General features: G+C 39.0%; 684 protein-coding genes, 23 tRNA genes, 3 rRNA genes, 3 pseudogenes, 2 CRISPR repeat arrays and 1 riboswitch (1 of these 716 running past the window's edge). Of the genes and pseudogenes, 306 read left to right on the forward strand and 407 right to left on the reverse strand.

Features of this window, described 5'->3' with window-relative positions:
* The 20 genes and pseudogenes from Epro_RS03405 to Epro_RS07055 all read right to left on the reverse strand — a co-directional run.
* A protein-coding gene (locus tag Epro_RS03405) for a hypothetical protein (RefSeq protein WP_144412037.1) crosses the window boundary here: on the reverse strand, positions 1 to 9385 show its beginning. 14636 nt of this gene lie to the left of the window's left edge; the window shows 9385 of its 24021 coding nt (coding positions 1–9385); the start codon lies at positions 9383 to 9385; its stop codon lies beyond the left edge, outside the window.
* 1077 nt (positions 9386 to 10462) lie between these two features.
* On the reverse strand, positions 10463 to 10846 hold the full coding sequence (locus Epro_RS03410; RefSeq protein ID WP_052570590.1) for a hypothetical protein: 384 nt from the start codon (positions 10844 to 10846) through the stop codon (positions 10463 to 10465).
* Positions 10846 to 11415: a Panacea domain-containing protein gene (locus tag Epro_RS03415; protein WP_052570592.1), complete on the reverse strand. Its 570-nt coding sequence runs from the start codon at positions 11413 to 11415 to the stop codon at positions 10846 to 10848. Before Epro_RS03415 ends, Epro_RS03410 begins: the two co-directional genes overlap by 1 nt.
* A 596-nt stretch (positions 11416 to 12011) precedes the next feature.
* The gene (gene murA / locus Epro_RS03420; protein ID WP_052570593.1) at positions 12012 to 13265 is read right to left on the reverse strand and encodes a UDP-N-acetylglucosamine 1-carboxyvinyltransferase; all 1254 of its coding nucleotides are present in this window, start codon (positions 13263 to 13265) and stop codon (positions 12012 to 12014) included.
* 1 nt (position 13266) lies between these two features.
* Positions 13267 to 14109, reverse strand: a complete 843-nt coding sequence (gene prmC, locus Epro_RS03425) for a peptide chain release factor N(5)-glutamine methyltransferase (protein WP_052570594.1) — start codon at positions 14107 to 14109, stop codon at positions 13267 to 13269.
* A gap of 58 nt (positions 14110 to 14167) precedes the next feature.
* Complete coding sequence (gene prfA, locus Epro_RS03430) at positions 14168 to 15238, reverse strand: peptide chain release factor 1 (RefSeq protein WP_052570595.1); 1071 nt, start codon at positions 15236 to 15238, stop codon at positions 14168 to 14170.
* A gap of 200 nt (positions 15239 to 15438) precedes the next feature.
* Positions 15439 to 15672, reverse strand: a pseudogene (rpmE, locus tag Epro_RS07155) (50S ribosomal protein L31); the annotation flags it as partial.
* Between the two features lie 75 nt (positions 15673 to 15747).
* Entirely contained in the window at positions 15748 to 17004 is a 1257-nt protein-coding gene (rho, locus tag Epro_RS03440) for a transcription termination factor Rho (protein ID WP_052571573.1), read from the reverse strand.
* Positions 17005 to 17147: 143 nt separating this feature from the next.
* On the reverse strand, positions 17148 to 17741 hold the full coding sequence (coaE, locus tag Epro_RS03445) for a dephospho-CoA kinase (RefSeq protein WP_052570597.1): 594 nt from the start codon (positions 17739 to 17741) through the stop codon (positions 17148 to 17150).
* Complete coding sequence (polA, locus tag Epro_RS03450; protein WP_052570598.1) at positions 17738 to 20461, reverse strand: DNA polymerase I; 2724 nt, start codon at positions 20459 to 20461, stop codon at positions 17738 to 17740. Before polA ends, coaE begins: the two co-directional genes overlap by 4 nt.
* Complete coding sequence (trxB, locus tag Epro_RS03455; RefSeq protein WP_202812864.1) at positions 20458 to 21390, reverse strand: thioredoxin-disulfide reductase; 933 nt, start codon at positions 21388 to 21390, stop codon at positions 20458 to 20460. Before trxB ends, polA begins: the two co-directional genes overlap by 4 nt.
* Before the next feature lie 4 nt (positions 21391 to 21394).
* Entirely contained in the window at positions 21395 to 21712 is a 318-nt protein-coding gene (trxA, locus tag Epro_RS03460; protein ID WP_052570599.1) for a thioredoxin, read from the reverse strand.
* Positions 21713 to 21750: 38 nt separating this feature from the next.
* Complete coding sequence (fmt, locus tag Epro_RS03465) at positions 21751 to 22716, reverse strand: methionyl-tRNA formyltransferase (RefSeq protein ID WP_052570600.1); 966 nt, start codon at positions 22714 to 22716, stop codon at positions 21751 to 21753.
* On the reverse strand, positions 22713 to 23219 hold the full coding sequence (gene def, locus Epro_RS03470; protein WP_052570601.1) for a peptide deformylase: 507 nt from the start codon (positions 23217 to 23219) through the stop codon (positions 22713 to 22715). Before def ends, fmt begins: the two co-directional genes overlap by 4 nt.
* 73 nt (positions 23220 to 23292) lie before the next feature.
* Positions 23293 to 24459 (reverse strand): hypothetical protein, encoded by a 1167-nt coding sequence (locus tag Epro_RS03475; RefSeq protein ID WP_052570602.1) that lies wholly within the window; start codon positions 24457 to 24459, stop codon positions 23293 to 23295.
* 3 nt (positions 24460 to 24462) lie between these two features.
* Positions 24463 to 25635, reverse strand: coding sequence for a hypothetical protein (locus Epro_RS03480; protein WP_052570603.1), 1173 nt, complete (start codon positions 25633 to 25635; stop codon positions 24463 to 24465).
* On the reverse strand, positions 25628 to 27073 hold the full coding sequence (locus Epro_RS03485) for a hypothetical protein (protein WP_052570604.1): 1446 nt from the start codon (positions 27071 to 27073) through the stop codon (positions 25628 to 25630). The genes Epro_RS03480 and Epro_RS03485 overlap by 8 nt, the downstream gene beginning before the upstream one ends.
* 1 nt (position 27074) lies before the next feature.
* Positions 27075 to 27845, reverse strand: coding sequence for a fimbrial biogenesis chaperone (locus Epro_RS03490; RefSeq protein WP_052570605.1), 771 nt, complete (start codon positions 27843 to 27845; stop codon positions 27075 to 27077).
* A gap of 53 nt (positions 27846 to 27898) precedes the next feature.
* Entirely contained in the window at positions 27899 to 28582 is a 684-nt protein-coding gene (locus tag Epro_RS03495) for a hypothetical protein (RefSeq protein ID WP_052570606.1), read from the reverse strand.
* Positions 28583 to 28924: 342 nt separating this feature from the next.
* Positions 28925 to 29506: a hypothetical protein gene (locus tag Epro_RS07055; RefSeq protein ID WP_144412038.1), complete on the reverse strand. Its 582-nt coding sequence runs from the start codon at positions 29504 to 29506 to the stop codon at positions 28925 to 28927.
* 126 nt (positions 29507 to 29632) lie between these two features.
* Here Epro_RS07055 and Epro_RS07090 point away from each other — a divergent pair, with 126 nt between their 5' ends.
* The 15 genes from Epro_RS07090 (at position 29633) to Epro_RS03570 (ending at position 44102) form a co-directional block, all read left to right on the forward strand.
* On the forward strand, positions 29633 to 29779 hold the full coding sequence (locus tag Epro_RS07090; protein ID WP_158408994.1) for a hypothetical protein: 147 nt from the start codon (positions 29633 to 29635) through the stop codon (positions 29777 to 29779).
* Between the two features lie 413 nt (positions 29780 to 30192).
* A complete protein-coding gene (locus Epro_RS03505; RefSeq protein ID WP_052570608.1) occupies positions 30193 to 31497 on the forward strand; it encodes an O-acetylhomoserine aminocarboxypropyltransferase/cysteine synthase family protein in 1305 nt (434 codons plus the stop codon).
* A gap of 94 nt (positions 31498 to 31591) precedes the next feature.
* Positions 31592 to 32629: an ABC transporter substrate-binding protein gene (locus Epro_RS03510; RefSeq protein ID WP_052570609.1), complete on the forward strand. Its 1038-nt coding sequence runs from the start codon at positions 31592 to 31594 to the stop codon at positions 32627 to 32629.
* Between the two features lie 73 nt (positions 32630 to 32702).
* A complete protein-coding gene (locus tag Epro_RS03515; RefSeq protein ID WP_052570610.1) occupies positions 32703 to 33710 on the forward strand; it encodes an ABC transporter permease in 1008 nt (335 codons plus the stop codon).
* The gene (locus Epro_RS03520) at positions 33707 to 34492 is read left to right on the forward strand and encodes an ABC transporter ATP-binding protein (protein ID WP_052570611.1); all 786 of its coding nucleotides are present in this window, start codon (positions 33707 to 33709) and stop codon (positions 34490 to 34492) included. Before Epro_RS03515 ends, Epro_RS03520 begins: the two co-directional genes overlap by 4 nt.
* A 116-nt stretch (positions 34493 to 34608) precedes the next feature.
* The gene (locus Epro_RS03525; RefSeq protein WP_052570612.1) at positions 34609 to 36090 is read left to right on the forward strand and encodes a nitrogenase component 1; all 1482 of its coding nucleotides are present in this window, start codon (positions 34609 to 34611) and stop codon (positions 36088 to 36090) included.
* Positions 36080 to 37417: a nitrogenase component 1 gene (locus Epro_RS03530; RefSeq protein WP_052570613.1), complete on the forward strand. Its 1338-nt coding sequence runs from the start codon at positions 36080 to 36082 to the stop codon at positions 37415 to 37417. The genes Epro_RS03525 and Epro_RS03530 overlap by 11 nt, the downstream gene beginning before the upstream one ends.
* Positions 37418 to 37535: 118 nt before the next feature.
* Positions 37536 to 37808 carry a MetQ/NlpA family ABC transporter substrate-binding protein gene (locus Epro_RS03535; RefSeq protein ID WP_082121483.1) on the forward strand — a complete coding sequence of 91 codons (273 nt, stop codon included), beginning with the start codon at positions 37536 to 37538 and terminating at the stop codon, positions 37806 to 37808.
* A gap of 331 nt (positions 37809 to 38139) precedes the next feature.
* Positions 38140 to 38478, forward strand: a complete 339-nt coding sequence (locus Epro_RS03540) for a NifB/NifX family molybdenum-iron cluster-binding protein (RefSeq protein WP_052570615.1) — start codon at positions 38140 to 38142, stop codon at positions 38476 to 38478.
* On the forward strand, positions 38465 to 39631 hold the full coding sequence (locus tag Epro_RS03545) for a trans-sulfuration enzyme family protein (protein WP_052570616.1): 1167 nt from the start codon (positions 38465 to 38467) through the stop codon (positions 39629 to 39631). Before Epro_RS03540 ends, Epro_RS03545 begins: the two co-directional genes overlap by 14 nt.
* Positions 39632 to 39651: 20 nt before the next feature.
* Positions 39652 to 40563: a PLP-dependent cysteine synthase family protein gene (locus Epro_RS03550; protein WP_052570617.1), complete on the forward strand. Its 912-nt coding sequence runs from the start codon at positions 39652 to 39654 to the stop codon at positions 40561 to 40563.
* A 47-nt stretch (positions 40564 to 40610) separates the two neighbouring features.
* On the forward strand, positions 40611 to 41495 hold the full coding sequence (locus tag Epro_RS03555) for a radical SAM protein (protein ID WP_052570618.1): 885 nt from the start codon (positions 40611 to 40613) through the stop codon (positions 41493 to 41495).
* A 60-nt stretch (positions 41496 to 41555) separates the two neighbouring features.
* Entirely contained in the window at positions 41556 to 41891 is a 336-nt protein-coding gene (locus tag Epro_RS03560) for a NifB/NifX family molybdenum-iron cluster-binding protein (protein ID WP_052570619.1), read from the forward strand.
* A 2-nt stretch (positions 41892 to 41893) separates the two neighbouring features.
* Positions 41894 to 42769: a nitrogenase iron protein gene (nifH, locus tag Epro_RS03565; RefSeq protein ID WP_052570620.1), complete on the forward strand. Its 876-nt coding sequence runs from the start codon at positions 41894 to 41896 to the stop codon at positions 42767 to 42769.
* A 118-nt stretch (positions 42770 to 42887) separates the two neighbouring features.
* A complete protein-coding gene (locus Epro_RS03570; protein ID WP_052570621.1) occupies positions 42888 to 44102 on the forward strand; it encodes a carbohydrate porin in 1215 nt (404 codons plus the stop codon).
* Positions 44103 to 44443: 341 nt separating this feature from the next.
* Here Epro_RS03570 and Epro_RS03575 read toward each other — a convergent pair whose 3' ends face one another.
* The 5 genes from Epro_RS03575 to cysK form a co-directional block, all read right to left on the reverse strand.
* On the reverse strand, positions 44444 to 45262 hold the full coding sequence (locus Epro_RS03575) for a transposase (RefSeq protein ID WP_158408996.1): 819 nt from the start codon (positions 45260 to 45262) through the stop codon (positions 44444 to 44446).
* Between the two features lie 557 nt (positions 45263 to 45819).
* On the reverse strand, positions 45820 to 51429 hold the full coding sequence (pal, locus tag Epro_RS03580; RefSeq protein WP_052570623.1) for a peptidoglycan-associated lipoprotein Pal: 5610 nt from the start codon (positions 51427 to 51429) through the stop codon (positions 45820 to 45822).
* Between the two features lie 429 nt (positions 51430 to 51858).
* Positions 51859 to 53217 carry an autotransporter strand-loop-strand O-heptosyltransferase gene (locus tag Epro_RS03585; RefSeq protein ID WP_202812865.1) on the reverse strand — a complete coding sequence of 453 codons (1359 nt, stop codon included), beginning with the start codon at positions 53215 to 53217 and terminating at the stop codon, positions 51859 to 51861.
* A 411-nt stretch (positions 53218 to 53628) separates the two neighbouring features.
* Positions 53629 to 53757 (reverse strand): hypothetical protein, encoded by a 129-nt coding sequence (locus tag Epro_RS07190; RefSeq protein ID WP_272945912.1) that lies wholly within the window; start codon positions 53755 to 53757, stop codon positions 53629 to 53631.
* A gap of 203 nt (positions 53758 to 53960) precedes the next feature.
* On the reverse strand, positions 53961 to 54896 hold the full coding sequence (gene cysK / locus Epro_RS03595; RefSeq protein WP_052570624.1) for a cysteine synthase A: 936 nt from the start codon (positions 54894 to 54896) through the stop codon (positions 53961 to 53963).
* Between the two features lie 188 nt (positions 54897 to 55084).
* Here cysK and Epro_RS03600 point away from each other — a divergent pair, with 188 nt between their 5' ends.
* The 3 genes from Epro_RS03600 to Epro_RS03610 all read left to right on the forward strand — a co-directional run bounded on the left by Epro_RS03600 (position 55085) and on the right by Epro_RS03610 (position 59096).
* The gene (locus tag Epro_RS03600) at positions 55085 to 55528 is read left to right on the forward strand and encodes an RrF2 family transcriptional regulator (RefSeq protein WP_052570625.1); all 444 of its coding nucleotides are present in this window, start codon (positions 55085 to 55087) and stop codon (positions 55526 to 55528) included.
* A 9-nt stretch (positions 55529 to 55537) separates the two neighbouring features.
* Positions 55538 to 56710: a MalY/PatB family protein gene (locus tag Epro_RS03605; protein ID WP_052570626.1), complete on the forward strand. Its 1173-nt coding sequence runs from the start codon at positions 55538 to 55540 to the stop codon at positions 56708 to 56710.
* Between the two features lie 289 nt (positions 56711 to 56999).
* Positions 57000 to 59096, forward strand: coding sequence for a glutamine synthetase III family protein (locus Epro_RS03610; protein ID WP_052570627.1), 2097 nt, complete (start codon positions 57000 to 57002; stop codon positions 59094 to 59096).
* A gap of 83 nt (positions 59097 to 59179) precedes the next feature.
* On the opposite strand, the gene trpA is transcribed toward Epro_RS03610, so the two are convergent.
* The 73 genes and pseudogenes from trpA to Epro_RS03965 form a co-directional block, all read right to left on the reverse strand.
* Positions 59180 to 59953 (reverse strand): tryptophan synthase subunit alpha, encoded by a 774-nt coding sequence (gene trpA, locus Epro_RS03615; RefSeq protein ID WP_052570628.1) that lies wholly within the window; start codon positions 59951 to 59953, stop codon positions 59180 to 59182.
* Positions 59946 to 61130, reverse strand: a complete 1185-nt coding sequence (gene trpB / locus Epro_RS03620; RefSeq protein ID WP_052570629.1) for a tryptophan synthase subunit beta — start codon at positions 61128 to 61130, stop codon at positions 59946 to 59948. The genes trpA and trpB overlap by 8 nt, the downstream gene beginning before the upstream one ends.
* A complete protein-coding gene (locus Epro_RS03625) occupies positions 61127 to 61732 on the reverse strand; it encodes a phosphoribosylanthranilate isomerase (RefSeq protein WP_052570630.1) in 606 nt (201 codons plus the stop codon). Before Epro_RS03625 ends, trpB begins: the two co-directional genes overlap by 4 nt.
* Position 61733: 1 nt before the next feature.
* The gene (gene trpC / locus Epro_RS03630; protein ID WP_052570631.1) at positions 61734 to 62510 is read right to left on the reverse strand and encodes an indole-3-glycerol phosphate synthase TrpC; all 777 of its coding nucleotides are present in this window, start codon (positions 62508 to 62510) and stop codon (positions 61734 to 61736) included.
* Entirely contained in the window at positions 62507 to 63526 is a 1020-nt protein-coding gene (gene trpD, locus Epro_RS03635) for an anthranilate phosphoribosyltransferase (protein WP_052570632.1), read from the reverse strand. Before trpD ends, trpC begins: the two co-directional genes overlap by 4 nt.
* On the reverse strand, positions 63519 to 64100 hold the full coding sequence (locus Epro_RS03640) for an anthranilate synthase component II (protein WP_052570633.1): 582 nt from the start codon (positions 64098 to 64100) through the stop codon (positions 63519 to 63521). Before Epro_RS03640 ends, trpD begins: the two co-directional genes overlap by 8 nt.
* Positions 64097 to 65566 (reverse strand): anthranilate synthase component I, encoded by a 1470-nt coding sequence (gene trpE / locus Epro_RS03645; protein WP_052571579.1) that lies wholly within the window; start codon positions 65564 to 65566, stop codon positions 64097 to 64099. The genes Epro_RS03640 and trpE overlap by 4 nt, the downstream gene beginning before the upstream one ends.
* 492 nt (positions 65567 to 66058) lie before the next feature.
* A complete protein-coding gene (locus tag Epro_RS03650) occupies positions 66059 to 66820 on the reverse strand; it encodes a TIGR02757 family protein (protein ID WP_052570634.1) in 762 nt (253 codons plus the stop codon).
* Positions 66810 to 68006: a BaiN/RdsA family NAD(P)/FAD-dependent oxidoreductase gene (locus Epro_RS03655; protein WP_052570635.1), complete on the reverse strand. Its 1197-nt coding sequence runs from the start codon at positions 68004 to 68006 to the stop codon at positions 66810 to 66812. The genes Epro_RS03650 and Epro_RS03655 overlap by 11 nt, the downstream gene beginning before the upstream one ends.
* A gap of 586 nt (positions 68007 to 68592) precedes the next feature.
* Complete coding sequence (locus tag Epro_RS03660; protein WP_052570636.1) at positions 68593 to 69141, reverse strand: thermonuclease family protein; 549 nt, start codon at positions 69139 to 69141, stop codon at positions 68593 to 68595.
* 146 nt (positions 69142 to 69287) lie between these two features.
* Positions 69288 to 69361: transfer RNA gene (locus Epro_RS03665), tRNA-His, on the reverse strand.
* 307 nt (positions 69362 to 69668) lie between these two features.
* A tRNA-Arg gene (locus Epro_RS03670) sits at positions 69669 to 69742 on the reverse strand.
* A 188-nt stretch (positions 69743 to 69930) separates the two neighbouring features.
* The gene (locus Epro_RS03675) at positions 69931 to 73251 is read right to left on the reverse strand and encodes an efflux RND transporter permease subunit (protein WP_052570637.1); all 3321 of its coding nucleotides are present in this window, start codon (positions 73249 to 73251) and stop codon (positions 69931 to 69933) included.
* A gap of 18 nt (positions 73252 to 73269) precedes the next feature.
* Positions 73270 to 74703 (reverse strand): TolC family protein, encoded by a 1434-nt coding sequence (locus Epro_RS03680; RefSeq protein WP_052570638.1) that lies wholly within the window; start codon positions 74701 to 74703, stop codon positions 73270 to 73272.
* 19 nt (positions 74704 to 74722) lie between these two features.
* Positions 74723 to 75304 carry a TetR/AcrR family transcriptional regulator gene (locus tag Epro_RS03685; RefSeq protein ID WP_082121486.1) on the reverse strand — a complete coding sequence of 194 codons (582 nt, stop codon included), beginning with the start codon at positions 75302 to 75304 and terminating at the stop codon, positions 74723 to 74725.
* Positions 75305 to 75491: 187 nt separating this feature from the next.
* A complete protein-coding gene (gene rlmD / locus Epro_RS03690; RefSeq protein WP_144412039.1) occupies positions 75492 to 76832 on the reverse strand; it encodes a 23S rRNA (uracil(1939)-C(5))-methyltransferase RlmD in 1341 nt (446 codons plus the stop codon).
* A gap of 74 nt (positions 76833 to 76906) precedes the next feature.
* A complete protein-coding gene (locus Epro_RS03695; protein WP_052570641.1) occupies positions 76907 to 77404 on the reverse strand; it encodes a YajQ family cyclic di-GMP-binding protein in 498 nt (165 codons plus the stop codon).
* A 17-nt stretch (positions 77405 to 77421) separates the two neighbouring features.
* Positions 77422 to 78120 (reverse strand): hypothetical protein, encoded by a 699-nt coding sequence (locus Epro_RS03700; RefSeq protein WP_052570642.1) that lies wholly within the window; start codon positions 78118 to 78120, stop codon positions 77422 to 77424.
* Positions 78121 to 78138: 18 nt separating this feature from the next.
* Positions 78139 to 78273, reverse strand: coding sequence for a hypothetical protein (locus Epro_RS07195; RefSeq protein ID WP_272945913.1), 135 nt, complete (start codon positions 78271 to 78273; stop codon positions 78139 to 78141).
* A 71-nt stretch (positions 78274 to 78344) separates the two neighbouring features.
* Positions 78345 to 79529 carry a cysteine desulfurase family protein gene (locus Epro_RS03705; protein WP_052570643.1) on the reverse strand — a complete coding sequence of 395 codons (1185 nt, stop codon included), beginning with the start codon at positions 79527 to 79529 and terminating at the stop codon, positions 78345 to 78347.
* A 172-nt stretch (positions 79530 to 79701) separates the two neighbouring features.
* A complete protein-coding gene (locus Epro_RS03710; protein ID WP_052570644.1) occupies positions 79702 to 80112 on the reverse strand; it encodes an RNA polymerase sigma factor in 411 nt (136 codons plus the stop codon).
* Between the two features lie 6 nt (positions 80113 to 80118).
* Positions 80119 to 81051 (reverse strand): endolytic transglycosylase MltG, encoded by a 933-nt coding sequence (mltG, locus tag Epro_RS03715; RefSeq protein ID WP_052570645.1) that lies wholly within the window; start codon positions 81049 to 81051, stop codon positions 80119 to 80121.
* Positions 81036 to 81521: an NYN domain-containing protein gene (locus tag Epro_RS03720; RefSeq protein ID WP_052570646.1), complete on the reverse strand. Its 486-nt coding sequence runs from the start codon at positions 81519 to 81521 to the stop codon at positions 81036 to 81038. Before Epro_RS03720 ends, mltG begins: the two co-directional genes overlap by 16 nt.
* Before the next feature lie 23 nt (positions 81522 to 81544).
* Positions 81545 to 82315 carry a glycosyltransferase family 2 protein gene (locus Epro_RS03725; RefSeq protein WP_052570647.1) on the reverse strand — a complete coding sequence of 257 codons (771 nt, stop codon included), beginning with the start codon at positions 82313 to 82315 and terminating at the stop codon, positions 81545 to 81547.
* Positions 82308 to 83345 (reverse strand): glycosyltransferase family 2 protein, encoded by a 1038-nt coding sequence (locus Epro_RS03730; protein ID WP_052570648.1) that lies wholly within the window; start codon positions 83343 to 83345, stop codon positions 82308 to 82310. The genes Epro_RS03725 and Epro_RS03730 overlap by 8 nt, the downstream gene beginning before the upstream one ends.
* A gap of 18 nt (positions 83346 to 83363) precedes the next feature.
* On the reverse strand, positions 83364 to 83777 hold the full coding sequence (ruvX, locus tag Epro_RS03735; protein ID WP_052570649.1) for a Holliday junction resolvase RuvX: 414 nt from the start codon (positions 83775 to 83777) through the stop codon (positions 83364 to 83366).
* A 63-nt stretch (positions 83778 to 83840) separates the two neighbouring features.
* On the reverse strand, positions 83841 to 85859 hold the full coding sequence (locus tag Epro_RS03740) for a [FeFe] hydrogenase, group A (protein ID WP_052570650.1): 2019 nt from the start codon (positions 85857 to 85859) through the stop codon (positions 83841 to 83843).
* A gap of 3 nt (positions 85860 to 85862) precedes the next feature.
* On the reverse strand, positions 85863 to 87737 hold the full coding sequence (locus Epro_RS03745) for an NADH-ubiquinone oxidoreductase-F iron-sulfur binding region domain-containing protein (RefSeq protein WP_052570651.1): 1875 nt from the start codon (positions 87735 to 87737) through the stop codon (positions 85863 to 85865).
* Complete coding sequence (nuoE, locus tag Epro_RS03750) at positions 87737 to 88225, reverse strand: NADH-quinone oxidoreductase subunit NuoE (protein ID WP_052570652.1); 489 nt, start codon at positions 88223 to 88225, stop codon at positions 87737 to 87739. The genes Epro_RS03745 and nuoE (Epro_RS03750) overlap by 1 nt, the downstream gene beginning before the upstream one ends.
* Before the next feature lie 14 nt (positions 88226 to 88239).
* Positions 88240 to 88869 (reverse strand): redox-sensing transcriptional repressor Rex, encoded by a 630-nt coding sequence (locus Epro_RS03755; protein ID WP_052570653.1) that lies wholly within the window; start codon positions 88867 to 88869, stop codon positions 88240 to 88242.
* A 238-nt stretch (positions 88870 to 89107) separates the two neighbouring features.
* A complete protein-coding gene (gene hydG, locus Epro_RS03760; protein ID WP_052570654.1) occupies positions 89108 to 90493 on the reverse strand; it encodes a [FeFe] hydrogenase H-cluster radical SAM maturase HydG in 1386 nt (461 codons plus the stop codon).
* A 128-nt stretch (positions 90494 to 90621) separates the two neighbouring features.
* Positions 90622 to 91104: an NADH-quinone oxidoreductase subunit NuoE gene (gene nuoE, locus Epro_RS03765; RefSeq protein WP_052570655.1), complete on the reverse strand. Its 483-nt coding sequence runs from the start codon at positions 91102 to 91104 to the stop codon at positions 90622 to 90624.
* A gap of 131 nt (positions 91105 to 91235) precedes the next feature.
* Positions 91236 to 92999, reverse strand: a complete 1764-nt coding sequence (locus Epro_RS03770; RefSeq protein WP_052570656.1) for an NADH-dependent [FeFe] hydrogenase, group A6 — start codon at positions 92997 to 92999, stop codon at positions 91236 to 91238.
* A pseudogene (nuoF, locus tag Epro_RS03775) lies at positions 92996 to 94860 on the reverse strand (NADH-quinone oxidoreductase subunit NuoF). Before nuoF ends, Epro_RS03770 begins: the two are co-directional and overlap by 4 nt.
* A 43-nt stretch (positions 94861 to 94903) precedes the next feature.
* Entirely contained in the window at positions 94904 to 96820 is a 1917-nt protein-coding gene (gene glgB, locus Epro_RS03780; protein ID WP_052570657.1) for a 1,4-alpha-glucan branching protein GlgB, read from the reverse strand.
* 42 nt (positions 96821 to 96862) lie between these two features.
* Positions 96863 to 97906: an AI-2E family transporter gene (locus Epro_RS03785; RefSeq protein WP_052570658.1), complete on the reverse strand. Its 1044-nt coding sequence runs from the start codon at positions 97904 to 97906 to the stop codon at positions 96863 to 96865.
* 4 nt (positions 97907 to 97910) lie between these two features.
* Positions 97911 to 98366 (reverse strand): cyclic nucleotide-binding domain-containing protein, encoded by a 456-nt coding sequence (locus Epro_RS03790; RefSeq protein ID WP_052570659.1) that lies wholly within the window; start codon positions 98364 to 98366, stop codon positions 97911 to 97913.
* A gap of 26 nt (positions 98367 to 98392) precedes the next feature.
* The gene (locus Epro_RS03795) at positions 98393 to 99787 is read right to left on the reverse strand and encodes a PHP domain-containing protein (protein ID WP_052570660.1); all 1395 of its coding nucleotides are present in this window, start codon (positions 99785 to 99787) and stop codon (positions 98393 to 98395) included.
* Positions 99788 to 99798: 11 nt separating this feature from the next.
* Positions 99799 to 100206 carry an ExbD/TolR family protein gene (locus Epro_RS03800; protein WP_052570661.1) on the reverse strand — a complete coding sequence of 136 codons (408 nt, stop codon included), beginning with the start codon at positions 100204 to 100206 and terminating at the stop codon, positions 99799 to 99801.
* A gap of 3 nt (positions 100207 to 100209) precedes the next feature.
* The gene (locus tag Epro_RS03805) at positions 100210 to 100833 is read right to left on the reverse strand and encodes a MotA/TolQ/ExbB proton channel family protein (protein WP_052570662.1); all 624 of its coding nucleotides are present in this window, start codon (positions 100831 to 100833) and stop codon (positions 100210 to 100212) included.
* A gap of 22 nt (positions 100834 to 100855) precedes the next feature.
* A complete protein-coding gene (tolB, locus tag Epro_RS03810; RefSeq protein WP_052570663.1) occupies positions 100856 to 102148 on the reverse strand; it encodes a Tol-Pal system beta propeller repeat protein TolB in 1293 nt (430 codons plus the stop codon).
* 3 nt (positions 102149 to 102151) lie between these two features.
* Positions 102152 to 102811: an energy transducer TonB gene (locus Epro_RS03815; protein ID WP_052570664.1), complete on the reverse strand. Its 660-nt coding sequence runs from the start codon at positions 102809 to 102811 to the stop codon at positions 102152 to 102154.
* Positions 102795 to 103553, reverse strand: a complete 759-nt coding sequence (locus Epro_RS03820; protein ID WP_052570665.1) for a tetratricopeptide repeat protein — start codon at positions 103551 to 103553, stop codon at positions 102795 to 102797. The genes Epro_RS03815 and Epro_RS03820 overlap by 17 nt, the downstream gene beginning before the upstream one ends.
* A 30-nt stretch (positions 103554 to 103583) precedes the next feature.
* Positions 103584 to 104069 (reverse strand): peptidoglycan-associated lipoprotein Pal, encoded by a 486-nt coding sequence (gene pal / locus Epro_RS03825; protein WP_052570666.1) that lies wholly within the window; start codon positions 104067 to 104069, stop codon positions 103584 to 103586.
* Positions 104070 to 104193: 124 nt separating this feature from the next.
* On the reverse strand, positions 104194 to 107010 hold the full coding sequence (gene uvrA / locus Epro_RS03830) for an excinuclease ABC subunit UvrA (protein ID WP_052570667.1): 2817 nt from the start codon (positions 107008 to 107010) through the stop codon (positions 104194 to 104196).
* A 123-nt stretch (positions 107011 to 107133) separates the two neighbouring features.
* Positions 107134 to 108702 carry an L-aspartate oxidase gene (gene nadB / locus Epro_RS03835; RefSeq protein ID WP_202812867.1) on the reverse strand — a complete coding sequence of 523 codons (1569 nt, stop codon included), beginning with the start codon at positions 108700 to 108702 and terminating at the stop codon, positions 107134 to 107136.
* 14 nt (positions 108703 to 108716) lie between these two features.
* Positions 108717 to 109232 carry a HAMP domain-containing protein gene (locus tag Epro_RS03840; protein ID WP_052570669.1) on the reverse strand — a complete coding sequence of 172 codons (516 nt, stop codon included), beginning with the start codon at positions 109230 to 109232 and terminating at the stop codon, positions 108717 to 108719.
* 8 nt (positions 109233 to 109240) lie between these two features.
* Positions 109241 to 110074, reverse strand: a complete 834-nt coding sequence (gene panC, locus Epro_RS03845; RefSeq protein WP_052570670.1) for a pantoate--beta-alanine ligase — start codon at positions 110072 to 110074, stop codon at positions 109241 to 109243.
* Positions 110071 to 110871, reverse strand: a complete 801-nt coding sequence (gene panB / locus Epro_RS03850) for a 3-methyl-2-oxobutanoate hydroxymethyltransferase (protein ID WP_052570671.1) — start codon at positions 110869 to 110871, stop codon at positions 110071 to 110073. Before panB ends, panC begins: the two co-directional genes overlap by 4 nt.
* A gap of 47 nt (positions 110872 to 110918) precedes the next feature.
* Positions 110919 to 111437: a 2-amino-4-hydroxy-6-hydroxymethyldihydropteridine diphosphokinase gene (gene folK, locus Epro_RS03855; RefSeq protein ID WP_158408998.1), complete on the reverse strand. Its 519-nt coding sequence runs from the start codon at positions 111435 to 111437 to the stop codon at positions 110919 to 110921.
* Positions 111438 to 111563: 126 nt separating this feature from the next.
* Positions 111564 to 112724 carry an LL-diaminopimelate aminotransferase gene (locus Epro_RS03860; RefSeq protein WP_052570673.1) on the reverse strand — a complete coding sequence of 387 codons (1161 nt, stop codon included), beginning with the start codon at positions 112722 to 112724 and terminating at the stop codon, positions 111564 to 111566.
* Positions 112725 to 113008: 284 nt separating this feature from the next.
* Complete coding sequence (gene dapB, locus Epro_RS03865) at positions 113009 to 113785, reverse strand: 4-hydroxy-tetrahydrodipicolinate reductase (RefSeq protein ID WP_052570674.1); 777 nt, start codon at positions 113783 to 113785, stop codon at positions 113009 to 113011.
* Between the two features lie 83 nt (positions 113786 to 113868).
* The gene (locus Epro_RS07095) at positions 113869 to 114204 is read right to left on the reverse strand and encodes a hypothetical protein (RefSeq protein WP_158409000.1); all 336 of its coding nucleotides are present in this window, start codon (positions 114202 to 114204) and stop codon (positions 113869 to 113871) included.
* Positions 114107 to 114403 carry a hypothetical protein gene (locus Epro_RS03870; protein ID WP_052570675.1) on the reverse strand — a complete coding sequence of 99 codons (297 nt, stop codon included), beginning with the start codon at positions 114401 to 114403 and terminating at the stop codon, positions 114107 to 114109. The genes Epro_RS07095 and Epro_RS03870 overlap by 98 nt, the downstream gene beginning before the upstream one ends.
* A gap of 276 nt (positions 114404 to 114679) precedes the next feature.
* Complete coding sequence (locus tag Epro_RS03875) at positions 114680 to 115453, reverse strand: DUF5677 domain-containing protein (protein ID WP_052570676.1); 774 nt, start codon at positions 115451 to 115453, stop codon at positions 114680 to 114682.
* A 97-nt stretch (positions 115454 to 115550) separates the two neighbouring features.
* Positions 115551 to 116405: an abortive infection family protein gene (locus tag Epro_RS03880; protein ID WP_052570677.1), complete on the reverse strand. Its 855-nt coding sequence runs from the start codon at positions 116403 to 116405 to the stop codon at positions 115551 to 115553.
* Positions 116406 to 116667: 262 nt separating this feature from the next.
* Complete coding sequence (locus Epro_RS03885) at positions 116668 to 116892, reverse strand: hypothetical protein (RefSeq protein ID WP_052570678.1); 225 nt, start codon at positions 116890 to 116892, stop codon at positions 116668 to 116670.
* 306 nt (positions 116893 to 117198) lie between these two features.
* Positions 117199 to 118074: a 4-hydroxy-tetrahydrodipicolinate synthase gene (gene dapA, locus Epro_RS03890; protein ID WP_052570679.1), complete on the reverse strand. Its 876-nt coding sequence runs from the start codon at positions 118072 to 118074 to the stop codon at positions 117199 to 117201.
* Positions 118075 to 118323: 249 nt separating this feature from the next.
* On the reverse strand, positions 118324 to 119136 hold the full coding sequence (dapF, locus tag Epro_RS03895) for a diaminopimelate epimerase (RefSeq protein WP_052570680.1): 813 nt from the start codon (positions 119134 to 119136) through the stop codon (positions 118324 to 118326).
* Between the two features lie 78 nt (positions 119137 to 119214).
* Positions 119215 to 120453, reverse strand: a complete 1239-nt coding sequence (lysA, locus tag Epro_RS03900; protein ID WP_052570681.1) for a diaminopimelate decarboxylase — start codon at positions 120451 to 120453, stop codon at positions 119215 to 119217.
* A 48-nt stretch (positions 120454 to 120501) separates the two neighbouring features.
* Positions 120502 to 121530 carry a tetratricopeptide repeat protein gene (locus tag Epro_RS03905; protein ID WP_052570682.1) on the reverse strand — a complete coding sequence of 343 codons (1029 nt, stop codon included), beginning with the start codon at positions 121528 to 121530 and terminating at the stop codon, positions 120502 to 120504.
* Entirely contained in the window at positions 121523 to 122476 is a 954-nt protein-coding gene (locus Epro_RS03910) for a patatin-like phospholipase family protein (protein ID WP_052570683.1), read from the reverse strand. Before Epro_RS03910 ends, Epro_RS03905 begins: the two co-directional genes overlap by 8 nt.
* On the reverse strand, positions 122463 to 123623 hold the full coding sequence (locus Epro_RS03915) for a TolC family protein (protein WP_052570684.1): 1161 nt from the start codon (positions 123621 to 123623) through the stop codon (positions 122463 to 122465). The genes Epro_RS03910 and Epro_RS03915 overlap by 14 nt, the downstream gene beginning before the upstream one ends.
* Positions 123620 to 124978 (reverse strand): argininosuccinate lyase, encoded by a 1359-nt coding sequence (gene argH / locus Epro_RS03920; protein ID WP_052570685.1) that lies wholly within the window; start codon positions 124976 to 124978, stop codon positions 123620 to 123622. The genes Epro_RS03915 and argH overlap by 4 nt, the downstream gene beginning before the upstream one ends.
* 133 nt (positions 124979 to 125111) lie before the next feature.
* Complete coding sequence (locus Epro_RS03925) at positions 125112 to 126326, reverse strand: argininosuccinate synthase (RefSeq protein ID WP_052570686.1); 1215 nt, start codon at positions 126324 to 126326, stop codon at positions 125112 to 125114.
* A gap of 111 nt (positions 126327 to 126437) precedes the next feature.
* Entirely contained in the window at positions 126438 to 126938 is a 501-nt protein-coding gene (locus tag Epro_RS03930) for a DUF6803 family protein (RefSeq protein ID WP_052570687.1), read from the reverse strand.
* 37 nt (positions 126939 to 126975) lie between these two features.
* Positions 126976 to 127326 (reverse strand): hypothetical protein, encoded by a 351-nt coding sequence (locus Epro_RS03935; protein ID WP_052570688.1) that lies wholly within the window; start codon positions 127324 to 127326, stop codon positions 126976 to 126978.
* Positions 127323 to 128042: a sugar-binding protein gene (locus Epro_RS03940; protein ID WP_052570689.1), complete on the reverse strand. Its 720-nt coding sequence runs from the start codon at positions 128040 to 128042 to the stop codon at positions 127323 to 127325. The genes Epro_RS03935 and Epro_RS03940 overlap by 4 nt, the downstream gene beginning before the upstream one ends.
* 5 nt (positions 128043 to 128047) lie before the next feature.
* On the reverse strand, positions 128048 to 129220 hold the full coding sequence (locus Epro_RS03945) for an aspartate aminotransferase family protein (RefSeq protein ID WP_052570690.1): 1173 nt from the start codon (positions 129218 to 129220) through the stop codon (positions 128048 to 128050).
* A gap of 97 nt (positions 129221 to 129317) precedes the next feature.
* A complete protein-coding gene (argB, locus tag Epro_RS03950; protein ID WP_052570691.1) occupies positions 129318 to 130067 on the reverse strand; it encodes an acetylglutamate kinase in 750 nt (249 codons plus the stop codon).
* 19 nt (positions 130068 to 130086) lie between these two features.
* The gene (locus tag Epro_RS03955; protein WP_052570692.1) at positions 130087 to 130815 is read right to left on the reverse strand and encodes a RecB family exonuclease; all 729 of its coding nucleotides are present in this window, start codon (positions 130813 to 130815) and stop codon (positions 130087 to 130089) included.
* Positions 130812 to 131381, reverse strand: coding sequence for an RsmD family RNA methyltransferase (locus tag Epro_RS03960; RefSeq protein ID WP_052570693.1), 570 nt, complete (start codon positions 131379 to 131381; stop codon positions 130812 to 130814). The genes Epro_RS03955 and Epro_RS03960 overlap by 4 nt, the downstream gene beginning before the upstream one ends.
* A gap of 2 nt (positions 131382 to 131383) precedes the next feature.
* A complete protein-coding gene (locus Epro_RS03965; protein WP_052570694.1) occupies positions 131384 to 131800 on the reverse strand; it encodes a secondary thiamine-phosphate synthase enzyme YjbQ in 417 nt (138 codons plus the stop codon).
* 144 nt (positions 131801 to 131944) lie between these two features.
* Between Epro_RS03965 and Epro_RS03970 the strand changes: the two genes are divergently transcribed.
* Positions 131945 to 132017, forward strand: a tRNA-Ala gene (locus tag Epro_RS03970).
* 75 nt (positions 132018 to 132092) lie between these two features.
* Here Epro_RS03970 and dnaJ read toward each other — a convergent pair.
* The 32 genes from dnaJ to Epro_RS04130 all read right to left on the reverse strand — a co-directional run bounded on the left by dnaJ (position 132093) and on the right by Epro_RS04130 (position 158243).
* Positions 132093 to 133238: a molecular chaperone DnaJ gene (gene dnaJ / locus Epro_RS03975; RefSeq protein ID WP_052570695.1), complete on the reverse strand. Its 1146-nt coding sequence runs from the start codon at positions 133236 to 133238 to the stop codon at positions 132093 to 132095.
* A 13-nt stretch (positions 133239 to 133251) separates the two neighbouring features.
* On the reverse strand, positions 133252 to 133953 hold the full coding sequence (locus tag Epro_RS03980; protein WP_052571582.1) for an SIMPL domain-containing protein: 702 nt from the start codon (positions 133951 to 133953) through the stop codon (positions 133252 to 133254).
* 34 nt (positions 133954 to 133987) lie between these two features.
* A complete protein-coding gene (locus tag Epro_RS03985) occupies positions 133988 to 134821 on the reverse strand; it encodes a PfkB family carbohydrate kinase (RefSeq protein WP_052570696.1) in 834 nt (277 codons plus the stop codon).
* Complete coding sequence (locus Epro_RS03990; RefSeq protein WP_052570697.1) at positions 134822 to 135121, reverse strand: thiamine-binding protein; 300 nt, start codon at positions 135119 to 135121, stop codon at positions 134822 to 134824.
* Positions 135122 to 135209: 88 nt separating this feature from the next.
* Positions 135210 to 135920 (reverse strand): YiiX family permuted papain-like enzyme, encoded by a 711-nt coding sequence (locus Epro_RS03995; RefSeq protein ID WP_202812869.1) that lies wholly within the window; start codon positions 135918 to 135920, stop codon positions 135210 to 135212.
* 103 nt (positions 135921 to 136023) lie between these two features.
* Positions 136024 to 136563, reverse strand: a complete 540-nt coding sequence (locus Epro_RS04000) for a ClbS/DfsB family four-helix bundle protein (RefSeq protein ID WP_052570699.1) — start codon at positions 136561 to 136563, stop codon at positions 136024 to 136026.
* A 268-nt stretch (positions 136564 to 136831) separates the two neighbouring features.
* Positions 136832 to 138703, reverse strand: a complete 1872-nt coding sequence (gene dnaK, locus Epro_RS04005) for a molecular chaperone DnaK (protein WP_052570700.1) — start codon at positions 138701 to 138703, stop codon at positions 136832 to 136834.
* 81 nt (positions 138704 to 138784) lie between these two features.
* Positions 138785 to 139360, reverse strand: a complete 576-nt coding sequence (locus tag Epro_RS04010; protein ID WP_052570701.1) for a nucleotide exchange factor GrpE — start codon at positions 139358 to 139360, stop codon at positions 138785 to 138787.
* A 10-nt stretch (positions 139361 to 139370) separates the two neighbouring features.
* Complete coding sequence (hrcA, locus tag Epro_RS04015; RefSeq protein WP_052570702.1) at positions 139371 to 140405, reverse strand: heat-inducible transcriptional repressor HrcA; 1035 nt, start codon at positions 140403 to 140405, stop codon at positions 139371 to 139373.
* Positions 140406 to 140751: 346 nt separating this feature from the next.
* Positions 140752 to 142476: a sigma-70 family RNA polymerase sigma factor gene (locus tag Epro_RS07220; RefSeq protein ID WP_052570703.1), complete on the reverse strand. Its 1725-nt coding sequence runs from the start codon at positions 142474 to 142476 to the stop codon at positions 140752 to 140754.
* Position 142477: 1 nt separating this feature from the next.
* On the reverse strand, positions 142478 to 144202 hold the full coding sequence (gene dnaG, locus Epro_RS04025; protein ID WP_052570704.1) for a DNA primase: 1725 nt from the start codon (positions 144200 to 144202) through the stop codon (positions 142478 to 142480).
* A 69-nt stretch (positions 144203 to 144271) separates the two neighbouring features.
* Complete coding sequence (locus Epro_RS04030) at positions 144272 to 145234, reverse strand: Nif3-like dinuclear metal center hexameric protein (RefSeq protein ID WP_052570705.1); 963 nt, start codon at positions 145232 to 145234, stop codon at positions 144272 to 144274.
* A gap of 88 nt (positions 145235 to 145322) precedes the next feature.
* Positions 145323 to 145529 carry a 30S ribosomal protein S21 gene (gene rpsU, locus Epro_RS04035; protein WP_052570706.1) on the reverse strand — a complete coding sequence of 69 codons (207 nt, stop codon included), beginning with the start codon at positions 145527 to 145529 and terminating at the stop codon, positions 145323 to 145325.
* Between the two features lie 65 nt (positions 145530 to 145594).
* On the reverse strand, positions 145595 to 145942 hold the full coding sequence (locus Epro_RS04040) for a histidine triad nucleotide-binding protein (protein ID WP_052570707.1): 348 nt from the start codon (positions 145940 to 145942) through the stop codon (positions 145595 to 145597).
* A 65-nt stretch (positions 145943 to 146007) separates the two neighbouring features.
* Positions 146008 to 146877 (reverse strand): bifunctional riboflavin kinase/FAD synthetase, encoded by an 870-nt coding sequence (locus Epro_RS04045; RefSeq protein ID WP_052570708.1) that lies wholly within the window; start codon positions 146875 to 146877, stop codon positions 146008 to 146010.
* A 4-nt stretch (positions 146878 to 146881) separates the two neighbouring features.
* A complete protein-coding gene (gene truB / locus Epro_RS04050; protein ID WP_052570709.1) occupies positions 146882 to 147577 on the reverse strand; it encodes a tRNA pseudouridine(55) synthase TruB in 696 nt (231 codons plus the stop codon).
* Positions 147564 to 148538: a DHH family phosphoesterase gene (locus Epro_RS04055; protein ID WP_052570710.1), complete on the reverse strand. Its 975-nt coding sequence runs from the start codon at positions 148536 to 148538 to the stop codon at positions 147564 to 147566. The genes truB and Epro_RS04055 overlap by 14 nt, the downstream gene beginning before the upstream one ends.
* On the reverse strand, positions 148525 to 148878 hold the full coding sequence (rbfA, locus tag Epro_RS04060; protein ID WP_158409002.1) for a 30S ribosome-binding factor RbfA: 354 nt from the start codon (positions 148876 to 148878) through the stop codon (positions 148525 to 148527). The genes Epro_RS04055 and rbfA overlap by 14 nt, the downstream gene beginning before the upstream one ends.
* 97 nt (positions 148879 to 148975) lie before the next feature.
* Complete coding sequence (infB, locus tag Epro_RS04065) at positions 148976 to 151429, reverse strand: translation initiation factor IF-2 (RefSeq protein ID WP_052570711.1); 2454 nt, start codon at positions 151427 to 151429, stop codon at positions 148976 to 148978.
* 22 nt (positions 151430 to 151451) lie between these two features.
* The gene (gene nusA / locus Epro_RS04070; RefSeq protein ID WP_082121491.1) at positions 151452 to 152705 is read right to left on the reverse strand and encodes a transcription termination factor NusA; all 1254 of its coding nucleotides are present in this window, start codon (positions 152703 to 152705) and stop codon (positions 151452 to 151454) included.
* A 21-nt stretch (positions 152706 to 152726) separates the two neighbouring features.
* Positions 152727 to 153185 carry a ribosome maturation factor RimP gene (locus Epro_RS04075; protein WP_237754509.1) on the reverse strand — a complete coding sequence of 153 codons (459 nt, stop codon included), beginning with the start codon at positions 153183 to 153185 and terminating at the stop codon, positions 152727 to 152729.
* Positions 153186 to 153362: 177 nt separating this feature from the next.
* The gene (gene rplA / locus Epro_RS04080; RefSeq protein WP_052570712.1) at positions 153363 to 154040 is read right to left on the reverse strand and encodes a 50S ribosomal protein L1; all 678 of its coding nucleotides are present in this window, start codon (positions 154038 to 154040) and stop codon (positions 153363 to 153365) included.
* A gap of 51 nt (positions 154041 to 154091) precedes the next feature.
* The gene (gene rplK, locus Epro_RS04085) at positions 154092 to 154526 is read right to left on the reverse strand and encodes a 50S ribosomal protein L11 (protein WP_052570713.1); all 435 of its coding nucleotides are present in this window, start codon (positions 154524 to 154526) and stop codon (positions 154092 to 154094) included.
* Positions 154527 to 154573: 47 nt separating this feature from the next.
* Entirely contained in the window at positions 154574 to 155104 is a 531-nt protein-coding gene (gene nusG, locus Epro_RS04090; RefSeq protein ID WP_052570714.1) for a transcription termination/antitermination protein NusG, read from the reverse strand.
* A 17-nt stretch (positions 155105 to 155121) separates the two neighbouring features.
* Complete coding sequence (gene secE / locus Epro_RS04095; RefSeq protein ID WP_052570715.1) at positions 155122 to 155310, reverse strand: preprotein translocase subunit SecE; 189 nt, start codon at positions 155308 to 155310, stop codon at positions 155122 to 155124.
* Between the two features lie 39 nt (positions 155311 to 155349).
* Positions 155350 to 155423: transfer RNA gene (locus Epro_RS04100), tRNA-Trp, on the reverse strand.
* Between the two features lie 151 nt (positions 155424 to 155574).
* Entirely contained in the window at positions 155575 to 155727 is a 153-nt protein-coding gene (rpmG, locus tag Epro_RS04105; protein WP_052570716.1) for a 50S ribosomal protein L33, read from the reverse strand.
* A gap of 106 nt (positions 155728 to 155833) precedes the next feature.
* Entirely contained in the window at positions 155834 to 157033 is a 1200-nt protein-coding gene (tuf, locus tag Epro_RS04110) for an elongation factor Tu (protein WP_052570717.1), read from the reverse strand.
* A 38-nt stretch (positions 157034 to 157071) separates the two neighbouring features.
* Positions 157072 to 157143 (reverse strand) — tRNA-Thr (locus tag Epro_RS04115).
* Between the two features lie 106 nt (positions 157144 to 157249).
* Positions 157250 to 157320, reverse strand: a tRNA-Gly gene (locus Epro_RS04120).
* A 132-nt stretch (positions 157321 to 157452) separates the two neighbouring features.
* Positions 157453 to 157535: transfer RNA gene (locus Epro_RS04125), tRNA-Tyr, on the reverse strand.
* A 96-nt stretch (positions 157536 to 157631) separates the two neighbouring features.
* Entirely contained in the window at positions 157632 to 158243 is a 612-nt protein-coding gene (locus Epro_RS04130; protein WP_202812870.1) for a YqaA family protein, read from the reverse strand.
* A 128-nt stretch (positions 158244 to 158371) separates the two neighbouring features.
* Here Epro_RS04130 and Epro_RS04135 point away from each other — a divergent pair, with 128 nt between their 5' ends.
* From Epro_RS04135 to Epro_RS04160, 6 genes are all read left to right on the forward strand, one after another.
* Complete coding sequence (locus Epro_RS04135; protein WP_052570718.1) at positions 158372 to 159085, forward strand: RsmE family RNA methyltransferase; 714 nt, start codon at positions 158372 to 158374, stop codon at positions 159083 to 159085.
* Positions 159078 to 160274: a MiaB/RimO family radical SAM methylthiotransferase gene (locus Epro_RS04140; RefSeq protein ID WP_052570719.1), complete on the forward strand. Its 1197-nt coding sequence runs from the start codon at positions 159078 to 159080 to the stop codon at positions 160272 to 160274. Before Epro_RS04135 ends, Epro_RS04140 begins: the two co-directional genes overlap by 8 nt.
* A 26-nt stretch (positions 160275 to 160300) precedes the next feature.
* Positions 160301 to 160966 (forward strand): orotate phosphoribosyltransferase, encoded by a 666-nt coding sequence (pyrE, locus tag Epro_RS04145; RefSeq protein WP_052570720.1) that lies wholly within the window; start codon positions 160301 to 160303, stop codon positions 160964 to 160966.
* Positions 160963 to 162117, forward strand: coding sequence for a CapA family protein (locus tag Epro_RS04150; RefSeq protein WP_052570721.1), 1155 nt, complete (start codon positions 160963 to 160965; stop codon positions 162115 to 162117). The genes pyrE and Epro_RS04150 overlap by 4 nt, the downstream gene beginning before the upstream one ends.
* Before the next feature lie 63 nt (positions 162118 to 162180).
* A complete protein-coding gene (locus tag Epro_RS04155; RefSeq protein ID WP_052570722.1) occupies positions 162181 to 163500 on the forward strand; it encodes a putative DNA modification/repair radical SAM protein in 1320 nt (439 codons plus the stop codon).
* Positions 163473 to 164288, forward strand: a complete 816-nt coding sequence (locus Epro_RS04160) for a TIGR03915 family putative DNA repair protein (protein ID WP_052570723.1) — start codon at positions 163473 to 163475, stop codon at positions 164286 to 164288. Before Epro_RS04155 ends, Epro_RS04160 begins: the two co-directional genes overlap by 28 nt.
* Positions 164289 to 164307: 19 nt before the next feature.
* Here the strand turns inward: Epro_RS04160 and Epro_RS04165 are convergent, their stop codons facing one another.
* The 16 genes from Epro_RS04165 to gatC form a co-directional block, all read right to left on the reverse strand.
* Positions 164308 to 164880, reverse strand: coding sequence for a uracil-DNA glycosylase family protein (locus Epro_RS04165; protein WP_052570724.1), 573 nt, complete (start codon positions 164878 to 164880; stop codon positions 164308 to 164310).
* 115 nt (positions 164881 to 164995) lie between these two features.
* Entirely contained in the window at positions 164996 to 165409 is a 414-nt protein-coding gene (locus tag Epro_RS04170; protein WP_052570725.1) for a hypothetical protein, read from the reverse strand.
* Position 165410: 1 nt separating this feature from the next.
* The gene (locus Epro_RS04175; RefSeq protein ID WP_052570726.1) at positions 165411 to 165980 is read right to left on the reverse strand and encodes a hypothetical protein; all 570 of its coding nucleotides are present in this window, start codon (positions 165978 to 165980) and stop codon (positions 165411 to 165413) included.
* A 50-nt stretch (positions 165981 to 166030) separates the two neighbouring features.
* Positions 166031 to 166699 carry a hypothetical protein gene (locus Epro_RS04180; protein WP_052570727.1) on the reverse strand — a complete coding sequence of 223 codons (669 nt, stop codon included), beginning with the start codon at positions 166697 to 166699 and terminating at the stop codon, positions 166031 to 166033.
* A gap of 159 nt (positions 166700 to 166858) precedes the next feature.
* Positions 166859 to 167143, reverse strand: a complete 285-nt coding sequence (locus Epro_RS04185; protein ID WP_144412043.1) for a hypothetical protein — start codon at positions 167141 to 167143, stop codon at positions 166859 to 166861.
* 77 nt (positions 167144 to 167220) lie between these two features.
* Positions 167221 to 167652, reverse strand: coding sequence for a hypothetical protein (locus Epro_RS04190; protein ID WP_052570729.1), 432 nt, complete (start codon positions 167650 to 167652; stop codon positions 167221 to 167223).
* A 9-nt stretch (positions 167653 to 167661) separates the two neighbouring features.
* On the reverse strand, positions 167662 to 170580 hold the full coding sequence (locus Epro_RS04195) for a hemagglutinin repeat-containing protein (RefSeq protein ID WP_052570730.1): 2919 nt from the start codon (positions 170578 to 170580) through the stop codon (positions 167662 to 167664).
* Between the two features lie 42 nt (positions 170581 to 170622).
* On the reverse strand, positions 170623 to 170967 hold the full coding sequence (locus Epro_RS04200) for a hypothetical protein (protein ID WP_052570731.1): 345 nt from the start codon (positions 170965 to 170967) through the stop codon (positions 170623 to 170625).
* Between the two features lie 45 nt (positions 170968 to 171012).
* The gene (locus tag Epro_RS04205) at positions 171013 to 171303 is read right to left on the reverse strand and encodes a hypothetical protein (RefSeq protein WP_052570732.1); all 291 of its coding nucleotides are present in this window, start codon (positions 171301 to 171303) and stop codon (positions 171013 to 171015) included.
* A 43-nt stretch (positions 171304 to 171346) separates the two neighbouring features.
* Positions 171347 to 171697 carry a hypothetical protein gene (locus tag Epro_RS04210; RefSeq protein WP_052570733.1) on the reverse strand — a complete coding sequence of 117 codons (351 nt, stop codon included), beginning with the start codon at positions 171695 to 171697 and terminating at the stop codon, positions 171347 to 171349.
* Between the two features lie 324 nt (positions 171698 to 172021).
* Positions 172022 to 178792, reverse strand: a complete 6771-nt coding sequence (locus Epro_RS04220) for a hemagglutinin repeat-containing protein (RefSeq protein WP_052570735.1) — start codon at positions 178790 to 178792, stop codon at positions 172022 to 172024.
* A 45-nt stretch (positions 178793 to 178837) separates the two neighbouring features.
* The gene (proB, locus tag Epro_RS04225; RefSeq protein ID WP_052570736.1) at positions 178838 to 179926 is read right to left on the reverse strand and encodes a glutamate 5-kinase; all 1089 of its coding nucleotides are present in this window, start codon (positions 179924 to 179926) and stop codon (positions 178838 to 178840) included.
* Positions 179927 to 181381 carry an Asp-tRNA(Asn)/Glu-tRNA(Gln) amidotransferase subunit GatB gene (gene gatB, locus Epro_RS04230; RefSeq protein WP_052570737.1) on the reverse strand — a complete coding sequence of 485 codons (1455 nt, stop codon included), beginning with the start codon at positions 181379 to 181381 and terminating at the stop codon, positions 179927 to 179929.
* 9 nt (positions 181382 to 181390) lie between these two features.
* Positions 181391 to 182851 carry an Asp-tRNA(Asn)/Glu-tRNA(Gln) amidotransferase subunit GatA gene (gene gatA, locus Epro_RS04235; protein WP_052570738.1) on the reverse strand — a complete coding sequence of 487 codons (1461 nt, stop codon included), beginning with the start codon at positions 182849 to 182851 and terminating at the stop codon, positions 181391 to 181393.
* Positions 182852 to 182899: 48 nt separating this feature from the next.
* The gene (locus Epro_RS04240; protein ID WP_052570739.1) at positions 182900 to 183895 is read right to left on the reverse strand and encodes a magnesium transporter CorA family protein; all 996 of its coding nucleotides are present in this window, start codon (positions 183893 to 183895) and stop codon (positions 182900 to 182902) included.
* An 18-nt stretch (positions 183896 to 183913) separates the two neighbouring features.
* The gene (gene gatC / locus Epro_RS04245) at positions 183914 to 184207 is read right to left on the reverse strand and encodes an Asp-tRNA(Asn)/Glu-tRNA(Gln) amidotransferase subunit GatC (RefSeq protein WP_052570740.1); all 294 of its coding nucleotides are present in this window, start codon (positions 184205 to 184207) and stop codon (positions 183914 to 183916) included.
* Positions 184208 to 184288: 81 nt separating this feature from the next.
* On the opposite strand from gatC, the gene Epro_RS04250 reads away from it, so the two are divergent.
* Positions 184289 to 185797 carry a lytic transglycosylase domain-containing protein gene (locus Epro_RS04250; protein ID WP_052570741.1) on the forward strand — a complete coding sequence of 503 codons (1509 nt, stop codon included), beginning with the start codon at positions 184289 to 184291 and terminating at the stop codon, positions 185795 to 185797.
* Between the two features lie 238 nt (positions 185798 to 186035).
* Here the strand turns inward: Epro_RS04250 and Epro_RS04255 are convergent, their stop codons facing one another.
* Together Epro_RS04255 and Epro_RS04260 are read right to left on the reverse strand one after the other, a co-directional pair.
* On the reverse strand, positions 186036 to 187136 hold the full coding sequence (locus Epro_RS04255; RefSeq protein WP_052570742.1) for a metallophosphoesterase: 1101 nt from the start codon (positions 187134 to 187136) through the stop codon (positions 186036 to 186038).
* Entirely contained in the window at positions 187133 to 187666 is a 534-nt protein-coding gene (locus Epro_RS04260) for a DUF4416 family protein (protein ID WP_158409004.1), read from the reverse strand. Before Epro_RS04260 ends, Epro_RS04255 begins: the two co-directional genes overlap by 4 nt.
* Before the next feature lie 77 nt (positions 187667 to 187743).
* Here Epro_RS04260 and Epro_RS04265 point away from each other — a divergent pair, with 77 nt between their 5' ends.
* The gene (locus Epro_RS04265; protein ID WP_052570744.1) at positions 187744 to 188205 is read left to right on the forward strand and encodes a hypothetical protein; all 462 of its coding nucleotides are present in this window, start codon (positions 187744 to 187746) and stop codon (positions 188203 to 188205) included.
* 11 nt (positions 188206 to 188216) lie between these two features.
* A complete protein-coding gene (locus tag Epro_RS04270) occupies positions 188217 to 189185 on the forward strand; it encodes a M23 family metallopeptidase (protein ID WP_052570746.1) in 969 nt (322 codons plus the stop codon).
* 191 nt (positions 189186 to 189376) lie between these two features.
* Here Epro_RS04270 and Epro_RS07100 read toward each other — a convergent pair whose 3' ends face one another.
* From Epro_RS07100 to Epro_RS04495, 44 genes are all read right to left on the reverse strand, one after another.
* Complete coding sequence (locus tag Epro_RS07100; protein ID WP_158409006.1) at positions 189377 to 189541, reverse strand: hypothetical protein; 165 nt, start codon at positions 189539 to 189541, stop codon at positions 189377 to 189379.
* Between the two features lie 79 nt (positions 189542 to 189620).
* A complete protein-coding gene (locus Epro_RS04280; RefSeq protein WP_052570750.1) occupies positions 189621 to 190103 on the reverse strand; it encodes an immunity protein YezG family protein in 483 nt (160 codons plus the stop codon).
* Positions 190104 to 190541, reverse strand: a complete 438-nt coding sequence (locus Epro_RS04285; RefSeq protein WP_052570752.1) for a DNA/RNA non-specific endonuclease — start codon at positions 190539 to 190541, stop codon at positions 190104 to 190106.
* Positions 190542 to 190584: 43 nt separating this feature from the next.
* Entirely contained in the window at positions 190585 to 190983 is a 399-nt protein-coding gene (locus Epro_RS04290) for a hypothetical protein (protein WP_052570754.1), read from the reverse strand.
* 325 nt (positions 190984 to 191308) lie between these two features.
* Entirely contained in the window at positions 191309 to 192178 is an 870-nt protein-coding gene (locus tag Epro_RS04300; protein ID WP_052570758.1) for a hypothetical protein, read from the reverse strand.
* Complete coding sequence (locus Epro_RS04305) at positions 192144 to 192479, reverse strand: hypothetical protein (protein WP_052570760.1); 336 nt, start codon at positions 192477 to 192479, stop codon at positions 192144 to 192146. Before Epro_RS04305 ends, Epro_RS04300 begins: the two co-directional genes overlap by 35 nt.
* Positions 192480 to 192678: 199 nt before the next feature.
* Positions 192679 to 193290: a hypothetical protein gene (locus Epro_RS04310; protein ID WP_052570762.1), complete on the reverse strand. Its 612-nt coding sequence runs from the start codon at positions 193288 to 193290 to the stop codon at positions 192679 to 192681.
* On the reverse strand, positions 193254 to 195161 hold the full coding sequence (locus tag Epro_RS04315) for a hypothetical protein (RefSeq protein ID WP_144412044.1): 1908 nt from the start codon (positions 195159 to 195161) through the stop codon (positions 193254 to 193256). The genes Epro_RS04310 and Epro_RS04315 overlap by 37 nt, the downstream gene beginning before the upstream one ends.
* Before the next feature lie 70 nt (positions 195162 to 195231).
* Complete coding sequence (locus Epro_RS04320) at positions 195232 to 195840, reverse strand: hypothetical protein (protein WP_052570766.1); 609 nt, start codon at positions 195838 to 195840, stop codon at positions 195232 to 195234.
* On the reverse strand, positions 195798 to 197924 hold the full coding sequence (locus tag Epro_RS04325; protein WP_144412045.1) for a hypothetical protein: 2127 nt from the start codon (positions 197922 to 197924) through the stop codon (positions 195798 to 195800). The genes Epro_RS04320 and Epro_RS04325 overlap by 43 nt, the downstream gene beginning before the upstream one ends.
* A complete protein-coding gene (locus tag Epro_RS04330; protein ID WP_052570770.1) occupies positions 197921 to 198637 on the reverse strand; it encodes an Imm74 family immunity protein in 717 nt (238 codons plus the stop codon). Before Epro_RS04330 ends, Epro_RS04325 begins: the two co-directional genes overlap by 4 nt.
* Positions 198619 to 208125: a two-partner secretion domain-containing protein gene (locus tag Epro_RS04335; RefSeq protein WP_052570772.1), complete on the reverse strand. Its 9507-nt coding sequence runs from the start codon at positions 208123 to 208125 to the stop codon at positions 198619 to 198621. The genes Epro_RS04330 and Epro_RS04335 overlap by 19 nt, the downstream gene beginning before the upstream one ends.
* Positions 208126 to 208241: 116 nt before the next feature.
* Positions 208242 to 210353, reverse strand: a complete 2112-nt coding sequence (locus tag Epro_RS04340) for a ShlB/FhaC/HecB family hemolysin secretion/activation protein (RefSeq protein WP_082121492.1) — start codon at positions 210351 to 210353, stop codon at positions 208242 to 208244.
* Positions 210354 to 210373: 20 nt separating this feature from the next.
* Positions 210374 to 210943: a metallophosphoesterase gene (locus tag Epro_RS04345; RefSeq protein ID WP_052570776.1), complete on the reverse strand. Its 570-nt coding sequence runs from the start codon at positions 210941 to 210943 to the stop codon at positions 210374 to 210376.
* Positions 210944 to 210976: 33 nt separating this feature from the next.
* The gene (locus tag Epro_RS04350; protein WP_052570778.1) at positions 210977 to 211204 is read right to left on the reverse strand and encodes a NifU family protein; all 228 of its coding nucleotides are present in this window, start codon (positions 211202 to 211204) and stop codon (positions 210977 to 210979) included.
* Between the two features lie 22 nt (positions 211205 to 211226).
* A complete protein-coding gene (locus Epro_RS04355) occupies positions 211227 to 211466 on the reverse strand; it encodes a DUF4190 domain-containing protein (protein WP_052570780.1) in 240 nt (79 codons plus the stop codon).
* Positions 211467 to 211624: 158 nt separating this feature from the next.
* Positions 211625 to 211698: transfer RNA gene (locus Epro_RS04360), tRNA-Arg, on the reverse strand.
* Positions 211699 to 212032: 334 nt separating this feature from the next.
* Positions 212033 to 213004 (reverse strand): hypothetical protein, encoded by a 972-nt coding sequence (locus Epro_RS04365; protein ID WP_052570781.1) that lies wholly within the window; start codon positions 213002 to 213004, stop codon positions 212033 to 212035.
* Complete coding sequence (locus tag Epro_RS04370) at positions 213005 to 215479, reverse strand: M23 family metallopeptidase (protein WP_158409008.1); 2475 nt, start codon at positions 215477 to 215479, stop codon at positions 213005 to 213007.
* 76 nt (positions 215480 to 215555) lie between these two features.
* A complete protein-coding gene (locus Epro_RS04375) occupies positions 215556 to 216311 on the reverse strand; it encodes a hypothetical protein (RefSeq protein WP_052570783.1) in 756 nt (251 codons plus the stop codon).
* Positions 216308 to 218110, reverse strand: coding sequence for a hypothetical protein (locus Epro_RS04380; protein WP_144412046.1), 1803 nt, complete (start codon positions 218108 to 218110; stop codon positions 216308 to 216310). Before Epro_RS04380 ends, Epro_RS04375 begins: the two co-directional genes overlap by 4 nt.
* A gap of 109 nt (positions 218111 to 218219) precedes the next feature.
* Positions 218220 to 218984 carry a hypothetical protein gene (locus Epro_RS04385; protein WP_052570785.1) on the reverse strand — a complete coding sequence of 255 codons (765 nt, stop codon included), beginning with the start codon at positions 218982 to 218984 and terminating at the stop codon, positions 218220 to 218222.
* Positions 218981 to 221284: a hypothetical protein gene (locus Epro_RS04390; RefSeq protein ID WP_144412047.1), complete on the reverse strand. Its 2304-nt coding sequence runs from the start codon at positions 221282 to 221284 to the stop codon at positions 218981 to 218983. The genes Epro_RS04385 and Epro_RS04390 overlap by 4 nt, the downstream gene beginning before the upstream one ends.
* A 91-nt stretch (positions 221285 to 221375) precedes the next feature.
* Complete coding sequence (locus Epro_RS04395) at positions 221376 to 222419, reverse strand: hypothetical protein (protein WP_052570787.1); 1044 nt, start codon at positions 222417 to 222419, stop codon at positions 221376 to 221378.
* A gap of 70 nt (positions 222420 to 222489) precedes the next feature.
* Entirely contained in the window at positions 222490 to 229575 is a 7086-nt protein-coding gene (locus tag Epro_RS04400; RefSeq protein WP_052570788.1) for a hemagglutinin repeat-containing protein, read from the reverse strand.
* A gap of 64 nt (positions 229576 to 229639) precedes the next feature.
* Positions 229640 to 232423 (reverse strand): right-handed parallel beta-helix repeat-containing protein, encoded by a 2784-nt coding sequence (locus Epro_RS04405; protein ID WP_052570789.1) that lies wholly within the window; start codon positions 232421 to 232423, stop codon positions 229640 to 229642.
* A 3-nt stretch (positions 232424 to 232426) separates the two neighbouring features.
* Positions 232427 to 234157 carry a ShlB/FhaC/HecB family hemolysin secretion/activation protein gene (locus tag Epro_RS04410; protein ID WP_052570790.1) on the reverse strand — a complete coding sequence of 577 codons (1731 nt, stop codon included), beginning with the start codon at positions 234155 to 234157 and terminating at the stop codon, positions 232427 to 232429.
* Positions 234158 to 234160: 3 nt separating this feature from the next.
* Positions 234161 to 234616, reverse strand: a complete 456-nt coding sequence (locus tag Epro_RS04415; protein WP_052570791.1) for an OmpA family protein — start codon at positions 234614 to 234616, stop codon at positions 234161 to 234163.
* A complete protein-coding gene (locus Epro_RS04420) occupies positions 234613 to 235758 on the reverse strand; it encodes a M20 metallopeptidase family protein (RefSeq protein WP_052570792.1) in 1146 nt (381 codons plus the stop codon). Before Epro_RS04420 ends, Epro_RS04415 begins: the two co-directional genes overlap by 4 nt.
* 34 nt (positions 235759 to 235792) lie before the next feature.
* Entirely contained in the window at positions 235793 to 236680 is an 888-nt protein-coding gene (locus Epro_RS04425) for an NAD(P)H-hydrate dehydratase (RefSeq protein WP_052570793.1), read from the reverse strand.
* A gap of 64 nt (positions 236681 to 236744) precedes the next feature.
* The gene (locus Epro_RS04430; RefSeq protein WP_052570794.1) at positions 236745 to 237080 is read right to left on the reverse strand and encodes a holo-ACP synthase; all 336 of its coding nucleotides are present in this window, start codon (positions 237078 to 237080) and stop codon (positions 236745 to 236747) included.
* An 86-nt stretch (positions 237081 to 237166) separates the two neighbouring features.
* Positions 237167 to 238996 carry a glutamine--fructose-6-phosphate transaminase (isomerizing) gene (gene glmS / locus Epro_RS04435; protein WP_052570795.1) on the reverse strand — a complete coding sequence of 610 codons (1830 nt, stop codon included), beginning with the start codon at positions 238994 to 238996 and terminating at the stop codon, positions 237167 to 237169.
* 112 nt (positions 238997 to 239108) lie between these two features.
* Complete coding sequence (locus tag Epro_RS04440) at positions 239109 to 239837, reverse strand: pyridoxine 5'-phosphate synthase (RefSeq protein ID WP_052570796.1); 729 nt, start codon at positions 239835 to 239837, stop codon at positions 239109 to 239111.
* Positions 239834 to 241180, reverse strand: coding sequence for a phosphohexomutase domain-containing protein (locus Epro_RS04445; RefSeq protein ID WP_052570797.1), 1347 nt, complete (start codon positions 241178 to 241180; stop codon positions 239834 to 239836). Before Epro_RS04445 ends, Epro_RS04440 begins: the two co-directional genes overlap by 4 nt.
* 99 nt (positions 241181 to 241279) lie before the next feature.
* Positions 241280 to 242044 (reverse strand): diadenylate cyclase CdaA, encoded by a 765-nt coding sequence (gene cdaA / locus Epro_RS04450; RefSeq protein ID WP_052570798.1) that lies wholly within the window; start codon positions 242042 to 242044, stop codon positions 241280 to 241282.
* Entirely contained in the window at positions 242044 to 243225 is a 1182-nt protein-coding gene (gene folP, locus Epro_RS04455; RefSeq protein ID WP_052570799.1) for a dihydropteroate synthase, read from the reverse strand. Before folP ends, cdaA begins: the two co-directional genes overlap by 1 nt.
* Positions 243222 to 243794: a GTP cyclohydrolase I FolE gene (folE, locus tag Epro_RS04460; RefSeq protein ID WP_052570800.1), complete on the reverse strand. Its 573-nt coding sequence runs from the start codon at positions 243792 to 243794 to the stop codon at positions 243222 to 243224. Before folE ends, folP begins: the two co-directional genes overlap by 4 nt.
* A 9-nt stretch (positions 243795 to 243803) precedes the next feature.
* Positions 243804 to 245615, reverse strand: coding sequence for an ATP-dependent zinc metalloprotease FtsH (ftsH, locus tag Epro_RS04465; RefSeq protein ID WP_052570801.1), 1812 nt, complete (start codon positions 245613 to 245615; stop codon positions 243804 to 243806).
* A gap of 23 nt (positions 245616 to 245638) precedes the next feature.
* Entirely contained in the window at positions 245639 to 246610 is a 972-nt protein-coding gene (tilS, locus tag Epro_RS04470; protein WP_052570802.1) for a tRNA lysidine(34) synthetase TilS, read from the reverse strand.
* Positions 246607 to 249180 carry a phosphatidylglycerol lysyltransferase domain-containing protein gene (locus Epro_RS04475; RefSeq protein ID WP_052570803.1) on the reverse strand — a complete coding sequence of 858 codons (2574 nt, stop codon included), beginning with the start codon at positions 249178 to 249180 and terminating at the stop codon, positions 246607 to 246609. Before Epro_RS04475 ends, tilS begins: the two co-directional genes overlap by 4 nt.
* A gap of 25 nt (positions 249181 to 249205) precedes the next feature.
* Positions 249206 to 250003 (reverse strand): ABC transporter ATP-binding protein, encoded by a 798-nt coding sequence (locus tag Epro_RS04480; protein ID WP_052570804.1) that lies wholly within the window; start codon positions 250001 to 250003, stop codon positions 249206 to 249208.
* Positions 250004 to 250123: 120 nt separating this feature from the next.
* A complete protein-coding gene (locus Epro_RS04485) occupies positions 250124 to 250636 on the reverse strand; it encodes a hypothetical protein (RefSeq protein ID WP_052570805.1) in 513 nt (170 codons plus the stop codon).
* 132 nt (positions 250637 to 250768) lie between these two features.
* Positions 250769 to 251962 (reverse strand): hypothetical protein, encoded by a 1194-nt coding sequence (locus Epro_RS04490; RefSeq protein ID WP_052570806.1) that lies wholly within the window; start codon positions 251960 to 251962, stop codon positions 250769 to 250771.
* 36 nt (positions 251963 to 251998) lie between these two features.
* Positions 251999 to 252625, reverse strand: coding sequence for a toxin-antitoxin system YwqK family antitoxin (locus tag Epro_RS04495; protein WP_052570807.1), 627 nt, complete (start codon positions 252623 to 252625; stop codon positions 251999 to 252001).
* 138 nt (positions 252626 to 252763) lie between these two features.
* On the opposite strand from Epro_RS04495, the gene Epro_RS04500 reads away from it, so the two are divergent.
* A complete protein-coding gene (locus Epro_RS04500; RefSeq protein ID WP_052570808.1) occupies positions 252764 to 254164 on the forward strand; it encodes an MATE family efflux transporter in 1401 nt (466 codons plus the stop codon).
* Positions 254165 to 254324: 160 nt separating this feature from the next.
* Positions 254325 to 254406: transfer RNA gene (locus Epro_RS04505), tRNA-Leu, on the forward strand.
* 68 nt (positions 254407 to 254474) lie between these two features.
* Here Epro_RS04505 and Epro_RS04510 read toward each other — a convergent pair.
* From Epro_RS04510 to Epro_RS04535, 6 genes are all read right to left on the reverse strand, one after another.
* Complete coding sequence (locus Epro_RS04510; RefSeq protein WP_052570809.1) at positions 254475 to 254972, reverse strand: DUF4833 domain-containing protein; 498 nt, start codon at positions 254970 to 254972, stop codon at positions 254475 to 254477.
* 18 nt (positions 254973 to 254990) lie between these two features.
* Positions 254991 to 257774: a PD-(D/E)XK nuclease family protein gene (locus tag Epro_RS04515; protein WP_052570810.1), complete on the reverse strand. Its 2784-nt coding sequence runs from the start codon at positions 257772 to 257774 to the stop codon at positions 254991 to 254993.
* Between the two features lies 1 nt (position 257775).
* Entirely contained in the window at positions 257776 to 260826 is a 3051-nt protein-coding gene (locus tag Epro_RS04520) for a UvrD-helicase domain-containing protein (protein ID WP_052570811.1), read from the reverse strand.
* Positions 260816 to 261784: a glycosyl hydrolase gene (locus tag Epro_RS04525; RefSeq protein ID WP_052570812.1), complete on the reverse strand. Its 969-nt coding sequence runs from the start codon at positions 261782 to 261784 to the stop codon at positions 260816 to 260818. Before Epro_RS04525 ends, Epro_RS04520 begins: the two co-directional genes overlap by 11 nt.
* A 1-nt stretch (position 261785) precedes the next feature.
* Positions 261786 to 262247, reverse strand: a complete 462-nt coding sequence (smpB, locus tag Epro_RS04530; protein WP_052570813.1) for an SsrA-binding protein SmpB — start codon at positions 262245 to 262247, stop codon at positions 261786 to 261788.
* A gap of 162 nt (positions 262248 to 262409) precedes the next feature.
* A tRNA-Thr gene (locus Epro_RS04535) sits at positions 262410 to 262482 on the reverse strand.
* A gap of 117 nt (positions 262483 to 262599) precedes the next feature.
* Between Epro_RS04535 and argF the strand changes: the two genes are divergently transcribed.
* From argF to Epro_RS04550, 3 genes are read left to right on the forward strand one after another with little or no spacing between them, the layout of a single operon-like run.
* Positions 262600 to 263529 (forward strand): ornithine carbamoyltransferase, encoded by a 930-nt coding sequence (argF, locus tag Epro_RS04540; RefSeq protein ID WP_052570814.1) that lies wholly within the window; start codon positions 262600 to 262602, stop codon positions 263527 to 263529.
* Complete coding sequence (gene cutA / locus Epro_RS04545; protein WP_052570815.1) at positions 263526 to 263840, forward strand: divalent-cation tolerance protein CutA; 315 nt, start codon at positions 263526 to 263528, stop codon at positions 263838 to 263840. The genes argF and cutA overlap by 4 nt, the downstream gene beginning before the upstream one ends.
* Positions 263830 to 264426, forward strand: a complete 597-nt coding sequence (locus Epro_RS04550; RefSeq protein ID WP_052570816.1) for a nucleoside triphosphate pyrophosphatase — start codon at positions 263830 to 263832, stop codon at positions 264424 to 264426. Before cutA ends, Epro_RS04550 begins: the two co-directional genes overlap by 11 nt.
* On the opposite strand, the gene Epro_RS04555 is transcribed toward Epro_RS04550, so the two are convergent.
* From Epro_RS04555 to Epro_RS04565, 3 genes are read right to left on the reverse strand one after another with little or no spacing between them, the layout of a single operon-like run.
* On the reverse strand, positions 264398 to 265078 hold the full coding sequence (locus Epro_RS04555; protein ID WP_082121494.1) for a SurA N-terminal domain-containing protein: 681 nt from the start codon (positions 265076 to 265078) through the stop codon (positions 264398 to 264400). The two genes, Epro_RS04550 and Epro_RS04555, sit on opposite strands and share 29 nt — an antisense overlap.
* A complete protein-coding gene (locus Epro_RS04560) occupies positions 265075 to 265452 on the reverse strand; it encodes a bactofilin family protein (protein WP_052570818.1) in 378 nt (125 codons plus the stop codon). The genes Epro_RS04555 and Epro_RS04560 overlap by 4 nt, the downstream gene beginning before the upstream one ends.
* Before the next feature lie 13 nt (positions 265453 to 265465).
* A complete protein-coding gene (locus Epro_RS04565) occupies positions 265466 to 266419 on the reverse strand; it encodes a M23 family metallopeptidase (RefSeq protein ID WP_052570819.1) in 954 nt (317 codons plus the stop codon).
* 151 nt (positions 266420 to 266570) lie between these two features.
* On the opposite strand from Epro_RS04565, the gene Epro_RS04570 reads away from it, so the two are divergent.
* Complete coding sequence (locus Epro_RS04570; RefSeq protein WP_052570820.1) at positions 266571 to 267944, forward strand: beta/alpha barrel domain-containing protein; 1374 nt, start codon at positions 266571 to 266573, stop codon at positions 267942 to 267944.
* A 65-nt stretch (positions 267945 to 268009) separates the two neighbouring features.
* On the opposite strand, the gene hisS is transcribed toward Epro_RS04570, so the two are convergent.
* The 3 genes from hisS to Epro_RS04585 form a co-directional block, all read right to left on the reverse strand.
* Complete coding sequence (hisS, locus tag Epro_RS04575; protein ID WP_052570821.1) at positions 268010 to 269272, reverse strand: histidine--tRNA ligase; 1263 nt, start codon at positions 269270 to 269272, stop codon at positions 268010 to 268012.
* 31 nt (positions 269273 to 269303) lie between these two features.
* Complete coding sequence (locus tag Epro_RS04580; RefSeq protein WP_052570822.1) at positions 269304 to 270725, reverse strand: phosphoglucomutase/phosphomannomutase family protein; 1422 nt, start codon at positions 270723 to 270725, stop codon at positions 269304 to 269306.
* Positions 270726 to 270792: 67 nt separating this feature from the next.
* Positions 270793 to 273297 carry a mannose-1-phosphate guanyltransferase gene (locus Epro_RS04585; RefSeq protein ID WP_052570823.1) on the reverse strand — a complete coding sequence of 835 codons (2505 nt, stop codon included), beginning with the start codon at positions 273295 to 273297 and terminating at the stop codon, positions 270793 to 270795.
* A 147-nt stretch (positions 273298 to 273444) separates the two neighbouring features.
* On the opposite strand from Epro_RS04585, the gene Epro_RS04590 reads away from it, so the two are divergent.
* Positions 273445 to 275556: a penicillin-binding protein 1A gene (locus Epro_RS04590; RefSeq protein ID WP_052570824.1), complete on the forward strand. Its 2112-nt coding sequence runs from the start codon at positions 273445 to 273447 to the stop codon at positions 275554 to 275556.
* 153 nt (positions 275557 to 275709) lie between these two features.
* Here the strand turns inward: Epro_RS04590 and Epro_RS04595 are convergent, their stop codons facing one another.
* The 5 genes from Epro_RS04595 to Epro_RS07105 are packed head-to-tail and all read right to left on the reverse strand — an operon-like array spanning position 275710 to position 278392.
* A complete protein-coding gene (locus Epro_RS04595) occupies positions 275710 to 276888 on the reverse strand; it encodes an HD domain-containing protein (RefSeq protein ID WP_052570825.1) in 1179 nt (392 codons plus the stop codon).
* Positions 276885 to 277262: a phage holin family protein gene (locus Epro_RS04600; RefSeq protein WP_052570826.1), complete on the reverse strand. Its 378-nt coding sequence runs from the start codon at positions 277260 to 277262 to the stop codon at positions 276885 to 276887. Before Epro_RS04600 ends, Epro_RS04595 begins: the two co-directional genes overlap by 4 nt.
* Positions 277262 to 277975, reverse strand: coding sequence for a DNA alkylation repair protein (locus Epro_RS04605; protein ID WP_052570827.1), 714 nt, complete (start codon positions 277973 to 277975; stop codon positions 277262 to 277264). The genes Epro_RS04600 and Epro_RS04605 overlap by 1 nt, the downstream gene beginning before the upstream one ends.
* Positions 277965 to 278219: a helix-hairpin-helix domain-containing protein gene (locus tag Epro_RS04610; protein WP_052570828.1), complete on the reverse strand. Its 255-nt coding sequence runs from the start codon at positions 278217 to 278219 to the stop codon at positions 277965 to 277967. Before Epro_RS04610 ends, Epro_RS04605 begins: the two co-directional genes overlap by 11 nt.
* Positions 278219 to 278392, reverse strand: coding sequence for a hypothetical protein (locus Epro_RS07105; protein ID WP_158409010.1), 174 nt, complete (start codon positions 278390 to 278392; stop codon positions 278219 to 278221). The genes Epro_RS04610 and Epro_RS07105 overlap by 1 nt, the downstream gene beginning before the upstream one ends.
* 315 nt (positions 278393 to 278707) lie before the next feature.
* Here Epro_RS07105 and Epro_RS04615 point away from each other — a divergent pair.
* From Epro_RS04615 to Epro_RS04665, 10 genes are all read left to right on the forward strand, one after another.
* Positions 278708 to 278794 (forward strand) — tRNA-Ser (locus Epro_RS04615).
* 106 nt (positions 278795 to 278900) lie between these two features.
* A complete protein-coding gene (locus Epro_RS04620; protein WP_052570829.1) occupies positions 278901 to 280907 on the forward strand; it encodes an LTA synthase family protein in 2007 nt (668 codons plus the stop codon).
* Between the two features lies 1 nt (position 280908).
* Positions 280909 to 281475: a LemA family protein gene (locus Epro_RS04625; RefSeq protein ID WP_052570830.1), complete on the forward strand. Its 567-nt coding sequence runs from the start codon at positions 280909 to 280911 to the stop codon at positions 281473 to 281475.
* A 3-nt stretch (positions 281476 to 281478) separates the two neighbouring features.
* Complete coding sequence (locus tag Epro_RS04630; protein WP_052570831.1) at positions 281479 to 282477, forward strand: M48 family metallopeptidase; 999 nt, start codon at positions 281479 to 281481, stop codon at positions 282475 to 282477.
* 69 nt (positions 282478 to 282546) lie between these two features.
* The gene (gene cas1, locus Epro_RS04635; RefSeq protein WP_052570832.1) at positions 282547 to 283743 is read left to right on the forward strand and encodes a CRISPR-associated endonuclease Cas1; all 1197 of its coding nucleotides are present in this window, start codon (positions 282547 to 282549) and stop codon (positions 283741 to 283743) included.
* Between the two features lie 16 nt (positions 283744 to 283759).
* On the forward strand, positions 283760 to 284098 hold the full coding sequence (cas2, locus tag Epro_RS04640) for a CRISPR-associated endonuclease Cas2 (protein WP_052570833.1): 339 nt from the start codon (positions 283760 to 283762) through the stop codon (positions 284096 to 284098).
* A gap of 266 nt (positions 284099 to 284364) precedes the next feature.
* A complete protein-coding gene (locus Epro_RS04645) occupies positions 284365 to 284628 on the forward strand; it encodes a DUF4406 domain-containing protein (protein WP_272945920.1) in 264 nt (87 codons plus the stop codon).
* A 1-nt stretch (position 284629) separates the two neighbouring features.
* The gene (locus tag Epro_RS04650; protein ID WP_052570835.1) at positions 284630 to 284947 is read left to right on the forward strand and encodes a hypothetical protein; all 318 of its coding nucleotides are present in this window, start codon (positions 284630 to 284632) and stop codon (positions 284945 to 284947) included.
* Positions 284948 to 285880, forward strand: a complete 933-nt coding sequence (locus Epro_RS04655; RefSeq protein ID WP_052570836.1) for a replication protein — start codon at positions 284948 to 284950, stop codon at positions 285878 to 285880. It abuts the gene before it with no gap.
* 287 nt (positions 285881 to 286167) lie between these two features.
* Positions 286168 to 286596, forward strand: coding sequence for an LA_2272 family surface repeat-containing protein (locus tag Epro_RS04665; RefSeq protein WP_052570838.1), 429 nt, complete (start codon positions 286168 to 286170; stop codon positions 286594 to 286596).
* A 90-nt stretch (positions 286597 to 286686) separates the two neighbouring features.
* On the opposite strand, the gene Epro_RS07205 is transcribed toward Epro_RS04665, so the two are convergent.
* Entirely contained in the window at positions 286687 to 286812 is a 126-nt protein-coding gene (locus Epro_RS07205) for a hypothetical protein (protein ID WP_272945914.1), read from the reverse strand.
* A gap of 678 nt (positions 286813 to 287490) precedes the next feature.
* On the opposite strand from Epro_RS07205, the gene Epro_RS04670 reads away from it, so the two are divergent.
* The 4 genes from Epro_RS04670 (at position 287491) to Epro_RS04680 (ending at position 292378) form a co-directional block, all read left to right on the forward strand.
* The gene (locus Epro_RS04670; protein WP_052570839.1) at positions 287491 to 288798 is read left to right on the forward strand and encodes an RNA-binding domain-containing protein; all 1308 of its coding nucleotides are present in this window, start codon (positions 287491 to 287493) and stop codon (positions 288796 to 288798) included.
* A gap of 348 nt (positions 288799 to 289146) precedes the next feature.
* Positions 289147 to 289338, forward strand: a complete 192-nt coding sequence (locus Epro_RS07175; protein ID WP_144412048.1) for a hypothetical protein — start codon at positions 289147 to 289149, stop codon at positions 289336 to 289338.
* Positions 289339 to 289364: 26 nt separating this feature from the next.
* Positions 289365 to 290372, forward strand: coding sequence for an acyltransferase family protein (locus tag Epro_RS06980; RefSeq protein WP_237754523.1), 1008 nt, complete (start codon positions 289365 to 289367; stop codon positions 290370 to 290372).
* A 212-nt stretch (positions 290373 to 290584) separates the two neighbouring features.
* Positions 290585 to 292378, forward strand: coding sequence for a WavE lipopolysaccharide synthesis family protein (locus Epro_RS04680; RefSeq protein ID WP_052570841.1), 1794 nt, complete (start codon positions 290585 to 290587; stop codon positions 292376 to 292378).
* A 235-nt stretch (positions 292379 to 292613) separates the two neighbouring features.
* Here Epro_RS04680 and Epro_RS04685 read toward each other — a convergent pair whose 3' ends face one another.
* The 21 genes from Epro_RS04685 to queF all read right to left on the reverse strand — a co-directional run bounded on the left by Epro_RS04685 (position 292614) and on the right by queF (position 308544).
* The gene (locus Epro_RS04685) at positions 292614 to 293174 is read right to left on the reverse strand and encodes a flavodoxin family protein (RefSeq protein WP_052570842.1); all 561 of its coding nucleotides are present in this window, start codon (positions 293172 to 293174) and stop codon (positions 292614 to 292616) included.
* A 50-nt stretch (positions 293175 to 293224) separates the two neighbouring features.
* On the reverse strand, positions 293225 to 293977 hold the full coding sequence (locus Epro_RS04690; protein WP_052570843.1) for an exodeoxyribonuclease III: 753 nt from the start codon (positions 293975 to 293977) through the stop codon (positions 293225 to 293227).
* A complete protein-coding gene (locus Epro_RS04695) occupies positions 293977 to 294399 on the reverse strand; it encodes a hypothetical protein (protein WP_052570844.1) in 423 nt (140 codons plus the stop codon). The genes Epro_RS04690 and Epro_RS04695 overlap by 1 nt, the downstream gene beginning before the upstream one ends.
* Before the next feature lie 4 nt (positions 294400 to 294403).
* Positions 294404 to 294928 carry a hypothetical protein gene (locus Epro_RS04700; RefSeq protein WP_052570845.1) on the reverse strand — a complete coding sequence of 175 codons (525 nt, stop codon included), beginning with the start codon at positions 294926 to 294928 and terminating at the stop codon, positions 294404 to 294406.
* Between the two features lie 40 nt (positions 294929 to 294968).
* Positions 294969 to 295547, reverse strand: a complete 579-nt coding sequence (gene yihA / locus Epro_RS04705; RefSeq protein WP_052570846.1) for a ribosome biogenesis GTP-binding protein YihA/YsxC — start codon at positions 295545 to 295547, stop codon at positions 294969 to 294971.
* A gap of 1 nt (position 295548) precedes the next feature.
* Positions 295549 to 296259, reverse strand: coding sequence for a Bax inhibitor-1/YccA family protein (locus Epro_RS04710; protein ID WP_052570847.1), 711 nt, complete (start codon positions 296257 to 296259; stop codon positions 295549 to 295551).
* On the reverse strand, positions 296256 to 296702 hold the full coding sequence (locus tag Epro_RS04715; protein WP_052570848.1) for a bis(5'-nucleosyl)-tetraphosphatase: 447 nt from the start codon (positions 296700 to 296702) through the stop codon (positions 296256 to 296258). Before Epro_RS04715 ends, Epro_RS04710 begins: the two co-directional genes overlap by 4 nt.
* Before the next feature lie 9 nt (positions 296703 to 296711).
* Positions 296712 to 297485 (reverse strand): DUF481 domain-containing protein, encoded by a 774-nt coding sequence (locus Epro_RS04720; protein ID WP_158409012.1) that lies wholly within the window; start codon positions 297483 to 297485, stop codon positions 296712 to 296714.
* A gap of 7 nt (positions 297486 to 297492) precedes the next feature.
* A complete protein-coding gene (locus Epro_RS04725; protein WP_052570850.1) occupies positions 297493 to 297969 on the reverse strand; it encodes a hypothetical protein in 477 nt (158 codons plus the stop codon).
* 2 nt (positions 297970 to 297971) lie between these two features.
* Positions 297972 to 299285: a competence/damage-inducible protein A gene (locus Epro_RS04730; protein ID WP_052570851.1), complete on the reverse strand. Its 1314-nt coding sequence runs from the start codon at positions 299283 to 299285 to the stop codon at positions 297972 to 297974.
* 4 nt (positions 299286 to 299289) lie between these two features.
* Positions 299290 to 299592 carry a DUF3467 domain-containing protein gene (locus tag Epro_RS04735; protein WP_052570852.1) on the reverse strand — a complete coding sequence of 101 codons (303 nt, stop codon included), beginning with the start codon at positions 299590 to 299592 and terminating at the stop codon, positions 299290 to 299292.
* 15 nt (positions 299593 to 299607) lie between these two features.
* A complete protein-coding gene (thrC, locus tag Epro_RS04740) occupies positions 299608 to 300675 on the reverse strand; it encodes a threonine synthase (protein WP_052570853.1) in 1068 nt (355 codons plus the stop codon).
* 85 nt (positions 300676 to 300760) lie between these two features.
* A complete protein-coding gene (pgeF, locus tag Epro_RS04745; RefSeq protein ID WP_052570854.1) occupies positions 300761 to 301378 on the reverse strand; it encodes a peptidoglycan editing factor PgeF in 618 nt (205 codons plus the stop codon).
* Positions 301378 to 302484 carry a cell division protein FtsZ gene (gene ftsZ / locus Epro_RS04750; protein ID WP_052570855.1) on the reverse strand — a complete coding sequence of 369 codons (1107 nt, stop codon included), beginning with the start codon at positions 302482 to 302484 and terminating at the stop codon, positions 301378 to 301380. The genes pgeF and ftsZ overlap by 1 nt, the downstream gene beginning before the upstream one ends.
* 2 nt (positions 302485 to 302486) lie before the next feature.
* Positions 302487 to 303725: a cell division protein FtsA gene (gene ftsA / locus Epro_RS04755; RefSeq protein ID WP_052570856.1), complete on the reverse strand. Its 1239-nt coding sequence runs from the start codon at positions 303723 to 303725 to the stop codon at positions 302487 to 302489.
* A gap of 23 nt (positions 303726 to 303748) precedes the next feature.
* Positions 303749 to 304564, reverse strand: coding sequence for a cell division protein FtsQ/DivIB (locus Epro_RS04760; protein ID WP_052570857.1), 816 nt, complete (start codon positions 304562 to 304564; stop codon positions 303749 to 303751).
* Complete coding sequence (locus Epro_RS04765; protein ID WP_052570858.1) at positions 304551 to 305474, reverse strand: D-alanine--D-alanine ligase; 924 nt, start codon at positions 305472 to 305474, stop codon at positions 304551 to 304553. Before Epro_RS04765 ends, Epro_RS04760 begins: the two co-directional genes overlap by 14 nt.
* On the reverse strand, positions 305471 to 306376 hold the full coding sequence (gene murB, locus Epro_RS04770) for a UDP-N-acetylmuramate dehydrogenase (protein WP_052570859.1): 906 nt from the start codon (positions 306374 to 306376) through the stop codon (positions 305471 to 305473). Before murB ends, Epro_RS04765 begins: the two co-directional genes overlap by 4 nt.
* The gene (gene murC, locus Epro_RS04775; protein ID WP_082121498.1) at positions 306340 to 307689 is read right to left on the reverse strand and encodes a UDP-N-acetylmuramate--L-alanine ligase; all 1350 of its coding nucleotides are present in this window, start codon (positions 307687 to 307689) and stop codon (positions 306340 to 306342) included. The genes murB and murC overlap by 37 nt, the downstream gene beginning before the upstream one ends.
* A gap of 55 nt (positions 307690 to 307744) precedes the next feature.
* Positions 307745 to 308110, reverse strand: a complete 366-nt coding sequence (locus Epro_RS04780) for a four helix bundle protein (protein ID WP_052570860.1) — start codon at positions 308108 to 308110, stop codon at positions 307745 to 307747.
* 47 nt (positions 308111 to 308157) lie between these two features.
* Positions 308158 to 308544 (reverse strand): preQ(1) synthase, encoded by a 387-nt coding sequence (queF, locus tag Epro_RS04785; protein WP_052570861.1) that lies wholly within the window; start codon positions 308542 to 308544, stop codon positions 308158 to 308160.
* Positions 308545 to 308692: 148 nt separating this feature from the next.
* On the opposite strand from queF, the gene Epro_RS04790 reads away from it, so the two are divergent.
* Together Epro_RS04790 and Epro_RS04795 are read left to right on the forward strand one after the other, a co-directional pair.
* Positions 308693 to 309046 (forward strand): four helix bundle protein, encoded by a 354-nt coding sequence (locus Epro_RS04790; protein ID WP_052570862.1) that lies wholly within the window; start codon positions 308693 to 308695, stop codon positions 309044 to 309046.
* Positions 309047 to 309110: 64 nt separating this feature from the next.
* Positions 309111 to 310802, forward strand: a complete 1692-nt coding sequence (locus Epro_RS04795) for a SulP family inorganic anion transporter (RefSeq protein ID WP_052570863.1) — start codon at positions 309111 to 309113, stop codon at positions 310800 to 310802.
* A 43-nt stretch (positions 310803 to 310845) separates the two neighbouring features.
* Here the strand turns inward: Epro_RS04795 and Epro_RS07225 are convergent, their stop codons facing one another.
* The 30 genes from Epro_RS07225 to Epro_RS04945 form a co-directional block, all read right to left on the reverse strand.
* Positions 310846 to 311067, reverse strand: a complete 222-nt coding sequence (locus Epro_RS07225) for an STAS-like domain-containing protein (protein ID WP_052570864.1) — start codon at positions 311065 to 311067, stop codon at positions 310846 to 310848.
* A complete protein-coding gene (locus Epro_RS04805; protein ID WP_052570865.1) occupies positions 311061 to 311408 on the reverse strand; it encodes a hypothetical protein in 348 nt (115 codons plus the stop codon). The genes Epro_RS07225 and Epro_RS04805 overlap by 7 nt, the downstream gene beginning before the upstream one ends.
* Positions 311409 to 311561: 153 nt before the next feature.
* Positions 311562 to 313313, reverse strand: a complete 1752-nt coding sequence (locus Epro_RS04810; RefSeq protein WP_158409014.1) for a beta-ketoacyl synthase chain length factor — start codon at positions 313311 to 313313, stop codon at positions 311562 to 311564.
* Positions 313306 to 314493, reverse strand: coding sequence for a beta-ketoacyl-[acyl-carrier-protein] synthase family protein (locus Epro_RS04815; RefSeq protein ID WP_052570867.1), 1188 nt, complete (start codon positions 314491 to 314493; stop codon positions 313306 to 313308). The genes Epro_RS04810 and Epro_RS04815 overlap by 8 nt, the downstream gene beginning before the upstream one ends.
* Positions 314494 to 314658: 165 nt before the next feature.
* Complete coding sequence (locus Epro_RS04820; RefSeq protein ID WP_052570868.1) at positions 314659 to 314916, reverse strand: phosphopantetheine-binding protein; 258 nt, start codon at positions 314914 to 314916, stop codon at positions 314659 to 314661.
* 57 nt (positions 314917 to 314973) lie between these two features.
* Positions 314974 to 315870, reverse strand: coding sequence for a lysophospholipid acyltransferase family protein (locus Epro_RS04825; RefSeq protein WP_052570869.1), 897 nt, complete (start codon positions 315868 to 315870; stop codon positions 314974 to 314976).
* Positions 315848 to 317023, reverse strand: coding sequence for a glycosyltransferase (locus Epro_RS04830; RefSeq protein ID WP_052570870.1), 1176 nt, complete (start codon positions 317021 to 317023; stop codon positions 315848 to 315850). Before Epro_RS04830 ends, Epro_RS04825 begins: the two co-directional genes overlap by 23 nt.
* 1 nt (position 317024) lies before the next feature.
* A complete protein-coding gene (locus Epro_RS04835; protein WP_052570871.1) occupies positions 317025 to 318350 on the reverse strand; it encodes a lipid biosynthesis B12-binding/radical SAM protein in 1326 nt (441 codons plus the stop codon).
* 2 nt (positions 318351 to 318352) lie between these two features.
* The gene (locus Epro_RS04840; RefSeq protein WP_202812871.1) at positions 318353 to 318814 is read right to left on the reverse strand and encodes an acyl-CoA thioesterase; all 462 of its coding nucleotides are present in this window, start codon (positions 318812 to 318814) and stop codon (positions 318353 to 318355) included.
* 2 nt (positions 318815 to 318816) lie between these two features.
* A complete protein-coding gene (locus Epro_RS04845; RefSeq protein ID WP_052570872.1) occupies positions 318817 to 319158 on the reverse strand; it encodes an ApeI family dehydratase in 342 nt (113 codons plus the stop codon).
* On the reverse strand, positions 319155 to 321740 hold the full coding sequence (locus tag Epro_RS04850) for an MMPL family transporter (RefSeq protein WP_158409016.1): 2586 nt from the start codon (positions 321738 to 321740) through the stop codon (positions 319155 to 319157). Before Epro_RS04850 ends, Epro_RS04845 begins: the two co-directional genes overlap by 4 nt.
* Before the next feature lie 112 nt (positions 321741 to 321852).
* On the reverse strand, positions 321853 to 322458 hold the full coding sequence (locus Epro_RS04855; protein ID WP_052570874.1) for an outer membrane lipoprotein carrier protein LolA: 606 nt from the start codon (positions 322456 to 322458) through the stop codon (positions 321853 to 321855).
* A gap of 2 nt (positions 322459 to 322460) precedes the next feature.
* Positions 322461 to 322883: a hotdog family protein gene (locus tag Epro_RS04860; protein WP_052570875.1), complete on the reverse strand. Its 423-nt coding sequence runs from the start codon at positions 322881 to 322883 to the stop codon at positions 322461 to 322463.
* 5 nt (positions 322884 to 322888) lie between these two features.
* Positions 322889 to 323248, reverse strand: coding sequence for a hypothetical protein (locus Epro_RS04865; protein ID WP_052570876.1), 360 nt, complete (start codon positions 323246 to 323248; stop codon positions 322889 to 322891).
* Between the two features lie 28 nt (positions 323249 to 323276).
* On the reverse strand, positions 323277 to 323810 hold the full coding sequence (locus Epro_RS04870; RefSeq protein ID WP_052570877.1) for a DUF4823 domain-containing protein: 534 nt from the start codon (positions 323808 to 323810) through the stop codon (positions 323277 to 323279).
* A 17-nt stretch (positions 323811 to 323827) separates the two neighbouring features.
* A complete protein-coding gene (locus Epro_RS04875) occupies positions 323828 to 324541 on the reverse strand; it encodes a lysophospholipid acyltransferase family protein (protein ID WP_052570878.1) in 714 nt (237 codons plus the stop codon).
* Entirely contained in the window at positions 324534 to 324788 is a 255-nt protein-coding gene (locus tag Epro_RS04880) for an acyl carrier protein (protein WP_052570879.1), read from the reverse strand. The genes Epro_RS04875 and Epro_RS04880 overlap by 8 nt, the downstream gene beginning before the upstream one ends.
* Complete coding sequence (locus tag Epro_RS04885) at positions 324785 to 326014, reverse strand: beta-ketoacyl-[acyl-carrier-protein] synthase family protein (RefSeq protein WP_052570880.1); 1230 nt, start codon at positions 326012 to 326014, stop codon at positions 324785 to 324787. Before Epro_RS04885 ends, Epro_RS04880 begins: the two co-directional genes overlap by 4 nt.
* Entirely contained in the window at positions 326011 to 327417 is a 1407-nt protein-coding gene (locus Epro_RS04890) for a phytoene desaturase family protein (RefSeq protein ID WP_144412049.1), read from the reverse strand. The genes Epro_RS04885 and Epro_RS04890 overlap by 4 nt, the downstream gene beginning before the upstream one ends.
* 28 nt (positions 327418 to 327445) lie before the next feature.
* Complete coding sequence (fabG, locus tag Epro_RS04895) at positions 327446 to 328180, reverse strand: 3-oxoacyl-ACP reductase FabG (RefSeq protein ID WP_052570882.1); 735 nt, start codon at positions 328178 to 328180, stop codon at positions 327446 to 327448.
* Positions 328181 to 328533: 353 nt separating this feature from the next.
* On the reverse strand, positions 328534 to 329712 hold the full coding sequence (locus tag Epro_RS04900; RefSeq protein ID WP_052570883.1) for a class I SAM-dependent rRNA methyltransferase: 1179 nt from the start codon (positions 329710 to 329712) through the stop codon (positions 328534 to 328536).
* 34 nt (positions 329713 to 329746) lie between these two features.
* The gene (gene glyA, locus Epro_RS04905; RefSeq protein WP_052571593.1) at positions 329747 to 330997 is read right to left on the reverse strand and encodes a serine hydroxymethyltransferase; all 1251 of its coding nucleotides are present in this window, start codon (positions 330995 to 330997) and stop codon (positions 329747 to 329749) included.
* Between the two features lie 19 nt (positions 330998 to 331016).
* Entirely contained in the window at positions 331017 to 331631 is a 615-nt protein-coding gene (locus Epro_RS04910; RefSeq protein WP_144412050.1) for an L-threonylcarbamoyladenylate synthase, read from the reverse strand.
* A 31-nt stretch (positions 331632 to 331662) separates the two neighbouring features.
* Positions 331663 to 332871, reverse strand: a complete 1209-nt coding sequence (argJ, locus tag Epro_RS04915; RefSeq protein WP_052570885.1) for a bifunctional glutamate N-acetyltransferase/amino-acid acetyltransferase ArgJ — start codon at positions 332869 to 332871, stop codon at positions 331663 to 331665.
* 1 nt (position 332872) lies between these two features.
* Positions 332873 to 333481 carry a tetratricopeptide repeat protein gene (locus Epro_RS04920; protein ID WP_052570886.1) on the reverse strand — a complete coding sequence of 203 codons (609 nt, stop codon included), beginning with the start codon at positions 333479 to 333481 and terminating at the stop codon, positions 332873 to 332875.
* Between the two features lie 11 nt (positions 333482 to 333492).
* Entirely contained in the window at positions 333493 to 334515 is a 1023-nt protein-coding gene (argC, locus tag Epro_RS04925; protein WP_052570887.1) for an N-acetyl-gamma-glutamyl-phosphate reductase, read from the reverse strand.
* Between the two features lie 27 nt (positions 334516 to 334542).
* Positions 334543 to 335241, reverse strand: a complete 699-nt coding sequence (gene rsmI, locus Epro_RS04930) for a 16S rRNA (cytidine(1402)-2'-O)-methyltransferase (RefSeq protein WP_052570888.1) — start codon at positions 335239 to 335241, stop codon at positions 334543 to 334545.
* Between the two features lie 3 nt (positions 335242 to 335244).
* Positions 335245 to 336489, reverse strand: coding sequence for an HD domain-containing phosphohydrolase (locus Epro_RS04935; protein WP_052570889.1), 1245 nt, complete (start codon positions 336487 to 336489; stop codon positions 335245 to 335247).
* Positions 336486 to 338072, reverse strand: a complete 1587-nt coding sequence (locus Epro_RS04940; RefSeq protein WP_052570890.1) for a glycoside hydrolase family 57 protein — start codon at positions 338070 to 338072, stop codon at positions 336486 to 336488. The genes Epro_RS04935 and Epro_RS04940 overlap by 4 nt, the downstream gene beginning before the upstream one ends.
* A 26-nt stretch (positions 338073 to 338098) precedes the next feature.
* Complete coding sequence (locus Epro_RS04945; RefSeq protein ID WP_052570891.1) at positions 338099 to 338707, reverse strand: DUF4912 domain-containing protein; 609 nt, start codon at positions 338705 to 338707, stop codon at positions 338099 to 338101.
* Positions 338708 to 338851: 144 nt separating this feature from the next.
* Between Epro_RS04945 and dprA the strand changes: the two genes are divergently transcribed.
* From dprA to Epro_RS04965, 4 genes are read left to right on the forward strand one after another with little or no spacing between them, the layout of a single operon-like run.
* Positions 338852 to 339946, forward strand: coding sequence for a DNA-processing protein DprA (dprA, locus tag Epro_RS04950; RefSeq protein ID WP_052570892.1), 1095 nt, complete (start codon positions 338852 to 338854; stop codon positions 339944 to 339946).
* Positions 339947 to 339956: 10 nt separating this feature from the next.
* Positions 339957 to 342179 carry a type I DNA topoisomerase gene (topA, locus tag Epro_RS04955; protein WP_082121500.1) on the forward strand — a complete coding sequence of 741 codons (2223 nt, stop codon included), beginning with the start codon at positions 339957 to 339959 and terminating at the stop codon, positions 342177 to 342179.
* A complete protein-coding gene (gene xerC / locus Epro_RS04960; protein WP_158409018.1) occupies positions 342095 to 343039 on the forward strand; it encodes a tyrosine recombinase XerC in 945 nt (314 codons plus the stop codon). Before topA ends, xerC begins: the two co-directional genes overlap by 85 nt.
* On the forward strand, positions 343036 to 343941 hold the full coding sequence (locus Epro_RS04965; RefSeq protein WP_052570893.1) for a UBA domain-containing protein: 906 nt from the start codon (positions 343036 to 343038) through the stop codon (positions 343939 to 343941). The genes xerC and Epro_RS04965 overlap by 4 nt, the downstream gene beginning before the upstream one ends.
* Before the next feature lie 24 nt (positions 343942 to 343965).
* On the opposite strand, the gene Epro_RS04970 is transcribed toward Epro_RS04965, so the two are convergent.
* From Epro_RS04970 to Epro_RS05045, 16 genes and pseudogenes are all read right to left on the reverse strand, one after another.
* Positions 343966 to 344538, reverse strand: coding sequence for an anaerobic ribonucleoside-triphosphate reductase activating protein (locus Epro_RS04970; RefSeq protein WP_052570894.1), 573 nt, complete (start codon positions 344536 to 344538; stop codon positions 343966 to 343968).
* Positions 344529 to 346753, reverse strand: a pseudogene (locus tag Epro_RS04980) (ribonucleoside triphosphate reductase). The gene Epro_RS04970 and the pseudogene Epro_RS04980 overlap by 10 nt, the downstream one beginning before the upstream one ends.
* Positions 346754 to 346906: 153 nt before the next feature.
* Positions 346907 to 347115, reverse strand: a riboswitch (cobalamin riboswitch).
* A gap of 59 nt (positions 347116 to 347174) precedes the next feature.
* Positions 347175 to 347798, reverse strand: a complete 624-nt coding sequence (locus tag Epro_RS04985; protein ID WP_052570897.1) for a flavodoxin family protein — start codon at positions 347796 to 347798, stop codon at positions 347175 to 347177.
* Positions 347799 to 347929: 131 nt separating this feature from the next.
* The gene (locus Epro_RS04990) at positions 347930 to 350764 is read right to left on the reverse strand and encodes an OmpA family protein (RefSeq protein WP_052570898.1); all 2835 of its coding nucleotides are present in this window, start codon (positions 350762 to 350764) and stop codon (positions 347930 to 347932) included.
* Between the two features lie 243 nt (positions 350765 to 351007).
* Entirely contained in the window at positions 351008 to 354568 is a 3561-nt protein-coding gene (gene nifJ / locus Epro_RS04995; RefSeq protein ID WP_052570899.1) for a pyruvate:ferredoxin (flavodoxin) oxidoreductase, read from the reverse strand.
* A gap of 103 nt (positions 354569 to 354671) precedes the next feature.
* Positions 354672 to 355268 carry a recombination mediator RecR gene (gene recR / locus Epro_RS05000; protein ID WP_052570900.1) on the reverse strand — a complete coding sequence of 199 codons (597 nt, stop codon included), beginning with the start codon at positions 355266 to 355268 and terminating at the stop codon, positions 354672 to 354674.
* Between the two features lie 148 nt (positions 355269 to 355416).
* A complete protein-coding gene (gene dnaX / locus Epro_RS05005) occupies positions 355417 to 357054 on the reverse strand; it encodes a DNA polymerase III subunit gamma/tau (protein WP_052570901.1) in 1638 nt (545 codons plus the stop codon).
* Between the two features lie 168 nt (positions 357055 to 357222).
* Positions 357223 to 357295, reverse strand: a tRNA-Ala gene (locus Epro_RS05010).
* Positions 357296 to 357441: 146 nt separating this feature from the next.
* Positions 357442 to 358713, reverse strand: coding sequence for a carbohydrate porin (locus Epro_RS05015; protein ID WP_052570902.1), 1272 nt, complete (start codon positions 358711 to 358713; stop codon positions 357442 to 357444).
* A gap of 29 nt (positions 358714 to 358742) precedes the next feature.
* Positions 358743 to 359051 carry a DUF3793 family protein gene (locus Epro_RS05020; RefSeq protein WP_052570903.1) on the reverse strand — a complete coding sequence of 103 codons (309 nt, stop codon included), beginning with the start codon at positions 359049 to 359051 and terminating at the stop codon, positions 358743 to 358745.
* Positions 359052 to 359162: 111 nt separating this feature from the next.
* Positions 359163 to 359324, reverse strand: a complete 162-nt coding sequence (locus tag Epro_RS07110; protein WP_158409020.1) for a hypothetical protein — start codon at positions 359322 to 359324, stop codon at positions 359163 to 359165.
* A 1-nt stretch (position 359325) separates the two neighbouring features.
* Positions 359326 to 361422: a ferrous iron transport protein B gene (gene feoB, locus Epro_RS05025; protein ID WP_052570904.1), complete on the reverse strand. Its 2097-nt coding sequence runs from the start codon at positions 361420 to 361422 to the stop codon at positions 359326 to 359328.
* Positions 361419 to 361844 (reverse strand): FeoA family protein, encoded by a 426-nt coding sequence (locus tag Epro_RS05030; protein WP_052570905.1) that lies wholly within the window; start codon positions 361842 to 361844, stop codon positions 361419 to 361421. Before Epro_RS05030 ends, feoB begins: the two co-directional genes overlap by 4 nt.
* Before the next feature lies 1 nt (position 361845).
* Positions 361846 to 362085, reverse strand: a complete 240-nt coding sequence (locus Epro_RS05035) for a FeoA family protein (RefSeq protein WP_052570906.1) — start codon at positions 362083 to 362085, stop codon at positions 361846 to 361848.
* Between the two features lie 126 nt (positions 362086 to 362211).
* On the reverse strand, positions 362212 to 362670 hold the full coding sequence (locus tag Epro_RS05040) for a metal-dependent transcriptional regulator (RefSeq protein WP_052570907.1): 459 nt from the start codon (positions 362668 to 362670) through the stop codon (positions 362212 to 362214).
* A 77-nt stretch (positions 362671 to 362747) separates the two neighbouring features.
* A complete protein-coding gene (locus Epro_RS05045) occupies positions 362748 to 363377 on the reverse strand; it encodes a SagB/ThcOx family dehydrogenase (RefSeq protein WP_052570908.1) in 630 nt (209 codons plus the stop codon).
* Positions 363378 to 363499: 122 nt separating this feature from the next.
* On the opposite strand from Epro_RS05045, the gene Epro_RS05050 reads away from it, so the two are divergent.
* From Epro_RS05050 to Epro_RS05090, 10 genes are all read left to right on the forward strand, one after another.
* Positions 363500 to 364060 carry a TetR/AcrR family transcriptional regulator gene (locus Epro_RS05050; protein ID WP_052570909.1) on the forward strand — a complete coding sequence of 187 codons (561 nt, stop codon included), beginning with the start codon at positions 363500 to 363502 and terminating at the stop codon, positions 364058 to 364060.
* A gap of 4 nt (positions 364061 to 364064) precedes the next feature.
* Positions 364065 to 365456, forward strand: a complete 1392-nt coding sequence (locus tag Epro_RS05055; protein ID WP_052570910.1) for a TolC family protein — start codon at positions 364065 to 364067, stop codon at positions 365454 to 365456.
* A gap of 1 nt (position 365457) precedes the next feature.
* Positions 365458 to 366252, forward strand: a complete 795-nt coding sequence (locus Epro_RS05060) for an HlyD family secretion protein (protein WP_052570911.1) — start codon at positions 365458 to 365460, stop codon at positions 366250 to 366252.
* Between the two features lie 43 nt (positions 366253 to 366295).
* Positions 366296 to 367465, forward strand: coding sequence for an ABC transporter permease (locus Epro_RS05065; RefSeq protein ID WP_052570912.1), 1170 nt, complete (start codon positions 366296 to 366298; stop codon positions 367463 to 367465).
* Positions 367455 to 368615 (forward strand): ABC transporter permease, encoded by a 1161-nt coding sequence (locus Epro_RS05070; RefSeq protein ID WP_052570913.1) that lies wholly within the window; start codon positions 367455 to 367457, stop codon positions 368613 to 368615. Before Epro_RS05065 ends, Epro_RS05070 begins: the two co-directional genes overlap by 11 nt.
* 69 nt (positions 368616 to 368684) lie before the next feature.
* Positions 368685 to 369047: an ArsR/SmtB family transcription factor gene (locus Epro_RS05075; protein WP_052570914.1), complete on the forward strand. Its 363-nt coding sequence runs from the start codon at positions 368685 to 368687 to the stop codon at positions 369045 to 369047.
* A gap of 12 nt (positions 369048 to 369059) precedes the next feature.
* Positions 369060 to 370976 (forward strand): heavy metal translocating P-type ATPase, encoded by a 1917-nt coding sequence (locus tag Epro_RS05080; RefSeq protein ID WP_052570915.1) that lies wholly within the window; start codon positions 369060 to 369062, stop codon positions 370974 to 370976.
* Positions 370977 to 371049: 73 nt separating this feature from the next.
* Positions 371050 to 371136, forward strand: a tRNA-Ser gene (locus Epro_RS05085).
* Between the two features lie 47 nt (positions 371137 to 371183).
* On the forward strand, positions 371184 to 371330 hold the full coding sequence (locus tag Epro_RS07115) for a hypothetical protein (protein WP_158409022.1): 147 nt from the start codon (positions 371184 to 371186) through the stop codon (positions 371328 to 371330).
* Positions 371331 to 371340: 10 nt separating this feature from the next.
* Complete coding sequence (locus tag Epro_RS05090) at positions 371341 to 371691, forward strand: DUF6694 family lipoprotein (RefSeq protein WP_052570916.1); 351 nt, start codon at positions 371341 to 371343, stop codon at positions 371689 to 371691.
* 45 nt (positions 371692 to 371736) lie between these two features.
* Here the strand turns inward: Epro_RS05090 and Epro_RS05095 are convergent, their stop codons facing one another.
* The gene (locus Epro_RS05095) at positions 371737 to 372981 is read right to left on the reverse strand and encodes a peptidase U32 family protein (RefSeq protein WP_052570917.1); all 1245 of its coding nucleotides are present in this window, start codon (positions 372979 to 372981) and stop codon (positions 371737 to 371739) included.
* Positions 372982 to 373036: 55 nt separating this feature from the next.
* On the opposite strand from Epro_RS05095, the gene creD reads away from it, so the two are divergent.
* From creD to Epro_RS05110, 3 genes are all read left to right on the forward strand, one after another.
* Positions 373037 to 374377 (forward strand): cell envelope integrity protein CreD, encoded by a 1341-nt coding sequence (gene creD / locus Epro_RS05100; protein WP_052570918.1) that lies wholly within the window; start codon positions 373037 to 373039, stop codon positions 374375 to 374377.
* 72 nt (positions 374378 to 374449) lie between these two features.
* Positions 374450 to 374731: a hypothetical protein gene (locus Epro_RS05105; RefSeq protein ID WP_052570919.1), complete on the forward strand. Its 282-nt coding sequence runs from the start codon at positions 374450 to 374452 to the stop codon at positions 374729 to 374731.
* A gap of 120 nt (positions 374732 to 374851) precedes the next feature.
* Entirely contained in the window at positions 374852 to 378091 is a 3240-nt protein-coding gene (locus Epro_RS05110; RefSeq protein ID WP_158409024.1) for an efflux RND transporter permease subunit, read from the forward strand.
* 146 nt (positions 378092 to 378237) lie between these two features.
* On the opposite strand, the gene Epro_RS05115 is transcribed toward Epro_RS05110, so the two are convergent.
* Positions 378238 to 379644 carry an ABC-F family ATP-binding cassette domain-containing protein gene (locus Epro_RS05115; RefSeq protein ID WP_052570921.1) on the reverse strand — a complete coding sequence of 469 codons (1407 nt, stop codon included), beginning with the start codon at positions 379642 to 379644 and terminating at the stop codon, positions 378238 to 378240.
* Between the two features lie 86 nt (positions 379645 to 379730).
* Between Epro_RS05115 and Epro_RS05120 the strand changes: the two genes are divergently transcribed.
* Together Epro_RS05120 and Epro_RS05125 are read left to right on the forward strand one after the other, a co-directional pair.
* Positions 379731 to 379817, forward strand: a tRNA-Ser gene (locus Epro_RS05120).
* Between the two features lie 82 nt (positions 379818 to 379899).
* The gene (locus Epro_RS05125; RefSeq protein ID WP_052570922.1) at positions 379900 to 380508 is read left to right on the forward strand and encodes a DUF2924 domain-containing protein; all 609 of its coding nucleotides are present in this window, start codon (positions 379900 to 379902) and stop codon (positions 380506 to 380508) included.
* A gap of 249 nt (positions 380509 to 380757) precedes the next feature.
* Here the strand turns inward: Epro_RS05125 and Epro_RS05130 are convergent, their stop codons facing one another.
* Positions 380758 to 381084 (reverse strand): winged helix-turn-helix transcriptional regulator, encoded by a 327-nt coding sequence (locus tag Epro_RS05130; RefSeq protein WP_052570923.1) that lies wholly within the window; start codon positions 381082 to 381084, stop codon positions 380758 to 380760.
* A gap of 133 nt (positions 381085 to 381217) precedes the next feature.
* On the opposite strand from Epro_RS05130, the gene Epro_RS05135 reads away from it, so the two are divergent.
* Both Epro_RS05135 and Epro_RS05140 read left to right on the forward strand, forming a co-directional pair.
* Positions 381218 to 382021 (forward strand): hypothetical protein, encoded by an 804-nt coding sequence (locus tag Epro_RS05135; RefSeq protein ID WP_052570924.1) that lies wholly within the window; start codon positions 381218 to 381220, stop codon positions 382019 to 382021.
* 77 nt (positions 382022 to 382098) lie between these two features.
* Positions 382099 to 382386, forward strand: a complete 288-nt coding sequence (locus Epro_RS05140) for a GIY-YIG nuclease family protein (RefSeq protein WP_052570925.1) — start codon at positions 382099 to 382101, stop codon at positions 382384 to 382386.
* 66 nt (positions 382387 to 382452) lie between these two features.
* Here the strand turns inward: Epro_RS05140 and Epro_RS05145 are convergent, their stop codons facing one another.
* On the reverse strand, positions 382453 to 384465 hold the full coding sequence (locus Epro_RS05145; RefSeq protein ID WP_052570926.1) for an LTA synthase family protein: 2013 nt from the start codon (positions 384463 to 384465) through the stop codon (positions 382453 to 382455).
* A 37-nt stretch (positions 384466 to 384502) separates the two neighbouring features.
* On the opposite strand from Epro_RS05145, the gene Epro_RS05150 reads away from it, so the two are divergent.
* Positions 384503 to 386173 carry a YgiQ family radical SAM protein gene (locus Epro_RS05150; protein ID WP_052570927.1) on the forward strand — a complete coding sequence of 557 codons (1671 nt, stop codon included), beginning with the start codon at positions 384503 to 384505 and terminating at the stop codon, positions 386171 to 386173.
* Positions 386174 to 386218: 45 nt separating this feature from the next.
* Here the strand turns inward: Epro_RS05150 and rsfS are convergent, their stop codons facing one another.
* From rsfS to Epro_RS05200, 10 genes are all read right to left on the reverse strand, one after another.
* Positions 386219 to 386902: a ribosome silencing factor gene (gene rsfS, locus Epro_RS05155; RefSeq protein WP_052570928.1), complete on the reverse strand. Its 684-nt coding sequence runs from the start codon at positions 386900 to 386902 to the stop codon at positions 386219 to 386221.
* The gene (locus Epro_RS05160; protein ID WP_052570929.1) at positions 386889 to 387986 is read right to left on the reverse strand and encodes a LytR C-terminal domain-containing protein; all 1098 of its coding nucleotides are present in this window, start codon (positions 387984 to 387986) and stop codon (positions 386889 to 386891) included. Before Epro_RS05160 ends, rsfS begins: the two co-directional genes overlap by 14 nt.
* Entirely contained in the window at positions 387973 to 388545 is a 573-nt protein-coding gene (gene yqeK, locus Epro_RS05165) for a bis(5'-nucleosyl)-tetraphosphatase (symmetrical) YqeK (protein WP_052570930.1), read from the reverse strand. Before yqeK ends, Epro_RS05160 begins: the two co-directional genes overlap by 14 nt.
* A gap of 92 nt (positions 388546 to 388637) precedes the next feature.
* Entirely contained in the window at positions 388638 to 389225 is a 588-nt protein-coding gene (gene nadD, locus Epro_RS05170; protein WP_052570931.1) for a nicotinate (nicotinamide) nucleotide adenylyltransferase, read from the reverse strand.
* A gap of 115 nt (positions 389226 to 389340) precedes the next feature.
* On the reverse strand, positions 389341 to 390606 hold the full coding sequence (locus Epro_RS05175; protein WP_052570932.1) for a glutamate-5-semialdehyde dehydrogenase: 1266 nt from the start codon (positions 390604 to 390606) through the stop codon (positions 389341 to 389343).
* A 114-nt stretch (positions 390607 to 390720) separates the two neighbouring features.
* Entirely contained in the window at positions 390721 to 391209 is a 489-nt protein-coding gene (locus Epro_RS05180) for an META domain-containing protein (protein WP_052570933.1), read from the reverse strand.
* A 79-nt stretch (positions 391210 to 391288) separates the two neighbouring features.
* The gene (locus tag Epro_RS05185) at positions 391289 to 393214 is read right to left on the reverse strand and encodes an aconitate hydratase (RefSeq protein WP_082121503.1); all 1926 of its coding nucleotides are present in this window, start codon (positions 393212 to 393214) and stop codon (positions 391289 to 391291) included.
* 32 nt (positions 393215 to 393246) lie between these two features.
* The gene (locus Epro_RS05190; RefSeq protein WP_082121504.1) at positions 393247 to 394317 is read right to left on the reverse strand and encodes a radical SAM protein; all 1071 of its coding nucleotides are present in this window, start codon (positions 394315 to 394317) and stop codon (positions 393247 to 393249) included.
* A gap of 52 nt (positions 394318 to 394369) precedes the next feature.
* On the reverse strand, positions 394370 to 395635 hold the full coding sequence (locus tag Epro_RS05195; protein ID WP_052570935.1) for a glycosyltransferase family 9 protein: 1266 nt from the start codon (positions 395633 to 395635) through the stop codon (positions 394370 to 394372).
* Positions 395636 to 395644: 9 nt separating this feature from the next.
* Entirely contained in the window at positions 395645 to 397744 is a 2100-nt protein-coding gene (locus Epro_RS05200) for a hypothetical protein (RefSeq protein ID WP_052570936.1), read from the reverse strand.
* Between the two features lie 91 nt (positions 397745 to 397835).
* Between Epro_RS05200 and Epro_RS05205 the strand changes: the two genes are divergently transcribed.
* Positions 397836 to 399449 carry a tetratricopeptide repeat protein gene (locus tag Epro_RS05205; protein ID WP_052570937.1) on the forward strand — a complete coding sequence of 538 codons (1614 nt, stop codon included), beginning with the start codon at positions 397836 to 397838 and terminating at the stop codon, positions 399447 to 399449.
* 41 nt (positions 399450 to 399490) lie between these two features.
* On the opposite strand, the gene clpB is transcribed toward Epro_RS05205, so the two are convergent.
* From clpB to Epro_RS05255, 10 genes are all read right to left on the reverse strand, one after another.
* Complete coding sequence (gene clpB / locus Epro_RS05210; RefSeq protein WP_052570938.1) at positions 399491 to 402100, reverse strand: ATP-dependent chaperone ClpB; 2610 nt, start codon at positions 402098 to 402100, stop codon at positions 399491 to 399493.
* A gap of 228 nt (positions 402101 to 402328) precedes the next feature.
* A complete protein-coding gene (gene cysE, locus Epro_RS05215; RefSeq protein ID WP_052571599.1) occupies positions 402329 to 403003 on the reverse strand; it encodes a serine O-acetyltransferase in 675 nt (224 codons plus the stop codon).
* Between the two features lie 86 nt (positions 403004 to 403089).
* On the reverse strand, positions 403090 to 403413 hold the full coding sequence (locus Epro_RS07140; protein WP_052570939.1) for a hypothetical protein: 324 nt from the start codon (positions 403411 to 403413) through the stop codon (positions 403090 to 403092).
* A gap of 33 nt (positions 403414 to 403446) precedes the next feature.
* Positions 403447 to 403686, reverse strand: a complete 240-nt coding sequence (locus tag Epro_RS05225; RefSeq protein ID WP_052570940.1) for a helix-turn-helix domain-containing protein — start codon at positions 403684 to 403686, stop codon at positions 403447 to 403449.
* 263 nt (positions 403687 to 403949) lie between these two features.
* Positions 403950 to 404537, reverse strand: coding sequence for a 3'-5' exonuclease (locus Epro_RS05230; RefSeq protein ID WP_052570941.1), 588 nt, complete (start codon positions 404535 to 404537; stop codon positions 403950 to 403952).
* Positions 404538 to 404553: 16 nt separating this feature from the next.
* Positions 404554 to 404880, reverse strand: coding sequence for a hypothetical protein (locus Epro_RS05235; protein WP_052570942.1), 327 nt, complete (start codon positions 404878 to 404880; stop codon positions 404554 to 404556).
* A 2-nt stretch (positions 404881 to 404882) separates the two neighbouring features.
* The gene (locus Epro_RS05240) at positions 404883 to 405923 is read right to left on the reverse strand and encodes a tetratricopeptide repeat protein (RefSeq protein WP_052570943.1); all 1041 of its coding nucleotides are present in this window, start codon (positions 405921 to 405923) and stop codon (positions 404883 to 404885) included.
* A complete protein-coding gene (locus Epro_RS05245) occupies positions 405914 to 407431 on the reverse strand; it encodes an MBL fold metallo-hydrolase (protein WP_052570944.1) in 1518 nt (505 codons plus the stop codon). The genes Epro_RS05240 and Epro_RS05245 overlap by 10 nt, the downstream gene beginning before the upstream one ends.
* 147 nt (positions 407432 to 407578) lie before the next feature.
* Entirely contained in the window at positions 407579 to 409225 is a 1647-nt protein-coding gene (gene argS, locus Epro_RS05250; protein ID WP_052570945.1) for an arginine--tRNA ligase, read from the reverse strand.
* A gap of 40 nt (positions 409226 to 409265) precedes the next feature.
* Entirely contained in the window at positions 409266 to 409766 is a 501-nt protein-coding gene (locus Epro_RS05255; protein ID WP_144412052.1) for a nitroreductase family protein, read from the reverse strand.
* A 64-nt stretch (positions 409767 to 409830) separates the two neighbouring features.
* On the opposite strand from Epro_RS05255, the gene Epro_RS05260 reads away from it, so the two are divergent.
* The 3 genes from Epro_RS05260 (at position 409831) to Epro_RS05270 (ending at position 417580) form a co-directional block, all read left to right on the forward strand.
* The gene (locus tag Epro_RS05260) at positions 409831 to 412089 is read left to right on the forward strand and encodes an ATP-dependent helicase (protein ID WP_052570947.1); all 2259 of its coding nucleotides are present in this window, start codon (positions 409831 to 409833) and stop codon (positions 412087 to 412089) included.
* A 34-nt stretch (positions 412090 to 412123) separates the two neighbouring features.
* The gene (locus Epro_RS05265; RefSeq protein ID WP_052570948.1) at positions 412124 to 413431 is read left to right on the forward strand and encodes an SPL family radical SAM protein; all 1308 of its coding nucleotides are present in this window, start codon (positions 412124 to 412126) and stop codon (positions 413429 to 413431) included.
* Positions 413432 to 413548: 117 nt separating this feature from the next.
* Entirely contained in the window at positions 413549 to 417580 is a 4032-nt protein-coding gene (locus Epro_RS05270; protein WP_052570949.1) for an autotransporter outer membrane beta-barrel domain-containing protein, read from the forward strand.
* A gap of 130 nt (positions 417581 to 417710) precedes the next feature.
* On the opposite strand, the gene Epro_RS05275 is transcribed toward Epro_RS05270, so the two are convergent.
* Positions 417711 to 418076, reverse strand: a complete 366-nt coding sequence (locus tag Epro_RS05275) for a hypothetical protein (RefSeq protein WP_082121507.1) — start codon at positions 418074 to 418076, stop codon at positions 417711 to 417713.
* Positions 418077 to 418212: 136 nt separating this feature from the next.
* Positions 418213 to 419124: a quinolinate synthase NadA gene (nadA, locus tag Epro_RS05280; RefSeq protein WP_052570950.1), complete on the reverse strand. Its 912-nt coding sequence runs from the start codon at positions 419122 to 419124 to the stop codon at positions 418213 to 418215.
* A gap of 332 nt (positions 419125 to 419456) precedes the next feature.
* On the opposite strand from nadA, the gene Epro_RS05285 reads away from it, so the two are divergent.
* A complete protein-coding gene (locus Epro_RS05285; protein ID WP_158409026.1) occupies positions 419457 to 420275 on the forward strand; it encodes a transposase in 819 nt (272 codons plus the stop codon).
* A gap of 110 nt (positions 420276 to 420385) precedes the next feature.
* On the opposite strand, the gene metW is transcribed toward Epro_RS05285, so the two are convergent.
* The 6 genes from metW to Epro_RS05315 form a co-directional block, all read right to left on the reverse strand.
* Complete coding sequence (gene metW, locus Epro_RS05290) at positions 420386 to 420979, reverse strand: methionine biosynthesis protein MetW (protein ID WP_052570952.1); 594 nt, start codon at positions 420977 to 420979, stop codon at positions 420386 to 420388.
* Positions 420980 to 422089, reverse strand: coding sequence for a homoserine O-acetyltransferase MetX (metX, locus tag Epro_RS05295; protein WP_052570953.1), 1110 nt, complete (start codon positions 422087 to 422089; stop codon positions 420980 to 420982).
* A 209-nt stretch (positions 422090 to 422298) separates the two neighbouring features.
* The gene (locus Epro_RS05300; protein WP_052570954.1) at positions 422299 to 422934 is read right to left on the reverse strand and encodes a cytidylate kinase-like family protein; all 636 of its coding nucleotides are present in this window, start codon (positions 422932 to 422934) and stop codon (positions 422299 to 422301) included.
* Complete coding sequence (locus Epro_RS05305; RefSeq protein ID WP_052570955.1) at positions 422931 to 424289, reverse strand: MATE family efflux transporter; 1359 nt, start codon at positions 424287 to 424289, stop codon at positions 422931 to 422933. The genes Epro_RS05300 and Epro_RS05305 overlap by 4 nt, the downstream gene beginning before the upstream one ends.
* Positions 424290 to 424481: 192 nt before the next feature.
* Positions 424482 to 425771 (reverse strand): O-acetylhomoserine aminocarboxypropyltransferase/cysteine synthase family protein, encoded by a 1290-nt coding sequence (locus tag Epro_RS05310; protein WP_052570956.1) that lies wholly within the window; start codon positions 425769 to 425771, stop codon positions 424482 to 424484.
* 548 nt (positions 425772 to 426319) lie between these two features.
* Positions 426320 to 427282: an L-lactate dehydrogenase gene (locus Epro_RS05315; protein WP_052570957.1), complete on the reverse strand. Its 963-nt coding sequence runs from the start codon at positions 427280 to 427282 to the stop codon at positions 426320 to 426322.
* 140 nt (positions 427283 to 427422) lie between these two features.
* Between Epro_RS05315 and Epro_RS05320 the strand changes: the two genes are divergently transcribed.
* Positions 427423 to 428589, forward strand: a complete 1167-nt coding sequence (locus Epro_RS05320) for an AIR synthase-related protein (RefSeq protein ID WP_052570958.1) — start codon at positions 427423 to 427425, stop codon at positions 428587 to 428589.
* Positions 428590 to 428780: 191 nt separating this feature from the next.
* Positions 428781 to 429857, forward strand: a complete 1077-nt coding sequence (locus Epro_RS05325) for an NAD(P)H-dependent amine dehydrogenase family protein (protein WP_052570959.1) — start codon at positions 428781 to 428783, stop codon at positions 429855 to 429857.
* A 241-nt stretch (positions 429858 to 430098) separates the two neighbouring features.
* Here the strand turns inward: Epro_RS05325 and Epro_RS05330 are convergent, their stop codons facing one another.
* The 17 genes from Epro_RS05330 to Epro_RS05405 all read right to left on the reverse strand — a co-directional run bounded on the left by Epro_RS05330 (position 430099) and on the right by Epro_RS05405 (position 455727).
* Positions 430099 to 433833 (reverse strand): autotransporter outer membrane beta-barrel domain-containing protein, encoded by a 3735-nt coding sequence (locus Epro_RS05330; protein WP_052570960.1) that lies wholly within the window; start codon positions 433831 to 433833, stop codon positions 430099 to 430101.
* A 558-nt stretch (positions 433834 to 434391) separates the two neighbouring features.
* Complete coding sequence (gene phoU, locus Epro_RS05335) at positions 434392 to 435057, reverse strand: phosphate signaling complex protein PhoU (protein WP_052570961.1); 666 nt, start codon at positions 435055 to 435057, stop codon at positions 434392 to 434394.
* 23 nt (positions 435058 to 435080) lie between these two features.
* The gene (gene pstB / locus Epro_RS05340; protein ID WP_082121508.1) at positions 435081 to 435845 is read right to left on the reverse strand and encodes a phosphate ABC transporter ATP-binding protein PstB; all 765 of its coding nucleotides are present in this window, start codon (positions 435843 to 435845) and stop codon (positions 435081 to 435083) included.
* Positions 435835 to 436686, reverse strand: coding sequence for a phosphate ABC transporter permease PstA (pstA, locus tag Epro_RS05345; protein ID WP_052570963.1), 852 nt, complete (start codon positions 436684 to 436686; stop codon positions 435835 to 435837). Before pstA ends, pstB begins: the two co-directional genes overlap by 11 nt.
* Entirely contained in the window at positions 436683 to 437567 is an 885-nt protein-coding gene (gene pstC / locus Epro_RS05350) for a phosphate ABC transporter permease subunit PstC (RefSeq protein WP_052570964.1), read from the reverse strand. Before pstC ends, pstA begins: the two co-directional genes overlap by 4 nt.
* 299 nt (positions 437568 to 437866) lie before the next feature.
* Complete coding sequence (locus Epro_RS05355) at positions 437867 to 438685, reverse strand: phosphate ABC transporter substrate-binding protein (protein WP_052570965.1); 819 nt, start codon at positions 438683 to 438685, stop codon at positions 437867 to 437869.
* Between the two features lie 30 nt (positions 438686 to 438715).
* Positions 438716 to 439993, reverse strand: a complete 1278-nt coding sequence (locus Epro_RS05360; protein ID WP_052570966.1) for a putative porin — start codon at positions 439991 to 439993, stop codon at positions 438716 to 438718.
* Between the two features lie 87 nt (positions 439994 to 440080).
* Entirely contained in the window at positions 440081 to 441808 is a 1728-nt protein-coding gene (locus Epro_RS05365) for an ATP-binding protein (protein WP_052570967.1), read from the reverse strand.
* The gene (locus tag Epro_RS05370; RefSeq protein WP_052570968.1) at positions 441798 to 442478 is read right to left on the reverse strand and encodes a response regulator transcription factor; all 681 of its coding nucleotides are present in this window, start codon (positions 442476 to 442478) and stop codon (positions 441798 to 441800) included. The genes Epro_RS05365 and Epro_RS05370 overlap by 11 nt, the downstream gene beginning before the upstream one ends.
* Positions 442453 to 442671 (reverse strand): hypothetical protein, encoded by a 219-nt coding sequence (locus tag Epro_RS05375; protein ID WP_052570969.1) that lies wholly within the window; start codon positions 442669 to 442671, stop codon positions 442453 to 442455. Before Epro_RS05375 ends, Epro_RS05370 begins: the two co-directional genes overlap by 26 nt.
* Positions 442671 to 443006, reverse strand: a complete 336-nt coding sequence (locus Epro_RS05380) for a hypothetical protein (protein ID WP_052570970.1) — start codon at positions 443004 to 443006, stop codon at positions 442671 to 442673. Before Epro_RS05380 ends, Epro_RS05375 begins: the two co-directional genes overlap by 1 nt.
* A gap of 24 nt (positions 443007 to 443030) precedes the next feature.
* The gene (locus Epro_RS05385) at positions 443031 to 443453 is read right to left on the reverse strand and encodes a hypothetical protein (protein WP_052570971.1); all 423 of its coding nucleotides are present in this window, start codon (positions 443451 to 443453) and stop codon (positions 443031 to 443033) included.
* Between the two features lie 35 nt (positions 443454 to 443488).
* Entirely contained in the window at positions 443489 to 444031 is a 543-nt protein-coding gene (locus Epro_RS05390; protein ID WP_052570973.1) for a hypothetical protein, read from the reverse strand.
* A gap of 261 nt (positions 444032 to 444292) precedes the next feature.
* A complete protein-coding gene (locus tag Epro_RS05395; protein ID WP_052570975.1) occupies positions 444293 to 444769 on the reverse strand; it encodes a hypothetical protein in 477 nt (158 codons plus the stop codon).
* Between the two features lie 20 nt (positions 444770 to 444789).
* Positions 444790 to 451251, reverse strand: a complete 6462-nt coding sequence (locus tag Epro_RS06990) for a hemagglutinin repeat-containing protein (RefSeq protein WP_144412054.1) — start codon at positions 451249 to 451251, stop codon at positions 444790 to 444792.
* 51 nt (positions 451252 to 451302) lie between these two features.
* Positions 451303 to 451376 (reverse strand) — tRNA-Glu (locus Epro_RS05400).
* 103 nt (positions 451377 to 451479) lie between these two features.
* Positions 451480 to 455727 carry an acyl-CoA dehydratase activase-related protein gene (locus Epro_RS05405; RefSeq protein ID WP_052570977.1) on the reverse strand — a complete coding sequence of 1416 codons (4248 nt, stop codon included), beginning with the start codon at positions 455725 to 455727 and terminating at the stop codon, positions 451480 to 451482.
* Between the two features lie 35 nt (positions 455728 to 455762).
* On the opposite strand from Epro_RS05405, the gene Epro_RS05410 reads away from it, so the two are divergent.
* Positions 455763 to 456371, forward strand: coding sequence for a vitamin B12 dependent-methionine synthase activation domain-containing protein (locus tag Epro_RS05410; protein WP_052570979.1), 609 nt, complete (start codon positions 455763 to 455765; stop codon positions 456369 to 456371).
* Between the two features lie 5 nt (positions 456372 to 456376).
* Here Epro_RS05410 and Epro_RS05415 read toward each other — a convergent pair whose 3' ends face one another.
* The 8 genes from Epro_RS05415 to Epro_RS05450 all read right to left on the reverse strand — a co-directional run bounded on the left by Epro_RS05415 (position 456377) and on the right by Epro_RS05450 (position 467059).
* Positions 456377 to 457795: an MFS transporter gene (locus Epro_RS05415; protein ID WP_052570981.1), complete on the reverse strand. Its 1419-nt coding sequence runs from the start codon at positions 457793 to 457795 to the stop codon at positions 456377 to 456379.
* Positions 457796 to 457844: 49 nt separating this feature from the next.
* The gene (locus Epro_RS05420) at positions 457845 to 460262 is read right to left on the reverse strand and encodes a homocysteine S-methyltransferase family protein (RefSeq protein WP_052570983.1); all 2418 of its coding nucleotides are present in this window, start codon (positions 460260 to 460262) and stop codon (positions 457845 to 457847) included.
* Positions 460263 to 460621: 359 nt separating this feature from the next.
* Complete coding sequence (locus Epro_RS05425) at positions 460622 to 462526, reverse strand: NAD(+) synthase (RefSeq protein ID WP_202812872.1); 1905 nt, start codon at positions 462524 to 462526, stop codon at positions 460622 to 460624.
* Positions 462508 to 462927, reverse strand: a complete 420-nt coding sequence (locus Epro_RS05430; RefSeq protein WP_144412055.1) for a hypothetical protein — start codon at positions 462925 to 462927, stop codon at positions 462508 to 462510. Before Epro_RS05430 ends, Epro_RS05425 begins: the two co-directional genes overlap by 19 nt.
* Positions 462928 to 463077: 150 nt before the next feature.
* Positions 463078 to 464031 carry a biotin synthase BioB gene (gene bioB / locus Epro_RS05435; protein WP_144412056.1) on the reverse strand — a complete coding sequence of 318 codons (954 nt, stop codon included), beginning with the start codon at positions 464029 to 464031 and terminating at the stop codon, positions 463078 to 463080.
* A gap of 180 nt (positions 464032 to 464211) precedes the next feature.
* Positions 464212 to 465498: a homoserine dehydrogenase gene (locus tag Epro_RS05440; protein ID WP_052570989.1), complete on the reverse strand. Its 1287-nt coding sequence runs from the start codon at positions 465496 to 465498 to the stop codon at positions 464212 to 464214.
* A gap of 1 nt (position 465499) precedes the next feature.
* Positions 465500 to 466702, reverse strand: a complete 1203-nt coding sequence (locus tag Epro_RS05445) for an LL-diaminopimelate aminotransferase (RefSeq protein ID WP_052570991.1) — start codon at positions 466700 to 466702, stop codon at positions 465500 to 465502.
* 84 nt (positions 466703 to 466786) lie between these two features.
* Positions 466787 to 467059 carry an HU family DNA-binding protein gene (locus tag Epro_RS05450; RefSeq protein ID WP_052570993.1) on the reverse strand — a complete coding sequence of 91 codons (273 nt, stop codon included), beginning with the start codon at positions 467057 to 467059 and terminating at the stop codon, positions 466787 to 466789.
* Positions 467060 to 467365: 306 nt separating this feature from the next.
* On the opposite strand from Epro_RS05450, the gene Epro_RS05455 reads away from it, so the two are divergent.
* The 4 genes from Epro_RS05455 (at position 467366) to Epro_RS05470 (ending at position 471106) form a co-directional block, all read left to right on the forward strand.
* The gene (locus Epro_RS05455) at positions 467366 to 468733 is read left to right on the forward strand and encodes a TrpB-like pyridoxal phosphate-dependent enzyme (protein ID WP_052570995.1); all 1368 of its coding nucleotides are present in this window, start codon (positions 467366 to 467368) and stop codon (positions 468731 to 468733) included.
* A gap of 87 nt (positions 468734 to 468820) precedes the next feature.
* Positions 468821 to 469846, forward strand: a complete 1026-nt coding sequence (gene pyk / locus Epro_RS05460) for a pyruvate kinase (protein WP_052570997.1) — start codon at positions 468821 to 468823, stop codon at positions 469844 to 469846.
* A complete protein-coding gene (locus Epro_RS05465) occupies positions 469846 to 470394 on the forward strand; it encodes a hypothetical protein (protein WP_052571000.1) in 549 nt (182 codons plus the stop codon). The genes pyk and Epro_RS05465 overlap by 1 nt, the downstream gene beginning before the upstream one ends.
* Before the next feature lie 4 nt (positions 470395 to 470398).
* Positions 470399 to 471106, forward strand: coding sequence for a ZIP family metal transporter (locus Epro_RS05470; protein WP_052571002.1), 708 nt, complete (start codon positions 470399 to 470401; stop codon positions 471104 to 471106).
* A gap of 633 nt (positions 471107 to 471739) precedes the next feature.
* Here Epro_RS05470 and Epro_RS05475 read toward each other — a convergent pair.
* A complete protein-coding gene (locus Epro_RS05475; RefSeq protein ID WP_052571004.1) occupies positions 471740 to 472042 on the reverse strand; it encodes a hypothetical protein in 303 nt (100 codons plus the stop codon).
* Positions 472043 to 472230: 188 nt separating this feature from the next.
* On the opposite strand from Epro_RS05475, the gene Epro_RS05480 reads away from it, so the two are divergent.
* A complete protein-coding gene (locus tag Epro_RS05480; RefSeq protein WP_082121510.1) occupies positions 472231 to 473691 on the forward strand; it encodes a monomeric [FeFe] hydrogenase in 1461 nt (486 codons plus the stop codon).
* A 332-nt stretch (positions 473692 to 474023) separates the two neighbouring features.
* Here the strand turns inward: Epro_RS05480 and Epro_RS05485 are convergent, their stop codons facing one another.
* The 17 genes from Epro_RS05485 to Epro_RS05565 all read right to left on the reverse strand — a co-directional run bounded on the left by Epro_RS05485 (position 474024) and on the right by Epro_RS05565 (position 502221).
* Positions 474024 to 474842: a transposase gene (locus Epro_RS05485; protein ID WP_158408978.1), complete on the reverse strand. Its 819-nt coding sequence runs from the start codon at positions 474840 to 474842 to the stop codon at positions 474024 to 474026.
* Between the two features lie 470 nt (positions 474843 to 475312).
* Positions 475313 to 477169, reverse strand: a complete 1857-nt coding sequence (gene recQ / locus Epro_RS05490; protein WP_052571007.1) for a DNA helicase RecQ — start codon at positions 477167 to 477169, stop codon at positions 475313 to 475315.
* Positions 477170 to 477183: 14 nt separating this feature from the next.
* Positions 477184 to 477753, reverse strand: a complete 570-nt coding sequence (locus Epro_RS05495; protein ID WP_052571009.1) for an HD domain-containing protein — start codon at positions 477751 to 477753, stop codon at positions 477184 to 477186.
* A 243-nt stretch (positions 477754 to 477996) separates the two neighbouring features.
* A CRISPR array of direct repeats spans positions 477997 to 480805; the repeat unit is 36 nt; unit sequence GTTCTGACGGGACTAAAAAAATGGATTTGTTATAAT.
* 144 nt (positions 480806 to 480949) lie between these two features.
* Complete coding sequence (gene cas2 / locus Epro_RS05500) at positions 480950 to 481276, reverse strand: CRISPR-associated endonuclease Cas2 (RefSeq protein ID WP_202812873.1); 327 nt, start codon at positions 481274 to 481276, stop codon at positions 480950 to 480952.
* Positions 481277 to 481292: 16 nt separating this feature from the next.
* Positions 481293 to 482207 carry a type II CRISPR-associated endonuclease Cas1 gene (gene cas1, locus Epro_RS05505; RefSeq protein ID WP_052571011.1) on the reverse strand — a complete coding sequence of 305 codons (915 nt, stop codon included), beginning with the start codon at positions 482205 to 482207 and terminating at the stop codon, positions 481293 to 481295.
* Positions 482207 to 485377, reverse strand: coding sequence for a type II CRISPR RNA-guided endonuclease Cas9d (cas9d, locus tag Epro_RS05510; protein ID WP_052571014.1), 3171 nt, complete (start codon positions 485375 to 485377; stop codon positions 482207 to 482209). The genes cas1 (Epro_RS05505) and cas9d overlap by 1 nt, the downstream gene beginning before the upstream one ends.
* 218 nt (positions 485378 to 485595) lie before the next feature.
* Positions 485596 to 491277: direct repeats of the CRISPR family, unit length 32 nt; unit sequence ATTTCAATTCACGCTCCCGTGAAGGGAGCGAC.
* A gap of 199 nt (positions 491278 to 491476) precedes the next feature.
* Positions 491477 to 491767 (reverse strand): CRISPR-associated endonuclease Cas2, encoded by a 291-nt coding sequence (gene cas2 / locus Epro_RS05515; protein ID WP_052571016.1) that lies wholly within the window; start codon positions 491765 to 491767, stop codon positions 491477 to 491479.
* A gap of 45 nt (positions 491768 to 491812) precedes the next feature.
* Positions 491813 to 492847, reverse strand: a complete 1035-nt coding sequence (gene cas1c / locus Epro_RS05520; RefSeq protein WP_052571018.1) for a type I-C CRISPR-associated endonuclease Cas1c — start codon at positions 492845 to 492847, stop codon at positions 491813 to 491815.
* Positions 492848 to 493891: a virulence RhuM family protein gene (locus Epro_RS05525; RefSeq protein WP_052571020.1), complete on the reverse strand. Its 1044-nt coding sequence runs from the start codon at positions 493889 to 493891 to the stop codon at positions 492848 to 492850. It abuts the gene before it with no gap.
* 49 nt (positions 493892 to 493940) lie between these two features.
* Positions 493941 to 494582, reverse strand: a complete 642-nt coding sequence (cas4, locus tag Epro_RS05530; protein ID WP_052571022.1) for a CRISPR-associated protein Cas4 — start codon at positions 494580 to 494582, stop codon at positions 493941 to 493943.
* Positions 494583 to 495413, reverse strand: coding sequence for a type I-C CRISPR-associated protein Cas7/Csd2 (gene cas7c, locus Epro_RS05535; RefSeq protein ID WP_052571024.1), 831 nt, complete (start codon positions 495411 to 495413; stop codon positions 494583 to 494585).
* Positions 495414 to 495415: 2 nt separating this feature from the next.
* A complete protein-coding gene (cas8c, locus tag Epro_RS05540; protein ID WP_052571026.1) occupies positions 495416 to 497398 on the reverse strand; it encodes a type I-C CRISPR-associated protein Cas8c/Csd1 in 1983 nt (660 codons plus the stop codon).
* Positions 497395 to 498150 carry a type I-C CRISPR-associated protein Cas5c gene (cas5c, locus tag Epro_RS05545; protein ID WP_052571028.1) on the reverse strand — a complete coding sequence of 252 codons (756 nt, stop codon included), beginning with the start codon at positions 498148 to 498150 and terminating at the stop codon, positions 497395 to 497397. The genes cas8c and cas5c overlap by 4 nt, the downstream gene beginning before the upstream one ends.
* Entirely contained in the window at positions 498147 to 499397 is a 1251-nt protein-coding gene (locus tag Epro_RS05550) for a CRISPR-associated helicase/endonuclease Cas3 (protein WP_052571029.1), read from the reverse strand. Before Epro_RS05550 ends, cas5c begins: the two co-directional genes overlap by 4 nt.
* Positions 499398 to 499462: 65 nt before the next feature.
* On the reverse strand, positions 499463 to 500557 hold the full coding sequence (locus Epro_RS05555; RefSeq protein WP_052571031.1) for a CRISPR-associated endonuclease Cas3'': 1095 nt from the start codon (positions 500555 to 500557) through the stop codon (positions 499463 to 499465).
* Between the two features lie 235 nt (positions 500558 to 500792).
* Positions 500793 to 501287 (reverse strand): virulence RhuM family protein, encoded by a 495-nt coding sequence (locus tag Epro_RS05560; RefSeq protein WP_082121513.1) that lies wholly within the window; start codon positions 501285 to 501287, stop codon positions 500793 to 500795.
* Between the two features lie 10 nt (positions 501288 to 501297).
* Positions 501298 to 502221 (reverse strand): helix-turn-helix transcriptional regulator, encoded by a 924-nt coding sequence (locus Epro_RS05565; protein WP_052571033.1) that lies wholly within the window; start codon positions 502219 to 502221, stop codon positions 501298 to 501300.
* A gap of 148 nt (positions 502222 to 502369) precedes the next feature.
* On the opposite strand from Epro_RS05565, the gene Epro_RS05570 reads away from it, so the two are divergent.
* The 8 genes from Epro_RS05570 to Epro_RS05600 all read left to right on the forward strand — a co-directional run bounded on the left by Epro_RS05570 (position 502370) and on the right by Epro_RS05600 (position 507695).
* Positions 502370 to 502443, forward strand: a tRNA-Cys gene (locus Epro_RS05570).
* A gap of 29 nt (positions 502444 to 502472) precedes the next feature.
* Positions 502473 to 503642, forward strand: a complete 1170-nt coding sequence (locus Epro_RS05575) for an RtcB family protein (protein ID WP_052571035.1) — start codon at positions 502473 to 502475, stop codon at positions 503640 to 503642.
* Between the two features lie 19 nt (positions 503643 to 503661).
* Positions 503662 to 503868: a hypothetical protein gene (locus tag Epro_RS05580; protein ID WP_052571037.1), complete on the forward strand. Its 207-nt coding sequence runs from the start codon at positions 503662 to 503664 to the stop codon at positions 503866 to 503868.
* 83 nt (positions 503869 to 503951) lie between these two features.
* Positions 503952 to 505565, forward strand: coding sequence for a WG repeat-containing protein (locus tag Epro_RS05585; protein ID WP_082121514.1), 1614 nt, complete (start codon positions 503952 to 503954; stop codon positions 505563 to 505565).
* A gap of 8 nt (positions 505566 to 505573) precedes the next feature.
* Complete coding sequence (locus tag Epro_RS05590) at positions 505574 to 505792, forward strand: hypothetical protein (protein ID WP_144412057.1); 219 nt, start codon at positions 505574 to 505576, stop codon at positions 505790 to 505792.
* A 12-nt stretch (positions 505793 to 505804) separates the two neighbouring features.
* On the forward strand, positions 505805 to 506782 hold the full coding sequence (locus Epro_RS05595; RefSeq protein WP_052571043.1) for a DUF192 domain-containing protein: 978 nt from the start codon (positions 505805 to 505807) through the stop codon (positions 506780 to 506782).
* A gap of 86 nt (positions 506783 to 506868) precedes the next feature.
* Positions 506869 to 506970 (forward strand): DNA polymerase beta superfamily protein, encoded by a 102-nt coding sequence (locus tag Epro_RS07230; protein WP_082121545.1) that lies wholly within the window; start codon positions 506869 to 506871, stop codon positions 506968 to 506970.
* A 266-nt stretch (positions 506971 to 507236) separates the two neighbouring features.
* Positions 507237 to 507695: a copper resistance protein NlpE gene (locus tag Epro_RS05600; RefSeq protein WP_052571045.1), complete on the forward strand. Its 459-nt coding sequence runs from the start codon at positions 507237 to 507239 to the stop codon at positions 507693 to 507695.
* A gap of 134 nt (positions 507696 to 507829) precedes the next feature.
* Here Epro_RS05600 and Epro_RS05605 read toward each other — a convergent pair whose 3' ends face one another.
* The 22 genes from Epro_RS05605 to rpmH all read right to left on the reverse strand — a co-directional run bounded on the left by Epro_RS05605 (position 507830) and on the right by rpmH (position 531291).
* The gene (locus tag Epro_RS05605; protein WP_052571047.1) at positions 507830 to 508189 is read right to left on the reverse strand and encodes a hypothetical protein; all 360 of its coding nucleotides are present in this window, start codon (positions 508187 to 508189) and stop codon (positions 507830 to 507832) included.
* Positions 508190 to 508328: 139 nt separating this feature from the next.
* Positions 508329 to 508739 carry an ASCH domain-containing protein gene (locus Epro_RS05610; protein ID WP_052571049.1) on the reverse strand — a complete coding sequence of 137 codons (411 nt, stop codon included), beginning with the start codon at positions 508737 to 508739 and terminating at the stop codon, positions 508329 to 508331.
* Positions 508717 to 510219: a PIN domain-containing protein gene (locus Epro_RS05615; RefSeq protein WP_052571051.1), complete on the reverse strand. Its 1503-nt coding sequence runs from the start codon at positions 510217 to 510219 to the stop codon at positions 508717 to 508719. Before Epro_RS05615 ends, Epro_RS05610 begins: the two co-directional genes overlap by 23 nt.
* A 119-nt stretch (positions 510220 to 510338) precedes the next feature.
* The gene (locus Epro_RS05620) at positions 510339 to 511220 is read right to left on the reverse strand and encodes a Bpu10I family restriction endonuclease (RefSeq protein ID WP_052571053.1); all 882 of its coding nucleotides are present in this window, start codon (positions 511218 to 511220) and stop codon (positions 510339 to 510341) included.
* Positions 511171 to 512439, reverse strand: a complete 1269-nt coding sequence (locus Epro_RS05625; RefSeq protein WP_202812874.1) for a DNA cytosine methyltransferase — start codon at positions 512437 to 512439, stop codon at positions 511171 to 511173. The genes Epro_RS05620 and Epro_RS05625 overlap by 50 nt, the downstream gene beginning before the upstream one ends.
* Positions 512440 to 512562: 123 nt before the next feature.
* Complete coding sequence (gyrA, locus tag Epro_RS05630) at positions 512563 to 515073, reverse strand: DNA gyrase subunit A (RefSeq protein ID WP_082121516.1); 2511 nt, start codon at positions 515071 to 515073, stop codon at positions 512563 to 512565.
* A 142-nt stretch (positions 515074 to 515215) separates the two neighbouring features.
* Entirely contained in the window at positions 515216 to 515740 is a 525-nt protein-coding gene (locus Epro_RS05635; protein ID WP_052571054.1) for a hypothetical protein, read from the reverse strand.
* Positions 515741 to 515957: 217 nt separating this feature from the next.
* A complete protein-coding gene (locus Epro_RS05645; protein WP_052571058.1) occupies positions 515958 to 516968 on the reverse strand; it encodes a virulence RhuM family protein in 1011 nt (336 codons plus the stop codon).
* An 87-nt stretch (positions 516969 to 517055) separates the two neighbouring features.
* A complete protein-coding gene (locus Epro_RS05650; protein ID WP_052571060.1) occupies positions 517056 to 517568 on the reverse strand; it encodes a hypothetical protein in 513 nt (170 codons plus the stop codon).
* Positions 517569 to 517642: 74 nt separating this feature from the next.
* On the reverse strand, positions 517643 to 520117 hold the full coding sequence (gene gyrB, locus Epro_RS05655; RefSeq protein WP_052571061.1) for a DNA topoisomerase (ATP-hydrolyzing) subunit B: 2475 nt from the start codon (positions 520115 to 520117) through the stop codon (positions 517643 to 517645).
* Positions 520118 to 520143: 26 nt separating this feature from the next.
* Entirely contained in the window at positions 520144 to 520296 is a 153-nt protein-coding gene (locus Epro_RS07120; protein ID WP_158409028.1) for a hypothetical protein, read from the reverse strand.
* On the reverse strand, positions 520293 to 521066 hold the full coding sequence (locus tag Epro_RS05660; RefSeq protein ID WP_052571064.1) for a DpnI domain-containing protein: 774 nt from the start codon (positions 521064 to 521066) through the stop codon (positions 520293 to 520295). The genes Epro_RS07120 and Epro_RS05660 overlap by 4 nt, the downstream gene beginning before the upstream one ends.
* Before the next feature lie 37 nt (positions 521067 to 521103).
* The gene (locus Epro_RS05665) at positions 521104 to 521430 is read right to left on the reverse strand and encodes a DciA family protein (RefSeq protein WP_052571066.1); all 327 of its coding nucleotides are present in this window, start codon (positions 521428 to 521430) and stop codon (positions 521104 to 521106) included.
* Positions 521431 to 521862: 432 nt separating this feature from the next.
* Positions 521863 to 522984, reverse strand: a complete 1122-nt coding sequence (dnaN, locus tag Epro_RS05670; protein ID WP_052571068.1) for a DNA polymerase III subunit beta — start codon at positions 522982 to 522984, stop codon at positions 521863 to 521865.
* Between the two features lie 392 nt (positions 522985 to 523376).
* On the reverse strand, positions 523377 to 524729 hold the full coding sequence (dnaA, locus tag Epro_RS05675) for a chromosomal replication initiator protein DnaA (protein ID WP_052571069.1): 1353 nt from the start codon (positions 524727 to 524729) through the stop codon (positions 523377 to 523379).
* 400 nt (positions 524730 to 525129) lie between these two features.
* The gene (locus Epro_RS05680) at positions 525130 to 526179 is read right to left on the reverse strand and encodes a ribosomal RNA small subunit methyltransferase A (protein ID WP_052571071.1); all 1050 of its coding nucleotides are present in this window, start codon (positions 526177 to 526179) and stop codon (positions 525130 to 525132) included.
* A 404-nt stretch (positions 526180 to 526583) separates the two neighbouring features.
* Positions 526584 to 528038 (reverse strand): tRNA uridine-5-carboxymethylaminomethyl(34) synthesis GTPase MnmE, encoded by a 1455-nt coding sequence (mnmE, locus tag Epro_RS05685; protein WP_052571074.1) that lies wholly within the window; start codon positions 528036 to 528038, stop codon positions 526584 to 526586.
* Between the two features lie 230 nt (positions 528039 to 528268).
* Positions 528269 to 528925, reverse strand: a complete 657-nt coding sequence (gene jag / locus Epro_RS05690) for an RNA-binding cell elongation regulator Jag/EloR (protein ID WP_052571075.1) — start codon at positions 528923 to 528925, stop codon at positions 528269 to 528271.
* 45 nt (positions 528926 to 528970) lie between these two features.
* Complete coding sequence (gene yidC, locus Epro_RS05695; protein WP_052571077.1) at positions 528971 to 530539, reverse strand: membrane protein insertase YidC; 1569 nt, start codon at positions 530537 to 530539, stop codon at positions 528971 to 528973.
* Positions 530540 to 530541: 2 nt separating this feature from the next.
* Positions 530542 to 530763: a membrane protein insertion efficiency factor YidD gene (gene yidD, locus Epro_RS05700; protein ID WP_052571079.1), complete on the reverse strand. Its 222-nt coding sequence runs from the start codon at positions 530761 to 530763 to the stop codon at positions 530542 to 530544.
* Complete coding sequence (gene rnpA, locus Epro_RS05705; RefSeq protein ID WP_052571081.1) at positions 530760 to 531149, reverse strand: ribonuclease P protein component; 390 nt, start codon at positions 531147 to 531149, stop codon at positions 530760 to 530762. Before rnpA ends, yidD begins: the two co-directional genes overlap by 4 nt.
* A 7-nt stretch (positions 531150 to 531156) precedes the next feature.
* Positions 531157 to 531291, reverse strand: coding sequence for a 50S ribosomal protein L34 (gene rpmH, locus Epro_RS05710; protein WP_052571083.1), 135 nt, complete (start codon positions 531289 to 531291; stop codon positions 531157 to 531159).
* Between the two features lie 269 nt (positions 531292 to 531560).
* Between rpmH and iorA the strand changes: the two genes are divergently transcribed.
* From iorA to Epro_RS05780, 14 genes are all read left to right on the forward strand, one after another.
* Positions 531561 to 533276, forward strand: a complete 1716-nt coding sequence (gene iorA / locus Epro_RS05715; RefSeq protein ID WP_052571084.1) for an indolepyruvate ferredoxin oxidoreductase subunit alpha — start codon at positions 531561 to 531563, stop codon at positions 533274 to 533276.
* Between the two features lie 32 nt (positions 533277 to 533308).
* Entirely contained in the window at positions 533309 to 533806 is a 498-nt protein-coding gene (locus Epro_RS05720; protein WP_052571087.1) for a 2-oxoacid:acceptor oxidoreductase family protein, read from the forward strand.
* Between the two features lie 108 nt (positions 533807 to 533914).
* Positions 533915 to 535216, forward strand: coding sequence for a phenylacetate--CoA ligase family protein (locus Epro_RS05725; RefSeq protein ID WP_052571090.1), 1302 nt, complete (start codon positions 533915 to 533917; stop codon positions 535214 to 535216).
* 471 nt (positions 535217 to 535687) lie between these two features.
* Positions 535688 to 536455 carry a hypothetical protein gene (locus Epro_RS05730; protein ID WP_052571092.1) on the forward strand — a complete coding sequence of 256 codons (768 nt, stop codon included), beginning with the start codon at positions 535688 to 535690 and terminating at the stop codon, positions 536453 to 536455.
* A 10-nt stretch (positions 536456 to 536465) separates the two neighbouring features.
* A complete protein-coding gene (locus Epro_RS05735; RefSeq protein WP_052571094.1) occupies positions 536466 to 536882 on the forward strand; it encodes a hypothetical protein in 417 nt (138 codons plus the stop codon).
* Between the two features lie 18 nt (positions 536883 to 536900).
* Positions 536901 to 537269 (forward strand): CoA-binding protein, encoded by a 369-nt coding sequence (locus Epro_RS05740; protein WP_052571096.1) that lies wholly within the window; start codon positions 536901 to 536903, stop codon positions 537267 to 537269.
* Positions 537270 to 537426: 157 nt separating this feature from the next.
* Positions 537427 to 538752, forward strand: coding sequence for a sugar porter family MFS transporter (locus Epro_RS05745; RefSeq protein ID WP_052571097.1), 1326 nt, complete (start codon positions 537427 to 537429; stop codon positions 538750 to 538752).
* 88 nt (positions 538753 to 538840) lie between these two features.
* A complete protein-coding gene (locus tag Epro_RS05750) occupies positions 538841 to 539503 on the forward strand; it encodes an HAD family hydrolase (RefSeq protein WP_052571099.1) in 663 nt (220 codons plus the stop codon).
* Between the two features lie 899 nt (positions 539504 to 540402).
* Positions 540403 to 540822 (forward strand): pyridoxamine 5'-phosphate oxidase family protein, encoded by a 420-nt coding sequence (locus tag Epro_RS05755; RefSeq protein ID WP_052571101.1) that lies wholly within the window; start codon positions 540403 to 540405, stop codon positions 540820 to 540822.
* A 264-nt stretch (positions 540823 to 541086) separates the two neighbouring features.
* A complete protein-coding gene (locus Epro_RS05760; protein ID WP_052571103.1) occupies positions 541087 to 541854 on the forward strand; it encodes a ParA family protein in 768 nt (255 codons plus the stop codon).
* 478 nt (positions 541855 to 542332) lie between these two features.
* On the forward strand, positions 542333 to 543199 hold the full coding sequence (locus Epro_RS05765; RefSeq protein ID WP_052571105.1) for a ParB/RepB/Spo0J family partition protein: 867 nt from the start codon (positions 542333 to 542335) through the stop codon (positions 543197 to 543199).
* A gap of 218 nt (positions 543200 to 543417) precedes the next feature.
* Positions 543418 to 544506: a glycoside hydrolase family protein gene (locus Epro_RS05770; protein WP_052571106.1), complete on the forward strand. Its 1089-nt coding sequence runs from the start codon at positions 543418 to 543420 to the stop codon at positions 544504 to 544506.
* A 117-nt stretch (positions 544507 to 544623) separates the two neighbouring features.
* Positions 544624 to 545046, forward strand: coding sequence for an endonuclease domain-containing protein (locus Epro_RS05775; RefSeq protein ID WP_082121517.1), 423 nt, complete (start codon positions 544624 to 544626; stop codon positions 545044 to 545046).
* A gap of 138 nt (positions 545047 to 545184) precedes the next feature.
* Positions 545185 to 546459, forward strand: coding sequence for an ATP-dependent DNA helicase (locus Epro_RS05780; RefSeq protein ID WP_052571108.1), 1275 nt, complete (start codon positions 545185 to 545187; stop codon positions 546457 to 546459).
* 219 nt (positions 546460 to 546678) lie between these two features.
* Here Epro_RS05780 and Epro_RS05785 read toward each other — a convergent pair whose 3' ends face one another.
* Positions 546679 to 547377, reverse strand: a complete 699-nt coding sequence (locus Epro_RS05785; protein WP_052571110.1) for a HEAT repeat domain-containing protein — start codon at positions 547375 to 547377, stop codon at positions 546679 to 546681.
* Positions 547378 to 547828: 451 nt separating this feature from the next.
* Between Epro_RS05785 and Epro_RS05790 the strand changes: the two genes are divergently transcribed.
* The 16 genes from Epro_RS05790 to serS all read left to right on the forward strand — a co-directional run bounded on the left by Epro_RS05790 (position 547829) and on the right by serS (position 564445).
* Entirely contained in the window at positions 547829 to 549085 is a 1257-nt protein-coding gene (locus Epro_RS05790; RefSeq protein WP_052571112.1) for a TolC family protein, read from the forward strand.
* A 174-nt stretch (positions 549086 to 549259) separates the two neighbouring features.
* Positions 549260 to 550177 carry an efflux RND transporter periplasmic adaptor subunit gene (locus tag Epro_RS05795; protein ID WP_052571114.1) on the forward strand — a complete coding sequence of 306 codons (918 nt, stop codon included), beginning with the start codon at positions 549260 to 549262 and terminating at the stop codon, positions 550175 to 550177.
* A 98-nt stretch (positions 550178 to 550275) separates the two neighbouring features.
* Positions 550276 to 550449 carry a hypothetical protein gene (locus Epro_RS07125; protein ID WP_158409030.1) on the forward strand — a complete coding sequence of 58 codons (174 nt, stop codon included), beginning with the start codon at positions 550276 to 550278 and terminating at the stop codon, positions 550447 to 550449.
* Positions 550450 to 550501: 52 nt separating this feature from the next.
* The gene (locus Epro_RS05800; RefSeq protein ID WP_052571117.1) at positions 550502 to 552466 is read left to right on the forward strand and encodes an ABC transporter permease; all 1965 of its coding nucleotides are present in this window, start codon (positions 550502 to 550504) and stop codon (positions 552464 to 552466) included.
* Positions 552467 to 552635: 169 nt separating this feature from the next.
* Entirely contained in the window at positions 552636 to 552773 is a 138-nt protein-coding gene (locus Epro_RS07070) for a hypothetical protein (protein ID WP_162488594.1), read from the forward strand.
* A gap of 158 nt (positions 552774 to 552931) precedes the next feature.
* Positions 552932 to 553537 carry an outer membrane beta-barrel protein gene (locus Epro_RS05805; RefSeq protein WP_052571118.1) on the forward strand — a complete coding sequence of 202 codons (606 nt, stop codon included), beginning with the start codon at positions 552932 to 552934 and terminating at the stop codon, positions 553535 to 553537.
* 140 nt (positions 553538 to 553677) lie between these two features.
* On the forward strand, positions 553678 to 554238 hold the full coding sequence (locus Epro_RS05810) for an outer membrane beta-barrel protein (protein ID WP_052571120.1): 561 nt from the start codon (positions 553678 to 553680) through the stop codon (positions 554236 to 554238).
* A gap of 106 nt (positions 554239 to 554344) precedes the next feature.
* The gene (locus Epro_RS05815; RefSeq protein WP_052571121.1) at positions 554345 to 554740 is read left to right on the forward strand and encodes a hypothetical protein; all 396 of its coding nucleotides are present in this window, start codon (positions 554345 to 554347) and stop codon (positions 554738 to 554740) included.
* A gap of 34 nt (positions 554741 to 554774) precedes the next feature.
* On the forward strand, positions 554775 to 555257 hold the full coding sequence (locus tag Epro_RS05820; RefSeq protein ID WP_052571123.1) for a DUF116 domain-containing protein: 483 nt from the start codon (positions 554775 to 554777) through the stop codon (positions 555255 to 555257).
* 161 nt (positions 555258 to 555418) lie between these two features.
* Entirely contained in the window at positions 555419 to 557164 is a 1746-nt protein-coding gene (locus Epro_RS05825) for a DEAD/DEAH box helicase (protein ID WP_082121518.1), read from the forward strand.
* Between the two features lie 215 nt (positions 557165 to 557379).
* On the forward strand, positions 557380 to 557760 hold the full coding sequence (locus tag Epro_RS05830; protein WP_052571125.1) for an endonuclease domain-containing protein: 381 nt from the start codon (positions 557380 to 557382) through the stop codon (positions 557758 to 557760).
* Positions 557761 to 558278: 518 nt separating this feature from the next.
* A complete protein-coding gene (locus Epro_RS05835; protein WP_052571128.1) occupies positions 558279 to 558500 on the forward strand; it encodes an FmdB family zinc ribbon protein in 222 nt (73 codons plus the stop codon).
* A 41-nt stretch (positions 558501 to 558541) separates the two neighbouring features.
* Positions 558542 to 559081, forward strand: a complete 540-nt coding sequence (locus Epro_RS05840) for a hypothetical protein (RefSeq protein WP_052571129.1) — start codon at positions 558542 to 558544, stop codon at positions 559079 to 559081.
* A complete protein-coding gene (locus Epro_RS05845; RefSeq protein ID WP_052571132.1) occupies positions 559081 to 559557 on the forward strand; it encodes a hypothetical protein in 477 nt (158 codons plus the stop codon). Before Epro_RS05840 ends, Epro_RS05845 begins: the two co-directional genes overlap by 1 nt.
* A 61-nt stretch (positions 559558 to 559618) precedes the next feature.
* Positions 559619 to 563152 carry a DNA polymerase III subunit alpha gene (locus Epro_RS05850; RefSeq protein WP_052571135.1) on the forward strand — a complete coding sequence of 1178 codons (3534 nt, stop codon included), beginning with the start codon at positions 559619 to 559621 and terminating at the stop codon, positions 563150 to 563152.
* A gap of 18 nt (positions 563153 to 563170) precedes the next feature.
* Positions 563171 to 564445 carry a serine--tRNA ligase gene (serS, locus tag Epro_RS05855; RefSeq protein WP_052571137.1) on the forward strand — a complete coding sequence of 425 codons (1275 nt, stop codon included), beginning with the start codon at positions 563171 to 563173 and terminating at the stop codon, positions 564443 to 564445.
* A gap of 400 nt (positions 564446 to 564845) precedes the next feature.
* Here the strand turns inward: serS and Epro_RS05860 are convergent, their stop codons facing one another.
* Genes Epro_RS05860 through folD form a run of 3 tightly spaced genes read right to left on the reverse strand, consistent with a single transcriptional unit; the run spans position 564846 to position 567062 of the window.
* Complete coding sequence (locus Epro_RS05860; RefSeq protein ID WP_052571139.1) at positions 564846 to 565643, reverse strand: hypothetical protein; 798 nt, start codon at positions 565641 to 565643, stop codon at positions 564846 to 564848.
* Between the two features lie 10 nt (positions 565644 to 565653).
* The gene (locus tag Epro_RS05865) at positions 565654 to 566199 is read right to left on the reverse strand and encodes a hypothetical protein (RefSeq protein WP_052571141.1); all 546 of its coding nucleotides are present in this window, start codon (positions 566197 to 566199) and stop codon (positions 565654 to 565656) included.
* Positions 566196 to 567062, reverse strand: a complete 867-nt coding sequence (gene folD, locus Epro_RS05870) for a bifunctional methylenetetrahydrofolate dehydrogenase/methenyltetrahydrofolate cyclohydrolase FolD (RefSeq protein ID WP_052571144.1) — start codon at positions 567060 to 567062, stop codon at positions 566196 to 566198. The genes Epro_RS05865 and folD overlap by 4 nt, the downstream gene beginning before the upstream one ends.
* Positions 567063 to 567187: 125 nt before the next feature.
* Between folD and Epro_RS05875 the strand changes: the two genes are divergently transcribed.
* The 10 genes from Epro_RS05875 (at position 567188) to aroQ (ending at position 574559) form a co-directional block, all read left to right on the forward strand.
* Positions 567188 to 567279, forward strand: a tRNA-Ser gene (locus Epro_RS05875).
* Between the two features lie 127 nt (positions 567280 to 567406).
* On the forward strand, positions 567407 to 567646 hold the full coding sequence (locus Epro_RS05880) for a GIY-YIG nuclease family protein (RefSeq protein WP_052571146.1): 240 nt from the start codon (positions 567407 to 567409) through the stop codon (positions 567644 to 567646).
* Positions 567647 to 567662: 16 nt separating this feature from the next.
* A complete protein-coding gene (locus Epro_RS05885) occupies positions 567663 to 568502 on the forward strand; it encodes a glucosaminidase domain-containing protein (protein ID WP_052571148.1) in 840 nt (279 codons plus the stop codon).
* A gap of 12 nt (positions 568503 to 568514) precedes the next feature.
* The gene (locus tag Epro_RS05890; RefSeq protein ID WP_052571151.1) at positions 568515 to 569354 is read left to right on the forward strand and encodes a glucosaminidase domain-containing protein; all 840 of its coding nucleotides are present in this window, start codon (positions 568515 to 568517) and stop codon (positions 569352 to 569354) included.
* Position 569355: 1 nt separating this feature from the next.
* Complete coding sequence (locus tag Epro_RS05895; RefSeq protein ID WP_052571153.1) at positions 569356 to 570039, forward strand: M48 family metallopeptidase; 684 nt, start codon at positions 569356 to 569358, stop codon at positions 570037 to 570039.
* A complete protein-coding gene (locus Epro_RS05900; protein WP_052571155.1) occupies positions 570036 to 570494 on the forward strand; it encodes an OmpA family protein in 459 nt (152 codons plus the stop codon). Before Epro_RS05895 ends, Epro_RS05900 begins: the two co-directional genes overlap by 4 nt.
* Before the next feature lie 53 nt (positions 570495 to 570547).
* Positions 570548 to 570619, forward strand: a tRNA-Met gene (locus Epro_RS05905).
* 214 nt (positions 570620 to 570833) lie between these two features.
* Entirely contained in the window at positions 570834 to 572981 is a 2148-nt protein-coding gene (locus Epro_RS05910; RefSeq protein ID WP_052571157.1) for a spermine/spermidine synthase domain-containing protein, read from the forward strand.
* 61 nt (positions 572982 to 573042) lie between these two features.
* Positions 573043 to 574134, forward strand: coding sequence for a 3-dehydroquinate synthase (aroB, locus tag Epro_RS05915; protein ID WP_052571159.1), 1092 nt, complete (start codon positions 573043 to 573045; stop codon positions 574132 to 574134).
* A complete protein-coding gene (aroQ, locus tag Epro_RS05920) occupies positions 574131 to 574559 on the forward strand; it encodes a type II 3-dehydroquinate dehydratase (RefSeq protein WP_052571161.1) in 429 nt (142 codons plus the stop codon). Before aroB ends, aroQ begins: the two co-directional genes overlap by 4 nt.
* Positions 574560 to 574670: 111 nt before the next feature.
* Here the strand turns inward: aroQ and Epro_RS05925 are convergent, their stop codons facing one another.
* Positions 574671 to 574874 (reverse strand): cold-shock protein, encoded by a 204-nt coding sequence (locus Epro_RS05925; protein ID WP_052571164.1) that lies wholly within the window; start codon positions 574872 to 574874, stop codon positions 574671 to 574673.
* A gap of 187 nt (positions 574875 to 575061) precedes the next feature.
* Between Epro_RS05925 and Epro_RS05930 the strand changes: the two genes are divergently transcribed.
* The 24 genes from Epro_RS05930 to Epro_RS06045 all read left to right on the forward strand — a co-directional run bounded on the left by Epro_RS05930 (position 575062) and on the right by Epro_RS06045 (position 598493).
* Positions 575062 to 576120 (forward strand): M24 family metallopeptidase, encoded by a 1059-nt coding sequence (locus tag Epro_RS05930; protein WP_052571165.1) that lies wholly within the window; start codon positions 575062 to 575064, stop codon positions 576118 to 576120.
* A gap of 16 nt (positions 576121 to 576136) precedes the next feature.
* Positions 576137 to 576697: an elongation factor P gene (efp, locus tag Epro_RS05935; RefSeq protein WP_052571167.1), complete on the forward strand. Its 561-nt coding sequence runs from the start codon at positions 576137 to 576139 to the stop codon at positions 576695 to 576697.
* A 92-nt stretch (positions 576698 to 576789) separates the two neighbouring features.
* Positions 576790 to 577209, forward strand: a complete 420-nt coding sequence (locus Epro_RS05940; RefSeq protein WP_052571169.1) for an acetyl-CoA carboxylase biotin carboxyl carrier protein — start codon at positions 576790 to 576792, stop codon at positions 577207 to 577209.
* A gap of 91 nt (positions 577210 to 577300) precedes the next feature.
* The gene (gene accC, locus Epro_RS05945) at positions 577301 to 578650 is read left to right on the forward strand and encodes an acetyl-CoA carboxylase biotin carboxylase subunit (protein WP_052571171.1); all 1350 of its coding nucleotides are present in this window, start codon (positions 577301 to 577303) and stop codon (positions 578648 to 578650) included.
* Positions 578651 to 578746: 96 nt separating this feature from the next.
* Complete coding sequence (locus tag Epro_RS05950; RefSeq protein WP_052571174.1) at positions 578747 to 579322, forward strand: D-sedoheptulose-7-phosphate isomerase; 576 nt, start codon at positions 578747 to 578749, stop codon at positions 579320 to 579322.
* A gap of 107 nt (positions 579323 to 579429) precedes the next feature.
* Entirely contained in the window at positions 579430 to 579915 is a 486-nt protein-coding gene (locus tag Epro_RS05955) for an adenylyltransferase/cytidyltransferase family protein (RefSeq protein ID WP_052571176.1), read from the forward strand.
* Between the two features lie 11 nt (positions 579916 to 579926).
* A complete protein-coding gene (locus tag Epro_RS05960; RefSeq protein WP_052571178.1) occupies positions 579927 to 580343 on the forward strand; it encodes a hypothetical protein in 417 nt (138 codons plus the stop codon).
* Between the two features lie 28 nt (positions 580344 to 580371).
* Positions 580372 to 581637, forward strand: coding sequence for a phosphomethylpyrimidine synthase ThiC (gene thiC, locus Epro_RS05965; RefSeq protein ID WP_052571179.1), 1266 nt, complete (start codon positions 580372 to 580374; stop codon positions 581635 to 581637).
* Between the two features lie 309 nt (positions 581638 to 581946).
* On the forward strand, positions 581947 to 582867 hold the full coding sequence (gene thrB / locus Epro_RS05970) for a homoserine kinase (RefSeq protein ID WP_052571181.1): 921 nt from the start codon (positions 581947 to 581949) through the stop codon (positions 582865 to 582867).
* Positions 582868 to 583035: 168 nt separating this feature from the next.
* On the forward strand, positions 583036 to 584268 hold the full coding sequence (locus Epro_RS05975) for an aspartate kinase (protein ID WP_052571182.1): 1233 nt from the start codon (positions 583036 to 583038) through the stop codon (positions 584266 to 584268).
* Between the two features lie 317 nt (positions 584269 to 584585).
* Entirely contained in the window at positions 584586 to 586151 is a 1566-nt protein-coding gene (cimA, locus tag Epro_RS05980) for a citramalate synthase (RefSeq protein WP_052571184.1), read from the forward strand.
* Positions 586152 to 586252: 101 nt separating this feature from the next.
* Complete coding sequence (gene ilvD, locus Epro_RS05985; protein ID WP_052571186.1) at positions 586253 to 587902, forward strand: dihydroxy-acid dehydratase; 1650 nt, start codon at positions 586253 to 586255, stop codon at positions 587900 to 587902.
* A gap of 341 nt (positions 587903 to 588243) precedes the next feature.
* Positions 588244 to 589980 (forward strand): biosynthetic-type acetolactate synthase large subunit, encoded by a 1737-nt coding sequence (gene ilvB, locus Epro_RS05990; protein WP_052571188.1) that lies wholly within the window; start codon positions 588244 to 588246, stop codon positions 589978 to 589980.
* Positions 589981 to 590074: 94 nt separating this feature from the next.
* Positions 590075 to 590551: an acetolactate synthase small subunit gene (gene ilvN, locus Epro_RS05995; RefSeq protein WP_052571190.1), complete on the forward strand. Its 477-nt coding sequence runs from the start codon at positions 590075 to 590077 to the stop codon at positions 590549 to 590551.
* Positions 590552 to 590620: 69 nt separating this feature from the next.
* Positions 590621 to 591067 carry a Spy/CpxP family protein refolding chaperone gene (locus Epro_RS06000; RefSeq protein ID WP_082121519.1) on the forward strand — a complete coding sequence of 149 codons (447 nt, stop codon included), beginning with the start codon at positions 590621 to 590623 and terminating at the stop codon, positions 591065 to 591067.
* Positions 591068 to 591411: 344 nt separating this feature from the next.
* Complete coding sequence (gene ilvC, locus Epro_RS06005; RefSeq protein ID WP_052571193.1) at positions 591412 to 592410, forward strand: ketol-acid reductoisomerase; 999 nt, start codon at positions 591412 to 591414, stop codon at positions 592408 to 592410.
* Between the two features lie 164 nt (positions 592411 to 592574).
* The gene (locus tag Epro_RS06010; protein ID WP_052571195.1) at positions 592575 to 593513 is read left to right on the forward strand and encodes a PASTA domain-containing protein; all 939 of its coding nucleotides are present in this window, start codon (positions 592575 to 592577) and stop codon (positions 593511 to 593513) included.
* Positions 593514 to 593523: 10 nt separating this feature from the next.
* Positions 593524 to 594171, forward strand: a complete 648-nt coding sequence (rpe, locus tag Epro_RS06015; RefSeq protein ID WP_237754510.1) for a ribulose-phosphate 3-epimerase — start codon at positions 593524 to 593526, stop codon at positions 594169 to 594171.
* Positions 594172 to 594246: 75 nt separating this feature from the next.
* Positions 594247 to 594927, forward strand: coding sequence for an energy-coupling factor ABC transporter permease (locus Epro_RS06020; RefSeq protein ID WP_052571197.1), 681 nt, complete (start codon positions 594247 to 594249; stop codon positions 594925 to 594927).
* Positions 594920 to 595198, forward strand: coding sequence for a PDGLE domain-containing protein (locus Epro_RS06025; protein ID WP_052571198.1), 279 nt, complete (start codon positions 594920 to 594922; stop codon positions 595196 to 595198). Before Epro_RS06020 ends, Epro_RS06025 begins: the two co-directional genes overlap by 8 nt.
* A gap of 75 nt (positions 595199 to 595273) precedes the next feature.
* Positions 595274 to 596026 carry a nickel pincer cofactor biosynthesis protein LarB gene (gene larB, locus Epro_RS06030; RefSeq protein WP_052571200.1) on the forward strand — a complete coding sequence of 251 codons (753 nt, stop codon included), beginning with the start codon at positions 595274 to 595276 and terminating at the stop codon, positions 596024 to 596026.
* Entirely contained in the window at positions 596023 to 597195 is a 1173-nt protein-coding gene (larC, locus tag Epro_RS06035; RefSeq protein ID WP_052571202.1) for a nickel pincer cofactor biosynthesis protein LarC, read from the forward strand. Before larB ends, larC begins: the two co-directional genes overlap by 4 nt.
* The gene (gene larE, locus Epro_RS06040; protein ID WP_052571205.1) at positions 597164 to 597985 is read left to right on the forward strand and encodes an ATP-dependent sacrificial sulfur transferase LarE; all 822 of its coding nucleotides are present in this window, start codon (positions 597164 to 597166) and stop codon (positions 597983 to 597985) included. The genes larC and larE overlap by 32 nt, the downstream gene beginning before the upstream one ends.
* A gap of 19 nt (positions 597986 to 598004) precedes the next feature.
* On the forward strand, positions 598005 to 598493 hold the full coding sequence (locus Epro_RS06045) for a GNAT family N-acetyltransferase (RefSeq protein ID WP_052571206.1): 489 nt from the start codon (positions 598005 to 598007) through the stop codon (positions 598491 to 598493).
* A 4-nt stretch (positions 598494 to 598497) separates the two neighbouring features.
* On the opposite strand, the gene Epro_RS06050 is transcribed toward Epro_RS06045, so the two are convergent.
* The 3 genes from Epro_RS06050 to Epro_RS06060 are packed head-to-tail and all read right to left on the reverse strand — an operon-like array spanning position 598498 to position 600570.
* Positions 598498 to 598776, reverse strand: a complete 279-nt coding sequence (locus Epro_RS06050) for an FtsB family cell division protein (RefSeq protein WP_052571207.1) — start codon at positions 598774 to 598776, stop codon at positions 598498 to 598500.
* Between the two features lie 14 nt (positions 598777 to 598790).
* Positions 598791 to 600095: a phosphopyruvate hydratase gene (gene eno / locus Epro_RS06055; RefSeq protein ID WP_052571210.1), complete on the reverse strand. Its 1305-nt coding sequence runs from the start codon at positions 600093 to 600095 to the stop codon at positions 598791 to 598793.
* 13 nt (positions 600096 to 600108) lie between these two features.
* Positions 600109 to 600570 carry a lipoprotein gene (locus Epro_RS06060; protein ID WP_052571212.1) on the reverse strand — a complete coding sequence of 154 codons (462 nt, stop codon included), beginning with the start codon at positions 600568 to 600570 and terminating at the stop codon, positions 600109 to 600111.
* A gap of 605 nt (positions 600571 to 601175) precedes the next feature.
* Here Epro_RS06060 and Epro_RS06065 point away from each other — a divergent pair.
* The 12 genes from Epro_RS06065 (at position 601176) to Epro_RS06120 (ending at position 621089) form a co-directional block, all read left to right on the forward strand.
* Entirely contained in the window at positions 601176 to 601715 is a 540-nt protein-coding gene (locus Epro_RS06065) for an outer membrane beta-barrel protein (protein ID WP_052571214.1), read from the forward strand.
* 520 nt (positions 601716 to 602235) lie between these two features.
* Entirely contained in the window at positions 602236 to 602955 is a 720-nt protein-coding gene (locus tag Epro_RS06070; protein ID WP_052571217.1) for an iron-sulfur cluster assembly scaffold protein, read from the forward strand.
* A gap of 63 nt (positions 602956 to 603018) precedes the next feature.
* A complete protein-coding gene (locus tag Epro_RS06075) occupies positions 603019 to 604020 on the forward strand; it encodes a GGGtGRT protein (RefSeq protein WP_052571219.1) in 1002 nt (333 codons plus the stop codon).
* A 132-nt stretch (positions 604021 to 604152) separates the two neighbouring features.
* On the forward strand, positions 604153 to 604395 hold the full coding sequence (rpsP, locus tag Epro_RS06080; protein ID WP_052571221.1) for a 30S ribosomal protein S16: 243 nt from the start codon (positions 604153 to 604155) through the stop codon (positions 604393 to 604395).
* A gap of 35 nt (positions 604396 to 604430) precedes the next feature.
* A complete protein-coding gene (locus tag Epro_RS06085; protein ID WP_052571222.1) occupies positions 604431 to 604661 on the forward strand; it encodes a KH domain-containing protein in 231 nt (76 codons plus the stop codon).
* Between the two features lie 8 nt (positions 604662 to 604669).
* Positions 604670 to 604984, forward strand: a complete 315-nt coding sequence (locus tag Epro_RS06090) for a ribosome maturation factor RimM (RefSeq protein ID WP_052571224.1) — start codon at positions 604670 to 604672, stop codon at positions 604982 to 604984.
* Entirely contained in the window at positions 604974 to 605675 is a 702-nt protein-coding gene (trmD, locus tag Epro_RS06095) for a tRNA (guanosine(37)-N1)-methyltransferase TrmD (protein ID WP_052571226.1), read from the forward strand. Before Epro_RS06090 ends, trmD begins: the two co-directional genes overlap by 11 nt.
* A gap of 113 nt (positions 605676 to 605788) precedes the next feature.
* Complete coding sequence (gene rplS, locus Epro_RS06100; protein ID WP_052571228.1) at positions 605789 to 606178, forward strand: 50S ribosomal protein L19; 390 nt, start codon at positions 605789 to 605791, stop codon at positions 606176 to 606178.
* Between the two features lie 344 nt (positions 606179 to 606522).
* Complete coding sequence (locus Epro_RS06105) at positions 606523 to 607155, forward strand: ribonuclease HII (protein WP_052571230.1); 633 nt, start codon at positions 606523 to 606525, stop codon at positions 607153 to 607155.
* A 546-nt stretch (positions 607156 to 607701) separates the two neighbouring features.
* Positions 607702 to 608061 carry a YraN family protein gene (locus tag Epro_RS06110; RefSeq protein WP_052571231.1) on the forward strand — a complete coding sequence of 120 codons (360 nt, stop codon included), beginning with the start codon at positions 607702 to 607704 and terminating at the stop codon, positions 608059 to 608061.
* A 141-nt stretch (positions 608062 to 608202) separates the two neighbouring features.
* A complete protein-coding gene (locus tag Epro_RS06115) occupies positions 608203 to 611523 on the forward strand; it encodes a glycosyl hydrolase (protein WP_052571232.1) in 3321 nt (1106 codons plus the stop codon).
* A gap of 59 nt (positions 611524 to 611582) precedes the next feature.
* Complete coding sequence (locus tag Epro_RS06120) at positions 611583 to 621089, forward strand: glycosyl hydrolase (protein WP_052571234.1); 9507 nt, start codon at positions 611583 to 611585, stop codon at positions 621087 to 621089.
* Between the two features lie 309 nt (positions 621090 to 621398).
* Here Epro_RS06120 and Epro_RS06125 read toward each other — a convergent pair whose 3' ends face one another.
* Positions 621399 to 622328, reverse strand: a complete 930-nt coding sequence (locus Epro_RS06125; RefSeq protein WP_052571236.1) for an AEC family transporter — start codon at positions 622326 to 622328, stop codon at positions 621399 to 621401.
* Between the two features lie 110 nt (positions 622329 to 622438).
* A complete protein-coding gene (gene guaB / locus Epro_RS06130; RefSeq protein ID WP_052571238.1) occupies positions 622439 to 623908 on the reverse strand; it encodes an IMP dehydrogenase in 1470 nt (489 codons plus the stop codon).
* Positions 623909 to 624015: 107 nt separating this feature from the next.
* Between guaB and Epro_RS06135 the strand changes: the two genes are divergently transcribed.
* The 25 genes from Epro_RS06135 (at position 624016) to Epro_RS06245 (ending at position 645493) form a co-directional block, all read left to right on the forward strand.
* Positions 624016 to 624438 (forward strand): Fur family transcriptional regulator, encoded by a 423-nt coding sequence (locus tag Epro_RS06135; RefSeq protein ID WP_082121521.1) that lies wholly within the window; start codon positions 624016 to 624018, stop codon positions 624436 to 624438.
* A 28-nt stretch (positions 624439 to 624466) separates the two neighbouring features.
* Entirely contained in the window at positions 624467 to 624625 is a 159-nt protein-coding gene (rd, locus tag Epro_RS07000) for a rubredoxin (RefSeq protein WP_082121522.1), read from the forward strand.
* Positions 624626 to 624898: 273 nt separating this feature from the next.
* Positions 624899 to 626149 (forward strand): cysteine desulfurase family protein, encoded by a 1251-nt coding sequence (locus Epro_RS06140; RefSeq protein WP_052571241.1) that lies wholly within the window; start codon positions 624899 to 624901, stop codon positions 626147 to 626149.
* A gap of 78 nt (positions 626150 to 626227) precedes the next feature.
* Positions 626228 to 626605, forward strand: coding sequence for a Fe-S cluster assembly scaffold protein NifU (gene nifU / locus Epro_RS06145; protein ID WP_052571243.1), 378 nt, complete (start codon positions 626228 to 626230; stop codon positions 626603 to 626605).
* Complete coding sequence (locus Epro_RS06150) at positions 626595 to 626786, forward strand: hypothetical protein (protein ID WP_052571245.1); 192 nt, start codon at positions 626595 to 626597, stop codon at positions 626784 to 626786. Before nifU ends, Epro_RS06150 begins: the two co-directional genes overlap by 11 nt.
* 3 nt (positions 626787 to 626789) lie before the next feature.
* Positions 626790 to 627980, forward strand: a complete 1191-nt coding sequence (locus tag Epro_RS06155) for an FprA family A-type flavoprotein (protein WP_052571246.1) — start codon at positions 626790 to 626792, stop codon at positions 627978 to 627980.
* A gap of 100 nt (positions 627981 to 628080) precedes the next feature.
* Positions 628081 to 628524 (forward strand): desulfoferrodoxin family protein, encoded by a 444-nt coding sequence (locus tag Epro_RS06160; RefSeq protein WP_052571248.1) that lies wholly within the window; start codon positions 628081 to 628083, stop codon positions 628522 to 628524.
* A gap of 171 nt (positions 628525 to 628695) precedes the next feature.
* Positions 628696 to 629274: a rubrerythrin gene (gene rbr, locus Epro_RS06165; RefSeq protein WP_052571249.1), complete on the forward strand. Its 579-nt coding sequence runs from the start codon at positions 628696 to 628698 to the stop codon at positions 629272 to 629274.
* An 87-nt stretch (positions 629275 to 629361) separates the two neighbouring features.
* Positions 629362 to 632517: a transcription-repair coupling factor gene (gene mfd / locus Epro_RS06170; RefSeq protein WP_052571251.1), complete on the forward strand. Its 3156-nt coding sequence runs from the start codon at positions 629362 to 629364 to the stop codon at positions 632515 to 632517.
* Positions 632518 to 632587: 70 nt separating this feature from the next.
* Positions 632588 to 633430 carry a foldase protein PrsA gene (locus Epro_RS06175; protein WP_052571253.1) on the forward strand — a complete coding sequence of 281 codons (843 nt, stop codon included), beginning with the start codon at positions 632588 to 632590 and terminating at the stop codon, positions 633428 to 633430.
* Between the two features lie 4 nt (positions 633431 to 633434).
* Entirely contained in the window at positions 633435 to 634517 is a 1083-nt protein-coding gene (locus Epro_RS06180) for a SurA N-terminal domain-containing protein (RefSeq protein WP_474897263.1), read from the forward strand.
* A 4-nt stretch (positions 634518 to 634521) separates the two neighbouring features.
* Positions 634522 to 635430: a PdxA family dehydrogenase gene (locus Epro_RS06185; RefSeq protein ID WP_052571256.1), complete on the forward strand. Its 909-nt coding sequence runs from the start codon at positions 634522 to 634524 to the stop codon at positions 635428 to 635430.
* Positions 635427 to 635858 carry a ribosomal protein S18-alanine N-acetyltransferase gene (gene rimI, locus Epro_RS06190; protein ID WP_052571258.1) on the forward strand — a complete coding sequence of 144 codons (432 nt, stop codon included), beginning with the start codon at positions 635427 to 635429 and terminating at the stop codon, positions 635856 to 635858. The genes Epro_RS06185 and rimI overlap by 4 nt, the downstream gene beginning before the upstream one ends.
* Entirely contained in the window at positions 635855 to 637981 is a 2127-nt protein-coding gene (locus Epro_RS06195; protein ID WP_052571260.1) for a tetratricopeptide repeat protein, read from the forward strand. The genes rimI and Epro_RS06195 overlap by 4 nt, the downstream gene beginning before the upstream one ends.
* Entirely contained in the window at positions 637978 to 638829 is an 852-nt protein-coding gene (gene ispE / locus Epro_RS06200) for a 4-(cytidine 5'-diphospho)-2-C-methyl-D-erythritol kinase (RefSeq protein WP_052571262.1), read from the forward strand. Before Epro_RS06195 ends, ispE begins: the two co-directional genes overlap by 4 nt.
* Before the next feature lie 25 nt (positions 638830 to 638854).
* Entirely contained in the window at positions 638855 to 639052 is a 198-nt protein-coding gene (locus Epro_RS07235) for a septation protein SpoVG family protein (RefSeq protein ID WP_052571264.1), read from the forward strand.
* The gene (locus Epro_RS07210; protein ID WP_272945915.1) at positions 638989 to 639129 is read left to right on the forward strand and encodes a septation protein SpoVG family protein; all 141 of its coding nucleotides are present in this window, start codon (positions 638989 to 638991) and stop codon (positions 639127 to 639129) included. Before Epro_RS07235 ends, Epro_RS07210 begins: the two co-directional genes overlap by 64 nt.
* A 43-nt stretch (positions 639130 to 639172) precedes the next feature.
* Positions 639173 to 639243 (forward strand) — tRNA-Gln (locus Epro_RS06210).
* Positions 639244 to 639444: 201 nt separating this feature from the next.
* Positions 639445 to 640809, forward strand: coding sequence for a bifunctional UDP-N-acetylglucosamine diphosphorylase/glucosamine-1-phosphate N-acetyltransferase GlmU (glmU, locus tag Epro_RS06215; RefSeq protein WP_052571265.1), 1365 nt, complete (start codon positions 639445 to 639447; stop codon positions 640807 to 640809).
* A gap of 55 nt (positions 640810 to 640864) precedes the next feature.
* Positions 640865 to 641797: a ribose-phosphate diphosphokinase gene (locus Epro_RS06220; protein ID WP_052571268.1), complete on the forward strand. Its 933-nt coding sequence runs from the start codon at positions 640865 to 640867 to the stop codon at positions 641795 to 641797.
* An 87-nt stretch (positions 641798 to 641884) separates the two neighbouring features.
* Positions 641885 to 642571, forward strand: coding sequence for a 50S ribosomal protein L25 (locus Epro_RS06225; protein WP_052571270.1), 687 nt, complete (start codon positions 641885 to 641887; stop codon positions 642569 to 642571).
* A 70-nt stretch (positions 642572 to 642641) separates the two neighbouring features.
* Positions 642642 to 643214 carry an aminoacyl-tRNA hydrolase gene (gene pth / locus Epro_RS06230; protein WP_052571272.1) on the forward strand — a complete coding sequence of 191 codons (573 nt, stop codon included), beginning with the start codon at positions 642642 to 642644 and terminating at the stop codon, positions 643212 to 643214.
* Positions 643214 to 643828, forward strand: a complete 615-nt coding sequence (locus Epro_RS06235) for a methylenetetrahydrofolate reductase C-terminal domain-containing protein (protein WP_052571274.1) — start codon at positions 643214 to 643216, stop codon at positions 643826 to 643828. Before pth ends, Epro_RS06235 begins: the two co-directional genes overlap by 1 nt.
* 3 nt (positions 643829 to 643831) lie before the next feature.
* Complete coding sequence (locus Epro_RS06240) at positions 643832 to 644689, forward strand: methylenetetrahydrofolate reductase (RefSeq protein ID WP_052571276.1); 858 nt, start codon at positions 643832 to 643834, stop codon at positions 644687 to 644689.
* Between the two features lie 45 nt (positions 644690 to 644734).
* Positions 644735 to 645493, forward strand: coding sequence for an MIP/aquaporin family protein (locus Epro_RS06245; protein ID WP_052571278.1), 759 nt, complete (start codon positions 644735 to 644737; stop codon positions 645491 to 645493).
* Positions 645494 to 645565: 72 nt separating this feature from the next.
* Here the strand turns inward: Epro_RS06245 and Epro_RS06250 are convergent, their stop codons facing one another.
* Positions 645566 to 646135, reverse strand: coding sequence for a hypothetical protein (locus tag Epro_RS06250; protein WP_052571280.1), 570 nt, complete (start codon positions 646133 to 646135; stop codon positions 645566 to 645568).
* A 98-nt stretch (positions 646136 to 646233) separates the two neighbouring features.
* On the opposite strand from Epro_RS06250, the gene Epro_RS06255 reads away from it, so the two are divergent.
* Together Epro_RS06255 and Epro_RS06260 are read left to right on the forward strand one after the other, a co-directional pair.
* Positions 646234 to 647760 (forward strand): YifB family Mg chelatase-like AAA ATPase, encoded by a 1527-nt coding sequence (locus tag Epro_RS06255; RefSeq protein WP_052571282.1) that lies wholly within the window; start codon positions 646234 to 646236, stop codon positions 647758 to 647760.
* A gap of 38 nt (positions 647761 to 647798) precedes the next feature.
* Positions 647799 to 648200 (forward strand): MazG nucleotide pyrophosphohydrolase domain-containing protein, encoded by a 402-nt coding sequence (locus Epro_RS06260; RefSeq protein WP_202812876.1) that lies wholly within the window; start codon positions 647799 to 647801, stop codon positions 648198 to 648200.
* A 7-nt stretch (positions 648201 to 648207) separates the two neighbouring features.
* Here the strand turns inward: Epro_RS06260 and Epro_RS06265 are convergent, their stop codons facing one another.
* The gene (locus Epro_RS06265) at positions 648208 to 648936 is read right to left on the reverse strand and encodes an acyl-[acyl-carrier-protein] thioesterase (protein WP_052571284.1); all 729 of its coding nucleotides are present in this window, start codon (positions 648934 to 648936) and stop codon (positions 648208 to 648210) included.
* A 135-nt stretch (positions 648937 to 649071) separates the two neighbouring features.
* On the opposite strand from Epro_RS06265, the gene Epro_RS06270 reads away from it, so the two are divergent.
* From Epro_RS06270 to Epro_RS06285, 3 genes are all read left to right on the forward strand, one after another.
* A tRNA-Asn gene (locus Epro_RS06270) sits at positions 649072 to 649143 on the forward strand.
* A gap of 257 nt (positions 649144 to 649400) precedes the next feature.
* Positions 649401 to 651785, forward strand: coding sequence for an AMP-binding protein (locus tag Epro_RS06280; protein ID WP_052571287.1), 2385 nt, complete (start codon positions 649401 to 649403; stop codon positions 651783 to 651785).
* Positions 651786 to 651804: 19 nt separating this feature from the next.
* Complete coding sequence (locus tag Epro_RS06285) at positions 651805 to 654189, forward strand: AMP-binding protein (RefSeq protein ID WP_052571289.1); 2385 nt, start codon at positions 651805 to 651807, stop codon at positions 654187 to 654189.
* A 3-nt stretch (positions 654190 to 654192) separates the two neighbouring features.
* Here Epro_RS06285 and rlmB read toward each other — a convergent pair whose 3' ends face one another.
* From rlmB to Epro_RS06320, 7 genes are all read right to left on the reverse strand, one after another.
* The gene (rlmB, locus tag Epro_RS06290) at positions 654193 to 654954 is read right to left on the reverse strand and encodes a 23S rRNA (guanosine(2251)-2'-O)-methyltransferase RlmB (RefSeq protein ID WP_052571291.1); all 762 of its coding nucleotides are present in this window, start codon (positions 654952 to 654954) and stop codon (positions 654193 to 654195) included.
* Positions 654955 to 654981: 27 nt separating this feature from the next.
* Positions 654982 to 656373 carry a cysteine--tRNA ligase gene (gene cysS / locus Epro_RS06295; protein ID WP_052571293.1) on the reverse strand — a complete coding sequence of 464 codons (1392 nt, stop codon included), beginning with the start codon at positions 656371 to 656373 and terminating at the stop codon, positions 654982 to 654984.
* Positions 656374 to 656386: 13 nt separating this feature from the next.
* Positions 656387 to 656857: a 2-C-methyl-D-erythritol 2,4-cyclodiphosphate synthase gene (gene ispF / locus Epro_RS06300; protein ID WP_052571295.1), complete on the reverse strand. Its 471-nt coding sequence runs from the start codon at positions 656855 to 656857 to the stop codon at positions 656387 to 656389.
* 9 nt (positions 656858 to 656866) lie between these two features.
* Complete coding sequence (ispD, locus tag Epro_RS06305) at positions 656867 to 657520, reverse strand: 2-C-methyl-D-erythritol 4-phosphate cytidylyltransferase (RefSeq protein WP_052571297.1); 654 nt, start codon at positions 657518 to 657520, stop codon at positions 656867 to 656869.
* Positions 657517 to 658329 (reverse strand): hypothetical protein, encoded by an 813-nt coding sequence (locus tag Epro_RS06310; RefSeq protein WP_052571299.1) that lies wholly within the window; start codon positions 658327 to 658329, stop codon positions 657517 to 657519. The genes ispD and Epro_RS06310 overlap by 4 nt, the downstream gene beginning before the upstream one ends.
* Before the next feature lie 4 nt (positions 658330 to 658333).
* On the reverse strand, positions 658334 to 659155 hold the full coding sequence (gene aroE / locus Epro_RS06315) for a shikimate dehydrogenase (RefSeq protein WP_052571301.1): 822 nt from the start codon (positions 659153 to 659155) through the stop codon (positions 658334 to 658336).
* 131 nt (positions 659156 to 659286) lie between these two features.
* Positions 659287 to 660594: a putative glycoside hydrolase gene (locus tag Epro_RS06320; RefSeq protein WP_052571303.1), complete on the reverse strand. Its 1308-nt coding sequence runs from the start codon at positions 660592 to 660594 to the stop codon at positions 659287 to 659289.
* A gap of 69 nt (positions 660595 to 660663) precedes the next feature.
* Between Epro_RS06320 and Epro_RS06325 the strand changes: the two genes are divergently transcribed.
* Positions 660664 to 662205 (forward strand): DOMON domain-containing protein, encoded by a 1542-nt coding sequence (locus Epro_RS06325; protein WP_052571305.1) that lies wholly within the window; start codon positions 660664 to 660666, stop codon positions 662203 to 662205.
* Positions 662206 to 662264: 59 nt separating this feature from the next.
* Here Epro_RS06325 and Epro_RS06330 read toward each other — a convergent pair whose 3' ends face one another.
* On the reverse strand, positions 662265 to 663482 hold the full coding sequence (locus Epro_RS06330) for a peptidoglycan DD-metalloendopeptidase family protein (protein ID WP_052571307.1): 1218 nt from the start codon (positions 663480 to 663482) through the stop codon (positions 662265 to 662267).
* 104 nt (positions 663483 to 663586) lie between these two features.
* Here Epro_RS06330 and Epro_RS06335 point away from each other — a divergent pair, with 104 nt between their 5' ends.
* The 4 genes from Epro_RS06335 to Epro_RS06355 all read left to right on the forward strand — a co-directional run bounded on the left by Epro_RS06335 (position 663587) and on the right by Epro_RS06355 (position 667703).
* Complete coding sequence (locus tag Epro_RS06335; RefSeq protein ID WP_052571309.1) at positions 663587 to 664804, forward strand: DUF1015 domain-containing protein; 1218 nt, start codon at positions 663587 to 663589, stop codon at positions 664802 to 664804.
* Positions 664805 to 664806: 2 nt separating this feature from the next.
* Positions 664807 to 665289, forward strand: coding sequence for a hypothetical protein (locus Epro_RS06340; RefSeq protein ID WP_052571311.1), 483 nt, complete (start codon positions 664807 to 664809; stop codon positions 665287 to 665289).
* 200 nt (positions 665290 to 665489) lie between these two features.
* Entirely contained in the window at positions 665490 to 666365 is an 876-nt protein-coding gene (gene hisG / locus Epro_RS06345; protein ID WP_052571312.1) for an ATP phosphoribosyltransferase, read from the forward strand.
* Between the two features lie 453 nt (positions 666366 to 666818).
* Positions 666819 to 667703 carry an SDH family Clp fold serine proteinase gene (locus tag Epro_RS06355; protein WP_052571316.1) on the forward strand — a complete coding sequence of 295 codons (885 nt, stop codon included), beginning with the start codon at positions 666819 to 666821 and terminating at the stop codon, positions 667701 to 667703.
* A 269-nt stretch (positions 667704 to 667972) separates the two neighbouring features.
* Here Epro_RS06355 and Epro_RS06365 read toward each other — a convergent pair whose 3' ends face one another.
* Positions 667973 to 668257, reverse strand: a complete 285-nt coding sequence (locus Epro_RS06365) for a hypothetical protein (protein ID WP_052571319.1) — start codon at positions 668255 to 668257, stop codon at positions 667973 to 667975.
* A 164-nt stretch (positions 668258 to 668421) separates the two neighbouring features.
* On the opposite strand from Epro_RS06365, the gene gltX reads away from it, so the two are divergent.
* The 18 genes from gltX to Epro_RS06455 all read left to right on the forward strand — a co-directional run bounded on the left by gltX (position 668422) and on the right by Epro_RS06455 (position 686094).
* Complete coding sequence (gene gltX, locus Epro_RS06370; protein ID WP_052571321.1) at positions 668422 to 669897, forward strand: glutamate--tRNA ligase; 1476 nt, start codon at positions 668422 to 668424, stop codon at positions 669895 to 669897.
* A gap of 153 nt (positions 669898 to 670050) precedes the next feature.
* Positions 670051 to 670383, forward strand: a complete 333-nt coding sequence (locus tag Epro_RS06375) for a DUF1844 domain-containing protein (protein WP_052571322.1) — start codon at positions 670051 to 670053, stop codon at positions 670381 to 670383.
* Between the two features lie 174 nt (positions 670384 to 670557).
* The gene (locus Epro_RS06380) at positions 670558 to 671091 is read left to right on the forward strand and encodes an NADPH-dependent FMN reductase (RefSeq protein ID WP_052571323.1); all 534 of its coding nucleotides are present in this window, start codon (positions 670558 to 670560) and stop codon (positions 671089 to 671091) included.
* Between the two features lie 124 nt (positions 671092 to 671215).
* Positions 671216 to 671288: transfer RNA gene (locus Epro_RS06385), tRNA-Gln, on the forward strand.
* Positions 671289 to 671538: 250 nt separating this feature from the next.
* Positions 671539 to 672213 (forward strand): NYN domain-containing protein, encoded by a 675-nt coding sequence (locus Epro_RS06390; protein ID WP_052571325.1) that lies wholly within the window; start codon positions 671539 to 671541, stop codon positions 672211 to 672213.
* Between the two features lie 469 nt (positions 672214 to 672682).
* The gene (locus tag Epro_RS06395) at positions 672683 to 673540 is read left to right on the forward strand and encodes an alpha/beta hydrolase (RefSeq protein WP_052571327.1); all 858 of its coding nucleotides are present in this window, start codon (positions 672683 to 672685) and stop codon (positions 673538 to 673540) included.
* A gap of 122 nt (positions 673541 to 673662) precedes the next feature.
* The gene (locus Epro_RS06400; RefSeq protein WP_052571328.1) at positions 673663 to 675840 is read left to right on the forward strand and encodes an AsmA family protein; all 2178 of its coding nucleotides are present in this window, start codon (positions 673663 to 673665) and stop codon (positions 675838 to 675840) included.
* A 183-nt stretch (positions 675841 to 676023) separates the two neighbouring features.
* Complete coding sequence (locus Epro_RS06405) at positions 676024 to 676824, forward strand: glycosyltransferase family 25 protein (protein ID WP_052571329.1); 801 nt, start codon at positions 676024 to 676026, stop codon at positions 676822 to 676824.
* 30 nt (positions 676825 to 676854) lie between these two features.
* Complete coding sequence (locus Epro_RS06410) at positions 676855 to 677769, forward strand: rhamnan synthesis F family protein (protein ID WP_052571331.1); 915 nt, start codon at positions 676855 to 676857, stop codon at positions 677767 to 677769.
* A gap of 17 nt (positions 677770 to 677786) precedes the next feature.
* Positions 677787 to 678182 (forward strand): sugar 3,4-ketoisomerase, encoded by a 396-nt coding sequence (locus tag Epro_RS06415; protein WP_052571332.1) that lies wholly within the window; start codon positions 677787 to 677789, stop codon positions 678180 to 678182.
* Positions 678179 to 678631 carry an acyltransferase gene (locus Epro_RS06420; RefSeq protein ID WP_052571334.1) on the forward strand — a complete coding sequence of 151 codons (453 nt, stop codon included), beginning with the start codon at positions 678179 to 678181 and terminating at the stop codon, positions 678629 to 678631. The genes Epro_RS06415 and Epro_RS06420 overlap by 4 nt, the downstream gene beginning before the upstream one ends.
* Positions 678631 to 679476 (forward strand): NAD-dependent epimerase/dehydratase family protein, encoded by an 846-nt coding sequence (locus Epro_RS06425; protein ID WP_052571335.1) that lies wholly within the window; start codon positions 678631 to 678633, stop codon positions 679474 to 679476. Before Epro_RS06420 ends, Epro_RS06425 begins: the two co-directional genes overlap by 1 nt.
* Before the next feature lie 2 nt (positions 679477 to 679478).
* Entirely contained in the window at positions 679479 to 680978 is a 1500-nt protein-coding gene (locus tag Epro_RS07215; protein ID WP_052571337.1) for a glycosyltransferase, read from the forward strand.
* A gap of 1 nt (position 680979) precedes the next feature.
* A complete protein-coding gene (locus Epro_RS06435; protein ID WP_052571339.1) occupies positions 680980 to 681840 on the forward strand; it encodes a hypothetical protein in 861 nt (286 codons plus the stop codon).
* Positions 681837 to 682901, forward strand: a complete 1065-nt coding sequence (locus Epro_RS06440) for an HAD hydrolase family protein (RefSeq protein WP_052571341.1) — start codon at positions 681837 to 681839, stop codon at positions 682899 to 682901. Before Epro_RS06435 ends, Epro_RS06440 begins: the two co-directional genes overlap by 4 nt.
* Positions 682898 to 683974 (forward strand): WavE lipopolysaccharide synthesis family protein, encoded by a 1077-nt coding sequence (locus tag Epro_RS06445; RefSeq protein WP_052571343.1) that lies wholly within the window; start codon positions 682898 to 682900, stop codon positions 683972 to 683974. Before Epro_RS06440 ends, Epro_RS06445 begins: the two co-directional genes overlap by 4 nt.
* Before the next feature lie 13 nt (positions 683975 to 683987).
* A complete protein-coding gene (locus tag Epro_RS06450; protein WP_052571345.1) occupies positions 683988 to 684989 on the forward strand; it encodes a glycosyltransferase family 2 protein in 1002 nt (333 codons plus the stop codon).
* A 16-nt stretch (positions 684990 to 685005) separates the two neighbouring features.
* Positions 685006 to 686094, forward strand: coding sequence for a DegT/DnrJ/EryC1/StrS family aminotransferase (locus Epro_RS06455; protein ID WP_052571347.1), 1089 nt, complete (start codon positions 685006 to 685008; stop codon positions 686092 to 686094).
* Positions 686095 to 686097: 3 nt separating this feature from the next.
* Here the strand turns inward: Epro_RS06455 and rfbH are convergent, their stop codons facing one another.
* Together rfbH and rfbG are read right to left on the reverse strand one after the other, a co-directional pair.
* A complete protein-coding gene (gene rfbH, locus Epro_RS06460; protein ID WP_052571349.1) occupies positions 686098 to 687459 on the reverse strand; it encodes a lipopolysaccharide biosynthesis protein RfbH in 1362 nt (453 codons plus the stop codon).
* Entirely contained in the window at positions 687456 to 688520 is a 1065-nt protein-coding gene (gene rfbG, locus Epro_RS06465; protein WP_052571351.1) for a CDP-glucose 4,6-dehydratase, read from the reverse strand. The genes rfbH and rfbG overlap by 4 nt, the downstream gene beginning before the upstream one ends.
* 92 nt (positions 688521 to 688612) lie before the next feature.
* Between rfbG and Epro_RS06470 the strand changes: the two genes are divergently transcribed.
* From Epro_RS06470 to Epro_RS06485, 4 genes are read left to right on the forward strand one after another with little or no spacing between them, the layout of a single operon-like run.
* Positions 688613 to 690073: a phospholipase D-like domain-containing protein gene (locus Epro_RS06470; RefSeq protein WP_052571353.1), complete on the forward strand. Its 1461-nt coding sequence runs from the start codon at positions 688613 to 688615 to the stop codon at positions 690071 to 690073.
* A gap of 5 nt (positions 690074 to 690078) precedes the next feature.
* Complete coding sequence (locus Epro_RS06475) at positions 690079 to 690648, forward strand: TMEM165/GDT1 family protein (RefSeq protein WP_052571355.1); 570 nt, start codon at positions 690079 to 690081, stop codon at positions 690646 to 690648.
* 1 nt (position 690649) lies between these two features.
* Positions 690650 to 691441 (forward strand): M48 family metallopeptidase, encoded by a 792-nt coding sequence (locus Epro_RS06480; RefSeq protein ID WP_052571357.1) that lies wholly within the window; start codon positions 690650 to 690652, stop codon positions 691439 to 691441.
* Between the two features lie 11 nt (positions 691442 to 691452).
* Entirely contained in the window at positions 691453 to 692337 is an 885-nt protein-coding gene (locus tag Epro_RS06485; protein WP_052571359.1) for a PD-(D/E)XK nuclease family protein, read from the forward strand.
* A 356-nt stretch (positions 692338 to 692693) separates the two neighbouring features.
* Here the strand turns inward: Epro_RS06485 and Epro_RS06490 are convergent, their stop codons facing one another.
* From Epro_RS06490 to Epro_RS06500, 3 genes are all read right to left on the reverse strand, one after another.
* Positions 692694 to 693461 carry a hypothetical protein gene (locus tag Epro_RS06490; RefSeq protein ID WP_052571361.1) on the reverse strand — a complete coding sequence of 256 codons (768 nt, stop codon included), beginning with the start codon at positions 693459 to 693461 and terminating at the stop codon, positions 692694 to 692696.
* Positions 693462 to 693498: 37 nt separating this feature from the next.
* On the reverse strand, positions 693499 to 694287 hold the full coding sequence (locus Epro_RS06495) for a hypothetical protein (protein WP_052571363.1): 789 nt from the start codon (positions 694285 to 694287) through the stop codon (positions 693499 to 693501).
* 63 nt (positions 694288 to 694350) lie between these two features.
* The gene (locus Epro_RS06500; RefSeq protein WP_052571365.1) at positions 694351 to 695190 is read right to left on the reverse strand and encodes a hypothetical protein; all 840 of its coding nucleotides are present in this window, start codon (positions 695188 to 695190) and stop codon (positions 694351 to 694353) included.
* Between the two features lie 374 nt (positions 695191 to 695564).
* On the opposite strand from Epro_RS06500, the gene Epro_RS06505 reads away from it, so the two are divergent.
* Both Epro_RS06505 and Epro_RS06510 read left to right on the forward strand, forming a co-directional pair.
* The gene (locus tag Epro_RS06505; RefSeq protein WP_144412059.1) at positions 695565 to 698267 is read left to right on the forward strand and encodes a beta strand repeat-containing protein; all 2703 of its coding nucleotides are present in this window, start codon (positions 695565 to 695567) and stop codon (positions 698265 to 698267) included.
* A 52-nt stretch (positions 698268 to 698319) separates the two neighbouring features.
* A complete protein-coding gene (locus Epro_RS06510; RefSeq protein WP_052571369.1) occupies positions 698320 to 699450 on the forward strand; it encodes a DNA recombination protein RmuC in 1131 nt (376 codons plus the stop codon).
* A 42-nt stretch (positions 699451 to 699492) separates the two neighbouring features.
* On the opposite strand, the gene Epro_RS06515 is transcribed toward Epro_RS06510, so the two are convergent.
* Positions 699493 to 700227, reverse strand: a complete 735-nt coding sequence (locus Epro_RS06515; RefSeq protein ID WP_052571371.1) for a hypothetical protein — start codon at positions 700225 to 700227, stop codon at positions 699493 to 699495.
* A 66-nt stretch (positions 700228 to 700293) separates the two neighbouring features.
* Between Epro_RS06515 and Epro_RS06520 the strand changes: the two genes are divergently transcribed.
* The 68 genes from Epro_RS06520 to Epro_RS06860 all read left to right on the forward strand — a co-directional run bounded on the left by Epro_RS06520 (position 700294) and on the right by Epro_RS06860 (position 768033).
* Positions 700294 to 700986, forward strand: coding sequence for an RNase H family protein (locus Epro_RS06520; protein WP_052571373.1), 693 nt, complete (start codon positions 700294 to 700296; stop codon positions 700984 to 700986).
* Positions 700987 to 701009: 23 nt separating this feature from the next.
* Positions 701010 to 701561, forward strand: coding sequence for a helix-turn-helix domain-containing protein (locus Epro_RS06525; protein ID WP_052571375.1), 552 nt, complete (start codon positions 701010 to 701012; stop codon positions 701559 to 701561).
* Positions 701562 to 701584: 23 nt separating this feature from the next.
* On the forward strand, positions 701585 to 703243 hold the full coding sequence (locus Epro_RS06530; protein WP_052571377.1) for an AMP-binding protein: 1659 nt from the start codon (positions 701585 to 701587) through the stop codon (positions 703241 to 703243).
* A gap of 143 nt (positions 703244 to 703386) precedes the next feature.
* Positions 703387 to 704397: a phosphate acetyltransferase gene (pta, locus tag Epro_RS06535; RefSeq protein WP_052571381.1), complete on the forward strand. Its 1011-nt coding sequence runs from the start codon at positions 703387 to 703389 to the stop codon at positions 704395 to 704397.
* Between the two features lie 16 nt (positions 704398 to 704413).
* Positions 704414 to 705202, forward strand: coding sequence for an amidohydrolase family protein (locus Epro_RS06540; protein WP_052571383.1), 789 nt, complete (start codon positions 704414 to 704416; stop codon positions 705200 to 705202).
* 82 nt (positions 705203 to 705284) lie between these two features.
* On the forward strand, positions 705285 to 706358 hold the full coding sequence (pheA, locus tag Epro_RS06545) for a prephenate dehydratase (RefSeq protein WP_052571385.1): 1074 nt from the start codon (positions 705285 to 705287) through the stop codon (positions 706356 to 706358).
* A 12-nt stretch (positions 706359 to 706370) separates the two neighbouring features.
* Positions 706371 to 707492, forward strand: coding sequence for a histidinol-phosphate transaminase (gene hisC, locus Epro_RS06550; protein WP_052571387.1), 1122 nt, complete (start codon positions 706371 to 706373; stop codon positions 707490 to 707492).
* A 3-nt stretch (positions 707493 to 707495) separates the two neighbouring features.
* Positions 707496 to 708515: a 3-deoxy-7-phosphoheptulonate synthase gene (aroF, locus tag Epro_RS06555; RefSeq protein WP_052571389.1), complete on the forward strand. Its 1020-nt coding sequence runs from the start codon at positions 707496 to 707498 to the stop codon at positions 708513 to 708515.
* A gap of 120 nt (positions 708516 to 708635) precedes the next feature.
* Entirely contained in the window at positions 708636 to 709460 is an 825-nt protein-coding gene (locus Epro_RS06560; protein WP_052571391.1) for a prephenate dehydrogenase, read from the forward strand.
* A 5-nt stretch (positions 709461 to 709465) separates the two neighbouring features.
* A complete protein-coding gene (gene aroA / locus Epro_RS06565; RefSeq protein WP_052571394.1) occupies positions 709466 to 710746 on the forward strand; it encodes a 3-phosphoshikimate 1-carboxyvinyltransferase in 1281 nt (426 codons plus the stop codon).
* The gene (locus tag Epro_RS06570; protein WP_082121527.1) at positions 710737 to 711330 is read left to right on the forward strand and encodes a lysophospholipid acyltransferase family protein; all 594 of its coding nucleotides are present in this window, start codon (positions 710737 to 710739) and stop codon (positions 711328 to 711330) included. The genes aroA and Epro_RS06570 overlap by 10 nt, the downstream gene beginning before the upstream one ends.
* 1 nt (position 711331) lies before the next feature.
* Complete coding sequence (locus Epro_RS06575; RefSeq protein WP_052571395.1) at positions 711332 to 712195, forward strand: 4-hydroxy-3-methylbut-2-enyl diphosphate reductase; 864 nt, start codon at positions 711332 to 711334, stop codon at positions 712193 to 712195.
* A 34-nt stretch (positions 712196 to 712229) separates the two neighbouring features.
* A complete protein-coding gene (locus Epro_RS06580; protein ID WP_052571397.1) occupies positions 712230 to 713909 on the forward strand; it encodes a 30S ribosomal protein S1 in 1680 nt (559 codons plus the stop codon).
* A gap of 235 nt (positions 713910 to 714144) precedes the next feature.
* Positions 714145 to 714570, forward strand: a complete 426-nt coding sequence (rplM, locus tag Epro_RS06585) for a 50S ribosomal protein L13 (RefSeq protein WP_052571399.1) — start codon at positions 714145 to 714147, stop codon at positions 714568 to 714570.
* 46 nt (positions 714571 to 714616) lie between these two features.
* Positions 714617 to 715012 carry a 30S ribosomal protein S9 gene (gene rpsI, locus Epro_RS06590; RefSeq protein WP_052571401.1) on the forward strand — a complete coding sequence of 132 codons (396 nt, stop codon included), beginning with the start codon at positions 714617 to 714619 and terminating at the stop codon, positions 715010 to 715012.
* A gap of 170 nt (positions 715013 to 715182) precedes the next feature.
* Positions 715183 to 717975, forward strand: coding sequence for a pyruvate, phosphate dikinase (gene ppdK / locus Epro_RS06595; protein WP_052571403.1), 2793 nt, complete (start codon positions 715183 to 715185; stop codon positions 717973 to 717975).
* Positions 717976 to 718222: 247 nt separating this feature from the next.
* A complete protein-coding gene (locus Epro_RS06600; protein WP_144412060.1) occupies positions 718223 to 719407 on the forward strand; it encodes a T9SS type B sorting domain-containing protein in 1185 nt (394 codons plus the stop codon).
* Between the two features lie 653 nt (positions 719408 to 720060).
* A 16S ribosomal RNA gene (locus Epro_RS06605) occupies positions 720061 to 721580 on the forward strand.
* A 205-nt stretch (positions 721581 to 721785) separates the two neighbouring features.
* Positions 721786 to 721862, forward strand: a tRNA-Ile gene (locus tag Epro_RS06610).
* 19 nt (positions 721863 to 721881) lie between these two features.
* Positions 721882 to 721954: transfer RNA gene (locus tag Epro_RS06615), tRNA-Ala, on the forward strand.
* A gap of 263 nt (positions 721955 to 722217) precedes the next feature.
* Positions 722218 to 725074: ribosomal RNA gene (locus Epro_RS06620) — 23S ribosomal RNA — on the forward strand.
* A 147-nt stretch (positions 725075 to 725221) separates the two neighbouring features.
* Positions 725222 to 725338, forward strand: a 5S ribosomal RNA gene (rrf, locus tag Epro_RS06625).
* Together the 16S, 23S and 5S rRNA genes with 2 tRNA genes alongside form the textbook arrangement of a ribosomal RNA operon.
* A 266-nt stretch (positions 725339 to 725604) precedes the next feature.
* Positions 725605 to 726498: a DUF805 domain-containing protein gene (locus Epro_RS06630; RefSeq protein WP_052571407.1), complete on the forward strand. Its 894-nt coding sequence runs from the start codon at positions 725605 to 725607 to the stop codon at positions 726496 to 726498.
* A gap of 408 nt (positions 726499 to 726906) precedes the next feature.
* A complete protein-coding gene (gene rplJ / locus Epro_RS06635; RefSeq protein ID WP_052571409.1) occupies positions 726907 to 727422 on the forward strand; it encodes a 50S ribosomal protein L10 in 516 nt (171 codons plus the stop codon).
* 151 nt (positions 727423 to 727573) lie between these two features.
* Positions 727574 to 727954: a 50S ribosomal protein L7/L12 gene (gene rplL / locus Epro_RS06640; RefSeq protein WP_052571411.1), complete on the forward strand. Its 381-nt coding sequence runs from the start codon at positions 727574 to 727576 to the stop codon at positions 727952 to 727954.
* 115 nt (positions 727955 to 728069) lie between these two features.
* Complete coding sequence (gene rpoB / locus Epro_RS06645; protein ID WP_052571413.1) at positions 728070 to 731825, forward strand: DNA-directed RNA polymerase subunit beta; 3756 nt, start codon at positions 728070 to 728072, stop codon at positions 731823 to 731825.
* A gap of 65 nt (positions 731826 to 731890) precedes the next feature.
* A complete protein-coding gene (gene rpoC, locus Epro_RS06650) occupies positions 731891 to 736633 on the forward strand; it encodes a DNA-directed RNA polymerase subunit beta' (RefSeq protein WP_052571414.1) in 4743 nt (1580 codons plus the stop codon).
* 26 nt (positions 736634 to 736659) lie between these two features.
* Positions 736660 to 737043: a 30S ribosomal protein S12 gene (gene rpsL / locus Epro_RS06655; protein WP_052571416.1), complete on the forward strand. Its 384-nt coding sequence runs from the start codon at positions 736660 to 736662 to the stop codon at positions 737041 to 737043.
* 176 nt (positions 737044 to 737219) lie between these two features.
* Positions 737220 to 737699, forward strand: coding sequence for a 30S ribosomal protein S7 (rpsG, locus tag Epro_RS06660; RefSeq protein WP_052571418.1), 480 nt, complete (start codon positions 737220 to 737222; stop codon positions 737697 to 737699).
* A 180-nt stretch (positions 737700 to 737879) separates the two neighbouring features.
* Positions 737880 to 739955 (forward strand): elongation factor G, encoded by a 2076-nt coding sequence (fusA, locus tag Epro_RS06665; RefSeq protein ID WP_052571420.1) that lies wholly within the window; start codon positions 737880 to 737882, stop codon positions 739953 to 739955.
* An 18-nt stretch (positions 739956 to 739973) separates the two neighbouring features.
* Positions 739974 to 741173: an elongation factor Tu gene (gene tuf / locus Epro_RS06670; protein ID WP_052570717.1), complete on the forward strand. Its 1200-nt coding sequence runs from the start codon at positions 739974 to 739976 to the stop codon at positions 741171 to 741173.
* A 268-nt stretch (positions 741174 to 741441) separates the two neighbouring features.
* On the forward strand, positions 741442 to 741768 hold the full coding sequence (rpsJ, locus tag Epro_RS06675) for a 30S ribosomal protein S10 (RefSeq protein ID WP_052571422.1): 327 nt from the start codon (positions 741442 to 741444) through the stop codon (positions 741766 to 741768).
* Positions 741769 to 741960: 192 nt separating this feature from the next.
* Complete coding sequence (gene rplC / locus Epro_RS06685) at positions 741961 to 742635, forward strand: 50S ribosomal protein L3 (protein WP_052571427.1); 675 nt, start codon at positions 741961 to 741963, stop codon at positions 742633 to 742635.
* A gap of 110 nt (positions 742636 to 742745) precedes the next feature.
* Positions 742746 to 743366, forward strand: coding sequence for a 50S ribosomal protein L4 (gene rplD / locus Epro_RS06690; RefSeq protein WP_052571429.1), 621 nt, complete (start codon positions 742746 to 742748; stop codon positions 743364 to 743366).
* Positions 743367 to 743405: 39 nt separating this feature from the next.
* On the forward strand, positions 743406 to 743693 hold the full coding sequence (gene rplW, locus Epro_RS06695; protein ID WP_052571432.1) for a 50S ribosomal protein L23: 288 nt from the start codon (positions 743406 to 743408) through the stop codon (positions 743691 to 743693).
* Between the two features lie 144 nt (positions 743694 to 743837).
* Positions 743838 to 744671, forward strand: a complete 834-nt coding sequence (gene rplB / locus Epro_RS06700; RefSeq protein WP_052571433.1) for a 50S ribosomal protein L2 — start codon at positions 743838 to 743840, stop codon at positions 744669 to 744671.
* A 200-nt stretch (positions 744672 to 744871) separates the two neighbouring features.
* Entirely contained in the window at positions 744872 to 745156 is a 285-nt protein-coding gene (rpsS, locus tag Epro_RS06705; protein ID WP_052571435.1) for a 30S ribosomal protein S19, read from the forward strand.
* A gap of 195 nt (positions 745157 to 745351) precedes the next feature.
* Entirely contained in the window at positions 745352 to 745744 is a 393-nt protein-coding gene (gene rplV, locus Epro_RS06710) for a 50S ribosomal protein L22 (protein ID WP_052571437.1), read from the forward strand.
* A 17-nt stretch (positions 745745 to 745761) separates the two neighbouring features.
* Entirely contained in the window at positions 745762 to 746475 is a 714-nt protein-coding gene (rpsC, locus tag Epro_RS06715) for a 30S ribosomal protein S3 (protein ID WP_052571439.1), read from the forward strand.
* A 30-nt stretch (positions 746476 to 746505) separates the two neighbouring features.
* Positions 746506 to 746919 (forward strand): 50S ribosomal protein L16, encoded by a 414-nt coding sequence (gene rplP / locus Epro_RS06720; RefSeq protein ID WP_052571441.1) that lies wholly within the window; start codon positions 746506 to 746508, stop codon positions 746917 to 746919.
* Between the two features lie 12 nt (positions 746920 to 746931).
* The gene (gene rpmC, locus Epro_RS06725) at positions 746932 to 747135 is read left to right on the forward strand and encodes a 50S ribosomal protein L29 (protein ID WP_052571443.1); all 204 of its coding nucleotides are present in this window, start codon (positions 746932 to 746934) and stop codon (positions 747133 to 747135) included.
* 20 nt (positions 747136 to 747155) lie between these two features.
* Positions 747156 to 747413, forward strand: coding sequence for a 30S ribosomal protein S17 (rpsQ, locus tag Epro_RS06730; RefSeq protein WP_052571445.1), 258 nt, complete (start codon positions 747156 to 747158; stop codon positions 747411 to 747413).
* A 38-nt stretch (positions 747414 to 747451) separates the two neighbouring features.
* Positions 747452 to 747820, forward strand: a complete 369-nt coding sequence (rplN, locus tag Epro_RS06735) for a 50S ribosomal protein L14 (RefSeq protein WP_052571447.1) — start codon at positions 747452 to 747454, stop codon at positions 747818 to 747820.
* A gap of 148 nt (positions 747821 to 747968) precedes the next feature.
* Positions 747969 to 748280 carry a 50S ribosomal protein L24 gene (gene rplX / locus Epro_RS06740; RefSeq protein ID WP_052571450.1) on the forward strand — a complete coding sequence of 104 codons (312 nt, stop codon included), beginning with the start codon at positions 747969 to 747971 and terminating at the stop codon, positions 748278 to 748280.
* Between the two features lie 72 nt (positions 748281 to 748352).
* Positions 748353 to 748910, forward strand: a complete 558-nt coding sequence (gene rplE, locus Epro_RS06745) for a 50S ribosomal protein L5 (RefSeq protein WP_052571452.1) — start codon at positions 748353 to 748355, stop codon at positions 748908 to 748910.
* 50 nt (positions 748911 to 748960) lie between these two features.
* A complete protein-coding gene (locus Epro_RS06750) occupies positions 748961 to 749146 on the forward strand; it encodes a type Z 30S ribosomal protein S14 (protein ID WP_052571454.1) in 186 nt (61 codons plus the stop codon).
* 22 nt (positions 749147 to 749168) lie between these two features.
* On the forward strand, positions 749169 to 749564 hold the full coding sequence (gene rpsH / locus Epro_RS06755; protein ID WP_052571456.1) for a 30S ribosomal protein S8: 396 nt from the start codon (positions 749169 to 749171) through the stop codon (positions 749562 to 749564).
* Between the two features lie 192 nt (positions 749565 to 749756).
* Positions 749757 to 750365 (forward strand): 50S ribosomal protein L6, encoded by a 609-nt coding sequence (gene rplF / locus Epro_RS06760; RefSeq protein ID WP_052571458.1) that lies wholly within the window; start codon positions 749757 to 749759, stop codon positions 750363 to 750365.
* 129 nt (positions 750366 to 750494) lie between these two features.
* A complete protein-coding gene (rplR, locus tag Epro_RS06765) occupies positions 750495 to 750854 on the forward strand; it encodes a 50S ribosomal protein L18 (protein ID WP_052571460.1) in 360 nt (119 codons plus the stop codon).
* 57 nt (positions 750855 to 750911) lie between these two features.
* The gene (gene rpsE, locus Epro_RS06770; RefSeq protein ID WP_052571462.1) at positions 750912 to 751415 is read left to right on the forward strand and encodes a 30S ribosomal protein S5; all 504 of its coding nucleotides are present in this window, start codon (positions 750912 to 750914) and stop codon (positions 751413 to 751415) included.
* Positions 751412 to 751858, forward strand: coding sequence for a 50S ribosomal protein L15 (gene rplO, locus Epro_RS06775; RefSeq protein ID WP_082121528.1), 447 nt, complete (start codon positions 751412 to 751414; stop codon positions 751856 to 751858). The genes rpsE and rplO overlap by 4 nt, the downstream gene beginning before the upstream one ends.
* Before the next feature lie 47 nt (positions 751859 to 751905).
* A complete protein-coding gene (gene secY, locus Epro_RS06780; RefSeq protein ID WP_052571464.1) occupies positions 751906 to 753249 on the forward strand; it encodes a preprotein translocase subunit SecY in 1344 nt (447 codons plus the stop codon).
* Positions 753250 to 753359: 110 nt separating this feature from the next.
* Entirely contained in the window at positions 753360 to 753989 is a 630-nt protein-coding gene (locus Epro_RS06785; protein WP_052571466.1) for an adenylate kinase, read from the forward strand.
* 28 nt (positions 753990 to 754017) lie between these two features.
* Positions 754018 to 754797, forward strand: a complete 780-nt coding sequence (gene map, locus Epro_RS06790) for a type I methionyl aminopeptidase (protein WP_202812877.1) — start codon at positions 754018 to 754020, stop codon at positions 754795 to 754797.
* Between the two features lies 1 nt (position 754798).
* Positions 754799 to 755017: a translation initiation factor IF-1 gene (infA, locus tag Epro_RS06795; RefSeq protein WP_052571468.1), complete on the forward strand. Its 219-nt coding sequence runs from the start codon at positions 754799 to 754801 to the stop codon at positions 755015 to 755017.
* 109 nt (positions 755018 to 755126) lie between these two features.
* On the forward strand, positions 755127 to 755240 hold the full coding sequence (rpmJ, locus tag Epro_RS06800; protein ID WP_052571470.1) for a 50S ribosomal protein L36: 114 nt from the start codon (positions 755127 to 755129) through the stop codon (positions 755238 to 755240).
* Between the two features lie 142 nt (positions 755241 to 755382).
* Positions 755383 to 755772: a 30S ribosomal protein S13 gene (gene rpsM / locus Epro_RS06805; protein WP_052571472.1), complete on the forward strand. Its 390-nt coding sequence runs from the start codon at positions 755383 to 755385 to the stop codon at positions 755770 to 755772.
* 85 nt (positions 755773 to 755857) lie between these two features.
* The gene (gene rpsK / locus Epro_RS06810; protein ID WP_052571474.1) at positions 755858 to 756256 is read left to right on the forward strand and encodes a 30S ribosomal protein S11; all 399 of its coding nucleotides are present in this window, start codon (positions 755858 to 755860) and stop codon (positions 756254 to 756256) included.
* Between the two features lie 241 nt (positions 756257 to 756497).
* Positions 756498 to 757124: a 30S ribosomal protein S4 gene (gene rpsD, locus Epro_RS06815; RefSeq protein ID WP_052571476.1), complete on the forward strand. Its 627-nt coding sequence runs from the start codon at positions 756498 to 756500 to the stop codon at positions 757122 to 757124.
* A 39-nt stretch (positions 757125 to 757163) separates the two neighbouring features.
* On the forward strand, positions 757164 to 758138 hold the full coding sequence (locus Epro_RS06820) for a DNA-directed RNA polymerase subunit alpha (protein ID WP_052571478.1): 975 nt from the start codon (positions 757164 to 757166) through the stop codon (positions 758136 to 758138).
* Positions 758135 to 758488: a 50S ribosomal protein L17 gene (gene rplQ / locus Epro_RS06825; protein ID WP_052571480.1), complete on the forward strand. Its 354-nt coding sequence runs from the start codon at positions 758135 to 758137 to the stop codon at positions 758486 to 758488. The genes Epro_RS06820 and rplQ overlap by 4 nt, the downstream gene beginning before the upstream one ends.
* A gap of 14 nt (positions 758489 to 758502) precedes the next feature.
* A complete protein-coding gene (gene mreB / locus Epro_RS06830) occupies positions 758503 to 759531 on the forward strand; it encodes a rod shape-determining protein (protein WP_272945916.1) in 1029 nt (342 codons plus the stop codon).
* A gap of 67 nt (positions 759532 to 759598) precedes the next feature.
* Positions 759599 to 760435: a rod shape-determining protein MreC gene (mreC, locus tag Epro_RS06835; RefSeq protein WP_052571482.1), complete on the forward strand. Its 837-nt coding sequence runs from the start codon at positions 759599 to 759601 to the stop codon at positions 760433 to 760435.
* Positions 760432 to 760971, forward strand: coding sequence for a rod shape-determining protein MreD (gene mreD, locus Epro_RS06840; protein WP_052571484.1), 540 nt, complete (start codon positions 760432 to 760434; stop codon positions 760969 to 760971). Before mreC ends, mreD begins: the two co-directional genes overlap by 4 nt.
* A gap of 5 nt (positions 760972 to 760976) precedes the next feature.
* Entirely contained in the window at positions 760977 to 762761 is a 1785-nt protein-coding gene (gene mrdA / locus Epro_RS06845; RefSeq protein ID WP_052571486.1) for a penicillin-binding protein 2, read from the forward strand.
* The gene (rodA, locus tag Epro_RS06850) at positions 762761 to 764107 is read left to right on the forward strand and encodes a rod shape-determining protein RodA (protein WP_052571490.1); all 1347 of its coding nucleotides are present in this window, start codon (positions 762761 to 762763) and stop codon (positions 764105 to 764107) included. Before mrdA ends, rodA begins: the two co-directional genes overlap by 1 nt.
* 27 nt (positions 764108 to 764134) lie before the next feature.
* Positions 764135 to 766585 carry a TIGR03960 family B12-binding radical SAM protein gene (locus Epro_RS06855; RefSeq protein WP_158409032.1) on the forward strand — a complete coding sequence of 817 codons (2451 nt, stop codon included), beginning with the start codon at positions 764135 to 764137 and terminating at the stop codon, positions 766583 to 766585.
* Positions 766586 to 766605: 20 nt separating this feature from the next.
* Positions 766606 to 768033 carry an Rne/Rng family ribonuclease gene (locus Epro_RS06860; RefSeq protein WP_052571495.1) on the forward strand — a complete coding sequence of 476 codons (1428 nt, stop codon included), beginning with the start codon at positions 766606 to 766608 and terminating at the stop codon, positions 768031 to 768033.
* 215 nt (positions 768034 to 768248) lie between these two features.
* Here the strand turns inward: Epro_RS06860 and Epro_RS06865 are convergent, their stop codons facing one another.
* A complete protein-coding gene (locus Epro_RS06865; protein ID WP_052571497.1) occupies positions 768249 to 769454 on the reverse strand; it encodes a pyridoxal phosphate-dependent aminotransferase in 1206 nt (401 codons plus the stop codon).
* Between the two features lie 101 nt (positions 769455 to 769555).
* Here Epro_RS06865 and rplU point away from each other — a divergent pair, with 101 nt between their 5' ends.
* The 7 genes from rplU to Epro_RS06900 all read left to right on the forward strand — a co-directional run bounded on the left by rplU (position 769556) and on the right by Epro_RS06900 (position 775650).
* Positions 769556 to 769873 carry a 50S ribosomal protein L21 gene (rplU, locus tag Epro_RS06870; RefSeq protein ID WP_052571499.1) on the forward strand — a complete coding sequence of 106 codons (318 nt, stop codon included), beginning with the start codon at positions 769556 to 769558 and terminating at the stop codon, positions 769871 to 769873.
* 74 nt (positions 769874 to 769947) lie between these two features.
* The gene (gene rpmA, locus Epro_RS06875) at positions 769948 to 770199 is read left to right on the forward strand and encodes a 50S ribosomal protein L27 (RefSeq protein ID WP_052571501.1); all 252 of its coding nucleotides are present in this window, start codon (positions 769948 to 769950) and stop codon (positions 770197 to 770199) included.
* 92 nt (positions 770200 to 770291) lie between these two features.
* Positions 770292 to 771554 carry a GTPase ObgE gene (gene obgE, locus Epro_RS06880; protein WP_052571503.1) on the forward strand — a complete coding sequence of 421 codons (1263 nt, stop codon included), beginning with the start codon at positions 770292 to 770294 and terminating at the stop codon, positions 771552 to 771554.
* 12 nt (positions 771555 to 771566) lie between these two features.
* Positions 771567 to 772658 (forward strand): redox-regulated ATPase YchF, encoded by a 1092-nt coding sequence (gene ychF / locus Epro_RS06885; RefSeq protein WP_052571505.1) that lies wholly within the window; start codon positions 771567 to 771569, stop codon positions 772656 to 772658.
* Positions 772659 to 773050: 392 nt separating this feature from the next.
* Positions 773051 to 773542 carry a GNAT family N-acetyltransferase gene (locus Epro_RS06890; RefSeq protein ID WP_158409034.1) on the forward strand — a complete coding sequence of 164 codons (492 nt, stop codon included), beginning with the start codon at positions 773051 to 773053 and terminating at the stop codon, positions 773540 to 773542.
* Positions 773543 to 774472, forward strand: a complete 930-nt coding sequence (locus Epro_RS06895; protein ID WP_052571507.1) for a TerC family protein — start codon at positions 773543 to 773545, stop codon at positions 774470 to 774472.
* 338 nt (positions 774473 to 774810) lie between these two features.
* The gene (locus tag Epro_RS06900) at positions 774811 to 775650 is read left to right on the forward strand and encodes a transposase (RefSeq protein WP_158409036.1); all 840 of its coding nucleotides are present in this window, start codon (positions 774811 to 774813) and stop codon (positions 775648 to 775650) included.
* Between the two features lie 269 nt (positions 775651 to 775919).
* Here the strand turns inward: Epro_RS06900 and Epro_RS06905 are convergent, their stop codons facing one another.
* The 5 genes from Epro_RS06905 to Epro_RS06925 form a co-directional block, all read right to left on the reverse strand.
* Positions 775920 to 776522 carry a hypothetical protein gene (locus Epro_RS06905; RefSeq protein ID WP_052570519.1) on the reverse strand — a complete coding sequence of 201 codons (603 nt, stop codon included), beginning with the start codon at positions 776520 to 776522 and terminating at the stop codon, positions 775920 to 775922.
* A gap of 84 nt (positions 776523 to 776606) precedes the next feature.
* A complete protein-coding gene (locus Epro_RS06910; protein WP_052571512.1) occupies positions 776607 to 776978 on the reverse strand; it encodes a hypothetical protein in 372 nt (123 codons plus the stop codon).
* Positions 776979 to 776986: 8 nt separating this feature from the next.
* On the reverse strand, positions 776987 to 777415 hold the full coding sequence (locus Epro_RS06915; RefSeq protein WP_052571514.1) for a zf-HC2 domain-containing protein: 429 nt from the start codon (positions 777413 to 777415) through the stop codon (positions 776987 to 776989).
* Between the two features lies 1 nt (position 777416).
* The gene (locus Epro_RS06920) at positions 777417 to 777989 is read right to left on the reverse strand and encodes an RNA polymerase sigma factor (protein WP_052571516.1); all 573 of its coding nucleotides are present in this window, start codon (positions 777987 to 777989) and stop codon (positions 777417 to 777419) included.
* Between the two features lie 41 nt (positions 777990 to 778030).
* Entirely contained in the window at positions 778031 to 778783 is a 753-nt protein-coding gene (locus tag Epro_RS06925; RefSeq protein ID WP_052571518.1) for a TrmH family RNA methyltransferase, read from the reverse strand.
* A gap of 113 nt (positions 778784 to 778896) precedes the next feature.
* Between Epro_RS06925 and Epro_RS06930 the strand changes: the two genes are divergently transcribed.
* Together Epro_RS06930 and pgi are read left to right on the forward strand one after the other, a co-directional pair.
* Positions 778897 to 779463, forward strand: a complete 567-nt coding sequence (locus tag Epro_RS06930; protein WP_052571520.1) for an outer membrane beta-barrel protein — start codon at positions 778897 to 778899, stop codon at positions 779461 to 779463.
* Positions 779464 to 779536: 73 nt separating this feature from the next.
* Positions 779537 to 781180, forward strand: coding sequence for a glucose-6-phosphate isomerase (pgi, locus tag Epro_RS06935; RefSeq protein WP_052571522.1), 1644 nt, complete (start codon positions 779537 to 779539; stop codon positions 781178 to 781180).
* Positions 781181 to 781580: the final 400 nt, after the last annotated feature.

The following is a 781580-nucleotide window of genomic DNA, read 5'->3' on the forward strand; positions in this document are numbered from 1 at the left end:
CGCCGCTGCTTGTTGCTACGTTGCCTGTAAATACTGACGACGTTATTGTTACCGTTCCTTCTACGTTGGCTATTGCTCCGCCGTTTGTTGTGGCTGTATTTGATGTAAACGTTACTCCCGTTAAATTTACTGCTCCTTGATAATTAAATATTGCTCCGCCTCCGTCTGCTCCGGATGCTGTGTTTTTGTCAAATATCGTTTTGCCTTGCGTGCTGGTTATTATTCCTTGATAGTTATACAGCGCTCCTCCGCCTACTGCCGCCGTATTTCCTCTAAATATTGCCGTTGACTCGAATATATAATTCTGCCCAGCCTTTATTACCGCCGCTCCGCCGCCTGCGTATTTTGCTACGTTGCTTGTAAAATACACCTCGTTATTAAACACCACGCTGCTTTGCGTTAAGCTCAACGCCCCGGCTCCATACGCTTTGTTTGCCGTAAACGACGTTATTTGCGAATTAAACATTACCACCGTTGCGGCATCCGCGCTTCCTATTGCCCCTCCAACCGCTCCGTCCCAATACTGGTTCTGCGCTTCGTTTCCTATAAATTCCGTTATATTTCCGTTAAATACCAACGTTGCCGTAGATGGTCCTATCAAGCTTATCGCTCCGCCTATTCCCTTGGTTGCGTTATTATATGCAAACAATACGTTGTCGTTAAATACCGCTCCCGCATTAGACGTGCCTGTTTGCGCGTGCATTGCTAACGCTCCGCCTCGCTCGTTTGCCGTGTTTGACGTAAATATTGTTTTTCCGTTAAACTCCACATAACTCTTTGAATTTACCGCTACAGAATATACGAAAACCGCTCCTCCGCTTCCGTTGTTGCCGTTGCTGCTGTCGGCTCTGTTTTGCTCAAATATTACCGGTCTGTTTTCAAATATTACCGTTGAATCGTTTGCAAATAACGCTCCGCCTCCGGACGACAAACCCGTTCCGCTTGACACGTTATTTCTAAACGTTACGCTTCCTCCGCCTACAAATTTTACCGTGCTTAACGATAAAAACATCGCTCCGGCGTTTGATTTTGCTACGTTGCCTTCAAAATCCATTGTTGCCGCTTCAAACGTTACCGTTGACGACAACGTATATATTGCTCCTCCGCCTACCCCTGCCGCCGCTCTTTGTTCGTTATTTTTAAATATCAGCGCGCCCGCCGTTGTTACGTATCCGTTTGTGCTGTTTAATATATATATCGCTCCGCCGCCGTTTCCCGCTGTGTTTTTTTCAAACGTTGTTGTTGCCGCATTAAACATAAACTGCACGTTCGGCCCTCCGTAGAGCGCCGCTCCGTATCCTGCCGCTGTTGTTGAATTTGCGTAGAACGTTGTTGCGTTAAACGTTATTGTTCCTGTGTTTACCGCATACAGAAATCCGCCCGCTGCCGCTATGTTTCCTACCGCTTTAAGCGTTACCGAGCTGAAATCTATATTTTTTGTATTAAGCGCGTATATTCCTCCGCCGTAGCTGCCCGCTGTATTGCTTGTAAACGTTACCGTGCTGCCCGCTGTAAACGTCATTGTTGCCGTTGCCGTTAAATACAGCGCTCCTCCGCTTCCCGTTACGGTGTTTGATATAAAGTTTGTTTCATATCCGAACTTTAGCACGCTTAGCGAAAATATTGCTCCGCCTGCGGTGCCTGCGCTGTTTCCTATAAACGATACCACCGACGACGTAAACGACACTACCACGTCCGTTCCGCCGTTTCCTATTATTGCTCCGCCTTGTCCGCCGGCTCTATTTCCTATAAACGTTACGCTTGAATTATTAAATTCTATGCTGCTTCCGCTTGCGAACATTCCTACTGCTCCGGCGTTTCCGCTCGTTGCTGCGTTGCTGCTGAACCTTACTATTGAATTGTTAAAGGATATACTGTCCGACACCCCGTTAACATAAAATCCTCCGCCCGCTCCCGCTGTGTTTGAATCTATTACCACTATGCTGTTTTCAAAATTTATTGATGCGCCCGCTCCAAGGTTAACCGCGCTTCCTGTGTTATTTTGAAATGTTACCGTTGACGCCGTCATATTTACACTGGCGTTGCTTATTTTCATTCCCTGCCCGCCTTGCGTGTATGACGACTTATCTATTGTTACCGCTCCTGCCGTTATGTTAAATATTCCTTGCAGGTAATTATATCCGCTCATATACAGCAATTCCGCGCCGGTTTTATTTATTGTGTTTCCGCCTACGCTTGAGGTTATTCCTCCGTATAGATTTATTGCGTTGCCTTGCGCGTTGAAATTCACCGTTGCGCTTGACATGTCTATATCGTTTCCTTTTCCGTTTGCGGTATTGCCTATGAAATTTATTTCACCCAAAACGCTGCTAAACGACGCCGTTGAGTTTACCAACGCCAACGCTCCTCCTGCCGTTGCTGCTTTATTATAACTAAAAGATATTAACGCCTGCGTAAAATCTAAACGGGCGTTGTTTGCCCAAACCGCTCCGCCCAATGCGCCTGCCGCGTTTGATGTAAACGCAATGTATCCGTTAAAAGTCATAGAGCTGTCTTCCACCGCTACCGCTCCGCCGGAACCGCCCGCCCAATTGCGCGTAAACTGCGCGCTTGAAACATTTAACACGCCTGCATTTTTATAAATTACGCCGCCGGGCCCCGAAACCGCGTTAGAATCAAAAATAACGTTTAAAACGGTTACCGTTGAATTATTTGTGGTAAGTCTTATTACCGAGCCGCCGTCGTAAGTTACGCTGCCGTCGGTATGGGCGGTATTATTTGCAAACGCGTTTTCTATAGTTAAGTTGCGCAAAGTAAACACTGTGGAAGTGCTTAAGTTAAAGAAAGAGCCTCTTGTGCCTAAAACTACGTCGTCTGTGCTTATTAAAACGCCGGAATACACATAACTGTCCGCAGTTCCCGTGCCGCCTTCAACTATAAAGCGTCCCCATGCGGTTTCGCTTAAAGACATGTCTATATTGTATTTTTTATCCGTTTCATCCCATGAAAAAATTCTTGTGTCTTCTTCGGCATTTCTTGTGTAAAGAGTGTGTCTGTCGGTAAGAGCGCCAATATATACAATTATGTCGCGCAGGGTAAGGGTTGAAACAAATATTTCATACGTGCGCAGAGAATCCGAAATTGTAGCGGAAGCGGCGCTGCTAAATACTAAACCCTGCAAAACGTTGGCTACAAAAGTTCCCTGCAGCTGGTATATATCGGGCGTATATAACTTAATATCTAAAATATCCAAACCGGCGTTGGCGGCTTGGGTTACGGTTCCGGCGGCAATAATTTGGTCTGCAATCATAGCCATACTGCCCGAAGCGGTGGTAAACGCTATGCCGAATTTAACGCCGTTGCCCGCAAGCGCGGTAACGTCCGTAAACGTTACGGATTTTGTGCTTGTGTTTGAAAGAGAAAGCAAATCTAAAGACGTATTGGAAAAAGTAAACGCCGTTGCTCCTGAAAAATCTCTGTTTGAAAAAGTTATAGAAGAATTCTCAAAAGACATTGCGTTTGCCTGTCCGTTGTCAATAGAGCTTGCAAGGTTGTATTGCGCTTTTGCAAACGCGCCCGTTTTGCCGAAATACGCGGTTGCGCCTGCGGCTGTAAAGTTGATGTTTCCTGTGCTTATGTTGTTTACGGTAGTCGCGTCGTTGGTGTAATGCTTTAAAACGCCGTCAGTAGAAAGATTTACTATGTAGTAGAATGAATTGCCGGTAACTTCAAGCAAGCTTGTTGTTATTGTGTTTGTTCCCGAGAAAAGTTTGCCGGCTGCGGTAACGGTTGTTGTGCCCGCGTATTGTCTGTAACTGCCGCCGTAGCTAGAGTTGTCGGCGGTAATAACTAATTGCCCCGTTAGCATTTTGTTTAATACAGCATAATCTCCGCCGCCTATTGAGCCGGCATTATTTATAAGCAAATTGCTGTTGCCGGTTAAATTCAAAATGTCGCCAACAAAAATATCTTTACCTTGATCCCAACTGGAGATGTCAGTATTGTTGCGGAAAGATAGGCTGCTGTTTACAATGTTAATCTCTAACTCGCCCATATTAAGAATTGCGGTGCCGGTATTGTCAGAAAATACGGCGGTTGAATTTACAAATGATATGAAAGAGTTATAAGCAGCTGCGATTGCGCTTCCGTTGGAGGACACGTTAGACGAGAAATTAACTATACCTGAAAAGGTTGCCGTTGCTTTTTCCAAATAAAAAACTCCACCGTATTCTGCATAGTTGGAGTATGCGGTAAGATTTTTACTTTTACTAAAATCAGCTATAGCGCCGTTACGCAAATCAATTGCTCCGGCAGTTATTGCGCTGCTGTATGCAATGATTGTTGTGTCATTAAAATTAAATATAGAAGAATTTTTACCTTGCATAAGGCCGGCATACTCTGCGGTATTGCTTGTAAACTCTGATTTATAAAAATCAATAGTTGCGCCGCTATCCGCATACAAAAAACCTGACTGATTGGCTCTATTATTTTCTACAACTAAAGTTGTAAAAGTTGAAAATAATACATGGGCGTTATTTACGGCATATATTGACCCGCCTTCACTTGATGCAATGTTAGAGCTCATAGTAACGGCGGCCTTTGAAAAATCTGCAAAGCTGTTATCTAAGGCTATTACGCCGCCATAACCGGCAGTATTATTTGAAAGGTCATATGAAGAAGCGTTAAAAACAATGGTAGAGGCTATTTGCCCATACACTATTCCGCCATAGCGGGCAGTATTACCTGTAAAAACGGAATCATAAAAATTTACAAGACTTCCGCGGGCATAAATAAACCCGCCATAACCGTTAGAAGTATTGGCTCTATTATTTTCTGCAACTAAAGTTGTAAAGGTTGAAAATAATATATTGGAGCCGGCGCCGGCATATATTGCTCCGCCGCTTGCAGCTGTGTTAGAGCTAATAGTAACGGCTGTCTTTGAAAAATCTACTACGCTTCCGCTTGAATATATTATTCCTCCATAACCGGCAGTGTGATTTGAAAGGTCATATGAAGAAGCGTTAAAGACAAAACTAGACATTGTTTCCCCATATATTATTCCACCGTAAGTGGCCTCATTACCTGTAAAAACGGAATCGTAAAAATTTACAAGACCTCTATAAGCCCCAGTAACAGCAATAAATCCTCCTTTTGATGCTTTATTCCCTGTAGCATAAAGAGTAGTTGCCGTACTAAAACTTACTGTTGATCCGCCAGTGTAATAAGATTCCATAAATATCGCTCCACCACCGTAAGTGCCCATCGCAGTATTACTTGTAAAAACTACTTGCTTCATTGCTACATTAAAAAAGCCACCAAGATACAGAGCTCCACCTCCACCTCCGGCTTGATTTAATACAAAAAAAGCATTGTCCAAACCAAGAAGACCGCCGCCATTGGTGTAGACGATTGCTCCGCCTATACCGTTGCTGGCTTGACTTATATTGTTTACAAAAGTTACAGAACTGAAGCTCATACGTGCCGAACCCATATATATGGCTCCGCCGCTTTGCCCAAAATTGTCTTGAAATAAAGTTTCACCAGAAAAATTCGAAGTACCGCCAACATTATATATGGCTCCGCCGACGTTCGCAGCATTATTGCTTACAAATAGAGCTTCCTTATTAAAATACAGATTACCATATTGTTGCATAATAGCACCGCCATAATTTTCGGAATAATTAACTCTAAACTCTGCATTATTATTAAATACTAAATTGCTGCTACCAGCGGTAACAATAGCAATTGCCCCGCCGCCATAACTATTCCAAGCATGTCTATTATTTATAAATTGAGCAGAAGCATCAAATACAATATTGCCGCTGTCGCCATGAGTTAAAATTCCATTATAATAAGTATAATTATCTATAAATGTTACTGTGCTTGCAGCATTGGTAAAGTAGATTTGTCCAACATTATTCAAATAAGCATAATTTCCGCTGTTGGATGAAAATACAACATCGGCATTATTGAAGTAAATATATCCTACGTTGTTTTGAATCATGCCGGTGTTGGTGCCATTCTGGGCGCTTCTTGTAACAAGAAAACTTCCGTCAAAATTTACGGTTGCTCCGTTTACATGAAATAAGAATGAAGCGTTGTTAACAAGCGTGTTAGTTGCAGATGAAATATGTATGATGGAGCCGTTTTGCGCATAAATATTTTTAACTGCGCTGCTTAAAACATTAAAATTACCTTGGGCAAAATCTACCTGCGCGTTTTGAAAATATAAATTTCCGCCGGTAACGTTAAAATTGCCTAAAAGATAATTTGGGCTTGATATATAAACATTGCCTGCTTGCATATTTATTGTGTTGTCTAACGATAAAGAGCGAATGCCGTCGTTAATATATACCGTGGCGCCTTTAAAATTTAAAGTTCCGTTGAGCATTGCTATGTCGTTTACAAGCCCTGCGGCTTTATTATCCCTAAAAATATGGTTTCCGTCTATAAAATTGACTGTTGACATGTTGTTAACGAAAATTGCACCGCCCTGCGAGCCGGCTGTGTTGCCTATAATGTTAATAGCTCCCTGTAAATTTAAAATTGAGCCTACTCCATTATAAATTGCCCCGCCGTTTGCGCCGGCTGTGTTGCTTGTAATGGTTGCGCCGCCTAATAAGTTTAATGTTGCGCCGCCGGCATTGTAAATTCCTCCGCCTTGCGAGGTTGCCGTGTTGCTTGCAACAATAATAAGAGCGTCTATAGTAAAACCGTTTGTAGAGTCGTTATAAATAGCGCCGCCCATATTAGCTTTGTTTGCATAAAACCTGTAATTTGCAGGCGCGGCAGAGTCAAAAAAAACGTCAGCGCCATTTGCTACATAAAGCCCGCCTCCGCTGTTTGAAGCGGTATTGCCCGTAAACAACGCCGCTTTGTGGAAAGACATTTTCCCGGCAGTATAAATGCCTGCGCCGCTGCCGGCGCTGCCGTTTGCAATAGTAACGCTGTCAACATAAATTTCTCCGGAGCCAGCCGCTTGATATATAGAGCCGCCTAAACCGGTTGCAACGTTGTTATTTAAAAACACGTTTCTAACCAACGCCCAAGCCTGGTTGCTTGCCATTTGCAAAACAGAGCCGTTGCCGCTAGAGCCGGCGCTTGCTATGGTAATGTTAAACAATTTAAACGTTGTTGACGCCACAAGATTAAAAAATGAGCCCCTTGTGCCTAAATTTACTCCGTCGGTGGTAACTATAACACCGGATATTATATGTTCAAACGGGTTTACGCTGTCCCCCTCGCCGCCGTCAACAACAAACTCTCCGTAGGCGGTAGGGCTTAAATCTTTATCTATATGATAAGTTATAGTTGTGGCGTCTTGCAAAAATCTTCTGTTTTCTATTTTGGCGTTTTGGCGATATAAATTGTTGGTGTCCATATCGCGCATAATAAATACGTTTATATTTTGCCTGTCCGCTAAAGCCGTTACAAAATAGCTATATCCGTAAAACACGGAAGAAACCGTTGCGTTTGCGTCTGCGGCAAATTTTACGTCTCCGTTTAAAGCTCTGGCGGTGTAAGAGCTGCCCCCTACGGCGGCAAGGTCTGTAATGCTGTTGCCCGTATAAAGAAGCATCATCAAATTCATATCAAGGTCTTCTTTGTTGCCGCTGGCCGCCGCTACGTTTAACTGGTCTGACACTAAAGTATTTACCGCGCCGTCTTTATAAAAATTTATTCCGAATTTTAAATTATTTGAATTAACAAAATTCATACTTGAAAAACTTACGGTATTTGTGCTGGCATACGTGCCCACTGTGCCAATATTTATTACAGCGTTTTCAAAGCTGTAAGTGGTTCCGCCGGTATAATCTATTGATTTAAGCTGGAATTCGCCGTTGTTTAATATAATGCTATTGGCTTGGCCGTTATCTATTTTATTTGTAAGCTCCCAAAACATTGCAGGTTCCGAAGGTAAAGGGTCTGCTACGCCTATTCCCTCAAATTTCATTATTGCATTTGAGCCGCTGAAAGCGTATTTGCTTGAATTTATAACTTGAAGCCCTTGCGGCTGAACCAAATATTGCAAAAATGTGCCGTTAGTGCCCGCCGTTACGCTTCCGTCTAAACTTCTGGAATATATGGTAAGCGTGCTTTGACTTACGGTGCTTTGCCCTTGCCATTTATAAGAGCCTGTTGCGTAAACAACAGTTTGCCCCACAGATTGTTTGAATGTGCCGGTAAAATCACCGTTAGTGTTTAGACTAACGGTAAGCTTACCGGAGCCTGTTTTATCAACCAAACCGGAGCCTGCAAATCTGGAAAACACAAAGTTGCTTGTTGATTGAAAAAGCAACTCGCCGGCGGCAGAGCCAAAACTCAGTTGTTGCTGTATTGCAGCAGTGCCCGGAGTAGATTGAGAGCTGCCGGGCTCCAAAATTAAAGTTCCGCTATAGATATTTGAATAGGAAGTGCTATTTCCCGCATTGAAAAACACCCCTGAAACAGTTGTAGTGCCGCCGTTTTGGTAAAAAGCTCCGTAATATCCTGAATTATCGCCGCCTAAGTATAAAATACCGGTATTGGTCTTTTGTACACCTCCACCGCCAACAATACCTTTGGTTATTACAAAGTCTCCGGCGCCGCCTTGAATATATAGTTTAGCGGAAGTATATATATTTATATCTTTATAATAAGAATTGTTGCTTGCGAATGTAACGCTTCCGTTCGTCATGTCAAAATAAGCGCTGCTGGTATTATTCAGAAAAATACCATAACCGCCACCACTGTTAGCAGTATTACTACTAAAAGTAGTATTACCGTAAAAATACGCTGTTCCTTGATATAAATTAAATATTGAATAGGAATTGGCGGCGCCATTTTCTGCGAAAATAACATCTTTCTTAAAATACAGTAAGCTGCTGGAACCTTCAATATAAAATGCAGCGCCTATGGGCGCATTATTTTTCTCAAAAATAGCATTATCGTTAAAATTTATAGTGCCTTGGTAACTGTAAATTGCACCAGAATATTGTGATGAGGTATTGCCTGTGAAAAGAACCTCTTTATCAAAATTTATTATCGAGTCCAAACCATAATTATAAATTGCTCCACCTAAATAATATGCGTAATTATTTTCAAAAACAGTATTGCCTAAAAAATTAAGAGCGCCGGCGCCGGTGGAATAAAAAGCTCCGCCATAACTACTACTGCCGCCGCCGGCATACCTCATATTTTTAAAAGTTATGTCATCTAAAAAAGTTATAGTAGTGCCGCTTCTATACAAACCGCTTGCAATATTTTGCCCGTCAAATATATATCCGTTAGCAGTTATACTTCCGGTTTTTATATAAAGCGGTAGATTATTGAATATGGTAGTGCCTATTGTAAACGTGTGCGTTGCATACATATCTGCGCCAAGCTCAACATTAAAACCGCTTGTTATAGTGGTTATTGCAACAAAAGCATTAAAATTATTCACAACCGTTTGCCCATAAACTTTTGGCGCCCCCGCAAAAACAAGTAAAAAGAAAAAGCAAAAAGAAGCTAAAAGTCTAAAAGGGTAAGCCGTTAATTCCCTTTTTGAAAAAATAGATGGTAAGAGATTAAGAAGATAAGCCGTTAATTCCCCTTTTGTAAAAGGCGATACCACCGAGGTTTTAGTGTTTGGGCTAAGAGGGCAAGCCGTTAATTCCCCTTTTGAAAAAATAGATGGTAAAAGATTAAGAAGATAAGCCGTTAATTCCCCTTTTGCAAAAGGGGTGGACGCGAAGCGGACGGGGTATTTGTTTTTATCTGTCACTGCGCACAACGGCAAACCCTTCAGCGCAGCCGCCGCCGGCAACACGCGCTTGCCTTTATTATTGCAACCACACTTATGCGCCAACAACGTTAACAAACATAAGCACAGCTTAAAAATGGTTTTCATTTTTTCACCCTTGAAATTATATTTTTATTTCTTACTTTATACATAAAGAAAAACAACCGCATGAAAATTGTAGTTGTTTTTTTATTATTTTGCCTTGCCTTATTAAATTGTAAAGATAATAATTTACGAGCACACATAGGGGATAGTTGTTGTGTTGTGTTGTGTTGTGTTGTGTTGTGTTGTGTTGTGTTGTGTTGTGTTGTGTTGTGTTGTGTTGTGTTGTGTTGTGTTGTGTTGTGTTGTGTTGTGTTGTGTTGTGTTGTGTTGTGTTTTCATTGTTTTTCTCAAGCGCTTCTTCATAATAAGATTAAGTTAATTAACACTATTTAATTATAAAAACAAAAAATAACCGCGCCGATATTTTATCGCGAGGCTCTTTTTTTACACATTAAAATTAAGGGATACATTTATACCCCCCCCCGAATATTTTTTCGGTCATGTTTTACTTCGCAAAGTATATATTAAAAACACCTATTTGTCAACAAAAAAATACCCCGCCCACCAAGAGGACAGGAAGATAAGAGGGCAAGATGGTAAGTAAAGACTCAAAAAGACGTTGCTTACCTTCCCACCTTCTCAACCTCTTACCATCTATTTACCCTCTATTTTTGCAAAAGTTGAGCTATATTTTTAGAAATTATCAAAATATTTTTTGAGTTTATTTGGCAGGAGTGGGCTTCTTTTTGCACCATCTTGTATTTTTTTGAGAGTTGATTCAGACAGGTCTTCAACTTGATTTATTCCTTTTTTATTTATTTCTGAAATGATTGCAGATGCATTTAATTCAATTGCTCTAAAATAATAAGCTACTGATTTTTTAGTTATAGCCGGATGTTCTCCGAGATTCAAAACACAGGATTTATCCCTGCCGGCAGGAACACCTGAAGCATCTGTAATATTCACAACCAATACTCTATCGTCTATATTTGGTTCAGATAATACGAAGTAAAGATGTTTTACTCCTGATCTATCTACTTCCCAAAAGGCTTTGCCCTTAACGATAGCGCTTTTCATTATACCAAACCTTTTGCTTTGAGATTTTCCTCAACTTGCGAAAGGCTTTCTTCTGTTTCTATGATTGCTTTTATTTCTTTTTCTGTTTTATTCAAATTGCGCAATATTACTTGTTTAGGTAATGGATACGAAGTATTAAAATTACTTGCATTCTTATCCCATTCAGGAAACTTATGCACGATATTATCTACAAGATATGTCCAATCTTTATCGTGATACTTGGCATCAACATCATCAAGAATAGAGATTTCGGCATCACAAAGTTCATCATATACGCATTTGTTTTCCAATCGCGAAATTAAGTGATAACCGTTTTTATAAAAAGCGCTATTAAACTCTATCTGCTCCGGCTTAGGATAATTAATGTTGCGAATGAAATCATACAAATTTGATAACACGGGTCCCTGAGGCATAGAGCAATAGCTATCGCCCGATATTGCAAAATCATACTTTAAAAGACACTCTCTGTCTGCAATGTAAAGCAACTTAATGAGCTTTGTGTAGTTAAGCTCATAGTTATACTTTGCAAGAATGTAATTTACAATCTGCATAAGTTTTTTGAAATTCATTTTGAGCTCCATTTACAAGAATTACTTAAATAGAAAAAGAGAGACTGAATTGATTATTAACTCAATCCTCTTGTTCGTTGTCTTTTTTTATTGTGATTTTATTATAACCAAAATAAACAGAACTGTCAAATTTTTGGCTCAACCTGTTAATTCAAGTTCATTTTTTGGCTGATTTTTCTTTGCCGTTGTTACTTGCCTTCAGGAAGATAGGATAATAAACAGCTTCTTTTTAGATTTTACTTGTCTTCTATTTTTTTCAAAAGAGGAATTAACGACACAGAAGGCAGAGGGTGAGAAGATAGGAGGATAAGATGGTAAGTAAAAACTCAAAAAGGCGCTGCTTACCTCCCCACCTTCTCAACCTCTTACCATCTTACCCTCTATTTTTGAATAATTATTTTTGGTGAACTACATACCCCTCACCCTACCCTCTCCCGCAAGGGGCGAGGGAAAAAAGACAGCTCATAATATTTTGTTCCTTACTCCTTACTCCTTGCTCCTTGCTCCTTGCTCCTTGCTCCTTGCTCCTTGCTCCTTGCTCCTTCTTACTTATTACTTATTACCTGTTACTTATCTTCTTGCCCTCTGCCTTTGTGTTAGCTTTGTCGTTTTATGTTGGCGCCGAGGGTTCTTAATTTTTTTTCTAAAAGTTCGTAGCCGCGGTCTAAATGATAAATTCTTGAAACCGTGCTTTTGCCGTTTGCCGCCAAAGCCGCAAGAACCAAAGCCGCTCCGGCGCGCAAATCCGAAACCATTACGGGGGCTGCGGAAAGTTTTTCAACGCCTGTTATATGCACCGTTTTACCGTCAACGGTTAAATTTGCGCCAAGCCTTCGAAGCTCTGCAACATGCAAAAATCTGTTTTCAAAAACCGTCTCTTCTATTTTACTTTTACCTTTCACAAGAGACATTAAAGCCATCCATTGCGCCTGAACGTCCGTAGGAAAACCCGGATAAACTGCAGTGCGCGCGTTTTGCGGTTTTAAATTTTTTACCCATTTTGCGGATATGGAATTTTTAGTTTCGGTTATTTTCAGTCCGGCTTTTTTTAGTTTTGCGGTTATTGCCTTTAAATCTTTGGGCGCCGCGTCTTTAAGAAGAACCTCGCCTTTAGTTATAGCGGCGGCAATCAAATACGTTGCGGCTTCAATTCTGTCGGCAATAACTTTATGAGTTGTCCCGTGCAGTTTTGTAACGCCTTCTATAGTTATATTTTTCGTTCCCGCGCCTTTTACTTTTGCGCCCATCTTATTTAAAAAATCGGCCAAATCTTTTATTTCCGGCTCTTTTGCGGCGTTTATAATTTTTGTTTTCCCGCGGGCAAGAACTGCGGCAATCATTATATTTTCCGTGGCTCCAACGCTTGGAAATCTGAAATTTATATTTGCGCCTTTAAGCCTTCCCTGCGACGACGTTTTAACGTATCCGTTTTCAACTTCAATGTTTGCGCCGAGTTTGCCGAAAGCTTCCAAATGTATGTCTATAGGTCTTGCGCCTATAGCGCAGCCCCCGGGAAGAGAAACGTCAACTTTCCCAAGACGGGCAAGAAGCGGACCCATTATTAAAACGCTTGCGCGCATTTTGCGAACTAAATCGTAAGGAGCTATATGTTTATATTTATTTGATTTATACGCCGTTACCGTATTTCCTTTTTTGACGGTTTTTTTGCCGATAAAATTTAAAAACGCAACCGTGGCGTCAATATCCGCAAGCGACGGAACGTTGGAAATTGTAACGGGGTCATCGGTAAGAAGAGTCGCAAAAAGAATAGGCAGCGCAGAATTTTTAGAACCAGAAACTTTCACGCTTCCTTTTAATTTTTTCCCGCCGGTAATTATTATTTTATCCATTTTAAATTCCCGCTTTAAGTATTCTTGAAAGATTTGAGTAATCTTTAAGAATTTCTATATTTTTAAAACCTTTGTTTTGAAATATATTTTTTATTTCTCCGGCTTTATTGGCGTTTAATTCAAGAAATATTAATCCGCCGCCGTTTAAATATTTGGCGGATTCGGCTGCAATTTTTTTGTAAAAAAACAATCCGTCTTCGTCTGCCGTTAAAGCTGTTTTCGGTTCGTATTTTAATTCCGGCTCTAAAGTTTTATACTCTGTTTCCGACACATATGGAGGATTGGAAACAATTATATCAAATTTCTTGTCTTTCAAACTTTCAAACATATCGCTTAAAATAAATTCCGTGTTCGGCGCGCGGTTATAAATTGCGTTTTCTTTGGCAATTTCCAAAGCATTTTTGCTGATGTCTGCCGCCGTAATTTTTTCAAATTTTCCGGATTTTGCCAAACTTACCGCTATGCAGCCCGAACCGGCGCATAAATCCAAAACTATTTTTTTGCCGTCTATTTTTAAAACCTCTTCAACCAAAAGTTCGGTTTCGGCACGGGGAATTAAAACGTTTTTATTTACTTTAAACTCATACTGCATAAAACCGCAAAAACCCGTAATGTAAGCCGCGGGTTCTCTTTTTGAACGTCTTAAAATATATTCTTCATAAAGCGAGATTTCAGTTTCGGAAAGGTTATTATTTCTTATGAGAGGAAGTTTTGATCTTTTAACTTTTAATACCGCGCTTAAAAGAACTTCAGCGTCGGATTTTGCTTGCGCTAAATTAAAAGATTCTAAAAACTTTTGAGCGCTTTGAAGAAGAGAAAAGATATTTGTAGTTTTTAACTGCATACCCCTTGCCCTCTTGCTTTGCAAGTCCCTCTCCCGCAAGCGGCGAGGGTATAACAAACTAAACTTTATCCGCTTTTAACTTTGCTTGCGTATCAGCCTCTATAAGTTTGTTTACAAGTTCCGCTAAATCGCCGTCCATAACTTCGCTGATGTTATAGACGCTGTAGCCTATTCTGTGGTCTGTTATTCTGTTTTGAGGAAAGTTATAAGTTCTTATTTTTTCGGATCTGTCGCCGGTGCCTACCTGCGCTTTTCTTTCGTCGGAAAGCATTTTTTCGTGCTCAAGAACTTTTTGTTCGTAAAGTTTTGCTCTTAAAACTTTAAAAGCTTTGGCTCTGTTTTTTATTTGGCTTCTCTCGTCTTGACAGGCAACAACAAGCCCTGTAGGCAAATGCGTTATGCGGATTGCGGAATCCGTTTTATTTACGTGCTGACCGCCCGCGCCCGAAGCTCTGTAAGTATCAATGCGCAGCTCGTCCATTTTTATTTCAAGATCCACCTCTTGCGCTTCGGGAAGCACTGCAACGGTAACGGCAGACGTATGAACTCTGCCGGAAGCTTCTGTTTCCGGAACGCGCTGAACTCTGTGCGCGCCTCTTTCAAATTTATAATAGCGCCAAACTCTGTCGCCGTTAACTTCAAAAACAACTTCTTTATATCCGCCAAGCCCCGTAGGGTTTGAATCTATAACTTCATGCTTCCAGCCGTTTCTTTCGGCAAACCTTGTGTACATTCTGTACAAATCGCCCACAAAAAGAGCGGCTTCATCCCCGCCGGTACCTGCGCGAATTTCAAGAATAATATTTTTATTTTCGTGAGGGTCAGGCGGTATAAGCAAAACTTTAATTTCGGATTCTATTAAATCTTTTTTCTTTACCAAATCGTCATACTCCGCCGACGCCATCTCTTTTATTTCGGCATCATCGGATTTTTTTAACTCTTCGGCGTCTTTTATTTCGGTTAGAAGTTTGGAATACTGAATATATTTTTCCGACAAAGGAAGAAGATAAGAATGCTGTTTTGTAAGCTCGCGGTATTCGTCTTGTTTTGTAACTACGGACGAATCGCCAAGTTTAGCTTCAACTTCTTTAAACTGTTCGTTTAATGATTTTAATTTTTCTAAAAACATAATTTATATCCGATTTGATTACTTTGCTATTGCGGAACCGTCAAAAAAATATGACAGAACCGTCTTTTACAACGGTTCTGTCATCATATATTTTTTCTTATTTATTTCTTTGCTTTTTCTTCTTTCTTTGCCGCAGGTTTTGCTTTTTTCGGCGAAGTCGTAAGAATTTTTCCGAGAGTTTTCTTCGCAACCGCAGCTTTCTTTACAACTTTCTTCTTTACTACAGTCTTGCCTTCTGTTTTTGCAAAACGTTTCTGGAACTTCTCAACTCGTCCCGCAGTATCTATAAGCTTCTGCTTACCGGTAAAAAACGGGTGGCAGTTAGAACATATTTCAAGCTTAATAACGGGTTTTGTTGAACGCGTTTTAAAAGTATATCCGCACGCACAAGATACTGTGCTTTCCTGATAGTTTGGGTGAATTCCTTCTTTCATTTCTAAACTTCTCCTTTTTTATAAAAATGCTTGAAGATTATACATTATTAAAGGATTTTAGTCAACTTTTAACTATTATACCCCTAACTCCATCTGCTTGAGAAAATCTTTGTTGGATTTTGAAGTAAGCAGGCGTTTTGAGAGCTCTTCCATAACTTCTATGGAGTTCATAGAGTTCATCCATTTTCTTAAAATCCACATTTTGTTCTTTTCGTCGTCGCTTAAGAGAAGTTCTTCTTTTCTGGTGCCCGAACGCAGTAAATCTATGGCGGGGAAAACTCTTCTGTCCGCAAGTTTTCTGTCAAGGTAAATTTCGCAGTTGCCGGTTCCCTTAAACTCTTCAAATATTACGTCGTCCATGCGGCTGCCGGTTTCAACAAGCGCGGTGCCGATAATTGTAAGGCTGCCGCCTTCTTCAATATTTCTTGCGGCGCCGAAAAATCTTTTAGGTCTTTGAAGCGCGTTTGAATCTAAACCGCCCGACAAAACTCTGCCGCTTGACGGTATTGCAGTGTTGTAAGCTCTTGCGAGCCTTGTTATTGAATCTAAAAGCACAACGACATCTTTGCCGTTTTCAACAATTCTTTTAGCTTTTTCTATAACCATTTCGGCAACCTGAATATGTCTGTCCGACGGTTCGTCAAAAGTAGAAGAAACAACTTCTCCTTTTACCGAACGCTGCATGTCGGTAACTTCTTCGGGGCGCTCGTCAATTAAAAGAACCATTAAAACTATATCCGGATTATTTTCCGTTATTGCGTTTGCAATTTTTTGAAGCAAAACCGTTTTTCCCGTGCGGGGCTGGGCGTTTATTAAAACTCTTTGCCCTTTACCTATAGGCACAAGCATATCTATAATTCTTGTTGACACTTCTCTCTGCGTAGTTTCCAAAACTATTTTTTTATTAGGATACAGAGGCGTTAAATTGTCAAAAAGCGGACGCTCTCTGATATTTTCAAGTTTTTCCTGTCCGTTTACGGATTTAACCTGAAGCAAGGCGAAAAATCTTTCCTGCTCCTTGGGAGGGCGAACGTAACCGGCTACGGTATCGCCTTTTCTTAAAGCAAATTTTTTAATTTGCGACGGAGAAATATAAATATCGTCCGGACCCGGCAAATAGTTGTAATCGGGCGAACGTAAAAAACCGAAGCCGTCGGGAAGAATTTCCAAAACGCCTTCGTCGTAAACAAGATTATTTTCTTTTGTCTGGGCTTCAAGAATTTTTGCAATAAGCTCCTGTTTTCTTAAGCCCGCTACGGAGTCAAGCTTTAAATCTTTTGCAAGTTTTGTCAAATCCGACATGGTGCGTTTTGACAAAACGGTAATGTCCATGGATTTTTCTTTTTCCATTAACTCCTCCAGAAGTTATGCGTCAAGAAAGAATTGTTCATTGATTGTTTTTAAGGGTTGACCTTTGATTTGATTTCATTAGGGATTTTTCGAGATTAGATGTTAACAAGTTGTTAAATTCTATACTATTGTTTAATTTTTGTCAAGAGGAAATACAGCGCCGCTACGTTTTTTACCAGCTGCGCTTTTGCGCCGCAGTTGTCTATAATAAAATCCGCTTTTTCGGCTTTTTTTTCAAAAGAAAGCTGCGATGCAATTCTTTCATAGATTTGTTTTTTGTTTAACCCGTCTCTTTTGGCAAGACGTTTTTCCAAAACATCGCAGGGAGACCAAACTACCGCGGTTATATCGCATATTTTATTTAAACCCGTCTCAAAAAGAAGGGGCGCGTTTATAACAACAATACGCGTTTTAACTTTTTTGAAAGCAATCGCTTTTATTTCGGCGATTATTTTTGCGTGAAGAATTTTTTCCAATTTATTTTTTGCCGCTTTATTTGCAAAAATTATACCTGCAAGTTTTTTCCTATTAAGCGTTCCGTCTTTTTTCAAAACTTCTTTGCCGAAAGTTTTTGAGATTTCTTTTAAAGCCGGCGTTCCTTTTGCGGAAAGTTTGCGCGATATTTTATCCGCGTCTATGCAGTAAGCGCCAAGGTTTGCAAAAATTTTTGCGCTTTCGCTTTTGCCCGACGCAATTGTTCCGGTTAAACCTATAATCATTTCTTCATTTCTCCCCAGTTGCCGCCGGTTTTAACATCTACAACAAGAGGAACGTTAAGCATTACCGCGTTTTCCATATGTTTTTTTATAAACTCGGAAAACTCGTCTTTTATAGTTTCATCAACTTCAAAAAGCAGATCGTCGTGAACCTGAAGAAGCATAAGCGCGTTATATTGCCTGCGTTTAATTTCGTTGTGTATATTTATCATCGCAATTTTAATTATATCCGCGGAAGAACCCTGAACGGGCGTATTTAGCGCCATGCGTTCGCCGGACATGCGCGCGGTATTGTCTAAAGACCGCAATTGCGGAAGAAATCTTACTCTGCCCGTAATTGTGCACACAAAACCGTCGCTTTTTCCCTGCTGCACAACGGCGCGCATCCACTTCTTAACGCCTTTATATCTGTCAAAATATCCGTCAATATATTTTTTAGCTTCGCCGAAAGAAATATTTAATTGTTTTGAAAGCCCGAAAGGCGACATGCCGTAAACTATTCCGAAGTTTATTGCTTTAGCGGCGCTTCTTAAGTTGTCCGCAACAGGTTCGCCGGCAGGCACGTTAAACACTTCCCTTGCGGTAGCGCTGTGAATATCTTGCCCGTCTTTGAAAGCTTTAATAAGTTTTTCGTCGCCGGAAATATGCGCCAACACTCTTAAATCTATCTGGGAATAATCCGCGGAAATAAATATTTTATTTTTTTCGGGGATAAACGCTTTTCTAAACTCTCTTCCGTATGCGGATTTTATCGGAATATTTTGCAAATTCGGTTCCGTTGACGAAAGTCTTCCCGTTGTGGTAACAGCCTGATTAAAGATAGTGTGTATTCTGTCGCCGTAATAAACGCAATAATTTGATATGGGGTCTATGTAAGTGCTTTTTATTTTTTGCAGTTCTCGGTATTTTAAAACGTCGGCCGGAAATTCATACGACGAGAGTTCCGTTAAAACGGATTCGTCGGTGGAGTATCCTGTTTTTGTTTTTTTTACAACGGGAAGATTTAATTTTACAAACATTATATCGGCAAGCTGCTTTGGAGAGTTTATATTAAACTCTTTACCTGCCGCCAAGTAAATTTTATTTTCGGCGCTTCTCATTTGCGCAACTATTACTTCGTTAAATTTCTTTAAAAAAACCGTATCTACTTTTATTCCGGCTATTTCCATTTCGGAAAGAACTTCAACAAGCGGCATTTCTACGTCAAAAAAAAGTTTTGATAAATTAAGATTATTTATTTCTTCTTCAAATTTTTTCCAGATAAAATACGACGCAAACGATACGGAGTTTGCGTAAACGGCAGTGTCTGAAATATGCGAATCCGCAAAAGAAATTCTTTTTGAAGCTTTCCCCAAATACGCTTCGTTTCCGGCTTCAAAATTACAATACTCTTGCGACATGTCGGAAATATCGTGGGACGCCGCCGGATTTAAACAATACGAAGCAAGCATTACGTCGGCGTATATACTCCCTAAAACAATGCCTGACATTATATATATATTTCTTTCGCGTTTTAAATCGTGACCCGTTATTTTTATATTTTCAGAGGTTAAAACTTCCTTAAAAATATTTTTAAATTCTTCAAAGCTTAACTGTTTTGCCGTAAGCTCATTATGAGCAAGCGGGAAATAATAAGACGTTTGCCCGTCGCAAAAAGAAACGCCTACTATCTGCGTTTTTAAAGAATCTTCCGATACCGTAACGGTTTTTATAGAGAAAATTTTATTGTCTTTTATTTTCTCGGCAACCTCTGCGGCGGCGTCAATTGTGTCTATAATTACAGACTTAAATTCCGGCAAATTAATTTTAACACTGACATTGGGAATTTCTTTAATAGCATTTTCCTGCGGCTGCTCTGGTTCTTCCTGCGCTGCGTCGGATTCCAGCTGTTTTAAAAAACTGTTAAACTCGTATTTTTCAAAAAAAGGAACGGCTTTTTCTTTATCAATATCTTTACACGCAAAATCTTTGAGATCGTATTTTAACGGCACGTTTTTATCAAGCGCCGCAAGATGTTTGCTCATCAACGCCGCGTCTTTGCCCGCTTGCAGAAGCTTTCCGGAGTTGCCCGGCACTTTATCTGAGTTTTCAAGAGCGTTTTCAAGAGTTCCAAACTCTTTAATAAGTTTTACAGCGGTTTTTTCGCCTATGCCTTTAACGCCCGGAATATTGTCCGACACATCGCCCATAAGAGCAAAAACGTCAAGAAGACTTTCCGGTTTAACTCCGAATTTATCTTCCACTTCTTTTTCGCCGAACATTATGTCTTTTGATTCGTTCCAAACCAAAACGTCGTCGTCTTCAACAAGCTGTAAAATATCTTTATCGCCCGTAACTATTACGGTTTCTATTTTTTCTTTTTTATTTTTATCGGCAAGAGTGGCTATTATATCGTCGGCTTCGTAACCTTCAACTTCTATTTTTGCAATGTTTAACGCCTCAACCGCCTCTCTGGCTATAGGCATTTGGCTTATAAGAGCGTCGTCTATGGGTTTTCTATTGGCTTTATATTGCGCGTAAACATTATGTCGGAAATTTTTTGCCGGATAATCAAAACTTACGGCAATAAAACCGGGCTTAAAAGTATTTTTTATTTTAAGCAAAAGTTTTATAAAACCGTAAACCGCGTTAACTTGCTGATTATTTGACGTAGTAAGAGGAGGCAGTGCGTGATAAGCTCTGTGAATGTAAGCGTTTCCGTCTATTATGTAAAATTTTTTCATATAAACAATTTTTCGTTTTCTTCAATATAATGCTGCGCGCTTATGGCGGCCTGCGCGCCGTCTGAAGCGGCGGTAACAACCTGTCTTAACTGTTTTTTTCTTATGTCGCCTGCGGCAAAAATTCCGGGTATTGAAGTTTTCATATTCTCGTCGGTAATTATGTAGCCCAGCGCGTCAAGCGCAACGTTAGAACTGAAAGTAGTGTTTGGAAGAAGCCCCACAAAAACAAAAATACCGTCAACTTTTAAATCTTTTTGCTCTTTTGTTTTAACGTTTGAAACCGTAACTTTTTCTATTTTTTCAGAACCCGTAATATTGTCCGCGACAGTATTATACATAACCGATATATTTTTATATGACAGCATTCTTTCCCGAAGAATTTTTGCGGCTCTCAACTCGTCTCTTCTGTGAATTATTGTAACGTTTTTTGCAAACTTTGCAAGATAAATAGCCTCTTGAACGGCAGAATCTCCGCCGCCAACAACCAAAACGTCTTTATTTTTGTAAAACGGCGCGTCGCAAACGGCGCAAAAAGAAATTCCGTTTCCGATAAATTTTTCTTCGCCTTTAACGCCGAGATTTTTAACTTTTGTTCCGGCAGCAATAATAACGGTTTTTGCCTGATACGCGGCGTTTGGAGTTTTAACTGTTTTTATATTGCCTTCGGAAATGCTTTCAACCTCATCGTAAACTATTTGCGCGCCGAAATCTTTTACCTGAGCCTCAAGTTTTGTGCCTAATTCAAAGCCGTTAATTCCGCCGTTAAAGCCGGGGTAGTTTTCAAGTAAATCCGTAACAGCCATCTGCCCGCCGCAGCCTGATTTTTCAATAAGCAAAGTGTTAAGCCTTGCTCTTGCGGTATAAATGGCGGCAGTCATTCCCGCCGGGCCGCCGCCTATAATAATTGCATCGTATATTATTTTATCCACGGTTTTAAATATTCTCTTCTATAATTTTTTTTATATCGTTTTTCGGTCTGAAGCCGACTATTTTCTGCACCGGCGTTCCGCCTTTAAATAAAATAAGGCATGGTATTGAAGTTATCTGAAATTTTGACGCAATCTCTATATTTTCGTCGGTGTTAAGTTTTCCCACTTTAACTTTTCCCTCGTATTCGCCGGCAAGTTCTTCTATAACGGGAGTAAGCATCTTGCAAGGTCCGCACCACGGCGCCCAAAAATCTACAAGAACCGGCTTGTCGGACTCTAAAACTTCTTTTGCAAAATTGCTCTCGGAAATTTCTAATGCCATAATGCCTCCGTAAATATTTTATTTTTGTTTCAATTATACTATTTATGCCGCAAAACGGTCAAACCGCCGAAAAAATCGCCTTCGGCAAGCTGCCCGCTTTGTAGGAAACCCCACGCGCTCATAACCGGTTTATTATCGGGCTGAACTTTTTTTACAAGTATTTTGCCCGTCTTGCACAAAACCGTAAAACCTGCGTTTTTTTCAATGGAGTAAACTTTTCCGGTATCGGAATTTTCCGTCTTATCGTCAAGAATTTCAACTTCTATAAATTTTATTCTTTTACCTTCAAGTTTTCCGCGAGAAACAAGGGAAAAAGTTCCGGGCCACGGATAGAAAGCGCGGATTTTATTATAAATTTCAAAAGCGCTTTTGTTCCAGTCTAAAAGTCCGTCTTCTTTTTTGAAAGTGCGCGCAAACGTCGGCGTTCCTTCCTGCGCGTATCCTTGCGTTTCACCCTGCTCAAAAAGCGATAAAGTTTCACGCATAACGTCTATGCCAAGCGGAATAAGTTTTGCAAACAAACTTTCCGAAGTATCTTTTATATCTACGGGCAATTTTTCTTGAACCAAAAGTTTTCCGGCGTCAAGCGCTTCTTCTATGTAAAAAGAAGAAACTCCCGTCTCTTTCTCTCCGTTAAGCACAGCAAACTGAACGGGCGCCGCTCCCCGATATTTGGGCAAAAGAGAAAAATGTATATTAAAAGTTTTAAACTTAGGCAAATCAAAAACAGCGCGCGGTATAAGTTTTCCGTAAGCCACAACAACGCCTGCGTCCGCATTAAAATTTTTTATTTCATCAATCACGTCTTGGGTAAATTTTTCAGGTTGAATAATCTGCAAACATTTTTCAAGCGCAAAAGATTTTACGGCGGGAGGAGTTAATTTCTGCCCTCTGAAAGCCGGCTTGTCGGGCATGGTAACGCAAAAAATTTCATGTTTATCTTTAAATAAAACCTCAAGAAAAGATTTTGATATTGACGCCGTGCCGAAATATAATATTTTCACCAGTTCCCCGATTTTTTTCTTCTTTTTATTTCTTTTTCAACGGATTTTCTTTTCCATTCGGGAAGATAATCTATAAACAGTTTGCCGTCAAGGTGGTCTATTTCGTGCTGTATGGCTTTTGCGAGAAAGCCGTCGGCTTTAATTTCCTGCGGTTTGCCGTTTATATCGGTAAATTGGGCGTTAACTTTTTTAAAACGTTTCACTTCTTCATAAAGCCCTGGAAAAGACAAACATCCTTCTTCGGCGGATATTTTATTTTCGCCTTTGGTAACTTCAGGATTTATCATAACTATAGGATTGTTTTTATCCGGATTTACGTCTATAACGCAAATACGCAAAGAAACGCCCACCTGCGGAGCGGCAAGGCCTACTCCCGGGGCGGCATACATAGTTTCAAGCATGTCCAAAGCAAGCTGTTTTACTTTGTCGGTTATTTTACTTACCGGCTCGTTCTTTTTTCTTAAAACGCCGTCGCCGTATTTTTTGATTTCTAATTTCGCCATAATGTGATTATTTTACCAAATAAAAAAAGAACTTCAAATTTTTCTGAAGTTCTTTTTTTATTAATATATTTTATTATTTATTTTCGCTAAGCCCCAAAAGATACGCCGCAGGGTCGTAATCCGAATCATCTTCCTGAACTGCTTGCGACGGCGCCGGTTTTACTTCCTCAACGGAATTATTGGAATTGTCCGAACTTGAACCTGAATTGCCAAGCAAATATGCCGCAGGGTCGTATTCTTCCTCTTTTTTATTTTTCTTTTTAACTTTTGAATTGTCGTCTGAAGATTCCGAAGCAAATCCGGCTGCCGAGCCGAACTTGTATCCTAAACTTATATAGTGCGAGCCGTAAGTTTCCTGCATATCTATAGGCATTCCAAACGCGTAATCTATTAAAAGAGCCGCGCCGTTATCGCCTATTTTTAATTCGTATCCCAATCCTAAATTAACCTGCTGGCTCCAGCCGCCTGCGCGAAGAGCCAAAGCTCCGTCTATAATTTTAGTTTCCGCGCCGACTATTAAATAGTTATCGGCCTTTCTAATTTCATAATCCGCGGCTATTGTAAATTTCGGAAGACCAAGCAAAGGCAATTCTTCGCTGTAGTAAGATATTCCGGCAAGATCAACTCTGCTTACTTTATCTTCGCCGTTCTGTTTGTAATATACCATGTCCGGAGTATTCAAATATTTGCCGGTGTAACCAACAGATATTCCGTTTGAAAACTTTGCTATAAAGCCGGCGTCAAACGCAAACGCGCTTTTTGAAAGTTTCCCCGCGCCAAAAGTTCCGTTATATTCCGTGGAATGGCTTAAATATTTTAAATTTACGCCGAGCATAACGCTTACCCAGCCGGCTTCTATTAAATCGTCAAGAGTTCTTGCAAAACCAAAATTAGCGGTATCTTCGGTTCTTAAACTCGGATCTGAAAAATGCCCCCAGCCGGCGGCAATAACGCCTATAGATTTTCCGAGGGGGATTGCTGCGCCTATGTAATTGTCGTTTAAATCCACTCCGTCCATGCCCGAAAAAAGTTTTGACATCATGCCGGTAACTTCGGCGTTTTTAATATTTGCAATTCCTGCAATATTATATATTTGAGAATTAATATCCCCGGAAACAGAGCTGAAAGCCCCCCCCATGCCAAGCGCCCGAACGCCCCAATAATGCACATCAAAGAGCGCCCATGAGCTTGCGGCGGTTAATGCAATTATAGCTAATGATATTAATATTCTCTTTTTCATAATTTATCTTATAAAGGCAAGCGTTCCGCTTATAATTTTTCCGTTTACTTTCATTTGATATATATATGTTCCCGTTTCAACAAAATTTCCGCCGCTATCTTTGCCGTCCCAAATTATAGACCCGTCGCTTTCAATATTAGAAAGAGTTCTTATAATTTTCGCCCTCATATTAAATATGGTAACGCTGTCGCCGGAATGAAGATTTCTAAACGATATTGTTTCTCCCGGCATTAACGCTCTCTGCGTTGGTCTGTGATCGTTATCGGATACATTTTGCCCGTTAACTATGGCGTAATATCCAAGCTGCCGCTGAACTTGGTCTAAACTTACCGTAACCGTTTTTGCGTCGGTATTATTATTTAAAATTGCAACGTTCTGCCACTGAGCCGATGCTCCGTCGTGATACATAACGTTTATATTATTTGCATTGCTTGGCAAATGTCCGTAATACATAGTAATAGTTGAACCCGCTGCCGCCGTGGAATACGTAACCGGCAAAAATCTATAAGCTATAACAGGCACAAGAGAATACAGCGGCGTGCCGTCGGAATATAACTCTTCTATAGAGAAGGATTGCCCGCCGGACAACACCCCTGTTTGAAACGATAACGAAGTATTACCTTTTACCTGATCCCCGCTGTTAAGGACAATTCTGCCGCCTGCAGCGTCTATAACGTGAGACGTTGAAACGTGAAGCCCTGCTTTTTGCCAAGAGGAAGACGACGGATAATATCCGTATTCCCCGTTGTCGGATTGCGCTACAATTCTATAGTGGACGGCATCTTCATTTCCTGGCGTTTGCTGCGGCACATTAACCGCCGGAGTTACAAACGAATAATTTTTTCCGCCGACATCTATAAATCTGACGTTTACCGTTTCAGTGCTTGAGCCTTTTTCTCTCCAATACTGAAGTTCAAGATTTGTAAGATTTGCGCTTCCTTCAATGTGAACGGTTCCTGTTGCAACAAGCGCGCGCATATTGACTGAAATTCTGTCTATTGCCGCATGCTGAATTGTTACCGTAGATGCGGACACAGGCGCGCCGCTACTTAAAAACATAATGGAAACCGTAACGGTAGAAAAGCCCTGCCCGACAACGGCAAAAGCATTTGCCGCCGTAAAAAGCGCCGTAAGAACAAATGTTAAAAGTAGTGATTTTCTTAAAATTTTATTCATAAAATAATTGTATTATTATTGAGTTATTTTCATAAGTTTGCGGCGCAAATGCTTGATTCATATCTACGGCAAAATATAATTTTGGAGCTATTCTCATATTTTGCATCCCGCCTGCCGACATACCATAAAAAGTCTCTCCTGCAGCAGCATGAAAACCGCGTTTATCCCAAACTCTTAAATAATCCATTCCGTTATAAACATCAGCAGCCATTCCAAACTGCGATTTATCTTTCATAAAAAACCAACAATGATAAAATTGAGAACCGGTACCCGGGTTGCCTGAATCATATAATCCGGGAGCAACATAGTCAGGTCCATCGTAACCGCCGAGAAAAAGAGATATATTTTTTGTTTGGTTATAATCTTCCATAGCAACGTTGTTTGTTCCTACATAAGGCAATACTTTATCAGTAACTCTCCATGCCATAGGAATCATTTTTGTGGTATCAGACGTAGAAATAAGACCAAAATTGGTTGATGAATTTAGCACGCCTGTATATTTTGGATTTGCTTGGGCGTTAGAGGATGTTGCATCTGTGTATATTTGAATTCCCCAGCTTGAATTATCATTAGGCAAACTATCTAAATTAAGCTCAAGATACTCATCTGAAACCTGCCAGCCTTGAGCTATTTTATTTTCATTCCAAGAAATGTAACTGTTTGCGCTTGCCAAACCTGTTGCCGTATCCATTAATTTGAAATCAAAAGTAACGGGAGCAGAGGCTTTTTTCCAAATAATTTGGTCTATTTCAAGAGTGCCCGTGGAATTGTTTTTCAATAGCACGAAAATATTTTTTATACGCCATGTATCCATGTCCACCGTTGCGCCCAAATTGGCAGACGTTAAAGGAAATATAACTTTTTGCCATGTTCCGTCTGCTGTAAAACCATACGAGCCCAAAGTATCCACGTAGTCAACAGAAACTGAATCGTTATAGAGAAGCGTTATTCCTACGTTAAAATTTTCAACTGTAGGGTGCGCGCTCCTTGCATAAAATTCTATAGAACCGTCTTTATACGCACTCATAAGTCTTGGAGCGTCAGGTATGGGAGTTACAGATGAAGAGCTAACGAGAGTAACGCTAAACCCGTCCCATGTATTGCCTCCCGTAGAAGCTATTATACGCCAAAACCAAATGCCATCAAGAGACTGCCCTCCAAGCGTATTATGAGCGGAAGTATAAACCACGGTAGTCATAAATACGCTGCCGCCTCCAAACACATATACTTCAGCTCTGTCGCGGTCATCTAAATTAGGAGTTTCGGTAGGCGCTCCCGCGTTTAATTGCCCTGTCCACGCGGAAAGGCTAAGTTTAGCGCCGTTAAAATTTTCCGAAAATAAGCCATATATGTTACTGCCGTAATTTTCGCTTTGCGCAGCAAAGACGTTTGCGGTTGCAACAACTATTAAGGATAATGTTATAAAAAACTTTCTCATTTTAGTTTGTTACTTCCCCATATTTATTTACTCTTATCTGAACGCTTTTTTCAACGGTTTTATCCAACGCGCTCAAAGAAACATTCAGAATGTATTTGCCTTTTTTTAACTGCGGAAATCTTTCAAAAAACGCCCTGTCGGAACCTGCGTAAGCCGGATTTTGTTCCTGTATTTGCGCTTCGTAAACAACGTTTTTTCCGTCTAAAATTTTTACCGTTCCTTTAACTCTTAACGGCACGTTGCCGTTGTTTTTAACGGTATAAACAATTCGCGACTCTTTCGCAGATGCGTCCGTCATTGCCGCCGGCGCGTTAGGTTTTCGCACGGCAAGCTCCGATATTTCAAAGTCTATTTTCTGCGTTCCGTCTATGGTTAAATAAATAGGCAAACTTGTCATAAGGCTTATATCTTGAACTTTGGGAGATCTGTAAGTCCAAGACACCATTGCCGATACGGAACCTTTCAAATTGCCGGACTTCACCATATAGGCAATATTAGTTTTTTGACGCGGAGCCAAAATTATTTTTTTACTGCCTATAACAAGCCAACTTGACACATCAACATCTTTATTTTCCGACGAATTATTCCACGTATCCACCGTAATGGTAACTTCTATTGATTCTTCATTATCATTTGTAACAACATAATGATTATTATATGATTGCTCTTGCAGCATAACAATATCTATTCTCGCAGGGTCCACAATAAGACCGGCGTAAGAAACGCATGCAAAAAATAAAAGTATAAAAACAGAAAATAAACTTTTTTTCATTGTTTAAACTTTCCGGATAGGAGAAAAATTTCTCCTATCCGGATTTATAAGCGTTATTCCAAAAGTCCCTGAAAAATTATGTTGGTGCCGTAAGTGTTGGGAGTACTTGCTCCTGTAAACTTTGAGCTGATAGTAATGTAGTGAATTCCGCTTGGAGAACCGCCTACATCAGATGTAGGATCTCCGCCCCAACGAACTCCCGAAGAAGAAAACCCGTATGAGTATATTTTATTTGCCGCAGTATCAAAATCGCTGTTAGAACGATCAAGCAAATATACGCCTAAAGTCTGCGCTTCAGGGTTAACAAGCTGCGTGCTTGTTGTGTCCTGAACAGACCAGCCTACAGGAAGCGGCGGCTGCACCGTAGTTGAAGAACCTACAAGTCCGCCGATATTTGTTGTTAAAGGACCTGTATACTTAAACGGTACCGCTGCATTTTTGTTGTCGCTGTAAATTCTGATTTTAGCTCTTGCGTCAGTCATTGTGGAATTTACCTTAACAAACTGATCCGCATTTTTCCAGTTGGTGATTCCCGGAGTAACGCCTGTCCATGTTATCTGCGTAGCCGCAGACAAGTTTGCATTAACCAAACTTACGTCCCAAATAAAATCTCCTGCCGAGGTAAAAGACACTCTTGCCGTCTGTGTTGAAAACCCGACTCCCGAAATAGCAAAAGCCGCCGATGAAGCCGCTATAGCTATTAACGCCGCCGCTGCAAAACTTAAAATTTTACGCATTTACTTCCTCCTTGTGATTTTTTTATTTTTTATGATTTCATACTGCAATCAATCAAACTTGTGCAATTATAGTAAATATTTGTAATTTACGCAATACAATTGTAAGACGCCGATTAAATATAGAAAGTTACAGTTTTTTGCAATATCGCATTTTTTCATAAAAAGACAAAAAGCAAATACCCTGCCCTATCGGGCTCCGGTACGCTCACCCCGTATTACAACCTTACGGGGCAGGCTCGTTTTTGGATTAACATCTTCCGGACAAGCGCCCGTTCGTGGCTCGTGCTCCTTATTGGTCGCACACTCACCCTCTGCAGTTTATTACCTATTACTTATTATTTGTTACTTGCCGTTACCTATCCTCCTACAATGTTTTATAGCCCCCATAGCCGCATGCGCCGCGCGGCGATATCCGGCAAGTCCGGATTGTCCTTCATTTTCAATATTTTCTTTCGCGGCCTGAAGTATGCGTTTTTTTAAAAGTTTATAATCTGTATTCGGCAGGTCGTATTTGCTTTTTTCAATTTTTCCGTCGTTAGTGTTTTCGTAAACGTCTTCAAGTTCTGCCAGCGCGTCGTTTATCGCCAGCAAAGTATCTTCTTTTTCTTGCGATTTTATAATCTCGCGCACAAGCGCGTCGCGCTCTTTAATATCTTTGTTTTGCAAAAAGCTTATGGTTTCTTGCCTTGCGCGCTCTATGTCTTTTTTTGCGGTTTTGGAATTCAGCGCGCTTATTTCTTGTATTTTATTTTCCAAAAATTCTATATCGTTTTTATTTATTACATTAAAGCCGGCTTTTTCCAGCTTGTTAATCATTTTTAAAAGTTCTTTAACTTCGTTAAAATCTTTACCGAGAGTATTTTCAATCCATTCCAAGTTGCGAAAATAATTTTCTCTCTCTTCAATCTTCTCTATGTCGGACACTTTATATATTTTTTCTCCGTCTAAAGCTTTGCGTATAAGTTCGCCGGCCGCCGCATTGGCTTCGTCGGTATTAAGCGCCCCGGCATGCTGCTTGATATTATAAAAAAAGAAAGTTAAAATACTTCTATGAAAAATACAAAAACAGCTAATAAAAAAGAAAAGAAAAACCCAAAACCGCGTTTTTTTGTTCTTTGCGGCGGAGTTCGGGAAGAATTTCAACATACTCGTAAGAGCAAAAAAAGTCTTGGCAAACCAAAAAGAAAAACGATATAATTTTAGAGCAAAATAAAAATAGCTAATATAACAAAATTTATAAGCCCACAACGGGTAACTCCGTTGTGGGCTTTTTTGTTTTGAAAAAATCTATTGTAGAAAGTTTTACATTTTAAGGTAAATCATGGCGAGACTAAAGGGTAGCAAAAAAACAGGCGATAGAACCGCGCCGTAGCATTAGCGAAGGCTGGGCTTTTGCTACTTTTTGATCGCTTGCAAAAAGTAGGCGGGTTTTGGTATGCAATACCCAAGATGTTAACTCCAGTATTATATATGTATATACAAATTAAACAATAAAACATATATGTATTATAAATAACACTTGACAAATAAAAAAATATTGTTTAAAATTATTTAAATTATAAAGCATATATGTTTGATATGTTATATAAATATTTTACATAGGAGCAGTTATGTCAGGCAATAAACATAAATTTGATACGTTAAAAATTCGCGCAGGCTACAATCCTAAAGATCACAATTACGCGGTTTCCGTGCCTATTTACCAAACAGCCTCTTACGATTTGGGCGGCACCGAAAGAGCAAACAGAATTGTCTCTTTTCAAGAAGACGCATGGCTTTATTCAAGAATTAATAACCCGACGGTAGATGTTTTAGAAAAAAGAGTCGCGGCTCTTGACGGAGCGGCGGCGGGTTTGGCTCTTTCTTCCGGAATGGCTGCGGTTACTTACACATTATTTGTGTTGGCGGAAGGCGGCGGAAGAATACTTACCAGCCCCTATCTTTACGGCGGAACTTTTGACAGTTTTAAATCCATAATTAACCGATTCAACATCAATATAGATTTTTCAAAAAATATTGACAACATCAAAGAACTTGAAAAAGAAATTAAACCGGACACAAAAGCAATTTTTATTGAATCTATAAGCAACCCTAACGGAGCGGTGGCAGATATTGAAGCTCTTGCGGCGCTTGCGCATAAACATAACATTCCTTTAGTCGTTGACAATACAATAGCAACGCCTTATTTATTTAACCCTATACAACACGGGGCAGATATTGTTATTTACTCCGCAACAAAAGCTTTAAGCGGACACGGAAACGTTATTGCGGGAATTATTCTTGACAGCGGCGCATTCAAATGGGACGAAAAAAAATTCCCCCAAATTTATAAAAAACATTATACGTTAAGAGACGATAAAAACAATCCGCGCTCTTATACCGAGGTTTTTAAAAATCTTGCTTTTATCGACAAAGCAAGAATGGATTATTTAAATTATTTCGGTTCTACTCTTGGCGCTTTTGACGCGTATCTTGTATTAATAGGTATAGAAACGCTTTCCGAAAGAGTGCAAAAACAGGTTTCAAATACGGCAAAAATTTTGGAGTATCTTGAAAAAAGCCCGTATGTTGCAAAAGTTAATCACCCGACGTTAAAATCAAGCGATTATTACGGTTTGGCATTAAAATATTTTCCGAAAGGCGCAGGCTCCGTATTATCTTTTGAAATTAAAGGCACGCTAGAACAGGGACAAAAATTTATAGACGCATTAAAAATATTTACATATCTTGCAAATATCGGCGACGCAAAATCTTTAGTAATAGATCCGTTTAAAGTAACGCACGGCGAATTAACTCCCGAAGATTTGGAGCTTGCAAAAATTCCTTTAAACTTAATCCGTCTTTCCATAGGTTTGGAAGACGCCGACGATTTAACGGCAGATTTAGATCAGGCGTTTAAGACGGCTCTTAAATAGAGGTTTGGCAAAATGAAATTTTTCCGAATGCGAATGTGCCGGCAAAATTAAAAAACACAAATAAAACGACTATTAAATTTACAAGGAGAAAAAAATGAAATTTTTGAAAGTTACAGCAGCGGCAGTTGCATTATTTGCAGTAGCGTTTTTTACGTTGTCGGCATGCGGTAAAAAAGTTGATCCTAAAAAGTTTCCTTACGGAACAATTGAAATTGAAGCTCTCGGCGGCGGCGCTTGCGGAACGCCTTTCTACATTGCTTACGAAAAAGGTTTCTTTGCGGCAGAAGGCATAAACGCAGTGCTTGTAAGCGGAACGTTTGAAACAAATAAAGCCGGGCTTGCAAGCGGAAAATATCCGATAGCAAACGGCGATTTCCAGTTTTTCCCGTCAGTAAACGAAGGTTTGGACATAAAAATTATCGGCGGACTTCATCAGGGCTGCATAAAGCTTTTGGTGCCGAAGAATTCAAAAATTAAATCGGTTAAAGATTTGGCGGGCAAAAGAATCGGCGTTGATGAAATAGGCGGAACTCCGATGGCCGTAACAAGCGTTGCTCTTGCAAACGCCGGAATCAGCCCTGAAAAAGGCGTAACATGGCTGCCTTATCCGCTGGATCAGTTAACAGTTGTTGCGGAAAAAGGCGAATTAGACGCAGTCGCGCTTTGGGATCCATATGCAACATTGGCAGAAAAAGACGGATATATAGTTTTGGTTGATATAGCTAAAGATCCGATATTTGCCGGAAAATATTGCTGCTTCCTTTACGCATCGGGAAAACAGTTGAAAGAAAATCCTCAGCGTATAGCCGCAATTTTAACCGCGCTTCAGAAAGCGTCTGACTGGGTTGCAGACAATCCGGAAGAAGCCGCAAAAATTGCAGTTGAAAAAGATTATTTGCCCGGCGACGATCCGGCGCTTGTAGCAGAACTTCTTACAACATACAAATACGGTCATAAGCACAACTTGCTTTCAAACGAAGACACAACAAAGAAAGACGCTTATTACTTTGCAGACCAGTTAAAGAAAACAGGTTATTTGCCTGCAGATCTTAACACAAAGAAGTTTATTGACGATGCATACGTAGATGTTTTTAAAGCGGCTGGAGTAGAAAAACACAGCGCAGCTCATTAACAATACTTGTTTGTATGTCATTGCGCGGCTATTGCGCAATGACATACAGCAAATAACAACATAGGAAATTACTTTGGCAAAAGCGGAAAAAAAATCTCATGCAAATATAGTTACGCCGGACGACAGCGCAATTTATTGGAAACCGCAATCAAAGCTATGGTTTTGGCTTTCAATATTTTCGTTTATTTTCGCATATGCTGTTGACTATTTTATTCCGTTCAAACAAACGGTAAACCCTGCGCCTTACAGAACGTTTTTGCTGATACTTGCAGGTTTGTTTGTAGCTTTATACGCAGTCTCAATAAAATTTACGACATTGCGAAAAAAGTTATACCATAAATCGCAATTTATTTTTGCTCTTGGAATAACTCTTGCAGCGTGGGATTTGCTTACGGCAAAAAGCGGAATTTTTCCCCTTCCGTTTTTTCCCGGACCTTTGCAAATTGTAGATGTAACGGTTAAAGATTCTTTGACGCTTTTTATAAGCACCGTATATTCGCTTCGTTTATTTTTCGTAGGACTTATCGTAGGAATATTTTTAGGATTTATTACCGGAATTTTAATAGGCTGGTATCGCCAGTGGGACTACTGGCTTTCTCCGGTAATAAAAGTAAGCGGAGTTATACCGGCGGTAGCGTGGATTCCCATTGCAATTGCGGTTTTCCCCAACAGTTTTATTACCGGCGTATTTTTAATTTTTATAGCGTCGTGGTTTTCTGTTTCCTACATGATGGCGCAAGGAATAGCTTCCACGCCTAAATCTTATTTTGAAGTTGCAAAAACGCTTGGCGCCGACGAAAAATTTTTACTTATTCATGTTGCAATACCAAATGCCGTTCCGAATATTTTTACCGGAATTATGACGGCAACGGGCTTATGTTTTGCAACTCTTGTAGTTTCCGAAATGATAGGGGCAAAAGCCGGACTTGGCTGGTATATAAATTGGGCGAAAGGCTGGTCAATTTATTCAAAAGTTTACGCGGCAATTATTATTACCGCTATTGCGTTTTCCATAATTCTTGCAGTTATCAGCATAGCGCGCAGCTACCTTTTGCGCTGGCAGAGAGGAATTTTAAAATGAGCGCGCAAACATTAATAAACATTAAAAACGTAAATAGAATATATACGGACACAAAAGGCAACAAAGTTTACGCTTTAAAAAATGTAAGTTTGGAAATACGTCAGGGCGAATTTATATCTTTTATAGGTCCGTCCGGTTGCGGCAAAACTACGCTTTTGCGTCTTATAGCCGGGCTTGACCAGCCGCAGTCGGGCGCTCTGTATGTTCAGGGCGAACGCATAGAAAAAACAAGCCACGAGCGCGGTTATATTTTTCAACAGCCTACACTTTTTCCGTGGAAAACAGTTGAAGAAAACGTCGCTATAGGACTTAAAGCGCGCGGCGTGTATCAAGAGAAGAAAAATGAAATTGCGCAATATATAAAGCTTATAGGTCTTAACGGATTTGAAAAATCTTACCCGCACGAAATTTCAGGCGGAATGGCGCAAAGAGTCGCAATTATAAGAGCGTTAATTAACGAACCTAAAATTCTTCTTCTTGACGAGCCTCTTGCGGCGCTGGACGCTTTTAAACGCATGGAGCTTCAGCAAATGCTTACGGAAGTTTGGAGCAAAACAAAAACAACAATGGCGCTTGTAACCCACGACGTGGACGAAGCCATTTCGCTTAGCCAAAGAATAGCAATAATGACGGCGCGCCCGGGAGAAATAAGCAAAGTAATAGACGTAAATCTCGGACAGGAACGAAACAGAAACGACGATGACTTTATAACATTAAGAAAAGAAATTTTAAAAGAGCTGCATTTAGTAACAGTAAAGCCCGAACCGGAATACAGAATTTAACGACAAAGTGAAAAGTAAAAAGTGAAAAGTGGAATTAACTGCAATGCTAAAACATCTTATTTATTCCGCTTTACACTTTCAACTTTCCGCTTTGCCTCTAACAAGGGGTTGCAAACATGAGTAAAATAAATTTAAAAGCATCTGAAGTTCAGGTGCGCGAAAACAGGCTTGGTTCCGTCACAGGGTATGAGGGAACCGCAAAAGATCTTGTAGAAAAAGCAAGAGCGGGCACGCTGCAGGATAAAAACCGTTCGTTTAGCCAGTGCCTTGGCTGTTCAACTTCAAACGCAGCTTGCACAGTTGTGCTTGTGCAGGACGCCGCGGTAATAAGCCACGGGCCTGTAGGCTGCGCCGGATGTCTTCAGGAATACGCTTTTACTTACAGAGTAAACGGCAAGCACAGAGGCGTAAAAAATCCTACTCAAAGAAGAATTTTCTCAACCAACATGGAAGAAGCCGATACGGTTTACGGCGGAAATCAAAAACTTTCAGACGCTATAAGAGAAGTTCATAAAAGAGTCAATCCGAACGCAATTTTTATAATTACAACTTGCGCCTCAGGCATAATCGGCGACGACGTCGGCGGCATAGCCGACGAAGCCGAAGCGGAACTCGGCATACCCGTAGTTGCAATATTTTGCGAGGGTTTCCGCTCTAAAATTTGGACTTCCGGTTTTGACGCCGGTTATCACGCCATAGCAAGAAAATTAATTAAAAAAACAGATAAAAAGCAGCCCGATTTAATAAATATTGTAAATTTTTGGGGCACGGATATTTTTGCCGAGTGGTTTAAAAGACTTGGGCTTAGAGCAAATTATCTTACGCCTTATGCGACGGTAAAACAAATTTCAACTTCCGCAGAAGCGGCGGCAACCATACAGATATGTTCTACGCTCGGCTCTTATTTGGCGGCGGCATTAGAGCAGGAATATAATGTTCCGGAAATAAGAGTTTCTCCTCCTTACGGAATTGAGCAAACCGACAGATGGTTTAGAGAACTCGGCAAAATGACGGGCAAAGAAAAAGAAGCCGAACAGTTTATAAAAGAAGAAAAAGAAAAGTGGCTGCCGGAAATTGAAAAGATAAGAAATAAACTTAAAGGAAAAACCGCTTACGTTACCGCGGGAGCATCGCACGGACATTCGTTGCTTGCGCTTTTAAAAGAGCTTGGCATGCAACCGCAGGGCGCGGCAATTTTCCATCATGACCCGATATACGACAACGGCGCGGTAAGCAACGACACTTTACAAAACGTTGTAAACGATTACGGAGATATTGCAAATTACAACGTTTGCAACAAGCAGGAATTTGAACTTGTAAACATTTTAAACAAAGTGCGCCCTGATATTCTTCTTGCAAGACACGGCGGAATGACGCTTTGGGGAGCAAAATTCGGAATTCCTTCGCTGTTAATAGGCGACGAGCATTACGGAATGGGTTATGAAGGCATTGTAAAATACGGAAACAGAATTCTTGAAACCATTGAAAACGACGAGTTTGTAAAAAACTTGGAAAAGCATACTATAAAACCTTATTCAAAATGGTGGCTTGAACAAAACCCTTATCTTTTCTTAGGAGGAAATACCGATGGCGAATAAGCTTATAGAGCAGCAGAGATTTATGTGCGCAATTGGCGCAATTCAAACGGTCGTGGCAATACCTAAAGCCGTTCCGCTTCTTCATTCGGGTCCCGGATGCGGCACAATGGTTCAAGGATTTTTTGAACGCTCCACAGGTTATGCCGGCGGAAGCACTTCCCCCTGCACAAACTTTACCGAAAGCGAAGTTGTTTTCGGCGGAGAAGATAAGTTAAGAAAAATTCTTTCAAACACTTATAAAGTTTTAGACACGCAGTTGCAGGTAATTCTTACGGGCTGCACTTCGGCAATAGTCGGCGACGACGTAAATTCCGTAGCAAGGCAGTTTGGCGAAGAAGGAAAGCCTGTAGTTTACGTTGAAACGGCAGGATTTAAATATACAAATTATCAGGCGCACAGTTTAGTTGTAAACGCAATTATAGACCAGTTTGTAAACAAAGTTTACGACAAAGCCGCCGCAAAAGATGCTAATCTTGTAAATATTTTTGCGTCAATACCGTATCAAGATCCGTTTTGGAAAGGCAATCTTGAAGAGATAAAAAGACTTCTTGAAGGCATAGGCTTAAAAGTAAATATTTTATTCGGGCCGAATTCAAACGGAGTATCCGAATGGAAAACAATTCCGCAAGCAGGATTTAACGTTTTAATTTCTCCGTGGTATGGAACGGAAATAGTTGAAAATTTGAAAGCAAAATATAATCAGCCTTTTTATCAGTTTCCATACATTCCAATAGGCGGAAACGAAACGACAAAATTTTTGCGCGAGCTTATAGATTACGCAAATAAAAACGGCGCTAAATTAAATAAAGAAAAAGCGGACGCTTTCATAGCTCTTCAAGAGCAGGATTTTTATGAAGAAATAGACAATCTTGCAACTTTTCTTTTAGAGTTTAGATACGGGCTTCCAAACTTTTTCCACGTGCTCAGCGACAGCGCTTATGTTTTGGGAATAAGTAAGTTTTTGCTCAACGAAGTAGGCATAGTTCCTAAAGAACAATTTATTATGGAACAAACGCCCGAGCAGTATCAGCAGAAAATTTTGGATATTGCAAAAACAATTTCAAACAAAAGAGAAATACCGGTTTTCTTTGAACCCGACGGCGGGCTTGCGCAGGAAACAATACGCAAAGCGGTTTACCCGGGACGCGGACTTATTATCGGCGGCGCGTGGGACAAAGAGCTTGCAAAAGAAAAAGATTACGATTTTCTCTCGGCGGGACTTCCGTCAACATACAGACTTATTCTTACAACGCCCTACTTCGGGTATAAAGGCGGATTAAGATTGATAGAAGATATTTACAACGCTGTTTTGGCAACATACAAGTAACGGTAAAGTGAAAAGTGACACGAAGTGTCATTCCGGAATTTAACAGCAAAGTGAAAAGTGAAATTAACGACAAACAACAATTACGAATTACAAAATAAAACAAAAAAAGGAAAATTAAATAGTAGAACTTGACTCTGCTTTGATAATTCGCGTTAGAGATCAGTTTGACGCTTACAGCACAAACACCAATAAAGTTTTGGAAGCCGGCATAGATCTAAAGACAAGACTTTTTAGCGAAGGCGGAGATTCTCCGTATGCAAACATAATTGCCGTAAATTCAAAAAGAGTTAATGACCCGGCAATTGTAGCGCTGGTTAAGGCTTTAAAAACCGACAAGACAAAAAAATTCATTAAAGAGAAATACAAAGGCGCAGTTATACCTGCAAAATAATTAGTATCTTTCCTCGGCGAGCACAAATATCTCCGCCGGGGAAGAAAAAAATAAAACGAAGAAAAACTATTTCTTCCGCTTGAGCTTTTCTATTTGGTCAACCTTATGTAATACGTATAAGGTTGACCGATTTTTTTATATTTTGTAAAATCTGTTTACGGTTAGGAAGATAGAGAAGTTAATTTTGTTAAAAAATAAATTTTCTTATCCTTGTAAAAATAAAATATATTAATCATATATGTTTTACTTGACAAATTAAAAATAACTTTGTATTATTTTGCATTAACTAATACATATATGTTTTATATGTATTAGAAATTTGGGGTTAAAAATGGCTTTAAAAAAAATTGCATTTGCATCAACCGACGGAGTTTACGTTGACGAACATTTCGGAAGAGCCGATATGTTTTATATTTACGATATACTTCCAAAACCTTCTTTAACCGAACGCAGAAGGTTTGCAAGATCTACGGAACGATGTCACGACGAAAGCAATTTTGAAAAAGCGTATGAAACTTTAAAAGACTGCGAAGCCGTATTTGCAAGCAAAGTAGGTCAAAGCGCGGCGGAGTTTCTGATAAAAAAAAATATAAGAGTTTTTCAGGTAGAAGAAAAAATAGAAGACGTTCTTGAAGCAATAATTGAGGAAAATAAAAATGAGCAACAATAATATAAACACAAAAGTTATACACGGCGGAATTGCGGAAGATGAAACCACCGGCGCGGTAAGCATTCCTATTTATCAGGCTACAACTTTCAGACAAGTTGAGCTTGGCAAAACAAAAGCGGGATATGAATACGGGCGCTCGGGCAACCCTACGAGAAAAGCGTTGGAATCTTTAATTGCAGATTTGGAAGAAGGCGCGGCGGGTTTTGCTTTTGCTTCCGGTCTTGCGGCTTTAACAACGGTTCTTTTTCTTTTTAAAAGCGGCGACAAAATTTTAACGTCGCAAAACGTTTACGGCGGAACTTTTAGAATATTGGACAAAATATTTAAAAATTTCGGCGTTTCTTATGAAATAGTTGATACCGCAAATTTAATGATTTTGGAAGAAACTTTTAAAAAAGATAAAAATATTAAAGGGCTTATAATAGAATCCCCGGCAAACCCGCTGCTTACAATTACAGATATTAAAGGCGCAGCTGAAATTGCGAAAAAATACAACGCGCTAACTATTGTTGACAACACTTTCTTAACGCCGTATTTGCAAAAACCGCTTACGCTTGGCGCAGATATTGTAATCCACAGCGCAACAAAATATTTAGGCGGACACAGCGATGTTATAGCCGGACTTGCCGTAACAAAAGACCCGACGCTTGCAGAAAGAATAGGTTTTTTTCAAAACGCCGCAGGCTCAATACTTGAACCTTTTGACTCGTGGCTTTTAATTCGCGGAATTAAAACTTTGGCGGTTCGTTTAGACAGACATTTGGAAAACGCGGCGGCCGTTGCCGAATTTTTAAAAAATAATAAAGCCGTTAAAGAAATTTATTATCCCGGACTTAAAGATTTTAACGGTTACGAAATAAACAAAAAACAGTCTAAAGGCGCCGGCGCTATTATTTCTTTTATTTTGTCGGACAATTACGACTACAAAATATTTTTTAAAAATCTTAAAACAATAGCTCTTGCGGAAAGTTTGGGCGGCGTAGAATCTTTAGCGTGTCACCCCGCAAGCATGACGCACGCAAGCATCCCTAAAGAAATAAGAGAAAAAATAGGGATTACCGATAACTTAATAAGATTATCCGTAGGAATTGAAGATAAAAACGACATAATCGCAGATTTAGAACAGGCAATAAATCCGGCAGGTAAAAGGTAAAAAATAACAGGTAACAATATATGAAATATTATAACGATATTCGCGAATTAATCGGCAACACGCCGATAGTGAAACTTAACAATATAGATTTTCCGAAAAACGTAAATTTATTCGCAAAGTTAGAACTTGCCAACCCCGGCGGCAGCGTTAAAGACCGAATGGGCTTGGCGGTAATTTCAGCCGCCGAAAAAGAGGGGCTTTTAAAACCCGGCTCTACAATAGTTGAAACTACCGCCGGAAACGCAGGAATAGGCATAGCCCTTGCGGCAATAGGCAAAGGTTATAAAGTTATTTTTACGGTGCCGTTAAAATTTTCACAGGAAAAACAGCAGATAATGCGGGCATTAGGAGCGGAAATAATAAACACTCCTTATGAAGACGGAATGCAGGGCGCGTTTAAAAAAGCAGAAGAAATAGTCAGGTCAATTCCAAACGCAGTTTGCTTGGATCAGTTTAAAAATCCGGCTAATCCCAAAGCGCATTATCAGCAAACGGGAAAAGAAATATACGACGACTTGGAAGGGCAGATAGATTACTTGGTAGCAGGCGCCGGCAGCGGCGGAACAATAAGCGGCATAGCAAAATATTTAAAGTCTAAAAACAAAAATATAAAAGCCGTTTTAGCAGATCCTGAAGGTTCAACAATGGGCGGCGGGCAGGAAGGCTGCTATAAAGTGGAAGGCATAGGCAACACTTTTTTTCCCGAAACTTTTGACAGAAACATAATAGACGAAGTTATAAAAACAAACGACAATGATTCTTTTAAAGAAGTAAAACAGCTTGCGTTAAAAGAAGGAATTTTGGCGGGCGCTTCATCCGGAGCGGCATTGTCGGCGGCAAGAAAGTTAGCTGAAAAAATAAAATCGGGAAACATAATAGTTATTTTCCCCGACAGAGGCGACAGATACTTAAGTAAAAAAATATACGCATAATACGCAGGCCTAACTAAATGTTTACCTGCAAAGTTTAAGGAAAGCATATGAGTTTAGGGAAAGAAATAAAATCTAAAGATATAAAAGTAAGCCGGCTTCATCCGTGTTTTGGCGGAAAAGCTCATAATAAATACGGAAGAATTCATCTTCCGGTAAGCCCTGCCTGCAACATTCAATGCAGATTTTGCAGCAGAACTTTAAACAAAACCGAAGAACGTCCGGGAGTAACGGGACAAGTTTTAAAGCCGGAAGAAACTCCGGCAATAGTAAACAAAGCTTTAGAATTGTGTCCGGAAATTACGGTTGTAGGCATAGCCGGTCCCGGCGACACGCTTGCTACGGATAACGCTTTAAAAGCTTTTGAACTTGTTCACAGCGAGCATCCGGAACTTATAAAGTGCTTAAGCACAAACGGTCTTTTGTTGCCGCAAAAAGCAAAACAGCTTGCAGACGTCGGCGTTAGAAGCGTTACGGTTACAGTTAACGCGGTTGACCCTGTAATTTTAGATAAAATCGTTTCGCACATAATTTATAACGGCGTCCGGCTTACGGGGCTTATTGCGGCGGAAATTTTAATAGGCTCGCAGCTTGAAGGAATAGAAAAAGTTGCGGCTCTCGGAGTAACGCTAAAAGTAAACACCGTATTAATTCCCGGCGTAAACGACAAACATATTTCTGAAATTTCTAAAGCCGTAAAAGCGGCGGGCGCAAATATTTACAACATTATCCCCCTTATACCTCAAGGAGAATTTATAAATTTTAAAGCGCCTACTTGCGACGATTTAGCGCAGGCAAGAAAGTCGGCAAGCGATTTTTTGGAAGTTTTTTATCACTGTAAACACTGCAGAGCAGACGCCTGCGGAATTCCCGGCAAAGAAGATTTATCATCAAAACTTTACGACAGACAGCCGGATACGTTTTCGCACGGATAAAAAACAGCAATTAAAAATTGAGAATTGAAAATTGAAAATTCACGACATAACGGACAATATATGAGCAAAATAAGAATAGCTTTGGCTACCAGCGACGGGAAAATAATAGATCAGCATTTTGGCAAATGTCAAAAATTTACCATTGTTGATTACGACTCGGACAGCAAAAAATATGAAGTAGCGGACATTCGCGAGGCAGAGCGAATGTGCAGCCCTACAGGGCACACGCAGCAGGGGTTGGAAAAAACAATTAAGTTGTTGTCGGATTCAAAATACGTAGTAGTAAGCAGAATAGGAATATGGATAACGCCTATTCTTAAAGAGAACGCAATAACAGCCGTTGAGTTTTCAGGAAACATTGAAGAAGCATTGGCAAATATACAAAAGGGGTTGTAAAAATGGCAAAAAAAATTAAACAGATTGCAATTTACGGAAAAGGGGGCATAGGCAAATCAACAACTACTTCAAATATCAGCGCGGCGTTGTCCACGTTAGGATATAAAGTAATGCAGTTCGGCTGCGATCCAAAAAGCGATTCAACAAACACGCTGCGTCAGGGAAAGTATATACCTACAGTATTAGATACTTTAAGAGACAAGCCGAATGTTAAAGCGCAGGAAGTTATATTCACGGGATTTAACGGAATATTTTGCGTTGAAGCAGGCGGTCCTGCTCCGGGAGTAGGATGCGCGGGAAGAGGCATAACAACCGCGGTACAACTTTTCAAACAGCAGCACGTATTTGAAGATTTAGATTTGGATTATGTAATTTTTGACGTTTTGGGAGACGTTGTCTGCGGAGGATTTGCGGTGCCTATACGAGAAGGTATTGCAGAACACGTTTTCACGGTTTCATCGTCAGACTTCATGGCAGTTTACGCCGCAAATAATTTGTTTAACGGAATTAAAAAATATTCAAACGCAGGAGGCGCGCTTTTAGGAGGCGTAATAGCCAATTCCATAAATCAGCCTTACGCAAAAGATATTATTGACGATTTTGTTAAGCAGACAAAAACGCAGGTTGTTGAATATGTTCCGCGCTCAGTAACGGTAACTCAGAGCGAACTTCAGGGCAAAACAACAATTGAAGCGGCTCCAAATTCCGCACAGGCGCAAGTTTATTTGAGTCTTGCAAAAAAAATAGCGGCTCACGAAGTTTCAAAAGTTCCGGAACCTCTTACGGTGTCGGAACTCAGAGAGTGGGCGGCAAAATGGGCAGACCATTTACTTGCTCTTGAAACAGGAACAATTGAAGGCGCAAAAGCAGGAATTTAAAAACTAAAAATAAAAAGCTGCTAAACGCGCAAACGTTTAGCAGCCGTCAAAGAGGCGATATACCTCTATGCACAAGTGTAAGTATATCACCCCTTGAATAAAAAAACAAGAGGATAAAATGAATAAGAAAATAATTGCAGCTTTAGTTGCTGCACTTGTAGTAGCAGGCGGAAACAGTAGCATATTCGCACAGAACGGCAGCGAAAGCGCAGCAGACAAACTCGGACTTAAAATATCAGGCGGCGGCACAATATTATTTCAGGGAACCCCTAAACTCAACGACGGTTCCGAAACATCGCAAAACGACGCAACTTACTCATTTGATTTAAAATTTGTAAAAGAGCTTTCAAGCAACAATAAAATAGTTATCCGCTTTGAAGGCGGAAAAGGATTCGGACTTCCTTTAGAAACCTACGGATGGGTAAACTCCGACGCAGACCCTTCAATAGACCCCGCATTCGGACACACAAGCGCAAAACTCACCGAGTTGTATTATGAACAAACTTTCCTTGACGGCAAACTTTCGTTTGACATCGGAAAATTAAACTATTGGTGGTTCTTTGACAACAACGCTTATGCCAACAATGAAACATCGCAATTTCAAACAGGACCTTTCGTTGTAAATCAACTTGTTAATAAGCCCGACAGAAACGTTGCGGCGGTAGTAGGTTATTCTTTCACCGAAATTGTCAGCGCGCAGTTAGGCTATTTTGCTAACGATCTTGACAAATTTGATTCTAACGGTTTGAGCGTTCTTCAAATTGATTTAAAACCTATTGAAGACGGAACCTACAGAGTTTACGGTTGGTATAACGCCAATAAAAATTTGTATAACTACAAAAAAATTGAAGATGAAGGCGGACTTAATGTAGCTGATTCTGCCAATATAAAAACCGAAGATTCTTATGGCTTTGGACTTAGCGCAGATCAGAAAGTAACAGAACATCTTGGTCTTTTTGCAAGAGTAGCATACAAAAAAGCAGACGCCGCAGAAGCTGAAATAAACTCCGCAATAATAGATGATGTTGCAACAAACAATTCTTTACTGTGGAACATCGGCGCATCAATCAACGGCGAGCTTTGGTCAAGAGCAAATGATACGGTAGGTATTGCAGTAGGGCAAATTTATGGTTCTTACGAATATAAGAAATACATAAATCCGGCTTATAAAGACGGCGCAGAAACGCAGGCAGAATTGTATTACAGCTACGCGCTTAACGACAACTTCGCAATTACGCCTGCAGTTCAGTATTTCTCAAACCCCTTGGGCGGAAATGCTACAACTAAAGACGACGTAGTTGTTTATGGAATTAGAACGCAGTTCAGCTTCTAAAACGTAAAAACGCAATCTGTTAATTTTTACCATAAAATAGAAGTATACGCGTATGCAAAAGAGCGGCGCAACTCTTAACCCCTGAGTTGCGCCGCTTGATTTTTACAACAGCTTTAATTACAAATTAGTTGTCAGCAAATAATTTATTTATAGACTTTGCTACTGCGCGCAATGTAGCAAACAAAAAGGCAAATACCCCGTCCGCTTCGCGTCCTCCGGTGCGCTCACCCCGTATTACAACCTTACGGGGCAGGCTCGTTTTTGGATTAACATCTTACTTACAAGCGCCCGTTCGTGGCTCGTGCTCCTTATTCGTCGCACACTCACCCCCTTTTAAAGGGTTAATGTTCAAAAAGTGTGGTTTTTTTGGGGTTTTTAAAGAAAAAAAACCATTTAACAAAAGCGATTTTATGTTTTTTAGTAAGCCCATTATGACGGCGTATATTTTCTTTTAATGTCTTAAATAGATTTTCTAAATAATTCGTATTGCTTGCTATTTGACGATCTTTTAAAAAATAGAAAATATCTTTTAACGAGTCTTTTAAAAAAGTATTTGCTTTGTTTATTTCTTTGTATTCATAGCTTTCATTTGGCAAAGATTTTATAAAAGGTTCATATTTCAAACGCCAGTTTGTGTAAGCATTTTCAAATTCTTCTTTATTCTTTTGGCTTTTAATTCTTGAGCAGGCAATGGCAATGCTTTTTAAGTCTTGCGCCGCTTTTGTCTTAGAGTTTTTATGCAAAAACCTGATTGTTTGGAAACTGGCATGGATCAAACATCTTTGCATTATGGCATTAGCCCAAACATCTTGAAAGACTTTCAATATTGTTTGATTCGCGTCGGAAATTAAAACTTTTGGTCTTAATCCAAATGCTTTTAATCTATCAAAATAGTTTCTTGCTTGCTGATAGTTTTCGCTTCTAACAAATTCGCAGAAAAATATCTTTTTTGTTTTGTTATCAGCCAAAACCAAAAAGCAATTGCCTCTGTGAAAATATGTTGCATCATAAAGAACATGTTTGATTTTTGACAGCTCTTTTTCATCACAAAGATTAGGCTCTTTTGAAAGCCAGTATTTAAGTGTCCTTCTAATTGTAGATTGCGAATGCTCTGACAATTTTGATAATTGTTTTACAGTGTAGCCTTGTGTAATCCACAATTTAAACCAAACTTTCTGTTTCTTGAGTTTGTTGCTACGGTTCTTCCAAATAAATGTTCTTAAGCATTTAAGACACTTAAATCTTGTTTTGTTTTGCTTTGTTTTTCCATGAATTCTTACGGCATTGCTTTTACAATACTTACAGCGTTTTTAACACGTTTATTAAACCCTTTTGATAATCATTGTATCAATATTTCTTTTTGTCGTCGTAATCTGGTTAGAAAAATGCCTCTTTTAACCACACTTTTTGAACATTAACCCTTTTAAAAGGGGAATCAAAAACACTGTTGGCTAAAATTCCCCTTTTGTAAAAGGGGTGTCAGGCAATGCCTGACGGGGTATTTTGTCGTTGATGCATATTTTTATTTTATTGTCAGTCTTTAACAATCAGAAACATTCGCTGACTCTTCACTTCAATACAACAAATAAAAAAGGAGCCGCGCAGTAAATTGCGCGGCTCTTTTTTTGTTTCTAATTTGTAATTGCTGTTTTTTGTCGTTTCTTACCCTCTTATCTTCCTACCTTCCTATCATCTATCCTTTAGACGCATTATCCGCCTATTTAGCTTTTTCCAGTTTTTTGGATTCCGATCTTCTGTTTTGAGAGTATGCGCTTTCATAAGAGCCGGCATTTAACGGCTTTCTCTTGCCGTAAGAAACTGTTGTAATTCTGTTTTCGGCCACTCCCAAGTTAATGTAATACTCTTTAACGGTTGCAGCTCTGCGATGACCTAACGCAATATTATATTCCTTTGATCCTCTTTCGTCGGCATGTCCTTCAACCACTATATTTACTTCGGGGTTTTTCAAAAGCCATTTTGCATTTTCTTTCAACGCTTCTTTAGCATTATCGGAAAGCTCGCTTTTGTCAAAAGCAAAATGGACTGTTTTCATATTTACTTCAACCTCCGGGCTTCCTATGTACACAGGTTCAGCTAAAGTCTGCGCTATCTCGCCAAACTCTCCGCTGTTTTCAACCGATTTTACTTGGGCTTCTTTAAAAGCGGCAACGGTTGCTATTGCTCCGTCTTTTCCATATGCTATAACTCCGTTATAATTATTTTTTTCTTCGCTATTTAATATTTTTTCGGCGTTTATTTGACTTTCCTTGGAATTTATAATAATGGGCTTTTTTATATTTACAAATACCGGCATAATATAACCGTCATTACCGTCAGAGCCGTCAGAATAAATATCCGCTTCGGCTCTACGCGGCGTAAAATACAATTGGTCGTCTTGGGCGGCGCCTTCTTGATTTTCATTTAAGGCAGAAGAATTATTTTTCTCCAACTGATAAACAAGCAGCGGCTTTCCGTTTTTGTCCACAACTTTACTGTCCCTAAACCACTTCTTAAAGTATGGGCTACCCGCTCCTTTTTCTTTCCATAACGTCTGCGCTGCTTTCACTTCTTCAACCGGCGCGCTGTCCGCAACGCCTGCCGTTTCTGCCGCCGCGTAGGGGCTTACGCTGTTAGCTTTAAAATTTACTTGCTGCGAGTCATAATCTATTTTTCTTTCTACCTGCGTTCTTAACTCATACTCTTGTATCGGCGTTATTGTTTCTTTCTCATACGCTTTAATCGCTTCAAGCAAGTTGGCTTTGGGCGCCGTAAGCCCTCCTATACTATCATAGGCATCTTCGGAGTATTCTTCTTTTTTTGCGCTGTCCGCTAAAACTTTTTTTATTTGCTCAATATATCCTGAGTATGTTTTTAACGGAACCCCTTCCTCCTGCTCTAAATCAACAGGTTTTCCCCCCTCAATAGATTTAAAATCTTCGCCAAGCAAATATGCTGCCGCGTCATATTCGGTGTTTTCCGAAACATTGTTTCCTGTTTTGGCGGTTTCTCCAAAGCTATATCTTATTCCTAAATTGCCGCCTATCCCTTCTTCTTTGTCGCCTTTTTCATATGTCGCTTGTCCGTATATATACAAGTTGTTTGATATTCCCACATCTATGCCTGCCGCTCCTTCAAAACTTCCTCCTCCCAAATCAGATGCATACTCTGCTGCTGCGTAGTTTATTTTTCCTTTTCCGGAAAACTCATTGCTGTAAGATAGCTCTATGTATGGCTCTACTGTTAACCCGTTTGTTCTTACTTTTACATACCCAAGCAATATTCCCGCTTTTCCCGTTATATAATCCGCATCGTCGTAGTTTAAACTGCCTATTCCGTTTTTAACTTCTGCCGCTCCTCCTGTTGCTTTCAAATATGTCAGCTCTGCTTTGGGTTCTATTCTTACATAACTTCTTTCTCCGGTTTTCTGCTTAAACGTTTTTCCAAGCTCTATGCTTGCTCCCAAAATATTTCTTTCCGGTTTAAACGTAAGCTCCGTGCCGTCGGCTGCGTAGTTTGTCATATCTAATTTTGTCAAAAAGTCCCTTACCGTTACATCTACAAACCAGCCTTTTTCATTTACAAACGATACGTAAATTCCTGCGCTTGGCGCATTGCCTGTGCCTTTGGCGTAAACTCCGTTATCTTGTTTTGTTTTTATGTCGCCGCTTTGAATATATCCTGCCATTATTCCTACATACAATTTATTTAACGCGCTCAAATTAAATAAATAGTCGTATCCCGCTTCAACGCCGAATAATGTTAAATCTGTCCCTATTAAATCGTTCACGCTTAACTGTTTTCCATACGTTCTTAACCATATTCCGTTGTTACCGCCTTCAAAAGCGCGTAAGTCGCCCAATCGTTTTTCCAGAGAATTCATTCCGGTTTTTGCAAGGGCTACGTTTATTATTGGTATGTTTGCCATTATTTTAAAGACGTTTGTATATTGCGGATTTATTTCCGAACGCAGGAAATAATCAAACAATTCAGGACTTCCGTCTAACCCGCCTTGATATAATTTATACTCGTATCCGCCATTATCTACTTTTCCTCCTACAAGCGCAAACGTTCCCGTTGAAGCGTCCTGTATATCTACCAGCTTTATTCCGTCGCTTGTTGTTAGAGCTCCTGTTCCTCCGGCGTTGTGCACCCTTAACAACGTATTGCCGGTGTAGTTTGTAACATTAATTTTGTCCGCCGCAGAAGCGTCGTCGCCAAGCGCTACGTTCATATCTATAATAGGATTATTTGCAGCTGTAAAATTATTTATTGTCAGCGTCTTTCCGGCGCTTGCCGCGCGAATATCTATGTTGCCGCTGTCCATTTTTAGTTTTTCTACTATTGAACCGCCGGCTTGTTCCCACATTCCGCTGCTTATGTTAAGCTCTGCAGACGACGCCATTGCCGTTAACCGCCCTACTAATTTCCCGCCTTCATTTATTTCTGTTTGCCCTTCTATTATGCTGCCGGCTACTATTCTCATTTCCCCGCCGGAGTTAACTTGCGTGTTTATTGCGCTGCCGCCTATGCCAACTTCTTGGCTTGCTCCGCTATACAAAATAAAATTACTGGCAACTCCGTTTGATAAATAAAAAGAGTTTCCTGAAGCATTTATTCCGGTAATCTTGGCAGTGTCGCCTGCAACAATGCTATGACCTATTCCCCCGCCAACCGCTTGCGTTACATCTATTGACGACCCGCCAAGCAAAATATTGGTTATACCGCCGCTGCCAACCGTTGTGTCTGTGGCTGTTGCTCCGCTGGATATTATTTGCGTTCCGCCGGTTATTGTTGTGTTTGAAACTATGCCGGACACAACTTGCGTTCCGCCGGAATTTATTGTTGTTCCTTCAGTTGAAGCTCCGCTTTGAATAGTTTGCATGGCTAAATTATTAATCGTTGTTGATACTATTGTTAGCGCTGAGGTTACTGTTTGTAAAACCCCACTATTAATAGTTGTAGATGTGAAAAAAGTTCCGTTATTTATTTGCATAGAAGCGCCGCTATTAATAGTTGTAGATAGTAAAGAAGCTCCGGTAACCAACCTTAAATAACCACCGCTATTAATTATTGTGCCTACTACAGAATTACCGGGGAGAATATGAACTGACCCGCCATTGTTAATTACTGTAGAATAAACCGATGCTGCGCTACTGACGCCGCCGGCATAAACACTTCCATCAATTACCATTACGCCGTTACTATGTACCACAGTATTAGAAGCAACTCCGCCGCCATGAACACTCATTCCATTATATGAGTCCGTATTATTTATTAAAACCGTAGAGATTGCGGTTCCACCGCTGAAAATATTAAAAAATCCATTAATTACTCTATTGTTATATGCAACTCCTCCGTCATAAACATGTTGCGCGCCGCCGCCGTAAATTTGAAAATTACTTGCCACTCCGTTTTCAAGAGAAAAACTTGTGGCGCCATTTAGCCCTGTTACTTTTGTTGCGCCCAAATCCCCGTCAACAGATAAAGAACCATAATCACCCGGACGATAATATGTGCCGCTATAGGCTCCAACATACGTAACCATATTTCCGCCGTATTGTACAACGCCTATTGCAGAAGCTTCCGGATCTACATCAAGATATCCACCATCATTTAATACTGTATTGTAAGCTATCCCACCAGGATAAAGATACTGCTTGCCGTTAGAAAGTGTTGTATTAGACGCATATGCTCCCGTGTGTATATACTGCACTCCAAAATCAAAAATACTGCCGAAAAAATCATCAAAACCTGAAGAGCCTCCTGTTATAGTAGTTCCAATAGCGCTTCCCCCGCTATATACAGTCTGCGCTCCTCCAATAATATAAGTTTCATAAGCTGCTGCGCCTGATGATACTCTTTGTGTCCCGCGACTCAAATAAGAACCAACAAAAGCAGCTGAAATCACAGTATTTGAAGCAATCACACCTGAAGCTAAATGTTGCCAATCAGACGGAGCAAGAACAAAATTCATCACAATACCGTTTGAGGCATAAGCTCCCGGCATATAGTTGATACCGGTAATTTTAGTCTCACTATCTATATATGTGCTCAATATCACGGCGCTGGGAGCAGTAATATTTATAGCAGAACCACCATAATTTATGCGCATACTGCCATCTGCTATTAAAAAATGTGCATCCGATAATACACCGCCACTATAAATAGTAAAACCTCTATCTATAATTAAATTTGACGCCACTCCACTTGACATATAAAAAGAACCATATTGATTTGTTCCTGTAACTTTAGTTTCAAGCAAAGCTCCGGCTATACCTACTGCTCCAAATCCTCCTGCTGCTCCTGTTTGTCCTACATTGACTGCGCCATTTACATTATGTTTAACATCTATTGCAGACCCGCCTGCAGAAATATTCAGACTTCCTCCTGAATTCACCGTTGTATCGTAAGCAGTTCCTCCTGAACTAATATTAACTGTAGAATTTATAAATAAATTTGACGCTACCCCGTTTGATACATAAAAAGAACCGGATTGATTTGTTCCGGTGATTTTAGTTTCAAGCGATACACCGCTTGCCCCTAAATCAAATCCATAAATTGCACCGTCTATATGATTAACATCTATTGCAGACCCGCCATTACTAACCAAAAGACCACCGTTACTCATTATTGTACTATAAGCAATTCCGCCGGAGTTAACAACTTGATTTCCTCCTGAATTGAGTATTGTGCCGGAAGCAGTTCCGCCGGAGCTAACAACTTGATTTCCTGAGGAAAGTACTGTAGTGTCAATTGACGTCCCGCCTGAAGCAACAAACTGATACCCAGAACCTTCTATAATAGTACCCAATGCCACTCCGCTGTTATAAATAGTTTGGGTTCCAAAAACGCCTAAATGCGTGTCTTTTGCAAGACCTCCTGAAGACACAATTTGTTGAGCTCCAGCATTTAGAGAGTTTTTGCTGACTAACATTCCACTTGCTACTCCGCCATCGTATATTGCCTGAAACCCTTGATCAGTAAGATATCCACTAATAGCCAACCCGCCGGAATTTATATTTTGACGCCCGCTTGAAACAAGTTCCCCTGTTACAGTCATACCGCTATTTACATTTGAAGTGAAAGCGCCGTGAGCATAAGGGGCAAAATTTTGAGCGAGCATTGCCGTAAGAGCTACGGTTTGCACAATCTTTTTGCCGCCGTTAAAAAATCTGGTAATAACCGGGCCCCTGCACGCCGAGCTAAACGACGAAGACACATATTCGTCGGACGCCAAATAGGCGGACGATGATACCGGATAGTTTTCTAAAGGCGAAAATTCTTGAGGCTGTTTAGTCCCAAATAATTTCTCTTTTTTTATACTCATTGTGTTGCTCCTTGCGCACATTGCGCTATGAATTCAACTTATATTTTTTTATGTTACTGTTGCAAACAAACTATAACCGCATGCCATTTATTTTTATATTAATTATTGCCACCCTGAACTTGGGGCAATGCCCCTTGGGGTTAATAACCCTTGGGGTCAATAACCCTTAGGGTCAATGACCCTTGGGGCAATGCCCCTTGTTTCAGAGGCTGCTTTTTATTTTCAAATTTTTACTGCAACGACAAATCTTGAAACAATTCGCTTTCTGTGCTTCCCTTCTTTTTCGTAACCAGAGGCAACAACCTAAACGGCAAATACCCCGTCAGGCTTTGCCTGACACCCCTTTTTTATAAAAGGGGAATTAACTTCCCTCTTGCTTTGCAAGTCCCTCTCCCGCAAGGGGGTTAAAGGCGGGGTTAGGGGTTGCCTTTACTTTCTGTCTTTTGGCGCTGCTATGTTTTTATCTTTCATCAATCTGTCTATATGCCCTATTACTTGTTTTCCTGTTATTAAGCGCGTGCACTCAAATTGTCTGTCTGTTCCTTTGTGTTTGGGGCACCAGAAGAAATCTTTGTGATCAAAATTCTCATTCACGTCGTCCCAGCAGCCGTTGCAGCCGTGGCTGTTAAATACTCTGTAGGGATTATTCCACTCGCATATCGGCAGCGTAAAACCGCTTATCATTACTACCGGAATTTTGCTTGCCCACGCCAGCCAGCTTAAACCCGACGACAATCCAACAAAAAAATCAGCGTGCTGCAATATTGCTATTCTTTCCGCAAGCGGCTTGTTGCCCGTAAAATCTTCCGCGTCCCTTGGAACTTGCTGATATGTGAAGTTCTGTCCGAAAATATACTCCCTGTCTATTGCTAAAACCCTGTATCCTAAAAACTTCAAATACTTGCAGACTATGTCCCACCCGTGCCCGTTATTCCACATTTTCGGCAAGCTTGACGCTTTTGTGGCTATTACAACATACGGCTCTTTTATTTTTCTTTCGTAGCTCAAATTCACTTTCGGCGGCTCTTCCGTTGGATCTACTCCCAATATATATCCTGCCGTTCTGTGCAAACCCACTTGCCTGAAATCTATCGGCTGGTTATTTTTATCCCCTCTGAAAAACAATCCCATTTTATATGTGGCATACGGTTTTTCGTAACGGACTTTTCCGGGCATTGCGCTAAACTGCATATTGGGATACTGCGCCGCAAATATATCTACCATATCTTTGCCCATTGTAAGTTCTGTTGCGCATTTGTGTTTTATATAAAACTTTTCCGCGTATGGCAGCCAGCCGACCGTATCGCCCACTGTGCCCACCGGAAACTTTAACACAACTTCTTTGCCCGTTAAATTTAATTCATGCATAAACACCGGGTTGGGCTCGCCTCGTTTCCATACTTTTATTACAAACGGAATATAATACTTTTTTGTGCTTACAACCCACCCTTCGTCAACATCGCATATGAAAATTATATTGCCCGATTCGGCGTCTTCTATTTGCACGTGCCACTGCCCTTTGGGTAAAAGCACTCGGCAGCCGTCGTTAAAGTCAAACTTTATTCCAAGCGGTCCTTCTTGTGTGGGAATTGCCGGCGGCGGCGCAAAAAACGGATCTTTCAGCGCAACATTCGGCGCGTCCGCCCCTTGCGGCACGGCTGACGCCGTAACTATTTGCGGCGGCGCAAAAAATACGTTTTGCCCTGCTACGCCCATATGTTTGGGCGCGTCTTGCGCCGTTTTTTCCTGATTTATATTTTGCGACGTGTTTTTTTCTTGTTCTGGCATTTGGGTTCTCTCCGATAGATGTTATGTGAAATTGCAATATTATTTTTTAGAAGTTGCCTTATTTGTTGCCCTGAACTTGGGTCAATGACCAGTGTTTCAGAAACTGCTGTTTTTCTTTTAGATTTTTACTGTAACGCCAAATTCTGAAATAGTTTGTTTTCGGCGCTTTGTCTATTCTTCAGAACGAGCAACAACAACTAAACAACAAATACCCCGCCGGACATTATCCGGCACCCCTTTTGCAAAAGGGGAATTAACTTTCACACTCCGCCTGCCTCCTTTTTTTTAAAAGGGGAATTAACTTTTACTGCGTTTAATTATTTTCAAACGAAAAAAACCCGCCCGGTTAATTAAATAACCAAGCAGGTTTTAAATAAAATATATTGCTTACTTCGCTCTTTATAACAAACGTTAATATGCGAAGAATATCTGTCTGTCTGTCTGTCTGTCTGTCTGTCTGTCTGTCTGTCTGTCTGTCTGTCTGTCTGTCTGTCTGTCTGTCTGTCTGTCTGTCTGTCTGTCTGTCTGTCTGTAAATCATATTTTTTCTCTTTTTTTAAATGTAATAAATTTTACTTCGCTATTATAATTTAATTTCCTGAAAAAAGCAATATTTATGTTATTTGTTGACACAACTCCTGCGGCAAGCAAAAAGCCGTGTCAATAATTTGCTTTCATAACAATGACACGGCTTTGCCGTTACTTATCTTCCAAACTTCCTAACTTCTAAACTTCTGTCTTTAATTATACTTCAGCAAAAAGCGGCGTTGATAAATATCTTTCGCCGGTGTCCGGAAGTATAACTACTATTTTCTTTCCTGCGTTTTCAGGACGCTGCGCAATTACCGTGGCTGCGTGCAAAGCCGCGCCTGAAGAAATACCTACAAGAAGTCCTTCGGTTTTTGCAACTTCTTTGCCTTTTTTGAAAGCGTCGTCGTTGGCTACAGTAATTATCTCGTCGTAAATTTTTGTGTTCAAAGTATCGGGAACAAATCCCGCGCCTATGCCTTGAATTTTGTGAGGTCCGGGAGTTCCTTTGGAAAGAACAGGAGAATCCGCAGGCTCAACGGCTATAATTTTTACGTTAGGATTTTTAGATTTCAAATATTCGCCTACTCCGCTTATTGTTCCGCCGGTGCCTATTCCGGAAATTAAAAAATCAACTTTTCCGTCGGTGTCGTCCCAAATTTCAGGACCTGTTGTAGCTTTGTGAACCGCAGGGTTTGCAGGGTTTACAAATTGCCCGGGTATGAAAGAATTCGGCGTTGCTTTTGCAAGCTCGTCCGCTTTTGCAATTGCGCCTTTCATGCCTTTTGCGCCTTCGGTAAGAACAAGTTCCGCGCCGTAAGCTTTAAGTAAATTTCTACGCTCAATGCTCATAGTTTCAGGCATTGTAAGAATTATTTTGTATCCGCGCGACGCAGCAACGGAAGCCAAACCTATTCCGGTGTTTCCGCTGGTAGGCTCAATTATAATTGAACCTTTTTTTAGAAGACCTTTTGCTTCCGCGTCGTCAATCATAGCTTTTGCAATTCTGTCTTTAACGCTTCCCGCAGGATTAAAATACTCAAGTTTGCCGATAATTTCGGCTTTAAGCCCGTTAGCCTGTTCGTAGTTGTTAAGCCTTAGCAACGGAGTCTTGCCGATAAGTTCGGTAAGTTTGTTGTAAACTTTAGACATATACTTCCCCCTTGTTTTGAAACTCTCTTTAAAATAATGCATATATGAATTATATGTATTTAAATATTACTATATTTATTTTATTTTGTCAACACTTTATTTTATATAACATACAAATCAGCTATGTATTTGATTTTATGTTAATATAATTGTAGAATATTTAAAACAATATTGAAAGGAGCCTGATTATGAAAATATCGGCAAAGGCAAGATACGGACTTTCTTCAATGCTATGTCTTGCGCAAAAATATAACACCGGAGAATACATTACAATAATAAGCCTATCGGAAAGATTAAAAATATCTAAAATATATTTGGAACAAGTTTTTTCACTTCTCAAAAGAGCGCGTCTTGTTGTATCTACAAAAGGTTCGCAAGGCGGATATCAGCTTGCAAAAAACCCTAAAGAAATATCGGCTTTTGATATTCTGCTTTCAATAGAAGCGGCGCTGTTTGAAAAAACCGCCGACACCGTAGCAAAAAGCGACGCGCCAATAGAAAAAACCATGCAAAGATTATTTGGCGCGCTTGACGACAATATCAAAAAAACTCTTACAAGCATATCTCTTGAACATCTTGTTTTAGAAGCTGAAAAACAAACGGGCGAAGACGGATACATGTTTTATTTATAGCAACTTATTATGAAATACAATTTTGATAAAATTATTGACAGAAAAAATACCAACTCTTTAAAATATGATTTTGCGACGGAGTGCGGGTTGCCGGCAGACGTGCTGCCGCTTTGGGTTGCCGATATGGATTTTCAAACGCCGCCCGAAGTTGCCGATACGCTCGTTAAAGTTTCACAACACGCAATTTTCGGATACAGCGAAACAAAAAAAGATTATTTTAACGCCGTGCGCAATTGGTTTTTTAAGAGATTTAATTTTGATATAAAGCCGCAATGGCTTGTTAAAACTCCAGGCGTTGTTTTTGCAGTTTCAACCGCAATAAGAGCGCTGACAAAAGAAAATGATTCTGTTTTAATTCAAACTCCGGTTTACTATCCTTTTTATTGCAGCATTGAAATTAACGAAAGAAAAATAGTAAAAAATCCTCTCGTATATTCCGACGGCAAATACACAATAGATTTTCAAGACTTTGAAAATAAAATAATTGAAAATAAAGTTAAACTTTTTATTTTGTGCAGCCCGCACAACCCCGTAGGGCGCGTGTGGACAAAAGACGAGCTTACAAAAATCGGCGACATATGTTTAAAACACAACGTAATTATTGTGTCCGACGAAATACACTGCGATTTTGTTTACAAAGGGCACAAACATATAATTTTCGGTTCTATAAACGAAAAATTTTTAAATAATTCAATAATATGCACGGCGCCCAGCAAAACTTTTAATTTAGCCGGCTTGCAGGCTTCAAATATTTTCATTGCCGACAAAATTATCAGAGAAAAATTTAAACTTGAAATTGAAAAAACCGGTTATGAACAATTAAACACAATGGGTCTTGCGGCATGCCGGGCGGCTTACGAAAACGGCGCGCAATGGGTTGACGAGTTAAACGAATATCTTTCCAAAAATTTAGATTACATCCGCAATTTTGTAAAAACAAATTTTCCCAAAGTAAAACTTGTAGAACCTCAAGGCACATATCTTGTATGGTTGGATTTTAACAATTTGGTTAGCGCCGAAGAAGAGCTTTACGACATTATTATAAACAAAGCAAAACTCTGGGTAAGCAAAGGCACAGTTTTTGGAACCGAAGGCAAAAGATTTATAAGAATAAATATTGCATGCCCGCTTGAAATAATAAAACTTGCTTTTGAAAAACTAAAAGTCGCAATTGATAAGTAAATCTTTATCTTGACAAAACAAAAATAAGCTGATATACTTTTTCTATCTTAATAGCAATTGGCAACGACGCCAAGGATAATTTTAGTTTTTTTTATCTTTTGCGTCTTTTTTATTTTATAAAATAGAAAAACGGCAAAATCCTAAAGTAAAAAATACGTATTGACGTATTTTTGCAATTGACATTCGGACATCAAAATGTTAAGTTATAAAGGTTCTTACACCTATATTTAATAAAAATGCGCAAAATACAAAGTTTTACCTTTGTATTTTGGCAAAAAAGGAGAAAAGTATGCGGTCAATTCACGATTATTACGGTGAACTCGTCTTCAACAAAAAAGTAATGGAGCAGAAGTTAAGCAAGAACGTTTACAAAAAACTTGCGGCGGCTGTTGACAATCTTGAGCCTCTTGATCAAACAATTGCGGGCGAAGTTGCGCACGCAATGAAAGAATGGGCTCTTGAAAACGGCGCAACTCACTTTACACATTGGTTTCAGCCACAAAGAGGCGGCACGGCGCAGAAACACGATTCTTTTATAGATTACGGCGAAGGCGGACAAATTATTGAAAGATTTTCCGCAAGCCAGCTTGTTCAATCCGAACCGGACGCATCCTCTTTCCCGTCTGGCGGAATACGCTCAACTTTTGAAGCAAGAGGTTATACCGCATGGGACCCCACTTCCCCCGCGTTTCTTCTTGAAGCAGGCAAAACAAAAACTTTGGTTATTCCTTCCGTTTTCCTTTCTTGGACGGGCGAAGTTTTAGATCTTAAAACTCCTCTCTTGCGCTCTATTAGCGTATTAAGCGAAAAAGCTATTGCGCTTCAAAAACTTATAGGAAATAAAAACGCAAAACAGATAAAAGTTTTCGCGGGAATTGAGCAGGAATATTTCCTTCTTTCAAAAGAAGCCGTAAAAAACAGACCCGACATTCCCGTAACCGGCAGAACGCTTTTTGGAAACGCGCCGGCTAAAGGTCAGCAGATGGAAGATCATTACTTCGGAAACATTAAAGAAAACGTCTTGAAGTTTATGGAAGAAGTAGATTACGAACTTTACCGCAAAGGCATTCCGGTAAAAACAAGACACAACGAAGTTGCTCCCAATCAGTTTGAACTTGCTCCGCTTCATCAGGAAGCAAATCTTGCAATTGACAACAATTTGCAGGTTATGGAAACGCTTAAAAACGTTGCCGACAAACACGGGCTTGTCGCGCTTCTTCACGAAAAACCTTTCGCGGGCGTTAACGGTTCGGGAAAACATTACAATTGGTCAATAGGCGACAACACCGGCGCAAATTATTTTGAGCCGTCAAAGTCTCCGCTTAAAAACATATCGTTTCTTTTGGCGTTAAGCGCGGTTCTTTTGGGCGTTAAAAAATTCGGCGGAATTTTAAGAGCATCGGTTGCGGACGCAGGCAACGATCACCGCTTGGGCGCAAACGAAGCGCCTCCGGCCATTATGTCTGTTTACCTCGGAGAGTTCGTAAACGATCTTCTTGATTCCATAGAAAAAGCGGGAGCTTTTGACGAAACAAAAGTTAACGAAATAATTCTCGGCGTTCAGACGCTTCCTAAAATTAACAAAGATTACTCCGACAGAAACAGAACTTCTCCCGTAGCTTTCACAGGAAACAAGTTTGAGTTTAGAGCTTTGGGCTCCAACGCTAACCCTGCTGAAGCCGGCACAACGCTTAACCTTCTTGCCGCATACGGTTTTGACGAAATTTTCAACAGAATCTCGGCAAAGAAAGAAGGCGACGTAAAACAAATAGCTTTGGAAGTAATTAAAGAAATAATTAAAGAAACAAAATCCGTCCGATTTGAAAAGAACGGATACTCCGAAGAATGGCATAAAGAAGCGGAAAAAAGAGGACTTCCGAATACAAAAAATACTCCGGATGCCTTGAAACAGTATTTTGCTAAAGATATCGTAGCCGCTTTTGAAAAATATAAAATTCTTTCCGAAAAAGAATTGAAAGCAAAAACAGAAGTCAAACTTGAAAACTATATTAAAATAAAAGATATAGAATACAAGTATGCAATAAAAGTTATAAACACTTTAATATTGCCCGCTATACTTAAACAAATAAGCAAACTTGCAAAAGCCTCAAAAAACCTCGGAAAAATAGATATAGTTTCCGAAAGCATAAATAAAAATCTTAATGCTTTGGTTGAAATTTACGACGAGGTCAGCGGCTTATGCGCAAACTTAAGCAAATTTGTTTCCGAAGCGCACGGCGAAGTTTTGCCTACCGCGGAAAAATATGCGGCTGAAGGCGCAAACTTTTTGAACGCATTAAGAGAAAAAATAGACGTTGCGGAAGATTTAGTTGCGGACGAATACTGGCCGCTTACCAGCTACCAGAAACTTTTGAACGCGTTCTAATAAACGTCAACAAAAATAACAAAAAAAATCAGCCTGCATATTAAAATGCAGGCTGATTTTTTTATGCGGTATATTTAATTTTTTTAACTCAACGCTTTAACCATATTTTTGACATATTCGCTTAAAGGCTTCGCGGCATTTTCGCCGAACTCTTCTATTATTCTAACTATCGCGCTGCCCACAATTACGCCGTCGGCATACTTTGAAAACTCGGCAACCTGCGCGGGTTTACTTACTCCAAAACCAACCGCAACGGGAATATCCGTATTTTTTTTAATTTCCGCTACGATGCTTTTTATGTTTGTGGTTATATTGCTTCTTACGCCCGTAACGCCCATTGAAGAAACAAGATAAATAAAACCTTGAGCGTTTTCCGCTATATTTTTTGTGCGCTCTTTTGACGATGTGGGCGACACTAAAGTTATAATATCAATTCCGTATTTTTTCATAATGCTTTTTATTTCGTCCTGCTCTTCAAACGGCAAATCGGGAACTATCACGCCGCTGATGCCGCATATTTCGCACATTGCAAAAAATTTGTCGTATCCGTAAACAAACAGCGGGTTGATGTAAGTCATAAACACAAGCGGAACCGTAATTTTATCTTTTATCTGCACAAGCATATCAAAAATATCGTTTAACTTTATTGAGTTAGACAATGCTCTTATATTTGCTCCCTGTATAACTTCCCCTTCCGCAATAGGGTCGGAAAAAGGAATTCCTATTTCTATAAGTCCGGCGCCCGCATTTTGCAAAGTTAAAATATACTCCGCCGTTTTTTCAAGCGCGGGGTCGCCCGCCATAAGATAAGCTATAAAAAGCTTTTTATTTTTAAACGCTTCGGTTATTTTACTCATCTATATTTTCCCCGCTATATCTGGCAATAGCCGCAACGTCTTTATCGCCTCTGCCGGACAAACAAATTATAATTACGGAATCTTTACTCATTTTTCCAGCAATTTTTTTTGCATGCGCTACGGCATGCGCCGATTCTATTGCCGGGATAATACCTTCTTTTTTGGATAAGTAATCAAACGCTTCAACAGCTTCTTTATCCGTTACGGGAACATACTCCGCTCTGCCGGTTTTGTGCAAATGCGCGTGTTCAGGACCTATTCCCGGATAATCAAGACCGGCGGAAATTGAATAAACCGGAGCAATCTGCCCCTCGCTATTTTGGCAAAAATATGATTTCATTCCGTGAAAAATCCCTAAACTTCCGTTAGCAATAGTTGCCGCATTTTCGGGAGTGTCAACGCCTTTGCCCGCCGCTTCGCAGCCTATAAGGCGCACCGATTTATCATTAATAAAATTATAAAACGCGCCTATTGCGTTTGAACCGCCGCCAACGCACGCTATAACAGCATCGGGAAGTTTGCCTTCGGCTTTAATAATCTGCTCCCTTGCCTCTTTGCTTATTACGCTTTGAAAATCTCTGACAATTTCAGGAAACGGATGAGGCCCCATTACGGAACCTAAAACATAATGCGTATCGTCAATGCGTTTTGTCCACTCGCGCATAGTTTCGCTGACCGCGTCTTTAAGAGTTTGCGTTCCCGAAGTAACCGCGTTAACTTTTGCGCCGAGTAATTTCATTCTGTAAACGTTTAACGCTTGGCGACGGGTATCTTCTTTGCCCATAAAAATTTCGCATTCCATGCCAAACAAAGCCGCTGCGGTTGCCGCGGCAACTCCGTGCTGACCTGCGCCTGTTTCGGCAATAACTCTGGTTTTCCCCATTTTTTTTGCAAGCAAAACTTGTCCGAGAACATTATTTATTTTGTGCGAGCCTGTATGGTTTAAATCTTCCCTTTTTAAATAAATTTTTGCTCCGCCCAAATCTTCCGTTATATTTTTTGCAAAATACAGCAGCGACGGACGCGCCGCATAATTTGCAAGCAAATCTTTCAATTCATTTTGAAAAGATTCGTCGTTTTTATAATTGTTATACGCCTGTTCCAGTTCGTCAAGCGCTTTCATAAGAGTTTCCGGAACATACTGCCCGCCGAAATCTCCGTATCTTCCTTTTTTCATAATCTGCATCCTCTTACAAGCGATATTATTTTTGATATTTTTTTCTCATCTTTAACGCCGCCGGTTTCAACGCCCGAAGAAACGTCTATGCAATAGGGGCTCAACGTTTTTACAGCGTCGCAAACGTTATCTAAATTTATTCCGCCCGCCAAAAAATACGGCTTTTTATAATCTTTTATTAAATCCCAATCAAAAGTTTTCCCGCTTCCCGCTCCGGAGTCAAAAAGAAGATAGTCGGCGTTTGAAGGCAATTGAGAATTGAGAATTGAGAATTGAGAATTTATTTTAACAACTTTAATAATTTCATTATCAACCGCATCTTTAAGCTTTTTTATATATTCATCATCTTCATCGCCGTGAAGTTGAACAAGATTAATTATTTTTTCTTTGCATAAAAGTTCAATATTTTTAATGTCTTCATTTACAAAAACGCCTGCGGACTTTATTCTTTCGTCCATATTCTCTCTAAGTTCCGCGGCGGCGCAAACAGATACCTGCCTTTTGCTTGGAGCAAAAACAAACCCTGCATAATCAGGCAAATATTTATTTACATATTTAATGTCTTCGGTTCTTTTTAAGCCGCAAATTTTTATTTTAGACATTTTACCCTTTTAATTGCGCAAGCGCTGCTTTTTTATCTGCGCTTTTAATGATTGATTCTCCAACTAAAATTGCATTTACATTATTTTCTTTAAGCAGTTTAACGTCTTCAGGTTTTGAAATACCGCTTTCGGCGACAAATAAAATTTCTTTCGGAACAAATTTGCGCAGACGAACGCTGTTATTTAAATTTACTTCAAAAGTTTTAAGATTGCGGTTATTTACGCCAATAATTTTTGCGCCTGCCCATAACGCTGTTTCAACCTCTTTCTCGTCGTGAGCCTCTATAAGAGCGGAAAGCCCCAGACGTTCGGCAAGAGCTATAAATTCTTTCAATTTTTCCGGCGTAAGTATTGATACAATTAAAAGTATCGCGTCGGCTTTAATAAATTTTGCCTGATATATTTGATACTCGTCTATAATAAAATCTTTACGCAAAACAGGTATTGAAACAGCTTCTTTAATTTCTTTTAGGTATGCGTCTTTGCCCTGAAAAAAATCCGGTTCGGTTAAAACCGAAATTGCATCGGCGCCGGCGATTTCGTATTCAACGGCGATTTTTTTATAATCAAAATCTTTAACTATTAATCCTTTTGACGGCGACGCTTTTTTTACTTCGCATATAAAAGACATTGCGTCTTTTTTTAAAGCCAGCTCAAAAGGATACGTAAAATTATTTTCAATTTGAACGCGCGGCTTTAATTCGTCTAAAGACAAAATTTGTTTTTGCCTTGCGACTCTCGCTTTGGTAGCCTCAACAAGTTTATCAAGTATTGTCATTTTGCTATTTCCTGTGAAAGTTGGACAAAATCTTTAAGTTTTTGCAAAGCCTTGCCGTCGTCTATTATTTTCCCCGCCGTTTTCACGCAGTCTCTCAATGTTCTGTTGTCGTTAGCCATATATAGACATATTGCGGAATTTAATAAAACTACGTCTCTTTTAGGTCCACGCTCTTTGCCGCTTAAAATATCTAAAGCTATTTGCGCATTTTCCTGCGGAGTGCCGCCTACCAAATCTGAAAGTTTGCATCTTTTAAGACCAAACTGTTCGGGCGTAATAAAATAGCTGTTAATTTTTCCGTAAGAAACTTCGCAAACCGTTGTAGCTCCCGTAAGAGTTACCTCGTCAAGCCCGTCGTGACCGTGAACAACAACCGCTCTTTTCACGCCGAGGTTTGCCAAAACGTTTGCAAGAGGTTCAACTAAATTTTCATCGTAAACGCCAAGCAGCTGCATATTTGCGCCGGCAGGGTTTGCAAGAGGCCCTAAAATATTAAAAATTGTGCGCGCGCCAAGCTCCTTTCTAACGGGCGCTACAAATTTCATGGCAGAATGATATATCGGCGCCGCCATAAAACATATATCTATTTTATCTAAAATTTTTTGATTTTGCTCGGCGGTTAAATTAATATTTACTCCTAACGCTTCAAGAACGTCCGCGCTGCCGGATTTGCTGGACACGCTTCTATTGCCGTGCTTTGCAACTGGAACGCCGCCTGCGGCAATTACAATAGAAGAAACCGTGGATATGTTAAAAGAATAAAGCTCGTCGCCGCCGGTGCCGACTATATCTAAGACGTCTCTGCCCGGATTTAACTTTAACGCCTTTTCTCTCATAACAAGAGCGCACGCGGTTATTTCGTCTATGGTCTCGCCTTTCAAACGCATTGCGGTTAAAAAAGAACCTATCTGCGCCGGCGTGGTTTGCCCTTCCATTATTTCAAACATAACGCTTTTTGTTGTTTCAAGCGAAAGATGTTTTCCGTTTAACAGTTCGCTTATGGCTTGTTTAATCATTGCATCCTCCAAGCTTCAGGAAGTTTTCAATTATTATAATTCCGTTTTTTGTTAAAATTGATTCCGGATGAAATTGCAGTCCGTATAAATCGTAATCGCGGTGTTTTACGCCCATAACCTGACCGTCTTCATCTTCGGCTATAACAAGAAGTTCGTCGGGCAAAGTTTTTCTGTCCGCAATTAAAGAATGATATCTTGCGGCTTTTATAACCGGAGCAAGCCCTCTAAAAACCGGACTTCCGTTTGCAATTTGAACGTCGCTTGTTTTACCGTGCATAAGAGCTTTTGCGTAAACAATATCTCCGCCGAACGCCTCGCATATTGCCTGATGTCCAAGACATACGCCGAAAATCGGGATTTTTCCTTTAAAATATTTTATAGCTTCTTCCATAATTCCTGCGTCCGCAGGTCTGCCGGGTCCCGGAGAAAAAACTAAATGCGACGGATTTAATTTTTCTATTTCCGCAATTGAAACCTCGTCGTTTTTTACAACTTTAACGTCCGAATTTTGCATGCCGATAAATTGATACAAGTTATAAGAAAAACTATCATAGTTATCTATTATCAAAATCATTTCGCATCTCCTTCGGAAGCGATTTTTATCGCGGAAACTACAGCCTGCGCTTTATTTAAACATTCCTGAAATTCTTTTTGCGGATTGCTGTCTGCAACAATGCCAGCTCCCGCCTGAACGTAAATTTTTCCGTTTTGAAATTTTGCCATTCTTATGGCTATGCACATATCCATATTTCCCGTAAAATCTATATAACCTATCGCGCCGCCGTAAGTTCCTCTTTTATGTTTTTCAAGAGAATTTATAATTTCGCAGGCTTTAATTTTCGGCGCGCCCGAAAGCGTTCCCGCCGGAAGAACCGCAGCCACGGCGTCAAATTGGTCGTAACCGGATTTAATTTTTCCTTTAATAACGGAAGCTATATGGCTTACGTGCGAAAATTTTAAAATTTTCATATACTCTTCAACTTTCACGGAACCGAACTCGCTTATTTTTCCTAAATCGTTTCTTCCAAGATCAACAAGCATATTGTGCTCGGAAAGTTCTTTTTCATCGCTTAAAAGCGCGGCAATTAATTCATCGTCTTCTTTCGGAGTTTTACCTCTTTTAGTTGTGCCGGCTAACGCGTAATTTGTAAGCTCCCCGTCTTTTAGCGTTACAAGAGTTTCCGGCGACGCGCCTGCAATTTCGGAGTCCGCAAAATTCAAATAAAACATATACGGCGACGGGTTTATAGTTCTTAACGTTCTGTAAGTTTGCAAAAGATTTCCTTCAAACTGCGCTTCTATGCCGTTTGAAATTACAGCTTGGAAAATATCGCCCTCGTGAATATGATGTTTTATTGTCGCAATCATCTTTGAAAAATCTTCTTCGTTGTGCAAAAGATTCAACTCGGATTTAAGCCCTGATTTTACGTTGCTTTCTTTTAATTGCGACAGTATTAATTTTTCAAGAACATCTATTTCTTGTTGAGCTTTTTTAAAACTGTTTTCAAAATCTTGGACGGGAGCATTCACAATTATAAAAATTTTCTGTTTGAAATGGTCAAACGCTATAACTTTATCAAAAAGCATAAGATGCAAATCGTCAAAATTTTCAGCATTTCTGTTTGTAAGATTTAAAGATTTCTCAACGTATTTAATATAATCGTAAGAAAAATATCCCACAAGCCCGCCGGTAAAAGGCGGAAGCTCTGCAATTTTCGGACTTTTATAGCGCGACAAAATTCCTCTTAAAACTACAGCCGGATTTTCTATTTTTGTTTCTTTTTTATCGCCTGCGGTTATAACGGCTTTTCCATCGTTATATTGAATGCTGACCGTAGGGTCGCAGCCTAAAAACGAGTATCTTCCCCAATTTTCCACGCTTTCAACGCTTTCCAAAAGAAAGCATTTTTTATTTTGCGCGACAAAATTTCTTAAAACTTCAACAGACGTTTTAACGTCGGCAAAAAGTTCTTTGTAAATAGGTATAACCGTATAATCTTTAAAATACTTTTCTGCTTGCTCGGGCGTAGGTTTTATCATAAATCCTCTTTTTTTACGTTTGACGGTTATTTTTATACTTTGCATAAAAATAAAAAAATCCGTCGTCGGCATAGAAAAACTATGCCAAGGACGGAATAAGTTCCGCGGTGCCACCTTGCTTTGCGAAAAACAGTTAACTTATAGTTTTCGCACTCTTTGCGAAGCGCAAACACGCTTCTCACTTGTAACGCTTGTGCTGCGTCGCGGAGTACTCGGAAAACTTCGTTTCTTTTATAGAAACTACTTATTCCTTTGACCGCGCCCTCGGTGGTCCAACCGGGTAATCTGCGTTGTGCGGGAATCTCAGCTGCGCCCGCTCTCTGTAACTGCACAATTACCGTCTTCCACGTCAACAGTTTAGAGAAGTATATGATATTTTTTATTTTATGTCAACATTTTTACGCCAATAACGGTTAAGTTATTTACTACAAATTGTTACGGCAAACACGTATGTTTGCAGGTAATGAGTAATTTTTTATTCTGTTATAAGTATTAGGATAGATATTTTTCTATTTCGTGCGACTGCCCAAGGCGGTATATGGCAAAATCATATTTTATGGGGTCTGCGGCGTCAAAAGTTTTAAGCGTTTCGGTAAGTTCCAAAACCGCTTTGAAATCGTATGTTTTGCGCTTCAAAAGTCCAAGTTTTTTTGAAACATTAAAAGTATGAACGTCCAAAGGCATTAAAAGCGAAGCCTTATTTACGCCGCGCCACAAACCCATATCAAGCTCGTCGCTGCGCACAACCCAACGCAAAAATAAATTCCATCTTTTATACGGCGACGACGGATTTTTGTCCGGAATTTTTCCAAGCAAAAATTCATAACCCTGCGAGCGGTAAGAGTTTAAACTGTACATTTTTTCAAGAACAGTTTTAATGCCGGCAATTACGCCTCCTTTCAAATATCCTTGTAAAAAAAGCTCTTCCAGAGAATGCTTTTTTTTAAGCAGTGAAAGCGTTTTAAAAAGCTGCACAACATCTTCGTTAGTTTGAAAACGATAATAGCATCCCTGCAGTTTTTTGCGTATGGTTTTTTCATCATCGTTTAATGCGGAAAAATCCAAAGAGAGCAAAAACTTTTCAATAAGCTTGGCATTGCCGTAAGCAAACAACGCGCAAATAACAGCAACAAAATCATCCTTGTGCTTTTTAGCAACCCGTAACGGATCTGCGGCCGCAGTTGCAGAAAGTTCAAGCGAAGTGTTTTTATTTGCAACTTCAATATCTAAAAGTTTTTTAATTTCATGCAGCATTTGCCGCTCCGTGTTTTTTATTTTGCAATTCTTTTACAACAGCGTAAGCGGACGCCCACGCCCAATGCAAATTATATCCGCCAAGCTGACCCGTTACATCAAGAGCTTCGCCGGTAAAATACAAACCTTTAACTTTTTTGCTTTCCATTGTTTGCGATGAAATATCGTCAGTGCTAACGCCGCCTGACATAACTTCAGCTTTATTATAATTTTCTAAAGACGATATTTTAAACTTCGCATTTTTAACGTTAGCCGTTATATTTTCCAAATCTTTTTTAGAACAATTGCTTAACGTTGGCGTTTGTTGCGGGACAAATGCCTTTGCTAATCTTTTAGGCAAATAATTCGCTATTACAGATTCAATGTTTATATTTTTATTGCGGTTAACGGCAAACTCGGAGGCTATATCAACATCGGGCAAAAAATCTATTGATATAGTGTCGCCGGAATTTGCGTAAAGAGATATCTGGTATATAGCAGGTCCGCTTAAACCGGCTTGGGTAAAAACAATTCCGTCGTAAAAAGAATGTTTGCCAAAACTCACTTTAACATTTAAAGAAATCCCGGACATGTCGCTAATATTGTTTTCAATAACCGCAGCAACAAGAGCCGCGCGAAGCGGAAACGTTTTTATTCCGAATTTCTCCGCCAAATCTATAGCAAATTTTGTTCCGTTTAAAGCAAGCCCGCCGGAAGCAATCACTGCATTACGCGCTTTAATATTTATAATATTTTTATTTGAATCTTCTATTTGCAAAATAAATAAATCGTCTTTCTTTTCAACATCAACAACTTCTTTGCCGAATAAAAACAAACAATTATTTTCCAAACATTTTTTTATAAAAACATTACTAAGCTGCATTGCGCTTTCTTTCAAAAACAAACGCCCAAAATTCCGCTCTTCAATTTCTATATTATTATTTTTTAAAAACTCTAAAAAATCTTCAGTTGTATAACCGCAAAGCGCAGACTTAACAAAGCGCTCATTAGAGCAAACATAATTTTTATAACCTATATTTCTGTTAGAAAAATTACACTTCCCCCCGCCGGAAACATTCAACTTCTTAGCGGCATTTAATTCTTTCTCTATTATACAAACATCGCCGAACAAATTGAGGTGCGCCCCTAAAAACAACCCGCTCGCCCCCGCGCCGACAATAGCCGCATCGTATATTTTCTCTTTCATATGAATACTATTTTATAATATTGCCAAAGATAAGTTAAGCCACTTCCGCTTGACCAAAAAACGAATCAATAAAAAACGTTTAGAAACCGTATTCGGTTTCTAAACGTTTTTTAATGTTATTATGGGGTGGCTTAATTAACAATTTATTCAACCAATTAGCCATATATCCAGTGAACTTGCATAATCTTAGCATATTTAAAAAGAAAAAGTCTAACCTTGCATTATCTTCACTGCCTAAAATTGATAGTATTACAGTGAAATGAAATAAAAATTTTAAAAATTGATATTTTAGATACGATATTTTAATACATTCACTATAATAATTGATAACAATATTTAATTTTATATGAAACAGGATATGTTTAATATATCTCTTACTAAAAAATATTCATAATAAATATTACTATACTCTCTTATTTATTAAAAGTCCATATTATCAATCTTATTTATGCAAGACTTAAGAATAAAAATAAAGATTGATTAAATAATTATTTCTATCTAAAAATTGCCGTATTTGAGATTTAAGAATAGAAATAGTGCTTGGCAGAAAAATACAATTTAGGATATTTGAAGTTAAAGAACGGCTTTATTTATATGCCGGATCTTTACGCCATTTCCAAGGAGCTGTTGGGTTATCTTCTTGCCATAAGCCCTTTTTATCTGCCTTGGCTATTGTTTGTAGATTTTCCCATTCTGATTTTTCCGGAAGTTTCATATATTGAGAATATACCCAAGCATAGCCATTTTTAACCATTTCTCTGTTAATGTCTAAATCATCAATGAAAACTCTTCCAACTGAACGCTTATATTTATCAATATCTATAACATCAACTGTAATGTATTTACCGTTTATTTGGCTTGATAAAAATTGTTTAGAGTTTGAACCAAACTCTTGCTTAGTTTCAGGCGCGTCTATGCCATAAAGCCTTATTTTAACCAATTTGTTATCTGAATTTATAATAGTCAAGGTATCACCATCAGCAATTTTAGTTACTTTGCCGGCAATAACTCCTTTAACAGGTTCAGCATAATCTTTTACAACAGTCTCTTTAGCAAAAAAGCCTGAAACTATAATTGCAAACAGAAAGGCAAGTAATTTAGTGGTTTTCTTTACAGAAGCTTTCTTTTTAGCCATAAAGCAAATTCCTTATTGCCGGTCATTAATATTACATATAAAAAAGTTTTTGATTTTGAAAATTTAATTTTTAGTTAAAAGGTTTTTGCAAACACAAAACTACTTGAAAATTCAATTTTTTAAAAAGTTCAAGTAATTTCGCAAAGGGTGGCTGGCGGGACTTGAACCCGTAGCCTTCGGTTCCACAAACCGATGCTCTAACCAATTGAGCTACAACCACCGATGAAAAGATAAATTTTAGAGTTTAAAGTGAAGAAATGTCAACTACGTAAACAACCGGCAAATGCAACTACAAATATACCCCGTCAGGCTTTGCCTGACTCCGGGGCGCTCACATCTCGCGCCCGTTCGTGGCTCGTGCTCCTTATTCGTCGCACACTCACCCCCTTTTTATAAAGGGGAATTATTACAACGATTCAATTTTAGCGAAGTATTTTGAGTTTAGACAAGGAAGAGGCGAGGAAAGTTTGCTAAACGCAAATGATCTAGTCTCTGACGCAGGATAAACTCAAAAGACAAAGCTAAAACGTCTCCGGCGTGAGTTGAACACGCAACCTACTGCTTAGAAGGCAGTTGCTCTATCCAGTTGAGCTACGGAGACATCAAACAGTGAGAAGAGATTATACAAAATGACGTTCAGACAGTCAAATACTTATAACGGCAAAGTGAAATTAACTACAACGCCATAAACCTGCGACTATTATTTTTATTTTATTTAGACAAATATACGAAAAAGCGGAGAGCGTTATTAAGCTTCTTAATTTCACTCTCCGCTTTCCACTTTGTTGTTTAAAGATCTTTTGTTTTTAATTCTTCGTCCGTTAAATCTACCATTCTTGTATCGGGTCTGCCGAAAATTCTTCTTAGGAAATGTCTGAAAATATCCATATACTCAAATATTGCAGGCACAACCACAAGCGTTAAAACAGTAGAACTTATGATACCGCCGATTACAACTATTCCCATGCCTTTTCTGAAACTTCCCACTTCGGAAAGTCCGAGAGCCGTTGGCAACATGCCGGCTATCAGCGCGAAAGAAGTCATAAGTATCGGACGGAATCTTATGGTTCCGGCTTTAACTATTGCAGTGTCTATGTCAAAACCTGCGCGTATTTGCTGCTGAATATAGTCCACAAGCAAAATAGAATTTTTTGCGACTATACCCAAAAGCATTATCATACCGATAAGCGTAAACATATCGGCTGGCTGCCTTGCAATTATCAAAGAGAAAATTGCGCCTACAATTGCAAGCGGCAGCGCCGTCATAATAGTAAACGGCGTTACGACAGATTCATACAAGCTTGAAAGCACCATGAAAATAAAGAGCAGCGAAAGTAACGCGGCAATTGCTATGCTTTGCACCATTGTGCCCATTTCTTCGGCGTTGCCCGACACTTTCATTTCTACATTTTTAAATTTCGCGGAAGTTTTCGGATTGTTATATTTTTCTTCTTTGAAAATTTTAAACGCCTCGGATTGAACTTCGCTGATAGTTCCGCCTTCGGAAATATTTCCCTCTACGGTAACGTAGCGCGCTCTGTCCTTTTTGAAAATCTGCGTAGGGCCGTCTGTAGCGCGGACAAAAGCTACATTTTTAAGACGTACCAATTTGTTGTTAACATTGTTAACGTATATGGTATCAAAATCTTTGACTACGTCTTTTTGATCGTCGCGGAATTTTACTCTTATATCGTATTCTAAACCGTTTTCTCTGTATTTGCCGGCTGTGGCTCCGTCAACCATGGCTCTTATTTCGTTGCCGGCTATAACGGAATTTACGCCGAGAGATTCCATGTTTTTCATATCCATCTGAATTTGCATTTCAGGTTTGCCGGGTTGATAATTAGATTTAATATCAACAAGATGCGGTATGGTTTTAAAACGCTCCATTAAGTTTTGCGCCGCGCTGTATAAAACGTCCACATTATCGCCCGTAAGTTCCACAACAAACTCGCTTTCCGCGCCGCCGATAGATTGTCTGAGATATTGAAAAGTAAGTTCGTCGCCGTATTTTTTCTGCAATACGTCTCTCAAATAATCTTTCATTTGCGAAGTTGAACGCTTATCGGATTCTTTCTGAAAAATTCCGATAAAAGCTTTTGCGTATTTTTTTAATATGTTATGTTCTTCGTCTTTGGAGTACATTTTCACATATAAGCTTGCTTCGTTTGTAGGGCTTGACCACATTCCGGTAGAACCTACGGATGCGGAAACAAGCTCAACATCCGGCTCGTTCATAATAACTTCTTCCACTTCTCTTGTGTATTTATCCATCTGCTCAAGAGAGGTTCCCGGACGAGCCGTAATGCTTACGTTAAACTCTCCCCAGTCGGAATTAGGCATGAAGTTAACCTTAAGAGCGCCGGCGGCGACAAGTCCTATAACTATAAAAACTATAACTGCCGACGCGCCTAAAGTTATAAGTTTCATTCCTTTTGTTTTTACAATAAAAGAAATTGTTTTTGTGTAAAATCTTTCCACTGCATTAAAAACTATGTTAAACCAATCAACCGTCAAAAATCTTACAACTTTAACAATTCTCGCAAAAACTCTTTTTACGCTTTCGGAAAATTCTCCGCGCTTTTTTGCTTTTTTATTTTTATCAGGTATGAAATAAGCCGAAAGCATAGGCGCTATAGTTAAAGCGTCAAGAATAGATATTGCCATTGCAAAAACAACGGTAAGTCCGAATTCTCTGAAGAATTGACCCATTATGCCGCTTAAAAACGATACGGGCAAAAACACCGCTATAACCGTGCTTGTTGTTGCGATAACTGCAAGAGTAACTTCATTGGTTCCGTTTATTGCCGCTTTTACAGGGTCTTCGCCCTCTTCGTAATGCCTGAAAATATTTTCTCGCACAACTATGGCGTCGTCAATTAAAAGCCCGACGGCAAGAGACAAAGACATAAGCGAAATAACATTTAAGCTAAACCCGAAAGCATACATGAAAATAAAAGAACCTATCAAGCTGTTAGGAAGAGCAAGCGCGGTAATAAACGTTGATCGCCAGCTGCCGAGGAAAAAATAAACTACAAGTATCGCAAGAAAAATTCCTTCAACAATAGTATTTTTAACGTCGGCTATATTAAGACGAACTCCGCGCGCCGAGTCGGAAATAAGCGTAAGATGCGGTTTGCCGGCATATCTCTGATATTTTTTATTTACCTCGTCAAGCTTAAGCTGTACTCCGTCGGATACGGCAACGTCATTGCCTTTAGCCTGTCTGAAAACCTGCACCAATAATGAAGACTCATAACTTATTTTTCCGTCTTCTTTGGTATCTAATCTTGCTCTTGAAGTTTCGGATTGAACGCCGTCAACAACCTGCGCCACGTCTTTTACCGTAACGGGAACATCGTTGCCCATAAAACTTACGACAACGTTTCCTATTTGGTCAACGGAAGTAAATTCGCCCATAGTCCTAAAAGCTATTTCTTTAGACCCTCTGTCAATTTTTCCCGCCGGAATATTTAAACTGTTGGCTTGTATTCTTGCGGCAAGCGCCGTAAGAGTAATTTCGTGTTCTTTAAGTTTATCTTTATTTGCTTTAACTTGAATTTCTCTTTTTTGTCCTCCGACAATGCTTATTTGGGAAACGCCGGCAACTTGCGCAAAATCTTTAGACACAACATCGTCGGCAAAATCATACAATTCTTTCGGAGAAAGCGTATCGGACTTCAAGCTTAAAATTACAAGCGGCATGCTGTTCATGTCCGCTTTCATAATAATAGGCTCATCTACGTCGTCCGGAAGAGTAAGTCTTATTTGTCCTATTTTATCGCGAACTTCCTGTGCGGCTATATCCGGATTTTTTGACAATTCAAATTCCGCAAACACAACCGATATATTATCCTGATTCATGGAAGTTACATGCTTAAGTCCGGAAACGCCGCTCATAGCGTCTTCAATAGGTTTTGAAACAAGCTGGTCTATTTCCGCAACGCCGGCGCCGGGATAACTTGTAATAACGGCTACGTAAGGAAACTCTACATCCGGAAACATTCTTACGCTTAATTTTGAAAATGCCATAACGCCTAAAACAAGCGCGGCAATAAGAATTGCAAAAATAAACGTTGGTCGTTTAATTGACAGTTTTGCTAAATTCATTTTTTGATTCCTTTATAATTATTCAATTTCATTTGTATTGTAAAAAGCTTCGGCCTGCTCGTATATGCTTACAAGTTCAAGAATATTTTGGAAAACGTTTAAAGTTGAATCGTCCAAATCTTGTTCGCTTTGCAAAACGTAATACGTTGTGCTTCTGCCTTTTTTAAGCAGGTTCTGTTCTTCCGCGTTTCTTTGATGCTGAATAGTTTGTATCTCCGTTAAAAGAGCAAGACGCGCTTTAGAATTATTCCAATTATCTACAAGCTGCAGCCAGTCGTTGCTTTCTTTTATCTTTGCGGATTCCGCCGTTTTTTGCGCGGAAGTTTTCGCGCTTTCATATCCGCTCTTTATAGAGCTTCTTGCGGAAAAATCCAAAGGCAAAGTATATTTTAAGCCCACGGTAAACGCAGGTTTTTCGCCTTTTAAAACATAGTCTTTTGCAACTTCATATTTTTCATCAACGCCGTTTAGAGAAAATTGTCCGGTTAAAACCAAATCTTGCCCTATGCTTTTTTTGGAAGCCACCGCAGCCTGCTTGGCGCTTTCAACATCTTCAAAAGCCGCAAGCAAATCCGCCCTTTGACCTTTTTTTGAAATAACTTTTCCTTTTTCAAAGTTGTTTCCCATTTTCATAAAAGCTTCTACGTCGTATAAAACTTTTTCGGAAGAACTGTTTAAAAATCCGTTAAAAACTCTTGACGCCTGAACTTCGCTTTCTTTGGCAAGTCTTAAATTCAAATCTCTCATTTTATACGCCGCCTGAGACTGAAGCAAATCCGACTTTTCCGCTAAATCTTTTGCATATCTTTTTTGATTCCAATCAAGAATTTTCTGGGTTCTATCAAGAGAGGTCGTTCTAAAATCTACAACGCTTCTTGCATACGATAAATTCCAATACGCAAGTTTAGCGTTTAGAAGAACGGACTGTTTTTTATACTCCAAAAGATAAAGCGCAGATTTTGCATCGGCTTTAGCTTTTAAAACATTGGCTTTAGTTGCGCCGCCGCCGAGTTCTTTTAAAAGGGACTGCTCAAGTCTTATAAAAGGAGCAACGTCGGTAACATCATATTTTGTGCCGGTTATAAGATCGTAAGAACCAAGAGAACCGTTAAGCCCCAATGTAACTTTCGTGCCTATAGCAAACTGCTTGTTTATGCTTGCGTCATAAGATATGTTTTTTATTTCATTAGTAGTGAGCGTCGGATACGAATACGGTCTTCCGCTTTTATCGTCGGTGTAAGAACCGCCTAAATTAAAATAATACGCATAAGCTCTGTCTATTTCAATAATTTTTCCTTTAACGGCGTCAATGCTTGCCTGAACCGCTATGAGGTCATTATTGTTCTTCTTTATCAAATCCACATAATCTTCAAGACTTAAAACTTCGCCGAAAGCTCCGGCGGAGCAAACGGCCAAAACAGCCGCCGACAAAAACAACTTCAACTTTTTCATAACTCTCTCCTGTATTTTTTTATTTAAATTTTTCAAACAGTAAATTTATCATCTCTTCCATTTTTGCGTAAATGGCATTATCGTCGCAAATATTAACGCAGTGTTTTGAATACATCATAACGCCGCCGATAATTACCGCCGTAAGAATTTCGTTTGATATATTTTTGTCCAAATATCCTTCTTGCTTGCAGTCTTTTATTAAATTTAAAAAAAACTCGCCGAATTGCTTATGAAGGCCTTTTGCAATATTTTTGTAAAAGTCGTTTGAGAAATCTACGTCTTTAACTATTGTCTCAAAAGCGCCTCTTTTTTCTTTCATCATTTTCGCGTTAAGATAAAGAACTCTTTTTAACTTCTCCGGCGCGCTTGACAGCCCTTCGGACTCTTTAATCCAATAAGCGTGCAAATCGTTAGTTAAAGTTTCAAGAAGAATTTTTATATAATTTTCTTTCGTTTTAAAATAATAATAAAACATTCCCAAATTAACTTTGGATTCAATGCAAATAGAACGAATGCTAAGCTTTGCAATGCCTTGCTCAATCATTCTTTTCTTGCCTATGGCAATTAGTTTTTTATCAATGTTCTGCGATGGTCTTGACATAATTGACCGTTATTATAAGCATTTATAATAAATTTGTCAAGCGTTTATTTTTGATAACGTAATATGATTGATTTTTCAATATAATTTATTTTTATACAATATTATAAGAATTGTATCTATTTATAAAAAAAGAACCAAAAGTGAAAAAACTTTCGGCTCTTTAAAATAGTTTTTATATTAAAATTTTTTATGCTTCAAGCAATACCACAGTCTCTACATGGTAAGTTTGAGGAAACATATCCACCGGGGTTATCGCTTTTATTTTATATTTGTTTTCCGACGTTAGAAGAGTTAAATCTCTGGCAAGCGTTGACGGATTGCAGGATACATATACTATTTTTTTTGCGCCGGAATTCAGTAAAAATTTTATGACATCGTTTGTAAGACCGCTTCTGGGCGGGTCTATGACTATTGAATTAAATTTTTGATTGTTTTCTTTTACCCATTTTTCTGCCGTTGACGCGTAAAATTGCGCATTGCTGATTTTATTTAATTCGGCGTTAGTTTTTGCGTTTTCTACAGCCTGCTCAATTTGTTCTATACCTATAACTTTTTGAACGCGGTGCGCCATAGATATTCCTATTGTGCCGGTGCCGCAATATAAATCTAAAAGCTCGTCTTGTTTTGACGGGTTTAAAAGTCTTAAAACTTCATTGTAAAGTATTTCCGTGCCTTTGGAGTTTGTCTGAAAAAATGAAAAAGGCGAGATATTGAAAAAATAATCTTTTGCGCCGACATTTAATTTTTCGGTTATGTTTTCTTTGCCGTAAAGCAAAGTAAAATTATCTACCACAACCGCGTCGGAAAGTCTGCCGTTTTGCGTCCAAAATATACTTTGCGCAAAAGGAGTTAATTCTTTTACTAACGGCGCAAAATTATACTCTGCTGCGTTTGTAACAATATTTATAAGAAACTGATTATTATTTTGCGCTTTTCTTAAAACCAAATGCCTGAAAAAACCTTCGTGAGTTTTATTGTTGTAAGCAGGCAGTCCGTTTTTGTTTGCAAAGTTTTTAACAATTTCCGCAGCTTTTACAAAATCTTCGTCGGCAATAAAACACGGCGGAACGGAAACATATCTGTTAAAACTTCCGCGGCAATGAAGACCCAAATCGGCCTTATCGCCATTATTAAAAAAACTAAACTCCATTTTATTTCTGTAGTTCCAAACCTGCGGGCTTTGTAAAATTTCGCCTATTTCAACGCCGAAAATATTTAAAAGTTCGCCTATGTATTCTTTTTTATATTTTATCTGGTTTTTATAATCCGTATTTTGAAAAGTGCACCCGCCGCACCTGCCAAACGACAAACATTTAGGCTCTATTCTTGCGGGAGATTTTTCCGTGATATTTTTTAAAAGCCCTTCCCTGAAAGATTTTTTATCTCTGATAACCAAAACATCTGCGGTCTCGCCCGCAAGCAAGCCTTCCGTAAACAAAGCAATTCCGTCGGCACATCTGCAAAGAGAACGCCCCGGAAAAACTATTTTTTCACATTTAACGTTGATTGTTTGATTTTTTAAGGACATAGTTTTTAAAAGCAAAATAAAAAGTGGAAAGTGAAATTAACGGCAAATTTCACTTTCCACTTTTCACTTTATCATTATCTGTAGTTTGTAAACTGAAGAGGGAGTGAAAAACTTACTTGTTTTAAATACGCTATAACCTGCTGCAAATCGTCTTTTTTGGGAGAAATTACTTTTACTTTTGCGCCGTCAATTTGCGTTTGAACTTTTATTTTTGAGTCTCTTATAATTTTTGCAAGTTCTTTCGCTTTTTCCGAAGGAAGTCCGGAAATTATTTCGGCAACCTGCCTTATATATCCTTCAAAAGCTTTTTCCTGCGACTTATAATCTAACGATTTCAACGAAATGCCTCTTTTCGCAAAGCGTCCTTCCAAAATATCTTTCAAGGCTTTCATTTTAAAATCATCGTCGGCAACAAGAGTAATTTTTTTGTCGTTTTTATTAAGCTCAAGAGAAGCTTTGCTGCCTTTAAAATCAAATCTGTTGGCAAGCTCTTTTTGGGACTGATTTACGGCGTTTTCAACTTCCATCATATCTACTTCCGAAACTATGTCAAATGAAAATTTATCAGCCATTAAAATATCTCCAAAAATTAAAGATTGAATTTATATCCTATGTTGATGTTTGTAGTGGTGTACTTTGCGTCAAGACTTCCCGCCGTTTGCTCGCCGGTGGATTCAACAATGCCGTTAGCTTTTATTGTGGACTCATTTACGCAAAATAAAAGTTCAAAAACAAAGTTATTAAACTCGCAGCCTATGCCTGCGGCATAATACAAACCGCCCTCGGTTTTTGTAGGAATTAAATCGTAAGTCGGAAGAGATGACAATTTATAATCGTGAATAAACAATCCGTATCCGCCCTGGAAAAGTCCGTAAACGTAATCTATTCCCCAGTCTGCGGGCAATGTAAGTTTCGGCTTAACCGAAACGTAAAAATTAGTAATTGCTATTTCGCCGAAATTTTCTATTTTCCTGTCAAACTGCTGCTTTACGCCAAAACCTAACCCCAAAAATTTTACGGGATAGTAATAAAGTTCCGCCGTCGCATTAAAACCCGCTTCGCTTGCCTGCTGTTCGGAAGGATATTCTATATTGTAAAGAAGTCCCGTTATGGCTTTTTTAAGATCTAACTGTCCCGACGGCGCTATTTCAAGTTTCAAAACAAGTTCTGTTTTTGAAATTTCTGCCGGCGCTGCCGACGCAGTTGAGCTGCTTTCTTCAATTTCTTGAGCAAACAAAGGAGTTACTAACATAAGCGCTGCAATAACCGAAAAAATAATTTTATGCATGGTTTTAAAACCTCTTTATTATTTTTTTTCTTCTGTTTTAGCTACAGGAGTTTCTTCTTTTGCGTGTCCCTTTATGATAACGTACACCATAAATAATACAAACACAGCCATTGAAACGTAAGCCGGCCAATCTCCGGCAAAATCAATATACATTGTAAGTCCTCCGTGTAAACTTTATATCTTATTTTAGAATTGTAGCTATTTTGCAACAGAAAAACAACAGATTACTGCTTTTTGCTGCGCCATACCGGAGACATATTTCTTAGCGACTGCACTATTTCCGGCAAAACGGATAAAACATAATCCACTTCTTCTTCGGTATTATTATAGCTGAAAGAAAAACGAACCGCACCCTGCGCCGCAACGGGATCTGCGCGCATAGCGGCAAGCACGTGCGAAGGTTCGCCCGTAGCGCATGCCGAACCGCTTGAAGCGGCAATGCCTTTCATATCAAGTTTTAAAAGAAGCGCCTCGCCTTCAATATAATTAAAGCTTACGTTTAGTATGTTAGACACGGCTCTGCTGCCGCTGCCGTTTATTATAACTTCAGGAATTGTTTCCAAAATTCCTTTTTTTAATTTTTCTCTTAAGAAGAAAATATGTTTATCGTGCTCGTCAAGCGCAGAGTTTGCAATTTCTAAAGCTTTTGCGGCGCCGACTATGCCCGCTACGTTTTCAGTTCCCGGGCGCAGTCCGTTTTCGTGATGTCCGCCGAAAGTAACGGACTCTATTTTTGTTCCTCTTTTTACGTATAAAACCCCTACGCCCTTGGGTCCGCCGAATTTATGTCCGGACATTGAAAGCAAATCTACGCCGAGCTTTTTAACGTCTATTTTCAGCTTTCCTGCCGTTTGAACCGAATCCGTGTGAAAGTATATTTTTTCTTTGCGTTTAGAGTTTATTTCGTTAAGCGCTGCGGCAATTTCCGCAATAGGCTGCAAAGCGCCGACTTCATTATTTGCGTGCATAACGCTTACAAAAAGAGTGTCTTCTGCAACGGCTTTTTTTAAATCTTCCGCGGAAATAACTCCGTCTTTATCAACTTCCAAATATGTAACTTTATAGCCCTGCTTTTCAAGATGTCTAAAAGAATATAAAACCGCGTGATGCTCTATTTTAGTAGTTATTATGTGCCCTTTTTTACAATAAGCGTTAAGAACGCCGAATATTGCGATATTGTCCGACTCGGTTCCGCAGCCGGTAAAAAAAACTTCATCCGGCGTTGCGTTTATTAACTCTGCAATTTTAATGCGCGACGCATCTAAAGCTTTTTTAGCTTCTCTGCCAAAATGATGGAAGCTTGAAGCGTTTCCGAAAATGTCGGAAAAGTAAGGCGTCATCTCTTTTACAACTTCAGGCAAAACCGCCGTTGTGGAACTGTTGTCTAAATAAACTCTTTTTTTATCCATGCTTCCTTCTTATTCTTTTTTACGCGCGTTATTTTCTATGTAATTTTTTGCTTTTCTTATTCTAAAAGATGTTCTCGCGCAGTCTTTACACACCGTTGTGTGACGCCTATATTCTTTAGTTTTTTCTTCGTCAAGCTCTCCGCTGTAAAACGGTATTATCTCAAGGAGAATTTCACGGCATTTCATTTTTTTCCTCTAAAACGGCGGCAATTTTTTCCGTAGTATAAAAAAGCGACTTTTTAATTTCGCTTTCTTTTGCGTTTAAAACTTCGCTTATATCTTCAATGTTAAAACCGTGCTCGTATTTTAACACAAAAACTTTTTTGTCAAAAATTTTAAAGTTTTTCTTGGCAAGGCAAATAAAATCAGAACCCAAACATTTCTTCTTTTTTACCGAAAACCTTCCGACGTATTTAAGCAGTCTTTTGTAGAGGGCAAGTTTTAATTGTCTTTCATCTGAAAATAAACGCTTTGAAACTTTTTTAAAAGTTTTTTTGGTAAGCTTTTTAGCTTTTTTATCGTCATAAACAAGGCTTAGAGCCAGCGAGTGTATATCGTTTTTGTTTTGTTTTATCTGTTTCATCTGCTATTAATTTCTAACGGCGCGTTTATTTTTTATATGTCCTTCAAGAGAATCAGCAAACAAACTGCTTCCGTCGCCTGCCGCTACAAAATACAAACTGTTTGTATCCGCAGGATAAAGCGCGGCTTTTATTGACTCTATACCCGGGCTGCATATTGGCGCCGGAGGAAGACCGAATATTTTATACGTATTATAAGGAGAATCAAACTTTGTGTCTTCTATAGACAAGTGCGCTTTATTTATGCCCATAGCGTAAAGCACCGTGGCGCAAGACTCAAGCCTTATTCTCTTTTTTAATCTGTTGTGAAACACCGCCGATATTATCGGGCGCTCGTTAGGCTTAACCGCTTCTTTTTCTATTATTGACGCCAAAATAATTACTTTTTTCATAGGCATATTTATTTCTTTTGCGCGTTCATACATTTGAGGCGTAATTTTTTTATCAAATTCGCGCTGCATCATGTTTATAATATCTTCTTCTTTCATTGACGGATCTACCATATAAGTTTCGGGCATAAGATAGCCTTCCATGGCGCGCACTTTGGCTACTTCTATAAATTTGTCTTTACTTATTCCCACTTTAGCGGATATTATTTCAGCCGTCTGCCCAACGGTGCTTCCCTCGGGAATTGTAAACCTTATCATATTTTTTGAGCCGCTTTTAAGCTCGCTTAATATTTGAAACATGCTGTTGTTTTTTCTAAATTCATAAACGCCGGCTTTTATTTTGTTTTGAGAACCTGAAAATTTAACTAAAACTACAAAAAGATTTTTTGAAATTATCAGTTCGTTTCTTTTAAGATCGGCTGCAACTAAAGACGCTCCTTCGCCGTTTTGAACGGTTATGGAAACTTTTTTTCCGGGTATGGAAAAATAGCAGAAAACCATTATAACGACTATTGCCGCAACTGTAATTTTTTTCTTTATTTTTTTATCCACAGCTTTTCAAACTCCTCGTTTATTTCTTCTTTAACGTCGCCCGACAAAACTTCTGAAGCTCTTTTTATATTTTTTTGTTTAAAACCCTTTGCCAAAAAACTTTCCACGCTTTCGTGCTTTGCCCCCGCAGGAGCCGTTCTGCGGCGAATTCCTTTATCGTTTGTTACAACGGTTATCTCGTAAGGATTAGAACTTTCGTCAACAATTTGAGCTATTATGTCATCCGCCAAATCTACGCCGTCGCTAAAAATTATTTCAATATTTCCCAAGTGAGACTTATTATGCCCGCAAAAGTCATACGGATTTTTTGATTTATTATCAAAGACAACGGTAATGCTGTTTTTAAAACTCCCGTGCGGACGGTTTTGATTTATAAATTCAAAAAGCTTATCGCGCCTGCCCTCAAGCGTAGATGCTTTAAAAATATCGCTTGCATTTATAACATTATAACCGTCAACTATGTAACGCACAAGAACTCCAAAACGGCAAATACTTAATTTTTTTTCTTTCGATTTAATTGTTCCGCGCGCAATTGCCGCAACTTAATATATTTTACCCACACATAAAAAAAATGGTTTAAACTTAAAACAAACCCTAATTTCCCGTCAAGAAACCCTTTTTGAATAACTAACATCTGAAAAAAATCGGCAGAAGCATGAAAAAAAGCGGCAACGATAGAACTTTTTTTATTGCGTTCGTGCGCATTTTGCGCCCATATGCTTGTATATTGGTTAAATTTATTAAAATATTGATCCCAATTGTTATAAGTGTAGTGTTTTATATATCCTGCCAATTTTTTCTTTGGCAAACTGCACAAAGGTTGTTCGTGCACTTTATTTATCCACTTTACGCTTGCTCTTGGGAACAACCTTACAACAAAATCCGCTCTCAATACGCCGTAATTAAACTCTTGTCCGAATGCCACGGATTTTCTTTTTATAATACACTGTTTATCTTCGTTTGTCACGACAATACTTTTGATATTATTAATCAACTCATCGCTCAAACGTTCGTCAGCGTCAACATACAGAATCCATTTAGCCTGGGTTTGCGTTAAAGCAAAATTTCTTTGCTCGGAAAAATCATTATCTAACTCTCTGCAAACAACTCTTGCGCCGTTTGCTTTGGCAAGCCGAATTGTATTATCTGTGCTGAAAGAATCTACAACAAGTATATCATCCGCGCATTTTTTAACATTATTAATTACTTCAACTATATTATCTTGCTCATTTTTTGTCAATATAACAACTGTTAAATTAAACATTAGCATTACCGGATTTTACAAGTTTATTATACTTCAGCCAATAAAATAATTTTCTTGGATTTAAACTAAATCGTAAAAAATTTTTATTTTTCAAATCTATAAGCTCTTCCTTAAATATATTAAAAAGCTCCGACTGTTTCTGCTTATCCGATTTTTTTATTTTATTGTATTGTATTCTCAATCTTTTTGCCGCAACATGCTTTGCCACAAAATCAAAATCTTTTTTAGGAGCATCTTTATACTGCTGCCACATATAAACTATTCCTTTATGATAATCTTCTATTTGTTTTTGCGTTATTGAAGATCTTGAGATTGATTTTGGATTATCTATATAAAAATACAGCGCTTCATTTAATAAAACTGTTTTAGGGTGTTTTTTACATATTGCAATAATAAACGGATCGTCTTCAAAAGCAATTCCCGGAATAAATTCCACATCTTTTAAAATTTCCTGCTTATATAATCTTGCCCATGCGTAATAAGTCATTTTGTAGAACGGATTTTTTTTGAATAAATACAACGGAGCATTTGTTATTTTATACCTGATATCTTCTATACTTTTATATAAAGGCGGCACATATGTAAACTCTACGGCATTGCCCGCTTTTTTGACAACTCTGTGCAAAACCGAATCATGTCTGAACGTTATCCAATCTGCATTGTATTTTGTTATGAAATAATATGTAATTTCTAAAAGCTGCGGATGAATAAAATCATCAGAATCTAAAAAATAAATATACTTGCCTTTTGCTTTTCTCATCCCGCTGTTACGCGCAGCGGACAGTCCTTGATTTTCTTGATTGATAATTCTAATACGCGAGTCTTTTTTTGAATACTCTTCAAGTATTTCGGCCGAATTATCAGGAGAACCGTCGTTGACGCAAATAATTTCAAAATTTTTAAATGTTTGGGCAAACACGCTGTCTAAACAGCGTGCAAGATATTTTTCCACATTCCATACCGGCACAATTATACTTATTAAAGGTGTTTTTTCCGCGATAGAAATTTCTTCTCTTTCATTATCTTTCATAGGTTAAATTATAAAACCTCAAATTTGATACTTTTCCAAATATCTCTGCAAAATAATGGCGGCGGCAAGTTTGTCTTTTACGCCTTTTTGTTTTTTTCGGGAGGCGTCGGCTTTGCCTACAAGCAAATCCATGGCTTCGTTTGTCGTAAAACTTTCGTCCACGGTTTCTATTTTCATATTGCCTAATTCTTTAAGTTTAGATATAAAACTATTTACTGTTTCCGCCATTTCCGTGTGAACGTCGTTAAGAGGGATTCCTACAACTATTGTTTCAACCTGATTATTTTGCGCAATTTCATATATTTTTTGCGCGTCTTTTTTTAACGACACGCTTTCTATTACGTCAAAAGGGTTTGCCGTTATTTGCAGCATATCGGTAAGAGCTACGCCTATTCTTTTTAGCCCGTAATCTATTCCCATTATTCTTGACAAAAACTTCTCCTTAAAACAAAAACGGCAGAGACCGTTAAGTCTCTGCCGTTATTTTAGCATTTTTTAGGCATTTTTAGAGAATTTTTTTATCTGCTCTTCTATTGTTTCAATTGCCTTTTCTATCGTGCATTTTTCAATCAACTTATCGCCTATTCTTACAACCGGTCCTTTGGAACATCTTTCAAAGCAGAAAGACGCGTCTATTCCGATATTATCTTTATACTCATGAGCTTGCGTGAAATCAAGAATTTGTTTCAAAAGTTTCTGCGAACCTTTAAGCATACAGCTTGTGCCAAAGCACACATTAATATTTAATCTGTTTTCTTTGACGGATTTATGAATTGTAAAAGGTCCTTCTTTGAGTCTTTTTTTATTGCTGTGTTTTGAATGCAGCAGCTCGTGCGCAACGTTGCTTCCCGGTTTTCCGAGGAATTGCTGATACATCTCGCGCACGTAAGGATTGTCCTGCGGTTTGTGAAGTTCCAAAGTTTTATCGTTTTCGTATAAAACTTTTGTGCGGACTTTTCTTACGGACAAATCTTTGTAAACGGGCTGTCCCGCTCCGCCTATGCATCCGCCGGGACATGCCATAACTTCTATAAAGTCGTATCTTGATTTATCGGCTTTTATGTCTCGGACTATTTGTCTTGCGTTTTTAAGTCCGTAAACAATAGCTATTTTAAGTTCTTTGCCGCCGACGTTTACTTTTGCTTCTCTTATGCCGTCTTCTCCGCGGACAAAATTAAACTGCTCCGTTTCGTCAACGGAATCGTTAGTTTTGCTTATAACATTTCTTAAAACGGCTTCGGTTACTCCGCCTGAATTTCCAAATATTACGCCGCCGCCCGTTTTAAAACCCATAGGCATATCAAAAGCCGAAGCTTCAATTTCCGCAAAACGCAAACCCGACTCTTCTATCATTCTGGCAAATTCCTGCGTCGTTAAAACATAATCTATATCCTGCAAACCGTCTTTTGAAAGTTCGGATCTTCTTGCTTCAAACTTTTTTGCCGTGCAGGGCATTATGGAAACTACAACCAAATCTTCTTTGGGAACTTCTAAAATATCCGGCATTATTTTTTTAGCTATTGAACCGAACATCCCTTGAGGAGAACGGCAGCTTGAAAGATTTTCTATCATGTCGGGATAATACTGCTCAACAAATTTTACCCACGCGGGGCAGCACGACGTAAACTGCGGCATACTTTTTCCGTTGCCGAGTCTTTCTACAAATTCGTTTGCCTCTTCAACAATAGTCATATCGGCGCTGAAAGATATATCAAAAACTTTGTCAAAACCCATTGCGCGAAGCGCGGTAACAATTTTTCCGGCAGCTTCCGTGCCGTTTTCGCCGACAAGCCCGAACGCTTCGCCTATCGCCGCGCGCACAGCCGGAGCAATTGCAACTATAACTTTTTTCTTCGGGTCGCTCAACGCTTTCCAAACAAGGCTTACTTCAGACTTCGGCGTAAGCGCGCCCGTCGGGCAAACTCTTGCGCACTGGCCGCAGTAAACGCATTCCGAACTTTCCAAATCTTTTCCGAAGCTCGGGCAAACTACGGAGTTAGGCCCTCTGTTTGCAAAATCTATTGCGCCTATGCTTTGCACTTCTTCACAAAAGCGCACGCAGTCGCCGCACAAAACGCATTTATTGGGGTCTCGCACTAAAGCGTGAGTTGATAAATCTTTAGGTTCTTTTTTCAGGACGGGTCTGAATCTTATTGTATCAATGCCGAGTCTTCTTGCAAGCGTTTGAAGCTGGCAAGTTTCGCTTTTGCGGCAGGTTGTGCATCTTTTGTCATGGTTTGCAAGAAGAAGCTCTACTATTATTTTTCTCATCTCGCGGATTTGTTCGTTGTTGGTTCTTATTTTCATTGCGTTTTCCGGAGGAGTGGAACAAGCGGGAAGAATGCCTCTACCCTCAACTTCAACCATGCAAAGCCTGCACGAACCGTAAGCGCTTAATTCGGAATGATAGCAAAATGTGGGAAGTTCAATATTTTCTTTTCTGATGATTTCTAAAATATTTTTTTCGTTGTCAAAAGAAACCGTTTTGTTATTTATAATTAAATGTTTTTCCATTTTTTATCCTCTTACCACGGCATTAAATTTACATGTATCCAAACAGACTCCGCACTTTATGCATTTTACGGTATCTATTACATGCTGTTTTTTAAGCGTTCCCGCAATTGCGCCGACAGGGCACTTTCTTGCGCACGCCGTGCAGCCTAAACATTTATCGTTAATGCTGTAATTTACAAGATTTGAACATTCTCCGGCGGGACATCTCTTATCTTTTACATGAGCGTTATATTCGTCTCTAAAATATCTAAGCGTTGACAACACGGGGTTTGGCGCCGTTTTTCCAAGCCCGCACAAAGAACCTACCTGCACGGCTTTAGCGAGTTTTTCTAAAAGGGTAAGAGTATTTTCGTCGGCTCTTCCCTCGGTAATATCTTCAAGCATTAAAAGCATTTGTCTTGTGCCTTCTCTGCACAAAACGCATTTTCCGCAAGATTCGTTTTGAGTAAACTGCATGAAAAACTTTGCCATCTTTACCATACAGGTATTTTGATTCATAACAACAAGCCCGCCGGAACCTACCATTGCGCCGACTTTTTTGAGAGAATCAAAATCAAGCGGCAGGTCAAGATGTTCTTTTGTTAGACATCCGCCCGAAGGTCCGCCTATTTGCACGGCTTTAAAATTTTTATCGTCAACTTTTCCTTTTTCGTCGGTTACTCCGCCGGCAGTATCAAAAACAACCTGTCTTAAAGTTGTTCCCATAGGCACTTCTATAAGCCCCGTATTTAAAACCTGACCCGTAAGAGCAAAAGTTTTTGTTCCCGGAGACTGCGGCGTGCCAAGCTGTCTGAACGAATCCGCGCCGTAATTAATTACAAGAGGAACCGTGGCAAGCGTTTCTACATTATTTATGGCAGTCGGTTTTTCCCAAAGACCGCTCTGCGCCGGAAACGGAGGTTTTGGCGAAGGCATGCCTCTTTTTCCCTCAATAGAAGCTATAAGCGCGGTTTCTTCGCCGCAAACAAAAGCGCCCGCGCCTTCCATAACGTGAAGCGTAAAATTGTGCGCGCTTCCAAAAATATTTTTTCCTAAAACGCCTTTTTGCACGGCGGCTTCAACGGCTTTCTTCATTCTTTCAACGGCAAGCCCGTATTCGGTTCTTACGTAAACATAACCCTCGTCGGCGCCGATTGCTTTTGCCGCTATTATCATTCCTTCTATAACGCTGTGAGGGTTGCCTTCCATAACGCTTCTGTCCATAAACGCGCCGGGGTCTCCTTCGTCGCCGTTACAGATAATATATTTTTTATCTCTCTGCTGAACGCGCGTTAAATCCCACTTTTTACCCGTTGGAAATCCGCCGCCGCCTCTGCCTCTAAGACCCGCGGCTAAAACAACGTCGCAGATTTCTTTGTCCGTCATATCTATACAGGCTTTTTTTGCGGCTCTGTAACCGCCGTCAAAAATATATTCGTCTATGTTTTCAGGATCTACAACTCCGCACTGCTTTAAAACCATTCTGCTTTGTTTTTGATAAAAAGGAATTTCATTTTGACCTTTGCAAACTTTGCCGTTGTCGTTGTAACACAGCCTTTCTATAACTTCGTCGGCTTTTATGCTTTTTTCCAAAATTTCTTTTACGTCTTCAACTTTAACTTTTGTATAGAGAATTCCCGACGGCAAAATATTTACCAAAGGTCCCATCTGGCAAAAACCCTGACAGCCGCTTTTTGAAAGAAGATTAGTTTTTCCTTTTTCCTCTTTAAGTTCTACGGATATTTTAACTCCAAGCTCGTCCGCGCTTTTTATAAAAGCGTTAAAAACTTTTAAAGAGCCGTTTGCAACGCAGCCCGTGCCGGCGCATATAATAATTCTTTTTGTCACATTTCCAAGAGATTTCTGGACGGATTCGGTTATTTTTTTTAAATCTAACATTATTGCGCCGCCTCCTGTTTAAGAATTGAATCTATAATTTGTATAACTTTATCAGGAGTAACCTGACCGAAAACATCCTCGTCAACAACCATAACCGGCGCAAGTCCGCACGCGCCAAGGCATGACACGGTTTCAAGCGTAAACAGCATATCTTTTGTTGTGAACTCTCCGTCTTTAAGAGCAAGTTTATTTTTTATCGTATTTATAAGATTTGTGGATTTTTTTACGTGACAGGCGGTGCCGTCGCAAACTTTAATAATATGTTTGCCTTTTTGTTTAAGCGTAAAATGCGCAAAAAACGTAGCCACGCCGTAAACTCTTGCGGGAGAAATTCTTAATGACGACGCTATAAACGCCAAAATTTCTTCCGGCAAATATCTGTATTCATTTTGCACGGCTTGCAAAATAGGGATAAGCTTTGACTTATCGTAGTTGTTTTCTTCAATAATTTGGCAAACCCTGTCAAACTTACTGTAACCGGCTTCCATTTGTAAAGCTCCTGTTATAAAGATTTTTTATTTATATTTTTAAATAACACCGCAAGCGACGACGCTAAATTTTCGTGCTGAATTATTACGTCTTTAGCCGATGTTGTAATTCTTGCCGGCGCAAAACTCCAAATAGCTTTAATTCCGGCAGATATCATTATATCTGCAAGTTCTTGCGCCGATGACGCCGGAACCGTTAAAATGCCCACTTCGGTTTTATGTTCGCGTATGTATTTTTCCATGGAATCTATTGAATAAATAGGTTTTCCGTGGATAAGTTTTCCTATTTTTGCAAAATCGTTGTCAAAAGCCGCGGCAATTTTCAAACCGTAATGTTCAAAACCCTGATACCCCAATATTGCGTAACCCAAATGCCCCGCGCCGATGAGAATTGCGGGATTTATTTTATTCCATTCTAAAAAAGTTTCTATTGCGCCAAGCAAATCCGAAACCGCGTAACCGACTTTCGGTTTGCCTTTCAGCCCGGTGGCTTCCAAATCTTTCCTAACCTGTATGGGAGTTAAATTTAAATCCGAGGCGATTTGCGTTGAAGATATTGCGGCAATTCCCATTTCTTTTGTTTTTAATAAATAATGATGATAAACAGGAAGCCTTCTTATTGTAGCTTCTGAAACTTCTCTCATAATTTCACCGTTGATTTGATTTCAGGATTAGATATTTTTTTATCTATAAAAAAATACTGATATGATTATACAATTTTATTCAAACATGTCAATAGTTTTAGATTACTCTAAATTTTAGCGCGCTAAATTTTCATTGATTTTTGAATGTAAAAAAAAGCAGCGGACAAATAAATTTATTTGCCCGCTGCTGTGATATGTTTTTAATTCAAACGATTTAATTGTCGTTATATATTAGCGTTTATACATATTCGTCGCGAATTCCGGCGTCTATATTTTTAAACATTTTTTCTAAAGTTTTTATAGCTTCGGCATCAAGATTTTTTTTAGCTTCTTCAATAAGTTTATAGCCTGCTTTTTTTACTTCCGGTTCCGCAAAATCTTCAAGATACTCTTTTAGTGTTACAAGCGCGTTAATATCGCACATGTGTTTTATATCGCCCGGTTTTGCCAAATCCATAAAATGTTCGCCGGTGCGGTTTTTGCGGTAACACGCCGCGCAAAAAGAAGGTATGAGCCCTTGCAAAATTAGCGACGAAGTTATTTCGGTTAAACTTCTTTGGTCATTTAAAGAAAATTGTTTTTCAACGGTTTTATTATCCTGAACAACTTCTTCATACCCCCCCGGAGTTACTCGCGACTCGGCGCTTATTTGCGAAACGCCCAAATTAACAAGCTCGTCGCGCATTTCGGATGTTTCTCTCGTGGACATTATTATTCCGGTATAAGGAACGGACAAACGCAAAACCGCTACAAGCTTTTTAAAATTTTCATCCGTAAGAGGGTATTCGCCGTGATCGGCATAATTTGTTCCCTGCGCGGGCTCTATACGCGGCATGGAAATAGTGTGAGGCCCTATCCCGAATTTTTTCTCAAGATATTCTATATGCATAAGCATTGCCAAAACTTCAAATCTATAATCGTAAAGACCAAAGAGCGTCCCTATGCCCACGTCGTCAATACCGGCTTCAAAAGCTCTGTCAATTGCGTCAAGCCTGTTATCCGGTTCTGATTTTGCGCCTGCCACATGAAGTTTTCTGTATGTGGCGTCGTGATAGGTTTCCTGAAACAACTGATACGTGCCTATACCGGCGTCTTTTAATTTTTTAAACTGTTCTACGCTTAAAGGCGCAACGTTTACATTAACTCTTTTTATTTTGCTGCCTTTATAATCCGCCGCATAAATAGCTTTAACGGCGTCTATATAATAATTAACGTTTTCATCGGAAGAAGCCGTTTCGCCGGCAACCATTAAAATGCGTTTATGCCCGCGCTTAAGCAAAATTTCAGTTTGTTTTTTTATTTCTTCAAGAGAGAGTTTTTTTCTAACGGTTAATTTATTGTTTACCGAAAAACCGCAGTAAAGACATGTATTTGCGCACACGTTGCTTATATACAGCGGAACAAATAAAACCACGCGCTTACCGTAAATTATATTTTTTACGCGCGCAGCGGCTTTGTAAATTTTTTTGAGGAGTTTTGCGTCGGCTACGGCAAGAAGTTTTGCGCAATCTTCAAGAGAAAGTCTTTTGAGCAGTTTTGTTTTCTCTAAAATTTCGTCTATTTCCCGAGGATAAACTTTTATATTAATAAGAGAATTTATTGTTTTTTCATCTATGTGTTTCAATTAAATCGCCGCCCTTTTTTGTTTGGCTTCATTGTATATCTAAAATAAAAATATGTCAAACTTTTATAAAAAAACCCCGCCAAATCAGGCGAGGTTTTTTTATCGCTTTTGTTTTTTTAGTTTTTTAACTACATTCCCGCTTTTTTATATTCGTTTATTACTTCAATTACTTTTTTCGGAGTTAAATCGCCGTGGATTTTTCCGTTTACCATTATAACAGGCGCAAGCCCGCACGCGCCTAAACATCTTGCTTCCTGAAGCGTAAACATCATATCTTCCGTCGTTTCGCCTTCTTTTATATTTAGCTCTTCTTTAATCGCTTCCATAATTTCCACAGCGCCTTTTACGTAGCACGCCGTGCCAAGGCAAACGGAAATTGTGTATTTGCCCTGCGGAGTTAAATTAAAATAATGATAAAACGTCGCCACCCCCCAAATGTGAGCCGCAGGAACATTCATTTCTTCTGCGACAAACTCCATAGTTTCTTTAGACAGGTAACCGTAAAGAACCTGCGCTTTATGCAAAACCGCAATCAAATACGAGCTTGCATCGTCTTTTTTTGAATATTTTTCAATATAAGCTTTTAATTCTATCTGCTTTTTATCAGCCATTTTTTCCTCTCGCAATGTGTATGACCTTTTGTTTTGCCATTACGATGAAAGCTTGTCTCACCATAGTAAAACCGACACAATCGGAATCCATTTTAAAAGGTCACTACTCAACTTCTAAGCTTCCCAACTTCTTAACTTTTGTTTTTATTAGGTAAAATGCCAACGGGAAAATGTTGCTTGTAATGCGTATGCAAAAGTTTGTGCGCCTTTTCGCCTAAAGGCTTGCCGAGAAAATCTTTATAAAGTTTTTGTATGTCCGGATTTTCGTGGCTTTTTCTAATGACTTTTGCGACATCGCAATTATAAAGCGCCTGCGCTCTTAACTTTAACAAACCTATATCAAACGGCTGGGAACCAAGCCCAGCGTAAGGCTGCCCGCCGCCGCCGATACAACCGCCGGGGCACGCCATTATTTCAATAAAGTGATATTTGTTTTTATCTTTTCTGACTTCGTTTAAAACTTTAGACGCGTTGCCAAGACCGCTTGCTACGGCAAAGCGTATTTCCGTGCCGCCTACGTCTATTTTCCCTTCTTTTATTCCCGCAATTCCGCGGGCTTCTTTTATATCTATATTTTCTAAAGTTTTTCCCGTTGCAAACTCATAAGCCGTGCGAAGAGCCGCTTCCATAACGCCGCCCGTGGCGCCGAAAATTGTAGCCGCGCCCGAAGACTGCCCCAGCGGAGAATCAAATTCTTCGCCTTTTAACGTCGGCAAATCTATGCCGGCGGATTTTAACATCCAGCCTAGCTCTCTTGTGGTAAGAGAATAATCCGTCGTGCGCATGCCGTCTATTTCAAGCTCCGGACGGGCTGCTTCGTATTTTTTTGCCACGCAGCACATAAACGCAATATTTACAATATTTTTAGGATCGGCATTTATTTGTTTTGCAAAATACGTTTTTGTTATTGAACTTAACATAGACATTGGCGAACGGCAGCTTGAAACGTTTGGTATTAAATCGGAATAAAACTGTTCCATAGCTTTCATCCACGCCGAAGAACAAGAAGTTATCATCGGCAAAACGCCGCCGTTTTTAAGTCTGTCTAAAAACTCGCTCGCCTCTTCCATTATGGTTAAATCGGCGGCAAACTGCGTGTCAAAAACGTAATCAAAACCGAGCTTTCTTAAAGCTGCGGCGGTTTCTTTTTCCCAGTTTTGCCCAGGTTTTATGCCGAAATATTCGCCGATAGCCGCGCGTACCGACGGCGCAATTTGAGCTATTTTAATTTTTGATTTATCATTTAAAGCGGCAAACGCTTCCTTAATATAATTGTGTTCCATAAGCGTTGCCGTTGGGCAAACGTTTATACACTGACCGCAATTAGAACAAACGCTGTCTTTAAAAGACGCGTTAAACGCGGGCGAAATTTTTGTGTTAATTCCGCGGTTTACAAAATCTATAGCGTGAATATTTTGTATCTCGGCGCATGTGCGAACGCAGCGTCCGCAGAGAATACATTTTTCCTGATTATTTGTTACGCAAGGCGAAGCGTTATCTTTATCGTATTTTTTTCTTGCGCCCTCAAAATCTCTTGTTTCCACGCCGACCGTGCGCGCTAAATTTTGCAGCTCGCACATTCCGTTTCTCATGCAAACGTTGCAGTCTTGCGGATGATTGTCTAAAATAAGCTCCACTATTTCTTTGCGCGCTTTTCTTATAGCCTCGGTATTTGTGTGAATTTTCATTCCCTCTTTAACCGGATAAGAACACGACGCCACAAAATTTTTAATTCCCTCAACTTCAACTATGCAAACGCGGCAGCCGCCGTATGTGGAAAGTCTGGGGTGATAACACAAACTTGGAATTTTATATCCTGCCGTTGTGGCGGCCTGCATTATAGTTATACCGTCAACAACGTCGTAAGGTCTGTCATTTATGTAAACTTTTATCATTTCGTATTCTCCAAACCGGAAGCTTTATCAACAGCGTTAAATTTACACGTTTTAAAACATCTCGTGCAGTGAACGCATTTTGCTTTATATATGTAATGCTTTGCTTTGACCGCTCCCTCTATAGCTTCAGCCGGACAAACTCTTCTGCACGCGCCGCAGCCTACGCAATTATCGTTGATAACGTAATCAACAAGTTTTTCGCAAACTTTAGCTCTGCATTTTTTCAGCAGCACGTGTTCTTCATACTCTTGTCTGAAATTTTTAATTGTGCTTAAAACCGGGTTTGGCGCCGACTGTCCTAAACCGCAAAGCGAAGATTTTTTCATCATATCGCCCAAATTTTCAAGACGTTCTATATCGCCGTCTTTGCCTTCTCCCTCGGTAATTCTTGTAAGAAGCTCATACATTCTCGTGGTGCCCTCGCGGCACGGAACGCACTTTCCGCAAGATTCGCTTTGCGTAAACTCAATAAAATATTTCGCAAGATTTACCATGCAGGAATCTTCGTCTATAATTATCATTCCGCCGGAACCCATTATAGAACCAGCCGCGGCAAGAGATTCGTAATCTATGCTTGTATCTAAAAATTTCTCGGTAAGACATCCTCCGGAAGGTCCGCCGGTTTGAACTGATTTCAATTTTTTATTATTAGGAATTCCGCCGCCGATATCGTAAACTATTTGTCTTAAAGTTGTGCCCATAGGCACTTCAACAAGACCGGTGTTTTTAATTTTTCCGGCGAGCGCAAAAACTTTTGTGCCTTTAGATTTTTCAGTTCCTATGGAAGAAAACCAATCGGCGCCTTCAAGAAATATCGCCGGTATATTAGCCCATGTTTCAACGTTATTTACAAGAGTCGGCTTTCCAAAAACTCCGTTGACCGCCGGAAACGGCGGGCGCGGACGCGGCATTCCGCGCTTGCCTTCTATGGAATTTATCAACGCGGTTTCTTCGCCGCAAACAAATGCTCCGGCGCCAAGCCTTATTTCTATGTCAAAACTAAATTTTGAACCTAAAATATTTTTACCCAGCAGCCCTTCCTGTCTTGCGGCAACAAACGCTTTTTCCAAACGCTCCACGGCAAGAGGATATTCCGCTCTTATATAAACTATGCCTTTAGAAGCTCCTACGGCATATCCGCCGATAAGCATTCCTTCAACTATGCTGTGAGGGTCGCCTTCAATTGCGCTTCTGTCCATAAACGCGCCGGGGTCGCCCTCGTCGGCGTTGCACACTATATATTTTTCAGAATTTTTTTCTTTAGCGGTAAACTCCCATTTTAAACCTGTAGGAAAACCGGCGCCGCCGCGTCCGCGAATGCCGGACTTTTTTACGGCTTCAACAACGTCTTGCGGCTTCATTGTTTCCAAAACCGTTGCAAGAGCTTTATAACCTTGCGCATTATAAAGATAATCGTAAATATTTTCAGGGTCTATAAGTCCGCAATTTCTTAACGCAACGCGGGTTTGCTGCAGAAAAAATTTTTCGTCTGCAAAAGTTTTTTGAAAGTTGTCAAAAATATGTCGTTTTGTCATTTTTTAACCTTTTTTAAACCGTCAATTATTTCGCGCGCTTTTTCTTCGTTTACATGCACGTAATTTTCAGGTTTTTTGCCTTCAAAATAAACTTCTACGGTAGGCTCAAGATTGCATCTTCCGGCGCATCCCTTTTTAGTTAAAAAAAAGTCCGAACCGTTTTTTAGAGCATCGGAAAAAACTTCGTAAACTTTTTGCGCGCCGGCGGCATTCTCGCAAGTTGCCGAGCCTACAAAAATTTTTACCGGTTTAAAGTATCCGGTTTTTTCCAGCTCTTGTTTTGATTTCTCAACTTTAATTTTTAACGCGTCCGTTGGGGAAGACATTTTCTGCTCCGTTATAAATAATTTTATTTTTACAGTTTATCGCTTAATACTTATATCTAAAAAAAACAGCGGCAAGCGGCGGTATGGAAACTTCAAGGCTGTAAGGCTTCGCATGCGCGCCAAAATCTTTAGTTTCTTTAAATCCGAGATTTCCTACTCCGCTGCCAAAATATTCTTTGGCGTCGCTGTTGAGTATTTCTTCCCATTTGCCTTTATAATCTACTCCTATTTTATAATTGTGCCGCGGGATAGGCGTAAAATTAAATATGCACAGCACCGCTTCTTTGGCTTTTGGAGCTTTGCGGATAAAAGTAATTATGCTGTTGTCGGAATCGTTGGCGTCCACCCAGCTGAAACCTTCCCAGCTTAAATCGTTTTCAAACAGCGCCGGATTTTGTTTATAGACGGAATTTAAATCTCTGACAAATTTTTTCACCCCTGAATTTTCAGGATACGCCAAAAGGTGCCAGTCTAAACTGCCGTTAAAATCCCACTCTTTGAATTGTCCGAACTCTCCGCCCATAAACAAAAGTTTTTTACCGGGGTGCGAATACATATACGCAAACAAAACGCGCAAATTGGCAAACTGTCTCCATTTATCTCCGGGAAGTTTTGATATTAACGAACCTTTGCCGTTTGCAACTTCGTCGTGCGAAAAAGGCAAAACAAAATTTTCGCTGAAAGCGTAAATAAAGCTAAATGTAAGTTTCCCGTGATGATATTTTCTAAAAACAGGATCTACCTGCATGTAACTTAAAACGTCGTTCATCCAGCCCATGTTCCATTTATATCCAAACCCCAAACCACCAAGATACGTAGGCTTTGAAACCATAGGCCACGACGTTGATTCTTCGGCGTAAGTTTGCACTCCGTCATAATTTTCGTAAACCACATGATTTAAGCGTTTTATAAATTCTATCGCTTCAAGATTCTCTTTGCCGCCGTATTTATTCGCAAGCCACTCGCCCTCTTTTCTTGAATAATCAAGATACAGCATAGACGCAACGCCGTCCACCCTTAGTCCGTCAATGTGATATTTATCAAGCCAAAAAAGCGCGCTTGAAATTAAGAAATCTTTTACTTCATTTCTTCCGTAATTAAAAATTGCGCTTTTCCAGTCCGGATGAAAACCCTGTCTTTTATCGGCATGTTCGTAAAGACACGTGCCGTCAAAAAAAGCAAGCCCGTGCTCGTCAAACGGAAAATGCGAGGGAACCCAGTCTAAAATTACGGCTATTTTTTCGCGGTGAAGTTTATCCACAAGATACATAAAATCCTGCGGAGTTCCAAAACGGGACGTAGGCGCAAAATATCCTAAACTCTGATAACCCCACGACGGGTCAAAAGGGTGCTCCATGACGGGCAAAAGTTCTACATGCGTAAACCCCATATCGCGGCAGTAGTCCGCAAGAGAATCTGCAATTTCCGTATAAGTAAGATATCTGTCGTTATCTTCCGGCTTTCTGCGCCACGAACCGAGATGAACTTCGTAAATAGATATGGGAGCATTATTTGCGTTTTTTTGTTTTCTTGAATTCATCCAAACGGAATCGCTCCATGAATAATCAAGTTTCCAAAGTTTTGATGCGGTTTTTTTTGGAGTTTCAAAATGAAATGCGTAGGGGTCGGCTTTTTCTACCGAGTAGTTATTAAAGTTTGAAGTTATAAAATATTTGTAAGCGTCGCCTTGTTTAAGACCGGCAATAAAACCTTCCCAAATTCCGGAGCCGTCGGAGCGCAAAATAAGCGGATGAGACTGCCTGCTCCAAGAATTAAAATCTCCGGTTACGCAAACGCTTTTTGCATTTGGCGCCCACACGCAAAAATATGCGCCGTCAACGCCGTCTTTGGAAACAAGTTTAGAGCCCATTTTTTCATAAAGCCTAAAATGGCTGCCTTCGCGAAACAAATGAATGTCGTCTTCCGTCAAAAGCGAAAAAGTCTGAACTTTATTTTCCATACGGCCGCCTTTGAACTGCAAATTCAAATTGAATTTTTGCCGCTATATTGCGTTCTTATACTTTTTAAAAAGCATTACAAAAATAGTTTTTATTATTGCCGCCACGGGAACCGCAAAAACTATTCCTAAAAAACCGAAAATTTGCGCGCCCGCAAGCATCACAAAAATCATTGTTACAGGACCTAAGTTTACATTCTGCCCTACGGCAAAAGGCTGAACAAAATTATTATCTAAAAATTGTATTATAAGAAAAGCGGGTATTACTTTAAAAAGAATTTCCACGCTTTGATATTGTATAAGAGCAACCGCCGACGCAATTAAAAGACCTACCGTAGGCCCGGCGTAAGGCACCAAGTTTGCCACTCCTGCCGTCAACCCTATTATAAGCGCAAAATTCACGTTAAAAATACTTAATGCGGCAACAGACATTACGCCGACAAACGAAGCTTCTATAAGCTGCCCTCTTATAAATCTGCCAAGCACCGAATCTATTTCATAAATTACGGCCAGTATAGTTTCAACAAATTTTTCAGGCACAAACTCAACTATTGACTGAACGGTTTTTTCTCCGCCCAAAAGCATAAAAAGCGATAGCAGCGGAATTAAAACAAATAGTGAGAATATTGAAAACATGCTCACAACATATTGCGGAATTCTTTGAGCTGCCCCGATAGATATGTTTTTAACTTTATCAATTACTATATCCGCAACGTTATATTCTTTAAGCATCGGAAGAGCGCTTTCGGCATTTTCTTTCAAGCGGACAAGCAAACCGTTTAAGGAATTATAATATGTCGGAATATTTACGGAAAGTTTGTCTATTTCTTCAAGAAATATAGGAATAAAAATTATTAAAAGCGCGGCTATAAACGCCAAAAATATAGCCGCAATAACGGCTACGCCAACCCATCTTCTGTAACCGTAAGACTGTATTTTTGTAACAAGAGGCGAAAGCAGATAAGTTAAAAATGCGGCAAGCAAAAACGGGGCAAGTATGCCTTTTGCAAAATATAAAAACAGGCACACTGCCACAAAAATTAAAACAGACAAAATAAAAACTTTATTTTTAGACGATTCCGTCATCATAGTTTTATAATTCCAAACACTTAAGTCTTGTGGCGAATATATTTGAAAGATTTTTCATTATCTTAAAACCGGTCTTAATGTCGGAGTCAACCAAGTCGTCAAGCTTAACTCTGTATATAAGATAGAGCTCGGATTTTTTTACAGCCGTTGCAGAAGAGTCATGTTTTTTATTTTCAAAAAGCGCAATTTCGCCGAAAAAATCTTCAGCCCCTAAAATTTTATCGGAGCTGGCGCTGCTTATTTTTATTTCGCCTTCTTTTATTATGTAAACTACGTTGGCTTCCTGTTTAATTTTAAAAATTTTATCGCCGACGGCGTAAGTTTTTTTAAAAACTATCAAAGCTATTTTTGCAAGCGCTTTATCGTGAACGCCCTGAAACAGCTCAATCTTTTTTAAAAACTGAACATCCTCTTTTAAAGCGGAATCAATAAAAAGATTTTTTAAGATTTGTTTTATCATAAACTGCGTCTCCGTTTGAACGGTTTCTATTTAGCTGCTTTTTTATTTATTATCCATACAACAAACCATAAAACGCAAATTAGCGCAAGTATAGGCGCTACCGTAAGAAAAATAAATCTGCTCATAACATCAGACGCAATATTTATATAAAACGCCGTCGCGCCCGCAAAAAATACGGACATTGCAAAAGGCAAATTGCGCGTTATATATTTTGAAACTTTGCCGGTAAGAAGTAAAAACAAAACGGCAAACCAAAACATAAAAGAAAACAGATAAATCGTCTCTGCGTTTTTAACGTAATAATAGAACGCCGCAAAAGGTTCAAAAATAAATCTGCCGATATCCGAGCTTTGCTTTTCTCTGTAAAGTATTACGCTTATATCGGGGTTTTCTATAAGCTGGTCTCTTAAGTTTACGTTTTTAGAACCTTTAAAAACAGTCCAAACGTCGGTCATATACCCCCAGCCGTGCCAGTCGGTAACGCCAAACATTAAAAGCCCGTCTTGTTTTGCAAAATTAATAAGCGCGCGCTGCTCGGTTTCGTCAAAATATCTGTATCCGCAATTATAAATTTCAAAACCGTCTATGCCCATATCGCGCAACTCTTCAAAAGTAAACTTGTGCCATTTCCACCAATGCGGAACAATGGCAATCATGCCGTTTTCATGAGCCAAACTTATAAGCTCTTCGGTAGTTTTGCCTCTGAAATTGCTTGCGTCAAACTTTTTTTGAGCAAGAAGAACAAGAGATATTCCGTCGCTGGTCTGCATTTGAACGCCCGGGAAAACTTTTTTATTTACAACATTTTGAGGGAACTGTTCAAGGCTTGACGAAACGGCGTGTTCTGTTATAAAAAACGAATCGTATCCGTGTTTATTGTGAAACGTAAGATTTGACGCGGGAGCGGCAACGCCGTCATGAGAATAAAGAGAATGCGAATGCGTGTCAACGGCAATAAAACCGGCCGGCTTTATAAGTTTAGCTCCTTCAAGAGGAAGCATTGCGGTAAGCACAAAAGCGGAAAGCAAAAACAACACGCCGTAAAAAACTTTTACAATAGTTTGTTTAACGGTTTTAGCGGACACTTTGCAATAAATTAAAATTAAAACTATAACCCATGCAAACCACGATATAACCGCAGGCTGATAAAAATTTCTGTTTAATGTAAGAGCGTAATACGTAAACGCGTAATATGGTTCTATAAAAAATCTGATTACAGGCCATTGCAAAGAAAAATTAGGAGTTTTGGCGCCGGAAATTAAATCGTATAAAAACATCGGAGAATAAAACAGCAGGCTTGAACCCGCAATAAAACACAACAACAGCAGCAGCCAGTTAAGAGCAGTGTTATTATTTTTTGATTTAACGCCGACGGTATCAACGGCTTGAGTTTTTACGGCGCGTTTTAACTTTCTTATCACAACGACCTCCGTTACTTCATTTTATTGTCAACGGCAAGAGCAAACTTTGTGGCGCCGGCAATTTTTGCTTTATCCATAAACTGCATGATATAATCGTATTTTACGTCTTTATCGCCTTTTATAACTATCGGCTTATCCGGAGATTTTGCAAGCAGCTGCCTTATGGTCTGTTCAACGTTTGAAGAATGAATTTGTTTGCCCTGTATGTAAGCAAACCCGTCTCTTGTGATAAGAACTTCAACGTTTGTTGAATCTTCGCTGTCGGTAGTGGCGGTTTTTGGAAGATTTACTTTTATCCCCGGCTGCATAAGCATTGGGGTTGTTATCATAAAAATTATGAGAAGCACAAGTATTACGTCGGTAAACGGAGTTATGTTTATTTCAGATACTACTTTGCTTTTGCCTCTGGAGGATTTCATCGTTTATTTCCCCGATATAAAGTCTTCTACGGCAGACGCGCTGTATTCCATATCTACCACGAAATTATCTATAGTTTTGCTCAAAAAGTTGTAAGCTATAACCGCAGGAATTGCCACCGCAAGACCTGCCGCAGTTGCTATAAGAGATTCCGACACTCCGCCGATAACTACCGAAATTCCGCCGGAGCCTACCTGCGCTATATTTTTAAAAGATTTAATAATTCCGATAACCGTTCCAAGCAAGCCTATGTAAACCGCGATACTTCCTATTGTTCCGATAATAGTCGTATATTTTTCAAGAATAATAGTTTGAATTTTAATTTCTCTATCCATAGCTTCGCCGGGAGTTCCTTCCTTGCTTGAATAAGCGTCAAGACCGGCTTTAACCACCGGAGCCATAGGGGACAACGTGTTGTCGCACAAATTAATTGCGCCGTCAACATTTTTCTTTCTGAGCTTTTCTAAAATTTGGTTTATAAAAGTTTTTCTTGTAACTTTAGATTTGTTTTTAAATTCCATAAGCTTTAAAATAATTACGGCTATAGATAAAACCGACGCGCCTATTAAAATCCAAAACGGCCAGCCGCCCATCCAAATTATTGCAAAAACGCTTTTACCGGCAAACATTGTTCCACCTCTTTATATTTTTTTATTTGTCGCTTAAATTTGGAGACCACGACGGAGTAAACGAACTTCCCGGCATTGCCGCAAGTTTTCTGGTTCCGGAACCGTCTATAGCCATTATGTATATTTCGCTCTTTCCGGATCTGTTTGAAGAAAATACCACAAATCTGCCGTCGGGAGACCATGTGGGGTTTTCGTTGTTTCTTTGTCCGTTTGTGAGTTTTGTAACTTTTGCCGTGGGCAAATCGTAAACGTATAAATCGTAGTTTCCGCCGGGCTGTCTCATAGTGAAAACTATTTTATCTCCTCTCGGGGACCACGCCGGAGAATCGCAATATCCCGAAGTGGTAAGCCTTCTGACGTTTCCGCCTTCAACGTTCATTATGTAAAGCTGCGGATAACCCGGTCTGTCCGATATAAAAACTATTTCCTGACCGTTCGGGGCAAACGTCGCGCTTGTATCTATTGCCGCGCCGTCGGTAAGTCTGCGCAATATTTCGCCTTTGGGCGTTATAAGATATAAGTTTGGAGCTTTGCCGCGAGAAAGGGTAAGAATAATTTTTGTTCCGTCCGGAGAAAAAGAGCCCGTGGCGTTAAGCCCCGTATATTTTGAAATTACGCTTCTCTTATTTTTCTCAAGATCTAAAAACATTAAATCCGGATTGTTATATATGTAGCTGGTGTATATTATTCCGCTTCCGTCCGGCGACCACTTCGGCAAAAGATTTATTTTACCGTCTTTTGTAAGCCTTCTCAAATTGTGTCCGTCATAATCTACAATATACAGCTCTTTATTTTTTGTGCTGTTGTTTACAAAAACTATTTTTGAACCGGCTATGCCGCGCTCGCCCGTGAAACGGCGAATAATTTCGTCGCTTATTGAATGCGCTATAGTTCTTGAGTCCGCTTTTTTAGCGGTATAATTTTGTTTCCAAATAACCTGTCCGGACATAACGTCGTAAAGTTTAGCTTCCGTAGTAAACTGTCCGTCTGAAGTTTTTACAATGTCGGCGCCAAGCAAAACCGACGCGCCTTTTTTATCCCAAAATTCAAGCTGCTGCGCAAAAGGTATATTTTTTGAAGGATCGCCCAAAATAATGTTGAAATATCTTGAAAGAATAAGATCGTTTTCTACGGCTTCTTTTAAAACCGCCGCGTTGCTTGCGCTTTCGTCAAGCCCGTCGGAATAGCTAAACGACTGAATTGCAATGTCAGACCTGCTTCCGGTAGCGGAAAGAGACAAATAAATGTCTCCCTGCGCAAAAACCGACGAAGCGAAAAACAAAACTAACGACGCCAAAGCTAAAATTTTTTTCATTTTTTAATTCCTGTATTTAAACTCAAAATAAACGCCTAAAGAATCTTTCTCGTAATCTTCCGGAAGAGGAGCAAACGGACTTGCAAGCTCAATGGCGCGCGCGGCGTTTCTGTCATAACCGGAATCGCCGGACGAGTCCGTAACTTTTATATCAACAACGGCTCCGTTTTTAAGTATTCTAAAAAACACTACAGCTCTAAGCTTTCCGTAACTTTCCGTCCACTGCCAAAATCTTCCTATTTTTCGCACAACGGTGTTAGTGTAATACGCATATTTAAAATCTTGAGTGTCTAACGACAATCCGCCGTATTGCGAACCTGCGACTTCATTAGTAGGTTTTGTTTCCGACTGTTGTGTTTTAGGGGTATTATCTACCGGCTTGGATTTTTCCGGCTTCTTAGATTTGTCTTTTACGGCAACGTCGCCTTTTTTAGGCGGTTCTTCTTTCGGCTGCTGCTTTTTAGGTTCTTCCTTAGGCGCAACGGGAGCCGGGTCTGCGCGCTGCACAGACGGAGTAAAAAAAGAAACCTCTATCGGTACCGACATAAAAACACGATTATGCCTTATGCGGTGTATTTCATATATGAGAACTGCCGTCAAATGCAATGCGATTGCAATCGCAAGATATTTAATTAACGAATCTGTATTATCTCTTTTTAACATCACTATACGCTCTGATTTTTTCTCTTGCCGTCAGAGCTTCCGAACTCTGAGGATAGTCTTTAACTATCAAAGCGAAAATATTTAACGCGTCGCTTTTCTTGTCTAAAGCCTCATAACTAAGAGCTGTTTTAAGTTTTGCGGTTACTGTTAAATCCGACAACTTGTAATTTTTTTCAACTTTTTTGTATTCTTCAACGGCTCTGTCCCAGTTTTTTAGGGAATACATGCACTCGCCCATATAAAACTGCGCTTGAGGGGCAAGCTCCGAAGACGGGAATTTTTCAATGAAAGATTTAAAACCTTGATATGATAAATCGTATTTTCCTCGGGCGTAATCGCTGTATGCGGTTTGATAAACGCTTACGGGAGAAACTTGAGCCAATGGCGCCGCCGGCGCAAGATTAGGAGCGGTATTTGTAGCCGCGGATAAATCGTAAGCGTCCACAATTTTTGCGCTCTGGCTGTTTCTTATTTCATTTTCAAGCGCCTGAACTTTTTGCGTAAGTATAAGAATTTTATTTTGAATATCTTTTACCGTTTCGTTTAACACGTCGGAATTTCCGGTGGCGGAATCTGTTTTGAGAGATAAATCCGCATTTCTGGTTTGCAGCTCGCTAAAATTTATTTGCATCTGCGAAACTTCGTCGCGCAACTGAGTTAAATCTTTTGAATTTGCGGGAACGCATCCGGAAACTGCAAATACGCTAACTAATAATACGGCAGGCAAAATATATTTTTTCATATTAACACCCAATGAATATTTTTTTAATTATTATTTTTGATTCTTTGATTCGGATCTTCTGTTTTCAGACCATGCCGCTTCGTTGGAAGCCGGGTTAGCCGGTTTTTCTTCGCCGTAGGAAATTGTAGCTATTCTGTTTCCGGCAACGCCAAGCTGTATATAATATTGGCGAACAGTTGAAGCTCTGCGCTGCGCAAGAGTAAGATTATATTCCGTGGTTCCTCTTTCGTCGGTATGGCCTTCAACTACTATGTTTACTTTAGGATTTTTCAAAAGCCATTTTGCGTTATCTTTCAATGTTTCAATAGCGGAAGCCGAAAGTTCGCTTTTGTCAAAATCAAAACGTATGGTTTTTAAATTAGGATTTGTTTCCGTTTCGCCTCTGTAAGTAGGTTCTACGGAAGTATCAACGGTTCCCGAACTGTCCGCGCCGCTTCCCGGCTGAACGTCGCCTTTTTTACAGCCTGCAGCAAACACCAAAACGCCAAACATTGCCAACAAAAGAATTTTTTTCATAATATAACTCCCGTGTATAAATTTATGCTTCGTTTTGCAACACCTATATATGCTTTGTTTTGCAACACCTATAATAGTATATTTTACATTTTATAACAGAACGAGTCAACAACTGCCGCCGCCGTTAAAGCTTATGTTTTCTGACGTGTTCTTTAAGATAAAGACCCGTGAAAGATTCTTTAACTTTCATAATATCTTCAGGCGAACCTTCGGCTACTACTTTTCCGCCGCGCTCGCCGCCTTCGGGACCTAAATCTACAATCCAATCCGCGGTTTTTATGACGTCTAAATTATGCTCTATTACAATAACGCTGTTGCCGGCATATGTAAGCCTCTGCAAAACTTCAAGCAGTTTGCCGACGTCGGCAAAGTGAAGTCCGGTAGTTGGCTCATCAAGAATATAAATTGTGCGGCCGGTGGCTTTTTTTGAAAGTTCCGCGGCAAGTTTTACTCTTTGCGCTTCGCCGCCAGATAACGTTGTGGCTTGCTGCCCTATTTTTATATATCCCAAACCTACGTCGTCAAGGGTTTTTAAAATTCTGTTAAGTGTGGAAAAATTCTCAAAAAATTTCACGCCTTCTTCAACCGTCATTTCTAAAATTTCGCTGATATTTTTACCTTTATATCTTATCTGAAGCGTCTCTTCATTAAAGCGTTTTCCGTCGCAGACATCGCATTTTACGTAAACGTCAGGTAAAAACTGCATCTCTATTTTCAAAGTTCCGTCGCCCTGACAATTTTCGCATCTTCCGCCTTTAACGTTGAAAGAAAAACGTCCGGGCAAATAACCTCTGGCTTTAGATTCCGGAAGCTGCGCGAACAAATCTCTTATAATTCCAAATGAGCCGGTGTAAGTGGCTGGGTTTGAGCGCGGCGTTCTTCCTATGGGAGACTGATCCACAATTACAACTTTATCAATATTTTCAACGCCGTCCATGCTTTTAAACTTTCCGGGCAAATCTTTTGACCCGTAAATTTTGTTTGCGAGATTTTTATAAATTATTTCGTGCACCAGCGTAGATTTACCGCTGCCGGAAACTCCGGTAACGCAGGTAAAAAGTCCTATCGGAATGTGGACGTCAACATTTTTTAAATTAAACTGTTTTGCGCCTTCTATTGTAAGCCATTTATCCGAAGGCTGTTTTCTTTTTTTAGGCAGCGGAATTTGAATATCGCCTTTAAGATAACGTCCGGTAAGAGATTTTTTATTGTTCATTACGTCTTTCAAACTGCCCTCGGCAATTATGTGTCCGCCGTGAACGCCTGCGCCGGGACCTAAATCTATTATATGATCGGCAACTTTCATGGTGTCTTCGTCATGCTCTACTACTATTAAAGAGTTTCCCAAATCTCTTAATCTTAAAAGAGTCTCAAGAAGTTTATCGTTGTCTCTCTGGTGAAGCCCTATTGACGGTTCGTCTAACACGTAAAGAACGCCGGTAAGCCCCGAACCTATTTGCGTTGCAAGATGAATTCTCTGCCCTTCTCCGCCGGAAAGAGTTCCGCTTTCTCTGTCAAGACTTAAATATCCCAGCCCAACGTTATTTAAAAATTTAACTCTCTCTTTTATTTCTTTTAAAATTGTTTTACTTATAATTTTATCTTTTTCGCCAAGATTGATTTCGGCAAAAAAGTTTTGAGATTTTTCAATGGACATTGCCGTAATATCGGCTATGGATTTTCCTTTAATTAAAACGGAAAGAGCTTCTTTTTTAAGCCTTTTTCCCTTGCACAAAGGGCAGATATTAACGCCCATGTATTTATTATAGATTTCTTCTTTTACAAAGTCGGATTCCGTTTCGGTATATCTGCGTTTAATGTTTGTTATTACGCCTTCAAAATCGTCTTTTCCGTAAAGAAGAATTGTTTGCTGGTTGCGCGTTAAATCTTTCCACGGAACGTTTGTTGGAATTTTATTTTCTTTTGCCGCCTGCGATAAAAGTTCCCAATAGTATCCGCCCCACGAGCCTTTCCATCTGTTGGTTTTTGTTGTAATAGGTTCCGACCAAGCAATAATTGCGCCTTGTTTTACGGAACGCTCTTTGTTTGGGACAACTAAATTTTCGTCCACTTCTATTTTGTTTCCCAAACCGCCGCACTCCGGACACGCGCCAAAGGGCGTGTTAAAAGAAAAAAGACGCGGCTCTATTTCAAGAAGGCTTACCGCGCAGTCAGAACATGCGTATTTCTCGCTGTAAACGTTTTCGGAAATGGTTTTTCCGCTTTTATCCGAAACCGTTACAATCGCTAAACCTTTTGATTCTTTGAGCGCCGTCTCCACGGAATCCGCAACTCTTAAGCGCGCGTCTTTTGAAATTTTTATTCTGCCTACCACAATGTCTATGGTATGCTTTTTATATCTGTCTAATTTAATTTTTTCTTCAAGCGAATAAATCTGTTTATCAACGCGCACTCTTGTGTATCCGCTTTTTGCAAGACGCGCAAAAAGTTCTTCGTAAGTGCCGGTTCTTGCTTTTACAAGAGGCGACAAAATTTGCACGAGAGTGTTGTCCGGAAATTTCATTATTTCGTCTATAATCTGCTGCGCGGACTGCGGTTTAATTTCCTTGCCGCACTCGGGGCAATGAGGCACGCCGATTCTTGCAAACAGAAGTCTCATATAATCGTAAATTTCGGTTACGGTTCCTACGGTAGAACGCGGGTTGTGCGACGGGTTTCTCTGTTCAATAGATATTGCGGGCGAAAGCCCTTCTATAATATCCGCGTCGGGCTTTTCCATAAGGTCTAAAAATTGCCTTGCGTAAGCCGACAAAGATTCTACGTATTTTCTCTGCCCCTCGGCGTAAATAGTATCAAACGCAAGCGACGACTTTCCCGAGCCCGACAAACCGGTAACTACAACAAGTTTGTTTCTCGGAATATCCAAATCTATATTTTTTAAATTATGCTGCCGCGCCCCGCGAATTTTTATTATGTCCATAAAAAACCTCTTTAAACAACAATTATTAATTACAAATTACGCATTTATATGTTTTGCAAAGCAAAATCTATTTATAAGCTGCGCTTTGCGCAGCACGACAATTCGTAATTCGTAATTTTCGTTTCACTGCTGTTGCGCCGTTATAACCGTATCTTTAGCTTCCGGCGCCGTAAACGGATAGTCGGTATTATAGTGCAAGCCTCTGCTTTCTTTTCTCAAACTTGCGGAACGCGCTATCATTTCCGCTACGGCTACTATGTTTCTAACTTCAATTATATCTACCGTAATAGCAGAATGTTGAAAATACTCGTCTATTTCTTCTTTTAAAATTTCTATTCTTTTTATAGCCTTGCCGAGTCTTTCATTCGAACGGGAAATTCCAAGATAGTTCCACGTTAAGCGTCTTAATTCGTTCCAATCTTGAAGAAAAGCCGTGGAATCTTTTTGCCCGCGCGAATTATTTAAAAGTTTAACGTCTAACTCCGTATAATTTTTATTTAAAAGTTTTTGCGAATCTTCAAACGCTCTGTGAGCGTAAACTATGCCTTCAAGAAGAGAATTAGACGCAAGCCTGTTTGCTCCGTGAACCCCGGAACACGCCGTTTCCCCTATTGCGTAAAGATTTGGTATTGTGGTTTTTCCGTTTTCGTCCACGGTAACGCCGCCGCAGAAAAAATGCGCTGCGGGAACAACGGGAATCATGTCTTTTGAAATATCTATGCCGTATTCAAGACATTTCGCGTAAATATTCGGAAATCTTTTGACGAGAAAATCTCTGCTTTTAGCGGTAATATCAAGATAAACGAAATTCTCCCCACGCGCTTTTAACCGGCTGTCTATGGCGCGCGCAACTATGTCGCGCGGCGCAAGTTCTTTTAGCGAACTGTATTTTTCCATAAACGTTTCGCCGTTTTTAAGACGTAAAATTCCGCCTTCGCCGCGAACAGCCTCGGAAATTAAAAAAGATTTTGCATCCGGGTTGTATAAACACGTAGGATGAAACTGCACAAACTCCATGTTGGAAATTTTTGCGCCGGCTCTGTAAGCCATTGCCACGCCGTCGCCTGTAGCTACGCCGGGGTTTGAAGTGTAAAGATAAGTTTTACCCGCGCCGCCGGAAGCAAGAACGGTAATTTTAGATTGGAAAATTTCCGTTTCGTTTTTATCATTTATAAAAACAGAAGCGCCAAGACAATCGCCTGTTTTTTTGTCAATTATTAAATCTACCGCAGTGTGATTTTCGTATATTTGTATATTGGATTGTTTCTTAAGATTTTCTATTAAAACTTTTTCTATTTCGTTACCCGTCATATCGCCGGCATGTAAAATTCTTCTTTTGCTGTGCCCGCCTTCAAGCCCTAGTTCAAATTCGGAATCGGAGTAATCTTTTTTAGAAAATTTTACGCCGAGCTTTATAAGCTCTTTAATTCTTGCGGGGCCTTCGGTAACCATATTTGTTACGGCTTTAACATTGCAAAGTCCGGCGCCGGCAACAATAGTGTCTTTAATATGATTTTCAAAAGAGTCGGATTTAGACGTAACGCACGCCACGCCGCCCTGAGCTTTGCCCGTGGCGGAGTCGTAAAGTTTTCTTTTTGTTATTAAAGCGACACTGCCTTTTTGGCTTGCTTTAAGCGCAAGACTCAATCCGGCAATGCCGCTTCCTATAATTAAATAATCTGAGCGTATCATTATTTTTCTGTTTATTATTGCGTTTTACACCACTTTGTAACGCCTTGTAAAAGTTTTTTTGCTTTTTTAGTATCTTTGGCATCCATGGCTTTTATCGCTTCTTTTACTTTTTTCCTATCGCTTAAAACGGAAACCCTTGTGCTTTTTATTGCCGCATCTATCAATTCGGCAAGTTCTTTGGTTTCGTCTCTTTTTCTCCAGTGAACATTCATGCTGACATTTCCGTCGGAAAGTTTTTTCATTACTTTCTCAAAGAAAAACAGAGGTCCTATAAGCCTGTGAAAATAGAAAATACTGTAAACTAAAACAACAGCAGCAAAAACAAAAATAACCCAGAAAAAACCGTTAGAGTAAGCGCTTTTAAAACTTTTAATGGTTCCGGAACTTAACTGTTCAATGCCCGGCGTGGAAACTAAAGAATTTAAAAACGCGTAATAACCGAGCACGCCTAAAACAGCCATTATTAACGCTAAAATAACAAAATATCGCCACTGAAGTTTAGGTTTTACCAAATACTTTTTTCTTAACATTCATCCTCCTATAGGACAACGTTATCTATAAGTCTTGTTTTGCCTACCCACACAGCGACGGCAAAAATAAAATTTCTTGAGGCTTTATCAGCGCGGCTTAAAGTATTAGCGTCTAAAATTTCGGCATAATCAATTTTTGAACCGGAAATTTTATTTAATTTTTTTATGGCGTCTTTCAAGACTGCGCTAACATTATTTTTACTGAAATTCTTTTTTGCTTCTTTTAATATTTTTGAAATTTGGACGGCGTCATTTTTTTCTTTTTGACTTAAATAAGAGTTTCTGCTTGATAATGCCAAGCCGCTTTTTTCTCTAACAACCGGACAAGGCACAATTTTCGTTCTGAAATTTAAATCTTTCGCCATGCGCTCTATTATTTTTAACTGCTGAAAATCTTTCATTCCGAAATAAGCGCGCTCGGCAAACGTTATGTTAAATAATTTTGCCACAACGGTAGCCACGCCGCGAAAATGCCCTTTTCTAAAAGAACCGCACAACACGTCTTGCATCTGTTTAACTTCAATAAAAGTTTTATGCGCCGCCGGAAACATCTCGTTTACGGAAGGCGCAAAAATATAATCCACATGATTTTTTTTACATATTGCAACGTCTTTTTCAAACGGTCTCGGGTATTTTAAATAATCTTCATTAAGACCAAACTGCGTAGGGTTTACAAAAATTGACACAATTGTTATATCGTCGTTGCGGACTGATTTATCTATTAATGAAACGTGCCCTTCGTGCAAAGCGCCCATTGTAGGCACAAGACCCGCTTCGTCGCCGTCTTGGAAATATTTAAGCGCAATTTTTTGCATTTGGGAAACTTTTCTTATAATTTTCATTTATAGGTATTCTCTTGTGAAGGAAATTTTCCCGAGCGCACTTCGTCTATATAATTTTTTACCGCTTCTTTTACCGTTTCTCCGACGTTAGCATACTTTTTAACAAATTTAGGCGTGAAATCCGTAAACATTCCAAGCATGTCGTCAATAACCAAAACCTGCCCGTCGCAATCTTTACCTGCTCCAATTCCTATTACTGGAATTGAAAGAGTTTCAGAAAGTTTTTTGCCTAAATCCGCCGGAACCGCCTCTAAAACTATCGCAAAAACTCCGGCTTTTTCCAAAGCTTTGGCGTCTTCAATTAACTTTTTTTGCGCCTCGTCTTGTCTTGCCTGAACTTTATGTCCGCCGAATTTATTTATAGCCTGCGGCGTAAGACCGAGATGTCCTACTACAGGTATTTTTGCGTCTAAAATAGCTTTTACTTTATCTAATATTTCAATGCCGCCTTCAATTTTTACGGCTTCCGCGCCGCCTTCTTTTATAATTCTTGCGGCATTGCGCACAGCTTCGCAAGCGGTTATTTCATAAGACATAAAAGGCATATCGGTAACAATCAGCGCCTGCGCGTTTCCCCTCTTAACTGCTTTTGTATGATAAATCATATCATCAACCGTAACCGGCAACGTGTTTTCGTAACCAAGTTTCACAACGCCGAGGGAATCGCCTATTAAAAGAGAATCTATATCCTGAGATGACACAAGTTTTGCCATAGCATAATCATAGCAAGTTAACATCGTTATTTTCTGCCCGTCTTTTTTCATCTTGGAAATAGTAGAAACTGTTTTTTTGTTCATAATTTTTTATATTTGTCTTTGTCGTTAATTCCACTTTTCGCTTTGTCTTATGCAGTAATTCTAACCTTTTGGTTTAAAAGTGTCAATGAATTGATTTTTAGAATATTATTGATTTTTCTGTTTAAAACAGGGTGAACAAAATTCGGCGCAATTTCCGCCAAAGGAATTAAAACAAAAAGCCTATGTTCAATCTCTTTATGAGGAACTATTAACGGCAATTGAGAATTGAGAATTGAGAGTTGAGAGTTTATTACCGACCGTCCGTAAAATAAAATATCAATATCTATAACGCGCGGCAGCCATTTGCCCGATGGTTTGCGACCGAGAATAACCTCAGTCTGTTTTACAAGAGTAAGCAAATTTTGCGGAGTTAAATTTGTTTGCGCTTGAACAACAACATTATAAAATTTCCTCTGCTTCGGACCAACTGCAGAAGTTTCGTAAAAAGATGAAATTTTTTGAATATTTACAAATCCGCTGCTTTGCAAAATAGAAAGAGCGGAAATTATATTTTCCGCCCTATCGCCTATATTTGACCCTAAACCTAAAAATATTTTATGTTTCATTTTGTTTATCATCAACAAGCTGCCTTCATTTTGTCATTGCGAACTGCCGCAGACAGCAAATCAATCCAGTCTCTGGATTGCCGCGTCGGAAGGCGTTGCTTTCTTCCTCGCAATGCATATGATGCATTAAAACTTAAGTTTTGCGATTCTTTCCACCGCTTCTTTAATTCTCGGCACGCCTACGGTAAGCGCAAATCTCACGTAGCCTTCGCCGCTTTTTCCCATGCCGTTGCCGGGGGTGCAAACTATTGCGGCTTCGTCAAGAAGTTTTGAAACTGCCTGCGCCGACGTATAACCTTTGGGAACTTTCGCCCAAACATAAAATGTTGCTTTAGGCGGTTTTACGTCCCAGCCTAATTTTTGCAAACCTTCAACAAGCGCGTCTCTGCGTTCTTTGTATATTTTTCTTGCGTCTTCAACGCATTTTTGCGACGAGGTAAGCGCGGTAATTGCAGCTTCCTGAACAGCTTGAAAAACGCCTGAATCGTAATTGTCTTTTACTTTTGCCACGCCTGCTACAATATCTTTATTTCCTGCAACCCAGCCTATGCGCCAGCCTGTCATGTTATAAGTTTTTGAAAGCGAATGAAATTCAACGCCTACTTCTTTTGCGCCGGGAATTTCCAAAAAACTTATCGGTTTTTCATCATAATAAATTTCGGAATACGCCGCGTCCGCAGCAACAATAATATTATTCTTCTTTGCAAAATCTATAAGCTTCTCGTAAAACTCTTTCGTGGCGACGGCTGCCGTAGGATTGTTAGGATAATTAACAAAAATAATTTTAGCTTTCTTTAAAACGTCAGCCGCAATTGCGTCTAAATCCGGAAGATAATTATTCTTTTCAAGAAGCGGCATAAAGTAAGGGACGCCGTCGGTAAAAATTGTGCCGGTGTTGTAAACAGGGTATCCGGGTTCAGGTATTAAAACAACATCTTCCGGATTAATAAAACCGAGATGAATATGTCCGATACCTTCTTTAGAACCTATTAAAGCGCAAACCTCATCGGCGGATATTTCAACATTGAATCTGCTTTTATACCAATCCGCAACAGCTTTTCTGTAAGACAAAAGCCCCGCGCCGAACGGATACTGGTGATTTACAGGTTTTGCAACAGCGGACTGCATTGACTTAATTATATGCTCCGGAGTCGGCAAATCAGGGTCGCCAACGCCCAAAGAAATTATATCCGCACCGCGCTCAATAGCTTCTTTTTTCTTTCTGTCTATTTCAATAAAAAGATAAGGCGGCAACTTCTTTAATTTTTCATTGTAACGAATTTCCATTGAAAACTCCTGTATATTATTTTAGTTATACCTTGTCATTGCGGTGAAAACCGAAATCCATTTTTACCAAATATTGTCTTTCACTACTCACGCTTTCAGCATATTTATTTTTAGCAACCGTGGATCCTGAATCAAGTTTAGGATGACAAACAAAATGCATATGTCGTTAAATTCGTAATTGTCGGGCGCATAGTATTTTGAATTTAAGCGAGGCGCGCGACGGCGAAGCGTGCTAAGCACGTGAGCTTGAGCGCAACGACGCATAAACTCAAAAGACGAAGCGCCTACTTCAGTTCCAAAACATCCTGCATATCATAAAGCCCCGGTTGTTTCCCTTTCAGCCACTTTGCAGCTCTAACTGCTCCTGCTGCGAAAGTATCTCTTGAGTGCGCTCTGTGGGTAAGCTCTATTCTTTCTCCGGGACCTGCAAAATAAACTGTGTGATCGCCGACTATATCGCCGGCTCTTACAGACATAACGCCGATTTCATCTTGATTTCTTGTGCCTATAATTCCGTGTCTGCCGTAAACTCCGACGGACTCAATTTTTTTACCTATGCCTTTAGCGGCAACTTCGGCAAGTTTGGCTGCAGTTCCCGAAGGAGCGTCTTTTTTCTTATTGTGGTGAAGCTCTACTATTTCTATATCGTAATCCGGAATTTTTTTCGCAACTTCGTCAACAAGTTTAAAAAGAAGATTAACGCCAATAGACATATTCGGCGACATAACAACAGGAATTGATTTTGCAATTTCAGCTATTTCGTTTTTTTGTTCGTCAATAAAACCGGTGGTGCCTATAACTACGGGGATTTTATATTTTTTTGCAGCTTTCAAATTTTTCAAAGCGCTGTCCGGACTTGTAAAATCTATCAAAGCGTCCGCCTGCGGCAAAACTTTTTCCAAATCGCTAATTGGCGCAACCCGCGGCGTGCCGCTGCCAATTGCGGAACTTCCGTCATATTCAAAAGCCCCGACAACCTGAACGTTTTCATCAGCTTTAGCAACAGACAAAATAGCCTGCCCCATTCTACCCGCAGCTCCGCATATAATTATTTTCATCATCGTACCCCGTTTGCAAAAAAATAAAAACAACGGCATAAAAAACACCGTTGTGTCATTTTACAAAATATGACGCGGATTGACAATTATTTATATAGATTATATCTGCCATTGCAAGCAAACTTACTGCGTTGCAGCACAGCGAAAACAAGCGGTAATTCAAAGTAGTCATGCAGTTTTAATTCCTCTTTTAATAAAAAGGGTTGTAAGGCAAAGCCTGACGGGATATTTGCCGTTATTTCCACATCTGCAAAATAAAAAAAACGCCTTAACACAAAGTGCCAAAGCGTTTCCTTTAAATAATATTGATTTGTTCCTACAATCCTAAAAACTTTTTTTCTTTTTGAAAAACTTCTTATAATCTCCGCGCCCGCCGCGACTTTCTCTGCCGGCAAAGTCAGATCTTTTTTCATCTCTGTCATCGTGTCTGCCTTCACGATGAAAACCGCCGAAACTCTTTTTACCAAACCCGCCGCCATGCCCGCCAAAACTTCTCGGAGAAAAACTTCTTTCCTGCGGCTTTTGCGAATTCATTTTTTCAATATTTTGGTTTAATCTTTTCAATTCCTCAACCAACGCCCCCAACTGCGCCACCAACCCCAAAGCAACCTTGTCTTCCATTTTAAAACTCCCTTTAAAGCTAATGATAAGAACCATTGCCTTACTGCTCTATTATAGCTTATATAAATGTAGAAAGACATTTTATTGTTGAAAATCAGAGATTTGAGATAGGCAGGTTTTATGAGAAAAATAGGTTGAAATTTTGTAATGGTTTTCCACCATATGCAAAGTTGCAGAGTTTCTGCAAGCTGATTAAAGGAGGTATCACTAAAATAGCAATTTTGTTGATTTCTTATAATTCACTACATCCTTCTGACAAAAACTTGCATATTATATTTATTTGTAAAAAGATGGCAATTTCACTGCCCACTGTGTAAATTTGAATTTTTTCAGATAGAGTATAATACCAAGTACTAAATCAAGGAAGTAGTCAATCTCTTCAGCATCAATATCGCCTGCCAATGCACCTGGAGCTAACATATTGCTGTGTTTATAATTACAATATTTTGTATAGTAGCGAAAAAACTCACCATCATCAATATTATCCATATTCTTTGAAAATGCAGCTATATAACCTGTAATACGTGGTATTTTATAAGAATCTCTTAACAGTTTAATTTTTTCTGCATTTGCACCGATACGAAATTTTATTTTTTCACCAACTTCTTTGTGTTTTTCTTCAACATCATTAGTTACTTTAATTATACTCGCCCCTACAGGATAAAATATTTTTAGTACCGCCACATACGCATTCCATGTAGAGTCTTGTTCAAGGTTAGAACCCATCTCAAGTATGGCAATCAAACGCCCAACAGCAGAACCTGCTATGTATCTATTGTATTTTTCAAGTTGTACAGCTTCAGCATCATTATCTTTGATATAACTTAACACACTACAAGTTTCCAACGCATGTCCGGCAATTATAAATGCATCATAATATCGCTGATTATCCAGTAATACCAGAAATGATTCGAGCGCTTCACAAACACGATTATACAGATTCCATATTATATATCGTATTGCATGTTCGTTATTATTAAACTGCGGTTGCGGCATAGGCACGAAATCACGAATGATTTCGATTTTGTCATTTGTTTCAAAATTCGTCATAAATCATTTACTACCTTCTTATTATGTTCATTTCTTAAAATTTTCTGCTTACTTTAAATGAGTAATGCTCCATCACCATGACTCATCAAAAGTTACTTTACCTCACGTTTTTTGATTCATATAAACACCAAAGAAAACGTGTTAATGCTATAGCAACATCAACGGATAACTGTGCTTCTATTTTACTTGGAGGTTTAAATTTTACGATATTCTTACCATGCCCTGTTCCTTTTGCGTTACGTAGTTCCGCGATCCCTGCCGCAACCCCAGATAAATTACCAATAATTTTATTTACAGATTCATTTTTGGAATTTAAATTTAATTTTCCTTTTACTTTTTTCATTAAGGCAGGAATATCTAAAGATTTATCATCTGTTGCTAAAATTGTTTTACAACAAGTCTCTATCAATTCTTTTGATTTTCCAATAGCATCAGCAGTATTTGTATGTATAGAATCTATCATCACGCTTATTTGCTGATTCATATATTCAGAATTAAACAATTCTTTAACAGAGTTGGCTTGATGCATAGTAGCATTATTTATATAAAAAATTGGGTCATATAGTATGATATCAATTTTGGTAAATGTGTCAGGTATTGTACTCCCGCCAGAATTAGATAAGAATTTAGAACATTTTCCTAAAATCGCTTTATAGCTATCGTTCACTATAATTTCAACACTTTCTTTTTTTAGCGCTTTAACAAGATCTATAATCATAGTATTCATAGTAATTAAAACACGACTACTTTCAGCATTAAAATGGCGATTAACAGTAATCTTATAATTCATAAACTCAAACAGCTTATTTAACTCTTGATGGAAATATGAAAATATTATTTTATATTTATCAGAAAATTCTTCATAAAGATCTATATATAATTTTTCCATTTCATAATGTGGATAATTGATCTTTTTTATATAGTTATCAAGTATTAAATTTTCTTTTGTCATATTTTATTTTTCCTGTATTCCTTATCTGGTTTTTATTCCTAAAACAAATATATTCAGTCTATACCTTATTGCTATTAAAATGATTATTATCTATATCTTCAATTCTCTTCATTAAAAATTTTGTAGAGCTTAAAATTTCATCTGGATTTCTTGATAAATTATGCGATAAAACATTGCAAACATTTAATAATTGACCTATTTTAGTTTTATTATCGTCCGAAATTTGATTACAAGCTCTGTTGAATAACACTTGACCAATAATTTATTCATTGGCTTTTGTCGGAGTTGTTTTTGTAGCTTTAAATCTCAAACCATCGTCAGTCTTTGTAGTATCTTTTAAAAATTCTCGTTTAACTCCAAGCACCAAAGAACTTTTACCTTTACCGTTATAGGCAAAGATTATATTTTTTTGTTTGAATTTTAAATCACCCGGATTTGTATAATTCTTAAAAGACTTATGGGTATAATTACACACTTTTTCTATCATAATTATTCCATTGATTAAAAGATTCATTTTTCGCTAATATTCTTTCCATTATATATCTTTCAAATTTTTTTATATCTATTGATAACTATATAAATTTATGATTTTTCGAAAATTACTTTTTTAGACACATTGAAAAAATCTATCAAATGGTGCTCTTAAGCGAGGTGCTATTACATAGAGCTGCTCCCTAAATATTTTTTCATTTTGTTCTCTTTTTTACAACTATAATTTCTATAGGAAGTTTTTGAATTCAGTTGACTGAAAATTGCAGTCAACTGAATTCTTTAGTTTTGAGAACTTATATTTTTATTTCAACAGCCCAAAATCCCTCAGCGCCTTTTCAAGTTTGGCTTTGTTGGTTTCTTCCATTTCGCACATTGGGAGTCTTAGTTCTAATTGGCATATTCCAAGTAAGGCGGCGGCGGTTTTTACCGGGATTGGGTTGGTTTCTATGAACATTGCTTTTGTTATGGGGAGTAATTTGTAGTGTATTTTTGCGGCTTCTTTAATGTTGCCGGCGTTGAAGGCTTTTACTAAGGCTACAACTTCTGCGGGGGCGATGTTTGTGAGAACGGAAATTACGCCGCAGCCGCCTACCGAAAGAAGCGGAAGCGTTAACGCGTCGTCGCCGGAAATTAAATCTATGTTTGGCGATAAAGATTTAATTGCGCTCATTTGGTCTAACGAGCCTGACGATTCTTTTACGCCTATAATATTTTTGCAGTCTTTTGTAAGTTTCGCAAGCGTGGCAGGTTCTACGTTTACGCCTGTTCTTCCTGCTATGTTGTAAACAACTATCGGGATATCTACCGCGTCTGCGATAGTTTTAAAATGCAGATACAAACCTTTTTGCGTAGGTTTGTTGTAATACGGTGAAACAACCAACGCTCCGTCGCATCCGGCTTTTTTTGCGAACTTTGTAAAATGTATTGCTTCGTCGGTAGAATTAGAACCCGTGCCGGCAAGAACTTTCATTTTTCCTTTTGCGGCTCGGACGGCAAACTCTATTACGGCTTCGTGCTCTTCGTAAGAAAGCGTGGGCGACTCGCCGGTTGTTCCGCACGGCACAATACCGTTAACGCCTGCTTTATACTGACTTTCTATTAAAGCGCCAAAAGCATCAAAATCAACTTTGTCGTTTTTAAACGGCGTAATCAAAGCTGTATAAACTCCGGAAAACATAGGAACCCTCCAAGGTTGCAATTAAAAATGGAGAATTGAGAATGAAGAATTTATAACTATATTGATATTCTCAACCGTCATTTATCAATTGTTAATTACTTTTTTATATTTTTACTGAATTTATTTCAGCACCTGCTGTAAAAAATGACCAATCCTGAAATAAATTCAAAATGACAGACAAACAACAACTACTAAATACCCGTCAAGCTTTGCCTACCACCTCTTTTTAAAAAGAGGAATTAGCCAACCTTAAATATTCACAACGCCTGTGAAAGAAATTATCGCAGGTCCTTCTAAAATTACGTTTGTTATTTTTTCAGCTTCAGTTTTAAAAGATACCGAAAGATTGTCGCCGCCTCTTGCTATAACTTTTACCGGAGATTCTGCTAAACCTTTTAGTCCGGAAATAATTGCCGAAGCAATTATGCCGGTGCCGCAAGCTAAAGTTTCACCCTCAACGCCTCTTTCGTAAGTGCGCACTAAAATAGTGTTGTCTTTAGTTGGCTGGACAAAATCTACATTTGTTCCTGCGGGAGCAAACTCTTTATGAAGTCTTATTGCTCTGCCGTATTTGAATACGTCGGGCTTTTCAATATCGTCAACAAAAATTACCGCGTGAGGCACGCCGGTGTCAATAAAATCTATATCAAACTTTTCGCCTTCAATTTCAAGTTTAATATTTCTTCTTAAATCTTTCGGGTTGTAAAGATCAAGCTTAACTCTGCTGCCCGGTATTATGCCTGCGGCTATTATGCCTGCGTCGGTTTCAAAAATCATTTTTTCTTTTGCAGCGCCTATTTCGTAAGCAAACATTGCAATAGAACGCCCGCCGTTGCCGCACATGCTGGCATGCGACCCGTCGGAATTTAAATATTTCATTTTAAAATCATGCGACGAACTTTTTTCAAGAAGTATTAAACCGTCGGCGCCAATTGAATATTTCCTATCGCAAAGCTTTACGGCCAAAGACTGATAATCTTTAGCGGAAATTATATTTTCCCTATTATCTATTAAAACAAAATCATTCCCTGCCGCCGTAAGTTTTGAAAAATTTATTTGCATATATATCTATCCTTTATTATTTAAAGCAGCAACAAATATCCCGTCCACCGTTCGTCCTTACTTGCTCCCTACTCCTTCTTACTTACTACTTGTCTCATTCAACAGCAAATCTTCATACGCGGCGCGTCTTTTTATTAGCGTGGCTTTGTTGCCGTCAACTAACACTTCGGCAAGCAGCGGTCTGGAATTGTATTGGGACGACATTGCCGCGCCGTATGCGCCTGCGTCTTTTATTAAAAGACAGCCGCCTTGTTCAACAACCGGCAGCATTCTGTCTTTACCCATAAAATCGCTGCTTTCACAGATTGGACCTACAACGTCGGTTTTAACTTTTTTTGCCGACGTCCGTTTTATGGGAATAATTTCGTGATACGCGTCGTAAAATGAGGGTCTTATTAAATCGTTCATTCCCGCGTCTGTAATTAGAAAACTTTTTCCGCCGGAAATTTTTCTGTAAATTACTTTTGCAAGCAAATGTCCCGCGCTTGCGGTTATGGAGCGTCCGGGTTCAAAAATAAATTTTTTATCTTTATCAAATAACGGAAAAATTTCACTCATCAATTGTTTAGGCGTTGCCGGTTTTTCGCCTTTAACGTATTCAATGCCAAGCCCGCCGCCGCAATCTATGTATTCAATATTTATGCCGTTTGCTTCAACATCTTTTACGATTTTATTTATTTTTTTTGCAGCAAGCGCAAATGATTTTGTTTCAAGAATTTGCGAACCTATATGGCTGTGAATGCCGGAAATTATAATATTTTTTTTCTTTTTTGCCGTTACGTAAGCGTTTACGGCATCGTCGTAAGCTATGCCGAATTTTGTGCCTTTTTTCCCCGTGGTTATATACGAATGCGTATCAGGGTCAACGTGCGGATTTATTCTGAAAGCTATTTTTGCTTTTACTTTTAATTTGCCGGCTATTTTGTCTATAAGGTCAAGCTCTTCAAGCGATTCTACGTTAAACATTAAAATTTTATTTTTTAACGCGTATTCAATTTCTTCGGCGGTTTTGCCTACTCCTGCGTAAACTATTTTTGAAGGATTAAATCCGGCTTTTAAACATCTGTAAATTTCTCCGCCAGAAGTGGTGTCCGCGCCGGCGCCGAGTTTTGCCAATATTTTTAAAATAGCGGCGTTAGAATTTGTTTTGCAGGCAAAACATATAATGCCGTCTTTTGTCAAAGCATTTTTATAGTTTTGAAAATTTTTTATCAGCTGATTTTTTGAATAAACGTATGTGCTTGTTCCAAACTTTTTTGCTATATCGGACAATTTCACATTTTCAACATAAAGGTCTTTTCCCTTAAAACTTAACATTGCTTCCTCTCTGAAGTTTAATTGAAGTTATTATATAAAAACACGACGCTATTTGCCATTGAAGAAATCCGTCATTCGCTGCGCTTGTTCCTGAAGAAAAGGGGTTTTTGCATTAGCGTATGCGTTTTTTGCATAAACCTTTGCAGCAGAGATATTTTTCATTTTATAAGAAATTCTCGCGCGCATTAAATCCGTTACGGCAAGCGCCGGATTAATTTTTGCGGATTTATCAAGAAACTCTTTGGCTTTTTGAAGTTCCGAAACGCTTTCATAAACCACGGCAAGATATATATAAGCGGTAGCATTTGAAGAATTTACTCCTATGGATTTTAAGAAAGCGCCTTCGGCTTCTTTATATTTTTTTTCGTCAAAATATAACATTCCTAATAAAAATAAAATTTCCGCGTCGTCGTCATAGCGCAAACTGTTATTTATAAGATTTACTGCTTTTTGCGAATTGTTTAAATTTCTGTAACAAGCAACCATATTGATGACGGTTTCTCTGTTAATATAAAAGTGATCTACCGACTCATAATATTCTATGGCTTTAAGATACATATCCTGCTTTAAATAAACGTCTCCGAGCCTTCTTTTTGCATAATCAGAACGTTTATTTCTTGAAAGAACTTCCAAAAAATTTCTTTCGGCAAGAGTATAAAGATTGCTGCTTAAAAATGTGTTGCCGATTTTCAGATTTACTTCCGCGTTATTTTCGTAAAGCGCCCGCGCCGCAGAGTAATAATTTAAAGTTGAAGCGTATTCTTTTTTTAAATAATATAAATCTCCGATTTTAACGTTGTAATCAAATTGATCTTTTTTAGACAAATTCCCGTTTAAAATTTCTTTATATAAATCTATAGCCCCGTCGGAATTTCCAATTTTAACAAGAGTTTCGGCAAGGTCGGTCATCAATATTTTTTTTTGCTTTTGCCCTTTAGCCGTTTTAACTTTTTCCGCCAAAGCGTCTATTTCCGTTTTTATGCTTTCGCTGACGGCAACGCCGGAAACGTCATCGGCGTAAGCCGCCGAAGTTATAAATAATAACGTAAATATAATTGCCGCAAATATTTTATTCAAGCAAGTATTTCTCCTGCGTTTTTTCTATTATTTTTATTTTAATATCTTTAAGAGATTTTTGCGCGGCGTAAAAACCTTTGTCCACGGCTTGATATGCATGTTCCATGTCTATAGCGTTTATATCGCCGACGTTCGGTCTTATTAAAACATCCGCGTTTTGAAGTTCTTCCTGATCTATGGATTGTCCCTGAATATATATTGCCTGCATAAGCGTCATGTAAACATTATCGGTAGAATTTTTAGTTATGTCCGCCGGAACCGGAACGGCTATTATTACGTCGGGTTTATAAATTTGAGCCACTTTTACGGGAATGTTTTCAGAGATTCCGCCGTCAACAAGATATCTTTGTTTATACTCTACAGGTTCAAAAAGTCCGGGAATATTAGAGCTTGCTCTTGCGGCAAAACTTACGCTGCCGCTTCTTAAAAGAATTCTTTCTCCGGTATTTAAATCCGTAGCTACGCAAATTAAAGGGGTTTGAAGCTGGTCAAAAGTAATGTCGCCCATAGAGTCGTTTAAAAATTTGACGAGCTTCTCGTTAGATAAAAGTTTGTCGCTTAAAAACATAACCGCAAGAGACGGAATATTAAAATTTGATATTTGGCTCCAACTCATATGTTTTGCAAGAGCATCTACTTTTGACATGGAAATACCCGCGCAAAAAAACGCCCCTGCAATGGAACCTATACTTGTGCCTACAACTAAATCTACCGGGATTTGTTCTTCGCGAAAAACTTTTAAAACGCCTATGTGAGCAAAACCTCTGGCTCCGCCGCCGCCGAGAACAACGGCAACTTTAGGTCTTTTTTCTTTAGGAAGGTTTTCAAATCTGTTCCACAAAATATTTACCGCAAGCTCTTCTTCGTCCAAATCAAAAACAGACGCGTAAGAAGGCGCGGCAAGAAGGCTTACAAGAAGGGCAAATATTACGCTAATACGAATCAAGCTGAACTCCTACCGCAAGTTCAAGCGTATAGTAGCTTTTATTTAGGTTGTCTATAATATCAAGTTCCGCTTCGGAAAATTTTTCCGTTTTATCAATTAACTTTTGTTCGGCGGCTTGTTTCTTCCAAAAATTATATTCTAAAAACGCTTTGTTTACCGCAAGACGAACCGCCTCTTCTATTTTTGATCTTTTTAAAGTTGAAGCTCTTAAATTTATTTTGCCCTGTTTGGCTCTTGCAAACATTGCTCCGCCGTCAAATAGTGGAATATTTACATTTGCCGAAATATACCAATTTGAATTAACGCCTTCGCCGACGATTTTCTCCCCCGTCCATTCCTGCGCGGCGCCTATTGAAATTGTAGGATAGCGCTGCATAGACAAAAGATTTACGCCGAGATCGTCCATTATTTCCTGATTTTGCGTAATTTGCATTTCAGGTTTAAACTGGTAAGCCAAAAGCAAACACTGATTAAGAGTTACCTCTTTTATTTTCGCTTTAAATACTCCGGAAACATCCGCCAAAGTATCAAGATCAAGCCCGATGGCGGCAAGCAAATTTATAAGCGCTTTATCGTAATTAAACTGCGCTATACTTATTTTTGCCGCGCGCTCTTTTGGCGTTAATCCGCTTGTTGCGGATTTATAAAGTTTCAGTTTTTCTTTGTAATAAAGACAATCGTTAAAAATTGTTTTTACTTTTCCCGTAACCTGAAACTTTATAAGATTTTCTTCATTTTTTACTTTATCTAAATTTATTATTGCAAGTTTATTTGTTGCGCGGTTTCTTCCGCCGGCGTAAATGGTTTGCCACGCCGACACTCTTGTAACATAATAAAGACTTCTATTTGTGTCCGGCAAAAAAACCGGAGTAGGAGCAAAATCTCCGGAGAGAATAATAGGCGAAGTGTTATCAAAACCAGAAGCGTTAAAATTAAAATCTATTCTGGGAAAATAAAGCGCGCTGGACTCGTTTATTCTCTGTTTTGCAAACTCTACATTTTGCGCCTGTATTAAAACGTCGTGATTTATGGCAAGAGCCGTTTGAATGCTGGACTCCTGCGTTAAAACTCTTTCAAAACCCGTTTCTGCGGCAAAAAGATTTTGAAGCGCGAATATAAACGTAAAAATTAATAAAATTTTTCTCATTTTTGTTTCCGTTTAACAATATTTTTTAACAGCGATATTTGTTTTTTAACGGAATTAACCGACGTTCCGCCTTCGGACGTTTTTTTAGCGACAATGTTTTGCAAATCTATAAATTTAAAAATATCATCGTCAAAAATAGGATATTTTTTAGGATAAAATTTATTGTACTCCTGCAAAGACAAGGAGCTTAAAGTTTTGGAATTTTTAATGCAGTATTCAACTATGCTTTTAACAACGCCGTGCGCTTCTCTGAAAGGAATATCTTTTCTTGCAAGATAATCTGCAATTTCAGTAGCCGCCATAAAACCTTTTTCCGTACTTTTTAAGGTTTTTGCTTTATCAAATTTTAAAGTGACTATCATTTCGTTTATAACTTCCACGCACAATTTTACATTATCAACGGCGTCAAACACAGGCGGTTTATCTTCCTGCAAATCTCTGTTGTATGCAAGCGGCAAAGATTTAACTATTGTAAGCAACGCAAACAAATCGCCGAATATTCTTCCTGATTTTCCTCTTATAACTTCCGCGCAGTCCGGATTTCTTTTCTGCGGCATTATTGAAGAGCCGGATGTAAACTTATCGGCAATTTTAATATATCCGAATTCCGGATTCATCCACAAAATTATTTCTTCGCAAAACCTTGTAAGATGCAAAGCTATTGTTGAAAGGCAGAAAACAAATTCTACAGCAAAATCCCTGTCGCTTACGCCGTCTAAAGAATTTTCGCTTACGCCGTCAAAGCCTAAAAGTTTTGCGCTGTATTGCCTGTCTATTTTAAACGAAGTGCCGGCAAGAGCCGCACTGCCTAACGGCAACACGTTAATTCTTTTGCGGCAGTCGGTAAGTCTTTCTTTATCTCTCTCAAGCATCCACGCGTAAGCCAAAAGATGATGCGCCGCCAAAACAGGCTGCGCCGGCTGCAAATGCGTAAAGCCCGGCATAATTACATTAATATTTTCTTCGGATTTTTTAATGATTGTTGTTTGAAACTCGTTTATTAAAGCGATGATATTGTCTGTTTCTTGTCTCAAATAAAGACGAAGATCCGTAGCGACTTGATCGTTTCTGCTTCTTGCGGTATGCATTTTTCCGCCGACGGCGCCTATGCGACGAGTTAACTCTTTTTCAACCGCGTAATGAATATCTTCTTCTTTGGGCAGAGTCCAATCTTTTTTAAGACTTTTCAAAATTGAATTAAGACCTGCGATAATTTTGCTTCCGTCGGTCTGTTTTAAAATTTTACATTTTACAAGCATTTCAACGTGCGCTATAGAGCCGGTAATATCAACTTCGGCAAGACGCGTGTCAAAAGCAAAAGAGCCGATAAACTGTTCAAAATCAATATTTTTCATTTTCCCGCCTTCATATTTCAGAAGTCTGCTGTTGCGGTAAAGTATTTTGAGTTTAGACAAAGCGCGCGACGATGAAGCGTGTTAAACACGTAAACCTAAGCGCAACGCAGCATAAACTCAAAAAACAAGCCGCCTATTTTTTGTTACGTTTAATTGCTATTACTTTCGTAGGAAGTCCCCAAAGATTTATAAAACCTTCCGCATCTTTTTGATTATAAACTTCGTCTTTTTCAAAAGTTGCAAGTTCTTCCCAGTAGAGAGAATATTTTGCTTCTCTGGAAACAGGAGTAATGTTGCCTTTGTAAAGTTTTAATTTTATTGTGCCGGTTACATATTTTTGAGTGCTTTCAACAAAAGAGTTAAGCGCATCCATTAACGGCGAGAACCACAAACCGTAATAAGCAAGTTCCGCCCATTTGTGAGCAAGTTCTTGTTTGTAGTGAAGCGTGTCTCTGTCTAAAGCAAGTTCTTCAAGTTCCTGATGGGCGCAATACAAAACCGTTGCAGCCGGAGATTCATAAACGCCTCTGGACTTCATACCTACGAGGCGGTTTTCAATCATATCCACTCTGCCGATTCCGTTTCTGCCGGCAATTTCATTTAATTTTGAAACAAGCTCTACGGGAGCAAGTTTTTTCCCGTTAACGGCTACGGGCGCGCCTTTTTCAAAAGCTATAGACAAATACTCGGGTTTATTCGGAGCTTTTTGCGCCGAGACCGTCATTTTAAACATTGACTCGTCGTATTCGTTTTTCATGTCTTCCATAACGCCGCCTTCATAGGAAACGTGCCAAAGATTTGCGTCGGAAGAATAAGGTTTTGCTTTTGTTACGGGAACGGGAATGCCTCTTTTTTTAGCGTAATTTATAGCATCTTCGCGCGAGCGCAAATTCCATTCTCTCCACGGAGCAATAATTTTTACGTTCGGTATTAAAGCTTTAAACGCAAGTTCAAAACGAACCTGATCGTTGCCTTTTCCGGTCGCGCCGTGACAAACAGCGTCGGCTTTTTCTTTTATTACAATTTCCGCGATTTTTTCCGCTATTACAGGTCTTGCAAGCGCGGTGCCGAGATAATATTTGTTTTCATATAAAGCGTCGGCTTTTATCGCAGGGTAAATATAATCCGTAACAAACTCTTTTTTTGCGTCTATAATGTAAGATTTTGAAGCGCCTGTTTTTTTGGCTTTTTCATTCAAACCTTTAAGCTCTTTTCCCTGACCGACATCCACGCAAACAGCTATAACTTCAGCCTTATAATTTTCTTTAATCCACGACAAAATAATAGAAGTATCAAGCCCTCCGGAATAAGCTACCACAACTTTTTTAATAGAACCGTCGTTTGCCATTTTAAATATCTCCTGTAAAAGATGAATTTCGTCGTTATTATTATAGCAAAAATAGCGGCTATTTCAGTCAAAATAGCCGCTACTTTGCTTATGACTAAACAGACATGAAATTTAATCTAAATGCGCATGAGAAGTTTGCACGGCTTTACTGCCGAATATATCAGGATTTACCATGCCGGTAATCATTGCGACGTGTCCGAATATTAAAAATAACGCTATAAAAGTAATGTGCAGCGCCAATTTATATTTTTCAGTTTTTTTCTTCGCGAAAATTCCCAGCTCAAGCAACGCTACCAACAATAGCGGTATGCCGCTAAGCAAATACGTTCCAACCGCTATAACGTCTATAACCCCGCGCCACTGCCCGTTTTGGGTAATTGGTATAACGACATTATTAAGCAAATAAATTATTACGCCTGCAAAATAAATTCCTACCGTAATACCGACAAATTTATTAAGCTTGCGAAGTCCGCCTTTGAAACGGTTGGTGTATAACAAATAAAGTTCGCTGATGGCAAGCGTTTCTGCCAATATAACGGGAACAGCCATAAAAAATAAAAGATTCCACGGCTGGTTTGAAGCCAATAATTCCATATAATGAGTCATATTCATTGAAAAACTCCTAAAATATTTTTTTGATATTGATTGATTATATATTTCGGAAATTATTCTTAGGAGGATGATAGATATTCAAGATAAAATTATAGCAGTATAAAGAAGTTTGAAATTTAATTTTTTTATCAGCGACGATGTTTTCTGCCCTGCAAGCAGCAGTACCGCACACGCCAAACGCTCCGCAGCAGCAAAAATCTACAATTGAAGTTTTTGCGTCTTCACAGTTTTGCGGTTGAGTTTCATGATTACATTCAGAATTTGCAACAGATATAGTTTGCTGCAAAGTTGTTACATCTTGCGTTTTTGCAAAAGCAAAACCGTTTGCGCCGCTAAAAACAGAAAACGCGCAAAATAAAACAACCGCAATTTTTTTTAATTTATTCATTTTACAAGTTCTAACGTTGCGAATTTTTCAGATGTAATATAACCGGAATCGCCTTGATTTGGCGTGCTGCCGTGGAACGATTCTCTGCCGTCGCCGTCGTTATCGCCGTAAGCAACGGTAAAACCTAATTTTTTACCGGCGGTAAGTTTCACTTTTGATTTTTCGTGCAAGTTTGAATTCGGATTATACGTATTGTCGTAAACGGTTAAAGCTATTTCCCATGTATATTTTTCACCTGATTTTAAAACTTTAAAATTTGCGGTATCGGGGAAAATTTTGCCTTGCCCGTCGGCATCTATGTCTATAACTTCGCCGGTATGCAAAATATGATACGCAAAAGCATTGTTATTTTGGTAATGATCTTGCTTTGAATTTGACTCGTCTATAAAAATTTCAATACAATCGCCCTGCCAATAATTTTCAAAACCGTCTGCAATAGAGTTTGTTAAAATATTGTCTGTAATTTCTACAAAAAGAAAAAGAACGCTGTTTTTCCAAAGAATTTTAAATCTGCCGGAATAATCTGCCTGCTCTTGCCCGATATATAATTGATTTATCGGATACCATTTTGCTTTTTGCCAAGCAGATTCATCTGCCTGCCCGTCAATTGTTATATCGTCAGCCGTATATTGAGCATAATAATAACTTTCAGCTTTTCCGCACGACTGAAAAACAATAACTGCAGCAAAAACAATTAAAAACTTTTTTATTTCCATTATTTTTATTTAACTTGCGATAAAACAACGTCTATAATTTTAACCGCAGCGTCCGCGTCTTTTTTTGTTATAGTCAACGGCGGCAAAAGCCTTAAAACCGTATTGTGCGTGCAATTTATTATTAAACCTTTTTTAAGACATTCCGCCGCTATTTGAGCGGCGGGAATTTTTAAATCAACCCCGAGAATAAGTCCAAGCCCTCTGACTTCTTTTACTATGCTGTGTTTCTTTTTTAAATTCTCAAGCTTTTCACGCAAATATTTTGCAGTTTTTAAAGATTTGTTTAGAAATTTAGGCGTCATTTGACGAACAACTTCCAAAGCCGCCGCGCAAGATACGGGGTTTCCGCCGAAAGTTGTCCCGTGATCGCCGTATGTAAACAATTCGCCGAATTTTTTATTTGCCAACGTTACGCCCAAAGGCAAACCGTTTGCTATGGATTTTGCAAGAGTTACAATATCGGGTTTAACTCCGTAATTTTCAAAAGCAAAAAACTTGCCTGTTCTTCCCACGCCGCATTGAATTTCGTCGTAAATTAAAACAAGATTGTGTTTATCCGCCAGCGCGCGCAAACCTTTTAAAAACTCTTTTGTAGAAGTAAAAATACCGCCCTCGCCCTGAACAGGCTCTACTATTATAGCGACGGTTTTTTTATTTATAAGTTTTTTAACGGAATTTATATCGTTAAAATCCGCAAAAACAAACTTTGGAGGAAGAGGTTTTAAATAGTCGTGAAACTTTTTTTGCCCCGTCGCCGCAAGCGTAAAAACGGTGCGCCCGTGAAAAGAATTGTTAAAAGATATAATTTCGTAACGGCCGCCGGTTTGATGCCCGTATTTTCTTGCTATTTTCAAAGCGCATTCGTTAGCTTCGGCGCCGGTGTTAGATAAAAATACTTTGCCGTTAAATTTTTTTGCAAGAGCTTCTCCAAGATTCACCTGCGCTGGAGCGTAATATAAATTTGAAACGTGCGCGTATCGGCTTAACTGATTTACGGCAGCCTTAACAACTGCATTATTTAAATGCCCTAGGTTACACACGCTGATACCCGTAAAAAAATCTAAATATTTTTTACCTTTATCGTCCCACAAAAACTGACCTTTGGCTTTTTTAACAACCAAGTCGCTGCGTTTATACGTGTGCATAAAGTATTTATTTTCCGTTTGTTTAATGTTCATTTTTTATCCCCGTATTTTATCACCCTGAATTTATTTCAGGGTCTGTCGTTTTGTAAAAGCAGATGCCAAAGCAAGTTCAGCATTACAACAAGAACAATTATTTTTTTATTATTGTTCCTTGTATTTTTAAAATACCTTTCACGCCGTCAATAATTAAAACTTCTTTAACCCCGGATTTAACCGCCGAAGCGCAGCCTTTAATTTTAGGAATCATTCCGCCGGTAATAGTTTTGTCGTTTATAAGAGCATTTATATTTTTTACTTTTATCTGTTTTATAGTTTTTTTATTTTTATCCAAAACTCCGGCGACATCCGTTAAAAAAATAAGTCTGTGGGCTTTGAAAGCAACTGCAATAGCGGTTGCAAGACTGTCGGCGTTTACGTTTAAAATATTTCCGGCTTTATCTGCGGCAATAGACGCTATAACAGGCAAAAAACCCGCTTTTGTAAGAACTTCTATAAGTTTTTTATTTACTTTTACCGGCTCGCCGACACAGCCGAGTTCTTTTTTTTGTTTGCAAATTACGCTTGCTCCGTCTTTGCCGGAAATGCCTACGGCGTTAACTTTATTTTTTATAAGTCCCGTCGTTAACGCTCTGTTAACTTTTCCGCTTAAAGCCAGCTCCACAACTTCTAACGCGGCAGCATCTGTGTAACGCAAACCGTTAACAAATTTACTTTTTATTTCAAACTTTTCCAAAAGCGCGTTAATTTCAGGCCCGCCGCCGTGCACTAAAATTATATTTTCTTTTTTAGCGACAACGGCAAGCTCTTTTAAAAATTTATTCTGCGCCGCAGGATTTTTAGTAAGACTTCCGCCGAATTTGATTACAGACAATGTTTTCATTGTTATTACCTATTACTTATTATTTATTACCTGCCGTTGAATATTTACATCTATCTTTGAAATCGCAAAAACCGCATTTTGACGTGTTGGGTTCAAAATTTTCCGCGGTAATTTTTTCAGAAGCGTCTAACGCCAAATTAATGGCGTCTTCAATTTGCGCAGGCGTTCTTTCGGTGTATAGTTTTTTATTGTCGGACAAAAAATATACCGATATTTTATCCGGATTAAACCCGAAAACATTTTTGCACGCATATGCGTAAAAACTTAACTGCAAATCTTTATCAACTCTTTCTTGATCCCAAATTTTAAGGTGCGTTTTGTAATCCATAACTTCATACGCGCCGTCGGGATATTTATCTATGCGGTCAATTATGCCTATAAACCTGTATTTGCCTATATTTGTGTCAAAGGATTTTTCGGTAAATAATATTTCAGCCGGGCTTTTTTGAAAAGAAGCGAAATAATTTTCAAGCATTTTTTTGCCGCGCAGATAATACTCAAAACTTTGCTGCGGAGAATTAAAACCTTCGTTTTTCCAACTCTCGTCGTAACTTTCAAAAAGTTCTTCAAGGGTAACGCCTTTTTTGCCGTGATACTTTTCAAGCGCTCCGTGAATAGTATGCCCGAAAGTTATGTCGGCATTTAACGGAATATACCAATTGTCAAAATAAATAAGCTTATATTTTTGCGGACAGTATAAATATGTGTTTATTCTTGAATAACTTATTTTAAACTCTTGCCAAGTCACTTTGCCCGCCTGTAAAATAAAACAACCGTGTCGCCGTATTTTTCCGTTCTGAAATGGTCAAGCCCTGCAACATGCCCGACGGGTTCTTTAATATGTTTTTGCGCTATAAGCACGGAATCTTCTTTTAAAACATCATAACGGACAACGTTTTTTAAAGCCGGCATTGTAAGCGCCAAAGCTTTTTTATCTCCGTCTTTGTAAGGAGGCCCCATAAAAACTATGTCGTATTTTTTTACAATAGAATCAAACTCTCTTATAACATCGCAGCGCACAATTCTTGCTCTGTCGTTATAGTTAAGCATGCCAACATTATGCTTTATTAAGCCCAGAGAAACTTTACTGATTTCCGCAAAAACGCAGGATTTAGCTCCCCGCGAAAGCGCTTCTATTCCCACAGAACCTACGCCGGCGAACAAATCTAAAAAATCGCAGTTTGGAATTCTAAACTGAATAATATCAAAAACCGATTTTTTCATTCTGCCAAGCATCGGCCTAATAGAAAGGTCGTCCTGCGGCAGCGTTTTTAACACTCTCCCGCGGGCGTCTCCTGCTAAAACTTTTAACACTGTTATTCTCCGAGAACTTGGACGAAAACTTTTCTGCTTCTTGGCCTGTTGTCAAAGTCAATTAAAACTACCTGCTGCCATACTCCCGAGAGCATTGTCTTTGAACTTATTGGAATTGTTTTTGATGTGCCTATAAGAGATGAGCGTATGTGGGAGAACCCGTTTCCGTCGTTCCATTTTTCGTTGTGAGCGTATTTGCCTTTAACCGGCGCAATATCTTCCAAAGCTTTTTTAAAATCTGCAATTAAACCCGGCTCAAATTCAAGAGTGGCTATTGCGGAAGTGGAACTTGACACGGCAATAGTAACTATTCCGTTTTGCACTCCGGAACGTTCTATAATTTTCTTGATATCGTCGGTAATGTCCAAAATATCAGTAAAGCCTTTAGTTTCGCGGTTAATGTATTCCGAGTAAATCATGGCTGCTCCAAAATTATTCAATATTTATTGAAAATTATACATAAATTTTAAAAAAATTAAAAGCAAAACATAATTACCGCAATTTGACAATAAACTCGCAAAAAAGATATACTTCTTTCCGTTGTTAATTTTTAATATTTTAACGGGGCTATAGCTCAGCTGGGAGAGCGCTTGCATGGCATGCAAGAGGTCAGGGGTTCAATCCCCCTTAGCTCCACTTAAAAAAATAAAAAACAGAGTAGAAATTAAATTCTACTCTGTTTTATTTTTTATAGTTACAAAAAATTTTTCTTTAACCGAAAATCTTTTTGAAGAAACTTTCATGCCCCTGATACTGCGCGTCTTTTGGAATTTCGCCGACGGATTTTGCGTATTCAAAAAGCGCTCTTTTTTGGGCGTCGCTTAAAAATTTCGGAACACTGACATTTACTTTTACAAATAAATCTCCTCTGTGTTTTGTGCCAAGTCTCGGAAAGCCCTGCTCGCGAACTCTTAAAGTTGTATTCGGCTGCGTTCCCGCCGGAATTTTTACTTTCACGTTTCCTTCAACCACAGCAACATCGTATTCAAACCCCATTGCGGCCTGCGAAAAAGAAATGGATATTTCCGTAAATAAATCATCGCCTTTTCTAACGAGATTTCTGTCGCGCTTCATGTGAATTACAACAAACAAATCCCCCGCTGCGGCGCCGTTTGCGCCGGCATTGCCGGAACCCGCAACTTTTAAAGTTGTGCCCTCGTCAACGCCCTGCGGAATTCGGACTTTAATATTTTTTCTTACTTTTACGGTTCCTTCGCCGTGGCAAACATTACAAGGGTTATCTATTACGGTCCCTTTACCGTGGCACTTGGAACATTCCTGCTGAAAAGAAAAGAAACCTTGCGAATATCTTACCTGTCCGGAACCTTTACATTGCGGACATGTTTTAGATTTTGCGCCGTCTTTGGCGCCTGTTGCGCGGCAAGTTTGACAAGTATCTTGTTTTGGCACGTCTATGGAAACTTCCGTTCCTTTCATTACGTCAAGATAAGAAACGTCTATATCAACTCTTAAATCCGCGCCTCTTTTTGAAGCTTTCGCTGCGCCGCCTCTGCGCGAGCCGCCGCCGGAAAACATATCGCCGAAAATGTCGCCGAAGATATCTCCCATGTTTGAAAAATCGCCGCTATATTGCGAATAGCCGCCCTGCCCGCCGAACGGGTTGCCGCCCATGCCGGAAGCGTCGTGTCCGAACTGATCGTATTGCTGCTTTTTTTGCGCGTCGGACAATACTTCGTAAGCTTCATTAATTTCTTTAAATTTTTCTTCGGCTTCTTTATTTCCCTGATTTTTATCAGGATGATATTTAAGCGCAAGTTTTCTGTAAGCGGATTTTATTTCGTCCGCCGCCGCAGATTTTTGAACGCCTAAAATTTCGTAATAATCGCGTTTTGCCATTTTCGTTTTCCCGTTAGTCCTTTAAATAATACTGAATTGTAGTAACGACTCTTATTGATTTAATGTAAGGCGTATTGTTGTCTCTGTCGGAAATTGTAAGCTGTCCCTGATTTGCGGTTTTAATTTTACCGAGTTTGCTGGCTGAATCTTTTGCAAATTTTTCCGCCGCCAAGCGCGCATTTTTTGTAGCTTCAACTATCATTTCCGGTTTAATATCGTTAAGACCGTTATAAGAATAAATTGTTTGATACTGATAATCTCCTACGGAAAGAGCAATGCCCTGTTTTATTAAATCGTTTTGTTTGGACATTAACTTAAGAACCGTGTCCACATTGCCGGTAACAACCGTTATAACCGATACGGCTTTATATCTAAACTTTGCGTTATTGTCGCTGTATCTTTCTGCGTCAGCGTCTAAAACGGATACCGGCGCTACGGTAATTTCGTTTTTTGCGATACCGTTATCAAGAAGAAATTTAATAATTTTATTATTTGTTTGTTCTATATTTTTGTAAAGCGCGGAAATATCATTGCCGGCCTGTTTGTAAACCAAAGGCCAAATAACCTTATCGGCTTTTACTTCTCTTTCAGACAAACCTTTAACGCTTACAACTCTTTCGCTGTCTTTAAAATAAGCTATACCGTTATAAATAAACGCTCCCAAAAACATAATGCCCAAAGCAACCGCAACGCTACCGATTACAAAACTGTTAATTTTTTTCACTCAATACCGCCTTTATTATATTTTCTTAAATTTGAAACCCGCCGATGTAAGACAAAGTTTTTGACGCAAAATGCGCTCCGTTTTCCATGGAAGCTTCAATATTTTTACTTTTTAAATATTCCACAATAAAGCCCGCAATATAACTGTCTCCGCAGCCGGTTGTGTCTATTACTTTATCAACTTTTACGGCGCCGCACTTGTATTCTTTTCCGTCTTTGTAAGAGATGCTGCCGTGCTCGCCGAGGGTTGCGGTAAATACGGTTTTATATTTTTTAGACCATTCTTTTAAAGGTTTTAAATCTTGCGTTTTACCGCTGATAAAAAACAAATCTATGCTGTTAAAATATTTTTCCCAAACTGCGCTTATTTTTGCATCGTGAAAATCTACCGCCGTTAGAGGTATGCTGTCGCCCTCAACTTGGGTTATTGAGCCTTGTTTCAGGGGCTGTTGTTTGACGCTTAAAATATTTTCAAAATCCGGTTCGTAAAAGGTTGTTGCAACAGCATCCATATTTTTAGCAAACAGTTTATCGCTTTCGCTTATTTTGTAATCTGCCCAAACGCCGCTTATCCACGCGCCGTCTTTAAAATATCTATCGCCGTTTGCATCTATATGAATTGTATGGTTTGCGGTTGCGCCTTCAATTTCATAAATTCTGCTGCGATCAATTTTATATTTATCAATTGCAGATTTAAGTATATCCGCATATTTATCCGTCCCGATATTTCCGGCGGCAAAAACTTCCGCGCCGGCTTCTTTACAATTAACAGCCAAATTTAAAGCATTCCCGCCCGGCAAAATCTTACCGGTTTCAGGAAAAACATCCACGCAAAAACAAGCCAAAGCTAAAATTTTCATTTATTTTAATTTATTTTCAAGACGCGTTATTTTATCGTTAAGCTGCGTGTTTGGAAATCCGGGTCTGATATCAGCCTTCAACACTAACTCCGTGCGAACGCCGGTTTTGCTTACAGCCTCCGTAGCGCGCTTAACAACATCCATTACTTCATCCCACTCGCCTTCAATTTCCGTAAACATTGAAGTTGTGCGGTTAGGCAAACCGCTATCGCGAATAACTTTAACAGCCGCAGCTACTGCGTCCGTAACAGACCCGTCTTCAGCCGCCGTCAACGGACAAACGCAAAACGCAACTAACATTTTAGCTCCCTATCATTCTTTTAGTTTACTGCATAATCCGTATAATCTTTTTTGAATTGCGGAATGTATATAGTTTTATTAAAGCTCTTTATTTTTTTATCTTTACGGTTTCCAATAAATCGCTTTCAAAAATAGCTTTTGGAGAAATTACCGTTTCATCAAGAGGAATATTTGCGCCATAACGTTTTTTCATTAAAGAAGCTACTGTCTTATCATCTAAATTAAAATCGCGAAGCTTTTGAAGCTTACCTACTTCTATTTCCGCGCCACGCTTATATATTTTCCATATAAGTTCCGAGCAGTAAATTTTATCATCACTCCATTCAAAAACTAAATCATAATCTTTTCCAAGAAACTTATCGCCTTCGCGCATTAACTTTTCAACAGTTTTATAATCTAAAATCTCTTCCGCATTTTTCAAACGGCGGACAACAAATTTCTTATCTTTGCCGCGCGCAATCCAATCATTTACAGGAGTGTATTTCACAGGCTGCACCGCTTCTAAAACATAAAACCCGCCGTGAGCTTCAAAAACTATCCCGCAATGAGAAAATTTGGAACCCGTAGCAACCTGTATCGCTTTACTTTGTTGCGAAAGCGAAGTTTGAAAAATTATATCCCCGTTTTGAAAGCCTCCATAACTGTTCTCTTTAAAAAACAAAAAGAATACAACAGCAAGAAAAATTACAATTATGGATATTGCGCCTTTAGCCGCCATACGGCTTCTTTGCTGCCTATTTCCCGCAGAGTTTCTGCAGAGTATATTCCGACAGCCGACAGACTTTAACTTTTTACCCATTGTCTTACCGAGATTCAGCGATGTTATTTCAGCCGTCTTAATCCATCCTTTTCAATAATGATTGATATATTCTGTTTCGCATCCGATTACTTTAATCTTTCAACTACACTTTCAAATGCTTGATATGTAATTTTATTTTTTTAATCGCCCAGTCGTAGTGGCCTGACATGGCAGATATGCAATAGCTGCCCAAACTCGATGTGCCTGTCCAATTGAAATGCTTCTTCTCAAACAGCTCTTTATCCGAAAACGTCTCAATCAAGTCAAGTACGGCCTTGTGGCTTTTGCAGAGCATTGCTTTTGAATCAGTATAGCCTGTAGTTTGATGCTTTTTCCAAAATTCTACGTTCATATCGCCGTAAGTTTTCCAGCTATACGGTTCAGGTAAAAACGGCTTTACTTTGTCGTTCCGGTTTGCATTTACCCAATTAAGAAGCAGCTTGTGCCACTCATGCAGATGAATGAGGATGTCGCGCAGATTTTTGTCCCGTTTCCAATGAGCTTCTTTTTTTGCGAAACCATTGCCGAAGTTAAACGCAGCGTTTTGCTCAGCGTCCGTTAAAGAGTTAATGAGTTTCCATATTTTATCAAACTGCTCGTTTGCCGCCGTTATGAGAGCGGTTTTTGTTGTCGGTCTCGCCATAATCGTGTCTCCTTATAATTCTTTCCAATTCCACCAGTTTTGCTTATCAGGAGGCAAAACTCTGTCATAGTTATTATTAGTTTTATATATTTTGTCATTTAGCTGTTGTGAAAACTACTACTTTCATATTATTTTATTTTTCCGATTAAATGTAACTAATACCCCAAATATAATATGCTGGCAATTACCTTACCGCGACATGTGTCAGCGAAACGGGGATTCTGACCGAGAATTAGATCATTCCCCCATTCCGCCGACTCTTTACTATTTACTTTTTATCCTCGTCAACAACTTCGGCATCTACAACTTTTTCTGCGGTTTCTGCTCCGCCTTGTTGTTGTGGTTCGCCTTGCGATTGGGCTTGGGCTGCTCCGCCGGCGGTTGCGCCTTGGCTGGCTTTATAGACGGCTTCTGCCAACTTGTGGCTGGCGGTTGTTAGCGCTTCTTTTGTTGATTTTATTTGTTCTACGTCGCTGCCTTTTAGGGCGTCTTTTGCTGCGCTTAACGCTTGTTCTATTGCGAGTTTTTCATCGGAAGAAACTTTGTCGCCGTGTTCTTTCAAGCTTTTCTCTACCGAGTAAACTAAATTGTCGGCTTCGTTTCTGGCTTCTATTTCTTCTTTTTTCTTTACGTCTTCGCTGGCGTATTGTTCGGCTTCTTTTACGTATTTATTTATGTCGTCCTTTGAAAGTTTTGTGGACGATGTTATTTTTATTGACTGCTCTTTTCCGGTGCCTTTATCTTTTGCGCTTACGTGCAAGATACCGTTTGCATCTATGTCAAAAGTTACCTCTATTTGAGGAACGCCTCTGGGCGCCGGCGGTATGCCGTCTAACATAAATCTGCCGAGAGATAAATTATCTTTTGCAAGCGGTCTTTCGCCTTGCAAAACATTAATTTCTACGCCGGGCTGGTTATCTGCGGCGGTTGAAAAAATCTGCGAGCGTTTTGCCGGAACAGTTGTGTTTCTGTCTATAAGCGCCGTGCGGACGCCGCCCATAGTTTCAAGTCCGAGAGTTAAAGGCGTTACGTCTAAAAGCAAAATGTCTTTTACGTCGCCCGTTAAAACCGCAGCCTGAACCGCCGCGCCGAAGCATACGCATTCCATTGGGTCTATACCGTGCTCAACTTTTTTACCTACGTAATCTTCAACAAATTTTTGAACTATAGGCATTCTTGTAGGCCCGCCGACGAGAATTATTTTTGTAATTCCGTCAACGCCGAGTTTTGCGTCTTTTATCGCCTGATCAACGGAAGTTTTGCATCTGTCAACAATCGGTCTAACCAAATTTTCAAGAGTTGCTCTTGTAAATTTTAAAGCCAAATGTTTAGGACCCGATGCGTCCGCCGTAATAAACGGAAGATTAATATCCGTTTCCATTGTTGACGACAATTCAATTTTTGCTTTTTCAGCGGCTTCTTTTAAACGCTGAACCGCCATTTTATCTTTTCTTAAATCTATACCGTTAGATTTTTTGAAATCTTCGGCAATATAATCTATTAAGGCGTTGTCCATATCGGTTCCGCCAAGCTGCGTGTCGCCGGAAGTTGAAAGAACTTCAAAAGTGCCCTCTGCGCCCATTTCCATTATCGTAACATCAAGCGTTCCGCCGCCAAGATCAAAAACCAATATTTTTTGTTCCGTGCCTACTTTATCAATACCGTAAGCAAGCGATGCCGCTGTAGGCTCGTTAACAAGGCGCACAACTTCAAGACCGGCAATTGCGCCCGCGTCTTTTGTTGCTTGTCTTTGGTGATCGTTAAAATACGCAGGAACCGTTATAACGGCTTTTTCTATTTTTTCTCCCAGATATGCTTCCGCGTCTTTTTTAATTTTCTGCAAAATAAAACCCGAAAGCTGCTGCGGCGTAAAATCTTTGCCGTTAACCTGATATTTAAAATCAGTGCCCATTTTTCTTTTGAACGCGCTGATTGTTCCTTCAGGATTTGTTACCGCCTGTCTTCTTGCCGGCTCGCCAACTAAAAGCTGACCGTCTTTTGTAAACGCAACGTAGGAAGGAAATGCTTTTCCTCCGAGAGTTGTGCCTTCCGCCGACGGAATTAATGTTGTTTTACCGCCTTCCATTATTGCCGCCGCCGAATTTGATGTACCCAAGTCTATTCCGATGATTTTAGCCATTTTACTTCTCCTTTTATTTTTTTGTTTTGTCACAGATTAACAACATACCCCTCACCCTACCCTCTCCCGCAAGGGACGAGGTTACAACAACTCGTTGCTCATTCCACTTTTCACTTTGCTTTTTGAAACTTTTACTTTTGCGGGTCTCATTAGATTGCCGTTTATTGTGTAGCCTTTTTGATATACTTCTAAAACTTTTCCGTCTTCTTCGTCTTCGGTTTCAACGCTGTCTAAAGCTTCGCAAAGATGGGGGTCAAACTTGTCGCACTTTATTTCTTCCACGCCTTCTTCTTTAAGCATTTTGGAAAACTCTTTTGTTATCATTTCCAAACCCGTAACAATACTTTCTATGTTGTTGCCTTTTTGCGCGCTTTTTAGAGCCTGCTCTAAAATGTCGTCAAGAAAAATTTGTTTTTGAAGAATTTTTTCTTTTCCCCATTCAAGATATTTTTTCTTTTCGTCTTCGGTGCGTCTTCTGAAATTTGAAAAATCCGCCTGCAAGCGCACAAGCTGATCGTATAAATTTTCAGCTTCTTTTTTCTTTTCGTCAAAAGATTGTTTTAAAATTTCAAGTTCTGAAAGTTTTTCATCGCGAGCTATTTCCTCGCAAGACTGTTCTTCGGCTTTTGTTTCTTCCTGTTTTTTCTTTTGTTCCATTATTTCCCCGTTATTTCTTTTTAAAAAATTCGTTAAGCATTTGCGAAACTGTATTTACCAGCCCCATCATTCTTTCGTATTCCATTCTTTTAGGGCCTATTATTCCTAAAACGCCTACGGCTTTTTCGCCGTCTTTATAAACGGTTGTTACAACGCTTAAATCTTTAAGTTCCGCCAAAGAATTTTCAGAACCTATTTTTACATGCACGCCGCTTTCTGAAAAATCTTCATTTACTATTTGAATAAGTTTTTCTTTATCTTCATTTAATTTAACAAGAGATCTAACTTGACCGAAATCGCTAAACTCGGGAATTTCCATAGTGTTTGACGTGCCGTCTATGTAAATGTCGTCGTGTATCGCATAAAACGCATCGCTTATTTTTTTAGCGGTTTTGTAAATATCTTCTTCGTCTTTTTTAATTTTGCGCATTTCGCTTACAATTTTTGAAGTTGCTTCGGAAAGGCTTACGCCTCTGACTCTTTCGTTTAAAAATATGCGGAGTTTAGCAAGCTGCTCCGGCGTAAGAGACGCGTCAATTTTTCTGTGTTTAACCATTCCCGTATGCGTAAGCAAAATTATTAAAAGCTGCGCGGGCGCAATTTGAACAAGTTCAATATTAGTTATTTCGTTATACTCTGTTTTAGGAGCAAGCACAAAACCCGTATATTGCGAAAGTCCCGAAAGAATTCTTGACGTTTCGGAAAGCATGGCTTCAATTTCATTATGTTTTTGCTCATACTCTTTTTTTATGCGCCCTTCTTCTGCAATTGCAAATTGCTGAAGTTTTAAAATAGAATCCACGTAAGCCCTGTAACCTTTATCTGTAGGAATTCTGCCTGCGGACGTATGCGGATGAGTTAAAAACTCTTCCTCTTCAAGCTCCGCCATTAAATTTCTAACGGTTGCCGGAGATAATTTTATTTTATATTCATCTATTAAAACATTTGACCCTACGGGCTTGCCTGTTTTAATATAATGATGTATTACAGCGCGCAATACATTAGCTTTTCTTTCTTTAACAATCTCTATTGAAACTTGACGCATTGTAACCTCTATTATATATAGGTGTAGAATATCTGAATTAGCACTCTAAAGCTATTAGCACTCATTTTGTTTAAGTGCTATTTTAGCCATATTTATGAAATTTGTCAAGAGGGTTTTAAACGGCAATTAGAAAAGTGAAAAGTGGAAAGTGGAATTAACGGCAAAGGCAGAACTACAATTACGAATTACTGATTACGGAAAGCGTTTGCTCTTGTCATCTACGCAAAAGCAGATTCCCGTGGGAATGGCAGGCAAAATAAAAAACGGCAGACTCTGAAATATATTCAGGGTCTGCCGTTTGCGGTTATCTTTAAATTCGTAATTTGTAATTTCTAATTCGTAATTGCTACTCTAAATATTCTCTTAACGATTTGCTTCTTGTGGGGTGGCGTAATTTCCGTATGGCTTTGGCTTCTATCTGGCGGACTCTTTCTCTGGTTACGCCGAATTTTTTGCCTACCTCTTCAAGAGTGCTGGGATAGCCTACGCCTATACCGTATCTTAAACTTATAATTTCGGCTTCTCTGGGCGTTAGAGTATTTAACACTTTTGAAAGTTCAAGCTGAAGTCTGTATTGCTGCGTTTTAGCAACCGGGCTCGGGCTGTGCTGATCTTCTATAAAATCTTCAAGTCTTGAATCTTCTTCTTCGCCGACGGGCGTTGCAAGGGAAACCGGCTCCTGCATCATCTTTAAAATTCTTCTTATTCTGTCGGTGGAAAGTCTTAAAGATTTTGAATATTCTTCTATGGTAGGCTCTCTGCCTATGTCCTGCTGAAATTTCTTTTTAACTTTTGTAAGCTTTGAAATAAGCTCTTTCATATGCACGGGAATTCTTATTGTGCGCGCCTGATCCGCAATGGCGCGGTTAATGCTCTGCCTTATCCACCACGTTGCATACGTTGAAAATTTAAATCCGCGTTTCCATTCAAATTTTTCCACGGCTTTTGACAAGCCTAAATTTCCTTCCTGAATTAAATCGGAAAGTTCAAGGTTGCTTACGCCCACGTGTTTTTTTGCTATAGAAACCACAAGGCGGAAATTTGCCTCTATAAGTTTCATTTTATCTCTGTGAATTACTTCTTCAAGCTCTCTTATTTTTTTGTCCGTTTCTATCATTTCTTCAGGAGTAATTACAAAACCTTCTTTTAAGTTAGCCTGTTTTGCAAGCAAAGCGCGAATGCTTTCCAAATGATCCGCCGCTTCTTTAATAGGACAGCCGGTAGCCTTTTTAAAATCTGCCGCCGTAATTTTTTTAGATTCGTAATTTTTAAAAAGCGACTGAACTTTTGAAACGGGATTTTTATATTTTCTTTCAAATCTTCTTACATCGTCCTGAATTTCGTTAAGTTTTTGCGCTATGGTTTTAATTTTGTTTATAAGCCTTTTAATTTTATCCTGATTTAAATTAAGGCTTATAATAAGCGTTACAATTTCCGAACGCAGTTCTTTAACTTTGCCTTCATATTTTATTCTGTCTTTTTGCGGCAAACTTTTTTTATGAAGTTTCTCTTCGTAAGATATTGTGCTCTTTTCTATTTTATTTATTTTCTGAACGGCGCCTTTTATTTTTACGCCCATGCCTCTAAGCTGCGCCTGAGATTTGCGTCCGCGCGGCATAAGTTCTTTGGGAGTCATTTCGTCTTGGCTTATAAGCGTTTCCCAATTTCTTATTTCTTTAATAATAAGCGGAGATTCTAAAACTATAAGTTTAAGCTTTCTTTCGTTTTCTCTTATATTTTTTGCAAGTTCAACTTCTACGGAACGCTCCAACAGGGGAACTTTCGCCATCTCGCTTAAATACATTCTAACGGGGTTAATGTCTTCGTCCTCGCTTGAAACTTTAACGGACTGCTCCACAGCCTCGCCGGAATTTTTCTTGCTTTTTGCGGACGTGTATTCTCTGTTATCAACAACTTTAATTCCAAGATCTTCAAGGGTTACAAAAAAACTGTCAATTTTTTCGGCTTGAACAGATTTTTGCGGAAGAGTTTTATTGATATCGTCGTAAGTTAAATACCCCTGCTCTTTTCCGATATCAATGAGATCTTTAAATGAATCTTTTTTTGCCATGTTATTTTCCCGATCCTTTTAAAAGCTTTGTCAATTTTGCAAATTCTGCAATTTCCTGCGCACCCGCTTTTTGCTGCTTTATAAGCTGCGATAAATCCTGACGCCTTTTTTCAATTCTTAAATTTTCAAGATCTTTTATAATAATTCTTAAAATTTCCCGCGAGTCTCTGTATTCTATGGCGTCTATGGTAAGCGCCGTAAACCACTGCGCGTCTTCCTGCGAAAGCAAATGCAGAATTTCCGCGTCGCTAAGCCCCGAAACCGCCAAGCCGAAAACTTTTTGACATTTTGCGTCTTGAAAACATTCCGCCGAAACGCTCTGCGCTAAATTTCTATTGCTTAAAACAAGACTTAACAAATTTTCTTCCAAAGATAAGTCGCGTTTATTTTCTTTTTGGGTCCCGGCAAAATTACTGTTGTCTTTTGGCGTTTTATATTTTGAAACCTTTTTCTTTTTAAATTCCCGCCAAACCGCGTCTTCGTCAACATTAATACTTTGGGAAATATTTTTTACCCACTCTCTGCGAACTATATCGTTGGAACTTTTAGAAACAAAATCCAAAAGCAGAGATATTTTTTTTGCTTTCGCCTCCGAAGAATCGGAAGCTATGCTTTTTGAAACTCTGTCGGTCATAAAATCTATAGCGCTTTTTGAGCTGCTTTCCAACAGTTTTAAAAACGCTTCTTTGCCGTTTGCGTTTAAATATTCGTCGGCGTCAACATGTTCGGGAAGCGCCGATACGGTACATTCTACGCCGTCTTCAACCAAAATTTCAAGCGCTCGCTGCGTTGCGGTTCTGCCCGCATCGTCGGAATCAAAAAGAAGAGTTACGTTGTCGCCATAGCGCGCAATAAGTTTTGCATGGTTTGGCGTAAACGCAGTTCCAAGAGAAGCCACCGCGCCGGACACTCCAAACTGCTGAGGAATAACCACGTCCATATACCCTTCAAGAACTATAATTCTTCGCTCTTTGCGCAGCTGCGGCAAAGTTTGAAACAAACCGTAAAGGTTTGACGATTTTGAATAAATCACGGTTTCCGGAGAGTTTAAATATTTCGGGTTCTGCTCGGTTAAAGTTCTTCCGCCGAAAGCAACAACTCTTCCCTGAACGTCTATAATAGGAAACACAAGCCTTTCAGACATATACTCAAAAAAATTGCCGCTTTGCGTTTTGGTTATAAGCCCGGCTTTTGAAAGATCTTCAGACGTCCAGCCTTTTTTTAATGCAGATTGCAAAAGCTGCCCTTTTGGAGCGTAGCCTAAACGAAATTTTTCTATAGTTTCCTGCGTTATCCCTCGACGAGCAATATACTCTCTTGCGGCGGACGCAGATTTACTTTTAAGCAAATGACTATGATAAAATGTAGCCGAACTTTCTAAAATTTCAAAGAGTTTTGTTTTTTCGCAACGTCTAACAACATCGCGCGTTGTTTCCTGAATTTCTATGCCGGATTTTTTTGCAAGCTTGCGGACAGCCTCAATCCAGGACAAATTGTCCATAAGCATTACAAATTTAAAAACGTCTCCGGCGGCGCCGCAGCCGAAACATCTGAAAATTCCTTTCTCCGGACTTACGACAAAAGACGGCGTTTTTTCATTATGAAACGGACAACAGGCTTTCCAGTTTCTGCCGGCTCTTCTCAAATCCGGCAAATACTCTCTGACAACTGCATTTATGTCGCTTGAAAGCCGAATTTTTTCAATTATATCTTCTGGTATTGCCATAATCAACTGCAAATAAAAGGTAAAAAATATAAGGTAAACAAATACTTATTACCTATTATTTTTTATCTGTTACTTGTCTCTCCTAAATCTTCTAAAGCCTGACGCTTCTACAAAATTAAGTTTGCCGTATTTCTTTTCAAGTTTGTCAAAAAGAAGATTAAGCCCTAAATTGTCCGACGAAATATGCCCCGCTAAAATTACGTTCATGTTATACTTTTCAGCTTCCTTAACGGCTTTGGTTCCTAAATGCATGCTTACTATTGTGCCGATGCCCGCGGATGAAAGTTTTTCCAGCATTTCTATCGGGCCTTCGGTTCCGCCGGTCATATCTACAAAAACTTTTCCGCAGCGAGAATCGTCGCAGCCAAGCAAAATATGCGGAGCCTGCCCGCGCGCCGCAGAGTATTTATATTCGGGAAATGCGTTTAAATATTCTATTATGTCTTTTAAAAATCTCGGACGAGCAGCTTCTATTCCTTTTTGCAGAAAAGTTGCAACATGATTATCCGCAACAGTGTGAGCCGTCATTAAAGGAATTTCCAAAAGCCTTGCGGCGTCTTCAACTCGTTCGTTATTTTGCGGCAAAATACTATTTTTAACTTCTCTTACGCGGACGCTCAAAAGTTTTTCCGAAATATTTATCGGCACTCCAAGCGCGCTTGTAATTTCAGCCTGCATATTTAACACGTTGTGAAACGTGGAATACGCGAAACCTTCCGGATGATGAGCTATAACCAAATCTATATTTTTACCTAGTGAATTTAACTGCTTGGCAAGAAGAATTTCGGGAGTTTCTATGTCTATTCCCACCAAAACGGTTTTAACTTCCAAATCCGGACTGCCCGCAAGAATACGCGAGTCGTAATACGGATTTGTAAGACTTTCCACGTCGTAATTTTCTTTTTTTTCTTTAGAAAGCGCGTCGTAATCTTCTTTTCTTTTTAAAAGATCAAGCTCTACTTTGTCTTGCCCTCTCGGGTCTTCTTTAATACCTTCAGCTATAAAATAATCGTAAATTTGTTTTAGTTTCATGCGTCCTCAAAAAACAAGAGAGAGCTGCCGCCACATTAAAATGCGAATAACAACTCTCTCTTTGTTTGACCGTAAATTTAATATTTTCTTACTTTGCCCATCTGCTGTCTTTAAGCTGTTTGCGGCGGATTTTTCTTTTCGCTTCCGCAAGTTTTTCTTTTTTCAAGACGCTGGGAGCTTTGTAAAATTCGCGTTTTTTAATTTCCTGCATAATTCCGTTTCTTTCACATTCTCTCTTAAAGCGGCGTATCGCTTCTTCTATAGATTCGCCTTCTCTTACTTTAACGTTTACCATCTTTGTAAAACACCACCTTGAGGCAATGCCTCTTTAATTTTTGCGCATCTAATAAATTATTTAAATTATCCGGGCGGCCAACCGAAAATTCGTCCGCCTAACAAATGATAATGTATATGAAAAACAGTCTGCCCGCCGTCGGAACCGCAGTTATTTATAACGCGATAACCGTTTTGTAATTGCGGAAAAGTTTCTGCTATTTTTCCGGCGACGTATTGAATATGACCAAGAGTTTCTTTGTCTGTTTGCGCGCTGTCGCTTAAACTTTTTATATGCTTTTTCGGGATAATTACAACGTGCACAGGAGCCTGCGGGCTAATGTCTTTAAACGCAAAAACCAATTCATCCTCATAAACTTTATCAGAAGGAATTTCGCCTTTTGCTATCTTGCAAAAAATACAATTTCCGGACATTTTTCCGCCTTTTGCAAATCGTATTGAAAATTATATATGATTTTGCAAAAAAATTCAAGGGTTTTTTAGGCAATCTGAAAATATTTTTTGGCTTTAAGAGTATCTTCGGCAATTTGGGCTTTCAGCTCTGCAATATTTTTAAATTTCTTTTCGCTTCTTAGTTTTTTTAGAAGATAAACGGTTGTTTTTGATTTCTTCCAAATTCCGGAAAAATTTAATATATGGGTTTCGCAAATCAATGCATCTGTTTTTCCAAACGTTGGCCTTAAACCTATATTTGTAACCGCAGCAAAAAACTTTCCGTTTTGCTCTATAAGGCTTACAAAAACGCCTTTCGGAAGAAGTTTATCGGCGTCAATTTTTAAATTAACCGTCGGGAAACCTAACTTTGCGCCAAGACCTCTGTCTTTAAAAGGCATTCCTGAAAAGTAATAATTGCGTCCGAGCATTTTATTTGCGCCCGTAATATCTCCGCGCTCCAAGAGCGCTCTTATTTTTGACGAGGAAATTTGTTTACCGGAAATTTTTAACGGATTAATTATTTCAAGTTTTATATTCGGCTGTTTTTTAAGCCATGCGGCGCTGCCTTTTCTGTTTTTGCCAAAAGCAAAATCCTGCCCGCATAATATTATTTTTGCATTTAAAAATTTAATCAAAAAATTATTGAAAAAATCTTCAGGCTCGCTTAAAAGAATTTCGGAAGGAACTTTCAAAACAACTATTTCGTCAACCGGAAACTTAGACAACTCCGCAATTTTTTCTTTACCCAAAGACAAAACGCCGCTAACGCGGCGAACAGGTTTTTCCAAAGCTACAACTACGCTTTTATAGTTATTTTTTTTGGCGGCAAGCAAAGTTTTTTCTATAAGCAGCTTATGCCCTTTATGAACGCCGTCAAACGTGCCTATGGTAACCGCGGAATTTTTTGTTTTCATTTTTTTAAAATACTGTCTGTATTAATTTAGCTTCTAAAATTTCTTTATTATCTAAATCTTGCGGCAAAACTGCGTCTGCCACATTAAAATTGCCTATTTTTTCGCGTCTTAATTTTGCCACTGTTGCGCCGCATCCTAAAATTTTCCCGACATCTTCGGCGAGAGTTCTTATATATGTTCCGCTTGAGCACTCTACGCGCACGTCGGCAATATTGTCTTTAAAAGATAAAAGCTCTATTTTTTTTATTGTAATTTTACGGGGAGCGCGCTCAACTTCAATGCCTTTTCTTGCAAGGTCGCATAATTTTTTACCGTTAATTTTAAGAGCTGAAAACATCGGCGGAATTTGAAAAATTTCACCTTCAAATTTTTTCAGCGCTTTTTTTACGCCTTCTTCCGTTACAAGACTTGCGTCTTTAAGTTCTAAAACTTTTCCGTCTAAATCTCCGCTGTCTGTAATTGTGCCAAGCAAAAATGAACTTCTGTAAACTTTGTCCTGCTTCATAAACTTATCCTGAAGTTTTGTAGCCTTGCCTACAAGCACAATAAGAAGCCCCGTCGCCGCCGGGTCTAAAGTTCCGCAGTGTCCGGTCTTTTTTACGTTTAATATTTTTTTTATTTTATGGACGGTTTTAAATGAAGTGATTTGCCCGGGTTTATCCGCAAGCAAAATTCCGGAAATATCGTTATAGATAGCCATTAATAATTTTTTTTACCGTTTTAACAGCGGTATTTATATTGGAATTTATTGTGCAGCCCGCGGCGTTTTTATGACCTCCGCCGTTAAATCTTTTTACTATTTTTAAGACGTCAAAATTTTTAACGGAACGAAAACTTACTTTTGTAACTTTATTATTTACTTCTTTAAAAACAGCCGCAACTTTAACGCCTTTAATGCGTCTTGCATAATTTATTATATTTCCGGATTCGTCTTCGCGCGCGCTTGTTTTTTTAAACATATCTTTCGTAAGGCTCATAAACGCCATTTTTCCATTTGATGCAAGTTCCAAAGTGTTAAGCGCTTGCCCGAGAAGTTTTATGCTTGCAAAAGAATCGTCTTCGTAAATATTTTTTGCTATTTCAGACGAAGCCGCGCCCGCTTCCAAAAGTTTTGCGGCGGCAATATGCGAATTTGCGGTTGTATTTATCTGGCGAAATCCGCCTGTATCGGTTAAAATTCCCGTATATAAATCTTCGGCTTCATTTTTTGCAAGCGAAATTTTCATATGCTCAAAAATATTTAAAACAAGCTCCGCCGTTGACGAAGAGGACGGAACTATATAATTGACGTTTCCAAAATCGGTAGCTATTGCGTGATGGTCTATATTGATTATTTTTTTTGCTTGCTGCGGAGAAATTATATTGCCCATTCTTTCAAAATTTACGCATTCAAGTATTATGGCGCAATCAAAAAGCTCATTTTTTTTAACGGTCTTTTTTATTTTTTCGGATTGTTTCAAAAATTTTAAAAACGGAGGAACCTCGTCTGCGCAGTAAACCGAAGCTTTTTTGCCGGTTCTGTTTAAAACAGAAGCCAAAGCAAGAGACGAGCCGATGCTGTCGCCGTCGGGCTTAACGTGACCGGCTATAAAAAAAGTTTTGCTTTCTTTAAGTATTTTAGCTATTGCGGAAATGGTTTGTAAGCCGCTATTTTTTTTCATCTTCTATTTTTTTAAGCAAGTCAAAAACTTTTGTGGCGGTTTCGGTGCTGTCGTCATATTCAAAAATTATCGTAGGAGTGCGTCTTAAATTAAGACGTCCCGCAAGTTCATGGCGAATTTCTTTTGTTTTGTTTTTTAACACTTTGTCGGCTTTAGTCTTTTCTTCATCGGTGCCTAAAACGGAATAAAAAACTCTTGCGTCAAGCAAATCATCGGTAAGTTTTATGCCCATTACGGTAACAAAACCTATACCTTCTTCTTTTATTTCGCGAACCAGTTCGGAAATAACATGCTGTATAAGCTCCGCAACTCTTGTAGAACGTTTATATGAGTTTGGCACAATAGCCTCCATGTAAAAGATAACAGGTAAAAAATAAAAGATTAAAAACAAACCGACAATAATTTATTACCTGTTACTTATTACCTTTTACCTGTCTTTAGTCCAGTTTTCTTGCAATTTTTTCTGTGGTGAAATTTTCCACTATGTCGCCGGGTTTTATATCGGAATAGTTTTCAAGACCGATGCCGCACTCGTAGCCTTTTTCAACTTCTTTGACGTCGTCTTTAAATCTTTTCAGCGATGAAATATTTCCTTCAAAAACTATGACGTTATCTCTTAAAAGTCTAACCTTAGAGCCTCTTTGAATTTTGCCGTCAATAACCGAGCATCCGGAAATAGTTCCGAAACTTGAAAGTTTAAATACTTGTTTAACAACAGCCTTGCCAAGTATTTTTTCTTTCGTGTCCGGATCAAGAAGACCTTCCATGGCGGCTTTTACGTCCGCAATTAAATCGTAAATTATTCTGTAAACGTTAATTGTTACGCCTTCGTGTTCGGCAAGTTTTTCAACGGCGGCGTCAGGCCTTAAATTAAAACCTACTATTAACGCGTCGGAAGCTACGGCAAGTGCAACGTCGGACTCGGTAATAGAACCAGCGCCTTTATGGATTATTTTCAAAGTTATTTCAGAGGTGGACATTCTTTCCAAAGAATCGCTCAATGCGCCCAGCGACCCTTGAACGTCCGCTTTCAAAATTATGCTTAAATCTTTTGTGTTTCCGGCGCTTATATCAAGAAGCGAAAGATGGTGGCGCGGTTTTAACGACGCGGCTTTAGCTTTTTCTTTTCTTGATTGCGCAATTTCTCTTGCGTGAGATTCATGGCTTACAACAACAAATTTGTCGCCCGCCTGAGGAGGTTCGTTTATGCCGAGAACTTCAACAGGGGTGCTTGGAACGGCTTCCGTAAACCTTTTTCCGTGCTCGTCGGACATCGCGCGGACTTTTCCGTAAGTTGTTCCTATAACAAGATTGTCGCCGATTTTTAAAGTGCCGGTTTGAACCAAAAGCGTTGCAACGGGACCTTTTCTCGGGTCAAGTTTTGCTTCCACAACAATTCCTTCCGCGCTTCTGTCGGGGTTGGCTTTAAGTTCCATCATTTCCGCTTTAAGCAAAACCATCTCTAAAAGAGAATCTATATGAAGTCTTTTTTTAGCGGAAATATCTATCATAATATTTTCGCCGCCCCAATCTTCGGGAACAAGACCGTAGTTGCTGAGCTCTTGTCTTATTTTCTGCGGATCCGCGCCGGGCAAATCTATTTTATTGACGGCAACTATTACCGGAACGTTTGCCGCTTTAGCGTGATTTATAGCTTCAATTGTTTGAGGCATAACGCCGTCGGTTGCGGAAACCACAAGTATAACAACATCCGTAACCTGCGCGCCTCTTGAACGCATTGCGGTAAAAGCTTCGTGACCGGGGGTATCCAAAAATGTAACGTATCCGCCGGTTTGAGTAAGCACTCTGTAAGCGCCTATATGCTGCGTTATTCCGCCGTGCTCGCCGCCCGCTACGTTGGAACTTCTTATAGCGTCAAGCAGCGAAGTTTTGCCGTGGTCAACGTGACCCATAATTGTTACAACGGGAGAACGCGGTTTTAATTTCGCAGGGTCTTCAATTTTATTTTCAACTTTCTCTTCCGAATATATTGAAACAAGTTTCGCATCGTAACCAAGCTCGCTTGCAACAAGTATTGCAATATCCGTGTCAAGTCTTTGGTTTATTGTTACAAGAGTTCCCATAGACATAAGCTTTTTTATAACGTCGCCTACTTTAAGCTTCATCTTTTCAGATAAATCTTTTACGGTTACAAGTTCGTTTATTGAAATTACGCCTAAAGTTTCCGGCGCTGCGGGTTCTTCCGGTTTTTTTATTTCGGGCGTGCTTTGAGTTTGCTGAGGCTGTACAGGTTTAGGCTGTTCCGGCGTTACCTGTTTGGGCTGCTCAGGCTGAACTTGAGGTTGAGGCGGTTTTGTTTCAACCGATTTCTGTTCTGTTTTTTTAGGAGCTACCGCCGCCGGAATATTTTTTTGTTCCTGCGGTTTTGGCTGCGCCGAAACAGCGGGCACAACAGGTTTTTGCGGCTGATGATGCGTTTGATGCGCGGCGTGCGAAACATGCGCCGGCTTTTCTTCGTGTTTTTTTACAGGTTCAACTTTTTGCACGGCAATATGAGTTTTGTGTTCGGGTTTATGCTCGTGTTTTATTTCGTGAGCGGCATGTTCTATTTTATGCGCTTCCGTTTTAATATGAGCCGCTTTATGTTCAGCGTGTTTGGTTTCCGTTTGCGCTACATGATCTTTTTCAGCAGTAGTTTTTTTTGCCGGTTTTTTTGCGACAGAGGGCGCTTTTGCAGCTTTTGTTTTTTTAGATTCCGTTTTTGCAACAGCCTGTTTTTTAGACACAGCTTTAACCTTAACGGCTTTTTTTTCAGCGCCGTCTTCAGTTTTTTTAACCGTTTTTTTTGCAGCCGTCTCTTTTTTAGCGGACGGCTTCTTTTTAGTTTTTTCTGTATCGGAATCTGCTGCTTTTATTTTTGTTGTTGGCATAGGCTGCACCTCTTATATCAATTTAGGAAATTTTCTTTTTTGCGGCTTCTATAATTTTTTCTGCCGTTTTAGGACCTATTCCGGGCAAAGTCGTAAGATCTTCAACGTTAAGAGCCGCGAGTTTTTCTATATCGGAAAAACCTGCCTGAACAAGTATGTCTATTGTTTTTTCTCCTACGCCTTCAAGCTCTTCAAGCGCGGACGTTTGGCGTTCGGCTTTTTCTTCGTTTGCCTGTTTTTTCTGTCCTTCGGATTTTACGTCTATATGCCAGCCCGTAAGTTTTGCGGCAAGGCGGACGTTGTGTCCGTTTTTACCTATAGCCAAAGAAAGCATATCGTCGGCAACCGTAACTTCCGCTTGTTTATCGGCTTCGGATAAAATTGCGACGGATATAACTTTTGCCGGCGACAAAGCTCCCGCAATATACTTCGCAGGATCTACAGAGAAAGGCACTAAATCTATTCTTTCCCCTCTAAGCTCGTCTATAATAGGCTTAACTCTTGCGCCTTTGACGCCCACGCACGCGCCTACCGGATCTACTTTAGGATTGTGCGAAATTACGGAAACTTTTGTTCTCATACCGGGTTCGCGCACAACGTTTACTATTTCAACGACTTTTTCGTAAATTTCAGGAACTTCAAGTTCAAAAAGTTTTCTAACAAGCTCGGTGCTTGCGCGCGACAAAACGGTTCCCGAACCTTTTGCGTTTTTTTCAACTTTAATTATCACGGCTCTTATGTGCTGACCGAGATTAAATTTTTCTTTAAAAACCTGCTCGCTTGCGGGAAGAATGGCTTCCGTTTTTCCGAGATCTACAATTATATTTTTGTTTGCAACGCGGTAAATAACGCCGTTGACAATTTGTCCTACTTTTTCTTTCATCTCGTCGTAAAGAGAATCTCTTTCAGACTCTCTGATTTTTTGAACTATAACCTGTTTTGCAGTCTGTGCGGCAATACGCGAAAAATCCTGCGTATCAAGAGGAATTTTTACCTCGGCGCCCGGCTCCGCGGAACCTCCGAGTTTTTTTGCGTCTGAAACGCTTATTTCAAGAAGCGGATTTACTACGTCTTTTGCGACGGTTTTAATTACATAAGCCGCCATCTCGCCTGTTTCCTGATTAACTTTAGCTTCAACGTTAACGTTTTTACCTACGTGTTTTTTATAAGCCGACACCAAAGCGTTTTCAACAACCGCTAAAATATCTTCTTTTTTAATTTTTTTATCTTTCTCTATTTGCTCAAGAGCCAGCAAAAGTTCGCTCTTTTCTGACATTTTGTTTCTCCTTTTTTATGCTTAAAAATCTGCTTCTAAATTAGCTTTTTTTATTTCTATAATTTCTATTTCCACGCTGCCGTTTGTAAGGTCTTGCATTACAATTTTCCCGTCGGAGCAAGCCAAAAGAACGCCGGTAAAATTTCTTTGGTTTCCTATAGGGTTAAAAGTTTGAACTTTAATTTTGCTGCCGATAAATTTTTTAAACGCTTTTTCATTTTTCAAAACTCTTTCAATGCCCGGTGAAGAAACTTCTAAAACGTAAGGGTCTGAAAAAATACTGCTTTCGTCAAGCTTGGCGCTAAAAATTCTGCTCATGCGTTCGCAATCGTTCATGTTTACGCCGCCGTCTTTATCTATGAAAATTCTTAAAATCATGTCTCCGTCTTCTTTTACATATTGAACGTCAACAATTTCTATACTTTCACTTTCTGCCGACGCGGCTAAAAAATTTTCCGTTTCAACTGCCTTGTTTATCATATTTTTCACCTGCCAAAAATAAGAGGTGGCTGTCGCCAGCCACCTTTAGTGTAGCTGTTATTATACTAATTATAACAAGAAGTTACAAGAAATTGCGCGATTACAACAGTTTAAAAATAAACGCGCGCTTTATTCAAGCGCGCGTTTTATTACATCTGCTTTAGTTTTAAACTAAAATTAAATTCTCGGATCTACGTATACGCCGGGCCCCATTGTAGAAGAAATGGATACGCTCTTAATATATACGCCTTTAGAACTTGACGGTTTTGCTTTTACTACGGCTTCATACAAAGCTTTTATATTTTCAGACAACTTTTCTTTATCAAAAGAAACTTTTCCTACGGGAACGTGAATTATTCCGTAAGAATCGTTTTTATATTCTACTCTGCCTTTCTTAAGTTCGCTTACGGCTTTTGCTATTTCAAAAGTTACCGTTCCGGATTTAGGATTTGGCATAAGACCTTTAGGTCCCAAAATTTTTGCGACTTTGCTCAAATCTTTCATTACGTCCGGAGTTGCAACCAAAATATCAAAATTAAGAACGCCTTTGGCTATTTCTTCAATCAATTCGTCGGAACCCACGGTGTCTGCGCCAGCGGTCTGCGCTTCTTTCTGTTTTTCGCCTTTGGCTATAACTGCAACTTTTCTGGTTTTACCTATGCCGTGCGGAAGAGTTACCGTTCCCCTGATAATTTGATCGCTCTGCTTAGGATCTATGCCCAGTTTAATGTGCAATTCTACGGTTTCGTCAAACTTCGCTTTTGCGGTTTGCTTTACCAAATCTACCGCCTGATCAAGCTGATACTCTTTTGTTTTGTCAACAAGTTTTGCCGCTTCGTTAAATTTCTTACCCATTTTTTTCTCCCGTGGTTACGCGTTGCCTTCGGCAACTCCCACATTTTTATTTTACTTTACTATATCTATTCCCATAGAGCGCGCAGTTCCCTCTACCATAAGCTTTGCGGCTTTAAGATCGCCGTTTGCGTTAAGGTCGGGCATTTTCTGCTTTGCTATTTCTTCAACCTGAGCTGAAGTAATTTTTCCGACTTTGTTTCTGTTAGGAACGCCTGAAGCTTTTGCAACGCCCGCGGCTTTCTTTACCAACGCCGCCACAGGAGGCATTTTAGTTATGAACGTAAAAGATCTGTCGTCCATAACGGTTATGACTACAGGTATAGTCATGCCCTGTTCCATTTTTTTTGTTCTTTCGTTAAACTGTTTGCAGAAATCCATAATATTAACGCCCTGCTGTCCAAGCGCCGGACCTACCGGCGGGGCCGGATTTGCTCCGCCTGCGGGAATCTGAAGTTTAATCATTGCTTTTACTTTTTTTGGTGCCATTTGCTTTTGCTCCTATTTAATCTGCTTTTTTATACGCTTTCTATCGCTTATATTTTTTCTACCTGTAAGAAGTCCAATTCAACCGGAGTAGGTCTTCCGAAGATGGTAACCATAACTTTAAGTTTGCCTCTCTCTTGGTTAACCTCTTCAACAAGTCCGATAAAATGCTTAAACGGACCTTCAATAATACGCACATTTTCTTCTTTTTCAAACGATACCGCCGGTCTTGGTTTAGAAGCGTCCGGGTTAACTATGGTGTTGAGAAGATTATCAACTTCGTCCTGCGCCATAGGAACGGGTTTTACTCCGCCCAGAAAACCTGTTACGCCGGCTGTATTTCTTATAAGCCAATACGTTGTATTATTAACCGTCATTTCTACAAAAACATATCCCGGATAAAATTTTCTTTTTTTAATTCTTTTCTTGTTCTGCTTAACTTCAACAACTTCCTCGGTAGGAACAAGAATGTTGGAAATAACGTCATGCATATTTAAATTAGAAACAGCCATTTCCAAACTTTTCTTTACTTTATCTTCATGACCTGAATAAGTATGGACAACATACCATTGGTTTGCCATTGTTTACCTCAAGAGACTTATAATATACGTCCTATAACGCCGCCTAAAACCAAATCTACGACGCTGACGAACGCTGCCATTATCAAAACAAAAATTACAACCAATATGGTTGTAGCAACAACTTCTTTTTTACCAAGCCACGTAACTTTTGCAAGTTCGCGGTAAGCATCTTTAAAAAATTGGACGGTTTTTGCAAAAAAATTCATTTTAAACCTTCAAAACTTTATATTTGACGTCATCAAAACTGGCGGGGGCAGAAGGATTTGAACCTCCAAAGCCGGTTTTGGAGACCGGAAGTTTACCGTTAGCCTATGCCCCCTTTAACGGCAGAGCTTAATTTTAAAAGTGTAAAGTATAATTTTTGCGCTTTAGCTTCGCTAAAACCTATAACAGATTTCGGTTATGCCGAAATTCCTTATTTAAACTTTATTTAAACTTTAAACTTTAATATTTACTCTTTGTCTTTCTAACTATTTTGTTTCTTTATGAAGCGTTCTTTTTCCGCAATTTTTACAGAACTTATTTAATTCAAGCTTGCCTTCCTGTTTTTTACCTTTGTCAAAATAGTAATTTCTATTTTTGCAAACGGTGCAAGCCATAGTGATAATAACTCTTTCAGCCATCTTAATATTCCTTTTTTTAACTGCAAATTTCAAAGTTTAATGTTCAAAGTTCAAATAAGGATTAACTTTCCTGCTCCTTATCTGAACTTTGAACTTTGTATTTTTGTTATTCCGATATTTCGGTTACAACGCCGGAGCCTACTGTTCTTCCGCCTTCCCTGATTGCAAATCTTAACTGCTTTTCCATTGCTACCGGCATTATCAACTCTATATCCATCGTTATATTGTCGCCCGGCATCACCATTTCTACTCCCTGCGGTAAATGCGCTATTCCCGTTACGTCCGTCGTTCTAAAGTAGAACTGCGGTCTGTATCCCGTAAAGAACGGCGTATGTCTTCCGCCTTCTTCTTTCGTCAATATATACACTTGTCCTTTAAACTTCTTATGCGGCTTTATGCTTCCCGGCGCTGCTATTACCTGCCCTCTTTCTACCTGATTCTTTTCTATTCCTCTCAACAACATTCCTATATTATCTCCTGCCTGCGCCGTATCAAGCAGCTTTCTGAACATTTCTATTCCCGTCACCACTGACTTTCTTGTTTCCTGTATTCCTATTATTTCTACGTTCTCTCCTACTTTTACTACTCCCTTCTCTACTCTTCCTGTTGCTACCGTTCCTCTTCCTGTTATTGAAAATACGTCTTCTACGCTCATCAAGAACGGTTTATCTATATCTCTTGCGGGCAGCGGGATTGTTTCATCTACCGCGTCCATCAATTTTAATATTGAATCCACTCCTTCCTGCTTCCCTTCCAATGCCTGCAACGCGCTTCCTCTTATTATTGGCGTTTTGTCGCCGGGGAAGTTATATTTCGTTAACAAGTCCCTTACTTCCATTTCTACCAAGTCCAACAGCTCTTTATCTTCTACTGCATCGCATTTATTTAAGAACACCACTATTGCCGGCACGTTTACTTGTCTTGCCAATAATATATGTTCCCTTGTTTGCGGCATTGGGCCGTCCAACGCGCTTACTACCAATATTGCTCCGTCCATTTGCGCTGCGCCCGTTATCATGTTCTTTACATAATCCGCGTGTCCCGGGCAGTCTATGTGCGCGTAGTGTCTTTTATCCGTTGAATATTCTACGTGCGATACTGCTATTGTTACTATTTTTGACGCGTCTCTTCTTCCCTGGCTTTCCGACGCTTTTGCTACTTGGTCGTATGATATGTATTCCGCCAATCCTTTATCGCCCAGCACTTTTGTTATTGCTGCCGTCAATGTCGTTTTGCCGTGGTCCACGTGCCCTATTGTTCCTACGTTTACGTGCGGTTTGCTTCTGTCAAATTTTTCTTTTGCCATTTTTCGTCTCCCTATTGGTTATCTTATATCTGAATGAAAGCCGAGGGCGGGAATTGAACCCGCGACCACCTCCTTACCAAGGAGGTGCTCTACCACTGAGCCACCTCGGCAGTAACAGCGGAAGCTCAGAGAGCGTGGAAGTTGAGATGTTTTGCACAAACAACAACAACCAAGCTTCTAAACTGCTAAACTTCAAAACTTCATTTCTTATAAATAAGCGGGAGACGGGAATCGAACCCGCATGGCCAGCTTGGAAGGCTGGAGCACTACCACTGTGCTACTCCCGCAAAAAACACAATTAGTAATTAGCAATGAGTAATGAATAATTTTGGAGCGGCAAAGCCGCAATATTATTAGTGCGCAAAGCGCACACGACATTTACTCATCACTCATTACTAATTCTTAATTGCCGTATGAAATGGGGGCGGATGGATTCGAACCACCGAAGGGCAAGCCCGCCAGATTTACAGTCTGGTGCATTAGACCGCTCTGCCACACCCCCGTTAATTTTAGACAAAGGAAAAAAGAACTTTTGAAAAGACTAACCCGAAGATTATACAACAAAGATTTTTAAATGTCAATAAATATCGGAGGGTATTTATAAAAGGTATTTTACGGCTACAAAACCCGCAACAAGAAGAACAAAAAAAACAAGCGATAAAATATTGAAATATTTCTCAATAACATACTGAATTTGTTTGCCGAATATCCTTATTGCGCCGGCAACTATAAAAAATCTGCCGCCTCTACCTAAAACGGAACCTGCAAACAGCGCAAAAAGCGAAATTTGAAAAAAACCGGCGGCAAGCGTAAACACTTTATAAGGTATAGGCGTAAAAGCGCCGCCAAAAATTGCCAAAAGCGCGTTATCGGAATACATTTTTCCTACGCTTTCAACCACATGGCGCAAATCATAAAAATTTACAATAGCTGCGCCGACAGTTTCAAAAAACAAATATCCTATTAAATATCCTAAAAATGCGCCCGCAACAGAACCCGTTGTGCAAATAAGCGCTTTTTTCCACCAACTTTTAGGATGCGCAACCACAAGCGGAATTAAAAGCACGTCCGGCGGCACGGGAAAAAACGAACTCTCCATAAACGCTATTATAAACAAAGCGTAGTTTGAACTTTTTTTATGCGCCCAGCCGACAGTCCAATCATAAATCTTGCGCATAGTTTTCAACGGATAGTTTATTATTCTTTTCATTTCACGCAATTATATCAAATTTTGTATAATCTTGGTTACGATAATTATTAAGAGTAATTATTGTGCGCGCTTTGCCTCTCCGCAATTCGTAACCGGTAATTTGTAATTCGTAATTAAACGGAGTTTTTATGCCTCACTTTTATGTTAAGCCTGAAAATATTACAGACAACAATTTTCTAATTGAAGATGAGCAAGCGCACTACGTTGCTACCGTGCGGCGCTTTAATGTTAATGATGAAATAATGATTTTTGACGGGCTTGGAAATTCTTACAAAGCGCACATATCGGAAATTTCCAAAGGGCATATTTCCGGAAAAATTTTATCTTCGTCTTATAAAATGCCGAAGTTAAAAATAAATCTTTACACGGCAATTCCCAAAGGCGACAGGTTTGAATGGCTTATAGAAAAAGCCGGCGAAATAGGCGTTGCCGAAATTATTCCGATAAATACAAAAAGAAGCGTGCAGGCGTCTTTCTCAAAAAACAAACTTGAACGATACGAAAAAATTTCCATAGCCGCAAGCAGCCAGTGCGGACGCAACGATATAATGAAAATTTCAGAGCCTGTAGATTTTAAAACCGCATGCGCAAATGCCGCAAAAGATAAAAACTCATTAAATATTTTACCGTGGGAAAGCGCGGACAAAAATGAAACGTTAAAAAATATATCCGGTTTTACGTCGGTAAATATTTTTATAGGCCCCGAAGGCGGTTTTGAAAACGAAGAAGCGGAATTTGCAAAATCTCTCGCAATTAAAACCGTAACGCTCGGCGAAAATATATTGAGAATAGAAACAGCCGCAATAGTTGCAAGCGTTTTGGTGTTAAACTCCCATGAATAAGAAATATTACATCTATACATTCGGCTGCAAAGTTAACAGATACGAAACGCAGCTTATAACCGACAAATTAAAAAAAGACGGCGGCGTTGCGGCGGACTTGCCAGAAAACGCGGATGTTATTATTTTCAATTCCTGCACGGTAACCGAGAATGCCGACAAAGAGTGCAAATACTACCTGCGAAAAACGCTAAAGTTAAAAAATAATCCTCAAATAATTTTAACGGGCTGCATGGCAAAAAATAAAAACGCAAAATTAGAAGAAGAATACCCGGGCGTTAAAATTGTTTCGGACAAAGAAAATTTTTACATGTCGCCAAACGAACAAACAATAGAAAACTTTGACGGGCGCCGGCGCGCTTTTTTAAAAATTCAAGACGGATGCAATAGTTTTTGCAGCTACTGCATAGTTCCATACGTAAGAAATACTCTTTGGAGCAAACCTGAAAATATAGTTTTAGAAGAAATAAAAAATCTTGTAAAAAAAGGCTATGCGGAAATTGTTTTAACGGGCATTCATGTTGGGAAGTGGCAAGGAGAAAAGAATAAGGATAAAGAAGTAAGTTTTTCTGATTTGATAGAAAAAATAGTTGTATTGCCGCTTGATTTTCGCATTCGCATATCTTCAATAGAGCCGAATGAAATTGACGACAAGCTGATAAACTTAATGAAAAATAATCCTGATAAAATTTGCCGGCACTTGCATGTTCCGCTGCAATCCGGAAGCGATGAAGTTTTAAAAAAAATGAACAGAAAATATTTTACGAAAGATTATACGGAGAAAATAAACAACATTTTAAAACAGTTGCCGAACTTGGCTTTAACAACGGATATTATTACGGGTTTCCCGGGCGAAACAAATAAGCATCACAATGAAACGCTTAAATTTGTAAAACAAACGCAATTTGCAAGATTTCATATTTTCAGATATTCCGACAGAACCGGCACAAAAGCGTCGCAGTTTGAAAATAAAATTTCGCCGGCAGAAGTAAAAGCCCGCTCCGAAGAGCTTTTTTCCGCGGACGCGCAAAAAAGAAAAGAGTTTTTGCAAAAAAATATCGGCAAAAAAAGAAAAGCCGTGCGCGTAGGTAAAAACAAAGTTTTAACGGATAACTACATAGAACGGCAAATGTCCGCCGAAACTTCCGAAAAAATTTTTGAGATTATTATAGACGAAAATTGTAAAATATAACTATTACTGCGCCAACGGGAGAATATATGTTAACTCAACAAAAAAAAGAATTTATAGCTTTTATGGAAAAAGAAGGAATTTTAACATTTGGCGATTTTGTTACAAAAAGCGGCCGCAACACCCCTTACTTTGTAAACACGGGCAACTACCGCACCGGCAGCCAGCTTGCTAAACTCGGTAAATTTTACGCCGATGCGGTGCATAATGTTTTAAAAGATAATTTTTCGGCGCTGTTTGGTCCGGCTTATAAAGGCATTCCTCTTGCGGTAACTACTGCCGCGGCATTATTTAACATTCACAAAACAGACAAGCCTTATTTTTTCAACCGCAAAGAAGTTAAAGATCACGGCGAGGGCGGGTTAACTATAGGCTATAAGCCGAAAGATAACGACCGCATAATAATTATTGAAGACGTAATAACTGCAGGAACTGCAATACGCGAAGTTTTTCCGCTTTTAAAAAGTATTGCCGACGTAAAAGTTACCGATATGTTTATTTCCGTTGACCGCTGCGAATACGGAACAACGCCAGACAAAACCGCGGTTATGCAGGTGAAAGAAGAGTTCAACATAGAAGTTCACGCGCTTGTAACCGCAAAAGATATTCGCGACTATTTGGCGGAAAATTCTAAAAATGCCGAGCAAGTTAAAAAGATGGACGAATACATGGCTAAATACTGCATACTCAAATGAGAAATATAAAAACCGTTTTATTTTTATTAACTATTTCCGCCGCAATGTCCGGATGCGGCGGAATTTTTGCGTCAAAAAATATTGCGCCGGCAGATTTAGAAATTTACGCCGTCGGCGACATAATGGCGCACGCTCCTCAACATAAAAGCGCTCAAACAAAAAACGGCAGTTACGATTTTAACGAAAATTACGATTACGTTCGCCAAATAATAGCAAAAGCCGACGTTGCCATATGCAATATAGAATTTACTTTTGCGGGTTTCCCCTACGCCGGATATCCAAGATTTTCCGCGCCGGACGAAATTGCCAAAGCCGTTAAAAACGCAGGGTTCAACGTTGCGGTTACGGCAAACAATCATATGTTTGATAACGGCATCGGCGGACTTAAACGCACAATAGAAGTTTTACAAAACGCCGGATTTAAAACCGCAGGCAGCGTTTTAAATGTCGGCGACAAAAAATATACTGTTATAGAAGTTAAAGGCGTTAGCGTTGCGGTTATCGCCGCAACTTATAATTCATCCGTAGCGTCGGGCAGCGTAACTATAAACGGGCTTTCCGTTTCAACCGAAGCTGAAAAATTAATTAATCATTTCGGATATGAAAATTTAGATAATGATTTAAAAAAATATAAAAATTACATAAAACAGGCAAAATCCGACGGGGCAAATATTATAGTTTGCTATTTTCACGCGGGCGAAGAATATAAAAGAGAACCAAATGAATTTCAAATTGAAATTGCAAAAAAACTCGCCGAATACGGCGCCGATATAATTTTCATGTCGCACCCGCACGTTTTGCAAAAATTTGAAATATTAAAATATAAAAAAAGGAATATTCCGGTTTATTATTCTTTGGGCAATTTTATATCCAATCAGCGTGCAGAAAATCTTGGGCACAGATACTCTGAAGACGGAATGATTGCGGCAGTCAGCCTAACATATAATTTTAACAAGAAAAGAATTGACGCCGTGCGCACCGAGTATATTCCCACATGGGTTGATAAATATTACAAAGATTCAAGATTTATTTATTCAATAGTTCCGCTAATTAACGATTGGGCAAATAACCCGCCGATAACTTTTTCGGGACATAAAAACCAAGCCCGACAAGCCTACGAAGATATAATCTCCATTTTAAGCAGTAATTAGTAATTTACAATTGCTGTTTTAAATACATTTGTATTCTAATAAAAATTTTGCTACAGTTTTATTATGGACAAAATTTTTAACAAACTTCAAATTTTAGGAGCAGCCGCTAAATACGACGTTGCCTGCACATCAAGCGGCGTTGACGACTCTGCTTCCAAAAATAACGGCGGTATAGGAAACAAAGTTTCCTGCGGCATTTGCCACAGCTTTGCCGCAGACGGCAGATGCATTTCGCTTCTTAAAGTTTTAATGACAAACATCTGCATTTACGACTGCAAATACTGCGTTAACCGCAAATCTAACGACGTGCAAAGAGCAATTTTTACCCCCGAAGAACTTGCGGAACTTACCATACAATTTTACAAACGCAATTATATAGAAGGTTTATTTTTAAGTTCCGGCGTAATAAAAAATCCGGATTATACCTGCGAGCTTATTATAAAAACTCTTTCTCTTTTAAGAAACGTTTACCGCTTTAACGGTTATATTCACGCAAAAGCAATTCCCGGCGCCGACGAGAAACTTTTAAACGCAATTGGCCTTCTTGCCGACAGAATGAGCGTAAATATTGAAATGCCTTCGCAAGACAGTTTAAAACTGCTTGCGCCCGATAAAAGCAAAAACGCAATTTTTAAACCCATGGGGTTTGTGGCGCAAAATATTTCTCAAAATACAAAAGAGCTTGCCGTTTACAAGAAAGTTCCAAAATTTGTTCCTGCAGGACAAAGCACGCAAATGATTATAGGCGCCTCGCCGGAAACGGATAATCATATTTTGCATCTTACGGAAAATCTTTACAAAAAATATAAACTAAAAAGAGTTTTTTTCTCAGCATATACTCCCGTTTCAAACGACAGCCTTTTGCCGTCTTTAGACACAAAGCCGCCGCTTCTTCGGGAACACAGACTTTATCAGGCAGACTGGCTTATGCGTTTTTATAATTTTAAAGCCGATGAAATTTTAGACGACGAGTCGCCAAACTTCAATCCGTTTTTAGACCCTAAATGCAACTGGGCAGTTAAGCATCCTGAATTTTTTCCAGTAGAAATAAATAAAGCGTCTTACGAAGAGCTTTTGAGGGTTCCCGGGATTGGCGTTAAAAGCGCGTTACGAGTTATTGCGGCAAGAAAACACTCGCATTTAGATTTTGCGGCGCTAAAAAAACTCGGCGTTGTTTTAAAACGCGCGCAATATTTTTTAGTTTGCAAAGGCAGAAAAACGGACGGATTGGTTATAAAAGAAGACAATATATTACAATCGTTAATGTCTAAAAAAGAATTTAATATGTATAGAAATTTTTACACGCCAAAACAATTGGAATTTTTTGACACCGTAAAACTTTTGGGGGACAGCTCATGGCAGGCTTTGCCAAACGCGAAATAATATATTCCTACGACGGAAGTTTTGAAGGTTTTCTTTGCTGCGCTTATGAAAGTTTTACGCGCAAAGAAATTCCGGCAGATATTATAAGCCAAAAAACAATGCAGCCAAGTTTATTTGAACAGTTTCAAATAGAAACAGATTTAAAAAAAGCCGCGCGCGTTAAAAAATCTATTTTAGAAAAAATAGGCAAAGATGCATTGGAATTATTGCAAGACACAATGCTGACAATTTTGGAAAACAAAGAATTGATAATGCTTGATTTTTTAAGGTTAGGATACAAAAACGGTTATAAAACAGTTAAATTGCTATCCAACGATACGGTTGACATTCTTACTAAAGCCGTACAGTCTTTACATAGAGAATCGGCAGCGTTTAGGGAGTTTATTCGTTTTTCGCAGCACGGCGATTTACTTATTGCCGTAATAAAACCTAAAAATTTTGTTTTGCCTTTTATAGCGCAGCATTTTATTGCAAGATTTCCAAATGAAAAATTTGCAATTTACGATGAAAAATATAATTATGTTTTAGCCTATGCAAACGGCAAACACGCAATATCCGAAGTTTCCGACATCACCCTTCCCAAGCCCAACGCCGCAGAAACGGAATATAGAAAATTATGGAAAATGTTCTACAATAACGCCGCAGTAGAAGGCAGAATAAACCACAAATTAAGAATGGGGCACATGCCAAAAAGATATTGGAGCAACTTAACGGAGTTTCAAACAGAACCGGCAAAAGAACGAGATAGGAAAGACGATTGCGTAAAACTGCCTTTTAACATTGTTTAATTTTTACAACACACGCCTGTTATATCAACCCTATATCTTTAAACATTTTTTTATAGACGGCAACTTTATCTTCAACAGGTTTAGGATAGGCTCTTGAGGAAGACGGCATTCTATAAATTTTTAAGTAATCCGCTTGTGAAAAACCGCCTACTTCAGGCTCTTTAAAATTCAAAATTCCCATAAGCGTATCAACCGCTTTTTGACCGGTCAATGCGATTGTTTTGCATTTCGGCAGAGTTTTAAGAGTTTCTTTTAAATTTATACTTTCTACAACTTCCAAAAATTTATCCGATGCATTATCGGAAAGACGCCTTACTTTCATTGCGCTATCCCACATTGCAATACCTTTTGCAGTAAGAAACGAGCGGATTAGAGATTCATTAAAAGATTTAAGATTTTTCGTTAAAAAATAATTTTTATCTTCAAAGAAAACCAAACCGAAAATACGCCACATATCGTTTTGTAAATTAGGATAAAAGAAATCCATTTTCCAACGCGTTTTAGGCGGCGGAAAACTCCCAAGCATTAAAATAGTCGCCCCCTTAGGAAAAAAAGGCTCTATAGGATGAGTTTCAATGTTATGGTTATTCATATATACATGTGGGTCATTGGGAATGTAGTACTATCAGCAAGGGCTATACTAATATAATATCAGTTATGTCAATTGATACATCCTCTTAATAGCCTGACACAAATATTTTCACTGTTTAATATTTAGTTTTATATTTTATTGGATATGATGGTGGATAAATCCCAGAACTAGTTACATTTTCATCACCAACAACTTTTCCATTTTTATCAAAATAAAAGTAAACGGTATTTAATGTATAATTATCCACTCCGCCTTTCATTTGCAATAAGAACCCTACTACCGGTACAAAATTCAAAAAACTATTTGACATCTTCGCATAATTATATTCGTAAACTTCTACATTGTCTTTATTAAATATATTATTTGGTTTACCAAAATAATCTATAATTTTTTCTTTGTCGGTTAATTCTAATTTCTGGAATGAATCCGATGTCACATTTATACTATCTATTTTCATATTTCCATTTTTTAAAGAACATCCTCCGATTACAAAAACTGTCATAGCAATTGCGAAAATTTTTATTCTCATATTATTTGCTCCGCACATCAGTTTTCTCAATTAAACGTATTACCGCTTTTTTATTTAGTAAGTTTTCATATTGCTCTATAAATGGTTTTATTCTATCAGGCATATTGCCGATTGAAAAACTTGTAAGATAGCGGCTCCCTTTAACATTAAGAGTTTCAACAATAATATCGCCTGCATAAACCATCTCTCCTGCATTTAATTTTATACTTCCCACCAATCCGTCATAAACCGATAACCTGCCATCACTGCTGACAAGTTTTATAGCAGAGATATTGTATATGCCCGGTGAGAGCATGAGAACAAGCGGAGCGCGCTTTTGAGAATAGTCTGAAATTATAAATTTAGTTTCAGGCATAACATCACCACTTACAATTCCTACTTGAATATCCATGCCTGAAAGTTTACCTTGAGAATCTCCTGATATTATCAACAATGCTTTGTTATTGGTCTCAAAAGCTTTTTGATTATACACAACAGCGGAATAAACAAGATCGCTTTTGTAAATTGTGTGCGGCATACCGCAACCATAAAAAACAACAGCGATCAAAAGAAAAACGCTATACTTATACATTCTGTCTCCAAATGTTAGATTTTTACAAACAAAACCGATATATTTAAAAATTATTTTTGTACTGGCTTATATTTATCTATAGCGGACAAAAAACCTTTTATATAAAATTGCGGTATATGGAAGGTTCTGCTAAGATTTTCAGCTTTCAAAAATGCTGTTCCAAAACCCTTGGCATGTCCATCTGTAGAACTGATAAGGTCTATAACTATTGCATTGTCTTTATTAGCTTCTACATACTCAAATGGTAAATAAATCGTATACAACTCTGCATATGTGGTATAATCATTAAATAAATTATTTTCAGGCCATAAATGAGTAAATCCAAATTTTACTTCGGATTGATCTAAAGCAGACTCAAAGTAAAAATTAGAATCCGTATCTATAAGAACTAATATTACGTCTGGAGTAGAGTAATCATAATAAAATCTATATCTAAAAAGACCATATTCCTTATCAGTTTTATCAGAATATTTTAGCCTTTCTTTTTTGCTTATAGAACCATAACCTATTTCATCAGCATATATAACATTTTGCTGCACCTTAACGCCATCTACTTTTCTTTTTTTACTTTTAACTCTGATTTTTGATTCAACATCTTGCTGCGTTTCAACATTACTTATGCCTACCATTTTTTGTTTTATATACGTTAAATCTCTAGCTACTGAACAACCGCTAAAAGATATAATTGCAAATGCCAACAATAATAATCCTACTCTCATACAATCTCCTTTGATTTTTATACCATATATCCTATTCATGCGAATTACAACGTCTCTTTGATATATTTTTTCTATCAATTGTCACTATCAATTGTCAAGCTTTAATTTATTTTTATCTTCCATATGTTTATTTTTATCTTCTTCTAAAATTTTTGTTCTTTAAATGATAAATGCTATATTTAACTTGCTTTTGTCTTCCCCGTTTTCGGCGTTGGCTATTACTGATCCTTTGTTTGTTAACCTATCCCCTTCTATGTTTACTGATTCTGTTCCTATTATGCTTGTTTGGTTGTTTACCCATGCTACATCGCTGTTGCTTTTTTGGAAAACTATTTCATAAAAAGCTGTAAACATTGACGGGAAGTAAGAAGAATAGCCAAGCGTTGCGGTTGCTTGGCTATTCAATATTATTATTGATAGTAGTGATATTAGGATTTTTTTCATTTTAATAGTATTCATTTTATTGTGGTGAAAGTTTTACTGTTTGTTGGGGTAGTTGCCCCGTCCCTTTTTACGCTATCTCATTTCTTGCTAAATTTTTCAATCATTTGTTTTTTATTCATTTCAACTATTTCGTTAAGTTTACTAATAGTTATTTCCCTATTAGAAGTATTGAATGCTTCAAAAATTTTATCTTTATTTTTTGCTATAGCTTCTGAAGATATTTGTACCATTTCTAAAAAATCATCTGTTTTTTTGACATTTGGAATGTTTAAATATTTAAAAACATCTTCAATAAAATAATTTGGTTTTTTATATCCTATCTGACACCATGCGACATCTCCCCTTTCATTCATAAACATCACAGCTATTTCTTCTCTTGATAAGACATAAATATACGAACTGCCAAATGATACTTCGTCGTAAAATACCGACTTCTTTTCATCAATAACAAATAAGTTATCAGATAAAATATCTTTAGCAGCAGCTGTAAATATTTCTTTTGTAATCACAAATACCTCCTATTTTGTAAATATCATTCCATCTGAGGTTTTATATAACAACTCATTGACTAATTTATTCACTTCCCATTCAGTCCAACTACCTGTTCTTATCCCTGTTTCAGGAGTTGCATATATAAAAACTGCATTTTTATTAGCACCTCTTAAAAGAAACGTTTCATTTGCTCCAGATTTTTGTGTTACTGACCATGTCTGCCAAATTTCAGGCTTAACAGAATATGCATGAGTTCCCAATACTTCCGAAAGAGCTTTATATGCCGGATCGGGTCCAATAATTCTCACTTCTTTTCCTAAACTCAAAGCTTCTATGCCTGCATTATATGCTGCTTTATTAACCATTACTTCTTTTCCTGTTGTCTTTGATACAACTGGAATAAGTTCGCCAAGTCCATCTTTCACAACGCTTTTCCCTATAACCCCAACCCCTTCTTTTACCGCTCCTTTTGCTATTTGTTTGCTTGTTTGCCCTGCTATGCCTCCGAGCGTTGGCATATCCATTGCTATTGAGCCTATGCTATTTCCTTCTGACGATAGTATCTTGTTTAATACTCCATTTTCCAACATCAACCCCGAACTGGATCCCCTCAATATTGATACAATTGCAAACGCTGCAAGTCCATCTTCTACTATTTGACCCATTCTTGTTTCTTCATCACTTGTTTTTACTCCCGGCACCAACGGAGGATTTGTAACTCCTTTTGGATCTTTATCTCCATTGTCCTGTTTATTAGATTGATTAAACTGGTTAGGATCCGCAGGCGTTGATATATCTAATGCTTTCTCTATAAGATCAAGTACATGATCTTCTGCACTGTTTATATATACAGAAACCTTACTATTTTCTATATTATCTAAAAGCGCTACTATTGCTACCGCCACACCTGTTGCTCCAATTGCTTTTATTACTGTGCTTACTGTAGGAGTATTTGCAAGACTATAAAGCATTGGTTGATACTGATACGCCTTATTCTCATCTGCAACTGCGTTTGCTGCAATTGTATTTTCTTTCAGCAACGTATTATTGCTTGTGTTATATGTGTTATTCCAACTAAGTTGCGTTAGCGTTCCATATCCGCCTGTGTTGCTGTTGTTTTCTGTTATTGTTTTTCCGCCGGTTAGCCATGATACTGCGTTGTAGTATGTCAGCTCGCTTTTTGCCGCTCCTTTGGCTATGTTTTCGTTTCCGGTGTAATTGTGCGCTCGTTCTTCTGCGTCCGTTAATGCAAACGTCAGCGCGTTTGTTGCTGCTCCGTTTCCTAAATTTACGTAGCCTTGGTGTTCTTTTATATCGTTAAACCCTAATACTACTTTTCCTGCGCTGTCTATCAACTCGCCTTTTTCGCTATACATTAAATTGCTTTTTCCGTCCGCTGTCATTTTCGCTAACGCTTGTATTTCTTCCGGACTTGCTTTTCCTTCTTTGATTTTTTCTACTATTGTTCCCGCTTCTTCGCTTGAACCTCTTAATATTCCCGTTGCGTTTGCACTTTGGTTGGCTTTCCATACGCTTATTATATCCGTTTTATCATACGCCGAATTTTCGCCGTTTTCAGCATTATTTTTTGATGCCGTTATGTTTGCGTATATTGCTGTTAGCGGGCTTGCTGCTGTGCTTAATGCTCCTGCTGTTGCTTTTACTGCATTTCCGGGTAAGTTCTCAAAATCGTTGGCTATGCTTTGGTAGCCGGTTGTGTAGCCTATTACTTTTCCGTCTTTGTCTTTTACTTCTGTTTTTATGAAACCTAACAGCGCTCGGTTGTCTATTGTTGCGCTTGCGTCCAGCGCGCCGGTTATTATATCTTTGGTTGTTTCTTGGGTGGTTTCTGTGTTTCTGTTTAAGCCCTGCAGGTCATTTTCTGTTTGTTCCACGCCGCCTATTATTATTGTTCCGTTTCCTATTGTGGCTTTTGTTTTTTGTTCTTTTTCTTCGCCGGTGTTTTTTAGCGTTAGCGTTGTGCTTCCGTTGGGGGCTACGTTGGTTTTTCCTTTGTCGCTTTGCGTTGTGCCTATGCTTGTTGATAAGCCAAAGCCTTTGCTTTCTGTTATGTTTCTGTCTTCTATGTCGCTGTGTTCTAACTCTTTGGTTGTTAGCGTTAGGTTGTTGCTTTCCGAATTTATTACTGCTCCCGTTACTGTTGTTTTGTTGCCTACGTTTATGTTGACGTTATTGCCGCCGGTTAGACTTGTCTGTTCGGTTACCCATGCGCTGTCTGTGTAGTCGTTGCCTGTGTTGAAGCCTGCTCCTATGCTGTTGTTGCCCGCGTTGCTTTTCTCGCCGCCTAACAGGCTGCCCATGCTTTTGGTGCCTATTCCTACGCTTATGTTGGCGTCCCAGCTGTTTCCTTTGCTGTAATATGTGTCTTGCAGACTTTCTACTGTTAAATTATTTCCTACTGTTACATCTAAATTATTTTTTGCCGTTACGTTTGCTCCGCTTAATGTTGCGTTGTTGCCTACGTTTATTTCTATATTATTTGCTACGCTTTCGCTGTTATTATATGTTGTTGCTTTTATCTTGCTGCTTGACTCGCCTGCGCCGGCGCTCACTTGCACGGAATTATTTCCTACGCTTACCCCTGCGCTTGCGTGCTCGCTTTTGTCTTCTTGCGCATACGTGTCTTTGCTTGCTTGTATTATTAAATTATTGCCCACGTTGTAACTTAACGTTCCGTTTGTTGCATAGGCGTTTGTTCCTTCTTGTATCATGTCGTTTGCGGATTTGAAATTTATATTTCCGTTACTTGCTATGTTTCCTTGCACACCTAATATACTTTCGCTTTTGCTTTGTTGGCTCATTGTGTCGTAATTTGCAAACGCGGAAGCATACATTCCCGTTCCAAAGCTGCTGCTTGCTGCCGATGCCGCTCCTGCTATGCTTGCCGCTAATAATATTATTAATACGATTGAGAGTTTTTTCATAGTTTTTCTTGTCTAAAATTTTCTTTTGATTTTTAACTAATATTATGTTGTTATCAGTTTAAATATCCAGTAAAGTATTCCAACAATATAGAAAGCTACCATGTATAGTAAGAAAAAAATAACCTTGAGAAATCCTGATATTGCAGCAATAATTATAAATGCTGTAAAATTACATGAGTATATTATTAGTTTTTCTTTTTGTTCTTTTTTTTCTATTATGCTCAAATACTTGAATATTGCACAGATTACCAACATGGTCAATATAAAACAAATATTTGAGCCTCTTATTGTAATTTTATTGAGCACCATAAAATATATTATTATCCAAATAACGATCGCAATAATATTTTCTTTTAATATTTCATAGATTACAAGTTTATGATTCATTATTACCTCTGAATAAGAGTAGCGATTTATATAATATTTTGTTGCTTACATTGGACGAGAAGGGTTAATAAAAGAAATTGCCGCAAAAATCATACATAACATTAGTATTAAATTAACAAATAGTAATATACTACTTGCTATTATTTTATTCCTTATTCTTGTAAATACAAAAAAATTAATTGCCGCTATAAAAATCACAGAAACTGGATACCAATAACGATCATTTGATGATCCACAATATATAGATAGATATATATATACTCCTATTACTACAAAGATGATATTGAAAAATATTAATATGCTTTCTACAGCTTTTTTTACTATTCTTTTAGTCATATAAAATTTCCTCCTATTACTTCGTAAATAATTGAAAAAAATTTCATTTTAATGTTATTAATTGGAACAACTCAAATGATATTCCGGCAATCCAAAAAAATATCATATATATCATGAAATAAATAATTTTAATAAACCCTGATAAAATAGCAAGAATTACAAATACCATAAAATTACACAAAAATACCACCAGCTTTTCTCTTCGTTTTTTCTTTTCTACAATATGCAAATATTTAAATATTGCTCCGACCATTAATATAGTTAATACAAAGCAAAGTAATTTTTCCGCATGTATATCAATTTTAAAAAGAACAACATAATATATTATTGCCCAAAGAATAACCACAAGAATATTTTCTTTTAATACTGTGTAATTTGCACATTTACGACTCATTATTGCCTCCATAGAAATATTAGTAATTTATACGATATTACTGGCTATTCCGGATAAAAGTAACGAACAAAAGTTGCTGTATAAATCAATAACATCAATGACAAATGAAAAAGTATCAATATAATATTTGCTATTATCTTATTTTTGATTCCCATAAACACAAAATAATTCACTATAGTTACAAAGATTACAAAAAATGGATAATATGATTTAAATAATAATAATAAAAATATCGTTCCTAACATACAAATGATATTTAAAGCTATTGATACATATTCCACAACTTTTTTTACTGTTTTTTTAGTCATATAATATTCTCTCTTATTACTTTATAAATAGCATATTATTTATATTGTATAGTTCAAGTCTTAAAGAATTATTTTTTTCTAATATTCCATTTATCATTTTTTGATTTTGTGCATTCAACGCTACTTGCTGCTGTAGCTTTTGTTTTGTTTGTTCTTGAAGTTTTTTCTCTGCTTCAAGATTATTTTTCTGTTGTTGCTCAAGAATACCAAGCTTTATATGTTTAGCTGCTTCATCTGTTTCTCCCATGCTATCTAGTATGTTATTTAAAGATAAGTATTCTTTTATATTAATATCAGAATGATTTGAGCCTTGGTGATAACCACCAGCTAATAACTGTGAGCCTATATTTGGAAGGTTGATATTTTCTATATTTCTTCCAAACAATATATTACCCAAGCCTCTTCCTGAAACTATTTTCCCATTGTACAAATAGCCATTATAATCGCCCAAAGACTTTTTAACATCATATTCTCTTCCACTCCTTGATTTCCCTGCTATAACCCACAAACTCTCTCCTAATGCTTGTTCCACTTTGCCGTCAAGCAGCGCTGTTTTATCATTGCCAAGGGAAATATTGTAGTCGCCTATCGCCAAAATATTATCAAGGAAAATAGTTGCGCCTATTGCAGCTCCAAGGTCTCTGTTGGTGCTATCATGCTTTACGAACTCATCATCAAAAGGCGTTTGCCCTATAATTTTATTATATTCATTATATACATTAACATCGCCGTCTTTTTTAGCTCCTAATACTTTATAGCGACCTATTCCTACCCACTTCGTTTGTGTGCTATAGCTTTTGTCTTCAAGTTTTACTTGGTTTGCTTTTTGCGTATTTTCTTTCAGCAACGTATTATTGCTTGTGTTATATGTGTTATTCCAACTAAGTTGCGTTAGCGTTCCATATCCGCCTGTGTTGCTGTTGTTTTCTGTTATTGTTTTTCCGCCGGTTAGCCATGATACTGCGTTGTAGTATGTCAGCTCGCTTTTTGCCGCTCCTTTGGCTATGCTTTCGTTTCCGGTGTAATTGTGCGCTCGCTCTTCTGCGTCCGTTAATGCAAACGTCAGCGCGTTTGTTGCCGCTCCGTTTCCTAAATTGACGTAGCCTTGGTGCTCTTTTATATCGTTAAATCCTAATACTACTTTTCCTGCGCTGTCTATCAACTCCCCTTTTTCGCTATACATTAAATTGCTTTTTCCGTCCGCTGTCATTTTGGCTAATGCTTGTATTTCTTCCGGCGTTGCTTTTCCTGCTTTGATTTTTTCTACTATTGTTCCTGCTTCTTCACTTCCGCCTCTTAATATTCCCGTTGCGTTTGCGCTTTGGTTGGCTTTCCATACGCTTATTATATCCGTTTTATCATACGCCGAATTTTCGCCGTTTTCAGAACTGTTTTTTGATGCCGTTATACTTGCGTATATTGCCGTTAGCGGGCTTGCTGCTGTGCTTAATGCTCCCGCTGTTGCTTTTACGGCGTTTCCGGGTAGATATTTAAAATCGTTGGCTATGCTTTGGTAGCCGGTTGTATAGCCTATTACTTTTCCGTCTTTGTCTTTTACTTCTGTTTTTATGAAACCTAACAGCGCTCGGTTGTCTATTGTTGCGCTTGCGTCTAATGCGCCGGTTATTATATCTTTGGTTGTTTCTTGGGTGTTGGTTATGTCGCGGTTTAAGCCATGGATTGCTTCGCTTTCGCTCGCAATGACTTCGCCGTTTATTATTATTGTTCCGTTTCCTATTGTGGCTTTGGTTGTTTGCTCTTTTTCTTCGCCGGTGTTCTTTAGCGTTAGCGTTGTGCTTCCGTTGGGGGCTACGTTTGTTTTTCCTTTGTCGCTTTGCGATGTGCCTATGCTTGTTGATAAGCCAAAGCCTTTGCTTTCTGTTATGTTTCTGTCTTCTATGTCATTGTGTTCTAACTCTTTGGTTGTTAGCGTTAGGTTGTTGCTTTCCGAATTTATTACTGCTCCCGTTACTGTTGTTTTGTTGCCTACGTTTATTGTTACATTACTGCCGCCTGTTAGACTTGTCTGTTCGGTTACCCATGCGCTGTCGGTGTAGTCGTTGCCTGTGTTGAAGCCTGCCCCTACGCTGTTGTTGCCGGCGTTGCTTTTCTCGCCGCCTAACAGGCTTCCCATGCTTTTGGTTCCTATTCCTACGCTTACGTTGGCGTCCCAGCTGTTTCCTTTGCTGTAATATGTGTCTTGCAGACTTTCTACTGTTAAATTATTTCCTACTGTTACATCTAAATTATTTTTTGCCGTTACGTTGGCTCCGCTTAATGTTGCGTTGTTGCCTACGTTTATTTCTATATTATTTGCTACGCTTTCGCTGTTGTTGTATGTTGTTGCTTTTATTTTTGATGAGCTTTCCCCTCCGCCGGCGCTCACTTGCACGGAATTATTTCCTACGCTTACCCCTGCGCTTGCGTGCGCGCTTTTGTCTTCTTGCGCATACGTGTCTTTGCTTGCTTGTATTATTAAATTATTGCCCACGTTGTAACTTAGCGTTCCGTTTGTTGCATAGGCGTTTGTTCCTTCTTGTATCATGTCGTTTGCGGATTTGAAATTTATATTTCCGTTGCTTGCTATGTTTCCTTGCACACTTAATATACTTTCGCTTTTGCTTTGTTGGCTCATTGTGTCGTAATTTGCAAACGCGGAAGCATACATTCCCGTTCCAAAACTGCTGCTTGCCGCCGATGCTGCTCCTGCTATGCTTGCCGCTAACCCTACCGTTGCGTTTGCTAAATTCAAACTTGCCATTGCTACGTTTGCCGTTGCGTCGTCCACCGCTTCTTGGCTGGCTTTGCCTTGCTCTTGCAGCTCTTGTATTCGCTTTAGCTCGCTTGCCGCTTTTTCTACCGCTTGCTCCGCTTCCACTACCGCCGCGGCCGCATAGCCGGCGTCCACGTATGCGTTGCCTATTTTCACCCCTACCGTTACCGTTGTTTCGTCGTGGCGGCTTTCGCTGCTTTGACTGTTTTGCGCCGACGCTAATATTATTTTCCCGTCCGCCGTTACATTTATATCCCCGTTGGCTTCTATTTGGCTTCCTGCGCTTATTACGTCTTTTGTTGATTCTATGTTTACTTTCCCCGCTGCGCTTATTTCGTTTACTTGCGCTACTCCTATTTTGCTTGTGCTTTCATCCACGCTTTCTTCGTAGCTTGTTGATGCTTCTATTCCACGCCCGCTTATATCTATTTTTATGTTTGCAGGGTTGATCATATCCAACAGTCCGCCGCTCTTTTTATGATAGCTGTAGCTGTTTTCATAATCCTGCGCTGCCAATAAATTTATTTTTCCTTCTACATTATTCCCCTTTTCATCTTTTGCTCGTTCCAATTCCCCTTGGCTGTTTATTACGTATCCGCTTATTAAATCTACATCTTCCCCAGCTTCGTATTTTCCGGATATGCTCGTTATTGCTTTTGCCGATATTAACCTTATATTTTTACCAGACAATATGCTTGTTGATTTGTTGCTTCCCGTTTCTTTTGCTTTTATATCCGTTTCTGTTCCCGTCAACTTATTTCCGCTTTCTTTTTTATTATACGCGCTTTGCGTTTCTAACGCCGTTAGTATATTTATTGCCCCTTGCTGCGCTACTACATCTATTTCCTTTGCCGCTATTTCGCTGCCTGTTATTGTTATATCTTTTGTTTCCGATTTTATTAACAACGCTCCTGCTATATTTATACTGCTGCCGCGCTCTTTTGTTGTTTCTACATTTTTTTCTTCGCTATCTTTATTCTTAAATGCATTCCCTGCTACTATTCCCCCTACAAGTCCGCCAAACATCGTTCCTGCTAATGCTCCTAACGCATTGAAACTTTCTTTTTCATGGTGATAATAACTTTTCTCGCTTTCTTCAAAGCTTAATATGTTTATGTTGGTTTTGGCTTCTATCCTACTATCGCCTCCTCCTTCTATGTCGCTTCCTATTATGTTTACTTCGTTTCCTGCTTTTATCTTTATTCCTTTTGCTCCGCTTATTTGGCTTGCTGCCGCTGTTGTTTTTTCATTTCTTGTTTCTTCTTTCTCATAGCTCAGTCCGAACGTGCCGTTTTCTATTTTTATTCTTTCTGCGCTTTCGTAGTTTGCTCCCGCAAGAATATTTACGTCCATTCCTGCTGTTAATTCCATTATTCCGTTCAGGCTTTCTAATGTGCTTGACAGTATATTTATGTTATTTCCCGTCAATATTTCCACATTCCCCGCTACGCTTACTACGCTTCCTACGTTCCATTCTTTGTACTCGTGCTCCCTGTGTTCTTCCCTTCTTCCCCACCCTTTGTTTTGTTTCTCTATTACTTCATACTCGCTTCTTCCCATCATGCTTAATATATCCAAACTTCCGTTAGGCAAATGCCAATACAGATTTCCTCCTACCCCTATCATGTATCCTTTCAGTTCCATGTTCGCTTTCTCGCCTTGGATGTACATGTCCCCTCCGCTTCTTAACACCCCTAACAGCGGTCTTGTTACATCTTCGCCGAACTCGTAATGGTACTTTATGTAATATTTGTCCCTCTTTTCTATTCCTTCTAATTTTATATCACCTTCGCTTTCCAGCCTCACTTCCCCTGCTCCGTATATGCTTAGATATTTTGCGTTTATTTTTCCGCCGCTATATATGCTTAAATTCCCTCCGCTGTATATTTGCCCGCCTTCGTTTATGTGTGTTTTTCCGTATTCTATTATATAGCTCGGTATCCCAAAAAACGCCAATTTTCTTCCGTTGTATCTGCCTCCCGTTTCCTGCTTTGTTGCCGCTCCTTCAAAATTATTTCCCGCTTTTATTTCTACTTCTTTTAACCCGCTTATTTCCCCGTCGTTGTTTGTTATGTTATTTATTGCTTCTATTGCTGTTTTCCCGCCCGCGCTTAATCTTGCGCTGTTATTTATATTATTCGCCGTTATTGTTAAATTATTTTCCGCTTCTATACCGCTCATTATTAGCTTGCCGTCTTCGCCCGCGGTTCTGACTATTGCTCCGCTAAACAGCTCTTGTTCCAAATCACCTTGCAGATTTATTTCTATTTCCCCGCCTACTATTTTCCCCAGCACGTCGCTTGTGTATATATACTTGCTCCATATATCGCCTGTTACTGTTCCATCCTTCATATACTCATCGCCGAAAAATCCGTTTGCCGCCCACTGATTATACGAGCTCCATCTTGATTTTAATAAATACTCAAACTTCCTTGCTCCGTTTATTAAATTATTTCCCGTTATACTTAATTTGTTTTTTCCCTCTATCGTTGCGCTTTCGTTTACTATATTCCCCGCTTCTATTTCTACCTCGTTTGCTCCTATATAACTTCCTTTATCTTTCCCCGCGCTTTTTCCTGCGTATTCTTGCCAATACTCATACTGTATCACATGTCTCTTCCACTGCTCTAATGTTTTGTTTACATACATCGTCCCTATCCCTTCTATCTTATCCAACCCCGCCGTTTTTATCGCCTCATTCTTTATTTCTTCCGCTTTTATCGTTAACTTGTTTTCTGCTTTTATTTCGCTGCCTATATTATTTACTTCTTTTGCTTTTTCTTGCGTTAGTCCTTCTATATTTATATTCCCGCCTTTTATTTCCCCGCTTTTCCATCCTTCGTCGTTTATCTTATTTATTAGCCCTTCTACCCCGTATATCCCGTTGTTTATTTTGTCCGCTTTTATATTAACTTCGCTCCCTTCTATTACTCCGCTTACATTATTTAATTCTTTTACCCCTATTTTTACTTCCCCCTCGCTTCCTATATATCCTGCCGATAATACGTTTTCTGCTTTGTCCGCACTTATTTCTACTTGCTCTTTGGCGTATATTTCTCCGCCTTCGTTTTTTATCTCTTTGGCTTCTATCTTTATTTTTTCTTCGCTGTTTACTTTTCCTTTTATTTCTACTTTCCCGTCCGCTTTTATTTCTATATCGCCTGCATCGCTTATTAAGTTGCTCTTTTCAGACGTCTTTACCCCAAACCCTTCTTCCGTTGCCACTATCTTTATTTTATTCCCATACATACTTCCAAATCCGCTTGCTTCTACTGCGTATTTGTTTTCTGCTCTATCCCCGGCTTCTTCTCTTGTTATTTCTTCGCTTTCATTATCATATTTCCCATATCCCGCTTTTATTTCTATTTCTTTTGCTTTCAACGCTCCGCTTATTTTTGTATATCTGCTTACCAGCTTTACTGCGTCCTCATGCTCTAACCCTTCTTCCCCTATTTCTATTCTCCCAGCTTTCCCCAAATTAAAAAAAAGCCCATCGGAATTTTCTTCCGATGAGCCCGTTATCAATTTTATTTGCCCTGTATTTATAAAATTACTGCCGTTTACTGCTATCCCCCACGGGTTGGCTATTATTATATCCGCTTTTTTCCCTGCTATTTCTATCGCCCCAAAGATTGTGCTTCCTGCGTTTCCGCTTATTACTTCGTTTATTATTACTTCCGCTTCTTGCTGCGTTAAATTTACATTGCCTTCTATTTCTACGTCTTCACCGGCGCCGCCTTGTCCTTTAAATAGTTCCGGCTTTATACTGTTTTTTGAATTGTTCAATATTAAATTGTTTTCATCTACGTTAAACTTATCATACTTATTATGCGATATTCCTTTTTCATTCGGCGCTGCTACATTCACCACCGGCGTTCTTTTCGCTCCAACTTCTTCATACCTTACGTTTGCTCCCGCTCCTGCAGATACTTCTATATTATTTGCGCTGAAGGCATAGTTCACTTGACCCGCTACTATTGCCGTTGTTATTAGCAGGCTTACTAACTTTTTCATTCGTTTCTTTTCCTTTTTATGGTTTGTTAGAATTGCGACTATCGTTTAAAGTATTGCCAAATTGTCTCTGTGTATTACTTCATCTTCGGTTTGGTCTATAAGTTTTTTTATTTCTGCGGTTTTTTTGCCTTTTATTTTTTGAATTTGCGCGCTTGAATAATTTGTTAAACCTCTGGCAAATGCGCAGCCTTTATCGTTCAATATTTCAACAGTGTTGCCGCGGTTAAAATTTCCTGAAGTTTTAACAATTCCTATAGCCAGCAAACTTTTTCCTTTTTTTACAAGAGCTTCTTCGGCTTTTTTATCTACAAAAATATTTCCTTTGGATTTTTTCCCGAAAGCTATCCACGATTTTTTGGCTTCAAGACAGGCTCCCTTAGCCTTAAAACAAGTGCCGGCGTTTTTTCCGCCGACTATAACTTTTAACAGCTCAAGTTTTGAACCGTTTGTAATAACTGTTTCCACTCCTGATGCAGCGGCTATTTTTGCGGCTAAAACTTTTGTTTTCATTCCGCCGGTTCCGCGGCCGCTTGCGGATTTTGACGTTGCAAAATTTTCTATTTCGCTTGTAATTTTTTCAACTTGCGAAATAATTTTGCCGCCCTTAGAGGGATGTCCGTCGTAAAGTCCGTCAACATCCGTAAAAATTATAAGTTTATCGGCTTTAACTGCAACCGCAACCAAAGCGCCCAAAGTATCGTTATCGCCGAAATTTATCTCTTCTACGGCAATGGTGTCGTTTTCATTTATAACCGGAATTATATCTTTTGAAACAAGTTCCGAAAGAGTGTTGCGGGCGTTAATATATTTTACTCTGTTGTCAAAATCATCTCTGGTAAGCAAAATTTGCGCTACGGTTTTTCCGTATTTTTTAAACGCTTTCTCGTAAGCGTCCATTACAATAGGCTGACCCACCGCCGCAAGAGCCTGCTTTTCTCTTAAGGTTTCCGGTCTTTTTTTAATATTTAATCTTCCAAGCCCCGCGCTTATAGCGCCGGAAGAAACAAGTAAAACTTCATGCTTATTTTTTTGAAGACCCGCTATATTTTGCGCCAAGTCGGATATATACTTCTCATTTAAGAGACCGTTTTTATCCGTTAAGGTGCTGGTTCCTATTTTTATTACTATTTTCATTTATTTTTTAAGCAGCTCTAAAAGAATTTTATTTACAAGCTGCGGATTTGCCTGACCTTTAGATTTTTTCATTACCGCTCCAACTAACGACCCCACCGCTCTTTCTTTGCCCGCTTTAAATTCCGCAACGGCTTTCGGAGTTTCGTCAATTGCTTCCTGCGCAAGTTTTATAAGCGCAGACTCGTCGGAAATTTGCACCAAACCTTTAGCTTTTACAACGTCTTCAGGTTTGGAAGAGTTTGCGTACATATCGTCAAAAACCGTTTTTGCGATTTTGCCTGAAATTGTTCCGTTTAAAATAAGTTCTATAAGTTTTGCAAGATTCTCGCTTGTTACGGGAGAGTCGCAAATATCTTTTTTCTCGGCGTTAAGTTTGCCGTTAAGCTCGGTGGAAATCCAGTTTGCAAGAGGTTTTGCCGCCGCTTTTTTATCTTTAGATGCGGCAAGCGCGGTTTCGTAATAATCCGCAATTATTCTTGTTGAAGTTAAGTAGTCCGCGTCGTAATCCGACAGCGCGTACTCTGCAATAAATCTTGTTTTTTTGGCTTTCGGAAGCTCCGGAATTTGCGCGCGGATTTCTTCTATAAAAGAATCCGGCAAATTAAAAGGAACCAAATCCGGCTCCGGAAAATATCTGTAATCTAACGCGCCTTCTTTTGAACGCATAGATTTTGTTACGCCTTCTTCGGCTTCCCACAGACGCGTTTCCTGCGTAAGTTTTCCGCCGGAAATTAAAACTTCTTTCTGTCTTTGGGCTTCGTATGTTATTGCGGCTACAATTCCGGAAATAGAGTTCATGTTTTTTATTTCAACTCTTGTGCCAAGCTCCGTTTGCCCGACGGGGCGAATACTTACGTTTACATCGCAGCGCATTTTTCCTTCTTCCATAGAACATTCCGACGCGCCTAAATACTGCACTATATTTTTAAGCTCCGTTAAAAACGCTTCCGCTTCCTGCGCCGAAGTAAGTTCCGGCTCGGTAACAAGTTCCATAAGACCTACGCTTGCTCTGTTTAAATCTAAAAGAGAATAATCTAATTTCCGCGCGCCTATTTCGTGCACAAGTTTGCCGGCGTCTTCTTCAAGATGTATTCTTGTAATGTTTAAAATTTTTTCTTTTCCGTCAACGGTTATTGCAATTTTACCGTGCGAACACAAAGGCGGTTCAGCCTGCGTTATTTGATAATTTTTAGGAACGTCGGGATAAAAATACTGTTTTCTTGCAAACGTGCATTGTTTATTTATTGTAAAACCCAAAGCAAGACCGGTTTTAATTACAGCTTCAACGGCCTTTTTATTTAATATAGGTATAGCGCCGGGCTGCGACGTGCAAATTACGCACGTGTGTGAATTGGGCTCTGCGCCGAATTCCGTGGAGCATTCGCAGAAAACTTTAGATTTTGTATTAATCTGCATGTGCACTTCAAGACCGATAGTTGTTTCGTAAGCTGTCATATTTTTCCCTTATTTTATTTGAGGATATTTGTTTAAATCAAAACCTGAAATTTTTTCCCAAGCCGCGGCAAATTTAAAAAGTTGAGCGTCGCAAAGACGCGGACCCATAAAATGCACGCCCATAGGCAAACCTGTTTGCGTAAAAGCGCACGGAACCGTAATTCCCGGAAGTCCGCCGAGATTTGCGGCAATTAAAAATATATCGCACTCTTCGGGAAGTTCTTGGCCGAATTTCACGGGCATCTGCAGCGTTGCCGGAGTAAATATTACGTCGCACTTTTTATACGCGTCGGTTAACTGGTTTATTAAAAGCGTTCTTACCTTTTGCGCCTGATGGTAACATCTGTGATAATTTTTTGCGCCTAAAACGTAAGTGCCGAAAAGTATTCTTTTTTTAACTTCGTAACCAAGCGACTCCGCTCGGGATTTTGAATATTCGTCATTTAAACTTGTGCCGTTTGGCGAACGGTATCCGTAGCGGATTCCGTCAAAAGTTGCAATGTTTGCGCTGACTTCCGCGCACATAATAACTTTATACAAAGCCGGAACGTATTTATAAGCGGGAACGTCAATTTCCACAATTTCCGCCCCTTCAAGTTTTACTCTTTCAACAGCTTCTTTAAAAGCTTTTGATATAACTTCGTCGGTTTTATACTCCGCAAGCTGTTTTGGAATTCCTATTTTTTTACCTTTAAAAATATCAGAGTCGTTTAAACCGCGCGTATAATCCGTGTTTTCGGTAGGCTCGCAAACGGGGTCTCTGTAGTCTTTACCGGCAATAACGCTTGTTAGAAGAGCAGCGTCGTAAACGTTTTTTGCAAACGCGCCGATTTGATCAAAAGACGACGCAAGCGCGCAAACGCCGTATCTGCTGATAAGTCCGTAAGAAGGTTTATATCCGACCACTCCGCAAAAACCCGCAGGCTGGCGAATAGATCCGCCGGTGTCGGAACCAAGCGCAAACGGAACCATTCCGCTTGCAACGGCAGCCGCGCTTCCGCCGGAAGAACCGCCGGGAATGCGCGTAATATCCCAAGGGTTTGCGGTTTTTTGATACGCGGAAGTTTCGGTTGAACCGCCCATGGCAAATTCGTCCATATTTAATCTTCCTACTAAAACCGCGCCAGATTTTTTAAGTTTTTCTATTACGGTGGCGTCGTAAGGAGAGATATAATTTTGAAGATATTTTGAGGCGGAAGACATGCTTTCGCCTTGAATCATTATGTTGTCTTTAATGCCTACCGGAACGCCTTCAAGAATTCCGCATTTTGCGCCGGATTTAGTTTTGTCGTCGGAAATTGCGGCTTGTTTTAGAGCAAACTCTTCGCCTGTTTTTAAAAAAGCTTTTATTTTAGGCTCAGCTTCTTTAATTTGTTTATAACACGCTTTAACAACATCCGTGCTTGTAACCTCGCCGGAACAAAGCTTTATCCGCAGCTCTTTTACAGAAGTTTTAAGAATATCGTCCATTTTATATAGCTCCAAATAAATTCAAGATTCTAACATTCAAGTTTTGCGTTAAAACCATTTTTTCTTTTTAAAATAAATTATCATAGCCACAACTGCGGCAATTATTATTGAGACGGCAAAATACCACGAGCCGTCTTCGCCGAAAAAACTATACTCGGGAAAGCGCACGTTCATGCCGAAATATCCGGACACAATAAGCACGGGCATCAAAAGCGTTGCTATAATTGTCAAAAATTTCATTACTACCGTAAGGCGCACCGTAACGCTTGACATGTAAACTTCAAGCAAACTGACTACCACTTGGCTTCGCATAACTATGGACTGGTTAACTCTTAAACACTGCGTGAAAATATCGCGAAAATAAACAAGATTTTCTTTTTTCACCAAGTTGTCGGGATTTAATCTTGTAAAATACGCGTAAGCCATTTGCTGCGATTCGGCAATTTTTCTCATGGCAAAAATAACTTTTTTCGTGTTTAAAATTTCTTCCACGTTTTCAGTTTCCGGATTCTCAAGAATTTCGTCCTCAAGATCTTCCATTTTGTCGTCTATTTTTTCAAGGGTGGACTCGTAGCTTGAAATAACTTTTCCGAAAATGTTGTATAAAAGATTTACCGCGCTTTTTAATTCCACGCCCGGACGGGCTTTTGTTTTTTCAAAAAGAGTTTCAAGAAAAAACAACTCTTCAATATGGACGGTAACTATAAAATTTTTGCCTATAAAAAGATTTAACTCGTATATGCTGTCGTCAAAATCTTCGTAATATTTCGGTTTTAACTGTATGCCGTGAAGCGCGCCGAAAACGTAATTTTCAAACTCTTCCATTTTAGGATAATACTGGGGAAAAAGGCAGTCTTCAAGAGACATCTCGTGAAACTTCATTGCGCCCGTAAGAAGCATGGTTTCGTCGCGGGTAAACTCGTGGCTTTCAAGGTGTATGTCAATCCACATAAGCTGCGGCTTTTTTTTATAAATTTCCGCTATTTTGATTGCGTCTTCTTCAACGTAAAATTTATTTTTTACAGAATAGATTGCTTTTATCATAACAGGCTCTTTTAAACTTTATTGTGCGTCTATTACTTTTTTAATTTTGTAAAAATTCCCTTCTCTTTCGGGCGCGCGCTCCAACATTTTTTCTACGGTTTCCGGCGGGCACGGGCGCACAACGTCGTCCCTCCAAACGTTTCTGAGTTCCGTTACGTGCGTAGTGGGCTTAAGATTTGAAACGTCTTCCCCCTGAAGAATTTCTATATACTCCATCATATAGTTTAAATCTTTAAGGTACTTCTCTTTTTCTTCTTCTTTAACGGCAATTCTTGCAAGAAACGCCGTTGTTTCAAGTTCTTCTTTTAACATAATTTGCTCCTTAAAATGTTAAAAAATTATACTAAAACAAGATAATTGTTTCAATGAAAAATTTTGTATAATGTTGCAATTATGAATTTAAAAAAGAAAACGTTTTATTTTTTTACCGCTTTATTTATTTGCGCCGCAGCTTTAAACGCAAACGCGCAGGAATTTGACCCGAATGAAAATCAGGAAACTTCCGATAGGCAGCTTGCATCTGAAGCAATTATTACCGCGCCGCAAGAAGCGACAATTTCAACCGACAACGGCGACAACAGCGAGCCGGTGATAACAACTCCCGAGGAATCAGTATCGCTGTCTTGGCAGGAAAGCGCAGATCCTTTGGTTAGCGCAATAACTTCTGCGCTTGCGGACGCGCCGCAACAGCAATCGTCAAAAAAAGCTATTCTTGAAGCCTCGTCGGCATACAGAAAATCCGTGGAAGCTTACAAAAAGGGAGATTTTAAAACCGCAAAAAAACAGTTTTCAAATTTCACAAACAAACTTGAGAAGGCGGAAATAAATTCCGAACTTTATTATTTTCTATTTGACGATCTTGAAAGCATTCTTACAAAACTCAACAGAATTTATTCCATAGACGAGCCTTTGCCCTACAACGGAAAAGACAAACCGTCCATACCTATGGAGTGCGAAGACAACTCTCTTGTTGAAAAATACATAAACGTTTATTCCGTTACCGCAAAAAAAAATATGCAAACTGCCCTTGAGCGCAGCGGCGCATACCGCGCTATGATTTTGAAAACTCTCCAAGAATTTAATTTGCCCGAAGAACTTTTATATTTGCCGATAGTTGAAAGTTTATTTTACAACGGCGACGTTTCTCACGCAGGCGCAGTGGGGCTTTGGCAAATTATGCCACACAGAGGAAGAGCGCTGGGGCTGCAAATAAACTATTGGATTGACGAAAGAAAAGATCCGCAAAAAGCTACAAGAGCGGCGTGTTTATATCTTAAAGAATTATACATTATGCTTAACGACTGGCATTTGGTTTTAGCCGCTTACAACAGAGGCGAATACGGGCTTATCCGCGACATGAAATTTTCTAACGCCACAAATATTACCGAGATGACCGACAGAAACGCAATACCCAAAGAAACGCAAAGATACGTTCCTCAGTTTATTGCCGTTGTTACGGTTGCAAGAGATTTGAAAAAATACGGTTTTACAAATTTAAATTACGCAGCGCCTGCCGCATACGACGTTTACAAAACGGATAAAGTTATAGATTTAAAAATAGCGGCGCAGTGCGCTCAAACCACAATTGAAGAAATAAAAAAGTTAAACCCCGCGCTTAACGCGTGGTGCACGCCTCAAGGATATCCGGGGTTTGAACTTAAAATTCCTTACGGTTCAAAAGAAAAGTTTTTAGAAAATATTGCAAAAACGGAAAATTTAAACCCGTCGCCGGGATTTATAAAACATAAAGTTGTTAAAGGCGAGTATCTTGAAAAAATAGCAAAACTTTACGCCACAACGCCGTCGGAAATTAAAAAAGACAACCCGCAGCTTAACAAACAAAAATATTTAAAACTAAATCAGGTTTTAATTGTGCGCCCCGGAAAGAAATACTTTAAATAAGGCAAAGTGAAAAGTGACACGAAGTGTCATCCCGGAATGTCTTAATCCGGGATCCACGTTTGCTAAATATTATACGTGTTCATTATTTAACGGTAAAGTGGAAAGTGAAATTAACGGCAACGACAAAATTAAATATTTTTCGCTGCGTTTAGGATAAATAAAAAAAAGAGCCCTGCACATTGTGCGGGGCTCTTTTTATTTGTTTTTGTCATTAATTCCACTTCTCACTTTCCACTTTTCACTTTTTCTTTTTCAAGTTAATAACTGCAATTTCGCTTGTGTTAAACAATCTCATAGGAGGCCCCCATAGGCGCGTTCCGGAGGTTATATACATTACGGAGCCGTTTTCTTTGTAGAAACCGTAATTATACTTCATGAAAAATCTTCTTATAATTTCTATCGGCGGAATTTGTCCGGCGTGGGTATGTCCGGAAAGCTGCAAAATTTTTGTTATCTTTGAGGCTTTATCAAAAGATTCCGGTCTGTGGCTTAAAAAAATTACAGGGTATCTTTTATTTACATTTTCCAAAGAGTCCGCAATAGCTTCGTCGCCGTTCCACTGCGTATCATTTATTCCCGCGATGTTAATTATATTACCCGCCAAAACGCTTTCGTTGCTTAAAACTTTTACGCCAAGCGAGGCAAACATTTGCGTAAAAGTTTTTACGCCCGTATAGTATTCATGGTTTCCGGTTACAGCATAAACGCCGTAAGGCGCTTTGAGTTTTTCAAATCCGTATTTTATATACCTGCCGTCCGTAAATATATCCGCGTCTATTACGTCGCCGGTTATAACAATAATATCCGGTTTTAAACTTTCAACTTTATCAAAAATTTTATTTATGGTTTTTTGTGACGTGTAATTGTTAATATGCAAATCCGAAAGCTGAACAACTTTTAAAGATTCAACGGGAAGATTTGCAACGGCAACTTCAACTTCCGTAACATTAAGTATCATCGCAAAATTTATAAGCGCCCACACCGCGCAAACGGAACTTACAGTTACGGCCGCAAGGGTGGAATAAAATCTAAAATTTTTTATTTTAAAAATAAGCGCCGCCAAATTTACTATATCGTTTAAAATAAAAACTGTTATAAAAATTCCAAAAACGCCCATGCACACGTATCCTGCGGGCACAATTATATTGCCCGCCGGAATGTAATGTCTTGCTCCGAAAAACGCCGCTATAGACAAAATACAGGCAAAAGCAAACGCTATATATATGTATATGGAATTAATATTAAGTCCGGAACTTATGCGTTGGGCAATATAAAAGCAGCCCGCAAAAATAATTAAGATTATTACAATAAGAAACATAAGCATTCCCCCGTTTTTCATTTTATATCTTTTAATTGTTTCAAAAGTTTTGCTCTGGCCTTAAGCAAAAAATCCGCCGCGGTTTGCGACATGTAGTCTTGATAAGACCACGGAAGTTTCATAAAACCGTCTTTTTTATAAATTGTAGTAACTTCGCCGTATATTCCTTTTGACAAGTAAATTCTATGGCTGAAGTCTTTTGTTGTGGCAAGAATTACGGTAGCAGGCGTAATGTAACCCGGGTCTATATTAATTTTTCTTTTCTCGCCGTCCGCAAAAGAATCTTCCGCCGAATTTGTCCAAATTTTTATATCTGAAATTTCGTCGGCGTAAATCAGTTTGTCAAAAGACACCCAAAAACGCCGAAGAACCGCGCCCATTTCGGGATTGTAATAATTGCTAAACTGCGTAAAATCTATAATTTCGCTTTTAAAATCTATTTCGCCGAATTTTTCTTTAAGGCGGTTTAACGCTTTATTTGTAACGTCGTCGCCCGAAGTTATTATTCCGCAAAAAAGTTTCACGCGGTTAGCCGTTGAAATTTTGCCCATACTTTCCTCTTTTATTTTGCTCTTTGTTATTGTAAAATATAAAAACATTTTACAAAATAATAAAATTTGAGGAAACCATGAAAAAAATTTTTATTTCGCTGTCGCTGCTTTTAATTCTTTCCTGTACGGCGTTTGCCGCCGATAAATTTACCGAAGGTTCCGACTATAGCGTAGATTTTAACGTAAACACAACAAGCAAGCCGGCTGTGCTGCATATAAATTTTACGGCGGTGGTTCCGGACAGTTCCGAAGCTGAAGACGTTTTAAAAACCCAGCTTTCCGCTTACGGCAAAAAACAAAATAAAAATATTATCGGTTCGGTTTGGTATCCGGAAAGCGACGTAAAATCAAAAGTAAAATTTAAAGAAGGCGTAAGCTCTTTAGTGTGGATTTCAAAAACAAAAAAAATAGTGCCGTTTCCGGAATATGTGGCGTTTTTAAAAAGAGAAAGAATTTCCAAAAGAGATAAATCGCTTGCAAAAATTAGAGAAGCCAGAGAAGCTGCCGAAGATACCGAGATATATCAGGAAGGAAGATAAAAATAGCGGCTATGGAAGAAATTAAAAAAGAAAAATTTGAACAAATAAAAAATGCCGTTTTGCGGTGGTCTGTTTTTTTTGCGGCGCTTATCGCTATTTTTATAGTTATACAGTTGTCGGCGGCTTTCATATTTCCGAAACTTTACGGCGCGCCTAAGGTAAAGCTGCCTGTTTTTTCCGCAGAAGAAATTCTACAAGACCCGCAGGCAAGAATGATTTATCTTGCGCCGCGCGTTCGCGGAGTTCATTTTTCCGTGTATAAAATTCAGCCCAAAGATAACCTTTGGAAACTTGCCGGAAAATACGGTTATTCTGTCCACACCATCATAGGATGCAATCCCCAGCTGACAACTTATAACGTAAATACAAACCAAAAGATTTTAATTCCGTCCGCAGGCGGCTCTCTTCACCCTGTGCGCAAGGGCGACTCATGGGAAAAAATTGCGGAGAAATACGATATTGAAACCGACGTTTTAAAATTTGAAAACTACGGCGTGTCAAGTTTTACGGAGGGCGACTTTATTTTTATTCCCGGAAGAAAACCGGCGATAGATTTAATGAATGAATCAATGCAAGAAAAATATTCTTTGCGTTCGCTTTTTGTTTCCCCTTTAGGCGGAAGACTTTCAAGCGTTTTCGGAAAAAGGAAACATCCCGTAACCGGAAAAGTAAGTTTGCACGGCGGTATAGACATTGCAGTTAAATCAGGAACGTGGGTTGGCGCCGCGGCAGACGGAGTTGTTATTCTTGCAAGCTACGACGCAGGACATTACGGCACAGCGGTTTTTATAGATCATCAAAACGGATATATTACGCATTACGGACATCTCTCGTCAATAAACGTGCGCGTAGGGCAAAGGGTTAAAGCGCACCAGCTGATAGGCAAAAGCGGCGCAACAGGAAGAGTTACCGGCCCGCACCTTCATTTCACCGTAAAAAAAGGCAATACCTCAATAGACCCGCTGAAATTTCTTTGGTAGTTAGAACGGCAAAACTCGCCGCGCTGATGAACAAAGACGAAGTCCCGAAGACGGGTAAAAATTTAAAAACATACAATTTAAGTAAGGATAAAAAACCGGAAGAGTTAAAATTCTTCCGGTTTTTTATCCTTACTTACACTTTTATCTTTGCAGCCATAAGAAACACATCCTATACGCAGACCACACCGTATTTAGACACTGCGGTGCAGGCTACTTATGTCTGTGTTGCTTTTTTGGGAAACTATTTCATAAAAAGCTGTAAACATTGACGGGAAGTAAGAAGAATAGCCAAGCGTTGCGCTTGCTTGGCTATTTAATATTATTATTGATAGTAGTGGTATTAGGATTTTTTTCATTTTAATAGTATTCATTTCATTGTGATAAAAGTTTTACTGTTTGCTGAGGCGGTTGTTATGCCCCATTGACCCATTCAGGTCAGATCTTTTGTGCTTTTTTTAAATATTTTTTTAAAAAATCTACATCCGCTTTGTGTGTGGGTTGTATACCTAAATTTTTATATTTCCAGAGCATTTGTCTTTGTACAATATTTATTCTACTCTCATCAAACTCACTATAATCAAAATAGATATTGAATTTACCTACGTTGAACAACTGCATCGTCAAACTACTCCATACCTGTTGCTTTTGAGTTCTAAACTCCTCCCATAAAGACCTTATATATTCCATAAGATCATCATATAATGAATTGATATATTGTTTATCAATACCCGGAAAATCTTCTATATCTAAACTATATACAGGCTTGTTGTTTTCATCTGTATAATAATAAAATATAACTGTACTTCTATCCTCTTCTACCTCTGCATATAACATAACTCGCTGCCACTTTTCAGGTATCATAGCACTTACTGCACTTCCTATTTTTTGATACAACGCTTCTATTCCTTTTGTATTCATTTATTTGCTCCCAGATTTATTCAATAATACATCAGAGAATTTCTCATTATCAATTGAATATTTGATATCCAATTTACTAGGACGCAAAGAAGTACCTTCATATTTAGGTTGAATATTAACAGTTACACTTTTTCCATCTTTCAACGCTTGTGCCAATATATTCTCAAGTTTTTTATATGCGCTTAAATTCAAATTTGAATCCCCTGCAACTAAATTATCCAAATTACCAGAACCACCAAATCGTGTACCTATAAGATGTGAACCATGATCTGTTATCAGTCTATCTACCCCACCTGCTGACAGTTGAGCATTTGGATTACGAATGCCTTGTTCTAACCTCAATGTACCACCAGACTCTATTATTCTTCCAAACTTATCTGATTTGTATTGATATCCATTAGTCTTATATGCTATTGAGCCGTCCGCCTCTTTTACTATTACTTATTATTTTCGGATAATACTTTCTTGTTAGCAATATATATTATTTGAATAATCCAGAAACCAACCATAATCCAAACTCAAATATTATATGTGCAATAAAAATCATTGTTTTAAAAAAAACATCAAAGAATCCAGATATAACACCAACAACTATTAATGCTACGCAATTACATAGATATATTATTAGCTTTTCTTTTAGTCCTTTCTTTTCTATAACATGCAAATATTTAAATATTAAACCGACTGCCAAAATATCTAATAGAACTGACACAAAACAAATATATACTGACATATTTCTTTGAGGCATATTAAATTTTAATTGGGACAATATAGTCACGAAATCAACCTTATAAAAAACAATAAAATATGTTATTGTCCAAAGAACAACTGCAATAATGTTTTCTTTTAATTTTTCACCAATTATAAATATATTATTCATTATCTACTCCATATAGAGTTGAATTATTTCAATATTTTTTACTATTTATGCACTACGTCAATAGAAGCAATAACAAAAACAAAAGTAATTGCTACTATCATGGAATTAACGCATAACAAGATACTCTTTGCAATTATCTTATTTTTTATTTTTATGAATATAAAATAATTAATTATGGCCATAGTAATTACAAAAATTGGATAGTAATAAAAAGCTAAAAATGAAATCAAAAATATCGCTAACATACAGATAATATTTAAAAATGTTAATATGCTTTCTACAATTTTTTTTATTGACTTTTCAGACATATAATTTACCCCTCTTATTACTTTATAAACAATGGTTTGTTCATATCGTAAATCTGAAGTCGCATAGATTGCCCTTTTTCTAATATCTTTTGATTTTGAGCATTCAACTCCACTTGACGCAATATCTCTTGCTTCGCTTGTTCTTGAATTTTTCTCTGTTCCTCAACTTTATTTTTTTGTTGTTGCTCGGCAACCCCAAGCAATATATGGTTAAATGCCTCATCAGTTTCTCCAAGATTACGCAGCCCATCATTTAAAGATCTATATTCTTTTATATTGATATTAGGATAATTTGAGTATTGATGATAAACACCAGCTCCTAATTCTAAAGATCTATTTGAAAAGTTTATATTTTCTATATGCCTTCCAAATAATATATTACCCAAGCCTCTTCCTGAAACTATTTTTCCATTGTATAAATAGCCATTATAATCACCCAAATACTGTTTAATATCGTGTTTGCCTCCACTTCTTGATTCCCATAGTGTTATGCCTCCAAAATCCCCTTTTGCTTGTTCCACATTATCATTAATCAATGCCGTCTTATCATTGCCAAGGGAAATATTGTAGTCGCCTATCACCAAAATATTATCAAGGAAAATAGTTGCGCCTATTGCAGCTCCAAGGTCTCTGTTGGTGCTATCATGCTTTACGAACTCATCGTCAAAAGGCGTTTGCCCTATAATTTTATTATATTCATTATATACATTAACATCGCCGTCTTTTTTAGCTCCTAATACTTTATAGCGACCTATTCCTACCCATTTTACTTGTGTGCTATAGCTTTTGTCTTCAAGTTTTACTTGGTTTGCTTTTTGTGTATTTTCTTTCAGCAACGTATTATTGCTTGTGTTAGATGAATATAGACAAATCATCTTTGGCGTCATTTAAAATTCCTATTAATTCCATATTTTTACTTTGCTCAATACTCTCAATGTTTTTTTTAAAAATATTGACATTATCTAAACCATACACGCGAGCAATATGCCCCATGCCAATAATACCAATTTTTTTTATATCTAAATCACTATGCTCCATAGCCCAGTTAGAATATTTTATCGCCAACACCTTATCTATCTTATTTGTAAACAGTGATAATAATGCGGAAGTAATTTTATCTTTATCACCTGATTGGATATAAGATGTAATTATTTGTTTATCTAAAATGTCATAGCTTTTATATATCATGGAAGTATTACTCCCTTTTTTGTTGCTTTGCCGGATTTTATTAACACATTTTTCATTTCTTGGGTTTTGGTTACGTCGCGGTTTAAGCTCTGGATTGCTTCGCTTTCGCTCGCAATGACGGAGCCGCCTATTATTATTGTTCCGTTTCCTATTGTGGCTTTGGTTCCTTAGTAAATCTAAAAGAGTCGCTTGTTAAAATTTATTTCAGCTTACTTATTATTAAAGGTTTCTCACAATCATTATTATTGCCATTTTCATTGTACTTAATGGATATCATTCTTTGATATTCCCAATTATCTTCTATATCGTCTTTATCCCTAAAAAAACTATATTCCACATAATAATTACTACCAAAGATCCCATTTAAATAACTATCAAGCAAAGGATATGTATATTCTTCCCAGATATAGTTATTTACAATGTTTCTTTTTTTATATAGGCAAATCTCAGGCGGTCTTACACTCATATCTTTAATTATATCTTCTAAAGAATTTATTGTATGTTTTTTTATTTTCGCCTTATCTGTCAAACTTATCCTAAATACTGGAATAAATTTATCAAGCAAGTTGTTTTCTTTGCATATATTTACTAATGCTTTTAAAAATCCAAACCCATGCTCTAAAAAAATTTTATAATTGCTTTTTTTATTTTCTATTTCTAGTATACCATCCATATGATCATCAACGGTTTTTTTAGAAAGATCTTTTTCAACATAATATTCATTTAACCATTTTAAAACTTCCTTTTTATAATCCATACATTCTCCCTCTTCCTCTATTTTGGCAATGTCCAACCATTCTTTTCTATCCATTCTTTTGTTTTATTAGTAATTTTAAAAGAGTCGCTCGGTTCATGTCTCCAAGTGCCATCTTTATTTAATGCCGTATTCTTATTGCCATCTTTAAAATGAATGTGATCTTGGTCTCCTATAGTCCTATTACCCTTATCAACTCTCGTTATATCTTTGGGGGCATTTCCCTTTTGAACATCTCGGTTCATTTGACTTGTTGTTTTATCTTTTTTAGTCTCACCTTTATCTTTTTTATCAGGTTCTTTTCCATTATTTGGACTACCGCTTGCCGATGTTGTTTCTGCTGAAGATGCCCCTGATGTTTCTGCGTTTACACTATCATTTGCCATAAGAATAAGTGTTATACCTGCTATTACTGCATTTTGAAAATTTAAATCTGAAATGGAAAAATTTGTTTCCTGTATTGTTTTCCCAGTTGCATATGCTATTGCAGCTGCTCCAATTGCTTCTATAGCATAAACACCTATTGCCGCAGCAGGATTATACGCCTTATTCTCATCTGCAACTGCGTTTGCTGCAATTGTATTTTCTTTCAGCAATGTATTATTGCTTGTGTTATATATGTTATTCCAATTAAGTTGCGTTAGCGTTCCATATCCGCTTGTGTTGCTGTTGTTTTCTGTTATTGTTTTTGCGCCGGTTAGCCATGATACTGCGTTGTAGTATGTCAGCTCGCTTTTTGCCGCTCCTTTGGCTATGCTTTCGTTTCCGGTGTAATTGTGCGCTCGCTCTTCTGCGTCCGTTAATGCAAACGTCAGCGCATTTGTTGCTGCTCCGTTTCCTAAATTGACGTAGCCTTGGTGTTCTTTTATATCGTTAAACCCTAATACTACTTTTCCTGCGCTGTCTATCAACTCGCCTTTTTCGCTATACATTAAATTGCTTTTTCCGTCCGCTGTCATTTTGGCTAACGCTTGTATTTCTTCCGGCGTTGCTTTTCCTGCTTTGATTTTTTCTACTATTGTTCCTGCTTCTTCGCTTCCGCCTCTTAATATTCCCGTTGCGTTTGCGCTTTGGTTGGCTTTCCATACGCTTATTATATCCGTTTTATCATACGCCGGATTTTCGCCGTTTTCAGAACTGTTTTTTGATGCCGTTATGTTTGCGTATATTGCCGTTAGCGGGCTTGCTGCTGTGCTTAATGCTCCTGCTGTTGCTTTTACGGCGTTTCCGGGTAAGTTCTCAAAATCGTTGGCTATGTTTTGGTAGCCGGTTGTGTAGCCTATTACTTTTCCGTCTTTGTCTTTTACTTCTGTTTTTATGAAGCCTAACAGCGCTCGGTTGTCTATTGTTGCGCTTGCGTCTAATGCACCGGTTATTATATCTTTGGTTGTTTCTTGCGCGTTGGTTACGTCGCGGTTTAGACCTTGCAGGTCATTTTCTGTTTGTTCCACGCCGCTTATTATTATTGTTCCGTTTCCTATTGTGGCTTTGGTTTTTTGTTCTTTTTCTTCGCCCGTATTTTTTAGCGTTAGCGTTGTGCTTCCGTTGGGGGCTACGTTTGTTTTTCCTTTGTCGCTTTGCGATGTGCCTATGCTTGTTGATAAGCCGAAGCCTTTGCTTTCTGTTGTGTTTCTGTCTTCTATGTCGTTGTGTTCTAACTCTTTGGTTGTTAGCGTTAGGTTGTTGCTTTCTGAATTTATTACTGCTCCCGTTACTGTTGTTTTGTTGCCTACGTTTATTGTTACGTTATTTCCGCCAGTTAATGTTGTCTGTTCGGTTACCCATGCTATATCGTTGTTGCTTTTTTGGGAAACTATTTCATAAAAAGCTGTAAACATTGACGGGAAGTAAGAAGAATAGCCAAGCGTTGCTTGCGCTTGGCTATTCAATACTATTATTGATAGCAGTGATATTAGGATTTTTTTCATTTTAATAACATTCATTTTATTATGATGAAAGTTTTACTGTTTGTTAGGGCGGTTGTTATGTCCACCATGATCAGAGTTTCATATACTTATTTTTTAAATTCAATAGTTCTTCACCTAAATTTTTACTAAAAATCCAAGAATCAACGACATTTCGTCCATAAGAAGGATTAAATTTGCTACATGACAAACTTTGCATCATATTTTCAATTTGATCTTTTATTGATCGTAACAATAAAACATTATTAATTTCGCCTTTATCAAAATAATAGATTATCTTATCTGTCAACAAACCCAAAACAACCATAGAGTTTTCCAAAAAAATTTTCTCCTTGCTTGAATGAATATTGGTTGTATTATATTCCTTTAATTCAATAGATTTAAGCAATATAAAATAATTATAAATATCAAAAAGCTTTTGAGTTAGCTTTTGCGGAATATCTAAAGATTCTTTAATTAACACCGGATATTGAATATTTGATATATTAATATAATTAAATTTTTTAATTTTGAGTAGCTCATCCTTGATAAAATTCAATATATTAAAATATTCTGAATTACTCACATTCTTTAATATTTCATTATCAATATCTTTTATTGCGTTTTGTATATCCAATAAAAGTAAGCCTCTATAATAATCTATTTTACTTGTAATAAATTGTCTAAATTCTGTATATACCATTGTTCTGCTCCTCCTACATATTGACTTCCATATTGTAATTGAGAACCAGCTTTACCCTTTATAATCGTAGCACCTTCTTTAATTTGAAATTGATTTACCCCACTCATTAAACTCCATTGAGGTGGAACAGCCAAATTTGCTCTATTTGTTAATGGCGTAAAAGTATCAAATAAATAATGCCCAACAGGCAATGAATTTTGATTATCAAAAAACCTTAATCCATATGTTGCATTATCAGCTTTACTAACAGTGATAGTTCTAATATCAAAAGAATTTAAAATTTCAATTCTTCTATTTCTTGAAACTCCTTGCGACATCAGATATGCAGAAGCCTCTTTTACTCCAGCATATTCTACTGCCTTTCCTGCTGTCTCTGCTATTGCGTGTTTTGCTATGTTTTTTGCTATGGCTTCTGTTGCTTCTTTTTTTATTATTCCTGCTACTGCTTGTTTGCTTATTACTGCTCCTTCCCCTATTATTGGCGCTACTGTCGCAAAATCTAATGCTCCTCCTACTACTCTGAATATCCATCCTAATATCGGTCTTCCATTGTCTATTAATATTCCTCCGTCTTGATATAACGGATAACTTGTTAGATTATCCCTCAATATCACTCCTCCTATCATTACATCTTTCTTTGCTTCTGCCCTAAATGTCGGGTATCCGTTTTGCGCTTCTACTTCCATATCTCGTGTAAAATTCGCAAACACGTTATTTATTATTTCACCAACTATTGCGCTTGAGTCTATATTGTCGTCATATGCGTTCATTGTTCCTATTCCAAAGCGGTCGTTTACTGCATTTCTTATTGCATTGTTGTTTCCTGTATTTAATACTGCGCTTCCTGCGTTGCTTGCATTCCATTCGCTGCTTGTCAGCTTGTTTGTGTTTGCATTCCCAAAGTTCTTTAAATCCCATATCGCTTCCGCTGTGTTTCCTCGGTTTATTGCCGTTTGCTCGTTTGCGTGACCTTCAATGCTTTCTGTCTCGTGAAACACTGTATTTATTACGTTTCCGCTTTTTGTTAAATCTGTTTTATTTGTGTTTATCCCTATTGTTTTATTTTCTCCGTCTTCATACGCATATCCTCTGTTTTCTATCCCCTCATTATACAGCTCTACTTCCCCGGCAAAACCTCCGCCTGCTGCCGCTATGTCTGCCGTTTCTTGTAATGCATCCCTCACGCCTTCCGCTTCATAATTTGTTAATCCGTTCAATTTATCCGTCAGCTCTTTGTTTGCTTGTATCTCTGCCGCTTTTTTATCGTCCTCTATATACTTCAACGCCGCTTCTATTATGTTTGTTTCGCTGTCTAATAATGCATTTTTTATTGACTGCGTTACTATATTGTTTGTTAAACCTTTTCCTATCTGCGCTAAATTTGTATCCAAATTTGCAAAATCGTTGGCTATGCTTTGGTAGCCGGTTGTGTAGCCTATTACTTTTCCGTCTTTGTCTTTTACTTCTGTTTTTATGAAACCTAACAGCGCTCGGTTGTCTATTGTTGCGCTTGCGTCTAATGCGCCGGTTATTATATCTTTGGTTGTTTCTTGGGTGGTTTCTGTGTTTCTGTTTAGACCTTGCAGGTCATTTTCTGTTTGTTCCACGCCGCTTATTATTATTGTGCCGTTTCCTATTGTGGCTTTTGTTATTTGTTCTTTTTCTTCGCCGGTGTTTTTCAACGTTAGCGTTGTGCTTCCGTTGGGGGCTACGTTGGTTTTTCCTTTGTCGCTTTGCGATGTGCCTATGCTTGTTGATAAGCCAAAGCCTTTGCTTTCTGTTATGTTTCTGTCTTCTATGTCGTTGTGCTCTAACGCTTTGGTTGTTAGCGTTAGGTTGTCGCTTGCGCTTGCTATTACTGCTCCTGTTACTGTTGTTTTATTTCCTACGTTTATGTTGACGTTATTTCCGCCGGTTAGACTTGTCTGCTCGGTTACCCATGCGCTGTCGGTGTTGCTTTTTTGGGAAACTATTTCATAAAAAGCGGTAAACATTGATGGGAAGTAAGAAGAATAGCCAAGCGTTGCGGTTGCTTGGTTATTTAATATTATTATTGATAGTAGTGATATTAGGATTTTTTTCATTTTAATAATTCGTTAATAATTGCATTCAATGGTCTGTTTTTTGACATAAATTCATTAAAAGATAAGTTTTTTTCTTTTGAAACACTTATGTAGTCTTTTAGGATTTCTTTTATTTCTTCTTTGTTAGTTTCTAACAATAATATATCAAGTGCATATAAACCATAATTGAATTTTTTTTGATTTATTTGTCCTACATCTTCACTTACTTTCCATTTCGCAAAACTACTAAGGACTCCTTGTATATTTTTATTATTCTCTATTTCTTCTTTAAATTTTTTCATTTCATCATTATTTAACTTACAATATTCACGATACCAATATAAAAAATTAGAAGTAATGTCATTTTTATAGTTGTCGCTCATTTCACTAAATTTTCTCATTTTGAATGTGCCAATATCAATTGTTGCATTATAAGCAGATTCAAATTGCACTAATATTGCATCATAATGCACAATATTACTTTCAGGAGATAAATCTACTTTCACACCCCAATCAACCATTGCTTCAGATATATTACGCAATACTGTTTGTTTTTCTTCTATTGATATTTCTTCATCTTCATATGGATAATTCCATGTTTGGACATTTCTTAGTGATAAAACTTCAGTGGCTTTAGGTAAAAGTTCTATATATAAAAGAAGTTCTTTCCCATCTTCTGTTATGTATTCTATGCCCTGAGCTCTTCCCCATATTTTTACTTGAAATTTTCCCATCTTAATAATTTCTCCTTGCTATCATAATAATTTATTTGCAAAACATTATCATTTGCTTTGAAAGTTGGATATTCAATCTTCTTAAATATTCTATCAGGACTCGCTCCTTCAACGAATGCGTTTACAACGCCAGAAGCTTGGCTTGCATATTTTTCAGACAATGCGCCCCAATATGTATCTCCGATAGTGGGGTTTATATTATATAAATCATAAGTCTTTAAAAACTTTCCTCCTGCTGTATCGTCAATCCTTATCAAATTATTCTGTTGAGCAAATCTCATTGCCGCTTCTTCATTAGCTATACTACCACTATAAACAACTGATTTGTTTAAAGGTGTATATGCATCTAATAATGTCGAAACTAAACTTTTTGCATCTTTTTCAGTCGTTCCAATAACAGTTCCTGTTGGCGTCACATAAAAATCCGGCAATGCTTTTGTCGCAATATTTAACTCTGCTTTCTTCACTGCTGTCTCTGCTATTGCGTGTTTTGCTATGTTTTTTGCTATGGCTTCTGTTGCTTCTTTTTTTATTATTCCTGCTACTGCTTGTTTGCTTATTACTGCTCCTTCCCCTATTATTGGCGCTACTGTCGCAAAATCTAATGCTCCTCCTACTACTCTGAATATCCATCCTAATATCGGTCTTCCATTGTCTATTAATATTCCTCCGTCTTGATATAACGGATAACTTGTTAGATTATCCCTCAATATCACTCCTCCTATCATTACATCTTTCTTTGCTTCTGCCCTAAATGTCGGGTATCCGTTTTGCGCTTCTACTTCCATATCTCGTGTAAAATTCGCAAACACGTTATTTATTATTTCACCAACTATTGCGCTTGAGTCTATATTGTCGTCATATGCGTTCATTGTTCCTATTCCAAAGCGGTCGTTTACTGCATTTCTTATTGCATTGTTGTTTCCTGTATTTAATACTGCGCTTCCTGCGTTGCTTGCATTCCATTCGCTGCTTGTCAGCTTGTTTGTGTTTGCATTCCCAAAGTTCTTTAAATCCCATATCGCTTCCGCTGTGTTTCCTCGGTTTATTGCCGTTTGCTCGTTTGCGTGACCTTCAATGCTTTCTGTCTCGTGAAACACTGTATTTATTACGTTTCCGCTTTTTGTTAAATCTGTTTTATTTGTGTTTATCCCTATTGTTTTATTTCCTCCGTCTTCATACGCATATCCTCTGTTTTCTATCCCCTCATTATACAGCTCTACTTCCCCGGCAAAACCTCCGCCTGCTGCCGCTATGTCTGCCGTTTCTTGTAATGCATCCCTCACGCCTTCCGCTTCATAATTTGTTAATCCGTTCAATTTATCCGTCAGCTCTTTGTTTGCTTGTATCTCTGCCGCTTTTTTATCGTCCTCTATATACTTCAACGCCGCTTCTATTATATTTGTTTCGCTGTCTAATAATGCATTTTTTATTGACTGCGTTACTATATTGTTTGTTAAACCTTTTCCTATCTGCGCTAAATTTGTATCCAAATTTGCAAAATCGTTGGCTATGCTTTGGTAGCCGGTTGTGTAGCCTATTACTTTTCCGTCTTTGTCTTTTACTTCTGTTTTTATGAAACCTAACAGCGCTCGGTTGTCTATTGTTGCGCTTGCGTCTAATGCGCCGGTTATTATATCTTTGGTTGTTTCTTGGGTGGTTTCTGTGTTTCTGTTTAAACCTTGTAAGTCATTTTCTGTTTGTTCCACGCCGCCTATTATTATTGTTCCGTTTCCTATTGTGGCTTTTGTTGTTTGCTCTTTTTCTTCGCCGGTGTTCTTTAGCGTTAGCGTTGTGCTTCCGTTGGGGGCTACGTTGGTTTTTCCTTTGTCGCTTTGCGATGTGCCTATGCTTGTTGATAAGCCAAAGCCTTTGCTTTCTGTTATGTTTCTGTCTTCTATGTCATTGTGTTCTAACTCTTTGGTTGTTAGCGTTAGGTTGTTGCTTTCCGAATTTATTACTGCTCCCGTTACTGTTGTTTTGTTGCCTACGTTTATTGTTACATTACTGCCGCCTGTTAGACTTGTCTGTTCGGTTACCCATGCGCTGTCGGTGTAGTCGTTGCCTGTGTTGAAGCCTGCCCCTACGCTGTTGTTGCCGGCGTTGCTTTTCTCGCCGCCTAACAGGCTTCCCATGCTTTTGGTTCCTATTCCTACGCTTACGTTGGCGTCCCAGCTGTTTCCTTTGCTGTAATATGTGTCTTGCAGACTTTCTACTGTTAAATTATTTCCTACTGTTACATCTAAATTATTTTTTGCCGTTACGTTGGCTCCGCTTAATGTTGCGTTGTTGCCTACGTTTATTTCTATATTATTTGCTACGCTTTCGCTGTTGTTGTATGTTGTTGCTTTTATTTTTGATGAGCTTTCCCCTCCGCCGGCGCTCACTTGCACGGAATTATTTCCTACGCTTACCCCTGCGCTTGCGTGCGCGCTTTTGTCTTCTTGCGCATACGTGTCTTTGCTTGCTTGTATTATTAAATTATTGCCCACGTTGTAACTTAGCGTTCCGTTTGTTGCATAGGCGTTTGTTCCTTCTTGTATCATGTCGTTTGCGGATTTGAAATTTATATTTCCGTTGCTTGCTATGTTTCCTTGCACACTTAATATACTTTCGCTTTTGCTTTGTTGGCTCATTGTGTCGTAATTTGCAAACGCGGAAGCATACATTCCCGTTCCAAAACTGCTGCTTGCCGCCGATGCTGCTCCTGCTATGCTTGCCGCTAACCCTACCGTTGCGTTTGCTAAATTCAAACTTGCCATTGCTACGTTTGCCGTTGCGTCGTCCACCGCTTCTTGGCTGGCTTTGCCTTGCTCTTGCAGCTCTTGTATTCGCTTTAGCTCGCTTGCCGCTTTTTCTACCGCTTGCTCCGCTTCCACTACCGCCGCGGCCGCATAGCCGGCGTCCACGTATGCGTTGCCTATTTTCACCCCTACCGTTACCGTTGTTTCGTCGTGGCGGCTTTCGCTGCTTTGACTGTTTTGCGCCGACGCTAATATTATTTTCCCGTCCGCCGTTACATTTATATCCCCGTTGGCTTCTATTTGGCTTCCTGCGCTTATTACGTCTTTTGTTGATTCTATGTTTACTTTCCCCGCTGCGCTTATTTCGTTTACTTGCGCTACTCCTATTTTGCTTGTGCTTTCATCCACGCTTTCTTCGTAGCTTGTTGATGCTTCTATTCCACGCCCGCTTATATCTATTTTTATATTCGTTATCGCCGCTAATATTCCGTCCCACTCTTCATGGTAGCTGTAAACGTTTTCATAGTCTTGCGCGGCAAACAGGTTTACGCTGCCTTTGCTTTCGGCTTTTTCTAATTTTCCTTCCTCGTTTACTTTGTAGCCGCCTTTTATGTTAACATCCCCTGCGGCTGTCAACGCGGCTGATATTGAATTTACATCCTTGCCCGCTATTAAATTTATGTTTCCCTTTGTTGTTATGTTTGTCTTTTGGTTTACTCCCGTTTCCTTACTATTTATATCTATGCTTCCGCCTGTCCACGCGTTGCTCTCTTTTTCCATTGAATAATCATACGTTGTGTCTAACGCCGTAGTTAAGTTGATTTTCTCTTTTGCAGTTAACGTTACGTTGCCTTGCGAATTTATTTCCGTGTTTTGCAGCGTTATATTTTGCCCGTCCGCTTTTATGGCTCCGTTTATTGACGTTATGTTGCTTCCTATATTTTTTAAACTTTCCGTTTCCCTCTGGCTTGTTGTGCTATCCTCAAACCAAAATCCGTCGTAGCTTACCTTGTTGTATTCCCTGTTGTAATCTTCCACTACCCCTGCGTTTATATTTCCGCCTGCCTTCATATCTACTTCTTCTACCGCAAGCATTGAGCTGCCTTTTAAATTTATATCCCCTTCTGCGTTTATTGTAAGCTTTCCTAAACTTGCTATTTGCCCTGTTGTTCCTACTGCCGTTTCTGTGTTTGAATACGACAGCTCCTTATTGATTATAATTTTCCCAAATTTATTATACGTATATGCCTCATACGTGTCCGTTCTCTTGTCCGTTTCGTTGTTTACTTCTTTCGCGTTTATCTTTATTTCGCTGTCGGCTTTTGTTGTTGCTATTAGCCCGCTTTCATTATTGACTATTCCCAATGCTCCCGCGTTTAAATATACTAAATCGCCCGCCGTTATTACCGCTTGCTCTCCTCCTATTGCGTTTGTTGCATTGTTTATCTTTTCCATTGTTACTACTACCGTTTTGCTTGCCAGTATTGCTCCCGCGTTGTTTAATTCCCCACCGCTTCCGTCTTTGCTTTTTATTATTACGTCGCTTCCGCTTATTAACGTGTCCGTATTTAATTTTGCGCTGTTTTTCTGCTGCGCTTTTTCCAGCTCTTGCGCATAATATACCCCATACCCTTCTTCATAGTTTGTTTTATATATCTTCTCAAAATCAGTAGCTTCTATTTTTGCTTGTTTGCTTTGCTGGTAGTATTGCTCTTGTTTCTCCACTGCATATTCTTTAAACAACTCTTCTTTTGCTTTTTCTTGCGCTTCTTTTAAGATTTCTTCCCCTGTTTTGGCGCTTAGCATTAACTTGTTTTGTATAAACACTTTTCCTATATCGGTATTATACGGATATACTTCTTTCTTTGCTTGTTCTACTAACTTTTGATATTCCTCTTGGTTGTTATTTATGTACTCTTCTACCTCTTTATTTATTTTTTCCTGCGCTTCTTGTTTTGCTTGCAGCTCTATGTTTTTTATTTCGCCGGTTACCGCCGCATTTGCTTTTTCTTGCGCCCTTATATCCCCTTGTTTTCCCGCCTGTTGTTGGCTTAACAATGCTTGCGTTTTTTCCAACGCTTTTTCCTGCGTCATTAATAGGTTTAACGTTGTTTGGCTTAAATATATTTGCGGCACCAACGTTGTTGTTTTCTCACCGTTGGGCAGCTGCACTTCTTTTAACACATACCACACTATATCTTCTTCTAACTCGTTTATTTGCTTTGCCGTTAATTCTTTCCCAAACTCCAATTCCAACTTGCTTACTTTTTGCGCGTCTAAACTTTCATAGGCTTGGTTTATAAACCCTTCCACATCTTGCCCTGTGTAATGCAGATTTTCTAAAAATCCTTTCTGCTCCAAACTGCGCTTTAACAGGTCGTATTCCATATACCTGTCCCCTAAAAATTTTGCGTCTATTACATACGGGTCTAACCCTATTCTGTTTAAAAAATACTGCGACCCCAAAAACGTTGTTTTGTCCGTAAGCAACGGGTCTGTTTCATACAAATAATGCGCATTTACCGAAGGTCTATACTTTCCGTATTTGCTTTCCGGAAGCTTAAACCCTGCTAAAACGTCTATTACCGCTCCTTTATATTCTACTGCCGTTGCTTGGCTTGGGTTTTTATTTGCCGCGTTTTTTGCGCTGCCGCTAAACGGCTTTTTATCCGGATGCCCTGCATTTTCTTCGCTAATGCTTCCTTTTTTATCCGCATTTACATTTCCCGTTGCGTCGCTTATTACTCCGTTATATATTTTGTTCGCTTCTATTTCTACCAACCCGCCGGATACTATTCTTGCCGCTCCGTTTGTTGTTTTTAATGTAACGTCTATTTGGTCGCTTCCTGCATTTTTGGTTATATGTCCGCTTTTAATTCTGCCAAGATCATACCATTTTCGCGATTCACGCTTCTTGTAATACCTCGTTGCCTTTACGTTAAATTCCGATACGCTGTTTACTATTGTTTCTGCTTCTAACTTTACTCCGCTTTGCCCGTATATCAAACTGTTGTAATTTATTATGTTGTTTAACGCTTCTATTCCTACTTTCCCTTCGTTTGACACTATCTGTGACTCTTGCGTTGTTAGCTTTGAGCTGTATATCTGCTCGCTTGTCATTTTTGTTCCGTTGCTTGTCGGGTTACCGTAATTTGCCATTACATATTCCGCTGCCGCATACGGATTTTCATATATATTTATATCGTCGCTTCCGTAATTTACCGCCTCTTGCGCTTTTATTTCTATATCTTTTTCCGCTTCTATTCGCCCGTTATAATTTATTAGCTGCCCTACTTTGCTGTTTATATACGCTTTGTCTCCTCCTACGTATATATTTTCTCCCGAATATATTCCCGTTCCTACTTCGCTTCCTCCCGCGTTATTAAACAATACTTCCTTTATATTAAAGTTTATATTCCCGCCGGCGTATATTAAACTGCGCTCGTTGTTGTGCAATACGCTTTGCGAATTTATCTCCATATTTTTGTCCGAATATATTCTTCCGTAATTGTGTATTCCTGTTTTTTCTACGCTTGCCGTATTTTTATTATCTATTCTTAATCCACGTATATATTGCTGCGCGCTGTTTAACGATTTCGCCTCGCTTACAAACGTTTGCAGTTTCCATTCTTCTTCTACATAATTATTTGTTCCCTTATACCCTTGCGCCAATAGCCCTTGCGCTTTTTCTTCAAAATCGCTTTCATTTAAATTTATCCAGTTTATATTGTCATACAACGCCAAGCGTTCTTGCTCTTGCGTTATTTTTTCCTCTATCTTTCCAAGACGCTCTTGTTCGTCCGTTTTTACCTGCTCTTGTCTTATTTCTTCTTTCTTTGATAATATCAAGCTCGTTTGATAATTTGCTATTTCCGAAAGCTGCTCCGCCGTTAGGGTTGCTTCTTCCCCTATGCTTGCTACGTACTGCTCTACCAACTGCTGTATTTCATTTGTTTGCTCTGCATTTAAATTTATGTTCTCTATCTTTCTTTCCGGCAACGTCCACTCTTGCGCTTCATATTTTACTCCTAATATTTCCGCCAATCTCTCTTGCACAAATTCTTCGTTTATTATTACTGTTTCTGTTCTTGTTTGCCCGTTTTCCGTTTCTTCCCCTACCGTTACCTGCGCTCCCAACGTAAAAATATCCGCGTTATATACATACTCTTCTTTTAACTCTTCTATTTCTTCTTTTATTCTTAACTCTCTTATTTTCCTTTCTACTTTGTAATAGTTCTCTTCATCTTTTACTTCACCTAATATTTCGTATAACTTATCTATATCTGTTATGTTTGCTATATTTGCTATCTGCGCAATTACCTCCGCCGCCGTTTGCGGCTGCTGCGTGCTATCTCCGCCTTGCTCCCCTATATCGTTTAGCTTATAATATCCATTTATTTCTTTACTGCTCTCTAATTTCATATCTCCTAACGACTGCATATATCCGTAATTCATTATCCGCTCGCCCGATTTTAACGTTAATCCTTTTCCTCCCGTTATTGTCGCTTCGCTTCCTATTGCCGCTCCGTTATATATTCCTTTTATTGCGCTTGCCTCTATCTTGTTTGCCGCATATATCTCTCCGCTGTTTCTTATATCCCCGTTTACTACCGCGTTTATATCGTTTGCTTTTATATACCCGCTTTCTTCGTTAATAAAATTTCCTAACCCTACGTCTAAACCCATCTCCCCGTCGGAATATATTTCCCCGCCGTTTACAAACCCTCTTGCCGCTTCTATTTCTATTGCGCCTCCGGTTATGCTTGCCCCAAAAATATTTCTTATTTCTTTATTTGACTTCAACCCAAACTTTTCCCCTGCATACATCTTATTGTAATTTACTATTTCGTCCGCTTTTATTTTTATTTCTTTTTCCGACGTTATTTCTCCCGCGTTATTATTATTGAAGTCCTTTTCCGACGTTATTTCCAAAAGGTTTTTTGCATATATTGCGCCGTCATTATTTATTTGCGCTTTCCCCGCTATGCTTATATTATTGCCCGTTATTTGCGCATTTATCTCATTTATTATACTGCCTGCCGCATTTACTAACAACCCTTCTTTTGCGTATATCCCGCCGATATTTAATATATTAACGCCGTCTATTTTTATTGCTTCCTCCGACGATATTTTTCCCTCGTTATTTACTTCTTTTCCCGCTTTGATTATTATTTCATTGCTTGCTTGTATATCGCCGCCGTTGGTTATTTCTTCGCCTGCTGTCACCGTTATCTTTGCCGACTCTATTGCCGCTCCCGCCGCATTGCTTATCCCTTTGTCCGTTTTTATATTTAATACGTTTTGCCCGTATATTATTGCATCGTTGGTTACTTGCTTTTTTGCCGTTATTGTTACTTCATTGCCTGCGTATATATTCCCGTAATTGTTTACTTGCCCGCCGAGCGTTGCAATGCTTATTTTCTCTGCGTTAATTATCCCTGTTACGCTGTTTCTTATTTCCCCTTCCGATTTAACATTTATTTCTTTTCCCGCATACATTACTCCATTGTTTTCTACTCCGCCTTTTGCTTCTATTTCTATTGCTTCCTCTGTTGCTTCTGCTCTTATTTCCGCTCTGTTTTCCAATTTTCCCTTCACTTTCATCTTCACGCCTTTCTTTCCGTTTACTTCCATTTCCTCCAACATCAAATTCCCGTTTACATCAAACTCTATTTCGTTTACATCGCTTATTAAATCTTTTCTTAACCTTACTCCCACTCCATCCTGCGTAGCTATTATGCTTATTCTTCCCGCATAGATCCCTCCAAATACGCTTGAATCTATCCCGAACTCCGGCTTCACTTCTTCCGCTACGCCTTCCTCGCTTGTTACTTCAAACCGCTTCTTTTCTTCATTATATACCGCCTGCTTATTTCCGCTTATTACCTGTATTTCGCTACTTGCTCCCCCTACTATATCTCCGTTTATCTCTATTATTGCCCCAATTATTTGCGCGTAATCTACTTCCCTTGCGTCTATACCTAAATTATACGCTACTATATTTCCGCTTTTATCCGTTACGTTTCTTCCCACTACGCTTATTATTGCATTGGCTTCTTTTGACATCATAAACGGATTTAATTTTCCTTGAGCGTCTAACGTATTGTTTGCATCCCCCATTCCGCTTGCTCCGCTTATCAGCGACAGCTTCTGCGTATTTATAAATCCCCCGCCGCTTATCATTATTCCGTTTGGGTTGGCTATTATCAAATCCGCTCTCTTTCCAGCTATCTCCACATATCCGTTTATTTTTGTTTGTTTTACTCCTGTTACTTCATTCAATATTATTTCCGCTTCTTTTCCGCCTTCCTTATTATAATTCGGGTTACCGTATATTACCCCGCCTATATTCGTGTTTGTCGCTTCCCCTTTATAATTATTTATTATCAAGTTCTCTTCGTTTACATTGAAATCTTTATAGTAGTTTGCGCTCACCCCTCCTGCGCTTGGCCTGTTTATTTGCACCACCGGCGTTCCGTTTTGCGTTCTGTCTATCTCTATTTCTCCCCGTCCCCGCCCATTATCCGCTTCCAGCCCTTTCACAGGGTTATCTGCCGTATTATTTAACGAGTGGTTTACTATGTTTGTTGACGACGAGTTTTCTCCCAACTCCGCGCTCGCCGCGTAGGCTTTTTCTTCTCCCAATATTCCCGCTACGCTTTCTACTATTATCCCTTGCCCTATTGATATCATTACCGATATCATTATTGCTATTACCTTTCTCACTCTTTCCCTCGCTTTCATTCTACTGCCCCTTTATTTTTTTATTTATTTACTCTATTTTTTGTTCTTTATATTTCCCGTCTTTGTCCCAGCCATTATTTCCTATTTTCTAATTCCTAACTCCTAATTGTCGTTAACTACCAGCTTACTCCAACTTTCCAATAAACAGCTTCTTCTTCTTTTGACATATTGTCTCTTGTTTGCAAATATTTTGGGCTATGCAATCCTTTAGCGTAAACTAACGACATATTTATATATTGCCCGTAATAATTTAAAGACGCTCCCGCTCCCATCATATAACCGCTTTTTGAATTGTATTCTTTATCGTATATATCTTCATATTTATCTTCTACATATCCGAAATCATAAAACACGGACAAATGCGTTTTTGCAAGCAGCGAATTTAACGAATCGCCAAGCAAAAATACCGTTTTATATTTCATTGCCGCGCTGCCGGTTAAAACATTCGGCATAAGCTGCAACGCGTTTACCTTAAAATCATTCCTTGCGTAAAATCCGTTATCGCCGCTTATAGAACTTTCTTTAAAACCTCTTGTAGAATACTCTCCGCCTACGCTAAACTGATTTGCTCCGTAAAGGCTGTTAAAACTATACTGCGAATCTATTGTTAAAGTATAAGACAGCGGAAGTCTATTTCTAACGCCGGAATTTTTGTTTTTTGTAAGCAGAGGAATAGAAAACCCCGTATTAAAATACAGATACAATTTTAACAAATTATACTCAAGTCTTGGGTCGCTGCTGAGCATTTCATAATTCATGTAAGTGTCGGCATCGGTCTTTGACCCAAACCAACTTACTCCTCTTTGGTAAGAAGGTTTTAATATTATCGTTCCCAAACTTGTATATATTACGTTGTTAAAATATACGGACACATTGCTTCTTCTGCCGCTTCCCGTTTCGCTTCTTACGTCTCTTATATAACTTTCGGTATCTTTTATTTCCACTCCGCTTCCAAAATTTAATTTATAAATCTGCGTTCTGTATATTACTCTGTCCAAAGTATAAGCTTGGCTTAACGATTGCCCCGTTATATGAAAACGAGTGTATTGACCTTCAACCGTGCTTTTATAGTTAGAATAATTTAAAGACGCGTTAAGCGTCCAATACCCGAAAGGAAACGACACGGCGCCCTGCAACGCTTTGCTGAATTTCTTTTTTTCATCGTCATTATTAAACATGTCCAACGTTTTATACGCGTGGCTTTGTCCGTAATCTACAGACGAATCTTTTTTATCCAAGTTAAATAAACTGTCGCTGTTTTCCGTGTAACTTATATATATGTTGTCGTTAATAGAAAGCAAATTATCCTGACTTACGCTTAAATTCAAAACTTGTTCGCCTGTAGATTTTGAACCGCCGTTGTTGTAATTTAAATTTAGGAATGTAGTTCTTGCGCCGGAGGCAACTCCGCCGGCAAGCGGGTTTTGATTGTTAATAATTACAATATTGGAGTATGCTTGCTCTAACGCACGTTTGTCTGCAGCCGGAGCAATTTCCATTGTAACGTTGTTTGACTGCAGCCTGTTCATTTGGTCTAAACCCTGCTCAAAAACATTCATATTAACAGGCTTATTGACGGCAAACGGGAATGCAAAAAAAAGGCGGGCGTTATTTCTAAATTTTCCGATTTTTGAAACGGTTTTGCTTGCGTTATCTTTTGTAACCTGCTCCAGTGATATCTTGCCGGTTTTTCCTTCTTCTACTATTACAATAAAAGTCGTTTCCGTTTGTCCCGTTTCTTTATTGTCTATTATATTTATTTGTTCCGGGTCAAAATAGACTTTTGTCGTAATATACCCTCTGCTGATATAGTATTTTAAAAGCATAGATTGCAGCAGCGAAACGTTATATTTGTTTATAGGTTTGTTTAGGAATTGCTTTAATACGGCTTTATGCAATGTTTTGCCGGAAAAAATTTTATTTCCAATTACTACTATTTTGTCAAACTTATAAATAGTATCCGCGTCGGACTGCATAATATCTTCCGCAGCGCCGCCGCCCTCAGGAAGCACAATGCCCTCTTTAACCCTGCTGTCTCTTACCCTTTGCGTTTCCAAAATATTTCTTATGTTTTCCTTGTACTGCTTTTCCTGCTCCTGCTGTTGAAGAATCTGTTGCCGCTCATGTTCCCCCGGCGGCAGCACAGATTGGGCAAATGCAAAATTAAAAGACGCCAACACAGTTAACATAGCTAAAAATACGGAAATACGCTTTTTCATTTTATTCATAGTTTTTTTCACGAATTCATTTATAAAAAACTGTCTAAATCAAAAATTTCCGCGATATTATTTGAAGCGTTTAGAAGCGCGACGGTTTTTCTGCCGTAGCGCGACCCGCAAGCTTCGCCCGGGTTTAGAAACAACGTTTCTTCGCTTTTTTCTATCTTTGGTTTATGCGTGTGTCCGTAAAAAATATAATTATATTCTTTGCTAACATGTAAAAGAGGTCTGTGAGACATAACAAATTTTTTATTTTCTATTGTAAACTCAAACGGCTCCGGTTTTATAATTCCAAAACTTGAAATTATATTTTCAAGCGCCGCGCGTTCAAAATCGTTATTGCCGAAAACAGCTTTAAACCCGCAGTTAAGTTTAGCAAATTCTTGCGCCGCAGAAGGCGAAAAAATATCTCCGCAATGTAAAACCAAATTTACATTGCGGAGATTAAAGAACTCTATTGCCTGTTTTATACAAACTAAACTGTCATGAGTGTCTGAAAGTATGCCTATTAACATATTATTTATAGGAAGATTAGGGAGCCGGAAAATTTGAGAGTTTAGAGAAGCTATAGTCGTTAAGTTTTTGCCGTTGCTAAACATTCCAACGTTCTATCTTCCCTCCTTCTGCCGTTTCTACACCGACTGCACTTCTTTTACTTCCGCAACAGCGTCTTTAATAGCTTTTGTTACGCCATACTGCAAAGTCATTGCCGCCATTGGGCAGCTGCCGCAAGCGCCCACAAGTTTTACTTTTACTATTCCGTCGTCCGACACATCAATAAGTTCAACATTCCCGCCGTCTGCCTGCAAGTGCGGACGAACGGTATTTAACGCCGCTTCAACTTTTTCTTTTAATGACATAATATTCTCCCAAGTTTAAATTTTAATGCGAATTTGCCGCGCCTGCCGCAACCATTGCCGCTATAAAAAAGAAATATATTAAAACCCAGCCGATAACGCTGAGAGCCGACAAAATTATTCCGGCAATTCCCAAATTTCTGTTATCCTCTTTTCTGCTTAAACCTATCGCCCCGAAAATAATTCCTAAAATCGGCGGCACGCCGCACAAAAGCGACCCGCCCAAGAAACTTACAAGCCCCAAAACAAAAGACGCTATGTTCATACTATCGCCTCCGTAAAACTAAAAAATATAAAAAAGATACAACAACCGATTTTTACTTTGAGTTTTTTGATTATGCAAGGCTTGCCGCGACGAAGTTTATCTTAAATATAAATGAGAAGCGGCATAACGCGGCTGAATCAAAAAAATAAAAACAAAAACGCGCCCAAGAGGAGTTGAACCTCTAACCTTTTGATTCGTAGTCAAACGCTCTATCCAATTGAGCTATGGGCGCATAAATAAAGAGATTTTATTTTACTTAATTTTAAGACAAAAACAAAGAGGCAGGCAATAGCTGCAACAGCAGATTCCGGAAGGTTCAATATACAATAAAAAAACAGAGTAAAAAATGAACCAACTTTTGACCTGTTTTCTATGTAAAAACGACACTGTAATTAACAGATAAATAAAAGTTGCTTCACTGTCAATTGCCCCGTGACATTATTATTGATAGTAGTGATATTAAGATTTTTTTCATTTTAATAGCATTTATTTCATTGTGGTAAAAGCTTTACTGTTTTTGGGGCGGTTGCCATAGACTTCACTTATAGTTGCGCTTGATGTCATGACTATTTAAATATGTTCTTGACTTTATACACTACCCTATCAATGAATCCTTTTTTTTCATTGCTTTTATTGTCAGGCAAATCTTTTCTTATACCTTTACAAAATTCTTCAATCGATAATATTGTTTTATCGCTTGGGTCTGCTCCTGTGTATATTTTTTTTATGTCTTCAGGAGTATATGAAACAATATCCAAGTCCAAACCAAAAGAACCGAAAGGTTCATCATCTATTTCGCCAAAAGTTTTCATTAGAAATTTTAAATAATAGTAATGCTCATACATCAATACTTCCTTTTTTGAATAAGTTTTACCTGTTTTCTTATCTTTATAATAATACTCTATAAAATCTTTTGATAGAATTATTTTATCTTTATTAAAACTTATAAATTCACTGCCTCTTATGTGAACTTTAGTTCCATCCCTGAAACCACTATCTACCTCGCTTTCATAAATTTTTATTTCTGCATTCTTGCTTTTATTTCTACCAATTCCATAAGGTGTTATATTTAATCCATCAACATATAAATATCCATCATCTATATATATTGTATGTTCTATTCCACCATATAACCGATACTTAAATGTTTTGCCTGTCCTTTCATCTATGGCTATCATTATTTGATAACTTGTAGCTTCATCAATAAAACTATGCAGTATATATATATCATTTTTTATTTTATAAGCGCTATAATTCCATGCGTTCCCATCTGAAAAATAATTTTTTGTTATAGCTATTTGTACTTTTACATCATCCTTATTTATTTTGTAAAAATCATATCCATCTTCTTGAAATGTATAGACATTACAATTTAAATTAAAAATTGGAGTTAATTTTGGCAAGCCTTCTTTGAATTCTTTACTATTCAACATTTTTTTTAATTGCTCATCGTACTCTTCCCAATCAACTGAAATCGTAGCACATACTATTGATATTTGAGCTATGAAAATTAATATAGTTATAATTATTTTTTTCATTTAATTACCCCTATAAATATTCAATATTTCACTCTCAAATTGAGGAAAGAATAAATTCTCTTCATTTATAGGTTGGTATTTCCCTCTTGAACCTATAATACTTAAATATGGGTAATAATAATCTTTAGGATCCTTAAGATTATTATTTTCTCTAATTTCTATATGGACATGAAGAGGTGTCGGAGCTTCCCCAGGTTTATCATGCCTACTTGGCGATTCTATTTGAATATTTTGTAAAGTTCCTATTATATCCCCTTGTTTCACATAAGATCCTAATTGTATATAGTTAGCAGGTTTCACATACAACAATTTATCAGCACCATTTGCTGTTTGTATTGTGATTGTTTTTAAATTACCATTTTTAGTTTCATATGGCTGCCCTGTACGTATAATTTTACCATCTGCAGGTGCATAAACATATTCCCCCTCAACAGCATATATATCTAATCCTTGATGTGCATACCCTCCAGCTCTATTTGCCCCGATTAAACCAACCCCTCCTCCATCTTCAATACGAACATCTCCAGTTACCGGAGCAATATGATCACGTCCTTCTATAGTAAAATCTCCCAAATACGCTAATGTATTCATCGGATTTCTTATTCCAATATCTATTAATGTATCATAAAGGGTAGGCACAAAATTTCCTAACAATGAATTATCTGCCTCACCATTTCCAATATGCCATCTCATAGCATCTCTGAGAACTTCATTTCCTCCACCATTCTGGATAAAATCAATTATTGTTCCTGTAACTGTTTCATCATTATTAAAAAGTGAAAGTAATCCTATATCAGAATGCACTTCTTCATTCATAAATTTATTCTCAACGTCTGTAAGTTCTTTATCTGTCATCTTATCTATTTGGTCTTTATCAAGAAAAATTGAAGCATACGATATCTGTTCATCTTTATAATCTTCCTCCATATTCTTATCTATCTCTGTAACATCATCAGATACTCTGTATGCATTAAAATCTGACATGTCTCCAACATGGACTATTTTATTCGCGCTATTTACAAATAACGCATTTGCTTTATTACCATCGCTGACACTATTAGCCAAAACTGTATTATTTAGCAGCAACGTATTATTGCTTGTATTATATGTGTTATTCCAATTAAGCTGCGTTAGCGTTCCATATCCGCCTGCTCCGCTGTTGTTTTCTGTTATTGTTTTTGCGCCGGTTAGCCATGATACTGCGTTGTAGTATGTCAGCTCGCTTTTTGCCGCTCCTTTGGCTATGCTTTCGTTTCCGGTGTAATTGTGCGCTCGCTCTTCTGCGTCCGTTAATGCGAACGTCAGCGCGTTTGTTGCTGCTCCGTTTCCTAAATTGACGTAGCCTTGGTGTTCTTTTATATCGTTAAATCCTAATACTACTTTTCCTGCGTTATCTACAAGCTCCCCTTTTTCGCTATACATTAAATTGCTTTTTCCGTCCGCTGTCATTTTGGCTAATGCTTGTATTTCTTCCGGCGTTGCTTTTCCTGCTTTGATTTTTTCTACTATTGTTCCTGCTTCTTCACTTGAACCTCTTAATATTCCCGTTGCGTTTGCACTTTGGTTGGCTTTCCATACGCTTATTATATCCGTTTTATCATACGTCGTATTTTCGCCGTTTTCAGAACTGTTTTTTGATGCCGTTATGCTTGCGTATATTGCCGTTAGCGGGCTTGCTGCTGTGCTTAATGCTCCCGCTGTTGCTTTTACGGCGTTTCCGGGTAGATATTTAAAATCGTTGGCTATGCTTTGGTAGCCGGTTGTTGTTTTTGCTATTGGTTCCCCGTTGGCGTTTGTTTTTATTGAGCCGTCTTCGTTTTGTTCATAGACTGTGTTTCCGTCTTTGTCTTTTACTTCTGTTTTTATGAAACCTAACAGCGCTCGGTTGTCTATTGTTGCGCTTGCGTCTAATGCGCCGGTTATTATATCTTTGGTTGTTTCTTGGGTGGTTTCTGTGTTTCTGTTTAAGCCCTGCAGGTCATTTTCTGTTTGTTCCACGCCGCTTATTATTATTGTGCCGTTTCCTATTGTGGCTTTTGTTGTTTGCTCTTTTTCTTCGCCGGTGTTTTTTAGCGTTAGCGTTGTGCTTCCGTTGGGGGCTACGTTGGTTTTTCCTTTGTCGCTTTGCGATGTGCCTATGCTTGTTGATAAGCCAAAGCCTTTGCTTTCTGTTGTGTTTCTGTCTTCTATATCATTGTGTTCTAACTCTTTGGTTGTTAGCGTTAGGTTGTCGCTTGCGCTTGCTATTACTGCTCCTGTTAGCGTTGTTTTGTTGCCTACGCTTATTGTTACGTTATTTCCGCCGGTTAGACTTGTCTGTTCGGTTACCCATGCGCTGTCTGTGTTGCTTTTTTGGGAAACTATTTCATAAAAAGCGGTAAACATTGACGGGAAGTAAGAAGAATAGCCAAGCGTTGCGGTTGCTTGGCTACTCAATACTATTATTGATAGTAGTGATATTAGGATTTTTTTCATTTTAATAGTATTCATTTTATTGTGGTGAAAGTTTTACTGTTTGTTGGGGCGGTTGCCATAGACTTTTGACCCAAAGTTAAACACGACCACGAATTACAGGTAGCACATTAATTCCATTATCTGGATTCCTTTTTAATTCTATATATTCACTATAATTACCTGTATTTTTGTATATTACCTCGCCTTCCTGCAAAATTGTTGCATTCAATAATTCTTTTTTTTCTACTTCTTTTGTTTGCTTTAGATCGAAATATTTTTTACCAACTTCATCATTTATCAAAGCGTACCCTTTTTGAAACAAATATACATTTAAAAATGCCTCCATAAACTCCTCATCTTCATGCATGACAAATCCAGACCACACCCACACTTCATCTTGGGATTTTAATTTCCCATGTTTGGGATATTTTATTGGTTGTTTCGTATAAAATTTAGCATATTCTATACCTTCACTCTTTGCTTCTTCATAAATTTTAGTGAACATGTCTTGATCAGATAACTCTAAAAATTTGAAGTTTATATTTTTATTACTATCTATAACAATCTTACCCATAAATTTGACTTCTGGATAGTATTTCACTTTGTTAAGATTTGGAATATTATTAGATTGCATGTAAAAATAATTATACCTCCAATCATTATTATGGTTTTTTTTCGCTTGCTGCAAATACTCATGCAAACCAATAGAATCCGTATATTTAACAATATATAACACATTTGAATCTTCCATAATCTTTTGTTTTCCTCCTGTTTCAGCAGTTTTACAAGACATCACAACAACCACAAACATGCTTATCAATATAATACATGAAAAAGAAATTATACTTTTCATTTGCCCCCCATTTTTATACCTTGTTTATTTATTTGCTCAAGATATTTTTGGAGGACGCTTGTTCCAGCTTCTCTTGCTGCGACTTCTTGCGGATTACTTTCATATCTATTGAATCTTGCTTCTGAATCACCTATATTAAAATCATATGGTAAATACAATATGTCATCATTTAATCTAAAGATTTCAACTTGTTGCCGGATACCTGAAAAGGCATTATACTCAAAAGAATATAATTGTTTTATACTATTATTTAATGGCTTATTTACAATACCATCAAATATAGGGTTAAAATATGTATCTAACACTTCATACTTATTTAATTTATTTATTAAGGAGTTTTGATTAGCGTGCTCTCCTTCATGAATGATAGTGTCAAATATTCCGTTAAATTTATTACTATAATCTAATGTGTTATAGTTGATAGTAAGTGTTTTCGAAATAGAATTATACGAGCCTTGTAAATCTTTATTCCTATCATATCCAACAATTGCTCCGCCTTGTAATGAATCTTGAGAATTATAAACTTCCGATTGTAATTCAATTATTGTTTTTATAATTCTTTCTTTCATTTTATCTTGCGATTGCAATGCTTTATCGTATTCATCCACTGAATCATATTGTTTCCTGTCAATCTCATTCCAAATGGCAGGATCCTTCATCAAACTTACTATTTCTGAATTTTTGGCTAATTCTTCAACTAACTTATTATCTAAGTTTTTCTTATAGTCTATATAGTTTGGATGCAATGGTAACTGCGCATATATATCTGCAGCAACTAATTTTGCATTTGTTATTTCCTGAATTATTTTATCTTTATCTTTCTGTGTTTTTGCGCTTGTTTTTTGTTCTTCAAGCTTTTCTATTTTATTTTTTAAGTCGGTAAGTTCTTCTATTTTTGTAGCAAAATATACGCTTACCGCTTGTTTATCATCCGGATCTATACCTTGTTTTTCTAACTGTTCCCGAATCTCTTCGTTTGTTTTTTTAGTTGCACTTTCCTGTAACTCTTTTACAAATTTCAAGTTCCTTTTATATTCTATTTTCTTTACTATTTCTTCTCTTTGCGACGGTGTTAATATGCTTAATCCTTTGATTAACTCATCTTTCAGATAGTCAAGTCCTTTGCCAAGTTTGATTGCATCTTCTACCACTGACCATTTTCCTATATCACCAGTATACAACGCTTCTATTCCACTTACTACAAACCTTACATCTACATTAAACTCGGCGTTTAGGGCGTTTGTTGTTTGGGCTCTCGTTATTTCTTGGGTGTTGGTTACGTTGCGGTTTAGTCCCTGCAGGTCATTTTCTGTTTGTTCCACGCCGCCTATTATTATTGTGCCGTTTCCTATTGTGGCTTTGGTTTTTTGTTCTTTTTCTTCGCCGGTGTTCTTCAACGTTAGCGTTGTGCTTCCGTTGGGGGCTACGTTGGTTTTTCCTTTGTCGCTTTGTGATGTGCCTATGCTTGTTGATAAGCCAAAGCCTTTGCTTTCTGTTATGTTTCTGTCTTCTATGTCATTGTGTTCTAACGCTTTGGTTGTTAGCGTTAGGTTGTTGCTTTCTGAATTTATTACTGCTCCCGTTACTGTTGTTTTGTTGCCTACGTTTATTGTTACATTACTGCCGCCGGCTAATGTTGTCTGTTCGGTTACCCATGCGCTGTCTGTGTTGCTTTTTTGGGAAACTATTTCATAAAAAGCTGTAAACATTGACGGGAAGTAAGAAGAATAGCCAAGCGTTGCTTGCGCTTGGCTATTCAATATTATTATTGATAGTAGTGATATTAGGATTTTTTTCATTTATTTCTTTTGACTTGCAATTGTCAACGCCAAATTTTTACTTGATGTTGATACCTTGCAGTTTGTGATGTATTTTATTTTTGCAATATATTTCTATAAGTTTAATGATTTATGCAATAATTTTTTCAAAGCTATTATCAAATTTTTCTTTGAAATCAGATATATAATAATTTTCATCTAAAAAATAATTGTTATTTACAAGAGCATATATATAAACATCTTTATTTGTTAGAAATTCCTTTATTTCATTATCATTTTTAAAACAAATTTCAGATTTAATTGGTACAGTTAATATATTATCAGACCATATATATAAACATTTGCAATGATTTTTTACTGTTCCTGTTATAAAACAAGATTTATATTTCTTACTTTTAATAAATGCAAATTTTTCACAAAAAAGTTGGTCATAGTGATTAACATGAGTTGCCACAGTAAAATTTATATAGTTCTTGTATTTTTCTAAATATTTAGATAGCGCATTATAAATTGTCCATTCTTCTATTTGCTTTTCCAATGTATTACGCGCAGGCATATAATATATCAGCCCCTCAGTTCCTTCAGGGTATTTAAAAAAGCCACATATATAATCAACATACAAACTTAACTCTTGAGCGTTAAAATCAAATTGTTTCAACTTCATTAAATACAAATATAAAATTCGATTTTTACATACTAATAGATCTGCCTTTTCAAAAAAAGATAACTTGTATAAAAACTTTTTTAAATCATCATATTGATAACCATTTCCCTTCAAATAATTATCAACAGAAAAATCTTTTGCTATCCCTATTTTTATAGAAAAAAGTAACTCTGTAAAAGAAAAATTATAATAAATACTACTGAAATCTAATTTATCAAAATCAATGATCATTTTTTACCTCCAAAATTATTAGGAATGCCATTGATTTTTCCATTCTCTATAAAGAGTTGATGAGTTATTTCATTATTTTCGTTTACAACATATTCAAACACTCCATTTTTACCGTTAACTACACCTTCCGTTTGAATAAGATTATAATTTTTACCATCGTTACCTTTTATAGCAAAGTTTTTCGTGCTATCATTAGTAATAACCTCGTTTTTTATAAGCTTACTATCAGCAGCTTTATGATATAAATCCTGTTTATTTGCACTTCCAACTATACCAGCATCAACAAATTTACTACTATCACTTACAATTTTAGTGCCCAAGTTATCTGCTTCTTTTTTTATTGTATTCCCAACTGCTTTTACTGCTGCAGTTACTTCCATCCCCGCTGTGTTCCCCAACAACGTATTTATAACACGCGACCTCGCGGCAGCACTTGCTCCGCTTGCTAATACTGTTGCATTTAAGCCGTCCCTTAATGCTCCGCCGAGTATATACTCTACTCCCTCATATTTATATCCGTTTTTATATAACTCTATTCCCGTTTTATAATACTCTGCATGCACAAAATAATCAGGATGTTCTGTTGCTATATACGCTGCCGTGTATAGAAATGGCAACGGAATTTTTGACGTTATCTTTTGAGTCGCAGAAAGGTTATAACCTACTTCTAACGCCCTTTCTCCTTCTCCCATATAATCGTATGCTGTTACTGCTTTTCCTATTCCCCATTCAATTGTTCCATATGCATTTATTAGCGGGTGAAACCAAAACTTATCTTGCATATAATCCATCGCATCGCCTATATCTTCCTTTGTTCTCTTATACCCTGTTGCTCTTTCTTCTTCTATGTATGTATTCGCTTCGCTTACATAACTATCCACCGGGGTTGAAAGTTTTGTAAACGGATTGAAATGCAATCTGTTTTCATCGCTAATTTTACTTACTGCTAATGTGTTTGTTTGCAGCAGGCTGCTGTTTTTATTGCTTTCATACCAACCGCTTATTGTTTCTGCGCCGGTTGTGTTTACGCTTGTAAAATTCAGCACGTTTCCTAATCCCCACATAAACTTTGCTAAGCTTCCTGCGTTTTTTGCTATGGCTTCGTTTTCTGTGTAATTATGCGTGTATTCGTGCCCTAACGTTTCTATGAATTTTTCTGTGTTTGTTACTGTTTCTTTTGCTGCATTTATATAATTATTGTTTTCATTCTCGTCGCCTTTTTGTCTAAATCCGTTCGCTTCGTCTTGCTCATCGTAATATATTTTTGCCGTGTCGCCTGACCCTGCTTGTATTTCTTCCGCGCTTTTTCCTTCGCTTAAATTATTTATTGTTTCCCTGTTATAGTTATTTTGATTTACAAACGTTTTTTGATTTGCTTTCCATTCATCCGCTATTTCGCTTACACTTATTTCTTTATCCCCTATTACATCATACAGCGTTTTCCCTGTTGCTATTGCTGTTCCCGCTGCTCCTAATATTGCTTTTGCTGCATTTCCGGGTAAGTTCTCAAAATCGTTGGCTATGCTTTGGTAGCCGGTTGTTGTTTTTGCTATTGCTTCCCCGTTTGCGTTTGTTTTTATTGAGCCGTCTTCGTTTTGTTCATAGACTGTGTTTCCGTCTTTGTCTTTTACTTCTGTTTTTATGAAACCTAACAGCGCTCGGTTGTCTATTGTTGCGCTTGCGTCTAATGCGCCGGTTATTTGGTCTTTGGTTGTTTCTTGGGTGGTTTCTGTGTTTCTGTTTAAACCTTGCAGGTCATTTTCTGTTTGTTCCACGCCGCCTATTATTATTGTGCCGTTTCCTATTGTGGCTTTTGTTGTTTGTTCTTTTTCTTCGCCGGTGTTCTTCAACGTTAGCGTTGTGCTTCCGTTGGGGGCTACGTTGGTTTTTCCTTTGTCGCTTTGCGATGTGCCTATGCTTGTTGATAAGCCAAAGCCTTTGCTTTCTGTTATGTTTCTGTCTTCTATGTCGCTGTGCTCTAACGCTTTGGTTGTTAGCGTTAGATTATCGCTTTCTGAATTTATTACTGCTCCTGTTACTGTTGTTTTGTTGCCTACGTTTATTGTTACATTACTGCCGCCGGTTAATGTTGTCTGCTCGGTTACCCATGCGCTGTCTGTGTAGTCGTTGCCTGTGTTGAAGCCTGCTCCTATGCTGTTGTTGCCCGCGTTGCTTTTTTGGGAAACTATTTCATAAAAAGCTGTAAACATTGACGGAAAGTAAGAAGAATAGCCAAGCGTTGCGGTTGCTTGGCTACTCAATACTATTATTGATAGTAGTGATATTAGGATTTTTTTCATTTTAATAGTATTTATTTCATTATGGTAAAAGTTTTACTGTTTCTGGGGCGGTTGTTATGAACTTTACTTATAGTTGCGCTTGATGTCATGACTATTTAAATATGTTCTTGACTTTATACACTACCCTATCAATGAATCCTTTTTTTTCATCGCTTTTATTGTCAGGCAAATCTTTTCTTATATTTTTACAAAATTCTTCAATTGATAATATTGTTTTATCGCTTGGGTCTGCTCCTGTGTATATTTTTTTTATGTCTTCAGGAGTATATTGAACAATATCCCAATCAAACCCAGTTTCCCAATACGGATACTCTATTTTTCCAAAAGTATTTGTTAAAAATTTTAAATCATAATAATACCAATACATTAATGCTTCTTTTTTTGAATATGTTTTGCCTGTTTTTTGATCTTCATATCTATATTCAACAAAATCTTTCATAAAAAATACTTTATTTTCATCATAACTTCTAATATAAATATTATCTTTATCATCAACATCTAAAACAATATTTTTACTGATATTGTTTCCTATTCCATATGGTTCTATGTTAATAGTTTGCATTTCAGTGTAATATCCAGCCTTTGCTATATATTCAAAATGCTCTCCAAAATAAACGCTCCCTATATCAATTGCATAAGGTGAAGACTTAACGCTAAATGGTTTATATATCAAGGAATTGATATATAAATGCCCATCATCAATGTAAGTTGATACTGAATCAATAGAAAAATCTCCACCATCAAAATATTCAAATATACAATTATTTCTTTCATCTATCGCAAACACTCTTACCCACTGCGTATCAAAATCATCGCAGCTCCATACAATATATAATGTATTTCTTGTTTTAAAAGCCTCATACATCATCCAAGAACTATCAGATAATTCCACTTTCGCTATCTTTACTTTTTTACTTTCTCCTACTCTTTTATATATAACACCTTTATCCACATCAAGCTCATATATCTGCCCTTTAAAATCAATTATAGGAATTAACTTTGGTTGATTTTCTGTATATTCTTTACTTTTTTGCATTATTTCACGTTTTTCATAAAAATCTTTAGGAACTTCTGCATAAACAAGTGTGTATGATAATATAACAAAACTCAATAGATATAAAACATATTTTTTCATTAGTAATCCTTTATTCGCATAGCGTAATAGTTGTAATAAATCTCTACACAACAAACTGATAGGTATAGATTTAATAATCAAATATTATACTATTGCCCAACGATGGATCTGCTACAGGGAAAAAATAATCTTTATCATTTGTATCAATATATTGTTTGTATTGCGGTTTTCCTATTATATTAACATTCAGTGAAGGATATAATACATTTTGCGGATTTTGAATTGTACCATTCTCTATAATAGTATAATGCACATGTACAGGTGTTTCAGCATGTTTAACTGGAGATTCTGTTTGAATATTTTGAGAAGTACCTACAAAATCTCCTTTATTAATTTGTACACCTGTTTTTAATAAGCTTGTACTACCTATTTTCTTGCCTGCATCTAAATATATCCAGTCTGCAGGCATAACATATAACAGTTTTTCTGTTCCTGTAACAGTTTTTATCTCAATCAACCTCAAGTTCCCGTTAACATCTTTACCATCTTTATCTTTATCATATGGTTGTCCTATTTTTGTAATTACACCATCTACAGGTGAAAGAACATAGTTTCCTGGAAAAGAATATATATCAAGTCCTTCATGTTGCCCTACTCCTGCATCTCTAATTCTTGATGCCCCATATAAACCCCATCCAGCGTTATCAACAATACGTAATTCTCCCGCTACTGGAGCAAATCCAGAATCAATTGAAAAATTACTTACATTCAATAATACATTAGTAGGATTTCTCACACCAATATCTATTAATGTATCATATATATTTGGGATTGATGTTCTCAAAAGAGAAGTTTCATATTCCCCATTACCTATAATAGATTTAAATTGTTCTGTAGTTGCGTATTTGCTCTCCCAACCTTTATATATCAAATCTATTAATGTTTCCGTCACAGTTTCTCTATTATTAAAAAGTGAAAGTAATCCTATATCAGAATGCACTTCTTCATTCATAAATTTATTCTCAACGTCTATACGTTCTTTATCTGTCATCTTATCTATTTGGTTTTTATCAAGAAAAATTGAAGCATACGATATCTGTTCATCTTTATAATCTTCCTCCATATTCTTATCTATCTCTGTAACATCATCAGATACTCTGTATGCATTAAAATCTGACATGTCTCCAACATGGACTATTTTATTCGCGCTATTTACAAATAACGCATTTGCTTTATTACCATCGCTGACACTATTAGCCAAAACTGTATTATTTAGCAGCAACGTATTATTGCTTGTATTATATGTGTTATTCCAATTAAGCTGCGTTAGCGTTCCATATCCGCCTGCTCCGCTGTTGTTTTCTGTTATTGTTTTTGCGCCGGTTAGCCATGATACTGCGTTGTAGTATGTCAGCTCGCTTTTTGCCGCTCCTTTGGCTATGCTTTCGTTTCCGGTGTAATTGTGCGCTCGTTCTTCTGCATCCGTCAATGCAAACGTCAGCGCGTTTGTTGCTGCTCCGTTTCCTAAATTGACGTAGCCTTGGTGCTCTTTTATATCATTAAATCCTAATACTACTTTTCCTGCGCTGTCTATCAACTCCCCTTTTTCGCTATACATTAAATTGCTTTTTCCGTCCGCTGTCATTTTCGCTAACGCTTGTATTTCTTCCGGCGTTGCTTTTCCTGCTTTGATTTTTTCTACTATTGTTCCTGCTTCTTCGCTTCCGCCTCTTAATATTCCCGTTGCGTTTGCGCTTTGGTTGGCTTTCCATACGCTTATTATATCCGTTTTATCATACGTCGGATTTTCGCCGTTTTCAGAATTATTTTTTGATGCCGTTATGCTTGCGTATATTGCTGTTAGCGGGCTTGCTGCCGTGCTTAATGCTCCTGCTGTTGCTTTTACGGCGTTTCCGGGTAGATATTTAAAATCGTTGGCTATGCTTTGGTAGCCGGTTGTATAGCCTATTACTTTTCCGTCTTTGTCTTTTACTTCTGTTTTTATGAAGCCTAATAAAGCTCGGTTGTCTATTGTTGCGCTTGCGTCCAGCGCGCCGGTTATTTGGTCTTTGGTTGTTTCTTGGGTGGTTTCTGTGTTTCTGTTTAAACCCTGTAAGTCATTTTCTGTTTGTTCCACGCCGCTTATTATTATTGTTCCGTTTCCTATTGTGGCTTTGGTTTTTTGCTCTTTTTCTTCGCCGGTGTTTTTTAGCGTTAGCGTTGTGCTTCCGTTGGGGGCTACGTTTGTTTTTCCTTTGTCGCTTTGCGATGTGCCTATGCTTGTTGATAAGCCAAAGCCTTTGCTTTCTGTTATGTTTCTGTCTTCTATGTCGTTGTGCTCTAACGCTTTGGTTGTTAGCGTTAGGTTGTTGCTTTCTGAATTTATTACTGCTCCCGTTACTGTTGTTTTGTTGCCTACGTTTATGTTGACTTTATTTCCGCCGGTTAATGTTGTCTGCTCGGTTACCCATGCGCTGTCGGTGTAGTCGTTGCCTGTGTTGAAGCCTGCCCCTACGCTGTTGTTGCCGGCGTTGCTTTTTTCCCCGCCAAGAAAGTTGCCCATTCCTTTGGTGCCTATTCCTACGCTTATGTTGGCGTCCCAGCTGTTTCCTTTGCTGTAATATGTGTCTTGCAGACTTTCTACTGTTAAATTATTTCCTACTGTTACATCTAAATTATTTTTTGCCGTTACGTTGGCTCCGCTTAATGTTGCGTTGTTGCCTACGTTTATTTCTATATTATTTGCTACGCTTTCGCTGTTGTTGTATGTTGTTGCTTTTATCTTGCTGCTTGACTCCCCGCCGCCGGCGCTCACTTGCACGGAATTATTTCCTACGCTTACCCCTGCGCTTGCGTGCGCGCTTTTGTCTTCTTGCGCATACGTGTCTTTGCTTGCTTGTATTATTAAATTATTGCCCACGTTGTAACTTAGCGTTCCGTTTGTTGCATAGGCGTTTGTTCCTTCTTGTATCATGTCGTTTGCGGATTTGAAATTTATATTTCCATTGCTAAATATATTTCCTTGCACACCTAATATACTTTCGCTTTTGCTTGTTTGGCTCATTGTGTCGTAATTTGCAAACGCGGAAGCATACATTCCCGTTCCGAAGCTGCTGCTTGCTGCCGATGCCGCTCCTGCTATGCTTGCTGCTAACCCTACTGTTGCGTTTGCTAAATTCAAACTTGCCATTGCTACGTTTGCCGTTGCGTCGTCCACTGCGTCTTGGCTGGCTTTGCCTTGCTCGTGCAGCTCTTGTATTCGCTTTAGCTCGCTTGACGCTTTTTCTACCGCTTGCTCCGCTTCCACTACCGCCGCGGCCGCATAGCCTGCGTCCACGTATGCGTTGCCTATTTTCACCCCTACCGTTACCGTTGTTTCGTCGTGACGGCTTTCGCTGCTTTGACTGTTTTGCGCCGACGCTAATATTATTTTTCCGTCCGCCGTTACATTTATATCCCCGTTGGCTTTTATTTGGCTTCCTACGCTTATTACGTCTTTTGTTGATTCTATGTTTACTTTCCCCGCTGCGCTTATTTCGTTTACTTGCGCTACTCCTATTTTGCTTGTGCTTTCATCCACGCTTTCTTCGTAGCTTGTTGATGCTTCTATTCCACGCCCGCTTATATCTATTTTTATGTTTGCAGGGTTGATCATATCCAACAGTCCGCCGCTCTTTTTATGATAGCTGTAGCTGTTTTCATAATCCTGCGCTGCCAATAAATTTATTTTTCCTTCTACATTATTCCCCTTTTCATCTTTTGCTCGTTCCAATTCCCCTTGGCTGTTTATTACGTATCCGCTTATTAAATCTACATCTTCCCCAGCTTCGTATTTTCCGGATATGCTCGTTATTGCTTTTGCCGATATTAACCTTATATTTTTACCAGACAATATGCTTGTTGATTTGTTGCTTCCCGTTTCTTTTGCTTTTATATCCGTTTCTGTTCCCGTCAACTTATTTCCGCTTTCTTTTTTATTATACGCGCTTTGCGTTTCTAACGCCGTTAGTATATTTATTGCCCCTTGCTGCGCTACTACATCTATTTCCTTTGCCGCTATTTCGCTGCCTGTTATTGTTATATCTTTTGTTTCCGATTTTATTAACAACTCTCCTGCTATATTTATACTGCTGCCGCGCTCTTTTGTTGTTTCTACATTTTTTTCTTCGCTATCTTTATTCTTAAATGCATTCCCTGCTACTATTCCCCCTACAAGTCCCCCAAACATCGTTCCTGCTAATGCTCCTAACGCATTGAAACTTTCTTTTTCATGGTGATAATAACTTTTCTCGCTTTCTTCAAAGCTTAATATGTTTATGTTGGTTTTGGCTTCTATCCTACTTTCCGCTCCTCCTTCTATGTCGCTTCCTATTATGTTTACTTCGTTTCCTGCTTTTATCTTTACGCCTTTTGCTCCGCTTATTTGGCTTGCTGCCGCTGTTGTTTTTTCATTTCTTGTTTCTTCTTTTTCGTAGCTTAATCCGAACGTGCCGTTTTCTATTTTTATTCTTTCTGCGCTTTCGTAATTGGCTCCCGCTAAAATATTTATGTCCATTCCTGCTGTTAATTCCATTATTCCGTTCAGGCTTTCTAACGTGCTTGACAGTATATTTATGTTATTTCCCGTCAATATTTCTACATTCCCCGCTACGCTTACTACGCTTCCTACGTTCCATTCTTTATACTCGTGCTCCCTGTGTTCTTCTCTTCTTCCCCACCCTTTGTTTTGTTTCTCTATTACTTCATACTCGCTTCTTCCCATCATGCTTAATATATCCAAACTTCCGTTAGGCAAATGCCAATACAGATTTCCTCCTACCCCTATCATGTATCCTTTCAGTTCCATGTTCGCTTTCTCGCCTTGGATGTACATGTCCCCTCCGCTTCTTAACACCCCTAACAGCGGTCTTGTTACATCTTCGCCGAACTCGTAATGGTACTTTATGTAATATTTGTCCCTCTTTTCTATTCCTTCTAATTTTATATCACCTTCGCTTTCCAGCCTTACTTCCCCTGCTCCGTATATGCTTAGGTATTTTGCGTTTATTTTTCCGCCGCTATATATGCTTAAATTCCCTCCGCTGTATATTTGCCCGCCTTCGTTTATGTGTGTTTTTCCGTATTCTATTATATAGCTCGGTATCCCAAAAAACGCCCATTTCCCTCCGTTGTATCTGCCTCCCGTTTCCTGCTTTGTTGCTGCTCCTTCAAAATTATTTCCCGCTTTTATTTCTACTTCTTTTAACCCGCTTATTTCCCCGTCGTTGTTTGTTATGTTATTTATTGCTTCTATTGCTGTTTTCCCGCCCGCGCTTAATCTTGCGCTGTTATTTATATTATTCGCCGTTATTGTTAAATTATTTTCCGCTTCTATACCGCTCATTATTAGCTTGCCGTCTTCGCCCGCGGTTCTGACTATTGCTCCGCTAAACAGCTCTTGTTCCAAATCACCTTGCAGATTTATTTCTATTTCCCCGCCTACTATTTTCCCCAGCACGTCGCTTGTGTATATATACTTGCTCCATATATCGCCTGTTACTGTTCCATCCTTCATATACTCATCGCCGAAAAATCCGTTTGCCGCCCACTGATTATACGAGCTCCATCTTGATTTTAATAAATACTCAAACTTCCTTGCTCCGTTTATTAAATTATTTCCCGTTATACTTAATTTGTTTTTTCCCTCTATCGTTGCGCTTTCGTTTACTATATTCCCCGCTTCTATTTCTACCTCGTTTGCTCCTATATAACTTCCTTTATCTTTCCCCGCGCTTTTTCCTGCGTATTCTTGCCAATACTCATACTGTATCACATGTCTCTTCCACTGCTCTAATGTTTTGTTTACATACATCGTCCCTATCCCTTCTATCTTATCCAACCCCGCCGTTTTTATCGCCTCATTCTTTATTTCTTCCGCTTTTATCGTTAACTTGTTTTCTGCTTTTATTTCGCTGCCTATATTATTTACTTCTTTTGCTTTTTCTTGCGTTAGTCCTTCTATATTTATATTCCCGCCTTTTATTTCCCCGCTTTTCCATCCTTCGTCGTTTATCTTATTTATTAGCCCTTCTACCCCGTATATCCCGTTGTTTATTTTGTCCGCTTTTATATTAACTTCGCTCCCTTCTATTACTCCGCTTACATTATTTAATTCTTTTACCCCTATTTTTACTTCCCCCTCGCTTCCTATATATCCTGCTGCTAATACGTTTTCTGCTTTGTCCGCTCTTATTTCCACTTGCTCTTTGGCGTATATTTCTCCGCCTTCGTTTTTTACCTCTTTGGCTTCTATCTTTATTTTTTCTTCGCTGTTTACTTTTCCTTTTATTTCTACTTTTCCGTCTGCTTTTATTTCTATATCTTCTACGCTGCTTATTAAGTTGCTGTTTGCAGATGTTTTTACCCCAAACCCTTCTTCCGTTGCCACTATCTTTATTTTATTCCCATACATACTTCCAAATCCGCTTGCTTCTACTGCGTATTTGTTTTCTGCGTTGTCTTGCGCTTCTTCTCTTATTATTTCTTCGCTTTCATTATCGTATTTCCCGTATCCCGCTTTTATTTCTATTTCTTTTGCTTTCAACGCTCCGCTTATTTTTGTGTACCGGCTTACCAGCTTTACTGCGTCCTCATGCTCTAACCCTTCTTCCCCTATTTCTATTCTCCCAGCTTTCCCCAAATTAAAAAAAAGCCCATCGGAATTTTCTTCCGATGAGCCTGTTATCAATTTTATTTGCCCTGTATTTATAAAATTACTGCCGTTTACTGCTATCCCCCACGGGTTGGCTATTATTATATCCGCTTTTTTTCCTGCTATTTCTATCGCCCCAAAGATTGTGCTTCCTGCGTTTCCGCTTATTACTTCGTTTATTATTACTTCCGCTTCTTGCTGCGTTAAATTTACATTGCCTTCTATTTCTACGTCTTCACCGGCGCCGCCTTGTCCTTTAAATAGTTCCGGCTTTATACTGTTTTTTGAATTGTTCAATATTAAATTGTTTTCATCTACGTTGAACTTATCATACTTATTATGCGATATTCCTTTTTCATTCGGCGCTGCTACATTCACCACCGGCGTTCTTTTTGCTCCAACTTCTTCATACCTTACGTTTGCTCCTGCTCCTGCAGATACTTCTATATTATTTGCGCTGAAGGCATAGTTCACTTGACCCGCTACTATTGCCGTTGTTATTAGCAGGCTTACTAACTTTTTCATTCGTTTACCTCGTTTAATTTTTCTTATATTATAAACCAATTTGTATTATTTTTCCACTAAAATATTACTGAATAACCTGATCATACGGATATACATTGCTTAAATAATTATTTACCGGCGACGTATCGCCTCCGTAAACATTGCTTTCAAAGAAATAATATTTGTTGTTGCCGCTTTGCGCAGAGTTAAAAACGGTTGTGCCGGTTAAATACAATCCAAAGTAACTTCCGACGGGTTGCGCCGTAAGTATGTTTTGAGATAAAATACTTCCGATATTATCTTGCAGCCATATGCCGTGCCCTTCGCTGCTTACAGTGATATTGTTTTCTGATATTGGAGAAGCGCTGCTTTGCGATTTAATTGCAAAATTTTGATTACCCGATAAATTATTCTTCTCGACAGAAGAAGCAGATCCTAAAATATTTTGTATAAAAATTCCGCCGTTTATTCCCGTATTATTTCTTACAGTATTTGCTTTTATAATAACGTCGCTTGAATTTTGCGCGTAAATTCCGCCTGTTTTATTTCCCGCGACGGTATTTCTGCTTATTTCCGTAACATCGGAAGCATTTGTTAAAGTTATTGCGTTGCCGTCATTTTGCGAAATTTCATTATCTGAAATTTTTCCGTTTGGAGAAGCCGAAACAAATATCCCGTCGGACAGATTGCCTGCAATAGAATTAAAATTTGCCGTATAAGCGTTTGTGTTATATAAACTTATGCCGTTATTATTTTGGATAACGGTATTCATGCTTAACGTTGCATTTAACCCGCCGGTAACAAAAATTCCGTCAAAAACATTAGAGAATATTTGATTATTTGAAACATAAGTATTTGACGTATTCTGTAAAAATATTCCGCTGCTGTTATTGAAAATATAATTATTTGAAATATAACTTATCTGCGACGCCGCATCTTGAATACCGACTTGATTATCACTTATTTCATTACCTGATACGCCGACGCTTTTTGACGCATTAAGATAAATACCCGCTAAAGAGTTTTCAACAATTGTATTTTGATTAATATCGGAATTCTGTAAATTATTTGCATAAATTCCGTTGCCGCTATTGGCGCTTATTATATTTGACGCCACTGTTATACTGCTTGAATTTAAAGCATATATGCCGTTAGCGCCGTTATAATACGCGTCGTTGCCGACAATTTGTAAATTTGACGAAGCTGAAATAAACATTCCGTCGCTTGAATTTGAAGAAATGTTATTTTGGAAAATAACGAAATAAATACCGCCATTTACAAACACGCCGGTGCTGTTTTCTATTATATTGTTGCCCGCAATATACGTTGAGCCGCTGCTGTTGTAAATATTTACGCCGTATTTATAATTATTATTTATATCGTTTGAATATATTTCCGCATCGGCGTTATAAACTTCTATTCCCGTTGCATTGCCTTGTAAAACGTTGTCAAAAATTACAGGCGCCCTTTGGGAAGAGTTTACTTCAACGGCTTTTGCAAATCCTTGTATGGTATTTTCAAAAACCGATATACTTCCGCTTGAAAAGTTTGTTATATAAATTCCGCTTTTTGTGTTTGTGGAAATATTGTTAATGTTAAAACCCGAAATATACACATCCGTAAGCAATCCTGTAACAGCTATTGCATTTACATTGGAGCCCACATTTATAACGCTTTCTTCATTTATATTAAAATTAGGCAAAGCTACATTTTTTGACGCCAAAGATTTATACGCCAATATTTCAACCCTTTGCGACAAGTGACCGGAAATATTTATTTCTGAACTTTGATTATACTGTCCGGGCAAAAATAACAACGCTGCATTGCTTTCCGTAACAAGTTTGTTTAAAGCAATGCCGCTTGAAACGCCGGCGGGGTTATCAAAAGTGCCGTTTCCAGTTCCGTTTGGAGAAACAACGGTAAAATAATATTCGTCGCCGTTATCGTTTAACAATAAATCTTCATGATGTTTTTTTCTGCTTTGCGCGGTGCGCACATACATGTCTCTTTGAACGGTTTCGCCCATTCTTTCAATAACAGGTTTAGGCGTGTTTTTTATATATTTTATAACCCCGAAAAAAGGATTTTTTGCCTGCAGCAATTTTTTAAAATCAAACGGCAAACTTATTTCGGCTCCTGCTTGCCAATTTGCGCCGTTAAAATTTTTATTGTCATATACCGCATAATTTAATCTCAAAATTTTAATCGGTTTATATTCCGCTCTGCCTTTATATCCTTTAAGAATATCTCCGCCATTATTTTGCGTTTGATAATAGTATCCTCCGCCGAAAATTTTTAACTCGCCGAGAATTTCGGGAAAAGGTATTTTAAAACCTATTTCTCCGTCAAAACCTTTCATTGACGATTCATATCCGTATGTGGCGGCAATATGATGCCCAAGAGGAATATCGTATATTTTACCCGTATAATAACGCGTGTTTGCAAATGGAATATATCCGTTTGCTCTAAAATCTATCCATCTGCTTAAAAACTCTACGCCTACGCCTGCCTGCTGAAAGCTATTTCCCGCTTCGCTGTTTCTTATATCGTAATAAAGGTTTGCTCCTACTATTGCTCCGGTTTCTAAAATATTTAAATATTGTCTAAAGCCCAAACCTAAATTTGTTTCGTGAGCATTGCTTGCAAAAACGCTTTTACCGGTAACGCTAACTCGCGGCGAAATAAATAAAAAAGATTTTTCGCTTCCCGCAACAGGAAGAAGCAAATCAATATAAGAATCCCAATTGCTGTCGTTACCGTTTATGCCGCCGGATAAATCGCCGGCATAAGGAAACGCTTTTGCATAAGACAAATATGCAAAAGACATTAGAAAAATAAAAATTAATAATACGCGTTTTATTATCTTCATTTTTTAAAAATAAATTTTACCTTCAATATTAAAATACACAACGTCGCCCTCATTTGGCAAATGACTTTTATTATAAACGCTTCTGCTCCAATATACGCCGGCATTTATATATTTGGCTCTGAAAGCCGCGCCGGCTCCTGCGCCGGCAAGAGAATACTTTTCTTTATACGCTAAATTTTGAACATATCCGTAATCGGCAAAACCGGAAATAGAAGTGTAAGCTAAAACGTTAAATATCCCGTTTCTTTGAAAAATATCCGCAAGCGTCCATGTTAAATCGTTTTTTAAATAAAATCCTTTTTCGCCGTTAACGCTTCCCTCTTTAAACCCTCTAACCGAGCTTTGCCCGCCAATTGATATTTGTTCCGAAGAATATAAAATATCGTCGCAATAATGCCCGTTTGCCGTTAATGCATATTTAGACTGCAATTGTATTAACGGTATTTTAAAATACTGCGAATATTGAGTATATAAAGAAACCGACGAGAACTGACCTTTTGGAGAACCTTCAATATCATAGTTTTTAATTGCTCCCAGCCAATTAAGCCCGCAGTTATAAGACAGTTTTCCGTAAATACTTGAAGCGTTTAAATAATATAAAAATGTTAAAAAACCGGAAGACACGGTAAGCTTTTTGCTTGACGCGTCTATGCGAATGTTGTCAATAAAATTCTCGGTTTCTTTTACCGACAACTCTCCGCCGAGAGAAATTTTATATGTTTGTCCTCTTTTTACAATAACTTCAAGACTTGCGTTTTCATTTTGAGTGGTTCCGTCGGACACATATTGAGAACCGAAAGAAACGCCCATTGGAGTATTGTAATCGCTTTTAAAAAAAGACGTCATAAAAGTAAAATACCCGAACGGAACGCTAAAAGAAGCGAAATAACCGTTGTTTCTTTTGTCGTCTTTATTGCCGTCTATATTTCTTGAATAATTAAAATATAAATTATCGTTAAGCATTAAAAGATTATCGGCGCTTATTGAAACTCCGGCTTTATAATAACCCGTATTTTCCGTTCCGCTGTTATCGGCGCTGAAAGAAAGATTGAATCTTTTTCCTATATCGTTTGTAACGCGTATAACGGAATAGCCGTCTTTGCTTGCCGGAAGAATTTCCATAGACGCGTTATTTGACGCAAGCCTGTTCATTTGCTCAAGCCCTTGGTCAATATCGGCAATATTTAACAAAGATCCCGCGGCAAAAGGATAAAAAGAAAAAGACTGCAGCGCATTAAAAAATTTAGGATACTTTTTACCAGCCGCATTTTGAAAAACAACGTCTTCTATATATCCGTCCATAACGACAAAAGTTAATATATCATCGTTAAGCGTATTGCCGTCTATATAAACTCTTGCAGAAGCATAGCCCGCGTCAAAAAACAGTTTTTGCAGTTTCTCCTGAATTTCGGATATTTCCTGTATCCCCATCATTTTTTGTTTATACAAATCCAAAACATTATTTATTGCCGATTGCGAAACGCCCGGAATATCGGAATTAGTAATTTCTATTTTTTTAAACTGTTTTTTATTTGTTTTGGCAGTATTGTTTGCCGGTTCGTATTGCGGTTCTTTATAGCTGTCTTTTATAAAATTTGTTCTGTTGTCAATTTCCTGCTGCCTTATTAATTCATTATAATGAGAATCTATATTGCGCTGTATATCATCCGTTACAGCCGCATAAACGTTTACATTTATAAAAAATAACAATAGCGCAGTAAAAAAATTTTTCATATTTTATTTTTCGTTTTTTAATATCATAATTTCCGCGCGACGGTTACGTTTTTTGCCGTCTTCGGTTTTATTATGGCTTGCAGGCTCTTTAGAGCTGTATCCGGCAGCGTTAATTCTTGTTTTATTAATTCCATTGCTAACAAAATAATCTGCTATTACTTTTGCTCTTGCAAAAGATAAATTCTTATTTAATTTTTCCTCGCCGCTTGAATCCGTATGTCCGATTATTAAAACCTTATTTTCAGGATACGACAAAAGCAGCGAAACAAGTTTACGCAAAGCCGTTTCATACTCCGGTTTTATCTCAACCTTTCCGGTATCAAAGAAAACGGCGCTTGCAAAAACAGAGAAAGCGTTTTCATTTTTTAAAGATGCAGAACTGCCGCCGGCATAAGCGGCGTGATTAAAAAAGATAAATGAAAAACAAATTTGGAAGGCAATAACGCAGGCAAGTTTCATTTCAAATACTTTTTTACGATATAAGTTACAAACTCCGCCGCTTTTGGAAGAGCGGACTCGTCTATGTTGAAATTAGTGTGGTGCCACGGGTTTGATGTTTTTTTATCTTTTGACGTGCCTACATACATGAAGTTGCCCGAAACTTCTTCCAAATAGTTTGCAAAATCTTCGCCGCCCATTGACGGTTTTTCTATAAGTTCTACGTTTTTTTTGCCGTAAAATTCTTCGGCGGCTTTGTGGCAAAACTGCGTAACTTTTTTTGTGTTTATAAGCGGCTCATCAACAAAAGCGTAATCGGCGCTGCATTTAACGCCGTAAGATTTCTCAATACCTTTAAGTTTATTTAAAATACTTTTTTTGATAATTTGTCTTGTTTTATTATTAAAAGTGCGCACCGTGCCTACCAAAGTAACTTTATCGCAAATAATATTATAAGCCTGACCGCCGGAAATTTTCCCGAAAGTTATAACGGCATTTTCAACCGGAGCAATTTCCCGCGAGATAATGCTTTGCACGGAATTTACAAAAGCAGACGCGGCAACAATTGCGTCTTTGCCTAAATGAGGATACGCGCCGTGCGCTATTACGCCTTTAATTTCTATATTTACTTTATCTACGGCTGCCATCATCTCGCCGTATTTTATGCCGATTTTTCCTGATTTTATCCACGGGCAAACGTGAAGCCCTAAAATTATTTCAGGTTTAGGATTTTTTAAAGCGCCGTCATTAATCATATTTTTTGCGCCGTCGGCGCTTTCTTCGGCAGGCTGAAAAATAAAGCGAACCGAACCGTTAATGCTTTCTTTTTGCGCTGACAAAAGTTTTGCCGCGCCAAGCATTATTGCAACATGCGCGTCATGTCCGCAAGCGTGCATAATTCCGCGGTTAACAGATTTGTAATCTACGGCATTTTCTTCCAAAATAGGAAGCGCGTCTATATCTGCCCTTAACGCTATTGTTTTACCTTTTTTATTTCCCGCAATAGTCGCTATAACGCCGGTTTTTGCAATTCTTTTATAAGGTATGCCGAAAGATTTTAATTTGGATTCTATATATTTTGCGGTTTTATATTCGCAGCCGGAAAGCTCCGGATTTTTGTGAACGTCTCTGCGAATTTGTATTATTTCTTTATCAATGCTCATTATTTTCTCCTAATATTTCAGCAACCCATACAGCTTATATTTTACCGAAATGTTTTATTATTGCGTTTGGTATATTTTCAATTATATCGCTTGCAATAACGCTTGTTACGCCTTTCTCTTTTTCCGCAAGTTCCCCTGATAATGCGTGAATAAAAACTGCTGCGCATACCGCAGAATATAAATCGCGGCTTACGCAAGCAAATGCGGCAATAATTCCGCCCAAAACATCTCCGCTGCCGGCAGTTGCCATGGCCGGCGTGCCGCTATCGTTAACATATATACTTTCCCCGTCTGAAACAGCAGTGTTATGTCCTTTAAGCGTAAAAATAATTGAGTGATCTTTGGCAAACTTCTTAACGATATTTTTGCGGACTTTGAGATCCATAATTTCTTTTGACCAGCTATTTAACGCTGCAAGTTTGTTGTTCTTGCCAAACAGAAGAGCTTTAAATTCCCCAATGTGCGGCGTTAAAACAAGTTTTGCTTTCGCATATTTGAATTCGTCTGTTTTTTCATTAAACGCCGAAAGCGCGCTTGCGTCTAAAACTATCGGAATATTTACGGAACATATAATTTCTTTTGCAAGAGCGTATAAAGAACCGTAGTTTAAAACCATCCCCGGACCCAAAACTACCGCGGAAACTTTTTTTGCTTTTATAAAATTTATTATATCCTGCGCATGCGAATAAACAAAAAACATAATTTCAGCGTTTGCGACAGCTTGCGCATTAAGCAAAAATTTTTCTTCAACCGCGTAAGTTACAAGCCCCGCCCCTGCGCGCAAAGCCGCGTTGCAGCACAAAACGCCGGCGCCGGGCATAGTTTTTGAACCTGCAATAACAAGCACATGCCCGTAATCGTATTTATTACTTTCAAGACTTCTTTTTAAATTTTTAGAAAAACCTTCTATTTTTTTATCCATAAAATTTGCAAAACAACAAAAGCGGCATATCCTGAAACAAATTTAGAATGACAGATACTAAACCTTAAAAAGCTACCGCTACTGCTACTACGTATTTTTTAGTGTGCGACAGAGAAACGTCTATTTTCTTATATTTTTTATTTTTAATGTAAACTTCCGGTTTTCCAAAATCCGTATTTTTTATGGATATATCGCTGACAATAAGTTTTTTATTGTGCGAACTTAACGCTTTCCAAACGGCTTCTTTAGCGGCAAACCTAACAGCCAAATGTTGCGCCGGGTTTTTTTTAGGAAGCGAGTAAGAAATTTCTATTCCGGAAAAAATACGCTTTAACGCATTCTTATCCGAAACATATTTTTTAAACCGCACAACTTCTTCTATATCTATACCAACGTTCATTGTTGCCGCCTATGTGAAATTATTACAACTACCCCTCACCCTACCCTACCCCGCAAGTGGCGAGGGAACTACAAAAAATAAAGCGCCTATTCAACTGTTACGGATTTAGCAAGATTTCTCGGCTGATCTACGTCTTTACCTAAAACTTCCGCCACAAAATACGCTAACAGCTGAAGAGGAATTACGGTTATAAACGGCGAAAAAAGTTCGCTTGTAGCGGGAACGTAAATTTGCGCGTCGCTTTTTTGTTTTATTTCTTTATCATTTTCGCTTGCAACGGCAATTACTATTGCGCCTCTCGCTTTAGCTTCGGAAATATTAGAAAGAATTTTTTCGTAAACGTCGCCCAGCGGAGCAATTGCAACTATAGGCATGGACTCGTCTATTAAAGCGATAGGTCCGTGCTTCATTTCTCCGGCGGCATACCCCTCGGCGTGAATGTAAGAAATTTCTTTAAGTTTTAACGCGCCTTCCAAAGCTATAGGGAAATTTACGTGTCTTCCCAAATATAAAAAATCTCTTTTTGCGGAAAAATTCTTTGCAACTTCTTTTACATTGTCTGAAGTTTTCAAAAAATCTCCGACTTTTACGGGAATACTCCACAACTCTTTTATGTATTCTTTTAAAACATCTTTTGATAAAGACTCTTTTTTTGCAGCCCAGTCTAAAGCAAGAATATAAAGCGCGGTAAGCTGCCCTGTAAATGCTTTTGTAGAAGCAACCCCAATTTCAGGACCGCAGCGCGTGTAAATTACATGCTGCGCTTCGCGGCTGATGCTTGATTCCATAACGTTACATACTGCAAGAGTCTGGCATCCTTTTTTATTGGCAAGCCTTAAAGCCGCCAAAGTGTCGGCGGTTTCGCCCGATTGAGAAATAACTATTACCAAAGTTTTATTATCAATAACTGGTTCTCTGTATCTAAATTCCGACGCAATATCTACTTCAACGGTAACTCTTAAAAATTTTTCAAACAAAAATTTTGCAACAAGTCCCGCGTTATAAGAAGTGCCGCAGCCGATAATGCATATTTTTGACAAATCTTTAATAAACTTTGTTTCTATTTTAACTTCTTCAACATATACTCTTGCTTCGTCGGGAAAAACTCTTCCTTTCAAAGTATCTTCAATTGTTCTGGGCTGTTCAAAAATTTCTTTAAGCATGAAATGTTTATAGCCGTCTTTTTCCGCGGTTACCGCGTCCCACTGAATATTTTTTACATCTCTCTCTATTTGCTTTCCTGCGGCATTTTCAATTTTTATTGATTCTCTTGTAATTTCCGCAATATCGCCGTTTTCAAGAAAAATCATATTTCTTGTATAACTTAAAAGCGCCGGAATATCCGAAGCAATAAAATTTTCACCTTTGCCTACGCCAACAATAAGAGGAGCGTCGTATCTTGCGCAGACAATTTTATCCGGTTCGTCTTTGCAAATAACGCCAAGCGCATAAGAACCTCTAACATCTTTAAGCGCCATTTTTACCGCTTCAAATAAATTATTTTTGTAATATTTTTTTATAAGGTGAGCTACAACTTCCGTATCGGTTTCAGATTTAAAAACGTTTCCTTCTTTTTGGAGTTTTGTTTTTAATTCTATGTAATTTTCAATAATTCCGTTATGAACTATAACAATGCTTTTTGTGGGGTCTGTATGAGGGTGCGCATTTTCTTCCGACGGTTTGCCGTGAGTTGCCCAGCGGGTGTGCCCTATGCCTAAATCGGAATGCAAAGGTTTTTCTTTAAGAAGTTGGGCAAGGTTACAGAGTTTTCCTACGCTTCTTCTTATATCAAGTTTGCCGTCTGAAACCACGGCAATGCCGGACGAATCGTATCCTCTGTATTCAAGTTTTTTTAAACCGTTAAAAATTATATCAGAAGCATTTTTATTTCCGATGCAGCCGACTATTCCGCACATATTATTTCCTCCGTGCACATCGTCTTTTGCGTTTATGCGCTGTTACACATTAAAAAATAAACTTCTTCACGGTGACGCCTATCCTAAACGCAAAATATTTAGCGCTTAAAAATTATTTAAGCAATACTTTCATCTCTTTAACAGCGGTTTCAATTCCTACAAAAACTGCGCGAGCTATTATTGCAAAACCTATATTAAATTCGTTCATCTTTGCCACGGAACATATCGGCGCTATATTATCATAGTCAAGCCCGTGTCCGGCGTTTAAAACAAGCCCTGCGCCGACAGCTTTATTTGAAGCCTCCGAAATTCTTTTTAATTCGCTTTTAAACTCTTTTGAATTTTTACCGAACCGTTTAAAATATTGCGCGTATTTTCCTGTGTGAAGTTCAATGCAATCCGCGCCTATTTCATGCGATGCCAAAACTTGTTTAATATCCGCGTCTATAAACATGCTCACAAAAATTCCGGAAGCTTTAAGCTTTGCAACAATTTGGGCAAGTTTCTTTTTTTGTCCCGCAACGTCAAGACCGCCTTCGGTAGTAAGCTCTTGCCTTTTTTCCGGAACAAGACAAACATAATCCGGCTTAACGTCTAAAGCTACGGCGACAATTTCTTCATTTGCCGCCATTTCAAGATTTAATTTTGTTCTCAAAGATTCTCTTAAACCGTAAACGTCTTTATCCTGAATGTGTCTTCTATCCTCGCGCAAATGCACGGTTATGCTGTCCGCGCCTGCTTTTTCGCAAGAAGCCGCCGCAGCTATAACGCTTGGAAACTCTTCTTTGCGAGCCTGTCTTAAAGTGGCGACGTGGTCTATATTTACTCCGAGTTTTATCATTTTACAATTCCCAAAATTTCGGCATCCGCCGATTCTATTATACCTTGCGCTATTTTTTTTATTTCGCTTTTATTTTTACCCTCAACCATAACGCGCAGCAAATTTTCCGTTCCGGAGTACCGGACAAGAATTCTTCCGTCGGAACCTAATTTTTTTTCATATTTTTTTATCAAAACGCCTGTTTTGGAAAGCTTCTCAACCGGAATTTTAGCGGCAACTTTTTTATTTATAAGTATCTGCGGAAATTTTTGCACGCCGCTTACAAACTGCGAAAGAGTTTTATTTTCTTTAGCAAGCGCCGCAAGCAGCTGCACTGCGGACAGCAACCCGTCGCCGGTGCCAAGCAAATCGCTGAAAATAAAATGTCCGGACTGTTCCCCGCCAAGCGACGACTTGAATTTTTTCATATCCTCAAGAACGTATCTGTCGCCGACTTTTGAAACAACTGTTTTAATTTTAGCTTGGCTCATGGCTTTTAAAAGGCCGATATTTGCCATAACGGTTGTTACCAAAACATTATTTTTTAATTTGTTTTCGCTTTTTAAAAATTTAGCCATAGACGAAAGAAAATAATCGCCGTCCCGAACAACCGCATTTTCATCTATGCAAATTAATCTGTCGGCATCGCCGTCAAAAGCAAATCCGCAAAACGCTTTATATTTTTTTACGGCGCTTGCCGCAATTTCCGGATAAAGCGCGCCGCAACATTTATTTATATTTTTGCCGTCCGGACTAACGTTTAACGCTACAACTTTTGCTCCGAGTTTTTTTAAAACGCCGACGGCGCATTTATACGCCGCGCCGTTTGCGCAATCGGCTATTATTGTTTTGCCTTTTAGAGAGCCGTGCCCAAAACTTTCAACTATGAAATTTTCGTAAGCTTTTATCAGCGTATTATCTTCATGCAGATTGATATTTTTAGTTTTTATTGCGATTTTTTCGGCAAAGTACTTATTTATTTTTTTCTCAATTTTTGCTTCGGTAAAATCCGTAAGTTTAGAACCTTTAGAATTGAAAATTTTAATTCCGTTATCAATGTAAGGATTATGCGACGCCGAAATTACAATAGCCGCAGAATATTTTCCGCTTCTTAAAAGAAACGACGCCGCGGGCGTAGGCATAACCCCGCCGAAAACCGGAACTGCTCCGCCGGACAACAAACCAAGAGCCAAGTATTTTTGTATTCTTTTGCCTGACTGCCTTGTATCGCGTATTATTAAAATTTTATTTTTTGAATTTTTAAGCGTTTGGGCAATAGCTTTGCCTATAACCGAAAGCGAGTAGTTGTCAAATGGAAATTCCGAAGAGTTGCCCCGTATGCCGTCCGTGCCGAATAGTTTCATTTTTTTACCTGTAAACCACAAATATCCAAAGAACTACGGCAAGACATAAAGCCAAAAGTTTAAGATGCCAGTTATGCATTATTCTTAATAAAAATTTTTTCATTTCGTAAAATCCTCGCCGTTGGTCTCAATAATTTCTTTCAGCTTTGCGCTTGAAACGTTTGAATGAAGCTTATTTTTATAAGCCACCGAAACATTGCCCGTTTCTTCAGACACCACAACTATTACAGCGTCCGTTACTTCGCTAAGTCCAAGCGCCGCTCTGTGGCGTGTTCCGTATATTTTTACATTTGTGTTGTGGCTAAGAGGCAGCACACAGCCGGCGGCGGTAATTTTATCGTTATAAATTATTATGGCGCCATCGTGAAGCGGAGCTGATTTATTTTTAAAAATAGAAAGTATAAGCTCTTTTGAAATATTGGCGTTTAAAATAACTCCCGTTTCAGCATAACTTTTTAAACCTATTTCATTTTCAACAACTATCAGCCCGCCTGTTTTTGTAGAACTTAAAATTTCAACGGCTTCTAAAATGTCGTTAACATATTCGTCTTTAATTCTTGCGCCTGAACCCCAAATATTTGCGCCTATCTGCGCAAAAACATTTCTTATTTCGCTTTGGAAAACGACGGCAAAAATTATAACTGCGGCAAGCCAAAATTTATTTAAAATCCAAGCTAACGCTCTTAAATGCACCACGTCTCTGGCGATGACGGTTAAAATAAGCACAAACAATATTCCAAGAAGAATTTGCGTGGCTCTTGTGCCTTTAATAATTAAAATAATGCGGTAAAAAATAAAAGCAAGTATAAGAATATCCAAAGCGTTTACTATATACAAATCGTATATGTGTCTTAACATCTGCATCAGACTCTCCTTATGCTTGTTATAAGTTTTAAAACATTAACGGTTTCTTTAACATCGTGAACGCGCACAATATCCGCGCCGCAATATGCCGCCAAAAAGTTTGCCGCCACAAAAGCGGTTTTATCTTCAGACGACGATGCCGCCCGGATAAACTTTTTTCTTGACACCGCTCCTACAACCGCGCCGAGAGAAGAAAACGCGCTCATATTTTTGACAAGCTCTAAATTGTGTTCTACGGTCTTGCCAAAACCCGGCCCCGGATCTACGGCTATAAATTCATTTTTTATTCCGAAAGAATTAGCGTATTTTTTTCGCTGCGAAAGAAACTCAAAAACTTCGCTTACGCAGTCTTTATAAGACGGATCTTTCTGCATGCTTGCCGGAACGCCTTGCATGTGCATTAAAATTACGCCGGCTTTAGAGTTTGCAATAAGCTTTGCAAGTTTGTCTTTGCCTTTTTGAAGAGCAAAAATATCATTGATAATATCCGCTCCTTCGTTAAGCGCCGCTTTTGCGGTTTCGTATTTATACGTATCTATTGAAACGGGAATTTTAACCGCTTTTTTAATTTTTTTTAGAGCCGGCAGCAATCTTTTAATTTCTGTTTTTGCGTCAATAAGTTTTGCTCCCGGACGGGAAGACTCCGCGCCTATGTCTAATATTTTTGCTCCGGCTTTTTCAAACTCTATAGCCCGCTTTACTGCCTCGTCGGCATTTGTAAGACCGTCGCCGGAAAAAGATTGCGGATCCATGTTTATTATGCCCATTACCGCGGGGCTTAAAATATCTATAAACGTTTTTTTATATTTCCAGATTTTTTTATCCGCAAGCAAACTGTCTTTTATTTCCGACAAATGCGCCGCAACTTCTTTAAGACCAAACGGCTGGAAGCAAAGTTTCTTAATTAATATTTCAATTTGTTTAACCGTTGCAAATAAAACTGTGTCGGAAAAACCTTTTTTAAATCTGCTGACATTTTCGTTTACCGCAGCGTCCGCGCCCGCGGAAAGAGCTTCTTGTTTTAAAATGCTTGCCGCTCGGTTATCTATAGCGTCTATAACAACCGCAATAAGAACGGCTTTTTTTGCAAGTATTTTATGCGCAAATTTATCGCTGCCTGTTTTTTTAACAAGCTTTAACGCGTCTTCAAAGTTGTTAACTGCGGCTTTTCTTATAATCATTTTAGTAGAGACATCGCTTCCGTTCTTGTGCGAGCGTCTTTTAAAAATATTCCGCGCATTGCCGAAGTAACCATTTTTGACCCGGGCTTTTTAACGCCGCGCATTGTCATGCACAAATGTTCGGCTTCAAGCACAACCATAACGCCGCGCGGGCTGATAGATTTCATTACTGTATCGGCAATTTGTTTTGTAAGACGTTCCTGAAGCTGAAGTCTGTTTGCAAAAACTTCAACAAGCCTTATAAGCTTTGACACGCCGATAATTTTATCTTTTTTTGGAATATAAGCTATATGAGCCGTGCCGAAAAACGGCAGCAGATGATGCTCGCAAAGAGAATAAAAAGATATATCTTTAACCAAAATTATTTCTTCATGATTTTCCGTAGAGTAATGAACGCCAGCAACTTTCAGCGGATCTACGGCATTGCCGGACAAAGCTTCTTTGTAAAATTCCGCCACTCTTTCGGGCGTGCGTTTAACGCCTTCCCTGTTTAAATCTTCCCCGAAAGATTCAAGCAAAAGTTTTACCGCTTTAGCGGCTTTTTTTTCGTCAAAATTAAATTTTTTCATTTTTAAATTTTATAATGCCGCAAGTTTTTCGCCTTTAACTATTTTATCCAAATCCTGCCCTGAAAGAGTTTCGCGGTCAATTAAATAATCTACGACTTTATCTAAAATTTTTCTGTTGTCCGTAAGAATTTTTACCGCTTTTTTGCTGGCGGCGTCTATTATTTTTTTAATCTCGTAATCTATAAGTTCCGACATTTTTTCAGAAAGATGAGAATCTTTTGAAATATCTCTGCCGAGGAAAATTTCTTCTTTGCCTTTATCTAAAGCCATCGGCCCTACTTTGTCGCTCATACCGTAAACGGCAACCATTTTAGTGGCAAGTTTTGTAGCTTCGGCAATATCCTGCGTTGCGCCGGAAGTAATGTCTTTATAAACTATCTCTTCAGCCGCGCGACCGCCGAAAAATATCGCTATTTGATTTAACGCTTCTTTTTTTGAAATGGTGTTTTTATCGTATTCCGGCAGCTGCATTGTATAACCCAAAGCCGCGCCTCGGGGAATTATTGTAACTTTATGGACAGGGTCTGTGCCCGGAAGAAATTTTGCAACAAGCGCGTGCCCCGCTTCGTGATATGCCGTCATCTTAATTTCCTTCTCGGTTCTAAGCATAGATTTTCTTGCGGGTCCCGCGTAAACTCTGTCTATGGCTTCTTCAAAGTTTTTCATGGTAACGTTTTCCTGCCCGTATCTTGCGGCAAGAAGAGCGCCTTCGTTTATAATATTTGCCAAATCCGCGCCGACAAAGCCCGGAGTTTGTTTTGCGATAACATTCAAATTTACATCATCGGCAAGTTTAACTTTTTTTGCGTGCACTTCTAAAATTTGTTCTCTGTCTTTTAATTCCGGACGGGCAACTACAACCTGTCTGTCAAAACGTCCCGGACGAAGTAGCGCCGGATCTAAAACGTCGGGTCTGTTTGTGGCGGCAATTAAAATAACGCCTTCTTTTGTATCAAAACCGTCCATCTCAACAAGCAGCTGATTTAAAGTTTGTTCTCTTTCGTCGTGACCGCCGCCAAGACCCGCGCCTCTGTGTCTGCCTACGGCGTCTATTTCGTCCACAAACAAAAGGCACGGCGCGTTGCGTCTGCCCTGTTCAAATAAATCTCTTACTCTTGACGCGCCAACGCCTACAAACATCTCAACAAATTCCGAACCGCTTGAAGAAAAAAACGGAACGCCGGCTTCTCCCGCCACCGCTTTTGCAAGAAGCGTTTTGCCCGTTCCCGGAGCTCCTACAAGCAGAACTCCTTTAGGAATTTTTCCGCCAAGCTTTTGAAATTTTGCCGGATCTTTTAAAAACTCTACAACTTCGCTTAACTCTTCTTTTGCTTCGTTTGCGCCGGCAACGTCTTTAAAAGTAACTTTTGTGTTTCCGCTTCCGGCAAGTTTGGCTTTTGATTTTCCAAAAGACATGGCTTGTTTGTTTCCGTTAGACATTCCCTTCATCATCCACAAAAAGAAAATTATAAGAATAATTATAGGGCCGAAACTTATAAGCGCGTTTAAAAACCATTTATCGTTTAAACTGGCGGAAAAATTTTTAATTTTCGCGGCTTCCATATCTTTTATCAAAGACGGATCGTTCATCGGAACGGTTTTAAACTTCTTTACGGTTCCGTCGGCGTCTTTAAACTCGCCTTTTATAACTTCCGGAGAAACGACAACTTTTGTTACCGCGCCGGATGTTACGTATTGCTTAAACTGCGAATATTCAAGTTTTTCTTCGCCCTGTTTTTGTTTGGCGGAGTTCATAAGCATAAATATCATGGCAAATAACGCTACCCAAAAAATAACAAACCACGGACTTCTCTGCTTCATTGCGCGCCCTCTCTTATAAAAAACTATTTTTTAATTTTTGAAAATACGGCTTTGTTACCCTTTACGGAAAAACTCCACTGCGAGGAAAGTTTAAAAACGGATTTATCTTTGGACAAAATTTTATCGGAAATTAAATCTATTACGGCGCTGTATTTTTTGTCCGGAATTAAATTTTTCAGTATTCTAAACCTTATTGTTTCATTATACCGTAAAAACGTTGGTAAATCAAGCAAAATCCTGTTTTTTGATATTTTAGCGCATTTTTTCAAAAAATTGATTGAAATTGCCTCTAAATACGCATCTTCGCGCTCTTGAATTCTACTTAAGGAAAATATTCTTTCTAACGCAAGCGGATTAATCTTTTCAACGGCAGGCACAACGGTGTGTCTTATTTTATTTCTTGTATATTCAAGCGAAAAATTACTTTTGTCCGTAGAAAAAGGGAGTTTTTGTTTTTTAACGTATTCGTCTATAAGCGTTCTTCTTACCGAAAGCAGCGGACGAATTATTTCTATTTTTTTACTTATTTTTCTTGTTTGCGGAATGCCGGAAAAATTTCCGCTTCCTCTTAAAAGCCACATTAAAACCGTTTCAGCGTTATCGTTTGCATTATGAGCAGTGGCAATTTTATTAAACTTATGCTTTGTCGCCGCATCTTCCAAAGCCGCGTATCTTAATTCTCTTGCGGCGGTTTCAATTGAAATTTTTGCAGCCTTTGAATACTCTTTAACAAGAAGTCTGCCGAGCATGCACGTAATTGCGAGTTTTTTGCAAAAATTTAAAACTTGCTTTGCCTCGCGCGAAGATTCTTTTCTTAATCCGTGGTTTAAATTTAAAACGGCAATATCTATTTTTATTTTTTTTGAGAGACGCCAAAACATATGAAGCATGCTCATGGAATCCGCGCCGCCGGAAACGGCAAGCAAAATTCTGTCGCCGTTTTTCACAAGTTCCGAACGAATAATATTTTTATAAAACCCTTCCCACGCTTTCATCTTACAAAAAACCTTTTTAAGAACTGTCTCATATTTTTTTCTTTCGGCGGCGAAATTAACGCCGTAAAATTTTTCAAAAACATCACTATGTATTTATCCGGGTGAACCGCTACGTATTTGTTGTGCCACACGGGAGAAAATTTATTTTTAAACTCGCGCAGTTTTGTTAAATCGTAATGAAAATGTTCCGCAAACATGAAAATTTTTGCAAAATGTCTAACAGCGTCGGCGTCTTGAGAAACGTCCGGAAAATACGCAAGACCCAAATCAAACCACTTAAAGCCGTTGGATTTTGCCCATAAGATATTTTTAGTAAGAATGTAAGGGAAAATATCGTCGGCAATTTTTAAATATCTAACTACTCCGGTGGACATTTCATATTTATTTTTAGCTGCCGCAAAAACTGAAAACGCGCAAATTTTGCCGTCCTTTCTTATTATGCTGAAATCCAAATCTTTCATGTAAGACTCGTCGTATTTGCCGGGAATAAAGTTTATACGCAAGTATCCGTGCTCTTGTTCCCACGTTTTGTTAATTTGAGCAAATATTTCTCTGTATTTTTCAAAATCCGCGCTTTTAACAACCTCATATTCAAAACCCGAAGACTCCGCTTGCCGCTCAACCGACTGCATTGAAGTTAACAACTCTTTATTTTTATCAAAAGTTCTTAAAGGAATTTTAGCTTCCTGACCGATATTAAAAATATCAAGCCCTATGTCGTCGTAAAGCTGTTTGTATCTGTGATCTATTCCCACAAACGCCGGCTTTACGGATTCTTTATCCGCGGCTTCTTTAAACTTCCACAAAAGTTCGCTCTTGTGAGAATAACCTCCGCCGACGGGATCTCCCAAAGATATAAGACTGTCTCCCGACTGCGCATACATTATAAACGCCGTTTTTTCATCGTTTACCATATAGCTTTTGCCCAACGCTAAAGCGTCAAAAGCGTAAGCGTAATCCGACGAGTAAGTAATTCTTTTTATATCGTTCTCGTCAAAAACCACGGGTTTTTTGAAATAGTTTTTAAATATTTGCTCAAGCGCCACTATTATAAATATAACAACAAGCCCGACAGTAGCTCTTAAAAACCTCGCGGCGTCCGAGGCGCCGAATAAGTTTTCGTATAACACGTCAAAACGTATCCACGAAAAAATATCTTGTTTGTTTATGAAAAAACCCGTCCACACAACAAGAACAAACACGCCGCCGATTGCGGAAAACCACCACATGCTAAGAGAAGCGTCAAGTATTGATATGTTTCTGTAAAAATATTTTTTTGCAAAAAGAAGCGCTATAAAAAGTATTATAAACGCCGCAAGAACAAGGGGCGGCTCGCCTATAGCCAAAATTAACAGTATTGCAAATCCGACGAGAAAACACGTCCATTTATACGAACCCTTTATTCTCAGCTGCAGCGCTCTGGACAAGAAAAGCAAACTTGCCGCTGTTACGCTTAAAAGAAAATGAGATAAATCTTTAGTCCATACGGGAAGAAGTCTTAAAAAATTTTGTATCTGTTCTACGTTAAAAGGCGTTGACGCGGAAAACATGGCTATCATGCCCGCAAAAAAAGTTGAAACCGCAAGAACCTGAACAACCGCCGAAGAAACTGTTTTTCCGAAAATTCTTGTTTTGTCGTCAAACTTTTTCACAAGACGCGCGATTTCATAAAAACCAAACATGGAAAGAGCTATTACAAGCGGACAAAAATAAAATATGGCTCTGTATGCAAGAAGTCCGCCGATAACTCCCGGGTGCTTTGCGGCCTGGGGAAGCAAAAGCGCAATAGACGCTTCAAAAACTCCCATTCCTCCGGGAACCTGACTGATAATGCCTAAAAGCTGCGCCACAAGAAATACTTTCAGCAAAATAAAATACGGTATCTCGCCCGACGGCATAAGCATAAAAAGAGTAAGCGAAGCTATAATCCAGTCCGCGGTGGCAAGAAGTATTTGCGCGGCAACAATTTTAATATTAGGAAAAGAAATTTCCCATTTAAATATTTTTCTCGGTTTAGAATTAAAAGCGCTTAAACCAACGTAAGCGACAAGAATGAGAAGAAAAAATATTCCTATGCCTCTTGTGGACATTGCATATTTTGTTACGCCTTCAAGCGACACAGGGGTAGCCGTAAAAATAAGTCCGCCCACGGCAAGAAGCCCAAGCCAAATTGTTGCCGAAGAAAAAAACAAAACTTTGGTAACGTCCACCATGGAAACTTTATGCAAGGAATAAAGTCTATAGCGAATAGAGCCGCCAAAAAGCATTGAGTAGCCCGTATTGTTTCCTAAAACGTTGCTTATAAAACACGTAAAGAAAATATCTTTTGGTTTAAGAGGCGCTTTCGCATTAATGTATTTAAACGCTACAATATCGTATCCGCCAAGAAGCAAATAATAAGACAACGCAAAAAGAAGCGCTAAAATAATTCTTACAGACGGAATAGCCTGCAATGCGTTAACTATGTCGTCGTAACTTAAATCTTTCAGCTGATTGTTAAGAAGCGCAAGCGCGCCGACAAAAACCAAAAAACCCAAAGGAACCAAAATAAATTTCAACCATTTTTTCATTATGCGTTTCCCGATAAATTAAGAATCACTTGCCGTTAAGCCAGCAAAATCCGTTTTTTTGCGTAAGTTCCACGTCCATGTCAAAAAGCTGCGATAATTTTTCGCTTGTAAAAACTTTTGCTCGCTCGCCGTCGGCAAAAACTTTTCCGTCTTTGAAAAATATAAATCTGTTTATTTCCGGAATTATATCGGACGCCAAATGCGTAACCAAAATAATTTTTGTTCCCGCTGCCGCAATCTTTCGCATTACGGCGTGAAGTTTTGCCGCCGACGCAATATCAAGGCTGTTTGACGGCTCGTCCAACACTAAAACTTTAGGCTCGTTAACCAACGCTCTTGCTATTAAAAAACGACGCGCCTCGCCGGAAGACATTGTGTCAATTGAATGTTGTTTAAGACGGCTTACTTCAAGAAACTCTATCATTTTGCGCGCTTTTTCTTCCATCTGCAAGGTAACCGTGTGATTTTTTGCAATGCCCACGCTTGAAAAAAACCCGGACAGCACAGTTTCAAAGCCTGTTATATCGGTTTGAAATTTATTTTGAAGCTCGCTTGTAACTATGCCCAAAGACTGCCTTAAATCGCTTATATTCCATTTATCGCGCCCAAAAAGCCTGCACAGCGTGTTGTCGCCGGTGTAAGACGGGTAAATATTTCCCGTAATAAGTTTAATAAACGTAGATTTTCCGGAACCGTTAGGCCCTATAACAGCAACGTTTTCATCCGAGGCAATAGACAAGTTTACGTCGTTAAGAATAAATCTGTCTTGACGCAGAACCGACACATTGCGAAATTCTATAAATTGTTTATCAATTTTTTCCATAAGATTTCCTATAAACTATAGCAACAGATTTTATAATATATGACATGATTATTCAATAAAAAAGACCGGTTTAAACCGCAAACCGGACTTCTGTTTAAATATTAAAATTATCTTAAAAAATTAATTCAGATTCAAAATATATTTTGCAGCATCAAAATCACCGGCGGAATATCTGGTAGGTTTAACGTAATAATCTTTCGAATCTTTTTTACTTTCCTGTTCAAGCAAATATTTTGCCGCGTCAAAATCCGACTTTTTAATCTTATCGGCTATTACATATTTTACAGTGTCATCTTTTATAATAACGGCCTCTTTCATTTTTTCTTTACTGTGTTCAAACGTGCCCAAAAGAAGCTCTTTTGCAGCGTCGTAATTTTCATCATCGTACGAAAGCGATTTATAATCGTCAACTACTATTTCTACGGAATAATCATATTCAGGTTCAGGCTGGGTTGGTTGAAATTTTAATCTGTCGGCTTCGGTTAGATGTTCGTTACTTTCAGGTATTAAGCTGTCGTTAACTATCCATTCTATTTGAAATTTAGATATATCGTAATCGCTGTCATAGTCGGCAGCAACCCAAGACGGAAAAATACCTATAGAAAACAATATTGCTACAAGTATCTTCTTCATAATGACCTCTTCAACGATAATGCATAATTATTATAACACAAACTTGAAAATTTGCAATTGCTTTTTATTTTTAAGCAAAAAAAGACCCTCCGGAAGAGATTATCCGGAGAGTCTTTTTTAAAATTCAAAATATTAAAATAAATACCCTATGTATGCGCCCAATTTGCTGAATTTAACATCTTTATCAATATCCGCAGCTGTAAGATTGCGCGATAAATGAGAACTTGACACAGAATACAAAGCCTGAAGAACTACATTCCCTACCGATATTCCGCCGCCGAAAGCGTAATACAAACCGCCTCTGCTTTTTGCGTCGCCGATGTAGTCGTTATTTGCAAACATGAAGCTGTATCCTGCCTGACCTAAACCGTAAAGAGTAAACCAGCCCGCATCTATCGCTTTTAATTTTAAAGTTGCATAAACGGGCAGAAAGCTAAACGTTCCGGGAGTTTTTTCAAGATGTCTGTTAAACTCGTAACTTACGCCAACGCCCAATGCCGCCCAACCCAAAAAATATCCGTATCTTTCAATTGCAACGCTAAATCCGTAGTCTGTATTTTCTTTACCGAGATCTTTTGCGACTGCGCCGATAATTTCTTTGCCGGAGGAGTCAAACTGTCCTTTTAAATCAAAAGCTACACCTACAAAAGTCTCATATTTTGCTTTTTCTTTGACAGGCTTAACAGGTTCAGGTTCATTATCTGCAACCGGGGGCGCTTGCGGAATACTGACCGCCGCTTCGCCAAGTAAAAATGCCGCTGCGTCAAAACCGTCATCTTCCACAGAAGCAGCAGCTTCAGGTTCTTGCACAACTGCCGAAGCTTCGTCTTGCGGCGCTGCAGGTTCAGCGGAAACTTCAGGCTGCCAAGGCTGCGCATCAGGAACCTGCTCCGGTTCTTCCGGCGGTTTTGGAACTTCTACCGCTTTTACATTGTATATTACAGACCCTGAATTATAGTCTGAAACATAAGTCTGCGAGCCTTCCAAAGGCTGTGATGCGTCGCTGGTAAATTGTGTTTTTGCGCTGAAGTCTTCTTGGTCAACTTTTACAGGCGCGACAGCAGCAATTTCAGGTTCCGCGGGCGCTGCGGGAGCCTCAACCTGCACGGGCGCTGTCACAACAATTTTTTTCGTTTTAGTTATATCTATAATTTCTGAAATTTTAATTTTTCTGTTTTTCGCTCCTACTTTAACGGTTATACCGGAGTTTGACTCGGCGGTTATTTTTCCTTCCACCACTTCGCCGGAACTCAAATATATATATTCCGCATAAGAGAAACTTACGCAAAACAGCATAACATAAAATATTGACGCTATTTTCTTCACTGTAAAACCTCGTTCGGCCTAATTTTAATATTCGGCCTAATTTATAAGCTTTCCGGAAGAGTCATACTCTTTTCCGCCGATAAGCTCTCCGTTTTTCATAGTTCCGGAAAACTGAAGCTTGCCGCTTTTAAAATATTTTTTAACCTGACCTTCTCTCATTCCGTCAACTAGGGGGACTTGTTCGTAAAGCTCGCCTGTGTCATAGTATAGCTTGCTTATTCCGTTTCCGCCACCATCCATTACAACTTCCTGCTTTTTGTTGCCGTTGGGGTAGTAAATAACTTCCGCCATTTTTTCTAAAGCTCTGCCGTTCCACTGATTTACCGTTACGGAAAGTTTAGCGCCGTTATCGTAAAATTCGGCTTCGTTTAACATAAGATTTGTTTTATACAGGGCTTTGCTTTTAACGGTTCCGTCCTGAAAATATTCCATAATTATTCCGTCGGGAATTCTGCCCTTTACTCCGGAAGAACGCCCTTCTATATGATAATATTCTCTGGCTATTTCCTTGCCTTCATCGTTATAAAAAACCATCTCTTTTTTAGGATTTCCTTCATAATAATGCGTTGCAACAACTTTTCTGGTGTTTTCGCCGTAAGCCTGCGCAACAAGCGGCAATATGCAAAAAATACTTGCAAATACAACTAAAATAAATTTATTCATGTTTAAACTCCCTCAATTAAATAATAACATCAGTTAAAAATTAGACATCATATACTCTAAATATGTTACTCTTTTGGAAAGCGGTTTGCAAGATTTAGTTATAAAGATATATAATAGTATAATTTTCCCGAGGTCACTATGAACACGTTTATTACAATTAAAAACAGCTGGAACTCGCGCGGCGGGCAGCTTGAATTTTTAAAAATAGCCGCTCCTCTTATTATATCAACGGGAGCATGGGCTTTACAAAATTTCATCAACAGAGTTTTCTTGGCATGGTACAGCCAAGACGCTTACGCGGCGTCCCTTCCCGCCGGACTTTTAAATTTTACAATTTTAAGCATTTTTATAGGAACTATTTCTTATATTGACGTTTTCATTTCGCAATATAACGGAAATAAAGATTACCATAAAATAGGTTCCGCCGTGTGGCAAAGCTGTTATTTGGCGGTTATAGCCTCGGCAGTTGTATTTATATTTTCTTTGTTTTCAGACGCTATTTTTAATTTGTCAGGGCACAGCCAAGCTGTAATAGCCGAAGAAATTAAATATTTTAAAATATTGTGCATGGGCTCGCTGCCGCTGCTTGCAAGCAACGCTTTAACCGGTTTTTACGCCGGTCGCGAAAAAACCGGAGTTATTTTGTTTGTAAATATAATAGGCATAGCCGTTAACGCTATAGCCGATTACGTTTTAATTTTCGGCAAACTCGGCTTTGCGCCAATGGGCATAGAAGGCGCCGCAATCGCAAGTATTTTAGCTTCGGTTGTAATGCTTTCCACATTTTTCCTTTTAATTTTTTTAAATAAGAAAAACAGAATTTACCAAATCAAAAACTTCAAGCCGGATTTTACTTTTATAAAAAAACTTTTTAAATTCGGTTTTCCAAACGGCGTGGAATTTTTCTTTGATATGGGCGCTTTTACTTTTTTTGTAATACTTATGGGCTCCATTCAGAAAGATATACAATCCGCCACAAATATAGTAATGAATATAAATCAGTTAATTTTTATGCCTTTGGTAGGGTGCGGAATTACGACATCCATTATGGTGGGAAATTACCTTGGGCAAAACAAACCGGAATTAGCGTCAAAAAGCGTGAGAACTGCGTTGAAAATAGTTTACTCATATATTGCGCTTGTGGTTTTGGCTATTGTAATTGTTCCGGGATTTTTTATTTTCCCGTTTGCAAACGGCGCCGAAGCGGAAATTGTTTTGAAAATAAAACCTTTAATTATAGAGCTTCTGCGTTTTGTGGCAATATACACGGTTTTTGACCCGTTAAACGTAATTTTCTGCGCGGCAATTAAAGGCGCCGGCGACACGGCTTTCGTTATGAAAACTTTTATTGTATTGTCGGTTTGCGTTGCAATTGTCCCCATTTATTTTGTAATTTCAATTCTTCACCTTAACTTTTATATCGGCTGGTCTATTTTTGTTTTCTACGTGATAATGCTTGCTACAACATTCTTTTTAAGATATAAAACAGGCAAATGGAAGAAGATGCGCGTAATTGAGATGAAAATTATAGAGTCTTAACGACAAGTAGAAAGTAGGAAGGAGTAAGGAACAAGTAAGAAGCAACACAATAAAAAGACGCAGCAATGATTAGAGTTTAGGCAAGGCTTGCCGCGACGAAGTTTGTTGGACACAAATGAGGAGCGGCGTAACGAAGCATAAATCCAAAAGACACAGCAATGCGGCGGTGGCGGAATGGCAGACGCGCAGGTCTCAGAAGCCTGTCCCGAAAGGTGGTGCGGGTTCAAATCCCGCCCGCCGCATAAAAAAAACAATAAAAAAGCCGAAAGATTTAAAAATCTTTCGGCTTTTTTATTGTTTTAACGACTAACTATTTATCTTTTTTTAGTTCTATTTTTTCGGAGACTTCTTGGCCGGTTTCAGGGTCAATGCCGTGAAGGATGTAATAATATACTTTAGGAATGCCAAGCATTCCGTCTTTTGAAAAAACATAAACTTTTTTAAGATAGGCTTTTTTATTGTTTATAGTAATTTCAGCAACAGCCAAACCGTTGTGCGTGAAAAGTTTTATAGCCCTGTCTTCAACAGCTTTGAGAGCAAGTTCAAAATGTTTTTCGTTTGTATGTTTTGTTTTAAAACCGTAGGCTTTTTTTTCAAAAGCGCTAAGCTCTTCTCTTCTGCCGTCAATAGCGTGCAAAAGCCAATAAGCGTCTATAGGATTTTTTTCGTCTATCTTTTTATCGGTAATATTGGCGTCGTAATAGACAACGTTGGCGTTTTTATTTCTTTCAATAGTAAAAACGGTATGGTTTGCAAAAACAGAAGAACAGCTTAAAATGATAACGGCAAATATTATTGTAATTTTCATGTCGGGTATTTTAACATTTTATCTGCAAATATAAAAGTACTTACAAGAGGCGCAATTTTTAAAGTCTTGCGGATCGGCTTCAAAATAGTCTCCTTGTGAAATTTCGTCTAAAATATATTTTAATACTTCAATACACTTTTCATAGACGTCTTCATCCGCAGGAAAATCCGCTATTTCAGCTTTTTTTATATCATACAAACCGCAGCTTATAACTTTTTTGCCCGTCTCTTTTTCAAAGACATACTTATACAACGGAAGCTGCAAAGATTTTACCGCTTTCTTTATATTTTCTCTGTGAATATCGCTTAAAAGAAGCTCGTTAAATTTTGCGGAAATTATAGGAGCATCCACTTTGCCGGTTTTATAATCGTAGAGCGCGTAACCGGAATCCGTTTGGTCAACTCTGTCTATTATGCATTCTAAAGCATATTCTCCCAAAGAAGATTTATATTTTGCTTCGCTTTTATATATAGTTTTAAAAGGTTTGTTTTTTTCAAGCTCTAAAAATTTTCCCATTCTGTAGAGCAAAACTTTTTTTATAAGAAACGCGTCTTCTCTTGAACGCATACCCAAAGACACGTCAAAAGATTTTTCAAGTTCGCCCATATACGCTTTGTTAAAATTCTCGTCTTCAAATTGCCGGCGCGTTAAATTTTCATGAAACGTATTTTGCAAAAATTTGTGAATAAAATTTCCGATATCGCTGCCGTCAAGTTCCGCGCCTATTTCAACGTTTTCGTCAAGTCCTAAAACGTATTTAAAATAAAACGCAAGCCTGCACTTTAAATATGCGTCTATTTTGCTGTATGAATACGGCATTTTTTTTAAGTAATTTTTTATTTCTTCCGTTTTTTCGTATTTTCTTTTAAGAGCATTCTGTTTTCCTATAACGCCCAAATCAAATTTTTTTACCTCTCCCGCGGTTAAATCTTTTTTCTCAAATTGTTTTTTCCATACGAGAGATTCTATAAATCTGCTTCTTTCTTCCTTGCCGTTATCCGGATAAATCAGAAAAACTTTTTTCGCTCCAGCAACGAGTCTTTTAAAATGGTAAGACTGTATTTCAAATTCTTTAGCGACTATTTCTATACCCAAAGCCTGCATAATTTCTTTCGGTATAAGCGGAAAATTTTTTGATATTTGAGGCACGACGGAATCCGTCATGGAAACTATAAAAACATTTTCAAACGAAAGATTTCTTGACTCTAAAAGACCAAGCACCTGAAGACCTTTAAGAGGGGAACCGGGCAAAGAGATATTTTGTTTTTCAATAAGATTTAAAAATATATTTATAATTTCCACCGGAGAAAACTTATTTTTTGAAACCTCCCCATATTTCAATTCGTTTGCGCAACTTATTAAAAGCGCCGCCGACTGGGAATTAAGCGCATAATTTCCCGCTGCGCTGAGCTTTAAAATTTTATCCGTAAATTCAAGCAGCACGGCAGAAAATTCCGACAAAGTTTCTATATCTTCCCACTCCGTAAAAAACGCGTCAAATGCTTTTTTAACGGCGCTTTTTATTTTCTCGCCTTGAACGAAATCCCACGCTTTTGTTACCGTTAAACCTATTTCTTTTTGAAGTTCTTCGTCCGAAAGCAGCTCTTGGCAGCTTACAAAAAGTTTTCCGGCTAAAATACTTTTTGAAGAAGAGTCTAAAGCGTTTTCTATTTTATGCGCTATTATTCGCGAAACCGACGGATCTCCGAAAAATCTCATATTTTTAGACAAAGGGTTTGAAAGAACTTTCATTAAATCTTTAGAATAATAATTTTTACCGTTTCTTGAAAGCTGCGCGCCTAAAATATCTTTTATCAAAGAAAACAAAGCCGTTTTAGACGCAGGGTATCCCGCGGACACATTGTAATCAATACCGAGCGATTCAATTTCGGAAATTACCGATTGAACGCTTTCCGGCTTTGGAACTATAACAACGGTTTTGTCAGTTTTATCTTGCGGAATTTTTGCGACAAGATTTTTTAAAAGCCTTGCCTGCGACTGCTGGTCAAAAGCGCAGAAAATTTCAGATTCAAAATTCTGCTCGTCTTTAACTTCGGAAGGCTTAACTTTGAAAAATCCGTATATTTCTTTTAAAACAGGAAAATCTTCCGGATTTCCGTGAAGAATAATCGTAAGTTTTCCGGCAGCAAACAGCTTTTTATAAATTTCAATTTCGGTTTTATGCAAATAAAACGGAGCAAGCAATATTATCTCGTCAAATCTTTCAAGCAACGCGCCAACGTCGCTTTGCAAAGATTTTATAAAAGTATATCCCGACGTTCTTTTTGCCGAACTTTCCAGTTTTGCGTGAAATACTTTTCTTATAACGCTGATATTTTTTAAAATATTATTTATATTTTGCGGAACTTCAAAACCTATATCCGCGTTAGCTTTAACGTTTTCAAGATGTTGGTCGCCGATATTTTGCATATCAAGCTGATCTATAAAAGAAAGAATTTCATACGCCCACTGCAAAAAGTTTTCAAAAGAAGCTTTACCTTTTAAAAGCTCGGGCGCGCTTTCGCCTATTACCTGATACAAAATATAAGCCGCTTCCAAATCCGGCATTTTCTCAAACGGAAAACTTTCAAAAACCAAATTCTCTATAAAAGATTCGTTTGTAAAAAATTCAGGCGGATAAAAAGCTTTGTTTATTTTTTGCGCGAGCTTTTTCTTTATAAAAAGCTCAGGGCGTTTTCCTCCGCTTATAACGGCTGTTTTTTTTGCGGATTTTAAAATGTAATCCGCCGTAAAATCAGTTATATTTTCATGCAAAGCAATGTTTAGAACGCGCGAAGCCATTTTACACCTTTACTATTTTTTTTGAATTAATTTCCACCAAAAAGCCGAATACCGGTTTTTGTCCGTATATTTCACCGAGATGCTTTTTATACTTCTCAACCTGCCTTATATTTTCTTCGGTTATCTGCGAACTTTTAAAATCGTAAACAATAACCGCGTCCGTTTTTTCAATCAGTTTATCTGCTCTTAAAGTATCGCCTGAGGCGGTAACAATTTCTTTTTCGTTAAAAACTTCACGCTCGTTAAAATTAAATATTTCTTGTATTTTATCGTTTTCAAAAAAGGATTCTAAATTTTCCGGAATGTTTTTTAAACCGTCAAACAAAAATTTTCTTTTCGCGCAATCCGCCGCCGCGGAAATTTCTTTTTTGGCGTCTTTATTTTTTAACGTCGTTATTTTTGACAACGCAAAATGCATCATAGCGCCGTAACGTTTGGCGTCGTCGCAGTCAACGGCTTGCAAATCGGTTTCAGGCAAGTTATAAGATACCGCTTTATATCCTCCGGAAACGTCGTCTGAAATTTTTTCATATTTAACTTCTTTTATCTTATATATTTCTTTAGAACCGTCCTTAAAAACGTTTGAGCCTAAAAGCGCCGCGACCGTGTTTTTAGTTCTTCCTTTTTGCGTTGTTATAGCGTAAAGCTCGCACTCCGCTCTTGTCATGGAAACATATAAAACGTTAATTTCCGAAAGCAAAAGCTTGGCTTTTTCCATATCGTAAATATTTTTTATTTTCTTTGAAAATTTAGCGGTGTCTTGGGAAACATATAAAAGTTTTATATCTCCGCCAGAATTATCAAAATAAGGTTTGTCTATTTTTTGTTCCGAAAGTTTTAAAAAAGGAAGTATAACAACTGGAAACTGCAGCCCCTTGGCTTTATGAACCGTCATAACTTTTATTGCGTTTGCCGACGAATTTTTTACATATAAAATTTCCTCATTCGCATTCAGCAAATTAAAATACGCCAAAAAATTATTAATTCCCGAATCTTCTTTTTCAAACTCTTTTACAAGCTCTAAAAATCTTAACGCAAAAATTTTATCTTCCGGAAAGCTTTCAATAATTTTTAATTTTTCAAAAACGGATATCGTAAGTTCATATACGGGAATAAAACCGGCTTTTAAGAAAAATTCTTCAATATACGCATTCCAAAGTTCCGGATATTTATCCTGAAAAGCTTTATAGAAAACTTCATTTTTTTTATTTTTATTTTGTTCAAACAAAAATTTATCGCACTCTTTTGAAGAAATTCCGGCGGCTTTCTGAAAAACTTCTCCCGATATAAAAGACGCAAAAGAAAGCGCGTCAAGCGGAGAGTTTATAAAAGCCATAAGCGAAATTATTTGTTTTACTAAAGAATTGTTTTTTAAATTTAACGTCTGTTCCGACTCTACGTTATAACCTTCTTCCAAAAGCCATGCGCCGGCTTCAAACGCTTCGCCGTTTGTTCTGCAAAGAACTGAAATATCCTGCGGCAAAAATCTTTCAAGAGCGCTTTTGACATGCTCTAAAAACTTAAGCTTTGGCGCATCTTCCGACAAATCGCCGTCAAGAACTTCAATATCCACGTATCCTTTTGTTTTTTTTGCGTTAAAATTTTGACCGGAAGAAGAATAAACATTAAGAATGTTGTCGTAAATTTCCAAATTATCGTCTTCATAAACTTCTTTTAAATAACGCTCTAAATTTTCGCGCGAAAATATTTTATTGTTAAAATCAACTATTGTTTTATGACTTCTATAATTTTCGCCAAGCGTAATAACTTCGCTTTCTCTTTGAGGGAAATCCTGCAGCGCTTTATAAAATATTTCAGAACTGCCGCCGCGAAAATCGTAAATAGACTGTTTTGCGTCGCCAACGTAAAAAAATGTTCCGCCGTTGGCCAGCGTTTCTTCCAAAAATCTTTTTAAAACAGACCACTGAACAAAACTTGTATCCTGAAATTCATCCACTAAAAAATGCTTATACCTTTCCGAAAGCCTGTAATAAACTTCCGGCATTATAGAATCCGCGCTTTTAAAAAAATCGGTGGTTTTTCTGTTTATCTCGTTTAAAAAAACTATCTCTTCATTTTTTGCCTGCCTGTCAAACTCAACGCTGATATTAGAAAAAATCTTTCCGTAAACGCCGTAATAATTTTGCGCGTAAAACTCATACAGTTCCGACACCGCGGAAACAATCTCTTCCCATAAAGAATCAGCGGCAATATCGCGAGCGGCGTTTGCATTATATTTCAGTTCCGTTGAAGAGAATTTTTTCGGAACTTTTAACCGGTGAAATATTTTATCGTCTTCTTCCAAAACTTTTTTAACCGCATTTTTAAAATGTCCGTTAATATCAAGCTTTAAATATTTATCCGCAAACGTTTGCGTTAAATTTCGTATCTTAACGCTTCTTGACACAAGCCCTTCTTCAAAACCGGACTCAACGCTTTCTATATTTTTACCAGTGTATCCCGTTTTTCTGAAAACATTTTTAACTTCGTTATAAATATCGTTTTTTGGAAACCAGCCGGACTTCTCCAAAATAAGATATTGCATTATATATTCCGACAATAAGTTTTTATACGACGAAGATTTGGAAGCTTTTTTTAAAAAAGAATCCACTGAAAAGGAAAGATTTTCGGATATGTCTTTTTCTATTTTAAAGTTTGGAGATATTCCTACGTTTATCGCGCAGGCTTTTAATATGCGGTTTATAAAACTGTCTATAGTGCTAATGTTGAAGTTATCGTAATTTTCAAGAATATCGTTTAAAATTTTTGCGCTACAGACGGATTTTTCTTTTTCGGATAAATTCAAATCCTTTAAAATGTCGCCGGTATCCAAAGACAACGCCGCTTTTTTCAGATATTCAATTACTCTGTATTTCATCTCTACTGCGGCTTTATTTGCAAAAGTTACGGCTATAACGTTTTTAATTGAAACAGGCGAAGCGCTATCGGAACGCTCCAAAAGAAGAGTTATGTAGCGCTTTGCGAGATTGTAAGTTTTTCCGGACCCCGCAGACGCCTGAACGGACGTAATTTGAGGTTTATCATTTTTCATTTAATGGCTTTTGAATTGTTTTATATAAATCGTCCAGCCAAACAAAACGATTGGACGCAATATTTTCAATCCAGATTTTTTCTATTTCGGCAGTCACGCTTATTTTACTGTTTCCCCAATTGTAATGCGCAAACATCCCTTGAGCGTTCCAGTCGCAGTTAATGTACGAAAACGCTTTAATGTTTCTTTCTTCTATAAATTTAAAAAGAACTTTATACCAATACGGTTTTTTTGCTTCCGTAAGCCCAAACCACGTCATCGGCGCGCTTTCGGCAATCATCAAAGGTTTGGAATGTTTTTGAGAAAATTTCAACATGGGAAGCCAGTCGTTTCCCGCAAAATACGATATTGCGCACCAATCCACATACTCGTCGCCCGGATACCAAACGTCCAGCCCTTTGGGGTTTGACGCCGCGTAAGAATGCCACACGTATGCAACATTTTCAACTTTTAAAGAATCCATTTTTTCAATTATGTATATGAACGCTTTTTTATAAATTTCAGGCTCGTAGCCGTTTTCAGGATTATCAAACTCGTAGCCGATTCTAAGAAAAACAGGCGACTTCGTTTTTTTTATCCACTTGGCAAATTCCTTAATATTGCCGTCTAATGTGCCGTTTACAATATTTTTAAGAGAACCTACAAGATAAAGCCCAATCTGTACTGCCGCGCCGGGATATTTTTTAACAAGTTCGTCCGCAAACATATCGCCGGTGCCCACGTTATTTATCTCGTCAAGCCCCTTTAAGTCGGAAAGGGCGACGTAAGTCATAAAACCTGCGGGAACTTTTTTATTTACCGCAACAAATTCGTCAAAATCAGCGTTGTTTTGTCCGGCAAAAAGTAAAGTTTTACCGTCGGGAGGCACAAATCTTCCGGTCATATTAATGCTCCTTGCAGCTTGCGCTGCGGAAATAAAAATAAATATCGTAAACAAAACCGTAAAAAGTTTTTTCATTTTAAAATTTACGCACGCCTTCTCTTGCCAAATCTCTTTTAACGTCTTTAGCTTTTATGGTTTCTTTTTTATCGTAAGCGGCCTTGCCCTTGCCAAGCCCTACAAGAAATTTTATTTTGCCTTTGGGCGAGATATAAACTTCAAGAGGAATCGCCGTAAGCCCTTTTTCTTTTATTTTCTGCGAAAACTTATTTATTTCATCTTTGCGCATAAGAAGTTTTCTTTTTCTTTTTGCGTCATAATCCGAAACATGTGAAGACATATGCTCGTAAGGCGCTATAAAAACGTTATCGGCAAACGCCTCTCCGTTTGAAAAACGAACCACGCTGTCTACAAGACTGATATTTGATTTTCTGGCAGATTTAACCTCATAGCCCGACAAAACCGCGCCCGCTTCTATTTTCTCAAGAATTTCATAATTATGAAAAGCCTTTCTATTGGTATTAAGTATCTTTTTTTCCATAGTTATATGTTACCAAAAATACACAAATAAAAAAACAGCCCTGAAAGGCTGTTAATAAAACAACTTATAGAAACCCTTTTTTACGAAGTATTTTAAGTTTAGGCAAAACCTAAATGGCAAGCGGCGCAACGCAGCATAAACTCAAAAGACGAAGTAAAAAACAGCCGACGATAGGGTTTGAACCTACGACCTGCGGTTTACAAAACCGCTGCTCTACCAGCTGAGCTACGTCGGCATACGGATTATTGCGCTGGCGGTTATGATATAAAAAAATACGAATAAAGTCAATTTCATTGATTTAGCGCATATTTTTTGGTAGAATTACTGGGCATTTTAATATGGAGAGTCTCAAATGGCAAAAAAAGATTTGTTGTCTATTTATGATTTAACTAAAAAAGAAATTGAAGCGTTACTTGCAAAAGCTTTTGAATTAAAATCAAAAAGAAAACATTTAACCGACCTGACGGGAAAAACGTTAGGGCTTATATTTGAAAAACCTTCAACAAGAACCATGGTTTCTTTTGCTGCCGCTATGGCGCAGCTTGGCGGAACCCCCATCCTTTTAAACGCGCAAAACCTTCAGCGTAAAAGAGGCGAATCCATACACGATACCGCTCTTGTGCTTTCAAGCTATGTAAGCGGTCTTATGATAAGAGCTTTTAAACATTCGGACGTGGAAGAGTTTGCGAAATACTCGTCTATTCCCGTGATAAACGGACTTACGGATTACGAACATCCCTGCCAAATTCTTGCAGACATTATGACCGTAATGGAGCTTCTCCTTAAAACAAAAACAGTTGAAGCGCTGAAAAAACTGAAAATAGTCTTTGTGGGAGATTCTAATAACGTTGCAAACTCTCTTATTGCGGTTTCGGCAGTTTTAGGCTTGGATTTTACTTTGATATGCCCTAAAGATTACGCTCCTAAAAAAGCTATTTTAGACAAAGCGTTAAAATACACCGCGCAGACCGGCGCAGAAATAAAAATAACAAGCGACATAAACGAAGCAAAAAACGCAGACGTAATATATACCGACGTTTGGACTTCAATGGGCGCAGAAAGCGAAGCAAAAAAAAGAAAGAAAGCTTTCGCTCCTTATCAGGTGAACTCGGAACTTCTTAAAAAAGCCTCTTCAAAATGCATAGTTTTGCATTGCCTTCCCGCATTACGCGGAGAAGAAATAACCGCAGAAATTATGGACAAATACGAAACCTCCATTTTCACGCAGGCGCAAAACAGACTTTATGCGCAGAAAGCAGTGCTTTTATCTTTATTAAAATGAACTTCTTAACCGTATTTGTCACCGTCCCCAATCTTAAAACCGCAAATAAAATTACCGATATAGTTTTAAAAAACAAATTGTGCGCTTGCGTAAGCGTTTTAAAAAACGCCGATTCTTATTATTGGTGGAAAAACAAAATAACCCGCTCGCGCGAAGCGCTGCTTATAATGAAAACTTCCCGCAAAAATTTCCGCAAACTTGAAAAACAAATCAAAGACGTTCACCCTTATGAAGTTCCTGAAATAGTATCGTTTAAAATAGACAAAGCAAGCAAAGATTACCTTAACTGGATAAAAAAATATGCGGGGTAAAAAAATAATACTTGCTTCGGCTTCTCCCAGAAGAATCTCGCTTCTTAAAGAGTGGGGTCTTAAATTTGAAGTTTTGCCAAGCAATATTGACGAAAGCACAAAGCTGTCCAAACCTTCTTCCATAGTAAAAAATCTTGCGCTGCAAAAAGGTTCCGACATTGCCTCAAAAATAAAAGGCGACGCAATTATTATTTCCGCCGATACGATAGTTGTTTTAAACGGAAAAATTACAGGCAAACCAAAAAATAAAAAAGATTGCGAAAGAATTGTCCGCGAGTTAAACGGCAGCAAACACAAAGTATATACGGGCGTTGCAATTATAGACCGCGCTTTAAAAAAAGAAACCGTATTTTACGACTGCGCCGTTGTGAAAATGAAAAAGCTTCCCGAGAATAAACTCAAGAAGCTTTTTGGAAAACATATGGATAAAGCCGGCGCTTACGCCGTACAAGATTCAAACGACGGCTTTGTAGATACAATTTTCGGCGATTACTATACCGTAGTGGGGCTGCCTTACATAAAACTCAAGAAAGAACTTAAAAATTTCAGCGTTATAATTAAATCTCCCCGAGAAGTTTCTCATTAACAATAATTTTTCCGTCGGCAAATGCGTCGTTTAGCAAACCCATATACCATTCGTTAAGTATTTGATTGCTTTTTGCGCGCGCCAAATCGTTAAAAATAATTTTAGAATTTACTTTTTTTGCCGCGGCAAATTCATTATCAAAAACTTTTACGGATGCAAATAAAAATCTCTGCAACTTAATTCCCGCTATCTGTTTTCTGGTAAGCTCTTCGTATTTATTAGGAGTCATTCTAAGTTCGTTTAAAAAAGCAAAATACGCGCGAGCGTCAAAAGCGTTGTTGTTTCTAAACATCGGGTTGCTCTGAAGATACGAATCAAGCTCCGCGTCTGAAACGGTTACTCCGTATTTCTTAGCCTGCGCCGACATTACTTCCGTTTGAACAAGCTCGTAAAGAATAGAAGTTTTTATGCGGTTTTTCTGCTCGTCGGTTAAATCCGTTTCGGAATTGTTTGACGCCGTGCGCACGGAAATACTATACATAGACATATAAGTTTCAAACGGAATTTTTTCTCCGTAAACTTTGGCAATGCTTCTGTCGTCGGCAGCTCCTCCGCCCAGCGATTGCGCGCCTATCCAAAAAATGCTGCCCACAAACACCACAATAACTAATATTAAAATCTTACGGTTGTGCTTCCTTAAAAAATTCATCATTTGCTTTCGTCCTCGCTGTTTTCCTCGTTAGCTATCATGGAAGATTTGCCTTCAAAATACGCGCCTTCTGCTATTGTAAAAATATTGGTTTTAATATTTCCTACAACTTTTGCTTTACTTAAAATTTCAACGCTGTCCGAAGCGTTGATATTGCCATCCACGGTTCCGCCAACCATAACTATTTCGGCTTTTATGTTTCCGTCAATGCGAGCATCCGCGCCTATAAGAACTCCGGAAGCGTCAATATTTCCTATTATTTTACCGTCTATACGCACGGTTTTATCGGTTTTAATATTGCCTTCAAAAAAAGAAGACGCGCCGACGATTGTTTCTACCGAATCCAAAAGATTTTTTGAACTTTTCTTGCTGATCATCTAATATTTCCTTTTATGACAAAGAATTATCTTTAAGATAAGACATAGGGTTTACGGCTTTGCCTTTGTAATGCACTTCGTAGTGAACATGCGTTCCCGTAGCTACGCCGGACGCGCCCATTTTGCCTATTTCCTTGCCGCGCTCAACATAATCTCCGACTTTAGCAAGTCTCTTTGCAAGGTGTCCGTATGCAGTTCTTAAACCGTATCCGTGGTCTATAACCACAATATTTCCGTATCCCGACTGCCAGCCTGAGAAAACAACTCTACCGTTGGCGGTACAGTAAACAGGAGTGTTTAATTCGTTAGCTATATCAAGTCCGGAATGAAAATCTTTGCTTTGGAAAAACGGGTGAAACCTGAAACCGAAATTGGAAGTTACTCGTCCTTCGGCCGGCCAGCCGCGAGGCGTTGCCATAAATACCGCTCTTTGGTATTTTATATTATTCATTATTTCGCTGTAACTCTTTTGCATAAACTCGTATTTTTTATTCAACTCAACAGCCTGATTAGCAAGAGAGGTGTAATTTACTTTATTAATTTTTCCGGATAAAACAAGAGCAAAAGCGTTAGACTGATTCAAACTTGGTCCGCCCGCGCCTGTGTAAGACTGCGGAGCAAGGTCTCCCTCAATAATGGCTTTTTTAGTATCCAGCGCCAAGAGAGAACGTATTTTATCGTCGTTATTTTGCAAACGTTCAATAAGATTTTTGGTGTTTTCAAGCTGCGTGGCAAAAAGCATAAGCCTGACTTTCATTATTTTATTATCGGTTTTAACTTTAAGATAATCTATATGTCTGCTTGCCAAATAGCCTGACCACACGGTAACGCCTGTCCAAGAAACCATAAAAACGCAAAAAAGCAACAACGAAACGCTTAATTTCACAGGTTTTAATTTACCGTGAGGTATAAGCATTATGGTTACTTTGCGTTTTAATTCTTGTTTAAACGTTTTAAACAAATTCATAGCTATAAAAATGATACCAATAAAAGATTTTGCTGTCAAGAAAAACAATTGAAAATATATGAAGATTTTCAAACTTCCCGTGTTGCGCAAAAGCTTGATAATATCGCAATAAAAAGGTATGATATTTGCTTATATTTAAGGAGGTATTAATATGTTAACTTTCAACAAAAGAACAAACAAGCTTGAACTTGAAGCATATCATTTTGAACTTCAGGACGTAAAGGAACCGAATCTTTTCAGAGAAACGTTTCAGTACACCGATGTTCCAAAGATTTTTTTCAACAATGAAGTAGTCCCGATGAATCCTCCGGACGACATTTGGATTACCGACACAACTTTTCGCGACGGCCAGCAGGCAATGAATCCGTTTACCGTAGAGCAAATTTTAAAACTCTACGACCTTATGCACAAACTCAGCGGACCTAACGGCGTAATTCGCGCGACGGAATTTTTTCTTTATTCGGACAAAGACAAAGCCGCCGTCAGAAAATGTCAGGAAAGAGGCTATCAGTTTCCGCAGATAACATCTTGGATAAGAGCCACAAAAAGCGATTTTAAACTTGTCAAAGAAATGGGTCTTAAAGAAACGGGAATTTTAACGTCCTGCTCGGACTACCATATATTTTTAAAACTTAAAAAAACGCGCAGAGAAGCGCTTGATATGTATTTAGATATAGTCAAAGCGGCTCTTGCCGAAGGGATAGTTCCGCGCTGCCATTTTGAAGATATTACAAGAGCCGACATTTACGGCTTTGTAGTTCCTTTCGCAATGGAGCTTATGAAACTTTCAAAAGAAGCAAAAACGCCTATAAAAATAAGAGCTTGCGATACGCTCGGGTTTGGAATAAGCTACCCGGGGGCGTCGCTGCCCAGAAACGTCAACGGAATTATGCATGCTTTAACGCATTACGCGGGCGTTCCTTCGGAATACATTGAATGGCACGGGCATAACGATTTTCACAGAGCGTTAAGCAACGCTACCGCGGCATGGCTTTACGGCTGCGCCGGAATTAACGGAACTCTGCTTGGAATAGGCGAAAGAACGGGAAACACTCCCATTGAAGCCCTCGCTATGGAATACGTAGCTTTAAGAGGAAGCAACAACGGCATGGACTTAACCGCCATAACGGAAATTGCCGAGTTCTTCAAAAAAGAACTTCATTATGAAATTCCAAAAAACCAGCCGTTTGTAGGCGCAAACTTTGCAATGACAAAAGCCGGCATACACGCCGACGGTCTTTTAAAAGAGCAGGAAATTTACAACGTATTTGACACGCAAGCTATTTTAAACCGCCCGCCGGAAGTTGAAATTACCGACAGAGCGGGGCTTGCGGGAATTGCGTATTGGTATAACACGCAGCTTACAAAACTTAAAGACAGCAAAAACAAGCTGGACAAAAACGACGAAGCAATTGTAAAAATTAAAGAAGCTATAGACGCGCTGTTTAAAGAAGGAAGAGTTGCGGCAATGTCTCATGAAGAAATGTTTGAACTCGCAAAAAAATATCTGCAAAAGTATATTTAAAACTTAACGCATAAAAAAGCCCCGGAACTGAAATTCAGTTTCGGGGTTTCTGTTTTTATTTAATATTATTTTTCCAACTTATCAATTACAGTGTTATCGCTTTTAAAAATACCCCAATGCGTAAAACCTACGGCTTTTAATTTTTCAAGCTGGTTTGCCATATTTTTCTGACGCTCAAAAATTGAAACAACATCATATTTGCTTCTAAAACTTTCGGACAATTTAATAATATCGCAATAGTTATCTTTATCGGAAGAATATATTAACGCGGCTTTTTTTACTACGCCGGCATTTTGAGCGTCTGAGCCGGAAAAGAAAGCGTCAATTATTCTTTCAAACCCCAAAGAAAAACCGCAGGCTGAAATATCTTGTCCCGAAAAGCCGCCTATCATATTATTGTAACGTCCGCCGCCGCCGAAAGATATACTGCCGTTTATTTCGTTAACTTCATAAATTGTGCCCGTATAGTAATCCATACCGCGCACAAGCGCAGGGTCAAATCTGATACTTACATCGCCTAAAAGAGTTTTAACGGTTTCAATTATTAACTTTAAGCTATCGCTTGATTTTAAATAATTTTCATGCTGATTATTTTGTCCGGTTTTCAAACTCTCAAAAGTATTTTTTATCTTTAACAAAACGTCTTCGGCAAAACTTTTTTTTCTCAACTCCTCAATAACGTCATCTAAAGATTTTTTATCAAGCTTATCCAAAGCTATCAGAAAATCTCTATACTGATTGTCGTTGTTAATACCGCAATTTTCGCTGATTTTTTTTAATATCTGTCTGTCGTTAATTCTTACTTCAAAATTTTTTATTTTAAGTTCCTGAAGAGTTTTGCACGTAACATAAATTAATTCTATTTCACAATTAGCAGTAGGGTCGCCGATTATGTCTATATCGCACTGGGTAAATTGTCTGTAGCGGGATTTTTGCGGTCTTTCGGCTCTCCACACATTGCCTATTTGAAATACTTTAAAAGGTTTTGGAAGTTTATCTTTATAGTGCGCATAATAACGAGCAAGCGGAACGGTAAGGTCATAACGCAAGCCGAAATCGGCTATATCGTTTTCATCGGCGCTGCCGTTTTTTAACGCCTCTTTTAATTCATCGCCGCGTTTTAATATTTTAAAAATAAGCTTTTCATTTTCCCCGCCTTTTTTGCCGACAAGGTTTTCAAGCTTTTCCAAACTTGGGGTTTCAATAGAATTAAAGCCGTATTTTTTATAGCCGGAAGTTATTTTATAAATAACGTCGTTTCTGATTTGCGCGGATATCGGTTCAATATCTCGCGTTCCGGTAGCCGGTAAAAAACTTTCCTTGCTCATTTTGCTTGCCTCTGTATTTCAAAGTTCTTATTTATTTTTTGTAAACAAATTCTTTTCCGGCTTTCAAAAGTTTATTTAATTTTACCTGCGTGTCGGATTCCGCATAAACGCGCACAACTGGTTCCGTGCCGGAAAGTCTGAAACCTATCCACGTTTTATCGTCTAAAATAAATTTGTCGCCGTCTATAGTAATTTTTTTCTGAACTTTCAAACCGGCTATACTGTCGGGAGAATTAGTTTTAAGCGTATTTCTGAAATTTTCCATAACATCCTGCGGCAGGCGGAAATTAAGCCGGGAAGTTAAAACTTCTCCCGTTAATTTTTTTATATCTTTAATAATTGCGCTTACGGATTTTTTGCTCATAGCTACGGCTTCGGCAATTAGAAGACACGCTAAAATTCCGTCTTTTTCGGGAACGTGTCCGCGTATGGTAAGCCCGCCGGATTCTTCGCCGCCGACGATAAATTCTTTAGGACGTTCCGTCATAATTTCGCCGATATACTTAAAACCTACCGGAGTTTCGGCAACTTCAACGCCAATCTTTTGGGCAAGCCGGTCTATCATATGGCTTGTCATAACGCTTCTTGCGGCTACGCCTTTCCAGCCTCTGGTTTTATTTAAGTGGTAAAGCGCAACGGGAATAACTTCGTTGGGAGTTATAAACTCTCCGTTAGAATCTACTATGCCGAACCTGTCTGCGTCGCCGTCGGTGGCTATGCCTAATTTAAACGATTCTTTTTTAACTATCTGGTAAAGCTCCGTAATATTTGCGCTGTTTGGTTCCGGCGCGCCGTTAGGGGCAAACATTGTGTCTCTGTTTTTATTTATTGTTTTTTGCTTTATGCCGGCTTCGTCAAGAAGCGCGTCAAGATAATCGCTGCCGGTGCCGTGCAAAACGTCTACCGCTATTTTAAGATTTGCTTTTTTAATGGCTTTAAAATTTATAAGCTCTTTAATTCTCTTTAAATACGCCGGACGCGGGTTATAAAGTTCTATAAGTTTATTTTTTACGCCGTCTTCATAGGAAACTCTTTTAACGTTTCCCGCTGAAATCGCCGCGCAGTATTTTTCTATTCTCTGCGTTGTTTCCGGTAAAGCCGGACCGCCCCACGACGGAGAATATTTAAGACCGTTATATTTATAAGGGTTATGACTTGCCGTAAAATTTATTCCCCCGTCAAGCTTTGAGCGGATTATTTCAAAAGCTATTACAGGCGTGGGCGTATCTCTTTTGCAAAGAAGCGCTTTTATGCCGTTAGCCGCCAAAACTTCAGCCGACGCCTTTGCAAAATCTTCCGACATAAAACGCGTATCGTAACCTATAATTACGGAGCCTTTTTTACTTTCTTCGTTTACAAGCTTTGCAATAGCCTGCGTAACTATGCGCACGTTTTCGTAAGTAAATTCTTCGGCAATAATGCCTCTCCAACCCGACGTTCCAAATTTAACCATTTTATTCCTCTTGTAATATTTTCAGCCGTTGTTTTTTTAATTTGTAATTTGTAATTACTAATTGCCGTTATTCCTGCCACTGTTTTATTTTTTCGGAATATGTTTCTAAAAAACCGGTTGCCGTTGATTTGTCTTTTGCCTCCGCCCAAATGTGAAAATACGCTTCGTCGGGATCCGGAACCAAAAGAACCCAGCCGTTATTTGCGTATATTTTTACACCGTCAATAAGTTCAACTTTTTGACCTTTTGTGTCTTCTATGGCTTTGCGCATTGCCTGCCCTTTTTTATCCCACGAGCACGGCACGGTTTTATGCAAAACTTCAAAAGAAGGAATTTCTCTGCTTACTTTGCTTAACGAAATTTTTTCTTCCGCCATCATCTCTATAACTTTTCCTATTGCATACATAGCGTCAAAAGCGTTTTGAAATTCCGGAAAAATAAATCCACCGCGGCCGTCGCCTACAAAAACTACGTCTTTATCTTTTGCGGCCGCCATTATATTTCTGGGGTCGGTGGCGGTTCTTTTTACTTTTACGCCGAATTTTGCCGCAAGCTCGTCTATAACAGAAGAAGTGTTTACGGGAACGGCTATTGCAGCATTTTTATTTTTGCTGTCTTTCATAACAAGGTAGGCTACTATAAGCATAGCCAAATCGTCCGGCAAAATTTTACCTTTTTCATCAACCAAAAACAGCTTTTCTGCGCCGGTGTCTATTAAAAAACCCGCGTCGCTTTTAAGCGTTGTAACAATATCCGAAAGCTGATTTAAAGAGTTGGCAAACTCTTCCTGAGATTTTGTAATTTTTGAAGAATTTACAAAAGCGTTAAGCGCCACAACCTCTACGCCGAGTTCCCCGAGTATCGCCGGAAAAATCATTGATACCGACGAATACGCGTAGTCTATAATAATTTTAAGACGAGAATTGCGGATGTTATCTTTTTTAATGGTATTTAAATATCCTGTTTTATAATATTCCACGGCGCGCGGAGGAACCGTAATTTCGCCGACTTTGTCTATATCGGCGCGTTTAAAATCTTCCCTGAAAAAAAGCTGTTCTATGGCTTTTTCCTGACTTATGGAAATGTCGCCGCCTTTGGAATCGAAAAATTTTATATCAAAAAATCTCGGATCATAAGGAGACTGCCTCATGTGAACTCCGCCGGCTTCGCCCTCGTTTCCTATTTCATAGCGGACAACGGGAATTGGAGAGCTGGTTAAATCGCCTACTTTTACGCCTGCGGACAGAAGTCCGGAAATGAGTCCTCGTTTTATCATTCTTGTGGTGCGGTGATCGTCTCTTGACGTTAAAACATAAGCGCCCTGCCCAACGTAAGCTCCGTAAGCGGAGCCTATTTTTGCCGCAAATTCCGGAGTAATTTCAATATTTCCAAGACCTGTAATTCCATAGGCGTTAAACAAAGCTTTGTTCCACTTTTCGCCCCACACAAGACTGCTTGAAAGAATTGCGCCGGCTTCTACGACTTTATGAGGCCAAATTCTTAAATTTGTTCTTATTACCGCGTCGGCGCCTATGGTGCAGTCGTCGGCTATAATGGTGCCAACCTGCACAACGGCTCTGTCGCCTATTTTTGTAGAACTGCCGATGACGTCTTCCTTAAGCCTTGCTTCGGTGCCTATGGTTACGTTATCCCAAACAATTGCTCCCAAAACATCGGCGCCCGCCCCTATTTTTACGTTTGAACCGATAACCGAGCGCGAAATTCTTGCTCCGTCTTCAATTGTAACATTGTTTCCGAGTATAACCTGCCCGTCAACCTCAACGTTTTTTCCGATAACCGCGTTTTCGCCCGCAAGAATTTCTTTGGAGCCGACAATAATTTTTTTACCTTCAAGCCGCATATCAACTTTACCGTCTAAAATATCGTAGTGGGCAAGCCTATATTCGTCGTGATTTCCTATATCTTTCCAATAACCTTCGGCCACATATCCGTAAAGCGCTTTTTTATTTTTTAACAATTCGGGAAATAAATTTTTGGAAAAATCAAAAGATTTGTCCGACGGAATATAGTCAAAAACTTCAGGTTCTAAAATATAAATGCCGGTATTAATGGTGTCTGAAAAAACTTCCCCCCACGACGGTTTTTCAAGAAATCTTTCTATTTTACCTTCTTTATCCGTGATAACAACGCCAAACTGCAAAGGATTGTTAACGCGCGTAAGCACCATTGTGGCAACCGCTTTTTTTTGTTTGTGAAACTCTATTGCTTTAGACAAATCAAAATCCGTCAACACATCGCCGGAAATAACTATAAACGTATCTTTAATGTTTTTTTGCGCAAATTTTACGCTGCCCGCCGTGCCGAGATCCGCCTCGGGACGCAAATATTTTATATCAACGCCGAAATCTTTACCGTCGCCGAAATAATCCGTAATTATTTCCGGCTGATAGTAAAGCATCATTGTTAAATCGTTAAAATTGTATTTTTTGAGTAGGTTTAATATGTGCCAAAGCATCGGCTTGTTAGCCGTAAGCGCCATGGGCTTTGGAATGCTGCAAGTGATAGGTCTAAGTCTTGTGCCGAAACCGCCCGCCATAATTACAGCCTGCATAGCGCACCTCTCGTAGAAAAGTTGCTGATTTGTAGGTAAATTTTACAAAATTAGCCTTAAAAAGACAATTAATTGACCGTTTCTTTTTGACACCTTACTCTTTATAAAATATAATCAATCTTTAGAGAAAAATTTTTGGAGAAACCGATGAAAAAAAATAAAAAATTTAAACGTGTTTTAAAGATTGCCGGATTTGTGGCGGTTCTGGCGCTTGTTTTTTGGATTGCGCTTGAAATAATGCTTGCGGATTTGCCGTCAATAAGCCGGCTTGAAGATTATACCCCTAATCTTTCTACAAAAATTTACGATAAAGACAACAATCTTATAGCCGAACTTTTCACCGAAAGAAGAGTTCTTGTGCCCATAAACGATATTCCGGTAAATCTTCAAAACGCTTTTATAGCAATTGAAGACAATGATTTTTTTGAGCACTGGGGCATTTCTACAAAGGGTATAATGCGCGCGTTTTCAAGAATATTTATTAAAAGAAGAGTTGCCGAAGGCGGTTCTACAATAACGCAGCAGCTTGCAAAAACCATATTTTTAACTCCTGAAAAAACCGTAACCAGAAAAATAAAAGAAGTTTTACTGACGATACAGCTTGAAAAAGAGTATTCAAAAGATGAAATTTTACAATTTTACATAAACCAAATTTACTTCGGAAACGGCGCATACGGAGCGCAGTCTGCGGCAAAAATATATTTTAATAAAAACGTTGAAGATTTAAATCTTGCGGAATGTGCAACGCTTGCGGCTATGCCGAAATCTCCGAATTATTACAATCCTTTTAAAAACCCGAAAGCCTCTTTAAACAGAAGAAACACGGTTTTAGACAGAATGCAGAGCCTTAACTACATAACAAAAGAGCAGGAAGACGAAGCGTTGAAAGTTGCTTTACCCGTAAAAGAAACGCCGGAAAACTTTGTTGCAGGCAACTACTTTGTAGAATTTTTGAGGATAATGCTTGAACCTAAATACGGAACAAACGTTTTATTTAGAGGCGGGCTTTCCATATACACAACGCTTGACATGCAAGCTCAAGGCGCAGCGGAAAAATCTCTAAACGAAGCGCTTGCAAAATTTGACGAAACCAGAACCGGATATTTTGAAGCGGCAGGCAGAGAACCGGTGAAAGTTCAGGGCGCGCTTATTGCCATGGACGTAAAAACAGGCGCCATACGCGCAATGGTAGGCGGAAGAGATTTTAAAGATTCTCAATTTAACAGAGCCACGCAGGCTAAACGCCAGCCGGGTTCTTCTTTCAAACCGTTTGTATATCTTGCGGCAATAGAGTCCGGGCTTAACGCCGCCACGCTTCTTGACGACGAGCCGATGGTTTTTGTGCACAACGGAACAAATTACGATTTACTTTCAAGAGATCCCGCATACATTGAAGATATTGCGGAAACAATAACCGAAGAAGATTTAATTGACACAAATAAAATATGGATGCCCTCAAACTACGGCAAAACTTTCAGAGGTTCGGTAACTTTAAGAACCGCGCTGGCGCTTTCAATAAACATCTGCGCGATAGAAACTATAATGAGAGTAACTCCTATGGCGGTAATACGCGAAGCAAGAAAACTCGGGCTTACAACGCCGCTTACAAACACAATGTCTTTGGCTTTGGGTTCCAGCGACGTAACGCTTCAGGAAATGGTTTCGGCATACGCCACTTTTGGTTCCGGCGGAGTAAAAACTACTCCCTATGTTATAAATAAAATTACCGACAAAGACGGAAAAATTTTAGAGCAGAATATTCCCCAGCAGCAAGAAGTGCTGTCGCCGCAGGTTTGTTTTGTTATGACCAACATGCTTAAATCCGTAATAGAAAGAGGAAGCGGCTGGTATGCAAAATATTTAGGAAGACCCGCCGCCGGAAAAACAGGAACCACAAACGAATCAAGCGACGCATGGTTTATAGGATATACTCCGCAGCTTGCCGCAGGCGTTTGGGTAGGATACGACGACAGAACTATTTCTCTTGGAGAAAAATCTACCGGCGGAGCTCTGGCTTGCCCTATATGGACAAACTTCATGAGAGACGCTTTGGCCGGAAAACCGGTGTTAGATTTTAACCAGCCCGATAACATAGAGTGGGCGTTAATAGACGCAAAAACCGGACTTCTTGCATTAAGCAAAACTCCCGGCGCGTTTCTGGAAGCGTTTATAAAAGGAACAGCCCCGTCGCAATATTTTGACAGAGCATTTTCAGATTCCGAAAGACAAGCGCTAACCATTGAGGAAGCGGGATTTTAAACGACAATTAGAACAGCAAAGTGGAAAGTGAAAAGTGAAATTAACGGCAACTGCTAAACGGCAATTACAAATTATTAATAAAAAAGAGTCGCGCATAATATGCGCGACTCTTTTTTATTATTTGTTATCCTAAACAAAGTGTTCGTAATGGTTTTATCTAAAGTAGTCAAAAATCTGTTTAAAATTTAAATTGCCTTTTTTAATGTTTGAGTATTTATCATAAACGGTTTGTTTGGATTTTAGAAGGGTTTCGGATTTTATTCCGTATTCCAAAGACATTGAGGCTTCAACATAGGCGCAAAGTTTGTCGCAAATTTCAGTGAGCGTTCCGTCAATAGCGTTATATTTTGCATCGTTAAAATCCGCGGCGTTTTTTACTTCTTTAACTTTCCCGTTTTCCGTTATTTTATCCGCAAATTCGTTTTCTATAAAATACTGCATTTGCGCATGCCAGCTTTCGGGAATTAACGGAAGAATTTTTTCATCAACCTGTTTTTTCTCATAAATTTTTATTATATCTTCAAGCCCGGCTATGGAAGATTTTATGGGTTTTACTATATCTTTTGTAAGAATCTCCGGCAAATCGTGAAAAAGCGCCGAATAGAAATTATTAAAAATTCTGGCGTCTGAAGCATTCATTTCTTTTGAAAATATATAAGAAAAAATAGCCGCGGTAAGCATGTGCCCAAGAACCGTTGTTTTAGGAATTCTGAAAGCCTGCGCCCAGCGCTGCTGAAAACGCAACTGTCCGCACAAATCCAAAAAACCGTAATATTTTTTATTTATTATCAGCTTTCTTATTCCTGACAAATCGTCAAAAGTAGCGATGGCTTCGTCTATTGACTGTTTAGTTTTTTCTATGCCGTAAAGCATTGCGTTCCAAGGATATATTATGCCGAACTCCCACTTTGTGGACATGCAGTGAGCGGCGCTTAAAATTCTTTTTTCAAATTTTGCATAGTCAGGATTTGTAAAATATTCGTCAAAATTTTCTCTTATGCCGCCGCCCAAAGCGGACAAATCTTCATCAAGATTTTCAACCACCCATTTGTGCAGCTCTTTTTCTTTTTTGGACATTAACTCGTGAAAAACTTCAGGTTTTAAATCCGTAAGCATTATACGCTGGAAAAATTCAAAAATTCCGCCTTCTATTAATTTTATCCAGTCAACGCTGCGCCCGTTTTCTTCCTCAAATTTTGCCACAATATAAGCAATAATCATTTTGTGAGCCTGTTTATCAAGCTCAAAAAAATCAAACGGGCGGATATGGTCGTTCCACCTTAATATATTTGCGGCGGAAAAAATTCTTAAAACTAAATCTTTCGTTATCATTTGCGCTTCCCGTAAACTTTAATTTCGGCGTTATTTGTTCCGATAAACAAATTTAAAATTATACTTACTATGCTAAACACTGCCGCTCCCCAAAACGCGCTCCAAAAACCCGCTACATAAAAACCTTTCACTAATTCCGAAGTTAAATACAGCAAAAAAGCATTTATTACAAGAGTAAAAAGTCCGAGAGTTAAAATATTTACGGGCAAAGTTAAAATTAGAAGTATCGGTTTTATTACGGCGTTAAGAATTGCTATTACAAGAGCTGCCGCAATGAGCGTTCCCCATTGCGTTATGCTTGTTCCGCCGACTACGTTTACAACCACAAGCAGAGCGAAAATATTTATTATTATTCTGATGATAAAGTTTTTCATTATTTTTTCTCCATGTAATATTTTCTCTTTTGCTGCGGCACTTTCTCTAAAGAATATCTAAGCATAGTTCTTGGCATAACAGCGGCGTATTTATCTAAAAACCCGTAAAGCGCGCCTATATTGCGCTTGCCTGCTTCTCTTAACATCCAACCGGACGCTTTATGCATTAAATCGTGTTTGTGGTTTAAAAAAAATTCGGCAAGCTTTAAAGTTTCAGCCGTTTTACCGCGCTTAATAAAATAAAAAGTTGAAAGCATTGCAATTCGTTCTTCCCAAAGGTTTTTGGATTTGGCAAGTTTCCACAAATCTTCAGACAAATTATTATACCAATACTCGCCGGTAATTAACGGAGCGGTTAAATCAACCAAGTCCCAATTGTTGATGTATTTTGTATTTTTTAAATATATTTTTACTATCTTTTTTTTCTCTTTAATGTCTGCGCGTTTATATTTTTCAATTAAAACAGTCAAAGCAAAAAAACGAACTTCGTGCACTTTATGTTTTAAAAAAATTTCCGTTTCCTTAAGCGTAAGTTCTTTATAATACTTTTTAGATATAGCGCGCGTTTGAGGAACCGTTAAACCCCAAAATAAGTCGCCCTCGCCGTATTCGCCTTTTCCGGTTTTAAAAAACCTAAGGTGATGCTGCGCCAAAACTTTATTTCCGTGTTTTTTAATTTCAGATAGTATATTTACCGTTTTTTTATCTGACATCTTTCCAGTTCCACCATTTTAATTTTTGAGGGTTTCTGCCGCCACGGGCAAAATAGACGGCGCACCTATATACATAAAGAACGCATCTGTCTTGTTTTTTAGAAGTTAATTCGCAGAGACGGTCGTATAACGCTTGCGGATTTTTATTTTTTAAATCTTCCGCAAAATTTATCCCAAGCGACAGCAAATCTTTTTTTGTGCTTTTGCCTACGCCCGGGATAGTAAGTAAATCTGTTTTAATCATTAGAAACTAAAATGCACGTTGCTTACAAAAAGCCAGAAATACAATAAATAGACGAGCGCGGAAAAAATTAAAACCGACACAAATTTCGGTTTAAAACTTTTTTGGAAAATAGGAAACAAAAGCGCAAAAACAACGCCGAAAATTAAAGCGTAAACCAAAAGATTAAGCGACATGTTTTTCTCCTTTTTAAGGACACCGTCTTTTTTTAGCGCAACAACATTGCGCTGAGATGTTATAATTTTATCAAATTAAATTTAAAAAAATACATATATTATATTATGTTGAAAAATACGCCTGAACAATGATATAATTTCAAAGCTGTAACGGAGAGGTGTCCGAGTGGGCGACAGTCTGACGAATAAGTCAGACGCGTCTTGGAGCGGGCGCGAGTCGGTGAGCGCACCGGAACCAACTCATGGGCAAGATGTAAGTTTACAATTTGATTAATGAGTTTCATATAGTTGCAACATACATATATGTTAATACCTGGAGAGGTGTCCGAGTGGTTGAAGGAGTTAGTCTCGAAAACTAATATACGGGAAACCGTATCGGGGGTTCAAATCCCCCCCTCTCCGTCGATTTTTGAGAATTAAAAACCGGACATGTAGCAAATAAGCCAAAGCGCCGAAGACGGGTATGCCGCTGTTTGTCTATATTGATTAAACGCTCACAGGACTTAAAATGATTAAAGAATACAATTTTGAAAAATACTTTGATTGTCTTTTAAAAATAATTCCTATCAGCATAGCCGCGCTTATAGCGCTTAGCGTTTATAGGATTTTTTTCTTTTTTCATTTTGCGGATTTTACAACGCTTAACGCAATGACCTTTTACGTTTTAAAAGCTTTTTGGCTTGGGTTTCGTTTTGATCTTGCGGTCGTGGCGTATATTAACTCTTTCGTAATAGTTATTTTAACATTCATTCTTCTTTTTAGAAGTTTAAAGGTTTTCAAGTTTACGGTTTTTATAATAAAAATATATTATTGGGTAGCATTTAGCTTTTTAGCGTTTCTGGCGGCTGTAGATTTTGGTTTTTACACATATTTTAACGAGCGTATAAATATTTTAATTTTTGAATTTTTCCGCGACGACACACCGGCGCTGATGTCCACAATAGTAAAAGATTCTCGCTTTCCCGTAGCGGTAATAATACTTTTTACCGTAAGCGTAATTTCTTACAAATTAAGCTCGTGGACTGCAAAAAAATTTTTAAACAGACAGTGTATAATAGACACGTCTTTCTGGGGCGGGTTTTTAAAAACTTTCATTATTATTTTTACGCTTTTTATAACTTTTGTTTTTATGCGCGGAACCGTTTCAATGTTTCCCCTCGGTATTTTCCACACGCAGATTTCTCCGAACATTTTCATAAATAAAATTTCAATTTCGCCGGCGCACGCGCTTACCGACGCTATACAATCTAAAGCCGAACAAGCGAAAACCGTGGACGTTGCGGAAAAAATCGGCATTCCCAAAGAAGATATTAATATTTCAGCGTTTTACAAAACTTCGCAATTTAACAATGCCGCGCAAGAAATTCGCCCTAACGTAGTTTTTATAGTTATGGAAGATTTCGGCGAACTTCCCGTTTTATACAACAGCAAAAAATTTGACGTTTTGGGCGAGCTCAAAAAACATTTTGACGAAGATATTGTTTTCTACAACTTTTTAGCGGCGGGAAGAATAACCATTCACGCGCTGGAAACCACAATTCTTAATATGCCGCAAAGACCGTATGCGCTGCAGATTACGCAAAGCCCTGCCGCTTTTAACAAGTATGCAAGCGCCTCGGTTGTGCCGTATAAAAATTCAGGATACAATACTTCCGCAATTTACGGCGGAAGTTTAAAATGGCGCGCAATAGATTCATTTTTTATTACTCAGGGGTTTGATAATATTTACGGCGAGGGCGACATAAAAAATGAATATAGGCATCAGTGGGGAATAAACGACGCTCAATTTTTTGAACTTGTTTTAAGAGAGCTTAAAAAAGAAAGCGATGCTCCGAAATTTATTTACGGCATGTCCACCGGCGCACATGTGCCGTATGAAACGCCCCCTTATTACAAACCGCTGCCTCTTGAAACGCCTAAAGAACTTTTAGAAAAAATGCCCGGCATGTCAAAAGAATATATTGACCAAATGTTTAAAACCTATCAGTTTGCAAACAGAGAAATTGCAAAATTTATAAGCGCGGTAAAAAAATCAGAGCTTGCGGACAACACAATAATAGTTGTTACCGGCGACCACAATTTAAGAGAATTTCCGGGGCTTACGCGCGAAGAATTATTTAGAAAATACGCCGTGCCGCTTTATATTTACGTTCCTAAAAAATTAAAAAGACCCATGAACATAAACGAAGCCGGCAGTCATACGGACATAATGCCTACGCTTTACGATTTGTCGCTTTCAAGACAAAAGTATATTTCAGCCGGAACAAGTTTGGCAGACAACGGTAAAAAACACATAGCTTTTAACAGCGACGGTTTTATTTTATCGGGCAATAAAGCGGCGCTCTATAACGTAGATTCTAAAACCGCTCAATATTTTATTTTTGATTTGAAAACAAAACTTTTATCCGAAACCCAAGCAACAAAAGAACACAACGACATGATTGAATATTACAAACAAACCATTGCCGCAGCCGACGTTTATTTAAATCAAAAAAATCAAAACAAAGGAGAGTAAAATGCTTAACGCAATTTTAATTATTTTGATAATTCTTATACTTATCGCAGGTTTGTATTTTTTAGCTACATACAATAAATTTGTAACTTTAAAAAACAGGGTTAAAGAAGCATGGAGCGACATTGAAGTTCAAATGAAACGCCGCTATGACCTTATTCCTAACCTTGTGGAAACCGTAAAAGGTTACGCCAAGCACGAAAGCGGAACTTTAGAAGCCGTAATAAAAGCAAGAAACGCCGCGATATCGGCAAACTCGGTTGAAGATAAAGCAAAAGCCGAAAACGTTTTGTCGGGAACTTTAAAATCTATTTTCGCGCTTTCCGAAAGTTACCCTAACCTTAAAGCCAACGAAAACTTTTTAGAACTTCAGCGCGAGCTTACCGACACGGAAAATAAACTTCAGGCGGCAAGAAGATTTTATAACTCCAACGTTTTAGCGTTAAATACAAAACTTGAAATGTTTCCAAGCAATATAATAGGGAATGCGTTTGGATTTAAAGCGCAGGAATTTTTCAAACTTGACGAAACCGAACAAGCCGCAAAACAACCCGTAAAAGTTTCTTTTTAACAAATGCCAAAAATAACAACTTACGATTTTATAGATTCCAACACAAGAAAAACCGCATTGCTTATGGTTTTATTTCCCATAAGCCTTGCGGCTTTAATTTATATTGCGCTTTTAATTTTAGGCGCCGCGCATTCCGCCGACACAACGGCAAACGCGGCAAAACTTTCGCCCGTAATGTTTGCCAATGAAATTGCAATTTACGCTATCCCCGTAATTTCCGCGGCTGCAATTTTGTGGGTAATAATAAGTTATTTTTTCGGACAGAATTTTATTTTGTCTGCCGCGGGCGCAGTTGAACTTACAAAAAACAACTCTCCGGAAGTTATAAGAATTGTAGAAAATATAGCGTTGACCTCAGGGCTTCCAATGCCGAAAGTTTACGCAATTAACGACGAAGGTCTTAACGCTTTTGCCACAGGAAGAGATCCGAAACATTCTTACATAGCTTTAACAAAAGGCATTATAAATAAATTAGATAAACCGGAACTTGAAGGCGTTATAGCGCACGAAATGGCGCACATAGGAAACAGAGATATCAAACTTATGCTTATAACGGTTGTGTGCATAAGTTTTGCCACAATTGCCGCGGAAATTCTATTAAGAGTAGCGCTTTCAAAAGGAAGAAGCTCTTCAAAAAATAAAGGGCAAGCGCAGCTTTTATTTTTAGCTCTTGCTTTGGTTTTTTACATTTACGGATACTTTGTAGCCCCGCTTATTAAACTTGCTCTTTCAAGAACAAGAGAATATCAGGCAGACGCAACGGCAGCGTTAATAACAAGAAACCCTCAAGGGCTTGCAAGCGCCCTTCGCAAAATTTCAGAAAATTCAACGGTTGAAAAATTAAAAGATAAAGAAACCGTAGCGGCAATGTGCATAGAAACCCCGTTGTCTAAAGAAAAACAAAATTCTCTTTTCTCAAAAATATCAGGACTATATTCAACCCACCCGCCAATTGAAAAAAGAATTAAAGCTCTAATGGAAATGGATGGGCAGAGAACGTAAAAAATAATTTTAATTTATATAATAAAACAAATGCTTAATGTAAATTTTTTGCAACTTTGCGGAGGCGTTATGAATTTAAATTACATTAAAACTCCTCAAAAATTTGTTCAGCCCGACTTATTTTCTTCCGAGAATTTTATTTACGCCAACCTTGACGCAGAATTCCCTTTATTTTTTGATACCCTCGTTCATTGGCAATTTAATGAAAATCTTTTCTATCTTGTATCAAAAGATTTGTCGCACCTTATTGTTTCAGGATACGGCGTTCACTTATCAAAAAAATCCGAGCGGCTTATTATTAAAGATAATAAAAAATGTATTTACGAACTTCCGTTTTTTAGACTAAAAACAGTGGCAATTATGTCAAAAGGCATCGGTATATCTTCGGACTTAATAGAAGAATTTTCAAAAGCGCAAATCAATCTTTCTTTCCACGACTTTTCCGCAAAACCGCACTCTTTACTGCAATCTCTTTGTTTCTCGCAACACGCCGACTTAAAACGCAGGCAAATTTTAGCTCAAAATTCAAAAACCGGCATATCTTTTATGGCAGCCGTAGTGTGCGGAAAAATTTCAAATCAAGCGGCAGTTTTAAAATATTGCGTAAAAAATATTAAACCCGACAAAAATATAAACATACACAAATTACAAACCGCCAAAGAAGCATGCGCGCAAATGCAACAATGCTATAACCAGTGTTTAGCTTTATCAAGAAATATAAGCGATATTTTTGAAGCCCGTCAAAAATTTATGGGCTACGAAGGAACTGCGGCAAGAATTTATTGGAATGCGATATCTGCAATTATTTCTGAAAAAATTGAATTCTCGGGCAGGCAAACAAAACCGCTTCCCAAAGATGCCGTAAATACTTTATTAAATTACGGATACGGTATTTTATACTCAAAAATATGGAGCGCGGCGATAATTGCCGGATTAGACCCTTATGTCGGGTTTTTACATACCGATCAATCAGGAAAACCGGCCCTTATTTTTGATTTAATAGAAGAGTTTCGCGCGCCTATTGTAGATAGAGCGGTTATTGCTTTTATTATGCTAAACAGAAATATTCAAATAACTCAAAATTTACTTGATATAAAAACAAGAGAAAAATTCAGCGAGAAAATTATTGAACAATTAACATCCGCGCAATATTACGAAGGTCAAAAAGTAATGGTTTCAGATATTATCCTCTCTCAAGCAAGAAAACTTGTCGCTTTTATAGAAGAAAGACAAAAAGAATATTCCACGTTTAGTTTTAAGTGGTAACACGGGAGACGCTTGCATGGAAGAACTCACTACTCTTGTTTTCTACGACTTGCGTAAAGAAAAACTAAAAATTAAACTTGCGGAAAAATGTAAAGATTACGGTCTTAAAAAAATGCACAAAACCGGTTTCTGCGGCAAATTAAGCAGAGAAAAAAGAGAACGCTTAAAAAAAGATTTATCAGAAATTATCTCTGATAATAAAGCAAGATTAATTATTCAAACGGTTTGTTCAAGATGTCTTGGAGAAGTATTTATTTCCGACTCTACCGCAAAAAATAAAAAAACAAAAGAGAAGCCATCGGCAATACATTTTGGAATGAAATTAAACAAAGCATACTTACACGATGAAAATTAATTAAACTTTTAGGCTAAAATTTCTCAACCATTGAGCATTTTTACAGCTTTTTGACAGTTGAGAAAAAACCACATTTAAAAAAACACATTGATTTTACTATTCTTATGTTAAAATTTTAAAACAATTGCAATTAACGACGACAGCCACCGCTTGAGTTATTATTTCCCAAATACTGCAAAAAACCTATTGATAAATATAGTTATTTTTTATATACTTTGTCCTATAATAATAGTTATGTTTAGTATACGAAAACAAAAACAATCTACATCGCCGGAAAAATAAACGGCGATAAAAACTACAAGGCTAAATTTGCCAAAGCGGAGCGATATTTGAGGCGCAAGGGGTATAACGTGCTTAACCCCGCAAATATAAACGCTAAAGGCAACGGCGACGCCTTTATTAGGGCTTTAAATTTGCTGTTTAAGGCGGACGCAATATATTTGCTTAAAGACTGGGCAAGCAGCAATGGAGCGTTTATTGAGCGCCACATTGCTATTTATTTAAATAAAGAAGTTTTATACGAGGATTAAAATGGAAAATTTTTTACCGATTAGATTTAAGCACAATTTTTTAAAGTTGGAAAATCAAAGCAGTGCACAGCTGATTTTAGCTAAAGAAATTAATTTTAAAAATGATAAAGATTTTGTTTTTGTAAATTACGACGCAGCGTATCTCACCGACGATTGTAGTATTAAATTTCATGATTTGCCCGACGGAAAATATCTGCTTTTGCTGTTTGTTGGCTACGATAACATACTGTTTACAACTTTGCGAAAAAACAATAAAGAAAACAGGGAAAAATACGCAAAAAACGTTGGAAGATATTTTGAGATAATCATAGAGGAATAAATGGCAAATCCACAGAAAAAGAACGGTTTTACAAAATATCCGAATGATTTTTTAGAGAAGATTACCGCATCATCCTTAACGAAAGAGGAAATACGGATAGTTATGCTTATAGCCCGATACACGTGGGGTTATAACAAGGAAATGGAAATCATTGAACAAAAATTTATTGCCGAAAAATTGGGGCGCAATAAAGGCAACGTTTCAAGAACCGTAAAAAACTTATTTTTAAAGAATGCATTAATCTACAATTCCACAACCGGAGCCGTGGGAATTAACCAAAATTATGAAGCTTGGATTAAAAAAACTATTAAGGAAAAAACCCCCAAATTGTGGGGAGTTGCAGAAATGACAACCAAAAATGACAACCAAGAATTACAACCAGAAATGACAACCAAAAATGACAACCAAGAATTACAACCAAAAATGACAACCAAAACACGAAAAAATGACAACCAAAACACGAAAAAAGCACAACCTAACTATAAGGTAGTTAAAGAAAACAATAAAGAAAACATAAAGAAAGAGTGCGCGCGCGCGAGTTTTGGGGAATTTCAAAACGTAAAACTTTCGGAAACCGAAAAACAAAAATTAGAAAACGAAAATGGAAAAGAAAAAACCAAAGAGGCAATAAATTTTTTAAGCTTATACAAAGCCGAAAAAGGCTATAAAACAAAATCAGACTATCTGACCCTTAATCGCTGGGTTTTGAAAGCTGTTGAGGAAAGGCAGGCTAAACCGCCGCCGTTGTCTTTTTCGGCTAAAATAGCCGCCGAAGAAGCCAAAAAACAAGAGCAGGAACGACGGCGCGATAAAGCGTTAAAAGAATTTGCTCAAAGGCAAAGAGCAATAGAAGAAAGTAACAAAACCGGCGTTGAAATTGACGCTGCGTTAAAAAAATTACGAGAGGAGTATAAAATATGGCTGACGATATAACAAACAATTGCAAACTGTGCGGCGAGTCCTCGGAGTGTTTTAAATGCGCAAGCAATTATAACAACACCTGTTTGTCGTCGGGAAAATATAAAAATTGCGAACGATATAAAAATAGCTATTTTCGCAGCAGAGGGTTGATTGCGGCGGAACAAATTATCGGATACTTTGTCCTATAATAATAGTTATGTTTAGTATACAAAGATATTAACTTGGTTTGGTATTTCCCAATTTAATAATCTGCCGTTTAAAATTAAATACCAAAATAAAACAAAAGGAGAAGTCAAAAAGTGAAGAAAAAATTGATGTCTGCAGTGTGTTTGGTATTGTTATTGTCATCTGTAAGTTTTGCGGCTACGCCGTTTAAACTTTCGTTGCTGGGACCCATTACGGTGCCGGCTAATCAAGATGTAACAGGTTTGGCAATCGGTTTAATAGGGTCTAATGTCAATACGCTTCAAGGCGTTCAATTAAGTTGGATTTACAATGTGGCGGAAAACGGCGCCGGAGTTCAAGCTAGCGGTATATATAACAAGGTTGCTGGAGAATTTACCGGTGTGCAATATGCAGTTGTAAACATAGCGGGTTCAGTGAAAGGTTTGCAATTTGGTTTCTATAATCAGGTTAGAAGTATGGCAGGAGTTCAAATCGGACTTATAAATATAAATCCGAAATCATCGTTTCTAGCATTCTTCCCATTCATTAACTTCCAGTTTTAGTTAAATAAAGAAAACAGAAGTTATAAACAAAAAATCCGCGCCGAATTTTAAAAATTCGGCGCGGATTTTTAACAGTTAACATGCAAATTATTAAACCAACGATGCGCCTATATTCTTCATTGCAGTTTGCAAGTCTTTTTTTTCTTGAGCCGGTTCGCTTCTTGTGCCTGTAATTACTGCCGCGTCTTTTACATCAAATTCCAACAGCTGAAACATTTTTTTGTGTAATCAATATATGTTTGAAAGGGTTAATGTTCAAAAAGTGTGGTTAAAAGCGGCATTTTTCTAATCAGATTACGACGACAAAAAGAAATATTGATACAATGATTATCAAAAAGGTTTGATAAACGTGTTAAAAACGCTGTCGGTATTGTAAAAGCAATGCCGTAAGAATTCATGGAAAAACAAAGCAAAACAAAACAAGATTTAAGTGTCTTAAATGCTTAAGAAAAATGATGGTGTAGTAGAAATGTTTGTTTTTAAAAATGGCGGACATACATTGAATTCAGAAGCATATTATAAAGCTATAATAAATTTGTCTAATCTTAACTGAATAAATGTAAAACTCATCAAAAAATTTGATCTGTGCTTGTACGGCATGGTTTTATGTGCAAATAGTTTTTTGTTATACGGTAAATTTATACTTGCCCTATAATACTAATTATATTTAGCATACAGTGTACCTCAACATAAATCTTGTTATTTCTTTTGTATATGATTTTATAAATATATCCTGAATATCTTTCCATATTGTTCTCCTTTATTTTAGTAAATGATTAAAATGTATAACAAAAAAAATCAACAGAATTATGGATAAGAGCGATATAAATTGGTTGTTAAATCTATTTTTTATATAATTATTATATCGAAATTTATCTTTTAGGAAATTACAGAATGGAAAACAATCATACGAAATATAAAGAAACATTAACTGATGATTTAGAGAAAGAAGTTGTTTCTTTTCTTAACTCTACAGGCGGTGAAATTCATATTGGAGTTAAGGATAATGGTGAAGTTATTGGTGTTGCCAACTCTGACAAACTTCAATTAAAAATCAAAGACAGGCTAAAGGATAATGTTCGTCCAAGCATTATGGGCTTGTTTGATATTTTTACACAAGAAATAAATGGGAAAACAATAGTTATAGTTAATATTGCAAGCGGAGCAGAAACGCCTTATTACATAAAACAAAAGGGTCGTTCTGAAGCAGGCTGTTTTATACGCATAGGAAGTTCTTCTCAACCTATGACGGAAGAAATGATACATAAGTTAATGATGAAACGCCATCCTATCTCTTTAAGAAATTTGCCGTCAAGAAACCAAGAATTAACATTTACGCAATTAGCCATATATTATGCAGGCAAAAACAAAACTTTAAATAAGAATTTTGCTAAAACGCTTGATTTTTATACTGATGATAAAGAATATAACCAAGTAGCATACTTATTTGCTGACGAAAACAGAGTTTCAATCCATTTGGCAAAATGGGCGGGCAAAGACAAAACCAATTTAATACAAAATGAAGAATATGGCGACCAGTGTTTGATAACGGCATTAAACAGGGTTTTGGATAGATTGGATGTTGAAAATATTACCCAAGCAAGAAAAGGATTTCCTTATCGCATTGAGAAAAAATATATTGACAGCGATGTTTTGAAAGAAGCCGTTATAAATGCTTTTGTTCATAACGATTATTCGCAAGGCGACACTCCTATTTTTGAAATTTATGATGATAGATTTGAAATAACAACTTATGGGGACCTGTTTGATTGGATACCAAAAGAAGATTTTTTTGCAGGTTCATCAAAACCAAGAAACCCTGAAATTATGAGAGTTTTCAAAGATATTGAACTCGTGGAACATTTAGGCTCAGGTATCCCTCACATAGTAAAACTATACGGTAAGGGCATATTCCATTTTTCAAAAATCATAACAAGAATGTCTTTAAAATTTGATAAGAGCATGGAAAAAGAAACGCTGAAAAAAACTATAAAGAAAAGTAGCCTGAAAAGTAGCCTGAAAAGTGACCTGAAAATTTTTGAAGTAATAAAGAATAATCCGCAAATAACAATTGAAGAAATCTCAAAGATAGTCAAACTCTCTATTGCAGGTATAAAAAAGAATATTATCAAACTTAAAGAGCAAGGCAAAATTCGCCGTGTAGGAGCCGATAAAGGCGGACATTGGGAAATTATTGAGTAAATGAGATATACATTATCATTTTTGATATAAGTATACTAAACATAATTACTATTATGGACAAATTATATGGAAATGATCCACAACATTGACTAAGCCGCTGACGAAGCGCACAACCTTGTCTGGACTGCCTTCCGGAAGGCAACGGGAAAGTAGGTTTTTTGCCGGAGCGTCTGTGGATTTCCGGACACTCCGGTTTGTGGGAAAAAACCAATGTTCCGGAGTGATGCAAAACGGTGAAGCAGATACGGAATGCCAGGCGAAATGCCCTAACCGTAAAAAATCAATAATAATATAAAAAAATAAGGTTTGTTCCAAAGGGGACTTGACAAAAGGAGATTTTTGAGTATAATGACAACAACCAACAACCAACAACCAACAACCAACAACCAACAACCAACAACCAACAACCAACAACCAACAACCAACAACCAACAACCAACAACCAACAACCAACAACCAACAAACAACAAACAACAACCAACAACCAACAACCAACAACCAACAACCTTCATCATTCTGAAGCAAGACTTATTCCGTTAGATGGAATAAGAGGTATTGCGGCTCTAATTGTTGCGTTTGTCTGGCATTATCAACATTTCGCGCCGGAAACATATCCTTTTAGTAAAATATTGTATTGGCCTTATAATTTTGGTTGGATAATGGTTGATTTATTTTTTATATTATCGGGTTTTATATTTTATAGCATTTATCGCAAACATATAGAAAACCATACCTTGTCTTTCAGGAATTTTGCTGTTTTACGAGTTAGCAGATTATACCCGCTTCATTGGCTTACTCTAATTGTAATTCTATTGTTCCAAATATTCCGCAAATACAATGGACTTGAAAGCTTTCCAATTTATTATAGCCGTAATCCTATTTTGTTTTTATTCAATATTCCAATGTTGCAAAACGGGTGGCTGATAACAGATATTTCATATAATGGCCCAACATGGTCTCTTTCAATTGAAATAATGATGTATATACTGTTTTTTGCGGTTTTTTGTCATGCAAAATCAAATAAAAATTACATCATCTATTGCTTGTTATTAATATGTCTTGGTATAATAATGACCTTTTCTGGACAAAACATTCCTTTCTTCAATGGTCAGGTTGCACGAGGATTAATGGGATTTTTCCTTGGGTGTATCACTGGAGAAGTATATATTTATTGTAATAACAATCGTAAATTTGGAAATATGCTTACTGTATTTTGTATATTTGTGGCATTATTCTTAATAATTGTGCCTATTATATTTGGATACGGTATTTTAAGAAATTGGGTGTTAGTTTATACATTTGCTTTTTTCCCTGCATTTATACTTATTGCATTGAGAATTGGTTTTATCGAAAAAATATTTTCATTAAAACCATTTATATATTTTGGTGAATTATCATACTCAATATATTTATTGCATTATCCAATGCAACTTATTGTAAAAACGATAGATGAATATTTAGGTTTGGTAATTGATTATTCAAATCGGATATTTTTTATAGGATTTAGTATTATAGTAATAATTGTATCGCATTTTATACATTATTATTTTGAAAAAAAATACAAAAATATATAAGAAATAAGTTTAGAGCATAATGTGTAAAGTACGGGCACTGCACATAATATGCGCTATGCGAAATGCCCCAAAGACACAAGTGTATAAAATATGATACACCAAAAATATGACGCCGGGGGAACGGGCAAAGTACGACAATAAGGTATACTAAACATAATTACTATTATAGGACAAAGTGTTATTTGTTTGATATTAAAATAAGGTTATTGAATATGATTAAATTTAGTTCCTCTGATGAAGATTCTTTTATAACTATAGACAAGAAACCTCGTACCCACGAAAAATACAGGGCTGACGGTGATTTTTTTATTAAAAAACGTTCTTTGGCTATTGTCATGCAAGGAAGTATTTTGCATGAAAATGACTTTACTTTAGAAACGGTTAAAATATATAAAGAAACCTTTGCAGAGTGTCCAATTATAGTTTCTACATGGCAAACAGAGCCGCAAGAAGCTATTTGGGCATTGGAAAATGCAGGCGCTATAGTGCTAAAAAATGCGCCGCCGGAAGTAAAATGTTTTGACAATACAAATTATCAAATTAAATCTACTCAAGCAGGCTTGAAAAAAGCAAAGGATATCGGCGTTAAATACGTTATTAAGACAAGAACAGATCAGCGTATGTATGAAACAAACCTTCCCGAATATTTTATGGATTTACAGGAAACCTTCCCGTTAGATACAGATATAAAAACACAACAGAAAAGATTGATTGCCATATCATTAAATACATTTAAGTATCGTTTATATGACATATCAGATATGTTTTTATTTGGTACTATAGACGATGTTTTAAATTTTTGGAGTTGTGATTATGAGCGCAGAACAGTTTTTCCTCCGTTTGAAACGATTTTAGATTATTGCAAAAGTTGTCCTTGCGAAATAGGGTTTACTATAAGTTACTTGGAGCGTATAGGTTATAATCCTACATTTACGCTAAAAGATAGTTGGGAATCTTATGCAAAGTACTTTTGTGTTATTGATGCCTCTTCTGTCGGATTATATTGGCCGAAATATACAAATGAGACCTATCGTTGGCGTAATTTTTTTGGAAACAATCGTTTATTAGAAGAGCTTACATTTAAAGAATGGCTTTCCCTTTACAACCATACTAAGAAGTATATTCCTGAACACATATTAAAAATGCCATATAATCAACCCTATAAAGAAAAACCTTCTATATTACAAAGAACTGCCTGTTTAGGCATTTTTACTTTACAAAAATTAAACACATCAGTTTTTAATTGTATCTCATTTCAAAAAAATCGCATTGATTATTGTTTAGAAGTAAAGAATAATCCTGAATTTAGAGTTGATATAGATTCTCTGGAAAAATACGCTAAGAAGGAATGGACGTTATCATTATTATTTCGGACACAACAAAAAGATATTTTTGGAGTTAAGAATGCAAATATTTTGTTAATGGATTCTTTTTCTGAATTAACCGATAAGCTCTTTATAAATAAAAAAACAGGGAAAAGATTTTGTGCTCATTTTAGTGATATTAACACCGATACGGATTTTAATGAGCTGTATAATTGTTTAGGAATGTTATCTTTAGAAGAAATGGAAAAGGCTTATGATAGCTTCTTTTCTCAAATTGTAAAATCTTATGGCAATATTCCAATAATTTATCTTCACTTTCCAACAGATTTTGAAACAAGAGAGGAGTTTATCTTGCGTGCCCGTAAAATAAAAGAGACTATTGCTAAACTGTCCGAAAAATATAGTAATATTCTTTCTATAAACGTTGATTTTTTAGAAAGAGCGCCGGAAGATGATTTTCCATATCATTTTTCTGAGAAAACATATAATTATATAGCGCGCAAACTGGCGAGCACCAAATTATTTGAACTACCTTGTATTGTTATGCCAAAAAGTTTAAAAAATAGATTTCGATATAAAATTTGGAGTTATTTAAAAAAGAAGAAAAAATGTGGTTTTATTTCTAAACGAATATGGAAAGCATTAGATACAAAACTTAGGAAGAAAGGACTTACAAAGTGATTCAATTGTAAATAAAAAGGCCAAATAAGCAACCTGTTGGATTATTATTTTATTTTTAATTTTGTTTTGCAATCCTTTCAACACGCCATGTTATTTGCGCGAGTGCTTCGTTGTACCCGTAATATTGAAATCCAAACCGAGTTGTTGATACTGTTTGTTCTGAAATTTTAATTACAGTTCCGCCATTCAATAATACTTTGTCCTATAACAGCAATTATATTTAGCATGCAAATTATTAAACCAACGATGAGCCTATATTCTTCATTGCAGTTTGCAAGTCTTTTTTTTCTTGAGCCGGTTCGCTTCTTGTGCCTGTAATTACTGCCACGTCTTTTACATCAAACTCCAGCAGCTGAAACATTTTTTTTGTGTAATCAATATATGTTTGAAATAAACCGGCATCAGGATTGCCTTGTGTAAACGCAAGAACCAGCTTTTTTGCGGCATTTTCTTCTTTAAATTGCGGAGAAAATCTCGGAGAAAATTGAGCATACAGTCTATCGGTAAATATTTTTGCCTGAGCGCTCATTTGCCCCATATAAATTGGCGAGCCAAAAACAAGAGCGTCGGCGGACTTTAGCGCGCCGTAAAGTTTTTGCATATCATCATTTATAATGCACCCTTGATTGCCTTTCTTGCAGCCGTAACAGCTTTGGCAAGGCTTTATATCAAGATCATTAAAATAAAAAACCTGAATTTTAGCGCCCTGTTCTTTAGCGCCTTCAAGTATTGCGTTTACTGCCCACGCAGTGTTGCCTTTTTTGCGAGGACTTGCAACAAACCCTATAATGTTCATTTTTTCTCCGGTAGTAAAATTTATTTCCGGTCAACACATCTGCCAATGACCTATTTTATTTCAATTGATATCGGGCAGTGATCGGAACCTTTTACGGCAGTTTCTATGCTTGCGGATTTTAGGTTTGAAGTAAAGTTTTTTGAAATGAAAAAATAATCTATTCTCCAGCCTACGTTTCTTTCACGGGCGGCGGTTTTATAATCCCACCAGGTGTAGTTATCCGGTTCTTTGTGAAAGTATCTGAACGTATCTACAAAACCTGCGTCGGCTAAATTGTCTAATTTTTTTCTTTCAGCAGGCATAAAGCCGGAAGTTTCTTCGTTTTGTTTTGGTCTGGCAAGGTCTATCGGAAAGTGCGCTGTGTTGTAGTCGCCGCAGATAATTATATTCTTTTTTATTTTTTTGACAAAATCTATAAAGTAATCGTAGAAATCTAACTTATATTGCAGCCTTTCTTCGCCCGAACCGCCGTTAGGAAAGTAAATATTGAAAAGGACGAAGTCCTCAAAATCTAACCTTACTATTCTGCCTTCGTTATCAAACTTTTCATTTTCTATTGATGCGCTTGCGGCAACGGGTTTTATTTTAGACCAAACTGCCGTGCCGCTGTAGCCCTTGCGCCCGCCGGCGGAAAAATAAAAATTATACCCGTCTATTTCACGCAAATCTTTTGGAAACTGCTCGCCGTCCGCCTTTGTTTCCTGAATACAGACAATGTCCGCATTTTCTTTTTTAAACCAATCCAAAAAACCTTTTTTGTGAACGGCTCGTATTCCGTTGACATTCCACGATATTATTTTCATTATTTTAATTCTTTTAAAGCTTTTTTTGCTTCGCCGATATTTACATTTACTTCCGCGGCGCCTTGAGTATCTTTTATTTCTTCGTATATTTTAAGAGACTCATTAAAAAGTTCTAAAGATTTTTTAATTTGCGATTTATCTTTAGCCTTGTCTGCAATTGCAAAAACATTCAACGCCTGATTGTTTTTTATTTTTGCAATTAGCTTTTTATTGTCCGGTTTAACTTTCCCCAAAGCCTTCTCGTATTCATTAAGGCTCTCGGAAAAATTTCCGCCGGCATAAAATTTCTCGGCTTTGGATATGCTCCATGCTGAAGAAATTCTGCCGGCGGAAGAACTTGCGGCGATTATTAAATCTCCCAAAACTCCGGAGATTGCAAGACCTGCTATGAAGCCTATGATAATAGTCGCCGGTCTTTTCATTAAATTATATCTTTGCGTTTATGAAAGGGAACCAGCCGTTCAATACTTTTATGCTTGAATTGCCGATATAGTTTATAAGCCCTATCTGAATTGCAAAATCTCCGGCGCTTTCGGCATAATTAATAAATCCGAAAGCAATTCCCGTTAAAGTTTTGTTGTAGTTAAGAAAACCAAAGTGCAAACCTGTAAAATCTCCGCCGTAGTTAACAGCTGCGCCCTGCAAGCCTGTAACTGAACCGGTGTTATAAGTTACAAACGCGCCCTGAAGACCTGTGAAATTTCCGGTTACCTGACCGAGTAAACCTATTTGCCATGCAATAGGAGCATCATTTGTTTTTGCCCAAATAAGATTCCACTGAAGGCCTGTTACGCTTGAAAGATTTGAGCCGATACCAAGTTCAATGCCGGCAACTGCGTTGTCAGCCGGAATTGCAATTTTGTCCCAAAGAAACAACTGAATAGGAGTCGTTGCAAAAGAAACTCCCGCAAAAACCACTGCCGCCACCAAAGCCAATAATACTTTCTTCATTTACTGCTTCCTTTTTTAAGGTGAGATTGCCCACCTTGAACTACTTTAAAAATTTAACTATGTCCGCGCGGAACTTATCAATGCCGGTATTTTTTTTTGCGCTTACGGCAAAAACAAAATTTTGCCCGACTTCAAAAATTTCCGCTGTTTTTTTTATTATTTCGTTTAAATCAGGCTGAGAAATTTTATCGCATTTATTTGCAACTATTTTATAATCAACATTATAGTCTTTAAGCCAATCCGCCATATTTAAATCTAATTCCGTAGGCCCTACAAGCGCGTCTATAATTATATATACCGTTTTTTTGCTTTCTCTTTCTATAATGCATTCTTCAATCATTTGCTTCCAAAGTTCTTTTTCCGCAGGGCTGACCCTTGCAAAACCGTATCCGGGTAAATCTATAATCCACTTTCTCATTACAACGCTGTAAACGTTTACGCTTCTTGTTCTTCCCGGAGTTTTAGAGGTGCGCGCTAAATTTTTTCTGCCGCACAAAGCGTTAATTACGCTGCTTTTGCCAACGTTAGAACGCCCTGAAAAAATTACTTCCGCAACGCTTTGCGGTAAAGTTTTCACGTCGGTTACGGCTCTAAAAAATTCTGTTTTTTCTAACACCATATTAATCTCTTGTTTTTGCCAGCAGTCTTAACATTTCAAGGTAAAGCCAAACAAGCGTTACCATAAGAGAAAAAGCGCAATACCATTCAAAATATTTCGGCGCGCCGCGGCGGGCTCCTTTCTCTATCATATCAAAATCTAAAATAAGGTTAAACGACGCTATTGTTACTATAACAAGACTGATAATTATTCCGCCTGTTCCGGAATCGTTAATATACGGAAAACGTCCCGCGCCGAAAGCGCTCAACAGTATATCTATAAGGTAAACGACGGCAATTGAAAGCGTTGCGATTATTACAACTTTTCTAAACATAGGCGTCGCTTTTAAAAGCCCTGTTTTATATGCACCAAGCATACACAACAACGCGCACGTCGTAAGCAAAACCGCGTTTATTACAATTCCGGGATAAGATTTATTAAATGACACTGATATAAGCCCTAAAACTATTCCCTCGCACGCCGCATAAACAGGCGACAGCAACGGAGACGCGGCTTGTTTAAATATTGAAATCATTGCAAGAACAAAACCCGCAATAAGCGCCACCCAAATGTAAGGCATAAAAATATTTGCGTATGTCCAAGGAAAATATGCGCCCGCCAAAAGAATTATCAGCAGGAAAATACTTTTATTTATAGTTCCCGAAACGGTCATGCCTGCGGACGCGCGTTCGGCGTTTTCAAAAACTTTCTCACTTATTAAAGGATTGCTCATATGCCCTCCGTTTTTATAATTGCTTCGTTTGCAAGCTCAAGCATTTTTTTTTGATTTTCAAATGATAATTTATTTTTTGCGTCAGCCTTGTTAAACCACGCAACTTCGGAAATTTCATTTACGTCGTATTTTTCCGTTTCGATTAAAGCTTTTGCTAAAAAATAAACCGAATGTTTTTCTACGGGCTTGTCTTTTGTTTCTTTCAACGCACCGCTTATAATATAGGTGTCTTCCGCTCTGAAATTTCCTACAAATTCTATTTCCGATATTCCCGTTTCTTCAAAAATTTCCCGTTTTGCGGCGGATTTTTCAGTTTCGCCGGATTCAATATGCCCTTTAGGAAATCCCCAGTTGCCGTTTCTTTTGGAAAATACCAGCAAAAAAACGGGCTGTCCGGATTCAACTTTATAAACTACCGCGCCGCATGAAAATTCTTTTAACATTCTATTCTCTTAAAACAAATTAAATGACAACCCGAGCGACGCGTAAAACATGGTTTCAACATCGTTTGGCCAGCTGTGCGCTGGAATTCTTGAATTATCAAAATAAACTATATAGCCAAGCTCCGTAGTAAACCACGGACCGGTTTTTAAAAACAAACGGTTTTGCCACTGCAAATTTTCGCCGTGCGCAAAAGTTTCAAACACTCTTGCTTCAGACGTAAATTTTAAAACTTTCAAATACTGCAAAGTGTAATTAGCAACCGCTTCCGCGCCCGTTTCTCTTTGATTACCCATCAATGAATTATCAACCTGACGCGCTGCCGCTCCGGCGCGCGTTTTTAATGTGTGAAGCTTATTATCAAAAACAGTAAAACTTAAACCTGCCGATTCCATGTATGTTATCGGATCCCAAAAAACATCGTTCTGCGTTAGAAGGTAAAAAGAAGCGTATGGCTGCAAATACTCATAAAATTTATAACTCCACACGGTGTTAAACTCAATCATGTCCGTAAGTATAGAGTGAATTCCCGCCGCTTGGCTTTCTCCGTATTTTTCCTGAAACGATGTAGTCCAATTAGTTTTTTCGCTTATTCTTTCAGCCGTAAGGGTAAGACCCAGCTGCCACGACCTTACAAAAGTTTCTTTGCCTGTCCAATTACGGCTTACGTCGGTTTGATTATAGCCCCACGTAAAAATTCCGGACGTTTTCCAAGTTGCGCTGCTTTGCGCGCGCGCTGCCGTGGCTGCGGTAAAAAGTAAAATTCCAATGATAAGTTTTCTCATTTTCGCCTCAAAACTTTTTGATGTTAACTTTTTTCTTATATTTTGCAAGAACATCTTTTATTTTTTCCGTTATTTCGGCCCTCGGCAACATTTCATGTTTTTTAAAAAAGTCCTGCGTCTGATTTTTATTTTCCGCCGAGCCGATAAAAAAATTTATCTCATCGCATTCGCTAAGAAGTTTACCAAGCTCTTCCCCTGTTTTTGACAAAACTTCTCCGCAAGAGAGAAATTTAAAACAATGATTTAAAGTTACAGCGCCTTCAGACGCAAAATCTATTCCTTCAATATGGTAATAAGCCGGGTTGCCTTCTTTAAAACTTTCAAAATTCGCCGCGGAATTTTTTTCTGTTACTCTGCAAAACGCAGCAAGCGTTGAAGAGCCGCAAATAATTTTTTTACCGTCAAGCGCAAGGAACTTTTTAAAAACTTCTCTGTCGCCGCTTTTATCTTTCGGCAAACCGGAAAGCAAATTTACTTTTTTCATTTTTATTTTTTGCCGACCGCTTTTTTGTTTTTTACCGGTTCTTCTTTTTGCGACAGTTCTCTTCTTAAAAGATCAAGCGCGGCGTTAGATGAGCGTTCCCTTATATCTTCCCTTGTTCCAAAAAAATTATATTTAAAAACTTTTGTCCCTTTTTTTGAAGCCATGCCTATATAAACTAAACCTACCGGCTTTTCCTTAGTTGCGCCCGTCGGACCAGCAATGCCCGTTATTGAAACGGCATAATCGCTTTCTGAAAATTTTAAAACGCCCGCCGCCATTTCAACGGCAGTCTCCGCGCTTACCGCGCCGAAAGAATTAAGCGTTTCTTCTTTTACCCCGAGCATTTTTATTTTAGACTCGTTAGAATACGTTACGCAAGAGCTTTTAAAATATTCGCTGCTTCCGGAAACGTCCGTTATTTTTTTTGCAATAAGCCCGCCCGTGCAAGATTCTGCAAAAGCTACGGTTTTTTTATTATGCAATAAAAGTTTTCCGCAAACCGACGCCAAAGTTTCGCCGTCTTGACTGAAAATATTATCTTTTAAAACTTCTTCAAAACCGGATTTAATATTGCTTACCGTTTCGTCAACAAGCATTTCATCCGTTCCTGAAACGGAAAATTTAACATCTACAATTGATTTATGCGCAAGAATTCCAAACTCCACAAACTTTTCTTCGCCAAAAGACACGGCATTGATAACAGGTCTTATCATTTCTTCAACCGCAGATTCGCCAAGTCCAAATACGCTTATTACAAAATTTTTTCTAATTCCCGAAGCGTAACTTCTAAAAAACGGCACGGCGTTTTCTTCAAACATCGGCTGCAATTCTTTAGGCGGTCCCGGAAATAAAAACAAAGTTTTTCTTAAGCGTTTTTGTCCGTCTAAATATTCAAAATGCAGCATTTGCCCCGGAGCGGTTCCGTTGCGGTTTTCTAAAACTTTTGCGCCTTTTATTATGTTTGCCTGTCTGTCGTTATTTTTTGTGGGAGAAGTTATATTGAGCTTTGCAAAACGTTCGGCTATGGCTTCTAAAACTTTTTTATCCTGATAAATTTTCAGCCCGAAAGTTTCCGCCATGGTTTCAACGGTTATATCGTCAAAGGTAGGGCCTAACCCGCCGGTAAGTATTACCACGCTGTTTATTTCAAACGCTTTTTTCAGCTCTCTTGAAAGCTCTTCTTTTCTGTCGGCAATATCGGTAACGCAGGAAAGTTCAAGACCTAAAGAAAAAAGTCTGTCGCCGATAAAGGCAGCGTTGGTGTTGGCTTTGCCCGTAAGAAGTTCGCTGCCCGTTGAAATAAGAGCGATTTTCATATTTTTAATTAATATATTCCGGTTTGGAATTGCCTGCACGCGCCGCAGATTCTTTTATAACGCCGTATTTAGCTTCGTATTTTGCCGTGTTTTCTTGAAGCGCGGCTATAAGGCTTTTAATGTGCGCCGGAGAAGTGATAATTCTTGTTCTGACTTTTGTTTTTGAATTCTGTTGCGGCTGGAAAAATAAAAAATCAAGTATGAACTCTGTTTCGGAATGACTTATCATGGCAAGGTTAGAATATACCCCGTTTGAAGTTTCTTCATCTATTTCTATTTTTATCTCGGCATGTTTTTTCTCTTCCATGTTATCCCCCGGAATTTATAAATTTATAGCGGCAATTATTTCTTTTATGTCGGCTTTAACTTTTTTTGGACTAACAGCATTTGAAACCGCTGTGTCGGGATCTTTCAAACCGTGGCCGGTAAGAATACAAACAACTTTTACTTTTTTAATATTTTTGAAATATCCCTGTTTAATATATTTTATAAGTCCGGCAAGCGATGACGCCGACGCAGGTTCGCAGAAAACGCCTTCGCAAGCCGCAATCAATTTATAAGCTTCTAAAATTTCTTCATCGGTAACTTTGTCTATAACGCCGCCGGACTCGTCTCTGGCTTCTTCCGCGCTTTTCCACGACGCAGGATTTCCTATTCTTATAGCCGTAGCGATTGTTTCCGGTTTTGTTATAGGGTGTCCGTCAACTATAGGGGCAGACCCTGCAGCCTGAAAACCCATCATTTTAGGAAGAGGATATCTGTCGGAATCCGACGTGTAGCATTCTTTATAACCTTTCCAGTAAGCCGTAATATTTCCCGCATTTCCCACGGGCATAAACTGATAATCCGGAGTGCGGCCAAGCGCTTCGCATATTTCATAAGCCGCTGTTTTCTGCCCTTCTATTCTGAAAGGATTTATTGAATTTACCAAAGTAAGAGGGTATTTGTTGCTTAACTCTTTTACAAGATTTAACGCTTCGTCAAAATTTCCGTCCACAGCCAAAACTTCCGCGCCGTGCATAACAGCCTGCGAAAGTTTTCCCAAAGCAATTTTACCTTCGGGGATTAGAACCACACATTTGATGCCGGCTCTTGCCGAATATGCGGCGGCCGACGCCGAAGTGTTTCCCGTGGACGCGCAAATAACGGCTTTGCTGCCTTCTTCAACGGCTTTTGAAACGGCAAGCGTCATGCCTCTGTCTTTAAAAGAACCCGTCGGATTCATGCCTTCAAATTTAAAATATATCTCGCCTTTAAAGCCTAGTTTTTTTACAAGATTTTTTGCGGCAATAAGCGGAGTATTGCCTTCGTTAAGAGATATTACCGGAGTTTTTTCAGTAACCGGCAAAATATTTCTGTATTTTTCAATCAAGCCTTTATATGCTGCCATTTCAATTCCTTTTACTGCAAAATATTAACAAAACCTCAAGTTAAATTGTATTATTTTTAGCGTCGCAAATCAAATAATTCTACGTCTAAAAAACAAGCGACAGCTGTCTTTCTTCGGTTTTATTTTTTCTGTATGAAAAATAATTGTCCGCGCCGCAAAAAGTACAGCCGCAATGAACGGAAATATCTTTTACGCCAACCGCTTTAAGTTTGCTTTCAGCGGCTTGCGAAAGCGAAAATTTATTGTTTATAAGAGCAACGTTAAATATTTTTTCAAAATCCGAATTCACTTCGTAACAGCATTGTTTTATATGCGGACCTACGGCAACTTCTATGTCTTCCGGCAAAACATTAAAATCTTTCTTAAAAATTTCCACTGCGTTTTCTATAATACCGTCCGCCAAACCTCTCCAGCCGGCGTGCACCGCGGCGCGGACATACCCGTTTTTTGAAGACATCAAAACCGGCATGCAGTCGGCGGTAAAAATACCAAGGATTAAGCTTTTGTCGCAAGTTACAAGCCCGTCGCAACTTTCCGCAAATTTTCCGGCGTCGGCGCGGTTAACCGCCGCAACACGGTTTCCGTGAATCTGCTTTGCAAGCACTAAATTTTCAGGACTTAAATTTAGAAACCGCAAAAGAATATTCCTTGACGTTTCGTCTTTCATATTCCCTTGCGGTTTTGAAGTAAAATATTTATTCATTAACCTAACTTTCTGTTTTTCCAATGAAGATACGCCGGTTTTGACCAATCAGGCTGCGAAGAAGACGCAGGCTGTGCGGCAGGTTGAGAATCGTCAAACAAACTCGCCTGTCCAAGCCCTCTTTTTTGCACGGCGGCATGTTTGAAACCGGCCGCTATTACCGTTATTTTAATTTTTCCGTCAAGCCTATTATCGTATGTTTGTCCGCTGTAAATGTGGCCTTTCATGTTAAACTTTTCTTTAATGGCGTTAAAAATTTCTTTCGCTTTACGCGCAGAATAATTAGAGTTTGACGTAATATTTATTATCGCTTTCTCAGCTTCCAAAATATTGTAATTATCAAGCAGCGGGTCGGAAATTGCGCCGTTAATTGCGTTTTCGTAGTCGTCGCCGTTACTTTCGCCTATCCCCACAAGCATGCTTCCGGCATTTGCAATAACGGTTCTCACGTCCGCAAAGTCCATATTTATTTCGCCGGGAATAGTTATTATATCGGTAATAGCCTGAATACATTTTCTTAAAACATCGTCTATAAATTGAAACATAAGATACATAGGAGTATCTTCTTTTACCAAGTTGCTTGTAAACACTCTTTCATTGGGTATAACAATTAAAGCGTCCGTCTGCTCTTTTATATTATCAACGCCTTCTTTTGCCTGAGTTATTCTTATTTCCGCTTCGTGATCAAAAGGGGTGGTAACAACGCCGACGGTTAATATTCCTTCTTCTTTTGCAATTTGCGCTACAATCGGCGCTGCGCCGGTTCCTGTTCCGCCGCCCATTCCCGCGGTAACAATAACCATATCGGCGCCTTTAACAATTTCCCGTATATATTCCGTATTTTCTTCCGCAGCTTTTTTGCCAAGCGCCGGATTTCCGCCCACGCCAAGTCCCTTTGTCATCTTCTCGCCGATTTGAACTTTCGTCGGAGCTTTAGAACGCATAAGCACCTGCGCATCGGTATTTATGGCTATAAAATCCACGCCGCCCACGCCGGCGTCAACCATTCTGTTGACGGCGTTAGATCCGCCGCCGCCCACGCCTATCACTTTTATTACGGCGGGCTGGCCGTTAGAATTATGTTCGGAAGGAAGTATTATTTTCATTTTTAAATTCCTTCAAGCATTCCTTTGAGTTTAGTAAACCAGCCTTTTGCCGACGATTTTTGTCTGTATAAAGGATACGTATTTGAAAACGGCGAAGCAATTGCGCCAATCGCCGCGGTATATACGGGGTTTTCAATTATTTCGTCGGCGCCTACTACTTTTGACAAGTCCGGTCTTCCCGGACGCGCCGCGCAGCCGAAATATTTTTCAAAAGCTTTCACAATTCCGTCAAGCCTGCTTCCGCCGCCCGTAAGAATTATTCCGCCCGATAAAAACTCCGCTCCAAACGAACTTTTTTTCATAGCGTCTTCTATTGCAAAAAGAATCTGCTCTACTCTGGGCTGAATTATATCCACAAGCTGAAACTTATCAAATTTTTTCACGCTTATTCCATCGGCGCCGTCGTAATCAAACTCCGCATTTTGAAACCCGTCGTATTTAAACGCCGCGCCTCTGGTTTCTTTAACTTCTTTGGATACGGAAAAAGACGCTCTCAGCTTATGCATTATGTCTCTTGTTATATGGTCGGAACCTACCTGAACTTCATTTGTGTATCTTATTATTGCTTCTGCATAATGAACAAGCCCCGTCGTAAGCCCGCCGAAATCAACCACAAGGCACCCAAGCTCTTTTTCTTCTTTTGTAACAAGAATTTCGCCGGCGGCGTGATAAGAATAAACTCTGTCGTCGCAATTAACGCCTGCAAGATTCATAGCTTTAAAAATATTTCCTATATTGCTGCTTGAAGCCACAAGCGCGTGCACATCCACTTCAAGAACGTTGCCTTCCATGCCTATAGGGTTTTGTATGCCTTTTTGTCCGTCTAAAATAAACTCTCTGGGAATAATCTGCAAAACTTCATGATCGGAATTAATTTTAATTTTTTGTCTTGCGTTATCAAGCGCGTTTATCACGGTGTCTTCGGTAACTTCTTTATCCGAATGATTAATATTTGCGCTCGCCTTAACGCTTCTTGATTCTATAAAATTTCCTCTTATAGCGGCCGTTACGGAACTTATTTGTCCGCCGGCGGATTTCTCGGCTTCTTCAATAGCTTTAGAAATAGCCATGGCGGCTTCCTGAATATTTATTACCGCGCCGGATTTTATTCCGTCGCTGGAAGGCACAACCGCCGAGCCCAGCACTTTTACAAGTCTCGTTTGATCGTCTCGCACTCCGGCAACGCAGCAAACCTGATTGCTTCCGATATCAAGCCCGGCTATAAGAGTTTGTTTTGCCATTTTGAATTCCTTTGCCTTGAAATTTATATTTTGGGTTTTATAACGGCTCTGCCGAAATCGTAAAGAGCCATATTTATATACTCTATTTTTTTATGTTTAAGCACGGCGTCGGCGTAAATTTTTTGAAATTTATCAAATCTGTATTTCAATCTGTCGGCTCTGTCGTCGCCCCAAAAAATAAGAGTTCCGTCGCGGGTTACAAGAATTATATCGTCGGTATTTGAGAATTTAACTTCGTCTATTGTGTCAAGAAAATCTCTGCACACAGGTTTAAACGCTTTAAGAAATCCTAAAAGTCTGGCTCTTTCCTGAGAATCTTTGCATATTATTTTGGGAACTTTCATCCCGCTCATAAACCCGCGCAAAGGAAAAGGTTTATCGTCAAAATCCACGCCCGCAAGCTCTCTGCCCGAATACACAAAAGCTTCCGGAGTTCTCTCGTAAAGCCGCACGCGGACTTTTTTCCAACGTCTGCTTATTGTTATATCTTTAAGTTCCGGCTTTATCTTTTTTATTTCGTCTTCGGCGTCGGATAAATTTATTTTTAAAAGATTGTCGCCCACGTCAAACGGAAGAAGCTCTTTTATCTCCGTCTTTGTAACGTTTTTGCCGCCGACAATTTCTATGTCTTTTACCGAAATACTTTCCGAACCGTATGCGTAATCTACAACTTTTCCGCAGCCTTTATACGCAAAAAAAACAATCAAAAATAAAATAATTAAATATGCCGAAAGTTTAACGGCTTTCCGTCCTCTTTTTTTAGGAGAGCGCGAACAATAATTATGGCTTGCCGTAACTCTTCCGGTGTAAGAATATCTCTTTTTTTTAAATATTCCCATTTCCCAATGAACACTCTAATATTTTTAAAATTAAGTCGGCAAACGTTAAACCTGCGGCCTTCGCCTCGTCGGGAAGAAGCGACGTTTCCGTCATTCCCGGCAAAGTGTTATTTTCAAGCGCCCAGACTTTATCGTTTTTATCTACTATAAAATCTACTCTGCACACGGCGCGGCAGTTAAAAGTTTTAAAAACTTTTTTTGCATAATTCTGGGCGGCAGCGTAAGCTTTCTGGCTTATGCGCGCCGGAATTATATGCTTTGAGCCGCCCTTGGCGTATTTAGATTTAAAATCGTAAAACTTACCCTTGGGAACTATTTCAACAACCGGAAGCGCGCCGCCGTCTAACACGCCTACCGTAATTTCTTTACCTTTTATAAATTGTTCAATTAAAATTTCGTCGTCATATTTAAACGCTTCTTTAGCGGCTTTCGCAAAATCTTTACGCGATTTAACCACCGACACGCCTATTGCAGAACCTTGCGTTGCAGGCTTTACGACTATCGGAAATTTTTTTATTTCGGGCACAGGTTCAAACTTTCTTACAACCGCCCACTCGGGCGTAGGAACTCCGGCGCTTTTAAAAAATATTTTTGAAATATTTTTATCCATAGACGCGGCGCTTGCAAAAACTCCGCAGCCGGTATAAGGCACGCCCATTATTTCAAGCATTCCCTGAATAGTTCCGTCTTCGCCCATAGGGCCGTGAAGCATTATGCAGGCAATATCAATTTTTGCTTTTTTTATTTTCTCGGAAACGTTTTTGTCAACGTCAATACCTACGGCGTTAAGTTTTAATTTTTTTAAAGCGTTTAAAACAGCTTTGCCGGATTTGAGCGATATTTCTCTTTCGCTTGAGGTTCCGCCGTATAAAACGCCTATTTTTTTATTTTTAAGTTTTTGAATTATCATTTTATTATTTTTATTTCGTATTCTAAATTTATATTAAATTTTTCTTTAACCGTTTTTTTTGCAAGTTCCGCAAGATATAAAACATCGTCGGCTTTTGCAGCGCCCGTGTTAACTATAAAATTTGCGTGAATTTCCGATATTTTGGCGCCGCCGTAACTTTTGCCTTTTAGCCCCGACTCGTCTATAAGTTTTCCTGCGCTTGCGTCTTTAGGATTTTTAAAAATACAACCTGCGTTTGGAGTGTTTAACGGCTGCGACTGCGCGCGCCTGTTTATGCTTTCTGAAATCTCTTTTAAAATATCATTTCCGGCTGCTTTTTTCAAGGTAAAATTGATTTTTGTAATGACGACATTTTTTAGATTGCTTGATCTGTATTCAAAAACAATTTCTTCTCTTTTTAACAACTCTTTTTTTGCGTTTCTAAATACTTCAACGCTTTCTACCGAATTTGATATCCACTTTGCAGCGCTGCCCGCATTGCCTAAAACCGCGCCGCCGACAGTTCCGGGAATTCCCGCAAGAGATTCAAACCCTGACAAATTATTTTCTGCCGCAGCTTTTACAACAAGAGGCAAACTTGCCCCCGCGCCGCAGGTAACTGCGTTACCTTTTATAGAAAACTGCGCAAACTCTTCCGTTAGTTTTACAATTGCGCCTCTATAGCCGTTATCCGAAAAAAGTATATTTGTTGCGCCGCCTAAAATAAAAAAATTTTCTTCGCCGATATTTTGCAAAAAAACAAGCAAGGCTTTTTCCGTGGGAATTTCAACAAAAAAATCGGCGCCGCCGCCGATTTTAAAAGAGCAGCGTTTGCTCATCGGTTCGTTTTCTAAAATTTTACAGCCTGCCAAAGATAGAGTTTTTATTAAATCAGCGTTAATAACTCTTCTCCTTTTTTCCACACGTCTCCGGCGCCAAGCGTTAAAATAATTTCTCCGCCTTTAAGCGTTTTAGACAACGCTTGCGCGGATAAAAATTTTTCCGCTTCGCTTTTATTTGCTTTTAAAGCTTTTAATATTAAATCCGAGCTGACGCCTTTTATCGGCGGCTCGCCGGCGGAATAAATATCCAAAACTTTTACAAAATCAGCGTTGCCAAAACTTTTGCCGAACTCTTTATAAAGGTTGCGCGTTCTTGTGTATCGGTGAGGCTGAAATAAAACTATAAGTTTCCTTTTAGGCCAAAAATGTTTTATGGCGCTTATGGTAGCGGCTACTTCCGTAGGGTGGTGCCCGTAATCGTCAATAACCGTTACGCCGTTTTTTTCGCCTTTAATTTCCATGCGGCGACCTACGCCGTCAAATTTATTTATAGCGTGGGCAATGTGGTTAAATGAAATATTAAGGCAAAGCCCTACGCCTATAGCGGCTAAAGAATTTGTAATGTTGTGCAGTCCCGGAACTTTTATGCAAACTTTCCCGAGTTTTTTGCCCTTGTAAATAACGTTGTAAGACGTGCATTCCGCAAGCGTTTTTATATCGGCAGCTTTTATATCCGGGTTGCCGGTTAAGCCGTAAGTAATATATTTTCTGTTTATACGCGGAAGAATTTCCCTGACAAGAGCATTATCCGTGCAAACTATTGCGGCTCCGTAAAACGGAACGCTGTTTATGTGGCGCACAAAAGCGTCTTTCAAATTTTCCATATTTCCGTAATAATCCAAATGGTCGTTATCAATATTTGTAACAACCGTAATTACGGGAGAAAGTTTTAAGAACGACCCGTCGGACTCGTCGGCTTCCGCAACTATGTATTCGCCGCGCCCCATACGCGCGCTGGTTTTAAGATTTTTAAGTTTTCCGCCTATAACTATTGTGGGGTCTAAACCGCCTTCGTCTAAAACTAAAGACGTAAGCGAAGTTGTCGTAGTTTTTCCGTGCGTGCCGGCAATGGTAACCGCATATTTAAGACGAGCAAGTTCCGCAAGCATTTCAACGCGCGGAATAACCGGAATTTTATTTTTAAGGGCGGCAACTACTTCGGGATTTGTTTTGCTTACGGCGGTTGAGGTTACAACTACTTGGGCATTTTTTATGTTTTTTGCGTTATGACCTATAAAAACTTTTGCGCCGATATTTTTTAAATGTTCCGTAACGTCGGTTTTTTTCAAATCCGATCCGGACACATTGTGCCCCAAATTAATTAAAACCTCTGCAATCCCCGACATTCCAGACCCGCCGATACCGACAAAATGTATGTTATTTTTTTTAAACACTGTTAACTCCAAAGTGAAATGTGTAAAGTGAAAAGTGAAATTAACGACAAAGACGTTAAATCTTTTTATTCAAATTAGTTCTCACCGTTTTTGTAGTAGCAGACAATATTCTTCTCAACTCTTCACAATTTTTTATAGTATTTGCAAACTCTTTTTCATTTATAAACTTAGTCGCATATAATAATTCAAGCCAATATTTTGTTTCAGCGCATTCTTTTAATGATATATATATTTTTAATAAAAAATCCTTTCTGCTAATTGCGCATTCCGATTCAGCAATATTTGCGCCAATACTTGTTCCGCTACGTAAAAGCTGCTTTGACATAACAAATTCTTTTTTAACATCATATAGATACTTGTATAAATTTATTACCTCTATAGCAAAAATCTTACTCTTATCTTTAACGATATTGTCTTTCATAAATCTCTCTTTCTTTTTAGTTGCCGTAAAATTCCACTTTCCACTTTTCACTTTCCACTTTGCCGTTTACAGTATTGCGCGGATACCGTAGTAGTTATTCCACCGCGGATGCCGAATTCAATGTCTATGGTTAATTCTTTCGGGGATATTGCTTTTACCAAATCGTTGAGTATATTATTGACTACGCTTTCGTGAACCATTCCTACGTTTCTGTAAGACTGAAAATACATCTTAAGAGATTTTAATTCTACAACGGTTTTAGACGGCGTATAGTTGATAACAACATAAGCAAAATCCGGCAAACCAGTCCACGGGCAAAGGCATGTAAACTCTTCGGTTTCAATGCAAACGTTAATGTCTTTTCCGGCGTATTGATACGGCATGGCTTCCAAAAGCTTTGGCGTTACTTTGTCAAAAACAGGCGTATTTTTCATAAATTCTCCATTATGTTTTTTACGTCAACATTATAGCATTTTAATAATGCCAAAAATAAGCGGTTTGCCATTTTATACTTTGTGTGGTAAAATAACGCATCTCAACATAATAAGTAGAAAGTAGGAAGGAGTAAGGAGCAAGTGGAATATGAAAGACGATATATCTCAAGTTAAAAGCGAATTGTTTGCTGTTAGGATTATAGAGCTTTATAAATATTTGAGTGGCAGTAAGAAAGAATTTGTTCTTTCAAGACAAATATTGCGTTCAGGCACAAGCATTGGCGCAAATATTTCGGAAGCGGGATATGCTATAAGTAAAAAAGATTTTTTGTCAAAGAAATATATAGCTCTAAAAGAAGCTGTTGAAACATTATATTGGCTGAGATTATTGCACAAAACAGCTTTTTTGCCTGAAACTGAATTTAACAGTCTTTATAAAGATTGCCAAGAACTCGTAAAAATTTTAGTTGCAGCTACAAAAAGTATAAAAACAAAATTATAGGAAGGTTGTGCCGTAAACTTGCTCCTTACTCCTTCTTACTTTCTACTTTAAAAAAAGGATATTAATGTTTAAACCAAAACTGTTTACTTTACTTAAAAACCGGTCGCAGGAATTTACGGCAAAGCGGATTTTTACCGATATTAACGCCGGGCTTATAGTTGCATTTATCGCTGTTCCGTTGTCTATAGCTTTAGCTATAGCGTCGGGCGTTATGCCGGGCAAGGGGCTTGTTACCGCTGTTGTCGCGGGGTTTTTAATTTCTTTTTTCGGCGGAAGCCGCGTTCAAATAGGCGGACCTACCGGCGCGTTTGTAATAATTGTTTACGGAATAATTCAAACTTACGGGACTTCCGGACTTATTACCGCTACGGCAATGGCGGGAGTTTTTCTTATTTTAATGGGACTGTTGAAATTCGGGAAAGTCATAAAATATATTCCCGACCCGATAATTATAGGTTTTACAAGCGGAATAGCGGTTGTGCTTTTTTCTACGCAAATTAACGATTTTTTAGGGCTTGGTCTTACAAGCGTTCCGTCGGAATTTATTGCAAAATGGGCGCTTTATTTAAAGAGCATTTCACATATAAGTCTTCCAACGCTGGCAATAGGCGCAGGCTCTCTTTTGCTTATGGTTTTTTATCCTAAAAAACTTAAATTCTTTCCGGCGCCTTTAGCTGCCATTATACTTTCAACGCTTATAGTTAAATTTTTCGCGCTCCCCGTGGATACAATTTTTTCACACTTCGGAGATATAACAAACTCCATGACTTTTTCTCCCGAAATGCCGGCGTTTAGCGTTTCTATGATGGGTAAACTTTTCCAGCCTGCGCTTACAATAGCTTTGCTTGCGGGCATAGAATCTTTGCTTTCAGCGGTTGTTGCCGACGGAATGATAGGCAAAAAACATAATTCCAACACAGAACTTATAGCGCAGGGGATAGCCAACATGGGCTCTGCTGTTTTTGGCGGAATACCCGCCACCGGCGCAATTGCGCGCACAGCCGCAAACGTAAATAACGGCGGAAGAACCCCTATAGCCGGAATTGCGCACGCTGTTTTTATACTAATAATTATGCTTGCGTTTATGCAGTATATTTCGCTTATCCCAATGGTAACTCTTGCGGCAATACTTTTTAGCGTAGCATATAGAATGGTGGATTTTAGAGCGTTTCAAGAGCTTATCAAAGCGCCAATGAGCGACTCGTTGGTTTTGCTTATAACTTTTTTTCTGACTGTTTTTGTAGATTTAGTTTACGCCATAGAAATAGGAATGATTTTAGCGGCGCTGTTATTTATGAAAAGAATGGCAGACATTACCGGCGTGGAAGACGATTCCGACGACATATACGAAGGCATTGAAGAAGACGACATAGAAAATAAAAAGAAGCTCAAAGACGTTGTAGTTTACGAAATTAACGGGCCGTTCTTTTTCGGAGCGGCAAGCGCTTTTATAGACCGTTTGGAAAAAGTCAAAGACGATAAAGTTATAATTTTAAGAATGCGAAAAGTTCCCGCAATAGACGCCACCGGATACCACGCTCTTTACAAAATTTACAAACGCTGTGCGGCAAACGACACAAGACTTATACTTTGCCAAGTGCAAAAATACCCGCTGAAAGTTTTAAAGAAATTCGGATTTACGGAAATTATCGGAAGAGAAAACTTCGCCCTAAACATAAACAACGCCTTCAAAAAAGCCGAAGAATACATACTTGCCATGGAAGAATACGAAAAGACTTTTCATTTGAAAAGATAATTGATGACAAGCTGCCAAAACGTGTAAATAAAATTATATTTTATCAGCGGCTGCGTCCATTTGAGACATCAAGGCTTTCCTGCATATATCTATATACTATTGATATAATTTTTTTGACATCCTCATTAGTGTTTTTATAATATAAATTTTCAAAAACTGTGTTATAGAATTTGCGAATAGGGTCGCTAAGCAAAGCATGTATAAAAGACTGGGTTACCCCGCTAACTCCGTCAAAATCAAAAGTTACCGCTTGGACTTTTAACAAAAATGCGATTGTTCATTTGCAGTTTTAATAATAGTTAAAGGAACAAACCGTCCAGACGACTCTTTTTTATCATACGCAAACGGCGATGAAGTATTGGTAAGAGAATACAGCCCCATACGGTCAAGATATAAACCTGTTTTGGGTACTTTGCCTAAAATACATGCATTCTTCCTACCAACTTTTAATGCCAATGCCGCTGCAATTACTATATTTGCAGGGTGGACAGCAATCCATTTGTCATGTGTAGAAATTTCAAGTTTTTCAGGCTCTGAAAAGTCCACAGAATTAACAAAATTACGAAAATTTCTTAAATTACCTTGATTTGAAAAATGTATTTTCATAGTTGCATTATACCCGTTAGACGCTTTTTTGTCAATAAGCGCTCTACGGGTATTTTTTACCCGTTAGACGTTCTTTATAAAACAAGCGCTCTACGGGTAATTTTTGGGCACCCATCCCACTGACCCATTATTTTTATGTTTTTTTGATTGCTTTTAATCCCAATCGGCTTTTTTGCCAAATGGAGTGAGTGGAAGTTTGTTGCCAAAAGTTATTTTTTTTGGCATCTCATGAGTTGTAAAGGAACTTTTTATAAATTGATATACACTCTTTTGGGCTTCTTGTACATCTATGTTGTCCTTAAGCACAATAAAAGCTTTCAATCTTCCCTTGCCAAGTCTAACAATAACATCGTTTATAAAAGGATGCGTTTTCAGTATTCTTTCAACCTTTGTCGGAAAAACATTTACTCCTGCAACTTGCACAGCATTATCTTTTCTACCAATCACAAAAAAAGACCGTTCGCCGTCTAATTTGGTAATATCTGGAACTTCAATTTTTAAAGTAGTATTTTTCCTCTGTATCTCTTTTATCGTTTTATTCTCTATCGTAAAATTCCAAAAAGGTAGAAGTTCAAATGATGAACCTGCCTTTTGTCTAAATGCTATTGCTCCGCTTTCTGAAGCTCCATAAATTTCTATTACTTTCTCTACGCCGTTTGCATACAGTTTTTCAATTAAAGCATCAGGGCAAGGAGCTGTTGAAGTTAAAATTGTAATGCTTTTTGGAAATTTAAAATCAAGATCGGCAAGATATTGCAAAAACAGAGGAAACGAAACAAGTAAATCATTTTCTTGAAGTAATTTACCCCAGTCCAAAAATGGTATAGGCGGATGCATTACGATAGGAACTTTGAGAAAATCAGGCATTTTAAGTGTAAAAATAAATCCATAGGAGTGGTGAGCGGGAACCGTTGCAACTATTCGATTGACTCCTATAAATAAAAAAGATAAACCTTCAACTTCTTCGTCTATCATGTCTTTTGAATGAATACAATTTTTGGCAACGCCGGAGCTTCCTGAAGTAAAAAAATTTATCCGTTTTTTATCATTCATTGATTTAAAACATTGTTTTTCATGCGTTTTGATTGACTCAATATTATCGTCTAAAGAGCATAAAAGTTTTAACCCTTCAAAAACTTTTTCTTTTTGAGCAAAACCAGTTATTAATTTTTCTATATCCTGATTTTCAAAAACAGACATAACATCCGTCTTACTTCCTGCTATATAAGTTTTAATATAGTCTTTTACTATACGGCTTGTTTCTTCTTGAGATACAAATTGCGAATATTGTTTTGATAAATTAAATGCCGTCATTGACGGATTAAATTCATCAGCCTCTTTTGTATTAACAATCAATTTTGCATTATTTTCATCCAATGTAAAAACGAAAGCAGCGGCTGCATCAACAGAATGTATTTTGTTTTTGTATTGTTCAAGAGTTACAGGGTTAATTTCATCAATAATGCACAAGAGAATATCTTTACATCTTTTTGATTGCAGCCAACTTTCAGCAGTAATCAATGCGCTCTCAAAAGAGTTTGCGCCATCGCTGATTGTTATACAATGTCCTCTAAAATTCAAAAGCCTTGTTATCACTGTTTCAAAAGAATTGTGAACTGATGCAGAAAAAGCCAATGGAGACGCCAAAACATCGCCGTCATAGATTATGCTGTCCATAAAAGCACAAACCTGTTTTACCGGACCTTTAGCAGTTGCAATTATAAGCCCAATATCTTCTTTTTCCGCTTTTAAATCTATGCCTGCCTGTGACAAAGTTTTTACCGCTGCATAAAGAGCAAGTTTTTGAAGATTATCTATGCGGCGTAATTGCTTTGCTTGAAAAAAAGACGCAAGCCCTGTAGTATTATTAATATAATTTGCGCTTTTAACGTATAATTTACTCATAATTTTTTCCGCCAAGCGCCAATACAGCATTACATCCGCCGAAAGCCAAAGAATCTGAAATTGCAGCTTTTGAATTGTCAATTTTTTGCGTCAATAAAGCAGGAACTAAATTTAATTTATCATCGACAGTTATAAAATTTTTAACCGCTGGAATTTTGCCCTCATTTAAACATATTAAAGATATGCAGGCTTCCACCGCACCGGCAGCGCCCAAGGTATGACCGGTAAGGCTTTTTGTCGCGCTAACAGGAATATTTTTTAATACTGAATTAAAAACAACAGCTTCCGCCATGTCATTATCTTGAGTGCCCGTGGCATGAGCGTTTATAAAAGCAATATTTTCAAATTTGATATTTGATTGTCGTAAAGCAAAATTCAATGCTTTTCTTAACCCCCTGCCCGAAGGTTCCGGAGAGGTAGTATGATAACCGTCGCAAGCATTGCCATAACCTAAAACTGCCCCTATTTTTTTAGCGTTTCTTTTTGCCGCAAACTCTCTGGATTCCATTATAACAATACCTGCACCCTCGCCAAGATTGATTCCGGCTCTGTTTTTATCAAAAGGTTTACACAGTTCTTTTGAAGCTACCATAAGCTTTATAAAACCCGTATAAGGAATCATATTAAGTTCATCGCAGCCGCCTGCTATAACAACATCACACATAGAATTTTCAATCCACTCGGCGCCAATTCCAATTGCGTCTGTTCCGGAAGCGCACGCAGTTACAACCGTCTGAGAAATTCCGTTAAGTCCGAGTTGTTTTAAAACTTCTTTAGCAGTAGAATAGTGGATATATTTATCTAAAGGTTCAAGCGGTGGATTTTTTGCAGTTTTCAATTCTTTATAAAAATCAAAACAATTAAAAGAAACATCTACAGTTGTGCCGATACAGACGCCAATTCTTGCATTTTTTAAATCCGATATTTGCAAACCGGCTTTTTCAATGGCTTCCTGCAAAGATTTTCTCAAAAATAAATAACTGTAACTTTCGTCTTCTTTCTTTTGAGCAAGAATTTCTTTTGAAACCTGAAACACTGGATATTGTGCGCAATAAGAACTTTTAAGCCTTTCACAAACAATCGATGGCGCGCTGTTTCCAACAAATAAATTTTTAGTAATTTCTACTATATTATTTCCTAAAGCGCAAATGCAGCCGCAACCCGAAACAATTATTTTCATTAAGAGTGTCCCTATTTATTATTAACTTAGATACTTCCACCCGCTTGCCTTGTTCACCATTACAAGCTGACACAAAATCAGCGCGGCAATTCAAAACAAACGAAAAAGCCCGCGTAAAATACGGGATAACGGCAGAAGAATGAGGTCTTGCAACAATCTAAAACATCATTTTTTTCTGTTGGCTTCTATATGTTTTCTCAATGTTCCTATCGTCTGGAAAATATTTCTTCCTTCATCCATATTCTCTATTACAATATCATAATTTTTACGCAAAATTATCACAAGTTCTATAGCGTCCAAACTGTCTAAACCAAGTCCGAAAAACAAAGGAGTATCCTCATTTACACTATCTAAATCAATCCCCTCAATATCTAAGTTTGCACTTAAAACTTTTTTAATATCGTCTAACGATGTAGGTATCATTTTTTCTCCATTGTTTCTTTATTTTTAGCGGACAACACTCACTCTTTGCATATCGTTTTAACTCCACATATCATAGTAATTATAAAACTGATAGGGGTATTTTTTTGTAAACTCTTCAAGAGATTGTATAAATTTTTGCGCTTCTTGAAAATAGTTTTCACGGGCGTGACCTTTATCTTCAACAAAGAACGCAGCAGGTATTAAAGAATCTACTTTTCCACTTCCTTGATATGGGAAAAAAATTACTGCAATAGGAACGCCTGTTGCGCCCGCAATTCTATAAATACTAAAAGGTATATTTATTTTACCGCCGAGAAAATCTACTTTTATAAAATTCTCTTTGCCTATTTTTCCGCCGAAAGTTCTATCTCCCATCATACAAACTATACCTTTTTTAGCAAGTACAGACATAATCTCTATCGTTCCGCCCCCAAAACCGTTTGGATCTATAAATTGAACCAGAGATTGTTTACCTGACAGCTCATGAGCGTGTTTATCAACATCTTTTTTACTTCTGTGATAAACAACATATTTTTCTCCTTCTAAAAAATCAAAAGAAGACATTGCCGCCTGCCAACAACCGCAATGAGCGCTAATAATTATTAATCCTTTGCCCTGCGCGACTAAATCGCGGCAAAGTTGCTGGTCTTTTTTTGAAGAGATAATTTTTATATCCCCCCTTATGCCCAAAACCGCTCTGTCAATGAGAATTTTACCGAAAGTAAAATTTAACTTATAAGTTTTAAACCAAAGGCTTATTTTACCGCTGTTTGGAAATCTGTGTTTTAAATAAAAAGAAGCCTTTATTCTCACTGAAGGTAAAAACGTATAAAAAAGAACTATGGGGTACAAAACAAAATATGCCGTCCATCTTCCACCATATTTTATAAAAATACCAAGCAGGTTTTGAAAAAATCTGCTGCCTAAACTTTTACCTGTCCACTTTTGAACCATATATAAGACTCTTCCTTAAAATTTTACCTGCAAAAAACACTATAGAGCCGACAATAAGCGCAAAAATTGGAGCAACGATTAATGAACCTATAATCCATTCCCAAATTCTTTGAAAAAATTGCACGCCTATTATTTTCCAACTTATTTCAGTAATAAAATTTCCATGACGTAAAAAATATCCGACTTCAATGCAAATAAAAGGGATAAACGGTGGCATTGCAAGCTTATCAACGCTGAAAGCCACTGCTCTATTTAAATTAAACCAACCTACGCCAACGAATAAAAATATATTTCTTATGCCCGGCAGAGCAATTGCTCCCCAAAAAGAGCCCCACGCGGCAGAAATTCCCAAATGAAAAGGATTGTCTTCTCTTTTCATTTGTTCCACTACCACTTTAAAAGGATTTACAGAAATCAGGCAGCCCTTTTCATCTTCAATATACTTCCTGTGCGCAATAGGTATCATTGAACGAATTGTAAGGTATGTATTTAAAACTCCAAGTCTGGCATTATCTTTTATAAATTTAAAATGAGACACTCTGTCGGAAGGCTGCGGATAATAAACGCCAACTTCAACTTCTTGAACGCTAAACCCCATCCAAATAGCTTTTACTATTATTTCAACTTCAAAAGTAAATCTTTTTGAAAAAATTTTGTATTTACCAAAAAGTTCAACAGGATAAACTCTGAACCCGCTTTGTATGTCTGTTATTTGTTTGCTTGTTTGCACCTTAGCCCAAAAACCAGAAAATTTTCGTCCGAACTTTGACGCCAAAGGAATTAATGGGTCGGCAAAATTTCTTTTACCTATGATAATAGAATGTATATGTTTTTGAGCAGCATCAATAAGTTTTTCAATATCAGAAGCATAATGCTGCCCGTCAGCATCTATGGTAACTATATGTGTAAATTTATTATCTTTTGCCCATTGCGCTCCAGCAAGAATAGCCGCACCTTTACCTTTATTTTTTGCAAACCTTATGACATTGATCGGCATATCTTTAATTGTTTGAACTCCGTCATCAGAGCTGCCGTCGTCAACAATTAAAATATCTTTGTAATACAGCAACGTTTCTTGCGCAACTTTCCGAACAGTCGCACTATGATTGTAAAGCGGTATTACAACTAATAGTTTAAATTTTGTTGATATCATATTAAAATTTTATAAGAGTATCCCACAAAAGTCCTTTGTATCCGAACCCCCTGAGAGTTCTCATCATCTCTTCTCCTTTTTCAGGTGGGAATATTCTTTTTCTATTACCTTTAAAAGATTGCAATATCATATCGTTCATTTTGGAAATATTAATTTTATCTGAAAAATAATAATATGGTTTTAGCAGATTTGTATCTTTCGTCAACTTTCCTTCTTTAAGAGCGCGATTATAAATTTCAGTATTATAGTGCACCCTCACGCCTGAAAAAACCATTACAACGCCATTGTTAATTTTTTTAATATTGTCAAGGCTTTCTTGTATAGTGCCGTATGTTTCATCAGGTCCACCAAAGATAATGAAATGCGAGCATGGAAGCCTTAAATCATCGCACATACTTTGAAATTTTAAAACATCATCAAATTTAAATGTTTTTTTTAAAGCATTCAAAGTTGTATCACATGCTGCATCCGTTCCAAGTTCAACGGCAAAAAGCCCAGCTTCTTTAAAAAGTTTTAAGTCTTCAAATGAAACATTAGCCGGATTAAAATATGCCGCAAATTTAATTTTCACATTTTGACTGATAATCTCTCTGCACAAATCGCACGCATACCCGCAAGAATCGTTAAAAACAGAATCCGTAAAAAAGATTTCATTTACACCCATTTCTTGTTGTAATTTTTTTATGTAGCCAACAATAGTTTTAACTTCAAACGCAGCAAATTTTCTGCCGTCAATTGACGGATAGGAACAGTATCCGCATTTATATGCACAACCGCGTTTTGTAAGAACACCAAGAAGCCCGCCTGAACGCATATATTTTTGTAATAGATTTTTGTCTATATCCGGTTCAAGTGCCGAATCAAAACCTTGTGAAGAAAATATATTTTCTTTTATATTTTCACCTGATAAAATATTGCTTACTAAAACCTGAACAGATTTTTCCCCTGCTCCAACTATCCCAAAATCGGCATTTGCATAATCTAAAAATTTTTCAGCCACAACAGAAAAACCGGCTCCTCCAAGAAAAACAGGTATATTATTAACACTTTTTATTTCCCTGATTAAATTTTTAACAACATCACACGACCAATGGTTATCTGCAGCTAAATAATCTTCATTATCTATATTTCTGACAGATATACCGACAATATTCGGGTTAAATTCCGCTATTGTTTCCCTAAGAGATTTATTCGGAAACAGGCAATCATATTGTAAAACCGTATGGTTATTTTTTTTAAGTGCCGCGCTTATCGCCGCCATTCCGATAGGGTAAACAGGATATGGATAAACGTATGTATTGGCAGATATCAACAAAATTTTCGCCATTATTAGATTTGACCTTTTTTCCAATTCTCGCAAAATTTCTCAAAAAAAGCAGGTTTTGCAACAAGTATTCCCTTAACGTTGTCTATCATCAAATGAATACTATAACCTGTAGTCATAAGTTCATCTTTTTGATTATAAATATGGAATTCAAAATCTAACCTTGCCGCTTCATTCCAATATAGCAACGTTTCTATCTTATATGTTTGCTTGAATTCAAGCGGTAAAACATAATCTACATGAAACTTTTTCAATGGGATATTTATTCCATGATTAAAGAAATCAAGGTAACCTATAGAATACTTATCTCCCAACGTTACGCGCCCCTCTTCAAAAAAGCTTGCATAGTTTCCATGCCACATAATATTTAGCGGGTCTAATTCATCAAAGCGAACTTGACGCTCAATGGTATATTTTAAAGGTTTAGGGTCTTGTGGATTTTGTTTAAAATAAGATTTTTGAATCATGATTAAGTAACCTCAATATTCATTTGTGAGTAGATTTCTTTCTCGTCTTTGATAATAATTTTAAAACTTTCTCCGGTTTGCGCCACTGCAATAAAAATACGGCTGTTTGGTAAAATAGGTTTAATAAATTTTATTTTTTTAACTCCTTTTAAGACAACATTTTCCCTGTTTAACAGTTTATTGATGCAAAACATTGCCATTTCTATCTGTACTATTCCGGGCAAAAGAGGACGATGAGGAAAATGTCCTTGAAACGCACAAAAATTCTCTTTTATGAAAAATGTAAAGATTAAGTTTTCATAATTTTCAAATGATTTTTTTATATCTTCTTTAACTCTCGTCATATTTTATTCATCCATAAAACAGAATTTTTTCCGTTGTAGAAATTAATTCTTCCGTTTAATTCTTCTATATTTTTCTTTTCGCCGTCAAAAAAATACTCTGTAAAAAAAGAAGCAATTTCTTCAATATTATTTTTTGGCATATGGCTCATATAAAAATATATATCCGTTTCTCCGTTATTTTTTACTTTCATATCCAACAACTTGACGCCTAAATCGCTCATTATTACAACTCTATTTCCATCTCGCTCTGTTACAGTTAAGGCGTTAAATGGCAAGCTGTCTTCGTAAACGCCGTAAAACATTTCAATTGATAAGGATTGTGTTTCATTTTGTTCAGGTTCAATATTGTAATGAACTTTGCTTATAGAAGCACAGCCCGAAAATAATATAAAGACCGCAAGGAGTGCTAAAGAATTTTTTTTTATATTTTTTAAGAAAGCAGGCAGAATAAAAATACTTACTAAAATTGCAGTAAGAATGCCAGTAAAAACCATAAAACCTATAATAAATAAAACCTTATGTTGCGCCGCCATGAGTGAACCAAAACCGATAAGTGTTGAAAACGCCGCAATAACAACCGCTTTTGTTGGATGAAGTTCTGTCGCCGCTGTATTTTGGAAAATTACAAATAAGCCATAATCTATTCCGAGCCCCAAAAGAAGAGGCATTGCAAAAAGCCCGAATAAATTAATTTTTATACTAAGCAGCGCCGCCATAGCAAAAAAAATGCATATTGAACACAGCGGAGGTAAAAGTGAAAGTAGCGCCAATTTAAAACTTTTAAGCATTGCAACCAAAGCTACAAAAGAAAATATTATCAAAGAAATTACTATTACAAAAAAACTCGAAGAAATATCCGAAACTATTTTTTTTTGCAGAACTTCATTTGATATCATCACTGTTTCAATATTATCATTATTGTTTATTTGCGCCTGTGCAGGCACAATATTTACAAAAGCGTATTCTTCCCCTGTTTGTATTATAGGGTTAAATATTTCATACATATCAAAACGTTCATGCTCACCAAATTGACCTGTATTTAAATAATTGTAAAAATTATCAAAAGCATCGGGTTTAATTGCATATTTTATTGACATTTTGTTTATTGCTTTTTTTATATCTGCAATCTTTTGCGCAGTCCAAAAATTTTTCCAACGTTTCACATTATTGGCTTTTGTTTTTTGAGAAGGAAACAATTCGGCAAGTTTAAGATGTCCGGAATTTATCTGAAAAAGCTTTTCATTGTTTTCAAGAACTTCTTCTTTATCTTTTCCCAAAACAAAAACCATTGCATTATTATCATACGCCCCGCCTATAAGTTCTTCAAACTCTTTCCTGTCATTTTCAAAATTTTTCGTAACTGTATTTAGAGATTGCAATGAAATATCAAACTGGACAAATTTAAAACCTACAATGCCGGCAGAAAAAATTACAAATACTATAATCCATGCGACATAAGGTTTTAAAGTTACAGCAACATTAATTTGCTTTAACTCTTCTTTCTTACTTAACTCTTCTTTCTTAACATCAAAAATAAAAGCCGCAGTTAAAAACGACAGCGCCATGGCGATAAGAAGTCCTCCTGCGCAAAACAATGCAATTTGTCTAAAGACTCCTATATTTGAAAAAAATAAAATCATAAAAGTAAATATAGACGTCATTGCGCTTATAAATATAGGCTTGAACATTTTTTTTGCGTTTGCAAATTTATTTTCTTCAGTAGAAGATTTCATTGCAAAATACATATATACGGAATAATCCACAGATAATCCCATTAAAACAGAACCAAAACCTATTGTAATTCCGGAGATAGTTTTAAAAGTAAAGAATGTTATCACTGCGGCAAATATAATGGTTACAGCCGGCATAACATAAATGAAAATCGCTTTTTTATCTCTTAAAAAAACCAAAAACAACGCAATCATAAGAGCTGTCGATATAGCGAATATTTTAGACATATCGGAAACTATTACCGAGCGATTTTCCACGGTATAACGCGGAGCACCCATATAAAAAACTGAAGTGTTTTCAGGCAGGTCTTTTTTTATCGTTTTAAAAATTTCGTCTATTTTTAAAGCATAGTTTCCGTCAAGAAAATTTTTAGGGTAGTCAAAAACAAAAAGTGCATGTTTTGAATCTTTAGAGATAAGAAATCCGTTATTTATTTCAAGCGAACCGGAAACGTCTAAGATTTTAAGCCTGTCGGCAAATATTGAAAACATTCCTATAGGATCTACAATAATGAAATCTTGCAGAAAAATTCCTTCTGCAAAACACAATCTTTTTATATTATCCTCAACTCTTTTTGATATATCGGTCGTCGTTAAAAAACAATTTAACTGATTTTCTAAATCTTCATTAAAAATTTCAGGAACGCCGTAATAATAAGCAAGCATGAAATCTTTATCGGTATTGACCACTTTCAATGACAAAGTCTCATCGTTTAAAAGAATTGAAGAAACAGTATCTACCGTTTGTTGAATGCCTTGAGAAGTATCAGCGCTTACAACAATGAAAAGTTTATTTGCTAAAGGAGAGTTTTGGAAAAGTTTTATTTCCTTTGACAAAGAATCCGGAAGCATTTCGGATATGTCTTCTCGAAAACTTATTTTTGAAAAAAGAAAAATAAAAAATACGAAAATAAGACACAATAACGCTAAATAAATTTTTTTATACTTGAAAATGACTTCAAAATTAAATGACTCGCACATTTTCAGGCAAATCCTTGTTTATTTCCGTTCCAGAGAAAGTGATAATCGTTTTATCTCCGTTTCTATTTAAAATAACTACTTTCCTCACGGCTGCAATTGAACTTGAAAATATTATTTTTATATTTTCAATCATTTGTTTTGTTGAGTTGTCTTTAGGATATAAAACTATACCGCCTTCACTCTCTTCAATTTTGTATGTTTTTGAAATTGAATCTTTATCCATTACAATAAAAACATATAACTGGCTAACCATAGCCTTTGCCATAGGCTGATTGCTTATATCTTTAACTTCTCTTTTGCCATTGTTGTTATACTGCCATGAGAAAGTTTTGTTACCGTCAATCATAAAACCGTATTCAAAAGGCGCAAAATATTGCCACTTTAAGAAATCCGGATTTTTAAAATAGAATTTCCCTGAACTTATAAAAGGTTTTTGAGAAATTGAAAGATATTTTTCCATTGTAAAACTACTTGCAATGGTTTGGACTGAGGAAAAATCTTTAAAAATGTCATCTATGTTGCCGGCATACGAAAAAACCATGAAAAAGAACAAAAACAGTACGCATAAAGAAATTTTTTTTATCGCCATTATCACTCCAAAATTTCAAAAATTCTCAATTCTCCGCCGGCGAGAACAGTTCTATCTTTTAAAACCTCAACTTTAATGATATGCATCTGTTCAATGCTGTCTATTCGTTCTAAATTACAAAAGATTTCCTCGTTTGCTTTTGCGTCATTATAAAACGAAAAATCTCTAACGCTTACAAGAAATCCTTTTGCACTTTCTTTATTTTTTTTGTTTTTTTGGTATAAATCTATGGCAGCAAAAGATTGAGCCGCAATTTCAATAAACGCAGCTCTGGAAAAGAAATTATTTTCGTCTACAAAAATATTATCCGGCTTGATAAAAAATTTCGTCTGCCCTCTGCTTTCACTTTCTTCGAGAATTTTATCCACAAGAAGCATAGGCGCTTTATGAAACATATGTTTTTTTAAATTAAAGGATTTAATCATAAAATTTAATACACTATATTACCCTTAATACTTTTGCTAAAATTTGCAACCCATGCGCTATATTTCGCATGGATTTTATTTTTAGAAGCATTATATTGCATATTAACGCTGTCTTTATAAGTTATACTGTACCCTGTTTTGCTATAGTTAATATCTACAACTATCATGTGCTGTATTACATGTAATGTCGCAGTAATTATATTGTCTGGTTTTTTTACGGGCGTCCAATCTTTATCCTGACATGCTCGCATTATTGCAGTTTCCACCGTTTTAGTATCTTTTGCCGACAAATAGACGTTGACAACATTTGCAATTGCAAGAGAAGCCGCAAATACCGTCGAAGTAAAAAATAAAAAAACCTGCAAGATTTTTTTTCATTTTATATCTCCTTTACTAAAAAATATCCTCGCAAAATTTTTTAATAATGCCATCAGATAATTTTTCTGCGCTTTGATTTGAAAATGTCATTGCGCGTCCTTTAATCGCAATAGTTCTATTTATTACTTCTTTTGCAGCTGCAACATCATAAACAGACACATTAATTTCGCTTCTTGTTGGAACACCTGACCACGCTGCCGCTCTTGGCTCCCAATGCATTATAGTAGGTTTAATGATATAGTAGGCGTTATTCTTTTTTGCATCGCTAACATACTCCTGCCATGAATTTTTTGAAGAAGCAATTATTACATTTGAAGCATAAGGTCTTAAATTAACTGAAAACATATTCGTAATAGCTACGCCGGAGCCATTGTATACTTTCCCATCAAAAGAACCATCATCGCTTTTTATTACATAAATCACTTTATTTTTTTGTATTTTCACTACTCCCGTTTGTATAACATCTTTATTCGTTGCTGTCGTAGTACATCCGACAATAAACGCAATAAAGCAAAAAATGCTCAATACCGACATTGTTATTTTTTTCACTATTCCACCCTCCTATTCTATTTTAATTGGCTTACTATCAACTTTTTAACATAGCGCGCCATTTTTAAACCTCCGGCATCGCCTTCAAATTGTTTTGGTGAAACCGAATCTAGTTGAATATACTCAACATCGGCTTTTTTTGGAAAATATGAACCAGGAGGAAGAAGCTCCTCTAATCCTTTAATTACAAATGGCACAACCGGCGTTTTTGTTTTAATTGCCGCTTCAAAAGCAAGCGAGTGGAAACGTCCTGTAGTTTTTCTTCTTGTCCCTTCGGGAAAAATGCCTATGTGAAGCCCTTGCGATAATTTTTTCCTGACTTCTTCTATTATCTGTTCCGCCGTTTTACCATCCGAGTTTATATATCCTCCTTTTGCTATATATGTTCCGTAAAATGGAATTCTAAACGGCCAACCTTTTGCTATGCAGACAAGATTTTTAATCCCAAAATCAGAAAACAAAAACGTATCATAAGTGCAGGGATGATTTGCCACAAGAATTGACGGGCGTTCAATTAAACGTTTCTTCGTTATCTTTTTATTGAATACGCTAACAAATAAAATTGCAAGTTGGACAACACTACCCTGAACATAAATAAAATTTCTAAGCTGCGCTTCTTTAAAGCCTGTTATCAAAAAAAACGGATAAACAAAAAAGCCCGAAAGCGAAAGCCATACATACACTGCGGCAACAAATGGAAATGCGTATAATTTTTTAAGAAAATCAGACATTCTTTTTCATTAACCCTTCTATATAGTTATAGAGATCGTTAAGCGTTATAATTTTGCCAATTTCGTAATTAGTTCTCATTTTTACTTTGAATGCCTGCTCCAAAACAACAACCATATCAACCGCATCAAGGCTGTCTAAACCTAAATCAGCAAAGAAATTTGCATCAGGTTTCATTACAGCCGGATCAAGTTCAAACTCTTTAATTAGCGCATCGTTGACCTTTCTAATAATTTCTTCTTTTATCATTCGTATCTCCTCACAATTAGAGAACAGTTTGTACCACCAAGAGCAAAACTATTTTTTACAAATGTGCTTATTTTTAAATTTGCATTTTTTACAAGATGGTTTACATTTGAGCATTCTTTATCTATATTTTCTAAATTTAATGTTGCTGCTATTTTATTTTGGTGCACCATATCTAACATTGCTATAAGCTCGAGAGTTCCGCTTGCAGCCATAGTGTGTCCGATATGCCCTTTTAGACTATTTACAGGCACCTTGCTGCCAAATACTGCATTTATCGCTTTACTTTCCTCAACATCTCCGGCAAGAGTACTTGTCGCGTGAGCGTTGATAAAATCTATGTCCGAAGCGTTAAGTGATGCACTTTTTAAGGCAATTTGCATACATTCACTTATACATTCTTTTGAAGGATGAGAAATACTTTTTGTTTCCGTATTTGTTCCAAAACCTATGATTTCACCATAAATTTTTACATTTCTTTTTAAGGCGCTTTCAAGCGATTCTACAAAAAGCATACCGCAGCCTTCGCCGCATACTATACCACATCGTGCAGAATCAAAAGGACGGGACGCTTTCTGTGGAGTATTATTAAACATATTGCTTGCGGCATTCATAATTGCAAAACATGCCGTCATTATTGGATGATATTCATCTGTTCCGCCGCAAAGCGCATTTTCAACAAGCCCTGTCGCAACAGCAAGATATGCAAGCCCCGCATTAGCAAGCCCTGTAGCACAAGCGGTGCTAGTTCCAAAACCTGGTCCTTTTATATTAAAAGCCTGTGCAATATTTGCTAAAGGCGAGTGATTCATAACTTGAAATATTGCCGTAGTTTTAACGGTATCAAATTCATTATTATTATATTTGTTTACAAAATCTATCCAAGCCTGCATACTGCTTATAGTAGAACCCAAAAACAAAGAAGTATTCTCAGGAGCGTTTTCAAAACCTGCGCTCTTAAGCGCTTCCTTAACAGCTACCGCCGCAAATAAAGACATTTTTGACATCGATCGTCTAAAGTGGCGCGGTATGTATGAAAAATCTATATCTTCAATAGTTGATGAGACTTTACTTGTTATTTCGGAAATTTTTACAAGTTCTTCGTTAAACTTTACGCTGCTCTTTCCGGCAAGCATATTTTGCGCAAGCAAAGAAGCTCCGGCGCCATACGGAGAAACTGCTCCGACACCCGTAATTACAACTCTTCTGCTGTAAGCATTTACGCTCATTTATACTGCTCCCTTTTCATCAACTTGTCAAGAAAAAATGCCGATATCATAGAACCGATAAGACCCGGCGCCACAGTAGCCTGCCCAACCAAAAACAAACCCGGAATTTTTGTAATCGGCATAACGTTTGCATTATTGATACAATGCATACTTCCATATGTGCCGTAATAATTTACATATTTCTTCATTGTCGCCGGAGACGACATATCTACAAATTGAATTTTACTAAAAATATCGGGGCAGAGCAAACTAATCTTTGCTTTTATCTCTTGCGCTATTTTTATCTTTTTTGCTTTGTAATCCTCTTTAGAAATATTCCAAAACTTTTCATCAGAATCCACAGATTGCACAACGCAAGCAGCACGTGGACGCGTATCTGAAATATTTATATACATAAAATTTTTATGGTCATTTTCAAAATCATTTGCTTTTAAAAAAGCAATGTTGTTTATATTATTATCTACGCAATCTTCTGCAAGAATACCATATAGAACAAAAAAACCGCAAGTGTCACGCATTTCTTTTATTCTTTCAAAATTTTTCTTTCTATAACTTCCAATCGGAGCAATTTTTATAAACTCTTTAGGGTGTATTGCAGAGACGCATATATCGCTCGCTATTTGACTGCCATCTGCAAAACTTATTTTTTTTACATTGTCAGAATTCTCAATCCGGACAACTTTAGTGTTTATTAAAACATCTATCTTTTGTTTTTTAAGCGCTTCTTTAAATGCCCTCACAAGCGTTGATGCGCCACCTTTTATTTTCCATACGTTGCTATACATTATGGCGCTGCAACAACAATGAAAGTCAAAACTTGCCATAGACGGCGGAGAACCGTAAAGAATTGAAGAAAACGAAAGAAGTGTTTTTATTTCTTCATCTTTAAAACATTTATTTAAAACCTCACGCAGTGATACTGTACTGCCGCTAAAACGAAAGAAATCTTCATCCTTAAACGACCTACGGTGAATATTTAAAAAAGGCGTTGCGCTTATTACAGCTTCGCATAAATCCAAATATTTTTTTATGCCTTCTTTTTCGCAAGGGAAATATTCAATAAGCTTTTCTTCCATATTTCTACGCCCAAAAGGCATTTTAAAAATTCTGTTTGAGTCCACAAGATGGGCGGAGTCAAAGCCATCTTTATTACACAACTCTACGGGCACATCGAGCCCAAGTTCTTTAAACATATACCCGCCAACTTCGTCGTCTCCCAATGCTCCAGAATAATGAAATCCGGTTTCAAAATGAACACCGCGTCTATTGAACCCTGAAAATAACGGAGCAATATCAAGTGCCTGTTCAACTATTGCAACTTTTTTAAATTTTTTAGAAAGCAGCAATGCCGAGGTTAAACCTGATATTCCGCTGCCAATAACTACCGCATCATATGTTTGCATTAAATGTTTTCTCTGTTGTATTATAAATTTATCCGCCAATTCCGCCGTTCACATGAAACACCTGCCCTGTAATATATTCGGCTTTATTTGAGGCAAGAAAAGACACTATTTCAGCGACATCTTCAGATTTGCCAAGTTTCCCGAGCGGAATAGTTTTAATTATCTGATTTATCGGAAGTCCTTCAAGCATTTCAGTTTCTATAAACCCGGGCGAAACTGCATTCACTAAAATATTTCTTTTTGCAACTTCTGCAGCAAGAGATTTTGTCGCTCCGACAAGCCCTGCTTTTGCCGCAGAATAATTACTTTGACCCGCAATAGCGAAATGCGCCGCCGCAGAAGTAATATTGATAATTCTACCTTCCCTGTTTTTAAGCATAAAAGGAAGAACATTTTTAGTTATATTGAAAAAACCATCAAGAGTTACTGATATAACATCTTTCCATTCAGATTCTTTCATCCAAACTAAAAGAGTATCTCTTCTAAACCCTGCATTATTTACAACAACATAAGGAGTTTGAGTTTCAAGAAGAGTAGATAACGCTTCTTCAGTTTGTTTGTAATCTGCAACATCAAATTTCAAAAGCAAACATTGTCTCCCTATTTTCTCAATCTCGGTCTTTACCTTTTGGGCTTCTTGGTTATTTGAGCGATAATTAAGCCATATATCAAAACCATCTCTTGCAAGTATTTTTGCTATAATAGCACCAATGCCTCTACTTGCACCTGTAACAAATGCTATTTTACGTTGATTTTCATTCATTTATTGTCCCCATATCTTGAAATTAATGATCTTCCCCACACAATACAAGCCAATCATATTAGCGAAATTAGCCTCTTGGATTTTCAAATTTGATGACAAAATTTTTATAAATTCATTAGACGTTAAGTTTTTAAATAGCTGTTCTATTTTGTCTCATTCCACAATTCTTCCACTCAATTGACGATTGCATTAACTTCTAACAAAAGATTCTGACATATATGCGTATTTACTGCTGTTAATTAGACTGCCTACATTTTAGCACAACATTAAATACGAAATCTATTGCCCATATTTCATTTGCTGCGCTTGCTGCAACCATATGATACGTGCTATACAAGTTAATACATTATAAATTATTTAATCAACACAATTGCAAAATTTAAATATTCTGTTTCTTGCATTGAGGCTAATATCGGATGGTCTTTGGATTGGAAACCGTATTCTAAAATTACGGCTTCTCTTTTTGCTTTTGCGGCGGCTTGGCTGATTACTTCTTTGAAATCTTTAAAGTTTAAATGGTGAGAGCATGACGACGTGGCAAGAATTCCTCCGTGTCTTAAAAGGCTTATGGCAGCTTCGTTTACTTTTACGTAATGTTTAAAACCCGCGTTGAAATCTTTGCGGCTTTTTATAAGCCCCGGCGGATCTATGTTTACGATATCAAACTTTTCGCTTTTGGCTTCTTTAGACTGCAAATATTCCAAAGCGTCCGCTTCTACGCCGTTATAATCTTTTAACCCGTTTAAATTATAATTTTTTTCCGCGGTTTCAAGAGCGGGCAGAGATGAATCTACAAAAACAACTTCTTTTGCCCCGGCTTTTTTTGCGTATATTGCGAATGCGCCGGTATGGCAATAACAATCTAAAACTTTTTTATCTTTTACATAATTCGCAAGTTTCAATCTGTTGTCTCTTTGGTCAAAAAAATATCCTGTTTTTTGCCCGCGGACAATATCCGCGTAAAACTTCAATCCGTTTTCTTCTATAATTATATCTTCGGAAATCTCGCCGAAATAAATTTCATTTTCCGCTTTAAGATTTGCGTTTTCAAGCTGCCTTAAATGAGCGTCGTTTCTTATAAAAATTCCTTTAGGATTGTAAACAAGTTTTGCGGCTTCTAAAATATCCGCCTTGCGAAAATCCGCGCCGGCGCAAACAAATTGCGCGCATAAATAGTCGCCGTATTTATCTATGATAACACCTGACATATTATCCGACTCGCCAAAAATCGCGCGGTAAGATTTTTCGTTCGGGTAAACTTTTTCTCTTAACGCTTTTGCGGATGCAATGCGCTTTTCCCAAAACGCAATATTTATATCTTCATTTTCAACTGTGCTTAAAAGCCTAAAAGCAATTAAAGAATGCGGATTATAAAAACCAAAACCTATCAAAGCCTCGTCGTTATCATAAAGAGCGACAATATCATTAACCGTCGGGCTTCCTTCAATATTTTTAATTTCATTTGAGAAAACCCACTTATGCCCGCTTTTAATTCTTTTACCTTCGCCTGCTTTCAAAATAATTTTTTTCATTTTTTCCTTTTTATGAAACAACGGCAAACAACAATTAATACTTCAAATCTTTATAAATCGGAAAATCTTTACAGAGTCTTTGCATGTCCGCTTTTGTGTCGGATATAACTTTCCGGTCGTCAATGTGTTTTAAAACTTTAACTATAGCTTCGGCAATTTTCACCATTTCAGGCTCTTTCATTCCTCTTGTGGTTACCGCCGGAGAACCTACTCTTATGCCGGAAGATATCGCCGGTTTTTCCGGGTCGTAAGGTATTCCGTTTTTATTAAGCGTAATGCCGGCTTTTTCCAAAACTTCCTGCGCTGTGTTTCCTTTAACGTTTAACGGTCTTAAGTCAACTAAAAATACGTGAGAATCCGTGCCGCCGGAAACAATTTTTAATCCGCCTTTTTCAAGCGTTTGCGCCAAAACTTTAGCATTAATTAAAACTTGAGATTGATATTGTTTAAACTCGGGACGCAGCGCTTCGGTAAACGCAACCGCTTTTGCGGCAATAACGTGCATTAACGGCCCGCCCTGCTCGCCCGGGAAAACCGCGGAGTTTATTTTTTTTGCAAGAGCTTCGTCGTTAGTTAAAATTAAACCGCCGCGAGGACCGCGAAGAGTTTTATGAGTTGTTGTTGTTACAACATCGGCATATTCTATTGGCGACGGATAAACGCCGGCGGCAATAAGTCCGGCATAATGAGCCATATCGCACATGTGATAAGCGCCCGCTTTTTTTGCAATTTCGCCGATACGTTTCCAATCCCAAATTCTTGAATACGCGCTGGCGCCCGAAATAATAATTTTAGGTTTATGTTCTAAAGCCAACTTTTCCATTTCGTCATAATTTATTATTCCGGTTTTTTCGTCAACCGTATAAGAAATTACGTTAAACCATTTTCCGCTGACGTTAAAAGGGTTGCCGTGAGAAAGATGTCCGCCGTGAGAAAGATTTAGTCCTAAAACCGTGTCGCCAGGTTTTGCAAGCGCGAAAAAAACGGCAAAATTTGCCTGCGCGCCGGAATGAGGCTGAACGTTTGCAAATTTTGCGTTGAAAAGTTTTTTCGCTCTTTCAATAGCCAAAGTTTCCACAACGTCAACAACTTCGCAGCCGCCGTAATATCTTTTTCCCGGATAGCCTTCCGCGTATTTATTTGTTAAGCAAGACCCTTGAGCTTCCATAACCGCCTGAGACGTTATGTTTTCAGACGCAATAAGCTCTATGGTGTTTCTTTGTCTTTCAAGCTCCGCGTTTAAAAGCCCGTAAATTTCGCCGTCTGTTTTTTGAACATTAGACATTGTCATTTTTTCATGCTCCTTAAATATATTTTAAAATTTCATTAGTATTTAAGCACCCTTTGCGAACTATTACATATGGAAATTTTACCATGTCTATAACCGTGGACTCAAAAGAAAACTCGCATTTACCGCCGTCCACTATAACGTCCGCAACGCCGTCAAACTCTAAAACGTCTTTATAGTTTTTAGCGCTTTTTTTACCTGAAGCGTTTACGGAAGTAGTCCAAACAGGGCTTGCGATTTCTTTTAAAAGTTTTAACATAAAAACATTGTTCGGAATGCGCACGCCGAGATTATCTCTGCCGCCGGACAAAATTTTACCAAGTTCTGTCGTCGGAAAAATTAACGTAAGCTGCCCCGGCCAAAACTTTTTTGCAATCTTTAAAGCCTTTTGCGGAATTTCAACTAAAACTTTAACGCTTTCAATGTCAGGCGTCATTACAACAAGAGGTTTTTTATAACTTCTGCCTTTAATTTTATAAATTATATTCTTAGCTTCCGTATTAAACGCGTCCGCGGCAAAACCATAAACCGTTTCCGTAGGAACTATCGCCACCCCGCCGCTTTTAATAACGTCCGCAACTTTTTTATGAGCGTCTTTTTCAATATGAGAAATTTTCAAAGTTTTTTTCATTGCCGTTACCAAACTTCAAAGCCCAAACTTCTTAACTTCTGTAATCGCCGTTAATTTTTACATAGTCATACGAAAAATCGCAGGCGTAATATTTTGACGCGCATTTGCCGCATTTTAAATTTAGTTCTACTTTTATATCTTTTTTCAGCAGCGCTTTTTTTGCGCGCTTTTCGCTGAAATTTAACGGAGCTCCGTTTTTAAAAGTTTGAATGCCGCCCATGGTTATGTCTATTTTATCCGGGTTAAAAGGAACGCCCGCTCTGCCGGCCGCGGCTATAACTCTGCCCCAGTTTGCGTCTGCGCCGAAAACAGCCGTTTTAAAAAGCGGAGATGTCGCTATGGTGCGCGCTATAAGTTTTGCGTCGTTAGCCGTTTTCGCGTTTTTAACTTCAATTTCTATAAACTTTGTCGCGCCTTCCCCGTCTTTTGCAATTTGTTTTGCAAGATCTACGGTAATTTCGTCAAGCGCGTCGGCAAACTTTCTCAAATCTTTTCCGGCAAGTTTTCCGGTTTTGCTTGCGGCGTTTGCCAAAAGTATAACGGTATCGTTTGTTGAAGTGTCTCCGTCAACGGAAACGCAATTGAAAGACTGATCAACCGATTTCTCTAAAGTTTTTTGTAAGTTTTTAGCGTCTATTTGCGCATCGGTTAAAATAAAAGAAAGCATTGTTGCATGCAGACCAGCCATATCAGGGTGAATCATTCCCGCGCCTTTCACGCAGCCCCAAATTTTAACTATGCCGTTTTTAATTTTAATTTTTCTTGCGGCTTTTTTTATAAAAGTATCGGTAGTCATTACGGCAAGCGCGGCGTCATTTTCATTTTTAACGGATTTGCCTAAAGAAGATTTAAGCAGTTCAACGCCGCCGTAAAACTTTTGCATATTTAAAAGCTGACCGATAACGCCCGTGGACGCCACGAGAACGGAATCTTTCGGAAGAGCGAATTTATTTTCTATTTCCATACACATTTGAAGCGCGTTTTTTTTGCCTTCCGCGCCGGTGCATGCGTTTGCGCAGCCCGAATTTGCAACCACGCCGTAAAATTTTCCGCCTCTTTTAAGACGGGCTATGTCAACTACAACGGGCGCGGCTTTTGCCATATTTTGCGTAAAAGTCCCCGCAGCCGTTGCCGGAAATTCCGAGATAAACAGCGCTAAATCTTTTTTGCCTTCTTTTTTTGATATGCCGCTTCTAACGCCGCCTACTTTAAAACCGTTTGGAATGTTACTTGAGGACATTTTAGAAAAGCCCCTTAATTTTATTTTTTATATTTGTAAAAAATCCCGCAGATTTTTCTTCCTGTTTTACCGCTGCCGCAGAACTTGCCGCCACGGTTGTTTTAGCCGTTGTAACCGCGGTTGTTGTTTTTGCAACAGTCGTTTTTGTTTGATCCGAAGCTTTTTTTGCAGTAGTTTGGGCTTTTGTTTTTGCCGCCGCAAGCGCTTGCTGTTTTGCGACTGCCGCTTTTTTAGAGCTGTCGGCAAGAAGCGCGTCTAAATTTTTGCCTGCATACCCCGACTCTTTTGCGGACGTTAGCCATTTCGTTGCTTCGTCATAATTTTTTTTCACGCCGCCGGCGCCGGTTAAATACATGTTGCCCAAAGCGTATTGCGCTTTTGCGTAACCGTTTTCTGCGGACTGTTTCAAATATTTTAGAGAGTTTGCTTTGTCTTGCTTAAATTCGTAAACCATGCTTAAATCATACTGCGCGCCTCTGTCGCCGGCGTCAGCTTCCTGTTTTAATTCTGCAACCTGAGCAGGGTCTGCCGGATTTACCGGACCTAACGCTAAAACCGGAACGCAAAAACTTGCCGCAGCAAACAAAGCAAACAATAAATTTTTTTTCATTTTTTCCTCTTTTATTTTAGCCCCGCGGTTTGGTTAAGCCCAAACATTATATTCATGTTCTGCACGGCTTGCCCCGAAGCGCCTTTTACAAGATTATCTATAACTGAAATTATTATAAGCTTGCCGGTTCTTTTATCAACTTTAAGACCTATTAAACACATGTTAGTGTTTACCGCGTCTTTTATTGCGGGAAGAAGGCCGTCGTCTAAAACGTTAACGAAAGGTTTGCCTTTGTAGAACTCTTTATACAATTCAATTATTTGCGCCGACGATAAATCTTTTTTAAGATTTACGTAAATTGCAGAAAGCATTCCCCTTTCAACGGGCATTATTTGAGGCGTGAAAGTTACCGTAACGTCGCTGCCTGAAAGAACCGTAAGTTCCTGCTCAATTTCCGGAATGTGCCTGTGCGTGCCGGCTATTTTATATGCCCTGAAATTCGGATGTTCGTTTTGAAAATATTCCTGCGTACTTTTTCTTCCGGCGCCGGATATTCCGCTTTTTGCGTCTATTATTACGCCTTTTAAATCTACAATATTATTTTTTATAGCGGGGGCAAGCCCTAAAGCTATAGTCGTGGGATAACACCCGGGGTTTGCCAAAAGCGCCGCCTGTTTAACGGACTCTTCGTTTAATTCCGAAAGTCCGTAAACGCTTTTTTCAATATACTCTTTTGCGGTGTGATTTACCTTATACCACTTTTCATAAACTTCCGGATTTGTAAGCCTGAAATCCGCCGACAAATCTATAACTTTAACGCCGGCGTTTACCAGCTGCGGAACTATTTCAAACGCCACCGCGTGAGGAAGCGCCAAAAAAACCGCGTCGCAGTTTTCTTTAATTTTGTTTGCGTCAAGCGGTTCTATTTTTAAATTTAACTTTTCAAATTGCGGATATATATTTTTCAAATCCCTTGTTTCAGACGCGGCTCTGCCGTAAAGCCCCGTTATTTTAACATCAGGATGCTTTGATAAAATTTTTAAAAGCTCCTCGCCGGTATAACCGGTTATGCCTACAATTGCGACCCTAATCATTACTTTCTCCTTTTTACTTGCTCCTTACTACTTACTATTTTTTACTTTACTTTCAGGGTAAACTAAAACTACAAATTCGCCTAAAATTTCTTTTCTTGTTTTTATATTTGCTTCCGCTTCTTTTATACTGCCTCTTATAAACTCTTCAAATTTTTTTGTAAGTTCCCGCGCTAAACATATTTGCGCGTTTTCGCCGAACACTTCGCGGCAAATTTCTACGGTTTTTATAATTCTGTGAGGCGACTCGTAAAAAACTATTGTCTTTTCAAGCGGCGCGCACTCGGCAAGCTCTTTTTTCATTTTGCCCGGTTTTCTTTTTAAAAAACCGCAGAAAATAAATCCGTCGGTAGGAAGCCCGGAACCTACCAGCGCCGTTATAACGGCGCTTGCTCCGGGCAGCGGCTCTACTTTTATATTTTTTTCAAGCGCGGCTTTAACTAAAATATATCCCGGGTCGGAAATTGCCGGCGTTCCGCCGTCGGAAATTAAAGCTATTTTTTTGCCGTCCGTAAGTTTGTCTATAATTTGAGGCAATCTGTGCTGCTGGTTGTAAGAATAAAAACTTACAAGCGGCTTTGAAATTTCAAAATGCGTTAAAAGTTTTAAACTCTGGCGAGTGTCTTCGCAGGCTATTAAATCGCACTCTTTTAAAATTCTCAACGCTCTTAAAGTTATGTCTTCAAGATTTCCTATTGGCGTTGGAACAATATATAAAATGCCGCTCATATATTAGTTTACCGCACAGCCGGTTTCGCCGCTTAAAATTTGCGAGAAAGCGCTGACTACTTCCGGATCAAACTGTGAACCCGCCCCGTTTTGAAGCTGGGAAATTGCAAACTTTTTCGCAAGCGCTTTTCTGTAAGGTCTGTCGGAAGTCATAGCGTCGTAAGCGTCTATAACCGCAACTATTCTTGAACCAAGCGGAATTTCTTCGCCGGCAAGCCCTTGCGGATAACCCTGTCCGTTAAACCATTCCTGATGATAAAGCACCATCGGCGCCACAGGCGCTAAAAAAGCTACGGGAGAAATTATTCTGTTTCCTATTTCCGGATGTTTTCTGACAATATCCGTTTCTTCGGGCGTAAGCTTTCCGGGTTTTCTTAAAATATTTTCTTCAATTCCTATTTTGCCTATATCGTGCATTAAAGCCGCGTATTCCACATGGCGCACAATTACAGCAGGAAGATGCATTTTCTCAGCGATAAGTTTAGCGTAATGTCTGGCTCTGTCGGCGTGATCGTAAGTGTAAGAATCTTTTGCGTCTATTGCTCTTGCAAGCGTTTGTATCATTTCAAAATAAAAGTTTTGCAAATCGTTATAAAGCTCTATGTTTTCAAAAGTCATCGCCGCTTGATCGGCAAGAATAGTAAGAAGCCTGACGTCTTTATCTTCAAAATTTTTTATTTCGCGAGACGCATTTACGTTTAAAACGCCGACAACTCTGCTTTTAACTTTTAAAGGGACGCTTAAAAAAGATTTAGAACTGTATCTGTCGTAAGCGTTAGGTCTTAGAAACCTTATGTCGGATTCTATATCTTCCACAAAAACAGCTTTGCCGTCTTTTGCCACGCGACCGGCTACGCCTTCGCCTATTTTCATTGTTACCGATGAGATAACGTCCGCCGGCAAACCTTTTGCCGCAGCTATGTAAAGCTCGTTATTGTCCTGATTTATAAACATTAAAGAACCGGTGTTAGAGCCTATAAGCTCGCAGGCTATATTTACAACGGAATGCGCTAAATCTTCTTTGTTCTCCAAATCTTTCGCCGCTTCCTGGAATTCGTGAAGACCGGAAAGCATAGTCAAAAGACCGTCAAGCTCGGCGGAATTTTCCCGCAGTTTAACGGAAAGCTCCGCAATTTCGGACTCTGAATTTTCCTGCTGGCGGTTTTGTTTGCGGCGCAATCGTTCTACAACCACAAAAAGAGCGCCCAGCAAAACGCCGAAGAAAATTAAACTTATTTCGTTTATCATTGCGCGTACACCCTGTAATTTATATGGGCAAATATATTATTTCTGTCTTCAAGAGTTTTTAAATATTGCGCGTCTATGGAATTATTGTTTATCTGCTCGTATAAAGTTGTGAAGTTTGCTATATGTTCGCGCGTTCTTTTTTGCGCGTATTCCACCATTGTGCCGGTTGTCATTATAAACGCCCAGTCTGAAGACTGCGCCAAAAGAACTTCTCTTGCGCATTGGTTTAACGCCATTTCCAAAATGCCGTCCGCCGACGGGAAACGCTTCGCAAGTTCCGTCATTCTTTCGGCGGCTTTGTGAAGATGTCTATATATGTAATCGTTTGACGAGTTAAGCCAAACTTCGTAATATCCTTTGTCTCCCCAAGACGACGCCGCGGGAGAAACAACTTGGTTTAACGGAAATTTTTCAAGATATTCTATCGGCGTTATCGGTTTTACAATATCCTGATCGCAATGCATTTTTCTAAACAAAAAATTTAAAAATTGAGGACCTTCAAACCACCAGTGTCCGAAAAGTTCCGCGTCGTACATAGAAACTACCAGCGGCGTTCTGTCTAATATTTCAGACAAATATTCGGCTTGTTTTGTTCTGTTAAAAAGAAAATTTCCGGCGTGGGTATCAGCCTTATTTTTTGCATCTTGCGGAGAATACGGCTGCTTGTCCGAAAGAGAAACTTTGCCGGTTATTTTGTGATATTTTATGCCGATGTTTCGGCGAATGCCGTCCGAATGAAGATACGGTTTGACATAATCGTAATCTAAATCGTAACCTAAATCTCGGTAAAATTCTCTGTAATCAGAGTCTCCGGGATAGCCGGATTCGGCGCTCCAAACCTGCTGCGCGGTTTCCGTATCGCGGGCAAATGCCGCCACTCCCGACGGGGCGTAAACCGGCGCAAAAACTCCGTATTTGGGACGGGGCTCGGCGTATAAAATTCCGTGCGCTTCCAAAAAGAAAAAACGGATTCCCTCATCTTTTAAAATTTCGTCTATCCCCGGATAATACGCGCATTCGGCAAGCCATATTCCGCGCGGGCGTCTGCCGAAATGCCTTTGGTAATCGTCGCAGGCAACGCGTATTTGCGCTCTTTGCGCCGCAGGGTTATTCATAAGCGGAAGAAAACCGTGCGTTGCGCAGCATGTAATAATTTCAATTTTTCCGGCGTCCTGCAAATTTTTGAAACCCGTTAAAATGTTGCCGTTATATTTTTCCCAAACTTGTTTGCACTCTTGAAATTGTTTGGCGTACATTTGCGCCGCGGGACGAAACTGCAAAGCGTTTTCCGTGCGCGCAAGTTCTTTTTCAATAAGATCTATTTGCTTTTTTAATCTTTCATAATACCTTAACTGAAGCAGCGGGTCTGCAAGCATGTTTGCAAGAGTTGGAGTAATGGTCATGGTAAGTCTAAAATCTATATTGTCTTTAACGAGATTTTCAAAAACGTTAAGCAGCGGAAGATACGTTTCCGAGATAGCTTCGTAAAGCCAGTCTTCCTCAAGAAAATCGCTGTATTCGGGGTGACGCACAAAAGGCAGATGCGCGTGCAGCTGCAGACACCAGTATCCTTTAGGATTCATTTTTCTCCGGACAATCATGTAAGTTTTTATTTGCGGACTGCGCGTTTTTTGCTTTTGCCGCCGGACGACGAAATGCTTATAATTTCTTCTTTGCGTTTGCGCATAAGTTTTACAAGTCCGTAAGAACCTTCCTGCAAGCCGCTGGGAACAGTTAAAAGCTTTTCAAATTCAGATTGAACCAACGCCCACTTTTGATCGGTAATGTCGGATATTCCGTGGCGCGGCATTTCAACAATATTAGAACGGGTGATAAAAACAATCTCTCCGTTTTTTAAAACGTAGCACAAATCAACGCACCATACGCGGTTGAACTCGCCTAAGTTTATGTAACGGCTTTGGTCTTGAGCGCGGACTTTAACATCAAAATATTTGTTTGCGTTATTTCCGTTGAACCTAACGCCGGTAATATCGTAAATTCTAACGGCAAGAGAGTCGGCGTCAAAATTTGCTCCGTATTTTTCGGCAAATTTTAAACTTGTTTGGGAGGAAATTTCCCAATATACAAAAATGCATACCGGGTCTTTTGGCAAAACAACTATTTTTGTGTCGTTATATCCCGAAGGCAGGGCAAAATCACGGCGGGAAGGAGCGTCTTCTTGTTTGTTTTGAATTTTAGAACTCAAATTTTCGCCCATGACCTTTCCCCCTGTCTAAAATCATTCAATTTTCATATAAATTTTATATCATTATGCCGTTTTAGTCAATTCTTTTTTTGACATTATTTTAATAATTTGTTTATAATAGCGAACATTGCCGCACAATATAAAGGTAAAGTTTAAATGAACGAAGAAAAGTTAGCCGTTTTGGAATTATTTTTGGCGGCCGACATAGGCGCCGTGAGATTTTTTAAATTACTTGAGGTCTTTGGAAATGCAAAAAACACGGTAACGGCATCTGCGCAAGAGCTTATGTCGGTTTATGGAATAGGCGAAAAAACCGCTTTGGCGGTTTCATCGCGCAAATTTGCCGCTATGGCCGAAAATGAAATTAAAAACGCCGACAAAAACAACATAAAAATTGTTTTTTACGATGACGCGGACTATCCGGAAAATTTAAAAAATATACCGGACAAACCCGTTGTGTTATACATAAAAGGCGATTATATTCCGCAAGATTTTAACGCGGCTGCAATTGTGGGCTCGCGCAGAGCAAGCGCTTACGGCAAAAATGTTACCGAAGAATTTGCCGCGTGTTTTGCTCAAAATAATCTTACCGTTATTTCCGGGCTTGCCAGAGGCGTAGATTCTTACGCGCACAAAGCGGCTTTGGAAAATAACGGCAGAACAATAGCGGTTTTAGGAAACGGTCTGCTTGTAAATTATCCTCCTGAAAATAAAAAACTTCAGGACAAAATTCCGGAAAGCGGCGCGGTGATAAGCGAATTCGCTCTTAACGTGCAGCCAAATCCGGGAACTTTTCCCAGAAGAAACAGAATTGTAGCCGCGCTTTCAAAAGCCGTTCTTGTAACGGAAGCGGTTTTGGCAAGCGGAGCTCTTATAACGGCAAAACTTGCCGCGCAATACGGAAAAGACGTTTTTGCGGTTCCCGGAAGCATATATTCAAACTTGTCAAAAGGCACAAACATGCTTTTGGAAAACGGAGCCTTTATAGCTTTAAACCCTTGGCATGTAACATCGCAAATTACGGGTACACCTATATATAATAGCGTATCGCAAAAAGACGCGCCTAAGTTAACTTCCGGCGAACGCAAAGTTTTAGAGTTTCTTGAAAATATTCAGGAAGGCGCGCACACGGAAACGATAGCGCAAAAACTTAATATTACAATTGCCCAAACAGCAGCTATTCTTTTTCAGCTTGAAATGAAAGATTTGGTAAAAGCGGCTCCGGGTCAAATTTATATAAAAGTCAGGTAAAGGAATAAAAATGTCAAAATATCTTGTTATCGTAGAGTCGCCGGCAAAAGAAAAAACAATTTCCAAAATTTTGGGAAAAGATTACGCGGTTAAAAGTTCTTACGGGCACATTAGAGATTTGCCAAAAAATAAAATAGGCATAGACGTAGAAAATAATTTTGAACCCACATACGTAAATATTGCAAGAGCTAAAAAAGTTATATCGGACTTAAAAAATGCCTCCGAAAAATCCGACAGAATATATCTTGCCACCGACTTTGACCGCGAGGGCGAAGCTATTGCGTGGCATTTAAAAGAAGCGTTAAAACTTAGCGACAAAAAAATATCAAGAATAACTTTCCACGAAATTACGCCCGAAGCCATAAACTCCGCCGTAAAAAACCCAAGAGAGCTGGACATGCACCTTGTGGACAGCCAGCAGACAAGAAGAATTTTAGACAGGCTTGTAGGTTATAAACTTTCTCCGCTTTTGTGGAAAAAAGTAAAAATAGGACTTTCTGCGGGAAGAGTTCAGTCCGTTGCCGTAATGATTATCTGCGACAGAGAAGAAGAAATTAATAAATTTGTCCCCGTAGAATATTGGGGCATTGAAGCGGAGCTTTCAAAAACGGATAAAAAACAAAACCCGTTTAAAGCCGCGCTGCATTCAAAAGCGGGAGTCCGCTTTGATAAACTTGCCATAAAAACAAAAGCGGAAGCGGATAAAATTTTAGCGGAACTTTCCGGCGCAAAATATATAGTTAAAACCGTTGAACCCAAACAGCGCAAACGTTCGCCGTTTGGTCCTTATACAACTTCAACAATGCAGCAGGACGCTTCAAGACGTCTTGGTTTTTCCGCTTCCAAAACAATGATGATAGCGCAAAAACTTTACGAAGGAATAAACGTAGGCGGACAAAACTCCGAAGGTCTTATAACCTACATGAGAACGGATTCGTTAAATATTGCAAAAAGCGTTCAGAGCGACACTTTAAAATTTATAGGCGCAACTTACGGCGAAAAATTTCTTCCGCCGGCGCCGCGAATTTACAAAACAAAATCCAAGGGAGCCCAAGAAGCGCACGAAGCCATAAGACCTACGCTGCCTTCAAGAATTCCCGAAAACATTAAGCAATATTTATCTCCGGACGAATTTAAACTTTACAATTTAATTTGGAAAAGATTTTTAGCAAGCCAAATGTCGGACGCTTTATACAACACGGTAAGCGCTGAAATTTCCGCAAACGATTACGTATTTAAAGCCTCGGGAAGCGCGCTTGTTTTTGACGGTTTCTTAAAAGTTTATGAAATTGACGACGAAGACAAAGAATCTAAACTTCCAAACCTTACGGCAGGCGAAACGCTGAATTTGCTGCAGCTTATTAACGAGCAGCATTTTACCGAGCCGCCGGCACGCTACAACGAAGCAAGCCTTATTAAAGCGCTTGAAGAACACGGCATAGGCAGGCCTTCAACTTACGCGCCGACAATTAAAACTATTTTGGACAGATTATACGTTCGCCTTGAAGGCAAAAAATTTATTCCTACAAATTTGGGAATGGTTGTAACCGACGTTTTAAAAAAACATTTTGCAAACATTGTAAACGTAGAATTTACCGCCGGCGTTGAAGAAAAGCTTGACGATATAGCCGAAAACAAATTGGTTTGGCAAAGCGTCCTGAAAGATTTCTACGGACCTTTTGAACAAGATTTAACCGCCGCGGAAAAAAACTTGGAAAGACAAAAAGTAGAAGCTCCAAAAAGCGACGAAGTTTGTCCTAACTGCGGCAAGCCGATGGTTATAAGAGAATCCCGCAACGGACGTTTTTTGGGCTGCTCGGGATATCCCGAATGTAAAACAACAATGTCTATGGGAAAAGACGGAAAAGCCGCGCCTGCCGCCGAAGAGACCGACATGAAATGCGATAAATGCGGTTCGCCTCTTATAAAAAAACCGGGATTTAAAGGCAAAGTGTATTTGGCGTGCAAAAATTATCCCGAATGCAAAACAACTTACAATATAGACAAAGACGGAAACAAAGTCATAAAACCGGAACCGGAAAAAACAGATTTAAAATGCGAGAAGTGCGGTTCTATGATGCTTAAGAGAACGGGTAAAAGAGGACCGTTTCTTACGTGTTCCGCGTTTCCAAAATGCAGGAATTTACAATGGATAAAAACGGACAAACCTCCGAAAGAGCCCAAGACCAAGAAATCAAAGAAAGCGAAGTCTCCGGCGAAAACAAAGAAATAATAGAGTCGTTTCTAAAATACTTAAAAGCGGAAAAAAACTTTTCGGACTGCACCGTTACGGCTTATTTTGCAGACATTGCGCATTTTGCTATTTTTGCGCAAAATAAAAATATTTCATTTTCCGGCGCGGATAAACACGACTTGCGAAAATATTTTGAAATTTTAAACGAAAAACATTTAAGCAAAGCCACCCTCATACGAAAATTTGCCGCTTTAAGAACTTTTTATAAATTTTTAATAATTAATAAAAAAACCGAAACCAATCCGCTTGAAGTTATGAGCGCGCCGAAAAAAGAAAAAAAAGTTCCCGAATTTTTAACCGAAGAAGAGATGAGAAATTTATTTGACACGCCTGATATTTCTCTGCGCGACAGAGCTATGATTGAACTTTTATATTCATGCGGTCTGCGCATACAAGAGCTTATGGATTTAAATATTAACGATATTGATTTTCTGTCAAATGTTATAACCGTTACGGGAAAAGGCAATAAGCAAAGAGTAGTTCCCATTGGCAACCAGAGTCTTTCCGCTTTACGCGAATATATAAAAAACAGACGCGCGCTTGGACTTCCTTCGGATATTAATTCTCCCGCGTTTTTAAATAAACACGCCAAACGTCTTGATCAAAGAAGCGCGCGGCGCGTTCTGCACAACTGGTTTATCAAAGCGGGATTAAAGAAAAAAGTCAGTCCGCACACGCTGCGCCACACGTTTGCCACGCACATTTTAGACAGAGGCTGCGATTTAAGAAGCGTTCAGGAAATGCTGGGACATAAAAATCTTTCAACAACGCAAATCTACACGCACGTTACAATAGAAAGCCTTAAAAAAGTTTACAAAAAGGCGCACCCAAGACAATGAAAGAAAACGACGAGGCCGTCAAACTATTAATGGAAGAAACCGGCTGCGAACGCCGCGAGGCCGAGCTTGCCTTATCTCTTACCAACAACAACATTGAACAAGCTATAGCCACAATAGGCTTTCTTTTAAAATTTATTACGGTTTTTAAAATTAAGCTGATGATGCCTAAAGAAAATATTTACGCGCTTGCGCTGATAGCGTTAAATATGAAAACCGTTGAAACGCTCAGGTTTTGCGCGGTGTTTTCGCTTAATCCCGCGATATACGAAGTGTCAACTTCAAAAGACTGGTTTTCGTTTGAAAAAGCCGTTTTTTCCGCAAGGCTTTCCGACGGCGCAATGGAAAGTTACACGCAGGGCATTGAAGAAAATTTAAAACTATACATTCAACAAACGGCGCGCGCCGTTGCGCAAATAGCCCATGAAGAAATAAAAACTATAATCCAATCTTTTTTTGAGCCCACAAAAACAATTGTGGAAGTTGTAAGCGAAGAATTAAACTTAACGCAGTTTAAAAAACTGCCGGATTACGCTCTGAAAAAAAATGAAATTTCTCCCACGGGATACGATGTTGGCTTTATAAAACTTGATACGGAACTTCTTGAAGACTTGCAAGGAAAACCGGCTAACGCAATACAAGAAGGCGACACGGTTTTATCTCTTATAACCGACGAACGCGACATTGCGCATTACATAGCAAACTTAATCGGCGCAAGAAAAGGCGACACAATAATACCGCTTGCCGCCGTAGTAAAAAAAGTAACGTCAAAAAACGACGATTATGAAATTCACTTGCATTATGCGCCGTCTATAACCGGCTACGCAAAAATAAATAAAGATTCAAAAATAAAAGTTTTAGACACGTCAGAAAACCCATGGTGGAAAAAAATTGTTCCATGGTAATGTTTAACTGGTAATTAATTTATACTATTTTCCGCATTCTTGGGTTATGTGTTTTGACGGGGCGGTAAGGTTTTTAATATCTTCCAAATCTGTTTGCGTTAAAATATTTTTGTCGTAGGTTGTTCTGAAGAGATGCGGGATATTGCTGCTTTTTATTATTGAAATTGAATCCGCGATATTTTTCACGCTGCCTTTGTAAAATAAATTATATTTTGCAAAAGGCGCTTTTATATCCATGGCTATAAAATCTATTAATTTTTCCGCAATTAAACTTTTTAACACTTCCGGTTCTGCGCCGTTTGTGTCAAGTTTTACGGCGTAATTTAAATTTTTAACGCGTTTTATGAAATCTTTTAAATTTCTTTGAATCATAGGTTCTCCGCCGGTGATAACCGCTCCCTGCAAAAGGCTTTGCCTTTTTTTCAAAAAAGACAACACTTCATCTTCATCTAAAGATTTCTCAAACAATTCAGGATATACCAGCTGCGGGTTGTGGCAATACGGGCAAAACATGCCGCAGCCTTGCGTAAAAATTACAGCCGCAGTTTTGCCCGGATAGTCTATTAAAGATAGTTTTTGTAAACCGCCTATTTGCACGGGCAGTATGATTTGCGAATTTTAAACTCTTCTTTTTTACCTTCGTTCCACAACGCTACGGGGCGCAAGTAGCCGACAACCCTTGAATAAACTTCGCATTTTGTGCCTTCGGCTTTTACTTTCTGCTTTTCAAGCTCTGAAATTTTGCTTGCAATTTCCTGCGCTGTCATAAAGCCTCCATTTTTAACTGTTGTATTTGCGCGTCTAATTCCGCGACTTTTTCATGTTTGCATTTGGGGCAAAAGCTGTGTTCGCCTTCTATGTATCCGCATTTCGGGCAAACGCTAAACGTAGGCGTTATTGAAAAATACGGCAAGCTGTAATTTTCGCATACGGTTTTTATAAAACTTTTCAAAGCTTCCACATCTTTAATTCGCTCGCCCATAAAAATATGGATTACCGTTCCGCCGGTATATTTTGTCTGCATGCTGTCTTGCAAGTCAAGATTTTCAAAAATGTCGTCGGTATAGTTTACCGGCAGCTGGCTTGAATTTGTATAAAACGGAGTATTTGCAGCGCCGCTTATATTTGCGGAAATTATATCCGGATATTTTTCTTTGTCTATTTTTGCAAGTCTGTAAGACGTGCCTTCCGCGGGAGTAGCTTCAAGATTATAATTATTTCCGGTTTCTTGCTGATACTTTACAAGTATGTCTCTCATAAAATCTAAAACATATTCGCCGAAAGCTTTGCCTTTTGCGCTTCCTACATCTTCCCCGAAAAGATTAAGACACGCTTCGTTAAGACCTACAATGCCGATGGTGGAAAAATGATTTTTCCAATACTCGTTAAAACGTTCTTTAACGCTTCTTAAATAAAAACTCATATACGGATACAAATTTCCCGAAGTAAATTTTTCTAAAACTTTCCTTTTTAATTCAAGACTTTCTTTTGCCGTGTCCATATTTTTCTTTAATATTTCCATAAACTCTTTTTCGTTTCTTGCAAGGTAACCTATGCGCACAATATTTATTGTTACAACGCCTATTGACCCCGTTAAAGGCGCCGCGCCGAAAAGTCCGCCGCCGCGTTTTTGCAGCAGCCTGTTATCTATTCTCAAACGGCAGCACATACTGCGAGCGTCTTCGGGTTTCATATCGGAGTTTATAAAGTTTGCAAAATACGGTATGCCGTATTTTGCCGTAACTTCCCACAGCGCGGAAATATTTTTGTTGTTCCAGTCAAAATCTTTTGTAATGTTATATGTGGGAATGGGAAAAGTAAACACTCTGCCTTTAGCGTCTCCGGCAAGCATAAGCTCCAAAAAAGCCTGATTTAACATATCCATTTCTTTTTGAAAATCGCCGTATCTTTTTTCTTTGCGCTCGCCGCCGATAATTACAGGTTCGTCCTTATAATGCGACGCTACGGTTAAATCCATGGTTAAATTTGTAAACGGCGTTTGAAAGCCAACCCTTGTGGGAACATTTACGTTAAATAAAAATTCCTGCAGAGCCTGCTTTACTTCGTCGTAAGATAACTTATCGTAATAAATAAACGGGGCAAGAAGCGTGTCAAAATTTGAAAACGCCTGCGCCCCCGCGCTTTCCCCTTGAAGCGTATAGAAAAAATTTACAATTTGCCCAAGCGCCGTGCGAAAATGTTTTGCCGGTTTTGCTTCGGCTTTCCCTAAAACGCCTTTGAACCCGCTGATAAGCAAATCCTGCAAATCCCAGCCTACGCAATACGCGCCAAGCAAACCCAAATCGTGCAGATGCAAATCTCCGTTTGAATGCGCGCTGCGTATATTTTCCGGATAAATCTTATTTAGCCAGTAAACTTTGCTTACTTCCGACGATATATAATTGTTAAGCCCTTGCAGCGAATAAGACATGTTGCTGTTTTCGTTTACCTGCCAATCTATTTTTTTTAAATATTGATCAACAAGATCTACGTTAAACGCGGAAGTTATTTCTCTTATTTTACTGTGCTGGTCGCGGTATAAAATATACGCTTTGGCGGTTTTTTTATAAACCGAAGACAACAAAACTTCTTCAACAACATCCTGAACGTTTTCAACCGTCGGTTTTCCCGCGTCTAAAGTTTCCTGCAAAAGAGAAAGCGCTTTTATTGTAAGTTTATCGGCAATGTCCTGCCCGAATTCTCCCGAAGCTTTGCCGGCTTTGGCAATTGCCGACGCAATTTTTTTAGGATTAAACGGCTCCACCGCAGAATTCCTTTTTATAATTGCGCTAAAAAATTCCGAATTTTCCATGTTTTTCTCCTATCGCTTGTCATCCCTGAATGTTATTAAAAAAAGTAAGGCAAATAAAAAATCCCCGCTTGCCTTTGGCAAACGAGGATGCACCCTGATTTCTTGTCCTCTGAAAATTACAAAAGTTTAAGTTATTGTCCGCGATAACTTAAAATCCGTAAAAAATTTTTGGCAGGTCTTCTGGCTTGGGAATATTAAACGTTAAACGTTTATCCTACTTGCCGCGCCTTCCCATTTGCAAAATTCTCAAACAGTGGCTATAAATGCGGCTTTCGTATTTCCCTCACAGCATCGGGAATGCTTCCGATTTTCACGGAATTTCCTGTTAGGCTCTAAGGAGCACCAAAAACTATATATTGTGCGTAAAACTGCGTTAACTACAACATATACTATATTATTGCATATTAAATGTCAACATCTGTTATCTTATAAAATTTGTCCTTTGACGAAATTCTTCGGCTTCGGGAAAAGGTACTCCTGCTTTTTTTGCGGCGTCTATAGATTTTATAAGCCACGCCAAATTTTTGCCGAGAGTTCTCATTGTTTGCAAACCTTCCAAATCTTGTTTTACTTCGTCGGGATTATTCCCGTGAACCATATTCCAATATTGAGAAGAAGCTATGGGCATTTGTGAAATTGTAAAATATTTATTTAAGCGGTCTAACGCGCACGTTGTGCCGGCTCGCCTTGCGGAAACTACGGCGGCTGCTGGTTTAAACGCAAAATACCCGCCTCCGGCAAAAAACAATCTGTCTAAAAACGCAAGCAAACTTCCGTTAGCCGAAGCGTAATAAACGGGCGAACCCAAAACAAGTCCGTCAAAATTTTTTGCTTTAGATATTATTTCATTTACTCCGTCGTTAAAAACGCATTTGCCAAGCTGAGCGCATTTTCTGCACGCTATACAACCCTGCATAGGTTCTTTTCCTATATGGTAAAATTCAGTTTCAATGCCGCCGTCGTTTATAGTTTTTGCAACTTCCGAAAGAGCCGTCTGCGTGCAGCCTTTTTCGTTAGGACTTCCGTTTATAAGCAAAACTTTCATTTTTAAAACCTTCCGCTATTAAATTTTATTCCAATTCAATTATAAAACACTTTTTAATTATATTCAAATAAAAACGAGGCGCGGATTTTTTAACCCGCGCCTCTTGATTTTAAATATCTAACGTTTTCCGGTTATTCAATAAAAACTTCCGCTCTGCGGTTTGCCATTCTTCCTTTTGCCGTTTTATTTGTATCTATAGGCATTGCTTCGCCCATTCCGATATAACCTATTTTATTTTTATCTATTCCGTTTTTAATAAACTCGTCGTAAATAGCTTTCGCCCTTTTGCTTGATAAAGCTATGTTTGCGTTTCTGTTACCGCTTGAATCCGTATGTCCTTCAATAACAATCTTATTATAGCCCGTGTTTTTAAGATATTCTGCCTGATATTTGATATTTCCTTTTGCCGTAAACGTAAGCTGACTACTGCCTACCTTAAAATTTGTCATCGCTAAACGATAAGAGCGTATTTGAGGATCTTGCCTTCTGTAATTTGCGGCAAGATCTTTATTTGCTTGCTCGTTAACGGTAATTTTGTTTAAAATTTCTTCTCTCGGCGGCCTTCTTTCATATTCCGCTTTACGCAAAGCGTCAAGCTGCGCTTCTATTTGCGCTATTTGCTTTTTTATGGAATCCAGCTCTGTTCTCAAAGTAGTCTGTCCTTCTCTTGCGCGCAAGCGTTCCAATTCCACTTTTAACTGTTGTATTCTTGCTCTAATATCGTCAAGCTCGCTGCTGGCATTTATTGTTTTTGCGGATTTGTTTGCGGCGCCTCCAAAAAAATAATTAACGCCGAGATGTCCGAAAATATCATACCGGCGGGCGGCAGTTTGCATATCCGCTTTTGCAAAAAGATACGTATTGCTGAAAATCATATAGTTTGCGCCGGCTCCCAACTCAAAAATATTTCCGCCCTCGTAAGTTCCCACCGGGTTAAAGCCGACGTTTGTTCCTCTAAAAGAAGCGTTTATGTCGGGCTGGGCTCCGGAAAGAAAACGGTTATATTCCATATTGGCATACCAATTCCATTTTCCCACAACTCTTCCTACTTCCACGCCAACTCTTGCGATAATGCGCGTATATGCTCCGCCGTTAACCGTTAAATCTAAACTTTCGGCGCCCGTTTCTTGTATTGTTTGATAAAAATCGCTTTTTGCGGAAAGTCCAGCATACGGTTTTAAATCAACCGAGTCGTCAATCTCTTCAAATACATCGCTGAGTTTAAATTTCAGATCGCCCTGAATATCTGCGCCTATTTGAAATCCGCCGAATTTCGCATTGGCTGTTCTTTGCGCAAAATCAATATATCTGTGCGTTTCAAAACTGTCATAACCCATGGAAATAACAGCTTTCAATTCGTATGTCGGCTTTTGCAAACCAAAGTATCCGCCGGCGCCTACGGCGGAGACGTCTGCGTTATTTGAACCTTGAGATATATTTTGCTTATTGTATTTTGCAAAAACCCCAAGAACTCCGTCTTTGTCATTAAGCGTTTTTCCGTATCCCGCAATAACTCCGGTTTCTGCGCTTACAAAATTTTCCGGCGAATTTTCATCTTCGGCAAATTTTTTATTTGCGCCGGTAAGCTGTGCCCAAACTCCGTCGCTTTGCTGAGAGTTTCGCAATGATATTCTAATTTTATCGTAAATTTGTTTTGAGTCGTTTGCCGAAACCGCGCTTCTTATAACGTTTGGCAAAAAATATCCGCTTGCCGCCGTAAGCGCAGCGCGCGCGGCGCTTCCATTCATAATATGTATAGCGTTTATTATATTGTCTAAATCTGTGCCGGTTACAGTGTATTGTGAAAGAAAATCGTAAGCTTGAGAAACTTCTTTTTCATTTCTTGTTTTGGTAAAAGATAAAAAATTAGTTGCTCTGCCTGCCCCAAAAAGACTAAGCGTTATCCAATTCGGATTTAAAACGCCTACGTCAATATTATAACTATTGTAAGTATTTGAACTAAAATAAACGTTGCCAAAAAGTCCCGCAACGGAACCAGCGTAAGAAATTATTTTATAATCCAATCTGTCAAATCTGTCGGACATAAATTGATTTAAAGTTACATACAAGTCGCCGTTTGACAAATCAATGTTGCCGCTTGCTTCAACAACATCGTTTGTGCCGTTTAAAAAAACGTCTATTTTTAACGCGCCTTGGCTGTCAAAATTTCCGGTTCTTACAACATTTGCATAGCCGTCAGACATGTTGAAAACGCCGTATTGACGGTTGTTAATACTTTTAGCCTCAAGACCGCTTCCGTCTTTAAGATTTAACACGCCGTAAACAATGCCCGCGCCGCCTATTTCAATATCTGTTCCGGCAAGCAAACTTGTCCGGTAAAGATTAAAATTTCCCAAACCGGTTATGCGCAAATTTCCGTTTGTTCCCAAATCGCTTGAAACGGAATCATACATATTTACATTGGCATTTTGTATTGTGTCAAATTGAACTATTGCGTTTTGCCCTATGTAAACGGCGTTTGCGCCGCCAATATCGCTGTTTTGAGAAAACTCCGTAAGAGAAGAAGTATTAAAAACAAGCGTTGAGTTTTCTACGTATATTGCTCCGCCTTTTAAAGCGGCTGTGTTTGAGACAAACAAAGAATCTTTAATTGTCGTAATTCCGGCAGTTAAATTCAAAGCGCCGCCGGATAAAGCCGTATTAAAATCCTGCATTTTTAAATTTTCAATAACCAAATATGTTGCTGACGACGAAACGACAAACCCGGCATATTGCGAGTTGCCGCTTAACATAAAATTATTGCCTTGCACCTCTCTATCGCCGTATGCAACTACGCCGTAATCTCCTGTTGAAAGAATAGATTTATCAAGAATTATAGAAGCGCTTGAAAAATATGTCTGCATTACAAACTGCATATCCGTAAAACTATTTATACCGCCTATGGTTATGGCAAAACAATCGGAATAAATGCAAAGCGCTGCCAGTAAAATTAAAAGTTTTTTCACTATAAATATGTCCTTTTTTATTTAAAATAAACAAAAAAACTATAACCGCCGACCGGCGGTAAATAGATTTATACAAAAGCTATAATTTATTTTGATGAGAAATAAAAATGAAAAGTTTTTCTTGGCAAAGCTGTCAAAAGCGTCACGCGCATTTTTATATTCTCTTTAATAGTAATAGAAACGGAATGCTTTAAAAGCGCCGGCATAAAATTGCTTCACGCCGGCGCTTTTTTGTTTTATTTTTTATGCTTTAGCTTCGTCTTTTTTTCCGGTATCGCAAGCCATTGTCGCAAGCTGTTTGTAAACGCTTCTGCGCCAATTATATTCGCCGGTCGCTTCTTCAAGCAACGCTTTTGCTTTTTCCGGGTTTGCTTTTGCAAGAGCTTTGAATCTGTTTTCTCCGCCCATGAAATCCGCAACGGTTGTCGTAGGTTCGCCGCTGTCAATTTTTAAAGGATTTAATCCTTTGGCTTTTAATTCCGGATTGAATCTGTAGAGTATCCATCTTCCGCTTTGAACGGCTTTTTTAGCTTCAAGCATACCTTTGCTCATATCTATGCCGTGCGCTATGCAATGAGAATAAGCTATAACAATCGCAGGACCGTCGTAAGCTTCGGCTTCCGCAAGAGCCTGCACCGCCTGATTCATATTTGCGCCCATGCAAATTTGCGCAACGTAAATATTTCCGTAAGTCATTGATATCATGCCCAAATCTTTTTTAGGAAGATTTTTTCCGCCGGCTGCAAACAGCGCTACCGCGCCCATAGGCGTTGCTTTTGACATCTGTCCGCCGGTGTTAGAATAAACTTCGGTATCCATAACCAAAATTTTTACATTTTTACCGCTTGCAAGAACGTGGTCTAAACCGCCGTAGCCTATATCGTAAGCCCATCCGTCGCCGCCCAAAACCCAAACGGATTTTTTAACGAGATAATCGGCTAACGCAAGAAGGCGTTGGTTGCCTTTGGCAACTTCTTTAAGTTTTGCAACTCTTGCTCTTTGAGCGTCTATTTCTGCGGTTGTGGTTTGCGAAGCGTTGAGAATTTCGTCAACCAAAGCCGCCGATGATTTAAGTTCCGTTTCTTTTATTTCTTTAAGCAATGCAACGGCGTCGCCGGCAAGCTGGTCGTATGCTAAACGAATTCCCAAGCCGAACTCCGCGTTATCTTCAAACAGCGAGTTAGCCCATGCCGGGCCTCTGCCATCGGCGCGTTTTGTGTAAGGAGTTGTAGGCAAGTTGCCGCCGTAAATTGAAGAGCAGCCGGTAGCGTTTGCTATTGCAATGTGGTCTCCGTGAAGCTGCGTTAACAATTTAACATAAGGCGTTTCGCCGCAGCCTGCGCAAGCTCCGGAGAACTCAAAAAGAGGAGTCTGAAGCTGCGAGCCTTTAACGCTTTCGCGTTTTGTTTTAACGTCCGCCGATTTTACTCCTAAGAAAAATTTAAAGTTTTCGGGTTCCGTAGCTCTTAAAGGAAGCTGATCAACCATGTTGATTGCTTTCTTTGTCGCGTCTTCTTTATTTTTTGCAGGACAGTTTGTAACGCATGCCGCGCAGCCCGTGCAATCTTCAACCGCTACCTGAACGGTTACTTTTAAGCCGGCCAAATCTGCTTTTCCGTCGGCAGATTTAAACGTTGCGGGAGCGTTTTTAAGTTCGCTTTCGTTGTAAGCTTTCATACGAATTGCCGCGTGAGGGCAAACCAAAGAACAAATTCCGCACTGAATACATATTGAAGAATCCCAAGACGGGCATTGTATTGCGATGTTTCTTTTTTCGTATTGCGTTGTTCCCGTAGGAAATACTCCGTCGGCGGGAATTTTTGAAGTGGGAAGCCCGTCGCCCTGATAAACTATCATATCCGCCAAAACTTCTTTTACAAATTTAGGAGCGTCCGCCGGAACCGCAGGCGTGCGGATAATTGTTGAAGTTACTTCGGCAGGATATTGCAATTGCGAAACGCCCGCCAAAGCCGCGTCAACCGCGCCGTAGTTTTTCTGAACAACTTCGTCGCCTTTTTTGGAATATGTTTTTTTAATTGCGTCTTTAATTGCGGCTATTGCTTTATCTTTTTCTATAACCGTAGGAATAAGTCCGAAAAATGCCGTCTGCATTATAGTATTTGTGCGCGCGCCCATGCCGGTTTTAAGAGCTATGTGCGAAGCGTCTATTGTGTAAACTTTAAGTTTTTTATCTATTATCTGCTTCTGAACTTCTTTGGGAAGTTTATTCCAAACTTCGTCCGCTTTGTAGGGAGCGTTTATTAAAACCGTCGCGCCGAGTTTTGCTTTGCCGAGAACATCGTATTTTTCAAGGAAAGAAAACAAGTGAACGCCTATAAAATCCGCGGTTTCAATTAAATAAGGAGCGCGGATATATTCCTTGCCGAAACGTATGTGCGAAGTTGTCATTGAACCGGCTTTTTTTGAATCGTAAACAAAATAGCCCTGCGCAAGATTATCCGTTTGAGAGCTTATAATTTTCATTGTGTTTTTATTTGCGCCCACGGTGCCGTCGGAACCAAGCCCGAAAAACAACGCTCCGTAAGATTTATCTTCCATGCCCGCGCAGGCAAGCGGAGTTTTAAGAGATTTACCGCCGAGGTCGTCTTCTATTCCCAAAATAAAGCCCGTTACCGGTTCTTTCGCGTTGACGTTGTCAATTGCCGCTTTAACCATAGGAGGAGTAAACTCTTTTGAACCTATTCCGTAACGTCCGCCCACTATAAGAGGAGTTACGGGGAATTTTGCTCTGCCTTCTATTGTTAAAAACGCCGACGTTACGTCTTGAAAAAGAGGCTCGCCCAGAGACCCCGGTTCTTTTGTTCTGTCAAGAACGGCTATTTTTTTTGTTGTTTTAGGGAAAGCGTTAATAAAATCAACGCCGCTGAAAGGTCTGAACAATCTTATTTTTAATACGCCTACTTTTTGACCTTTAAGACATTCAATTGCGGTTTGAGCAACATCCGCGCCCGACGCCATAATAACTACAACGGTTTCCGCGTCCGCGTCGCCGATATATTCAAACAAATCATATTTTCTGCCAGTTAATTTTTCAAATTTTGCAAACTCTTCTTTTACTATTGCGGGAACTTTGTCGTAATACGCATTAACCGCTTCTCTGCCCTGAAAGTAAACGTCCGGGTTTTGAGCCGTTCCGCGAATTGTGGGGTATTCCGGGTTCATTGCTCTTTTGCGGTGGTCGGCAATTAAGTTGTCGTCTATCATTGATTTTATTTGGTCTTTGCTTAAAACGTCAACCATGTTAAGTTCGTGAGATGTTCTGAAACCGTCAAAAAAGTGGAGGAAAGGAATGCGGGATCTTAAAGCGGAAGACTGCGACACCAGCGAGAAATCCATTGCTTCCTGCGGATTAGCCGAAGCAAGCATAGCCCAGCCCGTTTGACGAACGGACATAACGTCCGAATGGTCGCCGAAAATTGACAGCGCGTTTGTTGCCAAGGCGCGCGCCGAAACGTGAAAAACCGTAGGCGTAAGTTCGCCGGCGATTTTATACATGTTCGGAATCATCAAAAGAAGTCCCTGCGACGCCGTAAAAGTTGTTGTCATTGCTCCTGCGGAAAGCGCTCCGTGAACCGTTCCCGACGCGCCGCCTTCAGACTGCAATTCGCTTACTATAGGGGTATTTCCCCAAATATTTGTTTCGCCTTTTGCGCTTTTTGCGTCGCAAATTTCGCCCATAACCGACGAAGGCGTAATAGGATAAATGGCGATTACTTCATTTGTTGCATGCGCTACATGAGCAACGGCAGTATTGCCGTCCATAGCAGTTAACTTTTTAGACATTTTATTCTCCCCGTTATATGGATGATAAGATGGCAAGAGGGTAGGCAACGGCTAAAATAGCTGTTGCTTAACATCTTACCTTCCTATCTTCTTATCTTCTAAATTACATTTCCTTTCTGCCGGCAATGGCGCGCGAGATGGTAACTTCGTCGGCATACTCTATATCTCCGCCGACAGGAAGCCCGTAACCGAGCCTTGTAACTTTAACTCCGAATGGTTTTATTAGTTCAGAAAGATAAACAGCCGTGATTTCGCCTTTTGAGTCGGTATCTGTGGCAAGGATAACCTCGCTGATTTTATCACTTTTTAACCTTTTTATCAACTGAGCAACGCGTATATCTTCAGGCCCCACGGCGTCCAAAGGCGAAAGCGCGCCGCCAAGCACAAAATACAAACCTTTATAATCTTTAACTTTGCTTACGGCAATTAAATCTTGAGGGGTTTCAACAACGCATATTGTATTTTTGTCTCTTGAAGAATCGGCGCAAACGGGGCAGGGGTCGGTTTCGCTTAAATTGTAGCAGGCGCTGCAGCATTTCATGGTTTGGCGCGCTTTTTGAATTGAATCTATAAGACGCTCAACTTCCGCCGGCGGCATTTTTATAATGTGATAGCTCAACCGCTCCGCCATTTTAGGACCTACGCCGGGAAGCTTTTTTATTATTTCCACCATTCTTTCAATAGCCTGCGGTCTGTTCATTGTTTTAAAATCCTGAGTTAGAAGCTTGGAAGCTTGGAAGTTTAGAAGTTTGGCAACGGCGCTTTCTAACTAATATAAGAAGCTGCAAAATTTACAAATCGTTTGTCTTTGCCAAACTTCCAAGCTGCCAAACTTCTAAACTTCCTTACTAAATCTTTTTCGCTTTTCCGCCGAATTTTTTGGCGATATCTTCTATATGTTTGGGAACGGCGATTTTGGCGGTTTCTTTTAAATCTTCTTCTACTTTATATTGCGCTGCAGACGGAGGCTGCTCTTCAGATTGGGTCTGCGCGATTTCTTCAATTTTCGGTTCTTGAGGTTCGGCTTTTTCTATAATGACTTTCATGGCAATATCCGCGCCGGTTTTGCGCAAGAAAAGTTTTGAAATTTGTTCTTGAAATTCTAAAACGCCGTCTTTATCAAACTGGTTGGAAACCGCCGCCTGAATAGACGAGGGCGAAATTATTTTTACAATAGTTTTCAGGAGGGATTGCGAAGTTAACGGATGTTTTTGCGAAATTTCAGAAACTATTTCCTGCCAAATTCCCAGCAAATCTGCGGACTCTAAAGATTCGCCCGCGGCGGATGCATTTAAAAAATCAGCTTTTTTTTTAGCGGAAAAATCCGAAGGGACATCGTCCGAAGAAGCTGCAGATTTAACATTTTTTTCAAGTTCTGAAATTTTATTTATAAGTTCGCCCACGTTGTAGTAAGGCTCGGACATTTTCAAAAGATACATTTCAAGCAAAATTCGCGGATGGTCGTGCCAGCGCATTTCTTCCAGCGCTTTTGAAAGAAGATTGTTCATTCGCACGTGGCGCGCTACGGTAAAAAGCGTTTTTTGCGTTTCAAGAACTTTCTTTTCTTCGCCCGAGACTTCCGCAATTTCAGGATTTACGGAATATATCATAACCTCGCGCAGATGGTCGCGCAGATCTCTGGCAAACTGCAAAATATTATAACCTTCTTCCGATATTTCTTTAACGGTTTTTAAAATTTTTTCTATGTCGCCTTTTGCTAAATCTTGCGTTACGGAATTTATTATTTCTTTAGGCAAAAGCCCCAAAAGACTTCTTATGTATTCGCCGGTAATTTTTCCGGTATTTGAAGAAACCGCCTGATCTAACAAACTTAAAGCGTCCCTCATTGAACCGCCCGAAGCGCTTACGACTATATTTAACGCTTCGTCGTCAATTTCAAAACCTTCTTTCTGCCCGATATTTTTTATTGCCGAAGCAATCTCTTTTGAAGAGATAAGTTTGAAACGGTATCTTTGGCATCTTGAAAGAATGGTAATAGGTATTTTGTGCTGCTCGGTGGTAGCCATTATAAAAATAACGTGGGCGGGCGGTTCTTCAAGAGTTTTAAGAAGCGCGTTAAAAGCCGCTGTGCTTATTTGGTGCGCTTCGTCTATTATGTAAATTTTATATTTTGAATGGGACGGCGCAAACTTTACGTTTTCTCTTAACTCTCTGATGTTGTCTATGCCGTTGTTGGACGCGCCGTCAATTTCAAAAACGTCAATGTTGGAACTTTTGCTTATTTCCAAACAATTTTCGCAAACGCCGCAAGGCTCCGCCGCGGGACCGTTTTTACAATTTAAAGCTTTTGCAAGAATACGCGCCATGGTAGTTTTTCCGCAGCCTCTGGGACCGGAAAAAAGATAAGCGTGCGCAATGCGGTTTTCCGTAATTGCGTTTTTAAGGGTTTGCGAGATATGTTCCTGCCCAAGAACTTCGTCAAAATTCTGCGGACGGAATTTACGCGCTAAAACAAGATAAGACATTAGTACCGCCAAAGTGAAATGTGTAAAGTGAAAAGTTTAAAGAAATAAAAACCCGCGCATTTTTGCGAAGTATTTTGAGTTTAGACAAGGAAGAGCCGAGTGAAGTTTACACAAAACGTAAATGAGGGAGGCTCTGACGCAGTATAAACTCAAAAGACAAAGCAAAAATGGAGCTGATCGGGATTGAACCGACGGCCTCGTCGTTGCGAACGACGCGCTCTCCCAGCTGAGCTACAGCCCCATTTCAAACTATAATTACAAATTACGTAACCGCAAGACCGTTAAAACTTTTAGCGAGTAGTATTATAGCAATTATTTTAAATAAAAAAAAGCGCAGAGAGCACGGGGTTGTGGCTCTCTGCGCCGAAACGTTTGTTTTAACTTATTTTAAAAATTTATCTGCGCTCTTAAGCCGTAAACTACGGCATTTTTTATTTCGTCGCCGTTAGCGTCAACGGTATTGCCGCCCGCGGGATTTAAGAAATATTGAACGGAAGGCGTTATTGCAAAGTTTTCGCTTAATGCAAAACTGTAGTAAAGTTCGCCCTGCGTTTGCGCGCCGGATTTTTCGTTGTTATCTATGTATTTTTTGTAATCCTCAGATCCGTAAACCTGACCTACGGCTATGCCTGCTTTATCATTTTCTCTTGACCACAAAGAGCCGCTAACCTGCGCGCCGACGCTCCATGCCACAGAAAGCGACGGCTCTGCAGAATCTATAACCGAAGTAGTAGTGTCAACTTCAACTTCTCCGGCGGCAGACTGTTTAAAGCCTGCTCTTGCAAAAACGCCGAAACTTTCGCTTACCTTTTGGTCTGCGCTAAAACCGAAACCATAGCCTTTTTGAGCTTTAATATCGTTTTCGGTTGCCGCGCCAAGACCGCCGTTATCTTCAATTTTTTTATAGCCGTATAAATTTTTTGTATTGTTTAGCCACGCGTAAATTCTGTAATTGCCGTTTTCAACGGGTTTAACGTTTATCTGCACGGCGTTAAAACCGTTGGAATCAAAATTTTCAACTTCATCGCTTGTGGCAATGTAAGCGTAAGTTACATCTATTAAATCTGCGGGAGAATACGTAGCTCTGAAACCTACGTTGTTATCCGCAAAATCCAAAACCGCGCTGTTTACAAATGATGAATTTAAAAATTGCGAAGTTTCATCGTTGGCATATTCGTTTTCATCTATGTAGCCCGCCGGATTTAATTTTCCGAAAGTTGCGGTAAGTTTTTTATCAAAAAAAGACTGTTCATACCACAACTCTGAAATGCTTAAATGACCGTCGTTATCGGCGTCCGCGTTTACGGCGCCGTAAGTTTGAAGATAGTTGTTAAGCCCGTCGCCAATGCCGGCAGTTATGTGCAAATACGCCAAAGCGCCGCTTGAAAACTCTTTACCGAAACCTAAATCTAAAGAATACGAGCCGTTAAACTTTGATCTGTCCGACCCGTCGTTTATTTTAGGACTTCCCTGAAAAATAAACGTTCCGCCCACTTCCGTAACAATGCCAAGCGCGCCCGTTACGCTTTGAGAGCCGCCGGCTTGCAAACCTGCAACTTCTTTTTTAAGCTGCGCCACTTCTTCTTCAACCGTTGCCGCAAACAACTGCCCCGCGCCAAACAACAATGCTGCCGCTATCAATGCTATACTTCTTTTCATATTTTACCCTCCCAGGTATTATTTTACTGTTATCCAGCAGTTTTTAGGTGCTGCATAAAAACAGAGTTTATTTTTGCAGGGTATCCTAAAGCTGAAAGTATAAATTGAGCTTGCCGCCCTAAAACAATTTTCTCAAATAACGCCGGACTGTAGAGCATAGTTAAAATCTTATTACAATTGGTTAAGCAAAGCGTTTCAAGACAAAATTCTTTCGGCAGCTTTTGTTGCAAATAATCAACGCAATTCGGGCAGTCTAATGTAAAAATAGCGGCGGGTTTTAACCCCGTAAGCACAGGGGCGCAATGATTAATTAACGCTTCGTTTATTTTTTCAGTCATACGCTAATATCCCATATTTCATTTAACAAACACAGTTAGATTAAACTAACTTTAAAGTTATTTTTTCGGGGTCATTCCAAAAAAATAACAGGAACGACCCCAATTATTAAACTATTTTTTATCTTGTAAAATATCACAACCGGAACAGTTAGAATTATCCTGTTCTTTTTTATCGCAGCAGCCGCAACCGCAATCGCCGCCTTTTATAACTCGGCGGACAACAAAAAATACCGCAAGCAAAACTATAGCAATTACTATAATTGTCTGTATCATTTTACCCTCCGATGCCTATCTTCAAAAGCGTTCCTGCCTGAAAAACTATAAACGATGCAATCCACGCAAGAACAGTATTGCCGACAACAAGCAACGCAAGCCATTTGTAACTTGAACCCGTTTCTTTAAAAAATACCACAACCGCAACTATACACGGAACATATATTAGACAGAAAATAAGAAACGTCATAGCTTTAAGCGGCGACCAGCCTTTATCTTCGGCTATTTTTTCTTTAAGCGGACCGGCGTCTTCAGGATCAACTTCTCCAAGCGAGTAAATTGTTCCCAAAGTGCTTACAACAACTTCTTTTGCCGCAAGTCCAGCTATTAAAGCTATTGCTCTGTTGCCGTCCATGCCTATAGGTTTTACTAAAGGTTCTATTATTTTACCGAGTTTTCCAAGCGCGCTGTTTTCTATTTGCACCGCGGCGGCGTCCTCTTCGCCTACGCCTTCGGCAACGTCTGTTTTAGGATATGCAAAACCTGCCCAGATAATAATGGTTAGAAGAACCACTATCGTTCCCGCTTTTCTTACATAAAGCCAGCCTCTCTCCCACATTTTAAGAAATAAACCTTTAATTGTAGGAAGATGATACGGCGGAAGCTCCATTACAAAATGCGCAGGCTCGCCTTTTAAAACCGTTTTACTTAAAATTTTTGCCGCTATAAGAGCTATGCAAACGCTCAGCGCATAAAAAATAAACATAACGTACGCCTGATATTTTTCCGCAAAAAATGCGCCTATAAACAGCAAAAATATCGGCAATTTCGCTCCGCATATCATAAAAGGAGTAACAAACATTGTTATAAGTCTGTCGCGTTTTGAGTCTAAAGTTCTTGTAGCCATAATGCCCGGAACCGCGCACCCGTTTGTGGCAATCATCATAGGCAGAAACGATTTTCCGTGCAGCCCGAATTTGCTCATAACTTTGTCCATAACAAAAGCGGCTCTTGCCATGTAACCCGTATCTTCAAAAAATGCAATTGCAAAAAACATAAACAGCACAAGCGGGAAAAATCCGAGCAGTCCGCCTACGCCGCCTATTATGCCGTCAACAACCAACGACTGCAAAGGTCCTTCGGGAATTACTCCGCCCGCCGCAACGGCAAGCCATTCAAAAAATGATTCAAACCATCCGACCACTGGCGCCGAGAAAGTAAATGTAAACCAAAAAATTATAAACATAACCGCCGCAAAAATAGGAAGCCCCAGCACGCGGTTTAAAACAATTTTATCTATTGCCGAAGTATAATCTTTTTTCTTTGTCGCTTTTTCTTTTACGACTCTTTTTACTACGGAATTTGTAAATCCGTAACGATACTCGGCAATTTTTGTTTCCGCGGTTTCTCCAAAATGTTCTTCAAGATGTCTTCTGCTTTTTTCGGTTTGCGACAATATTGCCTTTGCGTTTGCGGCTTTAGAAACTTTTTTTACCGCTTCGCTGTCGCTGTCAAGCAGTTTTATTGAAAGCCAGTTTTTAGGAAGTTTTGAAAGAGATTTGTCTTTGGCAATTAAAGCCTCAAGAATATCGGTTTCAGTTTTTATATCGTCGCCGTAATCAACTCTTGCAACTTTTTGATTTTGAAAAGCTCCGCTTTCGTAATTATTTATTATTGATTCAATAAGCTCTTTTATGCCTTTCTTTTTATTTCCCACCGTAGGCAATACGGGAATGCCCAGCAGGTTTGAAAGCTCTTTCTCATCGGTCTTATACCCTTTTGTTTCAAGAATATCCACCATGTTTAACGCAATCATAACAGGAATGTCCAGCTCGGCAAGCTGCGTAAACAAATACAAATTCCTGTCCATATTAGACGCGTCCACAACGTGAACAACCACATCCGGCTTATCGTTAATAATAAAATCTCTCGCGACTACTTCGTCGTCGGAATACGCCGAAAGGCTGTAAGTGCCCGGCAGGTCAACAAACTTTATTTCGTAATCTTTATATTTCTTTACGCCTTCTTTTTTTTCAACCGTAACGCCGGGGTAATTGCCCACATGCTGGTTTGAACCTGTAAGACTGTTAAAAATAGTTGTCTTGCCGCAATTGGGGTTGCCCGCAAGCGCAACCGTAATCTTTTTTCTTTTGCTCATACGTTATCCTTTTTCATCAATAAAATATTATCCGCAATTTTATGGCTTAAAGCCAGTTTGGAACCTTTAATCTCAATCATAACGCTGCCTCGCAGCCCCGCGTTGGCTATAACCGTAACGTCTCCACCCGGAACAAAACCCATTTCAAGCAGCCTATGCCCTAAATCTTCGTCGCAAAAAGCCGCTACAAACTTATAAGTTCCGGTTTGCGCAGAACCCAATTTAATTAAACCTTTATGATAGCCCGATTCCCCGCAATGATAAAAAGAATGGTCATGCCCGCTGTGGTCGCGGTGAATATGATCATGAGCATGATGATGGCGATGGCGGTCATTATCGTGAGAATCCGGATTAATAAAATGTTCTTTCTGCCAACGTTTGCGCAAATTCCCGAAAACATGATGTTTGATATGTTTCCACATTTTATTTTACCTCTACCTCTATTGCGTCAGCTTCATTTTTTCTTAAACTTAAAGAATAGTTCTTTACGGAAATTTCAATGGGGTCGCCAAGAGGCGCAAGCTTTTTTACGCTTATTTTACACCCTGCAACGCAACCCATATCTAAAAGTCTTTTTTTTAGCGTTCCCGCTTTAGAAGAGATATTTTTTACACTACCTTCTTCCCCTACTTTCATTTTACTTAAGAGTTTAATCTCCGGCATGTTTTTTCTCCATTTTATTATTAGCTTAATACAATTATTTTAGTTTAAACTAACTTAATACTCTAAAAAATAAGTCTTTTAAAAAAAAGACTTAAGTTGTTGAATAAAAACTAATTGAAAATACAATTAAGAGTTATTTTCCAAATAGCTTCTTAAATTTTCCATATCGTCCGGCTTTACTAATAGGTGTTCCTTTAAAAGAAGATATAATTTTTCAAGTCTGCGTATGGTTTCCGCGCTTACTGAATGCTCTATTTCGCAAGCTTCTTCAACCGCCACGCCTTTTTCTATAAAAAGCAAATCGTTTAAAAACTTAAACAAAGTATCGTGCTTCGCCTGAACTTCCTGCGCAATTTTTTCGCCTTTTTCGGTTAAATCCACATATCCGTATTTTTCATGAATTACAAGATCGTTTTCCGCCAAAAAATTAATAGCTACATTTACGCTTGACGCTTTAACATTCAAAGCTTTAGCTATATCGCCAATACGCGCGTATTTTTTCTCTCTTTTTAAAGCTGCAATTGTCTCAAGATAATTCTCAAGAGCTGCGCTGAGTTTATTTATATTGTGATTATTATTAGCCATTTTGCCTCTACAAATTGAGCCTTTTCCAAAAATGTTAGATTAATGTAACATTTATTAAAAATAATGTCAAGCGCAATTTATTTAATGTGTCCTACAGATTGGGCTATAACAACTTTTTGGGTTTTAGAAAGTTTAAGAATCTTTGAAACTTTATCTGCGTCCACCGATGCGCGCACTACATTTCCAAGCCCTTTTGAGGCGCAGTATAAAGCGACATTCTGCGTTACCGCCCCCACGGAAACAGCGCTCATTAATAATTTAGCGTTATCATCACTGCCGCGCAATTTGGAAATATCGGACACATAAATTAAATTGACGGAAGCTTTTGCCGCAAATCCTTGAGAACCGGTATCGGCTCTTTTATCTCCTTCGGCAATAAGAACAAGTTTGCTGTTTTTGGCGTCATATAGATATGCGCCCGTTTTATCAAAAACATATATTTCCACTTCCTGCGCATTCATAGCCGTAGGATAAGTTTTGTGCCCGTTAGATCTGTTAACCCCGCCGGCAGCCCACAAAAGTTCGGACAAAGTGTCAATGTCTAAATTTTTATCCGTAAAATTTCTTGAAGATTGCCTGTCTTTTAAAGCTGTAATCAAAGCGTTGTTTTTTGAAAAATCCGGTTTTATAAGAGTTATGTCTTTTGCAAAAGAAATTTCGGCGCACACAAACATCGCGGCAAAAACCAAAGTAATTATTTTATTCATATTACGCTCCTTTATTTAACATATTATAAATTATACTTCTTTAAAATAACAATTGACAAGCCCCGTAATCTTATTATACTATTTGAACAAATAATTCATTTGTTCAAATTATGGAGGAGTGCGTGAAAAACAGCATTTTAGCCGCCGCGTCAAAAAGATTTGCGCGATACGGATTTTACAAAACTACAATAGAAGATATAGCTTCCGACTTAAATAAAGTTAAAAGCTCGCTCTACTATTACTTCAAAACAAAAGAAGAAATTTTTAAAGCCGTTATGGAAGCAGAGCTTGAAGAGTTTGCCGGAGCGCTTCGCGAAAGTGTAGAAAAAGAAAGTTCCCCAAAAGAAAAGCTGCGGGTATTCATATGCTCCCATTTAAAAATTTTCTTAAAGCTAATGCAAGGCTATTGCACGCTGTCGGAAATATATTTTTCAAAGCACGAAACAGTTGAAGATTTAAGAAACGTTTTTGACAAAAGAGAAATAGCTCTTGTAGAAAAAATAATTGAAGACGGAAATAAAAACAAAGAATTCAACGCCGCAGAACCGCGCAGCTGCGCTTATGTAATTTTAACTGCCATCAAAGGCGCCGAACAGCAATATTTTGAAAACAAAAATTCAAAAAATACTTTAACGCTGTCAAAAACCCTCGCAGATATTTTAGTGCGCGGAATTTCAAGGTAAAAACATGAAAAAGATTTTAACTTTTTTAACATTTCTTATTGCGGTTTGCGCGGCAAACGCCCAAGACTTAAGTTTAAATCAGGCTGTAAACGCAGCGCTGCAAAACAACCCGGGCGTTGCCGAGGCAAAAGAGAACGCGCAAAGCGCGTCTTACGCGGCGACAGCGGCAAAAGGCAAATATCTTCCGCGCATAGATATAGTTGCGGCAGGCGTAAAATTAAAAGATCTCGTAATGCTTGATTTAAACGACGTGCGCTCGGCAATAATTGAGGCAAGCGTTGCATCGTACGCCGGAGCAGGCGGCGCAGCTCCCGCAATTTTCAAACAAAATCTTGAAAGCCAAATGCCTTCGTTTGAACGCAAACTTCTTGACGATACTTTTGTGCGCGTTATGGCTACGGCGGTGCAGCCTATATTTACAGGGTTTAAAATTTCAGCTAATGCAAGCGTAAAAAACATTGAACGCAAAATAAGCGAAATAAATTTTGAAAACGCCAAAAATTCCGCCGTTACGTCGGTTGTTGAAGATTATTACAGAGTTAAACTTGCGGAAGACGTTTTAAAGATAAGACAGGAACTTCAATCAAGCATAGAGCGTCATGTGTCAAACGCGCAGAAACTTTATAAAAGCGGCGTAATTTCAAAAACTAATTTGCTGCGCGCGGAAGTTGCGTTGTCACAGGCTAAAAAAGAAAAACAAAAATCCGCTTCCGACAAAGAGCTTGCTCAAATTCTTTTTGCAAACACTTTGGGCGACAGCGAAGTTAAACAATACAATCTCACTTCCCCCATGGCAATGCTTGAAAATAAAAATAATGAAAACTTTTACGTTGAAAAAGCGCGCGTAAACAACGCGTCTTTAAAACTTCTAAACGCTAAAAAAGACATGCTTCGCCAAAAGCGCAAAGCGGCCGTTGGAAACCTTCTGCCTAACGTTGCCGCAGTAGGGCAATATCAAATTCTTCAGGATAAACTTACAGCGGCGGAACCGGAATGGACTGTGGGCATAACCGCATCCTTAAATGTTTTCGGCGGAGGAAGCGACGTTTACGAAATAAAATCCGTAAATTCGGAACTTGACGCGGTTGACGCGCAGATACAAAGCGTTCAAAACCTGATTTTTGCCGCGGTTAAAAAATACTCTTCGCAGCTTCAAAGCGCCAAAGACGAATACGACGCTCTTGCGTCCGACGAAAAATTAGCGCAGGAAAATTTGAAACTTTACAACGCGTCTTTTCAAGAAGGCATGGCAACCTCTCTTGAAGTTGTGGACGCCCAACTTGTTCTTACAAAAATTAAAATAGACCGCGCAAAAGCCGTTTACGATTACAACTGCGCTTTTGCAAATCTTTTAAATATATGTTCTATGTCTCAACAAGAACTCGGAGGAAAATAGTATGAAATTTTTAAAATTATTTATTGCGGCAGCTATGATTTTTTCCGTTGCGGCATGTTCCCAAAAGTCAAAAACGCAAATCGGAGAAATTGACGCTTCCGAAATTGACGTAGGCGCAAAAGTTCCCGGAAGGCTTGCCGAAGTTTTTGTTTCCGAGGGAGAAAGCGTTAAAAAAGGGCAAATTCTTGCGCGCCTTGAAGGCAAAGAGCTTGACGCAAAACTTAAAACCGTCAACGCGGCTTTACAGGAAGCCCAAGACCAATACGACCTTGCGGAAAAAACTTACAATAGAATGAAAAATTTATACGCACAAAAAGTTATAGCAAAACAACAGTTTGACGAAATAACTTATAAATACAACGCCGCAAAACAAAAAGTTCAAGCGGTACGCGGGCAAAAAGACGAAGTTATGGCTTACTACGCGGAACTTACGTTAACCGCTCCCATAGACGGAGAAGTTATTCAGATTATATCCAACCCGGGAGAACTTGTATCTACGGGTTACCCTATTCTTACAATTATGAATACGCAAAACATGTGGGCTGTTTTTAATATAAGAGAAGACGATTTAAAAAATATTATAAAAGGCAAAACTTTTGAAGTTACCGTGCCGGCGCTGGATAAAAAATACGCAATGAAAGTAACATACATTTCAGCTCTCGGAACTTTCGCGTCGTGGAAACCAACCGCCCGTCAAGGCGACTACGATTTAAAAACTTTTGAAGTACGTTTAACTCCGGATGAAAAAATAGAAAACTTAAGGCCCGCAATGACAGCAACGTTTACGGCAAAGTAAAAAGCGACATATCTATATGTCATTTTGTATGTCTTGAAAAACTATGCGACGAATTTACAAAATAATTATCCGCGAAACTAAATATATTTTTTCAAACAAGCTGCTGATTTTTGCGCTGCTGGCGTTTCCAGTTGCTGATTTTTTATTTCTCGGCGGCGTTTATATTTCGCAAGAATTAAACAAAATGCCGGTGGCGGTAATAGACAATGATAATTCCAAGATATCTAAAAACATTATTCGCTACATAAATTCCTCGCCGGAAATGGAAATTAAATACAGAGTTGCAAATACCGCTGAACTTAAAGATTTGTTTGACCGCCAAAAAGTATTCATGGGTATTTATATACCAAGAGAGTTGCAAAAAAATATTAAAAAACAAAAACCTCAGAAAGTGATAATTTTCATAAACTCTTCAAACTACATAAGCGCAAATCTTATAGACGCCGATATCACAACAATTATAGCCGTTGTCAGCGCAGGCATAAAATATAAGACTCTTACAAAAAGAGGGTTTTCTTCAAAACAATCGCGGGAGCTTATACAGCAGATAAAACCTGAAACCGCAAAACTTTTTAATCCGGCGTTAAACTACAACTTGTATCTTACCCCAGGGCTTTGGCTTTCCGTTATACAACAGCTTCTAATTCTTTTCGGAGGGCTTACATTAGCTTCCGAATTTGATTTTAAAACTTTAAGATCAATGCTTGCCGTAACAAGAAAAAGTATTTTTAAAGCGCTTATAGGTAAAACTTTATTTTATATTTTTATAGGATGCATTCATTTTTTCATTCTCTATGAAATACTTTTTAAAATTTTCCAAATTCCTATAGCCTATTCGGCCGGCGCGGCAATGCTTGTAAGCGCAGTATTTGCGTTTGCCGCAATTTCTTTAGGGCTATTGCTTGCGGCAATTTTAAAAACCCGTTTTAACACTCTCAAGGGCTGCCTGCTTATTTCTGCCCCCGCATTTCTGCTTTCAGGTTACACTTGGCCGCTTGAACTTATGCCTGCGCCAATAAGAACGTTTGTGCAAATTATTCCTCTCACTTCGTTTCTAAAGGCTTTTAAAAAAATATATCAGGAAAATTTAGGCATAGAATTTTTTTACCCTTATGTTTTACAGCTTTTAATTTTGGGCGTATTATTTTTTGCCGCAGCGTGGGCAATTGTAAATTTCAGAATTAATAAAACGGGAATTTTAAATGAACTTTAAATCTCTAAAAAACGTTGTTACGCGCGAATTTAAAAAAATATTTTTAACTCCTGATATGCTTTTAATATGTATAGCCGCGCCTATTTTTTACGCTCTGCTTTTTTGCGGACTTTACGCAAAGCAAAGAGCCTTAGACATAAACATTGCAGCTATTAATTCCGACCACACAAGCGTTTCAAGAAAGTTTCTGCGCTACGCGGACGCGTCGCCGGAATTAAAAATAGCGCATGTATATTCTTCGCCAAACGAAGCTTTGTCGCAAATTTTTTCAGATAATATAAACGCTTTCTATTTTATTCCCAAAGGTTTTGACGCAAACTTAAAAAAAGGAAAAAGTGTTCCTATTTACGCCGCGGCAACCGGAACCAATTTTTTAGCGGCAAGCACGGCGTTAAGAAAATTCTCGCTGCTTTCGCTTGAGTTTCCAAAAAAAGAATTTGTAAAAATACTTACAGACAAAGGCTATTCATACAAAGCGGCAAGCGCGGCGTTTGTTCCGCTGTCGGCCGATATCAGACATATATATAACCCCGAAATGAATTATTCCGACTTTTTGCTGCCGTGCCTTATGTTTATAGTTTTGCAGCAAATATTAATTGTGGCAATATGCACAAGCGTTACCGTTGAAAAGAAAAAAGATACAACCAAAGAGCTATACGAAACCGCCGGAAAAAGTTTTACAATTGCATTTTTAGGAAAGTGTCTGCCGTATATTTTACTTGGCTTGGCGCTAAACATTATAAATATTTTTATTTTCCTGCCCATGGACGCCATGTATGCGTCTTCGCTTACCGGTTTGTTTGTAATATCTGCGGCTTTTACCGTAGCGGTTTCATGCTTTGCAATGCTTATTTCAATATTTTTTAAATCGCCCGAAATGTCTATGGCGGTTTTAATGTTTTACTCGCTTCCTACGACAATGCTTTCCGGGGTTATATGGCCTCACCACGCGCTGCCGTGGACTTTAAAAATTGCGTCGTATATTTTTCCCTCAACATATGCTTTTAACGAACTTCGGCTTTTTATTTTGGGCGACATAAGCGTTAAATACGCAGTTTTTCCGGCGGTAACATTGATAATTTTTGCCGCGGTTTGTTTTGCCCTTACATATTTAATTTCTTTAAAACGCCGGAAATTTTTATCTATTTGACAAACAATTGTTATTTTTTTATAATTATAGTTGAATAATTGTTCAACTATAAATACAAAGGAGCGCGCTATGGCTAAATCTAAAGACGCTTTAATTTGCGACTGCAAGGTAATACATAAACATACGGTAACTAAAGTAAAACGCGCAATGCCGCGAGAAGAAAAACTTTACGACTTGGCCGAATTTTTTAAAATTTTCGGCGATTCCACAAGAATAAAAATACTTTGCGCTTTAGTTGCAAACGAAATGTGCGTTTGCGATTTAGCCGCGCTGTTAAATATGACAAAAAGTTCTATTTCTCATCAGTTAAGAATTTTAAAGCAAGCGCGACTTGTGAAATACAGAAAAGAAGGAAAAATAGTTTTTTACTGCCCCTGCGACGAGCACATACAAAAAATATTTAACGAAGGCTTTAACCATATTAACGAATAACGGAGAAAACATATGAATAACAATAACGCCTGCTGCGAAAGCGGCTGCCATTGTTCAAAAGAAAAAGAAAGCAAACATTCTAAAAAAATAGATTTGGCGCTTACGATAATAGGAGTTTTTTTATTTGCCGCTGCGTTTATTTTTGCCATGCCTGAAAAAATTTCTTTAGTTTTATTTCTATCCGCATACACTATTATAGGCCGCAACGTGCTTATATCTTCTTTCAAAAATATTTTGCACGGAGAAATTTTTGATGAAAACTTTTTAATGTGCGTTGCGACAATAGCCGCAATATCCACCGGATATTACGAAGAGTCCGTAGCGGTTATGCTTTTTTACCGCATAGGAATGTTTTTTGAAGACAAAGCCGTTTCAAAATCTAAAAACTCTATTTCAAGTTTAATGGATATGCGTCCGGATTTTGCAAATTTACAAACGCAAAACGGAGTTATAAAAGTTTCGCCTGAAGACGTTTCTATAGGCAATTTAATAATAGTAAAAGCCGGCGAAAAAATTCCTTTGGACGGCACGGTAACAAACGGCAGCGCATCAATAGACGCTTCTTCTCTGACGGGAGAATCAATTTTGCAGGACGTTTGCGAAGGCTCGCAGGTTCTATCAGGGTCTGTAAATAAAAACGGATTTCTTACCGTAAAAGTTACAAAAATTTTCTCGCAATCTACGGTTTCAAAAATTTTAGATCTTGTTGAAAACGCAACTCATAAAAAATCTGTTTCCGAAAAGTTTATATCAAAATTTGCAAAATACTATACGCCGGCGGTAGTTTTTTTAGCTTTATGTATAGCTGTTGTCCCGCCGCTTTTTATAGCGGACGCAGCTTTTAACCTGTGGATTAACAAAGCGATAATTTTTCTTATAATTTCGTGCCCGTGCGCTTTGGTAATATCCGTTCCGCTAACTTTTTTTGCTGGGCTTGGCTCTGCGTCAAAACACGGTATTCTTATAAAAGGTTCAAACTATCTTGAAGCTTTAAACTCCGCTCAAACTTTTGTTTTTGATAAAACGAGCACCCTGACAAAAGGAAAATTTAAAGTTGACTCTGTTGCTGCCGCAAACGGTTTTGATAAGGAAACCGTTTTAAAATACGCGGCGTTTGCCGAGAGCCATTCCAACCACCCCGCGGCTGTTGCAATAGTTAAAGCTTTTGCGCAAAAAATAGACAATCTGCAAATTAAAAATTTTTCTGAAATTGCCGGCAAAGGCATAAAAGCCGATATTTCAGGCAAAGAAGTTTTAGCCGGAAATTACAATTTTTTACAATCCGAAGGCATTGACGCAAGCCAACATGCCGTAGCGCAATCTGCGGTTTACGTTGCCATAGATAAAAAATTTGCGGGTTTTATAACCGTCGCCGACGAAATTAAGCCGGATTCAAAAGAAACAGTTTCGTATTTAAAAAACTTATATGCCAAAAAAACAGTAATGCTTACCGGCGACGCGCAGCCTGCCGCGTTTAAAATTGCCGAAACAATAGGCATAGATAAATTTTACGCCGGTTTATTGCCGCATCAAAAGCTTGAAAAGCTAAACAAAATAAAAAACGAAAGTTCTAAAAAAGACAAAATTGTTTTTGTTGGCGACGGAATAAACGACGCGCCGGTTTTGGCGGGCGCGGATATAGGCATAGCCATGGGCGCATTGGGAAGCGACGCCGCAATTGAGGCGGCCGACATTGTTTTAATGACCGACGAACCGTCAAAAATAATAACGGCTCTTAAAATTGCCCGCAAAACACAAAACGTAGTTTGGCAAAATATAATCTTTGCGCTGGGGATAAAAGTTGTAATAATGGCCTTGGGAATTACAGGTATTGCCAACATGGTAGAAGCCGTTTTTGGCGATGTAGGCGTAACCGTAATAGCCGTTTTAAATTCCATGCGCGCCTTAAAACTAAATGACAAAAAATAAATTACCCCGCAAAAACATCCTTGAACGCAACCGCAAATATTTGTATAATTTGCAAACTTAACAGCTGTAACATGGAGAGGTGTCCGAGCGGTTTAAGGAGATAGTCTTGAAAACTATTGTAGCGGAAACGTTACCGGGGGTTCGAATCCCTCCCTCTCCGTCCCACAAGTTTTTCTTTACCTATTGTTGTTCCAAAGGAGAACAGTAATGCCTAAAGTAAAAAAAGCTGCTCCTGTAAAACTCAAAAAAACTTCCAAGAAAAAAGTTTCGCAAAAAAAGAAACCATTAAAAGACAATGGTTTTATTTTTATCAACGATAACGACGGCGAACCGATAGACGCTTTTCAAGAATAAGGATAATGAAATGAAGAAATTATTTTTGTGCGCTGTGTGCGCAATATTTTTATTTGCATGTTCAAACGGATTCGGAGGTCAACCTAAAATTGACGCGTCAAGCATAGAATCTATTACAACATCTCTTAACGCTATACGCGCTTCTTTACCGGAAGAAAAAAAAGAAGCTTTTGAAGGCGCGCTTATAGCAACTATATTTTATGCGGTAATGACAGATTTAGGAAATTCAACTGCGGGGCAAAAAGAGAAAACAGAAGAAGAAGTATTGCAAATATATAAAAAATATTTGAACGGCAAAACAGCAGACCAAATAATAGTGCAAGCGGAAGAATTACAGGAAAAGCCGGGACTTAATAAATAATAAAATAAAAAAAGCCGGACGGTTAAATCAACCGTCCGGCTTTTTTTATATTTTCAGCCTTAAAATAGTATTTTCCGGCAGCAGCTTTGCAATGTTTTCATCCACCGGAATTCTTACCGACTGATGCGCTATGCCCGGGTTTACTTCTTCGGTCAAAAAATTATTTTTACAATCGTAAATTTTATCTAAAACTATTTTTACCGGTTCAAACTTAAAAGGCGATAAAAATTCTATCTCGCCGCCTTTTTTCAATTTATGTTTAACTTCTATTTTTAAAAACCCGTCTTTATTTTCTTTTACCGCGCCGGCGTTGCGCCAAGCGCTTCTGCTTGTGGCGTCATTATAATCTTGCGCCGAATCATCGGGGATTCCGTCAAAAAAACCTAATGTATAACCGCGGTTTTGCAAAGTTGCAAGCTCCTGCATATATGCATCCGCCCGCCAGTTTTTTGGGTTTTCAAAATAATCGTCTATGGCCTTTCTGTAAACGCGCGCGGTTTGCGCAACGTAATATTCGGTTTTATTTCTGCCTTCAATTTTGAAAGAATCAAAACCGGCTTCTAAAATTTCATTTAGTTTTGGCATTAAACATAAATCTTTGGAATTTAAAATATATGTGCCTCTGTTGTCCTCGTGCATTTCAAGATACTCGCCCGGGCGAAGCTCCTCTTCCATAACAAGTTTTGTTTTATACCTCCACCTGCAGGAATGCGCGCAGGCTCCGCTGTTTGCGCTGCGCTGCGCCATAAACGCAGACATTAAGCACCTTCCCGAATAGCTTACGCACATTGCGCCGTGCACAAAAATTTCAAGTTTAATGCCTTCGCATTTTTTTCTAATTTCCAGCGATTCTTTAAAACTTACTTCTCTGCCTAAAACGCAAAGAGCCGCGCCGGTGTTTTTCCAGAAATTTACCGTAAGCCACGAGCACACATTAGCCTGCGTTGAAACATGCAGCGGCATATTCGGCATTTCTTTTCGCACGTATTGAAAAATACCGGGGTCTGAAATTATTACGCCGTCGCAGGAAAGAGATTTAACAGTTTCAACAAAAGCCGGAAGTTTTTCAACATCTTTATTATGTGAAAATAAATTAAGCGTAAGATAAACTTTTTTGCCCAACGCATGCGCAAAATTAATTCCCTCTTTTATATCTTCAAGCGGAAATTTTGATTTTGCGCGCAAAGACATATCCGGCGCGCCGGCATATACCGCGTCCGCGCCGTAAAGAAAAGCGGTTTTTAATTTTAAAAGAGAACCCGCCGGTAATAAAAGTTCCGGTTTTTTCATATATTTATTTTAGTATAATAACACCATATTCACAAATTCAAACGGAGAATTTACAATGAAAAAAATTAATTTTATGATTATCCTGAAAGCTGTGGTTATAGGCGCCTTAATTTTGCTTATGCTTATACCCTTGGCGCTTGTAAGCAACACAATAAAAGGCAGGCTTGAATACAAAAACGAAGCCACCGCAAAAATTACAAAAGCGTGGGGCGACCAAATTTTAATTGCCGCTCCTATATTAAACCTTCCATATACCGTTGCCGTAAAAGATAAAGATGAAAAAATAGTAAGCTATAAAACAGAATACGCAAAATTTGCTCCGCAAGATTTAAACGTTGACGTAAATATTATATCGCAGACAAGATACATCGGCATTTTTGAAGTGCCGGTATTTGTTGCGGAAATAACGATGAAAGGCAACTTTGAAAATATCCGCGATATCGCAAATTTCAAAACGGCGGAATCTTTTATATCGCTTGAAATTAACGACTTAAAAGGAATATCAACCCCTGAATTTTTATGGAACGGCAAAAACGCAAACTTTGAACCTTCCGTGAAAGCGTCTCCTTTGGCGGTAAGAATTCCTTACACTCGCGAGTATTCGCCAAAATCTTCTTACACAAGATATAACGATTACGAAGAAACTCAAATTTTAAAATCGCTCAGTTCAAAAATTTCTTTAAAAAACGGCTCAAACAATTTTGAAATAAAGTTTTCAATAAAAGGCAGCCAAGCTATAAGCTTTATACCTTTGGCAAAAGACAACAATTTCCGCATACGTTCACAGTGGACAAACCCGAATTTCTCCGGCAATTTTTTGCCTGATACTAAAGAAATAAACGGCGAGGGCTTTGACGCGTCATGGCGCATAAATTATCTTGCAAGCGCAATACCGCATAGACTTGACGGCGCAAACCTTTCATCTGCTTTATTTACAACTTCGCTTTTAATTCCCGTTGACAGCTACAGAGCCGCCGAAAGAGCCACAAAATACGGAATACTTTTTATAATTCTTACATTCATTGCCTGCTTTGTTTTTGAAACTACGCGCAAGAAAAGCATACACCCTTTCCAATATCTTTTGGTTGGTTTTGCAATGTCGGTATTTTATATTTTGCTGCTTTCAATTTCGGAGTTTATACCGTTTGGCTTTGCCTATCTTATTGCGGCGGCTGCCATAATAAGCATGATTACGCTTTACGCAAAATTCGCAATAGCAAAAACTTCAACGCTAAAACAAACCGCGGCAATAGCCGGAGCGTTTGCGGTTTTATACGGATACCTATATATATTGTTGCAGCTACAGGACATGGCGCTTATTTTCGGAGCCATCGGACTTTTTGCGGCGCTTGCGGTAATGATGTATGCAACAAGAAATATCAACTGGTATAAATAACAAAGGGTTTGCGCATATTAAAACTTTTAGCTATACTTCTGTCGCAGTTAAGTTGTTTCAAGGAGACAAAAAATGACTATAAACAACGTCAAAGACTGGAGAAACGTTTTTCTGAAAAGTTTTGTAATCGGTTTTATTTTGTTGTGGGCAAGCTTTATAACTTATTTATTGGTAAGAGACCCGCTTGTGGCTTGGACGCAGAGATTGTTTCCTATAGCGCCAAAGTATATTTATCTTTCATTTTTGGGAGCGTTTGCATTTTTCAAAATAGCCGTCGTTTCATTTTTTCTTGTTCCGGCAATTGCGTTTCACTGGAAGTATATAGTAAAACGCAACGCCTTGCATAAAGGCTAAAATTTTTCTTTTATAAAACCGGCTTTCGCTTGCAGTTTTGCGAAAGCCGGTTTTTTATTTTTAGTGAAAATTTGCGGTTAATAAGATATAATGAAAAAAACATTTTACCGTGAGGTTTTTATGAATTTAGCAAGTCTTTCAATTAAACGACCTACTTTTATTTTTTCAATTCTTGTAATGGTAATCATTATAGGTCTTATGTTTATGGACAGAATGCAGGTTAGAATGATGCCCGACGTGGAATTTCCGTATGTGCGCGTAAGCATAACCTACCCGGGCGCAGGACCCGAAGAAATAGAAAACAGAGTAAGCAACCGCGTGGAAAATGCGATGAGTTCTATTTCCGGATTAAAACATATCAGCTCCGTAAGCCAAGACGGAATTTCAAACACTTTTGCGGAGTTTGATCTTGCAAAAGACCCCGAAATAGCTCTTCAGGAAGTTAAAGATAAAATAGCGGAAATACGCAGAGCTTTTCCGGATGATATAGACGAGCCCGTTGTGCAAAAAATAGACCCCGAAGCGCGCCCCATTATGACAATAAGTTTAAAGGCCGATTTAGCGCCCAAAGAACTTTACGATTTTGCCGACGAATATTACAGGAAAGAACTTTTAAGAGTTGACGGTATTTCAAGCATATGGATGGCGGGCGGCACAAGAAGAGAAGTTCAAGTAGCCGTTGACCGCAACAAACTTAATCAATACGACACCACCCTGTCTGCCGTATCAAACAGCATAAAAAATAACAGCATGAATATTCCCATCGGCAGAATTTCAATTGGCGATAACGACGTGTCTTTCAGGTCTATGGGCGAATACAGAACCGTTGACGACATAAAACAAGTGGTAGTAAATTTTCACGGCAACGAAGTGCCGGTATCCGTGGGAGACGTAGCCACGGTGCAAGACACCATAATGGAAAGATATACTCTTGGGCGTATAGATTTAAAAGAAAACGGGAAAGTAATACGCGAGCAAACTTTGCTTTTTAGAATTTTTAAACAATCAAAAGCTAACGAAGTAAACATTTCAAACGCCGTTTTGAAAAAAGTTAACGAGCTTAACGCGCGCTACAAAGGCGCCAAAGGAGACCCGCTTTTAACGGTAGTTACCGACAACGCTAAAGTTATCAGGGACAACATTGACGACGTCAAAGAAACAATTTATATAGGCATTCTTCTTGCGGTAATTGTGGTTTATTTTTTCCTCGGAAGCTGGCGTTCAACGCTTATAACCGCTCTTGCGCTGCCAAACAGTTTAATAGGCGCTTTTATTTTTATGTATCTGTTTGATTTCAGCATAAACGTTATTTCGCTTATGTCTTTATCTCTTGCCGTAGGGCTTTTAATTGACGACGCTATAGTTGTGCGCGAAAACATTTACAGACATTACGAGGAGGGCGAAGAGCCCGACGTTGCGGCGCAAAAAGGCACGGATGAAGTTTCTCTTGCCGTTATAGCCACTACAAGTTCCGTTATCGCGGTGTTTTTGCCAGTAGGTTTTTTAAGCGGAATTATCGGACAGTTTTTTAAAGAGTTCGGTTTAACCGTAGTTTTCGCAATGCTTATTTCAGTGCTTGACGCGCTTACAATTGCGCCTATGCTTTCAGCGTATATTATTCCTTCGCATAAAAAAGAGGCGCCGAAACTTAAAGGCAAAACTCTTACTTCTTTAACAAAAATTTCAGAAAGCATAAGCAAAGTTATCAGACTTCTTACGGTAGTATGGTTTGAAAAATTTTTGCAGAAAATTTTAAATTTTTACGAAAAAATAATAAAAATTATTATCAACAACAAAATAAAAGTGTTGCTGACTACGGTTTTAATTTTTGCGCTTTCTCTGCCGCTGTTTTTCTTTATTCCCCGCAGCTTTATGCCGGAATCGGAATCGGGCGAATTTAGAATATCCGTAGAAACCGCGCCGGACGCATCTCTTGCAAAAACTAACGCCGTCTGCATACAGATTGAAGACGCAATAATGGCAATGCCTGAAGTAGAGTTTGCCGTAGTTTCAATAGGCAACAACAGTAAAGAATTAAACATTGCGGATATTTATGTTCGCCTTGTAAAAGACAACAAAAGAAAACTTACTACGGAAGCGGTTAAAACAAATATTCGCGCGCAACTTGCGCAAACATTAGATAAATCCGTAATAATTTCCCTTAACGATTCCGGAACGAGTTTCGGCGGAAATCAAAAACCGTTCTCGCTTTTAATTTTCGGCAGGGATACAAAACAGCTTTCAGCTATTGCAGATTCTTTAATAGCGCAATTTAAAAATATTCCGGGGCTTGTAGATTTAAGCACAAATTTCCGCTCTGGAAAACCGGAATATCAAATAGACATTAACCCGAAAAAAGCAAAAGATTTCGGAGTAAATTCCGTTGTTGCCGGCGCGGAACTTAGAGCCATGGTTGAAGGAAACCTTCCAGCCGTTTACAGAACAAACGGACTTGAGTACGACATAAGAGTTAACTTAAAAGCCGACCAGCGCGACATTACGGATTCTTTCAACAGCCTCTATGTTTTTAACATGAACAACAAGAGAATAAAACTTTCCAGAGTGGCAACTTTAAAACAAGAAGCAGGCCCAACAAAAATTTACAGAAGGGACAGAATAAGATACATAGAAATTTCCGGAAACTTAAGCAAAGGCGCAACTTTGGGAGTTATACAAAAAGCTACGGAAAAGATTTTACTTGAAAGCAAAACAAACCCGCAAAACGCGGCGCTTTGGAACAACATTACTTATCAATACGGCGGCAACGTTGAAGAAATGCAAAACTTAGGAAAAAATATTCAGACAGCCGTTATGTTATCCGTAATTTTTATTTTCATAGTTTTGGCAAGTTTATATGAATCCGTAATAACGCCTTTGACAATAATGATTTCTCTCCCGCTTGCGGTAGTTGGCGGTTTAATAGCGCTGTTTGTAACTCACGGCGCGCTTGATATGTTTACCATGATAGGGCTTATAATGCTGTTAGGTATTGTCGCAAAAAATTCTATTATTTTAGTGGACTACATACAACAGCTTATGCGGCGCGGAAAATCCGTAAACGAAGCCGTAATAGAAGCCGGAAAAGTAAGGCTTCGCCCTATACTTATGACGTCTTTTGCGCTTGCCGCGGGCATGCTTCCGACAGCGTTGGCTTTAAGCGAGGTAGGAAAATTCAGACAAAGCATGGGCATAGTAATTATCGGAGGAATAATAAGTTCAACAATTCTTACGCTTTTAATAATCCCCGCAATTTTTGAATACATGAACTCTTTCAGACTCTGGACAAGAAAAAAATTAGGCCGCACCGAAGCCCGCAAAATTGACAAAGAATTAGACCAAGAAGCAAAAAACGATAATTAGGAATCAGAAAAAATATTAAGTCTTGATATTTTAGAATTTCGTAACAAAAAAAAGAGAGCCGCGCAAAATGCGCGGCTCTCTTTTTTTTGTATTTATTCCCTTTTTGTAAAAGGGGTGGCGCGTTAGCGACGGGGTATTTGCCGTTGTTACTTTACCTCATAAAAATAATCAACGCCAATATCCTCAAGAAACGCCGTATCGTGCGAAATAATAATCATCGCGCCCGGATATTCTTTTAAAACTTCAGTAACGTGTTCTTTTGTTTCTAAATCTATATTATTTGTTATCTCGTCAATAAGTAAAAGTTTAGGCGTTTTAACTGCAATTTTTGCAAGACTTAAACGTGCTTTTTCCCCGCCCGATAAAACATCAACTTTTTTATTTACTTCCTCGTTTTTTCTAAACAAAAAATCATTTAAAAAATCTCTTGTTTCAACATAAGTCTTTTGCGGCGACAAATTCGCAATAGTTTCAAAAACAGTTTTTTCAGTATCCAGCCCATCGTAATATTGATCCAAATATCCAATATCATCTGCAGCAGGCGCGTCCCACGTTCCGGTTTTTACAATTTCATCAAAATTTAAAATAGCTTTAAACAAAGTTGTTTTACCGCTGCCGTTATTTCCCGTTACGGCAAGATGTTGTCCTGCGGCAACGTTTATATTTATATTATGCAAAATTATTTTATTTTCATACCCTGCGCCTGCGCCGCTTATTGAAATTATTGTTTTTGAACCCATATCTTTTGCCGTCAAAGAAAATTTAGGTTTTATAATTTCAGGAATGCGTATAGAAGACAACTGTCGGTTTAAATATTCCCTTTTATTGTTAATCGCTTCTTTATTTTTGCCGGAAGATTTTTGCGCCGACGAAGCCTTTAAATCGCCAACTGCAGGCAGCCATCTTTTTTGTTCTACAAATTTCTCGCCGCGTTGTTTACTTTTTGCAGCGCGCTGCTGTTCTTTCATAAGAGCTTTGTGGTTTTCTTTTTTTTCCTTTGAAAGCGAGTGCAATTGGTTTTCAAGATTTGCGCGGTTTTGAAATACGGTATTTTTGTAATCGTCGTATTTACCGTTAAAAATATTTATTTGTCCGTTGTCTATGTGCCAAAAAGTATCTACTGAGTTTCTCAAAAGTTCTTCATCGTGAGAAACCACAATTAAAGTGCCTTTATAAAAATTAAGCATCTTCATTAAAGATTGTCTGTTTTTCAAATCCAAATGATTTGTAGGCTCGTCCAAAAGCAGCGCGTCCGGATGCTTGGCAAACGCGGCGCTTAACGCTTTGTTGAATTTTTCCCCGCCGCTTAAACTTTCATACTCGCGCACAAGCTGCGCAACGTATCCGAAAACAATGTTTTTATTATTTACAATTTCACCTTCAGACGGAGAAATATCCCCCTTTATTATTTTCAAAAGAGAAGACTTCCCCGCGCCGTTATTTCCCATAACAGCTATGCGGCTGTTTGGCAAAATTTGCGCCGAAAAATTTTCAAAACAAATTTTCCCGCTAAAGTATAAACTTACATTATTTAAAAAAATAGGTTTTTGCACACGCTCTCCGTATTTACTAAAAAAATTATACTAAATAACCAATTTGAAATGCCAAACATAATATAGTAAAATACCTTTTGTTTAACGGAGAGATGGCCGAGCGGTTGAAGGCGCAGTCCTGGAAAGACTGTTTATCCGAAAGGGTAACTAGGGTTCGAATCCCTATCTCTCCGTATGATTTTTGAAGTTAGTATCTAATATTTTCAGAAACCAAAATTACTTCTCTTAAAACACACCTTAAGTTAAAGGATTTCAATGATTAAATTTATTGAATATCAACTCCACAAAGCCTCAATAGATATTTTATTAGATTATAAAAAAGCTCTTATTAGCAAAATTGGCGATAAGGGCGGCATATATATACTTTATAAAAATAGTAATATTTACTATGTCGGCAAAGCCACAAGACTAAAACAGCGAATAAAACAACACTTCACCGATAAACATAAAAACAAATGGAATTTCTTCTCATTATATGTAGTTGCCGATAACAAACTCATCCCTGAGCTGGAAAGAATATTTATTTCTTTAATGAAACCAAGCGGCAACTCGTTACTTTATCAAAAAGAAATCAAAAAATTCCAAACGGAGCTTCGGAAAGAAATAAGGACATTGCAAGATATACAGTTAAAACAACTTTTTTCCAATGAAGAAATAGAGAGCCGTTCTGAAAGCAAAACTTCTAAAAAATTTTCAAAAACATTAACAAAAATTTATAAAGGTAAAAAATACATTGCCACTTTACAAAATGACGGCATTGTTATTTATGATAAGAAAAAATATACATCCCTAACTGCCGCTGCAAAAAAAGTTGTAGGTCACAATCGCTCCATAAGCGGTCCCCATTTCTGGGGATTGAGATAAGCTGCTAAATAGAATAAAATAGATAATTATATGTCTAATGGATTAAAAAAACCTTTAAGAAATCAAACCATAAGAAATAATAGACCCACACTCTAAATGACCGAACAACCTGGAAATTTTTACGATACAAGCAAAGAAAACCTAATGTGGAGATTAGATGTTTAATCTCCGCATTCTTTTTTTCTTTGCAGAATATTTACACATTTAACAAAAACAAATCGCTATCAATTACTGCGGCTTCATAATGCATCATCTCATCATCTTCTTATATTTCATTCCCCAGGCTGTCATTAAATCTAATATGGGTTTTAGTGTGGCGCCTAACTTGCTTAGGGTGTATTCTACTTTTGGCGGGACTTGGGCGTGCACTTTGCGGGTTATTATGCCAGATTTTTCTAACTCGCGTAAATTTTCAGTTAGCACTTTTTGACTGATTCCGGCTACGCTTTTTCTTAATTCTCCAAAACGTTTTGTGCCGTCAAGCAAATCCCGCAAAAGCAAAAGTTTCCATTTATTTCCTATCAAATGAATTGTCGTTGCTGTCGGGCACGGCGGTAAATCTGTTTTTTTAATCATTTTGTAAGCCTCCAATAGTTACTAAAAGGTTATTATATAATAAAAAGGTGCTTTCTTGACAAAATTACTGTATAGGTTTATTATAGTACACAGGAACGCGAAAAAGCAATAAAGCGTTAACAAGGAGGGATTTATGAAAAAAATAAATTTCAAAGAGTCGGTTTTAAAGAAAGGGGTTATGCAAGTTTATGATTTCGGAAAAGTAAAATTGCACGCTTACAAGACGAACGATCCGCTGGAAGACGAAGTGTTTATTTTGGAAAAAGACAAAAAAGGCGTAATAATTGAAGCTCCGCTTTTTGTTGACAACATTAAAGAACTGGAAGATTATGTTAATTCCTTAAACATCACGGTGGAAGGACTTCTATTATCTTACCATATGGCAAGCTCGGCAACTCTGCTGCCTTATGTAAAAAGATATTCCACACAACAAGGCGATTATTTCGCTCATTACGGACACGGCAAAGAAATAACCGAAAATTTTAAAACGGTTTTTGGAGATAAAGTTGACGCCTCCGTAAACACGGTAACAAATTATATAGATACAAAAAGCACAAGCATTGCCGGAATTAAAATGATAATTAAAGAAACAAACGACGCTTTTGATATTAGAATTCCTGAGATAAATTCAATATATATGCATATGCTCGGGCTTGATTGCCACTCAATAGTTTTCGGGCCGGCAGGAGCCGACGCTCTTATTGCGCAATTAAAAAATTGCTTACGCAAAGGTTATGATTTTATTTTAAGTTCGCACCACACTCCGGAAAATGCACAAGATGCCAATATAAAAATCAATTACCTGCAAGATATTAAAAAGTTTGCCGCAAGAGCTAAATCGGCAGAAAAATTTAAAACAATCGTCAAGCAAAAATATCCGGATTATAAATCTGCAAACTATCTTGATATGACGGCAGATTTCTTCTTTCCAAAATAAACGTTGTAAAAACGCCCCGCGTTTAATTACGCGAGGCGTTTTTAGATATGTAACAGCGAAATTGATATAATGTTTTTATGCCAAAAACAAAATCATCAAAACGCAAAAGAAAACCGCAAACAAATTACACCTATATTTTAAAATGCGCCGACGACACTTTATACACCGGCTGGACAAACAATATTGATAAGCGGCTGCAAGCTCACAACAGCGGCAAAGGCTGTAAATATACGCGCACGCGCTGCCCCGTAGAATTAGCATATTGTGAAATTTTTAAAACAAAGCAAGAAGCGCAAAGCCGCGAGTTTGCAATAAAAAAATTATCGCGAAAAGAAAAACAAACATTGATTAACAACTGTATTTAAACTTAAACGGACAAAAATAAAAACCCCGAAAATTTTACCTTCCGGGGTTTTTATTTACATTATTTTTTATTTCTTCATTTTCTCGCCAGTATTTTTGATTAAATAATCCGATATTGCGGTTGCCGACAAAAAGCGCTTTAACAGTTGTTTATGTTCTTTTTGCTCAGGCGCAAGAATCAGCTCTTTGCGGGCTCCAAGTTTATAATATGTTGCCTTATTTCCTGCTATGTCATATTGAACCGCAAAATTTTTACCGACGATAAAATTTTTATACATCAACGTATTATTTTCGGCTTTTGGCAACAACAAATTTGTGCCCGCGGACATATACTGCGCATTTGACAGAGAAATATTATAAAGCGTTGCAAATATATCCATATGAGAGCCCGCAACCTTTGTATTTATATTTTGCGGTTTTAATTTTTTAGGAATATACAAATATAAAGGAACGCGCATAGTGTTAACAAGACTTTCAGGACGGTATCTTAACGAACTATGATCTCCGGTAACAACTATTATTGTATTGTCGCCATACGGAGAATTTTTTATTCTTGTAATAAAACGCCCTAACATTTCATTTGAATATTGATAAGTTGCAAAACTTAATTTTGCATTATCAATATCCGATATTCTGTTTTGTAACTCTTGCGGAATTTCAAGCGGAAGAGTTTTGTAATTATCCGGAAGCAAAAACGGAGGATGATTTGTGGTAGTTAAAGCAAAAATAAATTTTTTGCCGGAATTTTTAGAAAGCGTTTCAAAAACAGAATTAAAAAGATATTCGTCAAAAACGCCCCACGGTCCTGCGGGAAAATCTTTACTTCCCGCGCCTCTCATGCTTATAACATTATCGTAGTAAGAGCTTGCCGCAAACTCCCCGCAATTTCTCCACGCGACATTATCTCCGTATATAAAAAACGTCTCATAGCCGGATTTTTTATACGGCAGCGCCGATGCAAAAGGGTAGCGGTTATAAACATATTCGGACTGCGAAACGTTAAAAGAATTATCTCTTAAAAATGTGTTTAAAAATAAAGCTTCCAGAGCATATACGGTTACGCTGTCTTCCGAAGAAATATTACGGAAGACAATATCTTGATCAAAATGTTTTTTTAATTCCCCAAGAACGTTAAACGTTTCGCTGTTATATTTAACTAAATCTTCGCCCAAACTTTCCATAAGAATAAAAATAACGTTCGGCTTAACATTTTCTATATTCGCGTTTTGTTTTGTTTTTGAAATAAGAGATTTTTCCGGAACTTTCTTGTCTATCTCGCTGATATTTTTACCAAGATAATCCGCAAAAGCCTGTCTTATGTTATTTTCATAACCCGTTGCCGCAATATAATCTATGTTTCTGCTTTGCCTTGCTTTATTATCTATAGCTCTTTGTAAAGTAAACACATAATTAATTGCCGTTGTATTTAAAAATTCGTTTGAAGAAACGTTGGTATAAACTCCTATAGCGTGATAGCCAAAACTTCCTCTTACGCCTATGAAAACTACAAACGGCAGCACAACAGATATTGCAACTCTTATAAAAATATTCGGCAAAGCAAATTTTGTTTTTTGTTGCTTTAGCGCCAATTTTGATAAGTAAAAAATACCCGCAAAAATTATCGCAACGCCCAAACCTATTAAAAATAAATTGTAATTTTCATAGAAAGTTTTTACAAGCGCCATGGTATCGTCTTCTATAAAACCGAAAACCATTATATTTAAATGATCTTTAAAATAAGAGTAGAAATTGAAGTCTATGCAAAAAACGGTAAGCAGCAAACCTATAAACACCGTGTAATAATATTTAAGCCCCAAGAAGAAAGTTTTTAACCATGAAGATTTTCCTATAATAAAAAAGACAACAAAAAATAAAACTACCGGCGCGTTAACGGCGGATAAAACAGATAAATCAAGCCGCAAACCCATAAAAAACGCGCTTGCAATATCTTTTGAAAAACCCGTTAAGTCTATGCCTGTTTTGTAATACAAAAAAAATATCAGCCTATAAGCCGACATTGCAAATAAAAAAATAAAATTAAGCGATAACAGTTTTATAATTTGTATGCCAAAGTTCCCCACGAAAATCCCCTTTCTCAATTTGGTATAATTATATCAAATGTTTTTACCAACAACCAAAGAAGAACTGTCAAAACTCGGCTGGAGCGTTCCTGATATTATTTTAATATCCGGCGATGCGTATATTGACAGCCCGTTTATGGGAACCGCCGTCATAGGCAATTGGCTTAGCGCAAACGGTTTTAAAGTTGCGGTTATCGCCCAGCCTGACGTTAACACAAACGATATTGCCCGCCTTGGAGAGCCTAAATTTTTTTGGGGCGTATCTGCCGGCGCCATGGACTCTTTTGTTGCAAACTATACCGCTTTAAATAAATTCAGAAACAGCGACGACTTAACGCCGGGCGGCATTAACAACCGCCGTCCCGACAGAGCGTGCATGGCATATGCAAACCTTATACGAAGACATTTCAAAAACACAAAACCTATAGTTCTTGGCGGCGTTGAAGCAAGTTTGCGAAGAATTACTCATTACGATTTTAAAGACAACGCGCTGCGGCGTTCCATACTTTTTGACGCGAAAGCGGACATAATATCTTACGGCATGGGCGAAAAATCTACGCTTGCGTTAGCTCAAGCGCTGCGCGACCAAAAAGATTGGCGCGGCATTAACGGTTTATGTTACGCGTCAAAAGAAAAATTGTCCGACGCTTACGAACTTCCTTCATATGAAGAATGCAAAGAAAATAAAGATAAATTTTTTGACGCGTTTAACTCTTTCTACAAAAACGAATGTTTGAAAGAACCTAAAATTTTAATTCAAAAACACGCCGACAGATATTTAGTGCAAAACCCGCATTCGCCCGCGCTTACAACGGAAGAATTAGACAAAATTTACGATTTAGATTACACGCGCGAAGTGCATCCGTATTACGCCGCGCTTGGCAAAGTAAAAGCGCAGGAAACAATAAAATTTTCCATAACAACCCACAGAGGCTGCGTGGGCGAATGTAATTTTTGTTCTATAGCGGTTCATCAGGGAAAACAGGTAATTTCAAGAAGCGAAAAATCCATACTTGCCGAAGCAAAAAAAATAACGGAACTTAAAGATTTTAAAGGATACATTACCGATCTCGGCGGACCTACCGCTAATATGTTTGAACTAAAATGCAAAGCGCACAAAGTTGCAGGCTCCTGCGAAAACAAACGCTGCTTGTTTCCGGCGCAGTGTTCAAGTTTAATTTCGGGACATAACAAACAATTGGAACTATTAGAAAAAGTTGCGCAGCTGCCAAACGTTAAAAAAGTTTTTATTTCTTCAGGAATACGCTACGATTTAATTTGCAACGATAAAGAAAAAGGACAGCAATATCTCAACTCAATAGTTGCAAATAATATTTCCGGACAAATGAAAGTTGCCCCGGAGCACACAAGCGACAAAGTGCTTTCCCTTATGGGAAAACCCAACGCGGCATTGCTTAGAGAATTTGTAAAAATGTTTGAACAAAGCAAAGAAAATACGAAAATGTTTTTAACGTATTATTTTATAGCGGCATACCCCGGCTGCGGCGAAAGAGAAATGAAAGAACTGCAAACTTTTATAGGAAGAAATTTAAAAATACACCCAGAACAAATACAAATTTTTACGCCAACCCCTTCAACAAGCGCAACAACTATGTATTACTGTGAAAAAGATTTAACCGGCAATAAAATTTTTGTAGAAAAAGACAGAAACAAAAAACAAAAACAGAAACAAATTATTTGCAGATAAAAAAAGCCCCGCCGGAGAAATTACTCCGGCGGGGCTTTTTTATATTTATTTCTTCTTCATTGTTTTTCTAAACGCTTGGACGCCTTTACCGACGGCTTTAATTGTTTTTTTAACTTTTTTTATTTTAGAGCCGGCAGCTTTCAAACTTTTTTTAACCGTCTTCTTTGCCGTCTTAACTTTACTATCTGCTTTTTTAACAGTCTTTTTTATAGTTTTAGCTTTTTTACCGTATTTAATTTTATTTTCCGCTTTCTTAACCGCTTTTTTTGCCTGTCTTATTTTTCTTTCAACTTTTTTCTTTTCTGCATTTACAGTTTTTGCGGCTTTTGCGGCAACTTTCTGAAACTGTTTAGAATCTTTTATTTTAACAATAAGTTTTTCCGGCAAGCCAACAACGCTTGCGTTTTTCCAGAGTTTTTCCAACTCATAAGTTTCGCGCACGCCGGGCGACATAATATGAACCACAAGTCCGCCGTAATCTATAACTCTCCAAGATTGCGAAGAAATTCCCTCTCTGCGCACAACAGCCACGCCCTCTTCTTTAAAAGTTTTTTCTATTTCGGCGGCAATTGCGTTTATCTGCGGAGAAGATTCCGCCGTAGTAACTACAAAATAATCGGATATTGCCGTTAAACTGCGCACGTCTAAAATAACGGTATTTACGGCTTTTTTATCGTCTGCAATCTGCGCCGCTTTCACAGCCAAACCACGGAAATCAATTTTTTCCATTTTGCCCTCTTTTTAATGTTTTACTTTTATCAAATTTATCGTAAACTTCACAATCCGCGCCAACCAAAACGCCGGCGCCGTAATAACTGTTTTTATTATACGAAATTATTATGTTTTGACAACCTAAAATTTTTGCAAGTTTCAACGACAGCGCAAAATTTCCTTTGTAATCTTTAATTATTGTTTGCTCGTAATACTCGGGGTAGTTGCTCCAATCCGCAACGTCAAACTTTTTTTCTCTTAAAAACCATGAAACTTTCTCGCCCATTCGCTGTTTTTTTGACGCGTTTCTAACTTCTATTGTTATGTTTGGGAAATCTTTTAAATTTGTTTGCGGAAAATAAACTTCTTCAAAAAAAGCGTCGGCATTTTGCGAATCCGTAATAGTTCTTGCATGCGAGTTTCTAACGGGCAAATCGCAAAACATTATGAGCGTTTTTTTGATATCAAAATACAAAACGCTCCAGCTTAAAGCTTTTTTTGAAATATTTGTGTTGAAATTTTTATAACCGCTTCTTGCTTTAAAAAAATCAACCAGCGTTCCTGATTTTATTTTTTTTACAACGTTTTTAGCAACTTGCAGTTGTTGAAAAAGTTGAAATGTCCTTGAGCCGGAACTTATATCTACAATAATATTCTTTTGTTTTTTATCAACAAATTCCGAAAAAACATCATAATCCATAGCTATGTAATAATCGGCTTTAAAATTATCGTTTGTAATTTCCGCAAGCTCAGCAAGACAATTTTCAACGGCGCGATTAATATCTTTTTGAGCAAGTTTGTTAAAGTTAGCTTTAAGACTTTCGGCTTTTACTCGCTTTTTTAAAACAACAACGTCCGTATTAACCGTAACAATTTTTAAAACTTTAGATTTTTTTTCATAAGAAATAAGAAAAGCGTTTAGCTCTTGAGGCAAAGTTTTTTCCGTTCCGTATAAAATTAACGTAAAACGCGTTGTATCCGAAGACATTAAATTTTTTATAAACGGGTCTGTTCTAAAAAAAGTAAAATATGCTGCGACAATAATAATTATTGCCGCGGCAAACGCTATAAGATATTTTTTTAATTTTTCATTTTGCGGCATAAAAGTTCCATGTGTCTAACGTTTGGGCGCAAAACCACTTTTCGTTATTTATTACAAAATATATTTTATGTTTTAACACTTCTACAAAAGCTTTATCTAAATCTTTCTTCGCAAGCGCTCTTATTTTTGACGCGTTTTTATATTTTCTGTCTTCCGAAACGGAGTCCGCTATAAAAATTATTTTTTCAAGTTTTGACATATTTTCTCTGCCGAAAGTATGGTTGGCTATTGCGCTTAAAATATCTTTATTTTTTACGGCAAACTTTTCTTTTGCAATAAACGCCGCAGCGTTGCCGTGAAGAAGTTCCGGCGCGTATTTTTTTATTTCGTTAAAGTATTTCGGTTTTGTTCTGTTTTTAAAAAACCCGAGAAAATCTTTACCCTGCATAAATTTTGCGCAGTCATGTAAAAGCCCCGCGGTTTGCGCGCTGTAAATATTTTCGCCGTTTTTTGCCGCAAGCTCTACCGCAAGTTTTGACACGGCAAAAGAATGCTCAAAACGTTTCGGGCTTAAATGTTCGGATAGATATTTGAATATTTCTTCTTCAAGATTTTTCATTTTATATGCTTTGCCGAAGCTGCCTTAAAAAAACAACGGCATACCCCTCACACTGCCCTCTTCCGCAAGGGGCGAGGGAACAACGTCGCTTTTCACTTTGCCATCATATATAAATTGTGTTCTTTTATATAGCCGTAAACTTTGTCATCTAAAAGTTCCGCGGCTTTTTTATCATTTTGCGAAATCATTTTTCTTATTTCTGTTGACGAAATATCTTTAGCCGGAGTTTCAATAAAAATGCATCTGTTGTAATAAGGCGTATCTTTTGAAATTTCGGTATTAGGACGTTTTGCGACTATAAATTTATATTTTTGGGCAAGATAGTTTATGTTTTTCCACGCGGGCAGTTCCAAAAGAGAGTCGGAACCTATTATCATAAATATTTCATCGTTCGGATAAAGATTTTGAAAATGGTCAAGCGTTTGATAAGAGTAAACGGTTGTTTTTTGCTCTGCTTCAAAAAAACTTATTTCTGTTTTAGGCAAACCGTTTACGGCAAGCTCCAGCATTTTGCTTCTGTCGGAAATATCCGCGTATTGTTTGGTTTTATGAGCAGGAGCGTAGGCGATAACAAATATAATTTTATCAAGCCCGAAAGATTGGACGGCAAGTTTTGCAATTTGGACATGCGCATTATGAACAGGATCAAACGAGCCGCCGAAAATTGCAATTTTTTTCATATGTTATTCCGTTCCATAAGCGTCTGATAGCCGTGTCGCTGCGGGTCAGTGGTAAAGGGGACGGGGCTATTGACCCCAACTGATGTGTAACTACCTCCGTCCACTTTACCAAAGCTTATTTTCTTATGTTGCCTTGACCTCTAACAATGTATTTTGTAGTAGTCAATTCTTTCAAACCCATTGCTCCGCGGGCATGAAGTTTTTGTGTGGAAATGCCTATTTCGCAGCCAAGTCCAAAAACGCTGCCGTCGTGAAGTCTTGTGGACGCGTTGACAAAAACGCCTGCAGAATCGACCTGCGCCAAAAATTTATCGGCGGCAGATTTATCTTTTGTAACAATAGCGTCGGAATGCTGCGAACCGTATTTGTTTATATGCGCAATAGCTTCATCTAAAGAATTTACAACTTTTATTGAAATAATTTTATCGTGATATTCGGTGCTCCAATCCGCTTCTACAGCTTCTTTAGCTTCGGGAATAATATTGCGCGCCAAAGGACATCCGCGAACTTCAACGCCTTCTTCGGAATAAAGTTTGCATATTGCAGGCAAAACTTCGGCGGCAACATCTTTATGCACAAGCAAAGTTTCCATAGCATTGCAAACCGCAGGACGCTGACATTTTGCATTAACGGCAATTTCAAGCGCGGTTTTTAAATCCGCATCTTTATCTATATATGTGTGACACAAACCTTTACCGTGCGACAAAACAGGTATTAAAGTATTTTTGCGGATAAAATTTACCAGCTCTTCGCTTCCGCGGGGAATAAGCAAATCTACATATTTATCTAACGCCAAAAGTTCCGTTACGGCGCTTCTGTCGGTAGTGTCTATAAACTGTATTGCGCCCGCAGGCATGCCGGCGGCAACAGCAGAATCATAAATTATCTTTGCCAAAATTCTGTTGGAATTCATGGCTTCCGAACCGCCTTTTAAAATTACGGCATTGCCGGCTTTAAGGCAAAGCGTAGCCGCATCAACGGTAACGTTAGGACGCGCTTCGTAAATCATAGCTATAACGCCAAGAGGAACTCTTATTTTTTTTACGTCAATATTTTGGGCAGGTTTTAAATCTTCAACAATTTCGCCGACGGGGTCTTTAAGCGCGGCAACATCTCTAACGCCTTGTATCATTGCGTTAACGCGCGCTTCGTTAAGAGTGAGACGATCCGTTAAAACCGCGGCAAGCCCCGCTTCTTTTGCGGCTTCAACGTCTATTTCATTATGAAAAAGTATATCTTTGGCGTTTTTAGATAAAGCGTCGGCCATAGCTAAAAGTATTTTACTTTTCTGCTGGGCAGTCATAACGGCAAGCGCGCGCGAAGCGTCTTTTGCGCTTGCGGCCTGCGACAACACTTTTTGTTTTAATTCATTGTTTTCCATAAATTTTCTCCGGCAAAATTTCTGCCTGCAATGCTATATGCACATTATAACATAATGTTAACTGCTTTAATTTTATATCTTGAAACGCATTAAAAGATGCGAAAAGCCAATTTCTTATTGTGCGGATATCTCTTCAAAAATAAGGGTTTTATCGCCCGAGTATAAAATCAGCTGATGCTCTCCGTTTAATTTCCAAGCTGAAACATTTTTTAAGAGTTGAAAATAATCTTGTTCGCTAAGCCCTTTTGGAGTAGAAATTGCCGCCATAAGCGTTGACGCTGCGGGCTTAAATGTTATTGAGAAATCTTTGCCGGCTTCGTAAGGCGCGCTATATCTGTTTGGAGCGGCTTTTCCGGAAGCTTTTTTATCGTCAAATTTAATTGTATAAACATCGCTGAATTTTTTACGGTCAATTTTTTCTCTGTCAAAAATTAAAGTTCCGCTTTTTTGCGCCGACTCTACTATTATTAACTGCCACGTTTTTCCTTCCACGTTTTCTTTAAAAACCGATAATCCCGAAGAAGCTTTAGAACAAGCCGCAAAAAACAAAGACAACACAACCGCAACCGCTAAAACGGATTTTAAAACATTTAATTTTTTCATTTTACCCCTCTCATTTTTATGCTGTCAGCTGCCGTGCCGCCTTGATACCTATTACTTATTATCTGTTATCTATTACCTGTTATTTACTTGCCTTTTCTTTAATCCAATTTAACAATCCGCCGGCAAGCAGAATTCCTTTTTGTCTTTGCGTTAAGTTGTAGTTGGCTTTTATTTTTATGCCTTTACCGGCTATTAAAATATTAAAATCTTCGCCGTTTTCTAAAATATCTTTTGCGCGTGAAAATGAAAAATTATCGCCCTGATTTATTTTATCGTAATCTGCCGGATTGTCAAAAGTTAACGGAATTATTCCGAAATTTATTAAGTTTGCCAAATGTATTCTTGCGAAAGATTTTGTAAGAACTATTTTTATATTTAAAAATCTCGGAGCAAGCGCGGCATGTTCTCTTGATGAACCCTGTCCGTAATTTTCGCCGCCTACAATAACTCCGTTGGGAATTTTTGAAGCTCTTTTTGCAAAATCGGCGTCAACGGCGCCGAAAGTAAATTCCGAAATTTTCGGCAGGTTTGAACGGTAAGGCAAAATTTTTGCGCCCGCCGGTAAAATATGATCGGTGGAAATATTATCGCCAACTTTTAAAGCCACCACGACGTCCGTAGTTAAATCAAAAGCAAACTGTTTTAACGAAACGATATTTGGACCTTTTACAACTTCAACTTTAGAACCGTCCGCTTCCGGCTGCTGAAATTGCGCGTCGTCAACAAGAAATTTTTCCGGCGTTTTTATTTTAGGTTTTGCTCCGAAATATTCGCTTGGGTCGGCGGCCTCGCCCGAGAGAGCCGCGGCAAGCGCAACTTCGGGGCTGCACAAATAAACTTTAGCGTCTTTGGTGCCGCTGCGGCCTTCAAAATTTCTGTTAAACGTTCTAAAAGAAACAGCTCCGCTTTTTGGCGCCTGCCCCATGCCTATGCACGGGCCGCACGCGCTTTCTAAAACTCTTGCGCCGCTTTCAATAATATTAAACAGCGCTCCGCTTTGCGAAAGCATAGCCAAAACCTGACGAGACCCGGGAGAAACAACAAAGCTTACGTTTTTATTTATTTTTTTGCCCTTTAAAACTTCCGCGGTTAAAAGCATATCGCTAAGAGAAGAGTTGGTGCAAGAACCTATTCCAACCTGATCTACTTTTATACCTTTAATATCTTTAACTTTTACAACTTTGTCCGGCATGTGAGGCTGGGCAATAAGCGGCTCTAAAGTTGAAAGATCTATAACAATTTCGCCGTCGTAATCTTTTTGATCGTCGGCAATAATTTCCGTCCACGCAGAGATTCTGCCTTGACGGGCAAGAAAATCTTTCGTTATTTCATCCGACGGAAAAATGCTTGTTGTTGCGCCAAGCTCCGTGCCCATGTTTGTTATTGTGGCTCTTTCCGGAACCGTTAACGTTTTCACGCCGGCGCCTGCAAACTCGTAAATTTTCCCGCGGCCGCCTTTAACGGTTTCAAGTCTTAAAAGTTCAAGAATAATATCTTTTGCGCTGACCCAGTCTCTTAATTTTCCGGTAAGATTAACTTTAATAATTTTCGGCATTGTAATATAAAACGGCTGCCCCGCCATTGCGCAGGCAACGTCTAAACCGCCGGCGCCGAAAGCAAGCATGCCTATTCCGCCGCCCGTGGGAGTGTGCGAGTCCGAACCTATTAAAGTTTTTCCGGGAACGCCAAACCTTTCCAAATGAACCTGATGGCAAATGCCGTTGCCCGCGGGAGAAAAAACTATTCCGTATTTTGAAGCTATAGTCTGCAAAAATTTATGGTCGTCGGCGTTTTCAAAACCGCTTTGCAAAGTGTTGTGATCAACATAGCTTACGGAAAGTTCGGTTTTTACTTTCGCAACTCCCATAGCTTCAAACTGCAAATACGCCATTGTGCCCGTAGCGTCTTGCGTAAGCGTTTGATCTATTTTAAGCGCAATTTCCGCGCCGGCTTCCATTTTGCCGCTGACCAAATGTTTAGAAATAATTTTTTTTGCAACGTTCACTTTTGCTTCCCCTTTTAAAAAATTTTTATGTTTTACAATCTTGATGCAAACGCGCCCGAAAGCATCGGACAGTTTTTGCAGTATTTATGAACTTCGCAATTGTCGCTTAATAATTTTTTGCGAATATCTACAAGCTCCGGAGTATTGCCCGCGTTAGCGTCAAAAATATTTCCGCGCATTGCAGGGTCTTCGTTGCGGCCGTAAAAGTCGCAGCACATTGTGTAAGCTCCGGCGGCGTTTACTAAAAGCTGCTGCCACGGAATTAAACATTTTTTATCTTTTTTATTTTTTATTTCTCTTTTTACCGCCGCAGGATAAAAAACGTCTATGCCGAAATTTTTCTTCTTATTTTTAGAAACAAAATCAGCATACGCAGTAAAATCGTCAAAAATTGTTTCGGACGTTTCGCCTTTGTAAGGCTGGCAAATATTAAACTTTACGGAGTTGCAGCCTATGTTTTTACAAAAATTTATTATTTCTAACGGACGGTTAGGATTTTGTTCTAAAACGCTTTTTAATAAAACATAAGAAGCGTTTACCGTAATTTTTTTTGAAATTCCAGGAATAACTTCCTTGAGTTTTTCTATGGTATTATCATAAACCGACAATTGAATTTCGTCAACTCCGGCTTTTAAAAGCGCGAACACATTTTCAATATTTAGCAACGTTCCGTTTGTAATCATTCCGCATCTTAGTTTGCGTTTTTTTATTGTTTTTATAATTTCAAAAATTTCTTTATTAAGCAGCGGCTCGCCGCCGGTAAGCCCCGCAATAAGAAGCCCTTTTGATATTTTTAAATTCAGAAGTTTGTTTACAAACTCCGCGGACATATCCGTATTTACGCCTTCTATAGATTTATCGCCCACACAAAAAGAGCAATTTAAATTGCAGCGCGTTGTAACAGACAGCGACAGCAAAACAGGCAAACAGGAAGACGCTTTAACAGTTGAGCTGCGCGGTAAAATAAAACCTTTCGCATAATTTACAAGCCCAAGCTTTGGCAAAGCAAATCCAAATTTAGAACCTGTAAGCGTTTTTAAATATCTCTTTATTTTAGCGTTTATCATAATTTTATTTCTTGTCATTGAAATGAAAAAAGGCATTGCCGTTGCTTACCGCCTTCGCATCTCAACTTCCTACCCTCTGCCTTTACAATTATTTTATTTTGAGCGTGCCCATAACATAATTTAATTCTTTATTTACCACTATGCATTCCCGGCTTGTCGGTTTTATTTTCGCAGCGGGAGTTTGTAAAACTTTTGAAACCGCGCTGATGACATTGTTAACCGTTATATTTTTCATGCATACAACATCCGTTGCGCACGGGCTGTCGTCAAAAATATATAAACACGGGCTGCAAAAACTTTTTTTATAAACGGCTTCGTTTACGCCGTTGTCAATGTGCACAAATTGCGGAGAATTTGCGCCGTAAAGCGCAACAACTTTTGCGTTTTGCGCATAAGCCAAATTCATAAGTCCGGAATCGTTTGTTAAAAACGCATCGCAAATAGGAAGCAGCGCCAAAACTTCCGGCAGCGGAAATTTGCCGGCAATATTATAAATATTTTCCGACGGTTTGCTTAAAAAATCAAACAACTGTTGTGCGTAATATTTTTCCTGCGCAGAGCCGAACAAAAGCACGCCGTAACCGTTATCTGCAAAATAAGACGCTACTTTTGCAAAATTTTCCAAACTCCAGCGTCTGGCAAAAGAAAGTTCGGAAGCGTTAACGTTTATTCCTATTATTTTTTTGCCTTTGTTTTTGATAATTTTATTTAGGCGTTTTTTACAAGATTTTAAAACCGCGGAGTTTAAATTAAAAGGTTCTAAATCTATAGACGCTTGGGGCGACGCCCCCCCCAAACGCGCAAGCTGCATGTAAGAAAGCCTCAAAGGCATTTGAAAATTAAAATACATTAAATGCGTATGCAGCCACGTTTTAAAATTTGTTGAATGCGCAAAGAAAAAGCCAAGCCTGTTGCGCGCCAAAGAAAGCAAACTTATTAAAACTCCATATGCCGAAAAAACTTCCAAATCAAAAAATAAATCTACTTTTTCGCGCTGTAATTTAAAAATAAGTAAAACGCTGCTTGCCGCAAGAGCAATAAGAGATTTATCTTTTATGTAAAACGCTTTGTCTATATAGGAAATTAAATCTATTATCTGCTTATTATTTTTTCTGGTTATAAAAATAAGTTTTGCTTTAGGATATCTACTTTTTAAAGCGCGAAGCATAGGCACTGCATGCGTAATGCTGCCCATGCCAAAATATTTTGCAACCGCTATAACCCGCACATTTTCTTGTTTTACGCTGTGGTCGCGTTTTAAAATTTTACCTAAACACCACGCGCTTACGCCAAGAAAGAAGCACGCGATATGACCTATAAATCTGTCTAAAAAAATCTCTGTTTTAAATTTCATATTTTAATTTTAAATAAACAAGTTAAACAATTTTGCATAAATTTCCGGAGAATTATTTTTCACAAGGTTCCACATTTCCCAGTTACCGCCGAAAGTAAGACAGAACCCGAAGAAAACGCTCAATGCGCAAGCCGCCGCAAATATTTTAAAAATAAGAGATTTTGCCGCGTCGCCTTCAATATTATTATAACAGTTAAGCATAAAAACGCCCGCCAGCAAAAACAAGCAAAGCCTGACATCGCAGGAGTATCTTGTAACAACGCCGCTGAGTCCGTATAAAACTATAAGGCTTACGGCTGTCCCCGCGAAAGCCGCCCAAGCCGTAGTTTTCAGCAAAGAATCATTCTTTGAATATTCGGGATTTTTCTTCCACCATAAAAACAAGCCCCACGTCAAAGGAATTAACATAATGCCCGCGTTAACGTCGCCGTAAAACGCCGAGCCGCTTACGTTATACGTGTGTATAGCGGAACGTATCCACGGAAAAACCGGCGAGAATTCCGGCATGTCAAAAAAATAATAAAATATTGCCCGCGGAAGTCTTAAAATCATTTCCGGATTAAATTCTCTTATAACAATGCCCGACAAATTGTGCGTTGTTCCAAAATCTGAAATTGAACCGAAACGCGCAAAATTGTAATAAAAAATTAAAGCAAGACCAGCAATGCAAGGCGCAACAAACGCGGCGGATATTTTCTTTTTATAGTTTAAACTTATATTTTTATTTGACAAAATTTTCAGCGCAGCAGGCAGAAGAAATGCAAAACCCACAAGCAGCACGTTAGGTCTTGTAAAACCTATGCATATAAAAGTTATGCCTGCAAGCAAAAGAAACAGCGCGCCTTTTGATTTTTCGCCTAAAGTTTCAATACGGTTATAAGCTTTGAAAGCAAAATATATGCTTGCCGATAAAAATAAATATCCGCCCAAATGCGCAATTTCATAACGATAAGCAAACAGCTGCAGCATAAAAATAAGCGAACCGAAAAGTATAGCAAGATACGTCGCAAGCAGCAGCATTAAATTTACTTTCTTGCAAAACGTTTTAACAACCTGCATATATGCGCCAAAAATAAAAACTATACACAACAGCGATAAAATAAAAGTTGTCTTTTCGGCAGACGGCAAAGAACCCGTAAGCATGTAATACGGATAATAAATTAAAATTACCGGAGCCGCGCCGAAATAAACGTAATACTTTCCTTTAAAAAAAGCGTAATCATGAAGAGCGTAAGCCTGCGCATTTTCGCGTGCGCCCTGAGAATATGCGTTTTGCCCTAATGCTATCAGTTTAGGGTCTGGCGTTATATCAAGATGGGTTTGTCCTTTTTTAAACGCGTCAAAAACCAAAAGATACGGGTCGGCAGTATTTTGCGCCGCATTAAACGGATAAGAAACGCTTGTAGGTTTGCCCAAACCGGTTGAAGCTTTGTATATAAAAAATGAAAACAGAACGGCTAAACACAAAGCCGCCGCAGAAGCTTTTTTATATGTTTTATCATTCAAATCAGTAACGGTTTTATGCCAGCCGTAAGAGCGCGAAAAAATAATAAATAAAACAGGCAGAAGAATTACAAAGAAACGCAGCCATGAAAAATTAAACGGAGGCGTAACGTTTAGCTTTATTTGCGAAACGGCGAAATCCGCATTTGCGTTTTTAGAAATTTCAAAAATAACGTCTTGAAGATTTCCGCGGCTTTTAACTTTAAGAAAAACTTCGCTTCCGGAAGTTTTGACGGCAAAAAGTTTATTATAAACAAGGCTTGGTTTAAATTTTTCATCGCTGTCGCGGGCGAAAACTCTAACGTTTGCAATCTGCGGCGCGCCGCTGACCGTTAAAGAAATATTTTTAACGGGGACATTAGCGCCAAGAGCAAACGAAGCCGTTTGCAGCTGAGGGTTTAAATGAAGTTTTTTGTCCGCGCCGTATTGCATTTCTGCGGGGTTTGCGGAAACAAAAGACGGGTCTATTGCATATTGCCGCAAGCCCGTATTAAAAAATGACTGCATGTTAAACCCGAATATTTCCACAAAAAGCACAGCTGCAACGATAATTGCGCATTTCATTAAAACTTGATTAGATTTTTTATTATCCGAAACTTCAGGCATTTAAACCCCTTGTGCGATAGTTTTAAATTGTCTTTATTCTCTTTATTTTATATTATTTTTACAGCTTTTAAAAATGAAAACAGGGGCTGCAATGGAAAACACGAATTCAGGCGTATCGTTTTTAAAAAAATATCAAACTATTTTGCTGGCAGCGTTAGTTTTTGCCGTTGCATTTTTAGTTTACGCAAACACCATAAACTATAAACTTACAGATTTGGACGACGAAAATTTTATACATAATTACGCTTACAAGTATCAGCCTGCGTCGGCTTTTAGCGAAGCTTTTAAACAAAACGTTTTGTTTGGCGGTCCCACGCCTTATTACAGACCGGTTTTATCTTTGTCTTTTGTAACAAGCTATAAAATTGCGGGGCAGTCTGAAAGTTTTGCGCATTTTGTAAACGTATTGCTTCACGCCTTATGCGCGCTTTTGCTGTTTGTATTTTTAAGGCATTATCTTTTTGACGATAAAATATCTTTTTTGGCTGCAGCGTTATTTGCGCTGCATCCTCTTACAATTTACACCGCGGCGTGGATTCCCGGGCGAAACGATTCTTTATTTTTTATAAATTTTATTTTGGCGTTTACGTTTTTCATAGAATATCTTAATACGAAAAAGTTTGGTTTTATACTGCTTAACGCTTTATTTACTTTGCTTTGCTTTTTCACAAAAGAGTCGGGGCTTGCGGTTGCGTTTATATTTATTTTCTACTACATAACTCATTTTAAAAAATACGGAAAATTAGATTTAAAGAAATCGGCAATCTGCATAGCATTGTGGATTATTACAATGTCAATTTTTTGGATTGCGCGAAAAGCGGCAATGGGCCCGGCCGGCGTGCAGGGGCTTAACTTAAGGCCCGACAATATAAGAATGTTTTTTGATTATTACGCGTCCGCAATTTTTATGACTACGCCTTTCAGGGCGTTATACGGCACAATTGAACCGTATTTTTATCCGCTTGGAATTTTTGCCGCGGGGCTTACCGTTTTCTTTGCGTTTTTCAAAAAAAACAAAGAACAAAAATACGAAAATTTCTTTTGGCTGACGCTTCCGTTAATAATGCTTGCGCCGAATTTAATTGGCGAAAGATTGTGGTTTCAGGGAAACAGAATGTATGTTCCGCTGTTTGCGATAATAATTTTGTTTTTCTCTTTTTTGCAGCCTTATTTAAAAACAAAGAAAACTGCCGCTCAAACCGTTATTGCAGTTATATTCGTTATAGCGGTTATTGGAACTCTCAACGGCAGCGCCGGCTTTAAAAACAGCTTAACTTTCTGGAATAAAATGATTAATGAAAGCGCTTACGAACATATAACCGCAAAAAAATTCCGCGTTACCGCTTACATAAAAAACGGCGATACGCAAACTGCGGCAAAAGAAGCGTTGTATATTGCTCAAATCAGCCGTTTTAGCGACCCTGAAATTATGTATTTATTAGGTTTGGCATTTTTGCAAAACGGAAATTATAAAGAAGCCATTCAAGTTTATGAAATGCTTATTTCAAACGGACAAATGCTTATACCGCCGACATACGCAAGCCTTGTTTTGGCGTATTCTTATGAAAACAACAAACAAAAGGCGGAATATTATTTCGGCGAACTTGTAAAAACATTAAACGCTTCGCCCAATGACGCGCTTGGATATTTGCAATCTTACAAGGCTTATCTGCAATCGCAAAAGGGACAGGCGTTAAGAAAATAAATAAAAATTCCCGAGCTAAATTAGCTCGGGAATTTTTTTGTTTAATTTATAAGACTTTTCTCAAACTCTAATTCTTGACTGCCCTTCTTGGGAACATCTATTTTTATTGTGTCTCCGTCCTTAAACTCGCCCGCAATCATTTTTGCCGAAAGAGGGTTTAGCAAATAAGTTTGTATGGCTCTTTTTAAAGGACGCGCGCCAAACGCCGGATTATAACCTTTTGAAGAAATAAAATCTTTTGCTTTTTCCGTAAGTTCAACGTGAATTTTTCTTTGCTGCAAACGTTTTTCAAAAGATTTAAGCTGTATATCTATAATTTTGTTAAGCTCTTTTTCTGCGAGTTTGTCAAAAATTATTGTTTCGTCTATACGGTTTAAAAATTCCGGACGAAAACTTCTGTGCAATTCTCCCAAGACTTTATCTTTCACCTCTTTACTGTCGTCAGACTCCTGAATATACTGCGAACCGATGTTAGACGTCATGATAATAACCGTATTTTTAAAATCTACCGTTCTTCCCTGCCCGTCGGTAAGTCTGCCGTCGTCAAAAATTTGAAGCATTACGTTAAAAACTTCGGGGCTTGCTTTTTCTATTTCGTCAAAAAGAACTACGCAATACGGCCTGCGGCGAACGGATTCCGTAAGCTGTCCGCCTTCTTCAAAACCAACGTATCCCGGAGGCGCGCCTATTAAACGAGACACGCTGTGTTTTTCCATATACTCGCTCATATCTATGCGCACAATATTTTTTTCATCGTCAAACATAAGTTCCGCCAAAGCTTTTGCAAGTTCCGTTTTACCGACTCCCGTAGGGCCTAAAAATAAAAACGTCCCTATCGGTTTATTGGGGTCGGAAAGCCCGGAACGGCTGCGGCGCACGGCGTTTGCAATTGCCGTTATGGCTTCCTCCTGACCTACAACGCGCTCGTGCAGCGCGCTTTCCATTTTAAGAAGTTTTTGCGTTTCGCCTTCCATCATTTTGTTAACGGGAATGCCCGTCCACTTGCCGACAACTTCGGCTATATCTTCCTCGTCAACTTCTTCTTTCAGGAATTTCGTTCCTTTTTGAAGAGTTTGCAAAACTTTATTTTCTTTTTCCAGCTCCTGCTGCGCCTGCGGAATTTTTCCGTAGCGAATTTCCGCCACGGCGTTAAGGTCGCCGGTGCGCTCGGCCTTTTGTTCTAAAATTTTAAAATCTTCAATTGAGGCTTTAAGTTTCCTTATTTTTGAAATTGAAGATTTTTCTTTTTCCCACTGTTTTTTCATTTGAGCGGATTGCGTTTTAAGAGTTTCAATTTCTTTTTCCATTTTTGCCAAACGCTCTTTTGAAGCCGCGTCGGTTTCTTTTTTAACCGCCTGCCGCTCAATTTCAAGCTGGCGAATTTTTCGTTCAACGCCGTCAAGTTCGGCGGGCATGGAATCTATTTCTATTCTTAATTTGCTTGCCGATTCGTCAACCAAATCTATAGCTTTGTCCGGCAAAAATCTGTCGGTAATATAGCGCGCGGAAAGAGTTGCCGCCGCAACCAAAGCGGAATCTTTTATTTTTACGCCGTGATGAACTTCGTATTTTTCTTTTATTCCGCGAAGTATTGCAATTGTATCTTCCACCGACGGCTCGCCGGCAAAAACCGGCTGAAAGCGGCGCTCTAACGCCGCGTCTTTTTCTATGTATTTTCTGTATTCGTCAAGCGTTGTGGCGCCCACAAGTTTTAACTCGCCGCGCGCCAGCATAGGCTTTAACATATTTGCCGCGTCAACCGCGCCTTCGGACGCGCCCGCGCCGACTATAGTGTGAAGCTCGTCTATAAACAAAATAACGTTTCCCTGCGCAGACTGAATTTCTTTCAGCACGGCTTTAAGGCGGTCTTCAAACTCGCCCCTGTATTTTGCGCCCGCAATAAGCGCGCCCATATCTAAAGCTATAACTTTTTTATCTTTTAAAGATTCCGGCACGTCGCCCGAAACTATGCGCTGCGCCAAACCCTCTACAATTGCAGTTTTGCCCACGCCCGGCTCTCCTATTATTACAGGATTATTTTTTGTTCTGCGCGATAACACCTGCACGCAGCGGCGAATTTCCTCGTCGCGCCCTATAACAGGGTCAAGCTTTCCGCGTTTTGCAAGCTCGGTTAAATCTCTTCCGTATTTTTCCAGCGCCTGATATTTATCTTCCGGATTTTGGTCTGTAACGCGCTGGTCTCCGCGAATGGCTACAAGCGTTTTTAAAATTGCGTCTTTTGTAAGCGAATATTTTTTAAGAATTTTTGCGGCATCCGCCAAACCGTCGTCAACAAGAGCAATAAGAATGTGTTCGGTGGAAACAAATTCGTCTTTTAAATCTTTTGCGATTTTTTCGGAATTATTTAAAATTTTATTTAGCGTTTGCGAAACGTAAAGATTGCCGCCGTGCACTTTAGGTTTTTTTTCAATTGCGTCAAGCAAATCTTTTTCTATGTTTGCCGTAATCATGCTTTCCTGACCGGCAGCGGAAGATTTTTTTATTATTTCGCCGACAGTGCCGGCGTCTTGTTTTACCAATGCGTATAATAGATGTTCCGCAGAAAGCTCCTGATTGCCGTAATCCTGCGCAACACTTTGCGCCGCCGCAAGCGCTTCCTGAGACTTAATAGTAAATTTATTTAAATTCATTTTTCCTCCATATCTTTTGTATCTTTGCAGCTCGCGCACTCATAAGGGAAATTAACGACCCTGCTATTTATTACCTTTTACCTATTACTTATTCTTTATTACTTACCGTTACTTACCCTCCTACCTTCTTATCATCTTACTTATTATTTATTACCCGCCGTTATTAGCACTCTAATAATTTGATTGCTATTTTAGCGCAAAAAGCAAAACTTGTCAACGGGAAAATTTTTAATTTTTATCGGAATTTTTTTTGAGCTGGGTTTGAAAATCTTCTATGATTTGATTGAGTTTCTTTTCAGACTTGATTTGCTCTTCTAAAACAAAACGCATAACGTCTGTAATAGGGTCGGGCAGCTTTGCGTGCTCAAGTTTTTCAACTTCCTGTTCAGAATATCCAAGACTTATTCTTGCAGGCACGCCGACAGCGGTAGCGTTTGCGGGGACATCGTGCGTAACAACGGACGCCGCGCCTACTCGCGCGTTGTCGCCTACGGTAATTGCGCCAAGAACTATTGCGTTTGAGCCGAGAACAACGTTGTTGCCTATGGTAGGATGTCTTTTTTCTTTTTTAAGCGAAGTGCCGCCAAGAAGCACTCCTTTATATATAAGCACGTCGTCGCCGATTTCCGCAGTTTCTCCTATAACAACGCCCATGCCGTGATCTATAAAAAGGCGTCTGCCTATCTGCGCGCCCGGATGAATTTCTATGCCTGTTAAAAATCTGCCTATGTGCGACGCAAAACGCGCCAAAAAATAAAATTTAAACTTCCAAATTTTATGCGCAAAACGATGAATTATTACGGCGTGCAGCCCGGGATAGCAAAACAAAACCTCAAGCCAGGAACGAGCCGCCGGGTCTTCGTTAAAAATATTTTTTACGTCTTCTTTAAGCATTCCAAACATACGCAAATTATACAAAATATTTATTTAACAAACAAAAAACCGGCAACGCTTTAAAGCGCCGCCGGTTTTATAAAATATTTTAATGCTTATTTCTTTTTGCCTTTTTTTGCAACTTTCTTTTTTGCAGCTTTTTTAACAACTTTTTTTGCAACTTTTTTAACGGCTTTTTTTGCCGCTTTTTTCTTTTTTCCGCCTGATACCATTTTAGCTCTGGCTATGTCGCCGGCTTTATCAATAAAATACAAGTAGCCTTTTTCTTTCTTAAGACCAACTTTAGCAACTTTTGCTGTTTTTCCGCCCTTCTTTCCGCCTCTTGCCATTACAGATCTTGAAACATCGCCCTGCTTGTCAATGAAATAAAGATATCCTGATTCTCTTTTTACTCCAACCTTCTGGACTTTTTCTGCCATTTTAGGCCTCCTGTTTGGTAGTGCTGCTTTTTTTTATTTTTTATTTCCGGTATTTGCCGGAAGTTCAAGTTGTAAGTCGTCTTTTTTTGTAACAATTCTTTCTTTAAGCCAGTTGTCTATAATATCTTTTGAAAATCTATACTGCCTGCCTATTTTTGACGCCGGAATTTTTTTCAACTTTATAAGGCTATAAATTTTGGACTTACCGATACCTAAATATTCGGAAAGTTCTTTTATATCCATTATTTGTTTATTTGCACTTTTATTTTCCATATTTTATTGTTCTTTGCTGTTTATTCTTATCTTATGCCATAATCATATATATTCTATTATATATTGTCAAGCGTTATTTTTTACTTATGTTTGATGTTGAATTTTTGTGTTTGTTGTTATCTATTGTTATATTTTAGCGAATAAATAATAAATAAGAAGATAAGTAACACCTATATATAATATAAATAGGAGGATAAACAACGGCTTTTTTGCCGGCGCTTATCCTCCTATCCTCTTACCTTCTTATCTTCTAATTTATCTTCTTATTTGCATTCAAAAACCGACGGTTCTATTAAATCTATTCCTTTTCTATACATATTTTTAAATATATATTTTGCTACCGAATGCATTGTGAGAACGTCCGCCATGGCTCTGTGTTTTATATCAACCTCAACGCCAATAGCTGCGGCAATATTTCCCAACACGTTTGAATCAAAAGAAAAATATTGTCTGGCAAGTTTCAGAGTATCTATAAAATACATCTTTTGCGCGGGAACTCCGCTTTCAATTAACTCTTTGTTAACGAAAGATAAATCAAACTGCGCGTTATGGCACACAACTATACTTGAACCTATAAATGCCGCAACATCTTTTGCAACCGCGCTAAAAAGCGGAGCGTCTTTTACCATATCGTCGTAAATAGTGTGAATTTTTGAACTTTCTAAAGAAATAGCGCAGCCGGGATTTATAAGAGTTTCAAATTTTTCTTCGGAGGCGTTTTTTACCTTGAGCATTGCTATCTCAACAATTTTTGCGCCGCGCGCATGGTCAAGGCCGGTTGTTTCAATATCTAAAAAAACCAAATCGTCCGGAGAGTTAGTGTAAAGAGTTTTTATTTTTTCTGTGTTCAAAATTTCTTCCCTAATTTTAATACCAAATAATTTTTATATACGCGGCAAAAACCGCCAAATACCCGAGAGCCGTAAAAATTATCCAGAATATTTTCGGCAGATTTGCTTTCTGCTCTTTTTTTAATATCTCGCATCCCGCTATATAGGCAAACTTTAACAAAAGCGCAATTGCAACCGTTATTAAAAAACACGCCAGCAGCAAAAATGCGTATAAAATAACCGCGCCGAAAATTGCGTTTGCCATTACTCCGCCAAAAAGAGACTGGTCGCGAATTATAAAATAAATTCCGCAGCTCATCAAAAACAAAATTAAAAAATACATCCGTTTTTTATTGTAGAACATGCTTACCTCAAATCTACGCCGGAGCGGCGAAGTTCAACCACGGCCTCGTCGTTGCCGTAATAGGCCGCTTTTTCCAAATATGCAAACGCGTCCGCGTCTCTTCCCCAAACTTTATAAACCATTCCCGCAAGGTAGTTTGCTTTTGCGTCGTCAGGGTTAACGGCAAGCGCTTTCGCGCACATATTTAAAACTTCGTCATACTCAACATTATTGTAATAAATTTCCGCAATTTTCACGTAACCTATGGCAAGCTCGTCGTTTATTTCAATAACTTTCTTATATTTTTCAAGGGCGGCTTGCGTATCTCCCATGAGAACATACATGTCTCCCAAATTGCAATACGCTGCAATAAAAGCGTAATCGTTTGCAATTGCTCTTTCATAATAAGCGGCGGCTTCTTTATATCTTTTTTCTTCAAAAAAAGTATGCCCTATTAAATTATAGAAACCTGCTTTGCTGAAATTGCCCTCAAGAAGCGCTTTCCTGTACCAAGCTCTTGCTTTGTCCATTTTTGCATTTGCGCGAAAACAAACTCCTATTAAAAGATAGGCTTTTTCCAAATTAGGATTTAACTCTATGGCTTTTGCAAGCGTATTTTCGGCTTTCGCAAACAGTTCCGAATTATTTAGAAGCGAAGCCTGCTGATAGTAAGCGTTGCCGAGATAGTAATATATTTCCGCGTTACCGGGGTCAATGTTTACGGCTTTCTTAAAATTTCTTATCGCGCCGTTAAAATTGCCGAGTTTTGTAAGCGCCACAGCGTAACTGAAATAAGCCTGCGGATTGCCGCGGTCAAGTTCCGCGACTTTTGAAAAATATTTAGCGGCTAAAAAAAACCGCTCCTGCATATAGTAAGCGTTTGCTTTTTGCCATAAAACTTCTTTTGAATATCCGATATTTTTTACGCCGTAAATTAACGCGCCCGCTAAAATTAAACCGAGCGTTATAATAACGCTTATTCTTAAATTCGGGTCGCGTATATCTTCAAAAATAGCGTAAAATTTTTTTGAGATAATTTTTATTTTTTCTAAAACTAATCGCATATTATTTTTTGTCCTTGCTCCGGTATAAAAATATTTGTTCTTCCTTCTTTTTCAAGAAGAGTTTTCATATTTTGCGCGGTAGATTTTTCGCAATGTATCAAATAAACGCCGGCGCTTTTACTTTGATTTGAAAGCCAGTATTTAACCGCTTCAAAACCCGGATGATCTGAAAAAATATCGTATTTTTTAATTTCGGCTTTGCTTTTAATTCCGTCTTGCAGCGGTTTGCCTGCAAGAAGCCTACCCGCGTTGCTGTCGGGGCGGACGTAATTTACAATCATTATAAAAACGTCTTTTTTAGGAATTAATTTATTTACAATTCCGGCGGACATTCCCAAAGACATATCGCCGCTTGCGGATATTAAAACCATTTGTTTGTCATAATTTCTTACCGGCTGAAGTTTTGCGCCCGCGGGAAGCAGTCCGTTTTCGTAAACTTCCGGCAAAAACCAATTGCCTGTTTTATTTTCAATTTCTTTTTTATACAAATTTGTCGCGGCGTTTGCGCTTGGCGAAACGGAGTATATGGGCACATCTTTTGAAAGCGTTCCGTTTTTTTGCATAAGATTTAATTCGTATAAAATTTTTTGCGTTCTGTTAAGGGCAAGCGCGGGAATCCAGACGATTTTATTTTTAGAAATTGCTTTAGCTAAATCTTTTTGAAATTTTTCGTAACTCTCAAAATTTAATTCCTGCGAATCGTTCGCGTAGGTGGACTCCATAAAAATTACGTCGGCTTCAGACGGCGGATTAAACGTTCCTGTAAGCCTTGAGAAACCGCTGCCGAGATCTCCGGAAAATAAAACTTTTTTATTTTCAGCCGAAATCAAAACAGACGCCGAACCCGGAATATGCGCCGCGTTTAAAAGTTCAAAAGTTATGTTTTCAAAAATTGCAACGGGAGAGCTGTATTCTACGGTTACAAAACGTTTTGCTATTTTATCGGCTTCAATTTTAGAGCAGTCTTTGCAAAGAACAAATTTGATATTTTCTTTTGCGCAAATATCAGCCGACAGCATTTCGCTTTCCGAATACTCAATATTTTTTATGCCGCTTGCGCAGCCGTCAGTCCAATGTATAACAACGGTATTTCCGAAATCTTTAGCTTTTTGCGCTTGGTTTGCCGACCAGTACCAGCGCCTTGAAATTAAATCAAGCCCCGAGCGGTTGGCGATAAGATTTAAAACAATTTCTTTAGTTGCCGGCGTAGAATATATATTTCCTTTAAAACCTTTATCCAAAAGCAAAGGCGTTCTTCCCGCGTGATCTAAATGCGCGTGAGTTAAAATTAACGCGTCGGCATTTAAAACTTCCGGCGGAAAAAATAAGTTGTCGCCTTCGCCGGCCATAAATATTCCGCAGTCTATTAATATTTTTTTATCAGCGGCTTCATACAAAAAATTACTTCCCGAAACCACTCCCGCCGCCCCGTAAGGCGTAACGGAAACTTCAGCGAAAGAAAATGATGCGAAAATTAAAAAGATATAAATTAAAATAAATTTTTTCATTATCTAAATATGCCGTTTATAGTTAATTGAACTTTAAAAGATATAAAGAGAACAGCCAATATGCAGCAAGCATGGATCCCAGATACAGACGCTCGGGAATGACACTTTGTGTCACTTTTCACTTTTAACTTTCCACTTTGCCGTTAACTACATTTTTTCAGGAGATGATACGCCTAATATATCCAATCCGTTTTTAATTATTATCACTACGGCTTCAAGAAGTTTAAGCCTTGCGGACGTCAATGCGCTGTCGTCGCTAAGCACGCGGCATTTCTCGTAAAATTTATGGTAGTTGTCCGCAAGTTCTATTAGATATTGCGTAAAGTGATGCGGGCTGAAAGTTTTTTCGCAAAGAGCCAAAGTATCGCCGAAAGCGGAAAGTTTTTTTATCAAATCGCGCTCTTGTTTTTCTTTAAGCAAAGACAGATCCGGGTTTAAATTTATATCGGCGCGTTTTTTGCTTTCGGTAAAAATAGAGTTGCAGCGCGCGTTAACATATTGCACATAAAAAACAGGGTTTTCGCTGGACTGTTTTTTTGCAAGTTCCAAATCAAAATCTAACTGCGAGTCCGGAGCGCGAAGCAAAAAGAAAAATCTGCACGCGTCTTTGCCTACCTCGTCAACAACCTCTTTTAAAGTTATAAATTCGCCGGTGCGGGTGGACATTGTCACAGGCTGACCGCCGCGAACAAGAGAAACAAGCTGATACAAAATAACTTTTAACGCGGATTGCGCAAAACCAAGCATTTGCACGGACGCGTTAATTCTTGCAACGTATCCGTGATGGTCTGCGCCCCATAAATTTACAAGTTTTGTAAAACCGCGTTCAAATTTATTTTTATGATACGCAACGTCGGACGCCAAATAAGTATATCTTCCGTCGGAGCGTTTTAAAACCCTGTCTTTATCGTCGCCGAATTTTGCGGAAGCAAGCCACAGCGCTTCGTCTTTAACGTAAGCGTCGTCTTTAGAAAGCAAAAATTCGCAAGCTTTATCAACTTCGGTTTTGCCGTCTTTATCTTTTTTTGCCGCTATAAGACCTTCGGAAAACCAGTTGTCAAAAGTTACTGCAAAATCTTTTAAATCGTCTTCAATAGTTTTTAAAATATCTTTAACGGCTTCTTCTTTAAAATTTATTTCGCTTTCAGGCTTGCCTTCTTTAATAAGACGCGCGGCGATGTCTTTTATGTAATCGCCCTGATAATGATCAGGCGGAAAGGGGATATCATTGCCTTTTAATTGTTGATATCTGATTTGCGTTGACTCGGCTAAAACAAGCATTTGGTTGCCTACGTCGTTTAAGTAATACTCTTTTTTTACGTCGTAGCCCAAACGTTTTAAAACTTTTGCCAAAGAGTCGCCTATTGCCGCGCCGCGCCCGTGACCTATGTGCAGCGGCCCCGTAGGATTTGCGGAAACAAATTCAACCATAACTTTTTCTTTATTTTTTGCGGGCTGGCTTGCGTAATTATCTTTTTCATTCAATATTTTTGTAAGTTCTTTATACAACACTTCATTTTTTAAAGTTAAATTTATAAAACCGGCGCCGGCAATTTCGCTTTTTTCAATTTCCGGCATTTCTTTTGAAATAATATCTATCAGCTCCTGCGCCACAACGCGGGGATTTGTTTTAATTTTTTTTGCTATAACCATAGCCGCGTTAACCGCAAAATCAGCGTCAATATTTTTCGGCGGAACTTCAACGCTGAAATTTATTTTTTCCCGCAAACCTTTTGCAGCGGCAAAACTTGCTGTGATATTTTCAAGTTTTTGAGTAGTTTGTTGTTTAATCATTTAATTATTCCGTATCGTTAATTTATTTTTAATGCTATTTCTACTGCCATTTTTCGTATTTAATTTTTTCGGGCTGCCAGCCGTTTTTCGGCGGATTGTTATCTGCGGATTTTCCTATAACTATAAGTGAAAACGGTTTTATATTTTTCGGCAAATTAAAAAGTTTTTTGAAAGCGTCCATTCTTTTGTCGTTGCCGTAAATTCCGCACCACACGCTGCCGTAACCTTTTGCCGTAGCGGCAAGCAAAGCGTTTTGCGTTACCGCGGCGCAATCTTGAGGAAGATAATTTTCATAAACTTTATCGGCATCGCCAACAACTATAACGGCCGCGGGAGCGCCCAATATCATTTGAGCGGCTTCATGAATTTGCGCTATTTTTTTATGCGTTTCTTTGTCTTTAACGACTATAAATTCAAAAGGTCTTCGGTTGCATGCCGTAGGCGCAGACATTGCCGCGCGCAATATATATTGCAAATCTTCGTCTTTAACAGGGTCGTCCGTGTATTTTCTAACGCTTTTTCTTTCAAGCAAAATATCCATTTTTCCCTCCGATATAATTATTAAATATATGTCTATTATATCATTTTTGCTATAATACTTCACTATGGACAATTCCCTGTTTGACAATCTAAATCAGTCGCAAAAAGACGCGGTTTTGTGCACCGAAGGGCCCCTCATAATTTTTGCGGGCGCGGGCACGGGCAAAACGCGCGTTATAACGCACCGCATAGCGCATTTGCTTTCTAAAGGCGTTAAACCCTGGCAAATTCTTGCGGTAACTTTTACCAACAAAGCCGCCGGAGAAATGAAAAAACGCGTTAACGATTTAGCGCCGGGCGCAGGCGCAAACGTTTCAGTTTCTACGTTTCACTCTTTCTGCGCGTATTTTTTGCGCGTTGAAGCGTCAAAAATAAATTTGAACCCGGATTTTTTAATATACGATTTTGCCGACCAAAAAAACGTGGTTAAAGACTGTTTAAAAGAATTAAATATTGACGAAAAAAAATACAAACCTTCCACCGTTGTGGACAGAATCAGCCGAGCAAAAGACGATTTAAAATTTCCCTCCGATATGGCTGCCGATGCGCAAGCCAACGGCGATTTTTTCGGCACAACAATTGCAAAAGCTTACGCGCTATATCAAAAAAAATTAGAGCTCGCTTCCGCGTTAGATTTTGGCGATTTAATTATGCGCGTAGTTGTAGCTTTGCGGCAATATCCCGCGCTTCTTGAACATTACCAGCAAAAATACAAATACATTTTGGTTGACGAATATCAAGACACAAATCACGCGCAATACGTTTTAACAAAACTCCTTGCGCAAAAACATCAAAACATATGCGTAGTCGGAGATGACGATCAAAGCGTTTACAGCTGGCGCGGCGCGGATATTACAAATATTTTAGATTTTGAGAAAGATTATCCTTCGGCAAAATCCGTTAAGCTTGAACAGAATTACCGCTCAACGCCGAAGATTTTAGAAACGGCTTATAAAGTTGTTAAAAATAATCAGGGACGCATAGAGAAAAAACTTTGGACGCAAAATGCGGATGACGGCGGCGTATCGGTTGTAAAATCCGCAAATGAAAACGAAGAGGCGGCGAGGGTTGTGGATTTAATAACAATTAATTCGCAAAACGAAAAATATAATTTATCGGACTTTGCGGTTTTTTACCGCACCAATGCGCAAAGCCGCGTGTTTGAAGACGCGTTCAGAAGAGCCGGAATGTCTTACGCTGTTATAGGTACTCTGCGATTTTACGACCGCGCGGAAATTAAAGACATTATGGCTTACTTAAAATTAATTCATAACCCCAACGACAACGTAAGTTTTAAAAGAGTTATAAACGTTCCGCGACGCGGGATAGGCAAAACTTCAATGGAAAATTTAGAAAAATTTGCCGGCGGACAAGGCTTATCAATTTGGCAGACGTTAGACCGCGCAAACGAAGCGGGCATCAACAAAGGCGCAATAAACGCGCTCAACGCTTTTGCGGAATTTATAAAAGCTTTCATGCATTTAAAAGAAACGGAAAGCGTAAAAGAAATTGCGCAAAAAATTATAACGCATTCCGGCTATCTCAAAGAACTTGAAGACGAAAACACTCCGGAATCTAAAACAAAAATAGAAAATATTCAGGAATTAATTTCCGCAATAGAAGATTTTGAGCAGCGCTCCCCCGACAACAAAACTCTTTCGGATTATTTAACGCAAATAGCTTTGATAAGCGACACTGATTCTTTGGACGATTCCAACGGCAAAGTAACTCTTATGACGCTGCACCTTGCAAAAGGTTTGGAGTTTGACAATGTGTTTATATGCGGGCTTGAAGAAGGACTTTTTCCTATCGGGGAATCCGCATTTAACCCCGAAGAACTTGAAGAAGAAAGAAGATTAATGTATGTAGGCATGACAAGAGCCAGAAAACATTTATATTTATGCTGGGCGTCCGAAAGAACGGTTTACGGAAAAACCAGATGGAATATGGCGTCGCGCTTTATTACCGAAGCAGGCTTTAAAGACGAGTTTACGCAAAGTCCGGAACCAAAACCGTTTTTTAACCGCGGTTTTAACAGAGCAAAATGGAACGCTACTTCAAAAACAGAGCCGAAATATCAAAAAGACGATACTTACGATTACATTCCTTCCGACGACGATATCATAAAAGACGAACCGCTTTATACGCCGGTTTCCGACAACAGCCCTTATAAAATAGGCGCGCTTGTGCGCCACCCTGTTTTTGGAAACGGAAAAATTATAGAAAAAACCGGCGCCGGCAACGACGTAAAACTTGTCGTTTTATTTGAAAACGGCCAGTGGAAAAAACTTCTTGCAAGAGTTGCAAATTTAACTTTGGTTTAACAAAAAAATAATACGGTTAAGTTGGATTTTATAAATGGCAGATAATTTTGAAACTCTTTTTGAAAAACGTTTCCCGAAATTCGGCGTAAATAAATCGCGCGAAATATTCAGGCTTATCAAAGAAATTTCTAAAATATCGCAATTAAGCGACGTTCAAGTTTTAAATTCTATAACGGAAAACAATTACGAAGCCGTAAAAAACAATCTTCTGCAAAAAAGATATCCTAAAACTTTTCACTTTGCAAAAAAAGATTCTTTTTATCTTCCAAAATACGCCGTTAACCCTGATTTTGCCGTTGATATAAAAAAACCCGAAGGGTTCGGGTTTAAAACTGTTTTTTACGAACCGTCGGCAAAAAATACAACGGTATTTGAAAACGTTAAAAAACTTTTTCCTGCCGCGGCTTTTACCGAAATAGAATCGTTAAAATCTTATACTGCCGGTAAAGATTTTACGTTAAAAGATTATAATTCCAGAGGCGAACGCTTATTTTTAGTTAAAGAAAAATACGATTTCTTTAAAAAATGCCCCTGCACAAAAAACGTTGTAAACTGCGGCTACTCAATAATGAACTTGGGCATGGGCTGCATTTACGACTGCACTTATTGTTTTCTGCAAGCTTACCAAAATATCGGCGCAATTGTTTTGCCTTGCAACATAGAAGATTATTTAAAAGAAGAAAAACTTGTTTGGCAAACCTCGGAAATTTTTAATTACAAACGCATAGGCAGCGGCGAATTTACAGATTCGTTAATTTTTGACCATATCACTAACTTTTCAAAAGATATCATCGCCTTTTTTAAAAAACGCCATGATATCTTTTTTGAATTTAAAACAAAAAGCGTAAATATTAAAAATCTGCTTAATTGCGGCGGACAAAAAAATATAGTTGCCGCGTGGAGCGTAAACTCTCAAAAAATGTGCGAAGAAAACGAGCTAAAAACCCCGCCGCTTGCCGCAAGGCTTTCCGCCGCGCGCGAATGCGCAAAAGCAGGTTTCAGCACAGCGTTTCATTTTGATCCGATAATTTTTTACGACGGCTGGAAAGAAGGCTACAAAGAAACTATAGACATGATTTTTGATACGGTAGCGCCTGAAAGCATAAAATGGATAAGTCTTGGCACGCTTAGAATGCCCGCCGCTCAAAAACAGGTTATGGAAAACCGTTTTCCAAAAACAAATATTTTAAACGGAGAGTTTCTTTTAGGACAAGATTACAAACTGAGATACGCCAAAAGTTTAAGAGTAGAAATTTATAAATATATTGCAGAATTAATAAAAGCAAAAAAATCCAAAGCGGTTGTTTACTTATGCATGGAAGACGAGAACTGCAGCCGCTAATTACTTTATTGTAACAATTTATATCTAACGACACTCTATTAAATTGTCATGCAATATAGTATAATAACGACTTCAATAACAAAATAACTATAAATTAAATAGCGAGAGGTAACAAAAATGTGTTCTCAAAAGCAGTTTTTAAGTTTTTGTAAATGTTTGGCTGTAGCGGCGGTATTTTTGTTTTTTGCAGTTTTTGGCATTAAACCGGCAAATGCCGATGCATTCACTTTTGAAAGCTTGAAAAATTTTTTGGAGAGCGCTTCAAATACAAACATCAGTTTTAGCAGCGCAAACTACGCCGTAGCCGGAGCCCCCTATAGTATTACCGCTTCAAGCGTGGCGGGCTCTATTAAAACGCTTACATTCGGTTACGGCAACTATACTCTTGACGCTGAATTATATATAGGAAGAATTACAAACGATAAAAATCTTACGTTAAATTTTTACGCTCCAAACACTGATACGGTTTTAACGTTTACTAACTTTAAAACTATAGATACCGTAGGCGGAGGAGTATTTAGACAAAACGCAGACGCGGCAACAACTTCAAACATTAGTTTTGACGGAGCTTTGGGCGTAAAATTTATTGATAATATCACAATGAATTTCTTTGACAACTTTGGCGGAGGCGGAGCTATTTATAACAGCGCGCAAGGCGGCAACGGCGCAGCTTCTTTCAATTTTGGCGGCTTGGCTCAGTTTTTGGGCAACTCCGTAAATTTTGACGGCTCTTTGGTTGATAATACTACATCAAACAATCTAAACTACGGCGGAGGCGGAGCAATACTAAACACCGTTTCAGGCAGCAATAGCAACGCATCTTTTACCTTTGGCGGTTTGACGGAATTTACCGGCAACTCTTCAAATTTTAACGGAACTTGGCGTATCAATTTTCTTAATGCAGGACACTCCGTAGCAGCCTATGCCCCGGGCGGAGCGGCAATTTACAACAGCGTTTCAGGCGGTAGCAATATTTCTTCATTTACCTTTGGCGGTTTGACAAAGTTTACCGGCAACTCCGCGAATTTTGACGGAGAGTGGCACATCAATTTTATAGGCAGCAACAACACTCTGTCCATATACGGCGGAGGCGGAGCGGCAATTTACAACACTATACAAGGCGGAAAAGCCTCTTTTGCCTTTAACGATGCCGCTGAGTTTACCGGCAACTCTACAAGTTTTAACGGAATTTTGGATATTGATTATACTTCCACAATGAACACCGTGCACAAAAACGGAAGAGGCGGAGCGGCAATTTACAACACCATAAACAACAATGGCGTCGCTTCTTTTACCTTTGGCGGTTTGGCAAAATTTAACAGCAATTTCGCGCAAGGCACAGGCATAGACGCTTATGGCGGAGCGATATACAACAACGCGCAAAGCGGCAATACATCCTTTGCATTTGCCGGTTTTGCGGAATTTTCCGACAACTATACGCATGCCACAAACAGCAACGCCCAAGGCGGAGCTATTTACAGCTACCTTAACAACAACGCCAATATCTCTTTTGCATTTAACAATTCGGCAAGTTTTATCCGCAACTCGGCAAAAGGTATAGGCAGCGGTTATTCCGGCGGCTATGGCGGAGCTATTTATAACACTCTCTTTAACGGCGCCAAATCTTCTTTCACTTTCAACAGCTTGGCTAGTTTTGAGGGAAATTCAATTAACAAAGGAATAACTGCCGGCGGTTTTGGTTATGGCGGAGCTATTTACAACAATCCTTTCTTTAGCTCCAATGCTTCTTTCACTTTTGGCGACAGAGCAAAATTTATTGGCAACTATGGGTTAGGCAGCGTTAGAGGCGGAGCGATATACAGTTCTTCCATTGACCAATCAACCTCAACATTTACTTTTGAAAGTCCTGCGGAGTTTACCGGCAACTATGTGCAAGGCGGCAATGTATTCGCAGGGGCAATCTACAGCGAAGGGTCATTCTCCAACTATGGACCCAGCTATTACTCCTCCGACATTTTTGTTTTTGAAGATTCTGCGGAATTTACCGGCAACTATGCTATAGGCAACTATATGTCTTATGGCGGAGCAATTGCCGCTGTCAGTAACGGTTCAATAATTTTTAACGGGACAACGCGGTTTGCAAATAATTACGTTGCTGCCGGCGGTTTGTTAGAAGGCGTTAATGCCTTTGGCGGAGCTATTTATGTGGGAAGCGCAAAAATAACATTTAATATCGCTGCAGGCGATAGCGTTCTCTTTAGCGGAAATTTGGCAAGCGGAGCGCCTAACGACATATATCTTGATTTGGGCGCCTCATTAATTATAAATTCCACAGGTTCTGTAGTTATGGAAGGCGGTATCTTAAGCCATGAAATGACCGGCGCCGATAACTCTATAAAAGTAGAAAAAAATGGTTCCGGATTATGGGTGTTAGGCGGAAGAAACGAAATATACGGCGATGTATATCTTAACGGCGGAGCGTTAAGTTTTTTAAAAACGTATGCCGATAAAAACACAGTTAAGACAGTATATAAAGGCGACAAGTTGTCTGTAGGCGTTAATGCCGCGTTAGATTTAAGCAGGAACGGGTTGAGTGAATTTGTAATTTCAAATGAAACGGCAAGCGGTTGGTTAGATAAAGTAGAAGTTTCCAGTTTTGCCATTAACGGCGGCAGCGTATATGTTGACATTAAAAATGACGGCAAGAGCGACCAAATTATTACCGTCGGCGCCGTTTTAGACGATATGCAGCTATATTATCGCCCGCGTTACGGCGTTTATGAAAGCGGAACAATATATGATATTGTAATATCTACACTGCAAATAAACACAAACGGCAATTATAACGTAATTATAGACAGCCGAGCATTGGTATTTCAAAACGGAAGTTTATCTGCGCAAGGTATGTTTTCTAACGACGATAAAAAATTCCAAATTAAATTAATGAATGATGCAACAGTGCGGACAACGGTAGTGTCTTCCGATTTTTTAAGCGTTGACAGCGTTAGAAGTTTTAACCAAAAAAGCGTGGCTAACGCGTTAGATGTATGGACGCACAGATATATTGCAGGCGGCGGGCAAGACAATGCGTTTACAGATATGTTGCAAGACGTAAGTTTTAGCGCCGGCGCGGTTATAGATCAATTTACAAAAGAAGCAACGGCATATTTCTTATCAAATATTTTGAGACAACCCGGTTTGGACGAATCTTCTCGGGAAATATACGGGGCAATAGAACAGGCAGGCGCATGGGCTAACTTTTTTGGCGAAATAAACAGCATAGGCGACAACGATAACTCAGGCAAATATGAAAACAGCGCAGCCGGCGCAACAGTTGGATATAATATTGCTTTAAATAATAACTTGGTTGTAGGAGCTTTTGGCAAATATCGCGCAGACAGCGCTAAGCAGGCGGCAAGTAAGGCTAACATTAACAGCTTTGGCGGCGGTTTATACGCCCAAACAAAAACTGAAGTTTGGGATTTAAAACTTTTAGTTAACGCAATGCAAAATAAATATGACATTAGCCGCAATATAGATGTTGCAATTTACGGCGGGGTGGCAAAGTCAAGTTTTGACGGATTGACTATCGGCGGAGATTTAGAATTCGGCTTAAAAGTAAACATAGCAAAATACGAAGGCTTGACATTTAGACCGTTTGCAGGCTTGCAAGTTGCGCAGGTATCTTATGAAGATATAAAAGAAACCGGCAGTTCGCAATTAAATTCAGTTATTGGCGGCGGCAGTTATTCAAGGACAGTTGCAAGAATAGGCGCCGGCTTAGAACGGAACCTGCAAAAATATAAATGGTATGCTCGCGCGGATTTGCGAGCTTTGGTAAGCGCTAACGACGGCAAAATAGAACAGAAACTTCTTGATGCCGGCGCGGCATTTGATGCTTTTGAAGTAAAAGGGTATAAAGAATCTATACTAAAAGCCGGTATTGCCGTAGGCGGCAGCGTTGAGCTTTCGCAAATTTTTAGTTTATTTGGCGGATTACAAGGGTTGCTTGGCGATGAATATGTTGAAGGGCAGGTTAACGCCGGCTTAAAAATTGAATTTGGCGGCAATGCTGCGGCAGAAATTGCCAAACACACGGAACTGTCCCCTATAAGCGCGCAAAGCTTTAACAAGATAGATGATGATATGAATGATATGCCGGATGATTTACAAAATGCCCTTAGATAAGAAACGGTAAATATAGAAATACTTTCTTCTAATATAATAGTAATTATGTTTAGTTCACAAAAAAAAAGAAGAGCCAAAGAAATTAATCTTTGGCTCTTCTTTTTTGTCTATTAAACCGATAGTTTAAAGTTTATTTTGACGGCGTTGCTGCAGATCCGCTTCCCTGCTGTAAAACTGTGCCTTCTACTTCATATCCTTGTTGACCAAATATAATAACGCTCCATCCTGACCAACTTACAACACCGTCGGCAAGAGCTACGGCGTCGTTATCTTGTTCTATCGTAGTATCAATTGCCGTTTTCAAATTTGGAGTTGCTAAAGGAATTCCAAGAATATAAAAAGGTTTATGTTTGCCTTTCACTCTTTTACCTTTCTGAAAACTTTGAGACAAGCTAACATTTTTTGTTGAAATTACGGTAAAATCCGTAACTCTGTGATGACAACCTGCAAGAGCAATAACTCCAAAGAAAAATACTGCCAAAAACACGCCTTTCATAAACTCTCCTTTTTTGTGTAGTCATTTACTAAACATAACTACTATTATAGGACAGATTATAAAACCAACGGTGTCAAGGTGCCATCGGGGTGTTGACCCAAATCGGGTCAACTTGATTTACTGACCCATTGTCGTTTTAAGCGCTTTGAATTTTTAACATTCTTTCAATGGGGAGGTAAGCTTTTTTTCGGATTTCTTCGGGGACGGTTACAATGTTTGTTTCGTTGAATAGAACGTCTAAAACTTTTGCGAGCGTGATTTTTTTCATATTGGGACACACTGCAAGAGAGGAAACGGGATAGAATTTTTTATCAGGATTTTCTTTTTGGAGTTTATATAAAATACCGGTTTCGGTTCCTATTATAAATTCTTTTTTAGAGCTTGTGGGCACGTATCTGCACATTACGCCCGTGGACATTGCATGGTCTGCAAGCGCCGCAACTTCAGGACGGCATTCCGGGTGAACTAAAATTTCCGCATTCGGGTGTTCCGCTTTTGCTTTTAAAATATGTTCGGGCAGCATTAAATTATTGTGCGTAGGGCAAAAGCCGTTCCAAATAAACATTTCTTTCCCCGAATTTTTTTGAACGTAACTTCCCAAATTTCTGTCGGGAACAAAAATTATATCGCCGCTTTCAACGCTTTTAACAACGTTTAACGCGTTTGAGGACGTGCAGCATATATCACTTTCGGCTTTAACCGCCGCCGAAGTATTTACGTAAGCAACAACCACGGGATTTTTATATTTTGATTTTAATTCTTTTAAAGCGGAAGCGGTTATCATGTCCGCCATGGGGCAGCCGGCGTTAACGTCCGGAATTAAAACTTTTTTTTGCGGACTTAAAATTGCCGCCGTTTCAGCCATAAAATGAACGCCGCAAAAAACTATAATATCGGCCTTGGTTTGGGCGGCTTTGCGGCTTAAATCTAAAGAGTCTCCCACAAAATCAGCAACATCCTGAATTTCAGGCAGCTGATAAATATGCGCTAAAATAACGGCGTTTTTTTCTTTCTTAAGTTTATTTAACTTTTCAGTTATTTCGTTCATATAAGTTTATTTTTAATGTTATGCCAAAGCAACAACAAATACCCCGCCCTATCGGGCACCCCTTTTTATAAGGGTTAATGTTCAAAAAGTGTGGTTAAAAGAGGTATTTTTCTAACCAGATTACGACGACAAAAAGAAATATTGATACAATGATTATCAAAAGGGTTTAATAAACGTGTTAAAAACGCTGTAAGTATTGTAAAAGCAATGCCGTAAGAATTCATGGAAAAACAAAGCAAAACAAAACAAGATTTAAGTGTCTTAAATGCTTAAGAACATTTATTTGGAAGAACCGTAGCAACAAACTCAAGAAACAGAAAGTTTGGTTTAAATTGTGGATTACACAAGGCTACACTGTAAAACAATTATCAAAATTGTCAGAGCATTCGCAATCTACAATTAGAAGGACACTTAAATACTGGCTTTCAAAAGAGCCTAATCTTTGTGATGAAAAAGAGCTGTCAAAAATCACACATGTTCTTTATGATGCAACATATTTTCACAGAGGCAATTGCTTTTTGGTTTTGGCTGATAACAAAACAAAAAAGATATTTTTCTGCGAATTTGTTAGAAGCGAAAACTATCAGCAAGCAAGAAACTATTTTGATAGATTAAAAGCATTTGGATTAAGACCAAAAGTTTTAATTTCCGACGCGAATCAAACAATATTGAAAGTCTTTCAAGATGTTTGGGCTAATGCCATAATGCAAAGATGTTTGATCCATGCCAGTTTCCAAACAATCAGGTTTTTGCATAAAAACTCTAAGACAAAAGCGGCGCAAGACTTAAAAAGCATTGCCATTGCCTGCTCAAGAATTAAAAGCCAAAAGAATAAAGAAGAATTTGAAAATGCTTATACAAGCTGGCGTTTGAAATATGAACCTTTTATAAAATCTTTGCCAAATGAAAGCTATGAATACAAAGAAATAAACAAAGCAAATACTTTTTTAAAAGACTCGTTAAAAGATATTTTCTATTTTTTAAAAGATCGTCAAATAGCAAGCAATACGAATTATTTAGAAAATCTATTTAAGACATTAAAAGAAAATATACGCCGTCATAATGGGCTTACTAAAAAACATAAAATCGCTTTTGTTAAATGGTTTTTTTTCTTTAAAAACCCAAAAAAAACCACACTTTTTGAACATTAACCCTTTATAAAAGGGGAATTGACAACACTTGCTCCTTCCTACTTTCTACTTTAACAACTTGCCGTTACCTATCTTCCTACCATCTCACCCTCTTACCATCTACTTCCCCGCTATTTAGAAATTACAAAAACGGCGGTTTGGGCAAAAAAGTTTGGTAAAAAGTTTACCGATTTGTTTGACGTAAAAAAGAACTCGTTTAAAATTTTATAATTTTTACTTTCGCAAAATCTTTTAAAATCCTGTATGCTTAAAAATCTTAAATTCGGCGTGTTATACCACTGATACGGAAGATTTTTTGTTACCGGAGAACGCCCTAAAAACAAATCTCTTCTGGCGGAATAATACGCGAAATTTGGGAAACCTAAAATAATTTTATCCGCAAGTCTGAAACATTCTTCTATAAACGTATCGGCTTTTTGTATTTGCTGTATGCTGTTATACAAAATTACATAATCAAAACTTTTGTCCGGATAGGCTTCTATGGCTCCTTCCATATCGGAATGAAACACCGTAAGACCTTTTTCAACGCAGGAATAAATTGCGTTTTCGTCTATTTCAACGCCTTGCGCGTTAACGTTTTTGGTTTTAATTAAATAGTTCATAAGCTCGCCGCCGCCGCAGCCCAAATCTAAAATTTTGGAATCCGGCTTTATTACGGAAGCTATTTTTGTATATTCAATATGTTCGCTTATTGTTTCAGACATTTATATTTCCTTGCTAACTTTGTTTAAAAAATGTTTTATAAGTTTTGTTTCGCCTTCAACTTCAAGCAAAAACGCGTCGTGACCGTACGTTGATTTTATTTCTATATACGTTGTATTATAGCCTTTAAGCTTTAACTGTTTTACGGTATTTTCAGACTGGTACGACGGATAGAGCCAGTCGGAAGCAAACGATATAACCAAAAATTTTAAATCTTTATTTTTGGCGACGTGTTTATAACCGGAAACGTCAAACAAATCCATGGCTTTTGTTATGTAAAGATACGAGTTGGCGTCAAAACGTTTCGTGAAAGAATCGCCTCTGTATTGCAAATATCCTTCCACTTCAAAATCTGCGGCAAAATCTGCGCCGGAAGAATTGCTTGCGGTTTTTCTGTTGCGCGAAAATTTTTCTTCCATGGATTTATCGCTCATGTAAGTTATGTGTCCAATCATTCTTGCAACCGCAAGACCTCTGTAGGGCTGATGTTTTGCGCCGTAGTAGTCGCCTTTATTCCACTCAACGTCCGCCATAATGGATTGCCTTGCAACTTCATTGAAAGCTATTTGCTGCGGCGAATGTTTCATTGTTGTAGCAATAGGAATTACCGAGTAAAGAGATTCGGGATACGCTACCGCCCACTGCAAAACCTGCATACCGCCCATAGAACCGCCGGCAACAGAAAGCAATTTTTTTATACCGAGAAAATCTATAAGTTTTTTTTGCGCAGACACCATATCTGCAACCGTAATAACGGGAAAATCCAAAGCGTAAGGTTTGTTTGTGTCGGGGTTTATTGAAGAGGGTCCCGTGCTTCCGGCGCACCCGCCTAAAACGTTGGAACATATAACAAAATATTTATCGGTATCAAAAGCTTTTGCGGAACCTATCATGCTGTCCCACCAGCCGGGTTTGTCGTCGCCCGCGTGAAAACCGGCGGCGTGCGCATCGCCGGAGAAAGCGTGCGCAATTAAAATTGCGTTTGTTTTTGCGGCGTTAAGATTGCCGTAAGTTTCATACGCAACAGTAACATTTTTAAGCTCTTGTTTAGATTCTAAAACAAGCTTATCAAACGTAAAGTATTGAGTTTGCGCAGTTAGAATTTTAGCCATAGTTTAATTATACCATAATACAAGCAATTACGAATAAACAACAAATACCCCGCCGGACTTTGTCCGTCACCCCTTTTACAAAAGGGGAATTAACGACACAGAAAGCGGAGGGTGAGTAAAGACTCAAAAAGACGTTGCTTGCCCTCTTGCCCTCCTACCTTCTTATCATCTGCAGTTTATTACTTGCCGTTACTTATCTTCCTACCATCCTAACTTCTTACCCCTCTGCCGTTACCTATTACTTGCTGTATAAATTTTTTTATAAGCTCCGCGGTTTTGCTTATTCCCAAGACGGACGAGTTAACGCATAAATCGTAATAAGCGGCGTTGCCTCTTTCCATGTTTGTGTAATACTCATAATATTTATTTCTTTGCTTATCAATTTTTTCAATTTCTTTTAACGCTTTATCTTCGCCAACGCCAAGCTGCGCGGAGATATTTTTTACCCTGTCTTTTACGTTGGCGCTTATGAAAATACTTATTTTGTTCGGGCAGTCTCTTAAAACATAATCGGCGCAGCGGCCTACAAAAACTGCGGAATCTTTTCTTGCCAAAGCGCGTATAATATCGCTTTGAATTTTAAATATTGAATCTTTTATGCTTGGGCTGTAATCCGCCCCAAGACCGTTAGCCAAAAAATCCGAAATTCCTCCAAGAAACCACAGCGACGTTTTCTCGTCGGATTTTTCTATAAAATCCTGCATAAGCCCGCTTTTTTTGGCGGCAATTTCTATTAAAGCTTTATCGTAAAAAGCTATTCCAAAATCTTCGCTTAACTTTTTTCCTATAACAAGTCCCCCGCTTCCGTATTGTCTTGCTATGGTAATAACAAATTTTTTGCTCACGAAGAAACCTCCAAAGTTTTAAATTTCTTCAATTGCGCAATAAGCATCCACGCGCAAAACGAGAAAGATAAAATATCCGCTATCGGCATGCTAAGCCAAACGCCCGTAATATCTAAATATTTCGGCAAAATTAAAATAAGCGGAATTAAAAAAATCACCTGCCTTGTAATTGACAAAAAAATGCTTATATAAGCTTTGCCTACACTTTGAAAAAATGCCGACGTAACTATTTGCACCGCGGCAAAAGAGTAAAACATAAACACTAAACGAAGACCGGGAACGGTCATATCAACAAGTTCTTTTTGCGTTGAAAATATAGATGCCACCGCGTGCGGAAAAAGTTCCACCAAAGCAAAACCAAACGTCATAACTATAACGCCCGCGGCAATAGATTTTTTCAAAGCTTCTTTTACTCTGCCGTAAAGAGCGGCGCCGTAATTGTAGCCTACTATCGGCTGCATTCCCTGATTTATTCCGAAAACCACCATTACAAAAAGAAACGCCACGCGGTTTACAATGCCGTAAGCGCCTACCGCCAAATCTCCGCCGTAATGAACAAACTGTCTGTTTAAAAGTATAACCACCGCGCAAGACGCCGCATTTAAAAGAAAAGGAGCAAGCCCTATGGAAATTATACCCTTGGTAATTTGTCCTTTTAATTTATAAATTCCGCTTTTAAAATGCAAAAAGTTGCTTTTGTTTGAAAAGAAATAAATTTCCCAAAGTAAAACCAAAAACTGCGATATTATTGTGGCAAACGCGCTGCCTTTTATTCCCCAGCCTAAAACAAAAATAAACAGCGGATTTAAAATAAGATTAATAACCACCGTAGCAATAGTGGCATACATGGATTTTCGCGGGTGCCCCGACGAGCGTATTAAAGCGTTAAGACCCATGTACATGTGTATAATAACGTTGCCCGCAACTATTATAAACATAAAATCTTTTGCGTAAGGCAAAATTACGTCGCTTGCTCCGAAAAATTTAAGTATGGGAGTAAGCCAAATAAGCACGGGTATAGTAAGCCCTATGCCCATTATAAGATTTAAAGTTATAACGTTGCCGAGAATATAGTTTGCGCTGTCGTAATCTTTTTGACCAAGCCTTATGGACAAAAGCGCGGAGGAACCCACGCCCACAAGCGCGCCAAACGCCGCGCCTAAATTCATTATCGGAAATGTTATCGCAAGCCCCGCCAGCGCCAAATGCCCTACGCCGTGCCCTATGAAAATGCTGTCTGTAATATTGTAAATAGACATTGCAACCATGCCTATTATGGCAGGAATTGCGTATTGGGCAAGAAGCTTTCCCACGCTTGTAGTGCCAAGAGCAAGAGGAGCAGATCCAATCTTCATTTATTTTTTACCGCCTGAAAAAATATTACAACGACTATGCAACAGCGAATTTGTCATTTTTAGAACAACATCTTATAATTAAGCACAAGATGGCAACCTTGCCGTCCGCCTGAAAATACCTGACAGCGGGACTTATTAAAAAGCTCCCGCTGTCAAATTTAATATCTATTATATTGTATCAAAAAATATTGCTTATTTTTGCGAGTTTTGCAAAGCCTGGTCAATATCCGCAATAATATCGTCAACGTTTTCTATACCGACGGACAATCTTATGTAGTCCGGCGTTACGCCCGTTGCAAGCAACTCTTTTTCCTCAAGCTGCGAGTGAGTTGTTGTCGCAGGGTGAATTACCAGCGTTTTTGCGTCGCCGACGTTTGCCAAATGTATGGCAAGCTGCGAAGCTTCTATAAATTTCTTGCCGGCTTCTTTGCCGCCTTTTATGCCGAAGCCTACTATAAAGCCGCCTCTGCCGTTAAGATATTTTTTTGTTTTTGCGTATTCGGGGTTGTTTGGAAGTCCGGGATAATTTACCCAGGAAACAAGCGGATGTTTTTCCAAAAATTGCGCAACTTTCAAAGCGTTTTCTACATGTCTTTCCGCTCTCACATGGAGAGATTCCAACCCTTGCAAAATAATGAAAGCGTTGAAAGGCGAAAGCGTAGGGCCTGTATCTCTTAAAAGCCCCGCTCTTGCTTTAAGAATGAAAGCCAAGTTTCCGAAAGCTTCGGTAAATTTTAATCCGTGATAGGCGTTGTCGGGCTCTGAAAGGGTCGGAAATTTTCCGGTTGTCCAATCAAATTTTCCGCCGTCAACAATTAATCCGCCAAGCGTTGTTCCGTGTCCGCCGAGAAGTTTTGTTGCGGAATATACAACAATGTCCGCGCCGAATTTCAAAGGCTGGAAAAGATACGGCGAAACGGTGTTATCTATTACCAAAGGTATTCCCGCTTCGTGCGCAATTTTTGCCAAAGCTTCAACGTCGGCTATGTCAAGTTTCGGGTTTCCTATGCTTTCTGCGTAAAGAGCTTTCGTTTTAGAATTAATCGCTTTTTTAATTGCGCTTAAATCTTCGGAAGGAACAAAATTTACTTTTATATTGTACTTTTTAAACGTGTTGGCAAAAAGCGAATAAGTTCCGCCGTAGAGGTTGTCTGCGGAAACTATTTCGTCGCCGGCATTTGTAATTGTAAGAAGCGCGTTTGCTATTGCCGCCGACCCGCTTGAGAAAGCCAAAGCCGCCGCGCCGCCGTCAACCAACGCTATTCTTTTTTCAAGAACGTCGTTTGTAGGGTTTGTAAGTCTTGAATAAATGTTGCCGAACTCTTTTAAGCCGAAAAGTTTTGCCGCGTGGTCTGCGCTGTTAAACTTAAACGACGTTGTTTGATAAATAGGAACCGCCACCGAACCGGTTGTTGGATCCGGCTCTTGTCCGCCGTGAACTAAAAGACTCTCTGTTTTAAGTTTGCTATCAATTTTAGACATTTTATTTCTCCTATTGGGGGACTTCGTCCCGTTTTTTATTTTTTGTTTTTGTTGTTGCAGTTAATTCTCAATTTTAAATTGTCAATTGCCGCCACATTCGCATTCGCTGAAAAATAAAACAAGCGTTATTTATCATAAAAATACCCGTCCTTACTTTGTTTGAATTTATTTAGTTGTTGTGCTGCAAGATTAATTTTTAGAAAAAGAAAAATGTAATTAGTTTTGAGAAACAATTACATTCGCGAAGAGAAAATAGACATGCACATGCATCCGTAAGACGCATGTTCGTAAACTTTGTTGAAGTTGGCAGTTGTAAGTATGTGTTTCATTAGAGCGAAATATTAGCACATACTAAAAATTTTGTCAATACTTGTTTTCCGAATATGCAAATAAACAGAGTTTGTGTTTTTTTGACGCGCAATATTTAATAAAGCACAAAACAGACGCTCGGAAACAAAATCTATAAGGGCAAAATAATTTTTATAAAAACAAAAAACCGGCGGGAATTGGTTCCCGCCGGCTTTTGTTTTTTGCCGTAAAATTAAGAGTTAAAACCCCGATGCTTTAATTACTTTTTTTACCTGTTCTGCGGAGTTTATAAAAGAGTCAAGCTCCACCATGTCAAAATCTACCTGCAGCGTCTGCCTTATTCCGCCTTTATTAACTACCGCCGGCACGCTTAAATATATTCCGCTTACGCCGTGATAATTATCCAGCAGCGAAGAAACCGGAAGAACCGAGTTTTCATCTTTCAAAATAGCTTTTGAAATTTTTGTAAGCGCAAGACCTATGCCGTAAGAAGTTTCGCCCTTTTTTGCGATAATTTCATAAGCCGAGTCGCGCACGTCTTCAAATATTTCGTTAAGTTTTGCGTCTTCCTGTTTTGCGCAATTTTCTTTATTGCAAACTTTGCAATAATCTTTAAACAAAACGCCGCCGATCATGGCTTTGCTCCACATAGGAAATTCCGTGTCGCCGTGTTCGCCGAAAATGGAAGCGTGAATGCTTCTTGAGTCCACATTGCAATGCTTGCCTATTAAAAATCTGAAACGCGCCGAATCTAAAACGGTGCCCGAACCGATAACTTCATTAGCGGGTTTTCCGGAAATTTTATAAGTTATGTAAGACAAAATATCCACGGGGTTAGACGCAACAAGAATTATGGCTTTGGGCGAATATTTAACAACCTGCGGAACTACCGATTTTAAAATTTCCGCGTTGCCTTTAATTAAATCTATGCGCGTTTCGCCGGGCTTTTGTCCGCGACCGGCGGTGATAACAACCAAATCCGAATTTGCAGTGTCGGGATAATCTCCCGCGTAAATATTTATCGGCGACACAAACGGCGCGCCGTGCGATAAATCCATAGCTTCGCCTTCGGCTTTTTGACGGTTATAGTCCACCAACACAAGCTCTCTTGCCGCGCCTTTTATTATCATGGAATACGCGTAACGCATACCCACATTGCCGCAGCCTATAATTGAAACTTTCGGCGATAATTTATCTGCCATAAACTCCTCCGTTACTAAATAAATTTTTACCATTATACCAAATTAGCGTTACTCTTTCACAGGCAATGCGCGCGCCCTTTTAAAACGCGGCAAAAAAAGTTAAAATATAAAAAAACAAATAACCGCAAGGAGCTTTCTCAATGCCAGCCGAAGCTTATTTATCAAGAGGCGTATCGCCAACTAAAGACGATGTGCACGAGGCCATTAAAAAGCAGGATAAAGGTTTGTTTCCCGGAGCTTTTTGCAAAGTTATAGAAGATATCGCCGGCGATAAAAATTGGTGCTCGGTTATACATGCCGACGGCGCGGGCACAAAATCTATAATTGCTTATTTGTATTATAAAGAAACCGGCGACGCGTCCGTTTTTAAAGGCATTGCGCAAGACTCGCTTGTTATGAATATTGACGATATGGCTTGCGTGGGCATTGTTGATAATATTATTCTTTCAAACACCATCGGCAGAAACGCGCACAGAATTGACAAACAAATTTTAAAAGAAATAATTGAAGGTTACGGCAGCGTAATTGACGATTTAAAAAAATACGAAATAAATATTGCCGCCGCCGGCGGCGAAACTGCCGACATAGGCGATTTGGTTTCTACGGTTGTAGTAGATTCAACCGCCGTGGCAAGAATTGAAAGAAATAAAATTATTGACTGCGACAACATTGAAGCGGGCAACGTAATTATAGGGCTTGCTTCTTTTGGGCAGGCTGTTTACGAAACAAGTTTTAATTCCGGAATTGCTTCAAACGGAATTACGGCGGCAAGGCACAGTTTGTTATCTTCCCATTACAGAAAATACAGCGAAGCGTATTCTCCTACGATAAAAGAAAATCTTGTTTACGGCGGAAAATATAAGCTTACCGACAAACTTCCAAACTCAAACCAAACGGTTGGGCAAGCGCTGCTTTCCCCCACGCGCACGTATCTTCCGGTTATAAAAAATTTGTTGGAAACCAAAGACAACGGCATTTGCGCTTTAATTCACTGCACGGGCGGCGCAATAAGCAAAAGTAAAAATTTCGGCAAGAGCATAACGTATATTAAAGACAACCTTTTTGAACCGCCCGCAATTTTTGCCGCCATACAAGAGTGCGGAAATATTCCGCGCAAAGAGATGTTTCAAATTTTTAACATGGGTCAAAGACTTGAAATTTACTGCAAACCTGAAAAAGCGGACGCGATAATAAACGCAATTAAAAAATTTAATATTGACGCAAAAATTATAGGCAGAACGGAAAAAAGCCCCGACGGAAAAAATAAGGTTATCGTGAAGTTTAAAGGCGAAGAATTTATTTACTAACGGCAATGGAAAAGTGAAAAGTGAAAAGTGGAAAGTGAGAAGTGGAATTAATATGTCGGCTTCGCCGACCTGACATGTAGTTACTTCCCCTTTTGCAAAAGGGGTGTCAGGCGTAGCCTGACGGGGTATTTGGCTTAAAGTTGTCATTTCGGACTTGTTTTAGAGTCTGTCGTAAAAAGGGGAGGCGGCAAATGGATAGAAAAATAAAAGTTGCTCAATATGGTTGCGGGAAGATGTCTGTTTACTCCATGAGATATGTTTATGAAAAAGGCGGCGAGATAGTTTCTGCATTTGATATAAACTCTGAAGTTATCGGCAAAGATATCGGCGATATTATCGGCGGCGGCAAAAAAGGCGTTATTGTTCAAAACGTTAAAGACGCGCAAGCGGTTTTTAAAAAAGATAAACCGGACGTTTGCATAATTACAACTATGAGCCTTTTGCAAGACGTAAAAGACGCGTTTTTAGTTTGCGCAAAAACCGGCGTTAACGCTATTTCAACCTGCGAAGAAGCTTTCTATCCGCAAAATTCCAATCCTGTTTTAACAAAAGAAATTGACGAGCTTGCAAAGAAAAACAACTGCACAATTTGCGGCTCCGGATACCAGGACGTTTTTTGGGGAAATTTAATAACGGTTCTTTCGGGCGCAACGCAAAGCATAAAAAAAATCAAAGGCAAATCCAGCTATAACGTGGAAGATTACGGCATAGCGCTTGCAAAAGCTCACGGTGCGGGTTTGGATTTAGCGACATTTGACAAAGAAATTGCGTCCGCCGATAAAGTATCCGACGAAGAAAGAAAAAAAGTTATAGATTCCGGAAAATATCTGCCCTCTTACATGTGGAATGTTAACGGCTGGCTTTGCGATAAGTTAGGTCTTACAATTACAAGACAAACTCAAAAAACCGTTGCGCAAACTTACGCGAAAGATTTAAAAAGTTCAACGCTTAAAATGACGGTGCCCGCAGGGCACGCAACGGGAATGTCGGCTGTTGTTACAACCGAAACCAAAGAAGGAATAATTATAGAAGCGGAATGCATAGGTAAAGTTTACGCGCCCGAAGAATTTGATCAAAACGATTGGAAAATTTTAGGCGAACCCAACACCGAAGTGGTTATCAACAGACCCGCAACCGTAGAACTTACATGCGCCACGGTAGTAGCGAGAATTCCGGACGTAATAAATGCGCCCGCAGGATATATTTCAACAGACAAAATGCCTACACCTATATATAGAACAAAAGCGTTAAATGAATACGTTAAATAGAGGGTAAGAAGTTTGGAAGGTAGGAAGATAAGAAACGGCAGATTCCGGATTTAATTCGGGATCTGCCGTTTTATCTTTGTCGTTATTTGCTAATTTGCAATTGCCGTTTCGTCTTTGTTGTTATTTTCACTTTTCACTTTACCGTTAAATAATGAACACGTATAATATTTAGCAAACATGGATCCCGGATTAAGACATTCCGGGATGACACTTCGTGTCACTTTTCACTTTGCCGTTTTTGTTATTCTACAAATATTTCTACTCTTCTGTTGTTGGCTCTTCCGGCGGCTGTTTCGTTTGTGTCCACTGACATTCTGTGTCCAAATCCTATTATTCTCACTTTGCTTTCTTCTATTCCTTCTTTTACAAACTCTTCTCTCACGCTCTTTGCTCTTTTCTCAGACAACTCTTGATTTATTTCCGCTTTTCCGCTTGCGTCTGTGTGCCCTTCTATTGTTACCGACGTGTACTCATACTTCTTTATTTCTTGCGCCATCTCTTTTATATCTTCCTTCGCTTTCGGCGTTAACTCTGATTTACCTACTCCAAAACTTGCCGCCTTAATACTAAACGCTTTTATTGACGCTTTCCTTCTTGCTTTGGCTTCTTCTATATCTTTATCTTCTTTTTCTACCGCTGCCGTTGCCGTTGATTCAACAACCGCCGGCTTTGCTTTTGTTTCTACTACTGCTGCTTCCTTTCCCTTTTCCCCTATTCCTATTCTTACTCCTACGTTTGCTCCTATTGCGCTAAACTTTTCCCCGCTCTCTATATTTCCTTGTCCGTATATGTATATATTTTCGCTCACCTTTACATCTATTCCCAACGCTCCTTCAAATCCGCCTCCGCTTATGTTGCTTTCATACCCTACCCCGCTATAACTCATTTTCCCTTTCCCTGCCAGCTCATGGTTATACCCTATTTCTATATACGGCTCATACTTCACTTCCCCGTTTTTCATTACTGCGTAACCTATCAATATATTCGCTTTTCCTTTCACATAATTCGCTTTTCCATACTCCAAACTCCCTACGCCGTTGGTTACCGTTGTTTTATCGTCGCCTGCCATTAGATACTGCACTTCTAACTTCGGTTCTATTCTTATATATTTATTCTCGTCTTCCTCTACCTTGAACGTTTTTCCCGCTTCTATTCCCGTTGCCCATATGTCCCTTTCAGGTTTATACTCCAACTTATCGCCTATTGAACTGTAATTTGCCATATCAAAACTTGTTATGAAATATCTGCTTGCCAAATCTACAAACCAGCCGCTTTCTTCTATCCAGCTTCCATACAATCCTACGCTTACTCCCCTTCCGTTTCCGTTGCTGTTTTCTACACCTAACTTTGTTTTGGCTTCCAATGCTCCCGTATATCCAAACATTCCTCCAACATATATTTTATTCTTTTCCTCTCTATTTACCAAAACGTCAAAACCCGCTTCTATTCCCATTAAACTTAAATTTGTGTCCACCATATCTTTTACTTTCTCGTTTACTCCATATACCCTGCTCCACACGCCCGCTATTCCAACGCCAAAACCTCTTAAGTCACCTAAGCGTTTTTCTAAACTGTTCATTCCCGCTCGCGCCAACAGCACGTTCAATATTGGCATGTTTGCCATTGTTTTATATACGTCCGTCAGCACCGGGTTTCCTCCGGCTCCGCTTACTGCTGTTCTTAGATAATAATCCCTTGGGTCTGCCGACGCGCTCCAATCGCTAAACGTTGCGTCGTCGCCTTTATACATTCTTATTTCATATGCTCCGTTATCTATTTTTCCGCCTTCTAAACTAAAATTTCCGTTTATTACTGCGTTCTCCCCGAATTCTACCGCTTTCATTCCGTCCCCTGCTGTCAGCGCTCCCATTGTTCCCACTTGTTTGCCGGCTATTTCTATATTCCCTTCATATTTATCTATTATTCTTATTTTATCAGACTCGTCGTCTATTTGTCCGTTTATTTTTACATTCATATATATCTTTTGATTGCCGCTTGCGCTTGCGTCTAACTCGTTTATTGTCAACTGCCTGCCTACGCTATTGCTTCCTGCGCTGTGCAAACTTATGCTTCCTTCTTTAAATTCTAAATTGCTTAAATACGGGTTACTATAATCTAGATATACTACCCCGCTTCCCTCTTTTGTTACTTTTATATTCATGCTGCTTGTTGTCGTATTAAACCCTATTCCGCTTTTAAAATATATATCTTTTGCTCCCCCTAAATTCAACACGCCCCAATCAGCTATGTATATGTCGTTGGGGCTTCCGTTCATTTTATTATTGTCAAACGCTATGTCCCCGTTGTTTGCTATTATGCTTACGCTTGCGCTGCTTGACACGTATATTGCTCCTCCGTAACTTCCCGCTTCGTTTCCTATAAAATTCCCTGACCCTTCTAATGTTATGCTGCTTCCTGCTTGCGCAAATACTCCCCCTCCGGCTCCCGCTATTGCTTTGTTGTTTATAAAATTTATGACGCTGCCGGCTATTTCTACTACCTTATTGCTCCATATTGCTCCGCCGTTGCCGGTATTTGAGGTGTTGTTTGTAAAACTTATACTGGAAGCGTTTACTAAAAATTTACTGTTTGCCCCTTGGGTGTTTACCGCTCCGCCGTTTGCTCCTGCTTGGTTGTCAATAAAACTTATTTCTGCGTTGGTAAAATCTATAAAGCCTGTGCTATTTAACATTGCACCGCCCATAGACAAAAGCGTTTTGTTGTTTTCAAATTTTATAGTTCCGCTAAATGTCGCCGTTGACGTATTATACAATGCGCCGCCATAACTGCTTGTGGAATAGTTATTTATAAATTGCGTATTTTTTATGTCTAAAAACGATCCGTATAAATTCACAATTGCTCCGCCGGAAAGTCCTGAATAGTTGCCTTCAAAAATATAATTTTCAATAAAAACCATTCCGTAAGTTGTGCTTTGCCAACCCGCTGTAGTATTGCGTTGATAAGTATTGTATATAACTCCGGCGGAACCGTTGAAAGCGTAATTATTTATGAAACTTCCGCCTTTTAAGGTTACCTTGCCGCCACTATTATGAATTACCCCTGAATTTACCAAAGCATTATTACCGTCAAATAAAGCCCCTTCATCAACAACTAAATTTCCATTAACTAAATACGCTACTGCGCCGTTTGCGGAGGCAGCATTTCCACCCGTTGCAAAAGCTTTGTTATTTTCAAAAATTGCGCCCTTGCCAATACTTATTAATGACAACGCGTCCGGTACAGACCCGCTACCAGTATTAGCAGAACCTATTCTCATCACACCGCCTTGCACAGCAAGGTTTGAAGTAAATCTGGCATCATTGCCTATAAAAATATATGCCCCGCTACTGGCTATAGAGCTTGGACTTCCCCCATTTACACTCGCTGAAAAAGCGCCGCCAATAAAACCGGAATTATACTCAAAAGTAGCATTATTGCCTATTACAATCTCGCTTTTAGAATTAACAGACGTAAAAGCGCCAACACCGGTAGCAGAAGTATTAGAACTAAAAAGAACTCTCTCGCCAACAGTTAACACAGCGCCGCTATAATGCCTAATAAAACCATCAACAGAGCTTCCATGATTATCTATAAAAGAAACATCATCGCCAATGCTATCATAATCATACTGTCCGGTTTGACCGCTAATAATGGTTCCGTTGGGTATGGTTTGGGCATTGGTTTTTGGCGCTGCCAAAAACAAGGAAAAAGTAGCAAGGAGTAAGGAGAAAGTAACGGCTTTCTTATTTCCGCTATGCTTCAACGCGGCAAGCTTCCCCGCAATGACGGCAAACAATAACAGCATATCCTGAAGGGCAATTGCCCTCAGGATGACAGAGCTTTTTGATGATAGACTTTTTTTGTCATTCCGATGAAAATCGGAATCCATTTTTTTATTTAACATGGATACCGTGTCAAGCACGGTATGACAGACGCATACAAAAAATGCAATAACAGCGCTCAAAAGTTTTTTCATTTTTTTCCTCTTTCAAATTGTATTTTTATTTCTTGTTTTATAAATGAAAAAGCCGGATACATTAAAAATGCAATCAGCTTTTTAGTGTTGTATAAGAAGAGATTATAGCAGTATTTAAGGGAGTACTGTTGTGTTGTGTTGTGTTGTGTTGTGTTGTGTTGTGTAAATTTTTGATGTCATTTTATTAACTCTCTATTAAGAACACTATTATACAATATTGTATAAAAATTACAACAAGGAGGGTAGGAAGATAGGTTAATAAGAAACGTCTTTTTAGCTTTTATTTATATTCTTACCATATATTTTTTAATAATTATATTTGGTGAACTACATACCCCTCACCTTGCCCAAGTAGTCGCAGTTTTGTAATGCAACTGGCTACTTCCGGGGCGCTCACATCTCGCGCCCGTTGCAGACTCGTGCTCCTTATTCGTCGCACTGCAACCCCGCAAGGGGCGAGGGAAAAAAGACAGTTCATAATATTTTGTTCCTTACTCCTTACTCCTTGCTCCTTACTCCTTGCCCCTTCTTACTTATTTACCTTTTACCTATTACTTATTATTTGTTATTTGCTTCCCGCCTTTTATGTCTGTATATCTTTCCGGATTCCATATAAATTACGTCTTCGCATATGTTTGTTGCAAGGTCGGCAATGCGTTCCAAATTATTTACGGCGTTTAAAATTTCAAAGATACACTGCAAAACCCACTCTTGCGACGTTATGTGTTTTTCCAAATCTTTTTTTATTTCTTTTTTATAGTTGTCAACTTTATTGTCCATGGACAAAACAAGCTTTGCAATATTTGTATCGTGATTTACTAAAGCCAAGGAAGCTTCCGTAAGCATGAAAATAACAAGCTCTTTCATTTTAGGCAAATCCACAAACTCTTTTATCTGCGGGTAAGAGTTTAAAATAAGCCCGCTTTGCGCGATATTTACGCAATGATCTCCGATTCTCTCCAAATTTGAACTCATTTTTATTATAGCTATTATAACGCGTAAGTTTTTTGCCATAGGCTGAAACTTTGCTATGGCGTTAATGCACTCGCTGTCTAAATTCAAATCCGTTTCGTCGGAAATTTTTTCTTCAACGTCAATAACTTTTTTTAATAAAGCGTTATTTCTGTCAACCAGCCCGGTTGAAGCGTCGGCAAGCATTTTTTGCGTGTGATTACTGTAGTGCACAATGTTTTTTTTAAGTTCCAAAATAGCTTCGTTTATCATAGTTTTCCCTTTTTACCCGTTTATCAGCCGAAACGTCCGCTTAAATATGCTTCGGTTCTTTCATTTTGCGGAACGGTAAAAACACGGTCGGTAAGCCCGAACTCTATCAAATTTCCCAAATACATAAATGCCGTGTAATCTGAAATTCTTGACGCCTGCTGCATATTGTGCGTAACAATAATTATAGTGTAGTTTTTCTTAAGTTCTAAAATAAGCTCTTCTATTTTTGACGTTGAAATAGGGTCAAGGCTTGCGCAGGGTTCGTCAAATAAAATAACTTCCGTTTCAACCGCCAAAGCTCTGGCTATGCACAAACGCTGCTGCTGCCCGCCGGAAAGCGCAAGAGCGCTGTCGTTAAGTCTGTGTTTAACGTCTTCCCAAAGAGCCGCTTTTTTTAAAGATTCTTCCACTCTGAAACGAATGAAATCTTTATTTTTGTTGCCGTTAATTTCAAGCCCGTAAGCTATATTTTGAAAAATTGTTTTTGGAAAAGGATTTGGTTTTTGAAAAACCATGCCTACTTTGCACCTTAACTTAACCACGTCCACCGAAGGCAATAAAATATTTTCATCTCCCAAAAGAATTGTTCCTTCGGCTTTTGTATTAGGCACCAAATCGCACATTCTGTTAAAAATTCTTATAAGCGTAGATTTTCCACACCCCGACGGGCCTATAAGCGCGGTAACTTTTTTCTCCGCTATATCTATATTAATATCTTTAAGCGCGTGGGTTTTGCCGTAATAAAAATTCAAATCGTTTACTTTTATTTTCCGGTTTTCAATGGTCATAAGAACTCCTATACTTATTTCTGATTATAATCGCAAGAGACGACAGCAATATAACAATTACCACAAGAAGAAGCGCGCACCCGTAAGCTATAGCCGTTTGCTTTTCAGGGTTAACTCCTTCCGTCATCAACGCGTATATATGATACGGCAGCGCCATCACTTCAGACATTATGCCGTCGGGATATCCTCTTTTAAAAAAAGTTGCGGCCGTAAAAAGAATAGGGGCTGTTTCGCCGGCAGCCCTGCCTATGGCAAGAATTACTCCCGTAAGAATTCCGGGAAGCGCCGCGGGCAGCACAACTTTTCTTATTGTTTGCCACTGCGTTGCGCCCACAGCCAAAGACGCTTCTCTAAACGACGAAGGAACCGCCGTAAGCGCTTCCTGCGACGCGGAGATAATTCCGGGTAACACTAAAATTCCTAAAGTTAAACTGCCCGATAAAATTGAAATGCCGAAACCGAAAAATTTTACAAATACGGCAAGTCCGAAAAGTCCGAAAATTACCGACGGAACGCCGGCAAGATTGTTTATGCCCATTCTTATAATGTTGACAATAAAACCTTTGGGGCTGTATTCGTTAAGATATACGGCGCAGGCAACGCCTAAAGGCAAAGCAAATAAAATTGCTCCGAAAACAAGATAAAAAGTGCCCGCTATCGCCGGAGCTACTCCGCCGCCGGTCATGGCGTTGCGCGGGATATCGGTAATAAAACTCCAGCTTAATACGCCGTATCCGTTTCTGAAAATAAAATAAATTACGCTAAAAAGAAATAAAACGGTTATAAGCGTGCAAAGCGTTATAATAAAAAATGCAAAGTTTTGGGTAAGTTTATTTTTCATCTGCCGTGTCCAAGTTTAAGTCTGTATTTTTTGCTGATTTTCTCGGCTATATAATTTAATATAAGCGTTATAAAAAATAATATAAGTCCTATTTCAAACAGCGCGCTAAAATGCAAACTGCCGTATGCAGCTTCGCCCATTTCGGCGGCTATTGTTGAAGTCATCGGGCGCGCCGGAGAAAACAGCGACGTAGGAATAGCCGTAGCGCCGCCGGCAATCATTAAAACTATCATGGTTTCGCCCATAATTCTGCTTATTGCCAAAATAACGGACGTGCTTATGCCGCTTGCCGCCGCGGGAACAATTACTTTAATAAGCGTTTGCCATCTGTTGCCGCCTAAAGCGTAAGAGGCTTCTCTAAAACTTTTGGGCACAAAACTCAACGCGTCTTCGGCAATGCTTGTTATTACCGGTATTGTCATAACGCCTAAAATTATTGCAGCGGTTAAAACGCACAAACCGCTTGGCAGGCGCAACGCGCTGCGCATAAACGGCGCCAAAACCGCCAAACCGAAAAAACCGAAAACTATTGACGGAATGCCCGACAAAATTTCAATTACCGGTTTTAGTATTTTACGTTGCTTGCTGCCGGCAAGCTCGTATAAATACAGCGCGGTTCCAAGACCGAGCGGAACACATATCAAGCCGGCAACAAGACTGACAAAAACAGAACTTATAATAAGAGACAATATTCCGTATTCCGCCGGATCGTAATAAGGCGCCCAATCGCTGCTAAACAAAAAAGTCAGCTGGTTAATATCCGTAAGAGATAGGCAGCTGCCCTTAAAAAGACTGACGACTATCGCCAACAAAAACAGCAGCGACGAAAACCCTATAACGCAAAATATTGCTTTAATAAATTTTTCTTTAAAACTGTTCATTATCTCTCTTTTACTCTGGTTTACTTTACGACTTACGCTTCTTTTGCAGCGTATTTGCCGATGCAAAAAGTTCAGAATACTTTATTTTAATTACGATTTACTAATGACAAATTATGAATCAACATGCAACAACAAATACCCCGTCAGGCTTCGCCTGCCTCCCCTTTTGCAAAAGGGGAATTAACGACTCGTGCTCCTTACTCCTTTCTACTTTCTACTTTATAACAACTTGCTCCTTACTCCTTCCTACTTTCTACTTTAACAACTTGCCGTTTCTTATCCTCCTACCATCTTCTTCTCTACTTTAACGGAACAAAGCCAAGTTCTGCCGCCGCTTTTTGTCCGTCTTTGCTTACCACGAAATCTATATACTGTTTTACCGCGCCTTTCGCAGGGCCGTTTGTGTACATAAACAAAGGTCTTGAATAAGCGTACGTATTGTTTAAAACAGTTTCTACCGAAGGAACTACTCCGGCAACTGAAACGGTTTTTACTTTATCGCCGAGATATCCCAAGCCTACATAACCTATTGCGCCTTCTGTTGTAGCTATTATATTTGCAACGCCCTGATTTGAAGCCTGCATAAGAGCGTCTTTGCTTACTTTTGCGTTGCCCAGCGCAAGTTCGTTAAACGCTTCAAACGTTCCGCTGGCGCTGTCGCGCGATACTACTACTATTTTTACGTCCGCGCCGCCGAGCTCTTTCCAATTTTTTATTTTGCCGGTAAAGATATCTTTTACCTGCTGCTTGCTTAAAGCTTTTACCGAATTTTTGTTGTTTACTATTAAAGCTATTGCGTCCATGGCAACTACGTAAGCTTTAGGACGAATATTTTTTTGCGCGCCTTTAACAATTTCGCTTTCTTTTATTGAACGCGAAGCGTTAGCCGCATTGCAGCGTCCGGAAAGAAGAGAGTTAATGCCTACTCCCGATCCGCCGCCTCGGACGCTTATATCTATGGACGGATTGTTATCCATAAAAAGTTCTGCAGTTTTCTGCGCTAACGGAAGAACCGTGGTTGAACCTTCAAGAATAACCGAATCTTTTGCAAAAACGCTTGCCGCGCACGCTGCGCTTAATACTAACGATAAAAACAATTTTGAAATTTTATGTTTCATTTTATATCTCCTTTTAATTTGCCGACACATTTAGAATTTGTAATTCAATTCCGCCTGCGCAAGGCTTTGCTCTCTGTTTGCTCCGGTAATTCTGCGGTAGTTAAAATAATTTATTCCAAGCGACGTATTTTTTGTTAAACCGAAAGCGAAACTTGCTTCATAACCTTTTACGTCGGGCTGTCCTTCGTAAACGTCCGTGTTGCCAAGACCGAAAGGAATTGCGGTAGCTTTAATAAATCTGCTTGCTACGGAAAGCGTCCAATCGCCGAAATTTGCAACTTTATCGTCCCCTAAACCAAAGCCGTATAATCCGGCTTCGTTGGCGCCTTTATACACGCTGTCGTTTAAGTTTTTGGAATATTCGCAAAATAAAGAAAAACCGTATTTGCCTACAACTTCTTTAACTTTTATTTCTATAGAAGGGTTAAGCAATTGGAAGTTTGTTTCGTTCGTATAAGTTGTAGAGCTTCCCAAATACTTTCCGGTTTCATTTGAAATGTTTGCAAACGCAGTTGCGGCGTTATTGCTTGGATAACCTATTCTGCCTCTTGTATTAAACTGCTGGTAACCTACGGCCGCTTTTACGCTTACGTTTCCGTTTTTATAAGTTACGCCGGGCTGCGCAATATAAACGTCCGGCATATCTGCGCCGAATCTTACGTCTCCGTTAAGAGTAAGCCATGCTATATTTCCGAAATAACCGAAACCTGAACCTATGTTGCCTTCGGTATTAAACGACGCCCCGTCCGGATTTACGTCGCTTTTCCAGATAAGCTGTCTCAAGTTCCATGTTACCAAACCGGATTTAATTTTACCGACGTTTATTTGTCCGACTCCGTCTATGTTATATGACAAATAAGCGTGGTCAACAAAAATAGGGGCTTTGTTAAAAGCTCTAACGGTAAAGTTTGCGGACGTAGGGTTTAAATCTTCCCCGTTAGCCGTGCTTCCCGTAGCAAGACCGAACGCGGCTTTCATGTTTTCTATAACTCTTGTTTCAACTGCGAAACGCAATCTTATTCTTTCTCTGTTTCTTGTGCCCGTTGCAGTCCAGTCCATTTGATGTCTAAGTCTTACGTCGCCGCTAAATTTCAGATTTTGCACCCATTGAGGAACTCCCGCCTGACTGCCTGCCGCGGTTAAACTTTTTACGTCTTCGTTTGTTTCAGTTATAATCTGCCGACCTTCTCCCGCCGAGATAATGCCTTTTTCTACAAGCTTGTTTACAAGCCCGTCAATTTCAGACGCGTTAACAGCTTGGGTAAACGCTATAACGCACGCCGCCGCAAGTAAAAACACTTTCTTCATTTTTTCCTCCCTTTGTTTTAACTTCGCCAAAAGTATAGAAAAAATGAATTAGGATAAATTGAGATAATTGTTTGTTTTTTGTGAGATTTATTTTGAGGGAAGTTGAGGGATTTGAATTGTAAAAACTGTTCCTTCGTTTAAACTGCTTTCTACTTTTACGACGCCGCCGTGGAGATCTACTATATGTTTTACTATGGAAAGCCCAAGCCCCGTGCCGCCCGTTTTGCGCGAACGTGATTTATCTATTACGTAGAAACGTTCAAAAATTTTATCCAAATGTTCTTTTGCCATTCCTATGCCGGTATCTTTTATTTTAAAAACGGCTATGTTATTTTCAAGCGACGCCCAAACGCTTACGCTTCCTTTCTCGGTATATCTTAACGCATTGTCTATAACGTTAGACAAAACCTGACTAAGTCTGAATTTATCGGCCGTTAAAGTTACATTCTGCGCGCATTCAAAAGAAAGTTTTATATTTTTAGCCGCGGCTTTCTCCTGAAATAAAACCTGCATTTGGGCAAACAAATCTTTTAACCGGAATTTTTCAAGAGTTAGCGCGCGTTTATTTTCCGTTGCGGATAAAGTCATAAGGTCGTTTACTATGTCGGAAAGACGCTGCGTGTTTTTGCTTATTACGGCAAGATGCCGTTTTAACGTTTCAATATTATTTTCTTCTTCGGAAAGTTCAAGATACAATTTAATGGACGCAAGCGGAGTTTTAAGTTCGTGGGAAACGTTGCCTACCAAATCTTTTTTAAAACTTTCTATGTTTTTCATATCCGTAATATCGTGAAAAACTATTACAAAACCGCTTTCGCTTTTTATGCGGGCTATTGTGCAAGAGTAATATTTATTTTTGCGGTCAAACAAAAACGTTGACGGGCGCTCATAATTTTTTATATGACTGTCAAAAATTTTTCCGTCAAAAAGCTGCCAATAGTAAACGTCTTTAAAAGCGGCTTGCCAAAACTGCTCCAAAAAAGACTTATTTGCAAGAATTATTTTTCCGGCGCCGTCTATAACCATAATGGCGTCGGACACGGAACTTATTATTTTATCCAGCTCGTCTCTTGCGTTATCGGTTTGTTTGAAAGTTTCATACATCTGCTCGGACATAATATTAAAAGTGTTTGAAAGCTCTTCAAGCTCGTCTCCGGATTTAATGTCGGAACGTATATTAAAATTTCCTTTTGATAGCTCTTCAAACGCATTTTTAAGCTTCATGGTGTTTTTACCTACCGTTCTTGAAAGAAAAAACGACACAATAAGCGAAAACGCAATTATTATAACAAGCATTAAATAGTTTCTGGAAATAAATTCATATGAAAAAACGGAAATATTTTTCAGCGGCATGCTCATTCTTAAAACGGCTACTTCGTTATTTTTATTGTAAAGCGGCATAGCCACATATAACAAATCTTCATTTAAAGTAACGCTTCTTCTTACGGAAACGGAATCTTTGCCGTTAAAAGCCGAGGACACTTCCTCTCTGTTTAAATGGTTTTCCATATCTTTCGGGTTTTTTAAAGAGTCGGCTATAACGTTGCCGGAAGCGTTTATTACGGTTATGCGGATGCTTGTCCCTTTGACGTTTCTCTTTACATAATCGTCAATTTCTTTGTATTTGCCGCCGTTAAAAAGTTCGGCAATATCGGAAGATATTATTTTGCCGTCGGTTGTAAGCATATTTGTAAAAATACGCATATTGTTTGCTTTTACATTGTAATTAGCGGCAACAACAAATAATACTCCTATAAAAAGAGCTTTTAATAAATATGAAAAAAATAATTTTTTGGACAGGCTGTTAATCTTCAAATTTATATCCTACGCCTCTGGCGTTTTTAATTTTGTCGCCGTATTTGCCTATTTTTTCTCTGAGATTTTTTATATGAAAATCTACTGTTCTGTCTGTAACAAGTTTATTGTCTCCCCAAAGATGGTCTAAAATTTCATCTCTGGAAAAAACTTTATTTTTATTGTTAAGCAGCAGCTCAAGTATTTTAAATTCTGCGAAAGTAAGCTCCGTTTTTTTATTGTCAACAAAAACTTCAAGACCTTCTTTGTTAATCTTTATGCCTTTTACGACTGTTTTATCATTTTTCTGATCAACATTTCCAATACGCCTGAAAATGCCTTTAATTCTTGAAGACAATTCTTTAAGAGAAAACGGTTTTGTAATGTAATCGTCCGCGCCCAGCTCAAGGCCTACGACTTTATCAACTTCGTCGGATTTTGCGCTTAAAAACATTATTGGCGTATATTCAAAGCGCGCATTTTTGCGCAGTTCTTTATATATATCAAGTCCGTTTACGCCGGGTATCATAATATCAAGTATAAAAAGATCAGGCGTATTTTTTTTGAGAAAATCCGGCAGCTTTGAAAAAGACGTAAACCCTTTAAAATTATATCCTTCTTTTATAAGAGTTATGGACAACGCTTTTAATATATCTTCTTCATCGTCAACGGCAACTATCAGTTTTGGCATATGCGCCCCCTTTGCTTAAACTTTCATCCACGCTTTCTTCGTAGCTTGTTGATAATTCTATTCCGTGGCCGCCGGAAACTATTTCATAAAAAGCTGTAAACATTGACGGAAAGTAAGAAGAATAGCCAAGCATTGCTTGCGCTTGGCTATTCAATATTATTATTGATAGTATAATGGTGATGGATTTTCTCATTATTTAAAGCTGCCTATAAACACATATATACTTTCTTTTTCTAATTCTTTTCTTGTTTTATTCTTATAATCCACACTATCTTTTAAAAGACCTGCTCCAAAAGTGCCATCATATCGTTTTTTACCTAATATCGTATTGTGCACTAAATCAAACCCGACATGTCTTGAAATAAACAAGAATAAATTGCCTCTATGATTGTCAAATTTTTGTTTTTTAAATGATCTGAAAATTAATTCTTTTGGAGAAATCTCATAGATAACTTCTCCTTTCATAACATTATCACCATCTGGACCTGTAAAATCCCAAGGTTCATCAACCGAAATAGTAAACTTCATTTTTCAACCTCCACATTTTATCTCTTATTTCAATGGTGAAATATCAATAATTTCTACACCAACTTTATCATACGTCATAAATTCAATCCCGCCTCCCTTGCCTCCATATGCAGGTTCAGCAAAAGTTCCATTTTTTATAAGTTTTGGTTCGTTAGAAATAGTAAACTTCATCCTAACTTCCGGCGTAAACTCAAGCGCTAATTTACTTTTTGCACTTTCAGCGCTTGAAAACAAGTTTGTTGTATAATATGTTTTTCCTTCTCTTAATCCCCTTAACATTCCTGTTTCAGTAACAGCTTGAGCTTCAGATACTGTCATATATCTGTAATATGTTGGGCTTGTTAAAACTTCTTTAATACTTCCTTTTGCTACATTCTTCACTGCCGTTTTCCCTGCAACGCTTCCAAGTCCGTCTATTAATACTTTCTTGAGCTCATCAGGCGTCAAGTTTGTTAACCCATTTATTTCTTTTTGGGCTTCATCTAAAACAATGCCTGTTTTTTATCTATTCCGGCATATAGTTTTGCTGCTTCAAATACATCCAAATCATTATTTTCATTTAGAGCTGCTTTTATTGATTGTACAACTATATTGTTTTTTGTTAGATTTTCTCCTATTTGCTCTATGTTGTTATCTAAATCTTTAAAATCTTTGATTATTGACGCTCGCCCTTCGCTTGTTGCCATTCTTAAATCTATGCTTAGCTCTGCTTTCAGTTGGTTTGTTATTACGTCTTTCGTTATTTCTTGCCCTGCGCTTAAATCCCTGTTTATTGCTTGCATTGCTTCGCTTTGCGATAGCCCTTCCTCGGCTCCTTCTGTTTTTATTGCTCCTTTCCCTATTGTCGCTCTGTTTATTTGCTCTTTTTCTTTCCCATCATTTAACAGCGTTATCTTTACGTTTTTTCCGCTTGCATTTTTGCTGTCTATATATTTCCCATCTTCGCTAAACTGTCCTGCCGATACGCTTATTCCTATATCATAACTTCTGCTTTTATCATGGTCTTTTATATCTTCTACCGTCAACGTTTTTGTTTCTAATTCCGTTTTTCCTTCTTCGCTTCCCAGCAGCGCTCCTGTTATTTCTGTGTTGTTTCCTACTTTTATATTTGCTTCTTTTTCCGCAATTATTCCGCTTTGCTCGCTTACCCAGGCTTTATCCGTTACGCTTTCTCCATAGTGTCCGCCTAAGCTGTAGTAGGTGTCTTGCAGGCTTTCTACTGTTAATCGGATATATTTCCGGCAGCTGTATAAAATAAGTAATTGGACTGATACTTAATTTAATTTTTATACATTTTTGGAAGAAGTAATTACGTGCACAGAACGATACCTTATCCCATATTTTAGATCGCCCTCGCTCCGCCCATAAAAGAACTTAAGTTTAGTTAGATCAATATTTTCATCTTCTACAAAAATATTAATTGCAACTTCTACCTTAAACTCTCTCCTTGTTTCTACATCTGCATAAATCCATTCCGGAATTACTGAGGCTATGGAATCTACATAAACCGGACTATTTTTATCTGCATAACTTACATAAAAATTATTATTTGCAATTGACGGACTGAAAAAACAGTAATATAACACCCCCCTAACTATAAACAATTTTTTTTCATTTACATATGTTTGTTCTATACCGTTGAAATCAATCCTTGCTTTTACAACGCTATTTTCAAAAGTAGAACTTCCAATAATAGTTTTTTCAGAGCAACCAATAAATGTCATAAAGAAACTTAAACAATAAATAGCGATTTTATTTTTCATATTATTTTTGTTTCCATTATTTATTTTGATAGATACATTTGTTGTAGCTGCATAAAATAAGTATTGGGTACCGGAGATATATCCGGCGGCAGTTTTACGCCGCCCGCTTTAAAGATATCTCTTATAGCATCAACACAATTATTTGTAATGACTCTATAACCTCCCGGATCTAATTGGTTTATACGAGCTTGCTGAGCTATTTTTTTATCTTGTTCTATAGTTGTTTCTATATACACCACATTAGGATTATTTCTTAATTCACCTTCAAGATCTCCATATTTATGAATCACATTTATTCCGGCAGGTACCATCCCTGTTATACTTTGAATTAGTTTCCCTGGCGCGGTTTCAACAAAAAAAAGCTCTAACAATGAATAGCTTCCATTTGCCCCTTGATCATAGTTATACCAACTACCATTTCCATCTTGAAAATATCCGGTCATATGACCTTTATTCCCAACTCTATCAGGATAAATTTCAAATGCAACATCAGCGTCAGCATGTCCTGCTCCTAAATTTGAATTCATCATACTATTCACCATATTCACACTGCCAAGCGACAGCGTACTGTTTCCATCGTATGTTGCAAGCCACTCGTCTGTTGTCATTTTGTTTGTGTTTGCATTCCCATAGTTGTTCATATCCATTATTGCGCTTGCCATTGACCCTCTGCTATCGGCATTTCCCTCTTTGGCATGGTGGCTTGCTATGTCGGTTGTTTCATGCGCAATTACTTCCGCTATTGCATTTGGGTTTGTTATATCTACATTCCTAAAATCTATTGTTACCGTCTGCCTTGTTCCGCTTTCATCAACATACGATAATCCCGCTATGTTCCCTTCTACATTTGCTATTTCTAACCCCTGCAGTTTTTCTCCATTTTCATTATATATATTGGCTATATCATTTAATGCTTTTTGTAATTCTTCCGGACTTGCATTTGTAGCCCCGTTTATTATATCCGCAGCTTTTGCAAGCGTTTCTTTTGTCTTTTTATCTAAATTTACATACTGTTTTGCCGCGTCAATTAAATCTAAATCATTTTGATTATCCAATGCTGTTTTTATGGCTTGCACCACTATGTTATTTTTTGTTAGATTTTCTCCTATCTGTGCTAAATTTGTATCCAAATTTGCAAAATCGTTGGCTATGCTTTGGTAGCCGGTTGTTGTTTTTGCTATTGCTTCCCCGTTGGCGTTTGTTTTTATTGAGCCGTCTTCGTTTTGTTCATAGACTGTGTTTCCGTCTTTGTCTTTTACTTCTGTTTTTATGAAGCCTAATAAAGCTCGGTTGTCTATTGTTGCGCTTGCGTCTAATGCGCCGGTTATTATATCTTTGGTTGTTTCTTGGGTGTTGGTTACGTTGCGGTTTAGACCTTGCAGGTCATTTTCTGTTTGTTCCACGCCGCCTATTATTATTGTGCCGTTTCCTATTGTGGCTTTTGTTGTTTGCTCTTTTTCTTCGCCGGTGTTTTTTAATGTTAGCGTTGTGCTTCCGTTGGGGGCTACGTTGGTTTTTCCTTTGTCGCTTTGTGATGTGCCTATGCTTGTTGATAACCCAAAGCCTTTGCTTTCTGTTATGTTTCTGTCTTCTATGTCATTGTGTTCTAACTCTTTGGTTGTTAGCGTTAGGTTGTCGCTTGCGCTTGCTATTACTGCTCCTGTTAGCGTTGTTTTGTTGCCTACGCTTATTGTTACGTTATTTCCGCCGGTTAGACTTGTCTGTTCGGTTACCCATGCGCTGTCGGTGTAGTCGTTGCCTGTGTTGAAGCCTGCTCCTACGCTGTTGTTGCCCGCGTTGCTTTTCTCGCCGCCTAACAAGCTTCCCATGCTTTTGGTTCCTATTCCTACGCTTACGTTGGCGTCCCAGCTGTTTGCTTTGCTGTAATATGTGTCTTGCAGACTTTCTACTGTTAAATTATTTCCTACTGTTACATCTAAATTATTTTTTGCCGTTACGTTGGCTCCGCTTAATGTTGCGTTGTTGCCTACGTTTATTTCTATATTATTTGCTACGCTTTCGCTGTTGTTGTATGTTGTTGCTTTTATTTTACTGCTTGACTCGCCTGCGCCGGCGTGGACTTGCACTGCGTTGTTTCCTACGCTTACCCCTGCGCTTGCATGTTCGCTTTTGTCTTCTTGCGCATACGTGTCTTTGCTTGCTTGTATTATTAAATTATTGCCCACGTTGTAACTTAGCGTTCCGTTTGTTGCATAGGCGTTTGTTCCTTCTTGTATCATGTCGTTTGCGGATTTGAAATTTATATTTCCGTTACTTGCTATGTTTCCTTGCACACCTAATATACTTTCGCTTTTGCTTTGTTGGCTCATTGTGTCGTAATTTGCAAACGCGGAAGCATACATTCCCGTTCCAAAACTGCTGCTTGCCGCCGATGCTGCTCCTGCTATGCTTGCCGCTAACCCTACCGTTGCGTTTGCTAAATTCAAACTTGCCATTGCTACGTTTGCCGTTGCGTCGTCCACCGCTTCTTGGCTGGCTTTGCCTTGCTCTTGCAGCTCTTGTATTCGCTTTAGCTCGCTTGCCGCTTTTTCTACCGCTTGCTCCGCTTCCACTACCGCCGCGGCCGCATAGCCGGCGTCCACGTATGCGTTGCCTATTTTCACCCCTACCGTTACCGTTGTTTCGTCGTGGCGGCTTTCGCTGCTTTGACTGTTTTGCGCCGACGCTAATATTATTTTCCCGTCCGCCGTTACATTTATATCCCCGTTGGCTTCTATTTGGCTTCCTGCGCTTATTACATCTTTTGTTGATTCTATGTTTACTTTCCCCGCTGCTTTTATTTCGTTTACTTGCGCTACTCCTATTTTGCTTGTGCTTTCATCCACGCTTTCTTCGTAGCTTGTTGATGCTTCTATTCCACGCCCGCTTATATCTATTTTTATGTTTGCAGGGTTGATCATATCCAACAGTCCGCCGCTCTTTTTATGATAGCTGTAGCTGTTTTCATAATCCTGCGCTGCCAATAAATTTATTTTTCCTTCTACATTATTCCCCTTTTCATCTTTTGCTCGTTCCAATTCCCCTTGGCTGTTTATTACGTATCCGCTTATTAAATCTACATCTTCCCCAGCTTCGTATTTTCCGGATATGCTCGTTATTGCTTTTGCCGATATTAACCTTATATTTTTACCAGACAATATGCTTGTTGATTTGTTGCTTCCCGTTTCTTTTGCTTTTATATCCGTTTCTGTTCCCGTCAACTTATTTCCGCTTTCTTTTTTATTATACGCGCTTTGCGTTTCTAACGCCGTTAGTATATTTATTGCCCCTTGCTGCGCTACTACATCTATTTCCTTTGCCGCTATTTCGCTGCCTGTTATTGTTATATCTTTTGTTTCCGATTTTATTAACAACGCTCCTGCTATATTTATACTGCTGCCGCGCTCTTTTGTTGTTTCTACATTTTTTTCTTCGCTATCTTTATTCTTAAATGCATTCCCTGCTACTATTCCCCCCACAAGTCCGCCAAACATCGTTCCTGCTAATGCTCCTAACGCATTGAAACTTTCTTTTTCATGGTGATAATAACTTTTCTCGCTTTCTTCAAAGCTTAATATGTTTATGTTGTTTTTGGCTTCTATCCTACTATCGGCTCCTCCTTCTATGTCGCTTCCTATTATGTTTACTTCGTTTCCTGCTTTTATCTTTACGCCTTTTGCTCCGCTTATTTTACTTGCGGCGGCTGTTGTTTTTTCGTTTCTTGTTTCTTCTTTCTCGTAGCTCAGTCCGAACGTGCCGTTTTCTATCTTTATTCTTTCGGCGCTTTCGTAGTTTGCTCCCGCAAGAATATTTACGTCCATTCCTGCTGTTAATTCCATTATTCCGTTCAAACTTTCTAACGTGCTTGACAGTATATTTATGTTATTTCCCGTCAATATTTCCACATTTCCCGCTACGCTTACTACGCTTCCTACGTTCCATTCTTTGTACTCGTGCTCCCTGTGTTCTTCCCTTCTGCCCCACCCTTTGTTTTGTTTCTCTATTACTTCATACTCGCTTCTTCCCATCATGCTTAATATATCCAAACTTCCATTAGGCAAATGCCAATACAGATTTCCTCCTACGCCTATCATGTATCCTTTCAAGCTCATATTCGCTTTCTCGCCTTGGATGTACATGTCACCTCCGCTTCTTAACACCCCTAACAGCGGTCTTGTTACATCTTCGCCGAACTCGTAATGGTACTTTATGTAATATTTGTCCCTCTTTTCTATTCCTTCTAATTTTATATCACCTTCGCTTTCCAGCCTTACTTCCCCTGCTCCGTATATGCTTAGGTATTTTGCGTTTATTTTTCCGCCGCTATATATGCTTAAATTCCCTCCGCTGTATATTTGCCCGCCTTCGTTTATGTGTGTTTTTCCGTATTCTATTATATAGCTCGGTATCCCAAAAAACGCCCATTTCCCTCCGTTGTATCTGCCTCCCGTTTCCTGCTTTGTTGCTGCTCCTTCAAAATTATTTCCCGCTTTTATTTCTACTTCTTTTAACCCGCTTATTTCCCCGTCGTTGTTTGTTATGTTATTTATTGCTTCTATTGCTGTTTTCCCGCCCGCGCTTAATCTTGCGCTGTTATTTATATTATTCGCCGTTATTGTTAAATTATTTTCCGCTTCTATACCGCTCATTATTAGCTTGCCGTCTTCGCCCGCGGTTCTGACTATTGCTCCGCTAAACAGCTCTTGTTCCAAATCACCTTGCAGATTTATTTCTATTTCCCCGCCTACTATTTTCCCCAGCACGTCGCTTGTGTATATATACTTGCTCCATATATCGCCTGTTACTGTTCCATCCTTCATATACTCATCGCCGAAAAATCCGTTTGCCGCCCACTGATTATACGAGCTCCATCTTGATTTTAATAAATACTCAAACTTCCTTGCTCCGTTTATTAAATTATTTCCCGTTATACTTAATTTGTTTTTTCCCTCTATCGTTGCGCTTTCGTTTACTATATTCCCCGCTTCTATTTCTACCTCGTTTGCTCCTATATAACTTCCTTTATCTTTCCCCGCGCTTTTTCCTGCGTATTCTTGCCAATACTCATACTGTATCACATGTCTCTTCCACTGCTCTAATGTTTTGTTTACATACATCGTCCCTATCCCTTCTATCTTATCCAACCCCGCCGTTTTTATCGCCTCATTCTTTATTTCTTCCGCTTTTATCGTTAACTTGTTTTCTGCTTTTATTTCGCTGCCTATATTATTTACTTCTTTTGCTTTTTCTTGCGTTAGTCCTTCTATATTTATATTCCCGCCTTTTATTTCCCCGCTTTTCCATCCTTCGTCGTTTATCTTATTTATTAGCCCTTCTACCCCGTATATCCCGTTGTTTATTTTGTCCGCTTTTATATTAACTTCGCTCCCTTCTATTACTCCGCTTACATTATTTAATTCTTTTACCCCTATTTTTACTTCCCCCTCGCTTCCTATATATCCTGCTGCTAATACGTTTTCTGCTTTGTCCGCTCTTATTTCCACTTGCTCTTTGGCGTATATTTCTCCGCCTTCGTTTTTTACCTCTTTGGCTTCTATCTTTATTTTTTCTTCGCTGTTTACTTTTCCTTTTATTTCTACTTTTCCGTCTGCTTTTATTTCTATATCTTCTACGCTGCTTATTAAGTTGCTGTTTGCAGATGTTTTTACCCCAAACCCTTCTTCCGTTGCCACTATCTTTATTTTATTCCCATACATACTTCCAAATCCGCTTGCTTCTACTGCGTATTTGTTTTCTGCGTTGTCTTGCGCTTCTTCTCTTATTATTTCTTCGCTTTCATTATCGTATTTCCCGTATCCCGCTTTTATTTCTATTTCTTTTGCTTTCAACGCTCCGCTTATTTTTGTGTACCGGCTTACCAGCTTTACTGCGTCCTCATGCTCTAACCCTTCTTCCCCTATTTCTATTCTCCCAGCTTTCCCCAAATTAAAAAAAAGCCCATCGGAATTTTCTTCCGATGAGCCCGTTATCAATTTTATTTGCCCTGTGTTTATAAAATTACTGCCGTTTACTGCTATCCCCCACGGGTTGGCTATTATTATATCCGCTTTTTTTCCTGCTATTTCTATCGCCCCAAAGATTGTGCTTCCTGCGTTTCCGCTTATTACTTCGTTTATTATTACTTCCGCTTCTTGCTGCGTTAAATTTACATTGCCTTCTATTTCTACGTCTTCACCGGCGGCGCCTTGTCCTTTAAATAGTTCCGGCTTTATACTGTTTTTTGAATTGTTCAATATTAAATTGTTTTCATCTACGTTGAACTTATCATACTTATTATGCGATATTCCTTTTTCATTCGGCGCTGCTACATTCACCACCGGCGTTCTTTTTGCTCCCACTTCTTCATACCTTACGTTTGCTCCTGCTCCTGCAGATACTTCTATATTATTTGCGCTGAAGGCATAGTTTATTTGACCTGCTACTATTGCCGTTGTTATTAGCAGGCTTACTAACTTTTTCATTCGTTTCTTTTCCTTTTTATGGTTGTTAATATTATAAAATTTAAAATAAAGCGCCGCCAACGGGATTTGAACCCGTGATCTCCGCCTTGAGAGGGCGATGTCCTAAACCGCTAGACGATGGCGGCAATGCGCAAGTAAAAACAACGATAAGTATTATAACAAATTTTGAGGCGTTATTACTTTGACTGCGAGAACGTTTTAACTTTATTTATGTCATTACAAAATTTTCTATTTATTATTTTGATGGGCTACCGACATCATTAATTTTATTCTGTTTATTTGGTTTACTTCGCTGGCGCCGGGGTCGTAATCAACGGCGGAAATGTTTACGTTATTGTAGCGGCGTTTTAATTCTTTCATAACGCCTTTGCCGGTTATGTGGTTTGGCAAACACCCGAACGGCTGCACGCAGACAATATTATTAATGCCGTCTTCAATAAGCTCTAACATTTCCGCGGTAAGAAGCCAGCCTTCTCCGGTTTGGTTGCAGACGGAAATAATTTCAGACGCTTTATCGGCAAGCTCTTTTGTTGTGTGGTAAGACGCAAAATTTTTACTTTTTTTAAGCTGCTTTCTTATGGAGTAACGCAGTTTTTCAACGTAATGTATTGCAATCCACGATATCGCTCTGTTTTTAAAACTGCCGGCAAGATATTTATGTTTATAAACATCGTCAAGCATGCAATAAAGAAGAAAGTCGGTCATGTCCGGCACCACGACTTGCGCGCCTTCTTTTTCTAAAACCGAAACTAAATTATTGTTTGCGTCAGGATGAAACTTTACAAGAATTTCGCCCACCACGCCAACGCGCGGTTTTTTAATTTTTTTCACCGGTATGGCGTCAAAATCGCGGACGATTTTTTTTACCGTATTTTTAAATTCAAAAAGATAAGTTTTTTTAATTGTTTCAGACAGCCTCATAAGCCACTCTTCGGTAAGCGCGTCCGTCTGACCCGCGTGCAATTCGTAAGGGCGCATGCGGTTTGAAAGACGCATTAACAAATCTCCGTAAAGCAGCACAAGCAGCGCGTCTTTTAAAAGCCCGAACGTTACGCCGAGCGTTTTATTGAGCGTTGAATTTGTTGTAGATAAAGAAATTACGGGAATATTTTTAAAGCCCGCTTTTTCCGCCGCTTTTCTTAAAAAACCAGCGTAGTTTGTAGCTCTGCACCCTCCGCCGGTTTGCGAAATTATCATTGCGGTTTTATTTATATCGTATTTTCCGGATTTTAACGCGTTGATTAATTGCCCCACAACGACTATTGTAGGATAACACGCGTCGTTGTTAACGTATCTTAAACCTTCTTCAATATCCGCTTTTGTTACTTTAGGAAGCACTTCAAGTTTTATTCCACGCGCTCGCATAACGGCACCGGCAAGTCTGAAATGAACGGGCGACATCTGCGGACACAAAATTGTGTAAGAATCTTTCATGTCTCTTGTAAACTCCGAAAACTTTGTGCCTTCAAAAACGTCTTCGCTGAACTTTAAGCCTTTTCTTTCTTTTATAGCGGCAAGCAAAGAACGTATGCGTATTTTTACCGCGCCCAAATTTGAGCCTTCGTCTATTTTTAAAACCGTATAAATTTTGCCGGACTTGGAAAGAATATCTTCAACTTGTTCCGTGGTTATTGCGTCCAACCCGCAGCCGAAAGAGTTAAGCTGGATAAGTTCCAAACTGTCAATTTTTGTGGCTAAATTTGCCGCGCGGTAAAGGCGCGAATGATACATCCACTGATCTACAAAATTTATTTTAGGAAGCGCGCCGGACAAATGCGCCACGGAATCTTCGCTTAAAACAGCCATGCCGTGCGAAGCAATTAAATCCGCAACGCCGTGATTTATAGCAGGGTCTATATGGTAAGGACGCCCCGCCAAAATTACCGCCGGTTTTCCCATTTCTTTAATTTCTTTTATAAGTTTTGCGCCCTGTTTTCTTATATCTTTTTTAAATAAATTCAGCGACGCGCGCGCCCTAAGCACGGCAAGCGCAATTTCTTTTTTTGTAAGTTTATAATCTTTCAACTCTTCGTGAAGCCTGTATATAAGTTTTTTAACGTTATCAAACGGCAAAAACGGCTGCAAAAATTTTATTTGTTTTTCTTCAAGCGCGCCCATGTTTAAACGCACAACTTCCGGATAACTTCCCACAACCGGACAGTTGTAATGATTGTCCGCGTCTTTAAACTCTTTTACCTCAAACGGAATGCACGGATAAAATATTGTTTTAACGCCTTTTTCTATTAAATTTTCAATATGACCGTGCACCATTTTTGCGGGAAAACACACCGTTTGCGACGGAATGCTTTCCAAACCGCTATTAAAAAGTTCATTGGAAGAAGCGTCGGACAAAACCACGCTAAAACCGAGACGGCTGAAAAATTCAAACCAAAACGGATAATTTTCATACATATTTAAAGCGCGCGCAATGCCTATTTCTCCGCGGCGCGCTTTTTCTTTGGGCAGCGGTTTGTAGTAATCAAACAGGCGTTTATATTTGTAGTCAAACATGTTGAATTCAAAACTCTGCACTTTTTTATTTTGCAAAACGTTTTCGCATCTGTTTCCGGAAATAAAAGTTTTGCCGTCGGGGAAAACGGTAATGTTTAACAAACATTTATTGGCGCAGCCTTTGCAGCGCGTGTCTCTTGTTTTACATGAAAATTCTTTTAATTTTTCTTTGCTTATAAGCGAAGACGAGGTTTTTTTATTTTGCAAAGCTATAAGCGCCGCGCCGAACGCGCCCATAAGCCCCGCAATGTCGGGGCGCGTAACTTTTGTTTCAAGCAAAATTTCTGCGGCGCGCAAAACGCCGTTGTTAAAAAACGTTCCGCCCTGCACTACAATATTTTCGCCAAGCTCTTTGGGATTGGAAATTTTTATAACTTTATAAAGCGCGTTTTTTATTACGGAATAATCAAGCCCCGCGGAAATATCGGCGGCGCTTGAACCTTCTTTTTGCGCCTGCTTAATTTTAGAATTCATAAACACGGTGCAGCGAGAACCTAAATCTACGGGCTTTTTTGCGCGCAATGCGAGTTTTGCAAAATCTTCAACGCCGTAACCTAACGACTGCGCAAAATTTTGTATAAACGAACCGCACCCCGAAGAGCACGCTTCGTTTAAAATTATTTTATCTATAAGCCCTTTTTTAACGTAAATGCATTTCATATCCTGCCCGCCGATATCTAAAATAAAAGATACGTGCGGGTTAAAATGTCTTGCGGCTTTATAGTGGGCTATTGTTTCCACTTCTCCTTCGTCAAAACCAAGCGCGGCTTTTATTAACGCTTCGCCGTAACCGGTAACGCACGCGCCCGCAATTTCCGCATGCGCCGGAAGCTTTTTATAAACGTCTTTTAAAACGTCAACTACAGACTGCAGAGGGTTGCCGTTATTTGGTCCGTAATATGAATACGCTATTTTTTTATCTTTGGTAATAAGCGCGGCTTTTGTGGTTGTTGAGCCGGCGTCAACGCCTAAAAATAAATTTCCTTCAACGTTTTTTAATTCCGTTTTTGTTGCGGCGGTTTTTGCGTGGCGAAGCTCAAAATCGGCAAACTCTTTTTCGTCCGCAAAAAGAGGCGCTAAATTTTCGCCGTCATTATTTAAATTTTCCGACTTTAAATTTTCAAACTGAACGCGCAAAGCGGACAACTCCGTTTTAATTCCTTTGCCCAAAAGCGCCGCGCCGAACGAAACAAAAAAGTGCGCATTTTGAGGAAACAAAATATTTTCGGGTTTTAGTTTTAAAGATTTAATGAAAAGTTCGCGAAGTTCCGACAAGAAAAAAAGAGGACCGCCAAGAAAACACACGTTTCCTTTTATGGTTCGCCCTCTGGCAAGGCCGCCTATTGTTTGATTAACAACCGCCTGCAGAACGCTTGCGGCTATATCTTCTTTTGCCGCGCCTTCGTTAAGCAGCGGCATAATATCCGTTTTTGCAAAAACGCCGCAACGGGCGGCTATGGGGTAAATTGTTTTATGTTTTTTGGCAAGTTCGTTAACGCCGGCGGAGTCTGTAGTTAAAACTTGCGCCATTTGGTCTATAAACGCTCCCGTTCCGCCGGCGCAGGTTTCGTTCATGCGCTGGTCTATGGAAGAGTCGTCGAAAAAAGTTATCTTTGCGTCTTCGCCGCCAAGCTCTATGGCAACGTCGGCTTTGGGCAAAAAAGTTTTTATGGCTTTTGTGCAGGCGATAACTTCCTGCTCAAAACCTATTCCTGTTTTTTGCGACAAAGTTATAGCGCCCGAGCCCGTGGCGCAAACGGTCATGGAAGTATTTTTTAATTCCTGCGGCGCTTCGTCTATCAAACTTATTATTGTGTTTAAAAGGTCAAGCTGATGTCTTTTGTAATTGCAATAGACGGGTTCGTTTTTTGCATTTAATATTGAAAGCTTTACCGTTGTAGAACCTATGTCCAAACCGGCTTTAAAGACTTCGTCTTTTTTATAATCTATAACTTTATTTACCATAATACCTATTATACCAAATATGCTAAACTATACGCATGATAAACGTTTCAACAATAAAAATACCATACGAAAAACTTCTTGCGCGCCTTGGCTACCTTAAAGCCAAAACAAAACTTGACGCCAAAACGGAAATTTTAATTAAAGAAAATTTGGCTTTGGCGCAAAAACTTATATCGCCGAAAGCCGTTATTGCGTTTAGCAAAATACATATAACGGAAGATATTATCTCTCTTAGCGGCAAATTTAAAATAACCGGCAAAGATATTGCAAAACTTTTGGACGGCTGTTTTAAAGCTTACGGCATTGCGGTAACTATAGGCAAGGCTTTAGAGCAGAAAAGAAATTTTTTTATAGAAAACAAAGAAACTTTCAACGCGCTTGTTTTAGATTCGGCAGGCTCTGTTGCGGCGGAAGAAGCCATAACCCTTGCCAACAGCCAGATAAAAGATTTTGAAACCTCCGCCGGCAACGCTTTAACAAAACGCTACTCTCCCGGATACGGCGACTGGCAACTTTCATCGCAAAAAGATTTTTTAAACTGGCTTGGCGCACAAAAAATAGGAATCTCTCTTACGCAGCACTACCTGATGACGCCGGAAAAATCAGTGTCGGCAATTATAGGCGTTAAAACTTACCTGTCGTAAATTTATTAAATATTATTATTTTCTATTGAAGCAATTTTTGTTCCGGCGGATTTAGGAATGAAAATAAAAAGCGCTGCGCCTATTACGGAAATTGCGCTTACTATTATATAGGTTAAATGAAACGCCTCCAGAAGCACGTTTTGTTTTGCGGCTACAAAACCTATGCCGCCGGTTTTGGCAAGCAAAAGCGCGGCGATTGCAACGCCCAAAGAAATTGATATTTGAAAAGACACGGAAAGCAAATTGTTTGCTCTGCTCATTAATTTATCGGGCACGTCTATAAGCGCTAAAGTATTTATTGCCGTAAACTGCAAAGAGTTTGCCATACCTATAAAAGAATACAAAACTACAATTACCCACAACGGGGTTGAAAACCCGATAAAACCCGCCGCAAGTATAAACGTGCTTAAAAATAATGTGTTGCCGATAAGAAATTTTTTGTATCCCGCTTTAAGTATTAGCGGCGCGGCAAAAGTTTTTGCAAACAAAGCCGCTATGCCCATGGGAATCATCATCATTCCCGATTTTGACGGCGTCCAGCCTAACGCGGTTTGAAAAAATAAAGGCGCTAAAAACGGAAACGCTCCGCCGACAATTCTTATAAAAATATTTCCGGCAATACCTATTGCAAAACTTGGAATTTTAAACATCGCAATATTAAAAATTGCGTTTTTACGATTGCGCGCGTAAAAATAATAAAAAGCGGCAAACGCTAAAGCAATCAGCGCGAAATTCCAATTTGAGAAATTTCCAATTATATTTTCTGAAAAACTTACCGCCGAAAGAAAAAGAATAGCGGCGTCAATAAGTAAAAAACCTTTAAAATCAAACTTTGCGGGAACGCCCAAAGAATCTATTTTAGGCATTAAATAAATTGTTGCAAAAAAACACAAAAAACCGACGGGAATATTTATTAAAAAAATCCAATGCCAGCTTGCGTATTGCACCAAAAAACCGCCAAGCGTAGGGCCTATTAACGGACCTATTAACGCCGGCAAAACCATAAAACTTAAAACGTTTGCGTATTGATCTCTGGGAGAAACTCTTAAAACCGCAAGACGCGCTACCGGCACCAAAAATGCGCCGCCAGCGCCTTGTAAAATTCTTGACAATGAAAGCGTCAGCAAACTTCCCGACATTGCGCAGCAAAACGAACCTAAAGTAAAAACGGAAATTGCAAACAAAAAAGCTTTTTTTATGCCGAACTTATCCGAAAACCAACCCGACACCGGAAGAAAAATTGCAACAGCCAGCAAGTAAGAAATTACCGAAGACTGCATCTGCAAAGGGTTTTCGCCCAAGCTGTCAGCAATAGCGGGCAGAGCTGTGTTTAAAACAGACCCGTCTAACATCTGCATAAATAACGCCGTGGCGGCAAGCCACGGCATAAGTTTAATTTTAAATTCCTGAGAATATGTTTTCATGATTTTTAAAACCGTAGAAAATTTTTTATTAAGCGCGCAACAAAGCCAGTTACTTTTTTTCTGTTTTTTTGCTTAAAGACTGCACAAAGTGAGCTGTTTCCATAGCGTCTTTTGCGTAAAAATCCGCGCCTATTTCGTCGGCGTATTTTTTTGTTACCGCGGCGCCGCCTATAACTATAGGCGTTTCTATATGCGCGGCGTTTCTTAAATTAACAGCGCGTTCCATTTCAGGCATTGTTGTTGTCATAAGCGCGGACAAGCCTATAGCAAGAGGTTTTATTTCGCGCGCTTTATCTATTATTATTTGAGAGTCAACGTTTACGCCCATATCTACAACGTCAAAACCGTAACTTTCCAAAACGGCGCAAACAATATTTTTTCCGATATCGTGCATGTCGCCTTTGACCGTGGACATTATAACTTTACCCGCCGCGTTTACCGTATCTTTTTTCAAAGTTTTTTTAATTATCGCAAAAGCGCTTTGAGCGGCTTGCGCCGATAGAATTATCTGCGGCAAAAAATATTCCTTTGCGGCAAACTTATCGCCGACTAAATTTAGCGCCGCTAAAACGTTATCGTTTACGATTTTAAACGGATTTTTATCCTCGGCTATTATTTTATGAACAATATCCGCAACAGACTCTTTATTTCCGTGAAGCACTTCGTTATAAAGCTGTTTTTCCAAAGATAAACTTTCTGTTTCTTTTGCGGCGGGCTTTTTATAAGAAGCAAACGCCTCCATATAATTTGCCGCGCCTTTATCTTTATTTTCAAGCAAACCTTTTGCATACTTATCCGAAATATTCCAATTTTCGCCCGGGTTTATAATTGCAAAATCAAGACCCGCGCTCAACGCCATTTTTAAAAATGAGGAGTTTATAGTTTGTCTTGACGGAAGCCCGAAAGATATATTTGAAACGCCCAAAACCGTTAAACACTGCGGATAAAGTTTTTTAGATTCTTTTATGGCTTTAAGAGTTTCGCCCGCCTGCTCGGGCGACGCGCTTACCGACAAAACCAAATAATCAAAAATTATATTTTTTCTTTCAACGCCTGCGGCGTCCGCGGCTTTTAAAATTTTTGCCGCTATTTTTAAACGATCTTCGGCAGTTTTAGGAATTCCGTTGTCGTCGGTAGTAAGCGCAATTACCGCCGCGCCGTAACGTTTTACAATAGGCAAAATTTGCGCAAGTCTTTCATCTTCGCCGTTGACGGAATTTATTAACGGCTTTCCGGCGCAATTTTTAACCGCCTGCGCCAGCGCGTTAATATTGCTTGAATCTATGCACAACGGCGTTGAAACAATTTCTTGTATTTGCTCCACTGCGTCGGTTAAAAGTTTAACTTCGTCGGCTTGAGGCACGCCCATATTTACGTCAAGCAAATGCGCTCCTGCCGTTTCCTGCGCGCGCGCTTCGTCTTTTACCGCGGCAAAATTTTCTTTCAACAAATCTTCCTGAAACTTTTTTCTGCCCGTAGGGTTTATTCTTTCGCCTATAATTACGGGGCGTTTAATTTCATTTATATCCAACGCTTTTGTTCTTGCGGAAAAGAAAAATTTATTTACGCTTTGGCGCAAACGCGGACTTTTATTTTTGAGTTCCCCCGCAAGCGTTTTTATAAATTCGGGGCGCGTTCCGCAGCAGCCGCCAAACATATTGACGCCGTCGGCGTAAGCGCGTAAGCTTGCTTCTATAAACTGTTCTTTTTTTTCGGGGAAAATTGTTTCGTGATTTATCAAAACCGGAACGCCGGCGTTAGGTTTGAAAGAAATAGGCAGATTTGTATTTTTGGTTAACTTTTTTGCAAGCGCCGCCAAATCTTTAGAACCTATGGAACAATTAAGCCCAAGCGCGTCAACGCCCAAACTTTCAGCCATGGCGACAAAACTTTGCAAGTCTGTTCCGGTAACGGTTGTGCCGTCTTTAGAAAAAGTCATCTGCGAAATTATTGCGCCTTTAAAGTTGTCGCGCACGGCAAGAATTGCGGCTTTAAGCTCTTTAATTTCCGTCATTGTTTCTATAACTACAATGTCCGCTCCGTGACGCGCAAGAAGTTTTGCCTGAAACGCAAACGCTTCGTAAACTTCGTCAAAAGAAAGCCTGCCTAAAGGCTGGGCGTATTCTCCTATTGAAGAAATATCGCCGGCGGCAATAATTTCTTTGCCGCCCGCGGCTTTGCGAATTAAATCTATTCCGTTTTTAATTATTTCGTCGGCGCTGTCTAAAAGCCCGTGATGCTTTAAGCGCACGGGATTTGCCCCGAAAGTATTTGCCAAAATTATGTCGGAACCCGCTTCAATATAAGAAGAATAAACGTCTGAAATTCTGCCCGGATATTTAATATTGAGCTCTTCGGGAATTACAACGTCGTCAAGGTATTTTTTTCTCTGAAGCTCCGTTCCCGTAGCCCCGTCCATTATCAAAACCCGCGATTTTAGAATATCTAAAAATTTCTCTCTGTTCATTTAAAGTTGCCTTTATGTTTTAATTAAAAATTTAAATTTGCCGATATTACGATATATACCTGCCAACACCTTGGGCGCTGCGCCCCAACCCCCGCCTCACTTTTTGCAGACGATCAAAAAGTAAGCAAAAACTCTGCCGCCGGCAAGCATTCGTTACAAGTTTTTATCGCAATTGCCGAACTCGCACGATAACGACTTTAAGGTTTGTGCTCAAACATGCGGCAATTTTTAGTGCGATAAAAACTTTCCACTCATAAGACGCTTGAGGGCGGCAACGTCTAACGGCTTAACGACAAACACACGCAGAACGCCATTCCGGCAAAAGCCGGAATCTATTCTTATTTATTACTTTTTACCTTTTACCTGCCGTTAAGCCATTCTTCTGCCGAGGCTTCGCTGGGCATTCGCCAGTCTCCTCTGGGAGAAAGGGCAATAGTTCCTACTTTCACTCCGTCGGGAACGCAGTTGCGTTTAAACTGATTTGCAAAAAAACGTTTTATAAAAACGTTAAGCCATTTTTTTATTTCATCTTTTTTGTATTTGCCGGCAAACGCCTGCGCGGCTTCAAATAAAATTTTATCCGGCGTTTGTCCGAAGCGAACGGTATAATATAAAAAGAAATCGTGAAGTTCGTAAGGGCCTATAAGCTTTTCGGTTTTTTGCGAAATTTTGCCGTTTTTATGCGGTAAAAGTTCCGGACTTATTTCCGTGTTTAAAATATCGTTAAGCGCGTTTTTGTAAAAAGCAACTTTGCCGCTTTCGTAAGCCACAAGATATTTTACAAGAGTTTTCGGCACGCCGCAATTAACGCCATACATTGACATGTGGTCGCCGTTATACGTATTCCACCCGAGCGCAATTTCAGACAAGTCGCCGGTGCCTACAACCAAACCTTTTTCGGCGTTGGCAATGTCCATTAAAATTTGCGTGCGTTCGCGCGCCTGCGCGTTTTCATAAGCAATATCTTTTGAGCCTTTATGATTTATATCCGCAAGATGATTTTCAACGGATTTTAAAATAGGAATTTTGCGGATTTTAATGCCGCAAGCACGCCCGAGTTTTTCAACATTTGCAAGAGTTTTTGCGCTTGTGCCGGGCCCGGGCATAGTTACGGCAATAATATTTTCTTTGTCTCGGTTTAAAATTTTATAACTTCTTAAAATTACAAGCAGCGCAAGGCAAGAATCTAACCCGCCGGACACGCCTATAACCGCGTCGGAATTTGTAAGTTTTAGTCTTTGGGCAAGCGCGCGCGACTGTATTTGCAATATAAGTTCCGCGCGTGAAGAAATTATTTTATTGTCTTTAGGAACAAACGGGGTTTGAGAAAATTGTCTTACCGGTTTAGCGGTTTTTTTTTTATTAAATTTAAATTCTACGTTTATATAATTTGAACTTTCATTTTCAAAAACATTAAGTTTGCGGCGTTCAAAAGCAAGTTTTTCAACGTCTATTTCGCTGACGGTTAAACCGCTTTCAAAAAGTTCGCTGTCTGCCAATATTTCGCCGTTTTCGGCAATAATGCGATGCCCTGAAAAAATTATATCGCTGACGGATTCGCCTTCTCCGGCGGAAGCGTAAACGTATCCGGCGGAAAGTCTTCCGCTTTGCGCTTTTATTAAAGTTTTTCTGTAGTCGCTTTTTCCCACGAGTTCGTTTGAAGCGGAAAGGTTTACAATAATTGTCGCTCCCGCCTGCGCGTGGCGTATTGACGGCGGCGACGCTATAAACATATCTTCGCAAATTTCCGCGGACACTTTAACGTTGTCGCTACCCGCCGCGCTAAATATAATGTTTGCGCTAAAAGGCACTTTTGCGCCGCAAATATTAATTGTATCGTTAATATTTTTTCCGCAAGAAAAATGGCGCAGCTCGTAAAATTCCGAGTAAGAAGGCAGCGCAGTTTTTGGCACAACGCCTAAAACTTTTCCGCTTTGTATTGCTACGGCTGCGGAATAAAGTTTGCTTTTATGCCACAAAGGCGCGCCCACAAAAATTAACGCCTTGCTTTTTTTGGAGGCGGCGACTATTTTTTCTAACGCTTTTTCGCTTGCGTTTTTAAGAACGTCAGACAAAAACAAATCTCCGCAGGTGTAACCCGTAACGCAAAGTTCAGGGAAAACCAAAAGTTCGGCGCCAAGGGCGCTGCTCTTTTTTATAAATGCCGAAATCTCCGCGGCGTTTGCCGAGGGATTGGCTATGGTTATTTTGGGCGTTGCCGCCGCTGCTTTTACAAATCCGTATTTCATATTTCTTTTATCCACAAAACGGCGTTGCCTGCGTTATCGTAATAGTAAGTTCTGCCGTTAACATTTTTTATATCGTTTTTACTGTCGGCGCAAAAATATTCCTGAAAGAAAACTTCAAACTCTTCAATTGTATTTTTCGGCATAAGCGACGCTATAAAATAATAATCCGCGCCGGAAGATTTTGACACTTTCATATCTTGCAGCTTCGCGCCTAAATCGTTGGTTATAACAACCCTATAGCCGTCCGTTTCATTTACGGCTATCGCGCGAAAGCGCAAATCGTTACGATATAAACCGTAAAAAATAGTTCTGCCGGAATTGTCCGGCAAACCGCTTTGCGTTGTTGCGAAGTTTGTTGCGCAGCCCGCAAAAAATAATATTGCAAAAATAGCGGTTAAAATAAAGTTTCTTATCATTTCCATAATTCTACAAAATTATTTGACAGTTGCGTAGTGTTAACGATAGAGTTTAAAGTGGAATAAGGAAGTAAGACAAAGCGGTAATCGCGAAGTATTTTTAGATTAACAAGGCGCGCAACGACGCCCAAACTCAAAAGATAAAGCGATTTACCTGTGAGGGTCTATTTCTAAATCCAAATCCTTTATCATCTGCTTGTCTGCAGCCGCATCTCTGCCCCATGTTGTAAGGTATCCGCCGCTCATTGTGCCGCTGGCTCCGGCAAAAAAAATCATTGATTGTAAATCTCTTAAATTTATTTCTCTGCCGCCGCAAATCATAATGTCGGGAGTTTGTAAAACCATTCTAAACACGGCGATAGTTTTTAAAATTTCTGTCGGCGAAATGGGTTTTGCGCCTTCAAAAGCAGTGCCTTTAACGGGCATTAAAAAATTCATAGGCACGCTGTTGACGCCAAGTTCTTTTAAAGTGAAAGCAAGTTCAACTCTGTCTTTTAACTTTTCGCCAATGCCGAAAAGTCCGCCGGAGCAAATTTCATAACCGAGAGCCTTCGCTCTTATTATAGTGTCTTTCCTTTGCGCGTATGTGTGGGTTGTGCAAATATTTTTAAAATAACTTTCGGAAGTTTCAAGATTGTGATGCAGTTTTTTTAAACCTGCCGCTTTTAATTTTTTCAAAGATACGTCCGAAAGATGCCCTATTGACGCGCCGAAATGGTCGGATTTCTTATGTTTTTTAAGAACTTCGCAAAGCCTGTCTATTTCCTCGTCGGTCAAATTGTTTCCGCTTGAAACAATTCCAAAACACCCCGCGTTTTCCAACGCTTTGTTTGAAACTTCCTCTATTTTTTCATTTGAAACAAGCGGGTAAACATTAACGGCGGTTTTATGATGAACCGACTGCGCGCAAAACTTGCAATCCTCGCTGCACTGTCCGGATTTAGCATTTATTATCGAACAAATTTTTACTTTATTGCCTTTAAATTTTTTACGTATTTTTGTAGCCGCAAAAAATAAATCTTCAATATCAAAATCAAAAAGACTTAAAGCTTCCTCTTGAGAAATTTGTTTTCCGGCAACAGTATCCAAAATTAATTTTTCCACAAAAACCTCGCTTTTTTCGTTAATTTCACTTTCAACTTTCAACTTTTCACTTTGTCGTTATTGATATTTTACAATATACAAAACAAAGGGTCAACCATATGCAAAATATACGTGGTTGACCAAATAAAAACCTCCGGCGCGGTTTTACAATGCGCCGAAGGTTTGAGTTTACGTTTTATATTAAAGTTCTATTTTAATTTTTACGGTTTTTGTTTTTACTATAGATTTTGAAGCGTCTATTTGTTTAAGCGCTTTTTCTAAATTTTCTCTTTTTGTTTCGTGGGTAATAATTATTATCTGCACGCTGTCGGAACCGGAAACGTCCGGCTGGGCAAGCGAGGCTATGGAAACTTTATTGTTTCCGAGAATTCCTGAAATTTTTGAAAGCACGCCGGGCTTATCTACCACATTAAGCCTTAAATAATACGGAGCTTTGCTTTTTCCCGACGGCAAAATTTTAATTTTTGTTTTTTTATCGTAAACAACGTCCGGCACAATTCCCGCCGTGTTTGTAACTATAAATTCGGACATGTTTATAATGTCCGAAACAACCGCGCTTGCCGCAGGACCCTGCCCCGCGCCTTTACCGTAAAATAAAACGTCGCCGGAATCTTTTCCGGTAATCATAACGGCGTTATACTCGTTTTCAACGGTGGCAAAAGCGTGGTCGTGCTTTACAAGACAAGGCTGCACGGACAAATCTATGCCGTCTTTTGTTTTGTTTGCGGAACCGATAAGTTTTATATCGTAACCGAACTCCTGCGTAATTAAAACGTCCTGAATATCTAAATCCGCAATGCCTTTAACGGCGATATCTTTAACTTTTATCCAGCCGCCCCACGCAAGAGAAGCAAGTATTGCAAGTTTGTTTGCGGTATCTATTCCGTCAACGTCAAAACTCGGGTTAGCTTCGGCAAAACCGGCTTGCTGCGCGCTTTTTAAAGCTTCTCCGTAAGAAACGCCGCGTTTTGTCATTTCGCTTAAAATAAAATTTGTGGTGCCGTTAAGAATGCCTTTTATTTCTAAAATTTCTTCGGACGCCAAACCTTCGCTTAAGCCCTGCACAACGGGAATTACTCCGCCGACGGACGCTTCGTAATAAATAGACTGCTGGCAATTTTGCGCCGTGGTAAAAATTTCGTCCCAGTATTTTGCCAAAACGGCTTTGTTTGCGGTAACTACGTTTTTGCCGGCTTTAAGCGCTTCCAAAATTATTGTCCGCGCGGGTTCGTATCCGCCGATAAGTTCAACTATTAAATCTATTTCAGGGTCGTTAATTATATCGCGAAAATTTTTAACGTATAAATCTTTTCTGTCTATGGGTTTTAAATCGCATATCGCTTTAACTTTTATAGGCACGCCCGCCTTGCGAAGCGCAATTTTTTTGTTAGCTTCCAAAATTCTAACAACGCCTTTCCCGACGGTACCATAACCTATAAGCCCTACGTTTATTTGTTGTTTGGACATATTATTTGCATTCCTTTGCGTTCTTTGTAAACTTGTTTATTCTTAACAGCGCGTCGTGGAAGCGGCTGTCATGGGTTACTAAAGACATTCTTGCGTAGCCTTCGCCGTGTTTGCCGAAACCCGCTCCGGGGGAAATTACCACGCCGGTTTCTTTAAGTAAATCTTCGGCAACTTTTAGCGAACCCTGTTTTTTTAGACAGTCCGGAAGACCCGCCCACACGTACATTGTGGCTTTTGTTTCTTTAACGCGCCAGCCTATTTTTGACAAACCCGCGACCATTTTTTTCATTCTTCTTTCGTAAACTGCGGCAAGCTCTCTAACGCAGTCTTGCGGACCGTTAAGCGCGGCAACAGCGGCAAGCTGCATAAACGTGGGCGAACCGTAATCTAAAAAAGATTTAAATTTTTCAAGCGGATACAAAAGTTTTTTTGCGCCGCAAACCCAGCCTAAGCGCCAGCCCGCCATATTGAAAGTTTTTGAAAAAGAGTGAAATTCCAAAGCAACGTCTTTTGCTCCCGCAAATTCAAAAATTGACGGCGCGCAGTAGTCGCCGAAAGTAAGCTCCGAATAAGCGTTGTCCGAAACTAAAAGAATATTATATTTTTTGCAAAACTTTATGGCTTCTTTCCAAAAATTGTTATCGTCAACAACGGCCGCCGTCGGGTTGTTCGGATAATTTAAAAACATTATTTTTGCTTTTTGCGCGGTTTTTTCCGGAATTTTCGTAAAGTCCGGCAAAAAATTATTTTTTTCAAGCAACGGCATAGAATATATTTTTGCGCCCGCCAAAGCCACGCCGTTAAAATGCACGGGGTAAGCAGGGTCGCAAACTAAAACGTAATCGCCGGGGTTTAAATATGCAAAGCACAAATGCGCTATGCCTTCTTTAGAGCCTATTAAAGATAAAATTTCGTTGGCGGGGTCAAGCTCAACGCCGAAACGCCTTGCCATCCATTCCGAAACTGCGCGGCGAAATTTCGGCATGCCTTTTGCCTGCGGGTATCTGTGCGTGTTTTTGTGATGTTTTACCGTGTCGCAAAGTCTGTCAACAATATGCGTCGGCGTGGGTAAATCGGGATTTCCCATGCCCAAATCTATAACGTCAAGATTTTTGGCGTAGGCTTCCGCTTTCAAAATATTAATTTTTGTAAACAGGTATGGCGGCAGCTTGTTGAGTTTTTTTGAAGGTTCTATTTCTATCATATAAGATGTTTGGAAGTTTGGAGGTTTTGAAGTTTAGCAACTGCAACTACGCTTCAAAACTTCCAAACTTCTATCCCTCTATAATTATTGGATTATTTTTCTTAATGTTGTAGTAGGTTTAAAAGAAACTTTTTTTCCCGGCGGCACAGGAATAACCTCTCCGGTTTTTGGGTTTCTGCCCTGTCTTGCTTTTCGCGCTTTAGCTCGGAAAGAGCCAAGGCCCGATAAAGAAACCACTTCGCCGCTTTTTAAGCTGTCTTGAATAACTTTTACCAAAGCTTTAATAGCTCTGTTAGAATCTCCCTGCGTTAAACCTGAAACATCCGCTACTCGTTTTACCACATCCGGTTTTTTCATCTATTCCTCCGCGGACGGCTTTTATGCCGCCAACTTCGATACAGCGTAAATTTTCATAAATTCATTTATTTTATAATAAAATTTGATAAAAATGTCAATATTTTTGTAAAAACAATAATGGTTTTATTTTACAATCATTTTTTTAATTTTGCGCTTTTTGCGTTTTCCGCGCCAAAATTTGACTTTTACTATTAATATTGTATATAATACCGATAATTTTTAATTTCGGGACGTTTCACTCTCCCGCGGTTCAATGGCGGCAACGGCATTCCATTGAAAAACCATTGAAAATTTAAGGAGAACATAATGGCTGTAAAATCCAAAAAAATATTTTTAGACGAAAAAGATATTCCGCGCCAGTGGTATAATATTCAGGCGGATTTGCCCGAACCGCTTGACCCTCCATACAACGTTCAGGCGGGCAGACCGGCAACGGCCGAAGATTTTTCCGCTATTTTCCCGCCGGAAATAATTAAGCAGGAATTAAGCGCCGAAAGATTTATAGATATTCCCGACGAAGTTATAGACGCATACAAAATTTGGAGACCTTCTCCGCTGGTACGCGCGACAAATCTTGAAAAATTTTTAGATACGCCGGCAAAAATTTATTTTAAAAACGAAGGCGTAAGCCCGTCGGGCAGCCATAAATCCAACTCCGCAATAGCGCAGGCTTACTACAATAAAAAAGCAGGCGTTAAAAGACTTGCCACCGAAACGGGCGCCGGTCAGTGGGGGTCGGCTCTTTCAATGGCATGCCAAATGTTCGGGCTGGAATGCGTAGTTTATATGGTGAAAGTTTCTTATGAGCAAAAACCGTATAGAAAATCTTTAATGCAGGTTTACGGCGCGCAGGTTTTTGCAAGCCCGTCTAATCAAACCGAAGTAGGCAGAAAAGTTTTAGCGGAAAACCCCAACAGCGAAGGTTCTTTGGGCATTGCAATCAGCGAAGCTATTGAAGACGTTGTAACGCACAAAGATGCAAAATATTCTTTGGGAAGCGTTTTAAACCACGTGGCAATGCACCAAACGGTTATTGGACTTGAAGCAAAAAAACAGCTTGAAATTGCCGGCGATTATCCCGACATTGTTATAGCATGCCTTGGCGGCGGTTCTAATTTTTCGGGCACGGCATTTCCTTTCTTATACGACAAACTTTCCGGAAAAGTAAAAAATCTTAAAGCAATAGCGGTGGAGCCGTCGGCATGCCCGAAACTTTCTAAAGGCGTTTTAGCTTACGACTACGGCGACAGTTCCGGTTTTACGCCCGCGTTAAAAATGTACACTTTAGGGCACACGTTTATGCCCGGAGGAATTCACGCCGGAGGGTTAAGATATCACGGCGCGTCTCCGCTTGTATCTGCTCTTGTTAAACATAATTTGGTTGACCCCGTAACGGTTCGCCAGAAAGAAGTTTTTGAAGCCGCGGTAACTTTCGCAAGAACCGAAGGAATTTTGCCGGCTCCGGAATCTGCCCATGCAATACGCGTGGCGATAACCGAAGCTCTTAAAGCAAAAGAAGAAGGAAAATCTAAAACTATATTGTTTAACTTGTCCGGACACGGACATTTTGATTTGTCCGCTTACGATAACTACCTTTCCGGCAAAATGCAGGATTACGATTATCCGTCGGAATTAGTTTGCGAGTCGCTGAAACATTTACCGAAAACAAAATAATACAAGCGGCTAAGAAGTTTGGAAGTTAGGCAACAGATTTTAATCCTCTAAACTTCCAACTTCTTAGCTTCTAAACAGGAGTTTACAGTGTCTAAAACAGGAATTATTTGCACATTAGGGCCGGCAACGCGTTCATTACCGCTGCTTAAAAAATTGGCGGATTCCGGAATGACCGTGGTAAGACTTAATTTTTCCCACGGAACTTACGAAGAGTACGAAAAAGATTTCGCAATGATAAAAGCTCTTAACAAAAAATACAGAAAGAACGTAAAAATTCTTGCGGATCTTGAAGGTCACAGAATAAGAGTAGGCGAACTTGCAAACAACGGGAAAGTAGATCTTAAAAAAGGTCAAAAACTTATTTTAACAAACAAAGATATTATCGGCGACGATAAAAAAATAAACATAGACTATTCAGGGTCTTTAACGGACATAAAAAAGGGAATGGAAGTTTTTATTGACGACGGAAACTTAAGACTTACCGTTCTGTCTTCCAAAGCTTCCGAAATTATTGCGGAAGTTCACATGGATTATACGCTTAAAAAACATAAAGGCGTAAACATTCCCGCGGCAAAACTTAAATTTCCGCTTATTGAAGAAAAAGATTATCAGGACATGCTTTTTGCGTTAAAACACAACGTAGATTTTGTTGCAAACTCTTTTGTTAGAAACGCGCAGGACATGAAACCTCTTATAGACGTTTTGCGTTCTTTAAAAAACACTCATTGCAAACTTGTGGCAAAAATTGAAGACCGCGACGGAATAAACAATCTTCCGTCAATTCTTGACGTTTGCGACGGCATAATGGTTGCCCGCGGCGACATGGGAATTTCCATTCCGCTTTACACCGTGCCGGTTGTTCAAAAATATATAATTAAAAAATGCAAAGTCCGCAAAAAATTTGTTATAACCGCAACGCAAATGCTTGAAAGCATGGTTGAAAACCCCATACCCACAAGAGCCGAAGTTTCCGACGTTGCAAACGCAATTATTGACGGAAGCGACTATGTTATGCTTTCTGCGGAAACCGCCGTAGGCGCCTTTCCCGCAAACGCCGTTAAAATTATGGGCGACATTATTAAATTTACGGAAAAAAACAGCTACAGACTTTAATGAATAAAAAATATTTATTGCCTGCCGTTTTGGTTTTGAGTTTAGTTTTAACGCTCACCGCCGCGGCAGGCTCTTATTTTGCGCGCAGCTTTTCTCTTTTTGCAAGCGCGTCAATAATTTTTACCGCCGGGCTTTATGCGTTTATGAAATTTGCCGCGCATTTTAAAACCGGCGACAGAGAATTTGCAAAAGCTTTGGCGCGGTTAGTAATTTTTATTGTTCCCGCGCTGTTTTTTATTTCTGTTCTTATAGCGGTAAAATCTGCCGCAAGTTTTTCAAAACCTTTTGGCGCCGATGCAGGTTTAACTTATTTATTTTCGGGCATATCTTGCGCAGGACTGTTAATTTGTTTTAAAATATCAGTTAACAATTATAAAAACACGGCTTTAACTTTTTTAGCTGCAGCGTTCTGCATGGCGCTTGTTATTTTGCAGATCGCATTGCAAAGTTTTGAGTTTTATTTAAGTTTATTTTTTGCGGTTGTTGCCGCAGCGGGCTGCGTAATGCTTGCGGCAAAATCTTTAAAACGGATAAAGGCGGGAAACTAACATTATGGAAATTATTTATTCTTTAATTGCCGCATCGTCGGCTCTTTTAGGAACTGCTATTGTTTTAAAATTTCATAAGTGGGCGGAAAAAAATTCAATACTTCTTATAAACTTTGCGGCAGGCGTAATGCTTGCAATAGCTTTTGCGCATTTAATGCCGGAAGGGCTTGCCGCAAATCCTAAAGGTTTGCTTTTTGTTTTAGGCGGGTTTTTAGCGATGTTTTTTTTACAGTTTGTGGTTTTATTTCACCCGTGCCACGACGGCGAATGTCACAAACATATGGGGACGACTTCGGTTATAGGTTTGTCGCTGCATTCTTTAATAGACGGTTTAATTATTGCCGTTGGTTTTGAAGCAAACTCGGGGCTTGGAATACTTACAACTCTTGCCGTGTTGCTGCACAAACTTCCCGACGGCATAACAATATCCGCAATTCTTTTGCATACGGGAGTCAAAAAAAATAAAATTTTTCGGTTTTCGCTTGCTACGGCTTTATTTACGCCGGTAGGCACAATTATAGGAATGTTTTTATTTACAAATCTAACGCAAGATTTTCTCGGCGCGCTGCTTTCGGTTACGGCGGGTTCGTTTATTTTTCTTGCGGCTTCGGACTTAATTCCCGAAACGCACAAAATTACAAACCGCATTGCGCCTCTGACAATTTTTTTAGGCGCAGCAGTGGTGTTTTTGCTGGAGTATTTTGTAGGGTAGGTTAACGGCAAGTTGTTAAAGTAGAAAGTAGGAAGGAGTAAGGAGCAGGTGTTGTCAATTCCCCTGATAAAGATGATAAGAGAGTAGGATGGTAGGAAGATAAGTAACGGCAAGTAATAAAGAATAAGTAAAAAGTAACAAACAGCGGAGTCGTTAATTCCCCTTTTATAAAGGGGTGCCCGATAGGGCGGGGTATTTTTCTTTGACGTTAATTCGCAATTAAAATAAACTATCGGGGAATTTTTAGTGTGATAAAAATACTCCACTCATAAACCGCTTGAGGGCGGCAAAGACTAATGACAAAGACAACAACTTGGTTAACGGCATACCCCTCACCCTACCCTCTCCCGCAAGGGGCGAGGAAGAAAAGACAGTTCATAATATTTTACTCCTTACTCCTTGCTCCTTGCTCCTTGCTCCTTGCTCCTTGCTCCTTGCTCCTTGCTCCTTACTCCTTCTTACTTATTACTTGTTACCTATTATTTATTACTTGCCGTTACTTACCTTCCTACCATCCTACCCTCTTATCATCTATATCAATAGTTTGAAATATTTTTCAAAATGCGAAAAGAGTCCGGCGGTAGCTGCGCCGGACTCTTTTTTTATTGTTGGATTGTTAGCGCGAATTTTATTTTAGTTGATAACTGCGGCGGCAATTAATGCTACAAGCCCCACGCCTACAAGAGCTGCGGATGTGTCGCTTAACGGTTTAGGGTTTGCGTGTTTTTTTACCGCAACTGCTTTTTTCGGCTGATGGCGGACTTCTTTTACGATTATAATTTTATCGTGTCTGTGATTGTCATACCTCTGCGAGTAAACGTTGTGATTGCGGGTATCTTTGTAATTTGCCATGTATCCCGAACGGTTTGCCGCAAACGCGCTTGCGCTGAAAGTTAAGCTTAACACAACCGCCAACATCATTGTTATTTTCTTCATTTTGCGCCTCCTCAAATTTATCTGCTTGATAAATTAACGAAAGCGCTTTTTATTTTATTGCAACAATATTTTATTAAACTCCCGCCGGAAGTTTATTTTTCATTACTTAAAGTTTGCACGCAAGCTACTTTTTACAGCGTATTTTCAAGTTAGATTATGTAACATTTATATGCTAAAATATTTGCATTATGAACTTAAATAAAAATTATTCCGAACATTTTAAAACCGAAGTTTTAGAAGAAATAGCCCGCGCGTTTTACGCCGGAACTCTTGAAAAAGACGCTAACCGCATACCGTTTAATATTATTCCAAAAGGGCAGGAAGCAACTTTCAGATGCTGCGAATATAAAGAGCGCGCAATTTTGCGTCTTCGCGCTTTGGCGGCGTTTGGTTATTCCGTAAACGAAATTGACGAAGCGCTTCCTCTTACGGATTACGTTGCGCAAAACAACCCGAATTTTGACCACTCCAGCAACAAGCTTCTTACAATTTTGCGTTCTGCGTGCAAATCTTGCGTAAAAAGCAGATATATGGTTTCTGAAATTTGCCAAGGGTGTTTGTCGCGCCAATGCGTTAGAAGCTGTCCTTTTACTTCCGTGTCCGTAAACAATCACCGCGCGCAAATAAATCAGGATACCTGCAAAAATTGCGGCAAATGCAAAGACGCGTGTCCTTACGGCGCAATTTTGAAAATTACCGTTCCGTGCGAAGAATCTTGTCCGGTATCCGCAATAAAAAAAGCCGACAAAGGCGCCGATAAAGATACCGCGGTTATTGACCACTCGCTGTGCATAAGCTGCGGCAAGTGCGTAAAAGCCTGCCCGTTTGGCGCGGTTATTGAAAGAACGCAATTTTTAAGCGTGTTAAAATTAACTAAAAGCAACAAAAAACTTATTGCCCTGATGGCGCCTTCAATAGCCGGACAGTTCGGCGTAAGCATGGGCAAATTAAAAACCGCAATAAAAGAGCTGGGGTTTTCTGAAGTTATAGAAGTTGCGCTTGGCGCGGATGTTACCGCCGAAAACGAAGCCGCGGAATTTAACGAACGCGTTTTGCAAAAAGGCGAACGTTTTATGACAACGTCGTGCTGCCACGCTTATGTGCGTTTAGTTCAAAAACATATTCCGGAACTTGTGCCTTTTGTTTCGCACACTGCTACCCCAATGCATTACGCGGCAGAAATTGCGCGCAAAAAAAATCCGCATGCGGCGACGGTTTTTATTTCGCCGTGTTTGTCAAAACGCAAGGAAGCGCAAAAGGATAATTTGGTAGATTTTGTTTTAAGCTTTGAAGAGCTTGAAGCCATGATGAAAGGTAAAAATATAAATCTTAAAGATTGCATAAACGAACAGTTTAAACTTGCCATAACAAAAGAAGCGCTTACGTTCGGCACTTTCGGCGGAGTGTTAAACGCGGTTAAAAGATATTTAAGCGCAGCCGCGCGGCAAAAAGTTAGAGAAGAACATGTGGCGGGTTTTGATAAAAAAACAATTTTAAAACTTAAATCTTACGCGAAAGGTCACGCTAAGGCAAACCTTATAGAAGTTATGTGCTGCCTCGGCGGATGCGTTGGCGGATGTAACACCGTTAACAATATTTTAAACGCCACAAACGCAATTAACGATTACGCGCAAAAATACGGGAAGTGAAATATTTTCTTTTAAAAATATGGATACAAAATAAATGAACCGGCAATCTTCCGAAATTACAAGCAACTATAAGCTTCAAAATATTTTGTCATCTATGTTTTAAAACTTTTTTGGGTTTTTTAGCAACTTTTTTTATATATTATGCCACAAATACCCTGCTGCTACGCAGACTCCGAGGCGCTAACCCTGTATTACAACCTTATTTATAGGGCAGGCTTGTTTTAGGATTAACATCTTACTTACAAGCGCCAGATTGTTTGTTTTAATTACAAATTAAGAATCAACAGCAACAACAAATACCCCGCCCTATCGGGCACCCCTTTTTATAAGGGTTAATGTTCAAAAAGTGTGGTTTTTTTGGGGTTTTTAAAGAAAAAAAACCATTTAACAAAAGCGATTTTATGTTTTTTAGTAAGCCCATTATGACGGCGTATATTTTCTTTTAATGTCTTAAATAGATTTTCTAAATAATTCGTATTGCTTGCTATTTGACGATCTTTTAAAAAATAGAAAATATCTTTTAACGAGTCTTTTAAAAAAGTATTTGCTTTGTTTATTTCTTTGTATTCATAGCTTTCATTTGGCAAAGATTTTATAAAAGGTTCATATTTCAAACGCCAGTTTGTGTAAGCATTTTCAAATTCTTCTTTATTCTTTTGGCTTTTAATTCTTGAGCAGGCAATGGCAATGCTTTTTAAGTCTTGCGCCGCTTTTGTCTTAGAGTTTTTATGCAAAAACCTGATTGTTTGGAAACTGGCATGGATCAAACATCTTTGCATTATGGCATTAGCCCAAACATCTTGAAAGACTTTCAATATTGTTTGATTCGCGTCGGAAATTAAAACTTTTGGTCTTAATCCAAATGCTTTTAATCTGTCAAAATAGTTTCTTGCTTGCTGATAGTTTTCGCTTCTAACAAATTCGCAGAAAAATATCTTTTTTGTTTTGTTATCAGCCAAAACCAAAAAGCAATTGCCTCTGTGAAAATATGTTGCATCATAAAGAACATGTGTGATTTTTGACAGCTCTTTTTCATCACAAAGATTAGGCTCTTTTGAAAGCCAGTATTTAAGTGTCCTTCTAATTGTAGATTGCGAATGCTCTGACAATTTTGATAATTGTTTTACAGTGTAGCCTTGTGTAATCCACAATTTAAACCAAACTTTCTGTTTCTTGAGTTTGTTGCTACGGTTCTTCCAAATAAATGTTCTTAAGCATTTAAGACACTTAAATCTTGTTTTGTTTTGCTTTGTTTTTCCATGAATTCTTACGGCATTGCTTTTACAATACTTACAGCGTTTTTAACACGTTTATTAAACCCTTTTGATAATCATTGTATCAATATTTCTTTTTGTCGTCGTAATCTGGTTAGAAAAATACCTCTTTTAACCACACTTTTTGAACATTAACCCTTTATAAAAGGGGAATAACAGCATCCTGTCAGCCATGTCGTTGTCTTTACCTTTTACTTATTCTTTATTACTTGCCGTTACTTATCTTCCTACCATCCTACCCTCTTATCATCTTTGTCAGGGGAATTAACAACACTTGCTCCTTACTCCTTCCTACTTTCTACTTTAACAACTTGCCGTTACTTACCTTCTTATCCTCTTCCTTGTTTTCACCTGCCGTTTAAAAACTCAATAATTGTTTTTACAAAAATGTCGCCGTATTTTTCAAGTTTTTGGGAGCCTACGCCCGATATTTGTGAAAACTCTTCTTTAGTTTTTGGAAGTTTACCGCACATATCTATTAAAGCCGTGTTTGGAAAAATTATATACGCCGGCACATTTTGTTGCGCGGCTATTGTTTGTCTTAACCGTTTTAACGCTTCAAACAACTCTTTGTTTATTACAATATTTTTATCGGGTTTATCTTTATATTTAGATACTATATCAGCCGCTTCAACTTTTTGAGCTGTTGATACTTTCATTTCTACTTTAATTTTATCTTTTAAAATTTCCGCTGCGCGGGCGCCTAATTTTAAAACGGGAAATTCCGTATTTGTTGTGGCTAAAAATTTATTTATTGTAAGAAAATTAATTACGTCTTTTAGTTTTTCTTTGCTTTCAGCGCAAATGCCGTAAGTAGAAAGTTTATTAAACCCAAAACTTATAATTTTTTCGGCTTTACTGCCTCTTAATACGTCCATAACAAAATTTTTGCCGAAATTTCCCTGCATTCGGACAACGCACGACAATATTTTTTGCGATAAAATTGTTATATCTTCCATTTTAGATTCCGCGTTGCAGTTGCCGCAATTTGCGCATTCGTTCCAAGATGGAATTTCGCCGAAATATTTTAGAATATAATGGCGAAGGCATTCGTTTGTGTTGCAGTATTGATCCATTTCTTTTAAGCGTTCGCGTTCCAGCGATTTTAAATATAATTCGTCTTCCGGCGTTTCGTATTCTCTGCCGTCGCTGTTATTTATTAAAAAAAGATTTGTCATTATGTCTTGACCGCTGTATAAAACAATGCAGTCTGCGGGCGAGCCGTCGCGGCCTGCTCTGCCGGCTTCCTGATAGTAACTTTCTATATCTTTTGGCATGTTGTAATGGATAACAAACGAAACATTGGATTTATCTATTCCCATGCCGAACGCATTTGTGGCAACTATTATGTTTACGCGGTCAAAAATAAAATCGTCCTGATTTGCGTGGCGCTGTTTTGTGGTAAGCCCCGCGTGATAACTTGCCGCGTTAAAACCCGCGGCTTTTAATTTTTCGGTAAGGTCGTCAACCGTTTTTCTTGTTAAACAATAAATTATTCCGGACTTATCTTTTTTATCTTTTAATATTTCTATTAACTCGTTAAATTTTTTTACGGGATGACGAACGTCAAATTTTAAATTTGCCCTGTCAAAACTTGCAACGGAAATTTGCGGCGCGTTTAATTCTAAAATATCAACAATATCTTTTCTAACGCGCGGGGTGGCTGTGGCGGTAAACGCAGAAACTATAGGGCGCGGATTAATTCCGCTGACAAAACCCGCTATTTTTGTGTAACTTGGACGAAAATCCTGACCCCACTGAGACACGCAGTGAGCTTCGTCTATTGTTACCATAGAAATTTTAATTTTTCTTGTAAAATTTAAAAACCCGTCGTAATCTAACCGCTCGGGAGCAATATAAATAAGTTTATATTCGCCGGCAAGCGCGTTATCAAGAATTTTTTTGGTTTGGGCTGGCGTGAGGGAACTGTTGATATATGCGGATTTTATACCGTTTTGCGTAAGCGACGCGGTTTGATCTTTCATAAGAGAAATAAGCGGAGAAATTACAATTGTTATGCCGTCAAACAAAACGGCCGGCACCTGAAAACAAACGGATTTGCCCGCGCCGGTAGGCATAATGCCCAGCGCATCGCGGCCGGCAAGCGTTGCGTCAATAAGTTCTTCCTGCACGCTGCGAAAAGATTGATGCCCGAAATATTCTTTAAGAACTTGTAATTTTTGTTCTGCGAAATTCGTTGTCAAAATAAAAAATCCTTTTACACGCCCAAGGCTGCAGACTGGCTGCGCATTGCTAAAATTGTTTTTTCTATAATTTCATTTAAATCCATGTTGAGCATTTTTGCGCCGTTAGAAATTACATCTCTGCTGCAGTTGGCGGCAAACGCGGGATTTTTAAATTTTTTCATAACGGATTTAACTTCTAAATCAGACACGCTTTTTGACGGGCGCACCATGGCGCAGGCAAAAATAAGTCCGGTAAGTTCATCTATTGCGTATAAAACTTTTTCCATTTGCGAAATTGGTTCTACATTATTTGTAAGATTATATCCGTGGCTTAATACCGCGTGAATTATTTCGTCGGTAAGCTGCGGAAAATTTGCTTTTTCCGTTTCAAGAATTTCTTTAGCTTTTATACAATGCTCGTTTGGGTAAAGTTCAAAATCAATATCGTGTAAATACCCGACGCTTTTGTAAAACTCAGGATTTATTTCGCCGAATTCTTTCGCAAAATATTCCATTACCACCGCAACCGTTAAACTATGCCGCAAAAGCGTTTCGCCTTTAACATACTTATTAAGTAAATCCTGCGCATCTGAAAATTTCATAAACTTTTTCTCCGGAATTGTTGATGTATAGTGTATTATAGCTAAAACAAAAGAGAGGGGCAATTTGTTCCCCTCTCTTTTGCAATAACAAATCGTTCTTTATATATTGTGTAAATTTTAGCGGCATATTAGCATGCGTTAGTATGCTTTGTCAAGATACTAAATTAAACAAACACGATATAAAAAACTCCATCCATTCTTTACACTGATTTAACTTTTTAGAATTTGCTAATATGTATTAAAATTCTGACGGGACTAAAAAAATGGATTTGTTATAATATCGGCGCTCTGAACCCATTTAACATCCGGGTTCTGACGGGACTAAAAAAATGGATTTGTTATAATAAAGCAAAACTACAAAGAATAAAAGCAAAAGTTCTGACGGGACTAAAAAAATGGATTTGTTATAATAATTAAGGTGCATTTATTTAACGCTCAATTGTTCTGACGGGACTAAAAAAATGGATTTGTTATAATTGGGAAAGGGAAAAATTTAACACTGCCGCAGTTCTGACGGGACTAAAAAAATGGATTTGTTATAATGACGCAGCGGAATACGTTTGCACAGCGCGTGTTCTGACGGGACTAAAAAAATGGATTTGTTATAATAAATATGAACTCAATAAACAGCTTCCTACAGTTCTGGCGGGACTAAAAAAATGGATTTGTTATAATCCAGCGCATTTGCAATTTCCGGATGATTCAGTTCTGACGGGACTAAAAAAATGGATTTGTTATAATTACAACCCAAAATTAGCGCACTTAGGCGAAGTTCTGACGGGACTAAAAAAATGGATTTGTTATAATACTTTTAAGGGATTATGTAATTAGCGAGGAGTTCTGACGGGACTAAAAAAATGGATTTGTTATAATCCGATACAGGAAGCATCGCAAACTACGGCGGTTCTGACGGGACTAAAAAAATGGATTTGTTATAATCGTATCAGGTTAAAAGTTCAATGCTTCGTAGTTCTGACGGGACTAAAAAAATGGATTTGTTATAATTTTAAGAGCTACTAATAAAATGATAGGGGGGTTCTGACGGGACTAAAAAAATGGATTTGTTATAATTCAATTAATAAATTAGGCGTTGCCGCGCATGTTCTGACGGGACTAAAAAAATGGATTTGTTATAATGGTTGGCGATGGGAAGATTATCTCAAAGTGGTTCTGACGGGACTAAAAAAATGGATTTGTTATAATCCCTGTTACACTGTAATCAGCAATGCCTTCGTTCTGACGGGACTAAAAAAATGGATTTGTTATAATAAATCTTTTATCACGTCAATACCTTTATTAGTTCTGACGGGACTAAAAAAATGGATTTGTTATAATAAGGTGAGAGAGCAATATCACCCTGAATATGTTCTGACGGGACTAAAAAAATGGATTTGTTATAATACATATTGTAGCACAATGTATTTGTCTTGTGTTCTGACGGGACTAAAAAAATGGATTTGTTATAATCCAACCAAACACCAAACACCGCCGCAAAAAGTTCTGACGGGACTAAAAAAATGGATTTGTTATAATAAAGAATTGGGATTGGACAAAGCTGAATATGTTCTGACGGGACTAAAAAAATGGATTTGTTATAATAAACAGATGGGCGAAATTGTGAACTTACTTGTTCTGACGGGACTAAAAAAATGGATTTGTTATAATACAAAAGAAGCGGTTAAAGCAGGCATACTAGTTCTGACGGGACTAAAAAAATGGATTTGTTATAATCGACAATGAATATATATCTGTAGATAATGCGGTTCTGACGGGACTAAAAAAATGGATTTGTTATAATGCCCAATTCAATGATTACGTTGAGGTTGAGGTTCTGACGGGACTAAAAAAATGGATTTGTTATAATACATATTGTAGCACAATGTATTTTTTTTGTGTTCTGACGGGACTAAAAAAATGGATTTGTTATAATCCATATTGTAGCACAATGTATTTTTCTTGTGTTCTGACGGGACTAAAAAAATGGATTTGTTATAATAAATCGGCAAATATATTTTTGAAGAGGTGGGTTCTGACGGGACTAAAAAAATGGATTTGTTATAATAAAGAATTGGGATTGGACAAATCTGAATATGTTCTGACGGGACTAAAAAAATGGATTTGTTATAATTGAAATTTTGGCGGATACGCTCTACATTAAGTTCTGACGGGACTAAAAAAATGGATTTGTTATAATAAAGAAGTTGTATTTATATCTTCCGCCTGCGTTCTGACGGGACTAAAAAAATGGATTTGTTATAATATTGTGCTATAATATGTCTACAGCAGATAGGTTCTGACGGGACTAAAAAAATGGATTTGTTATAATCGCCAAGTGTTTTGTCCGTTGGTTGAAATAGTTCTGACGGGACTAAAAAAATGGATTTGTTATAATAGCTGAAACAAACATGCTTGGAAGAGGTGTGTTCTGACGGGACTAAAAAAATGGATTTGTTATAATATTTGGCGATTGTAGGTTACGCGCCAAGCAGTTCTGACGGGACTAAAAAAATGGATTTGTTATAATCACGATAAAGCCCGCTGTAATTCATCATATGTTCTGACGGGACTAAAAAAATGGATTTGTTATAATGTGCGCTTGGGCGAGCCGCGACGACGAGAAGTTCTGACGGGACTAAAAAAATGGATTTGTTATAATACGGCGCATTGAGGCGGCTGTTGCCGAATAGTTCTGACGGGACTAAAAAAATGGATTTGTTATAATTTGCCACGAAAAAGAACTGGAAGAGCGTAGGTTCTGACGGGACTAAAAAAATGGATTTGTTATAATCAGACAAACCCGTTGTAGCGCCCAACGGAGGTTCTGACGGGACTAAAAAAATGGATTTGTTATAATTTAACTCAATACGTATAACAAATTGCCTATGTTCTGACGGGACTAAAAAAATGGATTTGTTATAATACCATATTGTAACACAATGTATTTTTTTGTGTTCTGACGGGACTAAAAAAATGGATTTGTTATAATAATATTATTGACAACCCTGCAGCCTACTCGGTTCTGACGGGACTAAAAAAATGGATTTGTTATAATAGGATTCACTCTTAAAGTTTGTAATTTTTTTGGTTTTTATGTATACTTTTGGAAGTCCATTTTTTTAGTCCCGCCTCAACTAAAATTAAAACTGTCTTGCCTCTACTTAAAGGTACGCAAGACAGCTTTTAATTTATCAAACTATTACCAGAACTGCAGTTGGTCGCTTATTTTATCTTCAAATTCAAGCTGCCGGAGTCCTTTGTCTTTATTTTTTGTTATAGTAATACATTCTTCCCATTGGATATCGGTAATAAAATAACATTGAACATTGCCTGTGGTAGGAGCGATTTTTTTTATGTCGTTTAAAAACCCTTTCTTCTTGTCTAATGTTACCGCACATCTCGCATAAACAGAATACTGCAACATTAGATAACCCAAATCTAAAAGTCCGTTTCTAAACTTGGTTGCCTGATGTCTTTCTGCCTTTGTATCTGTAGGCAAATCAAATAAAACAATAAGCCAGCCCATGCGATACCTGCTGTTATTATTTTTCATTGAAAGTAATATCTTTAAGCAATGGTATATAAAGATTGTTTAATGTTTTTGCTCTAAAGCAAGAAGAGAAAGAAGTTATATATTTATCTATGGCAAGGTTAAAGCTGATATTTTTTGCGCCAAACATATTTATTTTTGAGAAAACTATATCTTTGGCAGCGAATTTTGCCCATTCGTCAATTTGTTTACGCATATTTGATTGTCTGAACCTTAACAACATAAAATCACAAAATGGTCTTAAGGGTTCCATAATATCATACACGAGCGGATCTGAACGAAATCTGTACTTGTGGTAAACACCTATCGCCGGATTAAACCCGTGAGCAAGCAGCAATCTGTGAACCATTGCCGCTATTACCGCATATCCGTAATTTAACATTCCGTTTACAGGATCTTGCGCGCCTTTTGTAGTTCTGCCGCCTGGCGAAGAATGTCCGAATTTTTTGAAATAATATTTCCAATAATGACGCGCGGCATTGCCTTCATCTAAATTACCGGCTTTGATATATTCCCACAATTTATGCTTGGCATTAATGCCGTCTAAAACACATGCTTGGTTTGAAATTTTTGCTTTAATAATTTCGTCCCAAATTTGGCGCATATAAAATAAATCTTGAAAAACTTGAATATCTAAAACTTCATTATGAACAACCCTGTGAAGTCCTACGGTTTTTCCAATAGGTTTATAATTGTGGTCACAGTGGAGAACAATGCTGTTGTTACGTAATAATGCAGATAAACTTTCTGCAGAAAAACTGACGCCTTTTGCGGCAACTATAACTGCAAGAATATCCTCAAGCGGAACTCTTCGTTGAGGTTTATCAGGTATGTCGCAGACTAAGCAGCCTCGGTCAACAGAAAGCCTGCTTGCATGATTTAAAATATGAATTATATGGTAGCTCATTATTTTTTCTCATAACTTCTCATTCCGCATTGTTCTATTAAAACATTTACGGATTTATCTATTTCTTCCTGCGTGTTTATATCTTCTAATTTACAACTGCCATTACTTTTCAATGTCCTCAAAATATAAATCCCGGCTTTTATGTTTTCATAATCTTTTTTTAGTTCAACCAACTGACCTGATTTTAAAAACCTAACGTCTTTATATTTATTTTCATACAATTTTTTCTTGTTATATATAGACTCAAAAACATAAACAGGCTCAACCCGCCATTTGCCTTTCTCATCTTTATAAACAATTTGCCCTTGATGACCTTCTTTGCCTTTTATCCATTGCCCTTTAACACCGTTACTGCCATATTCCCCTATAACATTTTTTATTATTCCGTTAGAATTAAAAGTTTCTTCTTTTTTAAATGCTTTAGAGTCCGTCATTGCAATTTGCTTAATTCTTTTGCCGTTATTTGTATATTTATTTAAAAATTCTATCCATTTTTCTTGTGTTAAACCTTTTTCTTCTAATTTTACTTTCCAATCATTTTTAATTTTCAAATCAAAAATATTAGTTATCTCTTTTTTTGCATCTTCCATTTTTTCAAATAAAGTAAGATTGCTGTTAAAACGAGAAATAAAATAATAGTATGGTTTGCCGTTTTCATATCTGCTTCTTAAAGCATAAATGGTCGCTCTTAATTTCGGCTTAATTTGTTTTATTGTTTGAGGAATAATACTTTTTAACTGTTTTACGCAGTAATCTTTATGGAAATAATCAGGCTTTTCTATTATCTCTCTTTTAGATACTTTAATTTCAGGCAGCATGCTTAAAACAAGCGCATCCAAAGCGTGATGTTTTTTATTTTTTCTGTTCTTTTCTTTTAAACCGGCTTTTTGAGCTTTTTCAAATTCTTCATCATTTTTATATAACACTCTGTTTAAATCTAATTTAGAGCGAACTGTTGCAGTTTCCCCGCCGGTAAAAAAGAGAATTCTTTTTTTATCGTCTTTTGTGTTAATTCCAAAACCAAAATATAAGCCTGCTATTGTTTGAGCTAACTTTTCCAAGTAAGAAGTTGCCTGCAAATCTGTTTTTCTCTTTTCTATATTTTCTGCTTTATCGGAAGTTAAAAGCTCTATTTTTTTACTGTTGGCAGATTTTGAAAAATCAGCGATATTCGCAAGATATGCTTGCCACTTGCTATTGTCAGAACTTAACCATTCATATGGAGTTCTATCTTTTTTTGTTTGATTTAAAGCGTTTTTAGTTAAAATGAAATTTACAAAAGAATCAGAACCGCCTTTGCTTGAGGTTCTTGGAACTATATGATCTATTTCATATTGACCTATATTTTCAGGTATTAAATTACGCTTATCACTTGTATCATAAATATCTTTCCACTTCTGTTCATTGCCCAATTTTATTTTTATGATATTGGGATCAGAGACAGGCAACCCCATATCTTTTAGCTTTTTAACTGCATCGTCATTGTTTTTCTTTCCATCTTTTGCTTTTTTTAAATATTCGTCTTTCTTCTTCTTACCCATAAAATCTTCTCTGGCTATTTCAAAAACTACTTTGTCCGGCACACCATACTCTTTGTTAAATTGATCATCTAATTTTTGCAAAACTTGTTTTAGCATTAGTAATCTGTGGCAAACAATTCTGTTGTTAACCCCTGCAATAATTTCATCTATTTTTCGCAATGCTTCTTGTTGAGATAATTTTTTATCTTCCTCTCTTGTATCTTGAATACTTATTGAATTCCAATCGTTTGGCATATTAAGTAAAAATCTATAGTCATCTTTTATAAGTCCTTTTTGCAAATCAGTGTTTTTTGTTTGTTCTACAAGTTCCGCATAATAATTATGCGGGGTTTTGCCTGATAAAATTAAGCTGTGCAAAATATTTAATGCGGGTTTGCAAAAACTGCTTCTGCCGCCTTCTTTTGGTTTAGCAATTTCTTGTTGCCCGGGATTTACTTCACCGCCAAGAGCATGAACATAATTTTTCCAGAACGTTTTTGTACAAGGGTTTTGTTTTTTAGCTACTGCTGTTTCTTTTTGTTTTTCATATTCACAAAATTCCGCATATGTTTTAAAAATTTCATTTATTTGTGCACAGTTTAAACTTTGCGTGGTTGTATTATCTAATGTAAACCTCATATTTTTTAGAGCAAGTAAAAAAGATACTTCTTTATTTATTTGCTTTTTTGCATTACAAACATTAAATCTCGGTATTAAACGACATTTTGCAATAATTCTATTATCAAATCTTGGGACTTTTTGCCCTAATAATCCTTGCCAATCCCAAGAAGTTCCTCTATGGCTTATGTAATTTTCTTTATCTATATCTTTTTTATATTCATATGAAGCATATGCTCTTTGAGCTTGCCCGTAAAGGACATAATTCTCTTTATCTTTTAGTTTGGGAAATAATTTCGCAGCAGCAGAAAGCAAATCTTTTAATTCCTTTTCTACCAAATCTCTTGACGGAAAACATTTGTCCTCTTGCGGTTTGTTATCTTTATTTCTTGCAGGGCTTGGGTTTTCTGACAATCTGCCGCTTAAGTCTTTTGGATTACTTGGCGACCAAATACTTTGAATATAAGCTTCGTAATAACATGGATAGTAATATTCTTCTTTATCTGCAAAAAACTCTTTTAGTTTTTCTTCGTATCTTGTTGCGGCATCAGAGTTTGCTTTTGTGTCAGAATCATAATCTGTAGCCCATGGCAAATTAGCATCATAACCTCTGCGTTGAATTGCAGATCTTATTGCTTTATATATTTGCCAACTTTCAAGCTTTATACCTTGAAGCAAAGCAATTCTTAAGAGATGTGAAGAATATATTGTTTTATCTTTTGAATTCTTTGGGAGGAATTCTATCAACATTCTGCTATCAGGTTTAAGATTGGGATTTTCTTTTGTAGGTTGTGCGGTTTGTAATACTTCTATTCCTGCTTTTTTAGCTTGCTCATTCCACCATTTTTCTCGTTCTTTGTGAGCTATTCGTGTGCGGATTTGTCTTCTTTGTGCAGCTGCTTCTTTAACAGATGCAAACTCATTATCTAATAGAAGAGAATTTAAATGTAAAATATTTTTACCGCTTCGCACACAAACACCAATACTTCCTGAACCTAAATCAAACGAATATACAAGTTCTTGTTTTGGCATATAACCTCCAAATGTAGATGGTTATATTAAACAAAAATATATAGTTTTTTGCAATGTAAAAATGCAGAGTTATTAATGATTAATATTCAAGTTACACTATAAAAATTGGGCGTCGTTTGAATGAGTTTTATAATTACATAGTAAGGATTTTTGTTCTAATCGCCCTAAAAATTGGGCGTCGTTTGAATAATTGCCAACCAAATACATACCGGTTAAAAATTTCAATTCACGCTCCCGTGAAGGGAGCGACCTGACAAACAGGCTGCGGAAGAATTCTGCGCGCGCAATTTCAATTCACGCTCCCGTGAAGGGAGCGACAGAATGCTAAATAGGGTTCTTGGAATGCCAACTCATTTCAATTCACGCTCCCGTGAAGGGAGCGACCAACCCAATCCGAATGTTATAGCGCCGAGCACAAAATTTCAATTCACGCTCCCGTGAAGGGAGCGACAGCCTCATTTCGGTTTCCGCGTCTTCCCTTTTTTTATTTCAATTCACGCTCCCGTGAAGGGAGCGACTAACCCAGCCAAAGAATATCTTGCATTTGGTCGTAATTTCAATTCACGCTCCCGTGAAGGGAGCGACCCTGCCCGAGCGTAGTTATTAGTAAGCTTCGGCATTTCAATTCACGCTCCCGTGAAGGGAGCGACAATTGCAGAAGCAAAAGAAGATATGCTTGACGCTATTTCAATTCACGCTCCCGTGAAGGGAGCGACAAAATAAACGCTATCATTGATCGTTCTACAATAATTTCAATTCACGCTCCCGTGAAGGGAGCGACTTAAAGATAGGGATGGAGTGGAATGCTTAAACATATTTCAATTCACGCTCCCGTGAAGGGAGCGACGCCTTCTTCTATCTGCCCTTTCGCCCAAGATTGGTTATTTCAATTCACGCTCCCGTGAAGGGAGCGACTGGATAAGCAAGGTCTTCAGCACGACCCGATTATTATTTCAATTCACGCTCCCGTGAAGGGAGCGACTAGAAGAGTGTTTAATCCTGAAAACGGCGATGTATTTCAATTCACGCTCCCGTGAAGGGAGCGACTTGCCGAAGCTTTTAAAAACAGAGATTTAACGCTGCATTTCAATTCACGCTCCCGTGAAGGGAGCGACGGACTAAAAAATATCTCGCCGGAGATGTAAAGGCATTTCAATTCACGCTCCCGTGAAGGGAGCGACAATTACAGAAAAGTGAGGATGAGTTGATTAGCCACATTTCAATTCACGCTCCCGTGAAGGGAGCGACTAAGAGCCCGCGTGCGACGCGTTGCGAATGATTTATTTCAATTCACGCTCCCGTGAAGGGAGCGACTCTATAGTTTTCGTTGTAGACTCTTGCGTATGCTCATTTCAATTCACGCTCCCGTGAAGGGAGCGACCATCAAAAAAATTTCAAGCAAAACAAAAATTTCAATTTCAATTCACGCTCCCGTGAAGGGAGCGACAATTCGTAAATGTTATACCGCAGCTAATTGTTGCATTTCAATTCACGCTCCCGTGAAGGGAGCGACAAATATGGTTTACCGCTCTGGTCAACCCAATCAAATTTCAATTCACGCTCCCGTGAAGGGAGCGACGACAGCACAGGCACAATGGGATATGCAACATCGCCCATTTCAATTCACGCTCCCGTGAAGGGAGCGACGAATCTTGCCGGCAAGCCCTGCGATAACCTTTTCAATTTCAATTCACGCTCCCGTGAAGGGAGCGACCTCTCGCAGAGAAAAATGAAATTATGGAATTGGCATTTCAATTCACGCTCCCGTGAAGGGAGCGACCTTGCTCCTCGTAGTTTTTAAAATATTTTTATAAATTTCAATTCACGCTCCCGTGAAGGGAGCGACAAGCCGGTTTTTTTGACGGAGGCGGCGCTAAGGCATTTCAATTCACGCTCCCGTGAAGGGAGCGACGATTTCAAATAAATCAATTAGCTGCAAGTCAATTTATTTCAATTCACGCTCCCGTGAAGGGAGCGACTGCCCCCGATATGAGTCCACTTAATAGGTTTCCCAATTTCAATTCACGCTCCCGTGAAGGGAGCGACGGTAATTTTCATTATAGACTCTCGCATATGCGCGATTTCAATTCACGCTCCCGTGAAGGGAGCGACCTCTCGCAGAGAAAAATGAAATTATGGAATTGGCATTTCAATTCACGCTCCCGTGAAGGGAGCGACCTTGCTCCTCGTAGTTTTTAAAATATTTTTATAAATTTCAATTCACGCTCCCGTGAAGGGAGCGACAAGCCGGTTTTTTTGACGGAGGCGGCGCTAAGGCATTTCAATTCACGCTCCCGTGAAGGGAGCGACGATTTCAAATAAATCAATTAGCTGCAAGTCAATTTATTTCAATTCACGCTCCCGTGAAGGGAGCGACTGCCCCCGATATGAGTCCACTTAATAGGTTTCCCAATTTCAATTCACGCTCCCGTGAAGGGAGCGACGGTAATTTTCATTATAGACTCTCGCATATGCGCGATTTCAATTCACGCTCCCGTGAAGGGAGCGACCTCTCGCAGAGAAAAATGAAATTATGGAATTGGCATTTCAATTCACGCTCCCGTGAAGGGAGCGACCTTGCTCCTCGTAGTTTTTAAAATATTTTTATAAATTTCAATTCACGCTCCCGTGAAGGGAGCGACAAGCCGGTTTTTTTGACGGAGGCGGCGCTAAGGCATTTCAATTCACGCTCCCGTGAAGGGAGCGACGATTTCAAATAAATCAATTAGCTGCAAGTCAATTTATTTCAATTCACGCTCCCGTGAAGGGAGCGACTGCCCCCGATATGAGTCCACTTAATAGGTTTCCCAATTTCAATTCACGCTCCCGTGAAGGGAGCGACGGTAATTTTCATTATAGACTCTCGCATATGCGCGATTTCAATTCACGCTCCCGTGAAGGGAGCGACCTCTCGCAGAGAAAAATGAAATTATGGAATTGGCATTTCAATTCACGCTCCCGTGAAGGGAGCGACCTTGCTCCTCGTAGTTTTTAAAATATTTTTATAAATTTCAATTCACGCTCCCGTGAAGGGAGCGACAAGCCGGTTTTTTTGACGGAGGCGGCGCTAAGGCATTTCAATTCACGCTCCCGTGAAGGGAGCGACGATTTCAAATAAATCAATTAGCTGCAAGTCAATTTATTTCAATTCACGCTCCCGTGAAGGGAGCGACCGGTAACTCATAATCCTCATAACTTCTCTTGACCATTTCAATTCACGCTCCCGTGAAGGGAGCGACAATTATCAACTACTTTCAGGAGCGGCAACAAATAATTTCAATTCACGCTCCCGTGAAGGGAGCGACAACGGCACCGACGATAACCCGGGAATAAAAACGAATTTCAATTCACGCTCCCGTGAAGGGAGCGACCGGACGAGAAATAGCATAAAAATAAAGATAGAGGAATTTCAATTCACGCTCCCGTGAAGGGAGCGACATCATATTGATGGTTTATGTTTACGTTGTGAGTTATTTCAATTCACGCTCCCGTGAAGGGAGCGACAAGCAAATAATTGCTGACGACTTGGAAATACGTTTTATTTCAATTCACGCTCCCGTGAAGGGAGCGACACCAACAGGGCAAAAGATAATGTTTCGTGGATTGATTTCAATTCACGCTCCCGTGAAGGGAGCGACCGCCAAAGCGACCGTGAAATGATGCGGGGAAGGTTGCATTTCAATTCACGCTCCCGTGAAGGGAGCGACTAAGAACAGAGTAAAATATAATGGTAAAAAATACATTTCAATTCACGCTCCCGTGAAGGGAGCGACAGGTGATAATGTTTTAGCGCGAGTAAATTCTGGTATTTCAATTCACGCTCCCGTGAAGGGAGCGACTTCCCTTTCTTTTAGCACCGCCCGCCGCCTTTTTATTTCAATTCACGCTCCCGTGAAGGGAGCGACTACCTTACAAAATTAATAAAAGCGATTGGTATTTTATTTCAATTCACGCTCCCGTGAAGGGAGCGACCAAAACGGATAGTCCGCGGAAATGCTTACAGACGATTTCAATTCACGCTCCCGTGAAGGGAGCGACTTAATCATACCGCTCTAAAATCTTGTTGTCGTCGATTTCAATTCACGCTCCCGTGAAGGGAGCGACAATAAGGGATTGAGCGTAGATCACCTGATACAGGATTTCAATTCACGCTCCCGTGAAGGGAGCGACGCCACCGGCGGACTTGCTCAAGCGTTAGCGCAGAATTTCAATTCACGCTCCCGTGAAGGGAGCGACCTTTGAGCCCCTCGGCATGCTCTAAAATATATATTATTTCAATTCACGCTCCCGTGAAGGGAGCGACAAGGTAACGGATGCGTTTGCGGAAAAATATGGGCATTTCAATTCACGCTCCCGTGAAGGGAGCGACCAGCGGATTTTATTTCAGCTTCACTGAATAGATATTTCAATTCACGCTCCCGTGAAGGGAGCGACGAGAATATTAGCGATATCAGCATCTACTCCGCCATATTTCAATTCACGCTCCCGTGAAGGGAGCGACTTGATAACAACTGCGCACTCCTGATAACTTTAAATATTTCAATTCACGCTCCCGTGAAGGGAGCGACTTGATTTTTCTTTTGCTTTAAGCCATACATTGTATATTTCAATTCACGCTCCCGTGAAGGGAGCGACTTAATTTTAACCTTTTACCTTACTTAAACATTCAATTTCAATTCACGCTCCCGTGAAGGGAGCGACTTTTAATCCTTAATCAATAAAATAAGACCAGCTATTTCAATTCACGCTCCCGTGAAGGGAGCGACCAAAGTTTACGACGGGAAAACATACAATGACCCTAAATTTCAATTCACGCTCCCGTGAAGGGAGCGACTATCACGGCTTCTATTTTTCCACGTTCTGACAAATTTCAATTCACGCTCCCGTGAAGGGAGCGACTTGCGCAGCAGGAGCAATATCAGCAGACATTAGATATTTCAATTCACGCTCCCGTGAAGGGAGCGACAACGACGCCGTGAGAGCGGGCGAAACATTATTGTTATTTCAATTCACGCTCCCGTGAAGGGAGCGACGTCCGCCTCAACAGCCTCGGAACGCAATAATAAAATATTTCAATTCACGCTCCCGTGAAGGGAGCGACAAATGATTGAATTGCCGCTTAAAGCAATGAGCGTATTTCAATTCACGCTCCCGTGAAGGGAGCGACAAAATGATTGAATTGCCGCTTAAAGCAATGAGCGTATTTCAATTCACGCTCCCGTGAAGGGAGCGACGGGTATAACGTGCTTAACCCCGCAAATATCAACGCATTTCAATTCACGCTCCCGTGAAGGGAGCGACTTAACATTTAATGTATTATCAGCATTAATTGCCGATTTCAATTCACGCTCCCGTGAAGGGAGCGACAAAGTTTTATGTATAAAAAATATGGCACTCTTGAAATTTCAATTCACGCTCCCGTGAAGGGAGCGACTGGGCTGCGGATATTCTTTCTTTTTCATTAATTCAATTTCAATTCACGCTCCCGTGAAGGGAGCGACTAAATAACGCCCGCAATGCTATACCGGCAGTTATATTTCAATTCACGCTCCCGTGAAGGGAGCGACGTTGTCCCAAGCGACGATGCGTAGCTGCCCAACGATTTCAATTCACGCTCCCGTGAAGGGAGCGACCTAATTACATAGTCCCTTAAAAGCCCGTATAAAAGATTTCAATTCACGCTCCCGTGAAGGGAGCGACCTTTTAAATTTTATAATGAAAAGATAAGGAGTAATATTTCAATTCACGCTCCCGTGAAGGGAGCGACCAAGCCTCACTTCCTTTCGCTCCTTTCACGCTTTTATTTCAATTCACGCTCCCGTGAAGGGAGCGACCGCCGTGCTCGCTATTACTTCCAACCGCCCACCCATTTCAATTCACGCTCCCGTGAAGGGAGCGACAGTACTGCAAAAACTTATTGTAAATTCAACTTATTTTTTTATAATTATGCGAACCCTCCATATTCGCTCAAGTTCTATTTTATGATTTTGAATTCTCATTCATTTTTCAATATGCGATGTCAATGAACAAAACTAAACCACCTAATGTTCGCACTAATAAAAAATTGTCAAAAAAATAATATGCCTGTTAATCAAAAAATCATATTATCAAACTGCCATGATAATCCACAGCTTCTTTTGCGCCATAATGTTCTATTTTTCTTTCCCAATTTGAACCTAACATATAAAACCTTAAACTGTCTTTTTTTAAATCTATTATTTTCAGCAATTTATTTTTTAAAAATACCCATTGCGTAGGATCAACTTCACATTCAAAAACAGAAAATTGAACCCTTTGCCCGTAATCTAAACATGCTTTAGATACATTTCTCAAGCGTTTTGCTCCGCCCGATTCTGTTGTGTTTATATCGTAGCTTATGAGAACTAACATTACACCTCACCATGCCCTCTCCCCCTTGGAGCGAGGGAATTAAGCTTATTTCCAAATGAAAGGAGGATATGCGTCAATATCTCCCCTTACATATCTTGCAAAAAGTAAGGCTTGGGCATGAAACAAAAGCCCTATGTGAATATTTTCTTTAAAAAACGGATGAAAAACTTCTTCTTCTTTTCTTTTTCTGTATTCATCTAACACAATTTTTCTATTTTCATCGTTCATTATTACGCCGCCGCTTGAAGATTGCTGAAAACCTTTCTCATCAAGTTGGGATAAATTTATTAATGTAAGAACTAATCTGTCTGCAATAACAGAGCGGAATTCTTCCATTAAATCTAAAGCTAAACTTGGCCTGCCGGGGCGGTCTTTATGAAAGAATCCTACTTGCGGATCAAGACCAACGCCTTCCAATGCAGAAGCAACATCGTGCGCTAAAAGAGTGTATATGAAAGATAACAAACAATTAACATTATCTTGCGGCGGGCGGCGGGTTCTTTCTTTCATAAAAAAGTTTTCTTTATTGTTTAATATCAATTCATCAAAGACGCTGAAATATGAGTTTGCAGCATCGCCTTCCATTCCCCGCAATATGTCAATATTTTCTGCGCTTAATACTTTTGACATTGACCTGCTTAAGCTTTCAGATACTTGTTTCAATTTTTCGCAATCTTTCATTTTATCGCTGTGATCTCTTAAAGCTCTGTTGATAACAGTTTTTGAATTGTTCAATTTGCCTATTAAAATTGATTTTGCCGTATCAAGACAAAATTTTTCATCATCGGAATATTTATATTGCTGCTTTCTCAACAAAACATTTCCTGAAACAGGCGACTGAACTTTTGCAATAAACTTGCCGTATTGCGTGAAGAAACTTACCTGAACATTATTTTCTGCGCACAGTCCAAAGAAAAAAGGAGAGCACAAAACATTGCCAAAACAAACCACTGAATTTATAAGATGTATTGGCGCGCGAAATATTTCTTTACCGTGCAAGCTGACAACTAAATTTTCTCGCTCTTTTGAAATATATGATTCTTGCGTTGTGATGTAAAGATTATTAAATAGTTTTTTCATTTATTTTTTTACGCGCTTTATTTTATTTTCAATCTTTAAAAATCTATCATAATCGCTTTCAAACAATCTGTCTTGCACTATACGATATTTTTCAAATTCGCCTTCCGCAAAAGATTTGGCTATTTCATGCGTAACTTTGCCATTATTCTGTAAAACTTCACGCTCATTAAATTTCAAAAAAGAATTTAATTTTTCTGCCCAATCTTTCATATACATCACTTTGCGGCGTTTTGCTTGGTCTTCTGCATAATCTAAATACATTGCAACAATCCTATTTAAACCATCCAATTCTTCATGATTTAGATAATTTTTTGCAATACTGACATCGTTTTTTCTTATTCTGCCCTGCGGTGCATTTTTCCATGAAGTAAGTCCCATACTTGGCTTTTTATGGCCAGCGCGATTATAAATTATTTCAGCGGCGGTTTCCTTTGTAATCGCCCAATGGAGTTTGTTTTGGACATTTGCAAAAAAGAGTTGTGTAGTTTCGCTATTCACATTATAGTCAGCGCTACACTGCGCATAAATATCGGTGATTTTCTGATAAAAACGACGCTCACTTGAACGAATATCTCGTATTCTTTCAAGTGTTTCATCAAAATAATCCTGCCCAAAAATATATTCCGGTTTTTTTAATCGCTCCGCATCAAGCACGGAACCTTTCTGTATATATTCCTTAAGAATTTTACTTGCCCAATTACGAAACATTATTGCTCGCTCTGAATTTACACGATAGCCAACTGCAATAACAGCTTCAAGATTGTAAAACTCAATATTTCTTTTTACTTGACGCGCACCCTCATTTTGAAGTGTTTCCAAAATGGAAACAGTTGAAGTTTTTTCCAATTCACCCGATAAGTAAATATTTGACAAATGTTTTGAAATAGCTGCTTTTTGAATATCAAAAAGTTGCGCCATACTATTTTGCGTAAGCCATAAATTTTGCTGTTGGAACAACACTTCAACTTTTGGCGCATTACAACCATCGCGATAAATAATAATTTCGCGCCTCTCACCTTCGTGCATTATCAAATCTTTTCTCATGATTATTCCTTTTCAGTTATTAGAAATTTCCTAATAACTGAACACTCTTTCAATTCTCCGTATTATTCTCTGTTACTATACTTTGCAAATACTTCTTCGCCGATTTTTTGCCGGAAGTGAGTTCCGGCAAACACAATTCCTTAAATGAACAATTGTTGCATTTTGTTGATGCTTGCGCTTTGGGCGTAATGCCGCTTTCAATTAAATTATGAAAATCTTTGGCAAGATTTATTGTTTCTTCTCGCAAAGCATTGTCAAATTCAACATTTAAACGATTCTTTGTTTTACCGTAAAAAATAGCGCCGCTTGGAATTTCTATCTTTAGCATTTCTTCAAGACACAAAGCCTGCGCGCATAACTGAACTTTATCTGTGTTATCATTTTTTGCTTTCCCGCTTTTATATTCCACAGGGAAAGGAATGAGCTGCGCGCCGGATTTATGGAATTCAACGATATCGCTTTTGCCGACCAAACCCAAAGCATAAGATTTAATGTAAATATCACGCTCTATTACAACCCCGTTTTTAACTTCTCTTTTATCGCTGTGGGCTTTATCGTGCATAAGAATACCTTTGGCGGTGAAGAAGTTGTCTGCCCACTGCAATTCCATGTATGCCAAAGCACACTGTCTTGAGCAATATAATAAATGCTGCAACCCTGATAATTGAAGCAAATCATCTTCTAAATACATTTAGTATCCTTCTATTATTTCAGGCTTTAAATCTTTTAATTCTGAAATTTTAATTTCTCCGTTATTATCAACTTCTAATGATTTATGAACTTTCGCTGATGAATATTGCCCTAATTTAGAATTATGCTGCCACCAAATAACTTTTAAGATTTCCATGCTGCCGGCTGGTCTGGCAGAAGATTCGTCATTTTCAAAAAGTCTTGGCAAAACTGCTTTTATTTTTTGAGCATCATCATCGCTAAAACTTGTTTTTTCAGCAAGCTGCGGGTTCATTGCGCCATAGAAAACATAAACTGCATGTTTAACACGATGCTTTGTTCCCATCGTATCTGATGATTTTTTACCAGTCTCAGTACTTTCTGCATTAACGCTTTTTGTTATTTGTGTGCTTATAATCTCAACCGGCTCTTTGCTAAAAGCAGTTTGTATTGATACAGGACCTCTTATACCTATAGATACTCCTGAACCCGAGTCTTCTTTTTTACCTTTAAAAGCAAAAATCTGCCCGAAAGCGCGAACATCAAACCAAGTTTTACAAGCAATAGATGCATATTTTTCTTTATCTTTTTCTTTTTTTAAAGCTTCAACTTTATCCGCTCTATCTTTTAAACTTTTTGCATCGTCATTTTTATAATCATCTGATTGAACAAAAATAGATTCTCCTGAATCTAACAATCTGTTTCTTATTTTTCTTTTTAAACACACATCAGATACTTCACCAAGCTCTTCAAAATCAGCTCTTGGTCTGTTGCCGCCAAGAGGATCGCCATTGGGATTAGCATTTTCTACCTTAAATACAACTGCAAAATCAATTTTCTTTTGTAATGACATTGTTATTCTCCTTTTTGAGTATCAGAATTATTTTCATCTTTTTCATCATCTTTATTTTTTAAATCTGCAAGTTGACAATAGTATGCCAATAAATAATCGCCATTAAGTTTTGAATTATCTTTATAATCAATAGTATTGAATTTAGAATGTATTTCTTCTAATTCATCCTCAACATTTTTTAAGAACAGCGCTCTGTTTGCCTTTAGGCGATGTCTTGCACCGCTATTAAACATAGAATGCAGCCTTTCCCAAGTTGTATATGGTTTATTTCTAAATTCTGTCATATACTTTCTTGCATTTGTCTCCCTATTTTCTTTAGCCACAAACAGCGCTATTTGCTCGGCATAATCAATTATGGCAAGAAGCCTTCCATAAAGATAATTTCTGTCAGAGTTCCCTTTTTCAAGACTCATTTCGTAATCCTCCTTTTTATTATTTCCTTTATATAAACCACAAGCTATTCCTAAAGTCTTTTGCCATTGCCAATATTCTAATGTTATTGGATTTGAAGCTTGCCTGATACAGCTTTCAACTATATCGTTAGGAATATCTTTATTTTCTATTATAAGCGGCAATAGTCTATCTACAGTTTTTTTGATTATTTTATCATCTGCTTGATTACCATAAGCAGCTTTTGCAATATCGCGCGGAGAAGCAGCACCATAAAACTGTTTGTCTTTATTATAATATTGCAACCAAGAATATTTTTTATGCCATTTTTCTATTCTATCAAGAAAATCGGAACCTTTTAATTCTTTATAGTATATAACAGAAATTCGCCCCGGTGTAGCAGAATCAAGTCCAATAATTATTATATTGTCAGCATTTCCCAAAGTTTGAGAGTAACCATGCAGTTTTTTCTTTAATTTATCGCTAAAAACTTGAGCGATATTTCCTGTTGCTTCACTGTTATTTTTTTCTCCTTCACCAAATAAATCATAAGAATCGTCATAAAATTTTGGAATCTCTTTTATGCTTTGAGCCCAAGCGACATAAACTTGCGCGCCGTTTTGATAAGCCATATTTAATTCGTTTGACAACAGAAATTTTAGTACTGCATGAGCTTTTTGACTTACGTCAAAACTAATTCCAACTGCTTCGTCTGATTCTTCAAAACGCCCGCGAAAAGTAAAACCGCTTGTATCATTTGCAGAAATTATTTTTGCACCGCTTGAGCCGCTATATATATTTTTAGGATGTTTTTGGGCAAGAGGAGTTTCCCCTATATCGCTATGGACATAACAAAGCCCGTTTAATGTTTCTTGATTACTAATAAAGTCTATCCAAGATTTGCGAACACCTTCATCATTCCAAGTTTCAGGTTGCAAATCGCCTTTAACATTAACACGCCAACGGATTAAAGCGTCGCCATAATCATCAATTAGTTTTAGTATTTTATATTTGTCCTTAATTTTACTTTGTATTTTTTCATATTTTTTATATTTGTTGTTTTTTGCTTTTTTAGATTCTTCTATCTTATTTTTGAAATATACATTATCTATTACTTTTTTTATGCGTTGTTTACAATATAGAAGTTTTTTATCAATCAAATCTTTAACCAGTGTCCCTTTTTCAACATACTTTAAAACAGCAATTGCCTTATCGTTTCTAAAATTTGAAGTGCACCATTTTTTAAGTTGTGCAAAATAACCAATATCTTCTTTTATTTTTTTATCTATATAAGAAAAATATGATGATTTTGCACCTCCATAATCATCATAATCTTTAGCACAATATTGAATTTTATCAGCAAGAGGATGAGGATAGCAACCATTAGCTCTTGCCGCCGAATCTTCTGTGGCAGGCATTATAGTTTTTTCTTTATTTACAATAGCGGCATCTTTAAAATTGCCATCACCATCTATCGTAATTTCAATATGAGCATTTTGCATAGAATGGCATATAGGCAGTATTTTATACAACGAATGTTCAGAAGCCGCTACACAATTATCATAACTTTCGTAAAGTTTTTGAAGCCAGCTCATATTTTTGCCTCCTTGTTGCTAAACATTTCTTCATATTCATCATTAACGCTTTTAATATCCTTACTTAATATTGCATATTCTGTTGATTTAACAATTCTTGAAAACTGGCAATCTTTTGGTTTTGGAAATTTTATAACTCCTTTTTGCATTTTTGCATTCCAAAGTCTTGCTGAAAGCTCTTTGGTGTTTGTTCGCTCACTATTACTGCTTTCGTTCGGATATCCAAAACTATGAAACATCATTCCAAAAGATAATTCATCTATATCATCATATTTGCTTGTTCCTTCACCAAAAACACAAGGTTCAACATACCCTTGACATTCTCTGCTTCCAAGAAAAATATCCTGCCTGCCGCCTTTTTCTAAGGAACGCTTTGCAATCTCATAATGCTTGCCGTCGTTTCGATCTTGCTTTAAATCTTCTCTAAATTCATTCCATTCAAAATGAGCCCTTACATGATATTCAACATTCTTTAAATATGTATAAATTGACAAATCATTACCGCCATCATAATTGATAGGACGAATACCTTTTGTTTCCATTTCAATTTTATTCATAACTCGCATTTCGTCTATAATCCAAAGGAATGTAGGCTTCCAATAGATAGATTTTGCAATGCCTTTAATTGCTTCATACGTTGGAATTTGATAAGAACATTTTTCTCCCCCTGTTTTGGTTACAGGGTCTGTAAATAAAGCATATTTGCCATACACCTTAAATTCTATCGTATTCTTGGGCGTTTCATAAGTCATATACTTATTCCTCCTTTATTTATTGTAGGTTCTATTGTAATACCAAAATTATCATCGTAATAACAAGGCTCTAAATAAAGCACATCCAAATTTTTACTGATAACTTTAATTGCTTTCCCGAGTTTTCTAATATCACTATCGTAAAGATTAACGCTATATTGTTGAGCTTCTTTCAAAAGGGATTTTATTTTTTTAAAGTCATATTTCTCATTGCATAATTCATTAATAATTCTCTGTCCATAGCCATAAGGAACAATCACAGAATTCGTAGGAGCATCTATTGATTTAAATTTTTCAGACGCTTCTTTAAAAGATTGTTTCATACATAAACGCGGACTGCTATTATTATTAGTTCTTGTATATTCGCTGATTGCAGTTTCGTTATTGCTTAAATATTCAAGCAATGAGCCAAGCGGTTTTATTTTATAATCCATAATTTCTGCACGGTTAACAAAACAATGCTTATAGTATTCATTCATAATTTCTGGAGTTATATGTTCAATTTTCACTTCGTCAAATATTCTTTTGGAAATTTTTTTACCTACAGTTATTTCTTCCATATTACCAAGCGTTTCTTCAAACTCATAAACATAAAGCTGCTTTATATCATTTAATCCGTTTCTATTTATTCTGCCTGCTGTTTGTGCTATTGAATCTAACCCTGTTAATGCGCGAATGCCGCTATTAAAATCAATATCAACTCCGGCTTCAATAACTTGTGTAGAAACAACTATTATTTTTTCATTTACTTTGTTGTTTCTTTGTGCGTCTAATTTTAAAAAAATTTCTCTTAGAATTTCCTTTCTATGAATAGGGCACATTTTTGCACTTAAATGGTATGTTAAAATATTTACATCTTGTCGTATAATTTCAAATATTTCTCTTGCCGATTCTGTGGTATTGCATACAACCAAACAATTATTATTTTCATTGGCAAGTTTTACAGCTTTCTTTGCGATATTGCCGCTTGTATATGGTTTATCTAAGTTAGGCTTTATTTCAACTCTTTTTAATGTTTCAAAAATATCTTCAATATTATTTACAATATCTGCTTTTTCACAAAGCTTTATAGCTCCTTTGTTACTATCAACTGTGTTTAACAGCGGCTGTGTTGCAGTACATAAAATAACAGTTGCTCCACAAATATCAATTAAGAAATTGATTGCATTATTAAAAATATGAACACATTTTATGGGAAGCGTTTGAATTTCATCAAAAATTATTATTGAATTTGCTAATTGCTGCAACCGTCTTACACTTGTGGTTTTATTTCCAAATAATGTTTCAAGTATTTGAACGTTAGTTGTAAAAACTATTGGAGCATCCCAATTTTCAGATACATTTCATTTAAGTCTATTTCTTCTTCTGTTTTATTTTTATGAGATAGATTTGAATGATGTTCTAATACGATTTTCCCTTTATAAGTTTCATCTATTTCTACAATTTTTCTTATTGTCTCTGCGTTCTGCTCAATAATAGTAGTGTATGGAATTGCATAGATTATTCTGTCAGCTTTATGTTGCTTTGCCATCTCAACAGCAAAACGAAAACTTGCAAGCGTTTTGCCTCCGCCCGTAGGCACTTCAAGTTTATAGCAACCTTTTGCAAAAGTTCTTCCGGCATTTAAGCAATTATCTGATATTTGTTTGCGAACATTTTTAACATTATCAGCAGATTTATTGTTTACATTTAGTTCCTGTAAAGATTTTTCTAATTGTTTAGATATCATCTCCCAAGAAATATATTGATTGTCTTGTCTTAAATCAGCTTTTGCTTGTAGCTCAAAATTTGCGCTGTCAGTATGATCGGCATCAATCAAACAACTTAACAAATATTTAGCAAGCATTCCTAAATAAAAATGTTTAGGAATTGTTTTTTGCTCTTGTGATATTTTATCAATGATTGTTTTAAGCTCTTTTGATAATATTTTAAAATCTATATTTTTTAATTCGGTTTTAATTTCCAAATCCACATTATCTATAGCTTCTTTTAAATTTATATCATCTTGCTTTGTTATTCTTTTTTCAAATTTATTGCTACCTGAAATATCAAGCATATCAATTAGATTTGTATGGTGAGAAGTTATACATAAAGCCAAAACTTCAGCCAAAAAAGTTAAGTTTCTATCTTTCTTAATGTTTAATTCTTTTATTTTTTCAAATATATGTATTGCCCCTACAGGAGCATGATGAACAGAGCCTCGCTTACCGCCGTTTGCTAAATATTTCTGAAATGCATTTTGATATTTTCCTAAATCATGTAGTAGTCCTAAATACTTCCCAAAGTCTGCCAATCCTATTTTTTCTGCATTGTTCATTGCAATACAAGAAACAACTTTTAAATGTTCTTTTAAAAATTGTTTTCTCTTGCCGTCTTGGGAATACCTTGCATAAAATTCTTCAGACATATTTTTCCTTTTTATTTATCAACTTCTTTTTTGTCGCTATATACAATTATGTACTTATTGCAAAATTAAAATACAAAGGTAAAATTCACATATAACAAATGTCATATAATACGTGGTTTATTCTTCTAACATCAGGGCTGTTGTAGGAAATCATCAAGTCTAAAACTTTATCAACCGCGCTCAAAGTTGTTGTCATTTTACACTCCGCCGCATATTTATAATCAATTATAGTAAATCATAATACCCTAAAAAATGCGACCGGCTCAAATTGTGCAAATAGTGCCGACACATCTTCCGCTTTGGAAATATTTACAGATAACAAAGAAAGCGTTTTTTGCAGCTCGGCATATTTGTTTTGCGCTTCTTGAAGGCGTTTTCCATTTATAGTATATCCGTCAATTAAATGTTTTTTCAAAACATTGGTTGCCCAAATACGAAATTGAGTGGCTTTTACGGATTTTACTCTATACCCAACAGAAATTATCATATCGAGATTATAGAATTTTGTATTATACGATTTACCATCTGTAGCAGTTGTCAAGAAATCCTTGACAACTGAAATCTTCGCTAACTCCCCATCTTTAAATATGTTTATCGCATGTAAACTTATATTTTGTTTTGTAGTCTCAAATAACTCTGCAATTTGATGCTGTGTCAACCACAAAGTATTTTCTTCAAGCTTTACTTCAATTCTACCCTTATAAATAACGATGCTTGTTTTCTTATTCATTTTTTCGCTCCTATGCTTTTATATTTTTGAGATATGTTTTCACTTTTTCTTCCACAAGCCCCACAAGTTCTTTAGGGGATTTAACTATTATATGCGGTATCCAGCTTAAAATTATATGGATAATTTCAGTGTGTGTGCTTGCGGTGCATTGTATTAGCATTGAGCCGTTTTTATATGTTTTGATTACTTTTTGACGAGGAAAAAAGTTTTTTGATTTGAAATATTTAGCGGCGTAATCTGATATTAACAGTTGGGCTTTAATATTTCTTTTATTTTCAATCCACATAGAAACGCTTTCATCAAGTATTTTAGCTATATTTTTTGACTTCTTAAAATATTTTCCGGAAGGTCTTGCCGATATGATTTTTTCAAGTCTCAATTTTAGCAATGCTCTTTTATCGCCAAAAGCAAGTAAATACCAAAAACCATCGAATAAAACTATTTTTAAAGGTTCTATCGGACGAGGGTTATCCGGAGAGTCTTCATAAGATATGTGTATTTTCTCACAATCATTAACGGCTTTTTCTATTATTTTGGTTACTTCGTTTGCGGTATATGCATGTCCTTTGCTTAATTTAATGTAGAATGGATTTTCCGTTTTTTGCTGAATTAGTTTTTTAGATAAGGTCTCATAAGTTTTAGAAAACGTTGCTCCGAGAGAACCGGATATATCCGAAAACAATGCAAGCATTGCCGCTTCTTTTTTATCAAGCTGCATTCTCTGTAAAGAATGTCCTTCCATAAAAGCGTAAACGCCTTTTTCCGGAGAGTAAATAACAAAGTTTGCAAGTTCTAAGATTTTTATATCTCGTTGAAGAGTTCGCGGTGAAATAGAAAGTTCTAAAGCTAATTTGGAAAGTTTTATGCTGCCTTTATCTAATGCGTTAATCAAATACATTAAACGTTTTATCTTTGTTAAAATTTCATTCGCCATTATGTTTCCTTTTACAGATGGTATTTTGGGAGTGTTTAAAGTATATCATTTTTAAGCGACAACATATGGTCGCATAAAAATGATAAAATTCAAAAATAAACCGACAACACGCTGTCGTTATGATTTGTTATAATAATTCTATATTTATGTCGCCTTGCCCGAGCGGTCTAAGGGGATGGTCTGCAAAACCGTCTGTCATTGGTTCAAATCCAATAGGCGACTTATATAATAAAACAAAAGGACACGGTAAAATGAAATTTATTGAAACTGAAGGATTAGCTATTAAATCTTGGTGTGAAAATATGGATGAATATTCTGCAGCTCAAACACAAAATTTAGCTAAGCTGCCTTTTGCATTTCATCATATTGCTTTAATGCCGGATTGTCACAGCGGCTACGGAATGCCTATCGGCGGAGTTTTGGCTTGCAAAGATGTAATTGTCCCCAATGCTGTCGGCGTTGATATTGGCTGCGGTATGCATGCGGTAAGAACAAATCAAACTGAAATAACCGCTGAAACATTAAAACAAATACTTGAGCAAATTAGAAATGCTATTCCCGTAGGCTTTGAGCATCGCGATACGCCTTTAGAAATACCGCCTCTTGATGAATGGAAAGAAAAAACCAAAACGCCTATGACGGTTGTTAAGCAACAATACTATTCGGCAACTTTTCAAGTTGGAACATTAGGCGGCGGCAATCATTTTATAGAAATTCAAAAAGGTTCGGACGGTTATATTTGGTTTATGATACACAGCGGCAGCAGAAATATTGGGTTCAAAGTTGCAGAGTATTATAACGAATATGCAAAAGAATTAAATAAATCCTTTTATTCCAGCGTTCCCAAAGAAGCAGATTTGGCATTTATTCCGCTTCACCATAATTTATTTAAAGAATATCTTGCTGAAATGAGATTTTGTTTAAACTTTGCTTTATTAAACAGACAAACTATGGCAAATTTTATTAAAAATATTTTTGTAAGCAAAATTCCAAATTGTGAATTTTATGATAGTTTAGACATTGCTCACAACTACTGTAAAAACGAAGAACATTTTAATGAAAAAGTTTGGGTGCACAGAAAAGGCGCAACTGCCGCTTTTGCAGGACAATTAGGAATAATACCCGGTTCGCAAGGGACAAAATCTTACATAGTTCAAGGGTTAGGAAACAAAGACAGCTTTATGTCTTGCTCACACGGCGCCGGAAGAAAAATGGGCAGAAAACAAGCTATAAGAACATTAAATTTACAAGAAGAAATAAATCAACTTAATTCAAAAGGAATTCTACATTCAATAAGAGCGCAAGAAGATTTAGAAGAAGCCCCAAGCGCATACAAAAATATTGAAGATGTAATGAATTCGCAAAAAGATTTAGTTGAAATTAAAATTGAGTTATCCCCCTTGGCAGTGGTAAAGGGATAAAAATTATTGGAGAGACAAAATGAAATCTTGCGCTATTAAAGCGTTCGTCAAAAAGAAATGTAAAATTGTATGGACAAAATCTGCCGTATCCGCATTAGGCACTAAAAAAGATATTGACAAGAAAACTAATGAATTGTCACAACAAGCTTTAGAGTATATAGATAGTATTGAAAATACGCTCAAAGAAGGCGAGAAAATAACTGTAACAACACAAATTACATATTAACACGACCTTGCTGCTTGGTAATTACGTTAGACTTATATTTAATAAAGCAAATTATAACTTTCTTATGGTTAAATGAGGTTTTAATGATGAAACAAACTATTACACCTATTATTTATAATAAAACTATTTTTGAAAACAAAGATTCTCTAATTAAAAAAAAATCTTTTTGGGCGGGCAGTTCTTTATATATGGATGAAGAAACAAAATTACTCAAAGTAAATTTACCTGATAGTCAAGCCTTCAATGTCAATTGCCATGCAACCTTTGCTTTAGAAAACGGTAAAAGAGCAACAAGTCTTGAATTTAATTATTTAGATAATTTCCATGAAAAACTTGCTCTTGTCGGTGTGTCCGGTAAAGGATACGGATTCATAAATAAAAATATTGATTTTGTTATTCCGCCCAAATATAATTGCGCAAAGGCGTTTCACAATGGCTTTGCTCTCGTTTCTAATTGGAATGAGCAAACAAAAAAAGACGAATGGCTTTTTGTGGATAAAGAAGGCAAAGAATATTATTTTGAAAACAACTATGTGGAAATTTGCAATAATTGCGAAGATATGTTTAGAGTTTCAACAGAAAAATTACAACTTGCATATTATTCTGACCATGAAGATAACGCAGGACTTTGGGGATATGTTGACGGCAAAGGGAAAGAAGTTATTACCCCGCAATATATTTATGCTTATGATTTTCAAAATGGAGTAGCCTTAGTTTGTAAAGGAAAATGGGAGTGGACTGATGAAGGCGGAGTTACATTTTTTCCGGGACAAAAATGGGAGAAAAAAATGAAAGGCGGGTATGTGTCTGACAAAGAGTTTTGGGGAATTATTGATAAAACCGGAAAAGAGATTGTCCCTTGTAAGTTTGATGAAATACAATTTTTCTACTCATGGTATGATACCGGCAATACACAATATTTAAAAGCACACTACGGCGGCTGGAAAAATGGAAAGTGGGGGATTATTGACTTATCCGGGCAATGGATTGTTAAACCTATATTTGAAGCTTTAGGTTATGAAGTTTTTAATGATGATTATTTTGAATTTTATAGCGAAGACAGTTTAGCGGATGTTCCTATAGGCATATATAGCATTAAAGAACAAAAAGTATTATTTGAACCTCAATTCTTTGATGTTGATTTTAATGATAACGGAACAATTATAGTTGAAATGTATGACAAAAATTTAAACCGTAATATAACGCAAATTATAGATAAAGCAGGTAAACCAATCTTTAAATCAAAATGGTCTTCAATATATAATGAGAAAGATGGTTTATATCAAGTATGGATAATGGAAAAAGGTAAACGTTTACATGGGTTGATTGATAATTTAGGTAATGAAATTTTACCCTGCAAGTATGAAAATATAAATTGGTTAGATGATACTATGGTAAAAGAACATTGGTGTATTTTTAAACAAAATGGAAAATGCGGCGTAATGACTTTTGACGAAAAAATTATTATAGACCCAATATATGATGAACTTCGTAAAGTAAATAACTATTTCTTTTATGCAACGCTAAAAGAAAAAGAAGGATTACTGGATAAAAAAGGAGCTGTCATACTGCCTGCTCAATATAAAAGTATTTCAGTATATAATAATCTTATTATTGCAAGAGACGAGGATGGATCAACATTGTATAGCATCTTACAAAAGAATATCCCCGAAAAAACAAAGAAAATAGAAATGTGAGCGTAAAAATGGAAATATTTAAAAAATTTAAATATCTTATAACAAGCAAAAGAAAACTAAGCGCAAAAAGCAATTTAAAAATCATAAGAATGGAACAAGATAAGTGGCTATTTACACTAAAAAAAGGCTTGAGGAATCCGCATTCATTAGATAATTTTGAAGTTCTTGTTTTATCATCTGCATTGGATGTGTGTTTAGATTATTTGAAAAATGCAAGAAAAATTTAGAGGCAATATCACATGAAAAACTCGAAACTTATTATTAAAACAGAAACAGAAGAGATTCAATATGATATTTATATTCCTGAAAACGACAAAGAATATTGTAACGGATTGCTTAATTTTGAGTTATTAGCTAACAAAACAGGAATGTTGTTTGATTTTTCAAAACAAAATCACGCGGTAATGACTATGCAGAATATGAAAATTCCATTAGATTTTATTTTTATAGATAAAAATGGACGGATAGTTAAAATAGACCATAGCGTTCAGTCGGGAAATAATTTCCCCTGTTGCGATGCAGTTTATGCTGTTTTAGAAGTCAACTCCGGAGATTGCAAAAAGTATAATATTTCTGTTTTGGATTATGCAATTTATGCATTGTTTAAAAACAGCTCATTTAACAAAAGCTCTGAAACAAATATAGAATTTAAATATACGCTTAAAGGAGTAGGTTGGGCAAACGCTTATTTAAAAATAGGCAATAGAGAAATATCTTTTCCTGCCATAAGTTATTTATGTTATCCCATTTATGGTATTTTAGAAGCGCTGTTGCATATTACGCCCGGGTACGCCCAAAGCGTTATATACGCATATGAATCAAATATCCCCATTTATAACAGAGTTTCAAGTTGTAATTGGGAAGATGAACCCGGCGGATATGCTTGGGGCTTTGATTTTATTGATAAGAACAGAATAATTATCAAAATAATAAGTCTATATAAAGAAAACAAACAAATTGAGCTTGAGAAAGTTGTAAATTTTAAAGAATTTTTAAAAGCAGTTTTAAAAGCTTTTGACAAAATTATTAAAGACTATGGATTTATAACAGCTAAAGCAAATTGGGCGCAAGATGGGCGCAATTTTCCAATAAGCGAATTCTTGCAATTAAAATATTATTTATTTTATGACATGCCGTTAAATTATTTCTGTGAAGGAAAAACGCCCGATTGGTCGTTAAAAAATGAAATAGAGCTATTAAACAAAGAAATAGATTAGCATATTTTTTAATAGAGCGTTAAATACAAGAGCTTATGAACCCAAAAATCTTAAAAACATTACGGCATATTTAAGTAGAAAATCAGATTGAGATTATTTATGCTGCAGAATCCGGCAGCAGAGCTTGGAAATTTTCTTCAGTAGATGGCAATTATGATGTGCGATTTTTATATATTAATAAGCCGTAATGATATTTTTCTGTTACTCCAAAACCCGACAATTTGAATTTTATGGATAAAACTAACGACCTTTTTCAGCTTTTGTCTTGATGAGGCTAAAAAAAACGGATTTGTTATAATTTTTATTACTTATATTTAATAATAAAAAATCAAGAAAAACTGTGTTGTAATATGTAATTGACGTGCATTACTTCCCTAAAATTTTTTAATTTATTAGAATGTATTTGTTGCGGCTTAATTGTTGCGGCAAAAATAATTTTCTTTGGAGGGTATAAATGAAAAAAATTCTATCACCGTTGGTTATTGTTTTGTTAATGTCGGCATTTATTGCTTGCGCTAACAAAGATCAGCAAGAACAGGAGTATCAGCACACTGATATTGACAAGGCTCATAACTCGCAAAACAGTCTTAGTTGGGGAGGGGTTTACGCAGGGGAAATACCGTCGGCTTCCGGTTCCGGAATTAAAGTGCAATTAACGTTGCATTACAACGGAACGTATGAAATAAGCTATAAATATATAGGCAAAAAAGGCAGCGCTTATACCTCCACAGGCGCTTTCACATGGAATGACGCCGGCAGTTCCGTTATTTTAGACACCAAAGATTTCCCGCCTTATTACAAAGTAGGCGAAAACAGATTGTTCCAATTAGACATGCAAGGAAATATGATTACAGGCAACCTTGCCAACAACTACATTCTGAAAAAAATAAAAGACGAAGAATTTAAAAACTAATTTTTTCGGCGTAAAATAAAAAACAGCGCATAGTTTGAGGTATTTAAACTATGCGCTGTTTTTTTTGCCCAATGAAATTAAGCTGAAAATTGCCGCTTGAGTATTTTGTATTAATCTTAACTTATATATCTGTATTATTTATATTTGATAATTAAAAAATCAAGGAAGACTGTGTCGTAATATACTTTATCCGCATATGGCAAAAAGTCATCGCCTTTCACTTTAGATAATACTCGCAAATTAACAAAATCATCCCCTTCATATTTCGCAACAGCTCCAAGAACAAAAGTATTTATATAATATTCTTGGTTTGCTCTTTTACCTTTTAAATCTAATGTTTCTCTTATGTGAGCCACAATATTAAAATCTTTTGTAATTACTCCGACGTTATTATACACATAGTTATGCTTCACCGGAATTTTGGTGCAAGATGCTAAAAATACAACAGCCAAACTTACGCAACACAACATACCGGCAAATTTTAAATTTCTCATGTGCTGTTCCTCTGTTTATTAATTAAAAATTATTTTTTACGGTTTACATATTTTACGTGATTATTGAGACTTTTATTGTTTGCATGTTTGGTTAAATAACTGCTGTCAAAAACAACGTCTCCATGATCACATATTTATGTTATCCAAAAGCCCTCCTTAATATCTCATTTTTTCTATTGCGATTAAGATATACAAAAGATTGTGGAGGAAAAAATTTCCTGAACACTTCGTCTGGATTTACTTTATTATTGAAAATTTCAACATTATTAATGCAAATAGAATATCCATGTGATAATCCAGTATAATAATTAAAGAAGTCTTTTCTATTTATGCCACCTACTTTACCAAACTTTCTCCAAAGCTGCCCTGGGGTATTCTCTACTATATTACTAATTGTAAAATACCCTACTATTCTTTTTTCTGGAGCGGTGACATAGATAAAAACATCTTTAACATCGTTTTTAAAGATTTTTTTTCTAAATTCTACTTTCTTTGTTCCATTTAAAATAGCATATGCATATTGAGGTTTAATCGATAATATAATTCCCATTAAAATATCCTTTTTGTTTTAATTTATTGTAATCATCCTCTTGAATTTTTGTAATGGTTTGAATTTTATTTTTAAAACTTTCAAGCTTAAATAATTCTCTATATGGAATTCCTCGCTCCAAGTAATATACCAATCTAAATTCTATAATTGATACCTTCTCACGTTCTGACAACCATTTCTCAATTTCATAATCACTATATACCGATTTTTTTCTTACAACTTGTTTTATTTCTTTGATATCATTACTAATAAAATAATTATCTAGAATACCTAATGGCTCTATTAACATATCATATTGAGAAACATAAAATAACAATAATGCGCCTTTTTCTATATTAGTTCTTTTTTGGTTCGATACATATACTTTTTTTATTCCATTGCCGGACACTTCATTTATTATATTTTTTACATCTCTATCAAAAAGCTCATTTTGCCTTAATTTACCATCCTTAAACAATCTATTATAAAAATTTTTTTGAATTGGAATAACATATTTAGGAATTTCTTTTTTATCAAGGTAAAAGGGATGTGCCGTAGCAAGATTACAGCGCTCTGTAATCTTTAATTTATCCATTATTTTTATCATTCTTAATTCTTCAACATTTTGATTATTGATAAACTTATTTTTATTAAAGCCAAAAGCTTCCAATAACTCTATAAGTTTTGTATGTTTTTTGTAAACCGTTACATACACATACTTAATTTTATTATAAATACAATATTCAAATATCTTATTTAAAAACAATTCTCCAAATTTAAAACCCAAAACATTATCGCCGACCTTGAGTGTGCATATTTTTAAAACATTTGAATATATATTTGGAATTTGATGTTGATCTGTATTCTCAATGTTATAAATCAACAAAGCTCCCAAGCGTTGCCCACTTACATAATAATAACAATGCCTATCTTCTTCACAGCATTTATTAAACCATTGATTAAAATTGTTATAATCTTCTCGTAATTTATTAAAAAAATCGAATTGTAAGTAACTCGTTAATTCTCTTACGCTTCCAGAATTTATCACTGGATGTGCAGGTACAATTTGAATAAATAATTGTTTTATGTACGCAGTTGCTTCTTCTATATTCAATACCTTGGCAGAAATATTAAGTTTTTTCGCTTTCTTGTGAATTCCCCTATCTTCAGTAACAAAGATGTCCACATATTTACAATAAACTTGATATATTTGAATATTGTCAATCTCGTCATGTGGATTGTTTTGCCCTATTACCGTAATAAACGTTTCAGGTGGAATTGCAGGATTTTGTTGAGTGGGATATTTTTTTATCTTTGATAGTATTTTTTCTTTGCGAATTTCATCTTTATCGTTTTCAATATCTCTTGAAACTGCTGCTTGGTTATATATAACATCACATTTATTTTCTTGGGCTAATTTGTAAAAATTAGAGAAAGAATGTCCTATTATCTTATCATCTTCTAAATTGATTAATATATTTGTATCTATTAAAATTCTCATTTTTTACTTCGACAAACATTTACAATTTTTTAATTTTGAGATCTTTTTCATTTTTATTGCCTTTATACCGTGTGCCCATCTTTACAATTGCAAAATAGTCAGTATGATACTGTTACATGTTATATTATTTTACCATTCATTTTGAGTTTTTCTTCGATATTGCTCCAATTTCTATCCAAATGCTCTTTGACTTCCTTAACAATACTAAATACAACTTCAGGAAAAATCTTATTCCCATCATCTTTATTTTTAGATTTGCGTAAAACAAAAATTTGGTCAATTCTAGAATATGCAGGATCAACAGAACTATCAACTTCATATGTTTCTGTAACAATGAAAAATAGTGAATAAGGATTACCTGATTTTATTTTTTCTGCAGTTGCTATAGACCCTTCAAGCATCGTCTTATCAATGTATGTTTTATTTTCTATTGCTATAATTGGTAAATTAATTTTCTGTACACTTTCGTTATTAATTTTAAGATCTATGGGCCTATAAATAGCAAAATCTTGATTTTTATTGTTTATTCCTATTATAGGATTCTCTACAAATTGTTTTAAATTTTTAGCAGAAAAATATAGATTGGTATACGCTTTAACTCCACCTAAATTTATTAGGTTGTGTTGGTCTTTTAAATCTTTTTTTATATCAAGAAACAAATCTTTAAAAAGCAAATACATAAATTCTTCCATTATTGTTGGTCTAAACTTACCTTGCGATGTAAATGTATTGTCATATCCGTTTTCCGTCATAAAATCAAAATATTGATTTAACAATTGTGTTCTTTCTTCAATTATTTTTTTACTGTAGCCTTTTAATTCTAAATTTTTTAATAAAAAATTCAGATATTGCGGCAGTAAATTATCTAATGCTTTTTTCTGTACAGGGTTTAATTTTGCATATTGCCTATATTTAGCTATAAAGTTTGAGGCATGTCTATACTCTGAAAGATTAATTTTTTCTTTTTCTATTATTTTTTTTAATTCTTCTTGTATTTGCATTATAAACTCCTTTGGGTTCATTAAATAATCTATACTGTCCATTACTTTCCATAGAATACATATTTGTATTACCGTTTAACAATATTTCTTTTAATTTCACTCCAATTTCATATGCTAATAATGGTGGAACTGCATTACCTATTTGCTGGTATTGACTTAACCCATGCTCCCAACTCATTTTTGTCCTCATCCCTTCAAAAATAAATGTATCTGGGAAAGACTGTAATCTTGCACCTTCTCTAGCAGTGAAATTTCTATTTAAGTGAGGATGAATAAAATTACTTTGAAATGAAGCTGCAATAGTAGGGGATGCTTTATTTCCAAAAACTCTATAATTATTTTGAGAAAATTTAATTTGCGATTTTTCACTGGGGCTCCCTCTTTTTACTGCACCATGTAAATCCCACACGTCAACAAGAGATTTCCCACTTTGAATAGCTTGGAATCTTTCAACAAGACGTTGAGTGTGCCTCATTGCTACATGATTAAATAGTGTTTTAGAGTTTTTACGTAAAAATCTTTGATAGCTGTTTTGTGACTTAAGAGAGTATTCCATCTTTTCAATACCTTCACCGGCATTAATAGCAGGAAGATCTGAAATGGCATCATTAACTGTAACTGCTTGTATATATTTTCTTGATGGGAATTCAGGATAAATATTCAAATCTTTTCTTATCCCTATAATTACCACCCTTTCTCTATTTTGCGGAACTCCAAAATCAGAAGCTTTCAAAATTTGATACTTAACCGCATAGCCTTCTCCTGCTTGTTCGTACTCTTGCAATATTTGTTTTATAACATTCCCATTGTGCATTGAAAGAATACCCTTTACATTTTCCATGACAAACGCTTTTGGATTATACCAATTTATTAACTTTATAAATTCATAAAAAAGTTTATTTCGCGGATCATCTATTACTTTATTTCTTTTTTTATTAGCTAAACTGAATCCTTGACATGGGGGTCCCCCAACAATAACATCTACTGCTTTATTTTTTAATATACTATCAATTTCATGTTTTTTAATATCAAGAATATCTTTGCATAAAAATGGCACTTGTGGAAAATTTCTATTAAATGTTCTTTTACAGTTTTCATCTATGTCTGTTGCAAACAAAGATTTATATCCAGCCCACTGAAAACCTAATGTCATCCCACCGCATCCTGAAAATAAATCAATTGTTTGCAAAATATTATTGTTTTTCTTAATTTTTTTCATATTATAATTCTCTGTTAAAAACTTTAGTAGAATTACTAAAGTTTCTATTTCATAATACCGTTCCTTTGACTACTTTTGAAAACCCCTGAAGAAATAATTTTTTTCAGGGGCTTTTAATTTTATTTATTCTTTCTCCACTGCTTCTTGTGCTTCGCCTTCGGTTTCTTCTTTTACTACGCTGGCGATGGCGGCTACTTTGTCGCCTTCGTCCAGCCTTACCAGCCTTACCCCTTGGGTGTTTCGTCCTATTACGCTTATGCTGTTTACTTTTAGTCTTATTGTTATTCCGTTTTGGGTCATTATCATCAGTTCGCCGTCGTTGGCTTTTTTTATTCCTATAACAACGCCTACTTTATCGGTTGTGTCCATATTTATTACGCCTTTGCCGCCGCGGTGGGTTAGGCGGTATTTGCCTACTTCGGTGCGTTTGCCGTAACCTTTTTCCGATACCGTTAGTATTACATCTTTTTCCGATAACACTTCCATGCCTATAACTTCATCGTCTTTTTCAAGCTCTACGCCTTTAACGCCCATGCCGGCTCTGCCTATGGCGCGCACTTCGCTTTCTTTGAAATGAACAGCCTGCCCTTTTTTGGTGGCAATTAACACTTCCGGATTTTTTGCTATGGCTTTTACTTCGGTTAAAATATCGCCGTCTTCAAGTTTAATTGCTATTATGCCGCCCTTTCTTGGGTTTGAAAATTCCGTTAACGCTATTTTTTTAATTGTGCCGTTTCTTGTGCACATTAATAAGTATTCGCCTTTAACTTCTTTTTCTTCTATAGATCTGAAAGCTATGGCAGCCGTAATTTTTTCTTCCGCAGATAACTGCAGTAAGTTTACAATTGCTTTGCCTTTTGAAGTGCGCACGCCTTCGGGAATTTCGTAAGCTCTCATCCAATACAATCTTCCGCGGCTTGTGAAAAACAACATGTATGCGTGCGAACTTGTTATAAACAAGCTCTCAACAAAATCTTCATCTTTTGTGCCCATGGCGGTTATGCCGCGGCCGCCGCGCCCCTGCGCTCTGTAAGTGTCCAGCGGAATGCGTTTGATGTAGCCCGCATGCGACATTGTTACCGCAACTTCTTCTTCTTTAATTAAATCTTCAATGTTGAAATCCGCTTCGGCGGCTTGAATTTGCGTTCTTCTCTTGTCGCCGTATTTTCTCTTTATTTCTACAATTTCGTCTTTAATTACAGCCAAAACTTTTTTAGGATCTGCCAAAATTGAACGAAGTTTTTCAATAAGTTTAATTAATTCAAGATATTCGTCTTCAATTTCCTGTCTTTCAAGGCCGGTAAGCTGGTGAAGTTTCATTTCCAAAATAGCTTCGGACTGAAGTTTGGAAAGTTTGAACTTTGTCATTAACTGGTCGCGGGCGTCTTCTTTATCTTTTGCGCCGCGGATAATTTTTACAACCGCGTCAATATTTTCTACCGCTATTTTTAAGCCTTCCAAAATATGCGCGCGGTTTTCCGCTTTTTGAAGTTCAAATTTTGTGCGGCGCACAACAACGTCTTTTCTGTGCTCTACGTGGTGATAAAGAACTTCTTTTATGCTCATTACTTTCGGACGGTTATTAACAAGCGCCAACATTATTACGCCGAAAGAAGACTGCAGCTGCGTATGTTTGTAAAGCTGATTTAAAACAACCTGCGCGTTGCCGTCGCGCTTAATTTCTATAACAATTCTTATGCCGTCGCGGTCTGACTCGTCGCGAAGGTCTGAAATACCGTCTATTTTTTTATCTTTAACAAGTTCGGCAATGTTGGTTATAAGCGCCGCTTTGTTTACCTGATAAGGAATTTCGTTTACTATAATGGCTTCCCTGCCGTTTTTAAACTCTTCAATTTCGGCGACGGCTCTCATTTTTATTGAGCCTCTGCCGGTTTCCATGTAAGACTTAATTCCGCCCTTGCCCAAAATTGTTGCGCCCGTCGGAAAATCCGGACCTTTTATATATTTTGCAATTTCGGAAATAGGAAGCTCGGGGTCGTCAATTAAAGCTATAAGCGCGTCGCAAACTTCGCCTAAATTATGCGTGGGCACGTTTGTTGCCATACCAACCGCTATACCCTGCGAACCGTTTATTAAAAGACTCGGCAGTTTTGTAGGCAGAACTACCGGCTCTTTTAAAGAACCGTCGTAGTTTGGCATCCAGTCAACGGTGTTTTTATCTAAATCCGCAAGCATTTCGTCGGCAATTGAATCCATGCGAGCTTCGGTGTAACGCATTGCCGCCGCGGAGTCTCCGTCTATAGAGCCGAAGTTTCCCTGACCGTCAACAAGAGGATAACGCAAAGACCATTCCTGCGCCATACGAACCATAGATTCGTAAATTGCGCTGTCGCCGTGCGGATGATACTGACCCATAACGTTTCCGACGACTCTTGCGGATTTTTTATATGCGGTGTTGTGCTTTAAACCCATATCTTTCATTACGTAAAGAATACGTCTGTGAATAGGCTTAAGCCCGTCGCGCACGTCCGGCAAAGCTCTGCCGACGATAACGCTCATGGCGTAGTCAATGTAAGAGGTCTTCATTTCGTCTTCAATATTGCGCGAAGTGATACTAGCCGCAATAACTTCAGGCGCTACCGCCGTGTTCTTAATGTCTTTCTCTTTAGCCATTTGCCTTTCCTTTATTTAAAATTTATTTGTCTGCTTACTATTTTTAACTTACAATGCTTGGTTGAACTACAAAATACCCCGTCAAGGTCATTGACCTTGCCACCCCTTTTGTAAAAAGGGAATTTAACGACACATTTATATACTACTTACCTGTTTGTGCTGCCGGAATATCAACCGTAAACAGCTCCTCTCCATTTTTATCATTATATTGATATACAAGTGAGATATTATTATTTTTTATAAATTTAACATATCCCTTTGCAGGTTCTTCTTTAAAATGTGCGGTTAAGCTTTTAGTCTTAAGCTCTTTGAAAGTTTTTATGTTTAATTCATCTTTTGCATAATCTATAATAGTAACTGAATATTTTAGCGTATTGCTTGGCAATAAAGATACTGAATCTATTCTTGTTAAATCATCTACCATTACGGGCAATCCAAGATTTATTTCTTTTACCATTGCTGATAAATCTGCAGAATTAGCTTTGCGTTCTATTTTCAATTTATGCTCAAACATGGCATTAATACATCCTACCGGAAAGCTAATAATTTTTATTCCGACAATTACTATGGCAATGATTACTATTATTTCAAGTACTTTGCTTTTACTCTTTTTTGTCCTATGAGTACTCTTTCTTGATTTTTGTCTCTTCACAGGCTTCTTATCCATCTAAAAGCTCCTCAACTCTGCTTGTGCTTATTTTTTATTTTGTTAATATTTGCAAGCGGCGTTTGCGACAGCGTTATGGGCTCTGCACAGTTAGCAAGCGTTTGTGCGAATACGACAAAATTTACAGTTACGTCTTTTATTTCCACGTGGCTTGCGCCGTTTGTAAAACCGCCGCAAAAATCTCGCCAATATTATATTGTATATTTAAATCTTCTCTTTACTCTTTTGCTTTCTGTTCCAATTTTTTAACTGTTTTATCAAAATCGGAAATTATTTTTTGCGTTTTGTTAAATTCATTGTATTCTGCTTCTGCTTTGGTAATGGCTTGTTGTTTTGAGATTTTGCCTTTGTCTGACAGAATTTGATATTTTCTAAATGAGAGAAATTCGTTTACGCTTGCGGCAAACTCTTGCATATTAAATGTGTTTTCACGCTCAATTAAATCTTCAATATAATCAAAATAACCGGCAACTGCTCTTTCTAAACGTTTTATTTCTTTTTCAGGCAAATAGTTTTTTGCTATTGCAACATCCGATTTAAGAATACGCCCGCCAGGAGAATTTTTCCAAGCAGTAAGTCCCATATTTTCTTTGTTTCTATCAGCTTTGGAATAAATAATTTCAGCGGCTGTTTGCCCTGCTATGGCAAAATGAAATTTGTTTTGCACCATTGCGTAGAAATCCTGCGTAGTAGATGAATTTCTATCATAATCAATACTGCATTCGGCAAAAATATCTGTGATTTGCTGCCAAATGCGCCGCTCGCTTGCACGGATAGAACGGACACGCTCTAAAAGTTCACGAAAATAATCTTTGCCGAAAACCGCTTGCCCCTGTTTTAAGCGTTCATCATCAAGCACAAAGCCTTTTTGTATAAATTCTTTGAGCGTTTTTGTTGCCCAAATTCTAAATTGTGTTGCTTTTGATGAATTTACACGATACCCTACAGCAATTATCATATCAAGGTTGTAAAAATCAATAGAATCATCTATCTTGCCGCGGAAACCACGATTTACGACCATTTCCATTTTGGAAACAGTCGCTGATTTTGTCAGTTCCTTTTCATTATAAATATTATTTATATGCTTACTTATAGCAGGTTTTTGCACACCAAAAAGCTCTGCTATAGCTGTTTGTGTGAGCCAAATCGTTTCATCTTTTATTACAACATTTATTTTAATATTCTCTTGCGGCGTATTGTATATTAAAAATTGAAGTTCTTTATTCATAATTCTTTGGCTAACCTTTTTATAAAAGAAGGAATTAATGTTTTTCCGTAATTTATAATTGCGCCGGGGCTTGTTCCTTACTCCTTCCTACTTATTTCTTGCCGTTTGTTGTCCGCCGAAGTATTTGTGTTTTAGTTTTACTTCGCTGTGGACGTTTATTTTTGTAATTACTGCGTTTGCTTTTTGGAAAAATTCCGACAAACTGCCTATATTATTAATGTTTGTTTTCAGCAAAAACGCGCCTTTGTTTAAAAGCAAATAAAAATTTATTTCGTTGATATTCGCAAGCGGCGTTTGCTGCAACATTACCGGCTGCGCGCGGCTTACAAGCGTTTGCGCGAAAGCTACAAATTTTATGGTTGCGTCTTTTATTTCAGGACGACTTGCCCCGTTTGTAAAACCGCCGCCGAAACTGTAATATAAACTTGCGTCGCCGGTGTTATAAGTTATTAGGGTTGCGGCGCCCTCTTGGTAACCAATGTCCATAACAACGCCGAAAACGGCAATCTTGTTTTGAGGAAGATTTTTTATGCCGATATCTTTCGGATTTGTAGAAAGAGCCGCAGTCCGCATAACTTCAAAAATTTTATCTGTTGGCATAAGGTTAAAATATCCGGCTTTAATTTTAACGGCATTACTTGCTCCCTACTACTTGCTACTTTCTACTTGTCTTTTTAGATGTCTAAATTTCTTACGTCCAACGCGTTCAATTGTATAAATGCTCTGCGCGGTTCTACTTGGTCGCCCATTAGGGTTGTAAAAATTCTGTCGCTTTCTACCGCGTCTTCAACTTTTACCTGAAGCAGTTTGCGGTTTGCTTTGTCCATAGTTGTTTCCCAAAGCTGTTCGGGATTCATTTCTCCCAAACCTTTATATCTTTGAATTGTGGCGCCTTTATTGCCAAGCTCTCTTATTGTGTCTAAAAGTTCCATAGTTGAGTGAAGCTCGTAAATGTCGCCTTTGGTTTTCTTCTCGCTGTCTTGCAGTCTGTAAACCGGTTTTGTGTGCGTTTCGCCGTAATGTTCTAAATGCAAACCTGCGTCTTCAATTTGTTTTGCAAGTTTGTCTATGCGAGGAAGTTCCCACAAATCTTTGTATTCCGGAAGAATTTGATCCGCTTGATCCGTTTCGGTAATTCCCGCAAGCTCTCCGCGCGAGGCGGCAAGCTCGTTGCGTTTTGCAAGAAGCTGATCTTTAAATTCTTTCCACTCTTTATCCGAATATATATATTTTACGTTTCCGTCTAAAACCGTTCTGTAAAGAGGCAGCGCGCCGTCGGCTTTAAATTTAAGGTAATCTTTCCACGTTACGCTTTTTTTGGAAAGTTTCTTTAAAAGCCCGTCAAGCTCGCTGATGTTTGCAACTATTTTGCGCAAAGTTGCGTCGTCAATTTCCGTTTGCGTGTTTCCGTCTTTAAGCAGCGCAAGCTCCACCCCGTCTAACGCCTGCGCAAATAAAAATTTATCAAGCGCTTCTTCGCTGTCTAAATATAACTCTTTTTTATTTCTTTTAACTTTATACAGCGGTGGCTGCGCAATGTAAACGAAACCTTTTTCTATAAGCTGCGGCATGTGGCGATAGAAAAAAGTAAGCAGCAGCGTGCGTATGTGCGCGCCGTCAACGTCGGCGTCGGTCATAATTATTATTTTGTGGTAACGCGCTTTGTCTATATTAAAATCTTGATCGTCTTTGCCAATGCCCGCGCCGATTGCGGTAATAAGCATTTTAATTGTGTCAGAGGCAAGCATTTTTGCAAGGCGCACTCTTTCTACGTTTAAAATTTTTCCTCTAAGCGGAAGTATTGCCTGAAAAGTTCTGTCCCTGCCCTGCTTTGCGGAACCGCCGGCGGAATCTCCCTCAACTATAAACAATTCCGTTTTTGCCGGATCTTTTTCCGAACAGTCCGCAAGTTTTCCGGGAAGCGCCGCGGAATCTAACGCGCCTTTGCGTCGCGTCATTTCTCTGGCTTTGCGCGCGGCTTCTCTGGCCTCCGCCGCGTTAATGGCTTTTTCCAAAATTTGTTTTGCTATGCCGGGATTTTCTTCTAAAAATATTGTAAGCGCCTCGCCCACAATAGACTGCGTTATGCCTTCAACTTCGCCGTTGCCTAACTTTGTTTTTGTTTGCCCTTCAAACTGCGGATTAGGAACTTTTGTGGAAATTACCGCGGTTAAACCTTCGCGGATATCTTCGCCGGAAAGTTTTAAATCTTTAGTTTTTGAAATATCGTTTTTCTTAATGTATTCGTTAACTACTCTTGTAAGCGCGCTGCGAAAACCCGAAAGATGCGTTCCGCCTTCTATGGTGTTGATGTTGTTTACGAAGCTGAAAATTTGCTCGTTGTAAGAATCGTTATACTGCATTGCAATTTCTACGTTTACGTTATCTTTTTCTTTCATGAAATATATCGGGTCTTTATTGATAACGTTTTTGTTTGTGTTTAAATACTGCACGAAAGTTTTTATTCCGCCGTCGTAATCAAAAATGTGTTCTTTATCTTCTCTCTCGTCGGCAATGCGAATGTGCGTGCCGGCGTTTAAAAACGCAAGCTCTCTTAAGCGTTTTGTAAGAATATCAAAAGAGTAAACTGTTTCGGTAAAAATTTCCGGATCCGGATGAAAGGTAATTTTTGTGCCGCCCTCGTCGGTTTTACCGGCAACGGTAACTTTGCTTGTGGGTTTGCCTTGAGAATAAGTTTGTTTGTAAATTTTGCCGTCGCGGAAAACTTCCACTATAAGCAAATCGCTTAACGCGTTAACGCAAGACACGCCCACGCCGTGAAGTCCGCCGGAAACTTTGTAAGAATTTTTGTCAAACTTTCCGCCCGCGTGAAGTTTTGTTAAAACAATTTCCAGCGCGTCCACGCCTTTATATTTAGGGTCCGGATGCGGCCCGACAGGAATTCCTCGCCCGTCGTCCTGCACGGTTACGGAATTGTCCGAATGAATTACAACGTCTATATTTTTACAGTATCCAGCCAACACTTCGTCTATGGAGTTGTCAACAACTTCGTAAACCAAATGATGCAGCCCCTGCCCGCCGGTGGACCCAATATACATAGCCGGACGCATACGAACGGCCTCAAGCCCTTCCAAAATTTGAATATTACCCGCACCATACTCCTCGGATTTCTTAATTTCTTCCGCCATTTAGCGCTCCTGTATTTATTTGATTTTTAAAATTCATGTCTTTTTAATATTGTTATAATTTCTTTAGATAGCGCTTTTATATTCCAACTTGGGTTTATAGCTTCTGTTTTGCCATATGATTTTGTGACCCAATTCCGAATAATTTTTACAAAATCTTTTTCTGTTATTTCTTTTTTCATATGCTTCTTTTTTTATACTTCCCTTTATTATCAACAAACTCTATTATTTTCTTGTTTCGTAAAATTTGTAATTGTTGACGAATTTTTGGCTTAATATTCTTATTTGCAGAGTGAAGCTGTTGCAAATTTTTTTCAAATTTATAAATATCTTCTAAAACAAATGTCTCTTTTTTAATTTTATTAACACAATTCATTACATCTATAATCCAACTGCGTTTTGCTATCTTTTCTTTTTTTAAAAATGAAGTTGCTAAAATTTTACTTTTAACACCTATTTCAGAAAGAACTTTAGAACCTTCAACTAAAACAATTTTACCTTCATTAGGAATAAGTGATAATAAAATATTACTTCCTGTCCAACCAGCCCGCCTTGCCGTAGATTTTAATGGATTTCGTTTTTCAATAATATTTTCAGTAAAATAATATCTGGGAACAAACATTAAATTGCCAACATGGTTATTATTATAAGTAAGAAAAAACAAACTAGGATTATTATCAGCCCGCAATCGCCGAATCTTTGTAAAGTATTCGCCATCAGCAATTTTATTGTGGTTAAGATTTTTTGTATTTTTACTTTTTAATTCAAATTCTTCTTTACACTTTACACAATAAAAATCCGCTAACTTTTTATTATTTTCAAATTTGGCTAATTTATTTTTACAGTAGGGGCAAAATCCATTTATAAAAAACCATGCTTCAGATAAAATACGAATTTTTTGCGAATTATTCTTATATCCGCTGATATCAAGTTTTGGGAAATATAAATTCATAATATTGCTTCTTTTATGTTTGAATGTTGTGTCTCGCTTACTTTATCGTTACTTTTATGTTTTTTATTTTGTTGGTGCCTATGTATTGGTTTAGGCGGCGGATTATTTCTTTTTTGCGTAAATTTATTTCGTGGACGGCGGCGCTGTATGGGGTTTGGGCGTAGATAACTCCGTCTTTAAAGCCTGAAATTTCCGCGCTGTCAACGTTTACTTCTTTATCCCACACTTTTGCGATTGTGAAAAAGTCGGAATCTAATCCGAGCATTTTTTTAAGCGCTTCCATAACCCCGGAAACTTCCGTAAGGTTGGATTTGCGCTCCGCTTTATATTTTTGTTTTTTTTCTTCAAAAAATGAAAAGGTCATTTATTATTCCAAAAAAGCGACGGGAATTATATTTATAAACTATGCAAGGGGCTTTGTTCCTGCACAATTACAGGCAACAACTCCGGATTGCCGCGTTAAGGCTTTGCCTTTCCTCGCAGTGACGAATACTGCAATTAAATTAGTAATTAGAAATGAGGAGTTAGGAATTAACGGCAAAGACAAATACCCAAATACCCCGCCCTATCGGGCTCCGGTGCGCTCACCCCGTATTACAACCTTACGGGGCAGGCTCGTTTTTGGATTAACATCTTACTTACAAGCGCCCGTTCGTGGCTCGTGCTCCTTATTCGTCGCACACTCACCCCCTTTTTCAAAAGGGGAATTAACAACACTTGCTCCTTACTCCTTCCTACTTTCTACTTTAACAACTTGCCGTTTCCCATCTTCTCACCTTCCCACCCTCTGCCGTTATTACACGCGCATTGGCATTACTACGCACAAATAATTTTTGTCGTTTTCGGGGGCAAGGGTTGCCGGGTTTAGGGCGTTTGTAAATTCAAAAATTGTGAAATCTTCGTCTATGTTTTGAAGAACTTCTTTTATGAAATTAGGATTAAAATTAATTTCTACGGGGTCGCCTTTGTACTGCGTAACAACTTCCGCTTCGCCGGAACCAAGCCCTGCGGTGGACGCTGAAATTCTTAATACTTCGGAACCGAAATAAAATTTTACGGCTGAAGATCTGTCTGAAGAAAGTCTGTCGCCGGTAAGAAGCGCCATTTGTTTTACCGCGGCAAGCGTTTCTTTAACGTTAAGTTTTACCTGCGAATTGGATTTTTTAGGAATAACCTGCTCGTAATTTGGGAAAACGCCTTCTATTAATGTGGAAACAAAAGTTATATCGTCAATTTCTACGGCGCACTGGCTGTCGGTTAAGCCTACTTTAACTTTTTCCGCTTTTTCTGCAGCGCTTATAAGTCTTAAAATGTCCGACACGGCTTTTGTGGGCACTATGGCTTTGCCTTTAATTTTTTTATCTAAATTATTTGTAGTAACATAAGCAAGCCTTCTGCCGTCGGTAGCTACCATTTTTAAACTTTCGCCGTCGGCAATAAAATATACGCCGTTTAAAACGTATCTTTGAGAATCTTTAGAAACCGCAAACGCCGTTTTTCTAAGCATTGCGGCAAATTCATTTTTATCTACCGTAAAATTATTTTCTTTTGGAAATTCCGGAATTACGGGATATTCCGTTTTAGAAATTCCCATAAGGGTAAATTTTGATTTTTGCGATTTTATATTTATTTGATTTGTGTCGTCGGCTTTAATTTCTATATCCGCTTCGGAGGAAAGTTCTTTGATAATATCGGCAAATCTTTTAGCGGGAATGGTTATGCCGCCTTCTTCAACAATTTCGCCTTTAATGTGGCACTGAACCGCAATTTCAAGGTCTGTAGATGAAAGCTTTATTCTATCTCCCTCGGTTTCAAATAAAAAGTTTGACAGAACAGGCAACGTGCTTTTTGAAGACGCTACCGGAGAGACTGTTTGAATACCTTTAATAAGTTCTTCTTTTCCACAGATTACTTTCATCTAATTCCTCCCTGAATTTATAAAAAGACTATTGTTGTTGTAGGCGTATGTATATTGTTAATAAGGCTTTTATTTAAGAAAAAACGCTTGTTTATGAAGATAAATTTTTAAAGCGTTAAAGTTAATAATTATGTTAGTAAAACTACGAAGTTATTAAGAGTATTAAGGAACATAAATATTATACAAATTTTATACAAATTATGCACGTGGAAGAAAGAAGATGGGAGGGTGGGAAGGTGAGTAACGGCAAGTTGTTAAAGTAGGAAGGAGTAAGGAGCAAGTGTTGTCAATTCCCCTTTTGCAGAAATAGATGATAAGAGGATAAGCAACGTCTTTTTGAGTCTTTACTCACCATCTTATCTTCTCATCTTCCCACCCTCTGCCTTTTGAAGCTACTCTGCGGCTCTGATTTTTTTGATTATTTGGTTAAGTTTTGCGTTAAAATACGGGTCGGAATTCATTTTTTCTTTTATTTTGTTGCAGGCGTGCATAACGGTAGTGTGGTCTCTGCCACCGAACGCGTCGCCTATATCTGTGGTGGAAAACTTATCGCTTAAAGTTCTTGCAAGATACATGGCTATTTGACGGGGAAACGCTACGGCGTCCGTTCTGCGTTTGGATTTCATGTCGCGAAGTTCTATGTTAAATTCTTCGGCGACAATTTTTTGAATGTTGTCTATGGTTATTGCCGCGTCGGACTGCGGTTTTATAATATCTTTTAAAATTTTCTGTACGGAATCCACAGTTAACGGCGTGCCCGTAAACGCGCTAAAAGCGGTAATTCTAAGCAGCGAGCCTTCAAGCTCTCTTATGTTAGATTTTATCTGCGTGGCTATATATATGATAACGTCGTCGGGAACGTAAAGCTTTTCATCCTCGGCTTTTTTTCTAAGTATTGCAATTCTGGTTTCTAAATCCGGAGAGGCGATATCTGCGGTAATGCCCCACTCAAAACGAGAAATTAAACGCTCTTCAACTTTTTCAAGCTCTTTGGGAGGGCGGTCTGAAGAAACAACTATTTGTTTTCCCGACGTGTGAAGCGAGTTAAACATATAAAAAAACTCTTCCTGCGAGCTTCCTTTGCCTACGAGAAATTGAATGTCGTCTATTAACAAACAGTCAAGATTTCTGTATTTATTTTTAAACGAAGGCATTTTGTCAAAACGCAGAGCTTCTATAAATTCCGACGTAAACCTTTCTGCGGTAACGTATAAAACTTTTAGCGCTGGATTATTTTGTTTAATGTAATTTCCTATAGCGTGCAGCAAATGCGTTTTGCCAAGACCAACGCCGCCGTAAATAAAAAGCGGGTTGAACTGTTTGCCCGGATTTTTTGCAACGGCTTCCGAGCAGCCGTGCGCAAATCTGTTTGACGAGCCAACCACGAAACGTTCAAAAACATATTTAGGATTTATTTGATCTCTTTGAGATATCGGCGCGGCAACGTCCGCCGGAGCGGGAGTGTTTTCAACTTTTGCTATTACGGGCATTATATCCTGTTGAGGCTGCAGCTGCAAAACAATTTGCGCGCCCGCGGCGGCAGATAAAAGCTGTTCTATATTTTTTTGCTGATGAGCTTCTATCCACTGCGAAAAATAAACGTTCGGCACCGCAACGGTGAAAATATTGTTTTCAAAAGATATCGGTTTTAGCGGGGCAATCCACAGGTTGTAGGTTTCGGGATTTATGGATAAGTTAAGGTTATCCACAACCTTTTGCCATAGTTCGGAGCTTTCAATAATCATAAATTCACCAAGTTATCCACAGATGTGGATAGTATTATTCACAACTTAAATATAATTGAAAAATGAGTCGTTTTTGCTAATAGAAGATTGTATATTTTTTGGTAAATCTTGTCAAGCTGTTTTTTATTTTGAAGTTGCATGTGGCAACCCCAACACCTTGGGCGCTGCGCCCCAACCCCCGCCTCACTTTTTGCAGACGATCAAAAAGTAAGCAAAAACTCTGCCGCCGGCAAGCATTCGTTACAAGTTTTTATCGCAATTGCCGAACTCGCACGATAACGACTTTAAGGTTTGTGCTCAAACATGCGGGAATTTTTAGTGCAATAAAAATACTCCACTCATAGGACGCTTGAGGGCGGCAACGGCTTGTAATAATACAAAACAAAAAATAAATAAATTTTTATTGCGGTATATGGGTTATTATTTGCAGGAAGTTTTCTATTGAGAGTTTTTCGGGGCGAAGCATGGGGTCTATTTTTATTTCTTGTAAAATTTTTGCGGTTTGGGTTTTGTCTAAGTTTGCGAAAGAACTTACGGCGTTTAAAATGGTTTTGCGGCGCATTGCAAACGCGTGTTTAACGAAAGGGAAAAAATTTTTATTCGGAGGGGGCGCGTTTTTATTTGTTAATTTTATTACCGACGACGTAACTTTTGGCTGCGGGGTAAAACAGCGGGGGGAAACGTCAAACATAATTTGCGCGTTAGCATAGTATTGCGTAAAAATTGAAATGTAACCGTAGTCTTTGCTGCCCGCCGGCGCGGCAAGGCGTTCGTTAACTTCTTTTTGCAGCATGAAAACGCACGTTGTCCAATTTGGCGTTGGCAATATTTTTTGAATTATCGCCGTGCCGACGTTGTAGGGAAGGTTGGAGACAACCTTAAAAGGCAAAGTGGAAAGTGGAAAGTGAAAAGTGGAATTAACGGCACCGTTAACAGCAACGGCGGATTTTGAGACGAGGGTCTCACAATGACAACGAGAGACGCGATTAAACTCAACAACACTGTCACCCTGAACTTGCTTCAGGCTCTGCTGTTGTTCATCTTTGTCTTTGCTTTTGCCGTTAATTCCACTTTCCACTTTCCACTTTTCACTTTGATCACCCTGAACTTGCTTCAGGCTCTGCTGTTGTTCATCTTTGTCTTTGCTTTTGCCGTTAATTTCACTTTCCACTTTCCACTTTCCACTTTGCAGTTTTAAAAAGTCTTCATTTATCAGCGTTACGTTTTCTGTTTTGTGGAAATCAAAATAATAATTTAATTGTTGAAATAAAATTTTGTCTATTTCTACGGCGGTTAAATGTTTTACTTGCGGCGCAATAATTTTTGTAAGCGCGCCTTTGCCCGGACCTATTTCAAGGACTTCGTCGTCTTTTGTGAGGGCGGCGGCTTTAATTATATTGTTAATAATATTGTTGTCTGTTAAAAAGTTTTGACCGTGTTTTTGACGCATTTGTTTAACCTTTATAACGCTATGCTGCGGCGCTGTTGTTGTCAGGGATTATTAATTGCGAGTCAACAGCAACAAAAAATACCCCGCCCTATCGGGCTCCGGTGCGCTCACCCCGTATTACAACCTTACGGGGCAGGCTCGTTTTTGGATTAACATCTTACTTACAAGCGCCCGTTCGTGGCTCGTGCTCCTTATTCGTCGCACACTCACCCCCTTTTTATAAAAGGGGAATTAACGACACAGAAGGCGGAGGGTGAGAAGATAAGAGGATAAGATGGTAAGTAAAGACTCACAAAGACGTTGCTTATCCTCTTATCATCTATTTCTGCAAAAGGGGAATTAACAACACTTGCTCCTTACTCCTTCCTCCTTCCTACCCTCTTAACCTCTTATCATCTGCTTGCTTATTTTCCTATGCAGAAGTTTGAAAATATTGTGTCTAAAATATCTTGAGAGGTTGTTATGCCTAAAATTTCGTTTAGTTCGGACAGTGTTGCGCGGGCTTCAAAGGCTGCAATTTCGTCGGCGTCTTCTAAGGCGTAGGCTTCTTTTGCTTTTGTAAGCGCGCTAAAAGCATTTTCCAAATGCGCGTAGTGGCGCGAGTTTATCATTAACAAATCGTTTTGCGTGTCGGAAACTCCGGCAATTTTTGCTATGGCGTTAAGCAACGCGGGAATGCCGTCGCCGGTTAGAGAAGAAACTTTTAACGGCAATTGAGAATTAACGGCAATTTCACTTTCCACTTTCCACTTTTCACTTTGGTCATTCTGTTGTTCGTTTTTGTTTTTGCTTTTGTCGTTAATTTCACTTTCCACTTTCCACTTTTCACTTTGCCGTTCCAAGTCTGCTTTGTTTAACACATATAATATAGGTGTATTTATATTTTCGGTTTTTATGAAATCCGCAATTTGTTTGTCGTTGTTGTCAAACGGAGCGGAGCCGTCTAAAACCCAAATAATTACGTCTGCTTTTGCGGCGGCTTCTTTGGAGCGTTTCTGCCCAAGAAGCTCTATTGAGTTGTCGCTGTGGGTGCGTATGCCCGCGGTGTCAATTATTGTAAGCGGCACGCCGCGGCAATCTATAAACTCTTCAATGGTGTCTGTGGTTGTGCCGGCAATGTCTGTAACAATGGCGCGGTTTTTGCCGACAATTGCATTAAGCAGCGACGATTTCCCGGCGTTGGGTTTGCCGATAATTGCGGCTTTCAAACCTTTTTGCAGGCTTTCGCTTATTTTATAAATAGCTAATAATTTTTTTGTAGTTTCTATAAGCAGCGTTAAACGGGCTTGCTTTTCTTGACGCGATAAAAACATTATATCTTCTTCGGGGTGGTCAAGCGACACTTCCATAAACGCCAGCAAATTTGTTAAATCGTTTTTTAAGTTTTTTATTTTATTTGCAAATTCGCCCGACACATTATTTAGCGCGGCTTTTGCGGCGGTTTCCGTTTTGCTTGTTATTAACGCGCAAACGCTTTCGGCTTTTGTTAAATCCATTTTACCGTTGATAAAACCGCGGTAAGTAAATTCTCCGGGCAGCGCTTGGCGCGCGCCGGTTTTGTAAAGAAGATTTAAAATTTTATTTATTATTACAGGATTGCCGTGGCAGGATATTTCAGCAATATCCTCGCCGGTGTAGGTGTTAGGGTTTTTAAAAAAAGCGCAAAGGACTTCGTCTATTTTTTCGCCGCCGTCAACAATGCAGCCGTATTGAACCTGTTTAGCTGCCGAAGTTTTAGTTTCAAAAATCTTCCCTATAATATCAAACGAACGCTTGCCGGACAAACGTATAACGGCGATAGCCGCTTTACCCGCAGCGGTAGAAAGCGCGGCAATAGTGTCTTCGGTATTGTAATTCATAGGAAGTATTATAGCAATAAAGGCGGAAGATAAGAAGCTTGGAGGCTTAGAAGATAGGCAACGACAGAAAAGCGGAGGTTAAGAAGTTTGGAAGTTTAGAAGGTAAGTAACGACAGAAAAGCGGAAGATAAGAAGCTTGGCGGCTTAGAAGATAGGCAACAGCAAAATAAAAGGGACTTCTTGTCGTTACTTATCCTCTAAACTTCCAAGCTTCCAAGCTTCTTATCTTCTTACTTCGCCGTTTTTATTCCTACTTTGCGCATTATGCCTTCGCCTTCGGAAAAGGATTCTACGTTGGGGTTGTCTTGCAGATATGAGTGAATTATTTTTCTTTCTTTTGCGTTCATCGGCTCAAAACGGTAAATCTTTTTTGTGCGCAAAACATAAGTTACGCCTTTGTCGGCAAGAGCTTTTAATTTTTCAATTTGTTTAACTCTGTAATTTTCGCAGTCTAAATTTATTTTAACTTTTTCCTGCAAGCCGGCATTTACGATAATTTGCGTAATATATTCCAACGCGTCAAGCGTTTGACCGTTTTTGCCGATAACGTAACCGCTGTCGGAAACCTGTATTGATAAATTTATAATGTCTTTGTCGGCGTCGGATTGTGTTTTTTTAAGCTCAATGCCCATGTTGTGCAAAATATCCGCAATTGTTATTTCCGCTTTGCGCCGCGCTTCAAGAGAAGCGTTTTTGGGCTGCGTTTTGCAATTTTTATCTGCGGATATTAAAATTACCGCCGGCTTTGCGCCCATAAGGCCAAACAGCCCGCTGGAACCTTCGTCCAAAATTTTTATTTCAGCGTTTTCTCTTGTGCAATTTAATTCTTTAAGACCTTTTGCAATTGCTTCTTCTATGCTTTTTGCTTTAATTTCTATTTCCGGCATTTTTTGATTACCTCTGTTTTCAATAACGACAACCGACAAACTTAGTTACGCGTGTTTTACGCGGGCGGAATCTTTTCTTATTACAAGATACTGCGCAATCATTGAGCAAATGCTGTTTGTAAGCCAGTAAAGCACAAGCCCCGACGAGAAATTCCAAAACATAAATGTGAACACCACCGGCAAAATATACATCATTTTTCTTTGCGCCGGGTCTGCGGTTGCGGAAGTAAGTTTTTGCTGCAAAAACATTCCCGCGCCCATTATAAGCGGCAACAAATTAAAGTTATTTGTAAGAATAAGATTCATATGGAAAAGCTGGTCGGGAGCGGACAAATCTTTTACCCACAAAATCCACGGAGTGTTTCTTAATTCGTAAGCGTTGCGAAGCATTGCGAAAAACGCCCAGAAAATAGGAAGCTGCAAAAGCATTGGCAAACAGCCGCCCAGAGGATTAACTTTTTGCGATTTGTAAACGTTCATCATTTCCGCTTGAAGTCTTTGCGGGTTATCTTTAAATTTCGCTTGAATTTCTTTTACCATAGGCTGAACGCGTTTCATTGCCGCCATGGAGTGAAAACTTTTTAACGTAAGAGGCAAAACTAAAACTTGTATTACGCAGGTTAAAAGCACAATTGCCCAGCCGTAGTTGCCGGTAATTTTTTGGAAGAAATATAAAACCGCCAGCGCTTTTTTGCCCAAGAATCCGAAGAATCCGAAATCAACGGATTTTTCAAGACCGAGATTGTAACCTTTTAAATAGGTGTAGCCTTTAGGCCCGGCGTAAAAGTTTACCGAATACGTTTGCGAGTTTGCATTGTTTGCGGGAGTTGCCGTTAAATGAATTGCAATAGGCGCTTTTTTGTCGGCGCGCTGCGCAATAATTTCATTAAAATCCGACGGAGTTTGCGGGATAAACGCCGCAAGGAAATACCTGTTGTCTATTGCAGCCCACTTAAACTGCGCCGCCGTTTCGGATTCTTTTTCTAGTTTTTTTACGGAACCCGTCTGCGCGTTAAGAGCTATAACTCTTGTCTGGCTTTCGTTTTCTTTAAGCTCTTTTTCATCCGTGCCAAAGCCCGGCCCCCACGAGAAATCAATACCCGGAAGCGCTGCGTTAGCTTTTGTTTTAGCAAGAACAATTTCAATATTATTCATGTAAGAATTAGGAGATATGGAGTAAGTTTTTGTAACCTTCCATCCGTCGGGCGAAACATATTCAAACACAGCGTTTTGTTTTGATTTTGACGCTACATATTTATATGTGGCATCCGGAAAAGTCGTTAAAACAGCTATGTCTTTGTTAAGAACCAAATCTACCCACTGACCGCTGTTTTCTTTAACCTGCCAGCTTGTTACGCCGGCGCCTTTATTTGTGAAAACAATTTTATAGTTGTCGGTTTCAATGCGCGTAAAAGTTTCTTTTGAGCCGTCGGTATTTTTATTTGCGCTAACGCTTGCCGCCGTTGCGTTTTGAGATTTTGCATTTTGCGCTGCAGCTGCAGGCTGCGCGGGCTGGGGCTGAGCTGCGGGTTTTTGCTGAGGCTGCGCAAACATAAAGTAGCCAAACAAAGCTATTGCGGAAAACACTACAAACAATACTGAATTTTTGTTCATTGTTAAATCCTTTTTTTAGGTGGAACCGGGTCGCAGCCGCCGTTGCAAAAAGGGTGGCAGCGTATAATTCTTTTAAAAGCTAAAAAACAACCTTTAAAAAACCCGTGAATTTCTATTGCCTGATATGCATACGAGGAGCAGCTTGGCTGGAAACGGCATCGCGGAGGAAGTCCTTGAGAGACGAATTTATAACATTTAATTAAGAAAAGCGCGAAGCGTTTCATTTATAAAACCCTGCGCTTTTAAGCATTTCTAAAATGGTTGTTTTTAGACTGTTATAATCCTGCGATGCGGTTTCTGGTTTGGAAATAAAAATTAAATCCAAGCCGGGTTCCAACGAATGTTTGTTGGTTCTAAAAATTTCCCTTAATATTCTTTTTGTTTTATTTCTTTGAACGGCAGTCCCGACTTTTTTGGGAGAGACAAGCCCAAGCCTTCTTAAATACGGGCTGCCCGAAACCGCGCCGTTTGGCGCAGAGGCTTTTTTATATGCGTAAATCTTAATAATTTTATTATCAAGCCTGCGGCCTTTTTTGAAGACCTTATTAAAATCTTTCTGCAAATGCAGCTTTTCTTTATACGAGAAGGAAAAGCTTTTTTTGTTTGGCATAAAAAGTTTACGCGCTTATTGTTTTGCGGCCTTTTCTTCTGCGCGCGGAAAGAACTCTTCTTCCGCCGGGAGTTGCCATTCTGGCTCTAAAACCTATTTTCTTTTTTCTTCTGTCTTTGTTTGGCTGATACGTTCTTTTCATTTTTACTATATCCTTTTTTGGGCATTATTGCCCGTGCTTTTAGTTTTAGAAATGCTCAAGTATTATATCTAAAAAGCGAATATATAGTCAAATGCGCTTTGTGTTTTGCGCTTATGCTTGCGTGCGTTTGCGCGCCTTGCTTAAACTCAAAATACTAAAGGCATTAAGAATGCTTGCATTAAAGATGCTCGCATTAAAAATGCCCTTAACAAATACGTTAAAAAAAGCTAAAATTTGTTTGCTTTCCAAAAAATTTCATAAGGAATGTTATGAAAACAATACATCTCTTATCCGGCGACGAAGCGCTTGCCAGAGGCGCTTACGAGGCCGGTCTTAAAACCGCAGTTTCTTATCCGGGCACTCCGGCGACGGAGATTTTAGAGTATCTTGCAAAATTTTCAGAAGTTGACGCAAAATGGTCTGTAAACGAAAAAACAGCTTACGAGGTTGCTTTGGGCGCGTCTATTGCGGGCGTTCGCAGCATGTATTCGTCAAAACACGTAGGGTTAAACGTTGCCATGGACCCGCTGATGACTTCCGCCTACACGGGCATTAACGGCGGCTTTGCGGTAGTTGTAGCCGACGATCCGCAGCTTGCTTCTTCCCAAAACGAACAGGACAACAGACTTATAGCAAAATTTTCAAAACTTCCAATGCTTGAACCTGCCAGCCCAAGAGAAGCTTACGAAATGGCGAAAGCCGCTTTTGACATAAGCGAAAAATTTGACACGCCTGTAATAATACGTCTTACGACGAGAGTTTCGCACACCAAAGAAAACGTTGAAATTGCCGCGCGCAAAGAAGTTGCCGACAAAACTTTTACCCCCAACGCTCCAAAATACGTTATGGTGCCGGGTCACGCCTATAAAAAACACATTGCGCTTGAAGCTAAACTTTTGCAAATGCAAAAGTTTGCAGACGAGAGCGAATTAAATAAAATAGAAATTAACGATAAAAATATCGGCATAATTGCCGACGGCGTTTCTTATCTTTACGCAAAAGAAACTTTCCCTAACGCTTCGTTTTTAAAGCTCGGTTTTTCTTACCCGTTTCCCGACGAGAAAATTAAACAATTCGCAAAAGAGGTCAAAGAGCTTTATGTTATTGAAGAGCTGGAACCTTTTATTGAAGAACACGTTAAGCAGCTTGGAATTGCCGCAAAAGTCAAAGATTTGTCTTACCGCGTAGGCGAGTTAAATTCTGCATTAGTCAAAGAAATTATAGCCGGAAATAATAAAAAGGTTGAAAAACCTTCCGGCGCCAGAAAACCGGTTTTGTGTCCGGGCTGCTCGCATCGCCCTGTTTTTGTGGCGTTAAAAAAACTTAAAGCCGTAGTTGCCGGCGATATAGGCTGTTATACGCTTGGCGCGCTAAAACCGCTTGAAGCTTTGCACACAACGGTTTGCATGGGCGCAAGCGTTACAATTATGCAGAGTTTGTCTAAAGTTTTGGGACACAATAAAGTTGTAGGCGTTATAGGCGACTCCACTTTTGTGCATTCCGGAATTACCGGACTTGTTGACGCCGCTTACAATAAAACAAAAGGCGCGCTTATAATTTTGGATAATTCAAACACCGCAATGACGGGCAGCCAGCCAAACCCGTCAACAGGCGTTGACGCAAAAGGCGTGCAGACGAAACAATTAAAATTGGAAGATATTTGCAAAGCCGCAGGCGCGGACATTGTTGAAACGTTAAACCCGTTTAACCCGGAGCTTGAAGAAAAAATAAAAGAACTTATGAACAAAGACGCGCTTTCTGTTTTAATAGCGCGCTTTCCGTGCAGAATGAAAGAAAGAAATAAAGCTTTTGTGCCCGTTTTTACGCCGTCAAAATGCGTTAACTGCGGCGCGTGTTTGCAAATAGACTGCCCTGCCGTTTACAAAGGCGAAGACGGCAAAATTTGTCACGATGATTTTTTATGCAACGGCTGCAACGTTTGCGCCAACGCTTGCAAATTCGGCGCTTTGAAAAAAGCGGCATAACCGTTTATTTTTTGATTGCTTAAAGGATATTTATGAAAGAGAAAACAGTAATTAATATTTTATTTTGCGGAACCGGCGGGCAGGGCGTGCTTACTGCCGCGGAAATTGTTTCTTTGGCGTCTATGTATGACGGATATCATACGAAAAAATCCGAAGTGCACGGCATGGCGCAGCGCGGCGGGTCGGTGGAAAGCCACGTGCGGTTTGCGTGTAAAGTTTGCAATACTGTGGCGTCGCCGTTAATTGAAGAAGGCGCCGCGAATTTTTTGGTTCCGTTTTATAAAAGCGAGCGCGACAGACTTCTTTCTTTTCTTGCGCCCGACGGCGTTGATATGCTTAAAGATTTAGAAGAAGCAAATAACCTGCCGAACAAAAAATTTATAAACACTTTTATGCTTGGACGTTTGTCAAAACATTTAAACATAACGCAAGCAAGCTGGCTGAAAGCTTTAGAAGTTGGCTTTAAAGGTAAGTTAATAGAAGAAAACAGAAAAGTTTTTTTAGAAGCGGCGAATAGAATAGAAGCTTAGCAGCTTAAAAGTTTGGAAGCTTTTCAACAGCCCGAAAACGCTTTTGTCTTTTTTTGCTAAACTTCCAAGCTGCCAAACTTCTAAACCTCAAAATTACGGAGTAATTTTATGATTTTCAATGAAAAGTATGAAATAATGCCTTTGCAGGATTTAAAAAATTTGCAGTCCGAACGCCTTGCTAACCTTGTGAAATATGTTTACAAAAACTCTCCCGTTTACAAAAAAAGAATTGATGAAAGCGGCTTTTCTCCCAGCTCTATAAAAACAATTGACGATATAACAAAACTTCCGTTTACTACAAAAGACGATATGCGCGACTTTTATCCGTTCGGGCTTTTTTCTTTGCCGATAGAAAAAATTGCGGAAGTGCACGTTTCTTCGGGCACAACGGGCAACCCTGTTGTATCCGGCTATTCTAAAGAAGATGTAGATTTGTGGGCGGAAGCGGCCGCGCGTTCTATTGGCGCTGCCGGCGGTAATCCCGGAGATATTATTCAAATTGCTTACGGCTACGGACTTTTTACCGGCGGGCTGGGTCTTCATTACGGCGCGTTAAAATTCGGCTGCCCTATTATGCCTATGTCGTCGGGTCAAACAAAAAGACAAGTAAAACTTATGCAAGATTTTAAGCCGCGCATTCTTGCCTGCACGCCGAGTTTTGCTTTGTATATGGCGGAAGAAGCTCACAATTTGGGCGTTAAAGTTGAAGACGTTTCATGGGACATAGGCATTTTCGGCGCCGAGCCGTGGACTACGGCAATTAGAGACGAAATAGATAAATCTCTCGGAATGCTTGCAACGGATATTTACGGACTTTCTGAAATTTCAGGGCCGGGCGTTGCGCAGGAATGTCATTTGCGCGACGGTCTGCACTTTTGGTCTGATGTTTTCTATCCGGAAATTATTGACCCCAAAACCAACAAGCCCTGCAAAGAAGGCGAAATAGGCGAACTTGTAATAACAACGTTTACAAGGACGGGAATGCCGTTACTTAGATATCGCACAAGAGATCTTGTTTCAATAAACAATGAAGTTTGCGCGTGCGGAAGAACCGCTCCGCGCATAAGCAAAATTAAAGGCAGAACCGACGACATGATAGTTGTTAGAGGAATAAACGTTTTCCCCACGCAAATAGAATACGCGCTGCTGCAGGTTGAAGAAAGTTTGCCCAATTATCAAATTATAGTTGACCGCGCCGAGCACGGGCTTGATAAAATAGAAGTGCAAGTTGAGATTGCGCAAAAGTATTTTACCGACGAGCTTAAAGGAATTGAAGCGGTGCGCAATAAAATTAAAAAAAGCATTGAGCAAACAATACTTGTAGGCGTAGATGTAAAACTTGTGGAACCCAAAACCATAACCCGCTCGGAAGGCAAAGCCAAGCGCGTTATTGATAATAGAAAATTGTAGTATTTTTTGTTCGCGGGGCTTGTTTTGGCAGCTGCTGTTGCAAGCCGAAGATAAAATAGAGGGTGAGAAGTTGAGAAGGTGAGAAACGGCAAGTTGTTAAAGTAGAAAGTAGGAAGGAGTAAGGAGCAAGTAACAAATAATAAATAATAAATAAGATGATAAGAAGGTAGGAGGGCAAGATGGTAAGCAACGTCTTTTTGAGTCTTTACTCACCCTCTTATCCTCTTATCTTCTCACCCTCTGCCTTCCGTGTCGTTAATTCCCCTTTTGTAAAAGGGGGTGAGTGTGCGACGAATAAGGAGCACGAGCTACGAACGGGCGCTTGTAAGTAAGATGTTAATCCAAAAACGAGCCTGCCCCGTAAGGTTGTAATACGGGGTGAGCGCACCGGAGGACGCGAAGCGGACGGGGTATTTTTCTTTGATGTTGATTTGTAATTTATAATTTATAATTGTCGTCAAAAGGATTAACATGAATAATTTTTCTATTAAGCAGGCGTTTCGGTTTGCGTTGAAGTTTTTTACGCAGAACTTTTATAAAGTTTTCTTTTTTACTACGGCTTGCGTTTTTGCGGAGAGGGCGCTGGTGTTTTCAAATTTAATTTTTGCAAATTCCGTGCTTGGGCAAAATTCAAGCTTTACGGCTAAGCTTTTTGCTCAGATGTTTGTAATTTGCACTCCTATACTTTTTGAAAGTTTGATATTTTTCTTTTTAACTTCGTTTGCGGCTGTAGTATTTAAGCAAGATGTTTCGGCGGTTAAAAATTTTTTTCCTTCCGCTCAAAAAATAGCGTTATTTATTTACGGGCTTATAATTTTAAGTTTGCCTATGTTTACGGCCGTGTTATGTTTTTTTGCGCTAACGTCCGACGGGGTGCAAAAGTTTTTTACGGACGCTAATCTGCTGTCAATTTCCATACTTGTGCCGTTTATAGTTTTGGGCGCGGGCGTTGCAATTTCTGCGCTTATTGCGCGGTTTTCATTTTTTTATTTTGGCGTTTTGGAAGGGTTGTCTCTTGCGGATAGTTTTGCAAAAAGCGCTCGCATAACTTTAATGTGCCGCAAAAAAATATTTTTATTTTTAGTTTTGTCGGGCGTTATAAACTTTGCGGGATTTATTTTAGTTGCGGGCTCAATACTTACAATTCCTTTAATTTCCCTTGCAATGGTTTATATTTATTTTGAGCTTAACAAAAATCCGGACGAGGTTTTGCAAGAAACGCAAAAAGAGCTGATATAGGAGAACAAAAATGAAAATTACGCAAGTGTCGGTTTTTATTGAAAACACAAAAGGCAGACTTTACGATTTATGCAACGTTTTGGGAAAAAATAACATTAATATTAAAGCGTTAACTTTGGCGGAAAGTCCGGAGTTCGGCATTGTAAGGCTTGTTGTAGATAAGGCGGAAGACGCAATAAAAATTATTAAAGAAAACGGTTTTATTGCCACCATTGCCCACATAGTTGCCGTAGAAGTAGGCGATAATCCGGGCGGTCTTGCGTCGGCGCTTAAGGTTTTATCGGACAATAATATAAGCATTGAATATATGTATGGTTTTGTGGAAAAAAAATCCGATAATGCTTTAATGGTTTTTAAATTTGAAGATATAGATAAGGCGATTGAAATTCTTTTAAAAAATAAAATTTCAATAATCTCTAAAGTTTAAATTTAGGAGAGAAATTTTATGGATGAAAATAAAAAGATTGCGGTTGTAGGCGTAAGCGAAAATCAAGAAAAATTCGGATATAAAATTTTTTCAGACTTGCTTGACGCGGGTTTTAATGTAGAGCCCGTCGGCGTGCGCGGCGGAGTTGTTCGTGAAAAAACAATTTATAAAACGCTTGCGGATTTGCCGCAAAAGCCGGATATTGTTTTAACGGTTGTGCCTCCTATAGGCACGGATAAAACTGTTGATGATGCCGTTAAGCTTGGAATAAAAGAAGTTTGGATGCAGCCGGGTTCGCGCTCGGAAAATGCCGTTAATAAGGCGCGCGCAGCGGGAATGAAAGTTACCGATCATGGGTGTTTTATGGCGGCTCACGGAGTGTGGTAGTTTTTAATTTGTTGCTCTGAATTTGAGCTAACGACCGTTGTCGTTGTTTGTCATTGCCGAGGGTTGTTATCGGGAATCTACGTTTATTAAATAATTGCTTTTCACCTAAATTTCTAATTTCTAATTCGTAATTTATAATTGCCGTCAAAAGGATTGTATGAAAAAAATTTCCGGAAAGTTGGTTTATTTTTTTGGGGCGTTGGGCGGGCTTTTGTTTGGGTATGATACCGGCGTTATCAGCGGCGCGATTTTATTTATTGAAACCGATATGAAGCTTACGCCTTTTGCTCAAGGAATTGTTGTAAGCGCAATTTTGTTTGGCGCAATAATGGGCGCAGCGATGATTGGTTATTTTGCAGACAGATTCGGAAGAAAAAAAATGGTTTTAATTTCTGCGTTTATTTTTGCGGCGGGCGCAATTGCTTCGGCGCTTTCGCCTAATGCGGAAATTCTTATATTTTCAAGAATTATTTTGGGCGTTGCCGTAGGGGGCGCTTCGGCTTTGGTTCCGTTATATCTTGCGGAGATGGCGCCGGCAAAATCCCGCGGGACGCTTTCAACTTTAAATCAGCTGATGATTACCGTAGGAATTTTATCTGCTTACATTGTAAATCTTATTTTTGCGGACGCCGGTTTGTGGCAGGTTATGCTTGGCTTTGCGGCAATACCTGCGATAATTTTATTTTTTGGAACTTTACTTCTTCCGGAAAGCCCCAGATGGCTTGTGTGCAAAGGCAATGCCGACGAGGCTTTTAATATTTTAAAACTTTTAGGAAACGCTCGCGGCGCTAAAAAAGAAATTTCCGAAATTAAGGCGGCGTGCGCAAAAGACAGCGCAGGGTTTTCCGAACTATTTGCGCGTTGGGTTCGCCCGGCGCTTATTGTCGGCGTGGGGCTTGCAATTTTTCAGCAGCTTATAGGATGTAATACCGTTATATATTATGCGCCTACAATATTTGCTTCCGTGGGGCTTGGCAATTCTTCGGCAATACTTAGCACGGTTGGCATAGGCGTTGTAAATGTTTTGGTAACAATTATCGCGCTTATTATAATGGACAAATTTGACCGCAAAAAAATGCTTATTACCGGCAGCATAGGAATGACGTTGTCACTTTTAACGCTTGGCGTATTTTCAAACGGCGCGTCTTCTGCGTATCTTGTTCTTGCGGCTTGCGCGGCTTATATTGTTTTTTTTGCGCTTACGTGGGGGCCTATAATGTGGATAATGATAGGCGAAGTTTTCCCTCTAAAAATAAGAGGCATTGGCGTGGGCGTTTCGTCGGTAGCTAACTGGACGGCAAACTTGGGCGTTGCGCTTATGTTCCCTTGGCTTCTTTCAAAAATCGGTTCGCAAATTTTTATAATTTTTGCGGCTATGGCGGTTTTGTCAATTTTGTTTGTGAAATTTAAAGTTATAGAAACGCGCGGGCGAAGTTTAGAAAGTATTGAAAAAAGTTTGAGAACGGCAAGTAGCAAAAAATAAGTAATAGGTAAAAGGTAATAGGTAACAGGTGTAAACCGGATAAAGTCTATCACTTTCTTTTGCGGGCGAGTGAGGGTTTGGAGTTTATATGAAAAATTTTAATTTAAAAAAATTTAAGGCTGTGTTTTTTGATATGGACGGCGTTATAACGGATTCTATGCCGTATCATTTTATTTCGTGGTTTGAAGTTTTAAAAAAATATAACGTGCGGGTAGCTCCGACGACAATTTTTGAAATGGAAGGCGCCAAATGGGAGAAAGTTATAAAACTTGCGTTTAAAGAAAGCGGAAAAACTCTGCCGAAAAAACTTGCGGTAAAAATACGTTTTGAGCGAGAGAAAATTTTTGACGCATATTTTAAAAGATTTATTTTTGACGGCATTGAGGAGTTTGTCCTTTTTTTAAAAAGGCAAGGATTGTTTGTGGGCGTTGTTACGGGGTCGTCTAAAACAGAAGCGGCGAAAATGCTTCCGAAAAAATTGTATAAACTTTTTGACACAATTACTGCCGGAGATATGGTGAAAAAAGGAAAACCTTTTCCGGATTCTTATTTGCTTGCCGCAAAAAATTTAAATGTCTGCCCTGCGCAGTGCTTGGTTATAGAAAATGCGCCTTACGGAATAACTGCCGCAAAAGCTGCAAAAATGAAATGCTTTGCAATAGCAACCACCCTGCCGAAAATTTTCCTGCAACAAGCCGACGAAATATTTAACACCCACAAAGATTTGTATAAATATTTTAAAACACATTGAAAAATCAATGATAATTAAAAGCAGAAGTTAAGCAACTTAGAAGCGTGGAAGTTTAGTAACGGCACAAGACAATGTTGTTGCTAAACCTCCAAGCCTCTAAACTTCCAAGCTTCCAACTGTTTCACATGAAACATTAAAGGCGAAAACCGCAATAAACGCCTTTCCTTGCGATTTTCCGCATCCTCCCATATCCGAATACCCTTGAAATTGAAATTTGGAGTGTTGAAAATTAAGTTTTTTGCTTTGTTTAGGTGCGAAATGTTTTGTAAAAAGGCTGTGGCGGGTAGGAAGTTGTTAAAGTAGAAAGTAGGAAGGAGTAAGGAGCAAGTGTTGTCAATTCCCCTTTTGCAAAAATAGATGATAAGAGGATAGGATGGCAAGATGGTAAGTAACGTTTTTTTGAGTCTTTACTTACCATCTTATCCTCTTATCTTCTCACCCTCTGCCTTCTGTGTCGTTAATTCCCCTTTTTAAAAGGGGGTGAGTGTGCGACGAATAAGGAGCACGAGCCACGAACGGGCGCTTGTAAGTAAGATGTTAATCCAAAAACGAGCCTGCCCCGTAAGGTTGTAATACGGGGTGAGCGCACCGGAGGACGCGAAGCGGGCGGGGTATTTGTTTTTGATGTTGATTCGTAATTGTTTTATCGTTGTATATTATAAGTGCTTGTTAACGCGGCGGTGCGCTTCATGTGGAAGTAACGGCAAAAGTGTGAACGGAAAACAACAACGACAATGGCAAATCCTCTTCTAAATAAACAATAAAAAATCTTGCAATTAACTTACATACTTTGTTATAATTGTTTCACGTGAAACGTTTGGAGGATTAGAAGCTTCCAAGCTTCTAAACTTCTAAATACGGCAGTTGAAGTTTTTGCCGCTATAACAAAGGAGCAGCGCATGAGTAATACCGATAAAGTTGTTAAGTTTTTGCAGGAAGCCAAGGTGTTTTATATTGCAACAATAGACGGTAATCAGCCGAGAGTTCGTCCGTTTGGAATAGCTTTAAATATTGACGGTAAGTTAAGTCTTTGTACCGGCAGTTATAAAAATGTGTATAAACAAATAGAAAAAAATCCCAACACGGAGCTTTCGGCAGTGACTGCGGACGGCAAGTGGATAAGAGTTTCAGGTTTGTTGGTTAATGTTACAAATGAAGCAAATCAACAGAAATTTTTTGCTGCCGCTCCTATGCTTAATGAAATATATTCCGGCGATAAAAGAAAAGATTTTACAATATTGAGTTTTAAAACCGGCGCTGCAACAATAGAAGATATGGAAGGGCATAAAGAAACAATAGAGTTGAATGCAAAAAGTTAGGCAGCTTAGAAGTCGCGTTTTTACCCTATCCCCTTGCGGGAGAGGGCAGGGTGAGGGGTATATAGTTTTGGCAACGTTGTTGCTAAACATCCAAGCTTCCAAGCTTCTCACCTTCTGCAGTTCGCTGTTTCACGTGAAACATAATCAAAAGCAGAAGATAGGCGGCTTAGAAGTTTGGAAGTTTAGTAACGGCACAAGACAATGTTGTTGCTAAACTTCCAAGCCTCTAAGCTTCTAATCTTCTTTAAAAATAAGGAGTAGTTGATGAGTAAAATTATAGCAATTGCAAATCAGAAGGGCGGAGTTGGTAAAACTACAACAGCAATTAATCTTGCGGCAAGCCTTGCGCACCTAGGGCAAGAGTGTCTTCTTATAGACATGGACCCGCAAAGCAACACCACAAGCGGGCTTGGGATAAACAAAAATGATTTAGAAAAAAATGTATATAATGTGCTTATAGATGAAGTTGCCCTTGAAGATATTTTGCAAAATACCGCTATGGACTGGCTTGATATTGCTCCTGCCACAACAGATTTGGCAGCGGCAGAAGTTGACCTTGTAAACATGGCCGACAGAGAAAAAAAGCTTAAAATAGCGTTAGAGAAGTTTCAAAAAGTTTATAAATACATTATAATAGATTGCCCTCCGTCGCTGGGGCTTCTTACAATAAACGCTTTAGTTGCGGCAGATTCTGTTATCATTCCAATGCAGTGCGAATTTTTTGCTTTAGAAGGTTTAGGTCAGCTTTCAAAAACAATTTTTGCATTAATGCAAAGCTATAATTTAGAACTTGAAGGCGTTCTGTTTACCATGTTTGATTCAAGAACAAATCTTTCGCAGCAAGTAGTTGAAGAAGTTAAAAAGTTTTTCCAAGAAAAAGTTTACAATACAAAAATTCCCAGAACAATAAAAATTGCCGAAGCCCCAAGTTTTGGCAAACCGGTTTTACTCTACGACCCAAACGGCAAAGGCACTCAAGCATATATGGATTTTGCAAAAGAGTTTCTTTCAAGAGAAATGGGGACGAAGTAGAGAGTGAGAGGTTGAGAGGGTGGGAAGTTGGGAAACGACGGGTTGTTAAAGTAGAAAGTAGGAAGGAGTAAGGAGCAAGTGTTGTTAATTCCCCTTTTGCAGAAATAGATGATAAGAGGATAAGCAACGTCTTTTTGAGTCTTTACTTACCATCTGCCTTCCGTGTCGTTAATTCCCCTTTTGCAAAAGGGGGTGAGTGTGCGACGAATAAGGAGCACGAGCCACGAACGGGCGCTTGTAAGTAAGATGTTAATCCAAAAACGAGCCTGCCCCGTAAGGTTGTAATACGGGGTGAGCGCACCGGAGCCCGATAGGGCGGGGTATTTGTTTTTGATATTTATTCATAATTAAAATAAAACCATATTGCGGTATGGCGCTTCGTGCTACTTTTCACTTTGTCGTTTACAGTTGTCGCAAATCATTAAAAAACTCAGCATAATAAATATAAAAATTTAAAAATAAAAATCAGGAGACAGTTATGCAAAAGAAGGCTTTAGGACGCGGACTTGAATCTTTAATACCGGGCATTGGCGGGCCAAAAACTTCCACGGGCGAAACGGTTATAACCATACCTTTAAATAAAATAAAACCCAACAGATTTCAGCCGAGAAAAAAGTTTGACAACGCAAAACTTCAGGAGCTTGCAGACTCTATAAATAAGCACGGTCTTGCGCAGCCTATTTTGGTGGCAGCTTCAATAGCTCCGGGCGAATATGAAATTATTGCCGGAGAAAGACGTTTTCGCGCATCCAAGCTTGCCGGCAAAAAAGATATTAAAGCTATTGTAAAAAATGCAGCCGACGATCAGCAAAGATTTGATTTAGCTCTTATTGAAAACATACAAAGAGAAAATTTAGACCCGGTGGAAGAAGCGAGAGCTTTCAAAAGACTCATTGAAGAATTCAACCACACGCACGAGCAAATTGCCGCAACCGTTGGCAAAGAGCGTTCGGTAATTTCAAACAGCTTAAGGCTTTTAACGCTTCCGGACGATGTTCAAGCAATGATAAGCGAAGGCAAAATTTCTGCAGGTCACGGAAGAATGCTTGCCGGCATTGAAGACGCCAACCAATTAAGAGCTCTCGTAGAGCAAATAATTAACGAAAAACTTTCCGTCCGCGCAGTAGAAAGCTTGGTATCAGAGCTAAAACCCGCAACTGGAAAAAAGGCGAAGTCCTCAAAGAAGCAGGAAATTGAGATAGTGAATTTGCAGGAAGAACTGCAAAGAAAACTCGGCACAAAAGTTATTATTTCAGGCAACAGCAAAAAAGGCAAAATAGAAATACGCTACTATTCGCTTGCCGATTTAGAGCGCATAGCCAACGAATTGAAAATAATACTATAATTTGTTAATAAAGTAGGGATTAATTTTTAAAAATTTGCCGCTTTGCAAAAAATATAACAAATTTAATTTAGCAAAATATATTGAAAAATCAATAAGTAATCAGAAATAATATCAATTATGTTAAGTTGCAAAGCCGGACAGCCTCTTCTTGTGCATAAGCTGTGAATAACAGCGCCGCAGGGAGTAAATTTGTATTAAAATAAGAGTGAAGTAACTCTATGAAAAAAATTGTTTGCTTATTTTCAATTGTATTTTTATCTGCTGGGCTTTTTTCTTGTTCCGGCGAACGCGCAAAAAATATTTCCGGCACAGTTTTGCAGGCTGTAAACGCGTATATTGCAAACCGCGCCACAGCCCCTGCGCAAGTTGTTTGGTCTAACGAAAAACTTCTTTTAATTTCAAAAAGTGAAATTAAAGATAAAAAAATTATCATCACCCAAAACAACGGAACGGTTTCTGAATATAAAATAAGGGGCGTGTGTTACGCTCCCGATACTGACGGCGAATTATATTTTCAAGATTATAAAGAAGATATGCCGTTAATAAAAACTTTAAATGCAAACTCTATAAGAACTTATAGACCGTTAGGCGCAAGCGCGGCGGACGGAAGTTTCAGCCATGCAAATACAATAGCAATTTTAGACGAGTGCCTGCGCGAAGGTCTTACCGTTGCGGTCGGTTTTTCTTACGACGACATGGCAGACGGCGGCGCAATGGAAGAATATTTAAGAATGTTCGGCACGCATCCGGCAATACTCATGATTGTTTTAGGCAACGAATACAATTATCATTACGACGAATGGTTTTCAAAAAACGAATGGTTTTCAAGAATTTCTTCCGCAATAAAAATTATAAAAAAATATTCGCCCAACAGAATTATTGCCACGGTTCACGGAGAGCTGCCGTCGCAGGACGAATACAATGAATATGTTAACGCCGGAATAAATCTTATAATGATGAATTTGTACAGAGGCTCAAATTTCGGTTTTGCGCAAGAGAATTGGTATAAACTAACAAATTCAATGCCTTGGGTTGTAAGCGAATTCGGCAGAAGTTCAAAAGACGCAAGCGGCAAGGACACTTCCAAAATACAAACTTCATATTTGCAAACTTTAATACGCGCTTTAGATCAGGGATATTTGTTTACTCTTGTTGACGACCCCGCAAAAGGTTCGGACGAAATCTCACCCAGCATTGGCGCCGAAGACAGCATGGGCGTTTACGATAAAAACAGAACCCCCAAAATTGCCGCCGAAGCCGTCCGTGAAGAATACCGAGCAAAAGAGAAGGCGGGAAACGGCAGGTAAAAAATAATAAGTAATAGGTAACAAGTAATAAGTAAGAAAGAGTAAGGAGTAAGGAACAAAATATTATGAGCTGTCTTTTTTCCCTCGCCCCTTGCGGGAGAGGGTAGGGTGAGGGGTATGCCGTTAACCAAAAGTAATTATTCAAAAGCAAAACACAAAGAATACAGCACCAAAATAAAAACCTTCGCCAAATATAACCGGCAAAATGCAACAGTTGCCGAAAGTAAACTTTGGTACAGATTAAGGCATGATTTTAGAGACTTAAAATTTAGACGGCAGTTTTCAATAAATAATAAATATATAGTTGATTTTGTATGTTTAGAAAAAAGAGTAATCTTAGAAATTGACGGCGGGCAGCATAATGAAAATACACAAGATGCGGCAAGAACAAAATATTTAGAAAAAGAAGGCTTTGAAGTTGTTCGTTTTTGGAATAATGATATTTTAGAAAATATAGATGTTTGCTTAAATGTTATTTACAAAAAACTACATACCCCTCACCCTGCCCTCTCCCGCAAGGGGCGAGGGGTAAATAAGTAGCACCAGTCTGCAGGTTAAGAAGGCGGGAAACGGCAGGTAACAAATAATAGGTAAAAGGTAAGCAACGTCTTTTTGAGTCTTTGCTCACTATCTTACCCGCTGCTTTCCGTGGCGTCAATTCGTAACTAAAATAAAACCATGAACACAGAATTGGAAATAACTAAAGAATTTAAATACGCTTTTGATTTAATATCTAAAACAAACGATTGCGTTTTTGTTACGGGAAACGCCGGCACCGGCAAAACTACTTTTTTGCGATACTATATTTCGCGCGCAGTAAAAAAAACCGTTGTGCTTGCGCCTACGGGCGTCGCGGCGTTAAACGCGGGCGGCGAAACGATTCACTCTTTTTTTAATTTTAAGCCGGACGTTACTCTTTCCAAAATAAAAAAGAAAAAACTTAACGACAAATCCATTTATAAAAAAGTTGAAACAATAATTATAGACGAAGCGTCCATGCTTCGCTGCGATTTATTAGACTGCATAGATAAATTTTTGCGCGCAAACCGCGACGCCCACCGCGAACCTTTCGGCGGCGTGCAAATGGCTTTTATCGGAGATTTGCAGCAGCTTCCGCCGGTTGTAACGCGCGACGAAAATCACATTTTTTCCGGCGTTTACAAATCGCCGTATTTTTTAAGCGCGTATTCTTTAAACGAGTGCATGCTTCACAGCGTGGAACTAAAAAAAGTTTACCGCCAACAGGACGAAACTTTTATCGCTCTTTTAAATTCCGTTCGCAACGGCGTTGCGCAAGAGTCCGAAATTGCCGTTTTAAATTCTAAAGTAAACAAAAATTTTAAACCTTCGCAAATGCCGGTGTATCTTACAACAACAAATAAACGAGCCGCCGAAATAAATCATAAATATCTTTTAGAAATTGCCGCGCCGAAAAATATTTTTACCGCCGAAACGGAAAATATAGACGAAAATTCAAAAGCGCTGCCTGCGGAACATCAACTTGTTTTAAAAAAAGGCGCGCAAATTATGATGTTAAACAACGATCAAAAAAACAGATGGGTTAACGGAAGCATCGGTATTGTTGAAGATATTTCTGCGGACATAAATTCCGACAAACCTTTAATACGCGTTAAATTTCCTAACGGAAGAAGCGAAAACGTAGAACCTTATAAATGGGAACTTTTCAAATACAAATGGAACGACGCGTTAAAACAAATAGAAACCGAAAGCGCCGGTTTTTTTAAACAGTATCCGCTAAAACTTTCGTGGGCTGTAACAATACACAAAAGCCAAGGAAAAACTTTTGAAAACGTAATAATAGACATGGAACGCGGCGCCTTTGCCCCCGGACAATTATACGTAGCATTAAGCCGCGCCACATCTTTTGACGGCATAACCCTCTTAAGACCAATAACCCAAAGAGACATAATCTCCGCAAAAATTAATTTTTAAAATAATTGTTTCACACAAAAAAAGTCCGGACATTCATAATTAATAATGTCCGGACTTTTTTTGTATTTTATATTGTTTTACCCTACCCCGACTATTATCGCGACAAACAGAGTAAGGCAAAGCAGAATTTTGTCATGCTGAACTTGTTTTAGCTTCTATTATTATTTTGCTACGAAAAACAGATGCCAAAACAAGTTCAGATGATAAGTTTTAAATTTTTTATTTCTTCAAAAGCGCTAATGCCGCTGTGGCTTTTGAAATTAAATCGGTATCGCCTGAAGTTAAAAGCGCCGTTAATGAAGTTATGGAATCGGGACCAATCTGCACCAAAGTGTCAAGCGCAAGCTGTCTTAAATTTTTATTTCCTTTTGCAAGAGAAATAAGCTGCGGTATTGCCGATTTGGATTGAGTGCCGAATTTTCCAAGCAGCTCCATAGCGGAAGTTTGCACCGTAGGATTTATGTCTATCAAAAGAGGAATAAGCAAAGAAGGCACGTTTGCGCCGCCGATATTTGCAATTGCCTCAACGGCGTTTCTTTGAACTTTGGAATTTTTGTCTGAAATAAGTTGAATAAGTTGAGGCGTGGCTGCGCTTGCTTTCGGTCCAATTTGCCCTAAAGCAAAAGCCGCGTTTGCCCTTACGTTAGCGTCCGCGCTTGAAAGAAAAGGAATAATTGCCGGCACCGCCTGCGCGCCGTTAGACCCAAGTTTGCCGATAGCTTGTATAGCGCCAAGTCTTACAAGCGCGCTGTCGCTGTTTAACTTTCCTATTAAAATGTTAACAGTTTCCGACCCCGCTGCCATAGAACCTATCGTGTTTGCCGCAACGGAACCGGCATCTTCCCCTGAAGTTGTCGCGCAACCCGTAGCTGCTGCCGCCAAAAACATTCCCAACGCAAAAACGTGAAACTTTTTCATTTAGCATCTCCCAATTTTTCTGTTTGTTAACAACAAAAGATATTAAATAACTTTTTACGCCCAAACGCAAGAAAAAGTTTTGCTTCTTGCCAGTCATTGCAAAATGACAATGCCAACGACAAATACCCCGTCACGCAAGCGCGCCTCCGGTGCGCTCACCCCGTATTACAACCTTACGGGGCAGGCTCGTTTTTGGATTAACATCTTACTTACAAGCGCCCGTTCGTGGCTCGTGCTCCTTATTCGTCGCACACTCACCCCCTTTTAAAAAGGGGAATTAACAACACTTGCTCCTTACTCCTTCCTCCTTTCTACTTTAACAACTTGCCGTTTCTCATCTTTTCACCTTCTCACCCTCCCACCCTCCTGTCATCTGCTTTAGTTGCCGTTCCCCTCTAAAAAAAGTATCATATGCATGCAATAAAATTCTAACGGGGCGCGTTTACTTAATATGAAAAAATTAAATTTTGCAATAATGTTTTTTTTCTTTTTGACCGGTTTTGCCCATGCTGAAAAAGTAACATGGAGCGAAGTTTCCCGTCAAACGCTGGCAACCAGTCCGTCGGTAAAGTCCGCAAAACTAAAACTTGACAATGCGGAACTTGCCTACGACAGAGCCGTTGTCTCTTTTCTTCCCGACGTTTCCGCAAGAGGCGCTTACAGCCGCGGCGAAACGTCCGGAAACAATTTGTCTGAAAATTTTTCTTTAGGTCTTAACGCAACTCTTTCAATCTTTTCAGGTTTTGAAACTTATAACGACGTCCGCCAAAAATCCGCAGATTTAAAAGCTGCAAAAGCAGCTTATAACAGAGCCGTTTCAGACGCGGCTTACGAAGTTGCTTCTCAATACGCCAACCTTATGTGGGCTTACGAAACCGTAGAACTTTCAAAACAAATTCAGGAAAGAAGAACCGAAAATAAAGATATGGTTAAATTAAAATATAATTCCGGAAACGTTGACATCGGCTCGCTAAAAAGAGTTGAAGCCGACGTAGAAACCGCAAATTACGATTTGCGAAAAGCGCAGCGTTATATAGAAACGGCGTCGGCTGCCCTGCTAAAAGCAATAGGCAGAAACGATGAAGTAATTTTAGAAACGGACGAACGTCTTGACGTGCAGGAAGAAACAGTTAAAAAACCAAACTTTAACGAACTGATAAAAAATATTCCCGAATACATCGCCGCCGACTACTCTGCGCAAAGCGCAAAAGCCGCGTCGGCAAAAGCTAAAGGTTCATGGTTTCCAAATATAAGTTTATCCGGCGGAGTTTCGCGCTCCGGAGCAGAATGGTTGCCCGACAGAAAAAGCTGGGACGCAGGCGTATCGGTTTCTTACTCTCTTTTTACGGGCGGCAAACGCATTATAGATATCAATACCGCGTCCAACCAGTCCGAAATTTCGCAGCAGTCTTTTATAAACGCCCAAAACGATTTAAAATCCCGCTCAATAGGAAATTTTAATTCGCTGCTTGATTCGTTTGAAAATATTGCCGTGCGCAAACATTACCTTGCCGCTTCGCAGCAGCAGGCTGAAATTTCCGCAAAAAAATACGTCAACGGACTTTCCACATATCAAGATTGGTATTCCATAGAAAACGATTTTATAAATTCGCAAAAAAGTTTATTAGACGCAAAAAAATCCGCAGCTCTTGAACGCGCCAAGTGGAATAACTTTCTCGGCAAAGATTTTGAAAGTATAAACCGGTGATAGAGATGATAAGAGGTTGAGAGGGTAGGAAGGTAAGTAACGGCGAGTAACAAATAATAGGTAAAAGGTGAAAGACAGCAGAGCCGTTAATTCCCCTTTTGCAAAAGGGGTGCCCGATAGGGCGGGGTATTTTTTTTGTTGCCGTTGACTCGTAATTAACCAAAGGGAAAAAATATGAAAAAAATTTTAATTATTTTAGCGGTTTTAATTGTTGCGGGCGTTGCGGCGTATTTTGTTTTTAAGCCGGCGGTAAACGCAATAGATAAAGAAACAAAACTTACGCAGAGAAATTTAAGCGTTGAGTTTCGCGAAACGGGGTCGGTAAGCCCTAGAAACAGATTGGAAATTAAGCCTCCTTTCGGCGGACGCATAGAAGAAATTTTAGTTAACGAAGGCGATAATGTTAAAAAAGGACAAATTTTAGCGTGGATGAGCTCCAGCGAACGCGCCGCAATGATAGACGCCGCCCGCGCGCAAGGTCAAAAAGAATACGAGAAATGGTCAACAATATATAAGCCCACGCCGGTAGTTTCCCCAATGAGCGGTTTTATAATTTTGCGGCAAAAAGAGCCCGGACAAACCGTAACCGCCTCTGAAGCAATTTTAGTAATGGCGGACGATTTAATAGTGCAATCAAACGTTGACGAAACGGATTTAAGATACATAAAAGTCGGCGGAAAACTTAAAATGTATTTAGACGCATACCCCGACGAAATTTTTGACGGCGTTGTGGAACATATATCTTATGAATCTACCGTAGTCAGCAACGTTACCGTTTACATGATAAAAATTCGTCCGGTAAAAAAACCGCAGGTGTTTAGAGCGGGAATGACAGCCACAATAACAATTACTGCGGAATCTAAAGAAAACGCGTGGAGCGTTCCCAATAATTTTATAACAGACCGCAACGGCAAAAAATTTGTAAACGTTAAAAAAGATAAAAATATTATTGAATCTCGCGAAGTGCAAACCGGCATTACCGACGGCAGATACACAGAAATTGTATCCGGCATTACGCAAGACGATACCATAATAACGGTAAAAACAGCCAAAAACAAAGAAAAATCAAAAACATTTGTAAGCGGAAGATAGAACGGCAGGTAAGAAGTAAGAAGGAGTAAGGAGTAAGGAGTAAGGAGTAAGGAGCAAGGAGCAAGGAGCAAGGAGCAAGGAGCAAGGAACAAAATATTATGAGCTGTCTTTTTTTCCCTCGCCTCCTTGCGGGAGAGGGCAGGGTGAGGGGTATGCCGTTAACCAAAGGTAATTATTCAAAAGCAAAGCACAAAAAATACAACGTCAAAATAAAAACCTTTGCCAAACATAACCGGCAAAAAGCAGAAAATACAGTAAACGCTGCTGTGTAATAACATTTTTAATGATTTTCGGAAATGACGGACAAAGACAACAAGGGATGCCATGAAAGTAATAGAGCTTAAAAATCTTACGAAGACTTATCATTTGGAAAAACTTGACGTGCCGGTTTTGCACGGGATAAATCTTGATATTTATCGCGGCGAATTTGTTGCAATAATGGGCGCGTCCGGCAGCGGGAAGTCCACGCTTTTAAATATTTTGGGGTTGCTTGATAAACCCAGTTCCGGTTCGTTTAAACTTGCCGGTATCGAAGTTTCGCAATATACCGATGACGAGCTTGCCGCGCTTCGCAATCATTATTTAGGGTTTATTTTTCAGCAATTTAATTTGTTGTCAAAACTTACCGCAAAAGAAAACGTTTCGCTTCCTATAATTTACGCAAATTCCAAAGATGAAAAAAAACACGAAGACGCAAAAAAACTTTTAGAACTTGTCGGCCTTGCCGACAGAATGGATCACCGTCCGAATGAAATGTCCGGCGGACAGCAGCAAAGAGTGGCAATTGCGCGTTCACTTATAAACAAACCTCTTATAATTTTTGCCGACGAGCCTACCGGCAATCTTGACACAAAATCCACAAAAGAAATTATACAAATATTAAAAGATTTAAACGCTTCCGGCATAACCATAGTAATGGTTACTCACGAGCCCGAACTTACCGCATACGCCACCCGCACAATAAAAGTGCAGGACGGTTTAATTATTGCGGACGAAACCGCAAAAAAAGTTGAACAAACTTCCGGCGGCAGCCGCGCAAACGTTTACGAGCAAAAAACGTTTTCGCTTTCAAGAATAAAAGATTATTTTGCGCAAGGGTTTCGTTCTTTGGTGGGCAATAAAATGCGTTCGGTGCTTTCAATACTTGGCGTTATGATAGGCGTGGCAAGTTTAATTTCTATGCTTGCCGTGGGCAACGGAGCGCAAAAAGCAATAGCAGAGCAAGTAGAGGGGTTGGGTTCAAACCTGTTAATGGTTATGCCCGGCGCGTCGCAGCGAGGCGGCATTTCTTCCGAAAGCGGCGCAAGGCTGCGGTTGATACCCGAAGATATTGCGGATTTGAAAAAAAACGTGCGCGGTATTGAGGGCATTTCCGGATATGCTTCCGCAAGAGCGCAGGTTGTTGCAAACGGTAAAAATTACAACACCCGTCTTGACGGAGTTTCCGTTGATTATGCAAAAATGAGAAATTCGCAAGTTGAAAGCGGCAGATTTTTTACCGAGGCCGAAAATTTGGAAAGGCAGAGAGTTGCCGTTGTAGGCAAAACAATTATAAAACAAATTTGGGGCGCCGCCGATGTTAACCCTATCGGCGAATACGTTAAAATTAACAGAATAGATTTTCAAATTATAGGCGTGCTTCCCGAAAAAGGCTCAAACGGTTACAGAGATGAGGACGATAAAATTATTGTTCCGCTTAATACCGCAATATATCGCGTTATAGGCACGCAATATTTAAGCAATTTAGACGTTCAGGTTCAGGAAAATGCAGATATGAACGCGGTTGCCGACAATATTACAAAAAGACTTTTATTAACGCACAGAATGCCGGCAAACGCCGAGGACTCCGTGCGCGTGCGCAACATGGCTGAAATTCAGGAAGCTTTAAGCTCTATGGCAAGCTCGTTTTCGCTGCTTTTGGGCGCAATAGCTTTTATAAGTTTGCTCGTCGGCGGAATAGGAATTATGAATATTATGTTTGTTTCCGTTTCGGAGCGCACAAAAGAGATTGGCTTGCGTAAAGCTATCGGCGCAAACAATGCCGATATTTTATTTCAGTTTATAATAGAGTCCATTTTTGTCTGCTGCGCCGGCGGAATAATAGGCATTATTTTCGGCTCCGGCGTTTCTATACTAATAAACCAGCTGGCGGACTGGACAACTTCCATAACCGCATTTTCCGTAATTTTAGCTTTCTGCTTTTCCGCAGTTACAGGCCTTCTTTTTGGCGTATGGCCCGCAAGAAAAGCCTCGCTGTTAAATCCTATAGATGCATTAAGACATGATTAAAAAGCAAGTAGAAAGTAGAAAGGAGTAAGGAGCAAGTAAAAGAATAAAAACAACAACTTGCTCCTTTCTGCTTTCTACTTACTACTTTCATAAGTTCTCATTGTTTTCTTCAAACAGCTGTGCTATACTAATGAAGCGTCGTTTGTTATGTTGAAAAAGGGATAAGCAAATGAACAGACAGACAGACAGACAGACAGACAGACAGACAGACAGACAGACAGACAGACAGACAGACAGACAGACAGACAGACAGACAGACAGACAGACAGACAGACAGACAGACAGACAGACTCTCTTCGTCTATTAACTTTTGCCGTAAACGGCAAAATAAACAATATATTTCATTTTAAACTTGTTCGGTTAGCTAAATAACCAAGCAGGTTTTTTTTGTTTAGCAGCAAACTGCGTAAAACCAAAATAACGGGATTATCCCGAAAACGAGATTATCTCGAAAAGGAGCAACACATGAAGAAATTAGTATTAGCGGCATTAGCGGTTGCAGTAATGGCAAGCGCATCTTTTGCGTCAAGCGGAGCAGATTTGAATTTGAAATTAGGTTTACAGGCAGCAGGGAATTTAAACAGCGCAGATTATTCTGCGATGCTAAATAGGCAGGGGTTTAATACCGGCAATAATATCGGCACAAATTTAGGGCTTGGTTTTGCGGCAGAATTTTTATTTCCCGTGTCAAACGAAGTAAAAATCGGACCTGCGCTTGGAATTGAGTTTGCAAGAGATTTAGATTTAGACTTCGTGTCCGGAGCCGGCATATCTTTTAGCTTTATTCCGATTTATGTAACAATAGAAATAAGTCCCATAAGTTCCATTAAAGAACTTTTCCTTAAAGGTAATTTCGGATATAACGTTGCAACGGAAACCGGCTATAACCAATTAATAAGTATATCAAATTCGTTTGGCGGGTTATATTACGGAATTGGCGCAGGCTATAATTTCCCGAACGGTTTTGTTATTGATGTTCTTTACAGCTGGAATAAGTGGTCTGACGATTTTGACGGTAAAGCAACTTACAGCAAACTCGGCATTGAAATCGGCTACAAAATTGCTCTTTAATATTTAACAATATTACGCAGCGCAAAATTGTCTTACCCCCTCTCCCCGAACGGTAACCGTGTTCGGGGAGTTTTGTTTGACTGCGATAATATTAAAGTGTATAATTTTATCGCGATGTTAAATCTCCTTGGGAGGCGGCAATGAAAAAGTTAGTATTGGCGGCGTTAGCGGTTGTTGTGTTGGCGGGTTCGGCGTTGGCAGATTTTAATTTAAGATTAGGCGTAGATTTTGCAGGCGCGGTTGACGCTGTAAAAAATAAAAAAATGGATACAGGCTTCACTGTCGGCGTGGAGCAAACTTTCGGACTTATTCCAAAGCTTGAAGTTGGACTTGGCGCGGAGATTTTAATTCCAAGAAAGTATGCAGATGCAAAAGGCGCAAGCACTTATTTGCCGCTTTATTTGACGGTTAAAGCAAACCCTATACTTACGGCTCCCGGAGTGTTCTTCAAAGGCAACGTAGGTTATAACGTTCTTGCTCTTCAGGCCGATATCAGCTCCGACTTTGGCGGCAGCGCAGGGTTAAGCGGCGGCATGTATTACGCTTTAGCCGCAGGTTACGAACTTCCGCTCGGCCTGTTTTTTGACTTAACTTACGCAATTTATAATTCCGAATTAACTTCAGTTAATGTAAATAACATTATAGGCAACAAAGGTTCCAGCTATTCAACTCTTCGTTTGAACGCGGGTATAAAACTTTAAACAATATTTGAAACACGCAAAAACCTCCGCTTGTAAAAATGCAAGCGGAGGTTTTTTATTTGCAAATTTTGTATAATTTAACCATACTAATAAAAGCGGAGGGCATATGCGGAAGTTATTAACGGTTTTTGCCTTGGCAGTATTTTTTGCAAGTATAGGTTTTGCGCAGGAAGAAGCGGTAAAGAATCTTCAACTTAACGCGCGTCCAAACGAAAACATCTTTAACCCAAATAATGAACACAAGCTCTCTGAAAAATTGTCTGTTTATACGCAGGTAGAAAATACCCCTGTAAAGATTCCATCTCAAATTTCAATAAGTAATCCGATCGGCAAAAGTGAAAAAGAGGGCGTTTCCATTTCTCTTACCGCCGAAAATGATTCTGCGGTAACCGGCACAACTTTTAGCCGCGATCAATATCATTATACAAACACAAATTTTTTAGAACCGCACGACGCTTCAAAAGCAAAAGTCGGTTTTACGATTAATCTTAATAAAAAATAAATTTTTAATCGGTATTCGGTGTAAAAATAACGCTATGAAATTATGCAAATTCCCCAAAAAAAGCAAAGAAGAAATCTATAAAATTCAGGCAGAAAAACAGAACAAAGCTAAAAGCAAAAAGTTTGCAGCCGTGCCTTTTGATAAGCGTATAGTTTTTGTTCCGCACTGCATGAGAAAAACATCGGTCTGCACCGCCGTTGAAAAAGACAGTTATTACATTTGCGGCCGTTGCGGAGCCTGCAAAATAAATAATATTGTAGAAATTGCCAAACGGTTAGGTTATAAAGACATTTTCATTTTAAAAGGCGGCCGCGCAATAGAAAAAATTATTGCCGCGCAAAAACCTCTTGCAATAGCGGGCGTTGCGTGCTACTTTGAGGGAGCGCAAGCATTTCAAATGCTAAACGGCAAACCCGTCTCCGTTCAATTTGCCCCCCTAACAAAAGACGGCTGCGCCGATACCGACACAGATTTAAACGTAGTTGAGCGGGTTTTGTCGCAAAGAGCGATAAAATAGATGGCGAGAAGTTGAGAAACGGCAGGTAACAAATAATAGGTAAAAGGTAAGCAACGTCTTTTTGAGTCTTTACTTACCCTCTGCCTAAAGCGTTAATATTCAAATATAAAAATCAGCACATAAAAGACATGCTATAAAAATAGATGTCTTTAAAGGAAAATATGACAACATTAAAATTTACAGAGCTGGGATTATCTCACGAAATACTTAAAGCGGTTGAAGATTTAAGTTTTGAAGAAGCCACGCCCATTCAAACTCTTTCCATTCCTAAAATTATGGAAGGCAAAGACATTATCGGGCAGGCGCAAACCGGCACCGGCAAAACCGCGGCATTTGGTATTCCCGCGCTTGAAAAAACGGATATAAAAAACAAAGCCGTGCAAACAATAATTTTGTGCCCCACAAGAGAGCTTGCAATTCAGGTTTGCGAAGAGCTTAAACTTTTTTCAAAATATAAACGCGGCGTAAATATAGTGCCTGTTTACGGCGGACAGCCCATAGGCAGACAGATGATGGCTCTTTCTAAAGGCGCGCAAATAGTAGTTGGCACTCCCGGCAGAGTTATAGACCACATAGAAAGAAAAACGTTAAAACTTGACGCGGCAAAACTTGTAGTTTTGGACGAAGCCGACGAAATGTTAGACATGGGTTTCAGAGACGACATAGAGCTTATTTTGAAAAATCTTCCGCAGCAGCATCAAACGGTTTTTTTCTCCGCCACAATGCCGAAAGAATTTTTATTTCTTACAAAAAAATATCAAACGCAGCCGGAAACAATAAAAGTTGTCAGCGAAAAACTTACGGTGCCTTTAATAGAACAATATTATTTTGACATTCGCGAACACCAAAAACTTGAAGCTCTTACAAGATGCCTTGATATGTACGACCCCAAACTTTCGCTTGTTTTCTGCAACACAAAAAGAAAAGTTGACGAAGTTACGTCGTCGTTGCAGGCAAGAGGCTACGCCGCGGACGCAATTCACGGCGATATGAACCAGTCGCAAAGAGACAGAGTTATGGCAAAATTCAGAAGCGGCGCAATAGAGCTTCTTATAGCTACCGACGTAGCCGCGCGCGGCATAGACGTTGACGATATTGACATGGTTTTCAATTATGACGTGCCTAAAGACGATGAAGATTACGTCCACAGAATAGGCAGAACCGGAAGAGCGGGCAGAACCGGCAAATCTTACACTTTCGTTTCCGGAAAAGATATTTTTAAACTGCGCGATATTCAACGCTACACAAAAGTAAATATTAAAAGAACAAACGTTCCGTCGCTTGCCGACGTGGAAAATATAAAAACCACAATGCTTCTTGAAAAAGTTAAAAGTTTTCTTAAAGAAAAAGACACCGAAAAATATGTGGGAATGGCGGAGTCTTTAATTTCCGACGACGTTACTTCGTTAGACGTTGCGGCTGCGCTTTTAAAAATGGCGGTTGCGTCCGAACAAAAAGAACAGAAAGAAAAAGCGGACGTGTTTTCCGCCAAAAAAAGCGAAGGTTATAGCAAAGGCTATTCCAACACCGGCGCAAGAGACCACGGCATGACAAGATTGTTTATTAATATCGGCAAAAAAGATAACGTTCGCGCCGGAGACTTTGTTGGCGCAATAGCGGGCGAAGCCGGCATAAGAGGCGACGCCGTGGGAAACATTAAAATTTTAGAAGCGTTCTCTTTTGTTGAAGTCCCTACTGAAAATGCAGACGACGTAATAAACGCATTAAACGCAAGCAATATAAAAGGCAAAAGAGTAAACGCAGAACCCGCCAAAGAAAGCGATTCTTCCGGCGACCGCGGCGACAGCCGCGCAAAGTTTAACAGATATTCCAAAGGTTCCTCATCAAGCTACGGCAACAAAAAAAGAAGCGGCAGCAGCTACGAAGATTTTGCAAAAAGAAGATAGATAACAGCAAGTAACAAATAATAAGTAATAGGTAAAAGGTAACAAACAGCAGTTCCGTTAATTCCCCTTTAGAAAAAATATATGGTAAGAGGTTAAGAGGGTAAGAAGGTAAGAAACGACAAGTAATAAAGAATAGGTAAAAGGTAACAAACAGCAGAGCCGTTAATTCCCCTTTTGCAAAAGGGGTGGCAGGCAAAGCCTGCCGGGGTATTTTGATGTCAATATTACATTACAATAGCAAACTAAAACAGACTTCGCGCAATTTAAGAAAAGCAGGAATTTTGCATGAAGTTTTACTTTGGCAGCAACTGAAATCTAAAAAATTAAACGGATTAAATTTTACCCGCCAAAAAGTAATAGGCAGTTATATAGTTGATTTTTATAACGCGGCAAATAAAATTGTTATTGAAATAGACGGACATTCGCATGATAATAATGATAAACATGCGAAGGATATTTTAAGAGATAAATATTTAAGAAATTTAGGAATAAAAGTTATACGCATAACGGCAAAAGATGTTTTGCAGAATATAAACGGTGTTGTTGAGTTGTTAAAGCAAGAAACAAAGACAGAAATACCCCGTCAAGGTCGTTGACCTTGCCACCCCTTTTGCAAAAGGGGAATAATACATGGGAAAAAGTTTGAAGTTAATATCAGAAAAATAAAAATGCCTTGTAGTTAATCCCCTTTTTTTAAGGGGTGAGTGTGCGACCAATAAGAAGCATTAGCCACAAACGGGCGCTTGTAAATAAGATGTTAATCCAAAAACGAGCCTTCCCCGTAAGGTTGTAATACGGGGTAAAATAGATGGTAAGAGGCTGAGAAGGTAAGAAGGTAAGTAACGGCAAGTTGTTAAAGTAGAAAGTAGGAAGGAGTAAGGAGCAAGTGTTGTCAATTCCCCTTTTGCAGAAATAGATGGTAAGAGGTTGAGAAGGTAAGTAACGGCGAGAAAAAGTAGTAAGTAATAGTTAAAAAGGTAGGAAACAACAGAGGCGTTAATTCCCCTTTTATAAAAGGGGTGGCAAGGTCAACGACCTTGACGGGGTATTTAGTCTTTGTCGTTAATTCCACTTTTCACTCTTCACTTTTAACTTTGCATATCTAAGGGGTTTTATGCCTTTGTTTGAATTTGTTTGTAATAAGTGCAATAGAAAATTTGAGACGCTGGTTTTAAGCGGCGATGAAAAAATAGAGTGTCCGGAATGTAAAAACGGCGAAGTTACAAAACAGTTTTCGCTTTTTTCTGCGGCTTCAAATGCCGCGCCGTCTTGCGGCACTGCGGATTATTGTCCGTCAAAAACAAAACACAAATGTTCCGGCGGTTGTTGCCGCTGAGTTAAGGCAATTGAAAATTAAGAATTGAGAATTACAACTATATGGATAGAATAGAAAATAAAGTTTTTCCTCCTCTTGCCGTTATAACGGCTATAACAATAATAAGCTGCGTTTACGAATCTTTTATAAACCGTTTTAGTTTTGGCGCGCTTTTAAATATTGCGCTTTATATTTTGGTTGTAATGTTGTGTTATATCTGCGTTTTAAAAATATATAAACATTACACGGCAGCTTTTGTTGCCGCGTTTTTTTTAGCAATAGCGCCCAACTTTGTTAATATTTTTAGCGTAAATCCCGTAACTTTTGCGTCTTTTATTTTAGCGTTGTGGTCTATAGCGGTTTACACGCTTACGGATTCTTCAGGGCTTAAGCACAATCAGGCAAAAATTTATTTTATTTTTTCCGTTATTTTGTATGCGGCGTCGCTTGCTTTGTCGTCGTATCCGGTTTTGGCGCCCGTAATACTTTTAGCTTATGAAATTATAAGTAAAGACGATGTTCAAACCGCATCAAAACGTCTTATACCTTTTACGGCGCTGGCTCTGATTTATATTGTTTTAAAAGTCGCCGGACTTTACTGATGAAAAATAAAGTTTTGTTGTTAATCTTATTTTTTTGCGCTATAACTTTTTGCTCGTGCGGCGGCGCGGTAAAAAAACCGCTGCGCTGCAATTTAGACGCAATTGCGGAACTTAAAGACAGAAATATTTCTCTTCCCAACAAAAGCGCAAACGAAATAGATAATTATTTAAAAACTTCCCCGGTTTGGAAACTTATAGCGCGTATGAAAGGCAAATTAGACCACGGCGCCGCATACATTGCCGCAAAAAGCAGAAAAGCGATAGTTGTTACGTATAATTCTCACAGCGCGCGCAGCGGACACGTTGCGGTAGTTTCCGGAAAAAAACAAATGGCTTACAGCAACAGTTTTAAAGCGCAAGTCCCGTATGCATGGGGCAGCGTAAACGGCGAAGATCCGCAGTTAACTTTGTTATCGCTGCAGTTTGCCGCCGATAAAGAGCCTCAAATGAATTATTATGTTTATGTCGGGGAATAAATAGCCGCGAAGTTGTCGCCTCAACGTCTGTATAGCCGCATCGTAAAAATTGGGAAAAATTATGGCAGAGTTTGTTCATCTTCACAATCATACCGAATATTCGCTTCTTGACGGGGCATGCCGTTTAACCGACGACAGAGGAAACCCCGGAGAGCTTTTTAAATTAATAGCCAACGAATACAAAATGCCTGCGCTTGCAATAACCGATCACGGCAATATGTACGGCGCAATGGAATTTTACGGCGCGGCAAAAGCAAGCGGCATAAAACCTATAATAGGTTGCGAAGTATATGTTGCTCCGAAATCTCGTTTTTCAAGAACCATAGATAAAAATTCCGACGACGGCGGCAATTACAACCATTTAACTTTGCTGGCAAAAGATTTTAAAGGCTATCAAAATTTAATGCACATAGTCAGCGTAGGTTTTACGGAAGGTTTTTATTATAAACCGCGCGTGGACAAAGAAGTTTTAAAAAAATATTCCAACGGAATAATTGCGCTGTCGGGCTGTCTTGCCGGCGAGGTGGCTTCATTTTTGCTTAAAGGCAATAAAGAAAGAGCGCTTAAAGCGGCGGGCGAGTATCGCGATATTTTCGGCAAAGATAATTTTTACATAGAAGTTATGGACAACGGTCTTGAAGACCAGCAAAAAATAATTCCGGATTTAATAGAACTTTCAAAAAAAACCGATATCCCTCTTGTGGCAACAAACGATTGTCATTTTTTGCGCAAAGAAGACGCCGCAATCCACGATATTCTTCTTTGCATCGGCACCGGCAAAACGTTAAACGACGTTAACAGAATGCGTTTTGATTCGGATTTGTTTTTTTACCGCAGCGCCGAAGATATGGCTAAAACTTTTTCATATCTTCCCGAAGCTTTAAAAAATACCTTGGAAATTGCCGAAAAAACAAATTTAGAAATAAAAACAGACCAGCTTCTTTTGCCGCAGTTTCCCGTGCCGCAGGGCTTTGCCTCAGACAGTTTGTATCTTGAAAAACTTTGCCGCGACGGACTTGCGCGAAGATATAAAACCGTAACGCCCGAGCACGAGGCTCGTTTAAAACACGAGCTGGGCGTAATAAATAAAATGGGTTTTGCGTCTTACTTTTTAATAGTTTCCGATTTCATAAAGTTTGCAAAAGATAACGGCATTCCCGTAGGGCCGGGAAGAGGTTCGGGCGCGGGCGCCATGGTGGCTTACACTTTAGGCATAACCGATATTTGTCCTTTAAAATACGGACTTCTTTTTGAGAGATTTTTAAATCCCGACAGACGTTCAATGCCGGACTTGGATATAGATTTTGCGGATTTCGGACGCGACAGAGTTATAGAATACGTGCGCAAAAAATACGGCGAAGAAAAATGCGCGCAGATTATAACTTTCGGCTCCATGCAGGCGCGTCTTGTAATTAAAGACGTTGCGCGCGTTATGGGTTTTACGCCCGCGGAATCAAATAATATTGCAAAACTTATTCCGTTTAACTCAAGCATTGCCGAAGCGTTACAAACTTCTTCGGATTTGGTTAAACTTATAAAAGCCGACGAGCGCGTTGCAAAACTTATAACGGCGTCGCAAAAACTTGAAGGCTTAAAAAGACACACCGGCGTTCACGCGGCGGGCATGGTTATTGCAAACGAAGAAATAACAAATTATTCTCCTCTTGCCAAAGGCGCAAAAGACGTTATCACAACGCAGTATGACGGCGTTGTGCTTCCGAATTTAGGTCTTTTAAAAGTAGATTTTTTAGGTCTTAGAACGCTTACAATTATAGACGACGCCGTAAAATTAATAAAAGCAAAAAATCCGTCGTTTAATATTGACGGCATTTCTCTTGAAGACAAAAAAACTTACGAACTTCTTGCCGAAGCAAAAACGCTCGGCGTGTTTCAGCTTGAAAGCAAAGGCATGCGCGACTTAATGAGAAAGCTGAAAGCTTCAAGCATTGACGACATAATAGCGCTGATAGCTCTTTACCGTCCGGGACCTATGGGCTCGGGCATGCTTGACGATTTTGTAAACCGCAAACACGGCAGAACAAAAGTAGTTTACGACCATTCTCTGCAGGAGCCCATACTAAAAGACACTTACGGCGTAATTTTGTATCAGGAACAGGTAATGAAAATTTCCGTAGAGCTTGCGGGCTTTACTCCCGGCGAGGCGGACTCTTTACGCAAAGCCATGAGCAAAAAAATTCCTGAAGTTATTGAAAAATTGCGCGACAAATTTATTGACGGCGCGCGCGCTAAAAACGTTGACAAAAAAACAGCCGAAAAAGTTTTTGACGATATAGTAAAATTTGCGGGATACGGATTTAATAAATCGCATTCGGCCGCATACGGCGTTGTATCGTATCGCACGGCGTATCTTAAAGCCAACTATCCGCTTGAATATATTACCGCCCTTTTAAATTCGGAAATAGGGCGTTCCGCGGTTAAAGATAATGAAGAAAGCAAACTTGTTATGTATCTTGAAGACGCGCAAGCGTTCGGCATAAAAATTTTGCCGCCAAGCATTCAACTGTCGGCGGGACACTTTAAAATGGAAAACGGCAACATACGTTTTGGGCTGCTTGCGGTAAAAAACGTGGGCGAAGGCGTTACCGATGCCGTAGAACGCGCAAGAATTGAAAACGGAAAATTTAAAGAGTTTACGGACTGGGACGATTTTTTAAACAGAATAGATTTGAAATCAATAAATAAAAAAGCTCTTGAAAGTTTTACAAAAGCGGGCGTGTTTGATTCTTTTGCGCAAAAAGGCGAAGATAAATTATTAATACGCGCGTCTATTCTTGCAAGCATAGATTCGTCGGTGGACAGAGCCGCAAAAATAAGGCAGGATAAAGAATCCGCGCAGGGTTTTTTGTTTGACTCCGCCGACACCATAAAACAAAAAAGTTCAATTCAAAAAGCCAAGCCGCTTGATCAATTTGAAGCGCTTGAATATGAAAAAGAAGTTTTAGGTTTTTATCTTTCGGGGCATCCTCTTACGCCGAGAAAAAGAGAAATAATCGCTTATTCAAATTACAGATTAGATTCTCTTCCCGTTCCCAAAGAAAACGTTGACATAAAAGACGCGCAAATTATCCGCATAGCCGGAATGATTGCTTCCGTAAAAAAGTTTATTTCAAAAGCAAAGAAAGAGCCATATGCAAAATTTAAAGTTGAAGATTTACACGGCAACGTGGAAGTTATACTGTTTCCCAAGGCCTATGAAAGATATCAAGACTATCTTACGCAAAACAACGTTGTCGTTATAAAAGGACGCCTTATGGGCGCCGAAGGTCAGTGCGAAATTATAGTTGAAGAAATGATGACAATAGACGAGGCAAAAAAGAAATTTCCTCCCAATTGCGGCGAGGTGCACGTAAAACTTTCCACCACAAGATACGATGACGATTTAAATGCCGCGCTGTCTGAAATTTTCAATCGGCACAAAGGCAAAGCGAAAGTTTTTTTTGATTTGGAAGACGAAGTTCACGGAAGTTATATCGTGGAAACTCAGCACCTTGCGGACTGCTGCGACAAATTTATAGACGACATAGAAAAAGCAATAGGCTCAAAAGATATAGTAGAGCTTCATTACGCATCATAAAATATACCGGAGAAAACGATGTTAGACATTAAAGTTATCAGAGATGACGTCCAGAAAGTTACAAAAGCCATGCAGTCAAGAAATCAGAACATAAATTTTGACATTCTGCTTGGGTGGGATGACGAAAGAAAAACCGTTATAACGCAAACCGAACAAATGAGGCTTAAAAGAAATCAGGAGTCCGAAGAGATAGGCAAGCTTAAAAGAGCCGGCAAAGAGCCGTCTGCGGAGCTTCTAAGCGAAATTAACGAGCTTAGAGATAAAATCCAGCAGCAGGAAAAACATCTTCTCTCAATAGAAAGCCGTATTGAAGATTTTTTACTTAGCGTGCCCAATATTCCCGACGAAAGCGTTCCCGTCGGCAAGGACGAAAAAGACAACAAAGTTGTCCGCGTTGTCGGCGAGCCTGCGAAACTTTCTTTCAAAGCCAAACACCACTGGGAGATAGGCGAAAATCTCGGAATACTTGATTTTGAAGCCGCTTCAAAAATATCCGGCTCAAGATTTGCGGTTTTAAAAAACGAGGGCTGCGCTCTTGAAAGAGCGATAATAAGTTTTTTCTTAGACGAGCACAAGAAAAAAGGTTACGGCGAAATAATGACGCCGTATCTTGTAAACCGCTTGTCTATGAGAGGCACGGGGCAGCTTCCGAAATTTGCGGAAGAAGCGTTTAAGTGCGCCGACGACGATTTGTATTTAATTCCTACGGCGGAAGTTCCGGTAACAAATATTTACAGAGAAGAAGTTTTGGAAGAAAGCGGTCTTCCTAAAAAATATGTTTCTTACTCGGCGTGTTTCAGGCGAGAGGCGGGCTCTTACGGCAAAGATACGAAAGGGCTTATAAGAAATCACCAGTTTAATAAAGTGGAACTTGTAAAATTTGTCCGTCCGGAAGATTCCATGCAGGAGCTTGAATCTCTTGTTGCCGACGCGGGAAACGTTTTAGAAAAACTCGGACTTGCTTACAGAGTGTCTCTTCTTTCAACCGGCGACACAGGCTTTTCATCGTCTAAAACTTACGATCTTGAAGTGTGGCTTGCCGGCGACGGCGCTTACAGAGAAATTTCGTCATGCTCTAACTTTAAAGATTTTCAGGCAAGAAGAATGAATATAAAATATAAAAATGCGGCGACCAAAAAAAGAGATTTTCTCCACACGCTCAACGGTTCCGGCGTGGCGGTAGGCAGAACTTTTGCGGCGATACTTGAAAACTTTCAAACAGAAGACGGCAGCGTGGTTGTTCCCGAAGCGCTTCGCAAGTACACGGGGTTTGATATAATAGTTAAAAAGTAAACGTCTTCAAGCTGCCGCCTTGCAGAACTTTGTCGCGGCGTAGGGACGAAGCCCCAAAGGCGAACGCGAAATACTTTAAGCAGATAATAATGATAAATGGAAAATAAAAAAACAGCCTTTTTTCAAGAGGCTGTTTTTTTATAGAAACTTTTTAGATAAACTTATTTTTTCTTTTTTACAACTTTCTTTTTTGCAACAACTTTTTTCTTCGCCGCTTTCTTTACAACTTTCTTCTTTACTGCTTTTTTAGTTGCTTTCTTTTTTGTGCATCCGCAAGCCATTGTAGGCTCCTTTTGCCTTTCGGCGGTTTTTTAATTCCGCAAGCAACGCGGAACTTTTTATCTCACATCTAAATTAAATTAAAAAAATAAATAAATTGCAATAGTTTTTTTAAAATTTTTTATTTTTTCAAATCCGAAGGATTCTCTCTCGGAGGCATTTTTATGCTTTTCATTGTAAATAAACCGGATACAATTGCGCCGACAAAGTATATTGCCCAGACATAAGTGTAATATCTTCCGAACACAACCGTAACTCCGGCGGCAATAAATGAAACCGCAAAAACAATAAGACTTACTTCAAGATATTTCCATTTCAGCGGCATTAAATTATAAATGTTGGCAAGTTGATAATTGTGTCTTCTGTGACGTACGTATGCCGCCGCCAGAAGCAAAAACCCGACGGGAGAAATAAATTGGCATATTAAATGTATAGCCACAATTTGACCTGCCGGCGCGCCGTTTGCAAACCATATGGGGTCGTAAATTTTTATTATTCCCCACGAGTAAAGCAGTTTTGAACCGTCAACGGCAAGCGTATTTAACAAAACAAAAATTATTCCCATTAAAGCGCCCAATGCGTAAGCCGCAAATTTTGACGAGCGGGGCGCGCCGCTTGGCGTTGGCACCCAGTGAAAAATTGCCACAAGTATTGACGGCGCAATAACGGCCATCAAAAAAAACTGTCTTAAACAATTAACTATTAAAGGCATCGGGTGAGGCCCTAAAAAATTCTGAAGAGGGCGGGTAATAAAATAAATCCCAAAAAGTATAAACGCGCCCGCCATTTTTTTAAAACCTATTTCGCCAAACATCATGGCGCGGTATTTTCCCGTTTGTTGAACCAAAAACGCCATAAAAAAATATATAAGCCCCGTCAATACGGGCAAAAAAAACGTTATTAAAAAATCACTTTTCATAAAACCCCTTTTAGTTTTTAACGCTTATATTATAATACTTTAAAGGCAATTTGTTATCTTTTAATTTTGACGGTTCCGTTACAAAAAACACGGGGTGCTGTCCCGACTTGTTTTCCGCAACTTCGCAGTGGAAAGATTTTTTAAGCATAGTAAAAAAGCTTAAGCGCGGATTGTTAAATTCAAGCTCTATCGCCAGCAAATCTTTTTGTGAAAGTTTTCCCGAGTAAAACTTTTTTAAAAATTTTGTTCCCTTATCAAGAGCGAGTACTAAAAATAATTTTCTAAATTTTAAATTTAAAGGGTTTATTAAAATAAAATCTTCGTTATCGTCGTGGCTGCTTAAGCGAGCGACCGTAGACCTTTTGCCTACGCACATAAGCGTGTGCGTTCCGAATTTTTCTTTTGATGTGTAAAATTTTGAAACGGCGCCGGTTTTTGTTTTTGTATTGACGGCTTTCTGCGTGGGGGTAATAAGTTTTACAAGTTTTTTGCTCTCCAAAAAAGCAAAAAGTTCGGGCGTTGCTTTTTGGGCGGTTAAAAAAATTTCTCTCTTCATTTTCTGTTGTTAAACGCTTTTAAAGTGTTTTCCAAAAGCATGGTTATAGTCATAGGCCCCACTCCTCCGGGAACGGGAGTAACAAAAACGTTTGCGTTTGTTAACGATTCAAAATCTACGTCGCCGTAAAGCTTTCCGTCAACTCTGTTAATGCCCACGTCTATTACCGTTGCGCCGTCTTTTATAAATTCTTTGGTAACAAATTTAGCTTTGCCTATAGCGGCAACCACAATGTCTGCGTTTTTGCAAACTTCTTTTAAATTTTTAGTTTTGGAATGCGCCATAATTACCGTTGCGTCGTTTGCAAGAAGCATCATTGAAAGAGGTTTGCCCACAAGGTTAGAGCGTCCTATAACAACCGCGGTTTTTCCCGCTATTTCTATTTTTGAAGCGTGCAGAAGATGTATTACGCCCGACGGAGTGCATGAAAGCAAAACGTTTTTATCAATAAGCTCCTGCCAGTTTTTTGAAAGGTTTAAAAGACCGGCGTTAAAAGGGTGAAGTCCGTCAACGTCTTTTAAAGGACTTATTGCATTTATGCAGTCTTGCGCAAAACTATTGTCCGGCAGAGGAAGCTGCAGCAAAATTCCGTCTATTTGGGAATCTGCGTTTAGATTTTTTATAAGAGAAATAATTTCTTCTTTTGAGGAGTTTGCCGGCAGCGTGCGGTGGAAAGATTTTATCCCTGCGTTTTCGCAAGCTTTTATTTTAGAGTTTATATAAACCTGACTTGCCGGATTTTCTCCGACTAAAATTGTCGCAAGTCCGGGAACCTTTCCCGTTTCTTTTGTTATCTTTGAAACTCTTTCTTTAATTTCCGCCCGTTTAGCGTCGGAAATTTTCTTGCCGTCAATTATATTCATAAATTTTCAATTCTCCGTTTTCAATTCTCAATTGCAATTAGATTATATTAAAAATTTTAATTATTGAAAAGGCGGACTCTTATTTGATATAATGCCCAAACCGAAATTTGTAATTTCCGGCACTTGGAGGGGTCGCATAGTTGGCCTAGTGCGCTGGTTTGCTAAACCGGTATACGGATGAAAGTCCGTATCGAGGGTTCAAATCCCTCCCCCTCCGCCCGTCTTTGGGACGTTGTCCCTGCGACGCGGCAAGTTAGTCTTCAGGGCAAGGAATTCTAATAGACGCATGTAAAAAGATTTAAGACGGTGTTGCGCCGCAGAAGCGAAGCGCCGAAGGCGGATATATGAAGTATGTATATATTCTTACCGATATTAACTATCCAGAAAATTACTACACAGGCATAACTTCCTATTTAAAACGCAGACTCAGCGAGCATAATTCAATTAATCATAAACATTCTCAACAATTTCAGCCTTGGGAAATAAAATGTTATTTTGCATTTAAAAACCATAAGCAAGCGGCTGATTTTAAACAATACTTAAAAACTTCTTCCGGCAGATTTTTCTGTAAAAAACATTTTTAACAAGGGTGACTATCTCATGCGATTTTTTACGTTATCGCTTGTCGTTATTCTAACAACAATTTTAACAGGCTGTTTTGCACTGCATAAAAAAGATTTGCATAATAATTTTTTTGTGGCTAGTTCTTACGCGCAGATGGAGCGGATTTGCGAAAAATACGGCGACGAGCCGGATAAAATGCGTCTTGAAAAAAAAGCTCCGCTTTTGCTGTTTAAAGGTTTTCCGCCGGATTTTCCGCAGCAGGATTTATCGCTTAGAAAGAAAATATTTATACAAGCGGTGCTTCCGGTGGCGCTGGCTGTAAATCGGGAGATAATGTCAAAAAGAGAAAAGCTTATACTTTTAAGTAAAAAATCTTCGCTTTCTTCTTCGGATGAACGCTGGATTTCCGAAGTTAAAGACGAATACGGCGGACAATCGCTTTCTTTGGAAGAGCTTATAAAAAGAGTTGACGTTATTCCTGCGTCTCTTGTTCTTGCTCAGGGCGCGCACGAAACGGCTTGGGGCAGCTCAAGATTTTTAGTGGAAGGAAACGCGCTGTTTGGCGAGTGGGTTTGGGATTCGTCGGGAATAATTCCGCTTGGCAGACCCGAGGGGCAAAATTATTCCATAAAAAGTTTTGCGTCTATTTACGATTGCGCCCGAAGTTATGCCGATAAACTCAACCGTCTTGACGCTTATGCAAAATTTAGAACGCTGCGCGCAAATTTAAGAGCTGAAAATGCGCCGCTTTCCGGAACGGTTCTTGCCGAAGGTTTGGAAAATTATTCCGGCGAAGGCAAGGCTTATATCAATAAAATAAAGTCGCAAATAGCGGAAAACGGTTTATCTGATTTTGACGAAGTTGTATTAAAATAACCGGAGGATAAAATGCGGTATTTTTCAATTGCAGCTTTATTTTTGGTTGCCGGAATATTTCTTTTTTCGTGCAGCTCCGACAAGGCGCAAGGCGCTTTTGTAAAAGTTGAACATTTTAAAGAAATGGTTGAGCTTTGCAAAGAGCACGGACTTGACGCTAAAGTAATACGCGAAACAAAAAAAGCCCCAAGATTTTTCTTTAAAAATTTGCCCCAAGATTTTGCAAAAACCGAAAACGAGCAGTTAAGAAATGAAATGTTTATTCATGCTATCGGTCCGATTATTTTGCTTGCTAATGAAAATATAGCAAAAGACAGAGAAAAACTTATAAAGCTGTCAAATCAGTATTCCATTACTAGCGAAGAGGAAGAGTGGCTTACGGCTTTGCAAAAAGAGTATGAAGCAGAACATTTGTCTATATCTGAACTTATAGAAAGAGTTGATATTGTTCCCGTGTCTCTTGCCATAGCGCAGGCGGCGCAGGAATCTTGGTGGGGAACGTCCCGCTTTGCGCTTGAAGGCAATGCTTTTTTCGGCGAACATATAAACAATACTTCAGGCATGCTTCCAAAAGAGCACTCAAAAAAAATAACGTGGTCTGTTAAAAAATTTCCGTCAATTTACAGATCCGTTAGAAGTTATGCGGATAAAATTAATCGCGTGGACGCATATAAAGAATTAAGAGATATTAGAGCAGCCGCAAGAAAAGCAGGACGTCCTATTTTGGGTTTTGAACTTGCGCAAGGTCTTGGACATTATTCCGAGCAAGGCGACAAATATATAACTTACATACAAGCTGTTATAACTAAAAATAATCTTGAAGATTTAGATCGCGTGCGTCTTGTAAAATAAAATGGAAAGCATTGAGTTTGACGGCGTTAAAGCTTTAATAATAAGAAAGAAAATAAAAAACGCGTATATAAAAATAAAATCTTCCGGCGAAGTCGTTATAACTGCGCCGTTAAGATATCCGTCGGTGCTTATAGAAAGATTTTTCGGCAGAAAACTCGGCTGGATAAAAAAACGCAAAGCCGCCGTTTTAGCGCGCCCGGCAAAAATTAAAAATTTGTATATCGACGGAGAACATGTTGAATTATTCGGCAAAAAATACGCGCTTAACGTTTACAATGCAAAAAAATCCTACGTTGTTTTAAATTGCGATTCAATATGTTTATACGTTAAAGACGGCGCGGGATACGATAAAAAGAAAAAAGCCATGGACGCTTTTTATAAAAAACAATTAGAAAATATTGTTCCGGCGTTTATAAATAAATGGCTTCTGGAAATACGCGCCGTGGCGCCTGCTCCAATAACTCTCTGTTTTAAAAGTATGAAAAGCAAATGGGGCAGTTGCAGAGTAAACGAAAGAAAAATTACTCTTAACACCGAACTTGCGAAAAAATCCGTCAGATGCGCGGAGTATGTATGCGCGCACGAAGTTTTACATTTGCGCCAAATACGTCACAATAAAGATTTCAAAGATTTTATGAAACGGGCTTTCCCCGACTGGAAAGCGCTTGAGGAAGAGTTGAAATGATAAACGCAATAAAAATTTTTACAATTGTCTTTGTAATTTCTTTTGTTTGCGCCGGCGCGCTTTTTGCAAAAGAGTACGTTTCGGATTCCGCAACTTCCGCCGCTGCGGTTAAAGCCGGCTCAAAAATTATAATTCCCGGATTTTATTTTGATAAAGAAAACTCTTCAAACGCAAGCTTGAAAAAGCGCGTTAAAAATGTTGCAGCCCAAATAAAGAAGGTAAAATTTTCAAAAGTTATAGTTGAAGGGTATGCGGATAATTCCGGAACTTCTTCCCAAAGTTTAAAAAATTCAAAATCAAGAGCGAATTTTGTCCGCAAAGAACTTATAAAAAACGGAATTCCCGCAAAAAAAGTTACCATAAAATCTTTTGGCTCCGTAAACCCCTTGGCAAGCAACGGCGATGACCAAGGCAGAATGCTCAATCGCCGCGTTGAACTCCTTCTTGTCCGCTAACTTCCGTCTTGATTTTTACCTGGAAAAATAATAGAATTATCAAACTGATTTTTGGCGGCGTAGCTCAGGGGTAGAGCAGAGGACTCATAAGCCTTTGGTCGGAGGTTCAATTCCTCCCGCCGCCATTTTTGTTTCATCTTTTAAGTTTATGCTGCGTTGCGCATTTCCTCGCGCGCCTTTTGCACGCTTCGTCGGTGTGCGCCTTGCCTAAACTTAAAATACTTCGCAAAAATTGCAGGGCTTTTGAATTTATATTCCATAAAAAATATCTCATTTAAGTAATGGCAACTCTCCGGGTTTTATCCAAAAATAAAACTTTTTCCTTTTCAAACAAAACCTATGCGACAGAAACTTTTCCTTTTAATTATTGGCGTTTGCGCTGCGTTTATTGAGTTTTTAATTTTTCGGGAAGCTCTTCCCGTGTTTCAGGGAACGGATATTATTTCCGGTTTTATAGTTGCCGATATTGCAGCCGCTTTTTGGTTGGGCGTTTATTTTTACGGCAAGCAAAAGATATTTAATTTTTCAAAAAGAAATTTTTTTATAGGCATATTTGTTTTGTGCGCAGCGTTTGTTTTTTCTTTTGTTGTTTTTAGAAGTTTGCGCGCATTTTTAGGCGTTGCGTTGGGCGGCGGAATTTCTTTGAAATCTGCATTTTTGTATATTTTTTTAGCGGTTGTCCCCGTAAATTTTATGCAGGGCGCGCTTTGCGCGGCATCCGTAAAGTTTGCGGCTGGCGCAAAAAATCCTGCAAAAGAAAGTTTTATTTTCATATCGCTTGGTTTTGCGGCGGGCGCAATAATTTGCTCGTTATTTTTAGGAGCATTTTTAGCGACAGATATTATTATAATAACGGCGATATTGTTTTTGCTTTCGCCTCTGCTTTTTGCGCAGACTAAAAAAGAAGCGTGCTGTACCGTTTTGGCGGTTATTTTTGCGGCGGTTGCCGTAAGCGGCGCGTCGGCAAAAATTGACAAGAAAATTCTTGAGGGCAGTTTCGGATTTTGGGAAGTAAAAGAGTATAAATATACGCCGTACGGTCAAACGGCGCTGGTTTCTAAAAACGGCGAATCGGCTCTTCTGGAAAACGGAATAATAAATTACTCTAATCCGGACGCCGAAATAATAGATTCTGAAAATTTTGGGCACATTCCCGCTTTGTATCATGAAAATCCGAAAAAAGTTTTAATTATCGGCGGCGCTGCAAGATATTTGCCGATGATTTTAACTCATAAAGTTAAACAAATTGACTACGTAGAGCCCGATAAAGCCGTAACCGATATTATAAGCTCAAACATTTACCGCGAAAGCAAAATGTTTGACGATATAAAAGTTAACATTTACAATGAAAATATAAGGCAGTTTATAAAAAACACTCCAACGCGCTACGATTTAATTCTTGTCGGTTTTTCCGACCCTGTAAATCTTTATATCAACGGTTTTTACACAAAAGATTTTTTCCTCAAGGCTAAAAAAGTTTTGGCGCCCGGCGGGTTGTTGGCGGTAAATCTTTCCGGCAAGCTTACTTTTTCTTCTTATATTATGGCGGAACTTAACAAATCCGTTGCCCGTGCGGTCGGCGAAGCGTTTAAATATTCAAGCATTATTCCGGGAGCGCGCAACATAATTGTAGGCGGCGACTCTAAAATGCCTTACAGAATAAACGTTAAACGCAGGCTTTACGAAGTTCAGCAAACCACTCTTGTTCTTTCAAAATATTACCTTGACGACTTAATGGACACGCAGGCAACCCTGTGGTTTAAAAACGAAATGGACATAATTGCAAAAAGAGACGTCGTAAATTCGGATTTAAGTCCAAGCGCAATGATGCTGTCGGTTTTATATATGCAATCCGGTTTTTCGCCTTATTTAAGCGTTTTTTTAGACGACATTTTGCAGTATTCTTATCTTGCGGTGTTTGCGGTTATAATAATATTTTTCCTTTCCCGAACTCTTTATAAAACGGCGGCTTTTGCGCAAGGCGTATCGGCGGCATGGCTTGCTTTTAATGTTATTTTCGCGTTTCAAACTTACAGCGGACAAATTTTCAGATGGGGCGCTTGCGCCTGTGCGGTTTTTATTTTGGGGGTTCTTGTCGCAATATTGTTTTACGGCAAAATTTATAAACGCGCGCCGTTTATAAATAAGATGTTTTTATGCGAAGCGCTGCAAATAGCGCTGTTTATTGTTTGGTATATAATTTTAAAGATTTACGCCGTCAATGTTTGGACGGCGCTTGCGGTAATTTTGTGTTTGGGCGTTTTGTTCGGCGCCGGTGTTGCGCTGCTTACGGAACATACGCGCAAACTTGCCGACAGAAAACGCGCACTTGTTTTAACGCTTGCCGGTTTTGTTGCGGCGTCGCTTTTGGGCGGCGGTTTTTTAATTCCCGCATGGGGAATAGAAGGTTCTTTGTATTTCATATTTTTTCTGAAGTTTTTAATTTTTTGCCGATGGGCGGATTTGAAAAAGACAATTACGAATTAGGAATTACAAATTACGAATTTCACAATAAGACAAACCTTTAAAAAAATTGTAGAATTAACTTATGCAAACAATAAAAGTCAGGCTTAAAACCAATCCTTATAATATTTTAATTTCAGAGTCCTCGGCGGATTTTGTAGCCGCTTTTAAAAAAGTTTTCCGCGCGAAAAATATTTTTATAGTTACGGATTCCAACGTCGCTAAAATTCACTTAAAATCGTTTTCGGATATTTTAAAAAAAGCTGGGTTTCAAACTTCTTTTGCGGTTATACCCGCCGGCGAAAGCGGCAAAAGCATAGCGTCTTTAAGCTCTTTGTATGATAAGGCTCTTAAAGCGGGGCTTGACAGGAAAGGTTGCGTTATAGCTTTGGGCGGCGGAGTTGTCGGCGACGTTGCGGGGTTTTTTGCGGCAACGTATATGCGCGGCGTTAAATTTGTTCAGGCGCCTACTACGCTTCTTGCCATGACGGATTCTTCCGTCGGCGGAAAAACTGCCGTAAATACTTCCGGCGGAAAAAATATTGCCGGAACTTTTTATCAGCCGTCTTTTGTGTGGATAAACTCTTTTTACCTTGCCACGCTTGACGAGCGTCAGCTAAAAAACGGTCTTGCCGAAGTTGTAAAATACGCCTTTACTTTTGATAAAAATTTTTACGACTATCTTCAAGATGTTTTAGAAAAAGGCATTATCGGCGCGGACGAATTTAACTATATGATTTTTAAAAGCTGCTCTTACAAAGCGCGCGTCGTTGAAAAAGACGAAAAAGAAGTTACCGGCGTTCGCGCGGTTTTAAATTTCGGACATACCTTGGCGCACGCAATTGAAACTTTTACAAAATATAAAAAATTTCTTCACGGAGAAGCCGTGGCCGCCGGAATGCTTTACGCGGCAAAACTTTCTCTCGATTTAAAATTGTGCGGCAAAGAAACGTTTCTGCAGGTAAAAGAGCTTTTAACCGCCGCCGGATTTGTTTTCAACTTTAAAAACTTAAATGCTCTCAAACTTTTGGAACTTATGAAAAAAGATAAAAAATCCGTAAACGCGTCTTTACGTTTTGTATTATTAAAAGATATAGGAAAAAGCATTTCGGACGCGGAAGTTAAAGACGGCGCGGCTTTAAAAACGCTTAAAGAATTTTTGAGGGAGAATAAATGAAAAAAATATTGATAATAAACGGCCCCAACATAAACATGCTCGGCTCTCGCGAACCCGGAATTTACGGCAACGCTACGCTTGCCGATATTGAAAAAGCAATAAGTTCGCTTGCCAAAGAATTGAAAGTTGAAGTTGAGTTTTTTCAGTCTAACCACGAAGGCGAGATAGTTGATAAAATTCAATCCGTAAAAGATAAAGTTTTCGCTATTGTAATTAATCCGGCGGCGTTCACGCACACGTCGGTGGCAATAAGAGACGCAATTTCCGCAATAGCCGCGCCTGCAATTGAAGTGCACATTTCCAACGTCTATTCAAGAGAAGAGTTTCGCCACAAATCTTACATCGCCGGCGTATGCATAGGTCAAATTGCCGGTTTCGGAGTTGACGGCTACCTCTTCGCCCTAAAAAAATTAGCTTCGCTGTAATCAAGCTGTTAGCAGTTGCCGCCTCAGCGCGGTTTATGATTGGAAAAGTTTCATTAAAATAAAAAAAGCCTTGAAGATATTATCTTCAAGGCTTTTTAGTTGTTGGTTAGATTAGATCTTTTTTATGTTTGCTGCTTTAGGACCTTTGTCTGAATTAACAACTTCAAATTCAACGCTGTCGCCCTCTGCCAACGATTTGAAACCATCAGACTGAATTGCTGAATAGTGTGCAAATACGTCGCCTGATCCGTCATCGTTAGAAATGAATCCGTAACCTTTCTGGTCGTTAAACCACTTTACTTTGCCTTGTGCCATTTGCTGAAACTCCTTGTTTACCATCCGTCTTTGCGGATAACTTAAATTGCGAATTCTAAAGTTTGCCTAAACATACTTTGAAGTTCGTTGCAGTATTTAATAAAATAATAACAAAGATGTCAAGTGTTATTTTTTGCCGTTAGCTTACAAATAGGCTCCGGCGGGTTTTTAAACCAAAGGAATAATAATGTTAAATAAAATTAAAGCTCTGCAGGAAAAATACAAAACCGAAGGCGAAGCTTTTCTTTTTACAAATCAAAAAGAAACTTTTTATTTATCCGGCGCGGAGTTTGACGGGTTTTGGATTTTTGCCTGCAGGCAAACAATTTACGTTGTATGTTCAAAGATGACGCAAAACCAAATGAAAGAATTTTTTGCCGGACAAAATGCGGAAATAATTGCCGGCGCTCCGTTTAGCGCGCAGACTGCCAAAGCTGCAAAAGACAATGCCGTAAAACGCATAATTACGGATGCAAAGTATATAAGCGCCGCGGATTTTATAGTTTTGCAAAAAAAGCTTGCGGCAAACAATATAGAGCTTTGCGCAAAAACCGGCGTTTTGGATAATTTGCGTATTGTAAAAACAAGCGAAGAAATTGCAAATTTAAGAAAAGCGTGCGAAATTGTTTCTCAAGTTTGCCAAACGGTTAAAGAAGAAATTAAAGCCGGTATGACAGAGCTTGACGTTTGCTACAGGGTTCTTGAACTTTTCGCGCAAAACAAAGTAAAAGAAAGCTTTACTCCCATAGTGGCAGCGGGTGAAAATTCCGCAAACCCGCATCACGCAAGCTCAAATCGCAAAATTCGGGAAAACGATATAATAATGATGGATATCGGCTGCGTGTATAAAGGTTACTGTTCGGATTTGACACGAACATACTTTTTAGGTAAAATTAATACGAAATTCAGAGAAATTTGGGATATTGTAAAAGAGTCCCAAAGCGCTGTTTTGAAAGCAATAAAAGCCGGCTTGCCCGTATCTTGGGCAGACAAAACCGCAAGAAACGTTATAGATGCGGCCGGATATAAAGATAATTTTATTCACACTACCGGACACGGGGTGGGAATAGAAATTCACGAAATGCCTTTGCTTGCATATAATGCCGAAGGCGTTTTTTTAAGCTCCACGGCTGTAACGGTTGAGCCCGGAATTTATCTTGCCGGAGAGTTCGGCGTTAGAATAGAAGACACAATACTTATAACAGAAAACGGCTGCGAGATTTTAACGTCCGCTCCGTATAAATAAACAATCAGGAGAACAAATGGTTTCAACATCAGATTTCAAAAACGGACTTAATATTTTGGTTGACGGCGAGCCCTACCAAATTACGTGGTTTCAAAACCACAAACCCGGCAAAGGCGGAGCCGTAATGCGCGTAAAACTTCGCCATCTTAAAAAAGGCGGCACGGTAGAACGCACTTTTAAAAGCGGTGAAAAATTTGAAGCTTTAACCGTTTCCCGTCAAAAGAAACAGTTTCTCTACAAAGAAGGCGAAAATTTTAATTTTATGGATATGAATTCATACGAGCAAATAAGCGTTGCCCCCGTATTGCTTGGAGAAATGGCAAACTTCTTAAAAGAAAATCTTGAAGTTGAAGCCGTTTATCTTGAAAACGAACTTATAGGCATAGACCTGCCGCTGATTATAGAAATGAAAATTGCAGAATCGGAGCCCGGCATTAAAGGCGACTCTGTTTCCAACATGACAAAAATGGCAAAACTTGAAACCGGCGCGGATATTCGCGTTCCTCTTTTTATTAAAGAGGGCGACAGAGTGAAAGTTGATACTCGTACAGGCGAATACGTAGAAAGAGTCTCATAATTAGAAGTTTGGCAGTTTGGCAGCCAAGAAGTTTGGCAACGACTTTTTTACTAAACTTCCAAACTTCTTATCTTCTTAAAACGGAGTTTTACATGAATCCGCAGGAAATAAAAGCTTTTTTAAAGTCTGTTAAAGAAACCGATATTGAAGAACTTGAGTATCAAAGCGGCGAAGATTCTTTGTATTTCAAAAAGAGCGCCGCAGAGTTTGACGCCGCGCCCGCTGCGCAGGCCGCGGCAGAGCAGGTTGTCGCAGAAGAGGAAAAATCTTCTATTGTCGCAATAACTTCTGCCACAGTGGGCACTTTTCACGCCGCCGGCAGCGACAAAAGCCAAGTTATTAAAGAAGGTTCGTCGGTAGAGCCGGGCAAAAAAGTCGGGCAAATTGAAGCTATGAAAATTATAAAAGACGTAGTTTCAAAAGTTAAAGGCAAAGTTGTGAAAGTTTCAGTTGCAAACGGCGCGTCGGTGGAATACGGACAGGAATTATTTTTAGTTGACACAAGCAAATAATAGCGGCAAATTTAAAAGTGAAAAGCGGAAAGTGAAATTAACGATTCGCATAAGACTTTTCAGACTCCAAACTGTTTTTTAGGAGATAAAAGTGTTTAAAAAAGTTTTGATTGCAAACAGAGGCGAAATAGCCTGCAGAGTAATAAGAGCCTGCAGAGAGCTTGGCGTTAAAACGGTGGCAATTCATTCCGACGTTGACAGAGAAAGCATGCACGTGAAACTTGCCGATCAGTCTATATGCGTTGGTCCGGCAAGCGCAACCGAAAGTTATTTAAATATTCCAAGCATAATAGCGGCTGCTGAAATTTCCGGCGCGGACGCAATTCACCCGGGATACGGGTTTTTAGCCGAGAACACATATTTTGCGGAAGTCTGCGAAGCCTGCGGAATTAAATTTATAGGCCCTGATAAAGAGTCAATAGAAAAAATGGGCGATAAAATTACCGCAATAGAGCTTATGAAAAAAGCCGGCGTTCCCGTGGTTCCGGGCTCTAACGGACCGGTAAACGCAGACGACGCAAAGCTTTTTTCGCTTGCAAAAAAAATAGGCTATCCCGTAATAATTAAAGCAACTGCGGGCGGCGGCGGAAAAGGCATGAGAATAGTTAACGCCGAAAGCGAATTAAAAAACGCAATTGCCATGGCGCAGGCGGAAGCCAAAGCGTCTTTTAGCAACCCCGAAGTTTACATGGAAAAATATATTGAAGAGCCGCACCACATAGAGTTTCAGGTGCTTGGCGACAGATTCGGAAAAGTGGCGTATCTTCCCGAGAGAGATTGTTCTATACAAAGAAGACATCAAAAACTCGTTGAAGAAAGTCCGTCTCCGCTAATAAGTTCTGCGCTTAGAAAAAAAATGGGCAAAGCTGCAAAAAACGCAGCCGCAGCCGTAAAATATGTAACCGTCGGCACGGTTGAATTTCTTGTTGATAAAAAAGGACATTTCTATTTTATGGAAATGAACACAAGAATTCAGGTAGAACATCCGGTAACGGAAATGATTACCGGTATAGATCTTGTAAAAGAGCAGATAAGGCTTGCCGCCGGTGAAAAACTTTCGTTTAATTCGGAAAAAATAAAAATACTCGGACACGCTATAGAATGCAGAATAAACGCCGAAGATCCGGATAAAGATTTTATTGCGTCCCCCGGAAAAATCGGCAAACTGTATTTGCCCGGAGGTCCCGGAATAAGAGTTGACACGCACGTTTATTCCGGATATACAATTCCTCCTTTTTACGACAGCTTAATAGCTAAAGTTATTGCGCTTGGCGCAGACAGAGAAGAAGCTATAGACAGAATGTCGCGCGCATTAAGAGAAGTAGAAATTGAGGGCATAAAAAATACGTCTTCTCTTCACGGCAAAATTATGACAAACGAACATTACCGCAAAGGTTCCGTAGCCACGGACTTTTTGCCAAAATATATTTTCGGACGCTAAAAACCTGCGGGTTTCCTTAATATTTAAAACAAAAGCCCGTTGTCTTAAAGCGACACTCGGGCTTTTATGTTTTAAAAACGTAAACAGGAGCTGCAAATGCAAGAAACTATAAAAAGTTTAATTAATGAAAGCGTTGAAGCAAAAAAAGCTTTGCTTTCCGACCAATATCTTAAAACGATAGAAAAAATTTCAAATACAATAATTGAAGCTTACGGAAACGGCAAAAAAACTCTTATTGCCGGAAACGGCGGTTCGGCTTCCGATGCGCTCCATTTTGCCGCGGAGCTTGTCGTGCGGTTTGAAAAAAACAGAGCGGCTCTTCCGTCCATAGCGTTATCCGAAAATATTTCCACAATAACCGCCGCGGGAAATGATTTCGGTTATGAACAGTCTTTTAGCCGCCAAGTAGAGGCGTTTGCGCAAAAAGGCGACGTGTTTGTTGCAATATCAACAAGCGGAAATTCGCCAAACGTTCTTAAAGCAATAGAAGCTGCAAAAAAAATCGGCGTTACGGTTATAGGTTTTACAAATTCCGACGGCGGCAAAATGAAAGATATTTGCGATATAATTTTTCGCGCGCCGTCAAAAACTACTGCCCGCGCGCAGGAATGTCATATTTTGGCCATACATATAATTTGCAAAATTTTAGAAGCGCAGCTTTTTAAAGACTAAACAAATAGCAAGCGCATTGTGCTTTAGCTGTGTTGCGTTATTGCGGCGAAATACGAAAATCCGTTTTTAAATAAACAGAGCTTCTCCTTATTTTTAAAGGAATCAAAATGAAGAACAGAGCCCTAACCAGAAAAGAGCTGCAGGCTGAAATAAAAAAACTTCAAAAATCCGGCAAGAAAGTTGTTTTTACAAACGGATGTTTTGACTTGCTTCATTTAGGTCATACAAGTCTTTTCAAAAAAGCAAAATCGCTTGGCGACGTTTTGGTTGTGGCTATAAATTCCGATAAGTCTTTAAGCTGTTTAAAAGGTCCCAAACGTCCGCTTGTGGGCGAAAAAGACAGAGCGCAATTATTGCTTGCGTTAAAGCCCGTAGATTACGTTGTGGTTTTCGGCGAACAAACTCCGCACGAACTTTTAAAAGCCGTTAAGCCCGACGTTTTAGTTAAAGGCGGCGACTACAAACTTCAAGATATTGTCGGCAGAGAGTTTGTGAAAAAAGTTTATCGCTACCCGTTTGTAAAAGGCAAATCAACAACAAATTTAATTAACACCATTGTGGAACGATATGGCAAAAAGACAAGTAGTAAGTAGGAAGGAGTAAGGTGAAAGGTAAAAAGAATGTTTGTCGTATAATAGATGCGAATTTAAATCGTTGTCGCGAAGGGCTTCGCGTGGTTGAAGATTGTTTGCGTTATGTTTTAAACGACGGCGCTTTGTATAAAAAAATTCGCGATATAAGGCATAATACCGATAAAATTTTAAGAGAATGTTATTCTTGCTTAATTCAAGAACGCGATACGGTTACAGATAGCGGCAGAGACATGCCGGAAACGGCAAAAAAAGAATTGCCGGAAATTTTGGCGGCAAACTTTAAACGCGCGCAGGAATCTTTAAGAGTTTTGGAAGAGTATTCAAAAACCGTTTTTCCTCAAAGCAGCGCAAAATTTAAAACTCAAAGATACGCCGCGTATAATTTGGAAAAAAAAGTTTATTTAAAATATAAGAAATTTTTTGCATGAGAGAAAATTTAAGCCAAAGGGAACAAATATGACGTTAATGCAAGACGCGCAAAATAAAAAAGCGAACAAATTAATTCAAGCCGCCGCAACCGCGGAAAATTTAAGCGAAGATTTTATAAGAGAAGGCGTAGCGGACGGCACAATAGTAATTCCTAAAAACATAAACAGAAAACTTTCAAAAATAATCGCGGTAGGCAAAGGTTTAAAAACAAAAGTTAACGCAAATATCGGCACATCGCCCGACTACATAAATTTGGAAGAAGAGCTTGTAAAGCTTGACGTTGCCGTTAAAGCCGGCGCCGACGCGGTTATGGATTTGTCCACCGGCGGAAATTTAACGCAAATAAGAAAAGAAATTTTAGCCCGCTGTCCTGTGCAGGTTGGCACGGTGCCTATTTATGAAGCCGCATGCAGAACGGTTGCGCAGGGCAAAAAAATATCGCAAATAGACGGCGAAATGTTGTTTGACGTTATAGAAGAACAGGCGCAGCAGGGCGTAGATTTTATTACCGTTCATTGCGGAATAAATAAAGCCACCGTTGAAATATTAAACCGTCAGGGACGCTTGGCGGGCGTTGTAAGCCGCGGCGGATCGTTTTTAGTTAAATGTATAAACGCTACGGGCAAAGAAAATCCTTTATACGCTCAATACGACAGACTTTTGGCTATAGCAAAAAAGTACGACGTAACTTTATCGCTTGGCGACGGTTTTCGTCCGGGCGCAGCTTTTGACGCGTCCGACGCAGTTCAGCTTGGCGAGCTTGCCGTGCTTGGCGAACTTGTTTTAAAAGCCCGAGCCGCCGGCGTGCAAACTATGATAGAAGGTCCGGGACACGTGCCGCTAAATCAAATTGAAGCAAATGTTACGCTTGCAAAAAAATTAGGTCACGGCGCGCCTCTTTACTTTTTAGGGCCTTTGGTTACAGACATCGCCCCCGGTTACGACCACATAACGTCGGCAATCGGCGGAGCTTTAGCCGCGGCCAAAGGCGTAGATTTTATTTGCTACGTAACGCCTGCGGAACATATAAGACTTCCGAACGTCAAAGACGTCCGCGAAGGCGTAATTGCCGCAAGAATTGCCGGACACGCCGCCGATATTGTTAAAGGCGTCAAAGGCGCAAAAGATCAAGACGACGCAATGTCTAAATATAGAAAGTTAAGAGACTGGAAAAAGCAGGAAGAGTTTTGCATAGACCCTGAAAAATTAAGAACCGAAAGAGCAAAGCTGCCGCCGCAGCAAGATGACGTATGCACTATGTGCGGCGAGTTCTGCGCTATGCGCGACGAATAGCTATAACGGCAGAGGGTAAGAAGTTAGGAAGTTGGGAAGTTGAGAAGATGAGAAACGGCAAGTTGTTAAAGTAGAAAGTAGGAAGGAGTAAGGAGCAAGTGTTGTCAATTCCCCTGATAAAGATGATAAGAGGGTAGGATGGTAGGAAGATAAGTAACGGCAAGTAATAAAGAATAAGTAAAAGGTAACAAGCAGCGGAGTTGTTAATTCCCCTTTTATAAAAAGGGGTGCCCGATAGGGCGGGGTATTTGTTTTTTTGTCGTTGTTGAATGTCATTATTTAACATATAAAAGTAAAGGAATTAAATAAATGAAAGTGCGAATGAGGGTGCCGGCTACTACGGCAAATTTAGGTCCCGGGTTTGATGTGTTCGGCGCGGCGCTGTCTGTTTATAACGAGTTTGAAGCTGCAACCGTTGAAAACGGCAAGGGCGGCAAAATTGTTTTAAAAGGCGAAGGTAAAATTGCGCTTCCTAAAAGCGAGAAAAATCTTGTTTGGCAGGCAATGAAAGAAACTTTTAAAGTTCTCGGCGAAACAAAATATAATTTTAAAAATTTAAATATAACCATTAACACAGGCATTCCCTTAAGCGGCGGGCTTGGCTCAAGCGCGTCGGCAATTGTCGGCGGCATAGCTTTGGCAAACGCGCTTTGCGGCTTAAAACTTAACAAATCTCAAATAACGGAACTTGCGGTTAAAATTGAAGGTCATCCCGACAACGTGGCGCCGGCGGTTTTCGGCGGAGTTTGCGTTTGTTCAAAAAACGATCAAAACCCGCACGGCGAAATTTTGCATTTGCCGGTTCCTAAATTAAAAGTTGTTTTGTGCGTTCCGTCGTTTGAGCTTCGCACGAAACGTTCAAGACAAATTTTGCCCAAATGCGTTAACTTGCAGGACGTTGTTTTTAATACGTCGGGCGTTGCGTTTCTTACGGCGGCGTTTTGTACCGGCGACTGGACGCTTTTGAAAAAAGGCACGCAGGATAAAATTCATCAGCCTTACAGAGGCAAAATGATTCCCGCAATGAACGAAGTTTTACGCGCAGCGATAGATGCCGGCGCGTACGGCGCGTATCTTTCCGGCTCCGGCCCTACTCTTGCGGCTTTTTGCGACGCAAAAAAAGCGGAAACCGTAAAAAAAGAAATGACAAAAATTTGGAAAAAAGAAAGCGTAGCGGTTAAAAGTTATATTTTGGATTTTGACAAAAAAGGCGTTGAGAGACAAAGTTAAAAGCGACGCGAAGTGCCATTGCGGAATGTTATTGAAAAGAAGTTCTTCCGCGGCAGCCTGCGCCGTAGCGTCTAAATACGGCGGGATCCGCGTTTGCTGAATATATTTTTAAAAGCGAAATTAAATGTTTTTCAAATAATAAAATCAGTTTTGTTTTAGGAGAAAAAGATGGGATTAGTGGTAATGAAATTCGGCGGGTCGTCAGTGGCGGACGCCGACAAAATGAAAGTTGTAGCAAGAAAAATTACGGCTAAAAAAAACGCGGGCAATAAAGTTGTCGCGGTAGTTTCCGCTCCCGGAGACACCACCGACGATTTGCTTGAAATGGCGGAAAAAGTTTCGGCAAATCCTCCCGCAAGAGAAATGGATATGCTGCTTGCCACCGGCGAGCAGGTTTCAATTTCTCTTCTTGCCATGACCATAGACGCAATGGGCGAAAAAGTTGTTTCTATGACCGGTCCTCAGGCGGGCATTACCGCAGATGCCGACTATACGCGCGCAAAAATAAGAAAAATAGATCCTAAAAAAGTTAAAGCGCAGCTTGCAAAAGGCAACATAGTTATTGTTGCCGGTTTTCAGGCGGCAAATCCTAAAGGCGACATTACAACTCTCGGACGCGGCGGTTCGGATTTAACTGCCGTCGCTTTGGCTGCGGCGTTAGAAGCAGATTCCTGCGAAATATATTCTGACGTTGAGGGCGTTTACACAACCGACCCCCGCGCGGTGAAAAACGCAAGAAAATTAGATTATCTTTCCTACGACGAAATGCTTGAAATGGCGGGTTCGGGCGCGCAGGTTTTGCAGGCGCGCAGCGTTGAGGTTGCAAAAAAGTTCGGTGTGGAAATTCATTCAAGAAGCACTTTCAGCGATAATGTGGGCACAATTATAACAAGCGAAGAAAAAATAAGGAGAAAAAAGATGGAAGCATTATTGGTTTCCGCAGTAACTTTTGATAAAAATCAGGTTAAGTTTACAATAATAGATTTGCCGGATATTCCGGGCGTTGCCGCAAAAATTTTCGGCAAACTTGCAAAAATCGGCGTGAATGTGGACATGATTATTCAGTCCGCCGCCGTTGACAAAAAAAACGATATCTCTTTTACGGTAAGCAAGCAAGACATAAAAAAAACGCAGCTTGAGCTTGATAAAATTGCCGCGGAACTTAAAGCGTCAAACGTTGTTGCCGACGAAAACGTGGCGAAAGTTTCCGTGGTAGGCATAGGCATGAGAAGCAACGCCGGAGTAGCCGCGCAAATGTTTGAAATTCTTTCAAAAAAAGGCATTAACATAGAAATGATTTCCACAAGCGAAATAAAAATTTCCTGCATTGTTGATTCAACGGATTTAACAAAAGCCGTTGAGTACCTGCATGATGGTTTTAAATTAGCAAAGAAAAAATAGGCGCTGCGTCTTTTGCGTTTCTGCTTAGAAACTTCGCCGCTTATGTAGCGCTGCTACACCGCGTGTCAAAGTTTCGTCGCATAAACGCAAAATATTTTGTCTTTGCTTGTCATCCCCGAAAGTTGTTATCGGGGATCCATGGTTGGTAAAAATAAATATTCATTACACGCTGAAAGCGTGAGTTGTAAAAAGACAATATTTTAGTAAAAATGGATTCCGGATCAAGCCCGGAATGACAAACATACAAACATGCAGTTATTGCCTGTCAATGCAAGTAATAACGAAGTTCCGATACGGTATATGTTGGCGGGGTAAAAATGAAAAACATACAAATCTTTGATACAACGTTAAGGGACGGGTCGCAGGGTGCGGGCATATCTTTTAGCGTTGAAGATAAAATAAAAATTGCCAAAGCGTTAGACGCTTTCGGCGTTTCATATATTGAAGGCGGCTGGCCGGGAGCAAACCCTAAAGACGAACAGTTTTTTGCTTTGGCAAAGAGGCTTCGCCTTTCTTCTAAATTAGTTGCTTTCAGCTCTACCCGCCGCAAAGGCGTTAAAGCCGCGGACGATTCTAATTTGCGCGCCGTTATAAAATCCGGCGTGAAAACGGCTTGTATTTTTGGAAAATCTTGGGACATGCACGTTAAATACGCGCTTAAAACCACAAGCGAAGAAAATTTAAAAATGATTTCCGACAGCGTGGCGTTTTTGAAATCTAAAAAACTTGAAGTAATATTTGACGCCGAACATTTTTTTGACGGTTACAAAAACAATAAAAATTACGCTTTAGCTTCGGTAAAAGCGGCATCCGACGCGGGCGCGGATATTGTTTGCCTTTGCGAAACAAACGGCGGAATGCTGCCGTCGGACATTTCAAAAATAACGGCGCAAACGGTTGAAGCGTTTCCAAAAGTTAAATTTGCAATTCACGCCCATAACGATTCCGGCTGCGCGGTTGCAAATTCCATAAGCGCGGTTGAAGAAGGCTGCGTTATGGTTCAGGGGACAATTAACGGCATCGGCGAGCGTTGCGGCAACGCAAATTTGTGTTCAATAATTCCCGCGCTGCAAATAAAAAAAGATTATAAATGTGTTGCGCCCAAAGCGCTTTCAAAACTTACGGAACTTTCAAGATACGTTGACGAAATAGCAAACCTTATACCCGACGATACAAAACCTTACGTAGGCAGAAACGCGTTTGCGCATAAGGCGGGCATACACGTTTCGGCAATAGAAAAAAATTCGCAGACTTACGAGCATATAAAGCCCGAAAGCGTGGGCAATGAAAGAAGAATTATAGTAAGCGATATGTCCGGCAAAAGCAACGTTGTCTCTAAAGCCGGCGAACTTGCGCTTGGGCTTAAAGGCGACGGCGAAGACGTAAAACAGGTAATAAAAATAATTAAAGAAAAAGAAAATGCGGGCTATCAATACGAAGACGCCGACGGATCTTTCTTTTTGCTTACAAAAAAAGCGCTTGAATCTTTTAAGCCGTTTTTCTCTTTGAAAAGTTACAGAGTTGCGGTAGAAAAAGACGAAACCGGCGCGATAGTTTCCGAAGCTACGGTTAAACTTAACATAAAAGGCAAAGAAGAACACACGGTTGCCGAAGGCGACGGCCCGGTAAACGCGCTTGATAATTGTTTGCGCAAAGCGTTAATAAAATACTATCCGCAGATAAAAAACGTTTTTCTTACGGACTTTAAAGTGCGCGTTGTTGACAGCAAAGCAAACACTGCCGCAAGGGTGAGAGTTTTCATAGAATCTTCGGACGCTTCCAAATCTTGGGGAACAATCGGCGTAAATGAAAACATAATAGACGCTTCATGGCAGGCGTTGTCGGACGCGGTGGAATATAAACTTATAAAAAGCAAAAAGTAAGCGGGATATTTCAATTGTCCGCATATGCGAAGATTTAGTATAATAAAAAATATTTTTAACCCAAAAATGAAGTCTTAACAAAGTTTTAACGGAGCTTTAAAATGAGAAGCGACCAAATAAAAAAGGGCGCCGTTCGCGCGCCAAACAGATGTTTGCTTTACTCCACGGGAATTTCTCCCAGAGATTTAAATAAGCCTTTTATCGGCATTGCGTCGTCGTTTACGGATTTGGTTCCGGGGCACGTTTCAATGCGCGAACTTGAAAGATATATTGAAAGAGGCATTGCGGCAGGCGGCGGAGTTCCGTTTATTTTCGGCGCGCCGGCGGTTTGCGACGGCATAGCTATGGGTCACAGCGGCATGCATTATTCGCTTGGTTCAAGAGAAATAATTGCGGATTTGGTTGAAACCGTCGCCAACGCTCACATGTTGGACGGTTTGGTTTTACTTTCAAATTGCGACAAAGTTACGCCGGGAATGCTTATGGCTGCGGCGCGTTTAAATATTCCCGCAATAGTTGTTACGGCGGGAGCAATGCTTACGGGAATGTATGAGAAAAAAAGACGTTCAATGGTAAGAGATACGTTTGAAGCGGTAGGTCAATTTCAGGCGGGAAAAATTACCGAAGAGCAGCTTTGCGAACTTGAAATGGCGGCATGTCCGGGAGTCGGCGCGTGTCAGGGAATGTACACGGCAAACACTATGGCGTGTTTAACCGAAACAATGGGAATGTCTCTAACCGGCTGCGCCACTGCGCTTGCGGTAAGCGCGAAGAAAAAAAGAATAGCTTACGAATCGGGAATAAGAGTTGTTGAGCTTGTTAAAGAAAATATAAGACCGCGCGACATATTAACGTTAGACTCTTTTAAAAATGCAATTACCGCGGACATGGCTTTAGGCGGTTCTACAAATACGGTTTTACATTTGCCGGCAATAGCAAATGAAGCGCAAATAAAATTGCCGTTAGAGTTGTTTGACGAAATATCCAAAAAAACTCCGCAGATTTGCTGCCTTGAACCTGCCGGCGACCATTACATGGAAGATTTAGATAACGCAGGCGGCGTGCCCGCTGTGCTTTGCGCAATGGCAGACAAATTAAATTCAAATAAAACCGTTAACGGAATTGATATAAAAGAAATTGCAAAGTCCGCAAAAATTCTTGACGAAGACGTTATAAGAGCAAAAAATCCTTACAAGCCCGAAGGCGGCATTGCGGTGCTTTTCGGAAATATCGCACCGAACGGTTCCGTTGTTAAACAGGCGGCGGTCAGCGAAAAAATGAAAGTTTTTTCAGGGCGCGCAAGAGTTTTTAATTCCGAAGACGATGCAATGAAAGCTATACTTGATAAAAAAATAGTTTCAGGCGACGTTGTTGTTATAAGATACGAAGGACCAGCCGGCGGGCCCGGAATGCGCGAAATGCTTTCTCCCACAAGCGCCTTAACGGGAATGGGTCTTACGGATTCGGTAGCGCTTCTTACCGACGGCAGATTTTCCGGCGGAACAAGAGGCCCGTGCATAGGGCATATTTCCCCTGAGGCGGCAAGCGGCGGAGCAATTGCCGCAATAAATGAAGGCGACACAATAGAAATAAATATTCCCAAAAGAACATTAAACGTTAAGTTGTCCGATGAGGAAATAAAGGCAAGAATTGCAAAAGCAATTAAGCCCGAACCGAAAGTAAAAACCGGCTACATGGCAAGATACGCAAAACTTGTCCAGTCGGCAGATACGGGCGCGATACTTAAATGATAAATAGATGATAAGAAGGTAAGAGGATAGGAAGATGAGAAACGGCGAGTGGTTAAAGTAGGAAGGAGTAAGGAGCAAGTGTCGTTAATTCCCCTTTTGCAAAAGGGGTGCCTGATAACAAATTTTATACAAATTATGCACGTGAAGGAAAGAAGATAGGAGGGCAAGAGGATAAGCAACATCTTTTTTGAGTCTTTACTCACCCTCTGCATCCTGTGTCGTTAATTCCCCTTTTATAAAAAGGGGTGGCAGGCGTAGCCTGACGGGGTATTTGTTGTTGTTTGTCATTAGCTGCTAAATAATTTCAGCAATAAGCAAATTCTATAAGGAGGACAAACACTATGGCAGAATTAACAGGCGCGCAAATCTTAATAGAATGTTTACTTAAAGAGAATGTTGAAGTAGTGTTTGGACTTCCGGGCGGACAGGCTTTGCCTATATTTGACGCAATACACGGTTCAAAATTAAATTTTATATTAGCGCGCCATGAGCAGGCGGCGGGGCATATGGCGGATGGTTATGCGCGCTCTACCGGAAAACCCGGCGTTTGCATTGTTACGTCAGGGCCGGGCGCTACAAATATAGTTACGCCTTTAGCTACAGCTTATATGGATTCCGTGCCTCTTGTTGCTTTTAGCGGACAGGTTTCAACTGCGGTTATCGGTCAGGACGCTTTTCAGGAAGCGGACATTACGGGCATTACGCGCCCCGTTACAAAACATAATTTTTTAGTTAAAGACGTTAAAGATTTGGCGCGCACAATTAAAGAAGCTTTTTACATAGCTTCTACCGGAAGACCGGGGCCTGTGCTTGTAGATATTCCCGTAGATGTTCAGCGCGGAATTTGCGAACTTGTTTATCCTGAAAAAGTAAGCATTCGTTCTTATAAACCAAATTACAACGGACACCCAGGGCAAATTAAAAAAGCGGCTTCTATAATTAATGAAAGCAAAAATCCCGTATTTTACATAGGAACGGGCGTTGTCGTTTCAAACGCCGAAAAAGAAATTTTAGAAATTTCAAAAAAAGCGGACATTCCCGTAACAAACACTTTGCTTGCCGTGGGAGCGTATCCTCACGATACAAATTTAAGTTTAGGAATGCTCGGCATGCACGGAACGTATGCGGCAAACAAAGCCGTTCAGGCGGCGGACGTTATAATTGCCGTCGGCGCGCGTTTTGACGACCGCTGCACCGGCAAAGTTTGCGATTTCGCTAAAGCCGCTAAAATTATTCATGTTGATATAGACCCTACGGCAATATCTAAAGTTGTAGAAACCGATATTCCGGTTGTTGGCGACGCAAAAAAAGTTTTGGAAGAGATGTCGGGACTTGTTGAAAGTAAAAAAAGAGCAGATTGGATTAAAAAAATTGACGCGTGGAAAGCAGAGCATCCTTTAGGTTACGAAAGAAACGACGATAAACTTCATCCGCAATACGTTATAGAAAAAATTTCAGAGTTAACAAAGGGTGAGGCGGTAATAACCACCGAAGTAGGTCAGCATCAAATGTGGTCTGCTCAATATTATAAAGCCGCAAACCCCAGACTTTTTGTAAGTTCCGGCGGGCTTGGCACTATGGGTTTTGGTTTTCCGGCGGCAATAGGCGCTAAATTCGGCAATCCCACAAAAGAAGTTATAGCCGTTGCCGGCGACGGTTCGTTTCAAATGAACATGCAGGAAATGGCAATTGCAATTTTAAACGACGTTAACGTTAAAGTTGTAATTTTAAATAATCAATATTTAGGAAACGTCCGCCAGTGGCAGGAGATGTTTTACGGGAAAAGATATTCGCACACGTGTCTTGCAAAACGTCCTGCGTGCCCGTCGTGGTGCAATTCGCCCGACAGAAGCAAGTGTCCGGTTTATGTTCCGGATTTTGTGAAATGGGCGGAAAGTTACGGCGCTTTGGGCATTCGCGTTACTCATAAAAAAGACGTTGAAGGCGCAATAAAAAAAATGCTTGAAGCAAAAAATTCCGTGGTGTTAGACGTGTGGGTTGAAATAGAAGAAAATATTTTTCCTATGGTGCCTGCGGGGAAATCTCTTGACGAAATAATAACAAGGATCGGCGGTTAGTTAAACGGCAATTACAAATGCAGTTGTTTTTAAGTTATCTAATATAAGCGCGCAACGCGCGCCGTAATTAGTAATTGTTGTTAAAGGAATTTTTATGAAACATACTATTTCTGTTCTTGTTGAAAATAAGTTCGGCGTGCTTGCAAGAATTTCCACGCTTTTTGCCGCGCGCGGGTTTAACATAGACTCTCTTGCAGTGGGTGAAACCGAAGACCCGGAAGTTTCAAGAATGACGATAGTCGTTAAAGGCGACGATTCCGTTTTAGAGCAGGTTACAAAACAGTTAAACAAGCTTGTGGACGTTATAAAAGTTAACGATTATAAAGACGTAGATTATGTGGAACGCGGTTTGGCTCTTGTAAAAATTAACGTAAAAAATTCCACGCGCGACGCGCTTATGAAAACTATCGGAATTTTTAGAACAAGAATTATAGATTTAGCTCAAGACAGCGCTATTGTTGAAATAACCGGCGACGAAGATAAGGTGAACGCGTTTATAAAAGCGGTTTCGTCTTTCGGAATAAAAGAAGTTTGCAGAACCGGCGTTGTGGCTCTTTCAAGAGGCAAATAAAATAAAGCGGCAGTGTTTTCGCAGGATAAGCTTCACGAGTTGCAAATAAATAAACCGGAGAGGTGCCGTATGAAGAAGATGTTGTCCGTGTTGGCCGCTGCTATTTTTGTGATGGGCGTTTCGGGTCAGGCGTTTGCAGCAAAGAAGGAAATTGTTGAAAAGGTAAACATTGCAAAAAGCACGTATGAAAATTTTGACAAAAAACTTTCTAAAGCTAAATCCGATTTAAATTTAACGGCGGATCAAAGCGCAAAAATTGACGCATTAGACGCAGACTTGAAAGCTAAACAAAAAGACGCAAAAAAGAAAATTTCCAACTTGAAAACGGAAAAAGTAAAACTTCTTGCAAGTAAAGATTTTGAAGGCGCAAAAGCAAAAGACGCCGCAATCTCTCAAACCGAAACTTCTTTGAAAAATGCGCAGACAGATTATATACAGGCTGTTTCGCAAGTTTTAACGCCCGAACAGTCTCAGAAACTTGATACTGCTTTGCAAGATGCGGTAAAAAGAAAATAGTTTTTTTGTGCCGCTGCAATAAATTTTATTGCGGCGGCGCAAACACAAGCGCTGCATGTCAGCGTTTATGTTTGCCGTAAGAAAAAATAGATTTAAAAGCAGAAGATAAGCAGCTTAGAAGTTTGGAAGTTTAGTAACAGCAAAGCAACGTTGTTGCTAAACATCCAAACATCTAAACTTCCAATCTTCCAATCTTCCAATATTAAGGAGTAAGAAAAAATAGATTTAAAAGCAGAAGATAAGCAGCTTAGAAGTTTGGAAGTTTAGTAACAGCAAAGCAACGTTGTTGCTAAACATCCAAACATCTAAACTTCCAATCTTCCAATATTAAGGAGTAAGAAAAAATGAAAGAAGCAAAAATGTATTACGAATCTGACGCAGATTTAAATTTGTTAAACGGTAAAACAATCGCAATTTTAGGTTACGGAAGTCAGGGTCACGCGCATGCGCTAAACCTTAGAGATTCCGGTGTCCGTGTTATAGTTGCGCAAAGAGAAGGCGGCGCAAATTATAAGAAAGCCGTTGAAGACGGGTGGAAACCGGTAAGCGTTGCCGAAGCCGTAAAGCAGGCCGACTGGGTTCATATTCTTCTTCCGGATGAAGTTCAAAAAAAAGTTTGGGACGAAGACGTTCTTCCTAACATAAAAAAGAATGCAATTTTAAGTTTTTCCCACGGGTTTAATATTCGCTATAAAAGAATTTCGCCGAATGCTGATTTAGACGTAATAATGATTGCGCCTAAAGGTCCGGGACATTTGGTAAGAAGCCAGTATGAAGAAGGCAAAGGCGTTCCGTGTTTGATTGCGGTAGAACAAAACGCAAGCGGAAAAGCCAAAGAACTTGCGCTTGCCTACGCTAAAGGTATCGGCGGAACAAGAGGCGGCGTGCTTGAAACAACCTTTACCGAAGAAACAGAAACGGATTTGTTCGGCGAGCAGGCCGTTTTGTGCGGCGGTTTGGTAGAACTTATAAATTCCGGTTTCGAAACTCTCGTAGCCGCCGGTTATCAGCCTGAAATAGCGTATTTTGAGTGCTGTCACGAAGTGAAACTTATTGTTGATTTAATTTTCCAAGGCGGAATAGGAAGAATGAATTATTCAATTTCAGACACCGCCGAATACGGCGAATACGTTACGGGAAAAAGAATAATTACCGACGAAACAAGAAAAGAAATGAAAGCCGTTTTGGCGGACATTCAGTCCGGAAAATTTGCCGACAACTGGATTAAAGAAAACGAAACCGGCAGACCAAACTTCAAAAAATCAAGAGAAGAAATAGCCAACAGACTTATAGAAAACGTAGGAGCAAGACTCCGCTCCAAAATGAGCTGGGCGAAGAAGTAGGCAGTATAGAGGGTAAGAGGTTAAGAGGGTAGGAAGATAAGCAACGGCAAGTCACAAACAGCAGTGTCGTTAATTCCCCTTTTGAAAAAGGGGTGCCCGATAGGGCGGGGTATTTGTTGTTGTCCTTATTTAAACTTTGTCTTATAAAAAACTCGGAGCGTAATTTGTTTAAAACTCTTCTCAAAATTTTTATAGCTTTTGTAATAATTGCGGCGGCGGGGTATTACTCTTTTAATCTTGTCATGAATTTTTTTATTCACGCTAAAAAAGAGATAATTCTTCCGGAGTTGCGCGGCAAAAGCATAGAGTCTGCGGTTGAAGAACTTTCCTCCATCGGTTTAGGACTTAAAAAAGAAGGGGAAGAGTTTAATAACAGCGTTTCTCCCGGCGTTATTTTAAGACAAAGCCCTCCGGCGGGCATGAACGTGCGCAGCGGAAAAGTTATAAAAGTTACCGTAAGTCGCGGCGGGGAAATGATATATGTTCCTAACATTGTCGGGCAAACTGTGCGCGCCGCCGATATAATTTTGAAAGGGTCTTCGCTTGTTATGGGCGAGGTAACAAAAAAATATTCGTTCTCTCAAGGCAAAGGTCTTGTTGTTTCCCAAGATCCTCAGGCGGACGTTTCTGCCGATAAAGACGCGGTTGTAAATATTGTAGTTTCAGACGGACATCCTCCGGCAGGCGTTAAACTTATGCCGCTTTTTGCGGGCAAAAATCTTGACGACGCAAAACTTTTGGCGGCAGAAAACGGATTGTCCGCAGACGTCCGATATGAAGAAACACAAGATTATCCGTCGGGAAGCGTTATAAGGCAAAGACCTGCTGTGGATTCCGATTTAAAAAATATTAAAAAAGTTATTCTTGTTATTGCAAAAAATTCCGGCGACATTAAAGATATTACGTTTAATTATCAACTTCCCAAAAAAGGCGGAAATCAAAACGTCCGCCTTGTTCTTGAAGACGATAACGGAAAAAAAGAAATTTTTAATTCAGTAAAAAGCCAAGGCGCCATAATTTCCGTGCCTATACGCGTTAAAGGCGCGGGTACGGTAAAAGTTTATATAAATAAAAAATTTACGGAAGATATACAGCTGCATTAACGGAGCTATTTTGAAAAGAATAATTGTCGCGCCGTCAATTTTGTCCGCGGATTTTGCGGACTTAAAAACAGAGCTTAAAAGAATTGAAGCCGCGGGCGCAAACTGGGCTCATGTGGATGTTATGGACGGGCATTTCGTTCCAAACATTACTATCGGCGCGCCGGTTGTGAAGTCTTTAAGAAAAGCCACGCCGCTTACGCTTGACGTTCATCTTATGATAACCGATCCGCAAAAATATTGGAAAGATTTTCAGGAAGCGGGCGCGGATATTATAGTTTTTCACGTTGAAGCGGTTAAAAATGCAAAAGGATTGCTTGAAGAAATTAAAGCGTCCGGCATTAAAGCGGGAGTTTCAATAAAGCCCGCAACTCCTGTTTCTGAAATTGAAAGTTTGCTGGACAGTTTGGATTTGGTTTTAGTTATGACCGTAGAGCCGGGTTTTGGCGGTCAGTCTTTTATGGAAACGCAAGTTTCCAAAATTGCGGCTTTAAGAAAAATAATAGACGATAGAAAATATAATTGCATTATAGAAGTTGACGGCGGCATAAACGATAAAACCGCAAAAGTTTGCGTAGCTGCCGGCGCAGACGCGCTTGTAAGCGGCAACTATATTTTTTCTGCCGGCGATATAAAAAAAGCCGTAGAATCTTTAAGATAAAACCGCTTTTTAAAAGGCGGTTTTTATTTTTATACTATTATATAGAGTAACGTAAAATTATTTGGAGGGTAGAATATGCATATTCCCGACGGGTTTTTAAATAACGGTTTAGCCGGCGGACTTCTTGCGGGCGCCGTTGCAATGTTGTCTTATTGTTTTAGCAAAGTGTTAAGCGCGGTTACTGTTGTTTCAAAGAAATTAGCGGGTAATAATAATGCAACTTTGTCGCAATCTTTCCCGGGTTTAAGTTCAAACGCCGGCGGGTATTTCAGAAAATTGGCGTTAATTGCAATTTGGGTTTTTGCATGCCAAATGTTTAATATTACCGTTGCGTCGGCAACAAGCGTGCATTTGCTCGGCGGAGTTTTTGCCGCGGTTTTAGCGGGGCCTTTTGCCGGTTTTGTAATTATGTCTTCGGTGTTAACGGTTCAATCTTTGTTTTTTGCCGATGGCGGATTTTTGGCGCTTGGCGCAAATATTGTTAACATGGCTTTTGTAGGTTCTTTTTTAGCTTATTATGTTTACAAGGCTGTTGCAAAAAAGAATTATTATTTAGGCGTTAGCGCAGCGTGCTTTTTTTCCGTTCTTACGGCCGCGGCGTTTTGTTTGATAGAACTTGGTTTTTCCGCAACGGTTTCTTTTAACGAAGCGTTTAAAGATATGATGAGCCTGCATTTTCTTTTTGCCGTTGTAGAAACAATTCTTACCGTTATAATGCTTAAACTTTTCAAATCGTTAGGAGCGGACAATGAATAAAAAAGTTTTTGCCGCAATCGGCGTTCCGGTTGCAATAGTTTTTTTTGCAAGTCTGTTTGCGTCTTCTCATCCCGACGCTTTAGAGAGAATTTCCATAAATTACGGTTTTGAAGATAAAGCAAAAGAAACGTCTTCGTTTTTTACGGATTATTCTCTGTCTTTTATAAATAATGAATTTTTGTCCGCGTTTTTTGCGGGAGTTATAGGGTTGGTTTTGCTTTACGGTTTGTATAAACTTATCTCAATAGCCGCGCAGCGCTTTGCAAAATAAAATTTATTTATAAACATATTAAAAAAGGCGCTCTGTTTTTTGTAGAGCGCCTTTTAAATTTATATAATAAACGCTATGGATGCCAAAAAAATTCTCCGACATTTTAAAGACGGTAAAATTTCCGCCGAAAAAACTTTAACCAAATTAAAAGTTTTACCGTTTAACAATTTAGGATATGCAAATATAGATTATCACAGAAGTTTAAGGCAGGGCGCCTGCGAAACAATTTACGCCGAAAGCAAAACGTGCCGGCAAATATTGGGCATAGTTTCGGACATGAACGCGAAAGGTTTAAAAAATATAATAGTTACAAGAGTGTCGCCGGAAAAAATAAAATATTTAACCGCAAAAAAAGTAAACTTAAAATACTTTCCACAGGCAAAACTTGCCGTAGTTAACTTCAAAGAAATAAAAAATAAAAAAGGTTCTGTGGTAATAGTTTCCGGCGGAACAAGCGATATTCCGGTTTGCGAAGAAGCTGCCGTTACGGCTGAAGTTTTGGGCAGCCGCGTTACGCGCCTTTACGATGTGGGCGTTGCCGGCGTGCACAGGCTTTTATCTAATGCGGAAACTCTTGCAAACGCGCGCGTTGTTATTGCGGTTGCGGGTATGGAAGGCGCGCTTGCTTCGGTTGTGGGCGGAGTTGTGGGGTGTCCCGTTATAGGCGTTCCCACAAGCGTTGGTTACGGCGCAAGTTTTGGCGGAGTAAGCGCTCTTTTGTCCATGCTTAATTCATGCGCTAACGGAGTATCGGTGGTAAATATAGACAACGGTTTCGGGGCGGGCGTAATAGCCCACCGTATAAATAAAACGGAGAGCGCAAAATGAAAACGCTCTATTTAGAATGTTTAAACGGCGCCGCCGGAGATATGATAGCTGCCGCGTTATACGAATTAATTTCCGATAAAAAATCTTTTATAAAAAAAATGAATTCGCTCGGGTTGAGCGGTGTTAAAGTAAACGTGCAAAACGTTAAAAAATCCGGCATTAAAGGGTATAAGTTTAACGTTGCCGTAGGCGGGCATTGCGAAAGTAACTTTTCAGTCAAAAAAAATCATAAATCTAAAAATTTGCAGGATATAAATAAAATTGTCGCAAAACTTCCCGTATCGGAATTTGTCAAAAAAAATACGCTTGCAATTTATAATATTTTAGCGCGTGCCGAGGCTAAAGTTCACGGCGTAAAAGTTTCGCAAATACATTTTCACGAAATCGGCAATTTAGACGCAATTGCGGATATTGCCGCCGCGTGCATTTTAATAGAAACTATTGCTCCGGACAATATAGTCGCATCGCCCGTTAATGCGGGCGGCGGATTTGTTAAATGCAGCCACGGAACGCTTCCCGTTCCCGCGCCCGCAACGGCGGAGCTTTTAAAAGATATTCCGGTTTTTTCAGGAAAAATAAAATCCGAACTTTGCACGCCCACGGGCGCCGCAATTATAAAACATTTCGCAAAAAATTTCAGATCAATGCCTGAAATAAAAATAAAAAAAACAGGATACGGGTTTGGTTCTAAAGAATTTAAAACGTTAAATTGCGTTCGCGCATTTTTAGGCGAAAGCTTAAACCTTAAAGATGTGGTCGTGCAGCTTGAATGTAATTTAGACGACGCTACGGGGGAAGAAGTCGGCTACGCCTGCGAGCTTCTTTTAAGAAAAGGCGCTCTTGACGCTTTTGTTTTGCCGGTGTTTATGAAAAAAAACCGTCCCGGTTTTTGGCTGTTCTGTTTGTGCAAACGGCAAGACGCGGATAAGTTTGCTCAATTGATGTTAAAACATACGTCGTCGCTGGGCGTGCGTGAAACCGTTTACGACAGATATATTTTAGAAAGAAAACTAACCGCCGCTAAAACTCCGTACGGAAAAATAAATATTAAAACGGGCGTTGGTTACGGCGTTAAAAAATCAAAATGCGAATATGAAGACGTTGCTAAAGCCGCAAAAAAATCAGGAGTATCCCTTAATGAGCTTAAGCAAAAAATACGAAAACCTTAAAAAATATCTTTCCGGTTTTGAAAACATTGCCGTAGCTTTTTCCGGCGGCGTTGACTCCACTTTTCTTTTAAAAGTCGCCAAGGAAGTTTTAAATAATAATGTTATCGCGGTAACGGCAATGTCTTGCTCTTTTCCGAAAAGAGAGCTTAACCAAGCCTTGCGGTTTTGCAAGAAAGAAAAAATAAAACACATTGTTTGCGAATCGGAAGAGTTAAACATTGAAGGTTTTTCAAAAAATCCCGTTAATCGCTGCTATCTTTGCAAAACCGAATTGTTTGAAAAAATTTGGAATGTCGCAAAAATTAACGCAATTAAAAATATCGCGGAAGCTTCAAATATGGACGACAACGGCGATTATCGCCCGGGGCTGAAAGCCGTCAAAGAGCAAAAAGTTTTAAGCCCGTTAAGAGAAGCAAAATTAACAAAAAATGAAATTCGCGCTTTATCAAAAAAGTTAGGGCTTAAAACTTGGAACAAGCAGTCTTTCGCGTGTTTGTCGTCAAGATTTCCTTACGGTCAGGAAATTACGCCGCAGGCGCTTTCTATGATAGACGCGGCGGAACAATTTTTATTGGATTTAGGGCTAAAACAAGTTAGAGTGCGCTATCACGGAAATATTGCAAGAATTGAAACTGACGAAACGGGCATAAAATTTTTAACTGCCGCAAAAATCCGCAAGCGCATCTATAAAGAATTTAAAAAAATAGGTTTTGTTTACGTAGCGATTGACATTTTGGGTTATCGCACGGGAAGTATGAACGAAACGCTTCCGCCTAAATTATTGCGTTAAAAAACAATCGGAAATAACAATGGCAGATTATAAATTTACAACCGGAAACGTTCAGGAAGCGCTTTCAATAATACGCGAGGCTGCCGAGTGGATGAAAAATACAGGCAAGCCTATGTGGCTTACGGAAGATTTAACTTTTGAAAAAATTGCAAAACCGCAAGATGACTATATTGTTATGTGGGACGGCGGCGAAAGCGTTGCGGCGGTTATTTTAAGTTTTGAAGACAGAGATTTTTGGCTTGATATTGCGGTAAACTTTTCCGGTTTTATACATAAACTTTCAGTGCGCAGAAAATACGCGGGGACCGGCGCCGCCAAAAAAATTATTGAACACGCAAAACAAATATGCAAATCAAAAAACATCAATGCTTTGCGTTTAGACACAGACCCGCACAGAACGAGTTTGATAAAATTTTATGAAAATTTGGGTTTTAAATTTCAGCAGTCAAAAGCGATAAGTTATAAGGAAAGAAAAATTGAAGTTGGTCTTTACGTTTTAGAGCTGTAGAAAATTATTTTTTGTTAAACCTGTATTCCACTTCGCCCGGCGCTATTACAAGAAGCTCTTCCCTGACGGCTCTCTCAATGTAAGACGGTTCGTTTTCAAGGTAGTAAATGCGTTTTTTCAAACGCGCGTTTTTTTCGTAAGCGGTGGCAATGTCGGAGTTTAGTTTTTTCTTTTCAAACCAGCGGCGCACAAGCGTTCTTGAGCCGGAGTTTAAAGTTAATATTAAAATAAGCGTTAAAAAAAATGCGCCGCGCACTAAAGTTTTTTTTCTCGTTGTGTTCATTGTTTTTTTTGCCGTTACGCTATGCTTGAGAAAGCGGCTTTTCCTAAAAATTTTGACTGCCCCGCCAGCTCTTCTTCAATTCTTAAAAGTCTGTTGTATTTGCACATTCTGTCGGTTCGCGAGGCGGAACCGGTTTTTATTTGTCCGGTGTTTAACGCTACCGCCAAATCCGCAATTGTAGTGTCTTCGGTTTCTCCGGAACGGTGAGACATAATTGCCGTGTATTTGTGTTTATACGCCAGCTGCACAGCGGCGACGGTTTCGGAAAGAGAACCTATTTGGTTTACTTTTACAAGAATTGAATTTGCCGCGCCTTTTTCAATTCCTTCTTTAAAAATTTTAGGATTTGTTACAAATAAATCGTCGCCGACAAGCTGCAATTTTGATTTAAGTTCTGAAGTTAAAACTTTCCAGCCGTCCCAATCGGCTTCGCTTAAACCGTCTTCTATTGAAATTACCGGATATTTTTTTAACAAATCTTCGTAGAAAGAAATCATTTCCTTGGAAGATTTTATTTTATTTCCCATTTCGCCTTCAAGAACGTATTTTCCGTTTTCGTAAAGTTCGCTTGCGGCAACGTCTAATGCGAAAAGAACGTCTTTGCCTTCCGTATATCCGGCGGCGCGGACGGCTTCCGTTATTACTTCAAGCGCTTGCGAGTTAGATTTTAAATTCGGCGCAAAACCGCCTTCGTCGCCTACGCCCGTGGAATATCCTTTAGAGTTTAAAACTTTTTTAAGAGCGTGAAAAACTTCGCAGCCGGTTCTTAGGGCTTCGCGGAAATTAGGCGCGCTTACCGGCGCAATCATAAACTCCTGCAAATCTACGTTGTTGTCCGCATGCTGGCCGCCGTTGATTATATTCATAAGCGGAACAGGCAAAATATAATTTTCAAATTTTAATCCGTAAATTTCTCTGACATATTTGTATAGCGGAACTTTTGCGCTTACGGCTCCCGCTTTTGCCGCCGCCAGCGAAACGCCTAAAATTGCGTTGGCGCCAAGATTGCTTTTAAAATCCGTTCCGTCAAGCTTTATCATTGTTTCGTCTATTTTTTGCTGCTGCGTTATTTCAATTCCCAAAAGCGCTGGCGCAAGAATTTTGTTGATATTTTCAACCGCTTTCAAAACGCCTTTTCCGTCGAATCTTTTTTTGTCGCCGTCGCGTAGTTCAAGCGCCTCGCGCGAACCCGTTGACGCGCCCGACGGCACCGCTGCCGAGGCGAAAGTTCCGTCCGACAAAATAACATCGGCTTCCACTGTGGGGTTTCCGCGCGAATCTATTATTTCTCTTGCCGTAATTTTTGAAATTTTTGCCATGGTAAAACTCCTTTTAACTTTGAGTTTTTACTTCTTGCGGTTGAAGTGGCGCGGATTTGTTTTCTGGCGTCTGCGGCGGCGCGGACATCATTTGAAAATATTGTTTGGAAAGGTTTGCGGTAAGAGTGCCGTTGTTTGAAACAACCGTCACTTTAACGTAGTCGCCGTCTTGTTCCAAGAAAAAAGCGGCTTCGGTAGAATCTAAACAGTAGTCAAAACTTTTTGAAAAATCAAACGCCACAATATAATTATTTTTAACGCTTTTATGCGTAACTCTGGCGTGCATTTTATTTATTATCTCAAGAGTTTTATTGAAACAATCCGAAATGCTCATGTTAAAACTTTGCGAAACTTTGGCAGCGTCTTCGCCTTCAAATTTTTGTATTGAAAACCCGGCAAAACGCGCAGGATAATCCAAAACAGAGCACGACGCCAAAAACAATACCGCCGCCGCGGTAAAAACAATTTTTTTCATACGGCAATTATACAAAATTTGAAAGAAGTTTTGTAAAACAGAGGATGAGAGGGTAGGATGACAGGAAGATAGGAGGACAAGAGGGTAAGCAACGTCTTTTTAGCTTTTACTTATCTTCTTGCCATCTTGTCATCTTACCCTCCGCCTTTCAGGGCTGTTACTTAACTTCTTATCATCTATTTTTGCAAAAGGGGAATTAACGACACTTGCTCCTTACTCCTTCCTACTTTCTACTTTAACAACTTGTCGTTACTTATCTTCTCACCCTCCTACCTTCTTATCCTCTGCTTTACTGTTGCTTTTTTTAACAAATTAATTTATAATAGTGAAGCAAAATTTATTACATTTGAAAAAGAGAAAAAACGTGATTTATAGACAGACAGACAGACAGACAGACAGACAGACAGACAGACAGACAGACAGACAGACAGACAGCATCTAAATACCTATTCTATATCTATAGCTTTGCGCAGCCCGAAAGGGGTTGCGCTTTTTTATTTAATTAAAAACCTGCACGGTTGAAATTTAACCGTGCGGGTTTTTTTTCTTTTTGCGGTAAATCCGCATAAAAAATGCACACAAGTTGTGCAAAAAAAGGAGAGCACATGAAGAAATTAGTATTGGCAGCATTGGCAGTTGCAGTATTGGCAGGCACATCTTTTGCAGCAGCAGACTTGAAAGTGAAAGTAGGTGGAGATTTTTTAGGAAAGTCTAGTGCAGGTGGTGCAAGCGCAGATCTAAACACCGGTATTACGGCGGCTGCGGAATTTTTGTTTGCTGTGTCAGACGGAGTTAAAGTAGGTCCTGCTGTAAGTTATGGTTTGGCAAGAGAATTTTCGGATAATAATCCTGCACAGTTTCAGTATTCATACCTTTCTACCTACGCAACAGTTGAAGTAGCTCCTTTTGAAAAAGTAAAAGGTTTATTTTTCAAAGGAAACATTGGTTTGGGTATAACTGATTTAAGTTCTGGTCTTGCAGGAGTTATAGGTTCAACCAGCGAAAGCGGTTTGTACTTTGGAATCGGCGCAGGTTATGAACTTGCAAACGGAATATTTTTTGACGCTCTCTATGGTTCACACGGCTTTGAAGGTGGAAGCTCAAGCAAAATTACAGTCAGCGCAGGCTACAAATTTGCTCTTTAATATTTAAAATATTAAACAGCGCGAAGTTGCCTTACCCCTCTCTCCGGCGGATTTAATTTCGCCGGAGAGTTTTTTTTATGTCTGTAAAGCTCAATATAACAAGCGCGGCAGTGTCATTGCACGCCGTATTTAGGCGCTACGGTGTAAATTCCGGCTACGCCGAAGGCGTAAATTGTTAGAGACAATAATTAGTAAAAATGGATTGCGGCTTTCGCCGCAATGACAAATAATAGGGAAGATGATAAGAGGATAGGAGGGTAGGAGGGTAAGCAACGTTTTTTTAGCTTTTACTTATCTTCTTACCCTCTTGCCCTCCTATCCTCTTATCATCTATTTCTGCAAAAGGGGAATTGACAACACTTGCTCCTTACTCCTTCCTACTTTCTACTTTAACAACTTGCCGTTTCTTATCCTCTTACCCCCTCTGTTTTATTGAGCGTTTCACAAATCCCTTCTAAATTTTGTATAATCACTGCTGTCTTATATTAAGTTACAATCATTACAAGCAAGGAGATAAGAAATGAGCTGTTCTAAAGAAAAGTGCGCTTACGAGTGTTCTCACGAAGTGGCGCAAATGACTTGCGTAGCAAAAGGCGCAAATCACGGTCCGGCGCCTATTCCGGAAGAAGGCAAATGGGTAAAAGCTAAAGAAATAACCGACATCAGCGGACTTACGCACGGCGTGGGTTGGTGCGCTCCGCAGCAAGGCGCGTGCAAGCTTACCCTCAACGTTAAAAAAGGCGTTATAGAAGAAGCTCTTATTGAAACCGTAGGCTGCAGCGGCATGACGCATTCCGCCGCAATGGCCGCCGAAGTTTTAAGCGGCAAAACTATTTTGGAAGCGTTAAATTCCGACCTTGTTTGCGACGCTATTAACACCGCAATGAGAGAGTTATTTTTGCAAATAGCTTACGGAAGAACGCAGACCGCGTTTTCCGAAAACGGACTTCCCATCGGCGCCGGTCTTGAAGATTTGGGCAAAGGTTTGCGCTCGCAGGTTGGCACAATGTACAGCACAAAAGTAAAAGGCGTTCGCTATCTTGAAATGGCTGAAGGTTACGTTTTGGAAATTGGTCTTGATAAAAACGATGAAGTTATAGGCTACAAATTTGTGCACCTCGGAAAATTTACCGAAGACGTCAGAAAAGGCGTGCCTCATAAAGACGCTTTTGAAAAACACACAAAAACTTACGGCAGATTTGACGAAGCCGTTAAAAAAATAGACCCGAGAAAAGAATAATAATGCGCGCAGTCATTGCGAGGAATGTAATGACGAAGCAATCCAGATTAAACAGGAGAAATTATGGCTGTAACATTTGAAAGTTACGAGAGAAGAATAAAACAAATAGAAAAAACTTTAAAAGAAAACGGCATAGCAAGTCTTGAAGAAGCGCAGAAAATTTGTCTTGACAAAGGCATTGACGTGGACAAAATAGTTAAAGGCATTCAGCAAATTGCTTTTGAAAACGCGGTTTGGGCATACACTGTGGGCGCGGCAATAGCAATTAAAAAAGGCGCAAAAAACGCCGCCGAAGCCGCCGAAATAATCGGCATAGGCTTGCAGTCTTTTTGCATTCCCGGATCGGTTGCAGACCAGAGAAACGTGGGCATAGGCCACGGAAATCTTGCGGCTATGCTTTTAAGAGAGCAGACAAAATGTTTCTGCTTTTTAGCGGGTCATGAAAGTTTTGCCGCCGCGGAAGGCGCAATAGGCATTGCAAAAACCGCAAACAAAGTTCGCAAAGAACCTCTTAAAGTTATTCTTAACGGACTTGGAAAAGACGCCGCTTACGTTATAAGCAGAGTCAACGGTTTTACCCACGTTGAAACCGAATACGATTACCACACCGGAAAACTTAACATTACAAAAGAAACTAAATTTTCCGAAGGAGATAAAGCAAAAGTTAGAGTTTACGGAGCCGACGACGTTAGCGAAGGCGTAGCCATAATGGTTAAAGAAGGCGTTGATGTTTCCATTACGGGAAATTCTACAAACCCTACAAGATTTCAGCACCCCGTGGCCGGCACATATAAAAAATGGGCTATAGAAAACGGTAAAAAATATTTTTCCGTAGCATCGGGCGGCGGCACCGGCAGAACGCTTCATCCGGACAACATGGCGGCAGGCCCTGCGTCTTACGGCATGACAGACACCATGGGGCGCATGCATGGCGACGCGCAATTTGCGGGTTCGTCTTCTGTTCCCGCGCACGTTGAAATGATGGGTCTTATCGGCATGGGAAACAATCCTATGGTAGGCGCGTCGGTTGCCGTAGCGGTTGCCATTGAAGAATCGTATAAATAAAAATATTTGTCAAAGCGAAAAGCGGGCGGTTGTTTTAGCCCGTTTTTTAGCTTTTGGCGTTGACAAGGCACACAATATATAATATAATCCCAAGTTCAGACACAGGGTTAAACCCTATATGGAGGAATACAGATGGCAGTTAGACTACGTTTGCAGAGATTCGGCAAACCAAAAAGACCTTATTACAGAGTTGTTGCAATTGATCAAAGAGCAAAAAGAAACGGAAAGCCTATTGAAATATTAGGTCAGTATGATCCTATAGCTCAAGATAACAAACTTAACGTAAATTTGGAAAGAGTAAACTATTGGTTGGGTACGGGCGCGAAAGCTTCCGACACCGTAGCAGAATTGGTGAAAAAAGCCCAAACCAAGTAGCAATTAGTAAACCGAGAAGTTTCGGGGAGGGGACAATGAAAGAATTAGTTCTTTACATCGCAAAGGCGTTGGTTGACAATCCGGATCAGGTTGAAGTTAAAGAGATTGCAGGTGAAAAAGCGACTATTCTTGAATTAAAAGTTTCCGCCGAAGACAGAGGCAAAGTAATTGGTAAAGAAGGCAGAATTATAAAAGCCGTAAGAATTATCGTAAATTCAGCTTCCGCAAAACTTGACAAAAGGGCTACGGTAGAAATAGTAGAATAAGAAGGCAAATGACAGCGGATATTTTAAGCACCAAAAAATGGAACGTTTCCGATATATTGGGTTTTGAAGTTTTCAGCCAGTCCGGAGACCGTTTAGGCGTTCTTTCAGACGTTATATCTACCGGCAGCAACGACGTTTGGGTAGTTAAATACGAGGGCGAAGAAGTCCTTATCCCTGCGTTAAAAAGTATAGTCGGCGAAGTGAACGTTTTAAGAAAAAAAATTTTTGTAACGCTTCCCAAAGGTTTTGAAGATATTTATACGCAGGCAAAATCTGCCGACGGAAACCTTGAATATAACGGCTACACGGTTTATGAAGATTGATATTCTTACAATTTTTCCGCAAATGTTTAACGGACCTCTTTCGGAAAGTTTAATAGGCAAAGCGGCAAACAAAGGCATTTTAGAAATTAACGTTACGGATATTCGCTCTTTCTCTAAAGATAAACATAAAAAAGTTGACGACAAACCTTTTGGCGGCGGCGTTGGAATGGTTTTAAAACCCGAGCCCGTTTACGACGCGCTAAAAAGTGTGGGCGTAAAAAAGAAAAACAAAGAATACAAAAATTCTTTCGCAAAACCTTTGGTAATTTATATGTCTCCGCAGGGCAAAACGTTAAATTCCGACCTTGTGAAAAATCTTGCAAAATACAAACATATTGTTTTTTTGTGCGGACATTACGAAGGCGTTGACGAACGTATTATGAATTTTGTTGACGAAGAAATATCGGTTGGCGATTACGTTCTTACCGGCGGAGAAATTCCGGCGATGATTGTAACCGACGCCGTAGCAAGAATGATTCCCGGCGTGGTAAAAGAAGAAGATTCCGTTAAAAACGATTCTTTTTACAACGGGCTTTTAGATTATCCGCATTATACGCGTCCGGCGGTATTTAAAAAATTTAAAGTTCCGGAAGTTTTACTTTCCGGCGACCATAAAAAAATAGAAAATTGGCGCAAAAACGAAGCGCTTAAACGGACTTTACAAAGACGTCCGGATTTAATAAAAAAATAGAACAGAGAATAGTTTTGGAGTTTTTGCTAAGCAAAAACTTATAATAGATTTCAGCTTTGCTGAAATATAACATTTAATATCTATTATCTGTAGTTAAAAAGGGAGTAAGTAAAATGTCATTATTGGATTTCGTGAATGCAGCTCAGAAAAAAGAGTTGGGCGTATCTTTTAAACCCGGCGACCAGGTAAAGGTTCACTTCAAAGTTGTTGAAGGCGGAAATGAAAGAATACAGGTTTTTGAAGGCGTTGTTATAAGAATTAAAGGAAGCGGTCTTAGCGAAACTTTTACCGTTAGAAAAATTTCTTTCGGCATAGGCGTGGAAAGGATTTTCCCCGTTAATTCCCCAAGAATTGATAAGGTTGAAGTTGCAAGACGCGGAAAAGTCCGCAGAGCAAAACTTTATTATTTAAGAAACCTCTCCGGCAAAGCCGCAAGAATTTCGGAAGATTCTTCAAGAAGACCCGCAGCGGAAACCGCAAAGACAGAAACAAAAGCGGCATAACAAAAACATCAAAACGGCAGATTGTATTTTTACAATCTGCCGTTTTTTTTATTGCAAAGATGGATGATGAAGCAGAGGGTGGGAAGATGAGAAACGGCAAGTTGTTAAAGTAGAAAGTAGGAAGGAGTAAGGGGCAAGTGTTGTCAATTCCTCTTTTGCAGAAATAGATGATAAGAAGATAGGATGCAAGAGGGTAAGCAACGTCTTTTTGAGCCTTTACTCACCCTCCGCCTTCCGTGTCGTTAATTCCCCTTTTATAAAAAGGGGTGGCGGACAAAGTCCGGCGGGGTATTTGTTTTTAATTTATAATTATTTTCTCATTGCATTTATAATATAAAAAACTCATGTTACATCTATTTGACAAAGCATATCACGATAAAGGCGTCAACTTTCTTGCCGGTATAGACGAGGCGGGAAGGGGGCCTCTTGCGGGTCCGGTAACCGCTGCCGCTGTAATTTTTCCTCAAGACGCGCGCATACCTTTTTTAAACGATTCCAAAAAATTAACGCCAAAAAAAAGAGAAGAACTTTTTGAAATAATTCAAAACACGGCGCTGGCGTTTGCCGTTGTTTCGATTGATAATAAAATTATAGACGAAATAAATATTTTGCAGGCAACTTTTCTTGCAATGAAACGCGCCGTTGAAAGCCTTAAAATAAACCCCGAACTTTGTCTTGTTGACGGCAATCATAAAATTCCAAACTTACTGTTTAACCAAGAAGCCGTAATCGGCGGCGATGCCAAAAGCGCGTCGGTAGCGGCCGCGTCTATTCTTGCAAAAGTTACAAGAGACAAACTTATGCTTGAATACGCAAAACAATACCCTCAATATTTTTTTGAAAAACACAAAGGCTACGGCACAAAAACCCACATAGAAGCCATAAAAAAACACGGTGCCTGCTCAATACACCGCTTAACTTTTGCGCCAATAGCGCAAGAAAACAAAGGGTGGGAAGGAGCAAGGAGCAAGGAGTAAGGAGTAAGGAACAAAATATTATGAGCTGTCTTTTTTTCCTCTCCCCTTGCGGGGTTGCAGTGCGACGAATAGGGAGCACGAGTCTGCAACGGGCGCTTGTAAATAAGATGTTAATCTAAAAACGAGCCTGCCCCGTAAGGTTGCAATACGGGGTGAGCGCCCCGGAAGTAGCGCAGTTACATTACAAAACTGCGACTACTTGGGCAGGGTGAGGGGTATGTAGTTCACCAAAAGTAATTATTCAAAAATAGATGGTAAGAGGGTGAGAAGGGGAGTAACGGCAAGTAACAAATAATAAATAATAGGTAATAAACTGCAGAGGATAAGAAGGTGCGAGGGTGGGAAGATAGGAGGGTAAGCAACGTCTTTTTGAGTTTTTACTTACCGTCTTATCCTCTTATCTTCTCACCCTCTGCCTTCCGTGTCGTTAATTCCCCTTTTATAAAAAGGGGTGGCGGACAAAGTCCGGCGGGGTATTTGTTTTTGACGTTGATTTGTAATTGCTGTTTAAGCGCAGTCTAACTAAAACAACATTGAGGGTTGTCAATGAGCAGAGATATTGGTTTTGCTAAAGAGAAAGAAGTTGCGGATTTTTTAAAAAAACGCGGGTATAAAATTTTGGAGACAAATTTTTTAACGCGGTTTGGCGAAATAGACATAATTGCAAAACATAAAAAAACCATTGTTTTTATTGAAGTAAAGTACAGAAGCTCTTTGTATGCGGGCGCGCCTCAGGAAGCGGTTACGTCGTCCAAGCAAAAGAAAATAATAAAAGCGGCAATAATGTATATAAAATTGCACAACATAAATTCCGACTTGCGCTTTGACGTTGCCGCCGTGGATGATAAAAGCATAAACATAATAGAATCCTCATTTGAAGCCCCTGAAAACTCATACTACTTGTAAACTTTTAAAACTCGCATTAATAATGCGCATTCAGCGTAAGCAAACAGAAGCAAGTTTTTTTATATAAACTACAAGCATTTTTCATATTTTTTAGCTATAATTAACACGGTATATTGCATCTAAACTTACAAGGTGGTTCCTATGAAGAGATCGTTAAATTTATTTGTAGTGTTTTTGTTTACGTTTTTAATTTTTTCAGCAAAAGATTTACAAGCGTTTAGCAGGCCAACCATTAACGGCGCCGGCGTGCTTGAAACTTTTGACGCGTTGCTGCTTCCTGCGAGGTTAGCCGATACGTTCACTCTTACTTCTAAACCTTACCCTACGAACAAATGGTACACTTCGCTTTTTGTAAATATTGCAGGGAAAACTTCAGATGCAACTATATTAAATGCATTTTATGGTAATAAAATTTCACCTACTCCTATGCTTGTGGTTTACGATACAGTGTTTCCATATACCAATGTGGCATGGGGCAACGGTTGGGGTTATTCTTTAGGCGGACATAATGTAGGCTATGGAACTTTCGGGCCTCCAAGCGGCGGAGTCGGCGTTAAGGCTGCGGATATTTTGCCTATAGCCGTTCAAGCGGCGTGGGGCAGCGGCGTTGATGATGTTATTAAAGCGAACTCTACGGAGCTTAAAGATTATGGAGATTGGTCGTTTACTGCCGTTCTTACAGATAATGTTAATTCCACAAGAAAAATGACGTCAACTTTCGGCAAAGGCTTTCTGTTTACATATAATTATTTCACGAATAATGTGAATCCAAGATTTAGAATGAAAACGTATGAGAGCGGAACGGCATATACATACTATTATAATAACGGCGGCGTTATGACGCAAATTGCCCCGGGCAACCAAGTAACAACCGATTCTATAATGATTAAAATTTATACTGTCGCAACTACTCTTGGCGCATCGGCATATCAATATTTTGCTGTATATGCTCCGGCAGGAACAGTGTTTAGAGTTGAAACCGCGCCAAGCCCCGGCGAAATTGTCAACATAACTCTTTCCGGCGCAACGGAAAGCGATAGATATTTAGCAATAGGGCTTTTAAAATCTCCCGCGCCTGCCGCAAGCGATGTCGCCGCATTTGATATTTTTAAAGATTATTATAAATACGCTTATAATTTCATTACGGATACTCAAGTAAGCTGGGCTTATAATTCCGACGCGTCAATAACAACAACTTATAATTTTACGGTAACGCCAAAAAGAACAGATCATGCAGGCTATGTGGCCGGGCAAACTGTTTACGGACTTTATCCTCATCATTACAGAAATATTACCACAGGGGTAAATACCGCTTATACATATAATACTATAAGAGGCGAGTTGCGGGTAAACACGGGAGCATCTTTCCAGACAAAAGTTAATTTTCAGGGAATGCTGCCGTATTTCCCTTACGAAGTTCCCGACGGAGCTCGTAAAACGCAGCTGCAGGCATATATTAATAACGATAAAAATTTTAACCCGTCAAATCCGCGTGGTCAAAATACTTACTACTATGGCAAAGCTCTTGCAAGAGCGGCAAATTTAATTCCTATTTTTAACCAAACAAATAACGCAGCTGCCCGTAACACAATGATTACAAGATTGAAAAACGAATTAATAGCTTGGTATAGCGGCGCAGGCGCAACGGATAATAAGTTTTTTGGTTACGATTCTCTTTACGGCGGCATTATAGGGCGCGGACCTAGCGGTTATAATGCTATAGATTTTATTGGCGAAGAGATTGATTTTGGCGCGACAAAATATAACGATCATCATTTTCATTACGGGTATTATATTTACGCGTCCGCATTGCTTGCAATGTTTGATCCGGACTTTGCTTCTAACTTGCAGTATAAAGAAATTGTTGACGCGCTTGTTAAAGAAATTGCAAACCCTGACAGGAATAGCACGCATTTTCCGTTTTTAAGATATTTTGACGTGTATGAAGGACACTCTTACGCTAACGGCAAAGGCGGCGGTATCCGCGATTACGGCAACGACGAAGAATCTTCTTCTGAAGCCATGAATGCATGGGCGGGAATATATCTTTGGGGCGTAGCGACAAACAATGAAGAATATAAAAAATTAGGACTTTACTTATACACCACCCATTACGAAGCCATAAGAAAATATTATTTTGATATAGACTTAGATATTTACAGAACGAAATATCCAAGCTATGCGCATTCAACTATCGGTATGCTGTTTGACAGTATGTTCACATGGGATTTATGGTGGTCGCCAAAAATTAATAAAACTATAATGGGCATTCAAATTTTGCCGGTAAATCCGACGTCTCTTTACTTGGCGTATGATACAACCCACGCGCAGCAATATTACACAGAGATGAACGGAGAAACCGGTTATGATAATTTTTGGAAAGACGTGTGGCTTAAATTTAAATCTTTCTTTGACCCTGCCGGAGCGTTAACTGACTGGGCGTCTGCCGGGCTTCCGTTAGGTTTTCCCGATACATGGGCAAGCAACGGCGGCGGCGACGACGGAACAACATTAACGCATTCGTATCAATTTATAAATTTCTTTGATTCTGTGGGAACGTTAAATACAGGATATTATGCTACCGATTCTTCAGGAAATTCAGTTCCTTTTGCCGTTACAAAGAAAGGTTCGGATTATACTTTTGTGGCATACAACGGCGCGGCATCGGCAAAAATTATTACATTCTATCCAAGAGGCGGCTCCCCTGCGGTTCCGGGCAGCGGCATTATGAATGTGCCCGCAAGATCTATAATGACAACGAAAGATTTTGCAAGCTTTAAAACGGACGGTAGTTTAGTTTTTAATTATAACTATGCAAGCCCTAACGGCTGGGGAGTTTCTATAACCGGAATGTCGCCGGCTTTAAATTTTGATATACAAGCCGCTTTTAGCGAAGCGCCAAACCCGGCTTCAACTAATACGCAGTACGAATATCTTGGCAACTCGTATTTTACAGTTACCAAAACTACCGTAAGCATAAACGGAACAATTCCTATGACGTACGATTACAGTTCTGCGGTTATCCCTGCGGGCGTAAATGAGGATGATTTAAGGCTTGCAGTTTACGACAGCGCTCTGCAAACTGTTACTCCAATTAACATAGCGCCAAATACTATTTCACACACTATAACCGTGCAAGTCGGAAATGCAGATTTTAACAAATCGTATATGCTTGTAAGAGTTATAAATATTGACAAAAGCGTTTACGCATACCCAAATCCGTATAACCACTTGCGCCACAGATCTGCGGGAATACACTTTGCGAATTTACAAGCAGGCGCGCAAATAAGCATTTACAATATTTCCGGCGAAAAAGTTTTTGAAACAACAACTGCGTCAAGCGGGGAATGCGTTTGGAACGTCAGAAATAACTCCGGCAGAACAATAGCCTCCGGCGTTTACATTTACCACATAAAGACCGGCGGAAAAACAGTTAAAGGAAAAATTGCCATAGAAAGATAAATATTGGGCAAGTGAAATTAACTACAAGGGGCAGCGTTAGCATCTTCACCGAAAATATTATGAAAAAAAGTTTATTGAAAGTATTATCCATAGTTTTGCTTACGGCGGCATGCGTTGTGCCGGCGGCGTTTGGGCAGGATTATAATATTCCCGCTCCCACAATAACCGGCGCGGGAGCTTTCGGCACAAACGACGCCAACCTTACCAACCAGATGCCTAAAGCTGATTTAAAAATGAGCTCTCAAACACGGGCTTACCCTACCAACAGATGGTGGGGGTCTATGATATTTACAAACAGCTATCATAATTTTTCGCTTGCCATGAACGCTGCCCCCATGGCGGTAAATTTTAATACCGGCGCAAAGAATTGGTGGGAAATTCCGGGAGCCGGTTACGTTATTGGGCATCCGGATTTATCTTACACGGCAAGTCCGGATATGCTTAGAAGTTCCGGCGGCTGGGGAATTTATGTTTTAGGACATAACGGCGACGCGGGAGGAACCGGCACTTACGGCTTTATGACCGCAAGCACAACCTTTGTAAAAAATTATTCCGATTGGGCTTTCACCGCTATAGTGCAAGACAGAAACAGGCCGCAAGATAAATTAACAGCTACAATAGTTAAAGGTTCGCCGTTTACATATAATTATTACACTGCCAGTGTAAAGCCTTCTATTATAGTTACAAACGGAAGTATTACTCTTTACAATAATGTCGGCACGCCGTCTACGGGAACTTTTACCGGCGACAGAGTAATAGTTATGGTTAACGACGGAACAAAATATCAGTATTACGGCGTTTACGCGCCTGCAAGCACGGGGTTTACAAGACAATCAACCACGGAATTGCGTCTTACTTTGCCAAGCGCCGTAGAATCCGAAAGATACGTTTCCGTGGCGCTTCTTTACTCGGGCGCAAGTGAAAATCTTGCAACGGCAAAAAGCGTTTTTGACGAATACTACAAATATGCTTACAACTTTGTAACAAACACGCAGGCAAGCTGGACGTTAAACAACAACGCTTCCATAACCACAACGTTCAACGTTACTTTAACCGCAAAAAGAACGGGCGGCAGTTTTGTTTCCGGTCAGACGGTTTTTGCGTTGTATCCGCACCAGCACAAAAATTTAGATTCTGCGTCGCCGGCTTCATATTACAGCGCGGTAGATTTTAAAACGCTTCGCGGAACAATGAAAATTTACAGAGGCTCTTCTTTTAAAACAAAATATAATTTTAACGGAATGCTTCCCGCCTTGCCTTATGAAACGCCTGAGGCAAACAAATCAAAAATTCAAACGTATCTTGACGCTGAAAGCAATATTAATTTAGCGGCTACCACATACCGCGACACTTACTACGGCGGAAAAATTTATGAAAAAGTTGCAAATATGATACCTATTGCGCATATGCACGGCGATATAGCTACAAAAAACAGCTTAATAAACAAACTGAAAACCGAGCTTGTACAAAGATACAGCAATAACTCAGCGAGATATTTTTTATACGACCAGCGTTATGGCGGTATTCAAGGGTATCACTATTTAGCTTACAACAACGAAGATTTCGGCTCGCGTTATTATAACGATCATCATTTTCATTACGGAATGTTTGTTTACGCTTCCGCAATTCTTGCAATGTTTGATCCGGACTTTGCCTCGTCGTCGCAATATCAAAGCATGGTTAATGCCGTTATCAAAGATTTTGCAAATGCCGACAGAAACGACGTAAGTTTTCCTTTCCTTAGATATTTTGACGTTTACGAAGGACATTCTTGGGCAAACGGCAGAGGAACTACCTCGGGCGACGACGGCACAGATCAGGAATCTTCGTCCGAAGCCATGAATGCTTGGGCTGGCATATATCTGTGGGGCGTTGCAACAAATAATCCGGATCTTATAGCTTTGGGTATTTATTTATACACAACGGAATACGCAGCGATAAAAGAATATTTCTTTGATATGGACGGCACAACTTACTCGGGAACTCCGTGGGCGCACAAATCCATAGGCAGGCTTTACGACAATCGCGTGTCTTACGATTTATGGTGGACGCCGCAAATTACGCAAACAATTTTGGGCATTCAAGTTTTGCCTTTAACGCCGTCAATGCTTTATTTAGGGTATAACCCGACGTTCTCGCAAAGTTTTTATAATGAAATGTGGAATGGCAGAGATACCGGCGGCAACGCAAATTTATGGAAAGATATTTGGCTTAGATACAAATCCCTTTTTGACGGCGCGGGCGCGCTTACCGACTGGAACTCGTGGAACCCAACGTCCTCAAGCGATGCGGAATTCGGCAGCAGCTTAACTCTTTCTTACCACTTTATAAACTTTTTCAACAAGCTTGGAACGGTAAACACAAACTATTACGCAACGGAATCCGGCGGCGCGGTTGTGCCGTTTACAACTATGCAAAGCGCAAGCGGTCCGGTATATATTGCATATAATAATTCTAACGCATACAAAACCGTAAACTTTTACACCAAAGCGGGCGCCAGTGTGGGCAGCGCGGCGGTTCCTCCATACACCACAATTCAAACGGGCGATTTTAACGACTACAAATACGATTCCTTAAGAGCAATGTACAGCACAAACACGTGGTATGCGCTGGCTGTGGACAAATACGGCGACAGCGTGCGCGTAAGTTCTATTGCCGCGCCGCCTGTAAACTCTACATATTACGTTACGCTGCCGGCTGTTTTTAGAGTTACGCATAGCAACGCAACTTTTGACCCCATGGCGGGATACGTTTCTATTGCAACGTCAACGGTTCCGGACGGCTACAGCCCAAGCGATATAAAACTTGTCAAATATAACGGAGCAAGTTTAGCGGAAGTTGCCGGACAAAGCGTAACGCTGAATGCAAAAGACGCCAGAATTGCGGCAAACTTTACTTCTACCGGCACCTATCTTCTTGTAATACAAAAACCTATAACGCTTTTGTCGGGAACTGTAAAAAATAACAAAGGCAATACAAATCTTAACGCAAACCTTCTTGTTTGGTCAAGCGTTGACGCAGCTTCAACAACGGTTGCCGCAAACGGTTCTTACTCTAATTTGGAATTAAGTTACGGCGGAAATTATACCGTTACTCCGGCTTTGGCAAATTTTATTTTTGAGCCGGCAGTTTTTGCAATAACCCCCTCAAGCGTAGGCGTTACGTTAACGCAAAATTTTACCGGTTTTGCCGTAAGTAAAACAAGCGGAAACGTTACAAATAATATCGGCGGCGCAGCGGCTAACGCCACGGTTTATATTTACGATGTTACTGCAAACTCTACAATTACAAAATCTGCAGCAGGGTGGTATGTTGCGGAAAATTTAATTGAAGACAGAAACTATGTTATTACGCCTGTTGCCGACAGGTTTATATTTGCGCCGTCAAGTTTTGCGTTTACCGCAACAGCTGCAAATAAAATTCAACACTTTACCGCATATGCAATAAGCAACACAAGCGGAGTGATAAAAAACAATAAAGACAATTCAAACGTTGCCGCTACGGTTTACATAAAAGACGTTGCCGCAAATACGGTTTCAACAAAAACGGTAAACGGATTTTACGCAACAGATAATTTGGTTGAAGGCAGAAACTATGTGATAAACATTGAAGCGCCGAACTTTTTATTTGTGCCTTCAAGCTACGCGTTTAGCGCAAGCGCGTCTGATGAAGCGCGCAACTTTGCGGCTTTTGCCGTAAGCCGTTCAAGCGGAACAATAAAAAATAATATCGGCGGCGCAAATGTTAACGCTAATATATATGTGTATGACGTTCTTGCAAACTCTACGGCAACAAAGTCAGCAAACGGCTGGTATCAAACGGATTATTTGTATGAAAGCAAAAACTATGTGCTTACGCCTTTTGCAGACAGATTTATGTTTGTTCCGTCAAGCGTTGCTTTTGCGGCAACAAACGCGGACGTTGTTTACAGCTTTACCGGTTACGCGCTTTCCAAAACAAGCGGAACGATAAAAAATAATAAAGATAATTCTAACGTTAACGCAAGCATGTCCGTTTACGATACTGCGGCAAATTCTACAAATACGTTTTCATCGGGTTCGGGTTTTTATGCAACAGGGTGGCTTACCGAAGGTAAAAATTACGTTGTAACGCCGCAGGCCGACAGATTTAAATTTTCTCCTGTAAATACCGCTGTCAACGCGTCTAATTTAGATATATACAGAAACTTTATAGCCACAGCGTTAAGCATTGCAAGCGGAACAATTAAAAACAACGCCGGCGGCGGCAACATTAACGCTACCGTTTACATTTATGACGTTGTTGCAAATTCCAGCGCAACAAAATCTGCCAACGGCTTTTATGTTACCGATTGGCTGGACGAAGGAAAGAACTTTATTATAACGCCGGCGGCAAACAGATTTAAATTTGTTCCGCAAAGCGCGTCTTTTACGGCGGCCGCGGCGGACGTATTTAAAAATTTCACAGGATACGCTTTAAGCGTTACCAGCGGCGTTGTAAAAAATAATATCGGCGGCGCAAATGTTAACGCTAATATATATGTGTATGACGTTCTTGCAAACTCTACGATAACAAAATCCGCAAACGGTTTTTACGCTACGGACGATTTAACGGAAGGTCAAAATTATATTATTACAGCAAAGGCCGCAGGGTTTAAATTTCTTCCGCAGTCTTACGCGTTTACCGCGGGCTCTGCAGACGCAGCAAAAAACTTTACGGGTTACGCTTTAAGCTACGCTACCGTAACTTTGAAAAACGCGCAAAACGGCGCCAATGTAAATGTTAATATAAAAATATACGATTCGCTTTCAAACTCCACAAATACAATTTATGCGTCGGGGGGGGCGTACGTAATAGAAGCTACGGAAGGATTATCTTACGCAATAACTCCAGACGATGAACTTTACGAATGGACTCCGGCAAGTTGGACGTTTACCGCGACTACCGCAAATAGAGCTCAAATATTTAGCGGAGCAGTAAAAAAGATTTTAAGCGGCAACATAACAAATAATATCAACAGCGCGCCGCTTGCGATAAATTTAAATATTTTTGACGTTGCTCTTAATTCTACCATAACAAAAACCGGCGTAAGTTCGTATAGCACGGGTCTTGTTTACGGCAAGCAATACGTTGTAACGCCGTCCTTGGCAAACTTTATGTTTGTTCCGTCAAGTTTTGCTTTTACGGCGGGAAACGTTGATATAACGCAAAACTTTACGGGTTACGCATTAAGCAAAACCAGCGGTACGGTAAAAAATAATACCGGCGGCGCAAATGTTAACGCTACAATTTATATTTATGATATTGTTGCAAATTCAACTGCAACAAAATCCGCAACCGGTTTTTACGCCAGCGACAATTTAATTGAAGGCAGAAATTACATAATAACGCCGCAAGCCGCAAACTTCAGATTTGAGCCGCAAAGCGTAAATCTAACGGCTACAAATGCGGACGTGTTTAGAAATTTCACAGGCTATGCGTTAAGTAAAACTACGGGAACGGTTCTCAACAATAAAGATAGTTCCGCCGTAAGCGCTAATATACATATATATAGCGTAGTCGCAAATTCCACAGTAACAAAATCTGCCAACGGGTTCTATATAACGGACGATTTGGATCAAGGTAAAAATTACGTAATAACCCCTATTGCCAACAGGTTTATGTTTGTTCCCGAAAAAGATACGTTTACAGCAACAACTTCAAACAGAGTTGCAAACTTTACAGGCTACGCGGTAAGCATTACAAGCGGCGTTGTGAAAAATAACATAGGCGGCGCAAACGTCAACGCAACGGTTTACATTTGGGACGCAGTTGCAAATTCAACGATAACAAAATCTGCAAACGGCTTTTACGCCAGCGACAATTTAATTGAAGGCAGAAATTATGTGATAACGCCGCAAGCTGCAAACTTTAGATTTACGCCGCAAAGCGTAAGTTTTACGGCAACAAGCGCGGATACGTATAAGAATTTTACGGGATATGCAATAAGCAAAAGCAGCGGCACGATAAAAAATAATATAGGCGGGGCAAACGTCAACGCAACGGTTTACATTTGGGACGTAGTCGCAAATTCCACAGTAACAAAATCTGCCAACGGGTTCTATATAACGGACGATTTGGATCAAGGTAAAAATTACGTAATAACCCCTATTGCCAACAGGTTTATGTTTGTTCCCGAAAAAGATACGTTTACAGCAACAACTTCAAACAGAGTTGCAAACTTTACAGGCTACGCGGTAAGCATTACAAGCGGCGTTGTGAAAAATAACATAGGCGGCGCAAACGTCAACGCAACGGTTTACATTTGGGACGCAGTTGCAAATTCAACGATAACAAAATCTGCAAACGGCTTTTACGCCAGCGACAATTTAATTGAAGGCAGAAATTATGTGATAACGCCGCAAGCTGCAAACTTTAGATTTACGCCGCAAAGCGTAAGTTTTACGGCAACAAGCGCGGATACGTATAAGAATTTTACGGGATATGCAATAAGCAAAAGCAGCGGCACGATAAAAAATAATATAGGCGGGGCAAACGTCAACGCAACGGTTTACATTTGGGACGTAGTCGCAAATTCCACAGTAACAAAATCTGCCAACGGGTTCTATATAACGGACGATTTGGATCAAGGTAAAAATTACGTAATAACCCCTATTGCCAACAGGTTTATGTTTGTTCCCGAAAAAGATACGTTTACAGCAACAACTTCAAACAGAGTTGCAAACTTTACAGGCTACGCGGTAAGCATTACAAGCGGCGTTGTGAAAAATAACATAGGCGGCGCAAACGTCAACGCAACGGTTTACATTTGGGACGCAGTTGCAAATTCAACGATAACAAAATCTGCAAACGGCTTTTACGCCAGCGACAATTTAATTGAAGGCAGAAATTATGTGATAACGCCGCAAGCTGCAAACTTTAGATTTACGCCGCAAAGCGTAAGTTTTACGGCAACAAGCGCGGATACGTATAAGAATTTTACGGGATATGCAATAAGCAAAAGCAGCGGCACGATAAAAAATAATATAGGCGGGGCAAACGTCAACGCAACGGTTTACATTTGGGACGTAGTCGCAAATTCCACAGTAACAAAATCTGCCAACGGGTTCTATATAACGGACGATTTGGATCAAGGTAAAAATTACGTAATAACCCCGGTTGCCAACAGATTTATGTTTGTTCCCGAAAAAGATACGTTTACAGCAACAACCTTAAACAGAGTTACAAACTTTACCGGTTTTGCTTTAAGCTTTGCCACGGGAACGCTTAAAAACGTTGCGAATAATTCAAATGTAAATGTTTCCGTCAGAGTTTATGATGTCTCGGCAAATTCTGCCACAATTATAAATAACGCAAACGGTTTTTACAGCGCGCGCGTTATTGAAGGCAGAAACTATATAATTACTCCGGACAACGAATTTTACGAATGGACTCCGGCAAGCTGGACGTTTACCGCAGGAGCAACTGACAAAATTCAAAATTTTGTCGGCGCTAAAAAAACTGCAGTAACGGGAACGATAAAAAATAATATCGGCGCAACAAATATAAACGCAAACATTTATATTTATGACGGAACCGCAACTACTACAAAAACCGTTACCGGCTCTTACAGCGCAGGGCTTGTTTTCGGTAAAACTTACACGTTAACGCCGAAGGCGGACAGATTTATTTTTGTTCCCGCAAGCTGGACGTTTACCGCCGACAGCAGCGATAAAGTGCAAAATTTTACAGGCAAAGCGATAAGCTGGACAAGCGGAACCGTCCGCAATAATAAGGATAATTCCAACGTTAACGCAACTGTTTACATTTGGGACGTTCTTGCAAACTCTACCGCGGCGGTTATAAACGCAAACGGTTTTTATTCAAGCGGTTATTTAATTGAAGGTCAAAATTATGTGATAACGCCGACGGCGGCAAACTTTATATTTGTTCCCGCGGCGTCAACGTTTACGGCTACAAGCGCCGACGCGCTTAAAAACTTTACAGGTTTTGCGCTTTCCAAATCAAGCGGAACTATAAAAAATAATACCGGCGGCGCAAACGTGAGCGCTACGGTTTATATTTATGACGTTCTTGCAAACTCTACGGCAACAAAATCCGCCAACGGGTTCTACGCTACCGACGATTTAATTGAAGGCAGAAATTACGTGATAACTCCCGTTGCAAACAGATTTGTGTTTGTTCCGCAGCGCGATACGTTTACCGCCGCATCGGTAAACAGAGAATTAAATTTTACCGGTTACGCCACAAGCATTTTAAGCGGAACGGTTAAAGGCGCCGTAAGAACAAATCAAAATATTGCCGGACAAATGCGCGTGTATGACAACTTTACAAACTCTACAAACGTTTACGCCTTTGACGGACGCTATGAAGTTAACACGGTTGAAGGGTATAAATACGAGCTTGCGCCTTTTGGCAGCAGAGTTTTATTTACAACCGCCGCGGGCGTATTTAACGCTTCAACTTTTGCTTATACTGCGACAAGTCAGGACAAGCGTCAGGATTTTGTTGCTTACGCTTTAACAAAAGCAAGCGCGACAATTTTAAATAATATCGGAAATACCGCGGCATGGGCGGACGTTTATCTCTACGACGCCGCGGCAAATTCTACGCTTACATGGACGCATAACACCGGCGGCGCAAACGAAACTCAAGATTTAATTGAAGGCAGAAATTACGTTATATCGGTTGTTCCTTATACTGGCGGAATGACTCCGGTAAATCAGAGAAACTTTATATTCAAACCGTCAAGCGTGGCGTTTACCGCCGCAACTGCCGATAGGTTTGACGCAATTAAAGCTTACAGATTTACTTATATCAGCGCTACGGTAACAAACGTTCAGTATGCCACCGCGGTTGTAAGCGGAATGATGCATATAACCGATTCGTTCTTTGGAGATCAGCACATTGCGTTTGCAAGCACGCACACTTATGTAATTGTTGAAGGCATGAGCTACGCGTTTGCGCCGGAAGCGGCAAGCCATGTTATTGACGCGTATTCGTTTACGGTAAATTCCGTTGACAGCGTTCTGGATCATGTCTTTATGGCGTATCCTTCTTACGCGATAGGCGGACAAATTACTTTTTCAAACGGTTCCCCTGCGGCGGGAATAGAAGTTGATATATACAATGTTGTCGCCGGAAGCACCAACACTGTTGTAACCGGTTCCAACGGAACGTATTCTTTCAACGGCGTTTATAATTCAAGCTATACGGTTACTGCGCGTTCCGGAGTTTATAAATTTAACGTGCAGGGTTACGATACGGGCGCGTTAGTTATGCCTCAGCCTAATTTAAATTTTACCGTTGCAGCCGAAGATACAAAAATTGTGGCATATCCTAATCCGTATAAACCGTTCAAACACACAAACGGCGGAATAAAATTTACAAATGTAAAACAAGGCGCTAAAATAAAAGTTTATAACATAGCTATGGAAAAAGTTTTTGAAGATACGGTAATGTCCGACGGGCAGTATTTGTGGAATGTTATAAACAATTACGGCAACGATATAGGCTCAGGTATTTACATATACCATATAGATGTTGACGGTAAAATCTCTAAAGGCAAGATTGCCATTGAGCGATGATGATAAATAGACAATAGGAAGATAAGTAACGGCAAGTTGTTAAAGTAGAAAGTAGGAAGGAGTAAGGAGCAAGTGTTGTCAATTCCCCTTTTGCAAAAGGGGGTGAGTGTGCGACGAATAAGGAGCACGAGCCACGAACGGGCGCTTGTAAGTAAGATGTTAATCCAAAAACGAGCCTGCCCCGTAAGGTTGTAATACGGGGTGAGCGCACCGGAGGCCGATAGGGCGGGGTATTTGTTGTTGACGTTGACTGGTATTTGCCGTTACTTACCCTCCCACCCTCCTACCTTCTCATCATCTGCCGTTGTGTCATCTGGCTACAAGCCACGAAATTGCCGGCATAGATATAAACGATAACGCCGTTGTAAGCACTATCGCAAGAGCGGCAAGTTTGTGGTCTAATTTAAATTGCGAAGCTATTACAAGAGTTACAACCATCGTGGGCATTGCCGCTTCCATTACGGAAGCTTTTAAAGGCAGCCCCTGCATTCCCAAAAAATAAGATATTGCAAAAGCCGCAAGAGGCGCAATTAAAAGCTTTAACGCTACGGCGGGCAAAGCAAGTATTGTGTGTTTTAAGTTAGGCGCGGTCAGCGCAAGACCAACGCTGAAAATCATAAGCGGAACAATAGGCATAGACATTAAATCTAAAGTTTTTATTAAAAATGACGGAAGCGCAAGTCCTGAAAAATTAAACGCAAAACCCGCTATTAACGCCCATATCGGCGGAAGCTGCGCTAAAATTTTAAAACTTTCTTTTACGGTAAGTCTGCGTCCGCGCCCGTAAGAAGATGCAACGGCTGCGCCGACAATCCATAAAAGCGGCGTTGTTGCAAGCAAATCGTAAAGCAAAACGTATTGCGCCGCATCCTGCCCGTAAAGCCCGCTTAAAACAGGAAGCCCCAAAAAAGTAACGTTTCCGAAAGTGCCCGCTAAAATTAAAACGGCTTTTTCGGTTTTTGTAATATGCGTCCATTTTTCTACAAGCGCGTAAATAAGAAACGCAATTAAAAGAGAAATAAAAATTGTCCCTATAGCGCTTAACGGAAGCAGCAAGGTGTTTTTGTCTATGGGCGATGAAGCTATAACTTTAAAACAAAGCGCCGGAAGAAAAAAGCGTATAACCGTAGTGTTAATAACATGCCGCGCCGCATCCGCTTCAATGTTGCCCGGTTTTTTCCACTGAAAAAATACGCCGCCGGCAATAATTATAAAAAATGCAATTAAATTTTCAGCCATAATATTTTACGCGCCTTTTAAAAATTTTGCCCCCGCTTATATGTATCTCAAAAAGAGATAAATTCAAGAAGGGGCAAAATTATTTTTAAATTTTTATCCGTTAAATATTTTTATCTGCAGCCGTTGCCCGCAGAGTAGTTGCTTTCTTCTTTTGTTATGAAAATGTCGTGCGGGTGGCTTTCCGTAAGCCCCGCGGAAGTTATTTTTACAAACTTCACTTTTTCTCTCATATCTTTAATTGTTTTTGCTCCGCAATAACCCATTGCCGCGCGAAGCCCGCCGATAAGCTGGTAAACAACGTCGCTGACGGCGCCTTTGTAAGGAACTCTGCCCTCAACGCCCTCGGCTACAAGCTTCTTTGAATTATCCTGAAAGTATCTGTCGGAACTTCCCGCCGCCATTGCCGAAGACGAGCCCATTCCTCTGTAATATTTAAAAGCTCTTCCGTTATAAATAATATCTTCGCCGGGGCTTTCGTTTGTGCCTGCAAAAAGCGAGCCCATCATGCAAACGCTTGCGCCGGCCGCTATTGCTTTTGGAATGTCGCCTGAATATTTTATTCCGCCGTCGCCGATAATGGGAATGCCGCTTCCGGCGGCCGCTTTAGCGCAATCGTAAATTGCCGTAATCTGCGGAACGCCTACGCCCGCAACAACTCTTGTGGTGCAAATTGCTCCGGGGCCAATGCCCACTTTAACGCAGTCCACCCCGGCTTTTATCAAAGCTTTTGTGGCTTCCGCGGTAGCTACGTTTCCGCCGATAATTTGAACGTTTGGAAAAGTTTTTCTCAATAATTTTATAGCGTTTAAAACTCCCTGACTGTGTCCGTGCGCGGTATCTACAACCAAAACGTCAACGTTTGCGTCTATAAGAATTTTTGCGCGTTCCAGCATGTCTTTGGTAATGCCTATTGCCGCTCCGCAAAGCAGTCTTCCTTTGGAATCTTTGGAAGAGCTTGGGTAACGTATGGCTTTTTCTATATCTTTAATTGTTATAAGACCTTGCAATTTGAAGTTGTCGTCAACAAGAGGAAGTTTTTCTATTTTTTTCTTTTTTAAAATTTCTTTTGCTTCTTTAAGAGAGGTGCCGACTTTTGCGGTAACAAGATTTTCTTTCGTCATTATTTTTGATACGAGAATATCGTTGTCGGTTTCAAACCGCATGTCTCTGTTTGTAACAATGCCTATAAGTTTCCCGCTGTCTTCTATTATAGGAACGCCGGATATTCTGTATCTTGCGGCAAGCGCTTTTGCATGACCCAGCGTTGCGTCTTTTTTAAGAGAGAACGGATCGTAAATAATTCCGTGGTCGCTTCTTTTTACGCGGTCAACTTCCGACGCTTGGCGTTCTACGGGCATGTTTTTGTGAATTATTCCTATGCCGCCTTCGCGCGCCAAAGCTATAGCCATTTTGGATTCCGTAACGGTATCCATTCCGGCGCTCATTATCGGAATATTAAGCGTGATTTTTTTTGTAAGTTTGGTTTGAAGGTTAACGTCTTTTGGCAAAACCTGAGAGTGTGCAGGGACAAGTAAAACATCGTCAAAAGTCAAAGCTTCCTTTGAAAATTTATCGCTCATTTTCGTTCTCCGCTTTCTGATAATTATACATTTTAGAACCGTTTTTTGCAAATATTGCCGCCAATGCTTGACAAAAATAAGTTATTTGTATATAATTCTAAATTGTAATGATTACAAATAAGCTTTCTTCATCAGGGCTCAAACAAACTTTTGCGCGTAAGGTGATTTTGGAATTTTTAGAAAAAACCAAAACTCACCCCACGGCGGATATGATTTATGCTCAAACCGTAAAAATTATTCCCACTGTGTCGCGCACTACCGTTTACAATACCGTTAAAGTTCTTGCCAAAGAAGGCATCATTGACCGCGTTCTTACCAAAAAAGGCGAAATGCGCTTTGACGCCTGCAAAGAGCCGCACATACATTTTGCCTGCAATAAATGCGGTAAAGTTTTTGACATAAAAAATTGTTCCTGCGCAAAACTTGGCAAAGAGGTTGACGGGCACAAAGTTTCCGGACTTTTTATTTGTTACAGCGGAATATGTCAATCTTGCGGTAAAAAAGGTATAATTAAAAAGCGCAGAAGTTAACGCAAACTTATAAAAATCGGGGGAATTTATGGAAAAATGGAAATGCACAGTATGCGGACATATTTACGATCCGTCTGTCGGCGACCCGGATTTGGGCGTTGCGGCAGGCACGCCGTTTGAAAAGCTCCCCGAAGATTGGGTTTGCCCGGTGTGCGGAGTTGGCAAAGACTCCTTTGAAAAAATCTAAATTGCTTCGTCTTTTGAGTTTATACTGCGTCAGAGGTTCGGTCATTTACGTTCGTAAACTTTCCTCACCTCTTCCTTGTCTAAACTCAAAATACTTCGCAATTATTACGGTGTCTTTTGGATTTATGCTGCGTTGCACGCCTCCTCACGTGCCTTAGCACGCTTCGTCGGTGTGCGCCTTGCCTAAATCCAAAATACTTCGCAATTTGCTGCTGGTGGCTTTAATTTTTTTATTTAAACTCTTCACTTCACTTTGTCGTTATAAAGGTTTTTTATGAAACAAATCTATTTGGACAATCAGTCAAATACTAAAATTGACGATCGCGTTTTTGAGGCGATGAAACCGTATTTTTTGGAGTTTTACGGCAACCCTCAAAGCATTTATTCTTTGGGCGCGGTTTCAAAAGATGCGCTTGAAGACGCTCGCGGCAAAGTTGCGGAGCTTATAAATGCCGATACCAATGAAATTATTTTTACTTCATGCGGCACGGAGTCAAATAATCTTGCGTTAAAAGGTATAGCAAACGCTTTGAAACTTTCGGGCAAGCATATAATAGTGTCGCAAATAGAACATTTTTCCGTATTAAATTCCGTGAAGAAACTTGAAAAAGAAGGTTTTGAAGCAACGTATCTTCCGGTTGACAATAAAGGAAACGTTCTTGCGGAAGATTTGCAAAAAGCTTTAAGGCCCGACACAATTCTTGTGTCAATACAGCTTGCAAATACCGAAGTCGGAACAATTCAAAATATAAAAGAGTTGGCGCAGCTAACCAAGCAAAACAGTAAAGCCGTTTTTCATACGGACGCCGTTGCGGCGGCGGGAGTAATTCCCGTTGACGTTAAAGATTTGGGCGTTGACGCGTTAAGTTTTTCTTCGTCGGTAATTTACGGGCCAAAAGGCGCGGCGGCGCTGTATATTAAAAAAGGAGCAAAAATTATCCCGCAGCTTGACGGCGGAGTTCAGGAATTTTCAAAACGCGCGGGCACGGAAAATATTCCTGCAATTGCAGGTTTTGCAAAAGCCTGCGAAATAGCAAAAGCGGAACTCGCAAAAAATAAAACGCATCTTGAAACGTTAAGAAATAAACTTATAAAAGGTTTGCAGGAAAAAATAGAAAACATATATTTAAACGGAGCTGCAGCCGGCGAAAATCGTCTTGCGGGAAACGTGAATTTTTCGGTAGAGTTTGTGGAGGGCGAGTCTTTGTTTTTACTTCTTGACGCAAAAGGCATAATGGCGGCTTCGGGGTCCGCGTGCGCCAATAAAAATTTAAAACTCTCGCATGTTTTAAATGCCATGAACGTTGACGTTGCCGTAGGTCAAGGCTCAATTTTATTTACGCTTTCAAAATATAATACTCAAGGCGAGATAGATTATGTTTTGGAAGAATTCCCGAAAATAGTGCAAAGATTAAGAGATATGTCGCCGTTATATTCTCATTTTGTAAAAACCGGAGAAAGAAAAAAAGCCGGTCCCGGAACGGATTTTGACCACGACCATGATCACTGCGATATAGAAGAGTAGTTAAAAAGTAGCAAGTAGGAAGGAGCAAGGAGCAAGTTTAAAATTTTTATTCTAATTGCTAATTATAAAGGAGTAAGTATGCCGTTTTATTCTGAAAAAGTTATGGATCATTTCGCTAATCCCAGAAACGTGGGCGAAATAAAAGACGCCGACGGAGTTGGCGAAGTAGGCAACCCGGTTTGCGGAGATATGATGACGTTTTACGTAAAAATTAAAGACAATAAACTTGAAGACGTGAAGTTTAAAACTTTCGGCTGCGGCGCGGCTATTGCCGTGTCTTCAATGGTTTCGGAAATGGCAATAGGCAAAACCGTCCAAGAAGCTTTAAAGATTACAAACGCCGACGTTGCCGCGGAGCTTGGCGGACTTCCTCCAAACAAAATGCACTGTTCTAATTTGGGCGCGGATGCGCTTCACAAAGCTATAGAAGATTACGAGAAAAAACATGGGAAATAAAAACTGCTCATGCCCGCATTGTTCAAGCGAGCTTAAAAACGGATGTTTCAGCCCGAAATTTTGTAAGCCTTGCGGCGTTAAAAGTAATGTAAAAATATGTCCGGACTGCCAAGCCGAATATTTGGCCGAATACGACAAATGTCCGTCGTGCGCGGCTGCAAAATTAAAAAATAAGGAATAAAATATGAGCGCGCGCATAATTAAAGAAAACGTTTATTCGGTAGGCGCAATAGATTGGGATGAAAGACATTTTCACGGTTATACCTACGTTACAAAAAGAGGCGTAACATATAATTCTTATCTTATTATGGACGAAAAAATAACTTTAATAGATACTGTCCGCGACGGCTTTCAAAAAGAGTGGCTGGGTAACATCAAAGCCGTAACAGACCCTTCAAAAATAGAAGTTGTAATTATAAATCATATAGAGCCTGACCATTCCGGAGGCTTTCCCGAAATTGTTAAACTCTGCCCGAACGCGCAATTTTACGGCACGGAAAAAGCAAGGGCGGGTCTTTTAAAATATTACGGCGTGCAGGCAAAAAATTGGACCAGCGTAAAGTCCGGGGCAAGCGTAAATATCGGAAAAAGAACTTTAGATTTTATAGACGCTGCAATGCTTCACTGGCCGGACAATATGTTTACGTATTCGGCGTATGATAAAATTTTGTTTTCCAACGACGGTTTCGGTCAGCATTACGCAACCGATAAAGTTTTTGACGACGAAGTAGATTACGCGGCTTTTATGGACGAACTGCAAAAATATTACGCAAATATTTTATGGCCGTTCAGTCAGGTTCTTGCGGCAAAACTTGCGGCTATCGCAAAATTAAATTTACAGATAGAACTTATAGCGCCAAGTCACGGGCTTGTGTTAAGAAAATATATTCCGGAAGTTATGGAAAAATATCTTTTCTGGTCTAAAAATTCTACGGTAAATAAAATAGCCGTAGTTTTTGAAACCATGTGGAAATCAACCGAAGCTATGGCAAAAAAAATTGTGGAAGGCATAGCGTCCGAAGGCGTTGACGCGGTATTGTTTGACGTTACAAAAACAGACAGAACGGATATTGCGGCGTATATGCTTGACGCAAAAGGTTTCATTTTCGGCTCTTCAACGCACGACGGCGAAATGCTTCCCGTTATAGCCGGTTTCTTGCATTTTTTGAAAGGTTCTAAAGCAAAAAATCGTAAAGCGTTTGCTTTTGGTTCTTACGGCTGGAGCGGCGAAGCCGTGCAGGATATACAGGACACCGTAGGAAATATCGCGGAGTTTGGCGAACCTGTAAAAGTTGTTTTTGCTTCAACGCAGGAAGAGCTGGACAAATGTTTCCAAGCCGGAAAAGAGTTTGCCAAAAAAATAAAAGCAACGTAAGAAGTGAAAAGTAAAAAGTGAAATAAATAAACCAAAGGTTTTGCCGTTAATTCCGCTTTACGCTTTTTGCTTTTAACTTTGCCGTTAAACGGGGGATTAAATGAAAGGATTAGTTTGCAAGCTTTGCGGTTATGTGGCTCTTGACGGGAAAACCGATGATTGTCCTATTTGTCATATGAAAAACGCTTTTGAAGAAAAAGAAGACGCTTATAAAACTCCGGATTTTATAGCCGAAAAAGGCGAGAGCGAAAAAAAACATATTCCCGCTTTTACCGTTGTTGAAAAATGCGGACTTATTGCGGGCGCAGGCTGCATTGACGTGCACGTAAAAATAGGCGAAATTCTTCATCCCGCCCTGCCGGAACATCACATTACCAACATAACTTTTTATCTTGACAATAAATTTATATCGTGGGTAGAGTTAACTTCAGACGTAAATCCTGCGGCTGTTGTCCATTTAAAAGGCGGCGCTAAAGGAAAAGTTCAGGTTATTGAAAACTGCAACGTGCACGGACGCTGGTTTAATGAAATAGAAATAAAATAAAATTAAAACAAAGTGACACAAAGTGTCATCCCGTAGTGTTTTTATACGGGATCCATGGTTGCTAAATATTGGATGTTCTCTATATCTTTTTAAAATGAAAAGTTAAATGAGCAACCCCAAAATTTTACTATGGTCGTTAATTAAACTTTGTCGTTAAAACGGAGGAAACAAATGGGTAAATCGGTTAAAGGAACAGAAACGGAAAAAAACTTGTTGAAATCTTTTGCGGGCGAATCTCAGGCAAGAATGCGCTACACATATTTCGCTTCAAAAGCAAAAAAAGAAGGGTTTGAGCAGATATCGGCAATTTTCACGGAAACCGCCGACAACGAAAAAGAACATGCCGAAAGATTTTTTAAATTTTTGGAAGGCGGCGAACTTGAAATTACCGCAGGTTTTCCCGCGGGAATTATCGGCGAAACGGCTGCAAATTTAAAAGCGGCTGCGGCAGGCGAAAATGAAGAGCACACAACTCTTTATCCTAAATTTGCCGAAGTTGCGGACAAAGAAGGGTTTCCTGATATAGCGGAATGCTGGAGAAGAGTTTCTATTGCCGAAAAGCATCACGAATTAAGATATCTTGAACTTTTGGACAATGTTGCCAACGAAAGAGTATTTAAAAAAGATCACGAAATAAAATGGAAATGCAGAAACTGCGGATACATTTACACATCAAAAGAAGCTCTTGAAAAATGCCCCGCATGCCTGCACCCGAAAGCGTATATGGAAGAGCTGGCGGATAATTATTAAGCTTTTAAGTTTCTATTAGCTTTTAGTTTTATGTTAATCTTTTTGCGGCTGCGCAGTTTTCGGCAGCCGCAAAACTTTCAGTAAAAAATGAGCAAAGAATACATATCAGGCGTTTCGGGCGGAAGTAAAGCCCATTTTTTGATAAGACGCATATCTGAAATTACGACTACCGGTCAAAATTCAGGTTTGCGCGTTTTTGCTTTTGTTAAAGACGAAAAGTTAAACTCCTTTTATGAAGACGTAAAAGCTTTTTCGTCGTTATTGCAAACCGGAAAAGCTGATGCGGCAATCCAATCAAAACCAATAGTTAATTCTAAAATTGACGTTTTGCTTTTCCCCTCGGACGACGCTCAATTAAGAGCCCAAACAGCCGACAAAATAAAAACCCTTAAAAATTTTATAGTGTGCGCAAGCGATGTTTCCTCAAAGCTGCCGGTTGCCGCGCCAAATGCGCAAAACTCTTTTATAATTAAACAAAATGAAAATTTGCGGCTTGAGGAAATAGTTCAAAAGTTGATTTCCTTCGGCTATGAAAGAGTTCCGTTTGTTGAAGATAAACTTCAATTTGCGGTTCGCGGCGATATTGTTGACGTGTGGCCTGCCGCCGGCGACGCTCCAGTGCGAATACTTTTTGAATATGAAACTGTTGAAGCTTTAAGAACTTTTGACCCGGGAAGCCAGCTGTCAAACTCTTTTGCCGACGAAATTAAAATTTTATCCGCGAACATCTCCGAAAACTCCGCAACTATAAAAGAATATTTCAAACGACAAAGTGAAAAGCGGAAAGTGGAAAGTGAAAATAACGTCCAAGACGCAGCTGTTTTGTTTTTTGATTATGCAATTTCGGCAGCCGAAGAAAAAGAATATAACAATTTCAATATCATTATAAATGACGCGTTAAACTCTAAAGCCGCATATCAGGGATATAAATCTTTTACCGGTTTTTCCGGCGATGCGCAGTTTTTTGTTAACTCTCTCAAAGCGTTTGCGCAGGACGGCGTTAAAATAAAAATTTATTTTGCAAACGAAGGCGAGCGCGAAAGAATTTCCGATATTTTTCACGATAGCGGCTGGAGTTACGCCGCGCCGGAATTTGTGTTTGGCAATCTTTCAAAAGGTTTCTACATTGAAAACCAAAAACTTGCGTATGTTTCAAGCCGCGAGATGCTTTATAAAAAAAGCCCTGTAAGTTTCCCTAAAATTAAAGGCGGCAGAAGGCTTGAGGGAATTTGGGAAATTTCCGCCGGCGATTATGTGGTTCACGAAAAATACGGAATCGGCCGCTACGCAGGATTAAAAACTATTGCCAGAGAAGACAGGTCAAGCGAATATCTTTGCATAGAATACACCAAAGGCGACAGACTCTACGTTCCGCCGGATGAAATAAAAACAGTAAAAAAATATATAGGCGCCGAAGGCGTGCGTCCGAAACTTTATTCTATGGACACGCTTGCGTGGGAAAGAGTAAAATCCAGAGCGCGCGAAGCGGCGGCGGAATTTGCCAAAGAACTTTTAAATCTTTACGCTCAAAGAAGCAAAGTGTCGCGCGCGCCTTTCAGCGTGCAAACGCCGTGGGAAAAAGAGCTTTCCGACGCGTTTGCTTACGACGAAACTCCCGACCAGCTTAAAGCCATTGAAGACGTTGAGGGAGATTTTTCAAAACCTTACCCTATGGAGCGTCTTGTCTGCGGCGACGTGGGTTACGGAAAAACCGAAGTTGCCGTGCGCGCCGCGTTTAAAGTTGTGCAAAACGGAATGCAGGCGGCGGTGTTAGTTCCAACAACGGTTTTGGCGCGCCAGCATTTTAATACTTTTTCCGGAAGGCTTTCGCCTTTTCCCACTAAAATTGCGGCGCTTAGCAGATTTCAAAGCAAGTCCGAGCAAAAAACAATAATTGAAAGCTTAAAAAACGGGCAAACGGATATTGTTATAGGCACCCACAGACTGCTGCAAAAAGACGTTGAGTTTAAAAAACTCGGGCTTTTAATTGTGGACGAAGAGCACCGTTTCGGCGTTAAACAGAAAGAAAAAATAAAAAAGTTGAAAGCCGACGTTGACGTTTTAATGCTTTCGGCAACGCCTATACCAAGAACTTTGTCGTCGGCGCTTTCCGGTTTTAGAGATTTGTCGGTTATAGAAACGCCGCCGTTCGGAAGGCTTCCCATAGAAACCGCGCTTTCTCTTTACGACGAGAAACTTATAAAAAATATAATTAATGCGGAACTTTCCAGAAACGGGCAGGTTTTTTACGTTTACAATAAAGTTGAAACAATTCTCACAAAAGCCGAAGAAGTTAAAAAACTTTCTCCCGCCGCGCGCGTGGGCGTAATTCACGGGCAAATGCACGCAAAAGATATTGAAGAAATAATGTATAAATTTACAAATATGGAAATTGACGTTCTTATAGCCACAACTATTATAGAGTCGGGAATAGATATTCCGTCGGTAAATACCATGATAGTTGAAGAGGCCGAAAATTTCGGGTTGTCGCAGCTTTACCAGCTTCGCGGAAGAATAGGAAGAGACCGCCGAAAAGCGTATTGCTATTTGTTTTATAAAGACAAAACTTTAAGCGGCGAGGCTGTAAAAAGGCTTGAAGCCATGAAAGAGTTCAGCGAGCTTGGTTCGGGGTTCAGACTTGCGCTTAAAGATTTGGAAATAAGAGGCGCGGGAGGGATTCTTTCCGCAAGCCAATCCGGTTTTGTGCGCGACATAGGCTACGAAATGTTTTCAAGACTTCTTGAGCAAGAAGGCAAAAAGATAAAAGGCGAAGCTTCGTCCGCCAAAAAAACTTCCGAAACTGAAATAGATTTGCGCGTTAATGCGTTAATACCTCAAGAGTATATTGAACAGGAAGATATAAGAATACTGTTTTACAGAAAACTTTCGGACGCTAAAAATTTTGACGAACTGGAAAAAATAAAGACGGAACTTGCAGACCGTTTCGGCAAAATTCCTCCGCAAACGCAAATGCTGTTTCAAATAGCGGCTTTAAGAATAGAGGCTGTAAAATTAAATATAGACAGAATTTCCGAAGATTCAAAATATATATACGTTTACTTTTGCGCGGACGCGGATTTCTCAAAAGCGGATGTTGCCGCACTTATCAAAAATTTTTCAGGCATGATTGAGTTTTTAAGCGGCAGACATTACGCTTTCAAGCTTAACAAGAGCGAAATAAAACGCGAAAGCGCGGATTTTTTAAAAGATTTCTTGAGGAAACTGAAAGTGTATTTTGTTTGACTATTATATTGTAAAGTTGTAGAATCTGACAATGTGTTGAAAAACATAAAACGTATCAAAGGAGATTATAATGAAGAAAGTGTTTTTGGCAGTGCTTTTTGCAGCAGTTGGTCTTGGCGCATGCAGTAACGGAGATGTTGTGGCAAAAGTCGGCGGATCAAAAATAACGGAAGCCTCTCTTAACGAGAAGCTTGCGCAGACCCCTCCTAACTATCAGGAGTATGTTAACACTCCCGTAGGAAGAAAACAGTTTATAGACGCTGTCGTAAGAGAAAGAATAGTTATTGAAGCCGCAAAAGACGCAGGCGTAGCTAAAAAAGACGAATATAAAAACGCCGTCAAAGCGTTTGAAGCAGAACAGAAAAGACAGTTTGAAGAATATAAAAACGGACTTTTAATACAAGCGTACGTTCCCGAATTGCAGGCAAGCATTACCGCAACCGATGCGGACATAAAAGCTTATTACGATGCAAACAAAGCTTTGTTTGACAAACCGGTAGAATATACGGTTAAACATATTCTTGTTCCTACAAGAGAGCAGGCGGAAAGCGCGTTTGCAAGACTTCAGTCGGGCGAAAGTTTTGACAAAGTTGCAAAAGAAGTTTCTCAAGACGCAGCGTCAGCTTCTAAAGGCGGACTTATCGGACCTTTCAAAAGAGGAGCTCTTGTAAAAGAGTTTGAAGTTGCGGCTTTAAATCTTAAAAAAGGCGAACTTTCAGGAATAGTTGAAACTTCTTACGGATACCATATAATATATAAAGTTTCCGAAAAGACTCTTCCCGGCGTATCGTTTGAAAAAGCGGCTGCGGAAATTAAGGGAATTATTGAGAAAGAAAGATTTGACCAGTGGTTTGCCGACGAAAACAAAAAACTTAACGTAAAAGTTAATTACGATTTGCCGTCAAATAAATAATATTTTGTCCGGTAAAGGAGAAATTATGTTGAAAAAAGTTATTTCAATTGCGGCAATGTCGTTTGTTTGCGCAACCGCGGTTTTTGCGGCAAGCGATAAAACGGTAGCCGTAGTAAACAACGAAGCTATTTTTGAGTCGGAATATAACGAAGCGCTTGCTCCTGTATTGCAGCAGTTTAAAGCGCAAACTCCGGCTGCGGAACAGACTGCGGAAAATATAAAAAAGCTTGAAGATTACGTTTTGAGTCAGAAGATTGACGAGGTTCTTGTAAAGCAGGCGATAAAAAAACAGAGTATTAAAGTTTCTGCGAAAGAAATTCAGGACGCGGTAAATCAGGTTAAAAAAAGCCAGAACTTAACCGATGCCGCATTTAACGCGGAACTTAAAAAAGAAGGCATTACTCTTGCAAAGTTTGAAAGCTCTATAAAAGATCAACTTGCCGCAAGAAAACTTATCACGCAAAACGCGGCTAGCCAGATGAAAACTCCGTCAGAAAGCGAAACAAGAGCTTTCTACGATAAGGTAATGTTGAAAGTTAAAAACGATAACGCAAAAACAGGTCTTTCAAAAGAAGACGACGCTTTAGCGGGAGAAATTGCCCGTCTTGTAAAAAGAGCGTCCGGCGAGCAGGCCAAAATAAGAATTATAGCTATAAATACTCAAGGGTTGTCCGGCAGCGAACTTAAAGCCGCGCAAAACCGCGTAAGCGAAGCAAAAGATGCTCTTAAAGAGGGGCAGGGTTTTGCGGTTGTCGCAAGCAAATATAATTCCAGCGAAGCTCTTAGAGCTAACGGCGGAGACGCAGGCGCAGTTGCAAAAGGCGATTTAAGCGTAGTATCTTCAGCCCTTGACAGCGCAGTTTTCAAACTTAACGTAGGCGGCTATACAAAAGACCCGATAAAAACAAATATCGGATACTATTTTGTAAAAGTTGAAGGAAAAACCGCGCCAAGGGATACTCCGGTAACTTACGAAGAAGTTAAATCGGATATTCAAAACGCTTTGCTTCAGGTTGCGGAAAGAAAAGCCGTTGCGGATTATTTTGCAAAACTCAGAGACAACGCCCAGATAAAAATAAACAGGTAAGAATATGTCTAAACCCCGTCTTGCTATTACTTTAGGAGATCCTGCGGGAATAGGCTTTGAAATAACATTAAGGGCTGTAAATTCTTTGGAAGTTCAAAGAGTTTGCAGCCCTATAATTTTTGGCGACGCGCGTTTTGCCGGTTTTTTTAAAAAGCATAACTTTATTGCTGCGTCAAAAATCGGAAAAATTAAAACGGGCGTTGCTTCAAAAAAAGCGGGGCTTGCGGCTTTGGGCGCAATTGAAAAAGCGGTTGAGTATTGCTTAAAAGGCGAAACCTTGGCGCTTGTAACGGCGCCGGTTTCAAAAGAATCTTTAAAGCTTGCCGGCGTTAAATATCCGGGGCATACGGAGCTGCTTGCGGCGCTTACAAAAAGCCCTGAAATTGCAATGATGATGGTTTGCGGAAAAATTTTAAGCGTTATGGTTACAAGACATATTCCGCTTTCCGAAGTTTCAAAAAAATTAAAAACAAAAGATATTGTTGAAACGGTAACGCTTGCCGCCGGTTTTGATAAGGCGTTAAAAATTGCAGTGTGCGCGTTAAACCCTCATGCGGGAGATAACGGCATACTTGGCGGCGAGGAGAAAAAAATAATTGCGCCGGCGTGTAAAATTCTTGCGGCAAAGGGTTTTAATGTTTCGCGTCCTCTGCCGGCGGACTCCGCGTGGCTTAAAACTAAAAACGGAGAGTTTGATTTGCTCTGCGGCATGTATCACGATCAGGTTATGATACCGTTAAAATGTATAGACGCAAAAAAAATAGTAAACGTTACCGCGGGGCTGCCGTTTGTAAGAACTTCTCCCGGGCACGGCGCGGCTTACGATATAGCCGGTAAAAATATTGCCGATGAAAGCGCTATGATTGCGGCAATTGTTTTTGCCGCCAAAAACGCAAAGAAAGGTTTGCGGTGAAGTTAGCTGATTTTTCCCGCAAATACTTAAATGATATAATTGAAATAGAGAAACTCTCTTTTGAACGCCCGTGGACGCAGGACATGTTTATAGCGTCGGCGTCTAATAAAAAAGTAAATTTTAAAGTAGCGCTTGAAAACGGCGCGGTGGCGGGATATTGTCTTTATTGGATTATAGCCGGCGAAACTGAAATATTAAATATAGCCGTTTGCCCGCTGCGCAGAAGACGTTCTTACGCTAAAGCTATGCTTGCCGACGTAATAACAAAATCTCAAAAAGAAAATTCAAAAGCCGTATTTCTTGACGTGCGTTCGGATAACGAAGCGGCAAAAAAACTTTATTTTTCCGCGGGCTTTGAGCAGATAGGCGTGCGTAAAAAATATTACAAAAATAAAGATGCGCTTTTGTTGAGGAAAAATTTACAATGAAAAAAATTATTACGGCTGCTGCAATATCAATTTTTACGGCGACAATATCTTACGCGTCAAACTATGACGCTTACAGAGAGTTTATCAAAGGCATGCTTGATCTTAAAGCCGGACAAACTCTTAAAGCGCAAAAAGATTACGAGAAAGTTATCTCTTTAGACCAGTCGGCGTTGCCCGCATATCAAAATTTGGCGTATATGTATTTGCAAACAGGAAATAAAGAGCTTGCTTATAAAGCTGCCAAAAAAGTGGACGAGCTTGACGGAAACAATCCCCAGACTGCAGTTTTTTTAGGAACTTTTTACGCGGTGGCAAACGATTCCTCAACCGCGAAAGATTTTTGGGATAAAACTCTTCAATTAGATCCGGACAACGAAACCGCAATGGTATATCTTGCGTCGCATTATTCCACATATAACGATCTTCTTAAATCGGCGGATTACTGGAATAAATTTTTAAAACAGCAGCCGGATTCCGTCGCGGGCTATTTGCAGCTTGCGCTGGTTCAGGAAAAGCTGGGGCAAAATAAAAACGCTTTAAAGTCTCTTGATAAAGCCGTCGCTTTGAATTCGTCCGTCGTTGATTCATACATGTCTAAAGCCAGAATTTACGAAAGCGAAAAAAAGTTTGATTTGGCTATAAAAGAGTATAAAAAATATATAGAAGTTTTTCCGGACAATCCGTTTGCCTACATTTTTATGGGCAGATGCTATCTTGAAATAAACGATTTGAAAACCGCTGAAGAAACTTTGCTTGCCGCAAAAGAAATAAGCGATAACGCAGACGCATTAAAAGCGGCAAGCTACTGGCTTGGAACTGTTTATGAAAAAGAGTGGAAAATTCCCGAAGCGTTAAAAGAGTTTGAGTATGTTTCTTCTTTGGAAGAAAACGTTATTTTGTATTCCAAAACGGGATATTTTTATTCGCTTTTAAAAGAGTATGCCAAGGCGGAAAAACAATTTCAAAAAGCTTTAAAAAAAGAGCCGTCTAACGTTGAAGTGCTGTATATGTCCGCGCTTAATTATTTAGACTGGGCAAAATATGACAAAGCTTTAAACGTGTTGAAAGAAGTTTCGGTTTTGTCTCCGGATTTTGCCGACGCGTATTTTTTTATGGCGGCTGCCTACGAAAAGAAAAACGATTATGAAAATTCCGAAAAAGCGCTTCTGAAAGTTATAGAGTTAAATCCTGAAAATGCAAAAGCGCTTAACCATTTGGGTTACATTTACGCCGACAGAAATATAAAATTTGACCGCGCGCAGGAGTATATTGAAAGAGCTTTAAAAATTGACCCTAAAAACGGCGCATACGTTGACTCTCTCGGCTGGCTTTATTTTAAGCAGGGCAAATACGAACTTTCAAAGCAGGCGCTTATGGCGGCGGCGTCAATGTCCAGAGACCCGTTAATTTACGACCATCTCGGCGATGTGTGCAAAGCTCTCGGCAGGTTCGGCGAGGCGTGGGTTTCTTACGTTTTATCTTACGATATGAAACGCGACGCGACAGTTAAAGAAAAGTTGGACGCCGTGCAAAAAGAACTGCCGAAAGAAGAGCTGTATAAACAAATGCTTTTAAGAAGCGAAAGCAATTTTCTAAAAGTGTTTTCCGTAAAGGCAGGCTGGACGGCAAATTTTTCTTCGGGAATAATAGGCAAAAAAACATACGTGCAATTTAGTTTTGTGCGAGGCGAAAGCGCGGTTATTGAAATTCCGGGAAATATTATGGGCGGAGCAAAAATTTACATAAAAGACGGCGAAATAATTTACGAACCCAAAGCTCTTGAAACCGCGGTGCCGAAAGAATATAGCGAAGTTATAAGTTTTGCCGCAGAAATTTTAAGCAAAGATTTTTACAGACATTTTTCAGACGCGCAGGTTACGCAAAAAGGAAAAAAACTTATTTATAAATCCGGAGAATACGAGCTGGTTTTAGATATTGATACGGCTTACATAGAAAAAATTACAAAAGGGCAAAACGTTGCGGAGCTGTCAAATTACGGAGCTTTTGCCGCGTCGTGGCTGCCGAAAAAAATTGTCGTCCGCTCCGGCAAATCTAAAGCAAAGGCTTCGTTTGAAACAAAAAATTTTACGTTTTTTATTAAGCCCGCAGAAAATAAAAAATGAAAATTAATTTAAAAGCGCCGGCAAAAGTTAACCTCTTTCTGGAAATTACGGGCAAAAGGCCGGACGGTTACCATAATCTTGAAACGATTATGCAAACGATAAGCTTGTATGACGAACTTTCTTTTGAACTTTCAGAAAGCGCCATAGAGCTTGAATGCAGCGATAAAAATTTAGCGTCAGACGAAAGCAATATAGTTTTTAAAGCGGCAAAAGTTTTAAAAGAGCGCTACGGCGTTAAAGCCGGCGTGAAAATTTTTCTAAAAAAAGAAATTCCAACCGGCGCGGGTCTTGGCGGAGGCTCTTCCGATGCGGCCGCCGCTCTTAAGGCTCTTGTAAAAATTTGGAAGCTCAATATTGAAAAAGAAGAGCTTCAAAATATAGCTTCAAAACTTGGCGCGGACGTTCCTTTTTTTCTTACAGGCGGCACGGCTTTATGCGAAGCAATAGGCGATATTGTTACGCCGCTTAAAGCAATAGAAGGCATAGGGATAGTTCTTGTAAACCCGGGTTTTGGGGTTCCTACGGCAGGGGTGTATAAAAAAATCAAATTCCCGTTGACAAATCAAAGAAAAATTAATAAAATCAAAACGCTAATTTGCGATGGTTCTTTTAATACAAAAGACGCTTTTGACAGCTGCTTTAACAGACTTGAAGAGTTTGTTTTGCCGGATTATCCGCAGATAGCTGAAATAAAACAAGTCTTAACCCAATTGGGCTGCGCAAGCCTTATGTCAGGCTCAGGCGCAACTGTTTACGGCATCTTTGAATCTGCATCTCAATTGAAAAACATACAATTTAAGCTGAGTGAATATCCGTGGAAAACATGGACAGTTCATTCGGTTTTGTGAAACTCATTAACAATAGGGATGACAGATGAAAGTAACCGAGATAAAAGTTTTTCCCAAAAACGAAGATAAACTTAAAGCTTACGCCGCCGTAACTTTTGACGACTGTTTTGTCGTGCACAATTTAAGAATTATAAAAAATTCGGGGGGGGGGGTAATTATATGCTCTGTATGCCCTCAAGGAAAAGAGACGACGGCACTTTCAAAGATATATGCCATCCGATAAACGGCGAGTTTAGGGCGGAGCTTGAAAAACTCGTTCTTGACGAATACAAAAATCAGGTTAAAGAAGAATTAAAATAGACGGAATGCGGACAAACCCGCGAACCTAAAAAATAACGCTGATTCCGGGATTGTGTAATGGTAGCACAATGGCTTTTGGAGCCATTTGTCTAGGTTCGAATCCTAGTCCCGGAGTCCGTCTTCGCTACGCTATGACGCGACAAGCCCGATTTTCTACAGTAAGATATGTGATTTATTGCGCAGACTAAAATAAAATTGAAGACGGATTGCGCCGTAGAAGCGCGTGGAACGCGCGCCGAAGGCGAATAGCGAGAGTGTTTTTAAAATACTTTGCAAAAAATTTGTGCGGGTTTTGTCTGATAGGAAAAAATATAAATGAAAAAATTTTCAGCGGTTATACTTGCGGCGGGCGCGGGGACGAGAATGAAATCTGCGTTGCCGAAAGTTATGCATAAGCTTGCCGGAAAACCTTTAATAGAAAGAGTTATAAATTCCGTATTGAAATTAAATCCTGAAAATATAGTCGTTGTTTTGGGGCACAAGTCCGAAATAGTTGAAAAATATTTAAATTCTTTAAACAATAAAAAAATAAAAATAGTTTACCAAAATAAACAGCTTGGTTCGGCGCACGCTTTAATGCAGGCGCAGCCGGCGTTTAAAAATTACGGCGGCAATATTTTGGTTTTAAGCGGCGACGTTCCTCTTGTTCAAAGCGCAACGCTTGCCGCTCTTATAAAAAGTTTAGATAAAAACAAAGCTTCCGTTTCTGTTTTGGCGGCAACGGTTAACAATCCGTTTGGTTATGGTCGCATAATAAAGAACGAAACGCTCCTTGAAAAAATAGTTGAAGAAAAAGACGCGTCGGCGTCTGAAAAACTTGTTAAAGAAATTAATTCCGGAATATACGTTTTTGATAAAAATATTTGGAACGCTCTTTTAAAAGTTAAACCTAATAACGCTAAAAAAGAGTATTATTTAACCGACACCGTGGAAATTTTAAAAAAATCCGGCAAAAAAGCCGCAACCTATGCAACGCAAAACGCTTTTGAAGTTCAAGGCGTTAACGATAGAAAAGATTTGGCTAATGCGGAAAAAATTGCGCTTAAAGAAAAAATCGCGCAGCTTTTATCCGGCGGCGTAACAATAATAAATCCTGAAAACGTTTATGTTTCGTCCGACGCAAAAATAGGGCGCGACACCGTTTTGTATCCGGGAGCGTTTATTGCCGAAAACTGCGTTATCGGCGAGAGCTGCGTTATTGAAGGCGCAAGTTTTATAAAAAACTCTAAAATCGGCGACGGTTCTGAAATAATTTATTCTTATATTAACGGCGCGCAAATAAGTAAAAACGTAAAAATAGGTCCGTTTGCGCATATTCGTCCGGGAACGGTTTTAAAAGATAACGTTAAAGTGGGCAATTTCAGCGAAACTAAAAAAGCCGTTATCGCAAAAAATTCTAAAGTAAATCATTTGTCTTATATAGGCGATGCGGAAATAGGCGAATCGGTAAATATCGGCGCAGGCACCATAACCTGCAACTACGACGGAAAAAATAAACATCAAACTGTTATAGGTTCGGGAACTTTTGTCGGGTCAAACGTAAATTTTGTGGCGCCCGTTAATATAGGCAAGGGCGCGCTTATAGCCGCGGGCTCAACGATAACAAAAGATATTCCGGCGGGAAAGCTTGCAATAGCCAGAGCAAGACAAGAACACAAAAGAAAAATAATTAAAAATTGAAAATATAGAATTAACAATTTTTCGTTGATTTTTTATCTTCAAAAGGATTATATAAATGAAACTGAAAATTCTTTCCGGCAACGCCAACGTTGAACTTGCAAAACAGATAACAAAGAAATTGGGCACTGAATTAAGCGAAGTAAAAGTCGGAAGATTTTCCGACGGCGAAATTCAGGTAAAAATAGTTGACAACGTTAGAGGCGCGGATTGCTATATTATTCAGCCGACCTCTTCCCCTGTTAACGAAAATCTTATGGAACTTCTTATAATTGCAGACGCGTTAAAGAGATCGTCCGCAAAAAGAATTACGGCTGTTATGCCTTACTACGGATACGGCAGACAAGACAGAAAATCAGAACCCAGAGTGCCGATAACGGCAAGACTTGTAGCAAATTTGCTTGCTACGGCGGGCATTACAAGAGTTTTAACTATGGATTTGCACGCCGGACAAATTCAGGGATTTTTTGATATTCCCGTAGATCACCTTTACGGAACGCCGGTAATTCTAACGCATTTTCAGGAAAAGAAACTGCAGGACGTTGTTATCGTTTCTCCTGACGCCGGCGGCGTTGAAAGAGCAAGAGCGTTTGCAAAACATTTTAACGCGGATTTGGCAATTGTAGATAAAAGAAGACCGCGTCCCAACGAAGCGGCAATTATGAATATTATCGGCGACGTTAAAGATAAAACCTGTATAATTTTGGACGACATGGTTGATACCGCCGGCACGCTTACAAAAGTTGCCGCCGCAATAAAAGAAAAGGGCGCTGCAAAAGTTTACGCCACCGCTTCTCACGGAGTTTTATCCGGAAGCGCAAAACAAAAAATTCAGGATTCATGCATTGAGGAGCTTGTGATAACGGATTCCATTCCTCTTTCAAAAGACGGACCTAACGATAAAATGGTTGTTTTAAGCATAGCTTCAATGTTAGCCGAAGCCATAATGAGAATTTCAAACGACGAGTCAATAAGCGCTTTGTTTTTATAGTAACAAGCGGTTAAAAAATAAGCAGTTAAAATGAGAAGTTTTAGAAGGTTGCAAAACCTATCTATTACCTTATCCAAGGAGAGTAACATGAAGGAAGTAATTTTGTCGGTTCAGGAAAGACACGCAGGTTCCGCTAAAGAATTGAAACTTGCAAGAAAAAGCGGAAAAATTCCGTCGGTGTTTTACGGAAAAGGAATTAAGCCGGAATCATTAATAGTAGATTCTAAAGAATTTCTTGCCGCTATAGAACAGTACGGCGCCAACGTAGTTTTAAGCTTAAATTTCTCAGGCGGAAAAAAAGCGGCTATCGTTAAATCTCTTCAGAGAGATATTTTAACGCAGGCTCCCATTCACATTGATTTTCAGGCAATATCTCTTACGGATAAGGTTGACGTTAAAGTTCCTATCCACATAGACGGAGTTGCGGACGGAGTTAAGAATTTCGGCGGAGTTATGGAATTTATAGTCAGAGAAGTTGAAGTAAAAGCGCTTCCTACAAACATTCCGCAGAAAATCAACGTTGACGTAAGCGCGTTGGGAATTGGGCAGGGCGTTACAATTGCGGCTCTTCCCAAACTTGACGGAGTAGAATACGTTCAGGATCCGTCAACGCTTATCGTTCACATTGTTTCCGTAGCCGTTGAAGAAGAGAAACCTGCGGACGCGGCAGTTGGAGCGGAAGCCGCGCAGCCGGAAGTTATATCTAAAGGCAAGAAAGATAAAGAAGGCGAAGAGGGCGCAGCAGCTGCCCCTGCGGCCGGAGCTAAAAAATAAATTAATAAGTTTTAGAAGCTTGGGAGTTGTTAAAAAACTTCCAAGCTTTCTAAAATTTAGTTTTTAAAAAATGATTAAACTTTTTGTAGGGCTTGGCAATCCTGAAAACAAGTATGACAATACCCGCCATAATTTCGGGTTCATGGTTTTAAACGAGATAGCAAAAAACAAAGCTGTAGAGTTTAAAAACTGGAACGATATGGCGGATATTTCTTTTTTGGAGCATAAAGGCTCTAAAATATTCTTGTTGAAACCGCGGACGTTTATGAATAATTCCGGCGTTGCCGTTTCGGCGTTTGCAAAATACTATAAAATAAAGCCGGAAGAAATTTTTGTTTTTTACGACGATTTTTCAATTCCTCTTGGGGAATTCAGGTTAAGATTAACGGGTTCCGCCGGCGGACATAACGGCGCGGATTCCCTTATAACGCATTTAAATTCGCAAAATTTTCCGAGAATGAAACTTGGCATAGGTCCAATTCCTAAAGTTTATAATGACACCGCTGATTTTGTTCTTTCAAAATTTCACGGCGAAGATAAAGAAAAAATAGATGCGGTTAAACAAAATGCAATAGAGCTTTTTGACGCGTTAAACGAACTTGGGCTTGAGAAAGCAATTTCAAAATTGTCCGGCAAAAAATAATGATAATAACAGAAAAAAAACAGCAGGCAGAAATACTTGAAAGCGTTGGAGGCGCAACTACGATTTTTATCGTGGGCTGCGGCAGCTGCGCGTCTAAATGCGCCACCGGCGATCAAAAAGCTATAGACAACATTAAAGCGCTGTTGGAAAAAAACAACAAAAAAGTTTTAGGCAGCTTTATTTTAGATTCCGCCTGCGATATGCGCCTTGCAAAAAAAGATTTGATAAAAAACGACGCGTTTAATAAAGCCGACGCGGTGCTAACGCTTACGTGCGGCGCAGGCAGCCAATCCGTAGAAAAAGTTTCAAAAAAAATTATTATACCCGCGTTAAATTCCGACTACGTGGGTTCTACCGAAAGAATAGGCGTATATCAAAAATTTTGCAGCATTTGCGGCAGCTGTATTTTAGTTGAAACGCAGGGAATTTGCCCCAGAACAAGATGCCCCAAAAGTTTGGTTAACGGACCGTGCGGCGGCTTTGTAAACGGCAAGTGCGAAACGGATCAAACAAAAGACTGCGCGTGGGTTTTAATTTTTGAAAAATTAAAACAAAACGGCAAGCTTGAAAAATTTTTAAATAATTATATTGAACCGAAAACAAACAACAAATAAATTATGAGCTTTAAACAAAAACTAAAATCAAATAAATTTTTAATAACCGCCGAGCTTTTTCCTCCTAAAGGCACGGACGTTTCTTTGTTTTTAAAAAGAGCCGCTTGTCTTAAAGATTTGGACGCGGTAAACGTTACCGACAATCAAAGGGCGTCTATGAGAGCGGGTTCTCTTGCAATGTGCAAACTGCTGCTTGAAATGGGAATAGAACCTGTTATGCAGCTTGCCGCAAGAGATAAAAACAGAATAGCTCTTCAGTCCGAACTGTTAAGCGCGAACGTTTTGGGAATAGAAAACGTTTTGCTTTTAAGCGGCGACCACCCAAGCGCCGGCGAATATATCGGCACAAAAACAGTTTATGATTTGGATACAATTCAACTTATAAAAACCGCTCGTCTTCTTGAAACGGGAGTAGATTTGGCGGGTAAAAAATTAAGCGGCGCGGCGCATTTTTGCGTGGGAGCAGTTGTTAACCCGTCGGCGGAACCCGCGGAGCTTCAAGCGTTAATGTTTGAAAAGAAAATTAAGGCCGGTGCGGAATTTTTTCAGACGCAGACAATATTTGACGCCTCGCAATTTAAGAAATTTTTATGTAAAATAAAGCATGACGGCGTGAAAGTTTTGCCCGGAATTACGCTTATTAAATCCGTAAAGTTTATGCAATTTTTGCAGAAGCTGCCCGGCGTAAATATTCCGCAAAACGTTCAGGACAGAATTAACGCAGCCAAAGACCCTCTTGCGGAAGGAATAAAAATTTGCGCGGAAATTATTAGAGAACTTCGCGGTTTTGCCGACGGCGTTCACATAATGGCGATAGGCGCGGAAGACAAAATTCCGGAAATAATAAAAAACTCACTATAAAATGTGAGATATAAAAATAGTCTGAAATCTCAAAAAGGAGACAGCATGAAAAAGGCGTATTGGGCAGAGTTGATTGGAACGTTGTTTTTGGTGTTGATGGGTTGCGGCAGCGCGGTTGTAGGCGGACAGATTATCAGCGGTAACGTAGGTCAGGTTTTCGCGGTTCTTTTTAACGGAAATCAGAACGCGGCGGTTTTGGGCACGGCGTTTACTGTTTTCGGAAATCTTTCGGTAGCATTTGCTTTCGGTTTGACAATTGTTGCAATGATTTACGCGTTGGGTCCTGTTTCGGGCGGACATTTTAATCCTGCGGTTACAATAGGCGCATGGATTAGCAAAAGAATAAATACCAAAGAAGCCGGTTTTTACATTTTGTTTCAGGTTATCGGCGGCATTGTTGGCGCTTTCCTTTTGTATCTTATAACTTCAAATATTTTTGCTTTGAAAGTTACCGCCCTCGGACAGAACTTTTATAACGCGCAAATTTGGTGGATACCTTTCATAGTTGAAGCCATATTTACCGCTTTGTTTGTTCTTGTTGTTTTGGGTTCTACAAGCTCAAAAGCAAACGTAAAATTTGCAGGACTTGCAATAGGTTTAACTTTGGTTTTAGTTCACATCGTAGCTATTCCTATAACCGGCACATCGGTTAACCCTGCAAGAAGCTTCGGGCCTGCGATATTTTCAGCCCTCGGCGGAAACGTTTTAGCTTTGAAACAGGTATGGCTTTTCATATTGGCTCCTGTAGTCGGAGCAATCGGCGGAGCTTATGCTTGGAAACTTGTAAGCGACGAAAAGAAATAAGAATTATTTAAGATAAAATAAAAAGCCCGCGCGCCTTACATTCGGCGCGCGGGCTTTTTTTGTTTTTACGGTTTATTCAAATTTAAAGCCGGCATAAAGAGAAATGGTTGAATCTGTTTCTTTGTAAGTTTTATTATCAGCCGCATATTTAAAAGAAAAATTATTTACCGCGTAAACGGCTTCTATTACCAAACAGCTTATGTTTATGCCAACGCCGCCGGCATAGTAAAGCCCGCCGGAGGAAGATTTTATCCAGCTTGCATTTGGAATAAAAGCAGAATAACCGATTCTGCCAGTAATAAATCCGTAATTGGCTGCAAGCCCTTTAAGCGGCGTGCGCGCTTTTACACCTATATATAAGGGCATAAAAGAGACGTCTCCGGAATATGAACTGTCTTTAAAATTTCTCGGCAAATCGTAAGTTGCTCCGGCGCCAAGCGCCACAACGTTGCCAAGATATTTGAAATATTCAAAACCTGCCGCCGCGCCGACGTTTGCGTTTGCATCGTCGCCGTTAAATGAAAAAATTGATTGAGGCTGCACGCCGGCTTTAATGATAAATTCCTGATCCGTGGGCGGCGTTGCAAATGCAATTTGAGAAACTATAAACATTGCAGACAAAACAATTAAAAATTTTTTCATAAGTAAGTCCTCCGTTTTTTAAATCTGCTATTTATTATATAATATAAAAACACAACTTTGAACCTGCTTCTTTGGCATATTATCTTTCGGAGCAGCTAATGATTTCCCTTATTTATTCCGCGGCTATAAACGGCATAGAAGCAAGTATCGTGGAAGTTGAAATTTACATTTCGTCCGGACTTCCTATGTTTTCAATAGTCGGTTTGCCCGATACCGCCGTAAAAGAATCTCGCGACAGGGTTGTTGCGGCGTTAAAAAATTCAGGGTTTGATTTTCCGGCTAAAAAAATTACGGTTAATCTTGCTCCGGCGGATATAAAAAAAGAAGGCGGAATATACGATTTGCCTATAGCCTTAGGCGTGCTTTGCGCGTGCGGAAAAATTAAAAAAGAAAATTTACAGCGTTTTTGCGCAATCGGGGAACTTTCTTTAGACGGAAAATTAAGAAAAGTAAAAGGCGTTCTTCCGATAGCTCTTTCTTTAAAGAAAAATAAAATAGAAAATTTTATAGTTCCTTTCGCAAACAGGCAGGAAGCTTCCGTTGCCGGCGACATAGAAGTTTTCGCTTTTAAAAATCTTATTGACGCGGTTAAGTTTGTTAACGGAGAACTTCGTCAGGACGCGTTTGTTTACAAGCGTTCAAAAGAAGAAGACGTTGTTACAAAAACCGAGTATGATTTTGCCGACGTCAAAGGGCAGCTTGCCGTAAAAAGAGCCGCGGAAGTTGCGGCGGCGGGCGGACACAATATTATAATGTCCGGACCTCCCGGTTCCGGAAAAACAATGATAGCAAGAAGAATTCCGCAGATTCTGCCGGAAATGACTTTTGAAGAGTCCGTGGAAACTACAAAAATATGGTCTGCCGCAGGACAAAATTTTACCGGCGGGCTTATAACTTCAAGAGCGTTTCGCAGTCCGCATCACACGTCTTCCGCAATAGCGTTAGCGGGCGGAGGAACAAACCCGAAACCCGGGGAAGTAAGCCTTGCGCATAACGGCGTTTTGTTTTTAGACGAGTTTGCGGAGTTTCGCCGCGACGCGCTTGAAATTTTGCGCCAGCCTTTGGAAGATAAATTTATATCCGTATCGCGCGCAAAAAGCAGCGTTGTTTATCCTGCGTCTTTTATGCTTATTGCCGCTATGAATCCGTGCCCGTGCGGCAATTTGGGAAACGCTCAAAAAGAGTGCGTGTGCTCGCTGCATCAGGTTCAAAAATACAGAAATAAAATTTCAGGACCGCTTTTAGACAGAATAGATATTCACATTGAAGTGCCGGCGTTGAAAGTTTCGGAACTTATAGGCAAAGACACGCACCCTGAAAGTTCTAAAGAAATAAGGAAAAGAGTTGTTGCCGCAAGAAATATTCAAAATGAAAGATTTAAAAATTGTAAAATACACTGCAACGCGCAAATGCAAACCGGCGACGTGAAAAAGTTTTGTATTTTAGACGACAGCGCGCAGCGCATGCTTAAATCCGCAATTGAAAAATTAAATTTTTCGGCAAGAGCTTACGACAAAATAATAAAAGTCGCAAGAACCGTTGCGGATTTGGCGCAAAGCGAAATAATAATGCCGGAACATATTGCGGAAGCCGTGCAATACAGAGCGTTGGACAGACAGCTTTAAACGGCAATTGAAAATTGAGAACGGAGAATTGAGAATTCGTGAAAAGATATCTTAGAGAGTTTGAGAAGCTGGTAAATATTATGGCGCGGCTGCGCGCAAAAAACGGATGCGCTTGGGATAGAGAGCAAACGTACGAGACGCTTGTAAAACATTTAATTTCCGAAACAGAGGAAGTGCGTCTTGCGGTAAAAAATAAAGATTTGGAAAATCTTGAGGAAGAGCTGGGCGATATTTTGCTGCAGGTTGTTTTTAACGCTCAAATAGCCAAAGAAAATAAAAGTTTTGACATAGCCGATATAATTTCAACGTTAAATAAAAAACTTATCCGCCGCCACCCGCATATTTTCGGCAATTATAAAGTTAAAAACACGCAGGATATTATAGAAATGTGGGACAAAATTAAGGCCAAAGAAAAAGCCGGTAAAATTAAAAAGAAATAATGAATTTTTACGACCATAATGTATAGGCCGCCGCAATTTCCTTGCCGTCGGAATCTCTAATTAAAAGATGCCAAAACGAACTTTTTGAACTTGCGTACGTTTTAATAATTATTTTTTCGTCCGCCAAAACTTCCGCTTTGAAATTTATAACAATATCGGAAAGAGTCTGATTTCTTCTAATTTCCCGCGGCACCCCTTCAAACGCCCAAGCTGTAAAATGAACGTTGTTTACATGACCGTTCATATCTATATCTTCAAGGCGCGAAACCATGGCTATTTCGGTTAAAGGCAAAGCGTTTTCAAAATGCGGCTCTTTCAGTTCGGTTTCTTTTAACGCCATTACACGGTTGCCGCTTCCGTCTAAAATTTGTTTAGGCGTGCGCACTATTTTGCGCGTTTCTAAATCTAACACCAGCCACCAGCTTACCGCCGTTGCTATTTCGTTGCCTTGTTCGTCGTAAAACACAAAATCTCTGCGGCTTTTTATTTTATCGCTTAATACATGCCACGTTTTTACGTTTACCGTTTGCAGCCCTTCTATAACGCCGGTAATTTTAAATTGTATTTTTATAAGCACCCAAGTTACGCCGTGTTTTGAAAGGTCTTCCCAGCCGGCGGATATGCTATGAGCATCCAACGCAGCCGCCTGTTGCGCGTAATTCTGCAAAACCCACACCGGCACGCGGTTGTTAAACCCTGTTTCCCCGTATCTAACTTTGAATGATTGCGTTAACATAAATTTACTCCGAAGTTAATAATAAAGTTAATCTAACAAATATTAGATTAACAGTCAAATGAAATAATGGTTTGAATTTTTTTCAAAAATATGTATAATTAATTCCGCAATACTTAATACAAATAAATTCTTAATTCCGCGATAGCTCAATGGTGGAGCAATCGGCTGTTAACCGATCGGTTGCTGGTTCGAGTCCAGCTCGCGGAGTTTTTTCTTTGCCCAAAAAAAAGAGCTTGCTCCACCATTGAGCGCGCTCAATGGGCGGCAGTGCGACGAATAAGGAGCACGAGTCTGCCGCGGGCGCGAGATGTGAGCGCCCCGGAGGAGCAATCGGCTGTTAACCGATCGGTTGCTGGTTCGAGTCCAGCTCGCGGAGTTTTTTCTTTGCTTAAATTTTAGTTTACCGGCGCATGTTTTATTGTTGTCAGATTAGATGCATTTTAGGTATAATATAATCTGCGCCTATGAAGAAAATAAAAAGGCTTATCGTAACATTAATTTTCCCTAAAACTGTCGCGTTTATAGCGATTGTTTTGGGGTTTCTTATTATTATGACGCTGTTGGAGTTTATTCCTGTAATTTTAGGTTGGGCTCTTACCGTTGTTTTTATAAGTATTATTGCGGCATTTCTTGCATGCATAATTTTTAATCCTATATTTGTAATGCATGCCGTTATCTGGTGTTTAAATCACACTGTTTATAAAATAAAAACCGTTGATCATCAAAATATTCCGCTTACGGGCGGAGGGCTTTTAGTTTCAAATTCTGTTTCTTACATAGACCATATAATAATTTTTTCCGCTATCAAAAGACCCGTTAAATTTTTTGTAGGCAAAGAATTTCGCGAAAACCCTTTCTTGCAACCTTTTTTAGATTCCACAAACAGCATTCCGATAGATTATAATCCTAAAACCATAGGAACGGCTTTAAACCAAGCGCGCCGCTCCATACAAAACGGCGAACTTGTCTGTATTTTTGCCGAGGGAGAACTTACAAAAACCGGACATATGCTTCCTTTCAAAAGAGGCTTTGAATTTATAATGAGAGATTTGTCCGCTCCGATAATTCCTATTCATTTGGATAGAATTTGGGGCTCAACTTTTTCTTTTGTAAACGGAAAGTTGAAATGGCGTTTTCCTAAAGTAATTCCGTATCCTATAACCGTAAGCGTCGGAAAGCCTATGCCGGCTTCGGCGCAAGCGTATCAAGTGCGCCTTGCCGTGCAGGAACTTTCCGCCGACGCGTTTAAACTAAGAGGCGACAGCCAGAAAAAACTTCACATAGGTTTTATCAACGAAATGCGCAGGCATCCGTTTAAATTTTTATACGGAGATTTAAACTCCAAATTAAGTTTTATAAAAGTTTTTACGGCAGCCGCGGCAATGTCTCGCCGTTTGGGAACCTCTAAAGAAAACGGGGAAATGATAGGCGTAATTTTGCCTACTACCATTGCCGGATGCATAGTAAATATAGCCGCTTTGTTTGCGGGAAAAATTCCCGTTAATTTAAATTTTACTTCTTCAAAAGAAACTTTAGAATCTTGCGTGGCGCAGTGCGGCATTAAGCAGATAGTAACTTCGCGCGCTTTTGTTGATAAATTAAATTTTCACGACCTTGACCGCATGTCTGTTTTTGTTGAAGACATAAGCAAAGAAATTAAAACGACTGAAAAATTTAAAATTCTTGTTTCCGCCCTTATTTTTCCCGCAAAAATTTTAATTAAAAAATACGTTAAAGGCGATACAAAAAATATAGATGATTTGTTAACGGTTGTTTTTTCAAGCGGCTCCGAAGGCGAACCTAAAGGAATAATGTTAACCCACCAAAATATAGTTTCAAACATAGAAGCCGCTTACAAAATAGTTAATTTGTCCGGCGCAGATGTTGTCGCCGGAATTTTGCCTTTATTTCACTCTTTCGGCTACACTGTTTCCGTATGGCTTTGCGCTTATTACGGAATAGGCGCCGCTTTGCACACAAGCTCCATGGAAGCGCAAAAAATAGGCGAGCTTGTTGAAAAATATAAATGCACGCTTTTAGTTTCTACGCCGACATTTTTAAACTCTTACGCGCGCAAATGCACTAAAGAGCAGTTTGCAAGTTTAAGAATTGTTGTAGCCGGCGCTGAAAAATTACAAAAATCGGTTTCAAAAACTTTCTATGAAAAATTTCAAAAAGAAATTTACGAAGGTTACGGCGCAACGGAACTTTCTCCTATAGTTTCGGTAGGCACTCCAAGTTACATAGACCTTAAAACAAAAAAAATACATAACGGCAATAAATTCGGAACCGTAGGGCACCCTATGCCGGGGGTAGCCGCAAAAATTGTAGATCCGGAAACGTTTGAGCTTATGCCTTTCGGACGAGAGGGAATGCTTTTAATAAAAGGGCCTAACGTTATGAAGGGTTATTTAAACGATCCCGTAAAAACCGCGCAGGTTATCAAAGACGGCTGGTATATTACCGGCGACATAGCCGCAATAGACGAGGAAGGTTTTATAGCGATTACCGACAGATTGTCGCGCTTTAGCAAAATCGGCGGAGAGATGGTTCCTCAGATAAAAGTTGAAGAAGCAATTCATGAAGCTTCCGGTATGCAAGAATCTTTTGCCGTTGTAACTTCCGTTCCCGATGAGAAAAAAGGCGAGCGTCTTGCGGTGCTTTACACCGGACAAAGAGATATAGCCGCAATAATTGCGAAGTTAAAAGAAAAGAAAATTCCGAATCTCTGGGTGCCAAAACAAGAAAATTTTTATCAGGTGGAAAGTTTTCCGCTTTTGGGCAGCGGGAAAGTAGATATAAAACAACTTAAAAAAACCGCGCTTGAGTTTTCCGGCGCTAAAAAATAGAAAATAAAACGGAGTCGCTGTGAAAAAATTAAAAAGATTAATAATAACTCTTGTTTTTCCTAAAACCCTTTTGTTGCTGGCAATTTTTTTCGGGCTGCTTATTACTATTACAGTTTTAAATTTTGTTCCGCGTTTGCTTGGCGTAACGCTTACAATTGTTATTGCCGCTTTAACGGCGGCGCTGTTTGTGGTTATAATTTTAAAACCGGTTGCGGCTATGCACGGGTTTATATGGCTTTTAAATCACAGCATGTATAAAATAAAAACCGTCGGATATGAAAACGTTCCTCAAACAGGCGGAGGGCTTATAGTTTCAAACTCCGTTTCTTATATAGACGCAATGCTTATATTTTCCGCTATAAAAAGACCCGTTAAATTTTTTGTAAATAAAGAGTTTAGCGAACATCCTTTTCTAAAACCTTTTTTAACTCCAAACAACAGCATTCCCATTGACCCTGCCGGCAGCCCGAAAGCCATAGGGAAAGCTCTTCAAAATGCGCGCAAGTCTATACAAAGCGGCGAGCTTGTCTGTATTTTTGCCGAGGGAGAACTTACCCGCACAGGGCTTATGCTTCCGTTTAAGAGAGGTTATGAGTTTGTCGTTAAAAATTTGAACGTGCCGATTATTCCCGTTCATTTAGACAGAATTTGGGGGTCAACTTTTTCTTTTGTAAACAGAAAGCTTAAATGGCGCCTGCCAACGCACATGCCGTATCCTGTAACCGTAAGCGTCGGAAAGCCGCTGCCTTCTTCATCGCAGGCGTATCAAGTGCGCCTTGCCGTGCAGGAACTTTCCGCCGACGCGTTTAAATACAGAGGCAAAGATCAGAAAAAACTTCACGTGGGTTTTATAAGGCATGCCGCAAGGCATCCGTTTAAATTTTGTTTCGGCGATTTGAATTTAAAATTAAATTATCTGCAAACCTTTACGCTTGCGCTGGCTTTATCAAAAAAAATTAAAGATAACATGCCGGAAGAAAAAGTCGGAATTTTCCTGCCCACTTCCGTTATGTGCGCCGTAGCTAATATTGCCGTTTTAATGGCGGGAAAAATTCCGGTAAATCTTAATTACACATACACTAAAAACATTCTTGAATCTTGCATAAAACAGTGCGAAATGAAACAGATTATTTCTTCGCGCGCTTTTTGCGACAAAACAAACATGCATCACTTTGACGACATGATGATATTTTGCGAAGATTTGCGCCGTCAGTTTAAACCGTTGTGGAAATTGAAAGTTTTTGCGTCTGTTTTACTTTTGCCTTACAAGCTGCTTGTTTGGTTTTATGTTAAGAAAAAAAGTTTGGATATAGACGAAGTAGCGGCGATTATTTTTTCAAGCGGTTCTACGGGAGAACCCAAAGGCATAATGCTTACGCATCAAAACATAGCTTCCAATGCGGAAGGCGTGTTTAAAGTTGTGGACGCGCAAAGTAAAGATATAATCGCCGGAATTTTGCCGCTGTTTCACTCATTCGGATATACGGCTACATTTTGGCTTAGCGCATATTTCGGTCTTGGCGCGGCGTTTCATTCAAGCCCTGTGGAATCGCAAAAAATAGGCGAACTTATTCAAAAGTTTAAGTGCACCATTATTTTTGCAACTCCTACGTTTTTAAATTCCTACGTTAAAAAATGCACCAAAGAACAATTTGCAACTTTAAGAGTTATTATCGCCGGCGCCGAAAAACTTAAAAAAGCCATCTCTATGGCGTTTTACGAAAAATTTCAAAAATCCGTTTTTGAAGGTTACGGCGCTACGGAAGTTTCGCCGGTAGTTTCTTTAGGAATTTCATCTTACGTTGATCCTAAAACAGGGAAAATTCAAGTGGGCAACAAGCTTGGCACCGTAGGGCATCCTCTTCCAAACGTTGCCGCAAAAATTGTTGACAGGGAAACTTTTGAGCTTTTATCTTTCGGCAAAGAGGGAATGCTTTTGGTAAAAGGTCCCAACGTAATGAAAGGCTATTTGAATAATCCGGAAAAAACCGCTGAAGTTATTAAAGACGGCTGGTATGTTACCGGAGATATTTCTACTATAGACGAAGACGGGTTTATATCTATTACCGACAGAATTAACCGTTTCAGTAAAATAGGCGGAGAAATGGTTCCGCAGATAAAAGTTGAAGAAGAACTTCACGAAGCCGCCGGCGCGCAGGAACATTTTGCCGTGGTAACTTCCGTTGAAGATGAAAAAAGAGGCGAACGTCTTGTAGTGCTGTATAAAGGCGAGCAGAATATAGATAAAATTCTGCGGGTAATGTATGAAAGCAATATTCCAAAACTTTGGATTCCAAAGAAAGAAAATTTTTATAAAGTTGAAGAATTTCCTGTGCTTGGCACGGGGAAACTTGATTTGAAAGGCGTGAAAAAACTTGCGCAGCAGCTTGTAGCCGGAATTTAAGTATTATCTTTTTTTGGAAAGCTCGTAGAGAATAACTGCCGACGCGCATGAGGCGTTTAAGGAAGATATAGTATTTTTTTGCGGAATTGAAATTAAAAAATCGCAGTTTTTCTTTGTTAAATTATGAAGTCCGAACCCTTCGCTGCCTATTACAATTGCAAGAGGAAACGGCAAATCCGTTTCTTCAAGAGTCTTCTCTCCGTTTTCTGCGCCTGCTACCCAGAACCCGCTTTCTTTTAACAATTCTATCGTTTGATTTGTGTTTACAATTCTTGAAACCGGAATATGTTCAATTGCGCCCGCGGAAGATTTTGCCACCGTTTCATTTACGCCCGCTGCGCGCCATTTTGGAATTATAACTCCGTCGGCTCCAAACACCACGCAGTTTCTTATAATTGCGCCGAGGTTGTGAGGGTCTTCTATTGAGTCCAAAATTACAAGCAAAGGTTTAGGATTTTTTTTCGCAGCCGCAATTAACTCTTCAATTTCAAGATATTCCATTGCGGAAACTTCCGCGGCTATGCCTTGCGAGTTCTCGGAAAATCTGTCTAACTTTTCCGGCGGAACGTTGTGAATAGCAATGCCTTTCTGTTTTGCAATATCTATAATTTCGGTAATCGCCGCGCCGCGCGCCGTTTGCGCAACTAATATTTTATTTACAGTGCGTTTGCCGGCGCGCAAAAGCTCCAAAACCGGATTGCGCCCGTAAATAATATTTTCAGAAACTTCCCGCCTTGTCTTCCCGGCAAATTTATTAAATCCCATTTTATCTTAACCGCCATAGTAATTTAGTTATATTTTTTTTGTCAGTACGGATGTGCCGTCGGGATTATCTACTATTTTGTAGCCTTTTTCGTCTATTAATTTTCTAAGTCTGTCTGCTTCTGCCCAGTTTTTGGCTGAGCGCGCAGCGTTTCTTTGTTTTAAAAACTCTTCAAGATTTTTATCGGAAATTTTATTTTCCGCAAGCGTTATGCCCAGAGACTCTTCAGACATCTCTTCAAAAAGTTTTTTTAACTGCGCAAGTCTTAGCGGGTCTGCTTTGAAAAGTTCGTTTAAAATTAAATTTTTTACTTCATGCAGATACGACAAAGCTTTTTCCGAATTAAAATCGTCGTCTAAAACTTCTAAAAATTTTTCTTTAATGGCCATAAGATCTGCTTCGGTAATGTCGGAAGCGCTTGCCTTTGCCAAAGACGAAAGCCTTAAATAAGCGTCGTCTAAACCCTGAAGCGTTTTCTTTGCGGCGTTTAATCCGTCGTCCGAAAAATCAAGAGGGCTTTTGTAATGCTGGGTAAGAAGATAATATCTTACAACGCGCGGGTCGTATTTTTCAAAAATTTCTTTCAGCGTAAAAAAATTATTTAACGATTTAGACATTTTTTCTTTATTAATTGTCACAAAACCGTTATGAACCCAATAGTTTACAAAAGGTTTGCCTGTTGCGGCTTCGCTTTGGGCAATTTCATTTTCGTGGTGAGGGAAAATTAAATCTTGTCCGCCGCCGTGTATGTCTATTGTGTCGCCAAGCAGTTGCGACGACATAACGGAACATTCTATATGCCAGCCCGGGCGGCCTTTGCCCCACGGACTTTCCCATGAAACTTCAGCGGGTTCGCCTTCTTTGGATTTTTTCCATAAAGCAAAATCAAAAGCGTTCGCTTTTTCTTCATTAACGCCAACTCTTGCGCCGGAACGCATATCTTCTAAATTTCTTTTGGAAAGTTTTCCGTAACCGGCAAATTTTTTAACGCTAAAATAAACGTCGCCGTCTTTTTCGTAAGCAAAACCTTTGTCTATAAGCGTTTTTACAAAAGATATAATTTGTGCAATCATCTCCGTAACGCGCGGATAGATTGCGGCTTTTTTTATATTTAGTTTATCGGTTTGCGTGAAATAATCTTCTATATAAGTGTTTGCAATATCGGAAGGCGTTGTATTTTTTTCAATGGATTTTTTAATGATTTTGTCGTCAACGTCGGTAAAATTTTGAACATGCTTAACTTCAAAACCTCTTTTAAGAAGATGTCTTTTAATAATGTCAAACACAACGTAAGCGCGCGCATGCCCCAAATGGACGCTGTCGTAAGGGGTTACGCCGCAAACATACATTGAAACTTGGTTTGCTTTTTGAGGTTTAAACTCTTCTTTTTTGCCGGTTAAAGTATTTGAAATTTTTATCATTTTAATTTCCGCATTATTTTTTAATTGTTACGACGGCAAGGGCGGCTATGCCTTCGCCGCGTCCTATAAAACCCATTTTTTCGTTTGTAGTGGCTTTTATTGCAATTCTTGCCTTGTTTAGTTTTAAAGCCTTTGAGATATTGATTTTCATTTTGTCTATATGAGGGTAAATTTTCGGTTCTTGCGCTATTACCGTAATATCGGCATTGTTAATTTTGAATTTGAGATTCTTTAATTCTTTGCAAACTGTTTCTAAAAGTTTTAAGCTTGAAATGTTTTTGTATTGCGGGTCGTTGTTAGGGAAAAAGTGTCCTATGTCGTTAAGCCCTGCTGCGCCCAAAAGAGCGTCCATTAACGCGTGAATTAAAACGTCGGCGTCGCTGTGTCCGTCAAGACCTTTAGGGGCGGCAATTTCAACGCCGCCCAAAAATAATTTTCTACCCTTTTTAAATTTATGAACGTCATACCCGAAGCCTATATACATTTTTATTCCTTATCGCGTAAGTATCTTTTCTGCCGCTTCAAAATCGTGTTTGGCCGTTATTTTAAAGTTTGGAAACTTTGTTTGCACAACCGCAACTTTCACGCCTGATTTTTCTACAAGCATGGAATCGTCGGTAGTGTTAGGCGCAATTTTTTTTGAATAAACTTTTTTCAGCAGCGCGGCTTGAAAAATTTGCGGAGTTTGAACGTTATATAAAACCGATCTGTCTAAAGTTTTATCTACAAAACCGCTTTTAACGGTTTTTATCGTATCTTTAGTTTTTTCAACGGCTATCGCCGCTTTTGTTTTTTTTGCTTTCTTTAAAACGGCAAGGATGTCGGCTTTATTTATTAAAGGTCTTGCGGCGTCGTGAACCGCAACGTAGTTAGTATCTTTTTCAACGCAAGCAAGCCCGTTTCTAACGGAGTCAAATCTTTCTTTTCCGCCGGAAACAAAAAAATAATCTTTATATTTCTTTTTTAACGCTGTAATTTTATTTTCAGGCACAACAATTATTATCCGTTTGAAAACTTTTGAAGAGGCGAATGTTTCGGCGCTCCATAAAAACACAGGTTTGCCGCAAAGGGACAAAAACTGTTTTGGAGTTTTTGAACCGAATCTTTTTCCCGATCCGCCGGCCACTATTATTGCCGTCGCTTTCATCTGTGTTCCGTGTGTCCCTGAAATTTGTGGTGACTATGTTTGTTTTGAAGAATTTCGGTTTCAACTTTTCCAAAAATCATTTTTCCGGAAGAAGTTTGCACTACCGAAGTAACTTTAAGAGTAACTCTTTTGCCGATAAACTTTTTGCCGTCTTCCGCCACAACCAAAGTTCCGTCGTTTAAATATCCCGCCGCCTGATTGTGCTGAGAACCTTCTTTTGCAAGATATATTGTTAAGTTTTCGCCCGGAAGATATATTTTTGAAAGCGATGAAGCTAAATCGTTAATATTTAAAACCGCAACCTGCGCCGCGGCTGCCGCTCTTGTAAGGCTGAAGTCTGCGGTTATTATCAGCGCGTTTAAATTTTTTGCCGCTTCAATAAGTTTTGCGTCGGAATTTTCAAGATTTTTATAAGATTTAGCAAACGTTTTAGTTTTAATAAATTCGTCTTTCTGAAATTTTTCAGCTGTATTTAAACCTCTTCTTGCCGAATTTTTAACGGCTAAATCGCGAGAGGCTTCAAGAGTTTTTAATTGCGAAATTACAAAACCTGCAATTATGTAGTTAAAAGACAGAAACCTTGTTTTTGCCGCATAGTAAATTCTTGCGTCGGAAAGCGCCGACGCGTCCAAAATTGCAAAATTGGTTTTTGTTTTTTTACAAAATATTCTTTCTAAAAAATATTCGGCAAAAACTAAAACAAGAGCCGCGCCAAGCCCCGCTGCGGCTGTTTCTAACGTAGGGTTGAATTTTAAATAAGCAATAATAGGTCCGGCTAAAATTAAACAAATTCTGAAAAACCAAATCATAAAGCTACCTCGTCCATTTTTTAAGAAGTTTTAGGGCTGATTTTGCGTTCGGATATATGCCCGTCCAAATTTTAAATGCCTGCGCGCCTTGATTTACAAGCATTCCGTCTCCGGTAAAATATTTTAATTTTTTTTCTTTCGCAAGTTTGGCAAAAGGCGTGTTTTTATTGTAAATTAAATCGTAAATTATTGCCGCGGGTTTTATTTTTTCGGCGTTAAACGGCAAAACGTCGTTTTTTTTCATTCCGCACGCCGAAGCGTTTACAATTAAATCCGCGTCGGTAAGCGCGTTTTGAATGTTTGCCGCCGCAATCGCTTTTATTTTAAAAATATCGGCAAGTTTTTCTGCGGTTTTGTGAGTTCTGTTTGTTATAAAAACATTTTTTGCGCCGCTTAACGAAAGCGCATAAGCAACCGCTTTTGCCGCTCCGCCGGCGCCGTAAATTAGGATATTTTTATTTTTTATTTTTATATCGTTAGAAAGTAAGTCGGCAAGAAATCCGGAATAATCCGTGTTGTATCCGTAAAGTTTTCCGTTTTTTAACGCTACGGTATTTACGGCTCCTATAAGTTTTGCCGCTTTGTCGGTAAAATCTACAAGTTGCATTATTGCTGTTTTGTGCGGAATTGTAATATTAAATCCGTAAAAGCCGAGAGTTTTTAAAGCTGAAACTGTTTTCTTAAAATTTTGCGGCGATGTTTCAAAAGAGAGGTAGGCGCAATTTAAATTTTCCCGCTCAAACCACGCATTATGCATTTGCGGAGAAAAAGAGTGCTTTATCGGAAATCCTAAAACGGCGTATAATTTTGTTTGTGTATTTAGCATTTTTTTACCTGAAATTCGTTGATAATATAAAGAATTTTATCATAAAGGTTTGCTATAGTCAACGTAAAAACCCCTCTTAAGCTAAAGAGGGGTTTTTGTTTTATGCTCAAACTCGGTTTTTTTTGGGGTTTTTATTCTTCGTCGGGTATTTCAAGTTCCGTTATAATTTGTTCTTGAGCAAGCGCTGTTGTTGAGGAGCTTGAAACAATAGGCATTTTTAGAAAATTTTTGCCGGTTTCGGCAATCATTAAATTTTGAATTTCGTCGGTATCGTTTTTATCGTAATAATCTTCGGCTTCGTTCGGTTCAAGCGCGCTTCTTGTGTAAGCGCATGCGGGATTCCACAAAAGCCAGTCGCCTATTTCGTTGTCATAGCACGCCTGTATTTGCGCGCGCACTTCTTTGGCGCCGTATCGGACGCCGTAAAGAGAAAAGTCCTGCAGCCACGGACGAAATTTTTCAGGCGGAATTTTTTTTGTTTTAAGAGCGCTCTTAACGGCTAAATAAACAATTGTGTAAGGAGATTTGTTAGGGTTTGCTACCCCAAGATCTCCTTTGTAATAGTGCGACGGGTAAATCATGGGGCTTACGTAATCTATATGTTCGGTCATTTCTACTATTTTCTGTCCTATGCCCATATCTCCGTCGGAAGTTGTGGTTGCGCCGAAAACGTCTATGGAAACTTTTACGCCTTGCTCGTGCAGAACGCGCGCGGCTTCTTTTAAGAAATCCACAATAGCTTTAGATGCGGCAGCGGCGGAATGGTCGGGGTTGGAGTATCTGCAATTTTTAATATTTCCGTCGGAAGGGAAGCGTATGTAGTCAAATTGTATCTCGTCAAAACCCATTTGCGCGGCTCTTGTTGAAACTTCTAAAATATAGTCGCGCGCTTCTTTGTTGTAAGGGTCAAGCCACGTTATGTTTTTTCTGTCCGTCCATAAAGAACCGTCGGGATTTTTTACGGCCATTGACGGTTTTTTGCGCGCCATAGTGTTGTCTCTGAAAGCTACAACTCTTGCTACGGTGTAAACTCCGTTTTCTTTAAGTTTTTGAATGTATTGCGCGGCGTTTGGAATGGCTCTGAAATACGCGCCGTTTGCGTCCGCGGTTTCAACGCCGTCTATGTAAATTTTTCCGTCAATTTCTTTTATGTCTATTACGGCTGTGTTAAGTTCGGTAGAGTTGAAAAGTTCTATAACCGCTTTTCTGTGTTTTTCCGGACCGGAAATAAAAGCGGAAAGATGAATTCCTCTGACGTGTTTTTTTTGCGCGGTCGGCTGAAGATTTTTTAAAACTTCTTCCGCAAGAGTTTCCGTAACGCTTTGTTCTGCGGCGGGTTCTTCTAAAATGGTAACGTTTTGCTGTGCCGCAAAAGTAGTTTTTGCCGCGGAAGTAAAAGATAAAATAAAAAGTAAAATCAGCGTAAATTTAAATTTCATGTTGAACTCATTCTAATGAAATTTACTCTTTTTGTCAAATAGAAATAAATTGTGTATAATTATTAAGATATGAAAAAAATATTGTTGTCGTTATGTGTAATTTTTACATTTTGCGCCGCAGCGTTTTGCGCCGGCGAAAGATATATAATTTTCTTTTCGGAAACTTCGGATATTCCCGCAGGCGCCGTTGAGAAAATTCTTTCTTCAAAAAGATTTTGCATAGTTGTTCCTATAGCAGCCGGAGAAAAAATTCCGGACAACTTGGACGAGCTTGCCTCAAGCGGCAAGGCGGAACTTTCGCTTGTTTTTAATCCGGAGCCTATTTTTCCGGTTTTGGCGCAAGTCTATAAAATGAGCGGAGCGAAAAATTTAAAAGCGTCTGGTTTTGGGGATTATGTTTCCGGTAATTTAAAAGAGTTTGCAAATTCGGCAAACAGAGAAAGTTTCGGAGCTTTTTTAAAATCAGGAGAAGTGTCAAAAGAAATTTTGTCGTATTTTGCGGGCGCTAAACTTTCGTGGGTAAACGTGCAAAATGCTCCCGACAGTTTAACGGGAGCTTTTTTGTCGGACGGCATCAATGCGTTTGTAATATACGACAATTTTCCTACTGCGCAAAAAGACGTTATGCCGTGGCTTGCGGCAAAAACGGGAAACATTATACCTGTGCTGCTTACAAAAAAACACCTTTCAAACGCCGCGCTTATGAAGTATCTTATAGATTTGTTTGAAAAAAGCTTGTATATAAAACCTGCGGTTCCTTTATACGTGTCAACTGTCGCAAAAGATTTAATTCCGGTAAAAAAATCCGTTTCTTTCAGCGAAGAATCTTCGGCAAACGAAAACGTTTTAAATAAACTTTATGCCGCCGCTGGGTATATTAACAAATACAGAGGTTCGTCTTCATTTGACGAACTCTCTTACAAAAATGCGCAAAGCGAACTTGGCTATTTGTGCGGGTTTGATTTGCTAAACGGCATTGCCTCTAACGCGGTTTCAAGCGTTAGAATGTTTGACGCCGCATACAATAATATATTCAGACTTCTCGGATACCCGATACCCGATGAAGCTTCTTCCCAAACTTCTTCTTTTGCCGATGCGGGCAGTAACGCTTCTCAAATAAAACAGATTTCCGGCGGCGTTTCAATAACAAACGAAGGATATATATATGGTATAGCCGTGTATAATTCGGGGGAGTCAATAAGAGTTGACGTTGCCGCCGCATGGGGAGAAAAAGTAGATTTTATAGACCTATATATAGATATGAATAATTTAGACTGGGCAGGTTCTACGTCTATGCTTGCGGGCGCGCCCGGATTTTTAACTTCAGATTCCGGCTGGGAGTATGCGGTAAGAATTACAAAAAATAAAGCTTTATTATACAGACATTCCGCCGAAGGCGCCGCGCTTGTAAGCGAAATTAACGTAACCGGCTCTTACTTTTCAATTCCAAACAGATATTTAAGAGGAAATCCGGAAAACTGGGGATATCAAGCGGTGTCTGTGTCGCAAAATAAAGAGATAACGGACTTCTTAAATCAAACCTCAAAAACCAAAAGCGCAGTGCTCTCATCAAAACCCGTTCAACTTACGGCGATAAGAATTCAAAAGTAAAAACGGTTTTTTGCTTTTATCCGCTTTCGGGACTTTGCCCCTACAGCGCGGCAAATTTCTTACTTTTCACTTTCCGCTTTATCTTTCCCAAACGTTTCCAAGAAAGGTTTTATGTATTCCAAAAATGCAGTTTTATTTGCGCCCGACAGCGTTGTTGCCGGAAGCTGTTTCATGGTTAAATAATTAAAAAATTGTCCGTTTCTTTTAATTCTAAAATCTAAATGCGGACCGGTTGCAAGCCCGGTGGCTCCCACGTAACCTATAATTTGTCCCTGACGGACGCGCACTCCTTTGCGTATTCCTTTTCCAAATTTTGAAAGATGTCCGTAAGTAGTTTCATATCCGTTTGGGTGGCGCACAATTACAAGATTTCCGTTTTGTCCTTTATAAGCGGCAAAAGTTACAACTCCGTCGCCTATTGACGAAACGGGCGTGCCCTCGGGCGCCGCGTAATCTATGCCTAAATGCGGGCGGACGTATTTTAAAACAGGGTGCATTCTTGAAGTTGTAAAGTAAGAGCTTATTCTTCTAAATTGCAGCGGAGCTTTTAAAAACGCGCTTTTAACGGCTTTGCCGTCTTTGTCAAAATATCCGGCGTATTCCCGCGCGGGTTTGTAGTAAAACGCGTCGTAAGTTTTTGAGCCGGTTTTATACTCTGCGGCTAAAACATTAGAGCCTGTTTTTATGTTTTTTTTGCCGGCAATTTCAATTTCGTAGCTTACTTTAAATTGGTCGCCTTCTCTTGTGTCGGTTAAAAAGTCCATTTGCCAGGCAAAAATATCGGCAAATTGCAAAATAACGTCGGCGGGAACATTTTTTGCAGACAGCGATTCCCAAAGGGAAGATTTTATAGTTCCGGCAACGGTTACTTTTTCGCGCCGGGACGGCAGCTTTTCTTTTGAGGAAGTTATTTTGCCGTCTGCGGATTTCGAAACGGAGTAAAAATCCGCGCCTTGCGGATAATACCAAAAGTCGCTCCACGCGCCGTTTGAGTGGTAAACAATTTCGTAAAAATCGCCGGGTCTTATGTTTTTAAAATTCAAAATTTTCTTTAACTCTTTAAGTATCTCGTCGGAATCTTGTTTTGAAAGGCGGGTTTTTTCTAAAGTTAACGCTAAAACGTCTCCGGGCAGTATTTCTATTTTTTCAATGTCCGCAGCATATTTTGCGGGCGCCAAAGCGTATTCAAGGTTTAAAACTTTCTTGAAAGTAACCGCAAAAATTACAGACGCAATAACAGCGGCAAAAATAAAATAAAAACGAGGATTTCTTTTCATTGTTTATTCTGATTTTACAAGATTTTTTTTGTTTTGACAACGAGAGAATATTTAGGTAAAATCAAATCTGCTTTTCAGGCTCTAAATTTCGGAGGGTTTTTATCATGGCAGAAGTAAAACCGTTTAACGCAGTAAGATATTCCAAGGAAACCATAACAAACTTTATATGTCCGCCTTACGACGTAATAAGTTCGCAGGAAAAAGAAAGGCTTAAAAAACTTTCTCCTTACAATATTATTAATATAGAACTTTCAGACCCGAAGGGTAAAAAAAATAAATACGCCCACGCCGCAGATATTTTTAAACAGTGGATTGCCGAAGGCGTTCTTGTAAGAGATTCTAAACCGGCGTATTATTTTTACGAACAGATTTTTGAAGATCACGGAATAAAAATGACAAGAAGGGGTTTTTTCGGAGCGTTAAAACTTGATAACCCCCACTCCGGAAAAGGTTCCGTAAAGCCTCACGAGAAAACTCTTGCCGGTCCGAAAGCCGACAGACTAAAACTTTTAAAAGCCGTAAAAGCGAACGTAAGCCCTATATTCGGCTTGTTTGACGACGAAAAAAACACTATAGTAAAACTCTGCGTAAATATTGCAAGAAAATCTCCAAGCGCCGTAGCCAAAGACACCGAAGGCACATTTCACAAATTGTGGGTTGTTACCGATGAAGATGTTTTAGAGTCGGTGGAAAAATATCTTTCAAGCAAAAAAATGTTTATAGCCGACGGACATCACAGATACGAAACCGCGTGGAACTACAGTCAGGAAAGAAAAGCCAAAGATAAAAAATATTCTCCGAATAAAGATTATAATTATGTGCTTGCGTATTTGTGCCCAATGGAAGATCCCGGAATTTCAATTTGGCCTACCCACAGAGTAATTGCCGAGCCCGCGGATTTGGAAGAAAATATTGAAAAATATTTTGACGTTCATTCCGCAAAAGATTTTGCAAGGTTTGCAAAAAAAGAAATACAGCCGCTTCTGTTGTTTAAAGACGGCAAATACAGAACGCTTACAATAAAAAAAGAAGCGCTGCTTAAAAAAGCAATGCCTAACAAAGGCAAAGCTTACAGAAATTTAGCCGTAAGCGCGCTGCATTATATTTTAATACCTAAAATAGACGCGTCGGAATTTGTTTACGTTAAAAGCGATAAAGAAGCCGTAAACTTGGCGCAGAAAACAAAAAAAATCGCAATTATAGTTCCCGCAACTCCGGTAGCTTCTTTGAAAGCTATAAGTTTAAACAATGAAATGATGCCGCAAAAGTCAACTTATTTTTATCCGAAATTGGCAAGCGGAATAGTTATTAAAACCGTGTAAATATGACTTTACTGATAGACGTATTTTTAATTGTAAGCGTTATTTTGGTAGCTTGGCTTGGCTGGCAGGCGGGGTTTACCAGAAGTTTTTTTGCCGCGCTTGCAGGGTTTGCGGCAATGCTTGCGGCAAATATGTATCCGTATAAAGAAGGCGTAAACGCGTATTTTGTTTTTTTAATAGCCGCGCTTTTTGTAATTCTTGCAGGCGGCTTTATTTTAAGACTCGTTCAATTTTTTTATATGAATCTTGTAGATAAAACTTGCGGGGCGGCGCTTGGCGTTTTAATTTGGGTTATAGTTGCGGTAAACGTTGTCGTTCCTACGCTTACGCAAAATCTTGCATCTTCGGAAGGTTCTCAAGGGACATTAATTTACAAAAATATTTCTGCCGGAATGCATAAAAAATTGCCGGAGTTTAAAAATTACATTCCGCCGTTTTTGGAATTGGAAGATAAAGCGGCAAGTTTGCACAACGACAGATGGTAGGAAGTTTAGAGGTTAAGAAGTTAAGAAACGTCAGAAACTTTTATTTGCTATTGCGTAATGCAGAGCGCCGAGATATTCAGTTGGCAAAAGCAAGACATGAAACATCTTTTTGACATTGCGGCGAGACTTATTGCGGTGAAGAGAAGACAACGCCTGAATTCAAGTTTACGAACATATTATTTTATTAAAAAGGACACAAAATGGATAAAAAATTAAGATTAGGTTTTCCTAAAGGAAGTTTGCAAGATTCTACAATTGAATTGTTTAAAAAAGCCGGCATAAAAATAAACGTGTCGTCCCGTTCTTACTATCCGTCGTCAGACGACAGCGAACTTGAAATAATGCTTGTGCGTTCTCAAGAAATTGGGAAATACGTTGAAGAAGGTTTTTTTGACGCAGGGCTTACCGGTTACGACTGGATTTGCGAAAGCGGCGCGAAAGTTAAAGAAGTTTGCGAGCTCAATTACGCAAAATCGGGGTTTCGTCCGGTGCGCTGGGTTTTATGCGTGCCAGAGGCTTCAAAAATAAAATCAATAAAAGATTTGCAGGGCAAAAGAGTAGCCACGGAGCTTATAAACTACACAAAAAAATATTTTGCAAAAAATAAAGTAAAAGCCGACGTAGAATTTTCATGGGGCGCAACGGAAGCAAAAGCGGGCACCCTTGTGGACGCGATAGTTGAACTTACCGAAACCGGTTCTTCCCTTCGCGCAAATAAACTTCGCATTGTGGAAGAGCTTCTTACTTCAACCACAAGACTTATAACCAACGCAAAAGCTTTGGCCGACAAATGGAAAAAAGAAAAAATTGAAAATCTTGCGCTTCTTTTAAAAGGCGCTTTGGCCGCTGAAGGAATGGTCGGTTTAAAAATGAACGTGCCTATAAAAGCGTTAGATAAAGTTACCGCGGTTCTTCCGGCGCTTAAAAAACCTACAATTTCCCAACTTTCCGACGCAGATTGGGTTGCGTTAGAAGTTATACTTGAAGAAAAAACGGTTAAAAAAATAATCCCCGCATTAAAACGCTCCGGAGCTGAAGGCATTATTGAATACCCGTTGAATAAAATTATTTATTAATAACAAAAATGAGGCAGAGGTTGGATTTAGAGTTGATGAGCCTTTTGTAGAAGATAGCTTGTATTATGCGGGACACAAAATAAAAATTCCCGCCAGCTAGTCGGAAATTACTCCGTTGCATAACGGGAACGATAATAATATACAACAGAAACAATAGCCGGTTGGAAAAAATCAATGGAGTGCCAAAACAATCTACTCCGGACTTGAGGGCGCATCATCAGTAGAAATAGCTGACTGTTACATTTAAATAAATTAACGCTATCAAATAATAAAGTAGCGATATAAATGTAAGCCGCTGTTTTTTTATTGTCATATGTAGTTGTTAGTTTATTAATATCAGATAGTTTTAGAAGAGAGATTTTTTTGTCAAACATATCTCTGCGACATAAACAAATACGGGAAGTATGAAGATTACAGAAAATATAGTATAATAAATAATCATAAGAGGATTATATGGCTTCTGATTTCCCAACTAACATCAAACAATTAGCAAATTCATATCTAACACGAATAGAAAAGCATTTTGCCAGTGATAAAACAGATGCTCTTTTTTATTTCGGTGCTATAGCGCAGCCAGTTGAAACAAAATTTAGACTTCGTATTGAGGAGTTAGCAAGGGAACACAAAAAGAATCCAAAAGATACGCTTATTGTTTTATTGACTACAGGTGGTGGAAGTGCTGAAACTGCTGAGAAATTTGTCAATATAATAAGACATTTTTATAAGAATGTATATTTTATAATTCCAGATTATGCAATGTCTGCTGGTACTATTTTTTGTATGTCGGGAGATAAAATATACATGGATTATTCATCGAACTTGGGGCCTATTGATCCGCAGATTTTTTCTATGAAAGAAAAGCAATATGTGCCAGCAAATGGTTATCTTGATGAAATAGAATTATTGTTAGACAAATCAAGGAAAAATACTCTTACAAATGCTGAATTTGTTATATTGCAAAATCAAGATTTAGCTTTTCTAAATCAATGTAGACAGGCTAGAGAATTATCAGAAAAATTATTAGAAGATTGGCTAGTTAAATATAAATTTAAAGATTGGAGCATTCATGCTTCAAATGGAGTAAAAGTAACAGCTGTTGAAAAAATATCAAGAGCAAAACAAATAGCGAAAGAATTAGGCAATAACAAAGAATGGAAGGTGCATTCAAGACCAATTAAGATAGATGATTTAGAAAAAATGAAGTTGAAAATTGATGATTATTCAAAAGATAAGGACTTGCAAAATGTAATAAGACAATACACAGATTTTATGCTTGATTATTTAAATCAGTTTAATCCTAGACCTCTTAATTTTATACATACAAGGTTGTTTATTTGAAAAGGATATATATGAAATTAAATAAGAATCTAAAAGAAATAGTTAAAATGAATCCTAAAATAAATATTGATAAGATAAAAGAAGTAAATAACTATATGGACTCTATACGACCATTGATAAAAAAAGAATCTTACAATATAGGCATCCCTGATGTTTGTCAAGACCAACAATCAGGTCTATTTTGTTTCAATCTGCATAAAGAAATACAAGAATAATCTCTTTTTTGTCATCTTTTATTCAAATAAACCAAGCAGGGCATTATTTCATATCTATAACCTTGCACTTAAATGCTTTGAGTTCTTGTCTATTTCTACAACGATAGGACTTCTGGCTAAATTATATGTGTATGAGTATGAGCCAAAATCACATACGCTGATATTAAAAAAATATTTTCCGTTTTGATATTTGTAATAAATTTCATCTCTTACTCTTTCCGTTAATACGGCAATTACATATACTACTAAAAAATACCATTCTTCTTCAGTCTCATTCCAAACCGAACGAATTTTTTTGTCTTCAAAAATCTTGATTGCATTTTTTATTCCATAATTCATTTTCTTGTTAAAATAATAATATTTAAGGGATACGGAATTATTCCGAAGAAATGTTATCAAAATGCTATTAGATGTGTCGATTAATTAATTTGCTGGGTATAAAAAATTTAAGCAAAAATGGTATAATTAAAATATTAAAAACATAGTGTTCAAAAGAGGGGAAAATGTCTGATACTAACATCAGAGTTCGTTTCGCGCCTTCGCCCACGGGCGATTTGCATATAGGCGGAGTCCGCACCGCTTTGTTTAATTGGCTTTTCGCTTCAAAAGGCGGAAAATTTATTTTAAGAATTGAAGATACCGACGAAGCGCGTTCCACGGACGCTTCCGTGCAGGTTATTTTAGACGCAATGAAATGGCTTGGGCTCAATTGGGACGAAGGTCCCGGCAACGAGCCTGAAAAATACGCGCCGTATTATCAAATGAAACGCAAAACCGCCGGCATATACCAAAAGTACGCCGATGAGCTTATCGCAAAAGGTTTGGCCTATCCGTGTTATTGCACTCCCGAGGAAGTTGACCAAATGCGCAAAGACGCGCAGGCGCAAAAACTTCCTCCGAAATATAACGGCAAATGCAGAAATTTAACGCCGGAACAAAGAAAACAAAAAGAAGCCGAAGGCAGAACGGCCGTAATAAGATTTAAAATGCCCTCCGACGGAAAAATAATTCTTAACGATTTAATTCGCGGTAGCGTGGAATTTGATAACGCTACTCTTGACGATTTTGTAATAATGAAAGCCAACGGCGTGCCCACATATAATTTTGCATGCGTTATTGACGATTATTTAATGGAAATGACGCACGTTTTGCGCGGCGACGATCACATCTCTAACACGCCAAGACAAATTCATTTGTATAATGCGCTTGGCTGGCAAATGCCAAAATTTGCGCATATGGCAATGATACTTGGGCCCGACGGCGCAAGGCTTTCAAAGCGTCACGGGCATACGTCTGTTTTGGAATACAGAAACGAAGGTTATCTTCCCGAAGCGCTGCTTAATTATTTGGCGCTGCTTGGCTGGTCAACCGAAGACAGCCAACAAATTTTTACAATTGCGCAACTTAAAGAAAAATTTTCAATAGATCGCTGCGGCACAAGCCCGTCAACGTTTGACCCCGCGAAACTTTTGTGGCTTAACGGCGAAAAAATCCGAGAGAAAAGCGTCACGGAAGTTTTCAACCTTTTTATAGATTGGCTGAAATATACAAACAATGAAAAAATTATTGAAGGCTGGAATATAGAGCTTCTCAAAAAAGCTATAACTCTTGAACACGAAAAAATTAAATTATTGAAAGATATTCCCAGTCTCGTAGATTTCTTTTTTGTAAAAGACGTTGAGTTTCAGGAAGAAGCCGTAAAAAAAGTTTTTGAAAAATCTAAAGAAACCGCGGGCGTTGTGTTAAAAGAAAGCGCCCAAAAACTTCCCATTCAGGCTGATTTTTCCGCCGACGCTCTTGAAAAATTTGCCAGAGATTTAGCCGCAGAAAAAGGCATAGGCACCGGCAAAGTTTTTCACCCCATAAGAGTAGCAATTTCAGGCAGAACCCAAGGCCCCAGCCTTTTTCACATGATGGAAGTTATGGGCAAAGAAGAAGTGGTAAAAAGAATTTCCTTGGCAATTGGAAAGTTCTTTTAGAGGGTGGGATGATTAAATGAGATATATAAAGATATAGATACTTTATCAAGAATGATTAATTCTTTGAGAAAAAATTGTTATGTAATGCGGATATAAATTCTTAAGTTGTTACTTATCATCATAACATCTTATCATCTAAAACCGGAGGCAAAAATGGCTGAAGAACAAAAATTAGATTTTGACGTATATTTTTTTAACCTGCTTATGATGTTTGCATCTGCGGCGTGGCAGCAGCTTGGGAAAACCGCAAGCCCCGTTGACGGGAAAATTTCAAAAGATATAAAAGGCGCGCAAACTACAATAAATATGCTGCTTATGCTTCGCGATAAAACAAAAGGCAACTTAAATAAAAAAGAAGAAGAAATGCTTATCTCTACAATTTCCGACCTGCAAATAAATTTTGCCGACGAAGCCGCAAAGCCCGAAAATAAAATTGAAGAAAAAAAAGAAGAACACAAACATTCCAAAGACTGCGGATGCCATTAATAGCGGCAAAGTGAAAAGTGGGAAGTGAAAAGTTAAAATAACGACAATGGCAATTGCAAATAAATAAGCAGTTATTCCCTTTTTGCAAAAAGGGGTGCCGCAAAGGCGGCGGGATATTTTGTTGTTGCCGTTACTCTGTCGCGTAATATCCAAGCAGCAAAAGGAGATTAGAAAATGAAAATCCTTGCTATTGTCGGCGGAATATCTAAAAACTCCATAAATAAAAAATTATTTGAACTTATTAAACCTCTTGCGCCGCAAGATTTTGAATTTTCAACTTTTGATATTGCAGGGCTGCCGTTTTTCTCTCAAGATTTAGAAGATAGTCTGCCGGAAACTGTTGCAAATTTCAGACAACAAATAATAAATTCAAATGCAGTTTTATTTATAACTCCGGAATACAACAGGCAAATTCCGGGCGTATTAAAAAATGCCATAGACTGGGCTTCACGCCCTACAGGCAAAGGCGCGTGGATGGGAAAATATGCGGCAATACTTGGCGCAAGCCCGGGCGCAATAGGCGCTTTCGGCGCACAAATGCAGCTGAAACAATTATTATCTTTCCTAAACATGAAAGTTATGTGGCAGCCCGAAATATATTTTAATTTTTCGGCAAATGTTAAAGACGGCGCTATGGAAGATTTATCAAAAAAATACTTTGAAAAATTCTTGTCGGCATTTAAAGCATTCATTGAAAAGAACGCCTAAATTTTAGTATAATCTTCCCGTTGTCATAAATTTGTCAACTTGAGCTTGTTTCAGCTTCTGTCTTTGTAGTTAATTTGCAATTGCCGTTGTCGTTATTTTAGCTTTTCACTTTGTAGTTTTAAGTTGCCCGATGGTGTAATTGGTAACACGCTTGCCTCTGGAGCAAGAGTCTCCTGGTTCGAGTCCAGGTCGGGCAGTATCATATATAACTCCTAAAAACCTCAAAATCACAAATCTCATCTTAAAAATCTATTTCAGCTAAGGGCAATAAGAGAAAATAAAAGCTTTTAACGAAAATGTTTTAATAACAAAAATTACTTAATATACAAATTTAAACTTGATATTTTTTCTTAAAAAGTATATACTTAACACTGTCAATACACTCCCTTCTTTAAGGGTCGGGAAAGCCTAACGAAAGTTAGGCTTTCCCTCTTTATGAGGAAAATCATGGGTAATAGAATATTAGCTTTGATAGACGGGTTTAATTATTATCATAAATTGGATAATTATCAAAAAAAATTCAAAAGTTCTACTAAGTGGATTAATTATCGTTCTCTTGTAGAATCATTTTTGAAAGAAAACGACGATAAAGTTAATGCAACAATAGTCTATTTTTCTGCTTTGGCACATTTTCGCGGTACTGACTCTGTTCAAAGACATCAGACATTTATTTCTGCGTTGAGATTTCTAAATATTGAGGCAGTTCTTGGAAATTTTAAATATAAAGAGATTACCAAATGTAATCGTAATGAAAAATGCAATAATTGTACTAACCCACAAAACGGATGTTTGCAGAGACATGAAGAAAAAGAGTCTGATGTTAATATAGCAATTCGTTTAATAGAAGATACTATTCTTGATAAATATGATAAGTGTTTTTTGTTGTCTGGCGATAGCGATTTTGTTTCTGTTGTAAAAAGAGCAAAGGAATTACGAGCAGATAAGAAAATTATTATTGTTCCGCCTCCACCACCTACAAATAAATCTATAAAACCGTCAGAATATAGGGCGCAGTCTCTTGCAAAAGCAAGCCAAACAAATGCTTTATTGATAGATTTTCAAAAAATAATCTCTAATCAACTCCCAGACATATTTCATGGATTTATTAATCCTTGGAAGTAAAATAAATTATATATAAATATCTTCCAATAGGTTACTACAAAACGACTTGGGAATTCCTTTTTTGAGGGGTACAATGCTTTAAATAAGTCCGTATTTTCTGAAAGAGAAGTATTCCTCTTGTATCTGCAATAACAATATGATCTAAAAAACTTGTATCTATTGCTTCTAATTCTGATTTTTCAACAGTTAAGTTTCTTTTGTGTAAAAATAAAAAAAAGACCTCGTTAAAGGGCTTAGGATTTTGATTTATCATTCGAGATTAGTTATTATGTTTCAATTGGTGGTTTTTCTACTTCTTCAAAAAATGTATCAAGCTGTTCTGTTAGATATGAAAACTCTAAAATAGCGTCGGTATCATTGAGTAGAACATCATCCAAACCCCGCAGTTTTTTTATGTCATCTTATCTTCTGAAACCGCTTAAAATCCTCTGTTGTTTACTTAATCAATAAAACATTGCAGGAGTATTTCATGCTTAAAAAATTAATGCTGTTTGTGTGTTTTTTAATTTTTGTTGCTACGTCTTTTGCGGCGAAAGTTGAAACAGTAAATATTAAAAGTCAGGCTATGAATAAAGAAATTCCTACGCTTGTAATTTCTCACGAGCATTTGACGGAAGTCGGCAGTCCGGTAATTTATCTTTTGCACGGATATGCGGGAAATGAAAAATCTTGGTCAATTATTCAGCCTAAACTGCAAAGTATTGCAGACCGTTACAATTTAATTTTTGTATGTCCTTACGGAGAAAATAATTGGTATTTGGACAGTCCAATTGATAAATCTATAAGGTATGAAACTTTTATTTCAAGCGAGCTTGTAAAATATATAGACGCTCATTATGCGACGGGCGAAAACAAATCAGCGCGAGCCATAACGGGGTTTAGCATGGGCGGTTACGGAGCAATAAGAACTGCAATTTTACATCCTGAAATTTTTGGCGCCGCCGGCAGCGCAAGCGGAGCGTTTGAACTTATTAACCTTCCGTCAATTCCCATAGACACAAGCCCTCGCAAAGATTTTAATATCAGTTCTGTTTTAGGAAAAGATAAAAAACTTTGGAAACAGTATTCGCTGTTTAATACAATTAGCAAAACGCAAAAAATATTTCCGGCTATTATTATAGACTGCGGATATAACGACACTTTAGTTTTTAACACAAACAACAAATTTCACAAGAAACTTTTAGAAAATAACATAGCGCACGACTATATTGTTCGCCCGGGCGGACACGATATTACCTATTGGCAAAATGCAATAGAGTATCAAATATTATTTTTTATAAATTATTTCGCGGAGAATTATTATAATTCCGGTAAGTTAAAAATATAAATAAGTTCGTATAAAAATATTAAACAGAGCGGTTGCGCAAAAATTCGCGCAACTGCTTTTTTTAATGCTATAATTTTGGCTGAAAAAACGTTATTAATTATCATACACGAAGAGGTGTTGCCATGAAAAAATTCTTAAAAAAATTGTTTAAAGCTCTGGCTGTTTTAGCCGGTATTTTTGTTGTTTTGGCTGTTATCGCTATAATTGTTTTAAAGTGTGTTTTTACGGATGAAAAAATAAAAGGTTATGTGGATAAAGCCGCTAAAGAGTATATCGGCAGAGAAGTTAAATATGAAAATCTCTCGTTTAATTTTATAGGCGTTACGCTAAAAAACTTTGCAATAAGCGAAAATCCTGATTTTTCAAAGGGCACGTTCGGCAAGGTTGATAAGTTTATAATAAAAGTTCGCCTTAAACCTCTTTTGAAAAAAGAAATACGCGTAAAAGTTATAGGCGTTGACGGGCTTGATATAACCGTAATTAAAGATAAAAACAATAAATATAACTTTGACGATATTTTGGAAAAGTTTAATTCGTCCGTTGACGATAAAAAATCAAAAGACGCAAAAACTGCCGGCGATAAAGAAGGTTTTATAGATTTAAAAAATATTTCTTTAGGCAGATTTTATATTAAGAATTCAAATATAACTTTTATAAATTTGGGCGCGGCAACTTCTTTTGCAATTAGAAATTTAAATGCGGACGCAAAAAACTTTAATTTTGTTAAAGCGTTTAACTGCGAAACGGATTTTATTTTTGATTATCAAAATTCCAAACAAAAACAATCCGTTAATATTCCGCTTTCTTTTTCGGCAAATATAAACTTGCGCGAGATGGATATGCAAAAAACGAGCGTTGAAGTTTTACGTCTTAAAACAAATATTGAAGATATGGTTATAACCGGCAAAACTATGATTAAAAACTTTAAAGCGCCGGAAATTGCCGTTAACGCACAGGTTACTTCTTTAACAAACAATTCTTTTAAACAATTTGCAAAAGATTTGCCGAAGTTTTCCGTAGGTAAAATAGATTTAAACTCAAAAATAAATGTGGACTTGGAAAAAAGCGCGGCAAATATTTTAAGCGCTCAATTGTCTGCAGACAGTTCTAAAATTTCCGCAGCCGGCAATATAAGTTGGAAAAAAGATTTAGATTATAAAATTTCCGCAAATCTTGATTTTACTTTGGATTCCCTAATAAAAATTATTCCGGGCATTGTAAAAGAATATGAGCCGCAGGGGAAAATAAAAGCCGATGCCGTTATAACGCCAACGCTTATAACCGCCAACGCAAAAGCGGAAAACGTTGCGTTTAAATTTAAGCCTATGTTTACAGTGGAAGCTGTCAACGCAAACGTTGCCGTAAAATCTGCGGACGATATAAAGCTTTCTGCCCTTAGCGGATATTTAAACGGTAAATACTTTAAAGGCATGGCGGGATATTCCAAAACAAAAACGGCTTTAAATGTAAATATAGATTTTGAAATGGAATCGCTTATTTTAGACGGATATCCGAAAAGCTCGGAAAGCAAATCCGCAAAAAATTCAGGCGGAACGGGCGCTGCTTCAAAAAGCGCAAGTTTGCCTCTTAACTTAACCGCAAAACTTAAAGCCGGCGAAATAAAAATTCCATATTTTTACGCGCAGAAAGGCGCAACTTTTAACGCAAACCTTACGGGCATTACCGACAAGCTTGATAAGGTTAACGGCGATGTAACTTTCAATGTTTCTAACGGAGAAATTGAAGATATAGATAAACTTACGGCTTCCAACAAAATTGCAAAAATGTTGTTTACATCTCTTGCCGTGGTAGAAAAAGCCGCGAGAATTTTAAAAATAGACGGAATGCAAAAACAGGAAGGCAACTCTCTACAATACGATTCGTTCTTCGGGGATTTTAATTTTGTTAAAGGAAAAATGACCATAAAAACAATGAACTTTTTGTCCGCGCTTGTATCAATGAAAGTTACAGGTGCCACGGATTTTAACACCGAAAAACTTGATATGAAAGCTAACGTATATCCCGGCGCAAACAAGCCGGTAATTATAAAAATCGGCGGAACGCTACCTAACCCCAAAAGCAGTTTGGACATAGCCTCAAGCGCGGTTGCAATTTTCGGGAAAGATTCAACTTTGGGCAAAATAGGCGCGCTGCTTGGCGGAAAAAGCGACGAGGTTGAAGTTCCCGAGCAAGGCGCGGCTTTAAGAGACTCCGGCAGCGGACAGCAAACAGGTCAAACAAATTCAAATTCCCAAGACAAATCCATCGGCGGACTGCTTCAAGGTATTTTTAATAAATAAAGAGAGGGGTTTTAGTTGTTAATTTTTTTACTCCGGACAAGAAGTTTATACGTTTTACAATGCTTTTTTGTTGTCTTGAACTTCAGATAAATTGTATAATATCTTTGTGTTTTTTCATTCAGCGTTAAATTTATACAGAAAATACATGTTGCAATATGTAAGTTAGCCACGGAGGAATTTGTTTTGCATACAACAATAAAACCGTTTGTAATCTGCTCTAAAAACCCGCAACGCAGAGCGCACATGACAGCCGAATTAAATAGATATAATTTGAACGGAATATTTTTTGATGGTATTTATGTAAACGACCAACAACTTAAAACTGATGTTAAAGACTACCCTGTAAATGGTTTAAGCAAAGGTGAAATAGGGTGTTCATTAAGCCATATAGAAATTTATAAAACTATGGTCAAGGAGAAAATACCCTTGGCTCTAATTATGGAAGATGACATTAAATTTAAAGAAAATATTGTTTCGGTTTTAAAAGATATTGAAGAGTTTGACGAAAAAACAGATAAGCCTTTTGTGTATTTATTGACGCCATATAAAGCATATGTAGAGAATAGAAAAATTCAGTTAAAAAATGTCGCTCTTTACGAGATTTACAGAGCCGATTTTGCATATGGTTATGTTGTTAATTTAAAAGCCGCACAGCGTCTTGCCGATTATTTGTATCCTGTTAGATTTACTCCGGATGATTGGAGATATTTTAAGTTTGCCGCAAAAATTAATGTTTACACGGCAATTCCGGAAATTATAACTTCTGCAAATTTCAAAAGCGAAGTAGGCGATGACTGTAGAATTGCATTAACGGATAAAAAGGGCAAATATCACCCAAAACTTATGCTGCAAGATTTATCTGCGCTTATGAGAATATTTTCTTTTAAATTTTTTGTCAGACCGTTTTTGAAAGTAAAATCTAAAACTAATCAGGATAATTTTTTTGAAAAAATGAAAAGAAGCATTAAAAAAAGATTGCATTAGGTTTTGTCATTCTAACATAAAGGGAATATTTTGAAGCGCATACTTTTTTTTGTTCATTACAATAAATACAATAAAATAGCCGCGCATGTTTTGCAAACATTACAATCTATAAAACATCTGTATGATCGCGTTGTATTCGTTTCAAACAGTCCTGTTTCCCATGAGTATAAAAATAAACTTGACGGGCTGCAGGATAAAATAATTTTGCGTGAAAATAAAGGTTTTGATTTCGGGGCATGGAAAGATGCTTTGTTGAGTGAAAACGCTCAAGAACTTTTTAGTTACGACAATATTACTTTGATGAATGATACCGGTTTTGGTCCGCTTTTCCCTATTGACGGTTTATATAAAGCTGCCGAAGAAAGCGGTGTTGATTTTTGGGGTTTAACTTTACAGCAAGAGGGTTTAGTGGATATACCGTTATTAAATTTAAGGGAAAAATATCCGGCGCATATTCAAAGTTATTTCATGAGTTTTAATAAAAATGTTGTGTCTTCCGATGCATTTGTTAATTTTTGGAAGAATGTTCAATACGAAACACGCGTAGAAAATGTAATTTTGAAATATGAAACACAGCTAACGCATATTTTGGCAGATGCGGGGTTTAAATATGTTGCTATGTTTAATTCCGTAAGCATGTACGAAACGGGCATAACAACGCTTGTGAAACTTGGAGTTCCGTTTATTAAGGTTAAAGAGTTTAAATCTTGCGGTAATGTCAGAGCGGTAAAAAAATATACAAAGTATCCCGTTTCTCTGATTTGCGATTATTTTTCTCAAGCATATCCGGTTTTTGCCGCCTTTTTTTTTAGAGATAAGCCGTATTTGTTATTTGCATTTAAAAGAATATCAAAATTTGCGTATCATAAATATGTAAACAGAAAAGGCAAATTAAAAATAAAGATTTTAAAAATTCCGGTATATTCAAAAAATATTAAACAATAAATAAAAAGGTTAAAAACATGAACTATAAAATTATAAACATGAAAGTTTTTGGCGATGAAAGAGGAAAACTGGTTTCTTTGGAATCTAAAAAAAATATCCCCTTTGACATAAAACGCGTATATTATATTTTTGACACGTTACCGCAAGAAGAGCGCGGTAAGCATGCGCATAAAAACTTGGAACAAATTATTGTGGCAATGGACGGTTCGTGTAAATTTGTTTTAGACGACGGCAAAGAAAAAAAAGAAATCTGGCTTAACCGTCCGGATGTAGGGCTTTACATAGGAAAAAATATGTGGAGAGAAATGAATCATTTTTCTTACGGGTGTAAGCTTATGGTGCTTGCAAGCGAGTATTATGATGAAAAAGAATATATTAGAAATTACGACGAGTTTTTGCGGAGTTTAAAATGATTCATCCTTTATCCGACGTCCAAAGTAAAAACATAGGCGAGAATACAAAAGTATGGCAGTTTTGCGTTGTTTTGCCAAACGCTAAAATAGGGAAAAACTGCAATATTTGCTCGCATGTGTTTATAGAGAACGATGTTGTAGTCGGCGATAATGTTACGGTTAAATGCGGCGTGCAGCTATGGGACGGCGTCATAATAGAAGATAATGTTTTTATAGGTCCCAACGTTGCTTTTACAAATGATAAATATCCGAAATCAGGGAATAAAAATTTTAAACTTGAAAAAACTATTGTTAAAAAAGGCGCGTCAATAGGAGCTAACGCCACAATACTGCCCGGCATCACAATAGGCGAAAACGCTGTTGTCGGCGCGGGTTCCGTTGTAACAAAGAGCGTATTGCCGAATTTAACCGTAGTAGGTAATCCCGCAAAACCCGGAGATAATGTTTAATGAAAATAATTGTTACGGGCGCAAACGGATATATAGGCAGTCACGTTGTGCAAGCGCTGCTTGCCAATAAGGAATACGAAGTTACGGCTGTAGATATTGATAATTCAAATATAGATGCAAATGCAAAATTTATCAATATAGATATTTTAAAAAACGCCGCGGCTTCAGATTTATACCAAACGCTGGGTTTGCCGGAAGCGGTTATTCACATGGCGTGGCGCGACGGCTTCAATCATGCTTCTTTAAACCATATACAAGATTTGTTTTCACATTATGGTTTTTTAAAGAATATGATAGACAGCGGTTGCAAAAATATATCTGTTATGGGAAGTATGCATGAGGTTGGCTATCATGAAGGCGTTGTTGATGAAAATACGCCATGTAATCCTTTGTCATTATACGGCGTAGCGAAAAATGCACTCCGTCAGATGATATTTATCTGCCCCCCCCCCTTACATAAAGATATTTCTTTAAAATGGTTTAGAGGTTTTTACGTTTGCGGAGATGATTGGCGAAACAAATCCGTTTTTTCTAAAATTTTACAGATGGAGAAAGAAGGTAAAACGTCATTCCCTTTTACAGACGGAAAAAACAAATACGATTTTATAGATATCAAAACTTTGGCATTATATATTGCAAAAGCATCCGTTCAAAAAACAATTGATGGAATTATTAATGTGTGTTCCGGTAAAGCGGTTTCTTTAAAAGATAAAGTTGAAGAGTTTTTATTTGTAAATAAACTCAAAATACGTCCGGAGTTTGGAGTTTTTCCGGGCAGAAAATATGATTCTCCGATAATATACGGAGATAATTCAAAAATATTGAAGATTATGGAAACTATTTGAAAATGAAAGATTTAATATCCGTATTAATACCTATATATAACGGTTTGCATTATTTACCGAAAACGGTGGAAAGTTTATTGGCCCAATCGTATAAAAACTTTGAAGTTATATGTATTGATGACTTTTCTACGGACGGTTCTTTGGAATTTATTGAAAACTTATCGCAAAAAGACAGCCGTTTTAAAATTTACAAAAGAACTTCAAAAGGCGGAACTGCCGTGGCCGGTTTAAAGTACGGTCTTCCTTTTTGCAGCGGCGAATATTTTTTCTACATGAGCCAAGATGATTTTGTTGATAAAAAATGTTTTGAAATTTTATACAAAAAAGCGGTTGAAACAGGCGCCGATGCCGTAGTGCCTAATATGATATGGTACTATGGCGAAAAATCTGCGGAAAATAAATTAATTAAACCTCCAAAAGATAACTACAATGCTATTTTAACCGGAAAGGAAGCGTTTGAGTTGGCGCTTCCATGGGAAATCCACGGGTTCTATCTGCGCAGAACGGAGTTGTTAAAAAAAATAGGTTACGACGATTCCTTTTTTACCGGATGCGAATATAATTCAAGGACATATCTGCATTACGCAAACAAAGTTGTATTTGCAGACACTAATTTCTACTACAGGCAAGATAATCCAAATGCAATAATAAAAACTTTTAAACCCAGAACAATTGAGGATGTTTTAGGATATATAAAATTACTGCATTTTATGAAACAAAATAATTATAGCAGGTCTTTTAGACATGTTTGGTTTAAAAATACGGTCAATTTACTCGGATACTATAAAAATAAAGTTTTAGAAAATTATCAAACGTTTAGCTCTCAAGAAGCGGATATGTGTAAAATAAAACTGAATTTATATAGAAACGAATTGGTTCGTTTTGCTTTACATAACGGTAAAATACATTCTATTGCGAGAATATATAGAAAATCTAAAATAACGCAAAAGATGCTGCGGAATACAAGCAAACCGTTTGTTCCGCTTCCGTTTTACGGTAAATGTATAGTTGGAAAAAATACATACAGCGCGCCGGATTTAAAAGTTGAAAATTCAAAAACAAAAATCGGGAGTTTCGTTTCAATAGCCGGTAAAGTTACTATAGGTCAGGGAGAACATCCTGTAAATTACTTATCAACTTCGCCGTATTTTTATATGAGCGGACTTGGCTGGACAAATAGAATATCAGAAACGTATGCTAACCCTTGTACTATAGGCAATGATGTCTGGATAGGGCAAAATGTATTTATACGACAAGGGATAACCGTAGGAGATGGCGCGGTTATAGGGGCAGGAGCGGTAGTCGTTAAAGATGTTCCTGCATATGCTGTTGTGGGCGGGGTGCCTGCCAAAGTTATAAAATATCGTTTTGATGATGAAACAATAAAAGAACTATTAGCTTTAAAGTGGTGGAATTTGCCTGATGAAGAAATAAAAAAGCTTCCGTTTAAAGATATAAAAGCAACTATTGCTATGTTGAAAAAAATAAGACACGGAAAATAAATTGAAATTTGATTTGGTAAAAGAATTTAATGGTCACAGCGGCTGCAAAGTTTTGCTTTGCAGAGACGCGGATAAATTTTTTGTTCGTAAACTTTCGGGGTCTTTAACATATAACAAGCGTTTAAGAAAACAATTTATTAAGCAAAAGAAATTTACGCTGCCGTTTGTTAAAACTCCTGAAATTTATAACTATGGCTATAGCGCTAAAAATGAACTTTTCTTTTTTGATATGGAGTTTGTCAGAGGAAAAGCCCTTAGCGATACTATAGGAATATTAACGGCAACTCAAATAGAAGCGTTCATAGATTTATTGTTTAATTCTTTACAGATAAAAAAATCCAACGTTAATAAAGAAGCTAATTTTATATTTCAAAATAAAATAACCAGGCTTTCCCGTATTGCGGGTAATAAAAATCGGCTCATAAAGCAAGCGTTAAATAAGTTGAAACGTTTTGATTTTTCCAATATTGACCAAAGCGATTGCTGCGGCGATTTAACGTTGGAAAATATTTTAATTTCAGACGATAATAAAATTTATCTAATAGATTTGCTTGATTCTTTTTATAATTCGTGGATGATAGACGTGGCAAAATTGCTGCAAGATTTGGATTTGCATTGGAGTTACAGACATTGCCCGCCGGATATTAATGTAAATTTAAAACTTTTAATATCTAAAAATATATTGATACAAAAAATTCTTAAATTGGAAAACGGCAATACTGTTCTTTTGCAAATATATTATATCTTGCTGTTAAACGTTTTACGCATAGCGCCGTACGCTAAAGACAAAAACACTCATGCTTTTATAGAAAAATCAATTGATAAAATTATAAGTACAATTAATACAATGGAGCAAAAATGAATACATTAATAATTCCTTGCGCCGGTAAATCAAACAGATTCCCTAACATGAAGCCTAAATATCTTCTTACGCACCCTGACGGCGAATTAATGATACAAAAGGCAATGAAGGGGATAAATATAGACGTTTTTGACAGAGTTATAATAACTATAGTTAAACCCCATGACGATAAATACGAAGCAAAAACCATACTGAAACAAGTTTTTGCTAAAAATAAAAAAGTTGAAATATGCGTGCTTGAAGATTTTACAAAGAGCGCAAGCGAAACGGTGTATTTAACGTTAAAAAATATGAAAGTTTCCCGCGGCGGTATTGTGGTAAAAGATTCAGATAATTATGTTAAAACTATAATCCGTAAGAAAATAAATAATTTTATAACCGGATACGATTTACACAAACATCCCAATATTTCCAACATACCCGGAAAAAGTTTTCTTATAGTTAACGAGCAGAATATAATTGATGATATCATTGAAAAAAAGGTGGTCTCAAGCATTATATCTTTAGGCGTGTACGCTTTTGAAAGCCCTGATATTTTTATAAGCGGCTATGAAAAATTATCCGTAGAAAAACTCGGGGGGGGGGAGATGTTTGTATCGCACGTTATATCTTATCTCATTTCAACAAAAAAAGTTGTGTTTGAATATAATGAAGCTTGCGGATATGAAGATTGGGGAACTTTAGCCGAATGGAAAGACGTTCAGAAACGTTTTAGAACGTATTTTATTGATATAGACGGCGTTTTAATGAAAAATTCCGGACAGTATGGAAAAATTAATTGGTCTAATAATAAAATTACCATAGAAGAAAATATTAATGTAATTAAACAATTGCAAGATTTAGGCGGACAAATTGTTATAGTAACGTCAAGAACGGAAAAATACAAGACGGCTATACAAAAAATATTAAATAAAAACGGTATCAAGCCTTATGCAATAATTACCGGTTTAAACCATAGCGCAAGAGTGGTTATAAATGACTTTGCTCCTACAAATCCTTATCCGTCGGCAGTTGCTATAAATATACCAAGGAATAATTCTCTCAAAGAGTATTTCCAATGAAAAAGTTTTTGCAGAGGAAAGTTCCTTTTATATATGACGATAAATTTATAACTTTTGACGCTAAACCCGTAAAAACGAAAGATTATATAGCTGTTTCAAATTCAGTAAAACATGCGCAAACTTTAGCTATAGTTATGCAAGGCCCCGTAAGTTATGAAAATAATTTTACTCTGGAGACTATAAAACTTTATAAAAAGAATTTTATCAATTGCCAAATAATTGTTTCTACATGGGATTATGAAAATAATGAAACTTTAAAATTAATTGAGAATGAAGGGTGCGTTGTATTAAGAAACAAAGACCCTCAGCTAAAAGACTGGGCAAATATCAATAGACAAATATATTCTTCATTTGCGGGAATAAAAAAGGCAAAAGATTTAGGTTTTACATATGTTATTAAAACAAGAACAGATCAAAGATTATATGAAACCAATATAGCCGAGTATTTGTTTAATCTTTTAGAAGTTTTCCCGTTAGATTCGGGCGCTTCTAAAAATCAATTAAAAAGACTTGTTTCGCTGTCGTTTAATACGTTTAAATACAGACTGTATGATGTTTCAGACATGTTTTTATTCGGACATGTTGATGATGTGTTAAAATTTTGGAGTTGTGGTTTTGAAACAAGAGATAAATTGCCGTCTTGTAAAAGTTTAAAAGAATTTGCTCAATTGCGTCCAAGCGAAATTTATTACACAACAGAGTACCTGAAAAAATTAGGACATAATATAAAGTGGACATTGGAAGACAGCTGGCGTTGTTACGCAAAATATTTTTGTATAGTAGATGCCGGCTCGGTAGGGCTGTATTGGCCTAAATACAGCAATTTGTCAAACAGATGGCGTAATTTTTACGGTGAACATCCCGATCTTGAAGAGTTGACGTTTAAAGAATGGGTGCTGCTGTATAAATCTTTAGACAATATATGTGTTCCCGAAGAATATATTGAAAGACAGTCTTCCGGCAATATATTAAAATTTACGTTAAGCCAAAAAGTTATCAAGTTTTTTATTAATTTCCTGCCGTCTAAGAAAAGCCGTCGTCAAGCTCGTGAAAAGTATCTGTATAATAAATAATTTAGGATATCTTATGAAAACAAATCCGCTTGTTTCTATATGTTGTTTAAGCTATCAGCATTCCCGTTATATAGAGCAAAATATAAAAGCGATATGGGGACAAGATTATAAAAATGTTGAAATCCTTGCTCTTGACGACGGATCAAAAGACAACAGCGCGCAAATTTTAAATGAATTGGAAATAAAAAGTCCGTTTAAAATGACTGCATTGTCGCAAAGCAACAGCGGTAATGTAGGAAAAAATTTTAACGTTATGTTGAGGCGTGCACAGGGAAAATATATTCTTTTTATGTCCTGTGACGACGTCTTAACTAAAAATGCTATAAAAGAAAAAGTTGATATATTGGAAGAAGATGGAAATATCTCTTTTGTCGTCTCTAAAAAATATTTAGTTATAGACGGCAAAGGCAGAGTAAACGCAAGACGCAGCAGGGGTTTGCAAAAAAGCGTTTCTTCAAATTTGCAAGACAATATAAATATAGATCAATTGATTGATCTTGAATATAAAAAATTCGGCTCGTTTTTTATTCAAGGAGCTTTGTTTAGAAAGTCTGTTGTAGATGCGGTAGGCGGCTTTGACGAAGATATGGTTGGAGACGATATAGTATTAAGAACCAAAATTTTTAATTATGTAAAAGAGCATGAATTATCTTTTAAAATTTTAAATACATGCGGTTTTTTATACAGAAATGCAGACGGAAATTTGCATAAAAACGCTTATAGACAAATAAAAACCGTAGCTCAGGTGTTAGAAAGGTTTTTTCCGGATAAAGAAAATCCGCCTGTTTTGGCAGATTGGATGCGGGGCGGTTTTGACAGTATGCCTTTTGAAAAAGCCTACACAATGTTTGATATAAACGGCAGAACTTCCGCAGAATATAAAAACGTGTTACAGTTAATGTTAAAAAGATCGAATAAAATTAGAATATATAGAAAAAGATTTAAAGTAGTTTGTCTTTTTGCTATTTTTTCTTTAATCTTAAACGCAATTTTTATTTATTTGATATTAAAATAAAATTAACGGATATAAAATGGTTAAATTCTTGGATTTGTACAAAATTAACGAACAGTATAGAGCTGAAATTGACGCTGCTGTCAAAGGCGTAATAGACAGCGGCTGGTATTTGCTTGGCAAAGCAAATGAAGAGTTTTGCAAAAATTTTGCAAATTACTGCGGAACCAAATATTGCGTTGGGGTTGCCAACGGGCTTGACGCTTTAAATTTAATTATTAAAGCTTACGGTTTTGGAACGGACGATGAAATTATAGTTCCGGCAAATACATATATTGCGTCCATTCTATCCGTTTCTCAAAACGGATGTACGCCTGTATTGGTTGAGCCCGACATAAACACTTATAATATAAATCCGGATTTAATAGAAGAAAAAATAACTTCTAAAACTAAAGCCATAATGGTTGTGCATCTTTACGGGCAAGCCGCTAACATAGATGAAATTTTGGAGTTAGCAAAAAAATATAATTTAAAGGTTATAGAAGATTCCGCCCAAGCGCACGGAGCGTTTAGCGGAAGTAAAAGAACGGGAAATTTAGGGGATGCGTCCGGATTTTCTTTTTACCCCGGCAAAAATTTAGGAGCTCTCGGCGACGCAGGAGCGGTAACAACTAACAATAAAGATCTTTACGAAAAAATAAAAGCTATCGCTAACTACGGCTCTAAAGAAAAATATCACAATATATACAAAGGGGTAAATTCCCGCCTTGACGAAATTCAAGCCGCTGTTCTAAATGTAAAATTAAAGTATTTAGATAACGACAATAACAAAAGACGTGAAATTTCAAAATATTACCGCAAAAATATTAAAAACCCTAATATTATTTTACCTCAAGTTAAAAATGAAGATGGTCATGTGTGGCATGTTTTTGCGGTTAGAGCGGAACGCAGAGACGATTTAAAAAAATATTTAGAAAACAATGATATTCAAACTTTAATTCATTACCCTATTGCCCCGCATAAACAGCAGGCTTATAAAGAGTGGAATAGTTTGTCTTATCCGATAACGGAACAAATACATAAAACAATTTTGAGTTTGCCTATTTCGCCCGCGATGGAAAAAAGTGAAGTTGAAAAAACTATTGATGTTATAAACGGTTGGAAGTAAAAATTACAGGTGTTTAAAAAACTCTTCAAATTTTGAAATTATATATTCTAACTGGTCTTGCCTTAACCCCGGCCATACGCCTATCCAGAATGTAGCGTTTAGAACCGTGTCGGTGTTGGGAAGAAGTTTGTAATGCTCTTCGGTTAAATTTTTGGAGTTTAAAATTTGAGAGTTTCTTATTCTCATTTCAATATCGTTATCTGTAAAAACCGGCTGCCTTAATAAATTTCCCGCAAAAAGCTGTCTTGTGCCTACGTTGTTTTCTTCTAAAAATTTTACCAAATCTATTTTTGTGAATTTATCGTTGGGTTTTATAGTTATTGTAAAACCAAACCACGACGGCTCCGCTTTTTTAGACAGTTGCGGAAGAACTAAATATTTTTCAAACCTTGCAAGCTGTTTGTAGAGATAATTAAAATTATCGTTTCTTTTATGGATAAATCCCTGTAATTTTTTTAACTGCGCAACGCCGCAGGCTGCCTGCCAATCGGTAATTTTTAAATTATATCCTAAATGGGAATAAACGTATTTGTGGTCGTAACCCAAAGGCATATTTCCGAACTTCATTGAAAATCTTTTTTTACACGTATCGTCTTTTCCGGGCGGGCACCAGCAGTCTCTGCCCCAGTCTCTTACAGACATTATAATTTTGTAAAGCTGCGCGTCGTTTGTGCAAAGCGCGCCGCCTTCGCCCATGGTTATGTGGTGCGCGGGGTAAAAGCTAAACGTGCCTATATGTCCTACGGTGCCGGTAAATTTTCCGTTAAATTTTGAACCGAGCGCGTCGCAGGAATCTTCTATAAGCCAAAGTCCGCGTTTATCGCAAATTTCTTTTACGGCGTCTAAATCAAAAACGTTGCCAAGCGTGTGCGCTACAAAAACCGCTTTTGTTTTTGCGGTTACGGCTTCTTCTATTTGGTTTACCGAAATATTATAGTTGCCTATTTCTACATCTACAAAAACAGGAACCAGCCCGTTTTGAATTATAGGAGTTACCGTTGTGGGAAAACCTGCCGCTACGGTTATAACTTCATCGCCTTTTTTAAGACGCCTGTCTCCAAGTTTGTGGGAAGTGAGCGCAGCTATTGCAAGCAAATTTGCCGACGAACCCGAATTTGTAGTTAGGGCATATTTGCTGCCCAAAAAAGCGGCAAAGGCGCTTTCAAATTTATCGTTAAAACGTCCGGCGGTAAGCCACATATCAAGAGATGCGTCAACTAAATTTTTAAGTTCCGCCGCGCCTAAAACTTTTCCGGAAACGGCAACGTATTTTCCGGTTTTAACGTCCGGCTTTGCCAAATTGTAATAAACGCCGGAAAGCCCTATAATTGAACTTCTTAAAATTTTCGCAAGTGTTTTTTTCATTTTATGTAGTCCGATATTTGTTTGAGCGAAAACGCCGTCATGTCTTTGCCGTTTGAATATGCTTTATACCAATTTATTGTTTTTTCTATAGCTTCTTTAACTTCGTAAATCGGTTTCCAATTTAATTCTTTTTCCGCTTTTGCAATGTTTAATTTTAGAAGTGTGGCTTCGTGCGGGTGCGCGCCTTTGTCTATTGAATATTTTCCCTTGCCATACGCGGAAATTGCAGTTTTGACAACTTCTTCAACCGTTATAATTGAATTGTCATAAGGTCCGAAATTATATGCCGAAGCAAACTTCACGTTTTCTTCAAGAAGTTTTTTTCCAAGCATCAAATATCCCGAAAGCGGCTCTAAAACAAACTGCCACGGGCGCACCGCGTTTGGATTTCTCAAAACTATTTCCTGATTGTTTTGTATGGCTTTAACAAAATCCGGAAGAAGTCTGTCTAAAGAGTAATCCCCGCCGCCGATAACATTGCCGGCGCGCGCAGATGCAAGAGCCGCGTTATGTTTTACGCCGAAATCTTTAGGATTAAAAAAAGAATCTCTGTATGAAGAAGTTATAAGTTCGCAGCAGGCTTTTGAGTTGCTGTAAGGGTCGTATCCGCCGAGTTCGTCTGTTTCTTTGTAGGCGTAATTTTGTTCTTTATTTTTGTAGCATTTGTCCGTGGTTACGTTAACAATTGCTTTAACGTTTTTGCACAACCGCGCGGCTTCAAAAACGTTTGCGGTTCCAAGAACGTTTGTGGAATAGGTATCAAGAGGGTCTTTATAAGAAAGTCTTACCAACGGCTGCGCGGCAAGATGAAAAATTATATCGGGATTAAAAGAACAAAGTTCCTTTTTTAATTTTTTAAAATTGCGGACGTCGGCTTTTATATGGCGAATTTTTTTCTTGAGTTTTAAAATATTAAAAAGCGCCGGCGTTGTGTTTGGCGCAAGCGCGTATCCGCAAACTTCGGCGCCAAGCGACGAAAGCCACAAAGCAAGCCATGAGCCTTTGAACCCCGTATGTCCTGTGATGAAAACTTTTTTACCTTTGTATATTGAAAAATCCATTGATTTAACTCCTTGTTTTGCGCTTGGTAATTATAACATTATCGTAATAATAATTTCAAACTTGCTTCAACATTTTATATAATGGTTGCGTTATGGATATATTGCTTACTTTTTTCCGTTCAAGTTCAATGACGTTTTTATCCGTTCTTTTAGCGGCGGCATACGTATGCCTTGCCGTTGCTACCACTATACATATATTATTGTATAAGGAAGATATTAAAGGCGCAATAGGTTGGATAGCCATAGTGTTTTTATCGCCTTTTTTAGGCACGTTTTTTTATGTTTTTTTAGGAATTAACAGAGTAAAAAGAAAAGGTATAAAACTCAGAAAAAAACACGGAATGCTCGGGCGGCGTTCCATTGCCGGAAAGCAGAACGAATTCGGCGACATTACGCCTTACGTAAAACAGTTTATAGATTTTTCTTTTAACGTTTACCCTCAAAATTTTGCGCAGGGTAACAATATAAAACCGCTGCTTAACGGAACCGAAGCCTATCCTGAAATGATAGACGCAATAAGCAAAGCAAAGAAAGAAGTTTTAGTTGAAAGTTATATTTTTGACGCAGACAACGAAACGGATAAATTTTTGAAAGCTTTTAAACAGGCGGCAAAAAACGGCGCCGCGGTAAAAGTTATTATAGACGGTTTCGGCACTTTGCGTTTTTTCAGAAGGTCTATAGAAAAAAAACTTGCCGCAATAGAAGGTGTTGAATGCGCGGTTTTTTTGCCCCCGCTAATACCTATATCTATGCCGTTTGTAAATTTGAGAAACCACAGAAAAATAATGATTATAGACGGCAAAACGGCATTTTTCGGCGGAATGAATTTATCTAAAAAAAACGTGTCTTTAAAAGATTTAGCGCACGGCGTGCAGGATATTACTTTTAAAATTGAGGGGCCGGTAATAGACCAAATGTCTGAAATTTTTGAAGACGACTGGGAGTTTGCTACCGGACATGAAATGACGGGGCGTTCAAGATACGTTCATTACGGAAAAAAAGGCGGCATGCTTGCGCGCGTTGTTCCCGACGGGCCGGATAAAAATAACGGCAAAATAGAGTCGCTTCTGCACGGAAGAATAAATATGGCGAAAAATCATATAGTTATAACAACTCCGTATTTTTTGCCGGAAAATGAAATTCTTACCGCTTTAGAGCTTGCAGCGCAGCGCGGCGTTTTGGTTGAAGTGTTTATTCCGGAAATAAGCGACCATATAATTATGAACTGGGCGGAAGAACCGAATTTTAAGAGGCTCTTAAAAAAAGGCGTAAAAATTTACAGAACTCCGCAGCCTTTTGACCACAGCAAAATTTTTATAGTTGACGGCGAATGGGCGTGCATAGGTTCTACAAATTGGGACGTCAGAAGTTTCAAACTTCATTTTGAAGCGGATATGGAAATTATCAGCAAAAATTTCGCCGCAAAACTTCTGAAAATAGTAAAATTGAAAAAGAAAATATCCAAACCCGCGCAGCTGCAGGACTGTTTAAATTTACCGTTTTTGAAGCGTTTAAGAAATAACGCGTTCAGGCTTATAACGCCGTATTACTAAAATAAATGGAAACTTTTTTAACTTCTTTTCTTTTGCTTCTTATTGCCGAAATGGGCGACAAAACGCAGCTTGTAGCGCTTGCGTTTACAGCGCGTTTTAAGGCGTATCAGGTTATTTTAGGCGTTGCCGCGGCAACTGCGCTTACAAATTTTATTGCCGTTGTTGCCGGCGGGTTAATAAGTTCAGCGGTTAATGTTGAAATAATAAAAATAGTTTCGTTTATTCTTTTTATATTATTCGGCTTATGGACTGCGTTTGGCAAAGAAGAAGAAAACGCAGACACGCAAAAAAAAGTTATAATAAGCCCTTTCTTTACTGTGGCGCTGTTCTTTTTTATTTCGGAATTCGGCGATAAAACGCAGATAGCGGCAATGACAATTGCGGCTAACGGTTCGCCGGCAGCCGTTTTTGCAGGAGCGGTTTTGGGAATGTTTTGCGCAAATCTCGTCGGCATTTGCGCGGGAATTTTTTTGGGCAAAAAATTGCCGGTAAATGTAATTAAGTATATTGCCGCCGCGTTGTTTATAGCCGTGGGCGTTTCGGGACTTATTTTTATACTTGTTAAAGGAAAGTAAAATGAAAAAGATTTTGTTTGCGGTTTTAGCTTTTGTTGTTGCGGGGTGCGCTTCGGTTCCGGTTACGGGAAGAAGCCAGCTTTCTTTAGTTTCAGACGGCGAAATGAACGCAATGGCAATTCAAAGTTATAACAGTTTAATAAGCTCGGCAAAAGTTATTAAAACAGGAAAAGACGCGGAGCTTGTGAAATCCGTAGGCGCAAAAATAGCAAAAGCCGCGGAAACTTTTTTAAGAGATAACGGATTAGAATCCGAACTTGCAAGTTACTCGTGGGAATTTAATCTTATAGAAAGCCCCGAAGTTAACGCGTTCTGCATGCCCGGCGGAAAAATTGCGGTTTATACGGGAATTTTGCCGGTTACAAAAAATGCCGACGGATTGGCGGTTGTTTTAGGTCATGAGGTTGCTCATGCAATTGCAAAACACGGCGCAGAAAGGGCAAGTCAGCAATTGCTTACGCAATACGGCGGAAGTTTAATTTCTCTTGTAACCGCAAAAAAATCCGCGCAAACACAGCAGCTTATAATGCTTGCTTACGGCGCGGGCACGCAGGTTGGCGTGCTGCTTCCTTACGGCAGAAAACACGAACTTGAAGCAGACAAAATAGGTCTTATTCTTATGGCAAGCGCGGGATATAATCCCAATTACGCCGTAACGTTTTGGCAGCAGATGTCTGCCGCAACGGGCGGCGGTTTGTCGTCGGATATTTTTGCAACACACCCTTCGGACACAAAAAGAATTTCAGAAATTAAAGCCGCACTTCCTGAAGCGTTAAAGTACTATAAAAAATAAAAGCGGGTAAAATGAACGAGATTAAAAGATTTCCATATACTGATATTTTGGGCTGGTCGGTTTCGCGCTATGACAGATTTTCTAATTGCAAAAGGCAATATTTTTACGATTATTACGCAAAATACGACAAAGATATTCCGCTTGAAAAAATTTTATTTCTCAAAGCGCTCACGTCAAAAGCTCTTGAAACGGGAAATGCGGTTCACGATATTATTCGCGACATGCTAAAGCGTTTTCAAAAAAGCGCAAAGCCTATAAATAAAGATAAGTTTTTCAAATACGCTTTTGATTTAACCGTAAAATACGTAGGCGCAAAAACTTTTTTTGAAAGTTATTATAACAATGAAATTGTTGACGTTAAAGAAGTTTACGCAAAAGTAAAAGTTATTTTAGAAAATTTTTTAAACAGTCCGCGGTTTAAGTGGCTGGAAGAAAACGCCGTGCCTACAAGCACGCAATGGGTAATAGAACCCGACGGTTTCGGCGAAACAAGAATTAATAACTACAAAGCGTTTTGTAAAGTGGATTTTTTATTTCCCGTTGGCGATAAAATATATGTAATGGACTGGAAAACCGGAAAACCGGACGAAATAAAACATTCAAAACAGCTTACGGGATACTCTCTCTGGGCTAATTTTCATTTCGGCAAAGCCGCAAAAGATATACTTCCAATGATTGTATATTTGTATCCGGCATACGCCGAAAAAAACGTTAAAATAGACGATGCCGCAATTGCCGCGTTTGCTAAAACCGTAGAAACCGAAACAAAAGAAATGTATGAGTACCTTTCAAATATTGAAAAAAATATTCCCAAAGACAAAAAAGATTTTCCGCTTACTACAAACCAATTTTTTTGCAGATATTGCAGCTACAGAGAAATATGCCAAGGCAAGTGACAAATAACGGCAGAGGATAAGAAGTTAGGAAGGCAGGAAGATAGGAAATGGCAAGTTGTTATAAAGTAGAAAGGAGTAAGGAGCAAGTAACAAATAATAGGTAAAAGGTAACAAACAGCAGAGTCGTTAATTCCCCTTTTGTAAAAGGGGGTGAGTGTGCGACGAATAAGGAGCACGAGCCACGAACGGGCGCGAGATGTGAGCGCACCGGAGCCCGATAGGGCGGGGTATTTGTCGTTGGCGTTGATTTGTAATTAAAATAAACTATTCGTAAGATGTTAATGCGAAAACGAGCTTGCCCCGTAAGGTTGGAGTGAGCACCCAAGCATTAGTTCTTAAAATTAATGTTTAGAATTTTATTTGTATATTTTAAACAATCTATTATAGGCTTCTGCAGTTGTAAATAATAATACAGGAACAATCATAAAGTCCAATAATAAAACACAAATGGCACCCCATACATGACTTAATGCTTTGTGGGCAAAACTGAAAAGAGATATACCTATAGTGATGATTATTACGAGTAGAATCAATATTAAAAAAACATTTAGCGTGTAAAGTAAATATTCTCTGAAATTTGAGAATGTAATTTTTATTGTTTCTGTGGTTATTTTTATAGCATTTAAATGAATTCTTTTGTCTGCTGCCATAAATAAAGCCGGGAATAGAATTGAAAATAATATAATTCCTATCGGTATCAGAAAAATTGCCACTAATATTTCTTCAAAACCATATGTTCGTGTAATTACTACGCAAAACGTTCCAATTATAGATATTACAATGCATGTAATGAATAATAAAATAACAGAAACGATAATAAATTTGCCTACATGTACAATATCGTTGTCTAAGACGTTTAAAGTTATCTTTTTACCTTGTGCGGCAATTACGGAAGCTTTAATTTTTGAATATTCAAAATAAAAATACGTAAAAAACAGGATAATAATTCCTAATATTATTCCAACTATTCCAAACGCCAGAGACAATATCTTAAAAAGTAATGCGGAAAATATGAATAACGCAATGTGTGAAATAAGAAATATCCCAATAATAGTCGGGTTATTTGTATAATTTTTCCATCCTGCCGCGAATACTTCAGAAATTTTAAAAGCTGCTTTTGCCATATAAACTCCAAATATTAATTTTCTGCTGTTTTTTTAACTATTTCTTTTTAGAAGCCATCAATTTTTTATAAACAGCTACGCATGATACCGTCAACGGTGTATAAACAAAAATCATAAATACAGTCAACAAAATATAGTATATTGCTTTGGAAGGGGTGGAATACGCAAATGCGCTGAAGTCTTTGGTGTGCAATATAAGACCTGTAACTACTAAAAGTATAATATATATTACGAGCAATACTATTATAGTAGCTAAAAACAAGCCTATCAAAATCAGAAAATAGAGAACGCATTGCTTTAAATTAGAGGTAAATATATCATATGATTTTTTATATATAGCTATTATTCCAAGTTTACAATCTTTATCGGCTGCCATAAAGTCTGTAAAATACAAAACGCAATAAAGCGTAGTTAATATAAGCATAGTCGTTATAGTTAATATTAAAGAATTAATGCGTGTTGTCTCAATTAGCAGCATATATAGGACGTAACTAATTGTGTAAACAGGAATAAATCTGAAATAATTTTTTGCAGTATTATTTAAAATATCCCATGATAGTCTTGTATTTTTTACAGTCCCAATGCATGCTCTAAAAAAAGAAAGGGAGATATATGCGAAAATTAAAATGTGTAAAATATTTATAGCAATGCCGCTTAAAGTTAAATTAAATAAACCTGTATTACCGGTGATATCTGAGGTGAGATGAGTTGCTATTAGTATAATTATATAGAAAACCGTAGGCGCAATTAAAAATTTTGCATTCTTTATAAATCCGTTCCATCCCGCCGACAATACTTCAGAAATTTTAAAAGCTGCTTTTGTCATATAAACTCCAATTATTAAAAAACGGCAGAGAAAGTGTTATTTTCTCTGCCGTTTTTTGTTAACTTATTTCTTTCTTGTATAAACAAGCTTCTTATAAACTTCAGCAAATGATACGTATATCGGCAAGACTACAACAATATATACTGCAAGCGCTAAAAGTCTAAATACCGCTATTGATACTATGCTTGCAATTACGGTTGTGTTTCCTGCGGATGTTGCATATATAATAATTGTTAATATCATTGATACCAAGAAACCGGCAATCAATAAAGCTATATAAGCTAAAATTAAAATACCGATTATTGCAAGAGCGTATAAAACCAGCTGTCCGAGATTTTTCGTGACAATTTCATACGATTTTACAAAGAATTTCACTATGTCAAATTTCTGATCTTTGTCTGCGGCAAAAAATATTACCGGGTAAAATACAAACGCCGCTATAAGCGCAATAATAATGGAAATTGCTAATGCGGCCACTAATATCACAGCGTTTGTTTGCAGCCCCGCAACGGCAATTATTATGCCAAGCAAGGCGGGAATTATCAACATTACAACAACATAAAGTATTATTGCAAGTAAGTATCTGAAATAATATCCAATATCGTTTACGAGAATATCCCAAGATAATTTTTTGCCTTTTGCCGTATCTATGGTAGCTTTGATTAGCGACAAACTAAAATATGCCGCAATAAGAAAATAAACAAGATACCCTGCCAAAAACACAATCAGAGTAATTCCGGAATAATCGCGGTGTAACGTAATAAAGTAAAAATAAGCCGCGTAAAATACGGAAACCAAGATAAAAATTAAAACAAGCGGAACAATTAAAAACTTCGCATTCTTTTTGAATCCTTTCCAACCGTCGCGTAAAACGTCGCCAATGGCAAAAGCCGCTTTAGACATTATTTTCTCCTTTTGATTTTTGACGTCAACAAAATAATATATACTGTGCGTATATTATGCTTCTTATGGTAGCATAATATTTATTGCAGAACAATTGCTGTTGCCCGCGAAAATTCTGCGTAGGCTGCGGCATACCCGTCTTGGCTTATAGAAGTTATGCGTTTTAAGCCTGAAACAGAACTCATTGCGCTTTCCGCTAATTGGTTCGCTCAATCTTTTTATTAATTTTATGGTATAATTTCATGCAATGCAATTATAAGGGTAAGGCGCTAAAAGTTTTTTTCGCAAATAAGCGTTGAATTAAAGCCTAAATCAAAAGCAAATCTGTTAGTGGAAAAATAATAACGGTTACAACGGAGGAACAAATGTCGTTTATGTTAAAAACACTCGGGTCTAAAGCATTTTCAGCAGCGGTATGTTTTCTATTTATGTTCTCTAATTTAAGTTTAGCAGGGCAATACATTGACCTAACAGGCAGTATTTCTTACGACGTCTATGGAAATGGCGACGAAGGAACGGGCGCGTTTCCAAGCGGCGGCGTAGCAGATTTGAAAGATCCAAACGGCAACACAGTAAATATAACCAATGTAACTACGCCCTCAATCGGTATTTATGCCGCTTTCTTTATGGAAAGCTATGTTGCTGCAATTCAAAAAGATATAAATGTAAATAATAATACGCTAACAATTAGCAACTCAATTTTTAACTACGTTGAAGCTTTCGGCGCTTACGCCGCTTTCATTGCCAGCGGTTCCGCCGCTTTTGTCGGGAATATATCCGCTACAAGAAACGCTGCCTCAATTAACAACTCAACTTTTGGCGATGCCAACGTTGGTGGAGTCATAGAATTTCGAATCTCCGACTCCGCTACTTTCACTGGAAGTATGTTCGCTACGGAGAACGTCATTTCAATTGACAACTCAACAGCCTTAAATAGCGCTTATGCTGTTGCTGTTACCGGCGTTGCCGGCACAGTCCGCAACACCGCCATTTTTACAGGAAACGTGTCCGCTATAGGGGACGCTATTTTAATTAATAATTCGGACTTTATTGGTTCTGTTGACGCTACGGCTGTCGCCAGATTTGCCGCCCATGACACAGCCGCTTTCGTTGGGGATGTATCAACTGTCAGAAACGTCATCGCAATTAATGATTCAACTTTTGACGCTGAGCTCAACGCTATTGTGGAAACCGGCGCCGAAGTCAACGGCTCCGCCGCTCTCACCGGAAACATATTTGCCGCCGGAAACATCATCTCAATTAACAACTCAACTGTCGCTGATGCCGAAATTGACATTAGCGCCTATACCGCGCCCAACGGCTCCGCCGCTACTACCGGGAATATATCTGCTGTAGGAAACGCCATCTCAATTGCAAATTCAACTTTTGACGCTGCCCCGCGCGCTTTCAAACTTATCGTTTCCGCCCGCGCCGTAGCCATTGGCGGCTCCGCCTCTTCCGCCGGGAACGTATCTGCTACAGGGAACGTTATTCAAATTGCCGACTCGGCTTTTAACAACAACTCTTCTATCGTCGGCGGCAACGCCGGCGCCGAAACCGACCTTGGCGCTACTTTTACCGGCGACTTATATGCAACAAACAATACGGTAAACATATCTGGCAATACAATATTTGCCGCAGGCAAAGACACAATTATTTACGGCGGATATGCTGTAAGAACCGGATACAACGGCACGCAATTTGCCGCTGACGGCACAACTAATTTTATAGACGATGCCTTTACCGGCAACACATTAAACCTGCGCACGAAAGGGTTGGTAGTATCAGGCGTGCAAAACTTTCAGAACTATAATTTTTACTTGCCTGATAATATAAACAACGGCGAAGCAATGATAACGGCAACGGACGGCAACGGGGAGAGCATAATAAACGCCTCTAAATCTAACGGCGCAATTAGACTTAGAGATGCAAATATTAAGGTATATACGGTAAATCCGTTAAACATAGGCGACAGATACGTTCTCATCAAAAGTTCGTCATACAATTTTGACGGAAGTCCAAGCGATGTGACGATTGCAAAAAACAAGTTAAAAATTTTTGAAGTTGGTTTATCAATAGACCCGGTAGGCAGCGGCGAAGAATTAGCGGTGGCAGTAACGGGCGTTAAAGTCAATCCGCAGAGCAAAGCGTTATCAGAGGAGCGCGTAGCCTCTATAGCGTTTATAGGGCAAGGCGCGGATTTAATAGCCGACAAAGCTTATGCATCTGCTGCAGCGTCTTTGAGTTCTATAAACTCGGGCAGATTTGCGCCGTTTATAGCTATATCCGGAGGTAAGTCTCGGTATAAAACGGGTTCGCACGCAGATATCAGCGGAGTAACTCTTGCGGCCGGGCTTGCCAAAGGTTTTGAGATAAAAAACGCAAGTATAACTGCCGGCGCATTTATAGAACACGGCAACGGGAAGTATGAAAGCTTAAATGCATTTAACAGTTCAGGAGTTAACGATGTATTTGCAAATGGAATAATGCAATACACTGGCGGAGGACTGTTTGGAAAAATTGATTTTAGGAACAATTTTTACGTTGAAGCGTCCGGAAGGGCAGGCGGAGCCGGCAGCAACTTTAACAGCGATAGCATAATTGACGCAACCACAGGGCTTAATGCGAATTACGATTACGAATCTATGTATTTTGGAGCGCACATTGGCGGAGGATACAATTATAAAATAAACGACAAGTTTGGTCTTAACGGCAGCGCAAAATATTTTTACGCGCAACAAGCGGGGAAAGATATAAGCACGGCGATGGGTGAAAAAGTAAAGTTTGCGGGTATAAATTCTCAAAGGGTAAAGATAGGAGCAAAGTTGGAATATGTAGCGGCCGAGAAAATAACGCCGTATATCGGCGGAGCGTTTGAGTATGAGTTAGCGGGGAAAGCCGACGCCAAGATTGAGGGTTTAAGCGTTGACGCTCCAAGTATAGAAGGTGCAAGCGGTATAGGAGAAATAGGAGTAAGCGGCAGCATTGGAAAATTTATAATAGATATTGGCGCCAAAGGATATGCAGGTGCGCGTCAAGGCGTAGAAGGAATGCTGAAAGCGAAGTTAACGATATAGCCCGTTGCCGTTAATTTCCATCCGCGCATATTAAAATAAAAAAGGGACGTAAATGAGTATTTTTATTGCAATTTCATGTTTTGTTTTCGGCGCGCTTTCGGCGGCGATTTTTTTTATTTACAAAAGTTCCGCCAAAACGCAAAAGATTAAAGATTTGCAGGAAGATATTCAAAAGCGGGCAAATCTTGAAGAATCTTTAAAAACCGAGTTTGAAAATATAGCGTCTAAAGTTTTAGAACAAAAAAATTCTAAAATTTCGGACTTAAATAAACAGGCGCTGGAAAACGTCGTTTCTCCGTTTAAAGAAAAAATAAAAGAGTTTCAGGATAAAGTTGAAAAAATTCACAACGACCAATCCCAGCAGCAAGCGGTTTTAAACAGCGAGCTTAAAAGACTTATGGAGCTTAACAAACAAGTAAGCGAAGAAGCCAATAATTTAGCGGAAGCTTTAAAAGGCGAAAATAAAATTCAGGGCAACTGGGGAGAGCTTAACATAGAAAGAATTTTTGAAGCCGCCGGCATGCTTAAGGGGACTCATTATGAGGCGCAAAAATCTTTTGCCGACGATAACGGCAGAAAAATTCCGGACTACATAGTAAATCTTCCCGAAGGGAAGCATATAGTTGTAGATTCTAAAACGTCTCTTACGGCTTACGAGAAATATTTTAACGCTGAAAATGCCGACGATAAAAAAGTTTTTTTAAAAGAGCATATATCAAGCATAAAAAAACATATAGACGAACTTTCCGGAAAAAATTATCAGGATTTGGAAGAATTAAACCAGCCGGATTATATTTTAATGTTTGTTCCCGTTGACGCGGCCGCCGCGCTTGCCATGCGCGAAGATTCTAATCTTGCGGAATACGCGTTTAAAAAGCATGTGGTTATAACTACCCCGTCAACTTTTCTTGCAACGTTAAAAATTATATCTTACATGTGGCGTCAGGAAAACCAGAAAAAAAACGTTTTGGAAATTGCAAAACAAGGCGGGCTTTTATACGACAGATTTGTTGATTTTGTTCAGGTTTTGGAAGATACCGACGAGCTTATAGGCAAAGCTAAAAGTAAAACCGAAGAAGCCAAAAGAAAACTTTCTAACCCTGACAGGAAAGGCGACAGCCTTATAGGAAGAGCCGAAAAACTCAAAGAACTCGGCGCGCCTGTGAAGAAACAATTGAAATAAGAGGGTGGGAGGGTGAGAAGGTAAGAGAATAGGTAACGACTTTCAATTCTGTTGCTTATCTTCTTGCCCTCCTATCCTCTTATCATCATTTAGTTTTTCGTAAAAAACAGCTGCGGATATCAATGCGAGCGGGGCGGAAATTATAAGGCCAAGTCCTAACGGAATAATTCCTGCAATAATCAACGCAAAACACAGCCACACAAATATTAAACACGACGGCAAACGCTTAATTGCAAGCGCGTAAGATTTTTTGAATATATCTAAAATTTTGTCATCTTTATTTTCAACGGTCATAAATAAAACAGGCAAAAAAATTACCGAAGTAAATGAAACTGCAGCCGCCGACAAAGCGAAAGTAAACGCCAAAACAATGAAATTTCCGCCTAAAATTTTTACCGGAAGAGAACCTGTTATAGCCAAAGCTAAAACGGTTGCCGCAATTATAATCGCAGCGGCTCCCAGAAAATTTAAATATTCGTTTAAACCGGTTTTTAAAATTTCCCGCGCGGATAAAACTTGTCCGGAAATAATTTTTAACGTCGCTTTAACATATACGTTAAGCGCGTAAACGCCAAACAGAGCGCAAAGAATAAATAACAATCCGAAAAGCGCATTGCCAATATAAGCTATAGTTTGCAAAGCTATTGCAAGCCAAAGCAGGGTAATAAATATTGCGCCTACCGCCAAAGGGAAAACTATGAAAAAAACTTTGTTTGTTTTGAAAATTTCCCAAGCTCGGTTAAAAACAGCCTGAACGTTAAAGTTTATTTGTTGCATATGCGCTCCCTGTAAGATTTATTGTTATTCTACTAAATTTAACCGGAAAAATGGTATAATTCCAAAATGACGCTCTGTAAAGACGAACTTCAAAAAAAAGCGCAGGAACTTTGCGCCGCGCTTAAAATAGATAATATTGAAGCTAAATTCAGCAATGAAAGTTTCAGAGATTATCTCGTTGTTTTAGAGTTGGCGCGCGGCGCCGGCAAACTTTCGCTTTACTATAAACCTTCGGCTAAAACTTATTCTTTAAAGAAAAAAATAACCGATAAAAATATTGAAGCGGCTATAAACAAAATCTGGGACAGTCTTACCGGCGTAAAAACTTACGCCGCCGCAAGCGGTATTTACGAAGCTTTTGTTGACGGGTCTTTTATCGGCGGCGCGGTTGGTTACGGCGCAGTAATTTATCTTGGCGACGAAGTTAAGGCGGAACTTTCGGGAACTATTGAAGATGTTCAGTTCAGACAGTTCGGCGGCGAGCTTAAATCCGTTATAGAAACTTTAAAATGGTGCGAAAAAAATAATGTTGCGCGCGTAAGAATAAACTACGATTACGAAGGTATAGAAAAATTTGCTACAGGCGTTTGGCAGCCGAAAAATGATTTATCCAAAGAATACGCGCAGTTTGTTAAAAATTCAAAAATAGCTTTACAGTGGCGCCACATAAAAAGCCACACCGGCAACTCAAAAAATGATTTTGCCGATAAACTTGCAAAAGAAGCGGCGCTTTCGGCAGCAAAAAATATTTTAATATAATAATGTAATTTTGCGGAGGATACATGAGCCAAGAACTAAAACAAATCGGCGTGCGAATTAAAACCATGAGAGAAATTTCAGGATTATCTCCCGCCGATTTTGCAAAAAGCATCGGACTTGACGAACAAACGTACTTCAAGTATGAAGAAGGCAAAGCGGATATTCCCGTAAGCGTGTTGTCGGCGATTTCTTCAAAGTATAATGTTGAAGTTACGTCTTTGCTTACAGGCGGAGAACCGCGCCTTTCAAGAATTAACGTTGTGCGTAAAGGCAAGGGCTTGAGCATTGAAAGAAGAAAAGAATATAAATATCAGGATTTGGCTTTTAATTTTCAGCATAAAAAAGCCGAAGTTTTTTTAGTAACCGCCGAACCGAAAAATATTGAACCCACACACGCGTACGCGCATTTGGGACAGGAGTTTAACTATATTATAGAAGGAACCTTAAAATTAATTTTTGACGGCAAAGAATACGTTTTGGAAGAGGGCGATTCCGTCTATTTTGACGCAACGCGTAAACACACAATGGCGGCTGTCGGCGACAAACCTGCAAAATTTATAGCCGTAGTATTATAAAAATTTAAATACGGAGCAAAAAAATGTTAGTGGATAAATATACAAAATCAAGTTACGAGTCGTATGAAGATTTTTTGGAAAACTGTAAAATAAAAGTTCCGGATAATTTTAATTTCGGGTTTGACATAGTTGACGTTACCGCCGATGCAACGCCAAATAAAAAAGCCATGATTTGGTGTAACGAAGAAGGCGATGAAAGAACCTTTACTTTTGACGATATAAAAAGACAAAGCAACAAAGCGGCAAATTTTTTTAAAGCTCTCGGCATAAAAAAAGGCGACGCCGTTATGCTTATGCTTAAAAGACGTTTTGAATATTGGTTTTGCATTGTTGCCCTGCACAAAATAGGCGCAATAGCAATTCCCGCGACGCACTTGTTGAAAGTTAAAGACATAAAATACAGAGTTGAATCTGCGGATATTAAAATGATACTTTCCGCCGCCGAGCCGAGAATTACGGACGTTGTTGACGAGGCGAAAAAAGATTTGCCCGGTCTTAAACATTTAGTTTCAATTCACGGTAAAGTTGACGGCTGGTTGGAATACAATAAAGAAATAGAAAAATATTCCGACGTTTTCCCAAGACCTGCGGGAAAAGACGCAACTGTAAACGACGACATTATGCTTTTGTATTTTACCTCGGGCACAACGGGAATGCCAAAAATGGTATGCCACGACAACACTTACCCGTTAGGGCATATTCTAACCGCAAGATTTTGGCAGAATTTAGACGATACAAGCATACATCTTACGGTTGCGGATACCGGCTGGGCAAAAACGGCGTGGGGAAAAATATACGGACAATGGATTTGCGGGGCATGTCTTTTCACATACGATTTTGAAAGATTTCACCCGAAAGATTTAATGGAAAAATTAGCAAAACACGGCGTAACGTCTTTTTGCGCGCCGCCCACGGTTTACAGGCATTTAATTAAAGAAGACATTTCAAAATACGATTTGTCTAAATTGAAATACGCGGAAACTGCCGGCGAGCCGTTAAATCCGGAAGTTTTCCATCAATTTAAAAAAGCAACGGGGCTTGAACTTAAAGAAGGTTTCGGTCAAACCGAAACCGTAGTTTTTGCCGCAACTTTCCCGTGGATAGAACCAAGGCTCGGTTCAATGGGAAAACCCGCCGCGGGCTGGGACGTTGACATTGTTGACGACGAAAATAATCCCTGCGAAGCCGGAGAAGAAGGACATTTTGTTATAAGAACCGGGAAATCAAAACCCGTCGGGCTTTTTCACGGATATTACAGAGACGAAGCCCTTTTAAAAAGCGTTTGGAGCAACGGAATATACGATACCGGCGACGTAGCTTTTAAAGACGAAGACGGATACCTGTGGTTTGTGGGGCGTTCCGACGATGTTATAAAAAGTTCCGGATATAGAATTGGGCCTTTTGAAGTTGAAAGCGCTTTAATTGAACACCCTTGCGTTTTGGAATGCGCAATTACCGGCGTTCCCGACGATGAAAGAGGCGCGGTTGTAAAAGCCACGGTGGTTCTTGCAAAGGGATACGAGCCCAGCGATAAACTTATAGCCGAACTTCAGGAGCATGTTAAAAAAGTTACCGCTCCGTATAAATATCCCAGAATAATTGAATTTGTAAAAGAACTTCCAAAAACCATAAGCGGAAAAATCCGCCGAGTAGAAATTCGCGAAACAGACAGCAATAAATAATAAAACTGCAGATTCTGAAACAAGCTCAAAATGACAGCTTGAGTGTTTCTGTATGTCTTATGATGTTACCTTGAGGGCAATTGCCCTTCAGGGTCTGCGGTTGTCGTTTTCATAAATAAAAGATAAAACTTTCAGGAGATATTATGGACATCAGAAACCACATTCTTAATCTTGCAAAAAAAATTAACGGAACAGTTATTCTTCCGGAAAGCGCCGACGCCAGAGTTTTAACTGCGGCGCAATTGCTTGTTAAAGAAGGCATTGCAAAAGTTGTTTTGCCGGCTCAAGACGTTGAAGCCGTTAAAAAAGCGGCGGCAGACGCAAACGTAGATATTTCAAAAATGGAAGTTGTAAAAATAGACCGCGCGCTTCTTGACGAAAAAAAAGTGGAAGCTTTTGTGGCGGCTCGTTCAAAAAAAGGAATGACGCCCGAAGACGCTCTCAAACTTTTAAATCATCCTTTATATTTTTCCATGATGTATTTGAAAAGCGGCAAAGCCAACGCCTGCGTTTGCGGCGCGGTTTATGATACCGCCGACGTTTTGCGTTCAAGCATTCACGTTGTCGGCACCGCCGAGGGTATTAAATACGTTTCGTCTTACTTTTTAATGATTCCTCCGGAAGGTCATAAAGTTGTTAAAGAACCTGTTTTGTTTGCCGATTGCGGAGTAAATCCGGATCCTGACGCGCTTGGATTAAAAGATATTTCGGTTTCAACCGCGCAAAACTTTAAAAAGCTTTTCCCGAACAGAAACGCAAATGTCGCTCTTTTGTCTTTTTCAACAAAAGGCAGCGCAAAAAATCAGATGCTTCAAAAAGTTATAGACGCAACGCATCTTTTAAAAGAACATTTTAAAGACGATAAAACCGTTAACGTTGACGGGGAACTTCAGTTTGACGCCGCAATTATGCCCGAAGTAGGCAAAAGAAAAGCGCCGGATTCCGCAGTTGCAGGCAAGGCTAATATTTTTGTTTTTCCCGATTTAAACGCAGGAAATATAGGTTATAAAATGGCGGAGCGTTTGGGCGAGTTTCAGGCGTTGGGTCCTATAATTCAAGGGCTTGCTCTTCCCGTAAGCGATTTAAGCCGCGGTTCAAAAGCCGACGACATTTATTTGGTTTCGGCAATAATGCTTTTACAGAGCGGAAAATAAAATATAAGGTTTTAAAATGGAAATAATAGATTCTCACACGCACGCTTATCCGGAAAAAGTTGTAGAAAGAGCAAAGGAAAATCTTCAAAAATCTTTCAGCCGCCAAATGATAACAATGCCGGTGTTAGATAATTTGTATAAATATATGGATGAAGCCGGCATATCAAAAAGCGTCATTGCGTCGGTGGCTTCCCGCCCCGATCAAGTGCTTTCCATTAATAACTGGCTTTTTTCAATAAAAGATCCGCGCGTTATTGCTTTTGCGTCCATGCATCCGTATTTTGCCGGTTTTAAAGAAGAGCTGAAAAGAATAAAAGACAACGCTTCGGGAATAAAGCTTCAATCCGAATTTCAGCTTTTTTTTGTTGACGAAGAAAAAGCTTTTCCTATGTATGAAGAGCTTCAAAAACTTGAAATTCCGGTTTTGTTTCATTGCGGCGTAGAATTAAGTTCTCCGGGCGCGGTGCGTTCTTCCCCTGAGAGAATTTTAAATGTAATGAATAAATTTCCGCATCTTAAAATTATAGGCGCGCACATGGGCGGCTATTTGCTGTGGGAAGATTCTTTGGAAAAACTTGCCGGAAAAAATATTTATTTTGACACTTCGGACAGCGTAGGCAACATGCCGCCGGAACTGTTGGATAAATTTTTTGCAAAACACGGTTACGATAAAATTTTGTTCGGTTCGGACTTTCCTCTTGAAATTCCTAAAAAGGAAGTTGACGCCGTTAAAGCGTTAAATATATCGCAGGAAAACAAAGAAAAAATCTTCGCTAAAAACATAAAAAACCTTTTGAAAATCTGATTGAATAAATCCGTTGCCTTTGATATAATATAACAAAAGTATTCCCCTTGGTAGTAAGGGGTTATTTTTATTGGGAAAATTTATGAAAACAAATTTGGCGGTTGTAAGAAAAAACATAGATAAAACAGACAGAGAAATTGCGCGGCTTTTAAATAAAAGAGCGCGCCTTGCTCTTGATGTCGGTAAAGTTAAAGGTAAAACCGGCAAAGCCGTTTATGTGCCTTCGCGCGAAAAAGAAGTTTTAAAAAATGTGCTTTCGGCGTTAAAAAAATCTAAACCGGTTTTAAGCTTGCAGGCTATAGAAGATATTTATACGGAAATAATCAGCGCGTGCAGAAATCTTGAAACTCCTACGAAAATCGCTTTTTTAGGTCCGTGGGCTACGTTTACGCATCAGGCGGCAATGAAAAAGTTCGGCTCGTCGGGAAACTTTGTTCCGTGCGCCACTCCCGGTGAAGTTTTAGACGATGTTGAAAAAGGGCGTTCTGATTTCGGCGTGGTGCCCGTGGAAAATTCCAACGAGGGTTCCGTAAACGTTACGCTTGACATGCTTGTTGAAACGGAACTTGCCGTTTGCGGCGAAATAAGCTTGAAAATAGAACAGTGCTTTTTGGTAAAAGACCCGAAAGCGAAAATTTTAAGAATTTATTCTCATTCTCACGCTCTTGCCCAGTGCAGAACGTGGCTTTTAAGAAATTATCCCGACGCGGAACTTATATCTGTTTCTTCCACCGCGGAAGCCGCAAAAATGGCCGTTAAAGAAACGCATGCCGCGGCTGTAGCGTCTGAAGCGGCTGCCAAAATTTACGATTTGTTCGTTATAGAAAAAGGCATACAAGACAGCAAACAAAATTTCACAAGATTTTTTGTTATAGGCAAAATTGCCGCCCGCCCGAGCGGGAAAGATAAAACAAGTCTTGTATTTATGATAAAAGACAAGCCGGGCGCGCTTCATAAAATTTTGGAAAGTTTTGAAAAAAATAAAATTAATCTTACAAAAATTCAGTCGCGCCCTACAAAAAAGAAAGCGTGGGAATATATGTTTTTTGTGGATTTAGAAGGACATGTTGAAGATAAAAACGTAGCAAAAGCGATTAAGGCGCTAAAAGACGAAAGTATATTTGTAAAAATTCTTGGTTCATATCCGGTTAATTAGGAGCAACAAAAAATGGATATAAAAAAAATAATAAGAAAAAGCTGCATAGGCTTTGAGCCTTATGTGGCAGGCAAACCGGTAGAAACTCTTAAAAGAGAGCTTGGAATAAAAAATATTGTAAAGCTTGCTTCTAACGAAAACCCTCTCGGTCCGTCGCCAAAAGCAATTAAAGCTATAAAAGATAATTTAAATAAAATATTTTTTTATCCCGATTCAAACTCTTACGAATTGAAAAAAGCGTTGTCGGAGCGATATAGACTGCCGGTCGGTAATATTTTTACCGGAGCCGGCGGCGATGAAATAATAGAACTTGTTGCAAAATTGTTCTTTAACTCAAGCGACGAAATAGTAATATCAAAACACGCTTTTATAAGATACGCCATGGCAGTGCAGCTAATGGGTTCAAAAGCCGTTATTGTGCCGATGAAAGACGGATATTCGCACGATTTAAAGGCAATGTTTAAAGCCGTTACGCCAAAAACGAAAGCTGTTTTTATAACAAACCCGAATAATCCTACGGGCACGTATAACACAAAAGCGGAGTTGTCGGCTTTCTTAAAAGCGCTTCCAAAAAATTCAAACGGAGTAAAGCCGCTTGTAATTTTAGACGAAGCGTATTTTGAATACGCAAAATTAAAAAAAGATTATCCCGACGGGCTTGAGTTTTTGAAAGATAATCCGAATTTAATAGTTTTTAGAACGTTTTCAAAAGTTTACGCGCTTGCGGGGCTTAGAGTTGGTTACGGGTTTGCAAATGAAGTTGTCGTAGATTTTATAGAAAGAACGCGTCCTCCGTTTAACGTAAATTTGTTGGCGCAAGCGGCTGCCGTTGCAAGCATAAAAGACGGCGCACAGGTAAAAAAAGGTCAAACGCTTGCGAAAAAAGAAAAAGAATATTTATATAAAGAGTTTAAAAAGCTCGGCGTAAAATATTTAGATTCGGCGGCAAATTTTATTTTGTTTAACTCGTCTCCGCTTAAAGGAAAAGAGTTGTTTGCAAAAATGCTTGGCGAAGGCGTTATAACAAGAGCCATGGACGAATACGAACTTTCAAGCTGGGTGCGCGTAACCGTTGGTTTGCACAAAGAAAACGAATTATTTGTAAAAAAACTTAAAAAAATTATGGGGAAATAGAATATGATTATTACATTAAAAACAGGCGTAAAACAAAAAGAAGTCAACGCGGTAATAGATAAAATAAAATCGCTCGGCTACAAGCCGCACGTTTCAAAAGGTAAAGACGTAACCATTATAGGAATGATTGGCGAATACGCCGAGAAATATAAAGATTCTTTTGAAGCCATGGACGCTGTTGAACATATCAGCGAAATTCAAAAACCTTACAAGCTTGCTTCGCGCGAATTTAAAAAATCAAACACTGTAATTAAAGTAAGCCGCGGCGTTGAAATAGGCGCAAAGAAAATTCACGTTATGGCGGGGCCTTGCGCAATTGAAAGCAAAGAGCTTATGTTCGGCACCGCAAAAATTGTAAAAGACGCCGGCGCAACAATATTGCGCGGCGGCGCGTTTAAGCCGAGAAGTTCGCCCTACGCTTTTCAGGGGCTTGGCGAAAAAGGTTTAAAATATATTGAAGCCGCAGGCGAAAAATTTCATATGCCTACAATCAGCGAAGCAATGAGCGTAGAGCAGGTTGAGCTTCTTTCAAAATACTGCGACATAATTCAGATAGGCGCAAGAAATATTCAAAATTACGATTTGCTTAAAGCCGCCGGAAAACAAAAAAAGCCCGTCCTGTTAAAAAGAGGTATGGCTACAACCGTGAAAGAACTTTTGCTTTCCGCGGAATATATTCTCTCGCAGGGCAATTACAACGTTATGCTTTGCGAAAGAGGCATAAGAACGTTTGAAGATTCCACAAGGTTTACCATGGATTTAAACGCGGTTCCCGTGCTTAAAAAACTTACGCACTTGCCGATAATTTTAGACCCTTCGCACGGCATCGGCATAAGGGAACACGTCGGAACAATGGCGAAAGCTTGCGTAGCCGTAGGCGCCGACGGCTTAATTTTAGAAGTTCATCCGCATCCGGAAGAAGCTCTTTCCGACGGGCCTCAAAGTTTGCTGCCCGATCAGTTTGCGGCATTGATGAAAGAACTTGATCTTGTGGCTAAAGCCGTAGGAAGAGAAATACTATAACTACAAAGCGGAAAGCGAGAAGTTGAAAGCGTAATTAACGACACAAAGCTTGTCGCTATGAACTTGTTTTAGAACCTGCGGTTAGTTGTAGCGTTATTTACTTTAAACAAGAGACTAACTTTGAATAAAAAAATAGAAGTAACAATTATAGGGCTTGGGCAGATAGGCGCTTCTTTGGGGCTTGCTTTAAAGAAGCGCGCTGCCAAGCGCTATAATGTAACGGGCGTCGCCCGACGTAAAGAAGTTTTGAAAACCGCTCTCAAAATAGGCGCCGTGGACATTGCGTCGTTATCTTTTGACATTGCAAAAACCGCCGATATTATTGTTGTGTGCACTCCGGTAGATACAATCAGCGAAATCTATAAAAAATTATTATCCATAGTAAAAGCAAATGCAATTATTACGGATGTCGGCAGCATAAAAACATTTGCCCGAAAAGAAATTCCAAAATCTAAAACAGCCGCATTTGTCGGCGGACACCCGATGGCGGGAAAAGAAAATAACGGCATACAATCCGCGGATGCAAATATGTTTGCGGGAGCAAAATTTATAATGACCGGCAATAACGCTAAAACAGTTGAAAATAAAGTCGCAAATATGTGGAAATCGGCGGGAGCCAAAATAATAAAAATGGACGCCTCGGCGCACGACGGGCTGGTTGCGCTTACAAGCCATTTGCCGCACGTTATAGCGTTTTCGTTAAATAAAGTTTACAAAGATGTTAAGAAAAAAAATAAAAATATAGATTTGCTTGCGGCGGGGTCTTTTAAAAGCGCGACAAGAGTTGCAAATTCAAGCGCAAATATGTGGGCTCCCGTTTTGTCGGCAAATAATAAAAACGTAATTAAACATTTAGACGCTTTTATAAAAGAGCTAAATGCTTTCAAAAAAATTTTAAAAAATAAAAATAAAACAAAGCGGAAAATATTGCAAACGCAAAAGTAATAAAAATGGAAATAAAATTAAATAAAGCCTGCAAAATAGAAGGAACCGTAGAAATTCCCGCGGACAAATCTATAACCCACCGCGCGGTTATGTTGTCTTCTCTTGCTTCGGGCGGTTCCGTTATAAAAAATTATCTTCCGTCCGACGATTGTCTTAGAACTATTGCCGCTTTTGAGCAGATGGGCGCAAAAATAAAAACCGAAGGTTCGGCTCTTTACATTGACGGAGCGGGGCTTAAACTTCAAAAACCTCAAAAAGAAATATACGCTGGAAATTCGGGAACTACAACAAGACTTTTATGCGGAATTCTTGCAGGACAAAATTTTGAAAGCGTTATAACCGGCGACGAAAGCCTTTCAAAAAGACCAATGCAAAGAGTAATAGAACCTCTTTCGCAGATGGGCGCAAAAATAAATTCAAACAGCGGAAAGCTGCCTTTAGTTATAAAAGGAGCAAGTCCGCTAAAAGCAATAAAATATACAAGCGATAAATCCAGCGCGCAGGTAAAATCAGCGGTTTTATTTGCCGGGCTTTACGCTAACGCGGCAACAACTTACAGCGAGCCCGTAAAATCGCGCGATCATTCCGAAAGAATGTTTCAGGCTTACGGAGCAAAAGTTGAAGTTGCGGCAAACAGCGTTACCGTTTATCCGGCGGAAAAATTAAACGCTCAAAACATAACGGTTCCGGGAGATATTTCGTCGGCCGCTTTTTTTATAGCCGCTGCGCTTATAGTGCCTAATTCAAAATTAACAATAACAAACGTCGGAATAAATCCTACAAGAGACGGTATTTTGGAAGTGTTAAAAAAAATGGGCGCCGATATTTCTATTGAAAATATTCGCGATGTTTCCGGCGAGCCGGTTGCGGATATAATTGTGCGATATTCAAAACTTAAAGCCGTAAATATCGGCGCGGACATAATTCCGAGAATGGTTGACGAAGTTCCCGTTTTTGCTCTTATTGCGGCGCATGCCGAGGGTATTACGAAAATTACCGGCGCAAAAGAGCTGCGAGTAAAAGAAAGCGACAGAATATCCGCAATAAAAGGGCAGCTTTCAAAAATGGGCGCGCATATTGAAGAACTTGAAGACGGTTTTATAATAGAAGGAAACGGCGCAGAACTTTCCGGCGCTACCGTAAATTCTTTTTACGATCACAGAATAGCAATGACGCTTGCGGTGGCTTCTTTAGTTGCAAACGGCGAAACCGTAATAAAAGATTGCGAATGCGTAGATATTTCTTTTCCGAGCTTTTTTGAGGTTTTAAAAAAAATATGCAGGTAAAAGAAAAAGCTCCCGTTTTGTTTATAATCGGAAGAACTTTATTTAAAATAATGTTTCTTGTTTTTTACAGAACTCGCGTTGAAGGAAAAGGAAATATTCCGGCGTCGGGCGGCGTAATAATGGCGCCAAACCACACAAGTTTTTTTGATCCGCCTTTAACGGCGTCTATGATGAAACGCCCTTTAAATTTTATGGCAAAACAGGAATTGTTTAACGTTCCGGTTTTGGGTTTTCTTATAAAAAAAACAAATGCGTTTGCGGTTAAACGCGGCGTTATGGATATGCAGGCAATGCGCAACGCTTTTAAAATTTTGCAAAATGGGCACGCGCTTTTAATGTTTCCCGAAGGCACGCGCTCCAAAGACGGCAATTTGGGAAAAGCCCGCGCAGGGGCGGGCATGGTTGCGTGCAGCGCGCAGGTTCCGTTAATTCCCGTGAAAATAGAAAACACAAATAAAATGTCCAAGTTTAAAAAAATAACTATAAAATACGGCGCGCCGATATATCCGCCGAAAGATTTTACAAAAGACGATTACATTAAACTGTCGCAGAAAGTTTTAGACGAAATTTCAAAGATGAAATAATATGAAAAAAATTAAAATTGCGGATAAATCAGGGTTTTGTTTCGGAGTTAAAAGAGCTATAGATCTTGCAGAGGGAACGTTGGGCGCAAATAAAAAAGTTTATACTTTGGGACCTATAATTCACAATCCGCAGGAAGTTAAAAGACTTGAGCAAGAGGGAATTAAAACTTTAGATAATCCGCAGAAAATTAAAAGCGGAATAATAGTTTTGCGCACGCACGGCATACCGTTGCAGCTGCATGAAAAACTTCAAAATAAAAAAAATATTAAAATTATAGACGCAACTTGCCCGTTTGTTAAAAGGGCTCAAGACATAGTAAAAGATTTAAGCGCGAAAAATGAAACTGTTGTTATAGTGGGAGAAAAGCTGCACCCTGAAGTTGCGGCGTTGGTTTCTTACGGCGCGGGAAAAAGTTTTGTTGTTGAAAATCCGAAAGAAGCCAAAAATCTTAAAATAGATAAAAATGTTAAAATAAACGTTGTAAGCCAAACTACGCAAACGCCTGAAAATTTTAACAGCGTCGTAAAAGAATTAAAAAAACATTTTACCGTAAAAGTTTTTAACACTATATGCAAAGCAACGCTTGATAGGCAGCAGTCCGCGGAACGCCTTGCAAAAAAAACGGACTTAATGATAGTTGTCGGCGGGAAAAATTCCGGAAACACCGCAAGGCTTACGCAGATTTGTTCGGATTTTACTAAAACGCGCCACATAGAAACAGTCGGCGATATAAAAAAAGATTGGTTTAAAAATGCCGATAAAATAGGAGTTACGGCCGGAGCGTCAACTCCGGGCTGGATAATAAAACAAGTTAAGGAGGAAATAGAAAAACAGTTAAAAGTTTGCAAAAAATCGGGACGATGAAAAATAAAATATTTAAATATTAGGAGTATTCCCAATGACCGTTAACAATGCGGATAAAACAATAACGCAGTTTGAAGAAACAGACGAAACAAGCATGGCAGATTTAATGAAAGAGTACGACCATCTCGGAAATTTAAGCGTAGGCAGAGAAATTGAAGTTTCAATAGTCGCGCAAAACGAAGACGGTTTTTTGGCGGATTTAGGCATAAAATCCGAAGGGCTCATTCCTAAAAAAGAGTTCGGCGAAGGCGCGGTTTTGCCGCCGGAACTTGCCGTAGGGAAAAAAGTAAAAGTTAGAGTTGTAAGCCTTAAAGGTCAGCCGATACTTTCTTATAAAGCAATTGCCGAAAGAGCAAAATGGGACGACATTGAAAAACTTGTCGCCGAAGGCAAACACGTTCGCGGAACAATAATTAAAATCGTTAAAAGCGGTTTTATTGCAGATATCGGCGTTAACGCGTTTTTGCATATTTCGCAGGTTGACAGCGTTTTCGTAAAAGAGCCCGAGCAATACGTAGGCAAATCTTATGAATTTGCCGTAACGGAGTTTGATAAAAGAGCAGGTAAAGTTTCCCTGTCGCGCAGAAAAATTCTTGACGACGCAAAAGCCGTTAAGAAAGAAGCTCTTTTAAAAACCATATCCGAAGGACAAATTATAGATGGAACGGTTTCAAGAATTACAACTTTCGGAGCTTTTGTGGATTTGGGCGGAGTTGACGGTCTTTTGCATATCGGCGAAATTGCGTGGTATAAGGTAAAAAAAGTTGAAGACTTGCTTAAAGTAGGTCAAAGCATACGCGTGCAAATTTCAAAAATTTCTCCCGATGGTAAAATTGGGCTTAGCATGAAAAGTTTATCTACAAATCCTTGGGACTGCATTTGCGAAAAATTTCCGGAAGGGCTTGTTTTGCAGGGAAAAGTTACTTCTATTACCGATTACGGAGCGTTTGTGGAACTTGAGCCCGGCGTTGAAGGTCTTCTGCACTCTTCGGAATACGCATGGAACGACAGCGAAGCCGCGTTTAAGAAAAACGTAAAAAAAGGTCAGGAAATAGAAGTAAAAATAATTAACGTTGACGCTGAAAATAAAAAAATATCTCTATCCGTAAAAAAAATAGGGTCTAACCCGTGGGACGACGCTTTTACTCATTACGCCCCGGGAACGAAAGTTAAAGGCGTGGTTGGCAATTTAATGCCGTTTGGCGCGTTTGTAAAATTGCCGGAAGGCATAGAAGGGCTTGTTCACATAAGCGATTTTTCATGGACGCAAAAAGTTAACCGCCCCGAAGATTTTGTGAAAAAAGGCGACGAAGTTGAAGTTGTAGTTTTAGAAGTTAATCCGAAAACGGAAAAAATTTCTCTTTCGCTTAAACACGTTTTGCAGGATCCCTATAAAAAATATAAAACCGGCGCAATTGTAAAAGGAAAAGTTATCAGAACTTCCGATTTCGGCGCTTTCATAGAACTTGAGCCGGGCGTTGAAGCTTTAATAAAAAACGCCAGACCGTCCGCTGCCGATGCGGAAAAAACTCCGACAGTTTTAAAAGAGGGCGACGAAGTTGAAGCTAAAGTCGTAAAGTCGGATTCCAAAGAAAGAAAAATAGAAGCTTCCATTAAAAAACTTGAGCAAGAAAGAGAAAAAGAACTTGTAAAACAATATGCCAACCAAGACGATAAGTTAACGCTCGGCGAAATTCTAACGGAAGACGAATAAAAAGGTAAAGTGACACGAAGTGTCATCTCTGAATGCCTTAATTTGGGATCCATTTTACTAAATAAACAGTTGTGTTCATTTACGCTTTCGGTTTTATAGTTGTAAATTTGCTTTTTTTGTAAAAATCATATACAATACTTGCTCTTGCATATTAGAAAGCCGCGCTACTCTGCTGCCCCGCAGAAATTTTATTGGTTTTCAATATCAAAGATATAAACAGGACGGATTTATAAAGATGAGTAAAACTTATTTACCGGCAATTGACGCAATTGAAAGAAAGTGGCATTTAATAGATGCCGACGGAAAAGTCTTAGGAAGACTTGCCGTGCAGATAGCAGACATTTTAAGAGGCAAAAAGAAAGTTATCTATACAAACCATATAGATTGCGGAGATTTTGTTATTGTAACTAATGCTGCCAAAATAGTTTTGACAGGTAAAAAACTTGACCAGAAAACCTATTTCACCTATTCCGGATATCCGGGCGGAGCAAAGTTTAAGCCTTATTCTGTTTTAATGCAGGAAGCTCCTGAAAAAGCGTTGTTTGCGGCGGTTAAAGGCATGTTGCCTAAAAACAAACTTGCGGACAAACAGCTTAAAAGACTTAAAGTTTTCAGAGATGCAAACCACGATCACGGCGCTCAGCTTGCCGCGGCGAAGTAGTTTATAAGCAATAAGCAAAGGTTTATATTTAAATAAAGAGGAAAAAATGAGTAAAGTTTCTTATGTCAGCAAAGGACGCAGAAAAAATGCCATTGCCCGCGTAAGCATTTCAAAAGGCAGCGGAAATGTAATTATTAATGAAAAAACCGTAGATGAATATTTCGGCGGTCTTGAAAGAAATAAAAAAGTTGCGCTTAAGCCTCTTACGGTTTGGAGCGGCGCAAAAAGTTATGATTATTACGTCAATGCGGCAGGCGGCGGAGTAAGCGGACAAGCAGGCGCGGTAAGCCATTCTATAGCAAGAGCAATTCTTACTATTGATGATACTGCAAGAGTAATTCTTAAAAAAGAAGGGCTTTTAACCAGAGATTCCAGAATGGTTGAAAGAAAGAAGCCCGGAAGACCGAAAGCAAGAAAGCGCTTCCAGTTTTCAAAACGTTAATACACAATATATATCAATATCAAAAGCTCCCTGCCGGTTTTGGCAGGGAGCTTTTTTTGTTTGACTTTACGGGAAGTAAATTAGTAAAATCTACAAGTTGATGCTGAACCTTCCTTGAATATAAATTGCATATATGTGTCATCAAATTTTGTAAAAAAGGAGAGCCACAAATGCCTAAATACGTGTATTTTTTCGGAGGCGGCAAAGCTGACGGCGACGGAAGCATGAGAAACTTGCTCGGAGGTAAAGGAGCAAATCTCGCAGAAATGGCAGGGCACAAAAATCTTAAACTCCCCGTTCCCCCCGGATTTACAATTACCACAGAAGTTTGCACATATTATTACGACCACGGCAGAAAATACCCGAAAGAGCTTGAGAAGCAAGTTGTAACGGCAATGAAAGGCGTAGAAAAAGTTATAGGCAAAAAATTCGGCGACACAAAAAATCCTCTTTTGGTGTCGGTGCGTTCCGGCGCAAGAAGTTCAATGCCGGGCATGATGGAAACTGTTTTAAACGTAGGTCTTACCACAAAAACCATTCCCGCTCTTATCGCAAAAACCAACAATGAAAGATTTGTTTACGACGCATACAGAAGACTTATAATGATGTACTCCGACGTTGTTATGGAAAAAGGCGCAGGTATTGAACCTAAAGACGACGAAGGAATTCGCAAACAGCTTGAAAGAATAATGGACGCAAAGAAAAAGGAAAGAGGCGTAAGTCTTGACACGGAACTTACATCCCAAGACCTTAAAGATTTGGCTGAAGCCTTTAAAATAAAAGTTAAAGAAGTTCTCGGAACAGATTTTCCTGACGACCCGTACAAACAGGTTTGGGGCGGCATCAGCGCAGTTTTTGCATCGTGGAACGGCAAACGCGCAATAGCTTACAGAAAAATTGAAGGCATTCCCGACGCATGGGGAACCGCCGTCAACGTTCAGGCAATGGTTTTTGGAAACATGGGCAACACTTCCGCAACCGGCGTTGCTTTCTCAAGAAACCCCGGAAACGGCGACCCCAGATTTTACGGCGAATATTTGGTAAACGCTCAGGGCGAAGACGTTGTAGCCGGCACAAGAACGCCCGCTCCTATTAACGAAGCCGCAACAAGCGAGCACAATAAAAATGAAGTAACTTTAGAAACCTTTATGCCTAAACCGTATAAAGAATTGTTTGCAATTCAAAAAAGACTTGAAAAACATTACAGAGATATGCAGGATATAGAATTTACAATTGAAGACGGAAAACTTTGGATGCTTCAGTGCCGCAACGGAAAAAGAAACGGTCCCGCCGCGGTTAGAATGGCGTTGGACATGGTAAAAGAAAAACTTATAACCAAAGAAGAAGCGGTTTTAAGAGTAACGCCGGCGCAGCTTGACGAGCTTTTGCATCCTATTATAGATCCTAATGCGGAAAAAACGGCTGTGATTTTGGCAAAAGGTTTGCCTGCAGGGCCCGGAGGCGCAAGCGGAGTTGTTGTGTTTTCTTCCGAAGACGCTATCGCCGCAGACGCTGAAGGCAAAAAAGTTATTTTGGTTAGAGAAGAAACAAATCCCGAAGACGTAGAAGGCATGAGAGCGGCGCAGGCAATTCTTACAGCCCGCGGCGGTATGACTTCGCACGCGGCTCTTGTAGCCCGCGGCTGGGGAAAATGCTGTATAGTGGGCGCAGCTGCAATTTCCGTAGATTTAAATTCAAAGAGCATGAAAATAGGCGACAGAATATTTAAAGAGGGCGACTGGATTACCCTCAACGGAACAAAAGGAAACGTTTACGAAGGCAAACTCGCAATGGTTGACGCAACGGAAAATTCGCTTCTTTTTGAGTTCTTAAAAGTTTGCGACGGCGTTAAAGTTCTTAAAGTGCGCACAAACGCGGACACTCCTGCGGACGCAAGAAAAGCAAAAACGTTCGGCGCGGAAGGTATAGGACTTTTCAGAACCGAGCATATGTTCTACGGAGAAAATTCCGAAAAGCCGCTTTTTGCTTTAAGAAAAATGATAGCCTCAAGCACAACGGAAGAAAGAAAAAAAGCATTAGACGAACTTTTCCCGTTTTTCAAAGAAGCCCTCAAAGGCACTCTTGAAGCCATGGACGGCTACCCTGTAACCGTCAGGCTTTTAGATCCGCCGCTTCACGAATTTATTCCAAGAGACGTTGCCGCGCAGAAAGATATTGCCGACAGTATCGGAATATCTATTGAAGAGTTCCAAAAGAGAGCCGACAAACTTCACGAAACAAACCCCATGATGGGACACCGCGGAGTTCGTCTTGGCATAACGTATCCTGAAATTACGCAAATGCAGGTTCGCGCAATTTTGGAAGTAAGCGCGGAACTTATAAACGCCGGCAAAAAAGTTCAGCCGGAAATTATGATACCTGTAACCTGTTCGGTAAACGAACTTAAAGATCAAAAAGCAATTATTGACGCCGTCTATAAAGAAGTTGTGGAAAAAACCGGCGTAAAAAAATTGCAGTATTCGCTTGGCACGATGATAGAAATTCCAAGAGCCGCTCTTCTTGCAGACCAAATGGCGGAAGTTGCGGACTTCTTCTCTTTCGGCACCAACGATTTAACACAAATGAGTTTTGGTTTCTCAAGAGACGATGTAGGCGCTTTTATGGGCGACTACTTAAATAAAAAAATTCTTGCCGACGATCCTTTCCAAACTCTTGATACCGAAGGCGTAGGACAATTAATTGCTTACGCGGTAGAACTCGGAAGAGACGTAAAACCCGCAATGAAAATCGGCATCTGCGGCGAACACGGCGGAGACGCAAAATCCGTAGAGTTCTGCCACAGTGTGGGAATGACTTACACTTCCTGCTCGCCTTTTAGAGTTCCAATAGCAAGACTTGCCGCCGCCCAAGCAGCAGTTAAAGAAAAAAATGCCGCCGGCGCAGCAAAATCAAAAAAATCCGCACCTGCAAAAAAGAAAGCCAAAAAAGCTAAAAAGAAATAAAAGTTGAAGTGTCGGCATGGCGGGAATATGCTCGGATTTTTATTTAGATGTTCCGTCCTGATGACACTCAAAATAGAATAAACAAGAGGATTGCAAAAAATATTTTGCGATCCTCTTGTTTTTAAATGCCGTTAATTCCGCTTAAAAAAAGGGATTGCGCACAGCGGCAAAGTATTTTGCCGTTGCCGTTTTTGTTTCCTACAAACCCGTTGTCAAAATTCAGAATTTATGTTATGTTATAAACAATATGAAAAACTTATTACTTGCATTGTCTTTTGTATTGACAATTGCCTGCACAACCGTTTTTGCTCAAAATAACCAAAATGCTCCCAAGCAACAGGAGCAGCCGTTGATGACGGTAGAAATTCAAAATAACGCATTCTCAACTTCCGCAAAAACAAAAGAAGGCGTAATAATTATTCCGCAGATTTTATCTTCCGAAACGGTTAAATCGTGGACGTTTGTAATAAAAGATTCAAAAGACGAAATAATAAAATCTCTCAACGGAACAAAAAGCCTTCCGCAAAGATTTGTATGGAAAGGGTTTGACGACAATAATATATCCGTGGCGGAAGGACAGTATTTCGTTCGTCTTTCGGTGGAAATAGAAAGAGGTTTCCTCGTATTTGAAAGTTCAAACGTATTTATAGACGTTACGCCCCCTCTTATTTCTTTAAGAACCGCCGACGACATATATTTTATAGAAGAAAGCGGCAAGCTAAATAAAAAAATTAACATTCACTTAAATTACAGCGACGACCATGGCATAAACCCTCAAGCCAGCGGAGTAGTTATAGTTAACGCTTATAAAGTTCCGGTTAAAAGAATATATTTTTCAAGTTCAAGCATAATTCCTGATTTTATATCGTGGGACGGTAAAGACGATATTTACGGAACGGTTGTTCCTCCGGGAAATTACAGAATAGCTTTTCTTGTTTCAGACAAATCGGGAAATAAAGAGCAGGTAAAATCCGTAATTACGGTTCTCGGGACTCCTCGCGAAACCGACGACAAAGAAAAAGAGTTCGCAATAGCCCGCGATAACCGCGGACTGTTAATGAAAATATCCGCAGGCGATTTATTTAATATTCAAGACGCGGGATTTGTTTTCGGCGCGGAAAAAATTCTAAACGAAGCCGTTGAAACAATAAAAATGTTTCCGGAAAAAACTTCCGTGGTAAACGTTTATTCCAGTTCTGCCGCGGTATCTGCCGCGCGCGCCGAAGCCGTCGTCAACTTTTTAGTTGACCGCGGAGCGCAGAGAGAAAAAATTATTTACAACGGATATGAAAACTTTATGGTTCCCTCAGGCGACGCCGCTAAAGACGGCAACGCCGTTGAGATAATAGTGCTTAAAGGCAAAGAGTCATCGTCGGCGGCAGAAGACGCTTTCTTTAAAGTTGACACTCCGGTTTACGACGAGATTTTCTAATACTTGACAAATTTCGGCGTTTGTGGTATAACATTGCTCCGGTTGAAAAAAAGATCTTTTGAAAATAAAAAACGCTTGACAAGAATTTTGCAATAATATATACTTGTCGGGCTCAAGAAAAAACGCTTGACAAAGTTTTTAAAAGTTTGATATAACAATCGCCGCAACATATATTTAGAGTTCTTTAAAAAAAGTACTTGACAAAAAAATTAGAATCATATATACTAATCAGGCTGCAAAAAAATACTTGACAAAAATTTTTAAATGTTGTTAAATAGTCAGGCTTTAAGTAACAGTTCTTTTTGTTTCTAATAAACGCAGCAGCAATCTTCCATATTAAGTGTAATCGGAAGTTTTAAGGGTTATTAAGACTCCTTCCAAAAAAAGGACACCCCAATTAATTATTAATAGAACAAATAAAAACACTTTGCTTTAGAAAAAGCAATAAGCAAAGGTGATAATATTTTTCTCTGTCAAAAAGACGGAGACAGTTCTTTGAAAACTAAATAACACGCAGACAAGCGCCTCATAAAAGAGGCAATCATGTAATTCAAGGGTCATTTGTAAAAATCAATTCCAATAAAAGCCGCAAGGTTTTTATTGAAAAGAGTAGTATCAGTAATTAAGAGCTTATAACAAATCTCTATAAATTTTTTATGGAGAGTTTGATCCTGGCTCAGAGTGAACGCTGGCGGCGTGCCTAACACATGCAAGTTGAGCGAAGTTTTGCAGAGTATCGCAGAATTTAGCGGCAAACGGGTGAGTAACACGTGGGAAACCTCCCTCAAAATGGGGAATATCTCCGAGAAATCGGAGTCAATACCGCATAAGACCACAGATTGGCATCAATCAGGGGTCAAAGCAGTAATGCGTTTTGAGATGGTCCTGCGGCCTATCAGCTAGTTGGCGGGGTAACGGCCCACCAAGGCTAAGACGGGTATCCGGCCTGAAAGGGTGAACGGACACACTGGAACTGAGACACGGTCCAGACTCCTACGGGAGGCAGCAGTGGGGAATTTTGGACAATGGGGGAAACCCTGATCCAGCGACGCCGCGTGGAGGACGAAGGCCTTCGGGTTGTAAACTCCTTTTAGTGGGGAAGAATAAATTGACGGTACCCACAGAAAAAGCCACGGCTAACTACGTGCCAGCAGCCGCGGTAATACGTAGGTGGCGAGCGTTACTCGGAATTACTAGGCGTAAAGCGTATGTAGGCGGTCGGATAAGTCTTCAGTGAAATTTCTCGGCTCAACCGGGAAAGGCTTGAGGATACTGTTCGGCTTGAGTGTGGCAGGGGGAAACGGAATTCCTGGTGTAGCGGTGAAATGCGTAGATATCAGGAGGAACACCGATGGCGAAAGCAGTTTCCTGGGCCAATACTGACGCTAATGTACGAAAGCTAGGGTAGCAAACAGGATTAGATACCCTGGTAGTCCTAGCTGTAAACGATGTTCACTAGATGTGGGAGGTATCGACCCCTTCCGCGTCGACGCTAACGCATTAAGTGAACCGCCTGGGGAGTACGGCCGCAAGGTTGAAACTCAAAGGAATTGACGGGGGCCCGCACAAGCGGTGGAGTATGTGGTTTAATTCGACGCAACGCGAAAAACCTTACCTGGGCTTGAACTGTTAGTGGTAGAAACCGGAAACGGCTACGACCCGCAAGGGAGCTAACAGAGGTGCTGCATGGCTGTCGTCAGCTCGTGTCGTGAGATGTTGGGTTAAGTCCCGCAACGAGCGCAACCCTTATCCCATGTTACCTGTAGCAATACAGGGTCTCTGAGGAAACTGCCATTGATAAAATGGAGGAAGGTGGGGACGACGTCAAGTCATCATGGCCTTTATGTCCAGGGCTACACACGTACTACAATGGTCGGTACAGAGGGCAGCGAGACCGCAAGGTGGAGCAAATCCCTAAAAGCCGGCCTCAGTTCAGATTGTGGGCTGCAATTCGCCCACATGAAGTAGGAATCGCTAGTAATCGCAGATCAGCAGGCTGCGGTGAATACGTTCCCGGGCCTTGTACACACCGCCCGTCACACCACGAAAGTCAGTCATAACAGAAGTCGTTGAGCTAACCGCAAGGAGGCAGGCGCCTAAGTTATGGTTGGTGATTGGGGTGAAGTCGTAACAAGGTAGCCGTACGAGAACGTGCGGCTGGATCACCTCCTTTATAAGGAGTAAACATACGTAAAACCTTCGGGTTTTCGGGATGTTAACGGTCGTCTCTTGAATTACACATTCGGGGTTGACCTTTTTTACGGGGCGTTTATTTGTGTGTTATTTAGTTGTATTTATTAGCTGCACAGCAATGTGCCGCTAATTTATACGTATGTACGCAGACTATATCTCGCGGGCATTAACGGTTTTGTACAAGCGGGCCTATAGCTCAGTTAGTCAGAGCGCACCCCTGATAAGGGTGAGGTCTGTGGTGCAACTCCACATAGGCCCACCAACAAATATTGTTGGTGAATGGGGATATAGCTCAGCTGGGAGAGCGCCTGCTTTGCAAGCAGGAGGTCGTCGGTTCAAACCCGTCTATCTCCACAAAAGATTTTTTCAGATGTCATTGCCTTAAACAGCGTAAGCTGCGGCAAGGCAAGACATTCGTTAAATATAGAATTATAAGATCTTTCACAACTTAATAGTAGTAGTTTTTTCGAAAAGAAAAAGCAAAGGTAAACAAGCGTCTTCAAATGGGCTTATTATTGCCAGCGTAAGCGAAGTAATATAAGTTTCAGTTTGAAAACAACACAATTTAGCAATTTTTAAACACATTAATCCAACCGAATAGATGGATTGGATAATGTGATCAAGCTACTAAGTGCATATGACGAATGCCTTGGCTAAGACTGTCGATGAAGGACGTGATAAGCTGCGTTAAGCTTCGGGGAGGTGCAAATAACCTTTGATCCGGAGATTTCCGAATGGGGTAACCCAGTATGGAGTAATCCATATTATCCGCAAGGAAGGCAACCCAGGGAAGTGAAACATCTCAGTACCTGGAGGAAAATAAATCAACCGAGATACCGAAAGTAGTGGCGAGCGAAATCGGTATAGCCTAAACCGTCGTGTTTACACGGCGGGGTTGCAGGACCGCGTAAGTAGAGTTACCAATCAGATTACTAACAGAACGGTTTGGAAAATCCGACCATAGAAGGTGAAAGTCCTGTAAGTGAAAGTTTTCTGACTCGAAGCGGTATCCTAAGTACCATCGGACACGTGAAATCCGGTGGGAATCCGGGGGGACCACCCTCCAAGGCTAAATACAAGTCTTAGACCGATAGTGAACTAGTACCGTGAGGGAAAGGCGAAAAGAACCGCGGAAGCGGAGTGAAATAGAACCTGAAATCGTATGCATACAAGCAGTTCGAGGCTTATGGCGGAAGGGCAACTGACCGCAACGGCTGAGAGCGTGCCTGTTGAAGAATGATCCGGCGAGTTATTGGTAGGTGCAAGGTTAATTATTATGTTAACGCATATTAAGCAGCCGCAGCGAAAGCAAGTCTGAAAGGGCGACAGTACCTATCATTAGACCCGAAGCCAAGTGATCTATGCCTGGACAGAGTGAAGTCCCTTTAACCGGGGACGGAGGCTCGAAGCGTCGACCGTTGAAAAGGTCTTGCATGAGCTGGGTATAGGGGTGAAAGGCCAATCTAACTTGGTGATAGCTGGTTCTCCTCGAAATAGTTTTAGGACTAGCCTTGAGCGTTAAACCGGAGAGGTAGAGCACTGGATAGTTGAGCGGGTGTAACCCACTTTGCGATGCTAACCAAACTCCGAATTCTCCGGCGTATTTCTCAGGAGTCAGTACGTGTGGGATAAGCTTCACGTGCAAAAGGGAAACAGCCCAGACCATCAATTAAGGTCCCAAAGTATATGCTAAGTGGTAAAGGATGTGGAATTTCTTAGACAGCTAGGAGGTTGGCTTAGAAGCAGCCACCCTTTAAAGAGTGCGTAACAGCTCACTAGTCAAGTGATTCTGCGCCGAAAACACCCGGGGCTCAAGCATATCACCGAAATTATGGATTCTATAGCAATATAGAGTGGTAGAGGAGCGTTCCTATCGCACAGAAGGCATACCGCAAGGAGTGCTGGAGCGTTAGGAAGTGAGGATGTCGGAATAAGTAGCGATAAATGAAGTGAAAATCTTCATCGCCGAAAATCTAAGGTTTCCTTGAGTAAAGTTCGTCTGCTCAGGGTCAGTCGATCCTAAGCCGAGGGCGAAAGCCGTAGGCGACGGGTATCAGGTTAATATTCCTGAACTGCCTTTAGTGCGTATAATGTGTTCAGTTACGCTTTTCAGTAGGTTAGCGGATTAATGGATTTCTAAGCTCCGTAAGGGGCGTGCTAACTGTATGGGGAGCCAAGAAAAACCTGAACACCTGTGCTAGAGGTAAACGTACCGCAAACCGACACAGGTAGATGGGGTGAAAATCCTAAGGCGCGCGAGATAACTTTCGTTTAGGAACTCGGCATATTAGCCCCGTAACTTCGGGATAAGGGGTGCCCATAGCAATATGGGTCGCAGTGAAATGGACCTCGTGACTGTTTAACAAAAACACAGGACTCTGCTGAAATCACAAGATGATGTATAGGGTCTGACGCCTGCCCGGTGCTGGAAGGTCAAGGGGAGGGGTTAGCCGCAAGGCGAAGCTCTGAACTTAAGCCCCAGTAAACGGCGGCCGTAACTATAACGGTCCTAAGGTAGCGAAATTCCTTGTCGGGTAAGTTCCGACCTGCACGAATGGCGTAACAAAGAGGTCACTGTCTCAACGAAAGACTCGGCGAAATTGTGGTACCCGTGAAGACGCGGGTTGCCTGCGGCTAGACGAAAAGACCCCGTGGAGCTTTACTGTATCTTAGCCTTGAATTATGGAAGTAATTGCGTAGAATAGGTGGGACCCTTTGAAGCATGGCTTTTGGGCTGTGTGGAGGGACAATGTGAAATACCACCCTATTAGTTCTGTGGTTCTAACTCCTTTGTTTGAATCAACAGGGAGGACATGGTTAGGTGGGCAGTTTAACTGGGGCGGTTGCCTCCTAAATAGTAACGGAGGCGTTCAAAGGTACCCTCAGGACCAATAGAAATGGTCCCTTGAGTGCAAGTGCAGAAGGGTGCTTAACTGCAAGACAGACAAGTCGAGCAGATGCGAAAGCAGGAACTAGTGATCCGGCGGTTCAGTGTGGAATTGCCGTCGCTCAACGGATAAAAGCTACCCCGGGGATAACAGGCTTATTTTGTCCAAGAGTCCATATCGACGACAAAGTTTGGCACCTCGATGTCGGCTCATCCCATCCTGGGGCTGGAGTAGGTCCCAAGGGTTTGGCTGTTCGCCAATTAAAGGGGTACGTGAGCTGGGTTCAGTACGTCGTGAGACAGTACGGTCTCTATCTACCGTGGGCGCAGGAAATTTGAGGGGACTCGTTCTTAGTACGAGAGGACCGGAATGAACATACCTCTGGTGTTTCGGTTGTTCCGCCAGGAGCATTGCCGAGTAGCCAAGTATGGATGAGATAAACACTGAAAGCATATAAGTGTGAAACTCGCCCCAAGATAAGATTTCCCTGAAGGACACTTGTAGACTACGAGTTTGATAGGTTGGAAGTGGAAGCGCTGTAAGGCGTGTAGCTAACCAATACTAATCGTCCGTTCGGCTTGGTCACATTATCTAATTCATTTTGATTGGATAACGTGTAAGAGTTGCGAAATCGTGTTTCGCTTGATTATCAAGCAAGTGAGAATTTTTCTCACAAAATTTATAAAACGAAAAATACTACTACTATTAGGTTGGTTTGTTAATCGGAATTATTTCCGGTGGTTATTTCAACGGTGTCATACCCGATCCCATCCCGAACTCGGAAGTCAAGCCCGTTAGAGCCGATGGTAGTTGGACCGCAGGGTCCCGCAAGAGTAGGTCGCTGCCGGATTAAATATTAAAAAGCCAGATATGTGAAAATCATATCTGGCTTTTTCTTTTTGTAAATACAATTACTAATTACGGATTACGTAAAAACATGTTGTGTTATTTTTTTTGGTGTTATTGCTGCGAAAGCAGGAATTCATGGTTGGTAGGAATAAAATATTCTCATTATCATTTAAAATGTGCCGGAAAAGTTATTTAATTTTGAAACGGCTTTTTAATTTAATATAATTGTTGTGTCGTATTGGTAAATAAATTTCTTGGGAGAAAAAAATGGAATACTTTTTAGAGGCGTTTAAAAAGTTTGCAGATTTTAAATCAAGGGCTTCAAGAAGAGAGTGTTGGACGTTTGCTTTCTTTAATATTTTTTTCATTCAGCTGTTTGTAACCGTTGCTCTTATTCTTCTAAATTTTAGAATAGGCAGCAGCTTGGGACAGGATGTTCCTGCAATTTTTGCCATAGGGGTCGGCGTTTTAGGTTTTCTTTATTTGCTGTTTGTTTTGATACCGGGCTTGGCTATAGTTGTAAGAAGGTTGCACGATATAGGTAAAAGCGGAGCATATATTTTTGTAAGCTTAATACCTTTTATAGGCGGAATATGGCTTTTTATTTTGTTGCTTTTAGGCAGCCAAGAAAAGAAAAATCAATACGGAGAACGGGCAAAGGAAACAACTTTAACTACTCCTTCGTCAATAAACCTTATTGTTTTATCTGCGGTTTGGATTGCATTGTTTCTCGGTTTTGGTTTTAATATTACCGCATTAATTATTCCTATTGCCGCATTGGTTGCCGGGATACTTTTTTATAAGAGTCAGGATACGAAAAATCCGGGAATCGTTTTAGCTGCCGCTTCGGCGATTGTGATAATTCTGAATTTGCAAACATTCTCTCAAATTTCTTTTGTCTCCAGAGTGCCGTTAGCGCTGGAGTTGTTTTCTTCTATTGCGCTTTTATGGCTTGCAATTTCGTGGATACAGCGCAAAAAAGTTTACGCCGCATCTTCTATGTATGCCGTAATGGTCGCCATAAGCTTGCTTAATTCAACGGTGACTTTTCTGCCTAATATTAGCCGCGTCAATGACTCGCTATATATGATACCGATTATTTTAAGACCTCTTTTTCTTTATCTTTTAGCAGGGTTTTTGCTGCCGGTTAAGACGAAATAATTTTAGAATAAAAGCCGGGTATGGTTTTTAACATATCCGGCTTTTTATAGTTTGGCAAAAATTTTACAATCTGCTAATATATACGAAAGCCGAGCTGCAAAGACAAGAAAGACTTGACAAGTTTTTTTGTTTGTTGTATAATTTCCCAACATTTAAATATTGTCACAGACAGTAAGATGCGCGTCGCATTAAAAAGAGACAAAATCTCTATCTTACCGAGACGAGAAACAAGCTTTAATTTTACGCGCTTCTCTGTCTTGCAGAGAAGTTTTTTTATTTTTAGCAAAGCCAAAAATAACCGCGCCGAAGACGGGTAATTGATAACGGCAAAAATTCTTATTGTGCACGTCAAAGACAAAAGTATAATGATATATAAAAATATAAGATGAAGTTATATAGGAGCAGAAAATGCCAAATTTAAAAAATCAGCAAGAAGTTAAAAGTTTAACCGAGAAATTTAAATCTATGAAGGGCTTGATACTTACCGAGTATCACGGTCTTACGGTAGAAGAAATTTCCGATCTTCGCGCTAAACTGCGCAGCACTTCAAGCGAGTATGCCGTCGTAAAAAACACTCTCGGCAAAATAGCTTTGAAAGAAGCGGGAATTGACGCAGGGGAAAATCTTTCAGGACCTACGGCTTTGGTAATTGAAGGCGGAGACATTGTATCGCCTGCAAAAGTTGTAGTAGAGTTTGCAAAAACACACGCAAAACTTAAAGTAAGAGCCGGCTTTTTGGAAGGGAAGTTTGTTGACGCAAGCGTTATAGAACAGCTTTCATCTCTTCCTTCAAGAGAAGTTCTTATTGCAAAATTGCTTGGCAGCATGAACTCGCCGATAACCGGTTTTGTTAATGTTCTTGCGGCAAACATCAGAGGTTTTGTAACGGTTCTTGACGCAATAGCAAAAAAGCAGGCGGCATAAAGACAAACTGAAAAGTTTAAAGTTGAAATGACGACGAGAAAATTTTTAAAAAAGTAAGCGATGTTAAAAAATAAAAATAATAAATGTATTGTGGATGTTTGAGTCTGTAATTCAATTTTCCACTGTGCAGTTAAAAAACGGAGGAAGTAAAATGTCAGCATTAACAAAAGATCAGTTGATTGAAGCAATTTCAGGATTGTCGGTTATTGAATTGTCGGAGCTTGTAAAAGCTTTGGAAGAAAAGTTCGGCGTCTCAGCGGCAGCTCCCGTAGCGGCAGTTGCAGCGGCACCGGCAGCCGGCGCGGCAGCAGCAGAAGCTAAAGACGAATTTAATGTTGTTCTTGCAAACGCAGGCGCAAACAAAATTAACGTAATTAAAGTTGTAAGAGAAATAACCGGTCTTGGACTTAAAGAAGCAAAAGACTTGGTTGACGGCGCACCTAAAACCGTAAAAGAAAACGCACCTAAAGCCGAAGCTGAAGAAATTAAGAAAAAACTTACGGAAGCCGGCGCAACAGTTGAACTTAAGTAATAAACAAAACGCGTTTAAAAATCAAATAAATAGTTGACAAACGACGTCTATTAATATATAATAGACGCTCGTTTGTCTTCTTTTGCCGTTTATATATATATAAAGCGGGTTAAATATGAATAAAATTAATTTTGGCAAAATCGGCGCACCGATAGATCCGCCGCTTCTTTTAAAGATGCAAAAAGACTCTTTCGCGGGATTTTTACAGAAAGACGTCGCTGCAGAAAAAAGAAAACCGCAAGGGCTTGAAGGCGCTTTTAAAGACATATTTCCTCTAACAAACTCCGACGAGAGTTTGGTATTGGAATATGTTTCTTATGCTTTTGGAGAACCCAAATATTCCGTTGAAGAATCCATCGCCAGAGACGCTACTTATGCGCTTCCGTTAAAAGTTAAACTTAGATTAATGCACAAAAAAGAAGACGGCAAAGAGAAAGAGTTGTCCGAACAAGAAGTTTACTTCGGCGACGTTCCTTTGATGACCGACACCGCTACGTTTATTATTAACGGAGCGGAAAGAGTCGTTGTCAGCCAAATTCACCGTTCTCCGGGCGTAATTTTTGAAGAAGACGAAGAAAAAAGAGTTACCGTTTTAGGCAAACCTCTCTACTTTGCAAGAATGATTCCTTACAGAGGCGCATGGGTAGAGTTTGAATTTGACCAGAACGGAATTGTATACGTTAGAATAGACCGCAAAAGAAAAATTTACGCAACGACATTTTTGCGTTCGCTGGGTTTTGAATCCGACGATGAAATTTTAAATCTTTTCAGAGAATCCAAAGAAGTTTCTTTAGACGCTCCGTCCGCCGCGCTTGCAAACGAATACGTAGCAGAAGATATTTTTGATAAATCTACCGGCGAAATTATTGTTGACGCAGGTAAAGAGCTTAAAGAAGAGCTTGTTAAAAAGCTTCAGGAAAAAGGCTTTACTTCCGTCGCTGTTCTTAAAGACGCTTCTATTTTGATAACTCTTAAAAAAGATCCTATAAAAAGCCAGAAAGAAGCCGTTAACCATATTTATAAAGTTTTAAAAACGCAGGAATTTATAATGCAGGAAAGAGCTCAGGGTTTCCTTGAAGAGCTTCTTTTTAAATCTGTCCGAAGATACGATTTAACCACCGTCGGCAGATATAAAATTCTCAAAAAATTCGGACCTGTTTTTGAATATTTTTCTAAAAACTTCAATCTCAATATTCCGGCTGACAACAAAAGAACTCTTACAAGAGAAGACGTTGTAGTAACGCTTAAATATCTTTTGGCTCTTTACAACGGCGAAACGGAATTTACCGAAGGAAAGCAGACAATAAAAATCGGTCTTGACGACATAGACCATTTAGGCAACAGACGCGTTCGCTCCGTCGGAGAACTTCTTGAAAACCAGATAAGAATAGGTCTTGTTCAAATGGCTCGTCTTGTAAAAGAGCACATGAACAATCAGGATAAAACCAACGTAACTCCGCGCTCGCTTGTAAATATTACGCAGTTTGTCGCGCAGATAAGAAAATTTTTCGGAACTTCGCAGCTTTCGCAATTTATGGACCAAATAAATCCTCTTGCGGAACTTACGCATAAGCGCAGACTTTCGGCGCTTGGGCCCGGAGGTCTTAACAGAAAAAGAGCGGGCTTTGAAGTTCGCGACGTTCATCACACTCATTACGGACGAGTATGTCCTATTGAAACCCCGGAAGGACCAAACATCGGTCTTATAACTTCTCTTGCAACTTTTGCAAGAGTAAACCCTTACGGGCTTATAGAAACGCCTTATAAAAAAGTTGAAGACGGAAAAGCTACGGATAAAGTTGATTATTTAACCGCCGACAAAGAAGACGAATTTTTTGTCGCGCAGGCAAACACTCCTTTGGATAACAAAGGAAATATAGTTTCGGATTCCGTCCACGGGCGCAGATTTGACTCGTTCGTGTTTCAGCCTCCGACGAAAGTTGACTACATGGATATATCCCCTATGCAGGTTATTTCGGTATCTGCGGGGCTTATTCCTTTCTTGGAGCACGACGACGCCAACAGAGCTTTGATGGGCTGCAACATGCAGCGTCAAGGCGTTCCGCTTTTGAAGACGGAAGTTCCGTTGGTTTCTACCGGCATTGAAGAAAAAGTAGCCAGAGATTCAGGCGTTGTAATTATTTCAAAATCGGACGGAGAAGTTGTTTCCGTTTCTGCGGACGAAATAATGATAGCTTCCAAATCCGGCGAAATTGAAGTTTACAATTTAAGAAAATACGGACGTTCCAACCAGGATACCTGCATAGATCAAACGCCTCTTGTGGTTTTGGGAGACGTTGTGAAAAAAGGTCAGGTAATTGCGGACGGTCCTGCAACAAAAGACGGACAGCTTGCTCTTGGGCAAAATCTTCTCGTGGCTTACATGCCTTGGGACGGATACAACTTTGAAGACGCAATGCTTTTGTCCGAAAAATTAATTCAGGACGACAGATTTACTTCGGTTCATATAAGAGAATTTCAGGCGGAAGCAAGAGAAACTAAAGGCCGCCCCGAAGAGATTACAAAAGATATTCCAAACGTGGGTTCCGAAGACTTGTTAAATCTTGACGAAGACGGCGTTGTAAAAGCCGGCTCTTACGTTCAAAGAGGCGACATTCTTGTAGGAAAAACCGCGCCCAAAGGCGAGCAACAGACAACTCCCGAAGAAAGATTGCTTAGAGTGCTGTTCGGCAAAAAAGCCGAAGACGTTCAGGACGCTTCTTTAAGAGTTCCGCCGGGAGTATCCGGAAAAGTTATAGGCGTTAGAACTTTCGTGCGCCTTGAAAAACTTTCCGAAAAAGAAAGAAAGAAAAAACAGGAAGAAATCCGCGAAGTTTACGACGCGGCAAAAGCCAAATTGCGCAAAGATAAAAAAGAGCAGCTTGCCGGAGCAAATAAATCCGAAAGTTCTCAAATAGAATCTCTTTACGCGTCTAAAGAAGAAATACTAAAGAAAAGCTACGAAGCCGAAAAGGAAAGACTTAAAAAAGGCGACGAGCTGCCGGTTTCGGTAAATAAAATAGTAAAAGTTTACATAGCCGCAAAGTTGAAAGTTCAGGTAGGAGACAAACTCGCGGGACGTCACGGAAATAAAGGTATTGTGGCAAGAATTTTGCCTGTTGAAGATATGCCCAGACTTCCCGACGGAACGCCTGTGGACTGCGTTCTTTCTCCTCTTGCAATTCCTTCGCGTATGAACGTGGGACAGCTGTTGGAAATTATGTTGGGTTGGGCGGGAAAAGAGCTTAAAACCCAGATGATTACCCCTGTTTTTGACGGCGCTACCGAAGAGCAAATTAAAGATTACGTTGAAAAAGCGAAAGCCCAACTGTTTGCCGAAAAGAAAAAATCTCTTGCGGCAATAGGTCTTAAAGGCAAAGAGCTTGACGACGCTCTTGCAAAATTTGCGCAAGAAAGTTTGCCTACAAGCGACTGTAAAGTTACGCTTTACGACGGAAGAACCGGCGAAGCGTTTATGGAAAAAGTTACGGTAGGCGTTATGTATGTTATGAAACTTAACCATTTGGTTGAAGATAAAATGCACGCCCGTTCCACAGGGCCTTACTCTCTTATCACAAGACAGCCTCTGGGCGGAAAAGCGCAGTTCGGCGGTCAGAGATTTGGAGAAATGGAAGTGTGGGCAATAGAAGGTTACGGCGCGGCGCATATACTTCAGGAATTTTTGACGGTAAAATCCGACGATGTGGAAGGAAGAGTGAAGATGTATGACTCAATAATAAGAGGCGAATCTATTTCCGAACCCGGAATTCCGGAATCGTTTAAAGTTTTGGTAAACGAGTTGAGAGCTTTAAGTTTAAATGTGGAACTTTTAAACAAAGAAACAACGCCAAAACCCGAAGAAAAAGAATAAAAGCCGCAGTTTTTAAACGTTAATTAAAACTTTGTAATATAATAGACTAAAGGCCGGTATAAAATATGACAAAAATAAATTTTAAAAACCAGAAGAAAAAATCAACAGCTTTGAATTTTGCGGATTTTGACGCCGTTAAAGTAACGGTTGCAAGCCCGGATCAAATCGGCGCGTGGTCTTACGGCGAAGTTAAAAAGCCTGAAACCATTAACTACAGAACTTTCAAGCCCGAGAGAGAAGGTTTGTTTTGCGACAGAATTTTCGGTCCTACAAAAGACTGGGAATGTCACTGCGGAAAATACAAATACATTAAACACAAAGGCACCGTTTGCGACAGATGCGGAGTTGAAGTTACCGAATCTAAAGTAAGAAGGGAAAGATTCGGGCACATAGATTTAGCCGTGCCTGTAGCGCACCTTTGGTTTTTAAGAAAACCGCCTTCAAGAATCGGAATTCTTCTCAACATGAAAATATCCGACCTTGAAAAAGTTATTTATTATACAAAGTATGTAGTAACCGCAGATTTAAAAGACCGCGCGGGAATTTCTTCCATAGTTGAAAAAGGCATGCTCTTAAAAGAAGAAGAGTTTGACCTTATAAAATACGGAATTTCAAGCCCGGTGGTAAGAGAAGAGTTTAAAAACAGTTTAGACGGAGTAGTTGCCGAAGAGATAACTCTTGACGCGGATTCCGCTAAAGCTTTAAAACAGCTTAAATCTTTGCTTAAGTTTCAGGCAGATCATGCGGGAATATCCGCAGACGAAGCCGCAAAGAAAATTGTCGCAAATATCGGAAAAGGCGACCGCTATTTTAAATGCTATTTCAAATCGCACTCCGTTTATTTTTATAACGATTTAGATTCTTCCGCTCGTTCTGAAATTAAAAAACTTTTGTCCGAAAACTTTGAAAAAGGCGCGTCGTTTGCCATTACCGAGCCGGACAGAAAAATAAAATTAGAGTTTTTTGACATAGAAAAAGAAAACGTTTTTACGGCTTTAAGAAAAAATTCCGAAGGCTTGAAAAAATTTGAAGGACATTTAAGAATTGAAACCGCAAGAAACGAAATTCCGTTTATGAAAGATTTTGCAAAACCGGAAAATTCTCTTCTTTTGGAAGAAAGCGATATTAAAAATATCAACAACGGTTACGGCGACAACTTAAAAGTTGACATCGGCGCCGCCGCTGTCCGCAAACTTCTTGAAGAAATTAAATTAGACGAAGAAGCGGTAAATATTCACGCTGAAATTAAAAAAACAAAATCAGACGCTGAAAGAGCAAGACTTATAAGAAAACTCAGAGTAGTTGAAGGTTTCTTAAATTCAGGCACAAGACCGGAATGGATGATTCTTACCGTTCTTCCCGTAATTCCTCCGGATTTAAGACCTTTGGTAGCTCTTGACGGCGGACGTTTTGCAACTTCGGATTTAAACGATTTATACAGAAGAATAATCAACAGAAACAACAGACTTCGCCATATAGAACAGCTTAAAGCTCCTGCGGTTATGATAAATAACGAAAAACGTTTGCTTCAGGAAGCCGTTGACGCTTTAATAGACAACGATTCCAGAACCCGTCCGGTAACAGGCGCGGGCAACAGACCGTTAAAATCTTTGTCGGACACACTTAAAGGCAAACAAGGGCGTTTCCGTCAGAACCTGCTTGGAAAAAGAGTTGACTATTCCGGCAGAAGCGTTATCGTTGTAGGCCCTACGCTTAAGCTTAACCAGTGCGGACTTCCAAAAGAAATGGCGCTTGAACTTTTCAAACCGTTCATTATAAAAGAACTTATAAATCAGGAAAACGCTACGCTTAAATCGGCAAGAAGAATGCTTGAAAGAAGCGACGCGAGAGTTTGGAACATACTTGAAAAAGTTACCAAAAATCATCCCGTGCTTTTAAACAGAGCGCCTACTCTTCACAGACTCGGCATTCAGGCTTTTGAGCCGGTCTTGGTTGAAGGAAAATCCATACAGCTTCATCCGTTAACATGTTCCGCTTTTAACGCGGACTTTGACGGAGACCAGATGGCTGTCCATCTTCCTATTTCTCTTGAAGCGCAGCTTGAAGCGAAAGTTTTGATGATGGCAACAAGAAATATTTTGTCGCCGGCGTCGGGTAAGCCTATCGCCGTGCCTTCGCAAGATATGGTTCTTGGAAGCTTCTATCTTACTAAAGAAAAATACGGCGTTGCGGGCGAAGGCAAAATATTCTCGTCCGTTGACGAAGTTATAAGCGCTTACCAGTGCAAAAAAGTGGATCTTCAGGCAAGAATTAAAGTTGTAGGCCTTACAAATATAAGAGACGAAAAACTTAAAGACAGCGAACAGTCCGACGTTTCCAAATGGAAAAACTATAAATCCGAAGACGGAAAAGAAGTTATCAACTACACTACCGTCGGAAGAGTTTTGTTTAACGAGCAAATGCCTAAAAACGAAGACGGTTCTTACTCTTTGGGATATTTAAATAAAGTTCTCGGCAAAAAAGATCTCGGCGCGCTGGTTGACAGATGCTACAAAGAGCTTGGTCAATACAGAACTGTAGTTCTTCTTGACGAAATTAAAAAGCTTGGCTATAAATATGCAACTATGGCCGGCGTTTCAATTTCTATAGACGAAATGAAAATTCCGCCAAGAAAAGAAAAGCTTGTAAAAGACGCGAAAGCAAAAATTAAAGAAATAGAAAAACAGGCAAAACTCGGTCTTATAACCGAAAGCGAACGTTACAATAAAATCATAGACATCTGGACGAAAGTTACAGACGAAGTTGCAGACATAATGTTTGACGAAATGAGAAAAGACGACGCCGAGCCGTTAAAAGCGGGCGAGAATCGTTTCAACTCTATATATATGATGGCGGATTCCGGCGCAAGAGGTTCAAGGCAGCAGGTTCGTCAGCTTGCCGGCATGCGCGGACTTATGGCGAAACCGCAGAAGAAACTTTCCGGAGGCGTCGGAGAAATTATTGAAACTCCGATTATTTCAAACTTTAGAGAAGGTCTTACCGTTTTGGAATACTTTATTTCCACTCACGGCGGACGTAAAGGTCTTTCCGATACCGCGCTTAAAACCGCGGAAGCCGGATACCTTACAAGAAGACTTATTGACGTTGCCCACGATGTAGTTGTAAGAGAAGCGGATTGCAAAACCGTCAACGGCGTATTTATCGGAACGTTGCAGTCCGGCGACGAAGTGGTTGAAAAAATTGACGAGCGCGTAGTGGGAAGAATTGCGCTTGATAACGTTGTAGATATTGTTCACGACGAGCTTATAGTAAAACGCGGAGAGCTTATAACTCCGGAAAAAGCGCAGAAGCTTATTGACGCGGGCATTGATAAAATAGGCATAAGAAGCATTTTGACTTGCGAAGCCGAACACGGTATATGCGCAAAATGTTACGGCGTAAACCCTGCAACCGGCAAACAGGTTGAAGTGGGCGAAGCCGTCGGAATTATTGCCGCGCAGTCTATCGGCGAACCGGGAACGCAGCTTACCCTTAGAACATTCCACGTCGGCGGAACCGCAAGCCGCGTTGTGTCTCGTTCTGAAATTTACGCTGAAAACAACGGTACCGTAGATTTTTACAACATAAAAACAATTAAAAATAAAAACGGCGAATCTGTGGTGCTTAGCAGAAATGCGGAACTTGTTTACACGGAATATCCGGTTCACAGAAGAAACGTTTATCAGATTCCCTACGGAGCAATTGTTGAAGTTGCCGACGGCGAAAAAGTAGAAGTTAAAACCGATTCCGCCACCGGAACAAAGAAAAACGTATTGCTTGCAAAGTGGGATCCGCATTCAAAACCTATTATTTCGGAATTTGAAGGAACCGTTCATTTTGAAGATATTAAAGACGGCGTAACTTTGCAGAAGGAAAAATCAAAAATAACCGGACAAATTGAAAGAGTTATTATTGAACACCCCGCTGACAGAAAGACGCCGAGAATCATAATTAAAAAAGATAATAAAACCGTTGCGGAATATCCGTTGCCGGTAGCTACAACGCTTGTAATTCACGACGGCAACAAAATAAAAGCCGGAGACGTTTTGGCAAAAATTCCTCAGGAAGTTTCTAAATCAAGAGACATCACCGGAGGTTTGCCCAGAGTTGCCGAACTTTTTGAAGGCAGAAGACCTAAAAATTCAGCCGTTGTTTCTGAAATAGACGGCGTAGTTCATCTTGGCGGAGTTACGGCTAAAGGCAGCATAAAAGTTGAAGTTGAAAATGCCGAATCCAAAATGACAAAAGATTATCTTATTCCCGCGGGACGCCATTTGGTTGTTTACGAAGGCGACAGAGTTAAAGAAGGCGAAGCTCTTTCCGACGGCGCGGTAAATCCTCACGATATACTTAAAGTTAAAGGTCCTAAAGAAGTTCAGGAATATCTTGTAAACGAAATTCAGCAGGTTTACAGACTTCAGGGCGTTACAATTAACGATAAGCACATTGAAATAATTGTCCGTCAAATGTTGTCTAACGTCCGCATTATGGACTCGGGCGACAGTAAGTATCTTAACGGCGAAATAATTTCAAGAGCAAAATATGAAGTTGACAAAAAAGCTGTAAAAGTTAAAAAAGGAAAAGCTCCGGTGGCGCATCCTATTCTTCTTGGAATAACGAAAGCGTCGCTGTCTTCAGATTCGTTTATCTCGGCGGCGTCCTTTCAGGAAACCACCAGAATTTTAACTGAAGCCGCGGTTTCCGGACAAATTGATACGCTTAAGGGATTAAAAGAAAACGTTTCTATAGGTCACTTAATACCTGCAGGCACCGGTCTTAAAGAGCGGGAAACAGTTAAAGATAAATAAAATAATATTGCAAGGAAAGGAAGAAAATGCCAACGATTAATCAGTTGATTGCAAACGGAAGAAAAGACGTAACAAGAAAAACAAAATCTCCTGCGCTTAAAAATTGTCCGCAGAGAAGAGGGGTTTGCACAAGAGTTTACACCACAACTCCTAAAAAACCTAACTCGGCGTTAAGAAAAGTAGCAAGAGTAAGACTTACCTCCGGATACGAAGTTTCTTCGTATATCCCGGGCGTAGGGCACAACTTGCAGGAACATTCGCTTGTTCTTATCCGCGGCGGACGTGTAAAAGATTTGCCGGGCGTAAGATACCACATCGTCAGAGGCGCTCTTGACACAACCGGCGTTGACGGACGCAAACAGTCAAGAAGCAAATACGGCGCAAAAAAAGCAAAAGCAGCGGCGAAATAATTATAACGGCAAAGTGAGAAGTGAAAAGTGAAAAGTGAAAAGTGAAATTTTAAATACAAATTTGTTAATTCCGCTTTTAACTTTCCACATTCCGCTTTGAATGAATTATAGATTTCATAAACAAATGAAGTTTTGAGTTTATGAAGAGTTTTTAGAAATAATATAAAGAGGAATTTATGCCACGTAAAGCGTTAAAGCCGAGAGAAAAAAGAGGAAATCCCGAACCGGATTCCAAGTTTGGTTCAATTGTCATTGCAAGATTTATCAGCAAGCTTAATTTTGCAGGTAAAAAAAGCACGGCAGAATCTATTATGTATGATGCTTTTGATATTATAAAAGAGAAAACCGGCGAAGATCCGGTTGCGGTTTTTAACAGAGCCATAGAAAATATCAGACCGCTTCTTGAAGTTCGCCCGCGCAGAGTCGGCGGCGCAACGTATCAGGTTCCTATGGAAGTTCCTGCGGTGCGTTCCAACACTCTTGCAATTAACTGGCTTATAGAAATTGCAAGAAGTAAATCCGGAAAACCTATGTGCGAAAGGCTTGCTCAGGAAATAATTGACGCCTCCAAAAAAGAAGGCGCGGCAATGAAAAAAAGAGAAGACACGCATAAAATGGCGGAAGCTAATAAGGCTTTTGCGCATTACCGTTGGTAATTATAACGGCAGTTAGAAATTAGGAGTGGGAAGTTTGGAGTTGTTGTTAAAATTAAGTTTTAAGTAAAATTGTATTATTGGATTTGTTGGATTAGGGTTAAGTGTCGGTTAAATATGTTTTTGTATTTAATTCCTCACTCCTTGTTCCTCATTCCTCATTAAAAAACAAGGGTTTAAAAAATGGCTAGAGAATATCCGTTAAATAAAATTAGAAATTTTGGAATTGCCGCTCACATTGACGCGGGAAAAACTACAACTACAGAAAGAATTCTTTACTACGCAGGCAGAACCCATAAAATCGGCGAAGTTCATGAAGGCGCCGCAACTATGGACTGGATGGAACAGGAAAGGGAAAGAGGTATCACCATTACTTCCGCAGCCACATATTGCAAGTGGCAGGATATGCAGTTTAACATAATTGATACCCCCGGACACGTAGATTTTACCGTAGAAGTAGAGCGTTCGTTAAGAGTTCTTGACGGCGCGGTTGTTGTGTTTGACTCCGGCAACGGCGTTGAACCTCAGTCTGAAACCGTTTGGAGACAGGCGGATAAATACGGCGTTCCAAGAATTGTTTTCTCAAATAAAATGGATAAAATAGGCGCAGATTTTTTTATGGTTGTTAACGACATAAGAGAAAAGCTCGGCGCAATTCCTCTTCCTATTCAAATACCTATCGGCGCAGAATCTAACTTTCAGGGAATAATAGATTTAGTGGAAATGAAGGCTTATATTTGGAACGGCGAAGAGCTTGGCGCAAGCTTTGAAATAGTTGACGTTCCTAAAGACCTTGAAGAAAAAGCGCACCATATGCGTTCCGAAATGATAGAGCTAATCGCAGATTACGACGACGAAGTTATGCTTGCTTTCATGGACGGAAAAGAGCCTACAATAACTCAAATAAAAAGAGCAATAAGAAACGCCACCCTTAAAATAAAATTAATTCCGTGTCTTTGCGGAACGGCCTTCAAAAACAAAGGCGTTCAGCCAATGTTAGACGCAGTTTGCGATTATCTTCCTTCTCCTTTAGACAGAGAAGCTTTTAACGGAGTAAATCCGCAGACCGGCGAAGCCGCCACAAGACCAGTAGAAGACAAAGCCCCTTTCAGCGCGCTTGCATTTAAAATTCAGGCGGATCCTTTCATAGGAAAACTTACATATTTCAGAGTTTATTCGGGAACGCTTGAAAGCGGTTCTTACGTTTACAACCCCGCAAAAAATAACAGAGAAAGAATTTCGCGTATAGTTCGCATGCATTCTAATAACAGAGAAGAAGTTAAGTCCGTAAACGCCGGTGACATCGCCGCGGCGGTAGGTCTTAAAAATACCGGAACAGGCGACACTCTTTGCGACGAAGAACATCCGATTCTTTTGGAATCTATGACTTTTCCGGAACCTGTTATAGACGTAGCTATTGAGCCTAAATCAAAAGCCGACGAAGAAAAGCTTGGCGTTGCTTTAAGCAGACTTGCCGAAGAAGATCCTACGTTTAGAGTTCGCACCAACGAAGAAACAAATCAAACAATTATAGCCGGAATGGGCGAACTTCATCTTGAAATTCTCGTGGACAGAATGAAAAGAGAGTTTAACGTTCAGGCAAACGTCGGAAGACCTCAGGTTGCATACCGCGAAACGGTTAAAAAATCTGCGGAAGCGGAAACAAAATATATCAGACAAACCGGCGGACGCGGACAGTATGGACACGTTGTTCTTACCGTTGAACCTCAGGAGCCCGGCAAAGGTTATGAGTTTGTAAATAAAATTGTCGGCGGCGTTATTCCCAGAGAATACATTCCCGCTATTGATAAAGGTATAAAAGAAGCGTTAACGTCCGGAACCCTCGCGGGATATCCCGTTGTTGATGTGAAAGTAACTATTATAGACGGGTCGTTCCATGAAGTTGACTCTTCGGAAATGGCGTTTAAAATTGCAGGTTCAATGGCATTTAAAGACGCTTGCAAAAAAGCAAGTCCTGTTATACTTGAACCTATTATGAAAACCGAAGTTGTTGTTCCTGAAGAATACATGGGCGACGTTATTGGCGACTTGAACTCAAGACGCGGAAAGATTTCCAGCATGGAATCAAAAAATAAGGTTCAGCATATAAAAGCTAACGTTCCTTTATCCGAAATGTTCGGATATTCAACATCGCTGCGTTCTCTTACGCAGGGAAGAGGAAATTACAGCATGGAACCTTCGCACTATGAAGAAGTTCCAAAAGCTATAGCAGATAAAATATTAGAAAAGAAAGCTTAACCAATAGGGAGACGAAAAATGGCAAAAGAAAAATTTGACAGAAGCAAACCGCACGTAAACGTAGGAACAATAGGGCACGTGGACCACGGCAAAACGACATTGACGGCAGCAATAACAAAAGTGCTGGGCGATAAAGGATTGGCGGAATACATATCATACGACCAAGTAGCAAAAGCGTCGGAAAGCCAGGGAAGAAGAGACGCGTCAAAAATAGTAACAATAGCAGTATCGCACGTAGAATATTCAACGGATAAAAGACACTACGCGCACATAGACTGCCCGGGACACGCGGATTATGTAAAGAACATGATAACGGGCGCAGCGCAAATGGACGGAGCAATATTGGTAGTAAGCGCGTTGGACGGCCCAATGCCGCAAACAAGGGAACATATATTATTGGCAAGACAAGTAAACGTGCCGGCAATAGTGGTGTTCTTAAATAAATGCGATGCAGTAGAAGATAAAGAGCTGTTGGACTTGGTAGAAATGGAAGTAAGGGACTTGTTAACGAAATATAACTTCCCCGGCGACAAAACGCCAATAATAAGAGGAAGCGCGTTGCAGGCATTGGAAGGGAAGCAGGAAGGAGTGGATTCAATATTAAAATTGATGGACGCGGTAGATGAAACAATCCCGCTGCCCGCAAGAGATATAGATAAACCGTTCTTGATGAGCGTAGAAGACGTATTTTCAATAACAGGAAGAGGAACGGTAGCAACAGGAAGAGTAGAGAAGGGAGTAGTAAAAGTAGGAGAGAACGTAGAAATAATAGGAATACAGGAAACAAGAAAGTCAGTGGTGACGGGAATAGAAATGTTCAGAAAGCTGCTTGATACGGCGCAGGCAGGAGATAATATAGGAATGTTGTTGAGAGGAATAGAAAAGAATCAGGTAGAAAGAGGGCAGGTAATAGCAGCGCCGGGAAGCATAAAGCCGCATAAGAAGTTTAAAGGACAAGTGTATATATTGACGAAAGAAGAAGGCGGAAGACATACGCCGTTCTTTACGGGATACAGACCGCAGTTCTACTTTAGAACGACGGACGTAACGGGAATAGCGCATTTACCGCAGGGAGTAGAAATGGTGATGCCGGGCGACAATATAACGATGGATATAGAGTTGATAATGCCGGTAGCAATGGAAAAGCAGTTAAGATTTGCAATCAGAGAAGGCGGAAGAACAGTAGGCTCCGGCGTTGTAACCGAAATATCGGAATAATTGCTTCGTCTAAATGCAAAGCTTTGCAATTGAAACAGCAGTCATATAGTTATTTTGGTCGTGTAATGATATAAAGTTTCGGTTTTGCCGAAATACTAAATTTACTCATTACACTTTAATAATTAATCTTTGCAGTTAAAATGCAGTTTAAAGTTTAGCCTCTGGCGGGGCGTCGTCGTAACGTTTTAAGCGTTACATAGTCTGACGGCACAAACTTTAAATATTGCACGGCAGAAATAAAAAGTAAAAAAAACAGGATTGGGAAATTATGTCAACCGAAAAAGTAGTGCAGACACAGCGTTTAAGAATTAAGTTGCGTTCGTATGACCACAAAATGTTAGACGATTCGTTGGCTAAAATCGTTGAAACGGCAAGACGCACCGGCGCCGCAATTACCGGCCCCGTTCTTTTGCCTACAAACATCAGAAAGTACACGGTTAATCGTTCCGTCCACGCCGATAAAAAATCGCGTGAGCAGTTTGAAATGAGAATTCACAAAAGACTCGTTGATCTTCGCGAGCCTTCGTCTAAAACCGTTGAAGAGTTGATGAAACTTGACCTTCCGGCAGGCGTAGACATAGAAATAAAAATGTAAAATGCTTCATCTTTTAAGTGTTGTACGGCGGCTCACATGCCTTAGCGCGCTTCACCTTTGTGCGCCTTGTCTAAATTGCATCGCGTTGTGGAAGCGAAACGCCGAAGACGGACTTAAAATATTTCGCATTTTACTGTTTGTGGTTTTAATCAAAATAAAAAACGGGATAGCTCCCGACAGTAGAGAGAAAATATGTCAAAATCAATAATTGGAAAAAAAGTGGGAATGACGCAGGTTTTTGACGATAAAGGAAACCTCGTTCCTGTTACAGTGGTAGAAGCCGGTCCTTGCGTTGTAACGAGCGTTCTTAATGTTGAAAAAAACGGATACTCGGCGGTTCAGCTTGGATTTGGAGACGTTGCGGAGAAAAAACTTTTAAAAGCCCAAGCGGGATTTTTCAAGAAAAATAATATCGCTCCGAAAAAAGTCGTAAGAGAGTTCAGAACAAAAGACGTAACCGGATATACCGTCGGACAAGAAATTAAAGCCGACGTTTTTAAAGCCGGAGATTACGTTGACGTTACGGCAATAACAAAAGGCAAAGGTTTTGCCGGCGTTATTAAAAGACATAATTTTGGCATGCAGCCCAGAACTCACGGACAATCCGACAGGATGAGAGCAAGAGGATCATCCGGCGGACAGGGACCCCAGAAAGTTTTAAAAGGCATGAGAATGTCTGGACATTTGGGCAACGAATATGTTACAATACAAAAATTATTGGTTGTGCGTGCAGACGCAGACAACAATCTTTTGCTTATTAAAGGCTCTGTTCCCGCTGTTAAAACAGGAACGTTGCTTATAAGTTCTACGCTGAAAAAAATTCCTGTCGTTCAGGAAAATAAAGCGGCAAAAGCAAAAAAGAAATAACGTTGCGCAGCAATGTTATTGCGTTGCAGAAGCATAGCGCCGAAGACAGATAAAAAATAAAATTTCCGACGACGAACCGGAAATAATTACGTTAAGAGAGAAAAGTAAAAATGGAAACAACAGTTTATAACGCGAAAGGTCAGGAAAAAGGCAAAATAGAACTTCCGGCTTTTTTTAATACGGAAATTTCAAGTGTGCTTTTGCATGAAATTACAACCGCTTATTTGAACAATCAAAGAGCGGGCACGCATAAAACAAAAACCAGAGGCGAAGTTTCTTTCTCCGGCGCAAAACCGTGGAAACAGAAAGGAACCGGAAACGCGCGCGCAGGTCAGAGAAATTCTCCGCTTTGGAGAAAAGGCGGAATAATTTTCGGACCTCAGCCGAGAGATTATTTCACAAAAATGTCAAAGCAGAAAAAGAAACAATCTTTGAGCATGGCGCTTGCCGCGCAGGTTCAAAACGGCAATATTATCGTTGTAGATTCCGTTAAATTTGACGAAGTAAAAACAAAAAAAGTAGCGGAACTTTTAAAGAATCTTAAAGTTGACGGAAAGAAAGTCGTATTTGCAATTGCAAACGACGCGTCTTTCAGACTTGCCGCAAGAAACGTTAAAAATGTCGTCGTAGAAAATATTAAAAATATCAACGCTTACCAAGTCCTTTGGGCGGATAAGCTTGTTATTACGTCTGAAGCTATAGAAATTCTTAAAGAGAGACAGGCCGCTTAAGTTTAGCGCCCGTTCTCTTTTTTATTTACAGGAAATAAAATGGATATAAGAAACATTATTAAAAGACCGATAGTTACCGAAAAAGCCGCAGTCTTGAAAGAAGCGGACAACAAATATACTTTTGTTGTTGACAGAAACGCTAACAAATTTCAAATTAAGCAGGCGGTAGAAACATTGTTTAACGTTAAAGTTGAAAACGTGCACACTGCAAACTATGCCGGAAAAAGCAAAAGAATGGGTGCGTCGTCAGGATATAAAAACGACTGGAAAAAAGCTATCGTAAAGCTTAAGAAAGGTCAAGAAATTCAAATGGTCGACGAAGCCTAAAGGTTTCGTGTCCGGTAAATTATAAAAAATTTGCCTTGAGTCTCAGTTTGACGCAAGGTCGGATTTTTTTACCGGTAAAAAAAGAAGCAACTATGGGCTACAATAATAATATTGTGCTTAACAGCCCGATAACAGGAAAAAGAAATGCCAATTAAAACATTCAAGCCTTACACGCAGTCAAGAAGACAAATGACAATGTCTGATTTTTCAGACATAACAAAGACAGAGCCGGAAAAGTCGTTAATTAAAATTGTTAAAAAGCATGGCGGTCGCAACAATACCGGTCAGGTAATGGTTCGCTTCAGAGGCGGCGGTCACAAAAGATTTTACAGAATCATAGATTTTAAAAGAGATAAATTCAACGTCGCCGCAGAAGTTATAGCTATTGAATACGATCCTAACCGCTCGTCAAGAATAGCTCTTTTGCAGTATACGGACGGCGAGAAAAGATACATAATCCAGCCTGTGGGCGTTAACGTAGGAGACACTCTCATGTCCGGTCCGGATGCCGAGATAAGAGCAGGAAACTCTTTGCCGTTAGCGAATATTCCCGTAGGTACGTTTATACATAACATAGAATTAGTCCCGGCAAAAGGCGGACAGCTTGTTCGTTCAGCCGGCGCTTCTGCGCAGCTTCTTGCAAAAGAAGGCGATTACGCGCACGTAAGAATGCCTTCCGGAGAAATAAGATTAATTCGCGTAAACTGTTATGCAACGATTGGTCAGGTAGGAAACATTGACCATGAAAACATTACGATAGGCTCTGCAGGAAGAAACCGCCACAAAGGGTTTAAACCCCATGTCCGCGGAACTGCAATGAACTCTGTTGACCATCCTCACGGAGGAGGCAGAGGCCGTTCAAAAGGCGGCAACCAGCCCAGAAGCCCTTGGAACCAGCCTGCTAAAGGTTTTAAAACAAGGCCGAGAAAAGTTTGGGATTGGGTAATCGTAAGCCATCGTAACAAAGCTAAGAAATAATAAGTAGAAGTTGGGAAGTTTTGAAGTTGAGAAGTTTTGCAACGGCAAATCTTCCTGAAAAAACGTAGCGCAAAACGGTAACATTGGTTTAAAGAGTATTTGTTTGGGTTGTTTAATGAGTTAGAGTTTAAGAGCGGAAAGCTCCTCTCAACTTCAATGCGTCCAAGCTCTCTAAACTTCCAAAAAAGAGGAAATAATAAATGAGTCGTTCAACTAAAAAAGGACCGTATGTAGATGAGAAGCTTTTGAAGAAAATTCAAAAGCAAAATGAATCCGGCGATAAGAAAGTTATAAAAACATGGGCGAGAGCTTCTGTTATAACTCCAGATTTTGTCGGACACACAGTCGCAATACATAACGGCAAGAAATTTCTTCCGATATTTATATCGGAACAGATGGTAGGACACAGACTTGGAGAATTCGCTCCGACCAGAACCTTTAAAGGCCACGGCGGAATGACCAAGCAGGAAACATCGTTAACATAGTAACGCCTGAAGTTAGGAAGCCGGAAAGTTGAGAAGGTGGGCAGCAACAACAACTTTCCGAAAGTAACAGAAAAATAGATGTTGTTTGCAGAGCGTAGTTAAAGTTGTTGGAAAAATTTTGAGATTAATAGCGTTCGGCTTCTCTCAACTTCCCAGCCTTCCGGCTCTCCAAACTTCTATACGAGGAAAAATAAGATGCAAGCACAAGCAACGGCAAAATTTGTCAGATATACGTCAAGAAAAGTAAATCAGGTTTTGACGCTTATTAGAAATAAGAAAGTTGAAAAAGCTTTTGAAACCCTTTCTTTTCTTCCTAAATCAGCGGCGACGCTCGTGGAAAAAGTTTTAAAGAGCGCGGTTGCAAATTCGGGCAAACTTAACGACTATTCCGGTCTTAAAGTTAAAGAAGCCTGGGTTGGCGGCGGTCCTACTCTTAAGAGAATGAGACCCGGTCCGCAGGGAAGAGGAATGCCGGTAAAAAAGAGAACCTGCCACCTTACAATAGTTGTAACGGATGTGGGCGTTTCAGACGGCAAAAGAAAGAAAAAAGTTGTAAAGCCCCAAACGGCGGAAATTAAAACAAAGTAAAAAGGTAAGGACAAAAAATGGGTCATAAAGTACATCCTAAAAGCGTAAGACTCGGGTATATAAGAGATTGGGAATCTAAATGGTTTAATCTTAAAGAGATGCCCGATTTAATTGAAGAAGACCGTCACATAAGAGTTTATCTTAAAGATAAACTTAAAGCGGCGTCTGTCTCAAAAATCGGCATTGAAAGACCCGGAAAAAATTTGAGAGTAAACATCTATACCGCGCGCCCCGGAATAGTAATAGGAAGAGGCGGGCAGGGCATAGAAACTTTAAGAAAAGAAGTGGAAACCATGACGTCAAAAAAGACTTTTGTAAACGTTATGGAAATTAAAAGACCCGAAATAGACGCGCAGCTTGCCGCAGAAGGCATAGCGTATCAATTGGAAAAACAAATCACGTTCAGAAGAGCGATGAAGAAAACCATTGAAAAAGCTATGGCGGCCGGAGCGCAGGGTATTAAAGTTATGGCGGCAGGAAGACTCGGCGGCGCAGAAATTGCAAGAACCGAGTGGCTTAAAGAAGGAAGAGTGCCCCTTCAAACTTTCAGAGCGGATATAGACTATGGTTTTACCGAAGCAAATACAACCATGGGAAAAATCGGCGTTAAAGTTTGGATATTTAAAAAAGAGCACTTCAGAAAAACTACGAAAGATTTGCTTGAAGAAGCAAAGCTGGTTGACGCTAAAAATTTAGAAGCTGCAGCAGCTTCTAAAGAAGAGTCAAAATAAATTTAAGACATAAGACACGAGGACATTTATATGTTGATGCCAAAAAGAGTTAAATATAGAAAAACCCACAGGGGCAGAATGAAAGGCAAGGCTAAAGGCGGCACGTATTTAGCTTTTGGAAAATACGGTTTGCAGGCTCTTGAGCCGGTTTGGATAAACAGCAACCAAATAGAAGCTGCCCGTGTAACCCTTGCAAGATACATAAAAAAAGGCGGAAAAGTTTGGATCAGAATATTCCCTGATAAACCAATAACTAAAAAGCCTGCAGAAACCAGAATGGGTAAGGGAAAAGGCGATCCGCAGTTTTGGGTAGCCGTAGTAAAACCGGGAAGAATAATGTTTGAAATGGAAGGGCTTCCCGAAGCAGAAGCAAGAAAGGCTTTGCGTCTTGCGTCAAACAAACTTCCGATTCACACAAAAATTTTAGTCAGAGCTGACATTTAAGGAACGGTTAAGATGAAAAGTAAAAACTGGCAGGAAACGAAAAATATGTCTGAAGCCGAACTCAAAGCGAAACTCGGCGATTTGCAGGATAAGCTTTTTAAACTTAAATTCCGTCATACGACGGCTCCTGTAAAAAATCCGCTTGAAATAAGAAGCATCAGAAGAAATATCGCAAGAATTAAAACTCTTCTTGCTCAGAAAAAAGAGTCGAAATAAGATAAAAATAGGAAGGAAAAATGGTAGAACGCGCAAAACGTAAATATCGTACAGGTGTTGTAGTAAGCGACAAAAGCAACAAAACAAGAATAGTTTTGGTGGAAAGAACTTACCGCCATTCTTTGTTTGACAGAGTTCTTCGCGGGAAAAGCAAATTTGCTGCTCACGATGAAAAAAATATTTCTCACGCGGGCGATACCGTTAAGATAATGGAAACAAGACCGTTGTCAAAAACTAAAAGATGGGTGTTGGTTGAAGTTGTAAACAAAGCATCTTAAAATTTAGTTTGTCCGACGATAAAATTTGAGGTTGAAAAATGATTCAGGAAAGAACTATTTTAAACGTAGCAGACAATTCAGGCGCTAAAAGAGTGCGTGTTTTCAGAGTTACCAAAGGCTTGAAACGCCGCTATGCAAGCATCGGCGACGTAGTTCACGCGTCGGTACAAGACGCTTTGCCGCATGCAAATATTAAAAAAGGCGAAGTTGTAAAAGCAGTTGTCGTAAGAACCGTAAAAGAAATCCGCCGCGAAGACGGAACTTACATTAAGTTTGACGACAATGCCGCCGTTATCATCAACGACGAAGGCGAACCGAAAGGCACGCGTATTTTCGGACCCGTTGCAAGAGAGCTTAGAGAAAATAATTATTTAAAAATAATCTCATTGGCTCCCGAGGTTATTTAAACAAAGTTTAAATAATCGCGTCGCAGAAGCAAAGCGCCGAAGACGGATAAAAGTCAGTAAGGCTTAATTAAATCGGCGGACAATAACACAAAAGCGATAATGAAACACCGGACTGTTAAAGCCAAAAAAGAAACAGGAAAAATAAAAAATGCTTAACATTAAAAAGAAAGACAAAGTAGTTGTTTTGGCGGGCAAGGATAAAGGCAAAAAAGGCGAAGTCCTTAAAGTCTATCCGGAAACCGGCAGAGTAGTAGTGGCAAAAATTAATTTCGTAAAAAGACACACGAAACCCACCCAGAGAGATCCGGGAGGAATTCGCGAGAAAGAAGCGCCGCTTGCAATAAGCAAGGTAATGCTTGTATGCCCGAAATGCGCGCAGGCTTCAAGACCTAAATTTGACAAGCTTTCAGACGGAAAAAAAATCCGCGTATGCAGAAAATGCGGAGAGATGATAGTATAAAAACGGCACAATAGGCGCAGTCTAAACTCAAGATAGGGCTAGCCGACAGAAGAAATAGATAAGGAAAGAATAATGAATCAGCCTCGTTTAAAAGAGTTTTACCAGAAAAACGTTTCTAAAGATCTTATGAGCAAATTTAAATTTAAAAATGTTCATCAGATTCCCAAGCTTGAAAAAATTGTAATTAACATAGGCTTGACCGAAGCGAAAGAAAACATTAAAGTTTTGGATACTGCCGTTGCGGAACTTGCCGCTATAACCGGTCAAAAACCGCTTGTAACGCGCGCAAAAAAATCCATCTCAAACTTTAAACTCCGCGAAGGTATGCCTATAGGAGCGAAAGTTACTTTAAGAAATTTCATAATGTTTGAATTTCTTGACAGACTTATTAACGTAGCTATTCCCCGCATAAGAGACTTCAGAGGAATAGAGCCGAGAGGTTTTGACGGGCAGGGAAATTTTAACCTCGGTCTTACCGAGCAGTATATATTTCCCGAAATCAACGTTGAAAAATCCGACAAACCCAGAGGAATGAACATAACCATAGTAACAAACGCAAAAAAAGACGAGCACGCGAAAGCGCTGCTTGAAGCGCTTGGAGTTCCTTTCAGAAAAAGAGAAACGAAGTAAACGGCAAAATAAGTTAAGAAGTTTTAAAAATAAAAAAGAGGCATTTCAGAATGGCAACAACTTCAGCAGAAGCAAAGATGCGTAAACCTCAAAAGTTTTCAACGCGTCACAGAAACAGATGTCGTCTGTGCGGAAGACCGCGCGGCTTCTACAGAGATTTCGGTCTTTGCAGAATATGCTTGCGTAAATTGGCGCACAACGGTGAAATTCCGGGCGTTACAAAATCAAGTTGGTAATAATTTAAAAGAGGTCGTTTGAATGATTACAGATCCGATATCAGATATGTTTTCCCGCATTCGCAACGCGAATGCAAAGCTGCACGAAAAAGTAGATATTCCTTCTTCAAAAGTTAAAGTTGAAATCGCAAAGATTTTAAAAGACGAAGGTTATATCGCAAATTACAAAAGCATTGAAGACCACAAACAGGGCGTTTTAAGAGTTTATCTTAAATACACCGTTGCCGGTAAAGCTGTTCTTCAGGGCATTAAAAGAGTTTCAAAATCGTCGTTGAGAATTTATAAAGGCTATGAAAATATGCCGAAAGTTCAGGGCGGTTTAGGCGTAACCATAGTATCCACTTCCAAAGGTTTGTTGACGGGCAAACAGGCAACAAAAGACAAAGTCGGCGGAGAAGTAATAGGATACGTTTGGTAAAGACGGCGGAAGTTGAGAAGCTGAAAAGTTGAGAAGCAGGGCAACGACACGGCTCTCTAAAAGTAACAAAAAAATAGATGTTGTTTGCAGAGCGTAGTTAAAGCTGTTGGAAAAATTTTGAGATTAATAGCGTTTAGCTTTTCTCAACTTCCCGGCCTCCCAGCTCTACAAACTTCTATAAGAGGATTAAAAATGAGTCGCTTAGGAAAAAAGCCGGTTCAATTGCCGGAAAAAGTCAAAGCGGAATTTAAGAACGGAGTTCTTGAAGTAACGGGACCTTTGGGCAAACTTTCGCAGACGATAGACAAAAAAATAGCAGTAAAAACAGACGCCGGCAGTTTGCTTGTAGAAGCTCTCGGAAACAGCCGCGAACATAACATGCTTCACGGCCTCTACAGAGGTCTTGCGCTAAACATGGTGGAAGGCGTTACTAACGGTTACAAGAAAGAATTGAAAGCTATCGGTCTTGGATATAAAGCTTCCATTGAGGGCGGAAAAAAATTAGTTTTAACCGTCGGTTTTTCTCATTTGGTTAATCTTGAAATTCCCGCAACCGTAAAAGTTACCGCGGTTCTTGACGCGGACAAAAACACAATTATTACGGTTACCGGTACGGACAAAAACGAAGTAGGCGCTTTTGCCGCTAAAATTAAAGCGGTTAAGCCTCCGGAACCTTACAAAGGTTTCGGCATAAGATACACAAAATCAACTGCGTCGGCGGACGGCAAATCGGTAGTTTATACCGACGAACACATAATAAGAAAAGCAGGAAAAGCCGCGGCAGGTTCCGGCAAGAAATAATTTTAACGGGCGTTTTTGAGTTTACGGCGGTTGGTTTAAATTTAACAATTGCGGGCATTTTGTAAAATCAAAATCTCTCTGTTAAAAGCAAGAAGATATTTTAGCTGTAAAACATAACAGAGGAAACAAATGAAAGATTCAAAAAAAAGATTTGACTACAGAGTTAAAAGAGTAAGAAACAAAATTGACGGCACTACGGAAAGACCGCGCTTGGCAATTCACCGCGGACACAAACATATTTACGCGCAGATTATTGACGACGCAAAAGGCGTTACGCTGGCTTCCGCTTCAACTCTTGCTCCCGAGCTTAAAGGCAAGCTGAAAGTTACGGATACAATTGCGGCGGCAAAAGCCGTAGGCGAACTTATAGCGCAGAAAGCTTCCGAGAAAGGCGTAAAAAAAGTTGTGTTTGACCGCAGAGGTTACGAGTACACCGGCAAAGTTAAAGTTTTGGCGGACGCAGCAAGAGAAAAAGGTCTTGAGTTTTAAAAGAGTTACGGTTTAAAATAAAATAAATTAATCGCATAAGAAGTATTGGAGGATCAGTTGGCAGAAAAATTCGGAAGAAAACAAGAAGATAACGGTTTAAAAGAAACTGTTGTTGCCGTTAACAGAGTTGCAAAAGTTGTTAAGGGCGGAAAAAGATTTTCTTTTAACGCTTTGGTTGTAGTTGGCGACGGAGCCGGCAAAGTCGGCTGCGGTTTGGGAAAAGCTAACGAAGTTCAGGCTGCAATTCAGAAAGGCAGCACGCACGCTTCTAAACATATGGTTCCCGTTCAGCTTAAGGGAAACACAATTCCTCACGAAATAATCGGAGTTTCCGGTTCGGGTAAAGTATTTTTAAGACCTGCGGCTCCCGGAACAGGCGTTATCGCCGGCGGAGCAGTGAGAGCGGTTCTTGAAGCTGTCGGAATAAAAGACATACTTACAAAATCAATGCGCTCTTCAAACCCGTTCAACGTAGTTTACGCTACTATTGAAGCGCTTCAAAAACTTCGCACAAAAGAAGAAGTCGCAAAATTAAGAAATAAAGAGGTTTCAGAAATATGATAGGCTTGAACAATTTAAAGCCTGCGGAAGGCTCAAAACATAGAAAGAAAATCGTAGGACGCGGAGTAGGTTCCGGTCACGGACGCACTTCAACCCGCGGGTCTAAAGGCCAAAAAGCCCGTTCCGGCGACGGATCTAAAAAAATAGGTTTTGAAGGCGGACAGATGCCTATTTTGAGAAGAATGCCGAAGAGAGGGTTCAACAATCCTTTCCGCAAAGAATACGAAGTGGTAAACGTTGAAAGATTAAATAAATTTGACGCTAACGCGGAAGTTACCGGCGTTGAGCTTAAAAAAGCCGGAATAGTTTCAAAAGGCAAACTTGTTAAAATTTTGGGCGTAGGCGATTTGAAAAAAGCGTTAACCGTTAAAGCTGCCGCTTTTTCAAAATCTGCGCTTGATAAAATAAAAGCTGCCGGCGGAAAAGCCGAAGTAGTAAAATAAGACAATTGTATATTTTTAATTGTCGTTAAATAACGGAACAATACAACATGTTAAAAACCTTTACCGATATTTTCAAAGTGCCCGAGCTTCAAAAAAAGGTGTTTTTTACTTTGGCGATAATTGTCGCTTACAGAATAGGCGCCGCAATACCTCTTCCCGGAATAAACGCCGCGGCGGTTAAATCTTTATTTGATGCGCAAAGCAACGGTCTTTTAGGTTTTCTTGACATGTTTTCAGGCGGCGCGTTAAACAGAATGTCGTTGTTTTCTATGGGTATAATGCCTTACATCAACGCCTCTATCATTATGAGTTTGTTGTCGGGCGCGCACGTTATTCCTTATTTAGACAGACTTTCAAAAGAAGGCGAGCAGGGCAGAAAAAAAATTACGCAAATTACAAGATACGGCACTTTAATTCTCGGCGCTATACAGTCTTTCGGTCTTACGATGGCGCTTAGCAAAATGCCTACTCCTTCGGGAATGTCTATAGTTCCAAACCCTACGGCGGCGTGGATAATTTTAACGGTTATTACGCTTGTTACGGGCACAATGTTAATAATGTGGCTTGGAGAACAGGTTACCGAAAGAGGAATAGGAAACGGAATTTCGCTGATAATTTTTGCGGGTATTGTGGAAAGAATTCCTCACGCAATACTTAGCGTTATAAAACTTATTCAAATGCAGGAGCTTTCGGTTATTTACACGCTTGCGCTTGTCATTTTAGTTGTAGCCGTCCTTGCGGCGGTTGTGTGGATAGAAACGGCGCAGAGAAGAATTCCCGTGCATTACGCCAAGAGAATGATAGGAAGACAAATGATGGGCGGACAAACTTCGTTTTTGCCTATTAAAGTTGACCAGTCGGGCGTTATAGCCGTTATCTTCTCAATTTCAATTTTGTCGGCGCCGCTTACAATAGCGCAGTTTGCTCCTAATTGGACAATTTTCGGATTGCCTATCGCGCAAACAATAAACACGTGGTTTAATCATAACTCTATTTTTTACAGTTTGATTTACGCCGCGCTTGTAATTTTCTTTTGTTATTTTTACAATTCAATATCGTTTAACCCTAAAGATTTGGCTGAAAATATGAAAAAGTCCGGCGGTTTTGTTCCCGGAATAAGACCCGGCGAACCGACTGCGGCTTACATACAAAAAGTTTTGGAAAGAGTTACTTTGGGCGGCGCTCTGTTTGTTGCGGCTATTGCGGTTCTTCCGGATTATATGCGTTCGTTTATGAGCGCTCCGTTCTTCTTCGGCGGAACCTCTCTTCTTATAGTTGTCGGAGTTTCTCTTGACACCGTAGGGCAAATAGAGTCGCACCTTATTATGCGCCACTACGAAGGTTTTATGAAAGACGGCCGTGTAAAAGGACGCTGGTTTAACGTAAAATAAACGCGACGTTATTTGTTTGTAAAGTAGTTGCGCATTTAAAGCTCAAAGTTTAAACGGTAGCTAAAAAATTAGTTTGTTGTTTCTTTTCACTTTGTCTTTTTAGAGGTTTTATGAACTACATACTTCTGGGTCCTCCCGGAGCCGGAAAGGGTACGCAGGCGAAACTGATTGTTGACGAGTTTAAAATTCTTCACCTGTCCACCGGCGATATGTTTAGAGAAGCAAAAAAGTCAGACCCTGTGATAAAAGAATATCTTTCGTCGGGGCATTTGGTTCCGGATGAAATTGTAATAGACATGGTTGTAAAACGTCTTGAAAAAGACGATGTTCAAAAAGGTTTTCTTTTAGACGGGTTTCCAAGAACCGTTCATCAGGCGCAAGAGCTTGATAAAATTTTACAAGAAAAGCACAAAAAAATAGCGGCGGTCTTTTCAATACAAATAGATAATCATGAAGCCGTCAGAAGAATTTCGGGAAGAAGAGTTTGCGTTTGTGGAGCTTCGTTTCACGTAAGCATGCTTGCGCCGAAAAAAGAAAATATTTGCGACTACTGCGGCAAAGATCTTTTACACAGAAGCGACGATAAAGAAGACGTTGTCCGCGAAAGGCTTTCAGTTTACGAAACGCAGACAAAACCGTTGATAGATTACTATAAAAAATCGGGAATTCTTGTAGAAATAGACGGGCACGGAAACGAAAAAAAAGTTTTTGAGCAAATAAAAAAATCAATTAACGAGTAAAATTTAGCGGCAAACCGCGGGTATAACAGTGTTCCTTAAGAAAAAAAATATAGAATTAAAAAATGCGGCTGAAATAGAAAAAATGAGAGTAGCCGGACGCGTTGTGGGCGAAATTTTAGAAAAGCTTACGGATATTATAAAGCCCGGCGTTACAACAAAAGATATAGACGAATTTTCGGAAAAATATATAAGATCATTGAAAATGGTGCCTGCGTTTTTAGGGGTTAAGGGAATGAGTTCTCCCTTTCCCGCTTCGGCGTGCGTTTCAATAAACGACGAAGTTGTGCACGGGATTCCGAATGCTTCCCGGGTGTTAAAATCAGGCGATATAGTTTCTGTGGATATGGGAGTAATTTATCAGGGTTATTACGGCGACGCAGCAAAAACCTACGCAGTCGGCAGTATCTCCGACACCGCCTCAAAACTTTTGAAAATTACGGAATTATCCCTGCAGAAAGGAATAGAAAAAGCATTGTCGGGAAACAGACTCGGCGATGTGTCGCACGCGGTTCAAAAAACCGTTGAAGCCGCGGGTTTTTCCGTTGTAAGAGATTTTGTCGGGCACGGCATCGGCAGATCTTTGCACGAAGAGCCGGCAATACCTAATTTCGGCAAACCCGATACGGGAGTAAAACTTGCCTGCGGAATGGTGCTTGCAATAGAACCTATGGTAAACGTCGGCGGATACGAAGTTTCAATGCTTGAGGACGATTGGACGGTTGTTACAAGAGACGGCAGTTTAAGCGCTCACTTTGAACACACCGTGGTAATTACCGAAAACGGGAACGAAATTTTAACAAAGGTATAAAATGTCTAAAGAAGAAAAAATTGAAGTTGTCGGAAAAATTTTAGAATCTCTGCCCAACGCTATGTTCAAGGTTGAAATTGAGGGCGGGCACGTTATACTTGCGCACATTTGCGGCAAAATGAGAATGCATTACATAAAAATTTTGCCCGGCGACAAAGTAAAACTTGAGCTTTCTCCCTACGATTTGAAAAGAGGCAGAATAACATACAGAGAAAAATAATTTAGAAGTTTGGAAGTTTGGAAGTTTGGAAGTTTGGCAATAAGGGGAATTAAATAAAGCCAAACTCTCTAAATTTTTTAAGCTCTCTGAACTTCATTTGGAGCAAAAGATGAAAGTAAGAGCGTCGGTAAAACCTATTTGTCAGAAATGCAAAGTTGTAAAACGTAAAGGCGTTGTTCGCGTAACATGCAGCGACCCAAGACACAAACAGAGACAGGGATAATAAAAAATAAAGCGTAAATAGTAAAGAGTAAAGTTTAAATATTGCGTTTCGGCGAAGCCGAAACTTATGAAAGCCGCAGAAGCGGCGCATAATTTAAGCTCTAAACTTTAAACTTTTGCAGTTAAAATTCGGAGGGTAATAAATGGCTCGTGTTGCTGGAGTAGATTTGCCAAAAGGCAAAAGACTTGATATAGCGTTAAGATACGTTTACGGAATAGGACCCGCTATAGCAAATGAAATTATCGCGGAACTTCAGTTAGATCCTGCGAAAAGAGTTAAAGATTTAACGGAAGAAGAAGTTAATAAAATAAACAATCTTATAACGAAAAGTCTTAAAGTTGAAGGGGATCTCAGAAGAGAAATCCAGGCTAACATTAAAAGACTTATAGAAATAGGCAGCTACAGAGGAACGCGTCACAGAAGAAATCTTCCCGTGCGCGGACAGAGAACAAAAACCAACGCCCGTACAAGACGCGGCAAGAGAAAAACCGTAGGCGCAGGAAAAGCTGCAGCTCCGGGCAAAAAAGGTTAAAGAACGGCAAAGTTAGAATTGAAATTAACGGCGCACGACAATTTTAAATCAAAAAAATGATGTAAATAAAATGCGGAGGAAGTAAATGGCAGACGAAAAAAAATCTACCGGCGGTCCGTCTAAGAAAAAGAAATATACCGGCGGAGTTGCAAGAGCGTATATATTATCAACTTTTAACAATACAATAGTAAACATTACCGATGAAAGAGGAAATACTTTGGCATGGGCGTCTGCCGGCGGTTCCGGATTTAAGGGAACAAAAAAAGGCACTCCTTTTGCGGCGCAGATGACTGCCGCTGCCGTAGGTAAAAAAGCTTCGGACATGGGCGTAAAACAAGTTGCAGTTTTTGTAAACGGCCCCGGACCCGGAAGAGAAACGGCTATAAGAGGTTTGCAGAGTTCGGGTCTTGGAATTACGGCAATAAAAGATATTACGCCTGTTCCTCACGACGGATGCAGACCGCCAAAACCAAGAAGAGTGTAGTAACGGCGGAAGTTAGGAAGTTTAGATGTTTGGAAGTTTGGCAAAGGCGTGCAGTTGCTAAGCTTCAAAGCTTCAAAAAAAGTAGGAAGTTTAGAATGTTGGAAGTTTGGCAAAGACAAAGACGTGAAGTTGCTAAACCTCAAAGCTGCTAAACTTCAAAGCTTCCAAATAAGTTTTCGTCGTCACGGCTGCCGATGAAACTTTATGATAAGCAAATAGAAACAGTATAGGAGTTTTATAAATGTCACGTTATTTAGGTTCAGCATGTAAGTTGTGCCGCAGAGAAAAAGAAAAACTTTTCCTTAAAGGGGAAAGATGTTTTACAAATTGCGCTCTTGATAAAAAAAGAGGCAAAAACGGTCCCGGACAGCACGGCGCCGCAAAAAGCAAAATGTCCGATTACGCTAAACATTTGCGCGAAAAACAGAAAGCCAGAAGAATTTACGGTTTAACCGAAGAACAGTTCCGTCATTATTACGAAGTTGCCGAAAAGAAGAAAGGTTCAACGGGCGACAATTTGCTTATACTTCTTGAACTCAGACTTGACAACGTTGTTTACCGTTTAGGTTTGGCGTCGTCAAAGAAGCAGGCAAGACAAGTTGTTAACCACGGCAACGTTTTAGTTAACGATAAAAAAGTGGACGTTCCGCGTTACCAGCTTAAAGCCGGCGATGTTGTAACCGTTCCCGAGAAGTATAAAGAGAATGCGGTTATAAAAAAACTTATTGAAAAAACTTCAACCAACGTTCCTTCATGGCTTAGTTTTGACAAAAACAAAGTAGCGGGAACAATTGTAAGCGAGCCTACGGCGGCGGAAACTTCTCACCCCATAGACAGCCAGCTTATCGTAGAATATTATTCAAAATAAACTAACAGCCCTCGGGCTTGTTGAGTGAGGTTATACGCAATGAAAACGCCGGATTTAGAAAAATTACGCAAACTTACTTTAGAAGAAAAAACCGCAACGCAGTTCTACGGCCGCTTTACGGCAGAGCCTTTTGAACGCGGATACGGACACACAATAGGAAATTCTCTTCGCAGAATTCTTCTTTCAAGTCTTGAAGGCGCCGCCGTTACTTCGGTAAAAATTACCGGAGCTTTGCACGAGTTTGCCGTTTTGAAAGGCGTTAAAGAAGATGTTGCCCAGATAGTTTTGAATTTGAAAAAAATAAGAGTCAACCTTCGTTCCGAAGGCGCTGAAAAACTTTATTTGAAAGTTAAAAAAGCCGGCAAAGTTACGGCAAAAGACATAGAAGCCAACGCTAACGTTGAAATACTCAATCCCGAACAGGAGATTGCAAACATTGACAACGGAACGGTTTTGGAAATGGAACTTGAAGTTTCCTCCGGAAAAGGTTACGTTGTTGCCGAAGATATAAAAAACAACAAGCATTCCGTGGGAACCATAGTTTTAGATTCTCTGTTTTCTCCTATAACCAAGGTAAACTACGAAGTTGAAAATACCCGCGTAGAGCAGATTCTCAACTACGACAGACTTGTTTTGGAAATATGGACAGACGGCTCAATAGCCCCTAAAGACGCGCTTGTGCAGGCTGCGAAAATTTTGAGAAACAGTCTTAATATTTTCACAGGCAACGTAAGCGAAGAATCTGAAGTTGAAGAAGCGGCATCAAATACCGAAGAAGAAAAAGGCGCGGAACTTTTAGACCAGCCTTTAAGCATAATAGATCTTTCAACAAGGTCTTCAAACAGCTTGAAAAACGCGGGTCTTGAAACTATCGGCGACCTTGTAAAAATTACCGAAGAAGATTTGATGAACTTTGAAAATTTCGGCAAAAGATCTCTTGAAGAAATAAAAGAAAAACTTGCGGAAATAGGTTTGTCTTTCGGAATGGATATTAAGAAGGGAGCAAAGAAATGATAAAAACATATAACGGAAGCAAACTCGGCGTTACAAGTTCTCACAGAAAAGCTATGTTGAGAAATATTGCCACCGAATTGTTTCTTCACGAAAAAATAACCACCACTTTGCCTAAAGCAAAAGAGGTTATAAGTTACGCGGAAAAAATTATTACAAAAGCGAAAAAAGGCGACCTTAGCGCAATAAGAGGCGTGTCCGCGGAAATACACAATAAAGAAGTTGTAAAGAAAATATTTGATGTTCTTGCCCCAAGATATAAGGAAAGAAACGGCGGATACATTCAAATTATAAAAGCAGGCGTTCGTCGCGGCGACGCGGCAAAAGAAGCCATTGTAAAATTTGTAATATAAATCGGAGTTATAAAGTGTTTAATTATCTTTTCAGTTTGTTTTCAAACGATATGGGTATAGATTTAGGAACGGCTTCCGTTTTGGTTTATATCAAAGGGCAGGACATTGTCTTAAGAGAGCCTTCCGTAGTGGCTATGGAAAAAGATACCAAAAAAGTTTTAGCCATAGGTTCGGAAGCTAAAAGAATGCTTGGCAAAACTCCCGCAAACATCATTGCCATAAGGCCTCTTAGAGACGGCGTTATTGCAGACTTTGAAGCTACTGAAAGAATGATAAGATACTTTATAAAAAAAGTTCATAACAGAAGAACGCTTTTGCACCCGAGGGTTGTTATAGGCGTTCCTTCCGGAATTACCGAAGTTGAAAGAAGAGCCGTCCGCGAATCTGCGGAGCAGGCCGGAGCCAGAGAAGTTTACTTAATTGACGAACCTATGGCGGCGGCAATCGGCGCGGGCATTCCCATTCAGGAGCCCGAAGGAAGCATGATTGTTGACATCGGCGGAGGAACAACGGAAGTTGCGGTTATCTCTCTTGGCGGCATGGTAGTTGCGAAATCTTTGAATGTTGCCGGCGACGAAATGAATGAATCTATAGTTCAGTATTTCAGAAAAAAATATAATTTAATAGTCGGCGACAACACCTCCGAAGAAGTGAAAATTAAAATAGGTTCCGTGTATCCTTTGGAAAAAGAGCTTGTTATGGACGTTAAAGGAAGAGATCAAGTTACCGGTCTTCCCAAAACGGTTAGAATGACTTCCGAAGAAATGCGCATTGCTCTTACCGAACCCGTAAAAGCTATAATTGAAGTTATTAAAAATACTTTAGAAGAAACTCCGGCTGAAATTGCAGCCGATCTTGTTGACCGCGGAATTATCTTAAGCGGCGGCGGTTCTCTCATAAGAGGTTTGCCCGAGCTTCTTGCTCAGGAAACAGAACTTCCTGTAAATCTTGCAGACGACCCGCTTACATGCGTGGCAAGAGGCACAGGGGCATTTTTGGAAGAGCTTGACAACATTAAAGTTTCCAGAAAAGAAAATCTTTAATATCTAAAATTTTCTTTTCCGTAACGTTTTGTTGCAGCCGTCCGTTTGAAACCGCACGGTATGTAAAATGCTCGCTAATAACAAATCAAATCACGCAAATATAGTATTTCTGATTCTGCTTATAATAGGCTTTGTCCTTCTTATCGCCCGCTTAACGCCTGCAGTGCGTCTTGTCAAAAATTTTATTTACTATGTTTCTTATCCAAGCATTAACACGGCAAACCAAATTTTCGGTTTTGCCGGTTCTTTTGCGGATAAAATTAAAAGCATCGTTTACGCCAATCAGGAAAATATCGTTTACAAACAACAAAACCAGCTGCTGCTTGATAAGCTTCGCAACTACGACGTTATGTCCGCCCAATACGAAAATCTTACGGGACTTCTGAAAATTCCTAAAGTGCGCAGAACAAAATCGGTTTTTGCAAAAATTTCCATAAGAGAGCCGAATGAATGGTATCAGTGGTTTATTATAGACAAAGGCAGCAAACACGGTTTGCATAACGGGCTGCCGGTTGTAATGTTAAGAGATACCGGCGAGCTTTGCGCTGTCGGGCAAATTTTGGAAACTTACGGCTCGTCGGCAAAAGTTGCGCTTATAACCAACGTTTTGTCGTCTGTTCCCGTTGAAATTAAAGGTAAAAGAATAAGTTGTCTTGCCGAAGGTTTCGGTTCTAACGTTCTTAAAATAACTTACATACCTTCAAACGCAAACGTTGAAGTTGGAGATGAAGTTATCGCAAGCCCGTTGGGTTCGGTGTTTCACGAAGGTCTTGCAATTGCAAAAATTTTGAGCGTTTCCAAGGAAGTTTCAACGGATTTTAAAACGGCCGTGGCGGAGATAAGTTTTGAATCGGAATCTCTTTATGAAGCCGTTATATTAGTTCCGGACGGAGCGGCGCAATGAAAAAAGCCGTATTTTATATTTTATTTTTTATATTCTTTTGCATATTGCAATTTTTTTTCGGACAATTTTTAAGCGTTAAAGGCGTTTTCCCGAATTTTATTTTAATAGCTATAGTATTTTTAGCTCTTTCGCGCGGACAAACAAGCGCGGAGCTTACGGGATTTTTTTTCGGACTTGTGTGGGATGTTTTTTCTACGGACATTTTGGGCGGCAGAGTAGTTATGTTTACCGTTATAGGATATTTAGTCGGAATGTTTGCAAAAAGTTTTGACGAAGATCAGGCGTTTACGCAGATTACAATGGTATTTTTTGCTAACATTATTTATTGGTTGGGTTTTAGTTTTATATGTATGATTCTTCCCGAAGGCTCGGGAAGTTATACGCCGTTTGTAGTAACGTGGGCGGGTTCTTTAAAAATTGCAGTCACCGTTTTAATAGCGCCGTTTGTGTTTTTTGTTTTAAATATTGCAGCGGGCATGTTTTTGCCGAAAACTTCTTTTAAGCAGCGGAAATATTCATTTATCAGTAAAGGTTAATAATAATGGTTTGGCAAAGAGAAGATAATTACGCATACGAATTTTTTCTTGAAAAACACAAGATTATACTTGTGTTTTTTGCGTTATTGTTTCTTCTGATTTCGGCAAGAATTTTTTATTTGCAGGTGGTTAAGGGAAACCAGTATAGAAAAGTTTCCGAAGACCAGCGCATTTACAATACGCGGGAACGTTCTCCGCGCGGAATAATTTACAGCGCCGACGGCACGCCGTTAACAAGCAATATTTTTACTTATGTTGCGTTGTTTTATCCGTTTGAGCAGCAAAACGAACCGTCGGAAGAAACTATAAACGAAATAAGCAAAATTTTAAAAAGAGACGTAAAACCCGCTATAGACAAAAGCTGGCGTTACGGAAGAGTTGTAAAAGTAGCCGACGATCTTACCCTAAATGAAATGTTTAAAATTCAGGAAAAAAGATTAGGTTTAAACGGCATAAGCGTGGTTAAAGAGCCGAAAAGAATTTACAGCGCTGCCGAATCCGTAAGCCATGTAACAGGCTACATCGGAGAAATAGAGGCGTATGAACTTGAGCGTTTCGGCGGCGAAACTTACAGATTCGGAGACTACATCGGCAAAGGCGGCATTGAAAAACAGTACAACGCGTACTTGCACGGTCAAGACGGCGGTTGGCAGCTTGAGGTAAACGCAAGAGGTTATCAGACGAAAGCTTTTAAATATGTTCCTATAGAAATTGGCGACGGCGTTCATCTTACGATAGATTTAAAACTTCAAAATGCCGCTTACGACGCTTTAAAAAAGAGCACCACGGGAAGGGGCGCCGCCGTTGTTATAGACCCGCGAAACGGCGCTATTAAAGCGCTGGTGTCTGTTCCCGGTTACGACACAAACTCGGTGGGCACAAAAAAATTTGCAACTTACGTTAAAGATAAAAAGCTTCCTCTTTTTAACAGGGCGCTTCAGGCAAACTACGCGCCCGGTTCTATTTTCAAAATAGTAACGCTTATTGCGGGCATAGAGCTTTTAGACATAGACCCCAACGAAACCGACTTTTGCACCGGCTATTTTGAGCTTGGCAACAGAAAATATATTTGCAACAGAGGCTTCGGACACGGCAGAGTTAATATGTACACCGCAATGGCGAAATCCTGCAACACTTATTTTTATAAACTCGGTTTAAAGCTCGGCGTAAAAAATATTGAAAGTTTTGCAAAAAGTTTTTATCTGGGAGAAAAAACCGGCATAGATTTGCCCGGCGAAAAAAACGGCTTTGTGCCAAACCCCGACTGGAAAAAATCAAAAATGAAAATGTCGTGGCTGCAGGGCGACACGGTTATTTTTTCTATAGGGCAGGGCGCGCTTACGGTTACTCCTTTGCAAATGGCGGATATGATGGCGGCGGTTGCAAACAGAGGCACTTTTTTTAAACCTTATATAGTAGATAAAGTAGTTTCTCCAAACGGCGAAACGGTTTATACGCATACAATAAAAACTAAAGCTCCCATAGAGCTGTCCGCCGACACGTGGAACCTTGTAAACAAAGCTTTAATAGAAACTGTGGAAAGCGGAACCGGCAAAAGAAGCAAATTGCCCGGCATAAAAGTTGCGGGAAAAACGGGAACCGCTGAAAACCCTCAAGGCGAAGACCACGCGTGGTTTGTAACTTACGCGCCGGCCGATAAACCTGAAATAGCGATAGCCGTTATAGTTGAAAACGGCGGCGGCGGCGGGCTTAACGCCGTGCCCGTGGCAAGAAAAATTTACGAAGCTTATTTTGGTTTAAAACCGCAAAGCCAAGAGGATAAAAATTAATGTTTTCCACAAGAGCAGTTTTCAGCAAAATACGTTACGCCGTTGACTGGTGGCTTGTAGCCGCCGTTGTGGCGCTTGTTGCAGTGGGGCTTTTTGCGGTGTATTCCGCAAGCTATTATTACGGCGGCATGACAAAATATCTTACGGTGCAATCGGCGGCTTTTGTAATAGGCGTTGTTTTTATGATTGGCATCGCCAGATTCAATTATCAGTATTACAAACAGCTTGATAAGCCTTTATACATAATTTCAATTATTTTTCTTGTAAGCGTTTTAATTTTCGGAACTACAATCAACGGGGCAAAACGCTGGATAGATTTGGGAATTTTTTCGTTTCAGCCCGTTGAAATTGCAAAACTTATATATATATTGGTGTTAGCTTCTTTTTTGGATAAAAATATAAAAAGCGTGCGCAAACCTTCGGTGTTTATAGGTTGCGTTTTAATACTTATGGGACATTTCGCCCTTATAATGCTTGAGCCCGCGTTTTCCTCTTCTCTGTCTTATTTTCTTGTAACGCTTGTTCTTATTTACATTGCCGGCGCGGAAACTTTTTATCTTTTATGCATAATAATATTTTGCGCTTCAAGCGTTGGAATTCCTTTAGGGTTTGAATATATCAGATTTAGTCCGGAAGGAATAAATACAGCTACGCTGTTTGGTCGCTACTTAAATTACCTGCAAACAAACTTTGCCGGAATTTTTTACGCTGCCGCCGGCGCCGTATTTATTTTATTTTTTACGTGGTGGTTTTTATGGAAACTTAAAACGAGAATTTCAATAGTTTATCCGGTGCTTTTAAGTTTTGCTATTTTGTTTGGGTGCGCCGCGTCGTTGTCTGTAGAAAGCACTTTGAAAGATTATCAGCGCAAAAGAATGGTTGTTTTTTTATACCCAGAGTCGGACGCAAGAGGCGCAGGGTATAACGTTATACAATCCAAAATAGCAATGGGTTCCGGAAAAATTGCGGGCAAAGGTTTTCTTAAAGGAACGCAAACGCAGCTGGGTTTTTTGCCGGAACAGCATACGGATTTTATTTTCTCGGTTATAGGCGAGGAAGGCGGCTGGCTTGCTTCGCAGTTTGTAATATTGCTTTACTTTATTTTTATATGGCGCGCTTTGGTTATTGCGCGCGAGGCGCGCGACAGATACGGTTCTTTTGTGTCAACGGGCATTGCGGCTATGTTTACGTTTTACGCGGTAATTAATATTGCCATGGTTACGGGTTTAATGCCGGTTGCCGGCGTGCCTTTGTTGTTTTTGTCTTACGGCGGGTCGTCTATGGTGTCTTCTCTTTGCGCGGTGGGAATATTGTTGTCTATACACATGCGCAGACATACCAACTAATTTGCTATAATACATTAAGTTATGAATATGCGTCCTGAAATTGAAGAGATATTAAATCTTGTCCAAAAACCTGCAAGATACATCAACAGCGAATTAAACTCCCACAAGCCTGACATGTCCGCGGATTTTTCCGTATGTTTGTGCTTTCCCGACATTTACGAAGTCGGAGCGTCTAACCTCGGTCTTGAAATTCTCTACCATTTAGTTAATGAAAAAAAACTTGCGCGCTGCGAAAGAGCGTTTGCTCCGGACTCTGATTTGGAACAAATTCTGCGCGAGCGGAAGTTTCCATTGTTTTCTTTGGAATCTAACAGCAGCTTAAAAAGTTTTGATATCGTAGGTTTTACAATTCAGTGCGAACTTGTCGCAACAAATATTGTAAACATGTTAGACTTGGCAAATATCGCGATTTTTTCAAAAGACAGAAAAGAAGACGATCCGTTAATTTTAGGCGGCGGACCGGCATTAACAAATCCGGAACCGTTCTGCGATTTTTTTGACTTTTTCATTCTCGGCGACGGCGAAGGGGCGTTGCCCCTTGTTATAGAGGTTTGCAGAAACAGCAAAAAACTATCGCGAAAAGATTTATTGAAAAAACTTTCTGAAATTGACGGCGTTTATGTTCCGTCTTTTTACAGCGTTGAATATAACGAAGATTCAACAATAAAATCCGTTACGGCGCGCGAAGGCGTTAAGCCGGTTGTAAAAAAAGCGCTTTTAAATTTGGAAAACGCTTATTTTCCGAAAAAGAAAATAGTTCCGTATGTGCAAACGGTTCATAACAGATTAAATATTGAAGTTGCGCGCGGATGTCCCGGGCAGTGCCGTTTTTGTCAGGCGTCAAAATATTACAGACCGTGGCGCGAGCGTCCTATTGAAAAACTTGTCGCGCTTGTAGGCGAAGGTTTGGAATCTACCGGATACGAAGAAGTTACTTTTTCTTCTCTGTCCTGCAGCGACTACAAACATTTGGATAAACTTCTAATTGAAACCAACGCTCGTTACGGCGACTCTAAACTGTCAATATCTTTGCCGTCTCTGCGCTGCAACGAACACTCTTTGCGCGTTGCGCAGTATATCAACAGAAGCAAACGCCCCACTTTAACTTTTGCTCCGGAAGCCGGCAGCGACAGGCTGCGCAACGTTATCGGAAAATATCTTTCGGAAAAAGAAATAGCGCAGACGCTTTTGTCGGCAAACGCAATGGGCTGGAAAGTTATAAAACTTTATTTTATGATAGGTCTTCCCACGGAAACCGATCAAGATTTAGCCGCCATAAATACGCTTGTCCGTCTTGTGCGAAAAGAAGCAAAAGGATTAAGTTTTAACATAACCGTTTCTCCGTTTGTGCCGAAAGCGCAAACTGCGTTCCAGTGGTTTCCTATGGCGTCGCAGAAAAGCATAAAAGAAAAAATAGATTATTTAAATAAAATTTTGCCGGCTACCGTAAAAGCGCACAACCACAGAGCAAGCATTCTTGAAGCGTTTATAGCAAAAGGCGACAGACGCGTTGCCGGCGCAATTTATAAAGCTTGGCAAAAAGGCGCGCGTTTTGATCAATGGGCGGACAAACTCGGCAACGATATTTGGAGCCAAGCTCTCCAAGAAAGCGGTTTAAATTTAGATTTTTTTGTGTATAGAGTAATAAAACAGGACGAAGTCCTGCCGTGGGATCATTTGCATTTCGGCGTTTCAAAAGCAGAACTTTACGCCGATTACGTAAAAGGAATTAATGAAACGTCGGACGCTGTCGCGGGGCAATTTACGCGTTCTAACTCTTTGCTGCCGCAAGATTACGTTGAACCCGTAAACTCGGTTGTGTTGCCGGTTATGCGCATGCGTTTAAGATTTTCACGCGCCGGCGCGGTAAAATATATTTCTCATTTGGAACAAATTGAAGTTTTCCGAAGAGCCGCAAGGCGCAGCGGGCTTCCCGTAGCTTTTACGGGAGGGTTTACTCCGCAGGTAAAATCTTCATACGGCCCGCCTATGTCTGTGGGTTATGAAAGTTTTGCGGAATATATGGAATTATACTTTACGGAAAAAATTTCTTCAAACGAGGTTATCCGTAAAATGGCAAAAGTTTTGCCGGAAGGTTTTAAAATTACCGAGGCAAAAAGAGTTCCGTTGACGTTTCCGGCGATAGATATTTTAACAAACGTCGCGGAATATGAAATAAAAAACGTCTCGGTAAGCCAACAAGAGCTGGATGAGTTTTTATCGCAGGATAAAATAATAATTGTAAAAAATAAAAAAGGAAAAGATATTGAAATAGACGCAAAGCCGCTTATCGTATCTTTTAAAAGCGAAGGCGGCGGCTTAAAACTTTTGTTAAAATTCGGCAACGGAAAAACCGTAAAGCCGGAAAGCATTTTGGCAAAGTTGTTGGAAAATAATAAAAATTATGGCACAATGTATTTAGTTGCAAGAACAAATTTATACGTTCAGGCCTCAAACGGAAATTTATATATTCCGTAAAAGAAATTAAGAGGATTCAAGTGAAAAAAGAAATAATAGTAAATCGCAGTTTAGAAGAAACAAAAGTAGCCGTTTTGGAAGACGGAAAACTTTTTGATTTGTTTATAGAGCGCCGCGAGTCGGAAAAGATTTTGAACAATATTTACAAAGGGAAAGTTCAAAATATAGTGCCCGCGTTAAATTCGGCGTTTGTAGATTTGGGTTTCGGCAAAAGCGCTTATTTGGGAATAGACGATATCGTCGCCCAGAAAAACGAAAGAAATATTGAAAATATGATTCAGCCCGGGCAAGACGTTATGGTTCAGGTTTATAAAGAGCCTATCAGCACAAAAGGCCCTAAAATAACAATGGACATTTCCCTTCCCGGCAGACTTCTTGTTTACATGCCTTTCAGCAACAACATCGGCGTGTCAAAAAATATTGAAGACCGCGAAGAATACGACAGATTAAAAGGCATAATTTCGGAAATTAAAAAAGAAGTTCCGGGCGGCATTATTGTGCGCACCGAGGCGGAAGACGCAACGGAAGAAGAAATAAAAAGAGAAATAAAATATCTTACAAGAATATGGGCGTCAATAGTTTCCCGTTTTGACAACGCAAAACCTATGAGCCTTATTCATAAAGATCTCGGCGTAGTTTTTCAAACGGTGCGCGATTATTTTACCGAAGACGTAATTTTAATGCACATAGATTCGCCCAAAGAATTAAGAGACGTTACCGAGTTTGTAAAAATTACAACTCCGGAATTTCTTGACAGAATAGTTTTATACGAGGGTAAGCAGTCCATTTTTAAAGCTTACGGCATAGACGAAGAAATAAAACGTTTGCGTTCAAACAGGGCTCGTCTTAAATCCGGCGGATATTTAATAATTCAGGAAGCGGAATCTTTGTGCGCCATAGACGTAAATAGCGGAAAATTTACGTCAAAAACTTCGCAGGAAGACACAGCGGCTTACACAAATATTGAAGCCGCCGAAGAAGTTGCCAGACAGTTAAGGTTAAGAAATATCGGCGGAATAATAGTTATAGATTTTATAGACATGCGAAAAGCCTCCAACAGACAAAAAGTTTTGGAAAAGCTCCGCGAAGTTACAAGAGGCGATAAAGCCAAAATAAAAATTTGGCCTATAACAAGGCTGGGTCTTATTGAAATGACCAGAGAAAGAAAAAGAGAATCTTTGTTTTCTCTTATGGGCGACGTTTGTCCGGTATGCCGCGGCTTAGGGCTTGTGCTTTCCAAAGAATCCATATTTATTAACGTTTGCGACGACGTAGAGCAAATGGGCATAGATATGCATCACGGAAAAGTAAAAATAAAACTTAATCCGGACGTTGTAGAATATTTTAACGAACGCAAGTCCCGCCTTAAAGAGCTTTTCAAAATGGATTTTGACATTCAGTCCGTTGCCGATATAGACCGCGAAGACTACCAAATAATATTTGAATAAAACAGAAAAATAAGCGGATGCGTAACGGCATCCGCTATGTCGTTAAATTCCTTTTGTTGCAAAAAGGGGCGGCGGACGAAGTCCGACGGGGTATTTTGCGGTTTGCCATTTTCTTTGAATAAAAAAACCGGCTGCGAAATTTCTCGCCGCCGGTTTTTATTGTTCGTAATTCGTAGTTACGTCGTTACTTGCTCCTTACTCCTTGCTAATTTTAACTACTTGCCGTTTCCTATCATCTGTTTAACTGTTTTTTCCAGTCTGTCCATTCCTTCTTTAATAAGTTCAAGCGACGTTGCGTAAGATAAACGCATATATCCGTCGGCGCCAAAAGCAGATCCGGGAACTACAGCAATTTTTGCCGTTTCCAAAAGATATTGCGCAAACTCCGAATCTGTGTTTATAACTTTTGCGCCGAAAGTTTTTCCGAGAAGTTTTGAAATGTCGGGGAAAACGTAAAATGCGCCGCTGGGTTTTGAGCAGCTTATGCCTTCAATTTTGTTAAGTCTTTCGTGTATGTAGTCTCTTCTTTTTTCAAATTCCGCTCTCATTTTTTCAACTTCATCCTGCGGGCCGTTTAACGCTTCAACGGACGCTTTCATTGAAATTGACGTTGGGTTAGACGTTGACTGGCTTTGAATTTTCGCCATTGCGGTAATTATTTCTCTGGGCCCCGCGGCGTAACCTATTCTCCAGCCCGTCATGGCGTAAGCTTTTGAAACGCCGTTTATAACAACGGTATAATTTTTAGCTTCCGGCAAAACGGAAGCGGTTGAAGAAAATTTAAAGTTATCATATACGAGTTTTTCATATATCTCGTCGGAAATCATTAAAATTTTATTTTTAACGCAAACTTCGGCTATGGCTTTAAGCTCGCCCGAAGAGTATGTAGCTCCCGTAGGGTTTGACGGAGAGTTTATTACAATGGCTTTTGTTTTTGCCGTAATAACTTTTTGCACGGACTGCGCAGTAATTTTAAATCCGTTTTTGTCGTCGGCGGGTATAATAACCGGTTTTGCTCCCGCAAGAATTGCCATGTCGGGGTAAGAAACCCAGTATGGAGCGGGTATTATAATTTCATCCCCGTCGTCAAGAATTGCCTGAAAAAGATTGTAAAGAGAATGTTTTGCGCCGCAGGAAACTATAATTTCTTCGGGAATATATTCAAGACCGTTATCTCTTTTAAGTTTGTTTACTATCGCTTTTTTTAAATCCAAAGTTCCCGCTACGGGGCAATATCTTGTGAAGTTTTTGTTTATCGCGTCTATGCCGGCGTCTTTTATATTTTGCGGCGTGTTAAAATCCGGCTCGCCGGCGCCGAAACTTATTACGTCAACGCCTTGCGCCTTTAAAGCTTTTGCTTTTGCGTCTATGGCAAGAGTGGGGGAAGGTTGGACAGCCTGAACTCTTTTTGAAAGAAACATTTTCTCACCTCTTAATAAAAGACGCCCGAATTAAGGCGCCTTTTTGTTGACTTTTGCTGAAAATTTTTGTAAATTATACCGATTATAAAGGAGCATGTCAAATGTATGCAATTGTAAAAACTGGCGGAAAACAGTACAAAGTTGAAGTAGGAAACGTTTTGGCGGTTGAGAAACTCAACGAAGCCGAAGTGGGAAAAGAAGTTGTTCTTGACGAAGTTTTATTTGTTGCCGACGGAGACAAAGCTACCATAGGAAAACCTACGGTTAGCGGCGCAAGCGTTGTTGCAAAAGTAAAATCCCAGAAAAGAGCTCCTAAAGTTTTGGTTTTCAAAAGAAGACCAAAAAAAGGTTATAAAAAGCTTCAGGGACATCGTCAATACATAACGGAATTGGAAATAACAAGCATTAAAGCAAATTAACAATGTTAATTTGCCGCCGCAAATTATTTTTATAATTTTCGGCAGGCAAGCTTAAAATCAGGAGATTTAGTAAAATGGCACATACAAAAGCACAAGGCTCATCTACCAACGGTCGCGATTCGCACGGTCAACGACTCGGCGTTAAAATATACGGGGATCAAAAAGCTCAGGCAGGCGCAATTATCGTCCGCCAGAGAGGCACTAAATATCACCCCGGAATCAACGTAGGCATGGGTAAAGACAATACAATTTTTGCGAAAATCGCGGGAACCGTAAAATTTACCAAAAAAGCCGGCGACAAAACTTACGTAAACATAGAAGCATAAAATAAAACAACATTATCAAAAAACAAGGTCAAAGGTTAAATATCCTGACCTTGTTTTTTGTTTGCAAGAAATGTTATTATGAGAACAAATAAATGTTTATAGATAAAGCAACTATTCATCTTACTGCAGGTCGCGGCGGCGACGGCAATATTTCTTTCAGAAGAGAAAAATATGTTCCTCTCGGCGGTCCTTCCGGCGGCAACGGCGGAAAGGGCGGGGATATATATTTTGAGGGCGATCCGCACAAAACCACTCTTTTAGACCTTTCTTACAGACCGAAATTTAAAGCCGAAGACGGTCAAAAAGGCGGCACCAGCGACAAATACGGAAGATACGGCGAGGATCTTATAATAAAAGTCCCCACGGGAACTCTTGTATTTAAAAACGGCGAACTTTTTGCCGACATAAAAATTGCCGGCGAGAGAGTTTTAATGGCAAAAGGCGGGCGCGGCGGCAGAGGCAACGCTTCGTTTAAAACGCAAAAATATACCGCTCCGCGCATTGGCGAAAAAGGCGAGCCCGGCGAAACCGCCGACATTCAGCTTGAACTTCGTTTAATTGCAGACGTTGGTTTTGTAGGTTTGCCCAATGCGGGCAAATCAACTCTTCTTGCAAAAATATCAGCCGCAAAACCAAAAATTGCGGACTATCCGTTTACAACTCTTGCGCCTAATTTAGGCGTTGTAGATTTTAAAGGGCGTCATTTTGTGGCTGCCGATATTCCCGGAATTATTGAGGGCGCGCACGAAGGCAAAGGTCTTGGTTTTGAGTTTTTAAGGCACATTCGCCGCACAAAAGTTTTAATACATTTAATAGATGTCGGCGGGTTTGACGGAAGCGACCCTTACGCAAACTATAAAGTTATAAATAACGAATTGAAAAAATATTCAAAATATCTCTCTAAAAAACATATTATTATTGCGTTTAATAAAATAGATTTGCCTGATGCTCAAAAGCATATTAAAAAAATAGCTAAACATTTAAAAACAAAAAAGTTTTTTAAAATTTCCGCCGCAACCGGCGAGGGTTTAGATAAACTTCTGTCGGAAGTTTTGAAAATGTTAGACAAACCGTTGAAATTTAATCCTGAAGAAGAAATAGAAACAATACCCGTAAAAAAATATATTTACGAACCGGAATTTAAAGTTGAGAAAGACGAAGACGGCGTTTTTGTAGTTACCGGCAAAAAAGTTGAAACTCTTACCGCAATGACAACATTCGGCGAAGACGATTCTTTAAGGCGCTACCAAAATATCTTGAAAAAAATGGGTCTTGACGCCGAATTGGAAAACCAAGGCGTAAAACCCGGCGACACAATAAGAATAGGCGGCTTTGAATTTTCCTACGAAAAGTAACAGCGAGGCAATATGAAACTTGGCATAGTGGGTCTTCCTAACGTTGGTAAATCAACATTATTTAATGCAATAACAAAAGCGGGCGCGGAATGCGCTAATTATCCTTTTTGCACTATAGACCCAAACGTGGGCGTGGTTGCGGTTCCGGATAAAAGATTGGACTTTTTGGAAAAACTTTACAATTCAAAAAAGAAAGTTTACGCTACGGTAGATTTTGTGGATATCGCGGGTCTTGTTAAAGGCGCGTCGCAGGGCGAGGGGCTGGGCAATCAGTTCTTATCGCACATCAGAGAAACTCAGGCTATTGTTCACGTGGTGCGCTGTTATGAAAACAAAGATATTACGCACGTTATGGGCGGCATTGACCCTTTAAGAGACATTGAAATTATAGACACGGAACTGACTCTTGCGGATTTAGACTCAATGACAAAAATATACGAGCGTCTTGCAAAAAATTCGCGCATGAACGATAAAAAAGTTTTAGCGCAAATTGATTTTGCGAAAAAAGTTAAAGAACATCTTGAAGCCGGAAAACCGGCAAGGACGCTTGAATTAAACGACGATGAAAAAAATATGTTAAAAGATTTCTTTTTAATTACGGCAAAGCCTGTGCTCTACGCTTGTAATGTCGGCGAAAACGATTTGCCGTCTTTGCAAAACGAATACGTTAAAATTGTCGTGCAGAAAGCCTTGGCTGACGGCGCGCAAGCGGTGGCTATATGCGCAAAAATTGAAGCCGAACTTTCCGAACTTGCAGATTCTGACCGGGACGCGTTTTTAAAAGATTTAGGTTTAACCGAAGCCGGTCTTAACCGTTTAATTAAAGCCGGCTTTACGCTGCTGGGGCTTGAAACTTTTTTAACTGCAGGGGAAGACGAAGTGCGCGCGTGGACAATAAAGCGGGGCTTTTTAGCGCCGCAAGCCGCCGGCGTAATTCACACGGATTTTGAAAGAGGTTTTATACGCGCCGAAGTTATGAATTACGACGATTTATTCAAACTCGGCAGCGAAAAAGCCGTCAAGGAAGCCGGTCTTCTAAAAAGCGAAGGCAAAGAATACGTTGTTAAAGACGGCGATATAATAGAGTTTCGCTTTAATGTGTGATAGGTAAAGCGGAGGGTGAGATGGTAGGAAGGTAAGTAACGGCGAGTTGTTAAAGTAGAAAGTAGGAAGGAGTAAGGAGCAAGTGTTGTTAATTCCCCTTTTGAAAAAGGGGGTGAGTGTGCGACGAATAAGGAGCACGAGCCACGAACGGGCGCTTGTAAGTAAGATGTTAATCCAAAAACGAGCCTGCCCCGTAAGGTTGTAATACGGGGTGAGCGCACCGGAGCCCGATAGCGCGGGGTATTTGTCTTTGACGTTGATTCGTAAATTAAAATAAGCCATCGGTCGCTTGTAAGTAGGATGTTAACCTTAAAACGAACCTGCACCAAACTATGGATTGCCGCGCCAAGGCTTCGCTTTTCATTGCAATGACAAGCCAAAGGTGTTTAAGCGTGAAAATCATAAAAGTAAAAACCGAAAATTTAATTAATATTGTATCTTCTCTTGCTAATGAAATTTGGAACGAGCATTACAGCGGCATAGTTCCTAAACCTCAAATAGATTATATGCTTGAACGCTTTCAGTCTGCGTCTGCAATTTCAAAACAAATATCGTCGCAAAATTACTTGTATTATCTTTTGCAGGCTGACGGCGGTTATCAAGGCTATTTCGCAATACTTCCAAAAACAGGCGAACTTTTTTTAAGTAAAATTTACATAAAAGTTCAAAGCAGAAAAAAAGGATACGGCAAAGAATCGGTGACTTTTATTAAAGAAACGGCAAAAAAATTAAATCTAAAACAAATAACGCTTACGGTAAATAAAAATAATTTATCATCTATAGAAGCATATAAAAAAATAGGTTTTATAATAGCGGATTCAATAAAATCAGATATCGGCAGCGGCTTTTACATGGACGATTATCTTATGAGTTTGGGAGTTTAAATGGACGCAAGTTTATTTATGTGGATTGTTTTCTGGGTTGTTGTCGCCGTTGCTTTGTTTGTAGATTTGGTAATTTTGCAGCGTCATCAGGGCAACGTAGGTTTTAAAGAAGCCGTTAAAATGGTATGTCTTTGGATAGGGCTTGCTCTGTCTTTCGGCGTTTTTATATATTTTGCTTCCGGGGATTTGGGCTCTGTAAAAGCTTTGGAATATATTACGGGCTACGTTGTTGAATATTCTCTTTCAATAGACAATATGTTTGTGTTTTTGATGATATTTGCATATTTTGCAATACCTAAACAACATCAGCCGAAAGTTTTAATTTACGGAATTATAGGCGCAATAGTTTTAAGATTTTTATTTGTTTTTATAGGAATACAGCTTATAAATGCGTTTGCGTGGATAATTTATGTTTTCGGCGCCGTGCTTATTGTTACGGCGGTAAAAATGTTTTTTCAAAAAGACGAGCAGGTAAATCCTGAAAAAAATATAGCTTATAGAATATTAAAAAAATTCTTTTCTTTTACAACGGATATAAAAACAAGTAAATTTTTTATCAAGGAAAAAGGCGTTCTTTACGCTACGCCTATGCTTGCGGCGGTCGGCGTTATTGAGGTAAGCGATATAATTTTTGCTGTGGATTCAATACCTGCGGTTCTTTCAATTTCCAGAGACACTTTTATAGTTTATACGTCAAATATTTTTGCAATTGTAGGGTTAAGGTCTTTATATTTTCTTCTGTCAAACTTGGCGGAAAAATTTAAATATTTGCAATACGGCGTTGCTGTGATACTGTTTTTTGTAGGTTTAAAAATGATTATTCAACATCACATTCCCGTGCCTACGCACGTCTCGCTGGCAATAATAATACTCATCCTCGGCGTTTCCATAATAACATCCATAGTCCACGATAAAAAGAAAGCTAAATAGCTTATAACCGCTTAATTACGAATTACGAAGCAACGTCAACAACAAATACCCCGCCCTATCGGGCCCCCCTTTTGCAAGGGTTAATGTTCAAAAAGTGTGGTTAAAAGAGGTATTTTTCTAACCAGATTACGACGACAAAAAGAAATATTGATACAATGATTATCAAAAGGGTTTAATAAACGTGTTAAAAACGCTGTAAGTATTGTAAAAGCAATGCCGTAAGAATTCATGGAAAAACAAAGCAAAACAAAACAAGATTTAAGTGTCTTAAATGCTTAAGAACATTTATTTGGAAGAACCGTAGCAACAAACTCAAGAAACAGAAAGTTTGGTTTAAATTGTGGATTACACAAGGCTACACTGTAAAACAATTATCAAAATTGTCAGAGCATTCGCAATCTACAATTAGAAGGACACTTAAATACTGGCTTTCAAAAGAGCCTAATCTTTGTGATGAAAAAGAGCTGTCAAAAATCACACATGTTCTTTATGATGCAACATATTTTCACAGAGGCAATTGCTTTTTGGTTTTGGCTGATAACAAAACAAAAAAGATATTTTTCTGCGAATTTGTTAGAAGCGAAAACTATCAGCAAGCAAGAAACTATTTTGATAGATTAAAAGCATTTGGATTAAGACCAAAAGTTTTAATTTCCGACGCGAATCAAACAATATTGAAAGTCTTTCAAGATGTTTGGGCTAATGCCATAATGCAAAGATGTTTGATCCATGCCAGTTTCCAAACAATCAGGTTTTTGCATAAAAACTCTAAGACAAAAGCGGCGCAAGACTTAAAAAGCATTGCCATTGCCTGCTCAAGAATTAAAAGCCAAAAGAATAAAGAAGAATTTGAAAATGCTTACACAAACTGGCGTTTGAAATATGAACCTTTTATAAAATCTTTGCCAAATGAAAGCTATGAATACAAAGAAATAAACAAAGCAAATACTTTTTTAAAAGACTCGTTAAAAGATATTTTCTATTTTTTAAAAGATCGTCAAATAGCAAGCAATACGAATTATTTAGAAAATCTATTTAAGACATTAAAAGAAAATATACGCCGTCATAATGGGCTTACTAAAAAACATAAAATCGCTTTTGTTAAATGGTTTTTTTCTTTAAAAACCCCAAAAAAACCACACTTTTTGAACATTAACCCTTTGCAAAAGGGGAATTAACGACACGGAAGGCAGAGGGTGAGAAGATAGGAGGGTAAGATGGCAAGTAAAGACTCAAAAAGACATTGCTTACCCTCTTGCCCTCCTATCTTCTTTCTTTCACGTGCATAATTTGTATAAAATTTGTTAGCACCCCTTTCAAAAGGGGAATTAACGATTCTTCTGTTCGTTACCTTTTACCTATTCTTTGTTACTTATCGTTACTTACCATCCAAAAAAAAGCGCAGAGCCAATTTGGCTCTGCGCTTTTTTTGTAATGCTGTTATAATTTATTCGTAAATAATGTCGTCAATGTAGATTACAAATCCGTTCGGATTGTCGTCTTTGCTTGCTGCAAAGCAAAATCCGCCGATTATGTGCGTCAAATCTTTGCCTTTCAAGTCTATCGTGAATTTCTGCCATTCTTTTGTCAACACTACTGGCCCTATTGACTGTGAATCTGAATCAGGAAATTCTCCCGTGATTCCTCCTACTTTAAACTCTGCTATCTTTTCTCCGCCCTGCTCGCCTCTTGCCCAGAATGTCAATTTTGTTGCTCCGGTTAAATTGTAGCCGCCTTTCTTTTCTCCCCAATTGTTTGCTGGCTGCTGCCAATATATTCCCGACCATCCTGCTCCTTGCGCCATTTTTGCTGTATAGGTTATTTTAAAGGCCGTATTTCCGCTTCTCGGTTTGTCTGTTGACGCCTGTGATATTTTCAAATCGCCGTAATCGCCCATCCATCCGGAAGGCGCAAAGTGATTTGCTTTTGACGCGTTTTCTACGTACACTGCAAACGGTTTGAACGCCGGCGCTTTTGCCTGCCCGAACGCTGCTGCCGCTCCCGTTGCTACAAAAGCTGCTGCCATTACTAATGTCATTGCTTTTTTCATTTTTCTTCTCCTTTGCTTTTATTTTGAGATGCCTTTATTTGCCTTTTGCATCGTCAATATTAAGACTGTATGTTTTTGAAAATGTTACATTGCTTCGGCTGCTCTTGCCGCTTCATTATGTTCTAAAAGTCTTAAGTAAATTACCTTCTGGTCGTCGTCAAGAATGGTTTTAATGTTTTCTCTAAGCATGTGAAGCTGAATTTTAATTTTGGGGTCAACCTGCTTCATTATGTGGTCTATCTGGTTTTTGTTATCGTCAAGTATGTTAAACAAAAGAACTTTCTGAACGTCGCTTAAATGAAGCTCTTCGGTAAGCGGCTGAAGTTTTTCAAATTTATGTTGAAAATTATACTCCGTTCGGCTGCTTAATATTCCCTTAAAAACGTATCCGCATCCGAAGCCTATTACAAAAAGCAAAATGCAAGACAGAACGGCTTTTGTTTTTACAGATAGCATAATTCCGCCTAATTTATAAATGTGTTTGTAATTTTATTGTATGAGCCGGCGTTTTCTAATACGTAATAATCCATGTGCGCTATGTTGTCAATATTCCGATTAATTTTTGGAGTTGAAAAAAAGTTGAAAGCCGAAATAACCGCAAACAGAAGCGCCGCGGAAAGAATAGACGTTTTTGCGGCAAGCAACAACCCGTGGGAAAAACTGTGCGCGTTATTTGCGGACGCTATTTTTAACAAAACTTTACTTTCAAAATTTTTGCCGGCTTTAACTTTTTCCAAAACGCCCAAAGATGTTTTAGCGCTTAAAAGTTTTAAATAAACGTCGGAACATTGCGCGCATTTTTTCAAATGATTTTTTATCTTCAAACTTTCTTCTTTAGAAAGTTTGCCGTCAAGATAAAGGTTTAAATTTCGGATAAAATTTTTGTAGCTCATTTTATTTTGCCTTTTTGTCTAAAATAGTTTTTAACTTTCTTCTCGCTCTAAATAACCACACTTTAACTTTTGCGTCTGAAATTTTCATAATCTTTGCTATATCTTCGTAAGAGATATCTTCAATATCGCGCAGGGTAAGTATCATTCTGTACTTGTCCGAAAGCTTAAGCAGCGCCGAGCGTATTAGTTTTTGCGTTTCCGATGAAATAAACTTTTGTTCAATGTCTGCGTTAGGGTCTGCCAACGTGTCTTTTAACAGAATATTTTCTTGTCCCGAAATTTCGCTTTCAAGCGATACCGTGTTTTTCTTTCTTTCTTTCTTTAGGCCGTTAAAGCATTCGTTTATTGTTATTCTGTACAGCCACGTGGAAAACGCGGCTTTTTCTTGAAAGGAAGATAAGTTTAGATAAACTTTTACAAAAACGTTTTGCGCTATGTCGTCGCTTGCGGCATAATTTGCCGTGTAAGAAAACGCAATGTTAAACACTTTGTCTTTATATTTTGTTATTAAAGATTCAAAAGCGGCAATTTGTCCTTCTTTAGCAAGCCGGACAAGCTGTGTATCGTTAAGCATTGTAAAGTTCTCGCTAATTAGACGTTTTTTAATGAAAAATGTTACGGTTTTTTAGAAGCTTCATACATAATTATTGCTGCTGCCGCGGCGGCGTTTAAAGATTCCGCTTTTCCGGGCATTTCTATTTTTATCAGAACGTCCGCGGTTTTTTGAATTTGCGCGCTTATTCCGTTTGATTCATTGCCTACTATAAACGCAAACTTCTTGGTAAAAATTGCGCCGTCTAACGATTTTTTCGCTTTCGGCGAAGTTGCCGCTATTAAAACTTTTTCTTGTTTTAGCAATTTTATTATATCGTTTAAGTTCGCATTGTCAATTACGGGAATGTGAAAAATAGAGCCCATTGACGAGCGGATGGTTTTGTCGGAGTAAACGTCCGCGCTTTCTTTTGAAATAAAAACCGCTTTTGCGCCGAACGCGTGCGCGGAGCGGATAATGGTTCCCAAATTTCCGGGGTCTGAAATATTTTCCAAAATAACAAAAAAACCGTTTTGCTTTATTATTTTTGCGGCGTCAAACTCTTTTTTTTCAACTGCAGCCGCTATGCCCTGCGGCGTTTTTGTGAAAGCGAGTTTACTAAAAAGTCGGTCGGAAACGGTTACAACTTTTCCTTCGGGAACGTTGCCGTTATAACTTTCAGAAACTATAATATATTTAATGTTTCGGTCTTTGGGGATTTCTAAAACCTGTTTCTGCCCTTCTACAAGAAACAGTCCGCTTGCATCGCGGTTTTTTTTGTCTCTTAAGGCAAAGAGTTCTTTAAAAAGGTTATTGTGCTGGCTTTCTATAAACATTTTCACAATTAATCTATCAAATGTTGCCGTAAAAAACAAGATAATTGTCTTTTAAATATTAAAAATATATAATTATTTGAAAGATGCAATATGTTATGTCCTACGGAGGAAAAATGAAAAGAATTTTGTCGGCAGTATTAGTTTTGGCGTTTGCGGTTTCGTGCGGCTGGTCGTTAAGCATTGTCCCTAAAATAGGGTTTGACGTGCCCGCGTCGGTGCGCGGCGATAACGGTTTTGCGGCTTACGACGTTTACGGCGGCGGCAACATAGGCATTGAAGCGCGCGTCGGCATATCAAAATATTTTATGTGGAGCGCTGGTTTTGAGTATGACTTTTCAAGACATTTAATTGATACCGGCAAAAGCTGGAACGAATCCGACTTTTCTTTCTCTCCGTTATACGTGGCTTTATTTTGGGCTCCGCTTAGCCAATGGGGCGACGTTAAGCCTTATTTAAAAGTTTTTGTGGGCTATAATGTTTTAGCGTCCGTTGCGTCCGAAGTTGCGGAAAGCGCCGAAGGAAGCGTAAACTGGGGCGGAGGTTTAGGCTTTGAATATAAATCTCTTGTTTTTGAATTTACCGGCTCAAGCTCAAACGGAAAATTTAAAACAGCGTCAACAACGCAGGAAATAGAATATAGAAAAATAACTTTAAGCGCCGGATATAAATTTCAAATATAAAATATAATTTAAACGTTCAGGGTTATGCTTTTGCAATTTTAAAAGCATAGCCCTGACTATTTTAGGAGCAAAAATGGCAAAGTTTGATTTGGTAAAAACAACGCAATGGAAAAATTTGGAAAATCACCGCGCGGAAAATAAAAACGCGCACTTAAGAGATTTGTTTACGGAAAAAAACAGATTCGCGCGTTTTTCTATAAGAAATAACGACTTGGGAATAACTTTTGATTATTCAAAAAATATTATTAACGACGAAACCTTTCAGCTTTTAACGGATTTTGCGCGCTCTGCCAAAGTGAACGAATACGCGCAAAAGATGTTTAGCGGCGAAAAAATAAACTGGACTGAAAAAAGAGCGGTTTTGCATATAGCTTTAAGAAACCGTTCAAACTCGCCTATTTACGTTGACGGAAAAGACGTAATGCCGGAAATTAACGCGGTTTTGGATAAAATGAAAGTTTTTAGCGAAAACTTGCGCGGCGGCAAATGGCTTGGCGCTACCGGTAAAAAAATTACGGACGTAGTAAACATCGGCATAGGCGGTTCCGACTTGGGTCCTAAAATGGTTTGCGAGGCTTTAAAATATTACGGCGACGGTCCTGCGGTTTGCTTTGTTTCAAATATAGACGGCGCGGATATTTACGAAACGCTTAAAAAATTAAATCCCGAAACAACTTTATTTATAGTGGCTTCAAAAACTTTTACAACTTTAGAAACAATAACAAACGCGCTTACCGCAAGAGATTGGCTTGTTAAAAAACTCGGCGACAAGGCTGTTGCAAAACATTTTGTTGCTCTTTCAACCAACGCAAAAAAAGTTAAAGAGTTCGGCATAGACGAAAATAATATGTTTGCGTTTTGGGATTTTGTCGGCGGAAGATACTCTTTGTGGTCTGCAATAGGTTTGCCTATAGCGTGCTTTGTGGGTTTTGATAAATTTGTAGAATTGCTTGAAGGCGCGCATTACATAGACCAACATTTTTTAAATACTCCTTACGAAAAAAATATTCCCGTAATTATGGCGTTGCTTGGTTTTTGGTATAACAATTTCTTTGGCGCGTCAAGCCATGCGGTGCTTCCTTACAGCCAGTATCTTCACAGATTTACGGCGTATTTGCAGCAGGGAGATATGGAATCTAACGGCAAAACAATAAACTTTGAAGGCGACAGAGTAGATTACGAAACAGGCCCTGTAATTTGGGGCGAACCCGGCACAAACGGGCAGCATTCTTTTTATCAGCTTATACATCAGGGAACAAAATTTATTCCCTGCGACTTCATAGGTTTTGTAAACCCGCCCGAAAGAGTAGGCGACCATCACGAAAAACTTATGGCAAATTATTTTGCCCAAACGGAAGCGCTTGCTTTCGGTTTAACAAAAGAGCAGGTTATTGAAAATTTAACAAAAGCAGGGCTTAGTCAGGAAGATATCAACGCGCTTGCGCCGCATAAAGTGTTTGAGGGCAACAGACCTACAAACAGCATTTTAATAGACGAGCTTACGCCGAAAACTCTTGGCGCGTTAATAGCCGTTTACGAGCACAAAATATTTACGCAGGGCATTTTGTGGAGAGTAAACAGTTTTGACCAGTGGGGCGTAGAACTAGGCAAAGTTTTAGCAAACGTAATTTTGCCGGAACTTCAAGGCAAAGCAAATAACAGCCACGATAACTCAACAAAAAATTTAATTAAGATTTTTAACGAAAAGAAAAAATAAAGATAGAAATAAAAAAAGCCGACCGAATAAAACCGGTTCGGCTTTTTTTATTTCTCGGTCAGGAGCACAATTCAGGTTAGGGCAGGGTGTTGACCCAAACCGGGTCAACACCTCCGTCCCCCTGATCTGAATTTTCAATGCTTAAAAGTATTTTCTTTTACATTAAATTTATTTTTTTGTATAATCATTCTATGTGATAGTGAGTTAATCTTTTTGTGAAGAAGCGCTTGAGAAAAAAATGAAAAACACAACACAACACAACACAACACAACAATACTCCCTTAAATACTGCTATAAATTTTTCATATACAACAATAGAAAGCTAGTTGCATTTTTAATGCAACCGGCTTTTTTCATTTATAAAACAAAAAGTAAAAATACAATTTGAAAGAGGAAAAAA

The sequence above is a fragment of the Endomicrobium proavitum genome (genome assembly GCF_001027545.1).
Lineage (GTDB): Bacteria > Elusimicrobiota > Endomicrobiia > Endomicrobiales > Endomicrobiaceae > Endomicrobium > Endomicrobium proavitum.

What these genes read in the sequence shown, in the direction of transcription:
- Epro_RS03410 (WP_052570590.1), bottom strand. Translation starts at nt 10,846, where the DNA reads ATGAAAAGCGCTATCGTTAAGGGCAAAGCCTTTTGGGAAGTAGATAGA.
- Epro_RS03415 (WP_052570592.1), bottom strand. Translation starts at nt 11,415, where the DNA reads ATGAATTTCAAAAAACTTATGCAGATTGTAAATTACATTCTTGCAAAG.
- murA (WP_052570593.1), bottom strand. Translation starts at nt 13,265, where the DNA reads ATGGATAAAATAATAATTACCGGCGGGAAAAAATTAAAAGGAAGCGTG.
- prmC (WP_052570594.1), bottom strand. Translation starts at nt 14,109, where the DNA reads ATGCAGTTAAAAACTACAAATATCTTTTCTCTTCTTCAAAGCGCTCAA.
- prfA (WP_052570595.1), bottom strand. Translation starts at nt 15,238, where the DNA reads ATGTTTTTAGAAAAATTAAAATCATTAAACGAACAGTTTAAAGAAGTT.
- rho (WP_052571573.1), bottom strand. Translation starts at nt 17,004, where the DNA reads ATGGACATTACCGTTTTGTCAAAACGCACCATGTCGGATTTGACAAAA.
- coaE (WP_052570597.1), bottom strand. Translation starts at nt 17,741, where the DNA reads ATGATTATAGGTTTAACCGGAACAATTGCGTCGGGCAAAAGCGAAAGC.
- polA (WP_052570598.1), bottom strand. Translation starts at nt 20,461, where the DNA reads ATGAAAAAATTTTACATAATAGACGGAAACGCTTACATTCACAGAGCT.
- trxA (WP_052570599.1), bottom strand. Translation starts at nt 21,712, where the DNA reads ATGGCATTAGAAATTTCCGAGAGCAATTTTGCAAAAGAAGTTTTAGAG.
- def (WP_052570601.1), bottom strand. Translation starts at nt 23,219, where the DNA reads ATGGCGAAATTAGAAATCAAAAAATACGGCGACGGCGTTTTAAGAAAA.
- Epro_RS03475 (WP_052570602.1), bottom strand. Translation starts at nt 24,459, where the DNA reads ATGAAAAAGAGAATATTAATATCATTAGCTATAATTGCATTAACCGCC.
- Epro_RS03480 (WP_052570603.1), bottom strand. Translation starts at nt 25,635, where the DNA reads ATGAATAAAATTTTAAGAAAATCACTACTTTTAACATTTGTTCTTACG.
- Epro_RS03485 (WP_052570604.1), bottom strand. Translation starts at nt 27,073, where the DNA reads ATGAGAAAGTTTTTTATAACATTATCCTTAATAGTTGTTGCAACCGCA.
- Epro_RS03490 (WP_052570605.1), bottom strand. Translation starts at nt 27,845, where the DNA reads ATGAAAAAAAGTTTATTTTCTGTTTTTATACTTTTATTTTTTGCATGC.
- Epro_RS03495 (WP_052570606.1), bottom strand. Translation starts at nt 28,582, where the DNA reads ATGCGTAAAATTTTAAGTTTTGCAGCGGCGGCGTTAATAGCTATAGCG.
- Epro_RS07090 (WP_158408994.1), top strand. Translation starts at nt 29,633, where the DNA reads ATGAAAAATACAAAAACAGCTAATAAAAAAGAAAAGAAAAACCCAAAA.
- Epro_RS03505 (WP_052570608.1), top strand. Translation starts at nt 30,193, where the DNA reads ATGTCAGGCAATAAACATAAATTTGATACGTTAAAAATTCGCGCAGGC.
- Epro_RS03510 (WP_052570609.1), top strand. Translation starts at nt 31,592, where the DNA reads ATGAAATTTTTGAAAGTTACAGCAGCGGCAGTTGCATTATTTGCAGTA.
- Epro_RS03520 (WP_052570611.1), top strand. Translation starts at nt 33,707, where the DNA reads ATGAGCGCGCAAACATTAATAAACATTAAAAACGTAAATAGAATATAT.
- Epro_RS03525 (WP_052570612.1), top strand. Translation starts at nt 34,609, where the DNA reads ATGAGTAAAATAAATTTAAAAGCATCTGAAGTTCAGGTGCGCGAAAAC.
- Epro_RS03530 (WP_052570613.1), top strand. Translation starts at nt 36,080, where the DNA reads ATGGCGAATAAGCTTATAGAGCAGCAGAGATTTATGTGCGCAATTGGC.
- Epro_RS03540 (WP_052570615.1), top strand. Translation starts at nt 38,140, where the DNA reads ATGGCTTTAAAAAAAATTGCATTTGCATCAACCGACGGAGTTTACGTT.
- Epro_RS03545 (WP_052570616.1), top strand. Translation starts at nt 38,465, where the DNA reads ATGAGCAACAATAATATAAACACAAAAGTTATACACGGCGGAATTGCG.
- Epro_RS03550 (WP_052570617.1), top strand. Translation starts at nt 39,652, where the DNA reads ATGAAATATTATAACGATATTCGCGAATTAATCGGCAACACGCCGATA.
- Epro_RS03555 (WP_052570618.1), top strand. Translation starts at nt 40,611, where the DNA reads ATGAGTTTAGGGAAAGAAATAAAATCTAAAGATATAAAAGTAAGCCGG.
- Epro_RS03560 (WP_052570619.1), top strand. Translation starts at nt 41,556, where the DNA reads ATGAGCAAAATAAGAATAGCTTTGGCTACCAGCGACGGGAAAATAATA.
- nifH (WP_052570620.1), top strand. Translation starts at nt 41,894, where the DNA reads ATGGCAAAAAAAATTAAACAGATTGCAATTTACGGAAAAGGGGGCATA.
- Epro_RS03570 (WP_052570621.1), top strand. Translation starts at nt 42,888, where the DNA reads ATGAATAAGAAAATAATTGCAGCTTTAGTTGCTGCACTTGTAGTAGCA.
- pal (WP_052570623.1), bottom strand. Translation starts at nt 51,429, where the DNA reads ATGAGTATAAAAAAAGAGAAATTATTTGGGACTAAACAGCCTCAAGAA.
- Epro_RS03585 (WP_202812865.1), bottom strand. Translation starts at nt 53,217, where the DNA reads ATGCCAGAACAAGAAAAAAACACGTCGCAAAATATAAATCAGGAAAAA.
- Epro_RS07190 (WP_272945912.1), bottom strand. Translation starts at nt 53,757, where the DNA reads ATGATTTACAGACAGACAGACAGACAGACAGACAGACAGACAGACAGA.
- cysK (WP_052570624.1), bottom strand. Translation starts at nt 54,896, where the DNA reads ATGTCTAAAGTTTACAACAAACTTACCGAACTTATCGGCAAGACTCCG.
- Epro_RS03600 (WP_052570625.1), top strand. Translation starts at nt 55,085, where the DNA reads ATGAAAATATCGGCAAAGGCAAGATACGGACTTTCTTCAATGCTATGT.
- Epro_RS03605 (WP_052570626.1), top strand. Translation starts at nt 55,538, where the DNA reads ATGAAATACAATTTTGATAAAATTATTGACAGAAAAAATACCAACTCT.
- Epro_RS03610 (WP_052570627.1), top strand. Translation starts at nt 57,000, where the DNA reads ATGCGGTCAATTCACGATTATTACGGTGAACTCGTCTTCAACAAAAAA.
- trpA (WP_052570628.1), bottom strand. Translation starts at nt 59,953, where the DNA reads ATGAGTAAAATAACCGAAGCGTTTAAAAATAAAAAGCTTTTTATAGCT.
- trpB (WP_052570629.1), bottom strand. Translation starts at nt 61,130, where the DNA reads ATGAAAAAAGGAAGATACGGAGATTTCGGCGGGCAGTATGTTCCGGAA.
- Epro_RS03625 (WP_052570630.1), bottom strand. Translation starts at nt 61,732, where the DNA reads ATGTCTAAAATAAAAATTTGCGGCTTAAAAAGAACCGAAGACATTAAA.
- trpC (WP_052570631.1), bottom strand. Translation starts at nt 62,510, where the DNA reads ATGACAATACTTGATAAACTTGTTGAGGCTACCAAAGCGAGAGTCGCA.
- trpD (WP_052570632.1), bottom strand. Translation starts at nt 63,526, where the DNA reads ATGATTAAACAAGCCATAAGCGAACTGTTAAACGGAAAACATCTTTCG.
- Epro_RS03640 (WP_052570633.1), bottom strand. Translation starts at nt 64,100, where the DNA reads ATGATTTTGATAATAGATAACTATGATAGTTTTTCTTATAACTTGTAT.
- trpE (WP_052571579.1), bottom strand. Translation starts at nt 65,566, where the DNA reads ATGATAAAACCTACGCCCGAGCAAGCAGAAAAGTATTTTAAAGATTAT.
- Epro_RS03650 (WP_052570634.1), bottom strand. Translation starts at nt 66,820, where the DNA reads ATGCTGCATGAAATTAAAAAACTTTTAGATATTGAAGTTGCAAATAAA.
- Epro_RS03655 (WP_052570635.1), bottom strand. Translation starts at nt 68,006, where the DNA reads ATGAAAGAGAAAATATACGATGCGGCTATTGTCGGCGCGGGGGCGAGC.
- Epro_RS03660 (WP_052570636.1), bottom strand. Translation starts at nt 69,141, where the DNA reads ATGGCTAAAAAGAAAGCTTCTGTAAAGAAAACCACTAAATTACTTGCC.
- Epro_RS03675 (WP_052570637.1), bottom strand. Translation starts at nt 73,251, where the DNA reads ATGAATTTAGCAAAACTGTCAATTAAACGACCAACGTTTATTTTTGCA.
- Epro_RS03680 (WP_052570638.1), bottom strand. Translation starts at nt 74,703, where the DNA reads ATGAAAAAGTTGAAGTTGTTTTTGTCGGCGGCTGTTTTGGCCGTTTGC.
- Epro_RS03685 (WP_082121486.1), bottom strand. Translation starts at nt 75,304, where the DNA reads ATGTCAAGACCATCGCAGAACATTGATAAAAAACTAATTGCCATAGGC.
- rlmD (WP_144412039.1), bottom strand. Translation starts at nt 76,832, where the DNA reads ATGTCCTTAAAAAATCAAACAATCAACGTTAAATGTGAAAAAATAGTT.
- Epro_RS03695 (WP_052570641.1), bottom strand. Translation starts at nt 77,404, where the DNA reads ATGGCTGATAAATTTTCATTTGACATAGTTTCGGAAGTAGATATGATG.
- Epro_RS03700 (WP_052570642.1), bottom strand. Translation starts at nt 78,120, where the DNA reads ATGCATAAAATTATTTTTTCGGTTATTGCAGCGCTTATGTTAGTAACT.
- Epro_RS07195 (WP_272945913.1), bottom strand. Translation starts at nt 78,273, where the DNA reads ATGTATATTGATTTTGCCGGAGATTGGCCGGCTTACGTTTCAATGGCT.
- Epro_RS03705 (WP_052570643.1), bottom strand. Translation starts at nt 79,529, where the DNA reads ATGGATAAAAAAAGAGTTTATTTAGACAACAGTTCCACAACGGCGGTT.
- Epro_RS03710 (WP_052570644.1), bottom strand. Translation starts at nt 80,112, where the DNA reads ATGAAACAGATAAAACAAAACAAAAACGATATACACTCGCTGGCTCTA.
- Epro_RS03725 (WP_052570647.1), bottom strand. Translation starts at nt 82,315, where the DNA reads ATGTTTAATTTAACAGTTGTTATATTGACAAAAAATGAGCAAGATAAT.
- Epro_RS03730 (WP_052570648.1), bottom strand. Translation starts at nt 83,345, where the DNA reads ATGAAAGATAATGAAAGAGAAGAAATTTCTATCGCGGAAAAAACACCT.
- Epro_RS03740 (WP_052570650.1), bottom strand. Translation starts at nt 85,859, where the DNA reads ATGGAAAAACATTTAATTATAAATAACAAAACGGTTTCTTTTGACAAC.
- Epro_RS03745 (WP_052570651.1), bottom strand. Translation starts at nt 87,737, where the DNA reads ATGTTAGATTTAAAAAAAATAACCGAATCCGTCCAGAAATCTCTTGGA.
- nuoE (WP_052570652.1), bottom strand. Translation starts at nt 88,225, where the DNA reads ATGGAAGCCGGTTACAGTAAGTTTGACAGGGTTTGCCAAATTATTGAA.
- Epro_RS03755 (WP_052570653.1), bottom strand. Translation starts at nt 88,869, where the DNA reads ATGAGAGAAGTTTCAGAAGCTACAATAAGAAGGCTTCCTGTTTATCAT.
- nuoE (WP_052570655.1), bottom strand. Translation starts at nt 91,104, where the DNA reads ATGGCTGATAAAAAGCAGATAGAATTAAAAGCTTATATTGAAAAATAT.
- Epro_RS03770 (WP_052570656.1), bottom strand. Translation starts at nt 92,999, where the DNA reads ATGATAAAAGTTTACATAAATGACAGACCTTACGACGTTGTTGACGGT.
- glgB (WP_052570657.1), bottom strand. Translation starts at nt 96,820, where the DNA reads ATGGAAAATAAAGTTCAGACTTTTTCGCTTTTGACGGAAGACGACATT.
- Epro_RS03785 (WP_052570658.1), bottom strand. Translation starts at nt 97,906, where the DNA reads ATGATGACGGAATCGTCTAAAAATAAAGTTTTTATTTTGTCTGTTTTA.
- Epro_RS03790 (WP_052570659.1), bottom strand. Translation starts at nt 98,366, where the DNA reads ATGATAAAACAAATCTTAAAAAATCTTTTTATTGATTCCGCTTTAAAA.
- Epro_RS03800 (WP_052570661.1), bottom strand. Translation starts at nt 100,206, where the DNA reads ATGAAATCCTCCAGAGGCAAAAGCAAAGTAGTATCTGAAATAAACATA.
- Epro_RS03805 (WP_052570662.1), bottom strand. Translation starts at nt 100,833, where the DNA reads ATGTTTGCCGGTAAAAGCGTTTTTGCAATAATTTGGATGGGCGGCTGG.
- tolB (WP_052570663.1), bottom strand. Translation starts at nt 102,148, where the DNA reads ATGAAAAAAATTTTAGCTTTGGCGTCGTTAGTTTTGTTTTTCGCTTCG.
- Epro_RS03815 (WP_052570664.1), bottom strand. Translation starts at nt 102,811, where the DNA reads ATGTTAAAAAGAGATAATACAGATTCGTTAATTAAATATCTTGCGATT.
- Epro_RS03820 (WP_052570665.1), bottom strand. Translation starts at nt 103,553, where the DNA reads ATGAAAAAATATATTTTGCCTGCCGTATTATTAGTTAGCGTATTTGCA.
- pal (WP_052570666.1), bottom strand. Translation starts at nt 104,069, where the DNA reads ATGAAAAAAATTCTTTTGTTGGCAATGTTTGGCGTTTTGGTGTTTGCT.
- uvrA (WP_052570667.1), bottom strand. Translation starts at nt 107,010, where the DNA reads ATGGACATAATAAAAATTCGCGGGGCGCGGCAGCATAATTTAAAAAAT.
- nadB (WP_202812867.1), bottom strand. Translation starts at nt 108,702, where the DNA reads ATGATACGCTCAGATTATTTAATTATAGGAAGCGGCATTGCCGGATTG.
- Epro_RS03840 (WP_052570669.1), bottom strand. Translation starts at nt 109,232, where the DNA reads ATGTTAAGAAAAAAGTATTTGGTAAAACCTAAACTTCAGTGGCGATAT.
- panC (WP_052570670.1), bottom strand. Translation starts at nt 110,074, where the DNA reads ATGAAAATTATAAGAAAAGTTTCCCAAATGCAAAAAATTGCGCTTAAA.
- panB (WP_052570671.1), bottom strand. Translation starts at nt 110,871, where the DNA reads ATGAACAAAAAAACAGTTTCTACTATTTCCAAGATGAAAAAAGACGGG.
- folK (WP_158408998.1), bottom strand. Translation starts at nt 111,437, where the DNA reads ATGAAACATAAAATATTTTTAGGTTTAGGGTCAAATATAGGCGATAGG.
- Epro_RS03860 (WP_052570673.1), bottom strand. Translation starts at nt 112,724, where the DNA reads ATGGAAATTCGTTACAATGAAAAATTAAAGAAGTTGCCGCCTTATCTT.
- dapB (WP_052570674.1), bottom strand. Translation starts at nt 113,785, where the DNA reads ATGATGAAAATAATTATATGCGGAGCTGCGGGTAGAATGGGGCAGGCT.
- Epro_RS07095 (WP_158409000.1), bottom strand. Translation starts at nt 114,204, where the DNA reads ATGACAGAGATGAAAAAAGATCTGACTTTGCCGGCAGAGAAAGTCGCG.
- Epro_RS03870 (WP_052570675.1), bottom strand. Translation starts at nt 114,403, where the DNA reads ATGGAAGACAAGGTTGCTTTGGGGTTGGTGGCGCAGTTGGGGGCGTTG.
- Epro_RS03875 (WP_052570676.1), bottom strand. Translation starts at nt 115,453, where the DNA reads ATGACGAATTTTGAAACAAATGACAAAATCGAAATCATTCGTGATTTC.
- Epro_RS03880 (WP_052570677.1), bottom strand. Translation starts at nt 116,405, where the DNA reads ATGACAAAAGAAAATTTAATACTTGATAACTATATAAAAAAGATCAAT.
- Epro_RS03885 (WP_052570678.1), bottom strand. Translation starts at nt 116,892, where the DNA reads ATGATAGAAAAAGTGTGTAATTATACCCATAAGTCTTTTAAGAATTAT.
- dapA (WP_052570679.1), bottom strand. Translation starts at nt 118,074, where the DNA reads ATGTTTTCCGGAGTTTATACAGCTTTGATTACGCCGTTTAAAAACGAC.
- dapF (WP_052570680.1), bottom strand. Translation starts at nt 119,136, where the DNA reads ATGCAAATAAATTTTTCAAAACTTACGGCGGCAGGGAATGATTTTGTT.
- lysA (WP_052570681.1), bottom strand. Translation starts at nt 120,453, where the DNA reads ATGTTAAGTTTTAAGGGAAAAGACCTTTATGTTGAAAATGTGAAATTG.
- Epro_RS03915 (WP_052570684.1), bottom strand. Translation starts at nt 123,623, where the DNA reads ATGAGAAAAATTTTATTAATTTTTACGTTTATATTCGCGCTTCAAAAT.
- argH (WP_052570685.1), bottom strand. Translation starts at nt 124,978, where the DNA reads ATGAAAAATATTGATTTTGAACAGTTTATCGGCTCTTTTGCTTTTGAC.
- Epro_RS03925 (WP_052570686.1), bottom strand. Translation starts at nt 126,326, where the DNA reads ATGGCAAACGACGGTTCTATTAAAAAAGTTGTGGTAGCTTATTCCGGA.
- Epro_RS03930 (WP_052570687.1), bottom strand. Translation starts at nt 126,938, where the DNA reads ATGAATATGACTCATTATATGGAATTATTGGCTTCAAACCAGCCGTGG.
- Epro_RS03935 (WP_052570688.1), bottom strand. Translation starts at nt 127,326, where the DNA reads ATGAATAAATTAAAAAAAATTGCGGTTGTTTTATTTTGCGCGTTTTCT.
- Epro_RS03940 (WP_052570689.1), bottom strand. Translation starts at nt 128,042, where the DNA reads ATGGAAATAAAAAAGTTTTTAATTGTTTTTGCTGCAGTTATTGTTTTT.
- Epro_RS03945 (WP_052570690.1), bottom strand. Translation starts at nt 129,220, where the DNA reads ATGAACATTAAACAAACGGAAAATAAATACTTTATGCACACGTATAAA.
- argB (WP_052570691.1), bottom strand. Translation starts at nt 130,067, where the DNA reads ATGAAAACATTGTCTGTAATCAAATTCGGCGGAAGTCTTACTAAAAAT.
- Epro_RS03965 (WP_052570694.1), bottom strand. Translation starts at nt 131,800, where the DNA reads ATGATTTACTCGGAATACATTAACCGCGAAACTAAAGGCTTTACTGAT.
- dnaJ (WP_052570695.1), bottom strand. Translation starts at nt 133,238, where the DNA reads ATGGCAAAACGCGATTATTACGAAATTTTAGGCGTTCAAAAATCTGCG.
- Epro_RS03985 (WP_052570696.1), bottom strand. Translation starts at nt 134,821, where the DNA reads ATGAAAATTTTAGCTTTGGCTTGTTTTTGCGTGGATGTTTTTCCTGAA.
- Epro_RS03990 (WP_052570697.1), bottom strand. Translation starts at nt 135,121, where the DNA reads ATGTTAGTTGCGTTTTGCGTTTGTCCGTTGACGGCGGCTGAAGACGGG.
- Epro_RS03995 (WP_202812869.1), bottom strand. Translation starts at nt 135,920, where the DNA reads ATGGGTAAAAAGTTAAAGTCTGTCGGCTGTCGGAATATACTCTGCAGA.
- Epro_RS04000 (WP_052570699.1), bottom strand. Translation starts at nt 136,563, where the DNA reads ATGGCGAGACCGACAACAAAAACCGCTCTCATAACGGCGGCAAACGAG.
- dnaK (WP_052570700.1), bottom strand. Translation starts at nt 138,703, where the DNA reads ATGGCTAAAATCATCGGAATAGACTTGGGTACATCAAATTCGGCGGCG.
- Epro_RS04010 (WP_052570701.1), bottom strand. Translation starts at nt 139,360, where the DNA reads ATGGAACAAAAGAAAAAACAGGAAGAAACAAAAGCCGAAGAACAGTCT.
- hrcA (WP_052570702.1), bottom strand. Translation starts at nt 140,405, where the DNA reads ATGCGTCAAGTTTCAATAGAGATTGTTAAAGAAAGAAAAGCTAATGTA.
- Epro_RS07220 (WP_052570703.1), bottom strand. Translation starts at nt 142,476, where the DNA reads ATGGCAAAAAAAGATTCATTTAAAGATCTCATTGATATCGGAAAAGAG.
- dnaG (WP_052570704.1), bottom strand. Translation starts at nt 144,202, where the DNA reads ATGGCAATACCAGAAGATATAATTGAAAAAATTCGGCTTTCAAGCGAC.
- Epro_RS04030 (WP_052570705.1), bottom strand. Translation starts at nt 145,234, where the DNA reads ATGAAACTAAAACAAATTTACGATTATTTTATAGCTGAAGGTATTAAA.
- rpsU (WP_052570706.1), bottom strand. Translation starts at nt 145,529, where the DNA reads ATGGTAAACGTTAAAGTAAGAGAAGGCGAATCTATAGAAGAAGCGATA.
- Epro_RS04040 (WP_052570707.1), bottom strand. Translation starts at nt 145,942, where the DNA reads ATGTCCGGAAATTGTATTTTTTGCAAGATAGCAAAAGGCGAAATTCCT.
- Epro_RS04045 (WP_052570708.1), bottom strand. Translation starts at nt 146,877, where the DNA reads ATGAAAACAAAAAATTCCGCGGTTACCATAGGCACGTTTGACGGCGTT.
- truB (WP_052570709.1), bottom strand. Translation starts at nt 147,577, where the DNA reads ATGGCTATCTATAACGATATTTCCGGAATTTTGCTTGCGGATAAACCC.
- Epro_RS04055 (WP_052570710.1), bottom strand. Translation starts at nt 148,538, where the DNA reads ATGAAAAAAAATAGCGGCTTACAAACCATTTCCGCAATAGCTAAAATA.
- infB (WP_052570711.1), bottom strand. Translation starts at nt 151,429, where the DNA reads ATGCCAACAACAAAAATAAAAGCAGCAGATTCCGATACAGAAAAAACT.
- nusA (WP_082121491.1), bottom strand. Translation starts at nt 152,705, where the DNA reads ATGTCAGAAAAGAGCGAACTTTTGCTGGCTCTTGAGCAAATAGAGAAA.
- Epro_RS04075 (WP_237754509.1), bottom strand. Translation starts at nt 153,185, where the DNA reads ATGATAAACAAGGCAGTTGAAACGGAAAATTTTTTAGCCGCGTCGGCA.
- rplA (WP_052570712.1), bottom strand. Translation starts at nt 154,040, where the DNA reads ATGGGTAAGAAATTTAACGAAGCGGCAAAACTTGTTGACAAAACAAAA.
- rplK (WP_052570713.1), bottom strand. Translation starts at nt 154,526, where the DNA reads ATGGCACCAAAAAAAGTAAAAGCAATGATTAAACTTCAGATTCCCGCA.
- nusG (WP_052570714.1), bottom strand. Translation starts at nt 155,104, where the DNA reads ATGGCAAACCAATGGTATGTTGTCCATACTTATTCAGGTCATGAAGAT.
- secE (WP_052570715.1), bottom strand. Translation starts at nt 155,310, where the DNA reads ATGAATTTTTTTGCAAAAACCGTCCAATTTTTTAAAGATGCTTACCGC.
- rpmG (WP_052570716.1), bottom strand. Translation starts at nt 155,727, where the DNA reads ATGGCTGAAAGAGTTATTATCACTATGGCTTGCACCGTTTGCAAAAAT.
- tuf (WP_052570717.1), bottom strand. Translation starts at nt 157,033, where the DNA reads ATGGCAAAAGAAAAATTTGACAGAAGCAAACCGCACGTAAACGTAGGA.
- Epro_RS04130 (WP_202812870.1), bottom strand. Translation starts at nt 158,243, where the DNA reads ATGAAAAGAATAATAAACTATCCGTTGAAAACTATGCGCAAGATTTAT.
- Epro_RS04135 (WP_052570718.1), top strand. Translation starts at nt 158,372, where the DNA reads ATGCCTCACTTTTATGTTAAGCCTGAAAATATTACAGACAACAATTTT.
- Epro_RS04140 (WP_052570719.1), top strand. Translation starts at nt 159,078, where the DNA reads ATGAATAAGAAATATTACATCTATACATTCGGCTGCAAAGTTAACAGA.
- pyrE (WP_052570720.1), top strand. Translation starts at nt 160,301, where the DNA reads ATGTTAACTCAACAAAAAAAAGAATTTATAGCTTTTATGGAAAAAGAA.
- Epro_RS04150 (WP_052570721.1), top strand. Translation starts at nt 160,963, where the DNA reads ATGAGAAATATAAAAACCGTTTTATTTTTATTAACTATTTCCGCCGCA.
- Epro_RS04155 (WP_052570722.1), top strand. Translation starts at nt 162,181, where the DNA reads ATGGACAAAATTTTTAACAAACTTCAAATTTTAGGAGCAGCCGCTAAA.
- Epro_RS04160 (WP_052570723.1), top strand. Translation starts at nt 163,473, where the DNA reads ATGGCAGGCTTTGCCAAACGCGAAATAATATATTCCTACGACGGAAGT.
- Epro_RS04165 (WP_052570724.1), bottom strand. Translation starts at nt 164,880, where the DNA reads ATGAATAACCATAACATTGAAACTCATCCTATAGAGCCTTTTTTTCCT.
- Epro_RS04170 (WP_052570725.1), bottom strand. Translation starts at nt 165,409, where the DNA reads ATGAGAATAAAAATTTTCGCAATTGCTATGACAGTTTTTGTAATCGGA.
- Epro_RS04175 (WP_052570726.1), bottom strand. Translation starts at nt 165,980, where the DNA reads ATGTATAAGTATAGCGTTTTTCTTTTGATCGCTGTTGTTTTTTATGGT.
- Epro_RS04180 (WP_052570727.1), bottom strand. Translation starts at nt 166,699, where the DNA reads ATGAGAGTAGGATTATTATTGTTGGCATTTGCAATTATATCTTTTAGC.
- Epro_RS04185 (WP_144412043.1), bottom strand. Translation starts at nt 167,143, where the DNA reads ATGAAAAAAATCCTAATATCACTACTATCAATAATAATATTGAATAGC.
- Epro_RS04195 (WP_052570730.1), bottom strand. Translation starts at nt 170,580, where the DNA reads ATGAAAAAACTCTCAATCGTATTAATAATATTATTAGCGGCAAGCATA.
- Epro_RS04200 (WP_052570731.1), bottom strand. Translation starts at nt 170,967, where the DNA reads ATGAATCATAAACTTGTAATCTATGAAATATTAAAAGAAAATATTATT.
- Epro_RS04205 (WP_052570732.1), bottom strand. Translation starts at nt 171,303, where the DNA reads ATGACTAAAAGAATAGTAAAAAAAGCTGTAGAAAGCATATTAATATTT.
- Epro_RS04210 (WP_052570733.1), bottom strand. Translation starts at nt 171,697, where the DNA reads ATGAGTCGTAAATGTGCAAATTACACAGTATTAAAAGAAAATATTCTT.
- Epro_RS04220 (WP_052570735.1), bottom strand. Translation starts at nt 178,792, where the DNA reads ATGAAAAAGTTAGTAAGCCTGCTAATAACAACGGCAATAGTAGCGGGT.
- proB (WP_052570736.1), bottom strand. Translation starts at nt 179,926, where the DNA reads ATGAAAATAGTAATAAAAATAGGAACCAGCACCTTAACGGATAAAAAC.
- gatB (WP_052570737.1), bottom strand. Translation starts at nt 181,381, where the DNA reads ATGACAGCTTACGAAACAACTATCGGTCTTGAAGTGCACATGCAGATT.
- gatA (WP_052570738.1), bottom strand. Translation starts at nt 182,851, where the DNA reads ATGGACGATATTCTTAAAACTTCTGTAAAAGAGCTGCGGATAAAGCTT.
- Epro_RS04240 (WP_052570739.1), bottom strand. Translation starts at nt 183,895, where the DNA reads ATGATAAAAGCAATCTATTCTGTAAAAAATAAATTTTACGTTGAAGAA.
- gatC (WP_052570740.1), bottom strand. Translation starts at nt 184,207, where the DNA reads ATGTTAAAAGAAGAACTTGAAACAACGGCGTTTCTTGCAAGAATTGCC.
- Epro_RS04250 (WP_052570741.1), top strand. Translation starts at nt 184,289, where the DNA reads ATGAATTTAAAAAAGAAAACGTTTTATTTTTTTACCGCTTTATTTATT.
- Epro_RS04255 (WP_052570742.1), bottom strand. Translation starts at nt 187,136, where the DNA reads ATGAAAAACGGGGGAATGCTTATGTTTCTTATTGTAATAATCTTAATT.
- Epro_RS04260 (WP_158409004.1), bottom strand. Translation starts at nt 187,666, where the DNA reads ATGGGCAAAATTTCAACGGCTAACCGCGTGAAACTTTTTTGCGGAATA.
- Epro_RS04265 (WP_052570744.1), top strand. Translation starts at nt 187,744, where the DNA reads ATGAAAAAAATTTTTATTTCGCTGTCGCTGCTTTTAATTCTTTCCTGT.
- Epro_RS04270 (WP_052570746.1), top strand. Translation starts at nt 188,217, where the DNA reads ATGGAAGAAATTAAAAAAGAAAAATTTGAACAAATAAAAAATGCCGTT.
- Epro_RS07100 (WP_158409006.1), bottom strand. Translation starts at nt 189,541, where the DNA reads ATGAAAAAAATCCTAATACCACTACTATCAATAATAATATTAAATAGC.
- Epro_RS04280 (WP_052570750.1), bottom strand. Translation starts at nt 190,103, where the DNA reads ATGAATACAAAAGGAATAGAAGCGTTGTATCAAAAAATAGGAAGTGCA.
- Epro_RS04290 (WP_052570754.1), bottom strand. Translation starts at nt 190,983, where the DNA reads ATGAATAATATATTTATAATTGGTGAAAAATTAAAAGAAAACATTATT.
- Epro_RS04300 (WP_052570758.1), bottom strand. Translation starts at nt 192,178, where the DNA reads ATGACGCCAAAGATGATTTGTCTATATTCATCTAACACAAGCAATAAT.
- Epro_RS04305 (WP_052570760.1), bottom strand. Translation starts at nt 192,479, where the DNA reads ATGATATATAAAAGCTATGACATTTTAGATAAACAAATAATTACATCT.
- Epro_RS04310 (WP_052570762.1), bottom strand. Translation starts at nt 193,290, where the DNA reads ATGGATAGAAAAGAATGGTTGGACATTGCCAAAATAGAGGAAGAGGGA.
- Epro_RS04315 (WP_144412044.1), bottom strand. Translation starts at nt 195,161, where the DNA reads ATGAAAAAAATCCTAATATCACTGCTATCAATAATAGTATTGAATAGC.
- Epro_RS04320 (WP_052570766.1), bottom strand. Translation starts at nt 195,840, where the DNA reads ATGGTATATACAGAATTTAGACAATTTATTACAAGTAAAATAGATTAT.
- Epro_RS04325 (WP_144412045.1), bottom strand. Translation starts at nt 197,924, where the DNA reads ATGAAAAAAATCCTAATATCACTACTATCAATAATAATATTAAATAAC.
- Epro_RS04330 (WP_052570770.1), bottom strand. Translation starts at nt 198,637, where the DNA reads ATGGGAAAATTTCAAGTAAAAATATGGGGAAGAGCTCAGGGCATAGAA.
- Epro_RS04335 (WP_052570772.1), bottom strand. Translation starts at nt 208,125, where the DNA reads ATGAAAGCGAGGGAAAGAGTGAGAAAGGTAATAGCAATAATGATATCG.
- Epro_RS04340 (WP_082121492.1), bottom strand. Translation starts at nt 210,353, where the DNA reads ATGAATAAAATGAAAAAGCGTATTTCCGTATTTTTAGCTATGTTAACT.
- Epro_RS04345 (WP_052570776.1), bottom strand. Translation starts at nt 210,943, where the DNA reads ATGTTTAGCAACGGCAAAAACTTAACGACTATAGCTTCTCTAAACTCT.
- Epro_RS04350 (WP_052570778.1), bottom strand. Translation starts at nt 211,204, where the DNA reads ATGTCATTAAAAGAAAAAGTTGAAGCGGCGTTAAATACCGTTCGTCCG.
- Epro_RS04355 (WP_052570780.1), bottom strand. Translation starts at nt 211,466, where the DNA reads ATGAACATAGCGTCTTTTGTTTTGGGGCTTGTAAGTTTCTTGGGCGGG.
- Epro_RS04365 (WP_052570781.1), bottom strand. Translation starts at nt 213,004, where the DNA reads ATGAAAAAAATAATTATAACTATATTAATTTTCATAGCTCAAATATCA.
- Epro_RS04370 (WP_158409008.1), bottom strand. Translation starts at nt 215,479, where the DNA reads ATGAAAAAAATCCTAATATCACTACTATCAATAATAGTATTGAGTAGC.
- Epro_RS04375 (WP_052570783.1), bottom strand. Translation starts at nt 216,311, where the DNA reads ATGAAAAGTATAATTTCTTTTTCATGTATTATATTGATAAGCATGTTT.
- Epro_RS04380 (WP_144412046.1), bottom strand. Translation starts at nt 218,110, where the DNA reads ATGAAAAAAATCCTAATATCACTACTATCAATAATAATATTGAATAGC.
- Epro_RS04385 (WP_052570785.1), bottom strand. Translation starts at nt 218,984, where the DNA reads ATGATCATTGATTTTGATAAATTAGATTTCAGTAGTATTTATTATAAT.
- Epro_RS04390 (WP_144412047.1), bottom strand. Translation starts at nt 221,284, where the DNA reads ATGAAAAAAATCCTAATATCACTACTATCAATAATAGTATTGAGTAGC.
- Epro_RS04395 (WP_052570787.1), bottom strand. Translation starts at nt 222,419, where the DNA reads ATGAAAAAATATGTTTTATATCTATTGAGTTTTGTTATATTATCATAC.
- Epro_RS04400 (WP_052570788.1), bottom strand. Translation starts at nt 229,575, where the DNA reads ATGAAAAAGTTAGTAAGCCTGCTAATAACAACGGCAATAGTAGCGGGT.
- Epro_RS04405 (WP_052570789.1), bottom strand. Translation starts at nt 232,423, where the DNA reads ATGAAGATAATAAAACGCGTATTATTAATTTTTATTTTTCTAATGTCT.
- Epro_RS04410 (WP_052570790.1), bottom strand. Translation starts at nt 234,157, where the DNA reads ATGAAAAATTTTTTTACTGCGCTATTGTTATTTTTTATAAATGTAAAC.
- Epro_RS04415 (WP_052570791.1), bottom strand. Translation starts at nt 234,616, where the DNA reads ATGAAACTTGCCTGCGTTATTGCCTTCCAAATTTGTTTTTCATTTATC.
- Epro_RS04420 (WP_052570792.1), bottom strand. Translation starts at nt 235,758, where the DNA reads ATGAGCATTGATAAAGAAATAATACAAATTCGCAGAGACGTTCACAAA.
- Epro_RS04425 (WP_052570793.1), bottom strand. Translation starts at nt 236,680, where the DNA reads ATGGATAAAAAAATAGAAGGTTTTTCTAAAAATTTAAAAAGAAGTCTT.
- Epro_RS04430 (WP_052570794.1), bottom strand. Translation starts at nt 237,080, where the DNA reads ATGAACGTTGGTATAGATATAGAAGAAGTTGTGCGGTTTAAAAAATAT.
- glmS (WP_052570795.1), bottom strand. Translation starts at nt 238,996, where the DNA reads ATGTGCGGAATAGTCGGCTGCATCGGAAATAAAAATGCTTCTGATATA.
- Epro_RS04440 (WP_052570796.1), bottom strand. Translation starts at nt 239,837, where the DNA reads ATGATAAAACTCGGAGTAAATATAGACCACGTCGCCACTTTAAGACAG.
- Epro_RS04445 (WP_052570797.1), bottom strand. Translation starts at nt 241,180, where the DNA reads ATGAAACTATTCGGCACGGACGGCATACGGGGCAACTCTTCGGAATTT.
- cdaA (WP_052570798.1), bottom strand. Translation starts at nt 242,044, where the DNA reads ATGCAGATGTTAAGACACATATACGATTTGTATATAGTAAACGCTTTG.
- folP (WP_052570799.1), bottom strand. Translation starts at nt 243,225, where the DNA reads ATGATTATAAGAAAAGCCGCAGTTAACAACTTTGAAGACGCGTTAAAG.
- folE (WP_052570800.1), bottom strand. Translation starts at nt 243,794, where the DNA reads ATGAAAAAATTTAATTTTGACGAAAAAAAAGCCGCTAAAGCGGTAAAA.
- ftsH (WP_052570801.1), bottom strand. Translation starts at nt 245,615, where the DNA reads ATGAAGCAGAGAAGTCCGTGGTTTGTTATTTTTTGGGTAGCGTTATTT.
- tilS (WP_052570802.1), bottom strand. Translation starts at nt 246,610, where the DNA reads ATGAAAGCGTGGGAAGGGTTTTATAAAAATATTATTCGTTCGGAACTT.
- Epro_RS04475 (WP_052570803.1), bottom strand. Translation starts at nt 249,180, where the DNA reads ATGAAAAAATGGTTGAAATTTATTTTGGTTCCTTTGGGTTTTTTGGTT.
- Epro_RS04480 (WP_052570804.1), bottom strand. Translation starts at nt 250,003, where the DNA reads ATGGAAAAAATTGATAAACAATTTATAGAATTTCGCAATGTGTCGGTT.
- Epro_RS04485 (WP_052570805.1), bottom strand. Translation starts at nt 250,636, where the DNA reads ATGAAGAAGATACTTGTAGCAATATTGTTTTCTATAGGTATTTTTCCG.
- Epro_RS04495 (WP_052570807.1), bottom strand. Translation starts at nt 252,625, where the DNA reads ATGAATAAATTTATTTTAGTTGTATTTGCAAGTATTTTTTGCATATTG.
- Epro_RS04500 (WP_052570808.1), top strand. Translation starts at nt 252,764, where the DNA reads ATGAACACGTTTATTACAATTAAAAACAGCTGGAACTCGCGCGGCGGG.
- Epro_RS04510 (WP_052570809.1), bottom strand. Translation starts at nt 254,972, where the DNA reads ATGAAAATTACAATAATATTTGCCGTTATCATTTTAAGCTGTTCTTCT.
- Epro_RS04515 (WP_052570810.1), bottom strand. Translation starts at nt 257,774, where the DNA reads ATGGCTTCGCGCGTTCTAAACATTGCTTTGCATGAAAATATAACTGAT.
- Epro_RS04520 (WP_052570811.1), bottom strand. Translation starts at nt 260,826, where the DNA reads ATGAAAAATGATAAACCTCAAATTACGTCCGTTCAGGCGTCTGCGGGG.
- Epro_RS04525 (WP_052570812.1), bottom strand. Translation starts at nt 261,784, where the DNA reads ATGAAAAAACTTTTTACGGTTTTGTTTACGATATTTATTTTTATTTCC.
- smpB (WP_052570813.1), bottom strand. Translation starts at nt 262,247, where the DNA reads ATGGAAAAAAAGATACTTAATACCAATAGAAAGGCTTTTCATAATTAT.
- argF (WP_052570814.1), top strand. Translation starts at nt 262,600, where the DNA reads ATGGCAAAAAAAGATTTGTTGTCTATTTATGATTTAACTAAAAAAGAA.
- cutA (WP_052570815.1), top strand. Translation starts at nt 263,526, where the DNA reads ATGAACTTCTTAACCGTATTTGTCACCGTCCCCAATCTTAAAACCGCA.
- Epro_RS04550 (WP_052570816.1), top strand. Translation starts at nt 263,830, where the DNA reads ATGCGGGGTAAAAAAATAATACTTGCTTCGGCTTCTCCCAGAAGAATC.
- Epro_RS04555 (WP_082121494.1), bottom strand. Translation starts at nt 265,078, where the DNA reads ATGATGAATTTTTTAAGGAAGCACAACCGTAAGATTTTAATATTAGTT.
- Epro_RS04560 (WP_052570818.1), bottom strand. Translation starts at nt 265,452, where the DNA reads ATGATCAGCAAGAAAAGTTCAAAAAATCTTTTGGATTCGGTAGAAACA.
- Epro_RS04565 (WP_052570819.1), bottom strand. Translation starts at nt 266,419, where the DNA reads ATGAATTTGTTTAAAACGTTTAAACAAGAATTAAAACGCAAAGTAACC.
- Epro_RS04570 (WP_052570820.1), top strand. Translation starts at nt 266,571, where the DNA reads ATGTTAACTTTCAACAAAAGAACAAACAAGCTTGAACTTGAAGCATAT.
- hisS (WP_052570821.1), bottom strand. Translation starts at nt 269,272, where the DNA reads ATGAGCAAGGAAAGTTTTTTACCGGCTACCGGAACGCGAGATATTGAA.
- Epro_RS04580 (WP_052570822.1), bottom strand. Translation starts at nt 270,725, where the DNA reads ATGGTTAAATTTGGAACGTCGGGTTGGAGAGGCATTATTGCCGAAGAA.
- Epro_RS04585 (WP_052570823.1), bottom strand. Translation starts at nt 273,297, where the DNA reads ATGCAGGCTGTAATTATGGCGGGCGGTTTCGGCACAAGACTTAGACCT.
- Epro_RS04590 (WP_052570824.1), top strand. Translation starts at nt 273,445, where the DNA reads ATGAAAAAAAATAAAAAATTTAAACGTGTTTTAAAGATTGCCGGATTT.
- Epro_RS04595 (WP_052570825.1), bottom strand. Translation starts at nt 276,888, where the DNA reads ATGATAACGAAAGATTTAGTTTTAAGAATTTTTTCCGCCGCAAATATA.
- Epro_RS04600 (WP_052570826.1), bottom strand. Translation starts at nt 277,262, where the DNA reads ATGAAAAACTTTATCATCAGAATAATAATAAATATTTTCGCTCTGCTT.
- Epro_RS04605 (WP_052570827.1), bottom strand. Translation starts at nt 277,975, where the DNA reads ATGTCAGATAAAAAAACGGTAAATATACTATCTGAAATTAAAAAACAC.
- Epro_RS04610 (WP_052570828.1), bottom strand. Translation starts at nt 278,219, where the DNA reads ATGATTAAAACAGATTTACTTACTATCCCGGGCGTAGGCAAAAGCACA.
- Epro_RS07105 (WP_158409010.1), bottom strand. Translation starts at nt 278,392, where the DNA reads ATGTCGCTTAATCTTTTGGTTTACGCTTTAATTTTCGGCGTTGTTTTT.
- Epro_RS04620 (WP_052570829.1), top strand. Translation starts at nt 278,901, where the DNA reads ATGATTAAAGAATACAATTTTGAAAAATACTTTGATTGTCTTTTAAAA.
- Epro_RS04625 (WP_052570830.1), top strand. Translation starts at nt 280,909, where the DNA reads ATGCTTAACGCAATTTTAATTATTTTGATAATTCTTATACTTATCGCA.
- Epro_RS04630 (WP_052570831.1), top strand. Translation starts at nt 281,479, where the DNA reads ATGCCAAAAATAACAACTTACGATTTTATAGATTCCAACACAAGAAAA.
- cas1 (WP_052570832.1), top strand. Translation starts at nt 282,547, where the DNA reads ATGAATTTAAATTACATTAAAACTCCTCAAAAATTTGTTCAGCCCGAC.
- cas2 (WP_052570833.1), top strand. Translation starts at nt 283,760, where the DNA reads ATGGAAGAACTCACTACTCTTGTTTTCTACGACTTGCGTAAAGAAAAA.
- Epro_RS04650 (WP_052570835.1), top strand. Translation starts at nt 284,630, where the DNA reads ATGGAAAATTTTTTACCGATTAGATTTAAGCACAATTTTTTAAAGTTG.
- Epro_RS04655 (WP_052570836.1), top strand. Translation starts at nt 284,948, where the DNA reads ATGGCAAATCCACAGAAAAAGAACGGTTTTACAAAATATCCGAATGAT.
- Epro_RS07205 (WP_272945914.1), bottom strand. Translation starts at nt 286,812, where the DNA reads ATGTTTCAGCTGTTGGAATTTGATGTAAAAGACGCGGCAGTAATTACA.
- Epro_RS04670 (WP_052570839.1), top strand. Translation starts at nt 287,491, where the DNA reads ATGGAAAACAATCATACGAAATATAAAGAAACATTAACTGATGATTTA.
- Epro_RS07175 (WP_144412048.1), top strand. Translation starts at nt 289,147, where the DNA reads ATGACAACAACCAACAACCAACAACCAACAACCAACAACCAACAACCA.
- Epro_RS04680 (WP_052570841.1), top strand. Translation starts at nt 290,585, where the DNA reads ATGATTAAATTTAGTTCCTCTGATGAAGATTCTTTTATAACTATAGAC.
- Epro_RS04685 (WP_052570842.1), bottom strand. Translation starts at nt 293,174, where the DNA reads ATGAACATTATAGGGTTTGTTGCAAGTCCTCGCAAAAAAGGCAACACT.
- Epro_RS04690 (WP_052570843.1), bottom strand. Translation starts at nt 293,977, where the DNA reads ATGAAAATAATATCGTGGAATGTCAACGGAATACGAGCCGTTCACAAA.
- Epro_RS04695 (WP_052570844.1), bottom strand. Translation starts at nt 294,399, where the DNA reads ATGAAAAGACCGGCGACTATTATCATAGGCTTCATAGCAGGTCTTGCA.
- Epro_RS04700 (WP_052570845.1), bottom strand. Translation starts at nt 294,928, where the DNA reads ATGAAGAAAGTATTATTGGCTTTGGTGGCGGCAGTGGTTTTTGCGGGA.
- yihA (WP_052570846.1), bottom strand. Translation starts at nt 295,547, where the DNA reads ATGGTGTTAGAAAAAACAGAATTTTTTAGAGCCGTAACCGACGTGAAA.
- Epro_RS04710 (WP_052570847.1), bottom strand. Translation starts at nt 296,259, where the DNA reads ATGAGCAATCCTTTAATAAGTGAGAAAGTTTTTGAAAACGCCGAACGC.
- Epro_RS04715 (WP_052570848.1), bottom strand. Translation starts at nt 296,702, where the DNA reads ATGTTAAAAGAATTTTCATGCGGCGCGGTAGTTTATAAAGTTGAATCC.
- Epro_RS04720 (WP_158409012.1), bottom strand. Translation starts at nt 297,485, where the DNA reads ATGAGAAAACTTATCATTGGAATTTTACTTTTTACCGCAGCCACGGCA.
- Epro_RS04725 (WP_052570850.1), bottom strand. Translation starts at nt 297,969, where the DNA reads ATGAAAAAAGTAAATTTGCTTTCCGGTTTGCCGAAAGATAAAAGCGGC.
- Epro_RS04730 (WP_052570851.1), bottom strand. Translation starts at nt 299,285, where the DNA reads ATGAAAATCGCTCTTATTTCAACGGGCAGCGAACTTCTTACGGGCAAA.
- Epro_RS04735 (WP_052570852.1), bottom strand. Translation starts at nt 299,592, where the DNA reads ATGGAAGAGAAAAAACATGCCGAGATAAAAATAGAAATAGATGAAGAA.
- thrC (WP_052570853.1), bottom strand. Translation starts at nt 300,675, where the DNA reads ATGGCAGCATATAAAGGCTTGATTGAAAAATACAGAAATATTTTGCCG.
- pgeF (WP_052570854.1), bottom strand. Translation starts at nt 301,378, where the DNA reads ATGAATAAATATTTTACTTCAAAACCGCAAGGGAATATGAAAGACGAA.
- ftsZ (WP_052570855.1), bottom strand. Translation starts at nt 302,484, where the DNA reads ATGAAAATAATACTTCCTTCCGAACATAATTCTAACGGCCAGCCCGCC.
- ftsA (WP_052570856.1), bottom strand. Translation starts at nt 303,725, where the DNA reads ATGGCAAAACAAACTCTTATAGCCGGGCTTGATATCGGAAGCAATCAG.
- Epro_RS04760 (WP_052570857.1), bottom strand. Translation starts at nt 304,564, where the DNA reads ATGGGAATATTTAAAAAAAAGAGATATTCTTACACCGGAAGAGTTACG.
- Epro_RS04765 (WP_052570858.1), bottom strand. Translation starts at nt 305,474, where the DNA reads ATGATAATTCAAAAACTTAAAAATAAAAAAATAGGCGTTTTATACGGC.
- Epro_RS04780 (WP_052570860.1), bottom strand. Translation starts at nt 308,110, where the DNA reads ATGAAAGACAATATCGTTAAAGATAAGAGTAAGATTTTTGCTATAGAG.
- queF (WP_052570861.1), bottom strand. Translation starts at nt 308,544, where the DNA reads ATGAAAAATACGCCTGTTTTTGACAAAGTAACGCCAAAGCTTTTGGAA.
- Epro_RS04790 (WP_052570862.1), top strand. Translation starts at nt 308,693, where the DNA reads ATGAAAGACGATATATCTCAAGTTAAAAGCGAATTGTTTGCTGTTAGG.
- Epro_RS04795 (WP_052570863.1), top strand. Translation starts at nt 309,111, where the DNA reads ATGTTTAAACCAAAACTGTTTACTTTACTTAAAAACCGGTCGCAGGAA.
- Epro_RS04805 (WP_052570865.1), bottom strand. Translation starts at nt 311,408, where the DNA reads ATGAAAATACATTTTTCAAATCAAGGTAATTTAAGAAATTTTCGTAAT.
- Epro_RS04810 (WP_158409014.1), bottom strand. Translation starts at nt 313,313, where the DNA reads ATGAGTAAATTATACGTTAAAAGCGCAAATTATATTAATAATACTACA.
- Epro_RS04815 (WP_052570867.1), bottom strand. Translation starts at nt 314,493, where the DNA reads ATGAAAATAATTGTTTCGGGTTGCGGCTGCATTTGCGCTTTAGGAAAT.
- Epro_RS04820 (WP_052570868.1), bottom strand. Translation starts at nt 314,916, where the DNA reads ATGATACCTACATCGTTAGACGATATTAAAAAAGTTTTAAGTGCAAAC.
- Epro_RS04825 (WP_052570869.1), bottom strand. Translation starts at nt 315,870, where the DNA reads ATGGTTCAAAAGTGGACAGGTAAAAGTTTAGGCAGCAGATTTTTTCAA.
- Epro_RS04830 (WP_052570870.1), bottom strand. Translation starts at nt 317,023, where the DNA reads ATGATATCAACAAAATTTAAACTATTAGTTGTAATACCGCTTTACAAT.
- Epro_RS04835 (WP_052570871.1), bottom strand. Translation starts at nt 318,350, where the DNA reads ATGGCGAAAATTTTGTTGATATCTGCCAATACATACGTTTATCCATAT.
- Epro_RS04840 (WP_202812871.1), bottom strand. Translation starts at nt 318,814, where the DNA reads ATGATTCAAAAATCTTATTTTAAACAAAATCCACAAGACCCTAAACCT.
- Epro_RS04845 (WP_052570872.1), bottom strand. Translation starts at nt 319,158, where the DNA reads ATGACGAGAGTTAAAGAAGATATAAAAAAATCATTTGAAAATTATGAA.
- Epro_RS04850 (WP_158409016.1), bottom strand. Translation starts at nt 321,740, where the DNA reads ATGCTTCCGGATTCTTTGTCAAAGGAAATAAAACTTTTCCAAAACTCT.
- Epro_RS04855 (WP_052570874.1), bottom strand. Translation starts at nt 322,458, where the DNA reads ATGGCGATAAAAAAAATTTCTTTATGCGTACTGTTTTTGTTCTTTTTC.
- Epro_RS04860 (WP_052570875.1), bottom strand. Translation starts at nt 322,883, where the DNA reads ATGATTAAATCCTTTAATTTAAAAAAACATATGTTTCATAAAGCGCCT.
- Epro_RS04875 (WP_052570878.1), bottom strand. Translation starts at nt 324,541, where the DNA reads ATGTCTGATTTTCTTAAAAAATTATACGCATTTCCATTTGTTGCCGCA.
- Epro_RS04880 (WP_052570879.1), bottom strand. Translation starts at nt 324,788, where the DNA reads ATGATAAAAGAAGAAATTATTAGAAAGGTCAACGATGCGCTAATTAAA.
- Epro_RS04885 (WP_052570880.1), bottom strand. Translation starts at nt 326,014, where the DNA reads ATGAGCGTAAATGCTTACAGCAGAAGAGTTGTAATTACGGGTGTCGGA.
- Epro_RS04890 (WP_144412049.1), bottom strand. Translation starts at nt 327,417, where the DNA reads ATGCAAACATATGATGCGGTAGTTATTGGCAGCGGAATATCAGGTTTA.
- fabG (WP_052570882.1), bottom strand. Translation starts at nt 328,180, where the DNA reads ATGAATGAAAATCAACGTAAAATAGCATTTGTTACAGGTGCAAGTAGA.
- Epro_RS04900 (WP_052570883.1), bottom strand. Translation starts at nt 329,712, where the DNA reads ATGAAAAAAATTATTTTGAAAGCAGGCGAAGGTAAAAGAATTAAAAGC.
- glyA (WP_052571593.1), bottom strand. Translation starts at nt 330,997, where the DNA reads ATGTCTAATGTTCAAAAAACAGACGGCGAAATTTACGGGCTTTTAAAC.
- Epro_RS04910 (WP_144412050.1), bottom strand. Translation starts at nt 331,631, where the DNA reads ATGAAAAAAACTTTGAAAATTTCTCATATTGAAAAAGACGCTCATAAA.
- argJ (WP_052570885.1), bottom strand. Translation starts at nt 332,871, where the DNA reads ATGTCCTCAAGTAACATTCCAAACGGTTTTAAAGTAGGCGGCGTTAGA.
- Epro_RS04920 (WP_052570886.1), bottom strand. Translation starts at nt 333,481, where the DNA reads ATGAAAAAAAATTTATTGTTTGCTTTGTTTGCTGCGGCAAGTTTTTGC.
- argC (WP_052570887.1), bottom strand. Translation starts at nt 334,515, where the DNA reads ATGATTAGGGTCGCAATTGTAGGCATAACCGGTTATACCGGCGAGGAG.
- rsmI (WP_052570888.1), bottom strand. Translation starts at nt 335,241, where the DNA reads ATGAGCGGCATTTTATATATTGTTCCAACGCCAATAGGAAATCTTGAA.
- Epro_RS04935 (WP_052570889.1), bottom strand. Translation starts at nt 336,489, where the DNA reads ATGATAAACGAAATAAGTTTAATTTTCTTCGGCGTTTTGCTGGGCGCT.
- Epro_RS04940 (WP_052570890.1), bottom strand. Translation starts at nt 338,072, where the DNA reads ATGAATCCTAAAGGATACTGGTGTCTGCAGCTGCACGCGCATCTGCCT.
- Epro_RS04945 (WP_052570891.1), bottom strand. Translation starts at nt 338,707, where the DNA reads ATGGGCGAAAATTTGAGTTCTAAAATTCAAAACAAACAAGAAGACGCT.
- dprA (WP_052570892.1), top strand. Translation starts at nt 338,852, where the DNA reads ATGAACGAAGAAAAGTTAGCCGTTTTGGAATTATTTTTGGCGGCCGAC.
- topA (WP_082121500.1), top strand. Translation starts at nt 339,957, where the DNA reads ATGTCAAAATATCTTGTTATCGTAGAGTCGCCGGCAAAAGAAAAAACA.
- xerC (WP_158409018.1), top strand. Translation starts at nt 342,095, where the DNA reads ATGGATAAAAACGGACAAACCTCCGAAAGAGCCCAAGACCAAGAAATC.
- Epro_RS04965 (WP_052570893.1), top strand. Translation starts at nt 343,036, where the DNA reads ATGAAAGAAAACGACGAGGCCGTCAAACTATTAATGGAAGAAACCGGC.
- Epro_RS04985 (WP_052570897.1), bottom strand. Translation starts at nt 347,798, where the DNA reads ATGAAAGTTTTGCTTATAAACGGAAGTCCTAACGAAAAAGGCTGCACG.
- nifJ (WP_052570899.1), bottom strand. Translation starts at nt 354,568, where the DNA reads ATGTCTAAAAAGTTAACTGCTATGGACGGCAATACTGCCGTTGCTCAT.
- recR (WP_052570900.1), bottom strand. Translation starts at nt 355,268, where the DNA reads ATGAACAGACCGCAGGCTATTGAAAGAATGGTGGAAATAATAAAAAAG.
- dnaX (WP_052570901.1), bottom strand. Translation starts at nt 357,054, where the DNA reads ATGTCTTATCTTGTTTTAGCGCGTAAATTCCGTCCGCAGAATTTTGAC.
- Epro_RS05015 (WP_052570902.1), bottom strand. Translation starts at nt 358,713, where the DNA reads ATGAAAAGAAGTATAGCATTGATAGCGGCAGCATTGTTGTTTGGCGCG.
- Epro_RS05020 (WP_052570903.1), bottom strand. Translation starts at nt 359,051, where the DNA reads ATGACTGAAAAAATAAACGAAGCGTTAATTAATCATTGCGCCCCTGTG.
- Epro_RS07110 (WP_158409020.1), bottom strand. Translation starts at nt 359,324, where the DNA reads ATGATACAGACAATTATAGTAATTGCTATAGTTTTGCTTGCGGTATTT.
- feoB (WP_052570904.1), bottom strand. Translation starts at nt 361,422, where the DNA reads ATGAGCAAAAGAAAAAAGATTACGGTTGCGCTTGCGGGCAACCCCAAT.
- Epro_RS05030 (WP_052570905.1), bottom strand. Translation starts at nt 361,844, where the DNA reads ATGTGGAAACATATCAAACATCATGTTTTCGGGAATTTGCGCAAACGT.
- Epro_RS05035 (WP_052570906.1), bottom strand. Translation starts at nt 362,085, where the DNA reads ATGCCGGAGATTAAACTCTTAAGTAAAATGAAAGTAGGGGAAGAAGGT.
- Epro_RS05040 (WP_052570907.1), bottom strand. Translation starts at nt 362,670, where the DNA reads ATGGCTAATAATAATCACAATATAAATAAACTCAGCGCAGCTCTTGAG.
- Epro_RS05045 (WP_052570908.1), bottom strand. Translation starts at nt 363,377, where the DNA reads ATGAATAAAATAATTACTTTGGTTTTTGCCGCGATGTTTGTGTGCGCC.
- Epro_RS05055 (WP_052570910.1), top strand. Translation starts at nt 364,065, where the DNA reads ATGAAAAAGATTTTAACTTTTTTAACATTTCTTATTGCGGTTTGCGCG.
- Epro_RS05060 (WP_052570911.1), top strand. Translation starts at nt 365,458, where the DNA reads ATGAAATTTTTAAAATTATTTATTGCGGCAGCTATGATTTTTTCCGTT.
- Epro_RS05065 (WP_052570912.1), top strand. Translation starts at nt 366,296, where the DNA reads ATGCGACGAATTTACAAAATAATTATCCGCGAAACTAAATATATTTTT.
- Epro_RS05070 (WP_052570913.1), top strand. Translation starts at nt 367,455, where the DNA reads ATGAACTTTAAATCTCTAAAAAACGTTGTTACGCGCGAATTTAAAAAA.
- Epro_RS05075 (WP_052570914.1), top strand. Translation starts at nt 368,685, where the DNA reads ATGGCTAAATCTAAAGACGCTTTAATTTGCGACTGCAAGGTAATACAT.
- Epro_RS05080 (WP_052570915.1), top strand. Translation starts at nt 369,060, where the DNA reads ATGAATAACAATAACGCCTGCTGCGAAAGCGGCTGCCATTGTTCAAAA.
- Epro_RS07115 (WP_158409022.1), top strand. Translation starts at nt 371,184, where the DNA reads ATGCCTAAAGTAAAAAAAGCTGCTCCTGTAAAACTCAAAAAAACTTCC.
- Epro_RS05090 (WP_052570916.1), top strand. Translation starts at nt 371,341, where the DNA reads ATGAAGAAATTATTTTTGTGCGCTGTGTGCGCAATATTTTTATTTGCA.
- Epro_RS05095 (WP_052570917.1), bottom strand. Translation starts at nt 372,981, where the DNA reads ATGAAAAAACCGGAACTTTTATTACCGGCGGGTTCTCTTTTAAAATTA.
- creD (WP_052570918.1), top strand. Translation starts at nt 373,037, where the DNA reads ATGAAAAAAATTAATTTTATGATTATCCTGAAAGCTGTGGTTATAGGC.
- Epro_RS05105 (WP_052570919.1), top strand. Translation starts at nt 374,450, where the DNA reads ATGACTATAAACAACGTCAAAGACTGGAGAAACGTTTTTCTGAAAAGT.
- Epro_RS05110 (WP_158409024.1), top strand. Translation starts at nt 374,852, where the DNA reads ATGAATTTAGCAAGTCTTTCAATTAAACGACCTACTTTTATTTTTTCA.
- Epro_RS05125 (WP_052570922.1), top strand. Translation starts at nt 379,900, where the DNA reads ATGATTAAATTTATTGAATATCAACTCCACAAAGCCTCAATAGATATT.
- Epro_RS05130 (WP_052570923.1), bottom strand. Translation starts at nt 381,084, where the DNA reads ATGATTAAAAAAACAGATTTACCGCCGTGCCCGACAGCAACGACAATT.
- Epro_RS05135 (WP_052570924.1), top strand. Translation starts at nt 381,218, where the DNA reads ATGAAAAAAATAAATTTCAAAGAGTCGGTTTTAAAGAAAGGGGTTATG.
- Epro_RS05140 (WP_052570925.1), top strand. Translation starts at nt 382,099, where the DNA reads ATGCCAAAAACAAAATCATCAAAACGCAAAAGAAAACCGCAAACAAAT.
- Epro_RS05150 (WP_052570927.1), top strand. Translation starts at nt 384,503, where the DNA reads ATGTTTTTACCAACAACCAAAGAAGAACTGTCAAAACTCGGCTGGAGC.
- rsfS (WP_052570928.1), bottom strand. Translation starts at nt 386,902, where the DNA reads ATGGAAAAAATTGATTTCCGTGGTTTGGCTGTGAAAGCGGCGCAGATT.
- Epro_RS05160 (WP_052570929.1), bottom strand. Translation starts at nt 387,986, where the DNA reads ATGCCGCAAAATGAAAAATTAAAAAAATATCTTATAGCGTTTGCCGCG.
- yqeK (WP_052570930.1), bottom strand. Translation starts at nt 388,545, where the DNA reads ATGAAAAATCTTGAAGAAGAAATATTCAAATATCTATCCGAACATTTA.
- nadD (WP_052570931.1), bottom strand. Translation starts at nt 389,225, where the DNA reads ATGAAAAAAATTGCAATTTTCGGCGGCTCGTTTGATCCTGTTCATAAT.
- Epro_RS05175 (WP_052570932.1), bottom strand. Translation starts at nt 390,606, where the DNA reads ATGGAAAACAATGAATTAAAACAAAAAGTGTTGTCGCAGGCCGCAAGC.
- Epro_RS05180 (WP_052570933.1), bottom strand. Translation starts at nt 391,209, where the DNA reads ATGAAAAAATTAAATGTTTTAAAATCCGTTTTAGCGGTTGCGGTTGTG.
- Epro_RS05190 (WP_082121504.1), bottom strand. Translation starts at nt 394,317, where the DNA reads ATGCCTTTTTTCATTTCAATGACAAGAAATAAAATTATGATAAACGCT.
- Epro_RS05195 (WP_052570935.1), bottom strand. Translation starts at nt 395,635, where the DNA reads ATGAAATTTAAAACAGAGATTTTTTTAGACAGATTTATAGGTCATATC.
- Epro_RS05200 (WP_052570936.1), bottom strand. Translation starts at nt 397,744, where the DNA reads ATGCCTGAAGTTTCGGATAATAAAAAATCTAATCAAGTTTTAATGAAA.
- Epro_RS05205 (WP_052570937.1), top strand. Translation starts at nt 397,836, where the DNA reads ATGGAAAACACGAATTCAGGCGTATCGTTTTTAAAAAAATATCAAACT.
- clpB (WP_052570938.1), bottom strand. Translation starts at nt 402,100, where the DNA reads ATGAATTTAAATAAATTTACTATTAAGTCTCAGGAAGCGCTTGCGGCG.
- cysE (WP_052571599.1), bottom strand. Translation starts at nt 403,003, where the DNA reads ATGTTTGGAATGCTTAAAGAAGACGTAAAAAATATTTTTAACGAAGAC.
- Epro_RS07140 (WP_052570939.1), bottom strand. Translation starts at nt 403,413, where the DNA reads ATGGCAGAAAAAGTCCAGAAGGTTGGAGTAAAAAGAGAATCAGGATAT.
- Epro_RS05225 (WP_052570940.1), bottom strand. Translation starts at nt 403,686, where the DNA reads ATGGAAAATAAAAGTGCAAATAAACAAATAATGGATATAAAAGAACTT.
- Epro_RS05235 (WP_052570942.1), bottom strand. Translation starts at nt 404,880, where the DNA reads ATGTTCTACAATAAAAAACGGATGTATTTTTTAATTTTGTTTTTGATG.
- Epro_RS05240 (WP_052570943.1), bottom strand. Translation starts at nt 405,923, where the DNA reads ATGCGATTAGTTTTAGAAAAAATAAAAATTATCTCAAAAAAATTTTAC.
- Epro_RS05245 (WP_052570944.1), bottom strand. Translation starts at nt 407,431, where the DNA reads ATGAAAAAATTTATTTTAATTTATATCTTTTTAATTTTCGCATCATTT.
- argS (WP_052570945.1), bottom strand. Translation starts at nt 409,225, where the DNA reads ATGATTAAACAACAAACTACTCAAAAACTTGAAAATATCACAGCAAGT.
- Epro_RS05255 (WP_144412052.1), bottom strand. Translation starts at nt 409,766, where the DNA reads ATGGATATTTTGCTTGAAAGAAAAAGCGTTAGAAAATACACGGACGAC.
- Epro_RS05260 (WP_052570947.1), top strand. Translation starts at nt 409,831, where the DNA reads ATGGACAATTCCCTGTTTGACAATCTAAATCAGTCGCAAAAAGACGCG.
- Epro_RS05265 (WP_052570948.1), top strand. Translation starts at nt 412,124, where the DNA reads ATGGCAGATAATTTTGAAACTCTTTTTGAAAAACGTTTCCCGAAATTC.
- Epro_RS05270 (WP_052570949.1), top strand. Translation starts at nt 413,549, where the DNA reads ATGTGTTCTCAAAAGCAGTTTTTAAGTTTTTGTAAATGTTTGGCTGTA.
- Epro_RS05275 (WP_082121507.1), bottom strand. Translation starts at nt 418,076, where the DNA reads ATGAAAGGCGTGTTTTTGGCAGTATTTTTCTTTGGAGTTATTGCTCTT.
- nadA (WP_052570950.1), bottom strand. Translation starts at nt 419,124, where the DNA reads ATGAACGAAATAACTGAAAAGTTAAATAAACTTAAGAAAGAAAAAAAC.
- metW (WP_052570952.1), bottom strand. Translation starts at nt 420,979, where the DNA reads ATGTCTGAAACAATAAGCGAACATATTGAATATACAAAAATAGCTTCC.
- metX (WP_052570953.1), bottom strand. Translation starts at nt 422,089, where the DNA reads ATGGCTAAAATTCTAACTGCGCAAACTCAATACTTTACGTTTGATAAG.
- Epro_RS05305 (WP_052570955.1), bottom strand. Translation starts at nt 424,289, where the DNA reads ATGAAGATTGGATCTGCTCCTCTTGCTCTTGGCACTACAAGCGTGGGA.
- Epro_RS05310 (WP_052570956.1), bottom strand. Translation starts at nt 425,771, where the DNA reads ATGTCTAAAATTGATAGCAAACTTAAAACAGAGAGTCTTTTAGTTCAC.
- Epro_RS05315 (WP_052570957.1), bottom strand. Translation starts at nt 427,282, where the DNA reads ATGGCAGATAAATTATCGCCGAAAGTTTCAATTATAGGCTGCGGCAAT.
- Epro_RS05320 (WP_052570958.1), top strand. Translation starts at nt 427,423, where the DNA reads ATGCCAGCCGAAGCTTATTTATCAAGAGGCGTATCGCCAACTAAAGAC.
- Epro_RS05325 (WP_052570959.1), top strand. Translation starts at nt 428,781, where the DNA reads ATGGATAGAAAAATAAAAGTTGCTCAATATGGTTGCGGGAAGATGTCT.
- Epro_RS05330 (WP_052570960.1), bottom strand. Translation starts at nt 433,833, where the DNA reads ATGAAAAAACTTTTGAGCGCTGTTATTGCATTTTTTGTATGCGTCTGT.
- phoU (WP_052570961.1), bottom strand. Translation starts at nt 435,057, where the DNA reads ATGATAAACGAAGCTATTTTGGAACTTAAAAAAAACATTGTGCACTAC.
- pstB (WP_082121508.1), bottom strand. Translation starts at nt 435,845, where the DNA reads ATGACCATTGAAAACCGGAAAATAAAAGTAAACGATTTGAATTTTTAT.
- pstA (WP_052570963.1), bottom strand. Translation starts at nt 436,686, where the DNA reads ATGAAAAATAAACTTACCCAAAACTTTGCATTTTTTATTATAACGCTT.
- pstC (WP_052570964.1), bottom strand. Translation starts at nt 437,567, where the DNA reads ATGAACAGTTTTAAAGAAAAATTTATTAAAGCAATATTTTGCGTTATA.
- Epro_RS05355 (WP_052570965.1), bottom strand. Translation starts at nt 438,685, where the DNA reads ATGAAACATAAAATTTCAAAATTGTTTTTATCGTTAGTATTAAGCGCA.
- Epro_RS05360 (WP_052570966.1), bottom strand. Translation starts at nt 439,993, where the DNA reads ATGAAGAAAGTGTTTTTACTTGCGGCGGCGTGCGTTATAGCGTTTACC.
- Epro_RS05370 (WP_052570968.1), bottom strand. Translation starts at nt 442,478, where the DNA reads ATGCCAAAACTGATAGTTGCCGTTGACGATGAAGAAGATATATTAAAA.
- Epro_RS05375 (WP_052570969.1), bottom strand. Translation starts at nt 442,671, where the DNA reads ATGAGAAAATCCATCACCATTATACTATCAATAATAATATTGAATAGC.
- Epro_RS05380 (WP_052570970.1), bottom strand. Translation starts at nt 443,006, where the DNA reads ATGAAGTTTACTATTTCGGTTGATGAACCTTGGGATTTTACAGGTCCA.
- Epro_RS05395 (WP_052570975.1), bottom strand. Translation starts at nt 444,769, where the DNA reads ATGAAAAATAAAATCGCTATTTATTGTTTAAGTTTCTTTATGACATTT.
- Epro_RS06990 (WP_144412054.1), bottom strand. Translation starts at nt 451,251, where the DNA reads ATGAAAAAGTTAGTAAGCCTGCTAATAACAACGGCAATAGTAGCAGGT.
- Epro_RS05405 (WP_052570977.1), bottom strand. Translation starts at nt 455,727, where the DNA reads ATGGTAAATAAAGTTATAGATTATAAAAAAGACGAAGTCTTTAAAGCC.
- Epro_RS05410 (WP_052570979.1), top strand. Translation starts at nt 455,763, where the DNA reads ATGATAAACGTTTCAACAATAAAAATACCATACGAAAAACTTCTTGCG.
- Epro_RS05415 (WP_052570981.1), bottom strand. Translation starts at nt 457,795, where the DNA reads ATGAAAACATATTCTCAGGAATTTAAAATTAAACTTATGCCGTGGCTT.
- Epro_RS05420 (WP_052570983.1), bottom strand. Translation starts at nt 460,262, where the DNA reads ATGAACAGAGAGAAATTTTTAGATATTCTAAAATCGCGGGTTTTGATA.
- Epro_RS05430 (WP_144412055.1), bottom strand. Translation starts at nt 462,927, where the DNA reads ATGATAAGAAACTTTATTTTAACCGCTATTTTTGCAATATTATTTTTT.
- Epro_RS05440 (WP_052570989.1), bottom strand. Translation starts at nt 465,498, where the DNA reads ATGTCCAAACAACAAATAAACGTAGGGCTTATAGGTTATGGTACCGTC.
- Epro_RS05445 (WP_052570991.1), bottom strand. Translation starts at nt 466,702, where the DNA reads ATGATAGAAATAGAACCTTCAAAAAAACTCAACAAGCTGCCGCCATAC.
- Epro_RS05450 (WP_052570993.1), bottom strand. Translation starts at nt 467,059, where the DNA reads ATGAAAAAACCGGATGTGGTAAAACGAGTAGCGGATGTTTCAGGTTTA.
- Epro_RS05455 (WP_052570995.1), top strand. Translation starts at nt 467,366, where the DNA reads ATGGCTGTAAAATCCAAAAAAATATTTTTAGACGAAAAAGATATTCCG.
- Epro_RS05465 (WP_052571000.1), top strand. Translation starts at nt 469,846, where the DNA reads ATGAATAAAAAATATTTATTGCCTGCCGTTTTGGTTTTGAGTTTAGTT.
- Epro_RS05470 (WP_052571002.1), top strand. Translation starts at nt 470,399, where the DNA reads ATGGAAATTATTTATTCTTTAATTGCCGCATCGTCGGCTCTTTTAGGA.
- Epro_RS05475 (WP_052571004.1), bottom strand. Translation starts at nt 472,042, where the DNA reads ATGAAGAAAATAACAATGATGTTGGCGGTTGTGTTAAGCTTAACTTTC.
- Epro_RS05480 (WP_082121510.1), top strand. Translation starts at nt 472,231, where the DNA reads ATGAACTTAAATAAAAATTATTCCGAACATTTTAAAACCGAAGTTTTA.
- Epro_RS05495 (WP_052571009.1), bottom strand. Translation starts at nt 477,753, where the DNA reads ATGAAATTTTCAGATGCGCAGGATTTACTTAATAAGTATGTTAAAGGC.
- cas2 (WP_202812873.1), bottom strand. Translation starts at nt 481,276, where the DNA reads ATGGGCTGGCTTATTGTTTTATTTGATTTGCCTACAGATACAAAGGCA.
- cas1 (WP_052571011.1), bottom strand. Translation starts at nt 482,207, where the DNA reads ATGAGCTACCATATAATTCATATTTTAAATCATGCAAGCAGGCTTTCT.
- cas9d (WP_052571014.1), bottom strand. Translation starts at nt 485,377, where the DNA reads ATGCCAAAACAAGAACTTGTATATTCGTTTGATTTAGGTTCAGGAAGT.
- cas2 (WP_052571016.1), bottom strand. Translation starts at nt 491,767, where the DNA reads ATGTTAGTTCTCATAAGCTACGATATAAACACAACAGAATCGGGCGGA.
- cas1c (WP_052571018.1), bottom strand. Translation starts at nt 492,847, where the DNA reads ATGAAAAAACTATTTAATAATCTTTACATCACAACGCAAGAATCATAT.
- Epro_RS05525 (WP_052571020.1), bottom strand. Translation starts at nt 493,891, where the DNA reads ATGAGAAAAGATTTGATAATGCACGAAGGTGAGAGGCGCGAAATTATT.
- cas4 (WP_052571022.1), bottom strand. Translation starts at nt 494,582, where the DNA reads ATGTATTTAGAAGATGATTTGCTTCAATTATCAGGGTTGCAGCATTTA.
- cas7c (WP_052571024.1), bottom strand. Translation starts at nt 495,413, where the DNA reads ATGTCATTACAAAAGAAAATTGATTTTGCAGTTGTATTTAAGGTAGAA.
- cas8c (WP_052571026.1), bottom strand. Translation starts at nt 497,398, where the DNA reads ATGAGCTGGCTTCAAAAACTTTACGAAAGTTATGATAATTGTGTAGCG.
- cas5c (WP_052571028.1), bottom strand. Translation starts at nt 498,150, where the DNA reads ATGACTTATGAAACGCCCAAGAATACGATAGAATTTAAGGTGTATGGC.
- Epro_RS05555 (WP_052571031.1), bottom strand. Translation starts at nt 500,557, where the DNA reads ATGTCTGAAGAATTTTATGCAAGGTATTCCCAAGACGGCAAGAGAAAA.
- Epro_RS05560 (WP_082121513.1), bottom strand. Translation starts at nt 501,287, where the DNA reads ATGAATAAGAAAACAAGCATCGTTATTTATAAGGGTAGAATTGAAGTA.
- Epro_RS05565 (WP_052571033.1), bottom strand. Translation starts at nt 502,221, where the DNA reads ATGGCGAATGAAATTTTAACAAAGATAAAACGTTTAATGTATTTGATT.
- Epro_RS05575 (WP_052571035.1), top strand. Translation starts at nt 502,473, where the DNA reads ATGAAATTTATTGAAACTGAAGGATTAGCTATTAAATCTTGGTGTGAA.
- Epro_RS05580 (WP_052571037.1), top strand. Translation starts at nt 503,662, where the DNA reads ATGAAATCTTGCGCTATTAAAGCGTTCGTCAAAAAGAAATGTAAAATT.
- Epro_RS05585 (WP_082121514.1), top strand. Translation starts at nt 503,952, where the DNA reads ATGATGAAACAAACTATTACACCTATTATTTATAATAAAACTATTTTT.
- Epro_RS05590 (WP_144412057.1), top strand. Translation starts at nt 505,574, where the DNA reads ATGGAAATATTTAAAAAATTTAAATATCTTATAACAAGCAAAAGAAAA.
- Epro_RS05595 (WP_052571043.1), top strand. Translation starts at nt 505,805, where the DNA reads ATGAAAAACTCGAAACTTATTATTAAAACAGAAACAGAAGAGATTCAA.
- Epro_RS05600 (WP_052571045.1), top strand. Translation starts at nt 507,237, where the DNA reads ATGAAAAAAATTCTATCACCGTTGGTTATTGTTTTGTTAATGTCGGCA.
- Epro_RS05605 (WP_052571047.1), bottom strand. Translation starts at nt 508,189, where the DNA reads ATGAGAAATTTAAAATTTGCCGGTATGTTGTGTTGCGTAAGTTTGGCT.
- Epro_RS05610 (WP_052571049.1), bottom strand. Translation starts at nt 508,739, where the DNA reads ATGGGAATTATATTATCGATTAAACCTCAATATGCATATGCTATTTTA.
- Epro_RS05615 (WP_052571051.1), bottom strand. Translation starts at nt 510,219, where the DNA reads ATGAGAATTTTAATAGATACAAATATATTAATCAATTTAGAAGATGAT.
- Epro_RS05620 (WP_052571053.1), bottom strand. Translation starts at nt 511,220, where the DNA reads ATGCAAATACAAGAAGAATTAAAAAAAATAATAGAAAAAGAAAAAATT.
- Epro_RS05625 (WP_202812874.1), bottom strand. Translation starts at nt 512,439, where the DNA reads ATGAAAAAAATTAAGAAAAACAATAATATTTTGCAAACAATTGATTTA.
- gyrA (WP_082121516.1), bottom strand. Translation starts at nt 515,073, where the DNA reads ATGGCTAAAGAGAAAGACATTAAGAACACGGCGGTAGCGCCTGAAGTT.
- Epro_RS05635 (WP_052571054.1), bottom strand. Translation starts at nt 515,740, where the DNA reads ATGGATAAGAAGCCTGTGAAGAGACAAAAATCAAGAAAGAGTACTCAT.
- Epro_RS05645 (WP_052571058.1), bottom strand. Translation starts at nt 516,968, where the DNA reads ATGAATAAAGAACTTCAATTTTTAATATACAATACGCCGCAAGAGAAT.
- Epro_RS05650 (WP_052571060.1), bottom strand. Translation starts at nt 517,568, where the DNA reads ATGCCAACAGATAAAATTTTTGAAGTTATGCGGACTGCGGCTCTTTCT.
- gyrB (WP_052571061.1), bottom strand. Translation starts at nt 520,117, where the DNA reads ATGGCGGAAGAAATTAAGAAATCCGAGGAGTATGGTGCGGGTAATATT.
- Epro_RS07120 (WP_158409028.1), bottom strand. Translation starts at nt 520,296, where the DNA reads ATGAAAAAAGAAATAACAGAAAAAGATTTTGTAAAAATTATTCGGAAT.
- Epro_RS05660 (WP_052571064.1), bottom strand. Translation starts at nt 521,066, where the DNA reads ATGAATTTATATTTCCCAAAACTTGATATCAGCGGATATAAGAATAAT.
- Epro_RS05665 (WP_052571066.1), bottom strand. Translation starts at nt 521,430, where the DNA reads ATGACCTTTTCATTTTTTGAAGAAAAAAAACAAAAATATAAAGCGGAG.
- dnaN (WP_052571068.1), bottom strand. Translation starts at nt 522,984, where the DNA reads ATGAAAGTAATCTGTGGAAAAGAAGAACTTATTAAAGGTATTCAAACA.
- dnaA (WP_052571069.1), bottom strand. Translation starts at nt 524,729, where the DNA reads ATGATTATTGAAAGCTCCGAACTATGGCAAAAGGTTGTGGATAACCTT.
- Epro_RS05680 (WP_052571071.1), bottom strand. Translation starts at nt 526,179, where the DNA reads ATGCGTCAAAAACACGGTCAAAACTTTTTAACAGACAACAATATTATT.
- mnmE (WP_052571074.1), bottom strand. Translation starts at nt 528,038, where the DNA reads ATGAATTACAATACCGAAGACACTATTGCCGCGCTTTCTACCGCTGCG.
- jag (WP_052571075.1), bottom strand. Translation starts at nt 528,925, where the DNA reads ATGCCGGAAATAGAAATTAAAGCAAAAAGCATAGAAGAAGCAATTGCA.
- yidC (WP_052571077.1), bottom strand. Translation starts at nt 530,539, where the DNA reads ATGAACAAAAATTCAGTATTGTTTGTAGTGTTTTCCGCAATAGCTTTG.
- yidD (WP_052571079.1), bottom strand. Translation starts at nt 530,763, where the DNA reads ATGAAACGCTTCGCGCTTTTCTTAATTAAATGTTATAAATTCGTCTCT.
- rnpA (WP_052571081.1), bottom strand. Translation starts at nt 531,149, where the DNA reads ATGCCAAACAAAAAAAGCTTTTCCTTCTCGTATAAAGAAAAGCTGCAT.
- rpmH (WP_052571083.1), bottom strand. Translation starts at nt 531,291, where the DNA reads ATGAAAAGAACGTATCAGCCAAACAAAGACAGAAGAAAAAAGAAAATA.
- iorA (WP_052571084.1), top strand. Translation starts at nt 531,561, where the DNA reads ATGAAAACAATACATCTCTTATCCGGCGACGAAGCGCTTGCCAGAGGC.
- Epro_RS05720 (WP_052571087.1), top strand. Translation starts at nt 533,309, where the DNA reads ATGAAAGAGAAAACAGTAATTAATATTTTATTTTGCGGAACCGGCGGG.
- Epro_RS05725 (WP_052571090.1), top strand. Translation starts at nt 533,915, where the DNA reads ATGATTTTCAATGAAAAGTATGAAATAATGCCTTTGCAGGATTTAAAA.
- Epro_RS05730 (WP_052571092.1), top strand. Translation starts at nt 535,688, where the DNA reads ATGAATAATTTTTCTATTAAGCAGGCGTTTCGGTTTGCGTTGAAGTTT.
- Epro_RS05735 (WP_052571094.1), top strand. Translation starts at nt 536,466, where the DNA reads ATGAAAATTACGCAAGTGTCGGTTTTTATTGAAAACACAAAAGGCAGA.
- Epro_RS05740 (WP_052571096.1), top strand. Translation starts at nt 536,901, where the DNA reads ATGGATGAAAATAAAAAGATTGCGGTTGTAGGCGTAAGCGAAAATCAA.
- Epro_RS05745 (WP_052571097.1), top strand. Translation starts at nt 537,427, where the DNA reads ATGAAAAAAATTTCCGGAAAGTTGGTTTATTTTTTTGGGGCGTTGGGC.
- Epro_RS05750 (WP_052571099.1), top strand. Translation starts at nt 538,841, where the DNA reads ATGAAAAATTTTAATTTAAAAAAATTTAAGGCTGTGTTTTTTGATATG.
- Epro_RS05755 (WP_052571101.1), top strand. Translation starts at nt 540,403, where the DNA reads ATGAGTAATACCGATAAAGTTGTTAAGTTTTTGCAGGAAGCCAAGGTG.
- Epro_RS05760 (WP_052571103.1), top strand. Translation starts at nt 541,087, where the DNA reads ATGAGTAAAATTATAGCAATTGCAAATCAGAAGGGCGGAGTTGGTAAA.
- Epro_RS05765 (WP_052571105.1), top strand. Translation starts at nt 542,333, where the DNA reads ATGCAAAAGAAGGCTTTAGGACGCGGACTTGAATCTTTAATACCGGGC.
- Epro_RS05770 (WP_052571106.1), top strand. Translation starts at nt 543,418, where the DNA reads ATGAAAAAAATTGTTTGCTTATTTTCAATTGTATTTTTATCTGCTGGG.
- Epro_RS05775 (WP_082121517.1), top strand. Translation starts at nt 544,624, where the DNA reads ATGCCGTTAACCAAAAGTAATTATTCAAAAGCAAAACACAAAGAATAC.
- Epro_RS05780 (WP_052571108.1), top strand. Translation starts at nt 545,185, where the DNA reads ATGAACACAGAATTGGAAATAACTAAAGAATTTAAATACGCTTTTGAT.
- Epro_RS05785 (WP_052571110.1), bottom strand. Translation starts at nt 547,377, where the DNA reads ATGAAAAAGTTTCACGTTTTTGCGTTGGGAATGTTTTTGGCGGCAGCA.
- Epro_RS05790 (WP_052571112.1), top strand. Translation starts at nt 547,829, where the DNA reads ATGAAAAAATTAAATTTTGCAATAATGTTTTTTTTCTTTTTGACCGGT.
- Epro_RS05795 (WP_052571114.1), top strand. Translation starts at nt 549,260, where the DNA reads ATGAAAAAAATTTTAATTATTTTAGCGGTTTTAATTGTTGCGGGCGTT.
- Epro_RS07125 (WP_158409030.1), top strand. Translation starts at nt 550,276, where the DNA reads ATGAGCTGTCTTTTTTTCCCTCGCCTCCTTGCGGGAGAGGGCAGGGTG.
- Epro_RS05800 (WP_052571117.1), top strand. Translation starts at nt 550,502, where the DNA reads ATGAAAGTAATAGAGCTTAAAAATCTTACGAAGACTTATCATTTGGAA.
- Epro_RS07070 (WP_162488594.1), top strand. Translation starts at nt 552,636, where the DNA reads ATGAACAGACAGACAGACAGACAGACAGACAGACAGACAGACAGACAG.
- Epro_RS05805 (WP_052571118.1), top strand. Translation starts at nt 552,932, where the DNA reads ATGAAGAAATTAGTATTAGCGGCATTAGCGGTTGCAGTAATGGCAAGC.
- Epro_RS05810 (WP_052571120.1), top strand. Translation starts at nt 553,678, where the DNA reads ATGAAAAAGTTAGTATTGGCGGCGTTAGCGGTTGTTGTGTTGGCGGGT.
- Epro_RS05815 (WP_052571121.1), top strand. Translation starts at nt 554,345, where the DNA reads ATGCGGAAGTTATTAACGGTTTTTGCCTTGGCAGTATTTTTTGCAAGT.
- Epro_RS05820 (WP_052571123.1), top strand. Translation starts at nt 554,775, where the DNA reads ATGAAATTATGCAAATTCCCCAAAAAAAGCAAAGAAGAAATCTATAAA.
- Epro_RS05825 (WP_082121518.1), top strand. Translation starts at nt 555,419, where the DNA reads ATGACAACATTAAAATTTACAGAGCTGGGATTATCTCACGAAATACTT.
- Epro_RS05830 (WP_052571125.1), top strand. Translation starts at nt 557,380, where the DNA reads ATGTCAATATTACATTACAATAGCAAACTAAAACAGACTTCGCGCAAT.
- Epro_RS05835 (WP_052571128.1), top strand. Translation starts at nt 558,279, where the DNA reads ATGCCTTTGTTTGAATTTGTTTGTAATAAGTGCAATAGAAAATTTGAG.
- Epro_RS05840 (WP_052571129.1), top strand. Translation starts at nt 558,542, where the DNA reads ATGGATAGAATAGAAAATAAAGTTTTTCCTCCTCTTGCCGTTATAACG.
- Epro_RS05845 (WP_052571132.1), top strand. Translation starts at nt 559,081, where the DNA reads ATGAAAAATAAAGTTTTGTTGTTAATCTTATTTTTTTGCGCTATAACT.
- Epro_RS05850 (WP_052571135.1), top strand. Translation starts at nt 559,619, where the DNA reads ATGGCAGAGTTTGTTCATCTTCACAATCATACCGAATATTCGCTTCTT.
- serS (WP_052571137.1), top strand. Translation starts at nt 563,171, where the DNA reads ATGTTAGACATTAAAGTTATCAGAGATGACGTCCAGAAAGTTACAAAA.
- Epro_RS05860 (WP_052571139.1), bottom strand. Translation starts at nt 565,643, where the DNA reads ATGAAAAGTGATTTTTTAATAACGTTTTTTTTGCCCGTATTGACGGGG.
- Epro_RS05865 (WP_052571141.1), bottom strand. Translation starts at nt 566,199, where the DNA reads ATGAAGAGAGAAATTTTTTTAACCGCCCAAAAAGCAACGCCCGAACTT.
- folD (WP_052571144.1), bottom strand. Translation starts at nt 567,062, where the DNA reads ATGAATATAATTGACGGCAAGAAAATTTCCGACGCTAAACGGGCGGAA.
- Epro_RS05880 (WP_052571146.1), top strand. Translation starts at nt 567,407, where the DNA reads ATGAAGTATGTATATATTCTTACCGATATTAACTATCCAGAAAATTAC.
- Epro_RS05885 (WP_052571148.1), top strand. Translation starts at nt 567,663, where the DNA reads ATGCGATTTTTTACGTTATCGCTTGTCGTTATTCTAACAACAATTTTA.
- Epro_RS05890 (WP_052571151.1), top strand. Translation starts at nt 568,515, where the DNA reads ATGCGGTATTTTTCAATTGCAGCTTTATTTTTGGTTGCCGGAATATTT.
- Epro_RS05895 (WP_052571153.1), top strand. Translation starts at nt 569,356, where the DNA reads ATGGAAAGCATTGAGTTTGACGGCGTTAAAGCTTTAATAATAAGAAAG.
- Epro_RS05900 (WP_052571155.1), top strand. Translation starts at nt 570,036, where the DNA reads ATGATAAACGCAATAAAAATTTTTACAATTGTCTTTGTAATTTCTTTT.
- Epro_RS05910 (WP_052571157.1), top strand. Translation starts at nt 570,834, where the DNA reads ATGCGACAGAAACTTTTCCTTTTAATTATTGGCGTTTGCGCTGCGTTT.
- aroB (WP_052571159.1), top strand. Translation starts at nt 573,043, where the DNA reads ATGCAAACAATAAAAGTCAGGCTTAAAACCAATCCTTATAATATTTTA.
- aroQ (WP_052571161.1), top strand. Translation starts at nt 574,131, where the DNA reads ATGAAAAAAATATTGATAATAAACGGCCCCAACATAAACATGCTCGGC.
- Epro_RS05925 (WP_052571164.1), bottom strand. Translation starts at nt 574,874, where the DNA reads ATGGCACAAGGCAAAGTAAAGTGGTTTAACGACCAGAAAGGTTACGGA.
- Epro_RS05930 (WP_052571165.1), top strand. Translation starts at nt 575,062, where the DNA reads ATGTTAAATAAAATTAAAGCTCTGCAGGAAAAATACAAAACCGAAGGC.
- efp (WP_052571167.1), top strand. Translation starts at nt 576,137, where the DNA reads ATGGTTTCAACATCAGATTTCAAAAACGGACTTAATATTTTGGTTGAC.
- Epro_RS05940 (WP_052571169.1), top strand. Translation starts at nt 576,790, where the DNA reads ATGAATCCGCAGGAAATAAAAGCTTTTTTAAAGTCTGTTAAAGAAACC.
- Epro_RS05950 (WP_052571174.1), top strand. Translation starts at nt 578,747, where the DNA reads ATGCAAGAAACTATAAAAAGTTTAATTAATGAAAGCGTTGAAGCAAAA.
- Epro_RS05955 (WP_052571176.1), top strand. Translation starts at nt 579,430, where the DNA reads ATGAAGAACAGAGCCCTAACCAGAAAAGAGCTGCAGGCTGAAATAAAA.
- thiC (WP_052571179.1), top strand. Translation starts at nt 580,372, where the DNA reads ATGACGTTAATGCAAGACGCGCAAAATAAAAAAGCGAACAAATTAATT.
- thrB (WP_052571181.1), top strand. Translation starts at nt 581,947, where the DNA reads ATGAAAGTGCGAATGAGGGTGCCGGCTACTACGGCAAATTTAGGTCCC.
- Epro_RS05975 (WP_052571182.1), top strand. Translation starts at nt 583,036, where the DNA reads ATGGGATTAGTGGTAATGAAATTCGGCGGGTCGTCAGTGGCGGACGCC.
- cimA (WP_052571184.1), top strand. Translation starts at nt 584,586, where the DNA reads ATGAAAAACATACAAATCTTTGATACAACGTTAAGGGACGGGTCGCAG.
- ilvD (WP_052571186.1), top strand. Translation starts at nt 586,253, where the DNA reads ATGAGAAGCGACCAAATAAAAAAGGGCGCCGTTCGCGCGCCAAACAGA.
- ilvB (WP_052571188.1), top strand. Translation starts at nt 588,244, where the DNA reads ATGGCAGAATTAACAGGCGCGCAAATCTTAATAGAATGTTTACTTAAA.
- ilvN (WP_052571190.1), top strand. Translation starts at nt 590,075, where the DNA reads ATGAAACATACTATTTCTGTTCTTGTTGAAAATAAGTTCGGCGTGCTT.
- Epro_RS06000 (WP_082121519.1), top strand. Translation starts at nt 590,621, where the DNA reads ATGAAGAAGATGTTGTCCGTGTTGGCCGCTGCTATTTTTGTGATGGGC.
- ilvC (WP_052571193.1), top strand. Translation starts at nt 591,412, where the DNA reads ATGAAAGAAGCAAAAATGTATTACGAATCTGACGCAGATTTAAATTTG.
- Epro_RS06020 (WP_052571197.1), top strand. Translation starts at nt 594,247, where the DNA reads ATGCATATTCCCGACGGGTTTTTAAATAACGGTTTAGCCGGCGGACTT.
- Epro_RS06025 (WP_052571198.1), top strand. Translation starts at nt 594,920, where the DNA reads ATGAATAAAAAAGTTTTTGCCGCAATCGGCGTTCCGGTTGCAATAGTT.
- larB (WP_052571200.1), top strand. Translation starts at nt 595,274, where the DNA reads ATGGATGCCAAAAAAATTCTCCGACATTTTAAAGACGGTAAAATTTCC.
- larC (WP_052571202.1), top strand. Translation starts at nt 596,023, where the DNA reads ATGAAAACGCTCTATTTAGAATGTTTAAACGGCGCCGCCGGAGATATG.
- larE (WP_052571205.1), top strand. Translation starts at nt 597,164, where the DNA reads ATGAGCTTAAGCAAAAAATACGAAAACCTTAAAAAATATCTTTCCGGT.
- Epro_RS06045 (WP_052571206.1), top strand. Translation starts at nt 598,005, where the DNA reads ATGGCAGATTATAAATTTACAACCGGAAACGTTCAGGAAGCGCTTTCA.
- Epro_RS06050 (WP_052571207.1), bottom strand. Translation starts at nt 598,776, where the DNA reads ATGAACACAACGAGAAAAAAAACTTTAGTGCGCGGCGCATTTTTTTTA.
- eno (WP_052571210.1), bottom strand. Translation starts at nt 600,095, where the DNA reads ATGGCAAAAATTTCAAAAATTACGGCAAGAGAAATAATAGATTCGCGC.
- Epro_RS06060 (WP_052571212.1), bottom strand. Translation starts at nt 600,570, where the DNA reads ATGAAAAAAATTGTTTTTACCGCGGCGGCGGTATTGTTTTTGGCGTCG.
- Epro_RS06065 (WP_052571214.1), top strand. Translation starts at nt 601,176, where the DNA reads ATGAAGAAATTAGTATTGGCAGCATTGGCAGTTGCAGTATTGGCAGGC.
- Epro_RS06070 (WP_052571217.1), top strand. Translation starts at nt 602,236, where the DNA reads ATGAGCTGTTCTAAAGAAAAGTGCGCTTACGAGTGTTCTCACGAAGTG.
- Epro_RS06075 (WP_052571219.1), top strand. Translation starts at nt 603,019, where the DNA reads ATGGCTGTAACATTTGAAAGTTACGAGAGAAGAATAAAACAAATAGAA.
- rpsP (WP_052571221.1), top strand. Translation starts at nt 604,153, where the DNA reads ATGGCAGTTAGACTACGTTTGCAGAGATTCGGCAAACCAAAAAGACCT.
- Epro_RS06085 (WP_052571222.1), top strand. Translation starts at nt 604,431, where the DNA reads ATGAAAGAATTAGTTCTTTACATCGCAAAGGCGTTGGTTGACAATCCG.
- Epro_RS06090 (WP_052571224.1), top strand. Translation starts at nt 604,670, where the DNA reads ATGACAGCGGATATTTTAAGCACCAAAAAATGGAACGTTTCCGATATA.
- trmD (WP_052571226.1), top strand. Translation starts at nt 604,974, where the DNA reads ATGAAGATTGATATTCTTACAATTTTTCCGCAAATGTTTAACGGACCT.
- rplS (WP_052571228.1), top strand. Translation starts at nt 605,789, where the DNA reads ATGTCATTATTGGATTTCGTGAATGCAGCTCAGAAAAAAGAGTTGGGC.
- Epro_RS06105 (WP_052571230.1), top strand. Translation starts at nt 606,523, where the DNA reads ATGTTACATCTATTTGACAAAGCATATCACGATAAAGGCGTCAACTTT.
- Epro_RS06110 (WP_052571231.1), top strand. Translation starts at nt 607,702, where the DNA reads ATGAGCAGAGATATTGGTTTTGCTAAAGAGAAAGAAGTTGCGGATTTT.
- Epro_RS06115 (WP_052571232.1), top strand. Translation starts at nt 608,203, where the DNA reads ATGAAGAGATCGTTAAATTTATTTGTAGTGTTTTTGTTTACGTTTTTA.
- Epro_RS06120 (WP_052571234.1), top strand. Translation starts at nt 611,583, where the DNA reads ATGAAAAAAAGTTTATTGAAAGTATTATCCATAGTTTTGCTTACGGCG.
- Epro_RS06125 (WP_052571236.1), bottom strand. Translation starts at nt 622,328, where the DNA reads ATGGCTGAAAATTTAATTGCATTTTTTATAATTATTGCCGGCGGCGTA.
- guaB (WP_052571238.1), bottom strand. Translation starts at nt 623,908, where the DNA reads ATGAGCGATAAATTTTCAAAGGAAGCTTTGACTTTTGACGATGTTTTA.
- Epro_RS06135 (WP_082121521.1), top strand. Translation starts at nt 624,016, where the DNA reads ATGATTACAAATAAGCTTTCTTCATCAGGGCTCAAACAAACTTTTGCG.
- rd (WP_082121522.1), top strand. Translation starts at nt 624,467, where the DNA reads ATGGAAAAATGGAAATGCACAGTATGCGGACATATTTACGATCCGTCT.
- Epro_RS06140 (WP_052571241.1), top strand. Translation starts at nt 624,899, where the DNA reads ATGAAACAAATCTATTTGGACAATCAGTCAAATACTAAAATTGACGAT.
- nifU (WP_052571243.1), top strand. Translation starts at nt 626,228, where the DNA reads ATGCCGTTTTATTCTGAAAAAGTTATGGATCATTTCGCTAATCCCAGA.
- Epro_RS06150 (WP_052571245.1), top strand. Translation starts at nt 626,595, where the DNA reads ATGGGAAATAAAAACTGCTCATGCCCGCATTGTTCAAGCGAGCTTAAA.
- Epro_RS06155 (WP_052571246.1), top strand. Translation starts at nt 626,790, where the DNA reads ATGAGCGCGCGCATAATTAAAGAAAACGTTTATTCGGTAGGCGCAATA.
- Epro_RS06160 (WP_052571248.1), top strand. Translation starts at nt 628,081, where the DNA reads ATGAAAGGATTAGTTTGCAAGCTTTGCGGTTATGTGGCTCTTGACGGG.
- rbr (WP_052571249.1), top strand. Translation starts at nt 628,696, where the DNA reads ATGGGTAAATCGGTTAAAGGAACAGAAACGGAAAAAAACTTGTTGAAA.
- mfd (WP_052571251.1), top strand. Translation starts at nt 629,362, where the DNA reads ATGAGCAAAGAATACATATCAGGCGTTTCGGGCGGAAGTAAAGCCCAT.
- Epro_RS06175 (WP_052571253.1), top strand. Translation starts at nt 632,588, where the DNA reads ATGAAGAAAGTGTTTTTGGCAGTGCTTTTTGCAGCAGTTGGTCTTGGC.
- Epro_RS06185 (WP_052571256.1), top strand. Translation starts at nt 634,522, where the DNA reads ATGTCTAAACCCCGTCTTGCTATTACTTTAGGAGATCCTGCGGGAATA.
- Epro_RS06195 (WP_052571260.1), top strand. Translation starts at nt 635,855, where the DNA reads ATGAAAAAAATTATTACGGCTGCTGCAATATCAATTTTTACGGCGACA.
- ispE (WP_052571262.1), top strand. Translation starts at nt 637,978, where the DNA reads ATGAAAATTAATTTAAAAGCGCCGGCAAAAGTTAACCTCTTTCTGGAA.
- Epro_RS07235 (WP_052571264.1), top strand. Translation starts at nt 638,855, where the DNA reads ATGAAAGTAACCGAGATAAAAGTTTTTCCCAAAAACGAAGATAAACTT.
- Epro_RS07210 (WP_272945915.1), top strand. Translation starts at nt 638,989, where the DNA reads ATGCTCTGTATGCCCTCAAGGAAAAGAGACGACGGCACTTTCAAAGAT.
- glmU (WP_052571265.1), top strand. Translation starts at nt 639,445, where the DNA reads ATGAAAAAATTTTCAGCGGTTATACTTGCGGCGGGCGCGGGGACGAGA.
- Epro_RS06220 (WP_052571268.1), top strand. Translation starts at nt 640,865, where the DNA reads ATGAAACTGAAAATTCTTTCCGGCAACGCCAACGTTGAACTTGCAAAA.
- Epro_RS06225 (WP_052571270.1), top strand. Translation starts at nt 641,885, where the DNA reads ATGAAGGAAGTAATTTTGTCGGTTCAGGAAAGACACGCAGGTTCCGCT.
- pth (WP_052571272.1), top strand. Translation starts at nt 642,642, where the DNA reads ATGATTAAACTTTTTGTAGGGCTTGGCAATCCTGAAAACAAGTATGAC.
- Epro_RS06235 (WP_052571274.1), top strand. Translation starts at nt 643,214, where the DNA reads ATGATAATAACAGAAAAAAAACAGCAGGCAGAAATACTTGAAAGCGTT.
- Epro_RS06240 (WP_052571276.1), top strand. Translation starts at nt 643,832, where the DNA reads ATGAGCTTTAAACAAAAACTAAAATCAAATAAATTTTTAATAACCGCC.
- Epro_RS06245 (WP_052571278.1), top strand. Translation starts at nt 644,735, where the DNA reads ATGAAAAAGGCGTATTGGGCAGAGTTGATTGGAACGTTGTTTTTGGTG.
- Epro_RS06250 (WP_052571280.1), bottom strand. Translation starts at nt 646,135, where the DNA reads ATGAAAAAATTTTTAATTGTTTTGTCTGCAATGTTTATAGTTTCTCAA.
- Epro_RS06255 (WP_052571282.1), top strand. Translation starts at nt 646,234, where the DNA reads ATGATTTCCCTTATTTATTCCGCGGCTATAAACGGCATAGAAGCAAGT.
- Epro_RS06265 (WP_052571284.1), bottom strand. Translation starts at nt 648,936, where the DNA reads ATGTTAACGCAATCATTCAAAGTTAGATACGGGGAAACAGGGTTTAAC.
- Epro_RS06280 (WP_052571287.1), top strand. Translation starts at nt 649,401, where the DNA reads ATGAAGAAAATAAAAAGGCTTATCGTAACATTAATTTTCCCTAAAACT.
- rlmB (WP_052571291.1), bottom strand. Translation starts at nt 654,954, where the DNA reads ATGGGATTTAATAAATTTGCCGGGAAGACAAGGCGGGAAGTTTCTGAA.
- cysS (WP_052571293.1), bottom strand. Translation starts at nt 656,373, where the DNA reads ATGATAAAAATTTCAAATACTTTAACCGGCAAAAAAGAAGAGTTTAAA.
- ispF (WP_052571295.1), bottom strand. Translation starts at nt 656,857, where the DNA reads ATGTATATAGGCTTCGGGTATGACGTTCATAAATTTAAAAAGGGTAGA.
- ispD (WP_052571297.1), bottom strand. Translation starts at nt 657,520, where the DNA reads ATGAAAGCGACGGCAATAATAGTGGCCGGCGGATCGGGAAAAAGATTC.
- Epro_RS06310 (WP_052571299.1), bottom strand. Translation starts at nt 658,329, where the DNA reads ATGATTTGGTTTTTCAGAATTTGTTTAATTTTAGCCGGACCTATTATT.
- aroE (WP_052571301.1), bottom strand. Translation starts at nt 659,155, where the DNA reads ATGCTAAATACACAAACAAAATTATACGCCGTTTTAGGATTTCCGATA.
- Epro_RS06320 (WP_052571303.1), bottom strand. Translation starts at nt 660,594, where the DNA reads ATGAAATTTAAATTTACGCTGATTTTACTTTTTATTTTATCTTTTACT.
- Epro_RS06325 (WP_052571305.1), top strand. Translation starts at nt 660,664, where the DNA reads ATGAAAAAAATATTGTTGTCGTTATGTGTAATTTTTACATTTTGCGCC.
- Epro_RS06330 (WP_052571307.1), bottom strand. Translation starts at nt 663,482, where the DNA reads ATGAAAAGAAATCCTCGTTTTTATTTTATTTTTGCCGCTGTTATTGCG.
- Epro_RS06335 (WP_052571309.1), top strand. Translation starts at nt 663,587, where the DNA reads ATGGCAGAAGTAAAACCGTTTAACGCAGTAAGATATTCCAAGGAAACC.
- Epro_RS06340 (WP_052571311.1), top strand. Translation starts at nt 664,807, where the DNA reads ATGACTTTACTGATAGACGTATTTTTAATTGTAAGCGTTATTTTGGTA.
- hisG (WP_052571312.1), top strand. Translation starts at nt 665,490, where the DNA reads ATGGATAAAAAATTAAGATTAGGTTTTCCTAAAGGAAGTTTGCAAGAT.
- Epro_RS06355 (WP_052571316.1), top strand. Translation starts at nt 666,819, where the DNA reads ATGGCTTCTGATTTCCCAACTAACATCAAACAATTAGCAAATTCATAT.
- Epro_RS06365 (WP_052571319.1), bottom strand. Translation starts at nt 668,257, where the DNA reads ATGAATTATGGAATAAAAAATGCAATCAAGATTTTTGAAGACAAAAAA.
- gltX (WP_052571321.1), top strand. Translation starts at nt 668,422, where the DNA reads ATGTCTGATACTAACATCAGAGTTCGTTTCGCGCCTTCGCCCACGGGC.
- Epro_RS06375 (WP_052571322.1), top strand. Translation starts at nt 670,051, where the DNA reads ATGGCTGAAGAACAAAAATTAGATTTTGACGTATATTTTTTTAACCTG.
- Epro_RS06380 (WP_052571323.1), top strand. Translation starts at nt 670,558, where the DNA reads ATGAAAATCCTTGCTATTGTCGGCGGAATATCTAAAAACTCCATAAAT.
- Epro_RS06390 (WP_052571325.1), top strand. Translation starts at nt 671,539, where the DNA reads ATGGGTAATAGAATATTAGCTTTGATAGACGGGTTTAATTATTATCAT.
- Epro_RS06395 (WP_052571327.1), top strand. Translation starts at nt 672,683, where the DNA reads ATGCTTAAAAAATTAATGCTGTTTGTGTGTTTTTTAATTTTTGTTGCT.
- Epro_RS06400 (WP_052571328.1), top strand. Translation starts at nt 673,663, where the DNA reads ATGAAAAAATTCTTAAAAAAATTGTTTAAAGCTCTGGCTGTTTTAGCC.
- Epro_RS06415 (WP_052571332.1), top strand. Translation starts at nt 677,787, where the DNA reads ATGAACTATAAAATTATAAACATGAAAGTTTTTGGCGATGAAAGAGGA.
- Epro_RS06420 (WP_052571334.1), top strand. Translation starts at nt 678,179, where the DNA reads ATGATTCATCCTTTATCCGACGTCCAAAGTAAAAACATAGGCGAGAAT.
- Epro_RS06425 (WP_052571335.1), top strand. Translation starts at nt 678,631, where the DNA reads ATGAAAATAATTGTTACGGGCGCAAACGGATATATAGGCAGTCACGTT.
- Epro_RS07215 (WP_052571337.1), top strand. Translation starts at nt 679,479, where the DNA reads ATGAAAGATTTAATATCCGTATTAATACCTATATATAACGGTTTGCAT.
- Epro_RS06440 (WP_052571341.1), top strand. Translation starts at nt 681,837, where the DNA reads ATGAATACATTAATAATTCCTTGCGCCGGTAAATCAAACAGATTCCCT.
- Epro_RS06445 (WP_052571343.1), top strand. Translation starts at nt 682,898, where the DNA reads ATGAAAAAGTTTTTGCAGAGGAAAGTTCCTTTTATATATGACGATAAA.
- Epro_RS06450 (WP_052571345.1), top strand. Translation starts at nt 683,988, where the DNA reads ATGAAAACAAATCCGCTTGTTTCTATATGTTGTTTAAGCTATCAGCAT.
- Epro_RS06455 (WP_052571347.1), top strand. Translation starts at nt 685,006, where the DNA reads ATGGTTAAATTCTTGGATTTGTACAAAATTAACGAACAGTATAGAGCT.
- rfbH (WP_052571349.1), bottom strand. Translation starts at nt 687,459, where the DNA reads ATGAAAAAAACACTTGCGAAAATTTTAAGAAGTTCAATTATAGGGCTT.
- rfbG (WP_052571351.1), bottom strand. Translation starts at nt 688,520, where the DNA reads ATGGATTTTTCAATATACAAAGGTAAAAAAGTTTTCATCACAGGACAT.
- Epro_RS06470 (WP_052571353.1), top strand. Translation starts at nt 688,613, where the DNA reads ATGGATATATTGCTTACTTTTTTCCGTTCAAGTTCAATGACGTTTTTA.
- Epro_RS06475 (WP_052571355.1), top strand. Translation starts at nt 690,079, where the DNA reads ATGGAAACTTTTTTAACTTCTTTTCTTTTGCTTCTTATTGCCGAAATG.
- Epro_RS06480 (WP_052571357.1), top strand. Translation starts at nt 690,650, where the DNA reads ATGAAAAAGATTTTGTTTGCGGTTTTAGCTTTTGTTGTTGCGGGGTGC.
- Epro_RS06485 (WP_052571359.1), top strand. Translation starts at nt 691,453, where the DNA reads ATGAACGAGATTAAAAGATTTCCATATACTGATATTTTGGGCTGGTCG.
- Epro_RS06490 (WP_052571361.1), bottom strand. Translation starts at nt 693,461, where the DNA reads ATGGCAAAAGCAGCTTTTAAAATTTCTGAAGTATTCGCGGCAGGATGG.
- Epro_RS06495 (WP_052571363.1), bottom strand. Translation starts at nt 694,287, where the DNA reads ATGACAAAAGCAGCTTTTAAAATTTCTGAAGTATTGTCGGCGGGATGG.
- Epro_RS06500 (WP_052571365.1), bottom strand. Translation starts at nt 695,190, where the DNA reads ATGTCTAAAGCGGCTTTTGCCATTGGCGACGTTTTACGCGACGGTTGG.
- Epro_RS06505 (WP_144412059.1), top strand. Translation starts at nt 695,565, where the DNA reads ATGTTAAAAACACTCGGGTCTAAAGCATTTTCAGCAGCGGTATGTTTT.
- Epro_RS06510 (WP_052571369.1), top strand. Translation starts at nt 698,320, where the DNA reads ATGAGTATTTTTATTGCAATTTCATGTTTTGTTTTCGGCGCGCTTTCG.
- Epro_RS06515 (WP_052571371.1), bottom strand. Translation starts at nt 700,227, where the DNA reads ATGCAACAAATAAACTTTAACGTTCAGGCTGTTTTTAACCGAGCTTGG.
- Epro_RS06520 (WP_052571373.1), top strand. Translation starts at nt 700,294, where the DNA reads ATGACGCTCTGTAAAGACGAACTTCAAAAAAAAGCGCAGGAACTTTGC.
- Epro_RS06525 (WP_052571375.1), top strand. Translation starts at nt 701,010, where the DNA reads ATGAGCCAAGAACTAAAACAAATCGGCGTGCGAATTAAAACCATGAGA.
- Epro_RS06530 (WP_052571377.1), top strand. Translation starts at nt 701,585, where the DNA reads ATGTTAGTGGATAAATATACAAAATCAAGTTACGAGTCGTATGAAGAT.
- pta (WP_052571381.1), top strand. Translation starts at nt 703,387, where the DNA reads ATGGACATCAGAAACCACATTCTTAATCTTGCAAAAAAAATTAACGGA.
- Epro_RS06540 (WP_052571383.1), top strand. Translation starts at nt 704,414, where the DNA reads ATGGAAATAATAGATTCTCACACGCACGCTTATCCGGAAAAAGTTGTA.
- pheA (WP_052571385.1), top strand. Translation starts at nt 705,285, where the DNA reads ATGAAAACAAATTTGGCGGTTGTAAGAAAAAACATAGATAAAACAGAC.
- hisC (WP_052571387.1), top strand. Translation starts at nt 706,371, where the DNA reads ATGGATATAAAAAAAATAATAAGAAAAAGCTGCATAGGCTTTGAGCCT.
- aroF (WP_052571389.1), top strand. Translation starts at nt 707,496, where the DNA reads ATGATTATTACATTAAAAACAGGCGTAAAACAAAAAGAAGTCAACGCG.
- aroA (WP_052571394.1), top strand. Translation starts at nt 709,466, where the DNA reads ATGGAAATAAAATTAAATAAAGCCTGCAAAATAGAAGGAACCGTAGAA.
- Epro_RS06570 (WP_082121527.1), top strand. Translation starts at nt 710,737, where the DNA reads ATGCAGGTAAAAGAAAAAGCTCCCGTTTTGTTTATAATCGGAAGAACT.
- Epro_RS06575 (WP_052571395.1), top strand. Translation starts at nt 711,332, where the DNA reads ATGAAAAAAATTAAAATTGCGGATAAATCAGGGTTTTGTTTCGGAGTT.
- Epro_RS06580 (WP_052571397.1), top strand. Translation starts at nt 712,230, where the DNA reads ATGACCGTTAACAATGCGGATAAAACAATAACGCAGTTTGAAGAAACA.
- rplM (WP_052571399.1), top strand. Translation starts at nt 714,145, where the DNA reads ATGAGTAAAACTTATTTACCGGCAATTGACGCAATTGAAAGAAAGTGG.
- rpsI (WP_052571401.1), top strand. Translation starts at nt 714,617, where the DNA reads ATGAGTAAAGTTTCTTATGTCAGCAAAGGACGCAGAAAAAATGCCATT.
- ppdK (WP_052571403.1), top strand. Translation starts at nt 715,183, where the DNA reads ATGCCTAAATACGTGTATTTTTTCGGAGGCGGCAAAGCTGACGGCGAC.
- Epro_RS06600 (WP_144412060.1), top strand. Translation starts at nt 718,223, where the DNA reads ATGAAAAACTTATTACTTGCATTGTCTTTTGTATTGACAATTGCCTGC.
- Epro_RS06630 (WP_052571407.1), top strand. Translation starts at nt 725,605, where the DNA reads ATGGAATACTTTTTAGAGGCGTTTAAAAAGTTTGCAGATTTTAAATCA.
- rplJ (WP_052571409.1), top strand. Translation starts at nt 726,907, where the DNA reads ATGCCAAATTTAAAAAATCAGCAAGAAGTTAAAAGTTTAACCGAGAAA.
- rplL (WP_052571411.1), top strand. Translation starts at nt 727,574, where the DNA reads ATGTCAGCATTAACAAAAGATCAGTTGATTGAAGCAATTTCAGGATTG.
- rpoB (WP_052571413.1), top strand. Translation starts at nt 728,070, where the DNA reads ATGAATAAAATTAATTTTGGCAAAATCGGCGCACCGATAGATCCGCCG.
- rpoC (WP_052571414.1), top strand. Translation starts at nt 731,891, where the DNA reads ATGACAAAAATAAATTTTAAAAACCAGAAGAAAAAATCAACAGCTTTG.
- rpsL (WP_052571416.1), top strand. Translation starts at nt 736,660, where the DNA reads ATGCCAACGATTAATCAGTTGATTGCAAACGGAAGAAAAGACGTAACA.
- rpsG (WP_052571418.1), top strand. Translation starts at nt 737,220, where the DNA reads ATGCCACGTAAAGCGTTAAAGCCGAGAGAAAAAAGAGGAAATCCCGAA.
- fusA (WP_052571420.1), top strand. Translation starts at nt 737,880, where the DNA reads ATGGCTAGAGAATATCCGTTAAATAAAATTAGAAATTTTGGAATTGCC.
- tuf (WP_052570717.1), top strand. Translation starts at nt 739,974, where the DNA reads ATGGCAAAAGAAAAATTTGACAGAAGCAAACCGCACGTAAACGTAGGA.
- rpsJ (WP_052571422.1), top strand. Translation starts at nt 741,442, where the DNA reads ATGTCAACCGAAAAAGTAGTGCAGACACAGCGTTTAAGAATTAAGTTG.
- rplC (WP_052571427.1), top strand. Translation starts at nt 741,961, where the DNA reads ATGTCAAAATCAATAATTGGAAAAAAAGTGGGAATGACGCAGGTTTTT.
- rplD (WP_052571429.1), top strand. Translation starts at nt 742,746, where the DNA reads ATGGAAACAACAGTTTATAACGCGAAAGGTCAGGAAAAAGGCAAAATA.
- rplW (WP_052571432.1), top strand. Translation starts at nt 743,406, where the DNA reads ATGGATATAAGAAACATTATTAAAAGACCGATAGTTACCGAAAAAGCC.
- rplB (WP_052571433.1), top strand. Translation starts at nt 743,838, where the DNA reads ATGCCAATTAAAACATTCAAGCCTTACACGCAGTCAAGAAGACAAATG.
- rpsS (WP_052571435.1), top strand. Translation starts at nt 744,872, where the DNA reads ATGAGTCGTTCAACTAAAAAAGGACCGTATGTAGATGAGAAGCTTTTG.
- rplV (WP_052571437.1), top strand. Translation starts at nt 745,352, where the DNA reads ATGCAAGCACAAGCAACGGCAAAATTTGTCAGATATACGTCAAGAAAA.
- rpsC (WP_052571439.1), top strand. Translation starts at nt 745,762, where the DNA reads ATGGGTCATAAAGTACATCCTAAAAGCGTAAGACTCGGGTATATAAGA.
- rplP (WP_052571441.1), top strand. Translation starts at nt 746,506, where the DNA reads ATGTTGATGCCAAAAAGAGTTAAATATAGAAAAACCCACAGGGGCAGA.
- rpmC (WP_052571443.1), top strand. Translation starts at nt 746,932, where the DNA reads ATGAAAAGTAAAAACTGGCAGGAAACGAAAAATATGTCTGAAGCCGAA.
- rpsQ (WP_052571445.1), top strand. Translation starts at nt 747,156, where the DNA reads ATGGTAGAACGCGCAAAACGTAAATATCGTACAGGTGTTGTAGTAAGC.
- rplN (WP_052571447.1), top strand. Translation starts at nt 747,452, where the DNA reads ATGATTCAGGAAAGAACTATTTTAAACGTAGCAGACAATTCAGGCGCT.
- rplX (WP_052571450.1), top strand. Translation starts at nt 747,969, where the DNA reads ATGCTTAACATTAAAAAGAAAGACAAAGTAGTTGTTTTGGCGGGCAAG.
- rplE (WP_052571452.1), top strand. Translation starts at nt 748,353, where the DNA reads ATGAATCAGCCTCGTTTAAAAGAGTTTTACCAGAAAAACGTTTCTAAA.
- Epro_RS06750 (WP_052571454.1), top strand. Translation starts at nt 748,961, where the DNA reads ATGGCAACAACTTCAGCAGAAGCAAAGATGCGTAAACCTCAAAAGTTT.
- rpsH (WP_052571456.1), top strand. Translation starts at nt 749,169, where the DNA reads ATGATTACAGATCCGATATCAGATATGTTTTCCCGCATTCGCAACGCG.
- rplF (WP_052571458.1), top strand. Translation starts at nt 749,757, where the DNA reads ATGAGTCGCTTAGGAAAAAAGCCGGTTCAATTGCCGGAAAAAGTCAAA.
- rplR (WP_052571460.1), top strand. Translation starts at nt 750,495, where the DNA reads ATGAAAGATTCAAAAAAAAGATTTGACTACAGAGTTAAAAGAGTAAGA.
- rplO (WP_082121528.1), top strand. Translation starts at nt 751,412, where the DNA reads ATGATAGGCTTGAACAATTTAAAGCCTGCGGAAGGCTCAAAACATAGA.
- secY (WP_052571464.1), top strand. Translation starts at nt 751,906, where the DNA reads ATGTTAAAAACCTTTACCGATATTTTCAAAGTGCCCGAGCTTCAAAAA.
- Epro_RS06785 (WP_052571466.1), top strand. Translation starts at nt 753,360, where the DNA reads ATGAACTACATACTTCTGGGTCCTCCCGGAGCCGGAAAGGGTACGCAG.
- infA (WP_052571468.1), top strand. Translation starts at nt 754,799, where the DNA reads ATGTCTAAAGAAGAAAAAATTGAAGTTGTCGGAAAAATTTTAGAATCT.
- rpmJ (WP_052571470.1), top strand. Translation starts at nt 755,127, where the DNA reads ATGAAAGTAAGAGCGTCGGTAAAACCTATTTGTCAGAAATGCAAAGTT.
- rpsM (WP_052571472.1), top strand. Translation starts at nt 755,383, where the DNA reads ATGGCTCGTGTTGCTGGAGTAGATTTGCCAAAAGGCAAAAGACTTGAT.
- rpsK (WP_052571474.1), top strand. Translation starts at nt 755,858, where the DNA reads ATGGCAGACGAAAAAAAATCTACCGGCGGTCCGTCTAAGAAAAAGAAA.
- rpsD (WP_052571476.1), top strand. Translation starts at nt 756,498, where the DNA reads ATGTCACGTTATTTAGGTTCAGCATGTAAGTTGTGCCGCAGAGAAAAA.
- Epro_RS06820 (WP_052571478.1), top strand. Translation starts at nt 757,164, where the DNA reads ATGAAAACGCCGGATTTAGAAAAATTACGCAAACTTACTTTAGAAGAA.
- rplQ (WP_052571480.1), top strand. Translation starts at nt 758,135, where the DNA reads ATGATAAAAACATATAACGGAAGCAAACTCGGCGTTACAAGTTCTCAC.
- mreC (WP_052571482.1), top strand. Translation starts at nt 759,599, where the DNA reads ATGCTCGCTAATAACAAATCAAATCACGCAAATATAGTATTTCTGATT.
- mreD (WP_052571484.1), top strand. Translation starts at nt 760,432, where the DNA reads ATGAAAAAAGCCGTATTTTATATTTTATTTTTTATATTCTTTTGCATA.
- mrdA (WP_052571486.1), top strand. Translation starts at nt 760,977, where the DNA reads ATGGTTTGGCAAAGAGAAGATAATTACGCATACGAATTTTTTCTTGAA.
- rodA (WP_052571490.1), top strand. Translation starts at nt 762,761, where the DNA reads ATGTTTTCCACAAGAGCAGTTTTCAGCAAAATACGTTACGCCGTTGAC.
- Epro_RS06855 (WP_158409032.1), top strand. Translation starts at nt 764,135, where the DNA reads ATGCGTCCTGAAATTGAAGAGATATTAAATCTTGTCCAAAAACCTGCA.
- Epro_RS06865 (WP_052571497.1), bottom strand. Translation starts at nt 769,454, where the DNA reads ATGTTTCTTTCAAAAAGAGTTCAGGCTGTCCAACCTTCCCCCACTCTT.
- rplU (WP_052571499.1), top strand. Translation starts at nt 769,556, where the DNA reads ATGTATGCAATTGTAAAAACTGGCGGAAAACAGTACAAAGTTGAAGTA.
- rpmA (WP_052571501.1), top strand. Translation starts at nt 769,948, where the DNA reads ATGGCACATACAAAAGCACAAGGCTCATCTACCAACGGTCGCGATTCG.
- obgE (WP_052571503.1), top strand. Translation starts at nt 770,292, where the DNA reads ATGTTTATAGATAAAGCAACTATTCATCTTACTGCAGGTCGCGGCGGC.
- ychF (WP_052571505.1), top strand. Translation starts at nt 771,567, where the DNA reads ATGAAACTTGGCATAGTGGGTCTTCCTAACGTTGGTAAATCAACATTA.
- Epro_RS06895 (WP_052571507.1), top strand. Translation starts at nt 773,543, where the DNA reads ATGGACGCAAGTTTATTTATGTGGATTGTTTTCTGGGTTGTTGTCGCC.
- Epro_RS06905 (WP_052570519.1), bottom strand. Translation starts at nt 776,522, where the DNA reads ATGAAAAAAGCAATGACATTAGTAATGGCAGCAGCTTTTGTAGCAACG.
- Epro_RS06910 (WP_052571512.1), bottom strand. Translation starts at nt 776,978, where the DNA reads ATGCTATCTGTAAAAACAAAAGCCGTTCTGTCTTGCATTTTGCTTTTT.
- Epro_RS06915 (WP_052571514.1), bottom strand. Translation starts at nt 777,415, where the DNA reads ATGAGCTACAAAAATTTTATCCGAAATTTAAACCTTTATCTTGACGGC.
- Epro_RS06920 (WP_052571516.1), bottom strand. Translation starts at nt 777,989, where the DNA reads ATGCTTAACGATACACAGCTTGTCCGGCTTGCTAAAGAAGGACAAATT.
- Epro_RS06925 (WP_052571518.1), bottom strand. Translation starts at nt 778,783, where the DNA reads ATGTTTATAGAAAGCCAGCACAATAACCTTTTTAAAGAACTCTTTGCC.
- Epro_RS06930 (WP_052571520.1), top strand. Translation starts at nt 778,897, where the DNA reads ATGAAAAGAATTTTGTCGGCAGTATTAGTTTTGGCGTTTGCGGTTTCG.
- pgi (WP_052571522.1), top strand. Translation starts at nt 779,537, where the DNA reads ATGGCAAAGTTTGATTTGGTAAAAACAACGCAATGGAAAAATTTGGAA.